This window comes from Bradyrhizobium sp. FW305-F6, from assembly GCF_058782905.1.
Genome location: NZ_JBYSYD010000001.1, coordinates 503126 through 1413870, shown reverse-complemented (window position 1 = coordinate 1413870; position 910745 = coordinate 503126). Strand labels below are relative to the sequence as shown.

Annotated in this window: 857 protein-coding genes, 4 tRNA genes, 4 pseudogenes and 2 riboswitches (2 of these 867 running past the window's edge); of the genes and pseudogenes, 484 read left to right on the top strand and 381 right to left on the bottom strand. The window is 64.8% G+C overall.

The features are described 5' to 3' along the window. The 5 genes from AC3WLX_RS06810 to AC3WLX_RS06790 form a co-directional block, all read left to right on the top strand. A protein-coding gene (locus AC3WLX_RS06810; RefSeq protein WP_492335201.1) for a xanthine dehydrogenase family protein molybdopterin-binding subunit crosses the window boundary here: on the top strand, window positions 1-86 show its 3' end. The gene continues 2170 nt to the left of window position 1, outside the view; 86 of the gene's 2256 nt are visible here — the last part of the coding sequence; the start codon falls outside the window, past its left edge; it ends in the stop codon at window positions 84-86. Between the two features lie 8 nt (window positions 87-94). Then, window positions 95-727, top strand: coding sequence for a hypothetical protein (locus AC3WLX_RS06805; protein WP_291621776.1), 633 nt, complete (start codon window positions 95-97; stop codon window positions 725-727). 48 nt (window positions 728-775) lie between these two features. Beyond that, complete coding sequence (locus AC3WLX_RS06800) at window positions 776-1465, top strand: type 1 glutamine amidotransferase domain-containing protein (protein ID WP_291621774.1); 690 nt, start codon at window positions 776-778, stop codon at window positions 1463-1465. A gap of 77 nt (window positions 1466-1542) precedes the next feature. After that, window positions 1543-1848: a putative quinol monooxygenase gene (locus AC3WLX_RS06795; protein WP_291621772.1), complete on the top strand. Its 306-nt coding sequence runs from the start codon at window positions 1543-1545 to the stop codon at window positions 1846-1848. Between the two features lie 154 nt (window positions 1849-2002). Continuing rightward, window positions 2003-2203: a hypothetical protein gene (locus AC3WLX_RS06790; protein ID WP_492335200.1), complete on the top strand. Its 201-nt coding sequence runs from the start codon at window positions 2003-2005 to the stop codon at window positions 2201-2203. 1223 nt (window positions 2204-3426) lie between these two features. Here AC3WLX_RS06790 and AC3WLX_RS06785 read toward each other — a convergent pair. The 7 genes from AC3WLX_RS06785 to ku all read right to left on the bottom strand — a co-directional run bounded on the left by AC3WLX_RS06785 (window position 3427) and on the right by ku (window position 11845). Then, window positions 3427-5679 (bottom strand): TonB-dependent siderophore receptor, encoded by a 2253-nt coding sequence (locus AC3WLX_RS06785; RefSeq protein WP_492335199.1) that lies wholly within the window; start codon window positions 5677-5679, stop codon window positions 3427-3429. A 248-nt stretch (window positions 5680-5927) separates the two neighbouring features. After that, a complete protein-coding gene (locus AC3WLX_RS06780; RefSeq protein ID WP_492335198.1) occupies window positions 5928-7523 on the bottom strand; it encodes an MBL fold metallo-hydrolase in 1596 nt (531 codons plus the stop codon). Beyond that, complete coding sequence (locus AC3WLX_RS06775; RefSeq protein ID WP_492335197.1) at window positions 7520-8440, bottom strand: ribose-phosphate diphosphokinase; 921 nt, start codon at window positions 8438-8440, stop codon at window positions 7520-7522. Before AC3WLX_RS06775 ends, AC3WLX_RS06780 begins: the two co-directional genes overlap by 4 nt. Continuing rightward, window positions 8437-9978 (bottom strand): thymidine phosphorylase family protein, encoded by a 1542-nt coding sequence (locus tag AC3WLX_RS06770; protein WP_492335196.1) that lies wholly within the window; start codon window positions 9976-9978, stop codon window positions 8437-8439. The genes AC3WLX_RS06775 and AC3WLX_RS06770 overlap by 4 nt, the downstream gene beginning before the upstream one ends. 138 nt (window positions 9979-10116) lie before the next feature. Beyond that, the gene (locus tag AC3WLX_RS06765) at window positions 10117-10281 is read right to left on the bottom strand and encodes a Flp family type IVb pilin (RefSeq protein ID WP_291621804.1); all 165 of its coding nucleotides are present in this window, start codon (window positions 10279-10281) and stop codon (window positions 10117-10119) included. A gap of 290 nt (window positions 10282-10571) precedes the next feature. Then, a complete protein-coding gene (locus AC3WLX_RS06760; RefSeq protein ID WP_492335195.1) occupies window positions 10572-10808 on the bottom strand; it encodes a hypothetical protein in 237 nt (78 codons plus the stop codon). Between the two features lie 59 nt (window positions 10809-10867). Next, complete coding sequence (ku, locus tag AC3WLX_RS06755) at window positions 10868-11845, bottom strand: non-homologous end joining protein Ku (RefSeq protein ID WP_291621808.1); 978 nt, start codon at window positions 11843-11845, stop codon at window positions 10868-10870. A gap of 231 nt (window positions 11846-12076) precedes the next feature. Here ku and AC3WLX_RS06750 point away from each other — a divergent pair, with 231 nt between their 5' ends. The 21 genes from AC3WLX_RS06750 (at window position 12077) to AC3WLX_RS06650 (ending at window position 37580) form a co-directional block, all read left to right on the top strand. Then, complete coding sequence (locus AC3WLX_RS06750) at window positions 12077-12232, top strand: hypothetical protein (protein WP_196232375.1); 156 nt, start codon at window positions 12077-12079, stop codon at window positions 12230-12232. Between the two features lie 220 nt (window positions 12233-12452). After that, window positions 12453-13118, top strand: coding sequence for a response regulator transcription factor (locus AC3WLX_RS06745; RefSeq protein ID WP_492335194.1), 666 nt, complete (start codon window positions 12453-12455; stop codon window positions 13116-13118). A gap of 94 nt (window positions 13119-13212) precedes the next feature. Continuing rightward, a complete protein-coding gene (locus AC3WLX_RS06740) occupies window positions 13213-14589 on the top strand; it encodes an ATP-binding protein (RefSeq protein WP_492335193.1) in 1377 nt (458 codons plus the stop codon). A 160-nt stretch (window positions 14590-14749) separates the two neighbouring features. Continuing rightward, a complete protein-coding gene (locus tag AC3WLX_RS06735; protein WP_492335192.1) occupies window positions 14750-16150 on the top strand; it encodes a hypothetical protein in 1401 nt (466 codons plus the stop codon). A gap of 98 nt (window positions 16151-16248) precedes the next feature. Further along, on the top strand, window positions 16249-16518 hold the full coding sequence (locus tag AC3WLX_RS06730; protein ID WP_492335191.1) for a hypothetical protein: 270 nt from the start codon (window positions 16249-16251) through the stop codon (window positions 16516-16518). 130 nt (window positions 16519-16648) lie between these two features. Beyond that, window positions 16649-17755, top strand: coding sequence for a c-type cytochrome biogenesis protein CcmI (ccmI, locus tag AC3WLX_RS06725; protein WP_492335190.1), 1107 nt, complete (start codon window positions 16649-16651; stop codon window positions 17753-17755). A gap of 37 nt (window positions 17756-17792) precedes the next feature. After that, window positions 17793-18317: a cytochrome c maturation protein CcmE gene (gene ccmE / locus AC3WLX_RS06720; protein ID WP_492335189.1), complete on the top strand. Its 525-nt coding sequence runs from the start codon at window positions 17793-17795 to the stop codon at window positions 18315-18317. Then, complete coding sequence (locus tag AC3WLX_RS06715; protein ID WP_492335188.1) at window positions 18314-20296, top strand: heme lyase CcmF/NrfE family subunit; 1983 nt, start codon at window positions 18314-18316, stop codon at window positions 20294-20296. The genes ccmE and AC3WLX_RS06715 overlap by 4 nt, the downstream gene beginning before the upstream one ends. A gap of 4 nt (window positions 20297-20300) precedes the next feature. Then, window positions 20301-20783 (top strand): cytochrome c-type biogenesis protein, encoded by a 483-nt coding sequence (locus AC3WLX_RS06710; protein ID WP_492335187.1) that lies wholly within the window; start codon window positions 20301-20303, stop codon window positions 20781-20783. 116 nt (window positions 20784-20899) lie between these two features. Next, complete coding sequence (locus AC3WLX_RS06705; RefSeq protein ID WP_492335186.1) at window positions 20900-22243, top strand: methyl-accepting chemotaxis protein; 1344 nt, start codon at window positions 20900-20902, stop codon at window positions 22241-22243. 218 nt (window positions 22244-22461) lie between these two features. After that, a complete protein-coding gene (locus AC3WLX_RS06700; RefSeq protein WP_492335185.1) occupies window positions 22462-24042 on the top strand; it encodes a Do family serine endopeptidase in 1581 nt (526 codons plus the stop codon). Window positions 24043-24311: 269 nt separating this feature from the next. Beyond that, window positions 24312-24992, top strand: a complete 681-nt coding sequence (locus tag AC3WLX_RS06695; RefSeq protein WP_291621829.1) for a response regulator transcription factor — start codon at window positions 24312-24314, stop codon at window positions 24990-24992. Between the two features lie 244 nt (window positions 24993-25236). After that, complete coding sequence (locus AC3WLX_RS06690; RefSeq protein WP_492335184.1) at window positions 25237-26478, top strand: TetR/AcrR family transcriptional regulator; 1242 nt, start codon at window positions 25237-25239, stop codon at window positions 26476-26478. Between the two features lie 217 nt (window positions 26479-26695). After that, entirely contained in the window at window positions 26696-27928 is a 1233-nt protein-coding gene (locus AC3WLX_RS06685) for a branched-chain amino acid ABC transporter substrate-binding protein (protein ID WP_291628342.1), read from the top strand. A 115-nt stretch (window positions 27929-28043) separates the two neighbouring features. Further along, the gene (locus AC3WLX_RS06680; RefSeq protein ID WP_291628343.1) at window positions 28044-28991 is read left to right on the top strand and encodes a branched-chain amino acid ABC transporter permease; all 948 of its coding nucleotides are present in this window, start codon (window positions 28044-28046) and stop codon (window positions 28989-28991) included. 8 nt (window positions 28992-28999) lie between these two features. Then, window positions 29000-30292: a branched-chain amino acid ABC transporter permease gene (locus AC3WLX_RS06675; RefSeq protein WP_291628348.1), complete on the top strand. Its 1293-nt coding sequence runs from the start codon at window positions 29000-29002 to the stop codon at window positions 30290-30292. Next, on the top strand, window positions 30289-31038 hold the full coding sequence (locus AC3WLX_RS06670; RefSeq protein WP_492335183.1) for an ABC transporter ATP-binding protein: 750 nt from the start codon (window positions 30289-30291) through the stop codon (window positions 31036-31038). The genes AC3WLX_RS06675 and AC3WLX_RS06670 overlap by 4 nt, the downstream gene beginning before the upstream one ends. Further along, complete coding sequence (locus AC3WLX_RS06665) at window positions 31038-31733, top strand: ABC transporter ATP-binding protein (RefSeq protein ID WP_025035147.1); 696 nt, start codon at window positions 31038-31040, stop codon at window positions 31731-31733. Before AC3WLX_RS06670 ends, AC3WLX_RS06665 begins: the two co-directional genes overlap by 1 nt. A gap of 381 nt (window positions 31734-32114) precedes the next feature. Then, window positions 32115-33575: a sensor histidine kinase gene (locus AC3WLX_RS06660; protein ID WP_492335182.1), complete on the top strand. Its 1461-nt coding sequence runs from the start codon at window positions 32115-32117 to the stop codon at window positions 33573-33575. Continuing rightward, window positions 33572-36541, top strand: coding sequence for a bifunctional [glutamine synthetase] adenylyltransferase/[glutamine synthetase]-adenylyl-L-tyrosine phosphorylase (locus tag AC3WLX_RS06655; RefSeq protein ID WP_492335181.1), 2970 nt, complete (start codon window positions 33572-33574; stop codon window positions 36539-36541). The genes AC3WLX_RS06660 and AC3WLX_RS06655 overlap by 4 nt, the downstream gene beginning before the upstream one ends. Before the next feature lie 145 nt (window positions 36542-36686). Then, complete coding sequence (locus AC3WLX_RS06650) at window positions 36687-37580, top strand: LysR family transcriptional regulator (RefSeq protein WP_492335180.1); 894 nt, start codon at window positions 36687-36689, stop codon at window positions 37578-37580. Between the two features lie 208 nt (window positions 37581-37788). Here AC3WLX_RS06650 and AC3WLX_RS06645 read toward each other — a convergent pair whose 3' ends face one another. The 13 genes from AC3WLX_RS06645 to AC3WLX_RS06585 all read right to left on the bottom strand — a co-directional run bounded on the left by AC3WLX_RS06645 (window position 37789) and on the right by AC3WLX_RS06585 (window position 53281). Next, window positions 37789-40119: a PAS domain-containing sensor histidine kinase gene (locus tag AC3WLX_RS06645; protein ID WP_492335179.1), complete on the bottom strand. Its 2331-nt coding sequence runs from the start codon at window positions 40117-40119 to the stop codon at window positions 37789-37791. A gap of 213 nt (window positions 40120-40332) precedes the next feature. Then, a complete protein-coding gene (locus tag AC3WLX_RS06640) occupies window positions 40333-41706 on the bottom strand; it encodes a cation-efflux pump (protein WP_291618835.1) in 1374 nt (457 codons plus the stop codon). 148 nt (window positions 41707-41854) lie between these two features. Next, a complete protein-coding gene (locus tag AC3WLX_RS06635) occupies window positions 41855-42823 on the bottom strand; it encodes a zinc-binding dehydrogenase (RefSeq protein WP_291618837.1) in 969 nt (322 codons plus the stop codon). 9 nt (window positions 42824-42832) lie between these two features. Then, on the bottom strand, window positions 42833-43843 hold the full coding sequence (locus AC3WLX_RS06630) for an NAD(P)H-dependent flavin oxidoreductase (protein ID WP_291618840.1): 1011 nt from the start codon (window positions 43841-43843) through the stop codon (window positions 42833-42835). A 310-nt stretch (window positions 43844-44153) separates the two neighbouring features. After that, window positions 44154-44744, bottom strand: coding sequence for a hypothetical protein (locus AC3WLX_RS06625; RefSeq protein WP_492335928.1), 591 nt, complete (start codon window positions 44742-44744; stop codon window positions 44154-44156). A 115-nt stretch (window positions 44745-44859) separates the two neighbouring features. Further along, complete coding sequence (locus tag AC3WLX_RS06620; RefSeq protein ID WP_036017107.1) at window positions 44860-45063, bottom strand: hypothetical protein; 204 nt, start codon at window positions 45061-45063, stop codon at window positions 44860-44862. Between the two features lie 263 nt (window positions 45064-45326). After that, window positions 45327-46733: a hypothetical protein gene (locus tag AC3WLX_RS06615; RefSeq protein ID WP_492335178.1), complete on the bottom strand. Its 1407-nt coding sequence runs from the start codon at window positions 46731-46733 to the stop codon at window positions 45327-45329. Window positions 46734-47283: 550 nt separating this feature from the next. Then, window positions 47284-47712, bottom strand: a complete 429-nt coding sequence (locus AC3WLX_RS06610) for a CBS domain-containing protein (protein WP_291618848.1) — start codon at window positions 47710-47712, stop codon at window positions 47284-47286. A 170-nt stretch (window positions 47713-47882) separates the two neighbouring features. Continuing rightward, on the bottom strand, window positions 47883-49172 hold the full coding sequence (gene oxlT, locus AC3WLX_RS06605; RefSeq protein ID WP_492335177.1) for an oxalate/formate MFS antiporter: 1290 nt from the start codon (window positions 49170-49172) through the stop codon (window positions 47883-47885). A 401-nt stretch (window positions 49173-49573) separates the two neighbouring features. Next, the gene (locus AC3WLX_RS06600; protein WP_492335176.1) at window positions 49574-51073 is read right to left on the bottom strand and encodes a tripartite tricarboxylate transporter permease; all 1500 of its coding nucleotides are present in this window, start codon (window positions 51071-51073) and stop codon (window positions 49574-49576) included. A gap of 42 nt (window positions 51074-51115) precedes the next feature. Further along, complete coding sequence (locus AC3WLX_RS06595; RefSeq protein WP_291618854.1) at window positions 51116-51613, bottom strand: tripartite tricarboxylate transporter TctB family protein; 498 nt, start codon at window positions 51611-51613, stop codon at window positions 51116-51118. Between the two features lie 85 nt (window positions 51614-51698). Continuing rightward, a complete protein-coding gene (locus tag AC3WLX_RS06590; protein ID WP_291618856.1) occupies window positions 51699-52703 on the bottom strand; it encodes a Bug family tripartite tricarboxylate transporter substrate binding protein in 1005 nt (334 codons plus the stop codon). Between the two features lie 440 nt (window positions 52704-53143). Next, window positions 53144-53281 carry a hypothetical protein gene (locus tag AC3WLX_RS06585; protein ID WP_492335175.1) on the bottom strand — a complete coding sequence of 46 codons (138 nt, stop codon included), beginning with the start codon at window positions 53279-53281 and terminating at the stop codon, window positions 53144-53146. A 253-nt stretch (window positions 53282-53534) separates the two neighbouring features. Between AC3WLX_RS06585 and zigA the strand changes: the two genes are divergently transcribed. Further along, window positions 53535-54740 carry a zinc metallochaperone GTPase ZigA gene (gene zigA, locus AC3WLX_RS06580; protein WP_291618858.1) on the top strand — a complete coding sequence of 402 codons (1206 nt, stop codon included), beginning with the start codon at window positions 53535-53537 and terminating at the stop codon, window positions 54738-54740. A 130-nt stretch (window positions 54741-54870) separates the two neighbouring features. After that, window positions 54871-56196 (top strand): Hsp70 family protein, encoded by a 1326-nt coding sequence (locus AC3WLX_RS06575; protein ID WP_492335174.1) that lies wholly within the window; start codon window positions 54871-54873, stop codon window positions 56194-56196. Between the two features lie 40 nt (window positions 56197-56236). Here the strand turns inward: AC3WLX_RS06575 and AC3WLX_RS06570 are convergent, their stop codons facing one another. The 12 genes from AC3WLX_RS06570 to AC3WLX_RS06515 all read right to left on the bottom strand — a co-directional run bounded on the left by AC3WLX_RS06570 (window position 56237) and on the right by AC3WLX_RS06515 (window position 65970). After that, window positions 56237-56809: a c-type cytochrome gene (locus AC3WLX_RS06570; protein ID WP_492335173.1), complete on the bottom strand. Its 573-nt coding sequence runs from the start codon at window positions 56807-56809 to the stop codon at window positions 56237-56239. 78 nt (window positions 56810-56887) lie between these two features. Further along, window positions 56888-57331: an SRPBCC family protein gene (locus tag AC3WLX_RS06565; protein ID WP_492335172.1), complete on the bottom strand. Its 444-nt coding sequence runs from the start codon at window positions 57329-57331 to the stop codon at window positions 56888-56890. A 127-nt stretch (window positions 57332-57458) separates the two neighbouring features. Further along, the gene (locus AC3WLX_RS06560; RefSeq protein WP_492335171.1) at window positions 57459-58148 is read right to left on the bottom strand and encodes a hypothetical protein; all 690 of its coding nucleotides are present in this window, start codon (window positions 58146-58148) and stop codon (window positions 57459-57461) included. A 155-nt stretch (window positions 58149-58303) separates the two neighbouring features. Then, complete coding sequence (locus tag AC3WLX_RS06555; RefSeq protein WP_492335170.1) at window positions 58304-58975, bottom strand: ABC transporter ATP-binding protein; 672 nt, start codon at window positions 58973-58975, stop codon at window positions 58304-58306. Then, window positions 58972-59715, bottom strand: a complete 744-nt coding sequence (locus AC3WLX_RS06550) for an ABC transporter ATP-binding protein (protein ID WP_492335169.1) — start codon at window positions 59713-59715, stop codon at window positions 58972-58974. Before AC3WLX_RS06550 ends, AC3WLX_RS06555 begins: the two co-directional genes overlap by 4 nt. Then, window positions 59715-60671 carry a branched-chain amino acid ABC transporter permease gene (locus AC3WLX_RS06545; protein ID WP_492335168.1) on the bottom strand — a complete coding sequence of 319 codons (957 nt, stop codon included), beginning with the start codon at window positions 60669-60671 and terminating at the stop codon, window positions 59715-59717. The genes AC3WLX_RS06550 and AC3WLX_RS06545 overlap by 1 nt, the downstream gene beginning before the upstream one ends. Beyond that, the gene (locus AC3WLX_RS06540) at window positions 60671-61570 is read right to left on the bottom strand and encodes a branched-chain amino acid ABC transporter permease (protein WP_492335167.1); all 900 of its coding nucleotides are present in this window, start codon (window positions 61568-61570) and stop codon (window positions 60671-60673) included. Before AC3WLX_RS06540 ends, AC3WLX_RS06545 begins: the two co-directional genes overlap by 1 nt. A gap of 71 nt (window positions 61571-61641) precedes the next feature. Next, window positions 61642-62946: an ABC transporter substrate-binding protein gene (locus tag AC3WLX_RS06535; RefSeq protein ID WP_492335166.1), complete on the bottom strand. Its 1305-nt coding sequence runs from the start codon at window positions 62944-62946 to the stop codon at window positions 61642-61644. Window positions 62947-63217: 271 nt separating this feature from the next. Further along, window positions 63218-63370 carry a hypothetical protein gene (locus AC3WLX_RS06530; RefSeq protein ID WP_492335165.1) on the bottom strand — a complete coding sequence of 51 codons (153 nt, stop codon included), beginning with the start codon at window positions 63368-63370 and terminating at the stop codon, window positions 63218-63220. Window positions 63371-63479: 109 nt separating this feature from the next. Continuing rightward, window positions 63480-64439 (bottom strand): DMT family transporter, encoded by a 960-nt coding sequence (locus tag AC3WLX_RS06525; RefSeq protein ID WP_492335164.1) that lies wholly within the window; start codon window positions 64437-64439, stop codon window positions 63480-63482. A gap of 29 nt (window positions 64440-64468) precedes the next feature. Then, complete coding sequence (locus tag AC3WLX_RS06520; protein ID WP_492335163.1) at window positions 64469-65119, bottom strand: peroxiredoxin-like family protein; 651 nt, start codon at window positions 65117-65119, stop codon at window positions 64469-64471. Window positions 65120-65181: 62 nt separating this feature from the next. Next, entirely contained in the window at window positions 65182-65970 is a 789-nt protein-coding gene (locus tag AC3WLX_RS06515; RefSeq protein ID WP_492335162.1) for an enoyl-CoA hydratase/isomerase family protein, read from the bottom strand. A gap of 142 nt (window positions 65971-66112) precedes the next feature. Between AC3WLX_RS06515 and AC3WLX_RS06510 the strand changes: the two genes are divergently transcribed. Together AC3WLX_RS06510 and AC3WLX_RS06505 are read left to right on the top strand one after the other, a co-directional pair. Further along, complete coding sequence (locus AC3WLX_RS06510) at window positions 66113-67015, top strand: LysR family transcriptional regulator (RefSeq protein WP_492335161.1); 903 nt, start codon at window positions 66113-66115, stop codon at window positions 67013-67015. 263 nt (window positions 67016-67278) lie between these two features. Then, the gene (locus tag AC3WLX_RS06505) at window positions 67279-68415 is read left to right on the top strand and encodes a hypothetical protein (RefSeq protein WP_492335160.1); all 1137 of its coding nucleotides are present in this window, start codon (window positions 67279-67281) and stop codon (window positions 68413-68415) included. A gap of 155 nt (window positions 68416-68570) precedes the next feature. On the opposite strand, the gene maiA is transcribed toward AC3WLX_RS06505, so the two are convergent. From maiA to AC3WLX_RS06485, 4 genes are all read right to left on the bottom strand, one after another. Further along, window positions 68571-69218, bottom strand: coding sequence for a maleylacetoacetate isomerase (gene maiA, locus AC3WLX_RS06500; RefSeq protein WP_291618893.1), 648 nt, complete (start codon window positions 69216-69218; stop codon window positions 68571-68573). Between the two features lie 468 nt (window positions 69219-69686). Then, complete coding sequence (gene frc / locus AC3WLX_RS06495; protein WP_492335159.1) at window positions 69687-70964, bottom strand: formyl-CoA transferase; 1278 nt, start codon at window positions 70962-70964, stop codon at window positions 69687-69689. A 150-nt stretch (window positions 70965-71114) separates the two neighbouring features. After that, entirely contained in the window at window positions 71115-72848 is a 1734-nt protein-coding gene (gene oxc / locus AC3WLX_RS06490) for an oxalyl-CoA decarboxylase (protein WP_492335158.1), read from the bottom strand. 75 nt (window positions 72849-72923) lie between these two features. Further along, window positions 72924-73619 carry a GntR family transcriptional regulator gene (locus tag AC3WLX_RS06485; RefSeq protein WP_291618902.1) on the bottom strand — a complete coding sequence of 232 codons (696 nt, stop codon included), beginning with the start codon at window positions 73617-73619 and terminating at the stop codon, window positions 72924-72926. Window positions 73620-73970: 351 nt separating this feature from the next. Between AC3WLX_RS06485 and AC3WLX_RS06480 the strand changes: the two genes are divergently transcribed. From AC3WLX_RS06480 to AC3WLX_RS06455, 6 genes are all read left to right on the top strand, one after another. Then, on the top strand, window positions 73971-76100 hold the full coding sequence (locus tag AC3WLX_RS06480) for an acetate--CoA ligase family protein (RefSeq protein WP_291618899.1): 2130 nt from the start codon (window positions 73971-73973) through the stop codon (window positions 76098-76100). Between the two features lie 318 nt (window positions 76101-76418). Further along, window positions 76419-77387: a Bug family tripartite tricarboxylate transporter substrate binding protein gene (locus AC3WLX_RS06475; protein WP_492335157.1), complete on the top strand. Its 969-nt coding sequence runs from the start codon at window positions 76419-76421 to the stop codon at window positions 77385-77387. After that, the gene (locus tag AC3WLX_RS06470; RefSeq protein WP_291624233.1) at window positions 77384-77866 is read left to right on the top strand and encodes a tripartite tricarboxylate transporter TctB family protein; all 483 of its coding nucleotides are present in this window, start codon (window positions 77384-77386) and stop codon (window positions 77864-77866) included. The genes AC3WLX_RS06475 and AC3WLX_RS06470 overlap by 4 nt, the downstream gene beginning before the upstream one ends. A gap of 29 nt (window positions 77867-77895) precedes the next feature. Beyond that, window positions 77896-79365, top strand: coding sequence for a tripartite tricarboxylate transporter permease (locus AC3WLX_RS06465; protein WP_291624238.1), 1470 nt, complete (start codon window positions 77896-77898; stop codon window positions 79363-79365). Between the two features lie 52 nt (window positions 79366-79417). Then, entirely contained in the window at window positions 79418-80233 is an 816-nt protein-coding gene (locus AC3WLX_RS06460; protein ID WP_492335156.1) for an NYN domain-containing protein, read from the top strand. Window positions 80234-80487: 254 nt separating this feature from the next. Then, window positions 80488-80871, top strand: coding sequence for a DUF1236 domain-containing protein (locus AC3WLX_RS06455; RefSeq protein WP_106950464.1), 384 nt, complete (start codon window positions 80488-80490; stop codon window positions 80869-80871). Window positions 80872-80915: 44 nt separating this feature from the next. Here the strand turns inward: AC3WLX_RS06455 and AC3WLX_RS06450 are convergent, their stop codons facing one another. The 3 genes from AC3WLX_RS06450 to AC3WLX_RS06440 all read right to left on the bottom strand — a co-directional run bounded on the left by AC3WLX_RS06450 (window position 80916) and on the right by AC3WLX_RS06440 (window position 82527). Then, window positions 80916-81293 carry a VanZ family protein gene (locus AC3WLX_RS06450; RefSeq protein WP_492335155.1) on the bottom strand — a complete coding sequence of 126 codons (378 nt, stop codon included), beginning with the start codon at window positions 81291-81293 and terminating at the stop codon, window positions 80916-80918. 77 nt (window positions 81294-81370) lie between these two features. Further along, window positions 81371-81967, bottom strand: a complete 597-nt coding sequence (locus tag AC3WLX_RS06445) for a thiamine pyrophosphate-dependent enzyme (RefSeq protein ID WP_291624227.1) — start codon at window positions 81965-81967, stop codon at window positions 81371-81373. A gap of 8 nt (window positions 81968-81975) precedes the next feature. Next, the gene (locus AC3WLX_RS06440; RefSeq protein WP_492335154.1) at window positions 81976-82527 is read right to left on the bottom strand and encodes a thiamine pyrophosphate-binding protein; all 552 of its coding nucleotides are present in this window, start codon (window positions 82525-82527) and stop codon (window positions 81976-81978) included. Window positions 82528-82765: 238 nt separating this feature from the next. Between AC3WLX_RS06440 and AC3WLX_RS06435 the strand changes: the two genes are divergently transcribed. Next, a complete protein-coding gene (locus AC3WLX_RS06435; RefSeq protein WP_291624224.1) occupies window positions 82766-83815 on the top strand; it encodes a hydroxyacid dehydrogenase in 1050 nt (349 codons plus the stop codon). Between the two features lie 114 nt (window positions 83816-83929). Next, window positions 83930-84379 carry a flagellar basal body rod protein FlgC gene (locus AC3WLX_RS06430; RefSeq protein WP_492335153.1) on the top strand — a complete coding sequence of 150 codons (450 nt, stop codon included), beginning with the start codon at window positions 83930-83932 and terminating at the stop codon, window positions 84377-84379. Between the two features lie 59 nt (window positions 84380-84438). Here AC3WLX_RS06430 and AC3WLX_RS06425 read toward each other — a convergent pair whose 3' ends face one another. Continuing rightward, window positions 84439-85380 (bottom strand): ornithine cyclodeaminase family protein, encoded by a 942-nt coding sequence (locus AC3WLX_RS06425; RefSeq protein ID WP_492335152.1) that lies wholly within the window; start codon window positions 85378-85380, stop codon window positions 84439-84441. Between the two features lie 162 nt (window positions 85381-85542). On the opposite strand from AC3WLX_RS06425, the gene AC3WLX_RS06420 reads away from it, so the two are divergent. Then, window positions 85543-85755 carry a hypothetical protein gene (locus tag AC3WLX_RS06420; protein WP_492335151.1) on the top strand — a complete coding sequence of 71 codons (213 nt, stop codon included), beginning with the start codon at window positions 85543-85545 and terminating at the stop codon, window positions 85753-85755. A 3-nt stretch (window positions 85756-85758) separates the two neighbouring features. Here AC3WLX_RS06420 and AC3WLX_RS06415 read toward each other — a convergent pair whose 3' ends face one another. From AC3WLX_RS06415 to AC3WLX_RS06390, 6 genes are all read right to left on the bottom strand, one after another. After that, a complete protein-coding gene (locus AC3WLX_RS06415) occupies window positions 85759-86334 on the bottom strand; it encodes a GNAT family N-acetyltransferase (RefSeq protein WP_492335150.1) in 576 nt (191 codons plus the stop codon). Window positions 86335-86340: 6 nt separating this feature from the next. Further along, window positions 86341-88698 (bottom strand): Orn/Lys/Arg family decarboxylase, encoded by a 2358-nt coding sequence (locus tag AC3WLX_RS06410; protein ID WP_492335149.1) that lies wholly within the window; start codon window positions 88696-88698, stop codon window positions 86341-86343. A gap of 100 nt (window positions 88699-88798) precedes the next feature. After that, on the bottom strand, window positions 88799-91000 hold the full coding sequence (locus tag AC3WLX_RS06405; RefSeq protein WP_492335148.1) for a xanthine dehydrogenase family protein molybdopterin-binding subunit: 2202 nt from the start codon (window positions 90998-91000) through the stop codon (window positions 88799-88801). A 7-nt stretch (window positions 91001-91007) separates the two neighbouring features. Then, window positions 91008-92024 (bottom strand): FAD binding domain-containing protein, encoded by a 1017-nt coding sequence (locus AC3WLX_RS06400; RefSeq protein ID WP_492335147.1) that lies wholly within the window; start codon window positions 92022-92024, stop codon window positions 91008-91010. Next, complete coding sequence (locus tag AC3WLX_RS06395) at window positions 92021-92506, bottom strand: (2Fe-2S)-binding protein (RefSeq protein ID WP_492335146.1); 486 nt, start codon at window positions 92504-92506, stop codon at window positions 92021-92023. Before AC3WLX_RS06395 ends, AC3WLX_RS06400 begins: the two co-directional genes overlap by 4 nt. A 138-nt stretch (window positions 92507-92644) precedes the next feature. Then, on the bottom strand, window positions 92645-93124 hold the full coding sequence (locus AC3WLX_RS06390) for an Lrp/AsnC family transcriptional regulator (RefSeq protein WP_291622761.1): 480 nt from the start codon (window positions 93122-93124) through the stop codon (window positions 92645-92647). A 144-nt stretch (window positions 93125-93268) separates the two neighbouring features. On the opposite strand from AC3WLX_RS06390, the gene ald reads away from it, so the two are divergent. The 3 genes from ald to AC3WLX_RS06375 all read left to right on the top strand — a co-directional run bounded on the left by ald (window position 93269) and on the right by AC3WLX_RS06375 (window position 95941). Beyond that, window positions 93269-94384 carry an alanine dehydrogenase gene (ald, locus tag AC3WLX_RS06385; protein ID WP_492335927.1) on the top strand — a complete coding sequence of 372 codons (1116 nt, stop codon included), beginning with the start codon at window positions 93269-93271 and terminating at the stop codon, window positions 94382-94384. A gap of 158 nt (window positions 94385-94542) precedes the next feature. After that, window positions 94543-94761 (top strand): hypothetical protein, encoded by a 219-nt coding sequence (locus AC3WLX_RS06380; protein WP_291622765.1) that lies wholly within the window; start codon window positions 94543-94545, stop codon window positions 94759-94761. Between the two features lie 121 nt (window positions 94762-94882). Next, window positions 94883-95941 carry a YeiH family protein gene (locus tag AC3WLX_RS06375; protein ID WP_492335145.1) on the top strand — a complete coding sequence of 353 codons (1059 nt, stop codon included), beginning with the start codon at window positions 94883-94885 and terminating at the stop codon, window positions 95939-95941. 140 nt (window positions 95942-96081) lie between these two features. Here AC3WLX_RS06375 and AC3WLX_RS06370 read toward each other — a convergent pair whose 3' ends face one another. From AC3WLX_RS06370 to AC3WLX_RS06350, 5 genes are all read right to left on the bottom strand, one after another. Continuing rightward, entirely contained in the window at window positions 96082-96954 is an 873-nt protein-coding gene (locus tag AC3WLX_RS06370) for an ABC transporter ATP-binding protein (protein ID WP_291622769.1), read from the bottom strand. Beyond that, window positions 96951-97859: an ABC transporter permease gene (locus AC3WLX_RS06365; RefSeq protein ID WP_492335144.1), complete on the bottom strand. Its 909-nt coding sequence runs from the start codon at window positions 97857-97859 to the stop codon at window positions 96951-96953. The genes AC3WLX_RS06370 and AC3WLX_RS06365 overlap by 4 nt, the downstream gene beginning before the upstream one ends. After that, window positions 97856-99277, bottom strand: coding sequence for an ABC transporter substrate-binding protein (locus tag AC3WLX_RS06360; protein WP_291622773.1), 1422 nt, complete (start codon window positions 99275-99277; stop codon window positions 97856-97858). The genes AC3WLX_RS06365 and AC3WLX_RS06360 overlap by 4 nt, the downstream gene beginning before the upstream one ends. Window positions 99278-99458: 181 nt before the next feature. Further along, window positions 99459-100232 carry a Crp/Fnr family transcriptional regulator gene (locus tag AC3WLX_RS06355; protein ID WP_291622774.1) on the bottom strand — a complete coding sequence of 258 codons (774 nt, stop codon included), beginning with the start codon at window positions 100230-100232 and terminating at the stop codon, window positions 99459-99461. A 117-nt stretch (window positions 100233-100349) separates the two neighbouring features. Beyond that, window positions 100350-100652, bottom strand: coding sequence for a gamma-butyrobetaine hydroxylase-like domain-containing protein (locus AC3WLX_RS06350; protein WP_492335926.1), 303 nt, complete (start codon window positions 100650-100652; stop codon window positions 100350-100352). Between the two features lie 201 nt (window positions 100653-100853). On the opposite strand from AC3WLX_RS06350, the gene AC3WLX_RS06345 reads away from it, so the two are divergent. The 16 genes from AC3WLX_RS06345 to AC3WLX_RS06270 all read left to right on the top strand — a co-directional run bounded on the left by AC3WLX_RS06345 (window position 100854) and on the right by AC3WLX_RS06270 (window position 119579). After that, window positions 100854-101627 (top strand): ferredoxin--NADP reductase, encoded by a 774-nt coding sequence (locus AC3WLX_RS06345; protein ID WP_492335143.1) that lies wholly within the window; start codon window positions 100854-100856, stop codon window positions 101625-101627. Between the two features lie 102 nt (window positions 101628-101729). After that, window positions 101730-103472: a fumarate reductase/succinate dehydrogenase flavoprotein subunit gene (locus tag AC3WLX_RS06340; protein WP_492335142.1), complete on the top strand. Its 1743-nt coding sequence runs from the start codon at window positions 101730-101732 to the stop codon at window positions 103470-103472. A 31-nt stretch (window positions 103473-103503) separates the two neighbouring features. Continuing rightward, window positions 103504-103737, top strand: a complete 234-nt coding sequence (locus AC3WLX_RS06335) for a 4Fe-4S dicluster domain-containing protein (RefSeq protein ID WP_007593252.1) — start codon at window positions 103504-103506, stop codon at window positions 103735-103737. 2 nt (window positions 103738-103739) lie between these two features. Further along, window positions 103740-104717 (top strand): HEAT repeat domain-containing protein, encoded by a 978-nt coding sequence (locus AC3WLX_RS06330; protein WP_492335141.1) that lies wholly within the window; start codon window positions 103740-103742, stop codon window positions 104715-104717. Window positions 104718-104824: 107 nt separating this feature from the next. Then, window positions 104825-105997, top strand: coding sequence for a fumarylacetoacetate hydrolase family protein (locus tag AC3WLX_RS06325; protein ID WP_492335140.1), 1173 nt, complete (start codon window positions 104825-104827; stop codon window positions 105995-105997). Window positions 105998-106562: 565 nt separating this feature from the next. Further along, window positions 106563-107339, top strand: a complete 777-nt coding sequence (locus AC3WLX_RS06320; protein ID WP_492335139.1) for a FadR/GntR family transcriptional regulator — start codon at window positions 106563-106565, stop codon at window positions 107337-107339. After that, window positions 107336-108262, top strand: coding sequence for a Gfo/Idh/MocA family protein (locus AC3WLX_RS06315; protein WP_492335138.1), 927 nt, complete (start codon window positions 107336-107338; stop codon window positions 108260-108262). Before AC3WLX_RS06320 ends, AC3WLX_RS06315 begins: the two co-directional genes overlap by 4 nt. A 2-nt stretch (window positions 108263-108264) precedes the next feature. After that, window positions 108265-109341, top strand: coding sequence for an aldose epimerase family protein (locus tag AC3WLX_RS06310; RefSeq protein ID WP_492335137.1), 1077 nt, complete (start codon window positions 108265-108267; stop codon window positions 109339-109341). After that, window positions 109341-110219, top strand: a complete 879-nt coding sequence (locus AC3WLX_RS06305) for an SMP-30/gluconolactonase/LRE family protein (protein ID WP_492335136.1) — start codon at window positions 109341-109343, stop codon at window positions 110217-110219. The genes AC3WLX_RS06310 and AC3WLX_RS06305 overlap by 1 nt, the downstream gene beginning before the upstream one ends. A gap of 70 nt (window positions 110220-110289) precedes the next feature. Next, entirely contained in the window at window positions 110290-111360 is a 1071-nt protein-coding gene (gene chvE / locus AC3WLX_RS06300; RefSeq protein WP_291627747.1) for a multiple monosaccharide ABC transporter substrate-binding protein, read from the top strand. A 147-nt stretch (window positions 111361-111507) separates the two neighbouring features. Beyond that, window positions 111508-113085 carry a multiple monosaccharide ABC transporter ATP-binding protein gene (gene mmsA, locus AC3WLX_RS06295; protein WP_492335135.1) on the top strand — a complete coding sequence of 526 codons (1578 nt, stop codon included), beginning with the start codon at window positions 111508-111510 and terminating at the stop codon, window positions 113083-113085. Continuing rightward, window positions 113082-114272, top strand: coding sequence for a multiple monosaccharide ABC transporter permease (mmsB, locus tag AC3WLX_RS06290; protein ID WP_492335134.1), 1191 nt, complete (start codon window positions 113082-113084; stop codon window positions 114270-114272). The genes mmsA and mmsB (AC3WLX_RS06290) overlap by 4 nt, the downstream gene beginning before the upstream one ends. 84 nt (window positions 114273-114356) lie before the next feature. After that, entirely contained in the window at window positions 114357-115292 is a 936-nt protein-coding gene (locus AC3WLX_RS06285; RefSeq protein ID WP_492335133.1) for a carbohydrate kinase family protein, read from the top strand. Window positions 115293-115494: 202 nt separating this feature from the next. After that, window positions 115495-117138 carry an amidase family protein gene (locus AC3WLX_RS06280; RefSeq protein ID WP_492335132.1) on the top strand — a complete coding sequence of 548 codons (1644 nt, stop codon included), beginning with the start codon at window positions 115495-115497 and terminating at the stop codon, window positions 117136-117138. 297 nt (window positions 117139-117435) lie between these two features. Next, the gene (locus tag AC3WLX_RS06275) at window positions 117436-119112 is read left to right on the top strand and encodes a methyl-accepting chemotaxis protein (protein WP_492335131.1); all 1677 of its coding nucleotides are present in this window, start codon (window positions 117436-117438) and stop codon (window positions 119110-119112) included. 23 nt (window positions 119113-119135) lie between these two features. Continuing rightward, a complete protein-coding gene (locus tag AC3WLX_RS06270) occupies window positions 119136-119579 on the top strand; it encodes a hypothetical protein (protein WP_492335130.1) in 444 nt (147 codons plus the stop codon). Here AC3WLX_RS06270 and AC3WLX_RS06265 read toward each other — a convergent pair. After that, window positions 119493-120443, bottom strand: coding sequence for a helix-turn-helix domain-containing protein (locus tag AC3WLX_RS06265; RefSeq protein ID WP_492335129.1), 951 nt, complete (start codon window positions 120441-120443; stop codon window positions 119493-119495). The two genes, AC3WLX_RS06270 and AC3WLX_RS06265, sit on opposite strands and share 87 nt — an antisense overlap. A 201-nt stretch (window positions 120444-120644) precedes the next feature. On the opposite strand from AC3WLX_RS06265, the gene AC3WLX_RS06260 reads away from it, so the two are divergent. Next, a complete protein-coding gene (locus AC3WLX_RS06260; protein WP_492335128.1) occupies window positions 120645-121229 on the top strand; it encodes a response regulator transcription factor in 585 nt (194 codons plus the stop codon). A gap of 196 nt (window positions 121230-121425) precedes the next feature. Here the strand turns inward: AC3WLX_RS06260 and AC3WLX_RS06255 are convergent, their stop codons facing one another. Both AC3WLX_RS06255 and AC3WLX_RS06250 read right to left on the bottom strand, forming a co-directional pair. Continuing rightward, a complete protein-coding gene (locus tag AC3WLX_RS06255; RefSeq protein ID WP_492335127.1) occupies window positions 121426-122649 on the bottom strand; it encodes a hypothetical protein in 1224 nt (407 codons plus the stop codon). 198 nt (window positions 122650-122847) lie between these two features. Continuing rightward, window positions 122848-123087, bottom strand: a complete 240-nt coding sequence (locus AC3WLX_RS06250; protein WP_291624629.1) for a hypothetical protein — start codon at window positions 123085-123087, stop codon at window positions 122848-122850. 604 nt (window positions 123088-123691) lie between these two features. Here AC3WLX_RS06250 and AC3WLX_RS06245 point away from each other — a divergent pair. After that, window positions 123692-124663, top strand: coding sequence for a magnesium transporter CorA family protein (locus AC3WLX_RS06245; protein WP_492335126.1), 972 nt, complete (start codon window positions 123692-123694; stop codon window positions 124661-124663). 171 nt (window positions 124664-124834) lie between these two features. Here AC3WLX_RS06245 and AC3WLX_RS06240 read toward each other — a convergent pair whose 3' ends face one another. After that, window positions 124835-125461: an alpha/beta hydrolase gene (locus AC3WLX_RS06240; RefSeq protein WP_492335125.1), complete on the bottom strand. Its 627-nt coding sequence runs from the start codon at window positions 125459-125461 to the stop codon at window positions 124835-124837. Beyond that, complete coding sequence (locus AC3WLX_RS06235; RefSeq protein ID WP_492335124.1) at window positions 125458-126396, bottom strand: ring-cleaving dioxygenase; 939 nt, start codon at window positions 126394-126396, stop codon at window positions 125458-125460. The genes AC3WLX_RS06240 and AC3WLX_RS06235 overlap by 4 nt, the downstream gene beginning before the upstream one ends. Before the next feature lie 128 nt (window positions 126397-126524). Here AC3WLX_RS06235 and AC3WLX_RS06230 point away from each other — a divergent pair, with 128 nt between their 5' ends. Continuing rightward, window positions 126525-127430, top strand: a complete 906-nt coding sequence (locus AC3WLX_RS06230; RefSeq protein ID WP_492335123.1) for a LysR family transcriptional regulator — start codon at window positions 126525-126527, stop codon at window positions 127428-127430. Here the strand turns inward: AC3WLX_RS06230 and bluB are convergent. From bluB to cobU, 3 genes are read right to left on the bottom strand one after another with little or no spacing between them, the layout of a single operon-like run. After that, complete coding sequence (gene bluB / locus AC3WLX_RS06225; RefSeq protein ID WP_492335122.1) at window positions 127427-128059, bottom strand: 5,6-dimethylbenzimidazole synthase; 633 nt, start codon at window positions 128057-128059, stop codon at window positions 127427-127429. The genes AC3WLX_RS06230 and bluB overlap by 4 nt on opposite strands. 4 nt (window positions 128060-128063) lie before the next feature. Beyond that, on the bottom strand, window positions 128064-128846 hold the full coding sequence (gene cobS, locus AC3WLX_RS06220; RefSeq protein WP_492335121.1) for an adenosylcobinamide-GDP ribazoletransferase: 783 nt from the start codon (window positions 128844-128846) through the stop codon (window positions 128064-128066). Then, window positions 128843-129346: a bifunctional adenosylcobinamide kinase/adenosylcobinamide-phosphate guanylyltransferase gene (cobU, locus tag AC3WLX_RS06215; RefSeq protein WP_291631380.1), complete on the bottom strand. Its 504-nt coding sequence runs from the start codon at window positions 129344-129346 to the stop codon at window positions 128843-128845. The genes cobS and cobU overlap by 4 nt, the downstream gene beginning before the upstream one ends. Window positions 129347-129469: 123 nt before the next feature. On the opposite strand from cobU, the gene cbiB reads away from it, so the two are divergent. Next, window positions 129470-130411: an adenosylcobinamide-phosphate synthase CbiB gene (gene cbiB / locus AC3WLX_RS06210; RefSeq protein WP_492335120.1), complete on the top strand. Its 942-nt coding sequence runs from the start codon at window positions 129470-129472 to the stop codon at window positions 130409-130411. An 11-nt stretch (window positions 130412-130422) separates the two neighbouring features. Further along, window positions 130423-131532 carry a threonine-phosphate decarboxylase CobD gene (cobD, locus tag AC3WLX_RS06205; RefSeq protein WP_492335119.1) on the top strand — a complete coding sequence of 370 codons (1110 nt, stop codon included), beginning with the start codon at window positions 130423-130425 and terminating at the stop codon, window positions 131530-131532. Between the two features lie 41 nt (window positions 131533-131573). Here the strand turns inward: cobD and AC3WLX_RS06200 are convergent, their stop codons facing one another. Both AC3WLX_RS06200 and cobO read right to left on the bottom strand, forming a co-directional pair. Beyond that, window positions 131574-133022, bottom strand: coding sequence for a cobyric acid synthase (locus AC3WLX_RS06200; protein WP_492335118.1), 1449 nt, complete (start codon window positions 133020-133022; stop codon window positions 131574-131576). 7 nt (window positions 133023-133029) lie between these two features. Continuing rightward, on the bottom strand, window positions 133030-133665 hold the full coding sequence (gene cobO / locus AC3WLX_RS06195; protein ID WP_492335117.1) for a cob(I)yrinic acid a,c-diamide adenosyltransferase: 636 nt from the start codon (window positions 133663-133665) through the stop codon (window positions 133030-133032). Window positions 133666-133705: 40 nt separating this feature from the next. Continuing rightward, window positions 133706-133928, top strand: a riboswitch (cobalamin riboswitch). A 93-nt stretch (window positions 133929-134021) separates the two neighbouring features. Here cobO and AC3WLX_RS06190 point away from each other — a divergent pair. Genes AC3WLX_RS06190 through cobJ form a run of 7 tightly spaced genes read left to right on the top strand, consistent with a single transcriptional unit; the run spans window position 134022 to window position 141929 of the window. Beyond that, window positions 134022-134396 (top strand): DUF1636 domain-containing protein, encoded by a 375-nt coding sequence (locus tag AC3WLX_RS06190; RefSeq protein ID WP_291632012.1) that lies wholly within the window; start codon window positions 134022-134024, stop codon window positions 134394-134396. Further along, window positions 134393-135427 (top strand): cobalamin biosynthesis protein CobW, encoded by a 1035-nt coding sequence (cobW, locus tag AC3WLX_RS06185; RefSeq protein WP_492335116.1) that lies wholly within the window; start codon window positions 134393-134395, stop codon window positions 135425-135427. The genes AC3WLX_RS06190 and cobW overlap by 4 nt, the downstream gene beginning before the upstream one ends. After that, window positions 135427-138675 (top strand): cobaltochelatase subunit CobN, encoded by a 3249-nt coding sequence (gene cobN / locus AC3WLX_RS06180; RefSeq protein WP_492335115.1) that lies wholly within the window; start codon window positions 135427-135429, stop codon window positions 138673-138675. Before cobW ends, cobN begins: the two co-directional genes overlap by 1 nt. After that, window positions 138672-139835, top strand: coding sequence for a precorrin-3B synthase (gene cobG / locus AC3WLX_RS06175; protein WP_492335114.1), 1164 nt, complete (start codon window positions 138672-138674; stop codon window positions 139833-139835). Before cobN ends, cobG begins: the two co-directional genes overlap by 4 nt. Next, window positions 139835-140464, top strand: a complete 630-nt coding sequence (locus tag AC3WLX_RS06170) for a precorrin-8X methylmutase (RefSeq protein ID WP_492335113.1) — start codon at window positions 139835-139837, stop codon at window positions 140462-140464. The genes cobG and AC3WLX_RS06170 overlap by 1 nt, the downstream gene beginning before the upstream one ends. A 2-nt stretch (window positions 140465-140466) precedes the next feature. Next, window positions 140467-141198 (top strand): precorrin-2 C(20)-methyltransferase, encoded by a 732-nt coding sequence (locus tag AC3WLX_RS06165; protein ID WP_492335112.1) that lies wholly within the window; start codon window positions 140467-140469, stop codon window positions 141196-141198. Next, window positions 141195-141929, top strand: coding sequence for a precorrin-3B C(17)-methyltransferase (gene cobJ, locus AC3WLX_RS06160; RefSeq protein WP_492335111.1), 735 nt, complete (start codon window positions 141195-141197; stop codon window positions 141927-141929). Before AC3WLX_RS06165 ends, cobJ begins: the two co-directional genes overlap by 4 nt. Here the strand turns inward: cobJ and AC3WLX_RS06155 are convergent. Next, window positions 141905-142651 (bottom strand): cobalt-precorrin-6A reductase, encoded by a 747-nt coding sequence (locus AC3WLX_RS06155; protein WP_492335110.1) that lies wholly within the window; start codon window positions 142649-142651, stop codon window positions 141905-141907. The two genes, cobJ and AC3WLX_RS06155, sit on opposite strands and share 25 nt — an antisense overlap. On the opposite strand from AC3WLX_RS06155, the gene cbiE reads away from it, so the two are divergent. From cbiE to cobT, 8 genes are all read left to right on the top strand, one after another. Beyond that, on the top strand, window positions 142650-143831 hold the full coding sequence (gene cbiE, locus AC3WLX_RS06150; protein ID WP_492335109.1) for a precorrin-6y C5,15-methyltransferase (decarboxylating) subunit CbiE: 1182 nt from the start codon (window positions 142650-142652) through the stop codon (window positions 143829-143831). The two genes, AC3WLX_RS06155 and cbiE, sit on opposite strands and share 2 nt — an antisense overlap. Then, window positions 143828-144196 carry a cobalamin biosynthesis protein gene (locus AC3WLX_RS06145; protein ID WP_492335108.1) on the top strand — a complete coding sequence of 123 codons (369 nt, stop codon included), beginning with the start codon at window positions 143828-143830 and terminating at the stop codon, window positions 144194-144196. Before cbiE ends, AC3WLX_RS06145 begins: the two co-directional genes overlap by 4 nt. After that, window positions 144193-144975, top strand: a complete 783-nt coding sequence (gene cobM, locus AC3WLX_RS06140) for a precorrin-4 C(11)-methyltransferase (protein ID WP_492335107.1) — start codon at window positions 144193-144195, stop codon at window positions 144973-144975. The genes AC3WLX_RS06145 and cobM overlap by 4 nt, the downstream gene beginning before the upstream one ends. Next, on the top strand, window positions 144975-146285 hold the full coding sequence (locus AC3WLX_RS06135; RefSeq protein WP_492335106.1) for a cobyrinic acid a,c-diamide synthase CobB: 1311 nt from the start codon (window positions 144975-144977) through the stop codon (window positions 146283-146285). The genes cobM and AC3WLX_RS06135 overlap by 1 nt, the downstream gene beginning before the upstream one ends. Then, on the top strand, window positions 146282-147013 hold the full coding sequence (gene cobA, locus AC3WLX_RS06130) for a uroporphyrinogen-III C-methyltransferase (protein ID WP_492335105.1): 732 nt from the start codon (window positions 146282-146284) through the stop codon (window positions 147011-147013). Before AC3WLX_RS06135 ends, cobA begins: the two co-directional genes overlap by 4 nt. A 46-nt stretch (window positions 147014-147059) precedes the next feature. Continuing rightward, window positions 147060-147277, top strand: a riboswitch (cobalamin riboswitch). Window positions 147278-147314: 37 nt separating this feature from the next. After that, a complete protein-coding gene (locus tag AC3WLX_RS06125; RefSeq protein WP_492335104.1) occupies window positions 147315-147992 on the top strand; it encodes an energy-coupling factor ABC transporter permease in 678 nt (225 codons plus the stop codon). Between the two features lie 45 nt (window positions 147993-148037). Beyond that, a complete protein-coding gene (cobF, locus tag AC3WLX_RS06120; protein WP_492335103.1) occupies window positions 148038-148787 on the top strand; it encodes a precorrin-6A synthase (deacetylating) in 750 nt (249 codons plus the stop codon). A gap of 5 nt (window positions 148788-148792) precedes the next feature. Further along, window positions 148793-149857 (top strand): nicotinate-nucleotide--dimethylbenzimidazole phosphoribosyltransferase, encoded by a 1065-nt coding sequence (gene cobT, locus AC3WLX_RS06115; RefSeq protein ID WP_492335102.1) that lies wholly within the window; start codon window positions 148793-148795, stop codon window positions 149855-149857. Between the two features lie 301 nt (window positions 149858-150158). On the opposite strand, the gene AC3WLX_RS06110 is transcribed toward cobT, so the two are convergent. The 3 genes from AC3WLX_RS06110 to AC3WLX_RS06100 form a co-directional block, all read right to left on the bottom strand. Beyond that, window positions 150159-150749: a histidine phosphatase family protein gene (locus tag AC3WLX_RS06110; RefSeq protein WP_492335101.1), complete on the bottom strand. Its 591-nt coding sequence runs from the start codon at window positions 150747-150749 to the stop codon at window positions 150159-150161. 183 nt (window positions 150750-150932) lie between these two features. Continuing rightward, window positions 150933-151655: a siderophore-interacting protein gene (locus tag AC3WLX_RS06105; RefSeq protein WP_492335100.1), complete on the bottom strand. Its 723-nt coding sequence runs from the start codon at window positions 151653-151655 to the stop codon at window positions 150933-150935. 188 nt (window positions 151656-151843) lie between these two features. Then, a complete protein-coding gene (locus AC3WLX_RS06100) occupies window positions 151844-152311 on the bottom strand; it encodes a helix-turn-helix domain-containing protein (protein ID WP_492335099.1) in 468 nt (155 codons plus the stop codon). Between AC3WLX_RS06100 and AC3WLX_RS06095 the strand changes: the two genes are divergently transcribed. From AC3WLX_RS06095 to AC3WLX_RS06060, 8 genes are all read left to right on the top strand, one after another. Next, window positions 152288-152755: a hypothetical protein gene (locus AC3WLX_RS06095; protein ID WP_492335098.1), complete on the top strand. Its 468-nt coding sequence runs from the start codon at window positions 152288-152290 to the stop codon at window positions 152753-152755. The two genes, AC3WLX_RS06100 and AC3WLX_RS06095, sit on opposite strands and share 24 nt — an antisense overlap. A gap of 161 nt (window positions 152756-152916) precedes the next feature. Continuing rightward, window positions 152917-154434: a MocR-like pyridoxine biosynthesis transcription factor PdxR gene (pdxR, locus tag AC3WLX_RS06090; protein WP_492335097.1), complete on the top strand. Its 1518-nt coding sequence runs from the start codon at window positions 152917-152919 to the stop codon at window positions 154432-154434. Window positions 154435-154879: 445 nt separating this feature from the next. Beyond that, a complete protein-coding gene (locus tag AC3WLX_RS06085; protein WP_492335096.1) occupies window positions 154880-156889 on the top strand; it encodes a hydantoinase/oxoprolinase family protein in 2010 nt (669 codons plus the stop codon). Further along, window positions 156886-158466, top strand: a complete 1581-nt coding sequence (locus tag AC3WLX_RS06080) for a hydantoinase B/oxoprolinase family protein (RefSeq protein WP_492335095.1) — start codon at window positions 156886-156888, stop codon at window positions 158464-158466. Before AC3WLX_RS06085 ends, AC3WLX_RS06080 begins: the two co-directional genes overlap by 4 nt. A gap of 10 nt (window positions 158467-158476) precedes the next feature. Continuing rightward, window positions 158477-159772 carry a class-III pyridoxal-phosphate-dependent aminotransferase gene (locus AC3WLX_RS06075; RefSeq protein WP_492335094.1) on the top strand — a complete coding sequence of 432 codons (1296 nt, stop codon included), beginning with the start codon at window positions 158477-158479 and terminating at the stop codon, window positions 159770-159772. Further along, the gene (locus AC3WLX_RS06070) at window positions 159769-161451 is read left to right on the top strand and encodes a long-chain-fatty-acid--CoA ligase (RefSeq protein WP_492335093.1); all 1683 of its coding nucleotides are present in this window, start codon (window positions 159769-159771) and stop codon (window positions 161449-161451) included. The genes AC3WLX_RS06075 and AC3WLX_RS06070 overlap by 4 nt, the downstream gene beginning before the upstream one ends. Window positions 161452-161562: 111 nt before the next feature. Further along, window positions 161563-162495 (top strand): N-carbamoyl-D-amino-acid hydrolase, encoded by a 933-nt coding sequence (locus tag AC3WLX_RS06065; RefSeq protein ID WP_492335092.1) that lies wholly within the window; start codon window positions 161563-161565, stop codon window positions 162493-162495. A gap of 5 nt (window positions 162496-162500) precedes the next feature. Next, the gene (locus AC3WLX_RS06060) at window positions 162501-163160 is read left to right on the top strand and encodes a flavin reductase family protein (protein ID WP_492335091.1); all 660 of its coding nucleotides are present in this window, start codon (window positions 162501-162503) and stop codon (window positions 163158-163160) included. Here the strand turns inward: AC3WLX_RS06060 and AC3WLX_RS06055 are convergent. After that, window positions 163157-163819 (bottom strand): aspartate/glutamate racemase family protein, encoded by a 663-nt coding sequence (locus tag AC3WLX_RS06055; RefSeq protein ID WP_492335090.1) that lies wholly within the window; start codon window positions 163817-163819, stop codon window positions 163157-163159. The two genes, AC3WLX_RS06060 and AC3WLX_RS06055, sit on opposite strands and share 4 nt — an antisense overlap. Window positions 163820-163875: 56 nt before the next feature. On the opposite strand from AC3WLX_RS06055, the gene hydA (AC3WLX_RS06050) reads away from it, so the two are divergent. The 13 genes from hydA (AC3WLX_RS06050) (at window position 163876) to AC3WLX_RS05990 (ending at window position 179656) form a co-directional block, all read left to right on the top strand. After that, a complete protein-coding gene (gene hydA / locus AC3WLX_RS06050; protein ID WP_492335089.1) occupies window positions 163876-165345 on the top strand; it encodes a dihydropyrimidinase in 1470 nt (489 codons plus the stop codon). 16 nt (window positions 165346-165361) lie between these two features. After that, on the top strand, window positions 165362-166336 hold the full coding sequence (locus AC3WLX_RS06045) for an NAD-dependent epimerase/dehydratase family protein (protein WP_492335088.1): 975 nt from the start codon (window positions 165362-165364) through the stop codon (window positions 166334-166336). Between the two features lies 1 nt (window position 166337). Beyond that, complete coding sequence (locus AC3WLX_RS06040) at window positions 166338-167087, top strand: SDR family oxidoreductase (RefSeq protein WP_492335087.1); 750 nt, start codon at window positions 166338-166340, stop codon at window positions 167085-167087. Continuing rightward, on the top strand, window positions 167084-168520 hold the full coding sequence (locus AC3WLX_RS06035; protein WP_492335086.1) for an NAD(P)-binding domain-containing protein: 1437 nt from the start codon (window positions 167084-167086) through the stop codon (window positions 168518-168520). The genes AC3WLX_RS06040 and AC3WLX_RS06035 overlap by 4 nt, the downstream gene beginning before the upstream one ends. Window positions 168521-168618: 98 nt before the next feature. Continuing rightward, entirely contained in the window at window positions 168619-170238 is a 1620-nt protein-coding gene (locus AC3WLX_RS06030; protein WP_492335085.1) for an ABC transporter substrate-binding protein, read from the top strand. 28 nt (window positions 170239-170266) lie between these two features. Beyond that, on the top strand, window positions 170267-171301 hold the full coding sequence (locus AC3WLX_RS06025) for an ABC transporter permease (RefSeq protein ID WP_492335084.1): 1035 nt from the start codon (window positions 170267-170269) through the stop codon (window positions 171299-171301). Then, window positions 171298-172146 (top strand): ABC transporter permease, encoded by an 849-nt coding sequence (locus tag AC3WLX_RS06020; RefSeq protein ID WP_291626292.1) that lies wholly within the window; start codon window positions 171298-171300, stop codon window positions 172144-172146. The genes AC3WLX_RS06025 and AC3WLX_RS06020 overlap by 4 nt, the downstream gene beginning before the upstream one ends. Beyond that, window positions 172143-173813: a nickel ABC transporter ATP-binding protein NikE gene (gene nikE, locus AC3WLX_RS06015; protein ID WP_492335083.1), complete on the top strand. Its 1671-nt coding sequence runs from the start codon at window positions 172143-172145 to the stop codon at window positions 173811-173813. Before AC3WLX_RS06020 ends, nikE begins: the two co-directional genes overlap by 4 nt. A gap of 364 nt (window positions 173814-174177) precedes the next feature. Then, the gene (locus tag AC3WLX_RS06010; RefSeq protein WP_492335082.1) at window positions 174178-175779 is read left to right on the top strand and encodes an ABC transporter substrate-binding protein; all 1602 of its coding nucleotides are present in this window, start codon (window positions 174178-174180) and stop codon (window positions 175777-175779) included. Between the two features lie 17 nt (window positions 175780-175796). Further along, window positions 175797-176738, top strand: coding sequence for an ABC transporter permease (locus AC3WLX_RS06005; RefSeq protein WP_291626284.1), 942 nt, complete (start codon window positions 175797-175799; stop codon window positions 176736-176738). Further along, entirely contained in the window at window positions 176735-177658 is a 924-nt protein-coding gene (locus tag AC3WLX_RS06000) for an ABC transporter permease (protein WP_291626282.1), read from the top strand. The genes AC3WLX_RS06005 and AC3WLX_RS06000 overlap by 4 nt, the downstream gene beginning before the upstream one ends. Window positions 177659-177677: 19 nt before the next feature. Next, the gene (locus AC3WLX_RS05995) at window positions 177678-178667 is read left to right on the top strand and encodes an ABC transporter ATP-binding protein (RefSeq protein WP_291626279.1); all 990 of its coding nucleotides are present in this window, start codon (window positions 177678-177680) and stop codon (window positions 178665-178667) included. Then, a complete protein-coding gene (locus tag AC3WLX_RS05990) occupies window positions 178664-179656 on the top strand; it encodes an ABC transporter ATP-binding protein (RefSeq protein WP_492335081.1) in 993 nt (330 codons plus the stop codon). Before AC3WLX_RS05995 ends, AC3WLX_RS05990 begins: the two co-directional genes overlap by 4 nt. A gap of 299 nt (window positions 179657-179955) precedes the next feature. On the opposite strand, the gene AC3WLX_RS05985 is transcribed toward AC3WLX_RS05990, so the two are convergent. The 11 genes from AC3WLX_RS05985 to AC3WLX_RS05935 all read right to left on the bottom strand — a co-directional run bounded on the left by AC3WLX_RS05985 (window position 179956) and on the right by AC3WLX_RS05935 (window position 190840). Continuing rightward, window positions 179956-180243, bottom strand: a complete 288-nt coding sequence (locus AC3WLX_RS05985; RefSeq protein WP_492335080.1) for a YciI family protein — start codon at window positions 180241-180243, stop codon at window positions 179956-179958. A 74-nt stretch (window positions 180244-180317) separates the two neighbouring features. Then, window positions 180318-181292, bottom strand: a complete 975-nt coding sequence (locus tag AC3WLX_RS05980) for a sugar ABC transporter substrate-binding protein (protein WP_492335079.1) — start codon at window positions 181290-181292, stop codon at window positions 180318-180320. A 41-nt stretch (window positions 181293-181333) separates the two neighbouring features. After that, on the bottom strand, window positions 181334-182311 hold the full coding sequence (locus AC3WLX_RS05975; protein ID WP_492335078.1) for an ABC transporter permease: 978 nt from the start codon (window positions 182309-182311) through the stop codon (window positions 181334-181336). Further along, window positions 182308-183258 carry an ABC transporter permease gene (locus AC3WLX_RS05970; protein WP_492335077.1) on the bottom strand — a complete coding sequence of 317 codons (951 nt, stop codon included), beginning with the start codon at window positions 183256-183258 and terminating at the stop codon, window positions 182308-182310. Before AC3WLX_RS05970 ends, AC3WLX_RS05975 begins: the two co-directional genes overlap by 4 nt. After that, window positions 183251-184774, bottom strand: coding sequence for a sugar ABC transporter ATP-binding protein (locus AC3WLX_RS05965; protein ID WP_492335076.1), 1524 nt, complete (start codon window positions 184772-184774; stop codon window positions 183251-183253). The genes AC3WLX_RS05970 and AC3WLX_RS05965 overlap by 8 nt, the downstream gene beginning before the upstream one ends. Before the next feature lie 24 nt (window positions 184775-184798). Continuing rightward, on the bottom strand, window positions 184799-186193 hold the full coding sequence (locus AC3WLX_RS05960; protein ID WP_492335075.1) for an FAD-linked oxidase C-terminal domain-containing protein: 1395 nt from the start codon (window positions 186191-186193) through the stop codon (window positions 184799-184801). A 54-nt stretch (window positions 186194-186247) separates the two neighbouring features. After that, entirely contained in the window at window positions 186248-187132 is an 885-nt protein-coding gene (locus tag AC3WLX_RS05955) for an intradiol ring-cleavage dioxygenase (protein ID WP_492335074.1), read from the bottom strand. 15 nt (window positions 187133-187147) lie between these two features. After that, window positions 187148-188050, bottom strand: coding sequence for an NAD(P)-dependent oxidoreductase (locus AC3WLX_RS05950; protein WP_492335073.1), 903 nt, complete (start codon window positions 188048-188050; stop codon window positions 187148-187150). A 21-nt stretch (window positions 188051-188071) separates the two neighbouring features. Beyond that, window positions 188072-189436: an amidohydrolase family protein gene (locus AC3WLX_RS05945; RefSeq protein ID WP_492335072.1), complete on the bottom strand. Its 1365-nt coding sequence runs from the start codon at window positions 189434-189436 to the stop codon at window positions 188072-188074. A gap of 4 nt (window positions 189437-189440) precedes the next feature. Continuing rightward, window positions 189441-190520, bottom strand: coding sequence for a maleylacetate reductase (locus tag AC3WLX_RS05940; RefSeq protein WP_492335071.1), 1080 nt, complete (start codon window positions 190518-190520; stop codon window positions 189441-189443). Next, window positions 190517-190840 (bottom strand): Dabb family protein, encoded by a 324-nt coding sequence (locus tag AC3WLX_RS05935; protein WP_492335070.1) that lies wholly within the window; start codon window positions 190838-190840, stop codon window positions 190517-190519. The genes AC3WLX_RS05940 and AC3WLX_RS05935 overlap by 4 nt, the downstream gene beginning before the upstream one ends. A 107-nt stretch (window positions 190841-190947) precedes the next feature. Here AC3WLX_RS05935 and AC3WLX_RS05930 point away from each other — a divergent pair, with 107 nt between their 5' ends. Continuing rightward, window positions 190948-191892: a LysR family transcriptional regulator gene (locus AC3WLX_RS05930; RefSeq protein WP_291621098.1), complete on the top strand. Its 945-nt coding sequence runs from the start codon at window positions 190948-190950 to the stop codon at window positions 191890-191892. A gap of 33 nt (window positions 191893-191925) precedes the next feature. On the opposite strand, the gene AC3WLX_RS05925 is transcribed toward AC3WLX_RS05930, so the two are convergent. The 4 genes from AC3WLX_RS05925 to AC3WLX_RS05910 form a co-directional block, all read right to left on the bottom strand. After that, complete coding sequence (locus AC3WLX_RS05925; RefSeq protein ID WP_492335069.1) at window positions 191926-193461, bottom strand: glucosamine inositolphosphorylceramide transferase family protein; 1536 nt, start codon at window positions 193459-193461, stop codon at window positions 191926-191928. Between the two features lie 29 nt (window positions 193462-193490). Further along, a complete protein-coding gene (locus tag AC3WLX_RS05920) occupies window positions 193491-194666 on the bottom strand; it encodes a glycosyltransferase family 4 protein (RefSeq protein WP_492335068.1) in 1176 nt (391 codons plus the stop codon). 205 nt (window positions 194667-194871) lie between these two features. Beyond that, complete coding sequence (locus tag AC3WLX_RS05915; RefSeq protein WP_492335067.1) at window positions 194872-196218, bottom strand: lipopolysaccharide biosynthesis protein; 1347 nt, start codon at window positions 196216-196218, stop codon at window positions 194872-194874. Between the two features lie 496 nt (window positions 196219-196714). Further along, window positions 196715-196837: a hypothetical protein gene (locus AC3WLX_RS05910; protein WP_291621090.1), complete on the bottom strand. Its 123-nt coding sequence runs from the start codon at window positions 196835-196837 to the stop codon at window positions 196715-196717. Between the two features lie 215 nt (window positions 196838-197052). On the opposite strand from AC3WLX_RS05910, the gene AC3WLX_RS05905 reads away from it, so the two are divergent. Then, a complete protein-coding gene (locus AC3WLX_RS05905) occupies window positions 197053-197316 on the top strand; it encodes a hypothetical protein (protein ID WP_492335066.1) in 264 nt (87 codons plus the stop codon). A gap of 124 nt (window positions 197317-197440) precedes the next feature. After that, on the top strand, window positions 197441-198682 hold the full coding sequence (locus tag AC3WLX_RS05900; protein ID WP_492335925.1) for a c-type cytochrome: 1242 nt from the start codon (window positions 197441-197443) through the stop codon (window positions 198680-198682). A 7-nt stretch (window positions 198683-198689) separates the two neighbouring features. Here AC3WLX_RS05900 and AC3WLX_RS05895 read toward each other — a convergent pair whose 3' ends face one another. Next, entirely contained in the window at window positions 198690-200714 is a 2025-nt protein-coding gene (locus AC3WLX_RS05895; RefSeq protein ID WP_492335065.1) for a 4Fe-4S binding protein, read from the bottom strand. A gap of 110 nt (window positions 200715-200824) precedes the next feature. Between AC3WLX_RS05895 and AC3WLX_RS05890 the strand changes: the two genes are divergently transcribed. The 10 genes from AC3WLX_RS05890 (at window position 200825) to AC3WLX_RS05845 (ending at window position 209996) form a co-directional block, all read left to right on the top strand. After that, window positions 200825-201565 carry a biotin/lipoate--protein ligase family protein gene (locus tag AC3WLX_RS05890; protein WP_492335064.1) on the top strand — a complete coding sequence of 247 codons (741 nt, stop codon included), beginning with the start codon at window positions 200825-200827 and terminating at the stop codon, window positions 201563-201565. Continuing rightward, complete coding sequence (locus AC3WLX_RS05885) at window positions 201562-202101, top strand: DUF6505 family protein (protein ID WP_492335063.1); 540 nt, start codon at window positions 201562-201564, stop codon at window positions 202099-202101. Before AC3WLX_RS05890 ends, AC3WLX_RS05885 begins: the two co-directional genes overlap by 4 nt. Continuing rightward, the gene (locus AC3WLX_RS05880) at window positions 202098-203105 is read left to right on the top strand and encodes a DUF6352 family protein (protein ID WP_492335062.1); all 1008 of its coding nucleotides are present in this window, start codon (window positions 202098-202100) and stop codon (window positions 203103-203105) included. The genes AC3WLX_RS05885 and AC3WLX_RS05880 overlap by 4 nt, the downstream gene beginning before the upstream one ends. Beyond that, window positions 203102-203617 carry a DUF3305 domain-containing protein gene (locus AC3WLX_RS05875; protein ID WP_492335061.1) on the top strand — a complete coding sequence of 172 codons (516 nt, stop codon included), beginning with the start codon at window positions 203102-203104 and terminating at the stop codon, window positions 203615-203617. Before AC3WLX_RS05880 ends, AC3WLX_RS05875 begins: the two co-directional genes overlap by 4 nt. Next, window positions 203614-204237: a DUF3306 domain-containing protein gene (locus AC3WLX_RS05870; protein ID WP_492335060.1), complete on the top strand. Its 624-nt coding sequence runs from the start codon at window positions 203614-203616 to the stop codon at window positions 204235-204237. The genes AC3WLX_RS05875 and AC3WLX_RS05870 overlap by 4 nt, the downstream gene beginning before the upstream one ends. Before the next feature lie 130 nt (window positions 204238-204367). After that, entirely contained in the window at window positions 204368-205147 is a 780-nt protein-coding gene (locus AC3WLX_RS05865) for a molecular chaperone TorD family protein (protein WP_492335059.1), read from the top strand. A gap of 29 nt (window positions 205148-205176) precedes the next feature. Next, window positions 205177-205386, top strand: coding sequence for a twin-arginine translocation signal domain-containing protein (locus AC3WLX_RS05860; protein WP_291621072.1), 210 nt, complete (start codon window positions 205177-205179; stop codon window positions 205384-205386). Between the two features lie 15 nt (window positions 205387-205401). Next, window positions 205402-208344: a formate dehydrogenase subunit alpha gene (locus tag AC3WLX_RS05855; protein WP_492335058.1), complete on the top strand. Its 2943-nt coding sequence runs from the start codon at window positions 205402-205404 to the stop codon at window positions 208342-208344. Window positions 208345-208357: 13 nt separating this feature from the next. Continuing rightward, complete coding sequence (gene fdh3B / locus AC3WLX_RS05850; protein ID WP_131870000.1) at window positions 208358-208954, top strand: formate dehydrogenase FDH3 subunit beta; 597 nt, start codon at window positions 208358-208360, stop codon at window positions 208952-208954. 40 nt (window positions 208955-208994) lie between these two features. Further along, complete coding sequence (locus AC3WLX_RS05845; RefSeq protein ID WP_291621066.1) at window positions 208995-209996, top strand: formate dehydrogenase subunit gamma; 1002 nt, start codon at window positions 208995-208997, stop codon at window positions 209994-209996. Window positions 209997-210018: 22 nt separating this feature from the next. On the opposite strand, the gene AC3WLX_RS05840 is transcribed toward AC3WLX_RS05845, so the two are convergent. Continuing rightward, window positions 210019-210222 carry a hypothetical protein gene (locus tag AC3WLX_RS05840; RefSeq protein WP_291621064.1) on the bottom strand — a complete coding sequence of 68 codons (204 nt, stop codon included), beginning with the start codon at window positions 210220-210222 and terminating at the stop codon, window positions 210019-210021. A 331-nt stretch (window positions 210223-210553) separates the two neighbouring features. On the opposite strand from AC3WLX_RS05840, the gene AC3WLX_RS05835 reads away from it, so the two are divergent. The 24 genes from AC3WLX_RS05835 (at window position 210554) to AC3WLX_RS05720 (ending at window position 234806) form a co-directional block, all read left to right on the top strand. Continuing rightward, entirely contained in the window at window positions 210554-211660 is a 1107-nt protein-coding gene (locus tag AC3WLX_RS05835; protein ID WP_291621062.1) for a HoxN/HupN/NixA family nickel/cobalt transporter, read from the top strand. A 76-nt stretch (window positions 211661-211736) separates the two neighbouring features. Continuing rightward, window positions 211737-213056, top strand: a complete 1320-nt coding sequence (locus AC3WLX_RS05830) for a DUF3422 domain-containing protein (RefSeq protein WP_492335057.1) — start codon at window positions 211737-211739, stop codon at window positions 213054-213056. 67 nt (window positions 213057-213123) lie between these two features. Continuing rightward, window positions 213124-214140, top strand: a complete 1017-nt coding sequence (locus AC3WLX_RS05825; protein ID WP_492335056.1) for an NADH-quinone oxidoreductase subunit B family protein — start codon at window positions 213124-213126, stop codon at window positions 214138-214140. Beyond that, window positions 214137-215576 carry a nickel-dependent hydrogenase large subunit gene (locus AC3WLX_RS05820; RefSeq protein ID WP_492335055.1) on the top strand — a complete coding sequence of 480 codons (1440 nt, stop codon included), beginning with the start codon at window positions 214137-214139 and terminating at the stop codon, window positions 215574-215576. Before AC3WLX_RS05825 ends, AC3WLX_RS05820 begins: the two co-directional genes overlap by 4 nt. A gap of 196 nt (window positions 215577-215772) precedes the next feature. Next, window positions 215773-216864, top strand: a complete 1092-nt coding sequence (locus AC3WLX_RS05815; RefSeq protein WP_025035354.1) for a hydrogenase small subunit — start codon at window positions 215773-215775, stop codon at window positions 216862-216864. A 28-nt stretch (window positions 216865-216892) separates the two neighbouring features. Next, window positions 216893-218683, top strand: a complete 1791-nt coding sequence (locus AC3WLX_RS05810; RefSeq protein ID WP_291627627.1) for a nickel-dependent hydrogenase large subunit — start codon at window positions 216893-216895, stop codon at window positions 218681-218683. A 9-nt stretch (window positions 218684-218692) separates the two neighbouring features. Next, window positions 218693-219436, top strand: a complete 744-nt coding sequence (cybH, locus tag AC3WLX_RS05805; RefSeq protein ID WP_492335054.1) for a Ni/Fe-hydrogenase, b-type cytochrome subunit — start codon at window positions 218693-218695, stop codon at window positions 219434-219436. 17 nt (window positions 219437-219453) lie between these two features. Next, a complete protein-coding gene (locus tag AC3WLX_RS05800; RefSeq protein WP_291627624.1) occupies window positions 219454-220032 on the top strand; it encodes a HyaD/HybD family hydrogenase maturation endopeptidase in 579 nt (192 codons plus the stop codon). Window positions 220033-220059: 27 nt separating this feature from the next. Continuing rightward, window positions 220060-220356 (top strand): HypC/HybG/HupF family hydrogenase formation chaperone, encoded by a 297-nt coding sequence (locus AC3WLX_RS05795; protein ID WP_291627623.1) that lies wholly within the window; start codon window positions 220060-220062, stop codon window positions 220354-220356. A 264-nt stretch (window positions 220357-220620) separates the two neighbouring features. Continuing rightward, window positions 220621-221067: a thioredoxin domain-containing protein gene (locus tag AC3WLX_RS05790; RefSeq protein WP_492335053.1), complete on the top strand. Its 447-nt coding sequence runs from the start codon at window positions 220621-220623 to the stop codon at window positions 221065-221067. Further along, complete coding sequence (locus tag AC3WLX_RS05785; RefSeq protein ID WP_492335052.1) at window positions 221064-221927, top strand: hydrogenase expression/formation protein; 864 nt, start codon at window positions 221064-221066, stop codon at window positions 221925-221927. Before AC3WLX_RS05790 ends, AC3WLX_RS05785 begins: the two co-directional genes overlap by 4 nt. Then, window positions 221924-222133: a rubredoxin gene (locus AC3WLX_RS05780; protein ID WP_492335051.1), complete on the top strand. Its 210-nt coding sequence runs from the start codon at window positions 221924-221926 to the stop codon at window positions 222131-222133. The genes AC3WLX_RS05785 and AC3WLX_RS05780 overlap by 4 nt, the downstream gene beginning before the upstream one ends. Then, window positions 222130-222642: a [NiFe]-hydrogenase assembly chaperone HybE gene (gene hybE / locus AC3WLX_RS05775; RefSeq protein WP_492335050.1), complete on the top strand. Its 513-nt coding sequence runs from the start codon at window positions 222130-222132 to the stop codon at window positions 222640-222642. Before AC3WLX_RS05780 ends, hybE begins: the two co-directional genes overlap by 4 nt. Continuing rightward, window positions 222639-223724, top strand: a complete 1086-nt coding sequence (locus AC3WLX_RS05770; RefSeq protein WP_492335049.1) for a nickel-dependent hydrogenase large subunit — start codon at window positions 222639-222641, stop codon at window positions 223722-223724. The genes hybE and AC3WLX_RS05770 overlap by 4 nt, the downstream gene beginning before the upstream one ends. Continuing rightward, on the top strand, window positions 223717-224058 hold the full coding sequence (gene hypA, locus AC3WLX_RS05765) for a hydrogenase maturation nickel metallochaperone HypA (RefSeq protein WP_492335048.1): 342 nt from the start codon (window positions 223717-223719) through the stop codon (window positions 224056-224058). Before AC3WLX_RS05770 ends, hypA begins: the two co-directional genes overlap by 8 nt. Further along, window positions 224058-224972, top strand: coding sequence for a hydrogenase nickel incorporation protein HypB (hypB, locus tag AC3WLX_RS05760; RefSeq protein WP_492335047.1), 915 nt, complete (start codon window positions 224058-224060; stop codon window positions 224970-224972). The genes hypA and hypB overlap by 1 nt, the downstream gene beginning before the upstream one ends. Window positions 224973-224974: 2 nt before the next feature. Next, window positions 224975-227230 carry a carbamoyltransferase HypF gene (gene hypF, locus AC3WLX_RS05755; RefSeq protein ID WP_492335046.1) on the top strand — a complete coding sequence of 752 codons (2256 nt, stop codon included), beginning with the start codon at window positions 224975-224977 and terminating at the stop codon, window positions 227228-227230. Then, window positions 227230-227466 carry a HypC/HybG/HupF family hydrogenase formation chaperone gene (locus AC3WLX_RS05750; protein ID WP_492335045.1) on the top strand — a complete coding sequence of 79 codons (237 nt, stop codon included), beginning with the start codon at window positions 227230-227232 and terminating at the stop codon, window positions 227464-227466. The genes hypF and AC3WLX_RS05750 overlap by 1 nt, the downstream gene beginning before the upstream one ends. Beyond that, window positions 227463-228605: a hydrogenase formation protein HypD gene (gene hypD, locus AC3WLX_RS05745; RefSeq protein ID WP_492335044.1), complete on the top strand. Its 1143-nt coding sequence runs from the start codon at window positions 227463-227465 to the stop codon at window positions 228603-228605. Before AC3WLX_RS05750 ends, hypD begins: the two co-directional genes overlap by 4 nt. Continuing rightward, window positions 228602-229642, top strand: a complete 1041-nt coding sequence (hypE, locus tag AC3WLX_RS05740) for a hydrogenase expression/formation protein HypE (protein WP_492335043.1) — start codon at window positions 228602-228604, stop codon at window positions 229640-229642. Before hypD ends, hypE begins: the two co-directional genes overlap by 4 nt. A gap of 8 nt (window positions 229643-229650) precedes the next feature. Continuing rightward, a complete protein-coding gene (locus tag AC3WLX_RS05735) occupies window positions 229651-231351 on the top strand; it encodes a hydrogenase maturation protein (protein WP_492335042.1) in 1701 nt (566 codons plus the stop codon). After that, the gene (locus AC3WLX_RS05730) at window positions 231348-232802 is read left to right on the top strand and encodes a sigma-54-dependent transcriptional regulator (protein WP_492335041.1); all 1455 of its coding nucleotides are present in this window, start codon (window positions 231348-231350) and stop codon (window positions 232800-232802) included. Before AC3WLX_RS05735 ends, AC3WLX_RS05730 begins: the two co-directional genes overlap by 4 nt. Continuing rightward, window positions 232777-234144, top strand: a complete 1368-nt coding sequence (locus AC3WLX_RS05725; RefSeq protein WP_492335040.1) for a sensor histidine kinase — start codon at window positions 232777-232779, stop codon at window positions 234142-234144. Before AC3WLX_RS05730 ends, AC3WLX_RS05725 begins: the two co-directional genes overlap by 26 nt. Before the next feature lie 191 nt (window positions 234145-234335). Then, complete coding sequence (locus tag AC3WLX_RS05720; protein ID WP_492335039.1) at window positions 234336-234806, top strand: metallophosphoesterase family protein; 471 nt, start codon at window positions 234336-234338, stop codon at window positions 234804-234806. A gap of 32 nt (window positions 234807-234838) precedes the next feature. On the opposite strand, the gene AC3WLX_RS05715 is transcribed toward AC3WLX_RS05720, so the two are convergent. Further along, window positions 234839-235027 carry a hypothetical protein gene (locus AC3WLX_RS05715; protein ID WP_492335038.1) on the bottom strand — a complete coding sequence of 63 codons (189 nt, stop codon included), beginning with the start codon at window positions 235025-235027 and terminating at the stop codon, window positions 234839-234841. A 156-nt stretch (window positions 235028-235183) separates the two neighbouring features. Here AC3WLX_RS05715 and AC3WLX_RS05710 point away from each other — a divergent pair, with 156 nt between their 5' ends. Beyond that, on the top strand, window positions 235184-235357 hold the full coding sequence (locus tag AC3WLX_RS05710) for a hypothetical protein (protein ID WP_492335037.1): 174 nt from the start codon (window positions 235184-235186) through the stop codon (window positions 235355-235357). Further along, window positions 235357-235746, top strand: a complete 390-nt coding sequence (locus tag AC3WLX_RS05705) for a hypothetical protein (protein ID WP_492335036.1) — start codon at window positions 235357-235359, stop codon at window positions 235744-235746. The genes AC3WLX_RS05710 and AC3WLX_RS05705 overlap by 1 nt, the downstream gene beginning before the upstream one ends. A 142-nt stretch (window positions 235747-235888) precedes the next feature. Here the strand turns inward: AC3WLX_RS05705 and glgX are convergent, their stop codons facing one another. The 4 genes from glgX to glgA all read right to left on the bottom strand — a co-directional run bounded on the left by glgX (window position 235889) and on the right by glgA (window position 241064). Next, complete coding sequence (glgX, locus tag AC3WLX_RS05700) at window positions 235889-238126, bottom strand: glycogen debranching protein GlgX (RefSeq protein WP_492335035.1); 2238 nt, start codon at window positions 238124-238126, stop codon at window positions 235889-235891. Window positions 238127-238147: 21 nt separating this feature from the next. Next, a complete protein-coding gene (locus AC3WLX_RS05695) occupies window positions 238148-238429 on the bottom strand; it encodes a hypothetical protein (protein ID WP_291628765.1) in 282 nt (93 codons plus the stop codon). A 67-nt stretch (window positions 238430-238496) separates the two neighbouring features. After that, entirely contained in the window at window positions 238497-239633 is a 1137-nt protein-coding gene (locus AC3WLX_RS05690) for a glycosyltransferase family 4 protein (protein ID WP_492335034.1), read from the bottom strand. A 21-nt stretch (window positions 239634-239654) separates the two neighbouring features. Further along, a complete protein-coding gene (gene glgA / locus AC3WLX_RS05685; protein ID WP_492335033.1) occupies window positions 239655-241064 on the bottom strand; it encodes a glycogen synthase GlgA in 1410 nt (469 codons plus the stop codon). Window positions 241065-241421: 357 nt separating this feature from the next. Between glgA and treZ the strand changes: the two genes are divergently transcribed. Continuing rightward, entirely contained in the window at window positions 241422-243251 is a 1830-nt protein-coding gene (treZ, locus tag AC3WLX_RS05680) for a malto-oligosyltrehalose trehalohydrolase (RefSeq protein WP_492335032.1), read from the top strand. 224 nt (window positions 243252-243475) lie between these two features. Here treZ and AC3WLX_RS05675 read toward each other — a convergent pair whose 3' ends face one another. Continuing rightward, entirely contained in the window at window positions 243476-244543 is a 1068-nt protein-coding gene (locus AC3WLX_RS05675; RefSeq protein ID WP_492335031.1) for an acyltransferase family protein, read from the bottom strand. Window positions 244544-244726: 183 nt separating this feature from the next. Here AC3WLX_RS05675 and AC3WLX_RS05670 point away from each other — a divergent pair, with 183 nt between their 5' ends. Further along, on the top strand, window positions 244727-245107 hold the full coding sequence (locus AC3WLX_RS05670; RefSeq protein ID WP_492335030.1) for a DUF3459 domain-containing protein: 381 nt from the start codon (window positions 244727-244729) through the stop codon (window positions 245105-245107). Here the strand turns inward: AC3WLX_RS05670 and AC3WLX_RS05665 are convergent. Beyond that, on the bottom strand, window positions 245041-246459 hold the full coding sequence (locus AC3WLX_RS05665) for a cytosine permease (RefSeq protein WP_492335029.1): 1419 nt from the start codon (window positions 246457-246459) through the stop codon (window positions 245041-245043). The two genes, AC3WLX_RS05670 and AC3WLX_RS05665, sit on opposite strands and share 67 nt — an antisense overlap. A 264-nt stretch (window positions 246460-246723) precedes the next feature. Then, window positions 246724-247218 (bottom strand): MarR family winged helix-turn-helix transcriptional regulator, encoded by a 495-nt coding sequence (locus AC3WLX_RS05660; protein WP_492335028.1) that lies wholly within the window; start codon window positions 247216-247218, stop codon window positions 246724-246726. 190 nt (window positions 247219-247408) lie between these two features. Between AC3WLX_RS05660 and AC3WLX_RS05655 the strand changes: the two genes are divergently transcribed. The 10 genes from AC3WLX_RS05655 to AC3WLX_RS05610 all read left to right on the top strand — a co-directional run bounded on the left by AC3WLX_RS05655 (window position 247409) and on the right by AC3WLX_RS05610 (window position 258336). After that, window positions 247409-248686: an amidohydrolase/deacetylase family metallohydrolase gene (locus AC3WLX_RS05655; RefSeq protein ID WP_492335027.1), complete on the top strand. Its 1278-nt coding sequence runs from the start codon at window positions 247409-247411 to the stop codon at window positions 248684-248686. A 9-nt stretch (window positions 248687-248695) separates the two neighbouring features. Next, entirely contained in the window at window positions 248696-251089 is a 2394-nt protein-coding gene (locus AC3WLX_RS05650; RefSeq protein WP_492335026.1) for a xanthine dehydrogenase family protein molybdopterin-binding subunit, read from the top strand. Continuing rightward, window positions 251086-251922 (top strand): FAD binding domain-containing protein, encoded by an 837-nt coding sequence (locus AC3WLX_RS05645; RefSeq protein WP_492335025.1) that lies wholly within the window; start codon window positions 251086-251088, stop codon window positions 251920-251922. Before AC3WLX_RS05650 ends, AC3WLX_RS05645 begins: the two co-directional genes overlap by 4 nt. Beyond that, complete coding sequence (locus AC3WLX_RS05640) at window positions 251919-253106, top strand: xanthine dehydrogenase family Fe-S subunit (protein WP_492335024.1); 1188 nt, start codon at window positions 251919-251921, stop codon at window positions 253104-253106. Before AC3WLX_RS05645 ends, AC3WLX_RS05640 begins: the two co-directional genes overlap by 4 nt. A gap of 77 nt (window positions 253107-253183) precedes the next feature. Next, complete coding sequence (locus AC3WLX_RS05635; protein ID WP_492335023.1) at window positions 253184-254338, top strand: ABC transporter substrate-binding protein; 1155 nt, start codon at window positions 253184-253186, stop codon at window positions 254336-254338. 281 nt (window positions 254339-254619) lie between these two features. Further along, the gene (locus AC3WLX_RS05630) at window positions 254620-255492 is read left to right on the top strand and encodes a branched-chain amino acid ABC transporter permease (protein ID WP_239622730.1); all 873 of its coding nucleotides are present in this window, start codon (window positions 254620-254622) and stop codon (window positions 255490-255492) included. Beyond that, entirely contained in the window at window positions 255489-256529 is a 1041-nt protein-coding gene (locus AC3WLX_RS05625; RefSeq protein WP_492335022.1) for a branched-chain amino acid ABC transporter permease, read from the top strand. The genes AC3WLX_RS05630 and AC3WLX_RS05625 overlap by 4 nt, the downstream gene beginning before the upstream one ends. Continuing rightward, the gene (locus tag AC3WLX_RS05620) at window positions 256529-257311 is read left to right on the top strand and encodes an ABC transporter ATP-binding protein (protein ID WP_492335021.1); all 783 of its coding nucleotides are present in this window, start codon (window positions 256529-256531) and stop codon (window positions 257309-257311) included. Before AC3WLX_RS05625 ends, AC3WLX_RS05620 begins: the two co-directional genes overlap by 1 nt. Then, window positions 257304-258008: an ABC transporter ATP-binding protein gene (locus AC3WLX_RS05615; RefSeq protein ID WP_492335020.1), complete on the top strand. Its 705-nt coding sequence runs from the start codon at window positions 257304-257306 to the stop codon at window positions 258006-258008. Before AC3WLX_RS05620 ends, AC3WLX_RS05615 begins: the two co-directional genes overlap by 8 nt. After that, window positions 258001-258336, top strand: a complete 336-nt coding sequence (locus AC3WLX_RS05610; protein WP_492335019.1) for a Rieske (2Fe-2S) protein — start codon at window positions 258001-258003, stop codon at window positions 258334-258336. The genes AC3WLX_RS05615 and AC3WLX_RS05610 overlap by 8 nt, the downstream gene beginning before the upstream one ends. A gap of 132 nt (window positions 258337-258468) precedes the next feature. On the opposite strand, the gene AC3WLX_RS05605 is transcribed toward AC3WLX_RS05610, so the two are convergent. Next, window positions 258469-259329, bottom strand: a complete 861-nt coding sequence (locus AC3WLX_RS05605) for an alpha/beta hydrolase (protein WP_492335018.1) — start codon at window positions 259327-259329, stop codon at window positions 258469-258471. A gap of 198 nt (window positions 259330-259527) precedes the next feature. Between AC3WLX_RS05605 and hydA (AC3WLX_RS05600) the strand changes: the two genes are divergently transcribed. Continuing rightward, entirely contained in the window at window positions 259528-260937 is a 1410-nt protein-coding gene (hydA, locus tag AC3WLX_RS05600; protein WP_492335017.1) for a dihydropyrimidinase, read from the top strand. 11 nt (window positions 260938-260948) lie between these two features. On the opposite strand, the gene AC3WLX_RS05595 is transcribed toward hydA (AC3WLX_RS05600), so the two are convergent. The 22 genes from AC3WLX_RS05595 to AC3WLX_RS05490 all read right to left on the bottom strand — a co-directional run bounded on the left by AC3WLX_RS05595 (window position 260949) and on the right by AC3WLX_RS05490 (window position 285473). Further along, a complete protein-coding gene (locus AC3WLX_RS05595) occupies window positions 260949-261575 on the bottom strand; it encodes an FMN-dependent NADH-azoreductase (protein ID WP_492335016.1) in 627 nt (208 codons plus the stop codon). A 3-nt stretch (window positions 261576-261578) separates the two neighbouring features. Continuing rightward, window positions 261579-263153: an isochorismatase family protein gene (locus tag AC3WLX_RS05590; protein ID WP_492335015.1), complete on the bottom strand. Its 1575-nt coding sequence runs from the start codon at window positions 263151-263153 to the stop codon at window positions 261579-261581. A 19-nt stretch (window positions 263154-263172) separates the two neighbouring features. Then, window positions 263173-264021, bottom strand: a complete 849-nt coding sequence (locus tag AC3WLX_RS05585) for an MBL fold metallo-hydrolase (RefSeq protein WP_492335014.1) — start codon at window positions 264019-264021, stop codon at window positions 263173-263175. A 30-nt stretch (window positions 264022-264051) separates the two neighbouring features. After that, window positions 264052-264936: an amidohydrolase family protein gene (locus AC3WLX_RS05580; protein ID WP_492335013.1), complete on the bottom strand. Its 885-nt coding sequence runs from the start codon at window positions 264934-264936 to the stop codon at window positions 264052-264054. Further along, window positions 264933-266051 (bottom strand): vWA domain-containing protein, encoded by a 1119-nt coding sequence (locus tag AC3WLX_RS05575; protein WP_492335012.1) that lies wholly within the window; start codon window positions 266049-266051, stop codon window positions 264933-264935. Before AC3WLX_RS05575 ends, AC3WLX_RS05580 begins: the two co-directional genes overlap by 4 nt. Continuing rightward, window positions 266048-266929, bottom strand: coding sequence for an AAA family ATPase (locus AC3WLX_RS05570; RefSeq protein WP_492335011.1), 882 nt, complete (start codon window positions 266927-266929; stop codon window positions 266048-266050). Before AC3WLX_RS05570 ends, AC3WLX_RS05575 begins: the two co-directional genes overlap by 4 nt. A gap of 9 nt (window positions 266930-266938) precedes the next feature. Further along, window positions 266939-267961: a xanthine dehydrogenase family protein molybdopterin-binding subunit gene (locus AC3WLX_RS05565; protein ID WP_492335010.1), complete on the bottom strand. Its 1023-nt coding sequence runs from the start codon at window positions 267959-267961 to the stop codon at window positions 266939-266941. Between the two features lies 1 nt (window position 267962). Beyond that, on the bottom strand, window positions 267963-269555 hold the full coding sequence (locus AC3WLX_RS05560) for a xanthine dehydrogenase family protein molybdopterin-binding subunit (RefSeq protein WP_492335009.1): 1593 nt from the start codon (window positions 269553-269555) through the stop codon (window positions 267963-267965). Between the two features lie 9 nt (window positions 269556-269564). Then, the gene (locus AC3WLX_RS05555) at window positions 269565-270041 is read right to left on the bottom strand and encodes a (2Fe-2S)-binding protein (RefSeq protein WP_492335008.1); all 477 of its coding nucleotides are present in this window, start codon (window positions 270039-270041) and stop codon (window positions 269565-269567) included. Window positions 270042-270047: 6 nt separating this feature from the next. After that, window positions 270048-270866: an FAD binding domain-containing protein gene (locus AC3WLX_RS05550; protein ID WP_492335007.1), complete on the bottom strand. Its 819-nt coding sequence runs from the start codon at window positions 270864-270866 to the stop codon at window positions 270048-270050. Between the two features lies 1 nt (window position 270867). Beyond that, complete coding sequence (locus AC3WLX_RS05545; RefSeq protein ID WP_492335006.1) at window positions 270868-271311, bottom strand: SRPBCC family protein; 444 nt, start codon at window positions 271309-271311, stop codon at window positions 270868-270870. A 2-nt stretch (window positions 271312-271313) separates the two neighbouring features. Further along, entirely contained in the window at window positions 271314-271751 is a 438-nt protein-coding gene (locus tag AC3WLX_RS05540; RefSeq protein ID WP_061882131.1) for an SRPBCC family protein, read from the bottom strand. A gap of 11 nt (window positions 271752-271762) precedes the next feature. After that, the gene (locus AC3WLX_RS05535) at window positions 271763-274678 is read right to left on the bottom strand and encodes a flotillin family protein (RefSeq protein ID WP_492335005.1); all 2916 of its coding nucleotides are present in this window, start codon (window positions 274676-274678) and stop codon (window positions 271763-271765) included. Window positions 274679-274703: 25 nt separating this feature from the next. Next, window positions 274704-275537 carry a phosphoenolpyruvate hydrolase family protein gene (locus tag AC3WLX_RS05530; RefSeq protein WP_492335004.1) on the bottom strand — a complete coding sequence of 278 codons (834 nt, stop codon included), beginning with the start codon at window positions 275535-275537 and terminating at the stop codon, window positions 274704-274706. Window positions 275538-275540: 3 nt separating this feature from the next. Beyond that, window positions 275541-277751: an ABC transporter permease gene (locus tag AC3WLX_RS05525; RefSeq protein WP_492335003.1), complete on the bottom strand. Its 2211-nt coding sequence runs from the start codon at window positions 277749-277751 to the stop codon at window positions 275541-275543. Further along, entirely contained in the window at window positions 277744-278526 is a 783-nt protein-coding gene (locus AC3WLX_RS05520; protein WP_492335002.1) for an ABC transporter ATP-binding protein, read from the bottom strand. The genes AC3WLX_RS05525 and AC3WLX_RS05520 overlap by 8 nt, the downstream gene beginning before the upstream one ends. Next, on the bottom strand, window positions 278519-279598 hold the full coding sequence (locus AC3WLX_RS05515; RefSeq protein WP_492335001.1) for a branched-chain amino acid ABC transporter permease: 1080 nt from the start codon (window positions 279596-279598) through the stop codon (window positions 278519-278521). Before AC3WLX_RS05515 ends, AC3WLX_RS05520 begins: the two co-directional genes overlap by 8 nt. A 1-nt stretch (window position 279599) precedes the next feature. Continuing rightward, window positions 279600-280610 (bottom strand): branched-chain amino acid ABC transporter permease, encoded by a 1011-nt coding sequence (locus AC3WLX_RS05510; RefSeq protein WP_291627292.1) that lies wholly within the window; start codon window positions 280608-280610, stop codon window positions 279600-279602. Window positions 280611-281065: 455 nt separating this feature from the next. Then, window positions 281066-281893 (bottom strand): helix-turn-helix domain-containing protein, encoded by an 828-nt coding sequence (locus tag AC3WLX_RS05505; RefSeq protein WP_291627294.1) that lies wholly within the window; start codon window positions 281891-281893, stop codon window positions 281066-281068. A 124-nt stretch (window positions 281894-282017) separates the two neighbouring features. Further along, window positions 282018-283268: an ABC transporter substrate-binding protein gene (locus AC3WLX_RS05500; protein WP_492335000.1), complete on the bottom strand. Its 1251-nt coding sequence runs from the start codon at window positions 283266-283268 to the stop codon at window positions 282018-282020. 260 nt (window positions 283269-283528) lie between these two features. Continuing rightward, window positions 283529-284524 carry an alpha/beta hydrolase gene (locus AC3WLX_RS05495; protein ID WP_492334999.1) on the bottom strand — a complete coding sequence of 332 codons (996 nt, stop codon included), beginning with the start codon at window positions 284522-284524 and terminating at the stop codon, window positions 283529-283531. A gap of 13 nt (window positions 284525-284537) precedes the next feature. Continuing rightward, window positions 284538-285473 (bottom strand): MBL fold metallo-hydrolase, encoded by a 936-nt coding sequence (locus AC3WLX_RS05490; protein WP_492334998.1) that lies wholly within the window; start codon window positions 285471-285473, stop codon window positions 284538-284540. Between the two features lie 235 nt (window positions 285474-285708). Here AC3WLX_RS05490 and AC3WLX_RS05485 point away from each other — a divergent pair, with 235 nt between their 5' ends. From AC3WLX_RS05485 to AC3WLX_RS05445, 9 genes are all read left to right on the top strand, one after another. Next, window positions 285709-286653, top strand: coding sequence for a LysR family transcriptional regulator (locus AC3WLX_RS05485; protein ID WP_492334997.1), 945 nt, complete (start codon window positions 285709-285711; stop codon window positions 286651-286653). 955 nt (window positions 286654-287608) lie between these two features. Then, entirely contained in the window at window positions 287609-288949 is a 1341-nt protein-coding gene (locus tag AC3WLX_RS05480; protein WP_492334996.1) for an ABC transporter substrate-binding protein, read from the top strand. An 82-nt stretch (window positions 288950-289031) separates the two neighbouring features. Then, window positions 289032-289910 carry an ABC transporter permease gene (locus AC3WLX_RS05475; protein WP_492334995.1) on the top strand — a complete coding sequence of 293 codons (879 nt, stop codon included), beginning with the start codon at window positions 289032-289034 and terminating at the stop codon, window positions 289908-289910. Continuing rightward, window positions 289907-290797, top strand: coding sequence for an ABC transporter permease (locus AC3WLX_RS05470; RefSeq protein ID WP_492334994.1), 891 nt, complete (start codon window positions 289907-289909; stop codon window positions 290795-290797). The genes AC3WLX_RS05475 and AC3WLX_RS05470 overlap by 4 nt, the downstream gene beginning before the upstream one ends. A gap of 2 nt (window positions 290798-290799) precedes the next feature. Further along, entirely contained in the window at window positions 290800-291906 is a 1107-nt protein-coding gene (locus tag AC3WLX_RS05465) for an ABC transporter ATP-binding protein (protein ID WP_492334993.1), read from the top strand. Window positions 291907-291925: 19 nt separating this feature from the next. Continuing rightward, a complete protein-coding gene (locus AC3WLX_RS05460; RefSeq protein WP_492334992.1) occupies window positions 291926-292417 on the top strand; it encodes a (2Fe-2S)-binding protein in 492 nt (163 codons plus the stop codon). Between the two features lie 2 nt (window positions 292418-292419). Beyond that, window positions 292420-294807 carry a xanthine dehydrogenase family protein molybdopterin-binding subunit gene (locus AC3WLX_RS05455; RefSeq protein ID WP_492334991.1) on the top strand — a complete coding sequence of 796 codons (2388 nt, stop codon included), beginning with the start codon at window positions 292420-292422 and terminating at the stop codon, window positions 294805-294807. A 9-nt stretch (window positions 294808-294816) separates the two neighbouring features. Next, window positions 294817-295614, top strand: a complete 798-nt coding sequence (locus tag AC3WLX_RS05450; RefSeq protein ID WP_492334990.1) for an FAD binding domain-containing protein — start codon at window positions 294817-294819, stop codon at window positions 295612-295614. Between the two features lie 16 nt (window positions 295615-295630). Next, the gene (locus tag AC3WLX_RS05445) at window positions 295631-297094 is read left to right on the top strand and encodes an amidase (RefSeq protein ID WP_492334989.1); all 1464 of its coding nucleotides are present in this window, start codon (window positions 295631-295633) and stop codon (window positions 297092-297094) included. A 9-nt stretch (window positions 297095-297103) separates the two neighbouring features. Here the strand turns inward: AC3WLX_RS05445 and AC3WLX_RS05440 are convergent, their stop codons facing one another. Next, complete coding sequence (locus tag AC3WLX_RS05440) at window positions 297104-298003, bottom strand: LysR substrate-binding domain-containing protein (RefSeq protein ID WP_492334988.1); 900 nt, start codon at window positions 298001-298003, stop codon at window positions 297104-297106. Window positions 298004-298424: 421 nt separating this feature from the next. Between AC3WLX_RS05440 and AC3WLX_RS05435 the strand changes: the two genes are divergently transcribed. The 11 genes from AC3WLX_RS05435 to dusA all read left to right on the top strand — a co-directional run bounded on the left by AC3WLX_RS05435 (window position 298425) and on the right by dusA (window position 309801). Then, window positions 298425-299585, top strand: coding sequence for a transporter substrate-binding domain-containing protein (locus AC3WLX_RS05435; protein WP_492334987.1), 1161 nt, complete (start codon window positions 298425-298427; stop codon window positions 299583-299585). Next, window positions 299582-300247 (top strand): ANTAR domain-containing response regulator, encoded by a 666-nt coding sequence (locus tag AC3WLX_RS05430; protein ID WP_492334986.1) that lies wholly within the window; start codon window positions 299582-299584, stop codon window positions 300245-300247. Before AC3WLX_RS05435 ends, AC3WLX_RS05430 begins: the two co-directional genes overlap by 4 nt. Window positions 300248-300257: 10 nt before the next feature. After that, window positions 300258-301511: an urea ABC transporter substrate-binding protein gene (locus tag AC3WLX_RS05425; protein ID WP_492334985.1), complete on the top strand. Its 1254-nt coding sequence runs from the start codon at window positions 300258-300260 to the stop codon at window positions 301509-301511. Window positions 301512-301600: 89 nt separating this feature from the next. Beyond that, entirely contained in the window at window positions 301601-302473 is an 873-nt protein-coding gene (locus tag AC3WLX_RS05420; RefSeq protein ID WP_492334984.1) for an ABC transporter permease subunit, read from the top strand. Window positions 302474-302506: 33 nt separating this feature from the next. After that, entirely contained in the window at window positions 302507-303553 is a 1047-nt protein-coding gene (locus tag AC3WLX_RS05415) for a branched-chain amino acid ABC transporter permease (protein ID WP_492335924.1), read from the top strand. Then, on the top strand, window positions 303553-304269 hold the full coding sequence (locus tag AC3WLX_RS05410) for an ABC transporter ATP-binding protein (protein ID WP_291618271.1): 717 nt from the start codon (window positions 303553-303555) through the stop codon (window positions 304267-304269). The genes AC3WLX_RS05415 and AC3WLX_RS05410 overlap by 1 nt, the downstream gene beginning before the upstream one ends. Continuing rightward, a complete protein-coding gene (locus tag AC3WLX_RS05405; RefSeq protein WP_291618276.1) occupies window positions 304262-304990 on the top strand; it encodes an ABC transporter ATP-binding protein in 729 nt (242 codons plus the stop codon). The genes AC3WLX_RS05410 and AC3WLX_RS05405 overlap by 8 nt, the downstream gene beginning before the upstream one ends. Window positions 304991-305021: 31 nt before the next feature. Continuing rightward, window positions 305022-306011: an acetamidase/formamidase family protein gene (locus AC3WLX_RS05400; RefSeq protein WP_291618279.1), complete on the top strand. Its 990-nt coding sequence runs from the start codon at window positions 305022-305024 to the stop codon at window positions 306009-306011. A gap of 13 nt (window positions 306012-306024) precedes the next feature. After that, window positions 306025-307764 (top strand): nitrilase-related carbon-nitrogen hydrolase, encoded by a 1740-nt coding sequence (locus tag AC3WLX_RS05395; protein WP_492334983.1) that lies wholly within the window; start codon window positions 306025-306027, stop codon window positions 307762-307764. A 21-nt stretch (window positions 307765-307785) separates the two neighbouring features. Further along, entirely contained in the window at window positions 307786-308547 is a 762-nt protein-coding gene (locus AC3WLX_RS05390; protein ID WP_291618283.1) for an SDR family NAD(P)-dependent oxidoreductase, read from the top strand. Between the two features lie 270 nt (window positions 308548-308817). Beyond that, window positions 308818-309801 carry a tRNA dihydrouridine(20/20a) synthase DusA gene (gene dusA, locus AC3WLX_RS05385; protein ID WP_291618285.1) on the top strand — a complete coding sequence of 328 codons (984 nt, stop codon included), beginning with the start codon at window positions 308818-308820 and terminating at the stop codon, window positions 309799-309801. A gap of 6 nt (window positions 309802-309807) precedes the next feature. Here dusA and AC3WLX_RS05380 read toward each other — a convergent pair whose 3' ends face one another. The 5 genes from AC3WLX_RS05380 to AC3WLX_RS05360 all read right to left on the bottom strand — a co-directional run bounded on the left by AC3WLX_RS05380 (window position 309808) and on the right by AC3WLX_RS05360 (window position 314817). After that, window positions 309808-310362: a TIGR02281 family clan AA aspartic protease gene (locus tag AC3WLX_RS05380; RefSeq protein WP_492334982.1), complete on the bottom strand. Its 555-nt coding sequence runs from the start codon at window positions 310360-310362 to the stop codon at window positions 309808-309810. A 28-nt stretch (window positions 310363-310390) separates the two neighbouring features. Continuing rightward, window positions 310391-310594: a DUF1289 domain-containing protein gene (locus tag AC3WLX_RS05375; RefSeq protein ID WP_291618288.1), complete on the bottom strand. Its 204-nt coding sequence runs from the start codon at window positions 310592-310594 to the stop codon at window positions 310391-310393. Between the two features lie 44 nt (window positions 310595-310638). Then, window positions 310639-312234, bottom strand: coding sequence for a sensor histidine kinase (locus AC3WLX_RS05370; protein ID WP_492334981.1), 1596 nt, complete (start codon window positions 312232-312234; stop codon window positions 310639-310641). Between the two features lie 163 nt (window positions 312235-312397). Next, the gene (locus AC3WLX_RS05365; protein WP_492335923.1) at window positions 312398-313819 is read right to left on the bottom strand and encodes a sodium:proton antiporter; all 1422 of its coding nucleotides are present in this window, start codon (window positions 313817-313819) and stop codon (window positions 312398-312400) included. A 125-nt stretch (window positions 313820-313944) separates the two neighbouring features. After that, entirely contained in the window at window positions 313945-314817 is an 873-nt protein-coding gene (locus AC3WLX_RS05360) for an NAD(P)-dependent oxidoreductase (protein WP_492334980.1), read from the bottom strand. Between the two features lie 183 nt (window positions 314818-315000). Between AC3WLX_RS05360 and AC3WLX_RS05355 the strand changes: the two genes are divergently transcribed. The 4 genes from AC3WLX_RS05355 (at window position 315001) to AC3WLX_RS05340 (ending at window position 319176) form a co-directional block, all read left to right on the top strand. After that, window positions 315001-315438: a VOC family protein gene (locus tag AC3WLX_RS05355; RefSeq protein WP_291618294.1), complete on the top strand. Its 438-nt coding sequence runs from the start codon at window positions 315001-315003 to the stop codon at window positions 315436-315438. Between the two features lie 53 nt (window positions 315439-315491). Beyond that, a complete protein-coding gene (locus tag AC3WLX_RS05350) occupies window positions 315492-316628 on the top strand; it encodes an Mrp/NBP35 family ATP-binding protein (protein WP_492334979.1) in 1137 nt (378 codons plus the stop codon). A gap of 206 nt (window positions 316629-316834) precedes the next feature. Beyond that, window positions 316835-317923 carry a TRAP transporter substrate-binding protein gene (locus AC3WLX_RS05345; protein ID WP_291618298.1) on the top strand — a complete coding sequence of 363 codons (1089 nt, stop codon included), beginning with the start codon at window positions 316835-316837 and terminating at the stop codon, window positions 317921-317923. Between the two features lie 164 nt (window positions 317924-318087). Continuing rightward, window positions 318088-319176: a TRAP transporter substrate-binding protein gene (locus AC3WLX_RS05340; protein ID WP_492334978.1), complete on the top strand. Its 1089-nt coding sequence runs from the start codon at window positions 318088-318090 to the stop codon at window positions 319174-319176. Window positions 319177-319456: 280 nt separating this feature from the next. Here the strand turns inward: AC3WLX_RS05340 and AC3WLX_RS05335 are convergent, their stop codons facing one another. The 4 genes from AC3WLX_RS05335 to AC3WLX_RS05320 all read right to left on the bottom strand — a co-directional run bounded on the left by AC3WLX_RS05335 (window position 319457) and on the right by AC3WLX_RS05320 (window position 323790). Beyond that, entirely contained in the window at window positions 319457-320176 is a 720-nt protein-coding gene (locus AC3WLX_RS05335) for an SDR family NAD(P)-dependent oxidoreductase (RefSeq protein ID WP_492334977.1), read from the bottom strand. A gap of 10 nt (window positions 320177-320186) precedes the next feature. Further along, a complete protein-coding gene (locus AC3WLX_RS05330; RefSeq protein ID WP_492334976.1) occupies window positions 320187-321431 on the bottom strand; it encodes an acyl-CoA dehydrogenase family protein in 1245 nt (414 codons plus the stop codon). Window positions 321432-321531: 100 nt separating this feature from the next. Then, on the bottom strand, window positions 321532-322473 hold the full coding sequence (locus tag AC3WLX_RS05325) for a helix-turn-helix domain-containing protein (RefSeq protein ID WP_492334975.1): 942 nt from the start codon (window positions 322471-322473) through the stop codon (window positions 321532-321534). Window positions 322474-322839: 366 nt separating this feature from the next. Continuing rightward, window positions 322840-323790, bottom strand: a complete 951-nt coding sequence (locus AC3WLX_RS05320; RefSeq protein ID WP_492335922.1) for a LysR family transcriptional regulator — start codon at window positions 323788-323790, stop codon at window positions 322840-322842. Window positions 323791-323884: 94 nt separating this feature from the next. On the opposite strand from AC3WLX_RS05320, the gene AC3WLX_RS05315 reads away from it, so the two are divergent. The 4 genes from AC3WLX_RS05315 (at window position 323885) to AC3WLX_RS05300 (ending at window position 327653) form a co-directional block, all read left to right on the top strand. Then, entirely contained in the window at window positions 323885-324901 is a 1017-nt protein-coding gene (locus tag AC3WLX_RS05315) for an NADP-dependent oxidoreductase (protein ID WP_492335921.1), read from the top strand. 2 nt (window positions 324902-324903) lie between these two features. After that, entirely contained in the window at window positions 324904-325320 is a 417-nt protein-coding gene (locus AC3WLX_RS05310; RefSeq protein ID WP_492334974.1) for a hypothetical protein, read from the top strand. Between the two features lie 307 nt (window positions 325321-325627). Then, window positions 325628-326302 (top strand): response regulator transcription factor, encoded by a 675-nt coding sequence (locus tag AC3WLX_RS05305; protein WP_492334973.1) that lies wholly within the window; start codon window positions 325628-325630, stop codon window positions 326300-326302. 85 nt (window positions 326303-326387) lie between these two features. Next, window positions 326388-327653: a sensor histidine kinase gene (locus AC3WLX_RS05300; protein WP_492335920.1), complete on the top strand. Its 1266-nt coding sequence runs from the start codon at window positions 326388-326390 to the stop codon at window positions 327651-327653. A gap of 266 nt (window positions 327654-327919) precedes the next feature. Here AC3WLX_RS05300 and AC3WLX_RS05295 read toward each other — a convergent pair whose 3' ends face one another. The 4 genes from AC3WLX_RS05295 to AC3WLX_RS05280 all read right to left on the bottom strand — a co-directional run bounded on the left by AC3WLX_RS05295 (window position 327920) and on the right by AC3WLX_RS05280 (window position 332328). Then, window positions 327920-329575 (bottom strand): TRAP transporter large permease, encoded by a 1656-nt coding sequence (locus AC3WLX_RS05295; RefSeq protein WP_492334972.1) that lies wholly within the window; start codon window positions 329573-329575, stop codon window positions 327920-327922. 27 nt (window positions 329576-329602) lie between these two features. After that, entirely contained in the window at window positions 329603-330184 is a 582-nt protein-coding gene (locus AC3WLX_RS05290; RefSeq protein WP_492334971.1) for a TRAP transporter small permease subunit, read from the bottom strand. 169 nt (window positions 330185-330353) lie between these two features. Then, entirely contained in the window at window positions 330354-331373 is a 1020-nt protein-coding gene (moaA, locus tag AC3WLX_RS05285) for a GTP 3',8-cyclase MoaA (protein ID WP_492334970.1), read from the bottom strand. A 262-nt stretch (window positions 331374-331635) separates the two neighbouring features. Further along, on the bottom strand, window positions 331636-332328 hold the full coding sequence (locus tag AC3WLX_RS05280; protein ID WP_492334969.1) for an HAD family hydrolase: 693 nt from the start codon (window positions 332326-332328) through the stop codon (window positions 331636-331638). 164 nt (window positions 332329-332492) lie between these two features. Here AC3WLX_RS05280 and rpiA point away from each other — a divergent pair, with 164 nt between their 5' ends. From rpiA to gor, 3 genes are read left to right on the top strand one after another with little or no spacing between them, the layout of a single operon-like run. Beyond that, window positions 332493-333224 carry a ribose-5-phosphate isomerase RpiA gene (rpiA, locus tag AC3WLX_RS05275; protein WP_492334968.1) on the top strand — a complete coding sequence of 244 codons (732 nt, stop codon included), beginning with the start codon at window positions 332493-332495 and terminating at the stop codon, window positions 333222-333224. After that, window positions 333221-333769 (top strand): DUF2059 domain-containing protein, encoded by a 549-nt coding sequence (locus tag AC3WLX_RS05270; RefSeq protein ID WP_492334967.1) that lies wholly within the window; start codon window positions 333221-333223, stop codon window positions 333767-333769. The genes rpiA and AC3WLX_RS05270 overlap by 4 nt, the downstream gene beginning before the upstream one ends. Before the next feature lie 46 nt (window positions 333770-333815). Next, window positions 333816-335204, top strand: coding sequence for a glutathione-disulfide reductase (gene gor / locus AC3WLX_RS05265; protein WP_492334966.1), 1389 nt, complete (start codon window positions 333816-333818; stop codon window positions 335202-335204). A gap of 181 nt (window positions 335205-335385) precedes the next feature. Here the strand turns inward: gor and AC3WLX_RS05260 are convergent, their stop codons facing one another. The 4 genes from AC3WLX_RS05260 to AC3WLX_RS05245 form a co-directional block, all read right to left on the bottom strand. After that, window positions 335386-336525 (bottom strand): hypothetical protein, encoded by a 1140-nt coding sequence (locus tag AC3WLX_RS05260; protein WP_492334965.1) that lies wholly within the window; start codon window positions 336523-336525, stop codon window positions 335386-335388. A 338-nt stretch (window positions 336526-336863) separates the two neighbouring features. Next, the gene (locus tag AC3WLX_RS05255; protein WP_291629648.1) at window positions 336864-337049 is read right to left on the bottom strand and encodes a hypothetical protein; all 186 of its coding nucleotides are present in this window, start codon (window positions 337047-337049) and stop codon (window positions 336864-336866) included. 62 nt (window positions 337050-337111) lie between these two features. Next, entirely contained in the window at window positions 337112-338344 is a 1233-nt protein-coding gene (locus AC3WLX_RS05250) for a carboxylate-amine ligase (RefSeq protein WP_492334964.1), read from the bottom strand. A gap of 18 nt (window positions 338345-338362) precedes the next feature. Then, window positions 338363-339190: a class II glutamine amidotransferase gene (locus tag AC3WLX_RS05245; protein ID WP_492334963.1), complete on the bottom strand. Its 828-nt coding sequence runs from the start codon at window positions 339188-339190 to the stop codon at window positions 338363-338365. A gap of 366 nt (window positions 339191-339556) precedes the next feature. Here AC3WLX_RS05245 and AC3WLX_RS05240 point away from each other — a divergent pair, with 366 nt between their 5' ends. Genes AC3WLX_RS05240 through AC3WLX_RS05225 form a run of 4 tightly spaced genes read left to right on the top strand, consistent with a single transcriptional unit; the run spans window position 339557 to window position 341650 of the window. Then, a complete protein-coding gene (locus AC3WLX_RS05240) occupies window positions 339557-340024 on the top strand; it encodes a tellurite resistance TerB family protein (RefSeq protein ID WP_492334962.1) in 468 nt (155 codons plus the stop codon). Between the two features lie 2 nt (window positions 340025-340026). Further along, window positions 340027-340389: a hypothetical protein gene (locus AC3WLX_RS05235; protein ID WP_492334961.1), complete on the top strand. Its 363-nt coding sequence runs from the start codon at window positions 340027-340029 to the stop codon at window positions 340387-340389. Next, window positions 340386-341036: a TerC family protein gene (locus AC3WLX_RS05230; protein WP_492334960.1), complete on the top strand. Its 651-nt coding sequence runs from the start codon at window positions 340386-340388 to the stop codon at window positions 341034-341036. Before AC3WLX_RS05235 ends, AC3WLX_RS05230 begins: the two co-directional genes overlap by 4 nt. 32 nt (window positions 341037-341068) lie before the next feature. Beyond that, window positions 341069-341650 (top strand): TIGR00645 family protein, encoded by a 582-nt coding sequence (locus tag AC3WLX_RS05225; RefSeq protein ID WP_291626734.1) that lies wholly within the window; start codon window positions 341069-341071, stop codon window positions 341648-341650. Between the two features lie 30 nt (window positions 341651-341680). On the opposite strand, the gene AC3WLX_RS05220 is transcribed toward AC3WLX_RS05225, so the two are convergent. After that, the gene (locus AC3WLX_RS05220; protein WP_492334959.1) at window positions 341681-343057 is read right to left on the bottom strand and encodes an HD-GYP domain-containing protein; all 1377 of its coding nucleotides are present in this window, start codon (window positions 343055-343057) and stop codon (window positions 341681-341683) included. A gap of 221 nt (window positions 343058-343278) precedes the next feature. On the opposite strand from AC3WLX_RS05220, the gene AC3WLX_RS05215 reads away from it, so the two are divergent. After that, window positions 343279-343542, top strand: a complete 264-nt coding sequence (locus tag AC3WLX_RS05215; RefSeq protein WP_492334958.1) for a hypothetical protein — start codon at window positions 343279-343281, stop codon at window positions 343540-343542. 7 nt (window positions 343543-343549) lie between these two features. Here the strand turns inward: AC3WLX_RS05215 and AC3WLX_RS05210 are convergent, their stop codons facing one another. Next, entirely contained in the window at window positions 343550-344446 is an 897-nt protein-coding gene (locus AC3WLX_RS05210; protein WP_492334957.1) for an alpha/beta hydrolase family protein, read from the bottom strand. Between the two features lie 181 nt (window positions 344447-344627). Between AC3WLX_RS05210 and AC3WLX_RS05205 the strand changes: the two genes are divergently transcribed. From AC3WLX_RS05205 to AC3WLX_RS05195, 3 genes are all read left to right on the top strand, one after another. Continuing rightward, window positions 344628-346016 carry a class II 3-deoxy-7-phosphoheptulonate synthase gene (locus AC3WLX_RS05205; RefSeq protein ID WP_492334956.1) on the top strand — a complete coding sequence of 463 codons (1389 nt, stop codon included), beginning with the start codon at window positions 344628-344630 and terminating at the stop codon, window positions 346014-346016. Window positions 346017-346020: 4 nt separating this feature from the next. Beyond that, on the top strand, window positions 346021-346374 hold the full coding sequence (locus AC3WLX_RS05200; protein ID WP_291626724.1) for a diacylglycerol kinase: 354 nt from the start codon (window positions 346021-346023) through the stop codon (window positions 346372-346374). A 232-nt stretch (window positions 346375-346606) separates the two neighbouring features. Then, window positions 346607-348364 (top strand): NAD+ synthase, encoded by a 1758-nt coding sequence (locus tag AC3WLX_RS05195; RefSeq protein ID WP_492334955.1) that lies wholly within the window; start codon window positions 346607-346609, stop codon window positions 348362-348364. A gap of 220 nt (window positions 348365-348584) precedes the next feature. On the opposite strand, the gene AC3WLX_RS05190 is transcribed toward AC3WLX_RS05195, so the two are convergent. Next, window positions 348585-349775: a DUF2865 domain-containing protein gene (locus AC3WLX_RS05190; RefSeq protein WP_492334954.1), complete on the bottom strand. Its 1191-nt coding sequence runs from the start codon at window positions 349773-349775 to the stop codon at window positions 348585-348587. Between the two features lie 143 nt (window positions 349776-349918). Continuing rightward, on the bottom strand, window positions 349919-350224 hold the full coding sequence (locus AC3WLX_RS05185) for a hypothetical protein (RefSeq protein WP_492334953.1): 306 nt from the start codon (window positions 350222-350224) through the stop codon (window positions 349919-349921). 275 nt (window positions 350225-350499) lie between these two features. Between AC3WLX_RS05185 and cysS the strand changes: the two genes are divergently transcribed. The 4 genes from cysS (at window position 350500) to AC3WLX_RS05165 (ending at window position 354588) form a co-directional block, all read left to right on the top strand. Beyond that, complete coding sequence (gene cysS / locus AC3WLX_RS05180) at window positions 350500-351879, top strand: cysteine--tRNA ligase (RefSeq protein WP_492334952.1); 1380 nt, start codon at window positions 350500-350502, stop codon at window positions 351877-351879. 115 nt (window positions 351880-351994) lie between these two features. Beyond that, window positions 351995-352486 carry a GNAT family N-acetyltransferase gene (locus AC3WLX_RS05175; RefSeq protein WP_492334951.1) on the top strand — a complete coding sequence of 164 codons (492 nt, stop codon included), beginning with the start codon at window positions 351995-351997 and terminating at the stop codon, window positions 352484-352486. Next, a complete protein-coding gene (cimA, locus tag AC3WLX_RS05170) occupies window positions 352483-354081 on the top strand; it encodes a citramalate synthase (RefSeq protein WP_492334950.1) in 1599 nt (532 codons plus the stop codon). The genes AC3WLX_RS05175 and cimA overlap by 4 nt, the downstream gene beginning before the upstream one ends. Window positions 354082-354210: 129 nt before the next feature. After that, window positions 354211-354588 carry a VOC family protein gene (locus AC3WLX_RS05165; protein WP_492334949.1) on the top strand — a complete coding sequence of 126 codons (378 nt, stop codon included), beginning with the start codon at window positions 354211-354213 and terminating at the stop codon, window positions 354586-354588. A 212-nt stretch (window positions 354589-354800) separates the two neighbouring features. On the opposite strand, the gene AC3WLX_RS05160 is transcribed toward AC3WLX_RS05165, so the two are convergent. After that, on the bottom strand, window positions 354801-355406 hold the full coding sequence (locus AC3WLX_RS05160) for an LOG family protein (protein ID WP_291627088.1): 606 nt from the start codon (window positions 355404-355406) through the stop codon (window positions 354801-354803). 201 nt (window positions 355407-355607) lie between these two features. Between AC3WLX_RS05160 and AC3WLX_RS05155 the strand changes: the two genes are divergently transcribed. The 12 genes from AC3WLX_RS05155 to AC3WLX_RS05100 all read left to right on the top strand — a co-directional run bounded on the left by AC3WLX_RS05155 (window position 355608) and on the right by AC3WLX_RS05100 (window position 369539). Next, on the top strand, window positions 355608-357569 hold the full coding sequence (locus AC3WLX_RS05155; RefSeq protein WP_492334948.1) for an ABCB family ABC transporter ATP-binding protein/permease: 1962 nt from the start codon (window positions 355608-355610) through the stop codon (window positions 357567-357569). Between the two features lie 71 nt (window positions 357570-357640). Beyond that, a complete protein-coding gene (locus AC3WLX_RS05150; protein ID WP_492335919.1) occupies window positions 357641-358345 on the top strand; it encodes a phosphatidylserine decarboxylase in 705 nt (234 codons plus the stop codon). Window positions 358346-358431: 86 nt separating this feature from the next. Further along, window positions 358432-359313: a CDP-alcohol phosphatidyltransferase family protein gene (locus tag AC3WLX_RS05145; protein ID WP_492334947.1), complete on the top strand. Its 882-nt coding sequence runs from the start codon at window positions 358432-358434 to the stop codon at window positions 359311-359313. A gap of 121 nt (window positions 359314-359434) precedes the next feature. Next, entirely contained in the window at window positions 359435-360154 is a 720-nt protein-coding gene (locus tag AC3WLX_RS05140) for an RraA family protein (RefSeq protein ID WP_492334946.1), read from the top strand. A 204-nt stretch (window positions 360155-360358) separates the two neighbouring features. After that, window positions 360359-360844 carry a hypothetical protein gene (locus AC3WLX_RS05135; protein ID WP_492334945.1) on the top strand — a complete coding sequence of 162 codons (486 nt, stop codon included), beginning with the start codon at window positions 360359-360361 and terminating at the stop codon, window positions 360842-360844. A gap of 76 nt (window positions 360845-360920) precedes the next feature. Then, window positions 360921-361694, top strand: coding sequence for a motility protein A (locus tag AC3WLX_RS05130; protein ID WP_291627829.1), 774 nt, complete (start codon window positions 360921-360923; stop codon window positions 361692-361694). A gap of 24 nt (window positions 361695-361718) precedes the next feature. Continuing rightward, window positions 361719-362549, top strand: a complete 831-nt coding sequence (locus tag AC3WLX_RS05125; protein ID WP_291627828.1) for an OmpA/MotB family protein — start codon at window positions 361719-361721, stop codon at window positions 362547-362549. Between the two features lie 173 nt (window positions 362550-362722). Beyond that, window positions 362723-364624: a potassium transporter Kup gene (locus tag AC3WLX_RS05120; RefSeq protein ID WP_492334944.1), complete on the top strand. Its 1902-nt coding sequence runs from the start codon at window positions 362723-362725 to the stop codon at window positions 364622-364624. A gap of 139 nt (window positions 364625-364763) precedes the next feature. After that, window positions 364764-366698: a potassium transporter Kup gene (locus AC3WLX_RS05115; protein WP_492334943.1), complete on the top strand. Its 1935-nt coding sequence runs from the start codon at window positions 364764-364766 to the stop codon at window positions 366696-366698. Window positions 366699-366906: 208 nt separating this feature from the next. Beyond that, on the top strand, window positions 366907-367233 hold the full coding sequence (locus AC3WLX_RS05110) for a rhodanese-like domain-containing protein (RefSeq protein ID WP_492334942.1): 327 nt from the start codon (window positions 366907-366909) through the stop codon (window positions 367231-367233). Window positions 367234-367241: 8 nt separating this feature from the next. After that, window positions 367242-368420: an aminotransferase gene (locus AC3WLX_RS05105; RefSeq protein WP_492334941.1), complete on the top strand. Its 1179-nt coding sequence runs from the start codon at window positions 367242-367244 to the stop codon at window positions 368418-368420. Between the two features lie 6 nt (window positions 368421-368426). Continuing rightward, window positions 368427-369539, top strand: a complete 1113-nt coding sequence (locus AC3WLX_RS05100; protein ID WP_492334940.1) for a polyamine ABC transporter substrate-binding protein — start codon at window positions 368427-368429, stop codon at window positions 369537-369539. A gap of 155 nt (window positions 369540-369694) precedes the next feature. Here the strand turns inward: AC3WLX_RS05100 and AC3WLX_RS05095 are convergent, their stop codons facing one another. Beyond that, window positions 369695-374725: an autotransporter domain-containing protein gene (locus tag AC3WLX_RS05095; protein WP_492334939.1), complete on the bottom strand. Its 5031-nt coding sequence runs from the start codon at window positions 374723-374725 to the stop codon at window positions 369695-369697. A gap of 187 nt (window positions 374726-374912) precedes the next feature. On the opposite strand from AC3WLX_RS05095, the gene AC3WLX_RS05090 reads away from it, so the two are divergent. Next, window positions 374913-376643 carry a winged helix-turn-helix domain-containing protein gene (locus tag AC3WLX_RS05090; protein WP_492334938.1) on the top strand — a complete coding sequence of 577 codons (1731 nt, stop codon included), beginning with the start codon at window positions 374913-374915 and terminating at the stop codon, window positions 376641-376643. 3 nt (window positions 376644-376646) lie between these two features. On the opposite strand, the gene AC3WLX_RS05085 is transcribed toward AC3WLX_RS05090, so the two are convergent. The 6 genes from AC3WLX_RS05085 to AC3WLX_RS05060 form a co-directional block, all read right to left on the bottom strand. After that, a complete protein-coding gene (locus AC3WLX_RS05085; RefSeq protein WP_492334937.1) occupies window positions 376647-377579 on the bottom strand; it encodes a lipid A biosynthesis lauroyl acyltransferase in 933 nt (310 codons plus the stop codon). A gap of 8 nt (window positions 377580-377587) precedes the next feature. Beyond that, on the bottom strand, window positions 377588-378865 hold the full coding sequence (locus AC3WLX_RS05080; protein WP_492334936.1) for a beta-ketoacyl-ACP synthase: 1278 nt from the start codon (window positions 378863-378865) through the stop codon (window positions 377588-377590). Between the two features lie 21 nt (window positions 378866-378886). Beyond that, the gene (locus AC3WLX_RS05075) at window positions 378887-380089 is read right to left on the bottom strand and encodes a beta-ketoacyl-ACP synthase (protein ID WP_291624727.1); all 1203 of its coding nucleotides are present in this window, start codon (window positions 380087-380089) and stop codon (window positions 378887-378889) included. Continuing rightward, on the bottom strand, window positions 380086-380556 hold the full coding sequence (locus AC3WLX_RS05070; RefSeq protein WP_492334935.1) for a 3-hydroxyacyl-ACP dehydratase FabZ family protein: 471 nt from the start codon (window positions 380554-380556) through the stop codon (window positions 380086-380088). Before AC3WLX_RS05070 ends, AC3WLX_RS05075 begins: the two co-directional genes overlap by 4 nt. Window positions 380557-380566: 10 nt before the next feature. Next, a complete protein-coding gene (locus AC3WLX_RS05065) occupies window positions 380567-380854 on the bottom strand; it encodes an acyl carrier protein (protein ID WP_007592476.1) in 288 nt (95 codons plus the stop codon). A gap of 220 nt (window positions 380855-381074) precedes the next feature. Continuing rightward, window positions 381075-381416, bottom strand: a complete 342-nt coding sequence (locus tag AC3WLX_RS05060) for a hypothetical protein (protein WP_492334934.1) — start codon at window positions 381414-381416, stop codon at window positions 381075-381077. 214 nt (window positions 381417-381630) lie between these two features. Between AC3WLX_RS05060 and AC3WLX_RS05055 the strand changes: the two genes are divergently transcribed. The 4 genes from AC3WLX_RS05055 (at window position 381631) to AC3WLX_RS05040 (ending at window position 385422) form a co-directional block, all read left to right on the top strand. Then, on the top strand, window positions 381631-382254 hold the full coding sequence (locus AC3WLX_RS05055; protein WP_492334933.1) for a ParB-like protein: 624 nt from the start codon (window positions 381631-381633) through the stop codon (window positions 382252-382254). 151 nt (window positions 382255-382405) lie between these two features. Then, window positions 382406-382549, top strand: a complete 144-nt coding sequence (locus AC3WLX_RS05050) for a hypothetical protein (protein WP_492334932.1) — start codon at window positions 382406-382408, stop codon at window positions 382547-382549. A gap of 147 nt (window positions 382550-382696) precedes the next feature. After that, window positions 382697-382864 (top strand): hypothetical protein, encoded by a 168-nt coding sequence (locus AC3WLX_RS05045; RefSeq protein WP_492334931.1) that lies wholly within the window; start codon window positions 382697-382699, stop codon window positions 382862-382864. Further along, on the top strand, window positions 382861-385422 hold the full coding sequence (locus AC3WLX_RS05040; protein ID WP_492334930.1) for a cation-translocating P-type ATPase: 2562 nt from the start codon (window positions 382861-382863) through the stop codon (window positions 385420-385422). The genes AC3WLX_RS05045 and AC3WLX_RS05040 overlap by 4 nt, the downstream gene beginning before the upstream one ends. A 95-nt stretch (window positions 385423-385517) precedes the next feature. Here AC3WLX_RS05040 and AC3WLX_RS05035 read toward each other — a convergent pair whose 3' ends face one another. The 3 genes from AC3WLX_RS05035 to AC3WLX_RS05025 all read right to left on the bottom strand — a co-directional run bounded on the left by AC3WLX_RS05035 (window position 385518) and on the right by AC3WLX_RS05025 (window position 388578). Then, on the bottom strand, window positions 385518-386021 hold the full coding sequence (locus AC3WLX_RS05035) for an MgtC/SapB family protein (protein ID WP_291624720.1): 504 nt from the start codon (window positions 386019-386021) through the stop codon (window positions 385518-385520). A gap of 10 nt (window positions 386022-386031) precedes the next feature. Further along, on the bottom strand, window positions 386032-386613 hold the full coding sequence (locus tag AC3WLX_RS05030) for a peroxidase-related enzyme (protein ID WP_492334929.1): 582 nt from the start codon (window positions 386611-386613) through the stop codon (window positions 386032-386034). Window positions 386614-386838: 225 nt separating this feature from the next. Continuing rightward, window positions 386839-388578 (bottom strand): ATP-binding protein, encoded by a 1740-nt coding sequence (locus AC3WLX_RS05025; RefSeq protein ID WP_492334928.1) that lies wholly within the window; start codon window positions 388576-388578, stop codon window positions 386839-386841. 430 nt (window positions 388579-389008) lie between these two features. Between AC3WLX_RS05025 and AC3WLX_RS05020 the strand changes: the two genes are divergently transcribed. Continuing rightward, window positions 389009-389974: a catechol 2,3-dioxygenase gene (locus tag AC3WLX_RS05020; protein ID WP_492334927.1), complete on the top strand. Its 966-nt coding sequence runs from the start codon at window positions 389009-389011 to the stop codon at window positions 389972-389974. A gap of 211 nt (window positions 389975-390185) precedes the next feature. On the opposite strand, the gene AC3WLX_RS05015 is transcribed toward AC3WLX_RS05020, so the two are convergent. Continuing rightward, a complete protein-coding gene (locus AC3WLX_RS05015) occupies window positions 390186-393713 on the bottom strand; it encodes a molybdopterin cofactor-binding domain-containing protein (protein ID WP_492334926.1) in 3528 nt (1175 codons plus the stop codon). Next, the gene (locus tag AC3WLX_RS05010; protein ID WP_492334925.1) at window positions 393713-394195 is read right to left on the bottom strand and encodes a (2Fe-2S)-binding protein; all 483 of its coding nucleotides are present in this window, start codon (window positions 394193-394195) and stop codon (window positions 393713-393715) included. The genes AC3WLX_RS05015 and AC3WLX_RS05010 overlap by 1 nt, the downstream gene beginning before the upstream one ends. Before the next feature lie 237 nt (window positions 394196-394432). Here AC3WLX_RS05010 and AC3WLX_RS05005 point away from each other — a divergent pair, with 237 nt between their 5' ends. The 8 genes from AC3WLX_RS05005 (at window position 394433) to AC3WLX_RS04970 (ending at window position 402652) form a co-directional block, all read left to right on the top strand. After that, on the top strand, window positions 394433-395890 hold the full coding sequence (locus AC3WLX_RS05005) for a 6-hydroxynicotinate reductase (RefSeq protein WP_492334924.1): 1458 nt from the start codon (window positions 394433-394435) through the stop codon (window positions 395888-395890). After that, window positions 395887-396780: a UPF0280 family protein gene (locus tag AC3WLX_RS05000; RefSeq protein ID WP_492334923.1), complete on the top strand. Its 894-nt coding sequence runs from the start codon at window positions 395887-395889 to the stop codon at window positions 396778-396780. Before AC3WLX_RS05005 ends, AC3WLX_RS05000 begins: the two co-directional genes overlap by 4 nt. 15 nt (window positions 396781-396795) lie before the next feature. Further along, window positions 396796-397380 (top strand): amino acid synthesis family protein, encoded by a 585-nt coding sequence (locus tag AC3WLX_RS04995; protein WP_197965868.1) that lies wholly within the window; start codon window positions 396796-396798, stop codon window positions 397378-397380. A 54-nt stretch (window positions 397381-397434) separates the two neighbouring features. After that, window positions 397435-398637: an ABC transporter substrate-binding protein gene (locus AC3WLX_RS04990; protein ID WP_492334922.1), complete on the top strand. Its 1203-nt coding sequence runs from the start codon at window positions 397435-397437 to the stop codon at window positions 398635-398637. A gap of 150 nt (window positions 398638-398787) precedes the next feature. Beyond that, window positions 398788-400677: an ABC transporter permease gene (locus tag AC3WLX_RS04985; RefSeq protein WP_492334921.1), complete on the top strand. Its 1890-nt coding sequence runs from the start codon at window positions 398788-398790 to the stop codon at window positions 400675-400677. Next, on the top strand, window positions 400674-401465 hold the full coding sequence (locus tag AC3WLX_RS04980) for an ABC transporter ATP-binding protein (RefSeq protein ID WP_492334920.1): 792 nt from the start codon (window positions 400674-400676) through the stop codon (window positions 401463-401465). The genes AC3WLX_RS04985 and AC3WLX_RS04980 overlap by 4 nt, the downstream gene beginning before the upstream one ends. After that, window positions 401462-402166: an ABC transporter ATP-binding protein gene (locus tag AC3WLX_RS04975; protein WP_291623831.1), complete on the top strand. Its 705-nt coding sequence runs from the start codon at window positions 401462-401464 to the stop codon at window positions 402164-402166. Before AC3WLX_RS04980 ends, AC3WLX_RS04975 begins: the two co-directional genes overlap by 4 nt. An 18-nt stretch (window positions 402167-402184) precedes the next feature. Continuing rightward, the gene (locus AC3WLX_RS04970) at window positions 402185-402652 is read left to right on the top strand and encodes a MarR family winged helix-turn-helix transcriptional regulator (protein WP_492334919.1); all 468 of its coding nucleotides are present in this window, start codon (window positions 402185-402187) and stop codon (window positions 402650-402652) included. Window positions 402653-402694: 42 nt separating this feature from the next. Here AC3WLX_RS04970 and AC3WLX_RS04965 read toward each other — a convergent pair whose 3' ends face one another. Both AC3WLX_RS04965 and AC3WLX_RS04960 read right to left on the bottom strand, forming a co-directional pair. Further along, on the bottom strand, window positions 402695-403384 hold the full coding sequence (locus tag AC3WLX_RS04965) for a hypothetical protein (protein WP_492335918.1): 690 nt from the start codon (window positions 403382-403384) through the stop codon (window positions 402695-402697). A 130-nt stretch (window positions 403385-403514) separates the two neighbouring features. Continuing rightward, a complete protein-coding gene (locus AC3WLX_RS04960) occupies window positions 403515-404711 on the bottom strand; it encodes an amidohydrolase family protein (protein ID WP_492334918.1) in 1197 nt (398 codons plus the stop codon). 156 nt (window positions 404712-404867) lie between these two features. Here AC3WLX_RS04960 and AC3WLX_RS04955 point away from each other — a divergent pair, with 156 nt between their 5' ends. The 4 genes from AC3WLX_RS04955 to AC3WLX_RS04940 all read left to right on the top strand — a co-directional run bounded on the left by AC3WLX_RS04955 (window position 404868) and on the right by AC3WLX_RS04940 (window position 407916). Further along, window positions 404868-405641 carry a ferredoxin--NADP reductase gene (locus AC3WLX_RS04955; protein WP_291628763.1) on the top strand — a complete coding sequence of 258 codons (774 nt, stop codon included), beginning with the start codon at window positions 404868-404870 and terminating at the stop codon, window positions 405639-405641. 106 nt (window positions 405642-405747) lie between these two features. After that, window positions 405748-406068 carry a hypothetical protein gene (locus AC3WLX_RS04950; protein ID WP_291628761.1) on the top strand — a complete coding sequence of 107 codons (321 nt, stop codon included), beginning with the start codon at window positions 405748-405750 and terminating at the stop codon, window positions 406066-406068. Window positions 406069-406154: 86 nt separating this feature from the next. Then, on the top strand, window positions 406155-407414 hold the full coding sequence (locus AC3WLX_RS04945) for a cytochrome P450 (protein WP_492334917.1): 1260 nt from the start codon (window positions 406155-406157) through the stop codon (window positions 407412-407414). Between the two features lie 259 nt (window positions 407415-407673). Then, window positions 407674-407916, top strand: a complete 243-nt coding sequence (locus AC3WLX_RS04940; protein WP_291628757.1) for a hypothetical protein — start codon at window positions 407674-407676, stop codon at window positions 407914-407916. A gap of 33 nt (window positions 407917-407949) precedes the next feature. Here AC3WLX_RS04940 and AC3WLX_RS04935 read toward each other — a convergent pair whose 3' ends face one another. Next, window positions 407950-409200, bottom strand: a complete 1251-nt coding sequence (locus AC3WLX_RS04935; RefSeq protein WP_492334916.1) for a DUF763 domain-containing protein — start codon at window positions 409198-409200, stop codon at window positions 407950-407952. Between the two features lie 127 nt (window positions 409201-409327). Here AC3WLX_RS04935 and AC3WLX_RS04930 point away from each other — a divergent pair, with 127 nt between their 5' ends. After that, window positions 409328-410470: a mechanosensitive ion channel family protein gene (locus AC3WLX_RS04930; protein WP_492334915.1), complete on the top strand. Its 1143-nt coding sequence runs from the start codon at window positions 409328-409330 to the stop codon at window positions 410468-410470. 123 nt (window positions 410471-410593) lie between these two features. Then, window positions 410594-411304, top strand: coding sequence for a TetR/AcrR family transcriptional regulator (locus AC3WLX_RS04925; protein ID WP_492334914.1), 711 nt, complete (start codon window positions 410594-410596; stop codon window positions 411302-411304). Between the two features lie 39 nt (window positions 411305-411343). On the opposite strand, the gene AC3WLX_RS04920 is transcribed toward AC3WLX_RS04925, so the two are convergent. Then, window positions 411344-411493 (bottom strand): hypothetical protein, encoded by a 150-nt coding sequence (locus AC3WLX_RS04920; RefSeq protein WP_492334913.1) that lies wholly within the window; start codon window positions 411491-411493, stop codon window positions 411344-411346. Between AC3WLX_RS04920 and AC3WLX_RS04915 the strand changes: the two genes are divergently transcribed. The 3 genes from AC3WLX_RS04915 to AC3WLX_RS04905 are packed head-to-tail and all read left to right on the top strand — an operon-like array spanning window position 411492 to window position 414003. After that, the gene (locus tag AC3WLX_RS04915) at window positions 411492-412205 is read left to right on the top strand and encodes a PIG-L deacetylase family protein (RefSeq protein WP_492334912.1); all 714 of its coding nucleotides are present in this window, start codon (window positions 411492-411494) and stop codon (window positions 412203-412205) included. The two genes, AC3WLX_RS04920 and AC3WLX_RS04915, sit on opposite strands and share 2 nt — an antisense overlap. Continuing rightward, complete coding sequence (locus tag AC3WLX_RS04910; RefSeq protein WP_492334911.1) at window positions 412202-413080, top strand: substrate-binding domain-containing protein; 879 nt, start codon at window positions 412202-412204, stop codon at window positions 413078-413080. Before AC3WLX_RS04915 ends, AC3WLX_RS04910 begins: the two co-directional genes overlap by 4 nt. Then, window positions 413080-414003: a DUF1932 domain-containing protein gene (locus AC3WLX_RS04905; protein WP_492334910.1), complete on the top strand. Its 924-nt coding sequence runs from the start codon at window positions 413080-413082 to the stop codon at window positions 414001-414003. Before AC3WLX_RS04910 ends, AC3WLX_RS04905 begins: the two co-directional genes overlap by 1 nt. 9 nt (window positions 414004-414012) lie before the next feature. Here the strand turns inward: AC3WLX_RS04905 and AC3WLX_RS04900 are convergent, their stop codons facing one another. Then, window positions 414013-414321 (bottom strand): hypothetical protein, encoded by a 309-nt coding sequence (locus AC3WLX_RS04900; RefSeq protein WP_492334909.1) that lies wholly within the window; start codon window positions 414319-414321, stop codon window positions 414013-414015. A gap of 179 nt (window positions 414322-414500) precedes the next feature. Continuing rightward, window positions 414501-415742, bottom strand: coding sequence for an amidohydrolase family protein (locus AC3WLX_RS04895; protein WP_492334908.1), 1242 nt, complete (start codon window positions 415740-415742; stop codon window positions 414501-414503). A gap of 148 nt (window positions 415743-415890) precedes the next feature. Here AC3WLX_RS04895 and AC3WLX_RS04890 point away from each other — a divergent pair, with 148 nt between their 5' ends. Beyond that, window positions 415891-416307: a nuclear transport factor 2-like protein gene (locus tag AC3WLX_RS04890; protein WP_492334907.1), complete on the top strand. Its 417-nt coding sequence runs from the start codon at window positions 415891-415893 to the stop codon at window positions 416305-416307. Between the two features lie 95 nt (window positions 416308-416402). Here the strand turns inward: AC3WLX_RS04890 and AC3WLX_RS04885 are convergent, their stop codons facing one another. Then, window positions 416403-417161: a GntR family transcriptional regulator gene (locus tag AC3WLX_RS04885; RefSeq protein ID WP_492334906.1), complete on the bottom strand. Its 759-nt coding sequence runs from the start codon at window positions 417159-417161 to the stop codon at window positions 416403-416405. Between the two features lie 190 nt (window positions 417162-417351). On the opposite strand from AC3WLX_RS04885, the gene AC3WLX_RS04880 reads away from it, so the two are divergent. The 5 genes from AC3WLX_RS04880 (at window position 417352) to AC3WLX_RS04860 (ending at window position 422556) form a co-directional block, all read left to right on the top strand. After that, window positions 417352-418215 carry an ABC transporter ATP-binding protein gene (locus AC3WLX_RS04880; protein WP_492334905.1) on the top strand — a complete coding sequence of 288 codons (864 nt, stop codon included), beginning with the start codon at window positions 417352-417354 and terminating at the stop codon, window positions 418213-418215. Continuing rightward, window positions 418215-418991: an ABC transporter permease gene (locus AC3WLX_RS04875; protein ID WP_492334904.1), complete on the top strand. Its 777-nt coding sequence runs from the start codon at window positions 418215-418217 to the stop codon at window positions 418989-418991. The genes AC3WLX_RS04880 and AC3WLX_RS04875 overlap by 1 nt, the downstream gene beginning before the upstream one ends. Window positions 418992-419030: 39 nt before the next feature. Beyond that, window positions 419031-420056, top strand: a complete 1026-nt coding sequence (locus AC3WLX_RS04870) for an ABC transporter substrate-binding protein (RefSeq protein ID WP_492334903.1) — start codon at window positions 419031-419033, stop codon at window positions 420054-420056. A 14-nt stretch (window positions 420057-420070) separates the two neighbouring features. Further along, the gene (locus AC3WLX_RS04865; protein WP_492334902.1) at window positions 420071-421510 is read left to right on the top strand and encodes an amidohydrolase family protein; all 1440 of its coding nucleotides are present in this window, start codon (window positions 420071-420073) and stop codon (window positions 421508-421510) included. Window positions 421511-421647: 137 nt separating this feature from the next. Further along, window positions 421648-422556, top strand: a complete 909-nt coding sequence (locus tag AC3WLX_RS04860; RefSeq protein ID WP_492334901.1) for an amino acid ABC transporter substrate-binding protein — start codon at window positions 421648-421650, stop codon at window positions 422554-422556. A gap of 122 nt (window positions 422557-422678) precedes the next feature. Here the strand turns inward: AC3WLX_RS04860 and AC3WLX_RS04855 are convergent, their stop codons facing one another. Together AC3WLX_RS04855 and AC3WLX_RS04850 are read right to left on the bottom strand one after the other, a co-directional pair. Next, window positions 422679-423890 (bottom strand): acyl-CoA dehydrogenase family protein, encoded by a 1212-nt coding sequence (locus AC3WLX_RS04855; protein ID WP_492334900.1) that lies wholly within the window; start codon window positions 423888-423890, stop codon window positions 422679-422681. 30 nt (window positions 423891-423920) lie between these two features. Beyond that, entirely contained in the window at window positions 423921-425546 is a 1626-nt protein-coding gene (locus AC3WLX_RS04850) for a long-chain fatty acid--CoA ligase (protein WP_492335917.1), read from the bottom strand. 176 nt (window positions 425547-425722) lie between these two features. Between AC3WLX_RS04850 and AC3WLX_RS04845 the strand changes: the two genes are divergently transcribed. After that, on the top strand, window positions 425723-427576 hold the full coding sequence (locus AC3WLX_RS04845; RefSeq protein WP_492334899.1) for a flavin-containing monooxygenase: 1854 nt from the start codon (window positions 425723-425725) through the stop codon (window positions 427574-427576). Between the two features lie 37 nt (window positions 427577-427613). Continuing rightward, window positions 427614-428429, top strand: coding sequence for a lytic murein transglycosylase (locus tag AC3WLX_RS04840; protein ID WP_492334898.1), 816 nt, complete (start codon window positions 427614-427616; stop codon window positions 428427-428429). Here AC3WLX_RS04840 and AC3WLX_RS04835 read toward each other — a convergent pair. Beyond that, window positions 428426-428626, bottom strand: coding sequence for a hypothetical protein (locus tag AC3WLX_RS04835; RefSeq protein ID WP_492334897.1), 201 nt, complete (start codon window positions 428624-428626; stop codon window positions 428426-428428). The two genes, AC3WLX_RS04840 and AC3WLX_RS04835, sit on opposite strands and share 4 nt — an antisense overlap. Before the next feature lie 13 nt (window positions 428627-428639). On the opposite strand from AC3WLX_RS04835, the gene AC3WLX_RS04830 reads away from it, so the two are divergent. The 4 genes from AC3WLX_RS04830 (at window position 428640) to AC3WLX_RS04815 (ending at window position 430290) form a co-directional block, all read left to right on the top strand. Continuing rightward, a complete protein-coding gene (locus tag AC3WLX_RS04830; protein ID WP_492334896.1) occupies window positions 428640-428861 on the top strand; it encodes a hypothetical protein in 222 nt (73 codons plus the stop codon). Window positions 428862-428873: 12 nt separating this feature from the next. After that, on the top strand, window positions 428874-429296 hold the full coding sequence (locus tag AC3WLX_RS04825; RefSeq protein WP_492334895.1) for a hypothetical protein: 423 nt from the start codon (window positions 428874-428876) through the stop codon (window positions 429294-429296). 376 nt (window positions 429297-429672) lie between these two features. Beyond that, window positions 429673-430119 carry a MaoC family dehydratase gene (locus tag AC3WLX_RS04820; protein WP_492334894.1) on the top strand — a complete coding sequence of 149 codons (447 nt, stop codon included), beginning with the start codon at window positions 429673-429675 and terminating at the stop codon, window positions 430117-430119. A gap of 36 nt (window positions 430120-430155) precedes the next feature. Beyond that, a complete protein-coding gene (locus AC3WLX_RS04815; RefSeq protein ID WP_492335951.1) occupies window positions 430156-430290 on the top strand; it encodes a hypothetical protein in 135 nt (44 codons plus the stop codon). 521 nt (window positions 430291-430811) lie between these two features. On the opposite strand, the gene AC3WLX_RS04810 is transcribed toward AC3WLX_RS04815, so the two are convergent. Both AC3WLX_RS04810 and AC3WLX_RS04805 read right to left on the bottom strand, forming a co-directional pair. Further along, window positions 430812-434000, bottom strand: coding sequence for an efflux RND transporter permease subunit (locus AC3WLX_RS04810; protein ID WP_492334893.1), 3189 nt, complete (start codon window positions 433998-434000; stop codon window positions 430812-430814). Between the two features lie 181 nt (window positions 434001-434181). After that, complete coding sequence (locus AC3WLX_RS04805; protein ID WP_492334892.1) at window positions 434182-435423, bottom strand: efflux RND transporter periplasmic adaptor subunit; 1242 nt, start codon at window positions 435421-435423, stop codon at window positions 434182-434184. Between the two features lie 199 nt (window positions 435424-435622). Between AC3WLX_RS04805 and AC3WLX_RS04800 the strand changes: the two genes are divergently transcribed. Then, on the top strand, window positions 435623-436225 hold the full coding sequence (locus tag AC3WLX_RS04800) for a TetR/AcrR family transcriptional regulator (protein WP_291623023.1): 603 nt from the start codon (window positions 435623-435625) through the stop codon (window positions 436223-436225). A 71-nt stretch (window positions 436226-436296) separates the two neighbouring features. Here AC3WLX_RS04800 and AC3WLX_RS04795 read toward each other — a convergent pair whose 3' ends face one another. Further along, entirely contained in the window at window positions 436297-436881 is a 585-nt protein-coding gene (locus AC3WLX_RS04795; RefSeq protein WP_492334891.1) for a DUF1349 domain-containing protein, read from the bottom strand. Between the two features lie 494 nt (window positions 436882-437375). On the opposite strand from AC3WLX_RS04795, the gene AC3WLX_RS04790 reads away from it, so the two are divergent. The 5 genes from AC3WLX_RS04790 to AC3WLX_RS04770 all read left to right on the top strand — a co-directional run bounded on the left by AC3WLX_RS04790 (window position 437376) and on the right by AC3WLX_RS04770 (window position 442184). Next, entirely contained in the window at window positions 437376-438593 is a 1218-nt protein-coding gene (locus AC3WLX_RS04790) for a multidrug effflux MFS transporter (RefSeq protein WP_291623025.1), read from the top strand. 14 nt (window positions 438594-438607) lie between these two features. Then, a complete protein-coding gene (gene guaD / locus AC3WLX_RS04785) occupies window positions 438608-440005 on the top strand; it encodes a guanine deaminase (RefSeq protein WP_291623027.1) in 1398 nt (465 codons plus the stop codon). A gap of 11 nt (window positions 440006-440016) precedes the next feature. Beyond that, window positions 440017-441000, top strand: a complete 984-nt coding sequence (locus AC3WLX_RS04780) for an antibiotic biosynthesis monooxygenase (protein ID WP_492334890.1) — start codon at window positions 440017-440019, stop codon at window positions 440998-441000. Window positions 441001-441052: 52 nt separating this feature from the next. Next, window positions 441053-441955 carry a ribonuclease Z gene (gene rnz, locus AC3WLX_RS04775; RefSeq protein ID WP_492334889.1) on the top strand — a complete coding sequence of 301 codons (903 nt, stop codon included), beginning with the start codon at window positions 441053-441055 and terminating at the stop codon, window positions 441953-441955. Window positions 441956-442110: 155 nt separating this feature from the next. Continuing rightward, window positions 442111-442184 (top strand) — tRNA-Gln (locus AC3WLX_RS04770). Between the two features lie 244 nt (window positions 442185-442428). Here AC3WLX_RS04770 and AC3WLX_RS04765 read toward each other — a convergent pair. The 4 genes from AC3WLX_RS04765 to AC3WLX_RS04750 form a co-directional block, all read right to left on the bottom strand. Beyond that, window positions 442429-442944, bottom strand: coding sequence for a nuclear transport factor 2 family protein (locus AC3WLX_RS04765; RefSeq protein ID WP_492334888.1), 516 nt, complete (start codon window positions 442942-442944; stop codon window positions 442429-442431). A gap of 64 nt (window positions 442945-443008) precedes the next feature. Continuing rightward, on the bottom strand, window positions 443009-443749 hold the full coding sequence (locus AC3WLX_RS04760) for an SDR family NAD(P)-dependent oxidoreductase (protein ID WP_492334887.1): 741 nt from the start codon (window positions 443747-443749) through the stop codon (window positions 443009-443011). A 166-nt stretch (window positions 443750-443915) separates the two neighbouring features. Then, window positions 443916-444554: a hydrolase gene (locus tag AC3WLX_RS04755; RefSeq protein WP_492334886.1), complete on the bottom strand. Its 639-nt coding sequence runs from the start codon at window positions 444552-444554 to the stop codon at window positions 443916-443918. 132 nt (window positions 444555-444686) lie between these two features. Next, window positions 444687-445556: a pirin family protein gene (locus AC3WLX_RS04750; RefSeq protein ID WP_492334885.1), complete on the bottom strand. Its 870-nt coding sequence runs from the start codon at window positions 445554-445556 to the stop codon at window positions 444687-444689. 112 nt (window positions 445557-445668) lie between these two features. Between AC3WLX_RS04750 and AC3WLX_RS04745 the strand changes: the two genes are divergently transcribed. Both AC3WLX_RS04745 and AC3WLX_RS04740 read left to right on the top strand, forming a co-directional pair. After that, window positions 445669-446610 carry a LysR substrate-binding domain-containing protein gene (locus AC3WLX_RS04745; protein WP_492334884.1) on the top strand — a complete coding sequence of 314 codons (942 nt, stop codon included), beginning with the start codon at window positions 445669-445671 and terminating at the stop codon, window positions 446608-446610. A gap of 177 nt (window positions 446611-446787) precedes the next feature. After that, window positions 446788-447150 carry a DUF1428 domain-containing protein gene (locus AC3WLX_RS04740; RefSeq protein WP_492334883.1) on the top strand — a complete coding sequence of 121 codons (363 nt, stop codon included), beginning with the start codon at window positions 446788-446790 and terminating at the stop codon, window positions 447148-447150. Window positions 447151-447159: 9 nt separating this feature from the next. Here the strand turns inward: AC3WLX_RS04740 and AC3WLX_RS04735 are convergent, their stop codons facing one another. The 3 genes from AC3WLX_RS04735 to AC3WLX_RS04725 form a co-directional block, all read right to left on the bottom strand. Beyond that, window positions 447160-447726: an invasion associated locus B family protein gene (locus AC3WLX_RS04735; RefSeq protein WP_492334882.1), complete on the bottom strand. Its 567-nt coding sequence runs from the start codon at window positions 447724-447726 to the stop codon at window positions 447160-447162. Window positions 447727-447790: 64 nt separating this feature from the next. Beyond that, window positions 447791-450937 (bottom strand): multidrug efflux RND transporter permease subunit, encoded by a 3147-nt coding sequence (locus AC3WLX_RS04730; protein ID WP_492334881.1) that lies wholly within the window; start codon window positions 450935-450937, stop codon window positions 447791-447793. After that, complete coding sequence (locus AC3WLX_RS04725) at window positions 450934-452103, bottom strand: efflux RND transporter periplasmic adaptor subunit (RefSeq protein WP_492334880.1); 1170 nt, start codon at window positions 452101-452103, stop codon at window positions 450934-450936. Before AC3WLX_RS04725 ends, AC3WLX_RS04730 begins: the two co-directional genes overlap by 4 nt. A gap of 352 nt (window positions 452104-452455) precedes the next feature. Here AC3WLX_RS04725 and AC3WLX_RS04720 point away from each other — a divergent pair, with 352 nt between their 5' ends. The 6 genes from AC3WLX_RS04720 (at window position 452456) to AC3WLX_RS04695 (ending at window position 458241) form a co-directional block, all read left to right on the top strand. Beyond that, complete coding sequence (locus tag AC3WLX_RS04720; protein WP_025035676.1) at window positions 452456-452695, top strand: hypothetical protein; 240 nt, start codon at window positions 452456-452458, stop codon at window positions 452693-452695. Between the two features lie 209 nt (window positions 452696-452904). Next, entirely contained in the window at window positions 452905-455307 is a 2403-nt protein-coding gene (locus tag AC3WLX_RS04715) for a TonB-dependent receptor (RefSeq protein WP_492334879.1), read from the top strand. A gap of 2 nt (window positions 455308-455309) precedes the next feature. Continuing rightward, window positions 455310-455999, top strand: coding sequence for a Fe2+-dependent dioxygenase (locus AC3WLX_RS04710; RefSeq protein WP_492334878.1), 690 nt, complete (start codon window positions 455310-455312; stop codon window positions 455997-455999). Next, entirely contained in the window at window positions 455996-456949 is a 954-nt protein-coding gene (gene exbB, locus AC3WLX_RS04705; protein WP_492334877.1) for a tonB-system energizer ExbB, read from the top strand. Before AC3WLX_RS04710 ends, exbB begins: the two co-directional genes overlap by 4 nt. 3 nt (window positions 456950-456952) lie before the next feature. Beyond that, window positions 456953-457411, top strand: coding sequence for a TonB system transport protein ExbD (gene exbD / locus AC3WLX_RS04700; protein ID WP_291625387.1), 459 nt, complete (start codon window positions 456953-456955; stop codon window positions 457409-457411). A gap of 11 nt (window positions 457412-457422) precedes the next feature. Further along, window positions 457423-458241, top strand: a complete 819-nt coding sequence (locus AC3WLX_RS04695) for an energy transducer TonB family protein (protein ID WP_492334876.1) — start codon at window positions 457423-457425, stop codon at window positions 458239-458241. Here the strand turns inward: AC3WLX_RS04695 and AC3WLX_RS04690 are convergent. From AC3WLX_RS04690 to gntR, 7 genes are all read right to left on the bottom strand, one after another. Continuing rightward, entirely contained in the window at window positions 458229-458651 is a 423-nt protein-coding gene (locus tag AC3WLX_RS04690; RefSeq protein ID WP_291625398.1) for a hypothetical protein, read from the bottom strand. The genes AC3WLX_RS04695 and AC3WLX_RS04690 overlap by 13 nt on opposite strands. 64 nt (window positions 458652-458715) lie before the next feature. Beyond that, window positions 458716-459396 (bottom strand): site-2 protease family protein, encoded by a 681-nt coding sequence (locus AC3WLX_RS04685; protein WP_492334875.1) that lies wholly within the window; start codon window positions 459394-459396, stop codon window positions 458716-458718. A gap of 155 nt (window positions 459397-459551) precedes the next feature. Continuing rightward, complete coding sequence (locus AC3WLX_RS04680; protein ID WP_492334874.1) at window positions 459552-459944, bottom strand: GFA family protein; 393 nt, start codon at window positions 459942-459944, stop codon at window positions 459552-459554. Window positions 459945-459951: 7 nt separating this feature from the next. Continuing rightward, on the bottom strand, window positions 459952-460698 hold the full coding sequence (locus AC3WLX_RS04675) for an SDR family NAD(P)-dependent oxidoreductase (protein WP_291625394.1): 747 nt from the start codon (window positions 460696-460698) through the stop codon (window positions 459952-459954). Between the two features lie 122 nt (window positions 460699-460820). Then, on the bottom strand, window positions 460821-461552 hold the full coding sequence (locus AC3WLX_RS04670; RefSeq protein WP_492334873.1) for an SDR family oxidoreductase: 732 nt from the start codon (window positions 461550-461552) through the stop codon (window positions 460821-460823). A gap of 133 nt (window positions 461553-461685) precedes the next feature. Beyond that, window positions 461686-463515 (bottom strand): IlvD/Edd family dehydratase, encoded by a 1830-nt coding sequence (locus AC3WLX_RS04665; RefSeq protein ID WP_492334872.1) that lies wholly within the window; start codon window positions 463513-463515, stop codon window positions 461686-461688. 114 nt (window positions 463516-463629) lie between these two features. After that, window positions 463630-464730 carry an HTH-type transcriptional regulator GntR gene (gntR, locus tag AC3WLX_RS04660; RefSeq protein WP_492334871.1) on the bottom strand — a complete coding sequence of 367 codons (1101 nt, stop codon included), beginning with the start codon at window positions 464728-464730 and terminating at the stop codon, window positions 463630-463632. Window positions 464731-464932: 202 nt separating this feature from the next. On the opposite strand from gntR, the gene AC3WLX_RS04655 reads away from it, so the two are divergent. From AC3WLX_RS04655 to AC3WLX_RS04590, 14 genes are all read left to right on the top strand, one after another. After that, a complete protein-coding gene (locus tag AC3WLX_RS04655) occupies window positions 464933-466000 on the top strand; it encodes an ABC transporter ATP-binding protein (protein ID WP_291622459.1) in 1068 nt (355 codons plus the stop codon). A gap of 65 nt (window positions 466001-466065) precedes the next feature. Continuing rightward, window positions 466066-467385 carry an ABC transporter substrate-binding protein gene (locus AC3WLX_RS04650; protein WP_492334870.1) on the top strand — a complete coding sequence of 440 codons (1320 nt, stop codon included), beginning with the start codon at window positions 466066-466068 and terminating at the stop codon, window positions 467383-467385. Between the two features lie 100 nt (window positions 467386-467485). Further along, window positions 467486-468403 carry a carbohydrate ABC transporter permease gene (locus AC3WLX_RS04645; protein ID WP_492335916.1) on the top strand — a complete coding sequence of 306 codons (918 nt, stop codon included), beginning with the start codon at window positions 467486-467488 and terminating at the stop codon, window positions 468401-468403. Beyond that, window positions 468396-469319, top strand: a complete 924-nt coding sequence (locus tag AC3WLX_RS04640; protein ID WP_492334869.1) for a carbohydrate ABC transporter permease — start codon at window positions 468396-468398, stop codon at window positions 469317-469319. Before AC3WLX_RS04645 ends, AC3WLX_RS04640 begins: the two co-directional genes overlap by 8 nt. A gap of 65 nt (window positions 469320-469384) precedes the next feature. Further along, complete coding sequence (gene denD / locus AC3WLX_RS04635; RefSeq protein WP_492334868.1) at window positions 469385-470371, top strand: D-erythronate dehydrogenase; 987 nt, start codon at window positions 469385-469387, stop codon at window positions 470369-470371. A gap of 24 nt (window positions 470372-470395) precedes the next feature. Next, window positions 470396-471358 carry a sugar kinase gene (locus AC3WLX_RS04630; protein ID WP_492334867.1) on the top strand — a complete coding sequence of 321 codons (963 nt, stop codon included), beginning with the start codon at window positions 470396-470398 and terminating at the stop codon, window positions 471356-471358. A 38-nt stretch (window positions 471359-471396) separates the two neighbouring features. Further along, window positions 471397-472047, top strand: a complete 651-nt coding sequence (gene eda / locus AC3WLX_RS04625; RefSeq protein WP_492334866.1) for a bifunctional 4-hydroxy-2-oxoglutarate aldolase/2-dehydro-3-deoxy-phosphogluconate aldolase — start codon at window positions 471397-471399, stop codon at window positions 472045-472047. 59 nt (window positions 472048-472106) lie between these two features. Continuing rightward, window positions 472107-473276: an acetyl-CoA acetyltransferase gene (locus AC3WLX_RS04620; RefSeq protein WP_492334865.1), complete on the top strand. Its 1170-nt coding sequence runs from the start codon at window positions 472107-472109 to the stop codon at window positions 473274-473276. A 173-nt stretch (window positions 473277-473449) separates the two neighbouring features. Beyond that, entirely contained in the window at window positions 473450-473656 is a 207-nt protein-coding gene (locus tag AC3WLX_RS04615; RefSeq protein ID WP_291622445.1) for a hypothetical protein, read from the top strand. 113 nt (window positions 473657-473769) lie between these two features. Continuing rightward, window positions 473770-474969: a CaiB/BaiF CoA transferase family protein gene (locus tag AC3WLX_RS04610; RefSeq protein ID WP_492334864.1), complete on the top strand. Its 1200-nt coding sequence runs from the start codon at window positions 473770-473772 to the stop codon at window positions 474967-474969. 147 nt (window positions 474970-475116) lie between these two features. Next, window positions 475117-476253, top strand: a complete 1137-nt coding sequence (locus AC3WLX_RS04605) for a thiolase family protein (RefSeq protein WP_492334863.1) — start codon at window positions 475117-475119, stop codon at window positions 476251-476253. Then, window positions 476250-476609: a Zn-ribbon domain-containing OB-fold protein gene (locus AC3WLX_RS04600; RefSeq protein WP_492334862.1), complete on the top strand. Its 360-nt coding sequence runs from the start codon at window positions 476250-476252 to the stop codon at window positions 476607-476609. The genes AC3WLX_RS04605 and AC3WLX_RS04600 overlap by 4 nt, the downstream gene beginning before the upstream one ends. A 509-nt stretch (window positions 476610-477118) precedes the next feature. After that, complete coding sequence (locus tag AC3WLX_RS04595; protein WP_492334861.1) at window positions 477119-477646, top strand: carboxymuconolactone decarboxylase family protein; 528 nt, start codon at window positions 477119-477121, stop codon at window positions 477644-477646. Between the two features lie 25 nt (window positions 477647-477671). Continuing rightward, complete coding sequence (locus tag AC3WLX_RS04590) at window positions 477672-477974, top strand: nucleoside triphosphate pyrophosphohydrolase family protein (protein ID WP_291622438.1); 303 nt, start codon at window positions 477672-477674, stop codon at window positions 477972-477974. 121 nt (window positions 477975-478095) lie between these two features. Here the strand turns inward: AC3WLX_RS04590 and glsA are convergent, their stop codons facing one another. The 4 genes from glsA to AC3WLX_RS04570 form a co-directional block, all read right to left on the bottom strand. Then, complete coding sequence (gene glsA / locus AC3WLX_RS04585) at window positions 478096-479943, bottom strand: glutaminase A (RefSeq protein ID WP_492334860.1); 1848 nt, start codon at window positions 479941-479943, stop codon at window positions 478096-478098. 21 nt (window positions 479944-479964) lie between these two features. Next, complete coding sequence (locus AC3WLX_RS04580; RefSeq protein ID WP_492334859.1) at window positions 479965-482040, bottom strand: TRAP transporter permease; 2076 nt, start codon at window positions 482038-482040, stop codon at window positions 479965-479967. 234 nt (window positions 482041-482274) lie between these two features. Next, a complete protein-coding gene (locus tag AC3WLX_RS04575; protein WP_492334858.1) occupies window positions 482275-483441 on the bottom strand; it encodes a TAXI family TRAP transporter solute-binding subunit in 1167 nt (388 codons plus the stop codon). Window positions 483442-483607: 166 nt separating this feature from the next. Continuing rightward, on the bottom strand, window positions 483608-483829 hold the full coding sequence (locus AC3WLX_RS04570) for a biotin/lipoyl-containing protein (protein ID WP_492334857.1): 222 nt from the start codon (window positions 483827-483829) through the stop codon (window positions 483608-483610). Window positions 483830-483923: 94 nt separating this feature from the next. Here AC3WLX_RS04570 and AC3WLX_RS04565 point away from each other — a divergent pair, with 94 nt between their 5' ends. The 8 genes from AC3WLX_RS04565 to AC3WLX_RS04530 all read left to right on the top strand — a co-directional run bounded on the left by AC3WLX_RS04565 (window position 483924) and on the right by AC3WLX_RS04530 (window position 492740). Next, the gene (locus AC3WLX_RS04565; protein ID WP_492334856.1) at window positions 483924-484898 is read left to right on the top strand and encodes an IclR family transcriptional regulator; all 975 of its coding nucleotides are present in this window, start codon (window positions 483924-483926) and stop codon (window positions 484896-484898) included. Continuing rightward, window positions 484828-486387 (top strand): acyl-CoA carboxylase subunit beta, encoded by a 1560-nt coding sequence (locus tag AC3WLX_RS04560; RefSeq protein WP_492334855.1) that lies wholly within the window; start codon window positions 484828-484830, stop codon window positions 486385-486387. The genes AC3WLX_RS04565 and AC3WLX_RS04560 overlap by 71 nt, the downstream gene beginning before the upstream one ends. 218 nt (window positions 486388-486605) lie before the next feature. Next, window positions 486606-488303 (top strand): GMC family oxidoreductase, encoded by a 1698-nt coding sequence (locus AC3WLX_RS04555; RefSeq protein WP_492334854.1) that lies wholly within the window; start codon window positions 486606-486608, stop codon window positions 488301-488303. Between the two features lie 159 nt (window positions 488304-488462). Then, window positions 488463-488999 (top strand): hypothetical protein, encoded by a 537-nt coding sequence (locus AC3WLX_RS04550; protein ID WP_492334853.1) that lies wholly within the window; start codon window positions 488463-488465, stop codon window positions 488997-488999. 41 nt (window positions 489000-489040) lie between these two features. After that, window positions 489041-489712: an EF-hand domain-containing protein gene (locus AC3WLX_RS04545; protein WP_492334852.1), complete on the top strand. Its 672-nt coding sequence runs from the start codon at window positions 489041-489043 to the stop codon at window positions 489710-489712. Window positions 489713-490089: 377 nt separating this feature from the next. Further along, entirely contained in the window at window positions 490090-491517 is a 1428-nt protein-coding gene (locus tag AC3WLX_RS04540; RefSeq protein ID WP_291620989.1) for a TadE/TadG family type IV pilus assembly protein, read from the top strand. 12 nt (window positions 491518-491529) lie between these two features. Then, window positions 491530-492087: a TadE/TadG family type IV pilus assembly protein gene (locus AC3WLX_RS04535; protein ID WP_492334851.1), complete on the top strand. Its 558-nt coding sequence runs from the start codon at window positions 491530-491532 to the stop codon at window positions 492085-492087. After that, window positions 492087-492740, top strand: coding sequence for a TadE/TadG family type IV pilus assembly protein (locus tag AC3WLX_RS04530; RefSeq protein WP_291620986.1), 654 nt, complete (start codon window positions 492087-492089; stop codon window positions 492738-492740). The genes AC3WLX_RS04535 and AC3WLX_RS04530 overlap by 1 nt, the downstream gene beginning before the upstream one ends. A 7-nt stretch (window positions 492741-492747) precedes the next feature. Here AC3WLX_RS04530 and AC3WLX_RS04525 read toward each other — a convergent pair whose 3' ends face one another. Continuing rightward, on the bottom strand, window positions 492748-494223 hold the full coding sequence (locus AC3WLX_RS04525; RefSeq protein ID WP_492334850.1) for an FAD-binding oxidoreductase: 1476 nt from the start codon (window positions 494221-494223) through the stop codon (window positions 492748-492750). Window positions 494224-494518: 295 nt separating this feature from the next. On the opposite strand from AC3WLX_RS04525, the gene AC3WLX_RS04520 reads away from it, so the two are divergent. Next, entirely contained in the window at window positions 494519-495013 is a 495-nt protein-coding gene (locus tag AC3WLX_RS04520) for a hypothetical protein (RefSeq protein WP_492334849.1), read from the top strand. Window positions 495014-495205: 192 nt separating this feature from the next. Here AC3WLX_RS04520 and AC3WLX_RS04515 read toward each other — a convergent pair whose 3' ends face one another. From AC3WLX_RS04515 to AC3WLX_RS04505, 3 genes are all read right to left on the bottom strand, one after another. After that, window positions 495206-496495 carry an MFS transporter gene (locus tag AC3WLX_RS04515; protein ID WP_492334848.1) on the bottom strand — a complete coding sequence of 430 codons (1290 nt, stop codon included), beginning with the start codon at window positions 496493-496495 and terminating at the stop codon, window positions 495206-495208. Window positions 496496-496606: 111 nt separating this feature from the next. Next, a complete protein-coding gene (locus tag AC3WLX_RS04510) occupies window positions 496607-497803 on the bottom strand; it encodes an acetyl-CoA C-acyltransferase (RefSeq protein WP_492334847.1) in 1197 nt (398 codons plus the stop codon). Window positions 497804-498108: 305 nt separating this feature from the next. Then, complete coding sequence (locus tag AC3WLX_RS04505; protein ID WP_291620975.1) at window positions 498109-498879, bottom strand: enoyl-CoA hydratase; 771 nt, start codon at window positions 498877-498879, stop codon at window positions 498109-498111. Between the two features lie 155 nt (window positions 498880-499034). Between AC3WLX_RS04505 and AC3WLX_RS04500 the strand changes: the two genes are divergently transcribed. After that, complete coding sequence (locus tag AC3WLX_RS04500) at window positions 499035-499568, top strand: PaaI family thioesterase (protein ID WP_291620973.1); 534 nt, start codon at window positions 499035-499037, stop codon at window positions 499566-499568. Between the two features lie 63 nt (window positions 499569-499631). Further along, complete coding sequence (locus AC3WLX_RS04495; RefSeq protein ID WP_492334846.1) at window positions 499632-500252, top strand: TetR/AcrR family transcriptional regulator; 621 nt, start codon at window positions 499632-499634, stop codon at window positions 500250-500252. A gap of 138 nt (window positions 500253-500390) precedes the next feature. Here AC3WLX_RS04495 and AC3WLX_RS04490 read toward each other — a convergent pair whose 3' ends face one another. After that, window positions 500391-501299: a LysR family transcriptional regulator gene (locus tag AC3WLX_RS04490; protein WP_492334845.1), complete on the bottom strand. Its 909-nt coding sequence runs from the start codon at window positions 501297-501299 to the stop codon at window positions 500391-500393. A 102-nt stretch (window positions 501300-501401) separates the two neighbouring features. Between AC3WLX_RS04490 and AC3WLX_RS04485 the strand changes: the two genes are divergently transcribed. From AC3WLX_RS04485 to AC3WLX_RS04450, 8 genes are all read left to right on the top strand, one after another. Further along, window positions 501402-502898, top strand: coding sequence for a CoA-acylating methylmalonate-semialdehyde dehydrogenase (locus AC3WLX_RS04485; RefSeq protein ID WP_061026429.1), 1497 nt, complete (start codon window positions 501402-501404; stop codon window positions 502896-502898). 182 nt (window positions 502899-503080) lie between these two features. Then, entirely contained in the window at window positions 503081-504226 is a 1146-nt protein-coding gene (locus AC3WLX_RS04480) for an isobutyryl-CoA dehydrogenase (RefSeq protein ID WP_492334844.1), read from the top strand. Beyond that, on the top strand, window positions 504223-505290 hold the full coding sequence (locus AC3WLX_RS04475; RefSeq protein WP_492334843.1) for an enoyl-CoA hydratase/isomerase family protein: 1068 nt from the start codon (window positions 504223-504225) through the stop codon (window positions 505288-505290). The genes AC3WLX_RS04480 and AC3WLX_RS04475 overlap by 4 nt, the downstream gene beginning before the upstream one ends. Continuing rightward, window positions 505286-506206 (top strand): 3-hydroxyisobutyrate dehydrogenase, encoded by a 921-nt coding sequence (gene mmsB / locus AC3WLX_RS04470; protein ID WP_492335915.1) that lies wholly within the window; start codon window positions 505286-505288, stop codon window positions 506204-506206. The genes AC3WLX_RS04475 and mmsB (AC3WLX_RS04470) overlap by 5 nt, the downstream gene beginning before the upstream one ends. Beyond that, complete coding sequence (locus tag AC3WLX_RS04465) at window positions 506206-507924, top strand: AMP-binding protein (protein ID WP_492334842.1); 1719 nt, start codon at window positions 506206-506208, stop codon at window positions 507922-507924. Before mmsB (AC3WLX_RS04470) ends, AC3WLX_RS04465 begins: the two co-directional genes overlap by 1 nt. A gap of 150 nt (window positions 507925-508074) precedes the next feature. Further along, window positions 508075-508554, top strand: coding sequence for a MaoC family dehydratase (locus tag AC3WLX_RS04460; RefSeq protein ID WP_492334841.1), 480 nt, complete (start codon window positions 508075-508077; stop codon window positions 508552-508554). Between the two features lie 238 nt (window positions 508555-508792). Continuing rightward, on the top strand, window positions 508793-509710 hold the full coding sequence (locus tag AC3WLX_RS04455) for an SDR family NAD(P)-dependent oxidoreductase (protein WP_492334840.1): 918 nt from the start codon (window positions 508793-508795) through the stop codon (window positions 509708-509710). Between the two features lie 165 nt (window positions 509711-509875). Next, window positions 509876-511108 (top strand): BaiN/RdsA family NAD(P)/FAD-dependent oxidoreductase, encoded by a 1233-nt coding sequence (locus AC3WLX_RS04450; protein WP_492334839.1) that lies wholly within the window; start codon window positions 509876-509878, stop codon window positions 511106-511108. Between the two features lie 170 nt (window positions 511109-511278). Here AC3WLX_RS04450 and AC3WLX_RS04445 read toward each other — a convergent pair whose 3' ends face one another. From AC3WLX_RS04445 to AC3WLX_RS04435, 3 genes are read right to left on the bottom strand one after another with little or no spacing between them, the layout of a single operon-like run. Next, window positions 511279-512358 carry a D-TA family PLP-dependent enzyme gene (locus AC3WLX_RS04445; protein WP_492334838.1) on the bottom strand — a complete coding sequence of 360 codons (1080 nt, stop codon included), beginning with the start codon at window positions 512356-512358 and terminating at the stop codon, window positions 511279-511281. A 3-nt stretch (window positions 512359-512361) separates the two neighbouring features. Continuing rightward, window positions 512362-514173, bottom strand: coding sequence for an ABC-F family ATP-binding cassette domain-containing protein (locus AC3WLX_RS04440; RefSeq protein WP_492334837.1), 1812 nt, complete (start codon window positions 514171-514173; stop codon window positions 512362-512364). 2 nt (window positions 514174-514175) lie between these two features. Next, window positions 514176-514667 carry a YaiI/YqxD family protein gene (locus AC3WLX_RS04435; RefSeq protein ID WP_492334836.1) on the bottom strand — a complete coding sequence of 164 codons (492 nt, stop codon included), beginning with the start codon at window positions 514665-514667 and terminating at the stop codon, window positions 514176-514178. A 104-nt stretch (window positions 514668-514771) separates the two neighbouring features. On the opposite strand from AC3WLX_RS04435, the gene AC3WLX_RS04430 reads away from it, so the two are divergent. After that, complete coding sequence (locus tag AC3WLX_RS04430) at window positions 514772-515572, top strand: hypothetical protein (RefSeq protein ID WP_492334835.1); 801 nt, start codon at window positions 514772-514774, stop codon at window positions 515570-515572. A gap of 127 nt (window positions 515573-515699) precedes the next feature. Here AC3WLX_RS04430 and AC3WLX_RS04425 read toward each other — a convergent pair whose 3' ends face one another. Beyond that, on the bottom strand, window positions 515700-518072 hold the full coding sequence (locus tag AC3WLX_RS04425; protein ID WP_492334834.1) for a xanthine dehydrogenase family protein molybdopterin-binding subunit: 2373 nt from the start codon (window positions 518070-518072) through the stop codon (window positions 515700-515702). A gap of 209 nt (window positions 518073-518281) precedes the next feature. On the opposite strand from AC3WLX_RS04425, the gene AC3WLX_RS04420 reads away from it, so the two are divergent. The 3 genes from AC3WLX_RS04420 to AC3WLX_RS04410 all read left to right on the top strand — a co-directional run bounded on the left by AC3WLX_RS04420 (window position 518282) and on the right by AC3WLX_RS04410 (window position 522021). Continuing rightward, entirely contained in the window at window positions 518282-519367 is a 1086-nt protein-coding gene (locus AC3WLX_RS04420; protein ID WP_492334833.1) for a Ppx/GppA phosphatase family protein, read from the top strand. A gap of 1 nt (window position 519368) precedes the next feature. Then, complete coding sequence (locus AC3WLX_RS04415; RefSeq protein WP_492334832.1) at window positions 519369-520046, top strand: RlmE family RNA methyltransferase; 678 nt, start codon at window positions 519369-519371, stop codon at window positions 520044-520046. Between the two features lie 166 nt (window positions 520047-520212). Beyond that, window positions 520213-522021 carry a hypothetical protein gene (locus tag AC3WLX_RS04410; RefSeq protein WP_492334831.1) on the top strand — a complete coding sequence of 603 codons (1809 nt, stop codon included), beginning with the start codon at window positions 520213-520215 and terminating at the stop codon, window positions 522019-522021. Here AC3WLX_RS04410 and AC3WLX_RS04405 read toward each other — a convergent pair. Continuing rightward, entirely contained in the window at window positions 522018-523508 is a 1491-nt protein-coding gene (locus tag AC3WLX_RS04405) for a DHA2 family efflux MFS transporter permease subunit (protein WP_492334830.1), read from the bottom strand. The two genes, AC3WLX_RS04410 and AC3WLX_RS04405, sit on opposite strands and share 4 nt — an antisense overlap. Before the next feature lie 422 nt (window positions 523509-523930). Between AC3WLX_RS04405 and guaB the strand changes: the two genes are divergently transcribed. Beyond that, complete coding sequence (guaB, locus tag AC3WLX_RS04400; RefSeq protein WP_291625461.1) at window positions 523931-525424, top strand: IMP dehydrogenase; 1494 nt, start codon at window positions 523931-523933, stop codon at window positions 525422-525424. A 116-nt stretch (window positions 525425-525540) separates the two neighbouring features. On the opposite strand, the gene AC3WLX_RS04395 is transcribed toward guaB, so the two are convergent. From AC3WLX_RS04395 to AC3WLX_RS04385, 3 genes are read right to left on the bottom strand one after another with little or no spacing between them, the layout of a single operon-like run. Next, window positions 525541-526188 carry an HD domain-containing protein gene (locus tag AC3WLX_RS04395; RefSeq protein ID WP_492334829.1) on the bottom strand — a complete coding sequence of 216 codons (648 nt, stop codon included), beginning with the start codon at window positions 526186-526188 and terminating at the stop codon, window positions 525541-525543. A gap of 42 nt (window positions 526189-526230) precedes the next feature. After that, window positions 526231-527052: an alpha/beta fold hydrolase gene (locus AC3WLX_RS04390; protein WP_492334828.1), complete on the bottom strand. Its 822-nt coding sequence runs from the start codon at window positions 527050-527052 to the stop codon at window positions 526231-526233. A 2-nt stretch (window positions 527053-527054) separates the two neighbouring features. Continuing rightward, entirely contained in the window at window positions 527055-527819 is a 765-nt protein-coding gene (locus AC3WLX_RS04385) for an SDR family oxidoreductase (RefSeq protein ID WP_492334827.1), read from the bottom strand. A gap of 194 nt (window positions 527820-528013) precedes the next feature. On the opposite strand from AC3WLX_RS04385, the gene AC3WLX_RS04380 reads away from it, so the two are divergent. The 3 genes from AC3WLX_RS04380 to AC3WLX_RS04370 all read left to right on the top strand — a co-directional run bounded on the left by AC3WLX_RS04380 (window position 528014) and on the right by AC3WLX_RS04370 (window position 531270). After that, entirely contained in the window at window positions 528014-529579 is a 1566-nt protein-coding gene (locus AC3WLX_RS04380; RefSeq protein ID WP_492335914.1) for a winged helix-turn-helix domain-containing tetratricopeptide repeat protein, read from the top strand. Between the two features lie 193 nt (window positions 529580-529772). After that, on the top strand, window positions 529773-530795 hold the full coding sequence (gene curA, locus AC3WLX_RS04375) for an NADPH-dependent curcumin/dihydrocurcumin reductase (RefSeq protein ID WP_492334826.1): 1023 nt from the start codon (window positions 529773-529775) through the stop codon (window positions 530793-530795). A 172-nt stretch (window positions 530796-530967) separates the two neighbouring features. Further along, window positions 530968-531270, top strand: a complete 303-nt coding sequence (locus tag AC3WLX_RS04370; protein ID WP_492334825.1) for a hypothetical protein — start codon at window positions 530968-530970, stop codon at window positions 531268-531270. A gap of 2 nt (window positions 531271-531272) precedes the next feature. Here the strand turns inward: AC3WLX_RS04370 and AC3WLX_RS04365 are convergent, their stop codons facing one another. Then, window positions 531273-532112, bottom strand: a complete 840-nt coding sequence (locus AC3WLX_RS04365; protein ID WP_492334824.1) for a metallophosphoesterase family protein — start codon at window positions 532110-532112, stop codon at window positions 531273-531275. An 80-nt stretch (window positions 532113-532192) separates the two neighbouring features. Beyond that, window positions 532193-532807, bottom strand: a complete 615-nt coding sequence (locus AC3WLX_RS04360) for an acriflavin resistance protein (protein ID WP_492334823.1) — start codon at window positions 532805-532807, stop codon at window positions 532193-532195. Window positions 532808-532962: 155 nt separating this feature from the next. Between AC3WLX_RS04360 and AC3WLX_RS04355 the strand changes: the two genes are divergently transcribed. Both AC3WLX_RS04355 and AC3WLX_RS04350 read left to right on the top strand, forming a co-directional pair. Further along, on the top strand, window positions 532963-533385 hold the full coding sequence (locus AC3WLX_RS04355; RefSeq protein WP_492334822.1) for an MAPEG family protein: 423 nt from the start codon (window positions 532963-532965) through the stop codon (window positions 533383-533385). A gap of 130 nt (window positions 533386-533515) precedes the next feature. Continuing rightward, window positions 533516-534817 carry an RsmB/NOP family class I SAM-dependent RNA methyltransferase gene (locus AC3WLX_RS04350; RefSeq protein ID WP_492334821.1) on the top strand — a complete coding sequence of 434 codons (1302 nt, stop codon included), beginning with the start codon at window positions 533516-533518 and terminating at the stop codon, window positions 534815-534817. A 447-nt stretch (window positions 534818-535264) separates the two neighbouring features. Here AC3WLX_RS04350 and AC3WLX_RS04345 read toward each other — a convergent pair whose 3' ends face one another. Both AC3WLX_RS04345 and AC3WLX_RS04340 read right to left on the bottom strand, forming a co-directional pair. Then, a complete protein-coding gene (locus AC3WLX_RS04345; protein WP_015686739.1) occupies window positions 535265-535474 on the bottom strand; it encodes a cold-shock protein in 210 nt (69 codons plus the stop codon). A 260-nt stretch (window positions 535475-535734) separates the two neighbouring features. After that, entirely contained in the window at window positions 535735-536067 is a 333-nt protein-coding gene (locus tag AC3WLX_RS04340; protein WP_492334820.1) for a DHCW motif cupin fold protein, read from the bottom strand. Window positions 536068-536434: 367 nt separating this feature from the next. Between AC3WLX_RS04340 and guaA the strand changes: the two genes are divergently transcribed. From guaA to AC3WLX_RS04315, 5 genes are all read left to right on the top strand, one after another. Next, the gene (gene guaA, locus AC3WLX_RS04335) at window positions 536435-538033 is read left to right on the top strand and encodes a glutamine-hydrolyzing GMP synthase (RefSeq protein ID WP_492334819.1); all 1599 of its coding nucleotides are present in this window, start codon (window positions 536435-536437) and stop codon (window positions 538031-538033) included. Window positions 538034-538189: 156 nt separating this feature from the next. After that, window positions 538190-539497 carry a cation:proton antiporter gene (locus AC3WLX_RS04330; protein WP_492334818.1) on the top strand — a complete coding sequence of 436 codons (1308 nt, stop codon included), beginning with the start codon at window positions 538190-538192 and terminating at the stop codon, window positions 539495-539497. A gap of 239 nt (window positions 539498-539736) precedes the next feature. Continuing rightward, window positions 539737-541185: a cytochrome ubiquinol oxidase subunit I gene (locus AC3WLX_RS04325; protein ID WP_291620481.1), complete on the top strand. Its 1449-nt coding sequence runs from the start codon at window positions 539737-539739 to the stop codon at window positions 541183-541185. Continuing rightward, on the top strand, window positions 541182-542192 hold the full coding sequence (cydB, locus tag AC3WLX_RS04320) for a cytochrome d ubiquinol oxidase subunit II (protein WP_492334817.1): 1011 nt from the start codon (window positions 541182-541184) through the stop codon (window positions 542190-542192). Before AC3WLX_RS04325 ends, cydB begins: the two co-directional genes overlap by 4 nt. A gap of 281 nt (window positions 542193-542473) precedes the next feature. Continuing rightward, on the top strand, window positions 542474-543733 hold the full coding sequence (locus AC3WLX_RS04315; RefSeq protein WP_492334816.1) for a serine hydrolase domain-containing protein: 1260 nt from the start codon (window positions 542474-542476) through the stop codon (window positions 543731-543733). 133 nt (window positions 543734-543866) lie between these two features. Here AC3WLX_RS04315 and AC3WLX_RS04310 read toward each other — a convergent pair whose 3' ends face one another. Then, entirely contained in the window at window positions 543867-544211 is a 345-nt protein-coding gene (locus AC3WLX_RS04310; RefSeq protein WP_492334815.1) for an AraC family ligand binding domain-containing protein, read from the bottom strand. Window positions 544212-544386: 175 nt separating this feature from the next. On the opposite strand from AC3WLX_RS04310, the gene AC3WLX_RS04305 reads away from it, so the two are divergent. Next, window positions 544387-545049, top strand: coding sequence for an SRPBCC family protein (locus tag AC3WLX_RS04305; protein ID WP_291620485.1), 663 nt, complete (start codon window positions 544387-544389; stop codon window positions 545047-545049). Then, window positions 545049-545411 (top strand): ArsR/SmtB family transcription factor, encoded by a 363-nt coding sequence (locus AC3WLX_RS04300; RefSeq protein WP_492334814.1) that lies wholly within the window; start codon window positions 545049-545051, stop codon window positions 545409-545411. Before AC3WLX_RS04305 ends, AC3WLX_RS04300 begins: the two co-directional genes overlap by 1 nt. A gap of 120 nt (window positions 545412-545531) precedes the next feature. On the opposite strand, the gene AC3WLX_RS04295 is transcribed toward AC3WLX_RS04300, so the two are convergent. Continuing rightward, window positions 545532-546032: a peptide deformylase gene (locus AC3WLX_RS04295; protein ID WP_492334813.1), complete on the bottom strand. Its 501-nt coding sequence runs from the start codon at window positions 546030-546032 to the stop codon at window positions 545532-545534. A gap of 188 nt (window positions 546033-546220) precedes the next feature. Between AC3WLX_RS04295 and AC3WLX_RS04290 the strand changes: the two genes are divergently transcribed. From AC3WLX_RS04290 to AC3WLX_RS04280, 3 genes are all read left to right on the top strand, one after another. Continuing rightward, window positions 546221-547501 carry a hypothetical protein gene (locus AC3WLX_RS04290; RefSeq protein WP_492334812.1) on the top strand — a complete coding sequence of 427 codons (1281 nt, stop codon included), beginning with the start codon at window positions 546221-546223 and terminating at the stop codon, window positions 547499-547501. Between the two features lie 132 nt (window positions 547502-547633). Then, window positions 547634-548218 carry a TetR/AcrR family transcriptional regulator gene (locus AC3WLX_RS04285; RefSeq protein WP_492334811.1) on the top strand — a complete coding sequence of 195 codons (585 nt, stop codon included), beginning with the start codon at window positions 547634-547636 and terminating at the stop codon, window positions 548216-548218. 85 nt (window positions 548219-548303) lie between these two features. Beyond that, the gene (locus tag AC3WLX_RS04280; RefSeq protein WP_492334810.1) at window positions 548304-548879 is read left to right on the top strand and encodes a DUF308 domain-containing protein; all 576 of its coding nucleotides are present in this window, start codon (window positions 548304-548306) and stop codon (window positions 548877-548879) included. A gap of 13 nt (window positions 548880-548892) precedes the next feature. On the opposite strand, the gene AC3WLX_RS04275 is transcribed toward AC3WLX_RS04280, so the two are convergent. Together AC3WLX_RS04275 and AC3WLX_RS04270 are read right to left on the bottom strand one after the other, a co-directional pair. Further along, complete coding sequence (locus AC3WLX_RS04275; protein WP_492334809.1) at window positions 548893-549348, bottom strand: cupin domain-containing protein; 456 nt, start codon at window positions 549346-549348, stop codon at window positions 548893-548895. Window positions 549349-549416: 68 nt separating this feature from the next. After that, window positions 549417-550334, bottom strand: coding sequence for a LysR family transcriptional regulator (locus tag AC3WLX_RS04270; RefSeq protein ID WP_291620494.1), 918 nt, complete (start codon window positions 550332-550334; stop codon window positions 549417-549419). Between the two features lie 123 nt (window positions 550335-550457). Between AC3WLX_RS04270 and AC3WLX_RS04265 the strand changes: the two genes are divergently transcribed. Then, window positions 550458-551009, top strand: coding sequence for a hypothetical protein (locus tag AC3WLX_RS04265; protein ID WP_492335913.1), 552 nt, complete (start codon window positions 550458-550460; stop codon window positions 551007-551009). Next, window positions 551006-551323 (top strand): annotated as a pseudogene (locus tag AC3WLX_RS04260) (alcohol dehydrogenase catalytic domain-containing protein); the annotation flags it as partial. The gene AC3WLX_RS04265 and the pseudogene AC3WLX_RS04260, both read left to right, overlap by 4 nt. Window positions 551324-551595: 272 nt before the next feature. Here the strand turns inward: AC3WLX_RS04260 and AC3WLX_RS04255 are convergent. Together AC3WLX_RS04255 and AC3WLX_RS04250 are read right to left on the bottom strand one after the other, a co-directional pair. Further along, window positions 551596-552828: an HlyD family secretion protein gene (locus AC3WLX_RS04255; protein WP_492334808.1), complete on the bottom strand. Its 1233-nt coding sequence runs from the start codon at window positions 552826-552828 to the stop codon at window positions 551596-551598. Continuing rightward, window positions 552821-553309, bottom strand: coding sequence for a hypothetical protein (locus tag AC3WLX_RS04250; RefSeq protein ID WP_492334807.1), 489 nt, complete (start codon window positions 553307-553309; stop codon window positions 552821-552823). Before AC3WLX_RS04250 ends, AC3WLX_RS04255 begins: the two co-directional genes overlap by 8 nt. A gap of 506 nt (window positions 553310-553815) precedes the next feature. Here AC3WLX_RS04250 and AC3WLX_RS04245 point away from each other — a divergent pair. Together AC3WLX_RS04245 and AC3WLX_RS04240 are read left to right on the top strand one after the other, a co-directional pair. Continuing rightward, complete coding sequence (locus tag AC3WLX_RS04245; RefSeq protein WP_492334806.1) at window positions 553816-554343, top strand: zinc-binding dehydrogenase; 528 nt, start codon at window positions 553816-553818, stop codon at window positions 554341-554343. Window positions 554344-554642: 299 nt separating this feature from the next. Beyond that, a complete protein-coding gene (locus tag AC3WLX_RS04240; protein WP_492334805.1) occupies window positions 554643-555863 on the top strand; it encodes an MFS transporter in 1221 nt (406 codons plus the stop codon). A gap of 21 nt (window positions 555864-555884) precedes the next feature. Here AC3WLX_RS04240 and AC3WLX_RS04235 read toward each other — a convergent pair whose 3' ends face one another. Next, window positions 555885-556271: an ester cyclase gene (locus AC3WLX_RS04235; RefSeq protein ID WP_492334804.1), complete on the bottom strand. Its 387-nt coding sequence runs from the start codon at window positions 556269-556271 to the stop codon at window positions 555885-555887. A 55-nt stretch (window positions 556272-556326) separates the two neighbouring features. Beyond that, on the bottom strand, window positions 556327-557199 hold the full coding sequence (locus tag AC3WLX_RS04230; protein WP_492334803.1) for a bifunctional helix-turn-helix transcriptional regulator/GNAT family N-acetyltransferase: 873 nt from the start codon (window positions 557197-557199) through the stop codon (window positions 556327-556329). Window positions 557200-557456: 257 nt separating this feature from the next. On the opposite strand from AC3WLX_RS04230, the gene AC3WLX_RS04225 reads away from it, so the two are divergent. From AC3WLX_RS04225 to AC3WLX_RS04210, 4 genes are all read left to right on the top strand, one after another. After that, a complete protein-coding gene (locus AC3WLX_RS04225; RefSeq protein ID WP_492334802.1) occupies window positions 557457-559121 on the top strand; it encodes an acetolactate synthase large subunit in 1665 nt (554 codons plus the stop codon). A gap of 108 nt (window positions 559122-559229) precedes the next feature. After that, window positions 559230-559577 (top strand): Lin0512 family protein, encoded by a 348-nt coding sequence (locus tag AC3WLX_RS04220; protein WP_018646107.1) that lies wholly within the window; start codon window positions 559230-559232, stop codon window positions 559575-559577. A gap of 4 nt (window positions 559578-559581) precedes the next feature. Next, a complete protein-coding gene (locus AC3WLX_RS04215) occupies window positions 559582-560274 on the top strand; it encodes a GNAT family N-acetyltransferase (RefSeq protein ID WP_492334801.1) in 693 nt (230 codons plus the stop codon). 69 nt (window positions 560275-560343) lie between these two features. Further along, complete coding sequence (locus AC3WLX_RS04210; protein WP_492334800.1) at window positions 560344-561528, top strand: serine hydrolase domain-containing protein; 1185 nt, start codon at window positions 560344-560346, stop codon at window positions 561526-561528. Between the two features lie 73 nt (window positions 561529-561601). On the opposite strand, the gene AC3WLX_RS04205 is transcribed toward AC3WLX_RS04210, so the two are convergent. The 4 genes from AC3WLX_RS04205 to AC3WLX_RS04190 all read right to left on the bottom strand — a co-directional run bounded on the left by AC3WLX_RS04205 (window position 561602) and on the right by AC3WLX_RS04190 (window position 564726). After that, window positions 561602-562942, bottom strand: coding sequence for an RtcB family protein (locus tag AC3WLX_RS04205; protein WP_492334799.1), 1341 nt, complete (start codon window positions 562940-562942; stop codon window positions 561602-561604). Between the two features lie 111 nt (window positions 562943-563053). Next, on the bottom strand, window positions 563054-564379 hold the full coding sequence (locus tag AC3WLX_RS04200) for a vWA domain-containing protein (protein WP_492334798.1): 1326 nt from the start codon (window positions 564377-564379) through the stop codon (window positions 563054-563056). 107 nt (window positions 564380-564486) lie between these two features. Then, window positions 564487-564643: transfer RNA gene (locus AC3WLX_RS04195), tRNA-Arg, on the bottom strand. 4 nt (window positions 564644-564647) lie between these two features. Beyond that, window positions 564648-564726 (bottom strand) — tRNA-Cys (locus AC3WLX_RS04190). An 897-nt stretch (window positions 564727-565623) separates the two neighbouring features. Here AC3WLX_RS04190 and AC3WLX_RS04185 point away from each other — a divergent pair. Further along, on the top strand, window positions 565624-566289 hold the full coding sequence (locus tag AC3WLX_RS04185) for a DUF429 domain-containing protein (protein ID WP_492334797.1): 666 nt from the start codon (window positions 565624-565626) through the stop codon (window positions 566287-566289). A 76-nt stretch (window positions 566290-566365) separates the two neighbouring features. After that, window positions 566366-567070: a glutathione S-transferase family protein gene (locus AC3WLX_RS04180; RefSeq protein ID WP_492334796.1), complete on the top strand. Its 705-nt coding sequence runs from the start codon at window positions 566366-566368 to the stop codon at window positions 567068-567070. Window positions 567071-567082: 12 nt separating this feature from the next. On the opposite strand, the gene AC3WLX_RS04175 is transcribed toward AC3WLX_RS04180, so the two are convergent. Then, entirely contained in the window at window positions 567083-567454 is a 372-nt protein-coding gene (locus tag AC3WLX_RS04175) for a tRNA-binding protein (RefSeq protein ID WP_492334795.1), read from the bottom strand. Between the two features lie 106 nt (window positions 567455-567560). Here AC3WLX_RS04175 and AC3WLX_RS04170 point away from each other — a divergent pair, with 106 nt between their 5' ends. Further along, entirely contained in the window at window positions 567561-567917 is a 357-nt protein-coding gene (locus AC3WLX_RS04170; protein ID WP_291624751.1) for an ArsC family reductase, read from the top strand. Window positions 567918-567920: 3 nt separating this feature from the next. On the opposite strand, the gene AC3WLX_RS04165 is transcribed toward AC3WLX_RS04170, so the two are convergent. The 5 genes from AC3WLX_RS04165 to AC3WLX_RS04145 all read right to left on the bottom strand — a co-directional run bounded on the left by AC3WLX_RS04165 (window position 567921) and on the right by AC3WLX_RS04145 (window position 574737). Beyond that, window positions 567921-568565, bottom strand: a complete 645-nt coding sequence (locus AC3WLX_RS04165; RefSeq protein ID WP_492334794.1) for a hypothetical protein — start codon at window positions 568563-568565, stop codon at window positions 567921-567923. Between the two features lie 235 nt (window positions 568566-568800). Continuing rightward, window positions 568801-570216, bottom strand: a complete 1416-nt coding sequence (locus AC3WLX_RS04160; RefSeq protein ID WP_492335912.1) for a DUF2357 domain-containing protein — start codon at window positions 570214-570216, stop codon at window positions 568801-568803. Between the two features lie 209 nt (window positions 570217-570425). Beyond that, window positions 570426-572405 (bottom strand): McrB family protein, encoded by a 1980-nt coding sequence (locus tag AC3WLX_RS04155; protein WP_492334793.1) that lies wholly within the window; start codon window positions 572403-572405, stop codon window positions 570426-570428. 48 nt (window positions 572406-572453) lie between these two features. Next, a complete protein-coding gene (locus tag AC3WLX_RS04150; RefSeq protein WP_492334792.1) occupies window positions 572454-573515 on the bottom strand; it encodes a DNA cytosine methyltransferase in 1062 nt (353 codons plus the stop codon). Beyond that, window positions 573496-574737, bottom strand: coding sequence for a DNA cytosine methyltransferase (locus tag AC3WLX_RS04145; protein WP_492334791.1), 1242 nt, complete (start codon window positions 574735-574737; stop codon window positions 573496-573498). The genes AC3WLX_RS04150 and AC3WLX_RS04145 overlap by 20 nt, the downstream gene beginning before the upstream one ends. Window positions 574738-574969: 232 nt before the next feature. Here AC3WLX_RS04145 and AC3WLX_RS04140 point away from each other — a divergent pair, with 232 nt between their 5' ends. The 8 genes from AC3WLX_RS04140 (at window position 574970) to AC3WLX_RS04105 (ending at window position 582221) form a co-directional block, all read left to right on the top strand. Then, window positions 574970-575359: a very short patch repair endonuclease gene (locus tag AC3WLX_RS04140; RefSeq protein ID WP_492335911.1), complete on the top strand. Its 390-nt coding sequence runs from the start codon at window positions 574970-574972 to the stop codon at window positions 575357-575359. A gap of 282 nt (window positions 575360-575641) precedes the next feature. Beyond that, window positions 575642-576397, top strand: a complete 756-nt coding sequence (locus AC3WLX_RS04135; protein ID WP_291627651.1) for an ABC transporter ATP-binding protein — start codon at window positions 575642-575644, stop codon at window positions 576395-576397. Next, window positions 576390-577136 (top strand): ABC transporter ATP-binding protein, encoded by a 747-nt coding sequence (locus AC3WLX_RS04130; protein ID WP_291627653.1) that lies wholly within the window; start codon window positions 576390-576392, stop codon window positions 577134-577136. Before AC3WLX_RS04135 ends, AC3WLX_RS04130 begins: the two co-directional genes overlap by 8 nt. Window positions 577137-577190: 54 nt before the next feature. Next, on the top strand, window positions 577191-578411 hold the full coding sequence (locus AC3WLX_RS04125; protein ID WP_492334790.1) for an ABC transporter substrate-binding protein: 1221 nt from the start codon (window positions 577191-577193) through the stop codon (window positions 578409-578411). A 75-nt stretch (window positions 578412-578486) separates the two neighbouring features. After that, on the top strand, window positions 578487-579350 hold the full coding sequence (locus AC3WLX_RS04120) for a branched-chain amino acid ABC transporter permease (RefSeq protein WP_492334789.1): 864 nt from the start codon (window positions 578487-578489) through the stop codon (window positions 579348-579350). Window position 579351: 1 nt separating this feature from the next. Next, window positions 579352-580320 carry a branched-chain amino acid ABC transporter permease gene (locus AC3WLX_RS04115; RefSeq protein WP_291627657.1) on the top strand — a complete coding sequence of 323 codons (969 nt, stop codon included), beginning with the start codon at window positions 579352-579354 and terminating at the stop codon, window positions 580318-580320. Between the two features lie 156 nt (window positions 580321-580476). Further along, window positions 580477-581121: a DUF47 domain-containing protein gene (locus AC3WLX_RS04110; protein WP_291627658.1), complete on the top strand. Its 645-nt coding sequence runs from the start codon at window positions 580477-580479 to the stop codon at window positions 581119-581121. A 95-nt stretch (window positions 581122-581216) separates the two neighbouring features. After that, window positions 581217-582221, top strand: a complete 1005-nt coding sequence (locus tag AC3WLX_RS04105) for an inorganic phosphate transporter (RefSeq protein ID WP_492334788.1) — start codon at window positions 581217-581219, stop codon at window positions 582219-582221. On the opposite strand, the gene sugE is transcribed toward AC3WLX_RS04105, so the two are convergent. Then, the gene (sugE, locus tag AC3WLX_RS04100; protein ID WP_492334787.1) at window positions 582214-582528 is read right to left on the bottom strand and encodes a quaternary ammonium compound efflux SMR transporter SugE; all 315 of its coding nucleotides are present in this window, start codon (window positions 582526-582528) and stop codon (window positions 582214-582216) included. The two genes, AC3WLX_RS04105 and sugE, sit on opposite strands and share 8 nt — an antisense overlap. Window positions 582529-582684: 156 nt before the next feature. Between sugE and AC3WLX_RS04095 the strand changes: the two genes are divergently transcribed. The 7 genes from AC3WLX_RS04095 (at window position 582685) to der (ending at window position 590295) form a co-directional block, all read left to right on the top strand. Continuing rightward, a complete protein-coding gene (locus tag AC3WLX_RS04095) occupies window positions 582685-584307 on the top strand; it encodes a peptide chain release factor 3 (RefSeq protein ID WP_492334786.1) in 1623 nt (540 codons plus the stop codon). Window positions 584308-584511: 204 nt separating this feature from the next. Continuing rightward, window positions 584512-585090, top strand: coding sequence for a UCP034077 family protein (locus AC3WLX_RS04090; RefSeq protein ID WP_291629595.1), 579 nt, complete (start codon window positions 584512-584514; stop codon window positions 585088-585090). Window positions 585091-585160: 70 nt separating this feature from the next. Then, window positions 585161-585745, top strand: coding sequence for an NnrU family protein (locus tag AC3WLX_RS04085; protein WP_291629592.1), 585 nt, complete (start codon window positions 585161-585163; stop codon window positions 585743-585745). Between the two features lie 72 nt (window positions 585746-585817). Beyond that, the gene (locus AC3WLX_RS04080) at window positions 585818-587410 is read left to right on the top strand and encodes a class I adenylate-forming enzyme family protein (RefSeq protein WP_492334785.1); all 1593 of its coding nucleotides are present in this window, start codon (window positions 585818-585820) and stop codon (window positions 587408-587410) included. A gap of 166 nt (window positions 587411-587576) precedes the next feature. Then, window positions 587577-588230, top strand: coding sequence for a tetratricopeptide repeat protein (locus AC3WLX_RS04075; RefSeq protein WP_492334784.1), 654 nt, complete (start codon window positions 587577-587579; stop codon window positions 588228-588230). Window positions 588231-588262: 32 nt separating this feature from the next. Next, window positions 588263-588808: a hypothetical protein gene (locus AC3WLX_RS04070; protein WP_492334783.1), complete on the top strand. Its 546-nt coding sequence runs from the start codon at window positions 588263-588265 to the stop codon at window positions 588806-588808. 104 nt (window positions 588809-588912) lie between these two features. After that, window positions 588913-590295 (top strand): ribosome biogenesis GTPase Der, encoded by a 1383-nt coding sequence (gene der, locus AC3WLX_RS04065; RefSeq protein WP_492334782.1) that lies wholly within the window; start codon window positions 588913-588915, stop codon window positions 590293-590295. Window positions 590296-590539: 244 nt separating this feature from the next. Here der and AC3WLX_RS04060 read toward each other — a convergent pair whose 3' ends face one another. The 7 genes from AC3WLX_RS04060 to AC3WLX_RS04030 all read right to left on the bottom strand — a co-directional run bounded on the left by AC3WLX_RS04060 (window position 590540) and on the right by AC3WLX_RS04030 (window position 598006). Beyond that, window positions 590540-591766 carry an ABC transporter substrate-binding protein gene (locus AC3WLX_RS04060; protein ID WP_492334781.1) on the bottom strand — a complete coding sequence of 409 codons (1227 nt, stop codon included), beginning with the start codon at window positions 591764-591766 and terminating at the stop codon, window positions 590540-590542. Between the two features lie 248 nt (window positions 591767-592014). Beyond that, window positions 592015-592755 (bottom strand): SDR family NAD(P)-dependent oxidoreductase, encoded by a 741-nt coding sequence (locus AC3WLX_RS04055; protein ID WP_492334780.1) that lies wholly within the window; start codon window positions 592753-592755, stop codon window positions 592015-592017. A 213-nt stretch (window positions 592756-592968) separates the two neighbouring features. Next, a complete protein-coding gene (gene purF / locus AC3WLX_RS04050; RefSeq protein ID WP_492334779.1) occupies window positions 592969-594492 on the bottom strand; it encodes an amidophosphoribosyltransferase in 1524 nt (507 codons plus the stop codon). A gap of 27 nt (window positions 594493-594519) precedes the next feature. Next, window positions 594520-595149 carry a CvpA family protein gene (locus tag AC3WLX_RS04045; protein WP_291631165.1) on the bottom strand — a complete coding sequence of 210 codons (630 nt, stop codon included), beginning with the start codon at window positions 595147-595149 and terminating at the stop codon, window positions 594520-594522. 169 nt (window positions 595150-595318) lie between these two features. Then, window positions 595319-596764, bottom strand: coding sequence for a DNA repair protein RadA (gene radA / locus AC3WLX_RS04040; protein WP_291631164.1), 1446 nt, complete (start codon window positions 596762-596764; stop codon window positions 595319-595321). Window positions 596765-596835: 71 nt separating this feature from the next. Then, entirely contained in the window at window positions 596836-597246 is a 411-nt protein-coding gene (locus tag AC3WLX_RS04035; protein ID WP_492334778.1) for a hypothetical protein, read from the bottom strand. Between the two features lie 40 nt (window positions 597247-597286). Then, a complete protein-coding gene (locus AC3WLX_RS04030) occupies window positions 597287-598006 on the bottom strand; it encodes a sulfite exporter TauE/SafE family protein (protein ID WP_291629427.1) in 720 nt (239 codons plus the stop codon). Between the two features lie 115 nt (window positions 598007-598121). Here AC3WLX_RS04030 and AC3WLX_RS04025 point away from each other — a divergent pair, with 115 nt between their 5' ends. Then, on the top strand, window positions 598122-598898 hold the full coding sequence (locus AC3WLX_RS04025; protein ID WP_492334777.1) for a potassium channel family protein: 777 nt from the start codon (window positions 598122-598124) through the stop codon (window positions 598896-598898). Between the two features lie 172 nt (window positions 598899-599070). Here AC3WLX_RS04025 and AC3WLX_RS04020 read toward each other — a convergent pair whose 3' ends face one another. Beyond that, window positions 599071-599841 (bottom strand): exodeoxyribonuclease III, encoded by a 771-nt coding sequence (locus AC3WLX_RS04020; protein WP_291629431.1) that lies wholly within the window; start codon window positions 599839-599841, stop codon window positions 599071-599073. Window positions 599842-599881: 40 nt separating this feature from the next. On the opposite strand from AC3WLX_RS04020, the gene AC3WLX_RS04015 reads away from it, so the two are divergent. After that, the gene (locus AC3WLX_RS04015; protein WP_291629433.1) at window positions 599882-600100 is read left to right on the top strand and encodes a hypothetical protein; all 219 of its coding nucleotides are present in this window, start codon (window positions 599882-599884) and stop codon (window positions 600098-600100) included. A 154-nt stretch (window positions 600101-600254) separates the two neighbouring features. Here the strand turns inward: AC3WLX_RS04015 and alr are convergent, their stop codons facing one another. From alr to AC3WLX_RS04000, 3 genes are all read right to left on the bottom strand, one after another. Next, entirely contained in the window at window positions 600255-601499 is a 1245-nt protein-coding gene (gene alr / locus AC3WLX_RS04010) for an alanine racemase (protein ID WP_492334776.1), read from the bottom strand. A gap of 54 nt (window positions 601500-601553) precedes the next feature. Further along, window positions 601554-603059: a replicative DNA helicase gene (locus AC3WLX_RS04005; protein WP_492334775.1), complete on the bottom strand. Its 1506-nt coding sequence runs from the start codon at window positions 603057-603059 to the stop codon at window positions 601554-601556. An 861-nt stretch (window positions 603060-603920) separates the two neighbouring features. After that, on the bottom strand, window positions 603921-604088 hold the full coding sequence (locus tag AC3WLX_RS04000) for a hypothetical protein (protein ID WP_492334774.1): 168 nt from the start codon (window positions 604086-604088) through the stop codon (window positions 603921-603923). Window positions 604089-604170: 82 nt separating this feature from the next. On the opposite strand from AC3WLX_RS04000, the gene AC3WLX_RS03995 reads away from it, so the two are divergent. From AC3WLX_RS03995 to AC3WLX_RS03985, 3 genes are all read left to right on the top strand, one after another. Then, a complete protein-coding gene (locus AC3WLX_RS03995) occupies window positions 604171-605040 on the top strand; it encodes a hypothetical protein (protein ID WP_492334773.1) in 870 nt (289 codons plus the stop codon). Between the two features lie 96 nt (window positions 605041-605136). Further along, window positions 605137-605727 carry a TetR/AcrR family transcriptional regulator gene (locus AC3WLX_RS03990; RefSeq protein ID WP_492334772.1) on the top strand — a complete coding sequence of 197 codons (591 nt, stop codon included), beginning with the start codon at window positions 605137-605139 and terminating at the stop codon, window positions 605725-605727. Between the two features lie 17 nt (window positions 605728-605744). Beyond that, entirely contained in the window at window positions 605745-606212 is a 468-nt protein-coding gene (locus AC3WLX_RS03985; protein WP_492334771.1) for a PaaI family thioesterase, read from the top strand. A gap of 113 nt (window positions 606213-606325) precedes the next feature. Here AC3WLX_RS03985 and rplI read toward each other — a convergent pair whose 3' ends face one another. The 4 genes from rplI to rpsF form a co-directional block, all read right to left on the bottom strand. Then, window positions 606326-606925: a 50S ribosomal protein L9 gene (gene rplI / locus AC3WLX_RS03980; RefSeq protein ID WP_492334770.1), complete on the bottom strand. Its 600-nt coding sequence runs from the start codon at window positions 606923-606925 to the stop codon at window positions 606326-606328. Window positions 606926-606966: 41 nt separating this feature from the next. Beyond that, window positions 606967-607947, bottom strand: coding sequence for a hypothetical protein (locus AC3WLX_RS03975; RefSeq protein ID WP_492334769.1), 981 nt, complete (start codon window positions 607945-607947; stop codon window positions 606967-606969). Window positions 607948-608079: 132 nt separating this feature from the next. Further along, window positions 608080-608319: a 30S ribosomal protein S18 gene (gene rpsR / locus AC3WLX_RS03970; protein ID WP_007592020.1), complete on the bottom strand. Its 240-nt coding sequence runs from the start codon at window positions 608317-608319 to the stop codon at window positions 608080-608082. 5 nt (window positions 608320-608324) lie between these two features. Continuing rightward, a complete protein-coding gene (gene rpsF, locus AC3WLX_RS03965) occupies window positions 608325-608828 on the bottom strand; it encodes a 30S ribosomal protein S6 (protein WP_492334768.1) in 504 nt (167 codons plus the stop codon). A gap of 336 nt (window positions 608829-609164) precedes the next feature. Here rpsF and AC3WLX_RS03960 point away from each other — a divergent pair, with 336 nt between their 5' ends. The 9 genes from AC3WLX_RS03960 to gmk all read left to right on the top strand — a co-directional run bounded on the left by AC3WLX_RS03960 (window position 609165) and on the right by gmk (window position 617770). Then, on the top strand, window positions 609165-609863 hold the full coding sequence (locus tag AC3WLX_RS03960) for a TetR/AcrR family transcriptional regulator C-terminal domain-containing protein (RefSeq protein WP_492334767.1): 699 nt from the start codon (window positions 609165-609167) through the stop codon (window positions 609861-609863). 3 nt (window positions 609864-609866) lie between these two features. Then, window positions 609867-610892: a fatty acid desaturase family protein gene (locus tag AC3WLX_RS03955; RefSeq protein WP_492334766.1), complete on the top strand. Its 1026-nt coding sequence runs from the start codon at window positions 609867-609869 to the stop codon at window positions 610890-610892. A 169-nt stretch (window positions 610893-611061) separates the two neighbouring features. Next, entirely contained in the window at window positions 611062-612021 is a 960-nt protein-coding gene (fabD, locus tag AC3WLX_RS03950) for an ACP S-malonyltransferase (protein WP_492334765.1), read from the top strand. Between the two features lie 11 nt (window positions 612022-612032). After that, the gene (gene fabG / locus AC3WLX_RS03945; protein ID WP_291628049.1) at window positions 612033-612770 is read left to right on the top strand and encodes a 3-oxoacyl-[acyl-carrier-protein] reductase; all 738 of its coding nucleotides are present in this window, start codon (window positions 612033-612035) and stop codon (window positions 612768-612770) included. A gap of 312 nt (window positions 612771-613082) precedes the next feature. Beyond that, window positions 613083-613322: an acyl carrier protein gene (locus AC3WLX_RS03940; protein ID WP_008551805.1), complete on the top strand. Its 240-nt coding sequence runs from the start codon at window positions 613083-613085 to the stop codon at window positions 613320-613322. Window positions 613323-613430: 108 nt separating this feature from the next. After that, window positions 613431-614696 (top strand): beta-ketoacyl-ACP synthase II, encoded by a 1266-nt coding sequence (fabF, locus tag AC3WLX_RS03935; RefSeq protein WP_492334764.1) that lies wholly within the window; start codon window positions 613431-613433, stop codon window positions 614694-614696. A gap of 123 nt (window positions 614697-614819) precedes the next feature. Beyond that, window positions 614820-616103, top strand: a complete 1284-nt coding sequence (gene mltG, locus AC3WLX_RS03930; protein WP_492334763.1) for an endolytic transglycosylase MltG — start codon at window positions 614820-614822, stop codon at window positions 616101-616103. 116 nt (window positions 616104-616219) lie between these two features. Continuing rightward, window positions 616220-617107 (top strand): YicC/YloC family endoribonuclease, encoded by an 888-nt coding sequence (locus tag AC3WLX_RS03925; RefSeq protein ID WP_492334762.1) that lies wholly within the window; start codon window positions 616220-616222, stop codon window positions 617105-617107. Between the two features lie 3 nt (window positions 617108-617110). Then, window positions 617111-617770, top strand: coding sequence for a guanylate kinase (gmk, locus tag AC3WLX_RS03920; protein ID WP_492334761.1), 660 nt, complete (start codon window positions 617111-617113; stop codon window positions 617768-617770). Here the strand turns inward: gmk and AC3WLX_RS03915 are convergent. The 4 genes from AC3WLX_RS03915 to AC3WLX_RS03900 form a co-directional block, all read right to left on the bottom strand. Continuing rightward, window positions 617703-619010: a hypothetical protein gene (locus AC3WLX_RS03915; protein WP_492334760.1), complete on the bottom strand. Its 1308-nt coding sequence runs from the start codon at window positions 619008-619010 to the stop codon at window positions 617703-617705. The two genes, gmk and AC3WLX_RS03915, sit on opposite strands and share 68 nt — an antisense overlap. Window positions 619011-619131: 121 nt before the next feature. After that, window positions 619132-619629: a hypothetical protein gene (locus tag AC3WLX_RS03910; RefSeq protein ID WP_492334759.1), complete on the bottom strand. Its 498-nt coding sequence runs from the start codon at window positions 619627-619629 to the stop codon at window positions 619132-619134. Window positions 619630-619656: 27 nt separating this feature from the next. Continuing rightward, complete coding sequence (locus tag AC3WLX_RS03905) at window positions 619657-621003, bottom strand: caspase family protein (protein ID WP_492334758.1); 1347 nt, start codon at window positions 621001-621003, stop codon at window positions 619657-619659. A gap of 149 nt (window positions 621004-621152) precedes the next feature. Next, window positions 621153-621833, bottom strand: coding sequence for a hypothetical protein (locus AC3WLX_RS03900; protein ID WP_492334757.1), 681 nt, complete (start codon window positions 621831-621833; stop codon window positions 621153-621155). Window positions 621834-622137: 304 nt separating this feature from the next. Here AC3WLX_RS03900 and AC3WLX_RS03895 point away from each other — a divergent pair, with 304 nt between their 5' ends. Next, entirely contained in the window at window positions 622138-622752 is a 615-nt protein-coding gene (locus AC3WLX_RS03895) for a cupin (RefSeq protein ID WP_492334756.1), read from the top strand. A gap of 28 nt (window positions 622753-622780) precedes the next feature. Here AC3WLX_RS03895 and AC3WLX_RS03890 read toward each other — a convergent pair whose 3' ends face one another. Both AC3WLX_RS03890 and AC3WLX_RS03885 read right to left on the bottom strand, forming a co-directional pair. Beyond that, entirely contained in the window at window positions 622781-623482 is a 702-nt protein-coding gene (locus AC3WLX_RS03890; protein ID WP_492334755.1) for a Crp/Fnr family transcriptional regulator, read from the bottom strand. Between the two features lie 17 nt (window positions 623483-623499). Beyond that, on the bottom strand, window positions 623500-623733 hold the full coding sequence (locus AC3WLX_RS03885; RefSeq protein ID WP_492334754.1) for a hypothetical protein: 234 nt from the start codon (window positions 623731-623733) through the stop codon (window positions 623500-623502). Window positions 623734-623889: 156 nt separating this feature from the next. Between AC3WLX_RS03885 and AC3WLX_RS03880 the strand changes: the two genes are divergently transcribed. Then, entirely contained in the window at window positions 623890-624627 is a 738-nt protein-coding gene (locus AC3WLX_RS03880; RefSeq protein WP_492334753.1) for a Crp/Fnr family transcriptional regulator, read from the top strand. Window positions 624628-624631: 4 nt separating this feature from the next. Here the strand turns inward: AC3WLX_RS03880 and AC3WLX_RS03875 are convergent, their stop codons facing one another. From AC3WLX_RS03875 to lptF, 9 genes are all read right to left on the bottom strand, one after another. After that, window positions 624632-625351 carry a Crp/Fnr family transcriptional regulator gene (locus AC3WLX_RS03875; protein WP_492334752.1) on the bottom strand — a complete coding sequence of 240 codons (720 nt, stop codon included), beginning with the start codon at window positions 625349-625351 and terminating at the stop codon, window positions 624632-624634. A 228-nt stretch (window positions 625352-625579) separates the two neighbouring features. Further along, window positions 625580-625816 carry a hypothetical protein gene (locus AC3WLX_RS03870; protein WP_291631667.1) on the bottom strand — a complete coding sequence of 79 codons (237 nt, stop codon included), beginning with the start codon at window positions 625814-625816 and terminating at the stop codon, window positions 625580-625582. 76 nt (window positions 625817-625892) lie between these two features. After that, window positions 625893-626951, bottom strand: coding sequence for an alcohol dehydrogenase (locus AC3WLX_RS03865; RefSeq protein WP_492334751.1), 1059 nt, complete (start codon window positions 626949-626951; stop codon window positions 625893-625895). A 25-nt stretch (window positions 626952-626976) separates the two neighbouring features. Next, window positions 626977-627831, bottom strand: coding sequence for a 16S rRNA (adenine(1518)-N(6)/adenine(1519)-N(6))-dimethyltransferase RsmA (gene rsmA / locus AC3WLX_RS03860; RefSeq protein ID WP_492334750.1), 855 nt, complete (start codon window positions 627829-627831; stop codon window positions 626977-626979). After that, the gene (pdxA, locus tag AC3WLX_RS03855; protein WP_492334749.1) at window positions 627831-628856 is read right to left on the bottom strand and encodes a 4-hydroxythreonine-4-phosphate dehydrogenase PdxA; all 1026 of its coding nucleotides are present in this window, start codon (window positions 628854-628856) and stop codon (window positions 627831-627833) included. Before pdxA ends, rsmA begins: the two co-directional genes overlap by 1 nt. Then, a complete protein-coding gene (locus AC3WLX_RS03850) occupies window positions 628856-629791 on the bottom strand; it encodes a peptidylprolyl isomerase (RefSeq protein ID WP_291627841.1) in 936 nt (311 codons plus the stop codon). The genes pdxA and AC3WLX_RS03850 overlap by 1 nt, the downstream gene beginning before the upstream one ends. 74 nt (window positions 629792-629865) lie before the next feature. After that, window positions 629866-632310 (bottom strand): LPS-assembly protein LptD, encoded by a 2445-nt coding sequence (locus AC3WLX_RS03845; protein ID WP_492335910.1) that lies wholly within the window; start codon window positions 632308-632310, stop codon window positions 629866-629868. Between the two features lie 44 nt (window positions 632311-632354). Then, entirely contained in the window at window positions 632355-633452 is a 1098-nt protein-coding gene (gene lptG / locus AC3WLX_RS03840) for an LPS export ABC transporter permease LptG (RefSeq protein WP_291627843.1), read from the bottom strand. Beyond that, a complete protein-coding gene (lptF, locus tag AC3WLX_RS03835; protein ID WP_492334748.1) occupies window positions 633449-634618 on the bottom strand; it encodes an LPS export ABC transporter permease LptF in 1170 nt (389 codons plus the stop codon). The genes lptG and lptF overlap by 4 nt, the downstream gene beginning before the upstream one ends. A 336-nt stretch (window positions 634619-634954) precedes the next feature. On the opposite strand from lptF, the gene AC3WLX_RS03830 reads away from it, so the two are divergent. From AC3WLX_RS03830 to AC3WLX_RS03820, 3 genes are all read left to right on the top strand, one after another. Continuing rightward, window positions 634955-636454, top strand: a complete 1500-nt coding sequence (locus tag AC3WLX_RS03830; RefSeq protein ID WP_492334747.1) for a leucyl aminopeptidase — start codon at window positions 634955-634957, stop codon at window positions 636452-636454. Between the two features lie 4 nt (window positions 636455-636458). After that, window positions 636459-636911 (top strand): DNA polymerase III subunit chi, encoded by a 453-nt coding sequence (locus AC3WLX_RS03825; RefSeq protein ID WP_492334746.1) that lies wholly within the window; start codon window positions 636459-636461, stop codon window positions 636909-636911. Window positions 636912-637068: 157 nt separating this feature from the next. Then, entirely contained in the window at window positions 637069-637548 is a 480-nt protein-coding gene (locus AC3WLX_RS03820) for a hypothetical protein (protein ID WP_492335909.1), read from the top strand. A gap of 19 nt (window positions 637549-637567) precedes the next feature. Here the strand turns inward: AC3WLX_RS03820 and AC3WLX_RS03815 are convergent, their stop codons facing one another. Beyond that, a complete protein-coding gene (locus AC3WLX_RS03815) occupies window positions 637568-638035 on the bottom strand; it encodes a hypothetical protein (RefSeq protein WP_492334745.1) in 468 nt (155 codons plus the stop codon). 25 nt (window positions 638036-638060) lie between these two features. Then, the gene (locus AC3WLX_RS03810; RefSeq protein WP_492334744.1) at window positions 638061-638429 is read right to left on the bottom strand and encodes an antibiotic biosynthesis monooxygenase family protein; all 369 of its coding nucleotides are present in this window, start codon (window positions 638427-638429) and stop codon (window positions 638061-638063) included. Window positions 638430-638526: 97 nt separating this feature from the next. On the opposite strand from AC3WLX_RS03810, the gene AC3WLX_RS03805 reads away from it, so the two are divergent. Then, window positions 638527-638997 (top strand): MarR family winged helix-turn-helix transcriptional regulator, encoded by a 471-nt coding sequence (locus AC3WLX_RS03805; RefSeq protein ID WP_492334743.1) that lies wholly within the window; start codon window positions 638527-638529, stop codon window positions 638995-638997. Window positions 638998-639329: 332 nt separating this feature from the next. Here the strand turns inward: AC3WLX_RS03805 and AC3WLX_RS03800 are convergent, their stop codons facing one another. Beyond that, a complete protein-coding gene (locus tag AC3WLX_RS03800; RefSeq protein ID WP_492334742.1) occupies window positions 639330-640298 on the bottom strand; it encodes a Bug family tripartite tricarboxylate transporter substrate binding protein in 969 nt (322 codons plus the stop codon). Window positions 640299-640398: 100 nt separating this feature from the next. Continuing rightward, complete coding sequence (locus AC3WLX_RS03795) at window positions 640399-641469, bottom strand: helix-turn-helix transcriptional regulator (RefSeq protein WP_492334741.1); 1071 nt, start codon at window positions 641467-641469, stop codon at window positions 640399-640401. 115 nt (window positions 641470-641584) lie between these two features. Between AC3WLX_RS03795 and AC3WLX_RS03790 the strand changes: the two are divergent. Then, window positions 641585-641998, top strand: a pseudogene (locus AC3WLX_RS03790) (hypothetical protein). 33 nt (window positions 641999-642031) lie between these two features. Here the strand turns inward: AC3WLX_RS03790 and AC3WLX_RS03785 are convergent. Beyond that, window positions 642032-643015 carry a helix-turn-helix transcriptional regulator gene (locus AC3WLX_RS03785; protein WP_492334740.1) on the bottom strand — a complete coding sequence of 328 codons (984 nt, stop codon included), beginning with the start codon at window positions 643013-643015 and terminating at the stop codon, window positions 642032-642034. A 587-nt stretch (window positions 643016-643602) separates the two neighbouring features. On the opposite strand from AC3WLX_RS03785, the gene AC3WLX_RS03780 reads away from it, so the two are divergent. The 6 genes from AC3WLX_RS03780 to AC3WLX_RS03755 all read left to right on the top strand — a co-directional run bounded on the left by AC3WLX_RS03780 (window position 643603) and on the right by AC3WLX_RS03755 (window position 649583). After that, entirely contained in the window at window positions 643603-643833 is a 231-nt protein-coding gene (locus AC3WLX_RS03780; protein WP_492334739.1) for a hypothetical protein, read from the top strand. A 131-nt stretch (window positions 643834-643964) separates the two neighbouring features. Beyond that, window positions 643965-645941: an alkyl/aryl-sulfatase gene (locus AC3WLX_RS03775; RefSeq protein ID WP_492335908.1), complete on the top strand. Its 1977-nt coding sequence runs from the start codon at window positions 643965-643967 to the stop codon at window positions 645939-645941. A gap of 19 nt (window positions 645942-645960) precedes the next feature. Continuing rightward, entirely contained in the window at window positions 645961-647373 is a 1413-nt protein-coding gene (locus AC3WLX_RS03770) for a DUF1254 domain-containing protein (RefSeq protein WP_492334738.1), read from the top strand. Further along, the gene (locus AC3WLX_RS03765; RefSeq protein ID WP_492334737.1) at window positions 647370-647615 is read left to right on the top strand and encodes a DUF3302 domain-containing protein; all 246 of its coding nucleotides are present in this window, start codon (window positions 647370-647372) and stop codon (window positions 647613-647615) included. Before AC3WLX_RS03770 ends, AC3WLX_RS03765 begins: the two co-directional genes overlap by 4 nt. Then, window positions 647612-648553 (top strand): HlyD family secretion protein, encoded by a 942-nt coding sequence (locus AC3WLX_RS03760; RefSeq protein ID WP_492334736.1) that lies wholly within the window; start codon window positions 647612-647614, stop codon window positions 648551-648553. Before AC3WLX_RS03765 ends, AC3WLX_RS03760 begins: the two co-directional genes overlap by 4 nt. A gap of 13 nt (window positions 648554-648566) precedes the next feature. Further along, window positions 648567-649583, top strand: coding sequence for a SphA family protein (locus AC3WLX_RS03755; RefSeq protein ID WP_492334735.1), 1017 nt, complete (start codon window positions 648567-648569; stop codon window positions 649581-649583). Between the two features lie 279 nt (window positions 649584-649862). Here AC3WLX_RS03755 and abc-f read toward each other — a convergent pair whose 3' ends face one another. The 3 genes from abc-f to AC3WLX_RS03740 all read right to left on the bottom strand — a co-directional run bounded on the left by abc-f (window position 649863) and on the right by AC3WLX_RS03740 (window position 652418). Further along, window positions 649863-651725 carry a ribosomal protection-like ABC-F family protein gene (abc-f, locus tag AC3WLX_RS03750; protein ID WP_492334734.1) on the bottom strand — a complete coding sequence of 621 codons (1863 nt, stop codon included), beginning with the start codon at window positions 651723-651725 and terminating at the stop codon, window positions 649863-649865. A gap of 46 nt (window positions 651726-651771) precedes the next feature. Further along, the gene (locus AC3WLX_RS03745) at window positions 651772-651945 is read right to left on the bottom strand and encodes a hypothetical protein (protein ID WP_291624418.1); all 174 of its coding nucleotides are present in this window, start codon (window positions 651943-651945) and stop codon (window positions 651772-651774) included. Window positions 651946-652157: 212 nt separating this feature from the next. Continuing rightward, window positions 652158-652418 carry a sulfur globule protein precursor gene (locus AC3WLX_RS03740; protein WP_291624427.1) on the bottom strand — a complete coding sequence of 87 codons (261 nt, stop codon included), beginning with the start codon at window positions 652416-652418 and terminating at the stop codon, window positions 652158-652160. A 314-nt stretch (window positions 652419-652732) separates the two neighbouring features. Between AC3WLX_RS03740 and ndk the strand changes: the two genes are divergently transcribed. The 3 genes from ndk to AC3WLX_RS03725 all read left to right on the top strand — a co-directional run bounded on the left by ndk (window position 652733) and on the right by AC3WLX_RS03725 (window position 656738). Then, window positions 652733-653155 carry a nucleoside-diphosphate kinase gene (gene ndk / locus AC3WLX_RS03735; protein WP_291624417.1) on the top strand — a complete coding sequence of 141 codons (423 nt, stop codon included), beginning with the start codon at window positions 652733-652735 and terminating at the stop codon, window positions 653153-653155. Window positions 653156-653196: 41 nt separating this feature from the next. Further along, entirely contained in the window at window positions 653197-654057 is an 861-nt protein-coding gene (locus AC3WLX_RS03730; RefSeq protein WP_492334733.1) for a TerC family protein, read from the top strand. Window positions 654058-654806: 749 nt separating this feature from the next. Next, entirely contained in the window at window positions 654807-656738 is a 1932-nt protein-coding gene (locus AC3WLX_RS03725) for a TonB-dependent receptor (protein ID WP_492335907.1), read from the top strand. 6 nt (window positions 656739-656744) lie between these two features. Here the strand turns inward: AC3WLX_RS03725 and AC3WLX_RS03720 are convergent, their stop codons facing one another. The 7 genes from AC3WLX_RS03720 to AC3WLX_RS03690 all read right to left on the bottom strand — a co-directional run bounded on the left by AC3WLX_RS03720 (window position 656745) and on the right by AC3WLX_RS03690 (window position 666586). Then, complete coding sequence (locus tag AC3WLX_RS03720) at window positions 656745-657056, bottom strand: DUF3240 family protein (RefSeq protein WP_492334732.1); 312 nt, start codon at window positions 657054-657056, stop codon at window positions 656745-656747. Continuing rightward, entirely contained in the window at window positions 657053-660127 is a 3075-nt protein-coding gene (locus AC3WLX_RS03715) for an efflux RND transporter permease subunit (RefSeq protein WP_492334731.1), read from the bottom strand. Before AC3WLX_RS03715 ends, AC3WLX_RS03720 begins: the two co-directional genes overlap by 4 nt. Continuing rightward, entirely contained in the window at window positions 660128-661162 is a 1035-nt protein-coding gene (locus AC3WLX_RS03710; protein ID WP_492334730.1) for an efflux RND transporter periplasmic adaptor subunit, read from the bottom strand. Between the two features lie 250 nt (window positions 661163-661412). Beyond that, window positions 661413-662915, bottom strand: coding sequence for an exopolyphosphatase (gene ppx, locus AC3WLX_RS03705; protein WP_492334729.1), 1503 nt, complete (start codon window positions 662913-662915; stop codon window positions 661413-661415). Between the two features lie 15 nt (window positions 662916-662930). Beyond that, window positions 662931-665120 carry an RNA degradosome polyphosphate kinase gene (locus tag AC3WLX_RS03700; protein ID WP_492335906.1) on the bottom strand — a complete coding sequence of 730 codons (2190 nt, stop codon included), beginning with the start codon at window positions 665118-665120 and terminating at the stop codon, window positions 662931-662933. 153 nt (window positions 665121-665273) lie between these two features. Continuing rightward, window positions 665274-665951, bottom strand: a complete 678-nt coding sequence (locus AC3WLX_RS03695) for a P-loop NTPase family protein (protein ID WP_291632046.1) — start codon at window positions 665949-665951, stop codon at window positions 665274-665276. Between the two features lie 92 nt (window positions 665952-666043). Then, entirely contained in the window at window positions 666044-666586 is a 543-nt protein-coding gene (locus tag AC3WLX_RS03690; protein WP_291632047.1) for a CDP-alcohol phosphatidyltransferase family protein, read from the bottom strand. A gap of 155 nt (window positions 666587-666741) precedes the next feature. On the opposite strand from AC3WLX_RS03690, the gene purM reads away from it, so the two are divergent. Then, the gene (purM, locus tag AC3WLX_RS03685) at window positions 666742-667815 is read left to right on the top strand and encodes a phosphoribosylformylglycinamidine cyclo-ligase (RefSeq protein ID WP_492334728.1); all 1074 of its coding nucleotides are present in this window, start codon (window positions 666742-666744) and stop codon (window positions 667813-667815) included. Between the two features lie 14 nt (window positions 667816-667829). Beyond that, the gene (purN, locus tag AC3WLX_RS03680) at window positions 667830-668483 is read left to right on the top strand and encodes a phosphoribosylglycinamide formyltransferase (protein WP_492335905.1); all 654 of its coding nucleotides are present in this window, start codon (window positions 667830-667832) and stop codon (window positions 668481-668483) included. A gap of 87 nt (window positions 668484-668570) precedes the next feature. On the opposite strand, the gene AC3WLX_RS03675 is transcribed toward purN, so the two are convergent. Next, window positions 668571-668777 (bottom strand): cold-shock protein, encoded by a 207-nt coding sequence (locus AC3WLX_RS03675; RefSeq protein ID WP_291627770.1) that lies wholly within the window; start codon window positions 668775-668777, stop codon window positions 668571-668573. A 377-nt stretch (window positions 668778-669154) separates the two neighbouring features. On the opposite strand from AC3WLX_RS03675, the gene AC3WLX_RS03670 reads away from it, so the two are divergent. After that, window positions 669155-670315 (top strand): autotransporter outer membrane beta-barrel domain-containing protein, encoded by a 1161-nt coding sequence (locus tag AC3WLX_RS03670; protein WP_492334727.1) that lies wholly within the window; start codon window positions 669155-669157, stop codon window positions 670313-670315. A 19-nt stretch (window positions 670316-670334) separates the two neighbouring features. Here AC3WLX_RS03670 and AC3WLX_RS03665 read toward each other — a convergent pair whose 3' ends face one another. Further along, window positions 670335-671375, bottom strand: a complete 1041-nt coding sequence (locus AC3WLX_RS03665) for a LysR family transcriptional regulator (RefSeq protein ID WP_492334726.1) — start codon at window positions 671373-671375, stop codon at window positions 670335-670337. Window positions 671376-671446: 71 nt separating this feature from the next. On the opposite strand from AC3WLX_RS03665, the gene AC3WLX_RS03660 reads away from it, so the two are divergent. The 5 genes from AC3WLX_RS03660 to AC3WLX_RS03640 all read left to right on the top strand — a co-directional run bounded on the left by AC3WLX_RS03660 (window position 671447) and on the right by AC3WLX_RS03640 (window position 675045). After that, complete coding sequence (locus tag AC3WLX_RS03660) at window positions 671447-672064, top strand: hypothetical protein (protein WP_492334725.1); 618 nt, start codon at window positions 671447-671449, stop codon at window positions 672062-672064. Beyond that, window positions 672051-672671 (top strand): GNAT family N-acetyltransferase, encoded by a 621-nt coding sequence (locus AC3WLX_RS03655; RefSeq protein ID WP_025035882.1) that lies wholly within the window; start codon window positions 672051-672053, stop codon window positions 672669-672671. Before AC3WLX_RS03660 ends, AC3WLX_RS03655 begins: the two co-directional genes overlap by 14 nt. 25 nt (window positions 672672-672696) lie before the next feature. Further along, window positions 672697-673260, top strand: a complete 564-nt coding sequence (locus tag AC3WLX_RS03650; RefSeq protein ID WP_492334724.1) for an isochorismatase family protein — start codon at window positions 672697-672699, stop codon at window positions 673258-673260. A gap of 29 nt (window positions 673261-673289) precedes the next feature. Then, window positions 673290-673457 carry a hypothetical protein gene (locus AC3WLX_RS03645; protein ID WP_291627782.1) on the top strand — a complete coding sequence of 56 codons (168 nt, stop codon included), beginning with the start codon at window positions 673290-673292 and terminating at the stop codon, window positions 673455-673457. 205 nt (window positions 673458-673662) lie between these two features. Further along, window positions 673663-675045, top strand: coding sequence for an aspartate aminotransferase family protein (locus AC3WLX_RS03640; RefSeq protein WP_492334723.1), 1383 nt, complete (start codon window positions 673663-673665; stop codon window positions 675043-675045). Window positions 675046-675281: 236 nt separating this feature from the next. On the opposite strand, the gene rnd is transcribed toward AC3WLX_RS03640, so the two are convergent. The 6 genes from rnd to AC3WLX_RS03610 form a co-directional block, all read right to left on the bottom strand. Then, complete coding sequence (rnd, locus tag AC3WLX_RS03635) at window positions 675282-676430, bottom strand: ribonuclease D (protein ID WP_492334722.1); 1149 nt, start codon at window positions 676428-676430, stop codon at window positions 675282-675284. A 489-nt stretch (window positions 676431-676919) separates the two neighbouring features. Continuing rightward, window positions 676920-678251 carry an ABC transporter substrate-binding protein gene (locus tag AC3WLX_RS03630; RefSeq protein ID WP_492334721.1) on the bottom strand — a complete coding sequence of 444 codons (1332 nt, stop codon included), beginning with the start codon at window positions 678249-678251 and terminating at the stop codon, window positions 676920-676922. Window positions 678252-678262: 11 nt separating this feature from the next. Further along, window positions 678263-679132: a carbohydrate ABC transporter permease gene (locus tag AC3WLX_RS03625; protein WP_291620248.1), complete on the bottom strand. Its 870-nt coding sequence runs from the start codon at window positions 679130-679132 to the stop codon at window positions 678263-678265. After that, on the bottom strand, window positions 679129-680079 hold the full coding sequence (locus AC3WLX_RS03620; RefSeq protein ID WP_492334720.1) for a carbohydrate ABC transporter permease: 951 nt from the start codon (window positions 680077-680079) through the stop codon (window positions 679129-679131). The genes AC3WLX_RS03625 and AC3WLX_RS03620 overlap by 4 nt, the downstream gene beginning before the upstream one ends. 1 nt (window position 680080) lies before the next feature. Then, the gene (locus tag AC3WLX_RS03615) at window positions 680081-680929 is read right to left on the bottom strand and encodes a phosphodiesterase (RefSeq protein WP_492334719.1); all 849 of its coding nucleotides are present in this window, start codon (window positions 680927-680929) and stop codon (window positions 680081-680083) included. A gap of 197 nt (window positions 680930-681126) precedes the next feature. Continuing rightward, window positions 681127-682596 (bottom strand): protein adenylyltransferase SelO, encoded by a 1470-nt coding sequence (locus AC3WLX_RS03610; RefSeq protein WP_492334718.1) that lies wholly within the window; start codon window positions 682594-682596, stop codon window positions 681127-681129. Between the two features lie 188 nt (window positions 682597-682784). On the opposite strand from AC3WLX_RS03610, the gene aspS reads away from it, so the two are divergent. Then, window positions 682785-684557, top strand: a complete 1773-nt coding sequence (gene aspS, locus AC3WLX_RS03605) for an aspartate--tRNA ligase (RefSeq protein ID WP_492334717.1) — start codon at window positions 682785-682787, stop codon at window positions 684555-684557. 160 nt (window positions 684558-684717) lie between these two features. Here the strand turns inward: aspS and AC3WLX_RS03600 are convergent, their stop codons facing one another. Next, window positions 684718-686688, bottom strand: coding sequence for an aq_1923 C-terminal domain (locus AC3WLX_RS03600; protein WP_492334716.1), 1971 nt, complete (start codon window positions 686686-686688; stop codon window positions 684718-684720). A gap of 246 nt (window positions 686689-686934) precedes the next feature. Here AC3WLX_RS03600 and AC3WLX_RS03595 point away from each other — a divergent pair, with 246 nt between their 5' ends. After that, window positions 686935-689244: an NADP-dependent malic enzyme gene (locus AC3WLX_RS03595; protein WP_492334715.1), complete on the top strand. Its 2310-nt coding sequence runs from the start codon at window positions 686935-686937 to the stop codon at window positions 689242-689244. A gap of 314 nt (window positions 689245-689558) precedes the next feature. Next, on the top strand, window positions 689559-690011 hold the full coding sequence (locus AC3WLX_RS03590; protein WP_492334714.1) for a DoxX family protein: 453 nt from the start codon (window positions 689559-689561) through the stop codon (window positions 690009-690011). Between the two features lie 3 nt (window positions 690012-690014). On the opposite strand, the gene AC3WLX_RS03585 is transcribed toward AC3WLX_RS03590, so the two are convergent. The 5 genes from AC3WLX_RS03585 to AC3WLX_RS03565 form a co-directional block, all read right to left on the bottom strand. Then, window positions 690015-691127, bottom strand: coding sequence for an AraC-like ligand-binding domain-containing protein (locus AC3WLX_RS03585; RefSeq protein WP_492334713.1), 1113 nt, complete (start codon window positions 691125-691127; stop codon window positions 690015-690017). A gap of 399 nt (window positions 691128-691526) precedes the next feature. Next, complete coding sequence (locus tag AC3WLX_RS03580; protein ID WP_492334712.1) at window positions 691527-692075, bottom strand: dihydrofolate reductase family protein; 549 nt, start codon at window positions 692073-692075, stop codon at window positions 691527-691529. Between the two features lie 7 nt (window positions 692076-692082). Continuing rightward, window positions 692083-693105 carry a polysaccharide deacetylase family protein gene (locus AC3WLX_RS03575; protein ID WP_492334711.1) on the bottom strand — a complete coding sequence of 341 codons (1023 nt, stop codon included), beginning with the start codon at window positions 693103-693105 and terminating at the stop codon, window positions 692083-692085. Between the two features lie 163 nt (window positions 693106-693268). Then, on the bottom strand, window positions 693269-693838 hold the full coding sequence (locus AC3WLX_RS03570; RefSeq protein WP_291620271.1) for a glutathione peroxidase: 570 nt from the start codon (window positions 693836-693838) through the stop codon (window positions 693269-693271). Between the two features lie 88 nt (window positions 693839-693926). Beyond that, window positions 693927-695447, bottom strand: a complete 1521-nt coding sequence (locus AC3WLX_RS03565) for a L,D-transpeptidase (RefSeq protein WP_492334710.1) — start codon at window positions 695445-695447, stop codon at window positions 693927-693929. Between the two features lie 208 nt (window positions 695448-695655). Between AC3WLX_RS03565 and AC3WLX_RS03560 the strand changes: the two genes are divergently transcribed. The 3 genes from AC3WLX_RS03560 to AC3WLX_RS03550 all read left to right on the top strand — a co-directional run bounded on the left by AC3WLX_RS03560 (window position 695656) and on the right by AC3WLX_RS03550 (window position 697372). Further along, entirely contained in the window at window positions 695656-696204 is a 549-nt protein-coding gene (locus tag AC3WLX_RS03560) for a CreA family protein (RefSeq protein ID WP_291620275.1), read from the top strand. A gap of 608 nt (window positions 696205-696812) precedes the next feature. Further along, window positions 696813-696977: a hypothetical protein gene (locus tag AC3WLX_RS03555; protein WP_492334709.1), complete on the top strand. Its 165-nt coding sequence runs from the start codon at window positions 696813-696815 to the stop codon at window positions 696975-696977. A 32-nt stretch (window positions 696978-697009) separates the two neighbouring features. Continuing rightward, a complete protein-coding gene (locus tag AC3WLX_RS03550; RefSeq protein WP_291620279.1) occupies window positions 697010-697372 on the top strand; it encodes a hypothetical protein in 363 nt (120 codons plus the stop codon). Between the two features lie 12 nt (window positions 697373-697384). On the opposite strand, the gene AC3WLX_RS03545 is transcribed toward AC3WLX_RS03550, so the two are convergent. Then, window positions 697385-697630 (bottom strand): DUF6719 family protein, encoded by a 246-nt coding sequence (locus tag AC3WLX_RS03545; protein WP_291620281.1) that lies wholly within the window; start codon window positions 697628-697630, stop codon window positions 697385-697387. Window positions 697631-697698: 68 nt separating this feature from the next. Then, a complete protein-coding gene (gene pdxR / locus AC3WLX_RS03540) occupies window positions 697699-699162 on the bottom strand; it encodes a MocR-like pyridoxine biosynthesis transcription factor PdxR (RefSeq protein WP_492334708.1) in 1464 nt (487 codons plus the stop codon). A gap of 74 nt (window positions 699163-699236) precedes the next feature. Between pdxR (AC3WLX_RS03540) and AC3WLX_RS03535 the strand changes: the two genes are divergently transcribed. The 7 genes from AC3WLX_RS03535 to AC3WLX_RS03505 all read left to right on the top strand — a co-directional run bounded on the left by AC3WLX_RS03535 (window position 699237) and on the right by AC3WLX_RS03505 (window position 705893). Further along, entirely contained in the window at window positions 699237-699962 is a 726-nt protein-coding gene (locus tag AC3WLX_RS03535; protein ID WP_492334707.1) for a pyridoxamine 5'-phosphate oxidase family protein, read from the top strand. Between the two features lie 54 nt (window positions 699963-700016). After that, on the top strand, window positions 700017-701294 hold the full coding sequence (locus AC3WLX_RS03530; RefSeq protein ID WP_492334706.1) for an ArgE/DapE family deacylase: 1278 nt from the start codon (window positions 700017-700019) through the stop codon (window positions 701292-701294). Between the two features lie 279 nt (window positions 701295-701573). Beyond that, a complete protein-coding gene (locus tag AC3WLX_RS03525) occupies window positions 701574-702383 on the top strand; it encodes a hormone-sensitive lipase (RefSeq protein ID WP_492334705.1) in 810 nt (269 codons plus the stop codon). 35 nt (window positions 702384-702418) lie between these two features. Further along, window positions 702419-703258 (top strand): tryptophan 2,3-dioxygenase, encoded by an 840-nt coding sequence (kynA, locus tag AC3WLX_RS03520; protein ID WP_492334704.1) that lies wholly within the window; start codon window positions 702419-702421, stop codon window positions 703256-703258. 8 nt (window positions 703259-703266) lie between these two features. Beyond that, the gene (gene kynU / locus AC3WLX_RS03515; protein WP_492334703.1) at window positions 703267-704469 is read left to right on the top strand and encodes a kynureninase; all 1203 of its coding nucleotides are present in this window, start codon (window positions 703267-703269) and stop codon (window positions 704467-704469) included. Between the two features lie 267 nt (window positions 704470-704736). Beyond that, window positions 704737-705135, top strand: a complete 399-nt coding sequence (locus AC3WLX_RS03510) for a PaaI family thioesterase (protein WP_492334702.1) — start codon at window positions 704737-704739, stop codon at window positions 705133-705135. A 152-nt stretch (window positions 705136-705287) separates the two neighbouring features. After that, complete coding sequence (locus AC3WLX_RS03505) at window positions 705288-705893, top strand: GNAT family N-acetyltransferase (protein WP_492334701.1); 606 nt, start codon at window positions 705288-705290, stop codon at window positions 705891-705893. A 93-nt stretch (window positions 705894-705986) separates the two neighbouring features. Here the strand turns inward: AC3WLX_RS03505 and AC3WLX_RS03500 are convergent, their stop codons facing one another. The 4 genes from AC3WLX_RS03500 to AC3WLX_RS03485 all read right to left on the bottom strand — a co-directional run bounded on the left by AC3WLX_RS03500 (window position 705987) and on the right by AC3WLX_RS03485 (window position 708600). Continuing rightward, window positions 705987-706286, bottom strand: a complete 300-nt coding sequence (locus AC3WLX_RS03500; protein WP_291630304.1) for a hypothetical protein — start codon at window positions 706284-706286, stop codon at window positions 705987-705989. Between the two features lie 95 nt (window positions 706287-706381). Continuing rightward, window positions 706382-707068: a DUF2161 domain-containing phosphodiesterase gene (locus tag AC3WLX_RS03495; protein WP_291630306.1), complete on the bottom strand. Its 687-nt coding sequence runs from the start codon at window positions 707066-707068 to the stop codon at window positions 706382-706384. Window positions 707069-707151: 83 nt separating this feature from the next. After that, window positions 707152-707832: an SDR family oxidoreductase gene (locus AC3WLX_RS03490; protein WP_492334700.1), complete on the bottom strand. Its 681-nt coding sequence runs from the start codon at window positions 707830-707832 to the stop codon at window positions 707152-707154. A 24-nt stretch (window positions 707833-707856) separates the two neighbouring features. Next, window positions 707857-708600, bottom strand: coding sequence for a tyrosine-protein phosphatase (locus AC3WLX_RS03485; RefSeq protein ID WP_492334699.1), 744 nt, complete (start codon window positions 708598-708600; stop codon window positions 707857-707859). Between the two features lie 62 nt (window positions 708601-708662). On the opposite strand from AC3WLX_RS03485, the gene AC3WLX_RS03480 reads away from it, so the two are divergent. Continuing rightward, window positions 708663-708974 carry an MliC family protein gene (locus tag AC3WLX_RS03480; RefSeq protein ID WP_492334698.1) on the top strand — a complete coding sequence of 104 codons (312 nt, stop codon included), beginning with the start codon at window positions 708663-708665 and terminating at the stop codon, window positions 708972-708974. 114 nt (window positions 708975-709088) lie between these two features. On the opposite strand, the gene AC3WLX_RS03475 is transcribed toward AC3WLX_RS03480, so the two are convergent. Further along, entirely contained in the window at window positions 709089-709292 is a 204-nt protein-coding gene (locus AC3WLX_RS03475) for a DUF2735 domain-containing protein (RefSeq protein ID WP_291624462.1), read from the bottom strand. 532 nt (window positions 709293-709824) lie between these two features. Between AC3WLX_RS03475 and AC3WLX_RS03470 the strand changes: the two genes are divergently transcribed. The 3 genes from AC3WLX_RS03470 to AC3WLX_RS03460 all read left to right on the top strand — a co-directional run bounded on the left by AC3WLX_RS03470 (window position 709825) and on the right by AC3WLX_RS03460 (window position 712623). Next, window positions 709825-710859, top strand: coding sequence for a glutamine synthetase beta-grasp domain-containing protein (locus AC3WLX_RS03470; protein WP_291624452.1), 1035 nt, complete (start codon window positions 709825-709827; stop codon window positions 710857-710859). Between the two features lie 198 nt (window positions 710860-711057). Further along, on the top strand, window positions 711058-711759 hold the full coding sequence (locus tag AC3WLX_RS03465) for a GrlR family regulatory protein (protein WP_492334697.1): 702 nt from the start codon (window positions 711058-711060) through the stop codon (window positions 711757-711759). A 42-nt stretch (window positions 711760-711801) separates the two neighbouring features. Then, the gene (locus AC3WLX_RS03460) at window positions 711802-712623 is read left to right on the top strand and encodes a tetratricopeptide repeat protein (RefSeq protein ID WP_291624454.1); all 822 of its coding nucleotides are present in this window, start codon (window positions 711802-711804) and stop codon (window positions 712621-712623) included. A 35-nt stretch (window positions 712624-712658) separates the two neighbouring features. Here AC3WLX_RS03460 and AC3WLX_RS03455 read toward each other — a convergent pair whose 3' ends face one another. Next, on the bottom strand, window positions 712659-713117 hold the full coding sequence (locus tag AC3WLX_RS03455) for a hypothetical protein (RefSeq protein ID WP_492334696.1): 459 nt from the start codon (window positions 713115-713117) through the stop codon (window positions 712659-712661). Here AC3WLX_RS03455 and AC3WLX_RS03450 point away from each other — a divergent pair. Beyond that, on the top strand, window positions 713116-713364 hold the full coding sequence (locus tag AC3WLX_RS03450; RefSeq protein ID WP_492334695.1) for a hypothetical protein: 249 nt from the start codon (window positions 713116-713118) through the stop codon (window positions 713362-713364). The two genes, AC3WLX_RS03455 and AC3WLX_RS03450, sit on opposite strands and share 2 nt — an antisense overlap. 36 nt (window positions 713365-713400) lie before the next feature. Then, window positions 713401-714105: a GrlR family regulatory protein gene (locus tag AC3WLX_RS03445; protein WP_492334694.1), complete on the top strand. Its 705-nt coding sequence runs from the start codon at window positions 713401-713403 to the stop codon at window positions 714103-714105. A gap of 132 nt (window positions 714106-714237) precedes the next feature. On the opposite strand, the gene AC3WLX_RS03440 is transcribed toward AC3WLX_RS03445, so the two are convergent. The 5 genes from AC3WLX_RS03440 to AC3WLX_RS03420 all read right to left on the bottom strand — a co-directional run bounded on the left by AC3WLX_RS03440 (window position 714238) and on the right by AC3WLX_RS03420 (window position 720112). Then, on the bottom strand, window positions 714238-714513 hold the full coding sequence (locus tag AC3WLX_RS03440; protein ID WP_492334693.1) for a hypothetical protein: 276 nt from the start codon (window positions 714511-714513) through the stop codon (window positions 714238-714240). Then, window positions 714510-716093 (bottom strand): PepSY-associated TM helix domain-containing protein, encoded by a 1584-nt coding sequence (locus tag AC3WLX_RS03435; protein ID WP_492334692.1) that lies wholly within the window; start codon window positions 716091-716093, stop codon window positions 714510-714512. The genes AC3WLX_RS03440 and AC3WLX_RS03435 overlap by 4 nt, the downstream gene beginning before the upstream one ends. Before the next feature lie 16 nt (window positions 716094-716109). After that, a complete protein-coding gene (locus AC3WLX_RS03430) occupies window positions 716110-716412 on the bottom strand; it encodes a hypothetical protein (RefSeq protein ID WP_291624458.1) in 303 nt (100 codons plus the stop codon). Window positions 716413-716425: 13 nt separating this feature from the next. Further along, complete coding sequence (locus AC3WLX_RS03425) at window positions 716426-718531, bottom strand: TonB-dependent receptor (protein WP_492334691.1); 2106 nt, start codon at window positions 718529-718531, stop codon at window positions 716426-716428. 849 nt (window positions 718532-719380) lie between these two features. Then, window positions 719381-720112: a DUF3750 domain-containing protein gene (locus AC3WLX_RS03420; RefSeq protein WP_492334690.1), complete on the bottom strand. Its 732-nt coding sequence runs from the start codon at window positions 720110-720112 to the stop codon at window positions 719381-719383. 443 nt (window positions 720113-720555) lie between these two features. Between AC3WLX_RS03420 and AC3WLX_RS03415 the strand changes: the two genes are divergently transcribed. After that, on the top strand, window positions 720556-720909 hold the full coding sequence (locus AC3WLX_RS03415) for a hypothetical protein (RefSeq protein ID WP_492334689.1): 354 nt from the start codon (window positions 720556-720558) through the stop codon (window positions 720907-720909). A gap of 64 nt (window positions 720910-720973) precedes the next feature. Here AC3WLX_RS03415 and AC3WLX_RS03410 read toward each other — a convergent pair whose 3' ends face one another. The 5 genes from AC3WLX_RS03410 to AC3WLX_RS03390 all read right to left on the bottom strand — a co-directional run bounded on the left by AC3WLX_RS03410 (window position 720974) and on the right by AC3WLX_RS03390 (window position 725765). Beyond that, a complete protein-coding gene (locus tag AC3WLX_RS03410; RefSeq protein WP_492334688.1) occupies window positions 720974-721144 on the bottom strand; it encodes a hypothetical protein in 171 nt (56 codons plus the stop codon). After that, the gene (locus AC3WLX_RS03405) at window positions 721141-722541 is read right to left on the bottom strand and encodes an amidase (RefSeq protein WP_291630729.1); all 1401 of its coding nucleotides are present in this window, start codon (window positions 722539-722541) and stop codon (window positions 721141-721143) included. The genes AC3WLX_RS03410 and AC3WLX_RS03405 overlap by 4 nt, the downstream gene beginning before the upstream one ends. A 31-nt stretch (window positions 722542-722572) precedes the next feature. Continuing rightward, window positions 722573-723922 carry a TRAP transporter large permease gene (locus AC3WLX_RS03400; protein WP_492334687.1) on the bottom strand — a complete coding sequence of 450 codons (1350 nt, stop codon included), beginning with the start codon at window positions 723920-723922 and terminating at the stop codon, window positions 722573-722575. Beyond that, on the bottom strand, window positions 723919-724521 hold the full coding sequence (locus AC3WLX_RS03395) for a TRAP transporter small permease subunit (RefSeq protein WP_291630040.1): 603 nt from the start codon (window positions 724519-724521) through the stop codon (window positions 723919-723921). Before AC3WLX_RS03395 ends, AC3WLX_RS03400 begins: the two co-directional genes overlap by 4 nt. A gap of 116 nt (window positions 724522-724637) precedes the next feature. Further along, window positions 724638-725765, bottom strand: coding sequence for a TRAP transporter substrate-binding protein (locus AC3WLX_RS03390; protein WP_492334686.1), 1128 nt, complete (start codon window positions 725763-725765; stop codon window positions 724638-724640). 564 nt (window positions 725766-726329) lie between these two features. Between AC3WLX_RS03390 and AC3WLX_RS03385 the strand changes: the two genes are divergently transcribed. Beyond that, entirely contained in the window at window positions 726330-727952 is a 1623-nt protein-coding gene (locus tag AC3WLX_RS03385) for an ABC-F family ATP-binding cassette domain-containing protein (protein ID WP_492334685.1), read from the top strand. A 150-nt stretch (window positions 727953-728102) separates the two neighbouring features. Here the strand turns inward: AC3WLX_RS03385 and AC3WLX_RS03380 are convergent, their stop codons facing one another. Beyond that, a complete protein-coding gene (locus AC3WLX_RS03380) occupies window positions 728103-728732 on the bottom strand; it encodes a hypothetical protein (protein ID WP_291618609.1) in 630 nt (209 codons plus the stop codon). A gap of 55 nt (window positions 728733-728787) precedes the next feature. Continuing rightward, window positions 728788-735627 (bottom strand): cadherin-like domain-containing protein, encoded by a 6840-nt coding sequence (locus AC3WLX_RS03375; RefSeq protein WP_492334684.1) that lies wholly within the window; start codon window positions 735625-735627, stop codon window positions 728788-728790. On the opposite strand from AC3WLX_RS03375, the gene AC3WLX_RS03370 reads away from it, so the two are divergent. Beyond that, window positions 735544-736473 carry a hypothetical protein gene (locus tag AC3WLX_RS03370; RefSeq protein WP_492334683.1) on the top strand — a complete coding sequence of 310 codons (930 nt, stop codon included), beginning with the start codon at window positions 735544-735546 and terminating at the stop codon, window positions 736471-736473. The two genes, AC3WLX_RS03375 and AC3WLX_RS03370, sit on opposite strands and share 84 nt — an antisense overlap. Window positions 736474-736613: 140 nt before the next feature. Here AC3WLX_RS03370 and AC3WLX_RS03365 read toward each other — a convergent pair whose 3' ends face one another. After that, window positions 736614-737747, bottom strand: a complete 1134-nt coding sequence (locus AC3WLX_RS03365; RefSeq protein ID WP_492334682.1) for a glycosyltransferase — start codon at window positions 737745-737747, stop codon at window positions 736614-736616. Window positions 737748-737868: 121 nt separating this feature from the next. Here AC3WLX_RS03365 and AC3WLX_RS03360 point away from each other — a divergent pair. Further along, window positions 737869-738222 (top strand): annotated as a pseudogene (locus tag AC3WLX_RS03360) (MBL fold metallo-hydrolase); the annotation flags it as partial. 145 nt (window positions 738223-738367) lie between these two features. Here AC3WLX_RS03360 and AC3WLX_RS03355 read toward each other — a convergent pair. Further along, window positions 738368-738616 (bottom strand): hypothetical protein, encoded by a 249-nt coding sequence (locus AC3WLX_RS03355; protein ID WP_492334681.1) that lies wholly within the window; start codon window positions 738614-738616, stop codon window positions 738368-738370. 192 nt (window positions 738617-738808) lie between these two features. Here AC3WLX_RS03355 and AC3WLX_RS03350 point away from each other — a divergent pair, with 192 nt between their 5' ends. Continuing rightward, on the top strand, window positions 738809-739270 hold the full coding sequence (locus AC3WLX_RS03350) for a cupin domain-containing protein (protein WP_291618621.1): 462 nt from the start codon (window positions 738809-738811) through the stop codon (window positions 739268-739270). Between the two features lie 6 nt (window positions 739271-739276). On the opposite strand, the gene AC3WLX_RS03345 is transcribed toward AC3WLX_RS03350, so the two are convergent. Then, the gene (locus AC3WLX_RS03345; protein WP_492334680.1) at window positions 739277-740239 is read right to left on the bottom strand and encodes an alpha/beta hydrolase; all 963 of its coding nucleotides are present in this window, start codon (window positions 740237-740239) and stop codon (window positions 739277-739279) included. A 138-nt stretch (window positions 740240-740377) separates the two neighbouring features. Between AC3WLX_RS03345 and AC3WLX_RS03340 the strand changes: the two genes are divergently transcribed. Further along, window positions 740378-740644 carry a hypothetical protein gene (locus AC3WLX_RS03340; protein WP_492334679.1) on the top strand — a complete coding sequence of 89 codons (267 nt, stop codon included), beginning with the start codon at window positions 740378-740380 and terminating at the stop codon, window positions 740642-740644. A gap of 261 nt (window positions 740645-740905) precedes the next feature. Here AC3WLX_RS03340 and AC3WLX_RS03335 read toward each other — a convergent pair whose 3' ends face one another. Genes AC3WLX_RS03335 through AC3WLX_RS03325 form a run of 3 tightly spaced genes read right to left on the bottom strand, consistent with a single transcriptional unit; the run spans window position 740906 to window position 743498 of the window. Next, the gene (locus AC3WLX_RS03335; RefSeq protein WP_492334678.1) at window positions 740906-742024 is read right to left on the bottom strand and encodes an HD-GYP domain-containing protein; all 1119 of its coding nucleotides are present in this window, start codon (window positions 742022-742024) and stop codon (window positions 740906-740908) included. Between the two features lie 50 nt (window positions 742025-742074). Next, window positions 742075-742404: a PilZ domain-containing protein gene (locus AC3WLX_RS03330; RefSeq protein WP_291618627.1), complete on the bottom strand. Its 330-nt coding sequence runs from the start codon at window positions 742402-742404 to the stop codon at window positions 742075-742077. Then, window positions 742401-743498, bottom strand: coding sequence for a DUF2336 domain-containing protein (locus AC3WLX_RS03325; protein WP_291618629.1), 1098 nt, complete (start codon window positions 743496-743498; stop codon window positions 742401-742403). The genes AC3WLX_RS03330 and AC3WLX_RS03325 overlap by 4 nt, the downstream gene beginning before the upstream one ends. Window positions 743499-743797: 299 nt before the next feature. Between AC3WLX_RS03325 and AC3WLX_RS03320 the strand changes: the two genes are divergently transcribed. Together AC3WLX_RS03320 and AC3WLX_RS03315 are read left to right on the top strand one after the other, a co-directional pair. Beyond that, entirely contained in the window at window positions 743798-744760 is a 963-nt protein-coding gene (locus tag AC3WLX_RS03320) for an AraC family transcriptional regulator (protein ID WP_492335904.1), read from the top strand. A 33-nt stretch (window positions 744761-744793) separates the two neighbouring features. Continuing rightward, window positions 744794-745384, top strand: a complete 591-nt coding sequence (locus AC3WLX_RS03315) for an NADPH-dependent FMN reductase (RefSeq protein ID WP_291618630.1) — start codon at window positions 744794-744796, stop codon at window positions 745382-745384. On the opposite strand, the gene AC3WLX_RS03310 is transcribed toward AC3WLX_RS03315, so the two are convergent. Both AC3WLX_RS03310 and AC3WLX_RS03305 read right to left on the bottom strand, forming a co-directional pair. After that, window positions 745381-747462: a methyl-accepting chemotaxis protein gene (locus AC3WLX_RS03310; protein ID WP_291618632.1), complete on the bottom strand. Its 2082-nt coding sequence runs from the start codon at window positions 747460-747462 to the stop codon at window positions 745381-745383. The genes AC3WLX_RS03315 and AC3WLX_RS03310 overlap by 4 nt on opposite strands. 89 nt (window positions 747463-747551) lie before the next feature. Beyond that, complete coding sequence (locus AC3WLX_RS03305) at window positions 747552-747992, bottom strand: DUF1810 domain-containing protein (protein ID WP_492334677.1); 441 nt, start codon at window positions 747990-747992, stop codon at window positions 747552-747554. Between the two features lie 120 nt (window positions 747993-748112). Here AC3WLX_RS03305 and AC3WLX_RS03300 point away from each other — a divergent pair, with 120 nt between their 5' ends. The 3 genes from AC3WLX_RS03300 to AC3WLX_RS03290 all read left to right on the top strand — a co-directional run bounded on the left by AC3WLX_RS03300 (window position 748113) and on the right by AC3WLX_RS03290 (window position 750665). Further along, the gene (locus AC3WLX_RS03300) at window positions 748113-749132 is read left to right on the top strand and encodes a DUF2778 domain-containing protein (protein WP_291618636.1); all 1020 of its coding nucleotides are present in this window, start codon (window positions 748113-748115) and stop codon (window positions 749130-749132) included. 65 nt (window positions 749133-749197) lie between these two features. Continuing rightward, a complete protein-coding gene (locus AC3WLX_RS03295) occupies window positions 749198-749455 on the top strand; it encodes a hypothetical protein (RefSeq protein ID WP_291618638.1) in 258 nt (85 codons plus the stop codon). A gap of 118 nt (window positions 749456-749573) precedes the next feature. After that, a complete protein-coding gene (locus AC3WLX_RS03290; RefSeq protein WP_291618641.1) occupies window positions 749574-750665 on the top strand; it encodes a TRAP transporter substrate-binding protein in 1092 nt (363 codons plus the stop codon). 52 nt (window positions 750666-750717) lie between these two features. Here AC3WLX_RS03290 and AC3WLX_RS03285 read toward each other — a convergent pair whose 3' ends face one another. From AC3WLX_RS03285 to AC3WLX_RS03260, 6 genes are all read right to left on the bottom strand, one after another. Then, window positions 750718-751491: an ABC transporter ATP-binding protein gene (locus AC3WLX_RS03285; protein ID WP_492334676.1), complete on the bottom strand. Its 774-nt coding sequence runs from the start codon at window positions 751489-751491 to the stop codon at window positions 750718-750720. Continuing rightward, a complete protein-coding gene (locus tag AC3WLX_RS03280) occupies window positions 751488-752543 on the bottom strand; it encodes a dihydrodipicolinate synthase family protein (RefSeq protein ID WP_492334675.1) in 1056 nt (351 codons plus the stop codon). Before AC3WLX_RS03280 ends, AC3WLX_RS03285 begins: the two co-directional genes overlap by 4 nt. Before the next feature lie 6 nt (window positions 752544-752549). After that, the gene (locus AC3WLX_RS03275; RefSeq protein ID WP_492334674.1) at window positions 752550-753371 is read right to left on the bottom strand and encodes a GNAT family N-acetyltransferase; all 822 of its coding nucleotides are present in this window, start codon (window positions 753369-753371) and stop codon (window positions 752550-752552) included. Beyond that, the gene (locus AC3WLX_RS03270) at window positions 753358-754395 is read right to left on the bottom strand and encodes an NAD-dependent epimerase/dehydratase family protein (protein WP_492334673.1); all 1038 of its coding nucleotides are present in this window, start codon (window positions 754393-754395) and stop codon (window positions 753358-753360) included. The genes AC3WLX_RS03275 and AC3WLX_RS03270 overlap by 14 nt, the downstream gene beginning before the upstream one ends. Window positions 754396-754411: 16 nt before the next feature. After that, window positions 754412-755182, bottom strand: a complete 771-nt coding sequence (locus AC3WLX_RS03265; RefSeq protein ID WP_492334672.1) for an ABC transporter permease — start codon at window positions 755180-755182, stop codon at window positions 754412-754414. A gap of 84 nt (window positions 755183-755266) precedes the next feature. Next, window positions 755267-755914, bottom strand: a complete 648-nt coding sequence (locus AC3WLX_RS03260) for a TetR/AcrR family transcriptional regulator (protein ID WP_492334671.1) — start codon at window positions 755912-755914, stop codon at window positions 755267-755269. Window positions 755915-756014: 100 nt separating this feature from the next. Here AC3WLX_RS03260 and AC3WLX_RS03255 point away from each other — a divergent pair, with 100 nt between their 5' ends. Beyond that, the gene (locus AC3WLX_RS03255; protein ID WP_291618656.1) at window positions 756015-757031 is read left to right on the top strand and encodes an ABC transporter substrate-binding protein; all 1017 of its coding nucleotides are present in this window, start codon (window positions 756015-756017) and stop codon (window positions 757029-757031) included. Between the two features lie 19 nt (window positions 757032-757050). On the opposite strand, the gene panB is transcribed toward AC3WLX_RS03255, so the two are convergent. Beyond that, entirely contained in the window at window positions 757051-757872 is an 822-nt protein-coding gene (gene panB / locus AC3WLX_RS03250; RefSeq protein ID WP_492334670.1) for a 3-methyl-2-oxobutanoate hydroxymethyltransferase, read from the bottom strand. A 243-nt stretch (window positions 757873-758115) separates the two neighbouring features. Between panB and minC the strand changes: the two genes are divergently transcribed. From minC to AC3WLX_RS03225, 5 genes are all read left to right on the top strand, one after another. Next, on the top strand, window positions 758116-758814 hold the full coding sequence (minC, locus tag AC3WLX_RS03245) for a septum site-determining protein MinC (RefSeq protein ID WP_492334669.1): 699 nt from the start codon (window positions 758116-758118) through the stop codon (window positions 758812-758814). 19 nt (window positions 758815-758833) lie between these two features. After that, window positions 758834-759649: a septum site-determining protein MinD gene (minD, locus tag AC3WLX_RS03240; RefSeq protein ID WP_291618663.1), complete on the top strand. Its 816-nt coding sequence runs from the start codon at window positions 758834-758836 to the stop codon at window positions 759647-759649. Further along, window positions 759646-759927 carry a cell division topological specificity factor MinE gene (gene minE / locus AC3WLX_RS03235; protein ID WP_492334668.1) on the top strand — a complete coding sequence of 94 codons (282 nt, stop codon included), beginning with the start codon at window positions 759646-759648 and terminating at the stop codon, window positions 759925-759927. The genes minD and minE overlap by 4 nt, the downstream gene beginning before the upstream one ends. A gap of 234 nt (window positions 759928-760161) precedes the next feature. Beyond that, a complete protein-coding gene (locus AC3WLX_RS03230; protein ID WP_492335903.1) occupies window positions 760162-761178 on the top strand; it encodes a linear amide C-N hydrolase in 1017 nt (338 codons plus the stop codon). 99 nt (window positions 761179-761277) lie between these two features. Further along, the gene (locus AC3WLX_RS03225; protein ID WP_291618667.1) at window positions 761278-761463 is read left to right on the top strand and encodes a hypothetical protein; all 186 of its coding nucleotides are present in this window, start codon (window positions 761278-761280) and stop codon (window positions 761461-761463) included. Window positions 761464-761481: 18 nt separating this feature from the next. Here AC3WLX_RS03225 and AC3WLX_RS03220 read toward each other — a convergent pair whose 3' ends face one another. Together AC3WLX_RS03220 and AC3WLX_RS03215 are read right to left on the bottom strand one after the other, a co-directional pair. Further along, on the bottom strand, window positions 761482-761730 hold the full coding sequence (locus tag AC3WLX_RS03220) for a hypothetical protein (RefSeq protein WP_492334667.1): 249 nt from the start codon (window positions 761728-761730) through the stop codon (window positions 761482-761484). A 110-nt stretch (window positions 761731-761840) separates the two neighbouring features. Continuing rightward, on the bottom strand, window positions 761841-762233 hold the full coding sequence (locus AC3WLX_RS03215; protein WP_492334666.1) for a hypothetical protein: 393 nt from the start codon (window positions 762231-762233) through the stop codon (window positions 761841-761843). A gap of 128 nt (window positions 762234-762361) precedes the next feature. Here AC3WLX_RS03215 and AC3WLX_RS03210 point away from each other — a divergent pair, with 128 nt between their 5' ends. After that, window positions 762362-763144, top strand: coding sequence for an SDR family NAD(P)-dependent oxidoreductase (locus AC3WLX_RS03210; RefSeq protein ID WP_492334665.1), 783 nt, complete (start codon window positions 762362-762364; stop codon window positions 763142-763144). Here the strand turns inward: AC3WLX_RS03210 and AC3WLX_RS03205 are convergent. Both AC3WLX_RS03205 and AC3WLX_RS03200 read right to left on the bottom strand, forming a co-directional pair. Then, a complete protein-coding gene (locus tag AC3WLX_RS03205; protein ID WP_291618675.1) occupies window positions 763141-763371 on the bottom strand; it encodes a DUF6894 family protein in 231 nt (76 codons plus the stop codon). The two genes, AC3WLX_RS03210 and AC3WLX_RS03205, sit on opposite strands and share 4 nt — an antisense overlap. A 401-nt stretch (window positions 763372-763772) precedes the next feature. Next, the gene (locus tag AC3WLX_RS03200; protein WP_492334664.1) at window positions 763773-764816 is read right to left on the bottom strand and encodes a hypothetical protein; all 1044 of its coding nucleotides are present in this window, start codon (window positions 764814-764816) and stop codon (window positions 763773-763775) included. Window positions 764817-765159: 343 nt separating this feature from the next. On the opposite strand from AC3WLX_RS03200, the gene AC3WLX_RS03195 reads away from it, so the two are divergent. From AC3WLX_RS03195 to AC3WLX_RS03185, 3 genes are all read left to right on the top strand, one after another. Continuing rightward, window positions 765160-765756, top strand: a complete 597-nt coding sequence (locus AC3WLX_RS03195) for a L,D-transpeptidase (protein WP_492334663.1) — start codon at window positions 765160-765162, stop codon at window positions 765754-765756. A gap of 99 nt (window positions 765757-765855) precedes the next feature. Beyond that, the gene (locus AC3WLX_RS03190; protein ID WP_492334662.1) at window positions 765856-766839 is read left to right on the top strand and encodes a hypothetical protein; all 984 of its coding nucleotides are present in this window, start codon (window positions 765856-765858) and stop codon (window positions 766837-766839) included. Between the two features lie 17 nt (window positions 766840-766856). Continuing rightward, a complete protein-coding gene (locus AC3WLX_RS03185; protein ID WP_492334661.1) occupies window positions 766857-767039 on the top strand; it encodes a hypothetical protein in 183 nt (60 codons plus the stop codon). Between the two features lie 110 nt (window positions 767040-767149). Here the strand turns inward: AC3WLX_RS03185 and AC3WLX_RS03180 are convergent, their stop codons facing one another. Further along, window positions 767150-767581 (bottom strand): COG4315 family predicted lipoprotein, encoded by a 432-nt coding sequence (locus AC3WLX_RS03180; protein WP_291618685.1) that lies wholly within the window; start codon window positions 767579-767581, stop codon window positions 767150-767152. 117 nt (window positions 767582-767698) lie between these two features. Continuing rightward, on the bottom strand, window positions 767699-768163 hold the full coding sequence (locus AC3WLX_RS03175; protein WP_492334660.1) for a MarR family winged helix-turn-helix transcriptional regulator: 465 nt from the start codon (window positions 768161-768163) through the stop codon (window positions 767699-767701). Between the two features lie 106 nt (window positions 768164-768269). On the opposite strand from AC3WLX_RS03175, the gene AC3WLX_RS03170 reads away from it, so the two are divergent. The 3 genes from AC3WLX_RS03170 (at window position 768270) to AC3WLX_RS03160 (ending at window position 770999) form a co-directional block, all read left to right on the top strand. Then, window positions 768270-770180 carry an FAD-binding monooxygenase gene (locus AC3WLX_RS03170; RefSeq protein WP_492334659.1) on the top strand — a complete coding sequence of 637 codons (1911 nt, stop codon included), beginning with the start codon at window positions 768270-768272 and terminating at the stop codon, window positions 770178-770180. A gap of 200 nt (window positions 770181-770380) precedes the next feature. After that, entirely contained in the window at window positions 770381-770662 is a 282-nt protein-coding gene (locus AC3WLX_RS03165) for a hypothetical protein (RefSeq protein ID WP_492334658.1), read from the top strand. Window positions 770663-770792: 130 nt separating this feature from the next. Beyond that, window positions 770793-770999: a hypothetical protein gene (locus tag AC3WLX_RS03160; protein WP_366864947.1), complete on the top strand. Its 207-nt coding sequence runs from the start codon at window positions 770793-770795 to the stop codon at window positions 770997-770999. A 151-nt stretch (window positions 771000-771150) separates the two neighbouring features. Here AC3WLX_RS03160 and AC3WLX_RS03155 read toward each other — a convergent pair whose 3' ends face one another. The 3 genes from AC3WLX_RS03155 to AC3WLX_RS03145 form a co-directional block, all read right to left on the bottom strand. After that, on the bottom strand, window positions 771151-771720 hold the full coding sequence (locus AC3WLX_RS03155) for a TetR/AcrR family transcriptional regulator (RefSeq protein WP_291625546.1): 570 nt from the start codon (window positions 771718-771720) through the stop codon (window positions 771151-771153). Next, window positions 771720-772064: a DMT family transporter gene (locus AC3WLX_RS03150; RefSeq protein WP_291625544.1), complete on the bottom strand. Its 345-nt coding sequence runs from the start codon at window positions 772062-772064 to the stop codon at window positions 771720-771722. Before AC3WLX_RS03150 ends, AC3WLX_RS03155 begins: the two co-directional genes overlap by 1 nt. Before the next feature lie 188 nt (window positions 772065-772252). Beyond that, on the bottom strand, window positions 772253-772918 hold the full coding sequence (locus AC3WLX_RS03145; protein WP_492334657.1) for an O-methyltransferase: 666 nt from the start codon (window positions 772916-772918) through the stop codon (window positions 772253-772255). An 85-nt stretch (window positions 772919-773003) separates the two neighbouring features. Between AC3WLX_RS03145 and AC3WLX_RS03140 the strand changes: the two genes are divergently transcribed. From AC3WLX_RS03140 to pdxY, 3 genes are all read left to right on the top strand, one after another. After that, window positions 773004-773636, top strand: a complete 633-nt coding sequence (locus AC3WLX_RS03140; RefSeq protein WP_492334656.1) for a TetR/AcrR family transcriptional regulator — start codon at window positions 773004-773006, stop codon at window positions 773634-773636. A gap of 100 nt (window positions 773637-773736) precedes the next feature. After that, complete coding sequence (locus AC3WLX_RS03135) at window positions 773737-774378, top strand: FMN-binding negative transcriptional regulator (RefSeq protein ID WP_492334655.1); 642 nt, start codon at window positions 773737-773739, stop codon at window positions 774376-774378. Window positions 774379-774418: 40 nt separating this feature from the next. Further along, complete coding sequence (pdxY, locus tag AC3WLX_RS03130) at window positions 774419-775237, top strand: pyridoxal kinase (RefSeq protein WP_492334654.1); 819 nt, start codon at window positions 774419-774421, stop codon at window positions 775235-775237. Between the two features lie 20 nt (window positions 775238-775257). Here the strand turns inward: pdxY and AC3WLX_RS03125 are convergent, their stop codons facing one another. Next, entirely contained in the window at window positions 775258-776589 is a 1332-nt protein-coding gene (locus AC3WLX_RS03125) for a hypothetical protein (RefSeq protein ID WP_492334653.1), read from the bottom strand. Between the two features lie 437 nt (window positions 776590-777026). On the opposite strand from AC3WLX_RS03125, the gene AC3WLX_RS03120 reads away from it, so the two are divergent. Both AC3WLX_RS03120 and AC3WLX_RS03115 read left to right on the top strand, forming a co-directional pair. Then, on the top strand, window positions 777027-777281 hold the full coding sequence (locus AC3WLX_RS03120; RefSeq protein WP_492334652.1) for a hypothetical protein: 255 nt from the start codon (window positions 777027-777029) through the stop codon (window positions 777279-777281). A gap of 199 nt (window positions 777282-777480) precedes the next feature. Beyond that, a complete protein-coding gene (locus AC3WLX_RS03115; protein WP_492334651.1) occupies window positions 777481-778401 on the top strand; it encodes a DMT family transporter in 921 nt (306 codons plus the stop codon). Window positions 778402-778407: 6 nt separating this feature from the next. Here AC3WLX_RS03115 and AC3WLX_RS03110 read toward each other — a convergent pair whose 3' ends face one another. After that, window positions 778408-778758 carry a zinc ribbon domain-containing protein YjdM gene (locus AC3WLX_RS03110; protein ID WP_492334650.1) on the bottom strand — a complete coding sequence of 117 codons (351 nt, stop codon included), beginning with the start codon at window positions 778756-778758 and terminating at the stop codon, window positions 778408-778410. A 197-nt stretch (window positions 778759-778955) separates the two neighbouring features. Here AC3WLX_RS03110 and AC3WLX_RS03105 point away from each other — a divergent pair, with 197 nt between their 5' ends. The 7 genes from AC3WLX_RS03105 (at window position 778956) to AC3WLX_RS03075 (ending at window position 783866) form a co-directional block, all read left to right on the top strand. Continuing rightward, entirely contained in the window at window positions 778956-779408 is a 453-nt protein-coding gene (locus AC3WLX_RS03105; RefSeq protein WP_492334649.1) for a pyridoxamine 5'-phosphate oxidase family protein, read from the top strand. Window positions 779409-779503: 95 nt separating this feature from the next. Beyond that, window positions 779504-779863, top strand: a complete 360-nt coding sequence (locus AC3WLX_RS03100; protein WP_291631844.1) for a c-type cytochrome — start codon at window positions 779504-779506, stop codon at window positions 779861-779863. A gap of 448 nt (window positions 779864-780311) precedes the next feature. Beyond that, complete coding sequence (locus AC3WLX_RS03095) at window positions 780312-780716, top strand: VOC family protein (protein WP_492334648.1); 405 nt, start codon at window positions 780312-780314, stop codon at window positions 780714-780716. A 112-nt stretch (window positions 780717-780828) separates the two neighbouring features. Beyond that, window positions 780829-781488: a cell envelope biogenesis protein TolA gene (locus AC3WLX_RS03090; RefSeq protein WP_492334647.1), complete on the top strand. Its 660-nt coding sequence runs from the start codon at window positions 780829-780831 to the stop codon at window positions 781486-781488. Window positions 781489-781846: 358 nt separating this feature from the next. Beyond that, window positions 781847-782140: a hypothetical protein gene (locus AC3WLX_RS03085; protein WP_492334646.1), complete on the top strand. Its 294-nt coding sequence runs from the start codon at window positions 781847-781849 to the stop codon at window positions 782138-782140. A 215-nt stretch (window positions 782141-782355) separates the two neighbouring features. After that, window positions 782356-782637, top strand: coding sequence for a hypothetical protein (locus tag AC3WLX_RS03080; RefSeq protein ID WP_291625769.1), 282 nt, complete (start codon window positions 782356-782358; stop codon window positions 782635-782637). A gap of 206 nt (window positions 782638-782843) precedes the next feature. Further along, window positions 782844-783866, top strand: coding sequence for an acyl-CoA desaturase (locus tag AC3WLX_RS03075; RefSeq protein ID WP_492334645.1), 1023 nt, complete (start codon window positions 782844-782846; stop codon window positions 783864-783866). A 48-nt stretch (window positions 783867-783914) separates the two neighbouring features. Here AC3WLX_RS03075 and AC3WLX_RS03070 read toward each other — a convergent pair whose 3' ends face one another. Continuing rightward, window positions 783915-784697 carry a class I SAM-dependent methyltransferase gene (locus AC3WLX_RS03070; RefSeq protein WP_492334644.1) on the bottom strand — a complete coding sequence of 261 codons (783 nt, stop codon included), beginning with the start codon at window positions 784695-784697 and terminating at the stop codon, window positions 783915-783917. 108 nt (window positions 784698-784805) lie between these two features. Here AC3WLX_RS03070 and AC3WLX_RS03065 point away from each other — a divergent pair, with 108 nt between their 5' ends. Further along, on the top strand, window positions 784806-785072 hold the full coding sequence (locus tag AC3WLX_RS03065) for a DUF2312 domain-containing protein (RefSeq protein ID WP_492334643.1): 267 nt from the start codon (window positions 784806-784808) through the stop codon (window positions 785070-785072). 128 nt (window positions 785073-785200) lie between these two features. Here AC3WLX_RS03065 and AC3WLX_RS03060 read toward each other — a convergent pair whose 3' ends face one another. Beyond that, entirely contained in the window at window positions 785201-785698 is a 498-nt protein-coding gene (locus AC3WLX_RS03060; RefSeq protein WP_492334642.1) for a DUF421 domain-containing protein, read from the bottom strand. Window positions 785699-786254: 556 nt separating this feature from the next. Here AC3WLX_RS03060 and AC3WLX_RS03055 point away from each other — a divergent pair. Further along, a complete protein-coding gene (locus AC3WLX_RS03055) occupies window positions 786255-786818 on the top strand; it encodes a type 1 glutamine amidotransferase domain-containing protein (RefSeq protein ID WP_492334641.1) in 564 nt (187 codons plus the stop codon). Between the two features lie 272 nt (window positions 786819-787090). On the opposite strand, the gene AC3WLX_RS03050 is transcribed toward AC3WLX_RS03055, so the two are convergent. From AC3WLX_RS03050 to AC3WLX_RS03040, 3 genes are all read right to left on the bottom strand, one after another. Next, a complete protein-coding gene (locus tag AC3WLX_RS03050; RefSeq protein WP_492334640.1) occupies window positions 787091-787606 on the bottom strand; it encodes a ParB N-terminal domain-containing protein in 516 nt (171 codons plus the stop codon). Between the two features lie 481 nt (window positions 787607-788087). Next, window positions 788088-789017, bottom strand: a complete 930-nt coding sequence (locus AC3WLX_RS03045; protein ID WP_492334639.1) for a hypothetical protein — start codon at window positions 789015-789017, stop codon at window positions 788088-788090. A gap of 190 nt (window positions 789018-789207) precedes the next feature. Continuing rightward, window positions 789208-792978 carry a vitamin B12-dependent ribonucleotide reductase gene (locus AC3WLX_RS03040; RefSeq protein WP_492334638.1) on the bottom strand — a complete coding sequence of 1257 codons (3771 nt, stop codon included), beginning with the start codon at window positions 792976-792978 and terminating at the stop codon, window positions 789208-789210. A gap of 760 nt (window positions 792979-793738) precedes the next feature. Here AC3WLX_RS03040 and AC3WLX_RS03035 point away from each other — a divergent pair. Beyond that, entirely contained in the window at window positions 793739-794638 is a 900-nt protein-coding gene (locus tag AC3WLX_RS03035; RefSeq protein ID WP_492334637.1) for a DMT family transporter, read from the top strand. Here AC3WLX_RS03035 and AC3WLX_RS03030 read toward each other — a convergent pair. From AC3WLX_RS03030 to AC3WLX_RS03020, 3 genes are all read right to left on the bottom strand, one after another. Continuing rightward, on the bottom strand, window positions 794635-796875 hold the full coding sequence (locus tag AC3WLX_RS03030) for a CHASE3 domain-containing protein (RefSeq protein WP_492334636.1): 2241 nt from the start codon (window positions 796873-796875) through the stop codon (window positions 794635-794637). The two genes, AC3WLX_RS03035 and AC3WLX_RS03030, sit on opposite strands and share 4 nt — an antisense overlap. Continuing rightward, window positions 796872-797294, bottom strand: coding sequence for a response regulator (locus AC3WLX_RS03025; RefSeq protein ID WP_291627804.1), 423 nt, complete (start codon window positions 797292-797294; stop codon window positions 796872-796874). Before AC3WLX_RS03025 ends, AC3WLX_RS03030 begins: the two co-directional genes overlap by 4 nt. Before the next feature lie 231 nt (window positions 797295-797525). After that, window positions 797526-798284: a BA14K family protein gene (locus AC3WLX_RS03020; protein WP_492334635.1), complete on the bottom strand. Its 759-nt coding sequence runs from the start codon at window positions 798282-798284 to the stop codon at window positions 797526-797528. A 229-nt stretch (window positions 798285-798513) separates the two neighbouring features. On the opposite strand from AC3WLX_RS03020, the gene AC3WLX_RS03015 reads away from it, so the two are divergent. Then, entirely contained in the window at window positions 798514-798921 is a 408-nt protein-coding gene (locus AC3WLX_RS03015; RefSeq protein WP_291630142.1) for an NADH:ubiquinone oxidoreductase subunit NDUFA12, read from the top strand. A gap of 344 nt (window positions 798922-799265) precedes the next feature. Here AC3WLX_RS03015 and AC3WLX_RS03010 read toward each other — a convergent pair whose 3' ends face one another. Then, on the bottom strand, window positions 799266-799973 hold the full coding sequence (locus AC3WLX_RS03010) for a DJ-1/PfpI family protein (protein WP_492334634.1): 708 nt from the start codon (window positions 799971-799973) through the stop codon (window positions 799266-799268). Window positions 799974-800077: 104 nt separating this feature from the next. Here AC3WLX_RS03010 and AC3WLX_RS03005 point away from each other — a divergent pair, with 104 nt between their 5' ends. Then, window positions 800078-801016, top strand: coding sequence for a GlxA family transcriptional regulator (locus tag AC3WLX_RS03005; protein WP_492334633.1), 939 nt, complete (start codon window positions 800078-800080; stop codon window positions 801014-801016). Between the two features lie 76 nt (window positions 801017-801092). Here the strand turns inward: AC3WLX_RS03005 and AC3WLX_RS03000 are convergent, their stop codons facing one another. Further along, entirely contained in the window at window positions 801093-801347 is a 255-nt protein-coding gene (locus AC3WLX_RS03000) for a PepSY domain-containing protein (protein ID WP_291630148.1), read from the bottom strand. A 27-nt stretch (window positions 801348-801374) separates the two neighbouring features. Then, window positions 801375-802429: pseudogene (locus tag AC3WLX_RS02995) on the bottom strand (Na+-dependent transporter). A 201-nt stretch (window positions 802430-802630) separates the two neighbouring features. On the opposite strand from AC3WLX_RS02995, the gene AC3WLX_RS02990 reads away from it, so the two are divergent. Next, the gene (locus AC3WLX_RS02990) at window positions 802631-803647 is read left to right on the top strand and encodes a DUF2155 domain-containing protein (protein ID WP_492334632.1); all 1017 of its coding nucleotides are present in this window, start codon (window positions 802631-802633) and stop codon (window positions 803645-803647) included. 12 nt (window positions 803648-803659) lie between these two features. Here AC3WLX_RS02990 and aat read toward each other — a convergent pair whose 3' ends face one another. The 10 genes from aat to AC3WLX_RS02940 all read right to left on the bottom strand — a co-directional run bounded on the left by aat (window position 803660) and on the right by AC3WLX_RS02940 (window position 813500). Beyond that, complete coding sequence (gene aat / locus AC3WLX_RS02985; protein ID WP_492334631.1) at window positions 803660-804340, bottom strand: leucyl/phenylalanyl-tRNA--protein transferase; 681 nt, start codon at window positions 804338-804340, stop codon at window positions 803660-803662. A 60-nt stretch (window positions 804341-804400) separates the two neighbouring features. Beyond that, window positions 804401-805516 carry a sensor histidine kinase gene (locus AC3WLX_RS02980; RefSeq protein ID WP_291629051.1) on the bottom strand — a complete coding sequence of 372 codons (1116 nt, stop codon included), beginning with the start codon at window positions 805514-805516 and terminating at the stop codon, window positions 804401-804403. Continuing rightward, window positions 805513-805953, bottom strand: a complete 441-nt coding sequence (locus tag AC3WLX_RS02975) for a response regulator (protein WP_291629049.1) — start codon at window positions 805951-805953, stop codon at window positions 805513-805515. The genes AC3WLX_RS02980 and AC3WLX_RS02975 overlap by 4 nt, the downstream gene beginning before the upstream one ends. Beyond that, entirely contained in the window at window positions 805953-807476 is a 1524-nt protein-coding gene (locus tag AC3WLX_RS02970) for a sensor histidine kinase (RefSeq protein ID WP_492334630.1), read from the bottom strand. Before AC3WLX_RS02970 ends, AC3WLX_RS02975 begins: the two co-directional genes overlap by 1 nt. A 104-nt stretch (window positions 807477-807580) precedes the next feature. Then, window positions 807581-808939, bottom strand: a complete 1359-nt coding sequence (gene accC, locus AC3WLX_RS02965; RefSeq protein ID WP_492334629.1) for an acetyl-CoA carboxylase biotin carboxylase subunit — start codon at window positions 808937-808939, stop codon at window positions 807581-807583. Window positions 808940-809021: 82 nt separating this feature from the next. Next, on the bottom strand, window positions 809022-809510 hold the full coding sequence (gene accB, locus AC3WLX_RS02960; protein ID WP_492334628.1) for an acetyl-CoA carboxylase biotin carboxyl carrier protein: 489 nt from the start codon (window positions 809508-809510) through the stop codon (window positions 809022-809024). Window positions 809511-809544: 34 nt separating this feature from the next. Beyond that, window positions 809545-810012 (bottom strand): type II 3-dehydroquinate dehydratase, encoded by a 468-nt coding sequence (aroQ, locus tag AC3WLX_RS02955; protein WP_492334627.1) that lies wholly within the window; start codon window positions 810010-810012, stop codon window positions 809545-809547. Between the two features lie 227 nt (window positions 810013-810239). Beyond that, window positions 810240-811010 (bottom strand): DUF1236 domain-containing protein, encoded by a 771-nt coding sequence (locus AC3WLX_RS02950; protein ID WP_492334626.1) that lies wholly within the window; start codon window positions 811008-811010, stop codon window positions 810240-810242. Window positions 811011-811234: 224 nt separating this feature from the next. Continuing rightward, entirely contained in the window at window positions 811235-812002 is a 768-nt protein-coding gene (locus AC3WLX_RS02945) for a DsbA family protein (RefSeq protein ID WP_492334625.1), read from the bottom strand. Window positions 812003-812099: 97 nt separating this feature from the next. Next, window positions 812100-813500, bottom strand: a complete 1401-nt coding sequence (locus AC3WLX_RS02940) for a M48 family metalloprotease (protein WP_492334624.1) — start codon at window positions 813498-813500, stop codon at window positions 812100-812102. A gap of 245 nt (window positions 813501-813745) precedes the next feature. Here AC3WLX_RS02940 and AC3WLX_RS02935 point away from each other — a divergent pair, with 245 nt between their 5' ends. Then, window positions 813746-814933, top strand: a complete 1188-nt coding sequence (locus AC3WLX_RS02935) for a pyridoxal phosphate-dependent aminotransferase (protein WP_492334623.1) — start codon at window positions 813746-813748, stop codon at window positions 814931-814933. A 93-nt stretch (window positions 814934-815026) separates the two neighbouring features. Next, window positions 815027-815584: a biotin transporter BioY gene (locus tag AC3WLX_RS02930; protein ID WP_492334622.1), complete on the top strand. Its 558-nt coding sequence runs from the start codon at window positions 815027-815029 to the stop codon at window positions 815582-815584. A 111-nt stretch (window positions 815585-815695) separates the two neighbouring features. Here AC3WLX_RS02930 and AC3WLX_RS02925 read toward each other — a convergent pair whose 3' ends face one another. Together AC3WLX_RS02925 and AC3WLX_RS02920 are read right to left on the bottom strand one after the other, a co-directional pair. Beyond that, a complete protein-coding gene (locus AC3WLX_RS02925) occupies window positions 815696-816928 on the bottom strand; it encodes an NAD(P)/FAD-dependent oxidoreductase (RefSeq protein ID WP_492334621.1) in 1233 nt (410 codons plus the stop codon). 66 nt (window positions 816929-816994) lie between these two features. After that, window positions 816995-820129 (bottom strand): Rne/Rng family ribonuclease, encoded by a 3135-nt coding sequence (locus AC3WLX_RS02920; RefSeq protein ID WP_492334620.1) that lies wholly within the window; start codon window positions 820127-820129, stop codon window positions 816995-816997. Between the two features lie 721 nt (window positions 820130-820850). On the opposite strand from AC3WLX_RS02920, the gene AC3WLX_RS02915 reads away from it, so the two are divergent. The 5 genes from AC3WLX_RS02915 (at window position 820851) to AC3WLX_RS02895 (ending at window position 827994) form a co-directional block, all read left to right on the top strand. Next, complete coding sequence (locus AC3WLX_RS02915; protein ID WP_492334619.1) at window positions 820851-822146, top strand: N-acetylmuramoyl-L-alanine amidase; 1296 nt, start codon at window positions 820851-820853, stop codon at window positions 822144-822146. A 238-nt stretch (window positions 822147-822384) separates the two neighbouring features. Next, complete coding sequence (locus AC3WLX_RS02910) at window positions 822385-824889, top strand: penicillin-binding protein 1A (RefSeq protein WP_492334618.1); 2505 nt, start codon at window positions 822385-822387, stop codon at window positions 824887-824889. A 109-nt stretch (window positions 824890-824998) separates the two neighbouring features. Continuing rightward, a protein-coding gene (gene prfB, locus AC3WLX_RS02905; RefSeq protein WP_291623529.1) for a peptide chain release factor 2 occupies window positions 824999-826130 on the top strand; the annotation gives its coding sequence in 2 pieces (ribosomal slippage) (window positions 824999-825067 and window positions 825069-826130; 1131 coding nt in all). Between the two features lie 2 nt (window positions 826131-826132). Then, window positions 826133-827005, top strand: coding sequence for an NAD(P)-dependent oxidoreductase (locus AC3WLX_RS02900; RefSeq protein WP_492334617.1), 873 nt, complete (start codon window positions 826133-826135; stop codon window positions 827003-827005). A gap of 86 nt (window positions 827006-827091) precedes the next feature. Beyond that, window positions 827092-827994 carry a DMT family transporter gene (locus AC3WLX_RS02895; RefSeq protein WP_291623523.1) on the top strand — a complete coding sequence of 301 codons (903 nt, stop codon included), beginning with the start codon at window positions 827092-827094 and terminating at the stop codon, window positions 827992-827994. 117 nt (window positions 827995-828111) lie between these two features. Here the strand turns inward: AC3WLX_RS02895 and AC3WLX_RS02890 are convergent, their stop codons facing one another. Further along, window positions 828112-829470 carry a peptidoglycan DD-metalloendopeptidase family protein gene (locus AC3WLX_RS02890; protein WP_492334616.1) on the bottom strand — a complete coding sequence of 453 codons (1359 nt, stop codon included), beginning with the start codon at window positions 829468-829470 and terminating at the stop codon, window positions 828112-828114. Between the two features lie 111 nt (window positions 829471-829581). Beyond that, on the bottom strand, window positions 829582-830271 hold the full coding sequence (locus AC3WLX_RS02885) for a peroxiredoxin (protein ID WP_291623519.1): 690 nt from the start codon (window positions 830269-830271) through the stop codon (window positions 829582-829584). 195 nt (window positions 830272-830466) lie between these two features. Between AC3WLX_RS02885 and AC3WLX_RS02880 the strand changes: the two genes are divergently transcribed. Next, window positions 830467-834276, top strand: coding sequence for a YhdP family protein (locus AC3WLX_RS02880; protein ID WP_492334615.1), 3810 nt, complete (start codon window positions 830467-830469; stop codon window positions 834274-834276). Between the two features lie 410 nt (window positions 834277-834686). On the opposite strand, the gene AC3WLX_RS02875 is transcribed toward AC3WLX_RS02880, so the two are convergent. The 4 genes from AC3WLX_RS02875 to tyrS all read right to left on the bottom strand — a co-directional run bounded on the left by AC3WLX_RS02875 (window position 834687) and on the right by tyrS (window position 839993). Then, window positions 834687-836381 (bottom strand): methyl-accepting chemotaxis protein, encoded by a 1695-nt coding sequence (locus AC3WLX_RS02875; RefSeq protein WP_291628399.1) that lies wholly within the window; start codon window positions 836379-836381, stop codon window positions 834687-834689. A 387-nt stretch (window positions 836382-836768) separates the two neighbouring features. Continuing rightward, window positions 836769-837179, bottom strand: a complete 411-nt coding sequence (locus AC3WLX_RS02870; protein WP_492334614.1) for a DoxX family protein — start codon at window positions 837177-837179, stop codon at window positions 836769-836771. 231 nt (window positions 837180-837410) lie between these two features. Continuing rightward, window positions 837411-838682: an MFS transporter gene (locus tag AC3WLX_RS02865; protein WP_492334613.1), complete on the bottom strand. Its 1272-nt coding sequence runs from the start codon at window positions 838680-838682 to the stop codon at window positions 837411-837413. Window positions 838683-838739: 57 nt separating this feature from the next. Beyond that, window positions 838740-839993, bottom strand: a complete 1254-nt coding sequence (gene tyrS, locus AC3WLX_RS02860) for a tyrosine--tRNA ligase (protein ID WP_492334612.1) — start codon at window positions 839991-839993, stop codon at window positions 838740-838742. Window positions 839994-840159: 166 nt separating this feature from the next. Here tyrS and AC3WLX_RS02855 point away from each other — a divergent pair, with 166 nt between their 5' ends. From AC3WLX_RS02855 to AC3WLX_RS02845, 3 genes are all read left to right on the top strand, one after another. After that, on the top strand, window positions 840160-841263 hold the full coding sequence (locus AC3WLX_RS02855) for an anhydro-N-acetylmuramic acid kinase (RefSeq protein ID WP_492334611.1): 1104 nt from the start codon (window positions 840160-840162) through the stop codon (window positions 841261-841263). Between the two features lie 1093 nt (window positions 841264-842356). Continuing rightward, window positions 842357-843034, top strand: a complete 678-nt coding sequence (locus AC3WLX_RS02850; RefSeq protein WP_492334610.1) for a glutathione S-transferase family protein — start codon at window positions 842357-842359, stop codon at window positions 843032-843034. 9 nt (window positions 843035-843043) lie between these two features. Then, window positions 843044-843367: a DMT family transporter gene (locus AC3WLX_RS02845; RefSeq protein ID WP_492334609.1), complete on the top strand. Its 324-nt coding sequence runs from the start codon at window positions 843044-843046 to the stop codon at window positions 843365-843367. A gap of 13 nt (window positions 843368-843380) precedes the next feature. Here the strand turns inward: AC3WLX_RS02845 and AC3WLX_RS02840 are convergent, their stop codons facing one another. From AC3WLX_RS02840 to AC3WLX_RS02830, 3 genes are all read right to left on the bottom strand, one after another. After that, on the bottom strand, window positions 843381-843671 hold the full coding sequence (locus AC3WLX_RS02840; protein ID WP_492334608.1) for a DUF1330 domain-containing protein: 291 nt from the start codon (window positions 843669-843671) through the stop codon (window positions 843381-843383). 63 nt (window positions 843672-843734) lie between these two features. Continuing rightward, a complete protein-coding gene (locus tag AC3WLX_RS02835) occupies window positions 843735-844382 on the bottom strand; it encodes an alpha/beta hydrolase (protein WP_024337874.1) in 648 nt (215 codons plus the stop codon). A 328-nt stretch (window positions 844383-844710) separates the two neighbouring features. Then, complete coding sequence (locus tag AC3WLX_RS02830; protein ID WP_492334607.1) at window positions 844711-845709, bottom strand: LytTR family DNA-binding domain-containing protein; 999 nt, start codon at window positions 845707-845709, stop codon at window positions 844711-844713. A 44-nt stretch (window positions 845710-845753) separates the two neighbouring features. Between AC3WLX_RS02830 and AC3WLX_RS02825 the strand changes: the two genes are divergently transcribed. The 9 genes from AC3WLX_RS02825 (at window position 845754) to AC3WLX_RS02785 (ending at window position 854607) form a co-directional block, all read left to right on the top strand. Further along, window positions 845754-846947, top strand: coding sequence for an acyltransferase family protein (locus AC3WLX_RS02825; RefSeq protein WP_492334606.1), 1194 nt, complete (start codon window positions 845754-845756; stop codon window positions 846945-846947). A 52-nt stretch (window positions 846948-846999) separates the two neighbouring features. Further along, the gene (locus AC3WLX_RS02820; protein ID WP_492334605.1) at window positions 847000-848139 is read left to right on the top strand and encodes a cysteine desulfurase family protein; all 1140 of its coding nucleotides are present in this window, start codon (window positions 847000-847002) and stop codon (window positions 848137-848139) included. Window positions 848140-848253: 114 nt separating this feature from the next. Beyond that, complete coding sequence (gene sufB / locus AC3WLX_RS02815; RefSeq protein ID WP_492334604.1) at window positions 848254-849750, top strand: Fe-S cluster assembly protein SufB; 1497 nt, start codon at window positions 848254-848256, stop codon at window positions 849748-849750. 131 nt (window positions 849751-849881) lie between these two features. Continuing rightward, window positions 849882-850631 carry a Fe-S cluster assembly ATPase SufC gene (gene sufC, locus AC3WLX_RS02810; RefSeq protein ID WP_291628958.1) on the top strand — a complete coding sequence of 250 codons (750 nt, stop codon included), beginning with the start codon at window positions 849882-849884 and terminating at the stop codon, window positions 850629-850631. Window positions 850632-850643: 12 nt separating this feature from the next. Next, a complete protein-coding gene (sufD, locus tag AC3WLX_RS02805; RefSeq protein ID WP_492334603.1) occupies window positions 850644-851948 on the top strand; it encodes a Fe-S cluster assembly protein SufD in 1305 nt (434 codons plus the stop codon). Beyond that, window positions 851945-853192, top strand: a complete 1248-nt coding sequence (locus tag AC3WLX_RS02800) for a cysteine desulfurase (protein WP_492334602.1) — start codon at window positions 851945-851947, stop codon at window positions 853190-853192. Before sufD ends, AC3WLX_RS02800 begins: the two co-directional genes overlap by 4 nt. Continuing rightward, window positions 853189-853560 carry an SUF system Fe-S cluster assembly protein gene (locus AC3WLX_RS02795; protein WP_063683732.1) on the top strand — a complete coding sequence of 124 codons (372 nt, stop codon included), beginning with the start codon at window positions 853189-853191 and terminating at the stop codon, window positions 853558-853560. Before AC3WLX_RS02800 ends, AC3WLX_RS02795 begins: the two co-directional genes overlap by 4 nt. Window positions 853561-853609: 49 nt before the next feature. Beyond that, the gene (locus tag AC3WLX_RS02790) at window positions 853610-854020 is read left to right on the top strand and encodes a HesB/IscA family protein (RefSeq protein WP_492334601.1); all 411 of its coding nucleotides are present in this window, start codon (window positions 853610-853612) and stop codon (window positions 854018-854020) included. 167 nt (window positions 854021-854187) lie between these two features. Further along, the gene (locus AC3WLX_RS02785; protein WP_492334600.1) at window positions 854188-854607 is read left to right on the top strand and encodes a TfoX/Sxy family protein; all 420 of its coding nucleotides are present in this window, start codon (window positions 854188-854190) and stop codon (window positions 854605-854607) included. Window positions 854608-854721: 114 nt separating this feature from the next. Here AC3WLX_RS02785 and AC3WLX_RS02780 read toward each other — a convergent pair whose 3' ends face one another. The 3 genes from AC3WLX_RS02780 to AC3WLX_RS02770 all read right to left on the bottom strand — a co-directional run bounded on the left by AC3WLX_RS02780 (window position 854722) and on the right by AC3WLX_RS02770 (window position 858737). After that, window positions 854722-855789, bottom strand: coding sequence for a GGDEF domain-containing protein (locus AC3WLX_RS02780; RefSeq protein WP_291630763.1), 1068 nt, complete (start codon window positions 855787-855789; stop codon window positions 854722-854724). Window positions 855790-855955: 166 nt separating this feature from the next. Beyond that, complete coding sequence (locus tag AC3WLX_RS02775; RefSeq protein ID WP_492334599.1) at window positions 855956-857476, bottom strand: DEAD/DEAH box helicase; 1521 nt, start codon at window positions 857474-857476, stop codon at window positions 855956-855958. Between the two features lie 295 nt (window positions 857477-857771). Then, a complete protein-coding gene (locus AC3WLX_RS02770; protein WP_492334598.1) occupies window positions 857772-858737 on the bottom strand; it encodes a helix-turn-helix domain-containing protein in 966 nt (321 codons plus the stop codon). Between the two features lie 196 nt (window positions 858738-858933). Here AC3WLX_RS02770 and AC3WLX_RS02765 point away from each other — a divergent pair, with 196 nt between their 5' ends. The 3 genes from AC3WLX_RS02765 (at window position 858934) to AC3WLX_RS02755 (ending at window position 862730) form a co-directional block, all read left to right on the top strand. Then, window positions 858934-860448, top strand: a complete 1515-nt coding sequence (locus AC3WLX_RS02765; protein WP_492334597.1) for a caspase family protein — start codon at window positions 858934-858936, stop codon at window positions 860446-860448. Between the two features lie 88 nt (window positions 860449-860536). Further along, window positions 860537-861784, top strand: coding sequence for an FAD-dependent oxidoreductase (locus tag AC3WLX_RS02760; RefSeq protein WP_492334596.1), 1248 nt, complete (start codon window positions 860537-860539; stop codon window positions 861782-861784). Window positions 861785-861962: 178 nt separating this feature from the next. Beyond that, window positions 861963-862730: an outer membrane protein gene (locus tag AC3WLX_RS02755; protein ID WP_492334595.1), complete on the top strand. Its 768-nt coding sequence runs from the start codon at window positions 861963-861965 to the stop codon at window positions 862728-862730. Between the two features lie 111 nt (window positions 862731-862841). On the opposite strand, the gene AC3WLX_RS02750 is transcribed toward AC3WLX_RS02755, so the two are convergent. The 4 genes from AC3WLX_RS02750 to parE form a co-directional block, all read right to left on the bottom strand. After that, window positions 862842-863612, bottom strand: a complete 771-nt coding sequence (locus AC3WLX_RS02750) for an SDR family NAD(P)-dependent oxidoreductase (RefSeq protein WP_492334594.1) — start codon at window positions 863610-863612, stop codon at window positions 862842-862844. A gap of 21 nt (window positions 863613-863633) precedes the next feature. After that, window positions 863634-863819 (bottom strand): hypothetical protein, encoded by a 186-nt coding sequence (locus tag AC3WLX_RS02745; RefSeq protein ID WP_126261501.1) that lies wholly within the window; start codon window positions 863817-863819, stop codon window positions 863634-863636. Between the two features lie 195 nt (window positions 863820-864014). Further along, complete coding sequence (locus tag AC3WLX_RS02740; protein ID WP_492334593.1) at window positions 864015-864797, bottom strand: outer membrane protein; 783 nt, start codon at window positions 864795-864797, stop codon at window positions 864015-864017. Window positions 864798-865201: 404 nt separating this feature from the next. Further along, window positions 865202-867250, bottom strand: coding sequence for a DNA topoisomerase IV subunit B (parE, locus tag AC3WLX_RS02735; RefSeq protein WP_492334592.1), 2049 nt, complete (start codon window positions 867248-867250; stop codon window positions 865202-865204). A 274-nt stretch (window positions 867251-867524) separates the two neighbouring features. On the opposite strand from parE, the gene AC3WLX_RS02730 reads away from it, so the two are divergent. The 3 genes from AC3WLX_RS02730 to argC all read left to right on the top strand — a co-directional run bounded on the left by AC3WLX_RS02730 (window position 867525) and on the right by argC (window position 869944). Beyond that, window positions 867525-868055: a DedA family protein gene (locus tag AC3WLX_RS02730; RefSeq protein ID WP_492334591.1), complete on the top strand. Its 531-nt coding sequence runs from the start codon at window positions 867525-867527 to the stop codon at window positions 868053-868055. A gap of 225 nt (window positions 868056-868280) precedes the next feature. Further along, entirely contained in the window at window positions 868281-868946 is a 666-nt protein-coding gene (locus tag AC3WLX_RS02725; RefSeq protein ID WP_492334590.1) for an FMN-binding negative transcriptional regulator, read from the top strand. After that, on the top strand, window positions 868943-869944 hold the full coding sequence (argC, locus tag AC3WLX_RS02720) for an N-acetyl-gamma-glutamyl-phosphate reductase (RefSeq protein WP_492334589.1): 1002 nt from the start codon (window positions 868943-868945) through the stop codon (window positions 869942-869944). The genes AC3WLX_RS02725 and argC overlap by 4 nt, the downstream gene beginning before the upstream one ends. 129 nt (window positions 869945-870073) lie before the next feature. Here the strand turns inward: argC and AC3WLX_RS02715 are convergent, their stop codons facing one another. Together AC3WLX_RS02715 and AC3WLX_RS02710 are read right to left on the bottom strand one after the other, a co-directional pair. Beyond that, window positions 870074-870472, bottom strand: a complete 399-nt coding sequence (locus tag AC3WLX_RS02715) for an MAPEG family protein (RefSeq protein WP_291627461.1) — start codon at window positions 870470-870472, stop codon at window positions 870074-870076. Window positions 870473-870527: 55 nt separating this feature from the next. After that, the gene (locus tag AC3WLX_RS02710; protein WP_492334588.1) at window positions 870528-872336 is read right to left on the bottom strand and encodes a PHA/PHB synthase family protein; all 1809 of its coding nucleotides are present in this window, start codon (window positions 872334-872336) and stop codon (window positions 870528-870530) included. Between the two features lie 255 nt (window positions 872337-872591). Between AC3WLX_RS02710 and AC3WLX_RS02705 the strand changes: the two genes are divergently transcribed. From AC3WLX_RS02705 to AC3WLX_RS02675, 7 genes are all read left to right on the top strand, one after another. After that, a complete protein-coding gene (locus AC3WLX_RS02705; protein WP_291627465.1) occupies window positions 872592-872867 on the top strand; it encodes a hypothetical protein in 276 nt (91 codons plus the stop codon). 228 nt (window positions 872868-873095) lie between these two features. After that, complete coding sequence (locus AC3WLX_RS02700; protein ID WP_492334587.1) at window positions 873096-874316, top strand: LL-diaminopimelate aminotransferase; 1221 nt, start codon at window positions 873096-873098, stop codon at window positions 874314-874316. Between the two features lie 29 nt (window positions 874317-874345). Continuing rightward, on the top strand, window positions 874346-875662 hold the full coding sequence (locus AC3WLX_RS02695; protein WP_492334586.1) for a homoserine dehydrogenase: 1317 nt from the start codon (window positions 874346-874348) through the stop codon (window positions 875660-875662). Between the two features lie 145 nt (window positions 875663-875807). Further along, the gene (glpX, locus tag AC3WLX_RS02690; protein WP_492334585.1) at window positions 875808-876809 is read left to right on the top strand and encodes a class II fructose-bisphosphatase; all 1002 of its coding nucleotides are present in this window, start codon (window positions 875808-875810) and stop codon (window positions 876807-876809) included. Between the two features lie 164 nt (window positions 876810-876973). Further along, the gene (locus AC3WLX_RS02685) at window positions 876974-877693 is read left to right on the top strand and encodes a haloacid dehalogenase type II (RefSeq protein ID WP_492334584.1); all 720 of its coding nucleotides are present in this window, start codon (window positions 876974-876976) and stop codon (window positions 877691-877693) included. Further along, on the top strand, window positions 877694-878107 hold the full coding sequence (locus AC3WLX_RS02680; RefSeq protein WP_492334583.1) for an ASCH domain-containing protein: 414 nt from the start codon (window positions 877694-877696) through the stop codon (window positions 878105-878107). A 28-nt stretch (window positions 878108-878135) separates the two neighbouring features. After that, entirely contained in the window at window positions 878136-878612 is a 477-nt protein-coding gene (locus AC3WLX_RS02675; protein ID WP_492334582.1) for a DUF4269 domain-containing protein, read from the top strand. Between the two features lie 64 nt (window positions 878613-878676). Here the strand turns inward: AC3WLX_RS02675 and AC3WLX_RS02670 are convergent, their stop codons facing one another. Further along, window positions 878677-879648, bottom strand: a complete 972-nt coding sequence (locus AC3WLX_RS02670) for an MBL fold metallo-hydrolase (protein WP_492334581.1) — start codon at window positions 879646-879648, stop codon at window positions 878677-878679. A gap of 549 nt (window positions 879649-880197) precedes the next feature. On the opposite strand from AC3WLX_RS02670, the gene AC3WLX_RS02665 reads away from it, so the two are divergent. From AC3WLX_RS02665 to AC3WLX_RS02645, 5 genes are read left to right on the top strand one after another with little or no spacing between them, the layout of a single operon-like run. Next, on the top strand, window positions 880198-881178 hold the full coding sequence (locus AC3WLX_RS02665) for an ABC transporter permease (protein ID WP_492334580.1): 981 nt from the start codon (window positions 880198-880200) through the stop codon (window positions 881176-881178). Between the two features lie 28 nt (window positions 881179-881206). Beyond that, complete coding sequence (locus AC3WLX_RS02660; RefSeq protein ID WP_492334579.1) at window positions 881207-882202, top strand: ABC transporter substrate-binding protein; 996 nt, start codon at window positions 881207-881209, stop codon at window positions 882200-882202. An 11-nt stretch (window positions 882203-882213) separates the two neighbouring features. Further along, on the top strand, window positions 882214-883047 hold the full coding sequence (locus AC3WLX_RS02655; RefSeq protein WP_492334578.1) for an ABC transporter ATP-binding protein: 834 nt from the start codon (window positions 882214-882216) through the stop codon (window positions 883045-883047). Window positions 883048-883078: 31 nt separating this feature from the next. Continuing rightward, the gene (locus AC3WLX_RS02650) at window positions 883079-884752 is read left to right on the top strand and encodes a carbon-nitrogen hydrolase family protein (RefSeq protein WP_492334577.1); all 1674 of its coding nucleotides are present in this window, start codon (window positions 883079-883081) and stop codon (window positions 884750-884752) included. Window positions 884753-884796: 44 nt separating this feature from the next. Further along, a complete protein-coding gene (locus AC3WLX_RS02645) occupies window positions 884797-885768 on the top strand; it encodes a LysR family transcriptional regulator (RefSeq protein ID WP_492334576.1) in 972 nt (323 codons plus the stop codon). A 160-nt stretch (window positions 885769-885928) separates the two neighbouring features. Here AC3WLX_RS02645 and AC3WLX_RS02640 read toward each other — a convergent pair whose 3' ends face one another. Next, complete coding sequence (locus tag AC3WLX_RS02640) at window positions 885929-887005, bottom strand: methyl-accepting chemotaxis protein (RefSeq protein ID WP_492334575.1); 1077 nt, start codon at window positions 887003-887005, stop codon at window positions 885929-885931. Between the two features lie 283 nt (window positions 887006-887288). Between AC3WLX_RS02640 and recJ the strand changes: the two genes are divergently transcribed. From recJ to AC3WLX_RS02625, 3 genes are all read left to right on the top strand, one after another. Further along, on the top strand, window positions 887289-889130 hold the full coding sequence (recJ, locus tag AC3WLX_RS02635) for a single-stranded-DNA-specific exonuclease RecJ (RefSeq protein WP_492334574.1): 1842 nt from the start codon (window positions 887289-887291) through the stop codon (window positions 889128-889130). A gap of 33 nt (window positions 889131-889163) precedes the next feature. Next, entirely contained in the window at window positions 889164-889973 is an 810-nt protein-coding gene (locus AC3WLX_RS02630) for an SDR family NAD(P)-dependent oxidoreductase (protein ID WP_492334573.1), read from the top strand. Between the two features lie 96 nt (window positions 889974-890069). Then, window positions 890070-890861: an aldolase gene (locus AC3WLX_RS02625; RefSeq protein ID WP_492334572.1), complete on the top strand. Its 792-nt coding sequence runs from the start codon at window positions 890070-890072 to the stop codon at window positions 890859-890861. Between the two features lie 120 nt (window positions 890862-890981). On the opposite strand, the gene AC3WLX_RS02620 is transcribed toward AC3WLX_RS02625, so the two are convergent. After that, a complete protein-coding gene (locus AC3WLX_RS02620) occupies window positions 890982-892211 on the bottom strand; it encodes a lytic murein transglycosylase (RefSeq protein ID WP_492334571.1) in 1230 nt (409 codons plus the stop codon). 166 nt (window positions 892212-892377) lie between these two features. Here AC3WLX_RS02620 and AC3WLX_RS02615 point away from each other — a divergent pair, with 166 nt between their 5' ends. Then, on the top strand, window positions 892378-892629 hold the full coding sequence (locus AC3WLX_RS02615) for a hypothetical protein (RefSeq protein ID WP_492334570.1): 252 nt from the start codon (window positions 892378-892380) through the stop codon (window positions 892627-892629). Between the two features lie 44 nt (window positions 892630-892673). On the opposite strand, the gene AC3WLX_RS02610 is transcribed toward AC3WLX_RS02615, so the two are convergent. Then, the gene (locus AC3WLX_RS02610; RefSeq protein WP_492335902.1) at window positions 892674-893156 is read right to left on the bottom strand and encodes a MarR family winged helix-turn-helix transcriptional regulator; all 483 of its coding nucleotides are present in this window, start codon (window positions 893154-893156) and stop codon (window positions 892674-892676) included. Window positions 893157-893258: 102 nt separating this feature from the next. On the opposite strand from AC3WLX_RS02610, the gene AC3WLX_RS02605 reads away from it, so the two are divergent. Together AC3WLX_RS02605 and AC3WLX_RS02600 are read left to right on the top strand one after the other, a co-directional pair. Further along, window positions 893259-893738, top strand: coding sequence for a carboxymuconolactone decarboxylase family protein (locus AC3WLX_RS02605; RefSeq protein ID WP_492334569.1), 480 nt, complete (start codon window positions 893259-893261; stop codon window positions 893736-893738). 19 nt (window positions 893739-893757) lie between these two features. Next, window positions 893758-894261: a cupin domain-containing protein gene (locus tag AC3WLX_RS02600; protein ID WP_492334568.1), complete on the top strand. Its 504-nt coding sequence runs from the start codon at window positions 893758-893760 to the stop codon at window positions 894259-894261. A gap of 29 nt (window positions 894262-894290) precedes the next feature. On the opposite strand, the gene AC3WLX_RS02595 is transcribed toward AC3WLX_RS02600, so the two are convergent. The 3 genes from AC3WLX_RS02595 to efp all read right to left on the bottom strand — a co-directional run bounded on the left by AC3WLX_RS02595 (window position 894291) and on the right by efp (window position 897573). Beyond that, the gene (locus AC3WLX_RS02595) at window positions 894291-895277 is read right to left on the bottom strand and encodes a DUF808 domain-containing protein (RefSeq protein ID WP_492334567.1); all 987 of its coding nucleotides are present in this window, start codon (window positions 895275-895277) and stop codon (window positions 894291-894293) included. Window positions 895278-895359: 82 nt separating this feature from the next. Further along, entirely contained in the window at window positions 895360-896925 is a 1566-nt protein-coding gene (locus AC3WLX_RS02590) for a M23 family peptidase (RefSeq protein ID WP_492335901.1), read from the bottom strand. Between the two features lie 81 nt (window positions 896926-897006). Then, window positions 897007-897573 carry an elongation factor P gene (efp, locus tag AC3WLX_RS02585; RefSeq protein ID WP_028136595.1) on the bottom strand — a complete coding sequence of 189 codons (567 nt, stop codon included), beginning with the start codon at window positions 897571-897573 and terminating at the stop codon, window positions 897007-897009. A 162-nt stretch (window positions 897574-897735) separates the two neighbouring features. On the opposite strand from efp, the gene epmA reads away from it, so the two are divergent. The 3 genes from epmA to AC3WLX_RS02570 are packed head-to-tail and all read left to right on the top strand — an operon-like array spanning window position 897736 to window position 900177. Further along, window positions 897736-898788 carry an EF-P lysine aminoacylase EpmA gene (gene epmA / locus AC3WLX_RS02580; RefSeq protein ID WP_492334566.1) on the top strand — a complete coding sequence of 351 codons (1053 nt, stop codon included), beginning with the start codon at window positions 897736-897738 and terminating at the stop codon, window positions 898786-898788. After that, window positions 898785-899879: a lysine-2,3-aminomutase-like protein gene (locus AC3WLX_RS02575; protein ID WP_492334565.1), complete on the top strand. Its 1095-nt coding sequence runs from the start codon at window positions 898785-898787 to the stop codon at window positions 899877-899879. Before epmA ends, AC3WLX_RS02575 begins: the two co-directional genes overlap by 4 nt. 43 nt (window positions 899880-899922) lie before the next feature. After that, window positions 899923-900177 (top strand): hypothetical protein, encoded by a 255-nt coding sequence (locus AC3WLX_RS02570; RefSeq protein WP_492334564.1) that lies wholly within the window; start codon window positions 899923-899925, stop codon window positions 900175-900177. A 66-nt stretch (window positions 900178-900243) separates the two neighbouring features. On the opposite strand, the gene AC3WLX_RS02565 is transcribed toward AC3WLX_RS02570, so the two are convergent. The 7 genes from AC3WLX_RS02565 to AC3WLX_RS02535 form a co-directional block, all read right to left on the bottom strand. Continuing rightward, window positions 900244-901329 carry a 3-deoxy-7-phosphoheptulonate synthase gene (locus AC3WLX_RS02565; protein WP_492334563.1) on the bottom strand — a complete coding sequence of 362 codons (1086 nt, stop codon included), beginning with the start codon at window positions 901327-901329 and terminating at the stop codon, window positions 900244-900246. Window positions 901330-901565: 236 nt separating this feature from the next. After that, entirely contained in the window at window positions 901566-902144 is a 579-nt protein-coding gene (locus tag AC3WLX_RS02560) for an HdeD family acid-resistance protein (protein ID WP_291622568.1), read from the bottom strand. Window positions 902145-902231: 87 nt separating this feature from the next. Beyond that, on the bottom strand, window positions 902232-903272 hold the full coding sequence (locus AC3WLX_RS02555) for a PrsW family intramembrane metalloprotease (protein ID WP_291622566.1): 1041 nt from the start codon (window positions 903270-903272) through the stop codon (window positions 902232-902234). Window positions 903273-903544: 272 nt separating this feature from the next. Further along, window positions 903545-903817 (bottom strand): hypothetical protein, encoded by a 273-nt coding sequence (locus AC3WLX_RS02550; RefSeq protein WP_492334562.1) that lies wholly within the window; start codon window positions 903815-903817, stop codon window positions 903545-903547. 99 nt (window positions 903818-903916) lie between these two features. Further along, window positions 903917-904543, bottom strand: coding sequence for a PilZ domain-containing protein (locus tag AC3WLX_RS02545; RefSeq protein ID WP_291622563.1), 627 nt, complete (start codon window positions 904541-904543; stop codon window positions 903917-903919). A gap of 182 nt (window positions 904544-904725) precedes the next feature. Next, window positions 904726-905391, bottom strand: a complete 666-nt coding sequence (locus AC3WLX_RS02540; RefSeq protein WP_492334561.1) for a hypothetical protein — start codon at window positions 905389-905391, stop codon at window positions 904726-904728. Between the two features lie 82 nt (window positions 905392-905473). After that, window positions 905474-905548: transfer RNA gene (locus AC3WLX_RS02535), tRNA-Glu, on the bottom strand. Between the two features lie 223 nt (window positions 905549-905771). Between AC3WLX_RS02535 and AC3WLX_RS02530 the strand changes: the two genes are divergently transcribed. The 3 genes from AC3WLX_RS02530 to AC3WLX_RS02520 are packed head-to-tail and all read left to right on the top strand — an operon-like array spanning window position 905772 to window position 906517. Continuing rightward, window positions 905772-906026: a PilZ domain-containing protein gene (locus AC3WLX_RS02530; protein ID WP_291620689.1), complete on the top strand. Its 255-nt coding sequence runs from the start codon at window positions 905772-905774 to the stop codon at window positions 906024-906026. 47 nt (window positions 906027-906073) lie between these two features. Next, window positions 906074-906343, top strand: coding sequence for a hypothetical protein (locus AC3WLX_RS02525; protein ID WP_492335900.1), 270 nt, complete (start codon window positions 906074-906076; stop codon window positions 906341-906343). Between the two features lie 6 nt (window positions 906344-906349). Then, on the top strand, window positions 906350-906517 hold the full coding sequence (locus AC3WLX_RS02520) for a hypothetical protein (RefSeq protein WP_492334560.1): 168 nt from the start codon (window positions 906350-906352) through the stop codon (window positions 906515-906517). 186 nt (window positions 906518-906703) lie between these two features. Here the strand turns inward: AC3WLX_RS02520 and AC3WLX_RS02515 are convergent, their stop codons facing one another. The 5 genes from AC3WLX_RS02515 to AC3WLX_RS02495 form a co-directional block, all read right to left on the bottom strand. Next, window positions 906704-907342 (bottom strand): glutathione S-transferase family protein, encoded by a 639-nt coding sequence (locus AC3WLX_RS02515; protein ID WP_492334559.1) that lies wholly within the window; start codon window positions 907340-907342, stop codon window positions 906704-906706. A gap of 290 nt (window positions 907343-907632) precedes the next feature. After that, on the bottom strand, window positions 907633-908085 hold the full coding sequence (locus AC3WLX_RS02510; RefSeq protein ID WP_291620684.1) for a VOC family protein: 453 nt from the start codon (window positions 908083-908085) through the stop codon (window positions 907633-907635). An 805-nt stretch (window positions 908086-908890) separates the two neighbouring features. Beyond that, window positions 908891-909664: a Crp/Fnr family transcriptional regulator gene (locus tag AC3WLX_RS02505; protein ID WP_492334558.1), complete on the bottom strand. Its 774-nt coding sequence runs from the start codon at window positions 909662-909664 to the stop codon at window positions 908891-908893. Window positions 909665-909816: 152 nt separating this feature from the next. After that, window positions 909817-910203 (bottom strand): response regulator, encoded by a 387-nt coding sequence (locus AC3WLX_RS02500; protein ID WP_492334557.1) that lies wholly within the window; start codon window positions 910201-910203, stop codon window positions 909817-909819. Continuing rightward, window positions 910203-910403, bottom strand: a complete 201-nt coding sequence (locus AC3WLX_RS02495; RefSeq protein ID WP_492334556.1) for a hypothetical protein — start codon at window positions 910401-910403, stop codon at window positions 910203-910205. Before AC3WLX_RS02495 ends, AC3WLX_RS02500 begins: the two co-directional genes overlap by 1 nt. A gap of 216 nt (window positions 910404-910619) precedes the next feature. On the opposite strand from AC3WLX_RS02495, the gene AC3WLX_RS02490 reads away from it, so the two are divergent. Beyond that, window positions 910620-910745, top strand: the 5' portion of a protein-coding gene (locus tag AC3WLX_RS02490; RefSeq protein WP_492334555.1) for a sensor histidine kinase. The gene runs 1101 nt beyond the window's last position; only the first 126 of its 1227 coding nucleotides appear in the window; the start codon lies at window positions 910620-910622; its stop codon lies beyond the right edge, outside the window.

Here is a 910745-nt window from a genome sequence, read left to right as displayed (position 1 = left end):
CGCCTGCGCTCGCCAATGCGATCTTCGCCGCGACCGGAAAACGCATCCGCGAAATGCCGTTCAACAAGTTCATCGATTTCGTGTGAGGGAAGCCATGAAGACATCTCTGATGGCGCTGGTCCTCGCGACGTCGGCCATTGCAGCCTTGACCGGGATCGTCGCGGCCAAGGATGAGGCCACCAAGGATCTGCTGCCGCCGGGTAGCGTCAGCCGCGCCGAGGGCCTCGCTGCCTGGAAGCGGATCGAGGCCGTCGTGACGCATCCACGGTGTGCCAACTGCCACGTCGATGCCAAGGCCATACCGATCTGGACGCCGGCCGGCGAAACCAAGTCTCGCCCGCATGGCATGAACATTCATGGCGGCGAGAGCCGCATCGGCGCGGAAGCGATCCCGTGCTCGACCTGTCACATGACCTCGACCCAGGCGAACGAGCCGGCGCCGGCTCCGCCGCGCGCCGGGATCGACTGGCAGCTCGCGCCGGTGGCCTTCATCTGGTTCGGCAAGAGCGGCGCCGAGATCTGCGCCCAGATGAAGGATCCCAAGCGCAATGGCGGCCGTGACGCCGCCGGCCTCGTCGAGCATTTGCGGCACGATGCGTCGCTGAGCGGCTTCATCCCGCGCGGCTGGGCGCCCGGAGCCGGCCGCTCGACGCCGCCGGGCACCTTCGAGGATCACGTCAAGGACATGGCGATGTGGGGCGCGGCCGGGCAGCCCTGTCCGAACTGACCGTTCCCTGCGTGGCGCCGGGGCGATCCCGATCGAAAGGAGAAAACCATGACCCAGCATGTCCTCTTCATCGTCACCAACGCAGCCGTAATCGGTCCGCATAGCCGCAAGACCGGTTTCTTTTTCGCCGAGGTCGCCCATCCGTTCGAAGTGCTCGACAAGGCTGGGGTCGCGGTGGAGTTCGCGTCGCCCGCCGGCGGATGGACGCCCTACGACGCGTACGATGAGAAAGATCCCGCCCAGAAGGAGTTTCTCGCGAGCAAAGCGTTTCGCCGCTTGAATCACAGCCGCAGATTGTCAGAGGTGGACGCCGCCGATTACGACGCCATTCTGGTGCCCGGCGGTCTTGGGCCCATGGTGGACATCCAGCGCAATGCAGCGGTCCAGCATGCCGTTGTGCGGGCCTGGAGCACCGGCAAGATCGTCGCCGCTGTCTGTCACGGGCCGTGCGCACTGCTTGGCGTCGACCTTGGCGATGGGGTCCCTTTCGTGCGCGGCAAGAAGCTCACGTCCTTCTCGAAGAAGGAAGAGTACGATTACGCCCGCGATGACGTGCCTTACGAGCTCGAGGATGCGTTGAGGGCGGAGGGTGCCGCGTACTCGTCGGCGGCCAACTGGCAGCCTCACGTCGTCGTCGACGGCCGGCTGATCACGGGGCAGAACCCGGCGTCGGCCGGAGTGCTGGGAAAGGAGTTGCTGGCCGCCCTCAAGGACAGGAGCAGTGCTGCGAAAACCTGAAGATTGCAGTGTCCGGAATTCCAGAGGGATAGGCTCGGCTCTGAAGCTGCGCTTGCATTCGCATGGGGAGCTATCGAATGACGCAATCGCCAGCCAAGATTACCGCTATCCTGGTTGCTCGCCCGGGCAAGTCTGCTGAACTCGGCGCATTGCTCGTCGGTATGGCACCGCATTCCAGAGCTGAGCCCGGCAACTTGCATTGGGATGTCTGGCGCGACGTATCGAACGAAGATCGCTACGTTCTCGACGAACTGTACCGCGACGTTGCGGCCGTCGAAGCTCACCGAGCCTCGCCGCATTACCAGGCTTACCTCGCCAAAATTCCCGAACTGGCTGATCGGACGGCAGTGGTCTTGGAAGCGGTCGAGGTTGGCGACAGGTGAGCGGCATCGGCGAACCTTCGAAGTAACCGCATTCCTATTTGCAGCAGGGCTATCTCGTTTGCGAGTTTCCTCTCGGTCATCCTTCGAGACGCCCGCTTGAGTCAGGCTCTCAGGATGAGGGCGGAGTGCGCGGCAGCTATTTCAACGAGCACTGATGCTGATGAGCCTCGTCCCGAGGAGGCGCGTCAGCGCCGTCTCGAAGGACGAGGCGTGCGCGCAGGCCGCCGCCACAGTCTACCCGATTGCCCTGCTATCTGCAGTTCCGGCAGATCATCAGCTTTCGCTGCAACGCCCCATCTTCCTGATCGAGGCCATTCGCATCCGGATTGGACCTGGCGTCCGTCGCTGCGCGTGAACGCACAGGCGGCGGCATGCGGCTCGGGGTGTCGACGTCATCGACGGTGCCGACGCTGAAGCCATCGTAGTCGGCGGCTTGATTCGGCCTCGATTGAGGCCCTCCGATCACGGAAGGCTCTCTGCTGGGCGCCGCCGGCGGAGTTCTCGTCACCCGCGCGGGCTTGGTGACACTCGGGCGTGGCGGCGATGCATCGGGCGGGGCAAGCGAAACCGGCGGCGCGGCCGAAGTCTGGCTTCTCGCGCTGTCGTGCGGCCAGACGGCGACAAGCATGAGGCCGAGAGCCAGCAGCATCACGCTTCTCATCCGCATCCTTCGGGCAGTGGCGGTTGATCGATTGACAACATGGCTCGTCGAGCCCACTCCGCCGAAGAATATCAGCTCTCGTAAGGTCTTCAAAGCGCCGAGGCCTGAATGGAGCGAGGCGCCATCCAGGCCATCCGCCGGCGTTGGCCAGTTTTGGTGCGCTCCGTCCGGGCCACAATGGGTTGCGTTGCCTGTCGGGCAGAACACCCCAGCGCTAGGTCGATAGCCGCCCGCTAAAATATTCGCATTTACAGAAATTCGATTTCGCCGTACAAGCCGGAACATCCTGCCCGCCACGAGGGGCGTTTCGCGATCGTCACGAGACGCGGGCCGGGATGCGGTGGCCGCGACGGCGTCGGCGCGCAAGGGTGGTTGCAGGGCGGCGAAATCCGTGAGCACCGACAGGCGCGGTACGACACGGCGCTGACAGCATCCCTTGTTCGGTCTCGGCGGCGAGCGCACGCCAGTTGTCGGGAATGCGGACGGGGATGTGCGCGGACGGAGAAGTCGTGTGGTCCTGACGCCCGGGGTCTGTGCGTCAAGTCATGTGGTGATGTTCACGGCCCAACCGGGCACGTACATCAGCCATCTGCATGGCGACGGGGGCAATAGTGAATCGCTCCCCGGGGAGAGCACGAAGGACACCGTGAAAACCATCGCGCAGGGAAGGCCGGGATGTCCGGCGACCTGTCGTCCACCCCCGTGCGCGTTCTCATCGCACACGCGGGACTTCGGGTGCCAGCCGGCGCCCAGCCTTCCCTGCGCCCTCGCTTTCGATGAGGGCGAAAGAGGACAGCAAAGCTCGGGGTCAGCAAGCCGCGAGCGTGAGAACCCGTGCGTCTGCGATGGCAATCCTCTCGATGGCGAATCTCACGTGCCCCACGCGCGGCCCATCAAAGCTCGCGCTCGATGCCGGATTAGAAGCGGTAGGTCGCCGTTCCCAGAATGGTGCGTCCGAGGCCGTAATAGCAATCGCCGCGCGCATAGCAGGCCGCCACGTAGCGTTCGTCACCAATGTTGTTGACGTTGAGCTGCAGCCTGTATTTGCCGGGATCGTAGGCCACCATCATGTCGAACAGCGTGTAGGACGGGATCGTATACGTATTGGTTTCCTCGTAGGAGTCGCCGATGTAGCGCATGCCGGCACCCACCGTCACGTCGTGCAGGCCGAGCGCGCTCAGGCGATACTTGCCCCAGAGCGAGGCCTGGTTGGCGGGGACGCCCTCCACCGACTTGCCGACGTTGTCGCCCCGCTCGACCTTGGCGGCGATGTAGGAATAGCTGGCGATGACGTCGAAATCGGGCGTGACCTTGCCGATGACCTCGATCTCCGCGCCGCGAATGCGGACTTGGCCGATCTGGCTCGATGCGAACGGATTGGATGGATCGTTCGATGCCGACAGCCGGTTCTTCTCCACCGTGTCGTAGATCGCGCCATTGATCGCAAGGCCCGGCATCGGCGTGTATTTGAAGCCGACCTCGTAGGTTTCGCCGCGCTGGTCCTTGCAGGGACCATCGAGACAGGTGCTGCCGCCATAGGTCGGGCTGAAGGACACCGGATTGAACGACTGGGCCCAGGTGACGTAGGGATTGAATCCGAACGGCGTCTCGTACATCAGGCTGGCGCGGCCGGTCGTTGCCGACCTGTCGCTGTCGGCGCCGGTATACCGCGTGCTGGCATAGTCCTGCCGGATTCCGATCGTCGCCAGCCAGGGCCCAAGCCGCATCTGGTCCTGAGCGTAGAGTCCGGTCTGGGTCTGTTCTGCATCCGATGCCCGCGTCAGCGCAGGCACGGGAACGCTGGTATAGACGGGCGAATAGAGATCGAACGGCGTCGCGTCGAAGCCGGAGCCGGTGGACGACCGCGCATAGAGGCTGCGATAGTCGACGCCGAACAGCACCTTGTGCTGGAGCGCCCCGGTGATGGCCTTGATCTGCAAATTGTTGTCGAGCGTGATATTGTCGTTCGACGTCTGCTGGTTGTAGCTGTAGCGATTCACCGTGCGCCTGGAGGCGTCGAGGAAGGGATCGGCCGAGAATGCGTTCGCGTAGACCGAACGATAGACGCCGTCGACGTGTGCATAGCGGAAATTCTGCGTGAATTTCACGGCATCGTTGAAGCTGTGTTCGAACAGGCTGCTGATCGCGCCGGTTTCGGTCTGATACACATCGTTGTTGGGGTCGCCGACGAAGCGGTTGCGGGGAATGTAGCCGTTGATGCCCGGCACGAGCGTGCCTTCTCGAGGAAGGAATCCGTTGGTCGTCCCGGTCTTGTCCTTCTGGTAGACGCCGAGCACGGTCCAGCTCGTGTTGGTCGTCGGCCGCCACGTCATGGACGGCGCGAGCAGCATGCGATCGTCTTGGACGTAGTCGACCTGCGTGTCGGCGTCGCGGAACAGGCCGACGAAGCGATAGAGCCATTCGCCGTCCTTGGTCACCTTGCCGGTCGAATCCAGCTGAATCTGCTTGCGGCCGAAATTGTCGAACGACACGCCGATCTCGCTCGCGGCGTCCGCGCGCGGACGCTTGGAAATCAGATTGACGAGGCCCGCGGTGGAGGTGTCGCCATAGAGAACCGATGCGGGTCCGCGGAACACCTCGATGCGCTCGAGCATGTAGGGATCGACGCGCCATTCGTTGAAGTTGTTGCGGTTGTTCACCCGCGTGCCGTCGAGATAGACGTTGGGATCCTGCCCGCGGACCTTGAAATAGTCGTTGCGGGAATCCACTCCGCCCGGCTCGGCAAATACGCCGGGCACGTAGCGCAGAGTTTCCTGAATGCTGCTGACGCCCTGGTCGCGGACGCGCTCGGCGCTTACGACGGAGATCGACTGCGCGGTCTGGTTCAGCGGCGTGTCCGTCTTGGTTCCGGTCCCGCTCTGTGTCGCCAGATAACCCTGCACCGGGCCGGTGGCGGTCTCCCCCGCCGCGGCGGGCTGCACGGCGACCTGCGCCGCAGCCGGCGCGTTGCCGGTCCGCGCAGCGTTGCGGCGTGTTCCCGTCGCGCGTGCCGTGGATGTGCGTTGAGGTCGCGCCGCGGGGCGTGGCCGGGCCTGTTCGACGACGACGGGAGGCAAATCAACAGACGTCTGCGCGATTGCCGAGGGATCGAACGCCAGAGTCGCAATTGCGACCGTGGAAGCACCAAACAGATATCTCGCGTTCTTCATTCCCACCACGCTTGCGCTCGATTCCAAAAGTCGAAACGGCTGGTAGCAACCGTGCCGATCCAGGAGCAAGACGAGGCCAGGCGTTTTGCAGGAATTCCAGATTGGATCCGTTCCAGACGATCGCGCGCTCATGTAACGAAGCGTGTCAATCGTTTCCGGCGAGCAATGATTGTATGATCGGCAGTGCGTGAGCTGGAGACGCGCAGCCATAGGCGCGCAGGGGGCGGCGCAACCGTCAGCCAGAGGCCTTATCCTCTGTCCTCCAGCGCCCGTCGCAGCCTTCGGATGATGACGCCGCGGGCGCGGTCGTCGGCGGCGGCTGCAACACGATCGTTGATGTCGAGCATGAGCTCGGACATCTCGTTGTGCCAGTCGAGACGGGTCACGGCCTCCGGCGCGAGGCGCCGGCGGTGATCGGCGTCGAGCACGCGCGGCTCTGGCGCGGCGAGCTCGTAGATGTCGTCGAGCATCGGCTGATAGACCTTCGCCGCGGGAATGATGCGCTCGGCCACGCGCTCGGCGAGGCCCGCGACCGCCGCTTCCTCGCCGTGGACCAGGAACAGCCCGCGGGCGATGGGGCGCCGCGCCGCGATCCAGCCGGCCATGCCGGCGCCATCGGCATGGCCGGAATATTCGTCGATCATGCGGATGCGGGCCGCGACCTTGATCTCCTCGCCCTGGATGCGGACGGCCTTGGCGCCGTTCTGGAGGAAACGGCCGAGCGTGCCGTTGGCCTGGAAGCCGGCAAGCAGCACGGTCGCGCGTTCGTTCCACAGCCAGCGCTTCAGATGATGGCGGATGCGGCCTGCGTCGCACATTCCGCTCGCGGCGATGATGATGTGGAATCCCGACAGGCGCATGATCGCCTTGCTCTCGTCCGCGGTCTCGGTGAATTTGAGATGCGGCGAGTTGAGCAGGCGGCCGACATCGACGGTGGGGTCGAGGCTCTCGGCATGGCGGCGGAACACTTCGGTGGCGCGGATCGCGAGCGGGGAATCGAGGAAGATCGGGGCGATCGGAATCTCGCCGTGCTCCATCAGGTCGACGAGATCGACGATAAGCTCCTGGGTGCGCTCGACCGCGAAGGCAGGCAGCAGCAGCGCGCCGCCGCCCGCCGCGGCATCGCGCACCTCGGCCGCGAGGTGCTTGCGGCGAAGCGCGGGTGTCGTGGCCTCGCGCACCCGGTCGCCATAGGTCGATTCCGAGATGACGTAGTCGAAGTCGGTCGGCGCTTCGGGATCGGGCTGAAGCAGCTTGGCCTCCGGTCCGACGTCGCCGGAGAGCAGCACGCGCAGCGGGCGTGGCTTGCCATGCTCGGCGATTTCGAGCTCGATGGAGGCCGAGCCGAGCAGATGGCCGGCGTTCCAGTAGCGCGCGCGCACGCCGGGGATCACGTCGGTCCAGCTCTCATAGTCGACCGGGCGAAACGATTGCAACGATGCGATCGCATCGGCCTGCGTGTAGATCGGCGCGACCTGCTTGCGCCCGCGCGAGGCGTTGCGCCGGTTGAGCTGCGTAACCTCCGATTCCTGGATGCTGCCGGCGTCGGGCAGCATGTAGGAGCAGAGATCGATGGTGCCGCGCGTCGCCAGGATCGGTCCCTCGAAGCCGGCGCGCACGAGCTTCGGCAACAGGCCGCTATGGTCGATATGGGCATGCGTCAGCAGCACGGCGTCGATGTCGGCGGGGCGAAACGGAAAGGCGCCGTAGTTCAGCTCCTTCAGCGTCTTCTGGCCCTGGAACAGGCCGCAATCGACCAGGAAGCGGCCCGACGCTGTCTCGAACAGATAGCTCGACCCGGTCACGGTGCGGGCGGCACCGCAAAATCGAACGGTGATGCTCATGGCGTCGTCTCCGGATGATGTGGCGTGGTCAGTTCGGACCGCAACGCGGCTGCAAGAATTTCGTCGAGCGCAATCGCATTGGTCGGATGCGGCACGCTGTCGGTCGAGCGTATCGAGCGGATGCCGGCCACTGTGAATGCGGGGATCATCGCGGGTGGAAACAGCGCATGCGTCACCACCGCATCGACTGCGGTCGCACCCATCGCCGCCAGAGCCTTCGCCGCGGCGATCAGCGTCGTCCCGGACGAGACGATGTCGTCGACGAGAAGCGCCGGCCGGCCCGAGAGCAGGCCGGGATCGGCAAAGCCGACGGCAACCGAGCGATCGCCGTGCCGAATCTTTCTCGCCACCGTATGCTGCAACCGCAGCCGGCTCGCGACATCGCTCACCCAGGGCTCGGATTCCATGTCGGGTCCGATCACGACGGTTGCGGGGTCGATGCCGCCCGCCGCCAGTGCGTTCGCGATGGCCGGCATGGCGGACAGGTTCTCCGCTTCGATGCATGGAAACACGGACCTGATGTCGGGCGTGCGATGCAGATGCGCGTCCACGGTGACGATGCGGTTCACGGTCGCTGCAAGCAGATGGCCCATGACACGCTGGCTGATGGCTTCGCCCGCATGGAATGCAGCGTCCTGCCGCATGTAGCAGAGATAGGGCGCGACCAGGACCAGCCGCGTCGCGCCGTTGCGCCGCAGGGCCTCCGCAGCGAACAACAGCGTGATCAGCTTGTCGTTGGGTTGATCGAGCGGGGCGTAGAGGATCGTGGTGTCGGCCGCCGGCGCGACGGCGACGCGCAGCTCGCCGTCTGGAAAGCGATGCACGGCGATTCCGTCGCAGGAAAGCCCGAGCCGCGCCGCAAGGCGCTTCGCCGCATCGCCGGCGCCGGACAATGTCTGGAGCGCGATCGTGCTCACGGCGCCGTCTTGCCCTGCGGCGCCTCGTGACCGTTGACGACATAACCAGTCTGCTCAGCGGCCGCGGCGGCAACCAGATCGTGCTCGGGGCGGTCGAACGTGTAGACGCGATAGAGTGGCTCGCCCTGCTCCACGCGATCGCCGATCTTCTTGAAGAGGCGAATGCCGGCACCCTTGTCCAGCGGCGCGCCGGCGGTGCGGGCGAGGCGGTTCATGCGCAGGCAGTCGATCGCGGACACGATGCCGTCACGCGGTGCCTCCACGTCCAGGCTGAGCGGTCCGAGCTCGCTGCTGCATGTCGATGGCCCCTGTGCGTCGATGATCTTCTGCATCTGCTTCAGCGCCGCGCCGCTGTCGAGCAATTCGCGCGCCCTCGCATAGCCGGCGCCGCCGCGCAGCTTCGGATCGTATTCCAGGAGATGGGCGGCGAGCCGGAGCGACTTCTCGCGCAGATCGCGCGGCGCGCCCGGCTCGTTGCCGAGCACCGCCATGACGTCGTTGGCTTCGAGCACCGGCCCGATGCCGTTGCCGATCGGCTGGCTGCCGTCGGTCGTGATCACCTCGACCGTGCGGCCGAAGCGGTCGCCGACGAACTCGAACAGCTTGCGCAGCCGCATGGCTTCGACGCCGCCGGTGACCTTCGCGGTCGGTCCGACCGGAATGTCGATCAGCAGATGGGTCGAGCCTGCCGCGATCTTCTTGGACATGATGGAAGCGACCATCTGCTCGCGCGTATCCAGGCTCAGGGGGCGCTCGACCGAGATCAGGACGTCGTCGGCCGGCGACAGGTTCACGTGTCCGCCCCAGATCAGGCAGCCGTTGCAGGACGAGACGATCGCCTTCATCTCCTCGACGCCGATGTTCACCCGCGACAGCACCTCCATCGTGTCGGCCGTGCCGGCGGGCGAGGTGATGGCACGCGAGGAGGTCTTCGGAATCGGCAGGCCATGAGCGGCGACGATCGGCACCACGACCATCGAGGTGCGGTTGCCGGGGATGCCACCGATGCAATGCTTGTCCACGACGACGGGGGTCGGCCAGACCAATTGCGTGCCGGCCTGCGCCATTGCGCCGGTGAGGGCAAGAAGCTCGTCGCTGGTGATGAAGCTCGCCGATCCGATCAGGAAGGCGGCGATCTCCATGTCGGAGTAGCGATAATGTGCGAGATCGCTGATGATCGCGCCGATCTCGGCCTGGCTCAAGGTTCGTCCGCGGATCTTCGCACGCACCGCTTCCAGACTGTCAGGAGGCGAGGCGGGCCTCACGGTGACCGGCGTCCCGACCGCTTCCGCGAAGCGCCGGAACGCCGGTTCGGAGAGGCCGATCTCGTCGGATGTCGCCAGCGTATCGTCGTCCGTGATCAGCAAGGTCGCCAGCAGCACCTTGCCGCCGTGACGAAGCTCGACGCGGCTGAAGCCGCGGAAGAGCTCGGCGCGCAGTGCCTTGGAGTGCCGGGAGACGACGACGACGTTCTCGCGGCCGGTGTCGAGGCGGACGCGGCGGATCTTCAGTTGGGAGTGCGGAAGGTTTGGAGGCATGGACGGACCGGCGGCAGGGAGTTGAACCTCCATGCTTAGACGTCGCAGTCCCGATGCTGTTGACCCAGATCATGGGCCCGAGGTCCGGAAGACGCGCCGCCAGGTGGGGCGCGCCGTGCCTCGGGGCAGGTCCGGCCGTTACTTCATCGCCGAGCTGATCGAGTTGAACTTGTTGTTGAGCAGTACAGCGCCCGTGCTGTTGACGATGGTTACGATTGCCAGAGCGATCCCTGCGGCGATCAGGCCGTACTCGATTGCGGTAGCGCCATTCTCATCGGCAAGAAAGGACCTAAGCAGACGCATTGGCAACTCCCGTTGATCCGATCCGATGGATGGTCGCGTCGTTATCGGACTTGCAAATCGATCGAATAAGTCTTTGTGCGCGCCATAAAGTATCAAACCCGGGCGATCGCGCCTCTGCTGATACGACGGCATCCATTAAATTTAGGTTCCGCCGATCCGTTCAAATGGAGTGAAGTCGGCGGCCCCCGAGGCGCCGCTGCCCTGGCGCAGGGTCCGGAGGGCGGGATTGTGCGGGCCGCTTAACTGATCGTTGAGCCTGTTCGTCGAACGGACCGGCCAGGACATTGCGCTCATCTTCGGCGACCGTCCGCATTCAGCGCCCGCAACATAGCGATGCGGGCGAACATCACCCAGCCGCCGCCGGTCTCGGCCGCGTTGATCAGGGTCTCGACGGCGGTCTGCCAGTGCGCCTCGTGTTGGGTATCCTCAGGCAGGTGCATGATGTAGTCCGCGGCATCCTGGAGCGTGAGCAGCTTGCGCTTGCTGCTCACGCGGACCGGATCGTCGAACGCCGCCGACCAGGGCATGTCAGGCCGCCGGATCGACGAGAGGAAACATCAGGGCGCGATCGAAAGGGGGAACGGGGCTAGCCGGCCTTCTTCGCCCGCGCCGGCGCGCGCACCGGCTTGTCGGCCTTCTTCGGGGCGTCCTTGGGGGCCTTGGCTGCAGCGTCCTTGCCCTTGCCTGATATCGGCAGCAGCATTTCGCGCTGGCCCTCGACGCGCTTCTTGGGCTTTTTGGCCTTGACGGCCTCCTTGGCGACCTTCGCCGCGGGCCCGGCGTCCTTCTCGCTCGCGATGCTCTTCTTCAGCGCGTCCATCAGATTGATGACGTTGCCGCCGGTCTTCGGTGCGGCCTTGGCGGCGATCGGCATGCCGCTGCGCTTCTTGTTGATGAGATCGATCAGCGCCGTCTCGTAGTGATCCTCGAACAGCTCGGGCTCGAACGCACCCGACTTCTTCTCGACGATGTGCTTTGCGAGGTCGAGCATGTCCCTGGTCAGCTTCACGTCCTGGATGTCGTCGAAATACTCCTTTTCGCTGCGGACCTCGTAGGGGTAGCGCAGCAGCGTGCCCATCAGTCCGTTCTCGAGCGGCTCCAGCGCGATGATGTGCTCGCGGTTGGTCAGCACCACGCGGCCGATCGCGACCTTGTCCATGCTGCGGATGGTCTCGCGGATCACTGCATAGGCGTCATGGCCGACCTTGCCGTCCGGCACGAGATAATAGGGGCGGATCAGATAGCGGTTGTCGATGTCGGCCTTGGGCACGAACTCGTCGATCTCGATCGTGTGGGTGGAGTCGAGCGCGATGTCGTCGAGCTCGTCCTTGGTGACCTCGATATAGGTATCGGTGTCGACCTTGTAGCCCTTGACGATGTCGTCGGAAGTCACCTCGTCCCCGGTCTCGGCGTCGACCTTGAGGTACTTGATGCGGTGGCCGGTCTTGCGATTGATCTGGTTGAACGAGACCTTCTCGGTATCGGAAGTGGCCGGATAGAGCGCGACCGGGCAGGTCACGAGCGACAGACGCAGAAAACCCTTCCAATTGGCGCGGGGGGCCATGGGCTACTCCAGACGCAACAGAGGACAAGCTTTGAGGATAACATTGCCGAGGTGCGAATCCTAGCAACCGTCGGCGCGGAATCTCGCAACGGCGTTAATCGCCGCCTGCGCCGTCTTGCCCGGCACCTCGATGGTTCGGAACATCGCCCGAGATCACGCGTTGCCCCGCCAACTGAGACACCGCGAGGACGTCGCGGCTACCTGACGCGACAGCCACAGATTGAGGACACCATGGCAACCACACGAGAGCAGAAGCGCATCGTCGAAACTCCGACCGAGGCGCGCCAGGGCGAGCCCGGGCCCTCCGTGGCGGCGCTGCTCGCCATCTCGACCGGGCTGGCAATCCTGATCCTCGCCGTCGTCTGGTTCGTGTTCTTCCGGACCTGACGGCCGGAGAGTTCGCTCGCCGCGCGATGCGGCACATTGCGCCCGTACCGCCGCCGGTTGATCCGGCCGCGCTGCGGGCGCAGTCGCATTGGCTGGCGGCACATCGTATATGACCAAAAAGTAACGTAGGCCGGTTCCCCGCGTTCATATTCAGTTCACGCCGGAATTGCTCATCTCTATGGCATCGTGAAGCTTGTTCTTGCAGCCTTTGGAGAGAGCCGTGCGCCTGCTCGTTGTTGAGGATGACCCCGATCTCAATCGCCAGCTCACCAAGGCGCTGACAGACGCCGGCTATGTCGTCGATCGGGCGTTCGATGGGGAGGAGGGGCATTATCTCGGCGACAACGAGCCCTATGACGCCGTGGTGCTCGACATCGGCTTGCCCAAGAAGGACGGCATCTCGGTGCTGGAGGCCTGGCGCCGCAACGGCCGCACCATGCCGGTGCTGATCCTCACCGCACGCGATCGCTGGAGCGACAAGGTGCAGGGTTTCGATGCCGGCGCCGACGATTATGTCGCAAAGCCGTTCCACCTGGAGGAGGTGCTGGCGCGCATCCGCGCCCTGCTGCGCCGCTCGACCGGCCACGCCCAGAGCGAATTGACGTGCGGCCCCGTGACGCTCGACACCCGAACCGGCCGGGTCAGCGTATCCGGCAATCCCGTCAAGATGACCTCGCACGAATATCGGCTGCTGGCCTACCTGATGCACCATTCGGGACGGGTGGTCTCCCGCACCGAGCTGGTCGAGCATCTCTATGACCAGGATTTCGACCGCGACTCCAACACCATCGAGGTCTTTGTCGGCCGCATCCGCAAGAAGCTCGACGTCGATATCATCCAGACCGTCCGCGGCCTCGGCTATCTCCTGACCCCGCCGGCCGCTTGATGCGTTGCGGGGCTTGACGGGCAGCCCGACAGGGGCCTTGGTCCCGTCATGACCGCCGACGCCTTGAGATTCTCCGCCTCCCCGGATCGCTCCGATGGCTGCTAGCTCGCTTGCCAACCGGCTGTTCCTGTCGGCGACTGTCTGGCTCGTGGTGATCCTGGCCGTCACGGGTGTCGTGTTGTCGTCCGTCTACAAGGACGCAACCGAGCGCGCCTTCGACAGGCGGCTCAATCTCTATCTGCGCACGCTCATCGCGGAGGTCGCGACCCCCGACGAGCCGCCCGACCGCCAGTTCCAGTCGCTCGGCGAGCCCCTGTTCGAGCTGCCGCTGTCCGGCTGGTACTGGCAGATCACGCGCACTGACACCGAGAAGCCCGAAGTGCGCTCCTCGCGCTCGCTCTGGGACAAGAAGTTGCCGAAGCTGGAAGAGCAGGGCGCCGAGCTCACCGCCGCTGGCATCCGCCTCGCCTATGTCGACGGGCCCGAAGGGCAGAATCTGCGGATGGTGGAACGGCCGGTCGATCTCGGTGCCGACGGCAAATTTCTCGTGAGCGTCGCCGGCGACGACACCGAGATATTCGACGAGACGCGCAGCTTCGACTATTATCTCGGCGGCACCTTCACCGCGCTCGGCATCGTCCTGCTGCTGACGACCGTGTTCCAGGTCCGCTTCGGCCTTGCCCCGCTCAAGCGCATCTCTGAATCGATCGCCGACATCCGCTCCGGGCGGGCGGAGCGTCTGGAAGGTGAATTTCCGGTCGAGATCGCGCCTTTGGCGCGCGAGACCAATGCGCTGATCGACGCCAATCGCGAGATCGTAGAGCGCGCGCGTACCCATGTCGGCAATCTCGCCCATGCGATCAAGACGCCGCTCTCGGTCATCGTCAACGAGGCCGGCGCCCATGCGGCCGATCCGTTCGCGGAAAAGGTGATGGAGCAGGCGCACGTGATGCGCGACCAGGTCGCCCATCATCTGGAGCGCGCCCGCATCGCCGCGCGGGTCTCGGTGGTTGCGACCGTGACGGAGGTGGCGCCTGCGATCGAGGCGCTGCGGCGGACCATGGAGAAGATCCATCGCGACCGCGGCATCGTGGTCGAGGCCAAGGCCGATCCCTCCGCGAAGTTCCGGGGGGAGCGGCAGGACCTGGAGGAGATGGTCGGCAATCTCGTCGACAATGCCTGCAAATGGGCCGCCTCGCGCGTCTTGATCGAGGCGCTGGCGGAGCCGCCGCATCAGGCCGGCGCCGGCCCGCGTTTGCGGATCATCGTCGACGACGACGGCCGCGGCCTGTCGGAAGCGGAGCGGGCCCAGGTCGCCCGGCGCGGCCAGCGGCTCGACGAGTCCAAGCCCGGGTCGGGCCTGGGCCTCTCGATCGTGACCGACCTCGCCGCCCTCTATGGCGGCAGCCTGTCGCTCGGCAACGCGCCGACCGGGGGCCTGCGCGCGGAGCTGGTCCTTCCAGGACTGTAATCCCTTGATACGATGTGAATTTTGGGCGATCGATGTTCCCGGACAGCGAAAATCGCGGCCATTCGAGCCGGCTTCCTAAACGGCTTCTTAAGTTGGCACCTCCTATGATCGCACCGGACCCATCCCATGTCCGCCATTTTACCGTGCATGACCCGGGCGCATGAGCCAGACATCGATCGAGCGGCTGAGGGACTATCTCGCGCAGCTCCCGCCGCAGTCGCAGGCGCTGCTGATGCGGGAGTTCGAGCGAGCGCTGGAGCGTGGCCAGGAAACAGCGGTCGCAACCCTCGTCCTCGAGCAACTGCGCAAGATCGTGCGCAAGAGCGAAGCCGATGAAGCGCCGCCGCCGCGGACAGACGATCTGTCGCGGCTGCTGTTCCAGGTCTTGGAACCGTTCCTGGTCGAGGCGGGCACCCCGATCCGGGCCGGCCAGATTCGCCGCTCCTCGCTGCAGCCGATCTGGCAGTGGCTCGGCCGTGACGGTGCGCCTGACAAGGTAGTCGAATTCGAGGCGGCGCTGGCGCGCATGCCCGCCGATGCTGCAGGCCAGGTCGAGGCCTTGGCGCAGAAGCTCCAGGCGGTGGCGGCGGATGCGATTTTCGAGCTGACCGGTCCCGGCGGCGGCGACAAGACGCGCGCGCTGGCAAGGGTCGGCCCACCCAACGTGATCGAGGATCTCTATTCGATCGGAGCGGTGCTCCAGGTCCGGGACGCCATCGCCGCGCTGAGCGAGAAGTTGCCGCGCTTCCTGCGCGCCTTCGGGGAGTCCCAGATCGCGTCGGTGACGTCGGCGCTCAACATTCCCGTGCTCCAGACCCCGCAGATGCTGCCCTTCGCGCTGTCGATGGTGGTGCAACGAATGAGCGCACCGTGGCAGATCATCCGCCTTGCCATCAAGATTGCCGCCTCCGATGACGAGATCCGCGTCGCGGCAACGCCCTATGGCGTTGCCGTCACGATCGCGCTGCATGATTTGTCCTGCGTTGCCGCGATGCTTCGCATGGACATCAAGCGCAGTCATTTCGAGAATGTCGCCGACAATCTCAAGACGCTGCACGACGGCGTGCGCGGCCTGCGCACCGAGCTCGACCTGCGCAACGATTCTGCCTGGGGCAAGCAGTTGACCTCGATCCGGGCCGACATCTCCAATGCGCTGCAATCCGAGATCGACAGCGTTCCGGGCCGCGTCCGCCGCATCCTGCGCCAGCGTCCCGAGAAGGACATCCCGCCGGGCGCGCGGATCGACAGCACCGAGGTCGAGGAAGCGGTGGCGTTGATCGACTTCGTCGCGACCTGCCGCAACTATGCAAGCGAGCTTGCGATCAACGAGGTGACGCTGCGCACCTATTCCGATCTCCAGCAATACGTGGAACGGTCGACCGAGCAGCTGGTGCAGGCGCTGCGCGCAGCCGATCACAAGGTCCGCGCCTATCGGCAGCAGCAGGTGCAGGCCGCGATCCGCTTCTGCCAGGTGCTGTTTGGCGACGATTACGCCTCGCTGATGAGCCGGGCCGCCGAAAACGCCCTCACAGGCGAACGCAAATCGTCGCGCGCCAGCTGATTCACGCGAAATTTTCGTGGTCACAATTTCTGGTTGACGGTGCCGACGTCGCACCGTACGGTCCCCGTGCAAGTCTGGGAATGTATGTTTGTAGGCCCATGAAACCCGTTATCAGCTCCATCGAGATCGAGAACCGCGTTATCGTGGCCAAGTATCGAAGGCTGATGGTGGGGGCCAAGGTGGTGCTGGTCGAGAAGACGAGCGATCGGCAGGTTCCGGAGACCATCACGCGGGTTGCATCTCCGGTTCCGGTCGGAGCGTTGCGCATCAGATTGCCGGACGCCGTCAAGCCGGGAACATACTTCCTGAAGGCCTTCAACGGGCGTGGCGAGGATGCGGCGCAAAGCGCGGACTTCGAGATCGGCTAAGTCGTTGGATTGTCAACTCTTCGGGACGGCATGCCACGCAGCGCTTTGACAATTGTCAATTGCCGCATTGTCCGGCCGTGGTGTAAAGGCACCTATAGGCGCGGTTCGTGCGCTGCCGGAAGCTTGCCAGATGACTCCATGGTTCGTGTTCGCGCTGATGACGGTCGCGGCGATTTTCGCCGTGCTCTGGCCGCTTGGCCGCAGTAGCGGCGCGCAAGATCAAGGCAGCGAGGTCGCGGTCTACAAGGACCAGTTGGCCGAGGTCGAGCGTGACCTCGCCGCAGGACTGATTCCGGCGCCCGAGGCCGAGGCTGCGCGCGTCGAGATCAGCCGCAGGCTGCTCGCGGCGGCAGCCAGCGAGCCCGCAATGGCGCCGAAGACGAACCTCAAATGGCGCCGTGCGGCGGCCGTGCTGGCGCTCGCCGGCCTGCCGCTCGTTGCGGTCGCCGTCTACATGCCGCTCGGCTCACCCAAGCTTCAGGACTTTCCCCTGGCGCAGCGGGAGCGCGGGTCGGGCATGGCGCAATCGCTCGAGAACCTCGTCGTTCAGGTCGAGCAACATCTGGAAAAGAATCCGACCGACGGGCGCGGCTGGAACGTGCTCGCGCCGGTTCTGGAGCGGCTCGGCCGCTTCGACGATGCCGTGCGCGCCTATCGCAACTCGCTCACCTACAATGGCGAGAGCGCGGAGCGCCGGTCCGATCTCGGCGAAGCGATGTCGGCTGCCGCCGGCGGCGTGGTGACGGCCGAGGCCAAGGCCGAATTCGAGCGAGCTCACGCCTTGAACGCGGACGATCCCAAGGCGAACTACTTTCTCGGTCTTGCCGCCGAACAGGACGGCCGCAAGGACGATGCAGCCAATATCTGGCGCGCGCTGCTTGCGAAGGCGCCTGCGGATGCGCCGTGGCGTGTCCTGGTGCAGTCTTCGCTCGCGCGGGTCGGCGGGGGCGGTGCGATGCCGGCGTTGTCCGATGAGACGATTGCTGCCACCAAGGACATGGCCGAGGGCGATCGCAATGCCATGGTGCGCGGCATGGTCGATCGCCTGGCCACGCGGCTGAAGCAGAACGGCGACGACGTCGAGGGATGGCTACGCCTGGTGCGCGCCTATCTCGTGATGGGCGAGCGCGACAAGGCGATGGGGGCTTCGGCCGATGCCCGGCAGGCGGTCGCCAGCGACGCCGAGCGGCTGCGCCAGCTCAACGAAGGCTTGAAGACCCTCGGGGTCGGCGGATGACGGATTCAGGACGAGAGATGCGGGAAACGGGTACGCCATGACGCGCAAGCAGCGACGTATGACCATCATCGGCGGTTCGCTCGCCGTGCTCGCGCTCGCGGCCGCGCTGGTGCTCAACGCATTGCGCGACTCCATCGTGTTCTTCTCGACCCCGACCATGGTCGCCGAGAAGCAGATCGAGCCCGGCAAGCGGTTTCGCCTCGGCGGCCTGGTGCAGCCCGGCTCCCTTCAGCGCGGCGACAATCTCGCGGTGACCTTCGAGGTCGCCGATGGCGGAGCCAGGCTGCCGGTCGCCTACAAGGGCATCCTGCCCGACCTGTTCCGCGAAGGGCAGGGCGTGGTCGCCGAAGGTGCGCTCGACTCCAATGGCGTGTTCAAGGCCGATACCGTCCTCGCCAAGCACGACGAGACGTACATGCCCAAGGAGGTCGCCGATGCCCTGAAGAAGCAGGGGCACTGGAAGGACGATTACGGCGCCCAAGCCTCCGGTACCCAAGCTTCTGGCGCCGCCAAACCCGCGGCGACGACCGCGCAAGGCAATCCGCAAGGAGCGGTGCGGTGATCGCGGAATCTGGACATTACGCGCTGGTGCTGGCGCTGGGACTGGCGCTGATCCAGTCCATCGTGCCCCTGATCGGCGCGCGCCTGGGCGATGCGGCGCTGATGAATGTGGCGCGCTCCACCGCGCTGGCGCAGCTGCTGTTCGTCGGCGCCTCGTTCACGGCGCTGGTGATGCTGCACGTGAACTCGGATTTCTCCGTCGCCAACGTCTACGAGAACTCCCACTCGATGAAGCCGCTGCTCTACAAGATCACGGGCGTGTGGGGGAACCATGAAGGGTCGATGCTGCTGTGGGTGGCGATCCTCGCGCTGTTCGGCGGGTTGGTCGCGGCAATCGGCAACAACCTGCCGCTGTCGCTGCGCGCGCATGTGCTGGCCGTGCAGGCCTGGGTCGCCGGCGCGTTCTATCTCTTCATCCTGGTGACATCTAATCCGTTTCTGCGCATCGCGAGCCCGCCGATCGAGGGACGCGATCTCAATCCGGTGCTGCAGGACATCGGCCTCGCCGTGCATCCGCCGATGCTCTATCTCGGCTATGTCGGTTTCTCGATCTCGTTCTCCTTCGCCATTGCTGCGCTGATGGAGGGCCGGATCGATGCGGCCTGGGCACGCTGGGTGCGGCCCTGGACGCTGGTCGCCTGGATCTTCCTGACGCTCGGCATCGCGATGGGTTCGTACTGGGCCTATTACGAGCTCGGCTGGGGCGGCTGGTGGTTCTGGGATCCGGTCGAGAACGCCTCGCTGATGCCCTGGCTCGCCGGCACCGCGCTGCTGCATTCGGCCGTGGTGATGGAAAAGCGCAATGCGCTGAAGGTCTGGACCATCCTGCTCTCGATCCTGACCTTCTCGCTGTCGCTGCTCGGCACCTTCCTGGTGCGCTCCGGCGTCATCACCTCGGTGCACGCCTTCGCCACCGACCCCACCCGCGGCGTGTTCATCCTGCTGATCCTCTGCCTGTTCATCGGCGGCAGCCTGGCGCTGTTCGCAGGCCGCGCCACCTCGTTGAAGCAGGGCGGCCTGTTCGCGCCGATCTCGCGCGAGGGCGCGCTGGTGCTGAACAACCTGCTGCTCACCGTCGCCTGCGCCGTCGTGCTGTTCGGCACGCTCTATCCGCTGGCGATGGAGATGCTCGCCGATTTCAAGATGTCGGTCGGCGCACCCTTCTACAATCTCACCTTCGCGCCGCTGTTTGCGCTGCTGCTGCTTGCGGTGCCGTTCGGGCCGATGTTGGCCTGGAAGCGCGGCGATCTGCTCGGCGTGACGCAGCGTTTGCTCGCGGCCGGCGTCGCGGGGCTCGTCGTGGTCGCCATCGTCTGGGCCTGGGTGCGGGGCGGCAGCGCGCTGGCCCCGCTCGCGATCGGGCTCGGCGTCTTCGTCATCGCCGGCGCCGTCACCGACATCGTCGAACGGACCGGGCTGGTCCGCCTGCCGTTCGCATCTGCGCTGCATCGTGCCCGCGGCCTGCCGCGATCGGCCTGGGGGACGGCGTTTGCGCATGCCGGCCTCGGTGTTGCGCTGATCGGGATCGTCTGCGAGACCACCTGGAACAGCGAACATATCGCGACGATGAAGCAGAACGACGTGGCTCATGTCGCCGGCTATGATTTGAAGCTCGACGGATTGTTTCAGCGTCAGGGCCCGAACTACCGCGAGATGATCGCCGAATTCAACGTCAGCCGCGACGGCAAGTCCCTGACGGTCATGACGCCGTCGAAACGCAGCTTCACCACGCGCGGCTCCTCGACGACGGAGGCCGCGCTGTTGACGCGCGGCGCGAGCCAGCTCTACGTCTCGCTCGGCGATGCCACCGCCGAAGGCGCCATCGCCGTGCGCATCTATCACAAGCCGCTGGTTCTCCTGATCTGGTGGGGGCCGGTGCTGATGGCGTTCGGCGGCGTGCTGTCGCTCTCCGACCGCCGCCTGCGGGTCGGCGCGCCGAAGCCGGCGCGGGCCAAGCAGCGTCTCCAACCTGCGGAATGACCCGATGCGCCGGATGATGGCCGCGTTCGTCGCGTTGCTGCTGCTGGCCTTGCCTGCGGCGCACGCCGTCCAGCCCGACGAGATCATGTCGGATCCCGCCAAGGAATCGCGCGCGCGCGAATTGTCGCGCGAGCTTCGCTGCATGGTCTGCCAGAATCAGTCGATCGACGATTCCGATGCGCCGCTGGCACGGGATCTACGGCTCCTGGTGCGCGAGCGCATCGCGGCCGGCGACAGCAATTCGCAGGTGCTCGACTTTCTGGTCGCACGCTACGGCGACTTCGTTCTGTTGAAGCCGCGCTTCGAGCGGCAGAACCTCTTGCTGTGGATGCTCGGGCCGGTGCTGCTGCTCGGCGGTGGCCTGGCGCTGTGGCTGCAGATCCGCCGTCGCTCGGGAAGTGGTGCAGACGTACCGCCTCCGCCGCTCACGGCAGACGAGAAGGCGCGGCTTGCGGCCTTGATGTCGGACGACGCCAAGTCCTCCTGAAGCCCCCGAGCACGTAGTGCTACGTGGTCGGCCGGCCCGCGTCGCGTGCTTCATGCTATTTTGACCTTTGTCTGGAAGCTTGTCGCAAGATGTGATTCCAGCCTCTGAGTCCCCCGATGTTCGCGAACAGCAATTTGACGATCCGCTTCCTGGTCGGCGCCGTCGTCGCTGCGCTATTGTTCCTGCTGGGTATCGGCGGCGGCACCGGCTTTGTCGCGGTGCTCTATCTCAACAACGAGATCACCAGCCTGTCCGCCAACTTCTCCGCGCTGAGCGGCCCGGCGCGCGACCACGCCATGCAGATCTACCAGCAGGCGCAGACCGCGTTCTCCTATTTCCTGGTCGCCTGCGGCGTGATCGCCGTGGTCGCTTTCGCGATCTGCCTCACCACCTTTTTCGCCGTGCGCAACGGCATCCTCAATCCCCTGGCGGCGATCGTGCATGCCATGCGCGAGGTCGCCGACCAGAAGTTCGAGACGTCGGTGCCGGGGCTCGGCCGTACCAACGAGATCGGCCTGCTCGCCGGTGCGCTGGAGGTGTTCAAGACCAACGGCCTCGAACGGCGCCGTCTCTCCGAGCAGCAGCTGCATGAAGCGCAGCATCAGGCCGAGCGGTCGAAGTTCCTGGACGACCGGATCAGGCGCTTCAACGATCTCGTCGCAAGCGTCGTCGCCAGCGTGGCGTCATCGGCGGTGCATCTGAAGACCAATGCCGAGACGCTGTCGCGGACCGCCAACGACACCAGCACCAAGGCCAATGCCGTCGCGAGCGCCGCCAGTCAGGCCAGCGGCAGCGTTCAGACGGTCGCAGGTTCTGCCGAGGAGATGACGAATTCGATCGGCACGATCAGCCGCCGCGTTACGGACGCGACCCAGCGCGCCGAGGGCGCGGCGTCCCAGGCGGAGAAGAGCCGCGATACCATTCACACGCTGTCGGATGCCGCCGACAAGATCGGCGAGGTCGTCCAGCTCGTGCAGGCGATCGCATCGCAGACCAATCTCCTGGCGCTCAACGCCACCATCGAGGCGGCGCGGGCCGGCGAAGCGGGCAAGGGATTTGCGGTGGTCGCTTCCGAGGTGAAGAATCTCGCGCATCAGACCAGCAAGGCAACCGAGGAAATCACCTCTCAGGTCGCGAGCATTCAGGGCATCACCGCCGAGACGCGCGGCGCGATCGACGGCATTTCCAAGACGCTGTCGGAGATTTCGTCGATCATGTCCGGCATCGAGATCGACACCGCCCAGCAGCGCAACGCCACGCAGGAGATCACGCGCAGCGCCCAGGATGCTGCGCGCGGGACCCTCGACGTCTCCAACCATATCGTCCAGATCACCTCGACCTCCGCCGAGACCGGCCGCATGGCCGCCGAGGCCAGGGATTCGGCGGTCGACCTCTCGCAGCAGGCCGAGACTTTGAAGCGCGAAGTCGATGAGTTCATCGTCAGCGTCAGGGCAAGCTGAGTCCGGCAACCGCACCTGCGCCCTCGTGCCGGAACGCTATTAAGTTCCTGCAACCCAACCATTTTCGGCCTGTGCCGAACTGCCGCATCCGCGCTGCCATTCATTACGAAAGTTTAACCGCGCCGCCAGCGCGCGGTAAGGCGGGAGTCCCCATCTTCAGGTCCGCAAGGTGCTGGCATCCGGCGCCAAAAGGAATTCAAAGGCCTGGAGATTTCCGCATGACCGACCCTATCGACCTCTCGAACCTCCCTTCGTACCGGCAGCCGCGCCGGTCGGTGTTCTCCGCGCGCAGACTCGCGCTGATGGCCTCGGTCGTCGCCGGTCTCGGCGCGGCGGTCTATGGCTTCAGCCCCCCGACCTCGCCGGCCGACCTGTTCTCCAGCCCGGCGCATGCGCAGGTCAACACCGAGGTCCGCAAGGTCGAGCGTCCGGTCGGATTCGCCGACGTCGTCGAGCGCGTGAAGCCTTCGGTGATCTCGGTGAAGGTCAACATGAAGGAGAAGACCGCGAGCAATGACGACGGCGACGATTCCTCCTCGCCGTTCCAGCCGGGCTCGCCGATGGAGCGCTTCTTCCGGCGCTTCGGCGGTCCGGACGGCTTGCCTCCGGGCATGAAGGGCGGCCGCGGCCGCGTCGTGCAGGGCCAGGGCTCAGGTTTCTTCATCTCGGCTGACGGCTATGCCGTCACCAACAACCACGTGGTCGACGGCGCCGACAAGGTCGAGATCACCACCGACGACGGCAAGACCTACACCGCCAAGGTGATCGGCACCGACCAGCGCACCGATCTCGCCCTGATCAAGGTCGAGGGCAGCACGAACTTCCCGTTCGCCAAGCTTGCCGACAGCAAGCCGCGGATCGGGGACTGGGTGCTCGCAGTCGGCAATCCCTTCGGTCTCGGCGGCACCGTGACCGCTGGCATCGTCTCGGCGAGCGGCCGCGACATCGGCAACGGCCCGTATGACGATTTCATCCAGATCGACGCGCCCGTGAACAAGGGTAATTCCGGCGGTCCGGCGTTCGACACCAACGGCGAGGTGATGGGCGTCAACACCGCGATCTACTCGCCCTCCGGCGGCAGCGTCGGCATCGCGTTCTCGATCCCGGCCAGCACCGTCAAGAGCGTGGTGGCCCAGCTCAAGGACAAGGGCTCGGTCAGCCGTGGCTGGATCGGCGTGCAGATCCAGCCGGTGACCTCCGACATCGCCGACAGCCTCGGCATGAAGAAGGCCGAAGGCGCGCTGGTGGCGGAGCCGCAGGCCAACGGTCCGGCGGCCAAGGCAGGTATCGAGTCCGGCGACGTGATCACCTCGGTCAACGGTGAACCCGTCAAGGATGCCCGCGAGCTCGCGCGCACCATCGGCGGCATGGCGCCCGGCGCGTCCGTGAAGCTCAACGTGCTGCACAAGGGCCAGGACAAGGTCGTCAACCTCACCCTCGGCCAGTTGCCGAATACGGTCGAGGCCAAGGCCGACGTCGACAAGGACAGCGGCAAGGGTGCCAGCCGCGGCACCGACGTGCCCAAGCTCGGCATGACGGTGGCGCCCGCCAATTCCGTGGCCGGTGCCGGCAAGGAAGGCGTCGTGGTCACCGAGGTCGATCCGAAGAGCGCCGCGGCTGAACGCGGCTTCAAGGAAGGCGACGTGATCCTCGAGGTCGGCGGCAAGAGCGTGGCGACAGCCGGCGAAGTCCGCGACGCCATCAATGCGGCGCGGACCGACAACAAGAACAGCGTCCTGATGCGCGTGAAGAGCGGCGGCCAGTCGCGCTTCGTGGCCGTGCCCATCGCCAAAGGCTGAGCGCTTCAGGAGCCTTACGAGATGAAGGGTGTCGCCGGCATCAGTCGCCCCCGCCGGTGGCGCCCTTCGGGGAAGCAGCGCAACGTCTGCTTCCCCTGTCTACCTTCCGGTGGATCTACGCCCCCCTCCGTCGGAAGGCCTAGGGCGGTGAAGTCCCCCCAACTTCACCGCCCGCCTTTTCCCGAGATCGTTCCGCCCGACTTGCATGCGATTGCTGCCCGCGCCATGTTTAGAGAAGGTTCACTCCCTTGACCGCCGCTGAACGCACGATGCGCCTCCTCATTATCGAAGACGACCGCGAGTCCGCCGACTACCTCGTGAAGGCGTTTCGTGAAGTCGGACACATTGCCGATCACGCCGCCGACGGCGAGGAAGGCCTCGTCATGGCCGAGAACGGTGATTACGACGTGCTCGTGGTCGACCGCATGCTTCCCAAGCGCGACGGGCTGTCGCTGATCGGCGCGTTGCGCGACAAGGGCGACACCACGCCCGTGCTGATTCTGTCCGCGCTCGGGCAGGTCGACGACCGTATCAAGGGCCTGCGTGCAGGCGGCGACGACTATCTGCCAAAACCCTATTCCTTCGCGGAGCTCCTTGCCCGCGTCGAGGTGCTGTCGCGCCGCCGCGGCGGACCCGCCGAGGACACGCTCTACCGCGTCGGCGATCTCGAGCTCGACCGCCTGTCGCATCGCGTCGCCCGCGGCAAGGACGAGCTGACGCTGCAGCCGCGTGAGTTCCGCCTGCTCGAATACCTCATGAAGCACGCCGGCCAGGTGGTGACGCGCACCATGCTGCTCGAGAACGTCTGGGATTATCATTTTGACCCGCAGACCAATGTGATCGACGTGCACATCTCGCGGCTGCGCTCCAAGATCGACAAGGGCTTCGAGCGCCCGCTGCTGCACACCATCCGCGGCGCCGGCTACATGATCCGTGACGGGATCAGATAAGGCGAGTTTGGCGTTGCGCCGATCGGCCTGCGGCGCGCTCACACCTGCAATCATCGGCTGCGTCACTGCCGCGCTTCGCCCGTGCCGAGGCTGCAGGGGATGCTGGCGACCTGCTCGTCCGATGGCAAGAATATCCGACCTGTGGTAGGGGACATCTCACCTGGATGCATCCGTCCACGATCAGGAAGGATATTCGAGCTTGCAAGTCGCCGCCTTTCCGTCCGACCGAGCTGAAGAGATCCTCGTGTCGGCTTCCAGGCTCTTTGCCCGCCACAGCTATGCGAATGTGACGATGGAGCAGGTCGCAGCTTCGGTGCGATCGGTGCCGGGGGCGCTGTACCACTATTTCCGCGACAAGGAAGACCTGATCTTTCACTGCTACCTGCGCGGTCTTGCGCTCTACAGGCACGAGATCGAGACGGCCGCCGAGCCCGGGATCGACGGGCTCGAGATCGTCAGACGCTTCATGCGAGCCCGGCTGCGGCCTGAGGGCCAGCGCATGATCCTGTTCTCCGACATCGATGCACTGGCCGCGCCTTACAGCAACGACGTGCACGCCAGGCGCTGGCAGAATGCCGCGCTGCTCGCCGACATACTGAAGCGAGGCGTTGCCGACGGCTCGATCGCCTGCGAGGAGCCGCTGCTTACGGCCGTCGCCCTCATCTCCATCCTGGATTGGGTTCCGTTCTGGTTCTCCGACCGCGACTATTATTCGCGCCAGCAGGCGATCGATGCGATCGATGACATCATCACGCATGGCGTTTATCGGCGTGAGATTGGCTTGCCGGACATGCCCGAAGCACCGAGCCTGGCGCCGTTTCTCCAGTCCCGCTCGAAATTGACCAAGCGCGCCGCGAAGCTGGACAGGATGCTATCGATTGCCTCGGACAGTTTCAATCGCCGGGGCGCCTCGGGCACGTCGCTCGAGAGCATCGCGGGGGAGGCAGGCATGACCCGCGCCGGCATCTACTATCATTTCAGGGAGAAAGAGCGCCTCTTGCTGGCTTGCCTGCGAAGAGGGCTGGCCGGCGAGATCGGCATTCGGGAATATTTACAGGACCTCGGGCTAGGCGCTTTCGATTACGTCGTGCAAAGAGTCCGCCTGTTGTTGATGCTGCACGACACGCCTTGCGGCCCCAAGGCGACCTACCACAACATCAACTATCTCAACGCCGTTGACCGGAAGCACTATGTCAGGCAGGTGCTGGCAACGATCCAGCAGGACCAGAGAAACCATCAGCGTTGGATCGACGAGGGATGCTTGCGCAGCGTGGACACTTACTTCGCCGAGCGCGTTCTCACCGGAATGGGCCATTGGTACCCGATCTGGTTCAGGGCCGAGCGGAGGTGGTCTCCCATGCAGATTGCCGATCATTTTTCGTGGTTGTTCCTCGCAGGGCTCAAGCCGCGTCGGAGGGGCCTTGAAGCGGTCGGTCCGAGGCCTCGGCCGCGCTCTGCACTTGCTTCCCCATCCGGAGTGGTGTGAGCCGCGGAATGAGCGCAGCTTTGGTCAAAAAAAGTTGCCTGTGAATTCAATATTCCGCATGGCGCGCGGCAATCTTCATGTTTAAGCCGCAATTATTTCTTGCACCAAAACTTTACACAGTATTCAATGTTGGAGTAGCGAGAGGTGGCGCGACCGACGTTAGCGAGTCAGCTTCGATCGCCAAGGAACAAGAACACACTAAAGGGAGAAGGCAAGGATGCAAAAGCTCGTAATTGCTGCGACGGCAGCGCTGACGATGGTCGCAGGAGCAGCATTCGCGCAGGAGACCATCAAGTTCGGCTACATCGATCCGCTGTCCGGCGGCGGCGCCAGCGTCGGTGAAGGCGGCTTGAAGACGTTCCAGTATCTGGCTGACGAGATCAACGCCAAGGGCGGTATCTTGGGACGCAAGATCGAGGTCCTGCCCCTCGACAACAAGACCAACCCGCAGGAAAGCCTGGTGCAGGCGCAGAAGGCGATCGACGCCGGCGCCCGTTACATCACGCAAGGCAACGGCTCGTCGGTCGCCGCGGCGCTGTCCGATTTCGTCACCAAGAACAACACGCGCAATCCCGGCAAGGAAGTGCTCTACTTCAACTACGCCGCCGTCGATCCGAGCCTGACCAACGAGAAGTGCAGCTACTGGCATTTCCGCTGGGATGCCAGCTCCGATATCAAGATGGAAGCGCTCACCAGCTATATGAAAGATATCCCTGCGATCAAGAAGGTGTACCTGATCAACCAGGATTACTCCTTCGGCCAGTCGGTGCGCGCCGACGCGCGCAAGATGCTGGGCGCCAAGCGGCCCGACATCCAGATCGTCGGCGACGAACTGCATCCGCTGCTGAAGATCACCGACTTCTCGCCTTACGTCGCCAAGATCAAGGCTTCGGGCGCCGATAGCGTCGTCACCGGCAATTGGGGCCAGGACATCGCACTGCTGCTCAAGGCTGCTGCGGACGCCGGCCTGAAGGTCAACTGGTACACCTACTATGCCGGCGGCGCCGGCGGCCCGACCGCGATCAAGCAGACCGGTCTCGACCATCAGGTGTTCCAGATCACCGAGGGCTTTGCCAATTCCGGCCACCAGCCGGCGATGGACTTCGAAAAGGCCTTCCGTGCCAAGGTCAACATGTCGCTGTGGTATCCGCGCGCGGTCAACGAGATGCGCATGTTCAAGGCCGCGGCCGAGAAGGCCAACTCGCTCGACCCCGTGAAGGTCGCCGCAGCCCTCGAGGACCTCAAGTTCGAGGTGCTGGACGGCGGCGAGGGTGTCATGCGCAAGGACGATCACCAGTTCTTCCAGCCGATCTACATCTCCTCCTTCGGCAAGCTCGCTGCAAACGAGCCGTTCGACGAGGAAGGCACCGGCTGGGGATGGCACCTGGTTTCCAAGGTCGACACCTCCAAGACGATGGTTCCCACGACCTGCAAGATGACCCGGCCGTAAGCCGGACCAGCTTCGCCTTCCCGCTAGCCGGCAGCGGCTTGCGGGAAGGTCGCTGTTTGGGTGCGACCGAAGAGTTTGCCGAGGCCTTTACGTCCCGGCCAGAGGTACGAATACTGTGCTTGAACTGATCGTGATATCGACGCTGAACGGCCTGCTGTTCGGCATGCTGCTGTTCCTGCTGTCGAGCGGCCTGACCGTCATCTTCAGCATGATGGGCGTGCTCAATTTCGCCCATGCCAGCTTCTACATGCTCGGCGCCTTCTTCGGCTACCAGCTCACCAAATGGATCGGCTTCTGGCCGGCGCTGCTGCTGGCACCGCTGCTGGTCGGCGCGATCGGCATGGCGGTCGAGCGCTACGGCCTGCGCAATACGCACAAGCACGGCCATGTCGCGGAGCTGCTCCTGACCTTCGGTCTTGCGTTCGCGATCGAGGAGATCGTGGCGATGATGTGGGGCAGGAGCCCCGTCGACTACCGCGTGCCGGCGCTGCTCGACTTTCCCGCCTTCACGATCTTTTCGACCAATTATCCCGCCTACAAGATCTTCATGCTGGCCGTGTCGATCCTGATCTTCATCGTGCTGCTGACGGTGCTCAAGCGCACGCGGGTCGGCCTGATCGTTCAGGCCGCGCTGACGCATCCCCACATGGTCGGGCATCTCGGCCACAATGTCGGTCGCATCTTCATGCTGGTGTTCGGCGTCGGCAGCGCGCTGGCGGGAATTGCCGGAGTGATCGCAGGTCCGGCGCTGGTGACGCAGTCCGACATGGCCGCGGCGCTGGGACCGATCCTGTTCGTGGTCATCGTGTTCGGCGGCCTCGGCTCCTTGCCCGGCGCCTTCATCGCCTCGCTGGTGATCGGCCTGATACAGACCTTCGCGGTGGCGCTGAACGGTTCGCTGGCGAGCGCCTTCGGTCCGCTCGATCCGTCGGCGGGGCCGTCCGTGCTCACCGACATCTGGAACGTCACCATCGCCCAGGTGGCGCCGATCGTGCCCTATCTGCTACTGGTGATCATTCTGATCGTACGCCCCATGGGCCTGATGGGGACGCGCGAGACATGAACGCCAAGATGACATCGACACCGACGTCGAAGATCGTGGACACCACAGTCGGCGACGGCTTGCGCTTCTACGGCATATGGCTGGCCGGCATCGCCGTGCTGATCGTGCTGCCGCTGATCTTCTCCTCCGGCGGCTCGCTGACGTCCTTCAGCCTGATCGGCATCGCGATCGTCTTCGCGCTGTCCTACAACATCCTGCTCGGCCAGACCGGCCTGTTGTCGTTCGGCCATGCGGTGCATTACGGCCTCGGCGGCTTTGCAGCGTGCCACATGATGAACGCGGTGGTCTCGCACGGCTGGCCGATCCCGCTGCCGTTCATCCCGCTGTTCGGCGGGCTCGGCGGCCTCGCTTTCGCGCTCGTCATCGGCTGGGTGATGACCAAGCGGGCCGGCACCGTGTTCTCGATGATCTCGCTCGGCATTGCCGAACTGGTGGCGTCCTCCTCGCTGATCCTGCGTTCGGTGTTCGGGGGCGAGTCCGGGATATCGACCGATCGCACGTCCTTGCCGAAAATCCTCGGCTTGAGCTTCGGCCCGCAGCTTCAGGTCTATTATCTCATCGCGTTCTGGCTGGTCATCTCCGCCATCGCGATGTATGCGCTGACGCGGACCCCGCTGGGGCGGATCAGCAATGCGGTGCGGGACAACCCCGAGCGCGTCCAGTTCATCGGCTATGACCCGCACGTGGTCCGCTACATTGCCTTCTGTTTTGCCGGCTTCTTCGCCGGCGTGGCGGGGGGACTGGCCGCGATCAACTTCGAGATCGCCAACGCCGCCTATCTCGGCGCGATCCAATCCGGCCTCGTGCTGTTCTCGACCTTCATCGGTGGCGTCGCCTTTTTCTTCGGACCCATCCTGGGTGCAATCCTCGTGACCTATCTCCAGCTCGGGCTGACCAGCGTCACCGGCGTGTGGCAGCTCTATTTCGGCATCATCTTCATCGGAATCGTGATGCTGTCCCCCGGCGGCATCGCCGGGCTCATCATGATGCATCGGCCGCTGGTGCGCGCCGGAACTCTGCCGACGGTGATCCCCTCCTATCTGCTCGCGGCGGTGCCGACCTTGGCACTCGCTTGCGGCGTGATCCTGACGATCGAATCGATCGCGCGCACGCATAGCGGTCAGGGCAGCCCGATCAACCTGTTCGGCGTGGCCTTCAGCCCGGCGTCGCCGGTGACGTGGGCGAGTGCGGCGATCCTCGTCGCGGGCGGCTTCTTCGTCGCGCGCCTGAGCTGGCGGCGGGTTGGCGAGGCATGGGACCGCGCGACGACGATCGCGCGCGACCGGGGGTATCTGGCATGACGGCGGCGATCGAAGTCCGCGCTGTCGAAAAGCGCTTTGGCAATGTCGGCATCATCCGCGATCTCAATCTCAGCGTCGCGCAAGGTGAGCGTCACGCCATCATCGGTCCGAACGGGGCCGGCAAGTCGACGACGTTTAATCTCATCAGCGGCCATATCAAGCCGACCTCGGGCGAGGTGAGGCTGAACGGCGACGTGATCTCCGGCCTCAGGCCGTTCGAGATCAACCGGCGCGGCCTGTCGCGGTCGTTCCAGGTCACCAACGTGTTCGCGCGCATGTCGGTCTGGGAGAACGTCCGCTGCGCGGTACTGTGGGCGACGGGGCACCGTTACGCCTTCTGGAAGAACGTCGACAGCCTGCCGGAGGTGCGCGAGCGCACGGCGCAGATCCTCGACGACATCCATCTGACCCATCGGCGCGATGTTCCGGCCGGCTTGTTGACCTACGCCGAGCAGCGCGAGCTCGAGATCGGCATCACCATCGCCGGCGGTGCGACCGTCGTGATGCTGGACGAACCGACGGCGGGCATGAGCCACGCCGAGACCGAGCGCGCGGTGGCGCTGATCCGGCGGCTGACCGAGGGCAAGACCCTGGTCATCGTCGAGCACGACATGAGTGTCGTGTTTGGCCTCGCCGACCGCATTTCCGTGCTGGTCTACGGCCACATCATCGCGTCCGGCACGCCGGAGGAGATCCGGCGCGACCCGAAAGTCAAGGAAGCCTATCTCGGCGAGGAGGCGCACTGATGCTCGAGGTCAGGGACCTGCACGCCTATTACGGCAAGAGCCATATTCTCCAGGGCGTCGATCTCGACGTTGCCGCGGGCGAGGTCGTCAGCCTGCTCGGCCGCAACGGCGTCGGACGCTCGACCACGGTCAAGGCGATCATGGGCGAGGTCGCGCCGCAAGGCACGATCCGCTTCAAGGGCAAGGACATCGCCGGGCTGCCGAGCTACCGGATCGCGCGCCTCGGTCTCGGCTATGTGCCCGAGCATCGCGACATCTTTCCGGGTTTGACGGTCCGCCAGAACCTGCTCCTCGGCATCAAGGACACGCGGCGCCCCGGCAAATGGCAGCTTCAGGACATGCTCGACATGTTTCCGAATCTGGCCGCGCGGGCGGATACGGCTGCAGGGGTATTGTCAGGCGGCGAGAAGCAGATGCTCACGACTTGCCGGACCCTGATGGGCGATCCCGATCTCATCATGATCGACGAGCCGACCGAAGGTCTGGCGCCGTTGATCGTGCAGCAGGTCGGCGATCTCATCGCCCGCATTGCGCAGGCGGGCGTTGCGATCCTGCTCGTCGAGCAGAAGCTGTCGATTGCGATGAAGATCTCCAACCGCGTCTACGTCATGGGCCACGGTCGTGTGGTCTTCGAAGGTACGCCCGAGCAACTGAGATCGAACAGCGACGTTCGCGCGCAATGGCTGGAAGTGTGAGGGGGCGCGCCCGGCATCGCGCGTCCTGTCTGCAAGACGCAGATTCGGGTATTCGGGACGAGGACCAATGTCCCGGTGAGGGCCGACTTTTGAGCTGAGGCAACTCCCCGCCCGGACGAACTCGCATCGGAGGCCTGTCGGGTGCTTCCGACTGGTGTCCGCATGGGCGCCAGCTTGCGGGGATTTAACTTGGTTCGGATTGAATGCCCCCTTAACGTTCCACGTCCGCTTGTCACCTGCCGTCACGGATGCTTTGCGTGCCAGTCGCTCCCAAGGGAGCTGTGCGCAGATTCGACGATCTATGAAGCTATGTTGTTGCAAACAAAGCGAAATACCACTCTTGTGATGGCGGACGCGGTATTGAAACTGGACACATGATCCGTGACGGCATTCGGTAAACTCTTCCGCACCACCGCGTTCCGGCTGACGCTGGTCTATCTGCTGCTGTTCGCGATGTTCGCGGCCTCGCTGCTGGCCTATTTCGCCTGGAATACGCGGCGGCTGATCACCGAGGAGATCACGCAGACCGTCAATGCCGAGACGTCGGAGATCAGCGAGATCTACGGCCGCCGCGGCTTGCGCGGCCTCGTGCTCGCGATCGAATACCGTGCGCTGCGGCCGGGCGCCAATCTCTATCTGGTCACGACGCCAACGGGGCAGGCGATCGCCGGCAATGTCGGCTCGCTCGCACCCGGCGTGATGGCGACGCGCGGCTGGTCCGAGACGGCCTACCGCCGCCTCGAGGATGCCGACGATCGCGATCATCGCGCGCTGGTCCGCGTCACCGAACTCGAGAACGGCTTCCGGCTTCTGATCGGCCGCGACCTCGCCGAGCGGCGGCGTCTGTTCGGAATCGTCGCCAAGGCGGCGCAATTCTCTGTGCTGATCGTCGTGGTGCTCGGCCTCGGCGGCGGCATCTTCGTGGCGCGGCGGGTGCTGAGGCGCATCGACGCCATGACCGGCACGGCGCAGCGGATCATGACCGGCGACCTCAGCGAGCGCCTGCCGGTGGGGCGCAGTGGCGATGAGCTAGACCGCCTCGCCGAAAACCTGAACGCCATGCTGGAGCGGATCGAGGCGCTGATGGCGGGGCTGAAGGAAGTCTCCGACAACATCGCGCACGACCTCAAGACGCCGCTGACGCGCCTGCGCAACCGCGCCGAGGAGGCGTTGGCGCGATCGGGCAGCGAAGCCGATTACCGGGCGGCGCTGGAGCGGACCATCGAGGAATCCGACGGTCTGATCCGCACCTTCAACGCACTGCTGATGATCGCGCGCGCCGAGTCCGGGCAGGCGCGCGGCAACATGGATGATTTCGACGCGGCCGAAGTCGCGAACGGCATCCACGAGCTCTACGAGCCGCTTGCCGAGGACGACGGCATGACCCTGACGGTGAAGGCCGATCCGACGCCGGTTCATGCCAATCGCGAGCTGGTCAGCCAGGCGCTCGCCAATCTGGTCGAGAATGCGATCAAATACGGCAAGCCGCCGGCGGAGGCGGCCGGAACCGTGGTCCGCATGGATCCCCGGCAAATCACGATCGAGGCAAAGCGCGAGGGCGACCAGGTGCTGCTCAGCGTCACCGACCGCGGCCCGGGGATTCCCGAAGCCGATCGCAAGCACGTCGTCGAGCGATTCGTTCGGCTGGAGGCAAGCCGCACGCTGCCCGGCTCCGGCCTCGGCCTCAGCCTCGCCTCGGCGGTTGCGACGTTGCACGGCGGCGAATTGCGGCTGGGCGATGCCAATCCCGGTCTCATCGTTACGCTCGTCCTGCCGGCGCGCGCGGGCGCCGGTGACAGGGTTGCTCCATCAATACCGGATGTGCCACAGAAGGTGGCATGAACCACTCCGCGCCGGGAAACGCGGACAAGCATGGCGAGAGGCTGGCCGCGCGCTTCGCGGAAGCTCCCCATATTGCCGTTTCCGCTACCGACGAACGACGTTTCGAAGGCTGGCTGGCCGAGCTCGAGCCGGCGCAGTCGGCCCGTCTCGAAGCCCTGCTGGTTCATCCCTTCGCGCGGGATATCCTGACCGGCATCGCGGAGTTCTCGCCCTATTTGTTCGATCTGGTGCGGGCCGATCCCCTGCGCCTGATCCGGCTGCTCGAATGCGATCCGGACCGGCATCTGACGGCACTGATCGCCGAGGCCCGGAGCGCGGTGCTCGCGGCCTCCGACGAAGCCGAGGTGATGCGGTTGCTCCGCCGGATGAAGGCGGAGGCTGCGCTCCTGATCGCGTTGTGCGACATCGGCGGGGCCTGGCCGGTGATGCGGGTGACGGCGGCGCTCACCGACGTCGCGGTGTCCTCCGTGCAGGCGGCGCTCCAATACCTGCTGCGGCAGGAGGCCGCACGCGGCAAGCTCTTGCCGCCCGATCCCGAGGCGCCCGAACAGGGCTGCGGGCTGATTGTGCTCGCGATGGGCAAGATGGGTGCCGGCGAGCTGAACTATTCCAGCGACATCGATCTGATCGTGTTCTTCGATCCCGATGCGACCACGATCGCGCCCGACATCGAGGCGCAGCCGTTCTTCGTTCGCGTGACCCAGGGCATGGCGCGCATCCTGCAGCAGCGCACTTACGAGGGCTACGTCTTTCGCGTCGATCTGCGCCTGCGGCCCGATCCGTCCTCGACGCAGGTGGCGATCTCCCGGGACGCCGCGCTGAACTATTACGAGCGGGAAGGGCGCACCTGGGAGCGCGCCGCGATGATCAAGGCGCGGGCTTGCGCCGGCGATGCCAAAGCGGGCCAGGCATTGCTCGCCGAGATATCGCCCTTTGTCTGGCGCAAGCATCTCGACTTCGCCGCGCTCGCCGACGTCCACGACATGAAGCGGCAGATGCAGACCTATCGCGGCCAGAGCGAGGTCGCGGTCGAGGGCCACAACGTCAAGGTCGGGCGCGGCGGCATCCGCGAGATCGAGTTCTTCGCGCAAACGCAGCAGCTGATCGCGGGCGGTCGCCATCCGGAATTGCGGGTGCGACCGACGCTGAGGGCGCTCGACGTGCTTGCCGCCAACAACTGGATCACCGAGACGGCGCGTGACGAACTGACGACGGCCTACGAATTCCTGCGCCGGGTCGAGCATCGCCTCCAGATGATCGCGGACGAGCAGACCCATACGCTGCCCGAGGACAAGCAGGCGGTCGAGCGCTTCGCCTGTTTCTTCGGCTATCCGGATCGCGAGGCTTTCGCGCGCGACCTCCTGCACCAGCTCGAGATCGTCCAGGGTCACTACGAAAAACTGTTCGAAGGCGACGATCCGACCGGCACGGCCAAGCTGCCGGCGCTCGACTACAGTGCGGGTCCCGACGATCCGCGCCTGCTCCAGCACCTCGTCACGCTCGGCTTCAAGAAGCCGGCCGCCGTCGCGCAGACTGTGCGCGACTGGATCACCGGCGACTACCGCGTCTTACGCGTTGAGGCGACCCGAAGCGCCTTCCTCGAATTCGTGCCGGCCCTGATCGACGGCCTCGCCCATGCCGAGGAGCCCGATCGCGCGGTCGTGGCGTTCGATCATTTCCTCGGCGCGCTCCAGCGAGGCGGCCGGCTGATCACGCTGCTCGGCCAAAATCGCGATCTCGTGGCGCTGGTGGCGCTGGTGCTGGGTGCGGCACCGCGTCTCGGCGAGATGCTGGCCCGGCAGCCGCAGCTGATGGACGGGCTGATCGATCCCCGCTTCTTCGGCGCCATGCCCGACCGGCAGGAATTGTCGGGACGGTTAGCTGCGACCGTGCAGGATGCGGGCTCATACGAGGAGTTCCTCGATCGCCTGCGGCTGTTCGGGCAGGAGAGCCTGTTTCTGATCGGCACGCGCATCCTCTCCGGTACGGTGTCGGCGCAACAGGCGAGCACCGCCTTTGCCGATGTCGCCGAAGGCATCGTCCACACCGTGCACGGCCTCGTCGCGGAACGCTTCGCTGCACAGCACGGCCGCATCAAGGGGCAGGAGACCGCGATCATCGCGATGGGCCGGCTCGGCAGCCGCGAGATGACGGCCTCGTCCGATCTCGACCTGATCCTGCTCTACGATTTCGACGGCGACCATCCGGACTCGGATGGAGTGAAATCGCTTCACGGCGCGCACTATTTCGCCCGCTTCACCCAGCGCCTGATCAGCGCCTTCACGACGCGCACCAATTACGGCGTGCTCTACGAGATCGACATGCGGCTGCGTCCCTCGGGCCGCGCCGGCCCCGTTGCCTCGAGCCTGGTCTCGTTCGCGGACTACCAGGCCACCGAGGCCTGGACCTGGGAGCACATGGCCTTGACGCGCGCGCGCGTGGTGTCGGCCTCGCCCGAATTCCGGGAACGGATCGAGCGCGTGATCCGCGACGTCCTGACCCGCCGCCGCGATCCCACCATCACCGCCAACGACGTCGCCGACATGCGGCGCGCCATAGCACAGGAAAAGGGCGAGGGCGATTGCTGGGATCTCAAATATGCCGCTGGCGGCATGGTCGATATCGATTTCATCGCGCAATATCTCCAGCTCGTGCACGCACACGAAAAGCCGGAGATTCTCGACGTCAGCACCATGCAGGTGCTCGAGAACGCATGCAGGCTCGGCGTGCTCCCGCAACCGGAGACCGAGATATTGCGCGCCGCCGCGCGGCTCTATCACGATCTGACGCAGATCCTGCGGCTCTGCGTCAGTGATCGCTTCAAGCCGGAAACCGCGGGCACCGACCTGCAGCGCGTGATGGCGCGCGCCGGCGACGCGCCGGATTTCTCCTCGCTGGAGGCGCGGGTGAAGGAAACGCAGAGCGAGGTGCGGCGCGTGTTCAGGGCGCTGCTGGAAGCGCCTTAGCCGTTCAGCAGGGAGAGCGCCTCGCGGACGTCGGGGGCGAGCCCCGCGCAGCGTGCGTCGAACGCTCCGTCGGCTGGTTTTTCCCGTGTGAGGCCAGAGTGGACATGCTAGCTTGCGTGCCAGACAGGATCCGAGGGACGAACGCTTGATCGACAAGCTTGAACTGTTGCTGGCGCTGGCGAAGGAGCGGCATTTCGGACGCGCGGCAGAGGCTTGCGGCGTGACGCAGCCGACGATGTCGACCGGGCTCAAGCAGCTCGAGGAGATCCTCGGCGTGATGCTGGTCCAGCGTGGTTCCCGCTTCCAGGGTTTTACGCCGGAAGGCGAGCGCGCGCTCGATTGGGCGCGGCGGATCGTGGGCGATGCCCGCGCGATGCGCGAGGAGATCAACGGGCTGAAGCATCAGCTCTCCGGCGAGATCCGCATCGCGGCAATCCCGACCGTGCTCGGCATGGTCGCCGCGCTGACGACGCCGTTCCGCGCCCGGCATCCGGAGGTGCGCTTCCGCATCCAGTCCACCACCTCGTCCGAGGTGCTTGGGTTGCTCGAAAACCTCGAGGTCGATGCCGGGCTGACCTATATCGAGAACGAACCGATCGGCAAGGTGCGTACCATTCCGCTCTACAACGAGAGCTATCGCCTGCTCACCGCGCCGGACGCGATGTTCGGCGACCGCGAGACGGTGACCTGGAAGGAGGTTGGCCAGGTGCCGCTGTGCCTGCTCACGCCGGACATGCAGAACCGCCGCATCATCGACCGCGCGCTGCGCTCGGTCGGCGCGGAGGCGACGCCGACGCTGACCTCGAACTCGCTCTTGGTGCTGTTCACGCATGTGAAGACCGGGCGTTGGGCCAGCGTGATGCCGGCCAAGCTCGCCGAGACGCTCGGCCTGTCCGACACGGTGCGCTCGATCCCGATCGTCGATCCCGACGTCAACTACAGCATCGGCATGGTGATCCCGCAGCGCGATCCGATGACGCCGCTGATCGCAGCCCTGGTCAACGTCGCGCGCGAAGTCGCGCCGAAGCTGCAGTTGTAGAGATTGATAGTGATGTGATCAGATCTGATTGCCGCGCCGGCGGTGCGCTCCCTCGCCCGCTTGCGGGAGAGGGTAGGGGAGAGGGTGTCTCCGCAACGGGATCCTCCCCCAGAGGAGAAAGCCCTCACCCGCGCCTTCGGCGCGACCTCTCCCGCAAGCGGGAGAGGTGTCCGGGCTGCGGCACCGATTAACCGAACTTTCAGGCGTCCTACGCCGCCGCCGAAACTCCGGCGGTCGCCTTGATCGCGTCGCGCGGCAGGGTCACGCGCACGACGGTGCCGACCTCGAGCTTGGAGCGCAGGCGCATCGAGCCGCCCTGGAGCTGCGCCAGCGAGCGGGCGATGGCGAGCCCGAGGCCGGAGCCGTGATAGGTCTTGGTGAGCTGGCTCTCGACCTGCTCGAACGGACGGCCGAGCCGCGCCAGCGAATGCTGCGCGATGCCGATGCCGGTGTCGGCGATCATCAGCACGATGCGGTCGTCGAGCAGCCGGCTGCGCACTACGACGCGCCCGCCGTCCGGCGTGAACTTGACGGCGTTGGAGAGCAGATTGACGATGATCTGCTTGGTGGCGCGGCGGTCGGCGACGACCGAGATCGATTTGGCGATGTCGGCATCGAGCGTCAGGTTCTTGTCCTGCGCCCGGCCGGTGACGACCCGCAATGATTCCGCGAGCGTCTTGGAGAGGTCGAGCTCTTCCATGTCGAGCTTCATGCGGCCGGCCTCGATCTTGGACATGTCGAGGATGTCGTTGATGACCTCGAGCAGGTAGTGGCCGCTGGTCAGGATGTCCTGGCAATATTCCTGGTACTTCTCGCTGCCGAGCTCGCCGAACATGCCCGAGCCCATGATCTCGGAGAAGCCGATGATGGCGTTGAGCGGCGTGCGCAGCTCGTGGCTCATATTGGCGAGGAATTTCGACTTGGTCTGGTTAGCCTCCTCGGCGCGGGTCTTCTCGCGCTGGTACTTCTCGGCGAGGTCGGCGAGCTCGACCGCCTGACGCTCCAGCGCCGCCTGCGAGCGCTTGAGGTCGATGACGGTGGCGCGCAGGCGCAGATCGTTGTCGACCAGCTTCTGCTCGTGCTCCTTGATCCGGGTGATGTCGGTTCCGACCGAAACGTAGCCGCCGTCCTTGGTGCGGCGCTCGCTGATATGCAGCCAGCTGCCGTCATCGAGTTGCGCCTCGAAGGTACGCGCGCCCGGGCCCTGGGGGGCGGTCTCGTTGTGGCGGGTCCGCACCTCCGGCATGCGGCCGACTTCCAGCACGGTTTCGTAGGAGGTGCCGGGGATGACCGCGGTCTCGGGCAGCTTGTGCAGGCGCTGGAAGTGCGAGTTGCAGAGCACCAGGCGGTCGCTGGCGTCCCACAGCACGAAGGCTTCCGGGATGGTCTCGATGGCGTCGCGCAGGCGCAGGTCGGCTTCCACCGTCCTCTCGGCGAGGCTCTTCTGCTCGGTGATGTCGACCGCGATGCCGATCAGGTGCACGCTGGAATCGGTTGCGCCGCGCGTCTTCTCGCAGCGGACGCGCAGCCAGATCCAGTGGCCGTCGACATGCTGCATGCGGAAGGTCTGGTCGATGTGGTCGATCTTCTCGGAGATGAGCTGGTCGGCGATCTCGAACAGGTCGATGTCGTCGGACTTCACCAGCGCGTTGACCTCGCCGAAGGTGAGGAGCTCGTGGCGGCCGTCGAGGCCTAGCATCGAGAACATCGATTGCGACCAGAAGATCCGGCCGCGCGACAGGTCCCAGTCCCACAGCCCGCAGCGGCCGCGGTTGAGCGCGGTGTCGATGCGGCCGCGCACGGCGTCATTAATGAGATCGCCTTCGCGGGCGCGGGTGGACTGCCAGTGGAAGGCGAAGCCGAGGATCAGGACGACGAAGCCCGTCGTCGCCGACAGCGTCACCGAGAGCGCGGCGTCCGAACCCCAGATCGGCTCGTTGCGCTCCTGGATCACGGTGACGAAGCCGGGCAGGGACTTGATCTGGCGCGAGGTCGCCATCGCGGCATTGCCGTTCGGCAGCGTCATGTCGGAGACGTTGGCGTCGCGCGGCGGCGCCGCGACCAGCTGCGCCGTGGTGATCGCATCGAGCAGGCGGTCGTTGCCGACCGAATCGGCGTCGGCCGGGACGCGGGCAAGGATGTGGCGGTCGACGCCGGCCGAGGTGACGATGACGTGGCGGCCGGAGGCCGTGGCCCAGGACGGAATCAGATCGGGCAGCAGCGTCGGCAGGCTTTCGACGGCCTTCTGCCGCTCGTGTCTTACCGTGGTGAGCCGGTCGATGCGCTCGGCGAGCAGATCGGCGAGGGCCGAAATGTCGTGGCGGATCACCAGCCGCTTCTGGCGCGTCTGGTCGACGACCTGCACGAAGGCGCCGAGACAGATCGTGATCAGGAAGGCGATGATGAGCGTCGGCACGGCGCGGCGCAGCGCTGGCTCCGCGGTCAGGAGCCGGTGATAGGCAGGTTTCGCGATCGATTGCGCCAATCCCTTGATCGAGTCGGATTGGACGCACGCGTTCGCGGCGTCTGCACGCGGCATGCCTTCGGCCCCCTGAAAACCAGTTCGAAAGCAGCCCCACGTCGCTTTCGAATCACACCGATTTGAATCCAGTTTTCGCGGGCTGTCGAGAGTCAACGAATCGTTAACGCGAAATTATTCTTATCCAACACGCAGTTTGTGCATCCTGCGTCCGCAAACTCACGGGCGCAGCGAGTCCGAAACGAGAACGTGTGACTCTTCGCGCGTTTCTCGTCACGCACGCGGCGGCTCGGCGTGGCTGATGACACGCTTCACGCTCGGGAACGCGTGCCGCAAGGCGCGCTCGATCGCATCGACGTGCTCGTGGACCTTGATCACGCTCATCGACGGTGCGGCGCGGCAGTGGAAGTTGACGATCTCGCCGGCATCGGTGTTGCGGACGCGCACATTGTGGATGTCGTGGATCTCGCCGCCGGCGGCATATTCCGTCAGCGCGGCGGCGATCGTCCGCACCCTCTCCGGCGCGGCATCGATCCCGAACGGCAGTTCCGGTTCCAGCGGCTCGATATGGACGTCGACCTCGACGTCCTCGCCGAACTCTTCCTGGATGTTGCGTTCCAGGTTGTTGGCGATGTCGTGGGCGGCCTCGAGCTGCATCGCGCCGTCGACCTCGAGGTCGATGCTGACGATCAGCTTGGCGCCGAGGTCGTGCACCGTGACGTGATGGACCGCGAGGCCCGAATTGTGCGCGATCACCATGATGCGGTCGCGGACGGTCTCGTTGTCGCGTGCGACGGGCACCGCGGCAAAGGTGAGGTCGGCATCGCCGAAGGCCTTGAGCACTGCGGCCTCTGCGTCGCGCTTGATCTCCTCGACGCGGTCGATGGGATAGGTCCGCGGCACTTTTGCGATGGCGTCGATGAACGTGGTCGCGCCGACCATCCGCACCCGCAGCCGCTCGACCTCGATCACGCCAGGCACGCTCCGGATCGCGGCGGTGGCCGCCTCCTGCGCGCCTTCGGGGGCGCGGTCGACCAGCGTCTGCACGGTCGAGCCGGCCATGCGCAGGCCGAGAGCTGCGATCATCACGGCGACCGCGGCGGCCGCGGCGGCGTCGCCCCACCAGAAGCCGAGGGCGGCGAGGATCAGGCCGATGATGACCGCGAACGAGCCCATCACGTCGGAGGCGAAATGCAGCGCATCCGCCGCCAGCGCCTGGCTCCTGGTCTCGCGCGCGGCACGCTGCAGGGCGCGGGCGCGCCAGAGATTGACGATGATGTCGATCACCAGCACGACGAAAGGCACGGCCGAGATGGTCGGCGGCGGGGTTCCCTCGCTCAGCCGGCTATAGGCCTCGACCAGGATGCCACCGGCGAGCACGTAGAGCAGGGCGGTGACGCCGAGCGCGGAGACGCTTTCCAGCTTGCCGTGGCCGTAATGGTGCTCGTCGTCCGCCGGCTTGTCGGACACCCGCACCACGGCCCAGGTGATGATGGTCGCGACGAGGTCGATCGTCGAGTGCAGGGCTTCCGAGATCAGCGCCAGCGAGCCGATCGCGATGCCGACCGCGAATTTGGCCGCCGCCATGCCGCCGCTGGCGAGGATCGAGATCGCCGCGACCGAGGTTTTGTCGGTGTGGGAGGTCATGGCGGGGATTTAGCAGGGCAGGGGTGAACATCAAGCGATGATTGTCAGCTGCTGTCGCAAGTGACTTGCAGGAGCGGAATACGCTCTCGCCCCGTCATGCCGGGGCGCCGAAGGCGAACCCGGAAATCCCGAGATTCCCCGCGGCGCTCTACACCGTCACCACGATCTTCCCCAGATGCCTGTTCGCCTCCATGTGCTCGAACGCCTGGTCGATCTGGTCGAACGAAAACACCTTGTCGATCGGAAGCTGCAGTTTTCGCGCCTCGACCGCACCCCAGATGTCCTTCCTGACCTCCGCGAAGATCTCGCGGACCTCCTCGATCGTGCGGGTCCGGAAGGTGACGCCGACATAATCGATGCGTCGCGCCGCGTGCAGGTCGAAGTTGAAATCGGCATGGGTGCCGCCGAGCCGGCCGACATTGACGATGCGGCCCAGAACTTTCGTCGCGGCGAGGTTCTGGCTCGCGACCTTGCCCGAGACTTGGTCGATGATGAGGTCGACGCCTTCGCCGTTCGTCGCCTTCAGCACCTCGTCGACCCATTTGGGATCGGACGAGTCGACGGCGAGGTCGGCGCCATGGTCCTTCAGCCGGCCGCGGCGATAGGCGTCCGTGGACGAACCGACCACCAGCTTCGCGCCCTTGAGCCGGGCGATCTGCATCGCCATTAACCCGACGCCGGAACTCGCGCCCTGGATCAGGACGCTTTGTCCCGCCTGAAGCCCACCGACCGTGACGACGGCGTTGTGCATGGTCGCGAGCGCGACCGGGAGGGTGGCGGCCTCCTCGAAATTCATGTTCGAGGGCGCGTGAAACAGCCGGCCGTGATCGGCGAGCGTATATTCGGCGAACGCAGCGCTGCCCGAGCCCATGATGCGGTCGCCGACCTTCACACCTTTTGCGTCGGGCCCGAGTTCGGCGACTTCGCCGGCCCATTCCATGCCGAGCACGGTGCCGACGCCGCCGGCCGCGCCGTGGGCGTGTCCCTTGCGCATGGCGGTGTCGGCGCGGTTGAGCCCGCAGGCGCGGACGCGAACCAGCACCTGCGTGCCTTTGGGCTTGGGTTGAGCGACGTCGGAAATCCTCGCCCCTTCAGGGCCGTAGACGTAGGCTTTCATGCAATACTCTCACCTGTTGCAGTGATTATTCCCAGCTTCGCGTTGCGGCTGAATGATCATGCCTTCCAGCCGCCCGCGGATGATCGCCTCCGCTTCGCGCACGATGCGGGAGACCAGCTCGGCGCAGCTCGGGATGTCCTGGATCAGACCCTGGACCTGACCGGCCGACCAGATGCCTTCGTCGGAATTCCCGGTGGCATAGACCATCTTGCCGCGGGCGCCGGCAACGAGCTCGCGGATGTCCTCGAACTTGGCGCCTTCCTTTTCCATCGCGACGACCTTGGTCGAGACCGCGTTCCTGGCGACGCGCGAGGTGTTGCGCATGGTGCGGAAGATCAGCTCGGTCTCGCGCTCGTCGTTGGCGACGATCTTCTCCTTGATGAGCTGGTGGATCGGGCTCTCCTTGGTCGCCATGAAGCGCGTGCCCATGTTGATGCCGTCGGCGCCCAGCGCCAGCGCCGCGACGAGGCCGCGCGCGTCGGCGAAACCGCCGGAGGCGATCATCGGGATCTTGATCTTGTTGGCGGCGGCCGGGATCAGGATCAGGCCTGGCGTGTCGTCCTCGCCGGGGTGGCCGGCGCATTCGAAGCCGTCGATCGAGATCGCATCGACGCCCATGCGCTCGGCCGAGAGCGCGTGGCGCACGCTGGTGCATTTGTGCACGACCTTCACGCCGTGCTTCCTGAACTCGTCGACATGCTCCTGCGGCTTGTTGCCGGCGGTCTCGACCACCTTGATGCCGCTCTCGATGATGGCGGCGCGGTACTCGGCATAAGGCGGCGGCTTGATCGCGGGCAGGATGGTGAGGTTGACGCCGAACGGCTTGTCGGTGAGGTCGCGGCAGCGCGCGATCTCCTTGGTGAGGTCCTCCGGCGTCGGCTGGGTCAGCGCCGTGATGAAGCCGAGCGCGCCGGCATTGGCGACGGCGGCGACCAGCTCCGCCCGGCCGACCCACTGCATGCCGCCCTGGACGATCGGGTGCTCGACGCCGACGAGTTTGGTGAACCGTGTCTGCAGCATGATGCGTTTCCCCCTGGATGGCCCGCGGCCTCTGTTGTCGATTGATGACAGGAAGGATGCCGCCGGGGTTAGGAAATGTCTATTGCGGGGGCGTGCGATGAGGCATGCGGATGGCGGGGTGATTCCGCGAGGCGGATAATCGGCGCATGCCGTCACCCGATGAGGCAAACTCTTTCCTCAAGCTCCGCTGTCATAGCCCGCGGAGGCGGGCTATCCAGTACGCTAAGGCTTCTCGGCTCCAGCCTCGCTGTCTCTGGAACACTGGATTGCCCGCTTTCGCGGGCAATGACACCGAGTATGGAGCGAATAGCTACCGCGCCGACAGCCGCACCATCTGCCGTCCGCCGTTCATTTCCTTCAAACTGTTGACGAACTTTTCGGGACGCTGCCAGCGATGGGGCACCTTCAATCCCATGAACTCGGCGATGTCGCCGATGAAGCCGGTGCAATTGGCGGTCTCGGCGTTCCACACCGGCGAGCTCGCCTGCAGCTCCTTGATGTAGGCAAACACGCGCTTGGCGTCGGCCTCGCTCAGATAGACGCGATAGCTCGCGGTCAGATATTCCGGATCGAGATCGCCGTAGCTCGCGCCGGTCTCGGATGGCACGAAGGTGATATGACCGAGCACATAGGCGAGCGTGTCGCCGGCCGGCGTGAGGCCCGCGACTTCGACGGCCTTCTCGCTGGTCTTGCCGTACCAGACGAAGGCATGGCCCCAGCTCGCCGCGGTCCGCGCGCGGAAGTCGACGTAATAGGGGCCCTTCTCCGCACGCGCGACCGAGCGGCGCGTCGATGGCGGCGCCGCTCGCGAGGCGGTGTCGGTCGAAACAAGCGCGTTCGCATCGGCGACGCGCTTGTTGGCCTCGTGGGCCGACACCGAGGGCGTTGAGCATGCGAGCATAGCCGCAAGAGCGAAGCCTGCGAGGATGCAGGATCCCGGTCGACCAGCTTGGTTCGTCACGCTATTCCCCCGACTTGTCGGCGCTACGCAAAGTCTGCGCGTATTCCGCTGCGCGTCAGTAGCGCGCCGCGACCGGGCCCGGCGCCTTGCCGATCGGGGCCTTTCCGACCGGGCTCTTGCCAATCGGCATCTTGCCGATCGGAGCCTGTTCGCCTGGATAAACCGGCACGGGCTGCCGACGCGGCAGATCCGCAGCGTTTGCAGCCGTCACCAGAGCAAGCGTGGCACCCAGAGCAATCACAATCTTCTTCACAGTCACACCCCTACAAGGTTTGGTCTAAACGCGGCAATGCCGTGCCCCCCAGACACGCCTCACAAGGGCGGCGGAATGCGACGACAGTGCGGCAGGCGCGGGACATGTTGGCGGCATTGATCGGGCGGCGCGCAGATGTGATGTGTCTGGATGTTTCGCAGCACGGTCCGCGGAGTGTAGCCCGGATGAGCGTAGCGATATCCGGTGGCTTTGCGGATCGCTGGTCCCGGATGTAGCTTCGCTCATCCGGGCTACGAGACCGGTTGTTCTCAACCGATCCGGTTCAGGCTGTTCCTGATCGTCGCGAAGATTCCGCCGATGTCCTTGCGCAACGCGTCGAGCGCGTTGAAATTGTCGAAGACGCGCGCGAGGCGGTCTTCCACTTCGCGCTTGCTGTTGGTCAGCGCGTCGACGCGCGAGGCAAGGGTCACTCCGGCATTCGCCTCGATCTCGCTGACGGTCCTCGCGAGAAGGTCGCGCGTGGCGCCGACCTCGGCGATCATGGCCTCGATGCCGAACACCGGCGCATTGAGCGGGATGAGGTCGGCCTGCGACTTCGACAGCTCGGCCTTGAAGGCATTGAGCGTCGCCAATGTCTCCTGGAGCGCGCCGAGGCGTTGGCGCGACTGGACGATGAATTCGTTCAGTGCGTTCTGGCGCTCGGCAAGCGTCTTGCCGTCGGGATCGATCTCGACGTCGGCGAGCGAACGGTCGAGCTGAGCCTGGCGCTGGCCGAGCTCCTCGAAATCCAGCCGGATGCTCTTCAGGATGTTGAAACTGTCGTCGATGCGGGCGAGGCGCTGCTGGATTTCCATCTTGTTTTTCGAAAGCGTCTCGACGCGGGCGTCGAGCGGCGCATCGCCGCCGGTCTCGAGTTCGTCGAGGCTCTTGGCAAGACGGTCATGGCTGAGGCTGAGCTCGCCGATCAGCGCGTTGATGCCGGCGTCCGTCGATCGCAGCGGCGCCAGCTCCGCGTGAGACCTGGCCAGATCCTCCTTGTACTGGTTGAGGGTTGCAAACGTCTCCTGGACCGTGCCCACCCGCGTCAGCAGCAACGAGACGTCGCGCGCGATGTCCTTGAGCCGGTCGGCGAGGTTGTTCTTGCGGTCGTCGGTCTCGAGGTCGTGCAGGGAGCGCTCGAGCTGGTTCTGGCGGTCGCGGATCTCGGTGAATATGGGCTCGACGGTACGCCGCTGCTCGGCGACCTTGCCGACCATCTCGCGCAGGTCCTGCTGGCGTCGGCGGATCTCGGCGAGCTGGTCGTGCATGTCGGTGGATTCGTTGCGACCCTGCTGCAGCAGGGCACGCCGCTCGGTCTCGGCCAGCTTGTCGTGCAGACCCGAGACCGCCTCCCGGGGATCGCTCTCGATCAGGTGCTGGACGGTGGCATCGAGGTGGTTCTGGAGGGCATGGGCGACGACGACGTCCTCGCGGGTCTTCCTCAGGCGGTCACGGAGTGTCTTCAGGTTTCGGTCCTGCCGCGAGAGCCGCCAGGCCGAGCCGGCGATCAGGGCCACGGCAAGGGCCAGCGTTGCGCCGATGGTCGTGCGCTGCGGCACGGAGAGGCCGGCGAACCAGACGGGCAGGTGGGCGATGTCGTAGCCGAACGTCTGCTGGGCCAAGACCGCAATGACGGCAAGCAGGGCAAACCAGGCAACCAGGAAAAACAGCCACATCGTGAATTCCTCACGCCGGCGCAACATCGTCATAGTTGCCAAGAGCGGAACCGAGCGCAAGGGGCGGCCGGGCGCGCGGGAGCTTTCCGGTGCCGCAATCCCCGGCTGGTTGCGTCAGCGGATCGGTGCAAGGGCGGAGCCGGATTGTCGACGGCGCGAGGCGGGGCGGGGCCATAATCCCTGACGGTCATGCCAGGCCCGACGAAGTCGCGAGCCCGGACTCCATGCATCCCTAGCATTGCCTGCGGCTACGCGCGTCCCGGATGACGCAGAGCCGGTCGTCAGACCGCGCACTCATTTATGGTCGCCGCAGCGCGGCAAAATTGATCCGGCGCAAATCGCGCCGGCACGGCCGCTTTATCCTTCCCGGCAATCGACTTTAAACACCAGGGAGGATGCCATGACCAATGCAGGTAACGCACTACTGTGGACGGGCCTGTACGTTGCTCTCGCGTTCGGTGCGATCTTCGCGATCTGGTTGGCTGACAAGCTGCGCTCGAACTTCCTCGGGAAATGATGGCGCAGAAGGCGTCGTCATACGGGCGCGAATCTAAGCCGCTGCTTGCGGCGTACCGTTGAGCGCCTCGTCGACGGCGGCTGCGATGTCGCGCATGCTGACGACGGAGACGAGACTGTAATTGTCGATCACGGGCAGATGACGGATGTGATGCCGGTTCATCAGATGGCGAATGTGCTCGATCGTGTCCGAGGTGGTGCAGGACACAAGTTGCTGCACCGAGACGAGCTGCGAGACCTTGACGTTGACGGCATTGGCGCCGTGCTCGGCGACGGCGCGCACCACGTCGCGCTCGGTGAACATGCCGACCGCGGTGTTGCCTTCGGAGCGGACCACGTCCTTGACCACGAGCGCGCTGATGTTGTTGGCCCGCATCAGCTTGGCCGCGATCCCCACCGTCTCGTTCATACGCACCGTGACGACGCGCGGCGTCTTCTTGCGCAGAATGTCTCCGACCAGCATGGCGACCTCCCTGGGTAAACGTTGTGGGAAGTTTGGTATACATAATGCCAGTCGTCAAGCGCGAATTTGGCGGATCCGAAAATTCTTGTGACAGCGCTTCTGACGTTTGCCGCACAAGCAGAACGCCCGGCCGTGAGGCCGGGCGCTGTGATTGATGAATACGACGTGGATCAGAGAGTCGATTTCGCGACCACGACCTTGCGCCAGGGCTTGAGCACCGCGATCGCCAGCAGCGAGGCCAGGATGTTGGCGCCGGCCGCGATGATGAACACGGCGTCCCAGGTGCCCGACGACTGCTGCATGTAGTTGGCGATCGGCACCAGCAGCGCTGCGGTGCCCTTGGCGGTGTAGAGCAAGCCGGCATTGGTGGTCGCGAACTTGGCGCCGAACGTGTCGGTGCAGGTCGAGGGGAACAGCGAGTAGATCTCACCCCAGGCGAAGAACACGAAGCCGGACAGCAGCACGAACCAGACCGGATCGTGGCCCCAGAGGTAGAGCATCCAGATGCCGAATCCTTCCATGCCAAAGGCGATGAACATCGTGTTCTCGCGGCCGATCATGTCGGAGATCCAGCCGAAGAATGGACGGGTCAGGCCGTTGAGCACGCGGTCGATCGTCGCCGCGAAGGTCACCGCCGTCATCGTCACCGCCATCAGGGTGACCGGCACGTTATCGACCTTCCAGTCGGCTGCGATCGGCTTCAGGTTGGCCGTCACCATCAAGCCGCCGGCGCCGACGATCACGAACATGAAGTACATCAGCCAGAAGATCGGCTGACGCAGCACCTCGGTCGGCTGATAGTTGCGGCGGGTCTGCAGCAGGTTGGCGTTCGCCACCACGTTCGGCACCTGGCCCGCCTTGGGCGCGAGCAGGAAGAAGGCGAGGATGCAGATGATGATGCCCTGGCCGAGGCCGAAATAGAGGAAGGTGGTCTGGAAGCCGCTGTCCTTGATCATGGCCTGGATCGGCGCCACGGTCAGCGCGGAGCCCGCACCGAAGCCGGCGGCCGTGATGCCGGCCGCAAGGCCGCGCTTGTCCGGAAACCATTTCAGCGCGTTGCCGACGCAGGTGCCATAGACGCCCCCGGCGCCGATGCCCGCGATGATCATGCCGAGATAATAGCCGTTGAGCGAGGTCGCATACGCGTTGATAGCCCAGCCGATGGCGCAGAGCACGCCGCCGACCAGCACGACGATGCGCGGGCCGTATTTGTCGACGAACCATCCTTCGATCGGCACCAGCCAGGTCTCGAACAAGACGAACAGGGTGAAGGCCCATTGGATGGAGGCGCGATCCCAGCCGAATGTCTTCTGGATGTCGGGGACGAAGAACGTCCAGCCGTATTGGTAGTTGGCGATCATCACCATCGCCGCCACGCCGACGGCCAATTGCGCCCAGCGATACGCATCGCTCACACGTGAGACACCTGGGGCCGCAGCCGACTGCACCATGTCCGTCATTCAAAACCCTCCCGAATGCGCCCATCATTTTTATGTGTGCGCTAGCGCGCAGCTTGGTATGCAATATGCCAATATTCAAGATGGGATGGAGAGATGCGACAAAATAGCGCAGTTCACTCACATGACGTATAAGAGAGGATCTGTAAAGCCTCAACCGCTGCCGTCGTGAAGAATCGAATCTCCATCAAATCATTGATGAGGTTGCGATTCTGGCTTGTTTGAGGTTTTGAGCGCCATCTTGGGCGGCGCCCGCAGCGGGAGCTCTTCCCCCACGGGTCAGGCTGCGTCCAGCCGGCGCGCGACTTCTGCAGAGATGCCGTGGCTCCTAAAATTCTGTATTCCAGAAGTCTAGGCTGCGGCATTCTGACGTGAAGAGCGATGCGGATTCCGCAGCCTTCCGCTTACGCCATCGACGTGCGCAGCCGGCTATAGCCTTCCTGGATCACGGACCAGAACAGGGCGACGACGCCGAGCGCCATGATGGTGCTGACGAGTCCGTTGGAGAAGAACACGCCGAGCGAGCCCTGCGATCCCAGCAGCGATTGCCGGAAGGCTTCCTCGGCCTTGTCGCCGAGCACGATGGCGAGCACGAGCGGAGCGAGCGGGTAGTTGCACTTCTTCAGGAGATAGCCGAGCACGCCGAACACCAGCATCAGCATCACGTCGAAGGTGCTGTTGTGCACCGAATAGGCCCCGATCGCGCACAGCACCAGGATCAGCGGGGCGATGATGCCGAAGGGCACGCGCAGGATCGCGGCGAAGATTGGCACGCAGGTGAGCACGACGATGAGGCCGGCGAGATTGCCGAGATACATCGAGGCGATCAGGCCCCAGACGAATTCCTTCTGCTCGACGAACAGCATCGGGCCGGGCTGCAGGCCCCAGATCAGGAGGCCGCCGAGCAGCACGGCCGCCGTCGGCGAGCCCGGCACGCCGAGCGAGAGCATCGGCAGCAGCGCGGCGGTGCCCGCGGCGTGCGCGGCCGTTTCCGGCGCGATCACGCCCTCGATCTCGCCCTTGCCGAAATTGTTGCCGCGTCGCGACAGGCGCTTGGCGATACCGTAGCTCATGAAGGAGGCTGGCGTTGCGCCAGCAGGCGTGACGCCCATCCAGCACCCGATCAGGCAGGAGCGCAGCGAGGTCATCCAGTAAGCGGGCAATTCCCGCCAGGTCTGCAGCACCACGCGAAGGTTGATGCTGGCCTTGCCGCCACGGAACGCAAGCCCTTCCTCCATGGTCAGCAGGATCTCGCCGATGCCGAACAGGCCGATCACGGCGATCAGGAAGTCGAAGCCGTTGAGCAGCTCGGTGACGCCGAAGGTCAGCCGCAACTGTCCCGTGATGGAATCGAGGCCGACCGCCGCCAGTGCGAAGCCCATCATCATCGCCGCGATGGTCTTGAACGGCGGCTCCTTGCTGAGGCCGACGAACGAGCAGAAGGCGAGGAAATAGACGGCGAACTTCTCCGCCGGCCCAAACCGCAACGCAAAGCCTGCAACGAGCGGCGCGACCAGCGTGATCATGATGACGGCAAACAGCGCGCCGACGAAGGAGGACGTGAAGGCGGCGGTGAGGGCTTCGCCGGGTTTGCCCTGCTGCGCCATGGGATAGCCGTCGAAGGTGGTCGCCACCGACCACGGTTCGCCAGGGATGTTGAACAGGATCGAGGTGATGGCGCCGCCGAACAAGGCGCCCCAATAGATGCAGGACAGCATGATGATGGCTGATGTCGGCGGCATGCTGAAGGTGAGGGGAAGCAGGATCGCGACGCCGTTGGCCCCGCCCAGTCCCGGCAGCACGCCGATGATGACCCCGAGCGTGATGCCGATCACCATCAGCATGATGTTGTAGGGCTGCAGGGCGACTGCGAAGCCGTGAAACAGGTTGGCCAACTCTTCCATGTCAGGACGTCCCGCAGCAGCAATTGAATGAATGCGTGGCTCTCACAGGCCGAGCCATTCCTCGACCGGCCCCTTGGGAAGCGGCACCAGGAACCAGCGCTCGAAAACCAGATAGGTCAGGACCGGCATGCCGATCGCGACCGCGGCGACCGTCAGCCAGCGATAGCCGCCGAGCCAGCGCATGAACCAGGCGATGAAGACCATTGAGGCGACGTAGAGGCCGATGAACGGCATCGCACCGACATAGATCGCGGTGGGCACCACGACGCTCATCACCTGGCGCAGCTGTCCCCATTCCGCGAACAGCCGGCCGTCATCGTCGCGTTGCGCGTGCCAGAGGTTGATCGCGCTCGCGCCGACGATGGCGGCGCCGATATAGAAGGGGAAGAAGCCGGCACGTGGTCCCTCCGCACCCCAATTGATGCCGGCCTTGATGCTACCGAAGATCACGACCAGGCCGAAGGCGCCGATCAGCAGCGCCATGCCGATTTCCAGCGTCTTGTGGGCAGGGCCGGATTCGGATCGGGATCGTTCAGTCATGAGGCCTCCAGGCGGAGATGCAGTCGTTCGCGGTCGCTCCCGGCCGAGGACGCGCAGCATCCTCGGGCGGCATCGATGCCGTGGCTCAGTTCGATGCGAGGAAGCCGGCTTCCTTCATCAGGCCCTCGTGACGCTTCTCCTCCGCCTCGATCCACTTGGCGTAATCAGCGCCGGTCAGGAACGTCGTGTTGAACGCGCCGCTCTTCATGAAGTCCTGCCATTCCGGCGTGGCGCGCACCTTCTTGAACAGCTCGACGTAATATTCGACCTGGTCCTTTGTGGCCTTGGGCGCCATGAAGATGCCGCGCAGCATGAGATATTCCATCGCAAGGCCCTGCGACTTGCAGGTCGGAACATCCTTCCAGGCCTTGCCGTCGGCGATCGGCTCGTCGTAGGCCATCGGTTGGGCGTCGAACACGCAGAGCGGACGAAGCTTGCCGCCGCGCCATTGCGCGACCGCCTCGATCGGATTGTTGACGGTCGAATCGACGTGATTTCCGACCAGCTGCACCGCGACTTCGCCGCCGCCCTTGTAGGGAATGTAGGTGAACTTGGCATCGATCGCCTTCTCGATGCCGACCGTGATGATCTGGTCTTCCTGCTTGGATCCGGTGCCGCCCATCTTGAATGAGCCGCTCGGCGCCTTTTTCGCGGCGTCGATGTAATCCTTGACGGAGCTGTACGGCTTCTCGGCATTGACCCAGAGCACGAACTCGTCGAGCGCGAGCATCGCGACCGGGGTCAGATCCTTCCAGTTGAACGGGATGCCCGTGGCGAGCGGGGTCGTGAACAGGTTCGACAGCGTGATGATGATCTTGTGCGGATTGTTCGCCGACGTCTTCACGTCGAGGAAGCCTTCACCGCCCGCGCCGCCGGCCTTGTTGATGACGACCAGCGGCTGCTTCATCAGGTTGTGCTTGGTGACGATGCCCTGGATTGTGCGTGCCATCTGGTCGGCGCCGCCGCCGGTGCCCGCGGGCACGATGAACTCGACCGGGCGGACCGGCTCCCAGGCCGCGCGGCTCGCGGTGCTGCCGGCGCACGACATCACGATTGCCGCCGCAGCGACATTCAGAACGAACGGCTTCATCTGCTTCACTCCCTGTCGAACCATTCAACGCGGCCGCTCTTCGGCGGCTTGCGTCAGTCTATCTTGAGTCACATGCTTGGGGTCACCGGTCTCGGACAATCCCCATGCAAGTCCCGGTAGAAATTCTAGGAGGGGGGACAGGGCGCGGCATCCGCTCCTTTCGGCTAAGGTTCCGCCACGGCTGGCGGCGCGTGGCGTGGCCGTTCCCGTCCTGCGGTGGTTTCCCCCGTCTGTGCTTTGTTCGTAAATTGCTCTTGGTCGAATGGTATGCGAGATGCCAGCGAACAAACAATCGGATCGGGAGGGCACGTCGTGGACTAATTGTCGCAGTTTGGCCCGCGCGCTGGTTGGGATGCGACAAGCAAATGGCCCCGACAAGCGGGGCCATTCGTGAAACGGCTTCGGGCTGTCAGCCCGCAATCTGCACGCTGAATGAGGCCTTACAGGCCAAAACGTGGCAGCTGGCCGTTGCGATTCGAGATTTCGGCGCTTGCCATCAGGAAGCTGTCGATCGTCGCCATCAGACGGGCGAACAGCGACGACGACGGTGCGAGAGCAACGGAAGCGGTCTTGGACATCGGAAATCCCTTTCTGGAAGCAGCCAATCCTGCTGCCTCATGTGAAGGTAATTTACGTATACCAGATGCCAGCGTCCAGCCGCGTGTTTGCATGGCAGCATTCGGTCTCCCGCATTGCGGCATAGCGGCGAGGACTTCCGGCGAGCATTGACATTGCCTGCGGAAACGGGAATGTAATGTTATAACATTACATAGTGAGATGCCGTGTCTCGCCGCCCTCGACCCATCCCGCTGAAAAGGCTGTTTGACCTTCATGCCCAAACTCCCCGTCACCGTCTTGTCCGGCTTCCTCGGGGCTGGAAAGACCACTTTGCTGAACCACGTTCTCAACAACCGGCACGGACTGAAAGTGGCGGTGATCGTGAACGACATGAGCGAGGTGAACATCGATGCGGACCTGGTCCGCGATGGTGGTGCCAACCTCTCACGGACTGACGAGAAACTGGTGGAGATGACCAACGGCTGCATCTGCTGCACCCTGCGGGACGATCTGCTGAGGGAAGTGCGTGGGCTCGCCGAAAGCGGCCGCTTCGATTATCTGCTGATCGAATCGACCGGCATTTCGGAGCCGCTTCCGGTCGCAGCGACGTTCGATTTCCGGTCGGAGGAGGGCGAAAGCCTCTCCGACGTCGCCCGCCTCGACACGATGGTGACGGTGGTCGACGCCGTCAACCTGCTCAAGGACTATGCCTCGACCGAGTTTCTCGGCGAGCGCGGCGAGGCGCTGGACGGAGACAGGCGGACGCTGGTCGATCTCCTCGTGGAGCAGATCGAGTTCGCCGACGTGATCGTCCTCAACAAGGTGGACGATGCCTCGCCGCAACAGCGCGAGGCGGCGCGGCAGATCATCCGCGCGTTGAATCCCGAAGCCGACATCATCGAGGCCAATCACAGCCGTGTGCCCTTCGACCGCGTGCTCGACACCGGCCGCTTCGACTTCGAGAAGGCCCAGCAGCATCCGCTCTGGTACAAGGAGCTCTACGGTTTCGCCGACCACGTGCCCGAGACGCAGGAATATGGCGTGACGAACTTCGTTTACCGCGCCCGCCGGCCGTTCGATCCCTCGAAGTTCGACGCGTTCGTCAAGCAGTCCTGGCCGGGCGTGATCCGGGCGAAAGGTCATTTCTGGCTGGCGACGAGGCCGCAATGGCTCGGCGAAATCAGCCAGGCGGGAGCGATCGTGAGGACCGAAGCCTTGGGTTTCTGGTGGGCGAGCGTCCCGAAGGAGCGGTGGCCCAACGACGAAGGCTGGCGCAAGCGGCTCGGCCAGTATTGGGACAAGGTCTACGGCGATCGCCGCCAGGAGATCGTGTTCATCGGCACCGGCATGGACGAAGCCGAGATCCGCCGCAGGCTGGATGCATGTCTTGTCCCCGATACGTCCAGCATGGACACCGCCGCGTGGTCCGTACTCGCCGATCCCTTTCCGGCCTGGCGTCGAGGCGATCAGTCCAACTGAGCGGCGTGAAGATCGGAGTTCCGGCGCGAGGTCGTGGCCCGGTCATCTCCATCTCCGGCCAGGTCTTGCAAGGGGACGGCAAAGCCGTTAGTGCTCTGCCCCCTTTCCAAGCATCTGCAAGAAGTGGTTCATGTCGAGCGCCTCGCCCGCCGTCTCGATCGGCATCGATTTTGGCACCAGCAACACGGTCGTGGCGCTGGCGGCGGACGACCGCCGGGTCGAGGCCATTCGCTTCGACCACGGCGGGCAGCGCCACAGCGTCTACGTGTCGGCGCTGTGCTTCTGGGAGGATCGGCCGGGCGCCGGCGTCCAGACCGAAGGCGGCCCGTGGGCGATCGAGCAGTTTCTCGAAGGCCGCCACGTCTACCGCTTTCTGCAATCGTTCAAGACCTTTGCGGCGAGCGCCAGCTTCAACACCACGCAAGTCTTCCGGCAGCGCTACAAGTTCGAGGACATCCTGGCGGCGTTCCTGCGCACGCTGGCGCGCCATGGCGGAGAGAAGTTCGGCTTCGACGCCGCGACCATCACGGTCGGCCGCCCGGTGCGCTTTGCCGGCGGTAATCCCGACGAGGCTCTGGCGATGCAGCGCTACCGGGCCGCGTTCGAGCGCTTGGGGGCCGGCCACGCCCGCTACGTCTACGAGCCCGTCGGCGCGGCATTCTCCTTTGCCCGCAAACTGGAGCGCGATGCCACCGTGCTGGTCGCCGATTTCGGCGGCGGCACCAGCGATTTCTCGGTGATGCGTTTCTCGCGCGCGGGCGGCGTCTTGCGCGCCGAGCCGCTCGGCCACGCCGGTATCGGCGTTGCCGGAGACACCTTCGACTACCGCATCGTCGATCACGTCGTCTCGCCGCGACTTGGCAAGGGCTCCAGCTTCCGGTCGTTCGACAAGGTGCTGCCGGTCCCGACCGGCCACTACACCAACCTCGCGCGCTGGCATCAGCTGGCGATGATGAAGAGCAACGGCGATCTGCGCGAACTCCGCGAGCTCCAGCGCACCGCGCTGAAGCCGAAGCTGCTCGAGGATTTCATCACCATCGTCGATCTCGACCTCGGCTTTTCGCTCTACCGCGCGGTGTCCGACGCCAAGGTCGCGCTGTCCGCACAGGACGAGGTGGATTTCCGCTTCAAGGGCGGCGGTGTCGACATCGGCGCGGCCATCACGCGGAAGAAATTCGAATCCTGGATCTCCGACGACATTGCCCGGCTGGGCGCCACCGTCGACAAGGTGCTCGCGGAGGCCGGCATTGCCGCGCGCGACATCGAGAAGGTGTTCCTGACCGGCGGCACCTCCTTCGTGCCCGCGGTGCGAAAGCTGTTCGCCGATCGCTTCGGCAACGAGCGGCTGATGTCGGGCGACCAGTTCGAGTCCATTGCCTACGGCCTTGCGCTGATCGGGCACAGCCCGGACCCCGACCGCTGGACGGCGGATGGCGGGCTCGCCGCGACCCCGTAGCAGGCGGCAAGGAGCGTCCCGGCAGAAGGCTGATTGGCCGTTACTTCTGCTGAATCCGGTTCAGATAGTCGATCACGGCGAGAATGCGAGTCCGCACCACGACCTCCGGGGCTTGCTGCGGCCCGGCTTTCTGCCAGTAAGTGGGATCAACCGCGTGGGGCAGGTTGACGATCGGGTTGAACCGTTCGCCCCAGATCGGCATTTCACGCGTGCCATGGGCGGGGACCGATTTCGACCCGTAGATGGTCTCAAAGACGGCGTTGGTGGGAAACACCCCGTTGTTGTTGCTGGTCAGCAGGGTCAGGTCGGACGGCGCCGTCTTGAGCTGGCCGCTGACCGGTCCCTTGCCCTTCGCGTCGGCGCCGTGACAACTCGCGCACGACGACAGAAATTCCGCCCTGCCGATGTCGATTTCTTCGGCTTGGGCGGACGCGGCGAAACCGGCGGCAAGACCGGCAATGATCAAGCATGCGACGGTGGATCTCATCATCTCGCCTCCGATCGGCAGGGAGTCTCGTGCTCCTAGCCGCTTCGCCCTCCTGGCAGTTTGATGCATATCAAGACCGCGCACCAGTGCTGCCGCCCGGGCAAAAGCGCGCAGCGCCTTGCCCACGCGTCTGTCGTCGTATCGGAAAGCTCGTGGGCACGGCGGTTTGCGCCTTTACCCGCCCTCGCGATGTTGATGTCGTTGCTACTGGTTGATCTCCGGCTCGACGAGCTTGGCCAGGTTGCGCAGCGATTCCTGCCAGCCGAGATAACAGGCCTCCGGCGGAATGACGTCGGGGATGCCGGATTGCGTGATGTCGATCTCGGTGCCGACCGAGACCTTCTTCAGGATCACGGTCACCTCGATCAGGTCGGGCAGGTTGGGGTCCTCGAACCTGTCGGTGTAGCGGAGGCGTTCGCCTGGCACGAGCTCGACGAACTCGCCGCCGAACGAATGGCTGTGGCCCGTGGTGAAATTCCGGAACGACATCCTGAACGTGCCGCCGACCTTGGGCTCGAAATGATGCACCGTGCAGGTGAAGCCGTTCGGCGGCAGCCATTTCGCCATCGCATCGGCCTCGAGAAAGGCGCGATAGACCTTCTCCGGGCTGGTGGCGAGAACGCGGTGTAGGCGGACAGTGCTGGGCATGGTTGTTATCCTTGGTGCTGATGGGCTCGAGCTCGGCGTTGATGGCCCATTCATGTCACGAGGACGACCGCAAGGCTGCCGATCCGACAGGCGGCTCGGATTTTTTTGCCGTGTCCGTGCCAGATTGTCAGATGACTGCGACATCGTGCGGCGTCATCGTGAACGCCAGCCGATAGCGGCCGATCGTCGGATCGTTCTGCGCACCCATGGCGCCGAGCGATCCCGGCGAAAGCGGGCTTGCGATCACGGTCTCGACCGCATCGCTATCGTAACCCGACAACAGAACGATCCAGTCGGCGGCGCCGTCCTTGCCGCGGATCTGCTGCTCCGTGGTGGGCGAACTCGTCTTGGGCGTATCGGTCAGGAGCAGGTGGGCGCCCGTCAGCCCCGGCTTCGAGGCGAGGGCGCCGAGCGTGTCGAGAAGGTACGCCTGCAGCCCGGCGGCGCCTCCGGCGTGCGGCGACAGCCTGATGGTGGCGAGCGCGCCTGCGATCCCGCCGCCGAAGCTTGCGACGATCCGGCACTGGCTGCGCACCATGCCGAGATGATGCGGCATCATCTTGGACGACCACGGCGTCGGTGCGTTGAGCCGATCGAGATATCCCTTCGACGTGAGAACCTCGTATCGCTCCAGCTCGTACAGCACGAAGAAGCCTTCGGCGTCCGTCGTGCTGCTCCAGCGCGATCCGCGCCGGAAGCCGGGAATGCTCATCCGCTCCGGAAAGTGCTCATGCGAATGCCAGTCGCCGAACTCGGCGCGCTGTTCGGCGCGAACGCTCCACCACATCGCGACGGCGGCCTTGCCGAGCAGTGACATGTTGATCCTCCTTGTCTTACGTCGGGCTATCGCATTTTTCCGGCCATCCTTCGAGACGCCCGCTTCAGGAGGGCTCCCCGGTAGATTCGTCAGTTCGGCAAGCCTCGATGGAGCTTGGCTCGATCGTCTGTTTTGCACGCCGAACCGGAGGAGCGCTACGCCCGGACCCGGCTTTCGATTTCACCGCGCTCGATCGTCAGCGTCACGTCGGCGAAGGTCTCGAGCAGCTTCGGGTTCGACTCCGTGATCAGCAGGGTAATGTCCGGGTCCTGCGAGCGAAGCCGACGCAGCGCCTCGGCGTACCTCTGCGCCAGCACGGGTGCGAGGCCCTGGAACGGCTCGTCCAGAATGACGAGGCGGGTGCCCAGCATCAGGGCGCGTCCGAGCGCGACCATCTTGCCTTGGCCGCCTGAGACGGAGCCCGCCGGGCGACCCGCCAGTTCCCGAAGCTCCGGCAGGACGGAGTACGCTCGCTCCAGCCGCCGGCGCGCCTCGTCCGCGCCGAGTTTCGCGACGCGACCGGGCAACAGAATGTTTTCTTCCACCGTAAAGGCCGAGAAGAGACGACGGTCTTCGGGGGCGTAGCCGATCCCTAAGAAGGGCCGGCGGTGCGGAGGAACATGTCGGAGGTCCTGACCGCCCAGGCGCACGGTGCCGCTCGCCTTCGTGAAGCCCATGATGGTCCGCACCGTCGTGGTCTTGCCGGCGCCGTTTCGCCCGATGAGCGCGGCGGTCGCGCCCGGCGGCAGCGAGAAGCTGACGCTGCGCAGCACCGGTGCATCTGCGATCGCGACGTTGACGTTCTCGAAGTCCAGCATCGCCGTCATATGCCGATCACCTGTTCGCGGACCTTGGGATCGGCCAGAACCTCCGCCGGCGTGCCGACCTTTTGAATCTTCCCGACGTTCCACACCGCGACCCGGTGGGCATAACGCTCCACCATGTCCATGTCGTGCTCGACGAAGACCGAAGTCACCTTCTCCTTGGCGAGCGCGGACGTCAGGATGTCCATGATCTCCAGCTTCTCTGCGGAGGCGACGCCCGAGGTGGGCTCGTCCATCAGCAGCAGTCTGGGCTTCAGCGCCAGCGCGAGAGCTATGTCGACCAGCTTGCGTTGTCCCTCGGGAAGCTCCCTCGCCTTGCGAGACGCATACGACTTGACGCCGACGAGATCCAGAAGGCGCTCCATTTCAGGCAGCTCGGGCAGGGCGGAAAGCGCCGTGAAGCCGGAAGGGCTTCCCAGCCGCGAGGCCGCGGCGATCAGCATGTTCTCCATCACGGTCTGATCGAGAAAGAGCTGCGGTATCTGAAAGGCCCGCGCGATGCCGAGCTTGGTGATCGTGCGCGGGAGCTGCGCCGTGATCTCCTGGCCCAGGAAGCTGATGCTTCCGGCCTGCGGCCGCAGATAACCCGTCGAGATGTTGAGGAAGGTGGTCTTTCCGGCGCCATTCGGTCCGATGATCGCGAGGTTCTCGCCTTCGAGCACGTCCAGGTCGATACCGTCGGCGGCGACGACGCCACCGAACCGGATCTTGATGCCCTTCGCGGAAAGGAGGACGTTGGCCATCAATGTCCTCCCTGCTTCGCCTGGCCGTAGCGCTGCCTGAGACCTATCAGTCCGTTGGGCGCATAGAGAATGATGACGATCAGGACCACGCCGAGGATCAGCTGCCAGGTGTCGGCCAGGTGGGCCGCCGCATAGAAGCGCACGCACTCGAACATCGCCGCGCCGGCGAACGCTCCGAAGGCGTGGGCGCTGCCGCCGAGGATCGCGATGAACACGAACTCGCCCGACTTCGTCCAGAACCCGAACTCGGGCGTGGCGATCTGCTGGATGATCGCCACCAGCGCGCCGCCGATGCCGCCGAGAAAAGCCGAGATCACGTAGCCTATCAGAAGCACGCGCCGCGCGGACGTCCCGAGGTACTCAAGCCGGGTCTCGTTCGACTTGATGGCACGCAGCATGTGCCCGAGCGGGCTATCGAGATAGCGTTGCACGCCGTAGAAGGCGACGACCGCGGCCAAGAGGCTCACGTAAAGAATGACGTACTGGAAGGTTTCGGGCGTAAACGACAGCCCCAACAGGGCCGGACGAGGGACCCGGATGCCGTCGGCGCCGTTGGTGTAATGAAACATCTTCTCCAGCAGCGACCACAGCACCATCGAAAACGCCAGATTCAGCATTCCGAAAAAGATTTCCCGGTAGCGGACGACGAAGAGCCCGACGACGAGTCCGAAGACGGCGGAGGTTATGCCGCCCAGCGCGATGAAGAGCACGATGTCGCCGCCACCGACATACTTGCCCCAGAATGCCGCGGTATACGCCCCGGTCGCGAAGAACATGGCATGTCCGAACGACACCTGCCCCGCCTGCAGCAGAAGAATGATACCGAGAACGACGATGCCCTTCGCGAGGATCAACGCGAACAGGGTCGCCCAGCTCGACACAAAAAGGGGCGCGACGGCGCTGACCAGAAAGAAGATGATCGCGACGGCGGTGACCGGCTTGATGCGACCGCTCATCATATTTTCCTGACCTGCACGGCGCCGAACAGGCCGAACGGACGCACCAGAAGCACCAGCACCATCAGCAGATAGGGAACCAGAACTTCGAATTCCGGCTGGAGATAGATCACGAAGGCACGGGTCAGGCCGATCATCAGCGCGGTGAGCGCGGTGCCCTCGATCTGGCCGAGACCCGCGGTCGCAGCGACGGCAAAGGAAAGCACGATCATATCGGCACCCATGCCGGGGACCAGCGAGGTGGTCGGCGAGGCCAGCGCTCCTCCCAATGCGGCCAGACTCGCTCCGATCACGAAGGTGACGAAATAGACGCGTTTTGCGTCGATCCCGATGGCCGTCGAAGCCTCGCGGTCCTCCGTGACTGCAAGGATCACCGCTCCCGACAGCGTCCTGCGCAGGAAGTACCGGAGCCCGAGCAGCGTCGCCAATGCGACGCTGGGCAGGAGAATAACCTGGTACGAGGTGTAGCTGACGCCGAACACGGCGACGTTGGGAAGCAGTCTCAACGGTTCCGCGGCGAAGATGGGCTGCACGCCCCAGATCAGACGCTGCAAATTGTCCATGATCATGAAGGCGGCGAAAGTGATCAGAAGCTGGAGGACGTCATCCTGTCCGGAGAGCGGCCGCAGCAGAAACCGTTCGATGAAACCGCCGCATACGACGCCGATCACGATGGAGGCGGCCAGCAGCGCGGGATAGGTGAGCCAAGGCGATATCGGCGCGACTGCAAGGCTGAACGTCGCAGCCAGATAGGCGCCGAACGCGTACAGCGAGCCGTGCGCGACGTTGACCACGCGCAGCACGCCGAAAATCAGGCTGAGCCCGACCGAGACCAGGAACACCAGTGCGGCGTAGCTGATCCCGTCGAGGATAGCCAGGATAGCGAGTGTCGAGTTCATGAAGGCCTTCGGAAAAGGTCCGTCCTCCGGGTCGAGGCTCGGAGGACGGGGATCAAAAGTCGAGCGTGCCGTTACTGAGCTTTGAAGCTCGGCACGTCCATCTTGACGAAGTCCGGCTTGAGCGTCTTCAGCCACTCGACCGACCGTACGCCCGCCGGGTTGGTGATCGTCTTCGGATCGAAGATCATCATGTTGTCGAGCAGCTTGAAGTCGTACCCCGGAACGGACTTGGTGACGCCGACCAGCTGAGCTTCGAGACCCTGGTTGTCCTCGGGCCGCAGCGTAATCGGACGGCCGAAGCCGGTGGCGAACTCGGTGCCCGCCGTGGCGTCGACCACCTGCTCGCGCGTGGGCCAGTTGCCGCCGTTGGCTTTGATGGCCTTGTCGTAGGCCGTCTGCAGGGCCTTGAACGCCTGCGCCATGTGATAGACCGGGTAGATCGGCCATGCACCGGTCTTCGCCTTGAAGGCTTCATTGAACGCCTTGAAGGCCGCGTCGTCCTTCTTCTCGGGATGCAGGAACCAGTGGTCTCCGCGCGCGCCGACGATCAGGCCTTCAGGCAAGTCCTTGCCCAACCGCTGGATCGACGATTCGCCGATTCCGAGCACGAAGGTCGACTGCTGCAGCAGCCCGCGCTGACCGGCCTGGCGGACCAGCGTGTCGAGATCTCCGCCCCAGGACGTGGTCAGAACCACGTCCGGCCGCAGCGCCAACAGACGGGAAACCTCGGTGGAGTAGTCCGGTGCGCCGAACTTCGGGAAGAGCTCCGCGACGACTTGCACGTCCGGCTTCATCGCCTTGAGCGCGGTCGAAAAGATCTCCCAGCTCTCCCGGCCCCATGCATAATCCTGATTGACCACCGCGATCGTCTTGAAGTCGGGCTTGGTCTTGAGCAGGTAAAGCAGCACGGCCAGCATTTCCGGCGTGCCGTTCGCCTGGGTCCGGAAATTGTATCGGTACTTCTTGGTTTCGAGGATGGAGGCCGCACCGCAGTCCCACATGAAATTCATGACTTTGAGGTCTTCGGCGACCGGCACCAGCTGGGTGCAGCTGCCCGACGAGATCGAAGCAAACGTGGCATCGACCTTTTCGTCCTGCACCACGCGTCGGTAGTTGGAGACGAGCGCTTCGCCTCCCGCGCCTTCGTCGATGAAGGAGAGCTTGACCGGCACGCCGCCGATGCCGCCCTTCTTGTTGAGGTCCTCCGCGATCATCTCCGCCGCGGCCTTCGCCGGCACACCGAAGACCGATGCAGGGCCCGACAGGAACGTCGTGATGCCGATTTTGAGCTCCGACGGCTTGGTCTGTGCAAGCGAGGTGCCGGTAAAGGTCGCAGCTATAAGCCCGGCCGCAACCGCAGTCTTGAGAAACTGCATTGAAAGTCCTCCCTGTTCTATATGTCGCACCCGGCTTCAGCCGCCGTGCGCTTCTTATTGGAACAACGGTACTATAATTGTCGCGCGTTGCCAGCCCCCTTGACCGCCATTCGCGATCCGACGAACCCGGTTCGATGCCGCAGCGCACTGTGTCGGCCTGCGCGAGTGGAGGGACACGGTCCCCAACATGGTCGATGCCTTTAATTCCATCGTGCGATAAAAGCTCCGGCCAGAGCCCGCAGCGCGCAAGGGCTCCTGGTTGCGGCCTCCTTCATTTCAGCCGACGATGCGGCATCATCTTCGCCGACCACGGCGACGGCGCGTTGAGCCCGTCGAGATATGCTTTCGAGGTGAGGACCTCGTATTGCTCCGGCCCGTAGAACACGAAGAAGCCGTCGGCATCGGTCGTGCTGCTCCAGCGCATTTCGAGGGTGCCTCGTTGCAGAAGTCGGCGCAGTCGCTGGCAGCCGCGACGGCAGCATCCGCTTTGCCCATTCAGCCGATGTTTCGAACTCTTTGCTGTCTAAATTTCCTCAGTGACTCCGAGGCTTCCGCAGAGCGATCACGCCGATCGCCACCAGCAAACCGGTGCTGACCAGGGTCAGCCCTGCAAGCTGGAGACTGTTTGGAATCTCGCCTGTGATGGGCATGCCGATCAGGATTGCGACGGCTGGGACGAGAGCGGGAAAGACCGCGGCGCGCCCGGCACCAAGAATTTGAACAGTCTTCGAGAAAGCAATGACAGCGACGACGCCTGAGAGAACGCCTTGCACCAGGATTTGCGCCGCGAGCATCGGCAACGGAGTCGCCAAGACACGATCCGCTCCGATCGTCAGGGCGTAGCCGGGCACGTAGACAGCTGCTGAAAGCACCGAGACCACAGCGGTGCCTGCGACCGGCGACACGCCCCAGCGGCGGCTGAGGACCGTAAACATTGCCCACATCAGGCCGGCGGTCGCGAACAGCAGGTCGCCGACCGGCGTCAATGCCGTCCCGGTCATCAAACCGGGCCCGGCAATCACAGCGAGCCCGGTAAGGATTATGGCGACACCTACAACGCGCGCGATCGTCGGCCGATCACCCAGGACCAGAAACGCTAGTCCGATCGACCCGAGCGTCAGCGCTGCCGGCTGGATGACGGCACCATGGGCCAGCGGCGCGAATGAATAGCCTGACACACCGGTTATGACGAAGAGCGGCCCGACCAGCAGTGTCAGCGCGGCGCCCTTCATCATACCCATGCCGGCCATCCCCATGATGCCGTGCCTCAACAACCACGGCAGCATGATCGATCCTGCGACGCCGTACCGGATCGCTGCGATGTCGGTGGCGTGGAGACCCGCCGAGACACCGGCGCGAGCCATTGCCAGATAGGAGCCCCAGACGCTCGCAGCCAGCAGGCCGAGTGCAAGGCCTCGCACCTCCGGGCGATCGCGCAGAGCCACCCGTGAAGGCACGGTCGGTACGGCAAACGTGGAAAGGGGCGTGCTCATGACCACTCTCTTGTTCTTGAGATCTGAGATCAGGCTGCGATGGCGATCTTGCGAAGCGCCGAGAGCGCTACGGCCGGATCCATCCGGTTGCGGTAGTCGGGATCGACGCTCGCGAGTGCGATACGACCGCCTTTCTCGATGACGTAGCTCGCCGGTATTGGCAGCGACCACTGTCCGTCCCCGTTGCGGGTCGGCAGGTCGTGGCCGAATTTCCGGTAAAGCGCCTGGATGGCTGGCGAGAGCTGGAAGCGGATGCCGAGTGCATCCGCCAGCGCACCGTCCGTATCACTCAATACGTCGAAGCTCAGCGCGTTTTTCTCCGAGGTCGTCAGCGTGTTGTCGGGCGTCTCCGGCGCGATGGCGACGAGGCGGGCGCCAAGTGCCGTGATCTCAGGCAGCGCTTTCTGGTAGGCGCGCAGTTCGAGATTGCAGTAGGGGCACCAGCCGCCGCGATAGAAGGTCACAACGAGTGGGCCGCTCGCGATCAGAGCGCCGAGCTCGGTCGTGCCACCGATCTGATTCGGCAGCTCAGTTTCCGGAAACTGAGCACCGGCCTTGAGCGCGCGTTCGGCCAGCGACTGCAGCGCCGCATTGTCGTCATCGACGAGCTTCGCGGTTTCGGCGCCGACGCGCTCGCGCCAGGATGTCTTGAAGGTGTCGAGTTCGGTTTGCAGGGACATGATCGTTCTCCGGAATGTTCGGTGGCAAGGGGATTGAATCCGGCCATTGGCCGATGGGGGGCTCAGGTCTTTGACGTGGCCATCATCTGTTGTACGAGGGCGTTGGCGCTGGCGCCTTCGAGCGCGAGTCCGTAGCCGACTTCGCGGACGATCCGCTCTTTCAGCGGTTGGATGAAGTGGATGCGTGTATTGCGGCGCGTCACCTCGGGTTGCTTGAGGTATTGCTGCGCCAGATCACGGGCGACCGCGACGGCACTGCCGGCATCCGCCAGGTAATTCACGACGCCCCATGCTGCCGCTTCCTCGGCCGTAACCGGACGCGGGCTAAGGAGGAATGCCTCGGTTCGGCCCGCTCCAGCGCGGTACGCCCACGTCGTGTGAACGCCATCCCCTGGAACGATCCCGCCGGCGAAGTGCGGCAGATCGTGAAAAGTCGCCGTCTTGGCAGCAACGATGACGTTGGCGAGAAGCGCATACTCGGTATGGATGTGCGCCTTGCCCTCGATGGCGGCGATCATCGGCACGCGAATGTTCGCGATGTTCTCGAGGATCTGGGTGCCTTCGTCGTGCACTTTCGACCAGACATTGGCATCGCCGACATTTCCGAAGCTGTCGAAGTCGATCTCGGCCATGTAGTCGCCGACACCAGTCAGGATGACGACCTTGTTTCCACGGTCGCGGCTGATCTCGTAGAAGGCGTCCGTGAAGCCCTCATGGTCGCGCGCATCGAATTTAATCGGACCGCCGTTTGTGTGCATCTCGACCAGCAATATGCCGTCAGCGTCCCGGCTCATGCGGAGATGGGCGTAGCGGCTGAAATAGGCCGGTACTGAATTGGTTTCGGCGCTCATGATCATCTCCGTAGCGTTGCGTACCGGCGGCGTTGTGTCGTCGCGTGATGCATCAATGGCTCATGTCTGCAGCTTGCGGAACGCCTACATATTTCATATCATTGATACGAAAGGCGTATGAATAATGGATCTACTGGGCCCGATGAAGACGTTCGTCCGAGTGGTCGAAGCCGGCAGCTTCACCGCGGTCGCAGTCGAACAGAACTCGACGCAGCCGACGATCAGCCGGCAGATCGCAGCGCTTGAGGAGCATCTCGGTTCGCGCCTTCTCACCCGTACGACACGTGCTTTGACGCTGACCGACGATGGCCGCGCATTCTACGAGCATGCGCTCCGTGCTTTGGAGGCCGTTGGCGAGGCGGAAAACGCGGTTGGCCGGCGGCAAGCGAAACCCACTGGGACGCTACGTCTCGCTGTGCCGGTGGTGCTCGGCCGTCGACATATCGTGCCACGCCTTGCCAGCTTCCTCTCGCGCTATCCTGATCTGTCGATCGATGTGACGATGAGCGATAGCTTCGTCGATCTCGTCGAGCAGGGCATCGACCTGGCGCTACGCGTTGGCGAGATCGCCGACCAGAGCCTGGTTGCGCGAAATATCGGCATGGTGCGCCGGCTTACGGTAGCCTCACCGGCCTATCTAAAGATGCACGGCACACCACGTGCGCCTGCCGACCTCGCACGCCATCAGTGCATCGTCTACACGCGCCTCGCCACGGGAAATCGATGGCACTTTGAGAGCAAGGACGGGCCGCTGGTGGTGGCTGTCTCGGGCCGCTATCGCGTCGACAACTCGGAAGCCGTGCGTGAAGGCGTGCTTGCCGGTCTCGGCATCGCCGTCATCCCGGCATTCGCGTTTTCGAATGAAGTGAAGCACAAAAAGGTGCAAGTTCTGCTCAGGTCATACGAGCCCAAGCCTCTGCCGCTCAATGCCGTGTACCCGTCGCGCCGCTTCGTGCCGCTCAAGGTGCGAGCAATGATTGATTTCCTGGCCAACGAACTCGAGATCGATCCGGTGCTCAGCCGCTATGGCCTATCCGCTGACTGAGCGCCAGCATAAGAATTGAGTGCACTGTCACCTTAATAACGTAATAAACCCCGATTAGAAAAACCGGCACGACTAGCGGTCATGCTTAACTGTTGGCAAATGCTTTGCCTGAAATCGTCGGCACTCGATTCCTGTATTTTTGATTCGCCGACTGGAGACTTGGGGGCAGTTTATTTGCGTGATGCGAGCCGCGTAGACAGGTTGGCTTTGATGGTTGCGCGGACAACCGCGCGGGCTCGTTTGTTCCTCTAAAGGCGAATGAAATGAAAAAATGGGCGCTCTTCTTTGCGTTGATCTGGCCGCATATCGCGTCCGCCGCTCCCGAAGCTCCATTCCTGCCTTTGAAGAATGCGCCAGATTACGTCGCTACGATTTTCGTGAAACTCTCTCATGGGCCGACCTTTAAGGAAATTCGTACTTTCCACCGCGGGTGGATGCGGATCGACGGGAATTTTGACAAGAAGGCTTATCGTTCGACGAGTTATTTCGGTCCTGGAGGACTGTTCGTCACCTTCGCTCGTGAGCCGACTGCACAAAGCGAGAGCCACGACTGGTTGCATGTCCTGCGCGGTCCGGCCATGGCTCATCTCATTCGGTGGGGTGATGGTCCCTTCAAGACCGGCGAACGCCAAACATTGCTCAGTGAAGGTTGCGAAGTCTGGAACTTGTCGAAGACCCTTGGCCGCCGCGATGCCAGAAGCTTGAGTTGCGTGACTCCTGACGGCATCGAGCTATGGTCCCGGATTGAGGGCGACCTTCTGCCGGGTAGGTCTTTCGACACTATCGAGATGGTACGGAAGCCGGTAGCTCCTGCTGCAGTGCTACCGCCCGCCGGCAGGCTTGAACTGAAGTCCTGGCTAACGACGCCAACCGTGCCGAGGCCATCCAACTCGCCGGACGACGTTACCGTAGTCCTGCAAAGTAGGCTCAACGCGAGCCCGGACCGGCGGGTCCAGACGCGCACGATCCGACGACACTATCCCTGGACTTACACTGAGGACGTGGACGGAAAAGGGGGACGCAGGATCACGTTTAAAAACGAGGTAGAGCAGCTCAGCGTCATTTTTCAAAGCGACGCGGCTGGCGAGCCGGTACAATTAAGCGTCGAGAAGGCACTTAGGGCAATTGCCGAACAGAAATTGCCGGACAGCAGCCGAACTGAAACCATTCTTGGCGAAACATGCGCGGTCTCCGAGGAGCGCTTTCGCGAAGGACATTCAATTCGATGCCACACCGCGGACGGCGTAATGCTTAGGGACACGACAAGCGACCATGGTGCGAACTACGATCTAGTTGCAGTCACGTTGGACCGCGCCCCGGTTGATCTCGATGCCGTGCTGCCGCCGGCCCGTTTGTTTGTGCGTGCCTTTTGGGGGATACCTGACGAGGCACGGTTGTGATTCTTCCGCTTCTGGCCCTTAACCGAACCGGGCTGAGTCATCGCAATGTCGGTTTGGGAAGGCAGAGCGGACGCGAACTCTGGTTGCCCCAACGCGGCCTGTGACCCAAGGCAGACATTCGCCGTGGCGCGTCATGTTCTCTCTGGTCGCAGCGATCACGGCTTCGGGACGTCTGGTTGCGCGAGTGGGTGTGCATGCTGGAAGGCATCGATTTGCATGCAGGCTGAATAGATCCGGTGCACGACAGGAAACGCGTCGGCGGTCCCACCGAAATAGGAAAAGCCCACAACTTGGCTGGCAAGGCAGACGTCTGCCAGCGTTGGTTGGTCACCATGGCAGAACGTGCCGGTTTGAGCATCGCGTCTCAGATGCCCTTCCATCGCCGCCAGCGCAGCACCCGTGAAATGCCGACTCCACGCCATGTATTGCACTTCGTCGTGCCCAAGTTCACGTTCGAGGTACTCGCGAACACGGGGCGTGACCAGCGGATGGCCGTCGGCCACCGCCATCTGGGCTAAAGCGCGGACGCGCGCCCGCTCGGTAGCGTCGGCGGGCAGCAGTGGCGGCGCAGGGTAAACCTCCTCGAAATATTCCATAATGGCCATAGATTGAACCAGGATGCGCCCATCGTCGAGAATGAGCGCCGGGATGGCTGCCTGCGGGTTGATCGCGCGAAATGCCGGATCGTGCTGCTCGCCTTTGCGAAGATCCACCTGTCGTTCTTCCGCCGACACACCTTTCAGGTTTAGAACGATGCGCACGCGAAACGCCGCAAGCGAACGCCACCATGTGTAGACAATCATGTCGTTGGTCCTTTGCGCTGCGACGATGGATGCTTGTATTCTACCAGCCGCGATCCGAGTGAAGACGGCAGCTGGCCGTTAGTCGACCTTCCGCAAGGTTCGCCGATTTGTCCGCTTCGTGCTCTAGCTGACGTCCTTGCGCCTCGCGCTGACGTCCGGTCGCCTTGGACTCCAGACCTATGCAGCCCTTCCGCGAACGGGGTGTGGTCGGAGAGCCGTTCCGATGTGCGGCAGCGAGCCCCAAGATGCACTCCTGGCATGACACCCACGATGCCATACTACCCCTGTTTTGCCCGACGGGTCAGGAGTTTTTCGTCGAATCAGAAATATCGTTGCGAGCCAATGGGATGGCTACTGTGCATGGGGTTGTTTTTCCACCTTTTGGTTTGCGCCCGCTATTGCACGCTTCCCAAGCAAAAAGGGCCGCCCCATCCGGGCGGCCCCTTCTTCTCGTTCGATGTGGCCCGCTTACTCCGCGGCCTGCTTTTGCGGAGGGTCGAGTGCGCCGGACTTGTGGATCTCGGCGACCTGGTGATCCGAGAGGCCGAGCACCGAGCGCAGGATCTCGTCGGTGTGCTCGCCGAGCAACGGGGAGCGCTGCACGTCGCTCGGTGAGTCCGACAGCTTGATTGGGTTGCCGACCGAGACGTACTTGCCGCGGGTGGGGTGGTCGACCTCTACCACGGTGCCGGTCGCGCGCAGCGACTGGTCTTCCGCGATCTCCTTCATCGATAGGATCGGGCCGCAGGGGATGTCGTCCTTGTTGAGGATCTCCATCGCTTCGAACTTCGTCTTCGTCATCGTCCATTGCTCGATGCGGGCGAAGATCTCGTTGAGGCGCGGCAGGCGGGCGGCCGGCTTGGCGTAGTTCGGATCGGTCTTCCATGTGGGCTCGCCGATCACGTCGCAGATCTTCTCCCAGACCGGGGCCTGGGTGATGAAGTAGATGTAGGCGTTGGGATCGGTCTCCCAGCCCTTGCACTTCAGGATGCGGCCGGGCTGGCCGCCGCCGGAATCGTTGCCGGCGCGCGGCACGGCATCGCCGAACGGCACGCCTTCGCCGAACTGGCTGTACTCCTTGAGCGGGCCGTGGGCGAGGCGCTGCTGGTCGCGCAGCTTGACGCGGCAGAGGTTGAGCACGCCGTCCTGCATCGCGGCGGTGACGCGCTGGCCTTTGCCGGTGTGGGTGCGCTGGAAGAGCGCGGTGACGATGCCGAGCGCCAGATGCAGGCCGGTGCCGCTGTCGCCGATCTGCGCGCCGGTGACGAGCGGCACGCCGTCGCGGAAGCCGGTGGTGGACGCGGCGCCGCCGGTGCACTGCGCGACGTTCTCATAGACCTTGCAGTCTTCGTACGGCCCGGGGCCAAAACCCTTGATCGAGGCGACGATCATCTTCGGGTTGATCTGCTGGATCTTCTCCCAGGGGAAGCCCATGCGGTCGAGCACGCCGGGGCCGAAATTCTCGACCAGCACGTCGCACTTCTTGATCAGCTCGGTCAGGACCTCCTTGCCCTTGGGGTTCTTGGTGTCGAGCGTGATCGAGCGCTTGTTGTGGTTGAGCATGGTGAAATACAGGCTGTCCACGTTCGGGATGTCCTGCAGCTGGCCGCGGGTGATGTCACCCACGCCCGGGCGTTCCACCTTGATCACGTCGGCGCCGAACCAGGCCAGCAGCTGCGTGCAGGTCGGTCCGGACTGGACGTGGGTGAAGTCGAGAATGCGAACGCCCTCGAGCGCTTTGGTCATCGTGTTGCTCCTGTTACCACTCTGTTTCCCGTCATGCCCGCGAAGGCGGGCATCCAGTATTCGCTGTCGTTCCGGTTGGGCTCAGTGCTCGCCACGATGGATGCTCCGGCGAAGACTGGATTCCCCGCCTGCGCGGGGAATGACCCGGACTTACTTCTTCTTCTGCAGAACGCTCTGCGGATTGAGGTTGCCGATGCGGCCGCTCTCCGAGCCGGCGGCCGGGTCGATCACTGCGTTGATCAGCGTCGGCTTGCCGGACGCCATGGCTTCGTTGACGGCGCGCTTCAGTTCATCGGGCGAGGTCGCGTTGACGCCGATACCGCCGAAGGCTTCCATCATCTTGTCGTAGCGCGCGCCCTTGACGAACACTGTCGTCGCCGGATCGGCGTTGGCGCCGTTGACATCGGTGCCGCGATAGATGCCGTCATTGTTGAAGATGACGACGCAGATCGGAAGGTTGTAGCGGCAGATGGTCTCGACCTCCATGCCGGAGAAGCCGAACGCCGAGTCGCCTTCTACCGCGAGCACGGGGTGCCCGGTCTCGAGCGCGGCGGCGATCGCCTGGCCCATGCCGATGCCCATCACGCCCCAGGTGCCGACGTCGAGGCGCTTGCGCGGGCGGTACATGTCGATGACGCCGCGGGCGAGGTCGAGCGTGTTGGCGCCCTCGTTGACGAGGATCGCCTCGGGGTACTCCTTGATGACGTTCTTCAGGACGCCGAGCGCGCCGTGATAGTCCATCGGCGATTTGTTGTTCATGAGCTTCGGCGCCATCTTGGCGACGTTCTCTTCGCGCTTGGCCGAGATCGCCTTGGTCCATTCGGCGGGCGGGGCGGTCCAGCCGGACGCGAGCGCCTGGTTGAAGGCGGCGACGACCGAGCCGATGTCGCCGACCACGGGCGCGACGATCTCGACGTTGGAGTCCATCTCCTTCGGCTCGATGTCGACCTGGATGAACTTCTTCGGCGCCTCGCCCCAGCTCTTGCCCTTGCCGTGCGACAGCAGCCAGTTCAGCCGCGCGCCGATCAGCATGACGACGTCGGACTCTTTCAGCACGGTCGAGCGGGCCGCGCCGGCGCATTGCGGATGGGTGTCGGGCAGCAGCCCCTTGGCCATGCTCATGGGCAGGAACGGCACGCCGCTCTTCTCGACGAAATTCTTGATTTCCTCGTCGGCCTGCGCGTAGGCCGCGCCCTTGCCGAGGATGATGAGCGGACGCTTGGCGCTCTTGAGTACGTCTAGCGCGCGCTTCACCGAAGCGGGCGAGGGGATCTGCGCGGGCGCTGCATCGATCACCTTGACCAGCGACTTGCGGCCGGCCTCGGCGTTCATCACCTGGCCGAACAGCTTTGCCGGCAGGTCGAGATAGACGCCGCCCGGACGGCCGGAGACCGCGGCGCGGATGGCGCGGGCGAAGCCGATGCCGATGTCCTGGGCGTGCAGCACGCGGTAGGCCGCCTTGCACAGCGGCTTTGCGATCGCGAGCTGATCCATCTCCTCATAGTCGCCCTGCTGGAGGTCGACGATCTCGCGCTCGGAAGAGCCGGAGACGAGGATCATCGGGTAGCAATTGGTGGTGGCGTGCGCGAGCGCGGTGAGCCCGTTGAGAAAGCCGGGCGCGGACACCGTGAGGCAGACGCCGGGCTTCTTGGTGAGATAGCCGGCGATGCCCGCGGCGTAACCGGCGTTCTGCTCGTGACGGAAGGAGATCACGCGAATACCGGCAGCCTGCGCCATGCGGCCCAAATCCGTGATCGGGATGCCCGGCACATTATAAATGGTGTTGATGCCGTTCAGCTTGAGCGCGTCGATGACGAGATGAAAGCCATCCGTCAGGTCCTGCTCGGTGCCCGGTGCTTCGGACTTGGTCGCGGTGTTCAGCATGGGCCTTGTCTCCCTGGTCTTGAGATAGCGGGGCGAGTTGCTCGCCCTTCTGGCGCGAATGGTCTAAGTGAGAAGTTATGTGAACAATTCCTGGCCGTGCGCTTCGACGTAGGCGGCAAGGCCGAGGGTGTGATCGCGGGCGCGCTTCTCGGCGAGCTCGGTGTCGCGCGCCTCCAGCGCTTCGATGATGCCGAGATGCTCGGGCAGGGAGGTCGCGGTGCGATCCTTGCGTCCGATCGTCAGCTGACGATAGCCGCGCACGTGCAGCAGGAGGTCGTTGGTGAGATCGACCAGCACAGGCGATTCCGACAGCGAGATCAGCGCCTGGTGGAAGGCGATGTTGGCCCGGGAATATTCCTCGACATGATCTTCGGGCAGGCGGTCCTTGCTGAAATCCTTGAAGTAGTCGCGCAGCGCCGTGATGTCCTTCTTGCGCGCGGTGGTGGTGATGAGGCGCGCGGCCATGCTCTCCAACGCCGCCCAGGCGCGGATCATGTCGACGATCTCGCTCTTGGTCCGGCGCACCACCATGATGCCGCGGCGCGGCACCGTCTTCACGAAGCCGTCCTGCTCGAGCATCGCAATGGCTTCGCGGATCGGCGTGCGGCTGACGCCAAGTCGTTCGGACAATGCGCGCTCGTCGAGCATCACCGGCTCGGGCGTCGAATAGATGTCCATCTTGAGGATGGCTTCCTTCAAGGCGTCATACGCCTTGTTCTTGAAGCTGCTCTCCGGGGCAATGCGAACGATTGCGATGTCTGCCTCGGCCATGTTCGGCAACGCCTTGGTTGGTTTCCGTAGTGACACGACGAATCTCCTCCAGTGGGAGTCGTCTTTTACAGGAATATTAACGAGAAAGTTTTTGGCATACCACATGCCAGAATGTCAAGCTGGCGATTTTTTGCGGCGTTCTAAGACAAGCTCCAGCTTGACAAGTTGGCTTCTGGCATACCAAATGCCATCGCCAGCCATTTTTGATCCAAGGCGGCGGAGTAGCCTAGCGCTTTTTATGCGCTCCGGTCCGCGACATGGAACAGAGCGCGGCGAATGGCAAGCATCACGGGCAGCCGCACACACGCGCGCGCTTTGAAAAGAACGAACTGAGGTCAAGGGAGAAGCCACATGTCCAATTCCAAAGATGCCGTCCGCAACGTGCTTGACCAGGTCAAGGCGGACAACCGGACCAGCCTGACGGCCCCGGAAGGCAAGCTGGTCTGCGACGCCTACGGCATTCCGGTGCCGAAGGAGGGGGTGGCCAAGTCGGCGGGTGAGGCCGGCAAGATGGCCTCTGCGATGGGCTTCCCAGTCGTGATGAAGATCGTCTCGCCGGACATTCTCCACAAGACCGAAGCCGGCGGCGTCATCGTCGGCCTGAAGACGACCGAAGAGGCCGAGAAGGCCTACGAGACCATTCTGTCCAACGCCAAGAAGTACAAGGCTGACGCCAAGATCGAGGGCGTCCAGGTGCAGCAGATGCTGGCTGGCGGCACCGAGGTGATCGTCGGGTCGATCACCGACGGCTCCTTCGGCAAGCTCGTCGCCTTCGGCCTCGGCGGCGTGCTGGTCGAGGTGCTCAAGGACATTACTTTCCGCCTTGCGCCCGCGACCAAGGAGGACGCGCTCTCGATGCTCGACGGCATCCAGGCCCATGAGATCCTGAAGGGGGTGCGCGGCGGCGAGCCGGTCAACCGCAACGCCCTTGCCGACGTGATCGTCAAGGTCTCGCAGCTCGTCACCGATTTCCCTGAGATCGTCGAGCTCGACCTCAACCCCGTGTTCGCCACCCCGAAGGATGCAACGGCCGCAGACGTCCGCATCGTCGTCGATTTCGCCTATGTGCCGAAGCCCAAGCCGCGCCCGACCGAAGAGATCGTCGCAGCGATGAACCGCATCATGCAGCCGAAGGCGGTCGCCGTGGTCGGCGCCTCCGCCGAGGACGGCAAGATCGGCAACTCCGTGATGAAGAACCTCATCAACGGCGGCTACAAGGGCGATATTTATCCGATCCATCCGAAGGCCGCCGAAATCCTCGGCTACAAGGCCTACAAGAGCGTCAAGGACGTGCCCGGCGTGATCGACGTCGCGGTATTCGCCATCCCCGCCAAGTTCGTGGCTGCGGCGCTCACCGAATGCGGTGAGAAGAAGATTCCGGGCGCAGTCCTGATCCCGTCGGGCTTCGCCGAGGCCGGCGCGCCGGAGCTGCAGGCCGAGATCGTCGAGGTCGGCAAGAAGTACGACATTCGCCTGATGGGACCGAATATCTACGGCTTCTACTATACGCCTGCCAATCTCTGCGCGACCTTCTGCACCGCCTACGACGTCAAGGGCCACGCGGCGCTGTCGTCGCAGTCGGGCGGCATCGGCATGGCCATCATCGGCTTCTCGCGCTCAGCAAAGATGGGCGTCTCCGCGATCGTCGGCCTCGGCAACAAGTCCGACATCGACGAGGACGATCTGCTCGCCTTCTTCGAGCAGGATCCGAACACCAATTTGATCGCGCAGCACTGCGAAGACCTCAAGGACGGCCGCGCCTTTGCGGAGGCCGCCAAGCGCGTCTCCAAGAAGAAGCCGGTCGTCGTGCTCAAGGCCGGCCGCACCTCGGCCGGCGCGAAGGCCGCGTCCTCACACACCGGCGCGCTCGCCGGTAACGATCGCATCTATGAAGACGTGTTCAAGCAGTCCGGCGTGATCCGGGCCCGGAGCTTGCGCCAGCTGCTCGAATTCGCCCGTGGCGTGCCGGTGCTGCCGACGCCGAAGGGCGAGAACGTGCTGATCATCACCGGCGCTGGCGGCTCGGGCGTGCTGCTGTCGGACTCCTGCGTCGACAACGGCCTGTCGCTGATGTCGATGCCGCCAGATCTCGACGCGGCCTTCCGCAAGTTCATCCCGCCGTTTGGTGCCGCCGGAAATCCCGTGGATATCACCGGCGGCGAGCCTCCGATCACCTACGTCAACACCGTGAAGCTCGGCCTGTCGGACGAGCGCATCCACGCCCTGATCCTCGGCTATTGGCACACCATCGTCACACCGCCGATGGTGTTCGCCCGCAACATGGTCGAGGTGAAGAAGGAGATGGAGGCCAAGGGCTTCGTGAAACCCATGGTCGCCTCGCTCGCCGGCGACGTCGAGGTCGAGGAAGCCGCCGAATATCTCTACCAGAACGGCATCCCGGCCTACGCCTATTCGACTGAGATGCCGGTCGAGGTGCTGGGCGCCAAGTACAAATGGGCGCGCGGGGCAGGGCTGCTCTGAGGGCGTTGAAGCCCCTTCGAGATGATCCGGAGCGGCGCTTTTCAGAGTACGTCGTTCCGGGGCGATGCGACGGAGACCGCGCAAGCGCGGCCCGGCGCATCGAACCCGGAACCTTGAGATTCCGGGTCTGGTCCTCAAGGATGGAGAGCCGCGACATCATCGCTGCAACACCGACGGCCGCCCTCGGCGCAGCGATCCCGGCGTCCCCCGATCAAACCCACCGAGGCATGTCACTGGACAGCATCGGCCGTTTTGGCTGATATGCGACCAAACGACACAATGCGGCAAACGTCCGCATGAGCCCCGGAGAGCGTCTTCATGTTTCAGTTTCCCACGCGCCTTGTCGGCGCAGCGGTCGCGCTGACCCTCGCGGCAGCGACGCCGGCCTTTGCCCAGCAGCTCGAGCTGAAGCTGATGGCTCCGGCTGCTCCTGGCGGCGGTTGGGACCAGACCGCGCGCTCGATGCAGCAGGCGCTGGTCGCCTCCGGGGTCGCGCGCAGCGTGCAGGTCACCAATGTTCCCGGTGCGGGTGGCAGCGTCGGCATCGCGCAATTCGTCAATGGTGCCAAGGGCGACGGCAACCAGATGATGGTCAACGGCTTCGTCATGGTGGGGGCGCTCGCCATGAACAAGTCGCCGGTGACGCTGGAGCAGGTGACGCCGATCGCGCGCCTCACCGAGGAGATCCAGGTGATCGTGGTTCCCGCGAATTCGCCGATCAAGAATGCGCAGGATCTGGCTGCCGCGGTGAAGGCCGATATCGCCAAGGTGACCTTCGCCGGCGGCTCGGCCGGCGGCGTCGACCATGTCATGGCAGCATTGTTCGCGGGCGCCGTCGGCGCCGATGCCAAGAAGATCAACTACATCCCGTTCTCCGGCGGCGGCGAGTCGCTGGCGGCGATCCTCGGCGGCAAGGTCACGGCCGGCATTTCGGGCCTCAGCGAATATGAAGGGCAGATCAAGTCCGGCAAGTTGCGCGCGATCGGCGTGACGTCGGAAGCGCGCATCCCGGGCAGCGACATCCCGACTTTCAAAGAGCAGGGCATCGACCTCGTGATCGCCAACTGGCGTTCGGTGGTCGCGCCTCCAGGCATCACGCCGGAGCAGCGCAAGACCTTGAGCGATGCGGTCGAGAAGATGGTGAAGTCCGACGCTTGGAAGGAAATCCTCAAGCAGAAGGGCTGGGCGGACGCCTATCTCGGTGGCGACGCTTTTGCCGACTTCCTGAAGAAGGAAACGGTGCGTGTCACCGACGTGCTGAAATCGGTTGGCCTGGTCAAGTCATGACCTCGAGCGATCCCGTCCAGCCGCGGCGCGTCGATCGTGCCGGCCTCGTCATCGCTGCCCTGCTCGCAGGTCTCGCCGCGGTGCTGGTCTGGGACGCGCGCGGCCTGCAATCCACCGCCATGTACGGTATGGGGCCGGAAGCGATGCCGGTCGTGGTCGCCAGCGGCCTTACACTGCTCGCGATCGGCAACTTCATTGACGCATTGCGCGGCAATCTGCCGGCGCGCGAGAGCACCGATCCGGTTCCGGTGTTTCTGATCCTCATCGGACTTGCCCTGCTGATCGCCATCATCGGCTTTGGCGGTGGCTTCATCCTGGCGACGTCGGCACTGTTCGTGACGACGTCGGCGGCCTTCGGCCGCCGTGCCATCGTGGTCGACTCCATCATTGCGCTCGTGATGTCGATCCTGATCTATCTCGCGTTCGACCGGTTGTTGACGCTGAGCCTTCCGACCGGCCCGCTGGAGCGATTGCTGTGACGGACACTTTTGCGGCCCTGGCGCACGGCATGGCCGTCGCCATCCAGCCGATGAACCTGCTTTATGCGCTGATCGGCGTGTTTCTCGGTACGGCTGTCGGCGTGCTGCCCGGAATCGGCCCGGCGCTGACGGTCGCGCTGCTGCTGCCGGTGACCTACAAGCTCGATCCCGGCGGTTCGCTGATCATGTTTGCGGGCATCTACTACGGCGGCATGTATGGCGGCTCGACCACCGCGATCCTGATCAACACGCCCGGCGAGAGCGCCTCGATGGCGACCGCTCTGGAAGGCAACAAGATGGCCAAAGCCGGTCGCGGCGGGCCGGCGCTCGCCACCTCCGCGATCGGCTCCTTTGTTGCGGGGACCATCGCTACGATCGGGCTCGCCTTCCTCGCGCCATGGCTGGTCGATGTCGCCGTCCGCTTCGGCCCTGAGGATTATTTCGCGCTGATGTGCGTCGCCTTCGTCACGGTGTCGGCGACCTTCGGCGATTCCCCGATCCGCGGCCTGACCAGCCTATTCATTGGCCTGACCCTTGGCCTCGTCGGCATCGACAAGTTGACGGGCCAGGCGAGGCTTACGTTCGGCGTCCCCGAGTTGCTCGATGGCGTCGAGGTGACGACGCTCGCGGTCGGCCTTTTCGCGGTCGGCGAAGCGCTCTATGTGGCGTCACGCCGCCACCACACCGAGGAAAAGCTCGAGCCGGTACGCGGTTCGCTGTGGATGACGAAGGAAGATTGGAAGCGCTCTTGGAAGCCATGGCTGCGCGGCACCATGTTCGGCTTTCCGATCGGCGCGCTGCCCGCGGGCGGTGCGGAGATCCCGACCTTCCTGTCCTATTCGACCGAGAAGCGGCTGACGAAGCATCCCGAAGAATTCGGCAAGGGGGCGATTGAAGGTGTCGCCGGACCCGAAGCCGCCAACAACGCCTCCGCCGCCGGCACGCTGGTGCCGCTCTTGACGCTGGGACTGCCGACCTCGGCGACAGCCGCGATGATGCTGGCGGGTTTTCAACAATACGGCCTCAACCCGGGCCCGCTGCTGTTCGCCGAGCGGCCTGATCTGGTGTGGGGCCTGATCGCCAGCCTGTTCATCGCCAACATGATGCTGCTGGTGCTCAACCTGCCGCTGGTCGGCCTCTGGGTGCGGCTGCTCGCGATCCCGCAGCCCTGGCTTTACGCCGGCATCCTCGTGTTCGCGACCATGGGCACGATCGCGGCCAAGCCGTCGGTTGTGGAGTTGTCGATGCTGGCCGGCTTCGGCGTGCTCGGCTTTTTGATGCGCCGGTTCGATTTCCCGATCGCGCCCGTCGTGGTCGGCCTCATCCTCGGCCCGATCGCCGAGAGCCAGCTACGCCGTGCGCTCGCGATAAGCCTCGGCGATCCCATGACGCTGGTGCAGAGCCCGATCTCGGCGACGCTTCTCAGCATCGCGCTGATCGCACTGCTGGCGCCCTTCGTGCTGAAAGGGCTCGGGCGGTTCAAGGCGAACGAGGATTGAATATTTCGATTCACGCATCGTGTGATGCTGCGGTCACTCCTGGGGATACGCCATGCCGTCCGAAGTTCGCTCGCCCCGTCTCGCCGTCCTGATCGATGCCGACAATGCCTCCGCCAGGATTGCGGATGGATTGTTTGAGGAGATCGCCAAGATCGGCGAAGCCAGTGTTCGCCGCATCTACGGCGACTTCTCCAATGCGCGGTCCAAGGCCTGGGCCGATATCCTGTCGAAGCACGCCATCATCCCGCAGCAGCAATTCGCCTATACGACGGGCAAGAATGCATCCGACATCACCCTGGTCATCGATGCGATGGACCTGCTTCACAGCGGACGCTTCGATGGCTTTTGCCTGGTCTCTTCCGACAGCGACTTTACGCGCCTTGCCGCACGCATCCGAGAGCAGGGCATCGATGTCTTTGGCTTTGGCGAGCAGAAGACGCCAGAAAGCTTTCGGCAGGCCTGTCGCAGATTCGTCTATACCGAGAACCTGCGCGGCGGCACGACGAACAACCAGGATTCAGCTGCGAAGCCTCAGCCGCTCCAGCCCCCGGATGCCGCCACTCCCGTGATCAAGAAAGCCATCGCCCAGATGGAAAGCGAGGACGGCTGGGTCGATCTTGGCGAGATGGGAAAGCGACTCATCGCCCTGGCCCCCGATTTCGATTCCAGGACCTTCGGCTCCCGCAAGCTGAGCGACCTTGTGCGCAAGACGAACGCCTTCGAACTTGAGGAGCAAGCGAAAGGCGGATCGGTGCGAATTCGGGTGAAGCCCGCGACCTCGTCTCTGCCCAAGCCGCGCGCTGCTCGAAAGCGGCGCAGCGGAGCGCGGCCGGCTGCGGCGAAAGCCGCAACCGCGCGGGGCGCATGATCGCCGGCATGGCGCAGCCAACGCGCTGCCCAGCACGACGGTGGCGCAGCAATTGTGTCGGCCGACACCGCGCATAGCGGGATGGTTCGCGAGGGGGCAGGCGCTGGAGTTGACGGCTGGTCACGAGATCGCCACGGGTTGAAGTGTTACCCGGTAACAGTCTCCGCTTCGGTAACGTCTTCGGCAGGCGGAACCGGAACAATGATCGCTCCTCGCGGTTGAAGGCGCAGGACAATCACTGGAGACAGAACACCATGAAGACCCGTCTTGCGATTTCGTTGGTTGCCGCCTCGCTGCTGGCTTCGAGCGCAGCCTTTGCACAGTCGACGACCGAACAGGGTGCCAGGGACGGCGCGCGCGCGGGTGGCGACATCGGCGGCCCGATCGGCGCGATGGTCGGCGGCACCGTCGGTGCGGCCGTCGGCGCTGGCCTCGAGATTCCGAATGCGATCCTGGGCGGTATCCCCCGGAGCGACTCCGTCGTCGTGGAGGAACGCGTCGTGGTCGGCGAGCCGCTGCCCCCAACTGTGGTGCTCCGTCCCGTGCCGAACTACACCGAGTATCGCTATGCCGTGGTAAATGATCGCCGCGTGATCGTCGAGCCGCGCACGCGCCGTGTCGTCAAGATCATCGACTGATCGGCGGCAAGCCTAAGCGTTGAGAAGATGGGCCCTGCGGAGCGTCACTCCGCGGGGCCCTCGCTTGTCGCGGCAGGGCTTGCGCGAAAGCGCGTGAGCAGCCAGTCGGCAGCTGCGGCGAGCGCGAAGCCGAGGCAGGCGGTGGCGGCATCGACCAAAAAATCCTCCAGCCGCGCATGGCGGCCGGGTGCCCAAAATTGCATCAGCTCGAGCACGCCGATCAGGACGACCGCGGCCGCTGCGATCAGCAGGCGCCGGCGCCGATAGGCGAGACCGAAAGCCAGCCCTACCAGGATGAAAGCGAGCGCATGTTCGCCATCCTGACCGAGGTTGGCATGGGGGCGAAGGCCGGGAGGACCGAGCGTTGCGAATGTCACGGCGGCCGCGAGCAACCAGGCAAAATAACGAACCAAACTGGACATCCGGCTCGCTTAGCACAGATTTGCAACAGGCCGGTACGGTCCCGCCATCAGATCGACGTGTAGTTAATGACGAAACCTTAAAGTGGCTCGCGCACGCCGAGGCCCTGCATGAAGCGTTCCCGGATCTGCACGGGGTCGCGGCGGGTAGTGCCCAGGCCAGGCTTGTCGTCGATCCTGACCGCGATCAGGCTGGGGCCCGCAGCCGCCATTGCATCGTCGACCAGCCGCTCGAAATCCTCCTCGTCCGCGGCCCAGGCGCTGTTGGCAAGGCCTGAGCCAAGAGCGATGGCGACGATGTCGGCGACGCCAGCTGCCGGCGTCGGCTGCGCGCCGGTGATCTGGTAGATGCCGTTGTCCATGACGATCATGACGAGGTTCTTCGGCCTCAAGCTCGCGATCGTCGAGAGCGCGCCGAGCTGCATCAGCAGCGAGCCGTCGCCTTCGAGCGCGAAGACGTGGCGGCCCGGCTGTGCCAGGGCCACGCCGAGCGCGATCGGAAAGGCGAGCCCCATGCTGCCCAGCATGTAGAAATTCTGCGGGCGGTGTCCGGCGGCCCAGAGGTCGAAATTGGTGTTGCCGATGCCGCCGATCACCGCTTCCTCGTGCTTCAGCTTCGCGATCAGGCGCGAGGTGATGTCGAACCGGTTCATCGTCTTGGTGTTGCCAGTGTTCATCGCCGGCCTCATTTGTCGAACACCTTGCCGCCCGTCAGCAGCGGGTTGAGGATCAGGGCCACCGGCGCCTGCGTGGTGACGGCCTGCTTGATCGAGCGGTCGGTGATGAATTCGAGCTCGTCGAGCCGGGTAATTGTGTGGTGCTCCAGTGCCAGCGAGTCCAGCACCGGGCGCATGGTGCGGCAGACCAGAGATTGGCCGTAGTTGAACTCACCGAGCGTGCCGCGCTCGGACACGAACATGATCAGCGGGATCTGGTAGGGCACCGCGAGCGAGGCCAGCACATTGGCGAGCGTGGCAAAGCCCGAGGTCTGCATCAGCACGGCGCCGCGTCGTCCGCCCATCCAGGCGCCGGACACGATGCCGACGGCCTCTTCCTCGCGCGCCGTGGCGAAGGTCGTGAAGAAGGGATCGGCGTGCAGGTTCTCGATCAGCGGGGTCAGCACCCGGTCCGGCACGTAGGGGATGAGGCTGATCTCGTTCCGCTTCAGGGTTTGCAGGACGATGCCGTGCCAGCTGTTGTCGCTGCTCCCGCGTGTCTGCTGTTCCGCAATCGCCATTGCGAGCTCCCTGGGGCCGCGCACGCTTCTTGGTTCTGGCTGCGGCGGTTTGACGAACTTGACGCCGGCAGCGGGATTGTCAACATGTCGGGGCCGGCACCGTGATCTGCGCCAGACGGCCTGCCGTGGCCGGCACCGCCATGGCATAAGCGGCGATAACCAGAACACGGGAGGGGCACGGACGGGCGCGCATCGCGCTGACCCTGGGCTCTTCCTCGACAGAGCCGGAAGGGTCCTGATGTCGGTCAACAACAAGCGCGTCTTCTACGTCAAATACCTGGCCAATCCGATCTACATCGACATTTTGAAGGCGCGGCCCGACGTCCGGCTCGATCGCATCGAGAACGAGAGCCCCGAAGATTTCTACGCACCGATCCTGAGCGCGGCCCATGTCTATCAGATCGGCGCGGCCCGGGACGAGCTTGCCCCGCATTTCCATGTCGATGCCGCCTTCCTGAAGCGCACGCCGAACCTGCTGCTGGTCTCGAGCAACGGCGCGGGCTTCGACCCGGTCGATGTCGAGGCCTGCACGGACGCGGGCGTCGTGGTCGTCAACCAGTCCGGCGGCAACGCCCATTCGGTCGCCGAGCACGCGCTGGCAATGATGTTGACGCTGTCCAAGCGTATCATCCAGTCGGATCGCCGCCTGCGCCGCGAACGCGACGTCAATCGCAACGAGCTCGTCGGCAACGAGGTCGAGGGCAAGACCGTCGGCATCATCGGCCTCGGCAATGTCGGCCGGCGCATCGCCGCCCTGTGCAAGGGCCTGCTCGGCATGAAGGTGCTGGCCTATGATCCTTACCTCACGGCGGAGGTGATGGCCGAACGGGGCGGGGAGAAAGTCGAGCTCGACGAACTCCTGCGCCGCGCCGATTTCGTCTCGATCTCCTGCCCCCTCAACAAGGGCAGCCGCAACATGATCAGCACGCGCGAGTTCGCGCTGATGCAGCCGCATGCCTATTTCATCACAACAGCGCGCGGCTTCATCCACGACGAGGATGCGCTGCTCCAGGCGCTGCGCGACAAGCGCATCGCAGGGGCCGGTCTCGACGTCTGGTCCAAGGAGCCGCCGCCGCCGGAGCACCCGCTGCTGCAGTTCGACAACGTGCTGGCAAGCCCGCACACGGCAGGCGTTACCATCGAGGCGCGGCAGAACATGGGACGCATCGCGGCCGAACAGGTGCTGGACGTGCTCGATGGCAAGCGTCCGCCGCGCATCATCAACCCCGAGGTCTGGCCGCGCTATGCGGAGCGTTTCAAGCAGGCGTTCGGCGTGATGCCGGGGTAGGGAGTGCAGCCTGATTGGCCTCCCATCGTTGGTTACCGCGACGGAAAGCCAATGCGCCGCATTTTATCGATCGGGTAAGTGAACGCGTATCACTTGTCCTGTACTCGAAAGTCCATGAGCATCTTCTCGATTGCGACATCCGGACTTTCCGCTGCGAGCCTGCGCGTCGACGTTGCCGCGAGTAACATTGCCAATGTCCGTACGACCGGCCCGCTACCAGCCTCGGACCGGTCGGGCACATCGGCCGTGACAGGCGGTTCGAGCATTGCTCCGACGTTTCCCGCGGCCTACGTGCCATTGCGCGTCGACCAGGTCGACCGATCCGGTGGCTCGGCGCCGGGCGGCACGAGCGCGACCGTGTCGACGGTTTCGCCGAGCTATACCGTACAATCCGACCCGGGCGCAGCCTTCGCAAACCAGGATGGCCTGGTCGCAGCGCCGAATGTCGATATCGCCAACGAATTCGCTCAACTGGCGGCCGCAAAGTACAGCTTCGTTGCCAATGCGAAGGTCATTCGGGCCTACGCGGAGACGACAGAGGCGCTGCTCGACATCAAGGCCTGACAATTGATCCCGGCTTGGTCTTTGCCAGCCCCCGGCTCGGCTGCTCCGGGACAGGCCATCTACCCCAGTTTTGCGCCGAGCTGCTGGAACACGGCCTCGCAGGTCATGAGGTCGAGATGACCCCCGCCTGCATTCTTGAAGAAGGTGATGTCGGACGGTGAGACGCGGCCTTGCACCCGGCCGCCGGCGAGATCGTAGAGATCGCCCAGCACGTCCGCCTCGCTGATCGCGCCGCTCGCGATCGGTTGCAGGATGTCGCCGACGCCGTGGAAGGCGGACTCCCTGCGGTCCACGAACACACGCGACATTCTGGCCGCATCGTCATCGGCCTCACGGGTTTGCGGCGTGTAGCCGCCGACGAGGTCCAGATGCGCGCCTGGCCGCAAATTGCGGCCCTTGATCAGCGGCAGATGCGATCTCGTGCAGGTGGTGATGAGATCAGCCTCGCGCGTCGCGGCGTCGAGATCGGTGGTCGCTTCCGCCTTCACGCCGCTTTCCGCTAGCCGCCTGACGAGGTCGGTAGCCCGCTCCGGGCTTCGATTCCAGATCAGCACGCGCTCGAGCGACGGTCTCACCGTCCGATGCCCGCGGATCAGCCATTCGGACATCTCGCCGGCACCGACGCAAAGCAGCGTCTCGGGGGCGGGCGGGGCGAGCAATTTCGTGGCGAGTGCGGAATCGGCGGCCGTGCGCCAATGCGTGATCTCGGTGCCGTCCATCGCCGCCAGCGGCTTCCCGTTGGTGCCGTCGAACAGCACGCACACGGCCTGCACCGCCGGCATCTTGCCTTCGGCCAGATTGCTGGGGAAGCTGGTAAACATCTTGCTCGCCATGTAGCGGCCGGGATCGACGGCGCTGCGGATCACGTATTGACCCTTCTCATCGCCCAGGAATGCGTCCAGCACCTCCATCTTCGGCCGCCGATGCGCCGCTTCCAGCGCCGCAATGAGGATCGGAAACGTCAGAACCTTCGTGACTTCGGTATCGGAGACAAAGTGCAAGGCAAAATCCTCATGGACGACCGGCATTTGCCCATAGACCCGGGCGGCGGGTTCCGCAACGGATCTTCGGTCAGGGCTGCCCGGTGTTGATCCGCGTCAAAATCTCCTTCCCCCGTCCGGCCTAAATGGCATTAAAATGCTGCGATGGCAGCAGGAGGTCCCATGGGTACTTATGTCGTCAGGTTCATGAAGGACGTGCTCGGCGAGTATGGCCGGCAGAGTGAGATCTGCCAGGGCACGCTCGAGATCGACGCCTCCGACGAGAACGAGGCCAAAGAGCGGGCCAAGGTGAAGTTCTGCAAGGACCAGGCATTGCATCACTGGTCCCTGCACGCTGACCGCATCCATGTGAAACCGGCCGACTTTCCGTCCTGAAGCTCACCGGGCAGGCGCTCCGACCGGCGGCGGTGCGGTCGTGCCGGCGCCGAGCGAGCGCTGCACCATCACCGTGTCGGACCAGCGGCCGTGGCGATAGGCGACGCCGCAAAGCAGGCCGGCGCGTGTGAAGCCGGATTTTTCGTGCAGCGCCAGCGAGGGCGCGTTGTCGGCATCGATATAGCCGATCAGCTGGCGGAAGCCGGCTGCCGCGCAGGCGTCGATCAATTCCTGGAGCAACAGCCGTCCGACTCCGCGGCCGAGATGCGCATGGTGGACGTAGATCGAGTGCTTGGCCGTGTAGCGATACGCCGGGCGTTTACGGAACAGCACGGCATAAGCGTAGCCCACGACCTCCCCGCGGTAGGTGGCGACCAGATGCGGCAGGCGGGTCTGCTTCAGGTTCTTGCGCCGGTCGCGCAGATCGTCCGGCTCGGGCGCACCGGTTCCCTCGACTTCGCGCGGCACACCATTGCGGACGTGATGGCGATAGATCGCGAGCATCGCCTCGACGTCGCTCTCGCGTGACGGCCTGACGACGACGGCTTCGTCGCTCGCGCGCGCAGCTGTTTCGTTCATCGGCACCTACTCGGCGACCACATAAGTGTAGAGCCCGATGCGACCGTTCGGATCAACCTCCTTGTAGACACCCTGGATCTCGACGTCGAAGCCTGGGAAGGTGTTGAAGCAGGTTTCGAACATCTTGAGATAGTCGATCATTGGCTTGGCCCGTTCCGTCAGCCGTTCCCCGGGCACGATGGTGGCGATGCCCGGCGGGTAGACGACGAAAGGCGTGGTGGCAATGCGGCCGGCGATCGCTTCGATGGGCAGATAGTCGACATCGTTGCGGATCAGATAGCGCGCGGCATCGCGGGGCGACATGGCGATCTCGGGCATGTGCTCGGGCATGAATTGCCGCGCCTGCAGCGCGCAGACATCGGCGGCGCGGAAGAAGCGGTGCATGTCGTTGCAGAGATCGCGCAGGCGCACGCCGGCATAGGGCGCCTGCCGCCGCTGGTGGAATTCGGGAATTGCTTCGGCCAGCAGGGCATTGTCGTCATGCAGCCTCTTGAACGCGACGAGGCCCGAAATCAGCGTGCCGGCCTTGCTCGCCTCGACGCCGGGGGTGAGCAGGAAGAGCAGGGAGTTGAGGTCGTTCTTTTCGGGAACGATGCGGTTCTCGCGCAGATATTGCGCGACGATCGGGGCGGGGATGCCGTGCTCGGCATAAGCGCCGGTGGCGCGATCGAATCCGGGGGTGAGCAGTGTCAGCTTGTTCGGGTCGGTCATGGCAAAGCCTTCCGCAAGATCGGGAAAGCCGTGCCAATTGCTGTCCGGAGAGAGCTGCCACAGCGCCGGATTGGTCGCGAGCTCGTCGGTGGACAAGGTCTCCCAGGCGACGTCGTGGACGGCGCCGGGGCGGCCGACATCGGGAATGGCGACGCGGTCGGGAACGAAGGGCTCGAAGAACCAGCGCCGATCCGGCTTTTGCTCCTTCTCCTCGAACTCCCGGCGCATCGCCCGGATCTTCTTGCGCAGCTCGATACCGAGCCGGATGGTGTCGTCCCATAGCACTTCGCCGGAGCGGCCCTTCATCATCTGCGCGCCGACGTCGAGCGAGGCGAACAGCGGATAGAAGGGGGACGTCGATGCATGCTGCATGAAGCTCTCGTTGAAGCGGCGGTGCTCGACGCGCCGCTTCTGGCCGCGGATGTGACGGTCCTTGATGTGGATCTGCGAGGCTTGCGAGAAGCTCGCCAGCTGCTTGTGGGTCGACTGCGTCGCGATGATGCCCGGCGCGTCCGCAGGAAGATTGGCAAGACCCATGGCGAAGCGGCCGGCATAGAGCGGATGAAACTTCATGAAGCCGGCCCAGGCCTCGTCGAACAGGATATAGTCGCAGAGGTGGCCGACGCGCTTGATGATCATCTCGGCGCTGTGGATCGAGCCATCATAGGTGCACTGCTCGACCACGGCGACACGGAACGGACGCTCCTTGCGCCAGGCTTCGCGCTCCTTCACCAGGGGATGGTTGCGGATCGCCTCGCGCAGGATCTTCTCGTCCAGCATGTCCCAGCGCATCGGGCCGATCAGGCCCCAGGCGTTGCGGACGGTCGGGACGTAGACCGGGATACCGCCATTGATCATCAGCGCGCCGTGATGTGCGGCCTTGTGGTTATTGCGATCGAACAGCACGAGATCGCCGTCGGTGACGAGGGCGCCGAGCGCGACCTTGTTCGACGTCGAGGTGCCGTTGAGCACGAAGTAGGTCTTCTCCGCGCCGAAGATTGCCGCCGCTTCCTTTTGCGCCTTCAGCGCCGGGCCCTCATGGGTGAGGAGGTCGCCGAGGTCGAGCACGGAATTGTCGAGGTCGTCGCGGAACACGGCTTCGCCGAGATGCTCGACGAACACGCGCCCGATCGGGCTGCGGTTGTAGAACACGCCGCCGTTGTGGCCGGGACAGGTCCAGAGCTGGTTGCCTTCCTCGGCATAGTCGACCAGCGCGCCGAAGAACGGCGTCTTTAGCGTTTCGGCATATTGCTTGAGACGGCTGATCAGGTTCTTGGCGATGAAGGGCGGCGTCTCTTCGGACAGGAAGACATAGCCATCGATGAAATCGAGTACCTCGACGGGCAGATCCTCGAACCGCTTGCGGCGGATCAACAGAATGATGGGGAAGTCGAGGCCGCGGCGGCGCATCAGATTGATCAGCGACGAGGTCTTGCCTTCGAGGCCCTTCTTGCCCCAGTCCACCACCATGCAGCCGATCGCCGCGTCGGTCTGCACCGCCATCTCGGCATCCTCCAGCTTGCGGGCCCGGACCACCTCGAAGCCGGAACGCTGAATCTCCTCGATGATCTGGTTGAAGCGGACGCCTTCGAGATCGTCGGCGTCGAACATGGGTGCGGCGAACAGGAAGTTGAAGCGCTTGAAATAGTCCATATCGGGTCCCGGATGTGCAGGAGTTACAAGCTCTCTGCACATTCGATGACAGTGGGATGACAGGGGCCGGGAATGCGGCCCGGTTCGAGTACCTGCGGTTTCAGTCCAGCAGCTTGTCCAGCGTGATCGGAAAGTGGCGGATGCGCTTGCCGGTGGCATGGTAGACGGCGTTTGCGATTGCCGCAGGCACGCCGACGACGCCGATTTCGCCCAGCCCTTTGATGCCCAGCCGGTTGATGCGGTCGTCGGGCTCGTCGACGAAAATGACGTCGATGTCGTGGACGTCGGCGTTCACGGGAATGTGGTATTCGGCGATGTTCGCATTCATGATGCGGCCGAAGCGGTGATCCATCACCGTTTCCTCGTGCAGCGCCATCCCGATCCCCCAGACCACGCTGCCCATGACCTGGCTGCGGCCGGTCTTGGTGTTCAGGATGCGCCCGGCCGCGACTGCACTCACGACCCGGGTGACGCGGATGACACCCAGCTCTTCGTCGACCTTTACTTCGGCGAAAACCGCGGAGTGCGTGTTGCGGGCATGCGATTTATCCTCGGCGAACTGGTTGAGCCTCTCCTTTTCGATCCGCTCGCGCCCGCTGTGGCGCATGACGTCCGCAATCGAGACGGCTGACCCGCTCTTGTCGTTGCCAGCGATCATGCCGTCGGCCAAGGTGACGTTGGCGGCATCGACGTCGGCGAGCGGCGAACCCGGCATTGCTTTTGCGAGATGCGCGAGTTCCTGGCGGATTTCTTCGGCCGCTCCCAGCACTGCATGCGCGCTGGACGCCGCCATCCAGGAGCCGCCCTCGACGGGGGCCTGCGGCAAGCTCGAATCGGCGAGCCGGACGCTGATGTTCTCGATCGGGAGGCCGAGCGCATCGGCGGCGACCTGAGCCACGATGGTGTAGGTGCCGGTGCCGATATCGGACGCGGCGCAGGAGACTTCGGCATGGCCGTTGGCCGTCAGCACGATGCGGACGGCGACCGGCATCTGCAGCGCCTCCCATACTCCGGTCGCCATGCCCCAGCCGACGAGTTCCTTGCCGTCACGCGTGGAGCGGGGCGTTGGATTGCGCCGGGCCCAGCCGAAGGCTTCAGCGCCGCGTGCGTAGCATTCGCGCAGCTGCTTGCTGGTGTAGGGCAGGTCTTCGCTCTGGTCGCGATCCGAGTAGCATTTCAGCCGCAGCTCGATCGGATCGAGCTTGAGCGCGACGGCGAGTTCGTCCATCGCGCACTCCAGCGCGCAGACGCCCGTTGCAGCTCCCGGCGCGCGCATGTCGGAGGGCGTTGCAACATCGAGGTCCACCAGCTTGTGGGAATAGTAGGCAGTGGGGCTCTTGTAGAGCTGCTCCGCCCAACCGGTATCGTTGCGTGAAAAGTCCTCGTAGCGCGAGGTAACGGCGATGGCTTCGTGAATGATCGCATCGAGGTTGCCGTCCGGCCTCGCCCCGAGCCCGACATGCTCGATGGTCATGGGCCGATAGCCAAGCCCATACATCTGCTGCCGCGTCAGCACGACGCGGACGGAGCGCTTGAGCGCGAGCGCAGCCATCGTTGCCAGCACCACCGGGTGTTGCGGCCGCAGACCAGAACCGAAGGCGCCGCCGACATAGGGCGAAAGCACGCGGATATCCTCCGGCTTCTTCTCGAACACGCCGCAGAGAAATTTGTGCACGTTCTGGACGCCTTGGGTCTTGTCGTAAACCGTGAGCTTGCCGTCGCCCTCCCACACCACTGTCGTCGCGCTGAGCTCCATCGGATTGTGATGTTCGGTCGGAATGAGGTAGTCGGCTTCGTGTCGCAGGGCCGCGGCCGCAAGCGCCGCCTTGGCGTCGCCGCGCGGCTTGTTCGGCTTGTCGATTTCACTGGCGGTGCCGCGCTCGGCGTCAAGGTCGGTCGCGAAGTCGTCCTGCTCGTAGTCGATTCGCACCAGCGTCGCGGCGAATTTCGCGATCTCCCATTCTTCGGCGACCACGAGAGCAATCGGCTGCCCGTTAAACTTGATCTTGTCGTCATGAAGCGGCCGGAACGGCGAACCCTCCGGGGCCACCTCGTCCTTCCAGGCATCGTCGTTGTCTGCGAGGGGCGGGCGATTGGCGTGCGTGAGCACGTCGATCACTCCGGCCACTTTCAGCGCCGCGCTGGTGTCGAGCCGCACGATGCGACCGCGCGGGATGGTGGCCTCCACCACGAAGCCATGGACGAGGCCGTCGGCGGAAAATTCGCCGGCATATTTCGCAGCTCCGGTGACCTTGGCCCGGCCGTCGACGCGCGACGTTGGTGTCCCCACATAGGCGTTCATCGGGCCCTCATGCGATCTTTTTGTCAGCTTGGGATTGCGGTGTGGCACGCATTGCCTGCATCAACGTACGCACGACGGCCCGGCGCGCGAGCGCGATCTTGAAACCGTTGTGCGCGCGAGCGGTCGCTCCCTGCAGCAGCAGGTCGGCGGCGTGCCCAAAATGATCCGGTGTTGCCGCCTGGCCGCGCAATGCCGCTTCGGCCTCGAGGCTTCGCCATGGTTTGTGAGCCACGCCGCCGAGCGCAAGACGCGCATCGACGATGGCGTTGCCCTCCAGTTCGAGCGCGGCTGCGACCGAGACCAAGGCAAAGGCGTAGGACAACCGGTCGCGGATCTTCAGGTAGCTGTAGTTTCTCGTCAAGCTCTGCGGCGGCAGCTCGATCGCGGTGATGATCTCCCCGCTGCCGAGATTCGTGTCGAGATGAGGCTTGTCGTCGGGAAGCCGATGGAAATCGGTCAGCGCGATGGTGCGTTGTCCGTTGCGGCCTGCAATGTGCACGAGCGCGCCGAGCGCGGCCAAAGCCACGCTCATGTCGGATGGATTGGTTGCGATGCAGGATTTGCTCGTGCCGAGGATTGCGTGGTTGCGATTGAGGCCATCCAGTGCCGAGCAGCCGGTGCCGGGACTGCGTTTGTTGCAGGGCGTCGTCGTGTCGTAGAAGTAGGGGCAGCGCGTCCGCTGCATCAAATTGCCGCCGACGGAGGCCATGTTGCGCAACTGCGCGGAGGCGCCGGCCAGGATCGCGCTGGCAAGCAGGGGGTAGCGCTGCTCGATCAACGGATGGTAGGCGAGGTCCGAATTTGGCACCAGGGCCCCGACGCGCAGGCCCCCGTCAGCCGTTTCCTCGATGTCGCGAAGCGGAAGATGGGAAATGTCGATCAGCCGGGAGGGCCGTTCGACATTCTCCTTCATCAGGTCGATCAGGTTGGTGCCGCCGGCGATCAATTTTGCGCCGGGATCTGCGACGAGCAGCCGAATGGCGTCGGCGACGTCGCTTGCGCGGGAATATTGGAAGTTGTTCATGACCGGCTCATTGCCTGCTCGATCGCGGCCACGATGTTGGGATAGGCGCCGCAGCGACAGAGGTTTCCGCTCATCAGCTCCCTGATCTCGGCCGCATCCCGCGCACGGCCTTCGGCCAAGAGGCCCGCGGCGGAACAGATCTGTCCCGGCGTGCAATAACCGCATTGGAAGGCATCGTGATCGATAAAAGCCTGTTGCAGGGGATGCAGCGTGCCGTCCTTGGCCAAGCCTTCGATCGTCGTGATCTCGGCGCCGTCCTTCATGACGGCGAGCGTCAGGCAGGAATTGACTCGTCTTCCGTCGACCAGCACGGTACAGGCGCCGCATTGGCCGTGATCGCAACCCTTCTTGGTGCCGGTCAATTCCAGCCGGTCACGCAGGGCATCCAGGAGCGTGGTCCATGGCACGACCTCCAGTGTGCGCCTTGTGCCATTGACGAGGAAGTCGATCGGAATGCGTTCTGGGATCGTGATGTCGGCCATAGTCTGTTCCCTGCGGAAAGGCCGAGCTGGGCAAAATTGTGGACGTGACGCGATAATGCGTTGCCGCCGCTGGCCGATAGCGCCCAACGGACGACGGGTTGCTTCGTTCCACGGGCTTTCCCGGCCTGACGGACGAGGTCAGCGCTTCGCCTCGCCGAACACCACGGTCGGCACCGCGCGGTTGACGATCTCGCGTAGCGCGAAGCTCGATTGCACCCGCGCGACGCGCGGCAGGCGCGACAGCTCGGTGCGGTGGATGCGCTCGAAATCCTGGATGTCGCGAGCAAGCACGATCAGGATGTAGTCGTCGGTGCCCGACATCAGGAAGCAGCGCACGACGGAGGGACATTTCACCACCTCCGCCTCGAACGCCTTCAGAGCCTCGTCGCTCTGGCTTTCCAGCGCGATGCGGACCAGCACGGTGGTGGTGAGGCCGAACTGGCCGAGGTCGAGCGCGGCCTGATAGGCCTGGATGTAGCCGTCGTCCTCGAGCGCCTTCTGCCGCCGCGCCAGCGCGGTGCTCGACAAGCCGATCTTGCTGGCAAGCTCGGTGTGACTGGCGCGCGCGTTGGTCGTGAGTTCCGCGAGAATCGCGAGGTCTTTCCGGTCGAGGGCCAATGTTTCGATTCCAGCGTGAAAGGGCAGTTCTGCGCCGGAAACCGGCGCGCGCCTGCCGAGACTAGCGGATATTTGCACGGAACCAAACGAGAGCCCTCGTTAGGATGATTGAGCGGAATCAGGGTGCTGGCAAAGGAGCTCGCGATGCGCGTCGGTGTGCCCAAGGAGATCAAGGTGCAGGAATATCGGGTCGGGCTCACCCCGGGTGCTGTCCGTGAATATGTTGCTGCCGGACACCAGGTCACGGTCGAGACCGGCGCCGGCAGCGGCATTGGCGCGTCCGACGAAGTCTATCGGCGGGCAGGGGCCATGATCGGCGACAGCGCCCCTGACATCTTCGCCAAGTCGGACATGATCGTGAAGGTGAAGGAGCCGCAGAAGAGCGAATGGGCTCAGCTCCGCGAAAGCCAGCTCCTGTTCACTTACCTCCATCTCGCGCCGGATCCCGAACAGGCCAAGGGTCTGCTAGCTTCCGGGTGCACCGCGATCGCCTATGAAACCGTCACGGATGCGAGCGGTCACCTCCCGCTGCTCGCCCCGATGAGCGAAGTCGCCGGCCGCCTCGCCATCGAGGCCGCCGGCGCCGCGCTCAAGCGCTCGGCCGGCGGCCGCGGTCTGCTGCTCGGCGGCGTGCCGGGCGTGCAGCCCGCGCGCGTCGTCGTGCTCGGCGGCGGCGTGGTCGGCACACAGGCTGCGCGCATGGCGGCCGGGCTCGGTGCCGAAGTCACCGTGATCGACCGCTCGATCCCACGTCTGCGCGAACTGGACGATCTCTTTGCCGGGCGCGTGCGCACGCGTTTCTCGACCCTCGAGGCGGTCGAGGACGAGGTGTTCGCCGCGGACGTCGTGATCGGCGCAGTGCTGGTGCCGGGCGCGAGCGCGCCGAAGCTGGTCACGCGCGCCATGCTGAAGTCGATGCGACCGGGTGCCGTGCTGGTCGACGTCGCGATCGACCAGGGCGGTTGCTTCGAGACCTCTCATCCGACCACGCACGCTGAGCCAACTTACGAGGTCGACGGCGTCGTGCATTATTGCGTTGCCAACATGCCGGGCGCGGTGCCGGTAACCTCGAGCCAGGCCCTGAACAATGCGACGCTGCCGTTCGGTCTGATGCTCGCGAACAAGGGTTTTGCGGCCGTGCTGGAAAATCCGCATTTGCGCAACGGCTTGAACGTCCATCGCGGGCGGATCACGAACAAGGCGGTCGCGGAAAGCCTCGGGCTCGAGTTTGCGCCGGTTGGAAGTGGCTTGGCGGCGTAGGCGCTGTCGTTGCACCAACCGCGAAGAAGAAAACCATCGCCTTTTGGGCTCCGATCGGAAGGAGTTTCCCCGTCGCAGCCCAAAAAAGCCAATCGCTTCCATTGCTGTTTCGCGGCGAAACGACGACATTCCTGCCAGAAATTGGTGGATTGGTAGCTATGGAACGCAGTGGATTCGAGCCCTTCGGCGAGCAATTGGTGTCCGCAACGGACAGCCAGCCGAAGTCGCGTGCCTCAAAGCTCCTGCTGCGGACTGGCACGACGCTGTTCTGGTCGCTGGTTGCCGGCATCGTGCTCGCGCGTGCCGCCTTCTTCGAGCCGGGGGTCTATGACGGCTTCAGCCGGGTTGCCTCGCTTGCCAAGAGCCTGATCTTCTGAGCCTCTTTCCGCCCTTTATTCCAGATCCGAGGACAGAACTTCCCTCGGGCCTGATATGTCGAAAACTTATTCCACAATGGGAGCGCGCTGCGTATAAATCTTTCTCCTCTGGGAGAGATTTGTGTCGCAGAATCAAGCATCCAGCCCGGCCGGCACCAAGCCGGCTTCCGCCGCAAGCCGCATTGCGGCGCTGATTCCAGGCATACTCCTCTGCGTTCTGGTGGCCGGCGTCTCCGCCCTGCTGGAGCACGCCGAACTGGGCATGTTCGACCATCCCTATGTCGAGGCGCTGGTGATGGCGATCCTGCTCGGGATGGCCTTGCGCAGCTTCTGGAAACCCGCGCCGCGCTGGCAAGCCGGCATCGCCTTCAGCGCCAAGCAGCTGCTCGAAGTTGCAGTGATGCTGCTGGGTGCCTCCATCAGCTTCGCCGCGATAGCGGCGTCAGGCATCGCGCTGCTGGCATCGATCGCGGCCGTCGTCGTGATAACGCTCGGTGTCTCATTCGGCCTCAGCCGCATGCTTGGGCTGTCGACACGTCTGTCGATCCTGATCGCCTGCGGCAACTCGATCTGCGGCAACTCGGCGATCGCCGCCGTCGCGCCGATCATCGGCGCCAACAACGACGAGATCGCATCCTCGATTTCCTTTACCGCCATCCTCGGCGTGATGATGGTGCTGGGCCTGCCTCTCTTGATTCCCTTGTTGCAATTGTCCGCGACGCAATACGGCATCCTCGCCGGCCTCACCGTCTATGCCGTGCCCCAGGTGCTCGCGGCAACGGTGCCCGCCGGCCTGGTCTCGACGCAGATTGGCACGCTGGTGAAACTGATGCGTGTGCTGATGCTGGGGCCGGTCGTGGTCGGCTTCTCCTTGCTCGCCTCGCGCTGGCAGACCGATGCCAAGAAGACCAGCGTTGGCTTCTTCCGCCTGGTGCCGTGGTTCATCCTCGGCTTCCTCGTGCTTGCGACCTTGCGTTCGCTCGAGATCGTGCCGGCCACGGTGGTTGGCCCCGTGACGAAGATCACCGGCTTTCTCACGGTGGTCTCGATGGCCGCCTTGGGCTTAGGTGTGGACGTCCGCGTGCTGGCGAACGTCGGGGGCAGGGTGACGGCTGCCGTGACTCTGTCCCTGATGCTGCTGCTCGGAATCAGCATCGCGCTGGTGCACTGGTTCAAGTGAATTGAAACGACACTGCTGTAGGGTGGGCAAAGGCGCGAAAGCGCCGTGCCCACCATCTCTCTCTTATTGCAAGAGATGGTGGGCACGCTCCGCTTTGCCCACCCTACAGGAGCGTCATCGCAGCGAGCGGAAGGGCAAAATCAAATCACGTCCGCCAGCGAGTGCCCCTGCAGCTCGATGCTCAGCCCCTGCATGCCCAGATCGTTGATCTCGCCGCCCATCGCCTTCAGGCTCTCCTCGCGGATCAGCGACATCAGCCCGCGGCGCAGCGCCAGGAATTCCGACGACATCATCATGGATTGCTGCCGCGGCCGCTCCAGGGGGATCGGGATCTCTGCCTTGATCGAGCCGGGCCGGGCGGTCATGCAATAGACGCGGTCGGACAGGAAGATCGCCTCGTCGATATCGTGGGTCACGAACAGGACCGAGATCTTCAGCCGCTGCCACATATTGGTGAGGATCTGCTGCATGATGACGCGCGTTTGTGCGTCGAGCGCGCCGAACGGTTCGTCGAGCAGCAGCACTTTCGGCCCCGTCGCAAGCGCGCGGACGATGCCGACGCGCTGCTTCATGCCGCCGGAGAGCCTTTCCGGATAATGCTTTTCGAACGCCTCCAGCCCGGCAAGCCCGAGCAGGGTGCGCGCGGCGCGCTCGCGCTGCGAGCGAGGCATGCCGCGCATCTTCAGGCCGAACTCGACGTTCTCCCGCACGGTCTTCCAGGGGAACAGTGAATATTGCTGGAACACCATCCCGCGTTCGGCGCTCGGGCCGTTGACGCGCTCGCCATCGACGGTGACGATCCCCGTCGTCGGTTTGAGGAAGCCTGCGACCGCATTGAGCAGCGTCGACTTTCCGCAGCCGGACGGGCCGACGATCGACACGAACTCGCCGGGGTTCACATGGATCTGCGTGTCGGTGACGGCCTGCACCGGGCCCTCGATCGTTTCGTAGGCTAGCGAGAAGTTCTTGACCTCGATGTGACCCTTTGGCTTTGCAGCAAGGACTTCGCTCATGTCGACCTCCACGGCATCACCAATTGTCCCGCGCCCCGGATCAGCAGGCTCGATCCGAGGCCGAGCACCCCGATCGCGATCATGCCGAGTGCGATGTCGGCATATTGAACCAGCGAGTAAGCTTCCCAGGTGAAATAGCCGATGCCGTATTGGCCGGAGATCATCTCGGCCGCGATCAGCGACACCCACGCGACGCCCATGCCGACGGTGAGGCCGGTGAAGATGTGCGGCAGCGAGGCCGGAAAATACACCTCGCGGAAGATCGAGCGCTCGCGCGCGCCGAGACACTGGGCGGCGCGCACCAGCACCGGATCGACAAGCGACATGCCGTGCAGCGTATTGACCAGGATCGGGAAGAACGAGCCGAGAAAGGTGATGTAGACGATGCTCTGCTCGTTGGTCGGCCACAGCATGATCGCCATCGGCACCCAGGCGATCGCCGGAATCGGCCGGAGCACCTCCGCCACCGGGAAGATCACCTCGTGCACCAGCTTGAAGCGTCCCATGATCAGGCCGAGCGGCACCCCGACGATGGCGGCGAGCGAGAAGCCGAAGAAGATGCGGCGACAGCTGAGCAGGACATGCATCAGGAACTTGGGGTCGTGGATCGCCTTGACGAAGCTCGCATAGACCGCGAGCGGCGAAGGCACATTGGTGAAGCGCACGAAGAATACGACGCGATAGGTCGTGAGCAGGTGCCAGACCAGCAGGAATGCGAGCAGCGAGATGATGCCGATCGCGGTCGCGCGCAGCCGGCCCTGGTTCAGGCGGTACCAGCGAAGCATGAGCGCGCCGAAGGAGGTCGGTGCTGCTGCTGGCGTGACGGCGGGCACAGGGCCCGCCTCTGCAATGGACGCTGTCGGCATGCCGTCCTCGGGATGTCTGACGAGGGCGGGACTGCTCACGTCCTGCCTCCGCCGACCGACGCTTTCACCGCTTCGTCGAAGCCGAGCACCTTGCCGCTGATCTTGGCCGCGTAGGCCTCGGCATCCTTCTTCAGCAGGAACGGTGCAACTTCGCCGTTGCCGACCGCGAAGAAGGCCTGGTCGGCGAACAGCTTGATGCCCCGGGTGGTATCGAAGACATAGGCGACGTTGATCTTCTTGCCCTTGGCCTTGTAGTCGGCATAGGCGCCAAGCGTGCAGCTGGCCGATGAGAAGGGCATGATGCCGGCATCATCGAGCCAGACCTCGCCCGCCTTGCGCGGATCGGCGATCGGCTTCTTGCAGAAGGCGTCTTCGCCGGAGATCTCGTAGTTCTTCGTGCTCGCAAGCTGCGCGTCATAGTCGAGCTTCATCTCGGCATAGGCCTTGCGGATGTATTTGTCGTCGACCCACTTCTTCGGATCGAATTCCTTCATGCGGCCGAGGTTCTGCAGCACCTTGACGTCGGTCGTGGCGGCATCGATCAGCGCCGGCTTGACCGTGGGATCGGTGGTCATGTTGCCGCCGGGACCGAGGAAAATGTAGACGACTTCCTTGTTGATGCCGGTCCATTCCTGAATCTTCTCGGCCGCGAGCTTGGGATCGTCGCGCAGCCATTGATTGGCGGCGATTACGGCCTTGAAGTAGGCGACCACGACCTCAGGATATTTCTCGGCGAAGTCGGTGCGGACGACGATGCCGTGGAAGGTCGGCAAGTTCGTCTCGACGCCGTCAAAGATCTTTCGGGCGAAGCCGCGGAACGGCAGCAACTCGGCGAAGGGGACGAAGTCGGCATGCCCGTCGATCTTCTTCTCCTGGAGATTGGTCGACCCGACCTCGGGACTCTGGCTGACCAACTGGAAGAAGTCGGCGGGATAGCCGCGGTCCTGCATAGCCTTGAGGACCATGCCATGGGCGGCGGAGCCGAAGGGAACGCTGACGAGCTTGCCCTTGAGATCGGCGAGGTCGTAGTAGGGCGAGTCCTTGTGAACGACGAGACCGTTGCCGGAGCCGGAGAGGCTATAGGCGGCGATGCCGACCAGCCGGCTCTTGCTCTCGGGGTTGCTCTCGAAGGTGAAGCCGTTCACGATCAGCGGATAGTCGCCCATCATGCCGATCTGCAGCTTGTTCGCCATCATCGCATTGGTGACGGGCGGGCCCGAGGTGAAGTTCTGCCACTCCAGCTCGAACTTGATGTTGGCATATTTGCCGTCTTTCGGCAGATATTTCTCGAGGAGACGCAACTGGCGGATGACGACGCCGGCGGTGACCGTGTTCGTCGTGGTGTCCTGCGTTCCGATGCCGAGTGTGATCGTTTCCGCCGACACCGGCTGCGTGACGAATAGCGCCAGCGACGTCACCGACATCGCGATCGAGAGCGTGGGAAGACGGCTGACCATTCTCATCCTCATTTGGTTGGATGTGCTGTGGTTGCCATGATTGGGTGAGGTCGCAGGCAGGGCAAATCCGGATTGGCCGTTGCAGTCGATTAGTTGCCGGGAAATTCTGATTGCATACTCCTTGGGCAGTCCTGCACTATAAAGCCGCTTGCCTGTGCACCGGCCTTGGTCGCAGATTTGCTTAGTCAGCTGCGTGACCGCGCATCTCCTCCAGCACGTCGGTCCGGCAGACCACGATCTGCGACCGCTTGGTCAGCACGATTCCCTTCTCCTGCATGCGCTTCAGGCTGATCGTCACCCACTGCCGGGTGGCGCCGACCATGTGGGCAATATCGGCATGGGTAAAAGCTGCGGCGATCACAGTGCCGTCGGCATCCTCGACGCCGTAGAGCTCGACGAGATGCAGCAGGAGATGCGCGAGACGCTGCGTGATCGAGCGCGTTCCCAGCATTTGCGCCAGCGCCGAGTAGCACTTGCCCTTGAAGGTGAGGCCCTCGATGAGGCCGATCGCGAGATTCGGGATCTCCGCGGCAAGGGAGCGCAGCTCCTTTCCAGGCAGGTGCACCACGCTGCAATTGCTGGATGCCACGCCGGACCATTGATGCATGGTGCCCTCGAACACTTCGGGGCCTCCGACGAAATTGCCCGCATGCCAGTAAGCCAGCGTGATCTCGCGCCCGAGCGGCGAGGTGTAGAACACCCGGATGCGGCCGCTCTCGATCAGCCAGATGCCGTCATGCTTGGCGCCCTGGCTGAACAGGGTCTGGCCGCGATTGAGCACTTTGCGGCGGCCCTGCTTCAGCACCAGTTCCCGCTCCCGCGGCGAGAGCTTGTCCATCAGCGGTGGCGGACCGCCGATCCATTGCTGGTTCTCGGTGAGCAGCAGCGAGGAGCTGCCGGTAGACCGCGCCGCTCCGGGAGCGGACCCGCGAACCGCATTCGCCGCCTGCAACATCGCCTGCCTCCGGAACGTTCAAATCGTTCTAAAGAGGAGCAATGTCCGTGCCAGATGGCGAGCCAACACCCTGCGTCATTCTGAGCGGCGTTCGGTACCCCGGCCAGACGATGCCGGTTATGCGGCAATCCCCGCCAGGCTCAACAAATACGGCCTCGGGTAAATGCCCCGGTTGTGCCCATCCGAGAACGAGATGTTCAGCCCGTAGCCGAGATCGCCGATCTCGGTGATCGCGATGCCCGGAAATGCTTCCGGAAAGCGGCCGTCGAAGCGGGCGCGGGTGCAGTGGGCGCATTTGCAGGAGAGGCGGAGCGTTTCGGCGGAAACGCTGAGCGTGTCGTCCTGTGCGGTACGGACGAGCAGCGCGGCGAGATCGGCGCTGGCTTCGTAGTCGGCCACGGTCGGCGCCACCAAGGTCATGCTCATGACGAACCTCCGACGTCCTGATAGGCCGGCGCGGGCGCATATGAATAGCAACTAATTGCCGGCGCGGTGTGATCGCGTGTCTTTTCCGTGATGGCCCGCGAAATGTGAAACTAATCGACCGGGAATTCCACTTCCGCGTTGCCGGACTCTTCTCTCTCCGAAAACTTCTGCGCCATCGATGGCCAAGGAGAGACCATGAGCGCATTTCAGAAGGAAACGGTTCTGTCGGTCAGACACTGGACTGATTCCCTATTCAGCTTCACTGCGACCCGAGATCCCGGCTTCCGGTTCCAGAACGGCCAATTCGCCATGATCGGACTCGAGGTCGAGGGCAAGCCGTTGATGCGGGCTTACAGCATGGCCAGCGCCAATCACGAGGAGGCGCTCGAATTCTTCTCGATCAAGGTGCAGGACGGCCCGCTGACCTCGCGCCTGCAGAAGATCAGGGAAGGCGACATCATCCTGATCGGCCGCAAGGCGACCGGAACGCTGATCACCGGCAACCTCATTCCGGGCAAGCGCCTGCTGCTGCTCTCGACCGGAACGGGCCTTGCGCCCTTTGCCAGCCTGATCAAGGATCCCGACGTCTACGAGAACTACGAGACCATCGTGCTTGCCCATGGTTGCCGCCAGGTCTCCGAACTTGCCTACGGTGAGCACGTCGTCGACGGCTTGCGCAACCACGAATTCTTCGGCCCCCTGATCCGCGACAAGCTGGTCTATTATCCAACCGTCACCCGCGAGCCGTTCCGGAACCGCGGTCGCATCACCGACCTGATCGCCTCGAACCAGGTTTTTGACGATATCGGCCAGTCCGGCCTCGATATCGAAACCGACCGCATCATGCTGTGCGGCAGCCCCGCGATGCTCGAGGAACTCCACGCGATGTTCTCCGCACGCGGTTTCGTCGAGGGCAACCACAGCCAGCCCGGCCATTTCGTCATCGAAAAGGCTTTCGTCGAGCGCTGAGACGCAAATCGCGGCCCGGCGACAACTAATTGCTATCGCCGGGAAGCTCCCTGAACAAATCTGACGCAAAGGCGCCGGCTATCGGCGGACCAGGAGCAAGTGATGGCACTAGATCAGATCGTCGACGGACTTTCCGAGGTTTCCTGCGACGTGCTGGTCATCGGGGGCGGCACGGCCGGGCCGATGGCGGCGCTGAAGGCGAAGCTGAAGAATCCGAAGGCCAATGTCGTTCTGCTCGAAAAGGCCAACGTCAAGCGCTCCGGGGCGATCTCGATGGGGATGGATGGGCTGAATAACGCCGTCATCCCCGGCTATGCGACGCCGGAGCAGTACACCAAGGAAATCACCATCGCCAACGACGGCATCGTCGATCAGAAGGCGGTCTATAAATACGCGCAGAATTGCTACAACATTATCGAGGAGCTCGACAGCTTCGGCATCCGCTTCCTGAAGAACGAGAACGGCGATTACGCCGTCAAGAAGGTGCACCACATCGGCACCTACGTGCTGCCGATGCCGAACGGCGAGACCGTGAAGAAGGCACTGTACCGCCAGCTTCGTCGCGCCCGCATCCTGATCTCCAACCGCTACATGGCGACGCGGCTCCTGAAATCTGCTGATGGCCGCATCGCAGGCGCCGTCAGCGTCAATACCCGTACCGCCGAGATGCTGGTGATCAAGGCCAAGGCCGTGATCCTCTGTATGGGCGCTGCCGGACGCTTGGGCTTGCCAACGTCGGGCTACATGTTCGGGACCTACGAGAACGCCGCCAATTCCGGCGACGGCTACGCCATGGCCTATCATGCCGGCGCCGCGCTCGCGAATCTCGAATGCTTCCAGATCAACCCGCTGATCAAGGACTACAATGGCCCGGCCTGCGCCTATGTCGCCGGTCCGTTCGGCGCATTTACTGCGAACAACGAAGGCTCGCGCTTCATCGAATGCGACTATTGGTCCGGCCAGATGATGCTCGAGTTCTACAACGAGCTGCTGTCCGGCAAGGGGCCGGTGTTCCTCCAGCTCAAGCATCTTCATCCCGACACCATCTCCGAGATCGAATCCACGCTGCATAAGGTCGAACGTCCCACGCGCGGGCTGTTCCAGCAGGGGCGGGGTGTCGATTACCGCAGCGAGTCGATCGAGATGCATATCTCGGAGATCGGCTTCTGCTCCGGCCACAGCGCCTCCGGCGTGTTCGTCGACGACAATGCGCGCACCACAGTGCCGGGACTCTATGCCGCCGGCGACATGGCCAGCGTGCCGCACAATTACATGCTGGGCGCCTTCACCAACGGCTCGGTTGCTGGCATCGATGCGATGGACTTCGCCGACAGCCATGACTTCGCGGAGTTCGACGCCGCCGATGTCGCCATGGAACGCGAGCGCGTGATGGCGCCGACCAGGCGCGAGGACGGCATTCCGCCCAACCAGATCGAGTACAAGACCCGGCGCCTCGTCAACGACTATCTGCAGCCGCCGAAGGTCACGCGCAAATACGAGCTCGGCATGCGCCGCCTTGCCGAAGCGCGAGAGGACATGCAGGATCGCATGATCGCGCGCAATGCGCACGAGCTGCTCCGCGCCCTCGAAGTCCAGTCGATCATGGACTGCGCCGACATGGCCGCGCACGCCTCGCTCTACCGCGAGGAGAGCCGCTGGGGCCTCTATCACTGGCGCACGGATTTCCCGGAGAAGGACAACGAGAACTGGTTCTGCCACACGCTGCTGAGCAAGCGTGACGGCAAGATGACCAGCGAGAAGCGTGCCGTCGAGCCCTATGTCGTTCCGATCTCGGACGACGAGAAGGACCTCTACGACAAGCAGCGCATCCGCGCCTCCGCCTGATCCACCGCGCCAAAGCAACAGGAGACATCAAATGCCTCTCGCGTCCTATCAGACTTCGGTTCCGGTGGTCGTCGACGACGCCAAATGCATCGCGGACAAAGGGTGCACGGTCTGCGTCGACGTATGCCCGCTCGACGTGCTGCGCATCAGCGACATGACCAACAAGGCCTATATGGCTTATGACGAATGCTGGTATTGCATGCCCTGCGAGGCCGATTGTCCGACCGGTGCCGTCACCGTCAACATTCCCTATCTGTTGAGGTGATCATGTCGAGCCCGTTCGAAGCCTATGACGATCTCGAAGACGCCGACGAACGGCTGCAGGCCGCCGATCCCGCCGAGCGCCGCGTCGCCATCATCGCGCTTGGCCATTCCGGCGATCCCGCCGCAGTCGCGCATCTCGCCAACATGGTGGCCGACCCCGATGCCGGCGTGCGCCAGCAGGTTGCGATGGCGCTCGGTGAGTTCGACGGGCCGGAGGCGGCGAGCGCGCTGGTGAAGCTGCTGGTCGACCCAGAGCGAATCGTCGCGGCGGCGGCGGCCGACAGCATGGCCGAGTTCAAGGATCCGGCCTGTGCCGCGATCATCCTGCCCTTAGTGAAGCACGCCCATGCCTTCGTCCGCATGGGCGCGTTGCGGGCGCTGAAGGAATTGCGCTGCAAGGACACGCTGAAGCCGGCGCTTGAAGCGCTCCAGGATGCAGACGCCGCCGTGCGCGTGCAGGCGATCGGCGTGATCGGCTTCCTCAAGCTCGAGGAATCGATCCCGGCGCTGACCGCGTTGATCAACGATCCCGATGCCCATGTCCGCCGCGCGGCAGTCAGTGCGCTGGCGTTCTCGCATATGAAGCCTGCGGCGGAGACGATCACGCGCGCGTTGAGAGACTCGGACTGGATGGTGCGCGAAATGGCGGCGGAAACCCTTGGCCTCAACACCAATGGCTCGCTGGCGGCAGATCAGCTCATCGGCTCGCTCGGCGACGCGTTCTGGCAGGTACGATTGAAGGCGATCCGCAGTCTCGGCAAGATGAAGATCGAGCGTGCGGTGCGCCCGATCGGCAATTGCATCAATCACGACCAGGCGAACCTGCGCAAGGAGGCGGCCGCCGCACTCGGCGAGATCGCCCATCCCGATGGGGAAGCGTTCCTGGCCGTCATTGCCGACGATCTCGATCCGGACGTGCGCAAGAATGCGCGTTGGGCACTGCAACAGATTGCGGCCCGCAAGGCGCGGGCAGGGGCATAACGGTTCTTCGCGGCTGGTCTGGACTTCCCCTGCCAGACGTTTATTTGTCTTCGCCAATGGATCGACCGCCGAAACATGGCCGATCTGAGAACAGCGAGGACGCGGCCATGATGACTTTGACGGTGAAAGACCTCCTCCCCGAGGACGGAACGAAGGGGACGCTGGTGGGCCGCGTCTGGCTGCCGCAGGTCGCCGGTCCGGCCGTCGTCGCTGTGCGTGGCGATGGCGTATTCGACGTCACCGCGAGGTTTCCGACGGTCAGCGCGCTGTGCGAGGAAGATGATCCGGCCAAGGCGCTCGCTGCGGTCAAGGGCGAGCGTATCGGCGATCTCCAAGCCATCGTTGCCAATACCGCCCCCGACGGCCGTGACACCAGCAAGCCGTGGCTGCTCGCCCCAGTTGACCTCCAGACACTGAAAGCGGCCGGCGTCACGTTCGCGATCTCGATGCTGGAGCGCGTCATCGAGGAGCGCGCCAAGGGTAACCCGGCGTCGGCCGAGGCCATCCGCAAGGAAGTCACCCGGCTCATCGGCGACGATCTATCCAAGCTCAAGCCGGGCTCGGATCAGGCAATGCATCTGAAGCAGGTGTTAATCGAGCAGAACGCCTGGAGCCAATATCTCGAGGTCGGCATCGGCCCGGATGCTGAAGTCTTCACCAAGGCGCCGACCCTGTCCTCGGTCGGCACCGGCATGGATGCCGGCCTGCATCCGAAATCGACCTGGAACAATCCCGAGCCCGAGCTCGTGCTGTTCGTGTCGAGCCGCGGCAAGATCGTCGGCGGCGCGCTGGGTAATGACGTGAACCTGCGCGACTTCGAGGGCCGTTCGGCGCTGCTGCTGTCGAAGGCGAAGGACAACAACGCGTCGTGCTCCATCGGCCCGCTTCTGCGCCTGTTCGACGACACTTTTACGCTCGACGATGCGCGCAAGCTCGACATCAGTCTGAACGTGACGGGCACGGACGGCTTCGTCCTCGACGGCCATTCCTCGATCAGCAAGATCAGCCGCGATCCAACCGATCTCGTCGCGCAGACCATTGGCAAGGTGCATCAATATCCCGACGGCTTCGTTCTCTTCCTCGGCACCATGTTTGCGCCGGTCAAAGATCGCGACGCGCAGGGGCAGGGCTTCACCCACAAGCGCGACGACATCGTCACGATCGCAGCGCCCCAGCTCGGCAAGCTGGTCAACCGCATGCGCACCAGCGACGAATGTGAGCCGTGGACGTTCGGCATCGGCGCCCTGATGAAGAACCTAGCGCAGCGAAAGCTTATCTAGCTCGCTCTTCGCCTCTCCGCGCCGACGGCAGGGCCAGGAATTTGCGAGGCAAGTTCCTGGCCCTCCTGTCGCGCCAGCCGAAGGCAGCTCCATCTGCCTCGTCACCGCAAGAGCGGTGAAGCCATCCATAGTCTTTCCCGCAGGAGACTTGGAATTGCTTCACGGCGTTCTGACTGACGAGGGGAATGGTTTCGACCTTTGCCGTCACGGCCTCGTAGTCCATCAATCCTTAATTCATCTTTGAATTGCAGTAGGGAGCCAAAGCGCGCTGTAGGTGTCGGGACATCGCTCACCCCAAAAAAGTCCAACGCTGCCTTCAATAGTCAAATAATATGACTAGTCGGAACCCGTTTTCCGTGAAATTGTACCCCGCCACGCCCAACGAGGGTGGCAGAGAGGTGCTATAGTACTAATCGGCGCCCGCGATAATAAGACCGCTGCTTGGGAGAACGCCTGATGCTTCACAGCCCGTTCGTTACATTACAACGGCCGCGTTGCTGCCGGCCGGGGCTGCGGGCCGCATGATTGCGCACTGTCGGGTGACTGGGGGCGCAGGAGCGGGCGCATGAACTCGCGCATCGTCGTCATCCCGACCCGGCGGGCCCATTCCAACCATGCGGAGGTGGCGCGTTCGATCGGTATCGACATCATCGCCGGCCGCTATGCGGAAGGCACGCGCCTGCCGGGCGATGCCGAGATGATCGCGATGTTCGGCGTATCGCGGCCGGTGCTGCGCGAGAGCGTGAAGACGCTGGTCGCCAAGGGCCTGCTCACCACCAAGGCGCGGGTCGGCACCGTCGTCCGCGAGCGCGGCGCCTGGAACATGTTCGATGCGGACGTGCTGGCCTGGCACCTCGATGCCGGCATCGACAAGCGCTTCCTCAACGACCTCGCCGAGATCCGCCTCGCGGTCGAGCCGCGTGCGGCGATGCTCGCGGCGGCGCGGCGGTCCGATGAGGATCTCGCCGAGCTCCGCCGCTGCATGGATCGCATGCGGCTCGAAGCCTCCGACTCGGCGGGCTTTGCCGATGCCGATCTTGCGCTTCACGTTGCCGTGGCGCGGGCCTCCGGCAATCTGTTCATGCGCTCGATCGGCCATGTCATCGAAGCCGCTCTGCGCGCTTCGTTCCTGCTCAGCGCCCCGGTCGAGCCGGGGGACCGCGATACCGTGCTGCTCTGGCATCAGAGGATCGTCGATGCCATCGCCGCAGGCGATGCGGACGCCGCCTCCCAGGCGATCATCTTCGTCATTCACAATGGCATGCATCGCCATGAGGGCGCTGCGATCGAGACTGGGCCGGTCGAGGCGCTGCCACTCGAGATACCCGGAGAGAGATCGTGACGGATCTGCGCATCGCCATCGTCGGGTTCGGCAAGATCGCGCGCGACCAGCATGTCGGCGCGATCGCGGCGACACCGGGGGCGACACTTGCGGCCATTGCCAGCCGGAACGCTTCGCTGCCGGAGCTGCCACATTTTGCCACCATCGAGGAGCTTCTGCAGAGGGGGCCGCCGATCGATGCCGTCTCGCTGTGCACCCCACCGCAGGTGCGGCGCGCCCAGGCCGCCGCGGCGCTCGCCGCCGGCAAGCATGTCATGCTGGAAAAGCCGCCCGGCACGGGCGTTGCCGAGCTCGATCCGCTGATCGCGATGGCGGCAGAAGCCAAACGCACGCTGTTTGCGACCTGGCATTCGCGATATGCGCCGGCGGTCGAGCCGGCGCGCGCGTGGCTGAGGGCACGCCGGATCAAGTCCGTGCACATCAGCTGGAAGGAAGACGTTCGGGTCTGGCATCCCGGGCAGGGCTGGATCTGGGAACCGGGCGGTCTCGGCGTGTTCGATCCCGGCATCAATGCGTTGTCGATTGTGACCAGGATTCTGCCGAAGCCCGTGTTCGTCACCGCGGCCGAGCTGGCCTTTCCATCCAATTGCCAGGCGCCGATCGCTGCAAACCTTACGCTGACCGACATCGAAGGTCTGCCTGTGACCGCGGAGTTCGATTTCCGCCAGACCGGGCCGCAGAGCTGGGACATCGTCGTCGATACCGATCAGGGAAGGATGACTCTGTCGAGCGGCGGCGCGCGCATGGCCGTCGATGGTGAGGTGCTTACCGAGGCGCCGGATGCGGAATATCGCGGACTGTACCGGCGCTTCCTCGAGCTTGCGGCGACCGGTGCGAGTGACGTCGACCTCACCCCGCTCCGTCTCGTCGCCGACGCCTTCCTGATCGGCAGGCGCACGATCGTCGAACCGTTTGTGGATTGAGCATGACCGCAGCAAAGGTGACAAGAGACGTTTTCGGAATGCTGCCGGACGGCCGCAAGGTGGAGCGCATCGTGTTGCGCGGGGCAGGCGGCTTTGAGGCCCGGATCATCACCTATGGCGCGGTGATCCAGGCACTGATCGCGCCGGACGCCAAAGGCGACTGCGACGACGTGGTGCTCGGCCATGACGAGTTCGCCGGCTATTTCGCCGACCGAAAGTTCTTCGGCGCCACGGTCGGCCGCTATGCCAACCGCATTGCCAAGGGCCAGTTTTCGCTTGACGGCGAGACGGTGCAGCTCGCCGTTAACAACGGCGTCAATGCGCTGCATGGTGGCCTCGACGGTTTTGACTGCAAGCTCTGGGAGATTGCGGACATCGACCAGGGAGTCGAGCCCGCGGTGACGCTCTCTTATGTCAGCCCGCACGGCGAAGAAAATTACCCCGGCCGGCTCGACGTGCGCCTGACCTATCGGGTCACCAGTCCGGCCGAACTGTCGCTCATCATGCAGGCGCGGACCGACCGGCCGACCATCGTCAACCTGACCAACCACAGCTTCTTCAACCTCGAGGGCGCGGCGTCCGGTACGTCCGTGCTCGACCACGAGCTCACGGTCGCTGCAGAACATTTCCTCGCCATCGATCCCAACGCAATTCCGCTGCCGGAGCCGCCGCGCGAGGTTGCCGGCACGCCGTTCGACTTTCGCGCGCCGCGGCCGGTCGGCGAGCGCATCCGCGAATTCGATCAGCAACTGCGAAACGGCAGGGGCTACGATCACACCTACTGCCTGGCCCGTGACGGCGAGCTTGCGCTTGCAGCCCGGCTGGAGGCGCCGCGCTCTGGACGGGCCATGGAGCTGTTCACGGACCAGCCCGGACTTCAGGTCTATTCCGGCAATTATCTCGATGGCACGATTTCGGGGAAGGGCGGCAAGCTCATACGTCAATCCGACGCCATCTGCCTGGAGCCGCACACCTGGCCCGACGCGCCGAACCGGCCGGACTTTCCGAGTCCTCGCCTTGATCCCGGCGGAGTGTATCGCCATCACTCGGTCTATCGCTTTTCGGTGAGGTCGTCCTGATGGAACAGGTGCCCACGACGGTGCTCTCCGACCATCCCTGCCATCTCGGCGAGGGGCCGACCTATGACGCCGCGACCGACACCGCCTGGTGGTTCGACATTCGCGAGGGCAAGCTGTTCGAGGCCGATCTGGGCAGCGGCGCGATCCGCGTTCACGCGCTCGGCCGGATGGCGAGCGCGCTCGGGCGCATCGATGCCGAGCGGCAATTGATCGTCGCGGAAGACGGGCTTTACATCCGCAAACTCGCGGATGGTGCGATGACGCTGTTCTGTCCGCTCGAAGCGGACAATGCGGCGACGCGTTCGAACGATTGCCGGGTGCATCAATCGGGCACTTTCTGGATCGGCACCATGGGTAAGAACGCCGAGCCGAAAGCAGGTGCGATCTACGCGCTCCATCGCGGCAAGATCTCGACGCTGTTTTCCGGCATCAGCATTCCCAATTCGATCTGCTTCTCGCCCGACGGCGGTACGGGCTACTTCACCGATACTCCGCGTGCGGTGCTCTATGCCGTGCTGCTCAATCCTGCGACCGGCCTGCCGCGGGGCGAACCCGAGGTGTTGCTGCGCCACACCGGCGTCGGCGGGCTCGATGGCTCGGTGTGTGATGCCGACGGGCAAATCTGGAATGCGTGCTGGGGCGCAAGCCGCATCGACATCTATTCTCCGCAAGGCGAGCGCCTGCGCTCGCTGAGTGTCCCGGCAAGGCAGGCGAGCTGCCCCGCCTTCGTGGGCGCCGACCTGTCGCGCCTGCTCGTCACATCCGCCTGGCAGGACATGGACGCGGCAGCACGAGCTACCGATCCGCAAGCCGGCTGCACCTTTCTATTGGAGGCATCCGCGCGCGGCCGCGCGGAGCCGGACGTCAAGCTCGCATAGGAGACAGCGGCAGCCTACGACCACGTTCTCGCAACCACCAAGAAACATTCTGACACCCAAGGGAGTGAACATGCTCAAACTGAAGACGACCTTCCTCGCGCTGGCGCTGGCCGGCGCGGCCACTATGGCAACAGGCGTCGCCGCGCTCGCCCAGAAGGCGACCGTCGGCATCGCCATGCCGACCAAATCCTCGGCGCGCTGGATCGACGACGGCAACAACATGGTCAAGGTGCTGAAGGAGCGCGGCTACAACACCGACCTGCAATATGCCGAGGACGACATTCCGAACCAGCTCTCGCAGGTCGAGAACATGGTGACCAAGGGTGTCAAGGCGCTGGTGATCGCCGCGATCGATGGCACCACGCTCTCCGACGTGCTCAAGCAGGCCAAAGCAAAAGGCATCACCGTGATCGCCTACGACCGGCTGATCCGCGGCACGCCGAATGTCGACTACTACGCGACCTTCGACAATTTCCAGGTCGGCGTGCTGCAGGCGCAGTCGATCGAGCAGGGGCTCGGCCTCAAGGAAGGCAAGGGCCCCTTCAACATCGAGCTGTTCGGCGGCTCGCCCGACGACAACAACGCCTACTTCTTCTACAACGGCGCCATGAGCGTGCTGAAGCCGTATATCGACAGCGGCAAGCTCGTCGTCGTCTCCGGCCAGATGGGCATGGACAAGGTCGCGACCCTGCGCTGGGACGGCGCCACCGCTCAGGCCCGCATGGACAATCTGCTCAGCGCCTACTACGGCAACAAGAAGCTCAATGCCGTGCTGTCGCCCTATGACGGCATCTCGATCGGCATCATCTCCTCGCTGAAAGGCGTCGGCTATGGCAGCGCCGGCCAGCCGATGCCTGTCATCTCTGGCCAGGATGCCGAGGTGCCTTCGATCAAGGCGATGCTGCGGGGCGACCAGTATTCCACCATCTTCAAGGATACCCGCGACCTCGCCAAGGTCACCGCCGACATGGTCGACGCCGCGCTCGCCGGCAAGGACGTCACGGTCAACGACAGCAAGACCTACGAGAACGGCGTCAAGACCGTGCCGTCCTATCTGCTCAAGCCGGTGGTGGTCTACAAGGACAATTGGGAGAAGGTGCTGGTGGATAGCGGCTACTACAAGAAGTCGCAGTTCCAGTAGATTTCTTCCGCCGTCGTTCCGGGGCGCCCAAAGGGCGAACTTTGGTGCGCTCTTGCGCACCTGAGAACCTCGAGATTCCGGGTTCGATGCTTCGCCTCGCCCGGAATGACGGCGGAGGGATGGATCTAAGTTCAAGGACACGATGCCATGACCGCCATGCTGGAGATGCGCAACGTCAGCAAGAGCTTTGCCGGCGTGCAGGCGCTGCGTGATGTCAACTTCTCGGTTCGCGCCGGGCAGATCCACGCGCTCGTCGGCGAGAATGGTGCCGGCAAGTCGACGCTGATGAAGGTACTGAGCGGAGTCTATCCGCACGGCAGCTACGAGGGCACCATCGTCTTCGATGGCGCGGAGCGGCACTTCCGCGACATCAACGATTCCGAGGCTCTCGGCATCATCATCATCCACCAGGAGTTGGCGCTGATCCCGCTGATGTCGATCGCGGAAAATATCTTCCTGTCGCATCCGCCATCGAAGTTCGGCGTGATCGACCGCGACGAGGTGTACCGTCGCACGCGGGAGCTGCTCGCCCAGGTCGGCCTGAAGGAATCGCCGGATACGCTGATCACCGATCTCGGCGTCGGCAAGCAGCAGCTGGTCGAGATCGCCAAGGCGCTCTCCAAGCGGGTGCGCATGCTGATCCTGGACGAGCCGACCGCGAGCCTCAACGAGGCCGACAGCGCCGCGCTGCTCGAGCGCCTGATGGCGTTCCGCGAGCAGGGCATCAGCTCGATCCTGATCTCGCACAAGCTCAACGAGGTCGCCAAGGTCGCCGATCACATCACGGTGCTGCGCGACGGACGGACCGTCGACAGCATCGATTGCCATGCTGAGCCGATCCAGGAAGACCGCATCATCCGCAGCATGGTCAACCGCGATCTTGCTCATCGCTTCCCGGAGCGTAGCGCGAAGATCGGCGAGCCCGTTCTCACGGTCGAGAACTGGTCGGTCTATCACCCCATTCACCCCGACCGCCAGGTGATCAAGAACGTCAACTTCGGTGTCAGGCGGGGCGAGGTCGTTGGCATCGCCGGCCTGATGGGAGCCGGCCGCACCGAGTTCGCGATGAGCCTGTTCGGCCGCTCATGGGGCACCGCCATCAGCGGCAGTCTCCGGCTCGAGGGCAGGCAGATGACGCTGCCGAACGTCGCGGCCGCGATCGACGCCGGCCTTGCCTACGTCACCGAGGACCGCAAGCAGCTCGGGCTGATCCTTGCCGACGATGTCCGCAAGAACATCACGCTCGCGAGCCTCGACCAGATCGCGCCGCGGCGCGTGATCGACGACATCGCCGAGCTGAAGGTCGCCAGCGACTACCGCACCCGCATGCGCATCCGCTGCTCCGACGTCTACCAGGAGACCGGCCAGCTCTCCGGGGGCAACCAACAGAAGGTGGTGCTGTCGAAATGGCTGATGACGGACCCCAAGGTCCTGATCCTGGACGAGCCGACCCGGGGCATCGACGTCGGTGCCAAGTACGAGATTTACTGTATCATCAACGAGCTGGCGGAGGCGGGCCGCGGCGTCGTGGTGATCTCCTCGGAAATGCCGGAGTTGCTCGGCATCTGCGATCGCATCTGCGTCATGAACGACGGCGCCTTCGTTGGCGAGTTCAGCGGCAGCGATGCGACGCAGGAGAAGATCATGCGCGCCATCATGCGCAACGAACGAAGCATTGGGAACGCCGCGCCCGCGGCCGCGGAGATGGGAGGAATGCAGCCATGACCGACAAGACGGTATCGCTGCCAGAAGAAGGCCGGCACCGCAGCTTCATCAAGAACAATCTGCGTAACTACGGCATGTTGATGTCGCTGATCGCGATCATGCTGTTCTTCCAGGTCATGACCGGCGGCACGCTGCTGCAGCCTCTCAACCTCACCAACCTGGTGCTGCAGAACAGCTACATCGTCATCATGGCGCTCGGCATGCTGCTCGTCATCGTCACCGGGCACATCGACCTGTCGGTCGGCTCGGTCGCAGGCTTCATTGGTGCGGTCGCCGCCGTGCTGATGGTGACCTACAAGGTCGATTACACGCTCGCCTTCATCGCCTGCCTCCTGGTCGGTGCCGCCATCGGCGCCGCGCAGGGCTATTGGGTGGCCTATTTCAAGATCCCGTCCTTCATCGTCACGCTTGCCGGCATGCTGGTGTTCAAAGGCCTCGCGCTCGCGGTGTTGCAGGGCCAGTCGCTCGGCCCGTTCCCGGCGACGTTCCAGAAGCTGTCCTCAGGCTTCATTCCTGAACTGCTGCCCGAGGCCGGCACGCTGCATCCGACCTCCATGCTGATCGGCGCCGCGCTCGCGCTCGGCCTCGTCTACGCCAGCGCCAAGGGCCGCTCGCGCGAGCAATCGCACGGTATCGAGGTTGAGCCTTATGCGTTCTTTCTCGGCAAGAGCATCCTGCTCGCCTGCGCCGTGCTCTACTTCACCTATCTGATTGCCTCGCACCGCGGCCTGCCCAACGTCCTGGTGATCATGACCGCGCTGATCGCGCTCTACGGCTTCGTCACCCGCCGCACCGTGATCGGGCGGCAGATCTACGCGGTCGGCGGCAATGCCAAAGCGGCAAGCCTGTCTGGCATCAAGACCGAGCGGTTGACCTTCCTCACCTTCGTCAACATGGGGGTGCTCGCCGCGCTCGCCGGGCTCGTTTTCGCCGCCCGCCTCAACACCGCGACGCCTAAAGCGGGGCTCGGCTTCGAGCTCGACGTCATCGCCGCCTGCTTCATCGGCGGCGCCTCTGCCTATGGCGGGGTGGGGCGCGTCGGCGGCGCCGTGGTCGGCGCCATGATCATGGGCGTGATGAACAACGGCATGTCCATCCTCGGCATCGGCATCGACTATCAGCAGGTGATCAAGGGGCTGGTGCTGCTCGGAGCGGTGTGTATTGACGTCTACAATCAGCGACGGTAGCCGCATTGACGGTCCGGTAGGGGTGGCAAAAGGCGCAACGCGCGTGCGCGCAGCGATGCGGACCATCGCAAGAGGTTCACTGCCATGCTGATTGCCTGCGGCGATGCGCTGATCGATTTCGTGCCGACGCGGAACGTCGACGGGCGCGCGGCCGTGATGCCGGCGGTCGGCGGCTCCTGCCTCAATGTTGCGATCGGCTTGGCGCGGCTGGGCGCGCAGGCCGGCTTCGTCGGCGGCATCTCCACCGACCTGTTCGGACGGATGATCGCCGATCACGCCGCAGCGTCGAACGTCGACCTCGGTCTTGCCACGCGGAGCGATCACCAGACCACGCTCGCTTTCGTTCGCGTCGTTGCCGGGGAGTCGCACTACGCCTTCTACGACGCCGGAACTGCGACGCGGAACTGGAGCTATCGGCGCGGGACGATTGACTTCGGGGACGTGGAGGCCGTCCATGTCGGTTCGACCACGCTGGTCGACGACCCCGGCGCGGCGGAGACGATGGCGCTGGTCACCGATGCGCGGGCGACGTCGACGATCTCCTTCGATCCCAACTGTCGCCCCAACCTCGTCAAGGACAAGCCGGCCTATCTCGCGCGCATGGCCGCGTTTGCCGCCGAGGCCGATCTCGTCAAGATGTCCGACGTCGATTTTGCCTACCTCTTTGGGGACGAGCCATATCGGCAGCGTGCGACCGCACTGCTCGGGCAGGGCGCGAGCCTCGTCGTCATCACGCGCGGCAGCGGCGGCGCGATGGCCTGGCACGCAGGAGTGGGGCAGATCGAGGTCGCCGCGCCCAAGGTCGAAGTGGCCGACACGATCGGCGCCGGCGACAGTTTTCAGGCCGCTCTGCTGTTCGCCCTGCATGAACAGGGTCGTATGGCCCGGCGAGCATTGAAGCACATCGCTGCCGACGAGCTTCGGCGCGCGCTGTCCTTCGCCGCCGATTGCGCCGGCCTCACATGCACCCGTCCGGGCGCCGATCCGCCTTGGCGCCACGAGGTGAGTTGGAGCTCATAGCGCCGCCTCACATGCGAACTGAACAAAAACGAAAAAACAACCCCATGCATAGTAGCCGGGAGTAGTCGTTTCAATGGCTTGTGCAGCGCGTGGGCTCACGGTCGATGTGATGCGCCGGAACGTTGACCCGTCGGGCAAAACACTGGCATGATGGCATCGTCGCGGTCTCGTGGTCAGGGACGCGCCTTCAGGCGAAATAGCCGTGCAGAAGCCATCCCGCGGCGATGCCGCCACCGTCGCGGCGGCAGTCGGCGCCGAGGCGCCGATCCCCTTGAAGCTCGATCGTGCCTCGATGAGCGATATCGCTCATGCGTTGGTCAACGGGCATGTCACGGCATCGGCGCTGGTCAAAGCCTATCTCGCGCGCATTGAAGCCTACGACCGCGATGGGCCCAAGCTCAACGCGGTCCGCGCGCTCAATCCTGACACACTCGCGATCGCGGGTAGGCTCGACGGCGTCAAGCCGTCGGCCAGTCGGCCGCTGGCCGGCATCCCGATCCTGGTGAAGGACAACATCGCGACCGGCGACGAGTTGCCGACGACCGCGGGCTCGCTGGCGCTGGAAGGCGCGCATGCGCGGGCCGATGCCACAACCGTCAGGCTGCTGCGCGAGGCCGGCGCGGTGATCCTCGGCAAGGCGAACCTGACCGAGTTCTCCAACATGCTCGCGGTCGACATGCCCGCCGGCTATTCGTCGCTGGGCGGACAGGTGAAGAACCCCTACGCGCCGGCGCTGGTCGGTGATCACGGTATCCCGGTCGTGCCGCCGGGCGGATCGAGCGCCGGCTCGGCGGTCGCAGTGGTGGCTGGCCTGTGTGCGGCCTCGATTGGCACGGAAACTTCGGGGTCGCTGTTGTGGCCCGCCAGCCAGAATGGCCTTGTCACGGTCAAGCCGACCGTCGGGCTGATCAGCCGCGCCGGCATCGTGCCGATCGCGCACCGCCAGGATACCGCAGGACCGATGACGCGAACGGTACGCGACGCGGCGCTGCTGCTCAACGTGCTCGCGGCGCGGGATACGCTCGACCCAGCCACGCAAAAGCAGCGGCGGCCGGCCGATTACACCGCCGGCCTGACGCGCGATGCGATGAAGGGCGCGCGGATCGGCGTCCCGAGCGACCCCGCAGATCCGCTGAACGACTGCTATTACGGCAAGTTGCCACCAACGTCGGCCAAGCTGATGGCCGAAGCGATCCAGGTGCTGGAAGACCTCGGCGCCGTCATCGTGCGTGCCAGCATGCCGACAGCGGGCTGGATCGGCGGGCCGGGCACGACGATGGCCGTGCTCAACCGCAATCCGCTGAGCGAACACAAGGGCACCGTCGCACGACCACCGGTCGTGTTCCTCTACGAGCTGAAGCACGACCTCAATCTGTATCTGAAGGAGTGGGCGGCCAACACGGACGTCAAGACCATGGCCGACATCGTGGCCTTCAACGAGAGGAATGCGGGCAGGGCGCTGCGGTTCGGCCAGGACCACTTTCTCGCCGCGGAGATGACCAGGGGCGATCTCAGCGAACGCGAGTACAGATCCGCGCGCGCCATGGACCTGCTCTCGGCCAAGACGCGCGGCATGGATGCCTACATGAACCGGCACAAGCTCGATGCGGTGCTGTTCCCCGGCGCCACGGGTGCGTCGATCGCGGCCAAGGCAGGTTATCCCAGCGTCATGGTGCCGGCAGGCTTCGTCTCGGGGACGGCCGACGGCAAGGACACGCCCGACTATCCGCTCGGCGTCACCTTCGCAGGCCGCGCCTGGAGCGAGCACAAGTTGCTGGGTCTCGCCTACGCTTATGAACAGGCCTCCGACTTGCGCAAGCCGCCGCCCGGTTTGCCGGCGCTCTGAAGATAGGGCCGCGCACCTTCGTTCTGGAAGAAGTCACGCGCGAACCAATCGGAGGTCTGTCTTTGGAACTGATGCGGCGCGGTTCCGCTCGCGCAGCGGGAGTGCGGGCGCTGAGCTGACAAGCCGACGAGGGAGCTCACCCATCAAGCCCGCTTTCCGGTTCCCCGCTAGATCGATCGCTGGTGTTGCTGCCGCGTGGCAACGATCCGTACTTACACGATGCTCGCCAGTTAGGTTTCGTCAACCAAGCTGAACAACGATGTCCGGACCTGTCAACCTTTGCTTGCCGGAGCAAATATGCGCCTCACTGTCAAAACCACTCTTCTCAGCATCCTTTCTCTTCTCGTCGTCCTGATCATGGGACAGGCGTGGATGGCACTCTCCCGCGCTGCGGCGATTAATGCGAACGCAGAAGATCTCGCTACGAGCTGGTTGCCATCGACCAAGGCGCTTGGCGACGTGAAATACTGGACAGCGCGGATCCGAGTCGTGGCCGGCCGTCTCTTGATGACGAGTGATCCGTCGGAACGCAACACGGCGGAAATGCAGCTAGCTCAATTTCAGGTCAGTTTAGCTCGTGCCGTGAAGGCCTATGAACCAACCATCGTCTCGGCGGAGGAGCAGGCGCTGTGGAACAAGTTCCAGGAGAAGTGGAAGCGCTACTTGACCGACCAGGATCAAACCCTGAGGATTTGGGCGAGCGAGCCGGCCAAGGCGATCAGCGGGTTCAATGGGCCCAGTAACGCCCTGTTTGCCGAAGCCCAGGACGCGATCGATACCGACGTCGAGTTCAATGAGAAGGGGGCCGCCAAAGCCGTCGCCGACGCGCGAGCGACCTACGCTGCGGCAAAGATGGCCACGTTCGCATTCGCCGGCCTTGCGTTACTGATAGGTCTCGCGTCAGCAGGCTTTGTCCTGGTGCGCATGACATCGCCGCTCCAGCGCTTGAACGGCACGATGCGGGTCATTGCCGACGGGAAGCTGGAGACGGACGTCGTCTACACTACGCGCAACGACGAGATCGGCGACATGGCCAAAGCGCTGCTCGTGTTCAAGGAAAACGGGCTACGCATCCGCCGGATGGAGGAGGAGCAGAAGGCCAGCGAGCAGGCCGATGCGAGGCGCCGCAAGCAGGAAATGTCCAAACTCGCGGACGAGTTCGAACACGCCGTCGGCGAGATCGTGGATGCGGTGGCATCGGCGTCGACCGAATTGGAAGCCTCAGCGAATACCCTGACCCATTCGGCGACCCGGGCCCAGGAGGTGACGACGACCGTCGCCGCTGCCTCGGAACAGGCTTCCGCCAACGTCCAATCAGTGGCGAGCGCGACCGAGGAATTGTCGACCTCGGTCAACGAAATCGGCCGGCAGGTGCAGGAATCGGCGCGCATGGCCGGCGAGGCGGTCGGTCAGGCGCGTAACACGATGAACCAGGTCGGCGAGCTGTCGCGGGCTTCAACCCGCATCGGCGATGTGGTCGAGCTCATCAACACAATTGCCGGGCAGACCAACCTGCTGGCACTGAATGCGACAATCGAGGCGGCGCGCGCCGGGGATGCCGGCCGGGGTTTTGCCGTGGTTGCTTCTGAAGTTAAGGCGTTGGCCGAGCAGACCGCGCGGGCAACCGGGGAGATCGGGCAGCAGATCACCAGCATCCAGGCTGCGACGCAGGAGTCGGTTATCGCAATCAAGAACATCAGCGGGACGATCGAGCGTCTTTCGGAGATATCCTCCACCATCGCAGCGGCCGTGGAGGAGCAGGGCGCCGCCACGCAGGAAATCGCGCGCAATGTCCAGCAGGCCTCTCAGGGAACTCAGCAGGTCTCGTCCAACATAGTTGACGTGCAGCGGGGTGCCACGGAGACGGGCGGTGCCTCGAGCCAGGTGCTGTCTTCGGCGCAATCGCTCTCCGCTGACAGCCACCGGCTGAAGGCGCAGGTGCAGAGCTTCCTGAGCACGGTGCGTGCCGCTTGACGTATCGCGGATGGCGCCCGCTGTTGCCGGACGCCATCCATCCATTCAATCCACTTCAATCCGGTGTCGAAATGAGCAACGTCACGACCCTGAGACCGAGCGATCCTCTGTTGCAACACCGTCTGATCGCAGCCGACCTCATCACGCAGAGCGAGGAGACCAGGCAAAAGGCCAACAAATACGCCGAATGCTTTGCCGGTCTCGAATCAGTCATCGACAGCCTGAACGGCGCCAAGCGGCATGGCTATCGGATCCGCTTCCGCTCGCTCCAAAGCGAGTTGAAAGCCGCAATCGACGAGTTGATGACTCTGGAGGGCGAGCTCATCGACATTCGCCGATATCTGGCACGGCAAGCGGCAGTGACGACGAAACGCGCGCCGTCAGACGCGGAGGCTCTGCCTGCGAAGGTCGCTGGGCAACATCCCGTAGGTCTTCCGAAAGGAGCGGCTGAAGTGGGTCAGGTCTGAAAAGCCCCAACCGAAGGCGATTTCACTGACGGGGCGATGTGCCTGGCCCGGATCCTCGAGCGCCTGGCGGCATCGCGCCAGGCGCTTGGCCTGAACGAGGCGCATCAGCGAACTGCCCTCTTCGGCCAGGAGCTTGTTGGCATGGCGGACGCTGATACCAACCTGCTCGGCGATCCCCTGCGGGCACAACGCGGTGCTTTGCAGCCGAGCCTCGATTGCCCGGTGAATGCGCCAAATGAGCTGGGCTTTGCCGTTCGTCGCCCGAGGAGAGTCTCCGCTCGCGCCGAGCGAGAGCGCGATCTGCTCAAGCGCGTGTGTTCCGATGGTTTCTTCGCTTGTGCGGTCGAGTGTGCCATTGAGCTTCGGCAGGTTGGCAGCAAACAGCAACGTAAGATGATCCTGCGGTCGCATCGGCGTGATGCACCGGCCCGCAATGTCCAGGTTCAAGCCCAGCCTCGCCTCGAGTTCCGTACGCGGAACCTTGAGGATCGCCATGGAAGATTGTTGGGGAAAGTCCACCGTGTGCGGGATGCGCGGATCAACGCATAGCAGCGAGCCCGGTTCTGCGGCAACCCGCCGATCGCTCTGCTCCAGCAGAATGCGACCCGCAAAGGAGCAAAACAGCAGGATCACATTGGGATCAGACTCGGCGGCTTGCCGGGTTGTACATGTGGCCCGCACCGGCGAATTGCGCGATGTAACGAGGCCAAGCGGCCCCACACGGCCGATCGACAGTTCGGCTGCGAAATTCTCGCGATCAGAAGACCAAGCGTCGTGATCCGCGACCCGTTCGCTTGTTGCTGCGTGCCAGAAGGCGAACCGGTCTCGCCGGTGCACCCCGGCGGTGGAGAATGCAAGCTCCATCACTCTTTTTCCGATTCCTCCTTGGCCGAACGATTGGGCCGAGCAGGCCGAGCAGGAGAAGGTCTCTCCGGCTAGGCTGAATGCCACGACCAACGCCCACTACGATCGGCGGCGCGCCGCTCGTTCTTTGGCACGAGGCTTATGCCCAACGCGAGACGTAATTCTACGGATGCGGCTGATGCCGGAGCGCCCGCGAGGCTCGTGCTGGTTCTGGACGATGAGCCCGCAGTTTGTCAGGCAGTATCGGCAGTGCTGTCGAGAGCCGGCTTCGAGGTGGATTGCTGCAGCGATCCTCTCTCATTCGTCGAGGCGTCCATCAAGAAGGCTCCAGCTTGCATCCTCCTCGACGTGGTGTTGCCCGAGGTTTCCGGTCTCGACATTCTCGGTGAGCTCTGCAGCAAGGGCTGCCGTGCGCCGGTCCTGATGATCTCGGGGGAAAGCAATGTCGCCACCGCGGTCCAGGCCTTGAAGAATGGCGCGACGGATTTCATCGAGAAGCCATTCCGCGGCAGTGAGCTTGTCTCACGCGTCACCGCTGCGTTGGATGCACCGCGCCAAAAGGCGACGCGTGCAATCTTTCATTTTCCCAGCCGCCCGCCATTGACGTTGCGCGAGCAGGACGTGCTCGCCGAGCTGATTGGCGGGCAATCGACGAAAGAGATCGCCACCCGACTCTGTCTGAGCCCAAGAACCGTCGAGAGCTATCGAGCCAACATCATTCGCAAGGTCGGCGCAAGAAATCCTGCCGATCTGGTTCGCCTTGCGATCATTGCGCTGAGAAGGTGACTTGCCGCTATCCCGGCCAAGCTCAAGCCGCCGCTTAAGTTAGCGGCGCCTTGGAGTGCACTATGCGGGCGCAGGTCTGTGCCTAACCGATAGCGGACGCGCCGTACTGCCCTGGGGCCGTCCGCGTTGTGACCCTTGCGGACAGATCGAAATCCGGACAGACCGAATGGCCGAGACGAGAAGCACTGCGGCCCGGCTAGGGAAGTCCCTTTGTCATCGTGAAGGGATTGAACCCACGTTCCGCGAGGGCGGCCCACGAAGCTGCGCCAAGATGTGCCAATCGGAAATAGTAACGCGGCTTGCTCGGGTCGGTGTCCAACACGAACCCCGTCGGTAAGGCGCGGACCGTCGTGGCATAGAACCCACCATCGGGCGACCTCTGGGATTTGACGACAGCGATCATCGAGTCTGCCCTCTCGGTCTTGCCGAGCAATTTCATCAAGAGAGCGAATTGGCCGGTCCCTTCGGTCCACACACCGTCCCGGTCTTCACCGTAAGAAAAGCCTCCGCCGACACTCATTCGCTGTTCAGCGGTCGTCATCGCCGATGCGAATCTCCCGGCCGCTCCGCGAAGTGCTGTTAAAGGCCAGATCTGGGCATCCAGAGCCAGAATCGGATTATGTGTGACACCGTCGTCAGCGGTCCCTGCGGCAAAACAGGCACAGCCCGGATTCCACATCGTAGTTACGAAGTACTCGGCAACATTTGCTTTTTCGCGCCAGCGCGAATCGCCTGTACGGATCGCAAGAAGGCCAAACGCGGCGGCGAGGTCGGTATTGTGTTCAGTCGATTTCCACGTCCGCACCTCCGGCGTCGGTTCGTGCCCGAACGTACCACCCGTGAAACCGCCAGTCCCGCGCGTATCGGCCCATTGCGCGACCCAGGCGCCAAGCCGTGCTGCACCATCGCGGAACCGCGAGCCGGTGTTGACGTCATCGAGCGACAGCAACGCCAACATGGCCCATGCCAAGTTACCGACATCGCTGCCCACCTGATATCGGTCCTCCAACCATTTGTTTTGAGTATTGTCCCACCATCCTGGAAGTTTGACGGGGCCGTTCGCCACAGCACCCGCGGCGTAAGCGTTCCTGAGGCGGCCATCATGCCAGGTGCGGTCGTTGTCGATGGCCCAGAGAATCGCCGAGCCAATTCGATACGCCTTGTCTCGCTCGCCGCAACCGACCAACGCGATGACGGCTACCGCATTGTCGTAGAGGTAGGCCGCGGCATGGAGGGGCCCCGATTGGACGGTCGGATAGCTTGGCAGGAACAGTGGCCCAGATGGTGATGTCTTGTCGATCAGGCCAGCGAGGTATCCGCACGCTGACGTTTCCGGTGTTGCTTGAGCCCGGAGTGAAGTGGCAACCATAATGATTGTGAAGGTCGCTACGATCCGTACCAAGGTTGCTGTTCGGCCCACTTGCTGTTCTCCCGGTGGACGATGGTCCTATTTATGCCCAGCGGGCCACATCTGAAGGGCCGATCTGTGAAGTTGTGCTTCGCGTGCCGGAAGCGCCGGTTACCGAAAAGCTGTGGCAACCACTGAGTTATTGCCCAAAAAGAAAGGGCCAGCGTGTAGCTGACCCCTTCTGCAGCACTGTAGCAGTAATGAAAGCGCTCACTTCTTGCACTTCTTGGCCGACTCTTTGTCTGCGTACGGTCCACAATTGTAGGCGTTGTTCAGTTCGTCCATCGTCTGCGGCCAGCTATCCATGGAGCCCGCCCGGGCACCACCCTGGGTCGTGCCGCCGCTTTTCAGCTGCTGGGAATGACGTGGGTCTGCTTGTGCATCAACCGCGAAAGATGCGGAGAGAAAGCCGGCTGCAAGAAGGCCGACGATCAGCGTCTTGGTAATCATGGTTTCGTCCTTTTGGAGTTCGAGTTCAGCACCCGTTGGTGGCTACGCAAAGCGGACGCGTTCAAAGATCAGCGCTCAGCGAGCGCCCGGTCGATGATATTTCGTGACGACAGTCACGTAGGGGCGCACGGCTATCCCATTTGAGAGTTTCCCCTGTGGCCATCCTTCGAGACGCCCGCCGGAGGCGGGCTCCTCGGGATGAGGTCCGAGTGCGCGGCAGCAGTTCCAACGGGCACTGACGCTGATCAGCCTCATCCTGAGGAGGCGCGTTGGCGCCGTCTCGAAGGACGAGGCGTGCGCACAGACCGCCGCCACAAGTCGTATGCGATGGCCCTGCGTACGGACGAGAGGGTGATGAGACACCAGAGAGTGTCGGCGATCTCGAATGGTGACGTTTTCAGCGGAGACGCTTCACGATCTGCGAGCTTGCTCCGTGTTCCGTCGCATCTCCGAGCTCCGCTGGAAGCATCGGTGAGGGGTTTGAATACCGCTGCCACCTAGAGTCCTTGAACGTTTGGAACTCTCATGCGTTACTCCATGCGTGACTCGGCGGATGACGGCGATGCGCCGTCCGCCATGACGATGCGGTGACGGAGTTCGGCTCTTGCTCAGACTTTACAGGTGGCCGTCCGGCGACTGGCACGGCATCGCCGAAATGCCCTCGCAGATCATCTGGGCCGACCTGCTCAACGCCACCGAGGATGAAAAGCAGTTCGTCGAGCGACAGCTCGGCATCCGCATTCCCTCCGAGGAGTCGCTCAGCGAGATCGAGGCGTCGAGCCGCCTGATCCTCGAGCACGGCACACTCTATCTCAGCTCGCCGGCGGTCCGGGTCAACGAGGCGGGCGAGGCGGAGATCACGCCGGTGGGGTTCGTGATCGGTCCGCGCGTGCTGGTGACGGTGCGCTTTGCAGAGCTGCCGATCTTCGACGACATCGGCAAGCGGGTCGGCTCCGACGACAGCCTCGAGAACGGCATGTGCGTGTTCACCAGCCTGATCGAGGCCATGATCGACCGGGGTGCCGATGTCCTGGAGCATCTCGGCGTCAAGGTCGATCAGCTGTCGCGGAGTGTCTTCAAGGGTGGGTTGGTGCGCACCGGGCGGTCGCTGCGCTCCAGCCGCAGGATGCGGGAGGCGCTGGAGAGCATCGGCGAGCTGGCCGACCGGCTCGCCAAGGCGCGCGATGTCCTGCTCGGGGTGGGCCGGATCGCCTCGTTTGCCGGTGACGTCGGCAGCGAATGGATCACGGCTTCGTCAAAGAAGCGCCTCGAAGCGGTGTCGAAGGACGTCGTCTCGCTCAGCGACTACGAGACGCGATTGTCCGACAAGATCCAGCTGCTGCTCGATGCGGTGCTCGGCTTCGTCAACATCCAGCAGAACGAGCTGTTCAAGATCCTGACCATCGTGTCGGTCGTCGGCGTGCCGCCGACCATCCTGGTCGGCATCTGGGGCATGAACTTCAAGCACATGCCCGAGCTGGACTGGACCTTCGGCTATCCGCTGGCGTGGCTCGCGGTCATCGCCAGCGGCGTGCTGCCGCTGATCTGGTTCAAGCAGCGCGGCTGGCTCGATTGATAGCCGGTTTCGTAGGGTGGGTTAGGCTCGCGGCTGCGCGAAGCGCATCCGCGAGACGTAACCCGCCGTCGGTCTCGGCGCAGTGACCGCAGCGGTGGGTTACGCCTTGCCGACCGCGCTTTGCGCGGCCGCCAAGGCTAACCCACCCTACACATGCCGTTGCTCGTCAGATCATGCCGCTTTGGCCTCGACGCTGCTAATCCAATCGCGGGCCAGCGTCACGTCGGCTTGCGACAATTGATGGCCCGCCGGCAGGATCTTGTGGGTCACCTTTGCGCCGGCGTCCGACAACAGCGCTGCCAGCCGTGCCGAATTGCTCGCCGGGACGATCGGATCGGCCTGGCCGGAGAGCAGCAGTACCGGCTTGCCGCCGAGTGCCACCTTCGGCGGATCCGACAACGGCACCATCGCGCGCAGCAGGATCGCGCCGGCAAGCGTCTCCGGCTGCAGCAGCAAGAGGGCTGCTGCGATGTTGGCGCCATTGGAGAAGCCGACCGCGACCGGCGCGGCGATGCCGTAGCGCTGCCGCGCCTCGCCGACGAACTGGCCCAGCTCGCGCGCGCGGCGGGCTACGTCCTCCTCGTCGAACACGCCTTCGGCGAGGCGGCGGAAGAAGCGCGGCATACCGTGCTCGAGCACGCGGCCGCGCGGCGAGAGCAGGGCGGAGCCTGATGAGACCATCTTGCCGAGCCCGAGCAGGTCGTTCTCGTCGCCGCCGGTGCCATGCAACAGCAGGAGAGGAGGGGAGCCCGCGCTGGTGGCGGGCTCGAAGCGATGGATGAAGGCGGTTTCGGTCATGACGCGGTCTCTTCCAGGTTCGGCAGCACGCCCTCGATCTGCTTGCGATGCTGCTCGAGGAAAGCCGGCAGCTTCAACTCGCGGCCCAGGCTCGCGACGGGCTCGTCGACCGCAAAGCCGGGGATGTCGGTCGCGATCTCGAACAGCACGCCGCCGGGCTCGCGGAAATAGATCGAGCGGAAATAATTCCGGTCGCGCTGCTCGGTCGGGTGCAGGCCGTGATTGCTGACGAGCTTTTGCGCCATGTTGCCCTGCTCGGCATCGTCAGCCGCGCGGAAGGCGATGTGGTGCACCGAGCCGCCGCCTTGATGGCCCCGCAGGAAGCCCTTGGCCTCGTAGATGTCGACCACGCTGCCTTCGACATCGCCTGATACCTTGAAGCGGATCACGGAGCCTTCGCGGCCGGTTTCCTTGAAGCCGAACACGTCGGTGAGGACGGCGGCCGTCTTTGCCGCGCTGTCGAGCAGCAGCGTCACGCCGTGGAAGCCGCGGATCGCATGCTCGGCCGGCACGTCGCCATTGCTCCAGCCGGGCTCGTTCTCGGCGCCTGATACGCCGACCAGCGCGAGCGCCATGCCGTCAGGGTCGGTGAACGGCAGCACGGATTCGCCGAAGCGCTTCTCCAGCGCCTCATACGCGATACCCTTTTCGGTGAAGCGCTGCGTCCAATAGCCGAGCGAGCGCTGCGGCACGCGGAAGGCGGTCTGATGGGTCTCGCCGACGCCGCGGCGGCCCGAGGGCACGCCGGCCCAGGGGAAGAAGGTCAGGATCGTGCCGGGGCGGCCGGTCTCGTCGCCGTAATAGAAATGATAGGTGCCGGGATCGTCGAAATTGACCGTCTTCTTGACGAAGCGCAGGCCGAGATCCCTGGTGTAGAAGCCGAAATTGCGGATCGGGTCGCCGGCAATCGCGGTGACATGGTGCAGTCCAGACATTGTCATCCTCCAAAAATTGGGGAGCGCTTTGCTCTGGTCGGAAATATTGTTCTGCTTTGGATTGGAGACAATCCATGCGATTATGACGGCTATGTCTACGTTTTGGAAACAATCGCCGGGGCCGGCCCTTGGATAAGCTGGGCAGTCTCCGCGCCTTCGTGAAGGTGGTCGAAAGCGGCAGCTTTGCCGAGGCCGGCCGGCAGTTGCGGCTGTCGCGCTCGGCGATCAGCAAATACATCGCCGACCTCGAAGGGAGCCTCGGCGTGCAGCTGTTGAACCGCACCACGCGCCACGCCAGCCCGACCGAGAACGGCCAGCGCTATTTCGAGCGCGCGGTCGTGATCCTCTCGGAGATCGAGGCGGCCGACCAGGCGGTGAGCCAGGCCCAGTCGGCGCCGCGCGGGCTGCTGCGCGTCAACGCACCGATGTCGTTCGGCACGATGCGGCTCGGGCCGGTGCTGGCCGATTTCATGGCGCGCCATGGTGAGCTTCAGCTCCAGGTCGTGCTGAGCGACGACCTGCTCGACCCCGTGCAGGACGGCTTCGATGTGACCTTGCGGATCGCGGAGCTGGAATCCTCCAGCCTGATCGCGCGAAAGATCATGCCGGTGGCGCGCATGATCTGCGCCTCGCCGGATTATCTCGCGCGCCACGGCACGCCAAAGCACCCGCAGGACCTGCGCGAGCATGCTTCGCTGACCTACGGCTTCCTGCTCACGGGCAATCAGTGGAAGCTCACAGGTCGCGATGGCGATCACTGGATCCAGCCGGCCTGGTCGCTTTGCGTCAACAATGCCGAAGTGCTCCGCGACGTCGCGATCAAGGGCAGAGGGCTGGCGCTGCTGCCGGAGTTCATCGCGGCTGACGCGTTGAAGAAGGGCGAGCTGCGGACGGTGCTCGACGACTATTCCGCGCCGCCGCTTGCGCTGTACGCAGTCTATCCGCCGACGCGGCACCTGTCGCTTAAGGTGCGGCTGTTCATTGATTTTCTGGTGGAGCGGTTCGGGCGGGAGGACATTCTCGCCTCTCGCTAACGCAGCAGCGTGAACGCTTCCGCGCTTCGGCGGTGCTCCCATTCCGCCTGCTCCAGCTCGGGCCGGTCGCACTCGATTTCGGGATAGCCGATGCAGAGATAGGCGATGAACTTCCAGCTGTCGGGCACGTCGAGAATGGCGTGCATGCGCACAGGATTGAGGATCGACACCCAGCCGAGGCCGATGCCTTCGGCGCGCGCGGCGAGCCACATCGCGGTAATGGCGGCGACCACGGAATACTCCGTCGTCTCCGGCATCGTCGCGCGGCCGAGGCCGTGGCCGATGTCGCTGGCCTTGTCGGCGAACACGGCGAGATGGGCAGGCGCCTGTTCGAGGCCGGACAGCTTCAAGGTGGCGTAGCGCGCGGCGCGGTCGCCGGAATAGCAGCTCAGCGCGTCGGCATTGCACGCCTTGAAATCCTCGATCACGGCGCGGCGCGTTGAGGCATCATCGACGATGACGAAGCGCCAGGGCTGGCTGAGGCCGACCGACGGAGAAAGACAGGCAGTCTCGATCAGGCGTTCGATCGCGCCGTCCGGCAAGGGATCGCTGCGGAAGCGGCGCACGTCTCGGCGCCACACGAACAGCTCGCGCAGATGCCGGCGAAAGTTGTCGTCGAACTCGACCATGACGTCATCGCACCATCTGGTAGGAGGCGGCGACCAGCAGGATCAGGATCTCGCCTGTTTGCTCGAACGCGCCGAGAATATCGCCGGTCTGTCCGCCGATCTGTCGGACGGCGAGCCGCGCCAGCAGCAGTCCGCCGAGCGATACCAGGATCAGCCCGACGAACGTCTTGGCCGGCCCCAACGCCAGGGCAACCACGAGCGTTCCAATCACGCAAGCGATGGCGACGCTGCGGCCGGGCGGCGATCCTGCGCCGGCCGACAGACCATCGGTCCGCGCCGGCGGGACCAGTGACATGAAAGCCGGCACACCCGCGCGGGCCACAGCATGCGCGGCGCACAGCGCGAGCATCACCGCCCAGGGATCGGCGATCGTTGCGAGCGCGCTCCAGCGCAGGCCGAACGACAGGATGAGCGCGCAAGTCCCATAAGTCCCGATCCGGCTGTCGCGCATGATCTCGAGCCTGCGTTCGCGCGTGCGACCGCCGCCGAGCCCGTCGGCCGTATCGGCCAGCCCGTCCTCGTGCAGCGCGCCGGTGACGAGCGCAGTCGCGGCCAGCGCGAGCAGGGCGGCCAGGCTCGGCGTCAGTCCGAACCGGCTGGCGATGGTGTAGGCCAGGGCGCCCGCAAGTCCGACCAGCAGCCCGGCAACGGGCAGCGCCCAGGTCGCGCGCGCGATCGCGCCGTCGCCGGCGGGCTTCTGCGAAGCAACGGGAACGATCGTCACGAAGGAGACCGCCATCCGGATATCTGCGACGATATCCTTGAGACGCTCGGCGCGCGGCGTCATTTCAATTTCATCGGCAGGCCGGCGACGACGAACTCGACCTCGTCCGCAGCGGCCGCAATGGTTTGGTTCATGATCCCCGCGGCATCGCGAAAGCTGCGCGCCAGCGCATTGTCGGGCACGATGCCGAGCCCGACCTCGTTGGTGACGAGGACGACGGGGCTCTCGAGCTTGATCAGGGCGGCGGCAAGCGCGTTCACCTCGCGCTCCCAGTCGCGCCCGGCGTGCATCAGGTTGGAGAGCCAGAGCGTCAAACAGTCCACCAGCCGTGCGCCGCCGCCATCGGTTGCGATTAGCACCTGAACCAGATCGAGTGGAACCTCGCGTTCGACCCAGTCCGTTCCGCGGCGAGCGCGATGCTTGGCAATGCGTTCCGCCATTTCGCCGTCGAGCGCCTCGGCCGTCGCGATATAGACAGGACGGCCGGGAAAGGCCCGCGCACGCTTTTCCGCGCGCGTGCTCTTGCCCGATCGTGCTCCGCCCGTGATCAAGATGACGGCCATGAAGGTCTCCTCAAGGGCCTGACTAATCACCAAACGGAGCCAAAGACAAAGGTGAAATCAGCCGGTGAGGGGCTTGCGCTCCGGCTTCGCTTTCCGCAACAGGGGCGGGACAGGAGGCCGGGCGTGAGCTTTGCGGGTGCGATGGTGGTGGCGATGGCGGTGGATGCGCTTCTGGGCTGGTCGTCGTGGCTGTTCGCGCGGGTCGGCCATCCCGTCACATGGGTCGGGTGGCTGATCGGCGCCATCGATGCCGCCTGGAATCGCGCCTCCGATCCGCCGGCCTTGCGCCGGGCTGCCGGCGTCGCCGGTGCGGTCGCGGTGATCGCGCTCTCCGTGGCGCTCGGCTGGATCGTTCAATCGGCGCTGCCGCCTGGATGGCTGCAGATGGCGGTGGTCGGAATCCTGGCCTGGCCGCTGGTCGCGCTGCGCTCGCTGCATGATCATGTGGCCGCCGTCGCCACGCCCTTGCAGGCTGGGGACATCGCTGCGGCGCGCGAAGCGGTCTCGCGCATCGTCGGCCGTGATCCCGCGGCGCTCGACGAAGCCGGCATCGCGCGCGCGGCGATCGAGAGCCTCGCGGAAAACGCATCCGACGCAATCGTGGCCCCCGTGTTCTGGGGCGCGCTGTTCGGCCTGCCGGGGATCGTCGGCTACAAGGCCATCAACACGCTGGACTCCATGATCGGCCATCGCAGCGAACGGCATGAGGCCTTCGGCTGGGCCGCGGCGCGCATCGACGATGTCGCCAATCTCATTCCGGCACGCCTGACCGGATTTCTGTTCGTGATGCTGGCGCCGCGACGATCGGACGCGCTGGCGTGCATGACGCGCGATGCGCGGCGGCATCGCTCCCCGAATGCCGGCTGGCCGGAAGCGGCGATGGCCGGCGGGCTCGGCGTGCGGCTCAGCGGCCCCCGCATCTATCGCGGCAGCATCACGAGCGAGCCCTGGCTGAACGAAGGCGCGCGCGATCCGCGCCCCGCCGATATCATCGAGGCGCTGACGGTCTATCGCCGCGCCATGCTGCTGGTCGCAGGCCTGCTTGCGATCCTGGCCTTCGCGTGAAACAACGGGGCATGCGCGAGCACGGTGGAAATCTCGATCTGGCACAGCGGCGTTTCGGCGGACGCGCTGAAGACTGGATCGATCTGTCGACCGGGATCAACCGGGTGCCTTATCCCGTAGGCGAGCTGAGCTCGCATGCGTGGAATGCGCTGCCGTCACGGGCCGAGATCGAGGCGCTGCATCAGGCCGCGCAGCACGCCTACCGGACGAGCGCACCAATCGTTGCGATGGGCGGTGCGCAGGCCGCCATTCAGTTGTTGCCGCAACTCGCGCCGCCCGGTCGGGCCCGGATCCTGGCGCCGACCTACAATGAATATGCGGGGGTGCTGTCGGCCGCTGGCTGGGATGTCAAGGAGGTCGCAGAGCTTGAGGCCCTGCCGGGCGCGGACCTCGCCATTGTCGTCAATCCCAACAATCCCGACGGGCGCTGCAATTCGCCGAAGGAGCTGCTGGCGCTGCTGCCACGCGTCGGCCGGCTCGTGGTCGACGAGAGCTTTGCGGATGCTGTTCCAGCCTTGTCGCTTGCGCCTGAGGCGAATCGGCCGGGACTGTTGGTGCTGCGCTCGTTCGGAAAGTTCTTCGGCCTTGCCGGACTGCGGCTTGGCTTCGCGACCGGTCCTGCCGCCGACATCGACAAGCTCGCGGCGGCGTCAGGTCCATGGCCCATCTCAGGCGCAGCGATCGAAATTGGCTGCCGTGCCTTGCATGATGAGGCCTGGGCCGAGGCGACGTCGGCGCGGCTCGCGCGCGACTGTGTCCGGCTCGACGAGATGGCACGAGCGCAGGGGTGGCGGCTTGTCGGCGGCGCGTCACTGTTTCGGCTCTACCAGACGCCGGATGCGCTTGCTGCGCAGGAGAGGCTCGCGCGCAGTCACATCTGGTCCCGCGTCTTCACGCAACAGCCGACATGGCTGCGGCTTGGGCTTCCCGGCAGCGAATCCGAATGGACGCGGCTTGCTGAGGTCTTGGCGCCTGATGAACATGCGCCTGGTTGCGCCGACGGTGGTGCGCTCCCTCGCCCGCTTGCGGGAGTGGGTCTCTCCGCAAGGGGACAATTCCCAAGCGGAGAAAGCCCTCACCCGGCGCTTTGCGCCGACCTCTCCCGCAAGCGGGAGAGGTGACGAGCCCCACGTCCACCTGTTCAGTATCCAACCATTCCACGCTAGCGCGCTAGCGCGAGCAAGCCTTCGACGTCGAGATGCGTCTCGATGTGATCGGCCAGCGCATCGAGCGCGCTCTCGATCCTGGCGTGATAGGGCTCGTCGCCTGCGGGAATATCGAGCTTGGCGAGATAGGCCCTGCGGAAATCGTCCGACGTGAACAGGCCGTGCAGATAGCTGCCCTGCACGCGGCCATCGCCCGAGACCGCGCCCTCCGGCTCCCCGTTCACCTTCGCAAATGGCCGCGCGCGATCGGGGCCGTCGGTGCGGCCGATATGGATTTCATAGGCTTCGATAGCCTGCTCGGTGGCAGCATGCACGGCGGCAACGCGCGTCAGTGTCTTCTGCGGGCTCATCACCGTTTCCACATCCAGCAGCCCGAGGCCCGGCGTATCGCCGGCAGGGCCCTCGATGCCATCGGGATCGGCGACGCTGCGGCCGAGCATCTGATAGCCGCCGCAAAGGCCGAGCACGTGGCCACCCCGGCGCTGGTGCGCGAGCAGGTCGATGTCCCAGCCCTGCGCGCGCAGGAAGGCGAGGTCGCCGCGGGTGGATTTCGAGCCGGGGATGATGACGAGCCTGACATCGCCGGGGATCGCTTCGCCCGGACGCACCATGATGAGATCGACGCCCGGCTCGAGCTTGAGCGGATCGAGATCGTCGAAATTCGCGATCCGCGACAGCGCCAGGCACGCGATCTTGCATTGGCCCGGCTTGCGCGCATCGCGCAGGCCGAGCGCGTCCTCGGCCGGCAGCTCGCCGGCGCGCGGAAACCAGGGCAGCACGCCGAAGCCGCGCCACGACGTTTTCTGCTCGATCAGCCTGTAGCCATCGTCGAACAGCGTGGGGTCGCCGCGGAACTTGTTGATGACGAAGCCCTGGACCATCGCGGCATCATCAGGGTCGATCACCGTCTTGATGCCGACCAATTGGGCGATGACGCCGCCGCGGTCGATGTCGCCGATCAGCACGACCGGCACGTCGGCTTTGCGGGCAAAGCCCATATTGGCGATGTCGGCCTTGCGCAAATTCACCTCGGCCGGGCTGCCGGCGCCCTCGACCAGCACCAGATCGGCGCGCGCCTTCAGGCGCTCGAAACTCTCCAGCACCGCACCCATCAGCGACGGCTTCATCGCCGCATAGTCGCGTGCACGCGCGGTCGCGATGCGCTTGCCGTGAACGATGATTTGCGCGCCGACATCGGTCTCGGGCTTGAGCAGCACCGGGTTCATGTCGGTGTGCGGCTCGACGCCGGCAGCGAGCGCCTGCAGCGCCTGCGCGCGCCCGATCTCGCCGCCATCGACGGTCACCGCCGCGTTGTTCGACATGTTCTGCGGCTTGAACGGCAGCACGCGCAAGTCCCGTCGCGTGAACGCGCGCGCAAGGCCGGCGACGATGAGCGATTTGCCCACGTCCGAGCCGGCCCCCTGGATCATCAGTGCACGTGCCATCGGGATCTCAGAACTCGACGCCGGCCTGCGCCTTGATGCCGGAGCGGAAGGGATGCTTGACCAGCGTCATCTCGGTGACGAGGTCGGCGATCTCGATCAGCTCGTCCTTGGCATTGCGTCCGGTGAGCACGACATGCGTCATCGGCGGCTTCTGCGTAGTCAGGAACTCGACCACCTCGGCGATGTCGAGATAGTCGTAGCGCAGAGCGATGTTGATCTCGTCGAGCACGACCATCCGCAGCCGCTCGTCGAGGATCAGTTCCTTGGCTTTCTCCCAGCCGGCGCGCGCGGCCGCAATGTCGCGGGCCCGATCCTGCGTCTCCCAGGTAAAGCCTTCGCCCATCGCGTGGAACTGGCAGAGATCGCCGAAATGGCCGGTGAGGAGGCGCCGCTCGCCGGTGTCCCAGGCGCCCTTGATGAACTGCACGACCGCGCAAGGGAAGCCATGCGCGACGCAGCGAACGATCATGCCGAAGGCGGAGGAGGATTTTCCCTTGCCCGCGCCGGTGTGGACGATGATCAGGCCTTTTTCGCCGCTTTTGGTCGCCATGATCTTGTCGCGGGCGGCCTTCTTCTTCGCCATCTTGGCGGCGTGGCGGGCGTCACTTTCGTCGGCTGTTTGAGTGTCCGGTTCAGGCGTCATCGATCCCGGTCCTTCGGCTTGACAAGTGGCGGCCACCGGCAAATGGTGGCCTGACGTTGGTTCCTGTCCTATGACAGGCGAAGAGGGAATGCGATAGGGTCCGAATCGGCAGGATTTGGCTCCAAAATGCAGCCGCCCCCGCGACCGTGACCGGAGAGATGCCCGAAGCCACTGAGTCCCCAAAGGGAATCGGGAAGGCGGGGATCGAAGGGCGAAAACCCTGCTCCGCAAGCCGGGAGACCTGCCAGCGCGGACGATTTTGAACCGGCGGACGGGGTGTTCCGCGACGGGGAAACGGACCTTCTGCGGAATGGTCCGTGTGCCTCATCGCCTCCCGCTGTTTATGGAAGAGGCGAATGACCGTCACACTTCACGTCTGCATCACCTGCCGCGCCGGCGCGACGCTCGGCGAGGGCGAAACGACGCCCGGCAAGCGCCTGCATGGCGCGATCCTCGAGGCCGGTGTGCCCGACGGCGTCAACGTGGTTCCCGTCGAGTGCCTGTCGGCGTGCAGCCAAGGCTGCTCGGTCGCGCTCAGCGCGCCGGGCCGCTGGTCCTATGTCTATGGCCGCCTGTCGGAGACGAATGCGCGCGATGTGGTCGCGGGCGCTGCGGCTTATGCCGCCGCGCCTGATGGCCTCGTGCCCTGGCGCAGCCGCCCGGAGATCTTCCGCAAGCAGTCGCTTGCCCGCATTCCCCCCATTGCCGTCGTGCCGGAGGCTGCCGAATGAACTCGCTCGCAAAAGTTCCGGTCACGGTCGTCACCGGCTTCCTCGGTTCCGGCAAGACCACGCTGATCCAGCATCTGCTCGCCAATCCCGGTGGCAAGAAGCTCGCGGTGCTCGTCAACGAGTTCGGCAGCGAAGGCGTCGACGGCGAGATCCTGAAATCCTGCGCGGACGCCAACTGCCCGGAGGAGAACATCGTCGAACTCGCCAATGGCTGCATCTGCTGCACCGTCGCCGACGATTTCATTCCGACCATGGAGCAACTCTTGGCGCGCCCGGTGCGGCCCGATCACATCCTGATCGAAACCTCGGGCTTGGCGCTGCCGAAGCCGCTGCTGAAGGCGTTCGACTGGCCGGAGATCCGCTCGCGCATCACGGTGGACGGCGTAATTGCGCTGGCCGACGCTGAAGCCGTCGCCGCCGGCCGCTTCGCGCCGGATCCGGCTGCGGTGGAAGCGCAGCGCGCGGCGGACGAGAATCTCGATCACGAGACGCCGCTGTCGGAGGTGTTCGAGGACCAGATCGCCTGCGCCGACATCGTGCTGCTGACGAAGGCGGATCTTGCCGGCGCGGCGGGAATCGAAGCCGCCAGGGCTGCGATCACCGCCGAGATGCCGCGCCGGGTGCCGATGCTGCCTGTCACCGATGGTGCGATCGATGCGCGCGTCATTCTCGGCCTCGGCGCCGCCGCCGAGTACGATCTCGCCGCGCGCCCCTCGCATCACGACGGCGAGGAGGAGCACGAGCACGACGATTTCGCCTCCGTCGTGATCGAGCTTCCGGAGGTCGCCGACATCGACGCGCTGGTCGCATCGGTCCAGAAGCTGGCGCGCGAGCAGAACGTGCTGCGCGTCAAGGGCTACATCGCTGTCGCCGGCAAGCCGATGCGCCTGCTGCTACAGGCCGTCGGCGAGCGCGTGCGCCACCAGTTCGACAGGCCCTGGGGCGCAGGTGTCAGGCAGTCGAAGCTCGTCGTGATCGGCGAGCATGGCGATATTGATGAGGCCGCGATCAGGTCAGGACTCGGTATCTGATGCACGTCGTTTTCCGCGAGAGCCGTGGTCTTGAGGAGACCGCGACGCCAAGAGACATCGGCCAGGACCCGGCCGATCTCGTGGTGCTCTCGTATTCGGATTCCGACCTTGCCGCGTTCGCCGCCGGCTGGCGGCGTGGCCGGAACAGCCTGCCGTCGCTGCGGCTCGCCAATCTTGCCGAGCTCCGGCATCCGCTGTCGGTCGACACCTATGTCGAGCGCACGCTGTCGCAGGCGCGCGGCATATTGGTGCGCCTGATCGGCGGGGAATCCTATTGGCCGTACGGGCTTGCCGCGCTCCAGCAACTCGCGCAAGAGCGCAACATCGTGCTCGCCGTGCTGCCGGCGGACGGCCGCGACGACACGCGGCTGGATGCCTTCTCGACCCTGCCGGTCTCGACGCTGCGGCGGCTCAAGGTGCTCTGCGACACCGGTGGCCCGGTCGCGGCGCAAGCCGCGATCGCGCAGCTTGCGCTGGCCTCGGGGCTTTATGCCGGACCGGTCATCGGCGAGATGACCGTGCCCGAGATGGGCTTCTACGATCCCGTGCGGGGTGTCATCGCGGCGCGGGCGGGCGGCGAAGGCAAGCCGCGCGCGCTGGTGACATTCTATCGCTCCTATCTCACTGCTGCGGACACTGGCCCGGTCGACGCTCTGATCGCCGCGCTGCGCGAGAAGGGCTTTGACGCCTGCGGCCTGTTCGTAACGTCCCTGAAGGCACCCGGCGTCGCGGATTGGCTGCGCGCGCATCTTGCGCAGGATCCCCCAGCTGCGATCGTCAATGCGACGGCGTTCTCCGCGCTGGGCGACGATGGCACGACGCCGTTCGATGCCGCGACGTGCCCCGTGTTCCAGGTCGCGCTCTCCACGGCGCGGCGCGAGGACTGGGCTACCTCGCTGCGCGGCTTGTCGCCCGGCGATCTCGCCATGCACGTGGTGCTGCCCGAAGTCGATGGCCGCCTGTTCGCCGGCGTGGTGAGCTTCAAGTCGGCGGCGATGCGCGACCCCGATCTGCAATTCTCGCATCTGGCGCATCGGCCCGACGAGGAGCGTGTGAACGCTGTCGCCGCACGCGTTGGGGCCTGGCATCGCCTTGCGATGACGCCCGCCGGCGAGAAGCGGCTTGCGATCGTGCTCTCGAACTATCCGGGGAGGCCGCACCAGATCGCACATGCGGTCGGGCTCGACGCGCTGGCGTCGGTCGAAGCGTTGCTGTCCGATCTGGCGGCAGCCGGCTTCGAACTTGCGCCGGTCGATGCGCTCGGCGAGACGCTGTTGAAGCAGCACTTAGTTTGGAATGTCGCCGACTATCGCGCTGCGCTTTCGCACCTGCCGCAATCCTTGCAGGACGATCTCGCGCAGGCTTGGGGCGCCCCGGAGAGCGATCCGAGCTGCCGCGACGGCGCGTTTCACTTCGCGGCCATTGCGTGCGGCAAGTCGATCATCGCGGTCCAGCCCGAACGCGGTGATGCAACGACGCGCGATGTTGACTATCACGATCTCGCCCGCACGCCGCGCCACGCCTATGTCGCATTCTATCTCTGGCTCCGGGAGCAGGGGATCGACGCTCTTGTGCATATGGGCGCGCACGGCACGCTGGAATGGCTGCCCGGCAAATCCGTGGCGCTGTCCTCGACCTGTTGGCCGGAAGCTTTGATCGGCACTCTCCCGGTCGTCTATCCCTTCATCGTCAACGACCCTGGCGAGGCCGCGCAGGCCAAGCGGCGGATCGGAGCCGTCAGCATCGGTCATCTGCCGCCGCCGCTGGAAACGTCCGCGGTGCCGGAAGGCCTGCGCCGGCTCGAACGGCTGCTCGACGAATATTCGACCGCCGATGGTCTCGATCCCTCGCGCCGCCAGCGGCTGATCGCGGCGATCCGCGACGAGGCGCGCGCGGCGGGCCTCGAAGACGATCTCGGCCTCGATGCCCTGGCAGCACCGGCCGAAGCGATTCCGCGGATCGACCGCTTCGTCTGCGACCTCAAGGAGAGCCAGTTCGGCGACGGCCTGCACGTGTTCGGCCGCGGCGCCTGTGGTGATACGGAGCGGGGCGCGCTGCTGACCGCGCTGGCAGGCCGGCGCGTTGCGCCGGGCCCGTCCGGCTCGCCCTATCGCGGCCGCACCGACGTGTTGCCGACCGGGCGTAATCTCTTCGCCGTCGACCCGCGCGCGGTGCCGACGCCGTCGGCGCATGCGCAAGGCATCAAGCTTGCGGAAGAGCTGCTCCGCCGTCACTTGCAGGATCACGGCGACTGGCCGAAGGGCCTCGTGGTGGATCTCTGGGGCTCGGCGACGATGCGCACCGCGGGCGAGGAATTTGCCATGGCGCTGCATCTGGCGGGTCTCGCGCCGCGCTGGGATCACGCTTCCGGCCGCGTCAGCGGCTACGACATCATCGCCCTGGCGGAGCTCGGCCGTCCGCGCATCGACGTCACGCTGCGCGTATCGGGCCTGTTCCGCGACGTCTTCTCGGGTCTGGCGCAATTGTTCGAGGCGGCGTCCGAGGCGCTCGCGGGCCGCGAGGACGAGGGCGATGACAATCCGTATCGCCATCGCGCCGCGCGCGTGTTCGCCCCGCGGCCGGGACAATATGGCGTCGGCCTCTCGGCGATCCCGGATGCGTTCACGCCGGAGACGCGTGAGGCCGCCGGCGAGGCTTGGCTCTCGGCCTCGTCCTGGGCTTTTTCGACCGGTGGCGAGATGCAGCTGGATCGCGCCGGCATCGAAGCGCGGCTCGCATCCGCCGATGCCTTCGTCCATATCCAGGACTTGCCCGAAACCGATCTGCTGCTCGCGGCCGACTATGCCGCGCATGAGGCCGGCATTGCAGCCGCTGCAGCTCACCTCGGTGCAGGCGCGCCGTCGCTCTATCATCTCGATGCGACGCGCCCCGAACAGCCGCAGGCGCGCACGCTGACGGAGGAGATTTCGCGCGTCGTTCGCGCGCGCGCGGCCAATCCGGCCTGGATTGCCGGCATGATGCGTCATGGCTTTCGCGGCGCCGCCGAGATCACCGCGACGCTGGAGCATATGGCGGCTTTCGCCCATCTCGCGAGTGCCGTGCCGCCGCATCTGTTCGATCTCTATTTCGATGCCACGCTCGGTAATGACGACGTTCGCGCCTTCATGGCCCGCGAAAATCCGTCCGCCTTCGCCGCGATGGAGAGCTGCTTTGCGCGCCTGCATGACGCGGCGCTGTGGCAGACGCGCCGCAACTCGATCGCCGCAGCACTGCGGGAGGCCTCATGAGTGCGGCCTCGGTCAAGGGCTGGTGTCCCGGCGCGCTGCGCCCGATGCTGTCGGGCGACGGGCTCGTGGTGCGCGTGCGTCCGTTCGGGGGACGGCTCGAAGCTGCGCAAACCGCCGGGCTGGCCGAACTCGCCGGGCGGCACGGCAACGGCCTGATCGATGTGACCAGCCGCGCCAATCTCCAGATCCGGGGCGTCAGCGAGCAAAGCCATCGGCCGCTGCTCGACGGCCTCGCGCAATTGGCGTTGCTCGACCCCGACGCCGAGATCGAAGCCAGGCGCAACATCCTGGTGACGCCGTTCTGGAGCAGCGGCGACGAAACGCAGGCACTCGCGGCCGAGCTGGAGGAGGCGCTTGCCGAGTCCGGCCTCGCGCTTCCCACCAAGTTCGGCTTTGCCATCGATGACGGGCGATCGCGCGTGCTGGCCGGCGATTCCGCCGACATCCGCATCGAGCGTGATCGCGCCGGCCGTCTCCTGGTGCGGGCCGACGGCGCAAGGCTCGGTCGCTCCGTCGCACGCGGCCAAGCCGTGAGCACGGCACTGGCTCTGGCAAGCTGGTTCATCATTTCGGGCGGCGCGCGGAACGGGCGCGGGCGCATGGCAGCCCACATCGCATCCGGCGCCGCGCTGCCTCAATCGCTGCGCGGCGAGACCGAGCCTGCGCCGGTGATGGCTGCCGCGCGGCCCGGTCAATATCCGCAAGGCGCGATGGTCGGCGTGGCGTTCGGGCAGATGCTGCACACCACGCTGCATCAGTTCACCGGTTGCGGACATGCACTGCGCGTGACGCCGTGGCGCATGGTGCTGAGCGAAGGCAAGCGCGAGATGCCGAGCGGCGTGGGCCTGATCACCGAGCCGTTCGATCCGGCGCTGCGCGTCATCGCCTGCAGCGGCGCGCCGCGCTGCCGCGAAGCCCATGCCGACACGCGAGCGCTGGCCGCGGCGCTGGCGCCGCGCATCGCCGCCGACGCACGGCTGCACGTCTCCGGCTGCGGCAAGGGCTGCGCCCATTCCGGTGCGGCTGCGGTTACGCTGGTTGCGACGCATGCCGGGTTCGATCTCGTTCGCGGCGGCTCGACGCGGGACGAACCGGTGCTGCGCGGCCTGAACGGCGCCGACATCGTCAGCGATCCCTCGATCCTCGTGGGAGGCAACTGATGCCGCACACCTACGAGACCGACGGAGCGGCGATCTACCGGCAATCCTTCGCGACCATCCGGGCCGAAGCCGATCTTGCGCGCTTCACGCAAGACGAGGAGCCGGTGGTGGTGCGCATGATCCACGCCGCCGGCATGGTCGGCCTGGAGGCGCATATCCGCTTCACGCGGGGCATGGCGACAGCCGCGCGCGCGGCCCTGCAGAAGGGCGCGCCGATCCTGTGCGATGCGCGCATGGTCTCAGAGGGCATCACGCGCACAAGGCTGCCTGCGGCCAATGCCGTCATCTGCACGCTCGGAGACGAGTCCGTTCCTGCGCTCGCGCAATCGATGCGCAACACACGGTCGGCCGCGGCGCTGGAGCTGTGGCGGCCGCATCTCGAAGGCGCGATTGTCGCGATCGGCAACGCGCCGACCGCCCTGTTTCATCTGCTCAACATGCTCGAGGACCGGGATTGCCCGCGGCCCGCGGCGATCATCGGCTGTCCTGTCGGCTTCGTCGGCGCGGCCGAGTCGAAGGCCGCGCTGATGGCCGATCCGCCGGCACCTTCGCTGACGGTCTTGGGCCGTCTCGGCGGCTCCGCGATCACGGTTGCTGCCGTGAACGCGCTGGCAAGCCGGAGCGAATAGCCATGGGACGCATCATCTGCTGCGGTCTCGGCCCCGGCGATCCTGATCTGATGAGCGTGCGCGCGGATCGGACCGTGCGCGGCGCTGGCCACGTCGCCTATTTCCGCAAGAAGGGCCGGCCGGGCCAGGCGCGGCGCATCGTCGATGGCATGCTGGCGGCCGGCGTCACCGAATACGCCATGGAATATCCCGTCACGACCGAGATCGCGTTCGACAGCGCTGAATACGTCCAGCTGCTCGCCGGCTTCTACGACGAATGGGCCGAGCGCCTGGCGCGGCTTGCGCGCGCGGTCGACGTCGTCGTGCTGTGCGAAGGCGATCCCTACTTCTACGGCTCGTTCATGCATCTGCACACCCGCCTGCAAGGCCGCGTCGAGATCGAGGTGATCGCCGGCATTCCCGGCATGGTCGGCTGCTGGAACGGCGTCAGGCAGCCGATCGCGCTCGGCGACGACGTGACGACGGTGCTGATGGGCACGCTCCCCGAGGCCGAGCTCGAACGGCGCATGCGCGATTCCGATGCGCTCGTGGTCATGAAGACCGGCCGCAATCTGGCAAAAGTGCGCCGCGCGCTTCTCTCCGCCGGCCGCCTGGACGATGCCTGGCTGGTCGAGCGCGGCACCATGCCGGGCGAACGCGTGGTGCGGCTCGCCGAGATCGACGCGGCCGACTGTCCTTATTTCGCGATCGTACTGGTGCACGGCAAGGGCCGGCATCTGGACGCCGCCGAATGACGGGCACGCTGACCATCGCGGGGCTCGGGCCGGGCAGTGATGCGCTGGTGACGCCGGAAGTTACTGCTGCGTTGGCTGCGGCCACTCACATTCTGGGCTATGCGCCCTATGTCGCGCGCGTGCCGCCGCGACCCGGCCTCACCCTGCATCCCTCCGACAATCGCGAAGAGCTGCAACGTGCGAGCGAGGCCCTGCGGCTTGCCGCCGAAGGCGGACAGGTCGTCGTCGTCTCCTCCGGCGATCCCGGCGTGTTCGCGATGGCCTCGGCCGTGTTCGAGGCACTCGAACAGGCGCCGCAATGGCAGGCGCTGCCGATCCGCGTGCTGCCCGGCATCACGGCGATGCTGGCGGCCGCCGCGCGTGCCGGCGCGCCGCTCGGCCATGATTTCTGCGCGATCAATCTCTCCGACAATCTGAAGCCCTGGGCGGTGATCGAGAAGCGCCTGCGCCTCGCGGCGGAAGCCGATTTCGCCATCGCGATGTACAATCCTCGCTCTGCGAGCCGGCCGGAAGGATTTGGCCGCGCGCTTGCCGTGCTTCGTGAGGCCGGCTGCGGCGGGCGCCTCGTGATCTTCGCGCGCGCGATCAGCGCGGCTGATGAAAAGATCGAAATCGTGACGCTGAACGAAGCGACACCCGAAATGGCGGACATGCGCACGCTGGTGATCGTCGGCAACTCGCGGACGCGCCGCGTCGGTCGCTGGGTCTATGCGCCGAGGTGGGTCGGATGACCGAGCCACTGCATGATCTCGTCCACGCGCTCGACCCGTCGCCGCTCGGGCAGTTGTGGTCGCGAGATCATGATGATGGGCAGGCCGAGCCTGCGGGCCGCGTCGATCTTGGCGCGCGCGCCGTCGCCGCCGGAATTGCGGGCGACGATCCAGGCGATGCGGCGCGTGCGCAGCATCTCGAGCTCACTGTCGAGCGTGAACGGTCCGCGCGACACGATGACGTCGGCGGTGAAGGGCAGGGGCTTTTCTGGCGGATCGACGAAGCGCAACGTATAGGCATGCTGCGCCTTGCCCGCGAACGGCGCGATGTGCTGACGGCCGATGGCGAGGAACACCTTTCCCGGCGTCTCGGGCAGCGCGGCGACGGCACCGTTGACGTCAACAACCTCTATCCAGGCGTCGTCGGGCCTTTTGGTCCAAGGCCCGCGCTCCAGCGCTATCAACGGGGTGCCCGTCTCGGTGCAGGCAGCGACCGCATTACGGCTCATCTCGGCGGCGAAGGGATGCGTCGCATCGATCACATGCGTAATGCCTTCGCTGCGGACGTAGTCGGCGAGGCCGCTCACGCCGCCAAAACCTCCGATGCGGGTCGGCAGCGGTTGACCGGCGGGCGCGCGGGTGCGGCCGCCGTAGGAATAGACTGCGTCGATGCCGGCGCGCGCGATCTCCGCGGCGAGCAGGCTCGCATCGGCTGTTCCGCCCAGAACGAGGGCGCGCATCATGGCTGATCCCTGGCTGACCATCATCGGTATCGGCGAAGATGGCCTTGCCGGGCTGTCCGAGGCAAGCCGAAAGGCGCTCGATAATGCTGAAACCGTGTTCGGCGGTGAACGGCATCTCGCGCTCGCCGGCGTGGGGCGCCGCGGCCGTCCATGGCCGGTGCCCTTTGACGCCGAGGTCGTGCTGAGCTGCCGCGGCCGGCCAACCGCGGTGCTCGCCTCTGGCGATCCGTTCTGGTACGGCGCCGGTGCCGGTCTCGCCGAGAAGCTTGCTCGCAACGAATGGATCGCTTATCCCGCGCCGTCGACGTTCTCGCTCGTCGCGGCGCGGCTGGGTTGGCGCCTGGAAGAAACCGTCTGTCTTGGTCTGCATGCCGCGCCGTTCGAGCGTCTGGTGCCGCACGTGGCGCGAGGGGCCCGCATCATTTGCCTTGTGCGCGACGGGAAGGCGGCCGCTCATCTCGCGAGATGGTTGACGGAGCGCGGATGGGGGGCCTCCGCACTCTGGACGCTCGCAGCGCTCGGCGGACCGCATGAAAGCGTTCGTGAGCATCGCGCTGAGAGCTACGCAACCGCTACCACCGGCAAGCTGGTTGCTGTCGCGCTGGAGGCCAGGGGTGCGGGCGGCCTGTCTCGCAGCTCGGGCCTGCCGGACGCTCTCTTCGCCCACGACGGCCAGATCACCAAACGGCCTGTGCGCGCGCTGGCGCTCTCGGCGCTGTGGCCGTTCGCAGGCAGCACGTTGTGGGACATCGGCGCCGGCTCGGGCTCGATTTCTATCGAATGGGCGCTGACTGGCGGGACGGCGATTGCCGTCGAGGCACGGGAGGACCGTGCCGCTAACATCCGCAGCAATGCGGAGGAGTTTGGCGTGGCGCACAAGATCACCGTCATCGCCGGGAGTGCGCCGGAAGCTCTCGCCGCGCTGAAAGCGCCGGATTCCGTCTTCATCGGTGGCGGTCTCAATGGTGCGATGTTCGACGCCATCTGGTCGCGGCTCGCGCCCGGCACGCGGCTTGTCGCACACGCGGTGACGCTGGAAACGGAAGCGCTGCTCGGCGAGCTTCACCAGCGTCACGGTGGCGAGCTGATGCGGGTGCAGATCGCCCATGCCGCGCCCCTCGGCCGTTACCGCGCCTGGGAAGCGGCTCGCCCGGTGGTGCAATGGAGTACGGCCAGATGAAAGTCGCCGGGCTCGGATTTAGGAATGATGTGACGTTGGCCTCGCTGCGCGAAGCGCTGCTGGCTGCCGGCGGTGGGGAAGGGCTTGCGGCGGTGGCAACCGTCAGCGACAAGGCCGACACCGACGCGCTGAAGCAACTCGCACGGGAATGCGGCGTGCCGATCAGGGCTGTTCCGGCCGATGTGCTTGCAAGCGTCGCTACGCCGACGCAATCAGAACGCATCGCGGAGAAGTTCGGCACTGGATCGGTCGCCGAAGCGGCCGCGCTCGCTGCAGCCGGCCCGGGCGCGCGGCTGATCGCGACGCGCGTCGTCTCGCAGGATCGTACCGCGACCGCGGCGATCGCCGAGGGAGAGGACGCATGACGGTCCATTTCATCGGCGCCGGCCCGGGCGCGCCAGATCTCCTGACCTTGCGCGGGCGCGACCTGATCGCGGCCTGCCCGGTCTGTCTCTATGCGGGCTCACTGGTGCCGGAAGGCGTGCTGGCGCATTGCCCGCCGGGAGCGCGCGTCGTCAACACCGCGCCGCTGTCGCTCGACGAGATCATCGCCGAGATCGCCGCGGCGCATGCGGCAGGCCAGGACGTCGCGCGGCTGCATTCCGGCGACCTCTCGATCTGGTCGGCGATGGGCGAGCAGCTCCGCCGCCTGCGTGCGCTCGGCATTCCCTATACGGTGACGCCGGGCGTGCCGTCCTTCTCGGCTGCTGCCGCTGCGCTGGAGGCCGAGCTGACGTTGCCCGGTCTTGCCCAGACGGTCGTGCTGACGCGCACGCCGGGCCGGGCCAGTGCCATGCCTGACGGCGAGAAGCTCGCGGCGTTTGCCGCCACCGGCGCGGTGCTCGCGATCCATCTGTCGATCCATCTGCTCGATCAGGTCGTCGCCGAGCTGACGCCGCATTACGGCGCGGATTGTCCGGTCGCGATCGTTTGGCGAGCGAGCTGGCCGGAGCAGCACATCGTGCGCGCGACGCTGGCAACGCTCGACGTCGCCGTGGGCGGCGAGATGGAGCGCACCGCGCTGATCCTGGTCGGCAAGACGCTGGGGGCCGCGGATTTCGACGAAAGCCGTCTCTACGCCGGCGACTACGATCGGCGCTATCGGCCCGTCGGGACCGAGCCGCGCTTTCCGGAGGCGTCGTGATGGCGGCCGGCCTCGTCATCTCCGCACCCGCGTCCGGCGTCGGCAAGACCACGCTGACGCTGGCGCTTGCACGCGCCTGGCGCAATCGCGGCCTGACCGTGCAGTGCTTCAAGAGCGGCCCCGACTATATCGATCCCGCCTTTCATGCCGCGGCCACGGGGCGCGCCTCCGTCAATGTCGACAGCTGGGCGATGGACAGTGCGACGATCGCACATCTCGTCAGCCGCGGTGTTGACGCCGACATCGTCCTCGCCGAGGGCTCGATGGGCCTGTTCGACGGCGTTGCCGCGCGCGGCGTCTGCGGCACCGGCGCGACCGCCGACATCGCGGAGATGCTGGGCTGGCCGGTGGTGCTGGTGATCGACCCCTCCGGCCAGGCGCAGACGGCGGCAGCGATCGTCGCAGGCCTTCGCGACTACCGCGCCGGCGTGCGCCTCGCGGGCGTCGTGCTCAATCGCGTCGCCAGCCCCCGTCACGAAGACCTCGTGCGGCGTGCGCTGAACGATGCCGGCATCAACGTGTTCGGCGCGCTGCCGCGCCATGCCGAGATCAGCCTGCCGAAGCGGCATCTCGGCCTCGTGCAGGCCGAGGAGCAGGCGGAGATCGGCAAGCTGATCGACGAGGCGGCGCGCTTCATCGCCGAGCATGTCGATCTCGACGCGGTGCTGCAATCGGCAGCAAGCTGGTCGGTGCAAGGCATGGCGAACGGCCTGAACGTGACGCCGCCGGGCCAGCGCATCGCGCTCGCCCGCGATGCCGCGTTTTCCTTTGTCTATCCGCACATGCTGGAGGCCTGGCGCGCGGCCGGCGCCGAGATCGTGCCGTTCTCGCCGCTGGCCGATGAAGCGCCCGACGCCAACGCCGACATCTGCTGGCTGCCCGGCGGATATCCCGAGCTTCATGCGGGAAAAATCGCAGCCAATGCCCGGTTTGGCCGCAGCCTGCGCGCTTTCGCCGAGACGCGGCCCGTGCATGGTGAATGCGGAGGCTATATGGTGCTGGGCGCCGGCCTCACCGACGCCGACGGTATCCGCCATGAGATGACGGGCCTGCTCGGCCTCGAGACCAGCTTTGCGAAGCGCCGCATGCATCTCGGCTACCGTCTCGCCACGCTGGCATCGCCGATGCCGGGACATCAGGTCGGCGCGCGCCTTCGGGGCCACGAGTTCCATTATTCGACTATCCTCGCGCAGCCCGATGCGCCGCTCGCGGTCGTGCACGACGCAACCGGTGCGGTGATTGCAGAGACCGGCTCGCGGCGAGGACAGGCCACCGGCACGTTCTTCCATTTGATCGCGGAGGACCGGTGAGCGGTTTCGTCTCGTTCGTCTCCGCCGGCCCCGGCGATCCCGAGCTCCTGACGCTGAAGGGCGCCGCGCGGCTGCGCGAGGCAGACGTCGTGCTCTACGACGACCTTGCCTCCGGTGCGATCCTGGATCTCGTCCGGCCCGGCGCCAACCTCGTCGCGGTGGGAAAGCGGGCGGGGCGGCCGTCGACCAGGCAGCACCACGTCAACCGTCTCCTGGTGGACTATGCCGCAACTGGTGTGCGCGTCGTGCGGCTGAAGTCCGGCGATGCCGGCATTTTCGGCCGGCTCGAGGAGGAGCTGGATACGCTGCGCGAAGCCGGGATCAGCTACGAAATCATTCCCGGCGTCACATCGGCCTGTGTCGCCGCTGCCCAAGCCGGCATTCCCCTGACCCGCCGGCATACCTCCCGCCGGGTGCAGTTCATCACGGGTGCCGATGTCACCGGCGAGCTGCCGCCGCATCTGAATTGGGCGGCGCTGGCCGATCCCGAGGCCACGACCGTGGTCTATATGGGCCGGCGTACCTTTCCGGCGCTTGCCGCAAAATTGATCGCGCACGGCCTCGCCCCAACCACCCCGGCATTGGTTGCCGAATCTCTCGGCCGTGCGGACGAGCGGCTGGTCCGCACCACCATCGCCGAGCTCGCCGAGCAGCTTGCGCGTGGCGGCGCGCCCTCGACCGCCGCCGTCATCCTGTTCGGTGCGCTGGCGGGGGATTATCCGTCATGATGGAGGCGGCCGCCTTTCGCCCCTTGACGCAGGCTCGGCGAAAGGGGCACACAGGTAACGCATGGTGCTCGACGCGGCGCAAAACGCCGGAGCATAATCGGGAATGGGGATGGGCGGACCCAGTTGCGGCGCTCGAAACCCCAGCCGCCCCCGCGACTGTAAGCGGTGAGGGGCTCCGAACCGCCACTGGGTCGCAAGGTCCGGGAAGGCCGGAGACCCCAGTGAACCGCGAGCCAGGAGACCGGCCGTGCACGTATTGAGGCCAAGGCCGTCGGGTGTGACGGCAGGAAGGAACTGAGCCATGCATATCGAACCAGGAGTGGTCACGGGCGCCAAGCTCGTGCTGAGTTACGCAACCGGCATCGCCGCGGGCGGCGTTGCGCTGAAGCTGGCGGTCGAGACCGTGCGCGAGCAGGGCATCGGCTCGTTCGCCGCGCGCACGCTGGCCACCACCGCTCTCGTCTTCGTCTTCTTCGAGATCCTGCCGCACTTCCCGGTCGGGGTATCGGAGGTTCACTTCATCCTCGGCTCGACCTTGTTCCTGCTGTTCGGCGCTGCGCCTGCGGCCTTCGGCCTCGCGTTCGGCCTGCTGCTTCAGGGCGTGCTGCTGGAGCCGGTCGACCTGCCGCAATACGGCATGAACGTCACCACGCTGCTGGTGCCGCTGTTCGCGATCCAGGCCATCGCCTCGCGGATCATCGCCCGCAACACCGCCTATGTCGATCTGAAGTACGGCCAGGCGCTGGCGCTGTCGACCACCTATCAGGCCGGCGTGATCGCCTGGGTGGCGTTCTGGGCGCTCTATGGTTCCGGCTTTGCGATGAGCAACCTCGCCAGCATCGCGACATTCGCCGCTTCCTATGTGCTGGTCATCGTGATCGAGCCGCTGGCCGATCTCGCCGTGCTGGCGCTGGCGAAGTCGCTGCGCGGCGTCACCGCGTCCGGCCTCGTCACCCCGCGCCTGCACAACGCGGCGTAAGAGATCGGCGATGGGCGGCCGGTGTCGCCGCCCGTCGCGCTCCCCATGCTCACGCTCTCCCTGATCGGCATCGGTTGCGGCGATCCCGCGCAGCTCACGCGCGCCGCCATTGAGGCCATCAACGCCGCCGATCTCATCCTGATCCCGCGCAAGGGCACGGCAAAATCCGATCTCGCCGATCTCAGGCGGACGATCTGCGCGGATGTTCTGACCAACGGCAAGACCGTCGTCGCCGAGTTCGATCTTCCTGTGCGTGACGCCGATGAAGTCGACTACCGCAAAGGCGTCGACCATTGGCACGATGCGGTCGCCGCCACCTGGTCCGAGACGATCGCTGGGCATCTCGAAGGTGAGGGCAAGGTCGCGCTGCTGATCTGGGGCGATCCCTCTCTCTACGATTCATCGCTGCGCATTGCGCGGCGATTGAATCCGTTGCCGGCGATCGAGGTCGTGCCCGGCATCACCTCGATCCAGGCGCTGTGCGCGGCGCATGCGCTGCCGCTCAACGACATCGGCGAGCCGTTCCTGGTCACGACGGGACGGCGCTTGCGCGACGGCGGCTGGCCGGAAGGCGTCGATACCGTGGTCGTGATGCTCGACGGGGGGACGGCGTTTCAGTCGCTCGATTCAGACGGCCTGCAAATCTGGTGGGGTGCCTATCTTGGCATGCCCGATCAGATCATCCTGTCCGGCGCGCTGGCCGAGGTCGGACCGAACATCGTGATGGCGCGGCAGCAAGCACGCGAGCGGCACGGCTGGATCATGGACAGCTATATTCTCAAACGCAGGCGTTGAGCAGCATGCTTCCCGAATGGGTCACCCAAAAATGTCCCGATGTCTCCGCGGTCCATCGCGAGGCCGCCGTTGCGCGGCAGGCGCAACTGACAAAACCGACCGGTGCGCTCGGCCGGCTCGAGCAGCTCGCGATCGAGCTTGCCGGCCTGCAGGCGACCGAGCAGCCCCGTGCCGCGCGCGTGCCGATCATCGTCTTCGCCGGTGATCACGGCATCGTCGCGCAGGGCGTGTCGGCCTATCCGCAAGCCGTCACCATCGCCATGATGGCGAACTTCGCCTCCGGCGGCGCCGCGATCTCGGTGCTGGCGCGGGAGCTGGGTTCCAGCCTCGAGGTCGTCGACGCCGGCACGCTGGCACAGGAGACGATGCCCGATATCGTCACCGACAAGCCGCGCTGCGGCACGCGCGATTTCAGCGCCGAGGCTGCGCTCACGCCCGCGGAGCTGGCGTTCGCCTTCGAGGCCGGCCAGCGCGCGGTCGCGCGCGCGGCGAACGACCAGCCCGATCTCCTGATCTTCGGCGAGATGGGCATCGGCAACACCACGGCATCGGCGGCGATCGCCGCGAGCCTGCTCGGCGTGAGCGCCGAGGAGATCGCGGGCAGCGGCACCGGCGTCGATGCAGCCGGCCGCGCGCACAAGGCGCGTGTGATCGACGCGGCGATCGCGCATCACGGCGTCGCGGGCGCTTCGGCGGAAAAAATCCTGTGCGCCGTCGGCGGCCTCGAGATCGCGGCGATCTCGGGCGCGATCATTGCGGCCGCGCAAGCCCGCATCCCCGTGCTGATCGACGGCTTCATCGTGTCGGTGGCGGCGCTCGCGGCAGTGCGACTCAACCCGTCGTGCCGCCCGTTCCTGCTGCCGTCGCATCAATCGGCGGAGCAGGGGCACCGGCTGGTGTTGCGCGCGCTGAACGTGCAGCCGCTGATCAGCCTCGATCTCAGGCTCGGCGAGGGATCGGGCGCCGCGATCGCGCTGCCGCTGGTGCGCCTCGCATGCAGCCTGCACAACGGCATGGCGACGTTCGCGCAGGCCAACGTGCCGGATCGGCCCAAAGCGGAATCGCTTTAGGTCAAATCGACTGCCGCGGCTCGTTCACCTCTCCTGCTTGCGGGCAGGGCGATCGCATATGGGAGCGATATCGCCTGTGGCCATCCTTCGAGACGCCCGCCTTTGGCGGGCCCTCAGGATGAGGACCGAATGGGTTGCGCTAGTCTCAACGGGCACTGATGCAGCTTAGCCTCATCCTGAGGGCCCGCCGCAGGCGGGCGTCTCGAAGGACGAGGCGCGCGCTCAGCTCGCGCAAAGCACCATATGCGATTGTCCTGCCCGCAAGCGAGAGGAGGGAGTGCGACTCCGTCGCCTCATTTCATCATGCTGCTGATCCGGCCCAAGCCACGCGCTGATTGACCGAGGCGACGCGCCAGCCGCCCGCGAGGCGGTCGATCCGGGTCAGCGACAGCGGGTCGATCACGAAGCGCAGCGCGGCCTCCGGTGTGAGATCGAGCGCGATGCAGAGCGCGGCGCGGACGGTGCCGGAATGCACGATCAGGGCTGCGGAGCCGGCGCCAATCCGCGACAGGCCCTGCCGAACGCGCGCGACCTGATCCGCAAAGCTCTCGCCGTTCGGCGGCCGTCCGCGCGCGGGATCCCGCCAGAATTGCGCATAAGCCTCGCCACCCTTGGTCGATAGCTCGTCGTGGCGGTGTCCGGACCAGTCGCCGAAATCCTGCTCGCGGAATTCTCCCACCAGCTCTGGTTCGAGCCCCAGCGCGCGCGCCGTTTCGACCGTGCGGCGCAACGGGCTGGCATAGCCGGCGACACCGGGCGGCAAGCGTTTCTGCAGAGCCGCCAAGGTCGCCTGATCGCCGAGATCGGCCGCCGCATCGGCGGCATGGATCGTGCCCGCGATGCCGCACACGGGCGCATGCCGTATCAGCCAAAGGAAGGTCTCGCCTTCCATGCTCGTCTCCAAGGAAGTTGGTCGCTGTGGCCACGAGGCCGCAACTGGCACATTGCCTCCGACTTGGCGGCAATCCTAGATGCTTGTGACGGTTTTCCCGAGAGGGAATGAAAAGGGAATGCAGTGCGCGTTCGGGCTGGTGTTATCCCTGGCCGGTACCGTCATCGGCTGGCGGCGCCTCCGCTAATCCAGTCCGGTCTTGCCCGGTGCCCAATAGGCCTTGGCGCTCATCCGGGATCTCGCGACGTTCGCGGCTCTCAAGGCACGGCCGATGCGCTGGATCGACGAGGCCTTGCCGGTCAGGACGAAATGCGCGCTTGCGGCAAGGCGCAATAGTTCGGCCTCGACGGCGGCGAGATGTGCATCCTCGGCGCTTCGTACGATCGAGGTGGCCCTGCCGAGGCCGATCGCGGCCAGAACGCGATTGGTTTCGGCGGCGTCCGAAACCTCGAACATATAGGTCGTGTCGTCCGCCAGTCGACTGCCGCGGAATGCCGAGGCGATACCGAACGAGGTTTCATCGCCGAACAGGACGATTGGAGCTTTCGCGGCGGACAGGTCGAGCGAGCGGCGCGGACCGAAGAACCAACAGAGATCGCCTTCCCGCAAGCCGCTCGCCCATCGGCTGCCGGGACCATCGCCGTGTGCGAAGGCCAGCAGCTTCGTCCGGCCCTTCTCCGTATCCCATGACATCGGCGTGTAGGTTCGCGCACTCAGCCCGGACCCCATTGCGATCTGGATTTTCTGGCCCATGGTCCACGCGAGGCCCTTGAGCGCGTCGCCCTCGAGCACGATCGACCTGAAGCGGGGCGAAAGCGTCTCGACCGCGGCGATAGACGCAGGGCGCATCAGCCATTGCAGCATGCGTGCAACCGGTCCCTGCTGCGGCTTCGACGGCTCGTGCATCTGCGTTCGGTGGGGGGCGGTCAAACCCTTGCGTCTGTCGCTAAAGTCCTGCGGACATGCGAGCCCGCTGCTGAGTGAATCCATCTTCCGGCTCCCAGAGAATGCGCCCGCAGGCGCTCCCGAGCCTGAGTAGGAGATCGTCTCCGTCAGCGCATTCCGCAAACCTGACAATCCATTGCGAATTCCGGTCAGTGCGCGGCCATGCATCGCTCGGCGAGATAGCGCGCGGGCGGCTTGCCGAGCGCCTTGCGGAACATGGTGACGAAGGCGCTGGCGCCTTCATAGCCGAGGTCGAGAGCCACGGCGTGCACCGATGCGCCCTGGTCGAGGCGCTGAAGCGCAATGAGGATGTGAAGCTGCTGGCGCCAGCGCCCGAAGCTCATGCCGGCCTCGCGTTGCAGGATGCGCGTGAGGGTTCTGGGAGCAACGGCCATGCGGCGGCCCCACTCCTCGATCGTCGCCCGGTCGGAAGGGTCGGCCATCATCGTCTCCGCGATCCGGCGCAGCCTGGAATCCGTCGGCATGGGAAAGTGCAGCTCTTCCACGGGGGCCAGCGAGAGCTGGTCCAGCAGCACGGCCGCGATCCGCCCATCTGGCCCGTCGGCATCGTAGAGAGCCGGCATGTGGGTGGCATGGACCAGCAGACGTTCCAGCAAGGGGGAGATCGTCAGCGTGCAGCATTGCCGCGGCAGCGCCGGTGCCGCATCCGGTTCCACGAACAGGCAATGGACCTCGACGTTTCCGGCGACACTCACGCCATGCGCAACATGGCCGGGAATCCACACCGCGCAGCGCGGCGGTACGATCCATATGCTTCGGCCGGCTTCCAGCCTGATCATGCCGCTCCGGGCGAGGACAAGCTCGTCCTTGCGATGGGTATGCATGGCGACCTCCGTGCCCTTCGTGACCATCTCGCCGCCGAAGGCTGCGATGGGGCGCGGCACCGTCTCGGGATCAAAATCCACGGCGTCATCGGGGCGCGGGTCGCCGCGGTCGAGTCGGAAGAAGGGCATGGTGAGCGGATGATCGATTTGGATGCGGTTGACTGGCTCCGGCACTATCTGGCGCGCGACTACCACTTGCAACACGAACCGCACTGATCTCGATCGGTTCTAACCGCCCTTTGCTGCACCACCGGCCGCGACATGGCCGGCGCGCAGACCCATGATGCGCGGCGCCGCGGTCACGGATGCCTTTTCGCCGGCTGCCTTTCGGTGTAGCTCTGCGCTGGATGATACCTGCGCTGCCTGATGGGCGAGACATGGACAACGGCCGTCACCCGAGCAAGCGCGTATCCCTTGCGGGAATGCATATCGATCGCACCTCCGCGGTGCCGCTGCACCTGCAGATCGCCAAGCACATCCGCGACGGCATTCTGAGCGGCGCGTTTCCCTCGGGAACGCAATTTCTGGGATCGCGCGAGATCGCGCGCGAATTGGGCTGCTCACGCACGGTGGTGCTGACCGCGTGGGATCTGCTCTATGCCGAGGGCTATCTCGCATCGACGCCGCGCGGCAGCGTCATGGTGGCCGCCGTCACGGCCCCGCATGCTGAGCCCGCGTCGCCTGCCGGCAAGCCTGCCCACATGTCGGAGCGTTGGCGCGCGCTGCTCGGCCTCGATTACGAGACCAACTGGCCGTCCGTGTTCGCTCCCGGCGCGCCCGACATCTCGACCTTTCCGTTCAAGGATTGGTCGCGCCTGCTGCGCCAGGCCTGGCAGAATCCGAGGGAGCAGGAGTGCCTGGATCTTCCGCCGGAAGGCCATCCGCGCTTGCGGAGCGAGATCGCGAACTTTCTCGGCTCGGTGCGCGGTCTGGTCTGCTCGCCGGACGAGGTCGTCGTCACCTCCGGTACGTCGGGCGCGCTGGATTTCTGCAGCCGGATGATCCTCGATCCCGGCGATGAGGTCTGGGTCGAGGAGCCCGGCTTCATCGAGGCGCGATGGGCACTCACCGCCGCCGGCGCAAGGCTCGTGCCTGTCCCGGTGGACGACAAGGGGCTGGTCGTCTCGGAAGGAATTCGGCGCGCACCGCGCGCGCGGCTGATCGTGGTCACGCCGTCGCATCAATATCCGCTCGGGGTCAGCATGGGCCTGGAGCGGCGGCTCGAGCTTCTCGACTACGCGAACAAGAACGACATCTGGCTGATCGAGGACGACTACAATTCGGAGTTCAGGCATCAGGACAGCATGATCGCCTCGCTGCGCTCGCTCGATCGCGACGGCCGGGTGATCTATTTCGGCACCTTCTCGAAGATCATGATGCCGAACCTGCGGCTCGGATATCTCGTCGCGAACAGGCACTTCATCGAAGGCTTCGCCAAGGGCCGCGCGCGAATCGACGTGCACACCTCCGGCATCGGACAGCTCGCTTTGGCGGAGTTCATGCGGGAGGGGCATCTGCTGCGCCACCTGCGCGCGATGCGGCGGGTCTATGCGGCGCGGCGCAAGGCGCTGATCGACGCGATCCAAACCCAGATGCCGGACGATCTGACCGTGTCCTCTGCCGTCACCGGCCTGCACCTCGTGGCGCTGTTCACCGAGGCCATGCAGGCGCGGATGACCGACCGCGAGGCGGTCGCGATCTTGAAGCAGACCGGTATCCAGGTGCAACCGCTGTCGCAGAATTTCCTGGCGCAGCCGACGCGGCAAGGCCTGGTGTTCGGCTACGGCCGGCTGCGCGTCGAGGATGCCGCGCCGCTGCTTGCAAGAATCGCAGCCTGTATCGGCGGCACTTCACGCATCGCAGCATCCGCTCCCCCGGCTGCGCGCTCTTACTGATCGTACAATAAAGAGAGGCTGAGCCGACTGGTGTGCATAGCTCATGGGCACCGTGTATTCTGCGTCCGCTGCTTGATCGCCTGCAAATTAGACAGCCAATCTCGCCCGCGCGGATTGCGCTGCAGCAGGCATCGCGAATTCGCTCTGAAATATCCGCGCCGCGCTGCGCGCTACTGGTCTGGACCGTAGCCCGATCACCTGCCGTCTCTGAAGGCAGTGCTGCACCAAAACGTGCACCAGGCGGTGTGGTGCGCTGCTACGGGGGCTTGCTGGCCCAGTGAAATGCGACGACTCTGGCACTATCGTAGACCACAGCTCTGTCGCACGCTCGCGGAGGATGGCATGACAGGGAAATGCAGGATGAGCGCTCTCGGTTGGGCATTCGAGGTAGCGATGGACGGCCAGGACCCGGCGTCCGGTTCGGACGTCAGGCGTAGCTGAGCCTATGAGCGCTTTCGAAGATCACTGGGAAGTCGGCACCGATATCGGCGGCACCTTCACCGATATCATCGCCATCAAGCGCGATTCCGCGGAGGCGCGGATCGCGAAAGTGCCGTCGCGCCCCGACGCGCCGGTCCAGGCGATGCTGGAGGCGATCGAGGCGGTGGGCCTGCGCAAGAGCGAGGTCAGGCGCTTCGTCCACGGCACCACGCGCGTCACCAACGCGATCGTCGAGAACCGGCTGCCGAAGGTGGCGCTGGTTGCGACCGAAGGCTTTGCCGACGTGCTCGAGATCGCGCGCTATCGCCGCCGCGATCTCTATCGGCTCGATATTCCCCCGAAATCGCCGCCGCTGGTGCCGCCTGAACGCTGCTTCGGTCTTGCCGAGCGTCTCGATCACGAAGGCCGGGTGCTGAAGGCGCTGGAAGACGCGGAGATCGAGCGCCTGGTGGCCTGGCTGAAAGAGACCGGTGTGCACAGCGTCGCGGTCGCTCTCCTTCACGCTTATGCCAACCCGGTGCACGAGAAGATGCTGGGCGAGCGCCTCAAGGACGTCGTCGCCCATGTCTCGCTCTCGCACGAGATCAACCCTGAAGCCCGCGAGTATGAGCGGACTTCTGCAACGGTGTTCAACGCCGCTGCCATGCCGATTGCGGTGGAATATCTCAGCGAGCTGGAGCAGCGGCTGCCGATCGGTCCGGGCCTGCAGGTGTTTCATTCTGCCGGTGCGATGGTCCCGATCTCGGCGGTGAAGCGGCGTCCGCTGGTGATGGCGATGTCGGGGCCGGCCGCCGGCGTCTCGGCCTCCGTCAGCATCGCGCGCCAGCTCGGCACCTCGCGCATGCTGACCTTCGACATGGGCGGCACCACGACCGACGTGTGCCTGATCGTCGACGGCCAGGCCGAGATGACCGACGGCCGCATGCTCGGCGACAAGCCGCTGCGCCAGCCGATGCTCGCGGTGCATTCCATCGGTGCGGGCGGCGGATCGATCGTGCGCAACGGTCCTGGCGGCCTGACGGTCGGGCCGGAGAGCGCCGGCTCCGAGCCGGGTCCGGCCTGCTATGGCCGCGGCGGCACGGAGCCGACGATCACCGATGCCAACGCGGTGCTCGGCTATCTCAATCCCGAGACCAAGCTTGGCGACCGCATCGGCATCGACATCGCGGCCGCAAAAGGCGTCATCGAACCGATTGCCCGCGCGCTCGGGCTCAGCCTGACGGAGACGGCACTCGGCATCATCAAGGTTGCGAACGCGACCATGGCCCGCGCGCTGCGGCGCGTCACGGTCGAGCGCGGCATCGACGGGCGCGACTGCACGCTGCTGGCCTTCGGCGGCGGCGGCCCGATGCATGCCGCGGGCCTTGCCGATCTCTACGGCATAGCCGAGGTGGTCGTCCCGAGCGCGTCGAGCGCGTTCTCGGCGCTCGGCTGCCTCACCGCCGATTTCAGCTTCCTGCAGCAACAGACCCTTCGCGCAGCCCTCGACGGCATCGATCTCGCGCGCGTCTCGGAACGGATCGAGGCCCTGATTGCCGATGCCTCAGCGCCGCTTCTCGCCAATGGCGTTGCGAAGGCGGAGATCCAGGTCGAGCTGGTGGCCTTGATGCGCTATGCGGCGCAGAACGACGCCATCCCGGTGCCGTTCACACTGCCGCTCGACGTCGCCAGGCTGAAGCAGGATTTCCTGACGCGGCATCACGAGCTGTTCGGCTATGCAACCGGCGAGCCCTGCGTCATCGAATCCGTGCGGGTGCAGGCGCGCCGCCCCTCGACGACAGTCGTCAGCCGGCCCGCAACGGCCGTGAGGGCGGTGTCTACGGGCACGCGCAGCTGCTCTTTCGACGGCTTCCACGACATCGCGACCGCAATCATCGACCGTGCCTCGCTCACCGAGGCCGTCAAAGGTCCGGCCATCATCGAAGACGCATGGTCGACCGTGGTCGTGCCGCCGGGCTGGCAGGCAAGGCCCGACACATCAGGCAATCTGTTCCTGACGCGGAGGACAGCATGAAGCTCGATCCGTTCGTCGTCGAGGTTATCAGGCACGGGCTCTCCGCCGCGGCGGAGGAGATGAGTCTCGTCATGACGCGTTCGGCGCGCTCGCCGCTGCTGCGCGAGGCCGGCGACCTCTCCTCGGCGATCACCGACGGCCACGGCGGCCTGGTCGGGCAGGGCCGTGACATCCCGATCCATCTCGGCGCGATGGCCTACACCATCCCCGAACTGCTGAAGGTGATTCCGCGCGACAGCCTGAACGAGGGCGACGTGGTCATCTACAATGTCGGCGCGCTCGGCGGCAATCATCTCAACGACGTCAAGGTGGTACGCCCCGTCTTCGTCGACGGCGAGATCGTCGCGTTCGCGGTGAGTCTCGCGCACTGGCCCGACATCGGCGGCACCTGGCCGGGCAGCTATTTCGCCAAGGCCGTCGACACCTTCCAGGAGGCACTGCGGATTCCGCCGGTGCTGATCGCGACTTCAGCCGGCGTCAGCACGCCGATCGTGCAGTTGCTCAAGGCCAACGTCCGCGATGCCGAATCCTGCGAGGGCGATCTCCTCGCCCAGATCGCCGCGACCAAGGCCGGTGAGAAGCGCATCGTCGAGCTCTGCCGCGAGCACGGCAAGGCGGTCTTCATGGCGGCGCAGTCGCGCCTGCATGATCTCTCCGAGATCGAGATGCGCGAGGCGTTGCGCGACCTCCCAGACGGCGTCTATGAGGGCGAGGACTATCTCGACGACGGCAGCGCGAACGACGCGCCCGCGCGCATTCATGTGAAGATCACCATCCGCGGCGACGAGGCGACTTTCGACCTCTCCGGAAGCTGCGACCGCGTCTCCAATTTCTGCAACACGACGCCGTTCATGGCGCGCTCGGCCGTCGCCTATGCCGCGCGCATCATGAGTGGCCGCGACATGCAGCAGAACGCCGGCGCGCTCAGGCCGCTCACGATCATCACGCGCCCGGGCTCGATCCTGGAGCCGGGCTGGTCGGCGTCCGTCGCCGCCGGCAACCACGAAACCTCCATGCGCATCGTCGATGCGATCTTTCGCGCCATGCGGGACACCATTCCCGAACGCCTGTCGGCCGGCGGCGCTACCACCGCGGGCGTCCTGTTCTTCGCCGAGCCGCGGCCGAACGGATCGTGGAAGATGCTCTACGAGGTCCATGGCGGCGGCGAGGGCGCGCGCCATGATCGCGCCGGCAGCTCGGCCACCCGGGTGCATCTGTCAAATACGTCGAACACGCCGGTCGAGGTGATCGAGGCGAACTATGACATTCGGCTGGAGCAACAGGCCATCCGCCGGCAGTCAGGCGGCGCAGGCGCGTATCGCGGCGGCGACGGTTCGGTGCGCAGCTACCGCATCCTGGCGCCGTCGATGCACCTGACCACCTGCATCGAGCGGATGGTGATCGCGCCTTGGGGCATGCAGGGCGGCGAATCCGGCAAGGCATGCTGTATCTCGCTGGTCAGGCAGGGTGCCAACGTCGCGATCGACGGCAAGTCGAACCTGGTGTTGCAACAAGGCGATCTCGTCACGATCGAGATGTGCGGCGGCGGCGGCTACGGCGCCGCGGCTGCGAACTGAGGCTTTGGCGATGAGCAGATTGTTGCGGACCGGATTGAATGCGGGCGAGGCCGCGCCGATGGCCGTGGTCGGCGGCGAGGGCGTCTACTTCCACCTCTCCGACGGCCGCAAGCTGATCGACGGCAGCAACACCGGCGGCGGACTCGGCCACCGCCATCCCGCGATGGTGGAGGCGATCCGCCGCGCCGCGGATACGCCCGTCGTCAACGAGGGCTGGACCTGGGTCGGCCGCGAGCAGGCCGCCGACGATCTGATGGCGACCGCTTTCCAGGGCGAGGAGGATTGGGTCGGCGCGGTGCGCTTCTGCATCAGCGGCAGCGAGGCCAACGACATGGCCTTGTCGCTCTGTCAGGCGCTGACGCAGCGGTCGGCGCTGGCAACGCGCGAGCGCGCCTATCACGGCATCACCGGCCTGTCGCGCAGCATGACGGTGCAGCCGCAATGGCATGGCGGCCTTGCCGTGCATGCGGGCGGCTCGAGGCTGCCGGCCCCGATGGCACCGGTGCGGGTTCTGCCGGCGCCGGATGGCGCGATCTATGGCGCGCCCACCACCAATACACCGCCGAGCGAATATCTCGCCGATGCCGCGCGGCTGCTCTCGGACACGGCAGCAACGATCATCGACTACACCCAGGGCGGCATCTATTACGACGGTGCCTATCAGGACGAGGTGGCGCGCTGTGCGCGGCAGGCCGGCTCATACTGGATCGCGGACGAGGTCGTCACCGGCGCCGGCCGCGCCGGGCGCTGGTTCGCATTCCAGGGGGCGCAAACCCGTCCTGATATCGTGACGCTCGGAAAATCGCTCGGCGGCGGCGCGGCGGCGGTTGCAGCGGTAGTTGTGTCAAAAGAGATCGTCGAGCGGCTCAAGGGCACGAGCTGGCAGAACTACGGCACGCTGCGCGGTCATCCCATCAGCATGGCCGCGGTGAGCGCCTATCTGAAGGTCGTCACCGAAGACGGGATTCTGGACCGTGTGCAGCAGCTCGAGAAGCTGTTCATCCGCCGCCTGCTCGCGATCGCGCAGAAGCATCCGAGCGTGCAGCGCGTCGCGGGGCAGGGGCTGCACTGGACGGTGGAGCTGCACGGGCCGGATTGGCGCACATGGCGCGCCGACACGACCGAAGTGCCGATCGCCTCGCGCGTTGCGGAGCGGGCGCTGGAAGCCGGTGCGGTGATCGGGACCAGCGGCGAGCAGACCTCGCTGTTCCTGGCGCCGCCGCTGGTGATCTCCGAGCGGGAGGCTGACCAGCTTCTGGATGCGCTCGACCACGGTCTCGATATCGCCGACGAGGAGCACGGGTGAACGCCGATCACGCATCGCCACGCCGGTCGCCGGTCTGGCCGGCGGATGAGCCCTGGCATCTCGCGATGCCGGAGGGGACGCTGTACGACGCGCTGGCGCGGGCCGCGCATGAACGGCCGTCGCATCCGGCGACGGTGTTTTACGGCGCAAGCCTGAGCTATGCCGAGCTGCGCGACCGCGTCGATGCCATGGCCGGCTTCCTACAGGGCGCCTGCGGCGTCAAGCGCGGCGACCGCGTCATGATCGCGCTGCAGAATTCGCCGCAATATGTCATCGCCTATTACGCGGTGATGCGGGCGGATGCCGTGATCGTACCCGTCAATCCCATGAACAAGACCGCCGAGATCGCGTATCTCGCCGTGGACAGTGGGGCCAGGGTCGCAATCATCGGGAGCGAACTGAGCGATGTGTTTGCCCCGCTGCTCGGCGAGGCCATCAGGCATGCGATCGTCGCGCAGTATCGCGACGAAATTCCAGTCGCAACGCCCTATACGCTGCCATCATGCGTGACGGAGGCACCGGCCGAGGTGCCGTCATCGCCGGGCTGGCATTCCTGGTCGTCCGCGATCGCACAAGGCTTGCAGCCGGGTGTGATGACCGCGGGGCAGGATGATCTCATGATCCTGCCCTACACCTCGGGCACCACAGGCAAACCCAAGGCGTGCATGCATACCCATCGCAGCGCCCTCTTCACGGCGGTGCTGCAGGCGCGCTGGTATGGGCTCGATGGCAGCGACGTGATGACCGGCTTCATGCCGCTGTTCCATGTCGCGGGCATGCAGGGCTCGATGAATGCGGCCATGGTCACCGGCGCCACGCTGCTGCTGATGGCGCGCTGGGACAAGGACTTGCTGCCGGACCTGTTCGAAACCTATGGCGCGACGTTCTGGAACGCGGCGCCGACCATGATCGTGGATGTGCTCGCAAGCGCCGGCTTCCGCGACCGCAGCTTTGCCAAGCTCAAGGTGCTAACCGGCGGCGGCGCGGCAATGCCGACAGCGGTGGCCGAACGGCTGAAGAGCCGCTTCGGGCTCGACTTCGTCGAGGGCTACGGCATGACCGAGACGATGTCGCCGACCCATATCAACCCGATGGCGGCGCCGAAGCGCCAGTGCCTCGGCATCGCTGTTCACCAGACCGATGCACGGATCATCGACCCCGAGAGCCTGGTCGAGCTCGACGACAACGTCGTCGGCGAGATCATCGTGCACGGACCGCAGGTGCTGCAGGGTTACTGGAACCGGCCGCAGGCGGACGCCGAAGCCTTCATCGAACGCGACGGCAAACGGTTCCTGCGGACGGGCGATCTCGGCTATCGCGATGCCGAGGGCTATTTCTTCGCGGTCGATCGCCTCAAGCGGATGATCAATGTCAGCGGCTTCAAGGTCTGGCCGGCCGAGGTCGAGGCCGCGATGTACCAGAACCGGGCCATCCGCGAATGCTGCATCATCTCGGCGCCGGACGACTACCGCGGCGAGACCGTCAAGGCACTGGTGGTGCTGGACGAGGCCGCGCGTGCGACGACATCGTCCGATGACATCGTCAGCTGGGCGCGCGACGCGATGGCGAGCTACAAGGCGCCGCGCACGGTCGTTTTCGTCGACCAGCTGCCGCGCACCGCGAGCAACAAGATCAACTGGCGGCTGTTGCAGGATGCCGAATGGGGGCGAACGGCATGAAATCTGCTTGGTTGGAAGGCGGACGCAGGGCCGCTTTACGCTGCCGCTACGCCCTTGAAGTTGCGATCCCCAGCCTCGCCAGGAAATTGTGAAGAGATCAGGAAGCCGCTGATGCGAATCGTCAATGTCGCCGCCGCCCAGATGGGCCCGATTCAGAAAGCCGACAGCCGCGAGGCCGTGGTCAAGCGCATGATCGCGCTGATGGACGAGGCCAAAAGCAAGGGCGCCGACCTGATCGTTTATCCCGAACTGGCGCTGACGACGTTCTTCCCGCGCTGGTACGTCGAGGACCGCTCCGAGTTCGACATCTGGTTCGAGCGTGAAATGCCGAACGCAGCGACCAAGCCCCTGTTCGAGCGCGCTGCGCAGCACGGGATGGCGATGAATTTTGGCTATGCCGAGCTGACGCCGGACGGACATCATTTCAATACCGCCATTCTCACGGATAGGTCCGGCAAGATCGTCGGCAAATACCGAAAGGTCCATCTCCCCGGCTATGTGGAATACGACGCCAAGCGTACGCACCAGCACCTGGAGAAGCGCTATTTCGAGCCGGGCGATCTCGGCTTCAAGGTCTGGCGCGAGCTCGGCGGGATCATCGGCATGGCGATCTGCAACGACCGCCGCTGGCCCGAAACCTATCGCGTCATGGGCCTGCAGGGCGTCGAGATGGTGCTGATCGGCTACAACACGCCTTCGGTGAATGCGGAGAAGAGCGAGGAGGGCGTCGAAAAGCGCCTGTTCCACAACCGCCTCTCGGTGCAGGCCGGCGCCTACCAGAACGCGACCTGGGTGGTCGCGGTGGCCAAGGCCGGCGTCGAGGATGGCCATCCGCTGTTCGGCGGCAGCCTGATCGTCGATCCCAACGGCGAGATCGTCGCGGAAGCGAAGACCGAAGATGACGAAGTCCTGGTTCATGCTTGCGACCTCGATGCCACGACCTTCGGCAAGACCACAATCTTCGATTTCGCCCGGCACCGCCGCATCGAGCATTATGGTCTGATCACCAGCCAGACCGGCGCGGTGCCGCCGCCGGAGACGTGACGACGATGGCGGACAACAGCATCTCCCTGCGCGAGCTTGACGCGCGTGACCGCTACAAGCTGCTCTGCGGCGTCGTGGTGCCGCGGCCGATCGCACTGGTGACGACGCTCGACGAGAACGGCGCGGTCAATGCCGCGCCTTTCAGCTTCTTCAACGTCTTCTCGGAAAGCCCCGCGCTGATCGTGCTCGGCCTCCAGCACAAGCCGGATCACTTGCCGAAGGACACGACCCGCAACATCCATCGCGACGGCGAGTTCGTCGTGCACATGGTGGACGAAGCGCTGTCGGCTGCGATGAACGACTGCGCCGTCGACTTCCCGTCGGGGGACAGCGAGGTCACCGCGACCGGGCTCGCCACGCTTCCCTCGATCGACGTGAAGGTGCCGCGCCTTGCGGCGGCACCGTTCGCGCTGGAATGCCGGCGCCATGTGGTGCTGACCTTCTCGCCCGATCGCGAACTTCTGGTCGGCGAGGTCTTGCGGGTTCATGCCCGCGAGGGCCTCGTCGACAAAGCCAACATGTATGTCGATCTCGAGGCCTACCGCCCTATCGGCCGCATGTTCGGCAATCTCTACACCACGCAGCGGGACACGTTTGCGCTTGTCCGCGAGAGCCATGCGCAATGGCTCGCGCGCCAGGGTGCCAAAGAGCTGAAGGACGCCTAGTGAGCCGAGAACTGCACCGTGCCCAGCGCCATGGCGACGGCCGCCTGCGTCGGGTCGATCACGGGAATGCGCAGCGCCTCTTCGAGCGGGCGGCGGTGGCGCGCCATGCCGGCGCATCCCATGACGATGGCACGGGCGCCGTCCTCGTCGCGCAGCGCGCGGCCGACCTCGATCATTTTCGCCAACGTGCCTTCGCCCGAGGCCGTTTCCGCGACGCTCATGTTCAGCGGCCGCTCGCCGGCGAGACGGTCGGTCAGGCCCATCTGCCTGAGATAGCGCATGTGGCGCGGGATCGAGCGTTGCGCGATCGCTATGACGCCGAAAGTTTCGGCACGGGAAAGCGCCGTCAGCACGCCGCACTCGGCAATCCCGAACACGGGACGGTCGGTGCCTTCACGGCAGACCTGAAGCCCGGGATCGCTGTAGCAGGCGATGACGAAGGCGGCCGAGCTGTTGTCGCTTTCGACGAGCTTTCGCAGCGGCATCGCGACGCTGTCGACGTCCGCCTGGCTTTCGATGCCGAACGGACCCTCGGCCAGCGTCTGGCAGACCACCTCCGGCCCGCCTTCGAAGTCGAGCGGCTTCAGCGCATCCTCCAGCCCTTGCGTGACCTTGTGGTTGGAGTTCGGGTTGATGACGAGAATGCGCGGACGGGTCATGATGGTCTTCCTGCAAAATGGAGATCACTTGCTTCAGGCATATCATGGAGTGCCTCATGACTGAACCAGTTTACGACCTGATCATCCGCGGTGGCCGCGTCGCCACCACGACCGACGTGTTCGAGGCCGACGTCGCCATCTCCGGCGAAACCATCGCGGCCGTCGGAAAGGGCCTTCCCCCCGCCAAGCGCGAGATCGACGCGCGCGGCAAGCTGGTGCTGCCCGGCGGCGTCGACAGCCACGCGCATATCGAGCAGCTCTCCGCTGCCGGCATCATGAATGCCGATACGTTCGAGAGCGCAACCGTCTCTGCCGCTTTTGGTGGCACCACCACGGTGATTCCGTTTGCCGCCCAGCATGTCGGGATGAAGCTGCCGCAGGTGGTGGAGGACTATCACGCGCTGGCGAAGAAAGGGGCGGTGATCGACTACGCCTTTCACATGATCATCGCGGACGCGACGAAGGAAACAGTCGAGGAGCACATTCCCGCGCTGGTGAAGCAGGGCCATGCCTCGATCAAGATCTTCATGACCTATGATCGCCTGAAGGTGGACGACGAGCCATTGCTCGACATTCTTCTGGCCGCGCGTCAGTCCGGCGCGATGCTGTGCGCCCATGCCGAAAATCACGGCATCATCGCCTGGATGGTGAAGCGGCTGCTGGCGCGCGGCTACACCATGCCGAAATACCACGCCGTCAGCCACGCCCGCGTGTCGGAGGCGGAAGCCTTCACCCGGTTGATCGGCATGGCGGCGCTGATCGACCAGCCGATCATGATCTTCCACGTCTCGACCGCCGAAGGCGCCAAGGTCATCCGCGACGCGCGCGGGCAGGGGCTGAAGGTCTTTGCCGAGACCTGTCCGCAATATCTGTTCCTGACCGCTGCTGATCTCGACAAGCCCGGCTCCGAGGGTGCCAAGTGGATGTGCAGCCCGCCGCCGCGCACGCATTCAGACCAGGAGGCGCTGTGGCAGGCGCTGTCGCTCGGCGATCTCCAGACCATCTCGTCGGATCACGCGCCGTATCGCTACGACGAGACCGGCAAGCTGCGCGCCGGGCCCAATCCCAACTTCAAGCAGGTCGCCAACGGCCTGCCGGGCCTGGAGCTGCGGCTGCCGCTGCTGTTCGACGCGATGGTGTCGAAGGGACGGCTGGGTCTCGAAAAGTTCGTCGAGCTCACCGCGACCACGCCTGCAAAAATCTACAATCTGCATCCGCGCAAGGGCTCGATCGCCGTCGGCGCCGACGCCGACATCGCGATCTGGGATCCCAATCGCGAGGTCACGATATCGGACGAGATGATGCACGATCTCACCGGCTACACCCCGTTTGCCGGCCGCAAGCTGAAGGGTTGGCCGGTGACGACGCTCTCGCGCGGCCGTGTGATCATCGAGGGCGACAAGTGCCTCGCCTCCGCCGGCAGCGGAAAGTTCCTGGCGCGCAGTGGTGGCGAGGCGGCGAAACCGACCGGCCGGCTCGTTGCGGACATGGATCCGGAGCGGAATTTCGGGGCAGAACTGCTGTGACGGTGGATCGCGCGCGATGAAGATCGTCATCTTCGGTGGCACCGGCTTTGTCGGCCTCAATCTCGCTGAGGTGCTGCTGGCGCGCGGGCACGCGGTGACGCTTTATGATCGCGCGCCATTGCCTCCGGCTGCGGCGCGATCGCTGGCCGATGGTCGCGAGCGGCTCAAGGTCGTCCAGGGTGATATCACCGACGCGGACGGCATCGATGCTCTTATTGCCGGGGGCTGCGATGTCATCGTGCTCGGCGCCGCGATCACGGCGGGTGATGAGCTCGAGAGGGCATCGCCCGCGCGTGTTCTCGAGATCAACGTGATGGCGCAGATTCCGATCCTGCAAGCGGCGATCCGTCACGGCGTGCGCCGCGTCGTCAATCTGTCCTCGGCCTCCGCCTACGGCGCATCGGGCACGCGGTTCGAGGTCTTGGGCGAGGACACGCCCTGCGATCCCGTCTCGTTCTATGCCATCAGCAAGTTCACCTCGGAGCGATCGGTGGCGCGGCACGCCGAGCTGTTTGGCGGCGATTTCCTCAGCGTGCGGCTGAGCGCCTTGTTCGGTCCGTGGGAGCGGGCCGGAGCGGTGCGCGACACGCCGAGCCTCCAGTTCCAGAGTCTTGCCGCGTTTGCGCGCGGTGAGCCGGCCCTTCTTCCTGCGCCTGGCTTAAAGGACTGGACCTACGCGCCGGACGCTGCCGAGGCCGTGGCCGTATTGATCGAGGCCGAACGGCCGCGCTATCGTCTCTACAATATCTCCAGCGGCGCGGCCTGGTCGGCACTGCAATGGGGCGAGGCGTTTGCGGCGCTGCATCCCGGGCTGGAGTGTCGGCTGGCGGAGCCGGGCGAGACAACCTTCATCAAGCTGCACGGCGGCGATCGCGCGCCGCTCTCCGTCGCGCGGATGGCCGACGAGTTCGGCTGGCGCGCGCGGTTCGGCTGCGCCGAGTCGGCGGCCGCGATGAGCGCCTGGTGGATGCAGCACAAGGAGGGAATCTGACATGCGGCTGCAGGGGCGCACCGCCATCATCACCGGAGCAGGCTCGGGCATCGGCCGGGCCAGCGCAAAACTGTTCGCGGAAGAGGGCGCGCGCCTTGCTCTGGTCGATCGTGATGCCGCTGGCCTCGAGGAAACGCTGAGCCTGGTCGGTGAAGCGACCACGCATGTCGGCGACGTCGGCGATGCCGCTTTCGCTGAAACTGTTGTCGGCGAGGTCATCGCGCGCCACGGTAGGCTCGACATTCTGATGACGGCAGCAGGCTTTTCCTGCGGCGGCACCGTGTTAACGACGAGCCTGGAAGACTGGGACGCGGTGTTCCGTGCCAATGTCGGCGGCACCTGGCTGTGGGCACGCGCCGCGGTGCCGCAGATGCAGCGGCAGAACAGCGGCTCGATCATCACGCTGGCCTCGCAGCTCGCCATGGCCGGCGGCAAGGGCAACAGCGCCTATATCGCCGCCAAGGGCGCGATCGTCAGCCTGACGCGGACCATGGCGGTGGACTTCGCCGCCGACGGCATCCGCGTCAACGCCATTGCGCCGGGCGCGATCGATACGCCGATGCTTCGCCGCAGCTTCGCCCGTCACGCCAATCCGGACGAGGTGCGGGAGGCCTCGCGCAACCGTCACGCCATGAAGCGGTTCGGCGCGGCGGAAGAGATCGCGCAGACCGCGCTGCATCTCGCCAGCGACGCGTCGTCCTTCACGACCGGGACAGTGGCTGTCGTCGACGGAGGCTGGCTCGCAGCATGAGTGAGGCGCTGGCAAAACTCGAAGCGGACGTGCGCGCCGATCTCGCCAGGATCGCGCATCCCGGTGCTGCATGGCTCGAACCGAAGACCGGGCCGGACGGCAATGCTGCGCTGGACGTGCTCATCATCGGCGCCGGCCAGTCCGGCATCGCCATCGGCTTCGGCCTGATGCGCTCGCGCGTCAGCAACATCCTGCTGATCGACAAGGCCGAGGAGGGGAAGGAGGGCCCGTGGCTCACCTATGCCCGGATGCCGACGCTGCGCAGCCCGAAGGATTACACCGGCCCCGACCTCGACATCCCGAGCCTTACCTACCAGTCCTGGCACGAAGCCCGTTTCGGCAAGGAGAGCTGGCAGACGCTCGATCTGATTCCGCGCGCGCACTGGGCCGAGTACCTGCTGTGGCTGCGGCGCACCGTCAATCTGCCGGTGCGCAATGGCTGTGAGCTTCTGGAGATCGCGCCGGCGGCCGATGGCCTGCTGGCCGCACGTGTGGTGCAGGCAGGACGCATCGAGACGTTCCACGCCCGCAAGATCGTGCTGGCGACGGGGCAGGAGGGCATGGGTGGCTGGATCATCCCCGAGCAGCTCGCGCATCTGCCTGCGGGCTCCGTCGCGACCGTCGCCGACGACGTCGATTTCGACGGCCTGCGCGGCAGGCGCGTGGCCGTGATCGGCGCCGGCGCTTCCGCCTTCGACAATGCGGCGACAGCGCTGGAGGCGGGCGCCGCCGAGGTGCACCTGCTGTGTCGCCGCGCGCAGATCCAGGTGATCCAGCCCTACCGGTGGCTAACCTTCCGCGGCTTCCTGCGTCATCTCAGCGATCTTGACGATGCCTGGCGCTGGCGCTTCATGCGCAAGATCCTCGAAATGCGCGAGGGATTCCCGCAACCCACCTACGACCGTTGCGCGCGACATGCCAACTTCGTACTGCACGAAGGCGCACCGGTCGAAGCGGCGCGCAAGACCGATAACGGCGTTGAACTCCAGACGCCGCGCGGCATCGTCACCGCCGATTTCGTCATCTGCGGCACCGGCATCGACATGAACTTTGCCGGCCGCGGCGAGCTCGCCGGATTCGCCGGCAACATCGCCAGCTGGGCCGATCGTTACGAGCCACCCGAGAGCGAACGCAACGAACGGCTCGGCCGCTTTCCCTATCTCGCCGATGACTACGCCTTCACCGAGCGCGTGCCCGGCAAGACGCCGTGGATCTCCAACATCCATCTCTTCGCCATCGCCTCGACCATGAGCTTTGGTCCATCGGGATCGTCGATCAACGCGATGACCACGGCCGTGCCGAAGCTCGTAAATGGGCTGACGCGCGGCCTGTTCCGCGCCGATCTTGACCGGCACTGGGCCTCGCTCAGCGCCTATGACGTGCCGCAGGCGGTGGTTACGCGGCCGGCGCGAACAATGGAGGAGCAGCGATGATCATCCATGCCCCGCCGCAGCAAAGATTGGCGCGCAACTTGCTTCTTTCTTGACCAGCTTTGGCGACCTTCCTGTTCGAAAAATTCAAGGGAAAACGAATGCGTTTTGTGTCTTTCAGATCCGCGACTACGATCCTCGCCACCACCGCGCTGTTGCTGATCGCGACCGCGCCGTCGCACGCGCAATCCAGGGCGGAAACGCTGCGCTATGTGACCGGCGCATCGGTCAACACGCTCGATCCAAACATCCCCGGCGCGACCCGCGAGTCCTTCGGGCTCAGCATGAGCACCTACGATCGGCTGGTGTCGTTCGGTCGCAAGCAGCTCAACGGCAAATGGGTGTTCGATCTCGACACCATCAAGGGCGAGCTCGCCGAATCCTACGACGTCAGCCCCGATGGCCTGAAGATCACCTTCCGCCTGCGCAAGGACGCCAAGTTCCAGGACGGCTCGCCCGTCACCGCTGAGGACGTGAAATGGTCGCTCGATCGCTGCGTCACCGCGCCGATCCTCGGAAAGGCGCAGCTGTTGACGGGATCGCTCACCTCGGCCGACCAGTTCAAGGTGATCGATCCCCTGACGATCGAGGTGACGCTGCCGAAGCCCGACAAGCTGGCGCTGCCCAATCTCGCCACCGTCTATCCGATGATCATCAACTCGAAGCTGGCAAAGGCGCATGCGACGGCGGACGATCCGTGGGCGATGGCCTGGCTGAAGGAGAACACCGCCGGCAGCGGCGCCTATGTGGTCGAGACTTTCAAGCCCGGCGAGCAGGTGACCCTCAAGCGCAACGAGGCCTGGAATCGCGGTTCTCCCGACCGGCCCGCCTTCTTCAAGCGCATCATCGTGCAATCGGTGCCGGAGCCGGCGACCCGCGCCAATCTGGTCGAACGCGGCGATGCCGATATCGTACTCGATCTCCAGGCGAGCGACGTCCAGTCGCTCGAAGCCAAGGGCAAGCTGAAGGTGGTCTCGACGCCGCAATACAACGCGATCAGCTACGTCTCGATGAACAACCAGATCCCGCCGTTCGACAACGTCAACGTCCGCCGCGCCATCGCGTTCGCGCTGCCCTACGAGGACATGTTCAAGGCCGCCTTGTTCGGCCGCGGCATGCCGCTGTACGGCGCCAGCTGGCCGGACGGCAAACCGCTGAACGGAATCTATCCGTTCCAGCAGCCGGTCAAGCTCGACCTCGAGAAGGCAAGGGAATATCTCAAGGCCGCCGGCTTCCCCGAGGGCTTCTCGACCACCTTCAGCTTCAACGTCGGATGGGCCTCCCAGGCGGAGCCGATGGCCGCGCTGATCAAGGAGTCGCTCGGCAAGATCGGGATCAAGGTCGACATCCAGAAGCTGCCTGACGCGCAGATGTCGACGCTGATCAACGAGAAGAAAGTGCCCTTCTTCACCGAAGGCATCGTCGCCTGGCTGCCGTCGACGGATTATTTCTACCGCAACTTCTACACCGGCAATCAGCGCTGGAACTACTCGTCGATCAACAATCCCGACCTGGCCGCGATCGCGCAGGGAGCCCGCTTCGAGCCGGACAAGGCCAAGTACGAGGAGGCCGGCCGCAAGCTCAATGCGATGCATTTCGACCTGATGCCGCAGATCATGCTGTGGCAGCCGAACCAGGATGCGGTGATGGCGGCCACCGTCGAAGGCTACACCTACGAGTTCCACCGCCAGGTCGACTATCGCAATCTGAGCCGCAAGTAGCTGCCGAAAGCAGGAGAGGTGCCGAAACGTGAAGACCGGTCTTGGTGCAACGATAATACGGGCGGGCAGGCGGCTGCTGTCGTCGCTGCCGGCGCTGTTCGGGGTGCTGGTCTTCACCTTCCTGCTGATGCGCGTCCTGCCGGGCGACCCCGCGGTGTTCTTCGCCTCGGGGCCCAACGCCGGCAAGGAGGAGATCGAGCAGATCCGCAAGCAGATGGGGCTCAACAAGTCGGTGCCGGAGCAGCTCGTGTTCTATCTCTCCGACATCAGCCACGGCAATCTCGGCCGCTCCATGATGACGGGACAGCCGGTGCTCAAGGATCTGCGCGAGCGGCTGCCGGCCTCGCTGGAGCTTACCTTGACCGCGCTGCTGATCGCGCTGATCGCGGCGGTGCCGCTCGGCGTGCTGGCGGCGCTGCGGCCGGGATCGATCGTCGATCACGGCGTGCGGCTGTTCTGCGCGCTCGGCGTCTGCGTGCCGACCTTCGTCTCGGGCCTGCTGCTGATCTACGTCTTCTACTATCTGCTCGGGCTTGCGCCTGATCCGACCGGGCGGATCGACGTCTTCACCTCGCTGCCGCCGCAACGCACCGGCTTTCTGTCCATCGATTTCCTGCTTGCCGGCGATCTCGAGGGCTGGTGGGCGGCCTGCAAGCAGCTGATCCTCCCCGCAGCCAGCATGGCGCTGTTCGTGATCGCGCCGCTGGCGCGGATCACGCGCGCTTCGATGCTGGTCTCGCTCGGCAGCGATTTCGTGCGCACCGCGCGCTCGGTCGGATTGTCCTGGCGCAAGGTGGTGGTGACTTATGCGCTGCGCAATGCGATCCTTCCCGTCATCACCATCGCCGGCATCGTGTTCTCGACCATGCTGGGTGCCAACGTGCTGGTTGAGAAGGTGTTCTCCTGGCCGGGCGTCGCCTCCTACGCGCTCGATGCGCTGCTGTCCTCCGACTATGCGCCGGTGCAGGGCTTCGTGCTGCTGATGGCGAGCCTGTTCGTGCTGGTCAACCTCGTGGTCGATATCTGCTACGGCATCGCGGATCCCAGGGTGTCGATCGGATGACCAGCGCAACCCTCCGCCATTCGGTCTGGATCCTGCGCGGCAATCCGCTCACGGCCGTCGCCGCGGCCGGGGTGACGCTGTTCGTCCTGATCGCGATCTTCGGTCCCTGGATCGTGCCTTACGATCCCATCGCCTCGAACGTGTCGGAAGCCCTGCTGCCGCCGAGCGCGGCGCATCTGGCCGGCACCGATCAGCTCGGGCGCGACGTGTTCAGCCGGCTCATCATTGCCGCGCGCCTCGACCTTGCCATCGCCGTCTCCGCGGTCGGCATCTCCTTCGTGATCGGGGCCGTGGTCGGTGCGTTCTGCGGCTATGCCGGCGGCCGGCTCGATCGCGCCGTCGGCCGCTTCGTCGACGTGATGATGGCGTTTCCGCTGTTCGTGCTGGCGATGGCGATGGTGGCTGCATTGGGCAACCGGATCGAGAACATCGTGATCGCCACCGCGATCATCAATCTTCCCTTCTACATCCGCTTCGCGCGCGCCGAGGTCAACGTCAGGCGTAATGTCGGCTGGGTCGAGGCCGCCCGCGCCTGCGGCGAGAGCCATTTTTCCGTGGTGCTGCGTTTCCTGCTGCCGAACATTCTGCCGGCGATGGCGGTGCAGATCTCGCTCAATCTCGGCTGGGCGATTCTGAACGCGGCAGGCCTCTCCTTCATCGGCCTCGGCGTCAAGCCGCCGACGCCGGAGTGGGGCATCATGGTCGCCGAAGGCGCCCGCTTCATCTCGACGGGGCGGTGGTGGCTGGTGGCCTTTCCGGGCCTCGCGCTGATGATGGCGGTGCTGTGCTTCAACCTCCTCGGCGACGGCATGCGGGACATTCTCGATCCGCGGATGCGCACATGAGCGAGGAACTGCTCAGGATCGACGACCTCCACGTCTCATTCTCGACGCGGCGCGGGATGGTCGAGGCCGTGCGCGGCGTGACGCTCACCGTCAAGCCGGGCGAGATGCTCGGCCTCGTCGGCGAGAGCGGCTCGGGCAAGTCGGTCACCGGCTTTGCGACGACGCGGTTGCTCGATGCCGCCGGGCGCGTCACCGGCGGCAGGATCCTGTTCCGCGGGCAGGACGTCACCAAGCTCAGAGGCGACGACCTCCGGCAGCTGCAGGGCGCCGCGATGTCGATGATCTTCCAGAACCCGCGGGCGGCGCTCAATCCGATCCGCGCCATCGGCCTCCAGATCGCGGATGCGATCCTGACGCACAAGCGCATCTCGAAGGAGGCCGCGCGCGCCGAGGCGCTGGACCTGCTGCGCGCGGTCCAGATTCGCGATCCCGAACAGCGGATGAGTGCCTATCCGCACGAACTCTCCGGCGGCATGTGCCAGCGCGTCATGATCGCGATTGCGATCTCCTGCAATCCCGCACTGTTGATCGCCGACGAGCCGACAACGGGGCTCGACGTCACCACGCAGAAGGTGGTGATGGATCTGCTGGCAGAGATTGCCGCCGCACGAGGCATGGCCACGATCCTGATCACGCATGACCTCGGCCTCGCCGCACGCTATTGCCGGCGCATCGCGGTGATGGAGCGCGGCCGCATCGTCGAGGAGGCGAGCCCCGGCAAGCTCTTCAGCACCCCGCAGCATCCCTATACGAAGCGCCTGGTCGCGGCATCGCCGACGGCGACGTCACGGATCGAAGACCTCGTGACTGAGGAGGAGAGAGAGCGTTACAACGCCATTCTCGACAAGCCACGGCCGGTGCTGCCACACGGCACGCCGCCGCTGCTGGAGGTGCGCAAGCTCGCAAAGCGTTTCGACCAGGGCTCCGCCGCAGTTGCAGACTTCTCGATGAGCATGGCCGGCGGCGAGAGCGTCGGGCTGGTTGGCGAATCCGGGTCCGGCAAGAGCACGACCTCGCGGATGATCTGCCGCCTGATCGACCCGAGCGAAGGCGACATCGTGTTCGACGGGCAGTCGATCGGGCACGTGGCGTCGCGCGATTTTCATCGCTCGCCGCTGCGCAAAGACATCCAGATGGTCTTCCAGGATCCGAACGAGAGCCTCAATCCGCGTTTCACCGCCTTCGACTGCATCGCTCATCCCCTGCTGCGGCTCGGCGGCATGCGGGCCGGTGATGCGCTGCGCCAACGGGTCGAAGAATGCGCCGATCGCGTCGGGCTGCCGCTGGATTTGCTGCCGCGCTTTCCGCACCAGCTCTCGGGCGGGCAGAAGGCCCGCGTCGGCATCGCCCGTGCCATTGCCTGCCGTCCGCGGCTCCTAGTGCTGGACGAGCCGACCGCCGCGCTCGACGTGTCCGTGCAGGCGGTGGTGTTGCAGCTGCTCGACCGGCTCAGGCGCGAGAACGACATCGCCTTGCTGTTCGTCAGCCACGATCTCAACGTGGTGCGCATGCTCTGCGACCGCACCATCGTGCTGCGCAATGGCGGCATCGTAGAGCAGGGCGAGAGCCGGGCGCTGTTCGACAATCCGAAGACCGATTACACGCGCAAGCTGGTCGAGGCGATCCCGCATATCGAGACGGGACCGGCGCTGGCGGCCGCGCTCTGAAGCCGGGGCCGGTCAGAAGGCAGGCAATCGCATACGGGAGCGATATCGCCTGTGGCCATCCTTCGAGACGCCCGCCGTTGGCGGGCTCTCAGGATGAGGACGGAGTGCGTTGCGCTCGCTTCAATGAGCACCGATGCCGTTTAGCCTCATCCTGAGGGCCCGCCGCAGGCGGGCGTCTCGAAGGACGAGGCGCGCGCTCAGCTCGCGCCAAGCGCCATATGCAATTGCCCTTGGTCAAGAAGGGGGCGAAATCCGGCTGGCGACGCCGCATTTAGTGGCATACCATTTGCTTGCAAGTGGGCTCGGCTTCACTCACCCCATTTGCCAATGAAAAGCTGGCATCACGGCAATACCGGAGGACTTCATGGATCGCAGGACCGTATTGAAGGGACTGGCTGGCGCGGGCGGTCTGGCATTGACCGGCCTCGCGGCTCCGGCGATCGCACAAGGCGCATCCGCACGCACCCTGCGCTTCGTTCCGCAGGCCAATCTCGCCAATTTCGACCCGATCTGGGGCACGCAATATGTCGTGCGCAACGCCGCCGCGATGGTCTGGGACACGCTGTACGGCATCGACGCGCAGCTTAAGCCGCAGCGGCAGATGGTCGAATCCGAGCAGATGTCGGACGACGGCACGACCTGGACCTTCAAACTGCGCCCGGGCCTCAAGTTCCATGACGGCGAACCGGTGCTGAGCAAGGACGTCGTCGCGAGCCTGACGCGCTGGTCGGCGCGCGATCCCATGGGATTGATGATCAAGGCGCTGCAGCAGGAGCTCACGGCCGTCGACGACCGCACCTTTAAATGGGTGCTCAAGCAGCCCTTCCCGAAGATGCTTTACGCGCTGGCCAAGAACAATTCGCCGTGCGGCTTCATCATGCCGGAGCGCATCGCGCAGACCGATCCGTTCAAGCAGATCACCGACTATGTCGGCTCGGGGCCGATGAAGTTCGCCAAAGGCGAGTGGGTGCCCGGCGCCAAGGCGGTGTTCGAGAAATTTGCCGATTACGTACCGCGGCAGGAGAAGGCCTCCTGGCTCGCCGGCGGCAAGCAGATCCTAGTCGATCGCATCGAGTGGATCGTGATGCCGGATCCGGCCACGGCCGCCGCGGCGTTGCAGAACGGCGAAGTGGATTGGTGGGAAAACCCGATTGCGGACCTCGTTCCGGTCCTGAAGAAGAACAAGAACATCAGCGTCGACATCGGCGATCCCCTCGGCAATATCGGCTCGTTCCGCATGAACCATCTGTTCGCGCCTTTCAACGACGTGCGGGCGCGGCGCGCGGTGCTGATGGCGCTCAGCCAGGAAGACTACATGCGCGCGATCGTCGGCGACGACAACGCGCTCTGGAAGCCGCTGCCCGGCTTCTTCACGCCTGATACGCCGCTCTACAGCGAGGTGGGCGGGGAGATCCTGAAAGGCAAGCGCGATCTCGATGCGGCCAAGAAACTGCTCGCCGAGAGCGGCTATTCCGGCCAGCCGGTGACGTGCCTCGTGGCGCAGGACCAGCCGATCACCAAGGCGCAGGGCGATGTCACCGCCGACCTCTTGAAGAAGCTCGGCATGAACGTCGACTTCGTCGCCACCGACTGGGGCACGGTCGGCTCGCGCCGCGCGCAGAAGACCCCGCCCGGGCAGGGCGGCTGGAACATGTTCCACACCTGGCACGCGGGCGCCGACTGCATCAATCCGGCACCGTACACCGCCGTTCGCGCCAACGGCGACAAGGCCTGGTTCGGCTGGCCCAACAGCCCCGGCACCGAGAAGGAGGTTGCGTCCTGGTTTGAGGCCAAGAACCTCGACGAGGAGAAGGCCGCCATCGGCCGCCTCAACAAGGCGGCGCTCGACGACGTCGTCTACGCGCCGACCGGCTTCTTCCTGAGCTACACCGCGTGGCGCAAGAACGTCTCCGGCATCACCAAGGGACCGCTGCCCTTCTTCTGGGGCGTGTCCAAGTCGGCATGATCGTGCGCTGAGGCCAGATGCTCTCCTACATCCTTCGCCGTATCGCCGCGACCTTGCCGGTCATGGCCATCGTCGCGCTGTTCGTGTTCAGCCTGCTCTACATCGCGCCGGGTGATCCCGCCGTGGTGATCGCGGGCGATCAGGCCAGTCCTGAGGATGTGGAGCGCATCCGGCAGAGCCTTGGGCTGGACCGGCCGTTCCTGGTCCAGTTCGGAGGCTGGGTCTGGCGCATTCTGCACGGCGATCTCGGCACCTCGATCTTCACCAACCTGCCGGTGTCGGCGATGATCGGGCAGCGTCTCGGGCCGACCTTGTCGCTGATGATCGTCACCCTGCTGCTCACCATTGTGGTGGCGGTGCCGCTCGGCGTGGTGGCGGCATGGAAGGCCGGCAGCCTGATCGACCGCGTGATCATGGGCTTTGCGGTGTTCGGCTTCTCGCTGCCCGTGTTCGTGGTCGGCTACATGCTCGCCTACATCTTTGCCCTCGAGTTGGAATGGCTGCCGGTGCAGGGCTACACGCCGCTCAGCCAGGGCTTCTGGCCATGGCTGGAGAATCTGATCCTGCCGTCGATCGCGCTCGGCTGCGTCTACATCGCGCTGGTTGCCCGCATCACCCGCGCCTCCATGCTCGAAGTGCTGCAGCAGGACTACATCCGCACCGCCAAGGCCAAGGGCCTCGGCCAGGGCGGCATCCTGTTCATTCATGCGCTGAAGAACGCGGCGGTGCCGATCGTCACCGTGATCGGGATCGGCATCGCGCTCCTGATCGGGGGCGCGGTCGTGACCGAGAGCGTGTTCGCGATCCCCGGCCTCGGCCGCCTGACCATCGATGCGATCCTGCGCCGCGATTATCCGGTGATCCAGGGCATCGTGCTGCTGTTCAGCTTCGTCTACGTCCTCGTCAATCTGATGATCGACGTCGTCTACACGCTCGTTGACCCGAGGATCCGCTATTGACCGACACCACCATCAATCCGCAATCGCTTCCGGCCGGCCTCGCCGTCGCGCCGCAGCTGCCCGACATCCTGAGGCCGGTCGCGATCCGGCGCGGCCTGGTGGGCTTGTTGCGCGGCCATCCGACGGTTGCGATCGGCGGTGCGCTGCTGCTGACGCTGGTCCTGATCGCGGTCTTCGCCCCCTATCTCGGCACGGTCGACCCGACCGCGCTCGCGCCGGCCAAGCGCACGCGCGCGCCGTCGGCCGATTTCTGGTTCGGCACCGACGTGCTCGGCCGCGACATCTATTCGCGCGTGCTTTACGGCGCGCGGGTTTCGCTCACGGTCGGCCTGTCGGTCGCGATCTTCGCGTCCGCCGCCGGCCTTGCCATCGGCATGGTCTCCGGCTTCATCCGCTGGGCCGACGGCATCCTGATGCGGTTCATGGACGGCTTGATGTCGATCCCGCCGATCCTGCTCGCCATTGCGTTGATGGCGCTGACCCGCGGCAGCGTCGGCAACGTCATCCTGGCGATCACCGTTGCCGAGATCCCGCGTGTCTCGCGCCTCGTCCGCAGCGTGGTGCTGTCGCTGCGCGAGCAGCCTTATGTCGACGCGGCGGTCGCCTGCGGCACGCGCACGCCGATGATCATCCTGCGCCATATCCTGCCGAACACGGTTGCACCCATGCTGGTGCAGGCGACCTATATCTGCGCCAGCGCCATGATCACGGAGGCGATCCTCTCCTTCATCGGCGCCGGCACACCGCCCACCATTCCCTCCTGGGGCAACATCATGGCGGAGGGCCGGGCGCTGTGGCAGGTCAAGCCCTACATCGTGTTCTTCCCAGCGGCGTTCCTGTCCGTCACCGTGCTCGCCGTGAACCTGCTCGGCGACGGCCTTCGCGATGCGCTCGACCCGCGCATGGCCAAAAGTCTCTGACGGATCGGGGCTGATCGCGATGGCTTTGCTCGAAGTCGAGAACCTCCAGACCCATTTTCGCACCCCGGGCGGCATCAACCGGGCGGTCGACGGCGTATCTTTTCACGTCGACGAAGGCGAGACGCTGGCCATCGTCGGCGAGTCCGGCTGCGGCAAGTCGGTGACGTCGATGTCCCTGATGCGGCTGATTCCGGAGCCGCCGGGCCGGATCGCAGGCAGCATCCGCTTTGCGGGCAAGGACCTGCTGCAACTTGCCGATCGCGAGATGCGCGCGATCCGCGGCAACGACATCTCGATGATTTTCCAGGAGCCGATGACGAGCCTCAATCCGGTGCTCACGGTCGGCCGCCAGATTCGCGAGACCTTGATGATCCACCAGGGCCTCGACAAGCAGGCCGCCGAAGCGCACGCGATCGAGATGCTGACGCTGGTCGGTATTCCCGAGCCGAAGCGGCGTGTGCGCGAATATCCGCACCAGCTGTCCGGCGGCATGCGCCAGCGCGTCATGATCGCCATCGCGCTGGCCTGCAATCCGAAGCTTCTGATCGCGGACGAGCCGACCACCGCGCTCGACGTGACGATCCAGGCCCAGATCCTCAAGCTGATGCTGGACCTCAAGCGCCGGGTCGGCGCCGCCATCATCCTGATCACCCACGATCTCGGCGTCGTCGCCGAGATCGCCGAACGCGTCATGGTGATGTATGCCGGCCGCAAGGTCGAGGAGGCGCCGGTCGCGGAGCTGTTCCGCTCGCCGCGCCATCCCTATACGCAGGGTCTGCTTGGTGCGGTCCCGCGGCTCGGCTCGTCACTGACGGGGACCGCAAGGCGGCTTGCCGAGATTCCCGGACAGGTGCCGGACCTCCGCAAGCCCATCGTCGGCTGCGTCTTTGCCGGGCGCTGTGCACTTGCGACCGATCTCTGCCGGCAATATGCGCCGGGCCTTGAAGAGAAGGGGCCGCGCCACATCGCCGCCTGTCACTATTCGGCCAAGGGAGCCGTCGCGGCATGAGTCCTCCGCTGCTCCAGGTCAACGACCTCAAGAAGCATTTTCCGGTCAAGACCGGCCTTTTCAACCGCAAGTCCGAATTCGTCTATGCGGTCGACGGCGTGTCGTTCGAGATCGCGCGCGGCGAGACGCTGTCGCTGGTCGGGGAGTCGGGCTGCGGCAAGTCGACGGTCGGCCGTGCCGTCCTGCGGCTGTTCGACATCACCTCGGGCCAGGTCATCCTCGACGGCCAGCGGATCGACGATGCCACACCAGGCACGATGCGCCAGATGCGTCGCCGTGTGCAGGTGGTGTTCCAGGATCCGTTCTCGAGCCTCAATCCGCGCATGCGCGTGCGCGATATCCTGGCCGAGCCGATCCGCAATTTCGGCCTCGCCAAATCCGCGGAAGACCTCGAGGTGCGCGTCACATCGCTGATGGACACCGTGCGCCTGCCGCGCGAGGCGTTGAACCGCAGGCCGCACGAATTCTCCGGCGGCCAGCGCCAGCGCATCGGCATTGCGCGGGCGCTCGCAGCCGAGCCCGAGCTGATCGTGTGCGACGAGGCGGTCTCCGCGCTCGACGTCTCGGTCAAGGCGCAGATCGTCAATCTGCTCCAGGATCTGCAAAGCGAGTTCGGCCTCGCGCTGCTCTTCATCAGCCACGACCTCGCCATCGTCGAGCACATGACCCACCGCGTGGCGGTGATGTATCTCGGCAAGATCGTCGAAGTGGCGCCGCGCCGCGAGATCTTCGCCGAGCCGAGACATCCCTACACCAAGGCGCTGCTCTCCGCGGTGCCGCTTCCGGAGCCGGGCGCGGAGCGCAATCCCATCATTCTCAAGGGCGACGTGCCGAGCCCGATCAATCCGCCCAGCGGATGCCGCTTCCACACCCGCTGCCCCTTCGTCTTCGACCGCTGCCGGACCGAGGAGCCGACGCTGCGCGCAGCCGGAGCCGAGCAATGGGTCGCCTGCCATCTGGAAGAGGCTGCGCCGGCGACGAGCGGTTGAATTCACGTCGTGTTGGCCGCGCCGACGCGCGGGATCGCCTGTGGCCGGGCGTCTCGAAGGACGAGGCGCACGCTCAGCTCGCGCAAAGCCATATGCGATCGCTCTGACGGAAGGCGCGACTGACATCGGGTGATGATGGCACTATGCCCCTGTTTTGCCCGACAAGTCAAAATCCACCGCCGATCTGCGTCGAGATGGCCTCGGATCGGAGGCCGCGCGGTGCATCGGAAATTCGTAAGCGAAAACAAGCCCGTTGTACTGTGCATGGGGTTGTTTTCGCACTTTTGTGGTGGCGGACCTCAACCCTGCCGACGCAGGAAGCCGGTGATCGTGACTTTGTCCCAGATTCCGGCCGCGGCAAACGGATCGGCGCGGTTGAAGGCCTCGACTTCGGCACGGCTAGGGGCCTCGATCAGGAACAGGCTGCCGATCATGGTCTGGCCGTCGTCGGACACCAGCGGCCCCGACATCACGATCTTGACCCCGAAGCGCGAGGTGTCGCTCAGGAACGCCTTGTGGGCGTCGTAATTGGCAAGCCGCGTCGGGAGCGCTCCGGCGCGATCGAGCGCGTGAATGGCGAACAGCATGGTGTCTCCGTGTCTTGCTTCGGTATTGGGACGGCCGCAGCTGCGGCCGTCCGGGTTCGCAGTGATTGGTCGGTTTACTTCGCGCTGAGCTTGCCGGCTTCCTCGAAGGTGGGGCATTTGCGCTGCTCCAGCGGCACGTCGAACGGCTGGTAATTGTCCTTGGTGATCACCGTCGGCTTCAGCACGATCTCGGCGATGATGGGCTCATTGCGCAAGGACCGGATCGCCATCATGGTGCCGAGGCAGCCTTGCGCAAAGCCGTTGTAGTCGCCGCTCGCGAGCAGCTTGCCGGACTTGATCGCGTCGATCGCCTCCTTGGTGCCGTTGATGCCGATCACCTGCGCCTTGCGGTTGGCGCCGTCGAGCGCCTCGATCGCGCCTACCGCCATGGCGTCGTTGGCGGCCAGCACGCCGTCGATCTGCGGATTCGACTGCATCAGGTTCTCCATGACCTGGAGCGCCTGTAGCCGCTGGTAGTTGCCGGGCTGCGAGGCCAGCAGCTTGGCCCCCGGGGCCTCCTTCAGCGCGTCGTTGAAGCCGCGGACGCGGTCGACATTGGTCAGCGAGCCCTTGACGCCCTCGATGATGACGATGTTGCCCTTGCCGCCCAGCGTCTTCAGCAGGAAGCGCGCTGTCTCCAGCCCGAGGCTATAATCGTCGGCGCCGACGAAGGACAGGAACTTGCCGCCGGCCGAGCGGTCGGTGATGTTGACGAGCGGGATCTTGGCCTCGTTGATCTTCTCGACGCCCGGAACCATCGCCTTGTAGTCGACCGGCGTGAACACGATCGCGCTCGGCTTCTTCACCACGACGTCCTCGATCTGGCTGAGCTGCTCGGGGATCGAGTCCGGCTTGGTCGGGATATATTGCAGCGTCTTCGCGTTCAGCACCTTCGCCATGTTGTCGGCGCCGACCCGCACCGTCTGGAAGAACGGGTTGGTCTGGTTCTTGGTGAAGACGGCGATCGTCTCGCCGTCGGCGCGCGCCGTAGTGGTGAACGCAGTCGCCATCAGCAGCGGCAGCGCCATATAGCCCAGTGTCTTTCTCATGTTGCTTCCATCCCTCGTTTTGCTTGTTGGATTGCTAGAACTTACTGCGCGCGGCGGCGCGTCTTCATGTCGAGCCAGACCGCGAGAATGACGATGACGCCGGTGACGAGCGGCTGCCAGTTGGCGCTGACCGAGAGCAGGTTCATGCCGTTCAGCACCAGGGTGAGGATCAGCGCGCCGATGAAGGTGCCGAACACAGTGCCGACGCCGCCGAACAGCGAGGTGCCGCCGATCAGCACGGCCGCGATCGCCGGCAAGGTCAGGCTCTCGCCGATGTCGGCTTCGGCTGAATTGAGCCGCGACAGGAAGATGATCGAGGCGAGCCCCGCCATGGTGCCCGAGACCGCATAGACCAGCAACAGGCGCCGCGCGACCGGAATGCCGGAGAGGCGCGCCGCAACCGGATTGGCGCCGATCGCATAGATCTCCTGGCCCCAGACCGTGCGCTGCGCGAAGAACGTGCCGATGCCGAGGAACACCAGCAGCAGATAGACCGGGATCGGCAGGCCGAACAGATAGCCGCTGCCGATCTGGCGGAAGCCGGCCGGGAAGCCGTGCAGGGTCTCGCCCGCCATGTACCAATAGGTGAGTCCGTTCAGCACCCAGAGCATGCCGTAGGTGGCGATGAAGGAGGGGATACGCAGCGCGGTGACCATGATGCCGTTGAGGAGGCCGACGAGGCCGCCGCTCGCAAGCCCGGTGAGGATGCCGAGCGCGGGCGAGCCGGTCGTGTGAATCACCGTGCCGGCGAGGCAGGCCGACAGCGCGACATTGGCGCCGACGGAGAGATCGAGGCCGGCGGTCAGCACCACCAGCGTCAGGCCCGAGGCAATGAAGAAGGTCAGGCTCGCCTGGCGGAGCACGTTGAGGATGTTGCCGAGGCTCAGGAAGGAATCGCTGAGCACGGCGAGCACGGCGCAGATCAGGAGCGCCGCGAGCAGGCGGTAGAACACCTGGATCGCATCCTGCGACAGGAATGAGCGGGGCGGCATCATCGCTTCTTTGGTGATGTCGGTCATGCCCGGCTCCTGAGTCCGTCGAGGAACAGTGCGAGGATGACGAGCACGCCGACGCTGGCGACCTGCACCGAGGACGGCAGCGAGATCAGGTTCAGCCCGTTGCGCAGCACGCCGACGGAGAGGACGCCGAGCAGCGTGCCAAGCAGCCAGCCATTGCCGCGCTCGAACGAGGTGCCGCCGACAGCTACGGCGGCGATGGCGTCGAATTCGAGCCCGAGGCCGGCAGTGGGGTGGCCGGAGTTCATCCGCGCCGTCATCAACAGGCCGGCAATGCCGGCCATGGCGCCGCCGATCGCATAGACAGCGATCAGCAGCCTGTTGGGCGAGAGCCCTGCATAGCGCAACGCCTCGCGGTTGCCGCCGAGCGCGAAGATGTAGGTGCCGAAGCGGGTGTGATAGAGCAGCACGTGGAAGACTGCGTAGGTCACGAGCGCCATCACGATCGGAACGGGGACTCCCAGAAGCGTCGCCGAGTAGATGTCGCGCACGCTGTGGGGAATGCCGACGACGCTCTGGCCGTCGCTGACGATCAGCGACAGTCCCTGGGCCATGCCGAGCGTCCCCAGCGTTGCGACGAAGGGCGGAATGCCGAGGATGGCGACCAGCCAGCCATTGGCGAGGCCGAAGGCCGTGCCGACCAGCAGGCCGGCGCCGAGGCCCAGCAACATCGATTTCGTCGCGAGCGACACGATCGCGACGCAGAGCGAGGTCAGCGTCAGCACCGCGCCCATCGACAGGTCGAGCCCCTCGGTCATGATGATCAGCGTCATCGGCAGCGCGAGCATGGTCAGGATGGTCGACTGCACCAGCACGTTGGAGAGGTTGGCGACCGACAGGAAGCCGGGCGCGATCACGCTGAACAGCGCGATCAGCAGCACCAGCACCATGGCAACGCCGGGAATGCGCTGCAGCGGATTAGGTTGAGCGACGACCGCGGCCTCACGCATGATGCATCCCCAATCGCACGATGTTCTCCTCGGTCAATTCGCTGCGCGTCAGGTGGCCGGCGATGCGACCCTCGCGCATCACATAGGCGCGGTCGCAGACGTGGCAGATCTCGACCTGCTCGGACGAGATCATAAGGGCCGCTGCACCCTCCGCGACGAGGCGGTCGATCAGCGCGAAGATCTCAGACTTGGCGCCGATGTCGATGCCGCGCGTCGGCTCGTCGAAGATGAAGAGCTTCGATCCCGCCGCAAGCCATTTGCCGATCACGACCTTCTGCTGGTTGCCGCCCGACAGCAGGCCGACGGTCTGGCGTGCGCTCGGGGTCGCAATGCGCAGCTGGCGGATCAGGCCGTCCGCGGTGCGCTGGGCCCTGCGCTGGTCGAACATCCCGCTCGGAAACAGCTTTCGCAGCGCCGACACGACGAGATTGTCGCTGACCGAGCGCAGCAGCGCGAGACCCTCGCTCTTCCGGCTCTCGGGGATCAGCGCGATGCCGCGGCGGGCGGCAAGGTCCGGTTCGCCGGAGATGCTCTTGCCGTCGAAGATGATCTCGCCCGAGGTCACGGGATCGGCGCCGAAGATGGCGCGGGCGACCTCACTGCGGCCGGAGCCGACCAGGCCGCACAGGCCGACGATCTCGCCCCGGCGCACCTCGATGTTGATGTCGGAGATGCCGGTCGGCGCGCTCAGGCTCTTGACCTCGAGCAGCACCTCGCCAGGTTTGTCGGCGAAATGACGCGGATAGGTCATGTCGACGTTGCGACCGACCATCATGCGAACCAGCTGGTCCGGTGTGACATCGGCCGGCCTGACGCCGTCGATGCGGCGGCCGTCGCGCAGCACCGTGATGCGATCGCCGAGCGCGAACACCTCAGCCATGCGGTGCGAAATATAGACGATCGAGACGCCGTCAGCCTTCAGCCGCCCGATCAAGGCGAACAAGAGCTCGGTCTCGCGGTCGGACAGCGCCGCGGTCGGCTCGTCCATGACGAGGATGCGGGCGTTCTGGCTGATCGCCTTGGCGATCTCGACCATCTGCTGCTGGGCGACGCCGAGCTTGTCGACGGTGGTGGAGGGATCGATGTCGAAGCCGATCGTGTCGAGCACGCGCTTGGCGTCGGCCAGGATCTTGCGGCGGTCGATGGTGCCGGGGATGCGGCCCTTGGGCTCGCGTCCCAGGAAGATATTCTGGGCGATGTCGAGATGGGGGACCAGCGAGAATTCCTGGAAGATCACGGCAATGCCGAGCTTCTGCGCGTCCGCGGTGGAATTGATCGCGACCGTCTCGCCCTTGTAGTAGAACTCGCCGGCGTCGGCGCGGTAGGCGCCGCAGAGCACTTTCATCAGGCTCGATTTGCCGGCGCCGTTCTCGCCGAGCAGCATGTGGACTTCGCCGGGATGGACGGCAAAGGACACGTCGTCCAGCGCCTTGACGCCGGGAAACTCCTTGCTGATCCCGCGCAGCTCCAGCAGCGGCGTGGGCGAGGTGACTTCGATCGGGAGCGCGTCGCTCATGACTTTGCACTCATGACTTTGCACTCATGTCTTGGCTCCGCCTGAAAAGATCTTTCCGGGGTTCATCAGCCCATTCGGATCGAGCGCGGTCTTGATCGACCGCATCACGTCGACGGCCTCGCCGAGCTCGTCGGCGAGATAACCGATCTTGCCGAGCCCGATGCCGTGCTCGCCGGTGCAGGTGCCGTCCATGGCGATGGCGCGGGCGACCATGCGGGCCTGCAGCGCCTTGGCGTCTTCGGCCTCTTCGGGCTTGGCTGGGTCGATCAGGATCAGCATGTGGAAATTGCCGTCGCCGACATGGCCGACGATCGGCGCGGTGAAGCCGTGCTCGTCGGCATCGCGCCGCGTCTCGGTCAGGCATTCCGCCAGACGGGAGATCGGCACGCAGACATCGGTGATCACGGCCCGCGCACCGGGCCGCAGGCCGAGGCCGGCATACAGGGTGTTGTCGCGGGCGTGCCAGAGCCGGCTGCGATCTTCCGGCGCCTTCGCCCAGGCAAAGCCATGGCCGCCATGGTCGGCGGCGATGGCTTGCGCCGCCTCGGCCTGCTCGGCAACGGAGTTCTCCGAGCCGTGGAATTCGAAGAACAGCGTGGGCGCCTCGCGATAGCCGAGTTTTGCGTAAGCGTTTATGCCGCGCATCATGACGTCGTCGAGCAGCTCGACGCGCGCCACGGGAATTGCGGACTGGATCACGGAGATCGCGGTATCCACCGCATCGTGGAGGGTATCGAAGCTGCACACCGCGGCCGAGATCGCCTGCGGCACCGGATGAACCTTCAGCGTGATCTCGGTGATGATTCCGAGCGTGCCCTCCGCGCCGACGAACATGCGCGTGAGGTCATACCCGGCCGCCGATTTGCGCGCGCGTCGCGCGGTGCGGATCACGCGGCCATCGGCCAGCACCACCTCGAGCGCCATGACATTGTCCTTCATGGTGCCGTAGCGCACCGCCATCGTGCCGGAGGCGCGCGTCGAGGTCATGCCGCCGATCGAAGCGTCAGCGCCGGGGTCGATCGGGAAGAACAGGCCGGTATTGCGCAGCTCCGCATTGAGCTGCTTGCGCGTGATACCGGGTTGCACCACGACGTCCATATCGCTGTCGTGCACGGCCAGTACCTTGTTCATCCGCGCGAAGTCGAAGCAGACGCCGCCCGCGACGGCGGCTGCATTGCCTTCGAGCGAGGTGCCGGCGCCGAACGGGACGATCGGCATACCCGCGCTGGCGCAGAGCTTGACGATCTCGGCGACCTCCTGCGTCGTCTCCGGGAAGACGACGATGTCCGGCGGCAGGCTCCGATAGTGCGACTCGCTCTGGCCATGCTGATCGAGCACGGCACGCGCGACGCTCGCGCGCGGGCCGATCATGCCAGTGAGGCGCTCGGCCAATATGCCCGTGCTGACCCGCGGTCCCATCCTCAAGCTCCCGTCTGCTCCCGTTGCCGGACTCTTGTTGGTCCGACGTCCAGCTTAAGCGGCTCTCGCGTTGCTCGCGAGCTGCTTCAGGCCGAAATCGTAGTTGAGATGAAAATACGCGCGCTCGACCATGCGACCATCCGGCGCACGGCCGGCGGGATGAGGGACGAACTCCCGGATCAGGCTGTCCTTGACGCCGAACACCACGTCGCTGTCGAGATATTGGTCGCCGGCAACGAACACGTGCGTCACCAGCTGCTCGAAACCTGGCGCTGAGATCATGAAGTGGACATGGGCAGGACGCCAGGGGTGACGTCCCTGCGCCTCCAGCATGTCGCCGACCGGCCCGTCATGCGGAATGGGATAAGCGGCAGGCTTGATCGACCAGAAATGGAAGCGGCCGTTCGCATCGGTGTGGAAGCGCGCGCGCATTGCGAGATCGCCGATCTCGTCGAGCTGCTGGACGTCGTAATAGCCGTCGTCGTCGGAATGCCAGACGTCGACCACCGCCCCCGCGAGCGGCTTTCCGTCGGCGGTCGAGACCGAGCCGGTGACAAACATCGGATCGCCTTCCATCGGACCGGAAATGTCGGCGCCGCTGTCCTTTTCCGGCGCGGCCTGGACGAAGAACGGCCCGAGCACCGTGGTCTCGGTGGCGCCTTCCGGCACCGGATGGTTGATGGCGTCGACCAGCATGGAGACGCCGAGCGTGTCCGACAGCAGGATGAATTCCTGGCGCTTGTCGTTGCACATGTGCCCGGTGCGGGTCAGGAAGTCGATGCCGAACTCCCATTCCTTCTGGGTCGGCCGCACCTCGCGGACGAAGGCGTGAAGGTGACGCACCAGCGCTTCGCTCACCTCCTTGATGCGCGGGTCGCTCGCGCCCGCGATCCGCTCCAGCACCGCGTCCGTGATCGTGCTCTCGTTGAAGTTACGCATCTGGGCCTCCGTTGATCACAGCTTCGGCTCGCCGAGGCCGGATAGCCTTTCGAGATGTTTGACGGTCGCGATGAAATCAGTGTCGCCGTCGCCCTGTGCGACCAGCGAGCCATAGGTCTCGCGCACCTGCGCCGCGAGCTGCAGCGGCACGCCGACAGCGTGGCCGGCACCGAGGATGAGATCGAGGTCCTTGGCCATCTGCTTGCAGGAGAACGTCGACTCGAAATCGCGCGTCCGCAGCGGCGCAGTCTTGTATTTCACCATCGGTGAGGCCACCGCGCTGTCGTCGAGCACCTTCAGGATGTCCTGCCAGGCGATGCCGCCCTTGCGCGCCAGCGCCAGGCTCTCGGCCATCATCGCGGCCGACACCGCGATCATGAGATTGACAGATAGTTTGGCGTAGCGGGCTTCCTCTGCAGGCCCCAGATAGGTCTGGGCGCGGGTGAAGGCGGCGAACAGCGGCTTCGCGCCTTCGAAGGCCTCCCTCGGCCCCGACACAAAGCAGGTCAGCGCGCCGGTGTGAACGATGCTGGCGTTGCCGGAGACCGGCGAGCGCAGATAGGAAATGCCACGCGCCTGCGCCGCGGCGGCAACCTCGCTGGACGCTTCGACGCTCACGGTGCTGGTTTCGACGAGAACGGCGCCGGGCGCTAACGCCGTGATGATGCCGGCAGGGCCGAGCAGCGCGCCGCGCAGGGCCGCGTCATCGGGAAGGGACGTCACGACAGCCGGCTTGCCGCTCACGGCCTCGGCCGGCGATGCGGCAATCGCAATGCCTTGCCCGCGGGCTTCGTTGCTCCGCGCCGCGCTCTGGTCGAATGCGGTCACCGCGTAGCCGGCCTTGGCGACGAGCACCGACATCGGCAGGCCCATTTTGCCGATCCCGATGAAAGCAACATTCTTCGAAACGTCAGTCATTGTTGTTGTCCATTGGCGCCGTCACGCAGCGTGGCCCTGTCGTTCGATGTCTTGCACCAGCCGCTGGCCAGATTGCACAAGCAGCTTTTTCTTCGCCTCCAGCCCGTCGACCAGCAAGCGGCCGTCCCGCTTCTTCCACCTGCCGCCGATCATGACGGCCTCGATATTGGCAAGGCCCGTCTGCATCACGACGGTCGCGACGGGATCATGCACGGGAACGAGATCGAGACCGGAGGCGTCGATGATGACGAGATCGGCGAGCTTTCCCAGTGTCAGCGATCCGATCTGGTGCTCACGGCCGAGCATGCGGGCGCCTTCCGTCGTGATCCAGCGCAGCGCTTCGCGCACGGGAATCGTGGTCGTCGCCGGAATGGTGCCGCTCACGCGGCGCGACTCCGCGTTGTCGAGCGCCCGCTGCATCGACAGCGCGATGCGGGCGGCAGAGAGCAGATCGCCGGCCAGCACGGATTCCAGATCGATGCCGATGGAAGGGCGGACGCCGCGCTTCAGCAGCCGGCCGGTGATCGGAAAGCCGTGGCCCTGAATCATCTCGTTTTCGGGCGTGATCGAGAAGGACACGCCGAGATCGACGAGACGATCGAGCAGGTCATCAGGCAGATCGTTGCCATGCACGATGTTGACGCCCGCGCCGACGAGGCCGGCTTCGATCAGCTGCTCCCAGCCGCCGGGCGTCTTGGCCGGACCGCCGCCCTGATGCATCGATGCGATCAGGTTGAGCTCCCGCGTCAGGCGGAAATCATGCATGGCGACGTCGAGCGTCGAATAATGCGGGCCGAGAATGGCGAGCCCGAGCGTGACGAGGCCGTCGCGGTTGGCGAGGGGACCGGCCAAGAGCCGCTCGACCTCGCGGCGCGGATGCGGCACTTCCGAGAAATGCGGCTCGCCCGGCTTCGGCTCGGGCTTCGGCGAGCCATGGAAGAAGGCGGCACGAATGCCGCTCTCGATCAGGCCGCGCACGGCGGCGTCGGTATGATCGGGAGTCGGATTGTTGTGGCACCAGTCGACCAGCGTGGTGACGCCGTGGTTGATCTGGTTCAGCGCGCCGACCAGCGTTGCGATGTAGATGTCGTCGGGCCGGAACACTGTCGCGAGCCCGGCATGCATGCGGCGAAAATATTCCAGCAGCGTCCAGTTCGTGGCAAAGCCGCGCAATCCCGTCTGCCAGGTGTGCATGTGCGCGTTGATGAGGCCGGGGATGACGATGCGACCCGTGCCGTCAATGATTTCGACGTCCGCCGCGACCTCGATCGACGACCGCACGTCGGCGATACGGCTGCCCTCGACCAGCACATCACCGGTCGCGAGATCGCCGATCGCATCATCCATGCTGATGACGGTTGCGGATCTGATCAGGGTGCGCCGCATTGCTTCAAGCCGCCGCTTTCATGACGCCGGGTGGCTCGCCGGCCCAGGCACGTGCAATCAGGTCGCGAATGGCGCCGCGCTCGAGCGGCCGTGGATTCCAGTAGGCGTTTGTGACCGCGAGATCGGCCGCCTTCTCGATGCCGCTCTCGGGCATGCCGACGTCACGCAGCGCAAGCTTCGCACCCAGCCGCTTGGCAAGGTCGTAGAGACCCTGGGCTGCGTCGGCGGCGCCGATCGCGCGCGAGATGCGCGCCATCGCATCGGGCACATCAGGCGCGTTATAGGCCAGCGCATGCGGCAGCACGATGGTGTGGGTCTCGGCGTGCGGCAGATCGAAGGTGCCGCCGAGCGTATGGCAGAGCTTGTGATGCAGCGCCATGCCGACGGTGCCGAGACAGACGCCGCAGAGCCAGGCGCCATAGAGCGCCTCGGTGCGGGCCTCGCGGTCGTCGCTTCTGGCGGCGATCGCGGGCAGGGCGCGAGCCAGCGCGCGGATGCCCTCTTCCGCCATCAGCGAGGTGACAGGATTGGCGTCGCGCGCATAGAGCGCCTCGACCGCATGGGCGATCGCATTGATGCCGGATGTCGCGGCGAGACTTGCCGGCAGCGTCAAAGTGAGATCGACGTCGTAGATCACGGTCTCCGGCAGCACCGCCGCATCGCGCACCGTGGTCTTCAGGCCGTTCTCGGTCTGGCCCAGGATCGGCGTCATTTCCGAGCCGGCATAGGTGGTGGGGATGCAGAGCTGGTTCACGCCGGTGCGCAAGGCCAGCGCCTTGCCGAGCCCCGTGGTCGAGCCGCCGCCGAGCGAGACGACGCAGTCGGCCTCGCATGCCTTCATCGCCGCGAGCGCGCGTTCCGTGACGTCGACCGGCGTGTGCATGGTGGCGCCCGAGAAGATGCCGGCATGGAGCGGGCCGAGTGCGGCGCCCAGGCTCTTGCCCTGCGCCTCCTGCTGCGGCGTCGTCAGCACCAGCGCGCGCTTGCCGCCGAGCCGCTCGACTTCGGCCCGGGCGCTAGCCAAGGTTCCGATGCCGAACACGACACGGCAGGGCAGGTTTTCAAAGGTGAACGAGCCGATCATGCGCCGGCCTCTTTGATGGGATAATCGACCTGGAAGCGCCCGATCCGCAAGTCGCCCAGGGCCTCTCGCACGCGCAGATGCTCCGGGTGGTTGGCGTAGGCGGCAAGGGCGGCCTGGTCGGTGAACTCGGAGAACAGGACCACGTCGCAGGCGTAGTCGACCGCGCTGACGTCCATGCCGACTTCGATATGGGTGAGGCCGTCGATCCGGCCCTTGAGGCCCTCGAACAGGGTCTTGACCTTGAGCCGGGCGGCCGAGCGCTCCGCGGGCGTCTCCCCGCGCAGTCGCCACATCACGATGTGCCTGATCGGGCCCGACATTTCCTGATTTCCTCGCCTGCGATTGTGCTTTGTTGGCGCTATTTTGCCTTGCAGAAATCGGAAATAAAGGTCAAAATTAGTAAGTCTCTTTTCCTTATTTCGCAAAAATGGACCGGCTGCTCCAACTCGAGGTCTTCTCCAAAACCGCGGAGCTCGGCAGTCTGTCCAAGGCTGCCGAAATCCTGCGGATGTCGAACGCGGCCGCCAGCCGCCATCTCAGTGCGCTTGAGGAGCGCCTTGCGGTTCGGCTGATCGAGCGCAACACGCGCCGGCAATGGCTGACCGAAGCAGGACAGGAACTGCTGCAGCGCTGCAGCACGCTTCTGAACGAGCTCGCCGAGGCCGAGGACGCCGTCTCCGACCGCGCGCTGTCGCCAAAGGGCATGCTGCGCGTGACGAGCTCGCTGTCCTTCGCGATGATCTACCTCGCGCCGATGCTGCCGGCCTTCCGCGCGCTCTATCCTGATCTCAGCGTGCAGATCATCAGCGCGAACCGCTATCTCGACTTCATCGAAGCCGGCATTGACGTTGCGATCCGTACCCGCGAGCACGAACCGGATTCCAACATCGTCGTTCGTCGCATCGGCCAGATGCACCGCGTGCTCGCGGCAGCTCCGTCATATCTGGAGAAGCACGGCAGGCCCGAACATCCCGCCGATCTCGCCCGCCACAACATGCTGATCTACAACCTCGCCAACGATCCCTATTCGCTGCGGCTGAGCCAGGGCAGCACGACGCAGACGGTGCGGATCGCACCGACGCTCGACAGCAATGACGGCCAGATCATCTGTGGTGCGGCGCGCGCAGGGCTCGGCATCCTGATCCAGCCGCTCTACATCGTGCAGGGCGATATTGCCGCCGGCCGGCTGGTGCCCGTGCTGAGGGACTGGCAGCTGCCGCTGCTCACCATGAACATCGCCTATCAGAACCGCGTCAGGCTGCCCGCCAAGATCAGGGTATTCTCCGACTTCCTCGTCAGTCATATCCGCGAGCATTCGGCGCCCGGCATATGGATCGACGCGGCAAATGAACGGGGCACCGGAGAATCCTGATCGCCCGGAGCGGGCAGGCCAGACAAACGCCGATCAGACAGCCGAGCTCGGGCTGGTTCGTGCAGACAAGACGGTCGATGGAAATCGACTTGCGAGGGCGCGAGTCTTGGGTTGAACGCGCGATCCGTCGATCACCTCGAGCCGACCGCAGCGGTTCAGCGTGTGCAGCTTCCGCCCGGGCCATAGCGGTCCCGGCTTCAACGAGTGGCGGACGATCTGCTTGAACGTCGTCGGCGACAGCTCGACCACCTCCGCCAGGGCGAGCGCTGCGCCATACCCATCGGCACAGTTCTGGACCGGCCGCCACAATTTGCCATTGAGAGTGACGAAGTTGCCTGCCGGCCGCGCGCTTGCACGGTCGATCAGGACCGGATTGCTGGCGTGAGGCAACCAGGGCCCCAGGAGGTGATCGGCGTAATAGATCGCCAGCGAATCCGAGTAACCGCCCGCTCCGTCGCGCCAGGCGCCGAATAGATAGTGCAGGCCGTCATGCTGCGTGATCGTCGCGTCCGCCAGTTCGAGGCCGGACAGCAGCGTCGCGTGCCGCTCCCATTTGTCCGGAAAACGAACGCATTTGTAGAGCGCGACGTCGCCGTGGAGTGAGCTCTCCGGGATCATCCACAACGCGCCATCGCTCTCGATCAGAAACGGGTACGAGAGGTGCCAGGGCTCCTCCAGCACGGGCACGGCTTCTCCTACCGGCCCCTCATCATTGAACCCGATGGCCGAGATGATGCCCTTTCCGACCCGGTGATCGAGATCTTCGAAGAAGACGAATGTTCGTCCCTGCCACGTGATGGGAAAGGGATCGGCATAGAAGTGGTCTCCGGGATCTCCCAGAACGTTCCAGCTCGGACCCGACAGATCTCCGGTCTGCCAGACATGCGCGCCGTCGTTGAACCGCCATCCGACGTGCCAATGCGGGGCATAGCAGCACAGGCGATAGATCTCCTTGGCGACCGATACGGCAAGGCCGCGCGCGACATAGCCGACGGGGCCTCCAGGCGCGACATGTCCTGCGGAGGGCACCAGCTGCGGCACGATGCGTGGCCTGCCCGAGACGATGGCAGCCACCATCGTCAGGGTGCGCGCCATGACCGTCTCCAATGCGCCGCTGAGGCCTGCGGCGATTTCTCCGGACGGGTGGCCACGGTCGAGCACCGAGCCGTCGATCTCGTTGACGATGTCGATCACGGGCAGGTCGCCGGCGAGAATGGCGGCGAGCGCCGCGTTTTCGCCTGCGCCTCCGTTGAACAGCGGCCGGAGATACAGCCGGGCAGGGCAATTCGGATCCCGCGCGGCGCCCGTGAAATCGACGATCACGTCGGCCGTCTCGGGACCAACCTGCGTCCCTGCCGGAATGACGGTCGGCTTGCCGGCGTCGCTGTGCTTGCCCTTGTGCAACACCACGCGTTCGAGCTCGAACAGGGCGTCTAGTCCTGCGGGCCGCGGCTCGACCGTCGCCGTCCATGCAACCTGCACCGGTACGTCCCGGCCGTCGACCGACAGCGTCTTGCGGCACATCCAGCGCCGCGCGTACTCACGTTCACAGCGAAACTCGATGATCATGTCGAGCCAATCTGTCTCAGCGCATCAGGTCAAACGACCTGATCGAGAATTCGGATGTATTCCTCCACCATGGCATCTACCGAATAGCGCAGCCGCAGGCCTTTGGCGTTTTGTCGCAGTTCGTCGCGCAATTGATTGTCGGTCAGCAGCCTGGAGACGGCTGCGGACAACTTCGCATGATCGGAGGCCTCGACGAAAAGTGCGGTCGGTCTGCCCCGGTAGGACAGCACTTCGCGCAGGACGGGAAGGTCCGTCACGACGGAGGGAACTCCGGCGTTTGCGGCCTCGACCGCCGCCAGACCGAAGGTCTCGGCCTGCGTCGGAAATACGAACACGTCCAGACAGGCCAGGAAGTCCCCCATTTCGCTGGGCGCAATCTCCCCGAGGAAATGTAGCCTGTCCGATACTTTCAATTCATTCGCGAGCTGCCTGAGCCGGGCCTCGTCGGCTCCCTGGCCGGCGAGCGCAAGGTGCCAGGAGGGCTCGTCCGGCAACAAACGTATCGCGGCATCGAGCCGCTTGTGTGGATGCAGCCTCGCAGCGCAGCCGAGCAGGACGCGATCCGGCGGCAGGTCGAGCTTTTGTCGCGCTGCCTCCTTCGACAGGATGAGGGCCTTGTCGTCGAAGCCGTGAGGCACATGCACCATGCGCGATCGATAGGCGGCGGGATATCGCGAATACTCGCGTTCCATGTCCCGTGAGTTGAGCGTGATGCGGTCGAAGAAACCGATGCTGCCCATGATGATGTCCGCGGTGCGGATCGGCCAGCCCATCGCCAGTGTGGACGAGACCTGATTTGCGACAACAGGCGCGCGGCTGACGAGGCGCGTCACGCCAGCGCCGATGACGTTGCCGAAATGCTGGAATGTCAGGACGGCGTCGGGCCTGGTGGTCCGGATATGGCGGCCGAGCGTCCAGAGCATCCGCAGCAGCGCCACCGGATTGCCCGGCCGGCCCGGCGCGCAGTAGAGCGTATCGGGCGGCTCATCGAAAGAGCTGGATTTGCGGAAGAAGAACAGATGATTGACCCGGTAGCCGCGCGCGACCAGCCCGGCGCCGAGAAGCCGGGAGATCTCCTGCGCACCGGCATTCTCCGCCTGCGTTTGTGCGAGAAGCACGTGCAGCTTCGGCCCGCCACGGCCTGACCGTGCGGGCGCCGTCGCGTTCGTCTCGCCCGATTGCTTGTTCGGCTGGTAGTGGAGCACGGATCCCGACCGCTAAAGAAACGAAATCTTCACCTTCTTAACTCCGTACCTACCATGCGGGCATGATGGGGATAGGACTAGCAACAAACGGAGTTAATGCGAGCAACGGCGACGACATCGTTCGTCCCACATTCTTGCGGGGTCCCGCCGGGTACGCGGCGCGCGCGTTAACCAATCGGTGATGCGCGTTGCGCGTGCGTGACACCTAGTCGCACGAGTCGGCGCTGCGCACTGCATAATTGCCACGTCTCGATGCTGGCCAGCGCAAGAGCACGAGGACTGAAGGATCGACTCCGCTTCGCCGGCGGCAGAGAACGTTCAGGGCAATCGTCGCCAGCGTGAGTGAGACGGTCGCCGAAATGGCGGCGCCAAGCAGGCCGAGCCAGGGAATGAGGACGAGAAATCCTACGAGCCGCAGCGTGACGTTGGCGGCTACGACGGGGACATAGATCCGTTCATGACCGGTCAGCTGCAGGATCGCGGCAGACGGACCGCCCGCCGCCTGGATGGCGGTTCCGATTGCGAGCACGATCAGGACCGAGTGCTGCTCGGTGAAATGAGGTCCGAACAGGTTGAGGAGGTAGTCGCCGCCGAGCCAGATCGCGGCGAGGCCGGCGATGACGCACAGCGCGGTCACTTCCGCCATCAACTTCAAGGTCCGCTCGAATTCCTTTTGGTTCTTGCTGAAATACAGCGACGGGAGCCGGCGCGCGCCGAACGTGTACAGCGCCGCGGACAGCATGGCGAAGATGTTGGCGAGGCGCGAGGCTGCAAAGTAGATACCGGCGGTCGCCGGATCCAGCATCCAGTAGACCAGGATGACGTCGAAATACTGGTTGGCCGCTTCGAGGATCGAGGCCAGCCAGAAGTGCGGGGCACTCGATCGCCAGCGCGCCGATTCGAATCGCGCCGGCGTGTTGCGAAAATCCGGCAGGACCCGCGCGGTCGAAATGACCTGCGCAGCGAGGCCGACCGACAGGGCAATCGTCATCACCGCAAACAACTCGGCGGGATCGAGCTGCCGATGGCCGAGCAGCACGGCCAGCAGGAACAGCACGACGATGGCTCGCCAGAAGAACTCGCGATTGCCTTCGCCCATGAGGATGCTGACCAGCGATCGTGCGACCTGGCTACCGAGCATCACGCCAGCGTTGACGGCGGTGTAGGCCGACACCGCAATGACCAGCAGCCAACCGTTTCCCCGTGTGCTCGCCACGCCGGCGATCCCGGCGATGACGATCAGCATTGCGGCAGAGGTGATCTTCAAGCTGGACAGCAGGACGCCCTTGGTCAGGTCCGGCCGATTGCCGACCTGATACTCGTTCAGGAATCTGACCAGCAACGATTCCTGGCCGACCAGCCCGACGACAGCTGCGATCTGGGCGACCGAAAGCCAGGTCGCGAAGATGCCGAAGCCGTCAGGCGACATCGTTCGTGCCGCCAGCGAGAACAACGCGAACGCGAGCACGCCGCTGCCCACCTTGAGGAGGATGGTCCCGGCAACACCGCGCGTGACGTCGCGCCGCATGAACTGGAGGATGACTTCGATCATGGAAGGTTAGGGGCTACGCTCCCCTGGAGACACATATTCCGATACTGCGGATGATCTAGCACGCCGAAGAACGGCGAGTGTTAATGGACGATTCCAGAAACTCGCCCAGCCGAGGATATCGCGGACGCCGGTTGCTTCACTGTGGAACATCGCCGTCTCCATTGTCCCCAAATCGTGCAAGGCCTGGCTCGACGGAATGAAGGCCGAGGGCCGCATCGCCGTCGAAATAAGGCGAGATGGCCGATCGGGAGCGGAATGGTTCGCAAGGATCATTCGCCCAAATGGCGGGAACCGGGATTTGCGGGCTCCGGGCAAATCGCGTGCCGGGACAGCGGCAGCGAAATTGGCGTTGCAGGTCATTAACCTCAATCTGCGGAACTGGCCGCGCATGGAGGGCGTCGGCAGGTTCGCGGTCCGCTCCGAGTGCGCATCGGCGAGCGGGGGGCTGCAGCCTCAGATCCGAGAGCTCCTGGCCGCCGCCAGCTCCGATGGGTTCTCAGAGACGCACGGCGGTCGTCGCAAACGCCTGCGCGGCGGGCTCCTGGACTCGATTCAGAATCAGCATCCCCGCAATCGCGATGACCAGGGCCGCGACGCAGCCAAGCAAAAACGCCTTCATCCTCAGCCTCCCTCGATTGAACCAGCGAGCCATCTATACGACACAGCTTGCGGCGGGCAAGCTCATCGATCGCGCCGAGACGCCCCGGGTTCTATGGTTCTTGACTACCGGAATCCGCGCGGATGCGGGCGTTGGGCCGTTGAGCTGCACGCTTCGGAACCGAAGCAGGCCTTGCAAGTTTATTGCAGGCCCAGTGAGCGCATCGGAGGCCCTGCGTGACATTATCGAGAACGATCCTGTGCTTCGCGGCACTTTGTCTTGCTGGCAGCGCCCTGGCTCAGCCCGCGCAAACTGACTCGCCGTCGGCGCAAAAAACTCCTCCCGAAGAGAAAGGCCAGCTACAGCCGCAGGGCTGGACTGGCCCGATCAACACGGGGTCGGGCGGTGCGCCGGCCGAAAGTCCCCAGGGCCAGAGCCCGCCGGGCATGCAGGCCGCGCCGGAGGGATCGTCCAAGACCACGACGGCACCGGCCAAGTAGACGGTCTCGGGATGTTCATTTCCGTTGGCTCTTCTGGCAATCTCGACGCCGTGAATGTCAGCAGGACCCGTCGGCAATGAACAGATCGCCTTTGTGCACGAATGTGGCGGCAGCGCTGTGGGCCATGTTTGCCGCGTCTTCCGTGCACGCCGAAATGGTCGGGCATGGTGGCCCGATACGATCTCTCGCTATTTCGCCCGATGGGCGCAGCCTTCTTTCCGGCAGCTTCGACACGGCGGCTATCCGCTGGTCGCTTCAGACCGAGACCGCAGAGCAGGTGCTGCGCTATCATGCTGATGGCGTCAACGCCGTCGCTTTTTTGAAAGACGGCCGCATGATCACGGCCGGGGCCGATGCACGAATCGCGGTGTGGACGGCCGGTCGTCCCGAGCCGGACCGGGTCATGGAGGGACACCTCGCTCCGATCGCCGCGCTTGCCGTATCGCCCGACGGGGCGCTGCTCGCGTCGGCTTCATGGGACCGGACGGTGCGGCTCTGGTCGCTATCGGACGGTAAGTCCCAGGTTCTTGAAGGGCATACGCAGAATGTCAACGGCGTCGCCTTCCTGCCGGATGGCAGGCTCGTCAGCGCCGGCTACGATCTTGCGCTGCGCATCTGGCGCCTGCCGGATGGTCCGCCCGATATCGTGACGTTGCCGGCGCCGCTGAACGCGGTGACCGTCGCGCCGGATGGTGAAATCATCACGGGCGCGGTCGATGGCAGGCTGCGCATGCTGACCGCGGACGGCAAGGTCAGTGGCGAGGTCGCGGCTGGTGCGACACCGGTTGTGGCCTTGGCCATGTCGGCGGACGGTGCGCTGATCGCTGCGGCCGGCATCGGCGGCACGGTGACGATCATCGATCGCAAGTCGCGCAGGTTGCTGCGCACGCTGCTTGGGCCTGGGCCGCCGGTGTGGTCCGTCGCTTTCCTGTCCGACGGCGAGACGCTGGTGACGGGTGGCGCGGACGGCAGGATCAGGCGCTGGAATGCGCGCACGGGCGATCCCATCGGCTCTGGTCTAATCGGCACGCCAGCCGATCCGCTCGCGGCCTATGCCGGCGATCACGGCGCCAATGTATTTCGGGCCTGTGTTGCCTGCCACACGCTCTCCGACAAGGAGGTGCAGCGTGCCGGCCCGTCACTTGCGGGACTCTATGGCCGCAAGATCGCTTCGCTCCCGGGGTATCGCTTCTCGGATGCGCTGAAGGCGATGGACATCGTCTGGACGCCCGAGACGGTTGCAAGACTGTTCGAGATTGGCCCGAATGCCTACACCCCCGGCACCAAGATGCCGGAACAGCGCATCGGTTCGGCCGAAGACCGACGCGCGCTCACCGAGTTTCTGGGCCGCGCGACGTCGCGCTAGTTTCGCTTCAGTCCTTGTCGTCGCGCTGGCGGAGATAGTCATCCGTCGTGCGCGGCGGCGTTCGTTCCGGAACGCCCTTGAACGGGTCGAATTGCTGCTCGCTCATGACGATGACGCGGCAGTCTGCGCACATCCTGAGTGCCTCGATCCGCTTGTCGCCGGCCGGATACATCCAGTGCCGGCCTTCGAGCTTGGCCGCGATGCGGTCGATCGTGCTCTTGACGCCGAACGGCGTGCTGCAGCGGACGCAGAGCGCGGGCTCCTCTTCCTTGATGATTGCGGCTGGCGCGCGCGCGGCGCGGAAGTCGATCTGCGGTTTCAGGCTGATGACCTTTTCCGGACAGGTGCTCTGGCACAGGCCGCACTGCACGCAGGCATCCTCGATGAATTTCAGCACGGGACGCTCGGGATCGTCGCGCAGCGCGCCGGTCGGGCAGGCCGAGACGCAGGAGAGGCACAGTGTGCAGCCATCGGTGTCCACGGTGATCGCGCCGACCGGGGCGCCCTGTGGCAGGGCGATCACGTCGACCGGCTGCGGCGCCAGCCGGTGCAGTTCGCCGAGGGCGAACCGCAGCAGGTCGCGTCGCTTGCCGACGGTCTTGAAGGTCGCTGGCGTTTCGATCGCGGCCAGCGTGCCGATCTCGGTCAAATGCTGGCCGAGCGCGTCGGGATCGTCGGTTTCGACGGTGGCGAGGCGACGGCCCGCAAATCCAAGGCCGCCGAGGATCGCCTCAGTCATCGCGATCGTCTGCGTCAAGCCGGTCACGTCGTGGCGCGGCTTGGCACGGAGCAGGAAACGCACGGCGGAGACGCCATAGGCGAAGGCGCCGACGATGGCTTCCAGCCCCACTTGCGTGAGCTCGTTGACGGCGAAGGGAAGCACGTTCGCCGGCAGGCCGTCGCCATGCCGCGCGAGGGCGTCGATCAGAGGCGTGCCGTGCGGGTCGTCGTGAAAGAGCAGCACCGCATCGGCGCCCCCGGCCTCGCGATAGGCGAGCAGCATGGCGCGAAGTCGCTGAAGCTGCGTATCGGCGGGCGGCAGCGTGTAGGAGACCGCGCCGGTCGGGCAGGCCGCCGCGCATTGGCCACAGCCCGCGCAGATGTTCGGATCGATCGCGACATGATCGCCGGCGGGCGTGATCGCCCCGGCCGGGCAAAGATCGAGACAGCGATGGCAGCCGGTGCGCTTCGAGCGCGAGTGGGCGCAGAGGGAGGGGGCGACCTCGACATATCTCGGCTTGTCGAAGCTGCCGACGAGATCGCGCGCCGCCAGCACGGCGCGCAGGACAGCAGCGGGATCTTTCGTGTCGGCGCGCAGATAGCCGTCACGCAGGTCGTGGGCAGGAAACAGCGGCATATCGCCGGACAGATCGAGCACGATATCGCAGCGCGAGGTGACGCCGCTGCGCGGCGGGTCCAGCACGTAACGATCGCGCGAGGAGGGGCGGGGACGCGCATAGTCATCGATTGCAAGCTCGAATGCGCCGAAATGTCCCTTCGCGGATCGGATCGTGCCCTTCACGATCGGGAACACCGTTGCAGCCGGCGGCACCCTGTCGTCGAGTTGCTTCAGCATCACCGTGACGTCGAGGTGATCGGCAAGCAGGCGGCCGGCCTCGATCGCGGCCTCATCGCGCCCGTAGACCAGGATCACGCCCTCGCTCGACAAGGTGACGAGCGGATAGTCGGGAGCAGGGACGGCGGCAGATGCAAGCAGGGCTGCCATTTTTGCCCCAGTTCGCGCGCCCTCGCGCGACCAGCCGGCCGTTTCGCGGATGTTGACGAAGCTGATCGCATCAGCCCGTTCGCCGGCCTCGTCCGAGAACTGCGCTGCCTGCTGCGTACAGGCGACCGTCAACACGCCATCCGTCGCGGCGATTTTGCGGAAGTGATCGAGTTCCGCACCGCAGAGGTGGCGAAAACTCTTGACCTCGCCGTTCGGGCATCCGCGTCGGATTGCAGCCACGTCGAGGGGTATCGTGTCTTCGCACGAGCAGATCAGGATGGTCTTCGACGGCTGCTCCAGGTTCATCCCTCCGCCATTCGGACGCCGACGACGGACTCGCGCCGGCCGTTCGCCTCGTATAGACATTATCCCTCGGGAAGAAAAGGAAAGCGGAGGACGGCCTGCCGTCGATTCCAGTGAGCCATGTTTCCGCGGCGGAACCGATCCACCTGCCGCCGCCGTTCACATTGGTGCGATTGCGCGAGAGCGGCGACGCTTTTGCCCATGCGTGCCGCATCGCACCGGAGAGCGGCGCCGGAACGCTCGTCTATGTCGGCCGCTTCGACCTCGCCGAGTTCGCCGTGGTGCTCGAGCCGGCCGAGCCGTTGCGCAGCGCGCGGCGCGCGTTCTATGCAGGTATGGTTGCGCTCACCGACGCGCTTCGCGCCTATGCGCCGCCGAGCAAGCCGATCACGATCGGCTGGCCGGATGCGGTCAGGATCGACGGCGGACTGGTCGGCGGCGGACGGCTGGGCTGGCCTTCGGGAGCCGGCGAGGACGCGCCGCCGCCCTGGCTGGTCTTCGGCGCCATGATACGGACGGTTGCCATGAACGATGACGATCCAGGCGTCCACCCGCTGACCTCCGCGCTCGATCAGGAGGGCTTTGGCGAGGCGGGCGCGGCGCAGATCACGGAGAGTTTCGCCCGGCACCTGATGCTGGCGCTGGACGGATGGCGGGTTGACGGCTTCGACAGCGTGGCGCGCGATTATCTCACCCGGATGCCGCGCGAAAGACAGACCATTCAGCGCATCGACGATGGCGGCGATCTCCTGACGCGCCGTATCGGGACGGATATCATCGAGCGAAGCGACCTCGTCCGGGCGCTCGCGGCGCCGTCCTGGCTCGATCCCGCCCTGGGAGGACCGCGGCTGTGAAGCTCCTGCGTACCATCGCGCTCGATCCCTCCGATACATTTGTCTTCGACGTGGCCGCAGAGCCGGGCGAATGGGCCGTCTCAGGCGCCTTCCGCTTCTGGGATTGCGACGGCGCCAAACTCGAGGGCAAGGCGCGCGCGGCGTTTCGCGGTGGTTTCCTCGGGGTGCAATCCTGGGGGTGGTCGACGCTGGCGCAGATCGTTCCGGCGAGCGAGGACGATTACCGCGGCCTGGTCGATCTCCTGGCGCGGCAACTCGTCGACCGTTTCGGCGCGCCGAACATGGCGGCAGCGCAAACGGCCGCGGAAGAGGAGATCGCGTTCGCGCAGTCGCTCTGCAGCCATCCGATCAGCTCGCTGATTGCGGTGCACCGCACATCAAGCGATGGTGAAGTCCGCGAGTCCTTCCGCCGGCTGCAACTCCGGGAAGGGCAGGGGCATAGCAAGGCCTTCTCGTTCATGGAGATTGAGGACGACGTCCAGCCGGACGGCGATCTCAGGCTCGCGGATCTGGGGCGGGAGCCGAGCATCAGATGAACGATTTCTGGATCGCCTGTGGCCATCATCTGCTCGATCGCGACGAGGGCGGTGGGCTCCGTGTCACCGACGAGTTTCTCAAGGCGTATTTTGCCCGTCCCGAGCTGATGCCGCCCGAGGACGCGTGCCCGGTCGAACGCCGCCTGCACCGCGAATTGCTCGCCGACCCGCGCCAGCCGGTGAGCGCCGGCGAAATCGCCGGGATCGTCGATGCGGATGCGCGGGAGAATTGGCAGTTCGTGCTGGCGTTCCGCGATCTTCTGCTGCGACATCCGACGCTCGAAGCCGCCTATCTCGCATCGGTGCGATCAGGGGCGAACGATCTGCCGCCGCTGTTCGTCAACCAGCTGGTGCACGTCATCTTGCGCAATGCGCTCGATGGCTGCGACGACCCGTTCGTGCTGCGCGCCGCCGAGCTGTTCTTCCGGACCCAGCGCATCCTGCCCCATGAGCACGCTTTGTTGCTCGGCGACGAGGAGGTCGTCGGCGGGCGCAGCCCGACCCCGGTGCTCTCGCTGATGTCGATGCTGGGCGCCACCACCGATGCGGTGGTCGAGGTGTTGAGCGAGGAGAATGCCGAGGCCTATTGCCAGCGCAGCGACCAGTTCGACATGGCCCTCGACCTCACGGCCGGCGGTCGCGGGCCGACTGCGCTGGCGCAGGCGATGACGCGCTGGGTTTCCCATTTGCTGGGCGTCGACGTCGCGATCGAGCCGCTGCGCGCGCTGCACGAGGAAAAGCTCACCTGGTATGTCGGGCTCGATGCCGAGGCCACGCGGCTGGGCGACATTCTGTGGCACGGCGACGAGCTCGGCGAGCGCGACGCAGACCGCGTGCTCGCGCTTTTCCGGCTGACGTTTGCGGATTCGGGCCATGTCCTTGAGGATGTCGGAGGCGAGCCGGTCTATTTGATCCTGTCGATGACGGCGGATCAGAAGCTCCGGATGAAGCCGCAGAATCTGCTGACCGGGCTGCCGGTGAAGGGTTTGGAGATGGCGACATGAGCCCTGCGGCGTTGCCGACCCTCTCGATTGCCGTCGGTGTCGTGGTCGAGCGGCGCAAGGCCGATTCGCCATGGGTCGATTTCATCTGGCGCGGAATAGCCGTCCTGCCCGACGAGCCGGCGACACGACTCTGGACCGTGCTGCGCGAGCAGGATGGCACGACCCTGTTCTATGCCGGAAGCGCGTCCGTCGATCTCTATCCATCGGAGACGGCGCGCTATCGCGACAATCTCGCCTCCGGCAGTCCGAACATCTGGATCGTGCTGTCGCCCTCGGACGGCGCCTGGCCTTACGCCGTCACCACAGTGACCGCTGACCCCGCGGAGGGCGAAGGCTTTACCGAAGCCGCCGACAATCTCGTGGAGGCCGTGCCGATGCCGGAGGTGCTGCGCGAGGCGATCGAAAGCTTCGTGGCCGAGCACCATGTCGAGCGGGAATTCGTCAAGCGCAAGCGGCGCCGCGCCGACCCGGAGGCGTTGGCACGGCGCGAACATGAAGGCGGGCAGGAATGAGTGAGGAGGAATTCCTTGCACGCTGGTCCCGCCGCAAACGCGAATCGCAAGCGGAGCCCGCCAAGCCTGCCGCGGCGCAGCCCGCGCCGCCGCCCGAGGCCAGCGAAGGCGAGGCCGAGTTCGACCTGTCGAGTCTGCCGTCGCTCGACGAAATCAATGCTGCGACGGACATCACGGCCTTCCTCGGCAAGACGATTCCTCGTGACTTGAGCCGCGCGGCTCTTCGCCGCGCCTGGGCGACCGATCCCGCCATTCGCGACTTCGTCGGGCTTGCGGAGAATGCATGGGACTTCAACGACCCGACCGCGATGCCGGGCTTCGGCCCGCTGGATTGCTCCTCGGAGGAGCTGGCCGCTCTGGTCGATCGCATCGTCGGCGGCGTGCGCGAGGCGGTCCAGTCTCTCCCTGAGGCGGCGATCGAAACGGGGGATGCTTCGGGCCCATTGCCTCAAGCTGATGTGACAACCTCATTAGATGCGACCAGAGATGCGACTGAGCCGTTGGATGAGTCGGAGCACCGGGTCATCTCTGCTGCAGTGCAACCGACGCTGACTGAGAGGTCTGCCGAATCTGCCGAGCCGATCAGGCCCCGTAGCCATGGTGGTGCACTGCCTCGCTGAAAAGCACGACCAAAGGCTATAGGTACAAGCTATGGCGGGCGTTGACCGCTGGCAGAGCCCGGATTAGGTTACCTACTGCTTTGTAACAAAAGCGATAATCGGGCAGACGGGACTTGGATGGGAGGTCCACGTGCGGGATGAAGGGCTTGATCGCGCGATCGATGCCGCGGGCGGCATCGCTCAACTTGCGCGCAAAATAGGCATCAGCCAGCCTTCCGTCTCGAATTGGACCCGTGTGCCACCACAGCGGGTGATTGCAGTCGAAACCGCGACCGGCGTCTCCCGGAACGATCTTCGGCCTGACCTCTATGGCGAGCGCGCCGGTTCGGCGGAACTCGTCGATCCCATCGACGCGGCGCGTGCACGGGAATACGCGCTGCTCGCGATGCTGCTGTCTGCGCCTCCGCCAAAGCGCCTGCTCGATCAGCTCGCTGCGTTGAGCGTTGACGAAACGCCGCTCGGGCGCGCGCATGCGGCGCTGGCCGACGCCGCCTCGATTGCGGTCGTGGCGAAGGTCGAGCGGGAGTATTTCGACCTGTTCGTCGGACTCGGCCGCGGCGAAGTGCTGCCCTATGCCTCCTACTATCTCACCGGCTTCCTCAACGAACGGCCCTTGTCGCGCCTGCGCGGAGACCTGACGGCGCTCGGCATCGAGCGGGTCGCCAACAATTCCGAACCCGAAGATCACGCCGCCATCCTGTGCGAGATCATGTCGGGTCTTGCCGAGGGCCGCTTCGATGCCTCTCTCGAGGCGCAGCGTGCCTTCTTCGAAAAGCATGTGTCGCCGTGGATGGGGCGGCTGTTCGCCGACATCGAGAGCGCAGGCGGGTCCCGCTTTTATCGGGCGGTCGGCGCGCTCGGCCGCACCTTCATCGAAATCGAGACGGAAGCATTCACATTTGCCAGCTGATCGACGCGGGTCGGTCCGGGAGAGATGCGATGAGTGACGAGACGAAAGCAAAGGTCGGACGCCGCGACTTCCTTCGCAAGGTCGGCCTGGGCACGGCTGGTGTCGGCGCGACGCTTGCGACGCCGCTGGTCGGGTCCGCGCAGGCAGACAGCGAGAACAACGATGAGAAGCGCAAGGCGCGTTACAAGGAATCCGATCACGTGAAGACGTTCTACCGCGTCAACCGCTATCCGGCCTGAGAGGGAGGGCTGCCCGTGCTTATCAAGCGAACACATCAGCGTTCCGATCGCCGCGGTTCCGTCGCCGAATCCCTTGCGGCTCAGGGCGGAGGACTTGATCGCCGCACATTCCTGCGCAAGTCCGGGCTGGCCGGCGGCGCGCTCGCGGCGCTGGGGACCATGCCGGTCGGCAGCGTACGCAAGGCCGAAGCCGCCGCCGCCGGGCCGCTGACGGCCGGCGCCGTCGTCAAGAAGAGCATCTGTACGCACTGCGCGGTGGGCTGCACCGTCACGGCGGAAGTGCTCAACGGAGTCTGGATCGGACAGGAGCCGAGCTGGGATTCGCCGATCAACCGTGGCTCGCATTGCGCCAAGGGCGCATCGGTGCGCGAGCTCGTGCACAGCGATCGCCGCCTGCGCTATCCGATGAAGCTGGTGAACGGGCAGTGGACGCGCGTGTCGTGGGACACGGCGGTCAACGAGATCGGCGACAAGCTGCTCCAGGTTCGCGAGAAATCGGGCAGCGACTCCGTCTATTGGCTTGGCTCGGCCAAGATGACCAACGAAGGCGCCTATCTGTTCCGCAAGCTCGGCGCGTTCTGGGGCACCAACAACACCGATCACCAGGCGCGGATCTGCCACTCCACCACCGTCACCGGCGTCGCCAATACCTGGGGCTACGGCGCGATGACGAACAGCATCAACGACATGCGCAACTCCAAGACGATGCTGTTCATCGGCAGCAACGCGGCGGAAGCGCATCCCGTCAGCATGCAGCATTTGCTCGAATCCAAGGAGCTCAACAAGGCGAACTTCATCGTCTTCGATCCGCGCCTGACCCGCACCGCGGCGCACGCCACCGAATATGTCCGGATCCGTCCCGGCACCGACATTCCGGTGCTCTACGGCATGATGTGGCACATCCTGAAGAACGGCTGGGAGGACAAGGAGTTTATCGCCCAGCGCGTCTACGGTTTCGACGACCTGCGCAAGGAGGTCGAGAAGTGGAATCCGCAGGAGGTCGAGCGGGTCACCGGCGTGCCCGCCGCGCAGCTCGAGCGCGTCGCCAAGACGTTCGCCACGCAAAAGCCCGCGACCATCATCTGGTGCATGGGCCAGACCCAGCACACGGTCGGCACCGCCAATGTGCGGGCGAGCTGCATCGCGCTGCTGATGACCGGGAACATCGGCAAGGCGGGCGCCGGCGCCAACATCCTGCGCGGCCATGACAACGTGCAGGGCGCAACCGACGTCGGCCTCGATATCGTGACGTTGCCGTTCTACTACGGCCTTGCGGAAGGTGCCTGGAAGCACTGGTCGCGGGTCTGGGAGGTCGACTACGAGTACCTGGTCTCCCGCTTCGACGAGAAGAAGCAGATGGAGACCCCAGGCATCCCGCTGACGCGTTGGTTCGATGCCGCGCTGTTGCCGAAGGCCGACGTCGCACAGAAGGACAACGTCAAGGCCGTCTTCGTTCAGGGCCACGCCAGCAACAGCATCACGCGCATCCCTGAGTCGCTGAAGGGCCTGAAGGCGCTGGAGCTGCTGGTGATCGCAGATCCGCACCCGACCACCTGGGCCTCTCTGGCGGTCGAGGCCGGGCGCAAGGACGGCGTCTATATCCTGCCGGTGGCCACGCAGTTCGAATGCACGGGATCGCGCGTCGCCTCCAATCGCTCGATGCAATGGGGCGAGCAGATCGTCAAGCCGATCTTCGAATCCAAGGACGACCTCGAGATCATCTATCTCTTGGCGAAGAAGTTCGGCTTCGCCGACAAGATGTTCAAGAACATCAAGGTCGAGAACAATCTCCCCGTGCCCGAGGACGTGCTGCGCGAGATCAACCGCGGAAGCTGGTCAACCGGTTATTGCGGCCAGTCGCCGGAGCGCATCAAGGCGCACATGAAGAACCAGCACAAGTTCGACCTGGTGACGTTGCGCGCGCCCAAGGACGATCCGGAAGTGGGCGGCGACTATTACGGACTGCCCTGGCCGTGTTGGGGCTCGCCCGAAGTGAAGCATCCCGGCTCCCCGCTGCTCTACAACAACAATCTGCATGTCATGGACGGCGGCAGCGCGTTCCGCCCGCGCTTCGGCATAGAACGCGAGGAGAAGCTGCCGGACGGCACGACGCGAAAGGTGAGCCTGCTCGCCGACAAATCGTTCTCCAAGGGCTCGGAGATCGAGGACGGCTATCCCGAGTTCACGCTGGCGAGCCTGAAGAAGCTCGGCTGGGACAAGGATCTTACCGAGGCCGAGATGGCGACGATCCAGCGGGTCAACCCGGCCAATCCGGATGCGGTGTCCTGGGCCCTCGATCTCTCGGGCGGCATCCAGCGCGTCGCTCTGAAGCACGGCTGCGTGCCGTTCGGCAACGGCAAGGCGCGCATGAATGCGTTCGGCCTGCCGGATCCGATCCCGGTGCATCGCGAGCCGATCTACACGCCGCGCGTCGATCTCGTCGAGAAATATCCGACCCTGCCCGATGCCAAGCAGTTCCGCCTGCCTAATATCGGTTTCTCGGTGCAGAAGGCGGCGGTGGAGAAGGGGATCGCGAAGCAGTTTCCGCTGATCCTTTCCTCGGGACGTCTGGTCGAATACGAAGGCGGCGGCGAGGAAACCCGCACCAATCCCTGGCTCGCCGAATTGCAGCAGGACATGTTCATCGAGATCAGCCCGGCCGATGCCGCCGATCGCGGCATCAAGGACGGCGGCTGGGTCTGGGTGAGCGGCGCCGAGAACAATTCTCGCGCCAGGATGAAGGCACTGGTGACCGAGCGCGTCGGCAAGGGGGTCGCCTGGATGCCGTTCCATTTCGGTGGCTGGCTCGGCGGCAACGACCTGCGCAAGAACTATCCCGCCGGCACCGATCCGATCGTGCTGGGCGAGAGCGCCAACACCATCACGAGCTACGGCTACGATCCCGCGACGGGCATGCAGGAGCCGAAAGTCACGCTTTGTCAGATCGTCGCAGCCTGAGAGGAGCACGCACATGGCTCGGATGAAATTTCTCTGCGACGCCGATCGCTGCATCGAGTGCAACGCCTGCGTCACCGCCTGCAAGAACGAGCACGAGGTGCCCTGGGGCATCAACCGCCGGCGCGTCGTCACCATCAACGACGGCAAGCCGGGCGAGCGCTCGATCTCGATGGCCTGCATGCATTGCACGGACGCGCCTTGCGCGGCCGTGTGCCCGGTGAACTGCTTCTACACCACGGCCGATGCCGTGGTGCTGCACTCCAAGGATCTCTGCATTGGCTGCGGCTATTGCTTCTACGCCTGCCCGTTCGGCGCGCCGCAATACCCGAAGGTCGGGAACTTCGGCTCGCGCGGCAAGATGGACAAATGCACCTATTGCGCCGGTGGTCCGGAAGCCGACGGCAGCAAGGAGGAATACGAAAAGTACGGCGCGAACCGGCTCGCCGAGGGCAAGCTGCCGCTGTGCGCCGAAATGTGCTCGACCAAATCCTTGCTTGCGGGCGACGGTGAGATCATCGCCCAGATCTACAAGGAGCGCGTCACGAAGCGCGGCTATGGCTCGGGTGCATGGGGCTGGAAGACCGCGTATCGCGAGACGATCGAGTCCTGACGTGGGCAGTCGACGGGCGCGCAAGGCTGGGGAGGACGTAATGGCGTCGTTTGCAAGGTTCATTCGTCTGGCGTTTGGTGCCTGGGCGCTGCTTCTTTTGGTGACGGCGGTGCCCGCGAGCGCTCAGCAGGTCAATCCGACCGCGAGCGCGGTCAAGGAGCAGCAGCTCCTGCAGGAACTCAACCGCATCCAGGGCCGTGTCAGCATTCCCGATCAGCGCTCCCGCGTTCTCGAGCAGCCGCAGGGGCGGGAATGGCGGGAATTCCGCATGGTGACGCTGCCCTGGATCGGCGGCGTTGCCATCATCGGCATGATCGCCGTGATCATGATCTTCTATCTCACCCGCGGCATGGTTCGGCTGGAGAGCGGCCGCTCGGGCCGCACCGTCGTGCGCTTCAACGGTTTCGAACGTTTCGTGCACTGGATGACGGCAACCTGCTTCATCATCCTGGCGATCTCCGGCCTCAACGTCACCTTTGGCCGGCAGCTGCTTTTGCCGCTGATCGGTTTCGAGGCCTTCTCCGAATGGTCGCAATGGGCCAAATACGCCCACAATTATCTGAGTTTTCCATTCACGCTGGGGGTCGTGTTGATCTTCCTGATGTGGATCGGCGGCAATATTCCCGGCAAGGTGGATATCGAATGGGCCAAGCGCGGCGGCGGCCTGATCGGGCATGATCATCCGCCGGCCTACCGCTTCAATGGCGGCCAGAAGATGATCTACTGGATCGTTGTGCTCGGCGGCGGTCTCGTTGCAGCGTCAGGCTATGCACTGATGTTCCCGTTCTACGGCACGGGGATCGAGGGCATGCAGATGGCCCAGATCGTCCACGCCATCGTGGCGGTCCTGTTCGTCGCAGCGATGATCGGGCACATCTACATCGGCACCATCGGAATGGAAGGCGCGTTCGAGGCCATGGGCTCGGGCGAGGTCGACGTCAACTGGGCGCGCGAGCACCATAGGCTCTGGCTGGACGAGCAGATGGCGCGAACCGGACCGAACGACGGACAACGGCAACCCGCAAGCGCACCGGCCGAATAGCGCGCCGGTGCGGACGTGCCGGCTACCGCTCCGGTTCTTTCATGAACAGGACGGAGCGATCCTGCAGCTCCTGATCGGGAAGCTTTTTAGCCTGACCCGTCTGCATGTCTTGAAGGGACACCATGCCGGGCTGACCGGAACGAGAGACTGTATGCGGCCTGAACACGCTGTTGGCCGCACCGGCGAGAAGCATGGCTGCAATAAGCGAGAGCATGAGGAGTTTCATGCGCGTCTCCGTCTGCCATCTCCACCCGGCACGATAAATACATCCGGATCGTCAAACCCGATGTGAGCCGTTTCACAGCGCGGGGTTCCATTTGCAGGCGGTTCGAGCTCCCCTGACGACCGTCAACTTCGTCGTCAAGTGGATATCTGCTTGCCAAGGAAGCATCCCATCCCGTACCGGCGCCGTGATCGGTTGAAGGCGAATTCCGCCATAAGGCCAGCCATTTGGCTTCTATTCTGTCGCCTCGTCAGGGGGAGCGCGAAAATGGTCCGGCTCTTGCTCTTGCCAGTATGAGAGACTTTGATAAACGTCATACTGTGGGACCGGATGGATGGAACGAGCGGTGAGGCGGACTTTGCGGGCGGTCGAGCCCGGGACGGTGGCACTGCTCGGGGGTCTCGTCGCCGTCAATCTCGCCGCATGGGCCTGGGCCTTTGCGCTGTTTGGCGACCGGCCGACGGTGATGGCGACCGCGCTGCTGGCCTGGGTGTTCGGCCTCCGGCATGCCGTTGATGCCGACCACATCGCCGCCATCGACAACGTCGTACGCAAGCTGATGCAGGCCGGCGGCGCACCGCGCAGCGTCGGCCTCTATTTTGCGCTCGGCCATTCCACGGTGGTGGTCGTCGCGACCATCCTGCTGGCACTGGGCGTCGTGAGCCTTGGGGGCGACAGCCTGCTCAAGGAGATCGGCGGCCTCGTCGGCACCTCGGTCTCGGCACTGTTTCTGCTCGCGGTTGCCGCGATCAATCTCGTCATTTTCGTCGGCTTGTGGCGGACGTTTCGCGAGGCACGGGACGAGGGCGTTCACGACCCCGCCAAGCTTGACGCGCTGCTCGCCAAGCGTGGTTTCCTGGCGCGGCTGCTCGGCCCGATGTTCCGCCTGGTGACCAAGCCCTGGCACATGTACCCGCTCGGCTTTCTGTTCGGCCTCGGTTTCGATACCGCCACCGAGATCAGCCTGCTCAGCATCTCCGCGAGCGAAGCCGCGCGCGGAACCTCGCTCATCGACGTCCTGGTTTTTCCCGCGCTGTTCGCGTCGGGCATGGCGCTGGTCGACGCGGCCGATTCCGCGCTGATGGTGAGCGCCTATCGCTGGGCATTCGTCGATCCCCTGCGCAAGCTCTGGTACAACCTCACGATAACAGGTGCCTCGGTCGCGGTCGCGCTGTTCATCGGCGGCATCGAGGCGCTCGGGCTGATCGGCGAGCGGCTTGGCCTCTCCGGCGACGCATGGGCCCTGGTCGAGGGCCTCAACGAGTCGCTGGCGAATGTCGGCTTCGTCGTGATCGCGCTGTTCGCGATCGCCTGGCTCGTTTCTGTCGTGCTCTATCGCCGCATGCTTGCGGACGGCCGCCAGCCTGCCGGAACGAAAGTCCTGGAATGCGCCGATGCGACCGAGGCGCCCTTGAGCCCGCCCGTCGTCGCCGCGCGCTGACGGCACTCAACGAAACAGTTTGATCGTGTCACACCGGAAGCCTGGCCGCGAGCCGAAAGCGTAGCAGGGACTGCCGATGAACCGTAAGCTCGATCTCGCCGGCTTTGCAATGCATCCGCTGCGTGGTGCGGTGCTGGCCGAGGTGCATGCTCGCCCATTCACCCGGTTGATGGCACCGGTCACCGTGTTGCGCTTTGCATTTCTCGGCGAGGGCGCCGCCGCCGCGGCCGACCGGGAGAGGTTCGGCGCATTCTGCATGGCGCACGGGCAGCCGCCGCCGGATGCCGCGACCAAGCATCATCAAGTGACGATCGACGGCATCCAGCTGCGCTGGGAGCAGCACTCCGAGTTCAGCACCTTCACCTGGATCCTGAGCAGCCCCGACGTGCCGCCTCGCCGGTTCGGTGAGATCGGCGAGGGGCCTGCCGCGTTGATCCGGTCGCTTGGCCAGTCCGGCCAATTGCTGGTCGCGGTCAAGCTCGAGGTCGAGCAGACATCGGCGGCGCTGGAGCGTGCCCAGCAACTGTTCGAGAGAGGCAGCCTCGCGATGGCCGCGGTCCGCAGCGGACCTGCCGTCGTTGCATCCGACTTCCGCACCGACGAGCACGGCTTCGTCCGCGTTCTCGTGTGCAATGACGGTCTGTCGCCGGGCCGTCTTGGTGCCCTGGTGCAGCGGGTGCTGGAGATCGAGACCTACCGCACGCTGGCGCTGCTCGGCCTGCCCGCCGCGCTCGAGCTCGCGCCGTCCGTCGATCATATCGGCAGGCGGCTCGTCGAAGTGCTCGAGGAGATGCAGCGCGCCGGAGACCTCAAGCTCAACAATCATCTCCTGGGCGAACTGACGGCATTGGCGGCTGCGCTGGAGCGGGGTGCTGCCGGCAGCCTGTTCCGGTTCGGCGCCAGCCGGGCCTATTACGATATCGTGCAATCCCGTCTCGCCGTGATCGAGGGCGGCGAGATCGCGGGCTATCCAACCTGGTCCTCGTTCCTGGACCGCCGCATGGCACCGGCGATGCGCACCTGCGCGGCGATGGAAGACCGGCAGGCCGGCCTGTCGATCAAGCTCGCGCGCGCGGCCGATCTGCTGCGCACGCGCGTCGACGTCGAGCTCGAGGAGCAGAATCGCGATCTGCTGCGCTCGATGAATGAACGCACCCGGCTGCAATTGCGGCTCCAGAGCACGGTCGAAGGCCTGTCGGTGGCGGCGATCGGTTACTACGTCGTCAGCCTGTTCGGCTATCTCGCCAAGGGCGCCCATGATAGTGGCCTGCATGTCGAACCCTCGCTGGCAACCGCCGTCTTCGTGCCGGTGGCCATCGCCGTGATCTGGATCGTCACGCGCAATATCCGCAAGCGGCATTTGAAGCACGACGAAATGCCGGGCGCCCACCACTGAGGAGCCAAACGACCCCCTTGCGCTTCGTGGACGAGCGGTTGAAGCTGGGGCGGCCGGGAGATTTCAGATGAGCCGATCCGACGGAATGACCAATGTGCTCTGGCTGCAGGGCGCCAGCTGCGGCGGATGCACCATGTCGATCCTCGAGAGCGGCGCCTCCGGCTGGTTCGACGAACTGCGTCAGTTCGGCGTGAACCTGCTGTGGCATCCGTCCGTCAGCGAAGAGACCGGCGAGGAAGCCGTCGAAATCCTGCAGTCCGTGCTCGACGGCAGGGTGAGGCTCGACCTGCTGCTGCTGGAGGGTTCAGTCGCCCGCGGGCCGAATGACACCGGCCGTTTCAACATGCTCGCGGGCACCAATCGGTCGGTCTACAGCTGGATGCTCGATCTTGCGCCGCGCGCCGATTACGTGATTGCGGTCGGAAGCTGTGCGGCCTATGGCGGTGTACCGGCCGCCGGCTCGAATCCGACCGATGCGGTCGGCCTGCAATTCGAGGGGGTCGACAGTGGTGGCGCGCTGGGCGCCTCGTTCCGCTCGCGGCTCGGTCTTCCCGTCATCAACGTCGCAGGTTGTGCGCCGCATCCGGGCTGGATGATGGAAACGATTTTGGCACTGACCAGCAAGGATCTTGGCCCAACCGATCTCGACGGATATGGACGGCCGAAATTCGTCGCCAACCATCTTGCCCATCACGGCTGCTCGCGCAACGAGTTCTACGAGTTCAAGGCCAGCGCGGAGACGATGTCGGAGCGCGGCTGCCTGATGGAGCATCTCGGTTGCAAGGCAACGCAGGCCGTGGGCGATTGCAACCAGCGCTCCTGGAACGGCGGCGGCTCCTGCACCAAGGGCGGCTATGCCTGCATCGCCTGCACCTCGCCCGGCTTCGAAGGCGCGCAGAACTTTCTCCAGACCGCCAAGCTCGCGGGCATTCCGGTCGGCTTGCCCACCGACATGCCGAAAGCCTGGTTCGTCGCGCTCGCGGCATTGTCGAAGTCCGCGACGCCGCGGCGGGTGCGGCTGAATGCGACCGCCGATCATGTGGTGGTGCCGCCCGGCGGCTCCGGGGCCAAACGGACGCCATGACGCGGATCACGATCGGCCCGTTCAATCGTGTGGAGGGCGATCTCGAAGTCCGACTCGACGTCGAGAGCGGGCGCGTGGCGCGCGCCGAGGTGACGGCACCGCTCTACCGCGGTTTCGAGCAGATCCTGGAAGGGCGGCCGCCGCTCGATGCGCTGGCGCTGGCGCCGCGGATCTGCGGCATCTGTTCGGTCTCGCAATCGGTTGCCGCGGCCGCCGCGCTGCGCGAGGCGATGGCGATCGAGGCTGCGCCCAACGGATTGCTCGCGACCAACATCGCGCATGCTGCTGAGAACGCGGCCGACCATCTGACGCATTTCTATATCTTCTTCATGCCGGATTTTGCCCGCGAGACCTACAGCGCGCATGATTGGTACGCAGCGACGCGCGAGCGCTTTGCCGCGACCCGCGGCAGCGCGGCGCGCGAGGCGCTGCCGGCGCGGGCGCGGCTGCTCGAGACCATGGGCATCATCGCCGGAAAATGGCCGCACAGTCTCGCGTTCCAGCCGGGCGGCACCACGCGCGCCATCGATCTCGGCGAGCGGGTCCGGCTGCTCTCGATCGCGACGTCGTTCCGAAGCTTTCTGGAGCGGATCGTCTTCGCGGATGCGCTGGAGAACGTGCTGGCGATCGCGAGCGCGGACGAACTCGACCGCTGGCGCGATGGCCGCGGCGGCGACTTTGCCCATTTCCTGCGGCTAGCGGACAGTCTCGCGCTGACCGGACTCGGCAAGGGCACGGGCTTGATGATGAGCTACGGCGCCTATCATGGTCCTGACGGCGAGCTGTTTCCGCGCGGCCTGTTCGGCCCGCGCGCTGCGATCGAGCCGCTGCCGCTGGCGCAGATCACCGAGGATGTCTCGCACGCCTGGATGCGGGAGTCTTCCGCAGATCCTGCCCACAGCACCACGGTGCCGGATCCGGACAAGGCGACCGGCTATAGCTGGTGCAAGGCGCCGCGGCTGTCCGGGCAGCCGATCGAGGTCGGCGCCATCGCGCGCCAGACCGTGGCCGGACAGTCGCTGATCGCCGACCTGGTATCGGCCAGCGGGACCAATGTGCGCAACCGCGTGATCGCGCGGCTGCTCGAGACCGCGCGGATTGCGCTGGCCATGGAGCAATGGACGCGCGCGCTGCGGCTGTCCGAGCCGTTCTGTCGCGACGGGCGCGAGATCCCGAACGGCAGCTATGTCGGACTCGTCGAGGCCGCGCGCGGCAGTCTCGGGCATTGGATGGCGGTACGGGACGGCAGGATCGAGCGCTACCAGATCATCGCACCGACCACCTGGAATTTCTCGCCGCGCGATTCCTTCGACGTGGGCGGGCCGCTGGAGCAGGCGCTGGTCGGCACCGATGTCGGCGATGCCGGCGCCCGCGCGGTGGCGATCCAGCACATCGTGCGTTCGTTCGATCCCTGCATGGTCTGCACCGCGCACTAGGCGGAAACTTCGTTGTCGACTGCAAATCGCGTTATTTCCGCTTCGACTGCTTTCAACGCCATCGCGGCCCACCCCGTTGCGCAGTGTAGCGCGCAAGGTTTTGGAATCTCTCTACTTTTGAATCGCTCCAGTTATTGGCCTGCTTCTTGCTGTCTTTGGCGTCATCGAAAAGTCAAAGCCGAAGGCGGGAGGATTTATGGGCGCGGCGACGGAGACGTTTTATAGCGTGATCAGGCGGCAAGGCATCACGCGTCGAAGCTTTCACAAATTCTGCAGCCTGACGGCGACCAGCCTCGGACTCGGACCGCTGGCGGCGAGCCGCATTGCCAATGCGCTCGAGACAAAGCCGCGCGTGCCCGTCATCTGGATGCACGGGCTCGAATGCACCTGCTGCTCGGAGAGCTTCATCCGGTCCGCGCACCCGCTGGTGAAGGATGCGGTGCTGTCGATGATCTCGCTCGACTACGATGACACCATCATGGCCGCTGCCGGCCATCAGGCGGAAGCCATCCTCGAGGAGACCCGCGCCAAGCACAAAGGCCAGTACATTCTCGCAGTGGAGGGCAACCCGCCGCTGAACGAGGGCGGCATGTTCTGCATCGACGGTGGCAAGCCCTTCGTCGAGAAGCTGAAGATGATGGCCGAGGATGCGATGGCGATCATCGCCTGGGGCGCCTGCGCCTCCTGGGGCTGCGTGCAGGCCGCCAAGCCCAACCCCACCCAGGCGACGCCGATCGACAAGGTGATCACGGGCAAGCCGATCATCAAGGTGCCGGGATGCCCCCCGATTGCGGAGGTGATGACCGGCGTCGTCACCTTCATCACCACGTTCGGCAAGCTGCCCGAGCTCGACCGCCAGGGCCGGCCGAAAATGTTCTACTCCCAGCGCATCCATGACAAGTGCTACCGCCGCCCGCATTTCGACGCCGGCCAGTTCGTCGAGGAGTGGGACGACGAGGCCGCGCGCAAGGGCTACTGCCTCTACAAGATGGGCTGCAAGGGCCCGACCACCTACAACGCCTGCTCGACTGTGCGCTGGAACGGCGGTGTCTCTTTCCCGATCCAGTCGGGCCATGGCTGCATCGGCTGCTCGGAGGACGGCTTCTGGGACAAGGGTTCGTTCTACGACCGTCTCACCAACATCAAGCAGTTCGGCATCGAGAAGAACGCCGACCAGATCGGCATGGTGGCGGCCGGCGCCGTCGGCGCCGCGGTGGCCGCGCATGCGGCGGTGACGGCGGTGAAGCGGCTCGCGTCGAAGCGCGAAGACGCCGACCACAACAGCTGATCGTAGAAATTCCAGGGGCAGGGCAATCATGGGTATCCAGACTCCCAACGGCTTCAATCTCGACAATTCCGGCAAGCGCATCGTCGTCGATCCCGTGACCCGCATCGAAGGTCACATGCGGGTCGAGGTTAATGTCGACGCCGACAACGTCATCCGCAACGCGGTCTCGACCGGCACGATGTGGCGCGGCATCGAGGTGATCCTGAAGAACCGCGATCCGCGCGACGCCTGGGCGTTCACCGAGCGGATCTGCGGCGTCTGCACCGGAACGCACGCGCTGACGTCGGTCCGTGCGGTCGAGAACGCGCTCGGGATCACGATCCCCGAGAACGCCAACTCGATCCGCAACCTGATGCAGCTTGCGCTGCAGGTGCATGACCACGTCGTCCACTTCTATCATCTGCATGCGCTCGATTGGGTCGACGTGGTTTCCGCGCTCTCGGCCGATCCGCGCGCGACATCGACGCTGGCGCAGTCGATCTCGAGCTGGCCGCTGTCCTCGCCCGGCTATTTCAAGGACCTGCAGACGCGCCTGAAGAAGTTCGTCGAATCCGGGCAGCTGGGGCCCTTCAAGAACGGCTATTGGGGCAGCAAGGCCTACAAGCTGCCGCCCGAGGCCAATCTGATGGCGGTGGCGCATTATCTCGAGGCGCTCGATTTCCAGAAGGAGATCGTCAAGATCCACACCATCTTCGGCGGCAAGAACCCGCATCCGAACTGGCTGGTCGGTGGCGTGCCCTGTCCGATCAATGTCGATGGCACCGGTGCCGTCGGCGCCATCAACATGGAGCGGTTGAACCTGATCTCCTCGATCATCGATCAACTGATCCAGTTCAACGAGCAGGTCTATCTGCCGGACGTCGCGGCGATCGGGTCCTTCTACAAGGATTGGCTCTATGGCGGCGGCCTGTCGGGCCAGAGCGTGCTGTCCTATGGCGACGTGCCGGAGCATGCCAACGACTATTCCGCCAAGAGCCTGAAACTGCCGCGCGGGGCGATCATCAACGGCAATCTGTCCGAGGTGTTTCCGGTCGACCACGCCAACCCGGACGAGATCCAGGAGTTCGTGGTGCACTCCTGGTACAAATATCCCGATGAGACCAAGGGGCTGCATCCCTGGGACGGCGTGACCGAGCCGAATTACGTGCTGGGCCCGAAAGCCAAGGGCACCAAGACGGCGATCGAGGAGCTCGACGAGGGCGGTAAATATTCCTGGATCAAGGCGCCGCGCTGGAAGGGCCACGCCATGGAGGTCGGGCCGCTGGCGCGCTGGGTCGTCGGCTACGCCCAGAACAAGGCCGAGTTCAAGGATCCCGTCGACAAGTTCCTGAAGGACCTGAACCTGCCGACCTCGGCGCTGTTCTCGACGCTCGGCCGCACCGCGGCGCGCGCGCTCGAATCGGTCTGGGCGGGACGGCAGATGCGCTACTTCCAGGACAAGCTCGTCGCCAACATCAAGGCTGGCGACTCGTCGACCGCCAATGTCGACAAATGGAAGCCGGAGAGCTGGCCCAAGGAGGCCAAGGGCGTCGGCTTCACCGAAGCGCCGCGCGGCGCGCTCGCGCACTGGATCAGGATCAAGGACACCAAGATCGACAACTACCAGTGCGTGGTGCCGACCACCTGGAACGGCTCGCCGCGCGACCCCAAGGGAAACATCGGCGCGTTCGAAGCATCGCTGTTGAACACGCCGATGGTCAATCCCGAGCAGCCTCTGGAGATCCTGCGCACGATCCATTCCTTCGATCCGTGCCTCGCCTGTTCGACACACGTGATGAGTCCGGACGGCCAGGAACTCGCCAAGGTCAAGGTCAGGTAGGAGGTCGCCATGATGGATGCAGTTGCTCCTGCTTCGGAGAGCAGGCCCGACCTCGCGGCGATCGCGGCCGACGCGTCCGGAGAACGGGCGGTGGGCCGGCCCACCGTCTATGTCTACGAAGCGCCGGTGCGGATCTGCCACTGGGTCAACGCGTTCTCGATCCTCGTGCTGATGGTGACAGGCTATCTCATTGGTTCGCCGCTGCCGACGGTCGCGGGGGAGGCGTCGGATCATTTCATCATGGGCTACATCCGCTTCGCCCATTTTGCCGCCGGACAAGTGCTCGCTGTGTTCTTCCTCACGCGGATCCTGTGGGCCTTCGTCGGCAACCATCACTCCCGGCAGATCTTCTATATCCCGGTTCATCGCAAGCAATTCTGGAAGGAAGTGCTGCACGAGATCCGCTGGTACGCGTTCCTGGAGCGCGAGCCGAAGATGTATGTCGGCCATAACCCGCTGGCGCAGACCGCGATGTTCACGGGCTTCACGCTGTTCGTGGCCTTCATGATCGTCACCGGCTTTGCGCTCTATTCGGAAGGCATGGGCATCGACAGCTGGCAGCACAAGCTGTTCGGCTGGGTGTTCGCGATTTGGCCGAACAGCCAGGACGTGCACACCTGGCATCATCTGGGGATGTGGGCGCTGGTGGTGTTCGTGATCGTGCACATCTACGCCGCGATCCGCGAGGACATCATGTCGCGCCAGAGCATCATCTCCTCGATGGTTTCCGGCGAGCGGCAATTCCGCGATTGAGAACGGGAACGTGACCGATGCCGACATCTTCGCAAGACGATCGCATCCTGGTGCTCGGCATCGGCAACATCCTGTGGGCCGACGAAGGCTTTGGCGTACGCGTGGTGGAGGAATTCCACCGCCGCTACGCCGTGCCTGACAACGTCACCATCCTCGACGGCGGCACGCAGGGGCTCTACCTCGTGAACTACCTGGAAGAGGCCAACCGCCTGATCGTGTTCGACGCCATCGACTACGGCCTCGAGCCCGGCCAGTTGAAACTGGTGCGCGACGACGAGGTGCCGCGTTTCACCGGCGCCAAGAAGATGAGCCTGCACCAGACCGGGTTCCAGGAAGTGATCAGTGCGGCCGATTTGCTCGGCCGATGCCCGCAGCATCTCGTGCTGATCGGCTGCCAGCCGCTCGATCTCGAAGATTGGGGCGGGCCGCTGACGCCGCCGGTGCGCGACCAGATTTCCCCCGCGATCGATCTCGCCTGCCGGATCCTGGCGGAGTGGGACGTGACGGTGAGCCGTCGCAGCATGCCGTTGACCGAATCCGAGCGGTTGCTCGCCAACGACATCGACCACGCAAATTACGAAATGCGACCGGCCTGACCGGCCGTCCCTGGTGGAGAACGCGCGATGTGCCTCGGGCTGCCGATGAGGATCATTGAGACTGACGGAATGTCGGCGCTGTGCGAATTCCGAGGCGAGCAGCGCCGCGTCTCGGTGCTGCTGCTCTCCAATCCGCCGGTCGGCGCCCACGTGCTGGTCTTTATCGATACCGCGATCCGGCTGCTGGATGTGGACGAGGCGGGCCTGATCGTTGCTGCGATAGACGGCCTGGACGCTGCGCTCGACGGCGAGGATTACGACCGCTTCTTCGCCGATCTGATCGATCGCGAACCGCAGCTTCCCGCGCACCTTCGCTCCGAGTAAGCGAACCTCCTGCAGCCGTGTTGGCCGCACCCCGTCGTGCGATCCGGCTTGCGGGCCGCCCTGGAAGCTATCTTTCTATCTGCAAAGATGAATTCCATCCAAAACTGGAAATCAGCTTACCATCAATGGGTGCGCCCTTCTGCGCGATCGAAAATACATGATTTAGATCAAATGGATAATCCGGGCAGATTGCTAGTCTGTCCTGGCATGTGCCTTGCTAACCCCATTCCGAAGCGAAATCATAAGCTTGTCAGGGGAGGTCTGATGGAATTCCAGGTGGGGAAGCAGGATCTGACGCGGCACGGCCTGCCCGAGGTTGATGCCGTAACGGTCGATCGATTTCTCGGTGCGGCCGACGAGGCCGGTGCGGTTGCGGTGCTGCTGTCGGCAGGCGATCCCAACCGTTTCCCTGAGGCGATCGACGTCGCCGTGGTGCTGCCGGAACTGATCATCGCGTTCAACGGTCGGCTCCGCGGTGCAATCATCGCCCGCGGCGACGAGACTGCGCTGGGCCAGCGTGTCGGCGTGCGCGTGCAACCGACGCTGATCCTCGTCGCCAAGGGGGAGACGCTGGGCCTGATCGCCAAGATCCAGGACTGGTCGGTCTATATCGACCGCATCACCAAGCTGATCGACCGTCCGCGCGGGCAAAGCGCGGCGGTCGCCGTCACCATCGTTGCCCAGCATCGCGCTCAGGGCGTCGCATCATGAAGGTCGGATTCTGGGATGCGCCCGAAGGCGCCGAGCAACCGGTCAGCGTGTTTCCGATCGGAGAGGAGAGTCTCAATGCGTCGAAAGGCAGCCTGACGGCGGCGGGCGCGTTGGCAAAGCTTGCAACGCTCGACAGCGCCGAACTCGCCCGGAGCTGCCCGAATGCCGTGGTGCTGCTCTCGAAGATCGCGCAGGCCATCGCGGGCCAGAAGGCAGATGCGCCGACGCAGCTGTTCCGGCTCGCCAATCTGAATGATCTCGAAAGCCAGCTCATCGCCGACGTGCTCGGCGAAGGCGAGGTTGGCGGTGTCGTGGCGCTGCCGGATGGCTCGCTGGCGCAGATCCAGGAATCGGTCCTGGCGGGGATCTGGCGCGTCCGGCTGGAGACCGACGCCACTTCCGATTATCTCGAGATCGGCGCGGTCCCGGAGATCGTCAGGCGTGCGGCCGCAGACCTGACATCCGCCGATTTCGAGATCGGGCCGGTGCCGGAAGGCGCCATGAACGTGCTGCCGGTGCTCGCGGAGATCCGCGAGCGCGCGCTGGCCTGGCGGCCCGGCATGCGCTCGCAGATCATCAATTTCACGCTGCTGCCGATGAGCCCCGTCGACATGAGCTTCCTGCAGGACACGATCCGCAACGGACCGATCCAGCTGGTGTCGCGCGGCTATGGCACTTGCCGGGTGCTCTCGACCGGCATCCGCAATGTCTGGTCGGTGCAGTTCTTCAACGCCATGGACACCATCATCCTGGATACGCTCGAGGTCGGCGGCGTGCCGACCGTCGCGCTCGCCGCCGACGAGGACTTCGAGGATTCGGCCGAGCGGCTGCAGGAAATCATCGAGGCCTATTTCAAATGAGCGCCTTCGAGAATTTTGGCGTGCGCCAGGACGTCGGCGACGTCACGCGGCTGGAATGCGGCATCTGCTGGGCCGTCTACGATCCCGCCGACGGCGACGACGTCGCGCAGATCGCGCCCGGCACGCCGTTCGCGGCGCTGCCGGAGGACTGGCATTGCCCGAACTGCGATGCGCCGAAGTCCAAATTCATGGCGATCGAAGCATGACGGGGAGTGCGCCAAATTCTGTCGGCGAGGCCGACGCTGCAGCGTGGGGCGCGCTTCTGGCCGAAAGCTATCGCGAGATCGGCGAGCGCGCGATGCGCGATCTGCCGATCTACAACGAGGCGCTCGGCGTCGAGGCGATCGGCTTCCGCCGGTTCAACGGCACGATCGTCGGCATCATGGTCACGCCCTGGTTCATGAACGTGGTGATGCCGGCGAACGACGCGCGGCAGAGTTCGGGTGCCACGATGCGAGTCCGCTTTCCCGCGGGCGACATCGAGTTCATCCTCGGCGAGGTCGGACAGATGGGCCGCATCGCGAGCTGCTCGCTGTTCTCGCCGATGGCCGAGTTCGCCGACATGGCTTCCGCCCGGGCAACCGCCGAGGCCGCGCTTGCCGAACTGATGCTGCCGGCAGACAGCGAAGAGGCGACGCGCCGCCGCGAACCCGCGACAATCCCGATCGACCGGCGTAATTTCCTTCGCGGCACTTTGGCGGAGCGGCGGGGATGAGCCTTGCCTTCCGCAACGAGATCGACATCACGGTGTGGCTCGCGGGTGCCACGATCGCTGACGTCGCGATCCAGCCGCGCAGCCGGCCGCCGCTGACGCGGCTGTTTGCGGGAAAGCCGGCGCAAGCCTTGCTTCCGGTGCTGCCGCGGCTGTTCTCGCTCTGCTCGGTCGCGCACCAGGCGGCATTCCTGTCGGCGATCGAGGCGGCGAAGGGGCTGGAGGCGACAGCGGAAACGGCGCATCGTCGCTTCACGGCGGTCGTTGCCGAGCGGCTGACCGAATTGCTGCGCAGCCTGTTCCTCGGACGAATCGCGCTCGACGCCGCGAGCGCTGCGGCCGTGCGCACGATGATGCAGGCAACCACCGTCCTCGGCGGCACCAGCGAAGGCGGGTCGGAGGCCTCGGCGCGCGAGGCCCTGGCACGGATCAAGGCCGCGCTCGGAGCGCTCGGGATCGCCAGTGAAGGCGGGGTGCTCGTGCCCGGCAGCGCGCTCGCTGTCCTTGTCGAACGCAGCGAGGGGGAGGCGTTGTCACCGCCGCCGGCCGAACCGTCGTTCCTGACCGCCGCTGACGATCTAGATGTCATCGAGCGCCTGCTGGCGGAGGGGGCAGCTTATTCCGACGCGCCGGAACTCTGCGGCAGAGTACCGGAAACAGGTGTCTGGGCCCGGTGGGCGCGGCGCGAACCGGTGTCGTCTGCGGCGACGCCTGCTGCGCGGCTGGAAGCGCGCATCGTCGAGGTCGCGCGGCTCTGTGCCTTTCTCGATCGCGGCGAGGAGGATCTCGACGATGGCGTCGCGGGCTATCGGCTCGGTGCGGGCAGGGGGGCGGCTGCGGTCGAATGTGCACGTGGCCGGCTCTACCATGCCGTCGTGCTCGACGAGGACGATCGCATCGTCAATTTCGAATTTCTCGCGCCGACCGAGTGGAATTTTCACGCCCGGGGGCCGCTGGTCCGGAGCCTGAAGGGAGCCAAGCTGCCGGCTGGCCGGCGCGGCCAGGACGCGGTTCGCACGTTAGTCGGTTCGTTCGACCCTTGCGTCGGTTTCAAGCTCGACTTCCGCGAGGTGGGCCATGCATGAGATGGCGCTCTGCGAAGGCATCATCGGCATCGTGGAGGAGGAGGCGCGGAAGCGCTCCTTCGCCAAGGTGAACGTGGTCTGCCTCGAGATCGGCGCGCTCAGCCATGTCGCGCCGGAGGCTATGAAGTTCTGCTTCGAGGCCGTTGCGGCACGGACCATCGCGCGCGGCGCAAGGCTCGAGATCATCGAGACGCCGGGCACGGCCTGGTGCATGGCTTGTTCCAGCAGCGTCGAGATCAAGCAGCGCTACGAGCCGTGCCCCTCCTGCGGTGGCTATCAATTGCAGGTGACGGGCGGAGAGGAAATGCGCGTAAGGGAACTGGAGGTCGACTGATGTGTACGGTCTGCGGCTGCAGCGACGGCAAGGCGTCCATCGAACACGCGCATGATCATCATCATGCTCATGATCATGACCACGGTCACGGCGGACACCATCATCATCACGGTCATGGGCACAGCCACGGCCATGCTCATCATCATCACCACCACGATCACGCCAACGATGAGGCGGGCCTGCTCGATTGTGGCGCCAATCCGGCCGGCCAGGAGATCGCCGGCATGAGCAGCGAGCGCATCATCCAGGTCGAGCGCGACATTCTCGGCAAGAACGATCGGCTCGCCGCCGACAACCGCGCGCGCTTCCGCGCCGACGAGGTGCTCGCCTTCAACCTGGTGTCGAGCCCGGGCGCCGGCAAGACGTCGCTCCTGGTTCGCGCGGTCTCGGACCTGAAGGACAGCTTTCCGATCGGCGTGATCGAGGGCGACCAGCAGACCTCCAACGATGCCGAGCGGATCCGCGCCACGGGCGTCGCCGCGATCCAGGTCAACACCGGCAAGGGCTGTCATCTCGATGCCGCCATGGTCGGCCAGGCCTATGACCGGCTGCCTTGGCTGAACGGCGGCATTCTCTTCATCGAGAATGTCGGCAATCTCGTTTGCCCCGCAGCGTTCGATCTCGGCGAAGCCTGCAAGATCGTGGTGTTCTCGACCACCGAGGGTGAGGACAAGCCGCTCAAATATCCCGACATGTTTGCAGCGTCATCCTTGATGCTGATCAACAAGATCGACCTCGCGCCGGTGCTTGACTTCGACCTCGCAAGGACAGTCGAATATGCGCGGCGGATCAACCCTGGAATCGAGGTGATGACGGTGTCGGCGCGCACGGGTGAGGGGTTTTCCGCCTTCTATGCCTGGATCCGCCGGCGGTGGGCGAAGCTGAAGCACGCCGAGATGGCTGCGCAGGGGTGACGATGGACGGGGGGACGGGCGCGCGCGATCGGAGGAGGCTGCGACTGCACGTGCGCGGCGCGGTGCAGGGCGTCGGATTTCGCCCCTACGTCTACGGCCTCGCCACGCGTTACCGTCTCGGTGGCTTCGTCGCCAACGATCCCCATGGCGTGGTCATAGAGGTCGAGGGTGAACGCGCGTCGGACTTCGTGGCGGCGCTGCCGCTGGAAAAGCCGCCGCTGGCCCGGATCGACGACATCTCCGTGCATCCCGTCGGGGCGGTGGCAAGTGAGGAATTTTGTATCCGCGCCAGCGAGCAGGGCAGGGTGTCGACGCGCATCGTCGCCGATGCGGCGACCTGCAAGGACTGCCTGCGGGAGCTGTTCGACCCCGGCAGCCGCTTTCATCGCTATCCCTTCGTCAACTGCACCCATTGCGGCCCCCGCTACACGATTGCCGAGCGGCTGCCTTATGATCGCTCGACCACGGCCATGAAGGGCTTTGCGATGTGCAGGGCCTGTGCGGAGGATTACGCCAACCCCATCAGCCGCCGTTTCCATGCCGAGGCAATCGCCTGTCCGCAATGTGGCCCGAGGCTCAGCCATGAGGTCGCGGAGATTGCCGACGCGGTCGCGGGCGGCAGGATCGTCGCGATCAAGGGGCTCGGCGGCTATCAGCTGCTCTGCGATGCCCGCGACGACGAGGCTGTACGGCGGCTGCGGCAGCGCAAGCATCGCGACCAAAAGCCCTTCGCGGTCATGGTTGGATCGGTGGATGCGGTGGCGGACATCGCCCATGCCGATGCCGCCGAGCTCGCCCTGTTGCAAGCGTCGCCGCGGCCGATCGTGCTGATGACATCGCGCGATCGGCTCGCGCTGGCCATCGCACCGCAGCTGTCCCGTCTCGGTGTCATGCTGCCGGTCACGCCGCTTCATCACCTGGTCTTCTACACGCTGAATTCCAGGCACCCGCGAGCCGGCGAAGCCTGGGTGCTCGTCGCCACCAGTGCCAATCCCGGCGGCGAGCCGCTCCTCATCGACAATCGTGAAGCCGAGCGGCGCCTTGCCGGCATCGCCGATCTCATCGTCACGCACGACCGCGATATCGTCACCCGTGCCGACGATTCCGTGGTGGCGGTCGTCGCCGGCCGGACGCAATTGATCCGCCGCGCGCGCGGCTACGTGCCCGAGCCGGTCCGCCTGGCGCGGTCCGTGCCGCCGATCCTGGCCGTCGGCGGCGCGCTCAAGTCGACGGTGACGCTCACGCGCGGCAACGAGGCGTTCGTGTCCCAGCATATCGGCGACCTCGATACTGCTTCGGGCGTCCGCTTCTTCGAGGAGACAGTGCATCACCTGTTGTCGACACTCGACGTCGAGCCGGTCGTCATTGCCCATGACCTGCATCCGAACATGGTCTCGACCCGATTTGCCGAGGCCAGCGGGAGGCCGCTGATCGCGGTCCAGCACCATCATGCCCATGCGGCCGCCGTGATGGCGGAGCATGGCACCGCAGCACCGGTGCTGGCGCTGGTGCTCGACGGTTTCGGTTACGGCAGCGACGGTGGCAATTGGGGAGGCGAGCTCTTGGCCTGCGATGGCGCCGGCTTCCGGCGGCTCGGACATCTGGACCCGATGAAGATGCCGGGCGGCGATCGTGCCGCGCGCGAGCCGTGGCGCATGGGAGCTAGCCTGCTGCATGGCCTCGGACGAGGCGATGAAATCACGACGCGGTTCGGCGCACAGCCGCAGGCCGCACGTGTCGGCGTCATGCTCGATCAGCCGGGTGTGCCGACGACGACCAGCGCCGGCCGGTTGTTCGATGCGGCGGCGAGCCTGCTCGACCTCTGCCCGATCCAGAGCTATGAGGGCGAAGCTGCGATGAAGCTCGAAGCGCTGGTGCGCAACTCTCGCATCGCGTCAGGCGGCTGGATCATCAAGCACGGCGTGCTGTCCTTGGCCCCGCTGTTCGAGCGCCTGACATCCGGAAGGATCGATCCGATCGAAGGTGCCGAGCTGTTCCACGGCACGCTTGCCGCGGCCTGCGTCGACTGGATCGATCGCGCGGCGAGCGTGACCGGGATTCGGACCGTCGCCTTGAGCGGCGGCTGCTTCCTCAACGCGATCCTCTCGGAGCAGATCGCGCGCGGCTGCCTTGCCGCCGGGCTCTCGCCGCTGCTGCCACGCCAAGTGCCGCCCAACGACGGCGGGCTAAGTCTTGGGCAGGCCTGGGTTGCCGCGCTGACACTTCTCGAACGGCAAGGCCTGGAAGGAACCATCTGATGTGTCTCGCGATACCTGCAGAGGTCACGAAGCTCCTGCCCGACGAGATGGCGGTCGTCTCGATCGACGGCGTCAGCAAGGAGATCTCGGTCGCCTTGATCGAAGACCTCGCCGTCGGCGATTACGTGATCATTCACGTCGGCTATGCCCTGACCAAGATCGATCCGGAAGAGGCACGGCGAACGCTCGAACTGCTGCGCGAGCTGAGTGCCGAAGGACAGGGGGCGTTGACATGAAGTATGCCGACGAGTTTCGCGACAGGGAGATCGCGCTCGGCCTTGCCAAGGCGATCCGCGCGGAGGCCGATGCCGGACGGCCCTATCGCTTCATGGAATTCTGCGGCGGCCACACCCATGCGATCTCGCGCTACGGCCTCGAGGACATGCTGCCGAAGAACGTGCGCATGATCCACGGTCCCGGCTGCCCGGTCTGCGTGCTGCCGGCCGGGCGCATCGACATGGCGATCCGGCTGGCGGAGCGTCCGGACATCATCCTGTGCGTCTATGGCGACCTGATGCGCGTCCCGGGCTCGCACGGCGCCTCGCTGCTGAAGGCGAAGGCGCGCGGTGCCGATATCCGCATGGTCTATTCCACCATCGACGCCTTGGGGATCGCCCAGGAGAATCCCGGGCGTGAGGTCGTGTTCTTCGCCATCGGCTTCGAGACCACCACGCCGCCGACCGCGGTCATGATCCGCCTCGCCCAGAAGAAGCAGCTCTCGAACTTCAGCGTGTTCTGCAATCATGTTCTGACCCCGCCGGCGATGCAGAACATTCTGGAAAGCCCCGATATCCGCAATATCGGCCGCGTCGAGATCGACGGCTTTGTCGGGCCTGCACATGTCTCGACCATCATCGGCACCGCGCCCTACGAGTTCTTCGCGGAAGAGTTCGGCAAGCCGGTGGTGATCGCGGGCTTCGAGCCGCTCGACATGATGCAGGCCATCCTGATGCTGGTGCGCCAGGTCAACGAAAGCAGGCACGAGGTCGAGAACCAGTACAGCCGCGCCGTCACCCGTGATGGCAATCTGCGCGCCAAGGAGGAGGTGTCCGACATCTTCGAGCTGCGTGATCAGTTCGAGTGGCGCGGGCTCGGCCAGGTACCCTATAGCGGGCTGAAGCTGAAGCGGGCTTACGCGACATACGATGCCGAGGTGCGCTTCGACATGCACGAGCTGCGCGTCGACGACAATCCGGCCTGCGAGTGCGGCGCCATCCTGCGCGGCGTGAAGAAGCCGGTCGACTGCAAGCTGTTCGGGACCGTCTGCACGCCGGAGACGCCGATGGGCTCCTGCATGGTCTCCTCGGAAGGCGCCTGCGCCGCGCACTGGACCTATGGCCGCTTCCGCGACCATCAGCAGAGGCGGGCGTCATGAAGGCCTACCAGCGCAAGCTCGATATCAGGAACGGCTGCGTCGACCTGACTCACGGTTCGGGCGGCCGCGCCATGGCGCAGTTGATCTCGGGCCTGTTCCACGAGGCCTTCGGCAATGAATGGCTGGCGCGCGGCAACGACCAGTCGGCGTTCGATGTTGGGGCCGGGCGCATGGTGATGACGACCGATGGCTATGTCGTCTCGCCATTGTTCTTTCCCGGCGGCAATATCGGCTCCCTCGCAGTCCACGGCACGGTCAACGACATCGCGATGGCCGGCGCAAAGCCGCTTTATCTGTCGGCGAGCTTCATCATCGAGGAGGGCTTTCGCTTCGCCGACCTCAAGGCGATTGCGGACTCCATGGGGCAGGCGGCGCGCGATGCCGGCGTCTACATCATCACCGGCGACACCAAGGTGGTCGAGCGCGGCAAGGCCGACGGGCTGTTCATCTCGACCGCCGGTGTCGGCGTCGTCCCTGACGGGCTCCAGCTTTCCGCCGAGAACGCCCGCGTCGGCGACCGCGTGCTGATCTCGGGCACCCTGGGCGATCACGGCGTCGCGATCATGTCGAAGCGGCAGAACCTCGCCTTCGAGACCGAGATCGTCTCGGATTCGGCATCGCTGAACGATCTCGTCGCCGGGATGGTGGAAGCCGGTGGTCGCGGTATCCGCTTGATGCGCGATCCCACCCGCGGCGGGCTCGCCGCCGCGCTGAACGAAATCGCGCAGCAATCTCGCGTCGGCTTTCATCTCCTCGAGGAGGCGATCCCGGTGAAGCCGGGGGTGGCGGCAGCCTGTGAGCTGCTCGGGCTTGATCCGCTCCATGTCGCCAACGAGGGAAAACTGGTCGCGGTCGTCGCGCCCGAACTTGCCGGCGCCGTGCTCGCCGCCATGCGGGCCCATCCGCTCGGCCGCGACGCCGCCGACATCGGCAAGGCCGTCGCCGACGATCATCATTTCGTGCAGATGGCGACGAGTTTTGGCGGCGGGCGAATCGTCGACTGGCTGTCGGGCGAGCAATTGCCGCGGATTTGTTGAGGCCCTCGATGCGTATCCTGCTGCTATCGCATTCGTTCAACAGCCTGACGCAGCGCCTGCATGTCGAGCTGCGCGAGCGCGGTCATGAGGTCTCGGTCGAGCTCGATATCCACCCCGACGTCACGTGCGAGAGCGTGGCTCTGTACCGTCCGGATCTGGTGATCGCGCCATTCCTCAAGCGGGCCATTCCCGAATACGTCTGGCGTAGCGTGCGCTGCCTGATCGTGCATCCCGGCCCGCCCGGCGACCGCGGCCCGGCGGCGCTCGACTGGGCCATTCTCGAAGGCGTGGTCGAGTGGGGCGTCACCGTGCTGCAGGCGACCGGTGAGTTCGATGCCGGTCCCGTGTGGGCGTTCCGCATGTTCCCGATGCGGCGGGCCGCAAAGTCCAGCATCTATCGCAACGAGGTCACCTCATCCGCCGTCGAAGCGGTGCTGGAAGCCATCGACGCGATCACGGCGGGACGGACGACGCCGCGACCCATGCGTGAGGACGATGCGCGCATTCGCGTCCGCGGGACGTGCCGGCAATCAGATCGGGCGATAGATTGGCAGCACGATACGACCGAGACCGTGCTGCGTAAGATCCACAGTGCCGACGGCATGCCGGGCCTGGTCGACAGTCTGTTCTTCGAGGACGTGCGGCTGTTCGACGTCCATGAAGCACGCGGTATCTCCGGCGTCCCCGGCACGCTCGTGGCGCAATGCGACGGGGCGTTGGCCCGCGCGACGGTGGACGGAGCGGTGTGGATCGGCCATGTGCGGCAACTCGCACCGAAGAGCTTGAAGAGGTCTGCTGCAAAGGTGTTCGCCGCGCAGGCAGCCAGCCTGCCGCGGCGGCCGGACTGTGGCTATGCGCCGATTGAATATCGCGAGCATGGCGAAGTCGGCGAGTTGCAGTTCTCCTTCTACAATGGCGCGATGGCGACGTCCGACTGCGAGGCGCTGCTGCAAGCCTATCGGGCCGCGCTGGCGCGCCCGACAAAGGTGCTGCTTCTCACCGGCGGGGCCGACTATTGGTCGAACGGCATTCATCTCGCCGAGATCGAGGCCGCCGACAGCGCCGCCGATGAATCCTGGCGCAACATCAACGCCATCGATGATCTCACGCGCGCGATCATCGAGACCACGGATCGGTTGGTGATATCGGTCATTCGCGGCAATGCAGGCGCGGGGGGCGTGTTCCTGAGCCTGGCGGCCGACGAGGTCTGGGCCCGCGATCAAATCGTCTTCAATCCGCAATACAAGGACATGGGCAACCTGTTCGGCTCCGAGTACTGGACCTATCTGTTGCCGCGCCGCGTGGGCGCCGAGAACGCGATAGCGATCACGCAATGCCGGTTGCCGATGGGAGTGGCCGAGGCAAGGCGCCTCGGTCTCGTCGATCGTGTGCTCGCGGGCGACGAGCTCACACCCGAAAACCTCGTCAAGCTCGCGGCTGCTGCAGCCTCGGATCATGGCTTTGCGAAGCGCCTTGCCGACAAGAGAAGACGCCGCGAGGCGGACGAGAGCGACAAGCCACTGCAGGCCTACAGGGACGAAGAGCTGCGGAGGATGAAGCTCAATTTCTACGGCTTCGATCCGAGCTACCACGTCGCGCGCTACAATTTCATTCACAAGGTGCCGAAATCCCGCACGCCGCTGACCATCGCCAATCACCGGTTGCGGCGCGCGGCTGAACGGCCCGGACACATGGCGGTGCCCTCATGAGCATCCAGGGAACCATTCTCGTCGTCGACGACGAGGTCCGTTCGCAGGAGGCGTTGCGGCGCGTTCTCCGCGAGGATTTCGAGGTGCTCTGCGCCGGCAACGCGGCTGATGCCGAGAAACTGCTGGAGGGCGAGATCGTCCACGCCATTCTCTGCGACCAGCGCATGCCGCATGAATCGGGCGTGAGCTTCCTGAAGCGTGTACGCGAGCTGTGGCCCGATCCGGTGCGGATGATCATCTCGGGTTATTCGGACTCCGAGGACATCATCGCGGGCCTCAACGAGGCCGGCATCTATCAATACATCACCAAGCCATGGCAGCCGGATCGGCTGGTCGACATCGTCAAGGAAGCGGTCCAGCTCTATCGCCTTCAAAAGGAGACGGAAACGGCGGGCGTCGACGTCAAGGCGACGCCCGGGCACATCAAGAAGGTCGTTTCGGTCAAGCGAGGCGTTGCCAAGCAGCTCTATGATTTCGATCGCATCGTGCATTCTCACGACAGTCCCATGCACAAGGTGATCGAGCTGGGGAAGCGCGCGGCGGATTACGACATCTCGGTGCTGATCACGGGGGAGTCGGGGACCGGAAAGGAGCTGCTCGCGCGCGCCATTCATTACGGCTCCGCCCGCGCCGGCAAGGCCTTCGTGGTCGAGAACTGCGGCGCATTGCCGGACGAGCTGCTCGAAAGCGAACTGTTCGGTTGCAAGAAGGGCGCCTTCACCGGCGCTTACCAGGACCGCATCGGCCTGTTCGAGGTCGCCGACGGCGGAACCATCTTCCTCGACGAGATCGGGGAGACCTCGCCGGCATTCCAGGTGAAGCTCCTGCGCGTCCTGCAGGAGAGCGAGATCCGCCCGCTCGGGGCACAGCGGGTGCGCAAGGTCGATGTTCGCGTGGTAGCGGCCACCAACCGGGATCTTGAGGCCGAGGTCGAGGCGGGCCGCTTCCGGCGCGACCTCTACTATCGCCTGGCGGCGTTTCCCGTCCACATGCCGGCATTGCGCGAGCGGCGGATGGATATTCCGCTGATCGCGCAAGGGGTGCTGGCGTCGGTGAAGACGTCCTTCAACCGGCCGGAGCTGCGCTTTGCGGCTGCGGTGCTCGAGGCGTTCGCGAATTATCATTGGCCCGGCAACGTGCGGGAACTGCAGAACGAGATCCAGCGCATGGTGGTGCTCGCGGATGCGGACGAATTGCAGGCGCCGCCGCTGCTGGGCCGGCGCAATGGCAGGCCATCGGCAACCGCGACCCACGGCGGGTTGAACGGCTCGGCGACCCTCAAGGACAAGGTGGAGGATCTGGAGAAGTCGGTTATCATCAATTTTCTGGAGCGGTACGACGGCAATATCAGCCGGGTCGCAACCGAGCTCGGGCTATCGCGGGTCGGCCTCCGGAACAAGCTGTCCAGGTATGATCTGAGAAAAAATGGCAAAGCCGATCCATCCTCCTGAGGCCGGCGAGACCGCACCGCTGCTCAAGTTGATCACCAATCGCGGTGCGATGGAGCTCGACCAGGAGCGCGAGGGCGCCTGGATCGAGGTCATTCGCAAGATGGACGAGGTCTATTCCGACCTCCTGCGCTATGAGGTCGACCTCGAGCACAAGAATGCGGAGCTCGAGGAAGCCCAGGCCTTCGTCACCAACGTCATCGAATCCGTCTCCGACATCCTGATCGTCTGCGATGCGAAAGGGCTGGTGCAGCAGGTCAATTCGGCGTTCCAGCAGACGCTCGGCTGCAGCGTCGCGGATGTCGTCGGCAGGAACATCGCCGATGTCATTGATGGCCCGGACAGAGCCAAGCTGGTCCCGCTCCTGAAGCCGCGCAACGCCTCCGACGTCGTCGACGGCGAGCTGCGGTTTTCGCGCGATTGCAGCCGCTCCGATCTGTTCGCGATCAACGGATCCCCGCGCCACGATCATCGCGGCCGCTTCATCGGCGTGGTGTTGACGGGACGACCGATTGGCGAGCTTCGTCGCGCCTACGAGGAGCTGCACAAGGCGCATCACGAGCTGCAGCGCGCGCAGCGGCAGCTGGTCGAGCAGGAGAAGATGGCCAGCCTCGGCCGTCTCGTTGCGGGGGTCGCCCACGAGCTGAACAACCCGATCAGCTTCGTCTATGGCAACGTCCACACCTTGATGCGCTACCGCACCGCCATCACGGCCTATCTCGATGCGGTCCACGGCAAGTCCGGGGAGGACGATCTTTCGGTTCAAAGACGAAGCCTGCGGATCGACGAGATTCTGGAGGATTTCGGCCCGCTGATCGAGGGCACCATGGAAGGCGCCGTCCGCATCAGCGAAATCGTGAAAAATCTGCGCCGGCTGTCCTTCAGCAAGCTCGGCGAGGTCGAGCGCGTCAACATCGAGCGGCTCATCAATACCGCGGTGCTGTGGGCCGTGCGGACCAAGCAGGTGCGCGTCGATCTGCAGCTGGAGATCGAGCCGGAACTCTGGGTCTCCGGCAACGAGGGGCAATTGCACCAGGTGATCGTCAATCTCGTGGAGAATGCGATTGACGCGATGCGCGGAACCGGCTCCCCGCGGCTGGCGGTCTCCGCGGCGCGCAAGGGGGACGAGATTCTGCTTCGGATTTCGGACAACGGTCCCGGCATCGACAGGGATCACATCAGCCACATCTTCGAGCCGTTCTTCACGACCAAGCGGGTCGGCGAAGGCACCGGGCTCGGCCTCTGGATCAGCTATGGTATCGTGCGCGAGCACGGCGGCGAGCTGGTCGCCGGGCAGGAGCCGGACGGCGGCGCGACATTCTCCTTCGCGCTGCCGGCGGCGTGAGCGGCTTGCTGAACCACTTCAACAAGTCGCGAACCTTTGACTGGCGGCGGTACGGTGGCAGATGAGGAAAGTGCCGATTTTCCGGACGAGTTCCGAGCTCAAGGGCCGCCGCTACTCGATCCGTCGACAGAGGATGGTAAGGAGATCGGCCGGATGCCGCTGGATGTATTGCACCGAAGCCGTGATCTGACATGACGTTCAGGATTGGGGTGATCGCCGACACGCATGGACTGCTGAGGCCCGAGGCGGAGCGCTGCCTTGCCGGCGTATCACATATCATCCACGCCGGCGACATCGGCAGCGAGGCGGTGATGGACGGGCTTTGCCGCATCGCGCCCGTCTCCGCGATCAGGGGAAATGTCGACCGGGGCGCCTGGGCCGAACGCTTTCCTGAGACGCTAACGCTGCGCGTCGGCGGGCTCAGCTTCTATGTTCTGCACGATCTCAACGCGCTGACGATCGATCCTGCTGAACGCGGGATCGATATAGTGGTCTCAGGGCATTCCCACCGCGCGCGGATCGAAACCGTCAACGGCGTGCTCTATCTGAATCCAGGCAGTGCAGGGAAGCGGCGCTTCAAGCTACCGGTGACGCTGGCAACGCTCTCGCGCGACTCAGGCGGGCCGCTGCGGCCCGTCATTCATGACCTCGACAGGATCTGACGGTCACGACCGCCCGCGGGCCGCTTCCGGGTTCAATGCGTCTTCGACTTATGCCAACGCTCAAGATCCAGCGGCGGCCGATCCGGATCGATCTGCTCTTTCTCGGGATTGCCTTGCCAGGGTTTGTTGGTCTGCCGGTGTGTCGGCTCGTCGGTCTTCCGGCGCGGATCGTCAAGCGGTGTTTCTCGCGGGTCGGTGTCAGGGTCAGTGGCCTTGGGCATGTGTGCTCTCCCGGGCTTATGCGGTGCCGATAGGCTAACAACCGGAGCGGCATCAGCTCGTTCCTGCGGCTTCCATGGCTCCCCGCTGCGGCGATCGGCGCGGGAACGAGCTCCGCAACAGCTCATTATTCTGTTTTCGACCCGCAGGAGCAGCACATGTCAAAAATGCCGCCCGTTCCCGAAGAACAGCGCAGCCACAAGGGACCCGGTTCCGATCCGGCCGTCGAAACGGCGGAACGGGTGCCGGGCCGCGAGAATTTCGAAACCCAGGGCCGCCACGGCAACATCAAGCAGAACACGACCCATCAGGGATACCAGCAGGATCGATGATGCTTGACCTCGACACATGCAGTGAAAGACGCGCGATGCGCATGACGGGCCTCGTGCTGGTCGCCATGCTGGCGATCGCCGCCGCCGAACCCGCATTGGGGCAGGCAGGTGGAGGCGGCGCCGGAGGAAGCGGCGGCGCGGCGGCCGGGGCCGGCACGTCGTCGGCTCCCGGAACTAATTCGGCCGGAACGGCTCAATCGAGCGGCGGCCCAAGGGGATCGACGACGGTCGGGCGACCCGGCAATCCCGCAGGCGGAACCAATATCGGACGCATCGACGGGACGGTGACGCCCGGGCCCTCGCTTCCGGGCGACGACCAGATTCGCTCGGAGACCTCGAATAATTCCGAGGCGGATCGAAAGATCAAAAGCATCTGCCGGGGATGCTGAGCGCCGTCAGGACGCCGGCTTTGTCCGGCGTCCTGACAATGTCGCATCGTCGCGAGCTCCGGGTTGCCGCGCTGGCCAGCTGGTCTCGCTGGACACCGCGTTCGGCGAAATCGATCGCTGATCGCGAGCGGACGGCACGCAGCTACTCAGGTAAAGGCGTGTCGGCGATGTCCAGCAGCGCGCCGAGGCCTTGGCGGAGGCGTCGCGTCGCGATGCTGTCGTTCGCCAGGCCAAACACCACGAGCGAGCGCGCGGTCATCGCGTACGCGTGTCCGAACTCGAACTCCGCCATGGGCGCGTCGGGCCGGTTGGTGTCGATCAGCCCCAGCCAGCTGCGTCCATCGGTGACCTCCGGCAGGGTGAAATTCACGACGTCGTGGTGGGCATTGTAGACCAGCAGTATGGTGGCATCCGAGCCGCGGCGCTTGATCCCGGTCTCCTGTGCGCGGCCGTCAAGCAGCATCCCGAAGCATTTGGCGTTGCCATCGTGCCATTGCTCCGTCGTCATTTCTTCGCCGGACGGCGACAGCCAGGTTACGTCCTTGACGTCGAGTTCCTCGTTTTGCGAGCCGACCAGAAAGCGGCTGCGGTAGAGGATGGGAAAGGACTTGCGGGTGGCGATCAGCTTGCGCGTGAACTCGCGAAGGCCGCGCCCGTTCGCGGTGATGCCCATCCAGTTGAGCCAGGTGGTCTCGTTGTCCTGGGCGTAGGCATTGTTGTTGCCGTTCTGGGTGTGGCCGAACTCGTCGCCGGCGAGCAGCATCGGCGTGCCGTGGGACAGCAGCATCGTCGCCAGAAGATTCCGCTTCTGGCGCTCGCGCAAGCCGATGATCTCCGGGTCGTCCGTCGGTCCTTCGGCGCCACAGTTCCAGGAATGGTTGTTGCTGTGACCGTCGCGGTTGTCCTCACCGTTCGCCTCGTTGTGCTTATCATTGTACGAGACGAGGTCGTTGAGGTTGAAGCCGTCATGCGCCGTGACGAAGTTGACGCTGGCCCAGGGCCGGCGTCCGCGCTTGTTGAAGAGGTCGCCCGATCCCGAGATGCGCTTGGCGAAGTCGGCAAGCGTGCCCGGATCCCCTTTCCAGAACGCGCGCACCGTGTCCCTGAACTTGTCGTTCCACTCGGCCCAGCCGGGGGGAAATTGACCGACCTGGTAGCCGCCGGGCCCGATGTCCCAGGGCTCTGCGATCAGCTTGACGCTGGAGAGCACGGGATCCTGCCGGCAGGCGTCGAGGAATCCGCCGCCTTCATCGAACCCATAGGGTTCGCGCGCCAGGATGGTGGCGAGGTCGAAGCGGAAGCCGTCGATCCGCATTTCCGTTGCCCAGTAGCGCAGGGAATCGGCGACGAGCTGAAGTACGCGCTGATGCGATAGGTTGACGGTGTTTCCGGTGCCGGTGTCGTTGATGTAGTAGCGCTTCTGGTCCGGGAGCAGGCGATAATAGCTGGCATTATCGATTCCCTTGAACGACAGGGTCGGGCCGAGCTCGTTGCCTTCCGCGGTGTGATTGTAAACGACGTCAAGAATGACCTCGATGCCATGGGCGTGAAACTGGTTCACCATGGCCTTGAACTCGTTGGGGGATGACGCCTTGAGGTAGCGCGGATCCGGCGCGAAGAAGGCAATGGAATTGTAGCCCCAGTAATTGCGCAGGCCCTTTTCGACCAGATAGCTGTCGTCGACGAAGGCATGGATCGGCAGCAGCTCGGCGCTGGTGATGCCGAGCGAGCGCAAGTAGGACGGGACGTCCGAATGGGCGAGGCCGGAGAAGGTGCCGCGGTCGGCTTCGGGCACAAGCGGGTGCAGCTGGGTAAATCCCTTGACGTGCATCTCGTAGACGATCGTGCGCTCCCACGGCACTTCTGGCTTGCGCGCCACGCCCCAGGTGAAGGCGGGGTCGATGACGCGGCATTTCTGCATCAGGGGCGCGCTGTCGCGCTCGTCATAGGAGAGGTCCTTGTCGGCATGGTCGAGCTGATACCCGAACAGCTCCGGCCCCCAGCGGAGCTTGCCGACCAGCTGACGCGCGTAGGGATCGAGCACCAGCTTGTTGGGATTGAAGCGGTGGCCGGCGTCGGGTTCGTAAGGGCCGTGGACGCGATAGCCGTAGACGGTGCCGGGGCGCGCGGAGGGTAGATAGCCGTGCCAGACCTCGTCGGTGTATTCGGGCAGTTCGATGCGCTCGAGCTCGGTTTCGCCGGTGTCGTCGAACAGGCAGAGCTCGACCTTGGTAGCGTGGGCCGAGAACAGCGCGAAATTGACGCCGAGCCCGTCCCAGGTGGCGCCGAGCGGGAATGGTCTGCCCTCGGTGATCCGGGTGCGGCGCAGGCTCGAGGCCGCCCGGGTGAGGGCGTCGTCCGGGTGTACTTTTTGATCCATTTTTTGCCCCCAATGATTCCGTCAGGATGTCGGCGAATTTGCCGCGAGTTCGGTCGTTGCCTGTTCACCCACCGCCGTCGAGGCGATCACGGCGGCGGCAGGAACGTCGGAGGTCTTGTTCAGCACCTTTGCCCTCTGCAAGGCCGCCTCCTTGCTGATGGCCGAAATCGAATTGCCGATGCGCCCGACGATTGCGGCAAGCTCCGTATCCGACAGCCCAAGACGCTTCTTGACGAGGCGTACCTGGGCGCGGTCTGCCAGGTCGAGTTTGTTACGAATTGCCGGTGGTTTCGGGCGACGCATGTCGACAGCTCCTGTGTGTGGTCGTAACCGTCCCCCGATCGTTCGGTTCCTTTGCCTCAAAGACTCGTTAGGCCGGGCTTGCCGCATTCATGTCCAAGCCAACAGAAGGTATCGAAATCCGGATCTCGTTCTCGCTTTCGGCGATCGCGAGCAGGTCGAGCTGCGGTCCTTGCCGCAACGCTGGCAGCCGACGATAAGCGGCGAGGTAGTCGCGCGCCATCCGCTCAGCCGTAAAGCGTTGTTCGAACCGCTTGCGGATCCCTTGCCGCTCCAATGCGTCGATCGAATTCGCGGCCGCGACGGCCTCCTCGATGGAGTTCACCACAAACCCGCTGATACCGTGATCGATCACTTCGGGCACCGAGCCATGGGCCAGGGCGATCACCGGCGTGCCGCAAGCCATGGCTTCGATCATGACGAGGCCGAACGGCTCCGGCCAGCAGATCGGGAACAGCAGGGCCCGGGCATTGCCGAGGAAGTCGGCCTTCTGGAATTCGTTGATCTCGCCGATGAACTCGACGTTGGGATGAGCTGCGATCATCGGCTTGATGACCTGCTCCCAATAGGCTTGATCGGCGGTGTCGATCTTGGCCGCCATCTTCAGGGGCACGCCGGTTCTAGCCGCAATTTCGATCGCCTTGTCCGGCCCCTTTTCCGGAGAGATGCGCCCGAGGAATGCAAAATAGTCGCCGGTCGGTGCTTCCTGATAAGGCAGGATGTTCTCGGGCAAGCCGTGGAGCACCGTTGCGAGCCAGTTGACGGGCGGCATCGGGCGGCGTTGTGCGTCCGAGATGGACACCAGGGGAGGTTCAGGAAAAGCGGAGAAGAACGGCATCAGATCGGGCAGATCGAGACGCCCATGCAATGTGGTGAGGATCCGGTCGCGATACGGTCGCATCAAGGGATAGTGCAGTTGATCAATGTGGAAATGAAGGACGTCGAACTCGTCGGCGCGCCGCGCGACCTGGTCCAGCATCATGACGTGATGGGGTGTGACGTCCTTGACGGAGGGATCGAGGCGCAGGGCCATCTTCGAGCATGGCACAAGCTCGGCTGACGTGATCGAATCTCCGCTCGCAAACAGGGTGACCTCGTGCCCCTGGCGCACCAGCTCTTCCGTCAGGTAGGAGACGATGCGCTCGGTCCCTCCGTAAAGCCGCGGGGGGCAGCTCTCCGCCAGTGGAGCGATTTGCGCGATCTTCATGTCTGTCCCCCAACTGCCTTTCTAGATCGATGCCTTGTAGAGTTCAGCGTAGGATTTGGCCGACTGGGTCCAGCTGAAGGCCTGCGCCATGGCAGCCCTGCGCATGTGATCGAGCCGGTCCTTCATGCCGAAGGTCGAGAAGGCCCGGCACAGGCCTCCGAGGAAGCCCGGCGCCGATGCGCGGTCGAACAGGAAGCCGGTCTCGCCGTCGACGATGGTCTCGGCAAGCCCGCCGGTGCGATGACCGATCGGCAACGAGCCGAAGCGCTGGGCGTACATCTGGCTGAGCCCGCATGGTTCGAACCGGGACGGCATCAGCGTGAAGTCGCTACCGGCGAAGATCTTCCGCGCCTCAGCGTCATCGAAACCGATTTTCACGGCAATCGATCGCGGCGCGCCGGCTTGCGCCTTGAGCAGAGCATCTTCGAACTGCGGTTCGCCCTTGCCGGTGACGACGATCTGGCCGCCGGCATCGACGATCGCCTGCGCGCTCTCGATCACGAGGTCGACGCCCTTCTGATGAACCAGCCGCGCAACGAGCGCGAACAGGGGACCTCGCGACACCGCGAGGCCGAACTGATCCCTGACATCGTCGGCGTTCAGCGAGCGCTCGGCCCAGTCGCCTGCGCCGAAAGGCTGGAGCAGCGAGGAGCACGTCCGTGGATCCCAGCTCTCGTCGATCCCGTTCAGAATGCCCGACAACTGGTTCCGGTCGGCCCGCTGCTTCAGCAGGCCTTCGAGACCACAGCCGAATTCTGCGGTGGTAATCTCGCGTGCGTAAGTCTGGCTGACGGTCGTCAGGTGCGAGGCATAAACGAGACCGGCCTTGATAAACGACAGGCGATTGTAGAATTCAACGCCGTCGATGTTGAAGCTCGCCTCGGGAATGCCGAGCGGTGCCAGCGAGCTCCGGTCGAATACACCTTGATAGGCGAGATTGTGGATCGTGAAGACGGTCGGAATGTGCGCATAGTGCCACTCCAGATAACCCGGGATCAGCGCGCATTGCCAATCATTGGCGTGGACCAGGTCGGCGCTCCAATCCGTGTCGATCAGTCCCCTGGCGAGCTGTGCCGCGGCGTAGGAAAAGGTTGCGAACCGCACATTGTTGTCGCCCCAATCGGCGCCACGGCCGTCGGCATAGGGCGTGCCATCCCGCTCGTACAGTTCCGGACAGCGGACGACATAATAGGTCAGGCCATCCGCGGCGTGACCGAGGTCGACCTCGAACGCCGGCAGAGCGGCGAAGGACTGGCAACGCCCCACGGTTTTGAGTTCTTGCAATCCCCGCAGGACAGCCGGGTATCCCGGGATGATGACGCGTACGTCAGCAAATTCTCCGAGGGCACGCGGCAGAGCCGCCGAAACGGCGGCAAGGCCGCCAACTTGAATGAAGTCTGATACTTCGGGCGTCGCGAACAGGATACGCATCGCTACGCCCGCCAATCGAGACGACAGTGGTCTTTGCCAACCATCTTCGCATTTCCAAGGACGCTCCCCCAGCGAAGCGCTGTCCTTAAATTCTGCGGCGCAGCAAAGGTTCCCGAGGGCGATAAAACAAGCGCGTTTTTTTACGCTGAGTGCAAAAGTGTACATACCGGGCGGGCATCGGCATTTCGAGGCTCCGGACGCGGCAGCCGGTGCTCACGTCCCCGTAAGGAACGAATGCTGCGACGGCAGCTTTCTCGTCCGAGACATGATGAAGCGAGGCGTAACCTAGCTCGGTAGCGACGCGCCCGGCTGAAGCATGTCCAATTCCGAGCATGCGGGCGCGAAAGGGGAATAACCTTGATTCAAAGACTGGGAACGGCCGAGCAGAGCCGACGCCACGGCCCTCAGATCGTCGATCATGGGGTCTCGTTCAATCTGTGGGCGCCCACGGCTCGATCGGTCGAGCTGCTCGAAGTTGGTCAGCCGCCGCGCAGGATGCCGCGCGATGATGAGGGTTGGTATCAACTGCTCAGCGAGACCGCGCGCGCCGGCACGCGCTATCAGTTCAGGATCAACGAGGACCTCGTCGTTCCCGATCCTGCCTCGTTTTTCCAGCCGGACGACGTCGGCGGCCCGAGCGAGGTGATCGATACCGCGGCCTTGAGGGACCCGGTGCTGTATCCCGGCCGTCCCTGGGCGGAAGCCGTCATCTACGAGCTGCATGTCGGCACCTTCAGCGAGGAGGGGACCTATGCCGGCGTCGAGAAGAAGTTGGCCTATCTTCGCGATCTCGGTATCACCGCCATCGAACTGATGCCGCTCAACGACGTCCCCGGCCGGCACAATTGGGGCTATGACGGCGTGCTCCTGAGCGCGCCGAACGCCCGCTACGGCCGCCCTGAAGATCTCAAGCGGCTGCTGCGCGCGGCACATGCGCTCGACATCATGGTCTATCTCGACGTCGTCTATAATCATTTCGGCCCGCAACTGAACTATCTGCATCTCTATGCGGAAAACTTCTTCAACCCGCGCCACCCCACCGGCTGGGGACCTGCCGTCAATCTCGAAGGGCCCGATGGCGCATTCGTGCGCGAGTTTCTGATCGAGAATGCCCTGATGTGGCTGCGCGACTATGGCTTCGACGGGCTGCGCTTCGATGCGGTCCATGCGCTGAAGGACGATTCCGAGCGTCATTTCCTGGTTGAGCTCGCCGAGACCGTGCGTAGCCAGCTCGGCGGCCGGCGCGTTCATCTGATGCTGGAGAACGAGGCCAATCAGGCGCACCTGCTCACGCGTTCACAGAGCCGGGCGAAGTACTACGACGCGCAATGGGGCGACGATTTCCACAACGCGCTTCATGTCCTGCTCACGGGCGAGGACGAAGGCTATTATCGCGCCTTCGCCGACAAGCCGCTTGAACATCTGGCGCGGTCGCTGACCGAAGGCTTTGCCTATCAGGGCGAGGTATTTCCCCTGCACGAGGCGCCGCGCGGCGAGCCGAGCGCGCATCTGCCTCCGGAAGCGACGGTCTTCTTCGCCCAGAACCACGACCAGGTCGGCAACCGCGCGTTCGGGGAACGGCTGTCCCGGCTGGTCAGTCCCGACAAGCTGGAGCTGGCGCTCGCCCTGGTGCTGCTGAGCCCGCATATTCCGATGCTGTTCATGGGTGAGGAAGCGGCAGCGGAGACGCCTTTCCTGTTCTTCGCGGACTGGACCGGCGAAGCTGCCGAATTGACGCGGGAAGGCCGGCGCAGGGAGTTTTCGCACTTCAAGGCGTTCGCGACCCCCGAAACGCGGGCCAGGATACCGGACCCTTGCGACGAAACGACATTTCTGGCCTCCAAGCTGGACTGGACGAGCATCGACCGATCCCCTGCGGGCGCAAGGTTTCGAGCGCTGACGGCGCAGCTCTTGACGATCCGGCGCGAGAAGATCGTGCCCTTGATCAAGAGTGGGTTCGTTTCGGCGCAGCGACAATTGCTCGGTGCGGATCCGCGCATGGGCGGGGTGGACGTGCTCTGGCAGACGGAGAGCGGCGACGTTCTCCAGATCGTCGCCAACTTCGCCGGCCACGAACTTCCGATGCCCGCGCTGGTCGATGGCGAAAGCCTGTGGCGATTGCGCCCTCATGTCGCCGGAGGACTTGCGTCCGGCGACATGATCGTGAGGCTTGGCCAGAAGGGCTGAGGCAGGTGGTGGCCGCTGTCGCTGCACTCGCTGGTAGCACTACGATGACAATCTGCGCATCAGAAGCTAAAGCGCGGCAGCAAGCCTAGTGGTTTGAGTTGGCCAACGAAGAACATTGAACCCACGATCGGAGACGATGGTAAACAGCACATCCGATCGCTGGTATCCCCACAGGCTAAGGCGCGCTCGGCCACAGGTGAGGCCCCACCTCGCCAACGAGGGTCTCAAGCTGCTGACGGGGACAGCCTGAGCTTTACGCTCTCCCATCGCGGCAAGACGCGGTTGAGGTAGGGGTCGGCAAAGTAGGCCAGGGGGACGAGCAGTATCGCCATTGCCAAAAGGCCTAGGATACTGTCCGTGAGGTTGGACTGGATCAGTAGCGGGTAGTGCAGGACATAAATCCCGTAGGAGATTGCCGAAACGGCTTTGGCCGGTTTTGACAGTTGCGATGCGAAGGATGCGACCAGCCTCCCGATCGGGCTGAAACCAACCAAAACAACGAGCAATGCAACGGTGAAGTGGCGAAACTCCAAGAACGGATGCACGCCGGGGCCGAAGAAGCCCTCGATCACAACGCCGAGCGCCGACGCACCCGTCAAGAGCGCCAAGGACGCCAGGGCAAGAGGTATTCCGACAAAGCTTCTTGCGCCTTCCATGTAGGCCTCTGCAGCCATCGCGCCGCACCACCAGACGAGGAAATATGAGGCGATGAGGCTGAAATGGTTCGGGGAATACAGGAAACTGACATAGGCCAGAGTGCATACGATCCCAACTGCGGCGGTCACTGCTGTCCTTCCGCGCTTCCATGCAGTCAGGACCGAGGGGAACACCAGATAGAAGGCCATCTCGTAGGAGAGGGACCAAAGGGGGTCATTGCCAAGATAGGGATCAACCAACACGCCCGGCTTCAATGCAGAGATGTCTTGAAGATTCAGTAGAGTAAGGCCTAGGTCTCGCAGGCTGAAATTTTGGGCTAATGTGCCATTCGTCCAAAACACCGCCGTCGATATCAGCAAGGCGACGAGCAAAGGCGGGTATATGCGGCGGAAGCGGCGATAGTAGTATCCGAAGCCTGTGGTTGCCCGATCCTTCTCATTGGCGAATATAACGAAGCCGCTGATCAGGAAGAACAGGATGACGGCTTCTTGGCCGAACCGGAACGGGATGCCGGTCAAGCCCGCGGCCCAGCCTCGCGCCGCGGCGACGTGATGAACTACGACGTATATTGCTGCAACGGCGCGAGCGCAGTCGAGTAAAGCGATAGCCCTGTCGCTCAATGCTACCTTTGCCACCTTTAAAGCCCCGAATTGATGCCAAGGACGCCAGCAAGTTTGGCCATTGGAGCAATATTACCTGGGAGTGAAGCTAATGCGACGCACAGACCAACTCTAACGCCCACCTCACCAACATCGTGAAGGGCCTCCAAGCTGGACTGGGCCAGCATCGACCGATCCCCTGCGGGCGCGAGGTTTCGAGTGCTGACGGCGCAGCTCTTGACGATCCGGCGCGAGAAGATCGTGCCCTTGATCAAGAGTGGGTTCGTCTCGGCGCACCGACAGTTGCTCGGTGCGGATCCGCGCATGGGCGGGGTGGACGTGCGTTGGCAGACCGAGAGCGGCGATGTTCTCCAGATCGTCGCCAACTTCGCCGGCTACGAACTCCCGATGCCAGCGCTGGTCGATGGCGAAAGCCTGTGGCGATTGCGCCCTGATGTCGCCGGAGGACTTGCGTCCGGCGACATGATCGTGAGGCTTGGCCGCAATCGGTTACGCGGCACGAGGTCCGCGGGTCAGCCGCCGGCGCGGCTCGCGACGGCCGGCGTGGGCGAGGTCGCGAACTTGCCGAGCCCGAGATAGACCAGGCCCGCCACACCGATCCCGAACAGCCAGCTGAGGTCGGCGCCGCCGAGCAGATTGATCGAGATCGGTCCCTGCAACGCGCCGACGAGACCGTCCTGCACCAGCCATCCGGCGACGAGCCCGGCGAAGAACGCGATCATGCCGGCCCAGTTGATGTCGCCATAGGCGCTGCTCTCCGGCGAGCGATAGAGCTCGGCCACCTCGATCTTGCCCTTGCGCTTGATGAAGAAGTCGGCGAGCACCACGCCGGCCCACGGGCTCATCCACAACAGCAGGCTGATCATCCAATGGTCGAACGCCTTCGCGAAGGACGGCGCGAAGATGAAGTAGAGGGTGACCAGATAGCCGGCGACGCCGACGATGACGGTGAGCCAAAATCGCGAGAACTTCAGCCCCGCGCTCAGCGCCGCCAGCGTCGCCGAATAGACGTTGAGGATGTTGGTCGCGATCGGGCCATGCAGCACCATCAGGAGCACGAGGATGCTGACCGGCCCCCCGAACACCGCGCTGACCATCTTGGCGGGGTCGGTGTCCAGCGTCGTCGAGGCGATGGTCGCGCCGAGAATGCCGAGCCACACCGTCGGCACGAACATGCCGACATAGCTGTACCAAAACACGGCCTTCGACGACGTGGAGCGCGGCACGAAGCGCGAATAGTCGGAGGCCCAGGTGACCCAGGAAATCCCCCAGCCGACGCCGATTGCGGTCATCAGCATCGTCAGCATCGCAAGATGCGCGCCGGGCGGCAGGGAAGTGGTCAGGCTCCAGTTGACGACGCCGGGCCGCGTCCAGGCCAGCACGCTCATCAGCACCATGATGGCGATGGTCGGCGGCACCGTGTATTTCTCGAAGGTGCGGATCGCGTAGAAGCCGTAGATCCCGATCAGCACCTGCACCGCCATCACCAGCGTGATGACGATCATCTCGACCAGCCAGGTGTCGGGAATCCCGAACTGGCCAAGGATGCCCATCGAGACCTTGACCGGGAAATAGGTGTTCACGCCGATCCAGCCCAGCGTCATCAGGAACATCAGGATGCTCGGCAGGTAGGCGCCGCGCACGCCGAATGCGGACCGGCTCAGCACCATCTGGTTGACGCCGGTCTTGTGTCCCATCACCGTGAAGGTCGCGAAGATCGCGCAGCCCACGATGTTGCCGAGCACGATGACCGCGATCGTCTCCATCAGGCCGAGCTTGAGGATGATGCCGAGCGCGCCGAGCGCCCAGTTCACCGGCGCGATGTTGGCGCCGGCCCAGATCCACATCTGCTGCGGACCGCTGGAGTCCCGGTCCGCGTCGGGAATTGGCTCGATGCTGTGAAGATCAGCGCGAAGTTCGGAATCCGTCATGACTTCCCCCAATACGAAGCACGCTTCGCATCATCGCAGCATAAATCGTGCCATGGGTTGCGGAGCGGCCGGACGCGCGGGGTCGCTGCCGGAGGTTACGCGTGCCGTGCTAGATGCTGTTGCGTTTTCAAGCGCTGGCCGATCTTGCCCGTGCGTACGCGTCGACATGCCTGCAGTGCTGGCGAGGGTCTGGCGGTGTTGCTCGGCCGGGCAGCGGTACGATGATAAATTGAGCAGCCCAACTCAAAAGCGCAGCACTTGCCTCTAGTCGAATACGGCAGCGGCGCTGTCGCGACTGGGATTGCCGGCGACGATGCGCTGCATCATCTCGATGAAGAGCGCCTGTTCCCGCGGGCTCAAATCGCCGAGCGTCGCACGGTGCGCCCGTCGTGCCGCACCCTCGATTTTAACCAGGAGCGCGGCTCCGGCCGGCGTCAACCGGCATAGCCGCGCGCGCCGATCATCCTTGTTCACCGCACGCTCGACCAGATTTCGGGCGGCGAGACGCTTCAACGCGCCCGTCGTCGTGGTGCGATCGAGCGCGATATCGGCCGCCAAACTGGTCTGATCGGCGGTTTCACGCACCGCCAGCGCCGACAGCAGGCTGTATTGCAGCGGCGTGACCTCGAACTCGCCGCAGGCTTCCTGGAACAGCGCGACGTGGATCTGGTGCAGCCGGCGGATCAGATAGCCGGGCCGTTCGGACAACGGCCAGGGGCGGTGCCTCGTCCCGCCGCGACGTGTCTTCGCCTGCCGCAATGCACGCTCTCCCAACCCAGGACACTCCGTCGCGCTTAGCTCGATTCGAGCGCGCCCGCCACAGCAGGATGGTGGCACGATGCTTGCTTTTGCCAAAATGCGAAGCATGCTTCGTAATGTCAAGATACGAAGCATGCTTCGTAATTCGAGGGAGCGAAGCCGTGACCCTCGCAAGAATGAGGAGAGCGCCATGTCCGTCACTGCCAGCTTCGACCTTCTGCTGCGAGGCGGTCGCGTGATCTGTCCAGCCTCCGGCGTCGATGGCCTCAAGGACGTCGCTATCCGCAATGGCAAGATCGCGGCGGTCGCGTCCGACATTCTGCCGACCAGCGCGAAGGAGGTCGTCGATGTCAGCGGCAAGCTGGTGCTGCCGGGCCTGATCGACACCCATGCCCACGTCTATCAATATGTCTCCGGCCGTTTCGGCATGAATCCCGACATGGTTGGCGTGCAGTCGGGCGTGACGACGCTGGTGGATCAGGGCGGTCCGTCCTGCATGACGCTGCCCGGCTTCCGCCATTTCATCGCGGAGCCCGCGGCCTCGCGCGTCTACGCATTTATCTCCGCCTATCTCGTCGGCGGCCTCGAGGGACACTTCTATCCGCAGCTCTACAGCCCCGACGGCGTCGACATCGACGCGACCGTCAAGGCGGCGACGGCCAATCCTGACATCGTGCGCGGCATCAAGGCCCATGCCGAGATCGGCGGCTTCGCGCGCTGGGGCATCCGCGTCATCGAGATGGCGGCGGAGATCGGCAAGCGCGCCGATCTGCCGGTCTATGTGCATTTCGGCCAGCTCTGGGGCCTGCCCGAGAGCGGCGCCAATGGCGAGGATGCCGACACCATCCTCACCCGCGTCATCCCTCTGCTGCGCGAGGGCGACATCCTGGCCCATCCGTTCACGCGCCATCCCGGCGGCTTCGTCAACCGCAAGGGCGAGGTGCATCCGGTGATCCAGGCAGCGCTCGACCGCGGCCTGAAGGTCGATGTCGGCCACGGCAGCCATTTCTCCTACCGGCTCGCGAAGAAGGCGATCGCCGCCGGAATCGTTCCGACCACGCTCGGCGCCGACATTCACGGCTACAACACCCATGTGCCCGCGCCGGCGGGAACGCCGGACCAGCACGAGGACGAGGAGAACCATCCGTTCGCAGGCCAGGCCAAGTTCAGCCTGGTCCAGGCGATGAGCTCGATGATGGCGCTCGGCCTGACGCTGGAGCAGGTGGTGCCGATGGTCACCTCCAATCCCGCCAAAATGCTGGACCGCAGCGCCGAGATCGGCGCGCTCAAGGTCGGCATGGATGCCGACGTCTCCGTGCTCTCGGAGCAGACCGGCCGTTTCGTCCTCACGGACAATGAGAAGAACGAGGTGATCGCCGAGCGCCTGCTGCAGCCGGCCTTCTGCCTGCGCGCCGGCACGCGCTTCGAGGCAGTGGCGCCGATCCTGCCGCAAGCCGTCGCGGCATAGGGCCGGGCGTTGAAGGAGAACGCGGGCGTGCGCAACGAGCGGGAATTTCCGCACGGAAAGTCGGGGCAGGGCGTCGGCGCACGTCTGCCGCGCAAGGAGGACGATCGCCTGATGCGCGGCCGCGGCCAGTATGTCGGCGACGTCAGGCTCGCCGGCCTTCAGGACGTTGCCTTCGTGCGCAGCCCGCTGGCGCATGCACGCATCCGTGCCATCCACGTGCCTGAACGGCATCGCGGCAGTGTGTTCACGGCGGCCGATCTCGTCGGCATCAAGCCCATCCGCGCGGTATCGGGACTGCCGGGCTTCAAGATTTCGGAGCAGCCGGTGCTCGCCATCGGCAAGGTGCGCCAGGTCGGCGAGCTCGTTGCGATGTGCCTTGCCCCGACGCGGGCCGAAGCGGAGGACATCGCGGCGTCCGTGACATTGGATCTCGAAGAGCTGCCCGCGGTCTACGACATGCTCAAAGCGCGCGAGCCGGGCTCTGCGCTGGTGCACGAGCATTGGGGCGACAACGTCTTCCTCGAAACCAATTACGAGGTCGATATCTCCGCCGCGCTCGACGCCCCGATCAAGGTGACGCGCGAGATCTCGACCGCGCGGCAGTGCATGTCGCCGCTCGAAGGCCGCGGCGTGGTCGCGACGTTCGATCCGCGGCTCGACCAGCTCACGCTGCATTCGGCGGCGCAGATGCCGCACATCACGCGCAGCGGCCTTGCCGAATGCCTCGGCATGGAGGAGGGCCAGATCCGCGTCATCTCGCCCGACGTCGGTGGCGGCTTCGGCCACAAGGGCATCCTGCTGCCCGAAGAGGTCTGCCTGTCCTGGCTGACGATGCAGCGCGGCCACCCGGTGCGCTGGCTCGAAGACCGCCGCGAGCATCTCGTCGCCAGCTCCAATTGCCGCGAGCACCATTACAGGATCACGGTCTATGCCGACCGCGACGGCACTTTGCGCGGCATCGACTGCGAAGCGACCGTGGATTCCGGCGCCTACTCGTCCTATCCGTTCTCGGCCTGCCTCGAAGCGGCTCAGGTCGCGAGCATCCTGCCGGGTCCCTACAAGATGCCGGCCTATCGTTGCCGCACCTTCTCGGTCGCCACCAACAAGTGCCCGATCCTGCCCTATCGCGGCGTCGCGCGCACCGGCGTCTGCTTTGCGCTGGAATTGATGCTCGATCTCGTCGCGGCCGAAGCCGGGCTTGAGCCCGGCGAGGTGCGGCTGCGCAATCTGGTGCGCCCCGAGCAGATGCCGTTCGATAACATCACCCGGAAGCATTTCGACAGCGGCGACTACCCCGAGGCGATGCGCCGCGCGCTGGCGCAGATCGATATCGATGCCGTTCGCGCGCGACAGCGCAAGGGCGAGGCCGACGGCCGCCGCATCGGCGTCGGCGTCTCCATCTATTGCGAACAGGCCGCGCACGGCACCTCAGTCTATTCGGGTTGGGGCATTCCGATGGTGCCGGGCCACGAGCAGGCCTCGGCCCGCCTGACACCCGACGGTGGCCTCGAACTGCGCGTCGGCGTGCATTCGCACGGGCAGGGCATGGAGACCACGCTCGCCCAGGTCGCGCATGAAATCCTGGGCATCGACGTCGCGAAGATCCGCATCATCCTCGGCGACACCGCGATGACGCCCTATTCGACCGGCACCTGGGGCTCGCGCTCGATGGTGATGGCGGGCGGCGCGGTCGCGACCACCTGCCGCGAGCTTGCCGAGCGCGCGAGGCGCATCGGCGCCAAGCTGTTGCAGCACGATGCGGCTTCCGTGGTATTGCAGAATGGCGAGGTCCGCGGCGTCAACGGCAGCGTCACCCTGAAGGCGATCGCCCACACCTGGTACCGCCGTCCGCAGGATCTGCCTGTAGACGTCGATCCCGGCGGGCTCGAGGTGACGCAAGGCTACAAGCCGGTGCGCGACAGCGGCACCTTCAGCTACGCCGCGCATGCGGCGGTGGTCGCGGTCGATCCTGACATCGGCGAGGTCGAGATTCTCGACTACGTGATCGTCGAGGACGGTGGCGTGCTGGTCAATCCGCTCGTGGTCGACGGCCAGATCTATGGCGGCCTGGCGCAAGGCATCGGCACCGCGCTCTACGAGGAGATGCCGTTCGACGCCTCCGGCCAGCCGCTGGCGACGACGCTCGCGGACTACCTGCTGCCCGGGCCGACCGAGGTTCCCGCCGCGCGCCTGGATCACATGGAGACGCCGTCGCCTTACACAGAGTTCGGCGTCAAGGGCATCGGCGAGGGCGGGGCGATCGCGCCGCCCGCCGCGATCGCCAACGCCGTCAACGACGCGCTGCGGCCGCTCGGCGTCCAGCTGATGCAATCGCCGATCACGCCGCATCGCATCGTCGCGGCCGTGCTGGCTGCGCGTCGAGCCGAAAGGAGCGCCGCATGAAGCCTGCGCCCTTTGCTTATGAACGCCCGCGCGATCTCACCGCGGCCCTGTCGATGCTGGCCGCAAGCAATGGATCGGCGAAAATCATTGCCGGCGGACAGTCCCTCGGCCCCATGCTCAATCTGCGGCTGGTGCAGCCGGAGCTGATCGTCGACATCTCCGGTCTTGCCGAGCTCAAGCGCGCGGAGGTCTCGGGGGACGAACTCGTGCTGGGCGCCCTCGTCACCCATGCCGATATCGAGGACGGCCGCACCGCCGACGTCACCCGCGGCGCGATGCGCGGCGTCGCTGCCAACATCGCCTATCGCGCCGTGCGCAACCGTGGCACCATCGGCGGCTCGCTCAGCCATGCCGATCCCGCCGCGGACTGGATTTCGGCGCTCGCGGCCCTCGGCGCGCGGGTGACGTTGCGCAGTCTCGCCGGTGCGCGGACTTTGGTGGTCGAGACGTTCGTCGTCGGCGCTCTGGAATCCGCGTTGCACGACGGCGAGATCGTCGAGGCGGTCCGCGTGCCGACGCGCTCGGCCTCGTCGCATTGGGGCTATGTCAAGAGCTGCCGCAAGACGGGCGAATTCGCGCATGCCATCGGCGCGGTGCTGATTGATCCCACCGCCGCTTCGGCGCGCATCGTCATCGGCGCGATCGATACGGCCCCCATCGTCATTACCGACGCCGCCGAGCTGTTCGGCGGCCGCATCGCAGCCGACTACAAGCAGCGTTTCGATCTCCGCGTCGCCGATGCTCTCCTGGCCAAAGCCGGCATCGACGATGCCGCGCAGCGCCACATCCATGTCAACGTCTTGAAGCGCGCCGTCCAGGAGGCTGCGGCATGACCACGATCGCGCTTCAGGTCAATCGCCGCGCCGTGGAGCTGGCCGCCGAGCCGCGCACCAGCCTCGCCGATTTCGTCCGCGACAAGCTCGACCTCACCGGGACCCATCTCGGTTGCGAGCACGGCGTCTGCGGCGCCTGCACCGTGCTGCTCGACGGCGTACCGGCGCGCTCCTGCATCACCTATGCGGCGGCCTGCGAGGGCGCCGACGTCACCACGATCGAAGGCCTCGACGAGGACGAGGTCACGGCCGAGCTGCGCGCTGCCTTCACCCGCGAGCACGCGCTGCAATGCGGCTATTGCACGCCGGGCATGCTGGTCTCCGCGCGGGACCTCGTGCTGCGCCTTCCCGACGCCGACGAGCGCAGCATTCGCGTCGGCATGAGCGGCAATCTGTGCCGCTGCACCGGCTATGTCGGCATCGTGCGCGCGGTGCAGTCCGTGATCGAGGCAAGGCGCGCGCGCAGCATCGCGCCGCTGGCCGGTGCCGGCAGGACTGGTCTCGGCCCCGTCGGATCGGGACGCGCCGCGCCCGGTCGCAGCGAGCCGCGGCCCGGGCAACAAGCGCTGGCTCCGGCTTCGGAAAACATCGCAACCGGCAGCATCCCCGACTTCACCCCGGCGACCGTGCTCGACCAGCGCTTCACGTTGCCGCATCCGCCGGCAAAGGTGTTCGCGATGTTCGACGATATCGCCGCCGTTGCGTCTTGCCTCCCAGGCGTCTCGCTGACATCGGCGCCGACGCCGGAGCGCGTGCAGGGGGCGATCCGCGTCAAGCTCGGCCCAATCGCAGCAAGCTTCGAAGGCGCCGCGCGCGTCGAGCGCGATCCCGCCACACTGTCCGGACGCATCGTCGGCATCGGTACCGACCCGCGCAGCCGCTCGGCGACGCAAGGCGAGATCCGTTACCGCCTGCTTCCGCTCGAGGGCGGCGCCGCGACGTCCGTCGAACTGTCGATCGGCTACACGCTCACGGGAATGCTGGCCCAGGTCGGTCGTCCCGGCCTGGTGCGCGATCTCGCCAAACGCCTGGTCGCGGACTTCGCCGCCAATCTCGATCGCCGGATGTCCGGCCTGACGGCCGGGCCTGGAACGTCGGCGGAACTGAGCTTCTGGTCGATTGCGTCGGACGTGTTGCGCACACGGATCGCCCGCATCTTTGGCCGCCGGAGCGGGGCGGGGTGAGGGTGTGCTCACACACCGGAAGTGACGAAGCCTGGACTGACTTAAGACATCAACAGCGTTGGATTTGGAGAGACAACATGACACGAGCACTCGGATTGGTTCGAACACTCGCGCTGGCGACGACCTTGATCGGCGGCACGGCCGGCGCGCAGACCATCAAGATCGGCGTCAACGAGCCGCTCACCGGCGCGTTTGCAGCGTCAGGCACTTACGTCGTCAACGGCGCCAAGATCGCCGCCGACGAGATCAACGCCAAGGGCGGTATTCTCGGCAAGAAGATCGAGCTGGTGATCGAAGACAACAAGAGCAACCCGACCGAAGCGGCTGCTGTCGCCGAGAAGCTCATCACCAGCGACAAGGTGCCGGTCCTGATGGGCGCCTGGGGCTCGAGCCTGACGCTCGCGGTGATGCCGAAGCTGATGGAATACGAGACGCCGATGGTGGTGGAGACTTCGTCCTCGGGCAAGATCACGACGACGGGCAATCCCTTCATCTTCCGCATCTCGCCGCCCTCCGCGATCGAGGCCGCGGCCTTCAAGGGCATCGTCGACAAGCTCGCGCTGAAGAAGGTCGATTTCCTCGTCATCAACAACGACTGGGGTCGCGGCACCGCCGAGGACTTCAGCAAGATGATGAAGGAAAAGGGCATCACCATCGGCCTCGTCGAGACCATGGACCAGGGCGCGCAAGACATGAGCGCGCAGCTCTCCAAGATCAAGAGCTCGGATTCCGAGACGGTCATCGTTACTACCGCCGTGGATCAGCTCACCCTGATCTTCAAGCAGGCGGCGGCGCTGGGCCTGAAGAAGCGCATCATCACCACCGGCGGCTCGCAGAACCCGGACCAGATCATCGCCCAAGCGGGAGCTGCCGCCAACGGCACCATGCACCTGACCACGTTCCTGCCCTGGTTCCCGGACAAGACGCCGAATCCGGAAGCCACCAACTATTTCATCGCGGAATGGAAGAAGCGCGGCTTCGACTTCGCCGGCTGCACCGAGAGCTTCCGTGGTTATGACGGCATCCGCACCGTGGCGGCGGCGATCGAGAAAGCTGGAAAGGCCGAACCCGCGGCGATCAAGGCGGCGTTCTGGGACATCAAGGTGAAGGGGCTCAACGGCGACATCGTGTTCCGCAAGTCCGGTCCCGAGGGCAAGGAAAGCGGACAGAGCCAGCCGAACGTCTATCTGATCGAGATCGCCGACGGCAAGATCGAGATGAAGACGCTCTAAAGCGCGATGAGATTAGGTTCGATGCAGCAACGAAGGAGGTGCGCTCCCTCGCCCGCTTGCGGGAGAGGGTCGGGGAGAGGGTGTCTCCGCGCTGGGATTCCCCAAGAGAATAGAACCCTCACCCGGCGCTCCGCGCCGACCTCTCCCGCAAGCGGGAGAGGTTGCACCGAGCCTGTGGCAATTGATCCGACCTAAAGCCATTCCGCTTTAGCATCAGTCAATCTCGGGGAGGGCTGCACATTGCGTGCCCTCACCGTCATCCGCAACATCCAGGAACAGCCTTGAGCGAATTCCTCCAGCATCTGATCAACATGCTCGTGCTCGGCGGCACCTATGCGCTGCTGGGCATCGGGCTGACCTTGATCTTCGGCATCATGAATGTCGTGAACTTCACGCATGGCGTGCTCTACACGTTCGGCGCCTACATCATGTTCATCGTGGTGCAGCAGCTCGGGCTGAATTTCTTTCTCGCATTGCCCGTGGCCGTGCTGGCCGGATGGCTGCTGGGTGCGGCGATCGAATTGACTTTGCTGCGACCACTGCGCGGCTCCGACATTGACACCACCATGCTGGTGATGATCGGCGCCTGGATCGCGATGCAGTCGGGCACGCTGTGGATCTGGGGCGGCGTCGCCAAATCGGTGACGACGCCGTTTCCCGAAGCGCCGCTGGTGCTCGGACCGGTGTCGGTGTCCTGGCTGCGGCTGTTCGTGCTCGCCGCGGCGGCGCTTCTGATCCTGGTGACATATCTTCTGATCAACAAGACCAGCCTGGGACGCGCGATGCGCGCGACGTTCCAGGATCACGACACGGCCTCGCTGATGGGGGTCAACGTCGACATGATCTACACCTCGACCTTCGCGATCGGATCGAGCCTTGCGGCCGCGGCGGGCGCGCTGCTCGGGCCGGTCTACGTCATCTTCCCGCAGATGGGAGACCTCGCCGCGGTCAAGGCCTTCGCCATCGTCATCCTCGGCGGCCTCGGCAACATCACCGGCGCCGTGATCGGCGGCTTCATCCTCGCCCTGGCCGAAGAGCTGGGCGCCGGCTACGTCTCGTCGGGCTACCGCGACGCCATGGGCTTTGTCATCATCATCGCCGTTTTGATCTTCCGGCCGACCGGCCTTTTCGCGCGCGCGGAGCGCGTCGGATGAAGGCGATCACCACCATTCTTGCTGTCGCAGCTCTCGCCTCGGTGCCGCTCTGGCTGCGCGATCCCTATCTGCTCAACGCCCTGATCACGACCGGCATCTTCGTCATCGGCGCGATGAGTCTCAATCTGTTGCTCGGTTTCACCGGCCAGCTCAGCCTCGGCCACATCGCCTTCTTCGGCATCGGCGCCTATGTCAGCGCGCTGACCTCGCTCGGATTCGACGTCGGCCTGCCCGGAGGCTTTCGGCTGGTTCACACGCCCTGGCCGCCGATCATAGGCTTCGTGCTGGCGATCCTGATTGCAGGATTGTGCGGCTATTTCGTCGGCCTGTTGTCGTTCCGGGTCCGCGGCGCCTATTTCGTCATCGTGACGATCTCCTTTGCCGAGGTGGTCCGGTTGGTGGCGCTGAACTGGGTCGAGCTGACACAGGGCCCGCTGGCGTTGACCAACATCCCCTCCATCGCGTTGCCCTTGCCGGGCATCGGCGAATTGACGCTGCGCACCAAGCTGCAGAACTACTATCTCGTGCTGGTCGTCGCGCTCATCGCCTATCTCCTGATCGCGCGGCTCGTTCATTCCCATTTCGGCCGCTCCATGCGTGGCCTGATGGAGAACGAGACACTGGCCGTCTCCGTCGGCATCGACGTGACCAGGACCTTGACGATTGCCGCGGTGATCTCGGCCGCGATCGCCGGCGCGGCGGGCAGCCTCTATGCCCACTATATCCGGATCATCGACCCCGAAGTGTTCGCCTTCATCAACACCGTCACCATGGTGATCATGGTCATCACCGGCGGCAAGGGCTCCCTCGCCGGGCCCGTCGTCGGCGGACTCATCTTCGGGCTGCTGCCGGTTGCGCTCCGTCCGGTGATGGCGCCGGAAGCGCAATGGATCGCCTATGGCGGCGTGCTGATCGCCATCCTCTTCGTGCTGCCGCGCGGCATCGTGCCGTCGCTGGCGCTCCGTTTGGCTGGCCGGCGGCGCCGGTCGCCTGCGCCGGCGGCCCTCACGGAGACTGCTGCCAAGGAGCCGGCGTGATGACGGCGCGCAGCATTGCCATGACCATCGACCAGGTCGCCGTCCGCTTCGGCGGGCTGGTTGCGATCTCCGACATGAGTTTCACCGTGGGCGAGGGCGAGATCGTCAGCCTGATCGGACCGAACGGTGCCGGCAAGACCACCGCCTTCAACGTCATGACCGGCTTCCTGACGCCGAGCGCCGGCCGCGTGACCTATCGCGACACGGCGCTCGCCGGTTTGAAACCGCACGAGATTGCCGATCTAGGCCTGATCCGCACCTTCCAGCGAACCAGCGTTTTCCCCAACGACACCGTCTACGACAATCTGCTGATCGGCTTGCATCGACAGGGCCGGGTGCGGCTGCTCGATGCCATCCTCGGCCTGCCGGGCGCGCGTGCCTCGGAGCGCAAGCTGCGGCAGCGGGCCACCGAACTGCTCGAATGGGTCGGGCTGGAGCGGCGCGCGCATGATGCCGCTGGTTCTCTGTCCTACGGCGAGCAGCGCCTCGTCGGTGTCGCGCTGGCGCTTGCCGCGGAGCCGTCGATGCTGTTGCTGGACGAGCCGGTCTCCGGCATGAACGCCTCGGAGACCCATCGCTTTGTCGAATTGATCCGCAGCATCCGCGACCGCGGCATCACCATCCTCCTGGTCGAGCACGACATGCCCATGGTGATGACGGTCTCCGACCGCATCGTCGTGCTCAACTATGGCCGCATCATCGCGGAAGGGACGCCAGACGTCATCCGAAACGATCCTGCGGTCATCGAAGCCTATCTCGGACATGGAGCGGGACATGCTTGAGATCCGCGAGATGGTGTGTGGTTACGGTGGGGTCACCGCGTTGCGCGGCATCTCGCTGGACGTGAAGGCCGGCCAGCTGGTCGCGCTGATCGGTGCCAACGGCGCTGGCAAAAGCACGACGTTGCGCGCCATCTCCGGGCTGGTGCCCCCGCGCTCCGGCCAGATGCGGTTCGAGGGCATCGACATCACCGGCGCAAAGCCGCCGCGCGTGCTGGCCAGTGGCATTGCGCATTGCCCGGAAGGGCGGCGCGTGTTCCCGCATATGAGCGTCGAGGAAAATCTCGACATGGGGGCCTACCTCCGTCGCGGTTCGGGCGAGATCGCGGCCGACCGCGACCGCATCTACACGGAATTCCCGCGGCTTGCCGAGCGGCGCCGGCAGGCCGCCGGCACGCTGTCCGGTGGTGAGCAGCAGATGCTCGCGATCGGGCGCGCGCTGATGTCGCGGCCGCGGCTGATCATGTTCGACGAGCCGTCGCTCGGGCTCGCTCCCAACATCGTCGAGCGCACCTTTGCGATCATCCGGGCGATCCGCGATTCCGGCACCACGGTGCTGCTGGTCGAGCAGAACGCGTTCGCCGCACTCGAAATGTGCGATCATGCTTATCTGCTCGAGAACGGACGCATCGTGCTGTCCGGCGCCGGCAGCGAGTTGATCGCGAACCAGCATGTGCGCAAGGCCTATCTCGGTGGATGACGAGGCCGTCCGTTCCACCTGGACCCTGGTCTGCGATCTCGACCGGCTGAAGACGGAGACGATGGTTCGCGTCCGTGTCGGAGGTCTCGACATGCTCGTGATCTGGAACGAAGGCGAGGTCGTCGCATGCGATCGCGCCTGTCCGCACGAACAGGCGGATCTCGGTCTCGGGCAGGTGAGGGCAGGGCGGCTGTACTGCCCACGGCACGCGGCCTCGTTCGATCTGTGCGATGGAACGATCAGTTCGGGATGGCCGAGCTCGCCGCTACGGTTCTATCCGGCGCGCGTCACGGCCGAGGGAGTCTCGATCGAGGTGAAGCAGCGATGAGGCGGGCGATGATGGCATCATGCCCCTGTTTTGCCCGACGAGTCAAAACGCAAGGCGTCAATCTGGTCTTCGAGAATTTGCCTTTTGGGACCAATGGCATCTCTACTGTGCATAGGGTTGTTTTCGAGGTTTCTAGTCCAGCAGTCGCCGAGCGGCGTCGACGAGAATGCCGTCCGGCCGGCGCAGCGCTTCGAGAATGGTGAAATGGTCGGCGCCTTCGACCGGGATGAGCTTGCCGGGCGCTCCGGCCGCCGCGCGCTTGTGGTGGAGATTGATGGAATCGCACACGAGGGCCGGCAGCTCATTGCTGCCATAGGCGATGTCGAGCCGCTTCGGCGTCACCGGCAGGCGCAGCGGCGACAGCGTGGCGATCTCGGCATCCGTCAGCTTCAGCGCGTCGTTGAGCCCGATATCGCGGATCGGCGCGAGATCGTAGACGCCCGAGAGCGCGAGCCCCGCGTGGACACGCGGATGATCCAGCGCCATCGCGACGAGATGGGCGCCGGCGGACCAGCCGGACAGCACGACCGGCCCGGCGACGCCATAGGACGGGCCATGAGCGGCGAGCCAGTCGAGCGCGCGCGGGATCTCGGCAACAATCTCGGTGAACGACACCTCCGGCGCCAGCGAATAGCCGGGAATTGCAACCGACCAGCCATGGGCGGCGACGCCTTCGACCAGCATGGCGAACAGCTCGCGCGAATTGCGCTGCCAATAGCCGCCATGCAGGAACACCAGGCAGGGCGCATCGGGAGTCGTGGCCGGATAGAGGTCGATCTTGTTGTTGGCCCGCTCGCCATAGGGCAGGTCGAGACGGGACTTCAGTGCGCCCCGCATCCGCGCCGAAGCCTCGTTGCGCTCGGCGATCAGCGCCGGGCTGTTCTTGACGGCCGCGTTGTTGTCATAGGCCGCGCTGCGCTCCGCCGGCGACAGTTCGGACCACTTGTCGCGGGGATCGAGCGGCCGGACAGGCGAGCGAACATCGTCAACCATGAAACTCTCCATTGCGGCCCTGGGGCGGGCCTTTTCGATTGGATCGCCTATTCCGCACGCGGATGCAATCCGGTTTGTTTCACGCGATGCATCGGGCATGCCAGCATCCTGCCAGGTCTCGCCGGCGGCATCACGGCTCTTGCGGAGGGTCGCCGCATATTCCAAACAATGCCGGCTATCAAGTGACGGAGATGAAACGTGACCCAGCTCGATCTCGCCATTCGCGGCGGCACCATCGTGACGGCCAGCGACGAGTTCCGCGCCGATATCGGTATTCGCGACGGCCGCATCGTCAGCATCGCCGATCGCATCGAGGGCGCGGCCCGCGAGATCGATGCGACGGGCCTGCTGGCGCTGCCGGGCGGCATCGACAGCCACGTCCACATCTCGCAGCCCTCGGGCCCCGACGTGGTGATGGCCGACGACTTCGCCTCGGCGACGCGCGCGGCGGCGGCCGGCGGCAATACCATGGTTCTGCCTTTCGCGTTGCAGGAGAAGGGCACCTCGCTGCGCACCTGTGTCGAGAATTATCGCAAGCTCGCCGAAGGCGAGTGCTACGTCGACACGGCGTTTCATCTCATCATCTCCGATCCGACCGCGGTCGTGCTCGGGCAGGAGCTGCCCGCCCTGGTCAAGGACGGCTACACCTCGTTCAAGGTGTTCATGACCTATGACGACCTCGTGCTTAGCGACAAGCAGCTGCTCGAGGTGTTCGAGGTCGCGCGCCGCGAGGAGGCGCTGGTCATGGTCCATTGCGAGGGCTACGACGCCATCCGCTTCCTCACCAGCAAGCTGGAGCGCGAGGGCCATATCGCGCCCTATTATCACGGCACCTCGCGGCCCCAGGCGGTCGAGCGCGAGGCGACGCACCGGGCCATCAGCCATGCCGAGGTGATCGGCGTTCCCATCATGATTGTGCACGTCTCCGGACGCGAGGCGATGGAGCAGGTGCGCTGGGCCCAGCAGCGTGGCCTGCCCGTTCATGCCGAGACCTGCCCGCAATACATCACGCTGACGGCCGACGACATGAAGGGCCTCAACATGGACATCACGGGGGCGAAGTATGTCTGCTCGCCGCCGCCGCGCGATGTTGAGAGCCAGCAGGCGATCTGGGAGGGCATCACGTCAGGCGTATTCCAGACCTTCTCGTCCGATCACTGCCCGTTCCGCTACGACGACCCCAAGGGCAAGCTGACGCCGAACGCCCGCACCTCGTTCCGCTGGGTGCCGAACGGCATTCCCGGCGTCGAGACCCGGCTCCCGATCCTGTTCTCGGAAGGTGTCTCGAAGGGCCGCATCACCTTGCAGAAGTTCGTCGAGCTGACCGCGACCAACCACGCACGGATCTATGGTCTCTATCCGCGCAAGGGCTCGATCGGCGTCGGCTTCGATGCCGACATCGTGCTCTGGGATCCCGAATTGAAGAAGCCGATCCGGCAGGCCGACCTGCATCACGGCGCGGACTACACGCCCTGGGAAGGCTTCGAAGTCACGGGATGGCCGGTGACGACGATCGCCAGGGGAGAGGTGGTCTTCAGCCAAGGCCGAATCGTCGGCACCAAGGGTGCGGGCCAGGTACTGAGCCGGGGCAAGTCGAGCCTGATCTGATCCTTCGCGCTTCAGAAGGTCGCTGCCATTGCAGCGAGGCGTTGATGGGCTCGTTCGCGGGCGGTATCGATCGGCGCCTGCGGTCCGGTGGTTGGACCGATCGGCACGAAACGGACATTGCTGATCCCGATGAAGCGCAGGATTTCGCGCAAGTAGGGCGTAGCCATGTCGATGCGGCCGCGGTTCATGCCGGTGGCGAAATCGCTGCCGCTGGCGATGATGACCAGCGTCGGCCGGTCGGTCAGCAGCGGCAGATATCCTTCCGAGGGATCGAACCGGAAGGTGAGCCCGGGCTGGACGATGATGTCGAACCATTGCTTGAGCTTGTAGGGAAGGCCGAAGTTCCACATCGGGGTCGAGATCAGCACCCGATCGGCGAGCGAGAAGCGCAGCGCCATTCGCTCGGCCTCGGCGAAGCTGTCGCGCTGCGCATCGGTGAAGGCCTGAGCCTTCATGCGTGCGTATTTGGCCTCGACGATGGGGCCGGTGAACTCCGGCATCCGCTCACGCCAGATGTCCACGACATCGACGTCCCAATCCGGCCGAGCCTGGCGGAAGCCGTCAAGAAAGACCCGCGCGCCGGCAGTCGACTCGGACTCGGCGCGCGGCGAGCAGGCTAGGTGCAGCAGCTTTGCCACAGCTCATCCCAGCGCTCTGATGACGGTGTCGGCCCTGGTCACCACCGCAACGTTCTGCATGGCAAAATTGATTGAGGCATTGTGCCAGTCGGCGTTCATGGTCGAGCAGCAATCCTCCGGCACGATCATGAAATAGCCCTTGTCGGCGCCGGTCCGCGCGGTGTGCTCGACCGACATGTTGGTCCAGGCGCCGGTGTTGATGATCATGTCGCGCCCGGTGGCCTTCAGGATCGTTTCCAGCCGCGTACCCTCCCAGGCGCTCATCCGCATCTTCTCGACGACGAAATCGCCGGGCCGCGGTTCGAGGCCTGAGACCGGGGCTGCGCCCCAGCTGCCGCGCACCATCGCCTTGCTGTCGACGAGCCCCTCGAACAACGGCGCATTCAGCGTCACCCCGGGCGCGCCGGGCTCGACCACGAACCAGACGTGGATGATGGCGACGCCGCGCGCGCGTGCGGCCTCCGCAAGACGGCGCACATTCTCCACGACACGCTGTTGCTTGGCATGACCGGGTGCGCCGGACTCGGCGAAAGCGCCGCCATCCATGATCACGTCGTTCTGGAGATCCTGGATGATCATGGCGCAGCGCTGTGGATCGAGCCGCATCTCGCCCTCGGTCAGAATGGGCGCGGCTGGCGATGAGCTCGGGCTTGCGACGCCACCGGCGCGCCGGCCGCTCATATACGGCTCATGCCGCGGACCGGCCTTGGTCGGGATCGCATAGACCGAATGCGTCGCGGTCAGGTAGAGCGTGCGGAAATCCGGCCCGCCCCAGGCGAGGTTGGCGACCAGCTCCGGCGCGCGAACCTTGCCCAGCAGCTCGCCGCGCGGCGAATAGACCCAGACGCCGCCGGGGGCGGTGACCCAGACATTGCCGTGCTGATCGCACTTCATGCCGTCGGGCAGGCCGCCTTCGAGTTCGGACTTGATGCCACTCGCAAACACCCGTGCATTGGCCAGCGAACCATCGCCGGTGACGTCGAAGACGCGGATCAGGGCCTGCACGGTGTCGTTGACATAAAGCAGCTTCTCGTCCGGCGAGAAGCACAGCCCGTTCGGCTGGTCGAACAAATTGCGTTCGACCACGAGCTTCGGCTCGCCGCCCGGCACCACGCGGTAGACGCCCTGGAAGCCGAGCTGGCGCGGCCGCTCGACACCATAGACCGGCATGCGGCCATACCAGGGATCGGAGAAATAGATCGCGCCGGATGAGTGCACGCAGACGTCGTTGGGGCTGTTGAGCTCCTGGCCCTGGAAGTGCGAGGCCAGCACCTCGCGCCGCCCGTCCGGCCGCTCGCGCACCAGCGACGACGTCGCATGCTCGCAGACGATCAGATTGAGCTCGGCGTCATACGTCATGCCGTTGCATTTGCTCGACGGGCGCTTGACGTCGACGACGCCGCGCCGCGCATCCCAGCGCCGGCGCACGTCGGCCGGCATGTCCGAGAACAGCAGATAGTGATCGACCGGATGCCAGATCGGCCCCTCCGTGAAGTCGAAGCCGGTGCCGACCTGTGCCACCGGCGCATAAGGGTCGATCAGGGTCTCGAACTCGCTTCGCAACGTCACATGCGTCATGGGTCGATCCTCGACAACATCAGGCCGGGAACCAGTTGCGCTCGGGCAGCGACTGGACAATCGGTCCGGGGACCTGATCGTGCAGACGCCCCACGACATTGCCGCCTTCGATCTTGGCGGGACGATCGTGGACCGGGAGCAAATAGCGTGAGCTGCTCAGCAGCTTCTTGATCGCGGCCTTTTCCGCGCGCTTGCTGGTGCCGTGGTTGCCGGTGGTGCGCGGCTCCCAGTCGTTGATCTCATGGAAGGGCGTGACGATCTGATCGTTGAAGTCGTAGATCACGTCGCCGCAGATGGTCGCGATACCGTCGGCGGTCTCGACGATGACGTTCATCGAACCCTCGGTGTGGGCGTTGGCGGCGTCGCAGTAGACGCCGGGCATCAGCTCGATCGGGCCGGTGATCTCGAGGTCGAGGAAGCGTAGCGCGCTCTTGGTATGCAGGCGGTCGATCAAGTGCTTGATGTCGGGGGCCGGGTATTGCGGGTGCATCAGCCCGGAGACTGAATATTCGAGCTCCTTGCGGTTGAGAACGACGGTCGTGTTCATCGGAAACAGATCGTCCTTGCCGGCATGATCGATGTGCAGATGCGTGTGGCAGACGAAGCGGACGTCGCCCATGCGCACGCCATGGCGCGCGAGCTGGTTCTCGATCATGTTCTCGTGGTACTGAAGTCCCCGCATGCCCAGCGTCTCCATGATCTGGTTGGAGCGATAGCCGGTGTCGACGACAACAGGATATTTGCCGCCGAGGATCAAAAAGCCGAGCGTGAGGACGCGGCGGGTGCGGCCGCAGTCGCGGCCGAGCACCAGGAAGCTCGATTCCAGCTCGATATCGCCGTAGTCCAGGATCTTGATCTCCAGCGCCATTCATTTCTCTCCCGTCTCGTTTCTTGTCCGTCAAAGCCGATAGACGCGCGTCGCCGTCGTCCTGAAGATCGCATCCTGCTGCTCCGCACTGAACGGGGCGGCTGCGGCGCGAAAGGCTGCGACGAGCTCGCGGTAACTGGTCCACAATTTCTCGATCGGAAAATTGGAGCCGAACAGGCAGCGTTCGGCGCCGAAGATCGCGACGGTATCGGTGAGCACGGCCGCAATGTGCGCGGGATCGTTGCGATGGATGAAGGTGCCGAGCCCGGAGAGCTTGGAGACCACGTTCGGGCAGGCCGCGAGCCGGGCCATCCCGGCGCGCCAGGCCGCGCGCCCTGCCGGCGACGGGTCTTCGAGCATGCCGGCATGTTGAAGGATGAACGTCACGTCGGGGCAGGAGTCAGCGAGCTGTGCCGCGTCTGGCATCTGCGGCGTGAAGACCTGGAGGTCGAAGCTCCAGCCGTAATCGGCCAGATGCGCGACGTTGCGGCGGATCACCGGATCGGCGCAGAGGTCCGGTCGCGCGGCGAAGCGATAGAGCGGGTTCTCGTGCCAGTGCAGCTGCATGCGCACGCCGCGCAGCAACGGGTACCGCTTCAGGCGATCGAGTTGCGGGCGCACGTCGTCCACGGCAAAATCGGCGTAGGCGACGATGGCATGCGGCCAGCCGTGCTCGTCCGCCGTCCGCTGCACCCAAGCGGCCTCGTCCTCGAAACGGTCGTTGGCCCAGTTGGTCTGCACATAGACGGAGCGACTTACGCCGCAGTCCTTGAGATCGCCGAGATATTCCTCGATTGGATAATCGCGCCGGATCGGCTCGTATGGGCCGAAGATGCGTGGCTGCATCGGGCCGGTCAGCCAGGGCAGATCGGCCTGTCGCCAGATGTGGTGATGGCCGTCGACGATATCGTTCACGCAGCTCTCCTTCCCAGTGCCAGCACATGAGCGACGATCGAGGCGCTCGATCCACCGTCCACGAGGTCGTCGACGAAGCGCTCGATTGCGACCAGCGCTTCGGTTTGCGGGCGGAATGCAGGGCTCGTTGCCAGCGGCGTCAGCCAGCTCAGACGCCAGGCCCGCCGCGACAGTTTCGCGACGGCGTCGCGAAGGGTGTCGGGCTCGCCCCGCTCGAGCCCGTCCGACACGATGACGACAGCGGCGCCGCGGGCGTAGCCGCCGAACCGTGGGACGGCGAGGAACGCCTGCAGCGCGTCGCCGATGCGGGTGCCGCCGTCCCAGTCGCTGACGAGATGCGCCGCCGCATTCAGCGCCTGCTCGCGGCGTTTCAGCCGCAGCGCACGGGTGACACGGGTCAGCCGCGTGCCGAAGGTGAAGACCTCGACATTGGGCGCGGCCTGCACCAGCGTATGCGCCAGCTTCATGTTCTCCTCGGTGCGGCTTTTCATCGAGCCGGAGACGTCGATCAGCAGCAAGACCTTGCGCGGGCGCTGCCGTCGCTTCATGTGGCCGAGCCGCAGGATCTCGCCGTCGCTGCGGACGCTGTCGCGCAAGGTGCGGCGGAGATCGGCAAAGGGGCCGCGGCGCGCCCGCATGCGGCGGGGGCCGCGACGGCGCGGCAGGCGCCGCGGGGCTTCCCGCGCCAGGCGCCGGAGCGCGTCGGTCGTGGAAAGCTGCGTAAACCGGCGCTCGACCAGCGCCTCGCTGCGTGCCGCGGTGAGGCCGGACTCGTTGGCCTCGTCGGAAAGCAGGGGCTCCTCGTCGCCGCGACCTTCCTCCTGGAGGCGGACGGTCTCGTCGTCGTCGCCGTCTTCGGCATGCGCGATCGCCTCGCTGCCGCGGAAATGGAGGTCGAACAGCCGGTCGAAGGTGGTGCGGCGCTCGGGCGGCGGGGCGAGGGTGGCGAGGGCGGATTGCCTGATGTCGCCGAGATCGCGCGGGCCGAGCAGCGCGATGGCGGTAAGAAATGCGGTGGTCTGCTCCGGCGCCACGGCGAAGCCGTTGGCGCGCAACAGCGTCACGAAGGAGACGAAGATGCGGGCAGCGCGCGGGAGCTGCAGCTCGGGGCTCATGCGGTGGCCTCCGCGAGCATGGCATCGAGCCGCGGCGCGATGAAGTGCAGATCCTCTTCGTCCTTCAGCGCCACGCCGATCGAACGCTTGAACGCATCCGGCCAGCGCGCGCCGCCCTTATTGAGAAGCGTCGCCGCCTCCGCCCAGTCGACGGCCTCGGCGATGCCGGGCGCCTTGCTCAGCGGCTCGCGGCGCAGCCGTTCGACCGCCGCGACGACGGCGCGGGCCGTGGTTTCGGCGACGGTGGAGGCGCGCATCATGATGATGCGTGCTTCCCGCTCCGCAGTCGGGTAATCGATCCAGTGATACACGCAGCGGCGGCGCAGGGCCTCGTGCAGATCGCGTGTCCGGTTCGACGTCAGCACCACCACGGGGCGTTCGACCGCGCGAACCGTGCCGCGCTCGGGAATCGAGATCTGGAAGTCGGACAGGAATTCGAGCAGGAAGGCCTCGAACTCCTGGTCGGCGCGGTCGATCTCGTCGATCAGGAGCACGGTGGAATCGGGTGCGCGCAGCGCCGCCAGCATGGGACGCTCGATCAGGAAGGTCTCGCCGTAAATGTCGATGCTCTCGTCGCCTGCCTGGCGGATCGCCAGCATTTGCCGCGGATAGTTCCACTCGTAGAGCGCGGCGGCCGCGTCGATGCCCTCGTAGCATTGCAGGCGGATGAGACGGCGGCCGAGCACCGCGGCGATGGCCTTCGCCGCCTCCGTCTTGCCGACGCCGGGCGCGCCTTCCAGCAGCAGCGGTTTGCCCAGCGCAAGGCCGAGATAGGCGGCCGTCGCCAGTCCCTCGTCGGCGAGGTAATAGGCCGCGCGCAGCGCCTTCTCCAGCGCCTCCGGGCTGTCGATGCCGACGATGTTGCTGCGAACTGCCATGAACCCGCCTCAGCGCCGCGCCTGCGGCCGCGCGCCGCCCTGCGCCTTGATCGCCCGCAGCACCTTTTCCGGTGTGATCGGTAGCTCGTCGATCCGCACGCCCACCGCGTTGAAGATCGCATTCGCCACCGCCGGCAGGACCGGATTGGCGCACATCTCGCCAGGGCCTTTTCCCCCGAACGGACCATCGGGAGCAGGGCGCTCCAGCACGGCGATATCGTGCGGGCAGATGTCGCCGGGACCGGGCATCAGATATTCGACGAAGTCGCGGGGCCCGTGGACAGGATCGGGATAGTATGGCTCAGGCGTCTCGTAGAGCGCGTGGCTGACGCCCATCCAGGCGCCGCCGACGAGCTGCTGCTCGACCAGCCGCGGGTTGAGCGCGCGGCCGAGCTCGTAAGCCGAGTCCATCCGGACCATCGCGACCTCGCCGGTCTCGTCGTCGACTTCGACCTCGGCGACGAGGCAGGCATGGGCGTAGCAGGTCGCCGGCGACATCTCGCCCGTTTCTGGGTCGACGTTCGACAGCGGCACCAGGAAGATGCCGCGTCCGGAGATGGTCTTGCCCTGCTTGAACTGCGCGGCGATGGCGACGTCCTTGGTCGAGATCGAGCGGTGCGGCGCGCCCTTGACGTGGATGTTGCCGCGGCCGTCGGTTTCGAGATCGGCGGCGTTGACCTCGAGCTCCTCGGCCGCGGCCTCCATCATCACGCCGCGCGCTTCCTTGGCGGCCGCCATTACGGCGTTGCCGACGCGGTGCGTGCCGCGCGAGGCGAACGAGCCCATGCAGTGCGGCCCGGTGTCCGAATCCGCGGTGTCGACATAGACGTCCTCGACCGGCACGCCGAGCGTCTCGGCGCAGATCTGCCGCGTCACCGACTTCATGCCCTGGCCGAGGTCGATCGACGACAAAGCCACCGTGAACTTGCCGCTCGGGTTGGAATGCACCAGCGCCTGGCTCGGATCGCCGCCGAGATTCATGCCGATGGGGTAGTTGATCGACGCCATGCCGCGTCCGCGATGCCGGGTCATCTCAACGCCTCCTGGTGCCGAACACGGAGGAAAAGCGGGTCGCGCCGTGCGATGGCGCAGCCGGGCGGGGCGGGGGAGGTGGCGGCACCGACGGCGGTGGTTCGCGCGGCGGCTCCCGCGTCGTTGACATCGGTGCACGGTCATAGCTCGTGCGCTGCTGCGCAGGCGCGGCCGGACGCGCCCGGGAATCCGTGGGCGTCGGCGGGATTACGGCGCGGCTGCCGCCGCCGTCCTTGCGTGATGAGGCGCGTCTGAACTCATCGCGGATCGGCCACTTGGCTTTTTCCGCCGCAACCTGGACGCACTCGATCAGAGCCGTGTTCTTGGCTTCGCGCCGGTGCGCCTTCATGTCGCCGTCGCGATAGGCGTTGAGAATCCGGAACTCCATCGGGTCCATGCCGATGAGGCCCGCGAGCTTGTCCATCTGGCATTCGATGGCAAAATCCATCGCGGTGACGCCGAAGCCGCGCATGGCGGTCGCCGGCGTGCGGTTGGTGAAGACGCAATAGACGTCGCCATAGACGTTCGGGATGGTGTAGGGCCCCGGCAGGTGCGCGGCACATTTCACCGCGGCATAGCTGGAGAGCCGCGTATACGCGCCGCTGTCGAAAAATGCCCGGATTTTGCGCGCGACGATGCGGCCGTCGCGCATCACGCCGTCCTTGATGTAGATGCGCTCGGCGCCGCGCGGCGGGCCGTACTGCATCTCTTCCTCGCGCCCGAACACGTAGCGAACGGGGCGGCCGGTCAGCATCGCGCCGAGGATCGCGAGCGGCTCGGTCAGCGTGTCGACCTTGCCGCCGAAGCCGCCGCCGACGGTGCCGCCGATGAAGTGGAAGGTGTTGGAGGGCACGTCCAGGATCTTGGCGCAGGTGTCGACGGAGAAGAACAGCGCCTGCGTCGAGGTGTAGACGACGTAGCGGCCGTTGGTATCGGGCGCGGCGATGGCGCCGTTGGTCTCGGTCGGCGCGTGCTCGATCGGTGACATCTGGTAACGCTGTTCGAGCACGTGGTCGGCGGTCGCCAGCGCGGCATCGGCGTCGCCGAAGCGAAGGCGCTGATGATCGTAGGCGTCGTGATAGATGAAGGCGTTCTTCGGATAGGTCTCGTTGACCACCGGCGCGCCGGGCTTGAGCGCATCCTCGACGTCGAACACCGTCGGCAACGGTTCGTAGTCGATCTTGACCTTTGCGATGGCCTCGAACGCCTCGCGCTCGCTGTCGGCGACGATGGCGAGGATCGGCTCGCCCTTGTAGCGGACCTTGTCGACGGCCAGCGACGGCTCGTCGTCCTTGCCGAAGTTGATCAGGCTGAGCAGCGTGTTTAGATTGACCGGCACGTCTGCACCGCGAATGATCCGGCGCACCCCGGCAGAGCGTTCGGCCTCCGTGGTGTCGATGCGGCGCAGCCTTGCATGCGCCTGGGTCGACCGGACCACCTTCAGGTGCAGCATGCCCTGGAGGTTATGATCGCCAAAATAGCTGGACGTGCCCGTGATGTGGCCGAGCATGTCCTGGCGCTGCGTGCCCTTGCCGATTTCCTTCAGGTTGTCGTCGCGCTCGTCGGCGAAGATGTCCTTGCGTAGTTCCAGCATGGTTTGACCTCAGGCGCTGGCCCGGCCGCCGGCGGCCGCCAGGATGGCATTGATGATCGGCTCGTAGCCGGTGCAGCGGCAGATGTTGCCAGAGATCGCTTCGATCACGTCGGCCCGGCTCGGCGAGGGGTTGCGGTCGAGCAGGGCCTTTGCGGCCATCAGCATGCCCGGCGTGCAAAAGCCGCATTGGGCGGCAAAATTGTCGGCGAAGGCGCGTTGCAGCGGATGCAGGTTCGGGCCTTGCTTCATGCCGTCGAGCGTCTCGACCGAGCGGCCCGCGACGGTTTCGGCCAGCGTCAGGCAGGAGAGGTGAAGCTCGCCGTCGACAAGCACACTGCAGGTGCCGCAGCCGCCCTGGCCGCAGCCGAATTTCGGCGTCATGTCGCCGATCAGCTCGCGCAATGCGACCAGCAGGTTGGTGCCGCCGTCGACGAAGATCGCGACGTCGCGGCCGTTGTGACGAAATTGCAGGGGTATTTTTGTCATGGCCAGCTATTCCTGTCCCGAGAGCAGGCGGCGCAGATGCACGCCGACGATCTCGCGGCGATACCAGGCGCTGCCGAGCGCGTTGTCGGATGGCGATGTTCCTTCGCTCGCCGCGGAGGCTGCGGCAGCGATGGTCGCCGCGTCCAGCGAGCGTCCCTCCAGCGCGCGTTCGGCCGCTCTGGCCCGGATCTGTGTCGGGGCCATCGAGCCCAGCGCGATCCGTGCGCCCGCGATCCGCCCGCCGCTGACCGGCAGATGCGCAGAGAGCGTGATCACCGAGCCGCCTTTCGGCTTGATGCGCGCGATCTTGCGGTAACGGAACGCCTCGCTGCTGGCCGGCCGCGTGCAGGACACCGACAGCACCAGCGTCCCGGCCTGTCGCTCCCGCCCCTGCAGAAACTCCTCGATCGGAATATCGCGCGAGCCGAAGCCGCCTTGAACCGCAATCGTGGCGTCGAGCGCCAGCAGCGCCACGGTAAAATCGCCGTAAGGGTTCGGCGCGAACAGATTGCCGCCGACCGTGCCCATGTTGCGGACGGCGGGACCGCCGATCGAGCGGGCAGGGGCATGCAGGAAGGCAAGGTCGCGCTCGGCGAGGACGCGCGCGAAGGTGACGCCGGCGCCCAAGGTCACGCGCGGGCCCGACGCTTCGATCCGCGTCAGCGCCTGGTCCTGCGCCCGGACGATCGTCGAGATCGAGACGTCGCCTTCGTTCAGGGCCCGCATCACCAGCGTGCCGCCGCCGAGATAGCGCGTAGCGCGGTCCGAGGACAGCGCTCCGGCCGCCTCGCTCGCGTTGGCAAAGGTCTTGACCGTCACGGCCATGTTATGCGGCCTCCTTCAGATGTCGGCGGATCGCCTCGAATCCCGCCTGATAGATGTCTTCGGCGACCATATGGGTGATGCGGTCGCTGTCCTCGGGCCTGGTGGTGAAGCGCGATTCCCAGTGCCAGAAGGTGCGATCGCCATCGGTCACCGGCAGCAGGCGGACATGAGCGACGTAGTTGAACATCGGCACCGGCGTATCGAGCAGGCAATAGCTGAAGGCCTGTTCAAGGTCGGACAGCGCCAGCAATTGCTCGCGCAGCTCCGAGCCGTCCTTGAGCTTGAAGCGCCTGACACAGCCGATCTTGTCGGAGGACTGCGCACGCTCGATCGACGAGGTCGCAACCGCCGGGTGCCAGCGGTCATGTCCGTTGAAATCGCGCAGCACGCCCCACACCGCGTCCGTCGGTGCGTCCAGGATCGTGCTCTTGACGATATGCGGCACGGCTAGCCTCCGAACACGCGCTTCAAGGCATCAAACCCGCCCTGGAACACGCCGCCGCCGATATTGCTGACCAGTTCGGTTTCCCGCTCCGGTGCGCAGTCGAACTCGGCGGTCCATTCCACGAAGGTCTGGTCGCCGTCGGTGACCGGCGTCAGCCGCAGGGTGGCGACGTAGTTCTCGACGCCCATCGGCGATTCTAGGATCGAGTAGGTGCAGAACATGTCGTAGTCGGACAGGCCGAGCAGCTTCTCGCGGATGCGGTCGCCGTTGCGCAGGCGGAAATCGCGCACGCAGCCGATCTTGTCGGAGGGCTCGCCGCCCTCGATCCGGCTTTCGGCGATGGCCGGATGCCAGTTCGGCAGGCCGTTGAAATCGCGCACCCGCGCCCAGACGCGGTCGTTGCGGGCGTTGACGACGGTGGAGACATAGACGCGGGCCATCGCTCAGGACCTCAGCTCTTCTTCCGCGGCCCGCGCTCGGCCGGCGGCTCCCCGCCCTCGGTCGCGGGCGGGGAGGCTGCCGGCTTCTCGCCACCGCCAGCACCTCCGCCGCTCTTTCGCGCGGCCTCCTTGATGCCCTGCATGTCGCGAGCTTCGCGGATCAGGCCCGGCATCTTGGAGAGACTGCCGCCCTCGACGCCGATGTCCGAGAGAATGGAGTCGATCAGCGGCGCCTGGACGCGGTAGCGCAGCGCCGAGTCGATCACCTCGTCGGTGGCGCTGCGGCCGCCATTGCCGTTGCCGTGGCCGTTGCCGTTGAGGCCGTCGACCTGGAGGATGCGGATGCCCTCGATCTTCTCCATCGGCTTGACGCTCTCGCGCACGATGCCCTCGATGCGGTCGAGCAGCTTTCTGCGGAACAGGGAGTAGCGCGCCTGGTCGGTCAGCACGTTCTCGGCCTCGTTGAGCAGCCGCTGCGCCTCGGCCTCGACCGCCGCGCGCACGCGTTCGGCTTCGGCGGCGATGCGCGTCTCCTCGGCCTGCTTCTCGGCGAGCAGGATTTCGACGGTCTTGCGCCGCTTGGCGATCTCGCTCTCCCGGGCCGTGACGACGCGCTCGGTAGCTTCCGTCGCGCGCATCCGGGCTTCCTCGGCAGACGCCTTGGCTGCGGACTCTTCCAGGGATTTCGTGTGGATCGCGATGGCCTTCTCCATCAGGACGGTCTCGACCTCCTTCTCGCGGTTGACCTCGAGCTTGCGCAGCTCGCGCTCGCGGCCGATGCGGGCTTCGTCGAGACCGCGGTCGGAGGCGATGCGGGCACGCTCGACCTCCTCGCGCGAGGCGATCTCGGCTTCCTGGAGCGACTGGACGCGGGCGACCTCGAGCTGCTCGATGGCGCGGCGCCGCTCGATGCGGGCCGCTTCCAGCGCCTGCTCGCGCGAGACGTCGGTGGTCTCGACCTCCTTGCGGGCGACGATCTCGGCCTGCTTGACCTGCCGGTCGGCGTCGATCCGCTCGGAACGCTTGGTCGAGAGGGCGATGACGCGGTCTTCGTCGGCGATCTCGATCGCCTTCTTCTGCTCGATGTTGAGCACCTCGCGCTTCTTGGAGGAGTTGATGCGCTCGGCCTCCAGCGCCAGATCGACCGTGATGCGTTGGCGCTCGATGGCGTCGCGCCGCTTCAGCTCGGCGGCTTCGAGGACGCCGGTCCGTTCGATTTCGAGCGCGCGGGTGTCGCGCTCGGCCTGGATGCGCTCGGCCGCGACCGACTTTTCCTGGGCGATGCGCGCCGCTTCGATCGCTTCGCGGGAGGCGATGTCGGCTTCCTCGACGGCGCGGTTGCGGGCGATCTCCAGCGACCGCACGCGCTCCTCCTGTGCGATCCGCGAGGCTTCCGTGGTCTCGCGCGCGGCGATACCGGCGACGTCGAGGGCCTGGTTGCGCTCGATTTCCAGCTGCCGCGTGTTCTGCTCGGCAGCGATGCGCTCGGCGGAAAGCGTCCGCTCGCGGGCGATGCGGGCGGCTTCCACCGCGCGCTGCGCCTCGATCTCGGCCTCCTGGATGGTGCGCACCTGCTGGATTTCCAACGCGCGGGTGCGCTCGTCCGAGGAGATGCGCTCGACATTGACGATCAATGTCTGCGCGATTCGGGCCTTCTCAGTCGCCTCGCGTGCGGCAATCTCGGCCTCGTCCACGGCGCGCGTGCGCTCGATTTCGCGGCGACGGGTCTCTTCTTCGTTGGCGATGCGGGCATCTGTGACGACCCTGTCCTGCTGAATCCGCGCCTTCTCGATGGCTTCGCGCGCGGCGATCTCGGCTTCTTCGACGGTGCGCATCCGCTCGATCTCGCGCTGGCGGACCTCGCGTTCCGAGGCGATGCGGGTGGTGTCGATCGAGCGCTGGTTGGCGATCCTCGTCTTCTCGATCTCCTCGCGCGCCAGCAGTTCCTTCTCCTCGATGGTGCGGGTCCGCTCGATCTCCCTCTGGCGCGTCTCGCGCTCGGAGGCGATGCGGGCCTCCGCGATCGCCTGGTCGTTGGCGATGCGGGCGCGCTCAATGGCCTCGCGGGCCGAGATCTGCGCTTGCTCAGCCTCAGTCTCGCGCAACGCCCGTTCGCGGGCGACTTCGGTGCGCTGGAGCGCGCGGCGCATCTCGATGTCGCGTTCCTGCTCCAGCCGTGCGGTCTCGCTCTCTCGCTCGATCTCCAGCGCCTGCCGTTCGGCCTCGAGATTGCGCGAGCGGATCTTGATCATCGAGTCCTGCTCGATGTCGTTGCGCAGCTTGCGCTTGGCCTCGATGTCCTGCATCAGCTGGGTCAGGCCTTCGGCATCGAATCGGTTCGAGGGGTTGAAGAATTCCAGGTCGGTCTGGTCGAGATCGGTGATGGCGACCGATTCCAGTTCGAGGCCGTTCTGGGCGAGGGCTTCCGCCGCTTCGGTCTTGACGCGCGCGACATAGTCGCCGCGCCGCTCGTGCATCTCCTCCATGGTCATCTCGGAAGCGACCGAGCGGATTGCGGAGATGAACTTGCCGGCGAGCAGCGCATGAAGTTGCCCGGGCTCCATGGTGCGGCGGCCGAGTGTCGCCGCGGCGATCGAGACCGCTTCGCGTGTCGCCTGCACCCGGACGTAGAAGTCCGCCTCGATGTCGACGCGCATGCGGTCGCGGGTGATCACGGCATCCTGCTTCGAACGCACGACGCCCATGGGCAGCACGTTCATGTTGACGGGCGTGTAATCGTGGATGAACGGCAGCACGAAGGCGCCGCCATTGATCACCACGCGTTCACCGAGGAACCCGGTGCGGACGAACGAGGTCTCCTTGGAGGAGCGATGGTAGAGCCAGTTCACGATGTAGACGCCGACCACGATCACGATGATCGCGACGATCAGCCAGAGGATCAATTCACCGACCAGATTGCCCGACATCTTTCCCTCCTTCGTCCCTTCGGCGTTATCGCGCGCCGATCGCCTTGAATTGCCGCACCTGTTCCGTCAGCGCCCGCTCCACCGGCAGCCGCTCCATCGAGGAGGCGCCGTAGAAGCCATGGCAATGGCGGGTGTTCTTCATGATGAAATCGGCATCGGCGGGGTCGGCGATCGGACCGCCATGCGCGAGCACAAGGATATCCGGATTGACGCTGAGCGCGGCGGAGGCCCAGGTGTCGATTTGCGAAGGACAATCCCCGAGCTTCGGTGCCGTCTGCGCGCCGATCGAGCCGCCGGTCGTAAGCCCCATGTGGCAGACGATGATGTCGGCGCCGGCGATCGCCATCGCTGCGGCTTCCTTCTCGCTGAACACGTAAGGCGTCGTCAGCATGTCCTTGTCGTGCGCCTTGGCGATCATGTCGATCTCCATCGCATAGGACATCCCTGTCTCTTCGAGATTGGCGCGGAAGGTGCCGTCGATCAGCCCGACGGTCGGAAAGTTCTGCACGCCCGCGAATCCGAGCGCTTTCAGCTGGTCGAGGAACACGTCCATGTCGCGGAACGGGTCGGTGCCGTTGACGCCCGCCAGCACCGGCGTCCGGGTGACCACGGGCAGCACTTCGTTCGCCATGTCGAGCACGATGGCGTTGGCATCGCCGTACGCCATCAGGCCGGCGAGCGAGCCGCGGCCGGCCATGCGGTAGCGGCCGGAATTGTAGATGACGATCAAATCGACTCCGCCGGCCTCTTCGCATTTTGCCGACAGTCCCGTTCCGGCCCCGCCGCCGACGATCGGCTCGCCGCGACGCGCCATGTCGCGAAACCTCTTCAGCAGCGCTGCGCGTTCAAACCTGGCCATCGCTCACCTCGCTACTCTCCGCCGTGCGCCGGCACGGCCGAACAGGGTCCGGAACGCGCCGACGATGGCGGCGGCAAAGTCGGGATCGTTGATGTTCTTGGGAATGCGAACGAGCTGGCGGTTGCCGGTCTGCCGCACCGTGCGCTCCAGCGTCCGGAACAGCGCCGCGTCGGCGTCGGGGTCCCAGAACGGCTGGCCCCGCGCGTCGAGCGCGGAGACCCCGCCCTCGGGCAGGAAGAAACGCACCGGGCCGTCCATCTGGTTGAGCCGCTCGCCAATCCAGCGGCCCATGCGCTCGTTCTCCTCCACCGTCGTCCGCATCAACGTCACCTGCGGATTGTGGACGTGGAATTTGCGGCCGTGGTAGCGCTCGGGAATGGTGTCGGGCGCGCCGAAATTGACCATGTCGAGCGCGCCGACCGAGCCGACATAGGGCAGCCGGTTGCGGATGATCGCGCCAAGGCGGTCCTCGGTCGCCGGAAACACGCCGCCCATCATGAGGTCGCAGATCTCGGTCGTGGTGAGGTCGATCACGCCGGCGAGCTGGCCTGACTCGACAAGCTTCTCCATCGAGCGGCCGCCGACGCCGGTGGCGTGAAAGACGAGGCACTCGAAATCGTCGCGCAGGTCGGCGGCGATCTTCTGCACCGCCGGCGTCGTCACGCCGAACATGGTGATGCCGACCGAAGGCAGGTGGCCGGCCTCGCGCGAGGTGGGGGCACGCGCGTCGAGCCGCGCCTTGACCATGCCGGCAAGCGCGTTGGCGCCGTTGGCCAGCACCGCGCGTGAGATCGAGTTCAGCCCCTGCACGTCGGTGACCGAATACATCATCGTGATGTCGGCCGGGCCCACATAGGGCCCGACGTCGCCGGAGGCGACGGAGGAGATGATCAGCTTCGGCACCCCGATGGGCAGCGCGCGCATGCCCGGGGCGACCAGCGAGGACGCGCCCGAGCCGCCCGCGGAGATCACGCCGGCGACATTACCCTGGCGCCGCAGCCAATTGGCAAACGCATCCGCCATCGCGGTCACGGCGGCACCACGGTCGGTGCCGAACACGGCGGAGCCGCCGCGGCCATGGTTCAGGGCGATTTCCTGCGCGGAGACATCGCAGGATGAATGCTTGCCGCTGGTCGAGACGTCGACCAGCCGCGTGCGCAGGCCGCTTTCGGCGATGACGTCGCGGATGAAGCGCAGCTCCTGGCCCTTGGTGTCGAGCGTGCCGACGACCAGCACCACCGGCGGCCCCGAGGTCGGCGCCGCCGCCGGCTCGCGCTTGCGCCGCGCCGCCTCGTCGAGCCGAGCGACCTGCGTCGACAGCGTCCGCGCCGCGGCCTCGATGCGGGAGATCGGCACCGGCTGCGACCATCGCGTCGGCAGCGTCGGGTTGGAGACGTAGATGCGCACCGGTCCGTCGCGGCGGGGTGCCGACGCGGGCTTCGCCTCGGGGCCGGACGCCGGGATGTCGAGATCGGGCTCGAGCTCGGCGTGAAGCCCGACCCCGAGCAGCCGCTGCTGCAGCTCGCGGTCGGCGGCAAGGCGCGCGGAGTCGATGATGCGGTTGATGCGACCGTTGACCATGATCGCGACGTTGCGCGAGATCGCGGTGGCGACGCCGATGTTCTGCTCGATCACGAGCACGGCCATGTCGCCGTCTTCGCCCAGCCGCAGCAACATCTCCTCGACCTGCCCCACGATGACGGGCGCGAGGCCTTCGGTCGGCTCGTCCATGACGAGCAGATGCGGATTGGTGAGCAGCGCGCGCGAGATCGCGAGCATCTGCTGCTCGCCGCCGGAGAGCTGGCCGCCGCCATGACCCTTGCGCTCGGCGAGGCGCGGGAACGTGTCGTAGATGCGCTCGACGGTCCACACGCCCGGCCGCAGCCCGCCGGCGAGCCGCAGATGCTCGTCGACGCTGAGCGATCGCCAGAGCCGGCGTCCCTGCGGCACGTAGCCGACGCCGAGCCGCGCGATCTGGGCCGGCGACCGCCGGGTGATGTCCTCGCCGCGGACGCGGATCGAGCCGCCGCTGACGGCAACCAGTCCCATGATCGCCTTGCACAGCGTGGTCTTGCCCATGCCGTTGCGGCCGACGACGGAGAACACGCCGCTCTCCAGCGTCAGATCCACACCCTGCAGCGCGTGGGAGTGGCCGTAGTAGACGTCGAGGCCGCGGACCTCGAGCGCGGCGCTGGAGCGGCGGGCCTCATTCATGGCCGCCTCCGAGATAAAGCTCCTGCACTTCAGGGTCGGACTGGATCTCCTGCGGCAGGCCCTCCTTGAAGACGCGGCCATTGTGCATCATCGTGACGCTCTCGACGACGCGCAGCGCCACGTCCATGTCGTGCTCGATGATGATGTAGCCGATATGCGCCGGCAGCGAGGTCAGGATTTCGATCAGCTCGGCGCGTTCGGTCGGCGACAGTCCGGCGGCTGGCTCGTCGAACAGCACGAAGCGCGGCGCGCCGGCGAGCGCCAGCGCGATTTCGAGCTGGCGCTGCTGGCCATGCGCGAGCTCGGCCACGCGCTGGTCCTTCACGGCGGAGAGATGCACGGCCTGGACCAGATTGTCGGCCGCATGCATCAGCGCATCGTTCTGTCCCGGACGCAGGAACGAGAAGCGCCCGCGCGAGACGCCGCGGCAGGCGAGATAGACGTTGTCCTGCACGGTGAGGCCGGGAAACAGCGCGGAGATCTGGTAGGTGCGGCGCAGCCCTCGCCGGATGCGCTCATAGGGCGGGAAGTGCGTGACGTCCTCGCCGAAGAAGCGGATGGTGCCGGAGGATGGCGGGAAGTCGCCGGTAATGCAGTTGAACAGCGTGGTCTTGCCGGCACCGTTGGAGCCGAGCACGGCGCGGCGCTCGCCGGGCCGCACGGTGATGGTGACGTCGGTCAGCGCCGCCAGCGCGCCGAACATGCGCGTCACGCCGCGCAGTTCCAGCGCAGAGCCGGCACCGACGGCGGAGAGGCGACGGGCGACGCTATCCATGGCTGCGCCCTCCGCTGGAACGGTCGGCGCCGCGGCGCTGCCGCCAGCGCTGCCACAGGCCGATCACGCCGTCCGATGACCAGAACACGATGGCGAGGAAGCCGAGCCCGATCAACAGGCGGAAGCGGTTGCCGTCGAGCCCGATCCGCACCAGGAAGTCGAGCGCGAAAGTGCGCAGCAGCACGAAGATCAGCGCGCCGATGAAGGGGCCGATCGGGCGCGTGATGCCGCCGACGACGGCGATGATCAACACGTCGATGCAGGCGCCGACGCTGACCGAGCCCGGCGAGATCTGGCGGTAGTTCCAGACCTGGAGCACGCCGGCCAGCGCGGCCACGAAGGAGGCGAAAGCATAGGCGGCGACGCGGTGCGCATTGACGTTGAAGCCGAGCGCCGCCATGCGCCTGGGATTGTCGCGCACGCCCTGGAGCGCCAGGCCGAAAGGTGCGCGCGAGAGGTACTCGACGGCGAAATAGCAGAGCGCGGCGACCGCGAGCACGATGTAGTAGAAGGGGATGTCGGCGCGCCAGTTCACGCCCCAGAAGTGCGGCGTGGCCACGGTGTTGATGCCGGTATGGCCGTTGAAGATCGCCCAGTTCTGGTTGGTGAAGTAGTAGAAGGCCGCGCCGATCGCGAGCGTGATCATGATGGTGTAGATGCCCTCGGTGCGCACCGCGAGCGCGCCGCCGAGCGTGCCGAAGGCGGTCGCCAGCGCCAGCGCCATCGGCACCGCGAGCCACCACGGCCAGCCCAGGCTGATATTGGCGTTGCCGCTGACGCCGAACACCGCGACCATGTAGGCGGAGAAGCCCGCGATGGTGAGCTGCATCAGGCTGACCATGCCGCCGTAACCGGCCAGGAACATCAGGCTCAGCGCGATGGTACCGAGGATCAGGGTGGAGGCGAAGATCTCGATCAGGAAGAAGCCGCTGGCGATCAGCGGCATGATCAGCAGGATGGCCGCGACGGCCCAGGCGGCGGGATGATTGACCTCCGGCCACGCCCGTGCCGGTCGCTGCGCCAACGTGGCGGGGCGAACGGCGAGGCGGGGGGCATCATGGGCGAGCGACATCTCAGCGCCTCGCCAACAGGCCTTGCGGCCGGATCGCCAGCACCAGCACCATGATCAGGAAGGTCACGACGATCGCGTAGGTGGGGATGTAGACCGAGCCGAGCTGTTCGGCGAGCCCGATGATCAGCGCGCCGAGTGCGGCGCCGGGGATCGAGCCCATGCCGCCGACGATCACGACGACGAGCGAGGCCAGCAGGAAGCGGATGTCCTCGCCCGGCGACAGCGACTGGAAGGTGCCGCCCACGACGCCGGCCATGCCCGCAAGTCCCGCGCCGAAGGCGAACACGGCGACGAAGACGAGCTGGATGCGCACGCCGGTCGCCGCCAGCATATCGCGGTCGTCGACGCCGGCGCGGACGATCATGCCGATCCGGGTGCGATTGAGCGCGAGCCACATCGCGACGCCGATCACCACGGAGGCGACGAAAATCACGAGCCGCACCGAGGGATATCTGAGATAGACCGGCTCGCCTGAGGATTTGATCGCCGTCACCAGCGGCAGCTCGACGGGGCCGATCAGCCAGTTCGGGGTCTGGATCTGGTAGAAATCGCCACCGCAGGCCCAGAGCATCAGATCGGCGAACACGATGGACAAGCCGATCGTCACCATGGTCTGCCTGAGATCCTGGCCCTCCATGCGGCGGAAGACGAGAACCTGGAGCAGCACGCCGACCAGGGCGGTCAGGATGAAGGCGACGATGAAGCTGAGAACCCAGGAGCCGGTCGCGGTGCTGACGGCGTAGCCGACATAGCCGCCGAAAAGATAGAGCGAGCCGTGCGCGAGGTTGACGTTGCGCATCAGCCCGAAGATCAGCGTGAAGCCGCTGGCGACGAGGAAGTAGAGGCCGCCGAGCGTGATGCCGTTGAATAGGGCGTTGAGGAAGACGCGCTTGCGGCCGATCGCCTGCTCCAGGCCCGGCGGCCAAACCGCGAAGATCAGCCAGAGCAGGATTGCGACGGCGATGATCGAGATCAGCGCCCAGGCCGGATGGCGTTCGACGAAGCGGCTCATGGCTTCACCTCGCCCCGCTTGCGGCCGGGCAGTCGTGTATCAGACCCGGTTGCTGTGCGGCCCATCCTTCGAGACGCCCGCTTTGGCGGGCTCCTCAGGATGAGGGCGGAGTGCGCGGCAACCGTCTCAACGTCCTTGATACCGATCAGACTCACCCTGAGGAGACCGCGGAGCGGTCGTCTCGAAGGGCGAGGCGCTTGCTCAGGCCGCTCCGGGCAATCGCGCGTGACGCCGCTCGTGCATGCGGAAAGAGGCCGCGTCGAAAACGCGGATTCACTCCAACCCTCGCCCGGCAAGCGGGGCGAGGGGGCATGCGAGCCGTTGCCGGCTGCGAGCCCTGCCATTGACGTGCGTCCTCCCGTCGTCGCGATCCTCTTTCCGGGATCGCGTCGCCAACATCCTAGCCAGCGGGCGAGGGCGACGTTTGATCGTGAGTATCTTTTCGTGGCTCGCGCTCAGGCGCGCAAAATCTTGGCGGCGCGGCGATAATCGGTCGGGGCCATCCCGACATTGGCGGCGAAGAAGCGGGTGAAACCGCTTTGCGAGGAGAAGCCGAGGTCGAAGCCGATATCGGCGATCGGGGCCTCGCTCGCCACCAGCGCTTCGAGCGCCTGTTCCATGATCAGCGTATTGAGATAGAGGTTCGGCGTGACGCCGGTCTGCACGCGGAACAGCCGGTAGAAATGCGGCCGCGACAGGCCGGATTCGCGCGCGATGGTGTCGAGCTCGATTTCGGCGCCGGGGCTTTCCGACATCATCTTGATGCATTTGCGCACGCGAAAGTCGGTGACGGCGCCGCTTGTGCGCGGATCGCGCGCGATCTCGGCCTGCTGCCAGCTTTCGTCGTAGCAGATGTCGATCAGCCGCCGCAGCTCGGAATCGAGGCTGGAGAGCGATGGTGCGCCGCACACGAGCGCCGCGGTCCGCCTGATATGCTTGTCGAGCGCGGGCGTGCGCTTGAACTGGGTGCGGCCGAAACGCAGCCGGTCGCCGCCCGAGGCATCGGGCGCGAACCATTCGGCATTGACGTAGAGCACGAAGAAGATGGCGCCGCCGTCGAGATCGGTCGGCAGGAAGTTGTGCGGCTCCCAGGGATTGACGGCGACGACGGAGGTTTCGGTGAGATCGTAATGTCCGTCGGACACGTCGATGCATGCCGGCATGCCGCCGACATGGAAGATCAGATGACCTTCGCGATGGGCGTGGATATTGAAAGGGCGGTTCAACTGATAAACCGTCGCCCGGCCGAAGCGGCCGTGGAAGACGGCGAGCGCACGGCTCATGCCTTCCCCTCCCGAACGTTCTTGTCTTTTCCGCCAGCGTTCAACAACACCGGCGAGATTGCAAGAGCGGAGAGCGACCGCGTCAGCGAGTCGCTCCCCGGTTGCGTCTGCCCGATGTGATGCGTCAGTACTTCTTACATTCAGGCACGGTGCGGCTTGGCAGCCCGATCTTGGCGAACACGGCCGGGTCGTAGCCGAGCGTCTGGTTGACGTTCGGGATCACCTTCACGACCTTGCTGAACAGCGCGCCCTTGCCGTCATCGACGACTTCGGTGACGAAATTGGTGCCGATCGCCTGGCGGTTGGAGTCGAGCTTGATCTTGCCGTTCGGTGCGTCGAGCTCGATCTTCGCCAGGGCTTCCCTGTACTTCGCCTGGTTGTTGGAGAGGTCGCCATTGACCTGGCGCAGCGCCAGGATCAGCGCCATGGTTGAACCATAATAGTTGGTGGCCAGCAGCGACGGGCTGGGGAACCGCTTGTTCGGCGGGAAAGCGTCCTGATAGGCCTTCACGAATTTCTGCCAGCCCGGATCCTCCCAGGTGTCGGCCTGGCCGCTCGCCGCGATGGTGCCGATCAGGGCGTTCTTGGCGTTGCCCTTCGAGGACAGGATGGTCTGGTCGATCATGATGGAGCCGCCCATCAGATGCGCCTTGCCGCCGGCCTGCTGATACTGGTTGAGGAAGTTGACGGCATCCGCTCCGCCGAGCCCGAGATAGATGGCATCGACGTCGTCGGGCAGGGCGGCGATCACCGAGGCGAAGTCTTTCGTCCCGAGCGGCACCCATTGCCGGTTGGTCACCTGTCCACCCATGCCGCAGAACTCGAGCACCAGCCCGAACACTTGGGTGTAGATGAAGGAGTAGTCCTCGCCGACGGTCGCGATCTTGCGATACTTCTTGTCCTCATAGGCGTATTTGCCGAGGCCGACCTGCCATTGCGCGCCGTCCATGTTGAAGCGGAAGAAATTCGGGGCAGGGTCGACATAGGTCGTTTCCTGCGCGCCCGAGGCCGCGTTGATGAACGTCAGGTTGGGATGGCTCTTTGCGAAGTTCTTCACCGCGATGCCCTCGTCGCCGGAGAGCGGCGACAGCAGGATCTGCACCTTGTCCTGTTCGATCAGCTTGCGCACGGCGCGCACCGCCGAGTCCGGCGTCGCGTCGGTTGAGGCGACGATGAACTCGAGCTCCTTGTCCCCGACCTTCTTGCCGAGCACGTTGAGCGCGGTCTGATGGCCGCGCATGCCGTCCTCGCCGAGCACCGTGTAGGTGCCTTCGAGCGTTGCGGTCACGCCCACCTTGATCTTTTCCTGGGCGATGGCCGCGCCCGAAAGAAACAGGCTGCTCAACGCGAGCAGTCCCATGCTGCATTTCGACATGTGCTCCTCCCTGTGTCATCGCTTTTTTTTGGCGCGACGATCCGTGATATGCCCGTGGCTCAATGCCCGCGGCTTTGGAGGAAAGCTAGCCGAAGTCAGATGCGCTGCACGCTCCAGGGCCTCCTTCGGCTTGACTAGGAGTCTCATTTTGAATGTTGCGGCGCGGGTGGTTTCGCGGTGCAGCAGGCACCCGCGCCGAGGGAGCGCTCCAGGAGCTCGTTTGCGTCGCGCTTTCCGGACGAACTCCAGGAGGGAGCGCGCTAGCCATAGTCTTCAGCAAGAAATTGGCTGATGGCATCGAACGCCTGCAGACGGTGCTTTTCGAGCAGAACCATGTGCGTGCCTTCGCCGATCTCGACCCATCGCCGGTAGGGAGCGCGTTTCAGCGCGAGAAAGAGATCCTGCGCCGAGGCGATGGGAACGTCCCGGTCCCATTCTGCGTGCACCAGCAGCACGGGCACCCTGATGTCGCCGGCATCATAGAGGGCCTTGCCGGCGGCCCAATATTCACGAATGTCCAGGATCGGGCCGTTGACTGCACGCATGACCGGTGGCGTTTGCGAGCTGCCCTGCGGGTCGGTCGCGAGCGAGATGTCGGCCCAGAGCTCGAAGCCGCCCGCCGGGATCAAGCTCGCTCGGGCGGCTTCCGGTGCAGCCGATAGCCAGCGTTCCCTGAAGTCCAGAACCGGGACCTTGCGATAGCCGCCGAGACGCCCGCCGGCATCGATGGGAGCCGGGCCTTTCAACAACCAGAGCGGGGCGACCAATGCGAGCTTGACGATCTTGTCGTTGTTCGCTGCGGTGTAGGCGCCGGCGACCGAGCCGCCCCACGACATCGCAACCAGATTGAGTTGCTTGATGTCGCGTTGCTTCAAGACGTGCGCGACTGCGCTGGCGAGGTCGCGCACGCCGGTCTCGGTACGCACCAGCGGTCCGGATTGCTCCGGCGGCGCGTCCATCTCGGGCGGGCGCGTCGATCGGCCATAGCCGCGCACGTCGAGCGCAAAGACGTCGTAACCATGAGCGGCGAGATGATCCATGAAGGAGACGCCTTCGACGGGGGTGTCGAAAAGGCTTTCCGACGAATAGGTCGCGCCGTGCATCATCAGGATGGTTCGCTCGGCGACGAAGGTCGTGAGCGTCGCGGGTCGCTTGTTGCGCAGGTGAAGCGAAATTCCGGCCGTGTCGCTCGGAATCATGAGGTCCTCGACCACGATCTCGGGCCTGTCGGCGCGCGCGCGAGCTTGCTGGTTCATGCTCGGTCTCCGTTCAGATGAATTGCCAGGTAAAGCGTTCTCCGGTCCGGCGGATGCGGCCGGCCGATGATTGTGCGAAATGGGTGGTGAAGATGGTTGCGCCACGCTCGGCCGCGTCCTCCAACACCAGGGCGCGCGAGCGCAAGGCGGCTTCCGGGAATTCGCAGAAGCACGAATTGAGCGAGGGCTCGTAGACCTGCAGCGGATGGTGCATCACGTCGCCGGCGAAGAGCGCCTGCTCGCCGCCGGACACGAGACGGATCGACGCGTGATCGATGCTATGGCCGGGCGTCGGAATGAACGAGATGCCGTCGAGGACCTCGCTCCCGTCCACTGCAATGAGCCTGGCAAGTCCGGCCTCGATCACCGGCCGGACGCTGTCGTCATAGACACGGTCGGCCGGCTTGCGCAGCGCGGGGCCGAGGGCCGGGGCCGGGCGGGCTGCGCCGATCGGCTCTGTGCCCGTGGCGAGGCTCTCGCCATAGGCCTGCTCGACCCCGGAGAAGACGTAGGTCGCTTTCGGGAAGGTCGGGCTCCAGCGCCCGTCGACGAGCCGCGTGTTCCAGCCGACGTGATCGGCATGGACATGGGTGAGCAGAACGTAGTCGACCTGCTCGGGTGTGACGCCGGCTGCGGCGAGCCGCGTCAAGAAGGGCTCATTGAGCCGGTGGAGCGGCGGGATCTCCGGCCGGTTCTTGTCATTGCCAGTGGCCGTGTCGATCAGGATCGTGTGGTGCGGTGTCCTGACCAGCCAGCTGTGAATGCTCTGAATGAAGGTGCCGGTCACGGGATCGAACGAGCCCGCCTCGAGTCGGTCGCGATGACGCTCCAGCGCCTGCGGCTCGGCTCCCGGATAGAGTGCGTCGAATTTGAATGCGGCAAGCCGCAATTCGTCGATCCGCGTGATCGATGCTTTGCCGACGTGGTAGGTCTTGGCCGCTTGAATCATCGAGATCTCCTCAACTGCGCCGCAGCTAGGTGGGGCCTTGATTGCCCGGGCCGCAGCACCCGTGAGGAACGAAGCGCGCCGGGTCTTGGGGAGAGCCGCGGGCTCGATGGGTCCCATCGACATTGTCGATACCTGAAAAGCACGCTGGGCCAGCTTTTCATGCCGGCGTTTTGGTCCTAATCCTCGTATTGCGGCTCGTCGGCGCCGCGATGTGCCGTGGACGGAGGTGGCCCCGATGCTGGATGCGGAACACGGTCGGGGTCGGCCGACCGACGACCATGACCTCGCCGAGATCGACCTCGGCCTGCTGCTGGCTCTGGAGGCCCTCCTGCGCGAGCGGAACGTGACGCGCGCGGCCTCCCGGCTCAACATCGGGCAGCCTGCCTTGTCGGCGCGGCTCAACCGGCTGCGGCAGATCTTTGCCGATCCGCTGTTCGTGCCCGCGGCGAGCGGGCGCGGCGTCGTGCCGACGGCGAGGGCGGCGGAGCTGCAGACGGAGCTTGCGGACGTGCTCGGCAAGCTTCGCCGCATGGTGGAGGGGCCGGCCGTGTTCGACCCCGCCCGCAGCCAGCGAACCTTCGTCGTCGCCATTCACGAGAATCCGGCCGTGACGCTGGCGCCCGGCCTGGTTGCGCGCTTGACGGCGGTGGCGGAGCGGGCGCGGCTCGCTCTCGTTCACCCCGCGCGCGATGTCGTCGACCAGTTCGAACGCGGAGAGATCGACATCCTCGTGACGGGAGCTGACCGCGCACATGGCGAGCTGATGCAGCGGCCGCTGTTCGAAGACGGCTTCCTCTCCGCACAGCGCAAAGGACACCCGCGTGGCAACCGGCCGCTTGATCTCGACAGCTTTTGCGCGCTCGACCACCTGCTGATCTCGGCCGACGGTGGCGGCTTCTCGGGCCTCGTTGACGACGCGCTCGCGGCGCTCGGCCGTTCCCGGCGCGTCGCTGTCTCCATTCAAACCTATGCACTGGCGCCGGTCATCCTTGCGCACAGCGATTGCATCTGCACCCTGCCGCGACGTTTTCTGATCCGCTTCGCCAACGAGCTCGATCTCACGCCCCCGCCGCTCGATCTGCCGCCCGCTCGCATCGTCGCGTTGTGGCATCCGCGCAATCAAGAGGACAAGGGTCATGCCTGGCTTCGGGACTGCCTGTACCAGGCGGCTGTCGCCTGATGTCGTGACGGCGCCAAGTGCCGGGGCCCAACCCCCGCCTGTTTCGCCCACTGTCAATATCTTCTCGGGAATATATTCCGCTTTACCGAAATTCGGAAATATCGTATGTCTCGCCCATCCCGGCTCATTCTTGAGGGGCGATCGTGAGGTCGTCATGTTCGCGAGCCGGGCTTGCGGTGGACGCGGCAGCGTCGGCGTGAGAGGTGCGGGCAGGGCGGGTAGTCCCTGTGAGCCCGCGGCCGCGCGCGGACGAACGGCGCTGCTAGGTTTCGTCTCGTCTGTAAGTTTCCGGCGCTGTCGACGGCATCGGGAAAACTGCGGCGAAATGGCGGGCCGTGCGTACGGCAAAACCGTGTGGTCCTGGCCGTCGTTGCTACGGTCAAGCCTGTCGCGGAGATGTGCGCGAGCCCAACCGGGCAGACGGCATCGTCAATTCGCGGGGCGAGGGAGGCCAGAAGGAAAGTTCGGCTCCCGGGAGAGCGCGGCATAAGCCGTCCGACCATCGCGCAGGGAAGGCCGAGTGTTGGGCTACACCTGTATGCTGCTGTGCGGTTCTTCCTGCGTGTGCATCTTCGCGCAGCGGACCGCGGGTGCAAGTCGGCACCCGGTCTTCCCTGCGCCCTCTTGGATATGAGGGCGGCGAGATCAAGCAAAGCTCGGGCGAAGTACGCTGCGAGAACGCGAAGGCGTGTCGTCCAGACGACGAAAAAGTTCCCAAATTGATGACCGCCAAGTTTGCATTCGTTGCGCCCGGTATACCCGCCTGCCGCCTTCCTGAGCTGCCGTGCCGAGATCAAATGCAGAGGGCTGAGTCATTAGTCGCGCTTATGTCGCGAATTTTTACTTCCAATTTTACTTCGCAAAACCCTGCCCATAGCCTCACGCGCAACTGATCACATCCGCAGGGATCGCTGAAGATCGTTGCGGCCGCTCATCGTAACCAACGAGGGTTGCCATGCTTGATAGGGATAAGGGGAATGCTGCCGCCGGAACGAAGCCGCGGGAAGCAAAAAAGCTGAGCCGCCGCACGCTGTTGAAGGGGGCCGCCGCCGTCGCGGGCGCCGCCGCTGGATCGGATGCGATCCGGGGATTCCCGACCATCTGGGCGCAGGAGATCAAGGACATCGAGCTGCGCCATGTCGGCGTGTCCTATTCGGTGGTGAAGGCGATCGGCGACCAGGCGGCCAAGGATCTCGGCTTCAAGGTGACGATGCAGAACCTCGACACCTCCGCCGCCATCAACCGCTTCATAAGTCAGCCAAATACGGTTGATATCGCCGACCTCGAAGGTTGGCAGGCCAAGCTCGCGGCCAAGCGCGGCGTGATCCAGGGAATCCAGGTCAAGAAGATCAAGGAGTTCGACAACATCCTGCCGATCTTCACCAAGGGCGAGATCGACGGCCACAAGATTCCGCGCCAGGGCATTTCGCCTTACGAGGCCATGTATATCGCCAAGCCCGACGCGACCGATCTCAACGACGGCGTCACGGAGTGGGCGACGTTCCTGCCCCAGGTCTACAACGCGGACTCCATCGGTTATCGCCCCGATCTCGTCGGCCACGAAGTGACTGAGTGGAAGGACCTGATCGACCCCAAGTTCAAGGGCAAGGCCGCGATCCTCGACGTGCCCGCCATCGGCATCATGGATGCCGCGCTCTGCTTCGAGAGCGCCGGGCTGATCAAGTATGGCAACAAAGGCAACATGACCAAGGAGGAGATCGACTTCACCTGCAACAAGCTGATCGAGCTGAAGAAGCAGGGTCAGTTCCGCGCGACCTGGACCACTTTCGACCAGTCGGTGCAACTGATGGCGGCGGGCGAGGTGGTGATCCAGTCGATGTGGTCGCCCGCGGTTGCAGCCGTGCGCGTCAAGGAAATTCCCTGCGTCTACGCGCCCGTGAACGTCAAGAACGGCAAGGAAGGCTATCGCGGCTGGTGCAACGGCATGGGCCTGATGAAGCACCTCTCCGGCAAGAAGCTCGACGCCGCCTACGAATATCTCAACTGGTATCTGTCGGGTTGGCAGGGCGGCTTCGTTGGACGCTACGGCTACTACAGCCCCGTGCCATCGACGGCCAAGAAGTTTCTCACGGCGGCGGAATGGGACTTCTGGTACGACGGCAAGCCCGCGCCCGCGGTGATCAACGATCCCTACGGTGTGCCGATGGAGAAGGCCGGCACCAAGCGCGACGGCGGCTCGTTCCTCGATCGCGTCAAGAACATCTCGTGCTGGAACACGCTGATGGACGAGGCGGCCTACATGAACAAGCGCTGGAATGACTTCAAGGTGGCCTGAAACCTGCTTTCCCTGACCTGAACGACGCACCGGCGCCGTTACGCGCCGGTGCGAGAAGGCAGACTTCGAGGCCATTGCCGCCATGCAGCCCAATCCAAGTCCCATGCGCGCCAATCTCGCCGGCTGGCTCTATGTGTCGCCGCTGGTCCTGGTGCTCGTGCCGTTCTTCGTGGCGCCGATCCTGGTCGTATTGGCCGCGAGCTTCTTCGCCACCGACGGCTTTGGCGGACTGACGCCGGGCTTCACGCTGGCAAGCTATGCCGAGGTGCTGCATTCGGCGCTGACGCTGAAGCTGTATCTGGCGACCATCAAGTTCACGGTGCTGACCTGGATCTTCACCCTGATCATCGGCTTCTTCGTTGCCTATTTCCTGGTCTTCCACGTCCGCAACCAATTGCTGGCGATCGGCCTGTTCCTGCTCTGCACGGTGCCGTTCTGGACCTCGAACATCATCCGGATGATCTCGTGGATCCCGCTGCTCGGCAAGGAAGGCCTGATCAACCAGGCGCTGCTGGCAACGGGTGCGATCCGCCAGCCGCTGGAGGTGCTGCTGTTCTCCGATCTCGCGGTGGTCATCGCCTATGTGCACCAGCTCACGATCTTCATGATCGTGCCGATCTTCAACTCGATGGCGAGGATCGACAAGAAGCTGATCGAGGCCGCAATCGACGCCGGCTCCAGCCGTTTCGACATCATGCGTCTGATCGTGGCGCCAATGTCCAAGAGCGGCATCGCCCTCGGCACCATCTTCGTGGTCTCGATCGTGATGGGCGATTTCTTCGTGGTCAAGGTGATGTCCGGCGGCGGCTCCGCCTCGGTGGTCAGCGCCTTCTACGAGGACGTCGGCGTGCTGCAATATCCGACTGCGGCGGCAAGCGCCGTGCTGCTCACGCTGGTGCTGGTTGCGATCGTATCGCTGATCCTGCGCACGGTCGATATCCGGCAGGAGATCACGCGATGAGCGCGGTGCTCGCCGACATGCCCGAGATCGCGGCCCCCGCGACGACCAAGGCGATTGCGCCGAGCAAGGGAGGCAGGCCCTGGACGTTCTACGTGCTGGCGACGCTGTTCGCCTGCTACGTCATCGCGCTCTACGGTCCGATGTTCTGCATCTACATCCTGTCCTTCCAGGATATCCGGGGCGGACTCGTGTTTCCGATGAAGGGTCGGTCGCTACACTGGTTCGTCGACCTGTTCACTCAGGTGCGCACCGGCGATGTCAAGGGGTCGTTCGACCGCTCGATCAAGCTCGCGGTGATCGTCACCGTCATCACCGTGGTGGTGTCATTCCTCGCGGGGCTTGGCTTTCGCAAGCGCTTTCGCGGCGACACATTCGTCTTCTACATGATGATCGGCAGCCTGGTTGCGCCTGGCCTCGTGCTCGGTCTCGGCACCGGCCTGTTGTTCCAGGCGTTGGGGCTGAACGCAAGCTGGTACACGTCGGCACTCGGCGCGCAATTATCCTGGACGCTTCCGTTCGGCGTGCTCGTGATGTTCGCGGTGATGTCCCGCTTCAACCATGCCTGGGAGGAGGCAGCCTACGATCTCGGCGCCAGCCGCTGGCAGTCGATCCGGCTGGTGATGATCCCGGTGCTCGCGCCCGGTCTCGTCGCCGTCGCGCTGTTCGGCTTCACGCTCTCTTACGACGAGTTCGCGCGCAGCCTTCAGACCGCGGGGTCCCTGAACACGCTGCCGCTGGAAATCTGGAGCATGACGCTGAACGTCACCTCTCCGTCGCTCTACGCGCTGGGCACGGTGACCACCATCGTCTCTTTCATCGTCATCGGCGCCAGCCTCGGCAGCATCGTGCTGATCCAGAAGAAGCGCGGCAGCCGGGTAAAGGCCTAGGAATGAAGAACGATCGCGGCGATATCGAACTGGCGGGCGTCTGCAAGAGCTTTGACGGCGCCACCAACGTCGTCGACGGTGTCAATCTCAAGATCGCAGATGGCGCCTATTGCTGCTTCATCGGCCCCTCCGGCTGCGGCAAGACCACGATCCTGCGCATGATTGCCGGCCACGAGGATCCGACCGCCGGCGAGATCGTCATCGGCGGTCAGAACGTCGTCGGCCTCGCGCCGGTGCAGCGGCGCACCGCGATGATGTTCCAGTCCTATGCGCTGTTCCCGCATCTGACCGTGCGGGAGAACATCGCCTTTGCACTTCGCGTGCGCGGCCAGTCCAAGTCCGACCGGTTGCGCGCGGCCGATGCCATGATCGAGAAGGTACGATTGACGCAGTTCGCCGACCGCCTGCCGGCCCAGCTCTCCGGCGGCCAGCAACAGCGTGTGGCTCTGGCACGTGCCGCGATCACCGAGCCGCGGGTGCTGCTGCTCGACGAGCCGCTCTCGGCATTGGACGAGCAGCTTCGCGTCCAGATGCGCCAGGAGCTGCGCCGGATGCAGCAGGAGCTCGGCATCACCTTCATCCATGTCACCCACACCCAGCTCGAGGCGATCGCGCTCGCTGATCTTGTCGTGGTGATGGAGCAGGGCAAGATCAAGCAGGCCGGCGCGGCCCGGGACGTCTATGCCCATCCGCACGATCGCTATGTCGCGGAATTCATGGGTGGCCAGAACGTGTTGTCCGGTCGCGTGGAAAAGGTGAACGGCGCCAGCTTCACGCTCGCGCAAGCGGCTCCCTCGGGCATCGAGGTCCCGCTTCAGGCGCGTTCGACCGTCAGTGTCGGAGACAAGGTCGACATCGCCGTGCGTCGCGACGATGTCGCGCTGGTTCGGCCGGGCAGGGACCTGCCGCCGGGCTGCACCACGTCGCTGCCGAGCCGGGTGCTCGCCATCGAATACCAGGGCTACTTCGTCAAGGTCATGCTCGACACCGTGCCTGACGACGAGTTCGTGGCCTATGTGCCGGAGAAGACATTCTTCGCAGATCCGTTCACCGTCGGCGATGTCGTCATGGCCACATGGGCCACCGGCAGCGCTCTTCCACTCGCCTAGAGACCCGTCGCGCAGGAGTATGACCGTGCAGATATCCTTCACACTCAACGGCCGGCCCACCACCGTCGATGTCGAACCGGCGACGCTGGTGGCCGAGCTGCTGCGCGAGCAACTCAATCTCACCGGCACCCATATCGGCTGCGACACCAGCCAGTGCGGCGCCTGCGTGGTTCATCTGGATGGTTTGCCGGTGAAGAGCTGCACCTTGCTGGCGCCGGCACTCGGCGGCGCCACGCTGCTCACGATCGAAGGCCTGCAGGGTGCGCCCGGCTCGAACCGGATGCACCCCATGCAGGAGGCGTTTCGCGAGCATCACGGCTTGCAATGCGGCTTCTGTACGCCCGGCATGCTGATGACCGCGCTCGCGCTCGCGGCCGAGAAGCCTGACCTGAACGAGGCCGATGTCCGTCATGGTCTCGAAGGCAATATCTGCCGCTGTACCGGCTATCAGAACATCGTCGTCTCGGTCATGGCCGGCGCTGCAGCCATGAACGCCGCGAAGGGAGAGTGACCATGGGCAATGTGATCGGAATCGGCGCCGCCCCAAAGCGCAAGGAAGACCAGCGCTTTCTCACCGGTCGCGGGAATTATGTCTCCGATATCAAGCGGCCGGGCATGACGGCGGGCGTTTTCGTGCGCTCGCCGCATGGACACGCCATGTTGCGCGGCATCGACAAGACCGCGGCCCTGGCCGCGCCCGGCGTCATCGCGGTCCTGACCGGCGATGACGTCGCCGCCGACGGCCTCGGCTCGTTGCCTTGCGGCTGGGGCATCACCGATGCCAAGGGCGTTCCCATGAAGGAGCCGCCTTTTCCCATGCTCGCGCAGAACAAGGTGCGCTTCGTGGGCGATATGGTGGCTGTTGTCATCGCGGAAACTCCGGAGCAGGCCAATGCTGCGGCCGAACTGCTAGAGGTCAACTATGAGGTGCTGCCTTCCGTGGTCGGCGTGCTTGAGGCCATAAGGCCTGATGCGCCGCAGCTGTTCGATGATGTCCCGAACAACATCTGTTGCGACTGGGAACTTGGCGACAAGGCCGCCGTTGAGACTGCGTTCAAGAAGGCGGCGCATGTCGCCAAGCTGAGCCTCGTCAACAACCGCCTGATCGGCAACCCCATGGAGCCGCGGGCGGCGATCGCGGAATACGAGCCGGGCACGGATCGCTTCACGCTGTGGACCACGAGCCAGTTTCCGCACGTCGTTCGCTTCCTGATGGGCGCGCTGGTGTTGAACATACCGCAGCACAAGCTGCGGGTGGTGGCGCCGGACGTCGGCGGCGGCTTCGGCGTCAAGCAGTTCCATTACGGCGAAGAGGCCGTGATCACCTGGGCAGCCAAGCGTGTGAGGCGGCCGGTGAAATGGGTCGCGAGCCGCTCGGAAGGCTATGTCTCCGACCGTCATGGCCGAGACCACGTCACCGAGGCCGAGCTGGCGCTCGATGAAACCGGAAAGTTTCTTGCCTTCCGCGTCAACACGCTGGCCAATATGGGCGGCTATCTCTCGACCTTCGGGCCGAACATCCCGACCAACCTCTATGGCCCACTGCTCGGTGGCGTCTACACCACGCCCGCGATCTACTGCAACGTGAAGGTGGTCTTTACCAACACCGTGCCCGTCGACGCCTATCGTGGCGCCGGCCGTCCTGAAGCGACCTTCGTGCTGGAGCGTATCGTCGATGTCGCGGCCGCAGAGATGGGCATCGACCGCGTCGAGATCCGCCGCCGCAACATGATCCCGAAGGAGGCCTACCCGTACCAGACGCCGGTGCTGGTGCAGTACGATTCCGGCGATCCCATGGGATGCCTCGACGGCGCGCTGGTCGCCGCCGACGTCAAGAATTTCGGTATCCGCAAGGCAGCCTCCGCCAGCAAGGGCAAGTTCCGCGGGCTCGGCTACTCCACCTATGTCGAAGCCTGCGGCCTTGCGCCGTCGCGCTTCGCCGGCAGGCTTGGGGCACGCGGCGGTCTTTATGAGAGCGCCACGGTGCGGGTGCATCCGACCGGGCAGGTGACGGTCATGATCGGCACGCACAATCACGGCCAGGGCCACGAGACCACTTTCGCGCAGATCGTCTCGGACAAGCTCGGCGTCGCCTTCGAGAATGTCGACATCGTGTTCGGCGACACCGACCGCGTGCAGTTCGGCATGGGTACGTATGGTTCGCGTTCCCTCGTGGTCGGCGGTGCCGCCTTGTCCAAGGCCACCGACAAGGTCATTGCCAAGGGCAAGAAGATCGCCTCGCATCTGCTCGAAGCGGCCGAGGTCGACATCCAGTTCGAGAGCGGAAAGTTCTCGGTAGCCGGCACGGACCGCAGCAAGACGTTCGAGGAGATCGCCGGCGCGGCCTATGTCCCGCACAATTATCCACTCGAGGTGCTGGAGCCGGGGCTGGAGGAGCAGGCCTATTACGATCCCGTCAACTTCACCTATCCTGGCGGATGCCATATCGCCGAGGTCGAGGTCGATCCCGAAACGGGCACGGTCACCCTCGTGAACTATACTGCGGTCGATGACGTCGGCACGGTGATCAACCCGATGATCGTCGAGGGCCAGCTGCATGGCGGCATCGTGCAAGGCGTCGGCCAGGCGCTGTTCGAAAACGCGGTCTATGACGAGGGCTCTGGGCAACTGCTGTCGGGCTCGCTGATGGACTATTGCATGCCGCGTGCCGACCATCTGCCGATGATGAAGGTGGCGACCCATTCCACCCTGTGCACGCATACGCCGATGGGCGTGAAGGGTTGCGGCGAGGTCGGCACCATCGGCTCGCCCGCCGCCGTGATCAACGCGGTGGTCGACGCGCTCTCTCATCTCGGCGTCACCCATGTCGACATGCCGGCAACGCCGAACCGGATCTGGCGCCTGCTGCAGAACGCGTCGTTGCCGGTCGCTGCGGAATAGGGGGATCACATGAAACCGTTTGCCTACCACCAGCCGGACCAGATTCCGGACGCGGCCAAGCTCCTGACTTCCATCGAGGACAGCAAGCTCGTTGCCGGCGGCATGACGCTGATCCCAACGCTGAGGCAACGGCTGGCCAGCCCGGTCGCATTGGTCGATCTGTCGAAGCTCGGAAACCTCAAGGGTATAACCGACGATGGTGCCACCATCACCATCGGCGCAATGACGCCGCACGCGGTGGTCGCTGCCTCGAAACTGGTGCAGACCAGGATCCCCGCGCTCGCGGCGCTGGCTTCGATGATCGGCGATCCCGCCGTTCGCAGCCGCGGCACCATCGGTGGTTCCGTTGCCAACAACGATCCGGCAGCGGATTATCCGGCCGGCGTGCTCGGCCTCGGCGCCACCATCGTCACCAGCACGCGGGAGATTGCCGCGGACAAGTTCTTCCTCGGCCTGTTCGAGACGGCGCTCGAACCGGGAGAAATCATCACTGCGGTCCGTTTACCCGTGCCGCTGAAAGCAGGCTACGCAAAGTTCAAGGCGCCGGCGTCGCGTTATGCGCTGGTCGGCGTGTTCGTCGCGAAATTCGCCGATGGGGTCCGGGTCGCCGTCACGGGCGCGGGTCCCGGCGTTTTCCGAGTGCCGCCCATGGAGGCCGCGTTGTCGGCCAATTTCGATCCGTCCGCGATCGCGGCGATCAGGATCGACACCGACGGTCTCACCTCAGATATCCATGCCGAAGCCGATTACCGGGCGCATCTCGTCACGGTGATGGCCAAGCGCGCCGTCGACGCGGCGCTCAGCTAGCTCTTTAGGGTCGATGATGACTGATGGTTCCGGCCGAGCGGCCTTCCCGCCGGCGCCGACTGGCCTTGGCGCGCTTTCTGCATCCGAGATCGTGGCCGGCTATAGGCGCAGAGCGTTTACGCCGCGCGATGTTGTCGATGACACGATCGCAGCGCTTCAGGCGACAGACGAAGCCTGTAACGCGGTGGTGACGCCGATGTACGAGCAGGCGAGAGCGGAGGCCGATCGACTCACCAGGGAGATGCGTTCGGGCGAAGCCAAGGGACTGCTGGCCGGTGTGCCCGTCACGATCAAGGATCTCGTCTATGTCGCCGGAGTTCCGGCCTATGCCGGCTCGCCCATGAACAGGGGCTTCGTGCCCGAGGCCGATGCCGCCGTGGTCTCCGCGCTGAGGGCGTCAGGCGCCATCATCACGTGCAAGACCACGACATGCGAGTCCGGCTACAAGCTGACGGCCGACAGTCCGGTTACCGGCATCACGCGCAATCCCTGGAACGCTGGTCGTACCAGCGGCGGCTCCAGCGGAGGGGCTGCTGCCGGCGTCGCCGCCGGTTGCGGTCCGATCGCGATCGGCACTGACGGCGTCGGCTCGATCCGCGTGCCTTCGTCGTTCTGCGGCGTGTTTGGGCTGAAGCCCACGTTCGGCCTGGTGCCGCGCTCGCCCGGCTTCTCGCCGCCGTCCTGGGCCTCGCTCGCGCATACCGGGCCGATCACGCGCACGGTGGCGGATGCCGCGCTGATGCTGGAGATCATTGCCGGCTACGACCTGCGCGATGCAGCAAGCCTGCCAGTGTCGCCGCGCCGCTTCGACATTAACGCGGCGTCGCTGGACGGCATTCGCATCGGCGCCAGCGCCGATTTCGGCTACGCCGCGGTCAGCCCCGACGTCCGCGCTGCGTTCCAAAAGGCACTTTCCGTTCTCGATTCCTGCGGGGCGCAGGTTACCAGGGACGACCCAGGCCTCGATCCCGGTATTCTCGAGCACACGCTGAAGCCGATCGCTTTCACGGAACAAGCGGCGGCAGTTTCAACCAAGACCGCGGCCGATCTCGCAAGCTCCGAGCCCGATTATCGCGACGTCATCGCCGCCGGTCGGAACTACACCGGGACCGATTATATCGAAGCGAGCTATCGCCGCGGCCAGGCGCGCAATGCGTTCCTGAAGCTGTTCGAGCGCGTCGATGCCCTGGTGACGCCGACTGTCGCGGTGACGGCATTCGAGGCGGGACAGATCGGTGTCGGCACGATCGACGGCAACAAGGTCGATCCGCATCTCGGCTGGTCGCCCTTTACGTGGCCGATCAATCTCGCCGGCCTGCCGGCTGCGACGCTTCCTTGCGGTTTCGATCGCGACGGCATGCCGATAGGCCTTCAGGTCGTCGCGCCCTGGCTCGACGAACCGACCATCTTCCGCATCGCGGCCGCGTTCGAGCAGGCGCAACCCTGGGCCAAGTTCTGGCCGCCGCTGGCCCTGTGCTAGGGCACCGGGTTAGCCCAGCGCGATCGGTGAGCCCCGGCCACTGAGCTCTTCGTCGAGACGTAGATAATGCGCGAGATAATCGTGCAGCGCGGTCGCGGCCTTCGAGGTCGCTCCGCTGGACTTGTAGAGCAGCAGCTCGATCTTCGGCAGCGGCGGCAGGCCCTCGTTGGGGCCGATTTCGCACATCGCCGGCACCAAGGCACTGCGGCCGAGCACGGTGACCGCCATGCCCGCGAAGGCCGCTGCCTGCAGGCCCCCGACGCTTTCGCTGACACAGGCAATGCGCCAGCGCAAATTGGCTCGTTCCAGCGTTTCGATGGCGTAGTCACGGTAGATGTTGCCGGGCGGCAATAGCGCCAGCGGGATCGGGCGCTCTTGATGCGCGGCGGATTGCTCGCCGGTCATCCAGACCAATTGCTCGCGCCGCACCACCTGGCCGCCAGTGAAATCGTTCATGCGCGTGACCAGTGCGATGTCGACATCACCGCGCTTGACGAGGCCAACCAGCGGTGTCGACAGCGCGCAATTGAGCTCGACCTGCACGCGCGGAAAGGATTTCCGGAATACGCTGAGGATCTGCGGCAGCATGAACGCGGCGTAGAGGTCGGGCGTCCCGAGGACCACCTGGCCTTCGATCTCCTGTGACGCCAGTTGCGAAATCAGCTCGTCATGCAACCGCAGGATGGACTTTGCGTAGGTGAGAACGGTGGTGCCGTCGTCGGTCAGCGTCAGCCTGCGGCCGCCATGCTCGAACAATTGCTTGCCCGTCAGCTCCTCCAGCCGCTGCAATTGCAATGTGATCGCCGGCTGGGTTCGGCCCAGCCGTCGCGCGGTCTCGGTGATGCTGCCGGTCTCGACCACCGAAATCAGCGACCGGAGCATGCGGATGTCGAGACTAACGAGGTTCATGCGGCGCCCATATCGCCTACGATTTATGCAAAATACGTGCTAACGCACGACAGCCCAGCAGCCATGTTGACGCAGTCGGACTTGCTTCAATCGGAGCAGGCTAGCCATCCGCGACGACATCATCGATCGCACCATCGAGGGTCAGGACGGAGTGAGAGCGGCAAAGCCCGATCTGATACGCCGCACAGCGCTGCACAGATTTGCTGCATGGCGACGTGAATTGGAGCAGTAAGCGCTGCAATAACGCGCTTGACTTCGCTTTCGATCTCAACGACCGTATCGTCCAAGCGTTGGGCAGCTTGGCCCGTCAACGCGACGAGTTCAAACCATTTCCAACACCACGCGCATCGCGTGTTCGGTTGGCGGCGAGGGCGCCCTCGGCTTAACGGCCGGCGGGCGCTTTTTTGTTTTGGATCGAGTGATGACGCGGACGGGATATCGTATCGGTGTGATGTTCTCGACGACGGGGTCGTACAGCGTCGTCGCGCGTTCGATGCTCAACGGAGCGCTGCTCGCGTTCGACGAAATCAACGCCGGCTCCGACACGATCCAGCTGGAGCCGGTGGTGGTCAATCCCAACGGCGATCTCGCCTGCTATCGCTCGCTCAGCCAGGACCTGCTCAAATCGGGGATCCGTCACGTCGTTGGCTGTTACACCTCCTCCAGCCGCAAGGAGGTCATTCCCTGCTTCGAGAAGTTCGATGGCATGCTCTGGTATCCGTCGCACTATGAAGGTTTCGAAAGCTCCGACAACGTCGTTTATACCGGGGCCGCGCCCAATCAGCACGTTCTCCCGCTGGTCGACTATCTCGCCACCCGCGTCGGCAAGCGCGCCTTCTGCGTCGGCTCCAACTACATCTGGGCCTGGGAGAACAATCGCATCTTCCGCGAAGCGTTGATCGCGCGCGGCGGCACCGTTCTCGCCGAGCGCTATCTGTCCGTCGGCGATACCGAGGTCGACCAGGTCATTGCTGCGATCATCGAGCAGCGGCCGGATTTCGTCTTCAACAATCTGATCGGCACCAGCGCTTATGCCTTCTTCCGCGCGTTCCGCGCCGCCTGCCGTGCGCGCGGCATCGATCAGGCCACGGAAATCCCGGTCGCGAGCTGCACGCTGTCGGAGCCGGAATTGCCGGAGATCGGCCCGGATGCGGTCGAGGGGCATCTGTCCTCGAGCGTCTACTTCTCGTCGTTGAAGTCGCCGGAGAACGCCGCCTTCATCGATGCCTATACGCAGTCCTTCCCGGATGGCCCGGTCTCGTCGGCCGACGCGGAGTCCTCTTACATCGCCGTCAAGCTGCTTGCATCCGCCTTGTCGCAGGCCGGCACCGACGATGCGCGCAAGGTGCGCGCCGCCGTGGCGGACCAGCGGCTGCATGCGCCGCAAGGCGAGGTCCGCATCGACCGCCAGACCTTCCACGCCTGGCTCACGCCTCGGATCGGCCGATCGACCGCCGGCGGCCAGTTCGAGGTGCTGCTGGAATCACGCGAGCCGATCGCGCCGGATCCCTATCTCGTTCAGTCGTCGCCGCGCTTTGCCAGCGCAATGCGCTCTCCACATTTGAAAGTGGTGCAATCATGAGCTCCCGACTGCTGCAGAACTTCAAGGGCGGCCGTGCCATCGTCGTCACGAGGCGAGGGGGCTGGGAGAGCGCGCTGGAGACGACGCTCGCCAAGCTCGGCGTCTCCACCGAGTACCCTGAGATCGTCGATGGCCGCGCCCAGCTCGACGTCGCCGGCCTTCAGGCTGACCGCGATATCCTGTTCGTCGACGGCGATCTCGAAGGCGCGGTCGCGATCGAGGTCAATCCGGCCTCGCGGCTGCCGCCGGTACCGGTGATCGGTCTCGTCGGCGTCGAGGCGCCGAGCCGGCTGAAGGCGCTGGTCAATCTCGGCGCCACCTCGTTCCTGCGCAAGCCGGTGCATGGCGGCGCGGTCTACACGTCTCTGTTCATGGGCATCAACCAGTTCCTGCTGCGCGCCGAGATGTACGAGCGCCTGCAGGGGCTCGAGGAGCGCCGCCGCGGCCGCCGCGCGGTGATCCGGGCCGTCATCCTGCTGATGCAGCAGGACGGCCTCGACGAGGAAGGTGCCTATTCCCGGCTCCGTCGCGACAGCATGCGCGCGCGGCAGAACATGGAGCTCTATTGCGAAGAGCTTCTGAGCAAGCGGGCGAAGCCGCCCGATACGTCCGGCCGCACGACCGGCATCACGCTGCAAGGCGGCAACAAGCAGGCCATCTAGGAGAAGCAAAATGAGCAAGTCTGTATTGCGGGGGCTGCGCGCCGCAGCCCTCACGGGGACGCTTGTCCTCGGATCACCCATAGGCTCCCACTCGGCGCTTGCGGCGGAGAATCCGATCAAGCTCGGGGTGCTGGAGGATCAGTCCGGCGACTTCGCTGCGGCCACGATCGGCAAGGTCCACGCCATCCAGCTCGCCGCCGAGGAGATCAACAAGGCCGGCGGCATCATGGGTCGCCCGCTGGAGCTCGTCACCTACGACACCCAGTCCGACAACACCCGCTACCAGGAGTTCATGCGCCGCGTGCTCCAGCGCGACAAGGTCGACGTCGTCTTCGCGGGCTTCTCCTCGGCCTCGCGCGAGGCGTATCGTCCGATCGTCGACCAGTTCAACGGCTTCGCCTTCTACAACAACCAGTATGAAGGCGGCGTCTGCGACGGCCACATGATCGTGACGGGCGCCGTGCCGGAGCAGCAGTTCTCGACGCTGATTCCTTACATGATGGAGAAGTACGGCAAGAACGTCTACACGCTCGCAGCCGACTACAATTTCGGCCAGATCTCGGCCGAATGGGTGCGCAAGATCGTCAAGGAGAACGGAGGCAAGATGGCTGGCGAGGAGTTCATCCCGCTCGGTGTCTCGCAGTTCTCGCAGAGCATCCAGAACATCCAGAAGGCCAAGCCGGACTTCGTGGTCACGCTGTTGGTCGGTACGGCGCAGGCGTCTTATTACGAGCAGGCGGCCTCCGCCAACGTCAGCCTGCCGATGGCGTCCTCGGTCAACGTCGGCCAGGGCTACGAGCACAAGCGCTTCAAGCCGCCGAGCCTGAAGGACATGTACGTCACCACCAACTACATCGAGGAGATCGACTCGCCCAAGAGCAAGGAGTTCTACGCCAAGTTCAAGGCGAAGTTCCCGAGCGAGCCCTATGTGAACCAGGAGGCCGAGAACTCCTATCTCGCGGTCTATCTCTACAAGCAGATGGTCGAGCGCGCGAAGTCGACCAAGCGGGAGGAGATCCGCAAGGTGATCGCACTGGGCGACGTCTGCATGGACGCGCCGGAGGGCAAGGTCTGCATCGACCCGAAGAGCCAGCATATGTCGCACACGATCTATCTCGCCAAGGTCGGCGCCGATCATTCGATCTCCTTCCCGAAGGTCTGGGAGGACATCAAGCCATACTGGCTGGGTGAGGCCGGCTGCGATCTCACCAAGAAGGATCCGATGGCCCAGTACACGCCATCGAATCCTCCACCCAAGCCCTGACCTGCGGCGTGTCGCCCCGGCCTTCACGTCGGCCGGGGCGATCACGGACATCCGCGGCGCGCCGCATCCTTCCACTTCCTGGTTGATTCATGGACATCGCGACCCACGTCTTCTCTGCGCTCTATCAATTCGGGGACGCTTTCGCATTCCTGGTGCTTTCCGCCTGCGGGCTCGCGGTGATCTTCGGCATGATGGGCGTGATCAATCTCGCCCATGGCGAGTTCATCATGTGCGGTGCCTACGTCACCGCCGCCACCGTGCACGCCGGCCTGCCGCTGCCGCTGGGAATTCTGACCGGTACCCTCGTATCGGGGTTGGTCGGCGTCGTGGTTGAACTCGCGGTAATCCGCCATCTCTACGACCGTCCGCTCGACACCATCGTCGCCACCTGGGGACTGAGCCTGATCGCGACGCAAGGCACGCTGATCATGGTGGGCTCGACCATGGCCGGCGTCGGCACGCCGTTCGGCAGCTTTCAAGTCGGCGACTATTCCTATTCGATCTATCGCATCGTGCTGTTCTGTGCCGCGATCGGGGTGCTCGCTGCGCTCTATGCGCTCTTCAACTGGACGCGGTTCGGCGTGCTGGCACGCGCCACCATCCAGGTGCCGCATATGGCGGCGGCGCTCGGCGTCGACACGCGCCTGATCTACAGTCTCACCTTCGCTTGCGGGGCCGGGCTGGCCGGCCTGGCCGGTGGTCTCTACGCACCGACCATGACGCTGGTGCCGACCATGGGGGCGACCTTCATCATGGAGGCCTTCGTCACCGTCGTGATCGGTGGCGCCGATGTCTTCCTCGGCACCGCACCGGCAGGCGCCGTGCTGGCGGTCGTGAAATCGGTGATGACGTCGTGGCAGGGCCAGCTGTTCGGCCAGATCGGCCTGCTGGTCGCCGTGATCATCGTCGTCCGGGTGCTGCCGAAAGGCATCTCCGGCTTCGTGCTGCGCGAGCGGACCTGACGGAGTGATGGCGTCGTGACCGGTTTCCTCGCAATGTTTCGCCGTCTCGAAGGCCCGCAGACCGTCGGTCGCGGTCCGGCCTTCTGGGCCTTGTTCGCCCTCGTGCTCGCCGCCGCGCTGGCTTATCCGCTGTTCAGCGACGGCTACACGGTCGGCAACACCGTCTATTTCTTCGTCTGGGTGTTCATCGCGCTCAGCCTGTGTTTGATCTGGGGCTATGGCGGCTCGCTTTCGTTCGGCCAGACCGCGTTCTTCGGCATCGCGGGCTATGGCTATGGCGTCCTCACCATCAATTTCGGTTCCGCCTACGGCTTCACGCTGCTGGCGCTGGTGATTGCGGTCGCGATCGCCGCACTGTTCGCGGTCCTGCTCGGCTACTTCATGTTTTTCGGCCGCATCGCCGGCGTCTTCCTCGGCATCGTCACGCTCGCCGTGACCCTGATGCTGGAGCGCTTCATGGCGCAGACAGCAGGACCGGAATGGCGCATCGGAGCTGCACGCCTCAACGGCTTCAACGGCATGAGTGCGATGCCGCCGCTCACCATCCCCTGGCCGGGCGAGCCGATCGTGCTGTTCGCCGATATCGGGCTCTACTACCTCGTGCTCGGCCTTCTCGTTCTCGTCTATCTGGCCTTGCGTATCCTGATGAACTCGTCTTTTGGCAATGTCATCGTCGCCATCCGCGAGAACCCGGAAAGGGCGGAGATGCTGGGTTACGACATCCGCAAGTACCAGCTCATCACCTTCGTGATTGGCGCTGCGCTCGCTGGGCTCTCCGGCGTTCTCTACACCGTGTGGGGCCAGTACATTACGCCGTCGAGCATGGGCATGACCGCCGCTGCGCTGCCGCTGATCTGGGTCGCGGTCGGCGGCCGCAGCGACCTGACGTCGACCGTGATCGGTACGCTGGTGGTGCTCGCCGCGTTTCAGGCGCTCACGATTTACGGCAGCCAGTACGCGCTGGTCTTCATGGGGGTGCTGCTCGTGCTTACGGTGCTGATCGCGCCCAACGGCCTCGTGCTCGGGGCAATGAACTGGCTGGGCCGCATCGCAGCACGTTTTACGCAGAGGGCCGGCTAATGTCGCTGCTCGAACTGCGCAAGCTGAACAAGCATTTCGGTGGCTTGCACGTGACCAATTCGGTGGATCTCACGCTGCAAGCCGGCGAGATCCATTGCCTGATCGGCCCCAACGGCGCGGGCAAGAGCACGCTGTTCCGGCTAATTCTCGGCGAGCATCATCCCGGCAGCGGCGACATTCTCTTCGCCGGGGAGGACATCACCGCGCTGAAATCCTTTGCGCGGATTCACCGTGGCCTTTCGGTCAAATTCCAGGTGCCCGGCGTCTTCAGGGGCCTGTCGGTCCGCCAGAATCTCGAGATCGCCCTGCAGAGCCGGCACCGCGGCACTGAACTCGAAGCCGAGATCGGGCGGCTGCTCCACTTCCTTGGGCTGGAATCGGAGCATACGCAGATCGCCGGCAATCTCAGCCACGGCCAGAAGCAATGGCTCGAGATCGGCATGGCGGTCAGTCTGAAACCGCGTCTTCTTCTGCTGGACGAGCCGACCGCCGGCATGTCGCCCGAGGAAACCCACCTTACCGGCGAAATGGTGCAGCGGCTCAATGCCGATGGCATGACGGTGCTGGCGATCGAGCACGACATGGCCTTCGTCCGGCAGGTCGCGCACCGCGTCACCGTTCTGCATCTCGGCCAAGTCTTCGCGCAGGGTTCGATCGACGAAATCGTGGCCGACGAGCGTGTGGCGGCGATCTATCTCGGGCAGGCCCATGCTTGACGTACCGCGCAAGGAAGTGATTCTCGCAACGCTCGGCCTGCGCGCCGGCTATGGCGGCAAGCCGGTGCTGCAGGGCCTCGAGATCGAGGTGCGTGAAGGCGAGATCGTCGCCGTGATCGGACGCAACGGCGTCGGCAAATCCACACTGATGAAGAGCCTGATCGGGCTCGTGCCGGTCATGGACGGCTCGATTGTCTATCGCGGCCAGGCGGTGGAGCTTCTTCCCGCACACAAGCGGGCGCGTCTCGGCATGGGCTATGTTCCGCAGGGGCGCGACGTGTTTCCGCGGCTGACCGTCGGCGAGAACGTCGCGGTCGGCGCGGCGATCAAGGGCGGCGGCATTCCCGAAGCGGGGCGGCGCAAGATCGTCGAGGCCTTTCCGATCCTTGAAGAGCGCTGGCATCAGCGCGCCGGCACCATGTCCGGCGGCCAACAGCAGCAGCTTGCGATCGGACGGGTCCTGATCGCCGACCCCCACCTCATCCTGCTCGACGAGCCCTCGGAAGGCATCCAGCCGAATATCGTCCAGGATATCGCGCGCAACATGGTCGAGCTCAATCGCAGGACCGGAGTCACCATCATCCTGGTCGAGCAAAATCTCGACATGATCCGCGCCATGGCGCAGCGCTGCTACGTCATGGACAAGGGACGCATCGTCGCAAATCTCGATCGCGCAGCGCTCGACGACGCGGCCGAGATGCGGCGTCATCTCGCGGTTTGAAGACCGGCCAATGACAGAAGGAGAAAATCAAATGTCCTGGCAGAAAGACTCCATTATGGCCCGCAAGGGCATCGCCAAGGGCGAGCGCGGTACGGCCTACACCATCACCGAGAGCGAACAGGGCAAGTATCACTATGTCTACGGCCCCTACGTGAAGCCGGTGCTGACCGTCGATCCCGGCGCAGTCGTCGCCGCGGAGACCCATGATGCGTTCGAGGGCGCCATCAAGAACGAGACCGACAGCCCGTCGAAGATCCTCAACTTCCCGTTCCTCAATCCGCAGAACGGGCCGATCCACGTCAACGGCGCCGAGAAGGGCGACACACTCGCAGTCTACATCGAGAGCATCGTGCCACGCGGGCCGCAGCCGCGCGGTACCACGGTCATCATGCCGGAATTCGGCGGACTGGTCAGCACGGGCAACACGGCGCTGCTCAATCCGGCGCTGCCCGAGCGCGTCAAGAAGCTGGAGATCGACGCCAAGACCGGCACCAAATGGAACGACAAGATCACGCTGCCCTATGAACCGTTCATCGGCACCATCGGCACCTCACCGGAGATCGAGGCGATCTCCTCGCTCGTTCCGGATTATTACGGCGGCAACATGGACCTGCCTGATGTCGGCGTCGGCGCCATCATCTACCTGCCGGTCAACACCAAGGGCGCGCTGCTCTATCTCGGCGACTGTCATGCCGCGCAAGGTGATGGCGAGCTCTGCGGCGTTGCCATCGAGCATCCGACCGTGACCACGGTGCAGGTCGATCTCATCAAGAACTGGACCATTGCCTGGCCGCGCCTGGAAACGAAGGACTTCATCATGACCATCGGCTCGGCCCGGCCGATGGAGGATGCCGCTCGCATTGCCTATCGCGAGCTCTGCCGCTGGATGGCGGCGGACTACGGTTTCGAGGAGATCGACGCCTATATGTTGCTGACCCAGGCCGGTCGGGTCAGGCTCGGCAACATGGTCGATCCCAAATACACATTGGGTGCGTCTATCAAGAAATCCTATCTCGTTTGAGGCAGGCCGGGTCATGTCCACCATTCACAAGGTTGCCGCCGTCCAGTTCGAGCCGACCATGTTCGAGAAAGCGGGCAACATCGCCCGCCTGCTCGAACTCTGCGAGCAGGCGGCGGCCGCCGGCGCAAAGCTGATCGTCACGCCGGAGATGGGGACGACGGGCTATTGCTGGTTCGACCGGGCCGAGGTTGCGCCGTTCGTCGAGACGATCCCCGGGCCGACCACGAGCCGCTTTGCGGCGCTGGCGCGCAAGCATGGCTGCTACATCGTGGTCGGCATGCCCGAGGTCGACGAGGACAACATCTATTTCAACACCGCCGTCCTGATCGGGCCGGACGGTATCGTCGGCCGTCACCGCAAGACGCATCCTTACATCTCCGAGCCGAAATGGGCCGCAGCTGGCGATTTGCACAACCAGGTGTTCGAGACCCCGATCGGCCGTATCGCGCTGCTGATCTGCATGGACATTCACTTCGTGGAGACCGCGCGACTGATGGCGCTCGGCGGGGCCGACGTCATCTGCCACATCTCGAACTGGCTGGCGGAACGCACGCCGGCGCCTTACTGGATCAGCCGCGCCTTCGAGAACGGCTGCTATGTGATCGAGAGCAACCGCTGGGGGCTGGAGCGCACCGTGCAGTTCAGTGGCGGGAGCTGTGTCATCGCCCCGGACGGGCAGGTGATCGCAGTGCTCGACAAGGGCGACGGCGTGCTGCTGTCGGAGATCGACCTCGAGGCCGCGCGGTCGCGCCGCGTGCTTGGCGAAGCCGTCTTTGCGCAGCGCCGGCCGGAGCTCTATCCGGAGCTCCTGACCGATACGTTCAGCTGGAATCCGCGCGACTTCTTTGGTCTCTACGGCCATGAGCCCTGGCCGCCCGGGAAGACGTCACGGGTCAGCGTTGCGCAATTTGCGCCTCGCGACGACATCGACCAGAATCTCGCTGAGATCGCGGCACTTGCGCGTAAGGCGAGCGCCGAAGGCGCGGATCTGGTCGTGTTCCCGGAGCTTGCCGTAACCGGTCTCGGCGATCCCGCGACGTCGGCGCAGCCGATACCCGGTCCGGTGACCCATCGCCTCGAGGAACTCGCAGCGGAGCTGGGTCTCTATCTCATCTGCGGCCTCGCGGAGCGCGCCGGCAACACGCTCTACAACAGCGCCTGTCTTGTCGCCCCGGAAGGGGAGATCTCGGTCTATCGCAAGACGCACCTCACGGCCGACGAGCGAAGCTGGGCGACGGCCGGAGAAGGCTGGACCGTCATCGACACGCCGATTGGCCGCATCGGGCTTTTGATCGGTCACGACGCCTCGTTTCCGGAGGCGGGCCGGGTGCTGGCGCTGCGCGGCTGCGATCTCATCGCCTGTCCTGCAGCGATCAAGGGACGCTTCAGTTCGTCACATGCCGGCACGGAGGTCGAGCAACCGGCGCCGATTCCGACCGGTCCGGATCCGCATCACTGGCATCATCTGCGCGTTCGCGCGGGCGAGAACAATCTGTTCTTCGCCTTCGCCAATGTCGCCGATCCTGAACGCCTCTATCCCGGGCTGAGCGGCGTGTTCGGGCCCGACACTTTTGCGTTCCCGCGGCGGGAGGCGATCGCGGCCGGCGGCACGGGGCTTGCAACTGCTCTGGTCGACACCACCAATCTCGACAGCGTTTATCCGACCAATGTCGTGCGCCGAAAGGACCTGGTCTCGATGCGAATGCCGCACAGCTATCGCGGATTGGTCAAGGTGGCTGCGAGCAATTACTGAACCAAGAAAAGGAAGCCGACCATGGATCTGGGACTCAAGGGTGCAAAGGTTCTCGTTACGGGAAGCACCAAGGGAATCGGGCGCGCGATCGCCGAGACATTTGCCGCCGAGGGCGCCGACGTCGGGGTGTGCTCCCGCAACCTCGCCGAGGTCGAGAGCACGGTCGCTGCGCTCAAGGCCAAGGGCGTTGCGGCCTATGGCGGCGCGGTCGACGTTGCCGATGCGGCGGTCCTGAAGGCCTGGGTTGGCGATATGGCGTCAAAGCTCGGCGGCATCGACGTCGTCGTGGCCAATGTGAGTGCGCTTGCGATCGGACAGGACGACGAGAGCTGGCAGAAGGAGTTCTCGACCGACATGATGGGGACGGTGCGGCTGGTGAATGCGGCCATGCCGTATTTGGAGAAAAGCAAGGCCGGCGCGATCGTCACCATCTCCAGCGTTTCCGGCCGCGAGGTCGATTTTGCCGCCGGACCCTACGGCACCTTCAAGGCCGCTATCATCCATTACACGCAGGGGCTCGCCAATCAGCTGGCGGCGAAAGGCATCCGCGCCAATTCGGTCTCGCCCGGCAATACCTATTTCGAGGGTGGGGTCTGGAACATGATCAAGGACAACAACCCCGAGCTCTACAAGACCGCGCTGGCGCTCAATCCGACGGGACGCATGGGCACGCCCCAGGAGATGGCCAACGCCGTGGTGTTTCTCGCGAGCAGCGCGGCGAGCTTCATCACCGGGACGAACCTCGTCGTCGATGGCGCATTGACGCGTGGCGTCCAGTTCTAGCTAGCAAGGGCACGATGGGCATGCGGGACTTTGCCGGGACGCGGTGAACGTCCTTTTTGCCGTCGACTGCGTGCCCCCCGAGATCGACCGCAAACGCGCGGAGTCAGCAGACATCCAGCGCCGAGGCCGCTTGTCTTGTGGATCTGTCCGGTGATATGGCCCGGCAGCTTGTAGCGACGAAAGCGGTCTGGATCCGAAACCGCGAATGCGCCGGGGGAAATTCGGTGGCCCTCCGTTGCATTGAATCGCGGTCTCGGCTAAGTGACTGATATGAAATCAAAATTCAGCGTCGCCCCGATGATGGATTGGACCGACCGGCATTGCCGGGTGTTCCACCGCCACCTGACGCGGCGGGCGTTGCTCTATACTGAGATGCTGACGACCGGCGCCGTCATTCATGGCCACCGGGAACGGCTGCTCGGATTTGATCCATGCGAGCATCCCGTGGCGCTCCAGCTGGGCGGCTCGGATCCGCAGGAGCTGGCACAGGCCGCGCGGATCGGCGAGGCGTTCGGCTATGACGAGATCAATCTCAATGTCGGCTGCCCGTCCGATCGCGTGAAGGACGGCCGCTTTGGTGCCTGCCTCATGGCCGAGCCGGAGCTGGTGGCGAGGTGCGTCGAGGCCATGAAGCGCGCGGTCGCGGTTCCCGTCACGGTGAAGTGCCGGATCGGGATCGACGACCAGGATCCGGAAGTCGCGCTCGATGCGCTCGCCCGCGCGGTCGTGGCTTCAGGCTGCGATGCGCTGATCGTGCATGCGCGCAAGGCCTGGCTCAACGGCCTGTCTCCGAAGGAGAACCGCGACATTCCCCCGCTCGACTATGAGCGCGTCTATCGACTCAAGCGCGCGATGCCTGGCGTGCCCGTCATCATCAACGGAGGTATTCGGAGCATCGACGAGGCAAAGGCGCATCTTGCCCATGTCGACGGCGTGATGCTCGGCCGTGCCGCCTATCAGGAGCCGTGGCGGCTGCTCGGCGTCGATGCCGGCATCTTCGGAGAGGCGCCTCCGCACGCCTCCATGCAGGACGCGCTCGAGGCGATGATGCCCTATATCGAGCAGCAGCTGGCGCGCGGCACGCGGCTGCATTCGATCACGAGGCACTTCGTCGGTGCCTTCCACGCTGTGCCGGGTGCGCGTGCCTTCCGTCGCCATCTTGCCGAGCAGGGGGTCAAGCCGGGGGCCGTTCTCGACGTGCTGCGCGATGCGATCGCGCGTGTCGGTGTTCGCGCGCCGGCCGAGGCGGCGTAGCTTCGTCTAGTCCGCCGCCATCCGGGAGCGGCGCGGACTGCGCTGAAGCTCCGGATATCCTGTCAGCATCAGCGTGTCCGCGCGCACGCCCCAGCTTTCCAGGCGATCGAGGAAGCTCATGCCGAGCAGATTGGTCTTCATCTGACCACGCTGGACGACGAGGGCCGGCACCGACTTCTCGACGAGATGGCCGACGGCGAGACGATCGAGCGTGAGCCGCGCCGCCTTGGTGCGGCCGCCCGCGGTCTCGAGGTCGACATCGTATTCAAGCATCTCGAGCGGGAGCCCGATCGCTTTCGCGGTTTCCCATGTCAGCACCACGGAGGTCGCGCCGGTGTCGATCACCATCGGCGCGGTGACGCCGTTGATCTTCGCGCGCAGTGTAAATTCGCCGCCCTGGCCGCGCGGGATCTGGACGGCCGGCGCCGGGGCGGCGGCCTGCGCACGAAACATGTGCGACACCTTATGGCCGGCCCGCGCGATCTGGTTGGGATCGCCATAGGCGACGACGGCACCCGCCGTGCCGGCGAGCATGACCACAACGAGCAGGAAGCGGATCATAGCGCGCCTCCGAAGGCACACAGGCGGATCAGATGCGTTTCGGCGCTGCCGCAACCGGCGTAAGTCCAGCCTCCGCCATGCGCGCCGGCAAGTGGGCCATGACCGCAAGCCGGTCCGCACTGTCCATGGCGTGCCAGCGGGCGATTTCGGGCAAGGTCCGGCCGCAGCCGAAGCACAGCTTGGTTTTTGGATCGATCATGCAGACGGCGACGCACGGCGTTTCTTTGCTCATTCGGACATAGTGAGGGATCGTCGGACATTTCTGCAAGCATCTCGTTAGGAGCCTGTTCCGGCGCTCATGATCGGCTTTCGTCGGGGCCGGCGCTTCTCCTCCGGCACGACGGAACTCTCCGGCTGGAGCGGCGGAGAATCATCCGACAGCGGTGCGAGCGCGCTCATCACGCGCTCCGGCGGGAATGTGACGATTACCTCGGTGCCGATGCGCAGCTTCGATTTCAGCGTGAACGTACCGCCATGCAGGTCGATGAGATTCTTGGCGATCGGCAGGCCGAGGCCGGCGCCTTGCTCGGCCGATTTGATCGAATTGGAGCCCTGGCCGAACGAAGCGAGCACCACCGGGATCTCGTCCTCCGGGATGCCGGAGCCGGTATCTTTCACCGACAGATATTGCCCGCCCGAGGCGGTCCAGCCGGCCTTGAGCCAGATCTCGCCGCCCTGCGGCGTGAACTTGATCGAGTTGGAGAGCAGATTGAGCACGACCTGGCGGATCGCGCGCTCGTCGGCCCAGAGCCGAGGCATCGCCTGCTCGAACACTTCGTGGATGGTGATGCCGCGGCTCGAGGCACGGAGCTTCATCAAGTGATGGCAATCGGCGACGATGCCGACGAGCGACACGGCTTCCTCATTGAGCTCGTAACGGCCGGCCTCGATCCGCGACAGATCGAGGATCTCGTTGATGAGGTTGAGCAGGTGCACGCCGGAATTGTGGATGTCGGCGGAATATTCCTTGTAGACCGGCACCGCGTGCGCGCCGAAAATCTCGCTCTTCATCACCTCGGAGAAGCCGAGGATAGCGTTCAGCGGCGTGCGGAGTTCGTGGCTCATCTGTGCGAGAAAGCGCGACTTGGCGACGTTGGCGGCTTCGGCGCGGTGGCGCGCTTCGTCCGAGATCGCCTTGGCCTGTTCCAGCTCGCCGATCAGCGCATCCTTCTCGGCCCGCGCTTCCAGCGTGGCGAACGTCGAGGAGTGCAGGCGGTGCGCCAGCAGCACGAAATAGCCTTCGGCCGCGAGCGCGAGCGCGGCCAGGATGTAATTGTCCAGCGAGCCGGTCATCGCAAAGTTCAGCGCCATCGCGACAGCGACCGGCGCGGTGGCGGCAAGGGCTGCGATCGGAAGATTGGCGGCGAGCATGCTCGATACTGCGATGACCAGCAGCATCAGGAACATCATCAGCGTTTCCGTGACCAGGTCGAGCACGGGATGGATCAGGATCGCCATCCAGCACAGGCCATAGAGCAGGTCGAGCACGACGAAGCGGGTCCGCCACGCGCGCGTTGCTGTGGGCGAGGCGGGCTCGCTCAGGAAGCGCCGGCAGCTGCGGATCATCGCCGAATGGATGCAGAGCATGCCGACGGTCCAGGCCGCGGCCGGGATCGGCTGCATCCACAGGCCGAACAGCAGTCCAGTGGCGACGACCAGCAGCATCACGACATAAGAAGCCGACAGCCGCGTCTGGGCGTATTGCCGCAGCATCTCGGCGTCGAAAGCCGGCCGGGTTCCACTGGTCGACGTTAACTTGTCGCGCGCCTCGCGCACCCGCTGCGCCGCAGCCCTACGGCTGCTCGCCGATGGAGCGCTCACCGGCTCGGCCGGAAGCTGCACAACCTCGGGCTTTTCAGCGGGGTTACTCATCAAGCAACACGATTCCTGCCCACGCCGGACGCGGGCCTTCTGCATTGTCTATCTCTGGCAAGAAATCGTTAAGAGCTGACTTAAGGAGCTAAAGAATTACGTTAACCCGGCGTTAATTCCCATCTGGTCCGGCCTTGGTTCCAGGAGCGGAGAAGGTCGCTCTTCATCTGAAGAAGACGAGCGTGACCAATGCGAACACTGGCAGCAGCAGCACCGAGGTCCAGGCCATGTATCCGAAGAAGCCCGGCATTGCGACGCCGCTCCCCCGCGCGATCGCGTACACCATGAAGTTGGGCGCGTTGCCGATGTAGGAGTTTGCGCCCATGAACACAGCGCCTGCGGAAATCGCGGCCAGGGTGAGGGCGCCGTTCGTCATCAGATATTTGGCATCGCCTCCGGCGAGCTCAAAGAAGACCAGATAGGTCGGCGCATTGTCGAGAAACGACGAGAGCACGCCGGTCAACCAGAAATAGGCGGCATTGTTCGGCGTGCCGTCGGCGTTGGTCACCATGTTCACGACGGAGGCAAACGCGCCGGATTTGCCGGCGTTGAGAATCGCGAGCACCGGGATGATGGTGATGAAGATGGCGGCGAACAGCTTCGCCACTTCTGTCATCGGGCCCCAAGAAAATCCGTTTGCTTCGTGGTCCTCCTTCGACGTGACGGCAAGGGATGCGAACACGACCCCGATCATCACGGCATCGCGCAGAAGGTTCTGCAGCTGGAGGTGCGTGCCGAGAACCTCGAATCCGCCGAGGTCGAGCTTGGCACTCAAGAGGATCGCGGCGATGATGACTCCCATCAAAGCGAAGTTGAGGCCGCCGCTGATCCGAAGGGGATTGTCCGGGGTCGGGTCGGGTTTGACCCGGCCTTCCTTGCGATAAAGATAACTATCGATGCAAAAGAACAGGACGAGCAGAATCCAGGCGGCGAACGTGGTGTGAGGGAAAAGGTGCGTCGTCGTCCAGAAGAAGTCCACGCCGCGCAGGAATCCCAGAAACAGCGGCGGATCTCCCAAGGGCGAAAGCGAGCCGCCGATGTTGGATACCAGAAAGATGAAGAAGATGACGACGTGCGCATTGTGCCGACGGTCGTCATTGGCGCGGATCACCGGCCGGATCATGACCATCGACGCGCCGGTCGTGCCGATGACGCTCGCGATCAAGGTGCCCATCGCGAGCAGCGTCGTATTCAGGACCGGCGAGCCGTGAAGATTGCCGCGCACCACGATTCCGCCGGCTACCGTGAACAATGCAAGGAGCAGCAGAATGAAGGGGACGTATTCGAGCAGCGCGGTATGAACGAGCGACTGAATGGTCGGAAGCGGGCCGTACCAGATTGCAAGCGGCAGCACGATCAGGATGGCCCACATCGCGGCAATCTTGCCCTGATGGTGCTCCCAGAAGTGAGGCGCTGCGAGCGGGAATATCGCGATCGACAGCAGCATGCCCGCGAATGGAAGCGCCCATTGCGGGCCGATGCTGGCGCCATCGAGCGATGCGGCGAGCGCCTGTGAAGTTGATGCCAGCGCGATCACGAACGCGACCGGGAGCAGGCGCGCAACAACGAGGATGGCGGCGATCACGTTAGGCAAGGCTTCCCCCCGGAAGTCGATGATTGCTTTGGCTGGCGCTTTACGGAACACCGTCGCGGCGGATGTCGCGACGGTGTTCGAGGTCGGCGACCCCCGGACCGGGCCGCAACAGGGCGTCAGCGCTGCAGACGCGCGAGCAGGCTCGACGTATCCCAGCGCTTGCCGCCCATCTTTTCGACCTCTGAGTAGAACTGGTCGACCAGCGCGGTCACCGGCAGGTTGGCGCCGTTGCGACGGGCTTCGGCGAGCGCGATCGAGAGGTCCTTGCGCATCCATTCGACCGCGAAGCCGAAGTCGTACTTGCCCTCGTTCATGGTCTTGTAGCGGTTCTCCATCTGCCAGGACTGCGCGGCTCCCTTCGAAATGGTCTCGATCACCGCGGCGACGTCCAGGCCGCTCTTCTTGGCGAAGTGGATCCCCTCGGAGAGGCCCTGCACCAGACCGGCGATGCAGATCTGGTTGACCATCTTCGTCAGCTGGCCGCTTCCGGCGGGCCCGAGCAGTTTGCACATCCGCGCGTAGGCGCCCGTGATGATCGGCTCGGCGCCGGCATAGGCATCCTGTGCGCCGCCGCACATCACCGTCAGCACGCCGTTCTCGGCGCCGGCCTGGCCGCCGGACACCGGCGCGTCGACGAATTTGAAGCCGGCCTTGGTGGCGGCCGCGTCCAGCTCACGTGCGACCTCGGCGGAAGCGGTGGTGTGGTCGACGAAGGTCGCACCCTTCGTCATGCCGGCGAAGGCGCCGTCGGGCCCGATCGTGACCGCGCGCAGGTCGTTGTCGTTGCCGACGCAGCACATCACGAAATCCTGCCCCTCGGCGGCCGCCTTCGGCGTCGGGGCGGTCTTGCCGCCGAACTTGTCCGCCCATTCCTTCGCCTTGGCCGCAGTGCGGTTGTAGACGGTGACCTCATGGCCCCCCTTCTTCACGAGGTGTCCGGCCATGGGGAAGCCCATCACGCCGAGGCCGAGGAAAGCGACTTTAGCCATTGTGATACCTTGTCCGTAGCTTGGGTTTTACGGTTCTTGCCAGGCGAGGGGCGCCTGGGTTCCGCGGTGAGGGCGGATTGGAGGCGCACCATAAACCCTTGAGGCCGGAGGGCAACGGCTTCGTTTGGCCGCCCCCTGTGCTAGGATGGCGGACCCAAAAACTTCAAAAATGGGAGCGAGAGCATGGGCGGCGTGAGCGTGGGCGTCCTCGATCATTTCAACATCCGGACCCGGAAGCTGACCGAGACCGTCCGCTTCTACGAGGATGTCTTGGGGCTGGAGAAAGGTGCACGGCCGAACTTCGCCTTCCCGGGGGCCTGGATGTACAGCGAGGGCAAGCCCGTCGTGCACCTCGTCGATATTTCCGCGACCGCCGAGCCACAAAAGCCGGATTCCGGCGTTGTCCACCATGTTGCCTTCGTCAGCCGCGGTTTTGACGGCATGAAGCAGCGGCTGGCATCCAAGGGGATGACGTTTGACGCCCGCCAGGTGCCCGGCGGCGATCTTTGGCAGATCTTCGTCCACGACCCCAACGGGGTCATGATCGAGCTGAATTACGAGGCCGCCCGGGAGCAGGGGGCGGCGCCTGCCGAGAGGGCTGACGATGTCGGCAGGCAGTAGCCTTTTGGTCGTTTCCGCTCTAATGGGGCATCCTCAACTCCAGGAGATGCGCTTTGAGCGTGACGCAGCAACAGGTCCTCGACAGCCTCGATAGGGTCAAGTCGCCCCGAGGGGTGTCGCTTGCCCAAGCCAATGTGCTGAGCGCGATCAGCGCCTCGGACGGCAAGGTGTTCTTCTCGATCAATGTCGATGCCGCAGAGGCGAGGGCCTGGGAATCCGTCCGGGCCGAAGCGGAGGCCGCCGTGCGCGCCATTCCCGGGGTCACCACCGTCATGGTGGCGCTGACCGCCGAGCGCAAGCCGGGCGCCGCTCCGCCGCCACCCCCGCAGCCGAGCCGCGGCACTCCCGGCGTTCAGCCGGCCCATGCCCACAAGCCGCCGCAGGGCGGTGGCTCGCCGATGGCCCGGCAATCGGAGATTCCGGGCGTTGCCGCCGTGATCGCGGTGGCCTCCGGCAAGGGCGGCGTCGGCAAGTCGACCACGGCGCTCAATCTGGCGCTCGGCCTGCGCGACCTCGGCCTCAAGGTCGGGCTGCTCGATGCCGATATCTACGGTCCCTCGGTGCCGCGCCTGACGGGGCTGCGCGACAAGCCCGAGTTGAACGACGAGCGCAAGATGATTCCGCTTCGGCGTTTCGGCCTCGCCATCATGTCGATCGGCTTCCTGGTCGAGGAGGAGACCGCGATGATCTGGCGCGGCCCGATGGTGATGTCGGCCGTGACACAGATGCTACGCGACGTCGAATGGGGCAAGCTCGACGTGCTGGTGGTCGACATGCCGCCGGGCACCGGCGATGCCCAGCTCACGCTGGCGCAGAACGTGCCACTCAAGGGCGCCGTGATCGTCTCCACCCCGCAGGACCTGTCCCTGATCGATGCGCGGCGAGGGCTTGCCATGTTCAGGAAGGTCAACGTGCCCGTGCTCGGCATCGTCGAGAACATGAGCTACTTCCAGTGCCCGCATTGCGGGACCAAGTCGGACATTTTCGGCCATGGCGGGGCCCGGCACGAGGCCGAGAAGCTCGGGGTGCCGTTCCTGGGCGAGATCCCCCTGCACATGGCGATTCGCGCCACCTCGGACGCCGGCAATCCTGTCGTCGACAGCGAGCCGGACGGCCCGCATGCGGCGATCTACCGCGCCATCGCCGGCCAGGTCCGGGACCAGCTCGAGGGTGTCATCGCCGCCGCCTGAACGTGGCCGCCGCGGCGGGCCCCGGGGCATGCGACTTTCGTAGACCCCCGTCATGCCTTTGTCGCGTTCCGCAAGCCGGGCTTCCGTGGTAAAGGCCCCCCGCAGTCAAGCCCCTTCGGTTCGACGCGGTCCTGACGCGTCGCCGGAACGAGCGGCGGCAAGAAGAGAAGTCAAGGGGAAACGCCCCAGCAAGGAGAGACCTGAAGATGAAGCGTCGTGATTTTCTCAAAGTGTCGGCAGCAGGCGCGGCGGCCACCGCAGTGGCCTCGCCGGCGATCGCGCAATCCTCGCCCGAGGTGAAGTGGCGCCTGACTTCGAGCTTCCCGAAGTCGCTCGACACCATCTATGGCGGTGCCGAGCAGGTTGCGAAGTACGTCGCCGAGATGACCGACAACAAGTTCCAGATCCAGGTGTTCGCCGGTGGCGAAATCGTCCCGGGCCTCCAGGCGCTCGATGCGACCTCGAACGGCACGGTCGATATGTGCCACACCGTGTCCTACTACTACGTCGGCAAGGACCCGACCTTCGCGATCTTCGCCTCGGTGCCGTTCGGCCTCAACGCGCGCCAGCAGAATTCGTGGCTCTACCAGGGCGGCGGCAACGAGCTCGCCAACGAGTTCTTCAAGAAGTCGAACGTGATCGGCTTCCCCTGCGGCAACACCGGCACCCAGATGGGCGGCTGGTTCCGCAAGGAGATCAAGACCGTTGCCGACCTGTCCGGTCTCAAGATGCGCATCGGCGGCATCGCCGGCCAGGTGCTGCAGAAGGTCGGCGTGGTGCCGCAGCAGCTCGCCGGCGGCGACATCTATCCGGCGCTGGAGAAGGGCACCATCGACGCCGCCGAATGGGTTGGCCCCTACGATGACGAGAAGCTCGGCTTCGCCAAGGTCGCCAAGTACTACTACTATCCGGGCTTCTGGGAGGGCGGTCCGACCGTCCACGCCTTCGCCAACCTGGAAAAGTTCAACGCGCTGCCGAAGAACTACCAGGCCATCCTCACCAACGCGACCGCCCATGCCAACACCTGGATGGCCGCGCGCTACGACATGCAGAACCCGGCGGCGCTGAAGCGCCTGGTCGCCGGCGGCACCCAGCTCCGTCCCTTCACCAACGAAGTGCTGGAAGCCTGCCTCAAGTCGACCAACGAGCTGTGGGCCGAGATCTCGGCCAAGAACGCCGACTTCAAGAAGTCGATCGACGCCATGCAGGCCTACCGCTCCGACGAATATCTGTGGTGGCAGGTCGCCGAGTATACCTACGACACCTTCATGATCCGCTCGCGCACCCGCGGCTGATCTGCGGCTCGAGTTCTAAGACCGGTAGCCCGGCCTCCCCAGGAGGCCGGGCTTTTTCTTTGCCGCGATGCGATCGGGGTGGCATTCCGCCCGACGATGTTCCATGCTTGCGCCCAAGCCTCGGCAAGAAGGCTGACAATCACCATCCATCAGGGCAGGAAATCATGAAGAGAAGAGACTTCATCAAGGTCACAGGGCTTGGTGCGGCCGGTGCCGCCACGCTCGCGGCTCCCGCGATCGCGCAGTCGATGCCGGACATCAAATGGCGCATGCCGACGAGTTGGCCGAAATCACTCGACACGCTGTTCGGCGGTGCCGACGTGATGTGCAAGATGGTCGCCGAGGCGACCGACAATAAATTCCAGATCCAGATCTTCGCCGCGGGCGAGATCGTGCCGGGCCTGCAGGTGCTCGACGCCGTGCAGAACGGCACCTGCGAGATCGGCCACACCGCCTCCTATTATTATTTCGGCAAGGACCCGACCTTCACCTTCGGCTCGGCCGTGCCGTTCGGTCCCAACATGCGCATCAACCAGGCCTGGTACATGCAGGGCGGCGGTCGCGACGTGCTCAACGAGTTCTACAAGAGCTACAACGTCGTCTCGCTGCTCGCGGGCAATACCGGCTGCCAGATGGGCGGCTGGTTCAGGAAAGAGGTCAACACGCCCGACGATCTCAAGGGCCTGAAGATCCGCATCGGCGGCTTCGCCGGCCGCGTGCTCCAGAAGCTCGGCGCGGTGCCGCAGCAGCTCGCCGGCGGCGACATCTATCCGGCGCTGGAGAAGGGCACCATCGACGCCGCCGAATGGGTCGGGCCCTACGACGACGAGAAGCTCGGCTTCTACAAGATCGCGCCGCATTACTACTATCCAGGCTGGTGGGAAGGCGGGCCGATGCTGATGGCCTTCGTCAACCTCGACAAGTGGAACGCGCTGCCGAAATATTACCAGAGCGTGCTGGAGCAGGCCGGCCACTACGCCAACAACTACATGATGGCGCGCTATGACGCCGCCAATCCGCTGGCGCTGAAGAAGCTGATTGCAGGCGGCGCCAAGCTGCACGCTTTCTCGCCCCCGATCATGGACGCTTGCTACAAGGCGGCCAAGGAGCTGCATGCCGAAGTCGCGGCGACCAATCCCAACTTCAAGAAGGTCCACGACTCCCTCGCCAAGTTCACCAGCGACGGCTACTCCTGGTTCCAGGTGGCCGAGGTCGGTTACGACATCTTCATGGCGCGGCGCTCGCAGAGCTGATCGCAGCACGATCGGACGCAGCGCCCCGGAGCGACGGCTCCGGGGCGTTGTCGTTGCGGCATTTCGAAGGGCATCAAGCAAAAATTCGAAAACAACCCCATGCACAGTAGGCGGGGGTAGCAATATCAATGACTTGGCTGCGTGACATGGAGCGACTGCGGAATCGACGAATTTTTTCCGTCGCGTCGGGCAAAACAGTGGTAGACATGTATCATCGCCTAATCCGAAATCGTACTCCTGGCCTCAGCCCTCCGACGTGCGAGTGTCTCTCCCGGTACGATCAGATGCGGTGGTGGCCGGCGGCTTGCCCTCCATCAACATGGAGGATCTCGCCGGTCACAAAGTTTGCTCCGTCGAGATAGAGTACCGCATCGACGATGTCGGTGATCTCTCCCATGCGGCCTACAGGATGGAGGCCGGCCAATGCTTGATGCGCCTCGGGCGGATGCATCGGCGTCTTGATGATCCCCGGGGAGACAGCGTTGACGCGAACACCGGTGCTCGCGTACTCGATCGCGAGGCTCCGCGTGGCCGCGTTCAAGCCTCCTTTCGTGAGGGATGCCAGGGCAGCCGGCACGCTGTTCATCGGCTGGTCGACGAGGCTGGTCGTGATCGTAATGACGTGGCCGCGCTTTTGCTTGCCCATGACGTCGAGCGCCCGCTGGGTCATGTGAAAGAAGCCGGACACGTTCGTCGCCACGTAGGCCTCGTAGTCGGCTTGCGTGTAGGCGGTGAATGGCTTTGCCATGAACATGCCGGCATTGTTGACGAGCGTATCGACACGGCCGAATCGCTCCAGCGCCGCACTGAACACGCGCTGCGCCGTTCGGGGGTCGCCGACGTCGCCAGGCACCGTCAGGATTTCGGCATCATCGCTTGGCTTGATCGACCGCGAGGTCGCGACGACCCCATAATCTCGCCGCCGGAAGGCCTCGACGATCCCGGCACCGATGCCCTGAGATGCCCCCGTCACGACCGCTACTTTCCGCTCTGTGCTCATGACCTGCCCCTCAAGTTGCGCCGCTTGCCGCAAGTGGATCGTAGTTGCCCTGCCGCAACATCATGTGCAGCTGGCGCCGCCTGACGCCCATATTGCCACCGTCGAAGATGGGCAGCGCCAACGCATCGTTCAGGAGGCGGGCAAACGGTGCTTCATGATCGTAGCTGTCGACGCCAACGACGCGCATGAGGTCGGTGATGACGCGCACCGCGGCCTCCGATCCATAGATCTTCGCCTCGATCGCAAGCTCATCCGCGCCCGGCGACTGGGTATCGATGGCATGACAGGCGCGCCAACTCAGATAGCGCGCCGCCTCGATCGTGGTCTTGGCATCGGCCAGCGCATATCCGACCGCCTGATGTTCGATGATCGGGTGAACACCGCCGCGCTTCTCGGTCTGCGCAAAATGAAGTGCGAATTCGAAAGCCGCGCGCATCAAGGCGACGCCGAAGATGCCGACGAGCGCCGCCGTTCCCGTGAAGGCGGCCGCCGACAGCGCGAGCCCCGCCCCCTCCTGGCCCAGAAGATTGTTGTGTGGCGCCAGGACATCCTGCAGGCCGAACTGCGGCACGAGATGCGCGCGATGGCCGATCGTGTCGATCGCGCGTTCGAACGTCAGTCCCTTGGCTGGTCCTTCGACGGCAATGATGGAGATCGCTTCGCTCGGAGGCGCCACGGCATTGGTTCGGCACACCACGCACAGGATATCCGCGCCGTTGCGATTCCAGCCCGTGGCCGAGGATACCCATTTCTTGCGGCCGTTGATCACCCAGACATCACCCTCCCGCCTGGCATTGGTGCGGACACCTTCGCCGGGTGGAGGCGAGCCGGAATTGGCGCTGCCGCCCGGCTCGCTGGAGCAAAAGCCGGCGAGCGGCGCGCCGCGCGTCTTCAGGAACGGCACCAGCAGGCGCTGGCATTGATCGGGCGTGCCGCCGAGCAGGATGGGCAGCAGGCCGAGCACGGTGCCGAGCATCGTGAGCGTCACGCTGGCGTTCACGCTATAGAATTCCTCGGCCAGGATCGCCATGTCGATCAGGCCTTCATTCTCGCCGCCGGCCGGTGCAGGGATGCACTTGCGCAGGAAGCCAGCGGCGACCATGGCTTCGTAAGTGGGCTTGGTTGCAAGAAAACGCTCTTCCGGAGTTGCCAGCAGTTCGGCTCGCCAGACCTCGCTGAGCACCTCTTTGGCGAACTTGCGCGAACTCCTCTGAAGGTCCCGCTGTTGCGTCGTGAGCGTGAAATCGATCGCCATTGCGATGTCCTCTGATGTCAGCCGTGGGGCATGGCTATCCCGGCATCAGAGGAAAATCTTGGACGGCAGCGTCCGATTTCTTGGCGTGGAGTGAACCGGATCAGTCAGCATGCAGGGCCGCACGTCGGAACTCGCGCGGAGCCGATCCGTGACGGCGCTTGAACAGCCGGTTGAAATGGGAGATGTCGCGGAAACCCGAGGCAAAGGCGATTTCGGCGATGGTCCTGTCGGAGGACTTCGGATCAAGCAGCCGGCGCGTGCAGGCTGCGATGCGCCGATCGTTGACGTGTTCGCTGACGGGACGGTCCGTCGTGGCGAACAGGCGGTGGACGTAGCGCTCGGAACAACGGAACGTCGCAGCAAGCGCCGCCGCGCCGAGTTCGGGATCATCGCTGTGGCGCTCGATATGGTCGATCATCATCGATAATAGCACCGGGATGTGCACGCGATCGGCAGACAAATCGGCGAGCACACCAGGCGCATGCGCGATCAGATCAACCACATGCGCACCGATCAGAGACGAGGTCAGGGAACGCTGATGGTCTGTCAGGCAGATTTCGGCATAGCCGGCGAGTGTCTTGGAGAGCGCCCGACCGGCTTCCGTGCGTGACAAATTGAGCCGCGGGCGATCGAGCAACCCGTTCGGCAGCAGCCGTCGCGGTACGGCGAAGCAGAAGAGCTTGAAGTCATGGGAGTTGGCGATCTCGAACGGCTCCGTCGTATCCGCCACCGCCAGGTCGCCGGGTGCGCAGGCCTGCTCGTGGTCCCGCTGTGTCGTACGCCCAAACCCTTCGAGCTGGAGATTGACGAAGCACAGATCCTCGGTGCTGCAGGCAATGTGCGATGCAAGACGAAGCACCGTGTGACGCGTCGCCGTCACCAGCGACACCTGGATCGGAGCAGCGTCTGCCCTGGAAATTGTGCCTTCAAACGGCTGGTCGACAATCCGGCGCGGCTCAAGACGGACAAAGGCCGCGGCAAGGTCGTCTGCCCAGCTCCCAAAGGGTTGATCCGCACGTTGCGGCCTGGTGGACCATTCCATGAGCACCCCGAACTGGCTGCGTCTGCAAGAGGGCACCGGCAGGAAATGATATCGCTGGCCTTATGCGGGGTCAAATTCGGCTGACGGCGTCCGTTCTTCAGACGGCTGGGGCGACAGGTGCCGGATCGAGCCGCGAGGCTCTAGCTGTCCCTGAGCAAGATGCTGGGGGGAGGGAGAGCATAGGCGCTCACAGCTTCGCTGCAAACGACGGAGTATCGAGGTGCTTTGCCGGCAACCGGCTTCTCGCTTTACGAATGGCGGCCTGGACGGGAGCCGCCGTTCAGACCTTCGCCAACGAGCGATGTTGATTGGATCGCTCCCCGCCGACACGCGCACGTGGGAGGTTCGACAAGTTCAAGCCGCTGACTATTGATTGCCGCCGTTGGCAAGCGTTCCTCTCAGAACAGCAGGCGCTTGCGCGTGCTTTGCCAGCGCCGAGACGAATGTCCGGACGGCAGGGTTCGTCCGACGGCTCTCCGGCCAAAGAGCGGTGAGCGCGTTGCGATCGACGGCATGGGCCGTCAGCACCGGCGTCAACTCGCCGCGCGCAACATGCCCCGCGGCAGCGAAGCTGGCCGCCATGCCGATGCCGCCGCCCGCTGCCACTGCTGCAATCACCGCATCGCTCGCGTCAACGACGATGGCCGAAGCGGGCACGATCTCGATCTCCCGCTCGTTGATGCGGAAGGGCCAACGGAACAGCTGCCCGCTGCTCTGATACCGCAGGTTCACGGTGTCATGATCTGCCAGCTCGTCCGGATGGTGTGGTGTACCTCGTGTGGCGAGGTAAGCGGGAGAAGCATAGGCACAAAGCCGTAATGGCGCGAGGCGGCGGGACAGCAGCCGTGAATCCGCCAGCTCGCCAATACGGACCGCAACGTCGATCCCCTCTTCGACCAGGTCCACATGGCGATCGTCGAGCCGCAAGTCGATCGTGACGGCGGGGTACTGACTGCGAAAGGTGGGCAGCATCGGTGCGATAAGGTGCAGGCCGACCGGGAAGGAGGCGGCGATGCGCAGGATTCCCGCCGGCTCGGCCCGCGTACGCGCCGCCGCCTGTTCGATCTCTTCCGCGTCGCGAAGCAGGCGCAGGGCACGCTCATGCAGATCGCGTCCCTCGGAGGTGAGCGCCAGCGAGCGCGTGGTGCGGGTGAACAAGGCTATCCCGAGCTGGTGCTCCAGGCGTTGAACGCTCTTGCTGACCGCCGATGGCGTGATCCCGAGCGCACGCGCCGCAGCCGCATAGCTGCCGAGCGAGCCCGCTCGCGCGAAAGCAATCAGGCCAGTGAGGCGGTCCAAGGACATTCGTTCCTTCATGGCACTACTGAAGCGAGTTGCCGCGGCATTATCAAGTCTGCTGTCACGCGCTAGCTCCTCGGCCATGACGACGATAGCCCGCGGAGACGAGATGATGAGCAAGTTGATGAAGGCGGTCCGGCTGCATGCGTTCGGCGGGCCGGAGGTGCTGATGTATGAAGATGCGCCGAAGCCCTCCATTGCGTCGGGCGAGGTGCTGGTGCGTGTCCACGCGGCCAGCCTCAATCCGCCCGATCTGTATCTGCGCGACGGCTACCGTGCCCTGCCGCCCGAATGGCGTCCCGACCCGGTGTTCCCGCTCATCATCGGCACGGACGTGTCGGGCACGGTCGAAGCAGTCGCGGATGACGTCACCGGCTTCGCTCCGGGAGATGCCGTATTCTCGATGGTGCGCTTCCCCGCGGATTTAATGAAGGGCAGTGGCGCCTATGCGGAGTTCGTGGCCGTCGCGGCGTCCGAGCTGGCGCATAAGCCCGTTGCGGTCGATCATGCGCAGGCGGCCGGCGCCCCGATGTCGCTGCTGACCGCCTGGCAGTTCCTGATCGAGGTCGGACACGACGCGCCCAACCCGTTTCAGCCATACCCGCACCAGCCGGTGCCGCTCGCCGGCAAGACGGTGGTGGTGAATGGCGCCGGCGGCGGTGTTGGCCACCTCCTTGTCCAGCTCGCGAAATGGCAGGGTGCGCGCGTCATCGCCGTGGCCTCGGCCAAGAACGAGGCGTTGATGCAGCAGCTGAGGGTAGATCAGTTCATAGATTATACCAGGCAAGCGGCTGATGAGGTGGTTCGTGATGCAGACCTTGTGGTCGACGCTGTCGGCGGCGCGAACATGGAGCGCTTCCTGCGCATCCTGAAGCCGGGCGGCGCGCTGTTCCTGGTCAACCCGCTTGGCTTTGCCGGTCACGAGCAGGCGCGCGAGCAAGGTATTGTCGTTTCATCGACCCAGGTTCGCTCCAATGGCCCTCAGCTCGCGGAAGCTGGGCGACTGCTTGGGGATGGCACAGTGCGTGTCGTGTTGGACAGCAGCTATCCGTTGGAAGCGGCATCGCGCGCGCACGAGCGCGCCATGCAAGGCAGCATCCAGGGCAAAATCGTCCTGACGGTTCGCTGAGCGTGACCGGGAAATTGCCGCAGGGCAGCCTCGCCTGGTTCGACATGGTCGGTGAGGAGATCGTCAAGGCTGCAGCCCAACTCGCGCTTCCCCGAGGCCTGCGCATGTCGATCATCGAGCGATACATTGACGGCGCAGAGTTCGAAAACGGGTTTTGCCAAGGTCTACGCGTCGATGTTGACGACGGGGCCGTTGCCTGCCGAACGGGCGTCGGTGCGGACGAAACAGCGGACGTCGTGATTGAGGTTACCGGTCCAACCGCGCGACGGCTCAACCTGCTGTTCAGCGCCGATCCGATCTATCGCCGGACGCTGGCCGAGGCTGTTGCCCGAGGCCAGTTGCGGGTCAACGGCGATCTGGGGACGCTCGCACCCATCTTGGACATGGCCCATGACGGAATCGTCAGGCGCACGATCTGAGCTGTTGCTGCCCACCGCCGGCTACAGTCCTGATCACACTCGGCATCGCGCACGAGTCGGAAGAACGGTCCCGTTCGGCGAACCACCTCCCACGGTGAGCCGGATACATCCGCTTTGGAGCGGAGTTGGTAAGGCCTTGTGGTCGCATTGAAGGTCGGCTGTGGGCCGGCGTCTGCCTGACGCGAAGCTGACAGCGCGGTGCAGGGAGTCACAAGCGTTTTTCGCTGGCCGAGGCGCCCGGAATGCTGGAAAACAGCGCAGGTGCGGCGCGAGCCGTGCGGTAATCCCGGACATCCGGCAGGATTTGATGCGCCTTCTGATCGTCGAGGACAATGTCGAGCTGTCGCGTCTCGTTGCGGGCGGGCTGGCTGCGGCCGGCTATGAGAGCGACATCGTGGGCAGCGCCGCCGAGGCGCGCGAGGCCGTGAGCAGCGTCAGCTATGCCGCGATGATCCTCGACCTGGGCCTTCCTGATGGCGACGGCCTGTCGGTGCTGCGCGAGCTGCGGTTCGAGATGGCGCCGCTGCCGGTGCTGGTGCTGACGGCGCGCGGCGGCCTGCGGGACCGCGTCACGGGTCTGCGCAGCGGCGCCGACGACTATCTGGCTAAACCGTTCGCTATGGAGGAGTTGGTGGCGCGGCTCGAAGCCATCCTGCGCCGGCCGGGCCAACTGCTCGGCCGCTCGCTATGCCTTGCCAATCTCGTCTACGACACCGAGAGCCGCCAGATCTTCGTCGACGACCAGCCGCGGACGATCTCCGCGCGCGAGACCTCGGTGCTGGAGATCCTGCTGCGCCGGCAGGGACGGGTGGTGCCGAAGAAACACGTCGAGGACCATATCTTCGGGCTCGAGGGCGAGGTCGCCTCCAACGCGGTCGAGGTCTACGTCTCGCGGCTGCGCAAGCAGCTGGCCGAGCACGGGGCCAAGGTGGTGATCCACACCATCCGCGGGGTCGGCTATCTCGTGGCCGAGGAAAAATAGCGTGGCTCTCGGCCGGCATGCCGGATCATTCGCGTTCAAATCGCTGATCTGGCGAATCGTCTTCCTGCACATCGTCGCGGTCGCGATGGTCGCGATCGTTCTGCCCCTGGTGCTGTTCTGGCTGCTCGATTCCGAGATCGAGCAGTTGCACCGCGACGGCATGCGCGCCCAGGCCGAGGTGCTGGCGGAGCGGATCGTCGCTCTTCCGGACGGCTCGCTGACGTTCAACCTGCCGGACAGCCTCAAGGGGCTCTATTCGGAGGCTTACGGCCGCTATCAATACGACATTCGCGATGACGACGGCCGGTTGCTGTTTTCCTCGCACCGGCGGCCCGGGGCCGTGGCACGCCGGCCGTCCGAAACCATCTCCGGCGCCGGCGTCACACGGGATGTTGCCGGCAAGACGCTGCGCATCCAGGTCGCCGAGGACCTGTCGCACCGCGACGTCATCATCGACGACATCGTCTCGAACTTCTTCCGGAGGGTGGGGTGGATCACCATCCCGATCCTCCTGGTCCTGCTTGCCACCGACATCATTATCTTCCGCCGCGCCATTGCGCCGCTGTGGAGGGCCTCGCAGGAGGCCAGCAATATCGGCCCGGCGCGCACCGACATAAGGCTGCCGACGGCCCAGATCCCGCGCGAGATCATGCCGCTGGTCACCGCCGTGAACCAGGCGCTGGACCGTCTCGAGGGAGGTTTTCGCGTGCAGCGGCAGTTCACCGCGGACGCCGCGCATCAGCTGCGCACGCCGCTCGCGATCCTGCGCACCCGGATCGAGACGCTGAACGACGGCGTGGCCCGGCAGGCGCTGCTGGCCGACATCGAAGCCATGAGCCGCATCGTAGCCCAGTTGCTGGAGATCGCCGAGCTCGATACGCTGGTGCTCGATCCCGGCGACACCGCGGATTTGCGCGCCGTTTGCGCCGAGGTGGTCGGTGCGATCGCGCCGCTTGCGATCGCGCAGCACAAGGAGATCGCATTGAAGGGCACTGACGCGCCGGTCCTGATCCACGGCAATTCGGAGATGCTCCAGCGCGCGATCTTCAACCTCGCCGAAAACGCCATCAAGTTCACGGCCAGCAACACGTCCGTGGATGTCGAGGTGGATGCTGACGGCTCGGTTCGCGTGCGTGACCACGGCCCGGGCATCGCGGAGGCCGAGCGCGAGCTCATCTTCCAACGCTTCTGGCGCGCCGACCGCCGGCGCAGCGACGGCGCGGGGTTGGGGCTGTCGATCGTGCGCGCGGTGGCGGACGATCACGCGGCGACGGTGGCGGTAGCAAATCTCCCCGGCGGCGGCGCGGAGTTCACGCTGCGATTCAGGTTGGCGGACAGCAGCATCCACTGACCCTCCCCTGAAGGGAGCGATCGCATATGGGAGCGATTTCGCGTGTGGCCATCCTTCGAGACGCCCGCCGTTGGCGGGCCCTCAGGACGAGGACGGCGTGCGCGGCAGCGGTTTCAGCGGACACCGGTGCCACCCAGCCTCACCCTGAGGAGACGCGCAGCGGTCGTCTCGAAGGGCGAGGCATGCGCCCAGGCTCCACCAAGAATTGATATGCAATAGCCCTGCCCTAGAAGGGCAGGGCTAAGAGCGCGATTGCGCTCGCGGCGCTACTTCTGCGGTGGGCCGAGATCCAGCGGCGGCAGGTCGAACTGCGGCACCTCGATCTTGATCGTAGAGGGATCGATGTTGGTCTGGACGCCCTTGTAGTGCATCACCATCGCGGGGAACGCGATCACCAGGCCCACCATGATGACCTGGATGACGACGAACGGCACCGCACCCCAATAGATCTGGCCGGTGGTGACGGGGTCCATCCGCTTGCCGGTGACGCGATCGGTGTAGCGTTCCTTCGGCGCCACCGAGCGGAGATAGAACAGCGCGAAGCCGAACGGCGGGTGCATGAACGAGGTCTGCATGTTGACGCCGAGAATGACGCCGAACCAGATCAGGTCGATGCCGAGCTTCTCGGCGGCCGGCCCCAGCAGCGGGATCACGATGAAGGCCAGCTCGAAGAAGTCGAGGAAGAAGGCCAGGATGAACACGAGCACGTTGACGAAGATCAGGAAGCCGACCTGGCCGCCGGGCAGCGACGTCAGCAGGTGCTCGACCCAGACGTGCCCGTTGACGCCATAGAAGGTGAGCGAAAAGATCCGGGCGCCGACCAGGATGAAGATCACGAAAGCCGACAGCTTGGCGGTCGATTCCGTGGCCTGACGGATCAAGTCCCAGGTCAGGCGCCGCTTCACGGCGCCCAGGATGAGGGCGCCGGCGGCACCCATGGCGCCGCCTTCGGTCGGGGTCGCGATGCCGATGAAGATCGTGCCCAGCACCAGGAAGATCAGGAACAGCGGCGGCACCATGACGAAGGTGGTCTGCTGCGCCATTTTCGAGAGGAAACGGAAGCCGGTCAGCTTGTCGATGACCCAGTTCAGCACCGCGACGGCGAAGGCGAAGACGATGCCGTAGAACATGCTGAGCACCACGTAGTCTGCGCCGTGCACGCTCGAATTGCGCATCATGAACCAACCGAACACGCAGCTGGCGAGGAACAGCATGCCGAGCGACACCAGGCCGCGGTCGCCGTTCTCCTCGCGGAAGCCGATGGCGTCCTTCGGCAGGCCCGGCGTGGCCGCGGGGAAGATCATGCTGACGAGGAAGGCGTAGCCGGCATAGAGGGCGGCGAGCACGAGGCCCGGGATGAAGGCGCCTTCGTACATGTCGCCGACGGACTTGCCGAGCTGGTCGGCCATCACGATCAGGACGAGCGAGGGCGGAATGATTTGCGCCAGCGTTCCGGACGCGGCGATGACGCCGGCGGCGACGCGGCGGTCATAGCCATAGCGCAGCATGATCGGCAGCGAGATCAGGCCCATCGAGATCACGGACGCCGCGACCACGCCGGTCGTCGCAGCGAGCAGTGCGCCGACGAAGATCACGGCATAGGCGAGGCCACCACGGATGGTGCCGAACAGCTGGCCGATGGTGTCGAGCAGGTCCTCGGCCATGCCCGACCGCTCCAGCACCAATCCCATGAAGGTGAAGAAGGGAATTGCGAGCAGGGTGTCGTTGTTCATCACGCCGTAGACGCGCTCCGGCAGGGCCTGGAGGAAGTCGGGGTGGAACTGGCCGAGCTCGACGCCGATGATGGCGAAGAACAGGCCGACGGCGCCGAGCGAGAATGCTGCGGGGTAGCCGAGCAGCAGCATGACGACCAGCGACACGAACATGATGGGCGCCATATTGGCGATGATGAATGCGGTCATGGATTCCCCCTACACCGTCGCCAACGGCTACTTCTTCTCGATCGCTTCGACGAGATGCTCGACTTCCGCCTCGAGCGCCGACACCTGCGATTCGTGCGGGTCCGGTATCAAGCCGCGCATCACGGCAATCCGCTTGATCAGCTCGGAGATGCCTTGCACCAGCAGGAAGGCAAACCCGATCATGATCAGGGCCTTGGCGGGCCATTGCGGCAGGCCGCCGGCATTGCCGGATTGCTCGTTGATCTCGAAGGAGCGCAGGAAGAACGGCACTCCTGTGACGATCATGACGATGCAGATCGGAGCGAGGAAGAACACGTGACCGACCACGTCGATGACGTTGCGCGCCTTCTTCGACATCGCGTTGCTCACGATGTCGATGCGGATGTGCTCATTGTCGAGCAGCGTCCATGGCGCACAGAGCAGGAAGACGATGCTGAACAGCACCCATTGCAGTTCGAGCCACGAATTGGACGAGGTGTCGAACGTCTTGCGGATGATCGCGTTGACCGCCGAAATGATCACGGCGAGCAGGATCAGCCACGCAATGCGTTTGCCGGTCCAGCGCGTGAACGCGTCGATCCTGCTGCTCAACTTAAGGAGCGCTTGCAACGATAGGTCCTCCCCCGATTGTGCCCCGGCCGTCTTGACTGCGCCGAGTTGGCGCGTGGCTTGTCTCGCCGCGCAGGCATGAGGCAGCCGCACCAAACCAGCGGGCGTGCCGTCAGTCAATCGGAAGTTTGTTGATAGTTAAGGGGAATAAGGCCGAAGCTGTGGGGAGTTAGCCGCCGGTGACGCTCATGTGCCTGGAGACGCTGGGACGGTCGTGGCGGCGGTCGATGATGAAATCGTGCCCCTTGGGCTTCAGCCCGATGGCGCGGTCGATCGCATCCGCAAGCAATTGATCGTCGCTGGATGCACGCAGAGGTTTACGCAAATCGGAGGCATCCTCGTGGCCGAGGCAGGTGTGCAGCGTGCCGGTGCAGGTGATCCGAACCCGGTTGCAGGATTCGCAGAAATTGTGGGTCATCGGCGTGATGAAGCCGAGCTTGCCGCCGGTCTCGGCGACGCTGACATAGCGCGCCGGCCCGCCGGTGCTCTCGGCCAGATCCGTCAGCGTGAATTGCTGGGCGAGGCGGGCGCGCACCAGGGACAGCGGCAGATACTGGTCGATCCGGCCCGACCCGATCTCGCCCATCGGCATCACCTCGATCAGCGTCAGGCCCATGTTCTTGCCGTGGGCCCAGCGCATCAGTTCGGGCAGCTCGTCCTCGTTGAGGTTCTTGAGGGCGACGGCGTTGATCTTCACGGCAAGGCCGGCGGCGCGTGCGGCCTCGATGCCTTCCAGCACCTTGTCGATCTCGCCCCAGCGGGTGATCTCGCGAAATTTTCCTGGGTCGAGCGTGTCGAGCGAGACGTTGATGCGGCGGATACCGCAATCGGCGAGCTCCCGGGCGTGCTTGGCCAGCTGGGTGCCGTTGGTGGTCAGCGTCAGCTCGCTCAAGGCGCCGCTCGCAAGATGCCGCGACAGCGATCGCACCAGACCCATGACGTTGCGGCGGACCAGGGGCTCGCCGCCGGTCAGCCGCAGCTTCTTCACGCCCTTGGCGATGAAGGCCGTGCACAGCCGGTCGAGCTCCTCCAGCGTCAGCAGGTCTGCCTTGGGCAGGAACGTCATGTCTTCGGACATGCAGTAGAAGCAGCGCAGGTCGCATCGGTCGGTGACCGAGACACGCAAATAGCTGATGGTCCGCCCGAACGGATCGGTCATCGGGGTCGACAATGCGGCGGATCCGTTCATGCGCGAGGCCTTGTCACTTGTGCGACGGGCGCACCTTTGCTTCAGCGGTGCGTTCGACGCAATCTAAGCATCGGACGCGGCAAGGACAATCGGGTGGTATCAGCGGGGGGCCTCTGCGCGGGATGCAGCGTCGGCGCGTTCGCTCTGCTTGCCCGCTGGTTCCGCGCAGCGCCGGCGAACGCTGGCTTCGAGGTGGGGCAGGCCGTCGTCTGTGAAACAACCCGTAGGATGCCGGGCGTAGCTGCTGAAAACTATAGTTCTATCAACCGCTTGTCGTAACTTTTGCCGTCATCAGGCTGCTGACGGCCTCCGGCAGGTCGCGCATGTGGTGGATCAGGCGGTCCGGCTTCAGCTCGGCGATCGGCACGTCGGTGTAGCCGAAGCTGACCCCGATCACGGGCACCCCGGCGCGCCGGGCGACCCCGACGTCGGTTCCCGCATCGCCGACCATGATACTGGCCTTCACGTCTCCGCCGGCACGCGCCACGGTCTCGCGAAAGATCGTCGGATCGGGCTTCTGGACGCCAAACGTGTCGGCGCCGCAGATCGCGGCAAAGCGGCGGGTGAGGTCGAGCTGGTCCAGCAATCGCTTGGATAGCCATTCCAGCTTGTTGGTGCAGACCGCGAGGCGATGGCCCTGGGCGGCAAACTGGTCCAGTGCGGTCTCAAGTCCCTCGAAGGGGCGGGATTCGACCGCGATATGGTCGGCGTAATAGGTGATGAAATCCGCCGTCATCCGATCCATATCGGCGGGGGTGACGGTGCGGCCCTCGGCCTCCAGCCCGCGCTCGATCAGCTTGCGGGCGCCGGCGCCGATCATGTTGCGGGCCGAGGCCATCGGCACCGGCGGCAGGCCTTCGCGGTCAAGCACGTAATTAAGGGCGGTGATCAGGTCGGGCGCCGTATCCACGAGCGTGCCGTCGAGATCGAAGACGAGGGTGTAGAGCGAGGTCATGGCCCCAGCGCTATCGGGCCGTCCGGACCGACGCAAGGCCCGGCGTCATAAGTTCACCTTATAAGGGCGACGCAAAGGCCTGTTCCCGCGGGAAAAACGAGGCTACATAGGCCGCCGCAACCGGCTGTGCCGGCGGCACTCTCGATCCGGAGGCGGGCGCAGACGTGAACATGGACCAGTTGAAGCGGCAGGCTGCGGCGCGCGCGCTGGAAGAGGTGCGCGACGGCATGCAGCTCGGGCTCGGCACGGGCTCGACCGCGAAGCATTTCGTCGAGCTGCTCGGCGAGCGGGTCGCCGCCGGGCTCAAGGTGATCGGCGTGCCGACCTCCGAGGCGACGCGGGCCGATGCTGAGCGCTGCGGCGTGCCGCTGACGACGCTCGACGAGATCGACCATCTCGACCTCACCGTGGACGGCGCCGACGAGATCGACCCCGAGCTCAATCTGATCAAGGGCGGCGGCGGGGCGCTGCTGCGCGAGAAGATCGTGGCGGCCGCCTCGGATCGCATGATCGTGATTGCCGACGACAGCAAATGGGTGCCGGCGCTCGGCAAGTTTCCGCTGCCGATCGAGGTGGTCCCGTTCGGGCTTGGCGCGACGCGCCGCGCGATCGAGAAGGCGTTTGCCGAATGCGGCGTTTCCGGGCAAATGGCGGTCCGCAAGGCCAAAGGCGGGGACAAGGACGGCCACGTTTTCGTCACCGATGGCGGCCACTGGATCGTCGATGCCCAGCTCGGACGTATTGTGGATCCCCCTGGTCTTGCCAAGGCGTTGAGCGCCATCCCGGGGGTGGTCGAGCATGGCTTGTTCATCGGCTTGGCCGGCTCCGCCGTTCTGGCGGGCGGCGACGGAATTCGCGTGATTGAACGGCGCAAGCCGAAAGGAGACCTGGAATGAAGACGATGTTGAAATTCGTGCCGGCTGCGACCCTCGCAGTGGGACTGGCCCTCTCGGCCGCGCCGGCCATGGCGCAGCAGCCGGCGCCGGCCCCCAAGGCCGCCGCAGCACCGGCCCAGCCGAAGGCCTCGCCGGCGGCGATTGCGGCCGCCAGGGAGATCTTGCAGATCAAGAACGCCACGGCGATGTACGCCGGCGCCGTGCCCGGCCTCGTCGAAAAGACCAAGATCGCGCTGATCCAGCAGAACCTGAACTACCAGAAAGACCTCAACGAGGTCGCCCCGATCGTCGCCCAGCAGCTCAACGGGCGCCAGAACGAGATCGGCGAAGGCATGGCGCAGATCTATGCCAGCGAGTTCACCGAGCAGGAGTTGAAGGACCTCGTCACCTTCTACAAGTCGCCGCTGGGCAAGAAGCTGATCGACGCCGAGCCGCGCGCCATCGGGCTGAGCATGGCCTTCATGAACTCCTGGGCCCAGAACTTCGCCGAGACCGTGATGGGGACGTTCCGCGCCGAGATGCGCAAGCGTGGCAAGGAGATCTGAGCGCACCTATCTGAAAGGTCGTTCTTGAAAGAGGTCGGAGTGGACAATGGCTGAATTCGACGTCGACCTCTTCGTCATAGGAGGCGGGTCGGGCGGCGTGCGTGCCGCCCGCATCGCGGCAGGTTACGGCGCCCGCGTGATGATCGCGGAAGAATACCGCATGGGCGGCACCTGCGTGATCCGCGGCTGCGTGCCGAAGAAGCTGTTCGTGATCGGCTCGCATTTTCGTCAGGACATCGAGGACGCTGCGGGCTTCGGCTGGACCGTTCCGCCCGCGAGCTTCGACTGGCCGACGCTGATTGCCAACAAGGACAAGGAGATCGCGCGGCTGGAGGCGGCCTACACCGCCAATGTCGAGAAGTCGGGCGCGCAGATCGTCAAGAGCCGCGCGGTGATCGAGGACAGGCACACCGTCCGCCTGCTCGAGAACGACAGGAAGATCACCGCGAGGTACATCCTGATCGCCACCGGCGGCGCGCCCAACCACGGTGCGGCGATCCCCGGCATCGAGCACGTGATCTCCTCCAACGAGGCGTTCCACCTCGAGAAGCTGCCGAAGCGGATCGTGATCCAAGGCGGCGGCTACATCGCGCTGGAGTTCGCCGGCATCTTCGCCGGCTTCGGCTCCGACGTCACCGTGATCTGTCGCGGCGACAACATCCTGCGCGGCTTCGACGAGGACGTCCGGACCCATGTTCGCGCCGAGATGGAGAAGCAGGGCATTACGATTCTCACCGGCTGCACGGTGACCAAGGTCGACCGCCACGGCGAGGGCTTCACCACCCATCTGTCGAACGGCTCGAGCCTCGCCTCGGACCAGGTGATGTTCGCCATCGGCCGCCATCCGGCGGTCGCCAATCTCGGCCTGGAGAAAGCCGGCGTTGCCATCAACCCGGCGAACGGGGGCATCGCCGTCGACCATTTCTCCAGGAGCTCCGTCGACAGCATCTACGCCATCGGCGATGTCACCCATCGCTTCAACCTGACGCCGGTGGCGATCCGCGAGGGGCATGCCTTTGCCGATACCGTGTTCGGCAAGCGCGAGGTGCAGGTTGATCACGCCAACATCCCGACGGCCGTGTTTTCGCAGCCGGAGGTCGGCACGGTTGGCTTGACCGAAACCGAGGCGCGCGCCCAGTTCAGCCACGTCGACATCTACAAGACGACGTTCCGCCCCATCAAGGCGACGATGTCCGGTCGCGACACGCGTGTGCTGATGAAGCTCGTGGTCGATGGCGCGACCGACCGCGTGCTCGGCTGTCACATCGTCGGCGATGCCGCCGCCGAGATCACGCAAGCCGTCGCGATCGCGGTGAAGATGAAGGCGACCAAGGCCGATTTCGACGCCACCATCGCGCTGCATCCGACCGCGGCCGAGGAGCTCGTCACGATGCGCACGCCGACCGCGCGCCACGTGCGTCAGGCGGCGGAGTAGGGGCTGGTTCACCTCTCCCCAGGGGGGAGAGGTCGGATTGCGGAGCAATCCGGGTGAGGGGCCGCAGCATCCAGTGATTCCGCAACCCCTCACCCGGATCGCATCTATCGTTTCGATCCGACCTCTCCCCAGCGGGGAGAGGTGTGAAGAACCCAGTCACCACCGACAAACGTGTCCCGCTTCAGCCGTACAAATACCCCACCGGCTTGCCTTCGGTGCGCAGCGGACGCATGTCCCTGTGCGTGATGATCTGACCGGCAAGGCCGTCGATCTCGTCGCGCTGCGTCGGGGTCCAGCTGCGCAGCTCGTTCATGCCCTTGAGCAGGCCTAGGCGGAGGACCTGGGTATTTTCGCCGAGACCCGTCAGGCTGATCGAATTCCTGCCCGCCGTCACCACGTCGCCGGCGGACAGCTCGAAGCTCTCGCCGGCCTTCTTCTTGAACTCGGCCGTGCCGCGAATGACGCGGTAGATCACGACTTCGCCCTTGGCAAAGCAGGTTGCGTCCGCCGCGGCCGACGTGCTCTTCGGCAAGAGTGCGTGGCCGCGCGGATCGGTCGCGATGATGTGGCCGGTGACGAGATGTCCGCTCGGAGCCTCGATGCCGATATCGCGCACGTAAACCGGCATCGCCGATCTGACAGAACCGTCGGTGAGCGGCTTGAACAGCGCGTCGAGCGCCAGGGGATCCTGAAGCCAGAAGCCGGCATCGGCTGGCCTGTCATGCAGCGGATGGCTCCAGGCCACGCGCGGCGTTTCGTCCTCGTTGATCTGGTCGGGACCTACGATGGTCGGGTTCGGAAAGGTGGTGGGATCGGTGATGAAGGCTTCGAGGAATTTGCCGGAATAGCCCATCGAGATCGGATCGGGCACCACGGTCTGCGGCGTCTTCAGGTTCTCTTCGGTCGACAGGCCCGACCAGGTGTAGAACAGCTGGCGGTGCACGATCGCGCTTTGCAGCATCACCGCGCCGGGGCCGACATTGTAGAAGCGCCCGTCATAGTCGAAGGTGAACGCGCCCGAGGTGACCAGCACGAGCTGAAAGCCGCCTGGCGGCAGATGCAGATGGAAATCGGTTGGGCCCGTGTCGGGCCGATAGATCGGCAGATTGGTCGCGACCTCGTGCAGCAGGAAAGTCTCGTTATTGGCGTGGAAGCCCTCGTTGGCGCGGTTGTAGAGCGCCTGCGGCCGGTAGGTCGCCTCGAACTTCGCATTCCGGTCGCGGTCGATCGCCACGAAGTCCTGGTCGTTGAGGCGCAGCGGCGCCCCGTTCGGACGGGTGAGACCGGTGAATTTGATGTCTCCGGCAGCATGCACGTTCATGGCATTCTCCGATCTGAGGCCATCGATCCCGGAGCCGGGCGCACGCAACTGGCCGCGCCTTATGGTGCAGGGCAGGGACTTGGCCTGATCCTGTCCTGCGAATTTCAGGCCAGTCGGGACACGGCGCCGCGCGTCGGCTCGCCGGCTCCCCAGCGCGCGCAAATAACCGAGATTGCGCCTGAGGTTAGACGACGGCGGCCGCCAAGCTGCGTGGCCTGCCCGTAAGCGGGGTGCGGCAGCCCGCTTTGTCTAATTTGTCGGCATGTCATGCAAAGAGCATGCAGCCCTAGAGGTCGCAGCCACAGGCAAAACGGCGGCGGGTCGGCATCTGACCCGGCTCATTCGAACGATGGACGGACGCTCCGCTCGGGCTTGCCGGCCGGGCTATCGGTCCACTTTGCCATCTCCATCGCGCGCGTGTCGAAGCCTTCGCACCAGATGCAGCTCGGCTCCGCGCGGCCTTTGGTCGTCAACAGCGGGACGCGCGGATGGCCGCAACCGGTGCAGGATGTGGTGCGATTCATGCGCTTCTCCGCGATCGTCGAATTCAGGCCTGGCATTCTCGTCGCCGAAGCTTGCGCGGGCGCTATGACGCCGCGGGAGCGCTGCGTTGGGCAGACGCGCTCGTTCCGGACAACGTAGAAGTAGCGATCCATTGTGACACGGCTGCGATGTCGTCGCCGCTGTCGCGATAGGCGCGAAGCTGGAATTCTGCCGAGCTGCCCCGCTCCACGATCGTGCGGCAGTGCTCGACCTCGGCGACGCAGTTCAGCGCGGCGGCGTCCTCGGCGACGTCTTCGATCAGCCGGGCGAGGAGCTCCGAGATGCTCACCGGGCCTTCCCTGGAGGCAAAGATGCAGTCCGTGCCGTAGCGCTGGGCCCGCCACTTGTTTTCGACCGCAATCGCGCGTTCGACCACAGTGACGTCCCTGGACAGCTGGGGGCGCAGATAGAGATGCCGCGTCAGGCAGCGGTAGAGCGAGGCGATCGCAATTGCGTCGTCGACGAAGGTGCAGGTGTCGGGCGCACGAAGCTCCAGGGTGGGATGCTTCAACGCGGGACGCATTGCCCACCAGATGTGGCTTTCGTCCGGGATCACGCCGGAGCGCTGCAAGGCGCCGACATAATCGTCGAAGTCCTGCTTGCTTTCGAACAATTCGGGCAGGCCGGTGCGAGGCAGCTCGGAATAGGCGGCGAGGCGATAGCCCTTCAGGCCGGTCTTGTGCGAATTCCAGAACGGCGAGGAGGCCGACAAGGCGATGAACAACGGCAGATGCGGCAGCATCGCCCGCATCACCGCCATGCGCTTCTCCGGATCCGGCAACTGGACGTGCACATGCATGCCGCACATCATGTTGCGGTGGCCGATGCTGCGCAGATCCTCGATCATCTCCTCGTAGCGCGGCTTCGGACTCGGCTGGGACATGCGCCACACCGCGGTCGGATGCGTGCCGCAGGCCATGATCACGAAGCCATATTGTGCGGCGACGTTCGCGACCTCGCGTCGCAGGAAGCGCAGCTCCTCGCGCGCATCGTTCACGTCGAAATGCACGTTGGTGGCGACCTCCAGCTGGGACTGCAGCATCTCGCGCATGGCCTGGCCGCCGGTCGACCAGTTGGCCGATTCGAACAGCTCGTTCGGCGTCTGGATCGCGACCTCGAAGCTGCGGCGATCGGCCAGGAAGTATTCCTCCTCGATGCCGAACGAGTATTCGGCAGCCTTGCCGCCGCGCCCGCTAGACCGGATGATGACGTGCTGCTTGTCGTCAGAGGGATCCAGTCGAAGCAGTTTCAAAACGTCTGAAGCAACCGATGTCATTTTCCCACCCGGCAAAGGTCATCTGCGGGCACTAATCCTTCTGGTCGGGGCCGGTTCCACCTCGGCGCCACTGGAAATTGTCGCATCGAACGGAACAAGCTTCACGCTTTCCGACGCGCGCGCGATCAAGGCGTGATTGGGCGGCACCTCGATCCAGTCCTCCTCCTTGTCGAACGGCTCGGAGACGACGATGACCTGACCGCTGTCCTCGCGGAAGTAGAGCGTGTTGGCGGCATCGTTGATCGAGACGCGAAATGCATAGAGGTCGCGGCCGTTGGCGATGGCGCTGGTGAAGCGCAGCCGCTCGCGAAGCCCGCCCTCGTTGACGAGCCCGACGAGGGATTGCAGCACGGCTCGCGTTGCGCCCAGCGGATCGCGCTCGAGACCGGCCCCCATCATCGCCAGGAACACGGCTTCCGAATCGGTCGTGCCCAGGCGCGACGGATAATAGGCGTCGGGGATAAGTGCCTCGACCTTGCGCCGCAGCCGATTCCAGCTGCCGACGAATCCGTTGTGCATGAACATCCAGTGTCCGCAGGCAAACGGATGACAGTTCTGCCGCGTCACCGCCGTGCCGGTGGCGGCGCGCACATGGGCAAAGAACAGATGCGAACGTAGATGGCGGCAGAGGTAGCGCAGGTTTTCGTCCGACCAGGCCGGGCGGGTCTCGCGATAGAGGCCGGGCTCGGGATGCTCGCCATACCAGCCGAGACCGAAGCCGTCCCCGTTCGAGCCCGCCGTGGACTGAAGCGAGCGGATGCTCTGGGCGATCAGGGAGTGCTCGGGCTCGGTGACATAAGGCTCGAACGATGTGGTTTCGCCCCGGTAGGCGATCCAGCGGCACATGGAGTTCCCCGCGGCTTTCCTGTCAGAAGATGCGTGCTGAGTTGCACCAACACATCGGGCCGGGCGATGTTCCCGCCGGCGGAGAGAGCAGCCTTTAACCAAACATGGTGCCTTCGGAACCGATGCGGCGGCTGGTCGCAGCCGGTTTGCCTTGATTCCGGCAGAGCCACCGCTATTTCTGGATCGAACAAGAATCCGGGCCCCTCTGGCGAGGACGTCGACGTTGTCGGCAAACCTCGTGATGTCGGATGACCTGTCCCGCGCGAATGCGATGGATCGGCCGATTGTCGGGCCCTGTTCGTCTTCTCCGACCATTCGTCTCCATCGCAGCTCCGCCCGGCCATTTCGCAAGTTAAGGGAGCTACGATGTCTGACGCCAAGACCTCAAATGCGATCGAGATCACGGAGCCGTCCAGCCTGAATGAGCAGGCCGCGGCCGCGCTTGTGATCGTGGGCGCGCTGGTTGCGGTCGCCGACCGCCGCGTTTCGGACGTCGAGCGCGAGGAGGTGATCCGTTTCATCAGGGATCGCAAGCTGGCGCCGCATCTTTCGGAGGAGCGGCTCGTTGCGATGTTCGATGAACTGGCCGAGCGGCTCGAGGAGCCGGATTTTGCCAATGTCGTGATCGACACGCTGCGGCCGGTTTCGAATCTGCCGCTCTCGTCGCACCTGATGGAGCTGTCGGAGCGCGTTGCTGCGGCAGACCAGGATGTTCATCCCCACGAAGTCCAGGCGATCAAGTTGCTCCGCTTGCTGACACTGGTGCTGCCGCGCGCGAAGCCGGTGGAGTCGCGTGCAGCGTGCGCCGAGACGCAAGCCGCCGCCAAGGAGTGAGCATGAGCTCAGTTTCGAACGAGCGGACCACGGAAGCAGGGGCTCCCACCGGCGAGATTGCCGGCGGCGACCCGCGCATGGCCAAGCTCGTCGACCGCCTGCCCCAGCGCATGGGCGACAGCTTCAGCTATCTGCTGAAGCCGTCCAACCGCTGGGTCAGGATTCCCTCAGGCACGCTGCTGGTCGTCGGCGGCGTGCTCTCTTTTCTGCCGCTGCTCGGCGTCTGGATGCTGCCTCTCGGCCTGGCACTGCTCGCCGAGGACGTCCCTGCGCTGCGCTCCTCCCGTTCAAAGGTGCTCGACTGGATCGAGCGCCGCAAGCCGCATTGGCTCGAATCGTCGGCCCCCAGGAATGATCAATCATGACTGAACTCATCACCGCCGAGGCGCTGACGGCGCTGTTCCAGGTCATCCTGATCGACCTCGTCCTGGCCGGCGACAATGCCGTCGTCATCGGCCTTGCGGCCGCCGGCCTGCCGGCGGACCAGCGCCGTCGGGCCATCATCGTCGGCATCGCCGCCGCGACTGCGCTGCGCATCGCTTTTGCCGGCGTCGCGACCCAACTCCTGCAGGTCATCGGCCTGCTGCTCGCCGGCGGCGTGCTTCTGCTCTGGGTGTGCTGGAAGATGTGGCGCGAACTGCGCGAGCAGGCTGCGCATGCGCGGGAGCTCGCGTTCAGCCACGGCAATGGCGGCGGCAACGGCGCGGAAGCTGCGCCGGTCCAGCGAAAGACCTTCGGCCAGGCGGCGATGCAGATCATTGCCGCCGACGTTTCGATGTCGCTCGACAACGTGCTCGCCGTCGCCGGCGCCGCGCGCGAGCATCCCTACATCATGGCCTTCGGCCTGTTGCTGTCGGTCGCGCTGATGGGCGTCGCCGCTGACCTGCTTGGCCGCTTGCTCCAGAAGCAGCGCTGGGTCGCCTATGTCGGCCTCGCCATCATCCTTTACGTCGCGTTCGAGATGATCTATCGGGGCTCGCTGGAACTCGCACCCGTCATTGCGAGTCTCTGACGCGGCAATCCAGCGGCTATCCGGAGTGATCGATGAAGACCGAATCCAAGGCACCTTCGGCGCAGGCCGTGCCTCCGCGCCTCGGCCTGCTCGCCCAGCTCATTTTCGGTTCGCGCTGGCTGCAATTTCCACTCTATATCGGCCTGATCGTGGCTCAGGCCGTGTACGTCCTGCTGTTCCTCAAAGAGCTCTGGCATCTGGTCGCGCATTCGTTCGACGCCACCGAGCAGCAGATCATGCTGGTCGTGCTCGGGCTGATCGACGTCGTCATGATCTCGAACCTTTTGATCATGGTGATCGTCGGCGGCTATGAGACCTTCGTTTCCCGGCTGAACCTGACCGGCCATCCCGACGAGCCGGAATGGCTCAGCCACGTCAATGCCAGCGTGCTCAAGATCAAGCTCGCGATGGCGATCATCGGCATTTCCTCGATCTCGCTGCTCAGGACGTTCATCGAGGCCGGCAACCTCGGCACCACGCGCAGCAATTTCACCGAGTCCGGCGTGATGTGGCAGGTGCTGATCCACATGACCTTCATCGTCTCCGCGATCGGCATCGCCTGGGTCGACCGCCTCAGCGAGAGCGGCCATCGCAAGGGCGCCGGCCACGGCTGAGCTCGCGTGGAGAATCCGGTGGAGCGGCCGTCAGGCCGCCAGCGTTCCATGGATGCGTCCCAGCGCGCGTTGAAGCGCTGCAAAGCAGTTTCCATCGATCTGGGTGCCGATCATTCCGGACATGATGCCCAGGGCTTTTGTGATCGGCAGGGCGGCGCGATAGGGGCGGTCGGCCGTGAGCGCATCGAATATGTCGGCGGTCGTGATCACCCGGGTTTCCAGGCAGATCTGGTCTCCTGCGAGGCCGCGAGGATAACCCTTGCCGTCCAGCCGCTCATGATGCGCACCCGCGATCGGAGCGAGGTCGCGGAATGCGCCGACGCGTGACAGGATGGCCTCGGAATGCGCCGAATGCATCCTCATGCTCTCCCATTCGGCGTCGTCCAGCTTGCCCGGCTTGTCGAGGATGGCGTTGCTGACACCGAGCTTGCCGATGTCGTGCAACAGCGCCGCACGCTTGAGACTGCGCCGTTGCTCGGCGCTGAACGCCAGCTCTTCGGCGATCATGTCGGTGAACAACGTCACGCGCTCGCTGTGACCGCTGGTGTAAGGGCTCTTGGAATCCACCACCTGGGCGAAGGCGGCTGCAATGTCGTCGAGATAATCCTCGTCGATCGGAAGGCTCGCTTGTGCCGGCGCGTGCGTTACGGCGCAGGTAAGCCCATTCTCGATTCCGCTCACGCGCCAGAAACCGGGCCGTGCCGCCACGCGTTCGAAGGCCGCGACGAGGTCGGGGTCGAACCAGATCCCTGATCGGTTCCTCGCCTCGCGAAGAGCGGCCTCCGGCCCGTTCGCGACGTGGAACACGTCGATGACCTGGGTCAGCAGGGCGATGCGCGAATAGATCGGGATGGCGGTGCCGGACAAGCCGAGGGGCTTGCCACTGCCGTCCCAGTGCTCATCCAGGTTCTTGATGCCCTCGGCAACCGGCTCGGAGAACCGCATCTTGCGGGCGATATCCGCGCCGCGATGGCAGCGGGTCTCGATCAGCTCGCGCGCGATCTCGCCGCCGTTCTGGAAGATATTGACGATGGCGCGGAAACGTTCAGCCAATCCGGCTTTCAGGCCGGTATGGCTGAGCACGAAGCGCAGCGCCTGGGACAAGCTACCGTCGATCAGCTTGAAGTCCTGTTTGAAGGAGAGATCGTCGGTCAGATACAGCTCGCAGATGCGGGCCGCGTTGCTGCTGCAGCCCAGATCCTTCAGCAACAGCACGTAGTAGAGCTCGGTGATTTCCTGCTCGCCAAGACCGATCTCCCTGCCGATCTCGACGCCGATGCGGCTGCATCGCACGCAATGTCCAGCCGGCTGTCCCTCGGTCAGGTCGAGCGCGTGGCTCAGCGCGCCCAGGAGTTCAGAGAGAGTGACGCTGTCGTGCAGTCCGGCGTCAAGTGGCGGTGGTTGCATGGCGGCTCCGGGGCAGCTTTCGCGGCCTATCCCGGCCGATCGCATGTCCAAAGCCGCACCTGATCACGAAGGAATTAACGGGCGGTATTTTCCGCCCCATCGATAAATTTGTCTGCAATCCGCTCAATGGCGGAAAACCCTGCAGATAAGTCCTGCGCGGCGTTAAACCAGAGCTTTGGAACTGATCTGCATCCTGCTCGCAAAAGGGCAGGGGCATCAGCATGACAATCACAAGGGAGATCATCGCAGCAGTCGCGGGAGTCTACGCACTCCTGCTTGTCTGCGACGCGTTGTTCGGCGTCGGCGAGGCGCGCTTCGACGACGCCTATTACCGCGCCAGCTTCTACGCACCGCGCGCGAAGGAGTTTCGCTTCGCGAGCGATACGCCGCCGGCCGTGCGCGTCAGTGACGCCTTCGCACAATTTGCGCCGGCCGACGCCAAGCCGAACCGGCGATATTCGTCACTGACGACGATCATCCGTTGACGCGGCCTTACTCGCCCTGAATCCATTCGGCGAGACCGCGCCACAGCGTGTCGCGGTGCTCGGGGCGGAAGAAGCCGAAATGGCCGATTTTCTTGGCGCCGACGTCGGACGGCTTCACCGTCAGCACCTCCGGCGTGACCGCGGTGAAACCGCTCGCGAGCAGCTCGACGGCGGGTCGCGTGGCCCAGGAATCATCTGAGAAGCACAACGCGCGCAACTCGCCCTTGAACCTGGCAAAATTCTCGAGCGCCGGCAGTTCTGAATCGAAGAGATAGCGGGGGCTCGACACCCACTCGGCCCATTGCAGGAAGACGCCCTTGGGCAAATCCTCGCCGACGCCGGTCCAGCCCGGGGCATAGCCGAGGGCGTGGACCAGAGGCACACCCACGAGATTCATGAAGGCATAGACACGATATTTCTCGGGCGCGGTCATCAGCCGCCACGTCGCCGCCTGCGAGGCCACGAAGGCGGCGCGCGCGATCTCGCTGTTGTTCGCGATCAGCCCGAGCGCCTGGCCGCCGAAGGAATGGCCGACATAGACCAGGGGCAGGCCATGATAGCGCTCGCGCATCCAGCCAACCGCGGCGGTGACGTCGAGCGCGGCCCAGTCCGACATCGAGGCCTTGAAGCCGACCAGGGATTTCGGCCGGTTGTAGCCGACCATCGCCGGCAGGCGGGAGTCGCCGATGCCGCGATAGTCGTAGGTCAGCACGGCGCAGCCGCGATGGGCGAGGTAGGAGGCAAAGCCGCGATAGATATTGCGCGGCACGGCGGTCGCCGAATTGATCAGGACGGCATGGCGCTTGGTGCCGCGGGGCAGGAACAGGGTGCCGGTGAGCACGTACCCGTCCGTCGCCGGGAAGCTGATCTGGTCGATGAAAACGTCATCCATTGGCGCGTCCATGGCCGGTCAGTGCCCCGTCAATTTCTCTGCCTGTCCCGAGCAAATGCGAATTCGGCTTTGCCCGCAAGGGTTTGCGGTGCGAAATGGATTTACAACTGGCGGGGCGGGGCCAGCCTGTGTATAAGGCGGCCCTCGCAACCCCTAGATCAGGTTGTGCTTTTTGCTTCACGGAGAGATTGCGATGTCCGAGCGGTGGACGCCCGAGTCCTGGCGCAGCAAGCCGGTGCTACAGGTGCCCGACTATCCCGACGCCAAGGCTTTGGCCGACGTCGAGGCCCAGCTTGCGACCTTTCCGCCGCTGGTGTTCGCGGGCGAAGCGCGCAATCTGAAGAAGGCGCTCGCGCGCGTTGCGGCGGGCGAAGCCTTCCTGCTCCAGGGCGGCGACTGTGCCGAGAGCTTTGCCGAGCACGGCGCCAACAACATCCGCGACTTCTTCCGCGTGCTGCTGCAGATGGCGGTGGTGCTGACCTATGCCGGCGCGGTGCCGGTGGTGAAGGTCGGCCGCATCGCCGGCCAGTTCGCCAAGCCGCGGTCGTCGCCGACCGAGAAGATGAACGGCGTCGAGCTGCCGAGCTATCGCGGCGACATCGTCAACGACATCGCCTTCACGAAGGAAGCGCGCATGCCGGATCCGCAGCGCCAGCTGATGGCCTATCGCCAATCCGCGGCGACGCTGAACCTGTTGCGCGCCTTCGCCACCGGCGGCTTCGCCAATCTCGGCAGCGTGCATCAATGGATGCTCGGCTTCCTCAAGGATAGCCCGCAGTCCCGCCGCTACAAGGAGTTGGCCGACCGCATCTCGGACGCGCTCAACTTCATGCGCGCCTGCGGCCTCGACCTCGAGAGCCACCCGGAGCTGCGCGCCACCGATTTCTACACCAGCCACGAGGCGCTGCTGCTCGGCTACGAGCAGGCCATGACGCGCGTCGATTCCACCACCGGCGACTGGTACGCGACCTCGGGCCACATGATCTGGATCGGCGACCGCACCCGCCAGCTCGATCACGGCCATGTCGAATATTTCCGCGGCATCAAGAACCCGATCGGCCTGAAGTGCGGCCCCTCGCTGAAGTCCGACGAGCTGTTGAAGCTGATCGACGTGCTCAACCCCGACAACGAGCCGGGCCGGCTGACGCTGATCGGCCGCTTCGGCTCCGACAAGATCGGCGAGCATCTGCCCAACATGGTCCGCGCCGTGAAGCGCGAGGGCCGGGTGGTGGTCTGGTCGTGCGATCCCATGCACGGCAACACCATCACCTCCACGTCCGGCTACAAGACGCGTCCGTTCGACCGCATCCTGTCGGAGGTGAAGTCGTTCTTCGCCGTCCACGCCGCCGAAGGCAGCCATGCCGGCGGCGTGCATCTGGAGATGACCGGCCAGGACGTCACCGAATGCCTCGGCGGCGCCCGCGCGATCACGGACGAGGATCTCAACGACCGCTACCACACGGTCTGCGATCCCCGCCTCAATGCCGAGCAATCCATCGACATGGCCTTCCTGGTCGCAGAGCTGCTCAAGCAGGAGCGCGCCGGCAAGGCCCAGCCGATTCCGGCCGCAGCGGGGCTCTGAGATCTTGCTGCGGATCTGGAAGGCCACGATCAACTCGCGCAACGGTCTGGCCTTTGCTTTCCGGTCGGAGCAGGCCGTCCGCGAGGAGGTCTTTGCGCTCCTGTTGTCGGTGCCGCTCGCCTGGTTCGTCGGCGTGACCGCGATGCGGGCGGTCGAGTTGGTGTGTTCGGTCGCGTTCGTGCTGGTGGTCGAGCTGCTCAACACCGCGATCGAGAAACTCGCCGACCGGCTGACCCTGGATCACGACAAGCAGATCGGCCGCGTCAAGGACATGGGCTCGGCCGCCGTCGGCGTTGCGCTCTTGATGGCCGGCGCGTTCTGGATCATTGCAATCGTCGAGCGGTTGGGATTCCTGTAGCTTTCGGAGATTATCCATTGAACGTGGGTGTCCGGGGCTCCTTCACCTCTCCCCAACGCCGAGAGGTCGTTTTGCGTTTCGCGATGCGGAGCATCGTCGAGCGCAAAGCGGGTGAGGGGGCTCAGCTCCCACGAGACACCGTAACCCCTCACCCGAATTGCTCTGGACGATGCTTCGCATCGCCAGGTGCAATTCGACCTCTCCCTTTGGGAGAGGTGGCAGCGAGCGTCCCATGACCGAACGTCTCGATACATTCGCGGTCACGCTCGCCCAGCTCAATCCGACCATGGGCGATATCGAGGGCAACGCCGCCAAGGCGCGCGCCGCCCGCGCGCAGGCCAAGTCCGATGGCGCCGATCTCGTGCTGTTTCCGGAATTGTTCATCGCCGGCTATCCGCCGGAAGATCTGGTGCAGAAGCCGGCGTTCCAGGCCGCCTGCCGCGCCGCGATCGAAGCGCTCGCGCGCGAGACCGCCGATGGCGGGCCCGCGATGCTGGTCGGCACGCCCTGGGTCGAGGAGGGCAGGCTCTACAATGCCTGCGCCCTGCTCGATGGCGGTCGCATCGCGAGCCTGCGCTTCAAATGCAATCTGCCGAACTACGGCGTGTTCGACGAGAAGCGGCTGTTTTCGCGCGGTCCCGCCGCGGGTCCGGTCACGGTGCGCGGCGTGCGCATCGGCGTGCCGATCTGCGAGGACATCTGGCTGGAGGAGTCCGAGGACTACGAGAACGTGGTCGAGACGCTGGCCGAGACCGGCGCCGAGATCATTCTCGTGCCGAACGGCTCGCCCTACGCCCGCGACAAGAACGACGTGCGCCTGTCGGTCGCGGTCGCGCGCGTCACCGAGAGCGGCCTGCCGCTGGTCTATCTGAACCAGGTTTGCGGCCAGGACGAGCTGGTGTTCGACGGCGCCTCCTTTGCGCTCAACGGCGATCTCTCGCTTGCGGCGCAATTGCCGGCGTTCGCGGAGGGCGTCGTCACGCTGCGCTTCACCCGTGACGGCGACGACTGGCGCTGCACCGGCCCGATCACTGAACTGCCCGAGGGCGACAAGGCCGACTACGCGGCTTGCGTGCTGGGCTTGCGCGACTACGTCACCAAGAACGGCTTCCCGGGCGTGCTGCTCGGCATTTCCGGCGGCATCGATTCCGCTCTGTGCGCGGCGATCGCCGTCGACGCGCTCGGCGCCGACCAGGTGCACGGCGTGATGCTGCCTTATCGCTACACCGCGCCGCATTCCATTGCGGATGCCGGCGAGCTCGCCGGCCACCTCGGCATCCGCTACGAGGTGCTGCCGATCGCGGAAGCCGTGACCGGGTTCGAGACCATCCTGTCCGGCATCTTCAAGAACCTGCCGCCCGATATTACCGAGGAGAACCTCCAGGCCCGCGCCCGCGGCACGCTGCTGATGGCGATCTCCAACAAGACCGGGCTGATGGTGGTGACGACCGGCAACAAGTCCGAGATGTCGGTCGGCTACGCCACGCTCTATGGCGACATGAATGGCGGCTTCAACCCGATCAAGGACATCTACAAGACGCAGGTGTTTCGGCTCGCAAGCTTGCGCAACGGCTGGAAGCCGGATGGCGCGCTCGGCCCTGCGGGCGAGGTGATCCCGCCCGACATCATCACGCGGCCGCCGACGGCGGAGCTGCGCGAGAACCAGACCGACCAGGATTCGCTGCCGCCCTATGACGTGCTCGACGCCATTCTGGAGCGCCTCGTCGAGCGCGAGCAGCCGCTGGATCAGATCATCGCCGCCGGCTTCGACCGCGAGACCGTGACGCGCATCGATCATCTGCTCACCATCGCCGAGTACAAGCGCCGCCAGGCCGCGCCGGGCGTGAAGGTGACGCGACGGAATTTCGGCCGCGACCGCCGCTATCCGATCACGAACCGGTTTCGCGACAAGGGGGAGGGGCTGCCTGTGCCGGACGAGACCTTGGTGTCGCGTGGGACCAAGGCCTCGATCGACGCGTTCGAGGGGTAGGAGCAGGCGTTCCGACCATTTCTCCCGCACCCGCGAGCGAGATGGACGTTAATGTGCCCTCGCCCCTTGCGGGAGAGGGCAGCACCGCCGTCGAAACGAACGCAATCGGGTGAGCGGTTCTATCCGCGTACTCTCGTGCACGTAAGTGAGCGCGGTTAGAACCCCTCATCCGGCGCTTCACGCCACCTTCTCCCGCAAGGGGAGAAGGAAGTAAGAAATCTCACTTCTGTTGCTGCGGCAGGAAGGTCGGGCCGACGGAGCGGATCGGCTTGTTCTCGGAGCTGGCAGGCGCGCCGGTGTCCGCCGGCGGCGGTGCAGCCGGTGCATTCGCCGTCGTCGGCGCTGGTGCCGCGCCCTTTTTGGTATTGGCAGGTTGCGGCGTGCCCTTGTTGAGCCGCTGCTGCTGCATCTTCCTGGCGCTCTCCTCGGTGACGATGATGTCGCCCTGCTGCTCGGCGGCGGCCTTGTCGTCCGCGGATTTCAGCGCATCCGCCCAGCTCTGTCCCGCCGCCTTGCAGGAGCAGGACGGGTTGAACTCGCTGCGGAATTTGAACGCGGTCGGCAGCGCCGTGTAGGGCTGGCCGCCGATCGAGACCGCCGCGTTCATGTCTTCGCCGGGATTGCGATGGGTGTAGAGCACGGCTTCCGCAGCCGGACACAGCGCCTTGCAGGTCTTCTCGTCGTCGCCGAAGCGCGCCGGCACCGTGGCAAACGAGATCGGGAAATAGGCGCCGTCGCAGGTGCGTACGCAGACGGTGCGGAACGTGCCGGATTGCGGGCCGAGATCGGAGGGCGGCATGGCTTGCGGATTGTTCGGGTTGTTGCCGCCGAACAGATTGCTCAGGAAGTTGCCGCCGCCTTGCTGCTGGACGGCGTTGGCGTATTGCGGGCCGCAATTGTTCTGCGCCAGCGCCAGCAGCACCGAGCGGCGCTGGCTGTCGCGCTCCGGGCTCATGCCGCCGCTGCCGGCGCGCAGGCGCTCCAGGTTGCCGGTGATCTGGTCGAGATTGGCGCGCATCTGCTGGATCTGGGTGTTGACCGGGCCGCACTGCGCCGACTGGCCGTTGAACAGCGAGAAGAAGCCCGAGGAATCGCAGCCCATGCGCTTGGCCTGCATGGTGACCCGGTCGAGTTCGGCCTGCTGCCTGGCCTGGGAATCCTGATAGCGGCGGATCTGCTCTTCGCGCGCGGGATCCCCGCTGCCGCCGCGATCGAGCGCGGCGAGTTGGCCTTCCAATCGCACGCACATCGGGTTCGGTCCGAGCCCGTTCTGGCCGGGCTGAGGCGGCGGGCCGGGTGGTCCAGCCTGCGCAAGAGCGCCGGTGGCAAGCACGATCGTGCTCAGGAGCACGGTGCAGGCACGGATGAAGCGGGCACGGGAGAGAAACAAGAATTCAGGCATATCCGCCATTCTAGCGAGGTCACGGCCCAATGTGACTTGTCGAGGTGACTCTGAAGGGCCGAAGCGCGCCCTCCAATAGCCGCTTCCTGCGGCACCGTCACGTCGTTTCGAGGGCCAAGACCGGTCCTAAGGTCCGCCAGCTCCGAGCGAATTCAGCGCTGGCAGGTGATTGCGACATACTCGTCGCAATGGCCATGGGAGCAGTTTGCGCCGGATTTGGGGACGGAGCCGGTAATTTCGTCGGGATCGACCCGGCGGTAGCTCGATGCCTGGGCAAAATCTCGTGACCGGCAATAGGTGCGCGCAGCGGCCGCGCCGCATTTGCCGCTCTCGGCCAGGCACTGATCGACCCCATAGCTGCCGGTCTGATTGGCGATGATGAAGACGCGGGTCTCGGCCAGGGCGACGGGAGCTGCAAGGATCGAGGCGCCGACCATGAGCGCGAGCAGGGATCGCATGAAAAGACCGAGGCAAACATGAAGGAATTGCGGGTTCCAGAATGGCCTCAAATGGTTAGGGGATCATGAAGTGTCGGGCCGGGGGCGGGGCAAAAGCGGCATTTTGGCGGCCCTTGACGCCGGGGGGCGTGGTGGCCCATATGTGCCGCATGAACGGTCTCCTCGCCATTTGCGCCATTTGCCGCGAGATTACGAGCTAGCGATTCGCTGGCTGGAGCCGTCTTTTCTCAACCACATTGAGAGCCTTGGACGCCCGGCCGAGAGGATGGGTTGTCATGGAATTGCGTCTTTACGATACGCTGAGCCGGGAAAAGCGCACCTTCGTGCCGCTCGATGCGAGCAACGTCCGCATGTATGTCTGCGGACCGACGGTCTATGACTTCGCCCATATCGGCAATGCGCGGCCGGTGATCGTGTTCGACGTGCTGTTTCGGCTGCTCCGCCACCTCTACGGCGAAGCGCATGTCAAATATGTCCGCAACATCACCGACGTCGACGACAAGATCAACGATCGTGCCGCGCGGGACTTCCCCGGCCTGCCGCTGAACGAGGCCATTCGCAAGGTCACCGAACAGACCGGCAAGCAGTTTCATGCCGACGTCGATGCGCTCGGCGCGCTGCGGCCGAGCGTCGAGCCGCGCGCCACCGAGCATATCGGCGAGATGCGCGAGATCATCGAGCGGCTGGTCGCCGGCGGCTTTGCCTATGTCGCCGAGGAGCACGTGCTGTTCTCGCCCCAGGCGATGAACGCGGCCAATTCCGCGCTGCCCCGCTATGGCGCGCTGTCGAAGCGCTCGCTCGACGAGATGATCGCCGGCGCGCGGGTGGATGTCGCGCCCTACAAGCGGGATGCCACCGACTTCGTGCTGTGGAAACCGTCCAAGCCTGGCGAGCCGTCCTGGCCGTCGCCATCAGGCATTGCCGCGCAGGGCCGCCCCGGCTGGCACATCGAGTGCTCGGCGATGGCCTGGAAGCATCTTGGCGAGCATTTCGACATCCATGGCGGCGGTATCGACCTCGTGTTTCCGCATCACGAGAACGAGGTGGCGCAGACCTGCTGCGCCTTCCACCGCGAGCGCATGGCCAACTATTGGATGCACAACGGCTTCCTGCAGGTCGAGAGCGAGAAGATGTCCAAGAGCCTCGGCAACTTCATCACGATCCACGAACTGCTGAAGGACTGGCCGGGCGAAGTGCTGCGGCTGAATATGCTGAAGACGCATTACCGCTCGCCGATCGACTGGACCATGAAGTCGCTGGAAGAGAGCGCCAAAACGCTCGATGACTGGTATCGCCTCGCGGCCGACGCGGCGCCCGGGAAGGCCGCAATTGCCGTCACCGAGCCGCTGCTCGACGACCTCAACACGCCGCTGGCGATCGCGGCGCTGCATGGCCTGCGCGGCGACGCTGCGGCATTGTCGGGGTCGTTGCGGCTGCTCGGTTTCCTCTCGGAGAGTGCGGCGCAGTGGGAAGGACGCAAGCAGCAGGCAAGCGGGGTCGATGCCGGTGCAGTCGAGCGCCTGCTCGCGCAGCGGACAGAGGCGCGTGCGCGGAAGGACTTCAAGGAGTCCGACAGGATCCGCGATCTGCTCGCGGCGATGGGCGTTGCGATCAAGGACTCCAAGGAAGGCACGACATGGGAGATCGCGCGATGAAGCGGCCCGACACGCCTTTCCCGCGGCACTGGCTCTATTACATCGCGCTGAAGATCGCGCTGCTCGCCGGCGCGGTGGCGCTGGTGCTCAAGCTCTATGGGATGTGGTGAGGACGATGGCACAAGCACACCCAAAGCCAGGTCTCCGGCCGTTTCTGCCGGCAGATGTGCCAGTGCTCGCGGCGATCTTCGCGGCGAGCATCGAGGAGCTGACCGGCGACGACTATAACGAGGCGCAGCAGGAAGCCTGGATGGCGGCGGCCGAGGACGAGGAGTTCGGCAAGCGGCTTGCGTCGGACCTGACGCTGATCGCCACGTTGGAAGGCTCGCCGGTCGGATTTGCTTCGCTGCGCGGCAACGATCACATCCGCATGCTCTATGTCCATCCGGCTGTCAGCGGGCAGGGCATCGCAACCATGCTGGTGGATGCGCTGGAGAAGCTCGCAGGCGGCCGCGGCGCCACGAGCCTGTCGGTCGATGCCAGCGACACCGCCGAGGGCTTCTTTGCCAAGCGCGGTTACACCGCCCAGCAGCGCAACAGCGTCACCATCAACGACGAGTGGCTCGCCAACACCACCATGAAGAAGACGCTCGGAGCGGGGCCATGAGCAAGCAGCGTCTTTATCTGTTCGACACCACGCTGCGCGACGGGGCGCAGACCAACGGCGTCGACTTCACGCTCGAGGACAAGCAGGTCATCGCAGCGATGCTGGATGATCTCGGCATCGACTATGTCGAGGGCGGCTATCCCGGGGCGAATCCGACCGATACCGAGTTCTTCGGCAGCAAGCCGAAGCTCAAGCATGCGCGCTTCACCGCCTTCGGCATGACGCGGCGGGCAGGCCGCTCGGTCTCCAACGATCCCGGTATCGCCGGGCTGCTGGAGGCCAAGGCCGATGCGATCTGCTTCGTGGCGAAGGCGTCGGCCTATCAGGTCCGCGTCGCGCTGGAGACCACGAAGGACGAGAACCTCGCCTCGATCCGCGACAGCGTCGCGGCGGCGAAGGCGGCCGGGCGCGAGGTGATGCTCGATTGCGAGCATTTCTTCGACGGCTACAAGGAAGACGCCGCCTTTGCGCTGGCCTGCGCCAAGGCAGCCTTTGAGGCCGGCGCGCGCTGGGTGGTGCTGTGCGACACCAATGGCGGCACCATGCCCGACGAGATCGAGGCCATCGTGCGAGACGTGACCAGGCACATCCCCGGCGATCACGTCGGCATCCACGCCCATAACGACACCGAGCAGGCCGTGGCCAATTCGCTCGCCGCCGTGCGCGCCGGCGCGCGGCAGATCCAGGGGACGCTGAACGGCCTCGGCGAGCGCTGCGGCAACGCCAATCTCTGCTCGCTGATCCCGACGCTGAAGCTGAAGACGGGTTTTGCCGACGCCTTCGAGATCGGCGTCACCGCCGAGAAGCTCGCAACGCTCGTCAAGGTCTCGCGGACGCTCGACGACATGCTGAACCGCATACCGAACCGCCATGCTCCCTACGTCGGCGAGAGCGCCTTCGTCACCAAGACCGGCATTCACGCTTCGGCCGTGCTGAAGGATCCGCAGACCTACGAGCACGTGTTGCCGGAGCTGGTCGGCAATCACCGCAAGGTGCTGGTGTCGGACCAGGCCGGGCGCTCCAACGTCATCGCCGAACTCGACCGTGCCGGCATTCCCTACGAGAAGAGCGATCCGAAGCTGACGCGTCTCGTCGAGGAACTGAAGGAGCGCGAGGCGCAAGGCTACGCCTATGAATCCGCCAACGCTTCTTTCGAATTGCTGGCGCGCCGCACCCTCGGCAAGGTGCCGCATTATTTCGAGGTCGAGCAGTTCGACGTCAATGTCGAGCAGCGCTACAACGCGCTGGGGGAGCGCGTCACCGTCGCGCTTGCGGTGGTGAAGGTCGACGTCGCCGGCGAGCACCTGATTTCGGCCGCGGAGGGCAACGGCCCCGTCAACGCGCTCGACGTCGCCTTGCGCAAGGACCTCGGCAAGTACCAGAAATACATCGAGGGGTTGAAGCTGATCGACTACCGCGTGCGTATCCTCAACGGCGGCACCGGCGCGGTCACGCGCGTTCTGATCGAGAGCGAAGACGAGAACGGCGACCGCTGGACCACGGTCGGCGTGTCCCCGAACATCATCGACGCCTCGTTCCAGGCGCTGATGGATTCGGTGATCTACAAGCTGGTGAAGTCGGGGGCGCCGGCGTAGGTGTTTGTCTCGTCATTCCGGGGCGATGCGGAGCATCGAACTATGGTGCGCAATTGCGCGCCTGAGAATCTCGAGATTCCGGGTTCACGCTTCGCGTGCCCCGGAATGACTGTTGGAGGGGCAGGGCAAATGATCGACCATGTCTCCGTCGGCGTCAGCGATCTCGACCGTGCCGCAAAGTTCTACGAAGCGACGCTCGCGGCCCTCGGTCTTGCGCGTCTCGTCACGCGACCGCGGACGGTCGGGTTCGGCAAGGCCTATCCCGAGCTCTGGATCAATCTGCGCGAGGGCATGCCGCGTGTCGCGCCGGAGAGCGGCGTGCATATCTGCCTGCGGGCGAAAACCACTGCCGAGATCGATGCGTTTCACGCAGCGGCGCTGTCTGCTGGCGGCGCCTGCGACGGCGCGCCGGGCATACGCCCGCACGACCGCGTTCGCTATTACGCCGCCTTCGTCACCGATCCCGACGGCAATCGCATCGAGGCGGTGACGTTCCCTCAGGAATAGAAGGCGGCCTAAGCGCGATGCAATCAGGTTTGATTGCCACAAGGTACGCGCACTCCCTCTCCCGCTTGCGGGAGAGGGCTGGGGAGAGGGTTTTTCCGCAATGGGACAGCCCCCAAGAGGAGAGAGCCCTCACCCGCGCCTTCGGCGCGACCTCTCCCGCAAGCGGGAGAGGTTGCACCGAGCAGCAATCGATCAACTTAAGCCATTCCGCTTCAGAGCCGCCGCGCCACGTCGGGCGCGAGATCGCGCTGGTCGTCGGGGATCTGTGCAGCCGCAGCGCGCAGCCGCGGGACGATCTCCTCGACCTTGTCCGCCTTCAGGATATCGACGGTAAGACCGGCGCGGATGAACTGGGTTTGGCGCATGTGCGCCACCAGGGAGAACAACGGCTCCCAGAAGCCGTCGATATTGGCCAGCAGCACGGGCTTGGCGTGACGGCCGAGTTGCTGCCAGGTCAGCTGCTCGACCAGCTCCTCCAGCGTGCCGAGTCCGCCCGGCAAGGCGACGAAGGCATCCGAGCGCTCGAACATCAGCCGCTTGCGTTCGTGCATGTCGGGCGTGACGACCATCTCCTGCACGCGTGTCAGCGCGTTCTCGCGCATCCGCAGGAAGTCGGGGATGATGCCGGTGACCATGCCGCCGTGATCCAGCACGGAGGTCGCGACCGCCCCCATCAGGCCGAGCGAGCCGCCACCGTAAACGAGGCGGATCTTGTTGTCCGCCAGCGCCTTGCCGAGCGCCTTTGCGGCTTCGATGAAGTTGGGATTGGTTCCAGGGCCGGAGCCGCAATAGACACAGACGGTTTTGATCGTGCTCATTGGTGCCATGATGCATTGCAGCGAAGAGGCGTCAAGCCCTTCGAGTGATTCGGACTGGCCGGAAATCTACCGGTAAATGACGATAAACAATCGAAGATTCGCCATTTGGCGGGGTGCGCGGACATTCGGAAGGCTCTATATGACGGACGAAAAGCATTAATCGCAGTTGCGCCCGCATCCGGCGGGCTTTCAGGCTTCTTGATGGACCAACCTCAATCGTTCGACGGCGCCGACGTTCCCGATCCGCCTCCTGCCGGAGGACCATTGGAACGGGCCACGCTGATGGGCACGCTGGCCCATCTGTGGCCCTATATCTGGCCGGGCGACCGCTTCGATCTGAAGATGCGGGTGGTGTGGTCGCTGGTCCTGCTGCTCGCCGCCAAGCTGATCACGCTCACCGTGCCGTTCAGCTTCAAATGGGCGACGGACGCGCTGACCGGCGCCAACACCGCGCCAGTCGCGGCCGACAATTGGCACCTCTGGGTGATCGCCTCCCCGCTGCTGCTCACCGCGAGCTATGGCGTGATGCGCATCCTCATGGCGGTGCTGACGCAATGGCGCGACGGCATCTTCGCCCGCGTCGCCATGCACGCGGTGCGCAAGCTTGCGACCCTCACCTTCGTCCACATGCACGAATTGTCGCTGCGCTTTCACCTCGAGCGCAAGACCGGCGGCCTGACGCGCGTGCTCGAGCGCGGCCGCGAGGGCATCGAGGTCATCGTGCGCATGGTGATCCTGCAGCTGATCCCGACCATCGTCGAGGTCACGCTGCTGCTGGCGGTGCTGCTCTGGCAGTTCGACTGGCGCTACGTGGTCGTGACCCTGATCACGGTCACGCTCTACATGTACTACACCTACATCGCGACCGAGTGGCGGATCGGCATCCGCCGCAAGATGAACGATTCCGACACCGAGGCAAACACCAAGGCGATCGACTCGCTGCTCAACTACGAGACGGTGAAGTATTTCAGCGCCGAGGCGCGCGAGGCGCAGCGCTACGACAGATCGGTCGAGCGCTACGAGGAGGCGAGCGTCCGCACCTATACCTCGCTCGCGGTGCTCAACACCGGCCAGGCCGTCATCTTCACCCTGGGGCTGACCGCGACCATGCTGATGTGCGCGATCGGCGTTCGCAACGGCACCAACACGGTCGGCGATTTCGTGCTGGTCAATGCCATGATGATCCAGCTCTACCAGCCCCTGAACTTCATGGGCATGGTCTACCGCGAGATCAAGCAGGCGATCATCGACATCGAGAAGATGTTCAGCGTGCTGGGCCGCGAGGCCGAGATCAAGGATTCCCCCGGCGCGAAGCCGCTGGTCGTTTCCGCCGGCACCGTGCGCTTCGAGGACGTGCGCTTTGCCTACGAGCCGGCGCGGCCGATCCTGAAAGGGATCAGCTTCGAGGTGCCGGCCGGCAAGACGGTCGCGATCGTCGGTCCGTCCGGCGCCGGCAAGTCGACCATCTCCCGGCTGCTGTTCCGCCTGTACGACATCTCCGGCGGCGAGATCCTGATCGACGGCCAGGACATCCGCGCCGTCACGCAGGCCAGCTTGCGGGCATCGATCGGCATGGTGCCGCAGGATACCGTGCTGTTCAACGACACCATCCGCTACAACATCCGCTACGGCCGCTGGGATGCGACCGACGCCGACGTCGAGGAGGCGGCGCGGCTGGCGCAGATCGACAATTTCATCCGCATGGCGCCGATGGGCTACGAGACCCAGGTCGGCGAGCGCGGCCTGAAGCTGTCCGGCGGCGAGAAGCAGCGCGTCGCGATCGCGCGCACGGTGCTCAAGGCGCCGCCGATCCTGGTGCTCGACGAGGCGACCTCGGCGCTCGACACCCACACTGAGCACGAGATCCAGGGTGCGCTCGACCGCGTGGCCAAGAACCGCACCTCGCTGGTGATCGCGCACCGGCTTTCGACCATCGTCGGCGCCGACGAGATCATCGTGCTGGACCAGGGCCGCATCGCCGAGCGCGGCACCCATGCGAGCCTGCTCGCGCAGGGCGGGCTCTATGCCAGCATGTGGAACAGGCAGCGTGAGGCCGAGGCGGCCCGTGAGAAGCTGGCCCAGATGGCCGACACCAGCACCGCGCCCAACCGGGAGCCGCCGCCGGTCGATGACGTTCTGACGACGCCTGCGGCAGCGGAGTGAGCTTGTCTCCGGTCCCAACTCTGGCCTAAACAGGCCGCGCGACGACCCGTGCCATCAACCCCGACCGGCAGATAACGATGTCCATTCTCGATTCGATCCAGCGTCAGATCCCGCCGATCCACAAGGAGGGCTATCCCTTCATCGGCGGCTTTGCACTGGTGAGCCTGCTCCTGTTCTGGCTGTGGTCCCCTTTGGGGTGGATCGGCACCATCCTGACCGTCTGGTGCGCGCTGTTCTTCCGTGATCCCGTCCGCGTGACGCCGGTGCGCGAGGGGCTGGTGGTGTCGCCGGCCGACGGCCGCGTCTCGATGATCACCATGGCGCTGCCGCCGGCCGAGCTTGGTCTCGGCGACCGGCCGCTGCCGCGCATCTCGGTGTTCATGAGCGTGTTCAACTGCCACGTGAACCGCGCGCCCGTGGCGGGCAGGGTGGATCGCATCGCCTACCGGCCGGGCCTCTTCATCAATGCCGAGCTCGACAAGGCGAGCGAAGACAATGAGCGCAACTCGCTGGTGATCACGACGCCGACGGCGCGGATCGGCGTGGTCCAGATCGCCGGTCTCGTCGCCAAGCGCATCGTCTGCTTCGTCAAAGAGGGCCAGGCGATCGGCGTCGGCGAGCGGTTCGGCCTGATCCGCTTCGGCTCGCGCCTCGACGTCTACCTGCCGGTGGGCACCAAGGCGCTGGTGTCGGAAGGACAGACCGCCATCGCCGGCGAGACGATCCTGGCCGACCTGGCCGGCGAGGACCCGGGCCGCGCCTTCCGCGCCAATTAACCAATTGCCGGTGCTTGCCGGCGTTCCGCCGCAATGGCGGAGGGCGGCGCGGCTTGCTATATCTCGCCTTGAGATAAGGACGAGCCATGACGCCATACGACTCCAGGGATCCCGACGTTCGCCGCCGCCGGTTCCGGCCGATCCCGGTGCGGATGCTGGTGCCCAACGTCATCACGCTGCTGGCGATCTGCGCCGGCCTGACCTCGATCCGCCTGTCGATCGAAGGGCGGATGTCGCTCGCCGTCTACGCCATCGTGTTCGCGGCCGCGCTCGACGGCATCGACGGCCGCATCGCGCGCATGATCAAGGGCCAGTCCAAGTTCGGCGCCGAGCTCGACAGCCTCGCCGACTTCGTCAATTTCGGCGTGGCGCCGGCCCTGATGCTCTATTTCTGGCAGCTGCACGAGCTCGGCAATGCCGGCTGGATCGCCGCGATGGTGTTCGCGATCTCCGGCGGCCTGCGGCTGGCGCGCTTCAACGCCACCATGGACGATCCGAACAAGCCGGCCTTCGCCGCCAACTTCTTCACCGGCGTGCCGGCGCCCGCCGGCGCGATCACGGTGCTGCTGCCGATCTACATCGCCTTCCTGGAGCTCGGCCGCACCCCTGCGGCGGTGACGGCGGCCTACACGCTTCTGATCGCGTTCCTGATGGTGTCGCGCCTGCCGGTGTTCTCCGGCAAGACCAAGCGCATGCGCGTGCCGCCGGAGCTGGTGCTGCCGGCCTTCGTCGCCGTGATCGTCTTCATCGCGCTTCTGATCGCCTATCCCTGGCATGTGCTGTCGATCGGCACCGTGCTCTATCTGCTCTGCCTGCCGCTCGGCTACAAATCCTATCGCGACCAGGCACGGGCACTGCAAGCCGCCGCGCCTGCGGACGGGGAAGTCTCGTCACCGCCTTCTGCGCCGACGCTGTCGTCCCCGTCGGAGCCGCCGCAGGATGACGACCGCCCCGGTCGGCTGCACTGAGCGTTCTTCGCGGGATATCTGCCATGAGGCCTGCCTGAGTTGGGTCGACGCCCGATCTCGGCTATATCGCCCAGTGAGGGCGGCATCGCGTCAATCAGCCGCCAATCTGGGAGAGAACGCCGTGACTGATAACGCGACCGGGCCGCTGCCCGCTTCCGTCCTCGAGGCGCTGGGCCGCTACGACACGCCGACGATCTGCAATGCGATGGAGATCGTGGCGCCCGAGCGGCGGCTGATCGGCTACACCACCAAGCAGCTTGTCTGCCCGTTCCCGGACCTGCCGCCGATCGTCGGTTATGCCCGCACGGTGACGATCCGCTCGGTCTTGAAATCCTCGCTCCCGGCCGAGGAGCAGTCCAGGCGCCGCATCGACTATTACGAATATGTCGGCACCGGCCACGGCCCGCGCATCTCGGTGATCCAGGACATCGACGGCCCCGATGTCGGCTACGGCGCGTTCTGGGGCGAGGTGCAGAGCAACGTGCACAAGGCGCTCGGCTGCCTCGGCGTCATCACCGACGGCTCGATCCGCGACATCCCGCAATGGGCGCCCGGCTTCCAGGCGCTGGCCGGCTCGATCGGCCCGTCGCACGCCTGGGTGCATGCGGAAAGCTTCGGCGGCGAAGTGCGTGTCGCCGGCATGACCGTGAAGTCCGACGACCTGATCCACGCCGATCGGCACGGCGCCATCGTGATCCCGCTCGACATCGCTGCAAAGCTGCCCGACGCCGCCGAGCTCTGCGGCCGCCGCGAAACGCCGATCCTGGAGATCGCCCGCAGCCCCGATTTCTCGCTGGAGAAGCTGAAGGCCGCGCTGAAGCGTTCGGCCGAGATCCATTAAAGCATGATCCGGAAAAGTGCGAAGCGGTTTTCCGGAAAGATCATGCGGCAACAACAACCCAAAGCGCGATGACGATCCATCCAGATCGCATCGCGCTTCACGGCGCGATGAGATCAGGATCGACAGCCTTGGCGCGTCAGGTCCCGGTTGAGCAAGGCCTACCCGGAGGGTGACTTACGGCCGCGACGCTGGTCGGGGGGCGCCTTGTTCCGTCAGAAACAGGACGGCCTGATCCGGCTCGCCGAATACGGCTGCGGCGCATCCGATCAGGGTGAAGCCTCCGGCGAGGTCCCAAAAGCTGATGGCGTCGACAGTGTCCGGGACCGGCATCAGGCGGGCCAAGATGACGGCGAAGGCGGCCTCGACAAAGAGCACGAGGCTGAAGGCGGGCAGGACGAGTTCCGGTTCGAGCAGGTGAAGTGCCAGCACCGCGGGCAGTGCAGTAAGAAGACCAAACACCGTCAACATCGCCGATGGCTCCCGCAATCAGCCTGCGCCTCGCTCCAGAATAGCAATTCATCTCTTGTTCCGGATGTGGCGCAGGGCCGCACCCGCACCGGCGCTGACGCCGTCGGCATGGTTAGCGAAGCATTGAAATCCATGTCGCTGGACGGCAATCCCGTGCTCGCAGCGGAAGGTACGCCGCTGTCCGGACTTAACCTTTACGCGGCTTTAAGGGCGGCGCTCTAGGGTCTGCGATGCGGTTCGGGGTTGGGCCGCGCCAACGGCCAGGATGGCCGTTGTTACGTACGTGTTGGAGTCAGTAATGGATATCGCAACACTTGTCGGGTTGGTCGCAGGCGCCATTGTGGTGTCCACCCTGATCTTGATGGGCGGCAGTTTCGGGATGTTTTACGACATCCACGCCGTCATCGTCATCTTCGGCGGTTCGTTTGCGGCTACGATGATCCGCTTCCCGTTGTCGGCGATGATCCACGGTGTGCCGCTGGGCGCGAAATTTGCCTTCACGCTGAGCCGCCTCTCGGCCCACGACCTCGTCGACGAACTCGCCCGCATCGCCGAGATCGCGCGCAAGCAGGGGCCGGTCGGACTGGAAAAGGTCGAGACCGACGAGCCGTTCCTCGCCAAGGGCATCCGCTATGTCGCCGACGGCTACGATCTCGATTTCATTCGCGACAATCTGGAGCGCGACCGCGACAATTTCCTGATGCACCTCGACGAAGGCAGCAAGATCTACCGCGCCGTCGGCGACTGCGCCCCGGCGTTCGGCATGATCGGCACGCTGCTCGGCATGGTGCAGATGTTCTCCAACATGTCGGATCCTTCCAAGCTCGGTCCGTTCATGGCTACCGCGCTACTGGCGACCCTGTACGGCGCCGTCGTCGCCAACCTGATCTGCTTGCCGATTGCCGACAAGCTGCACGGCAAGCTGCTGGACGAGGAGACCAACCGCACTTTGATCATCGACGGGATATTGATGATCCGCGACTCCAAGAGCCCGACCCTGGTGCGCGAGATGCTGCTGGCCTATCTGCCGGAGAAGCATCGTCATTCCGAAGGCGAGCCGGTGCCGGCCTAAAGGCCGCCGCCTGGATTTTGAGAGATGGCCAAGAAGAAGCGCGGCGATGCTCACGGCGGCGGTCACGGCTGGTTCGTAACCTTCGCCGACCTGATGGCGCTGCTGCTGGCGTTTTTCGTGATGCTGGTCGCGTTCTCGACGCAGGACGCCAACAAGCTGAAGATCGTCGCGGGCTCGATGCGCGAGGCGTTCGGCGTGCAGAGCGAGGCGCGCTACTCCGGAATCGTCGAATCGGACGGCCTGCCGACGCGACCGCGGCTCAAGAACGTCGACCACATCCAGCCGGAAGATTCCTCCAACACGCCGACGCCGGATCAGGAGGATCGCGAAAAGACCTCCGGCGCGAAGATCAAGGTCGACCGCAATTTCGCGCTGGCCGCGGCTTCGCTGCGCCAGGCGTTGCAGGACATGCCGGAACTGACCGAGATGTCCAAGCACATCATGTTCGAGGAGACCAAGCAGGGCCTGAACCTCGAGATCGTCGACCAGGACGGTCGCTCGATGTTCGCCGACGGCTCCAAGGTGCCCTATGACCGGACCCGGCGCCTGGTCGAGAAGCTCGCGATCCCGCTCAAGGCGACGCCGCTGCGCGTCTCCATCGCCGGCCACACCGCGGCCGGTTTCGTGCCGAACCGCAGCGACTACGGCGCCTTCGATCTGTCAGCCGACCGCGCCAATGCGGTGCGCCAGATCCTCGAACGCGAGGGCCTGCCGCCGTCGCACATCTTCGCCGTGTCCGGCAAGGCGGACACCCAGCCGCTGTTTCCGGACGATCCGTCGCTCGCGGCCAACCGGCGCGTGACCATCACCCTGATGCGTGAAGATCCGCCGCTTCCCCCGAATCTGAAGCCGTAAAGGCTCTTGCGTTACCATTTTACCTGAGGCATCTCGTCGCGAAGGCAGTGAACGTTGCTGCGGCGTCACAGCATCCGCCCCGGCGCCTGCTATGGTGGTTACCGATTGACAGGCGAGCCGGAAGCGTCGAAAGGCGCCGGATCAAATTCAGGGACGAAGCGTTTCTCACCCCCATGACGGCGAGCACCACACAGGCCGAAACCCAGGACGGGCAGCCGGTCACATCAGGCTTTTGGGCCCTTACGCTCGGGAGCATCGGCGTCGTCTTCGGGGATATCGGTACCTCGCCGCTCTATGCCTTTCACGAGGCGGTCAAGGGAGCGGCCCATGGCGAGCCGGTCTCGCGGGCCATCGTGCTGGGCGTGCTCTCGCTGATCCTGTGGGCGCTGCTGATCGTCGTCACCGCCAAATACGTCCTGTTGCTGTTGCGCGCGGACAATAACGGTGAGGGCGGCACGCTCTCGCTGATGGCGCTCGGCCAGCGCGCGCTCGGGCGGCGAAGCTGGGTCCTGCTCGCCCTCGGCGTGGTCGGCGCCTCCATGTTCATCGCGGATTCCATGATCACGCCGGCGATCTCGGTGCTGTCGGCAGTGAATGGCCTCAAGCTCGCAGCACCCGCGCTCGAGCACTATGTCGTGCCGCTCACCGTCCTCATTCTGGTGCTGCTGTTCGCCGTGCAGAGCAAGGGGACCGCACTGGTGGCCTCGGCGTTCGGGCCCGTCATGGTGGTGTGGTTCACCGTCATCGCGGTGATGGGGGCCGTGCACATCGCCGACGACCCCTCGGTGCTGGCCGCAATCAATCCCTATTATGCAGTGCAGTTCGTGCTGTCGCACGGCGTGATCGGCCTCGTGACGCTCGGCGCCGTGTTCCTGGCGGTGACCGGAGGCGAGGCGCTCTATGCGGATCTCGGGCATTTCGGCCGCAAGCCGATCCAGTCGGCCTGGATGTTCTTCGTGCTGCCTGCGCTCCTGATCAACTATTTCGGCCAGGGGGCGCTGGTGCTGTCCGATCCCAGCGCGATCGAGCATTCGTTCTATCGCATGGTGCCCGAGAGCCTGGTGCTGCCCCTGGTTGGACTTGCGACGGCCGCAACCGTGATCGCGAGCCAGGCGGTGATCACGGGCGCCTATTCGCTGGTCCACCAGGCCGTGCAGCTCGGTCTGTTGCCTCGCTTCGAGGTGCGTTACACCTCCGAATCCCATGCCGGCCAGATCTATCTGCCCCGCGTCAACCGGCTGTTGCTGATCGGCGTGATGCTGCTGGTGCTGCTCTTCCACACGCCCAGCAATCTGGCATCGGCCTACGGCATTGCAGTCTCCACCACCATGGTGGCCGACGGCATCATGGGCTTCGTCGTGATCTGGAAGTTGTGGAATTGGCGCGCAGCGACGGCCGCCGCCGTGATCGTACCTCTGGTCATCGTCGATCTGAGCTTTTTCAGCGCCAACCTGCTGAAGCTTCTCGACGGCGCCTGGGTGCCGCTGCTGTTCGGTTTCGTCATGGCGGGGACCGTCTGGACTTGGCGCAAGGGCTCGGCAATCCTGATCCAGAAAACGCGGCGGATCGAGGTGCCGCTGGACGATCTGATCCGGAGCCTGGAGAAGCGGCCGCCGCACATCGTCAAGGGCACGGCGGTGTTCCTCACCAGCGATCCCGCTTTCGTGCCGACCGCGCTGCTGCACAATCTCAAGCACAACAAGGTGCTGCACGAGCACAACGTGATCCTGACCATCGAGACCGCGCAGACGCCGCGGGTCGATCTGTCGGAGCGGTTCAGGATGGAGAAGATCAGCGACAAGTTCTCCAAGGTCCGTCTGCGCTTCGGCTATATGGAGCAGCCGAATGTGCCGAAGGCGCTCGCGATCGCGCGCAAACAGGGCTGGCAGTTCGACATCATGTCGACGTCGTTCTTCGTGTCCCGGAGATCCCTGAAGGCTTCGGCGCAGTCGGGCATGCCGCTGTGGCAAGACCATCTCTTCATTGCGCTGAGCCGATCCGCCAACGACGCGACCGACTATTTCCAGATTCCCACCGGGCGGGTGGTTGAAGTCGGAACCCAGGTCACCATCTAACCGCCATTGCACGAGTTATGCAGATTTGCATATCGAGGGCCTGAAAACGGGCTAGGCTATGCCCGCAGCGCAGGACTATAAGCCGCGCGCTCTTCCGCCGTTGTGCAGTGAAGCATTTTAGAGGCCACTGGGCTCTCCCATGACAAGCGACGTAGTGATTACCGCCCCGGAAACGGCGGCGGCCAATGGGCATGGCGAGGCCCACACCACCGCCGGTTTCGGTGCGCTGACACTCGGCAGCATCGGCGTCGTCTATGGCGATATCGGCACCAGCCCGCTCTACGCCTTCCGCGAGGCGGTGACGGCGGCTTCAGGGCACGAGGGCCTGCCGACGGCTGCGGCTGTGCTCGGCGTGCTCTCCCTGATCCTGTGGGCGCTCATCCTGGTGGTGACGCTCAAATATGTCGTGATCCTGCTCCGTGCCGACAACAATGGCGAGGGTGGCACGCTGGCGCTCATGGCATTGGCGCAGCGAGCGGTCGGCGCCGGTCCGGGCGGGGCGACCATCGTCCTGCTCGGCATCATTTCCGGAGCCCTGTTCTACGGCGATGCCGTGATTACGCCGGCCCTCTCGGTGCTGTCGGCGATCGAGGGCATGAAGGACGTTACGCTGCGGTTCGAGCCTTACATCGTTCCGCTGACGATCGTGATCCTGGTCGGCCTGTTCGCCGTGCAGTCGCGCGGCACCGCGCGGGTGGCCGCCTTCTTCGGTCCGATCATGTGCGTCTGGTTCACGGTCCTCGCGGTGGCGGCGATCCCCCCGATCATCGAGCAGCCGCACGTTCTGCTCGCACTGAATCCGCTCTACGCCGTGTCGTTCATGCTGACCCATGGCGTCGTCGGCTTCGTGACGTTGGGCGCGGTGTTCCTGGCCGTGACCGGTGCCGAGGCGCTCTATGCCGACCTCGGCCATTTCGGCAAGCGGCCGATCCAGACCGCCTGGCTGGTGATGGTGCTGCCTTCGCTGGCGCTGAACTATCTGGGGCAGGGCGCGCTGGTGCTCGGCGATCCCGGCGCGATCGTGAGCCCGTTCTTCCAGCTCTTCCCGCAAGGCTTCCTGCGCGGCTGCATGGTCGTGCTCGCCACCATGGCGACGGTCATCGCCAGTCAGGCCGTCATTACCGGCGCCTATTCCCTGACGCGTCAGGCGATCCAGTTGGGGTTGCTGCCGCGCTTCGAAATTCGTCATACGTCCGAGGCCCATTCCGGGCAGATCTTCATTCCGCGCATCAACCAGCTGCTGCTGGTCGCGGTGGTGCTGCTGGTGCTGCTGTTCCGCTCTTCCAGCGCGCTCGCCTCCGCCTATGGCATCTCCGTCACCGGGACCATGGTGGTCACGGCGATGATGGGCTTCATCGTGATCTGGAAGGGGTGGCGCTGGTCGGGGCTCGCCGCCGCCGCGCTGATCGCGCCGTTCCTTTTGCTCGATCTGACCTTCCTGAGCGCGAACCTGCTGAAGGTGTTCGAGGGCGGCTGGGTGCCGCTGGCGCTCGGTGCCGTCATGATCATCCTGATGTACACGTGGCGGCGCGGCAGCCGGCTGCTGTTCGAGAAGTCGCGCAAGCTCGAATTTCCGCTCGCCGACCTCGTCGCGATGCTGGAGAAGCGGCCGCCGCAGCGCGTCCCCGGCACCGCCGTGTTCCTGACCTCGGATCCGCTCAGCGCGCCGACCGCGCTGATGCATAGTCTGAAACACTACAAAGTGCTGCACGAGAAGAATGTCATTCTCACTATAGAGACTGCGCAGACCCCGCGGATCGATCCGGCGGAGCGGGTGAAGCTGGAGCAGATTTCACCGACCTTCTCCAAGGTGACGCTGAAGTTCGGCTTCATGGAATCGCCCAACGTCCCGAAGGCCCTCGCGATCGCCCGCAAGCTGGGCTGGCAATTCGACATCATGTCGACCTCGTTCTTCCTGTCGCGAAGGGCGCTCAAGCCCGCCGCCCATTCCGGCATGCCGCGCTGGCAGGATCGGCTGTTCATCTCGCTCAGCCGCTCCGCCAACGATGCCACCGACTATTTCCAGATCCCGAGCGGCCGCGTGGTCGAGGTCGGCACGCAGGTGACGATCTAGGACTGCGTTCGATCAAGTGGCCCAGTGTCCACCTCTCCCTACGGGAGAGGTGAAGTGCCCCGAAAGCTGCACTTCAAGCCGCTGCGATTTAGCTTTAACTTGCGCGGGACGGCTCAAGCCTTTGTGGCGCTTGATTTTCGTCGCCCGAGAGGCGAGGTTGCCGCCGGCCGGGGATCGCCCGGCCCGCGGCCCGACGTTGGAGGATGATGTGGCAAATCAAGTGCAGGATCTGACCCCGGACGAGGTCGCCAAGGGTGTCGCCGAAGGGCGCTATCTGCTCGTCGACGTCCGTGAGCCCAACGAGGTCCAGGCCGAAGCTTACCCTTACGGTGTCGTGGTTCCGCTCTCGACCTTCGATCCGAAGGCGGTCCCCGATCCGGCGGGCAAGGAGGTCGTGTTCGCCTGCCGCTCGGGCAAGCGCTCGGTGACGGCGTCGCTGGCGGCGCAGGCGGCGGGCCTGCCTTACGACAAGCATTTGGCCGGCGGCATGCTGGGCTGGAAGGCGGCGGGACTTCCCAGCAAGGTCGGTGGCTGATCGGGTCGATGTCGAAGAGCTCCAATCTAAACAAGGTCTTTGCCGACCTTCCCGTCACCATCTTCGAGGCGATGTCGCAGGCCGCGCGCGACAACGATGCCATCAATCTCGGCCAGGGCTTCCCCGACGATCCCGGGCCCGAGGACATCCGCCGCGCCGCGGCAGAGGCCTCGCTGAACGGCTACAACCAGTATCCCTCGATGATGGGCCTGCCGGAGCTGCGCCAGGCCATCGCGACTCACTACGACCACTGGCACGGCCTCAAGCTCGATCCGATGAGCGAGGTGATGGTCACATCAGGCGGCACCGAGGCGCTGACCTCGGCGATCCTCGCGGTGGTGCAGCCCGGCGACGAGGTGGTCTGCTTCCAGCCGGTCTATGATTCCTACTTGCCGATCATCCGGCAGGCCGGCGGCATTCCGCGCCTCGTCCGGCTCGAGCCGCCGCACTGGCGCTTGAACGAGGACATGCTGAAAAGCGTGTTCAATTCAAAGACCAAGGCGGTGCTGTTCAACAACCCCTTGAATCCCAGCGCGGTGGTCTATCCGCGCGAGGACCTCGAGCTGCTGGCGCGCTATTGCCAGGAGTTCGATGTCATCGCGATCTGCGACGAGGTCTGGGAGCACGTCACCTTCGACGAGCACAAGCACATTCCGCTCATCACCATCCCCGGCATGCGCGAGCGCACCATCAAGGTCGGCTCGGCCGGCAAGATCTTCTCGCTGACCGGCTGGAAGATCGGCTTCGTCTGCGCGGCGCCGCCCTTGCTGCGCGTGGCCGCCAAGGTGCACCAGTTCCTGACCTTCACCAGCGCGCCGAACCTGCAGGCCGCCGTCGCCTACGGCCTCGGCAAGGCCGACGACTACTTCCTGTCGATGCGCAAGGATTTGACGCGGAGCCGGGACCGCCTGACCAAGGGCCTCGAAAGTCTGGGTTTCCCTGTCCTGAAGTCGCAAGGCACCTACTTCCTCACCGTCGACCTGTCGCCGCTGGGGCTCAACGAAAGCGACACCGAGTTCTGCTGGCGGATCGTCAGGGATTACAAGGTGGCGGCGATCCCGGTCTCGGCCTTCTACGAGCAGGACCCGGTGACGTCGGTGGTGCGGTTCTGTTTCGCAAAGAAGGACCAGACCCTCGACACCGCGCTGGAGCGGCTGTCGGACGCGGTGCGTGGACGCAAGAGGTAGACTGGAATGACGACCGTCAGCCGCTCCGGACTTGGGCTGGGTCTTGCGATCGCCGCAGCGCTGGCATGGCTCTCCGCGCCCGCCGGCGCCGAGCAGCGGGTCGTCAACTTCTACAACTGGTCCAACTACATGGCGCCGGAGGTCCTGGAGGCCTTCACCAAGGAAACCGGCATCAAGGTGGTCTACGACACCTTCGATGCCAACGAGACGCTGGAGACGCGGTTGATGGCCGGCAAGTCCGGCTACGACGTCGTGGTGCCCACAGCGTACTTCCTCCAGCGCCAGATCAAGGCCAACATCTTCCAGAAGCTCGATAAGTCGAAGCTGCCGAACCTTAGCCACGCCTGGCCGATGGTGACCAAGCATCTTGGGACCTACGATCCCGGCAACGTCTACGCCGCCAACTACATGTGGGGCACGACCGGCATCGGCTACAACGTCGCCAAGGTGAAGCAGATCCTAGGGGCCGACGCCAAGATCGACAGCTGGGACATCGTCTTCAAGCCGGAGAACCTCGCCAAGTTCAAGGACTGCGGCGTGCACATGCTCGACTCCGCCGACGACATCTTTCCGGCGGCGCTGAACTGGCTGGGGCTCGATCCGAACTCGACCAAGCAGGCCGACCTGGAGAAGGCCGCCGAGGCCGTTGCGAAAGTCCGTCCCTCCGTGCGCAAGTTCCACTCCTCCGAATATTTGAGCGCGCTTGCGACCGGCGAGATCTGCTTCGTGGTCGGCTGGTCCGGCGACATCATGCAGGCCCGCGCCCGCGCAGCGGAGGGCAAGAGCGGCATCGAGATCGGCTACGCCATTCCGAAGGAAGGCGCGCAGATGTTCTTCGACAATCTCGCGATCCCCGCGGATGCCAAGAACGTCAGCGAAGCCCACGAGCTGATCAACTATCTCTATCGCCCGGACGTCGCCGCCAAGAATTCGGACTTTCTGTCCTACGCGAGCGGCAACCTCGCCAGCCAGAAGCTGGTCGATCCCAAGATCCTTGGCGACAAGAACATTTATCCGGACGAGGCGGCGCTCGCAAAACTGTTCGTCATCACGGCGCGCGAGCCGGCAACGCAGCGGATCATCAACCGGCTGTGGACGAAGGTGAAGACGGGGCGGTAGTCGTTCGGGAACCGGCCCGACAAACAAATTCCGCAAAACAACCCCATGCACAGCAGAAGCGCAACCTTACGGGTGGCGGTCGTGGCGGTGCTTAAGTCCTGATCCTGCTTGGCTTAATTGACGCGCGGGCGCAACACCGCGCACAGCGCGTCGCATCACCACTCATATCGCACCGTGCCCTTGCCGGTGTAGGTCTGCGTGCTCTGCGAGAACTCACCCTCGACCGTTCCTGCGAGTGAGAGGCCGTTTCGCCACTTCATCTCGGCGCGACCACCGACCAGTGCAGAGTCCCCCGCCGGTTGCGCGCCGCTGACCGTGAAGGCCGCGCCCGGCAGCGTCTGGAAGGCGGCGCTGACGAGGCGGTTGGTGTTGGAATCGTGCGCCCAGGCGAGCCGGCCGCGCAGCGTGAGCACGCCGTCCTTGACGAGGAAGCGCTGGTCGGTACGGGCGCCGAGCTCGGTGCGGACATTGGTGGTGTCCTGCGCGCCGTAGGACAGCGCGAACTGGTTGCTGCCGACGAGCGCGGTCTCGCCGTACCCGGGGAGGTGGAAGGTGGTGGCCTGCACGGCCGCATAAGGCGTGACGCCGAAGCTGGAGGCGGGGATGGGTGCGAAGCGCCAACCGGCCTCCAGACGGCCGGCAAAGGTGCTGGCCCTGAAGTTCGCGGTGAGCTTGTCGGTGCCTGATACCGTCACGGTGCGGTCGGTGGTGACGTCCTGCCAGCCATAGGCGAGGGCGGCCGAGAGGTAGGCCGGGCCGAAATTGTGCCGGGCATAGAGGCCGGCCTGGAAGACGTCGGCACGGCCGCCGCCGAGGCTATCGGCGACGGAGAAATTGAAGCCCGCGCCGCCGAGCGCGAAGCCGACCAGCGTATCCGGCGAGACGCGATAGTCGGCGCCGACCACGGTGCCGTAAATGCGGCTCGTGGTGGAGCTTGAACCCGCCGCCGCGTTGCCGCTCAAATTGCTGCGGCCGCCGTAAGCAGAGGCCCACACGCCCCAGCGCCGGTCGATGACATCGCCGCTTGTCTCGCGCGGCGTCACCGCGGCATAGGCTTCGCGCATCCTGGCGTCGCCCTGTGTGGTGGTGGCATAGCCGAGCGTGCTGCCGTTCATGCTGCGCTCGCCGTCCATGCCACCGCCGACCGGGTCGAGCATGTCCAGGAACTGCTGCATGGCGTTGAACGCGGCCTGCGTGCTGGCGGCGCCGGGTTGGCCCGAGACCTCGCTGAGGGCCCGGTTGAGCTGCGCGCCGCTCATGTTGAGCAGTGTATCGAAGCCGGCCGGTGGCGTCGCGCCGCTCTCGACCGCGTTGTTGATGCCGCCGGCGACGCCGGTCTGGTTGCCGCTCGTTCCGGCCGGCAGCTCGATCTTGCCGGGATCGAGCACGAGATAGACGTTGTTGAGGTCGTAGCTGAGGCGCGGATTGCGGGCAGGGCTGAAGCTTCCGGCGATGGTCAGCCCGGCGAATTGCGTCCCGCCGAGTCCTCCGCTCGCATTCAGAAGCGTGAAGGTCTGGCCGCGAAAGCTGCCGGGAATGGCCAGTGCCTGCACCGTGGCGCCGGTGAGTGTCGCGGTGCCCGAAACGTTGGTGCGGTCGGCTGCGGTCGTGGAGATCTCGACCGTGTAGAAGCTGCCGGCGGCGAACGCCAGATTGCCGCTGACGGTCAGCGTGCCGATGGAATTGCCGGGCGCCAGCGCGCCCCCGCTCGCAATCGTCGTGTTGCCGACGATGCCGGTGCCGCCGAGAATGGCGTCGCTGTTCACGGTGATACCGCTCGATGCAGCGATCGAACCGTTGACCGCGAGCGTGCCGCCGTCGACGGCGGTCGCGCCGGTGTAGGTGTTGACGCCCGACAGGGTCAGCTTGCCGGTGCCGACCTTGATCAGCGATATCCCGGTGATGCTGCCGTCGCCGGTGAGCACGCCGGTGACGACGGTCGACAGGTTGTTGCTGCCAACCGCCAGCTCTGCGCCGTTGAGGTCGAAGCGGCCGTTGCCGGCGATCGAGCCGGCGGTGAGCTTGCCGTCGCTGTTCGGGCCGGGGGTGAAGAAGTTGATAACGGCGCTGGACGCGGTGTTGATGAGCTGTGCACTGCCGGGCGTCGAATTGCCGTCGAACAGCACATTGCCGCTGTTGTTGATGACGGCGTTGCCGGCTGTGGTGTTGCCGTAGAACGTCAACTGATTGGTGTTGGTGATAGTGGCGTCGCCGGCCGTGGCGCTGGTTGCGAAGACCAGCTGCGCGTTGTTGGTAATGGCCGCATTGCCGGCCGTCGCATTGCCGTCGAACATCAGGGTGCCCGCGGACACCATCGCGCCGGAAAAGCTTGCCGCGCCGCTCAGGGTCAGCGTTCCCGCACCGGACTTGGTCAGCGTGCTGCCGCTGATACTCTGGCTGATGACGAAATTGTTGGCGGCGTCCACAATGTCGAGCGTGCCGCCGCCGGCACCCAGATTGACGGTGCGTGTGGTGGCGTTGAATGCCGTGCCTGCTATTTGCAGGGTACCGCCGTTAAAGGTCAGGCCGCCCGCGAGGTCGCCGAGATTGGCGTCGGAGGAGACGCTGACCGTTCCGCCGGCGAAGGTGGTGCCGCCGGTATAGGTGTTGGTGCCCGACAGCGTCAGCGTACCGGTGCCTGATTTCACCAGCGAGCCGCCGGTGCCGCCGCTCGTGCCGCCGTCCGCGATCACGCCGCTGACGGTTGTCGAGAGATTGTTGCCGCCGACCGTGAGCTCGTTGGCACCGAGATAGAAGGTGCCGTTGCCGGCGATCGAGCCGGCGCTGAGCTTGTGGTCGCCGTTCGGGCCGGAGCTGCCGGAGAAGTCGAAGACGGCGTTGGCTGCGTTGTTGATCAGCTGCGCATTGCCAGCGGTCGAATTGTCCTGGAAGGTGGTCGTTCCGCCGGCATTGTTGGTGATCACAGCGCTGCCGGCCGTGCTGCCGACGACGAAATCGATGGTATTGCTGTTGGTGATGGACGCGTTGCCGGCCGTGGAGTTGTCGCGGAAAACCAGCAAATCGGCGTTGGTGATGGTCGCGCTGCCAGCCGTGCTGGTGTTGTAGAAATACAGCCAGCGATTGTTGGTGAGAGTGGCGCTGCCTGCCGTGCCGGTGTCGTTGAAAGACAGCCATTCGTTGTTGGTGATAACAGCGTTGCTGGCCGTGCTGCTGCCATAGAAATACAGGTAGGCGCTGTTGGTGATGGTTGCGGTGTTCGCCGTGGCGTTTCCTTGGAAAATGGCTCTGCTGTTGGCGCTGTTGGTGATGTTTGCGCTGCCCGCAGTGCTGGTATCGTTGAAATACAGGAAATTGTTGTCGCTGATGATGGTCGCGCTGCCCGCCGAACTCGAATTGTTGAAGTAGACGTTGCCGGCGGCGCTGTTGGTGATGGTGCCGCTGCCGGCGGTGCTGGTGTCGTTGAAGTTCAGGGTGCCGCTGTTGGTGATGTTGGCGATGCCGGCAGTGCTTGCGTTGCGGAAGTTCGTGGTCCCGCTGTTCGCGATGCCCGTGATGCCGCTCGTGCCGGCGTTGACGACGTCGAATGTGCCGCCGGCGCCGATGGTGACGGTTCCCACAATCGATCCGACCCCGCTGGAGCTGCCGAGCTGCAACGTGCCCGCGTTGATGGTGGTGCCGCCGGTGTAGGTGCTGGCGCCGCTCAGGATCAGCGTGCCGGTGCCAGTCTTGACGATGCCGAACGAGCCGCCGGTTTCGCCAATGGCGCCGGCCTGGGTGGCGCTGCCGGTGGCGACGTCGAGCGTCGTGCTGCCGCGAAGGTCGATCGCATTGCCGATTGTGACGCCGTCGGCATAGGCGATCGTTCCGCCGTATGTCGTCAGCACGTTCGCGCCGAGCGCATTGTTGTTGGCGAGCCGCAGCGTGCCGGCGTTGAGCGTGACGCCGCCTGTGAACGCGTTGTTGCCGGACAGGGTCAGCGTGCCCGTGCCGGTCTTGACGATGCCGAACGCGCCGCCGGTTTGCCCAATGGCGCCGGCCTGCGTCGCGCTGCCGGCCGCGATGTCGAACGTCGTGCTGCCGCGGAGGTCGATCGCATTGCCGATTGTGACGCCATCGGCATAGGCGACAGTCCCACCGTAGGTCGTCAGCATGCCGGTGCCGAGCGCATTGTTGTTGGCGAGCCCCAGCGTGCCCGCGCTGAGCGTGACGCCGCCGCTGAACGTGTTGCTGCCCGACAGCTTCAGTGTGCCGGTGCCGGTCTTGACCAGCGAGCCGCCGGTGCCTGCGATGATTCCGCTAACTTCGGTCGAGATGTTGTTGGAGCCGACGGTCAGCTCGTTGGCACCGAGATTGTAGGAGCCGGCGCCCGCGATCGAGCCGGCGCTGATCTTGTGGTCGCCGTTGAGTCCCGTCGTGGTCGAGAAATCGACCAAGCCTCCGACATTGTTGGTGATGGCGGCAGTCCCGGCCGTGCTGTTGTCGCTGAAAGACAGGGTGTAGTCGGTCGTGATGGCGGCATTGCCGGCCGTGCTGCTGTTGGCGAAATACACGCCGCCGCTGGCGGTGATGGTGGCGCCAGCGGCGGTGCTGTTGTCGAAGAAATATAGACCGCCGCTGTTGGTGATCGTGGCGGTTCCCGCCGAGCTGGTGTTGAAAAATTGAAAGAGCCCGCCATCACTGAGGATGGAGGCGCTGCCGGCCGTGCTGGAGTCCTCGAAAAAAAGGCCCACCTGGTTGGTGATGGAGGCGGTGCCAGCCGAGCTGGCGTCGTGGAAAGTCGTAAAGGCGTTGACGGCGACATTGACGATGGCGGCGCTGCTGGCCGTGCTGGCGTTGTAGAAATTCAGGAAAAGGTCGTTTGCGATGGCGACGCTTCCGCCATTGACGGTAATGCCGGCACCCGTGAAGTTGAGTTCGCCACTGTTCTCAAAAGTGTAATTCGGTGCGCCCGCATTGAACGTCCAACCGCCCATTGTCACGGCGGAGCTCATCCACAGGTTGTTGGTGTTCGTCGCGCCGAAATACGCGGTTCCGGTCGGCACTGTGCCGGTGTCCCAGTTGGCGCCGACGCCGTAGACGTTGGTCCCTGGCGAGGCCAGCCAGGTCGCATCCTGCGCGCGCGCCGGCGTGGCCGGCAGCGCCCAGGCCAGGGCTAGCGCAGACGACGTCAGCAGGGCGGCGCGCAGGCGGCCGCTCGCTTTGAAACAATCTTTCCCCGTCCTCACCAATTCCCCCGGCGCACAATCACGAGTCCTCGACCGGATTCTTGGCATCGGGGCGGGAAGGGTGTCCTGATAAGGGGTTGGCTCATTTCTGAAAGTTTCTGATATTTGCGTTTCAGGCCCGATTTTCGGGCAATTTCGGCAGACTTCCGCTATATGAGCCGCCTTGGGAGACGCTTTGGGGGATAGCTTGCTTCGTTTCGCCGGCTTCGAGCTGGACCAGCAGCGCGCGGAGCTGCGCGGGGCCGATGGCGCGCCGATCAAGCTCCGGCCCAAGACCTTCGAGATGCTTCGACTGTTCGCCACCAGCGGCGGACGGGTGCTGAGCAAGCAGGAGCTCATGGAGGCGGTCTGGCCGAACGTCCATGTCGGTGAGGACAGCCTGTTCCAGTGCATCCGCGAGCTGCGCACCGCCCTCGGCGACGAGCGGCGGCAGCTGATCAAGCTCGCCTCCGGCGGCGGCTATCTGCTGGCGACGGAGGTCGTGGCAGCTCCCGCCGCCGATCCGGCGCAGGCCAAGGGGACGAGGCCGCATCCGACCGGCGGGGTTGTGCCCCTGCCACCGGCCGAGGTCGCTGCTGTGAGGCCGCAGCGCGCCATGTTCGGCTTGAGCCGCAAGGCTACGGTTGCCGCTGTAGCCGGGCTCTTCGTGATCGTCATGGGGCTTGCGGTTGCTGCGCCCGTGCTGAAGCCGGATCTCCTCTTCAAGCGAACGCCGCCGAGGCTCGCGGTGATGCCGATCGTCGACGAGAGTAACGATGCGCACGGCGCGGCGATGGCTGCCGAGGTCACCGCGCGCCTCACCGATGGTTTTGCCAAGATCCAGAACATCAGCGTGGTTGCGCCGCGATTGGCGGCCAAGGGCGGCGCCGGCGCTGCTGCGTCCGCCGCGTCATCCGATTACGAGCTGCGCGGCGAACTGGAGCGTCGCGACCGGTCCTGGACGCTGCGCGCGCGGATCATCAAGGCTGCGACCGGCGAGGTCCAGTCGGTCGTCGCAACGTCGGTCGGTGGGGAGGAGATGGATGCGCAGCTCGCGCAGTCGCGACTTGTCGCCGGCGTCGGTCACGGGCTTGCGCGCCGTCTCAATGAAATTCTGGAGTCGCGTGTGCCGCGCGCCACAGTCGCCGGCACGTCGGCCGGGGGCGACAAGGTCGTCGTCGAGCAGGCGCTCGCATCGATCAACCAGACCACGCGCGAGCGTTTTGGCGCAGCACAGGCCATGCTGCAGAAGGCCCTCAGCGATGATCCTGATAATCTCGAGGTCGCGGTTGCGCTCGCTTCGCTGCAGATGCGCGGCATCCAGATGGTCTGGTTCAGCCCGGAGGAGGCCGTTGCAGTGGAGGCCAGGGCCAACGCGACGCTCGAGCAGGCGCTACGGTCGAGGCCGAATTCGATTGCCGTGCTGGAGGCCTATTGCCGCTTCCTCAGCGCGACCAACCATTTCGTGGAAAGTCTCGTCACCTGCGCCAAGGCCTTGAGCTTCGATCCGTGGAATGGATCTGCGCTCTATCTGATCGGCCTCGGGCAGGTCTATCTCGGCCGCTTCGACGATGCGCTCGCGACGTTCCTGCAAGCCGATCGTTACGACACGCCGCAGGCCTCGCGCTGGACCTGGCTGCTCGGCGCGGGCATGACCTACGCCTTGATGGGACGCTTTGAGGAGGCATTGCCCTGGCTGCAGCGTTCGATCGCTATCACGCCCGGGACCGGCCGCTCGCACTTCCTGCTCGGGGCCGCCTACCAGAGAACGGGCCGCCTCGAAGAGGCGAGGGCGGCAATCGCCGAGGGCCTGAAGCTGCGGCCCGGCACGACCAGGCTGAACGTCTCGCCGCCGATGAAGAACGCAAGCCCGGTCTGCATCGCAGCCTGGGAACGCGTCGTCGAGGCCGAGGTGGATGCGGGGCTGCCCGAGCAGTGAGTCCTACCGCCACCTGCGATGCAGCCACAGCCACTGCTCCGGATGCTCTCGCACCCAGCTTTCCACCACGCTGGTGATTGCCTGCGTCGTGCCCTGGATGTCGATCTTGCCGTCGGCATCGCGGACCGGCTGGATCTCTTCGGTGAGCTCGCCGCGGAAGCGGCCGCCGGGCAGGCGGATGATGCGCACGCCGTGGATCGGGCATTCGATCTGGCGCAGGAGCCGCGCCAGCATGGGGTTGGCGCGGGTCTTGCGGCCGAAGAAAGTGACCTCGACGCCGCCGGTCAGATACTGGTCGATCAGCATGGCGACGTGCTTGCCATCCTTGAGCGCCTGCGCGAGCCGCAGCGGCGCGTCGCGGCCGGCCGGGATCAGCGTGCCCATATTGACCTGGCGCATCTCCTGGATGATGCGGTCGGCCGAGGCGATGTTCGGCCGGCGATAGAGGATCGCGGTATCCAGCCCGTGCGCGACGCCGGCGAGCGCCGGCAATTCCCAATTGGCCAGATGCGCGGCGAAGATCAGCGCCGGCTTGCCGTCGTCGCGGATCCGGTCGAACAGCTCGATGCTGCGTTGGGGAATTTCGATCCGGCTCTTCTCCGGATGGTCGCGATCGTAGTCCCAGACGTGGTCCATATGGGCGAATTCGGCGCCGACGCGGCCGAGATTGTCCCACACGCCCATCAGAATTTCTTCGATCTCCTCCGGCGATTTTTCCGGAAAGGCGGCCGCGAGGTTGGCGCGGCCGATGCGGTGCTCGCGCAGCCGCGGTCCGATCAGCTTCACGGCGCGGGCAAAGAAGTTCGAGGTCTTGGCCGGATCGAAATAGCGGGTGGTACGCAGCATCGCGACGGTCGCGGCGCCGATCAGGCTTCCGCCGATCGACTTGGCAGCCGCCCGCGCGCGGGCCTTCGTGCTCGCAGTCAGCAGTGCCATGCGTCCGGTCAGGCCGGTTCGCGGGTCAGGATCAGCGAGGCGTTCTGGCCGCCGAAGCCGAACGAGTTCGACATCACGGCGGTGACGCGGGCATCGCGCGCCTTGTTGCCGACGACGTTGAATAGGATCGTGGGATCCGGATTGTCGTAGTTGATCGTCGGCGGAATGCGCTGATGCTCGAGCGTGAGCAGCGAGAAGATCGCCTCCACCGCGCCGGCGGCCGAGATGGTGTGGCCAACCATCGATTTGTTGGAGGTGACCGGAATCTTCTGCGCGAGGTCGCCGAACACGGCCGAGGTCGTGTTGAACTCCATCTTGTCGTTTTCGGGCGTCGCGGTGCCGTGCGCGTTGATGTGGTCGATCTGGTCCGGCGTCATGCCGGCATCGGCCAGCGTCTTGTTCATGCAGCCGATGATCGGCTTACCGTCGGGCGAGGAGCGGGTGCGGTGGAAGGAATCGGTGAGCTCGCCGCAGCCGGCGATGACTCCGAGGATCTTCGCGCCGCGCGCAGTCGCCGCCTCGTAGCTTTCGAGCACCAGCGCGCCGGCGCCTTCGGCCATCACGAAACCGTCGCGGTTCTTGGAGAAGGGGCGGGAGGCCGCCCGCGGCGGCTCGTTCTGCGTCGACAGGGCCGACAGCAGCGAGAAGCGCACCAGCGCTTCCGGGTTCACGGTGCCGTCGGTCGCAACGCACAGCGCCGCATCCGTCTCGCCGCGGCGAATCGCCTCGACGCCCAGCTGGATCGAGGTGGCTCCGGACGCGCATGCCGTGGACAGCGAGATCGGCGAGCCCTTGGTGCCGAAGGTCTCGGCGAGATGGGCGGCAACCGAGCCGAACATGAAGCGATGATGATAGGCGCTGTACTTGCCGCCGCCGGAAATGCGCAGCAGGTCGTCATAGGTGATGTCCTGCTGGCCGACGGCGCGACCGAGCTCGCGACGCTGCGGCCATTCGACCTCGACCGGCGCGACCGCGAGGAAAAGCGGACCCGGGAAATCGGCCTTGGCGCCGATGCCGGCTTGCTCCAACGCTTCCTCCGTCACCAGCTCGGCCATCCGCTCGGACAGTGCGGTGGACGAGAACGGATCGACGGCGACGAAATCGACCGTGCCGGCCATCGTGGTCTTGAGGCCGTCGACCGGAAAACGCGTGATGGTGCGGATGCCGGATTCGCCGGCCACGAGCTTCGCCCAATTGTCGGACTTGCCGGCACCGAGCGAGGTCATGATGCCCATGCCGGTGACGACGACGACGGGACGCCCGAGTTTGTCGCGTGGTGCAGTCATGTCGATCCCCGCTTGAGCTAACTATACCGCCTCGACCAGCGCCATGCCTTCGCCGCGCCAGTGTCCGGCCCCCACCACCACGATCTGGGTGGGCGCGCCCTGCATTTCAATCTCGGTCCCCGTGGAATCATTCGGCGGGAACAGCGCACCGCGCGAGATCGACAGTGCGGCGAGCGCAATTCCGAGCGGGAATTGCGTTTCCATGGCGTGGCCGAACATCGTACCGGTCGAGCGCACCGGAAAGTCGCGGTGGCCCTTCAGGAAGTCGCGCTCTTCCGAGGTCGCCGGCTCCGCACCGGTCGCCCCGGTGATGATCGCGCCCTTGCCCTCGCGCTTCGGCAGCTCGGTCCACAGCTTCTCCAGTGTCGCGGCCATATCGCCGGGCTGCTTGCGCTTGGCGAGGTCGGCGACGACGCTCGACAGTCTTGCGAACGGCTTTGCGCCGCGCGCTTGCGCGTGCGTCTTCGACTCCAGCACCAGGAAAGCGCCGGCCGAGCCGAGCGCGAAACCCGGATGATCCTTGCGCGCCCACACGGGAGCGAACTTGTCCTTCAAATTGAAGTCGCCGAATTCGTAGAGGACGAGCAGGTCCTTGCGCTCGCCATTGTGCGAGCCGCCGACCAGCGCGATGTCGCTCTCGCCCGAGGCGATGCGCGCGAGCGCGATGCGGGCGGCATCGGCGCCGGCGACCTCCTCACCCATGAAGGTGCGCGAGGTGCCCCCGAGGCCGTGCACGATGGCGATGTTGCCGGCGAGCAGGTTGGAGAGCTGGGCCAGGAACAGCGTTGGCCTGAGATCGCTCATCAGCCGCTCGTTGAGGAAGCCTGGCGCGTTGGCGCCCTTGGCCTCGGCGGTGAGAATCCCGGTGTCGACGTTGAGATCGCGCTCCCCGCCGCCGGCGGCGACCACCATGTCGATCTTCGAGAGAATGTCCTTGTTGCCCTTGATGCCGGCCGAGTCGAGCGCAAGGCCGGCGGCATAGGTGCCGATGCGCTGCCAGGCTTCCATCTGACGCTGGTCGCCCTTCTTCGGAATCTGGCTGTCGAAGCTGACGGGCATCAGCGGATGCACGACGTGGGGCGCAAAGCCCTTCTCGTCGACATTGATGCGCTTCTCCTGGAGCGCGGCCCAGTTGGCATCGAGGCCTTCGCCCAGCGAGGTCGCGAGTCCAATACCGGTGATCCAGACTTCCGTCTGGCCGGGCTTCGAAGCAGTGTCAGTCATGGCGATACGACCTGTTGCGGAAAGCCGACGCGCTCGGCGATCTTCGCCATGTGTCCGCGCATATCCGCATTGGGGAAGGGAATCAGCGTGAAGGTCAGCGCCGAATTGGCGCGCAGCTTGCCACCGACCTTGATCTTGGCCTCGGTCATGGCATAGCCAGAGCCTTCATGGGCGAGGCTCGCCTCGATGCTCATGAGATCGCCCGGAAACACCGAGCCGCGCACCTTGGCTTCCTTGACGGCGGCCAGGATCGGCATGCGCTCGAACTTGAACACGCCGAGCTGAAGCCAGCCGGAGGCCTGCGCCATCGATTCGATCAGGAGCACGCCGGGCATCAAGGGGTAGCCCGGGAAGTGCCCCTCGAAGATGGTGCTTTCCTGCGGGACCCGGGCTTCGACGACGATCGTCTTCTCGTCGACCTTGAGGTCGACGATGCGATCGATCATGTGGAAGTATTCGAGTTGCATGACTGCGCCCTTAGGCGCTCGCGCCCTTGGCCGCAACCAGTTCGTCGATGCGGGCGCACAGATTCTTCAGCACGAAATACTGCTCGGTGGTCGCCTTGCCGTCATTGACCTCCTGAGTCCACTTTTCCAGCGGCAGCTTGATGCCGAACTGCTTGTCGATCGCGAAGGCGATATCGAGGAAATCGAGGCTGTCGATGCCGAGATCGTCGATGGCATGGCTATCCGGCGTGATCGTGTCGCGCGGGATGTCGCAGGTTTCAGCGATGATCGTGGCGACCTGATCGAATGTGGAAGACATCACTAAGCCTTTGATATTTTGCGGGTATTTTTCGGGTTTCCAGAGTGGCACGGTGGGTGGGCATCGCGCCCCTGATGACGCCCTCAAACCCCCCTCTGGCCGGGTCGAAAGCCCGTATATCGGAGCGCCGCCCCGAGTTCAATGGAGCCGGACAGCCCCGGGGGCGGGGCTGGGGACGCCGGCCAGAGCCCTTTTCCGAAGACCCGGGCGCCGGCGGCGCCTAGATGTGCGGCGTCGTGATCTTGGCGCAGTCGCGGCGGCCCATCAGCACGCAATCCTGGGTCCGGCGCAGGTCGGCGATGTTGACCGCGAGCCAGATCCCGATCGCGGTCAGCGCGATGGTGAAGGCCAATGCCGCGATGTTGGCGAGCATGCGCTGGCGGTAATTGTCGGATTCGATGCGGGGCTGCTCGTAGCGCGACAGGTCCAGCCGTTCGGGCGCGGCGCGGAGCGGTTGCACGGTGCCGCTGCCGCGCTGGACCGTCGGGGAAGCCGGGGTGCGCGGCCTGAACTGGAGCACCCGGTGCTCGTCATCAGAGCTTATGGGCCGCTGGTTGTTCATCGGGCGGGATCACTCAGAAGCGGCTATCTAGATAGCATATGTGAGGTGCGCGTAGAAGAAAATCTTCTCAATGCCCGCGTGCATGTGTGCACTTGCACTATTTCGCGTGGCGGGAGCGTTTCGGGAACTGCCAGCGTGCATTTTGTCGCCGCGGGGGCCATGGCATAGTCAGGGAATCCGAGCCATCAGCGGCAACCCGTCAGGACCCTTCGACATGACCAATACGCGTGAGCCGCGAGTGCATCCCGTTTCGATCCTGTCGCTGCGGCCGACGCAGATGACTGTCGGCATGCGCGAGGTCAAGGAGAAGCGCAGGCGCTGGCGCGAGCACGACAAGACCAAGCAGGCCGACCTGCTCGGCAAGCACATGATCCCGGTCGTCTACGGCCCCGACGCACGCTACTACGTGATCGACCATCATCATCTCGGCCGCGCTCTGCACGACGAAGGCGTCAAGAAGGTGCTGGTGACCGTCATTGGCGACCTCAGGATGGTGGAGCGCGAGGCTTTCTGGGGCGTCATGGACAACAAGCGCTGGGTTTACCCTTACGACGCCAAGGGCGAGCGGCGGTCGTTCCGCGACCTGCCGAAATCGGTTGCCGACCTCAAGGATGATCCGTTCCGCAGCCTTGCCGGCGAATTGCGCCGCATGGGCGGCTTTGCCAAGGACACCACACCGTTCTCCGAATTCCTGTGGGCCGACTTTCTGCGCCGGCAGGTCTCGCGCAAGGCGGTGGAGGCCGATTTCGACAAGGCTCTCGAGACGGCAATGGCCGCGGCCAGAAGCAAGGCCGCGATCTATCTGCCTGGCTGGTGCGGCCCAGAGGACGACGATTAGGGCCTTGATTAGGGGCCTTGCGCCCTGCGAGCACGAGCAATCGCAAGGCATCACAGTCTCTTGAGCGACATCATTTTTCCTCGCCGTGAAGCGGTCCTGAAACAGAGGCGTCCCACTTCTATGGGGTATCGAGCCCATACAGGAGGCCGAAATGCGCCGTCTGGTTTTCGCCGTTGCCGTGCTCGCCGTCGCCGTGGCAGGGATTTCGGCATCATTTGCCGCAGTTCACCACGCCAAGTCGCCGACATTTGCGGAGCGCTTTGCGCCTGCTCTCGAATTGATGGCAAAGCGCTAGCGGCCCGCTCGTCTGGTCACGCTTGATCTTCCGCAATTGGCTGCGGCTGACGGCGGCTATTGTCCGGCTGCATGATGACCCGAGCCGCGTTGCGCCCCGATGTCGAGGGCGGAGCGGTTGAAGGTCATGCCGACCGGAGACATGGCCGTGAGCATCATCTTCCGCATCCTCTTTATCATCGCCGGCGCGATCACCGCGCTGTTCGTTGCGCGTGATGCTCTGAATTTCACCATCATCCAGACTTTCGTCGCCGTGCTGCTCGTCACCGCCGTCGTCGGTGCCGGCAGCCTCTGGAGCCTGCGGCGGAAGACGTGAGCGAGCTGGAAGGCAGCAGCCTGGCAGGGCTGAGCGAAACCGAGGCCCGGCTGCGGCTGCAACAGGACGGTTTCAACGAACTGCCGCGAACAGAACGGCGCACGCCGCTGCGCATCGTTCTCGAGGTGTTGCGCGAGCCGATGCTCTCGCTCCTTCTGTGCGGTGGAATCGTCTATCTCCTGCTCGGCGATTTCCGCGAGGCAGTGCTGCTCCTGGCGTTCGGTCTCATCTCCGTCGTGATCACCATCGTGCAGGAGACACGCACCGAACGGGTGCTGGAGGCATTGCGGGAGCTAACCAGCCCGCGCGCGCTGGTGGTCAGGGACGGGGAGCGCCGGCGGATCGCCGGCCGTGACGTCGTCCGTGGCGATCTCCTGGTCCTCTCCGAGGGCGATCGGGTCCCGGCAGATGCGGTGCTCGTCAGCGCGCGGGATCTTGCCGCCGACGAATCGCTGCTGACCGGCGAGTCGGTTCCGGTGCGCAAGCAGCTCGCCAACACACAGGCTGCGGACGCCTCCCTGGCCGATCATCGTCCGGGCGGCGATGACCAGCCCTTCGTGTATTCGGGCTCGCTCGTCGTGCGCGGCGAGGGCCTCGCCAGGGTCGAGGCCACCGGTCCCCGCAGCGAGATCGGCAAGATCGGACTGTCGCTGCATGGCTTGCAGCCGGAGCGGCCCCGGCTCCAGCAGCAGACCGCGCGGCTGGTACGGCTTTGCTTTGTCGGCGGCGTGGCGATCAGCCTCGCGGCTGTCCTGCTATACGGAACGTTGCGCGGAGATTGGCTGCAGGCGTTGCTCGGAGGCATCGCAATCGGCATGTCCATGCTTCCCGAGGAGTTTGCCGTCGTCCTCACGGTGTTCATGGCCATGGGCGCCTGGCGCATCTCGAAGGCGCGGGTGCTGACGCGGCGCGCCGCCGCGATCGAGGTGCTCGGCTCCGCCACGGTGCTGTGCACGGACAAGACCGGCACGCTGACGCAGAACCGGATGTCGGTCGCGGCGCTGAGATTGCACGACGGCACAATCGTGCGCCCTGCAGCCTCGCAGGTGGCTCCCGTCGGAGCAGAGTTCTTCGAGCTGGCGCGCTGCAGCGCTCTGGCGAGCTCGCCCGAACCGTTCGATCCGATGGAGAAGGCGTTGCACGCCTTCGTGCAGGCCGCTGTGCCCGATGGCGAAGCCGCTGACGCTCGCACGCTGGTACGCAGCTACGGTCTGCGGCCCGAGCTGCTGGCGATGACGCAGGTCTGGCGATCGTCGCACCGCCCCGGGTATTTCGCTGCGGCGAAAGGTGCCCCCGAGGCGATTGCGCAGCTTTGCAAGCTGGACGATGCCGACCACGAGGCGATGCGCGATGCCGTCGCCGCGATGGCGAAGGACGGTCTTCGCGTGCTCGGCGTCGCCGCCGCAAATTACGACGGCGAGGACCTGCCGCCCTCCCAGGACGGCTTCGCTTTTCGCTTCATCGGTCTCGTCGCTCTCGCCGATCCGCTTCGCCCGGGCGTGCCGGAGGCGGTGGCCGAATGCCGATCGGCCGGCATCCGGGTCGTCATGATCACGGGCGACTATCCCGCGACCGCCCTGGCAATCGCCAGGCAGGCCGGGCTCGACGTGAAGGAGGTCGTCACCGGCGAGCAAATCAGGCTCGCGTCCGACAGCGAGCTCGAGGCACTCGTCGGGAACGTGACCGTCTTCGCGCGGGTTCTGCCAGAGCAGAAGCTACGGATCGTTCAGGCGCTGAAGCGCTGCGGCGAGATCGTTGCGATGACCGGCGACGGCGTCAACGATGCGCCGTCCTTGAAGGCCGCCCATATCGGGATCGCGATGGGCGGCCGCGGCACCGACGTTGCTCGCGAGGCGTCATCCATCGTGCTGCTCGACGACGATTTCAGCTCCATCGTCGCATCCATCCGCCTGGGACGCCGGATCTACGACAATCTGCGCAAGGCGATGGCCTTCATTTTCGCCGTCCACGTTCCGATCGCGGGTTTGGCCCTGTTGCCGCTGGTCTTCGGGTTGCCCGTCATCCTCGGCCCCGTTCACATTGCGCTTCTGGAACTGATCATCGACCCGGTCTGCTCGCTTGTGTTCGAAGCCGAGCGGGAGGAGCGCGACGTCATGAAGCGACCGCCGCGGCGTGCCGATGCGGCGCTGTTCTCCTGGCCCCTGATCGCCTGGAGCGTCCTGCAGGGCGCCATGGCCTTCGCCTTGATCGCAGCGATCTTCGTCGGAGCGCTCCGTTCCGGCGTTCCATCCGATGAAGCGCGCGCGCTCGCATTCATCGCGCTCGTCATCTGCGTCGCTACGCTGGTACTGGTCAACCGCTCCTTCAGCGCATCCTTCTTGTCCGCCTTCTTCCGTCCGAATCCGGCGTTGCTCTGGATAGCCGTAGCGATCGCGTCCATTCTGGCGGCTGCTCTGCTGTGGCCGCGAGCGTCCAGCCTGTTTCGGTTCGGTCCGTTGCATCCGGACGATCTGGCGATCACGCTCGGCGCGGGATTCTTGTTGCTGACCGTGCTCGAATTGCTGAAGCCGATCTGGGCACGACGGCTGCGATTCTGAAGCGCGATGAGATTTGGACGGATCGTCATCGCGCGTCAGGTTTTGCTTGCGCATGATCCTTCCGGAAAGGCGTTCGCGCTTTTCCAGATCATGCTTTAGCCGCTCTGCCGGTGATCCATCCTCGGCGGCGTTTCCACCTGGTGCGGATCTTCCTTGCCGCCAAGCATGCGATGCAGCCGGCGCTCGAGACGGCGGCCGATCGTGAGCAGAACGAAAGTGAAGGCCAGTGCGGTCAGCACGATCTTCCATTGCCCTGCGCCACAGGTGATGCCGAGACAGGCGGCGAGAAAGGTGCAGGCGGCGCTGGTCAGGCCGCGCACGCGAAAACGATCGCTCTCGTGAACGATGACGCCGGCTCCGAGGAAACCGATACCGGTCAGGACGCCCTGGATCACGCGGCTCGTCGCATCGGTGATCTTGCCGGGGTCGCCGAAGGGCACCGCGAGCAGGACGACGGTTGCGGTGGAGAGTCCGACGATGCCGAGCGTCTTCAGCCCGATCGGCTTGCCGTGCAGGTCGCGGTTGAGGCCGATCGCGCTGCCGGCGAGCGTCGCTGTGCCGAGGCGCAGCAAAATTTCGGGCCAATCGAGCTCGGTCATGGCGTGACTGTCATTTCTTCGGCAGGCGTCCCATCAGGTAGAATTCCTCGTTCGGCCGCATGCCCGTGACATTCGCCATCCGGTTCGACAGCGCGAAGAAAGCGGAGATCGCGGCGATGTCCCAGATGTCGTCGTCGCTGAAGCCGTGCGGCTGCAGCGCTGCGAAATCATCTTCCGAAATCCGCTGCGCGTCAGTCGAGACCTTCATGGCGAAATCGAGCATCGCCTTCTGCCGCGGCGTGATGTCGGCCTTGCGGTAGTTCACCGCGATCTGGTCAGCGATCACAGGGTTCTTGGCGCGGATGCGCAGGATCGCGCCATGTGCGATCACGCAATATTGGCACTGGTTCGCGGCCGACGTCGCCACCACGATCATCTCGCGCTCGGCCTTGCTGAGGCCGCCGTCCTTCTCCATCAGCGCATCGTGATAGGCGAAGAAGGCGCGGAACTCGTCGGGGCGATAGGCCAATGTGAGGAAGACGTTGGGCACGAAGCCGCTCTTCTCCTGCACGGCGAGAAGCCGCGTGCGGATGTCGTCGGGCAGCGTGTCGAGGGCGGGAGCGGGGAAGCGTTGCGCGGCGGTCTTTGTCATGGGCATGGATTCCGGCTTGGGGCTGGAAACCATAGTCGATGCGGGTGGCGGGCTCAACGTAGGACGATGGGGGCGCGTGCCACACACTCGCTGTCATCGCCCGATTTAATCGGGCGATCCAGTATTCCAGAGGCGTTAGTGATTGAGCCGAGGAGCTGCAGCGTACTGGATGCCCCGGTCAAGCCGGGGCATGACAGCGGAATTCGTGGGGGCGGTGTCCGTCCCTTACCGCAACGGCTTCTTCAGCAGCGAGAAGCGGTCGGGATCGAGGCCCATCGACGGCTGCAGCATCGGGGCCTCGATGCTGGACACCGTCTTCGCCGCCGGCGCCGAGAACACCGGGTCGTTGGGCACGTCGCGCTGCGAGGTGGCGCCGCGCCAGCGTTCGAGCACCGCGCTGACGAAATGCATGTCGTGGCCGGAGGTGACCGACGGCACGCTCGAGATGGTGGCCTCGCCACGTGGCAGTTGATGCGGCGGCACCTCCTTGAAGCGCAGGCGTGTCGGCAGGGCGACGCCTTCGCCGAAAGCCAGCACTTCACGCGTGCCGAGCGAGGGGACGAAGGAGAGCAGGTTCGCTGCGGCGTCCGACACCGCGGCGCGCAGCAGCGCCTGGTCGCGGTCGTTGGCAAGGCGCATCGTGAACAGCGTGTTGCACTGGGAGATGATGGTGGCGTCGAGCTCTGCGGGGCGCTGCGTGATGAGGCCGAGATAGACGCCGTATTTGCGTCCCTCCTTGGCGATGCGCGACACCGCCTTGCGGGTCGGCCCGAAGCCGACGTTGCGGTCGGCGGAGGCATAGCGATGCGCTTCCTCGCAGACGAACAGCAGCGGCGAGACGCCGTCGCTCCACAGGCCGAAATCGAACGCCATCCGGCACAGCACCGAGACCACGGAATCGATCACCTCGGCCGGGAAGCCGGCGAGTTGCATCACCGTCATCGGCTTGCCGTTGGCGGGCAGGCGGAACAGATGGCTGATGACCTCGGCCATGGTGTCGCCGCCGACATTGGCGTTGTCGAACATGAAGGCGTAGCGCGGGTCGTTGCGCACGGCCTCGATGCGCGAAATCAGCTTGTGATAGATGATGCGCGAGGATCGGTTCTCGAGCTTGCCCATGCGCTCGTCGATCAGCGACAGCAGGTCGACCAGGCGATAGGGCACCGGCGTGTCGACGGTGTAGCCGATCTGCTTGGGATCGATGCGCTTCAGGCCGATGCGGTCGGCGTTCTGGTACTGGGTGTAGACGCCCTTGGCGAGCGGGATCACCTCGGCGAGGATGTCGAGCTCCTCGGGCACGCCGGCGCGGCCGCCGAACAGCACGTCGACGATTTCCTCGAAGTTGAACAGCCAGAACGGCAGCTTCAGATTTCGCGGGTTGAGCACCAGTGCGCGGTCGCCGAAGCAGCGGCCATATTCGTTGTGGACGTCGAGCAAGAAGATGCGCAGGTTCGGCCGCGCCTTCAGGATCTCGTTGAGCAGAAGCGAGACGCCGGTCGACTTGCCGACGCCGGTCGAGCCCAGCACGGCAAAGTGCTTGGACAGCATTTCCTCGACGTCGACATAGGCGACGACGGAGCGGTCCTGCTGCAGGAAACCCACGTTGATCTGGTCCGAGCCGGTGGGCGCGTAGATCGTGCGCAGCTCTTGGCTGGTGATCAGGTCGACGGCATCGCCGATGGTTGGATAATTGGTGACGCCGCGCTGGAATTTGGCTTTGTCCGCGGCATTGAGGATTTCGCCGAGCAGGTCGACCGATGCGATCGCGATGTAGGCGTCGGAGCCCGACAGATTCTCGCAGGACACTTCTGTGATCATCGCAACGATGACCGAGCTGGCGCAACGAATGCTGACGAAGCGGCCGACGGTCGCCCGCACCTCCGAGATCGGCATCTGGCTTGCGGCCAATAGCCCGACCCGGGCGAGCGATCCGCGAACCGAAATCACGCGTCCAAAGGATGTCACGATGAATGAACCTGGCCAGACCGAGGGATTTGCCCCGACTATGCGCGGCCGTCGCTGCACAAACGGTTAAGCAGCAAGCGCGGCCGGTTCGTTAAATCCCCGACAATTCGGCCGGCAGCTTTGTTCGGATGGCATCGGTTTGGGCAGAAAATGCGGGAAAGTGATGCAATCCCCGGGGCCTTGGAGCCGGGGTCAATCAAGGAAAATTTTACCATGCGGCCAGCCAACCCCGTCATTCGGGCGTCGGCGTCGGCAGCCTCGTCACCGCCACCAAGACCCTGGATTTTGTTGACGAGACCTAATCATTTGTACATTAGTACAAATGGAGAGGCGGCCTCGGCGCCGCCTTCGGATGTGTGAGCGCGTTACCGTTCGGCGTCCGATCCCGCGATCGACCCCGGGGGATCGCTCGCCATGCCCTGGAGGAAACATGCAGCCCGAACCGATCCTCGATCTCGCTCATCTCGGCCACATGGAACTGCTGACCCCGAAGCCCGACGAGAGCCTTACATTCTTCGTCGATGTCATGGGCATGACCGTCAGCGGACGACAGGGCGAGTCGGTGTACTTGCGCGGCTGGGATGATTACGAGCGCTATTCGCTCAAGCTGACGGCGTCGAAGAACTCGGGCATGGGCCATATGGCGCTGCGCGCGCGCAGCCAGCAGGCACTGGAGCGTCGCGTCGACGCGCTGAAAGGATCCGGCTTCGACATCGGCTGGATCGACGGCGACATGGGACAGGGGCCGACCTTCCGCTGCCGCGACCCCGATGGCCATATCGTCGAGCTCTATTACGAGACCGAATGGTATCAGGCGCCGCCGGAGCTGAAGCCTGCGCTGAAGAACCAGGCCCAGCGCTTTCCCGCGCGCGGCGTCAACGTGCGCCGCCTCGATCACCTCAATTGCCTCGCCGTCGATATCAAGGCCAACCGCGAGTTCTTCGAGCATTACCTCGGCTGCCGGCTCACCGAGCAGATCGTGCTCAACGACGGAAGGGAAGCGGCGATGTGGCTGACGATGTCGAACAAGAGCTACGACTTCGCCTATTCACTCGACCATTCCGGCGTGCCGGGCCGCTTCCATCACGTCACCTACGCACTCGACAGCCGCGAGGAGATTCTGCGCGCCGCCGACATCTTCCTCGAAAATGGCGTGCATATCGAGACCGGGCCACACAAGCACGCGATCCAGCAGACCTTCTTCCTCTACGTCTACGAGCCCGGCGGCAACCGCGTCGAGGTCGCCAATGCCGGCGCGCGCCTCATCCTCGCGCCCGACTGGAAGCCGATCGTGTGGACCGAGGAGGAGCGCAAGAAGGGCCAAGCCTGGGGATTGAAGACGATCGAGTCCTTCCACACCCACGGCACGCCGCCGGTGGAGGTGAAGCACGGCTAAAGGAGGATGAGATTGGGTTGAATCATGCCGCCGCGGGCTCGGTGCACCTCTCCCGCTTGCGGGAGAGGTCGGCGCAACGCGCCGGGTGAGGGTTCTCTCCTCTAGGGGAGTGTCCCCCTGTGGAGAAACCCTCTCCCCAACCCTCCCCCGCAAGCGGGGGAGGGAGCGGACCTTCCGTGTCGCGGCAAATGAAACCTAATCTCATCAGGCTCTAGTGCGCGGACGCCCGTACCCTTGCTATCGTCTCGCGCACGCCGGTCCAGGCCGGCTTGCCAGGTGCGAACTGCCAGCGCAGAAACGTCACGAGCTCCTCGATCTGCGCGTCGCTCATGCTATTCCCAAACGCGGGCATGTAGCCGAGGTCGCTGGAGACGGGATCGGTGATGCCGTGCAGGATCACCTGCACGAGATTGTCCGCCTTCATGCTGTGAATGTTGCTGTTGAGCGCGAGCGAAGGCCGGCTGCCGAACAGCGGCAGGCCGCCGACCTCGTGGCAGACGGCGCAGGCGCCCTGATAGAGGCGCGCGCCCGCGGAGGAGGCGACCGTCACTTGCGTTGCGCTTTCGAGCCTGGCGGCGAGCGCATCCTGCGCCTGTTGGTCGATTGCGGCGTCATTGAACGAGTTGAGATAGACCGCCATCGCTCGGATGTCCTGATCGGGCAGAGCCTTGAGGTCGCGAACGATTGGTGCCATCGGTCCGGCGGCGACGCCGTGATAACGCGAATGGCCGGTGCGCAGGTAGGCGTAGAGCTCGTCTTCGTTCCACGGGATCGGCGCGTGCGAGAGCGAGGTCAGCGCCGGCGCTTCCCACCCCTCGGCGAAGCCGCCGGCAAGATAGGCATTGCGCTGCTCGGCGCCGAACGCGTTGCGTGGCGAATGGCAGCCGCTGCAATGGCCGAGGCTTTCGACCAGATAGGCGCCGCGATTCCATTGCTCGGATTTTGCAGGGTCGGGCTTGAACTCCTTCGTGTCGTGGAACAGCGCATTCCAGCCCGCGAGCAGCGGGCGCAGGTTGAACGGGAAGGCGAGTGCGTTCGCCGGCGTGCTCGCGTGCACAGCGGGCTGGGCCATCAGGTAGGCGTAGAGCGCCTGCATGTCCGCGTCGCTGGTCTTTGCAAAATGCGTGTAGGGAAAAGCGGGATAGAGTTGCCGTCCGTCGCGATGCAAGCCATCGCGCATCGCGCGCTCGAAGGCGGGATAGGACCAGGCGCCGATCCCGCTCTCGACGTCGGGCGTGATGTTGGTTGCGTAGATCGTGCCGAACGGTGTTTCCAAGGCGCGGCCGCCGGCATTTCGTGCGCCGCCGGTTTTGGTGTGGCACTCCGCGCAATTGCCGAGCGCAGCGAGCTGCTCGCCGCGGGCGATGGTCGCCGCGGAATAGACCGACGCATCGGGCCGGGCGATCGGCGCGATGGCACGGCCAGGAAGAAGCGCGGCGCCAATGCCGATAGCAGCTGTGCAGACGGCTGCAATCGTCGCAAACATGCCGGTTCGTTTCGCGAATGGATTCGCCCAGACGGGAGACGGCCGTGGGGCGGCGGGCGCGGGCAGGGCTTGCGGCAAGGGCGATGTCTCGCCGTGCAGCCCCTTCAAGATGCGTTCCGGCGTGAACGGCGGCTCACGAAAGCGCACGCCGGTGGCATCGAAGATCGCATTGGCGATCGCCGCCGCGCTCGGCACCGACGCGGATTCGCCGACGCCGAGCGGCGGCTGGTCCGGCCGCGGCAGCATCAAGACATCGATCTTGGGCACGTCGGGGAAGGGAATGATGGGATAGGCGCCCCATTCGCGCGCCGCAACAGCGCCGCGCTCGAACGAAACCTCCTCCATCAGCGCGCGGCTCGTGGACTGGATGACGTTGCCGTGGATCTGGTGGCGCACGCCGTCCGGGTTGATCATCAGGCCGGAATCCTGCCCGGCGACGACGCGCGTGACGCTGACGTCGCCCGTGGTCTTGTTCACCGCGACGTCGGTGACCCAGGCCGACCACGCCGCGCCATAGCCGGGAAACTTGCTGTGGACATAGAGTGCATAGGCAAAGCCGCGGCCCTGCACGACCTCGCCGTCCTTCTCCTCACGCACGGGGCGAGGTTTCCACCCCGCACGTTCGGCGACCGCGTTGACGAGATCGACGGCGCGCGGGTCTTTCAGATAACGCAGGCGATACTCGATCGGGTCAACGCCGGCCTCGGTTGCGGCCTCGTCGATATAGGACTCATGCGCAAAAGTGTTCGGCAACGCCGAGACGCCGCGGAACCAGGAGGCGCGCACGATCGGCGCCATGTCATGGGCGACGACGCGCATGTGGTCGTAGTCGTAGGGCGGGATCGCGGTGCGGTCGCCCATCTGGAGCACGGCCGGCTCGGGCGAGATGCGGCCCGTCAGCAGCAGCGCCAGCGTCGGCGCGGCGTTCGAGGGATAGCGCGTGGCGAGGTCGTAGGCGGCGATGCCGCCGTCGGCATCGAGCCCGCCATTGACGTCGATGAGCTGCGCAGTGCCCTTGGGTTCCCAGGCATGCTCCTGCTCGCGCGTCAGCTGCACGCGGACGGGGCGGCCGACGGCGCGCGACAGCAGCAGCGCGTCGGCAGTGACGTCGTCGGCGCAGTTGCGGCCGTAGCAGCCCGCGGCCTCCAGCCGGATCACCTCAATCTCGCTCTCGGGGCGCTCGATCAGCAGCGCGAGATCGCTGCGTAGTACGTGCGGGTTCTGCGTGCCTGACCAGACCCGGATATAGTCGTCTTGGACGTCGGCAACGGCGCAGGATGGGCCGATCGAGGCGTGCATCTGATACGGCCAGACGTAAGTGCGCTGCATCGGCTTGGCCGCACCGGCGATGGCCGCATTGACGTTGCCCTTGTCGATCAGGGTGCGCGGCGTCGATGGATTGGCACGCAGCGCAGTCTCGACGTCGGCGAGGTCGGTAAGATTAGGCGTCGGCTTCCAGCTCAGCTCGAGCTTTTCAGCCGCGCGAATCGCCTGCTCCTCGCGCTCGGCGACCACGCCGACAAAATCACCGATGCGCACCACCGCGATCAGGCCGGGGATGTCGCGGACCGAGGATTCGTCGATCCCTATCAGGCTGGTGCCGACGAACGGGCCGGCATCGACGCCGGAATAGGGCGGGCGCAGCACGCGGCCGTGCAGCATGCCCGGCACGCGGATGTCATGGACGAAGGTCAGCTCTCCCGTGGCCTTGGCCGGCAGGTCGATGCGGGGCACCGACTGGCCGACGATGGCGTAGTCGCCGACGGGCTTCACAGTGACCTCATCGGCAAGCTCGAGACGGATCGTCTCACCGCCGATCAACTCGCCGTAGCTAACGCTACGATTGTCGTGCCCGCGCACGAGGCCGTCCTCGATCCTGAGATCGGCCTCTGGCAGTTCCAGCCGCTCGGCCGCGCGCGCGATTAGAAACTGGCGCGCCTGCGCCGCGGCTTTGCGCAAGGGAACGGCGGTGATCTGGATGGTTTCACTCGCGATCGTCGGGCCCTGGTTCGGCACCACGGCCGTGTCGCCGAGCACGACCACGACGCGGGCAAAGGAGACGTCGAGCTCTTCGGCGACGATCTGGCCGAGCGCCGTGCGGACGCCGGTGCCGAGATCGACATGGCCGTTATAGGCGGTGATCGAACCATCCGCGGTGATGCGGACGAAGGTCTCGGATGTGACCTCGTCGACGGTGCGGGCGACGACGAGCGCACCCGCGCGTTCAGCTCCATTCGAAACTGGGGAGGCCATCAATCTGCGGCCTCGGCGTGCTGGCCCGATGCGCGCATCACCGCGCGCAGGATCTCGACATGCGTGCCGCAGCGGCAGAGATTGTAGCGCAGCGCCGCCAGTGCCTGTTGCTCGCTCGGCCGCGGGTTGATTGCGAGCAGCGCCTTGGTGGTCATGATCATGCCGTTGAGACAATAGCCGCATTGCGCGGCCTGCTCGTCGATGAAGGCCTGCTGCACGACGTCGGGCTTGTCGCGGGTGCCGAGGCCTTCGAGCGTCACGATGTCGCGGCCGGCGCAGCCACTCACGGGAATGACACAGGAGCGCGCCGCCGCGCCGTCGATCAGGACAGTACAGGTGCCGCATTCACCCAGACCGCAACCATATTTCGGGCCGTTCAGCGCGAGCTCGTTGCGAAGCACATAGAGCAGCGGCGTGTCCGGCGCGGCCGTCACGTCGTGGATCCTGCCGTTCACGGTGAGGCGGATCGGTGTCTGCGTCATCCTCGTTCCCACGCCGCGTTGATCTCGCCCGCGACGATACCGTTTGTACACAAACGTGCAAGCCGCGCATCCCGCAGTGCAGCGCGATTGCCTTCTTTGTGGACAGAGCGGGTAGGCAAATGAGGTTTTATGCAGCAGCGCTATCTTTTGCGCTGCACCGCCGCTTGACAGCGCCCGGGGACCACGCGCAACATCGTTCGTATACGAATGATAACCGCAGCATCGGCCGGCTCCGACATGGTGACAGAAACGACCAGCACCGTCATCGACAAGATCCGCTGCGATGCGTGTCCGGTGATGTGCTACATCAAGCCGGGCGCGGCGGGCGCCTGCGACCGCTATGCCAACCACGACGGCAAGCTCGTTCGCGTCGATCCCCACGTGATCCTGGAGCGCACCGTCTCCCATGGCGGCAAGCTCGTCCCGTTCAGCCGCACCGAGGATTGGGACGGCAAGATCGTCCACGAGCCTTCCACTTTCGTCACCGCGATCGGCGCGGGCACGACCTATCCCGACTACAAGCCCGCACCGTTCATCGTCTCCGCCGAGGTCGACGGCGTCGACATGGTGACCGTGGTCACCGAGGGCATCTTCTCCTACTGCGGCATCAAGGTGAAGATCGATACCGACCGCTATCTCGGTCCGGAGACTGCGACGGTCCGGGCGCAGGGCGAAGCGGTCGGCCACGTCACCACCAGCGAATACGGCTCGCAGATGCTGTCGCTCGGCGGCGTGCATCATCTCACCGGCGGCTCGAAGAAAGAGGGCCGCGTCACCTGCGACACGCTGATGGACCTCGCCAATTGCAAGGCGGTGGAGCTCACCATCGACGGCGGCGCCACCGTCGTGGTGCAGGCTGGGCAGCCGCCGATCGTCAACGGCATGAAAGAAGAGCGCATGCGCGTCGGCTGCGGCTCGGCGACGATCGGCATGTTCGCCAAGCAATGGCACGGCAAGGTCGACGAGGTCGTCGTGGTCGATGACCACATCACCGGCGTGCTCTCGGAGCATCAGGCGGGCAAGCTGCTCGACATCGCCGACACCGGCATCAAGATGAAGGGCCGTCGCTCGACGCCCGGCCGCTATTTCCAGGTCGCGGATCCCGGCACGGGCTGGGGCGGCACCAACATCTCCGATCCGCTGGCGATCCTCGGTCCGTTCGATCCCAAGGAAGCCAAGCCCGGTCTTTCCATGCTGATGGTCTCCACCACCGGCGAGCACTCGTCCTATTACGTGCTCGACGAGGCCCTGAACCCGGTCGAGACCGAGATGCCCGATGACTTGAAGTTCTCGGTCGAGCGCATCCAGGAAAATTGCGAGCCGGCGCTGTGCACGGTGCTGTTCATGGCGGGCGCGGGCGGCTCGCTGCGCGCCGGCGTCACCGACAATCCGGTGCGGCTGACGCGTTCGGTGAAGGATGCGCTGACGCGCGTCACCAGCGGCGGCGCGCCGGTCTATGTCTGGCCCGGCGGCGGCATCACCTACATGGTCGATGTGACGCAGATGCCGTCAGGCGCGTTCGGCTACGTGCCGACCCCGGCGCTGGTGGCGCCGATCGAGTTCACCATGAAACTGTCAGACTATGCCGCGCTCGGCGGCCACATGGATTACGTGAGGCCGCTCTCCGAGGTCCAGAACGGCGACGACGTCCGCCAGCTGCCCTGGCAGAACCCGATTCCGGGGCCGCGGGCATGACCAGGCTCCCGCAAATCGCATTGCTGTCTGATGGCCGGCGGCTGCATTTGCAGGATGGTCCGATTGACCTGATCGTGGAGGCGAGGGGAGCGTCGGACGAGGTGCATGCGGCCTATGAGGCTGCGGCGCGCCGGTTCACCGGATTGCTCGACGAGCTTTGCGCGGAGCTGCCGGAACTGCGGACGGCTGCCGCGGAGCAGACGTCGCTGAAGGGTATCGTCGCGCGGCGCATGCACGCCGCGGTGGCGCCTTTTTCCGCCGATTGCTTCATCACGCCCATGGCGGCGGTGGCCGGCAGCGTGGCGGAGGAAATTCTGGACGCCATGCTGCGCGCTGCGACGTTCGATCGCGCCTACGTAAACAATGGTGGCGACATCGCGCTTCATCTCGGCCGAAGCCAGCATTTTTCGGTCGGCCTCATGGATCGACCCGACCGCGACGGCGTGATGCGGTCGATGCGGATCGATGCGGATGATCCGGTGCGCGGCATTGCCACCAGCGGTCGTCACGGCCGCAGCTTTTCGCTCGGGATCGCCGACGCGGTGACGGTGTTGGCCGCGACGGCTTCGCAGGCCGATGCCGCCGCGACGGTGATCGCCAATGCCGTCGATCTGCGGGGGCATCCCGCCGTCGTCAGGAAGCCCGCGAACGAGCTTCAGCCCGACAGCGATCTCGGCGCACATCTTGTCACCCGGCATGTCGGCGAGCTGTCTCACGATGAGGTCGCTGCCGCCCTCGGATCTGGCGCGGAATGTGCACGGCACTTATTCGATCGCGGATTGATCGAGGGTGCCGTGTTGCAGCTTTGTGGTGATATGCTTGTCATCGGAGCCAAGGATATAGAGCAACGAACGCGGCCGCTGATACGCGAGGACGCGGTCGATGCCTGAGCAGGGAAGCGAAACATGAGCGCGATCATCCGCAAGATCGTCACGGTCGTCGAAGAGACGCAGATGGAAATGGGCCGGCAGGTGTCGCCGCCGACGCGGCGTGCGGCTGCAATCGCCGTCATCGAGAATCCCTTTGCCGGAAAATACGTCGAGGATCTCTCGCCGCTGATCGCGATCGGCGAGGAGTTGGGCGAGCTCTTGTCGAAGCGCGCGGTGGCGGCGCTCGGCATCGACGGCGCCAAGGCACAGAGCTACGGCAAGGCCGCCGCCGTCGGCGAGAATGGCGAGCTGGAGCATGCCGCCGCCATCCTCCACCCCAAGATGGGTGCGCCGGTGCGAAAGGTTCTGACCAAGGGTGCGGCGCTGATCCCGTCCTCGAAGAAGCGCAGCGGTCCCGGCACGACGCTCGACATTCCGCTGGGGCACAAGGACGCAGCCTTCGTCCGCAGCCATTTCGACGGGATGGAGGTACAGATCAACGACGCGCCGCGCGCCAACGAGATCATGGTCGCGGTCGCCGTCACCGACAGCGGCCGTCCGCTGCCGCGTGTCGGCGGGCTGACGGTCGCGGAGATCAAGGGCGAAGACGGTCTGAGATAGAGCATGATCCGATAAGATCATGCTCAAGAAATGAAGTTCAAACTGGAGGTTGGGATGCGAGCAAGAAATTACTTCATCGGCGCGGCCTTTGCGCTTCTGGCGGGCGGCACGGCTCATTCGGCCCTGGCGCAGGATATCAAGATCGGCGAGATCAACAGCTACTCGCTGCTGCCGGCCTTCACCGAGCCCTATCGCAAGGGCTGGCAGCTCGCGGTCGAGGAGGTCAACGCGGCCGGCGGCATCAACGGCAAGAAGCTCGTCGTCATTTCCAAGGACGACGGCGGCAAGCCTGCCGATGCGCAGACCGCGGCCAACGAACTGGTGTCGAGCGAGGGTGTCGCGATGCTCGCGGGCACGTTCCTCTCCAACATCGGTCTTGCCGTCAGCGACTTCGCCAACCAGAAGAAGGTGTTCTTCCTCGCGGCCGAGCCGCTGACGGATGCCATCACCTGGTCCAAGGGCAACAAGTACACCTTCCGCCTGCGCCCCTCCAACTACATGCAGGCGGCGATGCTGGTGGAGGCCGCCGCCAAGCTGCCTGCCAAGCGCTGGGCGACGATCGCGCCGAACTATGAATACGGCCAGTCGGCGGTCGCGGTGTTCAAGAAGCTGATGTCGGAGAAGCGTCCGGACATCCAGTGGGTCGACGAGCAATGGCCGCCGCAGGGCAAGATCGACGCCGGCCCGGTGGTGCAGGCGGTTGCCGCCGCCAATCCCGAAGCGATCCTCAACGTCACCTTCGGTGCCGACCTCGTCAAGCTCGTGCGCGAGGGCAATACCCGCGGCCTGTTCAAGGGACGCGAGGTGGTCTCGTTCCTGACCGGCGAGCCGGAATATCTCGACCCGCTCAAGGACGAGACGCCCGAGGGCTGGATCGTCACCGGCTATCCCTGGTACTCGATCAAGACGCCCGAGCATGACGCGTTCCTGAAGGCCTACCAGGCCAAGTACAACGACTATCCGCGCCTCGGCTCGATCGTCGGCTACCAGACCATCAAGGCGGCGGCGGCGATCCTCGCCAAAGCCGGCTCGACCGATCCGGAGAAGCTGATCGCAGCGGCCGAGGGGATCTCGATGCCGTCGCCGTTCGGCGAGATCACCTTCCGCAAGATCGATCATCAGTCGACGCTCGGTGCCTATGTCGGCAAGACCGCGCTGAAGGACGGCAAGGGCGTGATGGTGGATTCGTCCTACAAGAAGGGCGCGGACTACCTGCCCAGCGACGCCGAAGTCGCGAAGCTGCGCCCGAAGGATTGATGTAACGAGAGACCGGGCCTCCATGGTTCGAGACGCGCGGCGTCGCCGCGCTCCTCACCATGAGGGTCCCGGACCTCATCCTGGGGAGGCGCAGAGCGCCGTCTCGAAGGATGAAGCCCAGCACTGAGATCCAACCAACCCGGAACGCCGATGGCCTTTTATGTCGTACAGTTTCTGACCGGTCTCGCCAGCGCAGCGTCGCTGTTCCTGGTGGCCTCGGGCCTGTCGATCATCTTCGGCGTGACCCGGATCGTGAATTTCGCGCACGGCGCCTTCTACATGATCGGCGCCTACATCGCCTTCACGCTCACCGAGCGGCTTTCGGGTGCGTTTGGATTCTGGGGCGGCATCGTGCTGGCGGCGCTCGCGGTGGCCGTCATCGGCGTCATCGTCGAGATGGTGCTGCTCCGCCGCATCTATCATGCGCCGGAATTGTTTCAGTTGCTCGCGACGTTCGGCCTGACCTTGATGGTCGAGGATCTCGTCGTCTTGATCTGGGGGCCCGACGACCTCGTCGGTCGCCGCGCGCCGGGCTTCAGGGGCGCGATCGATTTCTTCGGCCAGAACATTCCGAGCTACGACCTGTTTCTGATCGTGCTTGGTCCCGTCGTGCTCGGCATTCTCTGGCTGCTGTTCCAGCGCACGCGCTGGGGCGTCCTCGTGCGCGCCGCGACGCAGGACCGCGACATGGTCGCGGCGCTCGGCGTCAACCAAAAGTGGCTGTTCACATCGGTGTTCGCCGTCGGTGTCTTCCTGGCCGCGCTCGGCGGTGCGCTTCAGATCCCGCGTGATGCCGTGCACCACGCCATGGACCTGCGCATCATTGTCGAGGTCTTCGTCGTGGTCGTGATCGGCGGCCTCGGCAGCATCACCGGTGCCTTCGTCGCCGCCGTGCTGGTTTCCGAACTCAATGCCTTCGGCATCCTGATCTTTCCGAAGATCTCCATCATCCTGGTCTTCCTCGTCATGGCGGTGGTGCTGATCGTTCGCCCCTGGGGCCTGTTCGGCAAGCCGGAGGCGGCCGCGCGCAAGACGCCGGGCCTGACGGTCAATCCCTGGCGGCCGTTGACGTCAAACGAACGTCTCGCCGCGTTCGCAGCGCTCGTCGCGGCGGCCACCTTGCCGCTGTTCGCCGGCAATTACCTGCTGACCGTCGGCTCGGAGATCGCGATCTTCGTCATCTTCGCCGTCAGCTTGCACTTCCTGATGTCGGTCGGCGGGCTCGCCTCGTTCGGCCATGCCGCCTATTTCGGCCTTGGCGCCTACGGCGTCGCATTCCTCGCCAAGATGGCGGGGCTGCCGATGATCGTGTGCCTGCTGCTCGGCCCGCTGCTCGGCTGCATGGGCGCCGCCGTGTTCGGCTTCTTCGCGGTGCAGCTCTCAGGCGTCTATTTCGCGATGCTGACGCTCGCCTTCGCGCAGATCGTCTGGTCGATCGCGTTCCAATGGGTGAGCGTGACGGGCGGCGACAACGGCATATTGGGGATCTGGCCGGAAAAATGGGCGGCCAGTCCGTCGCATTTCTACTGGCTCTCGCTCGGTGTCGCCGCGCTGGTGACGATCGCGCTGCGCATGATGGTGTTCTCCCCGTTCGGCTACGCGCTGCGGGCCACCCGCGATTCGCTGCTGCGCAGTGAAGCCGTCGGCATCAATGCAAAGCGGATCCAGTGGACCGCCTTCGTGATCGCCGGCACGACCGCCGGCATCGGCGGCGCGTTGTTCGCCTACCTCAAGGGCAGCGTGTTCCCCGACAATCTCGGCATCTCGCTCTCGGTCGATGCGCTGGTCATGGTGCTGCTCGGGGGCGTCGAGACGGTGTCGGGCGCAGTGATCGGGGCCATCGTCTACAAGGCCCTGAACATCTGGCTGGTCAGCCAGACCGATCTGTCGAAGCTCGTGCTCGGCGGCTTCATCATGCTGATCGTCGTGGTCTTCCCCAAGGGCATCGTCGGCATGCTCGAGATGCTGGCGCAGCGCCGCCGGAAGTCCTCGCCGCCGGGATCTTCTTTGCTTGCCAAGCCGATCGAGTCTGCCGAATGAGCGCCATGCCCCCACTTCTTGCGGTCGAAGGCCTGACCAAATCCTATGGCGGCATCCACGCCGTGCGCGGCGTCTCGTTCTCCCTGCGCGCGGGCGAGATCCTGGCGCTGATCGGCCCGAACGGTGCGGGAAAGAGCACCTGCTTCGACATGCTCAACGGGCAGAACAAGCCTGATAGCGGCCATGTCCGCCTGCTCGGCGAAGAGATCACGGGGCGGAAGCCGCGTGAGGTCTGGCGGCTCGGTGTCGGGCGCACGTTCCAGATCACCGCGACCTTCGCCACCATGACCGTCCGCGAGAACGTGCAGGTCGCGCTGATCTCGCACGGCAAGCAGCTGTTCAATCCGTTCGGCTCGGCGCCGAAGTTCGACCGCACTGAGGCAGGTCGTCTGCTCGAGCTGGTCGGCATGGGCGGCTACGCGGATCGTCCCTGCGGCGAGCTCGCCTATGGCGACCTCAAGCGGCTCGAGCTTGCGGTCGCACTCGCTAACCAGCCGAAGCTGCTCCTGATGGACGAGCCGACCGCCGGCATGGCCCCGCGCGAGCGCGTCGACCTGATGCGGCTGACCGCGAGCATCGCGCGGGAGAAATCGATCGGCGTGCTCTTCACCGAGCACGACATGGACGTGGTGTTCGAGCATGCCGACCGCATCCTCGTGCTCAACCGCGGGACGTTGATCGCGGAGGGCTCGCCGGCGGAGGTGCGCGGCAATCCGCAGGTGCAGGCGGTCTATCTCGGCGAGGGCCTCGTCTACGATGCCCGCCACCGCGAGGGAGCCTCCACATGAAGCTCACGGTGCAGGACCTCAACAGCCACTATGGCCCAGCGCATATCCTGTTCGACATCGGCTTCGAGGTCGGTGAGGGCGAGGTCGTGGCGTTGCTGGGGCGCAACGGCGCCGGCAAGTCGACCACGTTCCGCTCGATCGTCGGCCTCGTCGCCCAGCGCACCGGCCGCATCACGTTCGAAGGCAAGGATGTCTCGGCCAAGCCGACGCATGAGATCGTGCGCGATGGCCTCGGCTATGTGCCGGAGGAGCGGCGCATCTTCACGGACCTGACCGTGGAGGAGAATCTCGAAGTCGGCCGTCAGCCCAAGCGGCCAAACGCGCCGCACTGGACGCGCGAGAAGCTGTTCGCGCTTTTTCCGAATCTCGGCGAGATGAAGAACCGGCCGGGCGGCCGCATGAGCGGCGGCGAGCAGCAGATGCTGACCATCGCGCGCACGCTGATGGGCAATCCCTCTCTGGTGCTGCTGGACGAGCCATCGGAGGGCCTGTCGCCGAAGATCGTGGAGCAGATGGTCGACGCCATCCTGACCATGAAGAAGGAAGGCGTCAGCATCGTCGTTTCCGAGCAGAACCTGCATTTCGCGCGGCTGATCTCGGACCGTGCGTACATCATCGAGCGCGGCCGGATCTGCTTCGGCGGCACCATGGCCGAGCTCGACGCGCGTCCGGATATCCGCGACGCGCATCTGTCGTTGTAAGGGAAGGGCTGCGAACGGATGGCGAGAAGCGTTGCGGCCAAGAAGAGCGCCAAACCGGCCAAGTCGTTACAGAAACCCCCTTACGTGCTCGACGAGCAGGTCGGCTTCATCCTGCGCCAGGTCTGGCAGCGCCACAGCTCGATCTTCTCCCGCGACATCGGCACCAACCTCACGCCGACGCAATGGGCGGCGTTGTCGAAACTGGCCGAAACCGGCCCATGCTCGCAGAACCAGCTCGGACGCCTGACGGCGATGGACGTCGCCACCATCAAGGGCGTGATCGACCGTCTCACCGCGCGCGGCCTGACCGAGACGAGCCAGGATCCAGAGGACGGACGGCGGCTTTTGGTGAGCCTGACCCGCGCCGGTCAGCAGCTCGCGGAAAAGCTGGCCCCGAACGCGCTTGCGATCACGCGTGAAACGTTGTCGCCGCTCGACGCGAAAGAGCGCGAGATGCTGATGGCGCTGCTCAACAAGCTGAGGTGAAGTTGATCTCGTAGGGTGGGCAAAGGCGCTCTTGCGCCGTGTTTATGCCTTCCCCGGCCATTTGGCGCGGTAGCGAATTTCGCTGCCGTCCGTGAGCCTTCGCCAGGTCCCGAACTCCGGCGTGTGCGGGGCGCGGGCCGTCAAATCAATCGGAAAGATTCGGCTCGGCTGACCCTCGATGTTGACGGCGAGTTGCCGACGCGAGGTTCGAAACGCGAGCTCGACCTCGCCGGCGATGACGGCCTGGTCGCCATCGCGATAGAAGGCGGCCGGGTTCACTTCGCCCGGCATGGTGTTGAGGTCGGTTTGCAATTCGATGGTGATTCCCTGCTCTGATGTCGGCACCGTCAGCCCCGCCGGAAAACGGACCTCGAACACGAGAAGAGGATTGGCCGCGTTCGGATTGAGCCACGGCGTCGCGGTCGCGTAGGCGTAAACAAGGTAAGTGGCGACAGCTGCGACACAGAAGAGGGCGACGATAGCAAGGGACTTCAGGCTGGTGCGCGCGACGCTTCCGTTGCCTGCGTCCCTGCCTTGACGCGTCACCAGCCAGCTGGCGAGCACCGCGCCGGAGATCGCGCCGACCGGGGCGTATACGAACAGGCCCAGCAGGCCCGATGTGATCGGATCTGCCCGGTTGCCGAAATCGACCAGCGAGAGCAGCACAAAAGTAGCGATATAGCCTGCCACCGCGCCGGCAACGCCGACGGCTATCCGTGACGAGTTTTTCATTTCCGCCTCGATGGTCCAGCAATGCACTGCCGCCGCCGAGGGCTGCCTGCGTTAGACGCAGCAAGCCGCAGTCTTGTTCAACGCCTTCGCGGGAAGATGCTGAGCGCGGAGCCGCTGCGCTCCGGCCGCCTCACTTCGCCACCACCTCCGGCACCTTGCCGGCCGGCGGGGTGTTGCGGCTGCGCTGGGTGCGCACGATGCCGTCGATGATGGTCATGCCGATGCCGGGGAGGTCGCCGAGCTGGACGCTCTCCAGGATGTTCTTGCCCGGCGAGTGCTGGGCCTTGTCCATGAGGACGAAGTCGGCGGAACGGCCGACCTCGATCAGGCCGCAATCGAGCTGCCGCATCCGCGCGGTGTTGCCGGTGGCAAGGCAGAAAGCGAGCTCGGCCGGCAGGTCGCCGAGCGAGGACAGCATCGAAACCATGCGCAGGATGCCGAGCGGCTGCACGCCTGAGCCGGCCGGCGCATCGGTGCCGAGGATGACGCGGTGCAGGTCGCCCATCTCGCGGGCGGTGCGCAGCGTGAACAGGGCAGAGCGCTCGTTGCCGTTATGCACGAGCTCGAGGCCGCGCTTGCAGCCCTCGCAGATGCAGCGGATCTGGTCGTCGGGCAGGGCGGTGTGGCCGCCGTTGATGTGCCCGACCACGTCGGTGTCGGCCTCCAGCACCACGTCCTTGTCGATCAGGCCGGAGCCGGGGATCGAAGGGCCGCCGGTGTGGATGGTGCTCTGGATGCCGTATTTGCGCGCCCAGCCGACCATCTTTCGCGCGGTCGGACCGTCCTTGACGCCACCGAGGCCGACTTCGCCGAGCAGCTTGACGCCGTTGGCGGCCATCTCCTTGAAATCCTCCTCGACCATCTCGCATTCGATCACCGGCGCGCCGGCGTGAACCTTCACGCCGCCCGGACGCAAGGTCCAGAACGCGCGCTGGGCGAACACCGCCATCGCCTTGAGACCGACGACGTCGCGGGGACGGCCGGGCATGTGAACCTCGCCGGCGGAGATCATGGTGGTGACGCCGCCATGGAGATAGCTGTCGATCCAGTTGATCTGGTTCTGCCGCGGCGTCCAGTCGCCCGCCACAGGGTGGACATGGCTGTCGATCAGCCCGGGCGCCACCGTGGTGCCGTTGGCGTCGACGATAGTGGTGGCGCCTTCGATGTCGAGGTCCTTGAAGCGGCCGATCGCGGTGATCTTGCCGTTCTCGGCGACGATGGTGTCGCCGTCGAGGATCGGCTTTTCCAAGGCGCCGGACAGGATCAGGCCGATGTTCCGGATCACGAGCTTGGAGGGTCCGGTGGCCTGCGGTGCGTCATGCGCCATGGAATGGGCTCCTTGTTCCTAATTGCAACGCTTCCGATCTTGGGCAGCCTTGACCGCGGGATCAAGCCGGATTATTCATTAGTATACGAATGATCGTGTACAAACGACGCATAGCTGCCGGCCTCGGAACCGCATTGACGCGACAGGGAAGGTGAGATGAGCAATTTCAATCAGGAAAGCGTTTTGAGCGTCCACCACTGGACCGACACGCTGTTCTCCTTCAAGACCACCCGCAGCCCGACCTTCCGCTTCCGTAACGGCGAATTCACCATGATCGGCCTCAAGGTCGGCGAGAAGCCGCTGCTGCGGGCCTACAGCGTCGCCAGCGCCAATTACGAGGACACGCTGGAGTTCTTCTCGATCAAGGTGCCGGATGGACCGCTGACCTCGCGGCTTCAGCACCTGAAGGAAGGCGACGAGATCATCGTCAGCCGCAAAGCGACCGGCACGCTGGTCATCGACAACCTGGAAGACGGGCGCAACCTCTATCTGATCGGCACCGGCACCGGGCTTGCGCCGTTCCTCAGCGTGATCAAGGACCCCGAGACCTACGAGCGGTTCGAGAAGGTGGTGCTGCTGCACGGCTGCCGCCACGTCAAGGAGCTCGCCTATGGCGAGATGATCACCGAGCATTTGCCGAAGGACGAACTGCTCGGCGAGTACATTCGCAATCAGCTGATCTACTATCCGACCGTGACCCGCGATCCCTTCCGCAACCGCGGCCGCATCACCGACCTCATCACCTCGGGCAAGCTGTTCGCCGACATCGGCCTGCCGGCGCTGGAAGCCGCCCATGACCGCGTCATGATCTGCGGCAGTCCCGCCCTGGTTGCGGACACCCGCGTGCTGCTCGGTGAGCGCGGCCTCGCCGAGGGCAATCACGGCGAGCCGGCCCAGTTCGTGGTCGAAAAGGCCTTCGCCGAGCGCTGATTACGGGATTTTCCCGCAATAAGACCGCATTTTCGCCGCGTGCGGCCCGTTGCGGCGCCGATTCGGCGCTTGATACACTGTGGGAGCGAATCAGCGGAGTTCCTACATGGTTGCGGACAGCGACAGCAACATCGCCTGGCACCGGGTCCAGTTGAAGCGGAATCGCGCCGAGTTGAAGGCGCTGGAGACCGCGCGCTTCACGATGGGCGAGATCGCCTCCTCGAAGCGCATTGGCCAGACCGAGAAGACGATCGCGGAACTCAAGCGCAAGATCACGCAGTCGGAACGCGTGATCGCCGATCACGACAAGCGTACGCGCCGTCCGCTCGCGACGGACCTGCACAGCCTCAGCAATGGTAGCTGGAGCCATTGGGACGCCTACACCCAGCAGCAGCGCAAGAGCGGCCAGCGTTCGCCCGGCGGCTAGGCACCTCGACCGAGGGGTTGGCTCCCTTGCGCCGGCGGTCCGGCGCACCATCTGCGTGAGACGCCAGCAATCAGTCCGGTGATCCCATGACAGTGCGCCTCGATTTCACCAGCGAGGCCTACCTTCGCGATCCGCCCAAGGCGATTGCGACGCTGCGCATGTCCGGTCCCGTGGTCGCGACACGGTTTCCTCTCATCGGCGATGTCTGGATTACCACGACCCATGACGCTACCGCGCAGATCCTGAAAGACGGCGCGACCTTCACGTTGAGAAGGGAGGATGGCGACGTCGCCGGTCTGCGCTGGTGGATGCCGAGATACGTCAGGACCATCGCCAACAACATGCTGACGATGGACGAGCCTGATCATACCAGGCTGCGCAGCATCGTGGACGAGGCGTTTCGGCGCCGCGCGATCGTCGCAATGGAGCCGCGCATCCGCGCCATCGCCGACGGTCTGGCTGACGAAGTGTTCGCGAATGGTCGTCCGGCGGATCTCGTCCAGCGCTATGCGCGCATCCTACCGCTCGCGGTGATCTCCGAGCTGCTCGGCTTGCCGCCCGCAGACCGTCCGAAATTCATTGCCTGGGCCAACGAGATGTCCTCGCTGACGAACGTCGTCAGCTTCTTTCGTCTGCTGTTCGCGTTCCGCAAGATGCGCGCCTATCTCGAACAGCAGCTGCAGATCGCGCGTGTGCAGGGCGGCCAGGGCCTGATCGCCGAATTGATCCAGGTCGAGCGTGAGGGCGGCCAGATCACGCCGGACGAGATGGTCTCGATGGTGTTTCTCTTGCTCGCGGCGGGATCGGAGACCACCACGCATCTCATCAGCGGTTCCGCCTACGAACTGCTCAGAAGTCCTGGCCTGCGCGAATGGCTGGAACAGGACTGGAGCCGTATCGGGCTTGCGGTGGAGGAGTTCCTGCGCTTCGTCTCGCCGGTTCAGTTTTCCAAGCCGCGTTATGTGCGCCGCGATGTCGAGGTCGACGGCGTGCGCCTGAAGAAGGGCGATCGCGTCATGGTGATGCTTGCCGCCGCGAACATGGATCCGGCGATGCATGACCGCGCTGAAAGCCTCGATCTCGAACGCAAGCCGAACCGTCATCTTTCGTTCGGGACGGGAATCCATTTCTGCCTCGGCCATCAACTCGCGCGCATCGAGACCGCCTGCGCGCTGGAAGCACTATTCGTGCGCTGGCCGAAACTTGGTCTGGCCGTCGATCCCGCCGAGATCCGCTGGCGCAAGCGGCCGGGCTTGCGCGCGATCGCGTCGCTTCCCGTCACGGCCCAAAGCCGCGCTGCGCGCGCGGTTGCGAGCAGCGACCGTTCTCCCGCCGGCGCGAGCTGACAACGAGCCTTCCTTCGGAAATCGTCGTCGCGTGCGATCGATCAGGAACGGCGTGCCGGTCGGCCTGTTGTCACCTCACACGTCGGACGCGGCGATGGTTCCGCAGCCGCGGGCAGACGTCCGAACGGGAGACAAGATTGATGAGCAGCAAGACAGCCTAACGAGCGGCAGGCGCGCATCGGCCAAAGCGGCATAAGTCGCTTGGGCCTGCAGAAGCACAGACGTTCACTGTAAGAGAAGATCACAAGAGGAGAGACTGATGCCAGGTGGTCACGGCAGCAAGACGCACTTCAGATCAGGCTTGCACGGCAAGGGCGACGGCACCGGAGGCATGACCGATGTCCCCAAGGACATGATCGGCGACAACATGGTTCTGTCCAACCGCGACAAGAAACAGCATTCGGATATTCGCGGCATGGACGGCAAGACGATCCAGACCGAGCAATACCAGGACCACTCGGCGAACCGGCTCGACCCGAAGCCGGAGGCCGACGAGACCTGAGAACATTCCTCCCGCCAACTCGCGGACCGGTGTTCAGCCGGTCCGCTTTTTTGTGGGCGCAAGGTCACGCTCCCAGCCGAACACCGAGCGGCCATCGAGATCGGGCGAGGCGACACGTTCACCAGCAGTGAACGAGTCCACCGACGGACCTTTCGCGGTGCGCTCCAGCCGCCGCGCCTGGTCGTCGAGGCGCTTGATCGCCTGCATCTCTTGCTCGCGCCCCAGCTTCGCGTTCTGGATCGCGCCCTTCAGCACCCGGATAGTCTCGTCATAGACCTTGATCGGAACGGGATAGGGATGCCGGTCCTTGCCGCCATGGGCAAGCGAGAACCGCGCGGGGTCGGTGAAGCGATAGGGGGCGCCGTGCACGACCTCGGCGACCATCGCAAGCGAACGCACGGTGCGCGCGCCGACGCCCGGCGTCAGCAAGAGGTCCGGAAAATCGACCGGGCCGCGCTCGGCTGCGGCCGCCAGCGTGCCGTGCAGGCGACGCGCGAACACGTCCTTGGGCCTGACGTCGTGATGCGCAGGCATGATCAGATGCGGCAGCATGGCCTGTGCCGGCTCGGGCGCGGTGCCGATCAGGTGTTCGAATTCGCAGACGATGCGATCGGGTCCGAGATCGTTCAACAGCTCGAGCTGGGCCGTCCGAGATATTTCGGCGCGATGATCGGTGAGATTGACGATCTCACCCTGCTGCGGCCCGTCGATCGCGCTGTGCGGCGTATCGACAAAGCTCTTCAGCGCCTCGGAATGCCAATGGTAACGACGCGCCTGCCGCTTGTCGCCGTTCATGCCCTGCTGCACCACCGTCCATTTGCCGTCGGCGGTCACGAAGAATCCGTGCAGATAGAGGTCGAAGCCATCCTGGACCGCGGCGCTGTCGACCTTGGCCACCAGACGGCTGGCACGGGTCAGCTCGATGCCGTCGAAGCCGACGCGCTCGCCGAGCTGCATCAGCTCGTCCGGCGTCTTGCGGGAATGCTGGCCCCGGCCGCCGCAGACGTAGATCCCGAGCTCGTCCTGAAGCGGCCCGAGCCCGCGCTTCAGCGCGCCGATTACCGAGGTCGTGATGCCGGAGGAGTGCCAGTCCATGCCCATCACGGCACCGAACGATTGGAACCAGAACGGATGTGACAGGCGCTGCAGGAATGCATCGCGCCCGTAATGCAGCACGATGGCTTGAGTGACGATGGCCCCCAGCGAGGACATGCGACTGGCGAGCCACGGGGGAACCCGTCCGGTGTGGAGAGGAAGATCGGCGCTGCCGGTACGTCTGGTCATGAGCGCCCCGAAACTAGCCGAATTCTGCAACGGTTGCATCAGGGGAATGCTGCGTTGCACGAGGAGGGGGAGCGAAGCTGGCCGGCAAGCGTTGAGGGGGCTGCGCGAACGGATGACGGGGACAGCAATGAATTGGGATACCCTCATCGCCGAGGTCGACAGCAAGCTCGACTGGATCCCTACTTGGTTCGTCGGCCTCAGTCTGGTTGCCGGCGCGATCCTGCTGGCGCTTGCCTTCTATCGATTCGTGGCCTGGCTGCTCAATCGTTCCTTCGGAATTCGCCTCCCGCTGTTAAAAGTGTTCATCGACCGGACCGCCGGTCCGGCCCGGCTCGCGCTCTGCCTCGCCGCCGTCGCCTTGGTGCTGCCCCTTGCGCCGCTGGATGACGAGATTCGAACGCCGCTGACGCGCTTGTTCGTCGTGGCGTTCATCGCGCTGATCGGCTGGATCTCGATCCGGATCGTCGACATGAGTGCGGCGCGATACCTGCAGAATTTCCGCGATGTCACCGAGAACTTCATCGCGCGCAAGCATGTCACGCAGGTCCGCGTGTTCAAGCGCGTTACCGATACCATCATCGTGATCATCACCGTCTCCGCCGCGCTCATGACGTTCGACTCGGTGAGGCAATACGGCGTCAGCCTGTTCGCCTCCGCCGGCGCCGCCGGTATCATCGTCGGTCTGGCCGCACGCCCGCTGCTGAGCAATCTGATCGCCGGCCTGCAGATTGCGATCACCCAGCCGATCCGCATCGAGGATGCCGTGATCATCGAGAACGAATGGGGCTGGGTCGAGGACATCGCCTCGACCTATGTCGTGATCCGGCTGTGGGATTGGCGCCGCATGGTGGTGCCGCTGTCCTATTTCATCGAAAAACCGTTCCAGAACTGGACGCGGGACACCGCATCCCTGATCGGCGTCATCGCGCTCCATGTCGACTACCGTGCCGACGTCGTCCGCATCCGTCGCTGGCTGGAAGGTGCGGTCAAGGAGTCGAAGCTCTGGGACGGGGAAGTGGTCAATCTCCAGGTGATCGACGCGGATTCCCGCACCATCGAGCTTCGCGCGCTGGTCAGTGCGCGCAACGCGCCGCAATCCTGGGACCTGCGCTGCGAAATGCGAGAGAAGCTGATTGCCTTCATCCGCGACGAGATGCCGGAAGCCTTGCCGCGCGAGCGCGCGATTCTGATCCCGTCGGGAGATGACGATGGCGACTTCCCGCGGCGAGCCAGGGGGCCGGAGAAAATGCAGGCCAGAGCCAACAACTGAACCGCACGGCCAGAGGCCGTCGCGAGCGTCATTTTTCCAGGGACGCAACTTCCGACGAGGGTGCTGCGGACGTCGCCCGAGTTGTTGACGAGACCTGATTTTTTGTACGATAGTACAAATGAGATGGTACGCAAGCCCACCAGCAAGGAAACGGCCCGCAAGCCGAACATGCGCGAGGCGATTCTTGCCGGGGCCGAGGAGCTGTTCGCCACCCACGGCTTCAATGCCGTGTCGGTGCGCGACATCGCGCTGGCCGCAGGGGCCAACCCCGGTAGCGTGACCTATCATTTCAAGACCAAGGACGGCCTGCTGCTGGAGATCTACCGCCGCCATTGCGGGCCGATGAATCTGCGCCGCTCCGAACTGCTCTCTGCCGCCAGGCGCGTGCGCGATCTCCAGGACCGGCTGGAGGCGATCGTTCGCGCCTATGTGGTGCCGGCCTTCACCTCGGGCAGCGATCTCGCCGGTGGCGGCGCTCGTTTCACGCGGCTGCGCGCCGTGATGTCGGCCGAAGGCAACGACGTCGCGCGAAAGATCATTGCGCAGACCTTCGACGACACCAGCCATGCCTTCATCGACGCCATCCACGAGAGCCTGCCGCAGATACCACGTACCGACATCGTCTGGCGCAGCCACTTCCTGCTCGGCGCGCTCTATTATTCGCTGGTGACGCCGGAGCGCGTCTCGCGCCTGTCGCGCGGGGAGGCTGATGGCGGCGACGCCGCCACCGCCATCGAACAGTTGGTGCAGGCCACCGTTGCCGCGTTCCAGGCGCCCGCGCTCGACCAGGCCGCGCCGGCGCGGCGGCGGCCTCTCGTCGGCAACAAGTCCTAGAACAGGCGGCTTTGCTTTCGGCGCTTCTCGCGATGACGATCATGACCACGCCGACCATTCCGCCGAGGATCCCAGCACGCGTACGCCGAAGTTCAGGCTGCCGAGGCTGGTGCAGCGATGACGGTGAAAGGTCGTCGACGGCGGCCGCCAGCCGATGATGTCGGCAAAGAAAGAGTGGAGCTCTCTCATGAAAACAGGCCTCGTGGTCACCGCCCATCCCGGCGATTTCGTGTGGCGCGCCGGCGGCGCCATCGCGCTGCACGCGAAGAAGGGCTATCGCATGAAGATCGTGTGCCTGTCCTTCGGCGAGCGCGGCGAGAGCCAGTTCGCCTGGAAGGAGCAGGGCGCGACGCTTCAATCGGTGAAGGCCGGTCGCAAGGACGAGGCGGAGCGGGCGGCCAAGCTGCTCGGTGCCGAGATCGAATTCTTCGATTGCGGCGACTATCCGCTCAAGCTGACGGAAGCGCATTTCGACCGCATGGTGGACATTTATCGCGAGCTCAATCCGAGCTTCGTGCTGACGCATGCGCTGGAAGACCCCTATAATTTCGACCACCCGAACGCGGCGCATTTTGCGCAGGAGACCCGCGTGGTCGCGCAAGCGATGGGCCACAAGCCGGGCGCGCAATACAAATATTCCGCTCCGCCGGTGTTCCTGTTCGAGCCACACCAGCCCGAGCAGTGCAGCTACAAGCCGGACACCATCCTCAAGATCGACGAGGTCTGGAAGGAGAAGTACGAAGCGTTCCAGATTCTCGCCGCGCAGAAGCATCTCTGGGGTTATTACGAGCGCGTCGCGCTCAACCGCGGCATCCAGGGCAGCCGCAACACCGGTGTGCCCATGACCTATGGCGAGGCCTACCAGCGCCTGTTTCCGACGGTTGCGGACGAGCTGGCATGACGCCGGTCCGCACCATCAAGCTCAAGGCGGTGATCGGCAGTCACCCCCATGTGCAGGCGGTGAAGAGCGGGGCGCTCCGCTCCGACCTGTTCGATCTCGATTTCATCGCGTACACGACGACCAACACCGCATTCAAGCCGATGGTGCGCGAGCAGGCCTTCGACGTCTGCGAGATGGCGATCGTCACGTTCCTGATGGCGAAGGCGCATGGCAAGCCGCTGGTGCTGCTGCCGGCGACCATGCTCGGCCGATTCCAGCACGCCTATGCGCTCTACAATCCCGCGCATGAAACACTCGGGCCGTCCGACCTGGAAGGCAGGCGTGTCGGCATCCGCTCGTTCACGACAACGACCGGTGCCTGGATCAGAGGCATCCTCGCCAACGATTACGGCGTCGATCTCGCCAGGATCCGCTGGGTCACCTTCGAGGATCCGCACGTCGCCGAATATGTCGACAACACCGAGCGCGCGCCCGACGACAAGAAGATCCTTTCGATGCTGATGGACGGCGAGCTCGACGCCGTGCTCGGCGAAACCTCGGATGATCCCAGGCTGAAACCGCTGTTTCCCGATCCGGCGGCGGAAGCCGCCAGATGGTACGCGCGGCGCGGCGTCGTGCCGGTCAATCATCTCGTGGTCGTGACCGAGCAACTGGCAAAATCGCACCCCGACGTGGTGGCGGGCGTTTATGATCTGCTCAAGCGAAGCAAGGAGCAGGCAGGACCTGCGGCGACGCCCGACCTCGTTCCGTTCGGGATCGAGGCGAACAGGAGATCGCTCGAGTTGATCGTCGACTACGCATTCCAGCAGGCGCTGATCCCACGCCGCTACGCGGTCGATGAGCTGTTCGACGCGGCGATTGAAGGACTGAACTGATGGCAGGTGATCCCAGGCGCTGGCAGATCGGGCTGGTCGGATACGGCGAAGTCGGCAGGATCCTGGCCGAAGATTTGCGCCAGCAGGACATCAAGGTCGCCGCCTACGACATCAAGCTCGGAGGCGAGCAGGGCACATCGCTCAGGGAGCACGCAGAGAAGTTCGGTGTGACGCTCGCGGCCTCTCACGCCGAGCTGGCCGCGAAATCCGACTTCATCATCTCCGCTGTCACGGCGAGCCAGGCCGTCCCGGTCGCCAAGGCCTGTGCGATTGCGATCAATCAGGGTACCTGGTTTCTCGATTTCAACTCGGCCTCTCCCGGTGCCAAGCAGCGCGCCGCTGCGCTGATCGACGGTGCTGCCGGGCGCTATGTCGAGGGCGCGGTGATGACATCGGTGCCGCCTTATCGCATCAAGGTGCCTTTGCTGCTCGGCGGACCCGGCGCGAGCGAGCTGGAGCCCCTGCTGAACGCGATCGGTTTCGCAGCCAAGGTCGCCAGCGACAAGCTCGGCGTGTCCTCGGCGGTCAAAATGTGCCGCAGCATCATGATCAAGGGCCTGGAAGCCATGGTCATCGAGAGTTTTATGACCGCGCGGGCCTATGGCGTGGAGGATGCCATGCTGGCGTCACTCAACGAGACATTCCCCACCATCGACTGGGAGAAGCAGGGCGCCTATTGCTTCCAGCGCGTGATCGAGCACGGCCGCCGACGCGCCGAGGAGGTGCGCGAGGTCGCCGAGACCGTGCGCGAGGCAGGGCTGACGCCGTGGTCGGCGCAAGGCACGGCCGAGCGGCAGGCCTGGATGGCGGATCTCGCCGACGAAGGGCTGTTCGGCATCAGGGGCAGCGAAAAGTTCGCCCGCAGTGCCGATTGGCGCACCGAGGCCGACCGGATCCTGGCCAGGATCAAGCGCGAGACGTAGGACGCAAGTTCAAGACTTGGTCGTTCGGAGGCCGGTGAGCTCGTCGCGGGCACTGTCGATCAAGCCCATCAGAGCCGCGGCTTGCCGCGCGACCTCGGTCGCGTGCTCGATGCGGAACTCTGCGAGGATCATGCGAATGCACTTGTCGGCAGTCTCGAGCGTCCACAGTGCGTGGGCAAGGTCAGCCGCGTTGCGAACCGACCCGACATCGAGGCTCGACAGGACTTCGCCGATGCCGTTCAACCGCTTGGCGGCTGTCTCGGCCGGCGTGCGGGCGCGAATGGACTGATAGTCGATGCTGCTGAATGCGCTGAACACGTCGATGCTTCCCCGTTGAACGCGACACCGGTGCCAGGCTCAAATGAGCGGCACCGCGGGAATTGCAATGCGGGCACATATCCGGATTCCGCGACAATCTGCTATCCGGATTAGTACCGGATTCGGAATTGCGGAACTCAGGGCGGTAGCATCGGATGAGAGGTCTCCGTTGGGTTCCCTTAGGAACCTGGCCGGAACAGAGCGGGTCGCGGCCGCGCGAAGGTTTGCTGGCCGCACTTGAAGCCCATCAAGACGTCGGGCAGTTCGGCGATGGCGAAGCGGCTATCCCTGGTATCGAGCACAATCAGATCGGCGGGATTGCCGACTTTGATGCCGTAATCATGGAGGTTCATCAGCCGCGCCGCCTGCTCGGTCACGAGATCGAGACAGGTGTCGAAATCGTTCACCGAGGCGTGCGCGACATTGGCATAGAAATTCGCCATCCGCAGCAGCGAGGCGTCGCCGAACGGCGTGAAGGGATTGAGCACGTTGTTGGTCGCGACCGAGCAGACGACGCCGTCGGCCGCGAGCTTGTGGGCGAGGGTCAACCCGCGCGGCGCGTTGTGGGTCGCCTCCCGTCCCATCAGGTAGAGGTCGGTCGCGGGCAGCACGGTAACGGCGACGCCGGCCCTTGCCAGCTGCGCGGTGGCCGCCCGCATCCGCTCCGGCGGCAGGGCCGAAAGTTTCGTCGCATGGCCGATCGCCACGCGTCCCCCGTAGTTGCGTCGCTCGGTCTGCCAGCAGACCTCGTCGAGATGCCACCAGGAGGGGTCGAGATCGAAGTCGAGATGAAGGTCGACGTCGACGTCGAACTGTTCCGCGAGATCGAAGATGCGCGCCAGATGGGCGTTTGGATCGCTGTCCATATAGGGACAGCCGCCGATGGCCTCGCCGCCGTCGCGCAACGCCTGCACCAGCAGTTCGTCGCTGCCGGGATCGTTGGTCAGGCCTTCCTGCGGGAAGACGCACAGTGACAGGTCGATCGCCCAGGCGTAGTCGCGCTTGAGCGCCTTGACCGCCTCGAAGCCGCGCAGGCCGATCCGCGGATCGATCTCGACATGGGTTCGCATGCGCGTCGTGCCGTGCACGATGGCGCGTTCGAGCACCTTTGCGCCGCGCGCGTAGACGTCCTCGACCGTAAAATCCTTCTTCATGCCGGCAACAGCACGGATCGCCTCGGAGACGCTGCCGTGATCGTGGGCGCAGCGGCCGAGCAGGCAGGCCTTGTCGAGGTGGATGTGGGTGTCGACGAAACCGGGCAGGGCGAGGTGTCCGCCGAGGTCGACCTCGACCGCTTCGCAGGCAAGCCGTGGCTCGATCGCGGCGATACGGCCGCCCTTCACGCCGATATCGACGGGTGCGGCGGACGATCGCAGCAGCGCGCTGCGGAAGATGAGGTCGAAGGCTGTGGAGGTGGTCATGGCGTTGGATTCAGCCGACGCACCCTATCGCAAGCCGAGGGAGCGGGCAGCTCCAGATTGTGTGCAACTGAGGAGGCTAACTGTACAAAAAATGTGCATGCACTTCGAGCTCGGAATTGTAGAATGTCGGCACTTCGGAGAAACTGCAATGTCCGCCCCAGCCAAAGCCGAACGCCCGATGACCGATGCCGAGATCGTCGAAGCCTACCTGACGGCCTCGATGATACCCGATCCCGACGCCGCTGCGGCCTATATGAAGCCGGGCACGGTGATCACGTTCACCGGCGGGCGCGAGTTCGACCATCCACGCGGGCCGACGGGCTTCAATGCGAAACGCTATCGCTGGGTCAAGAAGAAGATGGACCGGTTCGACGTCTGCCCCGGCCAGGACGAGACCGTTGTCTACAGCGTCGGCACGCTCTACGGCGAGTGGATGGACGGCACGCCATTCGAGGGCAACCGCTATGTCGACCGGTTCGTCGTCAAGGGCGGCCAGATCGTGAAGATGGACGTCTGGAACGACAGCGCCGAGCGGATCCTGGTTCAGCGCGGCATCGAAGCCTAAGCGCGATGAGATTGGGATGAATTGTCATCGCGCTTTAGTTTGTTGTTTAAGCATGATCTTTCCGGAAAACCGCTTCGTACTTTTCCGGATCAGCTTTAGCCTCTTCGCGCCACCTTTGGCAGCTTGACGACGCGGTCGCTCGCGACCTCGTCTGCATAGGGTGCGAGAATATCGAGCAGGTCCCTGCCACGCTGCGGAGTCGGAGCGACGAGTGCGCGATTGGCCACGGAATCCAGGTGATGATGCATCAATTCCATCACCTTTTCAGCATCGCCCCTGCCGAGTGCTGCAATGATGGCGCGATGCTCGTTGATGGCGCATTCGGTGGAATGCGGCCGGCTGAAGAGCGATAGCGTCAGGCAGCAGCGATAGGCGACCTCGCTGACATAGCGCACCAGGATCGGGCTGTTCGTCATCTGCGCGAGCAGGATGTGGAATTCGGTGGCGAGGCGAATCGAAACGGCGTCCGTGCTGCCGCGCGCACGATCCTCGGCGTCGACATGAGCGTTCAGCTCGGCGATCTGAGCCTTGGTCAGCTTGCCGGCGAGCTGGCGGACCACGAGCCGCTCCAGTTCGATGCGGATGTCGAAGGCATCGCGCGCTTCCTGCCAGCTCGGCGTCGCCACCACGGCGATCCGGTTGCGGCGGAGCTCGACCAGGCCTTCGGCGGCGAGCTGGCCCAGCGCGTGACGGGCAATGGTGCGGCTGACGCCGAAACGCTCGCCGAGCGAGTCCTCCGGCAGCTTGGCGCCGGGCTCCAGCGCCTGCTCGATGATGGCGCGTCGGAGAGCGCGACAGATCACGCTGACCTTGTCCAATGTTACCGAAGTCTTGTTGCTCGTGCGCGCCGCCATCGGCGAATCCTCGAGGGAAAGGTCGGGCGCTCTTTTAGCATAGCCTGATGCCAACTCAGCGCACCAATTGCATGCACTTTGACACCGGAATTGCTTAAATCGAATCCGCCCGTGGGCGCGGAGCCTGCTCAACCGGTTGATTTCTCAGGCTCGGGCGCTTGGCACCTCGCTTGCATGCACTTTGGCTGTGATGCGCATGCAACCCAACGATCGGTTTGACGGCCAGCCGGTTCCCGAAACAGCCGCGGCCACCGCCATCGAGCTCTCGGAGGCGTCCGTGACCTTCGGGCGCGGCGACCGTGCCGTCCCGGCTCTGTCGAAGACCACGCTCAAGATCGCCGACGGCGAGTTTGTCGCACTGGTCGGGCCTTCAGGATGCGGCAAATCGACCATCTTGCGTCTCGTCAGTGGCCTTGTGCAGCCGACCAGCGGCGTCGTCATCGTCGGCGGCCGCGAGGTGGCGGCGCGCGCGTTGCGGGTCGGCATGGCCTTTCAAAACCCGACCATGCTGCCGTGGATGACGATCGAGCGGAACATCATGCTGCCGCTGAAGATCGTCGAGCCGTTCCGCTCCAGCTTCCGCAGACTGCGCAAGACCGAGTTCCGCGACAAGGCCAACGCTTTGCTGGAGCAGGTCGGCCTCAAAGGCTTCGGCACCCGCTATCCCTGGCAGCTCTCCGGCGGCATGCTCCAGCGCGCCAATCTGTGCCGCGCGCTGATCCACGAGCCCCGCATGCTGCTGCTCGACGAGCCGTTCGGCGCGCTCGACCAGTTCACCCGCGAGGAGCTGTGGTCGATTCTCCAGACGCTCTGGATGACGCACAAGCCGACCGTGCTGCTCGTGACGCACGATCTGCGCGAGGCCGGCTTCCTCGCCAGCCGCATCTGCGTGATGAGCGCACGCCCCGGCCGCATCCTCGACGACAGCCGCGTCGACTTCGCACGGCCGCGCACGGTTGCGATGACCTTCGAGCCGGATTTCGTCGCGCTGAACCAGAAGCTGCGTGCCTTCATCGAGGATGCGCGCAGCACGGCCCAGCAGGGAGCAGGCTGATGTTCGGGATCGATGTCAGGCAGAAGGCGTGGTCGGCCGGACTCATCGTGCTGTTCTTCCTCGGCTGGGAGGTGTTCTGCGTGATGACCGGCATGTCCGACCTGGTGCTGCCGCGGCCGTCGCAGGTGTTCGTGACGCTGGTCGAGCGCTTTCCGGTGCTGTGGCCGCACATCGTGCAGACGCTCGCCACCACCATGCTCGGCTTCGTGCTCGGCGTCGCGCTCGGTGTTGCGCTCGGCGCGATCATCGGCGTCTCCAAGACGGCCTACGACACCTGCTATCCGCTGCTGATCGGCTTCTCCTCGATCCCCAAGGTCGCGGTGGTCCCGATCTTCGTGCTGTGGTTCGGCTCCGGCACGGTGCCAGCGGTGCTGACCGCGCTGTCGATCTGCTTCTTCCCGATCGTGGTCAACATTGCGACAGGCCTTGCCACGACCGAGCCCGAGCTCGAGGACGTCTTGAAGGCGCTCGGCGCCAGCAAGCTCGACATCCTCTGGAATGTCGGCCTGCCCAGGACCATGCCGTTCTTCTTTGCGTCCCTGAAGGTCGCGATTTCCTATGCCTTCGTCGGCGCCGTGCTGTCGGAGACGGTCGCCTCCAACCGCGGCATCGGCAACGTCATGATGACCGCGTCCTCCAATTTCAACGTGCCGCTGGTGTTCGCCGGCCTGTTCGTGCTCGCCGGGCTCGGCGTCGCACTCTACGTCGTGTTCTCGCTGATCGAAGGCCAGGTCACCGGCTGGGCCACGCGCAAGAACGACGTGATCGCCACCTGATTTCTTGAACCGTCACGCAACGAAGTTGAGGAGGTCTCGATGTTGAGGAAAGTAACCGCCGCGCTGCTGGGATTGGCGCTGTCCACAGGCGCCGCCATGGCCCAGGAGACCACGATCAAGTTCACGCTGGGCTGGAAAACCCAGGGCAGCGACGCCGCCTTCTTCTATGCCAAGGACAACGGCTTCTTCAAAGAGGAGGGCCTCAACGTCGTCATCGACCAGGGCGAGGGCTCCGGCGCCACCGTCACGCGCGTGATGTCCGGCGCCTATGACGCCGGCTTTGGCGACGTCAACGCCATCATCCAGAACGCCGCGACCAAGCCGCAGGAGGCGCCCGTCATGGTCTACATGATGTGGAACCAGCCGCCATTCGCGATCGTCGCCAAGAAGAGCAGCGGCATCAACACCATCAAGGATTTCGAGGGCCGCACGCTCGGCGGCGCTCAGGGTACGCCGACGACGCGCCTTTTGCCCGTGTTCACGCGCAAGAACGGGCTCGACGGCGAGAAGATCAAGATCTCCAACATGGCGCCGAACCTCCAGGAGCCGATGCTGATCAAGGGCGACATCGACGCGGCGCTCGTCTTCAACATCACCAGCTATTTCAACCTGGTGCTCAACCGCCAGGATCCGGACAAGGATTTCAAATGGTTCTCGTTCGGTGAGTACGGCCTCGACCTCTATTCCAACGGCGTGATGGTCTCCCGCAAGCTGATCGCCGCGAACCCGAAGGCCGTCGCGGGCCTGGTGCGCGCCATCAACAAGGCGGCGATCGCGATCGCCAAGGACCAGAATGCCGGCATGAAAGCGGCGGTGAACTACGACAACCTGATCAATGCCGAAGTCGAGAAGCGGCGGCTGCAATACTCTTTCGAGAAGCTGATCGTCTCGCCGGAGATGAAGGAGATCGGCATCGGCGACGTCAAGGACGACCGCATGGCGCGCGCCATCGGCATCGTGGTCGAGGGTTACCAGCTCGCCCGCGCCCCGACGCCGGCGGAAGTATTCTCGCGCGAATTCCTGCCGCCCCGTGCGGAGCGGGAGCTGGTATATACGGCCAACTGATCAAGGAGACGCGCATGGCCACGGAGGTTTCGGCAACCAGCCTGTTCCGTGGCCCTGATCGCGGCGTCTGCGACGATGCCGTGCTGCGGCACGAGGGCGGCATCATCACCGACGTTTCGGAGGGAGCAGGGGCTGCGAGCGGCCCGCGCTCCCTCGTCATTCCGGCCTTCGTCAACGCCCATGATCATGCCCGTGCCACGGCGTCGTCCTTCGGCGCGGTCGGCATGCCCCTGGAAAGCTGGATCCTGCGCACCGCGCTCGGCACCCCGGTCGATCCCTATCTGACGGCGGCCTCGGCGCTGGCACGATCGGCCAAGGCGGGTTGCGCGGCCATGATGGTGCACTACACGCGGCCGAGCGGGACGATGTCCCTGGTCGACGAGGCAAAGGCGATCGCGAAGGCCGCGTCCGACGTCGGCATCCGCATCGCGTTTGCGATGGCCGTGCGCGACCAGAATCCGATCGTCTATGGCGATGCCGAGCCGGTGCTCTCGGGCCTGTCGCGCGAGGAGCGCAAGACCATCGAGGACCTGTTCGTCCGCGCGCCGATGTCGCCGGACGCGTATATCGAGCTGACCGACAGCATTGCCGCCGCTGTGGCCGGGCCGATGGTGGACGTTCAGCTCGGTCCTGCCGGCGTGCAATGGTGCTCGAAACCGCTGCTGGAGGCAGTGGCCGAGAATTCCGCGCGCACCGGCCGCCGCATCCACATGCATCTCCTGGAGACCGTGTACCAGCGCGCCTGGGCCGATCGGAATTTTCCGGACATGGTGCGCTGGCTGCGCGACATCGGATTCCTCTCGGAGCGGCTGACGCTGGCGCACTGCATCCACGCGCGCCCCGATGAGCTGGAGATGATCGCGGCCTCCGGCGCCCGCATCGTCACCAATTTCAGCTCGAACATGCATCTGCGCTCGGGCCTGGCTCCGATCGCCGCCGCGCACGCGTGCGGCTGTGCCATCGCCGTCGGCGTCGACGGGCTGGCGCTGGACGAGGACGACGACATCCTGCGCGAGATGCGGCTGGTGCAGATGGCTCATGGCGGCCTCGGCTTCAAGCCGACATGGACGCCGGCCGAGCTGTTCTCGCTCGCCATCCGCAACGGCCGTCGCGCGACGGGTGCTCCTGGAAATGGCGAGCTCGTCGCCGGCAATCCGGCCGACTACGTCGTGATCGATCTCGACCGGCTGGATCGCGACCGGATCATGCCGGTCGATCCGATGGCGCTGCTGTTCGCAAGGGGGAATGCGTCCCTGGTGAAGGAGGTCGTCGTCGCCGGCAAGAGCATCGTGAGCGACGGGGGCTGCACCGGAGTCGATCTGCCGGCCATCGAGCGGGAGTTGCGGGACATCTACCGCGCCAATGCCGGCAAGCTCGCGAACTTCCAGCGGATGTGGCCACCCCTGGCGGAGCGGTTGAGCGGCTGGTTCGAACAGCAGCTGACGTGCCAGTGACGCGGCTCCCGCTCGCCCCGTATTGAAAAGAGCGATAGCTGGTAGTCGCTGCCCCGTCTGGCGGCCGCAACATACGTCGTTTATCACCTCCGCGATCCCGTCGCGACAAGGTCGACGACCCCATTGAGGAGCAACCCATGCGTCTACCCGTTCTTGTCCTGGCCCTGAGCAGTCTCGCCGGCGCAGCGTCAGCCGAAGACCTCTCGGGCACACTCCAGAAGATCAAGGAGACCAGGAAGATCACGCTCGGCTATCAGGAGGCCTCGGTACCGTTCAGCTATCTCGACGGCAACCAGAAGCCGGTTGGTTTCGCCATGGACATCTGCCTCAGGATCGTTGACGCCGTGAAGAAGCAGCTCGGCATGCCCGACATCTCCGTCGAGACCCTCGCGGTGACCTCGTCGAACCGCATCCCGCTGATGGTGAACGGCACGCTCGACCTGCATTGCTCGGCGACCACCAACAACGCCGACCGCCAGAAGCAGGTCGCCTTCACCAACACGCATTTCCTCAGCGCGACGCGGTTTGCCGCCAAGAAGGCCGCCAAGATCAACACCATCGACGATCTCAAGGGCAAGGCGGTCACGGCCGTGGCGGGATCTGTGAACCTGACGCAGCTCGCCAAGGTCAACAGCGAGCGCAATCTCGGCATCAACATCATGCCGGCCAAGGACCAGGCCGAAGCGTTCCTGCTGCTGGAGACCGACCGCGCCCAGGCCTATGCGCTCGACGACGTCCAGCTCGCGGTTGCGATCGCTCGCTCGAAGGAGCCGCAGGCTTACATGGTCAGCGAGGAAGCGTTCTCCAAGCCGGAGCCTTACGGCATCATGCTGCGGCGGGAGGATGCCCCGTTCAAGGCGCTCGCCGACCGCGCCACCGCCGAGCTCTATGCCAGCCCGGAGATCGAGGTGCTCTACAAGAAATGGCTGCAATCGCCGACGCCGCCGAATGGCCTCAACTACAACGTCCCGCTGTCGCCGGCCTTGCGCAACGCCTTCAGGAAGCCGAGCTCGAGTGCCGATCCCGATGTGTACGTGGTGAACTGAGGCGGGCCGCCGAACGCTGATTGCGGCCGCGCTGCATGTTATTGCGCCCTCTCCCCTTGTGGGTCCCACAAGGGGGAGAAGGAACGGGAGCGCCGCCGGCGCCTCACGAACGATCGCTTCTTCTACGCGTTCGAATATTTCCTCAGCTCGAGCCGCGCGATCTGGTTGCGGTGGACCTCATCAGGTCCGTCGGCAAGACGCAGCAAGCGCGCGGTGGCGTAGGCCTGAGTCAGTCCGAAATCGTTCGAGGTGCCGCCGCCGCCATGGGCCTGAATGGCCCAGTCGATGATCTGGCAGGCCATGTTCGGCACGGCGACCTTGATCATGGCGATCTCGGCTTTTGCGACCTTGTTGCCGACCGTGTCCATTGCATAGGCGGCGTTCAGCGTCAGCAGCCGCGCCTGCTCGATCATGATGCGGGCTTCCGCGATGCGCTCCTGCGTCACTGTCTGCTCCGAGACCGGCTTGCCGAATGCAACCCGGCTGCGCACGCGGCGGCACATCTTCTCCAGCGTGCGTTCGGAAAGGCCGATCAGGCGCATGCAATGATGGATGCGGCCGGGTCCGAGCCGACCCTGCGCGATCTCGAAGCCGCGGCCCTCGCCGAGCAGCATGTTTTCCTTCGGCACCCGCACATTGGTGAAGATCACTTCGGAGGCACGGTCGGGCACGCCGTAGAAGCCGAACACGGGCAAGGGACGCTTGACCTCGATGCCCGGCGTGTCCATCGGCACCAGGATCATCGATTGCTGCTTGTGGCGATCAGGATTGTCGGGATCGGTCTTGCCCATGAAGATGCAGATCTTGCAGCGCGGGTCGGTCGCGTTGGTCGTGTACCATTTGCGCCCGTTGATGACGTAATGGTCGCCGTCGCGCACGATCGAGCTCTCGATGTTGGTGGCATCGGATGATGCGACCGCCGGCTCGGTCATGGCAAAGCAGGAGCGGATTTCGCCAGCGAGCAGCGGCTTCAGCCAGCGCTCCTTGTCCTGCTCCGAGCCGTAGCGCTCCAGCACCTCCATGTTGCCGGTGTCGGGCGCCGAGCAGTTGAAGACTTCAGGCGCAAGATGCGAGCGGCCCATCACCTCGCACAGCGGGGCGTATTCGAGATTGGAGAGGCCCGCGCCGTGATGGCTCGCGGGCAGGAATAGATTCCACAGCCCCTCCGCCCGCGCCAGCGGCTTCAGCTCCTCGACGACCGGAAAGACCTTCCATGGCCCGAGCTCTTCAGCCTCGCGGTAGAAGCGCTCCTCGTTGGGATAGATGTGCCGGTCCATGAAGCTTTCGAGCTTTCGTTTTAGCTCGACGACCTTGGGCGCCATCGGGTAGAGCATCTCTCATCTCCTTGATCGAAGGCAGGCCGCTTACGCGACCCGGTACTCCCTAAATCTGTCGCGCAGGGCGGATTTCAGCACCTTGCCCGTGCCGGTCATCGGGAACTCGTCGAGGAATTCGACGGCATCAGGCAGCCACCAGCTTGCGATCCTCGGACGCATGTGGTCGAGCAGCGTCCGGCCGTCGACCGTCGCGCCTTTCTTGCGAACGACGAGGAGGAGCGGGCGCTCCTGCCATTTCTCGTGGCTGATCGCGACGACGGCCGCCTGCAGCACGTCGGGATGAGACAGTGCGATGTCCTCGAGCTGGATCGAGGAGATCCACTCGCCGCCGGACTTGATCACGTCCTTGGAACGGTCGGTCAGCGTGACGTGGCCTTGCGGGTCGATCACGGCCATGTCGCCGGTGATCAGCCAGCCGTCGCGGTCGAGGCCTTCGTCGAGCTTCATGTAGCCGGAGGCCACCCAGGGACCACGGGCGCGCAGATGACCGACGGACGTGCCGTCGCGCGGCAGCTCGTTGCCGGCGTCATCGACGATGCGCAAGGCGGTGCCGAAACAGGCGCGGCCGGAGACCTGGCGGCGGTCGAATTTCTCCTTTTCACCCAGATGCTCCGAGCCGGGCCGCAAGCCCGGCATCGAGCAGCCCAGCGCCTCGGTCATGCCCCAGGCCTGGATGTAGTCGACATTGTAATCGCGCTTGAGCTTCTCGACCATCGCGCGCGGCGGGGCCGAGCCCGACGACAGCGTCGCGCGCAGCGTCGAGAACTTGTTGCCGGTGCGGCCGAGCCAGTCGAGCAGGATCAGCCAGAAGCTCGGCACGCCCGCCGACAGCGTCACCTTCTCGCCTTCGAGCAGTTCATAGAGCTTGTCGGGCTCGTAGTTGCGGCCGGGCAGCACCAGCTTTGAGCCGGTATAGGGCGCCGTGAACGGCATGTTCCAGCCGTTGCCGTGGAACAGCGGTGCCATCGGCATCATCACCTCGCGCACGCCTTCGACATGTCCCGGCAGGAAGTCGAAATTGCAGCAGGTCATGGTCTGCAGGATCGCGGCGCGGTGCGAATAGATCACGCCCTTGGGATTGCCCGTCGTGCCCGAGGTGTAGCAGATCGTAGAGGCGGACTTCTCGTCGAACTCCGGCCAGGCGAAGCCGGCCTCGTTCTCCTTCTCCAGGAGCTCTTCGTAGCAATGCACGTTGGCAAGCTTCGTCTCCGGCATCCGCTCGCGCGAGGACATCACGACGTAGGCCTCGATGGTCTTGAGCTGCGGCGCGATCGCCTCGACGAGCGGCAGCGTGGCGCGGTCGATGAACAGCAGGCGGTCTTCGGCGTGATTGATGATGTAGACGAGCTGCTCGGGGAATAGCCTGGGATTGACGGTATGCAGCACGTAGCCCATCCCGGGCGCTGCATAGAACATCTCGAAATGACGGTGCGTGTTCCAGGCCAGCGTGCCGACGCGGTCGCCTTGCGTCATGCCGAGCCGCTTCAACGCCAGCGCCATGCGCTTGATGCGTGGATGCGCGTCGGCATAGGTGTAGCGATGGACGTCGCCCTCGATCTCGCGCGCGACGATCTCGGCTTCGCCGTGATAATCGGCCGCATACTGGATCAGTCCGCTGATCAGCAGCGGCATGTCCATCATCAATCCCTGCATGGTCTCCTCCGGATTGCCACGTCGATGCATGGCGTAGGCTTCTGATTTGCGCGGGAGGTTAGCGGAACGTCGCGCAGCGTTCACGTAAAAAACAATCCGCGTGATTGCATGCAGCGCTTTTTAAGGGCTAACGTGCGGTGAGCTGTCGGCGAAGCAGCATTGGCGGGAGGAAATGGATGTCAGCGGAAAGACACAAGACCGGTGAAGCCGGCGCATCTACGGTTGATATTTCCGCCCTTCGTGCGCGCTATCGCGACGAGCGCGATCGCCGTCTGCGTGCCGAGGGCAAGGCGCAGTATATCGAGGTCACGGGCGATTTCGGCCGCTACCTCGATGACCCCTGGGCCGATCCCGGATTTGCGCGGCCAGCCATCAGCGAAGCGACCGACGTGCTGATCGTCGGCGGCGGCTTCGGCGGCCTCTTGTGTGGCGCGCGCTTGCGCGAGGCCGGCATCGAGAATTTTCGCATCGTGGAAAAGGCCGCCGACTTCGGCGGCACATGGTACTGGAATCGCTATCCCGGCGCCGCCTGCGATACCGAGAGCTACATCTATCTGCCGCTCCTGGAGGAGACCGGCTACATTCCGGTCCGCAAGTATGCCCGGGCGCCGGAGATCTACGAGCACTCGCGCCGCATCGGCCGTCATTTCGGGCTTTACGAGCGCGCACTGTTCCAGACCGTCATCTCCCGGATGACATGGCAGGAGCAGGACGCGCGCTGGCTGGTCGAGACCAACAGGGGCGATCGCATCCGCGCGCGCTTCGTCATCCTCGCCGGGGGTCCGCTGAGCCGTCCAAAGCTGCCGGGCATCCCCGGCATCGAGACGTTCAAAGGCCACAGCTTTCACACCAGCCGCTGGGACTACGGCTACACCGGCGGCAATGCGGACGGCGGTCTGACGGGTCTTGCCGACAAGCGTGTCGGCATCATCGGCACCGGTGCCACGGCGGTGCAATGCGTGCCGCATCTCGGCCGCTCGGCGAAGGAGCTCTATGTCTTCCAGCGCACGCCGTCCGCGATCGGCGTTCGCGACGATCGTCCAACCGACCCGGCCTGGGCGCAGAACCTCAAGCCCGGCTGGCAGCGCGAGCGCATGGACAATTTCACGTCAGTGATCTCGGGCGAGCCGTTCGAGCAGGACCTGGTGCAGGACGGCTGGACTGGCCTGCTCGGCGAGATCCTGCTGGCGCCGCGCCGGCAGGCACAGCCGGTGACCTCGATGGAAGAGGCTCTGAAGGTGATCGAGCAGGCCGACTATCGCAAGATGGAGGAGATCCGCGCCCGTGTCGACGCGGTGGTCAGGGACGCGGCGACCGCAGCGGCGCTCAAGCCCTGGTACAAGGCGTTCTGCAAGCGGCCGTGCTTCCACGACGAATATCTCGACACTTTCAACCGTCCGAACGTGCATCTGGTCGACACAAAGGGGGAGGGTGTCGAGCGCATCACGGAGAATGCGGTCGTCGTCGACGGCAGGGCTTACGAGCTCGATTGCCTGATCTATGCCAGCGGTTTCGAGGTCGGCACCGATTACGCGCGCCGCATGGGCTTCGAGGTCTACGGCCGCGACGGCGTCAGCCTGTCGGAGCGCTGGCAGGACGGGGTCAAGACGCTGCATGGCTTCTACAGCCGCGGCTTCCCGAACTGCTTCCTGATCGTCACGGTGCAGGCCGGCCAGAGCGCCAACTTCCCGCACATCATCGACGAACAGTCGCAACACATCGCCTATGTCATCAAGGAGGCGCGCGAGCGCAAGGCGCGCACTCTGGAGCCGACGCTCGCCGCCGAGGATGCCTGGGTCGAGGAGGTCGTCAAGGCCGCGCTCGGCCGGCAGACCTATCTCGCCGAATGCACGCCGGGTTACTACAACAATGAAGGCGTGTTTGATCCAATCGCGGCAAGAAACAGTCAATATTGGCGCGGCCCGGTGGCATTCCTGCGGCTGCTCGACAGATGGCGCAAAGACGGCAATCTGGACGGCCTCGAATTGTCCTATGATCAGGCCATGGAGTCGGCGCCGTCCACCGGGTAAGATTGCGCCGAGCGATACAGGACAGGAGAGATTGCAGATGATCAGGGGCAGGGCTGTTGCGGGAGCGGTTCTTGGCGCAATGACGCTGCTCGGTTGCCTCGCACCCTCCGCCGAGGCCGCGCAATGCGGCAGCTCGCCGGCCGGCTTCGAGGCGTGGAAGCGCGAATTCAGCGCGGAGGCGCAAGGAAAGGGCATCGGCCCCACCGCGCTGTCGGCGCTAATGCAGACCAACTATGCGAGCGCCACCATCGCGGCCGACCGCGGCCAGCGCAGCTTCTCGCTGACGCTCGACCAGTTCCTGGCCAAGCGCGGCGCGACCACGATCGTCGCCAAGGGACGGCAGCTGAAGCAGTCGCAGGCCGCCTTGTTTGCCTCGATCGAGCAGCGCTATGGCGTCCCGCCCGGACCCCTGATCGCGATCTGGGGCATGGAGACCGGCTTCGGCAGCCAGCGCGGCAATCAGAACATGCTGTCGTCGATCGCGACCCTCGCCTATGACTGCCGCCGTCCCGAATTCTTCACTGACCAGCTCTATGCCGCGTTGAAGCTGATCGACCGCGGTACATTGTCGGGATCGACCCGCGGCTCCATGCATGGCGAGGTCGGCCAGACCCAGTTCATGCCCAAGAGCATCCTTGCCTACGGCACCGGCAATCTGGAAGTCGCTGCCAATGCGCTGAACTCGACGGCCAATTTCCTCAAAGCCCATGGCTGGAAAGCAGGAGCTGGCTACCAACCGGGCGAGCCGAACTTCGCCGCCATCGAGGCCTGGAATGCGGCTGGCGTCTATCAGAAGGCGATCGCGCTGATGGGCCGGCAGATCGACGAGGGCGGGCCCGCCGCGTTGCGCTAGGGCACGATCCGGAACACTGCGAACCGGTTTTCCGGAAAGATCATGCTTAAACAACGACCTAAAGCGCGACGACGATTCATTCTGATCGGATCGCGCTCGAGGCGGCTCAGCAAGGCGTGATGCGTCGGCAAGAGAAAGTTGTTGCCAAAAGGAACCGACGGCATGAGGTTTGCTTGATCAAGTTCAGGGCTGGGCATGAGGAGACTCAACATGGCGACCCAGATCGTGATGGACCAGACTGGCGACACGCGCCACGAGTTTGATCCTGGCAATGCCGATGCGCTGGCGCGAGCCGAACGGCGCTTTCGGGAGCTGACCGGAGCCGGTTTCACCGCAGCGCTGCGAACCGGACCCGGCGAGGTCACCCGTATCAGATCATTCGATCCGACCGCCCACGAAACGCTGTTTTATCCACGCCTGGTCGGCGGCTGATCCGGTCTGATCATGATTGCGGCAGTTTGGCTCCGCGCGCCGGCGCGTGCGCGTCTGCAGGCGCTGCGTGAACTCTATCGGCGCTTTTTCGGCGAGAACACGCCGGATGCACGAGGTCGCCGGCTGTTGGTCGAATGGCTTTCGCCGGCGCAGCGCGCGCAGTTCGAGCAGCACCGCTATTTCGACGTCGTCGGCTGCGATACCGGCAAGAGATATCGCATCCACTACGGCACCGCGGCCAATGTCCACGAGATCGACGGTGAGGGCCGCGCGACGATGGGCTGGTGCTTCGTCCCCTCAGGTTTTCTGGTGCCCGGAGACGTCATGCTGGCGCAGAAAATTGCGCTCGAAACGGACGAAAAAGGATCGCTTGCGCTCGCCAACCGGTTTCCGCCGGCCACGCATTCCGATCACTTCTACCGGCGGCCGTTTTAGGGCCTCGGGGCGTTCAGGAGTGCGTGGTGTTGTAGGCGTCCAGCGCATGTGCGGCAAAGACACCAATGCTGCAGAGAGCGAGCACTGCGGAGATCAGCTCGATCATTGCTCGTCCTCCCCCAGCGGCTGGTGAACGAGGTTCTGACAGCAGGAATATTCGTAGATCAGGTCGAGGATGAACTGCATGGTGGACGTCCCTGTATTTATTTTGACAACCACTTAACCGGCTATCTGTTTCAGGCGTGTTTCGTCGCACCGGGAAAGGGGTTTCGCGCGGAACCCGGGGTGGTTTGGGCGCTGGGGGCCCGCTATATTTGCAAGTGCTAAGGGTGGTTTGAGCCGCCGCCAGGTCAGCGACGCATTGCGAGGCAAAATCATGGCGCAGGTCGAGTGGTTCGACGATCTCACCATTGGGATGCGGTTCAAATCCCCGGAAGTTGTAATTACCGAGGCCGACATCAAGCGCTTCGCCGCCGAGTTCGATCCGCAGCCGATGCATCTCGATGACGAGGCGGCGAAGCAGACCCTGTTCAGGGGGCTTGCCGCCTCGGGATGGCACACCGCCGCGATCGCCATGAACCTCGCAATCCAGGCCCGTCCGTTCGGCCCGCATCCGCTGATCGGCGCCGGTGTGGACGGCTTGCGCTGGACGTTGCCGGTACGACCGAATGATCGTGTGCATCTGGTCGGCGAGGTCATGAGCCTGACGCCGTCCAAGTCCAAACCGCAAGGCGTCGCGCTGGTGAAATGGACCATGTTCAACCAGAACGGCGAGGAGGTTTACACGTTCACGCCGATCGCCATCGTGCCGCGGCGGGGATAGGGTGTGCGCGGCATCTTCGCATACGAGCAATCGATCATGGATCGCCTCGCCAAGGCCAAGCGCCTCACGCTCGATTTCGAGGACGACGACGAGGACAGTATAGAGATGCAGATCCCGCGGGCCGGCGAAGCGCTGGCGGCGCTGAAATTCTGCGAAGAGAATCGGAGATAATCGATCGGATCTCGTTGGTCCCGACCGGGGGCCAAGCGATCGCATATGGCGTGCACAATGCGGCGGCATCGGCACTGGGCTTCCTCCCCCGCTTGCGGGGGAGGGTTGGGGAGAGGGTGTCTCCGCGTTGGGGTTGTCGAGAATTTGCCGAGTATATCCCTGCGCGGTGAGAGCCCTCACCGCGCTCTGCGAGCACGTCGGCCTCTCCCGCAAGCGGGCAGAGCTATCGTATACGGGCTTTTGAAAGACCTGAGCGCGCGCCTCGCCCTTCGAGACGACCGCTTCGCGGTCCCTCAGGGTGAGGCTAAGCGGCACCGGTGCCCGTTGAGACCAGCGAAACGCATGCGGTCCTCATCCTGAGGGCCCGCCAACGGCGGGCGTCTCGAAGGATGGCCACAGGCGAGATCGCTCCCATATGCGATTGCCCTGCGCAAGCGGGAGAGCCGGCGCAAGCCCACGGATGTCCCCGTGAAAGCATATGCGATAACCCTGCGCCGGGGGCATGCCGCGGCAGGACCGTGTCACTCGGCAGGCCCCTGGACCGGCGCCGCGCTGACGTCGCTGCCGTGATGGGTTAGCGGTTTCATGCCGGCGACGGTTCTGAGCAGCACGTAGAACACCGGCGTAAGGAACAGGCCGAACACGGTGACGCCGATCATGCCGGAGAACACGGCAACGCCCATCGCGCGCCGCATCTCCGAGCCGGCCCCGGTCGAGAGCACCAGCGGCAGCACGCCCATGATGAACGCCATCGACGTCATCAGGATCGGACGCAGCCGCAGCCGGCTGGCCTCGATCGCGGCCCGGATCGGCGTACGTCCCGCGAATTCGAGCTCGCGCGCGAATTCGACGATCAGGATCGCGTTCTTGGCGGAGAGGCCGACCAGCACGATGAGCCCGATCTGGGTGAAGACGTTGTTGTCGCCCTTGGAGATCCAGACGCCGAACATCGCCGCGAGCAAGCCCATCGGCACGATCATGATGATCGACAGCGGCAGGGTCAGGCTCTCGTAGAGGGCGGCCAGCACCAGGAACACCAGCAGGATCGCCAGCGGGAATACCCACATGCCGGAATTGCCGGCGATGAACTCCTGATAGGTTAGGTCGGTCCACTCGAAGGCAAAGCCCGGCGGCAGCACCTCCGCCGCGATCCGCGTCGCCGCCTCCTGGGCTTGGCCCGATGAGAAGCCGGGCGCGGCCGCTGCGTTGATGTCGGAGGACAGGAATCCGTTGTAGCGGATCGCGCGCTCCGGCCCCGCGCTCTGGCGGATCGTGAGCAGCGCCGACAACGGCACCATGTCGCCGGAGGACGAGCGCACCTTCAACTGCCTGATGTCGTCGGCCCGCGCGCGGAACGGTGCGTCGGCCTGGACCCGGACGGAATAGGTGCGGCCGAATTTGTTGAAATCGTTGACGTAGTAGGAGCCGAGGTAGATCTGCAGCGTGTTGAACACCTCGGTCACGGGCACGCCCAGCTGCAGCGCCTTGGTGCGGTCGATGTCCGCGAACAGCTGGGGCACGTTGACCTGGAAGCTCGAGAACACGCCGGCGATCTGCGGCGCCTTCTGCATCGCCGCCATGAAGGCGTTGGTGGCCTCGTTCAGGGCGTCATAGCCGAGGCCGGCCCGGTCCTCGATCTGGAGCTTGAAGCCGCCGATGGTGCCGAGACCGTTGACCGGCGGCGGCGGGAACATGGCGATGAAGGCTTCCTGGATGCCGGCATATTTCTTGTTCAGCTCGGCCGCGAGTGCGGGGCCGCTGAGCGAGGGATCCTTGCGTTCGTCGAACGGCTTCAGCGTCGAGAACACGATGCCGGCGTTGGAGGAGTTGGTGAAGCCGGAGATCGACAGGCCCGGGAAGGCCACCGAGCTCTCGACACCGGGCTGGGTCAGCGCGATGTCGCTCATCTTGCGGATCACCTCCTCGCTGCGGTCGAGCGTGGCGCCGTCGGGCAGACGGGCAAAGCCGACCAGGTACTGCTTGTCCTGACCCGGCACGAATCCGCCAGGCACCTGCTGGAAGAGAAGCGCAGTGAGTCCGACCAGGACCACATAAACGCCCATCACGGCCGCCTTGCCCGAAATCACCTTGCTGACGCTGCCGCTGTAATTCTCCGAGGAGCGCGTGAAGGCCTTGTTGAAGCCGCGGAAGAACCAGCCGAGGCTCTTCTCCATGATGAGCGTCAGCCGGTCCTTCGGTTCATCGTGGCCCTTGAGCAGCAGCGCCGACAGCGCCGGTGACAGCGTCAACGAGTTGATGGCGGAGATGACGGTCGAAATCGCGATCGTCAGCGCGAACTGCTTGTAGAACTGCCCGGTGAGGCCGGAGATGAAGGCGAGCGGCACGAACACCGCGACCAGCACCAGCGCGATCGCGATGATCGGCCCAGATACCTCGCGCATGGCCTGATAGGTGGCATCGCGCGGCGACAGCCCGCCCTCGATGTTGCGCTCGACGTTCTCGACCACGACGATGGCGTCGTCGACGACGATGCCGATGGCGAGCACGAGGCCGAACAGGGTGAGCGCGTTGATCGAGAAGCCGAACACGTGCATCACGGCGAAGGTGCCGACGATCGACACCGGAACGGCCAGCAGCGGGATGATCGAGGCCCGCCAGGTCTGCAGGAACAGGATCACCACCAGCACGACGAGGGCGATGGCTTCCAGCAGCGTGTGGATGACGGCTTCGATCGAGGAGCGGACGAACTGGGTGGGATCGTAGACGATCTGGTAGGACACGCCCTCCGGCATGTTCTTCTTGATCTCGGCCATGGTGGCGCGGACGTTGTCTGAGATCTGCAGCGCGTTGGAGCCTGGCGCCTGCGAGATCGGGATCGCCACCGCATGCTTGTTGTCGAGCAGCGAACGCAAGCCGTACTCGGACGCACCCAACTCGATGCGCGCGACATCGCGCAGCCGTACCACTTCGCCGCGCGTCCCGGTCTTGACCACGATGTCGCCGAACTGCTCTTCATTCGCGAGCCGGCCCTCCGCGTTGACGGAGAGCTGAAGATCGATGCCGCTGACGTTCGGAGAGGAGCCGACCACGCCGGCGGCGGCCTCGACGTTCTGCGCCTGGATCGCCCGCACGAGATCGCTCGCGGTCAGGCCGTGCTCGGCCGCCTTCTGCGGATCGACCCAGACCCGCATCGAATAGTCGCCGGCGCCGTAGAGCTGCACGTCGCCGACGCCGTCGATCCGCGCCAGGCGGTCCTTGACGTTGAGGACCGCATAGTTGCGCAAATACGTCATGTCGTAGCGGCCGTTCGGCGACAGCAGATGCACGACCATGGTGAGGTCGGGCGACGACTTCTTGGTGATGATGCCGAGCTGGCGCACCACGGCGGGCAGCCGCGGCTCGGCTTGCTGCACGCGGTTCTGCACCAGCTGCGTCGCCTTGTCGGGGTCGGTGCCGAGGCGGAACGTCACCGTCAGCGTCATCGCGCCGTCGGTGGTCGCCTGGCTCGACATGTAGAGCATGTTCTCGACGCCGTTGATCTGCTCCTCGATCGGGGTCGCCACCGTCTCCGCGATCACCTTGGGATTGGCGCCGGGATAGGTCGCGCGCACCACGACGGAGGGCGGCACCACGTCCGGATATTCCGAGATCGGCATCGCGAACAGCGAGATGAGCCCTGCCAGAAAGATCAGGACCGACAACACGCCGGCGAAAATCGGACGATCGATGAAGAACTTCGAGAGATTCATGGTTTTGCCCCTGGGCAATATCTTGGTCGTCCCCGGACAGCGTCGCCGTCATTCCGGGGCGCGCGAAGCGCGAACCCGGAATCCAGAGGTGACGTGATCGGAGTTTCGTACGCTTGAGATTCTCAGGTGCGCGATTGCGCACCGTAGTTCGCGCGATGCGCGCCCCGGATGACGGGGTGCACTAGCGTTGCACCACGTCCTGGTTGCCGTGCTTCGACGCCTGCTGCGGCCCTCGCGCACCCATCGCCGCCACCTCCGTCTTGAGGAGGGCGCCGGGACGCACGCGCTGCAGGCCGTTGACGACGATGCGCTCGCCGGGCTTCAGGCCCGAGGTGACGATGCGAAGCCCGTCGACGGTGCCGCCGAGCGTGACCGTCCGGTAGACGGCGCGGTTGTCGTCGCCGACCGTCATCACGAACTTCTTGTCCTGGTCGGTGCCGATCGCGCGCTCGTCGATCATCACCAGCGCCTGTTGCTTGGGCTGGCCCATGCGCACGCGGGCGAACTGGCCTGGGATCAGACGTCCGTCCTCATTACGGAACACGGCGCGGACACGGATGGTGCCGCTCTGGCCGTTGACCTGGTTGTCGATCAGCTGGATATGGCCCTTGGCCGACAGCCCGCCGGAGGTCGTCATCTCCACCGGGATCTGGTCGAGCTTGCCGCGTTGGCCGGAGCCATCCGCGATCGAGTTCAGCGCGCGCAGCACGAGTTCTTCATCCGCATCGAACGAGGCGTAGATCGGATTGACCGAGACCAGCGAGGTCAAGACCGGGGAGGCGGTGCCGGCGGCGACGAGATTGCCGACGGTGACCTCGATCTTGCCGACGCGGCCATCGACGGGCGCGCGCACCTCGGTGTAGTCGAGATTGAGCTTTGCCGTTTGCAGCGTCGCCTCGGCCGCCTTGACGTTGGCGATCGCCTCGCGGTGGGCGTTGTCGCGCTGGTCGTAGTCGCGCCGGGTGACCACGGCGTTGCCGACGAGCTGGGCGCCGCGATCGAGCTCGCTCTGGGTGAAGACGACGCGGGCTTTCGTTGCCTCGAGCTGGGCCGCCGCCTTGTCGACCTCCGCCGCGTAGGGCGCCGGATCGATCTTGAACAGCACGTCGCCGGCCTTGACCAGCGCGCCCTCGGTGAAGTTCGCCGACATGATCGCACCGGCCACCCGCGGGCGCAGTTCGACACGCTGGATGGCCTCGAGCCGGCCGGAAAAATCGTCCCACAGCACGGTCTGCCGTGGCTCGATCATAGCAACGGTGACGGAAACGGCTTGTTCGGCTGCCGCCGGTGCCGTCGCCTGCGCGGCATGAAAATAGCGACCGGTCGCGATCGAGCCGGCCAGGGCGAGGGCACCCACGAGCGCGGCGCCACCGAGGAAGCGGCGGAGACGTCCGGTGCGAGAGGTAGTTTGGGAGGGGGGCATTTGCGCGCTCCAGATATGTAGTGTTCACTACAGATGTGGAGCTGGATACTGCAGTGCAAGATACTTATGTACCATTCACTAAGAAAATTGTACGCCGATACCGCGACGATTGGAAATCACAAGAAAAAGAAAGTTAGAACAAATAGATAGCAGGCGGCGTTAGGCTGATAATGACCGCCGATTCCAAGGAGACAGGCACATGCGCATGGGACGCCCCCGCGAATTCGACGCCGAAACGGCGTTGGACCAGGCGATGGAAGTGTTTTGGCGCCATGGCTATGAGGGCGCCACGATCGCGCAGCTGACCGAGGCCATGGGCATCAACCCGCCCAGTCTCTACGCCTGTTTCGGCAACAAGGAAGGCCTGCTGAAGGCCGCGCTCGACCGCTACACCAAGCTGCGCAACATCTGGATGGACGAGGTGGTGGCGGCACCGACTGCCCGCGCCGTCGCCGAGCGGATGCTGATGGGAATTGCCGACAAGCAGACCGATCCTGCCAACCCGCCCGGCTGCCTGCTGGTGCAGGGCGGCGTTGCCTGCGGCACCGGCTCGGAGAACGTTCCCTTCGAGCTCGCCGCGCGCCGCGCCCAGAACGAGGAGCAGCTCCGCGACCGCTTCGTTCGCGCCAAGGCCGAAGGTGATCTCAAGGAAAGCGCCGATCCCGCCGCGCTTGCGCGTTATGTCTCCGCGGTGTCCGTCGGCATGGGCGTGATGGCGTCCTCCGGCGCGGACCGCGAAGCGCTGCGGCAGGTCGCTGATGTCGCGGTGCAGGCGGTGGAAGCGCAGTCGACGAAGCGGTAGAGAAAGTGGCAGGGCGCTGCGGGTGAACGACGATCTGCCCGCTCGGGAGCGCGAGAGCTCGCCAGACCCGCTCAGCTCAGGTCGTGAACGTCCTTTCCAAGCGGCGGTGTCAGACGAAAATTCGAGAACACGACTTCGAGCCCCGCCCGCTCGGGAGTGCAGGCCATCGGTCCCACAAGGTAGGAGCTTGCAGCCGGAAACGGCGCTAGCCGCATGAGAGGCCAGGACTTGCCGTCGGCCGAAACCTGTAGGCGAAGGACGCCGTCGGCGACGGTTGCGCGGATCCAGAAGTCTCCTGCATCATGGTCATAGGGGGCAGTTGCCCAGTCCGATCGCCCGTCGGTGAGCACGCTTGCAAGCATGGCGCGACCGTCCGAGAGTTCTATCCCGGCCTTGACCCAATGGTGCGCATCGATGCGCACCATGATGCCCGCCTGATCATAGAGGGCCTGGAAGTCGCTCTGAACACGTAAGCTGGCGGTGAATGCCTCGCCGGTTGGAAACCCCAGGAAATGACCGCTGTCGCGATTAAAGCCGTAGTGGGTTTCGCGCCAGAAGTCGGTGGCATTGTCCGTAACGACCTGGAGACGATCGTCCTCCGCCGTCCATCGTTTCGGTTCGTTCAACCACACGCCGCCACTTCTGAGGAGAGTCATTTCCGACCTCGATTGCCGACGCCTGCCGGGCTCGGCCGTACAAGCATGGCCTCGTGCAAACTGCGATCGGGCGCGTGCACAGAATCCTCGCGCCATCGACGCAGTGCCGATGCCGAGTCCGCTCACGTTTCGCAGCAGCCATGGCTTCCGAGCGGTTAACGCGTTGGCGTGAGTTGCGGATACGCGATCGGCGACCATGCAAGCTTGCGCCTGTTCTGCCCGACGTGTCAAACGGCTCCGGCTGGCACCATCCGCACCGCGCGGTGCGAAATTCTTCAATGATTCATACTGTGCATGGGGTTGTTTTCGCGTTTTTGTTTGAGCGTGCCCAGAGCCCGAACATCCAGCGCCGCGCATCGTTTCGGTACGGGACCTCCTAAGAGTTTCTACACACAGTTGTGTCAACGTCCCGCGCGTCAATATCCGCAACCGCATCGACGCTTCTCATTGCGCGCACGAAAAGACGGGGCCGCGGACATCGAGGGGCGTTAGTCATGGCTGCACTTGCTTCGGACGCCGGTCGCGCCAGGAGTGGGATCGTGCCGATCCTGTTGTGCGTCGTGCCGTTCAGCCAGATTCCGCTCGATGCCTATACGCCGGGCCTGCCGCAGATGGTGGTGGATCTCGCCACCGACGCGGCGTCGATGCAAAACACCGTCACCGCCTACATGCTCGGCATGAGCCTTGCCCTGGTGCCGGTCGGCATCGCCTCCGACACGCTCGGCCGCCGCAACGTCCTGCTCGCGGGATTATCGGTGCTGATCGCGATGAGCGTCGCCTGCGCACTCGCCACCAGCGCCTCGCTGCTGCTTGGCTTGCGCTTCCTGCAAGGCGTCGGCGGCTGCACCTGCCTCGTCGTCGCCTATGCGGTCGCCGCTGATTGCTATCGCGGACGCGAGCTCACTGCGATTTCCGGCCTGCTTGGTGCTGCCTGGGGTCTTGCGCCCGTGCTTGCGCCGGCGGCCGGCGGCTTCATCGTCGAGCTGACCTCCTGGCGCGGCGTGTTCGTCGTCATTGCCATCGCCGCGGCGATCGTCGCCGGGATCGTCGCACTGTTCCTGCCCGAGACCTTGCCGGCGGAGCGCCGTGCACCGTTCGATCCGCGCCGCACCGCGGGCATCCTGCGCGATGCGGTGGTGCGTCCGGGCTTCCTCGCTTTCGTGCTGGTCTTCGCCGCGGCCGCGAGCGCGCAGCTCGCCTTCGGCGTCGTCGCGCCGTTCTTCTACCAGACCGGCCTCGGCTATTCGGCGGCCATCTACGGCCTCGTCGCGCTCGGCCTTGGCGGCGTCAATCTCGCAGGCGAACTGGGCTGCGCCCATTTCGCGCGATTCATGCCGGCACGCGTGATGGGCTTCGGCGCCTTCGCGCTGTTTCTCGCCGGCGCTGCGGTCCTGACCGGGACGGGCCTGACCCTCGGTCTCGACTTCGTGTCGATCACGATCGGCGGTGCGCTGGTGCTCGGCGGCTGCGGCGTGCTGTGCCCGATGATGTACGGCATGGCGCTCGGCCTGTTCGAACGCGACCACGGCCTGATCGGCGGTCTCATCAGCGCGCTCTGCTATCTCGCGGTGAGCGGCGTCATGGCGATCGCGGCGGTGCTGCCTGAAGCAACGCAGGCGCCGCTCGGATGGCTCTATCTCGGCCTCTGCGCCGTCGCCGGAACGTTGCTCGCGATCTCGCTGCCATCGGCGCGCCACACGACACAGGCTTGAGGGAGGAACCAATCATGACCACCGTTGCCATTCGCGGCACGTTCTTCGACTTCGTCGACGATCCCTGGAAGCACGTCGGCAACGAGCAGGCCGCCGCGCGCTTTCACTGGGATGGTCTCATGGTCGTCACGGACGGCGTGATCGAGGCGTTCGGCCCTTATGACAAAATCTCCGCTGCGCATCCGGGCGTCGAGATCACCCACATCAAGGACCGCATCATCGTCCCGGGCTTCATCGACGGCCACATCCATCTGCCGCAGACCCGCGTGTTGGGGGCCTATGGCGAGCAGCTGCTGCCCTGGCTGCAAAAATGGATCTATCCGGAAGAGCTCAAGTACCGGGACCGCAACTACGCGCGCGAGGGCGTCAAGCGCTTCCTCGACGCGCTGCTCGCCTCTGGCACCACCACATGCCAGGCTTTTACCAGCTCCTCGCCGGTCTCGACCGAAGAGCTGTTCGAGGAGGCGAGCAGGCGCAACATGCGGGTCATCGCCGGCCTCACCGGGATCGATCGCAACGCGCCGGCCGATTTCATCGATACCCCCGAAAATTTCTATCGCGACAGCAAGCGGCTAATTGCGCAGTACCACAACAAGGGCCGCAACCTCTACGCCATCACGCCGCGCTTCGCCTTCGGTGCCTCGCCGGAATTGTTGAAAGCGTGCCAGCGCCTCAAGCACGAGCACCCGGACTGCTGGGTCAACACCCACATCTCCGAGAATCCGGCCGAATGCAGCGGGGTGCTTGTCGAGCATCCGGACTGCCAGGACTATCTCGGTGTCTACGAGAAGTTCGACCTGGTCGGTCCGAAATTCTCCGGCGGCCACGGCGTCTATCTCTCGAACAACGAGTTTCGCCGCATGTCGAAGAAGGGCGCGGCGGTGGTGTTCTGCCCCTGCTCGAATCTGTTCCTCGGCAGCGGCCTGTTCCGCCTCGGCCGCGCCACCGATCCCGAGCACCGCGTCAAGATGTCGTTCGGCACCGACATGGGCGGCGGCAACCGCTTCTCGATGATCTCCGTGCTCGACGACGCCTACAAGGTCGGCATGTGCAACAACACGCTGCTCGACGGCAGCATCGATCCCGTGCGCAAGGATCTTGCGGAAGCCGAGCGCAACAAGCTCTCGCCCTATCGCGGTTTCTGGTCGATCACGCTCGGCGGCGCCGAAGGCCTCTACATCGACGACAAGCTCGGCAATTTCGAGCCCGGCAAGGAGGCCGATTTCGTCGCGCTCGATCCCAATGGCGGGCAGATCGCGCAAGCGTGGCATCAGTCGCTGATCGCCGACGGCGCCGGCCCGCGCACGATGGATGAGGCCGCGAGCATGCTGTTCGCCGTCATGATGGTGGGCGACGATCGCTGCGTCGACGAGACCTGGGTGATGGGCAAGCGTCTCTACAAGAAGAGCTGAAGCGGCCGCCAATGAGCGCAACTCCTGATGCAGCCGGCCAGCCGGTCGCCCTCGTCATCCAGCGCCGCGTTGCCGACGACGGCTTTGCTGCGTTCGCACGCTGGAACGGCGAGGTCGGCGAGGTGCTCAAGGCTTGGCCCGGCTTTCTCGGCCAGGAGGTCGTGCCGCCACGACCGCCGGCGCATCTGGACTGGGTGACGATCCTGCGTTTCGCCAGCCCTTCCGCAGCACGGGCCTGGCTCCAGAGCGATGTGCGGGCACGGCTCATCGCGGACGTGCAGCGCTTCTTCGTCGGTTCGGAGGATGTCCATATCCTGCCCGACACCGGCGTCCAGCGCGACAGCGCAGTCTCGGCCGTCATCTCGTTCAAGGTCCCTGATGGGCTCGAGGATGCGTTCCTGAAATGGCAGCAGCGCATCCAGGCGTCGGAAGCCGAGTTCAAGGGCTTCTTGCGGCACAAGATCGAGCGGCCGATTCCGGGCCTCCATGACGAATGGATCATCATCCTGTCGTTCGATTCCGACGCCAACCTCAACGCATGGCTCGACTCGCCCTTGCGGCAGACCCTTCTTAAGGAGGGCGAGCGCTTCAATGCCGGCATGAACGTGAAGCGGGCGAGCTACGGTTTCAATTTCTGGTTCCCGGCCGGCAAGACGCCGGCGCCCGAGCAAGGGCCCGGTTTCATCTGGAAGAGCAACCTGATCGTCCTCCTGGTTCTCTATCCCGTCGTCTACCTCTGGGGCACTTTCATCAGCGCGCCCCTGATCGACAGAAACGGCGTGCCGGTCTGGCTGTCGCTGTTCATCGGCAATCTCGTCAGCACGCAGCTGCTCGGCTGGTGGCTGGTGCCCGCCGCCTTCAAGGCGCTCGACTGGTGGGTGACGCCGAAGGCCGCGATCAGTCGCCAGATCGCGGGGTACGTGCTGCTTGCCGTGCTCTATGCCGCGTCGATGGGCCTGTACGCGCTGCTGCTCGCGTGGCATTGGGGACGGTGAGGCCGTCAACCGTATTGACGCGGAGAAGGGCGGTCGCTGGACATCGACGACCATGTTCGCCCTGACGTTTCTCGGGACATCGGCCAGCGTTCCCTCGGCGGAGCGCAACCATCCGGCGCTTCTCGTGGAAGCCGCAGGCAAGCGCGTCCTGGTCGATTGCGGCGAGGGCACGCAGCGCCAGCTGCTGCGCAGCGGCGCCGGCTTCCGGCGGCTCGACCGCATCCTGCTCACCCACGCCCATCTCGACCACGTGCTCGGCATCCCCGGACTGTTCTCGACGCTCGGCTTGCGGCAGACGTCCGAGACGATGACCGTTCACGGCGGCGCAGGCACGCTCGACCTCGTCACCCGCATGCTCGCCGGCCTGTGGGGCGCGGGCAGGGCGCCGATCGCCTTAGAGTTCGCAGCGCTGACCGAAGGAGAGGTCATCGACGCCGGTGAATTCACTATCGGCTGTTTCCCGGTGCGCCACCGCGACACCGACAGTTTCGGCTTCGTCTTCCACAGCCCTGCGCGCCGTCATCTTCGGCCGGATCGTCTCGCTGCGCTCGGTGTCCCCGACGGTCCCTTGCGCGGCGAATTGGCCGCGGGCCGACCGGTCGTGCTTGCCGATCGAACCATCGATCCCGAAGACGTCCTGGGCCCGCCGAGCGGCGGCAGCAAGCTCGTCGTGATCGGCGACACCGAGACCACTGAGGGGCTGTCGCAATTTGTAACCGGCGCCGACATGCTGGTGATCGAGGCCACGTTCCTCGATCGCGACGCGCCGACCGCGCGGAGCTACGGTCATCTCACCGCGGCTGAAGCGGCTTCCTTTGCGGCCACGAACAAGGTCGGACAGCTCGTGCTGACCCACATGTCGGGCCGCTACGAAGACGAGGAGATTCTCGCCGAGGCGGCAAAAATCTTCCCGAACACCCGGATCGCCGCAGACTTCGACCACATCGTCGTCTGATCAAACGGGCTTTGAGCCGATCATCATGCAGCGCTTGCCAGCCCAGATACGAGAGGGTAGAACGCTGCCACGCCTGAGCCGTGATCTGCGCGCTGCGCTTCCCGGCTCCAGTCGAGCAAATCTGGCAAGTCTATGAATTTGTTCGACTATTCCGTTGGGGAATGGTGTAACGGTAGCACAACAGACTCTGACTCTGTTTGTCTTGGTTCGAATCCAGGTTCCCCAGCCAAGCACTCCCACATATGCTCATCTACGATCCCCCCACCCGGTCGGTTCTGCTCAATTTGAGATGACCGCAGTGATCTGTCCGACAATTTAGTTAGCCGGGCTTCGGATGGTGACAGTCGAGACCCAAGCGTAAGCCAATGAACGGGATCGCGGTGACTTCGTCGCGCCGGCAGCTATGAGTTGGCCGGGCGTGGCCTGGTCTCCTAAAAAAGATGACTTGTCCCCGGGGGATATTAACCTCGCTGTCAGACGAGGGTTTCCGATCCGTCTGGACTGGCTTTGATGAGATACTCGCCGCCTTCTCTAAAACTGCGAACTGTCGCAAAGGTATCTTCCATAAACTGCACGTAGGACAGCTTGCCGTTCTCGCCGCGCGCCAGAACCGCGAAGGGTGATGTGACCGTTTTGCCCAGAACGTTTGACGTGTAAGTAAAGGAGCCAAAGATCGCGGCGCCGTTCTGATTTTCAAAGCTATCCTGAATTTGGAAGTCGTCCACCGTCCAGTAGCGACTGACGTCGATAAAAGTCTGAACCAGCCCCTTGGTGCCTTTGTTCGTTCCGGCCCAAGGCATGATCTGCTTCAGTTCCGCGTGTTCATAGTTGAGCGATACATAGACGAAGTCATCGGTCGTAAATTGTTTGACGAAATCCAGATCGGTCGGGTTCGACAAGATCGACCGCAGTACCGCCAAGGGCGATGCCGTCGAGGCGGGTTCGGCTGTAGACGACTTCTGGGCAGGAGCGTGTGCACGAGTGGACATGGTGGGTTCCTCCTTTAGGGAATTCTATGAATCGAGGTGTCTGTGTTGCTTCAATTGACCACCCTTACGCGATTGCGCCCGCATCAGTGGTCAGGGTGGCGCCAGTGATCACGCTTGCCGCAGGGCTGGCCAGAAAGACCACAGCATTCGCGATTTCGCGCGGCTCAGCGAATCGGCCGAGCGATGTAAGACTCCTCTGGACAGCGGAAGTCGGCCCGTCCGCCGGATTGGCATCCGTGTCTACCGATCCGGGCTGGACAAGATTCACGGTGATGCCCCTAGAGCCAAGTTCACGCGACAAGCCGCGCGTGAAGGAGATCAAGGCAGCCTTGGACATCGCATAGGCGGTCACTCCGGGAAATGGGACGCGCTCGCCGAGACCCGATCCGATCGAGATGATGCGACCTCCTGCAGAAAGATGGGGAATGACAGCCTTGGCGAACAGAACTGGCGCTCGCACGTTGACGTCCATCAGAGTCTGGTATTCGGCCACGTCAAGATCAGCGATCAGTCCGTACCGACCGATCGCCGCATTGTTGACGAGGATGTCGAGTCCGCCGAGCCCCGAGACGGCTTCTTGCACGGAGCGTACGATGGCACCCGGGTCCGCGCTGTCGGCCTGGATTGCGACCGAGCGCCGTCCTGTCGCCTCCACGGACTTAACCACCGCGTTGGCTTGTTCGACCGAACGCAGATAGGTGAACGCCACGTGTGCGCCGTTCTCAGCCAGCGCCAAGGCAATTGCGGCTCCGATCCCCCGCGCCCCGCCAGTCACTAAGGCACGCTTCCCGTCCAGATTGATCATCGTTGTCCTTTTCTTTCATCTTCGAACTTTGAGCACCGGCTCATATCAGGCGCCCGATATGCTCCGCCTCGTATGGGCGGGGCGGCTCATCTGGTCCCGTCCAGGCTCGGCCCGTGTCTCTCTGCGACACGGGCCCTTGAGGGCGAAGCTCCTTGGTCGAAGCTTGTTATCGAACTGCTCCCGCAGCTTTCTCGGGGTTGAAACCGTCGAAGCTTTCGAAGACGCCCATGAATCCCGGGACGGTCGCTTCGCGCGCCCAGTCGCGCTGGAGCTCGCAATAAATCTGCACCCGGCTGATCAGCTTGGCACCGGCCTGCTCGATGCGGCGCAACGCCGCCTCATGCGCGGCCAGCGACGTCCCGCCGACCGCGTCGACCGGCACATAGACCTCATAGCCCTCCTGGATCGCGTCCAGCGCCGGGAACGTCAGGCAGGCTTCGGTCCAGAGCGCGGTCATGATCAGCTTGCGGCGGCCAATCGCCTTCACCGCCTGCTTGAACGCGGTGTCCTCCCAGCTGTTGATCGAGGTCCGGTCGTATGTCGGCAGGTGCCCAAGGACGGCCTGCAGCTCTTGAATGGGGGGCTTGTTGCGGCCGGTTGCAACATTGACCGTCGAATGGACGATTGGAAGCTTGTAATGCACGGCCGCCTTGGCGGTGCTCACGATGTTGAACACCAGCTCGTCGCGCGGAATAGAGCGGATCGAGGACACCTGAATCGGCTGATAGTCGATGATGATGAATGCCGCGTTCTGCGGCGTCAGAAGATGGTCGGTTTGCGGATTGCGGATCGGTTCACTGCTCATTGCTGGGCTCTCTCTTTGTCGGTCGGAGTTCTGCGCTGGGAATGGGCCGGAGCCCGGGATCGCGCGGACGGGTGAGCGCACACCCTTCCGCAAGGAAAAGGGGCCGGACCCACGCGTGAGTTCGGCCCCCAGTCACGCCGCGGCGGTGACGAAGCGCCCGCTGTTGAGGTCGTCGATGGCTTGGCGGATCTCCGCCTCGCTGTTCATGACGAATGGCCCGTGACCCACGATCGGCTCGTCGATCGGATCGCCGGTGAGGACCAGCAGCTTCGCCTCTCCGTTCGCATGAATGGCGACATCGCTGCCCTTGCGGTCGAGCAGCACCATTTCCGCCGCCCCCGCGTCCAGGCTGCGGCCAACCCTGACATGCCCGGTCAACACCACGATCATCGCGGTATGCCCCTCTGGCAGGTCGAGCGTGAGGTCCGAATCGGCCTTCAGGCTCAGGTCCCACACATTGATCGGCGTGAAGGTGCGGGCCGGTCCATTGATGCCGCGATACGCGCCGGCGATGACTCGCGCCTTCCCCGCACCATGCGGGAGCGAGACGATGGGAATGTCCGCCTTCGCGATGCCCTGATACCCGCCCGGTGCCATCTTGTCCTTGGCCGGCAGGTTGACCCAGAGCTGCACCATGCGGAGCGGTCCACCCGCTTTGGCAAAGCCCGCCGAGTGATATTCCTCATGGAGAATGCCGCCCGCAGCCGTCATCCATTGCACATCGCCGGGCCCGATCACCCCGCCATTGCCGGCAGAATCACGGTGCTCGACCTCGCCTTCGTAAACGATGGTGACGGTTTCGAAGCCGCGATGGGGATGCTCGCTCACGCCGCGCCGATGCATGGTCGGCGCGAAAGTATACGGTCCCGCATAGTCGAGCAGGAGGAACGGGCTGATATGCGCGCCGAGCGTGTTGTACGAAAAGAGCGAGCGCACCGGAAAACCGTCGCCGACCCAATGCTGCCGGTCATTGCCGTACCGGCCTAGTACCGTCTTGGCCATGTTGTCCTCCTGACGCGGTCGAGCCGCGTCGCTTCGCCGAGAAAGGAGGTAAAGGCGCGACGATGTAACTCAAAGATTGCCATACGCGACGCAGCGTCCTATACTTAGGACGATGCGAGACTTCAATGACCTCTACTATTTCGCTTCCGTCGTCGAGCATGGGGGCTTCGCACCGGCGGGCCGTGCCCTCGGAATTCAGAAATCGAAACTGAGCCGCCGTATCCTTCTGCTTGAGGAGCGGCTTGGCGTTCGCCTCCTCAATCGCTCGTCGCGTCGCTTCTCGGTGACCGACATCGGGCAGGACTTCTATGAACGCTGCGTTGCGATGATCGTCGAAGCCGAGGCGGCCGAGCAGATTGTCGCCGCGGTGCAGGCGGAGCCGCGCGGCGTGGTGCGCATGAGTTGCCCGAGCGGCCTGCTCTCCTTCCAGTTCGGCGAACTGATCGCGCGCTTCATGATGCGCCAGCGCGGCGTGCAGGTGCGGCTGGAGAGCACGAACCGCCGCGTCGATGTGATCGCCGAAGGATTCGACCTCGCGATTCGTGTGCGATTTCCGCCGCTTGAGACCAGCGATCTCGTGATGCGCTGGCTCGATGAAAGCAGCCAGTGTCTCGTGGCTGCATCCTCACTCATCCACGGCGCAATAAAATCGCCGGCGGATCTCCACGGCCTTCCCAGCCTCGACCAGGAGCGACCGGATCGGGTCCATGCCTGGGACCTGCGCCATGCAGATGGCCTAGCGACCTTGGTGCCGCATACGCCGCGCCTGATCACCGACGACATGTCAGTCCTCCGCGATGCCGCGATTGCCGGCGCAGGGGCTGTGCAACTCCCGACCATCTTTGTCGCCGACGACATCAAGGCGGGACGCCTCGTCCACGTCCTTCCTGACTGGAGGCCCCGTTCGGGCATCGTGCACGCCGTATTCCCGTCGCGCCGGGGACTTCTCCCCTCGGTCCGTGCGCTGATCGACTTTTTCGTTCGCGAATGCGCGATCCAACGCGCCCGGGCCGACAAGATCGTCCCGCCAATCGTCAGCGACAGGCGGGATTGAGCTCCAGGCGCCGGCAACGGTCGAGCACAGGCGCGGTTTCACAGGCTGCCCGCATCGAGAAAGCCCCGTCACATCTCACCACGCGCGGCGGTTTGCCTCACCTGGTATTCGTTTGTCCGAGTCGGATCGCCGCCTGCTCCATCGTCCTTGGGCTGGACAACCCAAGGAGATCTGCAAATGCCCTATGTCGATGGTTTCGTTCTCGCCGTGCCGAAGGCCAATACCGAGGCCTACAAGGCGATGGCGACGACCGCCTGCGCCATCTGGATGGAGCACGGCGCGCTCGACTATGTCGAATGCATCGGTGACGACGTTCCCTATGGAGAGCTCACCTCGTTTCCGCGCGCTGTGATGGCGAAGGAGGACGAGGTCGTGGTGTTCGCCTGGATCGTCTACCGGGACCGGGAGAGTCGCGATGCCATCAACAAGAAGGTGATGGCCGATCCCCGGCTGAAAATGGAAGGCATGCCGTTCGACGGCAAGCGCATGATCTATGGCGGCTTCACGACGCTGCTTCGAGCGAACGACATCGCGAGCTGAGGATGTCCGTTACTTGATCTTGTCGTAGGCGGAAGCGAAATCGCCGAGCGGCATCGGGATCGCGATGGTCTCCTTGGCCATGTTCTGGAAGGAGACCTTGAGCTGCTTGCCCGACCGCAACGCGGCAAGCAGGTCCGGCGAGACCGGGGCCGAGGCGTAGCAGCCGCGGTTCTCGCAGGTCTGGATCTGGAGATCGACGGTCTTGCCTTCGTCAACCTGCAGCTTGGCCCCGACGGGAAGGTTGATGCCGAGCGGCAATTGCAACAGCGCAACCGGCGTGCGGGTGTCCGGCGCAATGCGGATGTTGATCAGGACGACGGTCTGGCCCGTCTTGGTCAGCACCGCATTCTGCTCCATCGCGCATTCGAGCGGGGCATCGCGGCTGACGCTGGTGCAGCGGACGACCCAACCCGACTGCCCGGCAGCACCGTCGGCCTGTGGCTGCGTCGGCGCCGGCGAGGGCTGCGCGGCAGGGGCGGGCGCTGCGTTCTTCTTGGCGCTTTGCTGGGCAGACGCGGCGCCGGTCCACAGCAGAGCGGCAGCGGCGAGGGCGACAAGTCTGGATTGCATGAGCATGGCGAAACCGCGTTGGCGTGAAATCGGGGTCTCGCTGTAGCCTCGCAGCAGGCGCTGCGCAAGCTTACTCGGCCGCTTGCTTGACGCCGCCGTGCTCGGACGCCTCGTCGCCTTCACCGTCGTCCGAACGGCCCCAATTGGAGAACCAGTTGTTGAGCTTGTCGAGATAGAGATAGACGACGGGCGTGGTGAACAGCGTCAACGCCTGGCTGACGATCAGGCCGCCGACCATGGCGTAACCGAGCGGCTGGCGGATCTCGGCGCCGGTGCCGTGGCCGAGCATCAGGGGAACGCCGCCGAGCAGCGCCGCCATCGTCGTCATCATGATCGGGCGGAAGCGCAGCAGCGCGGCCTGGCGGATCGATTCCTCCGGCGTCTTGTGCTCGTCGCGTTCAGCGGCAATCGCGAAGTCGACCATCATGATGCCGTTCTTCTTGACGATGCCGATCAGGAGAATGATGCCGATCAGTGCGATCAGGCTGAAGTCGAATCCGGCCACCATCAGGATCGCGAGCGCGCCGACGCCGGCCGAAGGCAGCGTCGACAGGATCGTGATCGGATGGATGTAGCTCTCGTAGAGAATGCCGAGGATCAGATAGACCACGACCAGCGCGGCGAGGATCAAGAGCGGCACGGTGCCGAGCGACTGCTGGAACGCCTGCGCGGTGCCCTGGAAGCTCGAATTCAGCGTCGGCGGAGCGCCGAGCTCGGCCATCGCCTTCTGCACGGCCTCCGTGGCCTGGCCGAGCGCGACGCCCTGCGCGAGATTGAAGCTGATCGTGATCGAGGGGAACTGGCCTTGGTGGCTGATCGAGAGCGGGCGGACCGGATCCGTGCTCCAGCTGGCGAATGTCGAGAGCGGCACCTGGTCGCCTGTCAGCGGCGATTTCAGATAGAGCTTGTTCAGCGTCTCGAGATCACCCTGCATTTCCGGCAGGACTTCGAGGATCACCTTGTAGGTGTTGAGCTGGGTGAAGTACTGCGTGACCTGCCGCTGTCCGAAGGCATCATAGAGGGTGTCGTCGATCAGCTGGGGCTGGATGCCGTAGCGCGAGGCCGTGTCGCGGTTGATCTTGAGCTGGACCGTGGTGCCCTGCGTCTGCTGGTCGGTCGCGACGTCGCGCAGTTGCGGCAGCGTCTGCATCTTGGCGAGGATCTTGGGCGCCCATTCGTTCAGCTCGTCCAGATTGGCGTCCTGCAGCGTGAATTCGAACTGGGTGCGCGTCGGCCGGCCGCCGAGCCGGACGTCCTGGGCCGCCTGCATGTAGAGGCGGGCGCCCTCGACCTTGTCGAACTGCGGGCGCAGCCGCGCGATGATCTGCTGTGCCGAGGCCTCACGCTCGTTGCGCGGCTTCAGCGTAATGAACAGGTTGCCGTTGTTGCCGGCACGGCCGCTGCCGCCGATCGACATGGCAACGCTGGCCACGTCGGGATCGGCGAGGATGATCTTGCCGAGCTCTTCCTGGCGCCGGCTCATCTCCTTGAACGATATATCCTGCGAGGCTTCCGACGTGGCGGTGATCAGGCCGACGTCCTGCTGCGGGAAGAAACCCTTCGGAATCAGGACGAAGAGGTAGATTGACAGTGCCAGCGTGGCAAAGAAGATCGCAAGCGTGGTGCGGCGCCAGGCGAGGGCGAGGTCGAGAACATATTCATAGCCGCGCAGCAATCGGTCGAAGGCGCGTTCGCTCCATTGATAGAACCTGCCGTGGGTCACCTCACCGTGCGCGCGCAGGAAGCGCGAAGCCATCATCGGCGTCAGCGTCAGCGACACGAACATCGAGACGAAGATGGTCATCGCCAGCACGACCGCGAATTCACGGAACAGCCGCCCGATGATGCCGCCCATCAGCAACAACGGGATCAGCACCGCGACCAGCGAGATGCTGATCGAGACGATGGTGAAGCCGATTTCCTTGGAGCCCTTGAAGGCCGCCTCCATCGGCGAGTCGCCTTCCTCGATGTAGCGGGTGATGTTCTCGAGCATCACGATGGCGTCGTCGACCACGAAACCGACCGCAATGGTGAGTGCCATCAGCGACAAATTGTCGAGCGAGTATCCGACCGGCCACATCATGGCGCACGCGCCCAGGAGCGCCAATGGCACCGTCACCGCGGGGATGACCGTTGCCCAAAAGCTGCGCAGGAATATGAAGATCACCATGACCACGAGCGCGATGGTCAGAAGCAGCGTGAACTGGACGTCCTCGACCGCAGCGCGGATGGTCGCGGTGCGGTCGCTGATGAGCTCGATCTTGATCGCGGGCGGGATCGCGGCAACGAGGCGGGGCAGGGTCGCCTTGATCCGGTCCACGGTCTCGATCACGTTCGCGCCCGGCTGCTTGAAGATCACCAGGAACACGCCGCGCTTGCCATTGGCCCAGGCCGCCTGCTTGGAATCTTCGGCGGCGCTGACCGCTCGCCCGATATCGCGAATCCGCAGGGGACCGCCGTTGCGATAGGCGATGATGACGTCGTTCCAGTCCTTGGACTGGGTCAGCTGGTCGTTGGCGTAGATGGTGTAGGCGCGCCTTTCGCCGTCGATGTTGCCCTTGGGGCTGTCGACGGTGGTGATCGCGATCTGGCTGCGCACATCCTCCAGCGACAGGCCCTTTGAGACGAGTTTCGCCGGGTCGACCTGGATACGGATGGCGGGCTTCTGCTGGCCGCCGATGAAGACCTGGGCGACGCCCGAGAGCTGACTGATTTGCTGGGCGAGCTGGGCGTCCACCGCGTCGCTGACGCTGGTCAGCGGCAGAGTATCCGACGTCGCCGACAGGAGCAGGATCGGTGCGTCGGCGGGGTTGACCTTGCGATAGGTCGGGGGCGAAGGGAGGTTTTTCGGCAGCTGGCCGCTGGCAGCGTTGATGGCGCCCTGCACGTCGTTGGCGGCACCGTCGATGTTGCGGTTGAGGTCGAACTGAATGGTGATCGACGCCGTGCCCAGATAGCTCGTCGAGGTCATCTGCGCGATGCCCGGGATCTGGGCGAATTGCCGCTCGAGCGGTTGCGCCACCGAGGAAGCCATCGTCTCGGGGCTGCCGCCCGGCAAATTGGCGGTGATCTGGATGGTCGGAAAGTCCACCTGCGGCAGGGGCGCGACCGGAAGCAGGGGGTAGGCGACGAGGCCGACGAAGAGAATGCCGGCCATCAGCAGCGAGGTGCCGATGGGATAACGGATGAAAGGTGCCGAAATCCCGCCCCCGATCATTCCTGTCGAACCTTGTTCTGGGCCGGACCCGAGCTTGCTACCGCCGTCGACACCAGGCTTCCGGGCTGGACCTTGAACTGACCGCCGACGATCACCTGCTGGCCGGGGCTCAGGCCTTCCTCGATGACCGAACGTCCGTCGATGGCATAGCGGACCTTGACCTTGTGCACCTCGGCCTTGTTATCCTGATTGACCGTATAGGCGTAGAGACCGTTGGTGGAATGCTGGACCGCATCATCCGGTACCACGGTCGCATCCTTCAGCGTCCGCACCAGAAGCCGTGTCGAGACCGATTGACCCGGCCACAGCGTGTGGTCCTTGTTGTCGAACACCGCCTTGAGCCGGATCGTCCCGCTGCTCGTGTCGACCTGGTTGTTGATGACCGCAAGCTTGCCCTCGGCCAGCGTCGTCTTGCCGTCGGTGGTGAAAGCGATCACCTTGAGCGCGCCGGCTTTGTGGCCCTCGCTGATGTAGGGAAGCTGCTCTTCCGGTGCCGTGAAGATGACCGAGATCGGCTCCACTTGCGAGATCGTGACGATGCCGGTCTGCGAAGAGGCGTTGACGATGTTGCCGATGTCGACCTGACGCAGGCCGGCGACGCCTGTGATCGGCGTCCTGATCTGGGTGTAGTCGAGCTGGGTCTGCGCGTTGGCGATTGCGGCCTCGTCGGCGGCGATCTGCGCGGTGAGTTGGGCGACGGTCGAGCGCTGGGTATCCACCCGCTGTGCCGTCGCGAATTCGCCGAGCTTCGTGGCGCGCTGAAGTTCCAGGTTGGCGTTGGCGAGGCTGGCCTCATCCTGCACCTTCTTGGCCTTCGCCTGGTCGAGCGCGGCTTGATAGGGACGGGGGTCGATCGAGACCAGGAGGTCGCCCTGTTTGACGATCTGGCCCTCCTTGAACTCGAGCTTGATGATCTGGCCATCGACCCGGCTGCGGACCTGGACGGTGTTGAAGCCCTGGACCGTGCCCAGGCCGGTCAGGTAGACTGGAAAGTCGGTCTTTTGGACCGGTGCAACGCTGACGGGCACGGCGGCCGGGCGAGGCGGGCCTTTTTGTGCGGTCTGGGATTTTCCAGCCTCGGAGCCGAAATTCTGCCAACCATAGTAACCCGCGGACGCCGCGGCCGCGATGATCACAATCCAGAGGATCGGCCGGGACATTGTCATGTCGTCTCGTCTGGGCTCGTGCCCTCAGCTATGAATTGATGGGCAATCGCAGGGTTCCAGCGTGATGTATATTACACGCCAAGTTTCGGTGTAAACAGCACTATCGGTCGAAAATCCTAAACAATTGGAAAGCTTTGCACTCGTTGGGCAGCGCTCTGGCGCGTCTGTGTGCTAGGGGATGCTTCAGGCCGGGAGCCCCCCACGTTAGCGCAGCGTCTGCTCGAAGAGCGTCTCCGCCCGAAGCTATGGTGCGGATCGACCGCAAGAACGGTTCTAAGTCGGATGTTGGCCGTTTCGGTTGTCAGGGATTTCGGCATCGTCCATATCGGCGCCGCCATGAATGGAGCGCAGGATGGACGAGCTGAACGGCAAGCTGATCGCTTGTCAGATTCTGATCACGGGATTGATCGCGCGTGTCGCCAACGAGCAGCGCGATCCCTTGCGCTTCCTCACCGACTTTCGCGATGAGATCAAAGCCGTCGTGAACGGGGTCAACATCGCCGGCATGGACAACACCGATCGCGTGCGCGCCGTTGCGCAGAAAACGGTCGACGAATTGTTCTCGCTGATGAAGCCGCCGAGCAGCGACTGAGAGCGCAACAGTCGATTTGCGTCGTTTCTCTCGAACAGATCCCATCCAAGATTAGAACGATTTCAAACTACAGTTTAGAATCGTTTTGATCTGGATTGATTCAAGGGTTCTCGCGAGCGGCTCGCATTGACCCGCTATTTTGCGGCCGATACCAACGCTCATCATACGCTCGAAGGAAGCGAGCGAACAGGAAGATGGGGCGTTTGTTAATGGGGCAGGTAGTCGCACCGAAATCGTTGCGTTCGGTCGCAGCGTTGAATTCATTGGATGAGAAGCTCACGGGGATTTCCGGCAAGAAAGTTTCTGCGGTTGCAAGCTTGATCGCGGTGGCGTCGGTGTCGAGCGGTGCAGAGGCGCAGCAATCGAATCTGCCGCCGGTCACCGTCGATGCTCCGGTCGAGCGGCCGCGTCCGGCGGCTTCGAAGCCGTCGCCCGAGCAGGTTCGTGCCCGCAACGCGCTGCGCCGGGCCGCGCAGCGCCAACAGGCGCCGCAGGCGGCTCCAGCCGCCCCGTCCGGCGCGCCGGACGGCAATCCCTATGCCGATCCTGCGGCGCCCTACAAAGTCGATCACGTCCAGGCCTCGGGCAAGTTTCCCGAGAAGATGCTGAACACGCCCAAGAGCATTACCGTGCTCAGCAAGGAAGTGCTCGAGGACAAGAACGCGACGACGTTGAAGGAGATCGGACGCTCGACCGCGGGCGTGACGCTCGGCTCGGGCGAGGGCGGCAACGCTTTCGGCGATCGCTTCTTCATCCGCGGCTTCGACGCACGCAACGACGTCTTCATCGACGGTATCCGCGATCCCGCCGTCTCGATCCGCGAGAACTTCTTCACCGAGCAGATCGAGATCCTGCGCGGACCGGCATCTTCCTACGCGGGCCGCGGCACCGCCGGCGGCGCCATCAACATCGTCACCAAGCAGGCCGGCGACGTCAATTTCAAGCGCATGGACAGCGAGTTCGGCACCGACCAGACCAAGCGCGTCACGCTGGACGTGAACCAGGTGATCGATCCGACCTTCTCGGTACGCGCGGGCGGCCTGTTCCAGGACGCCAACGTCGCCGGACGCAACTTCGTCACCGACAATCGCTGGGGCAGCTTCATCTCGACCAAGTACACCCCGACCAGCGACATCAAGATCACGACGAACTACGTCCATACCGATCTCAGCGGCTATCCCGATTTCGGCGTGCCGTATTACAAGCAGGGCAACGTGCCGGTGACCTCGGCGGGGATTCCGCGCGGGAACTGGTACGGCTTCCTGAACCGCGACTTCCAGACCGCGCGGCAGGATTTCGGCACCGGCACCATCGAGTACAAGGTCAATGAAGCCATTACGCTGACCAGCAAGGTGCGCGGCGAGCACTCGCTGCTCAACTACATCGGCACGCTGCCGCAGAATCCGAATACGACCAGCTCAAATCCGCTGCTCTGGACCACGACGGCGAGCGCGCAGAGCCGCTACCAGAACGTCGACGTCTGGGCCAACCAGAACGAGGCCACGTTCAAGCTCAACACCGGCGGGGTCAAGCACACCGCGGTGTTCGGCGTCGAATATTCGAACGAGAATATCTCGATCGATCGCTATGCCGGCCTTGCCTCCGAACTGTCCGGCTCGCCGTTTACCAGCAATGGCGCGGTGACGGGGGTCAATCTCTACGCCCCGCAATACACCAATATTCCCTTTGGTACGCCGTCCCTGCAAGGAAATCCGACGCGTTATGGCGTCAACACGACCAGCGTGTATGTCATGGACACCGCGAACTGGCAGGACACGGTCATCGTCAACGGCGGCGTGCGCTACGACGGCTACAGCCAGAGTGCCTCGAACAATAGTCCGAACTATCTGAAGCAGAACTCCGATCTCGTGAACTACAACGTCGGGGTGGTCTACAAGCCGATGCCGATTGGCAGCGTCTATGCAGCCTATGCGACATCGGCCAATCCGTTCGGGTCGGAGCTGGATGCGACCGGTACCGAATACGGCGGCGTTCCCCCCAACGCGACCATCCTGCTCGGGCCCGAGCGCAACAAGGCGATCGAAGTCGGCACCAAGTGGGAACTGGCAGATCGCCATCTCCTGGTCACCGGCGCATTGTTTCAGACGACGAAGGACAATGCGCGCGAGAACGACGCCACGGGCAGGCTCACCTCGAACGCGGCCTATCGCATTCAGGGCATCGACATCGAGGCGGAAGGCAAGATCACCGACCGCTGGAGCATCTTCGGCGGGCTGGTGCTGATGCAGTCCAAGGTCACGCAGAGCAACATCCCGGCCAACATAGGCCTCCAGCTTGCCAATATCGCTCACCAGTCGTTCAGCATGCTGACCAAGTACAAGTTCGATGGCGGTTGGGAGCTCGGCGGCCAGGCGGTCTACCGCTCGAAGGTCTATGGCGGCACGTTCGCGGCCAACACCAACGAGCTGCCGAGCTACTGGCGCTTCGATGCGTTCGTCGAGAAAAAGATCGACCAGAACTGGACCATGAAGTTCTACGCGCAGAACCTGACCAACAAGCTGTATTACGACTCGTTCTATCGCAGCAATGTCCCGTTCGTGGCGGTCGCGCCGGGGCGTGCCTTCTACGTCGTGACGACGGCGAAGTTCTGATCATGTTGACATGCCTGCCGGGCATTCTGAGCAAGGACGATGTGGCGGATTTCCGCCGCATCATGGATGCCAGTGAATGGGAAGACGGCCGTTCGACCGCGGGCGCGCAGTCGGCCATGGTCAAGCGCAACGAGCAATTGCCTGCGGACGGTGAGGTCGCACGCAAGCTGGGCAACCGCGTCATCTCGGCGCTGACCTCGAACCCGCGTTTCATTGCGGCGGCGATCCCGCTTCAAATCTTCCCGCCGCTGTTCAACCGCTATGCGGCGAGCAGCGGCCATCATTTCGGCCTGCACGTCGACAATGCGATCCGCGGCGATCGCCTGACCGGCCTTCGCATCCGCACAGACCTGTCGATCACGCTGTTCCTCGCCGAACCGGAGGAGTACGACGGTGGCGAACTTGTGATCGAGGACACCTATGGCTCGCACGAGGTCAAGTTGCCGGCCGGGGACTGCGTGCTCTATCCTTCGTCCAGCCTGCATCTCGTCACCCCCGTGACCAGGGGAACGCGGGTTGCGTCTTTCTTCTGGCTTCAGAGCATGATACGGGACGATCAAGCTCGCAGCATGATCTTTGACCTCGACACCACGATTCAATCCCTCGTGGAACGGCTCGGGCGTGACGATCCCGAAACGGTCAAATTGACGGGTATCTATCACAACCTCATTCGCTACTGGGCCGAAGTATGAAGACCACGACCTCAAGAGCAAGCCTTGCCGTCGCCGCTATGCTGGCGGTCGCCTGGCTCGCGTCTCCTGTTTCCGCCCAGACGCAGAGCGCGCCCGCCCCGGCGCAAGCGCTTCAGCCGGCCACGGCCGGTCCGGCGCCGGCAGCCACCGTGCCCAGTGCCCCGGCGCCTTCGGCTTCGACGCCAGCCGCTCCCACGGCGCTCCCTGCGGCCACCGTTTCGACGACCGCAAAGTCCGAGGCGGCCGCCGTTGCGCCTGCCATGAAGGAATTGTCGCCCTGGATGATGTTCATGTCGGCGGACATCATCGTGCAAGCGGTGATGATCGGGCTGGCCTTCGCATCGCTGATGACCTGGACCGTCTTCATCGCCAAGTCGATCGAGCTGTCGGTCGCTTCCGGCAAGCTTCGTTCTGCCTTGAAGAAGATTGCGGAGGCGCGCTCTCTCGCCGAGGCGCAGATGGCGCTCGGCACCAAGCAGGGCATCCTGCCGTCTTTCCTCGCGGCGGCGCTGCACGAGGCGCGGATGTCCGCCGGCCTGTCCAGCGATGCCGGCATCAAGGAGCGCGCGGCCTCGAGCTTCCAGGAGATCGTACGCGCGGAACAGCGGCGCATCCGGATCGGCATGGGCGTGCTCGCGACGATCGGCTCGACGTCGCCCTTCGTCGGCCTGTTCGGCACGGTCTGGGGCATCATGAACAGCTTCATCGGCATCTCGAAGTCGCAGACCACGAACCTTGCCGTCGTCGCGCCCGGCATCGCCGAAGCGCTGCTCGCAACCGCGATCGGCCTCGTCGCCGCGATCCCCGCGGTCATCATCTACAACCACTTTTCCCGCGTCACGAAGGGCTATCTCGAGCTCGTCAGCCGCGCCTCGGGCGCGGCGGGGCGGCTGCTCTCGCGCGATCTCGACCGCAGCCACGGCGGCGTGCATTCTCGCGCGGCGGAGTGAATCATGGGCGTTTCGCTCGCAGACAATGACGGCGAAGACGACGATTTCTCGGAAACGCATGACATCAACGTCACGCCGTTCATCGACGTCATCCTGGTGCTGCTGATCATCTTCATGGTCGCGGCTCCGCTCTCTACGGTCGACCTGCCAATCGATCTGCCGACGTCCAGCGCGACGCCGCAGAAGAAGCCGGACAAGCCGACCTATCTCAGCATCAAGCCCGATCTGACGCTTGCAATCGGAGAGAACCCGGTCCATCGGGCCGAGTTGATCGGCACCCTCGACGGCCTGTCCGACCTGAGCAAGGACAAGTATGTGTTCCTGCGTGCCGATCGAACGGTGCCTTACGGCGAGTTGATGGGGGTCATGGAGCTCCTGCGCTCGGGCGGCTATACTCGGGTGAAGCTGGTTGCGCTGGAAGGCGCTCCGGGGGCACCCGCGGCAGGCGCCGCTCAGCCCTAGGAATACGCACGATGTCGGACGAAGTCAGGCCATCCCGGACGCTCTGGATCCTCGCGGCGGTCGCGGCGCTCGCGCTTCATCTTGGTGGTGCTGCGCTCGCGCTGGCGCATCTGCGGGACGACGGCGATGGCGACGGCCTGGGCGCGGCGGGCGCGGAGTTCGCGGTCGAGATGGCTTCGCCGGAAGCGCATGAAACCGACGCGCCGGTCGGACCGAGCGACTCGACGGCGCAGGAGGAGCGTCCGGAACTCCCGGAGCAGAAGGCCGAGATAAAGGAGACGGAGCTTCCGCAGGATCGCCCCCAAGAGGCCGAGGAGCCCGATCGTATCGTCAGCGAGAACAAGGCCAAGAAGGAGCAGGACGACGACCCGAAGGTGGCTGCCGTTGAAACTCCAGCCGCGGAAGCGGCGCAAAAGCAGGTTGACCAGGTGCAGCAGACTTTCGAGGACGCAACGCGCGAGGCTGACAAGGCGATGGCCCCGGTGGTTGGTATCGGCAAGGACGTCTTGAAGATCACGGCCGACTGGAACCGCAAGGTCAGCGCGCATCTTGCGGCTCACAAGGTCAATCCGGAGGGCAAGGAGCCCCGCAATCAGACGGTGAAAGTGAGCTTCGCCCTCAATCGACGGGGGAACGTGATCTCAGTCGACGTCGCGGAATCGTCCGGAGACGCGGCCTACGACGCTGCCGCAATCTCCATGGTCCACAAATCCGATCCTTTCCCGATGCCGCCTGCGGCGGTGACTGAGGATCGGATCGAGCGCACCGTCCCGATCATCTTCAAGCCACCCGAAGAGAAGAAAAAGAAGAAGACGGCTCAACGCCAGTAGAGCCGGATCCCGACGTAGACCACGACCAGGCAGACAAAGATCAGCGCCACCGGCAGCGGCCGCTTCTGCGTTCCAGTGGCTGTGCCGCCTCCGAAAAAGCTGCTCGTCTTGGGCTTCGGAGGCGGGCGGCGGAAGGCGGTAACATTGTCCGCGGCTGGCTCCGCCTGGCGGGGGCGGACATCGGGCGGCGTTCCACCGCCGCCCATCTCGGCGTAATAGGCCTTGTAGATGGCACCGATGGTGGCCTCGGTGGCCTCGCCTTCGCTCATCTGCGCCAGCAGGTTCCTGTAGCTGGTCAGGAATTCCTGGGCCTCCGGAGGCAGCGCGGACGCCCCGTTGAGCTTGGCCATCATCTTCCAGGTGGCAAAATCGGCTCGGGCGCGGGTGTCGGCGCGTCTCGCGATCAGCATATCGGCAGCTTTGACCAAGTCGGCCTCTGGCCCTTCGGCTTGTGTACGGGTGTCCCGGTTTCAACTACGCATTGCCGGTCAGGAAGAGAACAGCCTGAATCACATAACCGGTCAACGTCCGCAGTATTGCTGAAATAACATCAAGATTTAGACCGAACTGCGAGCCCGCCAGCGGCAGCAGGATCAAGAGGCCGATCAGGATCAACATACCGAACGGCTCGAGCCGGGCCAGCGGCGAGGCGACTGCCCGCGGCAACAGCCCGACCGCGACGCGCCCGCCGTCGAGCGGCGGGATCGGCATCATGTTGAACACGGCCAGGATCGCGTTGATGATGAGTGCATTCTTGAGGTTGTCGGCAACCCATTTCGCCGCGCTCGCGGGCACCAGCGGCAGGGCATGGAAGGCGAGGGCGGAGGCGAGCGCCAGCAGGATGTTGGTGGCGGGGCCGGCCAGCGCCACCCAGACCATGTCGAGCCTGGGATTGTTCAGCTTGCGGAAGTTCACCGGCACCGGCTTGGCGTAGCCGAACAGGAACGGCGAATGCGCGAACAGCAGCATCGCCGGCAGGATGACGGTGCCGAACGGGTCGATATGCCTGAGAGGATTGAAGCTGACGCGGCCGAGCTGTGCGGCGGTGTTGTCGCCGAGCCGGTTAGCGACGAAGGCGTGCGCGGCCTCATGGAAGGTGATGGCGAGAACGAGGGGGAGCACCCACACCGAGAGGTCATAAAAGGAAATGTTCACAGCTCATCCATTTCGGTTCGCTAGCTGGCGGCCTTGCAGCCGTCCCAGCCAAACCGGCGGTGCAGCAACGGTTCGGCTCAACATAGGGTGGCCGGTTCCGGAATGCCACGGTGCAGATGGATTGCTTCGGCCTGCCGTCGTGCAGTCGCGCAAATTCACGCCGGGATCGTCCCGGGATATTGCACCAAGCCGTCGTCGAGCTTCACCCAGGCGAGCTTTTCCGACACCCAGATGTGCTCGGTCGGGACGAAGGCGTTGCGATCGTCGAAAGTGGCCAGCGCGACACCCGCCAGTGTCCCGTTGCGGCGCCAGGCGAACAGCCGCGTGCCGCAGCGCTTGCAGAACACGCGATCGATGTTCTCGGACGATGCATAGCGCCCTGTGTCGCCCTCGACGCTCAGCGCACGCTGGTCGAACTGCGCGCGGGCGAAGTAGGGCGAGCCCATCGCCTTCTGGCAGATGCGGCAATGGCAGACGCGGACGTTGAGCGGCTCGCCCTCCGCCTTGAACCGCACCGCGCCGCACAGGCAGCCACCCTCCCGGATCATGATGTCCTCAATAGGTTGCGCGTCCGCCCGAGATGTCGAACACCGCGCCGGTCGAGAAGGCGCAATCTTCCGATGCGAGCCAGCTCACCATTGCGGCGAGCTCTTCGACGAGCACGAAGCGTCCCTTCGGGATCTTCGACAGCATGAAATCGATGTGCTGCTGCGTCATCTGGTCGAAGATCGCGGTCTTCGCCGCCGCCGGCGTCACCGCGTTGACGAGGATGTCGTGGCCGGCGAGCTCCTTGCCGAGCGATTTCGTGAGCGCGATCAGGCCGGCCTTGGAGGCTGAGTAGTGCGCCGCGTTCGGATTGCCTTCCTTGCCGGCGATCGAGGCGATGTTCACGATCCGCCCGTATTTCCGCTTGAGCATTTCAGGCACGATCGCCTTGCTCACGATGAAGGGGCCGTCGAGGTTGATGCGCAGCACCTTGCGCCATTCCTCGAGGTCAGTCTCCCAGACCGGCTTGTTGACGCCGGCAATGCCCGCATTGTTGACGAGGATGTCGATCTTGCCGAACGCGGCCAGCGTCGCATCGCGCGCCTGCTCCACGCCTGAGGTGTCGGTGACGTCGACCTTGAACACTTTGGTCTCGCCGCCGATGTCTTTTGCGGTCTTCTCGGCGAGTGCGGCATCGAAATCCCAGATCGCGACCTTGGCGCCGGAGGCGACGAAGCGCTCGGTGATGGCGCGGCCAAAACCCTGCGCACCGCCGGTGACGATGGCGATGCGGCCGTTGAGATCGATCTTGTTCATCGAGAAATCCTCCCTATCCCTCATGGTGAGGAGCGCGCACTTGGCGCGCGTCTCGAGCCATCGAGCCCGTGGCCCATCCCTCGAGACGGCGCTTGCGCGTCTCCTCGGGATGAGGAGTGTAATCAGAGCATGTAGCCGCCGTCGACGACGAGGTCGACGCCGGTGGTGAAGGCGCTTTCGTCGCTGCCGAGATAGACCGCCATCGCCGCGATCTCCTCGGCGGTGCCGAGCCGGCCCATCTTCTGGCGGGAGATGAACATCTCCTTGCCCTGCGGTCCTTGCGCTGCGGCGCGATCGAGCATCGACGGCGTCTCGACCGTGCCGGGGCAGATCGAGTTGCAGCGGATGCCCTTGGTGATGAAATCGAGCGCGACCGCACGCGAGAGCAGCGACACCGCCGCCTTCGACGAGCTGTAGACGTAGCGGTTGGCCGGCGGCCTCAGGGCCGCGCAGGACGAGATGTTGACGATGCTGCCGCCGCCGCCGGCGATCATGTCGGGCAGGAACGCCTTGATGGTTCGGTGCATCGACTTGACGTTGAGGTCGAACGAGAAATCGAAATCCTCCTCCGAGCAGTCCAGGATGGTGCCGTGGTGCACAAAGCCCGCCGCGTTGAGCAGGATGTCGATCTTGCCGATGCGCTTGGCAAAAGCTTCGACGTCGGCGGTGTTGCGGACGTCGAGCTTTGCGACTTCGGCGACGCCGTCCTTGCTCAGGCCGGCGATGCCGGCTTCGTTGATGTCGGTGGCGATGACGGTTGCGCCTTCACGCGCGAATGCGATCGCGCAGGCGCGCCCGATGCCGGCCGCAGCCGCCGTGACGACGGCGCGTTTGCCCTTGAGGCGGTTGGCCATTTTGTTCACTCCTTCGAATTGGGGTCGTCATTCCGGGATGCGCCGTCAGGCGCAGGCCCGGAATCCATACTCCCGATCGTGGTTATGGATTCCGGGCTCGCGACTGCGTCGCGCCCCGGAATGACGGAAGTTGTTAGTGATTGTCCCGTGCCACGCCGAACGTGCCGGCGACGTTCTGATACCTCGTGGCGAGCTCCATGCAGGCGCCGGTCGATTGCTGGCCGACGGTGTTGCGGTAGATCTCCTGCCAGGGCGTCTGGTTCGGCGGATGCTTGAAGCCGCCGCTGGCCTTGAGCTCGGCGTGGCGCTTCTTCAGCTCCTCGTCCGGGATCAGGATGTTGGCGCTGCCCTTGTTGAGGTCGATGCGGACCTTGTCGCCGGTCTTCAGGATCGCAAGACCGCCATTGGCGGCAGCTTCCGGCGAGGCGTTCAGGATCGAGGGCGAGCCCGAGGTGCCGGACTGGCGGCCGTCGCCGATGCAGGGCAGGGACAGGATACCGCGTTTGATCAAGGCGGCCGGCGGCTGCATGTTCACGACCTCGGCGCCGCCGGGATAGCCGATCGGACCGGTGCCGCGGATGAACAGCACGCAGCGCTCGTCGATGTCGAGCGAGGGGTCGTCGATCCGCTCGTGATAGTCCTCCGGCCCTTCGAACACGATGGCGCGGCCTTCGAAGGCGTTGAGGTCCTTGGGGTTGCTGAGGTAGCGGTCGCGGAATTCCTTGGAGATCACCGAGGTCTTCATGATCGCGGAATCGAACAGGTTGCCCTTCAGCACCAGGAAGCCGGCGTCCTTCACCAGTGGCTTGTCATAAGCCCGGATCACGTCGTTGTCGGGCTCCGGCGCGTTCTTGCAGTTCTCGCCGATGCCGCGGCCGTTGACCGTGACCGCATCCTCGTGGATGCGCTTGTGCTTCATCAATTCGCGCACCACGGCGGGCACGCCGCCGGCGCGGTGGAATTCCTCGCCGAGATAGAAGCCGGCGGGCTGCATGTTGACCAGCAGCGGCACGTCGTGGCCGACCTTCTGCCAGTCCTCGATCGAGAGCTCGACGCCGATGTGCCGGGCGAGGGCGTTGATGTGGATCGGCGCATTGGTCGAGCCGCCGATCGCCGAGTTGATCACGATGCAGTTCTCGAACGCCTTGCGGGTCAGGATGTCCGAGGGCTTCAGATCCTCCCAGACCATCTCGACGATGCGTTTTCCGGTCTCGTAGGCGATCTGGCCACGCTCGCGATAGGGTGCGGGGATCGCCGCGCAGCCCGGCAGCGAGAAGCCGAGCGCTTCGGCAAGTCCGTTCATGGTCGAGGCGGTGCCCATGGTGTTGCAATGGCCGACCGAGGGCGCCGAGGAGGCCACGATCTCCATGAACTCCTCATAGCCGATCTCGCCGGCGGCGAGCCGCTCGCGCGATTTCCAGACGATGGTGCCGGAGCCGGTGCGCTCGCCATTGTGCCAGCCGTTGAGCATCGGGCCGCCCGACAGCACGATGGCCGGCAGGTTCACGGTGGCCGCCGCCATCATGCAGGCCGGCGTGGTCTTGTCGCAACCGGTCGTCAGCACCACGCCGTCGAGCGGATAGCCGTAGAGGATTTCGACAAGCCCAAGATAGGCGAGGTTGCGGTCGAGCGCCGCGGTCGGGCGCTTGCCGGTCTCCTGGATCGGGTGGGTCGGGAATTCCATCGCGATGCCGCCGGCCTCGCGGATGCCTTCGCGGACGCGGTGCGCGAGCTCGAGATGGTGACGGTTGCAGGGGGAGAGGTCGTTGCCGGTCTGGGCGATACCGATGATCGGCTTGCCCGATTGCAGCTCGGCGCGGGTGAGGCCGTAGTTCAAATAGCGCTCCATATAGAGCGCGGTCATTCCCGGATTATGCGGGTTGTTGAACCATTCCTGCGAGCGGAGATGGCGGCGGGTACCGTTGCTGCCGGCGGCATGCCCATTGGTTGGATTCTTTGTCATTGGTTTCTCCTGCAATGCAAACGCATCGGCATTCGTCTCGGCATGCGCGATGCCCAACGGCGCGAGCGATGGTCTGCCGTCCCGTTGGCGGGTCGTTTCCTCACGTTTCAGATACTAGTCGTGGCTACTTGGTAACGCTATCATTTTGTTCGCTGCGCCTAGGCTCGATATGGCTGGCCTGCTGTCCGGCCGCCGCGCCGAGGAGCTTTGCCGCTCGATCACCCTGAAGCCGAGATCGAGCACCGGCTGCTCCGGACGTCGCCCTTCGATCGCATCGATCAGCATGGTGGCGGCCGTCTTCCCCATCTCGTAGCGGTTGGTGCGCACGCTGGTGAGAGTGGGGACGGCGGAGGCCATGAATTCGAGGTCGTTGAAGCCGACGATCGCGATCTGCCCAGGGACTGCGATCTCCCGGCGGCGGCACTCGAACAGCACGCCGAGCGCAAGGTCGTCGTTGGCGCAGAACACCGCGTCGATGTCGGGCTCGCGCGCCAGCAGATCGGTGAATAGCGCACCCCCGAGCGTTACTGACGTCGGGGTCGCCGTCGTGACGACGAGACGCTGATCGAACAGGGCTGCGTCCTTCATGGCGGAGACATATCCGTCCAGCCGCCGCTGCACCCTGGGATCCATGCGTGCGCCGACGAATCCGACCTTGCGGTGACCTTGCTCGAACAGGTGCCCAACCGCGGCCCGGGCTGCATCATAGTGGGAAAAGCCGATCATCATGTCGACCGGATCCGGGCCGATCTCCATGATCTGCACGATCGGGCAGTCCGCGGCTTGAAGCATCGCGCGGGACTCCGCGGTCTGGTCGATGCCGGTGACGATCAGCCCGGCCGGCTTCTGCGCCAGAAACAGGCGCAGCAATTTCTCCTCCTGGAGAATGCTGTAGCGCGTGTTGGACAACTGGATGGAGTAACGGCTGCTTTCCGACGCGTCATAGATGCCGCGCAGCACGTCCGAGAACACGTTATTGGTGAGAGAGGGGATCAATACACCGATGACTTCGGTGCGGTGCGAGGCCAGTGCGCGAGCCGCGAGGTTCGGCACATAGCCAAGCTCCTTGGCGGCGCTCTCGACTCGGGTCCGCTTAGCGACGGACAAAGCCTCGGGATTTCGGAAGAAGCGGGACGCCGTGATCGGGCTGACGCCGGCAAGCTCGGCCACTTCGGCCAGCCGGATTTTGCCTGACTTTGTGCGTTTTCGTCCCATTTGCTGCTCTTAACACAGTCAGTCCCGCAAACAAAGGAACGTTGACAGCGCTACCAGCAACGACTAACCAAAGACAAATTGCCAAAACCGCACAAACTACCGACAATGTCGCCCGCTAAGATCGGGCCTGGTTCGGTCAAGTCCGAAAAACAAGACGGTCGCGGCGCCAAAGAGCGTCGTGGACTTTCGAGGAGGGAGCTAGATGTCGTCTGTGCAAATCCGCGACGTGCGGAAATCGTTCGGCAATTTTGAAGTCCTGCACGGCGTGACGATTCCAATCGAAGACGGTCAGTTCGTTGTCCTGGTCGGCCCCTCCGGTTGTGGCAAGTCGACGCTTCTGCGCATGCTCGCGGGCCTCGAGAACATCACTTCCGGAACGATCTCGATTGGCGACCGCGTCGTCAACAATGTCCAGCCCAAGGAGCGGGACATTGCGATGGTCTTCCAGAACTACGCGCTCTATCCGCACATGACGGTCGCCGACAACATGGGCTTCTCGCTCAAGCTGCGGAACGCCGGTGCCGACGAGATCAACAAGCGCGTCAAGCGCGCTGCCGAGATCCTGGCGCTGTCGCCGTTGCTCGACCGCTACCCGCGCCAGCTCTCGGGCGGCCAGCGCCAGCGCGTCGCGATGGGGCGCGCCATCGTGCGCGATCCGCAGGTGTTCCTGTTCGACGAGCCCTTGTCGAACCTCGATGCCAAGCTGCGCGTCGCAATGCGCACCGAGATCAAGGAGCTGCATCAGCGGTTGAAGACGACCACCGTCTATGTCACCCACGACCAGATCGAGGCCATGACCATGGCCGACAAGATCGTCGTCATGCATGACGGCATCGTCGAGCAGATGGGCACTCCGCTCGAGCTCTACGACAAGCCGGACAACCAGTTCGTTGCCGGGTTCATCGGCTCGCCCGCGATGAATTTCCTCAAGGGGCATGTGCGCGTCAACGGCGTCGCCACCTTCGAGGGGCCGAACGGCGTCAAGCTGCCGCTCAAGACCGCGCCGGCCAATTCCGACGGCCGCCCCGTGGTGTATGGGGTGCGGCCCGAGCACTTCACCATCGCAGATGACGGCGCCGAGGCCGAGATCATCGTGGTCGAGCCGACCGGCTCGGAGACGCAGGTGTTCGCCAAGCTCGGCGGCGAGCAGGTCGTTGCGGTCTTCCGCGAGCGCCACCAGTTCAATCCCGGCGACAAGGTGCGGCTGAAGCCCGAGCCGTCGCTGGTCCATCTGTTCGACGATGCGACGGGCAAACGCATGAATGCCTAGCGCCAGACGACAAGGCATAAGACAACAAGCATAAGACAACAAAAAAGCATCACAGGGAGGACAACATGCAAGATTTTACTCGCCGATCTCTGCTCCAAGGCGGCACGGCTTTAGCTGCGACTGGCATGCTGACGGGGCCGGCACTGTTTGATTTCGCCAAGGCTTGGGCGCAGAGCGCGCCGTGGAAGGCCGAGCCCGGCGCCAAGCTGACCGTGATGCGCTGGAAGCGCTTCGTGCCGGCGGAGGACGATGCATTCAACGCGATGGTGGCGGCTTTCAAGGCCGCGACCGGCACCGAGATGAACACGTTCAGCGAGTCCTTCGAGGACGTGCAGCCGAAGGCCTCGGTTGCGGCCAACACCGGCTCCGGCCTCGATCTCGCCTGGGGCCTGCACACGCTGCCGCAGCTGTTCCCGACCAAAGTGCTGAAGATGAACGATGTCGCCGATTATCTCGGCAACAAATACGGCGGCTGGACCGACGCGGCCGCGAAGACCTGCAAGCTCGGCAACGACTGGCTCGGCATTCCCGTCGCCACCAACGGCGGCTACATGACCTACCGCAAGTCGGCGCTGGAAAAGGCGGGCTTCAAGGACTTCCCCAAGGACTTCCCCGGCTTCCTCGAAATGTGCAAGGCACTCAAGGCCAACAACACGCCGGCCGGCTTCGCGCTCGGTCATGCCTCGGGCGACGGCAATTCGTGGCTGCACTGGGTGCTGTGGGGCCACGGCGCCTACACGGTCGACCAGAACGACAAGATCATCATCAATTCGCCGGAGACGGCGAAAGCGCTCGAATACTGCAAGGCGCTGTACGACAGCTTCATCCCGGGCACGGCGTCCTGGAACGATTCGTCCAACAACAAGGCCTTCCTCGCCGGCGAGCTCTATTGCACGGCGAACGGCATCTCGATCTACGTCGCCGCAAAGACCGATGCCAGCAAGAAGGAGCTCGCGGAGGACACCTACCACGCGCTCTGGCCCGTCGGCCCGGTCGGCAAGCCGACCGAGCTGCAGCTGGCGCTGCCGATCCTCGCCTTCAACTTCACCAAATATCCGAATGCGGCAAAGGCCTTCGTTGCCTTCATGCTGGAGAAGGAGAACTACGAGAAGTGGCTGGGCGGCGCGCAAGGCTATCTGACGCAGACCCTGAACGCCTATGAGTCCGCGCCGATCTGGACGGCCGATCCCAAGAACGCCGTGTTCGCACAAGCTTCCAAGCGCACGCTGCCGGCCGCCGGTATCGGCACGGTCGGTGAGAAGGCGGCGACCGCGATCGCCGACTTCATCGTCGTCGACATGTTCGCCAACTACTGCACCGGCGCCAAGGATACAAAGGGCGCGATGGCAGACGCCGAGCGCCAGCTGAAGCGCATCTATCGCTGACGGTCACGGAGCGGGCGGCCGTCCGGCCGCCCGCTCGTCAACATTTCGATCAGGGATATCGGGCATGGCTGATGTCGCAATTCCCCGGGCCAAGCCTCAGATGAGCGAGGCAAACGCCTGGACCCAGCTCAAACACAACCGTAACTGGCTCGGCTTCTGGTTCATGGTGCCGGCCATGGCGTTCCTGATCTTCTTCCTGGCCTATCCGCTCGGGCTCGGCATCTGGCTGTCCTTTACGGATGCCCGCATCGGCAGGGTCGGGCAGTTCGTCGGCACCGAGAACTACGAGTGGCTATGGGACGATTCCATCTTCTGGCTGTCGGTGTTCAACACGCTGCTCTACACCTTCGTCGCCAGCGCCCTCAAATTCGCGATCGGGCTCTATCTGGCGCTGCTGCTCAACGAGCACATGCCCTTCAAGGCGATGCTGCGTGCGATGGTGCTCATCCCCTTCATCGTTCCGACCGTGCTCTCCGCGCTGGCATTCTGGTGGATCTTCGACTCGCAATTTTCGATCATCTCCTGGTCGCTCAAGCAGCTCGGCCTGATCAACCAGAACATCAACTTCCTCGGCGATACGACCTGGGCGCGCATTTCCGTGATCTTCGCCAATATCTGGCGCGGCGTGCCCTTCGTGGCGATCACGCTGCTCGCGGGCCTGCAGACCGTCTCGCCCTCGCTCTATGAAGCAGCGACGCTCGACGGCGCAACGCGCTGGCAGAATTTCCGCTACATCACCTATCCGCTGCTGACGCCGATCATCGCCGTCGTGATGACCTTCTCGGTGCTCTTCACCTTCACCGACTTCCAGCTGATCTGGGCGATGACGCGCGGCGGCCCGGTCAACGCCACCCATTTGATGGCGACCTTGTCCTACCAGCGCGCGATCATCGCCGGGCAGCTGGGCGAGGGGGCCGCGATCTCCAGCGCCATGATTCCGTTCCTGCTCGCCGCGATCATGGTGTCCTGGTTCGGCCTGCAGCGTCGCAAATGGCAACAGGGAGAAAGCAATGACTGATCTTCCTGCCTCGAAGATGGACCTCAAGGCCGTCATATCGACGCCGGCGCGCGTCGATAACAGCGAGGGCATGAGCTATTTGCAGTCGGTGCCCCGCCGCCTCGTGACGCTCTATCTGCCGCTCACGATCATCGTCGTCGTCCTCCTGTTCCCGTTCTACTGGATGGCGCTGACGTCGGTGAAGCCCGACGAGCAGTTGCTCGATCTCGACAAGTTCAATCCGTTCTGGACCTGGAATCCGACCTTCAAGCACTTCCACAAGCTGCTGTTCGAGAGCTACTATCCGTATTGGCTCTGGAACACGATGTATGTGGCGATCTGCGCCACCATCCTGTCGATCGTCGCATCGGTGTTCGCGGCCTATGCCATCGTGCGCTTGCGCTACAAGGGCGCCAATCTCGTCGGCGGGCTGATCTTCCTCGCCTATCTGGTGCCGCCGTCGATCCTGTTCATTCCGCTCGCCACCGTCGTGTATCAGTACGGCCTGTTCGACTCGCCGCTGGCGCTGATCCTGACCTATCCGACCATCCTGATCCCGTTCTCGACCTGGCTGTTGATGGGCTATTTCAAGACCATCCCGTTCGAGCTCGAGGAATGCGCGCTGATCGACGGCGCGAGCCGCTGGCAGATCCTGACCAAGATCGTGGTGCCGCTGGCCATCCCGGGCCTCATCTCGGCCTTCATCTTCTGTTTTACGCTGTGCTGGAACGAGTTCATCTACGCCCTGACCTTCCTGCAGTCGACCAGCAACAAGACGGTGCCCGTCGCGATCGTGAACGAGTTCGTCGATGGTGATATCTACCGCTGGGGTTCGCTGATGGCAGGAGCCCTGGCCGGCTCGCTGCCGCTCGTGATCCTTTACGCCTTCTTCGTGGAGCATTATGTGTCTGCGATGACCGGCGCCGTGAAGGAATGATCGCGAGGCTTGCCGGAGGCGCGTGAGGGCCGGCGCGCTCCGGCCAATGACAAGGAGTTGAGCTCTTGCACATTCTGGTTCTGGGCGCCGCCGGCATGGTCGGCCGCAAACTCTGTGAACGGCTGCTGCGCGACGGCCGGCTCGGCAAGAGCGACATTACCAAGCTGACCATGCATGACGTGGTCGAGCCGAAGAAGCCCGAGCAGGCCGGCTTCCCCGTCGAGACCGTCTCGGGTGATTTCGCGGTCGCCGGCGCGGCCGAGAAACTGATCGCCGGACGCCCCGACGTAATCTTCCATCTGGCCGCGATCGTCTCAGGCGAAGCCGAGCTCGATTTCGACAAGGGCTACCGCATCAATCTCGACGGCACGCGGATGCTGCTGGATGCGATCAGGCTCGCGGGCGGCGGCTACAAGCCGCGCGTCGTCTTCACGTCCTCGATCGCGGTGTTCGGTGCGCCGTTCCCGGATGCGATCGGCGACGAGTTCTTCCACACCCCGCTGCTCAGCTACGGCACCCAGAAGGCGATCGGCGAATTGCTGCTCGCCGACTATTCCCGCCGGGGCTTCCTCGACGGCATCGGGATCCGCCTGCCGACCATCTGCATCCGGCCGGGCCTGCCCAACAAGGCGGCCTCGGGCTTTTTCTCCAACATTCTGCGCGAGCCGCTCGCCGGCAAGGAAGCGATCCTGCCGGTGTCCGAGGACGTCCGCCACTGGCACGCCACGCCGCGCTCGGCGGTCGGCTTCCTGCTCCACGCCGGCACGATGGATCTTGCCGCGGTCGGGCCGCGCCGCAACCTGACCATGCCGGGACTCTCAGCGACGGTCGGCGAGCAGATCGCCGCGCTGAAGCGGGTTGCGGGTGAAAAGGTCGCCGCGCGAATCAAGCGCGAGCCCGATCCCTTCATTGTCGGCATCGTCGGCGGCTGGCCGCGCAATTTCGATGCAAGGCGGTCGCGCGAGCTCGGCTTTACAACTGCCGAGACGACCTTCGACGACATCATCCGCATTCACATCGAAGACGAGCTCGGCGGCAATTTCGTCGCCTGACCTCTGACTGAGCGGGCCCTGGTGATGGTGAGCGTTGCTTGCATCGGCGAGTGCATGGTCGAGCTCCGGCAGGCCCAGGGCGGTGCGTCTGCCGGGCAGGGGCAGGGCGGCGGCCTGTACTCGCGCAGTTTCGGCGGTGACACCCTCAACACCGCCATCTATTTGGCGCGGCTCGAGGTCAAGGTCGACTATTTCACCGTGCTCGGCGACGATGCGCTGAGCGACGAGATGATCGCGGCCTGGATTGCGGAAGGCGTCGGCACGCGGCGCGTCCTGCGGCTGCCGGGCAAGCTGCCCGGCCTCTACATGATCCAGACCGATGCAAAGGGTGAGCGCCAGTTCTTCCACTGGCGCGACAACTCGGCGGCACGCCAGCTGATGAGTCTGCCGGAGACCGACGAGCTGCTCAATTCGCTGATGAGCTACGATGTCGTCTATCTCTCCGCCATCACGCTCTCGATCTATGATGCGCCCGGGCGCGACCGCCTGTTCGCAGCGATCAGGCGCGCGCGGCTGCTGGGCACCCGCTTTGTGTTCGACACCAATTTTCGCGCCCGCGGCTGGCCCGATCGCGACGTCGCCCGCGAGGTGTTTGCCACGGCATTCACCGCCGCCGACATCGTGCTGACCTCGGCCGAGGACCTGCTGGCGCTCCATCCCGGCGAGAGCAACGAGCAGCTGATGGCGCGCATTGCGAGCCCGGAGCTGGTGTTCCGCCTCACCGAGCCGGTGAGCCTGTTGCGCTTCCCCGGCGGTACGAGCGAGGTCCGTGCCGAGCCAATGGTCGATACCACTGCCGCCGGCGACAGCTTTGCCGCGGCCTATATCGCGGCGCGCCTCGCCGGCGCCGAGCCGGTCGAGGCCGCCCAGGCTGGACATCGCCTCGCCAGCCTCGTGATTTGCTATCCCGGCGCCATCATTCCGGGCTATGCCATGCCGCCGAAGAAGCGGCACCGGCCGGCGGCCTCCCGCCAGGCCACCAAGTGAACGCGACCAGTCAACGCGACCAAGCGAAATCGAGACCTATGACCACGGCTGCCCAACAGAACCACCTCGTCGCGCTGTTCAAGGCCGCGATCGTGATCCCCGTGCTCACCATCGAGCGCATCCAGGATGCCGTGCCGCTCGCCCATGCGCTGGTGGCCGGCGGCGTCCGTACGCTGGAGGTGACCCTGCGGACATCAGTTGCGATCGAGGCGGCGCGGGCGATCATGGCCGAAGTGCCCGAGGCCATCGTCGGCATCGGTACGATCCTCAATCCGGCCGACTTCACCCGTGTGGAGAAGCTCGGCGTCGCCTTCGCCATCAGCCCGGGCCTGATCCCTGATCTCCTCAAGGTCGCAACCGACAGCTCCTTGCCCTTCGCGCCGGGCATCGCCACCGCCTCCGAGCTGATGATGGCGCTGTCCCACGGCTTCGACGTCGCGAAATACTTCCCGGCCGAGCCGGCCGGCGGCATCAAGGGCCTGCGCGCCCTGGCCGGGCCGTTTCCGAGCGTACGGTTCTGCCCGACCGGCGGGGTCGGCGAGGCCAATGCTGCGACCTGGCTGGCCGAGCCCAACGTGGTTGCGGTCGGCGGGTCCTGGCTGTGCCCAACGGCCGAGATCCGGGCCGGGAACTGGGCCGGCATAACTGCCATCTGCGAGCGGACCGTCAAGGCGCTGAAAGCCGCGTGAAGTCTTGCCGTCCCTGGGCTAAGACTTAGCTCAGGAAGAGCTTCCAGGGAGAAATGACCATGACCGCCAGCATCGTCGGATGGGCGCATACGCCGTTCGGCAAGTTCGACACCGAAACCGTCGAAAGCCTCGTGACCCGCGTGGCAAATGAGGCGCTGGCGGATGCCGGCATTTCGGCCGGCGATGTCGACGAGATCGTGCTCGGACATTTCAATGCCGGCTTCTCGCCGCAGGATTTCACGGCGTCGCTGGTGCTCCAGGCCGACCCAAACCTGCGCTTCAAGCCCGCGACCCGCGTCGAGAACGCCTGCGCCACCGGCTCTGCCGCCGTTCACCAGGGCCTGCGCGCGATTGCCGCAGGAGCGGCCAAGGTCGTGCTGGTCGTCGGTGTCGAGCAGATGACGCGGACGCCGGGTCCGGAGATCGGCAAGAACCTGCTCAAGGCCTCCTATCTGCCCGAGGACGGCGACACGGTCGGCGGCTTCGCCGGCGTGTTCGGCAAGATCGCCAGCTCCTACTTCCAGAAGTACGGCGACCAGTCCGATGCGTTGGCGCTGATCGCGGCCAAGAACCACAAGAACGGCGTCGCCAATCCCTTCGCCCAGATGCGCAAGGATTTCGGCTTCGACTTCTGCCGCGCCGAGAGCGAGAAGAACCCCTACGTCGCCGGCCCCTTGAAGCGGACGGATTGCTCGCTTGTGTCCGACGGCGCCGCTGCGCTGGTGCTGGCCGATGCCGAGACCGCCAAGACCATGAGCAAGTCGATCGGCTTCCGCGCCACCGCGCACGCCCAGGATTTCCTGCCGATGAGCAAGCGCGATATCCTGCAATTCGAGGGCTGCACCGTTGCCTGGCAGCGCGCGCTGAAGAAGGCCGGCATCACGCTGTCCGATCTCTCATTCGTCGAGACCCATGACTGCTTCACGGTCGCCGAGCTGATCGAATACGAAGCGATGGGCCTGACGCCGAAGGGGCAGGGTGCCCGCGCCATCAAGGAGGGCTGGACGCTCAAGGACGGCAAGCTGCCGGTCAACCCGTCGGGCGGCCTCAAGGCCAAGGGTCACCCGATCGGCGCCACCGGCGTCTCCATGCACGTGATGACCGCGATGCAGCTCGCGGGACAGGCGCCCGAGGGCATGCAGCTCAAGAACGCCAAGCTCGGCGGAATCTTCAACATGGGCGGCGCTGCCGTCGCCAATTACGTCTCGGTACTGGAGCCACTGAAGTAGGGTTGCGTAGGGTGGGTTAGCCGAAAGGCGTAACCCACCTCCTTTGTCTCCGCGGGGACGGCTTCGGTGGATTACGCCTGCGGCTAATCCACCCTACGACCCTTGCGCTAGATCATGGTGGGTCGGCTTCGGCCCGCCTTAATGCTCCTGATTTGGTTTGCAGGGAATGCATCATGAGCACTGACTACGAAGATTCGCTGTCGATGGACGCGCTGAACGATCGCATCGCGATCCTCGAGGACAATATCCGCCAGCTCATCGAGCAGGCCGCGGCCGCCTCGGGCGAGCAGAGCGAGTCGCGCATCGCGGACCGCCTCAATCAGCAGAACGATGAGCTCGAGCGGCTCCGGAAGATCCGGGAATCCCGCCAGAAGAAATAGCGGCCGACGATGCATGCCGCCATACGCCGCCCGCCCTTGCGCGCGCGGCGGCGCTGCCGTTAGCTGGACCGAAATCGCGAGGGCAGTTGGCCCCGCGCAATCGGGAGCGAAGGATGGGGCCGCTGAAGGGCATCAAGGTCATCGACATGACCACCGTGCTGATGGGCCCCTATGCGACCCAGATGCTCGGCGATTACGGCGCCGACATCATCAAGGTGGAGTCGCTCGACGGCGACGTCACCCGCCTGATCGGCCCCATGCGCCACGCCGGCATGGGTCCGGTGTTCCTCAACACCAACCGTAGCAAGCGCTCGATCTGCCTCGATCTGAAGAAGCCCGCCGGCCGTGAGGCCGTGCTGAGGCTGCTCAAGGACGCCGACGTGCTCGTCTACAACGTCCGCCCGCAGGCCATGGCGCGGCTTCAGCTCGGCTATGACGTCGTCTCCGCCATCAACCCGCGTCTGGTCTATGCCGGCGTGTTCGGCTTCGGCCAGGACGGGCCCTACGCCGCAAAGCCCGCCTACGACGACCTGATCCAGGGCGCCACCGCGTTGCCGGCGTTGATGGCTCAGACCGGCGACGGCGTGCCGCGTTACGTGCCGAACGCGCTGGTCGACCGCATCGTCGGCCTCACCGCCGTGGGCGCGATCTGCGCCAGCCTGGTGCACCGGGACCGCACCGGCCGCGGCCAACGCGTCGACATCCCGATGTTCGAGACCATGGCGGGATTCGTCATGGGCGATCACATGGGTGGGCTCACCTTCGAGCCGCCGCTCGACAAGGGCGGCTATGCCCGCCATCTCTCGCGCGACCGCAGGCCCTACAAGACCGCGGACGGCTATCTCAGCGTCATCGTTTACAACGACAAGCAATGGGAGAACTTCTTCAAGGCGACCTCGCGCGATGACCTCCGCGCCGATCCCAAATTCGCGACCTTCGCCGGCCGCGCCGCCAACATCGATATGGTCTACGCCGAGCTCGCGCGCATCTTCGAGACGCGCAGCACGGCCGAATGGATCGAGCTGCTGACCAAGGCGGACGTCCCGGTGATGCCGATGCACGACCTCGCCTCGATCCTGCATGACGAGCACCTGGAAGCGACCGGGTTCTTCCCGGTCGTGACCCATCCGACCGAAGGCCCGATCCGCAGCATGAAGGTGACGGCAACCTGGTCGGAGACCGAGGCCGAGCCGGTGCGGCTCGCGCCGCGGCTCAACGAGCACGGTGCGGAGATTCTTCGTGAGATCGGCTATTCCCAGGACGAGATCGCCGCCATGGTCCGCGACGGCGTCACGCGCGCGGCGCCGGAGTAGGGGGAGTGAAATGACCACAATTCTCTCATCCGTCATTCCGGGGCGCGACGAAGTCGCGAGCCCGGAATCCTTTTATCCTCCGCACATGCCGCTCGATGGATTCCGGGCTCGGCCCTTCGGGCCGCCCCGGAATGACGAGGAGCAGAGATGAGCTTAATCACCGGCGTCGGCCTCACGCCGTTCGGCAAGCACGAGGGCTCGTCCTCGCTCGACCTGATGAGCAAGGCCGCGCAACTCGCGCTGAATGATGCCGGCCTCAAGCGGAGCGAGATCGACGGCATTCTCTGCGGCTACTCCACCGTCTCGCCGCACATCATGCTCGCCACCGTCTTCGCCGAGCATTTCGGCATTCGCCCTGCTTACGCCCACGCCGTGCAGGTCGGCGGTGCTACGGGCCTCGCGATGACGATGCTAGCGCATCACCTCGTCGAAGCAGGCGTCTGTCGCAACGTGCTCGTCGTCGCCGGCGAGAACCGGCTCACCGGGCAGAGCCGCGATGCCTCGATCCAGGCGCTGGCGCAGGTCGGCCATCCCGATTACGAGGTGCCGCTCGGCCCGACGATCCCCGCCTATTACGGCCTCGTCGCCAACCGCTACATGCACGAATACGGCGTGACCGAAGAGGACCTTGCCGAGTTCGCCGTGCTGATGCGCGCCCACGCCTGCACCCATCCCGGCGCGCAATTCAACGATCCCATCACGGTCGCCGACGTCATGGCCTCGAAGCCGGTCGCAATGCCGCTCAAGCTGCTCGATTGCTGCCCGGTCTCCGACGGCGGCGCGGCGTTCGTCATCAGCAGCGAACGGACCGGGGAAGCGAGCGTGCGCATCCGCGGCTGCGCCCAGGCGCACACCCACCAGCATGTCACGGCCGCGCCAGGCCTCGGCGAACTCGGCGCCGAGATCTCCATCGCACGTGCCAGGGAGGCCACGGGCCTTGCGATCTCCGACGTGCGCTATGCCGCCATCTATGACAGCTTTACGATCACGCTCGCGATGCTGCTGGAAGACCTTGGCCTTGCAGGCCGGGGCGAGGCGGCCGCGCGCGTCCGATCAGGCCATTTCGGCCGCGACGGCGCCATGCCGCTCAACACCCACGGCGGTCTGCTCAGCTACGGCCATTGCGGGGTCGGCGGCGCCATGGCGCATCTGGTCGAGGCGCATCTGCAGATGACGGGGCGGGCGGGTGCCCGCCAGGTCCGTGATGCCTCGATCGCTCTCCTGCATGGCGACGGCGGCGTGCTGTCGTCCCACGTCAGCATGTTCCTGGAGCGGGTGCGATGAGCGAGCGTCTTGCGGACTGGACCAAGGGCGAAGAGGCGATCACGTTTCAGGCCTGTGACGCGTGCGGTCATTTGCAGTATTTCCACCGCGCCTTCTGCGCGGCCTGCGGCGCATCTGATCCGCGCGAGCAACGCGCCAGCGGCAAGGGCAGGGTGTATGCGACCTCATTGGTCTGCCGCGCTGCAACGCCCGAGACGCGGGCGCACGTGCCCTACAACATCCTTCTGGTCGATTGTGCCGAGGGTTTTCGCATGATGGCCCATGGCGACGATGATCTGGCCATCGGCGATTCGGTCATCGCGAGCTTCAAGCCGTTCGCCGGAAAGTTGGTGCCGTACTTCATGAAGGGCCGATAGCGGGGATCCGTCATTCGGGGGCGGTCATGCGACCGAGCCTGGAACGGGTATTCTGGGCTTGGCCCGCCGGGGCCGCGCTATGCGCGGTCCCGGGAGGGCCCCCCCGGAATGACGAAAACGCTAAAACGCGAACTCAGCGCCCGTAGAACAAGATGCTGGCGATGACGAGCATCGCCGTCACCGCCAGCATATGCGCGAGCGCTCCCGAGGCGGCCCCCTTGGTGGCTTCCTTCATGCCGCTTTCTCCCTAGACTTGGGCGTGACTCGTCGATGCGCGGTGAAGCGCAAAGCCGGCCAATTGTTTTTACTCGGAACACCCCATTTCTCGAGTACTCACCGCGATCTGTCCCCACGCGGCGAATATCGATTGTCTCAGGGTCGATCAGCAATGCGGCGGCAATTTGACTCGATGATGTTGCTCCTGCGTCGGCGCGGGAATAGAGTTTCGAGAGCCTGTCGCCGGCAACGACAAAAAGCATCAAAAACTCAGGGAAACCTTCAGGAAAATCATGGCCCGCATCGATTACAGCGACACCTCCAAGGCCTCCGACCGCACCCGCGAAATCCTCGACAAGAACCGCAACGCCAACATCTTCCGCATGATGGCGCATTCGCCGAGCTATCTCGAGCAGTATTGCCGCCTCGGCGGCGCTATCAGGCACAAGGGCGAGCTTGACCCGATCGTGCGCGAGCTTGCGATCACACGCACCGGAATCTTGTGCGAGGCGCCGTACGAGATCGTCGCGCACAAGCGCATCGGCAGCAATGTCGGCGTCACCGACGAGCAGAACGAGGCCCTCGAGAACTGGCAGGCAGCGTCCTGCTTCAATGAGGTGCAGCGCGCAGCGCTCGCTTTTACCGACGAGGTCGTGAAGCTGAAGAAGCCGACCGACGCGACCTTCAAGGCGATCGCATCAAAACTGACGCCGGGCGCATTGGTCGAGTTGCAGCTCTCGGTCGGCTTCTACATCATGACGTCGAAATTCCTGGAGACGTTCGAGATCGATCTCCAGCCTGTCACGGAAGTGGTGGGCTGATTCAAAACTTGCCGCGAGGATGCCCATGACGATCGATGAATATGCGGCCTGGGCCGCGAGCATTGCGAAAGTCGATCAACATCCGTCCAACGAGCGGCTGTCCTACCTGGGCCTAGGCCTTGCCGGTGAAGCCGGCGAGGTCGCCGAGCACATCAAGAAGCTCTTGCGCGACGATTGGCTCGACAAGGCGGGTCTCATCGAAGAGCTCGGCGATGTCGTCTACTACTGGGCCTGCCTGTGCGCCGCCACCGGCCAGCAGCCATCCGCGCTGCTCGACGCCAGCGCCGCCAAGATCAAGCGACGTATCAGCGAAGCCGCGAGCCGGTAGTGTAAGCGTGAGTTGGGAACTCCGGCGTCATGGCCGGGCTTGTCCCGGCCATCCACGTCTTGCCAAGCGGTACGAAGAACGTGAATGCCCGGGACAAGCCCGGGCATGACGACTTCGTTCATTATGTCGACGTCAGGATATCCACCTTGGCATTGGCAACGATCAGGCGGTCCGCGAGCAACTGAGCCAGGTTGCGCATGATGCATTCGCTGGCGCGCGGATGCTGCTTGCGGAAGCGTTCGAAATCCTTCAGCGGGACCTCGAACGCGGTGGCCGCCATGTCGGCGAACACGTCGGCAGAACGCGTTGTCTCCAGCAGCGCCATCTCGCCGAACGCCATGCCGGCGGTGAGGGTCGCAAGCCGTATGCCGTCTGGCAAGGTGACGTGCACCGCGCCGCTGCGCAGGAAAAACAGGGCATCGGCAGGATCGCCGGTCGTGAGAATCTTCGCGCCGGACTGATAGGTCCTGATGGTGCAGAGCGAGGCGAGATCGGTCAGCTCTTCCTCGCTCAGCCCCGTCAGCAGGGGCTGTTCGGCAAGCTCGGTGGTCTCGTGAAAATCGATCGAGCCGCCGTAGCGATAGACGATCTGGTCTTCGGCCCATTCGATCGCTGTATCCAGCAGATAGAAATCGCGCACGTTCTTCAGCTCGGCGGTCCATTCGCGCAAGGTGTTCCATTCCTTGGAGGCGCGCCGGACGCCCGACAGCACGACGGTCACGTTCAGTGCCGCTAGCTCCTCGAACGCCTCGGCGACCAGCCGCGCGCCGGCGCGCGTCGTCGAGGTTACGCGGTGCAAATCGAAGATCACGAATTGCGGCCACGGCCGGCTGGCAAGCCGGCGCGAGACGTAGTCGACCGCAGACAGGGACAGCGTGCCGACCAGCTCGATGATCCGCACCTCCTGTTCGTGTGCCGCCAGGATCTCGCGCTCCTGCGGGCGGCGCACGCGGCGCGACGGGCTCTTGCCGATATCGTAGTCGGCGATGACGGCGTTGCGCGCGTCGTCGCTGCGGTTGAGCATATGCAGGTCGTAATGCGAGGACAGGGCCTCGCAGACCTTGATGCCGCGCACACTGTTGCCGTGCTTGTCGAGCTTTGGCGAATAGCTGCCGAGGCCGAGACGCGCGGGCAGGGCGGCCAAAATGCCGCCGCCGACGCCGCTCTTGGCGGGAATGCCGATCCGGTAGATCCACTCGCCGGCATAATCGTACATGCCCGACGAGGTCATCACCGAGAGCGTGCGCGAGATCGCGTAAGGTGTCAGCACCTGTTCGCCCGTTACCGGATTGACGCCGCGATTGGCGAGCGTTGCCGCCATGACCGCGATGTCCCGCGCGGTGACCAGCACGGCGCATTGGCGGAAATAGACGTCGAGCACGCCGGCGACGTTGTCCGAGATGACCGCGTTGGTCTTGAGCAGATAGCCGATGGCGCGGTTGCGGTCGCCGGTCTGGCTTTCTGACGCATAGACCGCCTCGTCGAGCACGAGATCGCGTCCGGCAAAGCGGCTGAGCGCACTGCGGATCTGCTCGAAAGCGTCCGCGCCCTTGCTGTCGTAGATCAGTCCGGTGCAGGCGATCGCGCCGGCATTGACCATCGGGTTGAACGGATGGTTCTCGGAATTGAGCCGGATCGAGTTGAAGGGATCGCCCGAGGGCTCGACGCCGATCGCGCTCTCGACCTTGCCGGCACCGAGCAGGTCCAGCGCCAGCGCGAACACGAAGGGTTTTGACATCGATTGGATGGTGAAGGGCACCCGGCTGTCGCCCACTTCATAGACATGCCCGTCCAGCGTGGCGAGGCTGATGCCGAAATAGGCAGGGTCGGCCTTGCCCAGCTCCGGAATGTAGTCGGCGACGCGGCCTGAGGTCTCGGCGGAAAATTCGCTCAGGCAATTGTCCAGAAACCGCAGCAAAGGCGGCTTCGACCGGGTCCAGGCGGTTGCGAGAGGCGAGAGCGGTTTCATCGCCTCTCTTGTGCAACGCAATCAGGGCACGCGCAACCCGTCCGGCATGACTGGCTGGCGCCGGAGCAGGAGAAGCGCGATCAGGATCGTCGGCAGCAGGATCGCAAGGCCCAGCAAGGTCACCTGCATCTGCGACAGCGGCATGATGCCGCCGCCGGGTGTGGCCACCACGAAGCCGCCGATCACCAGCAGCACGCGGATCGGCCATTCCAGCGCGCCGGCGCCACGGAGGTTGCCGACGAAGGGCTGGTAGCCCTGGATGCCGCCGCAGATGAACAGCGTGCCGAACGCAGCAAGCCCCATCAGGCCGAGAGCTGCCAAATAGGGATTCGGTCCTTGCAGCACCAGCGCCGGATTGAGCACGAAGAAGAACGGCAGGAAGTAGATGATGCTGCCGACCCACATCGATTCCCACCCGGTCTTCATCGCCGGCGACCCGGCAATGCCTGCGGCGGCAAAGGAGGCGATCGCGACCGGCGGGGTGATCGACGACAGCATGCCCCAGTAGAAGATGAACATGTGCACGGCCATGCGGTTGAGACCGAGCTTCTCCAGCGCCGGCGCAACCAGGATGGCAAGGAAGATGTAGCAGGCCGTCGTCGTCAGCCCGAGGCCGAGAATGAGGCTGGTGAGGGCGCACATGCCGAGCAGCAGGAAGGCGTTGTCGCCGGCGATGTGCAGGAGGTCGTTGGCGAGGCTCGACACCACGCCCGTCATCGAGAACGCGCCGATGAGGAGGCCGCAGCCGGCGAGGATGCCGACCAGCTCGACGAACGTGCGCCCGTTCACCTCCAGGAACTTGCCGATGGTGGCAAGCGTCCAGCGCGTGTCCCTTGAGAAGAGCTGGTTGAGCACCAAGAGGAGCGCGGTGGCGTAGAACGGCGCGTGGCTCTCGCGCTTGAAGTAGAGCAGCATCACGATCAGAAGCGCGATGACGAAGACGTAGTACCAGCCGTCCTTGATCGTATCCATGATACGCGGCAGGTCGGCGCGCGGAATGCCTTTCAGCCCGTGACGCGCGGCATAGGCGTCGACCTGCATGAAGAGGCCGGCATAATACAGCACGGCGGGAATGATTGCGGCGAGCGCGACGTCGGCGTAGCTGACGTTGAGGAACTGTGCAATCACGAACGCAGTCGCGCCCATCACCGGCGGCGCCAGCACCGCGCCGGTCGAGGCGCAGGCCTCTATAGCTGCCGCATAGGAGGCGCGGAAGCCGCTCTTCTTCATCACCGGGATGGTCATGGTGCCGGCGGTGAGCACGTTGGAGATGATCGAGCCCGACATCATGCCGAGCAGGCCGCTGGCGAAAATACAGACCTTGGCGGCACCGCCGCGGAAGGTGCCGCACAGCGCGAAGGAGAGGTTGATGAAGAATTTTCCGGCTCCCGTCATCATCAGCGCGGTGCCGAACACAAGGAAGCCGATCACGGTGTCGGCAAAGGCCTGAATGGGGATGCCTAGCAGGCTTTCGCCTGACAGCACGTGATAGGCGGTCGCTTGCTCCAGTGTCGATTGCGTGCCGCGGAACGGTCCGAGCCAGCCGGCTTCAGCGAACAGCGGGTAGACCGTGAAGGGAAAGACGCTCAGCAGCAGGCTCCAGCCGCCGGTGCGTCGCAGCGCCTCCATCAGCATGGCCCACATCACGAGGCCCGCGGCGATCACGGCGGTCGGCGCGCCGCCGAATTCCCAGCCGGCCTCCGCGGCCTTGCGCACGTTCGACATCAGCATGATGGCCGCGGCGAATGTCGCGACGAACAGGACGAGATCGTACCAGGGAATGCGATCGAGCGGGGCGCGCTCGGTGCCCGGAAAGATCAGGAAGGTGAAGGGCAGCATCAAGGCGATCAGGAGGTAGAAATACTCCGTGTTGAGCTGGGTATAGCCGATGAAGAAGCGCAGCGAGAATTGCTGGTTGATGCAGAGTAGGATCGTCGCGGCGGTCGCTGCGACGAGCATCCAGCGCCAGAGACCGCGCAAGGTGCGGACGCGCGTGACTTCGGCTTCCTGCATGTTGCCGGCTGCGCCATGGGGATCGTCGAACACGACGCGCTTGGGCTCGTCCTGCGGGGCGGTGGAGGTGGAAGAGGACATCATTGATCCCGCGCGTGGGCTATTGTGCAGATCGGGCGAACGACAGTTGTTTGAATCGCTCGCGCCGCGGGCGACGAAACCTCTCCCGCTTGCGGGAGAGGTCGCCGCGAAGCGGCGGGTGAGGGTTCTCTCCTCTGGGGGAGTCCCACCGTGGAGACACCCTCTCCCCAACCCTCTCCCGCAAGCGGGAGAGGGGGCGCAGCTCCCTCGTTGCGACGATCAATGTCCTCAACAAGACTATTCCTCGAACCCGTTCGGCATGCTGGCCTTGGCAAGCGCCGCCGCGCGCGCCTTCATCCAGCCTTCGAGGAAGGCCTTGTCGTCCGACGGCGGATTGGACTTGCCGTAATCGGTCCACGCGGCCGCCAGCACTTCCTGCCGCTTGATCAGCTGGTTGTTGTGCGTCTCCTGCGCATCGCTCCACTGGCCGGCTTCCTTCAGCGCCTTCACCGCGCCGGGATGGACCGGCACCGCCCAGTTCTTGGTCTGGCGGTCGGCGGCGAGACCGCCGGCGCCGGGCGCCGAATCCTTGTAGGCGTCGTAATTGACGATCATCGCCTTTGTGATGGCATAGACCTGATCGGCCGGCTGCGAGGCGTAGGCGACGAAGATCGGATAGGGATAGTTGCCGAGTTCGACCGGCTTTTGCGGAGAGATGCCGGCGCCGCAGGTCGCAAGTTGCGGGAAGAAGAACGAGCCGACCTTCTGCATGCGCGCCCAGCCCTCCTTGTCGTTGGCGGGCAGGGGCGGCCAGATCAGGCCACGCGGCGACGTCTCGGCCTCCTTGGCAGGGCCGGTGATGGTGGTGCCGAAGGCGGCATCGACGTCGTTGTTGATAAGGCCCTTCCACATCGCGCCGTAGCTGGCGAACTCGACGGCCTTGACGTCCTTTTGCGTCAGCCCGGCGAAGGCGAGCACCGCGAGCGAGTTCTGGTTCAGCGCCGGCGAGCCGACCACGAAGCCGACACGCTTGCCCTTGAGATCCTTCAGTTCCTTCACGCCGGTGTCGGCGGCGACCCCGAGCGAGGCGCAATTGCAGTCGACGGTCGAGAGCAGGGTCTGCAGCGGTTGTGGCCCCCATTCCTTGGAGCCGAACTCGAACACGCCTTCCTGTGCGAAATAGCTGCCTGACCCCATCGCCGAGGAGGCCGCGCGCTTGGCGCGCAGCGGCGCCAGGCGGGCGACGTCGTTGCCTGCGGGGAGCACGCGCACGTCGGTGCCGTACTTGTCCTTCATCATCTTGCCGACGCCGACGGCGATGTTGAATCCGGCCGTGCCGGTGTCATAGGCCGTGAACGTCAATGTCGCCGGCAGCTTGATGTCCTCGGCGAACGAGTAGCGTGTAGACGCAATAGAAATGCCTGCCACCAAGGCAGGCGCGAGCACGAGCAGACCGCGAAGCATGTTTCCCTCCAATGATCCTCGCTTTGCCGCGAAGATTTTCTTTCTTTGTTTGAAACAACGTTTTGTTTGCAACAGATCATGTCACCGCGATCGAGCGATGGCAACGTCGTACCTTGCGTACAGCAATGAGCTAGACAGATTGTCGCGGAAACGGCAGAGCATGCAGTCAATTCGCGACGATGGCGATCGCTTGTCCTTCGGCAACGACGTCGTCAAGCTTGACGAGAAGCGAGGTGATCGTGCCGCTTGCGGGCGAGGGCACCGGTATTTCCATCTTCATCGCTTCGACCACCACAACGTCATCGCCATCCGCAACGGTTCCTCCAACCTGCACGGGAGTTGCGCACACGCGACCCGCGACTTCAGTGACGATCTTAATTTCTGGCATGCCATCGCCTTTTTGTTGTCGTCGCAAAATGCCTGAGGTAGCGTCGTCTGCAAGCGGAATTTAATTCCGCACAGCGGAACATACGGTAGGGAACATGGGACGACGTTCGGAGCGGTTGAGTAGGCAAGGCGCGCTCGCCGGCGATGCCGGTGAAGGCGATGTGATCCAGGTGGTCTCGCGCGCGTTCGACGTGTTGCGATGCTTCGAGGGCCACGAGGCCAGGCTCGGCAATCTCGAGATTTCAAACCGCTGCGGTCTGCCGCGCTCGACGGTGTCGCGGCTCACGCACACCCTGACCCGCATGGGCCAGCTGGTCTATCTGCCGCGCGATCAGAAATATCGAATCGGCCCGAGCGCGGTGGCGATGAGCGCGTCGATGATGAAGGGCGCACAGCTGCGCAGCATGATCCGGCAGCGGCTCCAGGAAGTCGCCGAGCAGCTTCCTGGCACGGTCGGCTTCGTCGTGCCCGACCGTTTCCATCTCGTCTATCTCCAGTTCGCGCGCTCGGCCTCCGCCCTCGGTCTGCACGAGGGCACCGGCAGCCGCATCTCCATGGCCTCGACCGCCGCGGGCGCGGCTTACACGGCGGCCTTGTCGCCGGAAGTGGGCGATGCCTTCATCGCCGAGATGGAGCGTGAAGCGCCAGAGGCTGCGAAGATCCTGAAGCCCCGCATCGAGGCTCACAGGCAGATGTTGCGCGAGCGCGGCTATGTCGTCGCCTGCGGCCTCTGGAGCCCGCACATCAACGGCCTCGCCGTGCCGATCTGGTCGCCGCAGTACCAGACCTTCGTGGTCATTACGATCGGTCTGCTCTCGGCGATGTATGACGAGCAGCGTCTGCACGACGAAGTCGCCCCGCCGATGCTCGCGCTCGGCCGCTCGCTCGGCAGCCTGATGGAAGGCGCGGAGGGCGATGCCTTCAACAACCGCATCTCACGTAAACCGGTCGCCATGGCCGTGCACAACAATAACAAGCCGATCAATTCGGAGGGAGTGAATGAACTGGAAGCCGGAACTCGACGAGCTCGCCCGGCGCGAAGCCTTCGCGCGGGAGATGGGCGGCGTTGACAAGGTCAAGCGACAGCATGACCAGGGCCGGCTGACTGTTCGGGAGCGTATCGACAAGCTGATCGACAAGGGCAGCTTTCACGAGATGGGTGCCGTCTCCGGCATCGGTGAGTACGATTCCGGCGGCGATCTCACGAAGCTCACGCCGGCGAACTGCGTATTCGGCCGCGCCCGCGTCGACGGCCGCACCGTTGTCGTGGTCGGCGATGATTTCACCGTGCGCGGCGGCTCGGCCGATGCGTCGATCTCCGCAAAGCCGCTGATGGCCGAGGAGATGGCGCACGACTTCCGCCTGCCCATCGTCCGCATCATCGAAGGCTCCGGCGGCGGCGGGTCGGTCAAGACCATCGAGACCAAGGGGGCTGCCAATTTGCCGGGCGGCATCGGCGGCACGCGCTGGTATCGCTTCACGACGGAGAATCTGTCTCGCGTGCCGGTGGTCGCACTCGGCCTCGGCTCGGTTGCCGGCCTTGGCGCCGCCCGTCTCGCCGCCAGCCACTATTCCATCATGACGCGGAAATCCGCGATGTTCGTCGCAGGCCCGCCGGTGGTGAAGGCGCTGGGGCAGGACCTCTCGAAGGAGGAACTCGGCGGCGCCGACATCCAGACTCGCGCCGGCGCGGTCGATCATGCCGTCGACACCGAGGAGGAGGCGTTCGCCTGCGCGCGGCGTTTCCTGTCCTATCTGCCGTCGTCGGTCTACGAGCTGCCGCCGTCCGTGCCCTGCGCCGACAATCCCGAACGCAGCGACGAAGCGTTGATGAACGCGGTGCCGCGCAACCGCAAGCAAGTCTACAAGGTGCGCCCCATCATCGAGTCCGTCGTCGACAAGGGTTCGTTCTTCGAGGTCGCGAAGAATTTCGGCAAGCCCCTCATCGTCGGCCTCGCGCGGCTCGAGGGCAGGGCGGTGATGGTGCTCGCCAGCGACAGCTTCCACTATGGCGGCTCCTGGACCGCGGATGCCTGCCAGAAGGTGGTGCGCTGGGTCGATTTCGCCGAGACCTTCCATCTGCCGATCGTCTATCTCATGGACTGTCCCGGCTTCATGATCGGCCTCGACGCCGAGAAGGCGGCGACCATCCGCCACGGCGTCCGCGCCATGGCCGCGGTGAACCAGACCACCGTGCCCTGGTGCACCGTGATCCTGCGCAACGCATTCGGTGTCGCGGGCGTCGTGCACCAGCCGGCCGACCGCTTCTCGATCCGCTACGCCTGGCCGTCGGCCTATTGGGGCTCGCTGCCGCTCGAAGGCGGCATCGAAGCGGCCTACCGCGCCGACATCGACGCGGCGGAAGACAAGGCGGCGAAGCTGAAGGAGATCCAGGAGCGCCTCAACAAGCTACGCTCGCCGTTCCGCTCGGCCGAAAAGTTCTGGGTCGAGGAGATCATCGATCCCCGCAAGACGAGATCGCTGCTGTGCGAGTTCGCTCGGCTCGCCGAGCCGCTGCGCAAGGCCGGACCGCCGGAGAATTTTTCGATCAGGCCGTAGGCGCTTGCAGGAGGCGACACTCCATCACCGTCATCCTGAGGTGGCCGCTTCTTCAGCGGCCCTCGAAGGACGACGGCCCGGCTGCATCGAGGCCGTGCATCCTTGGAGGCTCCTGGCGCGATGCGTTGCTTCGCGCCAGGAGCACCTCAGCGACAACGGCTTTGCCGTTGCGCGCCGGATGACGGATTGCTAACCAACAACAACAGGAAACGCCAATCGTGTACGACTTCATCATCGTGGGCGGCGGCTCGGCGGGCTCCGTGCTGGCCCACCGGCTCTCCGCCAGGAGCGCCAACAAGGTTCTGCTGTGCGAAGCCGGCCAGGACACGCCGCCAGGCGACGAGCCGGCCGAGATCAGGGACAGCTATCCGGGCACGGCCTATTTCGATCCGCGCTTCCACTGGACCGAGCTCAAGGTCACCACTCAGGTCGTCAGCCACAACAATCCGAACGAAGCGCGTCCGCCATTACGCAAATACGAGCAGGCGCGCGTGCTCGGCGGCGGTTCGTCGATCAACGGCCAGATGGCCAACCGGGGCGCGCCGACCGACTACGACGAATGGCAGGCGCGTGGTGCCGAGGGCTGGTCGTGGGCCGACGTTCTGCCCTTCTTCAAGAAGGTCGAGCGCGACCTGGATTTCGACGGGCCCTATCACGGCAAGGACGGCCGCATTCCGGTCCGCCGCATCCCGCGCGAGCACTGGACGCGGCATTCGGAAGCGTTCGCGCAGGCCTTCGCGCAGGCCGGCCATCAATTCCTGCCGGACCAGAACGGCGAGTTCGTCGACGGCTTCTTTCCGGTGACGCATTCCAACCAGGCCGAGCAGCGCGTCTCGGCCGCCATGGGCTATCTCGATCGCGACACCCGCAAGCGCACCAATCTCACCATCTCCACCAACACGCAGGTGCGCGAGCTGTTGTTCGAAGGCACGCAATGTGTCGGCGTGAAGGCTGTCGTCGGCGGACGCGAGCAGGAGTTCCGGGGGCGCGAGATCATCCTCTCCAGCGGCGCCATTCATTCGCCGGCGCATCTGCTGCGTGCCGGCATCGGACCGGTCGGCCACCTCAAAGACATGGGCATTCCCGTGCTAATGGGCCTGCCGGGCGTCGGCCAGCGCCTGATGGATCATCCCTCGATCTCGCTGTCGTCGTTCGTTCGCCGCGGCGCCCGCATGAACGAGCACACCAGGCGCCACATGCAGCTTGGCCTGCGCTACTCCTCGGGTCTTGCCGGCGTGCCGAAGGGCGACATGTTCGTGGTCCTGCTCTCAAAGTCGGCGTGGCACGCCGTCGGCGAACAGATCGGCTCGCTCCTGACCTTCGTCAACAAGACCTATTCGGAGACCGGACAGGTCAAGCTCGCCTCGCGCGATCCGTCAGCGGAGCCGATCGTCGAGTTCAATCTGCTGTCCGACCGGCGCGATCTCGATCGCCTGATGAGCGGTTTCCGCAAGATGGCGGCGATTCAGATGAGCGACATCGTCAAAGAGGTCACGGACAAGCCGTTCCCGGCCGCCTATACCGACAAGGTTCGCAAGATCGGCGTGGTCAATACCAAGAATAAGATCCTGACCAGGATCGCCGCGGCCTTGATGGACGGCCCGGCGGCGCTGCGCCACTACATGATCGACAATTTCGTGGTGGAAGGCTTCACCTTCGATCAGGTGATGACCGACGACGAGGCGTTGGAAGCCTTCGTGCGCAAGGCAACCATCGGTGTGTGGCACGCCTCCTGCTCATGCCGCATGGGCCGCGCCGACGATCCAATGGCGGTGGTCGATAATCAGGGCCGGGTCAAGGGCATCCAGGGCCTGCGCGTCGTCGACGCCTCGATCTTCCCGGTGGTGCCATGCGCCAACACCAACTTTCCGGTGCTGATGTCGGCGGAGAAGATCGCGGCTGCGATGATGGAGTAGAAGGGAAGTGTTTCGCGTCATGGAATGAGACGCTTTGAACATGATCTAAGTTAAGACGGTAAGTAAAAGCAGTTTTTTGGCCGCGGTTTAGACCCATTTTGGCCAAATCAATATTTGTTTCTCCCGCGCGGGGCAGGATCTCCAACTCAGAGACCTGCAATGATCAAACGAGTTCTTTCTGCGTGCATCCTTTTTATCGCTACCTGTGCAGTCTCGGAAGCGCGGCCTTATCGTGTTCTTCAAGCGCCCGAATGCAACGTCACCATGCCCTGCGACTTCTCGTATTCGCAACCACGCCGTGAACGGGCTCCAAGGCAGGCGTTGCAAGCCTATCGCTCGATGCGAATGACGGTGACTGACGTCGGGAATACGCCCACTTCGACGATTGTCTCGAATGACCGGATCGTTGGCGGCCGTCCGGCCGGATGCCCCTCGTCTTTCTGCGGCTGCGGCGCGTCCCTGCGCGTGTTTGGCCGCATCGTCCCGGAATTGAATCTGGCCTCGAACTGGCTGCGCTTTCCGCGGACGTCGCCGGCGCCGGGAATGGTTGCGGCCCGGCGCGGCCATGTCTTCGTTCTGGAGCAGCACCTCGGCGGCGACATGTGGATGGCATATGATGCCAATTCGGGCGGCCGCGCGACGCGCATTCATGCGCGCTCGCTACGCGGCTATGCCGTAGTCAACCCGCGCGGCTGAGAAGCGGGCGAGGGTGCCCGGCTCATCACGGCCGGAGCACCTTGGCGCGATTTGCCGACCGGAACGGCAACGGCTTTCTGAGTGCGTCGGAATTTCCTGCCATCCGCCGCGCGGAGCGGACATTCGCGCAGGCGGAGCTGGAATATTTCGACGACAATCGCGACGGCAAGGTGAGCCGGCCCGAACTCGTTGACAAGCCGAGCCGCTTCATCGGCCGGTATGACAGGAACGTGGACTGTAAAGTGACGGCGGGCGAACTGAAGGCGGCGCCTCGCCGCCGTCAGGCGGCGGTGGCCGGCCGGGTGGTCCGCAGGGCAATCGCATATGGGAGTGATCTTGCTTGTGGTCATCTTTCGAGACGCCCGCCGTTGGCGGGCCCTCAGGATGAGGACCGCATTGCGTTTCGCTGGGTTCAAGGGGCACCGGTGCCGCTTAGCCTCACCCTGAGGGACCGCCAAGCGGGTCGTCTCGAAGGGCGAGGCGCGCGCGCAGGTTTTTCGAAAACCCATTTGCGATTGCCCTGGGGTGGTCCGGGAGGCCCCGGTGGTTTCGGCGCGTGTTCTGAAGGACGACTGCAAAGGAGCAACGCAGTTATCCGCCAAGATGAGGTCGCGGCCGCAGAACCTTGCCGGAATTCATGCCGCTCCAGGGTATGGTCCGCGTTTGCGCCGTGGATTACAGCGGCAATATGGTTCTTGGCCCGGAAAGCATAGCGCTTTCTGCATCGACAGCTGCTCTAGGGGGGGCGCTTTGGCGATCTCGTTTGAGCCGCACGCGCCGGGCGCGCTTGACGCCCCCTTACCGTCTTCCGTTGCACGTCGTGTACCCGCCGCCACCCTTGCTTATGATTCCGTTAACCGTCGATCTCTGCGATCGCGTTTAAGCCGCGTTAATGATGCTTTCTCAATACGATACATCGCGCTTTGGTGCGGTCCATGTTTGTCGATCGCCCGTAAGTCTTGATTAAGAAGGCCAAAAGCATATTGCAGCCCGCGATGTTGGGGGTAATCGCAGCAATGCTGCGGCCTCTCACATTGCGGGATTTCAGGGAAAGTCTTTTGCCGTAACGACGGCAATCAGGATGAAGGTCATGCTCCGCCGCGCAATGCTCCGTTTCGGGAGTGATCGGAAGGCCAACGTCGCCGTCATCTTCGCGCTCACGATGGTTCCGATCATCTTTCTCTTGGGCATGACGCTCGACTACACACTGGCCTTGCGCAAGCGCGAGCAGTTGAACGCCGCCGCCGACGCCGCCGCGATCGCAGCCGTGCGGCCGGCGATGCTGACGCAGACCGACACGGCCGTTGTCAGGGCGACCGCGGAAAACGTTTTTGCAACGAAGGCGAACCTTCCCGGCCTGGCTTCGGTCCCGACGCCGACGGTCACCGTCACCGATTCCGGTCTCGCGCGAACCATCACGGTGTCCTACACCGCGCAGTCCATCAACAATTTCCCCGGGGTTCTCGGAAAGCAGACCTGGCAGGTCAACGGATCCGCCACGGCGCGGGCGTCCAGCGCGCCCAACATGAACTTCTACCTGTTGTTGGATGACTCTCCGTCGATGGCGATCGCAGCGACCCAGACCGACATCAACAACATGATTACTGCCACGAAGAATCAGCCCGGCGGTTCGAAGAACTGCGCGTTCGCCTGCCATGAGACGAATCCTCAGAAAGACAGCGGCGCCAACGCGTCGACCAAGGATAACCTCACCATCGCGCGCAACAACAACATCAAGCTGCGCATCGACCTCGTGCAGAGTGCCGTTACACAATTGCTGAAGGGGCCCTGGACGTGCCCGCAGTCGGGTGTGTCGGGAGGCGTGATGCAGTGCATGGCTGCGCTCAACAATACGACGTACAAGGCCGCCATCTATACCTTCGACTACGCCCTCAACACGATTCAGACGCTGACTACCCCGGACACGGCTGCCACGAAGATCGCCAACATTCAGCTTATGAAGGTCGACCACCAGAACTGCATCATCGTCAACAGCAGTGGCAACTGCGTCTACACGACCGACTACGGCACGGATATCTCGGGCGGGCTCACGGGTGTTAACGCCATCATGCCCAATCCCGGCACCGGGACCAACCAGGCGAACGATACGCCGCAGGGGGTGGTCTTCCTCGTTACCGACGGCGTCGAAGACAAGCTGATGCCCAAGCCCGGTACCTGCGACCCGGCCGCCACCTATCCGCTCCCGACGGGTAGCAGCACGACCGTGCGATGCCAGCAGCCGCTCAATACGGCGATCTGCACGACGATCAAGAACCGCGGCATTCGCATCGCGGTGCTCTACACCGAGTATCTGCAATTGCCGACCGACAGCTGGTACAACAGCCGTATCGCGCAATTCAACAATCCGTCCTCGTCGACGGGCACGATCGCGCAACGGCTGCAATCATGCGCCTCGCCCGGTCTGTACGCGAGTGTTCAGACTGGCGGCGACATTTCCGAGGCGCTGACCAACCTGTTCCTCAAGGTCGCATCCAGCACGGCCAGCCTCGTGAAGTAGAGAAGAAGAGCTATGACGGGCCCCGCCGCAACGACCATGAGACGCCGCAATCGCTGTGCCGCCTTCGCGGGGGACAGCAGGGGCGCGACGGCCGTGGAATTCGCGCTGGTCGCTGCGCCGTTCCTCGCCCTCATCATCGCGCTGATCCAGACGTTTCTGGTTTTTTTCGCCCAGCAGACGCTCGAAACCATCGTGCGCCAGTCGGCGCGCCTCGTCAGGACCGGACAGGTTCAATCCGCGCAGATGACTCAGGCGGCGTTCAAGCAGAAGGTCTGCGACCAGATCGTGATCCTGTTCAATTGCAACGGGCTCATGGTCGACATGCAGGTGGCGACCTCGTGGACGTCCGCGAACACGGGAATGCCGACCCTGACCTTCGACGGCTCGGGCAAGGTCACCAATACCTGGCAGTACGACCCCGGCGATGCCGGCGATATCGTCGTGCTCCGCGTTATGTATGTCTGGCCGGTCATGCTGGGGCCGCTCGGCTTCAATCTCTCGAACCTCAGCGACGGCAACCGGCTGATCATGTCGTCCGCCGCGTTCCAGAACGAGCCAGGAGCCTCCTGATGATCTCCGCCCTGTCATCTCGCGCCCGCCACCTGCTCGCCGATGACCGCGCCGTTGCAGCGACGGAGTTCGCCATAGTGGCACCGTTCATGCTGTTGCTCTATGTCGGCGGCGTCGAGCTCGGCAATGGCCTTGCGATGAACGTCAAGGTCACCGCGACTGCGCAAAGTGTCGCCGACATGGTCACCCAGAACACAGCCGTCACTACGTCTCAGATGGACGGCATTCTTGCGGCTGCGAGCGCCATCATGGCTCCCTATCCGACCAAGAGCGGCAGCACCTCCTTGATGACGATCACGGTCTCGGGCGTATCGACCGACAGCAGCGGCAATGCGACGGTGCAATGGAGCAGGTCGACCAGCTCGACGGGCGCGAGAAACAAGGGTGACCCGATGACCTTGTCGAAATTCACGGGGCCGAGCGGCACCACCAACGCCAATATCTCGCTCGTCCTGAGCGAGGTGACCTATGACTACGCGCCCAACCTCGGCTTCACCATCGCCGGCACCGTGAAGCTGACCGACAGCTACTATCTGTTCCCCCGCTGCTCGACCAACAGCCCGGCCACTTCGAGCTTTCCCTATTACGACGTGAAATATCCGGCGACCAAGACCTGCACCTGCGTCGAGCATTTGCAGAAGAAGACCTGTTGATCGACAGTCACAGCCGCAGCACCTTGCCGGGATTCATGATGTTCTGCGGATCGAGAGCGCGCTTGATGGTGCGCATGATGTCGAGCTCGGTCTTCGAGCGGTAGTGGCCGAGCTCGTCGAGCTTGTCGATGCCGATGCCGTGCTCGGCCGAGATCGAGCCGCCCATGGAGGTGACGAGATCGTTCACGCTCCGCGTGATCGCGCCCTTGTATTGCGCCAGCGTCTGCTGATCCATCCCCACCGGCCCCATGAACGAGAAATGCAGATTGCCGTCGCCGATGTGTCCGAGCGGGTAGGGCCGGATGCTCGGAAGAATGTCGAGCACGGCCTTGGTGCCCTTGTCGATGAACTCCGGTATCCGGGAGATCGCGACCGAAATGTCGTAGCTCAGGCCAGGTCCTTCGGCGCGAGAGGCCTCGGCGACACCCTCCCGGATGCGCCACATGTTGCGCGACTGGCCGACGGTCTGCGCGATCGCCGCATCGAGCACACGACCGGACTCGAGCTGGTCGGCAAGAAATTGCTCCAGCTTCTCGGACATGCCTTCAACGCCGTCCCGGCGCGGTCGCGCAGACGACCATTCCAGCAGCAAGTACCATGGCGTCTCCCCCTTCAGCGGATCCTGGACGCCGGGAATATGGCGCAACACCATGTCGATCGCGCTACGGCTCATCAGTTCGCAGGAGCCGACATTGTCCTCGGACGCGCTATGGGCCTCGGAAAGAATCTCCAGCGCCGCGCGCGGATCCCGGATCGCCAGCCATGCCGTGCTGACGTCCTTCGGCGCCGGCCATAGCTTCAGCACGGCCTTGGTGATGATGCCGAGCGTGCCTTCGGCGCCCATGAACAGATGCTTGAGGTCGTAGCCGGTGTTGTCCTTCTTGAGCGCCCGCAATCCGTCCCAGACCTCACCATTGGGCAACACGACCTCGAGCCCCAGCACGAGGTTGCGGGCATTGCCATAGCGCAGCACCTGCACGCCGCCCGCGTTGGTCGAGAGATTGCCGCCGATCATGCATGAACCCTGGGCGCCAAGGCTGAGCGGCAGGAACCGGTCATGCTCGGCCGCCGTGTCCTGAAGCGTCTGCAGCACGCAGCCGGCCTCGACCGTCATCGAATAGCCGACGGGATCCACATCCAGCACGCGGTTCATGCGGCCGAGCGACAGCACGATGCCGGTGTGCGCAGGCCAGGGCGTCGCCCCGCCCATCAGGCCGGTGTTGCCCCCCTGCGGCACGATCGCGATGCCGTGCTCATGGCAGAGCCGGACCACGCGCGAGACCTCCGCGGTGCTCCCGGGACGAACGACGGCGCCGGCAGCGCCGGCCAGCAACCCGCGCCAATCCGTCACGAAGGGCTGCTTGCCGTGCTCGTCCTCGATCAGGCCCTTCTCGCCGACGATCGCACGTAACGCATCGCGTATCCGGGGCGTCAAGGGAACGGTCGGGATGACGGGATCGGAGGACAGAAAGGCAGCCGGCATTTTGTTTCCCCTGGCGCATCTTGGTGTGCACTGCGCACGTGACGTGCGTTGGGCCATTGTTCACGTTTCGGTCGCGGAGTCTAACGGCAATATGGCCTGAGACCTTGAGTCGGCGTCGCGGGGCCCAGCGCCGGGCTGGCATCGTCTCCGGTTTCCCGGCGGCTTCATCGCAGCTTGATGCGCCGATGCCGGCAACGTTCGGGCAATCTCCGCAACATTTCAAAACATCTTCGTCAACTTCCCGCGGCTGTTCGGGCCTAGGACGTGCCCAGATCTCATCAATCAGGATTGCAGAATGCTCTCGAAGTTTTCGGCGGCGACCATAGGCATTGGTGCCGCTTGCCTCGCGCTCGTCGGCAGTGACCCGTTATGCGCAGAGCCGGTGTTCGACAGTTTGGCCGGCACCTGGTCGGGAACCGGGACGATGAAGCCGTCCGATGGTCCCCGCGAGAAGGTCCGCTGCAAGGTGGGGTACAACGTCACCCGGCCCGGACGATCGCTGACACTCGATCTGCGCTGCGCCAGCGATGCGTACAAGATGGTCCTGTCCGCAAACATCGAGCAGAGTGGGACCGAGCTTTCCGGCAACTGGTTCGAAAGCGAATACCGGCAGGGCGGCAAGGTCTACGGCACGAACAGGGACGGCCTGATCGAGGCGCGAATTGAGGGAAACACGGTGGCTGCGCTGGTGACGATCCAGACCAGGCGCGATCGCCAGTCGTTTCTCATGGAAGCGCCGGGGTCCTGGATGTCGGAGGTCGCCATCGAGTTGAACAAGGACGCGAAGTGACCTCGAACGTCATGCGCAACAATTTTGCATACGCAGCAATTGTTCTCCGCTGGTGGCAGGGCATCACCGCGGCTATCCTTGCCTTCAGGCCCTAGAACTCCCCAAGTTCTCGCGCCTGAGGACCGCCGCTTTGCACCTGGATGTTGACACCCCGAGTGCTTGGCGGCGGTCCTCTCATCGCCATGGTTAGTATCAGGCCGCCGCCGGCTGGAGTTTGGCCTGCCGCGACAGCGCCAGCACGATCAGGGCGGCGAACAGGCAGAGCGCGCCGGCGACGAAGAATGCGGGCAAGTAGCTCTGATAGATCGTCCGGGTGAAGCCGGCGCCGAAGGCCGCAGCGCCGGCACCGAGCTGATGGCCGGCGAAGATCCAGCCGAACACCAGATTGGCGCGCTCGGGCCCGAATTTTTGCGCAGTCAGGCGCACCGTTGGCGGCACCGTGGCGATCCAGTCGAGACCATAGAACATCGCGAAGACGGAGAGGCCGTACAAAGAGAAATCGCTGAACGGCAGGAAGATCAGAGAGAGGCCGCGCAGCCCGTAGTACCAGAACAGCAGCCAGCGATTGTCATAGCGGTCCGACAGCCAACCCGACATGATCGTGCCTACGAAGTCGAAGATGCCCATCGCAGCCAACAGGCTCGCCGCCTGGACCTGCGGGATGCCGAAATCGAGGCACATCGGGATCAGGTGCACCTGGACGAGTCCGTTGGTCGAGGCGCCGCAGATGAAAAAGGTGGCAAACAGGATCCAGAACGCGGTCGATTTCGAGGCGTCGCGCAAGCTGCCGAGCGCCACCGCGGTGATCGAGCTATGGTTCACCGGCGGGGCAGGCAGGGGCGCGGTGCCCTCGTCGCCGAGCGGCCGCAGGCCGACGTCGCTCGGGCGGTCGCGCATCGCGAGCAGCACCGCCAGGGCGGAAACGCCGAGCATCATGGAGACGAAACCGAGGGCAAGACGCCAGCCGTAACGTTCTGTGAGACTGGCGAGCAGTGGCAGGAACACCAGCTGACCGGTGGCGACGCTCGCCGTCAGGATACCGACGACGAGGCCGCGTCGTGCCGCGAACCAGCGCGTGGCAATCGTCGCGCCGAGCACGAGCGCGGTCATGCCGGTGCCGATGCCGATCACGACGCCCCAGAGGGCGATGAGCTGCCAGACTTGCGTCATGCCGAGCGAGAGCACGAGCGCCGACACCACGATCAGCTGCGCCGCGAGCGTGACGTTGCGCAGGCCGTAACGGTTGAGCAGGGCGGCCGCGAACGGCGCCATCAGCCCGAACAGGATGAAGCGGATCGACAGCGCGGAGGAGATCTCCGCCGTGCTCCAGCCGAATTCCTTCTGGAGCGGCACGATGAACACGCCGGGCGCGCCGACCGTGCCGGCGCTGATCAGCGCGGCGAGGAAGGTGACGCCGACCATCACCCAGGCATAGTGGATGTTGCGGCGCGAAAGTGCTGCCGCGAGCCAGTTGGAAATCATCGGGCCTCGGTATCGAAGGGCAGGCCGCAACAGACCTGCGTCAGCTTGTACAATGACACGGCGTATGTCTGTCGCAAATGACAGAGTTCCCTCGTTTTCGGACACAACACGTCAGTGAGCGCGGCGCTCCACCGCAACGGCCGTGGCTTCGCCGCCGCCGATGCAGAGCGCGGCGATGCCGCGCTTGAGGTTGTTGGCCTCCAGCGCGTGCAGAAGTGTTACGATCAGCCGCGCGCCGGTGGCGCCGATCGGATGGCCGAGCGCGCAGGCCCCGCCGTTGATGTTCAGCTTCTCGCGGGGAATGCCGAGATCGCGCTGCGCCGCCATCGCCACCACCGCGAACGCTTCGTTGATCTCGAACAGATCGACATCGGAGGCGGTCCAGCCGACCTTGTCGAGCAGCTTGCGGATCGCCGGGATCGGTGCCGTGGTGAACCATTGCGGCTCCTGGCTGTGGGTGGCATGGCCCTTGATTTCGGCCAGCACCGGCAGACCGCCGCGATCAGCGAGCGCGCGCCTCGTCAGCACCAGCGCGGCGGCGCCGTCGGCATTGGCCGAGGAGGCGGCCGGGGTGATGGTGCCGTTGGCGCGGAATGCCGGCTTCAATCCTGGGATCTTGGCGGGATCGACCTTCAGCGGATGCTCGTCATTGGCGATGACGCGCGGTCCGGCCTTCTCGGTCAGCGTGATCGGCGCGATCTCGGCCTTGAACGCACCGCCCTCGACGGCCTTGCGCGCGCGGCTCAGCGTCTCCATGGCGTAGGCGTCCTGGTCCTTGCGGGTGAACTGATAGGCCTCAGCCGTGGCCTCGCCGAAATCGCCCATCGAGCGGCCGGTCTCGTAGGCGTCCTCCAGCCCGTCCATCATCATGTGGTCGATGATGCGGTCATGGCCGACGCGATAGCCGCCGCGGGCCTTGGCGAGCAGATAGGGCGCGTTGCTCATGCTCTCCATGCCGCCGGAGACGACGATCTCGGCCGAGCCCGCGCGGATGATGTCGTGCGCGAGCATGGTTGCCTTCATGCCGGAGCCGCACACCTTGTTGACGGTGGTGGCGCCGGTGGCGTCGGGCAGACCGGCCGCGCGTGCCGCCTGCCGCGCCGGCGCCTGGCCCTGGCCGGCCGGCAGCACGCAGCCCATGAAGACCTCGTCGACCTTTTCGGGCGCAAGCTCGGCGCGCTCCAGCGCCGCTCCGATCACGTGCGACCCGAGCTTGTGGGCGGCAAGCGGCGACAAATCGCCCATGAAGCGGCCGAGCGGAGTGCGGGCGGCGGAGACGATGACGACGGGATCGGCAGCTTCGGCCATGACGGAGTTCCCTGGCAAACGACGTGTAAGATGATGATCATCATATGATGCGGCGCAAGAAATGCAACTGCGGCAGGGATGAGAAAATGTCGTGGTTCGGATGAGGTCTGGTCGTGCGATTGGGCGGTTCTTATCCCCGGTACACTGTCATCACCCGCGAAGAAGGCGGGTGATCCAGTATTCCAGAGACGAAGCGGCTAGAACCGAAATGGCGCGGAGTACTTGATGCCCCGCCCCCGTGCGCAATTGCGCACTAGGCGGGGCATGACACCGTCTTTTTTGGCTGCGCTGTTGCTTCCTAGCTCCTACCGTTTCCGGTTCACGAACGCGCCCATCAGCCGCGTCGGCTCGTCCGTGAGGAAGGACTCGCCGAACACCTTGACGCTCAAATTCACCGACTCCGTCAGCGGCAGCTCCTCCCATTGGCGCAGCAGGGCCTTTTGCGACCGCAATGCTTCGGGGCCGCATTCGAGCAACGCGTTCACCACGTGCTCGACCTCGGCATCGAGCTTGCCCTCCGGCGCGACCTTGTCGACCAGGCCCCAGGCCAGCGCAGTTGGCGCATCGATGTTCTCCGCCGTCATCACCAACCAGCGCGCCCGGGCCCAGCCGATCAGGCGCGGCAACAGCGCGGCATGGATCACCGAGGGGATGCCGACGCGCACCTCCGGCATGCCGAAATGGGCATCATGCGCGGCGATGCGGAAGTCGCAGGCTGCCGCAACTTCCAGCCCGCCACCGAGGCACCAGCCGGGCATGCGTGCGATGACCGGGGCGGGGAAGGCGCGCACGGCCTCGCAGAGATCGCGCAGGCGGCTGATGAAGGCCTCGGCGGATGTCTGATCGAGCCGGGCCATCTCCTTGATGTCGGCCCCGCCGATCAGGCTCTTCTCGCTCTGGCCGCGCAGTACCACGACTCGGATGCTGCGGTCGGAGGCGAGCTGCTGCAGGCCTTCGCGCACGGCGTCGGTCACGGGCGAGCCGAGAATGTTGAGCGGGCCGGCGTTGCAGATGACGGCATGAACGACGCCGCGCCCATCGCGCGTCACGCCGCAGTGGTTGTTGAGCATTTCCATGATGGCATCTCGAAGATTTCGTGGGCGTGTGCGAGGCGCACTGCCGAGGATCACTTCCGGGCCGAAATGTACCGCTTGTCAAGCGGGCCTACGGGTCGAGTTGCCAGCGCGAAGTCCGTGAAATAGTATGATGTTTATCATTCAAAGAGGTTGCCATGGCTGATATCGATCAACTGGAGCTTTTCTCGCCGGCGCAGCGGCGCGAGCGCGTGGTGGACTGGCAGGCGCCCGCGCCGGTGGCGAAAGCGGCGATGGGGCTGTCCGGCATGGATGCCATGCTCGGTATCCGCGACGGCCAGCTGCCGCCGCCGCCGTTCGCGAAACTGATCGGCTTCGTCATGGCGGTGGTCGAGCCGGGCCGGATCGTCATGGAACTGGAGCCGCGCGAGGATCTTGAAAACACCATCGGCCTGATCCACGGCGCAACCGCCGCGGCGCTGCTCGATACCGCCATGGGCTGCGCCATCTCGACCCGGCTCGAGGCCGGCCAGGGCTCGGTGACGCTCGAGCTGAAACTGGCTTTCCTGCGTCCGCTCTCGGTCCGCTCCGGGCTGATCTCGGCCGAGGGCAAGGTGATCAAGCTGGGGCGTCAGACCAGCTACACCGAAGGCTTCGTCCGCGACGGCAAGGGCGCCCTTGCGGTGCACGCAACGGCAACGTTTTCCATGATCGGCAACAGCTTAACGTGAATTAATGCACCGTTGGCCGGCTTTCGTGCTATGAGATGATCTTCGACATCCAATGAGATCCGCATGCGCTACTCCCGGGAACACAAGCAGGAAACCCACGATCGCATCGTGAGGAAGGCCTCCGTGCGGCTGCGCGAAAAAGGCGCCCATGGCATCGGCGTCGCCGACCTCATGAAGGAGGCCGGCCTGACCCATGGCGGCTTCTACGCGCATTTCGATTCCCGCGAGGCGCTGGTGGTCGAGGCCTTCGGCTATGCCATGGACCGCTCGATGGAGCACTGGCGCAAGATCACGGACGAGGTTTCACCGGAGAAGCGGCTGGCGCTGGTTGCAGAGGCCTATCTCTCGACCTTTCACCGCGACAATCCCGGCCATGGCTGCTCGATTCCCGCGCTCGGCGCCGAAATCGCCCGCGAGAGCCCAAAGGCGCGGAAAGCCTTTGCCGGCAAGCTCGAGGAAATGATCGAACTGCTGGCCGACTACATTCCCGATGTGCCGCGCAAGGCCGCACGCAAGCAGGCGATCGCGACGCTGGCGACAATGGCCGGCAGCATGCTGCTGGCGCGCATCGCCGGGTCGAGCGAGCTCTCCGACGAGGCGTTGAAGGCGGGCCGGGACAGCGCGCTGGAGGGTGCGAAGCGCGAGCCGAAGGCGGCGGCCGCGAAGAAGGCGAAGCAGAATTAGCGAGATGCCGTAGCGTGGGCAAAGGCGCCCTTGCGCCGTGCCCACCGTCTTTCCATGATTGTCGCAGAAGTGGTGGGCACGCCACGAGCTGCGCATTTGCGCGTCTCGTCGCTTTGCCCACCCTGCGAAATCATCAGCTCATCGTCCCGCAAACAGGTCCCGATCGCGCTCCACGATCTCACCGATGTAGTCCGCCACGGCCCTGATGCGGGCCAAGTCCTTGCTGTCAGCGTGCATCAGCATCCAGAACGTCCGCGTGATCGAAATCTCCTCCCGCAGCACCGGCACCAGCTGCGGATGATCGCTCGCCATGAAATGCGGCAGCACCGCGATGCCGAAACCCGAGAGCGTGGCATTGAGCTGCGCGATCAGATTGGCGCTGCGAAAGCGTGCCGAGATGCGCGGCGAGACCTGCGGCAGATAGTCGAGCTCCGGCGTGAACAGCAGCTCTTCGATGTAGCCGACGAAGCGGTGCTGCGGCAGCACCTCGCGCGAGGCGATCTTGGGGAAGCGGTCGAGATAGGCCGGCGCGGCGTAGAGGCCGAGGCGGTAGTCGAGCAGTTTGCGGCCGACGATGCGGCCTTCCTTCGGCATGGTCAGGCTGATCGCGATGTCGGCCTCGCGCTTGGAGAGACTAAACAGCCGCGCAGTCGCTACAAGTTGCAGATCGAGATCGGGATAGCGGTCGGCGAACGGTGCCAGCCGCGGCGCCAGGAAGGCGGTGCCGAAGCCGTCAGGGGCGCCGATCCGCACGGTGCCGGTCAGTCGCGCCACGGAGCCGCCGACCTGCTCCTGGTTGGCGACGATGGTCGATTCCATGGTTTCGGCGCTGTCGGCGACGCGCTGGCCGGCCTCGGTGAGGAGGTAGCCGGTCTTGCGCCGGTCGAACAGCTTGGCCGAGAGGTGCTTCTCCAGCCGGTCGACGCGGCGGATCACCGTAGCGTGGTCCACGCTCAGCTGTTTTGCCGCAGCCGACACCGAGCCGCCCCGCACGATGGCCAGCACGAAGCGAAAGTCGTCCCAGTCGATAGCGCCTTGATCCAGCATTTTCGCACATCTATGGTGCATTATCTCAGACTTGAATCCTATAAAATGCAGGTCGATAGGATTTGTCAAAGCGACCACGCCCGGCCTGAAGGAGACCATTCCATGCGTTCAATCGGACATTTCATCGGTGGCAAGGAGGTCAAGGGCACCTCGGGCCGCACTGCCGACGTCTTCGAGCCGATGACCGGTGACGTCCAGGCCAAGGTAGCGCTGGCCTCCAAGGCCGAAGTCCGCGCCGCCGTCGAGAACGCGCGCGCGGCACAGCCCGAATGGGCCGCGACCAATCCGCAGCGCCGCGCCCGCGTCATGATGAAATTCGTGGAGCTGGTCCAGCGCGATTACGACAAGCTCGCCGAGCTGCTCGCGCGCGAGCACGGCAAGACCGTGCCGGACGCAAAGGGCGACATCCAGCGCGGCCTCGAGGTCGCGGAATTCGCCTGCGGCATCCCGCATCTGATGAAGGGCGAGTACACCGAAGGCGCCGGCCCCGGCATCGACATCTATTCGATGCGCCAGCCGCTCGGCGTCGTCGCCGGCATCACGCCCTTCAACTTCCCGGCGATGATCCCGATGTGGAAGTTTGCCCCCGCGATCGCCTGCGGCAACGCCTTCATCCTGAAGCCGTCGGAGCGCGACCCCGGCGTGCCGATGCTGCTCGCTGAACTCATGATGGAAGCGGGCCTGCCGGCCGGCATCCTCAACGTCGTAAACGGCGACAAGGAGGCGGTCGACGCCATCCTCGACGATCCCGACATCAAGGCCATCGGCTTCGTCGGCTCGACGCCGATCGCGCAGTACATCTATGAACGCGCGGCCCAGACCGGCAAGCGCTGCCAGTGCTTCGGCGGCGCCAAGAACCACGCCATCATCATGCCCGACGCCGACATGGACCAGGCCGTCGACGCACTGATCGGCGCGGGCTACGGCTCCGCCGGCGAGCGCTGCATGGCCGTGTCCGTCGCGGTGCCCGTCGGCAAGTCCACCGCCGATCGTCTGATGGAAAAGCTGATCCCGCGGGTCGAGTCGCTGAAGATCGGCACCTCGATCGATCCGTCCGCCGATTACGGCCCGCTGGTGACGCGCGAGGCGGTCGAGAAGGTCAAGGGCTATATCGACATCGGCATCAAGGAGGGCGCAACGCTGGCCGTCGACGGCCGCGGCTTCAAGATGCAGGGCTACGAGAACGGCTTCTATCTCGGTGGTTCGCTGTTCGACAACGTCACCAAGGACATGCGGATCTACAAGGAAGAGATCTTTGGCCCGGTGCTCTCGGTCGTGCGGGCGCACGACTACAAGGAAGCGCTGGCGCTGCCGTCGGATCACGACTACGGCAATGGCGTTGCCATCTTCACCCGTGACGGCGACGCCGCGCGCGACTTCGCAGCCAAGGTGAATGTCGGCATGGTCGGCATCAACGTGCCGATCCCGGTTCCGATCGCCTACTACACCTTCGGCGGATGGAAGAAGTCGGGCTTCGGCGATCTCAATCAGCACGGCCCGGACTCGATCCGCTTCTACACCAAGACCAAGACGGTGACCTCGCGCTGGCCGTCAGGTGTCAAGGAAGGCGCGGAGTTCTCGATCCCGCTGATGAAGTGACGCGGCCCGCGTGACCTGCAGCGGCGTCGGGACAACACCTTTCCCTTTGGGAGAGGTCGCGCCGAAGGCGCGGGTGAGGGGTTACGGTCTCTCGTTGGAGCAGCACCGCCTCACCCGATTTGCTGCGCAAATCGACCTCTCCCCTCCGGGGAGAGGTGACCCTATCCGGCGGGGGCATTGAGATGCAGTTCGCTCTGAACGAGGATCAGATCGCGGTGCGCGACATGGCGCTGGCGTTTGCGGCCGAGAAGATCGCGCCCCATGCGCTGCGCTGGGACGAGGAGAAGCATTTCCCCGTCGACGTGATGCGCGAGGCCGCAACGCTCGGCATGGGCGGCATCTACATCCGCGACGATGTCGGCGGCTCCGCGATGACCCGCTTCGATGCGGCGTTGATCTTCGAGGCGCTGGCGACGGGCTGCCCGACCACCTCGGCCTTCATCTCCATCCACAACATGGCGAGCTGGATGATCGATGCCTTCGGCAGCGACACCCAGCGCCAGCAATGGCTGCCGAAGCTCTGCACCATGGAGCTGATCGCGAGCTACTGCCTGACCGAGCCGGGTGCCGGCTCGGACGCGGCGGCGCTGCGTACGCGGGCCGTGCGCGACGGCGACCATTACGTCCTCAACGGCCAGAAGCAGTTCATCTCCGGCGCCGGCGGTACCGACGTTCTGGTCGCGATGGTCCGCACCGGCGGCGATGGTCCCGGCGGCATCTCGACCCTCGTCATCGACGGCAAGACGCCGGGGATCTCCTTCGGCGCCAACGAGCGCAAGATGGGCTGGAACGCGCAGCCGACCCGCGCGGTGATGTTCGAGAACGCCCGCGTGCCCATCGCCAATCGCCTGAGCGAGGAGGGCATGGGCTTCAAGATCGCGATGGCCGGCCTCGACGGCGGCCGCCTCAACATCACGGCGTGCTCGCTCGGCGGGGCGCAGACCGCGCTCGACAAGGCGCGCGCCTACATGAAGGAGCGCAAGGCGTTCGGCAAGCGTCTGGACGAATTCCAGGCGCTGCAATTCCGTCTCGCCGACATGGCGATCGAGCTCGAAGCGGCGCGCACCTTCTTGTGGCGCGCAGCCGCGGCGCTCGACCGAAAGGACCCCGATGCTACCATGCTGTGCGCGATGGCCAAGCGCTTCGGCACCGATGTTGGCTTCGAAGTCGCCAACCATGCGCTGCAGCTTCACGGCGGCTACGGCTACCTCAGTGAGTACGGCATCGAGAAGATCGTGCGCGACTTGCGCGTGCACCAGATCCTCGAAGGCACCAATGAAATCATGCGGCTCATCGTGGCGCGCAAACTGATCGAGGGCGCACGATGAGCGGAGAGGGAGAGGGCGATCTCGTCGCCCGTGTCGAGGGCGCGGCGGGCATCATCAGGCTCAACCGTCCGAAGGCCATCAACGCCGTGACACTGGAGATGTTTCGCGACATCGAGAAGGCGCTCGATCGTTTCGAAGCTGATCCCGCCGTCGCCGTGATCCTGCTGGAAGGCGCCGGCGAGCGCGGCCTCTGTGCCGGCGGCGATATCCGTACGCTCTGGGAAAGCTCCAAGGTCAATGGTGACCTCGGCAAGATCCTGTGGCGCGAGGAGTACATCCTCAACGCCCGCATCAAGAAGTTCCCGAAGCCCTATGTCGCCTTCATGGACGGCATCGTGATGGGCGGCGGCGTCGGTCTGTCCGCGCACGCCAGCCACCGCGTCGTCACCGATCGGACGAAGCTGGCAATGCCCGAGGTTGGGCTGGGCTTCTTCCCCGACGTCGGCGGCACCTACCTGCTGGCGCATTCGCCGGGCGAGATCGGCACCTATTTCGGGTTGACTGGCCAGACCATGAACGGACCGGACGCGATCCACGCCAAATTTGCCGATTGGGTCGTGCCCGCTTCGAAGCTACCGGAACTGCGCGAGGCGCTGACCAAGCTGCGCTCCGGCGCAACCGCCGCCGATGTCGGCAAGCTCATCGACGGCTTTGCCACCGGCGAGACCGCGGGGCCGGTGGCTGCGAAGGAGCCTGTTATCGACGCGCTGTTCGGCTTCGACCGCATGGAAGACATCTTTGCGGCCTTGAAGCGCGACGGCTCCGAGTTCGCGCAGGCGACGCTGAAGACGCTCAACGAGAAATCGCCGCGCGGCATGGTGGTGACGCTGAAGCTCTTGCGCCTCGCGCGCGGATCGTCGAGCCTGGAGGAGTGCCTGGTGCGCGAGTACCGCGCCGCGCTCGAAGTCTTCCGCAGCGACGATTTCCGCGAGGGCGTCCGCGCCGCCGTGATCGACAAGGACCGCAACCCGACCTGGTCGCCGCCGCGGATCGAGGATGTGACGCCACAGATGCTGGCGCCGTATTTCGCCGAGATCGGCCCCGACGAATTGAAGTTCAATTAACAACGCTGCAGCGGAGGAAACGACAATGGCCACGATCGCATTCATTGGTCTGGGCAACATGGGCGGCCCGATGGCGGCCAACCTGGTCAAGGCCGGCCACAAGGTGCTGGCGTTCGACCTCGTGGAGGCCTCGCGCGCGCAGGCCAAGGCCGATGGCGCCAGCATCGCGGACAGCGCGCCCGCCGCTGTGAAGGGCGCCGATGTCGTCGTCACCATGCTCCCCGCAGGCAAGCACGTGCTCGGCGTCTGGAACGAGGTGGTGCCCGCCATGACCAAGGGCGCGCTGATCATCGACTCCTCGACCATTGACGTCGAGAGCGCGCGGGCCGCGCACGCGCTGGCCGCCAAGAACGGCGTGCTCTCGGTCGACGCACCGGTCTCCGGCGGCACCGGCGGCGCCAAAGGCGCCACGCTCACCTTCATGTGCGGCGGCGAGGAGAAGGCGTTCGCAGCGGCGAAGCCGGTGCTGGAGAACATGGGCAAGAAGATCGTCCATTGCGGCGGCGCCGGCGCGGGCCAGGCCGCCAAGATCTGCAACAACATGATCCTCGGCATTTCCATGATCGCGGTGAGCGAGGCCTTCGCGCTCGGCGAGAAGCTCGGGCTCTCGCATCAGGCGCTGTTCGACGTCGCCTCGACCTCGTCGGGCCAGTGCTGGTCACTGACGACCTATTGCCCGGTGCCGGGGCCGGTGCCGACCTCGCCTGCGAACAACGACTACAAGCCGGGCTTTGCTTCGGCGCTCATGGTGAAGGACCTGACCCTGGCCCAGGACGCCGCAAAGGCGGCCGGTGCGGCGACGCCGCTCGGCAAGCATGCGCAGGAGATCTATCAATCTTTCGACGCAGCCGGGCAGGGCGGGGTGGATTTTTCCGGAATTATCAAGCACGTTAGGAGTCTAGCCGGGAAAGCTTGATGACGACATTTCAGGAAGCGCGCGCGTTTCTTCTGCAACACCGCACGGACTACGAGGCGGCGGTCAAAGGCTTCCGCTGGCCCGATCCGGCTCCGTTCAACTGGGCGCTCGACTGGTTCGATGCCGAACTGGCGGCGAACGCTGACAGCAAGGACCGGCCCGCGCTCTGGATCGTCGATGCCGCGCAGGACAAGCAGACGAAACTCTCTTTCGCTGCGCTCTCGAAGCGCTCGAACCAGGTTGCGAATTTCCTCCGTGCGCAGGGCTTGAAGCGCGGCGACCACCTTTTGCTGCTGCTCGGCAATGTGGTTCCGCTGTGGGAGACCATGCTGGCGGCGATGAAGCTCGGCGTCGTCGTGATCCCAGCGACCACGCTGCTCACCGCGGACGAACTTCGCGACCGGCTCGAGCGCGGCAGGGCGAGGGCGGTGGTGGCGGCTGAAGATCAGGTGGCGAAGTTCGCGAGCCTTGGCGCCGAGAACATCGTCCGCATCGTGGTCGGCGCCGGCCCGGATGGATGGCTTGCCTATGACGCGGCCGCGAAGGCACCGGAGGATTTCACGCCCGACGGTCCCACCAACGCCGACGACCCGATGCTGCTCTATTTCACCTCGGGCACGACGGCGAAGCCGAAACTGGTGCGGCACAGCCAGCGCAGCTATCCCGTTGGCCATCTCTCCACCATGTACTGGATCGGGCTGAAGCCCGGCGACGTCCACCTCAACATCTCATCGCCGGGCTGGGCCAAGCATGCCTGGAGCTGTTTTTTCGCACCGTGGAATGCGGGCGCGACCGTGTTCGTGGTCAACCAGCCGCGCTTCGATGCCAAGGGCCTGCTCGCCACCATCGGCCGCTGCGGCGTCACCACGCTGTGCGCGCCGCCGACCGTGTGGCGGCTGTTCATCCAGGAGAACCTCGCCTCGTTCAAGATGGCGTTGCGCGAGGTCTGCGGCGCCGGCGAGCCGCTCAATCCCGAAGTGATCGACCAGGTGCGGGCCGCCTGGGGGCTCACCATTCGCGACGGCTACGGCCAGACCGAAACCACCGCGCTCGCCGGTAATTCGCCGGGGCAAAAGATCAAGATCGGCTCGATGGGCCGGCCGCTGCCGGGCTATCGCGTGCAGATCAGCGATGCCGACGGCCAACCGGCAAAGGAAGGCGAGGTCACGCTGGTGCTCGGCTCCGGTCGTCCTGCCGGCCTGATGCAGGGCTATCAGGGCGATGACGGCAAGCTGTCCGGCGCCGAGGGCGAGCTCTATCGCAGCGGCGACGTCGTGTTCGAGGACGACGAGGGCTATCTCACCTTCGTCGGCCGCTCCGACGACGTGTTCAAATCGTCCGATTACCGCATCAGCCCGTTCGAGCTGGAGAGCGTGCTGCTCGAGCACGAGCTGGTCGCGGAAGCCGCGGTGGTGCCGAGCCCCGATCCGATCCGGCTCGCGATCCCGAAGGCCTTCGTGCTGCTGACATCGGGTGCGGAGCGTTCACCGGAGACCGCGCTCTCCATCTTCAAGCACCTGCACACGCGCCTTGCGCCATTCAAGCGCATTCGCCGTCTCGAAATCGTCACCGAGTTGCCGAAGACCATTTCTGGAAAGATCCGCCGCGTTCAGCTACGACGGCTTGAACGCGACGACGATCGCAACGATCAGCTGCGCGGCCGGGAATTCCGCGAAGAGGACTTTCCGGAATTGGCGAAGGCGCGGGGCGAAACTTAGTGAGATTCGTCATTCGGGGGCGCGCGAAGCGCGGGCCCGGAATCTATTTCGCAGCGGGCTCTGCGGCGCGATGGATTCTCAGATGCGTAATTGCGCATCATAGCTCGATGCTTCGCATCACCCCGGAATGACGACACATGGAGCGATGGAATGAACGAAGTCTGGAAGAAGCCGCCGATCCCACTCGATGCCTATCAGGCCATGGTGAGCAAGGAGATCGGCGTGTCGTCCTGGCACCTGATCGACCAACCCCGCATCGACAGCTATGCCGACGTGATCGAGGATCACCAGTTCATCCATGTCGATCCGGAGCGCGCGAAGAAGGAGACGGCGTTCGGCACCACCATCGCGCACGGCTTCCTCACGATGTCGCTGCTATCGATCATGTCCTACGAGGTGATGCCCGTGATCGCGGGCACCACGATGGGCGTCAATTACGGCTTCGACAAGCTGCGCTTCATCTCGCCGGTCCGATCCGGCAAGCGTGTCCGCGGCCGCTTCGTGCTGGCCGAGGCCAAGCTCCGCAAGCCCAACGAATTGCAGTCCCGCACCAGCGTCACGGTCGAGATCGAAGGCGAGGACAAGCCGGCGCTGGTCGCGGAGTGGCTGGGGTTGATCTATTTCGAGTAGGTCCGGCCCGTCGTTGCCGGGCTTGACCCGGCAACCCATCGCTGCTCAAAAGCTTTCCAAATCTCTCGCGGAGCGCTCTGACCCTCTCCCCCTGCGGGAGAGGGTGGCTTCGCGGAACGCGAAGCCGGGTGAGGGGTATCTCTCCACGAGCATCGCTGCCGAGAGAGACCCCTCATCCGGCGCTGCGCGCCACCTTCTCCCACAAGGGGAGAAGGAAGAAGAAACAGGAAACGCACTCATGGCAATCAGGTTTGACGGACGCGTCGCCATCGTCACCGGCGCGGGCAATGGTCTTGGCAAGGCGCATGCGCTGGGACTGGCCAGCCGCGGCGCCAAGGTCGTGGTCAACGATTTCGGCGGCGCGCGCGACGGCACCGGCGGCTCGCTGTCGCCGGCCGAAGCCGTGGTCGAGGAGATCCGGAAAGCGGGCGGCACAGCGATGGCCGATGGTGCCGATGTCTCCAATTTCGAGCAGGTCACGGCGATGGTCGAGCGCGCCAGCAGGGAATGGGGCAGCGTCGATCTCCTGTGCGCCAATGCCGGCATCCTGCGCGACAAATCGTTCGGCAAGATGGAAGCCGCCGATTTCCAGAAGGTGCTGGACGTGCACCTCGTCGGCACCTTCTATTGCTGCAAGGCGGCCTGGGCCGGCATGCGCGACCGCAATTACGGCCGCATCGTGCTGACCACCTCGTCCTCCGGCCTCTACGGTAATTTCGGCCAGGCCAATTACGGCGCGGCCAAGTCCGGCATGGTCGGCTTCATGAACGTGCTCGCGGAAGAGGGGCGCAAGAACAACATCCGCGTCAACATCATCTCGCCGACCGCGGCGACCCGCATGACCGAGGAGCTGCTGCCGCCGCAGGCGCTGCAGCTGATGAAACCGAACGCGATCACGCCGGCGGTCGAGTACATGCTGAGCGAGGACGCGCCGACCCGGACCATCATGGGCGCCGGCGCCGGCTCCTTCGCCGTGATCAAGATTTTGGAGAGCGAAGGCATCAACCTGCCGGAGTCCGAATGGACGCCGGACGCGGTCGCCGCGCATTTCGAAGAGATCAGCGACATGTCGAAGGCCAAAGCGCTGACAGGAGCGTTCGAGCAGACGCAGAAATACGTGGCGCAAGCCGCCGCGCGGGCTGGGATCAAGCTCTGACCACGCCGTCATTCCGGGGCGATGCGAAGCATCGAGCTATGATGCGCAATTCGCATCTGAGAATCCATCGTGCCACCGACTCTGCCGCCCAATGGATTCCGGGCTCGCGCTACGCGCGCCCCGGAATGACGCGTTAGGCGTGAGAATCTGGCCTAAACTCCCGCCATGACCTTAAACGACTCCCACATCGCCGTCATCGGCGCCGGTCCCGCCGGGCTGATGGCGGCGGAGGTGCTGGCCCAAGGCGGCGCGCCCGTCACCGTCTATGACGCGATGCCGTCAGCAGGCCGCAAATTCCTGATGGCCGGCCGCGGCGGGCTCAATCTCACCCATAGCGAACCGCTGCCGCAGTTCATGGCGCGCTATCGTGAGGCGGCACCGAAGCTGCGCGCGGCGGTCGCGGCGTTCCCGCCGGACGCTCTGCGTGCCTGGAGCGAGGCGCAGGGCGAACCGACCTTCGTCGGCACCAGCGGGCGGGTGTTTCCGAAGGCGTTCAAGGCCTCGCCCCTGCTTCGCGCCTGGCTGCGGCGGCTCGATGCCGCTGGCGTGCGCTTTGCGTTTCGTCATCGCTGGATGGGCTGGGACGGCGAGGGCCGGCTGCTGTTTCGAACGCCTGATGGTGTTGCGGCTGTGGCTGCCGACGCGACCGTGCTGGCACTTGGCGGAGCGAGCTGGCCGCGGCTCGGCTCGGACGGGAGCTGGGTCGAGCTCCTCGCTGCAAAAGGCATTGCTGTCTCAAAACTCCGGCCGGCGAATTCCGGCTTCACGGTCGCATGGTCAAATGTCTTCCGCGACCGCTTCGAAGGTCAGCCGCTCAAGGGCGTGGCGCTGACGGTCGGCGCGCACACGTCGCGCGGAGAAGCCATGATCACCCGCAGCGGCATCGAGGGCGGTGCGGTCTACGCGCTGTCGGCCGAGCTGCGCGAGGCGGTGCTCAATCTTGGGCAGGCCACGCTGATGATTGCGCTGCGGCCCGATCTCGACGCCGCCGCGCTGACCACGCGGCTGTCGGGCGTGCGCGGCAAGCAATCGCTGGCGAATTTCCTGCGCAAGGCGGCGCAGCTGTCGCCGGTCGGCATCGGCCTGATGCAGGAAGCCGCCATCGCCTCCGGCCGTCCGCTGGCCGCGTTCTCGCCGGCCGAGCTCGCGGATCTGATCAACGCCGTTCCAGTTCGGCTCACCGGCGTTGCCCCGATCGAGCGCGCGATCTCGACCGCAGGCGGGATCACTTTTGAAGAACTCGACGACCGCTTCATGCTGCACAAACTGCCGGGTGTATTCGTAGCCGGCGAGATGCTGGACTGGGAGGCGCCCACCGGCGGCTATCTGCTCCAGGCGTCATTCGCGACGGGAGCTACAGTGGGACGGGGTGTGCTCGCATGGCTGAAGCATTCGTAGAACGCCGTCGCCCTTCGAGGGCCGCTGAAGAAGCGGCCGCCTCAGGGTGACGGCTTTCAAAGAGCGTCAACCGACGACGGTCCATAGAGAGCGTCATGCTGAGGTGCTCGGTTTCCGGTGCGACAGCACCGGGACCCGAGCCTCGAAGGATGCGCGGGTGCCGAACCCGCCTACCGCAGCTTCCCCCGCGCCGCGACCGGCAGCGTGCCGATGATCTCCTCGCCGCGGACCATGACCACCTCGTCCATCATGTTGACGACGACGCAGACATGGTTCGGCACGATGCGGACGACGTCGCCGACATTGGGCCTTGTGTTGCTGCGGGAGAGGTCGAGGAAGCCGTGCTCCTCGGCGAACTTGGCGATCTTTGCCTCGGGATGCTCCAGGATCAGGCCGTGGCCGTCGAGCCCGCCGGTGTCCGTCGTCAGCGTCTTCGAGCCGGCATCGAGGATGCCGCGCTCGGGCGCGGCGCGGCTCACCACCGTCGAATAGATGTGCAGGGCGCAATCGTCCCAGGTCGCCGAGCCTGCGGCGACCTGCATGCGGTCGTTGTAGATATAGGTGCCGAAGCGGTGCTCAGTGCCGCCCTTGAGCTTGCCGATGTTGACGAGGTTCGGCGTGCCGCCGGTCGAGACGATCTTTGCGTCGAGCCCGTGCGCGCGCACGCCGGCCAGCGCTTCGTCGTAGAATTTTTGCGCGTCCGCCCAGCCGGTCTCGGTGGGATAGAGCATGAAGCCGGCGAACTCGAGCCCCTCGGACGAAGCGATCTCGCGCGCCAGCGCAATCGCTTCAGCCGGCGTCTCGACACCCGCGCGCTTGCGCCCGGTGTCGCACTCGACCACGACCGAGAGCGGGCGGCCCGATGCGGCCGCCGCCTTGGGCAATCCCGCGACGACCGTGGGATTGTCGGCGGCCACCGTCATGTTGGCCTTGGCCTGCAGCGCGCCGAGCCGCGCCATCTTCTCCTCGCCGAGCAGATTGTAGCTGATCAGGATGTCGTCGATGCCGGCATTGGCCATGATCTCGGCTTCGCCGAGCTTCTGGCAGGTGATGCCTTTGGCGCCCGCCGCGATCTGAAGCTTGGCGATCGTCGGGTTCTTGTGCGTCTTGATGTGCGGCCGGTTGGCGATCCCGGCGTCGTCGCAAGCCTTCTGGATCCGCGCGATGTTGCGCTCGACCCTGTCCATGTCGATGACGGCGCAGGGCGTGCCGTATTCGCGGGCGATCTTGGCGGCGAGAGTTGTTGTCATAAGCTATGCCTGTTCAATCTCTTCCCTGAGCATTTCGAGTTCGAGCCAGCGCTCTTCGGCGGCGGAAAGTTCTTCATGCGCCTTGGCGATCGCGGCTGACGTGTCGTCGAACTTCTTTCGATCCTTGCCGTAGAGGTTGGGATCGTCGAGCACTTGCTGCAGCCTGGCGATATCCGCCTGCAACGTTTCCATCTTCTTCGGCAGCGTCTCCAGCGCGTGCTTCTCGTTGAAGCTGAGCTTCCGCTTCGGCGCGGACGACGGAGCCGCCGCGCGCTCTTCTTTCTTCTCGGCAGCCGGCTGCGATTTGGCCGTCTCGCGCTTGAGGTCGGCGCCGCGCTGGATCAGCATGTCGCTGTAGCCGCCGGCATATTCGATCCACTTGCCGTTGCCCTCGGGTGCGATCACGGAGGTGACGACGCGGTCGAGGAAGTCGCGGTCGTGGCTGATCAGGATGACAGTGCCCTCATAATCGCCGAGCATCTCCTCGAGCACGTCGAGGGTTTCGAGATCGAGGTCGTTGGTCGGCTCGTCCAGCACCAGGAGGTTCGAGGGCTTGGCCAGTGCGCGCGCCAGCATCAGCCGGCCGCGCTCGCCGCCGGAGAGCACCTCCACCGGCGTGCCGCGCTGCTCCTGCGCGAACAGGAAGTCCTTCATGTAGCCGACGACGTGCTTCGGCTTGCCGCCGACCATGATCTGGTCCCCGCGGCCGCCGGTCAGGGCCTCCGCCAGCGTCGATTTGGGATCGAGGCTTTCGCGATGCTGGTCGAGCGTCGCGACCTCCAGATTGGCGCCGAGACGTATCGTCCCGGAATCCGGCTGCATGCCGCCGGTCAGCAGGTTGACCAGCGTGGTCTTGCCGGCGCCGTTCGGCCCGATGATGCCAAGGCGGTCGCCACGCTGGATGCGGGTGGAGAAATTGTCCACGATCCTGCGTTCGCCATAGGCTTTGGTGACGCCCTTGGCCTCGATCACCAGTCTGCCGGACTGTTCGGCCTCGCTGGCCGCGAGGTTGGCGCTGCCGGCGGTGCCGCGATAGTTGCGGCGCTGGTCGCGCAGCGCGTGCAGATTGGAAAGGCGCTTGACGTTGCGCTTGCGCCGGCCGGAGACGCCGTGGCGCAGCCAGTGCTCCTCGTCGACGATCTTGCGGTCGAGCTTGTGCTGGTCGCGCTCCTCCTCGGCGAGCACCTCGTCGCGCCAGGTCTCGAACGAGGCGAAGCCGCGGTCGATCTGCTTGATCCTGCCGCGATCGAGCCAGGCCGTCGATCGCGAGAGATTGGTCAGGAAGCGGCGGTCGTGGCTGATGATCACGAGCGCACTGCGGCGGCCGTCGAGCTCCTGTTCCAGCCATTCGATGGTGGCGAGGTCGAGATGGTTGGTGGGCTCGTCAAGCAGCAGAATGTCGGGAGAGGGCGCCAGCACATAGGCCAGCGCTGCTCGGCGGGCCTCGCCGCCGGAAAGGTCGTGCGGGTTTTCCTCGCCGGTAAGGCCGAGCTGCTCCAGGAGATAGCGCGCCTGGTGCTGGTCGTCGCCGGGCGCGAGCCCGGACTCGACATAGGCAAGCGTGGTTTTGTGGTCGCCGAAGTCGGGCTCCTGTGGCAGATAGCGCACGGTGGCACCGGGCTGCACGAAGCGCGTGCCGCCGTCGGGCTCGACCAGGCCGGCGGCGATCTTCAGCAGCGTCGATTTGCCGGAGCCGTTGCGGCCGATCAGGCAGACCCGCTCGGATGGCGCGACATTGAGCTCGACGCCCGACAGCAGCGGCGTGCCGCCGAAAGTCAGCTTGATGTCCTTGAGTTGGATCAGCGGCGGCGCCATGGTCAACCCTGACTGGTCGCGGATGCATCGGCGAGCCGCCGCGCGATCCGCCGCAGCGTCTGGTCGAGCGCGGACAGGAACGCGGAGCGGTCGCGCGGCGCGAACGATCGTGGGCCGCCGGTGACTTCGCCGGACGAGCGCAGATCCGTCATGAGATTGCGCACCGCGAGCGTCATCCCGATCGATTCTTCGGTGAACGGCTTTCCGTTCGGCGCGATGACGTCGGCGCCTGCCTTCACACAGCGGCTCGCCAGCGGGATGTCGGAGGTCACGACGACGTCGCCGGGCCTGGCGCGTTCGGCGATCCAGTCGTCGGCCGCATCCATGCCGCTGCCCGCGGCGATGCGCTCGATCAGCGGGTCGTGCGGCACGCGGATAAAGTTGCCGGCGACGACGCTCACGGGCACGCCGTGCCGGAGCGCGACGCGGTAGATCTCGTCCTTGACCGGACAGGCGTCGGCGTCGACATAGATGCGGGTCGGGATATCGGTCATTCCGCCGCGTGGTACCTCATCCAGGCCGCAAAGGCGAGGGGATTGACCGCTGTTCCCCGGCGCCTACGATCGGCCGCGAACAACAAGAAATGGGAACGCCAGCCATGCCGAACCGGCTCGAAACCTACCGCGTCGAGGCCTACAACACCGCCAAACAATCCGAAAACAAGATGCATGACGACACGGTCGCGCGCCGCTTCGGCTTTGAAGGAGGGCTGGTCCCGGGCGTCGACGTCTTCGCCTATATGATGCACGTGCCGATCGCCCGCTGGGGGCGGGACTTCCTGTCGCGCGGGCTGGTCGAGGCGCGCTTCATCAAGCCGGTCTATGACGGCGAGACCGCCGATGTCGATGCCACCGAGCACGAGGGCTTGCTGACCATCGAGGTGTTCAGCCGCACCGAGCTCTGCGCCACCGGGACAGCCTCGCTGCCGAAGGCAGCACCCGCGGTGTCGCTGAGCGACTACGTCGCGGTGCCCGTGGTGGCCGAGCGCAAGCCGGTCAGTCCGGCCATTTTCGAGACGGGCAGATGGCTCGGCACCACGCCGCGCCGCTGGGCCGGGCAGGATGCGGCGGATTATCTCGCCGACATCAGGGAGAAAGATCCGATCTTTGCGCGCGAAGGGTTGGGACACCCGGGCCTGATCCAGCGCGTCATGAACCGCGTGCTGGTGGACAACACCATCCTGGGCCCCTGGATCCATGTCGGCAGCCGCATGCAGTTGCTGTCCGCCGCACGCGCCGGCGACGAGATCACCGCGCGGGCGAAAGTCACCGCGAACTACGAGAAGAAGGGCCATCGCTTCGTCGAACTCGACGCGCTCGTCCTCGCCAACGGCACGACGCCGCTGGCGCACTGCCAGCACACCGCAATCTACCAGCCGCGCGAGCAGGCGGCGGCGTAGGAGGCCGGAAGGGGCAGGCTGTCACCACATCGTCATGCCCGGGCTTGTCCCGGGCATCCACGTTCTTTGTGCGGCAACGCGTGGATGGCCGGGTCAAGCCCGGCCCGGCGGAGAGACCTGCTTCGCCTCACGCCGCCTTGGCCTTCGCCTCCTGGATCGCCCGCCACACCCGCTCCGAAGTCAGCGGCATATCGATGTGCTTGATGCCGTACTCCGAGAGCGCATCGATCACCGCATTCACCACCGTCGACAGGCTGCCGGCGCAGCCGGCTTCGCCGCAGCCCTTGCTGCCGAGCGGATTGGTCGTTGCCGGCACCGGATGGTCGCCAACCGTCATGTTGGGCACGTCCTCGGCGCGCGGCAGGGCGTAGTCCATCAGCGAGCCCGTGATCGGCTGGCCGCTGTCGTCGTAGCGGACGTGCTCCATCAGCGCTTGCCCGATGCCCTGCACGACGCCGCCATGGAGCTGGCCCGCGACCAGCATCGGGTTGATCACCGTGCCGAAATCGTTGACCGCGCTGTAGCGCACGATCTGTACCACGCCGGTCTCGGGATCGATCTCGACCTCGGCGACGTGGCAGCCGTTCGGGAAGGCCGAGGCGATCGGCTCGCTGGTGTGATCGACGTCGAGCGTCTCAGGCACGCCCTCGGGCATCTTGCCGTCGTGCAGCTTCTTGGCCAGCTCCATGATGTCGATGCTGCGATCGGTGCCGGCGATCGTGAATCTGCCACCTTCGAATTCGATGTCGGCTTCGGAGGCCTCCAGCATATGCGCCGCGGCGCGCCTGCCTTTTTCGATGACGAGTTTCGCGGCTCCCACGATGGCCTGGCCGCTCGCCATGATCGAGCGCGAGCCGCCGGTGCCGTTGCCGGTGTGGACGATGTCGCTGTCGCCCTGCACCAGCTTGATGTTCTCGAAGGGAACGCCGAGCTGCGCGCTCAGCACCTGCGCGAATGGCGTGGCATGGCCCTGGCCGTAGTCGAGCGTGCCGGTGATAAGCTGCACGGTGCCATCAGGATCGAACACGATCTTGCCGAGCTCGGGGCTCGGCGGCGCCGTGACCTCGAGATAGGAGCCGACCGCGATCCCGCGTAGCTTGCCGGCCTTCCTGCTCTCTTTCTTGCGCTTGGAAAAATTCTCGTGGTCGGAGATTTCCAGCGCCTTGTTGAACACGGCCTGGAAGTCGCCGCTGTCATAGGTGACGCCGGAGGAGGCGGCGAAGGGAATCTGGTTCGGCTTGATGAAGTTGCGCTTGCGCAAGGTCAGCCGGTTGATGCCCATCTCGTCGGCGGCCCGGTCGATCAGCCGCTCCATGTAATAGTTCGCCTCGGGCCGGCCGGCGCCGCGATAGGCGCCCATCAGCGTGGTGTTGGTCAGCACCACCTTGATGTCGACGGCCATCAGCGGCGTCCGATACACGCTGGAAAAATTCTTGCCGGTGTTGAGCGAGAGCGGCCCCGGCGCGACGCCGGTGATGTAGGCGCCGAGATTGCCGTAACCGGAAAGCTTGGCTGCGAGGAAATGCCCCTCGGCATCGAGCGCGAGTTCGGCATGGATCTTCTGCGCGCGGCCGTGGCTGTCGGAGAGGAAGGCGGTCGAGCGCTCGTCGAGCCACTTCACCGGCCGTCCCAATTCCTTGGCCGCATAGAGGATGCACATGTATTCGGGATAGTTGATGTTCTTCATGCCGAAGGAGCCGCCGACATTGGCGGTGAGGATGCGCACCTTCTCGTTCGGCACTTTCAGGTTCTTGGCGAGATTGGCGCGGTTGCCGGCGACGCCCTGCGTCGGCACCTGAAGCGTGTAGCGCTCGGTTGTCTTGTCATAGGAGGCAAGGCCGACGCGCGGCTCCATCGAGACCACGGCAACGCGGGTGTTCTCGATGTCGAGCTTGGTCACATGGGCGGCGCTGGCGAAGGCCGCATCGACCTTGTCCATGTCGCCATAATGGTAGTCGAGCGCGACGTTATTGGGGATGTGGTCGTAGAGCTGCGGCGCGCCGGGCTGGGCGGCTGCCTCGGGGTCGGTCACTGCCGGCAGCGGCTCGATGTCGAGTTCGACCGCCTCGGCCGCATCGCGGGCCTGCGCCAGCGTCTCCGCCACCACGAAGGCGACGGGATCACCGACGAAGCGGACCTTGTCGGTCGCAAGCGGCTGGCGGTTGGTCTGGATCAGGGGCGAACCGTCACGGCTCTTCAGCGGCAGGCCGCAGGTGAAGGGGCCGTAGCCGGCGGCATCGAGATCCTTGCCGGTCCAGACGCCCAGCACACCCGGCATCGCCTTGGCGGCATCGATGCCGATACCCCGGTTGACGCCATGGGCATGGGTGGAACGGACGACCACGGCATAGGCTTGGCCCGGCAGGTTGAAATCGTCGGTATAGCGGCCCTTGCCGCGCACCAGCGTGTCGTCCTCCTTGCGGCGGACCGGCTGCCCGACGCCGTACTTTTGCAGTGCAATAGCGTTCTCGAGCGTAGTCGACTTGGTGTGTTCTTGCATGGGATTTGACCTGAAAAGCCGGCATTTGCGCATTTTCGCGGCAGCGGGGCACCGGCCTCCCTCAGATACCCCACCGCCCCGGTCACGACAACGCACGAATGGGCATGGTCCCATGTGAAGCGTTGTTGCGCAGGCCTGCCGCGCTGCTAATGTTTCAGGCGAAAAAGCAATTCCAGATCGGCTCTTTTGGCCGCGGAAAGACAGTTTGTATGAATGACCACACGCGGCTCCGCGACGGCCATGTCAGCCAACATGGGCCGCCCGGTGAGCTGGAGGGGTCGATGGCGGCGGTGGCATTGGCCACCGAACCCGCCGTCGCCGCGCAAGCGCCTGGAACCGGCGTCTACGCGGCGCTGGACCTCGGCACCAACAATTGCCGGCTGCTGATCGCCTGTCCGACCCCGGACGGCTTTCGCGTCGTCGATTCCTTCTCGCGCATCATCCGGCTCGGGGAGGGCGTCTCGGCGACGGGGTGCATCAGCGAGGCCGCGATCGAGCGCGCCATCGCCGCGCTCAGCATCTGCCGCGACAAGATCAATCTGCGGAAGGCGCGTCGGCTGCGGCTGATCGCGACCGAAGCCTGCCGCGCGGCTTCCAATGCAGAAGGGTTCCGCAGCCGGGTTGCGGCCGAGACCGGCATCGAGCTCGAGGTGATCGACCGTGAGACCGAGGCCGCGCTGGCGGTGCTCGGCTGCTCGCCGCTCGTCGACCCCAGGGGCAGGGGCGCGATCCTGTTCGACATCGGCGGCGGCTCCACCGAACTGGTGCGGATCGAGCGCGATCCGGAAAATCCGGAGCCGCGGATCAAGGCCTGGATGTCCATCCCCTACGGCGTGGTCACGCTTGCCGAGCAGTTCGGCGGCCGGGACGTGACGCCGGAGATCTATGCCGCCATGGAGCAGGAGGTAGCACACCACGTCGCGCCGTTCGCGCAAGAGCACGGCCGCGATCTCGTCGACATGCACCTGCTCGGCACGTCGGGCACGGTGACCACGCTCGCCGGCATCCATCTCAACCTCGTGCGCTACGACCGCCGCCGCATCGACAGCATCTGGATGAACGATGCCGACATCACCGCGACCATCAACAAGCTGCTCGCCATGAACTACGAGGAGCGCGCGAGCAACAGCTGCATCAGCGTCGAGCGCGCCGATCTCGTGCTGGCCGGCTGCGCCATCCTCGATGCGATCAGGCGTGCCTTTCCGCTGCCGCGCCTGCGCGTTGCCGACCGAGGCCTGCGCGAGGGCATGCTGGTCGAGATGATGCGCGAGGACGGCGCGCTCAGGAGCTGGTGAGATGGCGAAAGACACCACCGGCCGCTTGCACGTCCAGGTCAAGACCGGCGGCAAGCGCAAATTGTCGTCGAAGCTATGGCTGGAGCGGCAGCTCAACGATCCCTATGTGGCGAAGGCCAAGGCGGCGGGCTACCGCTCGCGTGCGGCGTTCAAGCTCCTCGAGATCGACGACAAGTATCGGCTGTTGAAACCCGGCATGGCCGTGGTCGATCTCGGCGCCGCGCCCGGCGGCTGGAGCCAGATCGCCGCCAAGCGTGTCGGCTCCACGGAAGGCAAAGGCAAGGTCGTTGCGATCGACCTGCTGGAGATGCCCGAGATTCCGGGCGTCGACTTCGCCCAGCTCGACTTCATGGACAACGACGCGCCCGACAAGCTGACCGCGATGCTGGGGGGCAAGGCCGACATGGTGATGTCCGACATGGCCGCCAACACCACCGGCCACCGCAAGACCGACCAGCTCCGCATCGTCGGCCTGGTGGAGACCGCGGCCGCCTTCGCCTGCGACGTGCTCAAGCCCGGCGGCGCCTTCCTGGCCAAGACCTTCCAGAGCGGCGCCGATGCCGACCTGCTCGCCCAGCTCAAGCGCGATTTCGCCACGGTGCGGCATGTGAAGCCGGCCGCAAGCCGGCAGGATTCTTCGGAGCGCTACGTCCTGGCGACGGGGTTTCGGGGGGCTTAGCAAGTCATCGCGCTAGAATAGGTAGCGCGTCCCGCGATCGCCGCAGGATATTCACATAGGTAACATCTAAGAATGATAATCTCTCAATCTGCAATTCAAGCGGGTGGAGGGGATTATGCAGTGCCTGTCTGACTGTCGGTGCGTGCTTGCGCGACGACTTGCCTTGATGTCACTCCTGTCCCTCCTACTCACTCTCGGCTTCGCAGCAGCGTCCCGCGCGCAAACGTCGATCACGGTCGACACGCAGGTGTCCTTCAACATCGGCCTAAGCGGCAATGACGATCTCGGCGATCTCAAGAAAATCTATCAGAGCGCGAACAGCCCGTCAGAACAGGCTTTCGATCAGTTCAACCAGATCATCACCGATACCGGCATGAAGCGGACGCGCCTGCTGCTCAGCGATGTCTATTGCGACGTCGACCAGACCGGGGATGTGTTCGGGTACACGCTTGACGGCGTCTTCCATCCGGGTGAGTGCCAGCCATTGGGGTGGCATCTGGATTGGGCCCTGGTCCGCGGGCTCTCGCCTCATGTGGCGGTCGGGTCCTTCATGCCGCCGCGCTTCGTGCAATACGGACCTGGTGAGAGTTGGGCTGTGGAGGGACCGGCTCCTGCACTCTTCCAGAAATATGCCGACGCTCTCGTGCGCTACATCGCCAAGAAGTCGTTCGATGGCGGGGCGCCTTCCGTCATCTTCGAGGTCAGCAACGAGGCTGATATCGCCGATACGGCTCCGGAGAACTGGAACGACATCAATCCGTCCGCCTATACGCTCAAGCCGTTGGGATCTTGGGGCCGTTGGCTGTGGTGGATGGACCCGACCAAATATGTCCTCAATCAGTGGCCCCCGCTGCAATCCCACACGATGTCCAGTGCCGAAGACCAGACCTTGTCTTATCCCTATCAGCTCGACGCGCGCCGTCTGCCGAGGCAGCTCTTGCCGGTTCAGAAGGTCTTCTCGAAGGCGATCGAGAACATCAGAAACGAACTCGCCGCCAACCAGAACTATAGCGGCAAGACCCTGGAAATGGCCGGACCGGCCCTGGTTGGACTGAGCCTTGCCTATTATCCGGCGGAGAATCTTCCGACTTTGGAGGAGGTCTTTCTCGACCAGACCTTCAATCCGCTGGCAGATACGTATCTGTCAAAATTCAACGCGCGGCTCGATCGCTTCTCATTCCACTACTACGGCTCGACGGACGGCACTGGCGGCTTTGCGTACTTCGGCAATCTGGTCGACACGGTCAAGGCCAAGCTGGACGCGCTGAGGGCGAACAACGCCAGCATGCCGGATGTCAAGCTGTTCCTGTCGGAATGGGGCCCGACGGCCTATGAGGCAACTGACGTCAATTACTCGCACAAGGGGGCGGCCTGGACGGCGGCGTTCCTGCACGAAGCGTTGAAGAAGAAGATCTCGATGGGATCGTATCTCATCATCGGTGACGGCCAGGGCGATCCGAACATCGCGCCTTACACGGGACAGGCGAGCCTGCTGCACAAGGTGCCGCGTGGCGAGGCCCCGGCCGACTATTATCCGAAGCCGGTTGCGAACCTCTTCAAGATGTACAACAAGATGTCCGGCCAGCGCGTGCAGGCAGCCCTGACCGGCGGGTCCGGGTCCCACCTCAATGCGTTCGCGACCTGGGATAGCGGCAGCTCCACCGCCAACGTCATGCTGTACAATTACGATGCGACGCGCGTCTTTGGAAACAACACGTCGGCCGAGACGCCGGAGGCGTTCTCGCTTGCCATCGACAATCTGCCTTTCCTCAACGGACCAGTGACCGTGGAACGTTACTTGATCGATGCGACGCACAGCAATCTGGCGCTCTTCCTGGTCGATGCAACCCATTCGTCCGAACTGCAGAAGACGTCGCTGACGGGCACCGTCACCAACGGAAGGCTCACTTTGTCCGATACGCTGGGTTTGGGCGTTTCGCTCTACCGGGTGTTGCCGTCGGTCGTCGGGCCCTAGCCCAGCCTCTGGTCCCGCACGTCCTGGGTATCCTCGGTCGCCGCCTTGACCGCAGCCTTCTCCGCGCCCTTGCCGGCGCCCTTGCGGCTCGCGATCTCCACCGCCTTGCGGCCGGAGATCTCGTTGCCGGCGTCGGCGGGCATTTGCCAGAAGAACCAGCTCGAAGCGGCCGAGGTCAGCGCGACCACGACGAAAGCCGGCGCGAACACGGTCGCGTTGAGCTCGCTGACATGGTGGAACCACATCGTCGTCTCGACGCAGGCCGCGCCGACGGCGACGCCGGCGGAGACCGCGAGCTGCTGGTTGACGCTGACCAGCGTCGTGGCGCGGCTCATCTGCGCGGTCTCGACCTCGGCATAGGCGACCGTGTTGATCGCGGTGAACTCCAATGAGCGGAAGAAGCCGCCGACCACCAGGATCACCATGATGATGAGCAGCGGCGTCGTCACCGTGAACAGCGCGCAGACGCCGAGGAAGAAAGCGCTCACGATCGCGTTCACCGTCATCAGGTTGCGGAAGCCGAAGGTGCGGATGATCCGCGCGGCCAGCGTCTTCATCCCCATAGCCCCGAGCGAGGAGGCAAAGGTGACGAGGCCCGAATGGAACGGCGAAAGGCCGAAGCCGATCTGCATCAGGAGCGGCAGCAGGAAGGGCAGCGCGCCGATGCCGAGGCGGAACAGGAAACCGCCGAACACGGCCGCGCGCAGCGTCGGCAGCTTCAGGAGCGAGAAATCGAGCACCGGCGATCCGGTTCGCCGGGCATGAATGACGTAGAGCGTCATCGAGATCGCACCGCCTGCGACCAGCGCGGCAACCGTGGTCCAGGGCAGCAGATTGAGACCGGCAACCGAGAGCCCGAAGGCGATGCCTGCGAGACCGATGCCGGCGAGCACCATGCCGTAGAGATCGAACGGCTCGGGTTGCTCGCTCTTGATCGGATCGATGAACTTCAGCGCCATGAAGATGCCGAGCAGCCCGATCGGGATGTTGATCAGGAAGATCCAGTGCCAGGACGCGTAGGTGGTGATGAAGCCGCCGAGCGGCGGTCCGATCACGGGGCCGATCAGGGCGGGGACCGTCACCCAGGCCATGGCGTTAACCAGCGCGCTCTTGTCGACCGAGCGCAGCAGCACGAGCCGCCCGACCGGGGTCATCATCGCGCCGCCCATGCCTTGCAGGATGCGGGCGAACACGAAATCGGTGACCGAGGTCGACAGCGCGCAGCCGACCGAGCCGACCATGAACACGCCGACAGCGATCGCGAACACCATCCGCGCGCCGAACCGGTCGGCGGTCCAGCCGCTCGCCGGAATGAACACCGCGAGTGACAGCAGATAGGAGGTGATCGCGAGTTTCAGCGTCAGCGGGCTGGTGCCGATGTCGGCCGCGATCGCCGGCAGCGAGGTGGCGATCACCGTGGAATCCATGTTCTCCATGAAAAGCGCGGTGGCCACGATCAGCGGAATGACGCGTTGCTTGTCGACCATGACGGATTGGTAATGAAAATCGGAAGGAGGGTGGAGTCGCGGCTTTATCACCGCCGTCCGCCGCCGACTATTGCGGATCCACGCATGGCACCTACGTCCCGCGTAACAACGGTGTGACCCACAGCCTCGTCCTTCCGGGGGCGTCGCTTCTCGCTCCACCGTCATTCCGGGGCGCCCCTTGGCGCGAGCCCGGAATGACAGCCGAGGGGAGGCGTACTGATCCAACCCCGGCGAATTTACGTAAAAACCCTGTGCATGGCTGGCCAGCGCGCCGATTTGCTTTGATTCGTCACGCGGGCATGCTATCGACCCGCGTCAACCCCACTGATGGGCTCCGATTCTCAAGGCGATGCCGCAAGGTACGCCGAGGGCGGCGCTCATCCATAGCTATTTGCGGCAAGACCGCAGGAAGGAGTTGGCAAATGGCCACGGTGCAACTTCAGGGCATCCGCGAAGCCTTTACGTTCGACGACGTGCTGCTGAAGCCTGGCCTGTCGGACGTCATGCCGGGCGAGGTCGACATCCGCTCCCGCGTCACCCGCGCCATTCCGCTCAACATCCCGATCATGGCCTCGGCCATGGACACCGTCACTGAGGCGCGTATGGCGATCGCCATGGCGCAGGCTGGCGGTCTCGGGGTCATTCACCGCAATTTCGATCCCGAGGGGCAGGCCGCCCAGGTGCGGCAGGTCAAGCGTTTCGAGTCGGGCATGGTGGTGAACCCGCTCACCATCAGCCCCGAGGCCACCCTCGAGGATGCGCTCAAGCTTATGAGCGATCACGGCATCTCCGGCATTCCCGTCGTCACCGGCGCCGGCAAGAACACGCCCGGCAAGCTGGTCGGCATCCTCACCAACCGCGACGTCCGTTTCGCCACCGACCGCCGGCAAAAAGTCTCCGAGCTGATGACGCATGAGGGCCTCGTCACGGTGCGCGAGAACGTCAACCAGGACGAGGCGCGACGCATGCTGCACCAGCATCGCATCGAGAAGCTGCTCGTCGTCGACGAGCAATATCGCTGCGTCGGCCTCATCACCGTCAAGGACATGGAGAAGGCGGTCGCCCATCCGCTCGCCTGCAAGGATGCGCAGGGGCGCCTGCGCGTCGCCGCCGCCACCACGGTGGGAGATACCGGCTTCGAGCGAACCGAGCGGTTGATCGATGCCGGCGTCGACCTCGTCGTGGTCGACACCGCGCACGGCCATTCCCGTCACGTGCTGCAGGCCGTGAACCGCATCAAGCGCCTGTCCAACTCGGTGCAGGTCGTTGCCGGCAACGTCGCGACCACGGAAGGCGCGCAGGCGCTGATCGACGCCGGCGCGGACTGCATCAAGGTAGGCATCGGTCCGGGCTCGATCTGCACCACCCGCATCGTCGCCGGTGTCGGCGTGCCCCAGCTCACCGCGATCATGGATGCGGTGGAAGCGGCGAAGAAGGCCGACATCCCCGTCATCGCCGACGGCGGCATCAAGTTCTCCGGCGACCTTGCGAAAGCGCTCGCCGCCGGCGCCGATATCGCCATGGTCGGCTCGCTGCTCGCCGGCACCGACGAGACGCCTGGGGAAGTGTTCCTGTGGCAGGGCCGTTCTTACAAGGCCTATCGCGGCATGGGTTCGGTCGGCGCGATGGCGCGCGGCTCGGCGGACCGCTACTTCCAGCAGGACATCAAGGACACGCTCAAGCTCGTCCCTGAAGGCATCGAGGGCCAGGTGCCCTACAAGGGCCCGGTCGGCAACGTCATGCACCAGCTCGCCGGTGGCCTCCGTGCCGCGATGGGCTATGTCGGCGCACGCGACATGAAGGAGCTGCACGACAAGGCCCAGTTCGTCCGCATCACCGGCGCCGGCCTGCGCGAAAGCCACGTCCACGACGTGACGATCACGCGCGAGAGCCCGAATTATCCGGGCGCGGGCTAGTCGCGTTGCTCGCGCGCGGGTTTGGCGCGCCAAGATACTGCCGTGCCCCGCTCGACCCGAGCGGGCCGCGAGCAACCGCGTCGTCGCGGTCGCTCAGGTAGGATTGAGATGCAATCCTACTCGGCAAAGGGCGCTGCATCCACCAGATCAACCACCGAAGGTGCTCGGTATCCTTCGACGAAGCGCTCGCCGAAATCCCGGACGAAATTGTCGTAGCTTGTTTCAGGCTTGGTGCTCGCGATATGGCAGAAGCAGCGGCGGAATTGCCGCTTCATCTGCATTCGTGGGAATTCGGCGACGATCCGCGACACTTCGGCGGCGGGAATGGCGTCGTATTGCAGCCCGATGACGTCGAAGCATATCCCGGCTGTTGAGAGCGCAACCTCGCTCTCCTTGTAGAGAGCGATCGACGGGGTTGAGTTCAGCGCGACGCTGTCCCAGATCAGCTGGGCACGGCGTTGGTCGAAGCCGCGCTCGGCGGCAAAGTGGCGCGCCAGGTCCGCCCCTTCGACCTCGAAGCGGCGCGGACCGGCGAAGCTTTCGTTCAGCGTGATGTCGTGCAGCAGGGTATCGACCGCGAGCACTTCCTCATCGTGTGCGACGTTCTGCAATTGTGCGAGCCGTACCGCGAACAGCCACGAGCGGACGACGTGGTTGAACAGATACGCTTCGCAGTGCCGCCGCGCATGATCGATCGCGGCATCGACGATCGGGGTGTCGGGAACGACTACGCCCGCGAGGGTCCGGTGGGCAGGTTTGTCCATGCTGCTGTCTTTCGCGCTCAGGTCTGCAGGAGAGCGAGATCGCTAGCCCCGGATGAACTTCAGGAGCTCGGCGTTGACCTGATCCTGATGGGTGGCGGTCAGGCCGTGCGGGGCGCCGGGGTAGTAGACCTCCTTGGCGCCCTTGATGAGCTTCGCCGATTTGCGTGCGGAGTCCTTGACCGGCACGATCTGGTCGTCTTCGCCGTGCAGCACCAGCGTCGGAACGTCGAACTTCTTCAGGTCCTCGGTGAAATCGGTTTCCGAAAAGGCTTTGACACTCTCATAGGCATTCTTGGCGCCTGCCTGCATGCTCCACAGCCAGAACTGATCGAGCGTACCTTGCGAGACTTTCGCACCCGGTCGGTTTGCGCCGTAAAAGGCAATCGCCAGATCCTTATAGTATTGCGATCGGTCGCCCGCGACGCCTGCACGAATGGCGTCGAACACCCCGATCGGAAGTCCCTCCGGATTGGCTTCGGTCTTCAGCATGATCGGCGGCACCGCCGCGATCAGCACCGCCTTGGCGACGCGACCGGTTCCGTGGCGGCCGATATAGCGTGCGACCTCGCCACCGCCGGTGGAATGGCCGATCAGCGTGGCGTCGCGCAAGTCAAGCGCTTCGATCACCGCAGCGAGATCGTCCGCATAGCCATCCATGTCATTGTGCTCCGAGGCCTGGCTGGAGCGACCGTGACCGCGCCGGTCGTGCGCGACAACGCGAAAACCGTGCTGGGCAAGGAACAGCATCTGGCCGTCCCAGGCGTCTGCATTAAGCGGCCAGCCGTGCGAGAAGGTCACGACGGGCCCTTGGCCCCACTCCTTGTAGTAGATCTCGGTGCCGTCCTTGGTGGTGATCGTGCTCATCGCTATGCGTCCTTTGGAGTGACAAGGGAATTTTTGAGCCAGTCGGTGAGCCGGGTCGGCCCGAGCCGTGGCGCGTCGCCCGGCGTCAGTGACCGATCGTTCAGGGGCAGGCCGAAATAGTCGGCATGGATATCGGGGATCACGCGGCGCGTGTCGCCCCTGGCGGCCAAAACCTGCTGCGCGAAGTCATCGAGGCCGCGCCTTTCGGGACCAGCGATCTCGACTATGCGGTTGCCGGGCGGACCGAGCGCCAATTCGGTCAGTGTGGCCGCGACGTCGTCGGCGGCGACAGGCTGGAAATGCGCGGGCGACAGCCGGATCACGTCGCCGTCGGTGCCGCCTGCGATGATCGCGTCGATGAATTCGAAGAACTGCGTCGCGCGCAGGATGGTGTATGGAAGGCCTGATGCTTGGATGAGCTCTTCTTGCACGAGCTTTGCACGAAAATAGCCGCTCGCCTGCAATCGGTCGGTGCCCACCACCGACAACGCGAGATGATGCTTCACGTTGGCGGCGGTTCCAGCCGCCATCAGGTTGCGGCCCGAGGTCCGGAAAAAATCCATCGCGGTCTTGTCATCGAAGGCCGGCGAGTTCGCGACGTCGATCACGACGTGGGCACCGCGGACTGCTTCGGCGAGGCCCTCGCAGGTCAAGGTGTTGACGCCAGAGGAGGGCGAGGCCGCGACCACTTCGTGGCCTTTAGCCTGAAGCCCGCGTACCACATTGCGACCGATCAGGCCGCTGCCGCCGATCACCACGATCTTCATTTTGTCCTCGCGCCTTGTTCGCTCCAGAGGCGGGAGGATGCGCCCGAATCCGACTCAAGACCTTGCTGGGGACGTGCAGGGCCCTTGGTTTTTGCTTGAAATCTGCTTGCAGTTTCGTCCAAACAGGGCGCAACAGCCTCGATTGGGGCGCGCCGAGAGCGGGATGCGGCTCGGTGTCAAGCAGGGCCTTTGTGGTGCGTTTCACCTTCGAAGCCTATGTCCTCGATGCTGACCGGCGGGAGTTGCGGCGAAACTCCGAGGCGGTCAATCTCACGCCGCAGGCTTTCGATCTGCTGCTCTATCTGGTGCGCAGCCGCGACCGTGTCGTTAGCAAGAACGATTTGTTCGACACGGTGTGGGGTGGGAGGATCGTCTCGGAATCGACATTGGCCAGCCACATCAACGCTGTGCGCAAGGCGCTGGAAGACAGTGGAGAGGTGCAGCGGCTGATTCGAACCGTTCCGCGCAAGGGGTTTCGCTTTGTCGGTGTGGTGCACGAAGCGGCCGATCAGCTCATCGCGATCGTTCCGTCGGCGGAGAAGCCGGTCGCCGCGCTCGACCTGCCCGACCGGCCCTCGATCGCGGTGCTGCCGTTTCTGAACCTGAGCGGGGACCCGGCTCGGGATTACTTCGCTGACGGAATAGTCGAAGACATCATCTTCGGTCTGTCTCGAATCCGGTGGCTGTTCGTGATCGCCCGCAATTCGAGCTTCACGTACAAGGGCCGCGCGGTCGATGTGAAGCAGATCGGCCGCGAACTCGGCGTGCGCTACGTGCTGGAAGGCAGCGTGCGTCGCTCCGCTGGTCGTGTGCGCATCACGGGACAATTGATCGACGCCTCCACCGGCGCTCATCTTTGGGCTGAGCGATTTGAGAGCACGATGGAGGATATCTTCGAACTGCAGGACCAGATCACCGCCAGCGTCGTGGGCGCGATCGCGCCGCAGCTCGAACTGGCCGAAATCGAACGCGCCAAGCGCAAACCGACCGAAAGCCTCGATGCCTACGACTATTATCTCCGCGGGCTGTCGCAGTTCCACACCGCGACCCGCGAAGGAATCGATGCAGCGTTGTCGCTGTTCTACCGGGCGATCGATCGCGATCCGGACTTCGCCGCAGCTTATGGCATGGCGGCGTGGTGCTTTTACTGGCGCAAGATGAATCGCTGGCTCACGGATCGCGTCGCCGACGGCGCCGAGGCGGCGCGGTTGTGCCAGAGCGCGGTGACGTTGAACAAGAGCGACGCGGTTGCGCTGTGCCGCGGCGGCCACGCCTGGCCGCATTTCGGCGGCGACCTGGACACCTGCGTCGCCCATGTAGACCGCGCGCTGGTGCTCAATCCGAATTCGTCGACGATCTGGTATCTCGGCGGCTATCAGCGAATCTCGATGGGCGAACACGACAGCGCGATCACCCATTTCAGCCGAGCCATGCGGCTCAGCCCGCTCGATCCGGAGATATTCCAGATGCAGACCGGGATCGCGATGGGGCACCTGTATTGCCGCCGCTTCGATGACGCGGTGGCGTCGCTGCAGCAGGCGACGCGGCAGATGCCGAACGTCCTGCGGGTGGCCGCCTTCATGGCGGCGAGCCACGCGCTGGCCGGGCGGATGGACGAAGCCCGCGAGGCGATGGGCCACGTCCGGAGGCTGGATCCGACTTTACGGGTCGGCGTCTTGCATGATTGGCTGCTGGTCCGCCGCCCGCAGGATTTCGCGCTCGCTGCGGAGGGCATGCGGATGGCCGGGCTACCGGAATGAAGGGACGCCCGTCGGCACAGAATGCTGGAAGCGGCGGCAACGGAGCTGAGGCAGGCGTGATCGGCGATAGCCGTTGATTCGACGGTGACGCCCCCTCGGCGCCGAGGGAGCCGGACGCCCCTCGCTTTTGTATTGACGTAGCTACATCCCTCCGCTTCCGTTCGCGGCGAAAGCCAATCCGGAGGAAGCCATCATGTCCCAAGCCAAACGCATCGTTCTCGCCGCGCGTCCCGTCGGCGAACCCAAGCCGACTGATTTCCGCTTGGAGGAATTCACTGCTCCGACGCCCGGGGCGGGCGAAGTCCTGTTGCGGACGATCTGGCTTTCGCTCGATCCCTATATGCGCGGCCGCATGAGCGAAGGACCATCCTACGCGGCGCCAGTGCCGGTCGGCGGCGTGATGGAAGGCGAGGCGGTCAGCGAGGTCGCGGTCTCCAACAATCCCGATTTCGCGGTTGGCGACATCGTCCGCGCGCGCACCGGCTGGCAGTCGCACGCGATCTCGAACGGCAAGGGACTGATCAAGGTCGATCCCAAGCTCGGACCGATCTCCACCTCGATCGGCGTGCTCGGCATGCCCGGCATGACCGCGTACACGGGCCTGCTTGACATCGGCAAGCCGCAGGAGGGCGAGACCGTCGTCGTCGCAGGTGCTTCCGGTGCGGTTGGCTCCGCGGTGGGGCAGATCGCCAAGATCAAGGGCGCCCGCGTGGTCGGCATCGCCGGCGGCAAGGACAAGTGCGACTACGTGGTGAAGGAACTCGGCTTCGATGCCTGCATCGATCACCGCGATCCCGATCTCGCGGCGAAGTTGAAGGACGCGTGCCCGAAAGGCATCGACGTCTATTTCGAGAATGTCGGTGGCGCCGTGTTCGAGGCAGTGTTCCCGCTGCTCAACCCGTTCGCGCGCGTGCCGGTCTGCGGCCTCATCGCCCATTACAACGACACCGAGGCCAAGCCGCCGAAATGGGCGGGCGCAATGATGCGCAACATTCTCACCAAGCGACTGACCTTCCGCGGCTTCATCGTCTCCGACTTCGCCTCCCGCCATGGCGACTTCCTGCGCGACATGTCCGGCTGGGTCCGCGACGGCAAGGTCAAGTACAAGGAGTTCGTCACCGAGGGCCTGGAGAGCGCGCCGGCCGCCTTCATGGGCCTCCTGAAGGGCGCCAATTTCGGCAAGCAACTGGTGCGGGTCGGGCCGGACAAGACCTAGCGTGACGGGGAGCGGAATTCACGCGCGGCCCCGCGGCCACATTCCGGATGGGGATAGTTAATAAAGCGTTACCAAGTGGTCACACCTGCCCGTAAAAGCCGCAGGTGTGACCTCCGGTTCATTGACGGCCGGACGAAGGCATTGAATCATCGCAGATATTTTAGGTGCTGCGATGTTCGAGATCAGTGTTTTCAGCGTAATCCTCCTGGCGGCCGGCTATTGGGCGACGATGTTCGTCATGGGCCGGCGCGACGACGTCATCCACGGCAAGTTCGTCCACACCGAGGACGTGGGCGATCTTGCTCGCCATCCCATGCCGGCACCACTGCCGCCCTTTCCGAAGCATCCGCTCAGGGCGGGGTCAATTGCCGGGCAATCCCCCGCCGCCCGTGCTCCCGCAGCCGAGCCGGTGAACAGCGAGGCACTTGAATCCCTGCTCGCCGCGATCCAGCGCGATCTCAAGAGCGTGGCCTGAGCTCAGTGCCCGCCCATCTGGGCCAGCAGTTCTTCGATATCGACATCGCGCTGGCCCGCCGCCCGGACATGCCGGACCTCGACGCTGTCGGGCCGGAAACGGTATTCGACCAGGCCGACTTCCTTGATCGCGATCCGATCCTGGCGGGAATCGTTGATGACGAAGCCGGCAGACGGCGCCCAGACGTGCCGGGTGTGGCGGAAGGTGAAGTCGCGGCGCTGGTGCACGTGGCCGCTGGCGATCAGGCGCAGGTCGACACTGCCGAACATGTCGATCAGCTTGGCCCGCGCCGGCTGCGGCACGTAGCGGATCGACGTCTCCGGCGTCTCGGCGTCGTCGGGCAGGCCGAGAAATAGCGGCTTGTGCAGGAACAGCGCCACCGGCCTGCCGTTTGCGCGCGATATTTCGGCCGCAAGCCAGTTGAACTGCTCGGCCTCGAAGGCGAGCCCTGAATTCATGACCAGGGAATTGAGGCCGATGAAGCGCCAGTCCGCGGCCTCGAACGACCAATGGTCTTCGCCGATGATCTCGCAGAACTGCCGGCGGTGCATCTCGTCGACCGGCGGCTTCGGCGCCGGCCCGATTGCGGTCGGATTGTCCCCGATGTCGTGATTGCCGGGCAGGTAGCGGCAGGGGACGGGCAGGGCGTCGTGCAGGCTCTTGGCGAATTCGATGTCGTCGCGGCTGCTCGGTCCGTCGAACGAGACGTCGCCGGTGTTGACGACGAGATCGGGCCTGTCGGCGTTGATGTGCTCGCTGATCGCCGCGAAGTTGGCGATCAGGCCGGGAAAGCGCCGGCCGAGATGCGTGTCGGAAATCTGGGTCAGGCGAAATTCTGGCATACGATCATCCTACGCGTCGCCGCGCGTCGGAACGATGACGGCCGGGCCAGGATCACTGCATCGATCGCAGCGAACAAAGTTTAAAGCACGCGATAGCGGATGGTGTAGCCGTCCTGCGGCGCGCCGGCGCCCGCGACCGGCGCGGCGATGCGGTCGGCGAGGTGCCAGGGGCCGAACTCGCCGGAGCGATGCGGCTCCGCCGGCAGGCGCAGGCGGAACTCGAAGGTGCCCTTGCCAGGCAGGTGCACGACCAGCACGCGCTCCGCGGTGCGGTGGTTGAGCGCGACCGCGCCGCGCAGCAGCGCCCGCCCGTCGGCGAGGTCGCGCACGCCCTCGACCAGCGCCAGGGTCTGGTTGCGGTCGGTATGCAGCTCGATCTGGGTCTCGGTCGCCCCCGTCAGCATCTGCCGGGGCATGCGGATCTCGAACTCGACGGCGGGCTTGGACGGATTGAGGCCGAGATAGGCAAGGGCTGCGTGGCGCATGTCGTAGGCGGCAAAGCCGAACAGGGCGAGCGCGGCCAAGGTCGCCAGGCCATGCCGGGCGACATCGCGCCACGTCCGGTAGCTCAGGCGGAAGTACACGGTCATCGCCAGCGCAACCGCGAGCGCTGCCGCGAGACCCGACAGCACCGACATCAGGACGCCGAGCTGGCCGCCCGCGGCTTCGGTGAAGAGGCTGGACAAGGAATTCATCGCGCCATCTCGCTTCGGGCTGGAGAGCCCGAAAGTGCTTTGACTGTCGCTGCTTGGTCGCCGAAGCGGGAACGCCGGTTCAAGTCGTTCATTGTCAGCGCCGGGAGTCGCGGCTAATGACGGTCGGCGGCATTTCGCCTCCCGGGAAAGTTCCGATGTCCGTTCAAATGGTTTTGCTGCCGGTCTTCGTGCAGGTCGCTCTCACCTTCGCGCTCCTGATGGGGATGGTCGGCGCGCGCCGCAAGACCCTGGTCTCCGGCGAGACCAGGATCCGCGATATCGCACTGGGCGAGCCGAACTGGCCGAAGGGCGCCACGCAAATCGCCAACTGCTACCGCAACCAGTTCGAGCTGCCGGTGCTGTTCTACGTCCTGATCGCGCTCGCCTTGCCGCTTCGCCGCGCCGATCTCTTCATCGTGCTGATGTCCTGGGTGTTCGTGGTGACACGCTTTGCCCATGCCGGCGTGTTCGTCTCCTCGAACGATCTGGGGCGCCGGTCCATGGTCTGGCTCGCCGGCGTGCTGGTGCTGCTGGCGATGTGGATCTATTTCGCGCTGAAGCTGCTGTTGCTGATCTAGAGCATGATCCGGAAAAGTGTGAAGCGGTTTTCCGAAAAGATCATGCTCAAACAACAACCTAGAGCGCGATGACGATTCATCCTAATCGCAACGCGCTTTAGGCGCATGCGCACCACTTGAAAGAATTCGAATGACCCCCGCTGCCCGGCTGTCCGCAGCCATCGAACTGATCGACACCATCGAGAGAGACCGCGTGCCTGCGGCGAAAGCGCTGAAGGAGTGGGGCACCGCGCACCGCTTTGCCGGCTCGGGCGACCGAGCCGCCATCGCCGGCCTCGTCTGGGACGTGCTGCGCCGCTACGCCTCGAGCGCGTTCCTGATGGATTCCGATACCGCGCGGGCGCGCCTGATCGGCATGCTCCGCCTTGAGCGCCACATGGACACGGCGACCATGGCCGCGCTGTTCGATGGCAGCCGGTTTGCACCGGCGCCGCTGACAGAGGCCGAAGAGGCCGCGCTTGCCTCGCGGACCCTCGAAGGCGCGCCTGCGGCGATTGCCGGGGATTACCCGGAGTGGCTCGATCCCCACCTTGCCAAAGTGTTCGGGGAGGACCGCGCCGCGGAGGCCGCCGCGATGGCCAGCCGGGCGCCGCTCGATCTGCGCGTCAACACGCTAAAGTCCAATCGCGACAAAGCGCTGCAGGCACTTGCTCATCTTCATGCGAAACCGACGCCCTGGTCCGCAACCGGCCTGCGCATCGAGCTTTCGGCCGACGCGCGCAACCCGGGCATCCAGGCAGAAGAGGGTTTCATCAAGGGCGCCATTGAAGTGCAGGATGAGGGATCCCAGCTTGCGGCCCAGTTCACCGCGGCAAAACCCGGCGAGCAGGTGATCGATCTCTGCGCCGGCGCCGGCGGCAAGACGCTGGCGCTCGCCGCCCTGATGCAGGGCAAGGGCCGGTTGATCGCGACCGACCGCGACAAGCGCCAGCTCGCGCCGATCCACGAGCGGCTGTCGCGCGCCGGCGTCCACAACGCGGACGTCCGCACGCCCAAGGGCGAGGCCGATCCGCTCTCGGATATCCGCGCCTCGGCCGATCTCGTGGTCATCGACGCGCCCTGCACGGGAACCGGAACCTGGCGCCGCAACCCCGACGCCAAATGGCGGATGCGGCCCGGCGCGCTGGAGATTCGCCTGCGCGACCAGACCGAGGTCCTGGAGCGTGCGGTCCCGCTGGTGAAGCCGGGTGGCCGCATCGCCTACATCACCTGCTCGGTGCTGGCAGAGGAGAATGGCGAGCAGGTGCGGGCCTTCGTCGCACGCCATGGCGCGTTCGCGGTGGTGCCACCTGAGCAGACCGCGAGCGTGCTCTGGGACAAGGCGGAGGCGTTCGGCGAGGCCGCACTGAAGTCGGCGGAAGGCTGGCTGATGACGCCGCGCCGGACCGGCACGGACGGGTTTTTCGTGGCGGTGCTGAAGAAGACGGACTGATATCCCTCCGCCGTCATTCCGGGGCGCCCGCAGGGCGAGCCCGGAATCCATGGTGCGGCAGTGTGTGCGGTTCGATGGATTCCGGGCCCGCGCTACGCGCCCCGGAATGCCAGTGTCGGCGTCGAGGAAAGGCGAGTCCCTGAGCGCGCCATGCCCGCCGTCTCTCGAATCCCAAAAGGACGTGGGCACGCTTTCCGCTTTGCCCACCCTAAAGGACTGAGGAAGGCGGGCTGATATCCCTCCGCCGTCATTCCGGGGTTCGCGAAGCGAGAACCCGGAATCCATCAGGCCGCGCAACTTGCTGCCCGACGGTTTCCGGGTTCGCCCTGCGGGCGCCCCGGAATGACGGGAGCCCCAAACAAAAACCCCGCCAACCGATCCCGGTCGCGGGGCTTTCGAGTTCTGTCGTTCTGCCGGTACGTCTGCGGTCAGAACGGTGCGCAGGCGTTAGCCAACGCGGAGATTGTCAGCCGAAGACTTGCCGCTGCGGCGGTCGGCGACGATGTCGAACGAGACCTTCTGGCCCTCGTTGAGGGTGGAGAGGCCGGCGCGCTCGACCGCGCTGATGTGCACGAACACGTCCTTCTGGCCGTCGTCCGGCTGGATGAAACCATAACCCTTTTGGGTGTTGAACCACTTCACGGTGCCCATAGCCATGGGAATTTCCTTTGTTAGAGAGGGTACGCACGCGGACCGGTACGCGTCGCTGCGCCCTTGATCCTGTTCAGTCGATGTTTGGAGAAGTCATCTGAAGCGTGCGCGCCCGTCGGTAACGAAGCGAAGCGGCCCAGTCGTTCGGCCAAGTATCGATGATCACAATATAGCGAGAATTTGGGGCCACTTCAAGGCACCACCCGTGTCCCGGCATGTCGCGAATCTTTGCTATTTTGCGATGCAAACGAACCGCTCCGCGCGCCTCAGTCGACGATGAAGAGGGTGGCGCCGGTCGTCGTCGAGGACCGGTGCGCGGCGTCGCCGAAGTCCGAGACCTGGTAGCTCATTCCGGCCGTGAGCTTGAATGTGCGCCCGTCGCGCAACTCGCTGTCGAGCTCGCCCTTCAGCACGTACAGCACGTGGCCGCGGTCGCACCAATGATCGGCGAGGTAGCCCGGCGAATATTCCACCATCCGCACCCGCAGATCGCCGATGTTGAGCGTGCGCCATTTTGCCTCGCCGGTCTCGCCGGCATGCGTGGTCGCCTCGACCTTGCTCCAGTCGGTGACGGTGAAGGGGCAGGTGGGGAGTTTCATGGGAGCGATCCTGTCTCCGGGCCGGCATCGTTTCTGTTAGCGCACGCCGTTGCCTCGGTCTTCGTCGCAACGAAGCTTGGGGTGTTCGCGCCTCATTCTCAACTGTCATCGTCCGGCTTGACCGGACGATCCAGTATTCCAGAGGCGGTTGCGTGATGCGGAGAAGCTGCGGCGTACTGGATTCCCCGCTTGCGCGGAGAATGACGCCGGGGGGTGGGTTTGCATCGTCCAAATCAGCCCCTGTTCGAGGGTCGGGCATATGGGTCAACAATACTTACCTATATCGTTTTGTCTATGCTCAAAGAAGCATGTGGGCGCGCGCGCCCGCGCGGTTGCGGCCCGGGCCGCACCGGCGTATCTGCTGGCCATGACAGCAGCACAGAACGACCGCTCCGCGTCGACGCCCTCGGTGGCCTCGGCGCACGACAAGATTCTCATCGTCGACTTCGGCAGCCAGGTGACGCAGCTGATCGCGCGCCGCGTGCGCGAGGACGGCGTCTATTGCGAGATCGTGCCGTTCAACAAGGCCGAACAGGCCTTCAACGAGATGAAGCCGAAAGCGGTGATCCTCTCCGGTGGCCCCGAGTCCGTGCACGAGGCTGGCTCGCCCCGCGCGCCGCAATTGATCTTCGCCTCCGGCGTGCCAGTGATGGGCATCTGCTACGGCCAGATGACCATGGCGGCGCAGCTGGGCGGCGAGGTCGAGGGCGGCCATCACCGCGAATTCGGCCGCGCCGATGTCGAGGTCAAGGCCGACAGCAAGCTGTTCGAGGACGTCTGGTCGTCGGGCAGCAAGAACCAGGTCTGGATGAGCCATGGCGACCGCATCACCAAGATGCCGCCGGGCTTCTCGGTGGCCGGCACCTCGCCGAACGCGCCGTTCGCGATCATCCAGGACGAGAAACGCAAATATTACGGCCTGATGTTCCACCCCGAGGTGGTGCACACGCCCGACGGCGCCAAGCTCATCCGCAATTTCGTGCGCAAGATCGCAGGCCTTTCCGGCGACTGGACCATGCGCGCCTTCCGCGAGGAGGAGATCGCCAAGATCCGCGCGCAGGTCGGCAAGGGCAGGGTGATCTGCGGCCTTTCTGGCGGCGTCGATTCAGCCGTCGCGGCGGTGCTGATCCACGAGGCCATCGGCGACCAGCTCACTTGCGTGTTCGTCGATCACGGCCTGATGCGCCTCAACGAGGCCGAGCAGGTCGTCGACCTCTTCCGCCACCACTACAACATCCCGCTCGTGCACGTGGACGCCTCGAAGCAATTCCTCGGCGAGCTCGAAGGCGTCACCGACCCCGAAGCCAAGCGCAAGACCATCGGCCGCCTTTTCATCGAGGTGTTCGAGGCCGAGGCCAAGAAGATCGGCGGCGCCGACTTCCTCGCGCAGGGCACGCTCTATCCTGATGTGATCGAGAGCGTCTCCTTCACCGGCGGGCCTTCCGTCACCATCAAGTCGCACCACAATGTCGGCGGCCTGCCTGAGCGCATGAACATGAAGCTCGTCGAGCCCCTGCGCGAGCTGTTCAAGGACGAGGTCCGCAAGCTCGGGCGCGAGCTCGGCCTCCCCGAAATCTTCGTCGGCCGCCATCCGTTCCCGGGCCCGGGCCTCGCCATCCGCTGCCCCGGCGAGATCACCCGCGACAAGCTCGACATCCTGCGCAAGGCCGATGCCGTCTACATCGACCAGATCAGGAAGCACGGCCTCTACGACGAGATCTGGCAGGCTTTTGCCGTGCTGCTCCCCGTGAAGACGGTCGGCGTCATGGGCGACGGCCGCACCTACGACTACGTCGTCGGCCTGCGCGCCGTCACCTCCACCGACGGCATGACCGCGGATTTCTACCAGTTCGACATGAAGTTTCTGGGCGAGACCGCCACGCGCATCATCAACGAGGTCAAGGGCGTGAACCGGGTGGTGTATGACGTGACGAGCAAGCCGCCTGGGACCATTGAGTGGGAGTAGGGAGGCGTATTGATCCAGGTGGCGCGACGGTACTTTCTCGAGCGGTGAGATTCGACTGCGTCGTTCACGTGCGCCGAAACAATCGGTAGGTTTCGATCGGTTCACGGGAATACTGCCCGCGTGTGAACTGTAACAGCTCTGCGGCGTTGAAGGTGGGTGCAAATCTCCTCCTTAGCGCCAGAACCTTACATCCTGATCCTGACCGGAGCGGGTCTGCTGATCGCGCTCGTCGCTTGGCTACCCCTCGCCCTGAAGCGGCTGCCGCTGTCTCTGCCGATCGTCTGCATTGGGATCGGTGCTGCGATCTTCTCGCTGCCGGCAGTCACGCTCAGGCCACTGCCGCTCAATTACCCCGACTTCACGGAGCGTTTCACCGAGTTCGTCGTGATCATTGCGCTGATGGGGGCCGGCCTGAAGCTCGATCGCCCGTTCAGCTGGCGAAAGTGGAGCGTCACCTGGCGGCTGCTGGCGATCACGATGCCGATCGGAATCCTGGCAATCACGGCATTGGGCGGGTGGATGCTGGGTCTGTCCTGGATCGCGGCGCTGCTGCTGGCGGCAAGCCTGGCGCCGACCGATCCGGTGCTGGCGTCCGACGTTCAGGTCGGGCCTCCCAAGACCGGGGAAGAGGATGAGGTTCGCTTCGGCCTTACATCCGAGGCCGGCTTGAACGACGGCTTCGCCTTTCCGTTCGTGCATCTTGCGATCGCCCTCGGCTTGGCGGCGACGACGGGGGAGCCATGGGCGGGCAAGTGGCTGCTTTACAACGTGGTGTGGGAGATTGCCGCCGGCCTGATCGGTGGCTGGCTCATTGGCCGGCTGTTCGGCTGGCTCACGTTCCACGTCCCCGCCGACACCAAGCTGTCCAGGACGGGAGACGGTCTGATCGCAATATCGGCCACGTTCGTTTCTTACGGCGTGACCGAAATCATCCACTGCTACGGCTTCCTCGCCGTTTTCGTCACCGCGCTGACCTTGCGCCGATCGCACCGCGATCACGAGTTCAACCGGCAGATGCACGACATCACCGAGCAGGTCGAGCGGCTGGCCATGATGGTCCTGCTGCTGCTGTTCGGCGGGGCGCTCGTCAGCGGCTTGCTGCGCCCGCTTCATCTGGTGGACGTGGCTGCCGCGGCTGCGATCCTGCTCATCATCCGGCCGATCGGCGGGTTGATTGCGCTGGCTGGATTCGAGGCTCGCTTTTCGGAGAAGATGACGCTGGCCTTCTTCGGAATCCGAGGCGTGGGCTCCTTCTACTATCTGGCCTATGGACTCAACCATATGGAGTTGACCGTCGGCGAGCGGCTGTGGGCTATCGTTGGCCTCGTAGCGCTCTTGTCGATTCTCCTTCACGGACTGACTGTTACGCCGGTCATGCGACAACTCGACAGGAGTCAGGGTCGGGATCCGGACGCCGATGATGCGCCTCCGCCGCCAAGCGCGCAACGACCGGCGTCGGCCTAGGATCGAACGATGCTCGGCGGCGGCGCTTTGACGCCGCGAGGACCCATTCGCGCGTCGAACTCAATCGCAGCTGCGCGGGGGTAGGACATTCCGACGTCTTGAGACCGTGTGGTCCCGACTGTAACGTCAAGCACACGGTCCGCAGAATGCCTAAAACTCTCGACATCTGATGATCGAGGAGTTGGAACCAGCACAGGCTGGCGTTTGCGAGTGGCCGCACTTGATGACGGGGCGGAGCCATGTCCGACTTACTGCCCAGCGCGTTGGATCTTGCGCGCTTCCAGTTTGCCTTCACGGTGGTCTGGCACTTCCTTTTTCCAGCCTTCACGATCGGGCTCGCGAGCTATCTTGCGGTGCTCGAAGCTCTGTGGCTATGGACGGGCCGCAGCGCTTATCTCGACACCTATCGCTATTGGCTAAAGATTTTCGCCGTCGCTTTCGCCATGGGCGTGGTGTCGGGCGTAGTCATGTCATACCAGTTCGGCACGAACTGGTCGGTGTTTGCCGACAAGACGGCGCCGGTGCTCGGTCCGCTGCTCGGCTACGAAGTGCTGACGGCATTCTTTCTCGAGGCCGGCTTCCTTGGAGTCATGCTGTTTGGCCTTGGCCGCGTCGGTCCGCGCCTGCATTTCGTCGCGACCTGTTTCGTCGCGGGCGGCACCTTGCTCTCGGCCTTCTGGATTCTCGCCGCGAATTCCTGGATGCAGACCCCGGCGGGACACGCCATGGGAGCGAACGGCCAGTTCATTCCCGAGAGCTGGCTGGCGATCATCTTCAATCCCTCGTTCCCCTATCGCTTCGCCCATACGGTCACCGCCGCCTACCTGACGACCGCGATGATCGTGGGAGCCGTCGGCGCCTGGCACCTGCTGCGCGACAGGATGAACGAACGCGCACGCATCATGTTTTCGATGGCGATGTGGATGGCCGCGATCGTGGCGCCGATGCAACTCCTGATCGGGGATCTGCATGGCGTGAATTCGTACCACCACCAACCGGTCAAGGTCGCCGCCATGGAAGGCCACTTCGAGACCGAGCGCCGGGCGTCCTCCATCCTGTTCGGCATGCCGGATGCGGAAGCCGGGGTGACGCGCGGCCAAATCGCCATTCCAGGATTTGCGAGCCTTTATCTCACGCATAGCCTCGATGGAGAGGTCAAGGGGCTCAAGGCTTTCCCGAAGGACACCTGGCCGACCAACATTCCGCTTGTCTTCTGGGCGTTCCGCATCATGGTCGGCTTGGGGATTCTGATGATCGTGCTCGGCATGACCTCGCTCGTCCTGCGTTGGCGCGGCGCTCTGTACGACGCGCCATGGCTGCACCGCTTTGCCGTGGCCATGGGACCGTCGGGGCTGATCGCGGTGACGGCCGGATGGACGGTGACGGAGGCGGGACGCCAGCCGTTCACGGTTTACGGACTGCTGAGGACCGCCGATAGCGTGGCGCCGATCGCGGCGCCGGCCGTGGCTGCGTCTCTGGCGGCATTCATCGTCGTGTACTTCGTGGTCTTCGGCGCCGGGATCGCTTATCTGTTTCACCTCTTCCGCCAGGCGCCTGAAGCCGGCGAGCACGGGCCGCCACAAGGCGAGCCGGTCCGTACGGCCGGCATTACGCCGGCGCCAGCCTTGATGGCAGGAGCGTCGGGCACGCCCAGAGCAGAGCCGCAGCCAGCGGGGATCAGGCCATGAGCATCGACCTCACACTGATTTGGGCCCTGCTGATCGCGACGGCCGTGCTGCTCTACGTGGTGATGGACGGCTTCGACCTCGGCGTCGGCATCCTGTTTCCGGCCGAGGTGGCGAAAGCCGACCGCGATGTCATGGTCAATTCTGTCGCCCCGGTCTGGGACGGCAACGAAACCTGGCTCGTGCTTGGCGGCGGCGGCCTGTTCGCGGTGTTTCCGCTGGCCTATGCAACGATCCTTCCCGCGCTCTACATGCCGCTCATTCTGATGCTGCTCGCATTGGTCTTTCGAGGGGTATCCTTCGAGATGCGGTTTCGTGCGCGGACGTCCGCCGGTGAAACATGGTGGGATCGCGCCTTCTCATGGGGCAGCTTTGCCGCCGCATTCCTCCAGGGCATCTGCCTCGGCGCGATCGTGCAGGGCATTCGCGTCGAGGGGCGTGCTTACGCCGGCGGCTGGTGGGACTGGCTGACGCCTTTCTCTGTCCTGACCGGTATTGCCCTCGTCGTCGGCTACGGCCTGCTCGGCGCGTGCTGGCTGATCTGGAAGACGGACGGCGCGCTCCAGGCACGCTGCCGCAATTATGCGCGCGTGCTCGGATTCGCGACACTCGGCTTCATCGCCGTCATTTCGGTGATGATGGTGATCCAGAGCCCTGCGTTCCGCGAGCGATGGCTGACGCTGCCGAACATGCTGTATGCAGCGCCCGTGCCGGTTCTCGTGGCCCTGCTGGCCTGGCGCTTTCACCGCGCGCTCGCAAAGGGTGAGGATGGGGTGCCGTTCCTGTGCGCGCTCGGCTTTTTCGTGCTGTCCTACATTGGGCTCGGCATCAGCATGTGGCCGATGATCGTGCCGCCCTCGATCACGATCTGGCAGGCAGCCACCCATCCCAGCAGCCAGGCATTCCTGCTCGTCGGCGCGGCGGTGCTGGTGCCGGTGATCCTGGTCTATACCGGCTACGTCTACTGGATCTTTCGCGGCAAGGTGCGGCACGGCGAGGGATATCATTGAGGCTGCGCATGTCTCAAACCTTGCGGCAATGGCTGTGGTTCGTTGCGCTATGGGCCGCGGGCGTGATCGCGCTGCTGGCGGTTGCAATGCCGATCCGATGGCTGCTCAAGACTGGGTAGAAAAGCTGCCGCACCCTCGATCTTCTGGGCTCACCTCGCCAAGCTCGATCTGGTCGCTGCTTGCTGTCCTGTCCGCGCGGAGGCGCCCGGCGGAAACGTCGGATCTCCGTCACGGCCGCTCGTGATACGACATCCGCATCGTCACTTCCGGAGCCCGCCTTGATGTCCGTCGCGACTGCCGCTAGCCAGCTTCCCGCCACTGCCGTTGAAACTGACCCCGAGACCCTCGGCTGGATGCGCGGCTTCCCGCCGTCGCCGGACCGGCTCATCACCTTCCAGGACGGCTCCTTCCGCAATTTCCCCGAGCTGCGCTGGGCCTGGAGTAACATCCGGCAACTGGTGCCGACGGTGAATGTCTGGCGCGGCGCGGGGCCCGCATCACCTCTGCCGCGCGCGGAGCAGGATATCGGCGCGGTCGCCTCGACCACGATGGACGGCCGGCCCATGACCTTCGCGAAGATGCTGGAGGAGACCTACACCGACGGCATCGCCGTGCTGCATCGGGGCAAGCTGATCTATGAGCGCTATTTCGGCGCCTTGAAGCCGCAGAAGCCGCATATCGCGATGTCCGTGACGAAGTCGTTCACCGGCGTGATCGCCGGCATTCTGGTTGCCGAGGGCAAGATCGATCCGCAGGCGCCGGTCACGGATTACGTGCCCGAGCTGAAGCCAAGCGCGTTCGGCGATGCGCGCGTGCACGAAGTCATGGATATGACCACGGGGCTCGCCTACACCGAAATCTACACCGACAAGAATTCCGACGTGTGGGGCCTCAGGCGTGCCAACGGCATGGCGCCGATCCCGCCGGACTACGACGGCCCGACCAACATTTTCGATTTCCTCGTCGCCCAGACAAAGCAGGGCGAGCACGGCAAGGCCTTCGCCTACAAGACTGTCAACACCGACGTGCTGGCGTGGATCAACAGGCGCGCCAGCGGCCTGACACTGTCGGAGCTCTTGTCCGAGCGGATCTGGCAGCCGATGGGTGCGGAGGAGGACGCGTATTATCACGTCGACCGCATCGGCACCGAGAGCGGCGGCGGCGGGCTCTCCACCACCTTGCGCGATCTCGCCCGTTTCGGCGAGACCATGCGCGATCACGGCCGCTTCAATGGCCGGCAGATCGTGCCGTCGCAGGTCGTCGAGGACATCGCGCGCGGCGGCGATCCCGAGAAATTCAAGCCGGCCGGCTACACCACGCTGCCGGGCGCGTCCTACCGCAATCAATGGTGGGTCACGCACAACGCGCACGGCGCCTACATGGCGCGCGGCGTCTACGGCCAGGGCATCTACATCGACCCCAAGGCCGAGATGGTGATCGCGCGCTACGCCTCGCATCCCATGGCCGGCAACGCCGCCAACGATCCCGTGACCCTGCCGGCCTACATGGCGCTGGCGAAGGCGCTGATCGACGGTGCGTAGGGTGGATTAGCCAGCGGTTGCGCGAAGCGCAGCCGCCGGCGTAATTTACCTTCTCTCGTCGTGCCGTGCTGCTAGATGGCGGATTACGCTTCGCTAATCCGCCCTACAGGCTGTCAGCGCCGCGCCTGAGCCCTCACGCCTCCTGCCAATGCGGATAGGTGACGTAGGCGGTGACGGCGCCTTGCTCATGCGAGCGGATCATGACCGTCTCGCCCTTCGGCATATGGACGATCTCGCCGGGCCCCGCGGTGACGGTGCTGCCGTTGCTCGTGACCGACAGCTTGCCTTCGAGCACGATCATGACGTCGTCGACCTTCATCGTCTCCTCGAGATTCTGGTTCGGCGCGTAGCGGCCGAAGCCGATCGTGATCGGTGCGTCGTGGCGCTGGTCGATTACATTGCCGGCGAAGATATCGCCGTCCTGTCCCGGTGAGCGTTCGAGCGAAGCGTCGGCAAGGGCGAATTTGCGTACTTTCATGAGGTCGTTCCGTCTTGTGTGGCTGGGAAAGCACGAATCGACGCCGTGGCCGTTGTTTGGTTCGCTTCGACGCACGAGGCGGTTTGACGCAGCGGAACATCCAAAATATAATCATTGACTTATATAAGTGGAGACCGATATTGCCTCGGCAGGAGAACGCCAGGGAGAACCCAAAATGCAGATCGACGTCGCCCGGGTCTTGGGGCTTGTGACGCGCTCGGTGAGGAGCTTCGACAAGGACGGCAAGCCGGCGAGCGCGGTTACGCTGACGCGGCTCTACGACACCAGCGTCGACGATCTCTGGGACGCCGTCACCTCCAGGGAGCGCATTCAGCGCTGGTTTGCGCCGGTGGAAGGCGACCTTCGCCTTGGCGGACGATACCAGGTCAAGGGCAATGCCGGCGGCACCATCACGTCCTGCACGCCGCCGACCCACTTCGCCGCAACCTGGGAATTCGGCGGCGCCACGAGCTGGATCGACGTCACGCTGAGCGGAGAGCGAAGCCAGGCGCGTTTGACGCTCGAGCACACCGCTATCATCGAGGATCATTGGAATCAGTTCGGCCCGGGTGCGGTCGGCATCGGCTGGGACCTCGCGCTGGCGGGGCTGGAGCGATATCTTGCGACCGGGGCATCGGTCGACCATGAAGCGGCCGAGGCCTGGATGGTGTCGGCCGAGGGCAAGGACTTCATGACCACGAGCGGAGAGCATTGGCGTGCGGCGCATGTCGCAAGCGGGGTCGATCCCGGCGAAGCGAAGCAGCGCTCGGACCGCACCATCGCCTTTTATCGCGGCGAGATGCCGCCCGACATCGTTCATCCCGGCACAGGAAGCTGATGCACGTCTTCGAAGTCCTCGCCGATCCCGTGCGCCGCCGCATCCTCGAGCTGCTGGCACGAGGCGAATTGGCATCCGGTGAGGTCGTCGAACTGATCGGCGCCGAGTTCGGCATCACCCAGGCGGCCGTCTCGCAGCACCTCAAGGTGCTCAGAGAGAGCGGCTTCGCCACCGTTCGCGCCGAGGCGCAAAGGCGCCTCTATTCGGTCGACGCCGCGGGGCTGCAGGCGGTCGACGCTTGGGTCGGCCAATTCAGAACCTTCTGGGAGCCGAAGCTGGACGCGCTCGCGACCCAGATCGCCCGTGGCAAGCGCGAGCGTCGCAACGCGCCGATCGTCAAGCGGAGCGGGAAGAGGGCTTGAGGGCATGGATGAGAAGGGTAGGGTGAATTAGCCGGCGGCTGCGCAAAGCGCAGTCGGCGGCGTGATCCACCACTTGCTAAGCCGTGCTGGGATTGGTGGATTACGCTTCGCTAATCCACCCTACGACCCCCGCGACATCTTCTCATACTTCTTCACCAGCCGCTCCCGCTTCAGCCGCGACAGCCGCTGGATCCAGAACATCCCGTCGAGCTGGTCGATCTCGTGCTGGTGGCACACCGCGCGCAGGCCGTCCGATTCCTCGCTCCGCACATTGCCCTCGATATCCTGATAGCTGATGCGCACCCGCGCGTGGCGCTGCACGTCCTCGTTCAACCCCGGCATCGAGACGCTGCCCTCGCGATGCATGATCATCTCGGGCGAAGCCCATGTGATCTCCGGATTGACGTAGGTCCGCGGCCCGTCCTTGGCGTCGAGCTCGAGAACGACCACGCGCAAGGGCACGCCGATATGCGGCGCGGTGATGCCGATGCCGGGCGCGGCGCGCATCGTGTCGAGCAGATCCTGCGCGAGCTGGCGCAAGCCGTCGTCGAACGCGGTGAGGGGGCGGGCCGGCAGCGCAAGCCGGCGGTCGGGATAGCGGAGGATGGGGCGGATGGTCATGCTCGGGTCGATCAATGCAGGCGTGAAGCAGTTTTGACAGTTCCGGAGGCGACCAGGCGCTCTTCGTCATTGCGCTTGTGATCGGCCTCTTGTAACTCTTGGTTGTATATATTTCGGCATTTCAGGGGACGGACCCGGGCCACCGATTTCTTCATTTGTAAAGCTAGGTTTTTCTTTTGGGGGCAGACATGAGCATTGCCGTTAGCACCGGCAAGGGGGGATATCCCGTACCGGCACCGGATTTTCTGACCAGGTACTCCTTGGCGATTTGCTGTGTGATTGGACCATTGTTGCTGGGCTATTTGGCGCCGAACCGCGTTGCCGATGTGCTCATGCCGCTGACCGACAAACCTGTCGTCAATTTCATCCTCCCGAACCCCGCGGGCGATTCGGCTTCAAAGATAGGGAAGCTGAAAGCCACTCATGCCGACAAGCAAAAGTCCTTGAGCGACAAGCAGGTTCGGCTCGAAAAGCTGGAAGCGTCGGGCGCTGCGTCGGAGAAGCAGAAGGATGATGCAAGGGCTGCGGTCGACGGCGCGCAGACCGCAGCAGCGGCGGCCAAAGCCGACCTCGACAAAGCAGAAGAAGGCCGGAACGCCGAAGTGACCATCGCTCAATCCACGCAAATTGCGAACACGCTGACTGCCCGATACAATTATGCCGCGTCCAGCGGCATACTGTATCTCGTGTGTGCGGCAACCTTGCTGCTCGGTGGATCCCTCGTTTTCCGTCGTAGTAGAATGTTGTTTTTCGTCGGCCTGACGCTTTGCCTCATTCTCGCGTGGTGGGTCACCAAAGAGCCGACTGCTTATGCCAACGCGGGTCAAACATTCCTCAAGGCCTTGCTGAACCAGGCCGATCAGAACACCGGCGTCTTTGGGCCGCTGTTAGCTTCGTACAAGAGCGGGACGTCCTTCCAGGTCAGCGAGGCCATCAAGCTGGTCATCGACATCAATACATTTGTCGGACTTCTGGCCGTTGGCGTAGCCCTGCTGGCGTTCGCCGTACTTTGCGGCCCCGAGGAAAAGCCCTCCCTGCCAAGTCTCGAAGAGCGAAAGTCAAATCTCCAGCGAATGATCATGCTCAGCTCGGCCATCCTGGTAGTTGCGACCTTCGCAAGCAAGGTGGTGATGGATTGGCCGCTCGGCCTGATCGTCGCGGCGCAGGCAGAAGCTCTGAAACCTCTCGCGAATGCTCTCACCAGTCATCTGGGCATGACAGGAACAATAGCCCTGTTCGCGGCGGCTGCCCCTGCGTTGGCCGGCTGGTACCTGGATGTGCGGCGCTATCGGCTTGATCCGGCAAACGCGATCGCAGATCAAAAACAGGGTCCGGACAAGCTGGAGTTTGGAATTCCGGCCGCGGTGACGAGCATCATCGCCATTCTGGGACCGGCATTGACGTCTCCAGTCTTTGCCACCTTCAAGACGATCGTCGAAATGCTTGCTGGAAACAAAAGCGGCGGTTGACGCGCGTAGCAAGCCGCCCGATGTGACCTGTGGGTCTGGTAGAAGGCGTGTGTCCGATCGTCACGCTACCACTCACGCATCGTTGATGCACTCCGTCTTGCAAATCTACCAACTGGAAGGTAGATAGACAGTATGAATAACACCTCTTCCACGGCCGACGATATCCTCGCCTGTGCGCGCACGTTGATCATCGCGGGCGGCTACAACGGCTTCAGCTACGCCGACATCGCCGATGTCGTCGGCATCCGCAAGCCCAGCATCCACCACCATTTCGCGAGCAAGGTCGATCTGGTCCGCACCCTCGTGTCGCGCTATCGCGAAGAGGCCCAGGCAGGACTGTCGGCGCTCGAGCGCAACGTCTCGGATCCCGCCGAGCAGCTGAGGAGCTATCTCGGTTACTGGGAAGCGTGCATCAAGGATGCGACGGCGCCGTTCTGCGTCTGCGCGCTGCTGGCCAGCGAGCTTCCGATCCTGCCCGAGGAGGTGGCGCTCGAAGTCCGGGCTCACTTCCGCTCCCTGGCCTCCTGGCTGACCGTGGTATTGGAGCGCGGCAAGCGGCAGGGGCGGTTGCAGCTTGCCGGCACGGCGCGGGTCGAGGCCGAGGGATTCATGGCGACCGTTCACGGCGCCATGCTGTCGGCCCGTGCCTATGGCGATCCCAAGATGTTCGGCACCATCACCCGGCCGTTGCTGGACCGGCTTTCCACCAGGCACTGACGGATCGATACGGCCGCAACGCATTGCGGTGGCGCGACCATCCATTTCGCAACGAAACTACCAACTAGTAGGTAAGGAGAAGAGAATGAGGACTTACGAAATCGCCGCCGATACGACCGATACGCAATGGCTCAGGCACTATTACTTCCTGCGCGCCGCCTTTTCCGTCGGTTGGGTCATTGCGGCCTTTGCGATCGCGCCGTCGTCGGCGGTGATCGCAGCAGCATTGCTCATTGTCTATCCCGCATGGGACGCTGCGGCCAACTATCTCGACGCGCTCCGGAGCGGCGGGTTGAACCAGAACCGCACCCAGGGCCTGAACGTGCTGGTGAGCTTGGCAACCACCATCGCGGTGATCCTCGCCTTGCAGGTCAGCATGAACTGGGTGCTCGGGATCTTCGGAGCCTGGGCGATCCTGTCCGGCTTGCTCCAGCTCGGCACGGCCGTGCGGCGCTGGAAGCGTTTCGGCGCGCAATGGGCCATGGTGCTCAGCGGCGGCCAGTCAGCCCTGGCGGGCGGCTTCTTCATCTTCCAGGCCACGATGCCTGCGGTGCCGTCGATCGCGAATGTCGCGGGCTATGCCGCGGTCGGTGCGCTCTACTTCCTGGTCTCGGCGGTCTGGCTCACCGTTAGCACGTGGCGCCGCAGCGCGGCTGTGTGAGCGCTGTGTCGCTTTACGGATACGGCGTGCCGTCCTTGTGCAGGAAGCGGCCGTCGGATGCCGGGCTCATCATGTCGATGTCGGAGCAGGTAATGAGGTCGGCTTGCGAGCGCGAGCCGACCTCGAGATAGATCGCCGTCATGTTCGACCTGTTGATCATGTGATGACCGTTGCCGCTGGCCTTCGCGAACGCGGCGCAATCGCCGGCGCGCAGCACGGTTTCGCTGCCGTCCTCGATCAGCGTCACTTCGCCTTCGAGGATGTAGACGAACTCGTCCTCGTGCGAATGCCAGTGCCGCTGGCTCGACCAGCTGCCCGGCGGCAGGCGCATCAAATTGACGCCGAAATCAGTCAAGCCTCCGGCATCGCCGAGCCGCTTGCGGATACGTTCGGCGCAGGGCCCGGCGAAGGGCGCCGGATAGCCGGAGCCCTCGCGTGCCGGCACGGCGGCGATGTCGATCTTCGGCATGGAGCGATTTCCTGCAATTCAGCGCAAAGACGATGGGGCGGGTGGTCATGATGTAACTGGCGTCGGTACTACGTCCACACCGGCGGCGACCCGATTGTTTCCCGCAATGCGGCAGTCAGGATCGTCAGTTTGGCAGACGGCTGGGCCAAGGCTCGCAACAGATAGACGCCGGCCTTCGCCTCATTCCACCGTTCGTCGTCGAGCCGGATTCGTTTCAACGAACCGGCGCGTACATCCGCTCCGACAACCCAGTCTGCCAGGAATGCGATGCCGATGCCGGCGAGTGCCGCGAGCCGCATCGCTTCGAAGTCGTCGCACCGAAACACGGCTTGCGGTCCGGGCGCCGCGCCCGCGGGGTGACCAAGGACGTCCGACCAGCCCAGCAGGTCGGCGCCATGTAGTTTATCAATCAGCCGATGGCCAGTGAGGTTCTTCCCTTCGGTCGGTGTGCCGTGACGATCGAGATAAGCAGGAGTGGCGACCAACATCCTGTTCTGTGATGCCAGCTTGGTCGCGATGAGAGTGCTGTCGGCGAGTTCGCCGATCCGGATCACGGCGTCGAGCCGCTCCAGCACGGGATCAGCGAGCCTTTCCGTGAGATCGAGCTCGACCGTGAGGCCGGGATGATCCCGCATGATCGATTCCAGTGTGGGGACCACGTAGCGCTTGCCAAAGGTCGGAAAGCACGCAAGGCGAAGAACTCCGGCTACCGCACCATCGAACGCGGCGATCTCGGCGTGCGTGTCGGCGAGGTCGTCGAGCAACCGCTGCGCGCGTTCGAACAATCGCTCTCCGGCGTCCGTCACCGCGAGTGCGCGGGTCGAGCGCACCAGCAGGGGCACCCCGACGCTGTGTTCGAGCGCGTCGATCTGCCTGACGATGGCCGAGGGTGTCACGCCGCGATGACGTGCGGCGCTGGAGAAACTCCCGCCACGAACGACGTCAACATAGATGGCCAGATGTTCCGCAAAACGCGGGTCTTTCATCTTTGCGCCTCTCGCAAAACGGTTTCGAGCTCAACGCTCATTATCATCAATCCGCACAGGCCGTATATCCTCTCTGAAAGGCGGGCTTGCCGAGCCCAAGCCTTTGAATCAAAGGAGATTATCATGAAGGTTCTCGATCGCATCCTGTCTCAATCGGCCTATAGCGCGGTGATTGATATGCCGCTCGACCGGGTGGATATCGCCGAATGGCTGTTCACGCTCTCCGAGGCCGAATATCTGCGCTGCTGCCCGCCTGACCACATTGCGGCCGGCGTCAGCACCACGGACGACGGACGCCGCATGATGATCAATGTCGAGCAGATCGGCGCGGGGCTCGTGATCCAGCACTATGTCGCGGAAGAGGCCGGCAAGACCTACTGCCGAATGAATTCGATCTCGGACGTGTTTACGACAAACGGCCGGACCCAGGTCAACGTGATCTGGGAGCTGAAGGCCGAATCCATGGATGACGGGCGCACACGCTATACGAACAGCGTCACGGCACATCCGACCGATGGCTTCATGGCGTTCCTGGACAAGCACGGCATTTCCCTCGAAGACGCCGCCAACGCGCGCCAAGCGGCCGGAAGCGACCACAATCGCCGAGAGACGCCGTTGTTCGCCGCCAGCATCGCGCGGCGCGCCAAGGCCCGTGCGCAGGAGCCGGCAAAGTGAAAGGCATCGTCTATGACGGCTTCGGTCCGGCGGAGGTTCTCCGCCTCGCCGAAGTGCCGGGGCCGGAGGTTCGTCCCCACGACCTGCTGGTGCGTGTGAAGGCGGCAGGCGTCAACCGCGCGGATATTCTCCAGCGAAACGGCGCCTACGGCAATCAGAGCTTTGGCGAAAGCACCCTGCTTGGCCTCGAACTGGCCGGTGAAGTCGTTGGCGTCGGCAGCGAAGTCGACGACGTGTCGATCGGGCAGCGTGTGATGGCGATCGTCGGCGGGGGGGCGTATGCCGAATTCGCCCGGGTCGACCGTCGCATGGCGATCAGCATCCCAGGCAATGTCTCGTTCGTCGAGGGGGCGGCAATCATGGAATCATTTGTGACGGCCGTCGAAGCGGTCTCACATGTTGCGGGCGTCGGGCAAGGTCAAACCGTCTTAGGACGCGTACTCATAAATCTTCGTCGATGTCCGGTTCGCCCCGACACCGACCGCCTTTGTGCAACCGCAGCAAATCTCGCAATGAGCCAACACCGGAAGTCGACTGCGCATTTGTGGGTTGCGGCTACGTCATCGCGATCAGCGTTCAAACTCAGTCAATGTCCGCTCAGCACCAGCGTTCTGATCGGCAGCACTAGCGCCTGGATGCGCAGCAGCATGGCGTGCACGATGCCAGTAGCGTCGACGGCGTGGAGCGCAACGCGCTTGAGGGTGCCGGTCTCTTTGGCATCAATAACATCGTGATTGCTGGTGTAGGCATTGGCCACACAACTACTGCCGGGCGTCACGCCTTCCAGCCCGCCCTTGTAGATCGGCTCCATGAAAACGAGAATGGTGCCGGGACGCGCGACCTGCTGCGCTTCGATCAGTTGTTCACCGCCCCTGAACTGGCCTGCCGCGATGTAGTCCTGCACACTGGTCACGACCATCGGAATGATCGTCCACGGCTTGGAAATGCAGGTGGCCTCGGCCACCATTCCGACCTTCATGATCTGAGCCTCGATCTGCCCAAACCCTGCCATGAGAGCACGCCGTCCAGCGCCCTCGGGAATAAGAACGCCAGCCGACCGTATCATTGGATTCACGATGTCCCCCGGCCGCAGTCCGAACTGTTCAACGCGACCGTCGACGCCTGCGCGAATGAAAGTCTTGTCCAGATCGACCTGCGCTTCGGCCAATGCCGCCTCTGCGCTTGCCTTTTCCGCCGGTAGCAAAGCGTCCAGCCGCGTCATTGCTGATTGTCTGGAGGAAGTTGCGGCGTCGAGGGTGCCCTGGCGACCTGCGACGGCCACGCCAAGCTTTTCTATGTCGCGCTGCGGAACGATTCCGGGGTTGCGCTTCTGTAATTCAGTTTTAGTATCCAACTCGTCCTGCGCCTGCTGCAGCGAGCTCTTTGCCTCCTGAAGCTGGCCTTCCGCCTTCATGACATCGGCCTGCGCCGCCAGCATGGCGGCATCGATCTCGGCGATCTTGCGCTTGGCCGTCAAGAGCGCGGCTTCCTGCTTGGCGCTGTCGAGCCTGAAAAGCACGTCACCTCGCTTTACGTCGGCGCTGACATCGACATGAACCTCCGCAACCCGGCCGGTGACTTCGGACACAATCGGAACGGTCCGATAGAACAACGTCGCCGACGTGGTGGACGGATGAAAATAGAAGATCATCGTAATGAGTGAGACCGTCAGCATCAGACAGGCGACGATGCCGAAGCGCAGTTCGAACCAGACCGAGTAGAGTGTGATTTCGTGCCCGAAGCGCTTCCCCTGCCGATAGCGGCGATAGAGATAGTCCGGAAGGATCGTGAAGGTGGCGCAGAGGAGGAGTTCAAGCATTGCCCGGCGTCCCCCGCTTGAGATCGCGCTCGATCCTGTTCTTGATCTCGTCCACGGCAGCGCTTGTCTTCGCCACGTCAGGCACTGTCGCCGGGTGAGGCGCAGTAAGATCCGGCGCTTCGGTAGCGTCCGGCTCCGGCGCAACACCGGCCATTCTTTCGACTGCCCCGGCGATCTTCCGCAGAGGTGTGCTGAAGTCCGGCAAGTCGATCATGGCGAGGAACAAGCCGATCACCCAGAACAGATGATTGTGCGTAAACAGCGCGAGAAGTCCAAGCACTGCCACGATTTCAAACTGAAACTTCTGCGACTTGTGGGCCATCCGCTCCGGCATCGTATGCAGGTGCAAATAGAAATTACCGACCATCACAACGGCGGCGATGAGAATAATGCCGATAACCACCATAAGGGTATCGGTGTCACCTGGAGCGGTGATGAAGCCCGGTAGATGATGGGGCGTAGCCGGATGCAGGTCGCTCACGCGCTACTCCTCCGATTGCTCAAATTTCAGACTGAGCTTTTGCGCCTACATACTCGCACAATGAGGATACTTGGCAAGCTGGCTTGCGGCGAGCGGTGTGCCAGCCTCTCAGGGTATCGCTACGACAATCAAGCTATTTCACCATCAGCGATCCGCGCCCTGAGGCGACAGGGACGACCACCAGCCCGAGATGGCGTGGAGGCGGACGCCGCACTTGATGAGAAGACCTCGCGACCATTTGGCGCGGAGTCGTTCGGGCGGAGGTCCCTTTCTGGCTCAAAGCGGCTATGTCAAACTAAACGGGGTGGACGTTCGCTCTACCTTTGACGACGGCGGTGCCCATTTTTTTCAGGCCGAGATCACACCGCATCGCAGCATGCTGTATCAGGCATTTTGCACCCTTCGCACTGCCTTGTCGTGCCTTTCCGATTTCTCGTGAAATCTGAACCACAGTCGACCCGCCTGGCTGAAAGTGAGATGATCGAGCATCGCCAGAACTTTCGGCCTTGCCGCATTTCGTTCCGGCCGCAGCCCATGCGCTCGGCGCCACCGTGTACGCGACGGCGAGCGCTTCGCGGTTGGCGGATGTCGGCAGCATCGGCGCCGCCGCTGTGATCGACTATCGTGCCGATGATTTCGAAAGCGTCGTCGCAAGGCTTACCGATCGTCGCGGCGCGGACGCCGTGATCGATTTCGTCGGCGGCGATTACCTTCCGCGCAACCTTCGCAGCCTTCGGCGTGGCGGGACCCTGGTTCAAGTCGGCATTTTGAGCGGCCAGCACGCCCCCTCGATTCCGCTCAACCTGCTGCTCCACAACCACTTGCGATTGGTGGGCACCGTGATGAAATCGCGAGGCGTGGACGAGAAGCGGGCGATGGTCCGTCGTTTCTCCGAAGGGTTTTTCCCGCTGTTTGAGTCGGGGGGGCTGAAACCGTTGGTCGACCAGGTGTTTCCGCTCAAGCGCGCCGCCGATGCCCATCGCAGCGTGGAGCGCGGCGGAGGATTCGGAAAGGTCGTGTTGGTGGTGGATTGAGCGCGGGCTGGATATCGTCCATGTGCACGAACGGGCCTCCCAAATTCGCTCATCTGAGCGCGCTGCTCCTGGGGACGATGCCATCGTCCCGGTGTTTTGCCCGACGGGTCAATCGTGGTCCCCGCTGAGAACACCATCCTCGCAAGTCATTGATCTCGCGAGGGCCCGCTACTGTGCATGGGGTTGTTTTTCGTGTTTTGTTCGGGTCGGGAAACCCTGCGACAAAAAATGGCATCAGCCTGTCGGTCGGCACAGTTCCCGTTCGTCTTCCAGGCGAGACAGACTGACCGGAGACCGAAATGCCTTCTTCGAATTATCGCTGGGTGATCGTCGCCGCCGGCGGCGTGCTCGGCTGCGTCGCGATCGGCGGCATGTTCTCGCTGCCGGTGTTTCTGCAGCCGATCGCGAAGGATACCGGCTGGTCGGTGACCGGCATCTCCAGCGCGATGACGATCGGCTTTCTGGCGATGGCCTTCACCAGCATGGTCTGGGGCACGCTGTCCGACCGGTTCGGGCCGCTGCCGGTCGTGCTGACGGGATCGGTCGTGCTGACGCTTAGCCTGTTCGCGGCGAGTTATGCGACGTCGCTGATCGTGTTCCAGTTCGTGTTCGGCCTCCTGGTCGGAGCGGCCTGTGCGGCCATCTTCGCGCCGATGATGGCGACCGTCACCGGCTGGTTCGACACCAACCGCGGGCTCGCCGTGTCGCTGGTCTCGGCCGGCATGGGCATGGCGCCCATGACGATGTCGCCGCTGGCGGCCTGGCTCGTCTCCGGCCACGACTGGCGTACCTCGATGCAGGTCATCGCTCTGGTGGTGGGCGCCATCATGATCCCGGCTTCGTTCCTGGTGCGCCGTCCGCCCGCGCTGGCGCAGGCCGCGGCGACACCCCCAGGCGACGGCGCTACGGTGCCTGAGATGTCGATGGGCGAGGCGCTGCGCTCGCCGCAATTCCTCATCCTGCTCGCCACCAACTTCTTCTGCTGCGCGACCCATTCCGGCCCGATCATCCACACCGTCAGCTATGCCGTGAGCTGCGGCATCCCGCTGGTCGCGGCGGTGACGATCTACAGCATCGAAGGCTTTGCCGGCCTCGGCGGGCGTATCGCCTTCGGCCTGATGGGCGACCGCTTCGGCGCCAAGCGCGTGCTGGTCTCGGGCCTGCTGCTGCAGGCCTTCGGCGCGCTCGCCTATGTCTTCGCGCATCAGCTCACGACGTTCTATGCGGTCGGCGCCATCTTCGGCTTCATCTATGCCGGCACCATGCCGCTCTATGCCGTGCTGATCCGCGAAAACTTCCCGCTCAAGATGATGGGCACGGTGATCGGCGGCACCGCGATGGCCGGCAGCCTCGGCATGGCGACCGGCCCTCTCGCGGGCGGCCTGATCTACGACGCCTTCTCCAGCTATGCCTGGCTCTACATCGCCTCCTGGGCGATGGGCATAGGGGCCTTCCTGATGGCAATGACGTTCCGCCCCTTCGCAAAGCCGCAAGGCGAGGTGGCGCCGGCGGCGGCGTGAATTCGAGATCGAGGCGCGGCGTCAGAGCTGTGCCTCGATCGCGGCCTTGTCGATCACCGACCAGACCTGCCGGATCTTGCCGTCGTGAAATTCGTAGAACACGTTTTCGCAGAAGGACACGCGCCGCCCGTCGACGGCAAGACCCATGAATGTCCCGGCTGGCGTGCAATCAAACTTCAGTCGGGCGGCGATGCGGGGAGGGGCGGAGATCAGCATCTCGATGTGGAATTGGAGGTCCGGGATCTGCCGAACGTCCCGTTCCAGCATTGCGCGATAGCCTGCCAGCCCGAGGGGTTGCGCGTTGTGGTTGACCTCGTCATGCACGAATTCTCCGAGGACCGGCCAGTCCCGCCGGTTCAGGCAGGCGATGTAGTCGCGGTAGGTGTCAGCGAGGTCGTCTTGCGTCATGTCGAAGCTCCCACGGCTTCGGCCTAACGCGCGAGGACCGCGAGCCGGTCCCGCATCAGAGGCGCTTTTCGAAGAAGAGGTCCGGATAGGGATCGTCGTTGAAGCGCGGGATCTCGCGCCAGCCCGTGCTGCGATAGAGTTGTCCGGCTTCGGAGAGCGCGCTGTTGGTGTCGAGCCGCAGCAGGGCGATGCCGAGCTCGCGCGCGGCGCTCTCGGCCGCATCCATCAGGCGGCGGCCGAGCCGCAGCCCGCGGGCGGCCGGCGCGACCCACAGCCGCTTGATCTCGGCGTAGCCATGATCGGTTCCCTTCAAGCCGACGCAGCCGACCGGCAGCGTATCCGACATCGCGACGATGAAGCTGCCGCGCGGGCGGCGCATGTCCTTGGCGTCGGGATCGCGCGACAGCGAGACGTCGAATCCCTGGCTGAAGCGGCGGCCGAGCTCGGCATAGTACTCGCCGAGGCAATAACGTGCTTCCTCGCACCGCGGATCCATCTCGTCCAGCGCCACGCGCTCGCGCGTCAGTGCCGAGGCGATCAGGTCCATCGCCGCCAGCAACGCAGCGCGCTGCGAATGTTGCGCGAGGAAGCCTTCGGCCTGCGCGTTCGACAGCGCCTCGTAGGCCGCGAACTCACGCTTGCCGGCCCGCGTCAATGTCGCGACACGCCGGCGCGCATCGTCCTGATGCGCTTCGGTCTCGACCAGCCCTTCGTCCTCGAGACTGCGCAGGAGGCGGCTCATCAGTCCGGAATCAAGGCCGAGATAGTCACGGATCTCCGCCACGTCGGAACGGCCATGCCCGATCGCATTGAGCACGCGTGCCGCACCGAGCGGGCGGCCACGGCCCAGGAACGAAGTGTCGAGCGCGCCGACGGCGGAGGTGACAGCGCGATTGAAGCGGCGAACGCGGGAGATAGGGTCGAGCATGATGTCTGACTTTAGTCAGATATATTGGCCTGTCAATCCGGCGCGATGATATGCGGATCTCCAGCCCCGAAATAGGCGTAGCGCTTCGGCATTCGTTCAGCTGCCGTCGGAGTTTGACGTGAGAGCGGTGTGCAGCTTCGGGAGACAGTTCCACGCCATCACGAATGCATTGTGATTTGTGCCTGTGCGGCGGACGGCTACCATGCCGCCAGGCTGCCGTGACACATTCACGAACCAGCACAGCAAGCGGAGACGACATGAGCGGGCAGGAACGCAAGGTCAAGGGATCGGATCTATTCGTCGCGGCGCTGGAGAACGAAGGTGTCGACAAAATCTTCGGCATTCCCGGCGAGGAGAACCTGGACCTGGTGGAATCGCTGCGCGCTTCCAGGATCGAACTGGTCCTGACCCGTCACGAGCAGGCCGCCGCCTTCATGGCCGCCACATATGGAAGGCTGACGGGCAAGCCCGGTGTTTGCCTGTCGACGCTCGGCCCCGGTGCTCTCAACCTGTCGACCGGCGCAGCCTATGCGCATCTCGGTGCCATGCCGATGATCCTGATCACCGGCCAGAAGCCGATCATGAGCAGCAGACAGGCGCGCTTCCAGATCGTGGACGTGGTCGCGACCATGAAGCCTCTGACGAAGCTGTCGCGTCAGATCGTCAGCGCCTCCAGCATTCCGACCGTGGTGCGCGACGCCTTCCGCGTCGCGATGGAGGAGCGGCCCGGCCCTGTCCATCTCGAACTGCCAGAGGACGTCGCCGGCGACGAAGTGCCCGCGGTCCCCGTGATCCCGGTCCATCCGATCGAGATCCCGGTCGCCCATCGTGCGGCGCTTGATCGCGCTGCCGAGATGATCCTGGCAGCCGAGCGTCCGCTGGTGATGATGGGCGCGGCAACCAGCCGGCCGCGGTCGACACACGGCATTGCGAGTTTCGTGCGCCGCACCGGCATCCCGTTCTTCACGACGCAAATGGGCAAGGGCACCGTGCCCGGCGGCACCAATCTCTACATTGGCACGGCCGCGCTGTCCGAGCGTGACTACGTCCATGACGCCATCGACGCCGCCGACCTGATCGTCGCCATCGGCCACGACCCGATCGAGAAGCCGCCTTTCATCATGGGACCATCCGGGCTGAAGGTCATTCACGTCAGCTATACTTCGGCCAGCGTCGAGCAGGTCTACTTTCCGGACGCCGAGGTCGTCGGCGATGTCGGCCCGAGCCTCGAGCTGCTGGCGGATCGGCTCGAAGGCAAGCTGCCGCAAGCGGCAGCGCTGCTGCCGCTACGGGAGGAAATCCTGGCTCACATCGCCGATCGCGCCACCGAGGCGCGCTGGCCGCCGACGCCGCAGCGCATCGTGCACGACATCCGCCAGGTGATCCCCGAGAACGGCATCGTCGCGCTCGACAACGGCATGTACAAGATCTGGTTCGCGCGCAACTACCGCACGCGCCTCGCCAATACGCTGCTGCTCGACAACGCGCTGGCGACCATGGGTGCCGGCCTGCCGTCGGCGATGATGGCCGCGATGCTCTATCCCGACCGCCGCGTGCTCGCGGTCGCCGGCGACGGCGGCTTCATGATGAACAGCCAGGAAATGGAGACGGCGGTCCGCCTCAAGCTCAATCTGGTCGTGCTCGTGCTGGAGGACAACGCCTATGGCATGATCCGCTGGAAGCAGGCCGTCGATCAATTCGCCGATTACGGCATGACCTTCGGCAATCCGGACTTCGTCCTCTATGCGAAGGCCTATGGCGCCAAGGGCCATCGCATCGAGAGCATCGACAGCTTTGTCCCGACGCTCGACGCTGCTTTCAGGGAAGGCGGCGTGCATCTGGTCTCGATCCCGATCGATTATTCGGAGAACGTGCGGGTACTCGTCGACGAGCTCAGGGCGCATAAGAAATCGAAGGCGTGAAAGCGATAGTCTCGTGCCCCGTCCGGGACACGAGAGGATGGCCAAACTTGTGTCGCGGTCTCATATCGCAGACACTTGCAATCACCACACCAACCACAGGAATATCAAATGACCCGCGTTCGTTGTGTCACAGAGATGGGCATGGGCGTCGACGTTCACGGCCGGGACGCCACCAAGGCGGCGAAGCGCGCGGTATCGGATGCCATCAGGCATTCCAGCCTCGGCTTCTTCCGCATGATCGGCAAGACCGCCAACGACATGTTCGTCGACGTCACGATCGGCGTGCCCAATCCCGAGGCGGTGGACAAGGAAGCGGTTGCGAAGGAGCTGCCTTACGGCACCGTGACCGTCACTGCGGTCAAGGGCGGGCTGGAGATTCCCTCGGCCACGGAAGTCGCCAACGATCCCATCCTCATCGCCAATGCGGCCGTGATCGTCAGCTTCGACAAGGACTAGGCCAATGTCCGACAGCGACGAGTCGCTGCTGGATCACCCGATCTGGAGCGCGCTGACGACGAGCCAGAAGCACCTGGCCGAAGGTGGCGCCCGCGCTTTGCGCTATCCCGTCGACATGACGCCGTTTGCCGATATGGCCGACATGTCCGAGGCGAGCTTTGCCGCGCTCGGCGACCTCATGTCGGGCTCGCAGGTCGCGGTGCTGTTCACGCCCGAGCCGGTCGAAATTCCCGCCGGCTTCAAGGTGCTGCTCGCCCAGCCCGGCGAGCAGATGGTCGGCTCGCCCGCCGACACTCCGCTGCGTGATGCCGAGATCGTCCGCCTCGGCGCGACCGATGTTCCCTCCATGATGGCGCTGACGGAGCTGACCAAGCCCGGGCCGTTCGCGGCGCGGACGCATGAGCTCGGCACCTTCCTCGGCATCCGCGTTCGCGGCGAGCTGGTCGCCATGGCCGGCGAGCGAATGAAGCCGGGCAATTTCACCGAGATGACGGCGGTCTGCGTGCATCCTGTTCATCGCGGTCGCGGTTACGCGCAGGCGTTGCTCGCCGCCATCGCGCGCCAGATCGAGGCGCGCCGGGAAATTCCGTTTCTGCACGTGTTCTCGAGCAATACCTCTGCCATTGCGCTGTACAAGCGGCAGGGCATGCGGATTCGACGCCGCCTGCAGGTCACCGTGCTGATGAAGCAGGGATGAGCTGCACTGCGGGCTTCATATCCGCCGAATTCGCGCTATATCGATCCCAACCACGATAGGGGGAAGCACATGGACGCCAGAACGCCTGATTTTTCCGCCGTACGGACGGCAATGCAGCGCTATGTCGATCAGGAGATCATTCCGGGCGTATCCTGGGCCGTGCTGCGCGGACGCGATATTGTCGACCAGCAATGCGTCGGCTTCGCCGATCGCGAGGCCAGCACGACGCTTCGGCCAGACCATATCTTCCGCGCGTTCTCCAACACCAAGATCTTCGTCACCTGCGCCATCATGCTGCTCGTCGAGGAAGGCCGCATCGGGCTCGATGATCCCATCGAAAAAGTCCTGCCGCAACTCGGCAATCGCAAGGTGTTGAAGCAGGGCGCGACGAGCCTCGCGGACGTCGAGGCCGCAAAAGGCCCGATCACGATCCGGCAACTTCTGACCCACACCTCCGGCCTCAGCTACGGCATCTTCGATCCCGGCACGGTGCTGTTCAAAGGCTACAACGATGCGCGAGTGCTCAATCCGTTGACGGCACTCTCGGACCTGATCGACAAGCTCGCCGATCTGCCGCTGTCCTATCACCCTGGCACGGCCTGGGAATATTCGGTCGCGACCGACGTGCTCGGCCGTGTCGTCGAAGTCGTCTCGGGCCAACCGCTCGACGTCTTCCTCAAATCGCGCATCTTCGATCCCCTCGGCATGGCCGACACCGGTTTCCATGTCCCCGAAGCGCAGCAGGGCAGGCTGGTCGCGCTCTACAACGGCGCCGATGTGCTCGACCCGATGAAGCCGGGTCTCACGCGCGCCGACAATCTGCCGTTTCCGCAAGCCTATCGGCGGCCGTTCCCGCGGCTCTCGGGCGGCGGCGGTCTGGTCTCGACCTTGCCTGACATGCTCGCGCTGGTCCGCGCGCTGCTGCCCGGGTCTGACGCGCTGCTGAAGCCGGAGACGCTGCGGCTGATGATGACGAACCAGCTTCCGGCAGGGCAAACCATCCGTTTCGCAACGCTCGGGCCGATTCCCGGCAAGGGCTTTGGTCTCGGCGGCGCCGTCACCTTCGCGCCGACGCCCCTCGATCCCCCGAATTCGTCCGGCGAGTTCCAATGGGGCGGCCTCGCCGGAACCCATTGGTGGATCTGCCCCGAGGCAAATACCGCGGGCGTGCTGATGGCCCAGCGCTATATGGGTTTCTGGAACCCGTTCTTCTTCGAGTTCAAGCGCCTGGCGTACCGGGCGGTCGGAGGCTGACAGAGCCGGTCCAGGTTTACACGGGAATGAAACGAGACGAGCGGGACGCACCGCGTCCCGCTCGTCATTCATGTCAGTCCTTCCACGGATCGAACTCGCCTTCGCCGGCCATGGCGACGGCGAACGGCCGCAGCGTGTGCAGCACCTTCACGGTGCCGGCGTGCTGGGCCAGCACGTCGGGCAGGCGGCGATAGGCCATCGGGCTCTCGTCGAGGTCGGCACCGATCAAGGTGACGCCGCGCTCGTTGAGCCACCGGTCCATCTCCGCGCGCGAGAAGCGGCGCTTTGCTTCCCTCCGTCCGAACAAGCGGCCGGCGCCGTGCACGGTCGAGTAGAGCGAGGCCCGGGCTTCCGGGCTGTCGACGCCTTCGAGGATGACGGCGTCGTCGCCCATGGAGCCGCCGACGAATCCCTTCTGGCCAGGAAACGCCGGTGTCGCGCCCTTGCGCACCACCCACAAATCCTTGCCGTCGTGGGTCTCACGCCAGGCATAGTTGTGGTGGTTGTGCACGCTCTCGGTGACGCTGCCGCCGATGATCTGGCGGACGCGCTCGACGACCCACTCGCGGCCCGCATAGGCATAACGCCCGGCGAGCTGCATCGCCGCGATGTAGCGGCGTCCGAGTTCGCTATCCTCGTCGACCACGGCGGGCGGGACGTTCATACCGTCCTTGCCGCCGGCGGCCTTGAGGTAGCGCGTTGCGGAGGTATGTCCGAGACCGCGGCTACCGAAGTGGACGCCGATCCAGACGAAGCCTTCCTCGTCGCGCATGAGGTCGACATAGTGGTTGCCCGATCCGACCGTGCCGAGCTGGGCCACCGCCTTCTGGCGGTAGGACTCCATATCGCTCTCGCGCCAGGCATCGCCGTCGTCGAACAGGTCATGCTCGGCCCGTTCGGCATTGGCGCGGCCGACGCCGAACGAGATCACCTTGGCGACGTCGCGGATGATCGTCGGCACGAGGCTCGCGATGTCGTCGAAGCGGGTGTCGAGCCGGGCCGCCATGTTGCCGCAGCCGATGTCGAAGCCGACGCCGGAGATGCTGATCTGCTTCTCATAGGCGATGACCCCGCCGACCGGCTGGGCGTAACCAAGATGGCCGTCGGCGCAGATCACGCCGGAGACGACGTTGCCGATGGCCATGCAATTGCGCATCTGCGCGACGGTCGCATCCTCGTGCGGGCCGAAGATCTTCAGCGGCGCATTCTGGAAGCGGGCATCCTGCATCCGGAACTCGGCGATCGAGCTCGCAGTCGCGTTGGCCTCGCGGGCGAGATGCTCCTTGCGCGCGGCGTCCTTGTAGAGGCACCAGGCCGGCTGGCCGCGTCCTTCGCCGACGCGCGAGTCGGGATCGACACCGGCGGCGAGGCAGAGCTCGCGGGCGCGTTCCATGTAGGGATCGGGTCGTCGCATGGTCGTGGGTCCTTGTCATTCCACGCGCACCATAACCGGGGCGGGTGGATCATTTCAGAGATTTCGCTGGCCCCGGGCGCGGCTCGCGTCCGGGGCCGTTGTTGTTGCGCATCAGTTCAACGCTGTCTCCGATGCCGCGATCCACGCGACCACGGCTTCGGAGAAGCCGTTGACGCGCGTCCAGGCGCCGTGGCCGACACCGTGCTGATACGAGGCCACGTTGACCATGGTGCCGCGCGCGCTGGGCTCGGGCACCTGGTCGTGGCTCTGCTCGTCGGTGAAGACGATCAGGCGATCGCCCTTGCGGTCGATCTCCGTCACGGCCTTGCCGAGATAGGTTCCGCCGTGCGGTTGCGAGTTGATGATCGCATCCCTCAGCGCGAAGCCGCGGCGGGACGGGACCTTCACCACCTCATTGCTGAAGGTGAAGATCTCGACCTCGTCGCAGATCTCGCGCGCGAGGATGGCAAGGCCACACGCGGCCTCCGCACGCGTCATTTCCGACTGCGCGGAGAGTGTCGCGAACATCGAGCCCGACACGTCGATCAGGAGCCGCGTCCGGCCCGGAAGCCGCACATGGTCCTTGATCGACTTGAGCATCGCAACCTCGAACTCGGGCTCGAAGTCCGGCGCATAGCGCGCCGCGGTGATGAAGCGATAGGGAAGGATACGATCCGTCCGCATCGCCTCGATCGCGCCTGCGATGGTCTCGCGCGGGACCTGCGCGTTCTGCATCAGCCGCAGATTGCGCAAGAGCGCCAGGCCGCCGAGCTTCTTCTCGGAGATCAGCCGCTCGAAGGTCTCGCGCTTGCTCTTGCCGGCGGAGAGCGAAACCTCCCAGGTATCGGGGGAGGCGAGCTCGCCATCGACGAGCTGCTTCCACACCTTTTCCTGCTCGGCATCCTTCGGCTTGGCGTGCACCAGGAACAGCACGTCCCTGATCCGCACCGCGCCGTCGCGGTCCCACTTGGCGAGCTGATAGGCGTCGAACTTGGTCAGCGCGCGGGCAAGACCCTTCTTGACCTGCGCGGAGACCGGCTGACGCTTGCGCTGCTGCATCGGCCCCAGCGCATCCGCCCAGTAGATCGCGAGCAGCTCCGTCATCTCGTCGGGGCGCTGGATCACGCGGGCGAGCGTGTCGGCCACGAGCGCGCGGTGCTTCTCGCTGCGCGCCATCTCGCGGATGACGAGCAACGGCGCGTGCCGCAGCTTCATCACCTCGCGCGCCTCGATCGCGAGCTGCGCGACCTTGGCGGGCCCGACCTTGGGCACGAGCGACTTGATGCGGTCGGCAATCGCAACGCCGTCCTCATAGAACTGGTCCTCCCACAGGAGGCAGTTCATCAGCGCGCGCTTCAGCTCCATCTCGGGCGTGAAGCGAATTGCGCGCGCGCCCTCCCGCGTGAAGGCGCGAACGATCTTGTTGAGCCTGACCATGATGGCCTCCTCTTAGGTTGATGGGCATGGAAACGGGTGCCGGGGAACAGGCGAGGCTGTACTGCCCTTGCGGGCAAGTCACATGCTCTACCGCTGAGCTACGGACTTTCGTCCGGAAGGAGTCGAACCTTCGACATTGCGATCCGAAGTAACAGCACTCTTCACCACCGGCGGTGGTCAAGGGAACACGATCCGGGAACGGGCGATTGCTGTACCCGACGAGCCGAAGCTCGCCGGAAAGCGCTCTATCCACTGAGCTACCGGTGCATGGGACACCGGGCGGGATTCGAACCCGCGACCTCTCGCGTTGCAGGCGAAGTAACAGAAATCTTCACCACGGATCGTGTAGGGGTTGGCGGGGAACGGGCGATGCTGTTGCCGCTCCGAGGAGCAAGAACTGAGCTACGGCATTTCAGCCGGCGAGATTCGAACTCGCGACCTCCGTCCTGGCAAGCCGGGACGGCGCTCTACCGAAGTAACAGACATCTTCACCACCGCCAGGCCGATGCTGTCGCACCGGCCGCTGAGGGGTACGCTGGGGAACGGGCGATATCGGCTTCAGTGACGACAACGCAGGACCGTCCTTGCGGATGGACCTGCGCCGGGCCGCGTGCGTACCTTTTCCGAGGCCGCATCCCGGTGCGTGTGTCAAAGGCGGGAGGCATCACCCGCTTTGCCTTGCGGAGAAGTATCCGACATCTTCACCACCAGCGTCGGCTGAGCCGCGACCATTCGCGGCAAACCGAATTACGAAAGTCTTCCGCGGCGCTGTCGACGCGCCGCATGTTGCGAACCCTTTTGGGCTCGCTCTGCCATCGGTGTCCGGCTCATCGCCTCGTTCCCTCCGGCAGGCCCCGCGCACTTGGGCACGCGCCTCTCCAGCGCGAGCCCCGAGATCCGGGTCTCTCGTTCCGGCCATGGCCGGGATGTTCGGTGGAGCCGCGCGGCGGGCAACAAAAAACCCTCCGGAGCGGCAGGCTCGGAAGGGTCCGTGAGAAGCGGACTGTCGATCTTGCGGTCAGGCAAGATCGCTCCCATGAGCCGGGCATGCGGAATCGAATAGCTTTGGGCTATTCGGCATGCGGACAACTCTTTCGTAGCGGTGCGACATCGCTCGGTTCATGGTGTCTGTCGCAGGCGGAAGTGCTTGCGAGGGCGCGGGACATACGCCCGCAACTTGCGGATGTCAAGCGAGGCGCGTGTGAAAATTGCAGGACACTGACGACAACACACGGATGCCTGTCGTGCCGAGCTATCTCGGCCTCGACGGATTTCGCTTCGGCTGGGTCGCTGCCTGGATCGACGAACGGGGCAATCACGGCTTCGACTATTCACCGGGCCTGACGCGCCTGCTCGCGATGCCGCATACGCGCGCGATGATCGACATGCCGATCGGATTGAATCCGAGCGGCTATCGCGCCTGCGATCTGCGCGCGCGCGAACTGGTCGGCCCCGCCGTGTTTCTCGGCGCGCGCCGCGACCTCTGGACCTTCCCGGATATGGCGGCGGCCAATCGCCATTACTGGAAGCACGAAGGCGAGGGCAGGGGTGTGTCGGCGCAACTCTGGAATATCAGGGACAAGATGAAGGAGGTCGATGACGCCATGACGCCGGCGCGGCAGGCGACGATCGGCGAAGCGCATCCCGAATTGATCTTCTGGAATCTGGCCGGGCGCGTGCGGCTCGAGAAGAAGACCTCGCCGCGCGGCCGCGAGCAGCGCATCGCGCTGCTGAGAGACCGCGGCTTCACCAAGATCGAGCGATGGTTGAAGCTACGCCACGGCACCGGCATCGGCCGCGACGATCTCCTCGATGCCTGTGCCTGCGCGGTCGCTGCGCGCGACAGCACGCAGCGCGTCGGTGGAGATGAGCGCGACCCACGCGGACTGCGGATGGAGATCAATTATTGAGTGCTGCAATTGAGCCTTGCAGCCCTGCGCGCCCCACTTAGATTAGGCGCGCGTCAACATCAGCCCCAAGGTCCCGATGTCCGATCTCTCCAGCTTTCCGATCACCAAGCGTTGGCCTGCGAAACATCCCGAGCTGCTCCAGCTTTATTCCTTGCCGACGCCGAACGGCGTCAAGGTCTCGATCATGCTGGAGGAGATCGGATTGCCCTATGAGGTGCATCTGGTCGATTTCGGCAAGGACGATCAGAAAACACCGGAATTTCTCTCGCTCAATCCCAACGGCAAGATTCCGGCGATCCTCGATCCCAATGGTCCCGGCGGCAAGCCGCTGCCGCTGTTCGAGTCCGGGGCGATCCTGCACTATCTCGCGGAGAAGACCGGCAAGCTGCTGCCGCAGGATGCCGCGCGCCGCTACCAGACGCTGCAATGGCTGCACTTCCAGATGGGCGGCGTCGGGCCGATGTTCGGCCAGGTCGGCTTCTTCCACAAATTCGCCGGCAAGGATTTCGAAGACAAGCGGCCCCGCGACCGCTACGTCACCGAGGCGAAACGCCTGCTCGGCGTGATGGACACGCATCTCGCCGGCCGGCAATGGTTCATGGATGACGACTACACCATCGCCGATATCTCCATGCTCGGCTGGGTGCGCAACCTCATCGGCTTCTACGGCGCGGGCGATCTCGTCGAATTCAGCCAGTTCAAGGCGGTCGGTGCCTGGCTCGAGCGCGGCCTTGCGCGCCCGGCGGTGCAGCGCGGGCTGAACATTCCGGCAAGGCCCTGACCAGGCCTGAGGCTAGAACAGCCGTCCGCCGTTCGGCACGGGCTTGCTCGGCTGCACCAGCACCACCTTGCCATTGGCATCGGGGAAGCCGAGCGTCAGCACCTCGGAGACGACAGGGCCGATCTGGCGCGGCGGAAAATTGACGACCGCCGCGACCTGTTGCCCCACGAGCGTTTCGAGCGGGTGGTGTTCGGTGATTTGGGCCGAGCTCTTGCGCACGCCGATGGTCGGGCCGAAATCGATCCATAGGCGCCAGGCCGGCTTGCGGGCCTCCGGAAACGGTTGTGCGTCCACGACGGTGCCGACACGGATGTCGACAGCGAGGAAGCTGGCGAAGTCGATGGTCGGTGAAGGGGCGGCTGCTGGGTCGTGGCTGACGTGCATGGGATGTCCGTTTCGAGAGTTGGCTTCGTCCGCGATATTGTCGCGCGAAGCGGAGTTTCGTACAACGCCCCGGGGATCACGACACGACGCACGCGCGAGGAACGCCTTGCCCACCATCATCTACGGCATCAAGAACTGCGACACCATGAAGAAGGCCCGCGCCTGGCTCGACGCCCACGGCGTGGCTTACGCGTTTCACGACTACAAGACGGCGGGTGTGGAGAAGGACAGGCTCAAGCAGTGGAGCGACAAGGTCGGGTGGGAGACGCTGCTCAATCGCGCCGGGACGACCTTCAAGAAGCTGCCCGACTCCGACAAGGACGGGCTCACCGAGAAGAAGGCGCTGGCCTTGATGCTGGCGCAACCGTCGATGATCAAGCGGCCGGTGCTGGAGATCGGCGGCAAGCTGCTGGTCGGCTTCAAGCCGGACATCTACGCCAAAGAGGTCGCGGCCAAGCGCTAGGATCTAGTTAAGCTCGATGGTCTCGGAGACGTCGGAGCTGGGCTGGTCGGAGAGCTCGACGAGTTCGGCCGTCGCGATGCGGCCGGGGGCGCGGTGAAACAGGTCGCGGTCGATTACGGCGCGCGATCGGGGACGCGGCGGCGCGTCATTTCCGCGCATCAGATTCTTGATTTCGAAGCCGCCGTCCTCGCAGAAGGTCTTCACCGAGGCGATGACGTGGCTGACCTTGCCGTCGGTCAGGAACGGCAGCAGCAGCCGTTCATACGCGACGATTCGTCCGTAGATGTCGTCGACGTCGGCAACGCTGTAGACCGGAAGCCCGCGCGCGACGCATTCATGGTAGATCGGCATCACGAACGGCGCGAGCCGCGGTCCGACATAGTCGTGCAGCAGGACGCCCTTGCCGGTATGTCCATAGGCGCTCGAGATGCGCGTGCCTTCGCTCTGGATGGTGAGGTGCGGCGCCGGGCCCGAACCGTCTACCGTGTAATAAATGAGATCGGACAGCTCTTCGTCGAGCCGCGCGGGCTGGTACTCCCAGATCGCCGGCGAGGCCTGCTGGCGCGCATAAAGTCGCAGCCACGTGTTCAGGAGATCGCGTTGCCGGATCGACTTGACGACGGAGGGAGCGGCGCTTGCAAAATTCAAAGCAATATTCTCGCACGTGAAAACCCGCGCATGGTCCCACTTGCAGGAAAATTTTCGATGAAGGCTGGCGCGACGGACGAAAGACCGTTAACGACGGCTTGATGGCCGGTGTCTTGCGAACCGGAGGCCGGGCAGGCATACATCAAGGCTTCACCAAAGGCGGTCCGCGCGGCCTGATCGCTTCGCGTGCCTTGTTTTTCTCCTGCAAACCTCTGCGCTTAACACGTAGCGTACACTATCTCGTCTGCTTTGCTCGCTCATCCAATGCTTTAAGAGATACGTCCAGGAGCCTAGAGAAGGTATTTGGATCCGAGGCCGGGAGAAGGGCCATTATACTTGGCCGATCGAGCGGAAAGTTCCCAGGAAAGGGGGGCAACCCAGATGGTCTTGGTGACAATGCGACAGCAGCTTTGACTAGGCGATTGCCGCCTGAATCCAAAATGGCATCCCGATAAACATGCATGTCACGGATACCATCTTTCAAAGATGCTCCGCTCCTGTACTTGGGATCGAGGATTACGAGAGCTTCACACAGGCCTGTAGTTGACCTTTGCGAGATACAAACGTCGGGCACCGCGTCGACTACAAGCGTTCTTGCTCCGTCTCGGGAAGGCGTGGTGCTTATTCTGCGCTGGTAGGTTATTTGGCGATGATCATCCAAAGGTATCTCGGTGTCGTCCCCCCTTGAAAGGGTAAAGCCCAAGAGAGTCGGCGATACGCATGCCTTTAGTATGTCCGCGATCTTCTTTCGAGAAATTGGAAAGCGCTCACTAACGGCCGCGAGTAGGCCGACATAACACCACAACTCGTACAGTTGATAGGTTCGATCGATAGGAACAGCGGGTGCTATGAACTTAGCTGTACTCAATCCAGCTCGCATCCTAGACATGGCTGAGAACGCAGAGGCATATTGCGGATGCAAGCGAAAAATACTGGTCGCATACAACGACGTCTCAGCTGCAATTCCGGTGAAAACTGATCTTCGCATTGTGGCGGCTAATCGGGACCGCCATCTAGATATCCGATCGCGATATACTTGGCGGGTTATCGCGCTAAGTTCTTCACTAGAGGTTCTAGACAGGTCAGCGAAAATTCGTGCAAGTTTAGCGTCGAGCCATCGTATGAAGCCTAAGATGGCCCGATGCTCGTAGATGTCGGTGGTCTCCCGCCTCCTTGTCTCCTGAATGCCCGGGATCCACTGTCCGCCAAGGCTTCCAACGAGCTTTGGCGCAGCCAGTGCTTCGCTTCCCGTAGCTACGCGTGAGCGGCCATTTCGTATTGCGAATCCTATTGCTCGATCGTGAACTCGTCGCGCCTTCAAAATACTGGTATTCTTTGAATACGATTGCAGCAGGCGCACTGGGTGGTTCGCAATCCTCTCTATAGCTCGTTCAAAAATGTCAAAATTTGTCCTAATTAATTCATGCGCGACAATGTTTGCCTGAGCGCCTGTGGCGTTAGCCGAGGCGGGGACGGTCACTGCACTATGCCGATATAGCGCGAGGGTAGCACGCGCTATATCAGCGACCATTAGCGCGTACTCATTGCGTGTAAGCTTAGCCTTGGCTGGCTCGATCTCGAGACTAGCGTTGAAAACGGTGCGGCCGCGGTGTAGGAGTGCAATCCTAAGGTCTCCTGCATAAAAATCCATTCTTAGAGGGATGTAGGAGGCATGACGACCGTTGAAGTGCCGAAGCGGCACATCATTGATAGCCAAACTCCAATCTTCTGTGAGGGCAGAATGAAAGAGGCTGACTTCTATTTCGTATTCCTTTGCTTCGCTAAGGAATCCGGCAGGAACCTGCGGAGTTGGAACTAGCTGATAGGCTGTATCGCTGCCAACCTCCCTAATCAGTGCCGTTAGTTCCAGAATTGGAAGCTCCCCAGTCGCTCTAAGTCGCGCCGCATACGTGCAATGATCCTAACAGCGTCGCTATCGGGCTCAAGCGCCATGCAAGTGCTTTCTAGCTTCGCCAGCGGCTCAATCCATCTGTCACCTTCGCCACGAACCTTTACTAGGACTTTCTGACACAGTTGTGCATCCAGCGCCTTGAGGACGGCTAGTTTTCCGTCGGAGCTCAATTTGGCTTCTTCTATAAAGCGCACCATCGCGCGTCCTGTTCTATATCCGAAATGAGTATCCACCGTTCGGAGAGTGGTCCAGACACCGCCGAGAATGGCAAGGATCAGCTCCCTTTCGGCGGAATCGAGCGCCGCCGCAGAGTCTAGCCATACCTTCAGACGCGGCAGAAAATCGATGTCGCTCGTATCGATAACCTGCGCGCGATCAAGCACTTTGTCACTGATTCCAAGTGTGGATTCATCGACGTTTATAGTTCCGAATAGAAAGAGAGTTTTCGGCCAAACGAGATCTCTGGGAAGGCTAGTGTCTCCACGAACGTCAAGCGTTATCGGATTGCCCGACTCCATGGCACTCAAACAATCCGCCAAATAGTATTCAACACGAGCCAAATTCATCTCATCGAGACAAACAAAAACCGGGGCGGAAGAGCCTTGGGCAGCCATAAGGGCATCGAGGAATTTCTCTCTTACATACTGTTGGCCAACTGGATCGAAATGACCTAAGAGCGGCGCTCCATCGGTCCAATCAGGCCGCACTTCGAGAACTGTCAGATAAGGGCGGTCGACTATGCCCGCGCCATACACAGCTTTTGCAACGGCTGCGACAAGTCGTGATTTTCCTGTTCCGCTAACGCCACGCAAGATGATGAAATTCTTCCCATCACCAGATCGAAGAGCCGCAACTATGGATGCAAGCAGCCTGTCCGAAAAGGCTAGCTCCGGTTCATACTTTTCAATAGCGCCCCTTAACGTTGCCAAAGTCAATTCGCTGATTTTAGTAGACACCACTAGCGCGGGTGGCGGGGGAAGAGCTGTGCTGGCCGTAGCGGAGCCTTCACAGAACCACTCTGTCCATTCTTGATCCGTGGCAAATTTCTTTGCAGGTGGTGCCATCGCAACCCCGGACTGAATAATGTCTCGGACCTCCGGGGGTATACTCCAATAGCCGCCGCCGCCGCTTCCAGGAGATGCCAACAACAGCTCTCCGAAACCTGCCCGCTTTAGAAAAGGGGTCATTCGTTGGTCTCTTAGCTGGCCCTCTGGCGACTTACCCTCTGGAGCGGATGCTTCTGCGGGGTGAGTGCGTGCGTTTAGCGGACCGGCATCGTTCGAGGTACCTCCGATAAAAAGTGAATACCCGGGCTGGGTCCGAGCTTCCCGTATCCTATCTATTGCAGCGTCAATTTCGGAGTCCTTGAGAAGTCGCATGAGTTCACGATTGACCTCATCCCAATGCACCTTCCAGTCTAATTTCGAGGCTGCTCTCAATATCGCATAGTAGGGATGAATGTCACATCCAGCAGGCAAACTGTGTTCAACTGGATTATCGAACTGATAGCGACGGAGAGATTCGAACGCTTCGCGGGCCAAGATGAGACGCATCCCCTCAGGTCGCGAGGCGTCACGAAGAATTCGACCGAGACGACCGAGCCGGGTTCGCCCTTCACCAGGGTATAATATAGCCATCCGTTCAAAAATCTTATGCCACCGGCGGGGCCGTTTAAGATCTATCCCGGTTATGCTTTTGACCTCATCTTCTGAGCGGCCCTGATGACCTTCCATGCGCAACAAAGCGTCGAGCGCAGTGGAGGGGGTGTACTTCCCAGTAAACTCACCTAGCTGCGGAGAATCGCGATCTGGCGCAGGCCAACGCAGCGTGCCATCAGGAGCCCGGTCGTAATCCTGGGTTCCGGACGTCGGAAACGCTGGTTCGTCCACATCAATGAACGAGCCTTCATCTAAAGTTGTAGAGCTCAATCGATTCCTCCCACGCGTGGCCGATAATCGGAGGCCAGCGTGGATAAGTCAACGAGCGGCTGCCGCTTCCATTATCGCTCTCCCGAGCTGCTGAGCCAACATGGGTGGAACGGCATTGCCTACTTGTCGTGCTCCGTCTTCGCGATTGCCAGAGAATATGAACGAATCGGGAAATGTCTGGATCCTCGCTCCTTCACGTATTGTCAAGCTTCGGTCCTCTATCGGATGCGCGAAGCGGCCGCGGGTAAAACTATCGAACCTTGCTGTTAAGGTGACCGACGGTTGATCCCAAGCCAATCGGCCGTACACGTCCTTGTGCCTATGGCTTGGGTTATTCACATGACACGCCAATTGGAGTCGCAACGGAAGATGGTCGCGCCCTCCACCAGGCGGAACGTGGCGAATCCGTTCCAGGTTGATTGCGGATAATTTGGCTTCTCGATAGTGGTTCGCGATTTGTGGGTGCGGACTTCCATCTCTAGGTGGGCTGGGCAAATCGCCGATCGCGTCACGGACAGTACGCCGGCGCTTACCTGTAGTTGGCTGCGGAAAGACAAACTTTGAATTGAGGTCAGGGACAAATTCTCCGACCAGAAATGCGCGCCGCCTCGACTGAGGGACACCAAAATCGGCCGCGTCTAGAATTGCGGTGTGAATTACGTAGTCTAATCGGGAAGCTCTCAGGGCTAATTCGCGAAGAAAAGGGCGTCCGTGCTTTGACATAAGGGCACCAACGTTCTCCATGAGGAAAAATCGGGGCCGAATTTCCTCGATCATTCTCACAAAGTGCAGCACCAGTTCATTGCGTGGATCTTCCCGCTCGCCGCGTCGCTGAAGGGAAAAGCCCTGGCACGGAGGGCCACCGGCCAGAAGGAGGCATTCGCCTGTGCCAAGGTTGGCTTTCCGCAACAATTCACTCGCGGAGATCTCTTCGATCGCGGCGTTGACGATATGATTACCTATACAGTCAGTATAGGTACGTACTGCGACCGTATCGTTATCAACTGCTGCACCAATCGAGAAGCCCGCCTGGCTAAGTCCATATGAAAGACCTCCTGCGCCGCAGAACAGGTCGATTGCACAAGCATTGCTAACCCTCAGCGGCAGCACGACCACGCTCCCTTTGTCGTTTGATCCCATTGATCGTTACAGCAAAGCCAGGACCAACCGGGCTCTCGACGGCGATAGGGGGGACGCCCCGGTAGAAATCCTTTGACTGTTTGCCAGCTAACCGATTCGCGATGAATTCCCCAAATTTCTTGGAAACGAGCGGTGATACGGCATTTCCGACTTGCTTGAATCCATCATCGAATGGACCGCTGAATTGATAGTTGGCAGGAAATCCCTGCAGCAACGCTGCTTCTCGCGTAGTCAGGCCTCGATCTTGCTCTGGGTGCGCAAAACGCCCACACGATGGCGTCCTGCACCGCGCTGTGATAGTTACAGAAGGACGGCTCCACGAAAGCCGACCATATACATCAGTGTATCCGCCATGAGCCTTCCGGGTCCTATCCAAGCACGCGGGCCCAACGCCAACGGGACGATTGCCGCCATTCTTTGGGACACGACGAAGAATTTCGAGAGTACTTTCTCTGTGATTTGAGGCGACGTGCATCGGATCATCCGGATCCTTCTCTCCTGAGCGTAACGGTCGGAGATGCCCAATCGCATCACGAACAGTTCGATAATGTTCGGGCTGGAGCGGCGCATAAGGCAATTCAAATTCTTCCCTAAAGCCCATCACGATGGCGCGAAATCGCTCTTGTGGAAGACCGAATCCCGCCAAATTGTAAATTCCGCTTTTTACGTGCAATCCAGCCTTCGCTAGCTCTCGGCGTCCCGCAGCGAAATGGCGCCAATGATCTGCGGAGAAAAGATCAGGAACATTCTCCAGGAAGATCGCGTCCGGCTTGATCTGGGCTGCGATCCGGCAAAATTCGTGAAACAGGCTTCTCCTCGCATCTTGTCCGCGAATCGATTTTCTGTGCGCTGAAAAACCTTGGCAAGGTGAGCATCCAATTAGAAGGAGACGATCAAATCGCTCCCTCTTCCACGATGCAATTCGTTGACCAAGCTGCGTTGGATCTCCCGCGAGCTCTCTAATGTCGAGCCTAACGCAAGGCGCTCCAATCATTAGTTCAAAGGTTTTTCCACAATGTGGGTCGGTATCAATGCCTTCGATTATGTGGAATTCTGCTCCTGCCGTGACGGCCTGGAGACCTGCGCTAACGCCGCCCGAGCCACAGAAAAAATCAATCACACCGATCTTAAGCTTCTTGGAGTCGGCAATTCCAGGCGATGTCCGTTGAGTGCGAAAACGGGGCGGCTTCATGGTGTTCCCTGCATCTTCTTAGTGGAGATCTGAATAATCGCGGCGTTACGCGAAGCGAGAGAAATCATTATGAGCCAGGTTGTGCGATGAAGATGCCGAATCTTCTTGTGTCCTTACTCAGCAATCGCGCTGCACTCTGACGCAAAGTCTGTTAAGCTAAAAGCTCCATTTGCCGCAGACAGAGTCTGAGCTGTTGATAGATCAACCCGTCACGCCAGAGCGCAGTCGTCAGATGGCGCGAGTGCGCACGAAGCATACCGAGATCGAGATGAAAGTGCGGCGCTTGGTACATGGCATGGGATTTAGATTTCGGCTGCATGCTGCGGGTTTGCCGGGCACTCCTGACCTCATTTTTCGTTCGCGTAAAAAGGTGATTTTCGTCCATGGCTGCTTCTGGCATCACCACGCGGGATGCCGAAAGGGAAGCCTGCCTAAGACCCGGCGCTCGTTTTGGAGCGCCAAGTTGTCTAAGAATGTTTCGCGAGATTTGCGCATCTTGGCGGAGACAGAGGCGCTGGGTTGGCGGGCGCTTGTAGTTTGGGAATGCGAATTGGCGGATGTCGATCAGCTGGCCAGAAAGCTGAGACGGTTTTTGAACTTGTCTGTACGTAGCGAACGGTAGCGGATCTGATGCCTTCACGTGCAGCCCCCAGGCTTCATAGCTTGATAGCAGATTAGAACAAATAGTGAACAAGTCAAGCGTTGGCACGAGAGCTCTTTAGAGGGAATGGTGCCGCTGGATGCTTGGCGATTGGCTTCTCAAAGAATTGCCTAATCGTTGCGATGTCTGCCATATTCCCCTCGCGGGAGGCACCGTCGTAGAGAGACCGGTTGGCCTGCTGAAATACAAAGTGTAAGGAGAGCCCAGCGTCGCCATCGCGGCGCGGGCAGGGGGGAAATCTGTTTGGCCGATGAGTTCATTCTCGAAACGGAAGGCTTGACCAAGGAGTTCGCGGGCTTCTTCGCCGTCCGCGACGTTGCGCTCAAGGTTCGCCGTGGGAGCATTCATGCGTTGATCGGCCCGAACGGGGCCGGCAAGACGACCTGCTTCAACCTTTTGACCAAGTTTCTCAAGCCGTCAGCCGGGAAAATCCTGTACAAAGGTCAGGACATCACGGCGATGGCGCCGGCCGACGTTGCCCGCATGGGCCTGGTTCGTTCGTTCCAGATTTCGGCCGTGTTTCCGCATCTCACCGCGCTCGAGAACGTCCGCGTCGCGCTGCAGCGCCAGCACGGCTCGTCGTTCGACTTCTGGCGCTCCAAGTCCGTCCTCAACCGTTTCAACGATCGCGCGCGCGAACTGCTCAGCGATGTCGGCCTCAGCGAGTTTGCCGAGACGCCCGCCGTCGAGATGCCCTACGGGCGCAAACGCGCACTGGAGATCGCAACCACGCTCGCGCTCGACCCTGAGATGATGCTGCTGGACGAGCCGATGGCGGGCATGGGCCACGAGGACATCGACAAGATCGCGGCGCTGATCAAGCGCATCTCCGCGAAATACACCATCCTGATGGTCGAGCATAATCTGAGCGTCGTGGCCAACCTCTCCGACATCATCACCGTGCTGACGCGCGGGCAGGTGCTCGCGCAGGGCCATTACTCCGAGCTCACCAAGGACGAGCGCGTCAAGGAAGCCTATCTGGGAGCCGGTCATGGCTGACACTGCGATCGCCGAGGCTCCGGCCAAGGCTGCTGCCGGCGGGAACATCCTGCAAGTCCGCAATCTCGAAGCGTGGTATGGCGAGTCTCACATCCTGCACGGGATCAACTTCGACGTGAACGCGGGCGAGGTCGTCACCCTGCTCGGGCGCAACGGCGCGGGCAAGACGACCACGCTGAAGTCGATCATGGGCATCATCGGCAAGCGCACCGGCTCGGTGAAGTTCAACGACCAGGAGATCATCCGCGCAACCTCGGACAGGATCGCGCGCATGGGCATCGCCTTCTGCCCGGAGGAGCGGGGAATATTCGCCAGCCTCGACGTGCGGGAGAATCTGATGCTGCCGCCGGTGGTCCGCGCGGGCGGATTGCCGCTCGAGCAGATCTTCGAGCTGTTTCCGAACCTGAAGGAGCGGCTGAACAGCCAGGGCACCAAGCTGTCGGGCGGCGAGCAGCAGATGCTCGCGATCGCGCGGATCCTGCGTACCGGCGCGAGCTTCCTGATGCTGGACGAGCCGACCGAGGGCCTTGCGCCCGTCATCATCCAGCAGATCGGCCACACCATCGCGCGGCTCAAGAAAGAGGGCTTCACGATCCTCCTGGTCGAGCAGAACTTCCGCTTCGCCTCGACCGTGGCCGACCGATACTATGTGGTCGAGCACGGCAAGATCATTGACGGGTTTTCCAATTCGGAGCTTGCCGCCAACATGGACAAGCTGCACACCTATCTTGGTGTGTAGCCGTGCAGGCGGACGATTGAGAGTATCCATTAAAGCGATATTGGGAGGCGGATTATGAGACACGGCATTTCGGCAATGTTGCTTGGGACGGCCCTGGCGCTCGGCGCGGCAGGCGGCGCGGTCGCGCAGGACAAGAACATCAAGATCGGCGTGCTGACCGACAATTCGGGACTTTATGCCGACCTCGGTGGCGCTGGCTCGACCGTCGCCGCACAGATGGCGATCGAGGATTCCGGGCTCGCTGCCAAGGGCTGGAAGCTCGACCTGATCTCCGCCGACCATCAGAACAAGCCCGACATCGCCTCCACGATCGCTCGGCAATGGATCGACGTCGAGAAGGTCGACATCTTCATGGATGTCCTGAACTCCGGCGTCGCGCTGGCGGTGAACAACCTCGTCAAAGAGAAGAATTCCATCCTGATCAACACGGGTGCGGCGACGTCGGATCTCACCAATGCGCAATGCTCGCCGAACACGGTCCATTGGGTCTATGATACCTATATGCTCGCCAACAGCACCGGGCAGGCGCTGGTGAAGGCGGGCGGCGACACCTGGTATTTCCTCACCGCGGACTACGCCTTTGGCCACGCCCTCGAGCGCGACACCGCTGCGGTCGTGGTGAAGTCGGGCGGCAAGGTGATCGGGAACGTCAAGCATCCCCTGAATACTGCCGACTTCTCGTCGTTCCTGCTGCAGGCGCAGGCCTCTAAGGCCAAGATCATCGGCATGGCCAATGCCGGCGGCGACACCACCAACACCATCAAGCAGGCCGCCGAGTTCGGCATCGTTTCGGGCGGCCAGAAGCTTGCGGGCCTGCTGCTCTTCATCACCGACGTGCACTCGCTCGGTCTGAAGGTGGCGCAGGGCCTGAACTTCACCGAGACCTTCTATTGGGACATGAACGACGGCACGCGCGCGTTCTCCAAGCGCTTCTCCGAGCGCATGAAGAACAAGGCGATGCCCTCGATGGTGCAGGCCGGCGTCTATTCGGGCCTGCTGCATTATTTCAAGGCGCTGGAGGCGATGGGCGGCAATCCTCATGACGGGGCCAAGGTGGTCGCCAAGATGAAGGAGATGCCGACGGATGACGCGCTGTTCGGCAAGGGAACGATCCGCGTGGACGGTCGCAAGCTCCATCCCGCCTATCTGTTCGAGGTCAAGAAGCCCGAGGAATCCAAGGGGCCCTGGGATTACTACAAGCTGATCGGCACGACGCCCGGCGACCAGGCCTTCCGGCCGCTGTCGGAAAGCGCCTGTCCGCTGGTGAAGAAGTAACGTTGAACGATGCAGGCCGGCGCGCGACGGCACCGGCCTGTTTTTGAGGAATAGAAGGGACCGGGTGCGGGATCGATGCAGGCTCTCTACGCTCAGCTACTGGTGGGACTGATCAACGGCTCGTTCTACGCGCTGCTCAGTCTCGGGCTAGCCGTGATCTTCGGCATGCTCAACATCATCAATTTCGCCCATGGCGCGCTCTACATGATGGGCGCCTTCGTCGCCTATTTCCTGTTGAACCTCGGCGGCATCAACTACTGGTGGGCGCTGTTGCTGGCGCCCATCATCGTCGGCGTCTTCGGCATGATCCTGGAGCGGACCATGCTGCAATGGCTGACCGGGCTGGATCACCTCTATGGCCTGCTGCTGACCTTCGGCATCGCGCTGATCGTCCAGGGCGTGTTCCAGAACTATTTCGGCTCCTCCGGCCTGCCTTACGCGATTCCGGACCAACTCAAGGGCGGCATGAATCTCGGCTTCATGTTCCTGCCGATCTACCGCGGCTGGGTCGTGGTGTTCTCGCTGGTGGTGTGTCTTGCCACCTGGTTCCTGATCGAGAAGACGCAGCTCGGTGCCTATCTGCGTGCCGCCACCGAAAACCCGACCTTGGTGCGCGCTTTCGGCATCAACGTTCCGCGCATGATCACGCTCACTTACGGGCTCGGCGTCGGCCTCGCCGCGCTCGCCGGCGTGCTTTCGGCGCCGATCAACCAGGTGCGGCCGCTGATGGGCGCCGACCTTATCATCGTCGTGTTCGCGGTGGTCGTGATCGGCGGCATGGGTTCGATCATGGGCTCCATCATCACCGGCTTCGCGCTCGGGGTGATCGAGGGCCTGACCAAATATTTCTACCCCGAGGCCTCCAACACCGTCGTGTTCGTGCTGATGGTGCTGGTGCTCTTGGTGAAGCCAACGGGATTGACGGGAAGGGCGGCCTGAGATGACAACCCTGACGGACGACACGCTGCCGGCAGCCCCGCGCGCGGTGCGCGACGAGATGATCGTGTTCTTGCTGATGGCGCTGCTGCTGGCCGCGGTACCTTTCACCGGCGTCTACCCATTCTTCGTGATGCAGGCGCTCTGCTTCGCGCTGCTCGCCTGCGCCTTCAATCTCTTGATCGGCTATGGCGGCCTGTTGTCGTTCGGCCATGCGATGTTCTTGGGGACCGCCGGCTATTGCAGCGCGCATGCGCTGAAGGTCTGGGCGCTTCCGCCCGAGCTCGGCATTCTCGTCGGCATCGCCGCGGCCTTCGTGCTCTCGATCATCACGGGCTACATCTCGATCCGCCGCCAGGGCATCTATTTCTCGATGATCACGCTGGCGCTGTCGCAGCTCCTGTACTTCATCTACCTCCAGGCGCCGTTCACCCACGGCGAGGACGGTATCCAGGGCATACCCCAAGGTCTGATGTTCGGCGTCCTTGATCTCTCCAAGCCCACGGTGCTGTACTATGTGGTGCTGGCTGGCTTCCTCGCCGGCTTCCTCCTGATCTTCCGCATCATCAACTCGCCGTTCGGCGAAGTCCTGAAGGCGATCCGCGAGAACGAGCCGCGGGCGATCTCGCTCGGCTACCGCACCGACCAGTACAAGTTCCTTGCCTTCGTCCTGTCAGGCACGCTGGCCGGCTTTGCCGGCTCGCTGAAAGTGTTCGTGGCACAGAACGCCTCGCTTACCGACGTGCACTGGACGATGTCGGGCGAGGTCGTGCTGATGACGCTGGTCGGCGGTCTCGGAACCATTTTCGGTCCCGTGGTGGGCGCCTTCGTGATCATCGCCATGCAGCAATATCTGGCGGGCTTCGGCCAGTGGGTGACGGTGATCCAGGGCGCGATCTTCGTGATCTGCGTGCTCACTTTCCGCCGCGGCGTCGTCGGAGAAATCGCGCATTACTTCCGGCGGTCGCTTTAAGTAGCTGATTTACAATCGGATTGGCGGCCATCTGAAAGCGGTGGATGACCCGGCTCCGCGGGCATGAGATGACACGCGCGCGGATCGTAAATGGTCTATGACAGTTTTGTGACGGCCCCTTGGGGCCTGGCCATTTCCAACCGGTAGCCTATCCCCATGATGCGATGGTTTCGTGCGTTCCTGCCCAGGGAAGAGCGGTTCTTCGACCTGTTTGACCGGCATGCCCAGACCGTGATCCAGGGCGCGATTGCGCTCCAGGGCGTGCTCAACGGAGGCGAGGAGACGCCGGTTTACTGCCAGCGCGTCAACCAGTTCGAGAACGACGCCGACAACATCACCCGGGAGGTGCTCACGGCGGTGCGCCGCACCTTCATCACCCCGTTCGACCGCGGCGACATCAAGAACCTCATCACGTCGCTGGATGATGCCATCGACCAGATGCAGCAGACGGCCAAGGCCGTCATGCTGTTCGAGGTCCGCAGCTTCGAGCCGCCCATGCGCGAGATCGGCGGGCTCTTGATCGAATGCGCCAATCTGGTCGGGCGCGCGCTGCCGTTGATGCAGTCGATCGGCCCGAACGTCGCCATGCTCACGGCCATCACCGAAGAACTCGGCAAGCTGGAGGGACGGGTGGACGACCTCCACGACATCGGGCTGAAGGAGCTGTTCCTCAAGCATCGCGAGGGCAATGCGATGGACTTCATCGTCGGCGCCGAGATCTACGACCATCTCGAAAAGGTCGCCGACCGCTTCGACGACGTCGCCAACGAGATCAACAGCATCGTCATCGAGCAGGTTTAGCGCATGATCCGGAAAAGTGTGCAGCGGTTTTCCTTCGCGACAAACGCAAGACGCGTTTGCGCGGAGATCATGCGCCAACTTTGAGGCTGGCCGCCGTGGATGCTGCGCTGGGTCTTCCCATCCTGGTCGGCTTGATCGCCGTCGCGCTGCTGTTCGACTTCCTGAACGGCCTGCACGACGCCGCCAATTCGATCGCGACCATCGTCTCGACCCGCGTGCTGCGGCCGCAATACGCGGTGTTCTGGGCCGCTTTCTTCAATTTCATCGCCTTCCTGGTGTTCGGCCTGCACGTCGCCCAGACCATCGGCACCGGCATCATCGATCCCGCGGTCGTCGACGCGCAGGTGATCTTTGCCGCGCTCGTCGGTGCCATTGTCTGGAACCTCGTGACCTGGGCGCTGGGCATCCCGTCCTCGTCCTCGCACGCGCTGATCGGCGGCCTCGTCGGCGGCGGCCTGGCCAAGGCGGGCATTTCCGCGGCCGTATGGAGCGGCCTGTCCAAGACGGTGCTGGCCATCGTGCTCTCGCCCCTCGTCGGCTTCCTGCTCGCGATGATGCTGGTGGCGATCGTGTCTTGGGCCTCGGTGCGCTCGACGCCGTTCGCGGTCGATCGCGCCTTCCGCATCCTGCAATTCGCCTCCGCCTCGCTTTATTCGCTCGGCCACGGCGGCAACGACGCGCAGAAGACCATGGGCATCATCGCGGTGCTGCTCTATTCGCAGGGCCATCTCGGCAGCGAGTTTTCGGTGCCGTTCTGGGTGGTGCTGTCCTGCCAAGCAGCGATGGCGCTGGGCACGTTGATGGGGGGCTGGCGCATCGTCCGCACCATGGGCCTGCGCATCACGAAATTGACGCCGATGCAGGGCTTTTGCGCCGAGACGGGGGGCGCCGCGACCCTGTTCATGGCCACCTATCTCGGGGTTCCCGTTTCGACCACCCACACCATCACCGGTGCCATCGTCGGCGTCGGGGCCGCCCGCCGCGTCTCCGCGGTGCGCTGGAACGTCGCCAGCTCCATCGTCTACGCCTGGGTGATCACCATCCCGGCCTCGGCCATCGTCGCAGCGCTGACCTGGTGGGCGGTCGAGATCTTCAAGTGACGAGCTTCAGCCCGATGATGCCTGCAACGATCAGCCCAATGCTGGCAAGCCGGAGCGCGGTGGCCGGCTCGCCGAACAGGACCATGCCGAGCGTCGCGGTGCCGACCGCCCCGATGCCGGTCCAGACTGCATAGGCGGTTCCAACGGGCAGTGATTTGAGCGCAAGTCCGAGCAGGATGACGCTGCCGGCCATGGCCGCGAGCGTGACCACGGATGGCACCAGCTTGCTGAAGCCCTCGGTGTATTTCAGCCCGATGGCCCAGACGATCTCGAGAAGACCGGCAACGAACAGGATGCTCCAGGCCATGACGACCCTCCATTCATGGCAGGGTCGTCCCCGCGGCTGCTGTGCTGATGGCGGGGAGGCCGTCCTCCCCAAAGCCGATATGGGGCTGGCCGGACGCCTCCGCAATCACCAAATGAGGCTTGATCAGGCCCGTTTTCCCTGCCACACGCTCCCGCCATGTCCGACATCGCCGCCAATACCGCCGAATCGCCGGCCCGTTCCCCGCTTGCCGCCGAAGTGGCGCGGCGGCGGACCTTTGCGATCATCTCCCATCCTGACGCCGGCAAGACCACGCTGACCGAGAAGCTGCTGCTGTTCGGCGGCGCGATCAATCTCGCCGGCCAGGTCAAGGCCAAGGGCGAGCGGCGCAACACCCGCTCGGACTGGATGAAGATCGAGCGCGAGCGCGGCATCTCGGTCGTGACGTCGGTGATGACCTTCGAATTCGAAGGCCTCGTCTTCAACCTCCTGGACACGCCGGGCCACGAGGACTTTTCGGAAGACACCTATCGCACGCTCACCGCGGTCGATTCGGCGGTGATGGTGATCGACGCCGCCAAGGGCATCGAGGCGCGCACCCGCAAGCTGTTCGAGGTCTGCCGCCTGCGCGACATCCCGATCATCACCTTCATCAACAAGATGGACCGCGAGAGCCGCGACGTGTTCGAGCTGCTCGACGAGATCGAGAAGACGCTGGCGCTAGATACCACGCCGATGACCTGGCCGGTCGGCCGCGGCCGCGACTTCCTCGGCACCTATGACGTCGTCAATGGCGGCGTGCGCCTGCTCGAAGGCGGCGGCGCCAAGACCGGCGCGGCCCAGCAGATCGCGATCGAGGAGCTGGCCAAGCTCAACGCCAATCTCGACGTCTCCGCGGTGAAGGACGAGCTCGAGCTGGTCACCGAGGCCTCGAAGCCGTTCGAGCTCGAAGCCTTCCGCGAAGGCCATCTGACGCCGGTCTATTTCGGCAGCGCGCTGCGCAATTTCGGCGTTGGCGACCTCCTGGAAGGGCTCGGAAAGTTCGCGCCCGAGCCGCGCGCGCAGGACAGCGACCAACGCAAGGTCGAGGCCACCGATCCGCGCATGAGCGCCTTCGTGTTCAAGATCCAGGCCAACATGGATCCGAACCACCGCGACCGCATCGCCTTTGCGCGGCTCTGCTCCGGCAAGCTCAGCCGCGGCATGAAGGCCAAGCTGGTGCGCACCGGCAAGAGCATGCCGCTGTCGAGCCCGCAATTCTTCTTCGCGCAGGATCGTTCGGTGGCGGACGAGGCTTTCGCGGGCGACGTCGTCGGCATCCCCAACCACGGCACGCTGCGGATCGGCGACACGCTGACCGAAGGCGAGGATTTCAACTTCGTGGGCGTGCCGAGCTTCGCGCCGGAAATCGTCCGCCGCGTCCGTCTCACCGACGCGATGAAGGCGAAGAAGCTGAAGGAAGCGCTGCAGCAGATGTCGGAGGAGGGCGTGGTGCAGGTGTTCCGCCCGCGCGACGGCGCCCCGGCACTCGTCGGCGTGGTCGGCGCTCTGCAGCTCGACGTGTTGAAGGCGCGGCTGGAGGCGGAATATTCGCTCCCGGTCGAGTTCGAGGTCAGCGAGTTCCAGCTGGCGCGCTGGGTTTCCTCTGACGACCGCAAGAAGCTCGACACCTTCATCGCCGCTAATACCTCCAGCATCGCGGACGACGTCGACGGCGATCCCGTCTATCTCGCCCGGAATGAGTTCTATCTCGGCTACACCAAGGAACGTGCCGAGGGCATCGAGTTCAGCAACGTCAAGGACGTCAAGAAGAAGGGGTAGGGGCGGGCGATCCGCCGGCTCCACGCTCCGCCGTCATTCCCCGCGAAGGCGGGGAATCCAGTACGCCGCAGCCCATCGATTCAATCATTGCCGTCACGGAGTACTGGGTCGCCCGGTCAAGCCGGGCGACGACACCGGGGTTAAACGCGCGCATGTGAACGCGTCTAGGCTTGACGTGTCCATTCGCGATACCACGTTCGCATGATGTGGCGCAGCATTCTCGTCATCCTCATGCTGGCGATCTCGACCGCCGCCGCTGCCGACGCGCGACCCCGCCAGATCAATCCGATTCCGTTCTCGCACGAGCCGTGCAGCGTACTCGACGGCGAGCCCTGCACGCCGTCCTACTGCAGCCCGCTGGAGCCCGGCCCCTGCATCCCGGAGATTGACTATCCTTACGGCCAGAATCTCCAGCTCACGATCCAGAGCGTTCCCTCCGAAGCCGATCGCGCCAAATACCAAAAGCCCGATCACGATCTCGACACGATCGGTGACCTCTTCGCCGCGCTGCGCAGCTGCTGGTCGCCGCCAACGGACCATGCGCGTGCGGGCATGCAGATGTCGGTGCGATTCAGCTTCAACAAGGCGGGTGGCCTGATCGGCCCGCCGCGCCTGACCTTCGCGACGCCCGGCGTCCCCGCCGAAACCCGAACCACTTACCTCAACGCGATCAATTCATCGTTGAAGGCGTGTCTGCCGCTGAAATTCACCGGCGGACTCGGTGGCGCGCTGGCAGGGCGCCCCATCGCGATCCGCTATGTCGACAATCGCGAGCTCAAGTAGCGCATCAGTTGCGACCCGCGGCCAATCGATGATACCTCAGAGGCGGGGGCTGCTTTGCGGGGAGGATGTCGTGGGTCTGCTGGTGATGATCCTGGGGCTGGTGCTGTTTTTCGGGGCCCATGTTTTCACGACGAGGCGCGACGCGCGCGCGCAGGCCATCGCGAGGATGGGTGAGGGGACCTACAAGATCCTCTACTCGCTGGTCTCGCTGGCCGGGCTCGCGCTGATCATCTGGGGCTATGCCCACTACCGAGCCACCGGCTGGATCGATGTCTGGTATCCGCCGAAGGCGATGAAGCACATCACGCTCGCACTGATGCTCCCCGCGGTGATCCTGGTCGTGGCGTCCTATCTGCGCGGCCGCATCTACGCGACGCTGAAGCATCCGATGCTCGCCGGCGTCAAGCTGTGGGCGGCGGCGCATCTGCTCGCCAATGGCGATCTCGGCTCCATCATCCTGTTCGGCTCGTTCCTGGGCTGGGCGGTGTTTGATCGCATCACGCTCAAGCGTCGCAATGACGGCGGAGCGCCGCCGATACCGGTCGGGGGCGTCAGCAACGATCTGATCGCGGTCGCGGTCGGCGTCGTCGCTTATCTCGCGCTGGCCTTCGCGTTCCATCCGGTCGTGATCGGCGTTCCCGTGATCGGGGTCTAGCCAATCAGCGCAAGACGGTGCCGTGTGACCGTGCGGGGAAGATAACAAGAGCAACAAGCCGAGGGCCCTTCGATGGACTGGTCGCAATCTCAGATCCCGCCGATGCGGCTGGAGACGCGCTTCGGCGACCGGGTGGTGCCGGCATTTTCGGATCGGCCCGCGAACCTTTGGGCGATGATCGCGGAGGCGCGCGATCGCAACCCGGATGGCGAGGCGCTGATCGCAGGCCATGTCCGCCTGAGCTGGCGGCAGGCGATAGAGCAGGCCGCGCGGATCGCGGCGGGCTTTCGCAAGCTCGGCCTTGCGCGCGGCGACCGCGTCGCGATCCTGCTCGGCAACCGCATCGAGTTTCCGCTGCTGCTGTTTGCCGCCGCACATGAGGGGCTCGTCACGGTCCTGCTCAGCACGCGACAGCAGAAGCCGGAGATCGCCTATGTGCTTGCTGATTGCGGCGCCAAAATCCTGATCCACGAGGCCGCGCTGGCCGAGCGGCTGCCCAATGCGCAGGACGTGCCCGATCTGGTCCACCGCATCGCCATCGATAACGATCCGGTCCGGTCGCGCTTCTCCGCGCTTGCCGACAATGCCCCGGCGCCCGCGCCGGTCGAAGTGAGTGAAGAGGACACCGCGATGATCCTCTACACCTCCGGCACCACGGGCAAGCCGAAGGGCGCGATGCTGGCCCATTGCAACATCGTCCATTCCTCGATGGTGTTCGTGTCCTGCCTGCAATTGACCGACATGGATCGCTCGATCGCGGCGGTGCCGCTCGGCCACGTCACCGGCGTCGTCGCCAACATCACGACCATGATCCGCTGCGGCGGCGCGTTGATCATCATGCCCGAGTTCAAGGCCGCCGATTATCTCAAGCTCGCCGCGCGCGAGCGCGTCACCTACACGGTGATGGTGCCGGCGATGTACAATCTCTGCCTGCTCCAGCCCGATTTCGACGGCTACGATTTGTCGAGCTGGCGCATCGGCGGTTTCGGCGGCGCGCCGATGCCGGTCGCGACCATCGAGAAGCTCAAGGCCAAGATCCCCGGCCTGAAGCTGATGAACTGCTACGGCGCGACCGAGACGACCTCGCCCTCCACCATCATGCCGGGCGAGCTGACCGAGCGCCACATCGACAGCGTCGGCCTGCCCTGTCCGGGCGCGCGCATCGTCGCGATGGGGCCTGGCGGGCGCGAGCTGCTACCTGGCGAGATCGGCGAGCTCTGGATCCAGAGCGCCTCCGTCATCAAGGGCTATTGGAACAACCCGAAGGCCACCGCCGAAAGCTTCACGGGCGGATTCTGGCACTCCGGCGATCTCGGCTCGGTCGATGCGGACGGTTTTGTCCGCGTGTTCGACCGGCAGAAGGACATGATCAATCGCGGCGGGCTGAAGATCTATTCGGCCGAGGTCGAATCGGTGCTCGCGGGCCACCCCGCCGTGGTCGAGAGCGCGATCATCGCCAAGGCCTGCCCGGTGCTCGGCGAGCGCGTCCACGCCGTGGTGGTGACGCGCGGCGCGGTCGCGGACATCGAGCTGCGAGCCTGGTGCGCCGAGCGGCTGTCCGACTACAAGGTTCCCGAGACCCTCGCGATCACGGCAGACCCGTTGCCGCGCAACGCCAACGGCAAGGTGCTGAAGCGGCAGCTGCGGGAGCTGCTCGGAAGCTGAGCCGGCCAGGCGCGTCCGGGCTCTCCCGGGTGGTTAACGCCTTGATCGGGCTCGCTTTGCCTTGCCACCGCCATATCGTTAGGGTACCTCGCCGCCACACGGGGGACGGGATTCCTGACGCGAATGCTTCGGCGCGCGCACCCGGACGGGCATGGGATTAGCATAAGTGTCTGAATTATTTAATGAAGTCGACGAGGAAGTACGTCGCGAACAGCTCAAAAAGCTGTGGGAGAAGTATTCGATCTACTTCATCGCCCTGATGGTGCTGGTCGTGGCCGGCGTCGCCGGCTGGCGCGGCTATCAATATCTGGAAGGCAAGAAGGCCGCCGAGGCGGGCGCCGCGTTCGAGAAGGCCGTCGAGCTGTCGGAGCAAGACAAGCACGCCGACGCCGAGAAGGCCTTTGCCGAGCTCGCGGCCAAGGCGCCGTCCGGCTATCGCACCCTGGCGCGGCTGCGTGCTGCGGCCGAGGCCGCCAGCCGCGATCCGGCCGCCGCCGCGAAGATGTATGACGAGATTTCCGCCGATCGCAGCGTGGGCGGCGAGTGGCAGGATCTGGCCAGGCTCCGTGCCGCGGGCCTCGTGCTCGACAGCGCCAGCTATGCCGACATGCAGCAGCGGCTGGAGCCCTCCGCCGCGCCGAAATCGACCTTCCGGCACAGCGCCCGCGAGATGCTGGCGTTGTCGGCCTGGCGCAACAACGACATGACCGCAGCCCGCAAATGGCTCGACGCGATTGGCGAGGACAACGAAACGCCGCCCGGCCTGCGTTCGCGCGCCGAGGCGCTACAGGCCCTGCTGCCGCCCGTCGCCAAGAGCTGACGACGGTTCTCTGACGTAAACGAGACACCACGATGCGCCGCACGCCACGCTTGATCGCAGCCGCCGTCCTGATCGCCTTCACGGGCGTGCTGGGCGGCTGCTCCAGCTTCGATCCAAGCGACATGCTCGACTTCCTCGACACCAAGAAGAAGCTGCCGGGCGACCGCAAGCCGGTGTTCCCGGAAGGCGTGCCCGGCCTCGAGCAGGGCGTGCCCAGGGACCTGTACAAGGGCGCGCAGCAGCAGCCCGACCCGAACGCGCCCGCCGTCGCGGCTCTTCCCGCCGAGCCGCCGCCGGAGCCGGCCAGGCCGGCGAAGGGGGCCAAAGCGGCGAAGTCGCGTCAGCCGGTCGCCGCCGCGCCGACCGAGGCGCCCGCCGGCGAAGTCGACGGCGAAGCGCAGCCGGAGGCCGCCCCAGCCACGGCCGCTCCGCCGCCCAAGCACAAGATCGTCCGCAGGCGCACCACCGCGCCGCCGCCGGATCAGCCCGTCCAGCAGTCGCAGCCGGCCCAGCCCGCGCAGCAGCAAACTCAGAGCGCCTTCCCGGCGCCGCTGCCGAGCGGCAGCTTTTCGCGCTAAAGCATGATCCGGAAAAGTGTGAAGCGGTTTTCCGAAAAGATCATGCTCAAACTAATATTCCCATTGCATTGACAGGCGCAGCCCCGGCAGCGCACGAATGACCGATGTCCTTCACGATCGCCATCATCGGCCGGCCCAATGTCGGCAAATCGACGCTGTTCAACCGCCTGGTTGGGCAGAAGCTCGCGCTGGTCGATGACCTGCCGGGCGTCACCCGCGACCGCCGCGAGGGCGAGGCGAGGCTCGGCGATCTCCATTTCACCATCGTCGATACCGCCGGCCTCGACGAGGGCGCCAAGGGCTCGCTGACGGCGCGCATGCAGGAGCAGACCGAGACGGCGATCGCGCAGGCCGACGCGCTGTTCTTCGTCGTCGACGCCCGCATCGGCCTCACGCCGACCGACCGCGCCTTTGCCGATTTCGCCCGCAAGGCCAACAAGCCGGTGCTGCTGGTCGCCAACAAGAGCGAAGGCAAGCACGGCGATGCCGGCGCAATGGAAGCGTTCGCACTCGGCCTCGGAGATCCCATCCAGATTTCGGCCGAGCATGGCGAGGGCATGGGCGAGCTCTATGATGCGCTGGCCAGGCTGATGCCCGAGCCGGTCGACGAGGATGAGGACGAGGACGACGCCGAGCTTTCCGAGGAAGAGGCAGCCAGGCGTCCGATCCGGGTCGCGATCGTCGGCCGGCCCAACGCCGGCAAGTCGACGCTGATCAACCACCTTCTCGGCGAGGAGCGCCTGCTGACGAGCCCTGAGGCCGGCACCACGCGCGACTCCATCGCGGTCGAGATCAACTGGAAGGGCCGTGATTTCCGCGTGTTCGACACCGCGGGCCTGCGCCGGCGCTCGCGGATCGAGGAGAAGCTGGAGAAGCTCTCGGTCGCGGACGCGCTACGCGCGGTGCGCTTTGCCGAAGTCGTCGTGATGATGATGGACACGCAGAACCGCTTCGAGGAACAGGATCTGCGCATCGCCGACCTGATCGAGCGCGAGGGCCGCGCCATCGTGCTCGCCGTCAACAAATGGGACCTGATGGAGACCAAGGGCGGCGGCGCGATTTCGGGCCTGCGCCGCGATGCCGACCATTGGCTGCCGCAGCTCAAGGGCGTGGCGATCGTCGCCGTCTCCGGCCTGATGGGCGAGGGCATCGACCGCCTGATGCAGGCGATCCAGGACGCCTATGCGGTCTGGAACAGGCGCGTGCCGACGGCCGCGCTCAATCGCTGGTTCGAGCAGGCGGTCCAGGCCAATCCGCCGCCCGCCGTTTCGGGCCGCAGGCTGAAGCTGAACTACATTACCCAGACCAAGGCGCGCCCGCCGAGCTTCGTGCTGTTTTGCTCGCGCGCCGACGCGGTGCCGCAGTCATACTTGCGCTATCTCACCAACTCGATGCGCGAGACCTTCGAGCTGCCGGGCACGCCGGTGCGCATCACGCTGCGTGAAAAGGCCAATCCCTTCGCGCACAAGCGCAAGCGGCCGTCGTGACCGACGGCGCCGTGCCGATCGCAATGCGGATGCTGCCCGCGACGAAGCCAGTCGCGTAGGGTGGGCAAAGGCGCAAAGCGCCGTGCCCACGATCTGTCCTTGATGCGAAGAAGTGGTGGGCACGCTTACGCCTTCGCTCTTCGAGCTACGGCGCATGCTTTGCCCACCCTACGACGGTGGAGAATGCCGATCGAGACCCCGGGTGATGCTCGCGCACCATCCCGGGAGGATGACCGCTACGCGGTCACTTCTTCACCAGCGGGCAGTCGCTGTCCTTGAGCGGCTTGGCAGCGTCTTCCGCCGAGATCGTGGCGATCTGCTTGTAATAGTCCCACGGTCCCTTCGATTCCTCGGGCTTCTTCACCTCGAACAGGTAGGCGGGGATGAGACGGCGGCCGTCCTGGCGCAGCGGGCCGTTGCCGAACAGCGGATCGTCGGTCGGCAATTCCTTCATCTTGGCGACGACCTTGGCGCCGTCACGCGGATTGCCGCCGAGCGCTTCCATCGCTTTCAGATAGTGCAGCACCATCGCGTAATTGCCGGCCTGAGTCATCGAGGGCATCGCGTTCTTGCTGGCAAGCTTCGAAAAGCGCTTCGACCATTCGCGGGTCTTGTCGTTCATGTCCCAGTAGAACGATTCGGTGAAGGTCAGACCCTGAGCAGTCTTGAGGCCGAGTGAGTGGACATCGTTGATGAACAGCAGCAGCGCGGCAAGCTTCTGGCCGGCTGAGACGATGCCGAATTCGGCCGCCTGCTTGATCGAATTGGTGGTGTCGCCGCCGGCGTTGGCAAGGCCGACGACCTTGGACTTGGACGACTGGGCCTGCAGCAGGAAGGACGAGAAGTCCGCGGTGTTGATCGGATGCTTGACGCTGCCGAGCACCTTGCCGCCGTTGGCGGTCACCACCGCCGTGGTGTCGCGTTCCAGCGCGTGGCCGAAGGCATAATCGGCGGTCAGGAAGAACCAGGTGTCGCCGCCGGCCTTGGTCAGCGCCTTGCCGGTGCCGTTGGCCAGCATGTAGGTGTCATAGGTATAGGAGACCGTGTTCGGCGTGCAGGCCTTGCCGGTCAGGTCGGCGGAGGCGGCGCCGGAATTCAGCAGCACCGCGTTCTTTTCCTTGACGAGATTGCTGACCGCAAGAGCGACGCCAGAGTTCGGCGTGTCCGCGATCGCGTCGACCTTCTCGTTGTCGATCCACTGCCGGGCGATGTTGACACCGACGTCCGGCTTGTTCTGGTGGTCGCCGCTGATGACGTCGATCTTCCAGCCCTTCGCGAGCAAGCCGGAATCCTCGACCGCCATCTTGATCGCGACCACCGAGTTCGGGCCGCCGATGTCGGCATAAAGGCTCGACATGTCGTTGAGCACGCCGATCTTGACGGTCTTGTCCTGCGCGTAGGCGGATGTGGCAAAACCGAAGGCGGCACAGGCCAGAAGGGCCGCGGAGCGGCGGGCGAACGTCGTCGTCATGAAAGATTTCCTCCATTGTCAAATATGCGGACGGCTCTCTTGGACGGAGCCTTTGTTCCGGCTGATGGCTCTAGCCTGTCCCACGGCCGGCGGCAATGCATCTAAAGCCTGATGACGCTGCGTCGTAGCGTCATCCGGCGGTTAACTTTTGGTCAAAATGCGTTGAGTCGCTATCTCTGCGCGTCCCATGTGGGTCGATGCGCTGACCAGCGTCGACCCCCGCGGTAAGGGCGTTACCTCGGGCGTCATCAGGCGGGCGCGCGGAAGCTCATCAGGCTGCGGGTCTTGTAATCGTAGAACTTGCCGGTCTCGGCCCAGTCAGGCGCGCACATCGGCACGATGAATTCGGCGACCTGTTCGGGCGTGTCGAGCGTCGCGGGATCCTCGCCGGGCATCAGCGTGGCGCGCATGCGGGTGCGGACCGGGCCGGGGTTGAACAGGTTGACGCGCAGCTTGGTATTCGCGGTCTCCTGCGCCCAGGCGCGGGCCAGCGTCTCCAGTGCGGCCTTGGAGGCCGCGTAGGGGCTGACATAGGCGGTCGCCTTGTTGGCGGCGCCCGAGGTGATGAACACGGCGCGGCCGGCATCGGACTGCCTGAGCAGCGGCTCCATGCAGCGGATCAGCTGGAAGTTCGCGGAGACGTTCACCGCCATCACGTCGTTGAAGGTCTTGAGCTCGATATGGCCGATCGGGGAGGACGGTCCGAGCACGCCGGCATTGCCGACGAAGATGTCGAGCTTGCCGTAGCGCTCGTGCAGGCCGGCCCCTAACCGCGCGATGCCGTCGAAATCGGTGAGGTTGAGCGGCACCAGAGTGGCGCTGCCGCCGTCTTTCCGGATCTTGTCGTCGAGCTCTTCCAGCCCGCCTTGCGTCCGCGCCGTCGCAACGATATGCGCGCCGGCCTTGGCGAGCGCGATTGCGGTGGCATAGCCGATGCCGCGGGAGGCGCCGGTGACGAGAGCGATACGGTCGGCGAGGGGTTTTGTCATCGTCGAATACTTCCGTCATGCCCGGGCTCGTCCCGGGCATCCACGTTCTTTGCGGCGGGTATTACAGACGTGGATGGCCGGGACAAGCCCCACATGCACCTGTCATTCCGGGATGGTGCGAAGCACCAGACCCGGAATCTCGAGATCCTCAGGCGCGCAAACTGCGCGCCATAGTTCGATGCTTCGCATCGCCCCGGGATGACGCCTTCGGTGTCAGCTCGCCTCGGCCAGCAACGACAGCTGCCGCGGCTGCGGCTCGGTCTGGGTCTGGTCGGTGAGGTGGGTCGGATAGGCCCCCGTGAAGCAATGGTCCGAGAACTTCGGATTGGCGGGGTCGCGGCCGGGCTCGCCCATGGCGCGGTACATGCCGTCGATCGACAGGAAGGCGAGCGAGTCGGCGCCGATGATCTCGCGCATTTCTTCCAGCGAATGCGTCGCGGCGAGAAGGCCGCCGCGGTCGGGCAGGTCGATGCCATAATAATCGGGATAGAGGATCGGAGGCGAAGCGAGACGGAAATGCACTTCCTTGGCGCCGGCATCGCGCATCATGCGCACGATCTTCTTCGAGGTGGTGCCGCGCACCAGCGAATCGTCGATCAGGATGATGCGCTTGCCTTCGATCGCGGCGCGGTTGGCCGAATGCTTCATGCGCACGCCGGATTCGCGGATCGCCTGCGTCGGCTGGATGAAGGTGCGGCCGACATAGTGATTGCGGATGATGCCGAGCTCGAACGGCACGCCGGAGAACTGGCTGTAGCCGACCGCGGCGGGCACGCCGGAATCCGGCACCGGCACCACGACGTCGACCGGCACGTGGCTTTCGCGCGCGAGCTGCGCGCCAAAATTCTTGCGCACCTCGTAGACCGAGCGGCCGTGGACGATGGAATCCGGACGAGAAAAGTAGATGTATTCGAAGATGCAGGGGCGCGGTGCCATCGGCGGGAAAGGCTTGTGGATGTCCTGGCCGTTCTCGTCGAACACGATGACCTCGCCCGGCTCGATGTCGCGCACGAAGCGCGCGCCGATGATGTCGAGCGCGCAGGTTTCTGAGGTCAGGATCGGGCAGCCATCGAGCTCGCCGAGCACGAGCGGACGGATGCCGCGCGGATCGCGCGCGCCGACCAGCTTCTTGTTGGTGAGCGAGACCAGCGCATAGGCGCCCTCGATCTCGCGCAACGCGTCGATGTAGCGCTCGATGAAGCGGGCGCGCTTGGAGCGCGCGACCAGGTGCAGGATCACTTCGGTGTCGGTGGTCGACTGCATCATTGCGCCGTGCTTGACGAGCTCGCGGCGCAGCGTCAGGCCGTTGGTGAGGTTGCCGTTGTGGGCGACCGCGAGGCCCCCGGCATTGAGCTCGGCGAACAGCGGCTGCACGTTGCGCAGGATGGTGGCGCCGGTGGTGGAGTAGCGGACATGGCCGACCGCGACATTGCCGGGCAGGCGGTCGATCACCTCGCGGCGTGAGAAGGTGTCGCCGACGAGGCCGAGGCGGCGTTCGGAGTGGAAGCGGCTGCCGTCGTAGGAGACGATGCCGGCGGCTTCCTGGCCGCGGTGCTGCAGGGCGTGAAGGCCGAGTGCGGTGATCGCGGCCGCGTTGGGGTGGCCGTAGATGCCGAAGACGCCGCACTCCTCGCGCAGCGTATCCCCTTCGAGATCGTCCTGTAGTTCGAGCGCGGCAGGGCCCGAACCGGCCCTTGGATCGAGATCAAGCTCGGCGTCCTGGTCAGGGTGTCGCATCTCGTCCGCGCCTTTCTTTGGGGCCAATCAACGCGCCGCAGGTTTCTCGATCAGCTTCTTCATGCCGTCACGAGCAGTTTTGCTGTATCCGTCGCCACTGCCCGAAGGCTGCTGCTCGGATTCAGCTTGATCATCATCTGGTTTGTTTTTCTTGAATCTCTTCAAGATGGTGTTCTCGGGGTCGTCAGGCAAGAGGGCCATCAGCCAATCCCCGGTTCCCTGGAGCACGACGCGGGACTTGGCCCCGCTGACCCAATCCGGCCGCTGCTTGTCCGGCACCAGCCAGGTGAAGAACAGGAACGCGACGACCACGATCAAAAGCCCGCGAGCCAGCCCGAACAGGAAGCCGAGGGTGCGATCTAGCGCGCCGATGCGCGAATCCAGGATCATGTCGGAGATCCGCACCGTGATCACGGAAACCACGACGAGCGTACCAATGAACACGCCGGCCACGACGACGACGGCCGCGACCGTGTCGTTGTTGAAGTAGGTCTTCGCCGTCGGCAGCAGCTTCGAGAACGAGTAGAGCGTCACGATTGCCGCGGCGCCCCAGGCAGCGATGGAGAGGATTTCGCGCATGAAGCCGCGGACCATGGCAAGCAGGCCCGAGATCAGCATCACACCGAGCAGGATGAGGTCGAGGATGGTTACTGGCATCGGCTGGTCGGGTCCGCTCGTCCTCTCGAAGGTGCTCTAGCCGAATCGGTGCTTGGCCGCTGCCCTAAAAGAGGGGCAGACGGCGTTCCCGGCAAGGCCGCAACCACGCAATCCCATGCTGCTTTTATGACGGCTGTATAGCGGCGGGCGCCCCTCGCGTCACCTGCGCCTAGCCCTCTCCGCGGCGGAATCTTGCCGGTGTGGCATTTTTTTCTGCCGGTGCGTTCGATTCGCCCCGGCGGGAGCCGCGGGCGGCGATCTCGGCTACCAACGTCGTGAGGCTGTTCACCGCATTCAGCGACAATCCGGCATCGCCGCCGGTTTCCCCGCGCGCCGATTCGGGCAGCACGGCGCGCTGGAAACCGAGTTTTGCCGCTTCCTTGAGCCGTGCCGGTGTTTGCGCCACCGGGCGCACCACGCCCGAGAGCGAGATCTCGCCGAAATAGACCGCATCGGTCGGTAACTGCGCATTAACCAGGGACGACACCAGCGCCGCGGCAGCGGCAAGGTCCGCGGCTGGTTCGTGGATGCGCAAGCCGCCGGCGACGTTCAGGTAGACGTCATGACCGGACAGCTTGACGCCGCAATGGGCCTCAAGCACCGCCAGCACCATCGAGAGTCGGCTCGGGTCCCAACCGACCACCGCGCGGCGCGGGGTGCCGAGCGAGGTCGGCGCCACCAGCGCCTGCAATTCGACCAGAACGGGCCTTGTACCTTCGATGCCCGCAAAGACTGCGGTGCCGGGCGTGCCGAGATCGCGCTCGGACAGGAACAGCTCGGAAGGGTTGGTGACCTCGCGCAGGCCGAGGCCCGTCATCTCGAACACGCCGATCTCGTCGGTCGGGCCGAAACGGTTCTTCACGGCGCGCAGGATGCGGAATTGCTGCGAGCCTTCGCCCTCGAACGACATCACCGCGTCGACCATGTGCTCGACCACGCGGGGGCCTGCGATCTGGCCGTCCTTGGTGACATGGCCGACCAGGATGATGGCGGCCCCGGTCTTCTTGGCGAAGCGGATCAGCGCCTGCGCCGATGCGCGCACCTGCGTCACCGTGCCGGGCGCCGATTCCACGGTGTCGGTCCACATGGTCTGGATCGAGTCGATCACGATCAGCCTGGGAACTGCGCCCTCCGACAGCGTCGAGACGATGTCCTCGACGGAGGTTTCGGCGGCCAGCTGCACCGGCGCATCCGACAGCCCGAGCCGCTCGGCACGCAGGCGCACCTGCGCGACCGCTTCTTCGCCCGAGATGTAGACGACGCGATGGCCGGCGCGCGCCAACAGGCTGGTTGCCTGCGTCAGCAGCGTCGACTTGCCGATGCCGGGATCGCCGCCGACCAGCAGCACCGAGCCGCGCACGAAACCGCCGCCGGTGACGCGGTCGAGCTCGCTCATTCCCGAGGACAACCGCGGCGCGTCCGGGCTCTTGCCGGAAAGGCTCTCCAGCGCGAACGTCCGCCCCTTGCGCTTGGAGCGGATCGAGACCGGCACGCTGCCGCTGGTGTCTTCTTCCGCCAGCGTATTCCACTCGCCGCAGGACTCGCATTTGCCCTGCCAGCGATTATAGGCCGCGCCGCAGTTCTGGCAGACGAAGGAGAGGGTGCTCTTGGCCATCGAATGTTTGAGTCGTTGCCCGGTTCGGGGTGCTTAGCACGATCAGAGGTGGGGGTGCGAAGCGTTCCGCGCTACCGCGCTTTCGGCAGTTCGTCCTTGCGCTTGCAGAGCAGGTATGGCTTCCCGTCGATCTTGATTTTGCCGTTCGCGCCCGGCGCCAGCCTGATCGTGACCTTGCTGCCGTTCGTGCCCTTGTTGTAGTCGTCCCAGAACTCGAAACAGGTGGCGGACAGCACGAGGCCGTCGCCGGCCGGCGTCTGGCGGTCAATGCGGCAATGGTTCTCGTAGCGATCGACCAGCGGGGCCGGCTTGCCTTTGATGACGTTGTCGAGGTCGATCATCGTCTTGCTGTCCGGGCCGTCACTGTCGCGGCAATCCTTCTTGGTCGAGGCCCACAGGCCGTCGAACGGCTGCGCGCCGAATGCCGGCTGCATCGCGAAGAGGGCGATGCCGGTGGCGGCGATCATGGCAACGGTGCGCATGCAGAGGTCCTTTACCGGGCGGATGTTGCGGAGGGCCGCATCAGAACGCATTGAACAGCATCGTCAAGCCTGCCGCCAGCATGATGCCGTCCATCAGCAGCCGAAACACCTCCGGCTTCAAGTGCAGCACGAATCGCTTGGCGATGAAGGCGCCAAGCATCAGCGACGAGCCCGCGATCAATCCCTTCAGGGCGACGTCGGCGGTCAGCGCCCCGAAGCGTTCGAACGTCACCGATTTGCTGAGGTAAAGCCCCAGCGACGAGGCCGCCTCGGTGGCGAGGAAGGCGCCCTTGGACAGGCCATAGAACAGGAACAGCGGCACGCTGAGCGGGCCCGTCGAGACCACGATGCCGGTGAGATAGCCGATCACCGCACCGCCGACGGCGAGGTGCCAGAGGTTGGCCTTGAGGTCGTGCCGCGCCAGGATGTGCCGCACTGGCACCATCGCGATCAGGAACAGGCCGATGGCAAGATCGACCGCGTGCGAGGGCAAGGCGAGCAGGGTCCGGGCGCCGAGCGCCGCGGCCGGAATGCCCGTGACCGAATAGGCCGCGCAAGCCCGCCAGTCGACCTCGCGCCACCACGCCAGGATCCGCGAGAAGTTCGCCATGACGGAGGCCACCGCCATGATCGGCACGGCTTCCTTCGGGCCATAGGCATAGACCAGCACCGGCATCAGCATGATCGACGAGCCGGTGCCGACGATGCCTGAGATGGTGCCGGCGACGAGGCCGACGCTGAGGACGAAGAGAAAGGCCAACACAATCTCCACGAATCGAGAGAGTTTAGCCGTAAGGAGGCCTATGGCGATCGATCCCAGGCGAGGAAACCCCATCGAACTTGCCATCGTCCATGCAAACCGTGATCATGATGCCGTGACCTTCGCGTCCCTGAGAAGCAATGTCCGCCGCCTTTACGAGGGCGCAACGCCGGACGGCGTGCGCTTCCGCTATGGGCTGCTCGCCTTCGATGTCGTGACGGTGTTGTTCATCATCGCGACCTCGTTCCTGCCGCCCAATGACATCGTTGAGACGCTCGACGTCGTGTTCGGCATGATATTGCTTGTCGACTTCTCGGCCCGGCTCCTGGTCGATCGGCATCCGTTGCAAAAATTCACCAAGCTTGCGACCTGGGCTGACATGGTTGCGATCGTATCCTTCCTGGCGCCGCTTGCCGGCGAGCCGGGCGGCTTTCTCCGGATCCTGCGGACGTTGGGGCTGCTGCGCGACTACCAGATGCTGGTGCGATTGCGCCTCGATTCTCCGTTCTTTCGTCGCAACGAGGACGTTATCTTCGCGGTCACGAACCTCGCCGTGTTCATCTTCGTCATGACCGGTCTCGTTTACGAGACCCAGAAGTTTCGCAACGATGATATCCGGAACTATGCCGATGCCCTGTATTTCACGGTTACGGCGCTGACGACGACCGGCTTTGGCGACATTACCCTGAAGGGTACGTTCGGTCGCCTGATCACCGTCGTGATCATGATTTTCGGCGTTACCCTATTCTTCAATCTCGCCCGCGCGCTGCTCAGTCCCCACAAAGTGCGGTTTCCATGCCCGACCTGCGGGCTCCAAAGGCACGATGCCGACGCGGTGCATTGCAAGGCCTGCGGCACCGTCCTCAATATTCCCGATGAAGGGGCGATCTGAAGAGCCCTCGGCGCGGCGATTTGGACGCCGTCGATGGTGACGTCATGCCGGTGTTTTGCCCGACGGATCAACCATGATTTCGGGTTACCCGTAAGTCATTGAGGGCACAAGGGGTCGGCTACTGTGCATGGGGTTGTTTTTCAAGTTTTTGTCGCGCGGCGGCTGGTGAGCATCACCGTAGCACCACCCAGGCCGGCGCGTGGTCGCTGGCGCCGTCCTCGCCTCGGATGTTCTTGTCGACGCCGGCCTTGGCCAGGCGCGGTGCGAGAGCAGGGCTGAGCAGGAGATGGTCGAGCCGCAGGCCTGCATCGCGCGGCCAGCGGTTCCGCTTGTAGTCCCAGAACGTGTAGATGCGCTTTTGCGGGTGCAGCTCGCGGATCGCGTCACACCAGCCCTGCTTGACCAGCGCGGCGTAGGCGGCGCGGCTCCTGGGCTGGACCAGCGCATCCTTGTCCCATGACCGCGTCGGATAAATGTCGATCTCGGTTGGCGCGACATTGTAGTCGCCGGCGAGCACCACCGGCAGGTCCTGCTTGATGAAGGTTTTGGCGTGGCGCCTCAGCCGCGCGAACCAGTCGAGCTTGTAGTCGAATTTGGGTCCCGGTTGCGGATTGCCGTTGGGAAGATAGATGCTGGTGACGATGATGCCGCGCACGGCGGCCTCGATGTAGCGGGCTTCGAGATCGCCGGGCTTTCCCGGCAGGCGGTCGCGGGTGAGAATGGGATCAGCGCCGCGGGCGAGGATGGCGACGCCGTTCCACGTCCTTTGTCCACACCACACCGCGCCGTAGCCGGCCTTTTCGATCGCGGCTGCCGGAAATTCGCCATCACTTGCCTTCAACTCCTGAAGCGCGACGACATCGGGCTTCGCCACGCGCATCCATGCCAACAGATTGGGCAGGCGGCGGTTGACGTTGTTGATGTTGAACGTCGCGATCTTCATGTAGAGCTACCGGCTCCTGCCGTCCGTCACCGGAGATACAATGTCCAAGTCCAGCTTTGTTGCCATCGCGCTCGCCCTCGCGTTCTCCGGAGGCGCATCGGCACAATCGTCCGATCAGCGCGGCGCGTGCAAGGCGGACTACGACAAGTTCTGCGCCGGCCTCGCGCCGGGCGGCGGCATCGTCGCATGTCTCAACGCCAAACGCGACCAGCTCAGCGCGACCTGCAAGGCGGCACTCGACAGCCGGAAGAAGAAGTAATCCTCGTGTCCCGGACAAGCCACAGCGCGCAAGCGGTGCGGCGCAGAGCCGGGACCCAGACGGGCGACACGGTACACCGTTGAGAGATGGGCCCCGGCTCTGCAGCGCATCGCTGATGGAGCGCCGCGCTGCGTCCGGGGCACGAGAGCGCCACTTAGCCCGGCGGCGGGGCTGCTGGCTGCCCGGCGTTCGACGCCGGCTCCGGCTTTGCCAGCGGCTCCTCCACATTGCCGCCCTTGTAAACGCGGGCGTAGCGGCGGCCGAGGCTGGTCAGCACCTCGTAGCCGATCGTGCCGAAATGATGTGCGAGCTCGTCCACGGTGATGCCTTCGCCGAGCAAGGTCACCATGTGGCCGCGCCGTGCCGCGTTCGGCGGCAGGTCGGTGATGTCGACCGCGATCAGATCCATGGAGATCCGGCCTGCGACAGGGCAGCGCTTGCCGGCCACGATGATCTCGGCACCGCGCGTGCCGTCATTGGAGCTGGCGGCGCGGAAATAACCGTCGGCATAGCCGACGGCGATGATGGCGAGCTTGGTCGGCCGCCGTGCGCTCCAGGTGCCGCCATAGCCGACGGTCTCCCCACGATCGATGCTGCGGATCTGCACGATGCGCGCCTTGAGGTCGACCACCTGCTGCATCGGATTGTCGGCTTCCGGCGTCGGGTTGACGCCGTAGAGGGCCGCGCCCGGCCGCACCAGGTCGAACTGGAAGGGCGCCCCCAGGAAGATGCCGGAGGAGTTGGCGAGCGCGGCCGGCACGCCCGAGAACTCGCTGGCAATGCTGCGGAAGGCCGCGAGCTGCCGCGCATTGATCGGGCTATTGAGCTGCTCGGCCGCGACCAGATGGCTCATCACCAGCGTGATGCCGTGATCGCCGGCATTGATACGGGGGATGATGGCCTGCGCTTCCGACAGCGTCAGTCCGAGCCGGTTCATGCCGGTGTCGATGTGGATTGCGGCGCCGCCGTTCCAGCCGGTGCGGCGGCAGAACACGTCCCATTCGGCTAGTTCGTTGAGATCTCCGATCACCGGCCGGCAGTTGATCTTGGCGTAGTGCTCGCCGGTGTTTTGGAAATAGCCGCCGAGCACGTAGATGGTGGGCTCGGGAACGGCGGCGCGCACCTTGCGGGCTTCCTCGATGGTGGCAACGAAGAAGGTCTTGCAGCCGGCCTTGCTCAGGGCGCGCGACACCTGCTCAGCGCCGCAGCCATAGGCGTCCGCCTTGATTACCGCGGAGCATTCGGCCGGCACCGCCGTCTTCTCGAGCTTGCGCCAATTGACGATGATCGCGTCGAGATCGACGGTCAGCACGCCGCCGAAGGCGGCGAGCGCGGCAGCCTGGTTGGCCTCCGCGGAGAGAGGACCGGGCGAGGTGATTGTCTTCGGGGCGGACGCCATTGTCATGGCGCCGTTTTACGCAAGAGCCCGGCGCCGTTCAACCCGTGGAACAATCTAGTAGTCGCTGCGATCCGGCAGCTGTCCGTCATGCGCGAGGTCGCCGAAGCGCGTGACCGAGGCGTCGAAGTGCAGCTCGACCGTGCCGGTCGGACCATGACGCTGCTTGCCGATGATGACTTCGGCGCGGCCGACGGTGCGCTCCATGTCGGCCTGCCATTTGGCGTGCTCCTCGGTGCCGGGACGCGGCTCCTTCATGGCGAGGTAATATTCCTCGCGGAACACGAACAGCACGACGTCGGCGTCCTGCTCGATCGAGCCGGATTCACGCAAGTCCGAGAGCTGCGGCCGCTTGTCGTCGCGCGATTCCACCTGGCGCGAGAGCTGCGACAGCGCGATCACGGGAACGTTGAGCTCCTTGGCCAGCGCCTTCAGGCTGGTGGTGATTTCCGTGATCTCCTGCACGCGGCTGTCGCTGGCGCGCTTGCCGGAGCCTGACAGCAGCTGGATGTAGTCGATCACCAGAAGGTCGAGGCCCTTCTGGCGCTTGAGCCGGCGCGCGCGCGCCATCAGCTGCGCGATCGAGAGGCCGCCGGTGGCGTCGACGTAGAACGGAAGCGACTGCAGCTCGATCGAGACCTGGCGGATCTTCTCGAAATCGGCTTCCGTGATGCCGCCGCGGCGGATGTGGGAGGAGGGGATGCCGGTGCGCTCGGCCACGATACGCGTGGCGAGCTGGTCGGCCGACATTTCGCAGGAGAAGAAACCGATCACGCCGCCATTGGCGGCCTTCATGGTTCCGTCGGCCTGGAGCTCCGGCACATAGGCCTGCGCGACGTTGTAGGCAATGTTGGTCGCCAGCGACGTCTTGCCCATGCCGGGACGTCCGGCGACGATGATGAGGTCGGAGGCCTGCAGGCCGCCCATCTTGGTGTCGAGGTCGCGGAGGCCCGTCGAGATGCCCGACAGCTTGCCGTCGCGCTGGAACGCCTTGGCCGCGAGATCGACCGCGACGGTGAGCGCCTGCGAGAATTTCTGGAAGCCGCCGTCATAGCGGCCGGACTCGGCGAGTTCGTAAAGCTTGCGCTCGGCGTCCTCGATCTGCGCCCGCGGCTGGAAATCGACCGGCGCGTCATAGGCGACGTTGACCATGTCCTCGCCGATGCCGATCAGGTCGCGGCGCAACGACAGATCGTAGATGGTGCGGCCATAGTCCTGGGCGTTGATGATCGTGGTGGCTTCGGCCGCGAGCCGCGCCAGATATTGTCCGATGGTCATGCCCCCGACGTCGGTATCGGCGGGCAGGAATGTCTTCAGCGTGACCGGCGTTGCGATCTTGCCCATCCGGATCAGGCTGCCGGCGGTTTCGAAGATGGTCTGATGCAGCGGCTCGAAGAAGTGCTTCGCCTCCAGGAAGTCGGAGATTCTGTAGAAGGCGTCGTTGTTGACCAAGATCGCGCCCAGAAGGCTCTGTTCCGCTTCGATGTTATGCGGCGCGCTCCGATACGCGGGAGTTCCGGCATCGGGCGCGAGTTTGAGAACGTTCGAATCAGTCAGGGCCATGGTCGGACGTGCTTAGCAATTTTCTTGGGCAGATGCGGGGCCGGGATAAAGCGCCGCCGCCGGCCAAAGCGGAAGCGAAAGCTGTCTGCTATCAACCGTTCAGATAAAGTCGTGGATGATTAGCGGTCACAGCGTGCGCCGCGCTTGACGGATTTTCGCGGAACTCTCGCTTCCGGGAGACGACCGCAGGCGCGCTAGGGAAAAATCCTGAAATCCATGAACCCTGTCGGCGGGCGCGCAGACCCATTGAGAGGCGCGCGAAATGACGCACGCCGGACGCGTTCGGCTCGGCTTCAGACCAGCAGGAGATAGACCAGCGCAACCAGGGCCGCCCCAACGCCGGTAACGATCAGGGCGTAATCGGTGCGGAGGTCGTCCTGCACGTCGAATGAGGTTTGGGTCTCTTTGCTCATGGCGACGGTCTAAGCCAGGCCCGACCAGACTTATGTGAAGCAGATCACATCTCCCCGGATTCTTTCGGGGGTATTGCCGGAACTGGGGGGCGGGCCCGGGATTATCTCTTTTCCGCCGACAAGAAAACGAGGCGACCAATGCGGCCAGAACGGCAGCAGCAGGATTGGCGAAGTGAGGCAGGCAGCCGGCGTTGGCTGTCGGGGCTGATAGCGGCCATGAAGCAAGCGGAACGGCCTGAGGTGCGTCGCCAGCCGGTCGCACCCGAGATCTTGCTGGAGTTGCGTGCCCAACTGGCGTTGTCGACCGCTTTTCCGGCCTCCCGGATCTCGACCCTGCGTCACTAAGACCTGTTCACCCGCCAGCTTGAGCCTGGGTCTGGTCGCGCCTCCGCGGCCGCGGCCGGCCGTGCTCCCGCGCGATGTAGTCGCGGGTCATCGGCACGATGCCCTACCGGTGGGTGAGCTGGATCCGGAAGTTCACCATGGCTTGCTTGCGGAACGCCATCGCGCAGGCAGCCAGATCCAGTGAGCCGGTTTTGGCCGCGCTATTGTGCTGTATTTTAAGCCGATATTCGAAAAAGCGCTTGTTCACATCCGCGCGCGTGGAGCCTTCCATTCGCAGCTCAATCGGTTAAAAGGTGACCGCCGCCGCGCCGATGCCGGCTGCATGGGCGCAAATTTCAACGGAGATGATTTGAATGTCGAGCCGAGCGCTCAGCCTCGCGACGGTGTTGCTTCTGATCGGATTCGGTACGGCCGATTCCGTTCTCGCGCAGGCGACCAACCTCGAGGCCGGCAAGACGCCCTCCCAGCTTTTCAACCAGACCTGCAATGTCTGCCACAAGAGCCCGCGCGGACTTCTAAAATCCGTGGCGCCGGGTTCGCTGCCGGGATTCCTGCGCCAGCACTACACCACAAGCTCGGACATGGCAGGCGTCCTTGCGACCTATCTGATCTCCAACGGCGCCACCGACACGCGTTACCAAGCCAAGGACGGCAAGAAGGACGCGGGCAGCAATCCCGAGCATCAGGGCCGCCGCCCGCGCGCGCAGGATGCGGCCAGGCCTGAGGGCGAGGCTGCTGCTCCCGCTGCGGAAGGCGCTCGCCAGAGGCGCGCCACGCGGCCCGCCGAGGAAGGCGCGAAGCCGGAGGGCCAGGCCGCGCCCGAGGGACGCAAGGGCAAGCGCCGCGTCCAGCCCGGCACTGAGGACGCCCCGAAGGTCGATTCAGCCGCGCCTGCGAGCGCAGACAAGAAGAGCGAACCGAAGACCGAGCCCGACAGCGGCAAGGCATCCGCCGAGCCCAAGCCGGAGAGCAGCTCCCGCAGCAGCAGCGATACACCGGCGCCACGTCCCGATCCGGTCCCGCAGGTGACGCCTGCGGCTCCAGCCGCCGCCAAGCCCGCCGAGCCGGTCGCGCCCAAGCCGGTCGAAGAGGCTTCTCCGAAACCTGCCGCCAGCTCCGAGCCGGCTCCAGCACCCAAGCCGCAGGAGCAGGCGCCGCCCGCGGCCGCCGCAGCTCCGCCGCCCGCGCCCTCCGGGTCTCCTGCCCCGCCGATCTCGCGCTAAGTAACCAACACGATCGAAGGCCGCGTCCATCGCGGCTTCCGTATCGTATTGAGTGGCGTGGAGCGTTACTCTAGAGTAGTACTCCAGGAGGGCGCGGTGGCAACCAGCGTGCGGGACGATCTTTTGGCGGCCGGGCTGGTGGTCTTCGACCGCGTCGGCTTCGAGGCGGCGACGGTCGCCGCGATCCGCACCCGGGCGCGCGCCTCCAATGGCAGCTTCTTTCACGTCTTCGGCTCGAAGAAAGAGCTCGCCGGCGCGCTGTTCCTGGAGGTCTTGCGGCACTATCACGCCGCGATGCTGGCCGCGCTCGATCCGCTGCCCGGCGCCGAGCAGGGCATCGATCGCCTGATCCGGGCGCATCTCGATTGGGTCGCGACCTGCCGGCGCGAGGCGCGCTACCTCTTCGAAATCTCGCGGAGCGAATGGGGCGAGGATCTGCGCGATGCCCAACGCGCACAGAATGCGCGCCTTGCCGAAGGCATCGAGCGCTGGCGCGCGCCGCTGGTCGCGAACGGCGAGCTTCTGCCGATGACGCCGGTGATGTTCATCAGCCAACTGATTGGCCCGGCGCAGATCTTCTGCCGCGCCTTCCTGTCGGGGCGCGACCGCACCGATCCGCGCGTTGAGGCGGACACGCTGATCGCCTGCGCCAATCGGGCACTGAGGCCGTGCGAGCGGATCAACTAGCAATAGGGAGAGACTGCATGGCCAGCGAAGCTGATCCGGAATTCGCGCCGATTGCGGAGCGCATCCACAGCAATGTCGGCCGGCAGGGTTTCATGAACCTGGTCGGCGCCGAGCTCTCGGAATTGTCGCGTGGCACCTGCACCATCGCTGTGGAGCGCCGGCCGGAGCTGTTGCAGCAGCACGGTTTCTTTCATGGCGGCGTGACCGCCTTCCTCGTCGACAACGCCACGACGATCGCGGCCGCCACGTCGCGCGGTCAGTCTGCGCTGACGGCGGAGTACAAGCTCAATCTGTTGTCGCCTGCGGTCGGCGAGAAGCTGATCTGCCGTGCCCGCGTGATCAAGCCCGGCCGCCAGGTCGCGGTGGTCGCGGCCGATGTGTTCTGTCTCAGCGATGGGATCGAGAAGCACACCGCGACCGCGCTGGCTTCGATTGCGATGCTCAGCGAGGACGTCGCGGCCAAAACGAAAAGCCCGGCCGCCTGAGGCAGCCGGGCTTCGTTATTTCTTTGTCGTTGCCGGGCCTGACCCGGCAATCCATCAAGATGTTTCTTTGACGATGGATGCGCGGGTCAAGCCTGCGCATGACGAGTTGTGTCTTACTTCTCTTCCGCGGCCGGCGCTGGTGCTTCGTCGTCGAGCTGGGCGTCCGGATCGAAGAACTCGCCGGCGGCGGCGATCGCCTCGGCGGCCGCGTCGCGGTCCTCGTTGCGGGTCGAGATATCCTCGCCGCGGTTGATGCGCTCGGCCTCGTCCTGGCTGCGCGCGACCGTCACGGTGATCTCGACCTCGACCTCGGGGTGCACGGCGACGGTGATCGTGTGCTTGCCGATGGTCTTGATCGGCGCATCGAGCTGGATCTGCGGGCGAGCCAGCGAAACGCCATCGGCTTCGAACGCGATGACGATGTCACGCACGTTGACCGAGCCGAACAGCTGGCCGGCTTCCGACGCCTGGCGGATCACGATGATGTTCTTGCCTTCGATCTTCTCGGCGACCTTGGACGCCTCGGCCTTCGAGGCGAGGTTGCGGGCTTCGAGCTCGGCCTTCATGCCGTCATACTTGGACCGGTTGTCGGCGGTGGCGCGCAGCGCCTTGCCGCGCTTGAGCAGGAAGTTGCGGGCATAGCCGTCGCGAACCTTCACGACTTCGCCCATCTGGCCGAGCTTGTTGACGCGTTCGAGCAAAATGACTTCCATATTCGTTCTCCTTTTGAAGGGTTCTGTAGGTTTCGGTTGACTTAAGAGGTTGGCAGGGGGGGCGGCTGCCGGTTGCGCAGGAAGCGCTCGCGGAAGCCGAACACGGAATCCGCAAGGCCGAGGATCACCATCGCGATCACCGGCCATCCGAACACGACGACGACGGCATAGGCCGAGCTGAGCCAGAACGTGCGGCCCTTCAGCGCGAGCGTCAGCGTATGCAGCACGGCGAAGCCGGTCAGCGCGTACGCCATCAGCAGCGCGGCTGTTGCGATCTGCGCGACGATGGCGATGAGGCCGCCGGTGAAGCAGAAGGCGAGGGCGATGCAGAGCGCCACCAGCGTCATCGGCGGCAGCTCGGCGGTCTTGAGGTCCGGCCAAGGGCGGCGCAGCCGGCCCGACGTCGCCGTCACCTTGCCGCTGAGCCAGAGGTTGAGCGTGAGCGTCATCATCGCGACGATGGTGGCGGCGGCCGGCGCGATGCGCGCCAGCGCGTCGACGAACTGGCCGGCTTCGCCCGAGGTTTGCGGGTCGGTGGTGCGCAGCAGGCGCATCAAGCCGCGCCGCAAGGTGCCGATGATGGTTTCGGCGTCGGTGCCGAGGGTGAGCAGGGCGGCCATCGTGGTCAGCGTGGCGAAGCCCGCGATCCAGAGCAGGATGCGGCCGACCGGGTACCATTCGATTTCCGGGGCTGTCGCTGGCTCGGCCGCGGAGATGTTCGGTGCGACGCTCCCAACTTGGCGGCCCAGAAGCGAGAGATGGCCGAGCCACCAGGCGGGCAGCGCGACGGTGACGGCGAAGGCGATGCAGTAGGGCAGGCCGAACAGCGCGCCGAGGCCGATCGCCGCGGCAATGCCGCCGAGGCTCGCGCAAAGCGGCCCCCAGCCGATCGCGGCAACCATCAGCGGCAGCGGTGCGAGATAGAACAGGAGCAGCGAGATCAGCGCGCCCGAGATGATCGAGGCGAACATCAAGGCCGACGCAGCGCCGGCGACCAGGGCTATCAGTGCATAAGCCATCATCAGCTGTCCCGCTCCCTTCGAGCGGTTAGAGGCATCTCGCCCCAACCATCGGCGACCGGACGACCCGGAAGCCTTATGAGTTCGAAAAAGTTGCGACCGGCGGCCGAACCGCCGCCGGTCGAATTGGTCGTATCAGCGAATGACGTAGGGCAGCAGGCCCAGGAAGCGCGCGCGCTTGATGGCGCGGGCGAGCTCACGCTGCTTCTTCGCGGACACCGCGGTGATGCGGCTCGGCACGATCTTGCCGCGCTCGGAAACGTAACGCATCAGGAGCTTGGAGTCCTTGTAGTCGATCTTCGGCGCGTTGGCGCCCGTGAACGGACAGCTCTTGCGGCGACGGAAGAACGGGCGGCGTGCACCAGCTTCAGCCATTGGTCTTACTCCCCGTCCGTCGTTGTGGTTTCAGCTTCGTCGCGTGGACGACGCGGACCGCGGTCACCGCGGAAGCCACCACCGTCACGATCGCCGCCGCGGAAACCGCCCTCGCGGTCGCCACGGAAACCGCCTTCGCGCTCGCCGCGGAAGCCACCGCCGCGGTCGTCACGTTCGCGGTCGCGGTCGGCCTTGCGCATCATCGCGGACGGGCCTTCCTCGAGCTCCTCGACGCGCACGCTGAGATAGCGGATCACGTCTTCGCTGATGCGCTCCTGGCGCTCGATCTCGGCGATCGCCGCGGAGGGCGCGTCGATGTTGAGCAGCACGAAGTGCGCCTTGCGGTTCTTGTTCATGCGATAGGTGAGGGACCGCACGCCCCAATTCTCGGTCTTGGTGATCTTGCCGCCGAGACCCTCGACGATCCCGGTCATCTGCGCAGTCAGCTCTTCGACCTGCTGCGGGCTCGCGTCCTGACGCGCGAGAAAAACATGCTCGTAAAGAGGCATGGTCGTCCTTTCCTCATGTTGGCGCATCGCCCGGCGTCAAACCCTTAAGAGGCCTTCGGAAAGGACTCTGGGATCAAGCTCAGAAGGCGGAAACACGGGACGACGGGCCGACTGGCCCTGCCACACCAAAATCACGAAGGATTTGCTGAGACCGTCCGTTCAGCTCCCGGCCGGGGTCTGCGGATGCGCGCCTTATACGGATTTTGGCCGGCTTTGCAAGGTTGGCGGCCGCGTTTCCGCCAGGGAGCCAGCAGGCGAGTCCGGGACGGGCCCAAATCCGACTCGCTTGATTTATTTGTTTGTATGCCATACAAAGAAACTAACGGGAGGAGCGCAATGGCGGACAATTCTGCCCCAGCAACGTTCGAAGCAGGCGCCGGCGACCCCAAGCATGCCGCGCGCGCCACGCGTTCGGCCGGCCGCAAGATGCGTTCGCTGCTCCTGGATGCGGCAAGCCCGCTGTTCCGGGAGCGCGGGCTGTCAGGCACTTCCATCACCGATATCGCAGCCGCCGCGAACGCCTTCCCCAGCCAGATCACCTATTACTTCCGCACCAAGGAGGCGCTGTTCGTCGAATGCGCCTGCCGCGATCTCCTGTATCTGGCGCGCGCCACCGAGCAGGCGGCGCTGAAGGCGCGCACGCCGCGGGAATACACCTGCGCACTGGCCGAGACCGTGACGGCAAGCGATTCGGTCGCCTTCTTCGCGGAAGCGCTGACATTGACGCGGCGTCGCCAGGATCTCGCGCCCTTGGTCGAGCGCACCATCGAGCGCCTGCACGGTGAGGGGGCGCGCGCTTATGCCGGCCAGGTCGAACGGCATGGCTGGCGTTCCTTGCGTGCGCCCGACGAAAGCTCGCGGCGGTTCTGGGCGGTCGCCATCGGCGTGATCCTCGAAGGCTACGCCATGGGCCGTTCCCCGGAGGAACTCTGCGCCGAGATGCTGCGCGTGCTCGGCGAGCAGGCGAAATCCGCCGGTGAGACCACACGCCTGCGGCTCGTCGACGACGCATCAGATTTGAATGAAGAGGGCTAGGCCATGACCGCGCTTCGCATGCGTGCCCGCGATTTCCTGACTGATGATCAGCTCGCCGACGTGCGCCGGCGCGTGACCTGGAAAGGCGCCGCGCTGATCGCGCACGCCTGGGCATTGATCATCGGTGCCATCGCGCTGGTGGCGTGGTGGCCCAATCCGGTCACCTATATTCTCGCGGTCGCCATCATCGGCTCGCGCCAGCTCGGCCTTGCGATCCTGATGCATGACGGCGCCCATGGTTGCCTGTCCGCCGACGAGAAAACCAATCTGGCGCTGAGCCAATGGTTCTGCGCCTATCCGCTGTTCGCGGAGACGCGCAGCTACCGGCGCTACCACCTGCAGCATCATGCGCGCACGCAGCAGGAGGACGATCCCGATCTCGTGCTGTCGGCGCCGTTTCCGATCACCAGGCTGAGCTATCGCCGCAAGTTCGTCCGCGACATCACGGGACAGACCGGCTACCAGCAGCGCAAGGCGCAACTGCTCAACGCGCTCGGCCCGAAGGACTGGCCGTGGCGGCAGCGTGCGGCGCATTTCTGGGAGAAGCTCGGCCCGCAATGTGTCGTCAACGCGATCATGTTTGCGGCGTGCGCGGCGGCTGGCGTGTGGTGGGCCTATCCGCTGCTCTGGCTGGTGCCGCTATTGACCTGGATGATGGTCATCACCCGCATCCGCAACATCGCCGAGCACGCCGTGGTGCCCGACAGCAGCGATCCCCTGCGCAACACCCGCACCACGCAGGCCAATTTCCTGGAGCGGCTGTTCATCGCGCCGTACTACGTGAACTACCACCTCGAGCATCACCTGCTGTTCTACGTGCCATGCTATAATCTGCCGAAGGTGCATCGGCTGCTCAGTGCCAGCCGGCATGCCGGCCGCATGGAAGTGCAGCCGGGTTACGCGGCGGTGTTGCGGCTGGCGACTGCGCGGCCGGATCGGGACGACCGGCCGGGTCAACTCGTGAGCAGTGCGCGCCGCGCACAGGCCGGAGTGGACGTCGATGCCAACCAGACCGCCGGCGGGTTTTGAGGGGTATTTCCCGTTGAATGGTGGCCCAAGCACCGCCTCGGCTTGACAGTCCGGCCCCGGACGGTGTCTACGGCCCCCTTTGGAGCATGATCCGGAACCATGGCCCAAAGCCGTGCGTAATCGGCTGCCGGTTCTCGCGAGGGATCATGCCTGGCAACAGGGAGCGCCGATGACGGCTGCATTCACATTTCCGGGGCAGGGTTCCCAGGCGGTCGGTATGGGCAAGGCCCTGGCCGACGCCTTTCCGGTGGCGCGCGCCGTGTTCGACGAGGTGGACGCCGCGCTTTCGGAGAAGCTGACCGCGACGATTTGGGATGGTCCGGCCGAAACCCTCCAGCTCACCGAGAACGCCCAGCCGGCGCTCATGGCCGTGTCCATGGCGACCTTGCGCGTGCTCGAGGCCGAGGCCGGTTTTTCCGTGGCACGAGACGCTGCCTTCGTGGCCGGCCACTCCCTTGGCGAATATTCGGCGCTGGCCGCGGCCGGCAGCCTGACGGTTTCGGATACCGCGCGCCTGCTTCGCACCCGCGGTCTGGCCATGCAAAAGGCCGTCCCCGTCGGCGCCGGCGCGATGGCCGCGCTGCTCGGTCTCGACTACGAGGCCGCCATGGAGGTGGCCCATGAGGCGGCGCAGGGGCAGGTTTGCCAGGCCGCCAACGACAATGGCGGCGGGCAGGTTGTCGTCTCCGGCGACAAGGGCGCGGTCGATCGCGCCGTCGAGATCGCCAAGACCAAGGGCGCCAAGCGCGCCATGCTGCTGCCCGTGTCCGCCCCGTTCCATTGCAAGCTGATGCAGCCGGCCGCGGATGCCATGGCGGAGGCGCTGTCGAAGGTCACGATCAAGGCGCCCGCCGCGCCGCTGGTGTCGAACGTGCTGGCGAGCGCCATCACCGATCCCGACGAGATCCGCCGCCGCCTGGTCGAGCAGGTCACCGGCACGGTGCGCTGGCGCGAGTCGGTCGCCTATATGGCCGGGCAGGGCGTCACCCGCTTCTTCGAGATCGGCGCCGGCAAGGTGCTGACCGGCCTCGTCAAGCGCATTGCGGACGGCGCCGTCGGCATTGCGGTCGGTGGCCCCAATGATATTGCCGCCGCCAAGGATGCATTGGCCGCCGCGAAGCAGGCTTGAAGGAGTCATCAATGTTCGATCTGACTGGCAAAAAGGCGCTCGTCACCGGCGCGACCGGCGGCATCGGCGGCGCGATCGCGCAGGCGCTGCACGCGCAGGGCGCGACCGTTGCGGTCTCAGGGACGCGCAAGGAGGTGCTGGACGAGCTTGCCGGCAAGCTCGGCGAGCGCGCCTTCGTGCTGCCCTGCAATCTTTCCAAGGCCGATGAGGTCGAGGCGCTGGTGCCTGCTGCGGAAGCGGCGATGGGCCAGGTCGACATTCTCATCGCCAATGCCGGCATCACGCGCGACAATCTGTTCGTGCAACTCCGTGACGAGGATTGGGACGAGGTCATCAACGTCAATCTGACCGCGACCTTCCGCCTGGCGCGCGCCGCGACCAAACTGATGATGCGCAAGCGCTTCGGCCGCATCATCGCCATCACTTCGGTGGTCGGTGTCACCGGCAATCCGGGGCAGGGCAATTATACTGCATCGAAGGCGGGCCTGATCGGCATGATCAAGACGCTCGGCGCCGAATACGCCAAGCGCGGCGTGACTGCGAACTGCATCGCGCCCGGCTTCATCAAGACGCCGATGACCGATGCGCTCAATGACAAGCAGCGCGAAACGATTCTCAGCAAGGTTCCGGCGGCCCGCCTCGGGACTCCCGAGGACATCGCGGCGGCCGCCGTCTATCTGAGCTCGAACGAAGCGGCCTACGTCACCGGGCAGACCATCCACGTTAATGGCGGCATGGCCATGATCTGACGCCTCCTTACGCGCTGCCCTCGAGGCAGCGGCGCGGGATGCGGCAAACGGCCGTTTTCGGAGCGAAATGAGGCTTGTAGTCAAGGCAATTGAAGTATGATAACCGGACCTTCAACGGATGGGCAAAGAACGCCATTGCAGGTTTTTGAAACCCTGTATATTGGCGATGCGGAGCCTTGGCCGTCGTTCGCCGGGCCCCTGCATCGGTTAGGATGGGGCCAAATCAGTTCGTAAGCGAAGGCACTAAACGACCACGACGGCTCGTATCGTCCCGGGGGGTCGGGTCTACAGGGAACAACACGAGGTTAAGCAATGAGTGACATTGGCGAGCGGGTTAAGAAGATCGTGGTCGAACACCTTGGTGTTGAACCCGAGAAGGTGGTTGACAACGCGAGCTTCATCGACGACCTCGGCGCCGACAGTCTGGACACCGTCGAGCTGGTGATGGCGTTCGAAGAGGAATTCGGTTGCGAGATTCCGGACGACGCCGCGGAAACGATTCTCACCGTCGGCGACGCCACGAAGTTTCTCGAGAAGAACGCGAAGAGCTAAGGCTCTTCAATTTCGCGGGGACAACATTGAAACCGGACGGGCCGTTTCGCAGCGGTCAGCCGGTTTCTTGTTATTGGCCGTGAATCTTGCGATGCGGAGTTTTCGGATATGAGGCGGGTCGTCGTCACGGGTCTCGGCATGGTTTCGCCACTCGGCTGTGGCGTCGAGCCGACCTGGAAGCGCATCCTCAACGGCGAAAGCGGTGCTCGCCTAATCGAGAGCTTCGACGTCTCCGATCTCCAGACGAAATACGCCTGCACCGTCGTGCGCGGCGACGGCAGCAACGACACATTCAACCCCGACAAATGGATGGAGCCGAAGGACCAGCGCAAGGTCGACGACTTCATCATCTTCGGCATGGCCGCGGCCGGCCAGGCGCTCGACGACGCCAATTGGCATCCCGCGACCGAAGAGGACAAATGCGCGACCGGCACCATGATCGGGTCCGGCATCGGCGGCCTCAACGGCATCGCCGACACGGCCATCCTCCTGAAGGAGCGCGGGCCGCGCCGGGTGTCGCCCTTCTTCATTCCCGGCCGCCTGATCAATCTCGCCTCCGGCTACGTCTCGATCGCGCACGGACTGAAGGGGCCGAACCATTCGGTGGTCACGGCGTGCTCGACCGGCGCGCACGCGGTCGGCGATGCCGCCCGCCTGATCGCGCTCGGCGACGCCGACGTGATGGTCGCGGGCGGCGCCGAGTCGCCGATCAGCCGCATCGGCATTGCCGGCTTCAACGCTGCGCGCGCGCTCTCGACCGGCTTCAACGACACGCCCGAGAAGGCCTCGCGTCCCTACGACAAGGACCGCGATGGCTTCGTGATGGGCGAGGGCGCCGGCGTCCTGGTGTTGGAAGAGCTAGAGCACGCCAGGCGCCGCGGCGCCAGGATCTATGCCGAGGTGATCGGCTACGGCCTCTCGGGCGACGCCTACCACATCACCTCGCCGTCGCCGGACGGCGACGGCGGCTTCCGCAGCATGTCGGCGGCGCTCAAGCGTGCCGGCCTGACGCCATCCGATCTCGACTACATCAACGCGCACGGCACCTCCACGCCGCTCGGCGACGAGATCGAGCTTGGCGCGGTCGAGCGCCTGCTCGGCAACGCCGCCTCCAAGGTCGCGATGTCCTCGACCAAGTCGTCGACCGGCCATCTCCTGGGGGCTGCCGGTGCGATCGAAGCGATCTTCGCGATTTTGGCGATTCGCGATAACGTCGTGCCGCCGACCATCAATCTCGACAATCCGTCGATCGAGACTGCGATCGATCTCGTGCCGCACAAGGCAAAGCAGCGCGAGGTGAACGTCGCATTGTCGAACTCTTTCGGTTTTGGCGGTACCAATGCGTCGGTGATCGTCCGGCGCCTGGCCGATTAGTTTGCGTTCGAGACGAATCCACCGTTTTGCCGTATTCGGCGATAGTCATGGGCGTGGGCGTGCATTTTGGCAGGCAAGCGATTGTCGGGCCGCGATTGAACCGGCAGGATTCAGGTTGTCTCGATGAGTGAAAGGCCGCCCATTTCACCCCGGAGTCCGCGGGCAGCGCTCGAGCCGGAGCAACTGCCGCCGCCGCCCAAGCGGTCGGACCGCGCGCGCAATCCGCTCGTCATCGTCGGCAACGCCATCATCACCCTGCTGCTGATCAGCATGATCGGCGCCGGCGGCGTCTATTATTACGGCCGGCAGGTGCTCGAGGCGCCCGGACCGCTGAGGGAAGACAAGATCGTCAACATCCCGCAGCGCGCGGGCAAGCGCGACATCGCCGAGACGCTGAACCGGGAAGGCGTGACCGACGTCAATCCCTGGGTGTTCATCGCCAGCGTCGCCGCGCTGAAGGCGAGCTCGGACCTCAAGCCGGGTGAATATTCCTTCCAGAAGAACGCGTCCTTGCGCGACGTCATCGCCACCATCGTCGAGGGCAAGGTGGTGCAGCACGCCGTCACGATACCGGAAGGCCTGACCTCCGAGCAGATCGTGGCGCGGCTGTCCGACAACGACATCTTCACCGGCAGCGTGCGCGAGCTGCCGCGCGAAGGCACGCTGTTGCCGGAGACTTACAAGTTCCCGCGCGGCACCCCGCGCGAGCAGGTGGTCCAGCGCATGCAGCAGGCGCACAAGCGCGTGCTGACGGAGATCTGGGAGCGCCGCAATCCGGATATTCCGGTCAAGTCGCCGGAGCAACTGGTGACGCTGGCGTCCATCGTCGAGAAGGAAACCGGCAAGCCCGATGAGCGCAGCCGCGTCGCCGCAGTGTTCGTCAACCGCCTGAAGCAGAGGATCAAGCTGCAGTCCGATCCGACCATCATCTACGGCCTCGTCGGCGGCAAGGGCACGCTGGGCCGGCCGATCAAGCGCAGCGAGATCACGCAGCCTTCGCCCTACAACACCTATGTCATCGACGGGCTGCCGCCGGGCCCGATCTCGAATCCCGGCCGTGCTTCGCTCGAGGCCGCCGCCAACCCGGCTCGCACCCGCGACCTCTATTTCGTCGCCGACGGTACCGGCGGGCACGCCTTCACCGAGACCTACGACGCGCATCAGAGAAACGTCGCCAAGCTGCGGGCGATGGAGAAGCAGATCCAGAACGACACGGTCGAGCCGCCGGCCGAGGACGCGCCGCCGCCGGCCGCCGCCGCTCCCGGCGCTGCCGAGACCCCGACGGCGACGACGCCGACACGGCCTAATCAGCAGAAGAGGCAACCGTCGCGGCCCGCCAATCCGTCCAATCCCGCGCCCGCCCGGCAGGGCGCGGTGCAGTCCTCGCCCCCGGTGGTCCCGCGCTAGGCGCGTTCGCAGACCTGCCCGCGGGCATTGCGGATTCCACTTTCCGGCAAAATAGTCTTAAGATTCGCGTGGCTTGATGGCCTCGCGAATCCCCTGTTCCTGGAGAATCTGAACTGATGGCGCTGTCGTCCATGACCGGCTTTGCGAGAAGCCACGGCGCGAGCGGGCCGTATACGTTCGAATGGGAATTGAAGTCGGTCAACGCCAAAGGCTTTGACCTGCGCGTGCGGCTGCCGCAGGGGTTCGACGAACTCGAGGCGCACGCCAAAAAGCGCGCCGGCGAGCTGCTCGCGCGCGGAACCGTCTACGCCAATCTCAACGTCAAGCGCAGCAATGCCGCCGCCACGGTCCGCGTCAACGAGGACGTGCTCAACGCAGTCCTGAAGGCTGCTGCAGTGATCTCCGGAAAGATCGACGCGGTCGCGCCGAGCGTTGACGGCCTGCTCGCCATCAAGGGCGTCGTCGAGGTCGCCGAACCCGAGGGGGACGAGGAGGAGGACAAGGCCGCGCGGGCCGCCGCCGCGGAGGCCTTCGACCGGGCGCTCGCCGATCTCGTCGAGATGCGCAAGCGCGAGGGCGCCTCGCTCGGGCAGATCCTGACCCAGCGCGTCGACGAGATCGAGCAGCTTGCGAAGAAGGCCGAAGCTGCGCCGGGGCGCAAGCCGGAGGCGATCAAGGCCAGGCTCGCCGAGCAGATCGCGACCCTGCTCGACACGTCCGACCGCTTCGATTCCGACCGGCTGATGCAGGAGGCGATCCTGATCGCGACCAGGGCCGATATCCGCGAGGAGCTCGACCGCATCGCCTCGCACATCGCGCAGGCGCGCGAGCTGATCGGCAAGGGCGGCCCGATCGGCCGCAAGCTCGACTTCCTGGCGCAGGAGTTTCACCGCGAGGTCAACACCTGCTGCTCGAAGTCGAACGACATCGAGCTCACCAACACGGGCCTCGCCATGAAGAACGTGGTCGAGCAGTTCCGCGAGCAGGTCCAGAATCTGGAGTGATCGATGGCGACGAGCGGTCACGGAACTGACGGTGTCGAGCGGCGAGGGTTGATGTTCGTGCTGTCCTCGCCATCAGGTGCGGGCAAGACGACGCTGTCGCGCATGCTGATCGACAGCATGCCGGGCTTGAAAATGTCGGTGTCTGCGACCACGCGCGCGATGCGGCCGGGCGAGGTCAACGGCAAGGACTACACGTTCGTCGACAAGGCCACGTTCGATGCCATGGTCAAGGCCGAGGAACTGCTGGAATGGGCGACGGTGTTCGACAACAGCTACGGCACGCCGCGCGGTCCCGTCGATGCGGCGTTGTCGGCCGGCCAGGATGTGCTGTTCGACATCGACTGGCAGGGAACCCAGCAATTGAAGCAGAAGGCGCGCGCCGACGTCGTCAGCGTCTTCATCCTGCCGCCTTCGGCGGCCGACCTCGAGAAGCGCCTGCATTCGCGTGCGCAGGATTCCGACGAGGTGATCCGCAAGCGCATGAGCCGTGCCAGCGACGAGATGAGCCACTGGGCCGAGTACGACTACATCGTGATCAACCACGAGGTCGACGAAGCCTTCGCCGAGGTGCAGTCGATCCTCAAGGCCGAACGGCTCAAGCGCGAGCGGCGGATCGGCCTCGTCGGCTTCGTTCGGAGTTTGCAGGCTCAGCTTCAGGCTTAGGCCGCGTCAGGCGCGGGCCTTCCATCGCCAGCTGTTCCAGCATCGTCGTGATGACGTCGACGTCGACCGCATCGGCCGGCGCATCTGGGCGATCTCCGGCATCAGCTCGTCGCTTGATGGCTCGATCCTTGGTAGCTTGATCCTTGGTAGCTTGATCCTTGGCGTTCTCGTGGCCGGCGAGCTCGGCGGCCGCAGCCACGATCTCGAATGCGCCTTCAAACATCCTGACCGCGTCCTCGTCGAGCGTGGTCTTCTCCGGCTCTGCGGCCGCACGCGATTTGCGCGCGTCGATCAGATGGATCTCGCGGCTGATCGCGGCGAGTTTCGTCAGCTGCTTTGCCGGCTGCGGACGCGCCGCATCGAAGTCGATCGGGCGCGGCGGCGGCCTGTCGGACGGCTCCATGTCGCGCCAGGGCGCGCGGCTTGCATCCTCTTGATGGGTCTCCCAATCATCCCAATAGCCCTGACGGTCGGCCGCCTGCACGCGGACGCGCGCGCCGGCGAAGCGATAGATCAGGCTGGCGAGGATGCCGGCGAGCGTCAGCGCGCCGCCGATCACGAGCAGCAGCATCTGGAGCGAGCCGCCGGGCTTGTCGGTCGGGATGTTCTCTGCCGCAGCGAGCGCCACGGGCGAGGGGGATTTTGACGGCTTGGCCGGCTGCGCGGCTGCGGTCACCGCGGCAGGCGCCGGCTGAGCGGACGCCGGGGGGACTTCCGGCCAGGGCGAAGAGGACTGAGGCGAAGCGGGCTGCTGTGTGAGGCTCTCGGCTGCCTGGTCCGCGGCGGGTTGCGACGTTGGCGCGGCTGCGGCTTGTGCGACGGCGCTGGGTGCCTTGGCGGCGGCACCGCCCCGCGGCCCCAGATATTCGGCGCGCGCGTCCTGCACCGGGTTTTGCTGTTGCGGCGGCGACGTCTCTGCCGCCGGCATGTCATTCTCGACCTGCGCGGTTTGCGTGGCCTTTGGACTGTTCTTGTCGCCCGCAGCGCGCAGATACCAGCATTGCCGCTTCGTCGCGCGATCGAGACGATAGTACCAATGCTGTCCCTGCGGGGCGACGCCCTTCGGCGAAGCGAGGCAGTCGGCAGCCGCATTGGCCGCGCTCGTTGCGGCCGGTGCATTCGTGGGGGCCGGCGCGGTCTGCGACACCGCGGGCAGTGGCGCGCCCGCAATGACGCCGGCGACGAGGGTCGAAACGAATTTTGCGGCGCGGTTGCCCATCCTGGTCTCCCGGTTACGCATGACGCAACTCTAACCAGCCCCTTCTCGTCAAAGACTTGGGTGGCAATGAGCCGCAAATCCGGAGAGGATGTGGCTTGAATCGGGCCTGCGTCGCGCGTTCTAGATATTGCGCGGTGACCGGCTATTGTTTCACCGAGCTCCAGGTTCCGCCGCAGCCGTCGGAGCGACGCCATGTCCCGGAGCCGCTTCGGCCCGAGAGTCGGCCCGCGCCGGTGAAGCTCACGCCCTGGCCTTCTCCGCGCGTGCTGACCGCGCCGCTGGGGCTGACGGTTCCGCTCACGCCTTCGCCGATGACTCGCCCCGAGGTGACCACGACTGCGCCGCTGGTCGAGCCGCCACAGCCAACGCTGGTGACGATCCAGGCGCCGTCGAAGCCACCGCCACCGCCGCTTCCACCGCCGCCGGTTCGCCGCGGCGACGAGCGCTCCTCGGCCGGCTTGCTCCGGCGCGCAGGAGCAGCCGGTTCGGCCGAACGGTCCGACCGCGAGCCCGACAGTGACTTCTCGTCATTGCCGATCGAGCCGCCGGCGCTGCCGGACTGTGCGAAGGCGTTTGAGGCGGCCACGGAAAGGGTCAGGAGGCAGACGAAGGCGGTCGCACGGGTGACGGCACGGGACATGAGCAACGATCCAAATGAAAAAGGACATCAACGCCCGGAGCCGTCGGCGCAGACGGATCCGATAATCCGGCAAGCTTTGCCAGCCTTGCCGCATTCGTCAAGCGCAGCGTCCTTGGCGCGCTGTACGCTGTCGCGCTGGACCAGCGACCACGACTTGTCGGAGATGGCGAAGGCGCCGCAGCTTCGACCGTAGAAAGAGAGCTCGATCGGACATTTGGCGCCGCCGCAATTGCCGCGCGCGTCCGCCACGGATGCGCGCCGCGAGGCGTGGTTCCACGACATGCCCCATTTGCTGCTGTCGGGCCCGTAGACGATCGAGCCCCAGGGCTTCAGATCGTCCATCTTGCGCATCCGCAGCAGCAGGCCTTCGGTCGCTTCACCGGTTGGCGTCATCGCGATCCGCTGCTGGAGCTTCGTGATGGAGCGCGTCAGGCCGTCGGGCGTGTCGGGATCGAAATTGAGCTCATAGAGCCGCTCGCTCAGTTCGCTGAGCAGCGCGGCATCGCGCAAGGGGACGCGGTCGGGATCGGCGCGCAGGCGCTCCGCAGGCAGCGGATCGGGCTGCATCGCCGAGACCTGTGGCGGAGCGGCCTGCGTCGGCGGAACGAAATAGAACGTGCCGTCGATCGGCGAGGACGACACCCAGGGCTGCTGCGCGCCCGCGGTGGCGCGCTTCACGGCGAGGCCGACCTGGTTGAAGGTCTGGAATACGTCGAGCCCGGCGGTGCGGATCGTCGTCGCAAGCGCCTTGGTATAGGGGCTGTGGCCGTCGGTGCCGTCCTGCGCGACATTGCCGGGCTGGGTCGCGTAGGAGATCAGCGTGCCCTCCGGCGCGCGCATCTGGGCGAGACCGCCATCGGCGGCGCGCAGCCCACGTGAGCCGAACGGGTTGTTGCGGCAGGCATCGAGGATGACGAGGTTGAGGCGCGTGCCGGAGCCCTGCATCTGGCGCAGCACGAGATTGACGTCGGTCATCTGGAAATCGACATCGGCCTCGCGAGTCGGGTTGGCGCCGACAGGCACGAGGTAGTTGGAGCCCGAGACCTGCACGCCATGGCCGGCATAGTAGAACAGCGCGACGTCGGCACCCTGGACCTGCCGCCCGAAATTCTGCACCGCGACGTCCATCGCGCCCTTGTCGAGATCGAGCTGCGCACGTCCCCCGACCAGCGTGAAGCCGAGTGCGGTAAGCGTCTGCGCCATCAGGCTCGCGTCCTTGGACGGATTGTCGAGCGGGGTGATGTTCTTGTAGGCGGAGTTGCCGACCACGAGCGCGACGCGCTTCTCGGCCGATGCATGAACCGTCATGGCCGCGAGCGTGGCTGCGATCAGGCCCGCCAGCCGCACGACGCGATTGAAAACCCTCGCGCGCATGAAATGCCCCAAAATAATGGCGGCAGTCTAGCAGCTGTGTGCGGGCGGGAAAAGCGTTGCGACGCGGCGTCTGTGGGCGCGGCAGCATGGCGTCGCCTTCACGGATCGCAGCCCGTGCCGCCGCGCAAGTCATCAAATGGCTACGGTGATCAGACGGCTGCGAAAGCCGTCGACCAGCCGGTCAGGACCTGCGACCTCCGCAACCTCAGGAGAAGACCTCCACAAGCGAGCAGGATGCCCAGCAGACCGCCCCCCACTGTCGGGCCGGGCACAGCCGATACGATGCCCGGAGCACCGGTCAAGGTCGCAGCATCCGGGGATAGGCTGCCCCGGCAAACGCTGAACGGATCGTCGCCGGGGGCGCAGCCCACAAACTGGTAATGTCCAGTTGCGCCCGGCTGAGTGATGAAGATTTTTTGGGAGAGGCTCGGTGTGCTCACCGTGATCGCGTTCTGGCCCGGCATGCCTTCCCGCCACGTCACCAGGGTGTTGCCGGTCGCTATTGGAAATGTGCCGACTTGATCAACGAAGAAAGTGCCTGAGGTAAAGCCAAGAAATTCGTATTGTCCCGAAAAAAAGGTGATGAACTGGTCTGCAGGCCCGCTGTCGAAGGAAAGGTGGAGCGCGAACTGAGACGAAGTGTTCTGGCCGGGCCCACACACGCCAAGCGGATCGCAAACAAAGCGGACGCTTTCGGCGCGCCCCGAGATATCCAGTTGAATGATGCTCGCTGAGGCGCCTTCGACTCCGAGGAGGCAAAAAAGCGACGCTCCGAGCAGAAGTCTCCAAGTTTGATATGCATGACTGAGCCAATTCGGAAAGACACTCATCGAAGCTCTCCCTCAGGACTACTGCCCGCTGCGAAAGCGCCTTGGGGTTTTGATCCGGATCGGATCGCACGCGTTTGGCCGCTCTCGCCTCCACCGATGTCAGCGGAGCCTCTCTTGCATTTTCCCCTGCCGCGACGAGCGCCGGCGGTCCAAGCAATGAAAACCCCGGGAGCGCTCCCGGTCGTTGAGGAAGATCAAGTTGAGTGATTTTTCAGAAGTCGCTGTCCACTCGCTTCGGCAGGCATCTCGAGCATCTGGAAACCTATCGCCTCTGCTGTCGTTATCTCGCGGCTGAGGAGGGGCCATGCCGGTCAAGGATCAGATCAAGAATTTCGCCAAGAAGCTTATCGAGGACCGTCCCGATGCGGCGACGCTGCGGGCATTGGTGCGAACGCGAAAACCGGCAGCCTTCCGATTTCGCGACGACGGCATCGTGCTGAACAATCCGAAATTCCCGGCGCTGCTCTATCGCGGCGCGGTCCAGTTGAAGGGCCGGCGCTTTCCGCCAGAGGTCGTCATCGACGCGCTGTTCGACAGCAATGGCTGGGCCCGCTCGTGGCGCGATACCGTGTACGACTTCGTGCATTATCATTCGCAAATCCACGAAGTGATGGGCGTGGCACGCGGTTCGACCCGGATCGAGTGTGGCGGCGTCAAGGGGCGGGTTCTGAGCTTAAGGGCCGGTGATGTCCTGGTCCTTCCCGCGGGCACCGGGCATCGGCTCATCGAGTCCAGCCGGGATTTTCTCGTGGTCGGCGCGTATCCGCAAGGCGGGACCTATGACGAGTGCACCGACACGCGCGAGCGTCCCGACGCCGCCAAGCGCATCGCCAAGGTCCGCAAACCGGACACGGACCCGGTCCATGGGCGCGGCGGCCCGCTGCGCGAGGCGTGGCGGAAGGAGCGGGCGGGCGCCTAGGCGAAGGCGTTGCAGCTCCTGTCAGCGGTCAGCTCAGATAGTCCGGCCTGAAATCCGCGAGCCTGTGCAGCTCGTCGGGCTTCAGCAGCTCGATCTCGCTGCCCTCCCAGGCGATCAATCCGCGATGCCTGAGCTCCTGGATGGTGCGATTGGCGTGGACAATGGATAGTCCGCAGGCGTCCGCAACGTGGCGCTGCGTCATCGGCATCTGGAAGCAGCCATCCTTGACAAGGCCGACGACCTCCAGCCTCGCGGCAAGCTCGCAGATGAGATGGGCCACTTTCGGCAGCGCCGCCTGCGCGCCGAGGCGGGCGATCCATTGCCGCGAGATCGCCGCGTCGATCAGCGACTCGCGCCAGAACGCGCGGGTCAAATGGATCGAGCCGTCGAGCAGCTGCTTGAGCTGGCTGTGCGCGACGGTGCCGACGATGGTCGGCCCGAGGCCGACGAGATCCGCATCCATGGGCGAGACCAGCAGTGTGTGCAGGCACGGCATGTCGCCCGGGACATGGAAGGCGAGGATCTGGCTACGGTCGCCGACGATGCGCGCCTGATAGAGGAAGCCGCTGACGACGAAGACGCAGCGCGAGGCGGCCTCGCCCTGGCGCAGCACGATCTCGCCGTCCGCGACCTGGCGCAGGGTGGAGGGCAGGGCCGCGACCTGCCCGCGTTCGGCCTCGGACAGGTTTTCGATCGCCTGAAGATGCGCGAGAAACTTCGGATGTGGCATGAGCGTAGCAGCGCGATTCAGGCGTCTCGCGGCACTTCGGCGCAGTGCCGCGACAACTCGGCGAGGGTCCGGTCGGACACCGGCCCGGTGTGGAACTCCCGGATGGCGCGGGCGAGCTCCTGGTCCGACATCGGATGCGCCGGCTCTCGCGGCGTGCCGTTCGGCAAGGCGTCGCTGATGCGATCAAGGTGCTTGCCTCGATCAGCTGTGAACAGATGGCAGATGCGCTCCAGCATCGTGGTGGGACTCATGAGAAGGGCGCTAGGTCCGCTTTCGGGGGAACGGGATGGATGCGACCGCAGTGTCGCAAATCGGTTAGCAACCTGTGCTTCCGTTGTGCGTTCTAGTCCGCTGAATGCAAGCCGGACGTATCATTTGATAGAACCGGTGCGATTTTTGGCAGCGGTATGGATAAGGCCCACGACGTATTGATCCGGAACCTCGGCGAGCACACGGTGCTCGCGGAGGAGGACATCACCGAAATCCGGGCGCTCACCTTCATGCAACGTGATTTCAAACCGAACGAGGACTTCATCCGTCAAGGCGATAAGCCCGAGCATTCCGCGCTCGTCGTGTCCGGCATGGTCGCCCGTTACCATCTGCTCGGCAGCGGGCGACGGCAATATCTGTCGTTCCATCTCACCGGCGACCTGCCTGACGCACAGGGGCTCTTCATCGACGAGATGGACCATGGGCTAAGTGCGCTGGGACCCGCCACCGTCGCTTTCATCGCGCATCGCGAACTGTTCAACGCCTTTCGGCGACGGCCGACCTTCGGCCTCGCCGTCTGGCGCGAGACGTTGCTCGACGCCTCGATCTTTCGCGAAGCCATCACCAACAACAGCGCCCGGCCGATGCAGGCGCGCATGGCCCACCTGTTCTGTGAGCTGTTCTACCGTGCCCGCGCGGCGCAGCTGGTGCGCGGCAATCGCTGCCGCATGCCGATCAGCCTCGGTCAGCTCGGCGAGACGCTGGGCATGGCGATTGCGACCGTGAACCGGACGCTCGCCGAGCTCAGACGGAGCGGAGCGATGGATCTTCGCGATGGCGAACTGATCGTGCAAAAATGGCGCGAACTGCAGCGCCTCGGCGATTTCAGCCCGGCCTATCTGCACCAGAGGCGCCAGCCGCCCGTGCATGCGTAAAGTCCTAGCCGTCGACGGTTGCGGCGCCGCCCGGCACGTCCTCAAAATGCTTCTTCATCCAGGCGTTGCAGGAGCAGGCTCTCGCTTCCAGCGCCTGCGCATCGAGGATCAGGATGGCGCCGCGCCGGGTCGCGAGGATGCGCATCGCCTTGAACATCTGGATGACACGGCTGGCATAGCTGCGGGAGACGCCGAGCATGCCGGCGAGCTGCTCGTGGGTCAGGGGAATCTCGCTGCCGCCGATCCGTTCCCGCGCCGAGATGATCCACTTGGCGGCGCGCTGCTCGATCGAATGCGCTGCGTTGCAGGCTGCCGCCTGGAGCAGCTGCGCGAGCTGGTATTCCACATGGCGCGAAAAGGCTTCCTGTAGGGTCACCGACCTTTGCACAGCCTGCTCGAGCGCGCGCAGCGGCAGCCGGGCGATGCTGCCGCCGAGCTTCACGACGATGCGCGAATAGGCCAGCAGCGGGGGCCGGCCCGCAGGCACACCGACGGCGGCGTCGCGGCCGACCAGGAGGCTATCCACCTCGCGATCGTCGTCGACCGGAACCGCGTAAGCCACCAGAGTGGGGCCGCAGGGGAAATGGAGGGCCGAGATGATATCCCCGGCGTGATGCAGAATCTGGTTTGCGCTGACGTCGACCAACTGCAGATGCGGCGCCAGCAGCTCGAAGTCCTGGACGCTGAGCTTTTGCAGCAGCTCGTTGTTCGGCCGTCCGGTCACGCTTGTTGTCTTCGTCTCTGTGCTGGCCGGGGAATCGGCGACGCCCAGAACCCTACGTTTCCGCGACGGAACCGACCGTCCGAAAGTGAACACAAGCAGTCGGGGAGGCTCGAAAAAGCAACTGAATGGCGGCCGGGCGTTGCCGATGAGCCACGGCGTGAACTTCGTTCTCCCCCGGAGAACGACGGGAGACGCGGCAGGCTCCGGCGAGTTGCGCCGCCCCGGCCGTCACCCGAAGCGCGCTTCGCAATCCGCTGGCGAGCGGCTCTGCGCGGCGTGCACGCGGTAGGCGTCGATGGCTCTGTTGGCGAGCATCAGGTGCCGGCGCTCGCCGGTTCGCAGCTGCGCTTCGATGGAGTCGAGCAGGAAGTTCGCGGTCGCGTCCGGCGGACCGAGCTCGCCGCTCTTCTCGAGGCAGCTCCAGGCGATGAAGAATGCGCTTTCGACGGTGCAACGAATGGACATGCGCTGCCAACGCGGCGGAGCCGAAGGCGTTCCGCGCGGCGGGCCCGGCTTGCGCCGGGCCTGCCGCTGGCGTCGGTCAGTTCTTCAGCACGATGCGGCCGACGACCTTGCCGGCGCGCAATTCGTCGATCCATTTCTGGACATCGCCCATCGGCTCCTCGCGCATCGGCGTCGGCTTGATCTTGCCGGCGCGGGCGAGCGCCATCAGCTCGTGGGCTTCGTCGAGCGTGCCGACCATGAAGCCTTCGATGGTCATGCGCTTGTAGACCCATTGCACCATCGGCAGCGTGAACTGGCCGCCCATCAGGCCGGACACCACGATCTTGCCGCCGCGCGCGGCGACCGCGACCGCAAAGGCCATCGACTTCTCGTTGCCGGCGAAATCGACGATCTCGTCGAAGCCGCCCTCGGTCTCTTTCAGGATGCGCTTGATCACGTCGGGCTCGGCCGGATCGTAGGCGACGGCGGCACCGTTCTTGAGCGCGGTCTCGCGCGCGGCCGCCGAGAGGTCGGCCACCGTGATCGGCTGCTTGAACATCGCCTGCGCGAACGACAGGCCCATCATGCCGACGCCGCCGAGGCCGATCAGCAGCAGGTTGCGCTGGCGCGGACGGTCGACCAGGCGCTTGAGCGCGCCATAGGCAGTCACGCCCGAGCACATCAGGGTCGCGGCCTGGTTGACGGGCAGCGGGTCGTAGTCGAGCAGATATTTCGCGTCCGGCACCAGCACGTGGGTGGCGAAGCCGCCGTCGATGGAGACGCCGAGGAAGCGCTGCTTCACGCAGAGATTCTCGTCGCCATTGGCGCAGTCGCGGCACTGGCCGCAGCCGATCCACGGGAAGACCGCCTTCTTGCTGCCGACGAGGCCGGCCGGAACGTCGGCGCCGGCTTCCTCGACGACGCCGGCGATCTCGTGGCCGAGCGTGAAGGGCAGCGTCATGCCGCGCGTGGTGTCGAGCTTCTTGCCGCCGCCGAGATCGGCATAGCCGTCCTGGATGTGCAAGTCGGAATGGCAGAGGCCGCAACGCTCGATGCGCACCAGCACCTCGCGGCCTTGCGGCTTGGGCGTGTCCACGATGGTCTCGCAAAGCGGCGCATCGAACTTGACCAGGGACTGCCGACGCATCAACGCCATATTCCTTCCTCCGAAATTCTGATTGTCACGTTTCGCTGCGTATATCGGCCAATTCACGTGCCATGGCAACAAAGCCGGCGATGGGGATGGTTTCGGCGCGTCGCGTCGCGTCGACGCCCGCGGCGCTCGCAAGCCGCGCGGGATCGACGCCGAGCGACTTCAGGCTTTGCCGCAGCATCTTGCGGCGCTGGCCGAAGGCCGCGGCTGCGACCTGCTCGAGCAGCTTGCGATCGCACGGCAGCGGCTCCGCCCGCGGCACGAGACGCACGACCGAGGAGGTGACCTTTGGCGGCGGCACGAAGGCAGAGGGCGCGATGTCGAACAGGATCTTGGTCTCACAGCGCCAATTGGCGAGCACGCCGAGCCGGCCATAGGCCTCCTCGTCCTCCCGCGCCACGATGCGCTCGCCGACCTCGCGCTGGAACATCAAGACCATCATCTCGTACCAGGGCGGCCAGGGCTCGATGGTGAGCCAGTTGACCAGGAGCTGGGTCGCAATGTTGTAGGGCAGGTTGGCGACGATCTTTGCGCGCTCGCCCGAGAGCAGCGGGCGCGGGTCGAAGCTCATGGCATCGCCGTGCACGATCTCGAGCCTGCCGGGGTAGCGTGCGGAAATATCCTGCAAGGCCGGGATCGCGCGCTCGTCGTGCTCGATGGCGATGACGCGGCGGGCGCCGAGCGCGAGCAGCGCCCGCGTCAGCCCGCCCGGGCCGGGGCCGATCTCGACGATGGTGGCCTCGTCCAGCGGTGCCGCGGCCCGCGCGATGCGCGCGGTGAGGTTGAGGTCGAGCAGAAAGTTCTGGCCGAGCGATTTCCTGGCCGACAGCGCGTGGCGGCGGATGACCTCGCGCAGCGGCGGGAGGTCGTCGATCGCGCTCATCAGCTTCGGGACGCGGCCATGCGGCTCGCGAGCTTGAGCGCGGCGATCAGGCTCGCCGGATTGGCCTTGCCCGTCCCGGCGATGTCGAAGGCGGTGCCGTGATCGGGCGAGGTGCGGATGTAGGGCAGGCCGAGCGTGACGTTGACGGCATCGTCGAAGGCGACCGTCTTGATCGGGATCAGCGCCTGGTCGTGATACATGCAGACGGCGCAGTCGTAGGTCTTTCGCGCGGCGGCGTGGAACATGGTGTCGGCGGGCAGCGGCCCCCTGGCTTCGATGCCGTCGCCGCGCAGCACCTTCAGCGCCGGAGCGATGATGGTCTGCTCCTCGTGACCGAGCGAGCCGTCCTCGCCGGCATGCGGATTGAGGCCTGAGACCGCGATGCGCGGCCTGGCGATGCCGAAGCGGGATGTCAGCTCGGTGGCGACGATGCGGACGGTCGAGACGATCAGCTCGCTGCTGAGCTCTGCCAGCGCATCGCGCAGCGAGACGTGGATTGTCACGGGCACCACGGCGAGCTGCGGCGACCACAGCATCATCACCGGCTGCGGCACGCGGCCGTTCTCCGCGGCGAGCTCGGCGAGGAACTCGGTGTGGCCGGGATGGCGGAAGCCGGCGCGGTAGAGCACGCTCTTGGCGATCGGGTTGGTGACGACGGCGCCAGCGCGTCCTTCGCGGACATCCGTCACCGCCTGCCGGATCGAGGCGAGCGCGGCCGGCGCGCTGGATGCGTCGGGCTTGCCGGGGTCGGCGCTCGCGCGCTCGCCGGTCGCGACCACGGGCAGGGCATCAGCGAAGGCCGCAGCAGCCTCGCCGGGGCTCACAGCGGCGATCCTGACGTCGGCGCCGAGCGCCTTGGCGCGGCGCGCGATCAGCGCCTCGTCGCCGCGCAGGTAGAAGGCGGGCAGGTTCAGCTCGCCCCGCTTGAGCCAGGCTGCGATCGTGATGTCGGGCCCGATGCCGGCGGGCTCTCCCAGGGTCAGGGCAAGAGGCTTTGCCAGGCGCTCTGAAGAAGGCTCGGCCATCAGCGGTTGCGATATTCGATCATCGCCGCCTTGCGGAGCTCATCGAGATAGGCCTTCTGGGTCTTCTCGTACTTCTCCTGATACATCTTCTCGCGCACCTCGCGCTTCTTCGGCGTGTCGATCATGGTCGGCTTGCGCGAGCACAACACCACCATCTCGATCCCGTTCTTGGTGACCTCGGGCGCGGTCAGGCGGCCGATCGGCGTGTCGTCGAGCAATTTGCGCAGCGCCTCGGGCAGTTCCGCGGTGGTCTTGGTGACGGTGTCGCGGATGGTGGCGTTCGGCGTCGAGCGGAACAGCGAGTTGGCTTCCTCGCAGCTTGCCACGCGCGCGCGATAGGACTCGGCTTCCTTCTTGCGTGTCTCGAGGAATGCCGCCGAGGAGCCGCGCGGCACGATCAGCACGATCGGCTGCATCTTGTATTCGGTGCCCTCGATCTGGAGCTTGTCGCCGGTCTGGGCCTGCACGGCCTGGGCGACGTCGCGCTCGCCGACCTGGAGGCGCTCCTTGTAGCGGCCGCGGACGAGGCTGGTCCAGACCATCTCGGCCTTCATGCGGCCCTTCAGCGTCTCCGGGCGGACGCCCTTGGATTCGAGCGACTTGGTCAGCTGCTCCGGGGTGATGCGCATGCGTTGCGCCATGCCCTCATAGGACTGGTTGACGTCGGAGACGCCGGGATCGACCCCGAATTTCTTGCCTTCCTTGAGCTTCACCTTGTCGTCGATCAGCTCGTTGATGACCTCTTGCCGGCTCGGGGTCTTCTGCGTCGTCAGCTGGTCGAGCTTGGAGCGCTGCTCGATATCGAAATCGGTGATCGGGTCGCCATTGACCATGACGACGACGTTCTGCGCGCGCGAGGGCGAGGGCAGGGCGGTCAGCATCACCGCGGCACAGAGGGCGACAAGGAGGCGGAAGGCGGGCAATGGCATCGTCATGATTTTCGCTCGCAGGTCAGCCGCGTCGAGCCTGTGTCGGGGGGCACGCGCGGCCGTTACTTCAAACCAGTCTTTTACTGGAGCCCGGTGGGACCGCTGGTCGTCGACGTCGTCGCCAGCGTGCGGAGGCCGATCTGGAACATGACCGCGTGGCTCAGTACGGGCGGCGCGGTGCCCGCCGAATAGCTATACGAAGTTACATAGTTCGCCGCCAGCACGAAGCAATCGTCGACATAGCCGGCCCCGAGCACATATTGGTTGATCTTGTTGGCCTCGAGGTCCCAGCGCGCCGAGCCTGACACCACCCAGTTGTTCGCGACCTTCAGCGAGCCCGTGGTCAGGATGCCCTCGCGGCGGGTCAGATAGCCGAGTTCCGGCTGCGCCGCGTAATTGCCGTACAACACGCTGACCGACCAGCGATTGAAGTTGGCGCGGCCTTCGGCCTCGAAGCGCTGCACGTTCCAGGTCTGCTCGTCCATGCGGGAGCGGACGCTGAACGTGTAGGTGCTGTTGGGCGAGTAGCTGGCGCTCGTGACGTAATCGGACCGCGGCTTGTCGAGGCCGGAATTGATGCCGGTGTTGATGCTGTCCTGGACCGCGAAGGAGTTCAGGCCGAAGAGATGATAGGACTGGCCGAACAGCACCTTGACGGCGCCGCCCCTGTCGAACTGCGTGGTCGACTGCACGCCGACATTGGCGCGGCCGCCGCCCTCGACGCGGTCGTAGCCGGAGAACTTGTCGACGCTGAACAGGTTCGAGGCGTCGAACACCATGCTCTGGGCGTCTTCGTTCGGCAGTTTGCCGGCATAGGTCTCGTTCGGCCGGATGATGATCTGCGCGATCGGCTCGAGCGTGGTCGAGCCCCAGGGCTGAATGTTGATGAAGGGATAGCGGTATTCTAGGCCCACGGTCGGCATCAGGCGGAAGGCCTGGGTATCGCCGACCGGCAGGTAGTTCGACACGCCGGGCTGGTTGGAGACCGAGGAGTTGATCGCATCGGCGCGGAGGCTCGCGAACGGCGTCCAGATCTGGCCGAGCGGATCGGTGAAGGATTTGCGCCATTGCGCTTCCGCGGTGAGGCGGGTGTAGGTGCCGGGGAAGCCGCGCAGCAGGCACTGCGACGGCATCCGGGCCAGCGGATCGGCCGACGCCGTGGTGCAGAGGCTGTTGGTGTTGGCGAGCGTCGTGATCGGATCGAACACCGCCTCATCGCGCGACAGGTTCACGAAATTGGTCTTGTAGCTGAACTCGCCGCCGAAGACGGGATAGTTGAGCACGTTGGAGTAGTCGATCACCGGATAGACGATCGGCACCTGGCTCTGGTTGCCCGAATAGCTCAGCCAGTACATCGTGCGCGCATCGAAGAAGCTGCGGTTGCCGACGCCGGTCAGATAGAGCTGCGAGAGCGCTTCCGTCGGCAGCAGCAGGAACGAGCTGAGCGGATCGCGGTACTGGTAGAGCCGGTAGTCCGAGAAGAAATAGTAGTCGGACATCAGGACGCCGTCCCAGCCCCACACCCATTTGTCGTTCAGCGCAAACTGACCCTTGGTGTCGACGGCGCCGCGGAACTCGCGGTCGCCGGGCTGGCCGGAGAACGCCCCGGGATCGAGCTGGTTGATGCCGTAGGCGCGGATCTGGTAGGCGCCGTCGATCAGACGCTGGCGGAATTCGCCCTGCAGCAGCACGCCTTGCCGCGACAGGAAGCGCGGGGTGAAGGTTGCGTCCATGTCGGGCGCGATCGCCCAATAATAGGGAACCTCGACGCCATAGCCCGTGTTGTCCGTGCCGGAGATGTAACCGGGCATCAGGAAGCCGGACTTGCGCTTCACGGTCGGGTCGGGCGTCGAGAAATAGGGCATGTAGGCGAGCGGCACGCCGAAGAATTCGAGCTGCGCCGTCTCGAAATACAGCATCTTCTCCTGCTGGTCGTGGATGATGCGCGCACCCTTGACCTGCCACAGCGGGGGCTTCTTCGGATCGTCCTTACACGGTGCGCAGGCCGTGTAGACGCCGTTCTCGAACACCGTGTAATTGCCGCTGGAGCGGTCGGCGCGGCTCGCGGCCATGCGGGTCTGGTCGGCCGTGTCCACGCGCAGCGAATCGACGAAACCGTCGCGGTAGTCGTCGGAGAGATCCAGGATCTCGGCATAGGTGATCTTGCCGTCGGCATCCGTCATGCGGATGTTGCCCTCGGCATGGAGCCGCTTGCTCTTCTGGTCGTAGATGACCCTGTCGGCCTCGACGCTTGTGCCGTTGTAGAACAGCTGGACGTTGCCGACCGCCGAGACGCGCGAATTGTTGTAGTCGTAATTCACCTCGGTCGCCTGGACCAGCATCTGGTTGTCGTTGGGGACCCTGGGCGGCTTCGGACGCGGCGGCAGCGGATTGTAGGTGAAGCCCTGGGCTTGGGCCGGCGCCACGGCGGCAGCGTCGATCAGGCCGCCGAGCGAGGCAGCCGCGACGGCGGCGATCAGGAGCTTGCGGACGGACAAGCCGCACCCGTTCGCGCGCACCACCATGCGCCGCGTCAAACGAGACACGAGCCCTCGGCGGACGGCAGTCACTATCCGTCCTCCTGATAGAGCAAGGCCAAAAAGCCGGTGAGGCCGCCCACCACGACGGGCAACCACGCCGCAGCGATCGGATGCATCAACTCAGCCTTGCTCAAGTCTTCAGTCACTTTCGACAGAACGTAGAGCAGAAAGCCTGCGCCCACGCCACTCAAAACCATCTTCTGCACGCCGCCCATCCGGAAGAAGCGCAGCGATACGGAAGCCGCTAACATCACCATCGCCGCCAGCAAAAACGGCTGCGCCAGAAGCTTCTGATACTGGAGTCGGTATCCGGCTGTCGCGAAGCCCGAGCTCTCGGAGGAGCGGATGTAGCTCGGTAGTTGCCAAAAGGACACAGTCTCGGGAGTGGAAAAGCTGTTGCGGACCTGCGCCTCTGTCAGCGTGGTCGGGATCTCCAGGCTGGGCTGGTCGATTGGCGGCGCGTCGAGCGAGAAGCGGCGGACACCCCTGAACACCCAGCGGCCGGACTCCAGCGTCGCCTCGCGCGCCTCGACCCGCTCCTTGAAGTGCTGGCCCGGATCGAACCGGAACAGCGTGAGCCCGGTCAGTCGGATGCCCTGCTGCTCGCTGCGCGCGGCATTGATGATGGTCTGGCCGTCGCTGGTCACCTGATTGAGCCAGAAGCCGGAGGCGTCCTGGATGCCGCCGCCGGGCGCCGATCCGAACAGCTCGGCTTCCATGCGCTTGGACAGTTCGCGCAAATTGGCCGACATCGGATTGTAGGCGACGGTGGCGATCACCCCGATCAAGAGCGCGCTGCCGAGCGCCGGCGCGATGAACTGCCAGGCCGAGATGCCTGCGGCACGCGCCACCACCAGCTCGAGCCGGCGGGAGAGGGCGAGATAGCAGGTCATGGCGCCGATCAGCATGCAGAAAGGCGTCAACTTCTCCAGCAACTGCGGCACCCGGAACAGCGAGGTCTCGGCGACCATGAGAGCGGACGCGGAGGCGAGCCCCGAGGTCTTGCGCACCATCTCGATGTAGTCGACCAGCACCAGCAGCAGGAAAATGCCGCCGAACACGCCGAGCGCCGCGACCACGAAGCGGCCGGCGAAATAGCGTCCGAGTGTGTTGGTGAGCATGCTCATGCGACCGCCGGACGTCCGAACAGCCGCGCGATCCGTGCGTTCGATCTGTTGATCGCCTCCATCAGGCCGGCGGGCGGTTCGACCACCACGCCGCCGACGATCATGGCGAGGCCGATGCCGATCGCGCCCGTGACCAGCGCGTACTGGACCAGCACGGCGGCGGGCGATTTCACCGCCATCACCGAACAGGCGAAGCCGGCCATGCGCAGGCCGAACACCGCGACGATCGAGGAGCCGATCGAGAAGTTCCGGCTCTGGCGCGTGGTGCGCGGTGCGCCGAGGAACGCGAAGGTCAGCACCGCGAAGGCGAAGGGATAGATCGGCGCCAGGATGCTGTCGTGCAGCGCCGCGCGGAACTGGCCGGGGATCTGCTTGTAGACGGGATCGTCATCGGAGGGCGAGAACAGCTCCCACAGATAGCGCTCGCGGATGCCGAGAGTGACGTCGCGGCCCTGGCCCGAGAATTTCGACATGTCGAAGCCGTAGCGGCCGAAGGCCACCAGCGCCGGATCGCGCTTGCCGGCTTCGAAGCGCTGCAGATTGCCGGTCTCCAGCACCAGGAACGAGCCGGTCTCGTTCTTCACGATCTCGCCATGCTCGGCCACGATCGAGACGCGCTCGTTCGGGTCGCGGCGGTCGTCGATGAAGATGCCGGCGAGAATGCCGCCGGGCTGGCGTTCGCGGATCCGGATCGTCAGGTTCTTGTCGAGCTGGGCGAAGCGACCGGGCTGCAAGATGTTTGTGAGCACGTCGGCGGTGATCTCGGCATCCCACTGCTTGATCCGGCGCATGCCGTCGGGGGCGAGATAGGCGGCGATGAAGGCGACCAGCAGCGCCACCACGCAGGTGGCGTAGAAGAACGGATAGAACAGCCGGAACGGCGAGAAGCCGGCGGCATTCATCACGATGATCTCGGAATCGGTCGCGAGCTTGTTCAGCGTGTGCGAGATCGCGATCATCAGCGCGATCGGCGAGATGATCAGGACCAGCGCCGGGATCACGAGGCTTGTGATGCCGAGGAAGGTGAGGATGGTCTGACCCTGGCTCGTCATCAGGTCGATGCCGCGCAACGCCTGCGTAATCCAGATCACGCCGGTGAGGCTGACCAGGACCAGCGCAAACGACGCCAGCGTCGTGCGGAAAATATACCTATCGATCGACCCCATGCGCTACCGCACGATTCCCACCAAGCCCCAATTCCGACCGGAATTCCGGCTGCCCAACCAATCCCCGGTCAGGGGATCCCCAAGGTCGGCCAACGGCTCTTCCGCCAGTTCATTCTCTCACTACCATCCCTTTGATCCGTCAACAAAATGGCTGCCCCGTGGCACCCTCAATATATGGTTAATATTTCGCTGTTGTGGCCGGGCGGCCACGGGAGCGCTTGGCATCTGCCCGGCGGGTGGCCCATAGTGGCAAAAGTCCAGTGAATCGCCGTTCAGCTCCGGCCCATGGCCGAGACCGCCTGATCGCGATAAGCCTATGATTTGGAGGAGTTATCCATGTCCGATGCCATCAAGGTCGGCTTCGTCCCGTTGTCATCAGCCGCCCGTGGCATTTTGGTCGTATTTTGCGACGACAGCCTGAAGCTCGGCCCGGCGACGGCCAAGGCCCTGGGCGGTACTGTCGAGATCGTGAAGCGCGCGGCGACCGCGGCCGCCTTCAAGGGCAAGAGCGGGGCTGCGCTGGACATCCTGGCGCCGGAGGGCTCGAAGGCGACCCGGCTGATCGTGGTCGGCGCCGGCAAGGCGACCGGCCTGAAGACGAACGAACTCCTTAAGTTCGGCGGGGTGGCGGCCAGCAAGCTGCCCTCCGGCACCAGCGCCATGACCATCATGGCGGAGCTGCCCGCTGGCGCCATGACGAGCGAGCAGGCGGTCGCCATCGCCACGGGCCTGCGGCTGCGCAGCTACAAGTTCGACCGCTACAAGACCAGGAAGAAGGACGGCGAGGAGGGCGGCTTGCGCGCCGATGTGTCGCTCGCGGTCGGCGATGCCGGAGCTGCAAAGAAGGCGTTCGCCTCGGCCGGCCATGTCGTCGACGGCGTGATCATTGCGCGCGACCTCGTGAACGAGCCGCCGAACGTGCTTTTCCCCGAGGAATTTGCGCGCAGGGCCAGCCAGCTCCGCAAGCTCGGGGTCAAGGTCGAGGTGCTCGACGTCAAGGCGATGCAAAAGCTCGGCATGGGCGCGCTGCTCGGCGTCGGCCAGGGCTCCGCACGGCCGAGCCGCACCGTGATCATGCGCTGGGACGGCGGCAAGAAGGGCGAGGCTCCGGTCGCCTTCGTCGGCAAGGGCGTCTGCTTCGACACCGGCGGCATTTCGATCAAGCCGGCCGGCAGCATGGAGGACATGAAGGGCGACATGGGGGGCGCGGCCTGCGTCGTCGGCCTGATGCACGCGCTGGCGGCGCGCAAAGCCAAAGCCAACGTGGTCGGCGCCATCGGCCTCGTCGAGAACATGCCCGACGGCAATGCGCAGCGGCCGGGGGACATCGTCACCTCGATGTCGGGCCAGACCATCGAGATCATCAACACCGATGCGGAAGGCCGCCTCGTGCTGGCCGACGTGCTCTGGTACGTGGCGAAGAAGGTGAAGCCGAAATTCATGGTGGATCTGGCGACGCTGACCGGGGCGATCATGGTCGCACTCGGCACCGAGCATGCCGGCATGTTTTCCAACAATGACGAATTGGCCGACCGGCTGCTCGCGGCCGGCATCGAGAGCGGGGAGAAGGTCTGGCGGATGCCGCTCGGCCCCGAATACGACAAGCTGATCGATTCCCAGTTCGCCGACATGAAGAACACCGGCGGCCGCCATGGCGGCTCGATCACCGCCGCGCAGTTCCTCCAGCGCTTCGTCGATAATATACCCTGGGCGCATCTCGACATTGCCGGCACCGCGATGGGGGCGCCGAAGACCGACATCAACCAGAGCTGGGGCAGCGGCTACGGCGTCCGCCTGCTCGATCGCCTGGTCGCCGACCACTACGAACGCAAATGACCCGATGACTGAAGTGCTATTCTACCATCTGCAAAACATGACGGTGGAGAACGTGTTGCCGCCGCTTCTCGAGAAATCGCTCGAGCGCGGCTGGCGCGTCGTGGTGCAGTCGACCTCGGAGGAACGCACAGATGCGCTCGACGCGCATCTGTGGACTTATCGCGACGATTCGTTTCTGCCGCACGCGACGTGGCGGGTGGGCGACGTCGCCGACCAGCCGATCGTGCTGGCGCTCGAGGGTGGCAATCCCAACGGCGCCAATGTCCGCTTCCTGATCGACAATGCTGCGCTGCCGGAGGACGGCGAGGCTTATGAGCGCATGGTGCTGCTGTTCAACGGCGACGATCCCGACGCGCTTGCGCTCGCCCGCACGGCCTGGACGGATTGCAAGGCGAGGGGATTTGATGTCACCTATTGGCAGGCCGACGACCGGGGCCGGTGGCAGAAGCGCAACTAGCCGCAATTAATGATAATTTGGACTTTTCGGGCGAGACTGGCTTCGGTCACCTTCGTGCCGCAAAGGGATGTTGGGACAAACGCTTAGGGCTGGTCCTTCACGCGGGGAATGAGTTATCGTGCGACATCAAAAGCTTCCCGGCTCGCTCATCGTTGCGTTGGCTGCCGTGGCACCGCTGGTCGCGGGCTGTTCGGGCGCGAGCGACCTGCTGTCGAAGGACGCCGAATGGTTTCAGAGACCCGGCCGTCTCTTCATCAAGAACATCTCGATCGAATCGCCGCCGCTGACCCCCGACAAGCCGGTCGCGGCTGAGGACCTCGTCAGCGCCGACGGCGCCTGTCCCGGCATGGCGCCGCCGCCCGGACCGGCCGATGCCAATGCCTCGACGACGGCACCGATGGGCGGCACGGTCGCGCTCGGCCACACCGAGTGCGACGTGGTGCGCGGCATCGGCGCGCCCTCCAATGTCAGCCTGTCCAACGATGCCGCCGGCCGCCGCGTCGCCGTGGTGACCTGGACCACCGGTCCGCGCGCCGGCATCTACACGTTCACGGCTGGCCGCCTCTCCGCGATCGAGGGCAATCCGGATCCACAGCCGGTGCCGAGGGCGGCGAAGGGGAAGAAGAAGTCGGCGTAGGCGGGTTCGCCGCCGATCCTCAGAGCATCGGATTGAACCGTTCGGGTTGGCGAGCCCGGAAACGCCCCTTCATCCGAAAGCCGTCACGCATGTTGAGGCCAAGGAGAGCGATGTTCATGGCGCCCGCCAACAGTTCGAGAATCTGCACCGCGTAGAACGTGGTGTCGAACTCCGCGGCCTTCGCCTTGGAGGCGAGAAACAAGGCGGCCGGAATGAGAACCAGGATGCCGTTGCCGGCGATGAACGGCATGCGCCTGATCTTCGCACCGATCACGCCGGCACGCCGCCCTTCCGCCAGGAAGAACCCGGAAGCCCCTGTGACTGCCAGCGCCGGGACCAGCAACAGGAAGCCCCAGGGTATCGCTGTCTTGACCAGGGCGACGCTCGCATGTGACGCAAACAGCTCCGTGAGAGCCGTGGACAGCCAGAAGATTGCAATGGTCGTCAGTGCGACCGCGCCCGCTATGGGATGGATGCTCTTGATCATCGCGTTCTGCCGTTTTCGAGGTGCGCTACGCGACGCAGATGCCTGTTACCGCGACCTTCTCGAACAGGTGCGGCGAGGCGACGGCGGACCTCGGGTAGGCTGAGATCTTCGAGTTGAACTCAGGGTGCGTGAATGCAGCCCGGAAATGGGCCGTCGTTTCCCAGACGGGGTAGTTCAGATAGGTCCGGCTGTCGCCGATCGCGCGGTGAGGCTGGGTGGCAATGAAGCCCGGCTGCCGTTTCATGAAGGCGGCATCGTCTTGCCAGACCTGAAGGAAGCTTGGCTCGTCGGCCTTGTCGAGTGTGAACACGTTCACCAGCACCACGGGGCTGGTTCCGAGGCCGAACTCAGTTTCGAGGGGAAAGCCGGGGTCCAGAGCGCGCAGTTGCACCATGGCCAATCTCCGTTCAATTTGGTAACATCATGTCAATATGGTGCTAGATGCAATAATTATTTGACATCATGATGTCAATATCGGTTCGTGGTGACGTATGCCGAAATCCCAGCGAACGCCGGCCGGCGATGCTCTGACCAACCTCGTGCTGGACTTATTCCGGCTGAACAGCCTGCTCCTGACAGCGGGGGATCGCCTGGTGGCCCGGCTTGGGCTCACCAGCGCGCGCTGGCAGATACTCGGCGCGATCGTGCAGGCGGAGCGTCCGCAGCCGGTGGCCTGGCTCGCGCGCGATCTCGGCGCCAACCGCCAAAACGTGCAGCGGATCGTCAATGACCTCAGCGAGCAGGGCCTCGTCGACTTCGAGACCAATCCCCATCACCGGCGAGCGCAGCTCGTCGTGCTCACCGACAAGGGGAGGCGTGCTTTCGATGCTGCCATGGCCTTGCAGGCGCCGTGGGTCAACGGCCTTTCGGAGGGGCTTGCGGTCAAGGATCTGCAGACCGTGCATCGCATCGTCGCGGCCCTGCGGGTGAAGCTCGAGAGCGAAGCTGAGGGGCAGACGTAGCGCTCGGCGAGCCGCGGGATCGCGCGTTCGCACCGGATGCGATGGGGCCGCGAGAGGGGCTCCTCTGTCGATCTTTCAACGATGCCGCCGATCGGCGGCAGGGTGATCGCATATGGGTCTTGAACGACCTGAGCGCGCGCCTCGCCCTTCGAGACGACCGCTTCGCGGTCCCTCAGAGTGAGGCTAAGCGGCACCGGTGCCCGTTGAAACCAGCGAAGCGCATGCGGTCCTCATCTTGAGGGCCCGCCAACGGCGAGCGTCTCGAAGGATGGCCTCAGGCGAGATCACTCCCATATGCGATTGCCCTGCGATCGGCCGGGAGACGGCCGCCTTCACTGGATCGGCGCGATGCCCACCCTCTTGATCAGCTCGGCCCATTTCGGGGTTTCCGTGCGGATCTGCTCGGCGAACTCCCCGGGCGTGCGAGTGACCGTTTCCATGCCGAGGGCGGCGAACTTCTGTCGTGCGGCGGGCGCTGTCACCGCCTTCCGAGCCTCCTCGTGCAACTGTGCGATGACAGCTGGCGGCGTTCCGGCCGGCGCCATCAGGCCGAACCAGGCGGTCGCTTCGAAGCCGCGAAACCCGAGCTCATCCAGCGTCGGGATATCAGGCGCCGCCGGTGAGCGCCGCAACGATGTGATCGCGAGCGCGCGCAGGTTGCCGTCGCGGATCTGCGGAAGCACCGAGGCGATGCTGCCGAAGAACATGGTGACGCGGCCGGCAGTGAGGTCGCTCAACAGCGTCGCGCTGTCCCGGTAGGGCACGTGCTGCATCTTGATGCCGGTCATGGTCTGGAACAGCTCGCCCGCCAAATGGGTCGAGGTGCCCACACCGGCCGAGGCAAAGGTGAGGGGAGTGGGACTACGCCGCGCCAGTTCCACGAGTTCGGGCACGTTGGCAGCCGGCACGTCCTTGCTCACAACCAGGATGTTCGGCGCAACCGTGACCTGTGCGACCGGGACAAGATCATGCGCGGGATCGTAGGGCAGCTTGGCGTAGAGCGAGGGGTTGATGACGATCGCAGCATTCCCCGCCATCAGCAGCGTGGCGCCATCGGGCGCCGCCTTGGCGACGTGGCCCGCCGCGATGTTGCCGCCGGCACCGAGCATGTTCTCCACCACGACCGGCTTGCCCCACGCCGCCGTAAACTGGTCGGCCAGAATGCGGGCTGCGACATCAGGGGCGCTTCCCGGGCCGAAGCCGAGCACGATGCGGATGGTGGATTGCGGGTAGCTCGGCTCGGCATGCGCTGGAGCCGCCAACCCAAAAAGCGCGATCAAGGCAAGCGCCGGCCGTATCATGTTAAGTCTCCTCGTGAGGGCGCCGGATTGTCCAGACCGGACGACCGTCCGTCGTCACCCCGAAGGGTGATTGCCGCCATCTTTTCGGATGAGCAAATCGCTATAGCGACGGATCGAGCGTCTGCGATATCTGCGCAATCTCCCGCACCAACTCGGCATGACTGCGGACGCCGATCTTGGCGTAAATCCGCTTGGCGTGGGATTTGACGGTGTTGCGGCTGATCCCAAGCATTGCCGCGGCCGCGTCCATGCCGCTGGTTTGGGCCAGCACATTTGCGGCCCGCGTTTCGGCCGCGGTCAGCCCGTGGCGGGCGGCCAGCAACGCCGTCCCGGCGTCTCGGCTTCCCGAGATATCGACGAGGAGCGCAATGGCGGCGGGCGATGCCGTCCTGTGATGGGAGGGGTGGCCGAACGCTCGTCCTTTCACCGGCGTGATGGTGATGCCGGTCTCGCCGCCGTTCGGACGCAGCAGCCGGCGGGTTGCTGCCGCGCCGCCGCGCAGGGCGTCCGTCAGCAGCGCAAGGATGTCGTTCGTCATTCCCGGTGGGCCCGACAAGCCGTTGCCCTCTTGCAGCCGCAGCGACAGTTCTTCGGTCTGGCTGCGTGCGGCGGTATTGGCAAACAAGACGCGCTGACTAGCGTCGAAAATGATGATCCCGGTGGACAACGCATCGAGCGCGTCGCGCTCGGCCTGCACCGCCGCCTGGTAGTCGTGCATGCGCAGCCGGAGCTCGCAGGCTCGCCGTAGATGCGGCAGCAGCGATCTCAGGACGGCGGCGTCGCGTTCGCTGAACGGACCGCTGGCTTCGCTGCGCTCGACGTTGAGGGAGACGCGGAATTCCGGGCGGCTGACCACGTTGACGATCAAGCCGTGCGCCAGGTTCTGCGGCCTGAGCACATCGTCATAGAAGGCGGTGCGCTTGAGCTTGGGCAGCTCGATCAGACCGTCGCTATGGACCATCTGGCCCGCCGGAAACCGGCTCGAACGCATCCACGGATTGGTGACATGATAGAGTTCGTGGCGGCGCTTGCAGTCGGGATCGATCCGGCCGAGATTGTGGAACGTGTAAAGCTTGCGATCGACGCTGTAACCGTGGATCAGCGCGGCCGCGCTATGCGTGATGTCCGCGATGCCTTCGAGGGCCGAGCTCCACAGCGAGGCATCGAGCACAGCGTCGTAGATGAGCCCGACAAGCGCCTCTCGCCTCTCCTCCAAGTTGGCCGGCATCCGCGATCCCTCGGCAGCTGCACGAGTTTGCCCCTGTCCGAGTCGATCCGCAAGCGCTCTGGTTTTGGCCGGGGCCTTCCGAGCTGTAGCAGTCCGGAGGGATCTGGTGTCGAAGGACGCTCAATGGTTTTCAGAGACCCGGCCGTCTCTTTATCAAGAACATCTCGTTCGAATCGCCGCCGGTGACCCCTGACAAACAGGTCGCGGCTGAGGACCTCGTCAGCGCCGACGGCGCCTGCGGCACGGTCGCGCTGGGCCACACCGAATGCGACGTGGTGCGCGGCATCGGCGCGCCCTCCGATGTCAGCCTGTCCAACGATGCCGCCGCGGCCGCGTCGCCGTCGTGACCTGGACCACCGGTCCGCGCGCTGGCATCTACACGTTCGTGGCGGGACGCTTGTCTTCGATCGAGGGCAATCCCGAGCCGCAGCCGGTGCCGAGGGCGGCTAAGGGGAAGAAGAAGCAGGCATAATGCAATGCGGGTTGCTGATGTCGACGCCTGCTGTCAGCTCCGGATTGAATGTCTGTTCAACGTCTCGGATGGATTTTCACCGAAGAGGGCGCGGTAATAGGCCGAGAATCGGCTGAAATCGGCAAAGCCCTGCCTGAAGGCAACCTCCGCCACGGTGACGTCGGTTGCAGCTCCGTGTTGCAGAAGCAGCCGCGCCTCGCACAACCGCTTTTGCCGAAGGTACCTCATCGGCGGGATGCCAAGGATCTCGTCGAAGGCTCGATGCAGCGCGCGTCGGGACACGCGCAAATGCGAGAGAAGCTCCGAGATGTGCACGGGAGCATTGCCTGCACCGTCGAGGTATTCCTGAGTTCTCCTCACCAGCCGTTGCGGTGAAGAAACGAAGGGGTCCGATTGTTCTGAGTTCGCAATCGCGTAGCAGGCGCTTTCGATGATGGCCCGCTTCCAGTACTCCGCCTCGGGCGGCCCCAGCCTGCGCGCGTGTCGATCGAAGCCGGCCATGATGCGTCTGAGGACCCCGGCCGAAGCGTCGCCCGTCTCAGGGCTGGTGTGGAACGCGCTCTTTCTCAGCCATGCTGTCGGCTCGCTGAACCGGCTGTCGGGTCCGAAGAAACGGGCCATATCCCCGGTCGAGGCCGAGATGGCACCAAAGGACACGCCAGCGGCGTACCTGCTCTGGTGCTCTACGCCGGGAGACCAGATCCGAATGCTGCCAGTGCCACGCTGGCGAGCTCTTTGCCTGCCGGTCTCCGTGAGGAAACCTATCGTCACGCGGTCATCGCTGTAGACGCCGCGCGAAATAACCCCGTGCGAGAACGTGCCGAAACCAAGCGAAAGTCCGGCGACGCTCGCATGCTTCAGACGACCTTGCATGCGGCCGGGCTGGATCTGGATGATCTCGGAACTGCTCGTCGGCGTGGCGGCCTGAAGTTGCTCGAATCCGTTGATCGCGATCTCAGTGCAGTTGATGGTGCTGCGATCGCCGTTCCGGCCGATTATCCCGACGACGCCCGGCATGTCCCGTTCTCCGGCTCCGCGTCATATGTTTCGCCTCCATTGCGACGGAAAAGCGGCGTGGGCCATTTAAATCAAATCTCGCGCACATCATCCGATTGAAAGACCGTCCATTTTTCGGCCGAAAGCGACAAGGCGTCGCATCGGCACAAACTGCGCATCACATCAGCGATCAGGGGAGATACCATAGATTTGCAACCAATGCGGGACGGCTCTCAAAGAGTGTCGCATTCGAGGGAGGACGGACGGGGACACGAGAGGCCGACATGGGCGCTCGCGCGGTTCGCGGGCCGATAAGAAAATTGGAGGGCCTGACAATGCGGTCATGTCGATTGGACTTCGGTTATGTACGATCTGCCGTCGGTTCCCGGATCTTGCCGACGATTTTGTTCACGGTCGCCGTTTGCTGCGCCGTCCCGGGAACAACTCACGCAGCGCCCTTGGCGCCTCATCAATCAGCCTTCCGATTCCAAGACGATCTCACGCAGGTGCGTGCAACCGTGCATCGCGGACGCGCTGTGGTCGGACCGCGAGGCGGTGCCGCTGTCCGGCGTGGCACCGCCGTGGTCGGACCGCGAGGCAACGTTGCGGTGCGTCGAACGACCGTGGTTCGGCCTGGCTATCGCGGCGGCGGCGTACGTTGGGCACGGCCCGGCTGGTATCGCTGGCCCGCGGGCGGCGCGATCGCCGCAGGTGCAGCCATTGGCTTCGTGACAGCGGCGACCGCAGCGGCGTGGGCCGGTGCCGCGCCGGCGCCCGGGATGTGCTGGTACTACACCGATCCATCCCGAACGCAGGGCTTCTGGGATTATTGCCAGTAAACCCGCAGCAGACGGGACGCCGCCCAATCCCGGCGCGATCTATTCGGAGCGAAGCCATGATCTCTCGCGAAGCGCGACAATCTCCCACCACCCAGGATACCGTCTCTGGTGGACCTGACAGGCGCCAACTTGTGTTGGCCGGCTCTGCCCTGGCATTGCTGGGGTTGTCGCCTGGAGTCATTCCCGCCGCTGCAGCGCAATCTTCAAGCGGGACGCAACCCAAGCCTGCGACGGCTCTAACGAAAGCCGCGAACGATGCGCTGCGGCAGTACCTCAATTTCGATGACAAGGAAGACTTCGACAACGCGACGCGCGGCCTCATTGCCAGGCCCGAAACGCTGACGATCCGCGACGAGAAGGGCGGCATCGTCTGGGATCTGGAGAGCTACAAGAAATTCATCGACCTGAACAAGCCGGCGCCCGAAACGGTCAATCCAAGCCTCTGGCGCAACGCCCAGCTCAACATGCAGTACGGTCTCTACCGCGTGCACGACCGCATCGCGCAGGTGCGGGCCTACAACCTCGCCAACGTCACCTTCGTGCAGGGCGATACGGGCTGGATCGTGCTGGATGCCGGCAGCGACACCGAGAGCACGAAAGAAGCCTATGAACTCGTCAGTCGGCATCTCGGCCGCCGGCCTGTCGTCGCGGTGGTCTACAGCCACTCGCACGGCGATCATTACGGCGGCGTGCGCGGTCTTGTCGACGAGGCGGACGTGCGGGCCGGAAAGGTCCAGATCCTTGCGCCGCTCAATTTCACCGAACATGCGATCAGCGAATTCGTGATTGCCGGTAACGCGATGGGACGCCGCGGCATCTACATGTACGGACCGCTGTTGCCACGTAACCCCCAGGGCGGCGTGAATGCCGGACTTGGTCAGACGGTCAGCCACGGCACGACCGGGCTGATCCTCCCCACGCGCGAAATCAAGCAGACCGGGGAGGAAGTCGTCATCGATGGCGTGCGCATGATCTTCCAGATGACTCCCGGCACTGAAGCGCCCGCCGAAATGAACACCTACCTTCCCCAGTTTCGCGCGATGTGGATGGCCGAGAACACGACCAACACCATGCACAACATCCTCACCCTGCGCGGCGCCCAGGTGCGCAACGCCTTGAATTGGGCGAAGTACATCAACGAGACGATCGACCTTTACGGCGAAGTCACGGACGTCAAGTTTCAGGCCCATCATTGGCCGATGTGGGGGAACGCAAAGATCGTCGACTACTGGAAGAAGCAGCGAGATCTCTACAAGTTCATCCACGATCGCTCGGTGCACCTGATGAACAGGGGCTACACGGGCGTCGAGATCGCCGAGATGATCAAGCTGCCGTCGGAGCTCGACAAGGCCTGGTACAATCGCGGTTACTACGGCTCGTTGAAGCACAATTCGCGCGCCGTCTACCAATTCTACATGGGCTTCTACGACGCAAATCCGACGACCCTCGACCAGTTACCTCCGGAACAGGCGGCCAGGAAGTACGTCGACTACATGGGCGGCGCGGCGTCGGTGCTGCAGAAGTCGAAGGCGGACTTCGACAAGGGCGAATACCGCTGGGTCGCAGAAGCGCTCAAGCATGTCGTCTTTGCTGATCCCAATAATAAGGAAGCCAAGGAATTGCTTGCCGACGCTTATGAACAGATGGGCTATCAGGCTGAAAGCGGCACATGGCGCTCGGTCTATCTCCAGGGCGCATCCGAGCTTCGGCACGGCGTGCCCAACGCCGGCAGCATCGAGACGGCCGGGCCCGACACGGTCAGGGCCATGCCGCCCGAGATGACATTCGATTACCTCGCAGTGCAGCTCGATGCGGAGAAGGCTTCCGGCAAGAAGCTTTCTCTCACCGTGGCCTTTGACGATCTCGGACAAGCCTACGCTCTGTTCGTGGAAAACAGCGTCCTGAACTATTCCAAGAAGCCCGCGGCCACCGACGCCAAGATCACGCTCTCCAAAGCGACCTTCGACCGCATGCAGTCCGGTGAGTTGAAAGCAGAACAAGCCATCGCCTCCGGAGACGTGAAGGTGGAGGGGCGCAAGGAGGCGGTGACGGAGTTCGTCGGACTGTTCCAGAAGCCGTCCTTCTGGTTCAACATCGTGACGCCTTGACCGGAGGGGAGAATCTCCGATGAGCAAACGACTGTTCATTGCGCTAGTGATCGCGTTCTGGACAGGCTGGGCGCAGGCGCAGGTTGTAAGTCGGGACGATCTGCTGGCCCGAAGCATGCGCGCGCGTGCGATCGAGGCCGTGATCTGGGGCATGCCCGCCGTCAACTTCGACCTGATGCTGCAAGCGGCGGTGAAGGCCGGAGCCAGGGAAAACCAGATCGTATTCTGGTCGCGAATTCCGGATTGGAAGAATCAGACTCTCACGCCCAATCCCAGCACGATCTACTTGATGCCTTTCGTCAACACCAAGGGCGCAGGTCCGATGGTGCTCGAAATCCCGGCGGCAAGCGGAGGCGAGATCACCGGAACGATCATGGATGCCTGGCAAGCCGCGCTCGATGACGTGGGACCGGCGGGAGCGGACAAGGGCAAGGGCGGAAAGTACCTCATCCTCCCGCCGGGCTACGCCGAGAAGATCCCTGACGGCTACATCCCTCTCGCGTCCGACACGGACATGGGTTACGCGCTGCTGCGCTCGAACGTCGGTAGCGGCAGCGAGGCCGACGTCGCGAAGGCTGTCGCCTACGCGAAGCAAATCAAGCTCTATCCACTGTCCCAGGCGGCCGCTCCGTCCTCGACGGCCTTCATAGACGTAGTCGACGTCATCTACGACAGCACGATCCCTTACGACATCCGCTTTTTCCAGACGCTCGACCGCTTCATCCAGCGGGAGACGTGGCTTGAACGCGACAAGGCCATGATCGATCAGATCAAGTCGATCGGCATCGAGAAGGGCAAACCATTCAATCCCGGTCCTGAAGCCCGGAAGATGCTTGAGGAGGCGGCCGGGGACGCTCGCGGATGGCTCGATATCCGGTACGAAGGTCTTTTCAAGCCGCCCTTCTATGACGGCGGACAATGGGCGCTGCCGGTTGCCCACGACGTCACCGAGGGGCTGACTAATCTCTTCGCCAAGCCGAACGTCTACCCGGTCGACGACCGCGGCGCTTTCTACTCGTTCGCATTCTCCAGCGTGAAGCACCTTGGCACGGGCCAATTCTATCTCGTCACGATCCGGGACAAGGAGGGCAAGCCGCTCGACGGGGGAAGCACCTACCGGCTAACGGTACCGGCCAATGCGCCGGTCTCGCTCTACTGGTCCGGCACGGTCTACGATCGCGAGACGCACGGACTCATCAGGGATACGAAGTGGTCGAGTCGGGGCTCGAACACGCCAGGGCTGCAGACCAACCCCGACGGCTCCGCCGACATCTTCTTCGGCCCGAACGCTCCCGACGGCAAGGAGTCCAACTGGGTTCCGACCAAAGCCGGTGGAGGATGGGAAATCATCTTCCGCTTCTATGGTCCGCAGAAAGCTCTTTTCGAGAAGAGCTGGCGCCTGCCGGACATCGAGAGGGTCGCGGCGCAATGAGCGGCCTCGATCTCTTCGCCTGGATAGTTCTGGCCATCGTACTGACCGTGATCGTCCTCGTCATCTGGCTGGTGGGCTCGATGCCGGGCCACGTGGCGCGGCGGCGTGGACACCCCTGGGCCGAGGCGGTGGGTATCGCCGGCTGGATCACGTTGATCTTCGGCTTCGTGCTGTGGCCGGTCGCGATGATCTGGGCCTACGTCGACGTGCCGGCGAAGCGGACAATGGAGACCCGGCCATGATGATCGCCCTTATGGCGCTCTATCTGGCGCTGCTGTTCACGCTGGTCTGGGTCGGCGCGATCCGCTTCAACGCGTTCTGGAAGGCCTCGCCTCTGATCGTGCTGCTTCTTCTGAACATCGGGCTGTTCATCCCGATGGGTTGGGGCGCGCCGCAGGGCGCGGCGCTGGTCTACCGCAATGCCGTTTCGATCGTTCCGGACGTCGCCGGCGAGGTCGTCGACGTGCCTGTCCGGCCGAATGCGCCTTTGAAGCAGGGCGACATCCTCTTTCGGATCGACCCCACGCCCTATGACGCCCAGGTGAAGGCGATCGAAGCTCAACTCAAGCTTTCGAGCACGCGCCTGACCCAGATGACGTCGCTGTACGAACGGGATGCCGGCCGCGGCTTCGATGTCGAGCAGCGGCAGTCGGAGGTCGACCAGTTGAAGGCCCAATTGCAGAACGCGCGATGGAATCTGGATAAGACCGTCGTGCGGGCACCCGCTGCCGGCTACGCGACCAACGTTGCACTTCGGAAGGGCGCGCGCGTCGGAAACCTGTCGGCTTCGCCGGCGATGGCGTTCATCGACACCTCGGAGACCGACGTCGCAATCGAGATCGATCAAATCAATGCCCGATATGTCGTCCCCGGTCAGGAGGTCGAAATCGCCTTCAAGTTTGCTCCCGGAAGGATTCTCACCGGCAAGGTCGAGAGCATCCTGCAGGCGGTCGCGACCGGGCAGACCCAGGTCTCGGGGCAGGCCGTCATGCCCAAAGCGATCGAGACCGTGCCTTTCGTCGTGCGAGTGACGCTCGATGACGGCGAGGCCGCGAAAGCTTTGCCGGCCGGCGCGACTGGAACGGCTGCCATCTTCACGGATCGCGTTGTCGTCAGTCATGTCATCCGCAAAGTGCTGCTGCGGCAGATCGCGATCCTCAACTACGTCGTTCCGTTCTGAAGGGGAGGGCGCCATGAGAACCAAGGCATCACTCGCGGCTGTTGCGACACTCGGATGGATGCTGACTTCGCTTCCTTCCCAAGCCTGGGCCGACGCCGGCGGTGTCGGGTTCTGGCTGCCCGGCATTTTCGGCAGTCTTGCCGCCGCGCCGACCGTGCCCGGCTGGGCCTATGCTTCGATCTATCTGCACCTGCAGGCTGATGCGGGAGCCACCAAGAATTTCGTCACCAGCGGCGGAGCCAGCGGCTCGGTTGTCACAGGCCTGAACGCGCATGGCGATGCGCTCGCACTGGGCATCACTTACACGTCGCCTCTCCCTGTGTTGGGGGGCCAGGCTGCGGTTTCAATCCTCACGGCGCCGGGCAATGTCGGTCTCGGCATCGACGCCACGCTGACTGGCCCTGCCGGAAATGCCATTTCAGGGGTCAGAACCGACAATCGGACCACGATTTCCGATGTATTCTATCAAGGCACGCTCAAGTGGAATCAGGGTGTCCACAATGAGATGGTCTACATCACCGGCAATATCCCCAGCGGGACCTATGATCCAAATCGTCTCGCCAACCTGAACCTTGGCTTCGTCGCTTGGGATGCAGGTGCCGGCTACACCTACTTCGACCCGAAGACCGGGCATGAATTCTCGGTCGTCGGCGGGCTGACCTACAGCCTGCCCAATCCGTACCTCCAGTATCAGAACGGCATCGACTTCCATGTGGACTGGGCGGCGTCGCAGTTCCTGAGCAAGAATTTCCAGATCGGCGTGGCCGGTTACTTCTACCAGCAGATCACCGACGATTCTGGTCCGGGCGCGAAGCTCGGAGGTTTCAGGGGACGCGCGATCGGCATCGGCCCTCAGATAGGGTTCATCATCCCCATGTCCGACGGGTACCAGGGCTACCTCAATCTGAGGGGCTACAAGGATCTGGAAGTCGAAAACCGCGCCAGCACGTGGAGCACCTGGGTGACGTTCGCGGTGTCGACGGCGCCGCCCGAACATGCATCATCGAAGCCGGCGGTGCGGAAGCGGTGATTGCCATCCTGCTTGCAACGCCGATGGGTTCCGCTCTGGCGTCACGGCCGCGCCTCTCGGCGGCGAGGGGCTGATTTTGTAGGCCGCGCGCTCCGGAATGCGCTTTGGCGGCGCCAACAATAATCTGGAGCAAACCATACGGTTCGCTGCCTTCGCGTGGTTGCCAAGACCGAGCGGGCAAAGAGCGGCCAATCAAATCGCATTACGGTATTGAAATACCAGTACTGTGCATGGGGTTGTTTTGCACGTTTTTATTGGCGCGGCCTGCCGGTGGGGGCGCTAGCCCGCCGCCTCGTCGAACTGCGTGCTCGCCTCCAGCCACTGCTCCTCCGCGCGGGCGAGCGCCTCAGCCGCATTTGCGCGCGCCTTCGACAGCTGCGCGGCCTGCTTGGGATCGCGCGTGAAGATGTCGGGCAGGGCGAGCGCCGTGTCGATCTTGGCGATGATTTCGCTGACGCGGGCAATCTCGGCCTCGGCCTCCGCGATGCGCTTCTTCAGCGAACCGCGATTGTCCGATTTGGCGCGCTGCGGCTTCTCCGTCGCGGCGCTGCGCTCGCGCGGGGCGCTGTCCGCGTTGCGCGTCGACAGCACCAGGCGGCGGTATTCGTCGAGGTCGCCGTCGTAATTGGTCACGGTGCGGTCGGCGACGATCCAGAGCCGGTCGGCGCAGGCCTCGATCAGATAGCGGTCGTGCGAGACCATGATGACGGCGCCGGGAAACTCGTTGATCGCCTCCGCGAGCGCGGCGCGGCTGTCGATGTCGAGATGGTTGGTCGGCTCGTCCAGGATGATCATGTTGGGGCCGAAGAAGGTCGCAAGGCCCAGTAGCAGCCGCGCCTTCTCGCCGCCCGACAATTTGCCGACCTTGGTGTCGGCGGCCTTGCCGGAGAAGCCGATCGCGCCGGCGCGGGCGCGCACCTTGGCCTCCGGCGCATCCCCCATCAGCTTGCGGACGTGGTCGTAGGCCGAGGCGTCCTCGTTGAGCTCGTCGAGCTGTTGCTGGGCGAAATAGGCGATCGACAGCTTGTCCGCGCGGGTCACCTTGCCGGAAAACGGCGCCAGGCGTCCGGCGAGCAGCTTGACCAGGGTCGACTTGCCGTTGCCGTTGGCCCCGAGCAGCGCGATGCGGTCGTCATTGTCGATGCGCAGGGTGACGCGGCTCAGCACCGGGCTCGCCGGATCGTAGCCGACCGAGACGTTGTCCGCCGCGATGATCGGCGGCGACAGGATCTTCTCCGGCGCCGGAAAGCTGATCTCGCGCACGTCCTCGGTGACCAGCGCGGTGATCGGCTTCAGCCGCTCCAGCATCTTCACCCGGGACTGTGCCTGGCGCGCCTTGGACGCCTTGGCCTTGAAGCGGTCGACGAAGGCCTGAAGGCGGGCGCGCTCGGCCTCCTGGCGTTTCAAAGCCTTGGCGTCGAGCAGCTCGCGCGCGGCGCGCTGCTCCTCGAACGAGGAATAGGAGCCCTTGTAGAGCGTGAGCTTGCCGCGCTCCAGGTGCAGGATCTGGTCGACCGAGCTTTCCAGGAGGTCGCGGTCGTGGCTGATCACGATCACCGTGCGCGGGTAGTGCGCGAGGTGATCCTCCAGCCACAGCGTGCCTTCGAGGTCGAGATAGTTGGTGGGCTCGTCGAGCAGCAGCAGGTCGGGCGCCGCGAACAACGTCGCGGCCAGCGCGACACGCATGCGCCAGCCGCCGGAGAATTCGGCACAGGGGCGCAGCTGATCGGCGGCGGAAAAGCCGAGGCCGGAGAGAATCGCGGCGGCACGGCTCGGCGCCGAATGCGCGTCGATGTCCACGAGCCGGGTCTGGATCTCGGCGATGCGGTGCGGGTCGGTCGCGTGCTCGGCTTCGGTCAGCAGCGCGTCGCGTTCGAGGTCGGCCTTGAGCACGACCGAGATCAGGCTCTCGGGGCCGTTGGGGGCTTCCTGCGCCAGGCTGCCGATGCGCCAGCGCGGCGGCAGGGTGACCGTGCCGTGCTCGGCGGCGAGCTCGCCGCGGATCACCTTGAACAGCGTCGACTTGCCGGTGCCGTTGCGCCCGACCAGGCCGACGCGCGATCCGGGCGTGATCTGCACGGAGCTCTGGTCGATCAAAAGGCGTCCGGCAAGGCGGATGGAGAGGTCGGAGATGGCAAGCATGCGGCCTTGTCACCGCAAGGCGCGTCGAACGCAACTCGTTTTTCCGTTAGTGCCTCTCGCGCTCGCGCCGCTGCAGCTCGCTCAGAAGTTGCTCGAGATGAGTCGGCAGGCGAGGTTCGGGCCGCAGGCTCTGCTGCAGCCGCTCGCCCACGGCGTCGCAAATCGAGCGGCTGGTGCGCCGGTCGATCTGTTCGCTGTCATTGGCAAAATGCCCAGCCATTGCAAGGTTCCGTGTTCTCAAAGCGAAGACACGGTACCAAGTCATTGGCGGCCAAATAGTTTCGCTGACCGTGGGGAATGCCGGGCATTCACGTAAAAATTGTACGACTGCGCCTTGTGCGCTCAAGGCAAAGCCCCGGCGAGGGGAGCGCCGGGGCTTCTCCTGGAAGGGGCCTGGGGGCTTAGGTCCCCTTGGACAAGGTGCTGACGGACTTAGTAGCAGCGGTTGATCAGCCGCCAGCGGGGTCCCCAGGGGGTCGGGACCAGCCGGCGCACATAGCAGCCGCCATAACCGTAGGAGACGGGACCGCCAGCGTAGAAACGCGGGCCGCCCCAGCGGTAACCCGGGCCACCGTGCCAGCCGCCGCCGTGCCAGCCCGGGCCGCCATGCCAATGAGCGGAGGCCGAGGTCGGCGCCAATGCAGCTCCGAGCGCAATCGCGGCGACAGCGGCAAGCGAAAGTTTCCTCAACAACATGGTTATCTCCTGAAGACTGCCGGCGCGGGATGATCCGCGTCGGCTGGAAAGGCCTTCCGAAACGGTCCGCCTGGGGGCAGGCTTCGGTTTCGATGGTGCCGACCTTACGCCGGCGAAGCTGAACCGGATCCTGATGGCGGTTGCAGATTGGGTTCATCTTGGTGAAATTCTCGTCATCGAGCGGATCGGGGAGGCATCCCTGCGCCGAAACCGCCTGGGAGGCCGTTTCCGCGGTCGCTTGCCGTCCGGCAAAGGCGCCGATATAAGCCCCGCAACCCCGAACCACCGCTCTCTTCCCCAAGGACAACATCATGGCCATCGAACGCACTTTCTCGATCATCAAGCCGGACGCGACCGAGCGTAACCTGACCGGCGCGGTCAATGCCGTGATTGAGAAGGCGGGCCTGCGCATCGTCGCGCAGAAGCGCATCCGCATGACGAAGGAGCAGGCCGAGACCTTCTATGCCGTCCACAAGGCGCGCCCGTTCTTCGGCGAGCTCGTGGACTTCATGATCTCCGGCCCGGTCGTGGTGCAGGTTCTGCAAGGCGAGGGCGCGATCGCCAAGTACCGCGAGGTCATGGGCGCGACCGATCCGTCCAAGGCCGCCGAGGGCACCGTGCGCAAGCTCTACGCCAAGTCGATCGGCGAGAACTCGGTGCACGGCTCGGACGCGCCGGAAACCGCCGCGATCGAGATCGCGCAGTTCTTCTCCGGCAACGAGATCGTCGGCTGATCCAGCCGGCAGGTTAGAGGCGACGAGCGAAAGGACTCATTGTGGACTGGCTCTGGCAGATCTTCGATCCCGCTACGATCGGGGCATTCTTCACCCAGTTTCGCAACGAGATGGCCGAACCGACCTTCTGGATCGCGGTCGGCAAGATCATCTGGATCAACATCCTGCTCTCCGGCGACAACGCGCTGGTGATCGCGCTGGCGTGCCGCGGCCTCTCGCCCCGGCATCGGCTGTGGGGCATGATCTTCGGTGCGGGGGCGGCGGTGACGCTGCGCATCATCTTCACCGGCATCGTCGCCACCCTGATGGGGCTGCCGTATCTCAAGCTCGCCGGCGGTCTCGCACTGATCGTGATCGCAGCCAAGCTCCTGGTGCCGGAGAACGAGGACGAGGACGACGTCGAATCCGCCTCGCACCTTTGGCATGCGATCCAGATCGTCGTGGTCGCCGACATCGTCATGAGCCTCGATAACGTCATAGCGGTCGCCGCCGCTGCCAATGGCAGCGTGCCCCTGCTGGTCCTCGGCCTCGCCGTCAGCGTGCCGCTGATCGTCGCCGGTGCGGCGCTGATCATGGCACTGCTCGAGAAGCTGCCGGTGCTGGTCTGGGCCGGTGCGGCGCTGCTCGGCTGGATCGCGGGCGAGGTGATCGCGACCGACCCCGGCGTCGCGCCGTGGCTGCACACGCTGTTCGACGGCTCGTTCGGCGCCGCGCTGGACGGCATGCTCGGCGCGCTGCGCATCCCGCCGCAGTTCGGCCATGGCGGCGGAGGCGGCGAATATCTCTGCGCCGTGCTCGGCGTTGCCGTCGTGCTGACGGTCGGCTCCATCTGGCGCCGACGCAGCCTGATGCAGGCCGCGCTCGTATCTTCCGAGCGCCACGCCAGGGCTTCGGCGGAGTGACGCTGCGGCTCTGATCGGCGTGGCCTTCCTCTCTCCGCGATGGAAGGCGACCACACACTGAAACGCGTGCCGCGTCGACGGGAAGCGAGCGATCACCGGCCACGGGTTCAGCGCGGTCCGAAGCTCCCATCTTGCACTTGCATGACCCGCGTGCATCGCACGTCGCTAGAGCTCGCGTCGTGCGCGCAGGCGTGGTGTCGAGGCTTGTCTCTTCGCAACCCCCCAAGCGATTTAGAGCTTGTCTCATTATAAACTACTGTGATTCAAGGGTGCTTTCGTTGACTCGACGAAGGTTCTCACGGCACCTCGCCCCGACGTTCATGTTCATGAAATCGGAAGGCGCGATGTCGTCGAAAGTGTTTTGTCGTCCCGTTGCTGTTCTTGCCGTTCGCATCAAGACGCTTCTGACGTGCGCCAGCCCGAGAGCCCTCGCGGTTTCCGTGATCTCCATTGCCTTGTGCAGCGACGGTGTCCTGCACGGCACCAGCGCGCAGAGCGCCGCGCCCGAGGCCGCGGGCGGAAGCACGTTGCCGGCGGTGACCGTCACTGCGGACGCGCCGAAGCCGCGCGCGCGTCCACGAGCCAATCCAGTCCGAAGAGCCGGCCGCGGCGCGGCTGCGAACGATCGGGCCAGGTTGCAGGCGGACGCCAATCCAACGGCTGCAAGGCCCGGTGCACTGCCGCCGACCTACGCGGGCGGGCAGGTGGCACGTGGAGGCCAGGTCGGCCTGCTCGGCAACAAGGATTTCATGGATACGCCGTTCAACATCACGAGCTACACGGCGAAGAAGATCGAGGACCAGCAGGCCGTCACGGTCGCGGACGTCGTCAGCAATGATCCTTCGGTCCGTTTCACGGGTCAGACCGGCGGCATTCTCGACTCCTTCTTCATCCGCGGTTTTCCGATCGGGGAGGGCAATGTCGGAGAAATCGCCTTGAACGGCGTCTACGGCGTCGCACCGAACTATCGCGTGTTCACCGATTACGTCGAGCGCATCGAAATCCTCAAAGGCCCGACCGCGCTGCTCTACGGCATGGCGCCGAACAGCAGTGTCGGCGGCACCATCAACATCGTTCCGAAGCGCGCCGGTGACGTCGATCTCACGCGGGTCACAACCAGCTACGCGACAAGCACCCAACTCGGTACGCATCTCGACGTGAGCCGGCGGTTCGGCGAGAACCGCGAATTCGGCATTCGCGTCAATGGCAGCTATCACAACGGCGATACGCCACTGGACAACCAGACCCGAGAGGCGCATGTCGGCTCCGCTGCCTTCGACTATCGCGGCGAGAAGTTCAGAGCCTCGCTCGATTTCATCGATCAGGAGGAAAAGTTCGACGCGCCCACCAGGCCGTTCCTGGTCGCAACCGGCGTCGCCGTCCCGACCGCGCCGGTCGGGCGGCGCAACGTCACGCAATCCTGGGAATTTGCCAAGGTCCACGACAACTCGCTGCTAGCGCGCGCCGAATACGATGTGACTGACGCCGTGACGGTGTTCGCCGACGCCGGCGGCGGCAGGACCCAGGTCGATCGTCTGTTCGGCACGCCGATGATCGTGAATGCGGCAGGCGACACCACATCGACGCCAGGACGGTTCAAGTTCGACATCGACAGGAACGTGGCCGACGCCGGCGTGCGGGCCCGCATCGAGACCGGCGCGATCAGTCACGCCGTGAGCTTGCAGGGGAGCTACTACGGGGATGAGATCTCGCGGGGTTCGGTGAACGGCACGGCGGTGTCGTCCAACATTTATGCGCCGATCGCCCGTCCCCAGCAACTCGTTGCGGCTCCCGCGACCGTGCCGAGGCTGTCGGACACCGAGCTGACCGGCATTGCGCTGGCCGACACCATGTCGGTTCTCCAGGAGCGGCTTCAGTTGACGGTGGGCGTCAGGCAACAGGGCGTCAGGTCGAACAATTACAACACGACCACCGGAGCCGTGAGCTCCTCGTACGATGAGACGGCTTTCACGCCGATGGTCGGCGTGGTGGTCAAGCCCTGGAGCAACGTTTCGCTCTACGCCAATTACATCGAAGGGCTCAGCAAGGGCGATACCGCGCCGAACACGGCGATCAATCAAGGCGAGGTCCTCGCGCCATATCTCAGCAAGCAAAAGGAAGCAGGCGTCAAGGTTGATTTCGGCACGCTCGCGGCCACGGTCAGCCTGTTCGAGATCACCAAGCCGTCGGGACAGCTGGGTGCCGGCAACGTCTTCCGAGCTGATCAGGAGCAGCGCAATCGCGGCGTGGAATTCACCGTGTTCGGAGAAGTGCAGCCGGGCATTCGCGTTCTCGGCGGCGTGACCTTGATCGACGCGGAGCTGACGAAGACGAACACGCTGGCCAATCTCGGCAAGACCCCGATCGGTGTGCCCGAGGTGCAGGCCAATCTGTCCGCGGAATGGGACACCCCTTTCGCGCCAGGGCTGACGTTGGTCGCCAACACCATCTATACCGGGCACCAATATCTGAATGGGGCAAACACACAGCTTGTTCCGGCCTGGACGAGGCTCGACCTGGGCGCGCGCTACAACACGCGCATCAACAACCGGCCCGTGACGGTTCGGGCGTTAGTCCAGAACGTGTTCGACACCAACTACTGGGCCGGTGTCGCGAGCTTCTCCGCACTGGCGCAAGGCTCGCCGCGAACCGTGCTGTTGTCGATGTCGACGGATTTTTGAGGTGCTTCACGCGATGGTGCCGAATTCCGTCACCGGCGTGCTCCAATAGACGAGCTTGGTTCCGGCAAACGAGACCCGCAATCTCTCGAGCAGGCTGTCGGCAGCGCTCCTTGCCAGGATCATCTGCACCGCCGTCTGATCGGCGTGCCCCTTGACGCGTTCGGCGGCCGTTCGCAATCGAACGTCCGCGCCGTGACCCGCGCCGCGCGATGCGGTGAATCCCGAAACGAGGCCGCTCTGTTCGGTGAGATAGTCGAGCAGCTCGTCACGGAGCTGATCCGGCACGATCAGGGTGAGAGAGACTGGCCCATCGATCATTTTGCCACCCTCGGCGTTCCGCCGTAGCGGCGATAAAGGATCGGGAGGAGAATGAGCGTGAGCAGGGTGGACGACAGCAGGCCTCCGATCACGACGATGGCGAGCGGCCGCTGCACTTCGGACCCTGGCCCGGACGCGAACAGCAGCGGGATCAAGCCCAGCGCCGTGATGCTCGCGGTCATCAGCACCGGCCGAAGCCTGCGCATGGCACCTTCGACGACGATGCGATCCTCGGGCAGGCCATGGGCCCGGAGTTGGTTGAAGTAGGACACCAGAACGACTCCGTTGAGGACGGCGATGCCGAGCAGCGCGATGAACCCGACCGAGGCCGGCACCGACAGGTACTCACCGGTCAGCACCAGGGCGAAGACGCCCCCGATCAGCGCAAAGGGGATGTTGACCAGCACCAGCAGCGCCTGCCGGATGGCGCCGAACGTGGTGAAGAGCAGCAGGAAGATCAGGCCGATCGCAACGGGCACGACGATGGACAGGCGCGCGGCGGCACGTTGCTGGTTCTCGAACTGCCCGCCCCAGGTCAGCCGGTAACCGTTCGCAAGCGGAAGCTCTGTCGCAACCTTGTGACGGGCCGCTTCGACGAATCCGACCATGTCGCGGCCGCGGACGTTGGCGCGAACGACGCTCATGCGCGCGCCGTCTTCGCGGTCGATCTTCACCGGCCCATCCACGCGCTGGATTCGCGCGACCTGCGACAGCGCGACGTGCTGTCCGGAAGCGAGCGTCAGCGGCAGGCTCGCCAGCAGCGTCGGCGCCGCCCTGGTGGTCTCGCTGCCGCGGACGAGAATGGGGGTGCGGCGGCCCTCCTCGAGCGCCGTCCCGACCGTTCGGCCCTCGATCTGGGTACGCAGCGAGTTCACGATGGAATCCACGGTCAGGCCGAGGCGGCCGGCCTCCATGCGATTGACCGCGACCGTGTAGTATTGAGCGCCTTCGTTCAGCGTGGTGTAGACGTCCTCGGCACCGTCGATGCTGGACAGGATCGCCGACAGCTTGGCCGCGGCCTTGTTCAGCCTGGCGATGTCGGGGCCGAAGATCTTCACGGCGACATCGCCACGCACGCCGCTGATCATCTCCTGCACGCGCATGTCGATGGGTTGGGTGAAGCCGAGCGAGATGCCAGGAAAACCGGACAGGACCTCGCGGAGCTTCTGCAGCAGGGCCTCGCGATTGTCGGTCGCCCTCTCGGCAGCGGGCTTGAGCACGAGGAACGTGTCGGTCTGGTTGGGACCCATGGGATCGAGGCCGAGCTCGTCCGACCCGGTCCGCGCGACGATGCCGGCGATGTCAGGCACGGCCAGCAGTGCCTTCTGGAGCCTCGCATTGATGGCGAGCGACTCGTCGAGGTTGACCGAGGGCAACGTCTCCACGCTGACGATGACGTCGCCTTCGTCCATCGTCGGCATGAAGGTCTTGCCGAGGCCGGTGTAGGCGAATCCCGCCGCGACCAGGCCGATCAGCGCCGCAGCCATGACCTTGCGCTCGTTCTTCAGGGCCCAGTCCAACGCAGGTGCGTAGATCCGCTGCGCCGCACGGACCAGCACGGGATCGCGATGCGACGCGGACTTGAGCACATAGGAGGTCATGACCGGGACCACGGTGAGCGCCAGCAGCAGCGAGCCGGTGAGCGCGAAGATGATGGCGAGCGCGACCGGGATGAACAGCTTTCCTTCCAGTCCCTGCAGCGTCAGCAGGGGGATGAACACGATGATGATGATGAGGACGCCCGAGGCCACCGGTTCCAGGACCTCACAGACCGAACGGTAAACCAGGTGGATCAGCGGCGCACCCTTGCCAGGTTCGTGCTTGCCAAGGTTGCCGACGATGTTCTCGACCACGACGACCAGCGCGTCGATCAACATGCCGATCGCGATCGCAAGTCCGCCGAGGCTCATCAGGTTGGCCGACATTCCCACCAGACGCATCACGATCAACGCGATCACGATGGCGAGCGGGAGGCTGAGCGCGATCACCAGCGAAGCCCGCCAATTGCCGAGGAAGAGCAGCAGCAGAACGACGACGAGGATCGTGGCCTCGGCGAGGGACCGGACCACGGTGCCGACGGCGCGGTTGACCAGGCGGCTGCGGTCATAGAACACGTTGATCGACACGCTTTTGGGCAGCGAGGGCTGCAACTCGGCGAGCCGGGCGCGTACGTCGCGGATGAGCTGACCTGCGTTGGCGCCGCGCAAGCCGAGGACGAGCCCCTCGACGGTTTCGCCGCGGCCGTCCGCTGTGACGGCGCCATAGCGCGTCAGCGTCCCGACTTTGACGGTGGCGACGTCGTTGACCAGGATCGGCACGCCCTCGCGGGTGTCGACGACGATGGCCTTGATGTCCTCGATCGAACGGATGCTGCCCTCGATCCGGACCAGGGCGCTGTCCTCGCCCTGATTGACTCGTCCGGCGCCGTCATTGCGGCTGTTGGCCTCGATCGCCCGGCGAAACAAGTCGTAGGTAATCCCACGCGCGGCCAGCGCGTCGTTGCGCGGCACGATCTCGAAGGCGCGGACATGGCCGCCGAGCGCATTGACATCGGCAACGCCGGCAACTGTCCGTAGAGCAGGGCGGATCACCCAATCGAGCAGGGTCCGGCGCTCGGCGAGCGACAGGACGGGACTGTCGATCGTGAACATGAACATCTCGCCGAGAGGACTGGTGATCGGGGCAAGGCCGCCGCTCACGCCTTCCGGGAAATCGCGCGAGATATTCGACAGGCGCTCGGAGACCTGGTTGCGCGCCCAGTAGATGTCGGTGCCGTCCTCGAAATCGACGGTGATGTCGGCCAGCGCATATTTCGTGGTCGACCGAAGCACCTTCTTGTTCGGCAATCCGAGCAGCTCGAGCTCGACCGGAACGGTGATGCGTTGCTCGACTTCTTCGGGGGTGAGACCCGCCGCCTTCATGATGATCTTCACCTGAACCGGCGAGACGTCGGGAAAGGCGTCGATCGGCAAGCCGGGCAGGAGCGCGGCGCCGGCTCCGATCACCAGCAGCACGCCCAGCATCACGAAAAGTCGTTGCGACAACGCGAACGCAACAAGGCGCCGGAGCATCTATTGCCCCAGTCCGGAGAGAATGCCGCGAAGCGCTGAGATCCCGCCGATCGCAATTTCGTCCTGGTCTGTGATGGGGCCGGATACGACGACATGGTCTTGATCTTCCGCGACCAGCCTGACCGGCACGAGCCGGAAGCCGCCGGCCGTTGTCACGAACACCGAAGTCTGCTCGCCTCGCCGCACCAGCCCGCTATAGGGAATCTCCCATGCGCTTTCGCCGGTGGAGAGAAAGCCGATGCGGGCAGCGGCAGTCTGGCCGGGATGCAACTCGCCGTCGTTGGCGATTTCCGCGCGAACCAGAATGGTCTGCGTGGCAGGGTCGATGGTCTCGGAGACCAATACGACCTTGCCGGGCGTGGGATAACCCGCGATCTCGACTTTCGCGCCGGCCCGGATCGCGCGGATATTGGCCGCGGGGACCGCGATTTCCGCCCATAGCGGCGAGAGCCGGGCCAGCTTGACGAGCGGTGTGGATTGTTCGATCCGCTGTCCCGGCGATACCGTGACCTCGACGACGGACGCGGTCTGCGGCGCATTGACCGTGAGCGTGCCGCTGATTGATGCTTCCTGGCCCAGCCGAAGTATTGCCTCGTCGGACATACCGCTCAGATGCAGCATCTGGCGACGCTCGGCGACCACGAGCGCTGCCTGGCGCGCTTCGGCCTGGCTGGCCTCGAGCACGCGCTGCGGCACGGCCTTGCCTTCGAAAAGATCCAGGTTTCGCTTCAGCTGCTGGCTGGCGAGATGCTCCTGCGCGATCGCGTGCAGGTAATCGCGCTGCTGGGAAACGAAGCTTGGGCTCTCCAGGACGACCAGCGGCTGGCCGGCGGTGGCATGGTCGCCGCGCCCGACGAGGAGATTGGCGACCATGCCGGCCACGGGCGCGCTGACGACCCACAATTGCGGCGTGGGGATCACGATCCGCACGGGATAGGGCAGCGTCAGATCGGTTCGGACCGCGACCGGGCGGCTCGCGCGCACGCCGAGATTGCGCGCCTGCGCATCGCTCAGCTTCACCTCGTCCTGGGCCATGGACGCCGATGCCGAACAGCTGAAGGCGAGCGCAAAGAGAACGCGGCCCGCCGCTTTTCGAGCGCGGACCGCAAAGCGAAACCCGTGTTGAGAATGCATGGCGAATGGGTCCGGAGCAACGTGGTTGCACGTTAGTCCGACCCATTGCCGAGTGGTTGATATGCATCAACCCGACCCGGTGCGCCGACAGAGTTCATTTTCAGGACGAAGGCCGGCGCCACATGAATGCGATCGCTTCGCATTTGCGGCTTCAGCGCCGCACAATCGATCCCGATCGTCCCATCAGCCGCGCGAGCTGGCGGAAGCGGCTGCCGACGCGGTCGGCAACGAGGTCGCTGAGGCGGTGCTCGAACACCAGCATCAAATTGCGGCCCTGGCTGCGGAAATGCGTGGCAGGCAGGACCCCCGGACGCGCTGCGGAGATCAGATGAGCGACCCGGAATGCTGCGCCCAGGAGGCGCGCCCGTTCGAGCTGCGCCGGCGTCAGCAATTCCTGCATGGCGACCGGCGGCTGGTTCTCCTCGCTGAGCCCGGCGTAGCGATAGAACACGGACAGACCGACGAAGGCGCGTTCGGTGTGGGTGATCGCCCCGAAATTGCCGTTGACGACAAGGCTCAGAGTCTGTTCGCCGCGATGATCGGGATGCACGCGCCAGCCGATGTCGGAGAGCAGGCAGGCGGTATGACGCAGGCGGCGGTCCTCCTCGGTCTCGCGCAGCTTCACCACGCGCGCGAGGCGGTCGGTCCAGGCGATCAGCTCGTGGGCATGCTTGCTCGAGCGTGAGAGCAATTGATTCAGCTGCTCGGCCGCGCAGATCAGGCCATCCTTGTTGCGCTCGGTCTCCGGCAGTTTCTCGTGCAGGAGGCCCTCGCGCACGCCGAAGGTCGAGAACATGATGGTCTTGGGTTGGGCAACGCGGATGATGTGCTCGAGCACCAGCGCCGCGTAGGTGAGGAGCGGGCGTCGCGCATCGGCGACGATCTCGATGTCGGCGAGCATGTCGGCGGCGGCGAGCCGCCGCAGGCGGCGCGAGAAGTCGAGCGCTTCGGCGGCGGAGATGGAATAGCCGTGCATCACCTGGAGCGAATAGCCGCTCTGGATGATGTGGATGCGCGCCAGCGCGCGCCAGGTGCCGCCGACGGCGTAGAAGGTGCGGCCACGGCCCGCCGCGAGCTGCGGCACGGCGTCGAGCTCCTCGCGCACGATGCGGTCGGCGCGCTTGAGCGACTTGTGCGCGAGGTCCTGCAGCGCGAGGCCGCCGAGCGGCAGCGTTACGCCGCTGCGCACGGCGTTCTTGCGCACGTCGATCAGCTCGAGCGAACCTCCCCCGAGATCGCCGACGATGCCGTCGGGGTGGTGGATGCCGGAGATCACGCCCAGCGCCGAAAGCCGCGCCTCGCGCGGGCCCGACAGGATCTCGATCTTGACCGCGCAGATGCGTTCGGCCTTGGCAATGAAGTCGGCGCCGTTGGAGGCGTCGCGGCAGGCGGCGGTCGCGATCGCGTACACGCGCCCGACCTGCATCACGCGGCACAGCGCGCGGAAGCGCTTGAGCGAGGTCAGCGCCTTGTCGACGGCGTCGGGCGCGAGCAGACCCGTGCTCTGCACCTCGCGTCCGAGGCCGCACAGCGCCTTCTCGTTGAAGATCGGGATCAGGCTGCGCGCCAGCGCTTCGTAAACGACGAGACGGACCGAATTGGAGCCGATGTCGATGACCGCGACGCTCGAGCCGCGCTTGCGCGGCCGCTTCACGTTGCAGATCCCCGGTCAGGATTGATGGCGTTCGTTCCGGCGCGTGAGACGACGCGGCGAGGATTCCTTGAGCGACTTTCCACGGCCAGACAGACTCGGATTCGTCATGAAGTAGTTGTGGACGTTGAAAGGCTCCTCGCCCTTCGCGGTCTTCATACGCGTTGACGACCCGTCCGGCAACAACTGCCAGCTCTGCTCATTGTCCTTAAGGTTCGCGACCATGATCTGTTCGAGAACCTGCTGATGCACCGTCGGATTTTGCAGCGGACACAGCACTTCGACGCGGCGGTCGAGGTTGCGCGGCATCATGTCGGCCGACGAGATATACACAGCCGCTTTCGTGCCCGGCAGGCCATGACCCATGCCGAAGCAGTAGATTCGGCCGTGTTCCAGGAAGCGGCCGATGATCGACTTGACGCGGATATTCTCCGACAGGCCGGGAATGCCGGGCCTGAGGCAGCAGATGCCGCGCACCACGAGCTCGACCTGGACGCCGGCCTGGGAGGCCTCGTAGAGCGCGTCGATGATATCAGGGTCGACCAGCGAGTTCATCTTCATCCAGACCGCGCCGGGGCGCCCGTGCCGCGCATGTGCCGTCTCGCCCTGGATGTGCTCGATGATGCGCTTGCGCAAGGTCAGCGGCGACACCGCCATCTTTTCCAGATCGCTCGGTGCGGCATAGCCGGTGATGAAATTGAACACCCGCGCGGCGTCGCGTCCGATGGTCGGATCCGAGGTGAAGTAGGAGAGGTCGGTGTAGATGCGCGCCGTGACCGGGTGATAGTTGCCGGTGCCGGTATGGACGTAAGTCGTCAGGCTGCCGCCCTCGCGGCGTACGACCATGGAGAGCTTTGCGTGCGTCTTCAATTCGAGGAAGCCGTAGACGACCTGAACGCCGGCGCGTTCGAGATCGCGCGCCCAGCGGATGTTGGCCTCCTCGTCGAACCGCGCCTTCAACTCGATCAAGGCGGTGACGGATTTGCCGGCTTCGGCCGCTTCGGCGAGCGCGCGCACGATCGGCGAGTTGTTGGAGGTGCGGTAGAGCGTCTGCTTGATCGCGACGACATCGGGGTCGCGCGTGGCCTGCTGCAGGAACTGCACCACGACGTCGAAGGACTCGTAGGGATGGTGGACGATCAGGTCCTTCTGCCGGATCGCGGCGAAGATGTCGCCGCCATGCTCGCGCACGCGCTCGGGATGGCGCGGCACGTAAGGGGTGAATTCGAGGTCGGGCCGGTCGAGGCGGGTAAGCTGCGAGAGCTCGTTCATCGCCTGCACGCCGTCGACCAGGAACACCTCGTCGTCGGCGGTCGAGAGCGCGTGCTGCACGAAGCTGCGCAGCTCCTCGGGCATCTTGGCGTCGATCTCGAGCCGGATCACCGAGCCGCGGCGGCGGCGCTTCAGCGCGGTCTCGAACAGGCGGACCAGGTCTTCGGCTTCTTCCTCGATCTCGAGCTCGGAGTCGCGGATGACCCGGAAGGCGCCCTGGCCGTGCACGTTGTAACCGGGGAACAGGCGGTTGATGAACAAGCCGGTGGCCTGCTCCAGAGAGATCAGGCGAACCTTGCCGTCAGTGGGCAGGCGGATGAAGCGGTCGATCTTGCCTGGCATGCGGATCAGCGCGTTCATCTGCCGGCCGTCCGCGGCGCGCGTGAGCTGGAGCGCGATGGTGAAGCCGAGGCTCGGAATGAACGGGAAGGGGTGGGCAGGATCGATCGCGAGCGGCGTCAGGAGCGGGAATACGTTGTGGAGGAAATAATCCTCGATCCAGGCCCGTTCCGCCTTGGTGACGTCCTTGCCGTCGACCAGCACGATGCCGACCTCGGCCAGCGTGCTGCGCAGGTCGCGCCAGATCGCCTGCTGGTCGGAGGCGAGCTCGGAAACCGTGCGGTTGATCAGCGCGAGCTGCTCGGACGGGGTCAGGCCGTCGGGGCTGCGTTCGGCGATGCCTTCGCGCACCTGGGCCTTGATGCCCGCGACGCGGACCATGAAGAACTCGTCGAGGTTATTCGCCGAAATCGACAGGAATCGCACCCGCTCCAGAATCGGATGGCTGGGATTGACCGATTCTTCGAGGACGCGGCGGTTGAAATGCAGCCAGGACAGCTCGCGGTTGATGAATCGTTCAGGGCTCGACGCGATCGCGGGCAGCCCCTCGACTTCCGGGGCTTTTTCTTTAGTTTCAATGGTTTGCGCAGAGTCCATCAGAAGTCGGTCCATCCTGTCTCGCCTCACTTTGCGACCTATGCGCAAAACCCGCGGGAGCATGTGTTAGAGCGATGACGTTTCGATGACATTGATGTTCCGCGGCAGCGCTGCGTCAAGCGGACTTCACGCAGAGCGTCCGGGCGGGGCGGCTCAGGCGTCCCGGAGCAACTCGGCAGCCAGTGCCCTCGTGACGGGGCGGCCGAGCCGCAGGGCCTCGCTGTCGAGCAGTTCCACGGCCTGACGGGCGGCGGCCGAGGATCGCTCCAGGCGGGTGGCGAGATAGCCGACCACGCTCTCGTCCACGGTGAGCTGGCGGTCGGCGCAGAATTTGACGATGAGGCCGCGGAAGAGCTGGTCGTCGGGGGGCAGCAGCGTCACCACCGGAACGGCCCGCAGGCGGGAGCGCAGGTCGCGAAGCTCGATCTCCAGCGCGGCCGGCGCCTCCCGTCCGGTGAACAGGACGTAGGCGGCATCCTCGCGGGCCAGATTCATCAGGTGAAACATGGCGCGCTCGTCGAAATCCTTTGCCTTGAGGTCCTCGACCACGAGCGCGCCGGTGGCGAGTGCGCCCGGAACGCCTGCCGCGGTCAGCGCATTGGCGCTGGTCGAGCGCGCGCCGGCCTCTTCCGCCCAGATCGTCGCCAGATGGCTCTTGCCGCTTCCTTCCGGGCCCGCCAGCCACATGATCCGGTTCGGCCATTCCGGCCAGCTGTCGATCAGGCCGAGACCTTCCGCATTGGCGGGGCCTTCGAGGAAATTGTCCCGGCTGAGGCTCTCCGCATGCGGAAGGGAAAACGCCAGTTGTCGGGGATGAACGCGGCCTGCCACGCTTGCTTTGCTCCATGCCGGCATGCCGGCGCATTTGACGAGGTTCGACTTAATCGTGTGGGACTTAGCCCGTTACGGGGCCGAACGTCCCTTCACTTGGCCTCGATCGTACTCATGTGGCGCAACCACTCGACCAGATAGAGCGACACGGAGGTGAGCGTGAAGACCGTGACGAGGCCCATCAGGATGATATCATAAGGCGCGGGCTTGAAGCCGAAGGCAAGTGCGGCCAGCACCAAGGCCGCGAATGCGACTTGCGCCACCGTGTTGAGCTTGGACACCTTCGAGGGCTTCATCTCGACCGGCCTGTCGAACAGCCAGGAGACGATCACGGCGGCGACGATCATGATGTCGCGCGACACCACCAGGATCACGATCCAGCGCGGGATCGCGCCCCAGATGCCGAGCGCCATGTAGATCGACACCAGCAGCGCTTTGTCCGCAAGCGGATCGAGCAGGGCGCCGAGCTCGCTTCGCATGTTGAAGCGCTTGGCCAGAAAGCCGTCGACGGCGTCGCTGATGCCGGCGATCAGGAACACGGCGAATGCCACCTCCATTTGGCTCGACACGATCGCCCAAACGATGACCGGGACCAGCATGATGCGGCCCAGGGTAATGATGTTCGGAATACTCACGCAGCGCTTCCCGGCACCGGTTCTGACCTCAAATCCGGCCCGTTACAGGCTGAACCGGTTGATATGTCTACATAGTATAGCGAGGAGCGCCATGCGAGCCATTGCGCGTCCCCGGAATTCGACGTAACCAGCCGCGAACCCACTGGAAATCGGGCATGACCGACCGCAAAAACGGCCTCACTTACGCCGATTCAGGCGTCGATATCGACGCGGGCAACCGCCTGGTCGACCTGATCAAGCCGATGGTGCGCGCCACCGCGCGCCCGGGGGCCGATGCCGAGATCGGCGGCTTCGGCGGCCTGTTCGACCTCAAGGCGGCCGGCTTCAAGGACCCGGTCCTCGTGGCCGCGACCGACGGCGTCGGCACCAAGGTCAAGATCGCGATCGACACCGGCCTGCATGGCGGCATCGGCATCGACCTCGTCGCCATGAGCGTCAACGACCTCGTGGTTCAGGGCGCCGAGCCGCTGTTTTTCCTGGATTATTTCGCCTGCGGCAAGCTCGATCCCGAGGCCACCGCTGCGATCGTCGCCGGCGTCGCGGAGGGGTGCCGCGAGTCCGGCTGTGCCCTGATCGGCGGGGAGACCGCCGAGATGCCGGGCCTGTACAAGGACGGCGATTACGATCTCGGCGGCTTTGCCGTCGGCGCTGCCGAGCGCGGTACGCTGTTGCCGCGCAAGGACATCGCCGCGGGCGATGCTGTGATCGGCCTTGCCTCGTCGGGCGTGCATTCCAACGGCTTCTCGCTGGTCCGCAAGATCGTCGAGCAATCCGGCCTCGGCTTCGAAGCGCAGGCGCCGTTCGCGCCGGTGATGACGCTCGGCGGCGCGCTGCTGACCCCGACCAAGCTCTACGTCAAATCCTGCCTGCGTGCGATCCGCGAGACCGGCGCGGTGAAGGGGCTCGCCCATATCACCGGCGGCGGCTTCACCGACAACATTCCGCGCGTGCTGCCCAAGCACCTCGGCGTGGGTATCGACCTCGCGCGCCTGCCGGTGCTGCCGGTGTTCAAATGGCTGGCCGCGCAGGCCGGCATCGCCGAGCTCGAGATGCTGCGCACCTTCAATTGCGGCATCGGCATGATCGCAATCGTCGAGCCCGACAAGGTCGACGAGGTGATCGGGGTCTTCACCGACGCCGGCGAGACAGTGGTGCAACTCGGCACCGTGATTCCGGCCGAGGGCGAGCACCGCGTCGTCTATAACGGCCATCTCGACATGACGCTGTAATGAGCGGCGCTGTGATGAAGCGCCGCGTTGCCATCCTGATTTCCGGGCGCGGCTCCAACATGGTTGCGCTGGTCAGGGCCGCCGCCGCTGCGGATTTCCCGGCGGAGATCTCGCTCGTGATCTCGAACAAGGCTGACGCGCCAGGGCTCGAACGGGCGAGGGCGGCCGGCGTCAAGACGCTGGTGATTGAGAGTAAGCCGTTCGGCAAGGACCGGGCCGGCTTCGAAAAGCTGTTGCAGGGGGTGCTTGACGAACACGGTATCGAACTGATCTGCCTCGGCGGCTTCATGCGCCTGTTCACGGCGGAATTCACCCAAGCGTGGTACGGGCGGATGCTCAATATCCATCCCTCGCTGCTGCCGTCCTTCCCCGGTCTCGACCCGCACGGCCAGGCCCTGCGCGCCGGCGTCAAGCTGTCCGGCGCCACGGTGCATTTCGTGATCCCCGAGACTGACGCCGGCCCGATCGTGATGCAGGGTGCGGTCCCCGTCAGCGACAACGACACGGCGGACACGCTGTCCGAGCGCATCCTCGAGGTCGAGCATCGCATCTATCCCGAGGCGCTGCGGCTGCTCGCGACGGGCAAGGTTCGGATTGAGGGCGAGGTCTGCAAGACGGCGGGAAGCTCTGCGTCGGAGAATTTCCTGGTTGCGCCGGTGGTGGGCTGAAGCGTCGGCGCTGGCTCGTTGCCCCAAACAAAATCCCCCGGCAGAGCCGGGGGCAACGTCATGATTTCCCGCGTGCTGCGAGAACGATCAGGAGACCTTGAGGTTCTCCGCGGATGCCTTGCCGCGGTTCTCCACGAGGTCGAATTCAACCACCTGGTTCTCATTGAGGGTAGAGAGTCCGGCACGCTCGACGGCGGAGATGTGGACGAACACGTCCTTGTCGCCGCCGTTCGGCTTGATGAACCCATAGCCCTTGGTCGGGTTGAACCATTTGACGGTGCCCTTTTGCGGCATCGCTAGTCTCCTCCACTAGATACAAAAAAGACGCGGCCGCTTTTCGCGTGCCACGCCACAAACGGGCTTGCGGATGTCTGTTCGAGTCTTGAGTCTCAATGTCGCGAAACGCACAGCCGAGCGGCCAATTCCGATTGTGTCCGATATTGCAACATGAAAATCGCCCGTTAGCAAGCCGAGCGCGAATTTCAAGGCCGGGTCCGGTTGCTGCCGAGCGCAATTTGCGGCCTGTGGCAGCGGAACCACAATCGGCGCAATAGCCGCTGGCGGCGCGTGCCAGCCGGTTGACCCCCCGTGGCAGTTCGGCACAAATCGCCGTAAGCGCCGCTGACCGTGCTGCTTTCTGCGCGCCGCCCATTTGCTTCAGGATTTGCGTCATGCGCTGCGCCTCGCAGCCGACCGGAACACGGCAGACGATTGGACGGGACCGTGTCCGCCGGGTCGCGGCGGCGATGGCCATGGCATTGGCATTCGCCGTGATGATGGCGGCGACGCCCGTCCTCGCGCAAAGCCCGACGCCGACGCCCACACCGACCCCGACACCCACGCCGTCACCGACCCCGATCCCGACGCCGACCTCGATCAGCTACGATCGCTCGACCGGCAACGCTGCGCTCGGTCTCGGCTCGAACTTCCTGGAGCGGCTCGGCAGCCAGGCATCCGGCGGCGTCAATCGGGCGTTCCGGACCAATCCCGGCGGCGGCGGCGCATCGGCGGCGGCGGAAGATCCGCGCTACCGGACCTGGTTCGAGGGCTACGGCATGTCGGTGCGGACCGACGCGCAGGGTGACTTCGTCGGCGACAAACGCAAGACCTTTGGTGGCGTCGCCGGTTTCGGCGCGAGGCTCGCGCCCGGCGTCAACATCGGCTTCTCCATCGACCAAAGCCGCACCGATATCGACGTGCCGCTGGCCCTGCAGTCCGCAACGCTCGACCTCACCCAGCTCGGCTTCAGCGGCTCGGTCGACAAGGGCCCGTGGACCTGGGCCTTTGCGGTCGTGCACGGCTTCGGCAAGGTCCATTCCAGCCGCGACACCGGCCTTGGCTTTGCGACGGCACGCTATGGCGCCGCCATCGACGGCGGGCTGACCGAGATCAGCTATTACTGGACCAAGGACCAGATGCGCATCGTGCCCAAGGGGGCGCTGGAATATGTGCGCGCCACCAGCGCCGCGTTCCAGGAGGCCGGCGGTCTCGACCCGCTCAATGTCGGCGCGAGCGCGCTCTCTCGCGCGCGCTTCATGGTCGGGGCCGAGATCGGCCGCTATTTCATCATCGGGCAGAAGATCCTCGACCTCTCCGCCTACGGCAAGTTCGTCGACAATTTCCATCAAGACCTGGGCTCCATCCAGGTCAGCCTGGGCACCCAGAGCATCGTGGTGCCCGGCATCGGCGAGAGCCGCCACGGCGTCGATGCCGGGGCCTCGGCTTCGCTCAGCCTGACCAATGTGGCACGGCTCTACGTCAATTACGACGGCAAGTTCCGCAACGAGCTCACCTCGCACCAGGGCATGATCGGCTTCGAATATCGATGGTGAGCTGAATCTCGCCCGCGTCTCAGGTTGGCGTTGCCGCGACGTATCCGGTCAATCCAAATCCCTCCCGGGCGGCCGTCATCATCGGCACCAGCGCGTCCGGATGGATGAACTCGTCGCGGAAGCAGGGATAGGTCCTGGCATCGAAGATCTTCTTCAGCCACTCGACCACGATCTTGTGACGCTCCGAGGTGCGGAACTCCTTGTGATAGGTGAGCCAGAGATCGGCGTGGTGGCTGACGCCGAGATCGACGGCGACGAGCGGTGCGCCGAGCGCGATCGACACCGTCGGCAGGAAGCCGATGCCGGCGCCGCGCTCGACCGCATAGAGCACGCCGACCGAGGAGTTGGTCTTGATGCCGACGATGCCTTCCAGCGACTGCAATCCGAGCACACGGGCATAGGCGCCGTCGTCGACCTGCGGTGCGCTCTGCTTGATGATGCGGTGGTTCTGCAATTCAGCCAGCGTTGCGGGCAAGCCGTAGAGGCTTTGATATTCCTTCGAGACGAACGGATAGATGTGCAGGCGGCCGAGCTTGGCGACGATCAGGTCGGGATTGGTGGGCGGCTCGAGCTGGATGGCGATGTCGGATTCGAGCCGCGCGACGTCGGACTGCTCCATCGCGCAACGCAGATCGACCGTGATCTTGCGATAGGTCTTCTGGAAGTCGATCAGTCGCGGCAGGATCCAGAAATTCCCGGGGCCTTCCGTCACCGCGACGCGCACGGTGCCCGACGTGTCGTTCGACGATCGCGAGGCGCGGCGGAAGACGTTGAAGGCATGACGCTCCATATGTGCAACGTCGGCGATCATCGCGGTGCCTTCATCGCTGAGCGTGAGTCCGCTCTGGTCACGGAGGAATAGCTTGCACCCGATGCTCTCTTCGAGCCGGTCGATGCGGCGCATCAGGGTGGTGGAGGTGAGGCCGAGCTCTTCGGCGGCATTGCGAAAACTTTTATATTTTGCGCACGCTAAAAACAGCTTCAAATCGTCCCAAGACGCATCCAGGGCTTCTTCACGGTGCTGCATCATCGCAGCACCCCGGTGCAATAACTGCTGCATACTCCTGATCCCCAGCCGCTAAGCTGATCGGCATAGCGGGGCATGAAAGCCTCGAACGATAGAGGCGTGATATGAGTATGGAAAGGGGCTCGTTTGCCGCAAGGCACGATTTCGATGCCTTGCCGCTGAGTCCGGATGTCGATGTTCGCTGTGCGCAATTTTCCGAAATTGCGGAACTTTCGGAAATGGCGCACCGGCTGGTGCCCGGGGTGCAGATCGGCACGGGGGAGCTTGCGCGATACTTCACGCTCGATCCTCAGAGCATTCTGACGTTCAGGCGGAAAGGCAAGCTCGTCGGCGGCATGGCCTTCCTGTTTCTCAATGACCGCGGACACGATGCACTGCTGCTCGACGAGATCTGCCTCACCGCGCCCGAGACGCGCTATCTCGCGTCGGCGAACGAGGACGTCGCAGCCATCTACATCTGGGCGATCGCGGCGACGGGGCGCGGCATCGCCGGTCTCGGCAAGGCCGCGGCTCATCTGCGGCAGATAAGGTATCGCGGCGCGGATTGCTATGCGCAGCCGTCAACGGAGGCCGGACGCGATATCATGAAGGCGACGGGCTTTGTGCCTGTCCCGAGCTTTCAACCCGACCTTTGGTGCTACGAGCGCCCCTGGCATCGGCACCCCATGCGCATGCCGGGCGCGATCATCCAGTCAAGGAGCTTTGCAGATGCACGGTACTAGAATTCCTGTCGCCAAGCCCTGTTCTCGCGCCATCACCATCCGCCTCGCGCGCGATCCGAGCGACCTCATGCTCGTGACCGCCATCCGCTCGGCGGTCTATCTCGCCGAGCAGGATTGTCCGTTCGAGGAGGAGTTCGACGGCAACGACATGGTTGCCGCGCATTTCATCGGCTTCGTCGGCAACGAGCCTGCGGGCTGCCTGCGGGTGCGCTTCTTCGGCGATTTCGCCAAGGTGGAGCGGCTGGCGGTGCGTCACCAATATCGGCGCTCGCGCGTCTCGTTCAAGCTGGTGCAGGCCAGCGTCGACTATGTGAAGCGCAAGGGCTTTCGCAAGATCTACGGTCAGGCGCAGGACCGGCTGGTCGATTTCTGGGCCCATTTCGGCGCCAAGCCGCTCGGTCACAATCGCAAGATCACATTCTCCGATTTTTCCTACACCGAGATGCTGCTGGAGATCGAGCCGGGTCCGGACGCCATCACGCTGGACAGCGATCCCTATGTGATCATCCGTCCCGAGGGCGACTGGGATCGGCCCGGCGTGCTCGATGCCTCAGCGGGGCGGTCGGTGACCTCACCGCTGCGGGACCTCGCTCTCGCCGATCGCTGAAACGGGTGCAGCTACACGCAACACAATGCTGGCTTCCATGCACGATGACCCGCCGATCCTGGTCTGTGCGGATCTCCAGGTCGAGTACCTGACCCCCGGCCGCCGCCATGTCATCGTGGACGGCGATGCGACGGCCGCGCGTTGTCTGGAACTGCTGACGCTGTGGCGCGGCAATCTTTGGCCGGTGATGCATCTGAAGCGCATCGCGCAGGCGGCCTGGTTCAATCCGTCATCCAGGCTGACGGATTGGATCGCGCAGACCAGGCCGCGGCCGGGAGAGATGACGTTCGAGCACCCGCTGCCGTCCGCCTATAGCTCGGCGCGGTTCGTGGACCACATGTCCAGTATCCGGACGACGCGCTGCATTCTGGTCGGCTTTTCCCTGGACGAGACCATCCTGGCCACCGCCATCGAGGGTTTTCACCGCAGCCATCGCTACCATGTGGTCGCTGACGCCGTGGCTTGCCGGCAGCCAGGCGCGGACGATGCCGTCGCCTACAGGCATGCGGTAGTGAATGTCATCGCGAATTTTGCTACGATCCAGTCCAGCGCTGAACTGATCAGAGCCAGCGGCGCCGTTGCGGCGTAGGCTGCCGCGACCGGTGGATGGGGTGAGAATTGTCGCGGGGAGACGAGCTCGAGGAGCTGGCCAGCGATCTGACGCGTGCCGCCGAGCGGGCGCGCAGGCTTGGCCTGCCGACGACGGTCTATCTGCTCTCGATGGCCCTGGTCGAGGTGAGGGAAGCCGTCGCCGCGAGCGATGACGGGGACGACGGCGCGGCGTGAGCTGGCGTTCCGGCTGTGATGCCCGATTCCAGTCATGTGCGGCTTTGTGCATCGCTGCTGAGCGCTTGCCGCCCACGAATTGGCGTTGCAAGTTTTGCGCTGTGGCAATAGCCAAGTAGGCAGCCAAGTACTTGAGCGAGGTACTTGCCATCGACTGATGACGCCGGCTCTGCCTGCGATGCGACGCTTTCAAGGATCTCTAGCAATGTCCATGCTGCCCAATTCGCAAGAAGCCCGGGATGTAGCCTACCAGCTCCATGCCTATACCAACGCGCGCGCCCATCAGCAGGCCGGTCCCCTGGTCATCGAGCGCGGCGAGGGGCCCTACGTCTTCGACGCGAGCGGCAAACGCTATTTCGAAGCCATGGCGGGGCTCTGGAGCGTCGGGCTCGGCTTCAACGAGAAGCGGCTGGTCGAGGCGGCGTACAAGCAGATGCAGGCGCTGCCGTTCTACCACACGTTCTCTGCCAAGTCGCACGGTCCCTCGATCGACCTCGCCGAGAAGCTGGTGGCAATCGCGCCTGTCAAGATGAGCAAGGTGTTCTTCACGAATTCCGGTTCGGAAGCAAACGACACCGTGTTGAAGCTGATTGCCTATCGCTCCAACGCGCTCGGCCAGCCCCAGCGCAAGAAGGTGATCAGCCGGATGCGCGCCTATCACGGCGTTACCATCGCGTCGGCGAGCCTCACCGGCCTGCCGAACAACCACCGCTCGTTCGACCTGCCGCTGCCGAACATCCTGCACACGGGCTCGCCGCACTTCTACAAGGACGGTGCCCCCGGCGAGAGCGAGGAAGCCTTCGCGACCCGCCGTGCCGAGGAGCTCGACGCGCTGATCCAGCAGGAGGGGCCCGATACGATCGCCGCCTTCTTCGGCGAGCCGGTGATGGGCGCGGGCGGCGTCGTCGTTCCGCCGGCGACCTATTGGGACAAGATCCAGGCCGTGCTGAAGAAATACGACATCCTGCTGGTTGCCGACGAGGTGATCTGCGGCTTCGGCCGCACCGGCAAGATGTTCGGCTGCGAGACCTACGGCATCAAGCCCGACGCGATGGTGGTGTCCAAGCAGATCACCTCGAGCTATTTCCCGCTGTCGGCGATCATCCTGAACGACCGCATGTTCGAGCCGATCGCGGACGAGAGCAACAGGATCGGTGTGCTCGGACACGGTTTCACCGCGGGTGGCCATCCGGTCGGCTCGGCCATTGCGCTGGAGAACCTCAAGATCATCGAGGAGCGGGGCCTCGTCGCGCATGCCGCCGAGCTCGGCGGCTATATGCAGGGCCGCTTACGTGAGCTCAACAGCCACCCGCTGGTCGGCGAGGTCCGTGGCGTCGGCATGATCGCCGCGCTCGAGCTCGTGCTCGACAAGGGGCGCAAGACCGCCGCCAGCACGCCCGGCGCCGTCGGCGGCATGGCCAGCCGCATGCTCCAGGAGCGCGGCGTGATCTCGCGCAACATGCTCGATGCCATCGCCATCTGCCCGCCGCTGATCACGACCAAGGCCCAGATCGACGAACTGGTCGCGGCGATCTCCGGCGTGCTGAACGACATGAAGGGCGAAGTGGCCAAGCTGACGCCGGCGTAGGGCTTCGCTCCTCTTCGCAATTACGATTTGAAACCAGTAAGCCCAGATACTAAAACCGTCACCCTGAGGTGGCCGCTTCTTCAGCGGCCCTCGAAGGGCGACGGCCCGGCTCTCTCGGAGCGGCGGCAGCGGTGCCGCTCATCCTTCGAGGCTCCCGGCGCGATGCTTTGCATCGCGCCACTCGCACCTCCAGCGACAACGGCTTCGCCGTTGCGCGGGGATGACGGATTGGCCAGTTAAGCCCGCTGCACCCCGATCACGCGGCCTTTCTCGATCGCCAGCGCCAGCTCGCCGCGCTTCAGCTTCAGCGCGGCATCGCCGAACAGCTCGCGGCGCCAGCCGCGCAAGGCGGGCACGTCGGCCTCATCGTCCGCGGCGATCTCTTCGAGGTCGTCGACGGTCGCGATCACCTTGCTCGCGACTGCGTGGCGCTCGGCGGTCATCCGCAAGAGGACCTTCAACAGCTCGACGATGGCCGCGCCGTTGGAATTGTTGCGCGGCTTCTCCAGCTTGGGCAGCTTCGAGAAGTCCCGCGCCAGCCCGCGCTCGACCGCGGCGACGATGTCGGCGCCCCATTTGGATTTCTCGAAGCCCTTCGGCACCGAGCGCAGATTCGCGAGCTTCTCCAGCGTAGTCGGCGCGTGGGTCGCGATGTCGGTGATGGCCTCGTCGCGCAGCACGCGGCCGCGCGGCACGTCGCGGCTCTGCGCTTCCTGCTCGCGCCAGGCCGCAACCTCCATCAGCACCGCGAGATCCTTCGGCTTGCGGACCCGCGTCTTCAGCCGCTCCCAGGCGCGCTCGGGATGGAAATCATAGGTGCGGGGCGAGGTCAGGACCTCCATCTCGATCGAGACCCACTCGCTGCGGTGGCGCTTCTTCAGGTCGGCGTCGAGCGCTGCGAACACGTCGCGCAGATGGGTGACGTCCGACACCGCGTAGTGCATCTGCTCCTTGCTCAGCGGCCGGCGCGACCAGTCGGTGAAGCGGTGGGTCTTGTCCGGGCGGTGGCCAGTCACCTTCTCGACCAGCGCGTCGTAGGCGATACTGTCGCCGTAACCGAGCACCATCGCGGCCACCTGGGTGTCGAACACCGGATGCGGGATGATACCCGCCTGGTGCCAGACGATCTCGATGTCCTGGCGGGCGGCGTGAAACACCTTCAGCACGCCCTCGTTGCCCATCAGCTCGAAGAACGGCTTGAGGTCGATGCCCTCGGCCAGGGCGTCGACGACGACGGCTTCCTCGGGGCTGGCCATCTGCACCACGCACAGCAGCGGGTAATAGGTGGTCTCGCGCAGGAACTCGGTATCGACTGTTATGACGGGGTGCTTGGCCAACCGGCTGCAGGCAGCCGCGAGGTCAGCGGTGGTGGCAATCAAATCCATGAACGGCCCATGACACTTGATATCAGCCGTTCTGCCGAAAGCACTGTGATGTCAAGGGGCTCTAAGCGAATTCGAGCCTTGCATCGGGCCGGAATCGACGCTTTCCGACCAAATTCCTATTCGTAGCGGACCCGCTGCGAGGATTTTCGCGCGCAGGGCAGCGCAACCACGAGCACGCACATGGCGACAAGCGCCAGCCCAAGGAACTCGATAACCAACAGATCCACGGCGAAACCTCCAGAAACATTGATAGATTTGTCGGGCGTGCGTTGAGGGTCTGTTAATTCTCGTGGTTACCGGCGACGGGCCGGGCCGGATGGTGGACGGGGGGTTAACGACGCGATTCCGCTCGGTCGTCATGGCCGGGGCTTGTCCCGGCCATCCACGTTCTCTTGGCAAAAGCTCGTGGAGGCCCGGGCCTTCGCCGCGCCGAAGCGGCTACGGCCGCGTAGGCGGGACAAGCCCGGGCATGATGACGAGGGCGTAGGCTTACGGCAGCTTCAGCGAGGTCTCCGCGTTGTACGGCTTCAGCGTCTCGTCGGCCGCCTTCTGGGCGGCGGCGAGGGCTTCCTTCGGCTGCTTCTTGCCGTTGAGGACCAGCATCACCTCGTCCTCGAGATTCTTGCGGACCGGGACGGTCTTGTAGGTGGCGAACCAGGGCTTGGCGACGTCGAGCTGCTCGACGGCGGTCTTGGCGTCCGGGTTCTTGTTCAGGAATTCGACCATCTCCGGCGTCTTGTAGGCGGCCATGTTGGGCGCGAAATAGCCGGTGGCGCGGCTCCACCAGCCGCTCTTCTCCGGAGAGGTCATCCACTTGATCAGCGTCCACGCCGCCTTCTGCTTCTCGGCCTCGAGGCCGGCCGGCATGATCAGGGAGGCGCCGCCGATCGGCACCGCGTTGCGGACGTTGCGCGGGATGAAGGCGACCTTGTAGTTGAACTTGGCGTTGTCGCGCACGTAAGTGAGCGAGCCCGTCGACAGCATCATCATCGCGGCGTTGCCCGAGATGAAGGAGGTGCTGACGGCAGGGCCGGGCGTTGCGCCGGGCGTATGGACCTTGTGTTTGTAGATGAGGTCGTTCCACCAGGAGAGCGCACCCAGCATTGAGGGCGTGTCGTAATAGACCTCGCCGCCGAACTCCTCGTTGTAGTAGCGCCCGCCATTGCTCATGGTGAGCGTTTCCATCATCCAGCCGCAATAATCGTAGGCGCAGGGGATCGCGATGCCCCATTGGGTCACCTTGTCGCCCTCGCGCTTGGTCAGCTTCTTGGCCCAGTCGGTGAGTTCGGCCCAGGTCTGCGGCGGCTTGCTCGGATCGAGGCCCGCTTCCTTGGCCTTGTCGGCGTTGATGTAGAGCAGCGGCGTCGAATTGTGGAACGGCACGCCGTAGACCGAGCGGTTGATCACCGCGTTGCCGTGCAGCGCAGGGAAGAACTGGCTGAGGAACTTCTCCTTGGTGCTGCCGTCCGCAGCGATCAGGCTGTCGAGATTGGTGAGCTCGTTCTCGATCTGCATGTCGAGCAGGAAGTTCGCCGACATGATCACCGCGGCCGGCGGTTTGCCGGCCTTGATCGCAGCGCGCGTCTTGATCAGCGTGTCGTCATAGGAGCCGGTGTAGACCGCGGTCGCCTTGACGCCGGGATGGGTCTCGTTGAACTCCTTGATCAAGGTGCCCATGTCGCGGGCGAGCTTTCCGTCGACAGGGACGGGGAAGAACAGATCGATCTCGGTGGGACCTTCGGCCTTCGCCGGGACGGCGAGGGCGCCTGCCATGGTGCCTATCATGGCAAGGCCGAGCATGAGCCTGCGGGAGAACAGCATCGAAAAATCTCCTATTTGATGCCTGAGGTGACGAAAGAGCTGATGAAGCGCTTCTGGAAGATCAGGAAGGTGACGAGCAGCGGGCCGATCACCATCAACGTGCCCGCGGCGATCGTGCCCCAGGCCTGCGTGCCCTCGGCGGTCTTGGTGAAGACGGAGAGGCCGACCGTGAGCGGCCGCTTGTCGGGCGAATTGATCACCATCAGCGGCCACAGGAAGTCGTTCCAGTGGCTGGTCACCGAGATGATGGCGAAGGCCGAGAAGCTCGGCATCGACAGCGGCACGTAGATGTGGCGGATGCGCTGGAGCAGGCTGGCGCCGTCGATCAGGGCGGCGTCTTCCAGCTCCGTCGGAATCGCCTCGAAGGCCTGACGCATCAGGAAGGTGCCGAAGGCGGAGGCGAAGAACGGCATCATCACGCCGGTGAGCGTGTCGTAGAGGCCGAGCTGCGCGACCAGGCTCAGGTTCGGCACGATCAGCAGCACCGGCACCAGCATCAGCTGCATCAGGAACAGGTAGAAGATCGGCGTCTTGCCGGCGAACTTCAGGCGCGCAAAGGCAAAGCCCGCCAGCGTGATCGTAACGAACTGCACCAGGAGGATGCCGGCGCAGATGATCGTGGTGTTGAGCGTGTAGCGCGGGAAATCGCCGATCTCCCAGGCATCCCTGACGTTGTCGAGCGTCGGCTTCAGGCTCGGCATCAGGTCGGCCATGAGGTTGATGCCGTCGGAGGCCGGACGCAGCGTCGCCACGATCATCCACAGGAAGGGGATGAGCCAGACCATCGCGAGCAACACCGTCAGCAGAAAGCCGAGCTTCGGCGTGATCTCATTGCGCGTGGCGAGCGGGGCCTCCCTGTAGAGCCGGTCGATCAGCTTCATGACCCGCCCTCGCGGTTCGCCATGGTGCGGAAGGAGAGCGCGGTCAGGCCCATCAGCGCGGCCAGCGTCAGCAGCGTCGCCGCCGAGGCCTTGCCGATGTCGTAGTGCTCGACCGCCTGCTGGTAGATGTAGAACAGCACGAGATTGGTCGAATTGGACGGCCCGCCCTGGGTCATGACGAAGACGTGGTCGACCTGCGTCACCGCGTTGAGCGTGGCGATCACGATGACGAACAGGAAGGTTGGCTTCAGCTCCGGCAGGATGATGTGGCGCAGCCGCTGGTAGGGGCCGGCGCCGTCGAGATGGGCGGCCTCCATCACGTCTTCGGGCACGGCCTGCAGGCCGGCCAGGAAGAACAGCATGTAATAGCCGGCGTTCTTCCAGATCGTGATCACCATGATTGCGTAGAGCGCGACGTCGGGATCGCCGAGCCAGTTCGGCAATACCGGAAGCAGCCGGCCGATGTAGTAGTCGAGCAGGCCGACATTGGGCAGGAAGATGAACATGAACAGCGCGGAGGCCGCGACCATCGGGATCAGCACGGGCAGGAACAGCGCGGCGCGCAGCGCGCTGCTCACGGCATGGGTGCGTGCCAGCGCCAGCGCGAACAGCAGCGCCAGGGCGATGCTCGGCACCGTCGTGCCGATGGCGTAGATCAAATTGTTGACGACCGCGCCGGTGAAGGCGGGATCGGCCAGCACCGCGCTGATGTTGTCGAGGCCGACGAAGCGGACCGGCGCCTTCGGCGTCGCGCGCTGATACAGCGCATCGATGAAGACGCGGCCCATCGCGCCATAGGTGAACAGCGCGAGGAAGACCAGCGAGGGCAGCAGCAGCAGATAGGCCGGCAGCGAGGCTTTAACGCTGCCGGTGAAACGCTTCAGGACGTGCCAACGCGGTGCCGCCGACGTCGCGACCGGGAGAGCCGCGGGTTCAGCGAGGCTCATCTCACCGTGCCACGAAGTTGAGCGCGTAGTCGCGGCCGTCCACGCCCGCCGGCGGCTCGAACGGGAAACGCAGGCTGGTGTCGAGGAAGTCGTGGCTATGCACGACGAGATTGTCGTCGTCGATCAGCACGACGCCATAGGCCGGCGGCTCGTGGCTGGCGAGGTGCGGCGCGCCGGGATTGAGCTCGAACCAGACCTGGTGGTTGGTGCCGCGCAGGGTCGAGAACGGGATCTTGCCAAAACTGCCGAAGATCGGCCGGTGCACGTGGCCGAAGAACAGATGGCGGATGCGAGCCCGATAAGGCGCGATCACCTCGACGAATTCGGCGCTCTGCTTCAGCCCGATGTCGTCCATCGCGTGGACGCCGACCGGGAAGGGCGGATGGTGCATGAACACGACGAATTCTTGGTCGGCGGGCGCGGCGGCGAGCGTGCTCGCCAGCCAACCGAGACGCTTTGCGCACATCTCGCCGGCATGGCTGGTCTCGTCCAGCGTGTCGAGGAAGACGAACAGGCCGTGCTCGGTGGTGCGCGTGCCCTGCACGAAGCCGTTGGCATCGCGCGGCGCGGCCTTCAGCGCGTCGAGGCAGGTGACGCGCTTGTCGTGATTGCCGACCATGGCGATGTAGGGCATCTTCAGCGCGGCCATCGCCTCGGCGAAATTGGCGTAGGAGTCAGCCTCGCCCCAATGGGTGAGGTCGCCGCTCACCACGGCGAAGGCGGCGTCGGACTGGTGCGCGTTGATGTCCGCAATCGCAGCATCCAGCCGGGCGCGCGGATCGAGGCCGTAGAGCGTCGCGCCGGGGTTGGCCAGATGCGTGTCGGTGAGGTGGATAAACTTGAAGGGCATGGCGCGCTTTGTGGTTGGAGGACGGGCGCCTCCGGCAAGACAACCCTGCCAGCCCGTTAGAGCGCGTGTGTTTCAGTTTGATGACAGCGGTTCCGGCGGACGGGACGTGTCCACAAGGCCCGGGGGACAGGAATGGACCGCGCCAGGCGCAGTCCATTCAATGCGTCAATTACAGATAGTGGTGTGGTCGAACCGTCTCACGTCCCACAAAACGTCTGCAGTACCCGCTGGTCCGGCAACGGCGGATCGGCGTAGGCGGCATGGTCCGGCTGGTCCTCGAACGGCCTCGCCAGCACGTTCACCAGCTCCTCGAACGGCGCGTAGTCGTCGTTCACCGCGGCCTGGATCACCGCTTCGACGCGGTGGTTGCGCGGGATGAACATGGGATTGACGGCGTCCATTGCGGCTCGCCGCTCGGCTGCGCTCTGTGGCTCCAGCCCGATGCGCGCGCGCCAGCGGCCGGCCCATTCGTCAAAGGCGGCGGGCTCCATGAACTGTCCGCGCACGTCGGCGCCGTCATCGGCCGCAGCGTCACCGAGCTTGCGGAAGGTCAGGGTGAAGTCGGCCTGGTTCTTGGCCATGGCATCGAGCAGGTCCTGGATCAGCGCCTCGTCGCCGTCGCGCTCCGTGAACAGGCCGACCTTCCTGCGCAGGCCCGCCTGATAGGCGGCGCTGAACGTATCGGAGAACGCGCCAAGAATGTCCTGCGCCTCGGCCACCGCCTTCTCCTGCTCGTCCGAAAACAGCGGCAGCAGGCATTCGGCGAGGCGCGTCAGATTCCACAAGCCGATGCGCGGCTGGTTGGCATAGGCGTAGCGGCCCATCTCGTCGATCGACGAAAACACCTGCGCGGGATTGTAGGAATCCATGAAGGCGCAGGGGCCGTAATCGATGGTCTCGCCCGATATCGACGAGTTGTCGGTGTTCATCACGCCGTGGATGAAGCCGACCAAGAGCCAGCGCGCGATCAGCTCGGCCTGGCGCGCGGCCACGGCGGCGAGCAGGGCGTGATAGGGCCGATCGGCCTGCAGCAGCTCCGGATAATGGCGCGCGATGACGTGATCGGCGAGCCTGCGGACCGCCTCGGTGTCGCGGCGACTGGCGAAGAACTGGAAGGTGCCGACGCGGATATGGCTGGAGGCGACGCGGGTCAGCACCGCGCCGGGCAGCGCGGTCTCGCGGAGGACGTGCTCGCCGGTGACGACGGCGGCAAGCGAGCGCGTGGTCGGGATGCCGAGCGCGTACATCGCCTCGCTGACGATGTATTCGCGCAGGACCGGGCCGAGCGCCGCGCGGCCATCGCCGCGGCGGGAGAACGGGGTGGGGCCGGATCCCTTGAGCTGGATGTCGCGGCGGACGCCGTCCTTGTCGATGACCTCGCCAAGCAGGATGGCGCGGCCGTCGCCGAGCTGCGGCACGAAATGCCCGAACTGGTGGCCGGCATAGGCCATCGCGATCGGATCGGCTCCATCAGGAACCGTCTTGCCGGCCAGGATCGCCGCGCCCTCAGGGGTCTCCAGCGTGTCCGGGTCGAGCCCGAGCTGGAGCGCCAGCGGCCGGTTCAGCTTGATCAGCCGGGGGGCGGCGACCGGGGTCGGCGCGACGCGGGCAAAGAAGCTGTCCGGCAGCGCCGAATAGGAGTTCTGGAAGGGGAAATGCACCGTCATGGGCTCAAGATAGGGCTGGAACGCCCGATGGCAAAGGCTCGGCCCCTGAAAATGGGCACTTCCGGCCCAAAACAGGGCGTTCCCTTGGTTGCCGCCTTGGTCCTAGCGAGGTAAACCCTGCCGCAACTTCGGACCGGCCGTGACAGGCCGTTCGATTCGCATCCTCCGACATTGATTTTGGGACGACCATGCATCGCTACCGGTCACACACATGCGGCGCGCTCCGCGAGAGCAACATCGGCGAGACGATCCGCCTCTCCGGCTGGGTCCATCGCGTGCGCGACCATGGCGGCGTGCTGTTCATCGACCTGCGCGACCATTACGGCCTGACCCAGTGCGTGGTCGATCCGGATTCGCCGGCGTTCTCGCTGGCCGAAAAGCTGCGCTCGGAATTCGTGGTCAAGATGGACGGCAAGGTTCGGCGCCGCCCCGATGGTACCGACAATGACGATCTGCCGACCGGCAAGGTCGAGGTCTACATCAGCGAGATCGAGGTGCTGGGCCCCGCCGGCGACCTGCCGCTGCCTGTCTTCGGCGACCAGGAATATCCCGAAGACATCCGCCTGAAGTACCGCTTCCTGGACCTGCGGCGCGAGAAGCTGCACCAGAACATCATGACGCGCATCGAGATCATCAAGTCGATGCGCCGGCGCATGGAGGGGCAGGGCTTCTTCGAGTTCAACACGCCGATCCTGACCGCGTCGTCGCCGGAAGGCGCACGCGACTTCCTGGTGCCCTCGCGGATCCATCCCGGCAAGTTCTACGCGTTGCCGCAGGCGCCGCAGCAGTACAAGCAGCTGCTGATGATGTCGGGCTTCGACCGCTATTTCCAGATCGCGCCCTGCTTCCGCGACGAGGACCCGCGCGCCGACCGCCTGCCGGGCGAGTTCTACCAGCTCGACGTCGAGATGAGTTTTGTGACGCAGGAAGACGTGTTCGCGGCGATGGAGCCCGTCATCACCGGCGTGTTCGAGGAGTTCGCCAAGGGCAGGCCGGTGAGCAAAAACTGGCGCCGCATTCCGTTCGCCGAGGCGCTGCGCAAATACGGCAGCGACAAGCCGGATTTGCGCAATCCGATCGAGATGCAGGACGTCTCCGAACATTTCCGCGGCTCCGGCTTCAAGGTGTTCGCGCGCATGCTGGAAGATCCCAAGAACCAGGTCTGGGCGATCCCGGCACCGGGCGGCGGCTCACGTGCGTTCTGCGACCGCATGAACTCGTGGGCGCAGGGCGAGGGCCAGCCCGGCCTCGGCTACATCATGTGGCGCGAGGGCGGCGAGGGCGCGGGTCCCCTTGCGAACAACATCGGGCCCGAGCGCACGGCCGCGATCCGCGCGCAGATCGGCGTCAAGGAAGGCGATGCCGCCTTCTTCGTCGCCGGCGATCCTGATAAGTTCTGGAAGTTCTCGGGTCTCGCCCGCAACAAGGTCGGCGAGGAGTTGAACCTCATCGACAAGGAGCGGTTCGAGCTCGCCTGGATCGTCGACTTCCCGATGTACGAGTACAACGAGGACGACAAGAAGGTCGACTTCTCGCACAACCCGTTCTCGATGCCGCAGGGCGGCCTCGAGGCGCTGAAGTCGCAGGATCCGCTCACCATCAAGGCGTTCCAGTACGACATCACCTGCAACGGTTACGAGATCGCCTCGGGAGGCATCCGAAACCACGTGCCGGAAGCCATGGTGAAGGCGTTCGAGATCGCAGGCTATGGCGAGCAGGAAGTGGTCGACCGCTTCGGCGGCATGTACCGCGCCTTCCAGTACGGCGCGCCGCCGCATGGCGGCATGGCCGCCGGTGTCGACCGCATCGTGATGCTCCTCTGTGGCACCAATAACTTGCGCGAGATCTCGCTGTTCCCGATGAACCAGCAGGCCATGGACCTCCTGATGGGCGCGCCCTCGGAAGCCACCACGAAGCAGCTCCGCGAACTGCACATCCGGGTGAACCTGCCGCAGAAGTGAGGTTGCGGCAGTTCGATCTCGTGCCCCGGACGCAGCGCAGCACGTAGTGATGCGCTGCTGAGCCGGGGCTCATGCATCTCGGTATTCAGCAGCTTTCTGGATCCGGGCTCTGCGCCGCGTCACTGCGTGCCGCAGCGCGTCCGGGACGCGGAGAGCTCTCCTACAGCCCCGTCGAGGCCTCGATCCTGAACTGCGCCAGCGCGATGATCGGTTCGTGGTCGAGGACGTCGATCAGCTGAAGCAGCGGCAGCTTGCCGAACGGGGTCAGCTTGATGGTCAGCGTCTGCCCTGAGGTTGCGACGAAGCCGGCGAGGGCATCGACTGCCACCTTGGCGTCGAGATTGGAGGCCGCGATCTTCTCGCCCTGGGCCCGGATCATCTCGACGATGGCGCTACGCGCGGCGTCACGGCTGACATTCTGCATGCGCGCGAACTGAGCCACGATCAGATCGACCACGCCGCGGTCGCGCAAGGACAGCTCGATTGCGCCGGTCTCGACCTGCGCCAACTGATCCATGGCCTCCGACCGGCCCGTCGTGGTGAAGAGGTCGCGCGGCACCTTGGCAAGCGCAAGACTGACCTGCGCCTTGGCGAGGTTGCCCAGATCGAGCGTGGCCGGCGCCAGCGCGAAGGCGCCCGACGATTCCGTCCAGGCCGCGCCGAGATCGAGGTCGATCGCGAGCTTGTCCAAGCCCGCCATGATCAGCGGCTGCAGCGCCGGAGTGGCGGGATCGGTCGGTGTGACCATCTTCACGACCAGATTGGCCTTGCTCGGGATCGATCCCACCAATTGACCCCAGTTGAGACTGATCGTGTCAACGGTGATGGGCTGCCGCGCGGTATTGTGGGGCACAACCATGCCCTTGACCTCGGCGCCTTCGAGCACGCGGAACAGGCCCAGCATCTGGTCGGGCGAAGGGGGCTGCCCGGGGGTTCGAAGGCTTGCCGCCCAGCGCATCAGGTTTGCCGCGCTGAACGACTTCAGCGCGAAGCTCTCCATCTTGAATTGGCCCCGGGGCAGCGGCATGTCGATGCCTTCCAGAGCAATCCTGTCCTGATCGTATTTGACCGCCTTGAGCCGTCCCGTCCCTTGCGGCGTCTCGACCGTTTGCCTGCCGATCTCGGCCTTGCCGATCTGGAAGCCGTCGAAGAAGTCCGCCACCTTCTCGATCATGCCTCGTGATTGCGCCGGCGTCGGGATCGAGCCATCGACCGGCACCAGCGCGATGATCTCGGCCGGCCGGAATTTCGAGGGCCGGATCGCGATGTCGTCGAAGCCCATGCCCTCGATCTGCACCCGCACACCCGGCGCCATCGTCACGACATATGAGTTGACCGAGACGCGCCGATAGATTCTGCGGAATTGGTCGTCGCTCGTCCCTTGCTGATCGAGCGCAGCACGCACCGCGGTTGCGTCGAAATCGTAGGCGGCGAGACCTGACAGCTCGCCGGTCATTTTCGCGGGCTTGCCCGGCTGGGCCATGTCGATCGAATAAGTGACACGGTCCGTCTTTGCCGTTTCGACCTTGCCGCGGTTGACGTTGTGGACCGACAGACCCGAATAGACATAATCACCGCTGCCGGCGTTGCCGCCGCCCGCATCGACATTGACGGAAATCGTCGGTACCGCGATCGAGGACGCCGAAACGGTTGCGTATTGCGCCAGCATGAAGCGGTACATGTCGAGGATCGAGCCTGACAGCGGCGCGTCGGCTGCACGGATGGGACCGCCAAAGTCGCGTGCGGTGATCTGCGGGATCTTGTAGCTCGCTTTCAGCTTCGCCCGATCCGTGTAGGTGAGCGCGACCTCGACACCGGACACCTCAATGCTGTCCGCCGCGAAATGGCCCTCATCCGGAAGGCGCACACCGACGGCTGTGAGCTTTGCGGCCTTGAGGTTGGCGAGCGGCGGCTGGGCGGGCTCGACTGCGATGTCCTCGATCGTCAGCGTCCGGGTCGCGAGTTCGAACGCGATCTTGCCATGGCTCGCCTTGCCGCCGCCCGAGCGCATCTGCGCGAACACCGCCTCGACCTCGCTGTTGGCCCGGTGCTGGATGTAGAGATTGAAGCCGAACCATCCACCGGCGGCGAGCACGGCTGCCACGATCAGGCCGATCAGGATTCGCTTCATTCCCAGCTCCAGTTGCTCGTTTTGCACCGCGCAACCTGCCATATTCGCGAAACGCCGCGCGGTCCAGGGAAAGCTATGGTTTTCAAATATTTGACTGCGCGCCCTGTTGACGGGGACGCAATCCGATGTTGCCACCGGGGCGCCCGGCGTGCTTCATCCGGCTTCCATGAGCCGGAAATACGGTCTGCTTGGACCGCGGCTTCGGATCGTGCATTTTGAGGCCGGTAACGCGAGGCGAGACACCGCATGTCGTCCTATTCTGATGATCTCCACCAGGCGGCGCTCGCCTACCATCGTCTGCCGCGCCCTGGAAAGTTGGAGATCCAGGCAAGCAAGCCGCTTGCCAACCAGCGCGACCTCGCGCTGGCCTATTCGCCGGGCGTCGCCGCGGCCTGCACCGAGATCGCCAAGAATCCGGCCGAAGCCGCCACGCTGACCACACGCGCCAATCTGGTTGCCGTCGTCTCCAACGGCACCGCGGTGCTCGGCCTCGGCAATATCGGTCCGCTAGCCTCCAAGCCGGTGATGGAGGGCAAGGCCGTCCTCTTCAAGAAGTTCGCCGGCATCGACGTGTTCGACATCGAGATCGCCGCCGACACCATCGACCGCGTCGTCGAAACGGTGGCGGCGCTGGAGCCGACCTTCGGCGGCATCAATCTGGAGGACATCAGGGGACCCGAATGCTTCGAGATCGAAGCGCGCCTGAAGGAGCGCATGAAGATCCCGGTGTTCCACGATGACCAGCACGGCACCGCGATCATCGTTGCCGCCGCCATCACCAACGGTCTCCGCCTGAACGGCAAGAAGCTGTCCGAGGTCAAGATCGTGGCGTCCGGAGCAGGGGCTGCGGCCATCGCGACGCTCAATCTGCTGGTCTCGATGGGCGCGCAGCGCAAGAACATCTGGGTCTGCGACATCGACGGCCTCGTGCACGAGGGCCGCAACACCTCGATGGACCGCTGGAAGGCGGTCTATGCGCAGAAGACCGACAAGCGCACGCTGGCCGACGTCATCGTCGGCGCCGACATCTTCATCGGGCTCTCGGCGCCGGGCGTGCTCAAGCCCGAAATGGCCAAGGCGATGGGCGAGAAGCCGCTCATCATGGCGCTTGCCAATCCGACGCCCGAGATCATGCCGGAAGAAGCGCGAAAAGTGCGCCCCGACGCCATGATCTGCACCGGCCGCTCCGACTATCCGAACCAGGTCAACAACGTCCTGTGCTTTCCCTTCATCTTCCGCGGTGCCCTCGATGTCGGCGCCAGCGCCATCAACGAGGAGATGAAGCACGCCGCGGTCGAAGCCATCGCGCAGCTCGCACGCGAGGCGCCGTCGGACGCCGTCGCGCAAGGTTTCGACACCGGCGAGACGCAAGGGTTCGGCCCCGGCTCGCTGATCCCGAGCCCGTTTGATCCCAGGTTGATTCTCCGCATCGCGCCGGCGGTGGCGAAGGCGGCGATGGAGTCTGGCGTCGCGACGCGTCCCATCACCAATTTCGACGAATACACCGCGCTGCTCGAGCGCTTCGCCTTCCGGTCCGGCCTCGTCATGAAGCCAGTGTTCGCCAAGGCCAAGACCCAGCCGATGCGCGTGATCTATGCCGAGGGCGAAGACGAGCGCGTGCTGCGCGCCACCCAGGTCGTGCTGGAGGAAAAGCTGGCGCGCCCCATTCTGGTCGGCCGTCCCTCGGTGGTCGAGGCGCGCATCAAGCGTTTCGGCCTGTCGATCAAGGCGGGCAAGGATTTCGACCTCGTCAATCCCGAGGACGATCCGCGCTATCGCTCCTATGTGCAATCCTATGTCGAGGTCGCCGGCCGCCGCGGCGTGACGCCGGATGCGGCCCGCACCGTGGTCCGCACCAACAACACGGTGATCGCCGCGCTCGCGGTGATGCGCGGCGAGGCGGATGCCATGCTGTGCGGCGTCGAGGGCCGCTACATGAGCCATCTGCGCCATGTCCGCGAGATCGTCGGTTTTTGCCCGGGCATCAGCGACTATGCGGCGCTGGCGCTTATGATCACCAGCAAGGGCGCCTTCTTCATCGCCGACACGCAGGTGCGGCCCAATCCGAGCGCGGCAGAGCTCGCCGAGATCGCCTCGCTCGCCGCGGTCCACGTCCAGCGCTTCAACATCAAGCCGAAGATCGCCTTCGTGTCGCATTCGGATTTCGGCAGCTACGACACCGACTCCTCGCGCAAGATGCGGCTGGCGACCCAGCTGCTGAAGGACAAGCATCCGGAGATCGAGGCCGACGGCGAGATGCAGGGCGACACCGCGCTCTCCGCCACTGCGCGGAAGCTGGTGTTGCCGCATTCCAAGCTGGAGGGCGAGGCCAACATCCTGATCATGCCGACGCTGGACACCGCCAACGTCGCCTATCAGATGATCAAGTCGCTGGCGGACGCGCTGCCCGTCGGCCCGATCCTGGTCGGCCCGGCGCGTCCGGCGCACATCCTCACCCCCTCGGTGACGGCGCGGGGAATCCTCAACATGACTGCGGTCGCGGTGGTGGAAGCCCAGGAGCGCGCTGCGCGGCAGCATCCGACGCTGTTCACGTAGTTGCTTCGCGCTCGCTCGCTAGACGTCGTCGGGGACATTCGCGCCACAAACTCGTCATGCCCGGGCTTGACCCGGGCATCCACGTTCTATGTTCCGTGCGGCAAGGCGTGGATGGCCGGGTCAAGCCCGGCCATGACGCCGAAAGAGTTGCGGTCAAACACGCTCTCGTTCGATTCCGCTAGGGAGTCGGGCGAATAACATGCCGCCAACTTTTGAATTCCTGTCAGTCCTCCATTCCCCGTTTGTAAACCGTCGCACGACTCTTCATAATCCGCTCACGCGTTCCGTGCTTTGCGCTTGCCAAGAGGCCGATCATGCCAGCGTTCGTGACTTTCGGGCGAATCCTGTTCGCCGTGCTGTTCGTCTACACGGGCGCGACCAAGCTCTTTGCCATCCAGGCGACGGCCGATTTCATCGCCACCAAGGTCGTGGTGCCCGACGTCGTCGCGCCTTACGCCCAGCAGGTGGAGACCGCGACCGCCATGACCACGCCGCAGCTGCTGGCGATCGCGGTCGGCGGGCTCGAGGTCATCGCCGGGCTGATGATCGCGCTGAATTTCGGCGCGCGGTTCTTCGCGATGCTGATGATCATCTATCTCGCGGTTGCGACCGTGCTGTTCGACGACTTCTGGAATCACGCACCGCCCGACAATGCGAAGATGGTGGTCGATGCGCTGAAGAACCTGTCGATCATCGGCGCGTTGTTCATGCTGATGGGATACGGCCGCACCACGCGTCCGGCCGAAGCGGCTTACGGCGACGTGTAGCGGTCAATCCGCCCTCGGAGGCGCGATCTCGCGCATCCAGCGGGAGATCGTCGCGCCGTTCGTTGCGTCCGTGTCCCGCTGCACACCGAGCAGCGCGGCCTCGCGCGCTGCGCGCGGCGTGATGCCGTAGGCGGCCTTGAAGGTCCGCGTGAAATGCGCGTCGGTGCCGAGCTGCCAGCGCCGCGCGACTTCGCTGATCCTCAGACTCCGCGCATCCGAATTGGCGAGGTCGAAGAAGGCACGGTGCAGGCGGCGACTGCGGATGTAGTCGGCGATGCCGCCGACGGGCGCGAACAGCCGATACAGCGAGGCCCGCGACAGGCCGAAATGCGCGGCGATCGAATTGGCCGACAGGTCGTTACTGCCGAGACCTGCTTCGATGTACTGGCGGATCCGCATCAGGGACGGGCTCGCCGCGACGGAATGGTCGAAACCGGCCTCGACGCGCTCGAGTTCGTTGCGCAGGCACGCGGCCAGCAGCGACACCGTGCCTTCGACCACGGACTGGCATTCGTCGAGCGTCATGCGCGGCGCAAATTCGAACAGGGCACGGAGGTGTCCGGCGAGGAGCCTCGCGATCACGCTGCTGCCCGGCAGCACGAGGCCGTGCAGATCGTCGACTCTCGACAGATGATTGCCGAACATCGGGCGCGGCACGACCAGCGTGACATTCTCGAACGCCGTCGCCCTGGTCTCCAGGGTCTGGGCGAGGTCGAACAGGCAGATGTCGCCGGCGCGCACCTGCACCGGCCGGTGCCCGGCGACGCCGTCAAAACCGCCCTTCAAATAGAGCTGGAGGATGACGTGGTCGACGCCGCTGCGCGCGATCGTTTCAGCCGTCCGGCGAAAGCGCTGGCCGCTGGCACGGCTCAGCCCGATAAGCACCGGCCCCATGGCGAAGGAACTGATGTCGGCGCGAAATGGACCCGGCTCGCCGGCGGCGAGCTCGTCGACCTCGAACAGCGTGGCCACGGCCTCCCGCCAGGCGTTGACGTTCGCTGCCGTCTCCATCTGATCGGCGGTGAAGCCGAATGCCGGCAGCAGGGATGACATCGGGGCTGCATCGCCTTCCGGTCCGAAGGCGTCGGTCGGATCTGTCGTCACGTCGTCGGTCATGGCTGGTCGTTGTCGCGTCTTGGTCGTCGAAGGCGGGCAGGGTTGGGGGCGATCGTAGCGGCTGCAGGTTCATATCCGCAGAAGCGGAAGGGTTCCTTCGCGCGAATCTGCCACCGACGCGGCGGCGCGTTCGATCCCGGCAGCCCGGACTTGCGCTTTTGTCTCAGTCTGTTGATGCCGTGTTTCTGAGTGCCGGGCTCGTATTGACGCAGTGTCATAGACATTGGCTATACGCCATCACCGCCGTCGGGGCTGATTGATGGTCTCGGCAAATAGGCTAGCCGGCTTTTTGCTGGCCGGCGGCGGGATCAATTTCAAGCGACACCCGAACAGGATATGCAGCGGTATTGCGATGCCGGTACTTTGCATGGGGTTGTTTTGCGATTTTGAATCGAAGACTCACCGCCGCCACGGGGTGACGGTCACCTCATGCGCCGCGTCGAGGAGATACGGCGCGTCCGGATTCATCCCGTGCGACGCCAGCACCTCTTGAGGGGTACGCTGGGGCACGTCGACGAAGCAGCCTTCGCCGCCGGGCAACCGCACATGCGGAGCCTGCGACAGCCAGAACGTGTCGTAGCGGTCCATGAACAGGTCGAACACGACCGGGCCCCCGATGACCGCGACCGTGCCGGATGCGACGTCCGCGAAGGCGCAGGCCGCATCGAAGCTGGCATGCTCCGGATTCCACAGCGTCGCGTTCGGCATCTCCGGATCGACGGTGAGGTCCCTGATCTTGCGGGTCAGGATCAGCCGCTTGCGCTTGGGCGAGTTCGGCTGCTGCTCGTGCGAGTTGCGGCCATGCACGATCAGCGCGGCACGATCGAGCGCCTGCTCGAAGAACAGCTTGTCGCCTTCGAACTTCAGGCTGTCGGGCATGACGCGGCCCGCGTCGGCCAGCATGCCGTCCGCCGAGACGATGACGTAACCTTCGAAGCGGAAAGACAATGGCCTTCTATTCGGAAACGGTCGTCACCACGGAATTGACCGGGCGCTGGCTCACCGTCGGCAGCTTGAGGTCCTTGAGCAGCTCCTGGTCATATTCCGGCAGCGTCGAGGCCGGGAACTTGGCGCGCATCGCCACTACCTTGTAGCCCCCGGCCTTCAGCCGCTTGAGCAGCTCGGGCAGGGCCTCCGCAGTGTGCTTCTGGAAGTCGTGCATCAGGATGATGCCCTTGCCCTTGGTGTCGAGCTTCTTCATCACGGTCTCGACGATCTTCTCGGGCTTGGAGGCCTTGAAGTCGAACGAGTCGATGTCGCAGGAGAAGCTCGCGACGTTGCGGTTGCCGAGATAGGTGACCATCTCCGGCGGATGCTGCAGCGCCGGGAAGCGGAAGAACGGCGCGGGCGAGATGCCGCCGAGCGCCCACTTCACCGCCGCAAAGCCCTTCTCGATCTCGTCCTTGCGCTGCGCTTCGGTGAGCTTCTTGTTGTTGAGGTTGGCGTGCGACCAGGTGTGGGCGCCGACGGTATGGCCGGCGGCGTAGACCTGCTTGAGGATCTCCGGCTCGTAGGTCGCGTGCTTGCCGATGATGAAGAAGATGCCGGTGGTGCATTCGTCCGCGAGCGCCTTCAGCACGGCGGGCGTGTTGCGCGGCCAGGGGCCGTCGTCGAAGGTCAGCACGACTTCCTTGTCGCGCAGGAAGTCGAGTTCCTTGAAGTGCTCGAAGCCGAAGCCGGGACCGCCGGTGGTGTCGATCTCGACCGTGCGGGCGACGCCGAGGGCGCCCGGCGTGGTGCAGGCCGCGCGGGCCGGCTGCGGCGCCTGCTTCGGCGGAGGCGGATTGACGAAGCCCGCGGGGGCGGCGGCCGCTGCGGGAGGTGCAGGCGGGGCAGCGACAGGCGCCGCCGCGGCGGGTGTTGCCGCCGGTGCGGCCTGCGTCGCGGCCGTGGGCTTTGCCGCAGTCTGCGACCATGCGGCGCCGGTCATCGCGACCGAAATCGCGCCTGCTAGAATCAGTCCTGCCGCCACACGCATCGTGATGTCCTCGAGATTGACCCCGTTGTTCCGCCGCGGCTTTTCGCCTGCGGCAAAACCGTCCTGCCCCAAACCATCCTAGCCTAGATGGTGGGCCATCGCCATTGCAACGGCTGTTTGACGGCCCGCCACAATTGTGCCCAGCCGGATGAGTGCGGCCGCATCAAGTGTCGGCCAGCGCCCTGGCAATGGCGGTCTTGACCCGGGTGTCAGCCGGCTCGATCGCGGAGGGAAAGACCTCGGCGATATAGCCATCGCGTCCGATCAGGTACTTGTGGAAGTTCCAGCGCGGAACGTCCTTGGGCCGGGCCTCGGCGGCCCATTTGTAGAATGGGTGTGCTCTCGCACCGACGACTGCGGCCTTGGCCGTCACCGGGAAGGTCACACCATATTGGTGGTGCGCGGTTGCCGTGATCTCGCTGGAGCCGCCCGGCTCCTGGGCGCCGAAATCGTTGGAGGGCACCCCGATCACGGTGAGGCCGCGCTCGCGAAACGCGGTCCAGATCTCCTGCAAGCCGGCGTATTGTGGCGTGTAGCCGCAGAGCGAGGCGGTGTTCACCACCAGCAGCGGCTTACCGGTGAAGGCGGCGAGGCGGATGTCCTCCCCGGACAAAGCGGGGAAGGAGAAGGCGTAGGCCGAGATCCTGCTCATCCCGCCGTCAGACCAGGCGCGCGTGACAGGCGCGAACGCACCAGCAAGAGAAAGGCTCAGTACGGTCCTGCGGCTCATCATGACGGCGTCCCCCGAAATGATCGGAGGTGCATGTTACCCTGCCGGTCCGATCAGCCGCGTCAACACCACGTTATCGAGGGGTGGAACGTCAATACAGGCGCACGATGAAGTCGGTGCCTTCGCCGGTCTCGCCCTGGTTGATCCCCTGGTCGGACACGATGATCGAACCGCCCGACGTCAGCATCTCGTTGATCCTCGCCATGGTGTCGGCCGGGACCGAGATGCGGTCGAGCGCTTCGGACGGGCTATTGGGCGTGACCAACGGCTTTGCGGCCACCGGGATCACGGCGGCGCCGCGCTCGCGGCGCGTCAGGCGGCCGTCGTCCTCGCGTGCCGCGGCACGGGCAGAGACGGGCAGCGACAGCACCGACCAGCGCAGCGCGTTGGAATCGGCCTTGTCGAGTTCGGCGGTGAACACATGCGTGCCGAGTGGCCGGTCGCTTTGCGCGATCGTGACGGGTACCTCGAACAGCGGCGCAAAATTCTGCCGCACATAGAGCTTGGAATCCTTGCGGCTGATGAAGACGGCGATCTGGCCGGCGCGCTTGGGCGCCTCCAGCTTTGCCGCCGGCGCGGGATCGGCAGGGCGGCTCTCGTCCTTCTTCGCATCCGGCGAGGTGGCGAGCGCCGGTGCCGCGGCTTGATTGGGCACCTTAGCGGGGTCCGCCACCTGCGGCTTGACCAACTCGGCCTTGTCCGCGGGCTTGTCGTCGTTCCCCGGCTTGGCCGTGTCAGATGCCTCGGCCGTCTTGGTCTTGTCGGCGGATGTGTCCTCGCGCGCGGGCGCATTGCCGGTGGTCACATCCGACATGACGGCGTGGCCGACCGATGTGCGCAGATCGAGCACGCTGTCGGCGCTGGCCGTCCGGGTCTCGACCGGCCTGGTTTCGGCCGCGCCCTTGTCGGCCTTGTCGCCGGCATTCGGTTGGGGCTGGAGACTCGCCATGGGCTGCGGCGGTACGCGCGTCGAGGCGAGCAGGGGATGGGAGAAGCTTTGCGGAGACACCTGGCCGGGGGCCACGATCACGCGCGCGCCCATGCGGGTCCAGTTCCACATCTTCATCGCGAACGACATCGGCATGCGGATGCAGCCATGCGAGGCCGGATAGCCCGGCAGAGCGCCGGCATGCATGGCGACGCCGGACCATGTGATCCGCTGCATGTACGGCATCGGCGCGCCGCTATAGAGGTTGGAGCGGTGGAATTTGTGCTTCTGGATGACGCTGAACACACCCATCGGCGTCGAGTGGCCCTTCATGCCGGTCGACACCGGGGATTCCGCGAACGTGCCGTTGCTGTCGTAGACCGTCACCTTCTGCCGGTCGATGGAGACGACGATGACCAGCGGTCCCTGCGGCTTGGTGCTGGCCTCCTTCTCGACGACGCTGTCTTTCTTGATTGCGGCGCCCCGCTTCGGCTGTTTCTGGCGCGGTATTTCGGGAAGCCGCTGCTGCCGGGCGTAATAGGATCCGTCGGAATAGTCCGTCCAATAATAATACGCCGCGTCTGCCTGGCTGGTCGCACCGATCGTACCCGCCGCCGCCAGGATGGCGGCCTGCCACAGCCGTGACGCCTTGGCAGAAGAACCCGACCCGTTCACGCTATTCATCCTCGAATCCATAATCCAAATCAGACGTTAGTCTCGCAAAGGGGATACGCGTTCACCAGCAGGGTGGTTCTGCCGTCAGCGACTTTTGTCCAAGACGTAGCAAAAAAGCCTCACAGAGCGGTAAACGGCGGCCGTGCCTGATCGTCCGCCGCCTTCCTCATCGCGACCAGCGTTCCTACATTGCGGGGACTTGCTACCGGAGAACTTCATGTCATCTCGTTTCCCCGGTCTTTCCGGCATCCGCCTGAAAGGCTTTGCTTTATTCTTCATCGCTCTGACCGCGCCAATGGCGCCGGCATCCGCCGCCGATGAGCCCGATCTGATCTTTCGCCGCTCCACTGTGTTCAAATGGATGAGCCCGAATGACAAGCTTGCGACTTATGGTCTCGACGATCCCGAGGTCGAGGGTGTCGCCTGTCATTTCACGGTGCCGGAGAAGGGCGGCTTCAAGGGCTGGCTCGGCCTCGCCGAGGAGGTTTCGGACATTTCGCTGGCCTGCCGCCAGATCGGCCCGGTCAAATTCAAGCACAAGATGGAGCAGGGCGACGACATGTTCCGCCAGCGCCGATCGCTGTTCTTCAAGAAGATGCAGATCGTGCGCGGCTGCGACGCCAAGCGCAACGTGCTGGTCTACATGGTCTATTCGGACAGGCTGATCGAGGGCTCGCCGAAGAACTCCACATCGAGCGTGCCGATCATGCCGTGGGGAACGGCCGACGTGAACGTGCAGAAGTGCGGCGAGTTCTTCACGCAGTGAACGCGCTCACTCATTGACGATCGCGCGGCCTCGCAAGGTGCGAGCCGGTCAGGCGCACGAACATCTGCGGCGCGGCGTCAACGCCGCGGCGCGATTGCTGCGCCATTTCACCGGCGCTGCGGCGCATGGGTGGTCGCTCTCCGCGGTCCATCCGTGGATTATCATCGCGCGGCGTTGCGCGATTTCCCGCCGTCATGTGGCTATCCCTCACGTGAATGCGCCCGATGATGCGGGCGTCTCGGTTTCGATGGCTTGGGTCGCTGCCGAACTGCCCCCGGTTCGATAGCCCAGCCCTCGTTTGCCGTCACACTCAGCAGAAAAACGTAAAATGCGTGTGAAGCGTACGCGGCAGCGGCATGACGGCGCCGGCGCAATGTTCATGTCCGCGCTGGTAGCGGAACTTGGCGGGCCACTTTGATCTGATGCGCGACCTACCTGAAATATCTAGCATTTTCGGAGAATTGTTTCATCATCGCGAGCCGGACGAAACAAATCCCACGAGGACGAAACCATTTTCGGCTTTTGGCGCATCACGCCCGAAACCGCCGATGGTTATCAGCCTGACAACGACGACGGCGCAACGCCGGCACCGAATTGGGACATAAATCATGCGTGCGCTCAGCTTCCTCCTTGCTTTCGGCTTCGTGCTCGCGGGCTCCTCCTGGGCGGGTTCACCGGACGGTAATCTCCCCGGTGTCGGCACCTTCCAATATAGCGGCTCGCCCGTCACGGGCCCGGCTGCACAGCCGATCATGATCGCCGCGCGCTTCTGATCCCACACAGAAAACAGACGACAAAGGCCATCATGTTGGTTCGTCTCTGCGCCGCGGCATTCGTGTCACTTCTGACGATCAATGCCGTTCAGGCGCAAGTGCGGTCGCCGTCCAGGCTACCCGACCCACGCGGCGAATTCGTACGCCAGTGCGCGCCGCGCATGCTCGGGCGCTGGGAGCATCCGGAGGAGGTCTGCGGCTGCCTGCACGATCACGCCGCGGCGGCTGTCGAGGACCGCGACCTGCGCGAGGCATTGTTGCGCGGCATCAGCGAGACCGGGGTGCCCACCATCGAGACCGATTGGGTGCCGGCCTCCAAACAAAGCGAGATCGGCCCGACCTTCACCAAGATCGCCAAGCCGACGCTGCAGTGCATGTTCGATCCGGCGAAGTAGCTTCTCAGGGCATCATTTCGATTTTGGCCCGTGCCGGGGCACGCAGGAACTGGTGCGCGAGACGCCCTTGTCGGTCATCTTCGCGCCGCGGACTTCCCTGACCTGGCCGGCAGGGCAGGTTCCGTCATCCACGAGCACGCGCTGGCCGAGCTTCAGATTTCCGATGTCCTGCTCGCGTCCGATCGTGGCTGCGCCTGCCGTCGAGACAAGCGCCATCGAGATCAGCAGCGAGAGGCAGGTCGTGTGGCGCAGCGGCATGAGGCGAGGTCCCGGCAAGTGATACCGCAGTCTAGGGAGCGGCGGCCGATTCTGATAGTGAAGCTTCGTCACGCCCCGCGGGCCGCCTTGCCCCTGGCGCCCAACGCAGCACGTGACTCTCTTGCGAGGCGTTCGGCAGAGGCGACGAGTTGTGGAACGCCGTGCCCGGAGAATCCCAGCACGAAGCCGGGCAGAGGACGTCCGCGCGCATAAGTGTCGGCCAACAGCCAGCCCTCCGCGCAGCCCGCTTGCATGGCACGCGCTGCGACCGCCGGATCGACCGAGGGATGGAAGCGGGCGACGAGATGCAGGCCTTGCGAGGGCACCGGCACGGACAGCGCGCCATCGGATGCGACTTCCAGCGTCTCGGCCAGCGCATCGCGTGCCTCGCGATAGAGTTTGCGTACCCGCTTCAGGTTCGCGGCGAAAGCGCCGGAATTGAGCATGTCCGCCACTGCGCCCTCCATCAGGGTGCCGGGAAAGCGGTCGAGCGCCGCGCGCGCGGCCGACACGTCGGCGACCAAGCGTTCGGGCAGGGCGCAGTAGCCGATGCGCAGGCCCGGAAACAGCGTCTTGGCAAACGTGCCGAGATAAACGACGCGCTGGAGGCGATCGATGCCGGCGAGCGACATCAACGGCGCGCCATCATAGCGGAACTCGCTATCGTAATCGTCCTCGAGCACGAACGCACCGGCTTGCCTGGCCCAGTCCAGAAGCTCGAGCCGTCGCGGCATCGACATCTGCACGCCAAGCGGAAACTGGTGCGACGGCGTGACATAAGCCGCCCGTGCTGAGGGCGCTGCGATGCGGCCTTTGGCGACACGCATCCCCTGTTCGTCGACGGCGACAGGCACGGCGCGATAGCCGCAATGCGCGATGGTTTTTCGCGCGGTGGGATAGCCGGGGTCCTCGCACCAGACCTGGTCGCTGGGTTTCAGGATCGCGCTCAGCACGATGCGGAGTGCGTGCAGCGTGCCCGACGTCAGCATGATCTGGTCGGGGTCGCATCGCAGGCCCCGCGCCGACAACAGGTGGTCGGCGATCGCGGCACGCAGCTCGCGGCTGCCGCGGGGATCGCCATAATGCAGGTGCTCGGACCCGAACGCGCGCATGCGCCGGCCGACGAACGCGCGAAAGCGCTGGACGGCGCGTTCGTCTATATGCGTGCAACCGAGCGCGAAGGCGCCCTGGCTTGGAGCTTCGACCACGATCTTAGGCCGCTTCGGAGCGCCGGCGCGCGCGGGAATGTCCGCCGCGACGAAGGTTCCGGATCCGATGGTTGCGTCGGCAAAGCCGTCGGCGATCAGGCGCTCATAGGCGCCGACGACGGCGTTGCGCCGAAAGCCCGTCTGCTTGGCCAGTGTCCGCGACGGCGGCAGCGGCTCGCCGGGCTTGACCAGGCCGGAGACGATCGTCTCGCACAGCGCCTGATAGAGCCGGTGCGCCGCGGAAGCGCTGGCCGTGATGTGAGGGCCGGTGAGGTCGAGCGGAAGCTCGGCCTTGGCTCGGGAATTGGTCGGAATTCTTTGCATGGAATTGGAACTATCGCAGACCAAATGCGCCGCTACAACTTCTTTCACTTCCCCAAGTTTCAGCAGGAGCGGCCGTGAGCCAGACCGAGACCTTGAATTCCTATCCGACATCTGCCCGCAATCAGGTGAAGCGCCGGCACGACCGCGGCTTCTATGATCACGAGACGGTTCATCGCATCCTGGATTCCTCGATGCTCTGCCACGTCTCCTACGTGATCGAAGGGCAGCCCTATTGCACGCCGACCTTCTTCTGGCGCGAGGGCACCAGGCTCTACTGGCACGGTTCGAGCGCCAGCCGCATGCTGCGCAACCAGAGCAAGGGCGAGCGCGTCTGCTTGACGGTCGCCCATCTGGACAGCCTCGTGCTGGCGCGCTGCGGCTTCAACCATTCTGCCGATTACCGCGCCGTCATGGCCTTCGGCACAGCCTATCTCGTCACCGACCCCGCGGAGAAGGAGCGGGCGGTGATTGCGATGGTCGATCGCTTCTTTCCCGATCGCACGGCCAGCCTGCGACAGAGTACTGCGCAGGAGATCAAGGCAACGTCTTTCATCGCGATGGAGATCGAGGAAGCCTCGGCCAAGATCCGCGCCAAGGGAGTCGCCGACGATGACGAGGATTATGCGCTGCCGATCTATGCGGAGCGAATTCCGGTCCGCTCCGTACTCGGCGCCCCCGAGCCGTGCTCGCGCCTGCTCGAAGGCGTCAGCCGGCCCGCGACGCTGAACGGCTATTCCGAAGGCCGGCTGCTCGAAGATGCATTGCGGGAAGCTTATTTTGTGGAGTACCCGAACGGCTGAAATCGGCTAGTTTGCGCACTCCATGGGACCATTGGAACGTCTGGAGTTGCCCGAATGAACGCCGAAGCGCAGCAGAGGATTCTTGACGCCGTCGATAGCGGCTTCGAAGCTCAGCTTGCAACCACCCGCGATTTCGTCGCGATCCCCTCGACCCGCGGGGCGGAGGGGCCGTGCCAGGACATGATCGGCGACCTCCTGCGCGAGCGGGGCTATGAGGTCGACGATTGGCACATCAACGTCGATGATTTGAAGGATCTCCGCGGCTTCGGTCCGATCGAGCACGACTTTTCGAAGGCTCGTTCCGTGGTGGGCACATACCGTCCGCAAACCAACGGCGGCAAATCGCTGATCCTGCAGGGGCACTGCGACGTGGTGCCGGCCGGCCCGCTGGAATTGTGGGACGCGCCGCCATTCTCGCCGGTCATCAAGGACGGCAAGATGTTCGGCCGCGGCGCCTGCGACATGAAATCGGGCACGATCGGTGCGCTCTATGCGCTGGACGCGATCAAGGCAGCAGGCTTCAGGCCGACGGCACGGATCCATTTCCAGTCGGTGATCGAGGAGGAGAGCACTGGCGTCGGCGCGCTCTCGACGCTTCAGCGCGGTTATCGCGCGGACGCCTGCTTCATTCCGGAGCCGACGGGCGGCAAGATGGTGCGCTCGCAGGTCGGCGTGATCTGGTTCCGCCTGCGCGTGAAGGGGCACCCGACCCATGTTGCCTTCGCAGGCTCCGGCTCGAATGCGATCATGGCGGCGTATCACCTGATCCAGGCCCTGCAAAAGCTCGAGATCGAATGGAACGAGCGTGCCAAGGCCGACCGTCATTTCAAGACGCTCGATCATCCCATCAACTTCAACGCGGGCATCATCAAGGGGGGCGACTGGGCCTCGAGCGTGCCGGCCTGGTGCGATGTCGACTGCCGGATTGCCGTGTTGCCGGGCTGGTCGATCGCAGATCAACAGAAGGAGATCTTGGCCTGCGTCGCTGCGGCCTCGCGCAACCACCGCTTCCTCGCCAACAATCCGCCCGAGGTTGAATGGTCCGGCTTCCTGTCGGAAGGCTATGAACTGACCGACGCGGCAGAGCCCGAGGCTGCGTTCGGCAGAGCGTTCAACAAGGTCTATGGCGGCATGCCAGAGGATCTCGTCTTCACAGCGCTGACCGACACCCGCTTCTACGGCCTCAACCACGGCATTCCAAGCCTGTGTTTTGGTGCCAGCGGCGGCGAGATGCACGGCTTCAACGAGTTCGTCGACTTGGACTCGCTGAGGAAAACGACCAAGGCGATGGCGCTGTTCATTGCCGAATGGTGCGGCGTGGAGAAGGCGTAGTTTAGTGTCCCGGACGCGGTGCAGCGCGCGGACGATGCGAAGCATCGTTCCGTGTGGTGCTCCGCAGAGCCGGGACCCATGTCGCCGCATGCACTGGAGCCCGGTTCGGCAGCGCATCGTTGCACGCTGCGCTACGCCCGGGGAATGCGACGGCCAGTCGTCGGCTGCGCAATCGATGGGCGCCTCCCAACTCCTTTAAGCTTAAAATAAAGACTAGGATGCCGCCCTGACCGGTGGCAGACTGGTGCCCGGTCGCAAGACGAGTCCGCGGGAGTCACGATGCGCGATTGGGATGACGCTTACGCCAATTCGGCCCATATCTCTGGTTCGGACAAGATGCCGGCTATGTGGGCGGAGCGCGCGGCGGCCTACCGCGCCGGGCTGAAGGAATTTCGTCCCGACATCGCCTATGGCGTCGGCGAGCGCCAGAAGCTCGACCTGGTCTTGCCTGATGGCGACAGCAAGGGGCTCGTCGTCTTTGTCCATGGCGGCTACTGGATGCGCTTCGACAAATCGACCTGGACAGATCTTGCCGAAGGTGCGCGCCATCATGGCTGGACGGTGGCGCTGCCGAGCTACACGCTGGCTCCGGCCGCCCGCATCTCCGATATCACGGCAGAAATCGGCGCCGCGGTCGCCAAGGCGGCATCGCTGGTCTCGGGGCCAATCCGGCTCGCTGGCCACTCCGCCGGCGGCCATCTCGTCACGCGCATGCTGTGCGACGACAGCCGGCTCGAACCCGCCGTCTACAACCGGATCGCCGGCACGCTCTCGATCAGCGGTCTGCATGATCTGCGTCCGCTGCTGAAGACCGGGATGAACGAGACGCTGCGCATGACGATGGAGGAGGCAACGCTGGAAAGCGCAGCGCTGCATCTGCCGCGCGGGCATTCGCCTGTGACCGCCTGGGTCGGCGGCAGCGAGCGGCCCGAATTCATCCGCCAGTCCGACCTGATGGCCAACGTCTGGACCGGCTTCGACGTGCCGACGCACCTCGTCATCGATCCCGGCCTCAACCATTTCACGGTGATCGACGGGCTGAAGGATCCGTCGTCGCAGATCACCGCCCGCTTGATCGGCCTCGACTGAGCAGGCCCGGTAAAGATCGATCGAAAGGACTTGTCATGACGTCCAGCGATTACGATCCTTCAAGCGAAGGTGCCGAGACCGATTTCGCCCGGCGGATGTCGTATGGCGACTACCTGGCGCTGGATGCGATCCTCGGCGCCCAGCATCCGCTATCGAAGGCGCATGACGAGATGCTGTTCATCATCCAGCACCAGACCACGGAGCTGTGGATGCGGCTTGCCATCCACGAGCTCAGTGCCGCCCGCCTTGCGATCTCGCGGGACGAGGTGCAACCTGCGATGAAGATGTTGGCGCGGATGTCACGCATCTTCGAGCAGCTCAACGGCGCCTGGGACGTGCTGCGGACGATGACGCCCAGCGAATACACCCGCTTCCGCTCGCAACTCGGACAATCCTCGGGCTTCCAGTCGCGGCAATATCGTCTGATCGAATTCCTGCTCGGCAACCGCAACCACGCCATGCTGAAGCCGCACGCGCACGATGCAGAGACGACGACATTGCTCGAAACTGAGCTGGCGACGCCAAGCCTTTATGACGAGGTGCTGCGGCTCGCCGACCGCAACGGGCTCGCGATGCCCGCGGCGGTGCTGGCGCGCGACGTTCGCGAGACCCATAGCTTCAACGAAGGCGTGCTGCAGGCCTGGCGCGTCGTTTACGAGGCGCCCGAGACGCATTGGATGCTCTACGAGCTTGCCGAGAAGCTGGTCGATTTCGAGGACTATTTCCGCCGCTGGCGCTTCAACCACGTGACCACCGTCGAGCGCGTCATCGGCTTCAAGCGCGGCACCGGCGGCACCGGCGGCGTCAGCTATCTCAAGCGCATGCTGGAGGTCGAGCTGTTTCCGGAACTGTGGCGCGTGCGCACGATTCTGTAGGGATGTCCATGACCCGGCTTCGCGTCTACGACGACACCAGGGCGCTGTTCCACTTGCCCGACGGCGTGATTTATCTCGACGGCAACTCGCTGGGTGCGCTGCCGTTGGGCGTTGCCGAGCGTGTCAATCGCGTGATCACCGAGGAGTGGGGCAAGGAGCTCATCCGCGCCTGGAACACCGCCGGCTGGTACGCCCAGCCGCGTCATGTCGGCGACCGCATCGCGCGGCTGGTCGGCGCCGAGGCGGAATCCGTGATGGTTGGCGACACGCTGTCGCTCAAGGTCTATCAGGCGCTCGCCGCCGCGCTCGACATGAACTTGTCGCGCAAGGTGATCCTGTCGGATACCGGTAACTTCCCGACCGACCTCTACATGGCCGAGGGCCTGATCGAAACGCTCGGGCGCGGCCATCAATTGCGCCTGGTGGCGCCAGAGGAGATCGAGACCGCGTTGTCCGAGGACGTCGCGGTGCTCTACCTCACCGAGGTCGACTATCGCACCGGACGCCGCCACGACATGGCGACGCTCACCGCGAAAGCGCGTGCGCTCGGTATCGTCACGGTGTGGGACCTCGCTCATTCCGCCGGCGCGTTGCCGGTCGATCTCGCCGGGAGCGGCGCCGATTTCGCCGCGGGGTGCACCTACAAATACATCAACGCCGGTCCCGGCGCGCCGGCCTTTCTCTACGTCGCGCCGCGCCACGCCGACAGCGCTCGCGCCGCGCTGTCGGGCTGGATGGGCCACGCAAAACCGTTTGCGTTGGAGCTTGCCTACGCGGCGGCGGGCGGCGTCGAGCGCATGCGCGTCGGCACCCCGCCGGTGCTCGCCATGGCGGCGCTGGAGGCTTCGCTTGATATCTGGGACAGGGTCGACATTGCCGAAGTTCGTGCGCGTTCGCTGTCGCTCGGCGATCTCCTGATCAGTGAGGTCGAGCGCCGCTGTCCGCAGCTCAAGCTCGTCACCCCACGCGTGCACGAGCGCCGCGGCTCCCAGGTCTCCTTCGCCTTCGAGGGCGGCTACGCCGCCATGCAGGCCCTGATCGCCCGCGGCGTGATCGGCGATTTTCGCGCGCCCGACATCATGCGGTTCGGTCTCACGCCGCTGTACATCGGCGAGAGCGAGATCGTGCGGGCGGCCGAGATCGTCGAGGAGGTGATCGTGGGCGAGGCGTGGCGGCGGCCGGAATATCAGGTCGTGAATGCGGTGACGTGAGTCCGGTCTCGTGCCCCGGACGCAGCGCAGCGCTTTCCCGGCGATGCGATGGATCGTCCGGTGGCGGTGCGCTGCAGAGCCGGGGCCCAGGCCGCATCGAAATCGCCGCGATGGGTCCCGGCTCTGCGCAGCAACGCTGACGCGTTGCAGCGCGTCCGGGGCACGAGAACGTTGGCGTCGAGCGCCGATGACCATTACCTCGGAGGTTATTGCTTTGCCGCGCGCAGCAATTCACGCTGAGACGGCAATGAATTGAGAGGAGATCCGATGACGCCGCTCGAGAAACTCAAAGCGATGAAGATGCCGTTCGCCGAACTCAAGGGCGTCGAGTTTGTCGAGGCCGAGAAGGGTCGCGTGGTGGCGCGGATGATCGTCCGGCCGGATCTCTGCACGCTTCACCACACCGTGCATGGCGGAGCCGTGATGGCTCTGGCCGATTCCGTTGGCGCGGCGGCGACCGTGATCAATCTGCCTGAGGACGCCAAGGGCACAACCACGTTGGAGAGCAAGACGAACTTCATCGGCGGGGCGAAGCAAGGAACCGCCATCATCGCCATTGCAACTCCGGTCCATCGTGGCCGGCGAACCCAGGTCTGGACCACCCGATTAGAAACCGAGGACGGCAAGCTGGTCGCCATGGTGACCCAGACTCAGCTGGTCCTGTAAGACTACGGGACCCTGATTTTGTTAACGAATTAGTCGCGTCTGGTGCTCGAAAGTTGGGCAGGTCTCCGTCTTGAAAATTATGGTGCGATGCACAATATAGGAGGCCTAGGGATTCGAACGCCTCCTCGAGGGACACCAAGAGGAGTTTTGACGTGATACTTGAAGACACCGTTCGCACCGTTCCCGGCTATGTGCGGACCCTGATCCAGCAGGAAGAATTACCGCTCTTGCGCGATCATCTGCTGAGGCTGGACGCCGGCAGCCGCCATGACCGTTTCAACGGCTTCCTCGACGACAGCTTCATCGAGCGCTACGCGGCCCGCTGCGCCGAGGACGGCACCGTGATCGTTGCCTATATCGTCGATGGCGTGGTGCGTGGTGCGGCCGAGCTGCATCCGCCGGAGGGCGACTGCCTGCCTGAAGTCGCCTTCAGCGTGGAGGCCTGCGGGCGTCGTCAGGGCGTGGGCACGATGCTGTTCCGCCGTCTGATCGCGGAGGCGCGCTGGAAGGGCTACAAGCAATTGCGCATCACGACGGGCGCCGAGAATCACGCGATGAGGGCGCTCGCCAGGAAGTTCGGCGCCCATCTGGCTTTCCGCCACGGCGAATCGACCGGTACGATCGACCTCGCCAGGACGCCTGAGGCCGAGCTCGCCGATCTCGCGGCATCGCCATTCAGGGCCGGGCGCGCTCTTCTCAGCTTCAACAGCACATGCTGGAAGTTGATCTCGAGCATGTACGACAATCGCGCCGCATAGCCCAGGATTGCGGCCAGGAATACAAGCTTGAATCAGAAAGCGGACCGGCGAGGCCGGTCCGCTTTCTCAATTCTCTGCGATGAAGCGAAATGCTCAGCTGCGGGTGCCGGCACCGAAGCGGCGGACGACGCGGCGTTCGACCACGACGGAGCGCTGCGCGCCCTGTTCGCCGGCAATGACGCGCGTGGCGGTGATGCGGCTGTTGGTGCGGGCCTGCTTCTTCACCTCGGCCTGCACGACGTCGAGCGGCATCCCCATCAAGGCTGCAGCGATCTCGGCCTGCTGCGCCTGGTCGTCGGTGATACCGACGGCGGCGAAGATCGCCTCGTCCAGGGTGGGCGGATCGTGGCGGACGCGCCGCGTGCCATACTTCGTCTTCCAGTCTGCGCTCATAACGGCCTCATCTTGATGCCGGGATACCTAGTGCCCCAAATGTTGCATTGCAATATGAATTCGGTGTGGCAGCTCAGCTATGCACCGGTCGGGTGTCAGGGCGGTGACGCCGCACCTGCGCCGACTTCAACCCGCTTCTGAGGCCAGCGTTTCAGGGCTGCGTGTCCGGATTCCGTCAGCCCGTAAATTCCCCGTTCAGTGCGTTCGAACCAGCCATACACATTGTTAAGCAAGATCTTGCCTGCATCGGGACAGCGTTCGCGCAGCTCGCGCACGCGCATTGGGCCTTCGGCCAGCGCCGACGCGCAAGCCAGTGCCTGCTGTCGATAGGCCGTCATGATCGGTGCACGGGTGCTGCCGCCAAGCACGGGATCGCCCTGGCGCCGCTGATGCTCCCTGACGAGACGGGAGCGCAACTTGGGCTCGCGGCGTGGCGCTGCGGTGGGCGGCTTGACCAGCACCTCGACCTGGCCGCGCTCGGTCACTCCGAGCATGCCGAAGCCGAGCCGGCGGCAGAGATTACGATAGCGCGCGTCGCTCTCGCGTCCCTTGCCACGCGCCGACATCTTCGCCGCGATCCAGACCTCGTCGCCGGCGGGCGCCCGGTCGACCGCCTGCAAGATCAGCTCGAGATTGAAGGCAAGCTTGAGCTCGCCGATGACCACGACCGGCGGATCCTCGGCGCTGAGGCCGACCAGATCGCAGCCGCCGATCTCGCCCTTGACCGTGAAGCCGAGCTCTTCGAGGAAGCGTTTGACGGGCAGGTAAAGCGCGGTTTCCAACGGCGTTCCGATCGGAGAATCAGTTGTAGACAGTCTAGTGCCTTCTTGGCTCCGATTGAATCGAGCCGGTGTTCAGGACGCAGTCACACCCGCCCGCCCACCGGGATCAGCGCGCCGGTGACGCCGCTTGCGGCATCGCTGGCGAGGAACAGGATGACTTCGGCGAGTTCCTGCGGCGTCACCCATTTGGAGAAGTCGGCGTTCGGCATGTCGGCGCGGTTGGCCTTGGTGTCGATGATCGAGGGCAGCACCGCGTTGACAGTGACCTTGCCCTTCCACTCGTTGGCCAGGGCCTCGGTCAGGCGATGCACGCCGGCTTTCGACGCGGCATAGGGGCCCATCCCCCTGCCGGCCTGAAGCGCGCCCGTGGCGCCGATGTTGACGATGCGGCCGGCCTTGAATCTGGCCAGATGCGGCAGCGCGGCGCGTGAGGTGTTGAGCGCAGTCAGCACATTCAGCGCGTACATGCGCTGCCATGTCGTGACATCGCCATCGCTGACGGTCTCGAAGGCGAAGCCGCCGGCGATGTTGATCAGGACATCGAGCCGGCCGAGGTGCTGTGCCGCCGCATCGACGGCCGTTTTCGCTTGCGCTGCGTCGGACAGGTCGACGCCGCCGATCTCGATACGCTCGGCACTTGCGGCCATCTGCGACGGTGCGTGATCGATGCAGGCGAGGCGCGCTCCGCGCGACTGCGCGATCTCGACGACCACCTTGCCAAGTGCGCCGCGCGCGCCCGTCACGACCAAAGCCTTGCCTTGCATCATCGTTCTCCCGCCGCAGCCGGCTTATGGTTCGAGATAGCGTGCCTTCAGCGCGGTTCGCTCCGCCGTGCCGAGCTTGAGGCCATCACGCAAATAGGTTTCGAGATCGCCATATTCGCTGCGGACGGCGTCGAAAGCCGCAGCGAGGTACGAGGCCTCGACGCTGCCAATGGCGTCGAGAACATCGGCGGGAAGATCTGAGGCACTCGACGCGCCGAGCTTGTAGTGCCGGTTGGTCAGGAGGTAGTCCTCGGCAATGACGTCATCGGCGACGCCGAGCGCATGCAGGATCAGCGCGCTGGCGAAGCCGGTGCGGTCTTTGCCGGCGGTGCAATGGATCACCAGCGGCGCGCGGTCTTCCAGCAAATGGCCGAACAACGCGCGGAAGCTGTGCGTGTTGTGGCGGACATAGTTGCGGTAGGATTCGCGCATGAGCTCGATCGCGAGCGCCGCAGTCAGCGAACCGCTTGCAAGCTCGGCGCGCAGCGCGGTCACGACGGTCGGTTCGATCGGCAGCGAATGCACCGCGACCTCGTTGAGGGCGCAGATGCCGGCCGCGCGCTCCTCGCGCCCACGGAAATCGAACGCGCTCCTGACGCCCAGCGCGCGGACGATCTCGACGTCGGCAGCGGTGAGCTGGCCGAGATGATTGGAGCGGAAGATGTGCCGCCAGCGCGTGGTACGGCCATCGGTGGTGGGATAGCCGCCGAGATCGCGAAAATTGCTGGCGCCTTGCAAGGCGAGATGGCGGGCAGGGGAGTCTGTCATTGGATCAGCTTGGGTTATGTTCCCGCCTCGCGGGCGTCGTGGAATCTATTACAGGGGAGATCATGGGCCGGGACAAGGCCGTTGTTTTGGCGATCAGCATGCTGCTCGGCGGAATATGCTTCACGCGGCATGCGGACGCGCAGACTTTCCGGACCTATCGCTGCGCGGATGGGACGCAGTTCATCGTTGGCTTCTATGACGGCGACAAGCGCGCCTTCCTCCAGATCGACGGCGAGCCAGTCACGCTCGGCAAGCGGCTGGCGGTTTCGGGGGCCCGCTATTCGGGGGCCGGCGTGACGCTGACCATCGGGAGGGCCGGGACCACCACGGTCAAGCATCTGAAGCGGTCGGTCACGGCCTGCGCGGTGATCTGAGCAGCGTGGTGCTCCTCGGAATCAAAAAGGACCGAAACTTCGTTGTTTCGGTCCTTTTTCAAACTGCCGCCGCCTGGAGGCGAGAGTGCGGCGGTCTCAAACCAAGTACAGGCATCAGCGTTCCCATTTGGGCTTGGCTTCATCGACCGCATCCTGGTGGTACCAGCTGTCGCTGCAGATCGAGACGTTCGCGGAATGCGAAGCGTGATCGGCAGGAAAGCGGGTCTCCCCGTAGCGGCGTCCGGCGAGAGCCGCACGGCCCCCAACCGGGAATTGATAGATCTTTGCAGATCCGTGACTCAGACCATTGTTCATCATTGCGATTCTCCTTGGTCGAAGCGCCTTTGCCTCCATGGTGCGCCCGACTCGTTCGATAGTGGTTACTGGAATTCCCATATCGGCCGCGCAGGCCGAATTGGAAAGTGCCGAAAAGGAAATCAGTTGCCGCCCAATTAGTGGGCAGTAGATGCTCTGCATCCCCTAAGGCACCCAGTCGATGACTAACGCCTGGGCCATTCCAAAGGTTGCTGCGCAGGGGTGGGAGGGTTTGCGAAAATTGCCGGCGGTTGATGCGCGTTTCAGCGGCAACTGTCAGCGACGCACCGCGTGCTGCAGAATCGGGCGATTTTCAGCAGTTTTTGCGCTGCAGCGCCATGCGAAGGTGCGCGGCTGTGACGCAGGTGGCCGCGGGCGGCGTGCTCGCGGCCAGGCAACCCCGACTGCGGTGGAAATCGGCCCGGAGTGCGGCCTTTGGCATGCAAAATGCTTGTAGAGGGCCGGCCGATGATGGCCGGGTACAAACGTGCGGGGCTCTCAACCCCACCTTTCGCATCGTCTACAGAGAGGCTCAATGACCAAGTATAAGCTCGAGTATATCTGGCTCGACGGATATACGCCGACTCCGAATTTGCGCGGCAAAACCCAGATCAAGGAATTCGCGTCGTTCCCGACGCTCGAGCAGCTTCCGCTCTGGGGCTTCGACGGCTCCTCCACCCAGCAGGCCGAAGGCCACAGCTCCGATTGCGTGCTGAAGCCGGTCGCGGTGTTCCCGGACGGCGCCCGCACCAATGGCGTGCTGGTGATGTGCGAAGTCATGATGCCCGACGGCAAGACCCCGCATCCGTCCAACAAGCGCGCAACCATCCTGGACGACGCAGGCGCCTGGTTCGGCTTCGAGCAGGAATACTTCTTCTACAAGAACGGCCGTCCGCTCGGCTTCCCCGAGGCCGGCTATCCGGCGCCGCAAGGCCCGTACTACACCGGCGTCGGCTATTCGAACGTCGGCGACGTCGCCCGCAAGATCGTCGAAGAGCATCTCGACCTCTGCCTCGCTGCCGGCATCAACCATGAAGGCATCAACGCGGAAGTCGCGAAGGGCCAGTGGGAATTCCAGATCTTCGGCAAGGGCTCCAAGAAGGCCGCTGACGAGATGTGGATGGCCCGCTACCTGATGCTGCGCCTGACCGAGAAGTACGGCATCGACATCGAATTCCACTGCAAGCCTCTCGGCGACACCGATTGGAACGGCTCGGGCATGCACGCCAATTTCTCGACCGAGTACATGCGTACGGTCGGCGGCAAGGAGTACTTCGAGGCGCTGATGGCCGCCTTCGACAAGAACCTGATGGACCACATCGCAGTCTACGGACCGGACAACGACAAGCGTCTCACCGGCAAGCACGAGACGGCGCCGTGGAACAAGTTCAGCTACGGCGTTGCCGATCGTGGCGCGTCGATCCGCGTGCCGCACTCCTTCGTCAACAACGGCTACAAGGGCTATCTGGAAGACCGCCGTCCGAACTCGCAAGGCGACCCCTACCAGATCGCTTCGCAGATCCTGAAGACGATCGCATCCGTGCCGACCGACAAGCAGGCCGCGGCGTAAGATCCTCCCGGCCCGGGCTGGGGGGCTGGCCCGGGTTGGCTCACAATCCGCCGGAGCTGCAAGGCTCCGGCGGATTTTTTGCTTTTTGATGACAGCCGTTTCCGTGCCCGCGACCCGGCTCCGCGAAACTTGTCCAATTGCCGCCGGAAGCGGGATAGAGTGCTCCAGGATGCGCGCGGGGGCCGGGGGACACGGCTGGTGATTGAAGGCTTCTACAAGGTGAGATTTCAGCTCGGCGATGCCGTCGGCCGGAGCGTGATGCATGCCGCCAACGGCATGTTGCTCGGCGGCAATTCGGCCTTCGCCCATATCGGCACCTACCAGACAACTGACAGCGGCGTCGACATCGTGATCAACACCGTCCGCCACAACCCCGATCCCAACTACCGCGCCATGGCCGGCACCGATGACGCGACCCTGGTCGCCAAGGGCTGGGCCGACGGCGATCTCTATCGCTTCAGGGGCGAGCTGAAGGAGCTGCCCGGGGTGCCGTTCCAGTCGCTGATGACGCCGATCACCGAAGACGAAGTGCCGATCGCCGGCGGCGTCGGCGAAGGGGGCATCGCCGATGGTCTCTATTCGATCCATCTTCGCATGCTCGACGGCATCGACCGCGGCCTCACCGGGGTGATGCTGCTCAACCGGGGCCGCATCCTCGGCGGCGATGCCGCGTTCTATTATCTCGGCAGCTACACTGCCGCGGAGGGGCGGTGGAAGGGCCAGATCCTCAACCAGGAGCACACGCCGGCCAAGGACGATCCGATCTTCGGGGGCCACGAAGTCGGCATTGGCTTCTCCGGCAGTTATGGCGGCGAAGAGGCCGTGCTGGAGGCCACGGCGCTGGCCGGCAAGCGATCCTTGCGCCTGACCGCAGCCCTCAAGCTGATGCATCGCGCCTGAGCAGCCTTGAATTTGCCGGGGCGAAGACGCAACGTGACGATCATGCGGACTTACCTCGTTGCCATGCTCTTCGCTCTCGCCGCGCCCGTGTCTGCGCAGGCGCAGTCGGCCGATCTCGTCTTGTGCGACCGTGTCGCTGCCGACCCCACCGATCCCGACAAGCCGGCCGAGGTGAAGGGCGTCGCGGAGATTGCGGCGTCCGACGTCGCCACCGCCATCAAGTTCTGCAAGCAGGCTGCGCCATCCTCGCGGCGTGCGATGTTCGCGCTTGGCCGCGCTTATGCCGCCAACGGGCAGACCGGCGAGGCGATGGCGGCCTGGCGCAAGGCAGCCGACAAGGGATCGAGTGCGGCGATGGTCGAGCTCGGCGTCGCCTACGCCACCGGCGCGGGCCTTGCGAGGGACGAGGCGCAGGCGCGAAAGCTGTTCGAGAAGGCCGCGCAGGCCGGCAATCCGCGCGGCGTCAGCAACCTTGCCGCGCTCGGCAGCGCGGGCGGCGCGGCGCCGGCCGATCCCGCCCAGGCGCGGGCGCTGCTCGGCAAGGCCGCCGAGACCAATGCGGAGGCGCAGTACCAGCTCGGCCTGATGCTGTCCGAAGGCTCGGGCGGCGCCAGGGACGACGTCGCGGCGCGGGCGCTGTTCGAGAAGGCGGCGACGCAAAACCATCCCGGCGCGCTGGAGCGGATGGGCGCCTTCGCGCAGGAGGGGCGCGGCGGACCAAAGGACAAGGACGCAGCGAAAGCCTATTACGAGCGCGCCGCCGCGCTCGGCGACGAGGACGCCAAGAAGGCGCTGGAGCGCATTCGCTGTCCCTATGCCATCAAGGACAAGCAGGGCAAGCTCGTCACCACGCTGTGCTTCTGATCACCTCCCGGTCAGGGCAGAAGCGTCTAGCCGGTTCACTTCATGTAGTAGGCGAGATCGCTCCGGGCGTCGCGATAGGTGGTGTCGCGATAGTTGGGATAACCTCGCGCGGCCTGCGCCACCGCGCGCACCACGCAATCCCAGAAATCGCCGTTCCAGTCGAAATGCTTGTTGTATTCGTCTTCGAATTCGACGGCGGTGATGATGGCCTGCCGGATCGCCTGATCGTCGGCGTGCGGATGGGCACGCTTCACGTAGCCGAACATCGGCCCTTCATGCGCGTGATCGCGTTCCCGGCGGTACTTGGCGCCGAACTGCTCGGGGCTGAGAGTGCGGTTGATGCGGATCTCTTCGGCGGTCGGACGGCCCGCGATCGTCTCCAGGCGGTAGCGCTGGCGCCAGAGCCCGTAGGCCGCATCGAGCAGCGGCTGCGTCGCGGCGCCGGCGATGATCGCGCTGAGCTCCTCCTCGGCTGATTGCGGTGTCGTATCCATGCCGCTTGGTCGCGCCTCGGCGAAGGCCGGTTCATGCGCGATCTTTTTGCGTGCCGAAAACAAAAGTTCGAAAAACAACCCCATGCACAGTAGCCAAGCCATTGAAATCAAACGATTGCTGATTTTGCGAAGTCGATTTGACCTGTCGGGCAAAACAGGGGCATATCGCATGGTGGTGGGCGTGCATTCCGGGGCCGGTGCTGCGCGGAAAAGCCGGTGGCTTCAATGCGGCGGCGATGCTAGGTAGCCGGCAGTCGCTTTCCGATTTTGCGGGTTCACAACGTTGCTGGACGGGCTCTACAAGGTTGAATACGGCATCAACGACGGGTTCGGTTGCAGCATCATGTGCCTGCATGACGGCAAGATGCTGGGCGGCAATTCGGGCTTCGCGCATCTCGGCAGCTATGTCGAGCGTGACGGCCAGATCATCGCCCAGGTCATCACGGAGCGGCACAATCTGGACCCCGGCTTCAAGCCGCTGCTGGGCGCGGACGTCGCCTCGATCACGGCGCGCGGCCGGCTCCACGGCAACCAGATCCGCCTGGAGGGCGGTGCGGACACCATGCCGGGCGCCCATTTCTGGGCCAATCTCACGCGGCTCGATGACGGCGCGCTGCCGCCGCGCGGCGCGATCGGGCAGGGCGGAATCGCCAACGGATTCTACGGGATGAGCCTGCGTGCGCTCGATGGCGTCGATGCCGGCCTGTCCGGCGTCATGCTCCTGATCGACGGCCGCATCCTCGGCGGCGATGCGTTCTTCTACTATCTCGGCTCCTATTCCTCGGCGGACGGCCGCTGGAAGGGCGAGATGCTCAACCAGGAGCACACGCCGGCGAAGGGCGAGAACCCGGTGTTCGGTGGCCTCGAGGTCGGGATCGGCTTCTCCGGAACTTGCACGGAAAACAGCGGCGAGCTCGAAGGCATCGCGCTCGCCGGCAAGCGGAGCCTGCGCCTTGCGGCCTCGCTCAAGCTGATGCGTAGGGCGTAATCCCGCCGATCATTCCGTCGCGTCGGCGCTCGGAAGAGTATCGAGTCGGGCGTCTGGATGTCTGACTTCGGTCAGTAGCACAAGTTGACTTGTGCACGCGCGGTGTCGGCTAAAGATTCGATTGCGACAAGCTTAGGGTGATTGATCCCGATTCCGGCGCATGTTCGTTAGTGCCGCAATTGCCCAACCGAAGATCGCGGCAGCACCGATCCAGATCAGGAAGTCGCTCCATCTTCCAGCAAAGGCGAGGACAAATCCGGGCAGAAACACCGCCAACAGAAGCAATCGCCGGATGCCCGGGTGCGCGGTGATATCCTTACGACGCTTCGGATCGAATTCTGCAAGAAGCGCGATGCAGACGGCGCTGAAGAAAGCCGCACCCATGCCGAGCCAGCCGAGCAGCATCATTCGGCCGACTGCATGATGGCGCCGGCGCTGAATGTCGTTTGCTCGCGACGGCGCAAAGCAAGCCCGGCCGAGACCACGCTCACAAGCCCGCCTAGCGCGACCAGTCCATCCATTACGGGTATCGCACTCTGGCCTGCCGCGAGCGCCGCAGTCCAATTGGGTCCGCCGGCGGCAGCGCGCAAAAATGGAATTACCATCATCAATATGCCGGTTGCACCGAACAGCAGCGGCGGCACTCGTTCGACCGAGCGCATCACTATCGTCGGAACCAGCGCAAGCAAGGCTGCTATCAGAAAAGCTGCAGGAGTCCAGAACGCGGTCTCGAGCGACGGCAGGCTGGTGAAATAAGCCGCGGCCGCAGCCGTCATCGCGAATGGCAATCCGCCACCCACCCAGGCCGAGGCGCGGCCAAGCCCGCGCCAGCCAGGTTGATCGGAGCGACGACGAACCCACAAATTCAATCCGCTCCATGCGACGTACGCACTTGCAGCACCCAGAGCAAACCATACTGCGCGTGACCACCAGCCGGCAAAATTGCCGAAGTGAACGGGACCGATAAGGCCAAGCAGCGACGCCCCCCACGACGGCTTCAAGCCGACGATCGGCCGCTCGCGGATCAACTCTCCGGTCGATCCGTTGTAGATCAATCGCATCGCCGTCAAATCCCCGCTCCGCGGCAGCGGAAAGACGGTGATCCTGGAATCGGCGCGACCGCGGTTTTCCCATCCTGCACTCATCAGGGGGGCGCCGGCACGCTGACGCGCATCAGATAGTATGCGATCGATGTCGGCAATTGCCGCCCGACGGGCGTCGACGACGTTCAACCCATTCAGCGTCGTGACCATCTCGCGCACGTCGCCTTTGAAGGCGATTTTCGCCAACATCGGTAGCGCCACCGCGATGGCAAAGCTGAGGTAAGCGCCAGTGAAGGCTAGTACGAACGCGTGCGGCAAAGTCCATGTTCCCGCGACGGAGTGGAGATCGCGCAGGCCGACGAGCCGAGCGCGTCCCCGCATCACGAAGATATCCCGGAATAAATGCCGGTGCATCAGGATACCCGAGACCGCCGCCACCAGCATGGCAAGACCTAGGATGCCGGTAAGGATCAGTCCCCACGGGTTAGGCACGTGCAGGCGGACGTGAAGATCGACATAAAAGCGTCCAAGCGCTGTGTGGGGATCATTGGCCGCAAGTTCGTTGCCAAGTCCTTCCTGGCGCGAGATCACGCTTCCGTTCGGTCCGATCACGTAGAGGATGCCGCGCTCGCGGCGGACGCCGTTCACGGTTTCATCAGTATGGAAAAACGCATGCACGCGGCCGGCGGGCGTGGCCCGAAGACCGAGGTCGCCACGAAATTCCTCAGGTGTTTCCGCTTCGAGCCGCGCCAGCACAGCGCCCAGCGGTTGGTTCAGCGGGTCGTTCATTCCGAGCAACCCGCCCGACCAGAGTTTGATCTCGTTCGAGAACACCGCGGCCGTGCCCGTCACAATGACGGCGTAGAGCAAAAGCCCGAGCATGGCGCCGGCCCAGCCATGAACCGCCACCAGCGCTTTGGTTTCACGCGCTTTCAGATTGATCACGGCTCCTCCACGGAATTTAGCCGGCGATCATACCGCGCAATGCGATTGCGTGAATGACGGCGATGACCGTCATTGTAATCGCGACGCGGCCAAGGCTCCGATCTAACAGGGCGTAAAAGAATATGACGCCCCAGATCGCAGGCATGAAGAACAACGGAAACGCGATATGGTCAACGCCTCCAGAGCCCTTCGGGATCCAGAAGGGCATCACGGCCAAGATCAGGGCGGTGAGGGCGAAGGCGCACGGCCCTGCGAGTAGCGCCCGCAGCCAGGGCTGCCAGCGGCTGCGATCCCACACCCTTGAATCCGACGTCGCCAACGGTGCACTCGCCTCAGAAATTGAACGTGGTCGACATCAGATAAGTGCGCGGCGCGCCGAGCGACACCGCGCTGCTGACCGTGCGGTAGGAGTTGTAGTAGGCTACGTTGAAAACGTTCTCAACGCTCGCGCGGACAACGATTGGCTTGCCGTTCCACGGCGAAGCAAAGGTATAACGTGCCCCGACATCGACCCGCGTCCAGTCAGGCAGCACCTGAGTGTTGGCATCATTGGCAAAACTCTCGCCGGTGTAAATGACCCTGCCCGTTAGGGTCAGGCCATCGACGAAGGGAGTATCCCATTCCGCGCCGACATTGAGGTTAACCGTCGAGATGCCGACCGGGATCTTGCCGTTGTAATTGAATGTGATGCCGCCCGGGAACGTGTAGCTTTGGGAAACCACTTCGCCGTTGATGATCGTCACGCCGCCAAGCACCCGAAACCAGGGCGTCAATTCACCGAAAGTGTAGAGCTCGATGCCACGGTTGCGCTGCTCGCCGACGAGCCTTCGTGCAGGCAGTGGCTGCCCTGCCACCGGAACCGACGATGCGTTCGGAGCCGTGATATCGAAATAAGAAGTGGTGAATGTGATGCGACCCACGTCGATCTTCGCGCCGGCTTCCAGTTGCTTGGTTTGAGCGGGCGGCAGAATTTCGCCGACGTTAGAGTATGTTGTCGTTCCAGAAACTACTTCCGGCAGCTTGAGGCCTTCGATGTAGTTCGCGTAGAGCGAGACATTCTCCACGGGCTTCACAATGATTGCGTAGCCGGGACTCCATACCGAGCCTTCGATATGAGAGGAAGTGGGCGGCGTCAGGAAAGTCTGGCTGTCCGCGCCGACCGATTGCCGACGGGCGCCGACGATGAGCTGCAGGCGGTCGCCGAACATCGACATCGTGTCGGCAATGCCGACGCTGCGCATGTTTGTCTGGGTTTTCAGATCCTGCACGATGGCGGTGAAGTTCGGCAGCGGGCTCGGAATGGGATTGTAGAGATTCGAATTGATGATGCCGCCAGACCTGCCGAAGGACGTGTAGTCCCGGTCGAACGTCGAATAGTTCACGGTGAAGAGATGCTTGACACGCCCCGTGTGTCCGCTCGCGCGAAAGCCGATGTCACTCGCGTAGTTCTCGAAGATGTCATATCCTTTCAAAGCGGGATTCGACCAGTTTCCGAGGCCGCCGACGTTGGTGATGCGCGGCGACACGTACTGAAAATTGACGTCGCTCCGGTGATAGCCGCCGGCGGCGTACAAGGTGAGCCAGTCGGTCATGTCGACTTCGGCCCGCGCCATGGCAAACGAATCCTTCGTCTTCCAGCTCGCCCAGTCCGGCATGTAATTGGTGCCAGGGCGAGGCGGGGCCGGCACGGGAATGGTGAACGCGAAGGGCGGGCTCGATGTAAACGTTAGGAAGCGCTGCGGCGGCGTGAGGTTTTCGGCTTGGTAGCCGACGTCAACGGAAACTCGTGCACGCTCGCCGCGATAATCCATATTGAGGACCGCGTTTCCAAGTTCGTCGGTCTGTCGGTCGATCGTTGTGTTTCCGCCGCGCCCGCCACCGTTGAAGCGGATGCCGAATTCCTTGTGTTCGCCGTAGCGACGCGCCACGTCGATGAAGGCGCCGAACTGGGATTTGGAAATATACAGGCCGGTAAGTTGGGTGATGTCGAAGTCAGGAGCCTGCTTCGTTACCAAGTTGACACTGCCGCCGACTGCGCCCGCGGGCGGCATGCCGCCGAGCATGACGCCAGGGCCTTTCAGCAGCTCGACGCGCTCGAGATAGTTGGCCGACGTCGAATACGCGGGCGCCATGCCGTAGAGGCCGTTCATCGCGTAGTCGCCGGCGTCGTAGTAGAAGCCTCTGATGTAGAGACCGTCGACGCCGTTGCCGGAAGGTGTCTTGCTTCGGACCGATGGATCGTTGGCCAGGACATCGGCGACGGTGCGCGCCTGCTGGTCCTGCATCAGTTTCGCGGTATAGCTGACCTGGTTGAACGGCGTATTCATCACCCCGCGATTGCCAAGGAATCCGAGCTGTGAGCCCGTGGCGACCTGACCGCCAGCATAAGGAACCGGCGGAGCACCAAGCGCGCCGGTGGCCGGCGCGACAAAGGGCACCGGCTCAACCTGACGAAATGCAGCCGGAGGAGCGCGGCGCCGTGTAGTTGCCGTTGCTCGTTGAGCACGTTGAGCCGGGCGCGCGCGAGGCGTGGTGGGATTCGGCGCGTCGACATGGACGGGCGGTAGCGCCGATTGCGCAAGAGCCGACGTTGCACATCCGAGAAATCCGCCCGCGAAGGCCAGATGGCTTGCCGCGCCCAACAAGAACGCACAACGAAAGAGCTTGCTCCAACACGGACGCGACATCCCGAACACCCCTAAGCACAGCTTAATTCCACAGCCAAGCTGGGCTTACCATGCTGGATATGTCGGGTACCGTTTAGGGCGGTTAGAACCGCTCGAAACACGCGATTCTCTAAGATGTCTGTTGCGTGATTGCTACGACTGGGCCTAACCCGGCCGATCTTCGCGCGCCAGCATTTAGAATTAGAATGATTCAACGGCGCTGCGAAGACCAAGTCAAAAGAAGTTGGCAACCGTCACCGCTATAAGAGCGTGCGGCACCAGCACACTTCCGCTGTGGGCAAGTCTGCGCTCGCGACTAAACAAGACCTTGCTGCTTCTCCTAGCGGAAGCAACCATCGCGCGCCCCTCGGGTCGATGAACAGGAGCGCCAAGCGACCTACCGCGTCTCGTTAAGCCTTGCGTTGATGCAAAGTAGTAGGCATGGCACGGCTCTACGCAGTGCTTGGCAATCTTTCAATGGGGCAGCGGCGGTCTGCTCGTCCGCAAGTTGTTTCCGGCCTACACTCGGCAGCCGACGTTCGAGCGAGCTTCGAGCTCGGCAGCTCGGAGCCAGAAGGTGATTTCAATCAAGTGCCTTCGGGAGTCTTCAATAGGCGGCTCTTACAGGCTCGGCCTCACTCCAAAGCGGCCGAGCCCAGGCAGCTTGAGCGCCGGGCGCCGGATGTCGAAGCCGAGAACCGCGCCGAAAAAGTTGATCTCCAAGCCTTCGACCCAGCCGATCGAGAAGCCGACGTATCCGGCAAGCGAGGCATAGATCCCGGTGCCGGACGCTGTGACGCCGAACCATTTGCCGGTGTAGGGGAAGTCCTTGCCGATCGCGGTCGGCGGCAGCACGACCTGGAGCTCGGGGACGGAGTCGAGTGCAGCCTGCACGAAGGTGTTCGAATTCGGACCGGGCCAGACGCTGTAGTCGCCATAGGATCGAAACCTGTAGTTTTCGACGACGTCCCGGATCTTCGGGATCAGCGCTTCCGCGCGCTCGCCGTCGACGGCCACGATGATATCAGGCACAGCGCCGAACCAGCGCCCGTCCGGAGCGAAGCCGTTGGTGCGGATCGGCTCGCCCCAGGCCGTGTAGTCGTACCTTGTGTAGGTCGGCGCATCCTTCTCCTTGACGACGATCCAGGTATGGATCGCGAAGATGCCGCGCCATCTCACCGTTCTGGCTCCGAACACCCGGATGACGGCCTCGCGGTGATCGGCTGCGGCGGCCAGGAGACCCGCGCTGGAGCGATCGGCCGTTTGCCAGTTCTGGCGGCCATCGCCCAGCCAGAAATATCTCGCCGCCGATGCGGCAAGCGGTGCGAAGACGAGGAACAGAAAGATGAGCAACGGCTTTTTCAAGGGAGCGGTACGGCGGGATCTGTGACGAACATATAGTTCGCTTCGATGCCGCCGCCATAGCCGCCCCCGGGTCGTCGAACGGGCCCGTGACCTCGGTCGGAACCGTCATTGGATGGAGCACGCGCATGGACATGAAGCAAGCCGCGGCAATGACGGAAGCCTCCGGGCTGACGGACGACCAGGCCGGCATGGAGCGGACTTCAAGCCCGCGGCCGGGTTCCGGCTGGCAAGGAGCTTCTGCTCCGGGGGCGCGGATGCTGCCCCCGTCCGGGGAACGATGGGCTGACCAGCTGCGCGCGGCGACGATGAGGGCGCCGTTACGCTTCTTGCTGGTCGCTTTCCTGGCCGGAGCATGGATCGCTCGCCGCAGATAGGAACCGTGCGAGGAAGCAAGCGGCTTCCGGCGCACTGGCATATGGAAAGGGTGGAAGATGAGAGTTCTCTTTTTGGTCGTGACGATCCTTCTGGGCACCATGTCGCTCTCCATGGCGCAAAGCTCAGGAGGAGGAGGAGGTTCAGGCGGTGCTTCATCCTCGGGCGGGGCAGGCGCAACCGGTTCGGGCGGCGGCTCGACGCTCTCGAACGGGACGACGCTGAGTGGAACCGGCGGCTCGCCGGGGCCCAACAGTCTCAATGCCAAGGGCCAGGGGACAACGGGCCAGAGACTCGGCATAGCCCCGTCAACCCAGGAAAGCGGCGGATCTCGACCGAACTACAACTCGCCCGCCGCAAACGCCGCCGTCCAGCAGCTTGGGAACACCAACACCGGCATCCTTAAAAAGTAGCGATGATCGAGGCGCGTGCCCGCGTCGCTTCGGCGGCGGCGTTTCGACGGTCGCGCTGCTTAGCTCAGCGAGCCGCGCCGTTCGTCCGCAGGGATCGCACGAAATCGATCACGGCCAGTATCACCACGCTCACGACGATGATGATGAGCGGGATGGCCTTGATCCAGACCAGCAGGATTCCAAGAAATGCGATCATGAGCGCGAGGCCGATGAGGCCGGTGATCAGATTGGTCATCGCAATTTCCTCTTCTCCCCGCCGGCAGCCGATTGCGATCCGGTGCCGGGGACGTTGCGCCGGCCGCCCCCGCGCGTGCGCCCGATGGCGGTGGTCAGCCAGCGCGCGGTGCGCAACAGGCGGGCGTCGTTGCCACGGCGGCCGATGAGCTGAACGCCCAGCGGAAGGCCAGTTTCCGAGCGCATCAAGGGCAGGCTGATGGCGGGCACGCCGAGATAAGTCCAGAGCGAGCAGAAGACCGGGTTGCCGGTGGTTTCGATGCCGGGCGCCGCGCCTGGTGCAGCAGGCGTCAGGACCGCGTCGTATTCGTCGAAGATAGGGTCCAGCGCCTCGTTGAGCGGCGCAATCCCGGCCAGAGCGTTGCAATAATCCATCGCAAGATGCGCGCGCCCGCGCGCGATCGCCTCACGCAGACGGGTGCTCAGCCTGTCTTCGCCGCGCTCGTGGTCGCGCCGCAGATTGTGCGCCATGTCGACTTCCATGATGATGCGGTGCATGTCGACGGCGCTGTCGAAGCTTGGCCCAAGCTCGACTTCGCTGCACGCTTCGCCCAAGGCCCCGACGAGCTCGGCAAAGGCTTCACGCGTCACCGGCTCGGCCTGATCCCAGACCGGAGAGCGCACGAAGGCAAATCGCGGCGGCAGCGGCGGCTCGCTCGCCGCTATCGCAGAGAATGGCGGGCGCGCAACGGGCCGGGTGTCCGGATCCTCCGGGTCGAAGCCGGCCATGACCTCGGCGAGCAGGGCCGCGTCCTCGACACTGCGCCCGAACACGCCGACATGATCGAGCGTGCGCGACAATTCGAGCGCGCCGCTGCGCGGAATGAGACCATGCGTGGGCTTGAAGCCGACCACGCCGCAGAAGGCGGCAGGACGGATCACCGAGCCGTTGGTCTGCGAGCCGATGGCACCCGGCACCATCAGCGCCGCGACGGCCGCGGCGGAGCCCGAGGACGATCCGCCGGGCGTGTGATCTGGGTTGTGCGGATTTCGGGTCTTGCCCGGATTGTAGTAGGCGTACTCTGTGGTCACCGTCTTGCCGAGGATCACGGCGCCCGCCGCCCGCAGACGCGCCACGGCCGCCGCATCGCGCCGCGGCGTGCGTCCGGCCCACAGCTCCGATCCGAATTCCGTCGGCATGTCGCCGGTGTCGAAGATATCCTTGATGCCCACGGGCACGCCATGCAACGGGCCCGTGGCCTTGCCCTGCTTGCGCCGATCGTCGGCGGCCTTGGCCTGCCGCATCGCGTGATCGCGATCGAGGAACGCCCACGCCTGGATGTTGCGATCGACCTCGTCGATGCGCCTGAGGCAATCGCCGACGAGCTCCACCGAGCTGAGCCGGCCCTCGCGGATGCCGGCCGCAGCCTCGGCGAGACCGAGCGCGTTGAGACTCATACACAGCCCTTCGTTGGTTGGCCGGGCACACTCATCGCGCCCCGTAGAGGTAGTTGGGCAGCCACAATGCGATCCCCGGGAAGATGTAGACCAGTGCCATGGTGAAGAAGACCAGGCCGACGAACGGAAGCGCGCCGGAGAAGATGTCGGTCAGCTTCACCTCGGGCGGCGCCACGCCTTTCAGATAGAAGGCGGCCATCGCCACCGGCGGCGTGTTGAATGCGGTCTGCGTGTTCAGTGCCACCAGGATGCCGAAGAAGATCGGGTCGATGCCGTACTGGGGAAGCAGCGGCAGAAAGATCGGCACGAAGATGATGATGATCTCGGTCCATTCCAGCGGCCAGCCGAGCAGAAAGATGATCAATTGGGTCAACAGCAGGAACTGGATCGGCGACAGGTTCATCGAGGCGAAGAACTGCTCGACCACCGTCTGTCCGCCAAGAACGGCAAAAACCGCCGAGAACGTCCAGGATCCGATGAAGAGATAGCAGACCATCGCGGTGGCGCGCACGGTCAGATACACGGATTCGCGGATCATCTCGTAGTTGAGTGAACGATAGGCGGCCGCCAGCACGATGCTCATGAGGGCTCCCACCGCCGCCGCTTCCGAAGGCGTCGCGAGGCCAAGCAGGATCGCACCGAGCACCGAAACGATCAGCAACGCAAGCGGCAGGAACGACGTGGCGAGCGCCCAGATGACCTTTGAGGTCGGCACGTCGGTCTGCTCGCGTGGCAGCTTCGGCGCGAGCGCGGGATTGATGATCGCGCGTGTCATCGCATAGAGGACGTAGAGGCCGGCCAGCAAGAACCCGGGAAAGAACGCCGCCGCATAAAGCTTCACCGCCGAGACGCCGGCGGTCGCTGCATAGACGATCAGGAGGATGCTCGGCGGAATCAGGATGCCGAGGCAGCCGCCGGCGCAGACGACGCCCGCCGACAGCTTGGTGTCGTAGCCGGCTCGCAGCATCGCCGGCAATGCCAGCAGCCCCATCAGCGTGACGACGGCACCGACGATGCCGGTGGCGGTCGCGAACATCGCGCAGGTGATCAGCGTGGCCACCGCAAGCGCGCCCGGAACGTTCTTCATCGACAGTTGCAGCGAATAGAACAGGCGGTCGAGGATGTTGGCGCGCTCGATCAAATAGCCCATGAACAGGAACAGCGGAACCGCCACCAGCACGTCGCTGGACGTGACCTCGAACGTCTTCTGCACCAGAAGCGTGAAGATGCGGTTCTGGAAGAAGTCCTGACCGGGAGTGTAATAGGCATAGTAGCCGAACGAGACGCCCATCGCCATCAGCGTGAAGGCGATCGGGAAGCCCAGCATGATGATGAAAATGAACAGGCACAACATCAGCATGCCGAGTTGAGGATCGGTCATGCGCCTGGTCCCTTCTCGCTCTGCGGCTCGGCCGCTTGCTGCTGACGTTCGCGGATGACGAGGCTTTCGGTCTCCTCCACGTCGTGCAGGCGTTGCGGCCATCGGCCGGTGCGGATGCACAGCACGCAGCGGATGATTTCGGCGACCCCTTGCAGGAACAGAAGGAAGCCGGTGAGGGGGATCAGCGCCTTCAGCGGAAACACGGGAACGCCGGCCGGACTGAAGATGCTGACTTCGCGGAAGCGCACAGACATCTGGGCGTAGTTCCAGCCCGAATACATCAGCGCCGCGATCGCCGGCAGGAAGAACAGGATATACAGAACGAGGTCCATCGTCGCCTGGGTGCGCGGCGACCAGAGGCGGTAGACCACGTCGGCGCGGACGTGGCCGTTTCGCGAGAGCGTGTACGCGCCGGCCATCAGGAACATCGCGCCATAGGTGATGTAGCTGATGTCGAACGCCCAGGTGGTCGGTGCCCGCAGCACGTAGCGCACGAACACCTCGTAGCTGACACCCAGCGTCAGGACGAGGATCAGCCAGGCGAACGCCTTGCCCACCCACGTGCTGAGCTCATCGATGAAGAACAGGAATTTCGTCATGCGAGCTGAACTCGCTGCGAGCAGACCATCCGGATGTCCCCCTCCCAACTCGTGGGCGGCGCATCAATTGCGCCGCCCTCTCACGTTCGGCGTCTCGCGATGCGTCGCGACGGCCGTTAGACCTTGAGCACGCCCGGGAAATGATGCTCGAAGGCGCCGCGGTAGTCCGTCGCGTTGTTCATGTTGTAATAGACCACGCGGCGCACCCATTCCTTCTGCGAGTCCATGACCTTCTTCATGAACGGGTCGGAGCCGAGCTGGGCGATCAGGCCGTCCCACGCCTTGATCTGCGCGTCGAACACCGACTTCGGCGTCCTCTGGACGTTGACCTTGTCCTTGTTGATCAGCTCCTGCAGGTCCTTGGAGTAATAGTCCATGGCCTTCCACTCGTTGGCGGAGGACACGGCTTCGGCGGCGTATTGCAGGATCGCCTGCTGTTCCTTCGGCAGCGTGTTGAATTTGGCTCGGTTGAACATGATCTCGAAATATTCCGTCGCCTGATGATGACTGCCCATCATGTAGTTCTTGGCGACATCCTGCGCGCCGAAGCGCCGGTCCGAGGTCGGGTTGTTGAACTCGAATCCGTCGATCACGCCGCGTTCCATCGCGGGCACGATCTCGCCACCGGGCAGCTGCGCGACGGATGCCCCCATTGCCTGGAACAGATCGGCGGCCAGACCCACCGTGCGGTACTTCAGGCCCTTCAAATCGGCGTCGCTGGTGATCGGCTTCTTGAACCAGCCGAGCGGCTGGGTCGGCATCGGCATGGCGAAGAAGCTCTTGATGTTGACGTTCATGATCTTGGTCTGGAGCTCCTCGAACAGCTCCTTGCCGCCGCCGTTGTGGATCCAGCCAAGGCCTTCGTTGGCGTTGAAGCCGAACACCGGGCCCGTGCCGAACAGCGAGGCGGCCTTGTGCTTGCCGTACCAGTAGACGGTGACCGTGTGCGCCGCGTCGATCTGGCCGCCATGAACGCCGTCGAAGACCTGGAACGGATGCACGACTGAGCCGCCGACCAAATAGTCGATGCGCAGCCGGCCACCGGCCATGTCGTTGACGCGCTTGACGTAGTCTTCGGCCATCTCGTTGAAGACGTCGGCCTTGCCCCACGAGCCCTGCATCTTCAGGGCTACTGTCTGCGCCCGGCTGACTTGCGGCATGGCGATGGTGGCAGCGCCGACCGCGCCGGCGGTGAGCAGGAATTTGCGACGAGTCGTTCTGGTCTTTTCAGACTTTGCAAGCATGGACGTCCTCCCTGGCGGCGTGATTGTGCGAACGCGTCTCGGCGCGCTTTTTGTTGTTGTTGACCGCTGGAGGTATGCCGCATTCCAGCGACTTTGATCCCAGTCTGGACGTATTGCGCGCGTCCGACAAGCGCTCCGGTGTCGCATTGATCTTAGACGTTCGGCTCGCAGCAGCCGGATGCTCACGCGCCTGTCGCGGCGCAGCAAAAGCTGCAGCCGGACGCCCGTGCGATGCTCGTCCGCGATTGCATGCCGGGCCTCAGCGGAAATGTTGTCGCCGGGCCAGCTGCCCGTCGCGCGACCACTGGTTGGCTCAGTCGCCCGATGTGTTGAGGTCTTCAAGAACAGTGCTTGTCCGGAAAGCGCTGCGTCCGAAAACTGTCGTTCGCCGAAGTGATACCTGATTGCCCGGACCTGCCGACGATCAGGGTTTGAATGCCCCCGGTGACCGGGCGCGGGAGGAGTGGGGGGCGACCGAGCCGGATTCCGTACCCTGCCGGGGCTTCCCCTGGCCGCCCGCATGGCCTATGACGCTGCAACGCAAAAATCCCCCAAAAAGACCTCATGATCCGCCTCGACAACGTCAGCAAGCAAGCCGGCCACCAGATCCTGTTCATCGAAGCCTCCGCGGCCCTCAATAAGGGCGAGAAGATCGGGCTCGTCGGCCCGAATGGTGCCGGCAAGTCCACCCTGTTCCGGATGATCGCGGGGGAGGATCTGCCCGACGAAGGGCAGGTCTCGACCGATCGCGGCATCACCATCGGCTATTTCAACCAGGATGTCGGCGAGATGAGTGGCCGCAGCGCGGTGGCCGAGGTGATGAATGGGGCAGGGCCCGTCAGCGAGGTGGCGGCGGAGCTGCGCGAGCTCGAGGCCGCGATGGCCGATCCTGACAAGGCCGACCAGATGGACGAGATCATCGCCCGTTACGGCGAGGTGCAGCACCGCTTCGAGGAGCTCGACGGCTATGCGCTCGATGGCCGTGCGCGCGAGGCGCTCTCCGGCCTCGGCTTCAGCCAGGAGATGATGGAGGGCGACGTCGGAAAACTCTCCGGCGGCTGGAAGATGCGCGTGGCGCTGGCGCGCATTCTCCTGATGCGCCCCGACGTGATGCTGCTCGACGAGCCCAGCAACCATCTCGATCTCGAAAGCCTGATCTGGCTGGAGAAATTCCTGCACGATTACGAAGGCACGCTGCTGATGACCTCGCATGACCGCGAGTTCATCAACCGTGTGATCTCCAAGGTGATCGAGATCGACAGCGGCTCGCTCACCACCTACACGGGCGACTACGAGTTCTACGAGCAGCAGCGCGCGCAGAACGAAAAGCAGCAGCAGGCCCAGTTCGAGCGCCAGCAGGCGATGCTCGCCAAGGAGATCAAGTTCATCGAGCGCTTTAAGGCGCGCGCCTCGCACGCCGCCCAGGTGCAGAGCCGGGTGAAGAAGCTCGACAAGATCGAGCGGGTCGAGCCGCCGCGCCGCCGCCAGAGCGTCGCGTTCGACTTCCTGCCGGCGCCGCGCTCGGGCGAGGACGTCGTGGCGCTGAAAAACGTGCACAAGGGCTACGGCTCAAAGCTCATCTATGACGGCCTCGACTTCATGATCCGCCGCAAGGAACGCTGGTGCGTGATGGGCGTCAACGGCGCCGGCAAGTCGACGCTGCTCAAGCTGGTCGCCGGCGCGAGTGAGCCGGACGAGGGCACGGTGGCGCTCGGAGGCAGCGTCAAGATGGGCTATTTCGCTCAGCACGCGATGGACTTGCTCGAGGGCGAGCGCACCGTGTTCCAGTCGCTGGAGGATGCGTTTCCGACCGCGGGGCAGGGCAGTTTGCGCGCGCTCGCCGGCTGCTTCGGCTTCTCCGGCGACGACGTCGAGAAGCGCTGCCGGGTGCTCTCAGGCGGCGAGAAGGCGCGGCTCGTGATGGCCAAGATGCTGTTCGACCCGCCGAACTTCCTGGTGCTGGACGAGCCGACCAACCATCTCGACCTCGCCACCAAGGAGATGCTGATCACCGCGCTCTCGGATTTCGAGGGCACAATGCTGTTCGTCTCGCACGACCGGCATTTCCTCAGCGTGCTGTCGAACCGCGTGCTGGAGCTGACGCCGGAGGGCATCCACCAATATGGCGGCGGCTACACGGAATATGTCGCGCGCACCGGGCAGGAGGCGCCGGGATTGCGGAGCTAGGACATGATCCGGAGAAGTGCGCAGCGGTTTTCCTTGAGGATCATGCGCGCAGACACAAACGAACCCCGCCTCCGATGGGCGCTCTTCGTCGAGTCACTGCTTTTCACCACAGCATCTCAAAACGGCGATGCTCGATGGCAAGGGGCTAGATCACGCCAGACAGGTTGCGCTTCGTCTACGCCACCAACCGAGCAGGCCACCGCAGACAAGGACCAGGCCGGGCAGGCCCGCGCCGACGATCGGACCAGGGACCGCTGCGATGCTCAGATCTCCACTCAAATCCAGGGTCAGGAGCGGTGACGGGTCAAAGGGGACCGTGTCAGCGCGTAGCAAGTTAGGTGTGATGTTGATCGTCACCGGCCCGCCTAAGAGGTCACTCGCCTCCAGAACCACCCTCCAGGTCGTGACATCGTACAAGGACCCCGTGGTATCCGGCGCCGCCGGCGTCGCGGTAATGTTTCCGTAGAGGCCGTCGGCCGTAGAAGGCCCTGGGGTTTGCGGAAACGAATTGAGCACCAGGTTGAGCAGATTCGCGTTGCTGGGACTGGAAATCGACATCAGGAAATTGCCGAACACCGGATCGCCTGACTGTCGCAGATCCAGCGTGAAGTCGAGGTTGCCACCAAGCGTACCGTTGATGGTTACCGATGTGGTGGTCGTACCTGAAGTCCAGTCGGTCACATTGATGGTAGCGGCACGGGTTTCACCGCTGAAACAGACGACAAGCAAGAGGCAGACGGAAGCCAAGGCGCGGCCAACGCAAAGCCAGAAACTGGGCATCGAAGTTCTCCTGTTACTCTCTACTACTTTCTCGGCTTCTATCTTCTACTGTCGCTCAAATATTAAACTCGAACGGTTGAAGGTTTAGCAGCTGGCTCTGGCTTACGCCGAGCAGCTGGATATGCTCGTTGACCCCCAACGTGATCACCGTGTTATTCCCGGGGCTGCTGTCAGCAAGGATTTGGTCGACCGTCAAGCCAGCGAAACCCTGGAAGTCCAGCACGTCCTTCGTCGGGTCGAAGTCCGCGATGGTCGTATTGAAGTTGCCTTCTTTGAATACGAAGGTGTCGCTGCCTGCACCGCCCTTAAGACGATTGGTTCCATTGTCACCGCTGATGACGTCATTCCCGCTTCCCCCGGTGATGACGTCATTACCCGCGCCGCCGATGAGGATATTGCCATTGTTGTTGCCGGAGATCGTATCGTTGCCGGATCCGCCGATGACATTGTTGACCACGCCGGCAAGCTTCTGCACGCCGGTCGGCGCACTGAAGGCGATACTGGCACCCGCAGTCCCGCTGAGGCTGATGGTCGTATTCGCCGAACTCGCTTGGAAGTTATAGGCATTGGGCCCGTCGTTGACGGTGAGCGAGACGGTTACGGGAGTGCTGTTCGACGTGCCGTCGGATGCCACATAGGTGAAGCTGTCGTTGCCGGTGAATGTCAGCAGCGGCGTGTAATCGAACGAGCCATCGGCGTGGAGGACGAAGGACGACGCATGCGCCGGGCCCGCCTGCAGGACCGCACTCAATAGCGCGCTGTCGACGTCAGTGTCGTTGGCGAGCACGCCGGGGCCTGCAACATGGAGCGCTTGATGCAGGTTGGTGGCGTAGCTATCGCCGCTGGCGACTGGCGCGACGTTCTCGACCACGACGTCGTCGACCTTGACGTGGTAGTCCTGCATGGCGCTTCCGCCACTGTTGTCTTTCACCTTTACCAGCAGATCATAGACGTTGTCGCCGTTGCCATCCGTCGGATTTTCGTAGTCCGGAGCGTCCTTGAAGGTGATCGCGCCGGTGGAGGCGTTGATGTTGAACTTGCCGGCATCCGCGCCGCCGACGATCTCGTAGGTCAGCGTCTGTCCCGGATCGGGGTCCGATGCCGACACGGTCGTCACCGCCTTCGTGTTCTCCGGCACGTGAATCTGGTCGTTCGGACCGACGATCACGGGCGGGTTGTTCGCCAGCGTCGAGGCCACTGGCGCGACGAAGGTCTTGAACGAGCCCTCCTTGATCAGCATGCCACTGTCGAGGAATGCGTCGCGATCGTCTCGCACCTCGATGGTCAGGGTGTTGACGGTCCCCGGGATCACGAGGCCGCTGATCGTGAGCGTATGCGTGTAGGCATCCGCGCGGATCTGATCGGCTAACGGTCCTGTCGTCGGCAGGTTGTAGACCAGGTCGCCCGACCCAGAATAGACGAGATTCTTAATCGAAAGCGCGGCGCCGTTCGACAGCGAGCCGATATCGACGCCGTTGAGCTTGATCGAGAAGATATCGGTCAGATCGCTGCCGTCGAATTCGGGCAACTCCTCGGAGAACAGCACGGCATCGAACGAGAATGCGGTGTCGCCCGGCTTCGGCGTGAAGGTATAGGTGAGCTTGGCGCTGTCGTCTTCCAAGCCTGCGGTGCCCAGGTCGGTCGACAGGTCGCTGGTCCGCTCGATCGTGTCCGCCGAGGCGGATACGAAGCCGCGCACGGTCTCTTCCGCGCTCACGCCCGCTTCGGAGATATAGAGATAGAGCGGCTGCTTGGTGCTGACTGCCGTCGTCAGATCGAAGCCGATTGCGCCGCCGTCCCCGAGCGTCACGCTGTGCCCGACTTCCGACGCCAGACCGGTGGTGTCAAATATACCGAGGGTCGCGAGACCATCTAGCAGGCCGTTGGTATGACCGTCCAGTTCCGCAGTTTGAAAGCCTCCGTCGCGCATGGTGCCCGACCGCAGCACAGTGCCGTTGTTGCTGTAGTCAAACACGTCCAGCTTCGAGATGCCGTTCATGACAGCGGCGGAGTTCGTACTGCCAATGAACTGACGGCTCAGCACGATCGCGTCGAGATCGAAACCGCTGAACTTGCCTGAAGAGCCGCCCCTGCCTGAACCACTGTCCTCGATCAGCAGCGACTTGATGTCGATTCCCAGCCCTGTCAACTCGGCTCGGTAGATGGTCGCGCCACCGGTGTCGCCCACCCGCGTGAAGGTGAGGGGGATGCTGCCTGCGATCGACGTCGGGCCCGATGTTTCGTTCGGTCCCGCTAGATCCGCCGCACGACCCGTCGAGAGAATTATGCCTGAGCCCAGTCCGAAGGGATCGCCGTTGAACGTTGCGAACGACTCGGCGTTCCCCTCCACCGTCAGTGTGCCGTTCACACCGCTCGCGCCTTCCAGCGCCGCCTCCAGTGCCGTCGCGGTCGGGGCCGCGGTGATCCACGGTGTGGCGAGCGTCGAAAGCGACATGAGCGACATGGCGCCACGGCTGCTGTCGAGCCCGGACAGTGCCGTCAGCCCATCCGACGGCGACGAACTCGGCACCCACGCTTCGTTGTCGCTGACGATGTAATCGGCGTTGAGGTCGAAATCGCCGTTCACATTCCTGACCTTTGCGATCAGGTCGTCATAGCTACCGTATCCGCCATACCCGCCATACCCACCGTATCCGCCATAACCACCGGAGTCCTCGTGATGGACGTAGATATAGGCGTCACTGCCGACGAACTCGACGCGATAATCCTCGCCATCGTGCAGCGAGATGGTATCGCCTTCGCTGGCGTCGAAGTCCTTGATGTCGGCGTAGTCGAGATCGCGGCCGCCGTCATAGGCGGCACCGTTTCCGGTGCCGAGAACGAAGCGATCGGCACCCGTACCGCCCGTGAGGAGGTCGACCTGGGTAAAATCGTTCATCCCGACGCTCGCGCCGCCGTCGAGGTAGTCGCTGCCTTCGCCGCCGTTCAGCTCGTCGTCACCCGCGTGGCCAACCAGTATGTCGTTGCCGCCTTCGCCGAAGAGATGGTCATCGCCGCCGCGATTCTCGCCCAGCCAGCCGATATCGCGGAAGACCGTGTCCGTCCCGTTCAGGACGTCGTCACCCTGCGAGCCCAGAACCGACAGGCCTTCGATGCCCGTGAAGTTGACGGAAGACGTTACCGAATTCGGATTTCCGACGGCGGATGCAGTGTAGCTTCCCTGATTTGTCCAGAGCGTGCTGTAGTAGACCGTTTTGTCGGTTGAAACGAGGAAGGACGAACTGCGCACATTCTGGTCTGATCCGAGACTCGAATAGTCGAGAAACAGGCGGTCGCCAGCAGCTTGAACAAAGGCGAGGCTCGGGGTGCCGTAAGGTCCCGGATCGCCAACCGAGTCTCGACCGCCGTCGACGGTGTCGAAGCCGAGGCCGGAGAGGATGACGTCTTCACCGTCGCCGGTGTCGAAATGGTTGTTATGCACGCCAAGCTGCGCAACGAGATCATTGCCGGCGCCCGTGCGAACGTCGCCTAGATATTCGAAGTGCTCGGCGCCGGCACCATTCGAGATCGAGAAGTTCGCGCCCTGATTTTCGGCCGTTCCTTCCTGGCCGATCAGCCTCAGGTTCTGGCTGGTGAAGGAGAGATCGATCGACAGCGTGTCGAGGCCGCTGCCGCCGTCGAGATGAAAGGCGGCTGGCTGCGATGCGGCGGCGCCGCCAAAGTCGAGCGTTCGATTGACGTTTGTTCCCCAGGCGACCGTATCGTTGCCGCTTCCGGTGTGAACGTCGTCCGCGCCGCGTCCCGCGATGACGATGTCGTCACCACTGTTGGTGTATATGCGGTCGGCCGACTGACCGCCATAGACCGTGTCCGCCTTGGACGTCCCGGTGAGCCAGAGCCGCTCGATGTTCGAGAAGTTGACCTGGTCAAGCTGGCCGTTGTTGGTCGCGTTCTGTCGGGTAAGCTGGCCGCCGGTCGTCGACCCGAGCGCGAAGCCGCCGGTCACACCCTGGCCGACGTCCGCATAGTAGCCGGAGTAGACGACACGCAGGACGTCGCCCGGCAGATCGGCCGGCACGTCGCCGGAGGTACGATTGCCGCGTCCGTCGACGGTCTCAACGACTTCCCGACCGGAGATGTTTGGATCCAGGATGTTGTCGAGGTTATTGCCGCGCAGCGTGTCGCCGTAAGCCGAACCAAGCACGTTTTCGACGGTCTCACCGCCGAGATTGTATATGTCACCTGCGGCCGTCCCGCCGGCCCCGACGCCAAACAGATCGACGGTTACCCCCGCATCGGAGTCGCTGTAGAGCGTCCAGTCTCTGCCTGCGCCACCGACGATGATGTCGGCGCCCCGGCCACCGATCAAGATGTCGTCGCCACCGTCGCCATTGATGAAGTCGGCTCCATCGCCGCCCTCGATGGTATTGTAGCCGAGGTCGCCCGTGAGTGAATCGCTCGCGCCCGTGCCGATGAGGTGGTTGAAGGAGCTGATGCCGCGGCCGCCGGCTGGCGCGGGGATTTCCATCCCGATCCTGTCGCCACCCGCACCCGCGCCGACCCCGAGATCCACGGTGACCGGCCCGGTCAGATGGGCATAGGTGAGTGTGTCGTAGCCGCCCGGACCGCCATCGAGCAGTTCGTCACCGTCACCGCCGCCCCGCACAACGTCGTTGCCGAAGCCGCCGAGCAGAACATCGGATCCACCGCGGCCTTCCAGAACGTCGTCGCCGCTACTGCCGTCCAGGACGTTGCGGAACTGATCGCCTTGCAAGCTGTCGTTGTTGATCGACCCCTGTACGTCCTCGATCGAATAGAATTTGTCGCCCTCGGCGTCGCCGCCAAGCTGGTTGACGCGCGTGAGGTCGATATACACCGCACCCCAGGAGGTGATGTAGGTGGTGCCGTCCTCGCCGCCGTTGCTGCCGGCCGGAACGAATCCACCTGCACCGTTCAGCAGGTCAGCGCCTTCGCCGCCGAGCAGGAGGTCATTCCCGAAGCCGCCGAGCAGGTTATCGTTGCCCTTGCCGCCTTCGAGGAACACATTGTAAGGGGCGTAGTCGGCGCGAATGTAGTCGTCGAAATCGGTGCCGATGGCCCGCTCGATCGACACAAACTGATCGCCCTCCGCATCTCCGCCCGAGCCGTAGTATGCGGAGTCGGACAGGGTGATGTAGATGCCGGTCGGTGTCGGCAGGTCGCGGTTGGCCTTGGAGTAGTCGACCGTATCATTACCTTCGCCGCCATCGAGGAAGTCGGCACCCTTGCCGCCCTCCAGCGTGTCGTCGCCCTTGCCGCCGCGGAGAATGTCGTTGCCGTCTCCGCCGGAGAGCGAGTCCGCGCCTGTCTGGGTGTTGGCGAGGTCATCGCCCCACAGTTCGTCGTGTGCGGCACCACCGATCAGCGTATCGTTGCCGGCTCCGCCAAACATCACGCTGTTGACGTGCACGTCATTCTGGATGACGACAAAGTCGTTTCCGGCGCCGAAGTCAGCCCTGATGGTGGTGGGAATCGCCACGCGCTGGGTGACCCCGAACGCGTTCACATCGAGGAAGCCGGGCTCGATTTCTCTCGGGGAATCATCCTTTGGATCAATGTCCTCGCCGTCCGGATCCGGCTTGCGGGCCAAGGCAATCACATAGCCTTCAATGTCCGGGTTGTTGGGATCGACGAGGTGAACTTCCTTGCCGGTGTTGTCGGCGACGATGCGAAGGTTCGCCCGTGGGCCGACATTGAGCTGGAGATCGATTCCCTCCATCGACGCGAGGCCGGGTGCGGAAGCCGTGGGCACCACGGTTTCCGGCGGGCATTCGAAATCCGAGAAATCAGCGAGCGTGGCGCCGGCGAGAGAGATGTTCTTCTCGACCGAAAATGGCCCGAATCCGACCTGGATGTAGAGATGGACGTCGACATAGGCGCGCCCGTTGATGTCGAACGCGCAGCCCCAGTCGGCACTGGAGGGACGGAACTTCTCGACCGTGAAATAGGCGTCCGTATTGAAACCGAACTCGGCCGCAACGCCGGCCTCGCCGGCCACGAAGTTGATTGCCGCGCCGCCGCTGATGCTGGTGTTGAGCCAGCCGACCGGCTCATAGGCGAATGGCACGCCCGTGGCCTTATTGAGGCGGCTAGGACCGTGCAGATCCGGGTTGTCCGCCTTGGTGGTGAAGTAGAACCCATCGAAGAAGTTCTTCGTTGCCAGGCCTTCCGTGTCGTAGCCGATGTCGATGTCGATGCCTGCTGCGAGCGCGCCCCTCAGCGTGAAGCCGAGCGGACCGAGCACCGGGAAGAAGCCACCCGCTTGCACCTCGAAGCTGAACTCTGGCACGTCGTACTTGATGATGTCGACCGGAACGGTGTTCTGGAAGAAGATGTTGAGAATGGTTTCGGGGTGCTCGAACAGCGAGAACTCGAAGCCGGTCGAAGTTGCTTCGGGCGGCAGGAGATCGTCGACAACCTTGAGGAAGTCCTTGGCGATGTCGGAAAGCCCACTCAGCGCGCCGATCTTCGAGGTGAGCTGATCGATCACTGCCTCAGGATCGATGTTCGACGTCGTGGCGCCACCGAACAATGAACCGCCGCCGATGTCGATTTCGCCGGAGCCGTCCGGTGCCGCGAACTTGCGTAGTTCGGCGATAATCTTCACTGCGCGGTAGAAATTGCCGATCGGCTGCTGCAAGGATGGATTCGCATAGGCCGCGAGGTCGCCGATCGTGATGATGCCGTCACCACCGCCGCTGATCGAGCCGACTTTGTCGAACTGATCAAGCAGCGGCGTGAACGCCTGGGCGATCCCGTTCAGCGCCGGCATGGGCTCCATGGCGATATCGACGATGGTGCCGAGCGCACCGTGATTGAAAATGCTGGCGATATCGCCCAGCGTGTCGCCAACGAGACCGAGATACTCCTTCAGATTGATGGTGACGTGCTCCAACCCGAGCGTCGGCGCAGTGAAGGTCTTTCCGTCGGTTCCGAAGCTGAAGGTGAGCTCACCATGAGTCTTCGGAAGAACATCGGCGAGGAAGGTCGTCTCGAACTTGAGATCGAGACCGACATCCGCCTCGACCGTCGGGGTCGCGGAGAATGTCGTCCCGTTGTAGTCGACGTCAATTTTGAAAGTGGCCGTAAATTCGTCCTTGGTTGGGTCGGCGTCATCGACCTCGATCTTGGCAAGGCCGAGGTCCGCTTCGGTATCTTGGATCGAAAAGCTCGCCCCGATGCCAACTTCGACCTCCGGCGCGCCATCCACCATCGTGAACGTACCGTTCGAATTGATGGAGATCTGGGCCTGCAGCTTGGCGCTGAAATCGGCGTTACCACTCGCATTTATCTTGAAGATCGGAAGCTCGTCGACGGCGATATTGAAATCTTCCGTCTCGGCCGTCACCGTCGTGTTGAAAGCAAGGCTTATGTCGCCGCCCGCCGAAACCGACGCGGTGACCCCGGGAATCTCATTGAGTTTGGCGACAAGCGCGTCCGCGAGGCTTCCGCCGGCGCTCTGCGCCTGCGTAAGCGCATCGTGTATTTCGACCTTCAGAGCCGCGAATGGATCGAGAGTATCAACCCCGCCAACTTTCTCTGCGACGGTTCCGATCGCTCCGATGAGTGGAAGGTCGCTGTTACTGACCTCGGAAACGATGCTGTTTCTAATCTTGTCGAGAAAAGCGTCGATTTGCGATTCAAATTGAGCGGCGGTGACGGCCATAGACGCACCCCATTTTTTCCAATCAATTTCATTATTAAAGATAGAGAAAACGCTCCTGGCTCCCCGAGTAATTAATGCCGAGCAACCAGTTCTAAAAATTTAATATACGTTGACTTCGCGCATTAATGCAATCGCAAACAGGGTTCCAAATTCGCTGAGCTTGTGAAATGTCGCGCCGCTCGCACTGCGCAACAACAACATCACGCGTGCACGGGCTATGTACATAAAGACAAAACAGAGTCGGCGATTATCTCGGACGCATCATCCGAGAGGAGCAGGGCAATCGTTCGACCGATCTGCGATGCGCGTCGGCGTATGTTCACATCAGCACACAACGCATCGATATTGGCGACGATGGAGTCCGCCGTAGCATCGCTCCAGGGCAAGAGCCTGCCGACGCCAAGACGCGCCACGGTCTCGCCGATGAGGCGTTTCTCGAGGTCCGGCGCAAGCACAAGCTGCGGCAGGCCAGCCGCAAGCGTCATCGAGACAAGCCCCAGTCCGCCGTGGGAAACAACGATGCGGCTACGCAATGCGATATCTACGATTTTCAGCGGACGTGGTTCGAAGATGACGCCCGCAGCTCGGAGTTTATCCAGGTATGTTCCGGCGAGATTAGGGACGTGTATCCTCACCCTCGACCCGTATCGCGCGAGCGCCTCATAGATGCGCTCGGCCCCGTGAGCAGTCTCCGAAAAGTAGACAAAAATCTCATTGCCCTCCGCGACATGGGAAGGACTCCAGTTCGGGAGGATTGGTGCGAGCATGCGGTCGCGCCGTGCATCGCCATAGGGATCGAAGAGCGCGAGAGAGTGCGGCATGCGCCGCTCTGCGGCCATGATCTCGGGTAATCGCGCCAGCGCAGGCCTGCCGCATCGTTCGAGAGCGACATTAATTGCCTTGAGCAGCTCGGGCTCGGGAAACGTCGGACGCGAGTTCCACAACGGAGGGTAGGCCTCCAGATGGTCCGGCGGAAGCGAGAAGCCATTGCCGGTGGCGACGACCGGGAGACGCTGGCGCGCCGCCAGTTGCAGCATTGGCGCGAAGTCGGCGACGACCGCGTCGGGTCGCGTTGCATTGAGAAGGCCGTCCCATCCGCGCACGAGGAATTCGACAACGCCGGAATCTCGGAGGCCGAGGATTGCAAGAATGTCGCCGAATGTCACAGTCGGTTGCCGCCCGCCGAAGCCCGCATTGACCAGCAGGCCCGGCCAAACCGGTGCCTGCACGAAGACCCATGAGTCCTCGAGGGGACGCAGTGCTCGCATCGCGTCGAGCCGTTGGACCGCAAAAGTGACGCGCGCGCCACGGCGTGACAGTGCGCGTGCAATGCCGCCCAGGGCCGTCACGTGTCCCCTGTTGGCGCCGAGCTCCCAAGCGAGGAGGACGTGAGGGTTTGGCATGGACGTCCCTGACTGTCAGTTCGCAAGACCTTACACGGCGACGCCGGCGGTCGCTACGCCCGGCACGCCCGCTGAGGAACAGGGGCAGGCGCTGCTGGTCGACGACGATTACGCGATGATACCGTGACGCCGACCCGACGCCGGGGCATTGGCCGTGTCGTTGCTGCGTGAACATCTCCTCGAACGACCAGCACGCGGTCGTCGCGGGCGGCCTCGTGCATCACCAGATCCGGTGCCGCGCGCCGACTGGACGGCGAAACCGGATCGGGATCCGAAGCAGTCGGCGGTGTCGCGGCGAAAGTTCTTCGCCTCCGTCGCGGACACCGATGCGCTGATCCTGCCGATCCACTTTCCGTCGCCGACGGTGAGGCTGATCAACCCGTTGGGCGACGTGTTCGACTACCGCTTCAAGCGGGAGTGACGGTGCGCCCTCGTCGTCATGCCCGGGCTTGTCCCGGGCATCCACGGATCTGCTGCCGGGCCTCCAGAACGTGGATGGCCGGGACAAGCCCGGCCATGACGAAGTTCGCTTTGGCAATCGCCCGCTAACGCGACCTCATCGCGCCTTACGCACTGGTCTCGCACTTCTTCATGAAGCTGTTCTTGGCAGCGCCCGCGAGCGGCTTGCCGTCGGCGCTGACGGCCTTGGGCGTGCAGGCGTCGGCCTTGCACTTCTTCAGGAACGAGGTCTTGGCGGCGCCGGCCAGCGGCTTGCCGTCCTTGCCGACCGCCTTGCTCTCGCAGGTTTCTTGCGCGAAGGCCGAGCCCGCTGCAAAGGTGGCAACGATCGCCGCCAGGAAAATCCGTTTCATCATGGGTGTCTCCCTAACCAGAAATGGCGGGGCGGATTGGAACCGGGAATCATGGCGCAATCAAGCAGGATCGGGGCCGGCGTGTCCGGTTTGCCCCGCCGTTTTTTCGTGCGCGATCCTCTCTGCTGCACTGCTCGCTGACCCGGCTGCGCGATGCTGATAGCTTCGCGCGGCCGAAACGGAGGGAGTATCGTGATGGACGCCGCGATCGCGAAAGACCAGGAAGCCGACGGGCACTCACACCTGGTTCGACCGCAAGACATGGAATGGCAGACAACGCGCTTTCCGGGTTGCGCGGCCAAGACGCTGCTGTTCGACCGCCGCACGGGCCTGATGACCGCTTTGATGCGCTTTGCGCCGGGATCGGTGCTGCCCGATCACGAGCATGTCGGCATCGAGCAGAGCTGGGTGATCGAAGGCGCGCTGGTCGACAAGGAGGGGCCGGCCAAGGGGATCGCCTGCAAGGCCGGCGAATTCATCTGGCGCGAGGCCGGCAGCCGGCATGCCGCCTGGTGTCCGGACGGCGCGTTGATCCTGGCCATCTTCCAGGTGCCGAACAAGTTCTTCGAAGCCGACGGCCGCGCCGTCGACGCCGCCGGTCAGGATTGGGACGAGACCTGGGGGCACACCGGCGTGCAGCGCACCAGGAGCGCCTGATCGCCGTCACACGCCTCGCGCGAGCAGGGCCTTGAAGTCGGCGCGTGCGCGCTGCGCCTCGGCGCGCGCGGCGTCGGAGGCATCGCCCATGCCGAAATAGCCGTGGATTAGGCCGGGGCCCTCGTGGTGCTTGACGCGGACGCCGGCGGTCTCCAGAGCCCGCGCATAGGCCGCACCCTCGTCGCGCAGCGGATCGAACCAGGCGGTGGTCACGACCGCGGGCGCGACGCCGGCGAGGGATGCTGCGCGCAGCGGCGAGGCGCGCCAGTCGCCCGCATGGGCGGGATCGGCGAGATAGTGGCCGCAGAACCATTCCATCGTCGCACGCGTCAGGAAATAGCCCTCGGCATTTTCGGCGCGCGAGGGATAGCGTGCGTTCTCGTGCGCGTCGGCATAGGAACCGAGCACGTCGGTGACGGGATAGACCAGGAGCTGGGCGGCGAGCTTGATGCCGGCATCGCGGCAGGCGATCGCGGTGGTCGCCGCGAGATTGCCGCCGGCACTGTCGCCGGCAACGCCCAAGCGTTTCGCATCGCCGCCAAATTCCGCGACGCGGCCAAACACATCGCCCGCCGCGGCAAAAGAGTCCTCGAAAGCGCCGGGAAAGCGCGTCTCGGGCGGGCGGCGATAGTCGACGGAGACGACGACCGCGCCGGTCTCGATCGCAAGGTTGCGCGCCTGCCGGTCGTGGGTTTCGAGATCGCCTGCAACCCAGCCGCCGCCATGGAAGAACACAACGGTCGGTGCCGGCGTGGCACCGGCCCGGTAGACCCGTGCATCGAGCAGGCCCGCACCGCCTCTTACCTTGATGTCCGCGACGCTGTCGACGGGCGGCGGCGGGATGGCTGCGCGCGAGGCAGCCAGTGCGCGCAAGGAATCGCGAGCGCTCTGTGGCGTCATGACCGTGGGATCGCGCATCGGCATAAGCGGAATGATCTCGGCGATGACGGGATCGAGCGGCGCGGCCATGGCGGGTCTCCTTGCGCGGTTCTTGGTCTTGCTTGCGGCTCAGCATAGGTTTTGCGGGGCGCATCGGCAACCGCATCATGTCGCAAATGCCGGCGACGTCGGACCGCGATCGGCTCGTTCATCAACGGGCAGGGCATCATGCGCTCCGACATCCTGTGCGAGGTCAGGGAGATGCCGGCGGACGAGGTGATCATGACCTGCGTCGCGATGGGCTGTCCGGACGCCAATTTTGCCGCGAACGCAGTTCGCTCGGACCGCGAGCACAATGACGAGTTCGTGTCTCGCGTGGGTTTTGCCGAGCAGACGAGGACGAGGAGAATATTCTCTGGCCGGAATTTTTTGGTGCGGTGTCGCAAGCGGCCTCTTGCAATCTCGGAGTTGCGGGAGGAACAATGTGCGGACTGAGAGGTTTGATGCTGGCGCGAGGGAATTGACATGCGGCGGCTGGCTAGCTTGGTTCGGCGGTTGTTTGGTCCACGGATGCGGCGTCCGATCGATGATGATCCAAGTCTTCCATTCACACCCGAAGAGTTCGGCCGCCTGATTCGCAGCGGCCGGCACGAGGACATGAAGCTGCTGGCCGAGGGATTGGCCTGCCGGTCCATCCCGCACCGCGCCAGCCATCGTGCAACGCAGTAGCGCGCCTCTCCGACCGGACTGCCGCACTCAACGCGTGAGCGCGACCTGCTTGAACGAGTGGACCAGCGCCTTTTCCAGCTTGCTGTCCATGCCGCACAGAACGTCGTAGGCCTCCGCCCGCGGCATGGTCGGCTTGTAGTGCCGGTGCTCGATCAGTGCTGCGAAGATGTCCGAGATCGTCAGAATCCTCACGATGTCGCCAATGCTCTCCGCGCAAAGAGCATCGGGATAGCCGCTGCCGTCGAGGTACTCGTGATGATGGCGAACGGCGTCGAGGATCTCCGGCGAGATCCCGTCCTGGTCCTTGAGAAACTCGTAGCCGGCGGCCGGATGCGTTTTGATCAGTGCGCGTTCCGCGGCATCGAGGCGATCCGGCTTGTCGAGGATGGCGAGCGGAATCTGCGCCTTGCCGATGTCGTGGAACATGGCTGCGGTGTAGAGACGTTCCAGGTCCTGCTTGCCGACGCCGAGGCTCAATCCGAAGTCGATGGTAATGCCGGTCACGAGCAGGCAATGCTGATAGGTTCCTTCATGATGGCGCCGCACCGTCATGAGCCAGTCCGTCAGGCCGTGCCGGGTGATGCGATCGGCGATCTGGCGACCGGCCTCTTTCGCACCATTGACGTCAAGCGGCTGGCCCAGCGTCACGGAGTTGAACATCGATGCGATCGCGGTGGCTCCGGTCTCGATCGCATTGTCGGACTGCGCGGTCGTGCCCGACGAGACTGAGGACGGGTTGGCTGGATCAGACAACCCGGCCAGCAGCCTCGCCCGGTTGATGGTGCCGGGCAGGACCAGCGTTGCCCCGAGCGCATAGGCTTGCGAAACGCCGACGTGAGAAGCGTGCTCGAGCAGGAAGACGCGCTTCTTCGCTTTTGCGAGCTTGCCCGCGCGTTTCTTGATCGCCGCGATGTTGTCGACATCGCGAAGCTCCGCGCGAATGACGATGGCCGACGGCACCTGCGACAGCTTGGATTCGGCATCAAGCCGCTCGCCCGCGACGGTGAAGCGCTCCTGGAGAATCGAGCAGACGCCGGCCAGCTTGTCGGAACTGTCGGCCAGGACATGCACCAACGGGCGCGACGCTGCGGTGACGGCGCTGCCGTCGCGCTTGGTGGGCCTGGGTGCGGTTGGCGCGTTCTGCACGGGTAAGACCTGAGATGTCGTGGGTCCAATCGGCGGGACCAATTCTCGTTCTATTTGGCCTCAGCGGAGCTCTGCATCGCGGCAACCGTACTCGCCTGCTTCTTCTTGCCTTGTGCGATGACGAAGTGGAGGCCGGCCGTGGTGCCGTCGATCCACACCAGCTCGCAGCGCCGGTAGGCGAGCCCCGTCGACGACAGCAGCATGAAGAATTCCTTGGCCTGAAGCACGTCCAGCGTGCCCTCGACCTCGACCTTGGCTCCCGTCTGCGAGATGTCGAGCAGGACGCAGCTGCGTCGCCACGTGCCGTCCGATCCCATGAGATTGACCGGCTGCCTGTGGTCCATCTTCACGCGAGAAGCTTTGCGACCGTCGAACTTCATCGGCTAACACCCATCTTCCTTGCGCCGCGATGTCCGCGGCTGCTTTCGTTGGCGCTTGCGGCAATCTCTCCCCAACGCACTGTCCATTGGCTGGTCGACAGAAGCAGCGTCTCGAAAATGTGCTGCGCGCGTTCGCGCTCGGCGAAGGACAGCCTCGTGCCGCAGCGATTGCTCAGGATGGCAAACGTGGTCTGCCAGTTTAGCCGCGAGGCACGGCAGGCCATGACCAGGCCCTCGCAATCCTCGTCGGTCAGGACATGCTCGACGATCTCAATGGGAGCTCCCGAAAGCACCGACAACGCCGTGATGAGGTTGGCGGTCTCACCGCGAATGGCGAAGCGGTTCACCGTGGAATCGTTGAGCTTGCCAATGCGGCTGAGTGCAACGATCTCCGGCCGCGCGCTGGCATAGGCGGCCGCGGAGGGGAGTTTGACGGTTGGCGCGGCTTCAAGCGAGGAGGTGGCGTTCGATCCCTTGCCTGATGTCGGCGCCGAGGCCGACAGCAACTTCCGCATGACCGTGTCGGGCGTGTCCGGTCTGAGCGCCAGTGCCTTCGTGAGTTCATCGTCGGTCAGGCACCTCTCGACAAGGGCACCGTAAGCGGAGTCGGAGAACTGTGCCTCCGCATTGCCGATCAGTGCCAAACAAGCGCTGCGGGCGCCGCCCTTTATCAGCGTCTCGATCACGAGGGGATCGACGGTCGCGCGTCGGGCGATCGCACATTGCTGGTGTTCGCCGCTCGCGGCCGCGATCGTGTTGAGATCGGCCGCGGACAGCGAATGCGATCTCAGCAAGACCGGGCACGCCACCTCAGGATCAACGTGCGACGCCAGACGTCGCATCGTCTCCTGCGGAGCTGCCTCGAGCTCCGCGAGCGCCGCGGCGACCTCAGCCAGCGCACTTGTCTCGACCCGCTCGATCAGCCGGAGCAGAACGCCGTCGACCACATTGGCCAGCAATTCCTGGGGCCGGTCGCGGCTGCTGGTAAGCAGCTGTAAAATGCCGGAGAGAATGCGGGCGCAACGCTCCACCGGACACGTTGCGACCGCAGTCTCCAGCTCGACCAGAATATCGGCAGGCGAATTTGCCATCATGGCAGGGGCCTGTAATGAAATAGCTTTCACGATTTAACGGCGATCATTCCGCCCTAAAGACGTTAATTAGAATCTTATGCTCTGAGGGTTCAGGTATCGAGGCACCGCAAGCTCTGCGGGAAACGTTATCGAAATTTGGCGAGACAGGGCGTCCCGGCTCGTTCTTTCAATTCGACGCTCGCCATTTGAGCAATACACGTTACGATTGCTTTCATCGGTACAAGGAAAGCCGAAGGGGGAAGCGAACCGGGCACCGCGGCCGGACGCAGATTCAACGCGACGCGGCATTTCTTATTTTCATGACAAGTATTGAGGATGTGCCCGGGTCGGCACTCAAGACGTTTCGCTTTTCAGATGTCGACGAATTTCGCAGTGCGATACGCGGGCTGAATTTCGAATTCACGCCTTTCGTGCGGAAGATTTCGGCCGAGCAGACGATCCTGTCCTTGCCTGGCTGCGACGTGAACTTGACGCGCGTCTTTCCTCGGGTGGTCGATGCACAGCTCGTCGGGGATTGCACGGCGATCGGCTTCACGATGGACGACCTCGACGTGCCCGTTCGCTTCAATGGCTCGCAACGTGCACGACCGGTCGTGGTCATCGGTAGCGGCGGCGCGTCCTACACGACCGTCGAAGAGGTGCAGCGGCAAATCGCTTCCGTGGTGTTCAGGCCGGAGGTGACGGATCGCGGCTGGCCGCCGGCGCATGCGAACTTCAAGATCTTTGAAGTCTCCGAGGCCGGCTTGCAGCGGCTGCGGAGCGTGGTTCGCGAGGTGCTGGCCGAGGCGTCCGGTCCGGGCCAGTCAGCGGAGCTTCCATTGACGGGCGCGGCGATGAAGGAATCCCTGCTTGGGGCCGTCGATGAGGTCTTTGAAACGGTCGTTTCCGCCCGCTGGACCCTGGGTCCCAATGACGGACGGAGTTTCAGGATATTCCAGGACATCCACGCGCTGCTCTCCGAAGACTTGTCGCAGCCGATTTACAGCGACGAGATCGCGCGGAGGCTCGGCCTGTCGGTGCGCACCATGCACGACGTCGTCCGCCGCTATCGCGGCATGAGCCTGCACCGCTATTTGCGTTTGCGCCGGCTGTGGCTCGTACGCCAGCGGCTTCTTGCACGGGCCGACAGCGTCAAGGCGGTCGCGCTGGCCTATGGCTTCTGGCATCTCAGCGATTTCTCCAGAAGCTATCGCGACCAGTTCGGTGAGACCCCGTCGCAAACGCTGCTGCGCGGCCGCGGGTCACACACACAAATCGGGTAGGGCGATCCGCCGGTTTCGTGCTACCATCCGGCCATGAGCAATCGCATTCTCGTCCTCTACGGGTCCTACCGTTCCGACCGCATGGGCATCCGCCTTGCGAACTTCGTCATCGACCGGCTGCGCAGCCGCGGCGAGGACGTCGAACTGATCGACGCCAAGGCCATCGGCCTGCCGATGCTGGACCGCATGTACAAGGAGTATCCCAAAGGCTCGGCGCCCGCCGAGCTGGAGAAGCTGGCCGGCCAGATCCGCGGCGCCGACGGATTCGTCTTCGTCACCGGCGAATACAATTGGGGCATTCAGCCCGGCCTGAAGAACCTCACCGACCATTTCCTCGAAGAATGGTTCTGGCGTCCGGCCGCGATCGCGAGCTATTCGGCCGGCCGCCTGTCCGGCGCGCGCGCCGCGACCGCCTGGCACGGCACGCTCTCGGAGATGGGCATGGTGGTGGTGTCGAGCACCATCGGGGTCGGCCCGATCGCGCAGACATTGTCGGCGGAGGGCGAGCCGATCGGCGATGGCGGCAAGGCCCTAGAGCGCGCATTCCCGCGCTTTGCCGATGATCTCACGTGGTGGATCGAAGCGGCCAAGGCGCAGCGGGCGCGCAAGGCGCCGCCTTACTAGGCCGCCCTGACCTCGCCGAGGAAGCGGTCGACCTGCCCGGCGAGGTCGTGCGACTGGGTCGACAGCTGCTGCGCTGCGCCCAGCACCTCCCTGGCGGCGGTGCCCGTGTCGTCGGCGGCACGCTGCACGCCGGAGATGTTGCTGTTGACCTCCTGGGTGCCGCGGGCGGCCTCCTGGACGCTGCGGGCGATTTCCTTGGTGGCCGAGCCCTGTTCCTCGATCGCGGCGGCAATCGCGGTGCCGATCTGGTCGATCTCGGCGATGACGTCGGCGACATTGCGGATTGCGGCTACGGTCTCGTCGCTCGCACTCTGGATCGCCGCGATCTGCTCGGAGATTTCGGTCGTCGCCTTGGCGGTCTGACCGGCCAGCGACTTCACTTCCGAGGCGACCACGGCAAAGCCGCGGCCGGCGTCGCCGGCGCGGGCGGCCTCGATGGTCGCGTTCAGCGCAAGCAGGTTGGTTTGTTCGGCGATGCTCTGGATCAGCGTGACGACGTCGCCGATCTTCTGCGCGCCTTCGGCGAGAGCGCGCGCGGTATCCCCGGTGCGGCGGGCGTTGTCGACCGCGCGGGCCGCGATCGCGGTGCTTTGGGCAACCTGACGGCTGATCTCGGAGATCGAGGAGGTCAGCTCCTCGGTGGCGCTGGCGACCGTCTGCACGTTGGTCGATGTCTGTTCGGACGCGGCGGCGACCACCGCGGCCTGGCTGTTGGTCTGGGCCGCGGTCGAGGTCATCGACTGCGCCGTGCCTTCCATCGTCGCGGAGGCGCGGGACAGGCCGCCGACGAGCTCGGTGACCTTGGCTTCGAAGGCGCGGGTGAGATCGTCGAGCGCCTGGGCGCGGCGCATCTTGCCATCGTTCTCGGCCTGCTTCTCGGCGGCGAGCCGGTCGGCCCGGATCATGTTTTCCTTGAACACCTGAACGGCCGCGGCCATCGCGCCGATCTCGTCGGAGCGCTCGGCACCGGGAATGCCGTCGGCGACGTCGCCGTCGGCGAGCCGCGACATCCGCGAGGTCAGGGTCACGATGGGGGTGCAGACGCGACGGCGGACCATCACGATCAGGCCGGCGCTGACGATCAGCAGGGCAAGGAGGCCGAGGAGCGCGATCGTAAAGCTGGTCCGCGCGGCGGCGGAGGCGCCGGCGAGGATCTGCTCTGCGTTGTCATAAAATGCGTCGCGGACACCGATGATGGAGCCAAGGCCCTTTTGCGACGCCGCGTAGTAGGTGTCGACGTCGTGCTCATACTTACCGGTGGCGGCGCCGTCCTTGACCAGCTTGAGTTCGCGGCCGAATTCCTCGACGTAGCGGGAGTTCATCGTGTCCAGTGCGGCACCGACGTTTGCTGCCGTCGCCGGATTACCGCGCAACTCCATCAACGCCATCACGATCTGGTCGTTGCGGCCCTGCATGCGCGCCACGTCGGCCTTCTCGGCATCGGTCGCCACCTTCTTCCCGCCGACGAGGTTCTTGTGCACGCTGGCATTGAGACCGCCGATGTCGCGGAGTGTCATGGCGATATTGGCGTAGTTGGCCTGGCGATAGGCATCGCCGTTCAGGATCGCCATCCGACGGACCTGCTCGTTGAGGAGCGCGGTGACGCCGGCGTTGAGCAACGCATTGTCGGCGACGACCTTCCTGGCGGCATCTTTGCGCGCTTCCGCAGGTCCGGCGATCGCCTTGTCGATGGCCTCGCGCAGCGCCGTGAATTTCGAGTTGATGGCGTCGATATCGGTGCCGATCCTGTTGCCGTCGTCGAACGAGCCGGGCAGCTCTTTGCGCAACGCGTTCATCCGGTCGCGGGCGCCGTCGGTCTGCTTGCGCAGCTTGTCGTGTTCGGAGAGTTGCTGAGGATCGACGGTGGCGGGCCCGTAGAGGATATTGGTAGCAAAGCCGCGCTCCGGGTTGAGATAGCGCGGGATGTCGCTCGCGGCCCGGACGATCGCGAGCCGTCCCTGGGCTTCCCCAACCCCTTGCATGGTCTGGTACTTCGTCACGGCGACGTAGACGGCAAGGCCCCCGCCCACGGTCGAGAGCGAGACGATGGCGCTGGTCAGGAGCGTACCGATTTTCATGATCTGTCCGGCAATTGACGGAGAAATATTTCGCCCGGACGATAGTTGGCCGATGTTAATCCTGGGTTTACGCTCCCGGTCCCGTCAACTCAGCCGGATGCCCGGTCGAGCTTCGCCAGGATCTCCAGCGTGGCGCCGTCGCGTTCTCCTGCGAAATATCGGGCGAGCGCCTGATCGAAGACGGGTCCGTCGCATACGGCGCCGAATAGCGTCATCGAGGAGCGGAATTTGGCGTCGTCCGGCGCGCCGAGGATCGCGTTGATGCTGCGGCCCTCGACGGCAAGCACGAGCTTCGTGCTTTCGACCAGGCGCGCCCCGAGGAGTGGGTGGGCGAGATAGGCCTGCGCCTCCGCGCGGGAGCCGATGGCGTAGCGCTGCGACATGGCGCTGAAGCCGAGGCCTGCGATCTGCGGGAAGACGAACCACATCCAGTGAGTCTGCTTGCGGCCGCGGGCCAACTCTCCCTGGACCTCGCGATAAACCGGATCTTGGGCCCGGACAAAGCGGTCAAGATTGAAAAGATCGGTCATTAGATACCTTCAAGAGCCTTGCCGGCCGCGATTATGCCTAACTTTTGGCTCCCAATGTGGTAGCTGGTACAGAGTCTCCGGGTGGGGGTGGGTCTCCCCGGAGGTCGATTTGGGGATCTGATGGTTTCCGACGCAGCACATGCCGAAAGGCTGTTGTCGCGCCGCCGTGTCGGGCGAGCCGAGACGATATTGCTGTCACTGGGGGCGATTGCGCTGGCGGTGGGGGCCGCGGCGTGGGTCGCCGAGATCGGCGATTCGACGCCGCTGGTTTCCGCTGCTTTGCCGCCGGCCAATGCCCCTTCATTCGAGGACCGTTTTGCCTCGGCCGCCGCCAGCCCGACACCCCGAGAGCTTGGCCTGCGGGTGCTGGAGCGCTCCGCCGTGAATGCGGTGCAGCTCAAGCTCCGGGACGCCAAGGCGATGCTCGCGCAAAGACTCCAGGGCGACGACTGGCGCTCGATGCTGAGCGATGACGAGCGGGCCGTGGTTGACGAGAGAAGGCCCTCGCTGCGCGCCGACGCCGTCCCGATGCCACGCTCACGCCCTGTCCAGGCGGACCTGGCCGCCCAGATCGCCTCCAGCCAGGCCTATGCCGATACCGGTTCGAGGGCCGACAACCGCAACTTCTTCGAAAGATTCACCGACAAGATCAAGCTGGCCTCGTTGACGCCCGGCGACGGCCTGTTCAGCAAGGGTCCGGATCTCGCCGCTCTCGGCTACGATTCGCGGACGGCCGTCTATGACATCTCGGCCAAGGCGGTCTATCTGCCGAGCGGCGTGACGCTGGAGGCCCATTCCGGCCTGGGCGCGCTGATGGACGACCCCACTTATGTCGACCGGCGGATGGTCGGCGCGACGCCGCCGGCGACCTACGACCTCAAGCCGCGGGAAAAACTGTTTCACGGCGTCCGGGCGCTGCGCATGACCCCGGTCGAAGGCACCAGCGCGCTCGGCCGCGTCGGTCTGCTCACGCACAACTACCTGCTCGGACCCCGCGGCGACTCCAACGGCTGCGTTTCGATCAAGGACTATGATCGCTTCCTGAAGGCTTACGACAACGGTGAGTTCAACCGCCTGGTCGTGGTGCCGAGCCTGCGCGGCTCGGCAACTGCTTCGCAGCGCGCGAGCACCGATTCCTGATATTGCCTGCGACGGCGGGGCTGCCGTTTCCCCTTCCTTAAGCCGTCCTCGTCCAGAAGCAGCCCATGAGCGATCCCTCGAGTTCCGAAACCCCGCTGCGCACGACGTTCAAGATCAAGCTGAACGGCGACACGCTGGCGATTGCGACCGTCGGTCAGGCCTATCAGTTCCTTACCAACTTCAAGTCGGTCGAGTGGATGGAATTCCGCGCGCTGCACGAGGACGCCGTCGCGGCCCTCGAAGGCGCTGCCGGTAATGCCATGCTGGCGGTGCAGGCGACCAACGCCGTGCGCGCGCTGTTCGTGAGCGCCAAGCTGCTCTGAGAGCTCCGCAGGGCCTTCTCCTCGCAACTTGAACTTCGCTATAGGAACGGGCAAACGGTCCGCGAAGACCGTCGCCACAAAACCCATATGTTCGAAATCTGCTTCAGGGAGATCCATGATGAAACGCCGTACATTTCTGCAAGGCGGGGCGGTCGCCGGCGCGACCACGCTGGTTGCTGCACCTGCGATCGCGCAGAGCGCGCCCGAGATCAAATGGCGCCTGACCTCGAGCTTCCCGAAATCGCTCGACACCATCTACGGCACGGCGCAGACCTTCGCTAAATATGTCGCCGAGGCCACCGACAACAAATTCCAGATCCAGACCTTTGCCGCCGGTGAGATCGTCCCGGGCCTTCAAGCGCTCGATGCCGTCAGCACCGGATCGGTCGAGATCGCGCAGACCCCGCTCTATTTCTATATCGGCAAGGAGCCCGCGCTTGCCTATGCCACCGGCGCGCCCTTCGGCATGAACCATCGCCATCAGGAATCATGGTGGCACTTCGGCGGCGGCGCCGACCTCACCAACGAAGCGCTGAAGCCGTTCAAGACGCATGCGATCCTCTGCGGCAATTCCGGCACCCAGATGGGCGGCTGGTTCCGCAAGGAGATCAAGACGGTCGACGATCTCAAGGGCCTCAAATTCCGTATCGCCGGCATGGGCGGGCACGTGCTGGCAAAGCTCGGGGTCGTGCCGCAGCAGATCGCAGGCGGCGACATCTACCCGGCGCTGGAGAAGGGCACGATCGACGCGGTCGAGTTCGTCGGCCCTTATGACGACGAGAAGCTCGGCTTCTACAAGGTCGCCAAATACTACTACTTTCCCGGCTGGTGGGAGGGCGGTGCCATGCTGCACATGGTCGTCAACGACGAGAAATGGGCCTCGCTGCCCAAGCAGTACCAGGCGATCGTCAACCAGGCGGGGGCGGCGGCCGGCGCCTGGATGGTCGAGAAGTACGACAGCGTGAATCCGGCGGCATTGAAGCGCCTGATCGCCGGCGGCGCGGAGCTGAAGGCATTCCCGCAACCGGTGCTGGAAGCCTGCTACAACGCGACCCAGGATCATCTGAACGAGTTGGCCGCCAAGAGCGACCTGTTCAAGCGGACCAAGGAAAGCCACGACGCGTATATGAAGGAGGTGCTGTTCTATACGCAGATCGCGGAGAATTTCTACGACAACTATCTGCTCAGCAAGTCGCGCAACAGGAGCTGATGGTGGGGCGCGGTCGTTAGGCCGCGCACCGGAATGACAGCGGGGCAGCGTCTTACGCTGCGCCCAGCCCCAGCTTCGCGTAGATCCGCCTTGCATAGGCGCCGAACGCATCGGTCGTCTTCAGCGGCAGATCGCGCGGGAAGGGCAGGTCGATCGGGAAATAGTCGGCCATCTTCGCAGGTCCCGCAGTCAGCACCGCGCAATGCGACGACAGGAACACCGCTTCCTGGATCGAATGGGTGACGAAGACGATGGTCTTGCCGCTTTCACGCCAGATCCTCAGCATCTCCAAATTCATCTGCTCGCGCGTCAGGGCGTCCAGTGCGCCGAACGGCTCGTCCATCAGGATCAGCTTCGGATCGTGGACGAAGGCGCGCGCGATCGCGGTGCGTTGCTGCATGCCGCCGGACAGCTGCTGCGGATATTTCTGCTCATAACCGGCAAGGCCAACCAGATTGAGCAGATCGCGCGCTCGTTCGCGCGCGGCCTTCATGGGCAGGCCGACGATCTCGGCCGGGAGGAGCACGTTGTCGAGGATGGTGCGCCATTTCAGCAGCAGCGCCTGCTGAAACACCATGCCGATGTCGCGGGTCGGATCGAACGGGCTCCTGGCATTGCCGATTTTCACGGTGCCGCCGTCCGCGCCGTGCAGGCCGGCCAGAATCTTCATCACCGTGGTCTTGCCGCAGCCGGACGGACCGACCAGCGAGACGAGCTCGCCCTCCTGCACGTCCATGGTGACGTCGGACACCGCGAGAAACTCGGCCCCGCCGCTGCGATAGACCTTGCGGACGCCTTGCAGGCTGATGAAGGGGGCTGAACTCATGCCAGCCAATTGTTCAGGTTCGCAGCGACGAAGGCATCGTCGCTGAGGTCGGCATGCTCGCGCGTGACGCGATCGATCTCCTCCTTCTGACCGGGGCTGAGACCCTCGTTGGGATCGAGGCACCACAAACCCTTCATCAGGCCCTGGCGCCGCAGCACGTCATGGCAGCCGGCGATGCAGCCGTGAAAATTGTTGGCGACGTCGAAGAAGGCACTGTTGCAATCGGTGACGCGGGCATCGAGCGCGAGCAGGTCGGCGGGCACGCTGTCCTTGTGCCGCGCCGCCTTGCAGCGCTCGAACTGCTTGATGGCACTCGCGGTCCACACCGACCAATGGCCGAGCAGGCCGCCCTTGAAATAGGTGCGGGTGGTGACGCCGTTGTCGCGGAGATCGAACGGCAGCATCAGGTCGAGCAGGATATGGTCATCATTGCCGGTATAGAGCGCGACGCGGTCGAGTGCGCCGGCGGCCGCTACGCCGCGCAGCACGTCCAGCGTTCTGTAGCGGTTGAACGGCGCGATCTTGATGGCGATGACGTTGTCGATGGAAGCGAAGCGCTGCCAGAACCGGCTGGAGAGCACGACGCCGCCGACGGCCGGCTGCAGATAGAAGCCGACCAGCGGAATCTCCGCGGCGACGGAGGTGCAATGCGCGATGATCTCATCCTCGGAGGCGCTCTTCATCGCCGCGAGGCTGAGCAGGCCGGCATGATAGCCAATATCGCGCGCGGTGCGCGCCTCGGAAATCGCCTGCCGTGTCGGGCCCGCAAGGCCCGCGACCATCGCCAGCGGACGCCTGGTCCAGTTCGCGGCGGTCTCGGCGGCAAGCTCGAGCACAGGGCGGTAGAGACCGACGTCGCGGATCGCAAACTGGGTGGTGTGCACACCGACGGCGAGGCCGCCCGCGCCGGCGTCGATATAGTAGCGCGTCAGCGCACGCTGATGCGTCTTGTCGAGCTGGCGCTCGGCGGTCAGGGCGAGGGGATGCGCCGGCAGCACGGTGCCCTCGGCGATCAGCTTGCGGACGTCGCTGTTGATCTGGCTGTGGTGCATGATGTCCTATCCGAATTCGGGGCCGGCGACGGCGAATGGCGTTTCTTTCGCGGCATTGGTGGCAGGGCCGAACCGCATGCGCTGGAAGGGTCGCTCGATGGTCCAACCAGAGGCCGTCAAGCCGTCCAGGAACTGGCTTTGCGACGCGACGGCATCGAGCAGGAGCGGGCTGGTCTCCGATGCTGCAATCGCGCCAACCAGGGTCAGCGCATCGGCAGCGTCATTGGCGAATAGCGGGCCGATATGGCGCGCGGTTCTGCCGTCGCGGACCAGGGCAATCGCCCCCTTGCCTGCAACGATGCGTGACTCCGCGCGCTGCGCGAAGGCGGTCAGCAGGGTGATGCGATCGAAACCGCTGGCGCGCCGGTCGCGGCCACAAAGCGCCTCGAGCGTTGCGGCTGATAGCGCGGGCGCGGATGATGGCGCGGCGTTGACCAGCTTCAACCGACGCAATTGCAGGGTCGGCGTGAACCCGAGCGGACCATAGACCTTGGCGCCGTCAGGCGTCGCGTCGAGCCAGCACGTCAGGCCGCTCTTGTGCGCCGTTTCCAGGCAAGCGTCGACGAGACGTGTTGCCAGGCCGCGGCGGCGGTGCGTGCCTGTTACCAGGACCATGCTGATCCAGGCATTGTTGCCGGAATAGGGCAGCAGCGCTGCGGTTGCGACCAACTGCCCGCCGTCGCGCACGCCGAACACGATGCCGTCGCGCAGGAAGATGCGCCAGTCCTCTTCGGTCTGGTTCCAGTGCGCTTCCGTCGAGAGCGCCAGCCCGGCGATCGAGTCCTGTTCGGAGAGCTTGATGATGGGCGGGCCGTCAGTAACGTCCATCGCGCACCTCGTATTTGGTGGGCTTGCCGAGACTCGGCATGGCGCGGGACACCCAGTCCGCGGTCCAGGCGATCAGCTGCTCGGTGTCGACGACGGGCAGGCCGAACAGGCCGACCGCCTTGGACGTGTCGGTCAGCCAGGCCGTCGGCTCTTCCTTGCCTGTCAGCACCGGCGCGCGGCCGAACCTTGCGCCGAACTTCGCCGCGAGGTCGCGCACCGCCAGAATCTCGTGGCCGCTGACATTGATCGGCGAGGTCGGAATCGTGCAGTGAGCGAGGCAGCGCAACGCCTGCGCCGACGCATCGCCTTGCCAGATGAAATTGACATGGCCGAGGCTGACGTCGATCGGCGAGCCGTTGAGAACCTTCGTCGCGATGTCGTGCAACACGCCATAGCGCATGTCGATCGCGTAATTGAGGCGGAACAGCCGGCCCGGCGTGCCGAACTTGCCCGAGAAATACTCGAACATGCGCTCGCGGCCGACGCAGGACTGGGCGTACTCGCCGGGCGGGTTCGGCGCCATGTCCTCGGTCGAGCCTTTGCCGTCAACGGGGACGAAGGGGTAGACGCAGCCGGTCGAGAACGCCACGATACGCGAGGCGGGGAAGGCCTGCGCGACCAGCGCCGGCACATGCGCGTTCATCGCCCAGGTCAGCGACAGATCGCCCTCGGCGCCGAACTTGCGGCCGGCCATGAAGATGATGTTCGGCGCCTTCGGCAAGGAATGGATGGCGCGCTCGTCCATCAGGTCGCAATTGATGGTCTCGACGCCGCGTGCGTGCAGCCACTCCTTCACACTCGCGTCGCTGAAGCGCGCCACGCCGATGACGCGGCGATCGGGCGCGGCGGCTTTCGCGAGGCCCGCCAGCGTCGGCCCCATCTTGCCGGCGACGCCGAGGACCATGATGTCGCCCTCGACCTTGGCGAGGTCGTCGATCAGGTCCTGCGTCGGCCGGCACAAGAGCTCGTCGAGCGCCGCGATGTCAGGGATGGTCTTCGGCAGCGTCTGGCGGGTGAGCAGCATGGTTTGGTCCCTGGTCCTAGTTCTGCCTGGCGTCGCCGACCACGAACATGCGTTCGAGGGCCAGCACCAGGCCGTAGAGAGTGACGCCGAGCAAGGTCAGCAGCACGACCGCCATCACCATTGCAGGCGTGTCGAGCGAGGACTGCACCTGGATCATGAGGTAGCCGAGCCCACGCTCGGAGGCGATGAACTCGCCGACGATGGCGCCGGCGACGGCGAGGATGGCCCCGACCTTCATGCCGGAGAAGATGTAAGGCAGCGATCCCGGGAGCTGGATCTTGCGGAACAGGGTCCAGCGCGAGCCGCGCAGCGATTTGACGAGGTCGAGGAGGTCCGGCTCGACCTCGCGCAGGCCGCGCGCGGTGGTGAGCAGGATGGGAAAGAAGCAGATGCTGAAGGCGATCAGGATGTTCGGCACGATGCCGTAGGAGAACCAGACGATGAAGAGCGGTCCGAGCGCGACCTTCGGGATCATGTTCAGCGTCACGAACAGCGGCAGCAGCAGGAGGCTCAGCAGCGGCGCCCAGCTGAAGATCACCGCGAGCGTCACGCCGACGACCGCGCCGAGCGCGAAGCCGCCGAGGATCTCGATGGCCGTCACCAGCGTGTTGGTGCCCCAGGCATAGCCGGCGGTTCCAAGCGTCTGCACGGTGGCAAGCGGCGAGGGCAGGATGAATTTCGGCACCTGGAACGCGTCGACCGCGACCTGCCAGACCGCGAGAACGGCGAGGTGCACGATCACCACGACCGCAAAGCTGCGTGCAGCGCGTACCCCGTCTCCGGCCACCGATCGCTCCCTGTTCCCCGGCAGCCAGCCTGCCGCCGGGAGCAGCCTATCTGGCCTTGCAGGAAGTTTCAACCAGTTGGTTGATTAAGGTCGGAGCGAATGGAGCAGGAGGTCGGCGACATGGCGGCGCCGGGCGCGCTGCTGAGCGCGGCTCGACAAGTCCTTGCCGAAGATCGCCGACAGTGTCGGCGTGTTGGAGAAGAAGAAATAGCTGAGGCCGGCGATGGAAATATAGAGCTGGACGGGGTCGATCCCCTTGCGGAACACGCCGGAACGCACCCCCTCGTTCAGAATGTGGGAGACGCTTCTCACCAGCGGCGAGTGCATCGCTTCCAGCCGTGTCGAGCCGCGGACGTGGGGGGCGCCGCCGCGGTTCTCGTCGTTCAGGAGCACGATGAAATCGGGGTTTTCCGCGAGGTGATCGAACGAAGCTTCGATCAGCTTGCGGATCGCCTTCTCCGGCGGCAGGCCTTCGAGGTTCAGCCTGCGCTCTTGCTCGCGGATGTCCTCATAAACCCATTCGAGCACGGCGAGATAGAGCGCGTCCTTGTCGCCGAAATAGTGGTAGACGAGCTGCTTGTTGACCCCGGCGCGCTCGGCGATCTCGTCGACCCGGGCGCCCGCAAAGCCGTGCCGGGCAAATTCCTGGCGCGCCGCGGTCAACAGTTTCTTGCGGGTGGCGACGGGGTCGCGGCGCTGCGGCACGGTGTCGCCAGATCGTTTTGCGGGCATTTCCAACCAAACAGTTGACAAGTTGAAGGCGGGCTTGTTGCATTGGTATCCTCACATGGGGAGAGCGACAAGCCGGGTCGCGGCAACGAGGAGAGATGCGATGAAGCGTTTGCAGGCGGCGGGCTCGGCCCTGGTGTTGGCCCTCGCGCTCGGTGCGGCGGTCGCGCCGGCGCGGGCGGGCGAGGCGGTCAATCTGATCCTGAACTGGACGCCGACCGCCGATCACTCGCCCTATTACTACGCCAAGGCGCAAGGCTGGTACGAGAAGGCCGGCATCGATCTCACGATCGAGACCGGCAAGGGCTCCGGCGTTTCCGCCGCGAAGGTCGGCTCCGGCGGCTCGCCGTTCGGCGTCGCCGATCTCGCCACCATGCTGGTCGCCAAGAGCAAGGGCGCCGACACGGTCGCGGTGATGAGCGTCTATGCCAATACCGGGCAGACCTTCTACTGGCTGAAGAGCTACGGCGTGAACGGGGTCAAGGATTTCCCCAACCACAAGATCGGCAATCCGCCCGGCGATGCCTCGCGCGTGATGTGGCCGGCGTTCGCCAAGGCCGCTGGCATCGCGCCGGACTCCGTCGGCTTCGTCAATGTCGGGCCGACTGCGAAGATCGCGGCGCTGAAGAGCCATACGGTCGATATCATCAGCGACTTCTACAACGAGCACGACCTGAAGGTCATCGAGTTCGGCCAGGACCTCGGCTACGTCAATTGGAAGGACATCGGTCTCAACCCGTACGGCAATTCGCTGATCGTCAATGGCGCATATTTGCAAAAGAACCCGAAGGTCGTGGAAGACTTCGTGCGGGTCACGCAGAAGGCCTTTGCGGCTTGCGTGGCCGATGCTGCGCCATGCCTGAAGGCGCTGCTCGACCAGGTCTCCGGCCTCGACAAGGCGAACCAGGAGCGGCAGTGGGAACGCATCAAGTTTCTGATGACCGACGAATTCACGACGACCATGGGCCTTGGCTGGATCGACGGCGAGCGGATGAAGAAGGACTACGAACTGGTCCACACCTATCTCGGCATGGAGAAGCCGTTCGACGTCACGACTGCGTTTACGACGAAGATGCTGGATCCCAGCATCAAGATGGATGCGAGCAAGGTGAAGAAGTAGCGGGCGCGTGCCCGCTTCGTCAGCCCTTCTTCATGTCGTAGACGTGTTCCGGTCCGGGAAATTCACGCGACCGCACGTCGGCGGCATACCGTTCGATCGCCGCTGCGATGGCCGGACCGAGATCGCCGTAGCGCCTGACGAATTTAGGCGTTCGTGGCGAGAGCCCGAGCATGTCCTCGAGCACGAGCACCTGGCCGTCGCAGGCCGCACTCGCGCCGATCCCGATGGTCGGGATCGCGATGTTTCCCGTGATCTTGCGCGCCAACGGCTCGGACACGGCCTCGACGACGACTGAGAATGCACCTGCGTCGGCGACCGCCTTCGCATCGTCCTCGATCGGACCCCAGTCGATCCCGCTGCGCCCCTGTGCTCGAAACGAGCCCAATGTGTTGATGGATTGGGGCGTGAGGCCGATATGACCCATCACGGGGATGCCGCGCCCGGACAGGAATGCGATCGTCTCCGCCATGCGGACGCCGCCTTCGAGCTTCACCGCGCCGCATTGCGTTTCCTTCATGATCCGTACCGCGGAATGAAACGCCTGCTCCCTGGAAGCTTCATACGACCCGAAGGGCATATCGACGACGACCAGCGCCCGCTTCGATCCCCGCATGACCGCAGCGCCCTGGAGGATCATCATGTCGAGCGTGACCGGGACCGTCGTCTCGAAGCCGTGCATGACGTTGCCGAGAGAATCCCCGACCAGAATGACGTCGCAATGCTGATCCACCAGCGCTGCCGTGTGCGCGTGATAGGAGGTCAGCATGACGATCGGCTCGCCGTGCTTGCGGGCCCGGATGTCCGGCGCGGTCTTGCGTCTGATGGATGACTGAATTGACATGATGGCTCCGTCTGCCGGGCGCGCATCGAAACCAGATGGTACTACCGTGTCAATGCGGCAAGCGGGCCTGCATGGACGACATGACATCGGAGGGGAAGCGGCATGCCCGCTTGGCCCTGACTGATCGCAGTGCGCCCGGACATGACAGCGACGTTCCCAGGTGAGGGCCTCGGAAATTAACCGGCCGTTAACCATGTCCGCCGCATCGTTAACCATTCAATAACAGGGAACGAGTCGGCCGCTATGGAGGCTGCAGCAAAAGTCCAACGTCAAATGGTGCGCCTGCGCGGGCGCTCTTATGTGGCGTTCGTGTTCACGCCGACGGTTCCGGTGCAGGATTGGCTGCAGGAGATCGACGCCACCATCGCGCGGTCCCCGGGCTTTTTTGCCGGCCGGCCCGTGGTGATCGATCTCTCCTCGGTCGATCTCAGCCAGGCCGGCATCGGCCATCTCCTGACCAGTCTTCAGGACCGCAACATCCGCGTCCTCGGCATCGAAGGCGTGGAGGAGGGAAGGCTCACTCCCATGATGCCGCCGCTGCTGTCGGGCGGGCGCAGCTGCGTGGTCGAGCCGAGCGCGCCGAGGAAGGCCGAGGTGAAGGCCGAGCCCAAGCCGACGTCGCTGCTGCTCGAAAGCCCGGTGCGCTCAGGCCAGACCGTGATCTTCCCGGAAGGCGACGTCACCATTCTCGGCTCGGTCGGGTCCGGCGCCGAGGTCGTGGCCGGCGGGTCCATCCACGTCTACGGCGCGCTGCGGGGCCGCGCCATGGCAGGCGTCAACGGTCACACCAGCGCACGCATCTATTGTCAGAAGATCGAGGCCGAACTGCTTGCAATCGATGGCTTTTATCAGACCGCCGACGATATCGACGAGGCCCTGCGCGGCCGGCCGGCCCAGGCCTTCCTGCAAGGCAACACCATGCGAATTACCGCGCTGAACTGACCAGAAGGAGACAATCGAGATGGCCAAGGTACTGGTCGTGACATCAGGCAAGGGCGGGGTCGGCAAGACCACCACCACGGCCGCGCTGGGAGCGGCGCTCGCTCAGCGCGGCGACAAGGTCGTCGTCGTCGATTTCGACGTCGGCCTGCGCAATCTCGATCTGGTGATGGGGGCCGAGCGCCGCGTCGTGTTCGATCTCATCAACGTGGTGCAGGGCGTTGCGAAGCTGCCGCAGGCGCTGATCCGCGACAAGCGGCTGGAGAATCTCTGGCTGTTGCCGGCTTCGCAGACGCGCGACAAGGACGCTCTGACGGAAGAGGGCGTCGGCAAGGTCATCGCCGATCTGCGCAGCCGTTTCGACTGGGTAATCTGCGACAGCCCGGCCGGCATCGAGCGCGGCGCGTCCATGGCGATGCGCTTCGCCGACGAGGCCGTGATCGTCACCAATCCGGAAGTCTCCTCGGTGCGCGATTCCGACCGCATCATCGGCATGCTCGATTCCAAGACGGTGCGGGCCGAAAAGGGCGAGCGGGTCGAGAAGCACATCCTCATCACGCGCTACGATGCGTCGCGTGCCGCGCGCGGCGAGATGCTGACCATCGACGACATCCTCGAGATCCTGGCAACGCCGTTGCTCGGCATCATCCCCGAGAGCCAGGACGTCCTGAAGGCGTCCAACGTCGGCACGCCGGTGACTCTGTCGAACGCGGATGGTGCGCCGGCGCGGGCCTATATGGACGCGGCCAAACGCCTCTGCGGCGAGAACGTGACGATGCATGTTCCTGCCGAGCGCAGAGGTCTGATGGATCGTTTGCTTCGACGGAGGGCTGCATGAGCATGGGTCTGCTTCGACTTCTCCGCGGCAAGAAGGCCTCGGCACCCGTCGCGCGCGAACGGCTGCAGATCCTGCTTGCCCATGAACGCGGCCTGCGCGGCCAGCCCGATCTGCTCGGCGTGCTGCGTGAGGAAATTCTGGCGGTGGTGTCCAAGCATGTGGCGCTCGATCCGACCAAGGTCATCGTGCGGCTCGAGCGCGGCGACGAGGTCTCGACCCTGGAGGTCGACATCGAGGTGCCCAACGATTTCGAGCGCAAGAAGGCGGCGGTCGCGTAGGGGGACGCGCCCGCAGGCATCCGTTTGGGGTGGGTGAGAAGGCGGTCCGCCGGGCATGGCGGGCCGCCTTTGTCCTTTTGGGCGGGCCTCATCCATGGTTTCGCCTGATTTCGTCTCGACGCTGGATTGCCATTGCAGGACGGTACACGTCCTGCTCGGCGAGAGGGAGCTGCCGGGATGTCCCCAGAACAGAAGCTCCATCGACGCGCGGCAGCGGTGCTGCTCGCCGCGGCGATGGCCGTCACGCCGTCGATCTCGCAGGCCTGCACGCGGCTCGTCTATCACGGCGCAAATGGCCAGGTCATCACGGCACGCTCGATGGATTGGAAGAGCGATATCGCAACCAACCTCTGGATCTTCCCGCGCGGCATGGCGCGCACGGGCGATGTCGGTCCAAACTCGCTGACGTGGACGTCGAAATACGGCAGCGTGATCGCGTCGGGCTACGACATCTCCACAACCGACGGGCTCAACGAAGCCGGACTGATGGCCAATGTGCTGTGGCTGGTGGAATCAGAGTATCCCAAATACGACCAGAGCAAGCCGGGGCTGACGATCGCGGCCTGGGCGCAATATGTGCTCGACAGTTTCGCGACCGTTCAGGAGGCGGTGGCCGCGCTCGAGAAGGAGCCGTTCACGATCGTGACCGACAACGTGCCCGGCGAGAAGCGGCTCGCGACGCTGCACCTGTCGATGTCGGATGCAAGCGGCGACAGCGCCATCGTCGAATATATTGGCGGCAAGCAGGTCATCCACCACGGCCGCCAATTTCAGGTCATGACGAACTCGCCGACCTTCGACGAGCAGCTTGCGCTCAACGCCTATTGGAAGCAGATCGGCGGCACCGTGTTCCTGCCCGGCACCAATCGCGCCGCCGATCGCTTCGCCCGCGCATCTTTTTATGTCAACGCGATCCCGAAGGACGAAAATCCGAACCGCGCGCTCGCCAGCGTCTTCAGCGTGATCCGCAACACGTCCGTGCCGTTTGGCATCACGACGCCGGACCAGCCGAACATCTCCTCGACGCGCTGGCGGACCGTCGCCGAGCATCAGCGAAAGCTCTATCTCTTCGAGTCGGCGTTGACACCGAACACGTTCTGGGTCGACCTGAGGCAGATCGATTTCTCGCCGCAAGGCGGCAAGGTGAAGAAACTCGATCTGGGGCTCGACCAGGATCACACCTTCGCCGGCGATGCGACTGCCAGCTTCCGCGAGGCGCAGCCGTTCAAGTTCCTTGGCCTGCCGATGTGATCGGCTGCGGGCGGAACGGGCGTTGCGGCTTGATCGTTGTCAGGAACCCGCGGAGCGCCGAGCCGGGCGCCGCGGCTTCCTTTTCAACGGAGAGCGCCCATGATGTCCGAGGTCCAGGTCCACACCGTTGCCCGGCAGATGCTCGAACAGCACGGCCCTGCTGCGATCGCGAAGGCCGCCGAGCAAGCCCAGGCCTGTGAGGGCCGCGGCGAGGCCGACGAAGCCAGGGAGTGGCGTCACATCGTGGACGCCATGAAGATCATGCGCGGTCCGCATCAGGGCTGACTGTTCCAGGCGCGTGCCTTAACGCTCTCCGCGATCGGCGCCTTGCGGCGAACCGCGGTTTTGTGTCTGCGGCTGGCCGCGCTCGCCTATCGCTTTGCAGGGCAGCGGCTCCCACGAACCGTCTGCCGCCTGCTGATAGGCACTGCACGATGACGAGGTCGATTTGTCCTCGCCCTTCTGGGCGTCGGGATCCTTCGCCAGCACGGGCGCTGTCAGGACCGCGACCGCCGCGATCGCGCCGGCGAAAACGAAATGGATATTCCGCATAAGGACCTCCTGTTCGCATCGAAGAGGCCGCATGCTGTGAAGAAATATGACGATTTTTAGCCGAACGAAGGAAGCTCTCCCAGCGTCCTTAACGCGACGGAAGCGCCTCGCTAGCCGCCCTTGCTGCGGATCAAGCCTGCGAGATTTGTCTTTTGGGCTTCGCACCAGCTGGACATGCCAAGGCGGCGCTGGTCAAGGTCGGTCGCCTGGGTCGCGATCGCAACCTCGGCCATCAGCGCGTCGTCCTGCTTCTCGCCCATCTTGCCGCCGGTATGCATCCAGGCAATCGCTTTGCGCACCTTGTCGGTGGTGCCGTCCGGCAGGTGCATCTGCTCCGCCCTTTGCACGAGATCCTGATAGACGAGATCCGTGTTGGGGCACTCGACCTTGGCGGCGAAGGCCTGCAGGACCATCGTCACATAGGTCGAGCGTGGCGTCGCATCGCCCGCCAAGGCGGGTGCGGCCAATAGCGACAGGCCTGCGATCATGAAACCGGTGCGCATCCTCGGGAACTCCTCCGCTTTTTCTGGCAGGCTAGCGTCCGGCGCGCCGCTCGGCAATGGGACCGGGACGCAATTGTCGCCGACCGGCGCGGCGGCTAACCTGGTGCCTTCTCACCCTGGAGCTCGACATGAGCCTGTTCAGCACGCCGTTCGATCCCGCCCGCGACACCGCGCTCGTCACCGGCGCCGGCAACGGCATCGGCCGCGCGATCGCACAGGGCCTGATCGGCGAGGGCGTCAGCACCGTGTTCGCTGATGTCAGCGAGGAGCGGGTGCGTGCCGCGATCGGCGCCAGCAAGAGGCCGGACCTGGCGGTACCCTGGATCGGCGATCTCGGCCGGCTCGAGGCCTGCGATGAGCTGCTGGCCGCGGCCCGTGCGGCGCTAGGCGAGGTCACGCATTTCGTTCACAGCGCTTCCCCGCCGCGGCGGGAGGCTGATCATGTGCTCGCGGTCGACCGCAGGACGTGGCAGGAGATGCACGCCGTCAATCTCGATGCCGGCTTTCACCTGGCGCGCGAACTCGCAAGAGGGCTGATCGACGCGAAGCGGCCGGGCTCATTCCTGTTTCTCACCTCGCTGCATGCGGGCACACCTCGCAACCTCGCACATTATTCGACGGCGAAGGCGGCCATGGCGATGCTGGTGAAGGAGCTCGCGAAAACGTTCGGTCGTCACCGCATCCGCGTCAACGCGTTGGTGCCGGGCGCGATCGCTGCCGGCGGCTTCGTCGCCGATCCCGCGCTGGCGCGGCACATTCCGCTCGGGCGTCTCGGTGAGGCCGATGATCTCGCACCGATGGCGCTCACCGTTTTGTCGAACAGACTGTCGGGCTACGTCACCGGCGCGGCCTTCGTCGTCGACGGCGGATTGTCGCTGACGAACTGGTTCGAGCCGCCGGTGCTAGGCTAGCGCTGCCAGGCCGGCACCGGATCCAGCGGGGTGCGATAGACCTCGTTTTGGTCGCGATCGGTGACGCGCACCGCGCAACCCTTCTGCTGTAGTTCCGGCTTGACCTGCGACAGCTCGCAAGCCAATTGGTCGGCGCGATCGGAGGCAACCTCGATGTCCTCGAGGATGATTCCACCCTGGTTCTTGAACTCACCACCAACCACGAGATCGAAAGAGTAGTAGGGCATCGTAATTCCCCGGTGTGACGATCTGAGCTTCAGTGCAAGTCTTCAATGCAAGTCTTCAATGTTCGGTGAAGGTCTTCAATGCAGCCCTTCCAGCACATGCCGGATCGTACCACTGAGTCGATATCTGCCGAATGAACGGACCGCGCAATCTCTGTGCTTATGGCGCAGAAATGATGTGCAGCGCGCAGGCTCGTTAAGACTTTATTAAATACGTCGCGCAATCATCAGGCATGGAATTGCAGCAGAACCGGGCTCCGGGAACCGGCAGCTGCAAGAGAAGGCCGGCGGCATAGATCCCGACGGCCTTTTCTCTTGAGCGACAAATCGCTTTCCGTAGTCGCCCGGACTCAATCTTTCACATCGACTCGGACAGCGTGCGCCACGCCTGCCCGCGGCATCGCTCAGCGCAGCGGCATTGGCGGACGGACGATCGGCCCGTCGTCATCAGCAACGGCTTGCGTCGTCGTGGCCGGCGCGGGTGGTGGCGGGACCGCGGCGGCCTGTGATGGCGGCGGGGGCGGTGCGAGCGGAGCCGGCGAAGAACCCGGCATGTAGGTTCGCGCCACAGCCGGCTTCGGCTTGCGAACTGGCGCTGCGGCGGGCTGCGGCGGGAGCGCCGCGGCGCGTGCGCGCGGATCGACGGGCCTCGTATCGGCAGCAGCCGACCGCGGCGCAGGCGGCTTCGCCAACTCGCGCGCCATCTGTTCCTGTCCGGCCTTCAGCTCGGCGATGTTGGCCTTGAGCTGTTCGATCTGTTGCGCCATCGCTGCGAGATCGCGCGTCATCGATTGCACCGTCTGCGCTGCGTCGAGGGGCTGTGTCGCCGCGGGCGCGGCTGCGGCGACCTGAACCGGAGGCGGCGCCGCAGGCGGATCGACCGCTTGATTTGCCGTGGCGTCCGCTGAGGGCGCAGCAACCTGTGCCGCGGTCGCCGGTGTGGTCTGGGATGTTGCAGGGAGCAAGGAGGTGGCAGGCAGCCACGAGGTCAGCGCCGGCGCCCATTCGGCCAGCATCTGCCTTGCGGTGTCGCCGTGCCTCTCCCAGGCGATGCTTGCGGCTACGCCGGCACCGGCAAACAGGAACGCGACGGACACACCGCGCAGCCAGCTGCCGACCGAGGATCGCGCCGGCCTGACGGGAGCATCGCTGGATGTGACGCGGACGGCCGTGTCGACCGAGGGTTCCGTGGCGGGTTTTCCGTACACGACGTTGACGGTGGGCTCGGGCGCGCGCGACGGCTCCAAAGTGAATTTCGGCTCCGCAGTGAGTTTGGGCTCGGGAGTGAACCTGGGCTCCGGACGCGGCGCAATCTCCGAGGCGCCGGTCGGCCGCGAGGCCAGCACGATCTCGGGCGAGATCTGGACCGCGTCATGCGGATCGTTGTCCTTGACCGTGTCCTTCACGATCTCATCGACGATTTGCTTGGCGTTCAGCGTCGCGAGCATCGTAGCTCCTTTGAGGTCCGATGTTTGAGGTGAGTCGTCCGCATTGGCGCCGGGCCTGATCCGAGGTGCGCCCATGCCGATCCCCATGGCGCACGAGTCCAGCCGCGTTTGACCAAAGCAAGGCGAGCGGATGGAGATGATGCGACGGTCGTTCCGCTCTTTGTGTTGTTGGAACCCGGTTCCCAGAACACGCGCATGTGTCCCGCGCCGCCTTGTTTTCAGCACGATTTTGGCAATATCTGACACCCTTGCGGGCGGGGTTGTTCCGCTATTGGGGGAGCCGGCGGTGCCAAGATCTCTACTCGTTTTGTTCGTTGCAGCCTTGCTGCCGCTGGGCGGCTGCATGCAGACGACACTCTCGCCATCGACAGATGCGAGCATGACGCCGCGCGACCGTCAGTTGCTGGCGCACGCGCCCTATGCCAAGGCGAACGTACCTGAGCAATATCTGCGTCACATCGTCGATTACCACCGCAAGGAGCAACCGGGCACGATCCTGGTCGATACCGATGCGCGCTACCTCTATTACGTGCTGCCCGACGGCAAGGCGATCCGCTACGGCGTTGCTGTCGGCGAGGAAGCCATGGCGTTCTCCGGCGTCGCGCGGGTCGGCCGCTTGGCGGAATGGCCGGACTGGGTTCCGACCGCGGACATCCAGGCGCGGCTCGGTCCGTATCCGGCGCGCGTTCCAGGCGGTCCCGCCAATCCGCTGGGCGCGCGGGGCATCTATCTCTATGCCGGGAACAAGGACACGCTCTACCGCATCCACGGCACAAACCAGCCTGAATATATCGGCCAGGCGATCTCGTCGGGCTGCATCCGGATGCGCAACGAGGACGTCATCGATCTCTACGACCGTGTGAAGCTCAATTCGATGGTCGTGGTGCTGCCGCCGGGCCAGAGCGCGCAAGCCGAAGCCGGCGGGCGCTGGAGGGGATAGGGATTTGGACCAGGGTGTGCTTGCCGACAATTTTATCCATTGCCTTGGGCGAACCCTAACGCTTCGCGTCTAGCGTGCAGCGAGCAAGGGGTTGCTCGCATGTATCTCGTGAAGAACTCACCGCGCGCACTGTGCGCTGCGCTGATCCCGCTGGCCCTCGTCGAAGCCGTGCTGCTGGTCTTCGCCGTCGCGGGTGGGCAGGTGACCGATCCCGTCGGTGTCCCGGCTCCGGACCAGTTCCTGATGGTCTATGCCGGCCGCATGGCCATTAACGCCGCCTTCCTGTTCGCAGGGCACATCGTGCTGCGGCAGTGGACGATATCGAGCCGGCTTGCGTATGGCCTGATGGGCGGCGTCATGGCGGCGGTGAGCTACGGCTTTGCGATCCGCAACCATATTCAGCTTGCGGGGCCTGGCGATGGCACCGTGCTGACCATCGGCTTGCTGCCAACCATTGCGGGAATGATCGGTGGGTTCCTTTACGGCCAGTTCGCCGGAGTACGTCCGGCTGAGCGCGTCGCCGTGCAGGCTACCGCTCCGGCTGCAAAAGCGGCACCACCGCTGACTTTCAACGGACCAGTCCGCGTCCGCACGTCATTAGCGGGCATCGTCATAGCCGCGCTGATACCGACGGTGCTCGCAACTCTGCTGCCCTATACGCTGCTGCCTCTCCTGATGAACGGCTTTGCGGACAAAAGCACCGCACACATTTTCGCCGCGGTGATCCCGGCGCAGACCTTCATGGTCATGATAGCGATTTCGGTCATTCCTTCGAGCATTTTCATGCTCTGCGTCCACCACGTCGCGCGAGCCATGAGCCGCCGCAACGCGTGGGAGTATGCAGTGATTGGCGCGGTTGCGGCTTTCGCCTGCAGTTTGCTACTCGCATTCGCGGTGCCGCTGCTTGCTTATCTCGTGGTGCCAGCGGCATTTTCCGGAGCGGTGATGGGGGCGCTCTATCGCCGGTTCGCCGGGCTGGAACCGATGCCATTGCCGGAGGCCGTGATCGCGACCGATCCAAATGCGTTGGTCGACGCCGATCATCCGTCGCGGCACCAGCGCGGCATTATACTTGGCAACTGATCGTCACGGACCGAAACATGAAAGAGCTTGCCGCGCTTGGCGCGGGAATTGCGATCGCGGCCGTGGCGGCACTCTGGTTGACGACCGGGCCCGTGGTCGTGAATGCGGAGGTCAAGCCGCTTCAGCAGAGCGGAAATATTCCGGCCTTCCGGCCCGTTGCGTCCGAGTCGGCCGCCCAAGCCGGTCAGAACAATCGGTGATCTTCTCGTCCCAATGCGCGATGAGATTTGAATGAATCGTCATCGCGATTCAGGTTGTTGTTTGCGAATGATCTTTTCGGAGGCCGCTCCGCGCTTTTCCGAATGATGCTTTAGTTCTCCGGCCGCGCAATCCGCCATTGCAGAGTTGTGGCATTGCCGTTGGCATCGCCAGGCGCCTTGTCGGCGGGCGAGGTGTAGAGCGGGCGATAGCGGTACGCCCACATCTTGGTGCCGTCGTCGCGGTTGATCACGGTGAAGTCGCCGACAGCCCTGGCATCGGCCATCGCCGTCAGCGGAACCCAGCTCTCGGTGCACTTGCCGTTGCAGGTCGACGTCTTGCCGGTGGTGTCGCGCTCGTAATAGTAGAGCGTCATGCCCTTGAGATCGACGAGCTTGGGCCCCTGTTTGGTCAGGATCACCTTCGCCGGAGCGGTTGGCGCCTCGACCTTCGGCGCCGGAGGATCGCCGCCGCCATGTCCGCCTGCGACCGCCTGAACGGTCGAGAGCCCGATGGCCGCGGCCACAACGAGGAACCTGAACATTCCCGAACTCCAGCCTGCAAAGTTAATCGCGCGTTAAGCGCCCAATGCCGCCGATGTTAGCAGCCGAAGGTTAGTTCCTGGTTTCGTGCGCTGCGAAAATACGGACATGGTCCGGGATCACACCTGCACAGCGCGCAGCGGGGCGCGGCTGAGCTCGTTGCCGGCGGCGATGGCCTTGCGCAGCAGGCGCATCAGTTCCTCGCTCTCTTTCGCGCTAAGGCCGCGCAGCATGATGCGCTGGGCGGACTCGACCGCCGGCGTGATTTTGCGCAGCGTGCGCCGGCCTTCGTCGGTGATCTCGAGCTCCCGGGCGCGGCGATCGCGGCTGGAGGGGCGGCGCTCTGCGAGACCCTTCTGGACCAGGCGATCGATCACGCCGGTGATGGTGGTGCGGTCATAGGCGATCAATCCCGCGAGCGTCACTTGGTCGAGGCCGGGATTGGCCTTGATGGTCGCGAGCGCGGCGTATTGCACGGGCGTGAGATCAAAGCCGGCGTCTTCGACCTCGGCCAGGAATACCGCGACTGCGATCTGCTGGAAGCGGCGCGCCAGATGCCCCGGCATGTTGTTGTTGTCTTTCACCGAATGCTCCGGAAGTCGCGGCGGGGTGAGGGATCGTTGACAAGCATACTGATAGTCAGCATACTGAGCAATATCAAAAACAGCAGCGTTGCCGGGAGAGGTGCTCATGCAATTCCATCTCAATGGATTTCAGCCGGGCGACCCCGAGATCGCCGATCCCGCCGAACGCGTCCAGCCATCGGGAGCGGAGGGCACTGTGCCTGACGAGGTCGATATTCTCATCGTCGGCTGCGGGCCTGCCGGGCTGACGCTCGCGGCCCAGCTTGCACAGTTTTCCGACATCAAGACCTGCATCGTCGAGCAGAAGCCGGGCCGGCTGCTGGTCGGCCAGGCCGACGGCATCGCCTGCCGCACCGTGGAGATGTTCCACGCCTATGGCTTCAGCGAGCGCGTGCTGAAGGAGGCCTATTGGGTCAACGAAACGACGTTCTGGAAACCGGATGAGCGGACGCCAGAGAAGATTATCCGCAGCGGCCGCGTCCAGGACGTCGAGGACGGCTTGTCGGAATTCCCGCACGTCATCCTGAACCAGGCGCGCGTCCATGACTGCTTCCTCGACGTCATGCGCAGATCGCCGGCAAAGCTCGAGCCGTACTACAGCCGCCGCGTGCTCGATCTGAATGTCGATCCGGCCGCTGATTCCGTGACCGTGCGCCTCGAACGCGTCGATGCCGCGAACGAGGACAAGGTCGAGACGATCAGGGCGCGCTATGTCGTCGGCTGCGACGGCGCACGCAGCACGGTGCGCAAGGCGATCGGGCGCGAGCTGCATGGTGATTCCGCCAACCACGCCTGGGGCGTGATGGACGTGCTTGCGGTGACCGATTTTCCCGACATCCGCTTCAAGTCGCTTGTCCAATCGGCAACTGACGGCAGCCTGCTGATCATTCCGCGCGAAGGCGGCTACATGGTCCGCATCTATGTCGAACTCGCAAAGCTCGATGTCGGCGAACGCGTCACGAGCCGGAACATCACCGCCGCCGACGTGATCGCCAAGGCGCAGCGCATCTTGAACCCGCATACGCTCGAGGTGAAGGAGATCGCGTGGTGGTCGGTCTACGAGATCGGCCAGCGCCTCACCGACAAGTTCGACGACGTGCCCGAGGCCGAGACCGAAACGCGCCTGCCGCGCATCTTCATCGCCGGCGATGCCTGCCATACGCACAGCCCGAAGGCGGGGCAGGGCATGAACGTCTCGATGCAGGATGCCTTCAATCTCGGCTGGAAGCTCGCCGCCGTTCTGCGCAAGCAGTGTGCGCCGAGCCTGCTGCACTCCTATTCGGCGGAGCGCCAGGCGGTCGCGAAAGAGCTGATTGATTTCGACCGCGAGTGGGCGGGGATTCTCGCCTCGGCCGCCAAGGCCGGCGGCGCCGATGCCGCCAAGACGCAGGACTATTTCGTCAGGCACGGCCGCTACACCGCGGGCACGGCAACGCATTACAGGCCATCGGTGCTCACCGGCGCGGCTTCGCATCAGCACCTCGCGCAGGGCCTGGTCATCGGCAAGCGCTTCCATTCCGCGCCGGTGATCCGGTTGGCGGACGCCAAGCCGGTCCACCTCGGCCACGCTGCGCTGGCCGATGGCCGTTTCCGCATCTACGCCTTCTCGCCTGCGGAAAATCCTGCGGCTGCCGGCTCGGCCATTCGCGCGCTGTGCAGCTTCCTGACCGAGGCCCGGGAGGCACCGGTGAAGCGATATACGCCTGTTGGCGCAGACATCGACAGCGTGATCGACCTGCGCGCCGTCTTCCAGCAGGATCATCGCGAGCTTGCCGTCGCGGCCATGCCGCCGCTGCTGCTTCCGCGCAAAGGCCGCTATGGCCTGATCGACTACGAAAAGATGTTCTGTCCGGACCTCAAGAGCGGCCATGACGTTTTCGCAATGCGCGGCATCGATCGAAAGGCCGGCTGCATGGTGGTGGTACGCCCGGATCAATATGTCGCGCAGGTGCTGCGCCTCGATGACTATGCGGGCCTCGCCTCGTACTTCGACGGATTCATGCAGAAGGTCGGCTGACGTCTCCGGCATCCTGTTCGCCGCGCTTATGACACAGTGAAAGCCCGGCCATCGTGACGGGCTTTCTGCTCACGTATGGGTACGAGTTCCGTGCGCGTACAATTTATGAAAGTTCTTCGCGGGCAGATTTCATCGATCGTAATATGTGTACCCAAAGCTGTAAGCATCCACTCGGGGCAGCGGGGCACCGGAGGATGACGATGAGACAAACCCAAGCGGAGACGCGCCGTCAGCACAGTGTCGCGAAGCGGTCGATGACCAAGGAGGCAAAGCAGCTGGCGGGCCTGATCGCCGGACTGCGCGAATCCCTCGAAGCGATCCACAAGGAACGGGCGAGCGCAAAGCTCACCGGCGCCGAGATGGGAATCCTCGACGAGCGGCGCAACAACCTGCTGCTCACCATTGCAGCCCTCGATGACCGCCTCTCGGCGGTGCAGGGCCTGATTAATCTAGGCCGCCCCCATGTCATCCGCGTGCATTGAAGCGCATGAGATCAGGATGATTGGTCATTGCGATTAGGGCCGTTGCCTGCGCCGTAGCGCCTGTGATGGGCACCAAATTGCCACGCTCCCGGCGAATTGCCGCCAAAGCCCGCTGCCACGAGGAGGCCGGGTGCAGGGCGACGCAAGGGGATGCGAATTGGCCTACAAGATGGTCGCAGAACGCGACAACGAGAAATACAGTTTCGCACGCGAGAGCCGGCTGCTCATCGTGGCGAAGGCGAAGGTTTGGGCGAGCGAGGGATGGCAGGTTGTCATCACCGACCAGGACGGCAAGGCCTACGCGCCGCCCGAGTTCGATCAACTGTCGGCGGCGTGAACCGCCGGGGAGCAATCTTGATTTTGCTGTTTTAACGGGGCGCGGCTTGGTCGCGCCCTCGATGATCAATGGCCCGGCGCAGGATCGTCGCAGTCATCGTCACTTCCGCTCGTGCCGGTGCTGAACAAACTCACCGACGTCCCGGGTCCCACTAAGCGCGCCGATAGGTCTGCGCGATCAGCCGGTCGTGCACGGCACGCAGGTCCGCGCTCATGCGGGTCTGTCCCGTCGTGACATAGGACAGCCAGGCGCCGTCGGCGGCGAGGCGGACGACGTGAAGATCGGGCGCGCTGTCGGTAGCGCGATGGCGCTTGAGCCGGGCCTTGATCCAGTCGTTCCAGAGCCGGCGCAGCGAGGGATCGGTGACGACGACCATGCTCAGCGCCGCCCAGGGCGTCGCGAAGCCGAACGCCTTGCCGGTGAACACCGCATTTACATAGGCGCGTGTGAATCTGCCGCGCGGCCTGGGATCCTGCTCGATGTTATTGTCGATCTCGGCATCGACGCGGGCGAGGAGATCGGCGAACAGGCCCTCGATCAGCGCCTGCTTGCTGCCGAAATGATGAAACAGCCCGCCCTTGGTGACGCCGGCGGCCGCCGCGACCGCCTGCACCGTGACGCCGGAGACGCCATGGTCCAGCGCGATGGCAGCCGCGTGATCAAGCAAAGCGCGCCGCACCTGCTCAGGCTGCTTGGCGCGGGTGTAGCCGCTGTCCGGCATCAATGCACCGTGGTCTCCGAGAACAGGTTGATGATCACGACCCCTGACACGATCAGCGCGATGCCGACGAAGGCGGCGGCATCCAGCATCTGACGGAACAGCACGAAGGAGACCGTTGCGGTCAGGATGATGCCGACCCCGCCCCAGATCGCATAGGCGATGCTGAGGGGAATGACGCGGATCGCGATCGACAGCGCATAGAACGAGGCGACGTAGAACACCACCATGGCCAGCGTCGGCCATGGCCGCGTGAACTGCGCCGACTGCTGCAGAAACGCGGAGGCGGTGACCTCGAAGACAATGGCGAGGGCGAGTGCCGCATAGGCATGGAAAGCGGATGTCATGACGAGCTCGGGCCTGGCGCGGCTCGAAAGATACCGCGCGGTAGGTTTGTTTAGCACGCGGAACATGGCTTTAGTCAGGAGCAGATATCACGACTGAGTGACGAGCCTGCGACAGGCGCGCGGTTCCGCGGGTGGCCGCCACGCGATGAATCGTGCGCCGTCCGTAAGATGCGACGGTGGAATTGGACTCAATCGATTCGCACCGAAAGCTCGACGTCTTCGGCGAAGGCCGTGGACATGTAGCCGCTTCCGGGCTTGCGCACCCGCTCCAGATAGTCGGGGCTGTCGTCGGCATTGTCGGCGACGATGATCGCGCCCGGCCTGAGACGGTCTTCGAGCAGATCGAGGATATCCGGGTAGAGCGCCTTGGCACCGTCGAGCAGCACGAGATCGATCCTCTCGGGCAGATCGGACTTGAGCGTCGTCAATGCATCGCCCTCGCGGATGTCGACGAGATCGAGCACGCCGCCAGCCGAGAGGTTGTCTCGCGCCCGCGCCGCCTTGGACGGCTCGAACTCAGAGGTGACGAGGCGGCCGCCGCCATTGTCGCGCAGAGCTGCGGCAAGGTGCAGGGTCGAGATGCCGAAGGAGGTGCCGAACTCGACGATCGCTCTGGCGTGGGAGCTGCGCGCCAGCATGTAGAGCAGGCGGCCGGTCTCGCGGGAGACCGCGAGCGGAGCGTCCTTCAGGCGTCCATAGAGTTCGCTGTGAGCGGACTTGCTCCGCATCATCCGCGTCCGGTCGGCATCGGACAGATCGGCGACGGCGGCCAGCGTTGCGCCGCTTGCTGCGTCGGCCTCGTCGAACAGGCGATCCAGCAGCGGCGCAAGCGATGTGATCGTTGATGTGGTCATTTGTGTCTCCAGAAGCGCGTGCTTGCGCGGAGATCGAAATACGACTAATTCGTCGCATTTCCTATTCGCATTGCCCGCAGGCGCCATGGCCGACCGTCGAAGCCGTTCAATTTCCTCACGAAAGCAGCCGCAACAGGTCCGCTCGAACGAGTTGGTGGCGGCCATCCTGGATGCCGCTGTTCAGGTTCTGGCGAAGGAGGGTGCGCAACGCTTCACGACGGCGCGGGTGGCGGAGCGGGCCGGCGTGAGCGTCGGATCGCTCTATCAATATTTTCCGAACAAGGCGGCGATCTTGTTCCGCCTCCAGAGCGATGAGTGGCGGCGCACCAGCGAGCTGCTCGCCGGCATCCTCGCGGACCGGGCGAGGCCGCCGCTGGCGCGGCTGCGCGCGCTGGTTTACGCCTTCATCCGCTCCGAGTGCGAGGAAGCTGCGATCCGCATCGCGCTCAATAATGCCGCGCCACTCTATCGCGATGCACCGGAGGCGCAGGACGCACGGGCGGCCGGCGAGGGCATCGTCGCCGCCTTCATGCAGGAGGCACTGCCCAAAGCCTCGGATTCGACACGCATCTTCGCCGGCGAGCTGATCACGACAACGCTGAGCGAGGTCGGCAGGAGTTTCTCGGAGGAGAGGCGGAGCGAGGCGGAGATCGCGGCCTATGCCGACGCCATGGGCGATATGTTCTGCGCCTATCTGACGAGGCTGGCGCGACGCTGAGGGATTGCCGCCGGCATTCGAAGGTTGATTGTTATTCAGATTTTGGGGGATTATGGGTTAGCCTCGCCGCGTTCGTCATCCAGTCATCGAGCCCCGCGCCATGCACGTTCTCCGCGCCCAATTTCGCATCGAGACGCAGCGCGCGCTGGAATTTGCCGCATCTCGCGGCTTCGGCGTGATCGTGGCGGCGGACGAGCGCGGGCCGCGGGCCTCTCACGTGCCATTCGTGCTGACCGAGCGCGGCGGGCACACTGTCGTGCAGCTTCACTTCACCGCCAAGAATCCGCTTGTGGCGCTGGCCGATGGCCGCAGACGATTTCTGCTGATCGTTACCGGCGACGATGCCTATGTCTCCAACGACTGGTATGCCTCACGCGACAACGTCTCGACTTGGCTTTACGAAGCGGTGCACCTGTCGGGCGTAGCTCATCTGCGCGGGTTCAACGAGAACCGCGGACACGGCGATGCGCTGCTCGCAGTCTCCGAGGCGCGCTTACCGAAGGAACCCTGGGACCTCGCGCAGATGGAGCCGGGCAAGCGCGAGAGCATGCTGGCTGCAATCCGCGTCGTCGATCTCGTGGTGGATGAGGTCGAAGGGCAGGCCAAGCTCAACCAGCACAAGAGCGATGCTGACCATGTCGCGGTCGCCGATCGATTGGCGCGGTCGGAGGAGTCGGGTCACCGGCGATTGGCGCGCAAGATGCAGGCGCTGCGGCAGGGGCTTGGATACGAGATGCCGTAACGCTTGCCTCGCGGAACGTTTGATCTTACGGACCTCCCTCATGCTCGTCATCTCCATCCAGAGCCAGGTGGTCCACGGCCATGTCGGCAACAGCGCGGCTGCCTATGCCATGCAGGCGGAGGGCGTGAACGTCGCGGCCGTGCCGACGACGCTGCTGTCCAATCATCCGCGCTATCCGAGCCTGCGCGGGCGGGTGCTGGACAGCGAACTCGTCGCCGATCTCCTGAAGGGTGTCGAGGAGCGCGGCTTGGTCGAGGAGGCCGCGGTGCTCGTCACCGGCTATCTGGGCTCGCCCGGCAATGCCGTCGTGATCGCCGATTTCGTCGAGCGGGCGCGCGCGCGGAATGCGAAGCTGGTTTATCTCTGCGATCCCGTGATCGGCGACGATGGCCGCGTCTATGTCGCCGACGGCATTTTGGACGTGGTCCGGCACCGGCTGCTGCCGGCGGCGAACGTCACGACGCCGAACCAGTTCGAGCTCGAGCTGCTCTCGGGAGTGACGATTGCCGATGCCGAGGGCCTGAGCGCAGCGTGTGCCGTGCTGGCAGGGGCGGGACGCACCGACGTCGTCGCCACCGGTTGCGCCCTCGCTGACACCGCGGCGGGGCAGGTGGAGACGATCCTGTGCGCCGGCGGCCGATTGTCTCGCTTTGCGACGCCGCGCCTGCCGATCCGCCCCTACGGGACCGGCGATCTCCTCAGCGGGCTGATCGCGGCGCACCTGGCCAAGGGCGAGACGCTGCAGTCATCCGTACGGCTTGCGGTCGACACGATCTTTGCGGTGCTGGCGCGCACACATCAAGCCGGCTCGGCCGAAATGCGGCTCGTGCCGTTACCGACGGTGCTACGCGAGCCGTAACCGGTCGGGTTGCGCGGCTTTCAGGTTGCGGGCTTGGGGGCGGACTGCGCCGATTTCTGCGGCTTGGCCGAACTCTTCTGATCGCCTGCGGCGTGCGCCTTGGGCGGCTTGGCGCCGGCGACGGCGCGCGGTTTCTTAGGCTTGGCGCTGGCAACGTCCTTGCGATCGGCGGTGCCGCGCTTGGAGATGTATTCCGCGCCGTCGATCGGGCCGACATGCGGCGGATCGCGGCCGAGATAGGGACGGCCGATGCCGTAGGCCTTGCCGTTGGCATCGACCCATTTCCACAGCTGTTCAGTCGAGACCCAGCGCTGCGCGCGGTTGTTGCCCTGGGTGCTGACGATGTCCGCGGCCATGCCGTGGCCGTAGCCGCCACGGGTGCTGCCGCCATGAAAGGAACGGTTGGAGGCGGCCTTCATGCCGCTTGCGATGGACTGGCGGTAGTCGTCGCGGAATGCGCTGGTGATGCCCGGCGACAGGCCGGCGGCTTCGGCCGCAAGCATCATGCGGAAGAGCTTCAGCTTGAAGCTCTTGTCCATGCCGCCGATGACGTAGTCCATCATCGACATGCCGACGCGCTCGGCCGCCTTCGGGTCCTTCCAGGTGAAATCCTGATCGACCAACTTGGTGAAGCTGCGCATCACCGTGACTGTCTTGCCCTTGCGCTTGACAGTGACGGCGCGCCGCTCCTGCACCTTCATGGTGTCTTCCTTGGCGGTGCGCTGATAGAGCGCCCAGAGGTAGCGGTCGACACAGGCCTCGATGACGAAGCATTCGTCGAGCACGGCGACGGTGTCGGCAGGCGGAGAAGCCTTGCTCGCAGGCGTGACGGGGCCGCTTGCGATCACCGCGGAGGACGGGGCATCCGTCATCACGATCTCGGTGGGATCGGCGGACGCGAGCTTGACGGGCTCCACAGTCGCGGCTGGGGCGGCAGTCTCGCTGACCGCAGCTTCGCTCACGGCGGCCTCGTCCACAATGAACTCAGGTTCAGGCGACATCAGCGGCGCGGGCGCCGTCTCCATCGGCAGGACCAGCAGCGGGTCGGCCGAAGCAAGCTGGATCGTGGAGGCTGGCGCCTCCGGCGTTGCCGGGATTGCTGGAGCTGGCGCCGCAGCGACGGCGGCGGCGATGTCGGCGGTCAGGGCAACACCATCCTCGATCGTTGCAGCGCGCGGCACGTCTGCGAGATCGAGACGGCTAAGGTCCTTGGCGCGCGAGACGGCAGCCGCATTGGCGCCGCTGTTCTCGATCACGGCCGGCGCATAGGCGGACAGCGACAATGCCAGCCAGCCGGCGAGAACGGCACCAGGACACGATACCGCCACCAGAAGAGACCGCCGATCGTTCATGATCCCTGCCTCCAAACGTTCTGTTCGATCCAGCTCCTTCGAACAGTGATGATGCAAACAGTGTTGGCGAAACAGTCTTGCACGGAAAGGCACGCAGCGCGTCGATTGTTCGGGGGACCGTGTGGCGAGGCAATGGCGCAATTGGCGAGTGTGGGCTTTTCGAGAGGGAGTGTTGCCGAACTGCAACGCGGGTTCCATTTGCGTTGCGCGGCCTTATGGCTGGTGCGCTGGAGCTGACGGATGGGGCACCTTGGTAGGTGGGCTGAGCACCTTCTTATGGAGTGCCACGTCGCAGCCGGGCGTATTCGCTGAATTTTGTAGCCATTAGGCATATCGTCATGCACCCTGCGCGATATTGCAATGCAGCAACGCGTGTCGCGCTGCAGCAAAATGCGCCTAGATAGAGCTCCGACCCGCAATCTTGGAGCACCACCAAAATGAACAAAAAGACCCTGTCGATCGCCGCGGCGATTCTGACGATCTCGGGCGGCACCGCGGCGTTCGCTGCCGAACTGCCGACCTATGAGGCCAACGGTTTCCCGATTTCCCCACTGCAGGTGCGCGTGCTCGGTGCCAAACATGTCGAGCAGCAGGTCGCATCGCCCAGCACAATCGCTTCGGTCCACCAGGCGAAGGTGCTCAGCCCGGGCAAATTGAAGACCGCGGACGTGACCACGCGCGCCGCCCGCTGAGAGCGAGCTTGTCAGTGGTGGACGGGGCCTCGCGCAGTGCGAGATTTCACGCCCCCGTTCCGCCCGCGGTATCACGACTCCGCATGCGCATTGCGCGTGCGGCCTTCACGGTTCTGCGCAGCCTCGTCGCGATGCCCGCGTGCCTGCCCTGCAACCGCGTGGGTTGAGCGGCTCAGCGCGACGACATATCGCTTGGTTCATGGATCAGCGAGCGAGCGGCGCTGACGCTCTCACCCAGAAGAACGATGCAGCGCCGGCACTGCTGGGCGTGGTCTGCGGGCTTGCCGCGGCGCTGTTCTGGGCGCTCGGCTTCGCCGCCACGCGGCACGGCCTCAAGGAAGGCTTCACGCCGGTCGATCTCCTGGTGCATCGCTATGTCTGGTCGGGGATCGCGTTCCTGCCGCTGGTGCTGCGCGCCGGACTCTCCGATCTCTGCGGCATCGGCTGGGGCAGGGGGCTCGTGCTGATGGTGCTCGGCGGTCCCGTGATGTCGCTGATCTCCTACAGCGGCTTCCTGTTCGTCCCGCTCGGCCATGGCAGCGTGATCCAGCCCTCTTGCGCGACGCTCGGCGGGCTCCTGCTCGCCGCGGTCGTGCTGAAGGAGCGGATCTCCGCCTCGCGCCTGACCGGCGCGCTCGTCATCGTCGCAGGCCTCGGCGTGATCGGCGCGGAATCGATCGGCCATATCGGGGCCGACGGCATCCAGGGCGATCTGATCTTTGTGCTCGCCGGATTCATGTTCGCCGGCTTCGGCGCGATGCTGCGCCGCTGGCGCGTCTCGGCGGTGCCGGCTGCGCTCGTCATCAACGTGCTGTCGCTGTTGCTGGTGCCCGTCTACGTCGCCACGGTCGGCATCGCCCACATGGCGGCGATCGGCGTGACCGAGAACGCGATCCAGGCGCTGGCGCAGGGCGTGCTTGCCGGACCCGCCGCGCTCTATCTCTACGCCGTCTCCGTCCAGCGTCTCGGCGTCGCCCGCGCCGCGGTGTTTCCGGCCTGCGTGCCGGCGCTAACGCTGCTCACCGGCTGGCTGCTGCTCGGCGAGCCGCCGACGATGCTGCAGACCGCAGGCCTCGTGACGGTGCTGTGCGGATTCTATCTGGCGCAGCGGCAGAGCTAGCGGACCTCACGCCTTCCGCACGAACTCCGATTTCAAATTCATCGCGCCGATGCCGTCGATCTTGCAGGCGATGTCGTGGCCGTCGCTGGCGTCCTGCAGGCGGATGTTGCGCACCTTGGTGCCGCCCTTGACCACCGAGGACGAGCCCTTGACCTTGAGATCCTTGATCACGATGACGCTGTCGCCATCAGTGAGCACGTTGCCGTTGGCATCGCGCACCCCCGCAGCCTGCGCCGTGTCCGCGGCCGCCTCCGCTGCGCCGCTCCATTCATGGCCGCATTCCGGGCAGACCCAGAGATCGCGGTCCTGATAGGCGTGCTCGGAATTGCAGGTCGGGCATTTCATCGCGTCGGTCATGATTGCTGCTGTCTCGCGGTTCGTTCGCGGCGCGACCGTAGAGGCGGGGAGCGGGAAAGCAAGGAAAAGCTGCGAACCGCGCGGCGGCGAGGCCCGGTGCCGGTGCTATGTCACCGAGTGACACGCGTTGAGCTGCATCAATGGCGCGACGCAGTTCGGCCGTATCCTCATGTTCGGAAGTCACCGGAGATGGCGCGATGGACGACACGCTCAGAGCAAAAATCCAGGCCTTGCTGGACCAGCACCGCACGATGCGGATTGCGACGCTTCGCGCCGATGGCTGGCCGCAGGTGACGACCGTCGGCTATGCGAACGAAGGCTTCACGATCTACTTCCTCTGCGGCATCGACAGCCAGAAGGCGCAGAACCTGGCCGCCGACGACCGCGTGTCGCTGGCGATCGACGACGACCCGGCGGAGGTGATGGAGATCACCGGGCTGTCCATGGCGGCGCGGGCGGCGGTCGTGACCGACCCCACCGAAGCGGCGAAGGCGATCGCGCTGGTGATGGCGCGCTATCCCGAGCAGAAGGCGCTCGGCCTTCCCACGCCGAACCCTTCCGAGGTGCGGCTGATCCGCCTCACGCCGACGGTGATCTCGCTGCTCGATTACTCCAAGGGATTCGGCCACACCGATCTCGTGACGTGCTGAGCAAGCGGGCTGCGAGTTCGCTTGACGCAGATCAAGCTGTCCGAGCCGTGCAAATCTAGGCTGGTTTCGACGGGGCAATCGGTGAGGTCTTGGCGATGTCGCACAATGTTCGAATCTCCATCGGCATCGTCATCCTGATCGCCTTGTCGATCCTGTTTCTGTTCGGCGTCGTCCACACCGCAGCCGCGGCCTCGAGGTCCGGCTCGCGCGCGGTTGCCGAGGGGCATCGCCTGGCACAGGCGTGGTGCCAATCGTGTCACGCGATCGAGCCGCGCAGGGACGGCTTCTTCGACGAAGCGCCGAGCTTCCAATCCATCGCCGATCGCAAGGGCACCACCGCGCTCTCGCTCAAGGTGTTCTGGCGCACCAGCCACCAGAACATGCCGAACCTCGTGATCTCGCCGGAACAGGCCGAGGTGCTCTCCGCCTATATCCTGAGCCTGAGAAGGAATTGAGGACCTCGTCAAACAAAGTTTGCGAAACAACCCCATGCACAGTAGGCATCTCTTTGAAATCGCTCGGGGATTGATTTAGAGTCGGAAAAACCGAATACGATTTGCGGCGTCGGGCAAAACAATGGCATGATGGCAGGGTGGCGCTCGTGCGATGGCGAGGGCTTTGCGCGGAGCCGATGAGCGCAGGGCAATCGCATTTTGCTACTTGAAAGAACGGAGCGCGCGCCTCGTCCTTCGAGACGACCGCTTCGTGGTCCCTCGGGATGAGGCTAAGCGGCACCGGCTACAAAAGCTGCCTCATACTCCGCCCTCATCCTGAGGGCCCGCCGGAGGCGGGCGTCTCGAAGGATGCGCCGCAGGGCCGACGCCATCATATGCGATTGCCTTGCGGATGGAATGCGGCCGAGATCCGGGCTACGGTCGCTCCGTAACTTGCCGCGAGCCCCTCATGACCTTTCTCCTCAACATCGACGTCCCCGACGTCGCGAAAGCCACGACCTTCTACACGGAGGCCTTTGGCCTGACGGTCGGCCGCCGCTTCGGCACCGATTTCGTCGAGCTCAATGGCTGGCCTGCGCCGGTGTATCTCCTGACCAAGCAGGCGGGCACGATCGGTGCCGGCGGCGATCGCCGCCGCTATGAGCGGCACTGGACACCGATGCATATCGACGTCGTCGTCGACGATGTCGACGCGGTCGTGGCGCGTGCGGTCGGCGCGGGCGCGATCCTGGAGGCGCCTGCGCGCGATGCCCCCTATGGGCGGATCGCGATGCTGGCCGATCCGTTCGGGCACGGATTCTGCCTGCTCGCGTTCAGCGCGCAGGGCTATGATGCCCTGCTTGGAAGCTCGTAGCCCGGATGGGCGAAGCGACATCCGGGAATATCTCGGGCGGGAGGGGTCCCAGATCTCGCTTCGCTCATCCGGGCACCATCGCTGGCGAAAGGCGGGCGACGATCGAGGCGAGATGGCAAAGACATCGAAACGAAAGCTGAAGACCTACCAGACCTCGCTCGGCTTCTACGACCAGGCCATCGCCGCGCCCTCGATGAAGGCCGCGCTCGAGGCCTGGGGCGCCAGCTCCAATCTGTTCCACCAGGGCATCGCCAGGGAGACCGACGACCCCGACATCGTGGCCGCGACCCTGGCGAAACCGGGCGTCGTGCTGAGGCGCCCGGTCGGCTCGGATGGCCGCTTTACCGAGAACGCCGAACTGCCGACCGATCTCGGCGAGGGCGAGGCGAGGCCCAGGCGCAAGCCCAGGAAGCCTCCGGCCAAAAAACCTGCGGCCAAGAAACCTGCGGCCAAGACCGCGAAGAAGCGATCCCGTGAGGTCGACGACGCGGCGGCGCGCAAGGCTGCCGCGGCGTTCGAGAAGGAAGAGCGGCGGCGCGAAGAACAACGCCGGAAAGAGGAGGCCGCGCGCGCCAAGGCACGTGAACGCCGCGACAAGGCGGTTGCCGCCGCGCAAGCCGCGCTGGACAAGGCAAGGCGCGAGCACGAGGCCAAGATCGAGGAGATCGAAGCCGAGCGCGCCGCGCTCGATACGCGCGCCGAGGCCGAGCAGGACCGCTGGGACAAGCAGAGGCTCAAGCTGGAGCAGGCGCTGCGCCGCGCGCACGACTAAAGCAAAGTGGCGGAGGGTTGAATCGATCCGCTGGCTTGGCCGCTTGCGGGAGAGGTTGCACCGAAAGCGCGGGTGAGGGCTTTTTCTTCTAGGGGGTCTCCCATTGCGGAACCCTCTATCCAACTCTCTCCCGCAAGCGGGCGAGGGGGTGCACCAAAGGTGGCGCAATCAGACTGCCCCATCACGCTTTGAAGCGCAGGCGCTCATCATTTCGTCACCGCGCCCGGCGGCAGAGTTGCGGTTCCATCCCTATATGAGCGCGATCCCCCATAGGTTGGTCATGCTCGAAAAATCTTCGAAATCTGCAAGTCCGAAATCTTCAAGCCCGAAATCTGCAAGTCCGAAATCGACAAATCCGATGGTCGTGCGCTCGCGCCGTCCGGCGCCGGTGCTGGTGTGCGCGAAGTGCCTCAAGCGCAGCGACGAGGGTCGCGATGTCAGGCGCGCGCTGAAGTCCGAATTGAAAGCCGGCAAGCGCGACGGCATCAAGCCGGCCAAGCTGGTCATGACCGGATGCCTCGGCCTGTGCCCGAAGAAATCGATCGTGCTCGCGAGCGGCGAAAGCCTGATGCGGCAGGAATATGTGCTGGTCGCGGATCGCGACCAGGTGCCGAGCGCGCTGGCGCAGTTGAGAACGGTGCTTCGGGAATGAAGGCTTCGTGAAGGGCGTTCGCCGCCGTGTCATTGCGAGCGGAGCGAAGCAATCCAGAAATGTATGCGCGGAGAGTTACTGGATTGCTTCGCTGCGCTCGCAATGACGGCTCGGGCGGTGAAGGCCGCGGATCGGTCATTCACGCAAACTCGAAGACAAAATTGCTTGCCATGCCCTGCGTCCTCTCGCACTCTGGGGCCAAGGAGACCAACGCAATGAAGACAAAGACCATCGCCTATGCGCTCGGAACCGCCCTGGTGCTGGGCAGCCTTGCAACGTCGGCTGCCGAGGCCCGGCCGCGGAAGGCGCAAGTGGTTCGTGCCCCGCAGGAGAGGCTGATCGTCACGGCCCCCGTGCTGCGGCCGACGCCGTGGGACTACAACATCGTCCCGCGCTATCGCTATCGGCCCGAAGACGACAAGGTCGATCCCTATGGCCCGCCGCTGGTGCCGTCCTACGTGCGCTATGAGGGCTGGCGCTGGCCCTATTGGTGGTGAGGAGCGACCTGTCGCCCGGATCAGCGAAGCGATATCCGGGACCGGTGTTGCCTCGGCATTTCCCGGATGTCGCTTCGCTCATCCGGGCTACGATCAGGAGCCTGATCGGCTCCGTAGCTCCACGGCCGAACGTGTCCTTGCCCGAAACAACCCGTAGCTGTACGTTACGCTGCAGAAGTTGATTTTGGGCAGATGGATCGGTTGAAATGACCGTGGTTGAGAGCGTGGCATCCGAGCAGCTTTCGAAGCCGAAAATGCCGCCGGGCGTGCTCACCGAAGGCCCGGTGGTCGAGGCCAAGTTTCGCGATTCCTACATCTCTTTCGCCCTCATGATCGGCGGCTCGATCGGGGCGCTGGTCTGGGCGTTCTGGCAGGGCATCGGCTGGGTGGAGGTTTCGGTCTTCGCCAGCATGTTCATCATGACCACGATCGGCATCGGCTTCATGCATCGCTACTTCGTGCACCGCAGCTTCCGCTGCGGTCCGGTGATGCGGACGATCCTCGCCGCGATCGCGACGATGGCGGTGCAGGGCTCGATCCTGAAATGGGTGAGCAACCACCGGCGGCACCATCTGCACTCCGACCGGCCCGGCGACGTCCACAGCCCGTACTATGACGGCTCCGGCAACGCCTATGCCAGCTTCGCCAAGGGCATGTCGCATGCGCAAGGCGGCTGGGTGTGGGACCGCGAGACCACCGATGCGAGCTACTACGCCAAGGACATCCTCGCCGACCCGATCGCGATGTTCTTCACGCGGACACGCTGGTACTGGTACGCGCTGTCGGCGGTGATCATTCCGGGCGCCGTCGGCTACGCCTTCGGCGGCGTGCACACGATGATCGGCTGCGTGCTGTTCTCCGGCCTGTTCCGCAGCTACCTCATGACCATGGCGACGTCGCTGGTGAACTCGGTCTGCCACAGCGACGGTCGCTGGGGCTACCGCCGCTTCGAGACCCATGACGGCACCACGAACGAACTGGTGACGACGCTGCTGACGTTCGGCGAGGGCCTGCACAACAACCACCACCGCTTTCCGCGCGATGCGTACATCTCGCACGCATGGTACGAGGTGGACATCAACGGGCTGATCATTTTGGGGTTGGGGAAGCTCGGGCTGGTACACGACATCTTCTCGGCGGGAGCGCGTGGACGGTCGGCGCCCGTGGACGCGGAGCAGGTAGGATGGGTAGAGCGAAGCGAAACCCGTCAATCGTCGTCGCGGGAATGATGGGTTTCACAGGAGCTCAACCCATCCAAGGGGCTGCCTCCCGCGTTCTCACCCCGGCTTGCGTCCGCTGATCGCGTGGGCGCGGCCGCTCCAGGTGATGCGGCCGTCACTGTCGGCCGGGAGATGTGTGCTCAAGCGCTGCTTGAGCGTGGCGATATCGGCTGCCGGCATCGCTGCGACGACGGGTGCGAGGGAGGGGGACTTCGTCTCCAGGGTCCAGAACTCGTCTAAATCGGCGAACGTGCGCTGCACGGTGATCTCGCGGCTCTCGATCTGCTCCAGCCCGGCGGCGCGCCAAAGGTCCTGAAGCGCCGCAAGGGTAGACGCCTCCATGTGCGGCGGACGCGTTGGCGACAGCCCCATCGCGTTCATCTCGTCGACGATCGGATCGAGCGGAAATCCGCCGCCCAGCATGTCCCACATGTAGGTCGCAACCAGGCCGCCGGGAACGACGACCCGCGCCAATTCCGCGACAGCTTTCGACGGGTCGGGCACGAAGACGAGAACCAGTGCCATCACCGCGGCATCGAAACTTGCGGTGGGAAACGGCAACGCCATGGCATCGCCGGTCTGAAACACGGCGCCGCGCGCGCCGGCACGCGTGCGGGCAAAGGCAAGCTGTCCCTCCGAGGGATCGATGCCCTGCACGCCTGTTGGGGCGCTGCGCGCCAGGATCAGCTCGGTGAACGCGCCGCTGCCGCAGCCGACATCGATCCAGCGCAGCCCTTGCGGCGGCTTCAGCCAGTCGAGAAAGACCTCGCCGACCGAACGGCTCCATACGCCCATCACCTGCTCGTAGGCGGCACCGTCATCGAAGCGAAGCTCGGGCATGGAACGGCTCCCTCGGTTTTCCACAGGCGCTATGCAGAGGCCGCGAGGTTAACACATTGGTCATTTCTTTGCGGGCATTTTCGCGACCTCAGTCAGTGAGGAGTTACCATGTCCGACATCACCATTCCCGGCGGCAAGATCCGTTCCTTCGTCGAGCGAATCGAGAACCTCGACAGCGAGATGCAGGAGCTGAGCGAGCAGAAGAAGGAAGTCTTCGCGGAAGCCAAGTGCGAAGGGTTTGACGTGAAGATCCTCAAGGAGATCATCAAGCTGCGCAAGGAAGACAAGAACGAGCGCGACGAGCGCGAGAGCCTGCTCGACCTCTACATGCGCGCGATGGAGACGGCCTCGCCCGAGCAGGCGAAAGCGGCGTGAGAACGATCGGGTCGATCGGCGGGGAGAGGTAAAGTCCAGGGATTCGTTCTCGAACACGAGCCGGCCGATCGGCCAAGGCGTTCGCATCTAACGAACGGCTTGCCTCTCGGCCGCCGACACATCGCGTGTCATGTCTCCATCTTCTTCACGCTGATGTTGCCGTCGCCCTCGATGTAGGCCTCGCTTACGTGCGCAGGGCCATCGACGCCTTCTTCCCGGAGCTTGCTCAGCAACTCGTCCATTGTGACCAGCTCCTGTCGCAAATGGCGGCGAAGCACTCGACCATCCTTGATCAGAAGGAGCGGCGGGGGTCGAATAAGCCGGTCTATGAAGGGCACGTGATAACCGAGCCAATCGATGGCAAGGTTCCAGAAGATGATGGTGGCAACCAGCACCAGGCCTTCTGTGATCGATTGGTATTCACCCGCCATGCCGTTCTGTGCGGCATCGGCCAGCAGGACGACGAGGAGCACATCCGGGATGCTGATGCCGCCGGTTTGCCGCTTCAGGATGAGACGCATCAAGATGAAGATGCCGAAATACATGATGGTGCCCCGCAAGATGATCTCGATGAGAGAATGCGTCGGAGCAAAGATCTCGTGCCATGGCAGCTGGAAGTTCAACATGAGGCCTCGCATCTGGACAGGAGCTTCCTGCTAGCATGTTTGGATGACCTGATGGACCAACGCCGTGCGTGCATGCCGCCCACTTGGACGGGCGCGACAGCTTGCCGCGTCGGCCATCCCACAAGGTGAAGCGCCGCGGACTCCGCGTCATTCCCGGCGCGCGCCAGGGCAGTCGCATTTGAATTTCAAGAGGCCGTCATGCCCGGGCTTGTTCCGGGCATCCACGTTCTTGGTGCTGCGTCAAAAGACGGGGATGGCCGGGCCTTCGCCGCGCCGAAGCGGCTTCGGCCGCACAGGCGGGACAAGCCCGGCCATGACGACGTGGAGAGGCCCGTACCCAGACCCGACATCTCGCAGGCGATAGCCCTACGCGACACGCGCCGACGCGGGCGCCCGCAATGATGGTGCAAAGGGTGTCGTCGTCCGAACGGCAGCGCAGGACGGGTTTGACTCCGCTCTAGCCATCCTGCGGTCTACGGCTGGCGACGTCGTGTGAGGAACCAAAGGCGAAAGCATTCGATTGAGTGGCATCACCTCACACGCAATGGAGACACGGATGGAACTATCCGGAAAAAAGATCGCGATCCTGGCCACCCACGGCTTCGAACAATCGGAACTCGAAGTGCCGCGTGATGCCCTCAAGGCGGCCGGTGCGACCGTTGAGATCGTTTCGCTGCAGCCCGGCGAGATCAAGGGCTGGGACGAGAAGGACTGGGGCCGCCCGGTCAAGGTTGACAAGACCCTCGACCATGCCAAGCCTGCCGACTACGACGCCCTCGTGCTGCCCGGCGGCCAGATCAACCCCGATCTGCTGCGTGTCGAGCCCAAGGCGCTTCAATTCATCAAGAGCGTGTTCGACGCCAAGAAGGTGGTGGCCGCGGTCTGCCATGCGCCCTGGCTGCTGATCGAGACCGGCATCGCCAAGGGCCGCCGGATGACGTCCTACAAATCGATCAAGACCGATGTCGCCAATGCCGGGGCGAAGTGGGAGGATTCGGAGGTCGTCGTCGACCAGGGCCTCATCACCTCGCGCAATCCCGGTGACCTCAAGGCCTTCAGCGCCAAGATCATCGAAGAGGTGAGGGAAGGTCGTCATACGCAGCGGAGCAGCGCGGCGTAATTGCTCTTACGTGATGGTGTGCCTGGTTGAGCAATCCAGCCAGGCCGCAGATCTGGTCGGTAGCTCGTAGGATGGGTCAAGCGAAGCGAACTCATCGATCGTGGCGCAATGAGCGATGGGTTTCGCAAGAGCTCAACCCATCCTACAGGCTACCGTCATTCCGGGGCGCGCGAAGCGCGAGCCCGGAATCCATTGCGTTACTGGTCGTGCCGCCCAATGGATTCCGGGCTCGCGCCCAAGCGGGCGCGCCCCGGAATGACGGCGCCCGGCCATTAATAGCGGCCGCCGCTGCCCTTTTGCTGCGTGATCCAGTCCGACAATGATTTCGGCTTGGATTTCGCAATCCGGGCCAGTGGCGCCTTCGGATTGCCGCGGGCGCCTGCGGCCGGGCGGTCGCGCTGCGCCTGTGACGCGCCCGCGCTCCTCGCGCCAGCCGTCGCAGCCTCCGCGGCTTCCCTCTCCAGGCGCAACTGTTTCAATCGCGCCATCTTGATGCGTTCCGCCTCGACCTCGGGTCGCTCGGCGAGAAGCGGCTTGGCTTGAGCAAACTCCGCCGTGACGACGACGCCGAGAATGGTCGTCTCGCCGAGCGCCTTGCAGGCCTCCAGCCGATGCAGCCCCTCGACCAGAACGAGGCGGTCTCCGTCGCGCCGGATGGAAATGGGGGTCTGCTGTCCGATCTCCAGCATGCTTTCCGCGATCTCCGCGACGGTGGCGGGATTGAGGGCCTTCTTCTGCTTCGTGGGAACGAAGATTGTCTCGATCGGGAAGCTTTCCGGTTTGGGCATGATTTTTACTCCGCGTCTACCGGGCCCGCTGGAACCGATGCCGGTGGGGTTGGCCAGTTTAGGAGGGAAGGGCTCGACCGCAAAGGCAATTCGGAGGCGGATGCGTGTGCACTTAGTCACGGACGCAGGTGAAAGTTAGCTGAAGTAGCCGGTCCGGCGATACGAACGAATTTAGTGCACTGTCAACGTAATAACGACGCCCGTACCCGTATCAACAGCTTCATCGCGGAGGTTTACAATAAGGAGCGCCTGCACTCGGCCCTCGGATATCAATCGCCACTTGAGTTCGAAACGGCCTTCGCGCAAAACAATGCGCAGTAAGCATCGTGACAACCCCTGTCACTGTAATTGTCGTGTCTCAGTTAAAGGGGGCAGTCCACCACTGTCACTGTTGTAGGCTCGGGCGAAGCCATCATCGACTCCATTGCACGTGATGGGGATCCTTGCGTTCTACCTAACTTGTGAACTTTATGCCGAGGCTCTAGTTGTCGATATTTCCGGCACGAACCTCCGGCCTGTTGCGCGCGCTCTCCTCCAAAAGTTGGAGAAACTCTGTGTCTGAATATTCACGGAGGCGCTTCGTTAGATGAACGCCGGAAAGCTTAAGAATAACCTCCATAACAGGTTCGGCGTCGCTTTTGCCGCTAAAGACCGTCGAGTACACTGACGTAAAAAATCGTCGCCAAACCGCTACTTCTTCGTTCAGGCGAGTGATAAGCCGGACCATTTGAACGCGGGCTCTCATCATTCTCCATTTCAGATCCTCGATCTGTTTGTCAGCTCTTTCTATCCTTCGATTGTCCTCTTCAGAAAGGCGGGTCATCTCACTGCGAAGCCTTTGAACTTCCGACGCCATGTGGCGCCGATGCGAGGTGACGTAGAGCGCGAATGTGAAGTATACGAGCGCCATAAATGTTGAGCTGAAGAAGGTGCTTGGGCTCCAAATTGGGCTCGTCAGAAACTTTGTATCCTCATAACGAGTTATCGTCGCACTGGAGCTTATTCTCACTTGGCTTTCTTCGAGATTGGAATCGAGCGCGATGAAGAGGGTCGCCTCCGTGCGAGGCGCGATGGTTTTCATCTTCACCATAGCCGGATGTGCAGACGCTACGACCTCGATAGCGATCGCTCCATCTTGATAGACAGGGCCAATCTCCTTCGGCGTGTGGATAAATACAGACAGGTCGTCTATTGGACGTCGGGAATAGTTTTGGATTGAGAACAGATAGCCAGAAAGCGGCCCCAGCGAAACGCGATGATATCTGACCTCCGTTGGCGAGTAGAGTTGGTCAATGAAGACTGGAATCCAATACGAGACAAACGCAATTATTAGGGCCACGCTGATGTTTTTGATAACATCGAGTGTTGTTATTTTAGTAGCCGAGCTGTGTTGAGGTTTTTCGTCAGTCATGTTTCCCCCCGATTGCAGAGTTTAGCATTCCCGATGGGTGAACTTCCAGCCAGTTGCAATCTGCTTCTCTGTCTCGCATCGAATGATGTCGCGACCCGTTGCAGACGCAGAAAGGGCGGCCTTCCGGCCGCCCTTCGGGATGCTCGCGATGAAGTTTTGGTAAGGCGATACTTGTGAAGAGGCCACCCCCTCACGAACACCCCGTCGTGCTTCCGCAAGTATCGCACTTCATACACGTGCCATTCCGCACCAGCGTGAAGTTGCCGCACTCGCTGCACATCTCGCCTTCGTAGCCCTTGGCCTTGGCTTCCGCGCGACGCTCCGCCTTGGTCGGAACTGCGGTCGCGGCGCTGCCGGCCTTGCTCCACTGCAGCGCTTCCAGCTTCTCCGTCGGCGAGAGGTCGTGCTGGACCTCCTGCTTCAGGGCGACGGCGCCTTCGATGGCGTCGCCGAGGCGGGCGCTGGTGGCGTGGGCCGCCATCGCCGTGACTTTGCTGCCGCCCGAGGGCGCGCTGTCGTTGCCCTGGCTGATGGCAGCCGAGCCGCCGCGCATCACGACCAAATTGTCCGTGCGCGAGCGGGTGAGGCCGCGCGAGACAAGCTTGGTGGCATGGTGGCCGCCGTCCTCGTCGGGCTCCTTGCCTTCCTCGACGCCCTTACCGAGCGCGTCGAAACCCGTCTCGTTGGGATCGACATGGGCGAGGTCGAAGCGGGAGAGGTAGCTCACCGCGAGCTCGCGGAAGACGTAGTCGAGGATCGAGGTCGCGTACTTGATGCTGTCGTTGCCCTGCACCGGGCCCGCGGGCTCGAAGCGGGTGAAGGTGAAGGCGTCGACATATTCGTCGAGCGGCACGCCGTATTGCAGGCCGAGCGACACCGCGATGGCGAAGTTGTTGATGAAGGAGCGGAGCGCCGCGCCTTCCTTGTGCATGTCGATGAAGATCTCGCCGAGACGGCCGTCATCGTACTCGCCGGTGCGCAAGTAGACCTTGTGGCCGCCGACGACCGCCTTCTGGGTGTAGCCCTTGCGACGATCGGGCATCTTCTCGCGCTCGCGCATCACGATGATGCGCTCGACCAGCTTCTCGACGACCTTCTCGGCCACATGGGTGGCGCGCGCCGCCATCGGCTTCTCGTGGAGCGACTCGATCGCATCGTCCTCGTCCTCATCGTCGCTGATGAGCTGCGAGTTGAGCGGCTGGCTGAGCTTGGAGCCGTCGCGATAGAGCGCGTTGGCCTTCAGCGCCAGTTTCCACGACAGCATGTACGCGGACTTGCAGTCCTCCACCGTGGCGTCGTTCGGCATGTTGATGGTCTTGGAGATCGCACCCGAGATGAAAGGCTGCGCCGCCGCCATCATGCGGATGTGGCTCTCGACCGAGAGATAACGCTTGCCGATCTTGCCGCAGGGATTGGCGCAATCGAACACCGGATAGTGCTCGGCCTTGAGGTGCGGGGCACCTTCCACCGTCATTGCGCCGCAGATGTGGACGTTGGCCGCCTCGATCTCGCGCTTGGTGAAGCCGACGGCCTGGAGCAGGTCGAAGCCGGGGGCTGCGATCGCTTCGGCGCCGATGCCGAGCTGGTCGCGGATGAAGTCCTCGCCGAAGGTCCACTTGTTGAAGGCGAACTTGATGTCGAAGGCGGTCGGCAGCGCCTTCTCGACCTTGGCGATGGCTTCGTCGGTAAAGCCCTTCGACTTCAGCGTGGTGACGTTGATGCCGGGGGCATTCGCCAGCGAGCCGTGGCCGACGGCGTAGGCTTCGATCTCCGCGATCTCGCTCTCGCGATAGCCGAGCGTGCGCAGCGCGGCCGGCACGGCGCGGTTGATGATCTTGAAGTAGCCGCCGCCGGCGAGCTTCTTGAACTTGACCAGCGCGAAGTCGGGCTCGATGCCGGTGGTGTCGCAATCCATGACGAGGCCGATCGTGCCGGTCGGCGCGATCACCGTGGTCTGGGCGTTGCGATAGCCGTGCTTCTCGCCGAGTTCGAGCGCCGCATCCCAGGCCGCCTGGGCGTGGCTGACGAGGTCGCCTTGCGGGCAGGAGACGAGGTCGAGCGGCACCGGGTTGACGCTGAGCGCCTCATAGCCGTTGGACTGGCCATGCGCGGCGCGGCGGTGGTTGCGGATCACGCGCAGCATGTGCGCGGCGTTCTTCTTGTAGCCGGGGAAGGTGCCGAGCTCGGAGGCCATTTCGGCCGAGGTCTTGTAGGTGATCCCGGTCATGACCGCAGTGAGGGCGCCGGCGATCGCGCGGCCTTCCTTGCTGTCATAGGGCAGGCCCATGGTCATCAGGAGGCCGCCGATGTTGGCGTAGCCGAGGCCGAGAGTGCGGAACTCGTAGGAGAGCTCGGCGATCGCCTTGGACGGGAACTGCGCCATCATCACGGAGATTTCGAGCACGAGGGTCCAGAGCCGGCAGAGATGCTCATAGCCTTCGACGTCGAAGCGCTTGGTGTCGGTGTTGTAGAACGTCAGCAGGTTCGCCGAGGCGAGGTTGCACGCCGTGTCGTCCAGGAACATGTATTCCGAGCACGGATTGGAGGCGCGGATGTCGCCGGACGCCTTGCAGGTGTGCCAGTCGTTCATGGTGGTGTTGAAGTGCAGGCCCGGATCGGCCGAGGCCCAGGCGGCGTAACCAATTTTTTCCCAGAGGTCGCGCGCCTTCAGCGTCTTGGTCACCTTCTTCGAGGTGCGGGCGTTCAGATTCCAGTCGCCGTCGGTCTCGACCGCGCGCAGGAAGTCGTCCCGGAGCGAGACCGAGTTGTTGGAGTTCTGGCCCGAGACCGTGAGATAGGCTTCCGAGTCCCAATCGGTGTCGTAGACGTCGAACTGGATGTCCTTGTAGCCCTGCTTTGCGAACTGGATGACGCGCTTGATGTAGTTATCGGGCACCAGCGAGCGACGCGCCAATTTGATTTCCCGGCGCAGGGCAGGGTTCTTCTCGGGATCGAAGCAATCGTCGCCCGAGCCTTCGCAGTTGACGCAGGCCTTCAGCACCGCCTTGAGGTGCTTCTGGTTGATCTTGGATCCCGTGACGAGGGCGGCGACCTTCTGCTCCTCCTTCACCTTCCAGTCGATATAGGTCTCGATGTCGGGGTGATCGACGTCGACGACGACCATCTTGGCGGCGCGGCGCGTGGTGCCGCCCGACTTGATCGCGCCGGCGGCGCGGTCGCCGATCTTGAGGAAGCTCATCAGGCCGGACGAGCGGCCGCCGCCGGAGAGCTTCTCGCCTTCGCCGCGCAGGCGCGAGAAGTTGGAGCCGGTGCCGGAGCCGTATTTGAACAGGCGCGCTTCGCGGACCCAGAGGTCCATGATGCCGCCCTCGTTGACCAGGTCGTCGCCGACGCCCTGGATGAAGCAGGCGTGCGGCTGCGGATGCTCATAGGCCGACTTGGACTTGGTCAGCTTGCCCGTGAAGGGGTCGACGTAATAGTGGCCCTGGCCGGGGCCGTCGATGCCATAGGCCCAGTGAAGACCGGTGTTGAACCATTGCGGCGAGTTCGGCGCGACCATCTGCATGGCGAGCATGTAGCGGAGCTCGTCGTAGAAGGCCTGGGCGTCGTCATCGGTGGAGAAATACTTGCCCTTCCAGCCCCAATAGGTCCAGCAGCCGGCGAGGCGGTCGAACACCTGCTTTGCGCTGAGCTCGCTGACAAAGCGCTCCTTCTCGGGCAGCGCCGCGAGGGCATCGGTGTCGGGCACGGAGCGCCACAGGAAGGAGGGGACGGATTCCTCCTCGACTTTCTTCAGGCGCGCGGCAACGCCCGCTTTGCGGAAATATTTCTGGGCGAGCACGTCGGAGGCGACCTGCGACCACTCGGCCGGGACCTCGACGTTCTCGAGCTTGAACACGACCGAGCCGTCGGGATTGCGAATCTCCGACGTGGTCAGCCGGAATTCGATTCCCGCATAAGGTGACTGTCCCGAAGTGGTGTGGCGCCGCTCAATCCGCATGTCTTGCCCCGTCCTTATTCTTTGACCGGTCCCGCCTCCGTTCAGGCGTGCCGGGTCGTCATTTCACTTCGCGGCTCCCGCGGCCGTTGGCCTTTGGGCTCCGCAGCTCAGCCGGTGGACCCGGCCCTTGTTCTCCCGACGCGATGGCCCGATGCGCGCATCGATCATCCCGCCTGCCTGTCCAGGCCCATCCGCCCCCAAGGGGATGAGCCCGACATGCGTTCAACGCCCACGCCGTCACTTCAACCAGTGCCATCCGAGCCTGTTGCCGGCCCGTTCTTGCGCCCCAGGAGTTCCGCCTTTCGAGGGCAGACAAGCCCTCATCCGCTGCCTTTGGCTGGCCGGCGGAGCTGAAATTTGCGGTGCCCTTTGGGGGAGTGCCGGCGGGACGCAAACTCACTCGCGCCGAACGGACCGAAAGCTAGGACTCTCCGTTGCGCCCGTCAAGAACTAGTGCGAGTTCCTGAATCAAATACTAAATATGGTGGATTGTGGGGGATAACAGGGGTCTTCGCCGCGCCTGTTGTGGACCCAAGTATCGGTGAGTCCTCAGGGATTCCCAACTGAAAAAATTCGCATCTCGTGATGATGCGGAGCTTCATCCCGCTGTTCACAGGGCAGGTATATTTTTGGGCGCAGGGATTGCGCCAGCAGGACTCACGTAGCCCTACGGAAGGCGAGGGCAGGCATGTCCGCCAGACTGGTGGTTCAGGGCGAAAATCCGGGCCAAGCTGACACTCGATTTTGCCGGACCACCCACATGCTTGATTCGACGAAGCCGGTGCTGCGCCAGCGCATCGCCCCGGCCGGCTTGATGTTCCTCGCCATCACCTCGATCGGCTGGGGCTTCAACTGGCCGGTGACCAAATTCCTGCTGGGCGAACTGCCGCCGCTGACGCTGCGCGGGGTCACCGGCGTGCTCGGCGCGCTGCTGCTGGCGCTGCTCGCGGTGCTGAGCGGGCAGGGCTTGCGCGTTCCGGGCGCAATGTGGCCGCGCCTGCTCACCGCGGCCGCGCTCAACGTCACCGGCTGGATGGTGCTGATGGGGCTGGCGCTGCTCTGGCTGCCGGCGAGCGAGGCGGCGCTGATCGCCTACACCATGCCGGTCTGGGCCTCGATCATCGCCTGGCCGGTGCTCGGGGAGCGGCCGACGGTGCCGCGCACGCTCGGGCTGGTGCTGGCCTTCGCGGGGCTTGGCTCGATCATGGGCGGCAACGGCATCGCCGCCAGCGCTGCGAAGCTGCCGGGCATTATCATGGTGCTGGTCGGCGCGTTCGGCTTCGCCCTCGGCACGGTGCTCTCGAAGAAGTACCCGATCCAGCTGCCGCCGCTCACGGCCGCGGCCTGGCAGATCGGGATCGGCTGCCTGCCGATCTCGATCGTCGGCCTCCTGATCGAGACCACACATTTGTCGAACGTGACGCCGCTCGGCTGGTGGCTGCTGGTCTATTCGGTCGTCGGACAGTTCTGCATCGCCTATGTCAGCTGGTTCGCGGCGCTCGCGCGCCTGCCGGCCTCGGTCGCCGCGATCGGCACCATGGCGGTGCCCGTGATCGGCGTTGTGGCCTCGGCGCTCGCTCTTGGCGAGCCACTCGGGGCCGGGCAGATCGCCGGCCTGGTGTTCACGCTGGCGGCGGTGGTGCTGGCGACGCGGGGCTAGCTGCCCAGCGCTCTCCGGATCATCTCGGCGAGCTGGTTGCGGCGGTAGGGCTTGGTCAGCAGCATCACGCCATCGTCGAGCTTGCCGTGATGGACGATGGCGTTGTCGGTGTAGCCGGAGGTGTAGAGCACCTTCACGCCCGGCCGGCGCCTTTCCACCTCCAGCGCGAGCTCGCGGCCGCTCAGGCCGCCGGGAATGACGACGTCGGTGAAAAGCAAATCAAAGCTCTGGCCGGCCTCGATCATGTCGAGTGCGGTCCTGCCGTCCGGCGCGGACACCGTCTTGTAGCCGAGGCTCTGGAGCTGGGCGGTGACGAAGCTGCGCACGAGGTTGTCGTCCTCGACCACGAAGATGGTCTCGGCGCCGCCCGCGGCCTGCGGCCCCACGGCGGCCGCGATCTCCGCGGTGCCTTCGCCAGGCGGCAGGTAGAGCTTGATCGTGGTGCCGTGGCCTTCCTCGCTGTAGATCTTGATGTGGCCGCCGGACTGCTTGACGAAGCCGTAGACCATGGAGAGGCCGAGGCCCGAGCCCTTGCCGACCTCCTTGGTCGTGAAGAAGGGTTCGAACGCCTTCTGCTGGACGTCGGGAGGCATGCCGGTGCCGGTGTCGCTGACCGCGAGCATGACGTAGGGGCCCGCCGTCACGTCGGCATTGGCTTGCGCATAGGCTTCGTCCAGCACGACGCGGTGAGTCTCCAGCAGCAGCTTGCCGCCGTTCGGCATGGCATCGCGGGCGTTGATCGCCATGTTGAGCACGGCGTTGGTCAGCCTGGACGGGTCGATATGCGTCGTCATCGGCCCCTGTTCCAGCACCGTCTCGATCTGGATCTGCTCGCCGAGAGTGGGGCGCAGAAGCTTGGCGATATCCGTTATCGCTGCGTTGATGTCGACGTTGCGCGGCTCGAGCGGCTGCCGCCGCGCGAACGCGAGCAGATGCTGGATCAGCTCGGCGCAGCGCTCCGCGGCATCGTCGATCAGCCGCGCGGTGCGCTGCAGCTCGGGCTGGTCCCTCAGGCTCTCCACCAGCGTCTCGGTGTTGCCGGAGATGACGGTCAGCATGTTGTTGAAGTCGTGCGCGACGCCGCCCGTCAGCTTGCCGATCGCATCCAGCTTCTGCGACTGGTGCAGCTGCCGCTCGGTCTCGCGCGAGGTCGTCGCATCGTGATAGACCAGCACCGCGCCCGAGACATTGCCTTGCCCGTCCCGCATCGGCCGGCCGCTGATCATGAGATGGCGGGACGGATTGCCGCTGTGCGGGCGGACGATCATTTCCAGCTCTTCGAACTGCTCGCCGCGCAGCACGCGCGCCGAGGTCAGCTCGTCGGCTGCGAGCGGGGTAATGCCGTCGCCGTGAAACACGTCGGACAGCGCGCGCAGATTGCGCAGGTTCATGCCGGTGCGATGCAGCAGCATGCGCTCGGCGGCCAGATTGGACAGCAGTACGTTGCCCTCGGCGTCGATGACCAGCACCGCCTCCGCCATGCTGCGAAACGTGCTCTGCAGCACGTTGACCGACAGCCGCAGCTCGTCATGCGCAGTGACCAGGTGCTCCGTCCGCTCAGCCACCGCATCTTCGAGCGCCGCCTTGGCGGCCTGCGTCTGCTCCAGGGAGGTCTGGAGCTCGCCGGTCGCGCGGCGGCTTTCGCGCATCACGAGCGCGACCAGCAGAAGGATGAGCACGGCGCCCGCGACGTCGATGCCGAGCAGCACGATGCCGGTGCGGCGCGAATCCTGGGATCGTTCGGCGAGCAGGCGTTCTTCCTGCGCGCTGAGATGGTCGAGGTCTACCATCACGGTCTGCATCAGGCCGCGGCCCTCGGCCTTGCTGTTGAGCGCGGCGATGCCGGCCTCGTCGTTCGCCGCGCGCAGGCGTATCGCTTCAGCCGCAATCTCGACCCGGCGCAGCGCCAGGGGTTCGATCCCCTCCAGCAGCGCGACCTGTTCGGGATTGTCGCGCAGGCTGCGCTTGAGCTCGGCGAGCGCCGGCGCGATCCCGGCGCGTGCGGCTTCGAATTCGGTGCTGAAAGCCTGGCTCCGGAAGATCTCAAAGCCGCGCGCGGCGCTCTCGGCCCGGCGCAGCAGCAGGCGCAGATCCGAGATCTTCTTCTGCACCCGCACGGTATGATTGACCCATGCCGCGTCGGACCGCGCCTTGACGTCGAGGGCAATCGAGGCCGCAGTGATGATCAGGAGGATGGCAAGTCCGGCACCCAGAATGACGCGCTGCGTTGCAATCAAGGGGCTTCTTTCTTGTCCTTCGGCGGCGCGCTTTCGCCGGCGCCGGCCAGGCATTCCCGGATCGTGGTCAGCAGCGTTTCCGGCGTGAACGGCTTGCGCAGGCAGCGCGTCGCGCCGAGTTCCAGCGCCATGCGGAGAAAGTCGGGAGAGGGCGAGGCGGAAGAGGCGAAGGCGTAGCCCGACATCGCGATCAGCGGAGTGCTCGGCGCACGTTCGTGGAAGATGCGGATGGATTCGAAGCCGCGCATATGAGGCATGAAGATGTCGACCAGCATGACGTCGAAGGCCTGCGATTCCAGCGCGGCCAGCCCTGTTTCGCCGCCGTCGGTGAGCGTGACGTCGAAGCCCTGACGTTGCAGAAGGACTTCGATGGTCGCGCCAACCATCGGATCGTCATCAACCACGAGAATACGCGGCATGACACTCCCAGCAATCGAGGTCCCCACTTGATTGTGATATCCGCGAATCGTGGGCCGGGTCAATTTTGGATTGGATCGCTGCTGATATGCACGGCGCAGTGCATAAGCCACGTTTGCATTGCGTAGGCAGCCTAGCGCCCGCGACTGTGCGGAAACAGACGACAAGCACCTCAACGCAAAAGAGGCGCCGCATCACTGCGACGCCCCTTGCTTCACGCGTTGGCGATTCGGTTACGGGCAGGGATGCCGCTTGCCATCGTAACCCAGATAAGTCCCCGACGCCGGGTCGTAGGACTTGAAGCGCTGCGCGCAATAGGCGGAGTCGCCGCCGCCATCCTGCACCACTGCCACCGAGGGCTCATCATAGTAGCTGCTGCCGTAGTAGTAGGGATCATCGTAGTAGCCGCCATAGCCATAGCCGTTGCCATAATAGGCGTATGAGCCGATCCCGCCGATGGCAGCGCCAGCCGCGAAGCCCGGCAAGAAGCCGCCGCCGCGACGATGGTTGTGATTCCAGTGACGGCCGCCGCCGCCACGCCAGTTGCCTCCCGTTGCATACTGGCGAGGCCCGCCGTAGGACGGCGAAATCCCGGGACGGGAAGCCCCTGCGAAGTTGCCGCCACCACCGGGACGGACCGCAGGTCCGGCCCCGAAATTGCCTGTGCTCGGACGCATGGCGGCACCGCCGCCCATGCCGCGGCCTCCGCCCTGGAATGCCGCTCCGCCACCCATCCGGCCGCCACCGCCGCCGCCGATGGCTGCACCACCACCGCCGCCGCCCATGGATGCGCCGCCACCGCCGCCCATCCGGCCGCCACCGCCGCCGCCGCCGATGGATGCACCACCGCCGCCGCCGCCCATTGCTGCTCCGCCACCACCGCCGCCGCCCCGAGCGCCGCCGGGACCCCCTCCCTGGGCAAAGCTAGGCGAGGTCATGGGTAGAACGAGCGCCAGCGCTGCTGCAGCACTCAAAACTTTCAAACTGTTCATGGTTTAACTCCTTTTCCCTCAAGCAAACCCCATGATTGGGCAGGAGTTCCTGGGGATCGTGCCGGTCGCGCGGGAATTGAGCCTCCTGCGCGCACGCTGTACCCGGCATGAACGGTTCGTGTCCGATTTGCGATCATGGAGGTGCGGTTGCACATCGTGAAAGCTGGCCGAACTGGACATTTCGTCGCCCGGATGGCATCAGGGCCCGACCAAGCAGGGCCCGCGCCGCATGAAACAATTCTTCCTCAAGTTCTTCACCTGGTGGAATGGCCAGACGTTTGGCACCCAACTCTGGACCAGCCGGTATGGGGAGCTGGTCGGCCAGGACGAGCAGGGGAACCGATACTACCGCACCCGGGGCGGCGCGATCGATCCGGCGCTCGGCTTCGAGCGGCGATGGGTGATCTACAACGGTTACGCCGAAGCGAGCCGGATTCCACCGTCCTGGCATGGCTGGATGCATCACGTCGTCGATACCCCGCCGACCGAGATCGACTATCAGCCGCGCGAGTGGGAAAAGCCGCACCAGCCGAATCTGACCGGCACGGCCAAGGCCTACCGGCCCTCCGGCTCGACGCTCGCCAGCGGCAAGCGTCCCAAGGCGACCGGCGACTATCAGCCCTGGACGCCCGGCTAGCCTTCCGATCTATCAACGAACGTCGTTCTTCGAAGAGGATGCACATGCATCCGCGTCGCGTCGCTGTGGACAACGGTAACAGCGGGGACGTGGCCTGCGTAGGCGTTGCATTGCGGCGGGCGATGCGGCTGAATGATCCCATCTTGCGGAGATGGGAGACCATCGCGTTCGGTTCGGGCAACAGCTCGCGACTGTCCCGAGATGCAGCGGCCGCCGAGGAAGGGCCTCGATCGGGAGATAGGCCCCCGGTCTGGAAGCTCCCAAATCGCCCGATGTGAATGTGCAGCCGCCGTAAGACAGGAAAGGCCGCTTGGGAAACCGGGCGGCCTTTTTCTGTCGAGGACTTACCCGACGTTTCTTGCCCCGGACGCAGCGCGTTCCGCCGCCCGCTTCACCGCCTCGAGCCGCTGCGCCTGGTTTTGCGCGCCGCGCTCCCTCAGCAGCGCCAGCACTTCGGCCGGCGCGGTGTCGGGTGAGCCGGAATTGAACGGCGGGGCCGGGTTGTATTCCATCTGAAGCTGGATCGCCTCCGCCGTGGTGCGATCGACCATGACCGAGACCAGCGTGAGGGCGAAATCGATGCCTGCGGTGACGCCGCCGCCGGTGATGCGGTTGCGGTCGATGCAGACGCGCGTCTTGGTCGGTGTCGCGCCGAACTGGCTGAGCATCTCCATCGCGCTCCAATGGGTGGCCGCGCGGTAGCCTTTCAGCAGGCCGGCGGCGCCGAGCGCCAGCGAGCCCGTGCAGACCGAGGTGACGTATTTGGCCCCCTCAGCCTGCCGGCGCAGGAAATCCAGCATCTCCTCATCGTTGAGCAGGTCGTTGGTGCCCTGACCGCCGGGCACGCAGATGACGTCGAGTTGGGGGCAATCCGCAAAGCTCGTGGTCGGCGTCAGCATCAGGACGGAATCGCTGGGCACCGGCTCGATCGTCTTCCAGATCAGGTGCAGCTTTGCGCCGGGAACCATCGCGAACACCTGCAACGGCCCGGTGAAGTCGAGCTGGGTGACGCGTGGGAAAACCAGGATTCCAATCTGAAGCGGTGACGACATGGGAGCCTCCGACAATGCACTTGACGGGGGCAGGATGACATGGTGCTCTTGTGTCCGAAATGGCATAATTCCCTCACTTTCGGACATATCCATACGCTTGGCCGATGATCGGAATCCTGATCTTCCCGGACTTTCAGCTGCTCGACGCAGCAGGCCCGATCTCGGCGTTCGAGATTGCGGAGCGCTGCATTGGCAAGGCGCCGGCCATCCGCGTGCTGGCGGCGAGGCCGGGGCTGGTGCGCAGCTCGTCCGGTGTTGAGATGATGGCGCGTGACTTCAAGGCGGCGAATGCGATCACGACGCTGGTCGTAGCCGGCGGCGCGGGCGTCGCCGACGCCGCACGCTGCGAGGTCACGCGGGCCTTCGTGCAGCGGCTGGCTAAGCGCGGCATGCGCGTTGCGAGCGTCTGCTCGGGCGCCTTCGTGCTCGCCGAGGCGGGACTTCTCGACGGCCGCCGCGCCACCACCCATTGGAGGCGGACGCGCGATTTCGTGGCGTGCTATCCGAAGGTCAAGTTCGAGCCGGACCAGATCTTCACGCGGGACGGCAATGTCTGGACGTCGGCGGGCATCTCCGCCGGGATCGATCTCGCACTCGCGATGATCACTGAGGACCATGGCGAGGAGGTCGCGCAAGCGACCGCGCGCCAGCTCGTGCTCTACCACCGCCGCAGCGGCGGCCAGTCGCAATTCTCGTCGCTGCTGGAGCTGAAGACGCCGAACGGCCGCTTCGGCGCGCTGCTGTCCTGGGCGCGTGAAAATCTCGATGCGCCACTGACCGTGGAGGACCTCGCCGATCGCGCCGGCATGAGCGCCCGGCATTTCGCCCGCGCCTTTGCCGCCGAGACCGGCACGACGCCGTCCAAGGCGATCGAGCGGCTCAGGCTCGAAGTCGCGCGCGAACGCGTGCAGTCCTCGCGCGAGGCGATCGAGCGCGTTGCCGAAACGACCGGCTTCCGCGATCCCGAACGGATGCGGCGCGCCTTCATCCGCGCGTTCGGCCAGCCTCCGCAGGCGCTGCGGCGCGCGGCGCGTGCAGGATAGAGCGTTTGCTCTTGAGCCTGCCGACCACGGTGGAATGGCGGAGACCGGCGTCGCTCAGAAGCGGAGCCGCGAACGCTTACTTGTCCGGTTTCTCGCGCACGATGGCGCCGGTCTTGGGGTCGGCGTGGAATTCCATCTTCTGGCCGTTCTTGACGCCTTCGCCCTCCCACTGGCCATCGTCGGCTTCGAGCTTTGTCACTTGCGAATAGCCTGATTCCATGACCTTGGCTTTCACTTGCTCCATTGGCATCCAGTCAGGTCCCGGCTGATCGGCCTTCGCTGCCGAGCCCAGGGCTAGCGAGCCGAGAACCACAATCATGGCGAACTTCATCGCGAACCTCCGTTTCGGTGACTGGCCTCAACCGGGACCTTGAATCGATGTTCCTCCGCTGCGTTGGTGTGACGCAAGCCGGTGAAGGTCGGCCTTCATTCCGCTGGACGCATTGCGGCGTGCCGCCAGGCGGCTTGCGAGCGGCATCAGCAGGTACGGCGCCAGGTGAATCGGAAACTGCGTCAGCGCGAAATACAGCCAGGTCGTCGCCGGCAGCACGCCGGCAGTGGCCGCCAGCATCAGGCCGAGATTTCGCTGCGACACCATCAGGCCGAGCGCGAAGGCACGCTCGGTGCCGGCACGCCGGAAGATCAGCGCGGTTGCGGCGAGGAGGATGAAGTAGACCGCAAAGGCGAGCAGCGCGACCGCGATCGTGAACAGCGGATCGGCGAGAAAGTCGGTTGCGACGTCGCCCATCACTGCGGAGGCGAATACCAGGAGTATGATGATGTTGAGGCCGTCGATCGGCCGCTTGCGGCGCTGGATCGCATCGCTACCGGCCAGACCGCGGATGATCGTGGCGGTCAGCAGCGAAGCGGCGAGGATGCCGAGCAGCTTCAAGCCGAGCATCGCCGGAGAGATGCTCAACATGTCGCCGAGAAACAGGCTGGCGTACAGCGAGGCCGTGAATGGCACGAGCGCGGTCGAGGTCACCAAGGTGACCAGCACCAGCGTGGCATCGAGGCCCATCAGTGCTGCAAGCGCCGGCGCCGCCATCATCGGCGAGGCCATGCCCTGGAGCATCAGCGCGAGAGCAAGGCCTGGCGAGGTCGCGGACAGCCCCGTCGCGTGGGCGGCGAGGGCGACGATGAGCGGCACGCCGATCGTGGTCCAGGCCGTGGCGGCTGCGACCAGCGCGGGCCGGCGCAGATGGCCGCGCAGCGCCACGAGATCGACGCGCATGAAGGAGATGCAGAGCAGGAGAAAGATCGCCTCGGTGACGTAGGGGCGCAGCAGTGCGCCGAGCGGCGGCACCGCGACCGCGATGAAGGCGATCGCCGCCACCGCTGGGTGCCCTGGCCGCCGAGCCAGGTCAGGGCGCGCAGGGGGAAAGCGAGGGCGGCTTGGAGGAGGGAAGGCATCTCTGTCGCTATGCTTGGCTGCGTCGCGCTTTGAGGGCACGCCGCCTTCGGGCCCTTGGGGCGGGGCCGGGGGCTGATGACTATCCCATTCGAGAGCTGGCCTGGCCAGCCGTCGGCGCCGAAGGGCAGGGCTGCCGCCCTTTCCCCGCCGTATTCGCCGTGTTAACCGGATGGCCTGCGAGCGGCGGTATCCCCTGTAAAATGTCCAACGAGCCCGATTCGCTGTTGAAGCCGCGCGAGATGTTCAAAACCTTTTCCCTGACCGGTCTTGCGGCGCTTTTGGCCGCCACCGCCCTGACGGCTGCGACGCCGGCGCAGGCGCAGATCGGCACGATCTTCTCCGATCCGCCGCCATTGCGGCCGCCGGGCAATATTCCGCGTGGCCAGCCCCAGCCGCAGCAGTTTCCGGAGGACGACGAGGAGGTGCCCGAACTGCCGCCGCAGGGACGGGTGCTGCCGTCGCGTCCGATGCCACCGCCTTCGGGGCGGCAGGGCAATGTCATGCCAGGGCCCGTCGAGAGCCAGCCCCTGGCGCCGCCGCCGGGCTCGACCGTCGCGCCGCCGAACCAGCCGCCGTCCGCAGCGATCGCTCCACCCGGTGCGCCAGGACAGCGCCAGCCGCAGCAGAAGGGTGCTCCGGGCGCGGTCCCGCAGGCGCCGGCGAGCCTCCAGCCCGGCGACGAGGTCGTGACCGAGCCGCCGGCCCAGAAGATCGTGAACAAGAAGGCGACCTTCTCCGGTCTCGACAAGATCACCGGACGCATCATCAATTTCGACGAGGAGATCGGCGAGACCGTTCAGTTCGGTGCGCTCAGGGTCAAGACCAATGCCTGCTACACGCGGCCGGCGACGGAGGCCGCCAACACCGATGCCTTCGTCGAGGTCGACGAGATCACCTTGCAGGGCGAGGTGAAGCGTATCTTCTCGGGCTGGATGTTCGCGGCCAGCCCGGGCCTGCACGGCGTCGAGCATCCGATCTACGATATCTGGCTCACCGACTGCAAAGAGCCGCAGCAGACCATCGCGACCGCAGCGCCCGATCCGGCGGTCAAGCCGGCGCCGCCGCCGCCGGCCCAGAAGAAGGCTGCGCCCAAGCAGGTTCAACAACGGCCGCCGCAGCCGCTGCCACCGATCCAGCAGCAGCAACCGGCACCGCCGCCGCCTCCGCCGCCCGAGCAGCGGCCGGGTCTGTTCGGAATTCCGGGGTTCGGCCGCTAAGCCGGCCGCCGATCATTGCCGCGAGGCGATGATCTCGAGCGCGCGCGCGCCGGGGATGGCTTCGCCGGCGGAGAGCCTCAGGAAATCGCCGGGCTCGCCGGCGAGCGCCTTGTCGAGCAGCGCCGTGTAGCGACGCCGCGAAATCTCGACCGCGCCAAAGCTCTTCAGATGCTCGGTGACATATTGGGTGTCGAGCAGCTCGAAGCCGCCATGGATGAGCCGCGCGACCAGATGCACCAGCGCGACCTTGGACGCATCGCGCGCGGTGTGGAACATGCTTTCGCCGAAGAAGGCCCGCCCCAAGCTGACGCCGTAGAGGCCGCCGACGAGATCGTCGCCCTGCCAGGCTTCGACGCTATGGCAATGGCCGAGCTCGAAGAGACCGCGATAGAGGTCGCGAATGCGCTTGTTGATCCAGGTGTCCTCGCGCCCTGCTTGCGGCGCGGCGCAGCCGGCGATGGTCGCCTTGAACGCGGTATTGACGGTCACGCGAAAAACGTCCGACCGCACGGTCCGCGCGAGCCGCGAAGCCACGCGAAAGCCGTCGAGCGGGATGACGCCGCGCAGCTCCGGTTCGACCCAGAACAGGGTCGGATCATCGGCGCTTTCCGCCATCGGGAAGATGCCGCAGGCATAGGCGCGCAGCAGCACGGCCGGCGTGATTTCAGAAGGGGCGGAGTCGCGCGACGTCATGGCTTGCCATCATAGCAGGATCGCAATGCGGTTGCGATGGGCGCGCGGCCGGGCCCGGGGTCAGCTCGCGGCGGCGGTGCTGGTCTTGCCGAGGCCTGCGGGCTCGCGGCCGAACTTCAGCACCACCCTGGTCCCGGAATGCGCGCGATCGCGGCCGACGGTGGCATCGAGCTTGGTGGCCATCGCCGCGACGATGCGCTGGCCCATGCCGGTGGAGCGCGGATCGGCCTTGGCGTTGTCGCCGACGCCGTCATCCGTGATCGTAAGCAGGACATCGTCTCCCTGCGAGGTCAGCTCGACATGGATCGGGCCAGCGCCGTCGGGATAGGCGTATTTCACCGCGTTCATCACCAGCTCGTTGACGATGATGCCGACCGCGACCGCGCGGTCCGGATCGATCTCGATCGGCTCGGCCTTCAGCGTCAGGCGCGACATGCGGTTGCCTTCCGCCGACCGCCTGAGATCCTCGAGCAGCGAGTCCAGATACTGATTCAGCACCACGCTCTTCAGGTCCTGCGACGTATAGAGGCGGCGGTGCACCTGCGCGACCGCGGCGACGCGGCCCATCGCGTTTGTCAGCGCCGCCTTGACCTCGTCCTGCGCGGCGGAGCTGGCCTGAAGATGCAGCAGCGAGGCGATGATCTGGAGCGAATTGCCGACGCGGTGGTTGACCTCGCGCAGCAGCATCTCGCGCTCGGCGGCGAGCGCCGCGTAGCGGTCGCGCGAGGCGTGGATCTCGGCTTCGGCTTCCTCGCGCGCCCTCTGCAACTCGGCCTGGCGCAGCGCGCCTTCGGCGGCGACGTGGAGGAGCGGGATGAAATCGCCCTGGACGTCCTTGACGAGATAATCGGCCGCTCCCGCCTTCAGCGCGGTGACCGCGATGCTGGAATCCTGCGACGCCGTGACGAACACGATCGGCGGGGCGTCCGGGATCGCCATGATCTGCTCGAGCGTCTCCAGCCCGTCGAGGCCCGGCATGTACTGATCGAGCGCCACCACATCGATGGCGCCTTCGCTGCCGTTTTGGGCGCAGGCGCGGCGGATGCGCTCGAGCCCTTCCTCGCCGCTGGCGGCATGAACGACGCGATAGCCGCGCCGCGTCAGGCCGCGATCGACCAGGCGCGCCAGCGCGTCGTCGTCATCGATGTAGAGAAGTGTCGGCGTGCGTTGGTTCATGGGGCGGCGGGCGGGACCTGGATGACCGAGAAGAACAGGCCGAGCTGCCGGATGGCATTGGCGAAATTCTCGTAGTTGACGGGTTTGGTGATGTAGACGTTGCAGCCGAGCTCGTAGCAGCGCTTGATTTCCTGGGAATCGTCGGTGGTGGTCAGCACCACCACGGGCGAGGCCTTCAGGTATTTGTTCTCCTTGATCTGCCTCAGGATGTCGATCCCGGTCATGTCGGGGAGGTTGAGGTCGAGCAGGATCAGGAGCGCATTGCCCTTCTGCACGAGGCCTGAGCCGTCGGCGCCGAACAGGTGCCGCATCGCGTCGGTGCCGTTGGTGAACGAGACGATCTCATTGTTGACGCCCGAGCGGCGGATGTTGCGCTCGATCAGGCGGGCGTGGCCCTCGTCGTCCTCGACCATGATGATACTGACAGGCTGGGTCATCAATCTCTGTTCCGGTTGCTCACGTTCCAGGCGATCGGCAGCGTGATCGTGAAGGTGCTGCCCGCGTTCAGTTCCGATGATACCGACATGGTGCCGCCGAGGCGACGCACAAGTGCACGCACATGCGCAAGACCAATGCCCTGGCCAGGCTTGTCCTGGGTTCCGGCGCGGCGGAACAGGTCGAATATCCTCTGGTGATCCTTCGGGTCGATCCCCCGGCCGTTGTCGCTGATCTCGAAGATAGCGTAGCCGAGCTTGGTCCGCCCGCGAATTCTGATCTCGCCGGGCACGCCGTGCCTGAGATATTTGATCGCGTTGTCGATCAGATTGGAGAAGATCTGCTCGAGGGCCAGACGATCGCTCACGAGGTCCGGCAGCGGCTCGAGATGAATCTCGGCCTGCGCCTCGGCCGCCTGGTGCGCCAGCGTCGAGACGATGGCCGAGATCAGCTCCCGTGTGTCGATCTTGACCGGCTGGAATTCGCGCCGGCCCTCGCGGGTGAGGTTGAGGATCGCCGAGATCAGCCGGTCCATCTTGGCGATCGACGACTTGATGAAGCCGAGCGCTTCGGAGAAATCCGCGGAGAGCTGCTTGTCGGCGCCTTCAAGCACAATCTCGCCCGGTCCGGCGGGCGCGAGCGGCGCTCCCTCCGCGGGAACGCGAGCGAGGCCGCCGATGCGGCGGAAGATGTCTCCGCCGAGCTCTTCGAGCTCGCTGGTGAAGCCCATGATGTTGACGAGCGGCGAGCGCAGATCGTGGCTGACGATATAGGCGAAGCGCTGGATTTCCTCGTTGGCCTCGCGCAGGTCAGCCGTGCGCTCGTCGACGATGGATTCCAGGTTGAGGTTGGCATCGCGCAGCCGCGCCTCGGCCTCGTCGCGGCCGAGCGCGGAGCGCCGCACCAGCCAGATCGAGATCAGCGCCAACACCACGACGAAGCCGGACCCGATGCCCGTCATCGAGGCGGCGAGGGTCTGGCTGCGGTCGGCGTTTTCGGAGCGGAGGCGGAACAGACGCTCCTCCTCCTGGATCATCGCAGTCCCGATCGCCGTGATCCTGGTCGTTACGTCCTGTGCCGCGGCCTCGCGAACCACCGCCATGGCCTTGTCCGGCTCGCCTTGCCGGACGAAGGCCATTTCCCGCGCGAACTGGCTGAGGCGGGTCTCGATCGCCGCGCTCAGCTTCTCCACGTTCTCGCGTTGCGCTGGATTGTCGGCACTCAGGCGCGTGAGCTTGTCCAGGGCGGGGATGATGGCGGCCACGGCCTTTTCATGGTCGGCCCTGAAATTGTCCTCCCGGGTCAGCAGGAAGCCGCGGGCGGCGCTTTCAGCGCGCCGGATCTCCAGCAGCAGGGCGTGGGTCTGGTTCTCCACCTCGATGGTATGAACCACCCATTTGCTGTCCTCGCGCGCCTTGTTGACGAGATAGACGGAGCCGGCGCTGATCACGGTCAGCACCAAAAGTCCCGCCGCGAACAGCAGGATCTGCCAAAATGTGCGCCGCCGCTGGGCCTCAGCCGTCACGACGGTTCACCTGCTCATGCTCAGTGGACTGCAAAACGCCCCCTTGGAACTGCCCAACCCTTCCAAACGCGAGTCGGGCCAATCGGTTCCACATGGGAGGGAAATTATCGCGGCGAGGGTTCCGCCTTACCGGCCAGATACTGCTCCAGCCAGTGGATATGATAATCTCCGTTGATGATGTCGTCCTCGCGGACCAGGGCCCGGAACAGCGGCAGCGTGGTCTCGATGCCCTCCACCACCATCTCGTCCAGCGCCCGGCGCAGCCGCATCAGGCACTCTGCGCGGGTTTTTCCGTGGACGATCAGCTTGCCGACCAGCGAATCGTAATAGGGCGGGATCGTGTAGCCCTGATAGACAGCTGAATCGATCCGGACCCCGAGCCCGCCGGGCGGGTGATATTGCAGGATCCGGCCTGGCGAGGGGCGGAAGGTCTGCGGGTTCTCAGCGTTGATGCGGCACTCGATCGCATGGCCGATGACCTGGACCTCGTCCTGCCTGGCCGGCAGGTCGCCGCCGGCGGCGATGCGGATCTGCTCCAGCACGAGGTCGATGTCGGTGATGCTCTCGGTGACGGGATGCTCGACCTGGATGCGGGTGTTCATCTCGATGAAGTAGAACTCGCCGTCCTCGTAGAGGAATTCGATGGTGCCGACGCCGAGATATTTCATCTCGCGCATCGCCTTGGCACAGGTCTCGCCGATCCTGGCCCGCGCGGCGGCAGAGAGAACGGGCGAGGGGCCTTCCTCCCAGACCTTCTGGTGGCGGCGCTGCAACGAGCAATCGCGTTCGCCGAGATGGATGGCGCCGCCGCGGCCGTCGCCGAGGATCTGGATCTCGATATGGCGCGGCCTCTGGAGGTATTTTTCCAGATAGACGGAGGCATCGCCGAAGGCGGATTTGGCCTCGTTGGCCGCCGTCGACAGGGCCACCTGGAGATCGGCCTCGCTGTGCGCGACCTTCATGCCGCGGCCGCCGCCGCCGGCCGCCGCCTTGACCAGCACCGGGAAGCCGATCTGCCTCGCGATCGACATCGCGTCGTCATCAGGGCCGACGGCGCCGTCGGAGCCGGGGACCACGGGGATGCCGAGCCGCCGGGCGGTCTTCTTGGCCTCGATCTTGTCGCCCATCAGGCGGATGTGCTCGGCCTTGGGACCGATGAAATGCAGATTGTGCTCGGAGAGGATCTCCGCAAAGCGCGCGTTCTCGGACAGGAAACCGTAGCCGGGATGCACGGCATCGGCGCCGGTGATCTCGCAGGCCGCGAGCAGCGCCGGCACGTTGAGATAGCTGTCCTTGGACGCCGGCGGCCCGATGCACACGCTCTCGTCCGACAGCCGCACATGCATGGCATCGGCGTCGGCGGTGGAGTGCACGGCGACGGTCGCGATCCCGAGCTCCTTGCAGGCCCGCAGGATGCGAAGGGCGATCTCGCCGCGATTGGCTATGAGGATCTTGTCGAACATATTGTCCTGCAGCGAATGGCGAGTGGCGAATGGCGAGTAGGAAAGGCTGACGCCGTTCGCTATTCGCTATTCCCCGTTCGCGTCACTCAATAATCACCAGCGGCTCGCCGTACTCGACCGGCTGGCCGTCCTCGACCAGGATCTGCGTCACGATGCCTGCGCGCGGCGACGGGATCTGGTTCATCGTCTTCATGGCCTCGATGATCAGCAGGGTCTGGCCGACCGAGACCTTGGCGCCGACGTCGATGAACGGTTTAGCGCCGGGCTCCGGCGCCCAATAGGCGGTGCCGACCATCGGCGAGGTTACGGCGCCCGGGTGCTTGGACAGATCGGCCGCGGCAGGGGCCGGCGCGGCCGCGCTCGCGGCTGCCGGCAGCACGGCGGGAGCGGCGGCCATCGGCATGGTCGCGGCGACGCTGATGTTTCGGGCCACGCGCAGGCGCAGGCCCGCGCGCTCGATCTCGATCTCGGTCAGGCTGGTCTCGTCGAGCAGCAAGGCAAGCTCGCGAACGAGCGCGGAATCCTCGCTGGAAAATTTTGCGGCTGCTTTGTCGTCTGGCTGGCGCGCCATGTTGTTGATCCGAATGTTCTGTTGGAAGGGAGCGTCAGGCGTTGGGCTTGATGCCGAGCTTGGCGGCAAGACCCTGGATGGCGAGGCGGTAGCCCTCGATGCCGAAACCGCAGAGCGAGGCGAAGGCCGCGCGCGCGGTGTAGGAATGGTGACGAAAACTCTCGCGGGCGTGGATGTTGGTCACATGCACCTCGACGGTCGGAATCTGCACCGCGAGCAGCGCATCGTGCAGTGCGACCGAGGTGTGGGAATAGCCGCCGGCATTGATGATGATGCCCTTCATCTTGCGGCGGTGCGCCTCGTGGATGACGTCGATCAGCTCGCCTTCGCGGTTGGACTGCCGGCAGTCGGCCCCGAGGCCAAACGTCGCCGCCGTCTCCCGGCACAGCGCCTCGACGTCAGCCAGCGTCGCATGGCCATACTTTTCGGGCTCGCGCGTCCCCAGCATGTTGAGGTTCGGCCCGTTGAGGACGAGGATCGTGTCGGTTGCAGGTTCGGCCATTCCAATCCCGGACGAGGTGCTTCGGCGTGGCCGGGTTATAGGTAACAATACGCGTGAGGGGAAGCCTTGAAGGGCCTCCGAGGAGCCTTCAATCACCTCATCTCAGGTGCAAAAACCTGTGCGCAAACCACGGAAATTGCTTGTTAACCAGTCGCAGCCGTGGCTGCCGGCAACAGCAAAGGGGGCGGGCATTGCTGCCCGCCCCCTGAGGTTGCCGGTATCCGGCCTTAGCCTTCGATGATGTATACGATTTCGCGCGTCTGCGGACGGACGATCACATACTGGCCGCGGACGAAGATCACTTCATAGCCACGCCACTGCGGGTAGATCTCGACGATCCGGGGTGGCAGCGGGTGAACGCGGACGGATGTCGGGATTGCGGTGCCCACGGAGATGTTGAAGTTGACATTGGTCGTCTCCTCGATCTTGGTCGACTTGATCGCGGAGGAGATCTCGGTCCGCTTCTCGGCGGGCGGTGCCGCCGCGGTCGCGGAGGCGTTGCCCGTCGTGGTTTGGGACTTGCTGTCGGTGGCCGGACGGTTCTCGGCATTGTTGCTCTTGGCGGCGCCACCGGCCTTGTTGTCCTCGGCCTTCATGTCCTTGGTGCCGGACTTGGTCGTCGAGTCCGAGCTCTTGGACTTGTCCATCTGACCCTGTGCGCGGTCATCGGCGCGCTGGTCCTTGGTCGCGCCGGCCTTGTCGTCGGCCGCGTTCTTGTTCATGGCGCCGCCGGAGGACCGCTCGTCCTTCATCGCGCCGGATTTCTCCATGGTGCTGGAGCCGCCGGCCTGGCCGACAGAACCCTTGTCATTGCTCATGGAATCGCGGCCCATCGCGCCGCCGCGCTCGGCAGCGCCACCGGAGGGCTGGGACTGCTGCATCTGTGCGCCACCGGCGCCGCCACCGCTGTCGCGGCCCATGGTGCCCTGCGCGTTCGCCAGACCGGTCCCCGCGACGAGCGCGGCTGCGGCAACCGAAATCATAAAACGGTTCAACATCGAAAATCTCCTCAGGTGTTTATCTGCGTCATTGCCCGCGCCAACAACGAAAGGAGATTTGAGTTGTTCCGGAACATCGGCGGTTCCGCGGCATTTGTTTGTTGAACGCCGGATGAATGACTTTGCGCGAACGCGCCAACATCCGGCGAACGAAAAGGCCGGCTCTTCAGCCGGCCTGTGTGCGTGCACGATGCGTTACAGACGCGATCAGCGCGCCTCTTTCTTCAACAGGTCGCCTTGCCGCAGCGGGCGATGCCGATCTTCTCCTTGAGCGCTTCGACGCCAACGGCGCCGACGACGATCTGCTTGCCGATCACGTAGCTCGGCGTGCCGTTCATGCCCATCGCTTCGGCGAGCTTGAAGTTCTCCTCGATGGTGGCTCGCACCTCGGGACTGGCGATGTCCTTCTCGATTCTCGCAGTGTCGAGCCCGGCTTCCTTCGCCGCCTGCATCGCGCGCGCCTTGTCGGCAGCGCCGCGGCCGTTGAGCAGTCGCTGGTGGAAGTCGAGATATTTCTTGCCCGAGGGGTCCTGCATGCGCACGGCGACTCCGACCTGGGCCGCTTCGACCGAACCCTGGCTCAGCACCGGAAACTCCTTCAGCACGACCTTCAGCTTCGGGTCGCTCTTCATGATGTCGAGCATGTCGCCCATGGCGCGCTTGCAGTAGCCGCAATTGTAGTCGAAGAACTCGACGAAGGTGACGTCGCCATCCTTGTTGCCGAGCACGACCTGGCGCGGCGAGTTGAAGATCGCCTCGGCGTTCTGCGCGATGCTGGCCTCGTGCTTTTGCGTTTCGGCCGCGGCCTGGCGCTTGCTGAGCTCGGCCATGGCCTCCTCGAGCACCTCGGGATGGCTGACGAGATAGTTCTTGATGATCTTCTCGATCTCGGTCCGCTGGGTGTCGGAGAAGCTGTCTGCCGAGGCGGGCGCGGCTGCGCCAAGCAGGGCGAGCGCAAACAATGCAGGAGCAAGCAGGCGCAGCGAAGGCATAGTCAAATCCTCTTATCCAAAGCAGGTTTCGAGAAACGTCCCGGCGGACTTAAGCTCGTGTCGTGACGTCGTGGTAGCGGGCGTCGTTCGAGTTGTGTCAGTTGCGCGGCGGCTTCGCCGCCACGATGTCGTCGGCCTTGACCCATCCGGGCGTGCCGACGGCGAAACGGGTCTTCGCGCGCGTGGCAAGCTCGCGGGCGGTCTTGTTGTCGCCGCGCAGGAAGGCGGCCTGGGCCGAGGCGAGATCGGCCTCCGCATAGTCTCCCTTCCGGCCATGGGCCATTGCGAGCTGGGTGTAGCCGAGCGCCGCTTCGGGCTCTCGGGCCACAGCGGCGCGGAGAATCCGAATGGCGTCGTCCGTGTAGGCCTTATTATCGGTTCCAACCAGAGCCTGCCCAAGTAACATCTCGATGAGGGGGGCGTTGTTGGAGAGTGCGACAGCCTTGCGCAGGGGGGCGATCGCTTCGGCCGCCCTGCCGCTTTCCAGAAGCGCCTGGCCGCGCACCTCGTAGAAATACGGGTTGTTCGGCTGCACCTGGATCAGCGCGTCGATCTGGGCGAGCGCGCTGCGCAGATCCCCATGCAGATAGGTGCTGATGGCGCGGGCATAGCGCGCCGGCAGGCTGTCATTGGTCTGGGGATAGCGGCGGTACACCGTCTCCGGCCGCTCCATGAAAGCGGAAATCTTGGCGCGCACCATGTCGTGGCGGAGCTGGAGAGCGGGCTCGTCCTTCTTGTTCCAGTAGGGACTGGAGCTGGCGAACTCCTGCAGCGAGGCAACGCGCTCGGCCGGCATCGGATGCGACTGGAGATAGGGATCGGCGCCGCGCGAAGCGAACAGGCTCTCACTGGTGAAGCGCTTGAAGGTCTCGTACATGCCCTTCGGCGATTGCTGGGTCGCAGTCAGGAATTTCACCCCGGCGCGGTCGGCGTTCTCCTCCTGCTGGCGCTGGTAGGACAACAGCGTCCGGCGGATCATCTCCTGCGGGGCGGCAATGGCCGCCGCGCCGGCATTGGCCAGGCCGTTGTTGCCGGCGCTGCTGCGCTGGGTGCTGCCCGCTGCGATCGCGCCTGCGCCGAGCAGCATCGCGATGATCATCTGGGTCTGGGCGGTGGCGAGCTGTTCGCGCAGCTTGGACAGATGGCCGCCCGCCAGATGGCCGGTCTCGTGCGCGAGCACGCCGATGATCTGGTTCGGCGTCTCCGACTGGAGCAGCGCGCCCCAATTGACGAAGATGCGCCGGCCGTCCGCGACGAAGGCGTTGAACGAGCTGTCGTTGATGATCACCATCTGGATGTTGTGTTTCTCCAGGCCCGCGACGCGCAGGATCGGGCGGGTGTAGTCGCGCAGCAATTGCTCGGTCTCGGTGTCCCGCAGGACCGGCAGCCCCTTGGCCTGCGCACGCGCGGCCGAGAACGGCGTCAGCGCGATCGTCGCGGCCGTGACGAGGGCGGTGAGGGCGGAAGCCTTCTTGCGCAATGCGATCTGGAGCAACATCAAGCGGTCTTGGTCAAACGGGCTCGGTCAAGGTTTTGGTCGAGGGGTCTTGGTCCAAGGGTTTTGGTCGAGGGGTTTTGGTCAAGCAGTTTCGTGATTGGTTTTGGCGATTGGCGGCGGACCGGATACGCGATATGGCCTATGAGCCGCGCCCCTTATGAGCCGTACATTGCGGCCAGTCTGGGGCGCAAGCGCCCTGTTTCCAAGGACCGGACGGGCCGGTCGCCAGCCAGTAGCAGAAATCGATGCATGATGCGACCTTGAGGAACCGGTTGGGGCAGTGGCTCGAGCCCTCCCGCCGCAGCGATGTTCCGCCCTTCATGGTGATGGATGTCATGGCCGCGGCGGCCCGGATCGAGGCCGCCGGCGGCCATGTCATCCACATGGAGGTCGGGCAGCCCGCCGCGGGCGCTCCTAGGACCGCGATTGCGGCCGCCCACGCGGCGCTCGAGGCTGGGCGGATCGACTATACCTCCGCGCTCGGCATCCCCTCGTTGCGCGCGCGCATTGTCCGACATTATCGCGACACCTATGGCTGCGCCGTCAGTCCCGAGCGGATCGTCGTGACGACCGGGTCCTCCGGCGGCTTCATCCTGGCCTTCCTCTCGATGTTCGAGCCGGGCGACCGCGTCGCCGTGACGGTGCCGGGCTATCCACCATACCGCCACATCCTGACCGCGCTCGGCTGCGAGCCGGTCTTGATCGAGACCACCAACGAGACGCGTCACGCGCTCACCGGCGAGGCGCTGCTCGCCGCCCACCGCAAGGCACCGCTGAAAGGCGTGCTGGTCGGCAGTCCCGCCAATCCGACGGGCACGATGATGTCGCGCGAAGCGCTCGCCGGCCTCATGGCGGCCGCGGAAGACGCCGGCATCCGCTTCATCTCGGATGAAATCTATCACGGGCTCGACTACGCCTTTCCGGCCGTGACGGCGGCGGCACTGTCCGAGCACGCACTCGTGATCAACTCGTTCTCGAAGTATTTCTGCATGACGGGTTGGCGCGTCGGCTGGATGGTCGTGCCCGAGGTTCTGGTGCGGCCGATCGAGCGGCTCCAGCAGAACCTCTCGATCTCGGTGCCCTCGCTATCGCAGATCGCGGCAGAGGCGGCCTTCGACGGCGCGGCCGAGATGGAGGAGATCAAGCACAGCTACCAGGAAAACCGGCGCATTCTGATCGAGGGATTGCCTAAAGCGGGCCTCAGCAAGTTCTTGCCTGCCGACGGTGCATTCTACCTCTATGCCGACGTCTCGGACTTCACTGCGGACAGTTTCGAGTTCGCCCAGCAGATGCTGGAGCAGGCCCGTGTCGCGGCGACGCCGGGCCTCGATTTCGATCCCATCCACGGGCGCTCGTTCGTTCGCTTTTCCTATGCACGTTCTCCTGAAGAGATGCGGGAGGCAGTTGACCGGATTGCTGAGTGGCTTAAATAACCGCGCCAGTTTTCGTCAGCCTTCCGGAGTTCGACTTTGTCTGACCGTTCCGCGCCATCCGCCACTGCACCACATTCTCCTCTCGCCGCCTTGATGTGGCCGACCCGACCGGGCGAAGCCGTTGGCGCGCTGCGTGCCCTGGTGCTGATTGCGCTCGGCACGGCGCTGATGACGCTGTCAGCCAAGGTGAACTTGCCATTGCCCTATGTCCCGATGACGCTGCAGACGCTGGTGGTGCTGATGATCGGCGCCGCCTATGGCTGGCGCCTCGGCAGCGCAACCATGGTCGCCTACCTCGCCGAGGGCGCGATGGGGCTGCCGGTGTTTGCCGGCCCCGTCGGAGGGATTGCTCCGCTCGTCGGCCCGACAGCGGGCTACCTGTTCGGCTTCGTGCTGGCCGCCGCCGTGACCGGCTGGCTCGCCGAGCGCGGCTGGGATCTCGGCGTGACGGCCCTGTTTGCGGCGATGGCCGTCGGCCATATCGTCATTCTGGCAGCCGGGTTCGGCTGGCTGGCATTCGGGCTTGGCCTCGGTGCCGCCAAGGCGTGGCAGGTCGGCATCGTGCCGTTCATTGCGGGCTCGCTGGTCAAGAACGCGCTCGGCGCGACCTTGATGCCGGCGGCACGCCGCATTGTCGAGCGTCGCGGGTAAGAGGCGCAAAAGCGCGATGAGATTGGATCAATCGTCATCGCGCTTTGGATCGTTGCTCAAGCATGATCTATCCGGAAAACCGTTTCGGACTTTTCCGGATCGTGCTTTGGTCTAGAAACGTTCCGGCCGGTACGGCGTCGGATCGACCGCAGGCGTCTCGCCGCTCATCATCTCCGCGAGCAGGCGTCCGGTTGCAGGTCCGAGAGTAAAACCCTGGTGACCGTGGCCGAAGTTCATCCAGAGGCCGGGGTGGCGCGGGGCGCGGCCGAGCACCGGGAGCATGTCGGGCGTGCAGGGCCGCGTGCCGAACCACGGATCCGGCTCGACCCGCTTGCCGAGGTCGATCAGCTCGCGCGCGGAGGCTTCGGCACTGGCGAGCTGCACCGGGGTTGCGAGTGCGTCCGCGCCGGTCAGCTCCGCACCCGTGGTGATGCGGATGCCCCTCGCCATCGGACCCATGGCATAGCCGCCGGTCTTGTCGATCAGCGGCAGGTCGAGCGAAGCGCCGCCGCTGTAGTGCATGTGGTAGCCGCGCTTGCGCACAAGCGGAATGCGGTAGCCGAATTTGTGGAGGAGGTCGGGCGACCACGGCCCGAGCGTCACGACGGCGTTGGCCGCGTCGATGCGGCCTTGGTCGGTGTCGACCGACCAGCCGGTCGCGGTCTGTTGCAGCGACTGCGCATCGCCGAGCACGATTCTGCCGCCGAGACGCTCGAACAACTCGGCATAGGCCGTGACCAGCGCGCCGGGATCGGACACCGTCCAGGTGTCGAGCCAGTGGATCGCTCCCGGAAGATCGTCGCGCAGGATCGGCTCGGCCCTGGCCAACTCGCTGCCCGACAGCACGCGAAAGTTTACGCCGAACTCGAGATGATCTTCCTCCGCAGCCTTGATCGAGAGATCAAGTGACGCGCGGTCGCGGTACAGCGCGCGGTAGCCGGCGCGGCGGATCAGGTTGTCGGCATGCGCCTCGCGAATGAGGATGTCGTGCTCGGTCGTCGCGTAGGCGATCAGCCGGGCCCACGCCGCGATCGCCTCGCGATGCCGCTTCGGCGCCGAATGCCACCAATAGCGGAGCAGGGGCTCCACGTGGAGGTGGAGGGAGGAGAGGCTGTAGCGCACGTCGTTGGTGCGGCCGGTCGCGATCTTCAAGAGCGAAGCGAGATCGCGCGGCATCGCATAGGGGCGTACCGCTTCCGCCTGGATCATTCCGGCATTGCCGTAGCTGGTCTCGCGGCCCGGCTCCTTACGATCGACCAGCGTGACTGACCAGCCGCGTTTCTGCAGATGCAGCGCAGCACCCACGCCCACCATGCCGCCGCCGAGAATGATCGCGCCTTGCATCGCAGCTGACCTCACCAAATCAAAACCGCCCGGCTTGGCCGGGCGGTTTCAACTCCAATCTTCCCTTTACTCGCCGCCACCGAAACGGCGTGACCACCAGCCGGCACGTCGCGGAGCGGCCGGAGTTTCGCTGGCGGCCTCCGGTGCGGGCTCAGGTGCAGGGGCAGCAACCGCTTCGGTCGCCTGCGCCGCAGGCATTGCGGGCTCGGGCTGGCTGTTCAGCACGAAGCTCACCTTTTCGCGGACGGTGGAGCGGCGCCGCGCGGCCTTGTCGCCGGCCTCGTCTTCCGGCGCTGCGGTCGTCGTCGCGGGAGCCGGCGGCTCTGGCTCTGCTGGCGCCTCGGTTCGCATGTCGGCGCGCGGCTCGGGTTCCACGACCTGCGGCTGGACGGAGCGCTCGGCCTGGGTGTCCCTGGTTGAGGTATCGACCTCAGCGTGCTCGGCCTGCGCGATCAAGGGCGAAGCCTCGCTGGAGGAGCCGTCGAAATCGGCGACGGCCTCGGCAGCTTCGGGGGGTGGACTGGCACCGAGTTCGTCGCTGATGGAGCCCGCAAGACCTTCCTCACCGGCACCGCGCCGACGGCGTCCGCCGCGGCGACCACGCCGGCGCCGGCGATCGCCGCTGCCCTGCTGTTCGCCACGGGCCGCCTGCTCGTCGCCTTCCTCGCCGTCCTGTTCGGACTCGGCCTCGTCCTCGGCTTCACCGGCGATCATCGCCGGCTCGGGCAGGCTGGCCGGCGTATCCTCGCGCAACTCACCGTCGCGCTGGGCACCGCGGCCGCGCCGGCGGCGGCGGCGCTTGCGGCGCTGGCCGTCCTGATCCGAGGCGGCATCGCCGGCAGCCTGCTCATCGGCAAGACCTTCGGTCTCCTCGGTTTCGACCTCGGCTTCGGTCTCGATGTCGAAGCCGTCTTCGTCGTCATAGGCCTCTTCGACCTGCGGCGGCGGGCTCGCAGCGGCTTGCGCCACGAGCAGCGCCTTGGCGGCTTCGAGCGTGTGCACCTGCTCGCCGCGGTCGATCACATAAGCCTGCGGGCCGCTGACGCTCGCGTCGGCGATGACCGAGAGCGTGACCTTGAAGCCGTTCTCGAGGTCGCGCAGATGGCCGCGCTTGTGGTTCAGCACATAAAGCGCGACGTCGGTGCGGGTGCGGACCACGAGATTGTGGGTTGCGCCCTTCATCAGGATCTCTTCGAGACCGCGCAGCAGCTGCAGCGCGACCGAGGACACCGAGCGGACGTGGCCGGTGCCGCCGCAATGCGGGCACGGATCGGTCGAGCTCTCCAGCACGCTGGCGCGGATGCGCTGGCGCGACATCTCGAGCAGGCCGAAATGCGAGATGCGGCCGACCTGGATGCGCGCGCGATCCTGCCGGAGGCAATCGGACAGCTTGCGCTCGACCGCGCGGTTGTTGCGCTTCTCGTCCATGTCGATGAAATCGATGACGATCAGGCCGGCGAGGTCGCGCAGGCGGAGCTGGCGGGCGACCTCTTCGGCCGCTTCCAGATTGGTCTTGAGCGCGGTGTCCTCGATGTGGTGCTCGCGGGTCGATCGTCCGGAGTTGACGTCGATCGAGACCAGCGCTTCGGTTTGGTTGATGACGATGTAGCCGCCGGAGCGCAATTGCACGGTCGGCGAGAACATCGCATCGAGCTGACTCTCGACGCCCATGCGCGAGAACAGCGGCTGACCGTCCCGATACTGCTTCACCGCGCCGACATTGGCGGGCATCAGCATCTTCATGAAGTCGCGCGCCTCGCGGTAACCGGCCTCGCCGGCAACCTGAATCTCGTCGATCTCCTTGTTGTAGAGGTCGCGCAGCGAGCGCTTGATCAACGAGCCTTCCTCGTAGACGAGGGTCGGGGCCTGCGACTTCAGCGTGAGGTCGCGCACCGTCTCCCACATCCGGATCAGGTATTCGAAATCGCGCTTGATCTCGGGCTTGGTGCGGGCGGCGCCCGCCGTGCGCAGGATGATCCCCATGCCCTCGGGCACGTCGAGATCCTGCACCACTTCCTTGAGGCGGGAGCGGTCCTGCGCGCTGGTGATCTTGCGGCTGATGCCGCCGCCGCGCGCGGTGTTGGGCATCAGGACGGCGTAGCGGCCGGCCAGCGAGAGGTAGGTCGTCAGCGCCGCGCCCTTGTTGCCGCGCTCTTCCTTGACGACCTGCACCAGCATCACCTGGCGGCGCTTGATGACTTCCTGGATCTTGTACTGGCGACGCGGACGGAAGGTGCGCTCCGGCACTTCCTCCAGCACGTCGTCGCCGCCGACGGATTCGACAACCTCTTCTTCGGCTTCCTCGTCCTCGTCCTCGTCGTCTTCGTCGTCCTCGCCGGCTGTTTCGGCATGCGAGGGTTCAGGGCTCGCGGCGGCGTAGACGGCATCGGCCGGCTCGGCGACCGACGTCACGGCGTCCGCCAGAGGTTCCACGTGCGCTTCCACGGCATGAGCTTCGGGGGCAGGGGTCTCGAAGGTCTGGACCGGCTGCGACTCGGCAACGGTCTCGACCACGGGCTCGGCGCCGACTGCTGCGACGGGCGCAGCGGTCTCGTCGGCATGATCATGGCCGTCATGATCGCGCTCGCCCTCAAAACCGGGGGCGTCACGATCGTGGGCGTGATGGTGCTCGTCACCCTGGGCGTGGTGATGGTCGTCATGATCATGATCGTGATCGCCATGATCGTGATCGTGGCCCTCGTGCTCGCCGTGATGCTCCGCATCGGCGTGCAGATGCTCGCCCTCGAGCAGCTCGCCTTCGACCGGCTGGGCGACCGGATCGGCGCCGGCGTCTAGGCCTTCGACGATGTCGCTGCGCACGCGCTCGCCCTGACCGCGGCGGCGGGCGTTGCGGTGGCGCGAACGGCGACGGCCGTGCGAGCGGTTCTCGCTCTCTTCCTCGGCCTCGCGATGGGCCTGTTCCTCGGCCTCGATCAGCGCCTGCCGGTCGGCGACCGGGATCTGGTAATAGTCGGGATGGATTTCGCTGAAGGCGAGAAAGCCGTGGCGGTTGCCGCCATATTCGACGAAGGCGGCCTGGAGCGAGGGTTCGACCCTTGTGACCTTGGCGAGGTAGATATTCCCGCGCAGTTGCTTGCGTTGCGCGGTCTCGAAATCAAACTCTTCGACGCGATTGCCGCGGACCACGACGACCCGGGTCTCTTCCGGGTGGGTGGCATCGATCAACATCTTGTTGGGCATGTCTTAACTCTTGGCGGCGACAGGCGCTAATCACCGTGGGCGCGATCTGCGCTGCCGGGTGATGCGACGGTCCACCTGATTCGGGGGTGAGGGGAAGGCCGAAACGCCGTCTCTCGCGCCTTGCCGAACCGGAAGCTTCAGGACCAAGGCGGCGCGCGGGATTGTCACTCCGCAGCGTCGCGAATGCTCCTTCAGATTTCGTCGGCACAGTCTGGCGCATCAAGCGTCGGCCCGTATGAAACATTGGGCGGCGAGGCCGCCCTTCAATCTTTGCTGCTGGCCAGGCACGGCGCGAGCGCGCTCGCCTTGGGGATCACGAACCGCTCCCTTGGGACCAAAGAACTTGGGACCAAGGAACCGGGTAATTGGTTACGCCGCTGTCAGAACTGTCCCGGCAACATGAGTGGTAACCCGAGACCGTCCACCGCCGGGGCTTGACCCCGCTCCACCTCGCTGCCGCGCACCGCGCTGGTCGTTGAGGGAAGCGGAAAACGCTGGAATTCCCAAACCTTGGGAGCTCCGGCGCTGCACCGGGAGGCTGAATGCGACACAACCGAAAATATCGGCCGTCAGCATTCCGTACATACGAGGAATGGGCCAGCCGTGCAAGGGAGCGTCGCACGGCGGTCACAGTCGGCGAGTTTCGCGCGTCCGTCACTAAGGATCGATTAACCCTGTGGTTCTATTGCGTTACAGAGAGCTGCTCGGAGGCACGGAATCAGTGGCGAGCCGCACAAATCGACGGGTTTTGCTGGGAGGCGTGCTGCTGTGCCTCGCGGCATTGCCGTGCGCTGATTCTTCTCGCCTGATTGCCGCGGAAGGCCAGCCGCAACCCACTGTTGCAGCGGCCAATTTTCCAATCGCCTCGGCCGCCCGACTGGCCGGTGACGGCAGGCAGACCCGTTTCATCCTCGATCTCGACCGGTCCGTCACCTTCCGCGCCGTCACGCTGGCCGATCCCTACCGCGTGGTCGTGGACGTGCCGCAGATCAATTTTCAGCTGCCGGCGGGCACCGGCGGCGGCGGGCGGGGGCTGGTCAGGGCGTTCCGTTACGGGCTGGTTATGCCCGGTGGCTCGCGAATCGTGTTCGACCTGACGGGGCCGGCGAAGATCGCCAAGTCCTATGTCGTCGAGGCCGCCAACGGCCAACCGGCTCGGTTCGTGCTCGAGATGGAGGAGGTCGATCGTGCCGCCTTCATGGCGTCGCTCGCCCCTGAAAGCCGTCCCGAGCTGCGGCCGGCGATCGCGGAGGCGCCACCCGCCACGGCTCCCACCGCAGTAGCTCCGGAAGCCGCGCAGCCGAAGGCCGACAGCCGTCCGGTGGTCGTGATCGATCCCGGTCATGGCGGCATCGATAACGGGACGCAGTCGAGCGGCGAGAGCGAGAAGAACCTGGTGCTGGCCTTTGGCCGGGCGCTCCGGGACAAGCTGGAGAAGGCCGGCAAGTACCGCGTGGTGATGACGCGCGATGACGACACCTTCATTCCCCTCGGCGACCGCACCAAGATCGCCCGCAATCACAAGGCGGCGCTGTTCGTCTCGATACATGCCGATGCGCTGCCGCGCGCAGAGGGCGATGCCCAGGGCGCGACCATCTATACGCTCTCCGACAAGGCCTCCGACGCCGAGGCCCAGCGGCTGGCCGATGCGGAGAACCGAGCCGATGCGATCGCCGGCTTCAACCTCGCGGAGGAGCCGACCGACGTCGCCGACATCCTGATCGACCTTACGCAGCGCGAAACCCGCACCTTTTCAAACCGTTTTGCCCGCCTCTTGATGGGTGAAATGAAGGCGACGGTGCGGATGCACAAGCATCCGTTGAAGTCGGCCGGCTTCCGTGTCCTGAAGGCGCCCGACGTGCCCTCGGTGCTGGTCGAGATCGGCTATGTCTCCAACAAAGCGGACCTCGAGCACCTGGTCTCCGAGGGCTGGCGGTCCAAGGCCGTGGGCTCGATGGCACAGGCGATCGACGCATTCCTGACCAAGCGGATGGCCACGGCCGGCAACGCGAACTGAAATCTCCCTGCCGCCCCAAAGGCCCTAGTTTGGCCACAGCGGACGCTTTATAAAAACGGCGCAGGGGGTTCCGGAATCGGCGAGAATCCCGTTCGGCAAGCGTCTTAAGTCCGGCCTTGATGTGATTGTGTAAGCCGGTGAATTCGCGACGAGAGGTTGGCGCCAGTTTGGGTGCCGGTTTTTAGGTCCATTGGGGCTGATACTAGGCTGATCCAGAGTTTGAACGGATAAACAGATAATGCGCTTGCTGGTGCGGTTCATGGGCTTCCTGTTCGCCGCGGGAACTGTGGTGTTCCTTGTCGGTGTCGGGGCCGTGGCAGGCCTGATCTGGCATTTCTCCAAGGACTTGCCGGATTACTCTCAGCTTCAGGATTACGAGCCGCCGGTGATGACGCGCGTGCACGCGGTCGACGGTTCGCTGGTCGGGGAATACGCCAAGGAGCGGCGGCTGTACCTGCCGATCCAGGCCGTGCCAAAGCTCGTGATCAACGCGTTCCTCGCGGCCGAGGACAAGAATTTCTACGAACATGGCGGCATCGACTACACCGGCATGGCGCGCGCGGGTCTGGTCTACATCCAGAACTACGGCTCCAACCGCCGTCCGCAGGGCGCCTCCACGATCACCCAGCAGGTCGCCAAGAACTTCCTGCTCACCAACGAGGTCTCCTTCGCCCGCAAGATCAAGGAAGCCTTGCTGGCGATGCGCATCGAGAAGACCTATTCGAAGGACAAGATCCTCGAACTGTACCTGAACGAAATCTATCTCGGCCTCGGAGCCTATGGCATCGCCGCCGCCTCGCTGGTCTATTTCGACAAGTCGGTGAACGAGCTCACGGTGGCGGAAGCGTCCTATCTGGCCGCGTTGCCGAAGATGCCGACGACCCTGCATCCGGTCCGGAACCGCGACCGCGCCATCGAGCGCCGCAACTACGTCGTCGACCGCATGCTGGAGAATGGCTGGATCAAGCAGGCCGACGCCGACAAGGCGCGCAAGGAGTCCCTTGGCGTCACCAGCCGTTCCAACGGCGCCCACACCTTCGCCGGCGAGTATTTTGCCGAGGAGGTCCGCCGCGACATCTTCGAGCGCTATGGCGAGAAGAAGCTCTATGAGGGCGGCTTGTCGGTCCGCACCACGCTCGATCCAAAAATTCAGGTCATGGCGCGCAAGGCCATGGTCACCGGCCTCGTCAACTATGACGAGCAGCAGGGCTATCGCGGCGCCATCAGCAAGCTCGACATTTCCGGCGATTGGGGGGTGAAGCTCGCCGAGATCAAGTCGCTCTCCGACATCTCGCCGTGGCGCATGGCCGTGGTGCTGGAGACCAGCGATCAGTCGGCACGAATCGGCTTCCAGCCGGGCCGTGAGCTCGGCGGCGCCGTGAGCAAGCAGCGCGAGACCGGCATCGTTACGGTCGACGGCGTGCGCTGGGCGCGGCCGCTGCAGGGCAGCACGAGAGGCAAGTCGCCGAGCGCGGTGTCGCAAGTGCTCCAGCCCGGCGACGTCATCTATGCCGATCCGCTCTACAAGGACGGCCACCCCGTGGAGGGCCAGTACCGGCTTCGCCAGATTCCGGAAGTGTCCGGCGCGATGGTTGCGATGGATCCCTGGACCGGCCGCGTGCTCGCGATGGTCGGCGGCTTCTCCTTCGATCAGAGCCAGTTCAATCGTGCGACGCAGGCCTATCGGCAGCCGGGTTCGTCGTTCAAGCCGATCGTCTATTCGGCTGCGCTCGACAACGGCTACACGCCGTCGACGGTCGTGCTCGATGCGCCCATCGAAATCGACCAGGGGCAGGGCGCCGGCGTGTGGCGGCCGGAAAACTTCTCCTCGGGCAAGTTCCAGGGACCGGTGACGCTGCGCAATGCGCTGCGGCAGTCGCTCAACACCGTGACGGTGCGCCTCGCGCAGGACATCGGCATGCCCTTGATCGGCGAATATTCCCGCCGCTTCGGCGTCTATGACGAGCTTCCGAACTATCTCTCCTACGCGCTCGGCGCCGGCGAGACCACGGCGATGCGCATGGTCACGGCCTATTCGATGCTCGCCAATGGCGGTCGCCGGGTGAAGCCGACGCTTATCGACCGCATCCAGGACCGCTACGGCCACACCATCTTCAAGCACGACCAGCGCGAATGCCGCGGCTGCGACGCGCCGGGCGGCTGGAAGAACCAGCCCGAGCCGCAGCTGATCGACCGCCGCGAGCAGGTTCTGGATCCGATGACCGCCTATCAGATCACCGAGCTGATGGAGGGCGTGGTCCAGATGGGCACCGCGACGGTGATCAAGGAGGTCGGCAAGCCGGTCGCCGGCAAGACCGGCACCACCAACGAGGCCAAGGACGCCTGGTTCGTCGGCTTCTCCCCTGACATCGCAGTCGCGGTTTACATGGGCTATGACAAGCCGCGCCCGCTCGGCAAGGGCAATGCCGCGACCGGCGGCCATCTCGCCGCGCCGATCGTGCGCGACTTCCTCAAGCTCGCGCTCGCCGACAAGCCTGCGGTTCCGTTCAAGGTGCCAGCCGGCATCAAGCTCGTCCGCGTCGTCGCCAAGACCGGCATGCGCGCCGGCCCCGGCGAGACCGGCGGAACCATCCTTGAAGCCTTCAAGCCGGGCACCGCGCCGCCGGACAATTATTCGGTCATCGGCGTCGCCGACGCCGATGGGCGCGGCATGCCGATGTCGCAGCAGCAGCAACCGGATTCCGGCTTCCTGATGCGGCCGGGTACCGGCGGATTGTGGTAGGCCGCGGATAAGGCGAACGATCGCGGTTCCGGCGGTTGCGCTTTGCGGCCGCCGCCGCTACATCCCCATCTCGAATTGCACGCGGGATTCCGCGAGATCAGAGAACGACATGCGCGCCGAAATCGAACGGTTGGTAGAAGAGATCAAGCAGTCAGTCGGGCTGCTGAGGAGGCATCTTTGACGTCGAGAAATCGACGGCGCGCCTCGCTGAGCTGAACAAGCTCGCAGAAGATCCCAATCTCTGGAACGATCCCCAGAAGGCCCAGAAGCTGATGCAGGAGCGCACCTCGCTGGAGGATGCGCTCTCAGGCATCGGCAAGGTCGAGCAGGAGCTCGAAGACGACATCGGCATGATCGAGCTTGGCGAGGCCGAGGGCGATGACGGCGTCGTCGCCGAGGCTGAAGCTGCGCTGAAGAACCTCAAGAAGGAAGTGGCGCGGCGCGAACTCGAGGCGCTGCTGTCGGGCGAAGCCGATCGCTTCGATTCCTATCTCGAAGTCCATGCCGGCGCCGGCGGCACCGAGAGCCAGGACTGGGCGCAGATGCTGCTCCGCATGTACACGCGCTGGGCCGAGAACCACGGTTTCAAGGTCGAGTTCCTGGAAGAGTCCGAGGGCGAAGAAGCCGGTATCAAGTCGGCAACGATCCAGGTTTCCGGCCACAACGCCTATGGCTGGCTGAAGACGGAAGCCGGCGTGCATCGCCTCGTGCGCATCTCGCCGTTCGATTCCAACGCGCGGCGGCACACGTCCTTTTCGAGTGTTCAGGTTTTCCCCGTCATCGACGACAGCATCAAGATCGACATCAAGGAATCCGACGTCCGCGTCGATACCATGCGCTCGGGCGGCGCCGGCGGCCAGCACGTCAACAAGACCGAATCCGCAGTGCGCCTGACGCACATTCCGACCGGCGTCGCCGTGGTCTGCCAGGCCGGCCGCTCCCAGCACAAGAACCGGGCCCAGGCCTGGGACATGCTGCGCGCCCGGCTCTATGAGATCGAGCTGAAGAAGCGCGAGGAGAAGGCGGCCGCCGACCAGGCTGCCAAGACCGACATCGGCTGGGGTCACCAGATCCGCTCCTACGTGCTGCAGCCGTATCAGATGGTGAAGGATCTGCGCACGGGCGTGCAGACGTCCGATACCTCGGGCGTGCTCGGCGGCGATCTCGACGAGTTCATGGCCGCGACGCTGGCGCAACGTGCGTTCGGCACCACGACCGGCGACATCGAGGATGTGGACTGATCATGCGGCGCGTCGCCTTCATCGGACTTGGGCGGATGGGCCATGGCATGGCTGGCCGCTATCTCGAGGCCGGCTTCACGGTGACGCTGTGGAATCGCAGCAAGGCCAAGGCGGAAGACCTGATCGCGCGCGGCGCGCATTGGGCGACTTCGCCGGAGGACGCGGCAATCGATGCCTCCGCAGTCGTGACCATGGTCGCCGACGACGAGGCCTCGCGCGGGGTGTGGCTCGGGCCCAAGGGTGCGGCCAAGACGGCGAAGGCCGGCACCATCGCGATCGAATGCTCCACCGTCTCCTATGACCACGCCCGCGAGATGGGCCGCGAGCTCAACGCGCGCGGGCTGATCTACATCGATTGCCCCGTCACCGGATTGCCGGATGCAGCGGCCGCCGGACAGCTGACGCTGCTCGCCGGCGCCGATGCGGCCGATCTCGATCGCGCGCGGCCGTATCTGACGCCGATCGGCTCGACCATTCGCCATTTCGGCCCGGTCGGCGCCGGCACGGTCTACAAGCTGATCAACAATCTGATGGGCGCGATCCAGATCGCCGGCCTTGCCGAGGGCCTCGCCATCGCCGAGCAGGCCGGGCTCGACATGAACCTGGTGCTGGAATCGATCCAGGCGGGTGTCGCCGCCAGCCCGCAGGTCGCGCGCCACTCCAAGCGCATGGTCGCCCGCGACTTTTCCGGGGCGACCTTTACCGCGGCGCTGCGGCACAAGGATGCGGCCTATGCGGTGAAGCTGGCCGAGAGCCTCTTGGCCGCCAAGCCGCTGGTCGCGCGCGCCGCCGTCGAGGCCTACGCGCAGGCGAAAGCTGCGATGCCTGACGATGATGAAGGCAGGATGATCGAGCTGGTGTCGCGGCGGAAATAAGCCGCACAGCTCTGTTGCGGAAATCGGGTGGTCACCCCAGTGGCTTCGCGTTAGGCGAAGGCTCTTGCCGCCAGATGTGAGACGTTATGCCTCCCGCCGATAACAGGATTGACGCACGCGACTGGTTGCTGTTGGGCTTCCTTTCGATCCTGTGGGGCGGCTCATTCTTTTTCAACAGCGCAGCCTTGAGGGAATTGCCGCCATTGACGCTGGTGCTGCTGCGAGTGGCGGTTGGTGCGGCCTTCCTTCTGCCGCTCCTGCGGCTTTATCGGATCAGCCTTCCCGGAGACGTCGCGAGTTGGCGCCCCTATGTGGCCATGGCGCTGCTCAACAACGTGTTGCCTTTCTCCATGATCGTGACGGCACAATTGTTCATTTCGAGCGGGCTGGCGTCGATCCTCAACGCTACCACCCCCTTATTCACTGTCGTCGTAATGGCTGCAGTTGGAGAGGAGAGGCTGATAGCGCGTCGGGCGGTGGGTGTTGTCGTGGGCCTGATCGGCGTCATCATTCTGAAGGGGGCCGGGATCGAATTGCTGGCAGGTCAGGGAATCGGGATTCTGCTTTGCCTCGGTGCGGCCCTCAGCTACGGATTTGCGGCTTTGGTGGCACGGCGCTGGCTGTCGAAATCGCCACCGCTTGCGACGGCGACCTGTCAGTTGCTCGCATCGACGGTCATGATGACGGTGCTGGCCTTCGTGTTCGACCAGCCATGGCGCCTGGCGATGCCTGGCATGACGACCTGGCTCGCCGTGCTCGGCTCAGCTGGTCTCTCAACCGCGCTCGCGTATGTCGTCTTTTTCCAAGTCCTGCGGCGCTCGGGGGCAACCAACGTGACGCTGGTAACGCTCCTCCTTCCCGTGACTGCAATCCTGCTCGGCTATCTGGTCCTGGGTGAGTCGATTTCAGTGCGTGAGATTGCCGGCGCCCTGGTCATTGCTAGCGCGCTGCTCGTGATCGATGGGCGCGTATTGCGGCGCGTGGTGTAGGTTACTGGCGATCTGGCGCTTGCATTGAAGACACCAGCCTGAGGCAATGTTCAACGCAAAGGGGACCTAATGCTTCCCTTCGGGAGGATGTAGTGCGTCTGCGGCGCAATGCCGAAACTAACCCGCACTGAGCCGCACGCCGGCGCGCAGGAATTTCTGCGGGTCCACCGCTTCGCCTTCGATGCGGGTCTCGTAGTGCAGGTGCGGGCCGGTCGAACGGCCGGTCGAGCCGACCAGCCCGATCACTTGGCCGATCTTCACGATCTCGCCGACTCTGACGTTGATCTCGGAGAGATGGCCGTAGCGGGTCGACAGCCCGTTGCCGTGATCGACCTCGACCATGCGGCCGTAGCCGCCGGACCAGCCGGCGGAAACCACCTTGCCGTAGGCGGTGACGCGGACGGGGTCGCCCGTGGCGGCGCGGAAGTCGAGCCCGGTATGCATTGCCGGCCGGCCCAGGAAAGGATCGCTGCGCACGCCGAAGCCGGAGGTGAACTCAACCTCGCCGATGACGGGCTTGCGGTAGGGCACCAGCGCCAGGGTGCGGTTGAGACGGTCCATCTCGGCGCGCGTTGTGTTGATGCGGTGCAATTGTTTTTCGAACGGTCCGGCATTGGCCGTCAGCTTGACGGGGACGAACGGGCCGCCCATCGCGCTGCGCGGCACGGCGGATTCGAGATGGGCCAGGTTCAAGCCGAGATCACTGACCACCCCGCGCATGCGCCGCATGCGCGAATCCATGCTTTCCTCGACGGCGCTGAGCGTTGCCATCTGGCGCCGCTCGACCTGGTCAAGCGAGTTGGTGAGCCGGACCAGCACGTTGTCGAAGCTCTGATTTCTGGCGAATTGGCTTGAAGGCGCGGCCACCACGCTCGGCGCGCGCGATTCGAGGCGCGCTTCGCGATCCGGCGGCGCCACGAAGATGACGGTGTCGCTGATCGGCGACGGCTTCGGTGTGGTCTGGCCGGCCTCGCCGCGCTGCTGCGGGGCCGAGCGGGAGATCGAGCCGGTGACGTCGGGCATGGCCCCGAGCGCCGTCGCCCGGGACTCCAGCGCCGTCTGGCGCTTCATGATCTGGTCGAGCTTCTGGTCGAACTGTTCCTGGTCCAGCAGTTGCCGGCTGGTGGTGCGATCGACCTTGGCGCGCAGCTCGGCGATGCGGTCCTCATAGGCGTATTGCATCTCGGCCTGGCGGGCGATCAGCCGGGTCAGAACGTCGTCGCGGAAGGCAAAATAGGTGGCGGTCGCTGCCGACCACAGCCCGAGCAGCACCACGGTGCCGACCACGATCCAGAACACCACGGGCCCAAAGCGGACCTGCTTGCCGGCATGGACGATGGTGTAGGCGTCGTCGGCCGCGGGCAGGGCAATCGCGGTTGCAGCCGCCGCAACGGCCGGACGGCGCTGGAAGGCCCGGCCGTGGTCGTGGGGATGATGTTGGGGGTACTGCGAGTATTGGGCAGAACTTTTCGACATCGGCACTCCCGCGCCGGTCGGATGGGTTCCTTGCGGCTCAACTGCCGCCGCAATCTGGGCTCGTCATGGTTAATTTTTTGCAAAGGGGAAGGGACGAATTCGAGGGACTGGTTAAAGGCTCCTTGCTGCGTCCAGCACCTCGTCAGCATGGCCGTCGACCCTGACGTTGCTCCAGATTCGGGCCACCCTGCCGTCGGGTCCGACCAGCACCGTGGTACGAAGAATCCCCAGGAAGCGCTTGCCGTACATGGACTTTTCGCCCCAGGCGCCGTAGGCCTCGAGCATCTCATGCTGCTCGTCCGAGATGAGCGGGATTCCGAGCTTGTGTTTGTCGCGAAACTTCTCCTGGGCCTTTAACGGATCGGCGGAAATGCCGAGCACGGCGGTCCCGGCGGCCGCGAAGGCGTCGGCCAGACGGGTGAAGTCGATCGCCTCCTTGGTGCAGCCGGGGGTATCTGCCCGGGGATAAAAAAACAGGACCAGCTTTCGGCCGGCATAGTCGGCCAGCGTCAGCACGTCGCCTCCGTCGCGCGGCAGGCGGAAGGCGGGGGCCTTCTGTCCCTCGGCCAGGCCGGACTTCGCCGGAGCGGGCGGGGCGGACGATTTGGATGAATTTAACTGTTTCGATGCGGCCTTATGTGATCCTGCTTTTGCTATGGTCCGGGGTGATTTGCTTGCTGGTGTCCGCTGCGTTTTCGCGGCTCCTGTCTGAGCCGATGCCCGCGATTTTGCGGCCTTCTTTTTGGCAGTCGGATTGCCGGAGGACGTTTTGGACGATTTCTTTCGGGATTTCTTGGACATACGCCTTCCTTTCGACGCTTTCGGCGGGTCAACCGAAGCGGTATTGCAGCTCTCGTCCGGCGTGCCGGAATCGCGCCCTCGGCTGGGCAAATCTGACGGCGCCGGAGTATGGTTACAAGGAATTCCACACACTACCCCACTGCTCGTTGAACGCGCTCCCGGGGCGAAATGACGAACAGCAGGAATATTCGAGGTATGGCGGCCGTGCCGGCGCAGGGAGCTTCGCGTCCCGCGAACGGTTGCGGTCCCGGCGGCGCTCAATCCTACGACGGGCGCCTGTATCGAGAGGCAATGGCAAGGAATACGTCGCCCCAGGACTACAACCGGGATTTGGATCGGCGCAGCGGCCCATATGAGCCGCAGGAATGGGATGATGCCGACTGGGATCCCGATCAGGAAGCGGCGGCGGGCCATCGCGCACGCCGGCTGCTGGCGCGTTCCGGTTCGGGCCTTCATCGTTTCGGTTTCGGGTTCGGCGCGTTGCGCCGCCGAGTCGGTGGTGGCCGCTGGTTGAAGCGCACGGCCGGGGCCGTCGCCACCGTCGTCGTCATTTTCGTCGGCTGCTTCGGTGCGCTGTGGTGGCGGCTTGGCGCCGGTCCGATCAATCTGGACATCGCAACACCATGGCTGGCGGCGGCGATCGAGGAGAATATCGGCCACGGCAACACGGTTGAAATCGGCGGCACCCAGATCGAGCGCGCCGGCCGGATTCGCATCGCCGTCCGCATCCGTGACATCGTCGTTCGCGACCGCGATCAAGCCGTCGTCGCCAGCGCCCCGAAGGCCGAGGTGAAGCTGTCGGGCGCGGCCATTCTGATGGGGCACCTGCGTGCCGAGAGTCTCAATCTCGTCGACGCCGAGCTCGCCATCCGCATTGCGCCTGACGGCACCGTAACCGTGTCCGCCGGCGACACCGCAAAGCCGCTGGCGACCGGTGTTGCGTCCAAGAAGGACGCCGGCCTGCCGCCGACATTCCCGCGCAGCGGCGTTCCGCCGCCGCCATTCGCAACAGCGCCCGCGAGCCCGGATGCATCGCAGGCCGCGCCGCAGGCAGCCGCCGCACAGAGCGGCATCCTGCAGGGCCTCGACTGGCTCGATAGCCTGAGCATGACCGGCCTCGACGGTCAGAACCTCAACGAGATCGGCCTGAAGAACGGCAATCTGATCGTCGACGATCAGCAGCGTGGCAGCAAATGGTCGTTCGAGAACATCACGCTCAGCCTGCGCCGGCCGAGCCGCGGCGGCGTCGCGCTCAGCCTCGGCGAAGAAGGCGCGCGCCCGTGGATGCTGCGCGCCACGATCGGACCGGCCGAGAACGGCGTGCGCTCGGTCGACATCAAGGCCGACAAGGTCTCGACCTCCAACCTCCTGCTGGCGCTGCGGGTCAAGGATCTCACCTATACGGCCGACCTGCCGCTGACGGGCGAGCTCAAGGGTGAGCTCGGCCGCGACGGCGTCCCGACCTTCTTCCGCGGCAAGATCACGGCCGGGGCCGGCAACATCATCGACACCGACACGCCCGATTATCCTATGGCGATCGATTCCGCCGAGATCAATGTCGAGTGGGATGCCAACCGGCGAGTCCTGGTCGCACCGTTCAAGATTCTGTCCGGCGCGAACCGCCTGACCCTGCTGGCGCATCTCGAGCCGCCCAACGGCGCCACCAACGACTGGCAGCTCGGCTTTAGCGGCGGCTCGATCCTGCTCGGCGGCATCGACAACGAGCCGCCGCTCGTCTTCAACCGCATCGCGATCGGCGTCCGTTTCGACAGCGACCACAAGCGCATCCTGCTGACACAGGCCGACGTCTCCAATGGCGAGATCGGCGTCGCCGGCACCGGCGCCATCGACTATTCCGGCGAGCCGCGTCTCACGCTCGGCTTTGCGGGAACGCCGATGTCGGCCTCGGCCTTGAAGCGGATGTGGCCGACGCTGGTCGTCCCGGAATTGCGCGAATGGGTGATCGAACGGATCGAGCGTGGAACGCTCCAGCGCATCGAGATCGGCGTCAACTCGCCGACCAAGAACCTGCCGCGCAAGGGCCCGCCCATTCCGGACGACGGACTGTCCGTCAACATCGTGGCGAGCGGCGTCGCGGTCCGTCCGGTGGACGGGATGCCCGTGGTGCGCGATGCCGATCTCAGGGCGCGCGTGACAGGGCGCACTGCGACCGTGAACATCGGGCAGGGCGTTGCGGATACGCCCTCGGGCCGCAAGGTCACGATCTCCGACTTCGTGTTCGAGGTGCCCGACATGGCGCCGAAGCCGTCGCCGTCGCGGACCCGGTTCCGTGTCGACGGCCCGGTGCCCGCGGCCGCCGAAATGCTCGCCAATGATCGGCTGAGCGATCTGTCGGCGACAGTCGTCGATCCCAACACCAGCAAGGGGACGTTCTCGGCGACCATCCAGCTCGGCATGCCGGTCAAGGGCGAGCTGACAAAGGCCGACACCAGCTACGCCGTCGCCGCCGACCTCAACGGCTTTGCCGCCGACAAGCTGGTGATGAACCAGAAGCTGGAGGCCAACAACCTCAAGATTGCAGCCAACAACCAGGGCTATCAGGTCAAGGGCGACGTCAAGATCAACGGCCAGGCAGCCGTGCTCGACTATCGCAAGCCGGCCGAGGGCGACGCGGACGTCAGATTGCAGGTGACGCTGGACGATGCCAGCCGCGCCCGGCTCGGCTTCGATCTCAGCCCCGCCGTCAGCGGATCGCTGCCGATCAAGCTGTCGGGCAAGATCGCGAGCGGCGCGGAGCAGACCACCAGGCTCGGCGTCGAGGCCGATCTGACCGCGGTCAGGCTCGACAACATCCTCCCCGGCTGGGTCAAGCTGCCGGGCAAGTCCGGCAAGGCCAGCTTCAAGGTGGTGCCGACGGCACAGTCGACGCGGTTCGAGGACATCGTGATCGAGGGCGGCGGCGCCTCGATCAAGGGCTCGCTCGAAGTCGATGCGAACGGCGACCTCCTGAATGCGAATTTCCCGACCTACGCGCCGTCCGACGGCGACAAAGCCTCGCTCAAAGTGGAGCGCAGCCAGGACGGTGTGGTGCGCGGCACCATGCGCGGCGACGTGTTCGACGGCCGAGGTTTCCTGAAGTCGGCGATCTCAGGTCATTCCAAGGACGACAAGAGCAAGTTGAAGAACGTTGATTTCGACATCGACGTCAAGCTTGGCGCCGTCGCCGGATTCAACGGCGAGTCCATGCGCAGCCTCGATGCCAAGATGTCGAAACGCAACGGCGCGGTGAAAGCCCTGACGCTGAGCGGCAAGATCGGCCGCGACACGCCGGTGGCAGCCGATCTGCGCGGCGGCCGCGCCCAGGGCAACCGCGAGGTGATCTACCTCCAGACCAACGATGCCGGCGCGCTGCTGCGCTTCACCGACACCTACACCAAGGCCGTCGGCGGCCAGATGGTGGTGGCGATGGAGCCGCCATCTTCGGAGCCGAACACCGTGCGTGAAGGCCTCATCAGCGTGCGCGACTTCACGGTCAAGGGCGAGGCGCAGCTCGAGCGCGTGGCTGCGGGTGCCCCCAACGGTACCGGCAACGGTGTCTCCTTCAGCGCGCTGCGCGCCGAGTTCACCCGGCAGAACGGCGCGCTCACCATCCGCGACGGCGTAGTCAAGGGCCCGATGATCGGCGCCACCATCGAAGGCTCGATCGACTATCCCGGCAACCAGGTCTGCATGAGCGGCACCTTCGTGCCGATGTACGGCGTCAACAACATCTTTGGCCAGATCCCGCTGTTCGGCATCTTCCTCGGCGGCGGCAACAACGAGGGGCTGATCGGCGTGACCTACGAGGTCGTCGGCACGCCGGCGGCGCCCGTGATGCGCGTCAACCCGATCTCGGCGATGGCGCCGGGCCTATTCCGCAAGATATTCGAATTCAACACCGGCAAGCAGAATTCGCCGTTCGACGAATTCCCCTCGCAGTCGAACGAGGGCTCGACCGGGTCGACGCGCCAGCTGTCGAGCGGCTGCACCCTCGCGCGGCGGTAGCGGCGACCCGCCGACCATTCTTGAGCGGCCAGATTCGATGGCGACCACAGAGCAAGTGCGCTCCCTCTCCCTCTCCCGCTTGCGGGCAGGGCAATCGCATATGGGGGGATTTCGCCTGTGGCCATCCTTCGAGAGCCTCCGGCGGGCCCTCAGGATGAGGATCGATTGTGTCGCGCCAGTTTCAACGTGCACCGATGCTGCTTAGCCTCACCCTGAGGGACCGCGAAGCGGTCGTCTCGAAGGGCGAGGTGCGTGCTCAGGTCTTTCGAAAAACCATATGCGATTGCCCTGCGCTTGCGGGAGAGGGTAGGGGACAGTTGTCTTCGCACCGGGGCTGTCCCCAAGAGGAGAGAGCCCTCGCCCGCGCCTACGGCGCGACCTCTCCCGCAAGCGGGAGAGGTTAAACTCTCCTACGCCGCGCGCACGCCCTTCAGGAACGTTCCGACTTCACCCGAAAGCTGCTCGGCCTGCTTGGAGAGGTTTGAGGCTGCCGCGAGAACCATGCCGGCGGCGTTGCCGGTTTCGTTGGCAGCCGTGGAGACGCCGCCGATATTGGTGGTGACCTCCTTGGTCGCCTCCGCGGTCTGAGAGACGCTGCGGGCGATCTCGGCGGTGGCGGCGCCTTGCTCCTCGATGGCGGCGCCGATCGAGGTTGCGATGCGGCTGACCTCCTCGATGGTGGCGGTGATGCCGCCGATGGCGTCCACCGCCTCCTTGGTCGCGCCCTGGATCTGGGCGATCTTGTCGCCGATCTCGCGGGTGGCTTCCGCAGTCTGGCTCGCCAGCGACTTCACCTCGGAGGCGACGACGGCAAAGCCGCGGCCGGCTTCGCCGGCACGCGCCGCCTCGATAGTGGCGTTGAGCGCGAGCAGGTTGGTTTGCGCCGCGATGCTGGAGATCAGTTCGGCGACGTGCTCGATCTGCTGGGCACCGTCGGACAATGCGCGCACGATGGTGTCGGTACGCCGTGCGCTGTCGACCGCGCGTCCGGTAACTTCGGCGGATTGCGCGACCTGACGGCTGATCTCGGTGATGGAGGAGGAGAGCTCCTCGGCGGCAGCGGCGACGGTCTGGACCCGCTGGCTGGCTTCGGTGGCGGCCGAGCCGACCAGTGCGGCGCGGCGGTTGGTGCCTTCGGCGGTCGAGGACATCGACTTGGCGGTATGCTCCAGCTCTCCGGAGCCGGAGGCCATCAGGCCGACGAGCTGGCCGACGGAGGCATCGAAGCGGTCAGCAAGCGCGATCAGTGCCTCGCGCTTCTCCTGTTCGGTGCGCGTCTTGGCGGCGGCCTGCTCGGCCTCGAGCGTGCGGGCCGTCAGCGCCGTTTGGCGAAGGACTTCGAGGGTCTCGGCCATGCGGCCGATCTCGTCGCCGCGGTCGGTCTCCTCGACCGGCTTGTCGATGTCGCCTTCGGAAATCGCCTGCATGCGGGCCTTCTGGCGGTCGAGCGCGCCGAGGACGTCGCGGGCGATCAGCCAGGACACCGCCGCCATCAGCAGCATCAGGCCGACGCCGATCGCGCCGAGCTCCAGCGTCAAAGCGCGGACATCGGCGTCGATGTCATCGACATACAGGCCGTAGCTCATGGTCACGTTCCAGGGCGCGAATTTGCGCGCGAACACGGTCTTGCGGACAGGTTCGGTCTGGCCGGGGCGGGGATAGAGGTAGGAGGTCACGCCGCCCTGCGCGGTCTCGCTGCCGGCCTTGATGATGGCGTCGGCGATCAACACGCCGTTGGAATCCTTGGCGCCGGTGATCTTGCCTTCGAGCTGCTGATTGGCGCCGTTCACGACCAGGGAGGAGTCCTGATTGTAAACCACCGGGTAACCCTGGTTGCCGTTGAAGTTCATGCGGCGGCCACGCTGGTGGAACAGGGTCTTGGCCTCGGCTTGCGTGAGCTTGCCTGCGGTGACTTCGTCCTGGAGCGCTTGGGCGTAGTTGTAGAGGAGCTCCACCGCGGTCCGCATCTGCTGGACGCGGTCCTCCATCATGCGGCTCTTGCTGAGCAGGGCCGATACGCCGATGATCGCCGTGACCGTGAGCGCCGCAAGGCAGACCATGCTGGCAAGCTTGGTGCGGATCTTCAGGTGACTCAGCAACTTCATCACAGCCCCTACGGAATGGTTGTTATTGCTCGCATGGGTAGCATGAAGTTCTTACCAATCATGAACGGTGCGCGCGGGGCCTGCTCCGGGAGAGCTGGCGCAGGCGGGTGCGCAAACGTGCAGGCAAGACCGCTTGCCGGCTCGCTCCAGCCGGTTTGGGGACGAGAATCGATGCTGGAATTCGGTAGCTAACGAGCCTGGCTGGAGCCGCAATGAATCGATTCGTTCATCGCATCATCATGTCTCTGCTGCTCGTCGCGACCCTCGTTCTGATCTGGAACGTGCTGGGGGCGCGCTGAGACGGCACCGGCGAATCTGCCGGGGCCGTCGCGCTTGTGACTTGTGAATGGGTGACGGCGCGGCGCGCGTCCGCCGCTGGCCCAGCGGCTATTTCTTGCCCATGGCGCTGTCCACGCTGATCGGGCCGCCGCCGGCCGCCGAGAGATACAGGCAGGCGAAGCAGAACAGGATCGCGAGGGTGCCGTTGTTGAGCAATGGCAGGAACACCGGCGTTTCGCCCCTGAACATGTGCCCCATGAAATAGGCGAAGGCCATTTCACCGGCCAGTATGAAGGCCGACAGTCGCGAGAACAGGCCGATCATCAGCAGCCCGCCCAGCACCAGTTCGAGCGCGCCAGCCGCGCCGTAGAGCGACATCAGTTCGACTTTCGCGAACATTGGAACGGCGGGAAACTTGAACAGCTTGGCGACGCCGTACTGGAACAGCAACAGGCCGGTGATGAAGCGAAACAGGCTCAGGAGAACCGGTTGAAAGCGAGTGAGATAAGGAAAGTCCATTGGTTTTGCCCTCCATCCAATGCTGGACCCAATGCTGCGACTTGGACCGCATTCGCTTCCGCCTCGCAAGCCACCCAGGGTGAATTCAGCCTGACATTTTCGTCATGTCGGACAAAACACCGATAAGCGTCGCGATCATCCGCACGCGGCCCCGTTTTTTTCGCACGTTAGTCTCGCGCTCGTCCGTAGGATTCCGGTGAAGCCGGGGTATGCAGGTTACGTCGGGGAGACCTATTCCCGCAGTGCAGGGACGATCAGGAATGGAATCATTCCGAGGATCACGCTCGCAAGCGCGAAGAGGAGCAGCAGATCGTAGCCGCCGGTCGCGTCGTGAATCAGGCCGCCGCTCCAGGAGCCGAACGCCGAGCCGAGGCCGCTGCCGATCGAGATCGTGCCGAAGATGGTGCCGACGCGCCGGCCTCGGAAAATCTTCATCGCGGTGGCGCTGATCAATGGCCCGCGGGAGCCCATCATGCTGCCGAAGCAGACGATGAAGCCGGTGAGCAGGATGACGTTCGGATAGAACTGCAGGAGCCAGAGCAGAACGATGCCGAGGATCGAAATCGCGTAACTGAACAGCACCGACGGCCGGCGTCCGATCAGGTCGTCGAGCGCGGAGACGCCGAGCATGCCGAACACCAGCACGATGCCGGAGAAGCCCCAGGCGGTGGCAGCCTGGAGCGGCGGAAAGCCGGCGTCGATCAAATAGGCCACGATCTGCGCGGCGATCGCATACATGCCGACCGCGGTGAAGAAGAAGGTCGAGAACAGCGCCCAGAAGGCGTGATGCCGCATCGCGCTCACGAGCGTCCAGCCGTTGTCGACGAAATCCGGATCGCTCTTCCTGGCGACATGCGGCGAGCCGGCTGCGAACATGCGCCAGGGCAGCAGCAGGAGCGGCACTAGCAGACCGAGCGCTGCAAAGCCGAACAGCTGATAGGTCTCGCGCCAGCCGAGATGATCGATCAGGAGCTGTGAGGCCGGCAGCAGCGCCAGCACCCCGCCGCCCATCGCCGAATAGACCACCGCCATCGCGGTCGGCAGCTTCGGGCCGAACCAGCGGCCGAGCAGGATCGAGTTCGGGACGTTGCCGATGAAGGCGACGCCGATGCCGACACAGATGCCGATCGAGAGCTGGAACTGCCACAGCGCTTGCGCGTGGCTCGCGATCAGGAAGGCCGAACCGAGCAGGAGCAGCCCGAGCGCATAGACGAGGCGTGGGCCCGAATGATCGAACAGGCGGCCGACCAGCGGCGCGGTCAGCCCGCTGACAAGCCAGGTCAGGGAATAGATCGAGACCACCTGGGCGCGATCCCAGCCGAGGTTCTCGGAGATCGGCTTGAGGAAGACGGTGAAGCTCTCGCTGAGGCCCCGGCCGAGAACAGCCAGCGTGAAGCACAGGCCGAGCACGACGAGTGCGGTGCGCACCGCGTCCCGCCGGGTGCTTCCGACCTGTTCCTTGCTCGTTTCCCCTATCGTTCCCTTGGGCGTGTTCTGATCCATTGCCCGTCAGGGAGCGCGCATCCGCGTACCCTGACAAGCAGTGAAAAGCTCATACGCCTATGCAGGCTTGATCAGCACGTGCTTCTTCTTGCCGAAGGACAGCTTGATCACGCCTTCCGGCGTCAGGTTGCCCGCCGACAGCGCCATCTTCTCGTCGGTCACAGGCGCATCGTTGACGCGCAGGCCGCCGCCCTTGATCTGGCGCCGCGCTTCGCCGTTGGAAGCGACCAAGCCGGCCTTGACGAAGGCGTTGAGCACGCCGAGACCGGCGTCGAGCTCGCCACGCGGAATTTCCACCGTCGGCAGGCTTTCGGCCAGCGCGCCTTCCTCGAAGGTCCGCCGCGCGGTCTCGGCCGCCTCGTTCGCAGCGTCGCGGCCGTGCAGCAGCGCGGTCGCCTCGGTTGCGAGCACCTTCTTGGCTTCGTTGATCTCGGAGCCGCCGAGCGCTTCGAGCTTCCTGATCTCGGCCATCGGCAGCGTCGTGAACAGCTTCAGGAACTTGCCGACATCGGCGTCCTCGGTGTTGCGCCAGTATTGCCAGAAATCATAAGGGCTGAACTGGTCGGCATTGAGCCAGACCGCGCCTTGCGCGGTCTTGCCCATCTTGGCGCCGGACGCAGTCGTCAGCAGCGGCGTCGTCAGCGCGAACAGCTGGTGCGTGCCCATGCGGCGGCCGAGATCGACGCCCATGATGATGTTGCCCCACTGGTCCGAGCCGCCCATCTGGAGGCGGCAGCCGGTGCGCTTGGCGAGCTCGACGAAGTCGTAGGCCTGGCAGACCATGTAGTTGAACTCGATGAAGCTCATCTCCTGCTCGCGCTCGAGGCGCAGCCGCACGGAGTCCATGGTCAGCATGCGGTTGACCGAGAAATGCCGGCCGACGTCGCGCAGCATCTCGATCCAGTTCAGCTTGGTCAGCCACTCCGCATTGTCGAGCATGACGGCGTCGCTGCTGCCATCGCCGTACCGCAGCACCTTCGCGAACACGCCGCGGATCGATGCCTTGTTGGCCTCGATCTCGGCGACGGTGCGCATCGCCCGCGTCTCGTCCTTGCCGGAGGGGTCGCCGACCATGGTGGTGCCGCCGCCCATCAGCGTGATCGGCTTGTTGCCGGACTGCTGGAGCCAGTGCAGCATCATCATGGTCAGGTAATTGCCGATGTGCAGCGAGCGGGCGGTGCAATCGTAGCCGACATAGGCCGTGGCCTCGCCCTTGGCGGCGAGCGCGTCCAGCCCCTCGAAATCGGAGCATTGGTGGATGAATCCACGTTCCTGCAGGGTGTTGAGGAAATCCGATTTAAATGCAGTCATCTGTCGGCATGCCCAACAATTCTTGGTTTACTGTTTCGGGAGCAATTTAAGGGTCTTGCGTTGGAACCCGATTGGCCGCCCGCCACTTGGCGCGTTGGCATTATAAGATGTGTCCCTCCGGCACAAGATCGGCATGCCGGGGTGGGTCTTTCGAGGACGCTGGTCCATGATGTTGACGGCACTCGGCTTGATGAGCGGCACCTCGCTGGACGGGGTGGATGTCGCGCTGCTCGAGACCGACGGAAAGCATGTGAAGGCGTTCGGGCCATCCGGTTACCGGCCGTATGGCCCGGCCGAGCGCGACTTGCTGCGCCGGGCGCTGAGCGCGGCCGTGCAGCTGGCGCAACGCGACGCCCGGCCGGGCGTTCTGGCGGAGGCCGAGCGGGCGGTGACGCAGGCTCATGCCGAGGCGGTCGCGGCCTTCCTCGCCCAGAATCGCTTGAGGCCTGAGGATATCGACATCGTCGGCTTCCACGGCCAGACCGTGCTGCACCGCCCAGAGAAGCGGCTGACGGTGCAGATCGGCGATGCGCCGGCGCTGGCCAAGGCGATCCATATCCCCGTGATGCACGATTTCCGCGCCGCCGATGTCGAGGCAGGCGGGCAGGGCGCGCCGCTCGTGCCGGTCTATCATCGCGCGCTCGCCCATTCGCTGCAGCGCGAGGGGCCGATCGTCGTGGTCAATATCGGCGGCGTCTCCAACATCACCTATGTCGACGGCAACGAGACCTTGATCGCCTGCGACACCGGCCCCGGCAACGCACTGCTGGACGATTTCATGTATCGCACCATGAACCAGGCGTTCGATGCGGAGGGCAAGTTCGCAGCGCTCGGCAAGGTGGATGAAGCCTGGATCGCGCGGGCGCTGGAGCTGCCGTTCTTCGCAAGCCCGCCGCCGAAATCGCTCGACCGCAACGACTTTGCCGCGCTGAAGCTCGGCGATATCGCGCCGGCCGACGGCGCGGCGACGCTGACCGCCTTCACCGCGGCCGCGATCGCCCGCATCATTCCGCTGCTGCCGCGCCGGCCGCGCAGCTTCATCGTCTGCGGCGGCGGCGCCCGCAACCTTACCATGCTGCGGATGCTGCGGGAGCGGGTGGGCTCGGCCACCGTCGAGGCGGCCGAGACGCTCGGCTGGGCCTCCGACGCCATCGAGGCGCAAGCCTTCGGCTTCCTCGCCGTGCGCGGCATGAAGGGCCTGCCGTTGTCTTATCCGGCCACCACGGGTGTGCCGATGCCGATGACGGGCGGGGTGATTGCGCGACCGTGAGGGGCGGGGCTGGACGGGCGTTCGCAGTAGCATAGGCAAATCTCGTGTCCCGGACGCGACGCAGCGTGCAACGCTGCGGCGCAGAGCCGGGACCCAGGTCGCCGCACGGGTTGTCGATGCATGGGCCCCGGCTCTGCAGCGCACCGCCGAAGAGGCGCTGCGCTGCGTCCGGGGCACGAGATCTTCCGATGTGAACGCAGCAAAGGGTCGTTGACTGTCGATTATTTCACTACGGATAAGACACACCTTCGCGCTCCCGCGGCGCGTTTCGCCCGAGCTTTGCTATTCGTTCGCGCCCCATGAAGGCCAAAGGGCGCAGGGAAGGCCGGGCGCCGGCGGCACCCGCAGGTCCGTGGGCGTCAAGAACGCACACGGGGTGGACCACAGGTGTGCCGGTCGCCCGGCCTTCCCTGCGCGGATGGTTTTAACGGTGTCCTTCGTGCTCTCCTCGGGGAGCGTTGCACTATTGCCCCCGTCGCCTTGCGGCTGATCGATGCGCGTGCCGGTTGGCCGCCACATCGCCGCAAGCCTTGACGCCAGAACCCCGGGCGCCGGGACCACACGACTTCTCCGTCCGCGGACGGCTTGGCCTCAGCGCCCGGGGCTTGCGTGTGCGCACCCCGGACCATCAACCAAGCCGCTGTGACCGCGCCGTGTCGTATGCGCGTTGTGCCGGGACTCAACGGTCACCCGTCCCTGTCCCCATGCACCTCGCGCCGGCGCTGCCGCGTCCACCGCACCCCAGCCCGCATCTCGTGACGATCGCGAAGCGCCCCTCTGGCAGGGCCGGGATGTCGGGTGTATGCCATAAATCCGAAATTCGGGAAAATGGAATATTTTCAGCGGGAGGGATTGACGGGTTTTGAGTGTTTTGCCCGACGCCTCGCGACAGTGCCGGCCACCCTCTCTGTCATTCCGGGGCGCGCGTCGCGCGAGCCCGGAATCCATCGCGCGTCAACCCTATGGCCCGATGGATTCCGGGCCTGCGTGCTGCGCACGCATCCCGGAATGACGGAAACCCGCCGCACCGCCGTTGACAAATAGATGCAATTGCATTTATATTCATGCAACTGCATTAACATCCGGACTCGTCATGCCCGCTTCACTGAAACTCATCAGCCACAAGCTTTGCCCCTACGTGCAGCGCGCGGTGATCGCGCTGAAGGAGAAGGGCGTGCCGTTCGAACGGATCGACATCGATCTCGCCGACAAGCCCGACTGGTTCCTGAAGCTCTCGCCGCTCGGCAAGGTGCCGGTGCTGGTGGTGACGACCGACAGAGGCGAGGTCGCGCTGTTCGAGAGCAACGTGATCTGCGAGTACATCGAGGAGACGCAAGCAGGCAACAAGCTGCATCCGCTCGACGCTTTGAAGCGTGCCGAGCACCGCGCCTGGATGGAGTTCGGCTCGGCGATCCTCGGCGATCTCTGGGGCCTTGAGACGACGACCGATCCGGCGACGTTCGACAGCAAGCGCCAGGCGCTGGTCGCAAAGTTCGCGCGCGTCGAGGCCGCGCTCGGCGTCGGGCCGTTCTTTGCCGGCGAGGCGTTCAGCCTGGTCGACGCGGTATTCGCGCCGATCTTCCGTTATTTCGACCTGTTCGACCAGTTGATCGAGCACGGCATTTTCGCGGATGTGCCGAAGGTCCGGGCCTGGCGCGCGCAGCTGGCGAAGCGCCCGAGCGTTCGCACCGCCGTCGGCGAGGATTATCCGCAGCTGCTGCGGGCCTTCCTCGTCCGCCACGATGCGCATCTGCTCAAGCTGGCGGCCTGAGCGCAGGCCATGTCGTCCTCATTGGCTTGGACGATGCTCGTGCTCGCGGGCCTGCTCGACGTCGGCTGGGCGATCACGATGAAATATGCGGAAGGCTATACGCGGCCCGGTTGGAGCATCGCCTCTCTCGTGCTGCTTGCTGCCTTCGTTGTCCTGCTGGGCCGCGCCTTGAAGGTGCTCGAGGTCGGCGTCGCCTATTCAGTCTGGACCGGCATTGGCGCGGCCGGCACTTTCCTGATGGGCATCGTGCTATTTGGTGAGACCTTGAGCGCGATGAAGCTTGCGGGCATTGCGCTCGTCTTGATGGGGATCGTCGCGCTCAAGCTGGCGTAGCCAGTTGCAGCGATCAGGTGCAGCCGTCGGCAAGGAGCAGCCTGCTGGTCGTCGTCGCCTGGCGCGGCTCGAACAGGGGCTGAATGTCGGGATCGTCCAAAAAAGCCTGCGCGTTGGCCCGTTCCGCAAATTCGATGATGACGAGGCGCTCGGGCGCCCAGTCGCCCTCCATCGTGGTCGGTTCGACTCCCCGCACGATGTATCGTCCCGAATGCCGGGTAATGAATGCCGGGATCTCAGCGATGTAAGTCTTGAATCCGGCGTAGTCGGTCACCGACAGATCAATAACCAGATACGCCTTCATCGCTCACAATCTCCAGCGTGACGGTTCGTAGCCATGCCACGAACCTGTCGACGCCGGAAGATCTCACCGCACGTTGGCGAGCCGCATGTCCAGATAGGCGGTGATGGTTTCCATCAGCGGCTCGAGCTTGGCGTCGAAGAAGTGGTTGGCGCCGGGGATGATCTGCTGGTCGATCACGATGCCCTTCTGCGTCTTCAGCTTCTCGACCAGGGTGTTGACGTCCTTGGGCGGCACCACCGCGTCCTTCTCGCCGTGCACGATCAGGCCTGAGGACGGGCAGGGCGCGAGGAACGAGAAGTCGTAGAGATTGGCGGGCGGCGCGATCGAGATGAAGCCCTCGACCTCGGGGCGGCGCATCAGGAGCTGCATGCCGATCCAGGCGCCGAAGGAGAAGCCGGCGACCCAGCAGGCGCGCGCTTCGGGATTGATGGTCTGGGCCCAGTCGAGCGCCGCGGCCGCGTCCGACAATTCGCCGGTGCCGTGGTCGAACGAGCCCTGGCTGCGGCCGACGCCGCGGAAATTGAAGCGCAGCACCGAGAAGCCGCGATGCGCGAACGCGTAGTAGCACTGGTACACGATCTGATGGTTCATCGTGCCGTGGAACTGCGGATGCGGATGCAGGATCATCGCGATCGGCGCGTTCTTCTGCTTGGCCGGATGGTAGCGGCCTTCGAGACGGCCAGCAGGGCCGGTGAAAATGACTTCAGGCATGGATGTCTCTGACTACGTCCCTTGGAGGTGATCCCTGCGCAATCGTCCAATTGCGCTCTCGTGGCGTCGCCGGCGAGAGCACGGATGAAAGGAGAGGCGCGCCGTCGGGTGATGCGCGAGTGGCGCGCGGGTGAACTGACGCGCGCTTCTAGCACGAGGCAAGGGTCAAAATGCAAGCATCTTCGACATCTCTCAATGGGCTCAACAGCTTAGCCGGTCATCCCAGCGTCATGTTCGGCCCGGCTGCGCGGCCGGACCCCGCCTGCATTGAACCGAATGACAGCAAAAGGCCGGGGGCTCGCCATCGGCAGCGCCCAACCATCTGGAATCACGATTGTTTATGGATTGCCGGTGGATCGGCGGGATTGCTTGCCGCCGGGACGGCTCGGCTTCCGAGCGAGGCGACTGCCGGGCGGTAGCGCCGGCTGCCGCCCAGCACCTGGCCATTGTCGAAGGCGAGTTCGAAATCTCCTGACGGCTTGAGATCGACCTCGCGCACCCGGTCGAGATTGGCAAGCCGGGTCCGATGAACGCGAATGATGGCGTACCGGCCCAACTCGCTTTCCGCCGCCGCGAGCGTGCCCCGGATCAGATGCCGGGTGCCATCGGCGAGGCAATATTCGATGTAATTGCCGGCGGACGCGACCCACAGGATGTCGCGCGGCACCACGCGAATCCGGCTCGTGCCGTCGCGCAGCCAGATCGTGTCGAGAGACGACGGTGGCGGCAGCGGGGCCGGTGGCGAGGCGGAAGCGGCTGCGGCTGCGGCGGCCTTCAACTCGCGCCGGCTGTCGAGCAGCCAGATCGTGCCCGCGATCAGGACATAGGTCACGGCGTCCTTGCGGAATTCGTAGAGAATCGTTGCGAGCGAGAAACGGAAATCGTAGGCGCCGCCGGCGAGCCAAAGCGCAAGCTTTCGCACCGACACCATCCCCGCGATGTGGAGCGCCGAGAAGCCGAGCAGGGTGATCGTCCCGAGCCCGGCGCGTGCGGCGAGGCCGGGCATCCGGCGCATGCGGCGAACGGCCCGCAGCGGGATCGGCAGCAGCAGCAGGATGACGCCGATGCTTGACATCTCCCAGAACAGCCGCCGGCCGACGTCGTAGCTGTCGCCGCGCCAGGCGGCGTCCTGAGCGCCCGACAGCGCGTTGACGATTCCGATCGCGATCGCGACCGCCGCGATCGCCGCGAACGTCGTCCGGTCCCCGCTCGTCCCGAAAGACCCGCCGCTCGTCCCAGCCGGCGGCGACCCGTCCCCCGGCGTCCGATCCTGATCCCAAACCGGCTCGACGCGAGCCGCAGGCGGAGCATTTTCGGTGTCAGCCATGGCCCGGCAACCGCGTTCGTCGTCCCGTCAAGGAGCAGAAGACCATGACAACACCACAGCAATTCCAAGACCCGGACAGGCGCATCGATCTGGACTGGGTGCGGATTTTAGCCTTCGGGCTCCTGATCTTCTACCACGTCGGCATGCTCTACGTGTCCTGGGGATTTCACATCAAGAGCGAGCACCGGCTGACCTGGCTGGAACCGGTGATGCTGGTGCTCAACCCCTGGCGGCTGTCGCTGCTGTTTCTGGTGTCGGGGGTCGCGACCCGTTTCATGCTCGACAAGTCGACCCCGTCAAAGCTCGCCCGCGCACGGTCAGCGCGGCTCTTGATTCCCTTGGTCTTCGGGATGCTCGTGATCGTGCCGCCGCAATCCTATCTCCAGATCGTGGAGAGCCTCGGCTATCCCGCCGGCTTTCTGGATTTCTATGTCAGGCACTACTTTGCCTTTGGCGCACAGTTCTGCCCGAACCCGTGCATCGTGCTGCCGACCTGGAATCATCTCTGGTTCGTGGTCTATCTCTGGGTCTACACGATGGCCCTGATCGGAGTGCTTGCACTGTGGCCGGCAGGCGCCGACTGGCTTGGCCGCAAGCTCGCCGCCGTTCTCGCCGGGCCCGGGCTCCTGATCCTGCCTTGTCTGCTATATGTGATTTGGCGCCTGGTGCTGTTCCCGGCGTTCCCCTCGACGCATGCGCTGTTCGGCGATTGGTACAACCATGCGGACCACGCGACGGCCTTCCTGGTCGGCTTCCTGCTGGCAAAGCAGGATATGATCTGGCGCGAACTCGACCGTCAGCGTTGGATCGCGCTGACGGCTGCCGCGGTCTGCTTTTCGGCCTTCATTCTGGTTCGCACCGGCCTGTTTTCGCCATCGCCCACGCTGAAGTGGTTCGCCGCCTCGGCCTATGGTTGCTATCAATGGCTCGCGATCGCCGCCGTGCTGGGTTTTGCGCGGCGCTGCATCACTGCCGACAGCCCCGCGCGCCGCTATCTCACCGACGCGATCTTCCCGTACTACATCGTGCATCAGACCGCGATCATCGTGATCGCGCATCAATTGCACGGCAGCGGTCTGTCGGCCGGGATCGAAGCGTCCATTGTTATCGTCGGGACCGCGCTTGCCTGTGTGGCGACTTATGAAATCGTCCGGCGTATTGCCTGGCTGCGGCCGCTGTTCGGATTGCGGGCGCTGCCGCGCGGTGATGCAAGGATGGGGCAGCAACAACCGGCCTGACCAGCGCCCGCCGTCCGATTGGCGGGATGGCAAAAGGTGCTAAGAGGGCCAGATGCCAACCCGGGTCTATCTCGACTGGAATGCGACCACGCCGCTGCGCCCCGAGGCGCGGGCTGCAATTCTGGCTGCCTATGACCTGATCGGTAATCCCTCGTCGGTCCACGCCGAGGGGCGGGACGCGCGGCGGCTGGTCGAGGAGGCCCGCGCCACCCTCGCAGCCTCGGTCGGGGCGCAGCCGCGCAACGTCGTCTTCACCTCATCTGGAACCGAGGCCAACGCGCTGGCGCTTGCGCCAGGCTTGCGGAGCCCGTCCGGCGGACCTGTCGAGAGGCTGCTGGTTTCAGCGGTCGAGCACGCCTCCGTGCTATCAGGTGGCCGGTTCCCCTCAGACAAGCTCGGGCTGATCGAGGTGACGCGCTCGGGCGTGGTCGACCTCGATCGTTTAAAGACGTCGCTGAAGGACGGCCCGCCAGCCCTGGTCTCGATCATGGCCGCCAACAACGAGACCGGCGCGCTCCAGCCGGTTGCCGAAGCCGCAAGCCTCGTCCACGAGGCGGGCGGCCTCCTGCACGTCGATGCGATCCAGGTGCTGGGGAAAATGCCGTTCGATATCAATTCGATAGGCGCTGACCTTGCCACCTTCTCTGCACACAAGACCGGCGGCCCCAAGGGTGTTGGTGCCGTGGTAATGCGCGACGGGATCAATGGCCTGGAGCCGGTGCTGCGGGGCGGCGGGCAGGAGCTCAACCGGCGCGCCGGAACCGAGAATGTCGCGGGGATCGCGGGCTTCGGGGCCGCAGTGAAGGCGGCACTTGAGGCTCTTCCGGAGGATGCGAGCCGAATGGCAAGCCTCAGAGATCTCTTGGAAAATGGCTTGCGCGGCATTGCCGGAGCAACCATTTTTGCGGAGGATACCAGCCGGTTGCCGAATACCGTGCTGTTCACCGCGCCAGGCCTGAAGGCCGAAACCGCCGTGATCGGGTTCGACCTCGAGGGCGTTGCGGTCTCTTCCGGCTCCGCCTGCTCCTCCGGAAAGGTCCAGCCGTCCCACGTCCTCTCGGCGATGGGCTATGACCCTGCGGTGGCCCAGGGAGCGGTGCGCCTCAGTCTGGGCTGGTCCACCGAACCCGACGACATCAATAGGGCGTTAGAGGCTTGGCGAAAGCTCGGTAATACCCTACTTAAGGGCTAAGCGATGAAACACGGCTTGAACGGTTCTAAGCCCCGTGCTTTCCGCCAGGAAATATCGTAATACTCGTCCGAGTTTGATCCACCGCGGTCCTTGAAACCGCGAGCGGAGGATGGAATGCCAGCCGTACAAGAGACGGTCGAGCGCGTGAAGCGCATCGACGTCGACCAGTATCGTTATGGGTTTGAGACCCTGATCGAGTCCGACAAGGCCCCAAAAGGGCTGTCGGAAGAAACCGTCAAGTTCATCTCCGAGAAGAAGAACGAGCCCGCCTGGATGCTGCAGTGGCGGCTGGAAGCCTATCGGCGCTGGCTGACCATGACCGAGCCGACCTGGGCCCGCGTCGACTATCCCAGGATCGACTTCCAGGACCTCTATTACTATTCGGCGCCGAAGCCGAAGAAGACGATTTCCTCGCTCGACGAGATTGATCCGGAGATCCTGAAGACCTACGAGAAGCTCGGCATTCCCTTGCGGGAAGTCGCGATGCTCGAAGGCGTCGAGCCGAAGCCCGGCGAGGAGGACCCCGCGCGCCGCAAGATCGCGGTCGATGCCGTCTTCGATTCGGTCTCCGTTGCGACGACGTTCAAGGCCGAGCTGAAGAAGGCCGGCGTGATCTTCATGCCGATCTCGGAAGCGATCCGCGAGCACCCCGAGCTGGTGCAGAAATATCTGGGCTCGGTGGTTCCGACGTCGGACAATTTCTACGCGACCTTGAACTCGGCGGTGTTCTCCGACGGCTCGTTCGTCTACGTGCCGCCGGGCGTGCGCTGCCCGATGGAGCTGTCGACCTATTTCCGCATCAACGAGCGCAACACCGGCCAGTTCGAGCGCACGCTGATCATCGCGGACAAAGGCGCCTACGTCTCCTATCTCGAAGGCTGCACCGCGCCGCAGCGCGACGAGAACCAGCTGCACGCGGCCGTGGTCGAACTGGTCGCGCATGACGATGCCGAGATCAAGTACTCGACGGTGCAGAACTGGTACCCCGGCAATTCGGAAGGAAAGGGCGGCATCTACAATTTCGTCACCAAGCGTGGCGACTGCCGCGGTAACAATTCCAAGATCTCCTGGACCCAGGTCGAGACGGGCTCTGCGATCACCTGGAAGTATCCGAGCTGCATCCTCCGCGGCGACAACTCCCGCGGCGAGTTCTACTCGATCGCGATCTCGAACGGCTATCAGCAGGTCGATAGCGGCACCAAGATGATTCATCTCGGCAAGAACACGTCGAGCCGCATCATCTCCAAGGGCATTGCCGCCGGCAAGTCGCAGAACACGTATCGTGGTCTTGTTACGGCCCATCGCAAGGCGACCGGCGCCCGCAACTTCACCGCCTGCGATTCGCTGCTGATCGGCGACAAATGCGGCGCACACACCGTGCCCTACATCGAGGCCAAGAACTCCTCGGCAACGTTCGAGCACGAAGCGACGACCTCGAAGATCTCCGAGGACGTGCTGTTCTACTGCATCCAGCGCGGGCTTTCGCAAGAAGAGGCGGTCGGCCTCGTCGTCAACGGCTTCGTCAAGGACGTGCTGCAGCAGTTGCCGATGGAATTCGCGGTGGAAGCGCAGAAGCTGATCTCGATCTCGCTCGAAGGGAGCGTCGGCTAGCACCGGCCTCATCCTGAGGAGGCCGCGTCAGCGGCCATCTCGAAGGATGACGACCGGAAAGATTATTGGCCTCGCCCTTCGAGACGCGCCTTCGGCGCTCCTCAGGACGAGGGGATAGATGGAAAGACATTATGGCTTTGCTTGAAGTGAAAGACCTCAAGGTTCGTGTCGAGGAGCGTGAGATCCTCCATGGGCTGACGCTGACCGTGAACGAAGGCGAGGTGCACGCGATCATGGGGCCGAACGGCTCCGGCAAGTCGACGCTCTCGCACGTCATCGCCGGCAAACCGGGCTACGAGGTCACCGACGGCCAGATCCTGTTCAAGGGCGAGGACCTCCTGGAGATGGCGCCGGAGGAGCGCGCCGCGAAGGGCGTGTTTCTGGCATTTCAGTATCCGGTCGAGATTCCCGGCGTTGCCACCATGACCTTCCTGCGCACCGCGCTCAACGCGCAGCGCAAGGCGCGCGGCGAGAGCGAATATTCGACGCCTGATTTCCTGAAGAAGGTCCGTGAAGTCTCGAAGTCGCTGAACATCCCGCAGGACATGCTCAAGCGCGGCGTCAATGTCGGCTTCTCCGGCGGCGAGAAGAAGCGCAACGAGGTGCTGCAGATGGCGCTGTTCGAGCCGAGCCTGTGCATTCTCGACGAGATGGATTCCGGCCTCGACATCGACGCGCTGCGCATTGCGGCCGACGGCGTCAACGCGCTGCGCTCGCCCGAGCGCGCGATGGTCGTCATCACCCATTATCAGCGGCTGCTGAACTACATCGTGCCCGACGTCGTGCACGTGATGTCCAGGGGCCGCGTCGTGAAGAGCGGCGGCAAGGAGCTGGCGCTGGAGCTGGAAGCGTCCGGCTACGCCCAGTTCGAGGCCGCGTAAGGATTGTTGGAGATGAACGTTGCTGTGGCAAAAACCGGAAGCGGCCGCGCGGTGAGCGATCTCTTCGCCAGCGCAGAAGGCCGGCTGCCGGGTTCGCCCGGGGTGACCGCCGTGCGCCGCGAGGCGTTCGAGACCTATGAGCGTCTCGGCCTGCCGCACCGCCGGATCGAGGAATGGAAATACACCGATCTGCGTGCGCTGATGGGCGAGGTGCTGCCGCTGGCCGCGACGCCCGACGCGGCTGCGTTGAAGCGCGCCGCGGAGGCGGTGAAGGCGCATGCGATTCCGGGCGCGCGCAAGCTCGTGCTCGTCGACGGCGTATTCGCGGCCGATCTGTCCGACGTGAAGCCGCTCGTCGCCGAGGCAAGCTTCAAGACTCTCCGTGAGACGCTGGAGAGGGATGCCGGTCTGCTGAAGACCGCGAGCACCGATGCTGTGATCGCGCTGAACGCCGCCCTGGCGACCGACGGTGTCGTGTTGTCGATCGCCGACGGCGCGCAGCTGTCCGCGCCGATCCAGATCATCCATGTTGCCACCGCCGCCTCGGCGTCGGCTTTCACCCGTTCGCAGGTGGCGATCGGGAAGGGCGCTCGCGCCACCCTCGTCGAGAGCTTCGTTGCCGCCGGCGCTGCGGCCTACCAGGTCAATGATGCCGTCATCATCTCGGTCGGCGACGACGCCGACGTCGCCCATATCCGCCTGATGGACGATGCGCCTGACGCCGTGAACATCACCTCGCAATTCGTCACCGTCGGCGCCAACACCAAGCTCAACTTCTTCAACATGACCACGGGCGCCGCGGTCAGCCGCTTGCAGGGCTTCATCACGCTGGCGGGCGAGGGCACCGAGCTCTCGGTCAACGGCGTGAACCTGTTGAAGAAGACCGAGCATGGCGACACCACGCTGGTGGTCGACCATGCCGTGCCGAACTGCGTCAGCCGCGAAGTTTTCCGCGCCGTGATCGACGATCGCGCCCATTCCGTCTTCCAGGGCCGCATCATCGTCCGTCCCGATGCGCAGAAGACCGACGGCAAGATGATGACGCGGGCGCTTTTGCTCTCGGACGAGGCCGAGGCCGACAACAAGCCCGAGCTGGAAATCTTCGCCGACGACGTCTCTTGCGGCCACGGCGCCACCGCCGGCGCGCTCGACGACAGCCTGTTGTTCTATTTGAAGGCGCGCGGCCTGCCGGAGAAGCAGGCCCAGGCGCTGCTGATCCAGGCCTTCGTCGGCGAGGCCATCGAGCAGATCGCCGACGACGGCTTGCGCGAGCACGTGATCGGCATCGCCGAGCGCTGGCTGGAGCGTCGCCAATGAGCACGCATCCGGCGGTCAAGAACGGAGCCTATGACGTCGCGCGCGTACGCCAGGATTTCCCGGCGCTCGCCATGCAAGTCTACGGCAAGCCGCTCGTCTATCTCGACAACGCCGCTTCCGCGCAGAAGCCGAGCGCCGTGCTCGATCGCATGACGCAGGCCTACCAGTCCGAATACGCCAACGTGCATCGCGGCCTGCATTACCTCGCCAATGCGGCGACGGAAGCCTATGAGGGCGGCCGCACCAAGGTGGCGCAATTCATCAACGCACCTCGGACCGAAGAGGTGATCTTCACCCGCAACGCGACGGAGGCGATCAACCTGGTCGCGTCGTCCTGGGGTGGCCCGAACATCGGGGAAGGCGACGAGATCGTCATCTCGATCATGGAGCACCATTCCAACATCGTGCCGTGGCACTTCCTCAGGGAGCGCCAGGGCGCGGTGATCAAATGGGCGCCGGTCGACGACGAGGGCAATTTCCTCATCGACGAATTCGAGAAACTGCTGACGGCCAGGACCAAGCTGGTCGCGATCACCCAGATGTCGAACGCGCTCGGCACCATCGTGCCGGTCAAGGACGTCGTCAGAATCGCCCACGCCCGCGGCATTCCGGTGCTGGTCGACGGCAGCCAGGGCGCGGTGCATCTGCCGGTCGACGTCCAGGACATCGGCTGCGATTTCTACGTCTTCACCGGTCACAAGGTGTATGGCCCGACCGGCATCGGCGTGCTCTGGGCCAAGTACGACCATCTCGTCGCCATGCGCCCCTTCAACGGCGGCGGCGAGATGATCCGCGAAGTCTCGCGGGATTTTATCAGCTACGGCGATCCCCCGCACAAGTTCGAGGCGGGCACGCCGGCAATCGTCGAGGCAGTTGGTCTTGGCGCGGCCATCGACTACGTCAATTCGATCGGCAAGGAACGCATCGCCGCCCACGAGGCCGACCTCACCACCTATGCCCAGGAGCGCCTGCGCGAGATCAACTCGCTGCGGCTGATCGGCACGGCGCGCGGCAAGGGTCCGGTGATCTCATTCGAGCTCAAAGGCGCTCATGCCCATGACGTCGCCACCGTGATCGACCGCCAGGGCATCGCGGTGCGCGCCGGCACCCATTGCGTGATGCCGCTTTTAGAGCGGTTCAACGTGACCGCGACATGCCGGGCCTCGTTCGGCATGTATAATACGCGGGAAGAAGTCGATCATCTGGCACAGGCGCTGCTGAAAGCGCGGGATTTGTTCGCATGAGTGACACGGCCGAAATCAAAGCCAATCCGATGGAGACCCATTCGGCATTGCCGCCGGAGGAGACCGAGCGTCTGACCACCGAGATCATCGCCGGGCTCAAGACCGTCTTCGACCCGGAAATCCCGGCCGACATCTACGAGCTCGGCCTGATCTACAAGGTCGAGATCAAGGACGACCGTTCCGTCGACGTGCAGATGACGCTGACGACGCCGAACTGTCCGGCCGCCGGCGAGCTGCCGACCATGGTCGAGAACGCGGTGGCGAGCGTGCCCGGCGTCGGCGTGGTCGACGTCAAGGTCGTCTGGGAGCCGCCGTGGTCACCCGAGCGTATGAGCGACGAGGCCCGCCTCGTGCTGAACATGTGGTGACGGTCTTGGCGCGCATTGAATTCGTTCTGCAACGGACCACATAGATAACATGACCCAGATTTCGTCAGGCTCGACCCCAGCATCCACCCCGAAGCCGCGGCGGCCGCGCCCGCAGGTGATGCGGCTGACAGATGCCGCTGCCCAGCGCATCAGCGAGCTGACCCAGCGCGCCGATTCCGAGATCGTGGGCCTGCGCGTCGGCGTCAAGAATGGCGGCTGCGCCGGTCAGTCCTACACCGTCGAATACGCCCACGAGATCCGCCCCACCGACGAGGTCGTCGAGGACAAGGGCGTCAAGATCCTGGTCGACCCCAAGGCCGTGCTGTTCCTGCTCGGCACCGAGATGGACTACAAGGCCGACAAGATGCAGGCCCAGTTCGTCTTCAACAATCCCAACCAGATCTCCGCCTGCGGCTGCGGCGAGTCGGTCGAGCTGCGGCCGGCGCAGGTCGACGGGTAATTTCGGCCTACGCTTAGCTCTCTTGTCCCAGACGCGCTGCAGCGCGCTTGCGCTGCTGCGCAGAGCCAGGACCCACGCTATACTTCCCGTCGCAGACGGACTGGGCCCCGGCTCGGCAGCGCACCGTTTCACGGCGCGCTGCGTCCGGGGCACGAGAGAGCGTGCGCATGGACCGCGAATTCCTGATCGATCTGTTTTCCGATTTCGGCCCTATCACTATCCGAAAAATGTTCTCCGGCTTCGGCATCTCCGCCGACGGCATCAACTTCGCGCTTTCGCTGCGCGCCGGCCTATTCTTCCGCGCCGACGAAGTGACCATCCCGGATTTCGAGGCGGAAGGCTCCAAACCGTTTCAGTATTCGACCCGCGCCAAGACGGTGGTGGTCAACTCCTATTGGGAGCTGCCAGCGCGGCTGTTCGACGATTCCGCGGAGCTGGCGCAATGGGCGAGGGCGGCCCTCGCCGCGGCTCAGCGCGCCAAGGTGAAGAAGCGGCCGAAGCGGAAGAAGGCGGCCCCGAAGAAGTCCGTTGCAAAGAAGCAGCCGGCCAGGACAACGGTACGAAAGCCGGGCCGCCGTAGCTCATAAGGCAACGGTTGAATCGCTCGCATTATCGAGGCGGAGGTCTCGCTCTCCAGTCACCGTCATTCCGGGCTCGCGCCAAAGGCGCGCCCCGGAACGACGGCGGTGAATTGATTTAGCCTACGCCACCCGGCCGTGGGTCTCGACCGCGTATTCCGGATCGGCTTCGCAGATGACGCGGTTGCGGCCGTTGCGCTTGGCGGCGTAGAGGCAGGCATCGGCGCGCTCGATCAGCGAGTCGGTGTCGTCGCCCTCTTTCAGCATGGACACGCCGACGGAAATGGTGACACGGCCGAGGATCTCGCCGGTCGATTTCTTCTTCAATTCCTTCGCCATCACGGCGCGGCGGATGTGATCGGCCACCGTGAGCGCCTGCCGCAGCGCCGTGTCGGGCAGCACGACCGCGAATTCCTCGCCGCCATAGCGCGCGGTGATGTCCTGGCCTTTGATGGTCTGCTTCAGCGAGAGCCCGACCAGCCGCAGCACCTGATCGCCGGTGAGATGGCCGTAGGAATCGTTGAACGATTTGAAATGATCGATGTCGAACAGCAGCAGGCAGAGCGGCTCGCCCGAGGCGAGCGCGCTCTGCACCGCCATGCCGATCATGCGGTCGAAATATTTGCGGTTGCCAAGGCCAGTGAGCGGATCGGTCAGGCTCTCGGCGCGGATCGCCTCCAGGCTCTGCTGGAGATTGCTGATCTCGTTCTTCGATAGCGTCAGCCGCTCTTCCAGGGCCCTGTTGGTTTCGCGCATCTCGCTGGTCGAGCGCAGCAGTGCCTCGACGATGGCCTTGACCTGGTCGCGGTTCTTGGCCGACGACAGCTTCTCGGTCGCGCCCGAGAGGCTGGAATCGTAGGCCCCGGTCGTGCCGAGTGCATCGCTCAGGACCTTCATCACGTCGTCGATCTCGCCGATGACGCGCGCGCCGACCTTGTCGATGCGGTCGGTGGTCTTGATGTGGGAGAGATAGGTCTCGTAGATCTGCTCGAGATCGGATTCGGTCAGCTTGCCGCTGCGCGCCAGCGTCTCGTTGATGATCTTGTTGAGCGGAGCGTTGTAGCCGGTGGCGTAGACGTACCAGATCTCGTAATTGCGGGGAATTGCCGTCTGCCGAAGCGATCGGATTTGCCCGAGCGCGACCTCGGCGAACGCCATCGTGCGTTCGTGTTCGTCAAGCACCTTGATCACAGAACATACCCCACGTGCGATCGACCCGCCATCGACCGCAGCAATGCTTAAACTATGTTCGCAGGCTAACGGACGATCGTGAACGCCCCGTAAATATACGTGCACGACTGCATCTAAAAAATTGTGCACCGGGTTTTCTCAACTGAAACCCGGAGCGGGCGGCGCCTCAGGCGCCGGCGGGAGAACGGACCGGCCGCAGCAAGAACGCCGGCAGATGCGAGTGGTCGCCCGGCTCGGTGTCGATCTCGCGCTGGCGGCGCGGCTCCGGACGGCCGATCGAGGGCACATGCGACGCGCCGGTCTGCTGGCGCGTGTCCGCCCGGCGCTTGTCGTCGGACCGGTGCCTTGCCTCGGCGGGCTGGCGTGGCTCGGGGGAGTGCCTTGGTTCGGAAGCATGCCTTGATTCCGACGAAGGCCTTGCCTCGCCTCGGGCCTCGCGCGGCTCGTGGCTGCGCTCACGGTCGCGGCCGCGCTGCGGCTTGCCGCGTCCGCCGCGGGAACGTTCGCGGCCGCGCTGCTCGCGCGGACGCTCGCCTGCATCGGAAGCCTCGGCCGGGGGTTGGTAATCGCCCTCGGCGCGCGGGATGCTCTGGCCGATCAGCTTCTCGATCGCCACCATCGACTTCTGGTCGAGCGGCGTCACGATCGAGATCGCGGTGCCGGTGCGGCCGGCACGGCCGGTGCGGCCGATGCGGTGGACATAGTCGTCGGCGTGATGAGGGACGTCGAAATTGAAGACGTGGCTGACCTCGGGGATGTCGAGGCCGCGCGCTGCGACGTCGGAGGCGACCAGCAGGGGCAGCTCGCCCTTGCGGAACTGTTCGAGCGCTGCGGTACGGGCCGACTGATCCATGTCGCCGTGCAGCGCGCCGACGCTGAAGCCGTGCTTCTGGAGTGATTTGTGAACGATGGCGACTTCGCGCTTGCGATTGCAGAAGATGATCGCGTTCTTGAGATCCTTGGCGTCACGCAGCAGGCGGCGAAGCAGTTCGCGCTTTTCGTGCGCCTCGCGACCGGCAGGCACCTGGACTTGCGTCACGGTCACGGCCGTCGTGGCAGGCTTGGAGACCTCGACCTTCTGCGGATTGTGCAGGAAGGCCTCGGTGATGCGCCGGATTTCCGGCGGCATGGTCGCGGTGAAGAACAAGGTCTGCCGCGTGAAGGGGACGAGCTTACAGATGCGCTCGATGTCGGGAATGAAGCCCATGTCCAGCATGCGGTCGGCTTCGTCGATGACGAGCAGCTCGACGCCGGTGAGCAGCAGGCCGCCGCGTTCGGTGTGGTCGAGCAAGCGGCCGGGGGTGGCGATCAGCACGTCGACGCCGCGTGTCAGCTTGGCATCCTGGTCGCCGAAGGAGACGCCGCCGATCAGCAGGGCGACGTTGAGCTTCTGGCCGGCGCCGTAGCGGTCGAAGTTCTCCTTCACCTGGGCCGCGAGTTCGCGGGTCGGCTCGAGGATCAGCGTGCGCGGCATGCGCGCCCGGGCGCGCCCTTTTTCGAGGATGGTGAGCATCGGCAGCACGAACGCCGCGGTCTTGCCGGTGCCGGTCTGGGCGATGCCGAGCACATCCTTGCGTGCAAGGACGTGGGGGATCGCCTGTTCCTGAATCGGGGTGGGAGTGGTGTAACCGGTGGCCGCCACTGCGGCGAGGACTTTTTCGGATAGTCCGAGATCTGAAAAGGACATTGAGCCTCTGGTCGAAACCGCCGTTCGGAATCGAGGGTAATAAGGCTGTCGCGTTCCACCCCGAAACGGCGCGCTCCTAGGGAAGCTGGGGGTGCTGACTCACGCGGACAAAGCGCAAGGCTCAAGAATCGCTCTTCGATCTGAGCCGCGTCGCTTCGGAACATAGGCGGGAATCGGCCAAAGTCAATGGAGCAGCGCGGAAAGGCTCTAAAAAACCTGAGGTTTTGCTCAAAATGCGGGCGATACGGGCGCGCCCGGGGTTTTCCCCGCCGACGCCTCGACGGTGAGGACCCGGCTATCGCCCCTCGCATCCCTTTGCCCGGAAATCCCCGGGGGCCATGCCGTAGGCGGCGTTGAAGACCCGGTAGTAGGTCGCCAGGCTCTCGAAGCCGCAGGAGGCCGCGATGTCGGCGATCAGGCGCTCCGGCGCCTCGCGCATCAGGTGGCGGCTCCGTTTCAGGCGCTCGTCCGTCACGGTCTGCGAGAAGCTCTTCTCCGCCGTCTCGAACAGCATGTGCAGGTGGCGCACGGAGACGCCGAGCAGGTCGGCCACCATGCCCGGCGCGAGATGGCGGTCCTGAAGGTGGCGCGCGATCAGGCGGCGGGCCTGCGCGAGGCGGGCGGTGCGCAGCGCCGCCTGTCCGCGCCGGCTGCCGGGCCGCACGATGCCGCGCTCGATCAGCGCCAGATGGGCCAGAGCCTGGACGAGCGAAGCGGTGCCGGGGGCGCTCTCATCGTCCGCAGCTGCCTCGCTCAGATCGGCAAAGCAGGCGCCGAGCAGGGGCGCCAGGCCGGGATCGTCGAACGTCCGCGGCGCAAGCTGGCGCATGCGCTTGTCCTGCCCCGGGATGCTGCTCACCGGAATCTTCAGGATGCGCAGGTGGAAGCCGCCGGTGCCGAGCGGCGCGGTGCGGTAGGGCAGGTCGGTGTGGCTGGTGGCGAAGCTGCCGCCGCCGATCGAAAAGTCGCTTGCGCGCATGCCGCCGAACCAGCCGCCGCTGCCGAGTTGCTGGTAGATGCAGATCGCGTCGCCCGGGGCAGCGGCGATGTCGGAGGCGCTGCGTTCGACCGTGTAGGGCGAGGCCTTGAGTTCGACGAGGCCGGCGCCGCCGAGCTGGCAAAGCGAGAATTCGCCGAAGAAGTCCGGGCGCTGTTCGCGCTCGAGCTCGGCGGTGACGCCGAACAGGCCCTTGGCACGGACCTCGCGCCAATAGTCGAAGCGGTCGTGCGGCTCGACCTCGTCGGTGCACCAACTAAACACGGCAGCCCCTTCAAGCGGAATGCCCAAGAAGAAGCAGATTCCGGCCAATTCTGCCATAGGCCAATGATGGAATCGGCCGAACAGGCCTCTTGAACCGCTGTTGCGCCTGGCCCGACTATCACACAGCGGCAGGGGGTCCCTAGAACGATCGTTCGGAGAAAACCAGCATGGGCCGCTCGACAACGGGATGATTGCGATGACGCGACGGCTTTTCGGACTTCTGGCGGCCCTTGGCATTGCTGCGAGCCTGGGCGGCTTCGCCGCTCCCGCCTATGCCGAGAAGCGCGTCGCGCTCGTCGTCGGCAACAATGATTACAGGAATGTCCCGAAGCTGCTCAAGGCGGTCAACGACGCCCGCACCATGGGCGACACGCTGAAGCAGCTCGGCTTCTCGGTCATGGTCGCCGAGAACCAGAGCCGGCAGCAATTCTCCGAGACGCTGCTCGCCTTCGACAAGGCGATCGAGCCCGGCGACACCGCGTTCTTCTTCTATGCCGGCCACGGTTTCGAGATCGCCGGGCAGAACTATCTGCTGCCGACCGACGTCCCGGCGGCGACGGAAGGCCAGGAAGAGCTGGTGCGCGACGCCTCGATCCTCGCCGACCGCATCGTCGAGCGCCTCCAGAACAAGAAGGCGCGAACCTCGATCCTGGTGTTCGACGCCTGCCGCAACAACCCGTTCGAGCGCAAGGGCACGCGCGCGGTCGCGGGCGGCGCCGGGCTCGCGCCGATGACGCAGCTGCCCGAGGGCGTGTTCTCGGTGTTCTCGGCAGGGCCCCGCCAGACCGCGCTCGATCGCCTGTCCAACGACGATGCCAATCCCAATTCGGTGTTCACGCGCACCTTCGCCAAGGAGCTGCTCAAACCCGGCGAGAACCTGGTGCAGGTGGCGCAGCGCACCCGCCGTGCCGTCAGCGAGCTGGCCGACACCGTGAAGCACAGGCAGGTGCCGGTTTATTTCGACCAGATGGTCGACGACGTCTTCCTCAGCGGCCTCGCCAAGGATGCCGTCACCCGTTCCGACGACCCGCCGCAGCAGAAGCTCGCGGCGCTGCCGCCGGTATCCGTGCCGCAGATGCCCAAAGAAGAGACCCTCAACGCGCCGATCGCAAGCTTCTCGCGGCACAATGGCGGCTGGAGCGTGACGTTCTCCTTCGCCGATCCCACGCTCGGCATTTCCTGGCGCATGGCCGGCAAAAGCGATTTCCGCGAGACCGGCTTCATCGATACGCTCGATCCGCGCACGCGCAAGCGCATGCCGAACCCCTCGATCGAGCTGCCGCCGGACGCGCAGGCCGGCACCATCGAGGTCCGCTATGTCGATCAGTCCGGCGACATGCAGGGACCGTTCCCGATCAGGTTCGATCCCGAGGCTGCGCTGATCCGCGACCAGCGCAAAATCCTGGACATGACCTCGACGAGCTGGCTGTCGTTCCGCGAGTTCAACGGGCTCCTGGTCTATTACACGCACCTGGTGTCCTACCGCTGCGCCATCCGCGAGGTGCGCATCGGCATCGACACCGCCGTGCCCAACCAGGTGCTGAAGATGCCGCCTTGCGACATGCGCGATCCCAGCGCCGTCAGCGCCGGCATGCCGCTCTACATGAAGCTCTCACCCGGCACGCAGACCGTCTCGGTGGAACTGACCTATCGCGACGGCAGCGTCTCCGAGATCAAGAGTTTTCGCAGCGCGAACCGCAGCAATAATTAGTGGGTTGTTCAATCGGGGGCTGCCTTCGGCCGGAATCGCGCTAGTATCCGTCAGGCCGATCTCGACCGGTCCATGAAGCGCGGCCGCAATGACATCCGAGCAACGACAAAACCGCGTCATGAAAGTCCGCTGCTGCATCGTCGGCGGCGGGCCGGCCGGCATGATGCTGGGCTATCTCCTGGGTCGGGCCGGCATCGAGGTCGTCGTGCTGGAGAAGCATGCGGATTTCTTCCGCGATTTCCGCGGCGACACCGTCCATCCCTCGACGCTCGAAGTGATGGACGAGCTCGGCCTGATCGACGGATTCCTGAAGCTGCCGCATCAGCGCCTGCAGAAGATGGACGGCCTGTTCGGCGGCACGCCGGTACGCATCGCCGATCTCGGCCGGCTCCGGACCAAATACCCCTTCATCGCCTTCATGCCGCAATGGGACTTCCTGAATTTCCTCCGCGAGGCCGGCCGGCGTTTTGCGCGGCTCGAAGTGATGATGAGCACCGAGGCGGTGGATCTGATCCGCCGCGGCGAGACGGTCGTCGGCGTGCGGGCGAAGACGCCTGACGGCATCATCGACATCGAAGCCGATCTCACCATTGCCTGCGACGGCCGGCATTCCACGGTGCGCGAGCGCGCTGGTCTTGCCGTCGAGGAGATCGGTGCGCCGATGGACGTGCTGTGGTTTCGCACCGGCCGCAGACCCGACGAGACCGAGAACGTGTTCGCGCGCGTCGAGCCCGGCAAGATGATGATCACATTCGATCGTGGCGACTATTGGCAATGCGCCTATATCATCGCCAAGGGACAGTACGAGGCGGTAAAGGCGAGGGGACTTTCGGCGCTGCTCGACGACATCGTGCGCATGGCGCCGATCCTTCGGTCCGGCATCGCGGAGGTGAAGAGTTTTGACGACGTCAAGCTGCTCACCGTCGCCATCAACCGCCTGACGCGCTGGACGCAGCCGGGCCTCTTGTGCATCGGCGATGCCGCACATGCGATGTCGCCGATCGGCGGCGTCGGCGTCAATCTCGCCGTGCAGGATGCGGTCGCGACCGCGAACCTCCTGGCGGACAAGCTTCAGCGCGGCTGCCCCTCCGAGCACGAGCTCGATGCCGTCAGGCGCCGGCGCGAGTTTCCGGTCAAGATGACGCAAGCGATGCAGGTGATGGTGCAGAACAACATCATCAGCGGCGCCTTGCGGGCCGGCGATCGACCGCTCAAGGTGCCGCTGGTCTTGCGCCTCGTCACCGCGCTGCCGTGGCTGCAGGGCATTCCGGCGCGCCTGCTTGCGCTTGGCGTGCGGCCGGAGCACGTGCATTCGAGGGCCGTGCCGGAACCGTAACGCAGGAGTAGCTAAGGATAATACCGCGTTAAATCGCGCGCCAAGCGTTGCGCACGAGCAACAGCGCCAACGGATTCAAGGCGCGCTACGGGCCAATCCGGCGTCTTAACTTTCTTGATTCAAATTTGAGTAAGACCTGCGTGTGACCGTGCGCCCATCAAAGGACACGGGGTGTACCATGCGTAACAAATTGATTGCCGCCTTCGCCTGCACGACAGCTCTGGTTTCGACCGGCGCCGCCTCCGCCGCCGATCTCGGTGCGCGCTACACGAAGGCGCCTGCTTATGTCGAGCCGCTATTCAACTGGACCGGCTTCTATGTCGGCGGCCATATCGGTGGTGCATGGACCAACGAGCAGTTCATCAACAACGGGACCGGTGCGGCGTTCGGCGATCTTTCGCCCGGGGATAGCTTCCGCCAGCGCAATTCGGGCGTCATGGGCGGCGCCCAGATCGGCTACAACTGGCAGGCCAACAACTATGTGTTCGGCGTGGAAGGCACGATCTCCGGCCTCGACAACAAGGGCACGCGCGTAAACAACGTGTTTGGCGCCGCGGACGACGTGTTCTCCTGGCGTGCCAACGTGCTCGCGACCATCGTCGGCCGCGCCGGCTTCGCCGTGCAGAACAATCTCTTCTACATCAAGGGCGGCTATGCCGGCGTGAACAACCGTCTCTCTGTCAGCGACACGGTCGCTCCGGCGACGGGCTCCGGCGGTCAGACCCACTGGGCCAACGGCTGGACGGTCGGCGCCGGTTGGGAATACGGCGTTACCCGCAACTGGATCGTCGGCCTCGAATACAATTACGCTGCCTTCGGCAGCCAGACCTATCAGCTCGGCGGCACCTCCGGAAACTACAGCTTCGATGCCAAGCCGCGCGACATTCAGTGGGCCGTGGTGCGCGCGAGCTACAAGTTCGACGCACCGACCATCGCCCGCTACTGAGCACGTCGACGCAACGCGACCAACGATCAAGAAAAGCACTTCAAGTCTCAAAAGCCCCGGCCTGGTCCGGGGCTTCTTTTTTGCGTGGTTGATTGCGGGGCGGGCGCGGCCTCAGGCCATCACCGAGAATCCGCCGTCGACCGGGATCGCGGTGCCCGTGACGAAATTCGACGCGGGCGATGCCAGGAATACGGCGATGCCGGCGAAGTCGTCGATGTCGCCCCAGCGTCCCGCAGGCGTGCGCGCCAGCACCCGCTCGTGCAATCCCGAGACCTGCTGCCGCGCGCCGCGGGTGAGGTCGGTATCGATCCAGCCCGGCAGGATGGCATTGACCTGGATGTTGTCGGGCGCCCAGGCATTGGCGCAGGCACGGGTGTACTGCACGATGCCGCCCTTGCTGGCCGCATAGGCGGTCGCAAAGCTCGCCCCGAAGATCGACATCATCGAGCCGATGTTGATCACCTTGCCGTTGCCGGAGGCCTTCAGCGCCGGGTAGGCCAGCTTCGAGCACACGAAGGCGCTGGTGAGGTTGGTGTCGATCACCTTGTTCCACTCTTCGAGCTCGAGCTCGTGCGGCGGCTTGCGGATGCTCATGCCGGCATTGTTGATGAGAATGTCGATGCGGCCGAGCTCCTTGGCGACGCGCTCGATCATGGCGGCAACGGCCGCCTTGTCGGTCACGTCGGTGGCAACACTGATCGCCTTCACGCCGCGCTGCCTGAGATCGGCCACCGCGGCGGCGGACTTGGTCTCGTTGCGCCCCACCACGGCGATGTCGGCGCCGGCGTCGGCAAGGCCACGCGCCATGCCGAGCCCGATGCCGCCATTGCCTCCCGTGACGATCGCGACCTTGCCGCGGAGATCGAATCGGCTGGATGTCATGCTTTCATTCCCTGGTTTCTTCTATCGGTTGCTCTGCCAGATCAGCACCAGCCCGAAGCCGGCCATGGCGGCGCCATAGCCGGCCCATTGCAGCTGGTTGACCATGAAGCTCGACCGTGGCCACGGAACGGTGCCCGTACCCTGTCCGATCCAGAGCAGGCCGAGGGCAGTTGCAAACAGGCCTGCGACGAGCAGAAATCTGCGCATGCATTCCTCCCATCGGTCCGCTTCTGTCGCGCGCGGTGATGAAAGGATCCCCGGCGCCGAAAGCTTGGGTGCACAGTAACCGCAGCTTCGGTGTGGTTACAATGCCGGCTCCGGTGCCGCAGGGACGAGGCGTAGCCCCGGAAACGAAAAAGCCCCGGCACTGCCGGGGCTTTGACGCTTGATAGTGAGATCAGATCAGTACTTCGCGACGACGGGGCCGGTCCAGTTGAAGCGGTAGACCAGCGAGGTCGAGATCGTCTGGTTCCAGCTGTTGGCGCGGACGCTGTTAACCAGCGGCACGTTGCCGGCATCGAGGATCTCGGTCTGGGTCTTGGCGTTGTAGAAGGCCGAACGGTACTCGGTCTTCATGAACCAGCCGGGCGAGGTGACGCCGAAGATGTTCAGGCTGTTCTCGACGCCGCCGCCGATGAACCAGCCATGGCGATCGTAGCCATCGAGGTGAACGCCGACCGGGGTCCCACCCAGCGTGGTGAAGTTGGTGCGGCCGAAATGGGCGCCGGAGTAACCGCCGTTGACGTAGGAGAGAACGTTCGGAGCGACCAGCCAGCCGAGGCGCACGCCCGCAGCCCAGGAGGTTTCCAGCTTCTGGTTACCGGTGATGCCGAAGATCGGGTCTTGGATGGTGGAGCGGATGCTGCCGAACTGAGCGTCGCCAAACACACCGGCAACCCAGGTGCCGCTGAACTGCCAGTCGTAACCAGCGCCGACCGTGCCGAACCAACCGGAGCCGCCCTGACGCTGCGTGATCGTCAGCGGGGTACCCGTCGCGGTGCTGACAATCTGCTGGTCGGCATTGGAGAGGCCGCCGCCGCCACCGCCGAACACATAGAAGCCGGTCCAGTTGGCGACGGGCGCCGGCATCGGAGCCTTCGCATAGGGGCGGGCGCCCAAGTCGGCAGCCGAGGCCGAACCGGTCATCGCCGCAACCGCGGTCAGAGCGAGCAATGTCTTCTTCATTTTAAATCCCCAAACCTTGTCGGCGCGAGCGCACTGAAGTCGTGTCATCTGATGCCTGAACTATAGACGGTTCTCGCCGAAATGCTGTTGCAGGGCAGGCACAGTCGCCGGAAAACGCCGGTGCGGGGGTATTTCAGACGCTCGTGTGAGCGTCGTCGATAAATCATGTATTTCAATTAGTTATGTAGTTTTCGGACGCTCAGTTTCCGGTAAGGTTTCGTTAGGGAGTGCGACTTTGTCCGAAACGGAGGCAATCCTGCCTCGGCCTTCCGCCCGTGAGTCGCTGGGCGAGTCGCCGCAAAACCGATCCGGGAATCACCACGCGTACCGGCGGGCCCAGCGAGTTTGCCCGGCAAAGGCATCTTTCGCTTGGCGTCGAGATGCGGCCCGGCCAGCTCGTTGCCTCAGACGTCCAGCAGCTCTTCGCTGGCGAATTCGGCCTTGTCCGAGATGAAGGCAAAGCGCGCCTCGGCCTTGGTCCCCATCAGCCGCTCCACCGAATCGGCCGTGGTGTCGCGGTCGTCGGCAAGCAGGACCACCTTGAGCAGCGTCCGCTTGGCCGGATCCATGGTGGTTTCCTTGAGCTGCGCCGGCATCATCTCGCCCAAGCCTTTGAAGCGGTTCACCTCGACCTTGGCGTTGGCGTTGAAGGCGCTCTTGATCAGCGCCTCCTTGTGGGCGTCGTCGCGGGCGTAGACCGACTTGGTGCCGTGGGTCAGCTTGTAGAGCGGCGGCACCGCCAGGAAGAGGTGGCCCTCGTCGATCAGCCGCGGCATCTGCCGGTAGAAGAACGTGATCAGCAGCGAGGCGATATGCGCGCCGTCGACGTCAGCGTCGGTCATGATGATGATGCGCTGATAGCGCAGATCTTCTTCGCGGTACTGCGCGAGCGTGCCGCAGCCGATCGCCTGCACGAGATCGGAGAGCTGGGCGTTCGCCGTCAGCTTGTCCTTGCCGGCGGACGCGACGTTGAGGATCTTGCCGCGCAGCGGCAGCACGGCCTGGGTCTTGCGGTCGCGCGCCTGCTTGGCACTGCCGCCGGCCGAGTCGCCCTCGACGATGAAGAGTTCGGAGCCGTCCGTGCCGGCATCGGTGCAGTCGGCGAGCTTGCCGGGCAGGCGCAGCTTCTTGCCCGCGGTTTTGCGCGCGGTCTCTTTCTCCTGGCGCCGCCGCAGCCGCTCCTCGGCGCGGTCGATCACGAAGTCGAGCAGCCGGTTGGCCATGTTCGGATTGCCCGACAGCCAATGGTCGAACGGGTCCTTCATGGCCTGCTCGACGATGCGCTGCGCTTCCGCCGTGGCGAGGCGATCCTTGGTCTGGCCCTGGAATTCCGGCTCGCGCACGAACACCGAGAGCATCACGGCCGCGCCCACCATGACGTCCTCCGAGGTGATGGACGAGGCGCGCTTGCCCTGGCCGACGCGCTCGGCGTGATCCTTCAGGCCGCGCAGCAGCGCGCTGCGCAGGCCGGATTCGTGGGTGCCGCCATCGGGCGTCGGCACCGTGTTGGTGTAGGAGGAGAGAAAGCCGTCGGCATCGGCGGTCCAGGCCACCGCCCATTCGCAGGCGCCATGCGCACCGTTGCGCCCCGACTTGCCCGAGAAGATGTCGGGATGCACCAGCGTGTCGGCATGGATGGCCACGCCGAGATAATCCTTGAGGCCGCCAGGGAAATGGAACGTCGCTTCCGCCGGCACGTCCTCGATGCCCTTGAGCAGCTCGGACGCGCAATTCCAGCGGATCTCGACGCCGCCGAACAGATACGCCTTCGAGCGCGTCATCTTGAACAGGCGCTGCGGCTTGAACGCGGCCTTGGCGCCGAAAATATCGGTGTCGGGCTTGAAGCGCACACGCGTGCCGCGGCGGTTGTTGACCTTGCCGAGGTCCTCGAGCTTGCCCTTGGGATGGCCGCGCTCGAAAATCATGCGATGCAGCTTCTGGCCGCGCGCGACCTCGACCTCGAGACGCGAGGAGAGGGCGTTCACCACGGAGATGCCGACGCCGTGCAGGCCGCCTGAAGTCTCGTAGACCTTGCTGTCGAACTTGCCGCCCGAATGCAGCGTGCACATGATGACTTCGAGCGCCGATTTCTTCGGGAATTTCGGGTGCGGATCGATCGGGATACCGCGGCCGTTGTCGGTCACGGTCAGGAACCCGTCCGCGCTCAGCTCGACGCCGATGAAGGTTGCGTGCCCGGCCAGTGCCTCGTCCATCGAATTGTCGATGACCTCGGCGAACAGATGATGCAGCGCCTTCTCGTCGGTGCCGCCGATATACATGCCGGGGCGTCGCCGCACCGGCTCCAGGCCTTCGAGCACTTCGATGTCGGCGGCCGTATAGTCGGCTTCCCCGCCGCTGCCACGCGGCGCCGTCTTGGCGACGGTCGCGCGGGACTTTTGCTCATCGGCGCCGAACAGATCGGCCTTTGCTTTGGTTTTCAACTGCTTGGACATATATCTTGATGCGTTCTGTAGGCCGCCTCAGCGGCGAATCGGTCGGGGCGACTATGCCACTTCTGGCTTGGAAAGGTTATCGTGGGGGCCGGCGAGCGGCTGGGTTGGGAGACAATGCCGGCGGTTTTACGCCGCAGGCGCGCCAATTCCCGGCAATTTGACGTCCCAGCCCACAATGGGCCGAGCTTTGTGACTTGATGTCACACAAGCCCTTGGCTTACCAGTCCTTTTCATCGAGCAGCACCTTGAGACGGGGCGGGAAGGCTAATCTGGTATGGAGCAGTTTGCGCACGCCCTCGTCGAATTCGTGCGCGCTCATCAGGCTTGGGCCGCGCCGATCGTGTTCCTGCTCGCTTTTGGGGAGTCGCTCGCCTTCATCTCGATCTTGGTTCCGGCCTGGGGCGCGCTGGTGGCGATCGGTGCGCTGATCGGAGCCAGCGGCATCAGCTTCTTCCCGGTCTGGATCGCGGGCGCACTCGGTGCGGCGCTGGGCGATTGGGTCTCCTATTGGTTCGGCTTCCGCTACAAGGAGCGGGTCGCCCAGATGTGGCCGCTCTCGCGCTATCCGGAACTCCTGCCCCGGGGCGAGGCTTTCGTGCGCAGCTGGGGCATCCCGAGCATCTTCATCGGACGCTTCTTCGGTCCCTTGCGCGCCTCGGTGCCGCTCGCGGCCGGCATCTTCGAGATGCCCTATTGGACCTTCCAGGCCGCAAATTTCGTCTCGGCCCTGATCTGGTCGGCCGTGCTGCTGCTGTTCGGCGACGTGCTCGGCAAGATCATGGAATGGATCTGGCGGGTGATCTGACCGCCAAACCTTGACGGGAACCGGATCTGGCCGTATAGCCGCGCGCCATGATCAACGCCGCGACCATTCTGTTCGCCCGTCGCCGCCGCCGCAGTCTTGCGGTTTGGGCGGTCGATCGCGTTTGAGATCATCGTCTTTGCCGCTGGATCCGATCCGCGGCATTCTCTCTCCTGTCAGCGCGATCTGATCCGGCGGCTCCCTTAGGAGGCCCAGCAGGAGACCACCATGTACACGCCACCCTTTTTCAAGCAGGACCGCGCCGCGAGCCTGAAATTCGCCGAGGTGCGCGGCTTCGGCACCGTCTGCGCCTTCGACGGCCACAAGCCGGTCGCATCCCCGCTGCCGTTCTATCTGACCTATGCCGCTGACGGCACGCCGCAGGCTCTCTTTCATCTCGCCCGTCACAATCCGCTGCTAAAGCTTGCCGGAGGCGATGCGTCCTGGCTGCTCGCGGTGAACGGTCCCGATGCCTATGTATCGCCCGACTGGTACGTCTCGCCGGACCAGGTGCCGACGTGGCTCTACCAGTCCGTGCATCTGAGCGGGCCGGTGCGGCTGATGTCGGAGGACGAACTCTCGGTGCAGATCGACACGCTCAGCGACAAGTTCGAGAGCTGGCTGCTGCCGAAGAAGCCGTGGACATCGGCGAAGATGACGGCGGGTCGGCTCGAAGCCCTGAAAAAAGGGATCGTGGGTCTCTCGATGACGGTCGAGGAGATCGAGGGCAGCTTCAAGCTGAACCAGCACAAATCCGATGCCGACTACGCGGCGATCGCCGATGCGCTGGGCGGCGGCGATGCCGGCGCCAGGCAGATCTCGCAATTGATGCGGCAGGCAAAGCCGCAGGTCTTCGCAGACGACACGAACATGCTCGAAGGGAGCGCGCCATGAGCCTTTCTGAAACCGGCCTCGCTGACACCACCACCAAAGCGCCGACCATTGCTGCGGCGAAGAAGCCCGCGACCGTCTTCGTCGATGGCGGCTCCGGCACCACCGGCCTCGGCATCAACGAGCGGCTGAAGCTTCAGAACGACGTCCTGGTGAAGACGATCGCCGATGACAAGCGCAAGGATCCTGCAGCGAAGAAGGCGCTGATGGAGGAAGTGGATCTCGTCATCCTCTGCCTGCCCGACGATGCCGCCAAAGAGACCGTGGCTCTCGTCGACGGCATGGGCGCCTCGGCACCGAAAGTGCTGGACGCCTCGACCGCCTACCGGGTCGCGCCGGACTGGGCCTACGGCTTTCCCGAGCTGACGCCGGACCAGGCCGGCAAGATCAAGGCCGCGAAGAAGGTCTCCAATCCCGGCTGCTATCCGACCGGCGCGATCGCGCTGCTGCGGCCGATCGTCGATGCCGGCCTGTTGCCGCAGGATTATCCCGTCACCGTCAACGCGGTGAGCGGCTATTCCGGCGGTGGCAAGTCGATGATCGCAAGCTTCGAGGACGGCAGCGCGCCGTCCTTCGAACTCTACGGCCTCGGCTTCGAGCACAAGCATCTGCCGGAAATGCAGCTCTACTCGAACCTGACGCGGCGGCCGATCTTCATTCCCTCGGTCGGCAACTACCGCCAGGGCATGCTGGTCTCGGTGCCGCTCCAGCTCGACACGCTGCCCGGCAAGCCCGGCGGCGCCGACCTGCAGGCGGCGATGGCAAAGCGTTACGCCGGGTCGAAATACGTCAAGGTGATGCCGCTCCAGAACGAGGCGAGCAAGGGCGGCCGGATCGAGCCGGAGGCGCTCAACGAGACCAACATGCTGGAGCTCTACGTCTTCGCCAGCGACAAATATCACCAGGCGGTGCTGGTCGCCCGGCTCGATAATCTCGGCAAGGGGGCCTCGGGCGCAGCCGTCCAGAACATGCGGCTGATGCTGGGCCTGCCGGAGGAGTAGGGCAGTCTCGTGCCCCGGACGCAGCGCAGCACCTCTTCGGTGATGCGCTGCAGAGCCGGGGGCCATTCTTCCTGCTCAATTACGACTTGCTGGGTCCCGGCTCGCGCTTCGCGCGTCCGGGACACGAGATTAGAGCACCCTGAAGATCGCCAGGGCCAGCACCGCCTGCGCGAGGAAGCCGACGGTGAAGGCCAGCGTGCGGAACACGGGGATGCCGAGCGCATAGACGATCAGATGCGCGACGCGGGCCCAGAAATAGACGGCGCAGGCGAGCACGGTCCATTTGGTGGAATAGTCGATCGCGTTCAGGATGAGCACCAGCGGCGCGAACACGATCAGGTTTTCGACCGCATTGTCGTGCGCGAACATCAGCCGGTTCGCCCATTCCGATTGCGGCTTGTCGCCGCGCGAGGGATTGGCCATCGCGCCGGAGAGGCCGCGGATCTGGCAACGGTTGATGGTGTAAGGAATCCAGAGAATGCCGGTCAGGATCACCGTGCAGGTCAGCCAGAACAATTCGCGCGTCATAACCCGGTCCCTCTCAAGTCGATGTCGTGAGTATACAGAAGCGCGCTTGCGTCCGCTACGCGCGAACCCTGACGTAGCTGCCGGGCGCATCCTCGATCGGGGGCAAAGCTTCGCAGCCAATGCCGCGCGCCGGCACTTCCTCGGGATCGAGCGAACCCAGCCATTCCCGCCAGTCGGGCCACCACGAGCCTTTGTGCTCGACGGCCCCCTTCATCCACTGCGCGACGTCGACGTCCTTGATGTTGTCGTTGGTCCAGTACTGATACTTGTTGGAGGCCGGCGGGTTGACCACGCCGGCGATGTGGCCCGAGCCCGACAACACGTACTTCACCGGCCCGCCGAAGAATTGCGAGCCGTACAGCACCGATTCCGCCGGCGCGATGTGGTCCTCGCGGGTGGCGAGATTGTAGACGGGCACCTTGACCTTGGAGAGGTCGAGCAGGGTGTTGTCGAGCACCATCGTTCCCGTGGAGAGCCGGTTCTCCAGATAGCAGTTGCGCAGATAATAGGAATGATTGGCCTGCGTCATCCGCGTCGCGTCCGAGTTCCAGTGCAACAGGTCGAATGCGCTCGGCTGCTGGCCCTTCAGATAGTTGCTGACGACGTAGGACCAGATGAGGTCGTTGGAGCGCAGCATGTTGAAGGCCATCGCCATCTTCGAGCCTTCGAGCACGCCTGATGCCTTCATGTCCTGCTCGAGCGCCGCAATCTGCTCCTCGTCGACGAACACGAGGAGATCGCCGGCATGGGTGAAGTCGACCTGGGCGGCGAAGAAGGTCGCGGACGCCACGCGCTGGCGGCGCTTCTCGGCGAGCCAGGCCAAGGTGGTCGCGAGCATGGTGCCGCCGACGCAATAGCCGGCGGTGTGCACCTTCATCTCGCCGGTGACCTTCTCGATCACGTCCATCGCCGTGAGCGGGCCTTCCTTCATGTAGTCTTCCCAGCTCTTGCTGCCGAGCCGCTTGTCGGGATTGACCCACGAGATCACGAACACGGTGATGCCCTGGTCGACGCACCACTTGATGTAGGATTTCTCCGGCTTCAGATCGAGGATGTAGAACTTGTTGATCCAGGGCGGCACGATCAGGAGCGGGGTGCGCAGCACCTTCTCCGTGGTCGGCGAATACTGGATCAACTGCATCATCTCGTTCTGGTAGATCACCTTGCCCGGCGTCGTCGCCATGTTCACGCCGACGACGAGATTGTCCGGATTGGACTGGCGGATCTTCAGCATGCCCTTGCCGGCCGCGATGTCTTCGGCCAGCATCGAAAGGCCGCGCGCGAGGTTCTCGCCGCTGGATGCCACCGTCTCGCGCAGCACCTCCGGATTGGTCAGCACGAAGTTCGAGGGCGACAGCGCATTGGTGACCTGCTGGACGTAGAACTCGGCCTTGCGCCGCGTGCGCGGATCGAGCCCTTCGGCGTCGCGCACCAGATCCTGCGCCCATTTGGTGGTGAGCAAATAGAGCTGCATGACGAAGTCGAAGAACTGGTTCGACTTCCATTCCGGATCGGCAAAGCGCTTGTCGCGCGGCGATGGCGCGATCGCGGGGTCGGCGTTCTGGCCGGCCATGCGGCGCACCGCCGAGCCCCAGAGGTCGAGATAGTCCTTGGCGAGCTTGGTCTGCAGATCGGAGGAGCGGGACGTATCCGAGAGCCAGTATTCGGCGACCGACGTGAAGGTCTTGACGATCTCGGCCAGCTCGGGCGGCGGGCGATCCTGCACCTCGCCGCTCTCACGCGGCTTGAGGTAGGCCGCGAGCGCCTTGCCGCCGCTTTCCATCGCCCGCGCGACATTCATCGCGAAGGCTTCCGCATCGAACTTCGTCTCGGTTTTCGGCGTATCGGTCGTGGCCATGCTCATGAGCAGAACAGTAACGATTCAATCCGTATTCGTCACCGCGAAGCTCGCATCTTTGACGTTAAACACGCTCGAAGATGTGCTGCACTGCGACAAGTTTTCCTGGGTTCCGTCATAATCAGGCCGCACCGGGCGGCTTGATGGCGCCGGGGCGTTATTCTCGCTCGCACCATTTGGGCAGCAATGGTTTGAGCTTGTGCGCGGTCTTGGGTAAGGTGGCCCGGGGCCGTGCTTTGGGACGAGTAGGGGATTTCCCAAGTGTTGGCGTTGTGGGACCTGCAAAAGAGGCCGCTGACCTGCGGCGCGCTGTTGATGACAGCGCTTGTCATGAGCGGCTGTTCGAGTCAGTTCGCGGATATGACGCCTGCGGATGCGCAGACGCATGTCAGGGAGCCCGGCAGCTATCTCCCCGTGCACGATCTGCCCCCGGACCGCGATCAGGCGATCATCTCGCCTGAGCAGCGTGCCAAGATCGAGGCCGAACTTGCCGCGGCACGCGACCGCCAGGCGGCTGCCGGCAAGGACGCCAAATAGGCCCCACGAGCGTCGGGACCGGCAAGGTAATCGCTGGCGCCCTCGCTTTGCCGTGCTAAAAGACCTCGTTCAGCCAAAAGTCAGGGCGAACGACTTCAGTCCTCATCGTCGATGATTGCTCTAAGTGTTTGATTTTGAGTAATTTTCGTGGTGGACCTGAGTGCCTTTTGGAATGGCCTTCGGGCCTGTCGATTCTGTCCTGACCGGTTGCCCGGAGCCCAGAGAGCCATGGAAGAATTTTACCGCATCCGCCGCCTTCCGCCCTACGTTTTCGAGCAGGTGAACAGGGCCAAGGCGGCTGCGCGGAACGCCGGCGCCGACATCATCGACCTCGGCATGGGCAATCCGGATCTGCCGGCGCCGCCCCATGTGCTGGAGAAGCTGAAGGAGACGCTCGGCAAGCCGCGCACCGACCGCTACTCGGCCTCGCGCGGCATCCCCGGGCTGCGCCGGGCCCAGGCCGCCTATTACGCCCGCCGCTTCGGCGTGAAGCTGAACCCGGACACCCAGGTGGTGGCGACGCTCGGCTCGAAAGAAGGTTTTGCCAACGTGGCGCAGGCGATCACCGCGCCCGGCGACGTCATCCTGTGTCCGAACCCGAGCTACCCGATTCATGCCTTCGGCTTCTTGATGGCGGGCGGCGTGATCCGCTCGGTGCCGTCGGAGCCGACGCCGCAATTCTTCGAGGCGGCGGAGCGGGCGATCGTGCATTCGATCCCCAAGCCGCTCGCGCTCGTCGTCTGCTATCCCTCGAACCCGACCGCCTATGTCGCGAGCCTCGACTTCTACAAGGACCTCGTCGCCTTCGCCAAGAAGCACGAGATCCTGATCCTGTCCGATCTCGCCTATGCCGAGGTCTATTTCGACGAGAGCAACCCGCCGCCCTCGGTGCTCCAGGTGCCGGGCGCGATGGACTGCACCGTCGAGTTCACCTCGATGTCGAAGACCTATTCGATGGCCGGCTGGCGCATGGGCTTTGCGGTCGGCAATGAGCGCGTGATCGCAGCGCTCGCGCGCGTCAAATCCTACCTCGACTACGGCGCGTTCACGCCGGTCCAGGTCGCCGCGACCGCCGCGCTGAACGGCCCGGACGATTGCATCAAGGAGATGCGCGACACCTACCGCAAGCGCCGCGACGCGCTGGTGGAATCGTTCGGCCGGGCCGGCTGGGAAATCCCGGCGCCGGAGGCCTCGATGTTTGCCTGGGTGCCGCTGCCGGAAGCCTTCCGCAGCGTCGGCAGCATGCAGTTCGCGACCTTGTTGGTGGAGAAATCCGGCGTCGCGGTCTCCCCCGGCGTCGGCTTCGGCGAGCATGGTGAAGGATATGTCCGCATCGCCATGGTGGAAAACGAGCAACGGATCAGGCAGGCCGCGCGCGGCGTGCGCCGCTTCCTTGAAAGCGGCATCGAAACGTTGCACAACGTGGTTCCGCTCGCCAACCGGCGCTAAGTTCTCTTCTGCAGGTTTTCTGAAATATCATGGTCGCACCCCTGAAAGTGGGCATAGCGGGGCTCGGCACCGTGGGTGCCGAGGTCATCCGTTTGATCGAAACGCAGGCGCGCGTGCTCGCGGGCCGCAGCGGCCGGGGCATTCGCGTGGTTGCGGTCACCGCGCGTTCGAAGGCGAAGAAGCGCGGCATCGATCTGCGCGGCTTCGAATGGGCGAAGGACCCGATCGCGCTTGCCACCCATCCGGAGGTCGATTGCTTCGTCGAGCTGATGGGCGGCGCCGGCGACCCCGCGCTGTCGGCGGTCGACGCCGCGCTGGGCGCCGGCAAGTCGGTGGTCACCGCCAACAAGGCGCTGCTGGCAAAGCACGGAATCAAGCTCGCCAAGACGGCAGAAAAGCACGGCGGTGCGCTGAATTTCGAGGCAGCCGTCGGCGCCGCGATCCCTGTCATCAAGACGTTGCGCGAAGGCCTCGCCGGAACCGGCATCAACCGCGTCTACGGCATCCTCAACGGCACCTGCAATTACATCCTGACCCGGATGGAGCAGGAAGGCCTGTCATTCGAGGAATGCCTGAAGGATGCCCAGCGGCTCGGCTATGCCGAGGCCGATCCGTCGTTCGACGTCGATGGCCACGACACCGCGCAGAAGCTCGCCATTCTCGCCAGCCTCGCTTTCGGCACGAAAGTTGCTCAAAGTGCGGTGTATGTCGAAGGCATTTCCTCCATCGCGCCGGAAGATCTACGCGCCGCCGATGATCTCGGTTACCGCCTCAAGCTGCTCGGCGTTGCGGTTCGTACCGCCAAGGGCATCGAGCAGCGCGTGCACCCGACCATGGTGCCGAAATCATCCTCGATCGCGCAGGTGATGGGCGTCACCAATGCAGTCACGATCGACGGCGAAGGCATTCCGCCGATCACGCTGGTCGGCCCCGGCGCGGGTGGTGCCGCGACTGCCTCCGCCGTCGTCGCCGACATTGCCGACGTCGCGCGCGGCATCCGCGCCAATCCGTTCGGCCGGCCGATTTCGCAGCTGCATGACACCAAGAAGGCGCCGATGGAGCGGCACGAGGGCGGCTACTACATCCGCCTGCTCGCGCGCGATTTTCCCGGCACCGCGGCTGCGATCGCAACACGGCTTGCAGAACAGAAGATTTCGATCGAGTCGATCGTGCAGCGTCATCCCAACGGCGGCGCTGCGCGCGCGGACGGCAAGGCGGTCCCCGTGCCGGTCATCCTGATCACCTATGCGACGCATGAGGACGCGGTGCGCCGCGCGCTCGCCGCCGTGCAAAAGGACAAGGTCATCAGCGGCCGGCCGCAGGTGATCCGGATCGAAAAGAACTAGAGCATGACCCCGGAAAAGTGTTGAGCGGTTTTCCGGAAAGGTCATGCTCAAGCCATGAGGCGGTCGTTCGTTCGAACGAACTGCGGGCGTCGTGAGTTAGGGCGGGCAGGATTCCTGTCCCAAACCGTTTCGAAGGAGTGAGCCGATGTCGACCCATATTGAAGTCCCCCCGCACGCCTTGCTCGAGCGCATTCTGACGCTGGAGATCGTGCGGGTGACGGAGCGGGCGGCGGTGTCCTCGGCGCGGCTGCGCGGGCACGGCAACGAGAAAGCGGCCGACCAGGCCGCCGTCGACGCCATGCGGCGCGAGCTCAACAAGCTGCCGATCCAGGGCACCATCGTGATCGGCGAGGGCGAGCGCGACGAGGCCCCGATGCTTTACATCGGCGAGCAGGTCGGCCTCAAGGCGGGTCCTGAAGTCGATATCGCGGTCGACCCGCTCGAAGGTACCACGCTGTGCGCCAAGAACATGCCGGGCTCGATCGCCACCATGGCAATGGCCGACGGCGGCACGCTGCTGCACGCCCCCGACGTCTACATGCAGAAGCTCGCGATCGGCCCCGGCTACGACAAGGGCGTCGTCGATCTCGATGCCTCGCCGGCCGACAATGTCCGCCGCCTTGCCAAGGCCAAGGGCGTCAAGCCGGAACACATCACGGTGCTCGTGCTCGACCGGCCGCGCCACGCCGACATCATTTCGGGCGTGCGCTCGACCGGCGCCGCCGTGCGCCTGATCACCGACGGCGACGTCGCCGGCGTGATCCACTGCGCCGATCCAGACAACACCGGCGTCGACATGTATCTCGGCACCGGCGGCGCGCCGGAAGGCGTGCTCGCGGCCGTGGCGCTGCGCTGCATCGGCGGCCAGATGCAGTGCCGCCTGATCCTCGATTCCGAGGAGAAGCGCGAGCGCGCCGCCAAGATGGGCGTCAACGACCCCAAGATGATCTACGGCATCGAGGACATGGCGCGCGGCGACTGCCTGTTTGCCGCCACCGGCGTCACCACGGGCTCGCTGCTGTCAGGGGTGAAATTCCGCAAGGACGGCGTGATCGAAACCGAGACAGTGGTGATGCGCTCCGTCACCGGCACCGTGCGTTACATCAAGGCCGAACACCGCCAGCTGGAGAAGTTCCACCTGGATTGAGCTAGGCAACCAGCTTGCCGTCATTCCGGGGCTCGCGTAGCGAGAGCCCGGAATCCATCCGACGGCAAACTCAGACGGGAGATGGATTCCGGGCTCCCCGGGCCGCGCTTCGCGCGATCCCGGCGCCCCGGAATGACCAACGATAAGAACACAAGGAGTCGCCCATGTCCGATCTCTCCGCCGTCAAAGCCCTGGTCTTCGACGTCTTCGGCACGGTCGTGGACTGGCGCACCAGCCTGATCACCGACTTCATGTGGTGGAGCAAGCAGCGCGGCATCACGGCCGACTGGACCGCGCTCGTCGACGGCTGGCGCGGCATGTACATGGCTTCGATGGACGACGTGCGCCAGCATCCCGAGCGCGGCTATGTCATGCTCGACGATCTGCACCGCCGTTCGCTGGAAAAGCTGGTCGAGCAATTCGCGATCAAGGGCCTCACCGAAGCCGATCTCGATTATCTCACCAAGGGCTGGCACCGCCTGCATCCCTGGCCCGACAGCGTCGCCGGCCTCACGCGGCTGAAGTCGAAATTCGTCATCGCGCCGCTCTCGAACGGCAATGTCGCGCTTCTCACCAACATGGCGAAGTTCGCTGGCCTGCCGTGGGACCTCATCATGTCGGCCGAACTGTTCGAGCACTACAAGCCCGATCCGGAGACTTATCTCGGAGCAGCCAAGCTGCTCTGCCTGAAGCCGGACGAGGTGATGATGGTCGCGGCCCACAATGGCGATCTCGCCGCCGCGCAGAAGAACGGGCTGAAGACCGCGTTCGTGGCGAGGCCGACCGAGTACGGACCGCTCCAGAAGGTCGACTTCGAGGCGACCGGCAATTGGGACATCGTCGCGAAGGATTTTGGCGGTATCGCGGACAGGCTGGGGTGCTAGGTGGGCAAGCGGATTGCCGAGCCGTATCAGCATCTGCGAACATTCGCGTTCGGCGACAGTCCTGGACTAGCGGACGAATTGGTCGAGCTCGTTGTGAAGGACATCAAGACCGCGTCTTGCAGCACCGGGGACGAGCCGAACACGTCTATGCCCGGTGAACGCTGGGTCGTTCTCGACGGGAGAGGAGAGCCGCGCTGCGTCATCGAAACCATCAAGGTGACATACCGGCGGTTCGATGAGGTCGATGATGCGTTTGCGCACGAGGAGGGAGAGGGGGATCGGAGCCTGGCCCATTGGCGCCGTGCCCATCAGTCCTATTTCGGCCGCCTCGGGCGATACAGCGATGACATGTTGCTGATGTGCGAGCGTTTTCGCCTGATCGAGGTCTTCGGCGATGCCGAGACAAGTCGCTAGCTACGAAGCCGCGATCGGCTGTTCGGGATTGCTGGATGAGCTGCGGGAGTTCGATCCCCGCGTGGTCGGGACGCTGCCCTTGGGGCTCTCGACGCCAACGAGCGATATCGATGTCGTCTGCCATGTCAGGGACGCGGCGGCTTTCGCCGAAGCGGTCTGGCGGCGGTACCGCTGCTGCGACGGGTTCGCGATCTACCAATGGCGCTCCAGCCGGCGGCCCGTGATCGTCCGCTTCGAATGGGATGGTTGGCCGTTCGAATTGTTCGGCGATCCGCGGCCGGTCGATCAGCACGAGGGCTGGCTGCACTTCGAGGTCGAGCGAAGATTGCTCGCGCTCGACGACGGGCCCCTGCGCAAAGCGGTGGCCGGACTGAGGGCGCGCGGGATGAAAACCGAGCCTGCATTTGCCGCGGTGCTCGGCATCGCCGGAGACCCGTATGTCGGATTGCTGGCCCTGGCCCGTGAGAGCGACACTGATCTGCGGGCGCGCCTGGAGCGTCTATAAAGCGCGCCTCAATCGATCGCCGGTCCGGACAGCGCCTGCGCCGCCCGGACCGGACCTGATTGACCTACAACGTCATCTTCATCGGCTCGGGATAGTAGCGGAAACCATCTCCGGCCTTGGCGACATGGCCATAGCCCGGCCAGGCGAAGTGATAAGACATCACCGGGATCTTATTGCTGGCCAGCATCGTCAGTAGCTTGACGCGCGATTCGGCCGCCTGCTTCGGGTCGGAGTCGTAGGAGAACTCCATCCGCGGCTTTTCCAGCAGCAGCACCGAATGGTGCGAGAGATCGCCGAGGAAGGCGAACGACTTGCCTGCCGATGAGACCATGAAGATGGTATGGCCGACGGTGTGGCCGGGCGCGGCGATCGCCTGCACGCCGGGCAGGAACTCCTGGCCGTCCTTGAAGAACACGATGCGGTCGCGCACGGGGAGCAGGTTCTTGCGGGCGTGAACGACGAAGTCTTTGGCCGCGCTGCCGAGCTTGCCCTCGTCGGTCCAGAAGTCGAAATCGCTCTGGGCAATGTAGACCTGCGCGTTCGGAAACAGCGGCTTGCCACCCTCGTCGACGATGCCGCCGATATGGTCGATATGGGCATGTGAGCAGACCACGGCGTCGATGTCTTCCGGCTTGATGCCGGCCTCGGTCATGCTCTTCTGCTGCCGCCCGGTGCTGGCGCCGAACATTTTTGATGAGCCCATGCCGGTGTCGAACAGGATGAGCTTGTCGCCGGTGTTGACGATCGGAGAATTCTGTTCGAGCACGACGTTGTCCGGCGCCAGGAAGTTGTCCGCCAGCATCTTCTTCACCTCTTCCTTGGGAACGCCGGTGAAGGTCCCCGAGGGATCGCCGAGCGGCAGCGGCCCGTCGGATACGACGGTCACCTCGGCATCGCCGAGAACGAAGCGGTGCCAGTAGGGCGTCTGGGTGCCGAGCTTGGGAGCTCGCGCCAGCGCGCTGCTGCCGAGCATGGTGCTGGCGCCGAGGCCGGCTCCGAGTGCGAGCAGGGATCGACGTGAGACATCGAGTGACATGCGTTTCCTCACCTTTTTTGACCTTGCGCGATTGTTCGCGCCTTGTGTTCGGCCTGAGCCGACAGCGGGATGCTGCGCCGGTTCAGACGAGCTAGCAAGTGGAATGGTTGAAGAAAGATCGGGGTGGAAGTGGCCCCCGCGATTCAGAGCGTGTGCCGAAGTGCGTTGACCTCCGATCAATGGGGCCGAGCCGGCGCAACTCGAAAAACATTCAATGATTGTGTCTCGAGTGTGTCTACTCAGCGCCGTTGCAGCGGTGTCTTCAGTTCAATTTTTTCTTTGCGCGGTGCGGAATCGAATTGCGATCACCTCGCCCTTCATCCGACTGGTCTCGTCACATGTTCGATCGAGCGGTTGGCCTGGACTGGCGAATGCCTGGTCAAGCCTATCCTGCCGGCCGGCGTCCTCGGCTGCCAAGAGAGCACATGGCGCGAATGGTGACGCTTCGGGTTCGGCGATGCGCTGCACGAGCAAGAGCGGGACGTGGTGATCCGCGTCCACCGGGATCTGACGGCACGGCCGCCGCCCCAATAGCTCGTTGCCGCACTGGTGAGCGAGAAAGCGTCGGCCGCCCAATTATTAGTCATTGCAAGCCTGCAAATCAATCATGCCAGAGATTGTTTTCAATATGCATTCCTGCACGATGGATTGCACATCTCGCCATTTTCTTTCGGCGGCCTGAAGTCGACACTCCTGGTGCTCACGGCGGACAGCGCTGCGCACCGCGAGACCACGAGGATGCTGATGCAACAGATCAACGAGGTGATCTCGAACCCGAAACTGAGGCGCGCGGTCGAACTCGCGACGGGACCTCTGTTGCTGTTCGCGCTGTGGTGGATCGCCTTCAAGGGGCAACTGGTCAACAAGGATTTGCTGCCGTCGCCGGTCGACACGCTGCGCGATACTGCGGCCAGCATCGCGGCCGGCAATATGACCGGCGACTTCGTCCATACCATCGCGCGCGTCGGCTATTCGACCCTGATCGCCGTCGTCGCCGGTGTCCCGATCGGGATCGTGCTCGGCGCCAAGGCCGCGATCTATCGCTCGGTCGAATTCCTGGTCGACTTTTTCCGCTCGACGCCGGCCACGGCGATGTTTCCGCTGTTCCTGCTGCTGTTCGGCCTCGGCGATTTAGCCAAGATCGCGGTTGCAGCTTTTGCCGCCTGGCTCGTCATCGTCTTCAACGTCGCTTACGGCGTGATGAACGCCCGCCAGACGCGCATCCTTGCGGCCCGCTCGATGGGCGCGTCGTCGCTGCGCATCTTCAAGGACGTCATCTTCTACGAAACCCTGCCGCAGACCTTCATCGGCCTGCGCACAGCGGTGTCGCTGGCGCTGGTCGTGATCATCGTCGCCGAGATGTTCATTGGCGCAACCGATGGCATCGGCCACCGCATCATCGACGCGCAGATCTCGTATTCGCTCACCGATATGTACGGCTCCATCCTGATCGCAGGCGCGATGGGATACGGGCTCAACCTCATGCTCCTGATGATCGAGCGTTCGCTCATTCACTGGGCCGGCAGATAGTCCGCCAATCCAACACGAAGAGGCCATCATGCACATGAAGAGATTCCTTGCAGCATTCGCAACTTCCACGGTCCTGCTTGGCGCGACTGCCGCACATGCGGCCTGCGACAAGACCGAGAAAGTGACGGCGGTCTGGCTGCCGATCATGCAGACGACGGCGTATTATGTCGCTCTCGAGGAGAAGCTGTTCGAAAAGGCGTGCATTGAAATCGTTTCCACGAAGATGGAAGCGCCGAACCAGATCATCGATGCGCTGATCGCGGAGCGTGCCGATTTCGGCCCTCCCGGCGCGGCCGCTGGCATCGCGATGATCGCGGAGGCCAAATTCCCCGGTAAGCTCAAGGTGTTCGGCCTGCAGGGCGGCGGCGTCGCGGTCGACCGCATCAATGACGGCCTGATCGTCAAGCCGGACAGCTCGATCAAGAGCTTCGCCGACCTGAAGGGCAAATCGCTCGGTCACGTTCCGGGCATTCAATGGCGCACCATCTCCCGCCACATGGTCCGTTCGGCAGGCCTCGATCCCGACACCGACGTCAAGCTGGTGGACCTGGCGGTCGCCATGCAGGTGCCTGCCGTAGTTGGCGGTACCGTCGATGCCACGTTGTCGCTCGAGCCGGTCGGATCCATCGCCGTAGCCTCGGGCAAGGCCGCGCGCGCCCTGACCAATCCGGTCGCCCGCGTCATCGCTGATCCCTTCTACTCCGGGGCTTCGCTGATCACCACCAAGTTCCTCAAGGACCGGCCCGACGTGGCGCGCAAGGTCGTCGCAGTCATCGACGAGGCGACCGATCTCGTGAACGCCAATTTCGCGAAGTACAAGCCGATCCTCGTCAAATACACGCCCACCAAGGAGGATCAACTCGAGTTCCTGGCACAGCCCTATCTGCGCGGCTTCAAGGACCTCAACGAGACCGACATGAAGTCGTACCAGGCGCTGGTCGACGTCTTCATCAAGGAGGGCGTGGTCGCAGGGCCGATCAACGTCAAGGACAAGATCCTCGCCAAGTCAGATCTCGGAAACTGAGTGACATTCCGATGGGGAAAGTGACCGCGATCCGAAGCATCGACCTGGCAGCCGAAGGGACGTCGCACGTTCCTTCGCCCAAACCGCGGCAAGCCTACGTCACCGTGCGCGGGCTGAGCAAGAAGTTCCAGGGCACGACGATCTACGACGATTTCTCGATCGACCTGCCGATGGGAAAGTTCATCTCGGTCTTCGGGCCGAACGGTTGCGGCAAGAGCACTTTCATCAACATGATCTCCGGCCTGATGCCGATGGATGCGGGCGAGGTGCTTTACGACGGCCAGACCATCCGCGACACCAGGATCTCGTACGTCTTCCAGAACTACAGGGAGGCGCTGTTTCCCTGGATGCGCTCGATCGACAACATCCACTATCCACTGAAGGTGCTGGGAGTGGAGCGCAAGGAGCGCCACCGGCGCGTGGAGAAGCTGCTCGCCGATTTCGACGTGCCGTTCGACCTCAATGCCTATCCCTACACCCTGTCCGGAGGCCAGCAGCAGACGGTTTCGATCCTGCGCGCGCTCGTGACCGAGCCCGAAGTGCTGTTCCTCGATGAGCCGTTCTCTGCGCTGGACTACGAGATGACGCTGTTCATGCGCGAGCGGCTCCAGCACATCTTCATGAAGCTGAAGACAACGATGCTGCTGGTGTCGCACGATCTCGAAGAGGCCATTCAGCTCGCCGACCAGGTCGTGCTGCTGACGCGGCGGCCGACGCGGGTGGCGGAGATCGTTCCGGTAGACTTGCCCTGGCCGCGCGACCTCGACGTCACCACCGGCGAGGGCTTCATCAACCTGAAACGCCATTGCCTCGACCGCTTCTGGCGCGAGGTCAAGCGAGACTAATTCAATCAACCTTCGACAGATGGAGACCAACATGACGAAGCGCCGTTTCCGCGCTGCCGCCGTCCAGACGCTCGCCCGTTTGGGGGACTTCGACCACAACATCGCGCTCGCCACCCAATATGTCGAGGACGCGGTGAGGCAGGGCGCCGAGCTGGTGGTGTTCCCCGAATGCATGGACACCGGCTACCTCTTCGATTCCGTCGAGCATTGCCGCGAGCTCGCCGAGACGATGAAGGACGGTCCGTTCGTGACGGCGTTGGCTGCGTTGGCCAGGACGCACGGCATTTACATTGCCAGCGGCGTGACCGAGTGGGATCCCGGCAAGGAGAAGATCTTCAACACCGGGATCATGTTCGGCCGAAACGGCGAGACGGTCTGCCACTATCACAAGCAGTTCCTCGCCACCCACGATCAGAACTGGTTTGCGTTCGGGGAGCGCGGCTGCCCGGTGGTGGAGACCGACCTCGGAAAGATCGGCTTGCTGATCTGCTTCGACGGTCGCATTCCCGAGATCTTCCGCGCGATGGCGATGCAGGGCGCGGAGGTGATCGTCGACATGGCGAACTTCTTCGCCATGGACCAGGCGGACATGTGGGGCCCGGCCCGCAGCTACGAGAACGGCGTGTGGCTCGTGGCGGCAACCAAGGCCGGCTATGAGCGATCGATCTACTATCCCGGCGGCAGTATGATAGTCGATCCCAAGGGCCGGGTGCTGTCGAAGGTGCCGTACGATACGCACGGCATGGCCATCGCCGATGTCGATCTCGACGCCGCGCACGACAAGTCGATCTACGCGGCGAACGACAAGATCGCCGACCGCCGTCCCGAGACTTACGGCCTGATGGCCATGCCGTATGAGAAGACGCCGGTCTACCGGATCGCCGAGCAGCCGCTGATCCCCGCGAAATCCGTCGCCAAGGTCGCGGCCGTGCAGATGCACGTGACCAAAGGCACTGCGGCCGCAGAGGTGTTCGACATGATCGATCACGCCGCCAAGCTCGGCATCAAGGTTCTCACCCTGCCGGAATATGCGTTCTGCCCATCCGCCATTCCGAGCGCGGCGGAAGCCGCTGCCCTGGCCGACCAGACCACGTCGCTGCTGGCCAAGACCGCAGCGATTGCGTCCCGCTATCAGTGCCTGATCGCGCTGCCTACGGTCGAGCGGGCCGCAGCCGGTCTGTACGTCACGACGTTCCTGATCGGGCCGGACGGGAAGGAGCTCGGGAAATATCGCAAGACCCATCTGACGGCCGAGGAGCGCAAATGGGCGAAGGCGGGCGACGACTATCCGGTGTTCGAGACGCCGTTCGGGCGCATCGGCATCATGTCCGGCTACGACGCCGTGTTTCCCGAGGTCTCGCGTTGTCTCGGAATTGCGGCGGCGGACGTGATCCTGTGGCCGGCTTCGTTGCGCGAACCGTTCGAACGGGAGCTGCTGGCGATCCCGAGGGCCGAGGACAACAGGGTTGCGGTGGTGCTGGCGAACCGCGTCGACTCGCCCTATCCGGGTGGCAGCCTCGTGATTCCCCCGACGGGCTTTCCGCTCTGGGACATCAACGTGGTCGCGCCGCGCGTCTTCAAGCTGGGCGCCGTGATGCCCAAGCACATCGATCTTGCCGTCTGCCGGCAGAAGCTGATGATCCCGAAGGTCGACATGTTCGCCAACCGTCTCGTCGAGACCTACGCCCCGATCATTGCCGCCTGACGATTGCCGTGCCGGCCGATATGCCCGAAACTAGCGAGTGTGAGATGCCGAAGCTCGCGAACGGGCATATCAGGACCGAGATGGCGAAGGCTGCGCGAACGCTGCGCTACAATTGGGACGACGTGATCTTCTTCCTGGAGGTCGCGCGCACCCGAAATCTGGTTCGCGCCGGCCAGAAGCTGAAAGTCGACCACACCACGGTCAGCCGGCGGGTGAGGGAGCTCGAACGCAGCCTCAACACCACGCTGTTCAAGCGCAGCAAATCAGGCTTCGCCCTGACCGAAGCGGGCCTGCGGCTGCTTCAGTTCGCCGAAGGCATGGAGAACAACGCCAACGCCATCATCGAGACGGTGGTCGGCTCCGAGAAGGCAGACGCGGCCGGCGCGGTGCGCATTGCCGCCATGGAAGGGATCGGCAGCATGTACCTGACGAGCTGCATGGCCGCCTTCAGCAAGGTCTGGCCCTCGATCCAGGTCGAGCTGATCACCGATACGCGCCTGCTCGACATGACGCGGCGCGAGGCGGACGTTTTCATCAGCTTCTTCAGGCCAAAGGGGAGGAGGCTCTCGGTCAAGAAGATCGGCGAGTTCAGGATCTTCCTCTACGCCTCCAGCGCCTACCTGCAGCGTGCGGGGGTGCCGTCTGACCTGAAGGACCTCGACAATCACGATTTCATCGATTTCATCGACGAGCATATCCAGCTCAAGGAGAACCGCTGGCTGTCCGATATCCTGCGGCCGGCACATGTCGTGTTTCGCAGCACGAGCCTGGTCTCGCAATATGTGGCGGCATCGAGCGGGCTCGGCATCGCTATGCTGCCGTCCTACGTCGCCGCCCATAACAAGGACCTGCGCCCGGTCTTGCCCAGCTACTTCTCCGTTCGCGACATCTGGCTGTCCGTCCACGAGGACCTGTTGCACATCGCCCGCATCAAGGCGGTCATGGGCTTCCTCGAGAAGCGTGTCGCGGCCGATGCCGGCCACCTGATGTCGGCCACGCATCACGCCAAGGCATGAGAGAAACGCGATTTCAGACGTGCATTCCGGTGCGGTAGCGCGGTAAGCCGACAGGTTCATGGGGCGGCCGAAAAACACGAGATAAATCAACCCTCTGCTACGTGCATGGGGTTGTTTTGCGCATTTTCGTTCGGCAGGCGACCCGGCCGGCCGCTTCGCCTCACGCCCCGCAGACGATCACGCCGTACCAGCCGAGCCCTCGATAGGTCTCATATCCGGGCGTCGCGTGGAAGGCGACCAGCGTGCCGGTGCGATCGTGATAGAAGCCGGAGCGCTGGCCGTTCAGGGACAGCGAGAGGCGCTCGCTGAGGATGCCTTGGCCGTCGGACGCTGCGATCACGCGAAAACTCGAATCGACCAGCAGGACGCGCGCCTTGTCGCCGTCGCCGACCCGGACGCCTTGCACGATGGCGCGGGCCTGCGGCTCCCAGTCGAAATGGATGGCGAGTACGCCGATCGGCGCGCCATGGGCCTGGCCGCCGGCGCGGACGCTGGCGCAATAGGTCGCGACCTGCGCATTGCCGAGCAACGGCTGGTTCTCGACGTCGCCGGCGACATAGTCGTCGCCGGAACGCAGGCTCTTGGCCTCGCGAAACCATTTGGTGTGGGCGACGTTCTGGCCGACGACGCGGAAACGGTCGGCCCGGCCGTTGGCGATGACGTTGCCGTCGAGGTCGCAGAGCCAGAGGTCGAGATAGACGGTGTAGGCCCCCAGGATCACGCCGAGGCGCTCCGAGGCATGGGAAACGGCCGCAGCGCCGGGCGAGGCCGCGCAATCGACCACGGCGGAATCGGTCGCCCACCAGCGCACGTCGCAGGTGCGTTCATAGAGATTGCGGTCGATCAGCTCGATGGCGTTGAGCGACAGGTCCACCATCCGCTCGCCGCGGGAGCGCTGGCTCATACGCTCGATCGAGCCGACGAGATCGCCGGTGCGCTTGGTCAATTGGGTCTCGAGCTCGCGGGCGATGGTCTCGACTTGCTGGCCGACGCCGCGCACTTCCTGCGCCACCACCGCGAAGCCCGCGCCCTGGGCACCGGCACGCGAGCTCTCGATCAGCGCGTTGAGCGCCAGCATCTTCATCTGGTTGGTGATCTGCTGGATCGACTTGGTCTTGTCGACCGCGATCTGGTTGACCTCCGCAGTGAGGCGATTGATCAGCGCGGAAATGTCGGAATCATCGTCGGTGGGTTCGGTGGCAATCGGCTTGGCTTTCAGACCCGGCGCAGCAGACATCGGGGACTTCCCTTGGCAATGAGGCCTGATCTGCAACGAACCCGGAACAACGACTTACAGATCGAATACGTGTCTTTTTCGAAGATTCCGCCTAACGCCTCCTTAATTTGCTGTTCCGCGGCATGCCTAAATGATAGCCAGGCCGGCCTGCCTGCCGGCCATCCACCGCTTTGTCCGTCCGGGCCGTTGCAAATCGCCGGGCTTTCCCGGCCAATCAAGTCAAGCCGGTCGCCGGCCGCCCGCGTGATCGCCCGGACCCGAGTTCCCTATCGATAGCCCCGCCATGACGCCGCCCGCATCCGCTCTCCCTGTCGAAGCGCCCCAGGCCTTCCTGGGCGTCGCGCGCTCGCTCACCGACAAGCTGTGGCGCGACCGGCTCGATGCGCGCGGGGCCGCCCAGGCGCTCGCCATCGTGCAGCGGCACCAATTGCCGGAACTGCTGGCGCGGGTGCTGGCGGGCCGCGGGGTCGACATCGATTCCGTCGCCGACTTCCTCGATCCGACCATCCGGAAGCTGCTGCCGGATCCCTTCACAGTGACGGATATGGAAGCCGCCGCAAAGCGGATCGCCGATGCCGCAGTGAGGGGCGAGAAGGTTGCGATCTTCGGTGACTACGACGTCGATGGCGCGACCTCCGCGGCGCTGCTGGCCTGGCACCTGCGGCATTGCGGGCTCGATCCGCTGATCCATATTCCCGACCGGATTTTTGAGGGCTATGGCCCGAACTCGGAGGCCGTGCGGGCACTCGCCGCGAAGGGAGCAACGCTGCTCGTCACCGTCGATTGCGGCACCACCAGCATCGAGCCGCTCGCCGAGGCCAAGCGCCTCGGCATGTCCGTGGTCGTGATCGACCACCACCAGGCCGGCACGGAGCTTCCGGTGGTGGATGCGCTGGTCAATCCGAACCGGCTCGACGATCTCTCCGGCCTCGGTCATCTCGCCGCCGTCGGCCTCGTGCTGGTGACCCTGGTCGCGGTCAATCGCGAGCTGCGCCAACGCGGCTTCTGGAGCAGCGAGATGCCCGAGCCCGACCTATTGGGCATGCTGCACCACGTCGCGCTCGGCACCGTCGCCGACGTCGCGCCGCTGATCGGCCTCAACCGCGCCTTCGTGGCCAAGGGCCTGATCGCGATGCGGCGGCGCGACCATGTCGGCCACACCGCGCTCATGGACGTGGCGCGGCTCAACGGGCCGCCGGAGGCTTGGCATCTCGGCTTCATGCTGGGACCGCGCGTCAATGCCGGGGGCCGCATCGGCCGCGCCGACCTCGGCGTACGGCTGCTGCTCGAAGGCGACAGCGTCGAAGCGGCGCGGATCGCCGCCGAGCTCGACCGCCTCAACAGCGAGCGCCGTGTCATCGAGCAGGCGGCGGAGGCACAGGCCGAAGCGGAGGCGCTGGCCTCGATCGGCCTGGAAGACAAGCTCGCCGTGATCGTCACGGCCTCGGAAGGCTGGCATCCCGGTGTGGTCGGCCTGGTCGCCTCCCGGCTGAAGGAGAAGTTCTCGCGGCCAGCTTTTGCCATCGCGCTGGAGCCCGGCGGCATCGGCACCGGGTCGGGCCGCTCGATCGCCGGCGTCGATCTCGGCAAGGCGGTGCGGCAGGCGGTCGCCGACGGCCTTCTGCTCAAGGGCGGCGGGCACGCGATGGCCGCGGGCGTGACGCTGCGGAAAGAGAAGCTGGCCGAATTCCGCGCTTATCTTGAAAATGCACTGGCACGCGACGTTGCCGAGGCGCGCCACGTCAACGAGCTGTATATCGACGGGGCTGTCTCAGCACGTGCGGTGACGCCGGAGCTGGCGACGACGCTCAACCGCGCTGGACCCTTCGGCAGCGGCAACCCGGAGCCCGTGCTGGCGCTGCCGGCCCACCAGCTCGTGTTTGCCGACGAGGTCGGGCAGGCGCATCTGCGGCTGCGCTTCAAGTCGGGTGACGGCGCCATCGTCAACGGCATCGCATTCCGTTCGGTCGGCCAGAAGCTCGGCAATGCGCTGCTCGCCAATCGCGGCCAGCAGCTGCATGTCGCCGGCTCGCTCTCGGTCGACCGCTACCAGGGTGCCGAGCGGGTGCAATTCCGCGTGGTCGACGTTGCGCTACCGGACCAGGGGCCATCCGTGATTAGGTGATAACGCGCTAAACAACAAAAAAAGGGAGTGAACATGGCAGGGCAGGTTGAGGGCAAGATCGCGCTGGTGACGGGCGGCGCTTCCGGCATTGGCGAGGCCGTCGTCGAGCTTTTCGCGCGCGAAGGCGCGACGGTCGTCATCACCGATGTCGATGAGCTGCGCGGCCCGGAGGTTGCCAAGCGTGTGACAAACGCGGGCGGCAAGGCGATCTTCCTGGAGCAGGACGTCACCAGCGAGGAGCGCTGGATCGAGGTCGTTGCGGAGATCGCCAGGCGCTGCGGACGGCTCGACATCATGGTTTCCAATGCCGGCATCGGCATCGCCGTGCCCTCGATCGTCGACATGACGCTCGCCGACTGGCGCAAGCAGAACGCGATCAATCTCGACGGCGTGTTCCTCTCGGTCAAGCATTGCCTGCCGCTGATGCGCAAGCATGGTGGCGGCTCGATCGTCATGATGTCCTCGCTGGCGGGCTTGCGCGGCGCGCCCGGCCTGTCGGCTTATTCGGCCACCAAGGGCGGCGTGCGGCTGTTCGCCAAGTCGATCGCGATGGAGTGCGCCGCGGCGGGCGACGGCATTCGCGTCAACTCGGTTCACCCCGGCATCATCGATACGCCGATCTGGGGCAAGATCCCGACGGGGGCGACCGGCGCCGGCCAGAACGCCCCGATCGATCCGGAGGAGCGCGCCAAGGTCGCCACGCCGCTCGGCCGTGCGGGCCAGGCGGCGGAGATCGCCTCGGGCGTGCTGTATCTGGCCTCCGATGCCTCGCGCTACGTTACCGGCAGCGAGCTCGTCATCGACGGCGGCATGAATGCCGGCGGCGTGCCGCGGCGCGCATAGGCCACGCAGGGCAGGGCGGCGCGAGCAGGGGCTGACGCGCCGGCGCCAGCCTTGTACAAGACCGGCAGATTCCGACCGACAGAGGTGTCTCCCGCCATGGCGCACAGCCTTCACGCATCCTCACCCGCGCCGCATCGTTCGAACCGGCCCGATCTTGCCACCGACGTGATCCGCACCGCGCGCGAGGATCTTGCCGCCTGTTTCCGGATGGCCGCGCGCAACGGCTTTGAGGAGGGCATCTGCAACCACTTCTCGGCGGTTGTGCCGGGCCATGACGACCTCTTCCTCGTCAACCCCTACGGCTACGCCTTCCGCGAGCTCACGGCGTCAAAGCTCCTGATCTGCGATTTCCACGGCAACGTCCTCGACGGCGAGGGCGTGCCTGAAGCCACCGCATTCTACATCCATGCCGAGATGCACAAGCGCCTGCCGCGGGCCAAGGTCGCTTTCCACACGCACATGCCCTACGCGACGGCGCTGTCGATGACGGAAGGCGATCCGTTGATCTGGGCCGGCCAGACCGCGCTGAAATTCTACGGTCGCACTGCGGTCGACCGCGATTACAACGGCCTCGCGCTCGACAGCGGCGAGGGTGCGCGCATCGCCTCGAGCGTCGGCGATGCAGATATCGTCTTCATGAAGCATCACGGCGTCATGGTGCTGGCCCCGACCATCGCGGAAGCCTGGGACGATCTCTATTATCTCGAACGCGCCGCCGAAGTGCAGGTGCTGGCGATGTCGACCGGACGGAAGGTGTTGCCGGTGGATCCCGCCGTCGCGGCCGAAACCTACAGGCAGATGCGCGAAGGCGATACCGAATCCGCGCGGCTGCATCTGGCGGCGATCCGTCGGCAGCTCGATGCGGAGGAGCCGCAGTACCGGCATTGAGGCTCAGCCGTCATTCCGGGGCGCGCGAAGCGCGAGCCCGGAATCCATCGGACAGCAGGCGACGCGGCGGAGCTCGCGCCAAGTGGCGCGCCCCGGAATGACGGCGGGAGGGGGCGTCCGTTACGACCCCTGCCGCAGCTTCGCCAGCACCTTCAGCCCGCCATACCCGTCCGCCGGCGTGATCCCGACCTTCTGCTGAAAGTCCTTGACCGCCTTCATGGTGTCGTTACCGACGCGGCCGTCGGTGCCGCCGGTATCGAAGCCGGCCTTGGTCAGGCGGGTCTGCATCTCCTGCACCTCGGCCAGCGTCAACGCGCGTTCGGAGCCAGGGAAGGGCTGGATGAAGGGCGGCGCGCCGAGGCAGCGGTCGCCGAGATGGCAGATCGCCAGCGCGTAGTTCATGGAAGGGTTGTAGCTCTTCACCGAATAGAAGTTCGGTCCCAGCAGGAACGTCGGTCCGCCGGCAACCGGCGCCCACATTTGCGCGGATGCGTTCGGTTGCGGGAACGGCTGGCCGTCGGCGCGGGCGACGCCGGCTGCCTGCCACGCCGCATAGGTGCGGCTTCCGCCGATGTTGCCGGGCGCGCGCACTTCGTAGCCCCAATGTTCGCCGCGATGCCACTTGCCGCGATTGACGAGATATTTTGCGGTCGAGCCCAGCGCGTCGTCGGGCTTGCCGAACGGCGACACCTTGCCGTCGCCGTCGTAGTCGATCCCGACATTCAGCCAGACCTCCGGCATCCATTGCGAATGCCCCATCGCGCCGGCCCAGGATCCCTGCATCTGCTCCGGCGTGCTCCAGCCCTTGTCGACGATGCGCAGGGCGTTGATCAACTCGGTCTCCCAATAGGCCTTGCGACGCGGCTCGTTCCAGGCGAGCGCGGCGAGCGAGGGAAACACCGGCCTCATGTGGTTCTGCTGCACCAGTGGATCGCCATAGGCGGACTCGACGCCCCATAGCGCCAGCAGCGTGCCGCGCTCGACGCCGAAATCGCGCTCGATGCGGGCAAGCAAAGCCTCGTTGTTCTTCAGTGCAACCTTGCCGTTGATGATGCGCCAGTCCGAGACGCGCCGGTTGATGTACTGCCACACCTGCTCGCGGAATTCCGGCTGGTTGCGCATCTGCGCGAACACGCTCATGTCAGGCTCGACCCGGCCCATCGCGCGCTGCCATGTCGCAGCCGAAATACCCTTTGCCATCGCGCGCGCGCGGAAGGCTTCGCGCCATTCGTCGAAGCCCGGAGGCGCTGCGAGAGCGCGGGGCGGGAGCGCAAGCAAGGCGGCTGCACCGAGCGTCGACTGGAGCAAAGCGCGGCGCGTGGGACGGGGTGAGGAATCAGCGTTCTTCATGGGCACAGTCTAGCCGGAAACATGGCTTGTGTGAGTCGGTTCTGGGCCGGATATGGCCGCGGATCTTGCCTGAGCGCGTCGCTGTTGCCAGCGGAACAAGTGTCGCACTCCGGCATTCCCTTCACACGGGAACGAGGCCTGCCTTCCATTTGAGAGACGTGGTGGAATGAAGATACGAACCCATGCGGAAAGCCATGTCGTCGAACTCGAGGACGGATCGCAATGGCAGATCTTTCCCGGCGATCTCGCAGCCACACTGAGCTGGAAGCCGGAAACCGATCTGCGTCTGGAGCAGAGCGCTGATCAGGTTAGTTCGCACTTGCTGGTGAACACGGCCGATCAAAGCCGCGTCCGGGTGATCGCGGCGGACGCGACTTGGCCCGATGGCGAGGTCGAGAAGGCGTTGCGGGGCGGATAGCGCGTGTGCTGCCGATAAAGGAGCCGACGGTGAATGCCGGTCGCCTAATCCTCCTGCAGGTCAGCCGCAATTCCCGCAAGCCAGCGCCGTACCGCAACTTCCGTCCTTGAATCCAGATCCCGAGCGAGGCGCTTCTCCAATTCGAGCACGCGCTGCCGGCACGCCTTGAGCAATGTCGCGCCGCGCGGCGTCAGCGTCCATTGCTGGATGCGGCCATGGACGGGATGCGGTGTCATCACGATCGCGCCGTCGCGTTCGAGATTGCGGATGATGACGCCGACGGTCTGGGGCGTCAGAAACGTGAGGCGGGCGACGTCGGCCCCCGACAGGCCCGGATAGGCCTTCAGCATCGTCAGCACCGCGAACTGCGGTGACGTCACGCCGAGATCGGCGAGCGTGCGCTCCATGGTCAGGCGAACCGCGGCGTGGGCCTGTCGCAAGAGATAGCCGAGATAGCCTTGCTCGCCGCGCTTGCCCTCGCCGGCGGCGGGGACATGGACGGTGCCGCTATCGGCCGATGCGGGCATCTTGCGAGCGGCTTGCGGCTTTGCGTTGACGGTAAGCTTGCGTGACATATAAGAACTCTTATAAGATGTATGCCTTCTTACAATAACACGAGGTGAACGGCAATGTCACACGCCCGCAGCGAATACGAAGATTTCAAGCGGATCGCTCCGGATGCCTACGATCTGGTGCTGGCGCTCGGCCAGGCCGCGGGCAAGGCCGGTCTCGACAAGCATCTTCTCGAGCTCGTCAAGCTGCGCGCCTCGCAGATCAATGGATGTGCCTTCTGCGTGCAACATCACGTTCTGCTGTCGGAACGGATCGGCGTCCCCGTCGACAAGCTGCACCTGGTCGCGGTCTGGCGCGAGGCCCCGATCTTCTCGGCGCGCGAGCGGGCCGCGCTGGCCTGGACAGAAGCCTTGACGCTGCTTCCCGATGGCGTCAGCGACGAGGTCTATTCGGAGGCAACGGGCGAATTCTCCGAAATCGAGCTGGCGTACCTGACCTCTGCGGTCGCCTCGATCAACGTCTGGAACCGGTTCGGTGCGGCCTATCGCTGGACGCCGGCCAAGCGGCCGGTCACGGCGAACGCTGCTGCGTCCTGATAGTCGCGGGGAGGTCAGCATGACAGCAATGAGCTTGGCCGTCGCACAGCGCCCGATGCCGTCGCGCTCGATGGCAGTCGCCATCGTCGCAGGACTCGCCTGTGCGCTTGCGATCGGCAAGGCGTTGCCGGTGACGTTGGACGCTGTCTCGGACGCGCTGGCCCCGCTTTGCGCCACGGCGGCGGAGGGCTCTTCGCTCGACAAGGTCGAGCCGATCGGCTCCTACGCGCTGCCGAACGTCCCTGGCAAGCGCGTGACCATCGTGCGCGTGTCCTACGGTCCCGGCGGGTTTTCGCGGCCGCATCGCCACGCGGGCTCCGTCACCGCCTACATTACCAAAGGCGAGATCCGCTCGCAGCTCGGCGGCGGCCCGGTCGAGACGTTCGGCGTCGGCCAGTCCTTCTTCGAGCCGCCGGGCTCGACGCATCTGGTCTCGGCCAATGCCAGCATGACCGAGCCGGCGGAATTGATCGCGGTGTTCGTGGCCGATGAGGGCGCGCAGCTGACGACGTTCCTGGAGTAGGCCGCGATCGTCATCCGCGACGGCCGTGTTCAGGCCGATGGCGATCGCCGCAACAGTTTCCACGCCGGCGAGAGTCCGTATTCAACCAACGGAATGGCGAGTGCGCCGACGAGCAGTCCAAGCACGCCCGAGATGGCTGCCTCGATCGACCACGAGATGATGCCGGCAGCGGCGGGAAGGAGGTGTGCGCCAGCCTCGGTTGCGGCATGGACCATGTGGCCGATCGCGGGCGGGCCGTACTTTTCGATGCCGTGCAGGATGATGCCGCCGCCGACCCAGATCATGGCGGCGGTGCCAATGGTGCTTAGCACCGTCAGGAAAATGGGCATGCCGCGAACGACCGCGCGTCCGAGCGCGCGGATCGCGCCGCCAACGACCGAGGCACTGTCATAGCGCGCAAGGGCCAGACCCATATCGTCCGCCTTTACGATCAGGGCCACCACGCCATAAACCCCGACGGTGATGCAGAGGCCGACCAGCGCCAGGACGAACGCCTGCGTCCAGATGCTGCCCGCCGGAATGGCCGCCAGCGTGATCGCCATGATTTCGGCCGACAGGATGAAATCAGTCTTGATGGCGCTCGCGACTTTCTCGTCCTCGACCGAGCGGGCATTGAGCGCAATCGGCTGGAGCTGCGCTTCGTGCTGGTGGGCATGATGCGGCAGCACGGCTTCGAGCACCTTTTCGGCCCCCTCATAGCAGAGAAAGGCTCCGCCCAGCATGAGCAGCGGCGTGACCGCGGCGGGCAGGAAGTAACCAAGCAGCAGGGCAACGGGTAGCAGGATCAGGAGCTTGTTGCGCAGCGATCCGACCGCAATCTTGCCGACGATCGGCAATTCGCGCTTCGATGCGAAGCCGATGACGTAGTTCGGCGTGACGGCCGCGTCGTCGATGACCACGCCGGCGGCCTTTGCGCCTGCTTTGGCGGCCTGGCTGGCCACGTCGTCGAGCGAGGCCGCTGCCACCTTTGCAATCGCTGCGATGTCGTCGAGAAGACCGATCAGTCCGACACTCATCAACCCTGTCCTTCTTCGTTTGGAGCCGGCGGATTGCGCGACCAGATGCTCCTGCACGCTCCGGCAACGAACGAGCAAGCCGTCAGTTCTCGTCGTCACCCGGTCTCTTGCCCAGGTCCGGCTTGAGCACGTCTTCAGGCAGGGCGTGAGCCACCGGCTGCGCCGTGACTGCGACATCCGGGCCGACCTCGCGGCCGCGCGCACGGATCAGTCGTTCATAGGCCGAGACCAGCGTGACGTAGGGGCTGACCCAGATCCAGCCGTCGCGGGTGAACACCTGGACGTCGAAATGCAGGTGCAGCGACGTTCCGGCGGGACGGTCGAGATAGTTCGAGACCACGCCGATCTTCTCGCCCTCGGTGACGAGTCGGCCGTTGAGAACGCCATCGGCATTCATGGCGTGCGGGTTCATGTGCATGTAGCGAAAGCGGATGTGCTCGGTGCGGCTATTGACCTGAAGTGTCACCGCCTGGTCCTTGGCGCCGCGGATCACGATCGCGTCCCGCACGGCGACGACGGCGCGCTGCCTGGGATCGCAGGGCTCCCGGCCTTCACCGGGCGGCGGGCAGTCGGCGGCGCGGATGTCCTCGCCCTGGTGGCCGTAGCCCCCGCCACATTGCCACACCTCGAAACTGCGCGACTCGCAGAAATTGTCGCGCCAGGGATAGGCGGTCGGGCCTTCGCTCTTGTCGCGCTTGCCGTATGATTGCGAGCGCACGAAAGCGGGCGCTTTCTCCAGGGGGAAGCGGATCTGCGCATAGGCCATGGCGTCGGGGTGGCCGCCCTGCTTGCGGTAGCCGGTGTTCGGGATGATGTCGCCGCTCGGCCGGTAGCTGAAAACCGGCGAACGCGCCGCGGGGCGATCGACGAGGTTGGAGGCAACGTCCGTCAGCGGCCGCATGCGCTGGCCGCCCGCGACGCGCAGCGCCTTCAGGAAGCGCTCGGCAACCGGATAGGCCTCCTTGCAGGCGAGCCGCCGCGGCCTGGCGACGCTGTCGAGACATTGCACGGAGACCACATAGGCGGCGCCGAAGCGGGTGAAGGCGTAGCGCACATAGCCTTCCCGGATGAACCTGCGCAGATCCGGGTAGGTCGTTGCGAGTGGCCTGACCGGCTCGCCCTTGCCCCCGGCCGGATCGGCGATGTCGTAGATCAGCGCCGAACCCGTGATCTGCACCTCGACGGGCCTTGCGAACACCCGGGTCGGCATGCCCTCGCCGGCGCCGGGATCGAACGAGAAGGTCGCGCTGTAGCCGGCAGGGCCGGCATCGAAGATGTCGACAGGATTGAAGTCGGCCTGGTAGCGCGACAGCGCGAGCGTCGCCGGCGTACCGCTACGCTGCGCCTCGAGATACGCGGCGGCGTCGAACGGAAGCAGGACCGGTATGGGACTGCGGGTGATGCCGGTGAAGAAGCGCGAGGAGATCGCGTTGAGTTGCACCAGTGCGGGCATCGCGCGCGGATCGTGGCGCGGCACCGAACGGCGGGGTGCGAAGACGAAATCGCCCGCAACCTGGGGACGGCTATTGATCTCGACACGTAGCTGGTCGAGCGCTGCGCGCCAGTCGACGCGCAGGGCCGTCAGCGAAGGGCTGCGGAATTCCTCCGCAGCCAGCGGTGCGGCCATGAGGAGCGACAGCGACGCCATGAGGAGCGAGACGAAGCGGAAACTGTGCCTGCCCACTGCCTCGCCCCCCGGCGGTACCTGTTCCGATCCTCGGTTGCTCGCTTAGTCCTTGGCGCGTTCGGAGTACGAGCCGTCTTCGGTCATCACCACGATGCGGGTGCCGACGGAGATGTGCGGCGGCACGGTGGTGCGCACGCCGTTGGACAGCACTGCGGGCTTGTAGGAGGAGGAGGCGGTCTGGCCCTTGGTCACGGGTTCGGTCTCGACCACTTCCAAGGTCACACGCTGCGGCAGCGCGATTGAGACCGGGTTGGTGTCGTGCATGGACAGCTTGACGGTCATGTCCGGTTGAAGATACGCGGCCGCGTCGCCGACGACGTCCTTGGAAACCTGGACCTGGTCGTAGGTCTCGGGGTTCATGAAGTGGTAGCCGTCCCCATCTTCGTACAGGAAGGTGTAGTTGCGCTCTTCGATCGTGGCCTTCTCGACCTGGTCGGTGGTCTTGTAGCGTTCGGAGATCTTTACCCCGTCCGAGATTCGGCGCATTTCGATCTGGCTGACCGGGGTGCCCTTGCCGGGATGGATGTTCTCGGCGCTGACGACGACATAAAGCTTGCCGTCTTGCTCGATCACGTTGCCCTTGCGAATAGAACTGGCGATGACTCTCAAAGCTGTATTTCCCGCTTACTTGGCCCGGCTGCGGCCAGGACGTGGTCAAATCGATGGGGGACTTGGGGCCTCAAATCGGACCTTGGCGCCCGTTTCGGGCCGCAACATACGCATTTTGTCGTTGAATGCCAGCCTTTTGCTGTCCCAAGGGGCGGTCGGTTAATGGCTGGGGACAAGCCGATCTCGCCATTCTGGTCGCCCGAGCGGCACCTCGACCGGCGGCCCTTCCTTGCAGCGAGGGGGGCCATTACCGGGGCGTTACGCGGCTTTTTCGCCGAGCAGGGCTTCGTCGAGGTCGAAACCTCGGTTCTTCAGGTCTCCCCGGGCAACGAGACCCATCTGCATGCCCCCGGGACCGAGATCGTGCGGCCGGACGGCAGCCGTGCCAGCCGCTACCTGCGAACCTCCCCCGAATTTGCCTGCAAGAAGCTGCTGGCGGCGGGCGAGGAGCGGATTTTCGAGTTCGCCCGGGTGTTTCGGGATCGCGAGCGCGGCGACCTGCATCTGCCGGAATTCACCATGCTGGAGTGGTACCGGGCACGCGCTCCCTATGACGCGATCATGGCCGATACGGTCGTGGTCATCGCCCGTGCGGCGCAGGCGACCGGAATCGGGACCTTCTCGTTCCGCGGCCGGACTGCCGATCCATTCGCCGAGCCGGAGCTCCTGACCGTCGCGGGCGCCTTCGAGCGCTTTGCCGGCATCGACCTGCTGTCGACAATTTCGGGCGGCGAGGGTAACCGTGCGGCGCTCGCCGCGGCGGCCGGCGGGAAGGTCCGGATCGCCGAGGACGACACCTGGTCGGACATCTTCAGCAAGGTCCTGGTCGAGCATGTCGAGCCGCATCTGGGGCAGGGGCGTTTGACCATTCTGTTCGAGTACCCATCTCCAGAGGCGGCGCTGGCGCGGGTCAAGGCGGACGACCCGCGGGTTGCGGAACGGTTCGAGGTGTATGCCTGTGGCGTCGAGTTGGCCAACGGCTTTGGTGAGCTCACCGACGCAGAGGAGCAGCGCAAGCGCTTCACGGAATCGATGGCGGAAAAGCAGCGCCGCTATGGCGCGGCCTATCCGCTCGATGAAGACTTCCTGGCCGCGGTTGCGGCAATGCCGGAGGCGAGTGGCGTTGCGCTCGGTTTCGACCGGCTGGTGATGCTGGCGAGCGGCGCAACGCGAATTGATCAGGTGGTGTGGACGCCGCCTCTGGATGAGAGATGACGAAGGCGAATCTTGCACGCACCCTGCGCGAGCCGGTCGAGCTCGTAGCCGAAGGCCTGGCGCCCGCGGCGGCGCTGCCCGCGCTCGAGCGGGTCGCCGCGCGTTATGCCGTTGCGATCACGCCTGATCTCATCGAGCTGATCGACAAGACCGATCCGGATGATCCCATCGCGCGGCAGTTCGTTCCGGCCGCGGCCGAGCTGGAGGTGCAGCCGGGCGAGAATGCCGACCCGATCGGAGATCACCCGCACTCGCCGGTTCCCGGTATCGTGCATCGCTATCCCGATCGCGTGCTGTTCAAGCTCGTTCACGTCTGCGCGGTCTATTGCCGCTTCTGCTTCCGCCGCGAGATGGTCGGCCCCGGCAAGGACAACGCGCTGTCGGAGGCCGCTTATCGCGCGGCGATCGATTACATCCGGTCGCATCCCGAGATCTGGGAGGTCATCCTGACCGGCGGCGATCCGCTGATGCTGTCGCCGCGACGGATGAGTGAGATCATGGCCGAGCTCGCGGCGATCGATCACGTCAAGATCATCCGTCTCCACACCCGCGTCCCCGTGGCCGACCCGGCGCGCATCAGCGCGGAGATGGTTGCGGCACTCAAGGTCGCGGGTGCGACCACCTGGGTCGCGCTGCACGCCAACCACGCGCGCGAACTGACTGGAGCGGCGCGGGCGGCCTGTGCGCGGCTCATCGATGCTGGAATTCCCCTGGTGAGCCAATCCGTGCTGTTGCGCGGCGTCAATGACAACATTGCCGCTTTGTCGGATTTGATGCGAGCTTTCGTCGAATGCCGAATCAAGCCCTATTACCTGCATCACGGCGATCTCGCGCCGGGCACCGTGCATTTGCGAACGACGCTGGCCGAGGGACAGGATTTGATGCGACAGTTGCGCGGCCGGGTATCTGGGTTGTGTCAGCCTGACTATGTCATCGACATCCCCGGCGGCGCCGGCAAGTCGCCGGTCGGGCCGAGCTACCTGCTGGCGCCGCAAAATATCGCGGTCGAAGCGGATGAAGCCGAAGCCGAAACGCGGTATCGTATCTTGGATTATTGCGGCGACGTTCATCTTTATCCGCCCGAGACCTGAGCGGGGATCGAGCGTGCGCCGCTCTGAGAATGGAGATAAGAAGATGAAGAAGATCATGTTGGCCGTATCGCTCGTGGTCTTGTTCGGCGGCCCGGCGGTGGCGCAGACCGGCGGCTCCAAGGGATCCACATCCGGTGGCGCGACCTCTGGGACGGTATTGCCGGCGCCTGTCGGTCACCGCCAGCCGCGTGCGGCCGACGTGCCGAGCGAGAGGAATTTGAGCAATCCGAACACGCCCGCGAACAAGGAAGACGCCGAGCTCGATCGCAAGATCAAGAGCATCTGCCGCGGCTGCTGAGCTACACTTCTCCCGGGGGGAGAAGTGAAGAGCGGAGCAGGCGACAGATGCTTCGCCTCGGGTGCCTTAAGCGGATCGCTCGTGCCGCCCCGCGCGCCTTGTATTGCGACGGATCTCGACGGCGTCGGCAAGCTGCTCGAGCACGGCTGCCGTGGTTGCCCAGTCGATGCAGCCATCGGTGATGCTCTGGCCGTAGGTGAGCGGCTTGCCCGGCGCCACGTCCTGACGGCCGGCGACGAGGTTGCTTTCGATCATCACGCCCATGATGCGGCTCTCGCCGCCCGAGATCTGACCGGCGATGTCGGTCACTACCAGCGGCTGGTTCTCCGGCTTCTTGCTCGAATTGGCGTGGCTCGCATCGACCATCACCAGCGGCGCGACGCCGGACTTGGTCAATTCGTTGCAGGCGGCGGCAACGCTTGCTGCGTCGTAGTTCGGCTCAGCTCCGCCGCGCAGGATGATGTGGCAGTCCTCGTTGCCCGCGGTCGAGGCGATCGCCGAACGTCCGAGCTTCGTCACCGCCATGAAATGATGCGGATGCGAGGCCGACTTCACCGCGTCCGCGGCGATCCGCACGTTGCCGTCCGTGCCGTTCTTGAATCCGACCGGGCAGGACAGCCCCGAGGCCAGCTCGCGATGGATCTGGCTCTCGGTGGTACGTGCGCCGATCGCGGCCCAGGAGACGAGGTCGGCGATGTATTGCGGCGTCGTCATGTCCAGGAATTCGGTGCCCGCCGGAAGGCCGAGATTGTTCACGGCCGACAGCACGTTGCGCGCCAGCCTCAGGCCCTTGTTGATGTCGAAGCTGCCGTCGAGATCGGGGTCGTTGATCAGGCCCTTCCAGCCGACGGTGGTGCGCGGCTTCTCGAAATAGACCCGCATCACGATCTCGAGCTGGTCGGCAAGGTCTTCGCGCAGTTTCGCGAGACGCTCGGCGTAGTCGAGTGCGGCCTTGGTATCATGCACCGAGCAGGGGCCGACCACGACCAGAAGGCGGTCGTCCTGGCCGGTGAGGATGGCGTGGATGGCGTTGCGCGCCGCCATCACCACACGCGTCGCGGTGAGCGTGCGCGGGACCTCCCGCATCACGTCGTCCGGTGTGCTCAGCTCTTTCAGTTCGCGGATACGAAGATCGTCGGTCGTGCTCAGCACGGCGGGCTCCTGTCTGTTTAGAACCTGCCGGCCAACAAAAAAGCCGCCAGGTCTGGCGGCTTGTTCGGACGTTTGCTGCAATGTTTCAGATTGAGCGCGATCCTCCGGCCGCCAGCGAGCTGTCGTAGCTAAAGTACCAAAAATAGCTGGTGGCGACGGTGATCATGGCAGGCCATATAGCCTGCCGCCGGCGGGTTGTCACCCCCCAAGTGCGCAAGGAGGGCGGCAAGCGCGCCTCAAATGTCGTTCTTGCGTGCGGCCAAGGCCATTCCAATCAGGGAGGCGCCGCCGAACAGCAGGTTGATACCGACGAGCACGCCGATCGCCCATTCCGCCGAGCTCGGCAGCCCCGTGATCACCATGAACGAGATCGCGATGTCGACGAGGCCCGAGACCAGGAGCCACGACCAGCGCCCGCTGAGCTCCCGGCGATGCTCCAGCGCGTACATGATGGTGGTAACGCCCTCCGCGAGGAAATAGGCGCCGAGCACGATGGTCAGCGTCAGCACGGCCTGCATCGGCCGGGCCAACAGCAATATACCGGTGAGGACGGCCAGCGCGGCCGAGATCAGCGACCACCAGAAGCCTGGCGAGCTGCGCGCCCAGTAGGTCGCGATCAGTCCGCCGATACCGCCGATCAGGAACATCCAGCCCAGGAAGATCGTGGTCGCAAGACTGGCGAGCGGCGGGAGGATCAGTGCGGCGATGCCGAGCACCGCAAGCAGGATGCCCTCGAACAGGAAGGCCTTCCAATGCGCCTTGACCGCCTGGTTCATTGCGGATTGCAGCCGTGAAAATTCTTCAGGCGACGTCATGATGGCCCCGATCTCGTGAGCAGCCCCTGCGACTCTCGAACATGGGGCTCAATCTAACGGGTGTGAACCGTTCTTGCCATCCCGCGCTTAGCCGCCGCCGGGCAAAGAAGAAAATCCATCCGAGGTGGTGCGGATGCGGTTGCGGCCGAGAATGTAGATTGCGGTTGTGGCGATCAGAAGCGCGAGGCCGAGGAGGATCGAGACGAAACCAATCGGGATCAAGGCCAGCGTCAGGTTGCGCTCGGGGTTGATCAGCCAGTGACGGATCGAGGTCAGGACGAAAGCAAGCCCCACAAAGCCGATGCCGCCGCCGGCGAGCAGCAGCGCCCACATGCGACGAAGCTGGCTGAGCCGCTCGCGCGCGACATCGGTCCGCGGCGCATGGTGGCGTGCGGCGCGCCGGACCAGGCGGATTGCCAAAGCAATCGAGCCGAAGCCGATCAAAAGGCTGGTGGCACCGAGCCACATCCGCAAGCTCGGATCGAGATCGGGCATGCGCTGAAGAGCGAGCAGCGGGAAGTCGAAGCCCGCATGCAACGCGAGCGGGGCGGCGAAGATCAGCAGCCGGCTGGACAAACGGGCCCAGTCGCGGTGGTGCCGGTTCGCACCGAGGGCCGTGCCGGCCCGCGCAATCGTCAGGTACGCGCCGGCGATGATGCCGAGCGCGCCGTGGAACGGCACGGTCAGCACGCTGCGCAGCGCAGCCAGCGAGCGCCACATGTCGGCGTGCTGGACCAGATAGGCGAGGTTCTCGTAGGCGGCAAAGCCCAGGCCGACCGCGGCGCCATAGACCACGGTGTCCATCGGATTGGCGAAGGTCCGCCGCTTGGTCGAGGACACCAGCACGATGGCGATCACCTTGACGGCCTCCTCGGGCAGCGCGACGCCGAAGATCGAATGCATGGCCAGCTCCGCCCAGGGGTCGTCGGGTGCGGTGACCATCTTGGCGAAGGGCGCGCGGGCGAGACCGAGCAGCGAGATGCTGGCCGCCCCTAAGAGAAAGGCCGTCCAGACCTGGGCCGGCGGGCCGGGGCGCTCCTGGACGGCTATGACGAGCCAGAGCATCAGCAGCGCCGGGGCGATGGCAGCAGTTCCAAGGACGGTGGGGAGCGCTTCGATCAGGTACATTGGCGCCGAAAATAGGTTCCTTCGATCCGCATATCCACGCTCACCGATGCGACCATGTGTCATGCGCCTGCTGTCGGCTCTCTTAACGAGGGCGACAGCTTCCGTTCATCGGCCCCGCGGAGCGGAGACGTAGAATACAAGCGTGATCAATTGCATCACAACAAATGCTCGTCGTTCATGGTAGCAGCTGCGTGCCGGATATGGAGCCTGGATAGACGAGCCAGATCAAGGAACTACACGGGCTTCTTCAATCGGCAGTGCAGTGCTCGGGCTCAGTGCGGGGTGATGGGAGGCGCGGCGTCGGGGGCGACGTCGAAGGCGCCGAGATGGAATTCCTCGCCGATGGCCTCCTGCGACAGGGATTGCTGGGCCAGCAGCGTGAACGCAGCCTGCGGATGTCGCTTCCAGACCTCGAGGTCGCCCGCGGTGATGGTGAGCCAGCCAAAGGTGTACATGTAGCGTCCGGGCTCGGTGACCCGGCCGACCCTGTCCCAGGTGATCTTGCCAACCTTGATCGCATCAACCGTGAGCTTGTCGACTGCCATTCGGTCCCCCGATCGCAAGTCTGCAAATGAGGTCCGGCACGGGGCACAGACCTCAAAATGCTGATCCGGCATTGGGGCCGCGATAGGGCAGCCGGAGGGTCAGGCCGACTTCAACAGGGGCGAGCGGACGATCAGGCGGACGAGGTCATCCCGGTTCTGCCTCTCGGCGAATTTGACCGCAAAGCCCTGGTCGAACTTTCGGATCACCCGCCCAACGCAGGCACCGACCGCGAGCGGGGTTCCGACCGGCGGATCGTACTCGGACGATATCGCGACGCCGGCGGTGGACACGTCGATGATGAAGCAGGGATGGCTGCTGCCGTCCGCCAAGGTCACCACGGTATGCGAGACCTGCGGAACGAAACGCGCGTCACGCCGCAACTCCCGAATGCTGTCGTCCCTCTGCTTCTTCTCGAGCCAGGTCAGCTTCTCCGACATCCAGGCGCGCCGCGCCCGCGTCATCTCCAGCTCCATCAGGAAGCCCGCTTTCAGCGTCGCGCTGATGGTGCACTGGAACTCGCCGAAATCCTGGAAGTAGGAGGTGACGCGCTCACCGATCTTGCCGACCACCGGCACGTCCACGATCATGCGGAAGGGCGAGACGCGCTTGGTGCGGCAGGCGAAGCTGCGGAGCCGGCCCTCGCAATCGTACCAGCGGGGCAGCGAGTAGCTGCCGTTCACGGCGACTTCCACTGCACGCTGCCTGAGGAACTCTGCGACAGACATGAACGCCAACCGGGGTCTGGGGTGATCTCCGTATTTCCACGGTACCGTTCAAAGTCTAAGCAAAGCATACCGCTGCTTAATAGGAGGGGTAAATTTCCGGTAAATACGCCGGGCGAAAATCGTGCGACAAGGCGCGGCGGATGGTCACGAGGTCGTCACCCCTCGGCTTCGGTCAGCGGCGTTCAATTCGCCCCGAGCAGCACGAGCAACGCCAGGGCGCCTCCGGCAATGGCAAGCTTGATCATCGTGCAGATCAGGCCGTCGGGGCTGATCGCAAGTCCGAACCAGGGACCAGCGCGCCGGATCATCGCCGCCGCCAGCGCATCGACGATGCCGAGCGCAAGCGCTATGCCGGCGATCAACGACCACGAGGCGGCCGGCGGCATCCAGGGCACGAGCCAGGAGGGGACGTGGTCGCGCAAGGACACCAGCAGCGCGAGCCAGGCGAAGCAGAGCGCGAAGCCTTTGATGATATCAGGCCCGACCGCATCGGGCTCGAACCTGATCCCGAGGGCTCCCAGCGCGTTCTCGATGCGCGTGCCTTCGCTGAGGAAGAGAAATGCGCCGAGGTAGAGCGGAACGAGTGACTGAAGCAGCAGCGCGATGATGCCGAACAGGATTGCGTAGCCATAGGCATCGCCGAGAACGGCAAGACCAGGCGCGAGCCTCGGCCGCGCGGACGGCTGCGCAGCCGCAGCCTGGTGCTGCGGGACCGACCGGGCGCGCGCGATGTGCGCCAGCATCTCGGTCCGCCGGTTCGGGGCATGGGAGACCGCACGATGCATCCAGGGCGGCGGCTGCGAGGCAGCGCCGGACGGGTTGTTCGGGATGGTCTCACGCTGCGCCATGGGCCTCTGCCGGTTCCGATCGGAGATTGGTCGGAGGTCGCAGGCAGGGAGGTTCATGCCGGGGCGGCGGATTTCTGGCCCGTGGCGCTCCCTAGCGGAATCGAACCGCTCTCTCCACCGTGAAAGGGTGGCGTCCTAACCGATAGACGAAGGGAGCAAACGCAGGGCCCCGCCGCTTATCGCGGCGCGGCCGCAGGCCGGCCGAACGGGGCGAGGCGCTTGCAGCGGGCGAACGTATAGTGGCGTTTGCGCTCCCGGGCAAGCCGTCCGGGAACGGAGTTTTGGCCCCGGTGGACAGCCGGGGATCCGGATCAATCATCTGCGATCTGAACGGTTTCTTAGGGTTCCCTGGGTAGCGCTGGACCGGGAGATTTTCGCCGATGCCACCCCCGAAGAAGCGCGCAGAGCGCAAGCTGCTGTCGCGGCATGCCTGGATCACGCTGGACGGCGGCTTTGCCGCGCGGCACTGCCTGGTCCAGGACATCTCGGATACGGGTGCCAGGATCACCATGGACGAGGACGCGAGCCAGCTTCCGGGCGTGATCCGGATGGCCTTTGCCCGCGACGCACGGACCGGGCGGAGCTGCCAGGTGATCTGGCGCCGCGGCAAGTCGGCGGGCGTCAAGTTCATCTGATCGCGCGGGCGATGGCGCGCGGCAGCGGTCCGGGCTACAAGGCGGCGATGCGCACGCCGCTCCTCATCCTGATCTCGCTCATGGCCATACCCGCCACCGCGGCCGAGCCCCTGCGCCTGCCGCCTGCCGAGCGGCCGCAGGCGGGCAAGGAGACCAATAAGCAGACCAGCAAGGCGCTGCCGCTCGCGGGCGCCCCCGGTAAGGCCAGGGCAGGCTCCTGCGCCGCCTACGGGCCGCGCTTCGTCATGGTCGAGGGAACCGGCACCTGCGTCAGGGTCGGCGGCTCCATCAGCATCGACGCCGGCGTCAGGCGCTGAAGGCCCATGCCGCCGGATCTGATACGGCCCGACATCATCGTCCCCGTACTGATGTATTGCGCGCTGTTGTGGTGGATCGGCCGCGGCTTCAGCTGGACCGCGCGGCTCGCCACCGCCGCGGTGACACTGGTGCTGATCGCCGTCGTGCTGCTGGTCGAGCGCGGCTGGCGCTAACGCATGATCCGGAAAAGTGCGATGCGGTTTTCCGAGAAGATCATGCGCAAACAATCAGGAGCTTAAACAAAACCGCGAAAACAACCCCATGCACAGTAGCCGTCAAGCGCTGCGGTGACTCCCAGGCGCATGCGCCCGAACGGGAATTCCTCGCGCCGTCACCGCAGCTTATCCGTCGCCACCGGCTCACGACATCGGCGGTGCGACGAATTGCGCAAATCCGGGCCGCTCGCCGAGCTCGGCGAGCCAGCGGGTGAGGTGCGGCTGCGCCGGCCGGGTGATGCCTTCGACGCCGAGCCAGCGCCGGGCATAGGAGCCGATCGCGATGTCGGCCAGCGTGAACGCGTCGCCATCGATGAAGCGGCGCGCGGCGAGCAGGCGATCGGTGATGGCCCAGACCTCGGCGGCGGCATCTGCATCGCGCTGCACCTGGATCATGTCGCGCTCGGCGGGCGCGGTGCGCACGATGCCCCAGAACACCGGGCGGTCGACCGGCTGCACGGTCGACAGCGTCCAGTCGAGCCAGCGGTCGACCGAGGCGCGCTGCTTGGGCCCCTCCGGATAGATCGGCGTGCCGCGCCCATGCGCGAGGCAGAGATAGCGCATGATCGAATTGGATTCCCACAGCACGAAGTCGCCCTCGACCAGCGTCGGGATCCGCGCGTTGGGGTTCATCGCGAGATAATCGGCCTCGCGGGTCTTGCCGTATTGCATGCCGGCGTCGATGCGCTCAAAGGCGAGGCCGAGCTCGGTGCAGCACCACAGCACTTTCTGCACGTTGACCGAATTGGCGCGGCCCCAGATCGTCGGCTTGGTCTCAGGCATGTCATCTCCCCGCGGCGTTGTCGCTTCTCGCGGGGTGATAGCGGAATTCCTGGGAATGCGCGATGCGAGATTGCATCCCGTCCGTCATGCAAAAAGCCCCGCACGCGGGCGGAGCTTTCCTTGCAAGTCAAACCTAGCGCTCAGCGGCCGAAGAACAGCCACAGCAGAATGATCACCGGGATCGGCACGCCAAGCATCCAGAGCAACATTCCTCTCGCCATCGCATCCTCCTCAAGCGGTTTCGTGAAAGGAGAACGCGGAGAGAGGGGCCTGGTTCCAAGGGCGAGGGCCTACCAATGGCCGGTGTTCGGCATCGAGGCCCACGGCTCCTGCGGCGGCTTCGGATCGCCCTTCTGCAGCAGCTCGATGGAGTGCAGGTCCGGCGAGCGCACGAACGCCATGTTGCCGTCGCGCGGCGGGCGGTTGATGGTGACGCCCGCCTTCATCAGCTTCTCGCAGGTGGCGTAGATGTCGTCGACCTCATAGGCGAGATGGCCGAAGAAGCGGTCCTCGCCATAGGTCTCCTCGTCCCAATTCCAGGTGAGCTCGACCAGCGGCGCCCCGCGCGTCGGCGGCTGCTTCTTCAGCGCCTCGAGATCGTCCGACGAGCACAGGAACACCAGCGTGAACCGCCCCTTGTCGTTCTCGATCCGCCGCACCTCCTTCAAGCCGAAAGCATCGACATAGAATTTCAGCGCGACATCGAGATTGCGCACGCGCAGCATGGTGTGGAGGTATCGCATGGGTGGGGCTCCTTGGAACGGACGGAGGGTTTTTGGTTTCGGGCGAGGGCGATGAATAGCAGCAAAGTGCGACAAGGGGCAGGGGGCGCGTGCACATGCGCGTGAGGGGGTGGCTGTCGAGGTCAACCAGCGAATCGTAGGGTAAAGCCGCACACAACCTTCGCAGCGACTCTCTTTTATGGCGATCGTTTTGCACGATGCGCCCAATCCGCTGGTGGCCACGCCGATTTTTGTCGTCAAGGCCTAGTCTTCTAGCGAGAATTGCAGTTCAGCATTGTCACCGTAAATTCAAGGAGGATATTTAGTACACTGTCACCGTAAATGACCGTAAATGCTGTCACCGTAAATGCAGTTTTTGCTGCGATAGACGGGCCAAGTCAAAAACCCCGCCACTACGTCTCCAGCCGTTGCTGCCATTCAAAGCAGGTCACCGCGACGGCTGCGGGTTCAGGCCGCCCTTCTTTGATGCAGCATGCAAAGTCTTAGACCTCTTCTCGAGTGACCGCGTGCTTCTTGGTCTTGGTGCGGCTCTTGAGGGTGAAATCGTCCCAGGGGTTCGGGTGCTTCTTATCGAACAGCTCCGGGTGCAGCCGACGCATGATCCGCCACACCTGCTCTAACAAAAGCGTGCTGATGCCCAACTTGCCAGAACGCCGGCGCTTAGAGGTTCAATGGTCGTCCTCTCAAGCCTGTCGAGACGCCGTCGCCACAGGGCGAGTGCCAGTACAAAGACGAGGGCGAGCGTCGAGGCGACCGCGACGTCGTTGAGGCGGCCTTCTCCGGTTCTAACGATACTGCTGAACACTTAATCTTCAGCGGATTGATCGCTTCGGCTTCTGTTGTGCCCAGGGGCAGCGGTGGATGGCGGTGAAAGGAACGCATCGAAACGCTCTTTCACAATTGCATAGCACTCGCACGCTGCCTTCTCTAAGCCAGGCCGATCAATGACTTGAATTGTTCCCCGACGATAGCTTATGAGGCCTGCGTTCTGCATCGATTGTGCAGCAAGTGTCACTGATTTTCGATTGGCACCGAGGATTTGAGATAGAAATTCGTGGGTGTAGGGAAGAGCTTCACCCTCGGCCCTGTCATGCATCATCAGGAGCCAGCGGCACATCCTCTCTTCTGTCGAATGCATCGCGTTGCATGCGACCGTCTGCTGGACCTGCGACAGCAAGGTCTCCGAGTAGCTGACGAACAAATCGCGCACGTGCTCGCTTTGCCTGAATTCATATTGCAGCAACTGGATAGGACAGCGGACCGTATGGCCTTCGAGCTGCACGATGCATCGGTTGAAGGAGACGCGGCTGTACATGGCCGCAAAAAGTCCGAATGCACCTTCGCGCCCGATATTCGCAGTCTCGATTGCCGCTCCATTTTCCAGCACGGTCAGCAGGGACAGTACGGAACCTCGCGGAAAATATGCGTGCTTGAGCAGGCCGCCGGCGTCGCAGACCATGTCGCCAAGCTTGAATTCGACGGGCTCCAAGTGCGGGTCCAGGCGCCTGCGGCTGTCAGCCTCCAACGCGCCTAGGAGCCGATTGCTCCACAGATCGCGGTCTGTCTGCACCTTGGTCATGACCGCATGCTGTTTCGGGTCCGGTTCCTGCGTAATCGGGGCGACGGGCATGTCGTCGTGAGCGCGTGGGATTGGAACGTTTATTTCTTGCACTCTTTCAAGAGGCGAATCTGTGCAAAAGGGCTCATTGGTCGGCGTAGGTCCACGCTCGGTCAAGCCGAGCCAACCATCGATCGAAGTTCCACGACCAGTTCCGATGCCCGATAGGGCTTCCTGAAAAAGCAACTGTTTGAAGGGAGATCCGAGGATTGAAGCTGCTGTAAGCCCGACACGACCAGAATCTTGATGGGAGGCCAGCGGTCGCGCACGGCATGAGCTAATTTTAGCCCGTTCATGCTGCCTGGCATATTGATGTCGGTGAAAAGCAGAGTGATGTCCGTCCGCGATTCCAGCAGGATGACCGCTTCGTCCGCTCCCTCGGCCTCGATCGCGATGAAGCCCGCGTCCTCGACGACCTCGATGGCCAGCATCCTTAGCAGCGGTTCATCTTCCACGACCAGAACGACAGGGCGAGCTTTGCCGGTTGTTGCGTTCATCATCAATCTAACCCCTTCGCGACGCCGGTATCATCCCCGGCTAGCCCATCCGCTTTGTCGGACCAATACTTTGCCATCCGGAGGCAATGTGCCTTCAAATCGGGGTCAAGCGCCTGCTTGGATAGCTGCATGAAGTCCGAGGCCATACGCAGGCATTCGAGCCTTTGCTTCCAATCGTCGTGTCGGTCGTTCGGATCGGACATGGCATGCGCTCCCGGAAGGTGGTGGTCGCACGCCGATGCTGACGTTGTCGGTGGTCCAGACCACATAGCAAAAGGTGCTGCCCGCCGATTTGGAAGCCCGGAAGGTGAGCAATTTTGCTCAGACTCTTCCCGGGAACGCAGTCACACTTATACCAACCACGCTTTGCCAGATTCGGGATTCACCGCCGGCCACATCCCGTGCGCGGAGAATTCGCGATGCATGAGGTTTTCCAAGCGGGCCCCGAGCCGACCGATGCTTCCTCCGGCCCCTGTGGCCGCGACGAGCTTCGCTACCGGCTGCGGCAGCAGTCGCTTCTTGGCGAGTTCGGCAGCATTGCCATG

Coding starts and splice junctions, on each gene's coding strand:
- AC3WLX_RS04630 (WP_492334867.1), top strand. CDS start 470,396: ATGGTGAGCGTTGCTTGCATCGGCGAGTGCATGGTCGAGCTCCGGCAG.
- AC3WLX_RS03330 (WP_291618627.1), bottom strand. CDS start 742,404: ATGAAGTTCGACGGTCGCAAAGCTTCTCGCGTGAAGATGGACCACAGG.
- AC3WLX_RS02820 (WP_492334605.1), top strand. CDS start 847,000: ATGCCAACCCGGGTCTATCTCGACTGGAATGCGACCACGCCGCTGCGC.
- zigA (WP_291618858.1), top strand. CDS start 53,535: ATGCCCAAACTCCCCGTCACCGTCTTGTCCGGCTTCCTCGGGGCTGGA.
- AC3WLX_RS05260 (WP_492334965.1), bottom strand. CDS start 336,525: ATGAACGTGCATGCTGCCGGAGACATCAAATTCACCGGTCTCACCCGT.
- AC3WLX_RS04670 (WP_492334873.1), bottom strand. CDS start 461,552: ATGGCCAACCGCCTCAAGGGCAAACGCGCCGTCGTCACGGCGGCTGCG.
- AC3WLX_RS03625 (WP_291620248.1), bottom strand. CDS start 679,132: ATGAAGCTGATCGACCGGCTCTACAGGGAGGCCCCGCTCGCCACGCGC.
- AC3WLX_RS03025 (WP_291627804.1), bottom strand. CDS start 797,294: ATGCCGCGTATTCTCGTGGTTGATGACGATCCGATGGTTGGCGCGACC.
- AC3WLX_RS02875 (WP_291628399.1), bottom strand. CDS start 836,381: ATGAAGTTGCTGAGTCACCTGAAGATCCGCACCAAGCTTGCCAGCATG.
- AC3WLX_RS02830 (WP_492334607.1), bottom strand. CDS start 845,709: ATGGCTGACACCGAAAATGCTCCGCCTGCGGCTCGCGTCGAGCCGGTT.
- AC3WLX_RS03710 (WP_492334730.1), bottom strand. CDS start 661,162: ATGGCCCAGGACGAGGTGAAGCTGAGCGATGCGCAGGCGCGCAATCTC.
- AC3WLX_RS02865 (WP_492334613.1), bottom strand. CDS start 838,682: ATGGATCAGAACACGCCCAAGGGAACGATAGGGGAAACGAGCAAGGAA.
- AC3WLX_RS05810 (WP_291627627.1), top strand. CDS start 216,893: ATGGGTATCCAGACTCCCAACGGCTTCAATCTCGACAATTCCGGCAAG.
- AC3WLX_RS04240 (WP_492334805.1), top strand. CDS start 554,643: ATGCCTTCTTCGAATTATCGCTGGGTGATCGTCGCCGCCGGCGGCGTG.
- AC3WLX_RS04600 (WP_492334862.1), top strand. CDS start 476,250: ATGAGCGAGCGTCTTGCGGACTGGACCAAGGGCGAAGAGGCGATCACG.
- AC3WLX_RS02640 (WP_492334575.1), bottom strand. CDS start 887,005: ATGTCTGCTGCGCCGGGTCTGAAAGCCAAGCCGATTGCCACCGAACCC.
- AC3WLX_RS03590 (WP_492334714.1), top strand. CDS start 689,559: ATGCCAGCGTTCGTGACTTTCGGGCGAATCCTGTTCGCCGTGCTGTTC.
- aroQ (WP_492334627.1), bottom strand. CDS start 810,012: ATGGCCGAACCTGCAACCGACACGATCCTCGTCCTCAACGGGCCGAAC.
- AC3WLX_RS03000 (WP_291630148.1), bottom strand. CDS start 801,347: ATGAAGTTCGCCATGATTGTGGTTCTCGGCTCGCTAGCCCTGGGCTCG.
- AC3WLX_RS05925 (WP_492335069.1), bottom strand. CDS start 193,461: ATGATCATCGAGTTTCGCTGTGAACGTGAGTACGCGCGGCGCTGGATG.
- AC3WLX_RS06635 (WP_291618837.1), bottom strand. CDS start 42,823: ATGAAAGCCTACGTCTACGGCCCTGAAGGGGCGAGGATTTCCGACGTC.
- AC3WLX_RS04815 (WP_492335951.1), top strand. CDS start 430,156: ATGGATCGCCTCGCCAAGGCCAAGCGCCTCACGCTCGATTTCGAGGAC.
- AC3WLX_RS05230 (WP_492334960.1), top strand. CDS start 340,386: ATGACTGAACTCATCACCGCCGAGGCGCTGACGGCGCTGTTCCAGGTC.
- AC3WLX_RS04455 (WP_492334840.1), top strand. CDS start 508,793: ATGGCAATCAGGTTTGACGGACGCGTCGCCATCGTCACCGGCGCGGGC.
- ku (WP_291621808.1), bottom strand. CDS start 11,845: ATGGCCCCCCGCGCCAATTGGAAGGGTTTTCTGCGTCTGTCGCTCGTG.
- AC3WLX_RS03060 (WP_492334642.1), bottom strand. CDS start 785,698: ATGTTGAACTTCCAGCTGCCATGGCACGAGATCTTTGCTCCGACGCAT.
- AC3WLX_RS04205 (WP_492334799.1), bottom strand. CDS start 562,942: ATGCGACGACCCGATCCCTACATGGAACGCGCCCGCGAGCTCTGCCTC.
- AC3WLX_RS03670 (WP_492334727.1), top strand. CDS start 669,155: ATGCGCTGCGCCTCGCAGCCGACCGGAACACGGCAGACGATTGGACGG.
- AC3WLX_RS05940 (WP_492335071.1), bottom strand. CDS start 190,520: ATGATCGGCTCGTTCACCTTTGAAAACCTGCCCTGCCGTGTCGTGTTC.
- guaD (WP_291623027.1), top strand. CDS start 438,608: ATGACCACCGTTGCCATTCGCGGCACGTTCTTCGACTTCGTCGACGAT.
- AC3WLX_RS05270 (WP_492334967.1), top strand. CDS start 333,221: ATGAAGACGATGTTGAAATTCGTGCCGGCTGCGACCCTCGCAGTGGGA.
- AC3WLX_RS02610 (WP_492335902.1), bottom strand. CDS start 893,156: ATGCCCGCATCGGCCGATAGCGGCACCGTCCATGTCCCCGCCGCCGGC.
- AC3WLX_RS06010 (WP_492335082.1), top strand. CDS start 174,178: ATGGATCGCAGGACCGTATTGAAGGGACTGGCTGGCGCGGGCGGTCTG.
- AC3WLX_RS04765 (WP_492334888.1), bottom strand. CDS start 442,944: ATGTCCACTCGTGCACACGCTCCTGCCCAGAAGTCGTCTACAGCCGAA.
- oxlT (WP_492335177.1), bottom strand. CDS start 49,172: ATGACGGACATGGTGCAGTCGGCTGCGGCCCCAGGTGTCTCACGTGTG.
- AC3WLX_RS06795 (WP_291621772.1), top strand. CDS start 1,543: ATGACGCAATCGCCAGCCAAGATTACCGCTATCCTGGTTGCTCGCCCG.
- AC3WLX_RS04855 (WP_492334900.1), bottom strand. CDS start 423,890: ATGCTCTACCCGATGGCGCCCAAGGTCGTCGAGCTAAAACGAAAGCTC.
- tyrS (WP_492334612.1), bottom strand. CDS start 839,993: ATGACTGCATTTAAATCGGATTTCCTCAACACCCTGCAGGAACGTGGA.
- AC3WLX_RS03225 (WP_291618667.1), top strand. CDS start 761,278: ATGATGTCCGAGGTCCAGGTCCACACCGTTGCCCGGCAGATGCTCGAA.
- AC3WLX_RS02570 (WP_492334564.1), top strand. CDS start 899,923: ATGAAGAAGATCATGTTGGCCGTATCGCTCGTGGTCTTGTTCGGCGGC.
- AC3WLX_RS05080 (WP_492334936.1), bottom strand. CDS start 378,865: ATGACTGCACCACGCGACAAACTCGGGCGTCCCGTCGTCGTCGTCACC.
- AC3WLX_RS05830 (WP_492335057.1), top strand. CDS start 211,737: ATGAACCGTAAGCTCGATCTCGCCGGCTTTGCAATGCATCCGCTGCGT.
- AC3WLX_RS04820 (WP_492334894.1), top strand. CDS start 429,673: ATGGCGCAGGTCGAGTGGTTCGACGATCTCACCATTGGGATGCGGTTC.
- AC3WLX_RS06640 (WP_291618835.1), bottom strand. CDS start 41,706: ATGACCTCCCACACCGACAAAACCTCGGTCGCGGCGATCTCGATCCTC.
- AC3WLX_RS02510 (WP_291620684.1), bottom strand. CDS start 908,085: ATGCGATACCTCCACACCATGCTGCGCGTGCGCAATCTCGATGTCGCG.
- glgA (WP_492335033.1), bottom strand. CDS start 241,064: ATGCGTATCCTGTTCGCGACGCCCGAAGTATCAGACTTCATTCAAGTT.
- AC3WLX_RS04125 (WP_492334790.1), top strand. CDS start 577,191: ATGAGACACGGCATTTCGGCAATGTTGCTTGGGACGGCCCTGGCGCTC.
- AC3WLX_RS04805 (WP_492334892.1), bottom strand. CDS start 435,423: ATGCCCCCCTCCCAAACTACCTCTCGCACCGGACGTCTCCGCCGCTTC.
- AC3WLX_RS02895 (WP_291623523.1), top strand. CDS start 827,092: ATGCCTCCCGCCGATAACAGGATTGACGCACGCGACTGGTTGCTGTTG.
- AC3WLX_RS04825 (WP_492334895.1), top strand. CDS start 428,874: ATGATTGCGGCAGTTTGGCTCCGCGCGCCGGCGCGTGCGCGTCTGCAG.
- AC3WLX_RS02700 (WP_492334587.1), top strand. CDS start 873,096: ATGGAAGAATTTTACCGCATCCGCCGCCTTCCGCCCTACGTTTTCGAG.
- AC3WLX_RS06105 (WP_492335100.1), bottom strand. CDS start 151,655: ATGCACGAGCCGTCGAAGCCGCAGCAGGGACCGGTTGCACGCATGCTG.
- AC3WLX_RS03450 (WP_492334695.1), top strand. CDS start 713,116: ATGCCGCTTGGTCGCGCCTCGGCGAAGGCCGGTTCATGCGCGATCTTT.
- AC3WLX_RS03885 (WP_492334754.1), bottom strand. CDS start 623,733: ATGAGTCCCACCACGATGCTGGAGCGCATCTGCCATCTGTTCACAGCT.
- AC3WLX_RS03770 (WP_492334738.1), top strand. CDS start 645,961: ATGAGCAAACGACTGTTCATTGCGCTAGTGATCGCGTTCTGGACAGGC.
- AC3WLX_RS03015 (WP_291630142.1), top strand. CDS start 798,514: ATGAAACAATTCTTCCTCAAGTTCTTCACCTGGTGGAATGGCCAGACG.
- abc-f (WP_492334734.1), bottom strand. CDS start 651,725: ATGCTTGCCATCTCCGACCTCTCCATCCGCCTTGCCGGACGCCTTTTG.
- AC3WLX_RS05465 (WP_492334993.1), top strand. CDS start 290,800: ATGAAGAACGATCGCGGCGATATCGAACTGGCGGGCGTCTGCAAGAGC.
- AC3WLX_RS03700 (WP_492335906.1), bottom strand. CDS start 665,120: ATGGACTCTGCGCAAACCATTGAAACTAAAGAAAAAGCCCCGGAAGTC.
- AC3WLX_RS06065 (WP_492335092.1), top strand. CDS start 161,563: ATGCGAATCGTCAATGTCGCCGCCGCCCAGATGGGCCCGATTCAGAAA.
- fabG (WP_291628049.1), top strand. CDS start 612,033: ATGTTCGATCTGACTGGCAAAAAGGCGCTCGTCACCGGCGCGACCGGC.
- AC3WLX_RS02800 (WP_492334602.1), top strand. CDS start 851,945: ATGAGCACGCATCCGGCGGTCAAGAACGGAGCCTATGACGTCGCGCGC.
- AC3WLX_RS03220 (WP_492334667.1), bottom strand. CDS start 761,730: ATGCGGAATATCCATTTCGTTTTCGCCGGCGCGATCGCGGCGGTCGCG.
- AC3WLX_RS05880 (WP_492335062.1), top strand. CDS start 202,098: ATGAACGATTTCTGGATCGCCTGTGGCCATCATCTGCTCGATCGCGAC.
- rplI (WP_492334770.1), bottom strand. CDS start 606,925: ATGGAAGTCATTTTGCTCGAACGCGTCAACAAGCTCGGCCAGATGGGC.
- AC3WLX_RS06530 (WP_492335165.1), bottom strand. CDS start 63,370: ATGCGCTGGAGCAGCACGACCGATGCCGACGGCTTCTTCGTGTTCTAC.
- fabD (WP_492334765.1), top strand. CDS start 611,062: ATGACGGCTGCATTCACATTTCCGGGGCAGGGTTCCCAGGCGGTCGGT.
- AC3WLX_RS06265 (WP_492335129.1), bottom strand. CDS start 120,443: ATGGAGCTTGCATTCTCCACCGCCGGGGTGCACCGGCGAGACCGGTTC.
- AC3WLX_RS05555 (WP_492335008.1), bottom strand. CDS start 270,041: ATGACAAAAATACCCCTGCAATTTCGTCACAACGGCCGCGACGTCGCG.
- rsmA (WP_492334750.1), bottom strand. CDS start 627,831: ATGAGCGCGATCGACGACCTCCCGCCGCTGCGCGAGGTCATCCGCCGC.
- AC3WLX_RS03530 (WP_492334706.1), top strand. CDS start 700,017: ATGAACGCCGAAGCGCAGCAGAGGATTCTTGACGCCGTCGATAGCGGC.
- AC3WLX_RS05245 (WP_492334963.1), bottom strand. CDS start 339,190: ATGTGCCGCTGGATCGCCTACCGGGGCGAAACCACATCGTTCGAGCCT.
- rnz (WP_492334889.1), top strand. CDS start 441,053: ATGTTCGCCCTGACGTTTCTCGGGACATCGGCCAGCGTTCCCTCGGCG.
- AC3WLX_RS04920 (WP_492334913.1), bottom strand. CDS start 411,493: ATGAGAGAGCTCCACTCTTTCTTTGCCGACATCATCGGCTGGCGGCCG.
- AC3WLX_RS04665 (WP_492334872.1), bottom strand. CDS start 463,515: ATGACAAAGAATCCAACCAATGGGCATGCCGCCGGCAGCAACGGTACC.
- AC3WLX_RS03315 (WP_291618630.1), top strand. CDS start 744,794: ATGAGCAATCGCATTCTCGTCCTCTACGGGTCCTACCGTTCCGACCGC.
- hypF (WP_492335046.1), top strand. CDS start 224,975: ATGGACGGGGGGACGGGCGCGCGCGATCGGAGGAGGCTGCGACTGCAC.
- AC3WLX_RS02505 (WP_492334558.1), bottom strand. CDS start 909,664: ATGACCAAGGTGCAGACAGACCGCGATCTGTGGAGCAATCGGCTCCTA.
- AC3WLX_RS04045 (WP_291631165.1), bottom strand. CDS start 595,149: ATGCCAGTAACCATCCTCGACCTCATCCTGCTCGGTGTGATGCTGATC.
- AC3WLX_RS05965 (WP_492335076.1), bottom strand. CDS start 184,774: ATGAGCGACGCGCTCCCGATCGAAGTCACCTCGCCCACGCCGCTGCTG.
- AC3WLX_RS05955 (WP_492335074.1), bottom strand. CDS start 187,132: ATGCGTAACTTCAACGAGAGCACGATCACGGACGCGGTGCTGGAGCGG.
- AC3WLX_RS06685 (WP_291628342.1), top strand. CDS start 26,696: ATGCAAAAGCTCGTAATTGCTGCGACGGCAGCGCTGACGATGGTCGCA.
- AC3WLX_RS03665 (WP_492334726.1), bottom strand. CDS start 671,375: ATGCAGCAGTTATTGCACCGGGGTGCTGCGATGATGCAGCACCGTGAA.
- AC3WLX_RS04055 (WP_492334780.1), bottom strand. CDS start 592,755: ATGACAAAACCCCTCGCCGACCGTATCGCTCTCGTCACCGGCGCCTCC.
- cysS (WP_492334952.1), top strand. CDS start 350,500: ATGGAATTGCGTCTTTACGATACGCTGAGCCGGGAAAAGCGCACCTTC.
- AC3WLX_RS05565 (WP_492335010.1), bottom strand. CDS start 267,961: ATGACCCGGCATCGCGGACGCGGCATGGCGTCGATCAACTACCCCATC.
- AC3WLX_RS05240 (WP_492334962.1), top strand. CDS start 339,557: ATGTCTGACGCCAAGACCTCAAATGCGATCGAGATCACGGAGCCGTCC.
- AC3WLX_RS03575 (WP_492334711.1), bottom strand. CDS start 693,105: ATGCGTGTGGCGGCAGGACTGATTCTAGCAGGCGCGATTTCGGTCGCG.
- AC3WLX_RS06590 (WP_291618856.1), bottom strand. CDS start 52,703: ATGAAGCCGTTCGTTCTGAATGTCGCTGCGGCGGCAATCGTGATGTCG.
- AC3WLX_RS06515 (WP_492335162.1), bottom strand. CDS start 65,970: ATGAGCGCCGAAACCAATTCAGTACCGGCCTATTTCAGCCGCTACGCC.
- AC3WLX_RS04270 (WP_291620494.1), bottom strand. CDS start 550,334: ATGAAAGACCCGCGTTTTGCGGAACATCTGGCCATCTATGTTGACGTC.
- AC3WLX_RS02730 (WP_492334591.1), top strand. CDS start 867,525: ATGGAGCAGTTTGCGCACGCCCTCGTCGAATTCGTGCGCGCTCATCAG.
- AC3WLX_RS04790 (WP_291623025.1), top strand. CDS start 437,376: ATGGCTGCACTTGCTTCGGACGCCGGTCGCGCCAGGAGTGGGATCGTG.
- AC3WLX_RS04390 (WP_492334828.1), bottom strand. CDS start 527,052: ATGAGCACGATCACCACCAAGGACGGCACCGAGATCTACTACAAGGAG.
- AC3WLX_RS05655 (WP_492335027.1), top strand. CDS start 247,409: ATGTCCGTCACTGCCAGCTTCGACCTTCTGCTGCGAGGCGGTCGCGTG.
- AC3WLX_RS04180 (WP_492334796.1), top strand. CDS start 566,366: ATGTCCGATCTCTCCAGCTTTCCGATCACCAAGCGTTGGCCTGCGAAA.
- AC3WLX_RS03985 (WP_492334771.1), top strand. CDS start 605,745: ATGGCCAGCGAAGCTGATCCGGAATTCGCGCCGATTGCGGAGCGCATC.
- guaA (WP_492334819.1), top strand. CDS start 536,435: ATGACAGCAGCACAGAACGACCGCTCCGCGTCGACGCCCTCGGTGGCC.
- AC3WLX_RS05665 (WP_492335029.1), bottom strand. CDS start 246,459: ATGACGGATTCCGAACTTCGCGCTGATCTTCACAGCATCGAGCCAATT.
- AC3WLX_RS02925 (WP_492334621.1), bottom strand. CDS start 816,928: ATGCAAGGCGCGATCATTCTCGGCGGCGGCATGGTGGGCGTGGGTGCT.
- AC3WLX_RS04615 (WP_291622445.1), top strand. CDS start 473,450: ATGAGCACTGACTACGAAGATTCGCTGTCGATGGACGCGCTGAACGAT.
- AC3WLX_RS04070 (WP_492334783.1), top strand. CDS start 588,263: ATGCGCCGCACGCCACGCTTGATCGCAGCCGCCGTCCTGATCGCCTTC.
- AC3WLX_RS05390 (WP_291618283.1), top strand. CDS start 307,786: ATGGATCTGGGACTCAAGGGTGCAAAGGTTCTCGTTACGGGAAGCACC.
- AC3WLX_RS04495 (WP_492334846.1), top strand. CDS start 499,632: ATGCGCTACTCCCGGGAACACAAGCAGGAAACCCACGATCGCATCGTG.
- purN (WP_492335905.1), top strand. CDS start 667,830: ATGAAGCGCCGCGTTGCCATCCTGATTTCCGGGCGCGGCTCCAACATG.
- AC3WLX_RS03675 (WP_291627770.1), bottom strand. CDS start 668,777: ATGCCGCAAAAGGGCACCGTCAAATGGTTCAACCCGACCAAGGGCTAT.
- AC3WLX_RS03055 (WP_492334641.1), top strand. CDS start 786,255: ATGGAACTATCCGGAAAAAAGATCGCGATCCTGGCCACCCACGGCTTC.
- AC3WLX_RS02575 (WP_492334565.1), top strand. CDS start 898,785: ATGACGAAGGCGAATCTTGCACGCACCCTGCGCGAGCCGGTCGAGCTC.
- AC3WLX_RS03900 (WP_492334757.1), bottom strand. CDS start 621,833: ATGAGTGTCTTTCCGAATTGGCTCAGTCATGCATATCAAACTTGGAGA.
- AC3WLX_RS05400 (WP_291618279.1), top strand. CDS start 305,022: ATGTCCTGGCAGAAAGACTCCATTATGGCCCGCAAGGGCATCGCCAAG.
- AC3WLX_RS04485 (WP_061026429.1), top strand. CDS start 501,402: ATGCGTTCAATCGGACATTTCATCGGTGGCAAGGAGGTCAAGGGCACC.
- rpsF (WP_492334768.1), bottom strand. CDS start 608,828: ATGCCTCTTTACGAGCATGTTTTTCTCGCGCGTCAGGACGCGAGCCCG.
- AC3WLX_RS03170 (WP_492334659.1), top strand. CDS start 768,270: ATGCAATTCCATCTCAATGGATTTCAGCCGGGCGACCCCGAGATCGCC.
- AC3WLX_RS03570 (WP_291620271.1), bottom strand. CDS start 693,838: ATGATGAGCCGCAGGACCGTACTGAGCCTTTCTCTTGCTGGTGCGTTC.
- AC3WLX_RS06470 (WP_291624233.1), top strand. CDS start 77,384: ATGACCTCGAGCGATCCCGTCCAGCCGCGGCGCGTCGATCGTGCCGGC.
- AC3WLX_RS03325 (WP_291618629.1), bottom strand. CDS start 743,498: ATGATGGCAAATTCGCCTGCCGATATTCTGGTCGAGCTGGAGACTGCG.
- radA (WP_291631164.1), bottom strand. CDS start 596,764: ATGGCCAAGAGCACCCTCTCCTTCGTCTGCCAGAACTGCGGCGCGGCC.
- AC3WLX_RS04460 (WP_492334841.1), top strand. CDS start 508,075: ATGAACGAAGTCTGGAAGAAGCCGCCGATCCCACTCGATGCCTATCAG.
- AC3WLX_RS02870 (WP_492334614.1), bottom strand. CDS start 837,179: ATGGACTTTCCTTATCTCACTCGCTTTCAACCGGTTCTCCTGAGCCTG.
- AC3WLX_RS04405 (WP_492334830.1), bottom strand. CDS start 523,508: ATGGTCGACAAGCAACGCGTCATTCCGCTGATCGTGGCCACCGCGCTT.
- AC3WLX_RS04935 (WP_492334916.1), bottom strand. CDS start 409,200: ATGACCAGACGTACCGGCAGCGCCGATCTTCCTCTCCACACCGGACGG.
- AC3WLX_RS04745 (WP_492334884.1), top strand. CDS start 445,669: ATGCGAGACTTCAATGACCTCTACTATTTCGCTTCCGTCGTCGAGCAT.
- AC3WLX_RS04755 (WP_492334886.1), bottom strand. CDS start 444,554: ATGAGCAGTGAACCGATCCGCAATCCGCAAACCGACCATCTTCTGACG.
- AC3WLX_RS05695 (WP_291628765.1), bottom strand. CDS start 238,429: ATGCGTCGCCCGAAACCACCGGCAATTCGTAACAAACTCGACCTGGCA.
- AC3WLX_RS03125 (WP_492334653.1), bottom strand. CDS start 776,589: ATGAACGATCGGCGGTCTCTTCTGGTGGCGGTATCGTGTCCTGGTGCC.
- AC3WLX_RS03550 (WP_291620279.1), top strand. CDS start 697,010: ATGTTGGTTCGTCTCTGCGCCGCGGCATTCGTGTCACTTCTGACGATC.
- AC3WLX_RS06565 (WP_492335172.1), bottom strand. CDS start 57,331: ATGCCCAGCACTGTCCGCCTACACCGCGTTCTCGCCACCAGCCCGGAG.
- AC3WLX_RS03355 (WP_492334681.1), bottom strand. CDS start 738,616: ATGATGAAACGGATTTTCCTGGCGGCGATCGTTGCCACCTTTGCAGCG.
- AC3WLX_RS05375 (WP_291618288.1), bottom strand. CDS start 310,594: ATGAGCAAAGAAACGCCGTGCGTCGCCGTCTGCATGATCGATCCAAAA.
- AC3WLX_RS04965 (WP_492335918.1), bottom strand. CDS start 403,384: ATGAAAAACTCGTCACGGATAGCCGTCGGCGTTGCCGGCGCGGTGGCA.
- AC3WLX_RS03095 (WP_492334648.1), top strand. CDS start 780,312: ATGACCTTTCTCCTCAACATCGACGTCCCCGACGTCGCGAAAGCCACG.
- AC3WLX_RS04235 (WP_492334804.1), bottom strand. CDS start 556,271: ATGACGCAAGACGACCTCGCTGACACCTACCGCGACTACATCGCCTGC.
- AC3WLX_RS06750 (WP_196232375.1), top strand. CDS start 12,077: ATGGCAACCACACGAGAGCAGAAGCGCATCGTCGAAACTCCGACCGAG.
- AC3WLX_RS05315 (WP_492335921.1), top strand. CDS start 323,885: ATGAGCAAGTTGATGAAGGCGGTCCGGCTGCATGCGTTCGGCGGGCCG.
- AC3WLX_RS04940 (WP_291628757.1), top strand. CDS start 407,674: ATGCCAGGTGGTCACGGCAGCAAGACGCACTTCAGATCAGGCTTGCAC.
- AC3WLX_RS05735 (WP_492335042.1), top strand. CDS start 229,651: ATGCGTATCCTGCTGCTATCGCATTCGTTCAACAGCCTGACGCAGCGC.
- AC3WLX_RS04595 (WP_492334861.1), top strand. CDS start 477,119: ATGGCCCGCATCGATTACAGCGACACCTCCAAGGCCTCCGACCGCACC.
- AC3WLX_RS04110 (WP_291627658.1), top strand. CDS start 580,477: ATGATGCGATGGTTTCGTGCGTTCCTGCCCAGGGAAGAGCGGTTCTTC.
- AC3WLX_RS03085 (WP_492334646.1), top strand. CDS start 781,847: ATGGTCGTGCGCTCGCGCCGTCCGGCGCCGGTGCTGGTGTGCGCGAAG.
- AC3WLX_RS04795 (WP_492334891.1), bottom strand. CDS start 436,881: ATGACTCTCCTCAGAAGTGGCGGCGTGTGGTTGAACGAACCGAAACGA.
- AC3WLX_RS04230 (WP_492334803.1), bottom strand. CDS start 557,199: ATGCTCGACCCTATCTCCCGCGTTCGCCGCTTCAATCGCGCTGTCACC.
- argC (WP_492334589.1), top strand. CDS start 868,943: ATGAGCCTTTCTGAAACCGGCCTCGCTGACACCACCACCAAAGCGCCG.
- AC3WLX_RS05500 (WP_492335000.1), bottom strand. CDS start 283,268: ATGTCGAAATGCAGCATGGGACTGCTCGCGTTGAGCAGCCTGTTTCTT.
- AC3WLX_RS05705 (WP_492335036.1), top strand. CDS start 235,357: ATGCTTGACCTCGACACATGCAGTGAAAGACGCGCGATGCGCATGACG.
- purF (WP_492334779.1), bottom strand. CDS start 594,492: ATGCGACACCCTGACCAGGACGCCGAGCTTGATCTCGATCCAAGGGCC.
- AC3WLX_RS04530 (WP_291620986.1), top strand. CDS start 492,087: ATGATCTCCGCCCTGTCATCTCGCGCCCGCCACCTGCTCGCCGATGAC.
- AC3WLX_RS06555 (WP_492335170.1), bottom strand. CDS start 58,975: ATGACGGCGATGCTGGACTTCGAGAACGTCAACGTCGCGATCGCAGAT.
- AC3WLX_RS05690 (WP_492335034.1), bottom strand. CDS start 239,633: ATGAAGATCGCGCAAATCGCTCCACTGGCGGAGAGCTGCCCCCCGCGG.
- nikE (WP_492335083.1), top strand. CDS start 172,143: ATGAGCGAGGAACTGCTCAGGATCGACGACCTCCACGTCTCATTCTCG.
- AC3WLX_RS06080 (WP_492335095.1), top strand. CDS start 156,886: ATGAAGCTCGATCCGTTCGTCGTCGAGGTTATCAGGCACGGGCTCTCC.
- AC3WLX_RS06330 (WP_492335141.1), top strand. CDS start 103,740: ATGTCGAGCCCGTTCGAAGCCTATGACGATCTCGAAGACGCCGACGAA.
- AC3WLX_RS02595 (WP_492334567.1), bottom strand. CDS start 895,277: ATGAGTGTCGGACTGATCGGTCTTCTCGACGACATCGCAGCGATTGCA.
- cobG (WP_492335114.1), top strand. CDS start 138,672: ATGAGTGCGGCCTCGGTCAAGGGCTGGTGTCCCGGCGCGCTGCGCCCG.
- AC3WLX_RS06055 (WP_492335090.1), bottom strand. CDS start 163,819: ATGACCCGTCCGCGCATTCTCGTCATCAACCCGAACTCCAACCACAAG.
- AC3WLX_RS06625 (WP_492335928.1), bottom strand. CDS start 44,744: ATGCTCGCATGCTCAACGCCCTCGGTGTCGGCCCACGAGGCCAACAAG.
- AC3WLX_RS03765 (WP_492334737.1), top strand. CDS start 647,370: ATGAGCGGCCTCGATCTCTTCGCCTGGATAGTTCTGGCCATCGTACTG.
- AC3WLX_RS04300 (WP_492334814.1), top strand. CDS start 545,049: ATGCACGTCTTCGAAGTCCTCGCCGATCCCGTGCGCCGCCGCATCCTC.
- cybH (WP_492335054.1), top strand. CDS start 218,693: ATGATGGATGCAGTTGCTCCTGCTTCGGAGAGCAGGCCCGACCTCGCG.
- AC3WLX_RS06165 (WP_492335112.1), top strand. CDS start 140,467: ATGGGACGCATCATCTGCTGCGGTCTCGGCCCCGGCGATCCTGATCTG.
- AC3WLX_RS05075 (WP_291624727.1), bottom strand. CDS start 380,089: ATGACTGACACTGCTTCGAAGCCCGGCCAGACGGAAGTCTGGATCACC.
- AC3WLX_RS03320 (WP_492335904.1), top strand. CDS start 743,798: ATGACAAGTATTGAGGATGTGCCCGGGTCGGCACTCAAGACGTTTCGC.
- AC3WLX_RS05145 (WP_492334947.1), top strand. CDS start 358,432: ATGACGCCATACGACTCCAGGGATCCCGACGTTCGCCGCCGCCGGTTC.
- AC3WLX_RS03290 (WP_291618641.1), top strand. CDS start 749,574: ATGAAACGCCGTACATTTCTGCAAGGCGGGGCGGTCGCCGGCGCGACC.
- AC3WLX_RS04910 (WP_492334911.1), top strand. CDS start 412,202: ATGACGCCGGTCCGCACCATCAAGCTCAAGGCGGTGATCGGCAGTCAC.
- cobU (WP_291631380.1), bottom strand. CDS start 129,346: ATGGCCGTCATCTTGATCACGGGCGGAGCACGATCGGGCAAGAGCACG.
- AC3WLX_RS03155 (WP_291625546.1), bottom strand. CDS start 771,720: ATGCCGGACAGCGGCTACACCCGCGCCAAGCAGCCTGAGCAGGTGCGG.
- AC3WLX_RS04590 (WP_291622438.1), top strand. CDS start 477,672: ATGACGATCGATGAATATGCGGCCTGGGCCGCGAGCATTGCGAAAGTC.
- AC3WLX_RS05975 (WP_492335078.1), bottom strand. CDS start 182,311: ATGACCGACATCACCAAAGAAGCGATGATGCCGCCCCGCTCATTCCTG.
- AC3WLX_RS05980 (WP_492335079.1), bottom strand. CDS start 181,292: ATGAGAAAGACACTGGGCTATATGGCGCTGCCGCTGCTGATGGCGACT.
- AC3WLX_RS06655 (WP_492335181.1), top strand. CDS start 33,572: ATGAACCACTCCGCGCCGGGAAACGCGGACAAGCATGGCGAGAGGCTG.
- AC3WLX_RS03655 (WP_025035882.1), top strand. CDS start 672,051: ATGCACGGTACTAGAATTCCTGTCGCCAAGCCCTGTTCTCGCGCCATC.
- AC3WLX_RS05495 (WP_492334999.1), bottom strand. CDS start 284,524: ATGAACCAGCAAGCTCGCGCGCGCGCCGACAGGCCCGAGATCGTGGTC.
- AC3WLX_RS04275 (WP_492334809.1), bottom strand. CDS start 549,348: ATGCCGAAGATCGACATCGCCGCCGTGCCGGCACGCGAGGGCTCCGGC.
- AC3WLX_RS05340 (WP_492334978.1), top strand. CDS start 318,088: ATGAAGAGAAGAGACTTCATCAAGGTCACAGGGCTTGGTGCGGCCGGT.
- AC3WLX_RS04080 (WP_492334785.1), top strand. CDS start 585,818: ATGGACTGGTCGCAATCTCAGATCCCGCCGATGCGGCTGGAGACGCGC.
- AC3WLX_RS06540 (WP_492335167.1), bottom strand. CDS start 61,570: ATGAACTCGACACTCGCTATCCTGGCTATCCTCGACGGGATCAGCTAC.
- AC3WLX_RS05845 (WP_291621066.1), top strand. CDS start 208,995: ATGGCGTCGTTTGCAAGGTTCATTCGTCTGGCGTTTGGTGCCTGGGCG.
- AC3WLX_RS03610 (WP_492334718.1), bottom strand. CDS start 682,596: ATGACGGTGCATTTCCCCTTCCAGAACTCCTATTCGGCGCTGCCGGAC.
- kynU (WP_492334703.1), top strand. CDS start 703,267: ATGACCCGGCTTCGCGTCTACGACGACACCAGGGCGCTGTTCCACTTG.
- AC3WLX_RS06550 (WP_492335169.1), bottom strand. CDS start 59,715: ATGGCCAACGTCCTCCTTTCCGCGAAGGGCATCAAGATCCGGTTCGGT.
- AC3WLX_RS03200 (WP_492334664.1), bottom strand. CDS start 764,816: ATGCTCGCGACGCTGAACGCCAAGCAAATCGTCGATGAGATCGTGAAG.
- AC3WLX_RS05475 (WP_492334995.1), top strand. CDS start 289,032: ATGCAGCCCAATCCAAGTCCCATGCGCGCCAATCTCGCCGGCTGGCTC.
- AC3WLX_RS04835 (WP_492334897.1), bottom strand. CDS start 428,626: ATGCCCAGCCCTGAACTTGATCAAGCAAACCTCATGCCGTCGGTTCCT.
- AC3WLX_RS05205 (WP_492334956.1), top strand. CDS start 344,628: ATGTCCGAGCGGTGGACGCCCGAGTCCTGGCGCAGCAAGCCGGTGCTA.
- AC3WLX_RS06170 (WP_492335113.1), top strand. CDS start 139,835: ATGCCGCACACCTACGAGACCGACGGAGCGGCGATCTACCGGCAATCC.
- AC3WLX_RS06575 (WP_492335174.1), top strand. CDS start 54,871: ATGTCGAGCGCCTCGCCCGCCGTCTCGATCGGCATCGATTTTGGCACC.
- AC3WLX_RS03910 (WP_492334759.1), bottom strand. CDS start 619,629: ATGTCCCGTGCCGTCACCCGTGCGACCGCCTTCGTCTGCCTCCTGACC.
- AC3WLX_RS06415 (WP_492335150.1), bottom strand. CDS start 86,334: ATGAACGAAACAGCTGCGCGCGCGAGCGACGAAGCCGTCGTCGTCAGG.
- AC3WLX_RS05000 (WP_492334923.1), top strand. CDS start 395,887: ATGACCAGGCTCCCGCAAATCGCATTGCTGTCTGATGGCCGGCGGCTG.
- AC3WLX_RS05505 (WP_291627294.1), bottom strand. CDS start 281,893: ATGAGCCGTGCGCTCGCCGTCTTCCACGGCCGCTTCGGCCGGGCGACG.
- AC3WLX_RS03440 (WP_492334693.1), bottom strand. CDS start 714,513: ATGATGCTGCTCGGCTGGCTCGGCATGGGTGCGGCTTTCTTCAGCGCC.
- cobT (WP_492335102.1), top strand. CDS start 148,793: ATGCTTCCCGAATGGGTCACCCAAAAATGTCCCGATGTCTCCGCGGTC.
- AC3WLX_RS02945 (WP_492334625.1), bottom strand. CDS start 812,002: ATGCCTTCGCTGCGCCTGCTTGCTCCTGCATTGTTTGCGCTCGCCCTG.
- AC3WLX_RS06400 (WP_492335147.1), bottom strand. CDS start 92,024: ATGAACAACTTCCAATATTCCCGCGCAAGCGACGTCGCCGACGCCATT.
- AC3WLX_RS04500 (WP_291620973.1), top strand. CDS start 499,035: ATGGCTGATATCGATCAACTGGAGCTTTTCTCGCCGGCGCAGCGGCGC.
- AC3WLX_RS03210 (WP_492334665.1), top strand. CDS start 762,362: ATGAGCCTGTTCAGCACGCCGTTCGATCCCGCCCGCGACACCGCGCTC.
- minE (WP_492334668.1), top strand. CDS start 759,646: ATGAGCATGGGTCTGCTTCGACTTCTCCGCGGCAAGAAGGCCTCGGCA.
- AC3WLX_RS04295 (WP_492334813.1), bottom strand. CDS start 546,032: ATGACCATCCGCCCCATCCTCCGCTATCCCGACCGCCGGCTTGCGCTG.
- AC3WLX_RS03010 (WP_492334634.1), bottom strand. CDS start 799,973: ATGTCGTCACCGCTTCAGATTGGAATCCTGGTTTTCCCACGCGTCACC.
- AC3WLX_RS06485 (WP_291618902.1), bottom strand. CDS start 73,619: ATGGCCGAGGCAGACATCGCAATCGTTCGCATTGCCCCGGAGAGCAGC.
- AC3WLX_RS05435 (WP_492334987.1), top strand. CDS start 298,425: ATGACGCGGACGGGATATCGTATCGGTGTGATGTTCTCGACGACGGGG.
- AC3WLX_RS03810 (WP_492334744.1), bottom strand. CDS start 638,429: ATGGTGCAACTGCGCGCTCTGGACCCCGGCTTTCCCCTCGAAACTGAG.
- AC3WLX_RS05460 (WP_492334992.1), top strand. CDS start 291,926: ATGACCGTGCAGATATCCTTCACACTCAACGGCCGGCCCACCACCGTC.
- AC3WLX_RS06710 (WP_492335187.1), top strand. CDS start 20,301: ATGCGCCGGATGATGGCCGCGTTCGTCGCGTTGCTGCTGCTGGCCTTG.
- AC3WLX_RS03340 (WP_492334679.1), top strand. CDS start 740,378: ATGCGCTCCGACATCCTGTGCGAGGTCAGGGAGATGCCGGCGGACGAG.
- AC3WLX_RS06765 (WP_291621804.1), bottom strand. CDS start 10,281: ATGCGTCTGCTTAGGTCCTTTCTTGCCGATGAGAATGGCGCTACCGCA.
- sufC (WP_291628958.1), top strand. CDS start 849,882: ATGGCTTTGCTTGAAGTGAAAGACCTCAAGGTTCGTGTCGAGGAGCGT.
- AC3WLX_RS06420 (WP_492335151.1), top strand. CDS start 85,543: ATGGGTACTTATGTCGTCAGGTTCATGAAGGACGTGCTCGGCGAGTAT.
- AC3WLX_RS05320 (WP_492335922.1), bottom strand. CDS start 323,790: ATGAAGGAACGAATGTCCTTGGACCGCCTCACTGGCCTGATTGCTTTC.
- AC3WLX_RS04780 (WP_492334890.1), top strand. CDS start 440,017: ATGAGCGCAACTCCTGATGCAGCCGGCCAGCCGGTCGCCCTCGTCATC.
- AC3WLX_RS03825 (WP_492334746.1), top strand. CDS start 636,459: ATGACTGAAGTGCTATTCTACCATCTGCAAAACATGACGGTGGAGAAC.
- hypB (WP_492335047.1), top strand. CDS start 224,058: ATGTGTACGGTCTGCGGCTGCAGCGACGGCAAGGCGTCCATCGAACAC.
- AC3WLX_RS05720 (WP_492335039.1), top strand. CDS start 234,336: ATGACGTTCAGGATTGGGGTGATCGCCGACACGCATGGACTGCTGAGG.
- AC3WLX_RS05815 (WP_025035354.1), top strand. CDS start 215,773: ATGGGCGCGGCGACGGAGACGTTTTATAGCGTGATCAGGCGGCAAGGC.
- AC3WLX_RS04385 (WP_492334827.1), bottom strand. CDS start 527,819: ATGAAGATCGTGGTGATCGGCGGCAGCGGCCTGATCGGTCGCAATGTG.
- AC3WLX_RS03585 (WP_492334713.1), bottom strand. CDS start 691,127: ATGACCGACGACGTGACGACAGATCCGACCGACGCCTTCGGACCGGAA.
- AC3WLX_RS04430 (WP_492334835.1), top strand. CDS start 514,772: ATGCCGAACCGGCTCGAAACCTACCGCGTCGAGGCCTACAACACCGCC.
- cbiE (WP_492335109.1), top strand. CDS start 142,650: ATGGCTGATCCCTGGCTGACCATCATCGGTATCGGCGAAGATGGCCTT.
- AC3WLX_RS06040 (WP_492335087.1), top strand. CDS start 166,338: ATGCGGCTGCAGGGGCGCACCGCCATCATCACCGGAGCAGGCTCGGGC.
- AC3WLX_RS06455 (WP_106950464.1), top strand. CDS start 80,488: ATGAAGACCCGTCTTGCGATTTCGTTGGTTGCCGCCTCGCTGCTGGCT.
- AC3WLX_RS06450 (WP_492335155.1), bottom strand. CDS start 81,293: ATGTCCAGTTTGGTTCGTTATTTTGCCTGGTTGCTCGCGGCCGCCGTG.
- AC3WLX_RS06360 (WP_291622773.1), bottom strand. CDS start 99,277: ATGGTCAGCCGTCTTCCCACGCTCTCGATCGCGATGTCGGTGACGTCG.
- AC3WLX_RS05115 (WP_492334943.1), top strand. CDS start 364,764: ATGACAAGCGACGTAGTGATTACCGCCCCGGAAACGGCGGCGGCCAAT.
- AC3WLX_RS04395 (WP_492334829.1), bottom strand. CDS start 526,188: ATGGACAAACCTGCCCACCGGACCCTCGCGGGCGTAGTCGTTCCCGAC.
- AC3WLX_RS05790 (WP_492335053.1), top strand. CDS start 220,621: ATGGAATTCCAGGTGGGGAAGCAGGATCTGACGCGGCACGGCCTGCCC.
- AC3WLX_RS04925 (WP_492334914.1), top strand. CDS start 410,594: ATGGTACGCAAGCCCACCAGCAAGGAAACGGCCCGCAAGCCGAACATG.
- AC3WLX_RS03850 (WP_291627841.1), bottom strand. CDS start 629,791: ATGACGATGCCATTGCCCGCCTTCCGCCTCCTTGTCGCCCTCTGTGCC.
- AC3WLX_RS02620 (WP_492334571.1), bottom strand. CDS start 892,211: ATGAAGAACGCTGATTCCTCACCCCGTCCCACGCGCCGCGCTTTGCTC.
- AC3WLX_RS02935 (WP_492334623.1), top strand. CDS start 813,746: ATGCATGATGCGACCTTGAGGAACCGGTTGGGGCAGTGGCTCGAGCCC.
- AC3WLX_RS04730 (WP_492334881.1), bottom strand. CDS start 450,937: ATGATCGGGGGCGGGATTTCGGCACCTTTCATCCGTTATCCCATCGGC.
- AC3WLX_RS05250 (WP_492334964.1), bottom strand. CDS start 338,344: ATGACATCGGTTGCTTCAGACGTTTTGAAACTGCTTCGACTGGATCCC.
- AC3WLX_RS06125 (WP_492335104.1), top strand. CDS start 147,315: ATGCATATCGAACCAGGAGTGGTCACGGGCGCCAAGCTCGTGCTGAGT.
- AC3WLX_RS02545 (WP_291622563.1), bottom strand. CDS start 904,543: ATGTCTGTCGCAGAGTTCCTCAGGCAGCGTGCAGTGGAAGTCGCCGTG.
- pdxA (WP_492334749.1), bottom strand. CDS start 628,856: ATGGCCGAGCCTTCTTCAGAGCGCCTGGCAAAGCCTCTTGCCCTGACC.
- AC3WLX_RS03630 (WP_492334721.1), bottom strand. CDS start 678,251: ATGCTGTTCTCCCGCAGGCTCATGCTCGGCCTTGCCATGATAGGCACC.
- AC3WLX_RS04220 (WP_018646107.1), top strand. CDS start 559,230: ATGACCCGCGTTCGTTGTGTCACAGAGATGGGCATGGGCGTCGACGTT.
- AC3WLX_RS04210 (WP_492334800.1), top strand. CDS start 560,344: ATGGACGCCAGAACGCCTGATTTTTCCGCCGTACGGACGGCAATGCAG.
- AC3WLX_RS04115 (WP_291627657.1), top strand. CDS start 579,352: ATGACAACCCTGACGGACGACACGCTGCCGGCAGCCCCGCGCGCGGTG.
- AC3WLX_RS04890 (WP_492334907.1), top strand. CDS start 415,891: ATGTCCGCCCCAGCCAAAGCCGAACGCCCGATGACCGATGCCGAGATC.
- der (WP_492334782.1), top strand. CDS start 588,913: ATGTCCTTCACGATCGCCATCATCGGCCGGCCCAATGTCGGCAAATCG.
- AC3WLX_RS06790 (WP_492335200.1), top strand. CDS start 2,003: ATGCTGATGAGCCTCGTCCCGAGGAGGCGCGTCAGCGCCGTCTCGAAG.
- AC3WLX_RS04000 (WP_492334774.1), bottom strand. CDS start 604,088: ATGGAAGGCTCCACGCGCGCGGATGTGAACAAGCGCTTTTTCGAATAT.
- AC3WLX_RS02950 (WP_492334626.1), bottom strand. CDS start 811,010: ATGTTGAACCGTTTTATGATTTCGGTTGCCGCAGCCGCGCTCGTCGCG.
- AC3WLX_RS05585 (WP_492335014.1), bottom strand. CDS start 264,021: ATGGCGCTGGAGATCAAGATCCTGGACTACGGCGATATCGAGCTGGAA.
- AC3WLX_RS05215 (WP_492334958.1), top strand. CDS start 343,279: ATGACAATCACAAGGGAGATCATCGCAGCAGTCGCGGGAGTCTACGCA.
- AC3WLX_RS04990 (WP_492334922.1), top strand. CDS start 397,435: ATGCGAGCAAGAAATTACTTCATCGGCGCGGCCTTTGCGCTTCTGGCG.
- AC3WLX_RS02550 (WP_492334562.1), bottom strand. CDS start 903,817: ATGGCAGTCGACAAGCTCACGGTTGATGCGATCAAGGTTGGCAAGATC.
- AC3WLX_RS05295 (WP_492334972.1), bottom strand. CDS start 329,575: ATGACCGCATTCATCATCGCCAATATGGCGCCCATCATGTTCGTGTCG.
- AC3WLX_RS05730 (WP_492335041.1), top strand. CDS start 231,348: ATGAGCATCCAGGGAACCATTCTCGTCGTCGACGACGAGGTCCGTTCG.
- AC3WLX_RS04955 (WP_291628763.1), top strand. CDS start 404,868: ATGAGCAATTTCAATCAGGAAAGCGTTTTGAGCGTCCACCACTGGACC.
- AC3WLX_RS03870 (WP_291631667.1), bottom strand. CDS start 625,816: ATGTCCATTCGTTGCACCGTCGAAAGCGCATTCTTCATCGCCTGGAGC.
- AC3WLX_RS03180 (WP_291618685.1), bottom strand. CDS start 767,581: ATGTTCAGGTTCCTCGTTGTGGCCGCGGCCATCGGGCTCTCGACCGTT.
- AC3WLX_RS06285 (WP_492335133.1), top strand. CDS start 114,357: ATGCTGATTGCCTGCGGCGATGCGCTGATCGATTTCGTGCCGACGCGG.
- AC3WLX_RS04020 (WP_291629431.1), bottom strand. CDS start 599,841: ATGAAGATCGCGACGTTCAACATCAACAACGTCAACCGCCGCCTGCCC.
- AC3WLX_RS03415 (WP_492334689.1), top strand. CDS start 720,556: ATGAGAGTTCTCTTTTTGGTCGTGACGATCCTTCTGGGCACCATGTCG.
- AC3WLX_RS05335 (WP_492334977.1), bottom strand. CDS start 320,176: ATGAGCACAGAGCGGAAAGTAGCGGTCGTGACGGGGGCATCTCAGGGC.
- AC3WLX_RS03260 (WP_492334671.1), bottom strand. CDS start 755,914: ATGCCCGCAAAACGATCTGGCGACACCGTGCCGCAGCGCCGCGACCCC.
- AC3WLX_RS05785 (WP_492335052.1), top strand. CDS start 221,064: ATGAAGGTCGGATTCTGGGATGCGCCCGAAGGCGCCGAGCAACCGGTC.
- AC3WLX_RS06335 (WP_007593252.1), top strand. CDS start 103,504: ATGCCTCTCGCGTCCTATCAGACTTCGGTTCCGGTGGTCGTCGACGAC.
- AC3WLX_RS02630 (WP_492334573.1), top strand. CDS start 889,164: ATGGCAGGGCAGGTTGAGGGCAAGATCGCGCTGGTGACGGGCGGCGCT.
- AC3WLX_RS06370 (WP_291622769.1), bottom strand. CDS start 96,954: ATGAGCGAAGTCCTTGCTGCAAAGCCAAAGGGTCACATCGAGGTCAAG.
- AC3WLX_RS04640 (WP_492334869.1), top strand. CDS start 468,396: ATGACTGATCTTCCTGCCTCGAAGATGGACCTCAAGGCCGTCATATCG.
- AC3WLX_RS04215 (WP_492334801.1), top strand. CDS start 559,582: ATGTCCGACAGCGACGAGTCGCTGCTGGATCACCCGATCTGGAGCGCG.
- AC3WLX_RS04510 (WP_492334847.1), bottom strand. CDS start 497,803: ATGGCCGAAGCTGCCGATCCCGTCGTCATCGTCTCCGCCGCCCGCACT.
- AC3WLX_RS02515 (WP_492334559.1), bottom strand. CDS start 907,342: ATGCCTGAGACCAAGCCGACGATCTGGGGCCGCGCCAATTCGGTCAAC.
- AC3WLX_RS04725 (WP_492334880.1), bottom strand. CDS start 452,103: ATGACAATGTCCCGGCCGATCCTCTGGATTGTGATCATCGCGGCCGCG.
- AC3WLX_RS06190 (WP_291632012.1), top strand. CDS start 134,022: ATGACCGTCACACTTCACGTCTGCATCACCTGCCGCGCCGGCGCGACG.
- parE (WP_492334592.1), bottom strand. CDS start 867,250: ATGTCCAAGCAGTTGAAAACCAAAGCAAAGGCCGATCTGTTCGGCGCC.
- AC3WLX_RS04875 (WP_492334904.1), top strand. CDS start 418,215: ATGTTCGGGATCGATGTCAGGCAGAAGGCGTGGTCGGCCGGACTCATC.
- AC3WLX_RS06615 (WP_492335178.1), bottom strand. CDS start 46,733: ATGTGGCTGTTTTTCCTGGTTGCCTGGTTTGCCCTGCTTGCCGTCATT.
- AC3WLX_RS03915 (WP_492334760.1), bottom strand. CDS start 619,010: ATGCGTAACCGGGAGACCAGGATGGGCAACCGCGCCGCAAAATTCGTT.
- AC3WLX_RS06440 (WP_492335154.1), bottom strand. CDS start 82,527: ATGGCGATTGCGGAACAGCAGACACGCGGGAGCAGCGACAACAGCTGG.
- AC3WLX_RS06705 (WP_492335186.1), top strand. CDS start 20,900: ATGTTCGCGAACAGCAATTTGACGATCCGCTTCCTGGTCGGCGCCGTC.
- gor (WP_492334966.1), top strand. CDS start 333,816: ATGGCTGAATTCGACGTCGACCTCTTCGTCATAGGAGGCGGGTCGGGC.
- AC3WLX_RS05945 (WP_492335072.1), bottom strand. CDS start 189,436: ATGCGGCGCACCCTGATCAGATCCGCAACCGTCATCAGCATGGATGAT.
- AC3WLX_RS04290 (WP_492334812.1), top strand. CDS start 546,221: ATGAGCATTGCCGTTAGCACCGGCAAGGGGGGATATCCCGTACCGGCA.
- AC3WLX_RS03075 (WP_492334645.1), top strand. CDS start 782,844: ATGACCGTGGTTGAGAGCGTGGCATCCGAGCAGCTTTCGAAGCCGAAA.
- AC3WLX_RS02920 (WP_492334620.1), bottom strand. CDS start 820,129: ATGCCCAACAAGATGTTGATCGATGCCACCCACCCGGAAGAGACCCGG.
- minD (WP_291618663.1), top strand. CDS start 758,834: ATGGCCAAGGTACTGGTCGTGACATCAGGCAAGGGCGGGGTCGGCAAG.
- AC3WLX_RS05635 (WP_492335023.1), top strand. CDS start 253,184: ATGACACGAGCACTCGGATTGGTTCGAACACTCGCGCTGGCGACGACC.
- AC3WLX_RS06350 (WP_492335926.1), bottom strand. CDS start 100,652: ATGACCTTGGTGGCGCCGACCGTGGCCGACTACGAAGCCAGCGCCGAT.
- AC3WLX_RS02555 (WP_291622566.1), bottom strand. CDS start 903,272: ATGTACCTGATCGAAGCGCTCCCCACCGTCCTTGGAACTGCTGCCATC.
- AC3WLX_RS06805 (WP_291621776.1), top strand. CDS start 95: ATGAAGACATCTCTGATGGCGCTGGTCCTCGCGACGTCGGCCATTGCA.
- AC3WLX_RS05190 (WP_492334954.1), bottom strand. CDS start 349,775: ATGGCGGATATGCCTGAATTCTTGTTTCTCTCCCGTGCCCGCTTCATC.
- AC3WLX_RS05070 (WP_492334935.1), bottom strand. CDS start 380,556: ATGCAACTCGAATACTTCCACATGATCGATCGCATCGTCGACCTCAAG.
- AC3WLX_RS06510 (WP_492335161.1), top strand. CDS start 66,113: ATGAAGACGTTCGTCCGAGTGGTCGAAGCCGGCAGCTTCACCGCGGTC.
- AC3WLX_RS03510 (WP_492334702.1), top strand. CDS start 704,737: ATGACGCCGCTCGAGAAACTCAAAGCGATGAAGATGCCGTTCGCCGAA.
- AC3WLX_RS06445 (WP_291624227.1), bottom strand. CDS start 81,967: ATGAACACTGGCAACACCAAGACGATGAACCGGTTCGACATCACCTCG.
- cobS (WP_492335121.1), bottom strand. CDS start 128,846: ATGACGCCGCGCGCCGAGCGTCTCAAGGATATCGTCGCAGATATCCGG.
- AC3WLX_RS06645 (WP_492335179.1), bottom strand. CDS start 40,119: ATGCCGCGTGCAGACGCCGCGAACGCGTGCGTCCAATCCGACTCGATC.
- AC3WLX_RS05985 (WP_492335080.1), bottom strand. CDS start 180,243: ATGCTGTTCGCCATTCACGCGCTCGATCGCGCCGGAGCGCTCCCGACG.
- AC3WLX_RS05840 (WP_291621064.1), bottom strand. CDS start 210,222: ATGAAACTCCTCATGCTCTCGCTTATTGCAGCCATGCTTCTCGCCGGT.
- AC3WLX_RS03660 (WP_492334725.1), top strand. CDS start 671,447: ATGAGTATGGAAAGGGGCTCGTTTGCCGCAAGGCACGATTTCGATGCC.
- AC3WLX_RS05970 (WP_492335077.1), bottom strand. CDS start 183,258: ATGCGTGAGGCCGCGGTCGTCGCTCAACCTAATCCGCTGCAGCGCATT.
- AC3WLX_RS04895 (WP_492334908.1), bottom strand. CDS start 415,742: ATGACCACCTCCACAGCCTTCGACCTCATCTTCCGCAGCGCGCTGCTG.
- AC3WLX_RS05825 (WP_492335056.1), top strand. CDS start 213,124: ATGAGCCGATCCGACGGAATGACCAATGTGCTCTGGCTGCAGGGCGCC.
- AC3WLX_RS04095 (WP_492334786.1), top strand. CDS start 582,685: ATGTCCGACATCGCCGCCAATACCGCCGAATCGCCGGCCCGTTCCCCG.
- AC3WLX_RS06560 (WP_492335171.1), bottom strand. CDS start 58,148: ATGTCACTGCTCGGCAAGGCCGCCGTCGCGATGTGGTGGAGCGTTCGC.
- AC3WLX_RS03890 (WP_492334755.1), bottom strand. CDS start 623,482: ATGCCACATCCGAAGTTTCTCGCGCATCTTCAGGCGATCGAAAACCTG.
- AC3WLX_RS06675 (WP_291628348.1), top strand. CDS start 29,000: ATGACATCGACACCGACGTCGAAGATCGTGGACACCACAGTCGGCGAC.
- AC3WLX_RS06155 (WP_492335110.1), bottom strand. CDS start 142,651: ATGATGCGCGCCCTCGTTCTGGGCGGAACAGCCGATGCGAGCCTGCTC.
- AC3WLX_RS04360 (WP_492334823.1), bottom strand. CDS start 532,807: ATGAATTCCTTGTCCAGCCTCTTCACCGAAGCCGCGGGCGGCCAGCTC.
- AC3WLX_RS05480 (WP_492334996.1), top strand. CDS start 287,609: ATGCTTGATAGGGATAAGGGGAATGCTGCCGCCGGAACGAAGCCGCGG.
- AC3WLX_RS04915 (WP_492334912.1), top strand. CDS start 411,492: ATGAAAACAGGCCTCGTGGTCACCGCCCATCCCGGCGATTTCGTGTGG.
- AC3WLX_RS03230 (WP_492335903.1), top strand. CDS start 760,162: ATGGCCGTCACGCCGTCGATCTCGCAGGCCTGCACGCGGCTCGTCTAT.
- AC3WLX_RS03865 (WP_492334751.1), bottom strand. CDS start 626,951: ATGGCGTTGATGCGTCGGCAGTCCCTGGTCAAGTTCGATGCGCCGCTT.
- AC3WLX_RS06275 (WP_492335131.1), top strand. CDS start 117,436: ATGCGCCTCACTGTCAAAACCACTCTTCTCAGCATCCTTTCTCTTCTC.
- AC3WLX_RS02910 (WP_492334618.1), top strand. CDS start 822,385: ATGCGCTTGCTGGTGCGGTTCATGGGCTTCCTGTTCGCCGCGGGAACT.
- AC3WLX_RS04370 (WP_492334825.1), top strand. CDS start 530,968: ATGTTCGAGATCAGTGTTTTCAGCGTAATCCTCCTGGCGGCCGGCTAT.
- AC3WLX_RS03410 (WP_492334688.1), bottom strand. CDS start 721,144: ATGACCAATCTGATCACCGGCCTCATCGGCCTCGCGCTCATGATCGCA.
- AC3WLX_RS02670 (WP_492334581.1), bottom strand. CDS start 879,648: ATGTCACTCGATGTCTCACGTCGATCCCTGCTCGCACTCGGAGCCGGC.
- AC3WLX_RS04200 (WP_492334798.1), bottom strand. CDS start 564,379: ATGGTCAGGCTCAACAAGATCGTTCGCGCCTTCACGCGGGAGGGCGCG.
- AC3WLX_RS04930 (WP_492334915.1), top strand. CDS start 409,328: ATGAATTGGGATACCCTCATCGCCGAGGTCGACAGCAAGCTCGACTGG.
- AC3WLX_RS04285 (WP_492334811.1), top strand. CDS start 547,634: ATGAATAACACCTCTTCCACGGCCGACGATATCCTCGCCTGTGCGCGC.
- AC3WLX_RS02745 (WP_126261501.1), bottom strand. CDS start 863,819: ATGCGCAGATTTCTGCTCGTCGCAGGCCTGTTTGCAACTGCCCTCGGC.
- AC3WLX_RS05185 (WP_492334953.1), bottom strand. CDS start 350,224: ATGCGATCCCTGCTCGCGCTCATGGTCGGCGCCTCGATCCTTGCAGCT.
- AC3WLX_RS03600 (WP_492334716.1), bottom strand. CDS start 686,688: ATGAAGCGAATCCTGATCGGCCTGATCGTGGCAGCCGTGCTCGCCGCC.
- AC3WLX_RS06460 (WP_492335156.1), top strand. CDS start 79,418: ATGCCGTCCGAAGTTCGCTCGCCCCGTCTCGCCGTCCTGATCGATGCC.
- exbD (WP_291625387.1), top strand. CDS start 456,953: ATGGGCGTTTCGCTCGCAGACAATGACGGCGAAGACGACGATTTCTCG.
- AC3WLX_RS06610 (WP_291618848.1), bottom strand. CDS start 47,712: ATGCTGGTCGGAGACATTCTGCGCAAGAAGACGCCGCGCGTCGTCACG.
- minC (WP_492334669.1), top strand. CDS start 758,116: ATGGAGGCTGCAGCAAAAGTCCAACGTCAAATGGTGCGCCTGCGCGGG.
- ald (WP_492335927.1), top strand. CDS start 93,269: ATGCGCGTCGGTGTGCCCAAGGAGATCAAGGTGCAGGAATATCGGGTC.
- kynA (WP_492334704.1), top strand. CDS start 702,419: ATGACGTCCAGCGATTACGATCCTTCAAGCGAAGGTGCCGAGACCGAT.
- AC3WLX_RS06630 (WP_291618840.1), bottom strand. CDS start 43,843: ATGCTGCAGACACGGTTCACCAAACTCGTCGGCGTCGAGCACCCGATC.
- AC3WLX_RS04145 (WP_492334791.1), bottom strand. CDS start 574,737: ATGAAGCCGCCCCGTTTTCGCACTCAACGGACATCGCCTGGAATTGCC.
- AC3WLX_RS06670 (WP_492335183.1), top strand. CDS start 30,289: ATGACGGCGGCGATCGAAGTCCGCGCTGTCGAAAAGCGCTTTGGCAAT.
- AC3WLX_RS03345 (WP_492334680.1), bottom strand. CDS start 740,239: ATGGCCGCGCCGCTCGATCCCGTCATCGCCGAGATCATTCCGCTTATG.
- AC3WLX_RS05715 (WP_492335038.1), bottom strand. CDS start 235,027: ATGCCCAAGGCCACTGACCCTGACACCGACCCGCGAGAAACACCGCTT.
- AC3WLX_RS06340 (WP_492335142.1), top strand. CDS start 101,730: ATGGCACTAGATCAGATCGTCGACGGACTTTCCGAGGTTTCCTGCGAC.
- AC3WLX_RS04520 (WP_492334849.1), top strand. CDS start 494,519: ATGCTCTCGAAGTTTTCGGCGGCGACCATAGGCATTGGTGCCGCTTGC.
- AC3WLX_RS02845 (WP_492334609.1), top strand. CDS start 843,044: ATGTCGTCCTCATTGGCTTGGACGATGCTCGTGCTCGCGGGCCTGCTC.
- AC3WLX_RS06095 (WP_492335098.1), top strand. CDS start 152,288: ATGGACCAGCAGACGTTCCAGCAAGGGGGAGATCGTCAGCGTGCAGCA.
- AC3WLX_RS03895 (WP_492334756.1), top strand. CDS start 622,138: ATGCCGGTCAAGGATCAGATCAAGAATTTCGCCAAGAAGCTTATCGAG.
- AC3WLX_RS05540 (WP_061882131.1), bottom strand. CDS start 271,751: ATGGCCCGCGTCTATGTCTCCACCGTCGTCAACGCCCGCAACGACCGC.
- AC3WLX_RS05570 (WP_492335011.1), bottom strand. CDS start 266,929: ATGGCAGTTCGCAGCAACATCGTCGGCATCGACAGCCCGGAGGCGCTG.
- aspS (WP_492334717.1), top strand. CDS start 682,785: ATGCATCGCTACCGGTCACACACATGCGGCGCGCTCCGCGAGAGCAAC.
- AC3WLX_RS03405 (WP_291630729.1), bottom strand. CDS start 722,541: ATGAGTCTCAACGCGCTCGGTCTCGCCGAGGCTGCGGCCGGCATCCGC.
- AC3WLX_RS06005 (WP_291626284.1), top strand. CDS start 175,797: ATGCTCTCCTACATCCTTCGCCGTATCGCCGCGACCTTGCCGGTCATG.
- AC3WLX_RS04130 (WP_291627653.1), top strand. CDS start 576,390: ATGGCTGACACTGCGATCGCCGAGGCTCCGGCCAAGGCTGCTGCCGGC.
- AC3WLX_RS05520 (WP_492335002.1), bottom strand. CDS start 278,526: ATGGATAGCGTCGCCCGTCGCCTCTCCGCCGTCGGTGCCGGCTCTGCG.
- AC3WLX_RS03785 (WP_492334740.1), bottom strand. CDS start 643,015: ATGCCGGGCGTCGTCGGGATAATCGGCCGGAACGGCGATCGCAGCACC.
- AC3WLX_RS05280 (WP_492334969.1), bottom strand. CDS start 332,328: ATGACCTCGCTCTACACCCTCGTCTTCGATCTCGACGGCACGCTCGTG.
- AC3WLX_RS03275 (WP_492334674.1), bottom strand. CDS start 753,371: ATGGACGTTACTGACGGCCCGCCCATCATCAAGCTCTCCGAACAGGAC.
- AC3WLX_RS05175 (WP_492334951.1), top strand. CDS start 351,995: ATGGCACAAGCACACCCAAAGCCAGGTCTCCGGCCGTTTCTGCCGGCA.
- AC3WLX_RS05345 (WP_291618298.1), top strand. CDS start 316,835: ATGAAGCGTCGTGATTTTCTCAAAGTGTCGGCAGCAGGCGCGGCGGCC.
- AC3WLX_RS06585 (WP_492335175.1), bottom strand. CDS start 53,281: ATGTCCAAGACCGCTTCCGTTGCTCTCGCACCGTCGTCGTCGCTGTTC.
- AC3WLX_RS05395 (WP_492334983.1), top strand. CDS start 306,025: ATGTCCACCATTCACAAGGTTGCCGCCGTCCAGTTCGAGCCGACCATG.
- AC3WLX_RS06770 (WP_492335196.1), bottom strand. CDS start 9,978: ATGCCTCCAAACCTTCCGCACTCCCAACTGAAGATCCGCCGCGTCCGC.
- AC3WLX_RS04420 (WP_492334833.1), top strand. CDS start 518,282: ATGAATGACCACACGCGGCTCCGCGACGGCCATGTCAGCCAACATGGG.
- AC3WLX_RS04120 (WP_492334789.1), top strand. CDS start 578,487: ATGCAGGCTCTCTACGCTCAGCTACTGGTGGGACTGATCAACGGCTCG.
- AC3WLX_RS06595 (WP_291618854.1), bottom strand. CDS start 51,613: ATGACTGAACGATCCCGATCCGAATCCGGCCCTGCCCACAAGACGCTG.
- AC3WLX_RS04315 (WP_492334816.1), top strand. CDS start 542,474: ATGTCCGTCGCGACTGCCGCTAGCCAGCTTCCCGCCACTGCCGTTGAA.
- AC3WLX_RS06800 (WP_291621774.1), top strand. CDS start 776: ATGACCCAGCATGTCCTCTTCATCGTCACCAACGCAGCCGTAATCGGT.
- AC3WLX_RS02560 (WP_291622568.1), bottom strand. CDS start 902,144: ATGACGTCGCCTGAAGAATTTTCACGGCTGCAATCCGCAATGAACCAG.
- AC3WLX_RS04255 (WP_492334808.1), bottom strand. CDS start 552,828: ATGCTTGAACTCCTCCTCTGCGCCACCTTCACGATCCTTCCGGACTAT.
- AC3WLX_RS03800 (WP_492334742.1), bottom strand. CDS start 640,298: ATGATACGGCCGGCGCTTGCCTTGATCGCGCTTTTTGGGTTGGCGGCT.
- fabF (WP_492334764.1), top strand. CDS start 613,431: ATGAGGCGGGTCGTCGTCACGGGTCTCGGCATGGTTTCGCCACTCGGC.
- AC3WLX_RS03050 (WP_492334640.1), bottom strand. CDS start 787,606: ATGCCCAAACCGGAAAGCTTCCCGATCGAGACAATCTTCGTTCCCACG.
- AC3WLX_RS04760 (WP_492334887.1), bottom strand. CDS start 443,749: ATGATCAATCTGGACGGGAAGCGTGCCTTAGTGACTGGCGGGGCGCGG.
- AC3WLX_RS03120 (WP_492334652.1), top strand. CDS start 777,027: ATGAACAAAAAGACCCTGTCGATCGCCGCGGCGATTCTGACGATCTCG.
- cobF (WP_492335103.1), top strand. CDS start 148,038: ATGCTCACGCTCTCCCTGATCGGCATCGGTTGCGGCGATCCCGCGCAG.
- AC3WLX_RS05165 (WP_492334949.1), top strand. CDS start 354,211: ATGATCGACCATGTCTCCGTCGGCGTCAGCGATCTCGACCGTGCCGCA.
- AC3WLX_RS05060 (WP_492334934.1), bottom strand. CDS start 381,416: ATGAACAACCAGCGGCCCATAAGCTCTGATGACGAGCACCGGGTGCTC.
- alr (WP_492334776.1), bottom strand. CDS start 601,499: ATGGCGTCCGCCCCGAAGACAATCACCTCGCCCGGTCCTCTCTCCGCG.
- AC3WLX_RS06235 (WP_492335124.1), bottom strand. CDS start 126,396: ATGTCTGGACTGCACCATGTCACCGCGATTGCCGGCGACCCGATCCGC.
- AC3WLX_RS03270 (WP_492334673.1), bottom strand. CDS start 754,395: ATGCTGCTCACCCGCCAGACGCTGCCGAAGACCATCCCTGACATCGCG.
- AC3WLX_RS02600 (WP_492334568.1), top strand. CDS start 893,758: ATGACAGCAATGAGCTTGGCCGTCGCACAGCGCCCGATGCCGTCGCGC.
- AC3WLX_RS03480 (WP_492334698.1), top strand. CDS start 708,663: ATGGGCCGGGACAAGGCCGTTGTTTTGGCGATCAGCATGCTGCTCGGC.
- AC3WLX_RS06760 (WP_492335195.1), bottom strand. CDS start 10,808: ATGCCCTGGTCGGCGGCGTTCGACGATCCGGTCCGCGTGAGCAGCAAG.
- AC3WLX_RS02540 (WP_492334561.1), bottom strand. CDS start 905,391: ATGGCGCAGCGTGAGACCATCCCGAACAACCCGTCCGGCGCTGCCTCG.
- sufB (WP_492334604.1), top strand. CDS start 848,254: ATGCCAGCCGTACAAGAGACGGTCGAGCGCGTGAAGCGCATCGACGTC.
- AC3WLX_RS05020 (WP_492334927.1), top strand. CDS start 389,009: ATGCAGCCCGAACCGATCCTCGATCTCGCTCATCTCGGCCACATGGAA.
- AC3WLX_RS03105 (WP_492334649.1), top strand. CDS start 778,956: ATGGACGACACGCTCAGAGCAAAAATCCAGGCCTTGCTGGACCAGCAC.
- AC3WLX_RS04560 (WP_492334855.1), top strand. CDS start 484,828: ATGAACTGGAAGCCGGAACTCGACGAGCTCGCCCGGCGCGAAGCCTTC.
- AC3WLX_RS05535 (WP_492335005.1), bottom strand. CDS start 274,678: ATGTCGGGCAATCTGGTCGGTGAATTGATCCTCTGGCTGATCGTCGCG.
- AC3WLX_RS02835 (WP_024337874.1), bottom strand. CDS start 844,382: ATGCCTGAAGTCATTTTCACCGGCCCTGCTGGCCGTCTCGAAGGCCGC.
- AC3WLX_RS04840 (WP_492334898.1), top strand. CDS start 427,614: ATGATCAGGGGCAGGGCTGTTGCGGGAGCGGTTCTTGGCGCAATGACG.
- AC3WLX_RS03165 (WP_492334658.1), top strand. CDS start 770,381: ATGAGACAAACCCAAGCGGAGACGCGCCGTCAGCACAGTGTCGCGAAG.
- AC3WLX_RS02880 (WP_492334615.1), top strand. CDS start 830,467: ATGGCGGCCGTGCCGGCGCAGGGAGCTTCGCGTCCCGCGAACGGTTGC.
- AC3WLX_RS03925 (WP_492334762.1), top strand. CDS start 616,220: ATGGCGCTGTCGTCCATGACCGGCTTTGCGAGAAGCCACGGCGCGAGC.
- AC3WLX_RS02930 (WP_492334622.1), top strand. CDS start 815,027: ATGTGGCCGACCCGACCGGGCGAAGCCGTTGGCGCGCTGCGTGCCCTG.
- AC3WLX_RS05010 (WP_492334925.1), bottom strand. CDS start 394,195: ATGACGCAGACACCGATCCGCCTCACCGTGAACGGCAGGATCCACGAC.
- AC3WLX_RS03555 (WP_492334709.1), top strand. CDS start 696,813: ATGCGTGCGCTCAGCTTCCTCCTTGCTTTCGGCTTCGTGCTCGCGGGC.
- AC3WLX_RS03350 (WP_291618621.1), top strand. CDS start 738,809: ATGGACGCCGCGATCGCGAAAGACCAGGAAGCCGACGGGCACTCACAC.
- AC3WLX_RS03400 (WP_492334687.1), bottom strand. CDS start 723,922: ATGACCGATCCTCAACTCGGCATGCTGATGTTGTGCCTGTTCATTTTC.
- AC3WLX_RS03305 (WP_492334677.1), bottom strand. CDS start 747,992: ATGACCGATCTTTTCAATCTTGACCGCTTTGTCCGGGCCCAAGATCCG.
- mmsA (WP_492335135.1), top strand. CDS start 111,508: ATGACCGCCATGCTGGAGATGCGCAACGTCAGCAAGAGCTTTGCCGGC.
- AC3WLX_RS05490 (WP_492334998.1), bottom strand. CDS start 285,473: ATGATTCAAGCGGCCAAGACCTACCACGTCGGCAAAGCATCGATCACG.
- AC3WLX_RS05030 (WP_492334929.1), bottom strand. CDS start 386,613: ATGACAAAGACCGCCGCGCAACGCTTCCCCGCTCCCGCCCTCGACACG.
- AC3WLX_RS04715 (WP_492334879.1), top strand. CDS start 452,905: ATGGGGCAGGTAGTCGCACCGAAATCGTTGCGTTCGGTCGCAGCGTTG.
- AC3WLX_RS05950 (WP_492335073.1), bottom strand. CDS start 188,050: ATGACTGACGTTTCGAAGAATGTTGCTTTCATCGGGATCGGCAAAATG.
- AC3WLX_RS06395 (WP_492335146.1), bottom strand. CDS start 92,506: ATGGCCGACATCACGATCCCAGAACGCATTCCGATCGACTTCCTCGTC.
- AC3WLX_RS03955 (WP_492334766.1), top strand. CDS start 609,867: ATGACCGCGCTTCGCATGCGTGCCCGCGATTTCCTGACTGATGATCAG.
- cobD (WP_492335119.1), top strand. CDS start 130,423: ATGCGCGAGCACGGTGGAAATCTCGATCTGGCACAGCGGCGTTTCGGC.
- AC3WLX_RS04650 (WP_492334870.1), top strand. CDS start 466,066: ATGCAAGATTTTACTCGCCGATCTCTGCTCCAAGGCGGCACGGCTTTA.
- AC3WLX_RS04160 (WP_492335912.1), bottom strand. CDS start 570,216: ATGGATTTTTATGCAGGAGACCTTAGGATTGCACTCCTACACCGCGGC.
- AC3WLX_RS03045 (WP_492334639.1), bottom strand. CDS start 789,017: ATGACTGACGAAAAACCTCAACACAGCTCGGCTACTAAAATAACAACA.
- AC3WLX_RS03460 (WP_291624454.1), top strand. CDS start 711,802: ATGCGGACTTACCTCGTTGCCATGCTCTTCGCTCTCGCCGCGCCCGTG.
- AC3WLX_RS04580 (WP_492334859.1), bottom strand. CDS start 482,040: ATGATGTCCTCTTCCACCTCCACCGCCCCGCAGGACGAGCCCAAGCGC.
- AC3WLX_RS05065 (WP_007592476.1), bottom strand. CDS start 380,854: ATGTCTTCCACATTCGATCAGGTCGCCACGATCATCGCTGAAACCTGC.
- AC3WLX_RS02785 (WP_492334600.1), top strand. CDS start 854,188: ATGGACCGCGAATTCCTGATCGATCTGTTTTCCGATTTCGGCCCTATC.
- AC3WLX_RS05155 (WP_492334948.1), top strand. CDS start 355,608: ATGGACCAACCTCAATCGTTCGACGGCGCCGACGTTCCCGATCCGCCT.
- AC3WLX_RS05455 (WP_492334991.1), top strand. CDS start 292,420: ATGGGCAATGTGATCGGAATCGGCGCCGCCCCAAAGCGCAAGGAAGAC.
- AC3WLX_RS04505 (WP_291620975.1), bottom strand. CDS start 498,879: ATGGAAATGCTCAACAACCACTGCGGCGTGACGCGCGATGGGCGCGGC.
- AC3WLX_RS05875 (WP_492335061.1), top strand. CDS start 203,102: ATGAGCCCTGCGGCGTTGCCGACCCTCTCGATTGCCGTCGGTGTCGTG.
- AC3WLX_RS04225 (WP_492334802.1), top strand. CDS start 557,457: ATGAGCGGGCAGGAACGCAAGGTCAAGGGATCGGATCTATTCGTCGCG.
- AC3WLX_RS03880 (WP_492334753.1), top strand. CDS start 623,890: ATGGATAAGGCCCACGACGTATTGATCCGGAACCTCGGCGAGCACACG.
- rpsR (WP_007592020.1), bottom strand. CDS start 608,319: ATGGCTGAAGCTGGTGCACGCCGCCCGTTCTTCCGTCGCCGCAAGAGC.
- AC3WLX_RS05445 (WP_492334989.1), top strand. CDS start 295,631: ATGACTGATGGTTCCGGCCGAGCGGCCTTCCCGCCGGCGCCGACTGGC.
- mmsB (WP_492335134.1), top strand. CDS start 113,082: ATGACCGACAAGACGGTATCGCTGCCAGAAGAAGGCCGGCACCGCAGC.
- AC3WLX_RS06110 (WP_492335101.1), bottom strand. CDS start 150,749: ATGGAAGGCGAGACCTTCCTTTGGCTGATACGGCATGCGCCCGTGTGC.
- AC3WLX_RS02890 (WP_492334616.1), bottom strand. CDS start 829,470: ATGTCGAAAAGTTCTGCCCAATACTCGCAGTACCCCCAACATCATCCC.
- AC3WLX_RS03070 (WP_492334644.1), bottom strand. CDS start 784,697: ATGCCCGAGCTTCGCTTCGATGACGGTGCCGCCTACGAGCAGGTGATG.
- AC3WLX_RS03215 (WP_492334666.1), bottom strand. CDS start 762,233: ATGCGCACCGGTTTCATGATCGCAGGCCTGTCGCTATTGGCCGCACCC.
- AC3WLX_RS04090 (WP_291629595.1), top strand. CDS start 584,512: ATGTGGCGCAGCATTCTCGTCATCCTCATGCTGGCGATCTCGACCGCC.
- AC3WLX_RS03715 (WP_492334731.1), bottom strand. CDS start 660,127: ATGCTCCGGCGCCTTGTTGCGTTCGCGTTGTCGCAACGACTTTTCGTG.
- AC3WLX_RS04970 (WP_492334919.1), top strand. CDS start 402,185: ATGGCGAGAAGCGTTGCGGCCAAGAAGAGCGCCAAACCGGCCAAGTCG.
- AC3WLX_RS03145 (WP_492334657.1), bottom strand. CDS start 772,918: ATGACCACATCAACGATCACATCGCTTGCGCCGCTGCTGGATCGCCTG.
- AC3WLX_RS06700 (WP_492335185.1), top strand. CDS start 22,462: ATGACCGACCCTATCGACCTCTCGAACCTCCCTTCGTACCGGCAGCCG.
- AC3WLX_RS04310 (WP_492334815.1), bottom strand. CDS start 544,211: ATGAAAGTACGCAAATTCGCCCTTGCCGACGCTTCGCTCGAACGCTCA.
- AC3WLX_RS04985 (WP_492334921.1), top strand. CDS start 398,788: ATGGCCTTTTATGTCGTACAGTTTCTGACCGGTCTCGCCAGCGCAGCG.
- AC3WLX_RS02500 (WP_492334557.1), bottom strand. CDS start 910,203: ATGATGAACGCAACAACCGGCAAAGCTCGCCCTGTCGTTCTGGTCGTG.
- AC3WLX_RS06320 (WP_492335139.1), top strand. CDS start 106,563: ATGAACTCGCGCATCGTCGTCATCCCGACCCGGCGGGCCCATTCCAAC.
- AC3WLX_RS06325 (WP_492335140.1), top strand. CDS start 104,825: ATGATGACTTTGACGGTGAAAGACCTCCTCCCCGAGGACGGAACGAAG.
- AC3WLX_RS03065 (WP_492334643.1), top strand. CDS start 784,806: ATGTCCGACATCACCATTCCCGGCGGCAAGATCCGTTCCTTCGTCGAG.
- AC3WLX_RS06735 (WP_492335192.1), top strand. CDS start 14,750: ATGAGCCAGACATCGATCGAGCGGCTGAGGGACTATCTCGCGCAGCTC.
- AC3WLX_RS05425 (WP_492334985.1), top strand. CDS start 300,258: ATGAGCAAGTCTGTATTGCGGGGGCTGCGCGCCGCAGCCCTCACGGGG.
- AC3WLX_RS02695 (WP_492334586.1), top strand. CDS start 874,346: ATGGTCGCACCCCTGAAAGTGGGCATAGCGGGGCTCGGCACCGTGGGT.
- AC3WLX_RS02520 (WP_492334560.1), top strand. CDS start 906,350: ATGCCGCCGGATCTGATACGGCCCGACATCATCGTCCCCGTACTGATG.
- AC3WLX_RS04540 (WP_291620989.1), top strand. CDS start 490,090: ATGCTCCGCCGCGCAATGCTCCGTTTCGGGAGTGATCGGAAGGCCAAC.
- AC3WLX_RS04750 (WP_492334885.1), bottom strand. CDS start 445,556: ATGGCCAAGACGGTACTAGGCCGGTACGGCAATGACCGGCAGCATTGG.
- AC3WLX_RS05725 (WP_492335040.1), top strand. CDS start 232,777: ATGGCAAAGCCGATCCATCCTCCTGAGGCCGGCGAGACCGCACCGCTG.
- AC3WLX_RS03565 (WP_492334710.1), bottom strand. CDS start 695,447: ATGAATAGCGTGAACGGGTCGGGTTCTTCTGCCAAGGCGTCACGGCTG.
- AC3WLX_RS02710 (WP_492334588.1), bottom strand. CDS start 872,336: ATGAGCATGGCCACGACCGATACGCCGAAAACCGAGACGAAGTTCGAT.
- AC3WLX_RS04265 (WP_492335913.1), top strand. CDS start 550,458: ATGAAGGTTCTCGATCGCATCCTGTCTCAATCGGCCTATAGCGCGGTG.
- AC3WLX_RS04975 (WP_291623831.1), top strand. CDS start 401,462: ATGAAGCTCACGGTGCAGGACCTCAACAGCCACTATGGCCCAGCGCAT.
- AC3WLX_RS05930 (WP_291621098.1), top strand. CDS start 190,948: ATGGACCGGCTGCTCCAACTCGAGGTCTTCTCCAAAACCGCGGAGCTC.
- AC3WLX_RS05615 (WP_492335020.1), top strand. CDS start 257,304: ATGCTTGAGATCCGCGAGATGGTGTGTGGTTACGGTGGGGTCACCGCG.
- AC3WLX_RS04740 (WP_492334883.1), top strand. CDS start 446,788: ATGCCCTATGTCGATGGTTTCGTTCTCGCCGTGCCGAAGGCCAATACC.
- AC3WLX_RS03620 (WP_492334720.1), bottom strand. CDS start 680,079: ATGAGCCTCGCTGAACCCGCGGCTCTCCCGGTCGCGACGTCGGCGGCA.
- AC3WLX_RS06345 (WP_492335143.1), top strand. CDS start 100,854: ATGAGCGCATTTCAGAAGGAAACGGTTCTGTCGGTCAGACACTGGACT.
- AC3WLX_RS02660 (WP_492334579.1), top strand. CDS start 881,207: ATGCACATGAAGAGATTCCTTGCAGCATTCGCAACTTCCACGGTCCTG.
- AC3WLX_RS03390 (WP_492334686.1), bottom strand. CDS start 725,765: ATGCTTGCAAAGTCTGAAAAGACCAGAACGACTCGTCGCAAATTCCTG.
- AC3WLX_RS06435 (WP_291624224.1), top strand. CDS start 82,766: ATGTCGGTCAACAACAAGCGCGTCTTCTACGTCAAATACCTGGCCAAT.
- AC3WLX_RS05300 (WP_492335920.1), top strand. CDS start 326,388: ATGGTCGCGATCGTTCTGCCCCTGGTGCTGTTCTGGCTGCTCGATTCC.
- oxc (WP_492335158.1), bottom strand. CDS start 72,848: ATGCTGAACACCGCGACCAAGTCCGAAGCACCGGGCACCGAGCAGGAC.
- AC3WLX_RS04830 (WP_492334896.1), top strand. CDS start 428,640: ATGGCGACCCAGATCGTGATGGACCAGACTGGCGACACGCGCCACGAG.
- AC3WLX_RS04345 (WP_015686739.1), bottom strand. CDS start 535,474: ATGGCTATGGGCACCGTGAAGTGGTTCAACACCCAAAAGGGTTATGGT.
- AC3WLX_RS04410 (WP_492334831.1), top strand. CDS start 520,213: ATGTCACTCCTGTCCCTCCTACTCACTCTCGGCTTCGCAGCAGCGTCC.
- AC3WLX_RS06465 (WP_291624238.1), top strand. CDS start 77,896: ATGGCCGTCGCCATCCAGCCGATGAACCTGCTTTATGCGCTGATCGGC.
- AC3WLX_RS04565 (WP_492334856.1), top strand. CDS start 483,924: ATGGGACGACGTTCGGAGCGGTTGAGTAGGCAAGGCGCGCTCGCCGGC.
- AC3WLX_RS02645 (WP_492334576.1), top strand. CDS start 884,797: ATGCCGAAGCTCGCGAACGGGCATATCAGGACCGAGATGGCGAAGGCT.
- AC3WLX_RS06200 (WP_492335118.1), bottom strand. CDS start 133,022: ATGGCACGTGCACTGATGATCCAGGGGGCCGGCTCGGACGTGGGCAAA.
- pdxR (WP_492334708.1), bottom strand. CDS start 699,162: ATGCAAAGAATTCCGACCAATTCCCGAGCCAAGGCCGAGCTTCCGCTC.
- AC3WLX_RS05620 (WP_492335021.1), top strand. CDS start 256,529: ATGACGGCGCGCAGCATTGCCATGACCATCGACCAGGTCGCCGTCCGC.
- AC3WLX_RS06135 (WP_492335106.1), top strand. CDS start 144,975: ATGGCGGCCGGCCTCGTCATCTCCGCACCCGCGTCCGGCGTCGGCAAG.
- hypA (WP_492335048.1), top strand. CDS start 223,717: ATGCATGAGATGGCGCTCTGCGAAGGCATCATCGGCATCGTGGAGGAG.
- AC3WLX_RS04860 (WP_492334901.1), top strand. CDS start 421,648: ATGCGTCTACCCGTTCTTGTCCTGGCCCTGAGCAGTCTCGCCGGCGCA.
- curA (WP_492334826.1), top strand. CDS start 529,773: ATGTCCCAAGCCAAACGCATCGTTCTCGCCGCGCGTCCCGTCGGCGAA.
- AC3WLX_RS03020 (WP_492334635.1), bottom strand. CDS start 798,284: ATGAACAGTTTGAAAGTTTTGAGTGCTGCAGCAGCGCTGGCGCTCGTT.
- AC3WLX_RS05485 (WP_492334997.1), top strand. CDS start 285,709: ATGCTGGATGCGGAACACGGTCGGGGTCGGCCGACCGACGACCATGAC.
- lptG (WP_291627843.1), bottom strand. CDS start 633,452: ATGAGCATGCTCACCAACACACTCGGACGCTATTTCGCCGGCCGCTTC.
- AC3WLX_RS02525 (WP_492335900.1), top strand. CDS start 906,074: ATGCGCACGCCGCTCCTCATCCTGATCTCGCTCATGGCCATACCCGCC.
- mltG (WP_492334763.1), top strand. CDS start 614,820: ATGAGTGAAAGGCCGCCCATTTCACCCCGGAGTCCGCGGGCAGCGCTC.
- hypE (WP_492335043.1), top strand. CDS start 228,602: ATGAAGGCCTACCAGCGCAAGCTCGATATCAGGAACGGCTGCGTCGAC.
- AC3WLX_RS06480 (WP_291618899.1), top strand. CDS start 73,971: ATGTCCAATTCCAAAGATGCCGTCCGCAACGTGCTTGACCAGGTCAAG.
- AC3WLX_RS04480 (WP_492334844.1), top strand. CDS start 503,081: ATGCAGTTCGCTCTGAACGAGGATCAGATCGCGGTGCGCGACATGGCG.
- AC3WLX_RS05910 (WP_291621090.1), bottom strand. CDS start 196,837: ATGAAGGCGTTTTTGCTTGGCTGCGTCGCGGCCCTGGTCATCGCGATT.
- AC3WLX_RS06310 (WP_492335137.1), top strand. CDS start 108,265: ATGACCGCAGCAAAGGTGACAAGAGACGTTTTCGGAATGCTGCCGGAC.
- AC3WLX_RS03110 (WP_492334650.1), bottom strand. CDS start 778,758: ATGACCGACGCGATGAAATGCCCGACCTGCAATTCCGAGCACGCCTAT.
- AC3WLX_RS02855 (WP_492334611.1), top strand. CDS start 840,160: ATGATGTTGACGGCACTCGGCTTGATGAGCGGCACCTCGCTGGACGGG.
- hydA (WP_492335089.1), top strand. CDS start 163,876: ATGACTGAACCAGTTTACGACCTGATCATCCGCGGTGGCCGCGTCGCC.
- AC3WLX_RS04845 (WP_492334899.1), top strand. CDS start 425,723: ATGTCAGCGGAAAGACACAAGACCGGTGAAGCCGGCGCATCTACGGTT.
- AC3WLX_RS03280 (WP_492334675.1), bottom strand. CDS start 752,543: ATGCACCACAGCCAGATCAACAGCGACGTCCGCAAGCTGATCGCCGAG.
- AC3WLX_RS03455 (WP_492334696.1), bottom strand. CDS start 713,117: ATGGATACGACACCGCAATCAGCCGAGGAGGAGCTCAGCGCGATCATC.
- AC3WLX_RS05305 (WP_492334973.1), top strand. CDS start 325,628: ATGCGCCTTCTGATCGTCGAGGACAATGTCGAGCTGTCGCGTCTCGTT.
- AC3WLX_RS03905 (WP_492334758.1), bottom strand. CDS start 621,003: ATGCGCGCGAGGGTTTTCAATCGCGTCGTGCGGCTGGCGGGCCTGATC.
- AC3WLX_RS06250 (WP_291624629.1), bottom strand. CDS start 123,087: ATGATTACCAAGACGCTGATCGTCGGCCTTCTTGCAGCCGGCTTTCTC.
- AC3WLX_RS02885 (WP_291623519.1), bottom strand. CDS start 830,271: ATGTCCAAGAAATCCCGAAAGAAATCGTCCAAAACGTCCTCCGGCAAT.
- AC3WLX_RS05895 (WP_492335065.1), bottom strand. CDS start 200,714: ATGAACCTGGAGCAGCCGTCGAAGACCATCCTGATCTGCTCGTGCGAA.
- AC3WLX_RS02975 (WP_291629049.1), bottom strand. CDS start 805,953: ATGACCCAGCCTGTCAGTATCATCATGGTCGAGGACGACGAGGGCCAC.
- AC3WLX_RS06060 (WP_492335091.1), top strand. CDS start 162,501: ATGGCGGACAACAGCATCTCCCTGCGCGAGCTTGACGCGCGTGACCGC.
- AC3WLX_RS05625 (WP_492335022.1), top strand. CDS start 255,489: ATGAAGGCGATCACCACCATTCTTGCTGTCGCAGCTCTCGCCTCGGTG.
- AC3WLX_RS06600 (WP_492335176.1), bottom strand. CDS start 51,073: ATGGAAGAGTTGGCCAACCTGTTTCACGGCTTCGCAGTCGCCCTGCAG.
- AC3WLX_RS02900 (WP_492334617.1), top strand. CDS start 826,133: ATGCGGCGCGTCGCCTTCATCGGACTTGGGCGGATGGGCCATGGCATG.
- AC3WLX_RS02495 (WP_492334556.1), bottom strand. CDS start 910,403: ATGTCCGATCCGAACGACCGACACGACGATTGGAAGCAAAGGCTCGAA.
- AC3WLX_RS05470 (WP_492334994.1), top strand. CDS start 289,907: ATGAGCGCGGTGCTCGCCGACATGCCCGAGATCGCGGCCCCCGCGACG.
- AC3WLX_RS05255 (WP_291629648.1), bottom strand. CDS start 337,049: ATGAATCGCACCACATCCTGCACCGGTTGCGGCCATCCGCGCGTCCCG.
- AC3WLX_RS04570 (WP_492334857.1), bottom strand. CDS start 483,829: ATGCCAGAAATTAAGATCGTCACTGAAGTCGCGGGTCGCGTGTGCGCA.
- AC3WLX_RS02850 (WP_492334610.1), top strand. CDS start 842,357: ATGCCCGCTTCACTGAAACTCATCAGCCACAAGCTTTGCCCCTACGTG.
- AC3WLX_RS03140 (WP_492334656.1), top strand. CDS start 773,004: ATGGCCGACCGTCGAAGCCGTTCAATTTCCTCACGAAAGCAGCCGCAA.
- AC3WLX_RS05550 (WP_492335007.1), bottom strand. CDS start 270,866: ATGGCCGTGACGGTCAAGACCTTTGCCAACGCGAGCGAGGCGGCCGGA.
- AC3WLX_RS04280 (WP_492334810.1), top strand. CDS start 548,304: ATGAGGACTTACGAAATCGCCGCCGATACGACCGATACGCAATGGCTC.
- AC3WLX_RS04355 (WP_492334822.1), top strand. CDS start 532,963: ATGTCCGTTCAAATGGTTTTGCTGCCGGTCTTCGTGCAGGTCGCTCTC.
- cydB (WP_492334817.1), top strand. CDS start 541,182: ATGAGCATCGACCTCACACTGATTTGGGCCCTGCTGATCGCGACGGCC.
- AC3WLX_RS03760 (WP_492334736.1), top strand. CDS start 647,612: ATGATGATCGCCCTTATGGCGCTCTATCTGGCGCTGCTGTTCACGCTG.
- AC3WLX_RS03080 (WP_291625769.1), top strand. CDS start 782,356: ATGAAGACAAAGACCATCGCCTATGCGCTCGGAACCGCCCTGGTGCTG.
- AC3WLX_RS05605 (WP_492335018.1), bottom strand. CDS start 259,329: ATGGTTGACGATGTTCGCTCGCCTGTCCGGCCGCTCGATCCCCGCGAC.
- AC3WLX_RS05220 (WP_492334959.1), bottom strand. CDS start 343,057: ATGCAACCACCGCCACTTGACGCCGGACTGCACGACAGCGTCACTCTC.
- AC3WLX_RS05055 (WP_492334933.1), top strand. CDS start 381,631: ATGACCAATACGCGTGAGCCGCGAGTGCATCCCGTTTCGATCCTGTCG.
- AC3WLX_RS06785 (WP_492335199.1), bottom strand. CDS start 5,679: ATGAAGAACGCGAGATATCTGTTTGGTGCTTCCACGGTCGCAATTGCG.
- AC3WLX_RS03815 (WP_492334745.1), bottom strand. CDS start 638,035: ATGATCAAGAGCATCCATCCCATAGCGGGCGCGGTCGCACTGACGACC.
- AC3WLX_RS05990 (WP_492335081.1), top strand. CDS start 178,664: ATGAGTCCTCCGCTGCTCCAGGTCAACGACCTCAAGAAGCATTTTCCG.
- moaA (WP_492334970.1), bottom strand. CDS start 331,373: ATGAACGGATCCGCCGCATTGTCGACCCCGATGACCGATCCGTTCGGG.
- AC3WLX_RS05530 (WP_492335004.1), bottom strand. CDS start 275,537: ATGGCCAGGTTTGAACGCGCAGCGCTGCTGAAGAGGTTTCGCGACATG.
- glsA (WP_492334860.1), bottom strand. CDS start 479,943: ATGAAACCGCTCTCGCCTCTCGCAACCGCCTGGACCCGGTCGAAGCCG.
- AC3WLX_RS02765 (WP_492334597.1), top strand. CDS start 858,934: ATGACGCGACGGCTTTTCGGACTTCTGGCGGCCCTTGGCATTGCTGCG.
- AC3WLX_RS06045 (WP_492335088.1), top strand. CDS start 165,362: ATGAAGATCGTCATCTTCGGTGGCACCGGCTTTGTCGGCCTCAATCTC.
- accB (WP_492334628.1), bottom strand. CDS start 809,510: ATGGCGCGCCAGCCAGACGACAAAGCAGCCGCAAAATTTTCCAGCGAG.
- AC3WLX_RS04365 (WP_492334824.1), bottom strand. CDS start 532,112: ATGCCAGAATTTCGCCTGACCCAGATTTCCGACACGCATCTCGGCCGG.
- AC3WLX_RS04880 (WP_492334905.1), top strand. CDS start 417,352: ATGCGCATGCAACCCAACGATCGGTTTGACGGCCAGCCGGTTCCCGAA.
- cobJ (WP_492335111.1), top strand. CDS start 141,195: ATGACGGGCACGCTGACCATCGCGGGGCTCGGGCCGGGCAGTGATGCG.
- ndk (WP_291624417.1), top strand. CDS start 652,733: ATGGCCATCGAACGCACTTTCTCGATCATCAAGCCGGACGCGACCGAG.
- AC3WLX_RS03490 (WP_492334700.1), bottom strand. CDS start 707,832: ATGCAAGGCAAGGCTTTGGTCGTGACGGGCGCGCGCGGCGCACTTGGC.
- AC3WLX_RS06430 (WP_492335153.1), top strand. CDS start 83,930: ATGAGCATCTTCTCGATTGCGACATCCGGACTTTCCGCTGCGAGCCTG.
- AC3WLX_RS02940 (WP_492334624.1), bottom strand. CDS start 813,500: ATGTTGCTCCAGATCGCATTGCGCAAGAAGGCTTCCGCCCTCACCGCC.
- AC3WLX_RS05360 (WP_492334980.1), bottom strand. CDS start 314,817: ATGGCTAAAGTCGCTTTCCTCGGCCTCGGCGTGATGGGCTTCCCCATG.
- AC3WLX_RS04475 (WP_492334843.1), top strand. CDS start 504,223: ATGAGCGGAGAGGGAGAGGGCGATCTCGTCGCCCGTGTCGAGGGCGCG.
- purM (WP_492334728.1), top strand. CDS start 666,742: ATGACCGACCGCAAAAACGGCCTCACTTACGCCGATTCAGGCGTCGAT.
- AC3WLX_RS03300 (WP_291618636.1), top strand. CDS start 748,113: ATGGTTTCCGACGCAGCACATGCCGAAAGGCTGTTGTCGCGCCGCCGT.
- glpX (WP_492334585.1), top strand. CDS start 875,808: ATGTCGACCCATATTGAAGTCCCCCCGCACGCCTTGCTCGAGCGCATT.
- AC3WLX_RS03500 (WP_291630304.1), bottom strand. CDS start 706,286: ATGAGCGCAGACTGGAAGACGAAGTATGGCACGCGGCGCGTCCGCCAC.
- AC3WLX_RS05450 (WP_492334990.1), top strand. CDS start 294,817: ATGAAACCGTTTGCCTACCACCAGCCGGACCAGATTCCGGACGCGGCC.
- AC3WLX_RS05120 (WP_492334944.1), top strand. CDS start 362,723: ATGACGGCGAGCACCACACAGGCCGAAACCCAGGACGGGCAGCCGGTC.
- AC3WLX_RS06740 (WP_492335193.1), top strand. CDS start 13,213: ATGGCTGCTAGCTCGCTTGCCAACCGGCTGTTCCTGTCGGCGACTGTC.
- fdh3B (WP_131870000.1), top strand. CDS start 208,358: ATGGCTCGGATGAAATTTCTCTGCGACGCCGATCGCTGCATCGAGTGC.
- AC3WLX_RS06030 (WP_492335085.1), top strand. CDS start 168,619: ATGCGTTTTGTGTCTTTCAGATCCGCGACTACGATCCTCGCCACCACC.
- AC3WLX_RS04575 (WP_492334858.1), bottom strand. CDS start 483,441: ATGCTTCGCGGTCTGCTCGTGCTCGCGCCTGCCTTGGTGGCAGGCATT.
- AC3WLX_RS04695 (WP_492334876.1), top strand. CDS start 457,423: ATGTCGGACGAAGTCAGGCCATCCCGGACGCTCTGGATCCTCGCGGCG.
- AC3WLX_RS04445 (WP_492334838.1), bottom strand. CDS start 512,358: ATGACAACAACTCTCGCCGCCAAGATCGCCCGCGAATACGGCACGCCC.
- hypD (WP_492335044.1), top strand. CDS start 227,463: ATGAAGTATGCCGACGAGTTTCGCGACAGGGAGATCGCGCTCGGCCTT.
- AC3WLX_RS04675 (WP_291625394.1), bottom strand. CDS start 460,698: ATGAACAAGATCGATCTCAACGGCCGCATCGCCATCGTCACCGGCGGT.
- AC3WLX_RS03150 (WP_291625544.1), bottom strand. CDS start 772,064: ATGACATCCGCTTTCCATGCCTATGCGGCACTCGCCCTCGCCATTGTC.
- AC3WLX_RS02590 (WP_492335901.1), bottom strand. CDS start 896,925: ATGGCGTCGCTGTCGCTCCTCATGGCCGCACCGCTGGCTGCGGAGGAA.
- AC3WLX_RS03205 (WP_291618675.1), bottom strand. CDS start 763,371: ATGCCCTACTACTCTTTCGATCTCGTGGTTGGTGGTGAGTTCAAGAAC.
- AC3WLX_RS02760 (WP_492334596.1), top strand. CDS start 860,537: ATGACATCCGAGCAACGACAAAACCGCGTCATGAAAGTCCGCTGCTGC.
- AC3WLX_RS03470 (WP_291624452.1), top strand. CDS start 709,825: ATGACCAAGTATAAGCTCGAGTATATCTGGCTCGACGGATATACGCCG.
- AC3WLX_RS05415 (WP_492335924.1), top strand. CDS start 302,507: ATGTTTCGCCGTCTCGAAGGCCCGCAGACCGTCGGTCGCGGTCCGGCC.
- AC3WLX_RS04995 (WP_197965868.1), top strand. CDS start 396,796: ATGAGCGCGATCATCCGCAAGATCGTCACGGTCGTCGAAGAGACGCAG.
- AC3WLX_RS03975 (WP_492334769.1), bottom strand. CDS start 607,947: ATGATGGCTTATGCACTGATAGCCCTGGTCGCCGGCGCTGCGTCGGCC.
- ccmI (WP_492335190.1), top strand. CDS start 16,649: ATGACTCCATGGTTCGTGTTCGCGCTGATGACGGTCGCGGCGATTTTC.
- AC3WLX_RS03640 (WP_492334723.1), top strand. CDS start 673,663: ATGTCCATGCTGCCCAATTCGCAAGAAGCCCGGGATGTAGCCTACCAG.
- AC3WLX_RS04340 (WP_492334820.1), bottom strand. CDS start 536,067: ATGAAACTCCCCACCTGCCCCTTCACCGTCACCGACTGGAGCAAGGTC.
- AC3WLX_RS03040 (WP_492334638.1), bottom strand. CDS start 792,978: ATGCGGATTGAGCGGCGCCACACCACTTCGGGACAGTCACCTTATGCG.
- AC3WLX_RS03185 (WP_492334661.1), top strand. CDS start 766,857: ATGAAAGAGCTTGCCGCGCTTGGCGCGGGAATTGCGATCGCGGCCGTG.
- AC3WLX_RS03545 (WP_291620281.1), bottom strand. CDS start 697,630: ATGCCGCTGCGCCACACGACCTGCCTCTCGCTGCTGATCTCGATGGCG.
- AC3WLX_RS05370 (WP_492334981.1), bottom strand. CDS start 312,234: ATGAGTAACCCCGCTGAAAAGCCCGAGGTTGTGCAGCTTCCGGCCGAG.
- AC3WLX_RS04325 (WP_291620481.1), top strand. CDS start 539,737: ATGTCCGACTTACTGCCCAGCGCGTTGGATCTTGCGCGCTTCCAGTTT.
- AC3WLX_RS05835 (WP_291621062.1), top strand. CDS start 210,554: ATGGAACGAGCGGTGAGGCGGACTTTGCGGGCGGTCGAGCCCGGGACG.
- AC3WLX_RS02615 (WP_492334570.1), top strand. CDS start 892,378: ATGAAGATACGAACCCATGCGGAAAGCCATGTCGTCGAACTCGAGGAC.
- AC3WLX_RS05900 (WP_492335925.1), top strand. CDS start 197,441: ATGTTTGCCGCGTCTTCCGTGCACGCCGAAATGGTCGGGCATGGTGGC.
- AC3WLX_RS03525 (WP_492334705.1), top strand. CDS start 701,574: ATGCGCGATTGGGATGACGCTTACGCCAATTCGGCCCATATCTCTGGT.
- AC3WLX_RS04005 (WP_492334775.1), bottom strand. CDS start 603,059: ATGGCCCTGACTGATTCGAACGTTCTCAAACTCGCGCCCGATGCCGGA.
- epmA (WP_492334566.1), top strand. CDS start 897,736: ATGGCTGGGGACAAGCCGATCTCGCCATTCTGGTCGCCCGAGCGGCAC.
- lptF (WP_492334748.1), bottom strand. CDS start 634,618: ATGGGGTCGATCGATAGGTATATTTTCCGCACGACGCTGGCGTCGTTT.
- AC3WLX_RS04800 (WP_291623023.1), top strand. CDS start 435,623: ATGCGCATGGGACGCCCCCGCGAATTCGACGCCGAAACGGCGTTGGAC.
- pdxY (WP_492334654.1), top strand. CDS start 774,419: ATGCTCGTCATCTCCATCCAGAGCCAGGTGGTCCACGGCCATGTCGGC.
- AC3WLX_RS03385 (WP_492334685.1), top strand. CDS start 726,330: ATGATCCGCCTCGACAACGTCAGCAAGCAAGCCGGCCACCAGATCCTG.
- AC3WLX_RS02715 (WP_291627461.1), bottom strand. CDS start 870,472: ATGACGCGCGAATTGTTCTGGCTGACCTGCACGGTGATCCTGACCGGC.
- AC3WLX_RS04535 (WP_492334851.1), top strand. CDS start 491,530: ATGACGGGCCCCGCCGCAACGACCATGAGACGCCGCAATCGCTGTGCC.
- cobN (WP_492335115.1), top strand. CDS start 135,427: ATGCACGTCGTTTTCCGCGAGAGCCGTGGTCTTGAGGAGACCGCGACG.
- AC3WLX_RS06085 (WP_492335096.1), top strand. CDS start 154,880: ATGAGCGCTTTCGAAGATCACTGGGAAGTCGGCACCGATATCGGCGGC.
- AC3WLX_RS06505 (WP_492335160.1), top strand. CDS start 67,279: ATGAAAAAATGGGCGCTCTTCTTTGCGTTGATCTGGCCGCATATCGCG.
- AC3WLX_RS05380 (WP_492334982.1), bottom strand. CDS start 310,362: ATGATCCGCTTCCTGCTCGTTGTGGTCATGCTCGCCGGCACGGCGGGT.
- AC3WLX_RS05015 (WP_492334926.1), bottom strand. CDS start 393,713: ATGGCCTCCCCAGTTTCGAATGGAGCTGAACGCGCGGGTGCGCTCGTC.
- AC3WLX_RS04610 (WP_492334864.1), top strand. CDS start 473,770: ATGGGGCCGCTGAAGGGCATCAAGGTCATCGACATGACCACCGTGCTG.
- AC3WLX_RS06035 (WP_492335086.1), top strand. CDS start 167,084: ATGAGTGAGGCGCTGGCAAAACTCGAAGCGGACGTGCGCGCCGATCTC.
- AC3WLX_RS05195 (WP_492334955.1), top strand. CDS start 346,607: ATGACCGAACGTCTCGATACATTCGCGGTCACGCTCGCCCAGCTCAAT.
- AC3WLX_RS04810 (WP_492334893.1), bottom strand. CDS start 434,000: ATGAATCTCTCGAAGTTCTTCATCGATCGTCCGATTTTCGCCGGCGTG.
- AC3WLX_RS02650 (WP_492334577.1), top strand. CDS start 883,079: ATGACGAAGCGCCGTTTCCGCGCTGCCGCCGTCCAGACGCTCGCCCGT.
- AC3WLX_RS03475 (WP_291624462.1), bottom strand. CDS start 709,292: ATGATGAACAATGGTCTGAGTCACGGATCTGCAAAGATCTATCAATTC.
- AC3WLX_RS02725 (WP_492334590.1), top strand. CDS start 868,281: ATGTACACGCCACCCTTTTTCAAGCAGGACCGCGCCGCGAGCCTGAAA.
- AC3WLX_RS05510 (WP_291627292.1), bottom strand. CDS start 280,610: ATGAGCCGCTTCGTCGAACGCCATCCGGCCTGGGCGCTGATCTCGATC.
- chvE (WP_291627747.1), top strand. CDS start 110,290: ATGCTCAAACTGAAGACGACCTTCCTCGCGCTGGCGCTGGCCGGCGCG.
- AC3WLX_RS05325 (WP_492334975.1), bottom strand. CDS start 322,473: ATGGAATGGTCCACCAGGCCGCAACGTGCGGATCAACCCTTTGGGAGC.
- AC3WLX_RS05800 (WP_291627624.1), top strand. CDS start 219,454: ATGCCGACATCTTCGCAAGACGATCGCATCCTGGTGCTCGGCATCGGC.
- AC3WLX_RS06525 (WP_492335164.1), bottom strand. CDS start 64,439: ATGAGCACGCCCCTTTCCACGTTTGCCGTACCGACCGTGCCTTCACGG.
- dusA (WP_291618285.1), top strand. CDS start 308,818: ATGAAATCAAAATTCAGCGTCGCCCCGATGATGGATTGGACCGACCGG.
- AC3WLX_RS03255 (WP_291618656.1), top strand. CDS start 756,015: ATGAAGCGTTTGCAGGCGGCGGGCTCGGCCCTGGTGTTGGCCCTCGCG.
- AC3WLX_RS06145 (WP_492335108.1), top strand. CDS start 143,828: ATGAAAGTCGCCGGGCTCGGATTTAGGAATGATGTGACGTTGGCCTCG.
- guaB (WP_291625461.1), top strand. CDS start 523,931: ATGGCCACGGTGCAACTTCAGGGCATCCGCGAAGCCTTTACGTTCGAC.
- AC3WLX_RS05870 (WP_492335060.1), top strand. CDS start 203,614: ATGAGTGAGGAGGAATTCCTTGCACGCTGGTCCCGCCGCAAACGCGAA.
- AC3WLX_RS05420 (WP_492334984.1), top strand. CDS start 301,601: ATGGACATCGCGACCCACGTCTTCTCTGCGCTCTATCAATTCGGGGAC.
- AC3WLX_RS03285 (WP_492334676.1), bottom strand. CDS start 751,491: ATGAGTTCAGCCCCCTTCATCAGCCTGCAAGGCGTCCGCAAGGTCTAT.
- AC3WLX_RS04425 (WP_492334834.1), bottom strand. CDS start 518,072: ATGCAAGAACACACCAAGTCGACTACGCTCGAGAACGCTATTGCACTG.
- AC3WLX_RS03090 (WP_492334647.1), top strand. CDS start 780,829: ATGGCAAAGACATCGAAACGAAAGCTGAAGACCTACCAGACCTCGCTC.
- AC3WLX_RS05995 (WP_291626279.1), top strand. CDS start 177,678: ATGGCTTTGCTCGAAGTCGAGAACCTCCAGACCCATTTTCGCACCCCG.
- eda (WP_492334866.1), top strand. CDS start 471,397: ATGACCACGGCTGCCCAACAGAACCACCTCGTCGCGCTGTTCAAGGCC.
- pdxR (WP_492335097.1), top strand. CDS start 152,917: ATGGACAACGGCCGTCACCCGAGCAAGCGCGTATCCCTTGCGGGAATG.
- AC3WLX_RS05100 (WP_492334940.1), top strand. CDS start 368,427: ATGACGACCGTCAGCCGCTCCGGACTTGGGCTGGGTCTTGCGATCGCC.
- bluB (WP_492335122.1), bottom strand. CDS start 128,059: ATGGTCGAGTTCGACGACAACTTTCGCCGGCATCTGCGCGAGCTGTTC.
- exbB (WP_492334877.1), top strand. CDS start 455,996: ATGAAGACCACGACCTCAAGAGCAAGCCTTGCCGTCGCCGCTATGCTG.
- AC3WLX_RS06075 (WP_492335094.1), top strand. CDS start 158,477: ATGAGCAGATTGTTGCGGACCGGATTGAATGCGGGCGAGGCCGCGCCG.
- AC3WLX_RS04415 (WP_492334832.1), top strand. CDS start 519,369: ATGGCGAAAGACACCACCGGCCGCTTGCACGTCCAGGTCAAGACCGGC.
- AC3WLX_RS05125 (WP_291627828.1), top strand. CDS start 361,719: ATGGCCAAGAAGAAGCGCGGCGATGCTCACGGCGGCGGTCACGGCTGG.
- AC3WLX_RS02990 (WP_492334632.1), top strand. CDS start 802,631: ATGTCCAACGAGCCCGATTCGCTGTTGAAGCCGCGCGAGATGTTCAAA.
- AC3WLX_RS05915 (WP_492335067.1), bottom strand. CDS start 196,218: ATGATCGAAGTCATCCTCCAGTTCATGCGGCGCGACGTCACGCGCGGT.
- AC3WLX_RS02775 (WP_492334599.1), bottom strand. CDS start 857,476: ATGTCCTTTTCAGATCTCGGACTATCCGAAAAAGTCCTCGCCGCAGTG.
- AC3WLX_RS04905 (WP_492334910.1), top strand. CDS start 413,080: ATGGCAGGTGATCCCAGGCGCTGGCAGATCGGGCTGGTCGGATACGGC.
- AC3WLX_RS03295 (WP_291618638.1), top strand. CDS start 749,198: ATGAGCGATCCCTCGAGTTCCGAAACCCCGCTGCGCACGACGTTCAAG.
- AC3WLX_RS04450 (WP_492334839.1), top strand. CDS start 509,876: ATGACCTTAAACGACTCCCACATCGCCGTCATCGGCGCCGGTCCCGCC.
- AC3WLX_RS05210 (WP_492334957.1), bottom strand. CDS start 344,446: ATGGACGCGCCAATGGATGACGTTTTCATCGACCAGATCAGCTTCCCG.
- AC3WLX_RS06475 (WP_492335157.1), top strand. CDS start 76,419: ATGTTTCAGTTTCCCACGCGCCTTGTCGGCGCAGCGGTCGCGCTGACC.
- AC3WLX_RS06665 (WP_025035147.1), top strand. CDS start 31,038: ATGCTCGAGGTCAGGGACCTGCACGCCTATTACGGCAAGAGCCATATT.
- AC3WLX_RS03830 (WP_492334747.1), top strand. CDS start 634,955: ATGTCCGATGCCATCAAGGTCGGCTTCGTCCCGTTGTCATCAGCCGCC.
- AC3WLX_RS06380 (WP_291622765.1), top strand. CDS start 94,543: ATGGAACGCAGTGGATTCGAGCCCTTCGGCGAGCAATTGGTGTCCGCA.
- AC3WLX_RS05575 (WP_492335012.1), bottom strand. CDS start 266,051: ATGAGCCCCGAGCTGCAGCTCCCGCGCGCTGCCCGCATCTTCGTCTCC.
- AC3WLX_RS05225 (WP_291626734.1), top strand. CDS start 341,069: ATGAAGACCGAATCCAAGGCACCTTCGGCGCAGGCCGTGCCTCCGCGC.
- cobO (WP_492335117.1), bottom strand. CDS start 133,665: ATGACGCCTGAACCGGACACTCAAACAGCCGACGAAAGTGACGCCCGC.
- AC3WLX_RS06305 (WP_492335136.1), top strand. CDS start 109,341: ATGGAACAGGTGCCCACGACGGTGCTCTCCGACCATCCCTGCCATCTC.
- recJ (WP_492334574.1), top strand. CDS start 887,289: ATGACGCCGCCCGCATCCGCTCTCCCTGTCGAAGCGCCCCAGGCCTTC.
- AC3WLX_RS03755 (WP_492334735.1), top strand. CDS start 648,567: ATGAGAACCAAGGCATCACTCGCGGCTGTTGCGACACTCGGATGGATG.
- AC3WLX_RS06730 (WP_492335191.1), top strand. CDS start 16,249: ATGAAACCCGTTATCAGCTCCATCGAGATCGAGAACCGCGTTATCGTG.
- sugE (WP_492334787.1), bottom strand. CDS start 582,528: ATGGCCTGGAGCATCCTGTTCGTTGCCGGTCTTCTCGAGATCGTCTGG.
- AC3WLX_RS06410 (WP_492335149.1), bottom strand. CDS start 88,698: ATGGACTATTTCAAGCGCTTCAACTTCCTGTTCGCCGCACCCATGTTC.
- AC3WLX_RS04620 (WP_492334865.1), top strand. CDS start 472,107: ATGACCGCCAGCATCGTCGGATGGGCGCATACGCCGTTCGGCAAGTTC.
- AC3WLX_RS03650 (WP_492334724.1), top strand. CDS start 672,697: ATGCTGGCTTCCATGCACGATGACCCGCCGATCCTGGTCTGTGCGGAT.
- frc (WP_492335159.1), bottom strand. CDS start 70,964: ATGACCAAAGCGCTCGAGGGCGTTCGCATTCTCGACTTCACCCACGTC.
- AC3WLX_RS05035 (WP_291624720.1), bottom strand. CDS start 386,021: ATGACCGAGCTCGATTGGCCCGAAATTTTGCTGCGCCTCGGCACAGCG.
- AC3WLX_RS04945 (WP_492334917.1), top strand. CDS start 406,155: ATGACAGTGCGCCTCGATTTCACCAGCGAGGCCTACCTTCGCGATCCG.
- AC3WLX_RS04885 (WP_492334906.1), bottom strand. CDS start 417,161: ATGGCGGCGCGCACGAGCAACAAGACTTCGGTAACATTGGACAAGGTC.
- AC3WLX_RS05590 (WP_492335015.1), bottom strand. CDS start 263,153: ATGACGCATGTGACGTTGCGAAGCGAGTTCGAGACCCTGATCGACCCT.
- AC3WLX_RS03190 (WP_492334662.1), top strand. CDS start 765,856: ATGTATCTCGTGAAGAACTCACCGCGCGCACTGTGCGCTGCGCTGATC.
- AC3WLX_RS04525 (WP_492334850.1), bottom strand. CDS start 494,223: ATGCCGGCTGCCTTTCTGTCCTCCGATCCCGTCATCCCGACCGTTCCC.
- AC3WLX_RS02685 (WP_492334584.1), top strand. CDS start 876,974: ATGTCCGATCTCTCCGCCGTCAAAGCCCTGGTCTTCGACGTCTTCGGC.
- AC3WLX_RS05525 (WP_492335003.1), bottom strand. CDS start 277,751: ATGAATGAGGCCCGCCGCTCCAGCGCCGCGCTCGAGGTCCGCGGCCTC.
- AC3WLX_RS02625 (WP_492334572.1), top strand. CDS start 890,070: ATGGCGCACAGCCTTCACGCATCCTCACCCGCGCCGCATCGTTCGAAC.
- AC3WLX_RS05050 (WP_492334932.1), top strand. CDS start 382,406: ATGCGCCGTCTGGTTTTCGCCGTTGCCGTGCTCGCCGTCGCCGTGGCA.
- AC3WLX_RS04305 (WP_291620485.1), top strand. CDS start 544,387: ATGCAGATCGACGTCGCCCGGGTCTTGGGGCTTGTGACGCGCTCGGTG.
- glgX (WP_492335035.1), bottom strand. CDS start 238,126: ATGGATCAAAAAGTACACCCGGACGACGCCCTCACCCGGGCGGCCTCG.
- AC3WLX_RS04435 (WP_492334836.1), bottom strand. CDS start 514,667: ATGACCGATATCCCGACCCGCATCTATGTCGACGCCGACGCCTGTCCG.
- AC3WLX_RS03005 (WP_492334633.1), top strand. CDS start 800,078: ATGATCGGAATCCTGATCTTCCCGGACTTTCAGCTGCTCGACGCAGCA.
- AC3WLX_RS02825 (WP_492334606.1), top strand. CDS start 845,754: ATGACAACACCACAGCAATTCCAAGACCCGGACAGGCGCATCGATCTG.
- AC3WLX_RS03560 (WP_291620275.1), top strand. CDS start 695,656: ATGTCATCTCGTTTCCCCGGTCTTTCCGGCATCCGCCTGAAAGGCTTT.
- AC3WLX_RS04440 (WP_492334837.1), bottom strand. CDS start 514,173: ATGGCGCCGCCGCTGATCCAACTCAAGGACATCAAGCTGACTTTCGGC.
- AC3WLX_RS03940 (WP_008551805.1), top strand. CDS start 613,083: ATGAGTGACATTGGCGAGCGGGTTAAGAAGATCGTGGTCGAACACCTT.
- gntR (WP_492334871.1), bottom strand. CDS start 464,730: ATGGGACGAAAACGCACAAAGTCAGGCAAAATCCGGCTGGCCGAAGTG.
- AC3WLX_RS06545 (WP_492335168.1), bottom strand. CDS start 60,671: ATGAGCGGTCGCATCAAGCCGGTCACCGCCGTCGCGATCATCTTCTTT.
- AC3WLX_RS02530 (WP_291620689.1), top strand. CDS start 905,772: ATGCCACCCCCGAAGAAGCGCGCAGAGCGCAAGCTGCTGTCGCGGCAT.
- maiA (WP_291618893.1), bottom strand. CDS start 69,218: ATGATTGTCTACACATGGTGGCGTTCGCTTGCGGCGTTTCGCGTGCGC.
- AC3WLX_RS05515 (WP_492335001.1), bottom strand. CDS start 279,598: ATGTCGCTCGCCCATGATGCCCCCCGCCTCGCCGTTCGCCCCGCCACG.
- AC3WLX_RS04690 (WP_291625398.1), bottom strand. CDS start 458,651: ATGCTGATCGCGAGACGCGCCGACACCCGCGCCCGAGCCGATTTTGCC.
- AC3WLX_RS02740 (WP_492334593.1), bottom strand. CDS start 864,797: ATGAAGAAGACATTGCTCGCTCTGACCGCGGTTGCGGCGATGACCGGT.
- AC3WLX_RS05640 (WP_492335024.1), top strand. CDS start 251,919: ATGACCACGATCGCGCTTCAGGTCAATCGCCGCGCCGTGGAGCTGGCC.
- AC3WLX_RS03310 (WP_291618632.1), bottom strand. CDS start 747,462: ATGAAAATCGGTACGCTCCTGACCAGCGCCATCGTCTCGCTCTCGACC.
- AC3WLX_RS02655 (WP_492334578.1), top strand. CDS start 882,214: ATGGGGAAAGTGACCGCGATCCGAAGCATCGACCTGGCAGCCGAAGGG.
- rnd (WP_492334722.1), bottom strand. CDS start 676,430: ATGGATTTGATTGCCACCACCGCTGACCTCGCGGCTGCCTGCAGCCGG.
- AC3WLX_RS05770 (WP_492335049.1), top strand. CDS start 222,639: ATGAGCCTTGCCTTCCGCAACGAGATCGACATCACGGTGTGGCTCGCG.
- AC3WLX_RS05750 (WP_492335045.1), top strand. CDS start 227,230: ATGTGTCTCGCGATACCTGCAGAGGTCACGAAGCTCCTGCCCGACGAG.
- AC3WLX_RS06355 (WP_291622774.1), bottom strand. CDS start 100,232: ATGTTGCAGGCGGCGAATGCGGTTCGCGGGTCCGCTCCCGGAGCGGCG.
- AC3WLX_RS04950 (WP_291628761.1), top strand. CDS start 405,748: ATGGTTGCGGACAGCGACAGCAACATCGCCTGGCACCGGGTCCAGTTG.
- AC3WLX_RS04515 (WP_492334848.1), bottom strand. CDS start 496,495: ATGATTTCCAACTGGCTCGCGGCAGCACTTTCGCGCCGCAACATCCAC.
- AC3WLX_RS05355 (WP_291618294.1), top strand. CDS start 315,001: ATGGGCGGCGTGAGCGTGGGCGTCCTCGATCATTTCAACATCCGGACC.
- AC3WLX_RS03725 (WP_492335907.1), top strand. CDS start 654,807: ATGGATACGCCGTTCAACATCACGAGCTACACGGCGAAGAAGATCGAG.
- AC3WLX_RS02795 (WP_063683732.1), top strand. CDS start 853,189: ATGAGTGACACGGCCGAAATCAAAGCCAATCCGATGGAGACCCATTCG.
- AC3WLX_RS04680 (WP_492334874.1), bottom strand. CDS start 459,944: ATGATCCGGGAGGGTGGCTGCCTGTGCGGCGCGGTGCGGTTCAAGGCG.
- ccmE (WP_492335189.1), top strand. CDS start 17,793: ATGACGCGCAAGCAGCGACGTATGACCATCATCGGCGGTTCGCTCGCC.
- AC3WLX_RS02840 (WP_492334608.1), bottom strand. CDS start 843,671: ATGAAGGCGTATCTGGTTATTGATCTGTCGGTGACCGACTACGCCGGA.
- AC3WLX_RS04350 (WP_492334821.1), top strand. CDS start 533,516: ATGACCCCCGCTGCCCGGCTGTCCGCAGCCATCGAACTGATCGACACC.
- cobW (WP_492335116.1), top strand. CDS start 134,393: ATGAACTCGCTCGCAAAAGTTCCGGTCACGGTCGTCACCGGCTTCCTC.
- AC3WLX_RS03720 (WP_492334732.1), bottom strand. CDS start 657,056: ATGATCGATGGGCCAGTCTCTCTCACCCTGATCGTGCCGGATCAGCTC.
- AC3WLX_RS05235 (WP_492334961.1), top strand. CDS start 340,027: ATGAGCTCAGTTTCGAACGAGCGGACCACGGAAGCAGGGGCTCCCACC.
- AC3WLX_RS05860 (WP_291621072.1), top strand. CDS start 205,177: ATGAGTGACGAGACGAAAGCAAAGGTCGGACGCCGCGACTTCCTTCGC.
- AC3WLX_RS05005 (WP_492334924.1), top strand. CDS start 394,433: ATGGTGACAGAAACGACCAGCACCGTCATCGACAAGATCCGCTGCGAT.
- AC3WLX_RS04060 (WP_492334781.1), bottom strand. CDS start 591,766: ATGACGACGACGTTCGCCCGCCGCTCCGCGGCCCTTCTGGCCTGTGCC.
- AC3WLX_RS04865 (WP_492334902.1), top strand. CDS start 420,071: ATGGCCACGGAGGTTTCGGCAACCAGCCTGTTCCGTGGCCCTGATCGC.
- panB (WP_492334670.1), bottom strand. CDS start 757,872: ATGTCAATTCAGTCATCCATCAGACGCAAGACCGCGCCGGACATCCGG.
- cobM (WP_492335107.1), top strand. CDS start 144,193: ATGACGGTCCATTTCATCGGCGCCGGCCCGGGCGCGCCAGATCTCCTG.
- AC3WLX_RS04980 (WP_492334920.1), top strand. CDS start 400,674: ATGAGCGCCATGCCCCCACTTCTTGCGGTCGAAGGCCTGACCAAATCC.
- AC3WLX_RS03745 (WP_291624418.1), bottom strand. CDS start 651,945: ATGGCTGGGCATTTTGCCAATGACAGCGAACAGATCGACCGGCGCACC.
- AC3WLX_RS06780 (WP_492335198.1), bottom strand. CDS start 7,523: ATGAGCATCACCGTTCGATTTTGCGGTGCCGCCCGCACCGTGACCGGG.
- AC3WLX_RS04490 (WP_492334845.1), bottom strand. CDS start 501,299: ATGCTGGATCAAGGCGCTATCGACTGGGACGACTTTCGCTTCGTGCTG.
- AC3WLX_RS04720 (WP_025035676.1), top strand. CDS start 452,456: ATGGACGAGCTGAACGGCAAGCTGATCGCTTGTCAGATTCTGATCACG.
- AC3WLX_RS04550 (WP_492334853.1), top strand. CDS start 488,463: ATGATCAAACGAGTTCTTTCTGCGTGCATCCTTTTTATCGCTACCTGT.
- AC3WLX_RS05410 (WP_291618271.1), top strand. CDS start 303,553: ATGTCGCTGCTCGAACTGCGCAAGCTGAACAAGCATTTCGGTGGCTTG.
- AC3WLX_RS06020 (WP_291626292.1), top strand. CDS start 171,298: ATGACCAGCGCAACCCTCCGCCATTCGGTCTGGATCCTGCGCGGCAAT.
- AC3WLX_RS04960 (WP_492334918.1), bottom strand. CDS start 404,711: ATGGCGCATGACGCACCGCAGGCCACCGGACCCTCCAAGCTCGTGATC.
- AC3WLX_RS04655 (WP_291622459.1), top strand. CDS start 464,933: ATGTCGTCTGTGCAAATCCGCGACGTGCGGAAATCGTTCGGCAATTTT.
- AC3WLX_RS03845 (WP_492335910.1), bottom strand. CDS start 632,310: ATGGTGGTGCGCGCGAACGGGTGCGGCTTGTCCGTCCGCAAGCTCCTG.
- aat (WP_492334631.1), bottom strand. CDS start 804,340: ATGACGTCGCGCGACTCCGCCCCTTCTGAAATCACGCCGGCCGTGCTG.
- AC3WLX_RS04710 (WP_492334878.1), top strand. CDS start 455,310: ATGTTGACATGCCTGCCGGGCATTCTGAGCAAGGACGATGTGGCGGAT.
- AC3WLX_RS03595 (WP_492334715.1), top strand. CDS start 686,935: ATGTCGTCCTATTCTGATGATCTCCACCAGGCGGCGCTCGCCTACCAT.
- AC3WLX_RS05645 (WP_492335025.1), top strand. CDS start 251,086: ATGAAGCCTGCGCCCTTTGCTTATGAACGCCCGCGCGATCTCACCGCG.
- sufD (WP_492334603.1), top strand. CDS start 850,644: ATGAACGTTGCTGTGGCAAAAACCGGAAGCGGCCGCGCGGTGAGCGAT.
- cimA (WP_492334950.1), top strand. CDS start 352,483: ATGAGCAAGCAGCGTCTTTATCTGTTCGACACCACGCTGCGCGACGGG.
- AC3WLX_RS05130 (WP_291627829.1), top strand. CDS start 360,921: ATGGATATCGCAACACTTGTCGGGTTGGTCGCAGGCGCCATTGTGGTG.
- AC3WLX_RS05330 (WP_492334976.1), bottom strand. CDS start 321,431: ATGGCGATCGATTTCACGCTCACGACGCAACAGCGGGACCTTCAGAGG.
- AC3WLX_RS03960 (WP_492334767.1), top strand. CDS start 609,165: ATGGCGGACAATTCTGCCCCAGCAACGTTCGAAGCAGGCGCCGGCGAC.
- AC3WLX_RS05935 (WP_492335070.1), bottom strand. CDS start 190,840: ATGTCGGGCCCGATCAGGCACATCGTGATGTGGCGACTGCGCGGGGAG.
- AC3WLX_RS05105 (WP_492334941.1), top strand. CDS start 367,242: ATGTCGAAGAGCTCCAATCTAAACAAGGTCTTTGCCGACCTTCCCGTC.
- AC3WLX_RS04015 (WP_291629433.1), top strand. CDS start 599,882: ATGTCCAAGTCCAGCTTTGTTGCCATCGCGCTCGCCCTCGCGTTCTCC.
- AC3WLX_RS04605 (WP_492334863.1), top strand. CDS start 475,117: ATGAGCTTAATCACCGGCGTCGGCCTCACGCCGTTCGGCAAGCACGAG.
- AC3WLX_RS06405 (WP_492335148.1), bottom strand. CDS start 91,000: ATGAACGCCTATGTGGGGACACCAACGTCGCGCGTCGACGGCCGGGCC.
- AC3WLX_RS05430 (WP_492334986.1), top strand. CDS start 299,582: ATGAGCTCCCGACTGCTGCAGAACTTCAAGGGCGGCCGTGCCATCGTC.
- AC3WLX_RS02980 (WP_291629051.1), bottom strand. CDS start 805,516: ATGAACCAACGCACGCCGACACTTCTCTACATCGATGACGACGACGCG.
- AC3WLX_RS03995 (WP_492334773.1), top strand. CDS start 604,171: ATGTCGAGCCGAGCGCTCAGCCTCGCGACGGTGTTGCTTCTGATCGGA.
- AC3WLX_RS04465 (WP_492334842.1), top strand. CDS start 506,206: ATGACGACATTTCAGGAAGCGCGCGCGTTTCTTCTGCAACACCGCACG.
- AC3WLX_RS06695 (WP_291621829.1), top strand. CDS start 24,312: ATGCGCCTCCTCATTATCGAAGACGACCGCGAGTCCGCCGACTACCTC.
- AC3WLX_RS06520 (WP_492335163.1), bottom strand. CDS start 65,119: ATGTCCCTGCAAACCGAACTCGACACCTTCAAGACATCCTGGCGCGAG.
- AC3WLX_RS04850 (WP_492335917.1), bottom strand. CDS start 425,546: ATGCAGGGATTGATGATGGACATGCCGCTGCTGATCAGCGGACTGATC.
- AC3WLX_RS06240 (WP_492335125.1), bottom strand. CDS start 125,461: ATGACCGAAACCGCCTTCATCCATCGCTTCGAGCCCGCCACCAGCGCG.
- accC (WP_492334629.1), bottom strand. CDS start 808,939: ATGTTCGACAAGATCCTCATAGCCAATCGCGGCGAGATCGCCCTTCGC.
- AC3WLX_RS05160 (WP_291627088.1), bottom strand. CDS start 355,406: ATGAGCACGATCAAAACCGTCTGTGTCTATTGCGGCTCCGGCCCTGGA.
- AC3WLX_RS03805 (WP_492334743.1), top strand. CDS start 638,527: ATGCCGAAATCCCAGCGAACGCCGGCCGGCGATGCTCTGACCAACCTC.
- AC3WLX_RS06535 (WP_492335166.1), bottom strand. CDS start 62,946: ATGCAGTTTCTCAAGACTGCGGTTGCGGCCGGGCTTATAGCTGCGACC.
- AC3WLX_RS03485 (WP_492334699.1), bottom strand. CDS start 708,600: ATGACAGACTCCCCTGCCCGCCATCTCGCCTTGCAAGGCGCCAGCAAT.
- AC3WLX_RS05960 (WP_492335075.1), bottom strand. CDS start 186,193: ATGGGACCGCGGGTCAGCACGGGCATATTGGCCGAGCGCCTCACTGGC.
- AC3WLX_RS03135 (WP_492334655.1), top strand. CDS start 773,737: ATGCACGTTCTCCGCGCCCAATTTCGCATCGAGACGCAGCGCGCGCTG.
- AC3WLX_RS05085 (WP_492334937.1), bottom strand. CDS start 377,579: ATGGCACTGCTGACTGCGAGCACGAAGGCCCGCGCGCGGGCGGCTGCC.
- AC3WLX_RS05405 (WP_291618276.1), top strand. CDS start 304,262: ATGCTTGACGTACCGCGCAAGGAAGTGATTCTCGCAACGCTCGGCCTG.
- AC3WLX_RS02750 (WP_492334594.1), bottom strand. CDS start 863,612: ATGACATCCAGCCGATTCGATCTCCGCGGCAAGGTCGCGATCGTCACG.
- AC3WLX_RS05780 (WP_492335051.1), top strand. CDS start 221,924: ATGAGCGCCTTCGAGAATTTTGGCGTGCGCCAGGACGTCGGCGACGTC.
- AC3WLX_RS04035 (WP_492334778.1), bottom strand. CDS start 597,246: ATGCGCACCGTTGCCATGATCGCCGCCACCGGCATCGCCCTCTTCGCG.
- AC3WLX_RS03380 (WP_291618609.1), bottom strand. CDS start 728,732: ATGCCCAGTTTCTGGCTTTGCGTTGGCCGCGCCTTGGCTTCCGTCTGC.
- AC3WLX_RS03395 (WP_291630040.1), bottom strand. CDS start 724,521: ATGACGAAATTCCTGTTCTTCATCGATGAGCTCAGCACGTGGGTGGGC.
- AC3WLX_RS04175 (WP_492334795.1), bottom strand. CDS start 567,454: ATGCACGTCAGCCACGACCCAGCAGCCGCCCCTTCACCGACCATCGAC.
- AC3WLX_RS04140 (WP_492335911.1), top strand. CDS start 574,970: ATGGCGCGAGTGCGCACGAAGCATACCGAGATCGAGATGAAAGTGCGG.
- gmk (WP_492334761.1), top strand. CDS start 617,111: ATGGCGACGAGCGGTCACGGAACTGACGGTGTCGAGCGGCGAGGGTTG.
- AC3WLX_RS02755 (WP_492334595.1), top strand. CDS start 861,963: ATGCGTAACAAATTGATTGCCGCCTTCGCCTGCACGACAGCTCTGGTT.
- AC3WLX_RS04645 (WP_492335916.1), top strand. CDS start 467,486: ATGAGCGAGGCAAACGCCTGGACCCAGCTCAAACACAACCGTAACTGG.
- AC3WLX_RS04735 (WP_492334882.1), bottom strand. CDS start 447,726: ATGCTCATGCAATCCAGACTTGTCGCCCTCGCCGCTGCCGCTCTGCTG.
- AC3WLX_RS02790 (WP_492334601.1), top strand. CDS start 853,610: ATGACCCAGATTTCGTCAGGCTCGACCCCAGCATCCACCCCGAAGCCG.
- AC3WLX_RS05440 (WP_492334988.1), bottom strand. CDS start 298,003: ATGAACCTCGTTAGTCTCGACATCCGCATGCTCCGGTCGCTGATTTCG.
- AC3WLX_RS05820 (WP_492335055.1), top strand. CDS start 214,137: ATGACGCGGATCACGATCGGCCCGTTCAATCGTGTGGAGGGCGATCTC.
- AC3WLX_RS03195 (WP_492334663.1), top strand. CDS start 765,160: ATGCAGACGACACTCTCGCCATCGACAGATGCGAGCATGACGCCGCGC.
- AC3WLX_RS05560 (WP_492335009.1), bottom strand. CDS start 269,555: ATGCTGGAACTACGCAAGGACATCTTCGCCGACGAGCGCGACGACAAC.
- hybE (WP_492335050.1), top strand. CDS start 222,130: ATGACGGGGAGTGCGCCAAATTCTGTCGGCGAGGCCGACGCTGCAGCG.
- AC3WLX_RS04870 (WP_492334903.1), top strand. CDS start 419,031: ATGTTGAGGAAAGTAACCGCCGCGCTGCTGGGATTGGCGCTGTCCACA.
- AC3WLX_RS03100 (WP_291631844.1), top strand. CDS start 779,504: ATGTCGCACAATGTTCGAATCTCCATCGGCATCGTCATCCTGATCGCC.
- AC3WLX_RS03115 (WP_492334651.1), top strand. CDS start 777,481: ATGGATCAGCGAGCGAGCGGCGCTGACGCTCTCACCCAGAAGAACGAT.
- AC3WLX_RS03035 (WP_492334637.1), top strand. CDS start 793,739: ATGCTTGATTCGACGAAGCCGGTGCTGCGCCAGCGCATCGCCCCGGCC.
- AC3WLX_RS05795 (WP_291627623.1), top strand. CDS start 220,060: ATGTGCCTCGGGCTGCCGATGAGGATCATTGAGACTGACGGAATGTCG.
- AC3WLX_RS03615 (WP_492334719.1), bottom strand. CDS start 680,929: ATGCCCTTCAAGTTTATCCACCTCACCGACACGCATCTGGCCAACCCC.
- AC3WLX_RS05710 (WP_492335037.1), top strand. CDS start 235,184: ATGTCAAAAATGCCGCCCGTTCCCGAAGAACAGCGCAGCCACAAGGGA.
- AC3WLX_RS02605 (WP_492334569.1), top strand. CDS start 893,259: ATGTCACACGCCCGCAGCGAATACGAAGATTTCAAGCGGATCGCTCCG.